This is a genomic window from Rhodococcus aetherivorans (assembly GCF_025722975.1).
Classification (GTDB): domain Bacteria; phylum Actinomycetota; class Actinomycetes; order Mycobacteriales; family Mycobacteriaceae; genus Rhodococcus; species Rhodococcus aetherivorans.
Map to the genome: position 1 here is coordinate 2,456,905 of NZ_CP106982.1, position 922,746 is coordinate 3,379,650.

Here is a 922,746-nt window from a genome sequence, read left to right on the forward strand (position 1 = left end):
ACTACTTCGCCGTCGCCGACCTCCCACGGGTCGACGGCGGCGACTTCGTCGTCGGTCCCCGCCGATTCGGCCTGTTCGCCCACGATTTCCGGCGCGTCCCGGTCGGCGCCTGGCTCGAACGGGTGACGGAACGGGCGCTGGCCCGCGGTCCGTCGCCGCCGGTGCCCAGCGCACCCGTGCTGCTCGTACTCTCCCAACCCGAGTTCGCGCAGTCGGTCAAGCAGGGCCTGCACGACCTGCGGCAGCACGCTCTGCTCGCCCGCAATCCCCTGCTGCGCACCCGGGTGCTCCACGACCGGGCCGGCGCCGGTGAACCCGACGTCGCGCTGCTCGAGCAGGTGCTGCGCGACGCGGTCGCCACCCTCGCCGACCATCCCCGCGACGACAAACTGCTGCGGGCCGTGGACCGTACGTATCTGCGGCCGGCGGCGACCCAGGAGTCGGCCGCGGCAGCGCTCGGACTGCCGTTCAGCACCTATCGGAGGCACCTGGCCACCGGGGTGGAGCGGATCGTGTCGTGGCTGTGGGACCAGGAGGTGTACGGCCGCCGGCAGTGAGCACAACCGAGCACCGAACGGACTGGTGACCGAGCAGATTCCGGACGCATGCTTCTCGCACTCGAACGAGGAGGTGCCGGAAATGGTGACACGTATCGGTGATCGCGCCGTGGTCCTCGGCGCGGGAACGGCCGGTCTGCTCGCCGCGCGGGTGTTGTCGGATGCGTACTCGGACGTGGTGGTGATCGATCACGACAGACTGCCGGACGGTGCCGCGGCACGGCGCTGCGTACCGCAGGGTCGGCACATCCATGTGCTGGTGGCCGGCGGGATGCGCGCGATGGAGGAACTGCTGCCCGGGCTCACCGCCGATCTCGCCGGCGACGGTGCACCGATGGTGGACCAGTGCGGCGACGTGCGCTGGTATCTCGGTGGCCACCGCCTCCGGCAGGCGGAGAGCGACCTGACGGCGGTGAGCGCGAGCCGGCCGAATCTCGAACATCGGGTGCGGTCCCGCGTCGCCGCACGTCCCGGAGTGCGGATCGTCGATCGCTGCGACGCGCTGGGATTGACCGTGAGCCGGGACGGCCGAAAGGTCACCGGCGTGCGCGTGCTCCGCCGGGCGGACGGCAGCGTCGAGGAGGTTCTCGACGCCGATCTCGTCGTCGACGCCACCGGCCGTGGTTCGCGAACCCCGGCGTGGCTCGAGCGGCTCGGATACCACCCGCCCGAGCGGGAGGAGGTGCGCGTCGACCTCACGTACGTCACGCGCACCTACGCCTCCGATCCGGCACTCATGGGTGGCGACCTGGGGATTCTGCTCGCGCCGTCGCCGCCGTACCCGCGCGGTGCCGCCATCCAGACGATCGAGAACGGTCGCTGCCTCGTGACGGCGGTGGGCATGCTCGGGCACCGGCCCCCGTCCTCGCCGGACGGCTGGGTGGACTTCCTGCGGTCCCTGCCCCGCCCGGACGTGTACGACGCGATCCGGGACGCCGAGCCGCTCGACGCGCCCCGGTCGTACCACTTTCCGGCGAGTCGGCGGCAGCGCTACGAACGGTGCCGGCGGCTGCCGGAGGGACTGCTGGTGACCGGCGACGCCGCATGCAGTTTCAACCCGATCTACGCGCAGGGAATGAGCGTCGCGGCGTTCGAAGCCGGGCTGCTCGCCGAACACCTGAAGGGCGGCCGGGAGCCGGACCCGCATCGATGGTTCCGGGATATGGCGAAGGTCGTCGACGTGCCCTGGGACATGGCCACCGGCGGCGACCTCGCCTGGCCGCAGGTCGAGGGCCGGCGCAGCGCGAAAGTGCGCCTGGCCAACCGCTACCTGCCGCTCGTCCACGCCGCCGCCGCGCAGGATCCCGAGGTGGTCCGCGCATTCTTCCGCGTCGCGGCGATGGTGGATCCGCCCGGGACGCTGTTCGCCCCGCCGGTGGTCGGGCGGGTGCTCCGCCGGACGATCAGTGCTTGTGCAGCCGGGTCTCGAACTCCCGCTCGAGAGCCCGCCACGCCTCGGCCTCCGCGGTGAACGGCGCGCTGGGCGCGAGCCGCGTCGGATCCGGCTCGAGCACGTAGTTGACGAACCAGCCCAGCTCCGTCGACCCGGCCAGCGCGGCGTCGGTGCTGTCGTCCTCGGCGTAGTTCGCGGCGTCGGTGAACAGTTCGACCGCCAGATCCAGCTGATCGGCGTCCACCGCCTCCGTACCGTGCTCGATGTCGTCCGCGATCCCGGGCAGCACGTACACGTTCTCGTCCGTCACCTCGACCTCGAGGGAACCGTCCGTCGCCGCGTGCCGGATGTCGTCGTAGGTGCTGAGCGCCGCCAGATCGTGGTCGTGGTGGTCGGCCAGGTAGCGCGCCAGCGCCCGCTCCGTGGGGAACACGAGGATCGTCCCGTCGCGGCCGAGGAACAGCGCGTCGTCGTCGAGGTAGCAGCGCAGGGTGAACCACGTGCCGTCGGAGGCGATGATCTTGACCGGGTCGATTCCGACCGCCGTCCAGAAGCTCGTGTCCTCGTTCTCGTCCCCGTCGACGAACTCGTATTCCTCGTCCTCCGCCTCCTCGGCGGCGTCCTCGGCCTCGACGATGTTCTCCTCGGCCGCGACGAGTTCCGCCTCGGCCTCGGCGACGAGCCCGGCGTCGACCTCGGGGGACGTCACGACGGCGTCGAGCGCGTCGATCACCCCGTCCCAGTCCTCGGCGACGGCGGAGCCGACCCGGTTCCACAGCTCCCCGCCCTCGCGGCCCTCGAACGCCGCGACACCGTGGCTCAGCAGCGCCTCGATCTCCGCCCGTTCGAAGAACTTCGTCACCGACTCGAGCTCGCACACGTCGCCGAGGACGGAGACGATGTCGAACGTGTTCTGCAATTCGGCGACGGACTCCGGGTCCGCGTCGTCCGCCACCAGTTCCGGCACGCCGATCAGGTCGTACGAATGGCTCTCGTCCGGCTCGAACTCCTCCGCGGAGAGTTTCGCGACCACCGGCCAGGCCGGATGCTCGACGAGGTCGTTGTCGGCGCCGGAGCGGACGAACGCGACGAGCTCGGCCACCGCACCGAACGCGTACAGATCGTCACCGTGGCCGAGGAACGCCTCCCATTCGTCGTCGCCCTCGCGCCACCGCGGCGCCCAGAGGGTCACGACGTCGCCGTCGGTGAGACCGAGCTCGATCGGGACGATGTCTCCAGCCATGGTCGCCAAGCCTAGCCATGTCCCGGCCGAAGACATAGCTGGGCGCCGATGAGACGACCGTCACCCGAGTGCACCGCGAAGTTCCCCGAGCAGACGAGCTCGTTCGGCGGCGGCGGCCCGTGCCGCCTCGTGCGTCGTGGCCAGGATCGATGCCGCCACGTCGCGCGCGTGGAGCCCGCTCAGCGCCTCGTCGAGCCACAGCCGGGTCAGGGCGCCGTTGCCGTCCACCTCGGCCCGCACGAGGCCGTCCGGGCTCGTCGCGGCGCCCGACACCACGCCGAGTGCGGCCACGCAATCCTGCAGGGCCCCGAGCCGCGTGCGCACACCGTCCACGATCTCCGTGATCCGCTGATCGCTCGCCGACATCGCGCTCACCACCCGGTCGCCGACGGAGAGCCGGCCGTCCGCGCGTCGTCGCGGCGTGCGCGCTGCACGTCGTCGTGGGTGGGCAGTCCCAGCCGGTTCAGCAGTCCCTCCGGCATTCCCCTGCCCGCCAGCTCCTCTCGGTGCAGCGCGGCGGCCTCGAGTGTCGCGCGACGGCACAGCGACACGATCTGTTCGGCCAGTTGTGCTGCCCCGTAACGTAGTTCGCTCTGATCGATGTGCAGGTCGACGGGCAGGCCCTGTTCGGTGGTGCGCACCGAGACGGTGCCGGACCGGTTCCGGGCGGTCGCCGTCGTGATGGTCGTCTCCGCGGTGTCCATACCCGGTTGGACGCGACGCCGCGCCCCTCGGTTCCCGGCCTAGCCGGTGGGGCCGGTGGGACGGAAGAAGCCCTGGAACCCCATCCCGCTGTTCGTGGTCCGGATCGGCGACAGCTGCACCGGGTCGCCGGCCTCGACCATGAGGCCGTTTCCGACGATCATCGCGACGTGCCCGTCCCACACCGCGAGGTCGCCGGGCTGCACCGCGCTCGCCTCGACGGGGGTGCCGACGTCCTGCTCCTGCGCAAGGCGCGGAATCTGCACCCCGGCCTGCCCGTACGCCCACTGGGTCAGGCCGCTGCAGTCGAGGCCCTGCCCCGGTGCGGTGCCACCCCACACGTAGGGCGTGCCCTGCTGGGAGAGCGCGTGACGCACCGCCTCGGCCGCCGCCCGATTGGGTGCCACGGCAACGCTGCCGTCGGGCAGCCGCACCTCGGTGCCGTTGCCGCCGAAGGCCCGCAGCTCGCCGGCCGGTGAGGCGGCCGGATCGCCGGCCGTCGGTGCTGCCGGTGCGGGCTCCGAGGGCATCAGCTCCGCCATCCTGGTCGTCTGCTCGGCGAGCGACGAGGTGACCCGGGTAAGCACGTCGAGCCCGGCCGCGATGTGCTCGATCGCCGCGACCAGCAACATCATCTGCCCCTGCGGTAGCGCCGCCAGGGGAGCGGAGCGCTCGGCCAGCGTCGTGAACGATTCGATCAGCCGGGCGATTTCGGCTGCACCGGTCAGGACGGTCGTGGTCGCGTCCGCCGCGACGTCGGCGATGGCCGTCCCGCGGTCGGCGGCGGCGACGAGGTCGGCGAGCGCCCGCTCGCCGCTGCGCACGGCCGTCTCCGCCGCGGCCCCCGCCCAGTCCCACGCGAGTTCGCCCAGCGCAGCCCGGCCCACCGAGTGCACGCCGTCGACCAGTTCGGCGCACGACCGCAGCACGGCGGCCGGGTCGGTGCCGACCGCTCCGGCGCCGAACGCCGACAACAGCTCGGCCAGGGGAGCGGTGAGCAGATCCGCCCCCGGCGCCGCGGTCACCGCGGGGCCCCGGCGGCGTTCAGCCGTGCCGCCTGGGCGGCGACGACGCGTTCGTAGGCGGCCGCGGTGGCACCCGCGATGGCGCCCATGGCGTCGAAGGTGTCACCGAGACGGGTCAGTTCCGCTCCGTGGCCGCGGTGGGTGGCCGCGAACGCGGCGAGGAACTCGGCGCCGACCGGGCCGAACACCGTCCCGAGCGGTGCCGGATCGGCCGCGCGTGCGTCGGCGGCGGCGTCGTGCAGCCGCTCGCCCAGGGCCGCGGCGGTGTGCCCGAACGCCGCGATCGTCCCGGGCCGGGCGCGTACCACCTCGTGGTTGCCGTTGCCGGTGCCTGCGTCCATTCGGCCTGCTCCCCTCCGTGGAAACGGATCGTCCTTCCACCGCTTGGACGCAGCGGGCGGCGGCCCGGTTCCCTGCGGCCCCGCGGTACGGACGCCACGGGCGAGCGCGTCCCGCTGTCCCGCCACGCAGAGGGCGAACTTGTTCCCCGTCACGGGGTGTGGGACCGTGGACGCGAGCCTGCCTCACCGGGCTCCCGGACGAGGGGCGCCGTACCCGGTGTGCGACAAGACGGCCCGTCGGAGGCTGTGATGTCGTGGTTGGTTCTGGTGGTGTCCGGGGTGCTGGAGGCGGTGTGGGCCACCGCGTTGGATCGGTCCCGGGGACTCAGCCGGCTCGGCCCGTCGGTGGTGTTCGTCGCGGCGTTGGTCGCGAGCATGGCGGGACTGGCGTATGCCATGCGCCGGCTGCCGGTGGGGACGTCCTACGCGGTGTGGGTGGGGATCGGTGCGGTGCTCACCGTGGCGTTCGCGATGGCCACGGGCGAGGAGGCGGTGTCGGCGTCGAAAGTCGTGTTCCTGGGCATGATCGTCGGGGGCGTGATCGGGCTGAAGCTGGTGCACTGAACCCGTTCCGGAGGGACACCGCAACCGTCGGGGCCGGCCGCGAGGAGCACCGGCCCCGGAACCGGGCGCACGAATCCGCGCACGGCAGTGGCGGATCGGCCGTCACGGCGTGCGCGCGCCGGCGCCGTCGGGTCGTCGCGGCATGAGGAAGAAGACCAGCACCGCGACGACGAGCGGCAGCGCCGAGACGATCAGCATGGTGGTCGCGACGCCCTCGGTGAAGTCGACGCCGAGGGTCAGCCCGTGGGCGAGCTGCACCAGGTTGGGGTCGTACCCGGTGGGGCCGCCGCTGTGGGACATCGTCATCGTGACGGCGTGCTCGGCCTGCTCCGCCTCCTGGACCGAGATGCCGCGAGTTTCGGCGTCCTCGAGCACTTCTCGCCGGTAGAACGCGTCGAGCAGCAGGATGTAGACGGTCGGGCCGAGGGCGTAGCCCATCATTCCGAACGCCGGCTGGACGGCGGCGATCGACCCGGTGTTGCCGGTCTCGGCCTGCGAGAGGATCGTGTCGGCGGTCGCGGTTCCGGCCACGAATCCGCCCAGATTGCTGGTCCACGTCGCCACGACGAGCGCCGCGACCGTCATCGTCGGGGCGACCGTCGCCGCCGTCACGAGGCCGCTCAGCACGATGACCAACAGTCCGGTCACCAGCACCGGGCGCGCGGTGTGCGCGGCGATCATCCGGCCGGCCAGCACGCTCGCCGCGGCGATCACGAGCGTGCCGGGAAGGTACAGCAGTCCGACGGCCTGCGAGGACATGCCCAGCACGTAGTCGCCGAGCTGGCCGAGCACTGTTCCCAGACCGGCCGCGAGCAGGTTCACGGTCAGGACCGCGAGCACCGCGAGGACGAAGGCGCGGCGCCCGAACAGCGACAGGTTCAGGGCCGGCTCCGGCGTCCTGCGTTCGTGCCACACGAACGTCGCGGCGGCGGCGACGCTGACGCTCAGGGGCACCCAGGCGCGCGGTTCGGTGAGCCCGTCGGGCACCGCTCCGATCCCCGCCACCAGGCCGAGCAGCGCCACCCCGAACAGACTCACACCGAGGACGTCGACTCCGCCCGCGGCCCGGCGCGGTGGTTCGTCGACGAACCGGACGATCAGTGTCAGCGCGATCAGCGCAAGCGGCGGGGTGACGAGGAACAGCGATCGCCAGCCGAACGTCTCCACGACCCACCCGCCGACCGCCGGAGTGATGCCGTACAGGACCGTGTCGACGGCCATGAGGACGCCGAGAGCCGTCGACCGCAGTTCGGCCGGAACGGAGGCGGTGACGAGCGCCAGCGACAGTCCCAGCAGCGCGGTCAGCGCCAGGCCGTCCAGGAAGCGCATCAGCAGCAGCACCGGATAGTTCGGCGCCAGCGACGACAGCAACCCGACGGCGATGTTGGCGACGAGGGCCCACACGAGCATGCGCGCGAGCCCGAACCGGTCGCCGAGAGTCCCGACCGCGAGGACGGATGCGGCCACCATGAGGGTGGAGGCGGCGGCGAGCATCCCGATCCGGTCGGCGGGAACGTCGAGACCGCGGCCCACGGTGGACAGATTGAGGGTCAGCATCAGCGGGTCGACGGCCGCGATCGCGTAGGCGATCGCGGGACCGAGAACGGTCAGGAGGATCCGGCCGGTGAGGCGCGGCGCGGCCTCGGCGCGTTCGGCCATCACGCACACCCCGTCCTACTCGATGAAGCCCTTCTCCACGAGCCAGTCGTAGGCCACCTCGGCCGGCTCCCGGCCGTCGACGTCGATCTGCCCGTTCAGCTCGATGAGGGTCTCGTCGGTCAGCTCCCGGGTGACGGGTGCGAACAGGTCGGCGATCTGCGGATTCTCGGTGAGGGTCTCCTCGCGGACGACGACGGCCACGTTGTAGATGGGGAAGAACGTGCGGTCGTCCTCGAGCACCGCGAGATCGAGCGCCTCGATCCGTCCGTCCGTGGTGAACACCTCCCCGAAGTTGCATTCGCCCCGGGCCGTCGCCTCGTAGATCGCCCCGGTGTCCAGGGTCTTGATGTTCTCCCGCGGGACCCCGGAGCCGAGGGGGATCCCGTACGTCTCGAGCATCGGCTGCAGGCCGTCGTTGCGGTTGGCGAACTCGGATTCCACGCAGAAGGTGCGTTCGGCGACCGGGATGTTCGCGATGTCGGAGAGGGAGTCCACGCCGAGGCGCTGGGCGTTGCGGCTGGTGGCCGCGAAGCCGTAGGTGTTGTTCATGGGGGCGGGCGGCAGCCACGCCAGATCGTTCTCGCGCAGGTCCTCGTCGCGCACGGCCTGGTACTGGGCCTGCTCGTCCGGGATGGCCTCCTCGTGTCCGAGGTAGGCGATCCAGGCCGTTCCGGTGTACTCCCACTGGAGGTCGACCTGTCCCTCGAGCTGCGCCTGGCGGGAACTGGCGCTGCCGGGGATGTTGGTCAGATCCGTGACGTCCGCACCGGCCGAGCGCAGGAGGATCACCGCCATCTTCCCGAGCAGGACTCCTTCCGAGAAGTTCTTCGACCCGACCGCGACGCTCGCCCCGTCGAGCCGTTGGACGGACTGCAGGGGACCGGCGAGCTCGCCGGTGGGGACGAAGCCGCCGGCGGTTCCGAGTCCGCAGGCGGTCAGGGTCGCCGCGACGAGCAGGGATCCGACGATGCGGGGCAGCAGGATCCGGGTCACCGGCGCAGCCCCTTCGGTTGCACCGTGAGTTCGAGGACCCGGCCCGCCCAGTCGATGAGCAGGGCGAGCAGCGCCACGAGCAGGGCCCCGCTGACGAGCACCGGATACCGGAAGAGGGTGATGCCGGTGACGATGAGGGAACCGAGGCCGCCGGCGTTGATGAACGTGGCCAAGGTGGCGGTGCCCACGAGCAGGACGAGGGCGGTGCGCACGCCGGTCATGATCACCGGTACGGCGAGCGGCAGTTCGACGCGCAGCAGCACCCCGGCGCCGGACATGCCGATTCCGCGGCCGGCCTCGACGAGCGTGGGGTCGATGCCCTCGATCCCGGTGATCGTGTTCCGCAGCACCGGAAGGACGGCGTACAGGGTCAGGGCGACGACCGCCGTTCCGAATCCGAAGCCGAGCCAGATCGCGAGCAACACGATCAGGCCGATGGCCGGGGCCGCCTGGCCCGCGTTGGCGATCCCCACCGCCACGGGTGCGAGTGCGCGTGACCTCGGCCGGGTCAGGGCGATGCCGAGCGGGACGGCCACCGCCACGACGAGGATCGCCGAGACCACGGTGAGCCCGACGTGTTGCCAGAGCAGGGTCGTGATCGTGGTCCAGTCGAGTTGCCGGGCCTCGATCGAGTCGAGGTCGGCGTTGCCCCGCCACAGTGCCCACGCGGCGAACACCACCGCCACCAGGACGGGGATGACGACGAGCAGCCCCGTGTTCTCACGCCCCGCGCCGGCGTCGCGCGAGCGTGTCTCGGTTCCCGCGGCGCGCGACGGCGCGGCCGGCTCGGCGTCGAGGCTCATATGCGGCTCCCGGTGTCGTCGGCGCCGGGCCCCGCCGAGCGTGGACCGGTGGGGCGGATCCGGTTGGTGACGGACTCGAAGTTCACCAATCCGAGGAATTCGTCGTGCCGGCCGGTCACGATCGCGGCCCCGTGCGCCGAGGTGAGCATCGCGTCGAGCGCATCGTTCAACGTGGCGTGCCGATCGAGCGTGATCACGCCTTGCGGTTCGCCGGCCGGGACGGACTCGGCGCCCTCGAGCTCGTGCACCCACAGCCACGCCACCGGCCGCCGTCGCTGGTCGAGGACCACGACGGTGTCGTCGTCGTTCGCCGCGGCGCGGGAGACAGCTTCGGCGGCGGGGCTTCCCACGGTGGCGGTGGTGCCGTCGACGAGGTCGAGGTCGTCGACCCGGCTGAGGGACAGCTGCTTGAGGGTGGACCCGGCGCCGACGAACTTCTCGACGAACCGGTTCGCCGGTGCCGAGAGGATCACCTCGGGGGTGTCGTACTGGGCGACGTGCGCGCCCTCCTCCATGATCAGGATGCGGTTGCCCAGCTTCACGGCCTCGTCGATGTCGTGGGTGACGCACACGATCGTCTTGCGCAGTTCCTCGTGGATGCGCAGCAGCTCGTCCTGCAGCCGGTGCCGGGTGATCGGATCGACCGCCCCGAACGGCTCGTCCATCAGCACCACGGGCGGGTCGGCGGCCAGGCCCCGCGCGACGCCGACCCGCTGCTGCTGGCCGCCGGAGAGCTCCCGCGGGTACCGGTCGCAGTACTTGCCGGGATCCAGGTTGACCAGTTCGAGCAGCTCCACGACCCGGTCCGCGGTCCGTCGCTTGTCCCAGCCCAGCAGCCGGGGCACGATCGAGATGTTCTGGGCGACCGTCATGTGCGGGAAGAGGCTGCCGCCCTGGATCACGTACCCGATCCGCCGGCGCAGGTCGTCGACGTCCGCGGAACGGACGTCCTCACCCCCGATCAGGATGGTGCCGGAGGTGGGTTCGACGAGCCGGTTGATCATCTTCAGCGACGTGGTCTTGCCGCAACCGGACGGACCGACGAACATCACGATCTCGCCCGCCGGGATGTGCAGGCTCAGTCCGTCGACGGCGGGCCGGGCCTGACCGGGGAAGGTCTTCACCACGTCGACCAGGTCGATGTCGGTGCCGCTGATGCCCCCGGCGGAATGTGCTGGCGTGTTCATCGGGCTCGGATTCCCTTCGAGACGGTGACCTTGCCGATCGCGAGGAGCAGTGCGTCGAGAGCGAGGGCGAGCACGACCACGCCCACCGTGCCCACGAGCGCGGAATTCAGGGCGTTGGCGCCACCGATCTGGGACAGGCCCGTGAAGATGAACGAGCCCAGGCCGGGGCCGAGGACGTAGGCGGCGATGGCGGCGACCCCCATGGACATCTGGGTGGAGACCCGCACCCCGGCGAGGATGACCGGCCAGGCCAGGGGGAGCCGTACGCGGGTGAGGGTGCCGACCTCGCCCATGCCGAGGCCTCGCGCCGACTCGACGAGCGCCCGGTCGACGCCCTGCAGGCCGACGACCGCATTGCGCAGCACGGGCAGCGCCGCGTAGAACGCCACGGCGATGAACGCCGGGGTGACGCCGATTCCGACGAGCGGGATCAGGATGCCGAGCAGGGCGAACGACGGGATCGTCAGACCGATGGCACTGAGCGCGTTCGCCACCGGTTCGAGCCGCGGGACGCGCGTGACGATCACCGCGATCACGACGGCGACGATCGTGGCGAGGAGGACGGCCTGCACGACCAGGCTCACGTGCTGGTAGGCGCTGAAGGCGATCTGCGCCTTCCGCTCGTCGACGAATTCCCACATGCGCACCCGTCCCGTCTCCCCGCACGCCCGACTGTCACGATGGCACACCTGCGGTGGGCTTCGCGCCGAGACGGAGAACCGCGACGGAGAACCCGGCAGGCACGGACCGTCGATCGCCGCCCGAGGGCGGGTGGTCCGCGGCCCCACTCGGCGGCAGGCACACGGTGGCCGCGTTCTATCCTTCCGGCATGGATTCGCTCGTCGTCGACCATCCGCTCGCCGCCGCTCTCCTCACGACCCTGCGTGACGAGCGCAGCGACAACGCCGCCTTCCGGTACGCGCTGCGCCGGCTTACCCAGATGCTGATCTACGAGGCGATCCGGGACGCCCCGGTGGAGCAGTTCGAGGTGCGCACGCCCGTCGCGAGCACGACCGGTGTGCGCCTGCAGCAGCCCCCGCTGCTGGTGCCGGTGCTGCGCGCGGGGCTCGGCATGGTGGAGCAGGCGCACGCGCTGATCCCGCAGGCGCGCGTGGGCTTCGTGGGGTTGGCCCGGGACGAGAAGACGTTCGAGCCGGTGCCGTACCTCGAGTCGCTCCCGGACGACCTGTCCGGCCTGCCGGTCTACGTGCTCGACCCGATGCTCGCCACCGGCGGCTCCATGGTCCACACGATCGAGCTGCTGGTCACGCGCGGAGCAACCGACGTCACCGCGGTGTGCGTGGTCGCGGCCCCGGAGGGGGTGGCGGCGCTCGCCGACTCCGGTCATCCGGTCCGGTTGGTGACCGCGACGATCGACGAGGGACTCAACGAGGACAGGTACATCGTCCCGGGACTCGGGGACGCCGGCGACCGCCAGTTCGGACCTCGCTGAGGCGGCTCGCGGATCCGCTTGCGCCGCACCAGCGATCCGCATCGGCGCCGAGATAGTCTTGTATGTCCTCTTTGTCTGTTGTGTGACAGGATTACAATAGAGTTTCTTTTGGGATCTGGTGCGGGTCGGCTCCGCGGCATTGCGCGCCTCGCCGGCATCCGGCCCGGAACCCGCGAAACCGCAGGACAGGAAGAGATTCCGGTTGCGGTGCCGGACGTGAGGGGGTCCGGTCCGGAGCGGCGGTGTGTCCGGCCGATTCCGTCTCGTTTCGGCGAAGATGATCAACTCGCCTTCCGGACGGGGCTTCTGTGGTTACGCTCGCCGAGATCGGTTGGTTCGTCCACTGCCCTCGACCGTCCACGAAAATGAGGTCCGCTCGATGATCAACACCTTCTCCGGCAACAGGTTTCGACAGTGCGCCCGGGCCACCGCACTCGGTGCGGCCGCAGTGCTGGGCATGGTGGTGGGGTCCGGCAGTGCCGGAGCCGCTGTCGACAATGCCCGGACGCTGCCCCTCGGCAACAACAACGCCATCGAAGTGCTCCAGGCCGACACGTCGATCCAGTCCTATCCGCCGCTCGACAGCTCGCCCGTCAGCTTCGAGTTCTTCCACGACGAGGTCGTATCGGTCAACATCACCGGGCCGGACGCGGATTCCTTCCAGGACACCAAACTGACCATCGGATACCAGATCGGCTATCCCGTCGCCCTCAACGGTGCCATCGTGCACATCAACACCCCCAGCCTCGACTGGGAGGTTGGCAACGAGTTCGGCATCGGCGTCGAGCTCGCCCCCGAGTTCGCGCTCGGGCTCGACGCGAGCACCGGCGCGACGATCGGCGGTTCGATCATCCCCTCCCAGGAGATCGAGGTCGATCTTGCGCCCGGCGGCATCACCGACGTGGCATTCGTCCAGGACATGGAGTTCGACGGCAGGGCGGCGACCGTCCGGCTCGCGGGAGTCCACGGCTCGGTCTCGGGAGCGCTCGGCCCGGTCACGATCCGCCCGTACGCCAGGGCTGTCACCTCGAACAACGACACCGTCATCACATACGGGGTGCCGCACCGCCTTTGAGAATCGTCGTCGCTCCGGTGCCGGCTGTGACCGCGACACGCGGGCACCGCCGGCACCGACGTGCGTGGTTACCCGTCGCTCAGCGCGGATGCCCACGCGCGCAACGCCCGTAGGCGCGCCGTCGCGCCGCCGCGGTCACCGTCCGGGGCGACCGCCTCGAGATAGCACTTGAGCTTCGGCTCGGTGCCCGAGGGCCGCACCACGACCCGCACCGACGCCCCCTCGAGTACCACCGCGTCCGTGCGCAGCGGGCCGGCCGCCGTCGCGAGGTCGGTGGCCGTGACCGGCTCCCCGGCGAGTTCGGCCGGCAGCGCGGACCGCAGCCGGCTCATGATCGCCCCGATCCGCGCGAGGTCGGTCACCCGGATCGAGACCTGATCGCCGAGATGCAGCCCGAATTCGCGGTACAGAGCGTCGAGAGCGTCGACGAGCGTGCGCCGCCGGGTCTTCAGCTCCGCGGCGTAGTCCGCGACGACGATCGCCGTGGCGATGCCGTCCTTGTCGCGCACCGCATCCGGGTCGACGCAGTGTCCGAGGGCCTCTTCGTACGCGTACACCAGCCCGTCGCCCGCGCGGGCGAGCCACTTGAAGCCCGTGAGGGTCTGCGCGTAGCGGGCGCCCCGCGCGGCGGCGAGCTTGCCGAGCAGGGACGAGGAGACGATCGTCGTCGCCACCAGTGCACCGCGCGGGGCCCCCGCGAGAATCCGGTCGCCCAGCAGCACCCCGGTCTCGTCGCCACGCAGCATCCGCCAGCCGTCGGGCGTGGGGACGCCCACGGCACACCGGTCGGCATCGGGATCGAGGGCGACGGCGATGTCGGCGCCGACCTCGGCAGCGAGCGCGAGCAGGGCGTCGGCGGACCCCGGCTCCTCCGGGTTGGGGAACTCGACGGTGGGAAAGCGCGGGTCGGGCGCGAACTGTGCGTCGACGACGTGCACGTCGCCGAAGCCGGCCGCGCGCAGGGCTGCCACCGCGGTCTCCCCGCCGACGCCGTGCAGCGGCGTCAGCGCGACGCGGAGTTCCCGCGCCGCGGAGCGCGGCAGCGACGCGACGCGCGCGAGATACCGTGCCACCAGTTCGTCCCCCGCGGGTGCGACGGTGACGCGCGGCACCGACGACGCGTCGCCGACGGCGTCGATCGCCGCCTCGATCTCCCGGTCGTCCGGCTCGACCAGTTGTGCGCCGCCGCGGGTGTAGACCTTGTAGCCGTTGTCCGTGGCCGGGTTGTGCGACGCGGTGATCTGCACACCCGCGACCGCGTCGAGCGTCCGCACGGCGTACGCCGTCACCGGGGTCGGGAGCGGGCGCGGCAACGCCACGACGTCGAAACCGGCGGCCGCGAGAACCTCTGTGGCGGCGGCGAAGAACTCGGCCGATCCGGTGCGCGCGTCGCGGCCGACGACCACGGTGCCGCCGCCGGAGCCGCGCGCGTCGAGCCAGCGGGCCAGGCCCGCGGTGGTGCGGACGACCACGTCCTCGTTCATGCAGTCCGGGCCGTCGCCGACGGGGCCGCGCAGCCCGGCGGTGCCGAAGCGCAGGGTCACAGCCGGCCCGCCAGCTCACGCAGCAGGTCGCCCATGCGGGTGGCGGCGGCCCGTCCCGCCGCAAGGACCTCGTGGTGGTCGAGGTGCTCGCCGGTGATCCCCGCCGCGGCGTTGGTGACCAGGGAGATGCCGAGGACCCGGGCGCCGGCGGCACGCGCGGCGATGGTCTCGTGGACGGTGGACATGCCCACCAGGTCCGCGCCGAGTGTGCGCAACATGCGGATCTCGGCGGGGGTCTCGTAGTGCGGGCCGGGCAGGCCGGCGTACACGCCCTCGCCGAGGGTGGGGTCGATCTCGCGGGCGAGGGCGCGCAACCTCGGGCAGTAGGCGTCGACGAGGTCGACGAACTGGGCGCCGACGAGCGGCGAGCGTCCGGTGAGGTTGAGGTGGTCCGAGATCAGGACCGGCTGACCGACCGCGTGATCGGGCCGGATGCCGCCGGCGGCGTTGGTGAGCACGACGGTGCGCGCGCCGGCGGCGACGGCGGTGCGCACCGGATGCACGACGCGGCTCAGGTCGTGCCCTTCGTAGGCGTGGGTGCGGCCCGCGAGGAGCAGCACCGGGGTCTCGCCGACCCGCACCGAATGCACGGTGCCCGAATGTCCTTCGGCGGTGGGCGGGGCGAATCCCGGCAGTTCGCTCATCGGAACGTCGGCGACCGCCGTGCCGAAGCGCTCCACCGCGGCGCGCCAGCCGGAGCCGAGCACCACCGCGACGGAGTGCTCGGGCACGCCGGTGCGCTCGGCGAGTGCCGCGGCGGCGCGGGCGGCCTCGGCAGGGGGGTCGGCGATGGCGTCGGGTGCTCCCATGTCGGTCGACCCTAGCGCCAACCGTGTTGTTACTCACCGGTAGGTTCTGGCGCTATCCTCTCCGCATGCCATACCTCGAACGCGACGGCGACGTCTTCGTCCTCCACCTCGGCGACCGCTCCGGCGGCGACACCGAGAACCGCTTCCACCCCGACTGGCTCTCCGCCGTCCACGCGCTGCTCGACGAGGTCGTCGCGCACGACGGCCCCGCGGCGCTCGTCACCGCGGCCACCGGGAAGTTCTGGAGCAACGGCCTCGACACCGACTGGATCTTCGGGAACCTCCCCGGGCTGCCGGGTTACCTCGATTCCGTCCACGAGTTGTACGGGCGGATCCTCACCTTCCCCGCGGCCACCGTCGCGGCGGTGCAGGGCCATGCGTTCGGTGCCGGTGCGATGCTCGCGCTGACCCACGACTTCCGCGTGATGCGGGCCGACCGCGGCTTCTGGTGCCTGCCCGAGGTGTCGCTGAACATGCCGTTCACCGTGGGGATGTCCGCACTGCTGCGCGAGCGGCTGCCGATCCAGGCCGCGGTCGAGGCGACCACGACCGGCCGCCGGTTCGGCGGTGGTGACGCCCTCGCGGCGGGCATCGTCGATCGCGCCGTCGACGGCGACACCGTGCTGGCCGCCGCCGTCGAGCGGGCCGCCGCCCTGACCGGCACCCGGGGCGCCAACCTGGCGGGCATCAAGCGCGGTCTGCACGCGCCGCTGATCGCGGCGCTCGAGACGAAGACGGACGAGTCGAACTTCCGCCTCGGGTGAGGTGCCCTCGTTCCGCCCGTGCCAGACTGAGCGGGTGACGAGCGATGCGGACAGGGCGATCGAGGCTGCGTCGGACGGCCTGATCGCCCTGTCGCATTCGATCCACGCCGAGCCGGAACTGGCCTTCGACGAACACCGCAGCGCCGCGAAGATCGTCGAACTGCTGCGCGGCGGCGGATTCGAGGTCCGCACCGGGATCGCCGATCTGCCCACCGCGTTCGACGCCCGGTTCGGCAGCGGGGAACTCGTCGTCGGCATCTGCGCCGAATACGACGCCCTGCCCGGAATCGGGCACGCGTGCGGGCACAACATCATCGCCGCCGCCGCCGCCGGCGCGGGCCTGGGTCTCGCCGCGGTCGCCGACGCCCTCGGCATCACCGTCCGCGTCATCGGCACGCCCGCCGAGGAGACCGGCGGCGGCAAGGTGCTCATGCTCGAGCGCGGTGTGTTCGCCGACGTCGGCATGGCCCTGATGGTGCACCCGGGCCCGTTCGACATCACCGGGGCGACGTCGCTGGCCCTCGCCGACATCGCCGTCACCTACACCGGTCGCGAGGCGCACGCCTCCGCCGCCCCCGAATACGGCCGCAACGCCGCCGACGCCGCGACCGTCGCGCAGGTCGCCGTCGGCCTGCTGCGTCAGCATCTGCTGCCCGGCCAGCAGATCCACGGCATCGTCAGCGACGGCGGCACCGCCCCGAACATCGTGCCCGCGCACACCGAACTGCTGTACTACCTGCGGGCGACGACCGCGGACTCCCTCGCCGACCTGTCCGAGCGCGCCGGGAACTGCTTCGCCGCGGGGGCTCTCGCCGCCGGCTGCACGCACGAGATCCGCACCGTGTCGCCGACCTATACCGAACTGACTCCCGACCCGTGGCTGGTCCGGGCTTATCGTGAGGAGATCATCGGTCTCGGGCGCACGCCGCTGCCCGTCGAGGAGGAAGGATCGCGCCCGCTGGGCAGCACGGACATGGGAAACGTGACGAACGTGGTGCCGGGTATCCACCCGGTGATCGGTCTCGACTCGGGTGGGGCGGTGACCCACCAGGCGGCGTTCGCCGCCGCGTGCGTCACCGCCTCGGCGGACCTCGCCGTCCTCGACGGCGCCCGCGCGCTCGCCGCGACGGCGGCCCGGGCGGCGACCGATCCCACGCAGCGTGCACGGCTGCTCGAGAACGTGGCGCGCCGATGAACCCGTACATCGAGAAGTGGCTGGGCGAGCACACCGACGACCTGTCGGCGTGGCGCCGGCACATCCACGCCAATCCCGAACTGGCCCGTCAGGAGTACGCCACCACCGAGTTCGTCGGGAGCACGCTCGCCGCCGCCGGGCTCGAGCCGAAGGTGCTGCCGCGCGGCACGGGCCTGATCTGCGATCTCGGCCCCGAGGGCCCGCGGATCGCCCTGCGTGCCGACATGGACGCGTTGCCCATGCAGGAGCTGACGGGCCTGCCGTTCGCCTCCACCGTGCCGGGCGTGACACACGCCTGCGGGCACGACGCCCACACCACCGTCCTGCTCGGCACGGCGCTGGCGCTGCACTCGGTGCCCGAGCTGCCGGTGGGTGTGCGGCTGATCTTCCAGCCGGCCGAAGAGGTGATGCCCGGCGGCGCGCTCGACGTGGTCGCCGCGGGCGCGCTCGAGGGGGTGGCCCGGATCTTCGCGTTGCACTGCGATCCGCGGCTCGAGGCGGGCCGGGTCGGGGTGCGGGTCGGGGCGATCACCTCGGCCGCCGACACGGTCGAACTGGTCCTCGACTCGCCGGGCGGGCACACCTCCCGCCCGCACCTGACGGGCGATCTGGTGTACGGGCTCGGCACCGTGATCACCGGGCTGCCGGGCATGCTCAGCCGGCGCATCGACCCGCGCACGAGCACGGTGATGGTGTGGGGCGCGGTGACGGCGGGCAAGGCCGCGAATGCGATTCCCCGCACCGGCATGCTGACCGGCACCGTCCGCACCGGCGACCACGAGACCTGGGAGCTGCTCGAGCCGATGGTGCGCGAGATCGTGCACGGTCTGCTCGCGCCGACCGGCCTGAGCTACGAGCTGGACTACCGGCGCGGTGTGCCGCCCGTCGTCAACGACGAGGTGTCGGCCCGGATGGTCGAGGACGCGGTGCGCGCGATCGACCCGGACGCGCTGGCGGACACCCCGCAGTCCGGGGGTGGGGAGGACTTCTCCTGGTACCTCGAGCAGGTTCCGGGGGCGATGGCCCGGCTGGGTGTGTGGCGGGGGACCGGGCCGAAGCTCGACATCCACCAGCCCGACTTCGATCTCGACGAGCGGGCCCTGGCCGTCGGCGTACGGGTGATGACGAACCTGGTCCTGGGATCAGGTTAGGCTTGCACAACCTGTACGTTGCCTGTGAGTCGTCGCTCACGCCAGGAGGTCCGGATGCATTTTCGACGCAGAGCTGTCGCCGTACTGTCGGCCGGGGTCGTCGCCGCCGTGTTGGCCGCGTGCGGCAGCGACTCGGGATCGGGTGAGTCCGAGGGCGGCTCCACCGGTGCGCTCACCCTGTACTCCGGGCGCAGCGAGAACCTGGTCGGGCCGCTGATCGACCAGCTCGAGGGCACCCTCGGCTTCGAGGTCGACGTCGTCTACGGCAGCACCCCCGAGATCACCGGAAAGCTGGTCGAGGAGGGCGGCTCCTCGCCGGCCGACGTGGTGTTCACCCAGGACGCCGGTGCGCTCGGCCTGCTGGACCAGGCGGGGCTGCTCGAGACGCTGCCGGCGTCGGTGACCGAGCTGGTTCCCGCCGACTACCGCGCCGCCGACGGCACCTGGGTGGCGACCTCCGCGCGCGCCCGCGTGCTCGTCTACAACGACGAGAAGGTGCAGCCGCAGGATCTGCCCACCGGCATCGACGGCCTGCTGGACCCGAAGTGGAAGGGCCAGATCGGCTTCGCCCCGACCAACGCGTCGTTCCAGGCGTTCGTCACCGGGCTGCGCGTCGCGCGCGGCGAGGACGGGGCCCGCGCCTGGCTCGAGGCCTTCAAGGCCAACGAGCCGGTGGCCTTCGAGGGCAACGGCCCGCTGATGGAGGGTGTGGACACCGGCCAGGTCACCCTCGGCCTGACCAACCACTACTACTGGTACGGCCTCGCGGACGAGCGCGGTGCCGAGAACCTGAACGTGCAGGTCTACTACTTCCAGGCCGGTGATCCGGGCGCGCTGGTGAACATCGCCGGGGCCGGCGTGCTGAAGACCACGGACCAGAAGGAGCAGGCGGAGCAGTTCGTCGCCGCGCTGCTCTCGCCCGAGGCCCAGGCCTACTTCGCCGACGAGACGGCCGAGTACCCGGTCGTCGAGGGCGTCGAGACCAAGGACCAGCTGCGTCCGCTGTCGGAGATCGGCAACTCCGACATCGAACTCGCCGAACTCGCCTCGCTCGAGCAGACCCAGGCGTTGCTGCAGGAGCTGGGATTCATCTGATCCAGCTCGCCGCTCTCCGTCCCACCCGGCGCAGCCGGCCCGTTCTCACGCTGGCTGCGCTGGGTGTCTCGGTGTTCGCGCTCGCCCCGGTGGCACACCTGGTCATGCGTGCGTTCGCAGACGGCCCCGACCGCGTGTGGTCGCTGGTGTTCCGGCAGCGCACCCTCGATCTGGTGTGGCGCAGCGGCATTCTCGCGCTCACCGTCACCGTCGCCTGCCTCGTGATCGGCGTCACCGCCGCGTGGCTCACGGCACGCACCGACCTGCCCGGCCGGCGGTGGTTCGCCCTGGCGCTGAGCGTTCCGCTCGCCATCCCGTCGTACGTGTCCGGCTTCGTCTACATCGCCCAGTTCCCCGGCCTCGCGGGTTTCGCGGGGGCCGCGCTGGTCCTCACCGCGGCGAGCTTCCCGTACGTGTACCTGCCGGTGTCCGCCGCGCTGGCCTCGGTCGATCCGGGACTCGAGGAGGTGGCCCGCACCCTCGGCCGGTCCCGGCTGCGCACCACGCTCACCGTGACCCTGCGTCAGGTGTGGCCGACCGCGGCGGCCGGCGGCCTGCTGGTGGCGCTGTACACCCTCAGCGACTTCGGCGCCGTCGCGCTGATGCGGTACGAGGCCTTCACCCTCGCCATCTACGGCAGCTACCGGGGGCTGCTCGACCGCACCCCGGCCGCGGTGTTCGGCTTGGTGCTCGTCGTTCTCGCCGTCGCGCTGACGGTCTCCGAGCGCCGGGTGCGCCGCGGGGCCACCGCGCGCGTCGGTTCCGGCGCCCCACGAGCCGTCGCGGCCGTGCCGCTGGGCGGGCAGCGGTGGACGGCCCTGACGTTCCTCGCCGTCGTGCTGGTGGTGAGCGTCGGCGTGCCGCTGGCCGGACTTGCGCGCTGGCTGTGGTTCTCGCAGCAGGCGGCGATCGACTGGGCGGGGATCTGGACGGCGACGACGTACACGCTGTGGGTGGCGGCCCTGGGGGCGTTGCTGACGACGGCGCTGGCCCTGCCGGTGGGCACCCTGGCGGCGCGTTCGACCTCGCCGGTGGCGCGGTTCACCGAGAGCGCCTCCTACGTCGGGTTCGCGCTGCCCGGCATCACCGTGGGTCTGGCTCTGGTCTTCTTCGGTATCCGGCTGCTGCCGCAGTGGTACCAGCACACCCCGATGCTCGTGATCGGCTACGCGGTGTTGTTCCTGCCGCTCGCCGTCGGGTCGATCCGCGCGGCCGTCGCCTCGATCCCGCTCGGCCTCGAGGACGCGTCCGCGACCCTCGGCAGCGGACGGCTGCGGACCGGCGTCCGGGTGATGATCCCGCTGGCCGCGCCCGGTGTCGTGGCGGGCGCGGCGCTGGCGTTCCTCACCATCGCGAAGGAACTGCCCGCGACGTTGTTGCTCGTGCCGATCGGGGAGGACACCCTGGCGTCACGGATGTGGAAGTACACCGAGACCCTCGAATACGGTTCGGCGGCCCCGTACGCCGCGATCCTGGTGCTCATCGCCGCGCTGCCGTCGCTGGTGCTGGGCCGACTGTTGCGGGGCCGGGTCGATGCGGAAAGTGGCGGTGAGGAATGAGCGGGCTCTCCATCGAGGGCGTATGCGCCCGGTACGGGCGGACCGAGGTCGTCAGCGACGTCTCGCTGACGGTGGAGCGAGGCGCGTTGCTGGCCGTACTCGGGCCCTCGGGCGGGGGCAAGACCACGCTGCTGCGCGTCGTCGCGGGTCTGCACCCGGCGAGCGCGGGGCGCGTCGTCGCGGACGGACGCGACCTCACGGCTCTGCCGCCGGAGCGCCGGGGGGTGGGGCTGGTGCCGCAGGAGGGTGCGCTCTTCCCGCATCTGAGCGTGGCGCGCAACGTCGGCTACGGGCTGGTGCAGCCGACGTGGCGATCGATGGTGCGGCAGAAGTCCGTCCGGCACCGCCGCGTGGCGGAACTGCTCGACCTCGTCGGCCTGGCCGGCACCGGTCAGCGCAAGCCGTCGCAGCTGTCCGGCGGCCAGCAGCAGCGCATCGCGCTGGCGCGGGCGCTGGCCCCGAACCCGTCCGTCGTACTGCTCGACGAGCCGTTCAGCGCCCTCGACGCCGGGCTGCGGGCCAGCCTGCGCACCGAGGTCCGCACCCTGCTGCGGGACCAGGAGGTCGCCTCCGTGCTGGTCACCCACGACCAGGCCGAGGCCCTGGCCATCGCGGACACGGTCGCGGTGATGCTCGGCGGGCGTGTCGCCCAGGTGGGCACCCCGGAGGAGGTCTACCGGTGGCCCGCGACGCTCGAGGTGGGCGCATTCGTGGGGGATTCGGTCGTGCTCGACGCCGATGCGGACGGCGACCGCGCGCACACGGTGATCGGTGCGGTCCCGCTCGCCGCCCCGGCCCACGGCAAGGGTCACGTGCTCGTGCGCCCGGAACAGGTGCAGGTCGCCGCGGCCGACGAGCCGTCGAAGTTCACCGTGCTCGACATCGCCTTCGGCGGGGCACTGACGGAGGTGCGGGTGACCGGCGCCGGGCAGACGATCCGGGCGCAGCGGGCCGCGTCGCACGACGTGCAGGCCGGGGATCCGGTGACGCTGCGGGTCGGCGTCCCCGTGCCGTTCTACCCGGACCGGCCGGCCGGGGACTAGAAGCTGTCGGGCCGGCCCGGCCCGACGTTGCGGCTGTTGCGGGTGCGCAGGTCGCGCACGTAGTCGGCGGGGGCTCCCGCGATCTCGGCGGCGTCGGCCATCACGCCCAGGTAGCGGGCCGACGGCAGGCCGCCCTCGTACGCGTCGAGGACGTACAGCCAGGCGAGCACGGGACCGTCGTCGGTGTCCACGCGCAGCCGGATCTTGCGGTGGATGCCGAGTTCGGAGCCCTCCCACCGGTCGAGGCTGCGTTCGTCCTCGTCGGGTACGTCGTACAGCACCACGAACACCTTCGAGTCGGGATCCTCGACGACGGTGGCGAGCGCACCCTCCCAGCCGATGTCGCCGCCGCTGAACGTCAGCCGCCAGCCGTGGAGCCAGCCGGTTCCGGCCATCGGCGAATGCGGGCAGCGCTGCAGCATCTGCTCGGGATGCATGTTGGAGCCGTAGGCGGCGTAGATCGGCACGGGGTACAGGCTAATGGCTGACCGTCCGGCGCAGGACACGGGGCGCTGGCCGCTGCGTGGCCGAGTCCGCGTGCGCAGGACGGGGCCGGTGGCATAGCGTGTCTGCGGACGTTCGGCAACCCCGGCGCCCGCACACCCGGACCGAGGACCATCTCGGAATCGATACAGAGGAGAACAATGACCCGGATCGTGATCATCGGCGGCGGCCCTGCGGGCTACGAGGCGGCGCTGGTGGCGGCTCAGTACGGCGCGACCGTGTCACTGATCGATTCGGACGGGGTCGGCGGTGCCTGCGTGCTCTTCGACTGCGTGCCGTCCAAGACGTTCATCGCGTCCACCGGCATCCGCACCGACATGCGCCGAGCCGCCGACCTCGGCGTCCAGCTCGAAAGCTCCGGGGTGGCGCTGCCCGAGGTCAACGCCCGGGTCAAGAGCCTCGCCCGCGCGCAGTCCGCGGACATCCGCACCAAGCTCGAGGCGGCCGGCGTGCAGTTGCTCAGCGGCCGCGGCGAGCTCATCGACAGCCAGGTCGGGATGGCGGCGCACCAGGTGCGCGCCAACCTCTTCACGGGCGAGGAGCGGATCCTCGACGCCGACGTCGTGCTCATCGCGACCGGCGCGAGCCCGCGGGTGCTGCCCGGCGCGGAGCCGGACGGCGACCGCATCCTCAACTGGCGTCAGCTCTACGACCTCGACGCGCTGCCCGAGCACCTCGTGGTCGTCGGTTCCGGTGTCACCGGCGCCGAATTCGTCTCCGCCTACACGGAGGTCGGTGTCCAGGTGACGCTGGTCTCGAGCCGCGACCGGGTGCTGCCGCACGAGGACGAGGACGCCGCCCTCGTGCTCGAGGACGCCTTCGCCGAGCGGGGCGTGAACCTGGTCAAGCACGCCCGTGCCGACGCCGTCGAGCGCACCGCGAACGGGATCCGGGTCAAGCTGGCCGACGGGCGCATCGTCGAGGGCAGCCATGCCCTGATGACGGTCGGCTCGGTGCCGAACACCTCCGACCTCGGGCTCGAGAAGGTCGGCCTGCAACTCGACCGGGGCGGTTACCTCCAGGTCGACCGGGTCTCGCGCACGTCCGTCTCGGGTATCTACGCCGCCGGCGACTGCACCGGGCTGCTGCCGCTGGCGTCGGTGGCCGCGATGCAGGGCCGCATCGCGATGTACCACGCCCTCGGCGAGGGGGTGAGCCCGATCCGGCTCAAGACCGTCGCCTCGGCGGTGTTCACGCGGCCCGAGATCGCCACGGTCGGCGTCAGCCAGGCCGCGATCGACAACGGCGAGGTGCCGGCCCGCACCGTGATGCTGCCGCTGCACACCAATCCCCGTGCGAAGATGTCGGGGCTGCGCCGCGGCTTCGTGAAGATCTTCTGCCGTCCCGCCACCGGCGTCGTGATCGGTGGCGTGGTGGTCGCCCCCACCGCCTCGGAGCTGATCCTGCCCATCGCGATCGCGGTGCAGAACAATCTCAGCGTCGACGATCTCGCCCACACCTTCTCGGTGTACCCGTCGCTGACCGGGTCGATCACCGAGGCGGCGCGCCAGCTGATGCGGCACGACGACCACCTGGACTGAGCGGGATGACCGGCGTCGACGTTCTTGACTCTCTCGCTGGGGGAGGGTCGACGGTGGACGCATGCGAACGAACAGCATCTTCCCCGTGGTCCCCGCTCACGACGTCGCCCGCAGCCGCGACTTCTATGCCGGGCTGCTCGGTCTGCGTGTGGTTTTCGACAGCGGCTGGTATGCGCAGCTGCAGGCGGCGACCGACGAGACCGTGCAGCTCGGTCTCGTGGCACGCGGCCACGAGACGATTCCCCGAGCCCACCTCTCCGCTCCCGCCGGCGTGCTGATCTCGGTGGAGGTCGACGACGTGGACGCCGTGTATGCGCGCGCCGGCGACCTCGCACTCCCGGTCGCGTTGGAACTGCGCGACGAGGACTTCGGGCAGCGGCACTTCATGACCGTCGATCCCGACGGCCTGCTCGTCGACGTCATCACGGTGATCCCGTACGCGCCGGAGGTTGCCGGAAGCGGGGCGGTGGTGACCGGGTGAGCCCGGCCGACGGATGGCTGAGCATCGGCGAGTTCGCGCGGATGTCCCGGCTGAGCGTCAGGACGCTGCGCCACTACGACCGCGAACGGCTGCTCGCTCCAGGCCGGGTCGATCCGCGTACCGGATACCGGTACTACTCGCGCGAGCAGCTCGCCTCGGCTCTGCGCATCGCGGTATTGCGCAGAGCCGAGGTATCCGTCCCCGCGATCCGTCTCCTCCTGCAGGACCCCGGACACACCGAGGTCGTCCTCGCCGCGGAGCGGGAGCGGATCGAGCGCGAGGCCGCCCGTAAGCACCGGGCGCTCGCCCTCGTCGCCTCCCTCGCCGAGGCCGAAGCCGGCGGCCTCGCCGTGCGCCGGCACTGGATCGAGGATCGAACGGTCTTGTGGCGCAATGGGGAATCGACCGCCGAATCTCTGGATTCGAATGTGACGAACCTCGTGACGGCGCTGCTGGCCGACGCGTCGAGCGCCGGGCTGCCCACCGACGCGCCGGTGGTGGGGCAGTACCCGGCCACCCTCGACGGCGTGGTGCAGTTCGGCGTCGGTCTCGAGTTGCGGTCCCCGCTCGGACGTGCGGAAACTGCCACGACGACGCTGCCGGGCGGGACTTTCGCGGGCGTGGACTTCGTCGGTCCGGTCGCGCTGCTGCCGGTCGCCTACCACGCACTGTTCGGGTGGCTCGACGAGCGCGGTCTCGCGGCCGAGGGGCCGTTCCGGGAGTATTACCTCACCGACCCGCGTGACGTCGCTGCCGATGCGATGCGTACGCGGGTGCTGCACCCCCTGCCGGGTGAGCACGTTCCGGGATGAGGGTTCCCCGAGGCCGGCGCGCCGCGGCTCCCGCGCCGGCTTCGCCCCACCGGATCAGTGTTCCATAGTGCGGGATCAGCATTCCACGCTATGGGCAGGTGGTGCTACGGTGGGGCGAGGACCGGATCCGGTCCGTCATCGACAGCCTCGCGCCGACCGCGGACCCGGGACGAAAGAGGTCTTCTCTCAACCCGTCCAGGAGTTCCCGTGTCCGTCGACGGCAGTATCCGCACCGCCCGCAGGTTGCGCGGCCTGCGCAGCTCCGCCATCCGTGATCTGCTCGCCCTGACCGCCCGACCGGACGTCCTCAGCCTCGCCGGCGGGCTCCCCGCGCCCGAGCTGCTGCCCACCGCGGAGATCGCCGACGCGGCCGCCACCGTGCTCCGTGACCCGGCTGCCGCCCAGTACGCCGCGACCTCCGGTCGCGGGGACCTGCGCGCCGTGCTCGCCGCGCGGGAGGGCGAGCGGCTCGGACGCGCCGTCCACCCGGACGAGGTCGTCGTCACCCACGGCTCCCAGCAGGCGCTGAGCCTGCTCGCTCAGGTGCTGCTCGACCCGGGTGACACGGTGATCGTCGAGGAGCCCGCGTACACCGGTGCGCTGCAGGTCTTCCACGCCGCCGAGGCCCGCGTGGTCCCGGTACCGCTCGACGACGACGGCATGGACACGGAGGCGCTCGAACGCCTCCTGGCGGCGGGGGAGCGGCCGGTGCTCGTGCACACCGTCGCCACGTTCCACAACCCGCGCGGGGTCGTGTTGTCCGCGGCTCGGCGCCGGCACCTCGCGGCCCTCGCCGACCGGTACGGATTCCGCGTCGTCGAGGACGATCCGTACGGCGAGCTGTGGTTCGGACAGGCACCTCCGGCGCCCGTCGCGTCCTGGTCGGACCGCGTCGTCCGGCTCTCGAGTGCCTCGAAGACCCTCGCCCCGGCATTACGGGTGGGCTGGCTGCACGGCGACCGGCGGCTGTGCGCGGCCGTGGAGCTGCTGAAACAGGGCGCCGATCTGTGCGGCTCGTCCCTGACCCAGGCGATCGCCGCCGCGCTCCTCGCCGACGGGCCCTGGTACGCCGGGCATCTCGACCGGCTCCGGGGCACCTACGGCGCCCGGGCCACGGCGCTGTCGACCGCCCTCGCCGCGGAGTTCGGCGACGCGGTCGTCTCCTCCGCCGTGCGCGGCGGCATGTTCACCTGGGTGCGGTTCGCCGGTGAGCTCGACACGGCCGAGTTGCTGCCCGTCGCGGCCGAGCACGGTGTCGCGTTCGTGCCGGGGACCGCCTTCGCGGTGTCCGGGGACCACGGTCGCACTGCACGGCTGTGCTTCGCCACCGCCGGGGAGGCCGACCTCGCCGAGGCGGCGCGCCGGCTCGGCCGCGCCGTGCGCGCCCTGCAGCACAGGACGGCCCGTGCGTAACGCGGCTCAGGCCCAGCCGTAGGTCCGCTCGACCGCCTTGTTCCACTCGGCGTAGAGCCGCTCCCGCTCGGCGGCGTCCATCTTCGGTTCCCAGGTGCGGCCGGCCGCCCAGTTGCGCCGGATGTCGTCCTCGCCGTCCCAGAAGCCGACCGCCAGGCCCGCCGCGTAGGCCGCGCCGAGCGCGGTGGTCTCGGCGACCACGGGCCGGACCACCGGGGCGCCGAGGATGTCCGATTGGAACTGCATCAGGGTTTCGTTGACGACCATCCCGCCGTCCACCTTCAGGGTGTGCAACTCGACGCCGGAGTCGGCGTGCATCGCCTCGATCACCTCGCGGGTCTGGTAGGCGGTCGCCTCGAGCGCGGCGCGCGCCAGGTGCCCCCGGTTGACGAAGCGGGTGAGCCCGGCGATCACGCCGCGCGCGTCGGGGCGCCACCGCGGCGCGAACAGGCCGGAGAACGCCGGCACGAAGTACGCGCCGCCGTTGTCGGGGACGGTCGCGGCGAGATCCTCGATCTCCGCGGCCGTGCGGATGAGCCCGAGATTGTCGCGCATCCACTGCACGAGCGACCCCGTGACCGCGATCGAACCCTCGAGGGCATACACCGCCGGGGCGTCGCCGACGCGGTAGCAGACGGTGGTCAGCAGCCCGTGCTCGCTCCGGACCGGCGTCGTCCCGGTGTTGAGGAGCAGGAAGTTCCCGGTCCCGTAGGTGTTCTTCGCCTCGCCCGGCGACAGGCACGCCTGGCCGAACGTCGCGGCCTGCTGGTCGCCGAGGATGCCCGCCACCGGGACGCCGGCGAGCGGCCCGCGTTCGCGGGCGTACCCGTAGATCTCCGACGAGCTGCGGATCTCCGGCAGCATCGACATCGGGATCCCGAAGTCCGCGCAGATGTCCGGATCCCATTGCAGCGTCTCGAGATTCATGAGCATCGTGCGAGAGGCGTTGGTGACGTCGGTGAGATGCACTCCCGGCTGCCGGTTGCCCGCGCCGGTGCCGCCGGTGAGGTTCCACAGGATCCAGCTGTCCACCGTCCCGAACGCGAGCTCGCCGGCCTCCGCCTTCTCCCGGGCGCCCTCGACGTTGTCGAGGATCCACCGCACCTTCGGGCCCGCGAAGTACGTCGACAGCGGCAGGCCCGTGGCCTTGCGATACCGGTCCACGCCCGCGTCGCCGGCGAGCTGCTCGACCAGGCGATCGGTGCGGGTGTCCTGCCACACGATCGCGTTGTGGACGGGCCGGCCGGTGGAGCGTTCCCACACGACCGTCGTCTCGCGCTGGTTGGTGATGCCGATCGCGGCGATGTCGGCGCGTGTCAGATCCGCCTTCGCCAGGGCCAGGGCGGCGACTTCGCGGGTGTTGAGCCACAGCGTTTCCGGATCGTGTTCCACCCAGCCGGCGCGGGGGAGGATCTGCTCGTGTTCGGTCTGGGCCCAGGCCACGATGCGGCCGTCGTGGTCGAAGATGATGCAGCGGCTCGACGTGGTCCCCTGATCGATCGCGGCGATGTATCGGGTCACGGCAACCTCTCCGGGCGTATGGTTCGGGACGGCAGTCTGCGGACGAACCTACTAGCCTGAGTGCGGAAACGTCGGCGACTCACGGGAGCGATGCGGTGACCAACCAACCAGGCGTCCAGATTCTCGGGCCGCAGCAGCGCCGTGACGCGTGGCGACGGCTCGGTTCGGAGCAGTTCGACGTGGTGGTCATCGGCGGCGGCGTCGTCGGCGCCGGTGCCGCCCTGGACGCCGCCACCCGCGGGTTGAAGGTCGCCCTCGTGGAGGCACGGGACTTCGCCTCCGGCACGTCGAGCCGCTCGTCGAAGATGTTCCACGGTGGGCTGCGGTATCTCGAGCAGCTCGAGTTCGGGCTCGTCCGCGAGGCGCTGCGGGAACGTGAGCTGTCGCTCTCGACGCTGGCGCCGCATCTGGTCAAGCCGTTGAAGTTCCTCTTCCCCCTCACCCACCGGGTGTGGGAGCGCCCGTACATTGCCGCGGGCATCTTCCTGTACGACCGGATGGGCGGCGCCAAGTCCGTGCCCGCGCAGAAACACCTGACCCGCTCCGCGGCGTTGCGCATGGCGCCCGGGCTCAAGCGCGACTCGCTCGTGGGCGGGATCCGGTACTACGACACCGTCGTCGACGACGCCCGTCACACCATGACCGTCGCCCGCACGGCCGCGCACTACGGCGCCGTGGTGCGGACCTCGACCCAGGTGGTCGGGTTCCTGCGCGAGGCCGACCGCGTCTCCGGCGTGCGGGTGCGCGACTCGGAGGACGGGTCGGTCACCGAGGTGAAGGGGCACGTGGTGATCAACGCCACGGGGGTGTGGACCGACGAGATCCAGGCCCTGTCCCGGCAGCGCGGCCGGTTCCGGGTGCGCGCCTCGAAAGGCGTGCACATCGTGGTGCCGCGCGACCGGATCGTCAGCGACTCGGCGATCATCCTGCGCACCGAGAAGTCGGTGCTGTTCGTGATCCCGTGGGGCAGCCATTGGATCATCGGCACCACCGACACCGATTGGAACCTCGACCTCGCCCACCCGGCCGCGACGAAGGCCGACATCGACTACATCCTCGACCACGTGAACCGGGTCCTGGTCGTCCCGCTGACCGACGACGACATCGACGGCGTGTACGCGGGCCTGCGGCCGCTGCTGGCCGGGGAGAGCGACGAGACGTCGAAGCTGTCGCGCGAGCACGCCGTCGCCCGGGTCGCACCCGGCCTCGTGGCGATCGCCGGCGGCAAGTACACCACCTACCGCGTGATGGCCGAGGACGCCGTCGACCTGGCGGCCGAGGACATCCCCGCGCGGATCGCCCCGTCCATCACCGAGCGGGTGCCGCTGGTGGGTGCCGACGGCTATTTCGCGCTCGTGAACCAGACGATGCAGCTCGCCGAGCGGTACGGCCTGCACCCGTACCGGGTCAAGCATCTGCTCGACCGGTACGGGTCGCTGATCGACGAGATGCTGGAACTGGCGGCCGACCGTCCCGAGCTGCTCGAGCCGCTCACGGATGCGCCGCAGTACCTGCAGGTGGAGGTCGTGTACGCGGCGGCCGCGGAGGGAGCGCTGCATCTCGAGGACATCCTCGCCCGCCGCACCCGCATCTCCATCGAGTACCCGCACCGCGGCGTGCACTGCGCCGAGCAGACGGCCCGCCTGGTCGCCCCCGTCCTCGGCTGGGATGCCGCGACGGTGGAGCAGGAGATTGCGACCTACCGGGCCCGGGTCGAAGCGGAGATCCGCTCGCAGAGCCGGCCCGACGACGAGTCCGCCGATGCGCTGCGGGCCGCCGCCCCGGAGGCCCGCGCGGAGATCCTCGAGCCGGTCCCGACGGGCGTCTGAGGCGCCACCGGCGCGCGTCCCAGCCCTGTCGGTGGCCGGGAAGGTCAGTGGCCGGGAAGGTCAGTGGGTCAGGATGACCTTGACGAGCACCACGGTCGCGGCAACCGCGGTGAGTGCGACGGCACTCACCAGTGAGGTCCGCCCCGGCCGCTCCCCGTTGAGGCGGCCGATGACGAAGACGATGCCACCGATCCGCAGCAGCACGGCGACCTCGGCGAGCAGCTGGGCCGTGCGCGGCTCGAGCCAGCCCAGCCAGCCGAGTCCCAGGATCACGCACGGCAGGACCGCCGAACTCAGGATCGGCACCGAATTGCGCAGTTCGGCGATCTTCTCCGCCCGGGTCAGCGGGGTCCCCTGGCGCACGGTGTGCCCGACCGCCTCGGCGAACGCGTGGGCGACGAACGTCGACAGCGCCGTACCGAGCACGATCGCGATGCCGACGTACTTCGGGCCGGTGATGATCGGTACCAGCGCCGCGAGCACCAGGACGTTGCCGTAGATGTAGGCGCTGATACGGCTGGCGGCGTTGTCCCGGTCCAGAGGTGTGCGCCGGGAGAACAACGGACCGTGCAGGAGCGCGTGGGCATCGGAGTCCATGCCGACAAGGGTGACAGACGGCGGTCGTACGGAGCCTGCGACCGCACACATCCGCTGCGTCCGGGCCGCGGCGTAGGATCCGACGACGCAGGTGGTCGACGACGGGATCGCGGTGGTGGAGAGGGTGCGACGGCGCTGGGGCGGCACCGACATGGCGGAACGCCGGCGGGCACGCCGCGACGCGCTGCTCTCGGTGGGCATCGATCTGCTCGGCGCGCCCGAGGGGCCGGCGGTCAACGTGCGCGCCGTGTGCCGGGCGGCCGGACTGACGGAACGGTACTTCTACGAAAGCTTCGACGACCGGGACGCGTTCGTGCGCGCCGTGTATGCCGCCGTCGGCGAACGGGTGCGCACGGCGCTGGAGGCCGCGGTCGGTACGGCCCCGCGACCGGGGGATCTTCCCGAGGCGGCGGTCCGGGCCTTCGTCGAGCTGATCGTCGACCGCCCGGCCCTGGGCCGGGTGCTGCTGCTCGGCCCGCTGCGGGAGCCGTCGCTCGGTGGTCAGGGACTCGACCTCGCTCCCACGTTCGTGCTGCTCGTCCAGCAGCAGCTCACGGCGATCGCCGACCGCGAGGAGCGGCACATGGTGGCGGTCGGGCTCGTCGGGGCGCTGACGAGCCTGTTCATCGGCTATCTGGACGGCACCGTCGCGGTGTCGCCGGAGCGGTTGGTGCGGCACTGCGTGGGCCTGCTCGTCCAGGCCGGAAGTGTAGGGCCGCAGGCGGAGGGGTATCCGCGAGACGACGGCACGCTCGACGAAGGGAGGGGCATCATGCCCAGGTCGTCGATCAAGGACGAGAAGCTGTATCAGGAACTGCGCGACGACGGCGCCTCCAAGGAGAAGGCCGCCCGGATCTCGAACGCGGCGGCGAAGCGCGGCCGGTCCTCCGTCGGCCACAAGGGCGGTACGTCGGGGTCCTACGAGGACTGGACCGTCGACGAGTTGAAGAAGAGGGCCAAGGAGCTCGGGATCTCGGGCTACTCGTCCAAGCGCAAGGGCGAGCTCATCGACGCGCTGCGCAACCACTGAGCTGCGCAACCACCGAGCTGCGCAACCACCGAGCTGCGGGACGACCGAGCCGGCGGGACGCGCCGGCTCAGCCGTCCCCGTCGCGCGGCTGACAGTGAGGGCACCAGTCGATCTTGCGATCCGGGTCGCTCGCCGACCCCAGCATGCCGGTCCGGATCGTGGTTCCGCACCGGCGGCACGGCTTGCCCGCGCGTCCGTATACCCATGTGCCCCGGCCGGGCCGGCGGTCGCCGGTGGTGATCCGGCTGACGCGGTCCCGGTTGAACACCAGCAGGCGGTGCGCCAGATCGACCCAGGCGGCCGCATCTCCCGCGTCCGCGACCGGTGTCGACGGGTGCACGCCCCGCAGGAAGCACAGCTCGCACCGGTACACGTTGCCCACCCCGGCCATCACCCGTTGATCGAGCAGCGCCAGACCGACGGGTCGGCCCGGATCGCGCATCAGGTTCGCGGCGGCGGCTGCCGGGTCCCAGTCCGGGCCGAGCAGATCGGGTCCCAGGTGTCCCACGGCCTCCTCCTCGCGGTCGTGGTCCAGCACCTCGACGATCCCGAGGTCGAAGCCCACGGCCTCGGCGTCCGCGACCGCGAGCACGATCCTGGCGTGATATCCCTGACGGCGCCAGCGGGTCCCGGGCGCGTGGACGTCCCATACCCCCTCCATCTTCAGGTGGGTGTGGAGGGTGTGCGCACCGACGCGGATCAGAAGATGCTTGCCCCGGGCGAGCACCTCGTCGACCACGGTGCCGGTCAGATCGACCGTCGCGTACCGGGGCACGCGGATGTCGCAGCGCGTCAACGGCTTTCCCGCGAGGGCGCGGCGCAGCCGGGTGGCCGCCTGGAAGACGGTGTCGCCCTCGGGCATCAGGCCCTCAACCGGAAACCGCGGGGGGTGGCCGAGAAGCCGGCCTCGGCGAGGAATTCCGCGAACAGGTGACCGTGAATGGAACTGCCGTCGACCTTCTCGACGACGAGCGTGTCGAGGCCCCCGCCCTTGACCGACCCGGCCAGTGACGCGCACGCACCGCGGAGTGTCCCCGGGTCCTCGGTGAACGTCAGTACCGTGCGGCCGCCGCGTTCGACGAACAGACCCAGCTCGCCGTCGACGAGCACCACCAGCCCCCCGGCCTTGCGGCCGGGGCGGTGCCGCGGCGAGTCCTCGGGCGCCGCCGACTTCGGCCAAGGCAGTGCCGCGCCGTACGGGTTCGCCGGGTCGCACGCGGCCAGCGTCACCGCGGGTGTGCCGGTGTGGCGGCCCTCGAGCGACTCGCCGTAGGACCGCAACCGGTCCACGACCTCCGGGGTGGAGAACTGCGCACCGCCGAGCGTGTCGACGAAGTAGCCGCGGCGGCACCGCCCCGTCTCCTCGAACCGGCTCAGTACCTTGTACATCAGAGCGAAGCCGCCCGGCACGCCCTCGGCGACGACCGCGCCGCGGGTGACCACACCGTAGCGCTCGAGCAGCAGGTCCGCGGCGGCGTGGGCGCGCACTGTCGGATCGGTTTCCCGGTCGGGCAGCAGCGACCACCGCCCACCGACCGTCGGTGGCCCGGTCCGGCTCGGCAGCGCCGGACGGCCGCGGTACATCCGGGCGCGCGGGGCGCGTCGGGGCGTGCGGTGCGCGGGGGTCGCGCGGGAGGTGTCGCCGACGAGGGCGCGCAGCGCGGCCGGCGTGTCCCCCGAGACGAGGCCGGCCCACACGAGATCCCACAGTGCCGAGGCGGTTTCCGTGTCGGTGGTGCCGAGGGCCTCGGTGAGCTGACGGAAGAAGAACGCCCCGCCGCCCGCGAGCGTGTCCAGGATGCCGCGGTGGACGTCGGTCTGTTCGATCTCGGCCGCCGGCGCGAGGGTCAGGGGGGCGGTGTCGGTCAGGTGCAGCGACACCCAGCCGTCCTTGCCGGAGATCTGCCCCGACCCCGCCCACAGCACCTCGCCCGTCGTGGTGAGTTCGTCGAGCATCGCGGGGGAGTAGTCCCGCACCCGCGGCGCGAGGATCAGCGGCTCGAGAGCGCTCGCCGGCACCGGCACCCCGGCCAGTTGCTCGACGACCGCGGCCACCCCGTCCACCCCGCGCAGGCCGCCGCCCACGTGCTGCCACGCCGGCAGGAACCGGCCGAGGGTGGCGGTGCCGACCGGCTCCACCTCGTGTCGTGCCGCCGCGAGCGACCGTCGCCGCAGCCGCCGCAGCACCTCGGTGTCGCACCACTCGGCGCCCGTCGTGCCGGGCCGGAACTCACCTGCGCTGACCCGCTTCTCGGCGGCCAGCCGGTGCAGCACGTCCTGCACCACCGCGGTGCCGAGCCCGAACCGGGCCGCCGCCTCCGCCGCGGTGAACGGGCCGTGGGTGCGGGCGTACCGGCCGATCAGGTCGCCCAGCGGATCGGGCACCGGCTCGACGAACGCCGTCGGCACGCCGATCGGCAACGGCACCCCGAGCGCGTCCCGGAGACGCGAGGCGTCCTCGATGGCCGACCACCGCTCGTGGCCGGCGAAGGACACCTTCAGCACCCGTCGCTGCGCATCCAGCTCGTCGAGCCATGCGGCGGGATCGGCCGTGGTGCGCTCGGCGATCTCGGTCTCGGTCAGCGGGCCGAGCAGCCGGAGCAGGTCCGCGACACCTTCGGCGTCGCGGGCCTTGCGGTCCGGGGCCAGGTGCTGCAGCTCCAGTTCGGCCCGGGCAATGACGTCGGCGTCGAGCAGTTCCCGCAGCTCCACACGCCCGAGCAGTTCGGCGAGCAGTGTCGAGTCCAGCGACAGGGCCGCGGCACGCCGTTCTGCCAGGGGGCTGTCGCCCTCGTACATGAACGCGCCGACGTAGTCGAACAGCAGTGAGGTCGCGAACGGTGACGCGGTGGCCGTCTCGACCTCCACGATGCGGACCTGCCGCCGGGCGACGCGGCCGAGCAGGTCCCGCAGGGCGGGCAGGTCGTAGACGTCCTGCAGGCATTCCCGCACCGTCTCGAGCAGGATCGGGAAGGTTGGGTAGCGACGGGCCACGTCGAGCAGCTGCGCCGAGCGCTGCCGCTGCTGCCACAGCGGCGCCCGCTTGCCGGGCGTGCGCCGCGGCAGCAGCAGTGCCCGCGCCGCGCACTCCCGGAAGCGGGAGGCGAACAGCGCCGAGCCGCCCACCTGCTCGGTGACCAGGTCCTCGATCTCGTCGGTGTCGAAGGCGAACACCTCCGCGCCGGGCGGGGCATCCTCGGTGTCGGGGAGCCGGACGATGATGCCGTCGTCCGAGGCCGTGGGCGCGGCCTCGACGCCGTACCGGTCGAGCAGCCGTGCGCCCACGGCGAGCGCCCACGGCGCGTGCACGCGCATCCCGTACGGGGAGTGCAGCACGAGGCGCCAGTCGCCGAGTTCGTCGCGGAACCGCTCGACCACCAGGGTCCGGTCGGTGGGCAGGTGGCCGGTGGCGTTGCGCTGCTCCTCGAGCAGCCGTGTCAGGTTGGCGGTCGCGTTGTCGTCGAGGCCGCCGCGACGGCACCGGGCGGCGGCGTCCTCCGGATCGGCGTGCCCCAGTTCGCGCACGAACGCCCCCAGGGCGGCGCCGAGTTCGGCCGGGCGGCCGACTCCGTCACCGTGCCAGAACGGCAGCCTGCCGGGCTGCCCGTAGGCGGGGGAGACCAGCACCCGGTCGAAGGTGATCTCCTCGATGCGCCAGCTCGTCGCGCCGAGCGCGAACACGTCGCCCACCCGGGACTCGTACACCATCTCCTCGTCGAGTTCTCCGACCCGGGTGGCCTTCTCGCCGACCATGTACACGGTGAACAGGCCGCGGTCGGGGATCGTGCCGCCCGAGGTGACGGCCAGCCGCTGCGCGCCCGGCCGGCCGGTGAGGGTGCCGGCGGTGCGATCCCACACCACCCGGGGCCGCAGCTCGGCGAACTCGTCCGACGGGTACCGCCCGGCCAGCAGGTCCAGCGTCGACTCGTACGCCGAGCGGGGCAGCGTCGCGAAGGAGCCGCTGCGCCGCACCGTGTCGAACCACTCGTCCACGTCGAGCGGCTCGAGGGCGACCGCGGCGACGGTCTGCTGGGCGAGCACGTCCAGCGGGTTGGCCGGCACCTGCAGGGCCTCGATGTGCCCGCCCACCATCCGTTCGACCGTGACCGCGCAGTGCACCAGGTCGGTGCGGTGCTTGGGGAACAGCACCCCGCGGGAGACCTCGCCCACCTGGTGGCCCGCCCGCCCGACGCGCTGCAGTCCGCTCGCCACCGACGGTGGTGCCGACACCTGGATCACGAGGTCGACCGCACCCATGTCGATGCCGAGTTCGAGGCTCGAGGTGGCGACGACGCAGCGCAGCCGCCCGGACTTCAGGTCGTCCTCGATCAGCGCCCGCTGGTCCTTGCTCACCGAGCCGTGGTGCGCCCGCGCCAGCAGCGGCTGCGCGCCGAACGCGACCTCGGTGGGCGCCCCGATCTGCGCCGGGGGCGGGGGCCGGCGGTCCACCGCCTCCCCCTCGCGTTCGGCGTGGATCTCGTTGAGCCGGGCCGTCAACCGCTCGGCGAGGCGGCGGGAGTTGGCGAACACGATGGTGGAACGGTGCGCGACGATGAGGTCGACGATCTGCTCCTCGACGTGCGGCCAGATCGACCCGGCCTGCGGAACCCCCGGCATCCCGTCGTCCGAGGGTTCCGGCTGCACGCCCAGTTCGGTCATGTCCTCGACGGGCACCCGCACCGTGAGATCCCACGTCTTGGCGGACGGCGGGGCGACGATGCGGATCGGCGCGGTCCCGGCGAGGAACCGGCCCACCTCCTCGTGCGGGCGCACCGTCGCCGACAGGCCGATCCGCTGCGCCGGCCGCCCGAGCAGCAGATCGAGCCGTTCGAGAGAAAGAGCAAGGTGCGCACCGCGTTTCGTTCCGGCGACGGCGTGCACCTCGTCGACGATGACGGTCTCCACGCCGGCGAGCGTCTCGCGCGCCGCGGAGGTGAGCATGAGGAACAGCGACTCGGGGGTGGTGATGAGGATGTCCGGCGGGGTGCGGATCAGGGCGCGCCGGTCCGCCGCCGACGTGTCGCCCGAGCGTACGCCGACGGTGATCTCCGGCGGCTCGAGGCCGAGCCGCCGCGCGGTCTGGGTGATGCCGACCAGCGGCGAGCGCAGGTTCCGTTCCACGTCCACCGCGAGGGCCTTGAGCGGGGAGACGTAGAGCACGCGGGTGCCGGAGTGCTCGGTCGGGGTGGCCGCGAGGCGGTCGAGCGACCACAGGAACGCCGAGAGTGTCTTACCCGACCCGGTGGGGGCCACCACCAGGGTGTGCGCGCCGGACGAGATCGACTCCCAGGCCCCGAGCTGCGCGGCGGTCGGGGCCTCGAACGCGCCCGCGAACCACTGCCGGGTGGGCTCGGAGAAACGGGTCAGGACGTCGGTCACCGTTCCATGGTGCACCGCCGGTACGACACGCCGGAGGTTTCCCGGACGCCGCGCTCGTGCCGGTGGCCCCCGGCCGGCGGGTCGGGGGCCGGACGTCAGTCGGCCAGCGCGAACCGAGCGAGCTGCGCGCAGTGGTGAGCCGACCATCGGCACTTGCCGTTGCGCATCACGCGTCCGACGAGTGCGGCGGCGGCCGGCTCCCACGGCACGGCGGCGAACTGCGCGCGGCTGGCGGGTCCGTCGGACCAGCCGATCGACACGACCGGCCCGTCGGGGCGGAACCGCAGGTCCGAGTGGGCCGCCGCGAGCACGTCCACGCTCGTTCCGGCGGCCGCCTCGAGGTCGTCGACGGCCACGGTGACCCGGCCGCCGATCCGGCGGGGCTGCGCCGCCGGGGCCTCCACGTACAGCCCCGCGGCCTCGATCGCGCCGACGTGCACGCTCACCAGCGGTTCCGCCTCGATGGAGCCGTCGTGCGGCGGCAGGCACACCACCGACCAGTACTCGCGTTCACTCATCCTCGGGTTGGGCACCGCGGCGCGCACGTAGTCGCGCAGCCAGGCTGTCGCCGTGGCGAACTCCGGGTACTGCTCGAACGTCCGGTAGCGGGTGTCGCGCAGCGGCAGGCCCGCCGGCGACAAGGGCGTACGGGCGTTCACTGGATTCGGTCCTCACGCACGCGGCCACCGTACTCGATCTTGCTTCAGAGGATGACGCCCGGATTGAGGATGGATTCCGGGTCGAGCGCCGCCTTGATCCGCCGGGTCAGGGCCATCACGTCGGGACCCACCTGATCCGGCAGCCACGCCTTCTTCAGCCGGCCCACCCCGTGCTCCCCGGTGATGGTGCCGCCCAGCGCGATCGCCAGGTCCATGATCTGCCCGAAGGCCACGTGCGCGCGGGCCGTCTGGTCGGCGTCGGCGGGGTCGTACACGATCAGCGGATGAGTGTTGCCGTCGCCGGCGTGCGCGATCACCGCCACCGTCACCGCATTGCGGTCGGCGATCTCGGCGACACCCCCGACCAGTGCCGGCAGGGCCGGCAGGGGCACGCCGACATCCTCGAGCAGCAGGCTGCCGGTCCGTTCGACCGCCGGGATGGCCATCCGCCGCGCCGCCGCGAACGCCTCGCCCTCCTCGGGGTCGTCGGTCGAGAACACCTCCTCGGCACCGGCGTCCTCGCACGCCCGCACCATCGTCGCGATCTCCTGCGCCGAGGCCGTGCCCGGCGCGTCGGACCGGGCGATGAGCATCGCCTCGGTGTCGCGGTCCAGTCCCATGTGTAGCGCGTCCTCGACCGCATTGATCGAGGCGCGGTCCATGAACTCGAGCATCGCCGGGCGCAACGTGGCCGTCACGGCCAGCACCGCGTCGGCCGCGGCCTGGACCGAGCCGAACGTGGCGACCATCGTCGATGCCGGCGGTTGCGGCGGGAGGAGCCGCAGGGTCACCTCGGTGATGATGCCGAGGGTGCCCTCGCTGCCGACGAACAGCTTGGTCAGCGACAGGCCCGCCACGTCCTTGAGGCGGGGTCCGCCGAGCCGCACCGCGGTGCCGTCGGCGAGCACCACCTCGAGGCCGAGGACGTAGTCCGTGGTGACGCCGTACTTCACGCAGCACAGCCCCCCGGCGTTGGTCGCCGCGTTGCCGCCGATCGTGCACATCTCGAACGAGGACGGGTCGGGCGGATACCACAGCCCGTGCTCGGCCGCGGCCCGCTTGACCTCGGCGTTGAGCAGTCCCGGCTGGACGACCGCCGTGCGGGTGACCGGGTCCACGGTGATCGCCCGCATCCGCTCGGTGCTCAGCACGATCCCGCCCGGCACCCCGCCCGCCCCGCCGGACAGGCTGGTGCCCGCGCCGCGCGGCACCACGGGCACCCGGTGGGCGCTCGCCCACCGAAGTGTGGCTTGCACGTCCGCCGTGCGCGTGGCCCGCACGACCGCGCGCGGCACCGCCGCGTCCGGATCGCGGGCCCAGTCCTGCCGGTACCCGGCGAGCAGGTCCGGATCGGTGATCAGCGCGCCGGCCGGGAGCTGGTTGGCGAGTTCGGCGAGATCGGCGGACACGGTCAGCCTGCCGGGGTGAGGTAGCGGGCGCGCAGCTTGTGTTTGACGAGCTTGCCGGTGGGCGTGCGCGGCAGGTCGTCGGAGAAGTCGATGCTGCGCGGCGCCTTGAAGTGGGAGACGCGCTCGCGGACGAAGTCGAGGAGCTCGCGCTCGACCTCGGGTCCGGGCTCGACGCCGTCGGCGAGCTGGACGACGGCCTTGACCTCCTCGCCCATCTCCTCGTTGGGGACCCCGATCACCGCGACGTCGTACACCTTGGGGTGCAGGGTGAGGACGTTCTCCGATTCCTGCGGGTAGATGTTCACGCCGCCGGAGATGATCGTGAACGCGGCCCGGTCGGTGAGGTACAGGTAGCGCTCCTCGTCGAGGTATCCGATGTCGCCGCTGGTGGTCCAGGTCGGATGATCGGGGTGCGTCGCCTCCTCGGTCTTCTCCGGGTCGTTGTGGTACTCGAACGGCCGCTCGTCGCGCTCCCACCACACCGTGCCGGTGGCACCGACCGGCAGCTCGGCGCCGCTGTCGTCGCAGATGTGGACGACGCCCATCACGCCGTCGCGACCCACGGATCCGGGGTGCTCGAGCGCCTGCTCCGAGTCGATGAACGTGGCCCCGGCGCCCTCGGTGGAGGCGTAGTACTCGTACACGATCGGGCCCCACCACTCGATCATGGCGCGCTTGATCTCCGGCGGGCACGGCGCCGCTGCGTGGATGGCGACCTTCAGGCTCGACATGTCGTACTTGCCGCGCACCTCCTCGGGGAGCTTGAGCATCCGCACGAACATCGTCGGCACCCACTGGCTGTGGGTGACGCGGTAACGCTCGATCAGGGCGAGCGCCTCCTCCGGCTCGAACCGGTCCATGAGGACCACCGTGCCCCCGACGGACTGCACCACTCCGCAGAAGCGAAGCGGCGCAGCGTGATACAGCGGGGCCGGGCACAGGTACACCGACTCGGCATCGAAGCCGTACATCGGGGCGAACACCGCCGTGTAGGGGTCCGGGACGTCCTGGACCTGCCCCTCGGGCAGCTTCGGCTTGATGCCCTTGGGCCGGCCGGTGGTACCCGAGGAGTAGAGCATGTCCTGACCACGCGGCTGCGACTCCAGCGGCGAGGCATCGAATGCCGCGAGCGCGTGGGCGTAGTCGTCGAAGCCGGGCAGTGCACCGCCGTACACGAGCCGGCGGATCACGTTCGGGTAGGCCCCGGAACGGGTGTCGATCGCGGTCGCCGCGCCCGCCGAGGCGAGGAGCACCTTCGCGCCGCAGTCGTTGACCACGTAGGCGGCCTCGGCGGGGGTGAGGTGCCAGTTGACCACCGTGACGTACAGGCCGGAACGCAGCGCCGCCCAGTAGACCTCCATCACCCGCAGGTCGTTGTCCGAGATCAGCGCGATGTGGTCGCCCCGCTCGAGGCCGGCGGCGCGCAGGTATTTCGCGAGGCGGACGGAGCTCTCGTCGAGCTGCCGGTAGGTGAGCGACTCCCCGGTGGCGGGCCGCACGATAGCGGGCTTGTCGGGGGTCGTGGCGACGAAGTTCCCAGGAAACATGCCCCTTGGTCTACCACAGCTGTGGCCCGGGTCACGTGAGCCGAGAGGCGCTCGGCGCAACTGCTCGACCGGCCCGTCCGCTCGGCGTACCCTCACCCGCACGTGAACGGCACCGGAGCATGCGGACAGGAGGGACGACGTGGCGCTCGCTCTCGAGAAGGACCGCCTGGTGGTCGAGTTCCCCGAGGTGCACGCCGCCGCCCGCATGGCCGTCTCGTTCCACCGCACCCTGCGGGTGCCGGACGACGGCAACACCTACCCGTTGCCGCCCGGCCTGGGACGGTTCCCGCTGCGGACCGTCGCCGGACTCGAGGACGCCCGGATACCGGACTCGTGGCGGTCCCGCGGCGGACTGGTGATGCCGATGTGGCAGTCGGAGGCGTGCTGGCTCGGGTTCGAGTCCCGGTACCCGTTCCTGGTGAAGGTCGCCGCCGGGGACGTCGACGCGCTCACCGGCGAAACCTGGTCGCCGGTGCCGGACTTCGAACGCGAGGACTACCTCGAGGTGCCGGCGCAACCGTGGCTCGACGGCTTCGTCGTGGCGCAGGGGCGGGTGCGCCAGTTCGTCGCGATGCCACTCGGTTCCGGCTACAGCGTCGAGGAGCAGCTGCGGTCCGGGCCGGCGCAGGGCGGGGTCCGCATCGCGGCGTACCCCATGCGGGCGCGACGATGGGAGGAACGTGCCGAGTTCGACGCCCGCCGTCCGATGCACTCCTTCGCGCCGGCCGCGGCCATGGGGCTCGGTGCCGGCGGGTCCGTCGAGCAGGGCGTCGCCACCCCGGTCGAACCGCACGATGCGTGGGACCTCGACCACCGCTCGGTCGTCGACGTGCACCTGGTGAACAGCGAGCAGTGGCGCACGGTCACCGGGGAGGACCCACCGACCCGGCCCCTGGTCGCCGCCGACTACACCGGGCGCGGATTCCCGTGGTTCGAGCTCTACGACGAGACCGTCGCGCGGCAGGGGGCGCAGCCGCTCGCGGACGTCGACACGGTTGCCGACGTCGGGCGGCGCCGCGGGGAGCCGTTGCCCGGCAACGAGACCGTCACGGTGCCCGAACCGATCCGGATCCGGCCGGCCCCGCGCGATCCCGGCCGCCGCGGATGATCCGGAGGTATCGTCTGTCGGCATGGGGCGGATCACCCAGCGCGTCGAACCGGAATCGCTTGCCGGCAGGCTGCTCGAGCACGGTCGGGCGGCGGTCGCGTTCGACGACGCCGGTGCGGTCACTGCGCTGCCCGCGCGGGTCCGGCGACGCGACGGCGAGTTGTGGGTCGGTGTGCCGCGGGAGTCGGTGCCGCCGTCGGCCGGTCTCGACCGGGTCACCGTCCTGCTCGACGACGGCGAATTCTGGTTCGAGCTGCGGGCGGTGAACTGGCGCGGACGCCTCGCCGCGGCGGATGCCCCCGCCCCCGACGGTCGCGAGGACCTCGCCTGGTTCGTGTTCACGCCCCGGCGGGCCACCGCGTGGGACTACGCGACCCTGCACGAGGAGCGGGACGCGTGAAGGCGGACGACGCCGTCGTGCGCGACTTCCTCGACCGTGCCCTCGTCGCGCGCCTGGCAACCCGCTCCCCGAAGGGCGCGGCGGCCCTGGCCCCGCTGTGGTTCGTGCAGGTCGACGGCCGGTTGTACTTCGGCACCGGTCGCAGCACCGTGGCGGCGCGCAACGCGGCCGCGAATCCCGACGTCGTGGTGCTGCTCGACGACGGCGAGCGGGGACCCGTCCTGCGGCTGCACGGCCGGGCCACCGTGCGGCCGGGCGGGCCACCGGCGGCCGTCATGGCCCGCTTCGGCCGGAAGTACTACCTGGCCGGGTGGCGCTCGGAACTGTCCCACGCGCGGAGCTGGCTCCTGCGTACGCGGTACTACGGCCGGACCGAACCGGCCACGATCGTCGTCGAGCCGGGGGAGGCCGAGCTGCTGCGGCGGCCCTGAGGGGTGCCTCTCACGACGGCGGTCCGGCGTTCACGGCTGCGACGTGCCGCAGCCACTCGGCGAGCGCCTGGAATCGCTGCCGGTCGGGATGGTGGAACACCACCGTGTCGGGATCCGCCGACGCCGGCGCGCCGTCCCGGCCGCTGCCCGTCACGATCCGGAGCAGGCCGTCGGTCTGTGGCAGCGCCGGGCGGAACTGCACGTCCACCACGTCCCGCAGACGGATCCGCTTGGGCGTCAACGGAACCGGACCCAACGCCCGCGCCACGGGGCCCTCCCGCAGGATCCACAGCCGGTCGCCCTGCACGACGATCTGCCCGCCCCACCCGTGGTACCGGTGCATCGGCAGCACCGGGTCGGGCGGGTCGGCGACCGGGCCGGGCGCCAGCCGCGGCACGACCACCGGCGGTCCGTCCAGGACGCGCTCGTCGATCTCGTCGGCCGGCGTCACCGACACCGTCACCTCGGCCGCCAGCCGGGATCCGCTCACCGCGGCCCGCGCGGCGGTGCGGAGTCCACGCGCGGACAGGTGCGTCACGATCGGCAGCAGACGCGCACTGGACCGCCGGCCGAGGTATCCACACGCCCGGTCGTCCACCCGCACCTCCACCAGCGCGCCGTCCGCCTCGTGGAGGGTGACGAGCAGGGCGTACTTGCCGGGCGGGTCGGCGTAGGGGTGCAGCAGGTCGAAGTGTCGTTCCTCCCCGGTGACCTGGAGGGTCCGGCCCGGGGGCAGCAGCGTGTAGGGCACGTCCGGAGGATCGTTGCGGGGCACCAGTCGGGCCGGGGCGCCGAGGCTGACCGAGACGCGGGCGATGACGCGGCCGCTGCGGGCCGGGTCGTCGTTGTAGGCGCCCGCATCGGCGGCCCAGATGCGGCCCGGCACGGTCGGCAGATACCCGCCTGCGACGACACGGCGGAGCACCGGCCCGTAGCGCAGCGCGTCGCCGTCGCCGAGGATGCCCAGCGTCAGCCCGTCCGCGCGCACGCTGACGCCGTGTGTCTCCGGCAGCAGGGACACCTCCCTCCGGATCTCGGCGCCGGCCGGCTCGAACGCCGCGCCGAGGGTCCGCACGATGTGGTCGGTCCACGCGAACTCGCCCTCGATCTCGGTGTCGAACCGGTCCGGTCGGCACCCCCACAGTCGGTACGGAACCAGATTGTCGCTCAACCGAACTCCACACCCTGCGCCAGCGGCAGATCGTCGGAGTAGTTGATCGTGTTGGTGGCGCGGCGCATGTACGCCTTCCACGAGTCCGAACCCGACTCGCGGCCGCCGCCGGTCTCCTTCTCGCCGCCGAACGCGCCCCCGATCTCCGCGCCGGAGGTGCCGATGTTGACATTGGCGATGCCGCAGTCCGAGGCGGCGAGGAAGCGCTCGGCCTCACGCTGGTCGGTGGTGAAGATCGACGACGAAAGTCCTTGGGGTACCCCGTTGTGCAGGGCGATCGCCTCGTCGAAGCCGTCGTAGGTCAGCACGTAGAGGATCGGGGCGAACGTCTCCTCCCGCACCACGTCCGTCTGCGCCGGCATCCGCACGACCGCGGGCCGGACGTACACCCCGTCACCGGGGACCTCGACAGCGTCGCCGCCCGTGACGAGAATGCCGCCGTCGAGTTCGGCGCGCTCGAGCGCGGTCTGCATCGCGGCGTGGGCACGGCCGTCGATCAGCGGTCCGACGAGCACCCCGTCGTCGAACGGATCGCCCACCCGCAGCCTCGAGTAGGCCTTGGCGATCCGCTCGGTCAGCTCGTCGACGACGGAGCGGTGGGCGATCAGCCGTCGCAGGGTGGTGCAGCGCTGCCCGGCGGTGCCGGCCGCGGCGAACACCACGGCCCGCACGGCGAGGTCGAGGTCGGCGGAGGGGCCGACGATCGCGCCGTTGTTGCCGCCGAGTTCGAGCAGGCAGCGCCCGAACCGCGCCGCCACCCGGGGCGCGACGATGCGGCCCATCCGGATCGAGCCCGTCGCGCTGACCAGCGCGACGCGCGGATCGTCGACCAGCGCCTCGCCGACGGCAGCGTCGCCGACCAGGACGTGGTGCAGGCCGGCGGGGGCGCCCACGTCGCCCGCGGCCCGCTCGAGCAGCGCGTGGCAGGCCAGCGCCGTGAGCGGGGTCTTCTCGGAGGGCTTCCACACCACCGGATCACCGCACACGAGCGCGATCGCGGTGTTCCAGGACCACACGGCGACGGGGAAGTTGAACGCAGAGATCACCGCGACCACCCCCAGCGGATGCCACGTCTCCATCAGCCGGTGGCCGGGTCGCTCGGAGGGCATCGTGCGGCCGTAGAGCTGGCGCGAGAGGCCGACCGCGAACTCGCAGATGTCGATCATCTCCTGCACCTCGCCGAGCGCTTCGGAGGGGATCTTCCCGGCCTCGAGCGTGACGAGCTCGGCGAGATCGGACTTGTGCTCGCCGAGCAGGTCCCCGAGCCTGCGGACCAGCCGTCCCCGCATCGGCGCCGGGACCTGCCGCCAGTGCCCGAAGGCCGCGCTCGCCGCGGCGACCGTGGCGTCGACGTCCGCGCCGCGGGCGGGGTGCAACCGCGCGAGCTCCGAGCCGTCGATCGGGCTGGTGACCGTGTGGGCGCCGTCGAGGGCGGGGGCGCTCGCCCCGCAGCGACGCAGCGCGGCCGCGGCGCGATCGTGCAGATTGCCAGTCGGATTCATCGTCGATGTCCTTTCCGGTTCGATTAGCCTGCGCTGATGGCGGAAAACTCGAAGGAGTCCCTGGACGAGATCGACCGGCTGCTCATGCGCGAACTGGTGGTGGACGGCCGGGCGACGCTGGCCACTCTCGCCGAGAAGGCCGGGTTGTCGATCTCCGCGGTGCAGTCCCGGGTTCGCCGCCTCGAAGCCCGGCAGGTGATCCGCGGATACGCGGCGAAGGTCGATCCCGAAGCGCTCGGGTTGATGCTGTCGGCGTTCGTCGCGATCACCCCTCTCGACCCGTCCCAACCCGATGACGCGCCGGCGCGGTTGCGGCACATCGACGCCATCGAATCCTGCCACTCCGTGGCGGGGGACGAGAGCTACATCCTGCTCGTGCGCGTCGCCTCGCCGCGGGCGCTCGAACAACTGCTCCAGGAGATCCGTGCGACGGCGAATGTGGCCACCCGCAGCACCGTCATCCTCCAAACATTTTACGAACGATAGCCGAATAAAGGGGTGATCTTCCTTTATCGCGCCGATCTTGACGGAACTTTGACGTATTCTCTGGGCATGAGCACTGCATTCCGACACCCGGACGGTGCCCGCGAGCTGCCCCCGAGCCGGGTACACGCCGTTCTGCGCGAACATCTACTGGTGGACGGGTTCGACCTCGTCCTCGACCTCGACCGATCGCGGGGCGTGCGGCTCGTCGATCAACGGGACGGCACGACCTACCTCGACATGTTCGGGTTCTTCGCGTCCTCCGCGCTCGGGATGAACCCGCCCGACATCGTCGACGACCCGGCGTTCGCCGCCGAACTCGCCGCGGCCGCCGCGAACAAGCCCAGCAACTCCGACATCTACACGGTGGCGATGGCCCGGTTCGTCGACACCTTCGCGCGGGTGCTCGGCGACCCGGCTCTGCCGCACCTGTTCTTCGTCGACGGCGGCGGGCTCGCGGTGGAGAACGCACTCAAGGCGGCCTTCGACTGGAAGAGCCGGCTCAACGAGGCGCGCGGACTCGGCTCCGACCTCGGGGGCAGCGTTCTCCACCTGACCGAGGCATTCCACGGTCGCACCGGCTACACGATGTCCCTCACCAACACGGACCCGATCAAGACGGCCCGGTACCCCAAGTTCCGCTGGCCGCGCATCGACGCGCCTTACCTCGCCGACGACCGCGACGTCGAGGCCGCGGAGGCGCATGCGCTGCAGCAGGCGCGCCGGGCGTTCGCCGAGAATCCGCACGACATCGCGTGTTTCATCGCCGAACCCATCCAGGGCGAGGGCGGCGACCATCACTTCCGGCCGCAGTTCTTCCAGGCCATGGCAGACCTGTGCCGCCGTCACGATGCGCTGCTGATCTTCGACGAGGTGCAGACCGGCGTCGGGCTGACGGGAACCACCTGGGCGTACCAACAGTTCGGCGTCGCCCCCGACATTGTCGCCTTCGGTAAGAAGACCCAGGTCTGCGGCATCATGGCCGGCGGCCGGATCGACGAAATCCCCGACAACGTCTTCATGGTCTCGTCGCGGCTCAACTCCACCTGGGGTGGCAGCCTGACCGACATGGTCCGCGCCCGGCGCATTCTGGAGGTGATCGAGCGGGACCGGCTCGTCGACCGGGCGCGCATGACCGGGGCGCATCTGCTGTCCGGGCTGAACCAGCTCGCCGGCCGCCACCGGCTGGTCGGCGAGCCGCGCGGACGCGGCCTGATGTGCGCGTTCACCCTGCCCACGCCCACCGTCCGCGACGCCGTGCTCACCCGCCTGCGGGTCGACGAGCACGTGCTGATGATCGGAACCGGGCAGCGCGGCATCCGGTTCCGGCCGCCGCTGACGGTCACCACCGCCGAACTGGACGAGGCGCTCGACGCGCTGGACCGCGTGCTGGGAGAAGTGGCACGGCATTGATCCGCCGGGCCGGGAACCGTCCGGCGGACTGGGCCGGTCAGGACTCGACGTCGAGGTGGAACGGGAGCGTGACGTCGACGGTCGTGCCGCGGCCCTCGGGACTGTCGAGCACGAGGTCGCCGCCGAGAGCCTCGGTCCGATCCCGCAGCCCGTCCAGCCCCCCGCCGGGCGTCGGCCGCGCGCCACCGCATCCGTCGTCACGGATCGTCATGCGCAGCGCATCACCCGCCCGGTGCAGGCAGATGCGGACGGCGGTGGCCCCGGAGTGCTTTCCGGCATTGGTGACGGCCTCCGCCCCGATGAGGTACGCGGCGAGCTCGACGGGAGGCGAGGGCCGGCCGGGGAGGCCGTCGTCGATGCCGACGGGCACGGGTGCCCGCTCGGCCAGCGAGCGCAGCGCAGCCGCGAGCCCGCGCTCGGTGAGCACCGCCGGGTAGACACCCCGGGCGAGCTCCCGCAGTTCCGTCAGGGCGGTGTCGAGTTCGGCGGCACCGTCCGCGAGCAGCCGGCGCAGATCGGCCTCCTCCCCGGCGCGCTGGGCGCGGCGCAACAACAGCGACGCGGCGACGAGCCGTTGCTGCGCGCCGTCGTGCAGGTCGCGCTCGAGGCGTCGCCGCTGGATGTCGCCGGCGGCGACGATCCGTTCGCGGGAGCGCCGCACCTCGTCGAGCCGGAGCTGCAGGTCCGCCTGCAACCGTTCGTGCTCGAGGGCCAGCGCGGTGGCGCTGTGGACCGCGGCGAGCAGCTCGGGTTGGGTCTCGAGGGACGGGTCGTACACCAAGGCCCCCACGGGAGTGCCGCCGCGTTCGAGGATGGTCGCCGCGCGAGAATCGGAACGGCGGGGAAGAGCGTGGACCGACCCGTCCGGATCGACGTAGGCCGCGCGCTCCGGCGCATAGGTCCACAGCACCAGGCTCGGGTCATGCACGGCGCGTCGGAGCGCGTCGACGAACCCGAGACCGAGCGGCGCGGTGCCGATCTCGACCATCGCGTCGCTGACCGCAGCTCGTGCGAGCCGGTACCGGACGAGGCCGACCGCGACCGCCAGCGGGAACAACGCCGTGGCCGGGTAGCGCAGGTTGAGCACCCAGGTCGGCGGCGACCACGGCAGGTTCACCGCGCTGGAGAGCACGGCGAGCGTGATTACCGCCGAGACGCCGTATGCGACGCCGAGGGGAGCGAACCCGGACCGGTACGCCGGCGACCCCGACCGCCAGCGCGCGACCACCACCACCACGAGTGTCACCACGATCAGGAAGGCGCAGAACCCGACGACGAGCTGCACGATCCGTGCGAGGGACGGATCATCGCGCAGGAGAAGCAGATTCGTCGACGTCGACGGGGACGCCGCGGGTGCGGTTCGCGGATCGAAGAACAGCCACTCGGCCACGATGCCGACCGTGGCGAGAATCCAGGCGGCACCGACGAACACGCGCTGCCACGGTCGTTCCAGCCGACCGGTCGGGAACCCCACGAGAGCCTGGAGCAGGACGGGCAGGTACAGGTTCGTCGCCACCACGCCGACGGTGAAGGCCACGGGTTCGCCGGAGCGTCGCAGACCACCGAGGAACCACAGCAGGCCGGCGATGAGGACGAGGGGACCGGTCAGGTCGTGCGGGCGGGTGTTCCACGCGATCGCGCCGGCCACGACGAACGCCACACCGGCGCCGAGGAACAACCCGAGTTCGGTCGGGCCGAACACCGGCAGGAACGGGCCCTCGGCGGCAGCGAAGGACTCGCGCGGCCCGAGCAGGAGCGTGCGCGCCGGATCCCGCAGTCCCGTCGGCGACCGGTCCACCGCCGCGGCGATCGACACGACGAGCACCACGGTGACCACGACGAGCAGCTGAATCACTCGTTGCCGCACCCCGGCCTCCTCCCGGACCGTCTCAGTCTCCTCCCACGTCGGCGCGGGCACCACCGTGCTGGCACGGAACGCCTCCGGTGTCACCACGGTGCCGGAATCCGGTGTCACCACGGATCCGGCCGAACGAGCATCGACAGCCACAGTTGTGATGTGTCCGGAACTCGCCGGAACACCCCGGAAAGCGGCAGCGAGAACGCCGCACGAAACCGATCCCGGTCGTCGACGCCGACGGCGTGTGCATGGCCGCGATCCAAGCTCTCCACCGCCGAGTGATCGCACTGGAAGAAGAGGAACTGGCGGAGCTACGACGGGGTGACCGGTCGTGCGGCGCCGGAGAAGCGGGCACGACAGCCTGAATCGACCCGGCTAGGGTGGGCCCATGTCGGACTCCGCCGCCAGTAGCCCTGCCCGAACACCCGGGCTCGAATCGAAGTCGATCCCGAACCTGCGCGACATCGGCGGGTGGGCCACCCGGGACGGCGCGTCGGTGCGCCGGGGCGTGGTGTACCGATCGACCGACCTGAGCCGGGTCACCGAAGCGGATGCACGCCTACTCGAAGGCCTCGGCCTGACGGCGGTCGTGGATCTGCGCACGGCCGCGGAACGGGAGGCGGCGCCCGACCGGGTACCGGCCGGCGTCCGGCATCGTCCACTCGACGTGCTCGCCGATCGTGAGCACGGTTCGATCGCCGCGCACATGAAGGAGTTGCTGACCGACGCCGCGTTCGCCCGGGAAATTCTCGGGGACGGCCGCGGCGCCGAGTACCTGCGGGGCAGTTACCGCGACTTCGTGCTGCTGCCGAGCGCCCGGGCAGCGTATCGGACGCTGCTGCACTCGCTGCTCGCCGACGACGGTGCCCCGGTTCTCGTGCACTGCACCACCGGCAAGGACCGCACCGGCTGGGCCGCAGCGGTGCTCCTGCGGGCGGTCGGTGTCGAGCTCGACTCGGTCTTCGAGGACTACCTTCTGACCAACGAGTTGCTGCTGCCGGTGTTCGAACCGATCCTCGCGGCGCTCGCCGAGAGGGGGGTGGACCGTGCGGACCTCGAATCCGTTCTCGGCGTCCGCGCCGAGTACCTCGAGGTGGCATTCGCGACGGCAGAGGACACGTTCGGGTCGTTCGACCGGTACGTCGACGAAGGCCTGGGGCTCACGAACACCGATCGGGACCGGCTCGGGCAGGCTCTACTGGGGTGAGATCCGGCGCGGCGGTGCCGCGGCCCGGATCATCCGACGCGGCCGTCCAACTCGCGCACCAGCCGCGCCGGTGCCGTGACCCGGAACGACATGTCGAGCAACTCGGCGACCTCGTCCCAGTCGACGTCGGCCCGATCCAGATCGAACCCGATCCACCCCGACGGACCCAGATACGCCGGGGTGTAAGTGTGTGCCTGCCCGAGCAGCGCATCGTGCTCGTCGGTGTCCGGTTTGACGAGCAGAGACCGCGGGAATTGGGCGCCCGTAGCCTTGACGGACCCGCCGTACACGGCGAACGCGGTCTTCGTGTAGAAGAACGGCCTGCCGTGCGAGATCTTCTCGGCGGCCCCCGGGAAGGTCAGCGCCAGCCCGCGTACCCGTGCCAGCAGCGGATCGGCCTCGTCGAACATGACGGGATGCGGCATGCGCGCAGCGTACCGTCCGGAGGCGACACCACGACCGGCGTCCGTTCTTGCTGCTCGGGACGCCCCGCGGCGGCGGGGAAGTCGTATCGGCGGACGCGAGCACCTACGTCCGTGCTCGGGAACGACGACGCACTGCGGCGTACAGCGCAAGCCCGAGCAGCGCCCCGGCCAGGTCCGCGCACCAGTCCCACACCGACCCCGACCGGCGCACCGCGACGGCGGCCTGGAGGACCTCGGTGAGCGCCCCGTACACGGCGAGCCAGACGACGGTCGCGGCGGGCGGGATCCGGGCGAAGCGGGACGCGTACGCGAGCACCGCGAACATCAGTGCGTGCGTGATCTTGTCGGCGTGCGGGAACGCCGACGGAGTCGTATCGCCCGGCAGCATGAGCAGCACGGTGACGACCACGAGCGTGAGCGCCACCGGAACGAACCGGGCGGTCATGTAGATTCGGTGACCGCCATTTTCCAGGCGCTCTCGGCGAACCGGCGCACGGCGGCCAACGCGGCGGCCAGCGCATCCTCGCAACCGGGTTCGGCCGACCCGGTCAGCGTCCCGTCCGGCCGGAGTTCCACGGTGGCTTCGACATCGGCGGTCGTCGCCTCCCGCACCGACCAGTGGTAGCCCGTGCCGGCGGCCCACTCGTCGGGGCGTTCGGCGAGCAGGTACCAGTTGCCGGCGTTGATCTCGACGGGGTCCACTCAGCAGCCGCCCTTCGTGCCCTTGGTCGCGGAGTACAGGATGCCTGCGGCCGGGATCAGCAGGAACCACAACCAGCTGCCGGAGACGAAGAACAGCAGGAGGGCGACGAGGGGGATCAGCCCCATGGCGGCGGTGCGCCACCTCTCCCGCTGCTCGGCCTTCGCGGTGTCGTCCACCGGCGCAGGCGTGTTCGGGGTCGCCGGGGGAAGGTCGGTGAACAGGGCGTCGAGTTCGGCGCGGGTGGTGGCGGCGGCCGCCTTCGCGCTGCGCTCGTCGAACTCGACGAGGGTGAGCCTGCCCGCACCGAAGTGCTCACCGAGCAGGTTCAGTGCCTGTTCGCGTTCGACGGTGCCGATGCGGACCTCGGGGGAGTCGGCCATGGGTCCACACTAATGGGTCGTCAGCGACCGGTCCCGCCGGTCCCGGTCCGGAATGCCCGGGAGATGATCAGGATCAGCGCGACGGCGGAGATCAGCAGCGCGATGGGGTGCCGCAGCACCAGCGCCGGCGCGACGGCGAACATGCTCATCGTCAGCAGCCACACCAGGTCCGGGACGTCGCGCGTCGCGGATGGCTGTGGGTCCCGGGAGTGCGGGTCCCGGGAGGCGGGCGCGGGGAGCGGCGGGACGTCGCGGAGAAAGGCCGGCTCGGCCGTGCGCGGTCGTCCGCCGCGGGCGCGGGCGGCAAGGACGGCGACGGTGGCGGCGACCGTCGCGCCCGTCATGATCCACACGTTCGGTTCCAGGAGTTGGTAGAACGCGACCAGTCCGAGGACCACCACCGGGACCAGAAGCCACCACCCGCGCCGGTGCCCGTCGGCCCGGCCGGTCACGGTGGGCAGGTCGATGAACAGGACCGCGAGATCGCGGCGGGTGACGGCGGCGGCGATGCGGCCGCTGCGGTCCTCGAACTCGGTGAGGGTGAGGCGACCGGCACCGAAGTGCTCGCCGAGCAGGCGCTGGGCCTGTTCGCGCTCGGCCGTGCCGATACGGACCTCCGGTGAATCGGCCATATCACCACCCTAGTCCCGGAACGAACGACGGCGCGCCCCGTGAATCCGAGGATTCGCGGGGCGCGCCGTCGCAGGCGGAACTGCTACTTGAGCTCGGCGAGCACCGTGCCCTGCGTGATGGCGGCGCCGGGCTCGACCGACAGGCCGGTGACGACGCCGGCCTTGTGCGCGTTGACCGGGTTCTCCATCTTCATGGCCTCGAGCACCACGATCAGGTCACCCTCGGCGACCTCCTGACCCTCGGAGACCGCGACCTTGACGACGGTGCCCTGCATCGGCGCGGTCACCGCGTCACCGGAGGCCTTGCCGCCGTGGGCGCCGCCCCGCTTGCGCGGCTTCGGCTTCTTGCGGAGCGCCCCGCTGGCGGCACCGCCGCCGGCGCCGAGGGTGAACTGGCCGGGCAGCGACACCTCGACGCGGCGGCCGCCGACCTCGACGACGACGTTCTGCCGCGGCAGCGCCTCGTCCTCGTCCTCGGGGGCGACCCCACCGCCGGTGTACGGCTCGACGGTGTTCTCCCACTCGGTCTCGATCCACTTGGTGTAGACGTCGAACTTCTCGCCGTCCCCGACGAAGGCGGGGTGCTCGACGATGTGCCGGTGGAACGGGATCACGGTGGCCAGGCCGTCGACCTCGAACTCGGCGAGGGCGCGGCGAGCGCGCTCGAGGGCCTGGGTGCGGGTCTCGCCCGTGACGATCAGCTTGGCGAGCATCGAGTCGAACTGGCCGCCGATGACGTCGCCCTGCACCACACCGGAGTCGACGCGCACGCCCGGGCCCGAGGGCTCGCGGTACACGCTGATCGGACCGGGGGCCGGCAGGAAGCCGCGGCCGGCGTCCTCACCGTTGATGCGGAACTCGAACGCATGCCCGCGCGGGGCCGGGTCCTCGGTGAGCTCGAGCTTCTCGCCGTTGGCGATGCGGAACTGCTGGCGCACCAGGTCGATGCCGGCGGTCTCCTCGGTGACCGGGTGCTCGACCTGCAGGCGGGTGTTGACCTCGAGGAAGGACACCGTGTCGCCCTGGACCAGGTACTCGACCGTGCCGGCGCCGTAGTAGCCGGCCTCGCGGCAGATGGCCTTGGCGGACTCGTGGATGCGGCGGCGCTGCTCGTCGGTCAGGAACGGCGCGGGGGCCTCCTCGACGAGCTTCTGGAAGCGGCGCTGCAGCGAGCAGTCGCGGGTGCCGGCGACGATGACGTTGCCGTGCTGGTCGGCGATGACCTGCGCCTCCACGTGGCGCGCCTTGTCGAGGTACTGCTCGACGAAGCACTCGCCCCGGCCGAAGGCGGCGATGGCCTCGCGGGTCGCGGACTCGAACAGCTCGGGGATCTCCTCGATGGTGTGCGCGACCTTCATGCCGCGGCCGCCACCACCGAAGGCCGCCTTGATCGCGACCGGCACGCCGTACTGCTTCGCGAACTCGACGACCTCGTCGGCGTTCTTGACGGGATCCTTGGTGCCGGCGGCCATGGGTGCCTTGGCGCGCTCGGCGATGTGCCGCGCGGTGACCTTGTCGCCGAGGTCGCGGATGGCCTGCGGGGAGGGGCCGATCCAGATCAGACCGGCGTCGATCACGGCCTGCGCGAAGTCGGCGTTCTCGGACAGGAAGCCGTAGCCGGGGTGGATCGCGTCGGCACCGGACTTGCGGGCGGCGTCGAGGATCTTGTCGAACACCAGGTAGGACTCGGCGGAGGTTTGGCCACCGAGCGCGAATGCCTCGTCGGCGAGCTTCACGAACTGGGCGTCGGCGTCGGGTTCTGCGTAGACGGCCACGCTCCCGTAACCGGCATCCTTGGCGGCTCGGATGACCCGCACAGCGATCTCGCCGCGGTTGGCGACGAGCACCTTCGTGATGTGCGCGCTGGCATGACTGGGCACGGAGCCTCCTGTTGATCGATCGTTAGGTTATTGCCGTCTCTGGGAGTGTAGGCGCCAATCCGATAGACGATGTAACCGGATAGCCCCTACACCCTACGGGTCGCCCGGAACCCGGCAACATTACCGGCCGGTAGCGGAAGCGCCCTCGTTCCCGTGTTCCGGCGTGTCCCACTCGCGGCCCTCGCTCGCCTCGTGCATCAATTCCCGGACCCGCTCGACGAACGACGGCACGTTGGCCGCGGCGGTCGGCGTGTCGGGAAACCGGCCCGCCAGGTTCACTCCCTTCGGGCTGCGGTTGAACCACAGGAACACGTCGTGCGTGTAGCTGCGGCTGCGCAGCGTCCGGGCGTTCCACTGCGGCCACTGCGCGGCCATGGGGACGAAGCGAACGTCCATGTAGGACACCAGGAATCGCGGTCGCATGGGTACCTCGAGCAGTTCGCCGACCAGGTCGAACGGCACCCGGGCGCTCGCCCGCGTGCGGCGCAGCTCGGCGCCCGCGCGCGCCGTGAGCGTCGCGAAGTCCGTGGCCCCGGCCGCATCGATGTCGACCGGGCGCAGCCCCACGAACCAGCCGAGGGCCCCGGCCCACATCGGACCGCTGCGGGTGTGGGACGGCGCGATCGTCCGGAACCGGTCGACCCCGGCGAGCTCGACCGTGGCGCGGGCGAGGCACGCGAGCGTGCCGGCGAAGAAGCCGTGCCCGGCCTCCCGGCAGCGGGCGGCGAAGCGGTTGGCCCGGTCGTCGTCGAGCATCCGCATCGACAGACGGCGCTGCGGCACCGCACCGGCCGGCCGGGGGCCGAGGGGCAACGGGAACTCGGGCATCGCGCCGCCGCCGGCGGTCAGGGCCTCCCGCCAGATTCGCACGGCCTCGTGCTCGCCGGCCAGATCGGCGGCGTCCGCCCGCTCCGCGGCACCGAAGTCGATGTAGCTGCCCACGGGGAACAGTCCGGCCGGCCGGCCGGACCGCTCCTGCTCGTACAGGGCCGTGATCTCGTGGGCGACCAGCACGACCGAGTAGGCGTCGGCGACGGCGTGGTCGGCGGCGAAGAACACCGTGAACGACGCCGCGGACGCGTCCCCGTCCTCGGGCTCGAGGGTGGCGAAGACATACGCCGGCCACGTGTGCGGCTCGGTGCAGTCGGCCAGCAGTTGCTCGAGGTGCTCGCGGATGTCGTCCGGGGCGGACGGCAGGTGCCGGACGAATCGGACCGACACCGCGCCCGGCGGCGCGGTCCGCCGGGTCACGCCGCCGGAGCCGACGGCGCCGTCACCGCTCAGGACGACCTGGCTGCGCAGCGGTTCGTGCCGGTCGATCCACCGCTCCAGGGCGCGCCGGAACGGCTCCTCCTCGAGGCGTCCCGCGACCTCGAAGGCGGTGCCCAGCCACGCGTCCGGCACGTCGCCGTACCGGCTGCCCGCGGTGCGCCGCAGATGTGCCTCATGCACGTACGACACCGGTCGCGGATCGGTGCTCCAGGCATCCGCTGCGACGCACGGCAGCCATTCGGTCAGTACACCCGCCGGGATGGGGTAGTCCTCGAGTTCGGTGAACTCCATGGCATCTCAGGAACGCAGATGCCGCTTGATGCGCGCCAGCATCGCGCTCATTCCCCGCAGGCGCAGCGGGCTGACCGCGTCGGCCAGCCCGAGGGCCGAGTAGAAGTCGTCGGGCACCTCGAGGATCTGCTCGGCGCTGAGACCGTCGAGCCCCTGATGCAGGATCGATGCGAATCCGCGGGTGGTCGGGGCCTCGGGGGGCGCGCTGAAGTGCAGCCGCACGTGCTCCCGGTCGGCCGTATCGACCGACAGGAACAGCGGCGACTGACATTCGGGGACCGGCTCCATCGCCGCTTCCTCGAGCTCGGCCGGGATCGGCGGGAGTTCCCGGCTGAACTCGAGCAGCAACTGCAGCTTGTCCTGGCCCTCGACGGCGGCGAAATCGTCGACGATCTCGGCGAGGGGAGCGGGCAGGGTCACCGGGCCGGCACCTCTCCGGGCTCCTCGCCCTTGACGATCGGCACCCGCACCGCGTTGCCCCACTCGGTCCACGACCCGTCGTAGTTGCGCACGTGCTGGTAGCCGAGCAGGTAGGTCAGCACGAACCAGGTGTGGCTGGACCGTTCCCCGATGCGGCAGTAGGCGATGACGTCGGAGTCCGGCGCGATGTCGGCGTAGATCTCCTCGAGCTCGGGGCGCGACCGGAACCGGCCGTCCGGCGCCGCCGCGCGGGCCCACGGGATGGACACGGCCGTGGGGATGTGGCCGCCGCGCAGGGCGCCCTCCTCGGGGTAGTCCGGCATGTGGGTGCGCTCGCCGGTGTACTCCTGCGGGGAACGCACGTCCACGAGCGGGCCCTTGCCGAGATGGTCCAGCACGTCGTCCTTGAACGCCCGGATCGCGGCGTCGTCCCGCTCGACCACCGGGTAGCCGGTGGTGGTGCTCACCGGGATGTCGAGGGTCGTGTCGCGGTTCTCGGCGATCCAGGCGTCGCGGCCGCCGTCGAGCAGGCGCACGTCCTCGTGGCCGAACAGGGTGAACACCCACATCGCGTACGCGGCCCACCAGTTGGACTTGTCGCCGTAGACGACGACCGTGTCGGTGCGGCGGATGCCCTTGCGGTCCATGAGGGCGGCGAACCGCGTGCCGTCGATGTAGTCGCGGGTGACCGGGTCGTTGAGGTCGAGATGCCAGTCGATCTTCACGGCGCCGGGGATGTGGCCGACGTCGTAGAGCAACACGTCCTCGTCCGATTCGACGACCTTCACCTCGGGCGCACCCAGATGGGCGGACAGCCACTCCGTCGACACCAGGCGGGTCGGATCGGCGTAGGCGGCGAAGGACGGGTTGGCGTCGGGCGCGACGGGCACAGGTGGCTCCTGAGGCAGTGGTGACAGTTCGGTGATCGGCAATCCGGTGACGACGAGGTGCGCCGTCGATTCTAGGCGGTACCGTCGGGACACGTGCTGCGCTCCCCGTCCGCCCCGACCGACCTCGCGACGCGCGCCGACATCGATCGGCTGCTGCGCCGGTTCTACGACCGGGCGCTGACGGATCCGGACCTCGAGGCGGCGTTCGCGACGCTGGCCGTCGTGGGTCTCGACGAGCACCTGCCGGTCGTCGGGGACTTCTGGGAGCAGGTCCTGTTCGGCACCGGCCGTTATCGGGGCCGGCTGGTTCCGGTGCACACGGCCCTGCACCGGCAGCACGGTCTCGGCGCGGCGCGCTTCGACCGCTGGGTGCGGTTGTGGACGGACAGCGTCGACGCGCTGTTCGCCGGCGCGAACGCGGACCGGGCCAAGGCGAAGGCGGCCGCGATCGCGGCGGCGCTCAGCGCGCAGCTGGATCGAGCATCGTCAGCATGAGCCGGGACGGCTCGACGGCCCGCACCGCGTGCGGCAGGCGGGTGGTCATGTGCACCACCCCGCCGGGCTCGAGATCCACGGTGCGCCCGTCGGCGGTGACCTGCAGGTGGCCCGTGAGGGCCTGCAGCAGCACCGGGAACGCGGCCGTGTGCTCGCGCAGTTCCTGCCCGGCGTCGAACGCGAAGATCACCACGCGGGCGCCCTCGGCCACGAGGACGCGCTGTGGGCGCGGCCGGTCGGGGTAGGGCTCGACGGCGTCGCGGACGTCGGCGAGATACGACAGGGCGGGGGTCGCGGGTTCGGGCTGCGGCGCGGCGGCGGGGCTCACGACCGCAGGCTACCGCGGCTTCGTCGCGACGATCGCCACGGCCGCGATCGACCTGCGGTACGTCGTGAACGTCGCACGCATGCCCAGCACCCGCGTGCGGGCGTCGCCGTCGCGCAGCACGTTGCGCACGAAGCGCAGGGTGCCGACGACGCCCTCGTCGGCGACGAACCGGGCGGGCTGCAGCAGCGCCATCGGGGCGAGCCGCACGACGTCGACGCTCAGGCCCGCCTCGGTGAGCAGGGTTCGCCACTCGGCGACGGTGAGCGGCCGGGCATTGACCTTGATGGACCGGGCCAGGCCCTGCCGGATCTCCGTCTTCACCGCATCGTCGAGCTCGTCGGGGACGAGGGCGAGTTCGTGGATCGCGTACCGGCCGCCCGGGCGCAGCGTCCGCACGGCCTCGGCGACGATGCGCGCCTTGGCCGCGTCGGTCTGCATGGTGAGCATGGCCTCCCCGACGACGACGTCGGCGCCGGCGTCGGGGAGGCCGGTGGCAGCGGCGTCCGCGACGACGCAGCGGCCGCGGTCGCCGATCGCGGCGCGGGTCAGCTCGGCCGCGGCCTCGTCGTGTTCGACGCCGGTGTACGACAGCGGCGCCAGGTCCAGGATCTCCCGCGCGGTGCGGCCGAGGCCGGGCGCGAGTTCGACGACGTCGCTGCCCTCGATGTCCGCATCCACGAGCAGGCGGGTGGTCATCCCCGCGCCTCCGGGGCGCAGCACGCGCTTGCCGAGCCGGGCGAGCAGCCAGTGGCCGGGCAGGTGTGCGGAGTCGCGCTCGGACATGGGCAGGGCACGGGAATCGCTCATGCCCCGATGCTAAGGCAAGGCAAGCCTAAACTGAAGGGCTTTCGGCCGTGTTCGCGGCCCACAGCCGCGCCACCGACACCCCCACGTCGGCCAGGAGCCGACGCACCAGCGGCAGGCCGATCCCGATCACCGAGGAGGGATCGCCCTCGATGCGCTCCACGAACCAGCCGCCGAGGCTGTCGAGCGTGAACGCCCCCGCCACCTGCAGCGGCTCGCCGCTGGCCAGGTACGCCTCGAGGTCGTCCGCGGTGGGGCGGCCGAAGTGGACGGTGGTGCTGCTGTGGTCGGCGGCCTGGGCGACGACCTCGCCGTCGCGCAGGCGCAGGACGCTGTGCCCGGTGAGCAGGTCGGCGCTGCGTCCCGCCATCGCCCGCCAGCGCTCGCGCGCCACCTCGACCGTCCCCGGTTTGCCCTGCAACTGCCCGTCGACGAGCAGCATCGAGTCGCAGCCCACGACGAGGGTGTCGTCGCCGAGGCTGTCCCGGACCAGGCCGGGCACCACGTCCGCCGCCTTCGCGCGGGCCAATTCGGTGACCACCACCGCGGGCGGTGCCCCGGGACCGAGTGCGGCGGCGAGCGCATCCTCGTCCACCGCGGACACCCGCACGATGGGCGCGACGCCGGCCGACCGCAGCACGGACAACCGGGCCGGGGACGCCGACGCGAGCACCAGCCTCGCCATGATCAGCCCAGGTTCGGGTACGAGTACGGCGAGAACGGCGCCGTCCGGCGGTGCATCCGGGTGGGGTCGCCCCACGTCTCGCGCGGGCGGTCGTCCGCTGCCGGGGCGGCGGACCCGGAGGCCGCGGCGAGCACCGCCACCAGCGCGGCGATCTCGACGTCCGAGGGCCGGCCCTTGACGATCCGGATCGCCGCGGCCGCCTCGGGGGCGGCGGTCTCGGCCGCCGGCGCCGCCGCCGGGGCCTCCTCGGCCGCCGCGACCTCGGTCACCTCGGTGTCGATGATGGTCTTCTCCTCAGCTACCGCAGTCACAACACACCTCCCGGGAGGCTACCGGAGCCGGTGGGCAGGACGCGGGAGCGGGATCGCTGCGCGTTCGAAGTCATGTCGTCCCTCTCGTGGGGTCGTGGCCCGGCCGGCTCGGAAGGACCGAGCCGGCCGGGATGGTCTCGGCCGTGCGGCCGTCAGAGGGGGATGTTCCCGTGCTTCTTCGGCGGAAGCGTGACCATCTTGCGCTCGAGCAGCCGCAGGGCCGCCACGATCTGCCCGCGGGTGTGCGACGGCGGGATGACCGCGTCGACGTAGCCCCGCTCGGCGGCGACGTACGGGTTCACCAGGGTGTCCTCGTACTCGTTCTGCAGCTCGAGGCGCAGCGCGTCGACGTCCTCGCCGTTCTTGGCCGCCTCGAGCAGGCGCTTGCGGTAGACGAAGCCGACGGCACCGGAGGCGCCCATGACGGCGATCTGCGCGGTCGGCCAGGCCAGGTTGACGTCCGCGCCCATGTGCTTCGAGCCCATCACGTCGTACGCGCCGCCGTAGGCCTTGCGGGTGATGACGGTGATCTTGCCGACAGTGGCCTCGCCGTACGCGTACAGCAGCTTGGCGCCGCGGCGGATGATGCCGTTGTACTCCTGCTCGGTGCCCGGCAGGAAGCCCGGCACGTCGACGAGCGTGACGATCGGGACGTTGAACGCGTCACAGGTGCGCACGAAGCGCGCGGCCTTCTCCGACGCGTCGATGTCCAGGCAGCCGGCGAACTGGGTCGGCTGGTTGGCGACGATGCCGACGGACCGGCCGTCGACGCGGCCGAAGCCGACGATGATGTTCTGGGCGCGCTCGGCCTGGACCTCGAGGAACTCGTCGTCGTCGAGCAGGCGACGGATCACCTCGTGCATGTCGTACGGCTGGTTCGCCGAGTCGGGAATCAGCGTGTCGAGCTCGATGTCCTCCTCGGTCAGCGACTCCTCGATCGACCCGAGGATCGGGTCGGTCGGCTCGGTGCGCGGCGCGGCGGCCTGGTTGTTGCTCGGCAGGTAGGACAGCAGGTCCTTGACGTAGTCCAGGGCGTCCTGCTCGCCGTCGGCGACGTAGTGCGCGACACCGGACTTGACCATGTGGGTGTGCGCGCCGCCGAGATCCTCCATGGTGACGTCCTCACCGGTGACGGTCTTGATGACGTCGGGACCGGTGACGAACATCTGGCTGGTCTGGTCGACCATCACCACGAAGTCGGTCAGGGCGGGGGAGTAGACGTGTCCACCGGCGGCCGGGCCCATGATCAGCGAGATCTGCGGGATCACCCCGGAGGCCTGCACGTTGCGGTGGAAGATCTCGCCGTAGAGGCCGAGCGAGACGACACCCTCCTGGATGCGCGCGCCCGCCCCCTCGTTGATGCCGATCAGCGGGCGGCCGGTCTTGAGCGCCAGGTCCATGACCTTGACGATCTTCTCGCCGTAGACCTCGCCGAGGCTGCCGCCGAAGACGGTCGCATCCTGCGAGAACACGCACACGTCGCGGCCGTCGATGGTGCCGTAGCCGGTCACGACGCCGTCGCCGACCGGGCGGTTCTCGGCCAGGCCGAAGTTGGTGCTGCGGTGCCGGGCGAGCTGGTCGAGCTCGACGAACGAGCCCTCGTCGAGCAGCGCTTCGATGCGCTCGCGGGCGGTCAGCTTGCCCTTCGCGTGCACCTTCTCGACGGCGGCCTCACCGCTCGGGGCCTGAGCCTGAGCCTGGCGATTGCGCAGGTCCGCCAGCTTGCCGGCAGTCGTGTGGATATCGGGCGTACTCGCCGCCTCGGGCGCGGACGGCTCCTGGACAGTGGTCATGGCCCATGAGCTTAGCGAGCGTCAGTCAGCGATCGCGCACCGAGGCCCCGCTTGTGTTGAATCATTGAACTGAAGCTACCGGCGAGTACGTTTCGCTGCCCATCCTAGGCTGTGCGGATGCCCACCGAACCCGAACCGCAGCGCCCGCCCGTCGACCCCGCGCCCGTGCGGCGCGAGCTGGATGCCGCCCGGCTGCGCGCCGCGCTCGTGCGTGGCGCCGACCCCGACGCGTTCTACCGGCGCCTCGACGTCGTCACCGAGACCGCCTCGACCAACGCCGACCTGCTCGCGGCCGCCCGCGAACCCGGAGCCGACCGCCGCGTCCTGCTCGCCGAGTTCCAGCACGGCGGCCGGGGCCGGCACTCGCGTGGATGGACCGGTGTTCCCCGCGCCCAGGTGATCGTCTCGGTGCTGCTGCGCATGCCCGGCATCGACCTCGCCGACCTGGGCTGGCTGCCGCTGCTGGCCGGCATCGCCACCGTCGACGCGATCCGCTCGGTCACCGGAGTGGACGCCGAACTGAAGTGGCCCAACGACGTGCTCGTCGAGGGCCGCAAGGTGGCCGGCATCCTCGCCGAGGTCGCCGGCACCCACCCCGAGCCCGCCGTGGTGGTGGGCATCGGCCTCAACGTCTCGCTCACCGAGGACGAGCTGCCGGTTCCCACCGCGACGTCGCTCGCGCTCGCCGGGGCGACCGAACTCGATCGCACCGCACTCGCCGAGGCCCTGCTGCGCGAACTCGGCCGCCGGTGGGAGCAGTGGTACGTCGCGGGCTGGGACGTCGCCGGGCTGGCCGCTGCCTACCGCGACCGGTGCGGCACGCTCGGCCGCCGGGTGCGGGCGGTCCTGCCGGGCGACACGGAACTGCACGGCGTCGCGGTCGACATCGACGAGCAGGGCCGCATCGTCATCACCCCGGACGACGGTGGCGAGCCGATCGCGGTGTCGGCCGGGGACATCACCCACCTGCGCCCGGTGCCCTGACCCGGCACGGGCGCCCGGCGCCGCGGCTGTGCCATCGTGTCCGGCATGGGATACCCGGAGGACGCCCTCGCCCCCGAGGAACGGCTGCTGCTGCACCGGCACCCGCACTGGAAGATGCTCATCGTGCCGGCGGCGATCTTCCTGGTCGCCACCGCGCTCGCGGGATTCCTGCTCGGCCTGAGCCAGGCCCGGCTCGACGGCTCCACCGCGAGCACGCTGACGATCGTGCTCGCGGTGCTGTGGGCGGCGATCGTCGCTTGGCAGTGCCTGGCGCCGCTCGTGAGCTGGCTGTCGACCCACTTCATCGTCACCGACCGGCGGGTGCTCGTCCGGCAGGGCGTGCTCACCCACTCCGGCATCGACATCCCGATGGGCCGCATCAGCAACGTGCAGTTCCGGCACGGCCTGCTGGACCGGATCCTGCGCACCGGCACCCTCGTCATCGTCTCCGCGGCCGACGATCCGCTCGAGTTCGACGACATCCCCGACGTGCAGCGCGTGCATGCCCTGCTGTACCAGCAGGCGTTCCACGCCGACCCGGCGCGGGACCGGGAACCCCGACCCGACGGGCCGAGTCGCAAAGCCTGGTAACGCGCCGGACGGCCGGTGCCGATCCGTACGCTGGATCCGTGACCGCAGTCCTGCTCGCCGAAGACGACGAAGCCATCGCCGCGCCCCTGTCCCGGGCGCTGGGCCGGGAGGGATACGACGTCACCGTCGAACAGACCGGTCCCGCCGCGCTCGAACGGGCCCTGTCCGGTGACTACGAACTGCTCATCCTCGACCTCGGGCTGCCCGGCATCGACGGCCTCGAGGTGTGCCGGCAGATCCGGGCCCACCGCTCCGACCTCGCCGTCCTGATGCTCACCGCCCGTACCGACGAGGTCGACTTCGTCGTCGGCCTCGATGCCGGCGCCGACGACTACGTCGGCAAGCCCTTCCGGCTCGCCGAACTCATGGCCCGGGTCCGGGCGCTGCTGCGCCGCCGTGGCGGCGGCGAGCCCGAGGACATCGTCGAGGTCGCGGGGATCCGGCTCGAGCGGGCGGCCCGGCGCGTGCTCGTCGACGGCTCCGAGGTCACCCTCGCCAACAAGGAGTACGAACTGTTGCGGGTGCTGCTCGAGCACGCCGGCCAGGTGGTCTCGCGGGACGTGATCCTGCAGGAGGTGTGGGGCGACGCCGACCTGCGCGGGTCCAAGACTCTCGACATGCACATGTCCTGGCTGCGCCGCAAGATCGGTGACGAGGGCCCGGCCGGGGAGCGGCGCATCGCCACCGTCCGCGGCGTCGGCTTCCGCCTGAACACCGACTGACGGGACCGGAGTGCGCCGCCGAATCCTGTTCGCGGTCCTCGCGGGCTCGTTGCTCGTGGCCCTGCTGCTCGGAGTCCCGCTCGCCTACACCGCCTGGCTGTTCGTCGAGGACACCGCTCGCAGGGACCTGCAGGACCGGCTCGACCGCATGTCCGCGGAGATCATCGCCCAGGAGGGCGCCGACGGCCTGGTCGTCGGCGGCCTCGACACCAGTTCGCTGCGGCTCGTCGTTCCCGACGGCGGCCGCCTCCTCGTCGTCTACCCGACCCCCGAGGACGCCGCGGCCCGCCTCGACATCGGCGCCGCCGCAGTCCCGAACCCCCTGGTCGAGTCCCTGTCGATGGGAACGTCGGGATCCCTGCGGCTCGAGGCGCCGTCCGAGGACATGCGCCTGCTGCAGCGGCAGGTCCTGGTCGGGGTGACGCTGCTGGTGCTGTTGTCCATGGCCGTCGGCGCCGTCGTCGCCGTCGTCACCGCGCGGCGGCTGGCCGACCCTCTGCGCGACGTCGCGGCACGGGCCCGCCGGCTGGCTGAGGGCGACTTCCGGCCCGATCCACGCCGGCACGGCATCCCGGAACTCGACCGCGTCTCGGACGTCCTCGACGCCGCGACCGTGGAGATCGCCGGGCGCCTGCAGCGGGAGCACGCCCTCGTCGGCGACGTCTCGCACCAGCTGCGGTCCCGGCTGACCGCGGTGCGGCTGCGCCTCGACGAGCTGTCCACCCACGCCGACCCGGCCGTCGTCGAGGAGGCGGAGGAGGCGATGCGCCAGGTGGACCGGCTCACCACCGCCATCGACGAGCTGGTGCGCGCGTCCCGTAACAGCGGCTCCGAGCTGCGCACCGAGGTGTCCGTCGTGGGGGAGCTGGCGGGGGTGATCGCGGACTGGCGGGGGCCCTACAAGGAGGCGGGCCGGGAACTGCTGCTGAGCGGGGATCCGTCGCTGCGCAGCCGCGTAACCGGATCCCGGCTGCGCGAGGCCGTCGCGGTGCTGGTCGACAATGCCCTCATGCACGGCGGTGGAACGTGCACGGTGTCCGTGCGGCGGGTATCGACCCACGGCGGCGGATCGACCGTGTGCGTGGAGGTGACCGACGAGGGTGACGGCGTCAGCGACGAGCTGGCCCCGCACATCTTCGACCGCGGCTTCTCGGGTACCGGCTCGACCGGGGTGGGACTCGCGCTCGCCCGTGCCCTGACCGAGGCCGACGGCGGGCGCCTGGAACTGCAACGCCGGCGGCCCGCCCTGTTCGCCCTGTTCCTCGGCTCGACCCGCGACGAGTCCGCCCCCGCGGGGATCCGGGAACCACGCTGACCCGCGGCGGCGGGGACCGGATTCGGCTGACCCGCGGCGGCGGGGACCGGATTCGGCTGACCCGCGGCGGCGGGGACCGGACTCAGGAGTGTCCCAGGCCTTCCTCGGCGAGTTCCTCGTGCTCGGGAACGTCGTCTCCGCCGGGGTTCATCTCCTCCGGGAACACGAAACGGCGGAAGCACCAGAACCGGAAGATCATCTGCAGCAGATTGCCGATGAGATAGGCGCTGACGAAGTCGGCGATGTTCTCCATGGTGAGGCTGACGTTCGGCACCCGCAGGTCGAACACGTAGCTCGAGATCCACAACGGGATGAAGCTGAGGACCACGCCGATGCCGCTGACGGCGAAGAACAGCAGCGCCTCGTGGTGCCGCTCCCGGCCGCCCCGGTTCTTGAACGACCATTCCCGGTTGAGGACGTACGAGCAGATCACGGCGATCACCCCGGCGATGACCTTGGCGGTCACCGGCTTCTCCTCGAGCACCGTGAGCTTGAGGGTGTAGAAGATGACCGAGTCGACGACGAAGGTGGTGCCGCCGACGATCGCGAACTTGATCAACTCGTGGTGCCGCAGCAACAGGCCCCGCAGAGGCTCGGGGACTCGGTTCACGGCAGCATCGACGAAAGACACCCGGACGAGTCTACGAAACCGGGATCCGAACACACGAACCCGCGGGCGGTTTATCAGCTTTACCACAGGAACGACGGGGTGTCGCGCGGGAGCGCGGCGCCGCGCCCGCCGCCCGCTGTGACACCATGGAGAGCCGTGACCGCTACACCCCCGGACTCGGCCGCCGCGACTCCCGCCTCCGCGGCCGGCGACGCCCCTTCGCACCCTCCCCGCACGCTGCCCACCGGTATGCCGGTCGTCGCGATGGTCGGCGGCGGCCAGCTCGCCCGGATGACCCACCAGGCCGCGATCGCGCTCGGCCAGACCCTGCGGGTGCTGGCCGCGAGCCCGGACGATCCGGCCGCGCGGGTCAGCCCCGACGTGGTGCTCGGCAGCCACACCGATCTCGACGCGTTGCGCAGTGCCGCGACCGGCGTCCACGCCTTGACCTTCGACCACGAGCACGTGCCCACCGAGCATCTCGAGGTGCTCCAGCGCGAGGGCGTCAGCGTGCAGCCGCCGCCGCAGGCCCTGATCTACGCGCAGGACAAGCTCGCGATGCGCCGGCGCCTCGCGGAGCTCGGTGCCCCGGTGCCGCCGTTCACCGAGCTCACCTCGGTCGACGACCTCACCGCGTTCGGCGACGAGCACGGGTGGCCCGTCGTGATCAAGTCGGCGCGCGGCGGCTACGACGGTCGCGGTGTGTGGATCACCGACGACGTGGACGAGGCGCAGCGGATCGTCGCCGAGCAGCTCGCGGCCGGGGTGCCGCTCATCGCCGAGGAGAAGGTCTCGTGGCGGCGGGAGCTGTCCGCGATGGTCGCGCGCTCGCCGTTCGGGCAGGGCGCGAGCTGGCCCGTGGTCGAGACCGTGCAGTTGAACGGGCAGTGCGCCGTCGTCATCGCGCCCGCCCCGAACCTGCGGGCCGACATCGAGGCCGGCGCCGAGCAGCTGGCCCTGCGCATCGCCGCCGAGCTCGGTGTGGTCGGAGTCATGGCGGTCGAACTGTTCGAGACCGAGACCGGCGAGCTGATCGTCAACGAGCTCGCGATGCGGCCGCACAACTCCGGGCACTGGGGCATGGACGGCGCCCGCACCGGGCAGTTCGAGCAGCACCTGCGCGCGGTGCTGGACTACCCGCTCGGCGACACGTCACCGATCGCCCCGGTGACGGTGATGGCGAACGTCCTCGGCGCCCCCGAGGCGCCCGCGATGAGCATGGACGAGCGGCTGCACCACCTGTTCGCCCGGATGCCCGACGTGCGTGTGCACCTCTACGGCAAGGGCGAGCGCAAGGACCGCAAGATCGGGCACGTCAACGTGCTCGGGGACGCGTCCGGGTCGATCGACGACCCGCAGTACGTGGCGGCGGTGCGCGAACGCGCGGAACGCGCGGCGCACTGGCTCTCGCACGGAGTGTGGACCGACGGATGGGATTCTCACGGTGACTGACGGAGCACAGGTCGGCCTGATCATGGGCAGCGACTCGGACTGGCCGACGATGGAGGCCGCCGCCGAGGCGCTCGTCGAGTTCGGCATCCGCTTCGAGGTGGGGGTCGTCTCGGCCCACCGCACCCCGCAGCGCATGCTCGACTACGCCCGCGACGCCGCCGGACGCGGCATCAAGGTGATCATCGCCGGCGCCGGTGGTGCCGCCCACCTTCCGGGCATGGTCGCCTCCGCGACCCCGCTCCCGGTGATCGGCGTGCCCGTCCCCCTGAAGTACCTCGACGGCATGGACTCGCTGCTGTCGATCGTGCAGATGCCTGCCGGGGTGCCTGTCGCGACCGTCTCCATCGGCGGCGCCCGCAACGCCGGCCTGCTCGCCGCCCGTATCCTCGGCGCGGCCGACCCCGCGCTGCGGGGCCGGATGGAGCAGTTCCAGGCGGGCCTCGAGCAGATGGTGCTCGAGAAGGACGACGCGTTGCGGCGGAAGCTGCTGGGCTGACGGCCGCGCCGTGCCCGCCCCCACTCGCCTCGAGCGGTGGTACCGGTGGAGCGGCACCCACACCGGCACCATCGACGCGGTCCTGGCCGCTCTGCTGACCGCCTTCGGGTTGCTCGTCGTCGCCACCTCCGAGCCCGGCTGGTGGGACGCGGTCCTCGTGCTCGTCCTGAGCGTGCCGCTGGCGTGGCGGCGCACCCGGGTGGTGCCGGCCACGGCCGTGGTCGCCGCCGCCGCGTTCGTGCACCTGGCGACCGTGCCGACGGTCAGCCCCGTCGCCCCGGTGGCCGTCCCGGCGGCGGTCTACGCCCTCGCCGCCTACGGCCCGCGGTGGGCGAGCACCCTCGGCCTCGCCGCGGCGGTCGCCGGCGGTGCCCTCGCGGGCATCCGCTACCTCGGGAACATCGAAGACCGCTCCGCCCTCGGCATGGCCGTGTCCGCGGTGTTCGTGGTCGTATTCCTCGCCGGGGCATGGGCGTTCGGGCGTATCCGGAATCTGCGCCTGGAGGAGATGGCGAACCTCAGCGAGCGCAACCGCCTTCTCGAACTCGAACGGGAGAAGGAGACCGAGCTCGCCGCGCTCGGCGAGCGCACCCGCATAGCCCGGGAGATGCACGACATCGTCGCGCATTCGCTGACCGTCGTGATCGCCCAGGCCGACGGTGGCCGGTACGCCGCCCCGCAGCACCCCGAGGAGGCCGTGTCCGCGCTGACGGCCATCGCCGACACCGGCCGGCGCGCGTTGAGCGACATGCGCTCGCTGCTGGCGGTGCTGCGCGAGGACGGACCCCGCGAGTTCCGCGTCGCACCCGGGCCGGACGACCTCGACGAGCTGATCGCCGATCTGCGGGGCGGCGGGCTCGACGTCGAGTTCACGGTCACCGGTCCGCGGCGCGACCTGCCCGCGGGCACGGGCCTGACCGTGTACCGCATCGTGCAGGAGGCGCTGACCAACGTGCTGCGGCACGCCGGCCCCCGCGCCCACGCCCGTGTCCGCCTCGCATGGCTGCCCGAACGCGTGGAGGTGGAGATCGTCGACAACGGTCGCGGCGCGGCGGCCCTCGTCGAGCCCCGCCCGGGCGGGCAGGGACTTATCGGCATGGCGGAACGCGCCCGGCTGCACGGCGGCGCCGTGTCCGCCGGTCCGGCGCCGGGCGGCGGCTACCGTGTCCATGCGCTGCTTCCGTACCACTGAGAGGAGAGAGACCGTGCCGGACTCGGGCCCGGAGCCGAGACCCGTCCGGGTCGGTCTCGTCGACGATCAGCACCTCGTGCGGGCCGGCTTCCGGATGGTGCTCGACTCGCAACCGGACCTGACGGTGGTCGCCGAGGCGGCGGACGGGCACGCCGCCCTCGACGCGCTCGCACGGGCCGAGACGGACGTGGTGCTGATGGACGTGCAGATGCCCGGCCTGGACGGGATCGAGACCACCCGCCGGCTGCTCACCCGCCCGCACGCGCCGAAGGTGGTGATGCTCACCACCTTCGACACCGAGGAGTACGTCGTCTCCGCGCTCGGCGCGGGCGCGAGCGGGTTCCTGCTCAAGGACGCGCCGCCGGAGGATCTGCTCGCCGCGGTCCGCACGGTGCACCGCGGCGACGCGGTGATCGCGCCCCGCGCCACCCGCCGTCTGCTGCGGCACGTCGGTCCGCTGCTCGGGGGCGACGGCGCGCCCGATCGTCGTCCGGCCGTGCGGGTTCCGCCGGAGTTGACCCCGCGTGAGCTCGAGGTGCTCGTCGCGATGGCGCACGGCCTCACCAACGCCGAACTCGCCGAACGCTTCGTGCTGTCGGAAGCCACCGTGAAAACGCATGTGGGGAGGGTGCTTTCGAAGACAGCGTCGCGGGACCGCGTGCAGGCGGTGCTGTTCGCGTTCCGTGCGGGACTGGTCCGGCCGGAGGATCTGCTCGGCGCGGCGGACGGACCGTGAACCTGCGGGCGCACGGCTGCGCGGCTCCGGCCGTCCGCCCGTCGTGGTCGCGGCCGGTCATACCACGGTAGGACCCGCGGCGGACGGAAGATCCGCCCGCGCTCCGATGTGCCGGTGCGGCGCGGTTCCTAGCGTCGACGGCATGGACGACAACGATGTGGGAACCGCCGCCGTGCGTGCGGAAGAGCTGGTGAAGGTGTACGGCCGGGGCGACGCCGAGGTGCGTGCGCTCGACGGGGTGAGCGTGGCCTTCGAGAAGGGAGCCTTCACGGCGATCATGGGGCCGTCGGGATCCGGGAAGTCCACCCTCATGCACTGTCTCGCCGGGTTGGACACCGCGACCTCGGGGCGGATCTTCCTGGGGGACGACGAGATCAGCGGGGCAGGGGACCGGCGGCTGACCGAACTACGGCGCGACCGCATCGGATTCGTCTTCCAGGCGTTCAACCTGCTGCCCGTGCTCACGGCCGAGGAGAACATGCTGCTGCCGATGCGGCTGGCCGGGCGGCGATCGAGCGACGAATGGCGCGACCACGTCGTCACCCGCCTCGGCCTCGACGGGCGGCTGCGGCACCTGCCGCACGAACTGTCCGGCGGCCAGCAGCAGCGGGTCGCCGTCGCGCGGGCCCTGCTGCCCCAACCCGATGTGGTCTTCGCCGACGAACCGACCGGGAACCTCGACTCCCGCTCCGGGGCGGAGGTGCTCGGCCTGCTGCGGGCGAGCGTGCGCGAGACCGGTCAGACCGTCGTCATGGTCACCCACGACCCGGTGGCCGCGTCCTACGCCGACCGCGTCGTGCTGCTCGCGGACGGCCGGCCCGCCGGCGAGATCGCCGCGCCCACGCCCGACACCGTCCTCGACACGATGCGCCGCCTCGGCACCGCCGCGCTCCAGGAGGTGCGCTGATGCGACGGCTGGCGCTCGCCCAGGCCCGGGCACACGCCGGCCGGTACCTCTCCTCGGTCCTCGCCGTCCTCGTCGCGGTCGCCTACGTCGTGACCACTCTCGTCCTCGGAGACACGGTGCGCGCCGGGGTGACCGATTCGCTCGCGGCCCAGTACCGCGGCACCGACGCCGTCGTCACCGCGCCCGAGTCGCCGCCGGCGCCCGTCGAGCGGCCGCAGGAGCTCGCGGCCCGGGTGGCCGCGGTGCCCGGCGTGAGCGCCGTCGCGGTGGACCTGACCGCGCCGGTGCGCTACACCGGTCCCGAGGGTGTGCCCTCGTACGCCGACGTCACCTCCGTCGGGGGCGACGAGGCCCTGCGCTGGCAGCGGCTGGCCGACGGCCGATGGCCCGCCGCCGATTCCGAGATCGCGGTCGGTTCGACCACCGGTGTGCCGCTCGGCACGGTCCTGACCGTGACGGATGCCGAGGGCGGCGAGCCCGCGACCGTGACGGTGGTCGGGCAGGTCGATCTGGCCGGAACCCCGCAGGCCGCGGACGCGGCGGTGTTCGGGACCGGAGCGCAGGTCGACCGATGGGCCGGCGGCGCACCGGGGTGGGAACTGCGCCTGGCGGGGGACGGCACCGTCACCGCCGCCGACCTCGTCGACCGGGTGTCCGAGGCGCTGCCCGGATGGACCGTCCGGACCGGCGCCGAACGGTCCGCCGCAGTGGCCGCGCGCTACTTCGGCGACGCCGACCTGCTGCGCAACGTGCTGCTCGCGTTCGGGGCGATCGCCGTCGTGGTGTCCGCGCTCGTGATCGCCAACACCTTCGCGGTCGTGCTCGCCGCCCGCACCCGGGAACTGGCCCTCATGCGCTGCGTCGGGGTCACCGCCGCACAGGTACGGCGCAGTGTCCTGCTCGAGGCGCTGCTCGTCGGCGCCGTGGCCTCGGTTGCGGGCGTCCTCGCCGGAATCGGGCTCGCCGCGGCGGTGGTCGCGGCGGCCCGGGCGTGGGACGCACCGCTGCCCATCGGGTCGCTCGCGGTCGGGCCCCTCACCGTCGTCGTCGGCCTACTCGTCGGCATCGTCGTGACGGTCCTGGCCGCCACCGGCCCCGGACGGGCCGCCACCCGCGTCGCGCCGCTGGCCGCGCTCCATCCGATGGAGAGCACGCCGGAGCCGGCACGGTCGTCCTGGTTGCGCCGCATCGTCGCGACGGTCGGCCTCGTCGCCGGGGCCCTGCTGCTGACCGCGGGCGTCCTGGGAGTCAACGTCCTCGTCGCGTGTGCGGGCGGGCTGCTCGCATTCGTCGGATTCCTCGCCGCGACCCGGCGCATCGTCCCGGCGGTCGTGCAGGGTGCGGGGCGTGCCCTGGCGCGGATCGGCGGGCCCGTGGGCGAGCTCGCCGCCGGCAACGCGGGCCGCAATCCGCGCCGCACCGCCGCCACGGCAACCGCGCTGATCCTCGGCGTCACCCTCACCGCGACGATCGTCGTGGGCGTGGCCACGGTGAAGGCGAGCGCGCCCGCGGCCATCGACGGCCAGTTCCCCGTCGACGTGACCGTCACGGCCGCCGGCGACGAGGGCCTTCCGGCGGGCCTCGGCGAACGCCTGCACACGATCGACGGGGTCGCGGAGACCGCGGACCTGCAGGCGGTCACCCTCGCCGTCGGCGGAGTGGACCTGCGCGTGCTCGGCGTGGATCGGGTCGACGTCGGCCGCACCCTGCGCACCGACATCACGCTGCCGGGACCGGGGGAGATCGCCCTGTCGCCCGACGAGCGTGCCGGACGCGGCGTGTCCGCGGGTTCCCGGCTCGACGTCGCCGGAGAGCGGGGGCGTCGGACCCTCACCGTGGTCGACGGCACCGAGGGCGCCCCGGCCCTCGTCGATGACGCCGACCTGCCCGCGCTGACCGGGGCGACGCGCACCGAGGCGGTGTGGCTGCGGCTGGCCGACATCGACGACGACGCGGCGATCGCCGCCGCGCAGCGCGCCGTCACGAGCGCCGCGGCCGAGGCCGCCCCGGGCAGCGAGGTCGGCGGCGCCGTCGCGATGCGCCGCACCATCGAGCAGGTGCTCGACACGATGCTGCTCGTGGTGGGCGGCCTCCTGTCGGTCGCCGTGCTCATCGCCCTGATCGGCGTCGGCAACACCATGGCCCTGTCGGTGCTCGAGCGGCGCCGGGAAACGGGACTGCTGCGGGCCGTCGGGCTCGGCCGCGGCGGCATCCGGTCGCTGCTCGTGCAGGAGGCGCTGCTCGTGGCAGGGGTGGCCTCGGGCCTCGGCGTCGCGCTCGGACTGATCCTCGGTGTCGCCGGGACCGCGTCGGTGTTCGGCGTGGACAAGCTCGTCCTGCCGTCGGTGCCGTGGCTGCAGCTGCTGGGGATCGTCGTCGCCGGCGGCGTGGCCGGTGTGGTCGCGGCGCTGCTTCCGGCGCGGCGCGCGGCGGCGGTGTCGCCGGTGGAGGCACTGTCGGCCGGATAGGCTCGGGCCCGTGAGCCCCCGCGACGCGCGTGCCGACCTGCAACGGTCGCGCGCGTCGCGGGGCGACGCGCAGGCCCGGGCGGTGACGGCCCTGGCCCTGCTGTGGGCTCGGGGATGGGGCGGCCGCGTCGGCTTCGACGACGAGTTCGGACTCTACGTGTGCACCGGGATGCGCAGCGGCTACGCCCGCTCGGGCACGACGATCGGCGGGGTGTTCCTCACCGGCCGGACACCGTCGCGCCGGATCCTGCGGCACGAGGCGGTCCACGCCGATCAGTGGGCGCGGTACGGGGCGGGATTCGCCGTCCGCTACGTGTGGGAGGAGCTGCGCCACCCGGGTGCTCGCAACCGGTTCGAGATCGAGGCCGGCCTCGCCGACGGCGGCTACGTCGCCTGAGCCTGCCGCGCGTCAGCCGTTCAGCCGGGCGGTGACCTTCTCGCTCTCGACCCGTCGGTCGGTGGCGGCGGGATCCGGGTTGCTCACCTGCACCAGCGACGCGCCGACGGCGAGGACGGCGAGCAGGCCGTCGATCAGCGCCTGCGGGGTGCCCCAGTCGCGGCTCGACAGCACCCGGTCCGCGCCGGTGATGCCGGCGGCCGCGGCCGCGTCCCGGGCCGCCGCGATCACCTCGCCGGCCGTCCGTCCGTCGAGCACCGGTCCGCCGTCCCCGGCGGAGCGGAACTGGTCACCGTGCACCCGCACGTGCGTCGCGTAGTCGGTGACCCCCACCGGCAGGTCCGGCACGGGCCGGCCGAACGCGTCGAGCGAGAGGACGGCGACCTCGGCGACGTCCGCGACATCGTCGAGACGGTCCGCGCTGACCAGCGCGAGGTCCGCGTCGTCGGGTTCGAGCACCACCTCGGCGCCGGCCCACCATGCGCCGAGCAGGACCGCGGCACTCTGCCAGTGAGCCGGGAGCAGGACGGCCACCCGGCCGCCGGGCAGCAGACCGAACTCGTCGCGCACCATGTTCGCCGTCTTGGCGGCCCAGTTCGCCAGGGTGACCGCGGACAGCTCGATCCGGGCGCCGGACGCGTCGTCGTACCACGTGATGCGGGGGCCGGCCGGGTCGGCGGCCAGGATCGGATCGAGCAGGGTGTCGGTCAGGGTGGTCACAGCTTCCTCGTTCCTCAGTTCACGCAGCGGGGGCCGGCGGAGCCGGCGTCGATCGGCGGGGCGGCCGGGACGGACGTCGGGGTGGCCCCGGCGCTCACGAGATCCGATCCGGAGGCCACGGAGGTGACGTTCGCATCCGTGCCCGGCCCCGCGTAGTCCGCGGTGAGCACCACCCGCACCGTGTCGGCGTCGAGCGACGGGTCGGCGGCGGTGGCCAGGCCGCCGAGCGCCTCCGCGACGGCACGCGCCTGGTCGGACTCGGGGTCGGCGGCGAAGACCGTCGACTCGTCCACCGCGCGGCCGGTGTGGTTGCCGACGCCGCCCTCGACGAAGCCGTCGCCGACGAGCACGGCCGCGACGCGGGAGGCCAGGCCGCCGACACCACCGGCGTTGGCGACGTCCACCGTGATCGTGCCGGCATCGACCTCCGGTGCCGCGCTCGTCGTCGGCTGCGACCCGTCGTCGCCGGAGCCGGGATCGACGAGGTCGGCGACGAAGCGGCGCACCTCCTCCGGATCCACCTGCACCACCGATTCGCCGTAGTCGGTCATCGCGTTGAGGTCCTGGACGGGGATCGTGGAGAACTGCACGGCGCCGCCGGCGAGGTCCTGCATCCGGGTCGCCAGGTCGAGGATGTCCCAGTCGGAGTCCAGGACCACCGACCTCTGCACGGCCGCGCTGAGCTGGTTCAGCTTGGACGGGTTGCTCAGCGTCTTCGCGCTGAGCACCTTCTGTACGAGTGAGGCCATGAACACCTGCTGGCGCACGATTCGGTCCAGGTCGCCGCGCGGCAGGTCGTGGCGCTGCCGGACGAAGCTCAGGGCGTCCGCGCCGTCGAGGGTCTGCTCGCCGGCGGGGAAGTTCGCCCCGGACAGCGGCTCGTCGACGGGGTTGTTCAGGCACACGTCGACGCCGCCGACGGCATCGGTGAGCAGCACGAACCCGAGCAGGCCGACCTCGGCGTAGTGGTCGACGGTGACGCCGGTCAGGTCGGCGACCGACTCGACCAGTGCCTCCCGGCCCGCCTGCGTGGCCGCCTTCTCGGCGGCCGCATCGGACTCGCCGGCCTCGACGAGCCGCAGCCGCTCGGTCTCCTTGGTGGCGCCGAACGCGGCGTTGATCTTCGACATCCCGATGTCGGGCACCTCGACGTAGGTGTCGCGTGGGATGGAGATGGCGGTGGCCGAGGTGCCGTCGAGCGGCACCCGGACCAGGATGATCGTGTCGGTGTTGTTGGCCACTTCCTCGCCGGCCCGCAGCGCGTCGAGTTCGCGCTGGGACAGCGGATTGCCGTGCGCGTCGGTGCGGCTGTCGGTGCCCACCAGGAGGATGTCGAGGGCGCCGTCCCGGCCGTCGCCCAGGGTGAGCCCGCCCACCGTGGCGAGCGACGAGCGCAGCGAATCGATGCCGCGCCATGCGACGCCGGTGACGACCAGGGTGAGCGCCGCGGCGACGCTGACGGCGATCCGCAGCGGGCGGCCGCGGAAGACCCCCGATCCTCCCCCCGCGTCGCGCGCCGGCACTCGGCGTGTGGGCGGCTCTGGCGGCACCTGGCGGTCCTCTCGTCGGGCGTCGGCGGTCGCACCCAGGCTACTGCCGAGACCGCGGCCCTTGTGGCACCCGCCGCGGCGTGCCCGGCTCGTACCGGGTGACAGCCGCGACGGCTACCGGGTGACAGCCGCGACGGCTACCGGGTGACAGCCGCGACGGCTACCGGGTGACAGCCGCCCCGGCGTGCCAGACTCGTGCCCGTGCAGACCGTTCTCGTCACCGGAGCCCGCGGACAGCTGGGCCGTCACCTGCTCACCCGCGGCGCCGCGGCCGGCCTCCCGATCCGGGGCGTCGGCGCGGAGGAGGCGGACATCACCGATCCGGATGCCGTCGCCGCGCTCGTCGAACCGGGCGCCGTCGTGCTCAACTGCGCCGCCTACACCGCCGTCGACGCGGCCGAGACCCATGTGGAGGACGCCGCCGCGGTCAACGAGTGGGGACCGGCCCATCTGGCCGCCGCGTGCGCCGCCGCCGGAGCGCACCTGATCCACGTGTCCACCGACTACGTGTTCGCCGGCGACGGGGACCGCCCGTACCGGGTCGGCGATCCGACCGGGCCTCGGACCGTCTACGGCCGGACCAAGCTCGCGGGGGAGCGCGCGGTGCTCGACCGGTTGCCGACCGCCCACGTGGTGCGCACCGCGTGGCTCTACACCGGCGAGGGCAACGACTTCGTCGCGACGATGCTGCGGCTCGAACGCGAACGCGACACCGTGCGCGTCGTCGACGATCAGGTCGGCTGCCCCACCTACGCCGCCGATCTCGCCGACGGCCTCCTCGAACTCGCCACCCGCGCCGGTGCGGTGCCCGGCGGGGTCCTGCACGCGACGAACTCCGGGCAGGCCAGCTGGTTCGACCTCGCCCGTGCGGTGTTCGCCGAGGCGGGCGCCGACCCGGGCCGCGTGCAGCCCTGCGGCAGCGACGAGTTCGTGCGGCCCGCGCCCCGCCCGGCGTACTCCGTCCTCGACGGCAGCGCGTGGGCGGCGGCCGGGCTGACGCCGCTCCGGCCGTGGCGGCCTGCGCTGCACGCCGCGATCGGCGCCCTGCGGGCCAGGGCGTGATTCGGCGGGACCGCGCCCGGCGGCTAAGGTGACGGCGTGAGTTCGAAGCTGACCGTGGTGACGGTGACCTACTCGCCCGGTGAGCATCTGGAGCACTTCCTGACCTCGCTGACCGGCGCGACGAACCTGCCCACCCGTGTGATCCTGGCGGACAACGGGTCCACCGACGGCGCCCCCGAAGACGCCGCGGCCCGGCACCCGAACGTGCGGCTGCTGCACACCGGCGGCAACATCGGCTACGGCGGGGCCGTCAACCGGGCCGTCGCGGAGGTCGATCCGGCGGAGGAGTTCGTCGTCGTCGCCAATCCCGATGTGCGCTGGGGACCCGGGTCGCTGGACCGGCTGCTCGAGGCGGCGCGTCGCTGGCCGCGCGCGGCGTCCCTCGGCCCGCTGATCTACGAACCCGACGGCACCGTCTATCCGTCGGCGCGCTCGGTGCCCGGGCTGGTCTCCGGCGCCGGGCACGCGCTGCTCGGCACGGTGTGGCCGAAGAACCCGTGGACGCAGCGGTACCGGCAGGAGAACGAGACCGTTTCCGAACGCCCCGTGGGTTGGCTGTCCGGGTCGTGCCTGCTGGTGCGGCGGGCGGCGTTCGACGCGGTCGACGGCTTCGACTCGCGCTACTTCATGTACATGGAGGACGTCGATCTCGGCGACCGGTTCGGCCGGGCGGGCTGGCTCAACGTGTACGTGCCCTCGGCAGAGGTCACCCACGCGAAGGGGCACGCCGCAGGACGGCATCCCGAACTCATGCTGCCGGCCCACCACGACAGCGCGTACCGGTTCCAGGCGGACCGGCACCCGCATCCGTGGCAGGCGCCGCTGCGGTGGGCGCTGCGGGCCGGGCTCGCCGCCCGGTCGAGGATGTCGGTGGCCGCGGCGGCACGCGAACGGGCGCGGGCGGCCGAGGCGGGCAACACCACGGAACAGGGGACACGATGACGAACGATGCTGCGCCGCACACCGATGCGGTGATCCTGGTGGGCGGGCAGGGGACCCGGCTGCGGCCGCTGACCCTGTCCGCGCCGAAGCCGATGCTGCCCACCGCCGGCGTGCCGTTCCTGACGCACCTGCTCACGCGCATCCGTGCGGCCGGCATCAAGCACGTGGTGCTCGGAACATCCTTCAAGGCGGAGGTGTTCGAGGACTACTTCGGTGACGGCTCGGAACTGGGTCTCGAGATCGAGTACGTCACCGAGGCGGAGCCGCTGGGCACCGGCGGCGGCATCCGCAACGTGCTGCCCAGGCTGCGCGCCGACAACGTCATGGTCTTCAACGGTGACGTCCTCGGCGGCACGGATCTCGGTGCGGTGCTCGACACGCACCTGCGCACCGACGCCGACGTGACGCTGCACCTGGTGCGCGTGGGCGACCCCCGCGCGTTCGGGTGCGTGCCCACCGACGAGGAGGGCCGGGTCACCGCGTTCCTGGAGAAGACGCAGGATCCGCCGACGGACCAGATCAACGCCGGCTGTTACGTCTTCAAGCGCGAGATCATCGAGTCGATCCCCGAGGGTCGTCCGGTCTCCGTGGAACGTGAGGTCTTTCCGTCCCTGCTGGCGGAGGGCAAGCGCGTGTACGGGCACGTCGACGCCGCCTACTGGCGGGACATGGGCACGCCGGAGGACTTCGTGCGCGGCTCGGCAGACCTGGTGCGCGGCATCGCACCGTCGCCCGCGCTCGGTGGGCAGCGCGGCGAATCCCTCGTCCATCCCGGTGCCTCCGTCGCGCCCGGTGCCCTGCTGATCGGCGGCACCGTCGTCGGCCGCGGCGCCGAGATCGGCGCCGGCGCACGCCTGGACGGCGCGGTGATCTTCGACGGCGCGAGGGTGGAGGCCGGTGCGGTGATCGAGCGGTCCATCATCGGATTCGGGGTCCGGGTCGGTCCCCGCGCCCTGATCCGCGACGGGGTGATCGGCGACGGCGCCGACATCGGGGCGCGCTGCGAGCTGCTGCGCGGCGCCCGGGTCTGGCCCGGTGTGCAGATCCCCGACGGGGGGATCCGTTTCAGCACCGACGTGTGAGCACGGGGGGGTCCACGAATGAAGTTCGAACGGTATGTGGCGCTGGGTGATTCGTTCACCGAAGGCGTCGGGGACCCGGATCCGGCCCGGCCCAACGGGTTGCGTGGCTGGGCGGACCTCGTCGCCGAGGAGCTCGCCCGCGACAACCCCGGGTTCGGGTATGCGAACCTCGCCGTGCGCGGACGGCTGCTGCGCCCGATCCTCGACGAGCAGCTCGACGCGGCGATCGCGATGCGACCCGACCTGGTGACGATCTACGCCGGTGGCAACAACCTCATGCGCCCGAAGCTTGACCTCGACGCGTTGGCGGCCGAGTACGACGACGCGATCGGCAAGCTTGCCGCCACGGGTGCGCGAGTGCTCGTGTGGACGGCCTACGACGGCAGCTGGGCGCCGGTGTTCGGGGTGCTGCGCGGCCGCTGGGCCGTCTACAACGAGCTGGTCCGGGCGATCGCCGACCGCCACGGTGCGGCGATCGTCGACTTCTGGCGGTTCGACGAGTACCGCGACCTGCGGATGTGGGATTTCGACCGGCTCCACATGTCGCCGGCCGGGCACCGGAACATGGCGATCCGCGTGCTCGATCTCCTCGGTGTGTCGCACACGCTCACCCCGGCCGAATTCGATGCCGCGCCGGTGGTCTCGGCGGCGAAGCGGGCCGAGGACCGCCGGTGGGCACGCGAATTCCTGATTCCCTGGGTCGGGCGGCGCCTGCGCGGCACCTCCTCGGGCGACGGCATCGAACCGAAACGCCCCACGCTGCAGCCGGTCTAACGGCCCGCCCCGGTGCGCACGGCGGGGCCCGCCCCGGTGCGTACGGCGGGGCCCGCCCCGGTGCGTGCGGCGGCGAGGCCGAGCAGGTGCCCGAGGGTGTCGTGCTCGGCCTCCGGCGGCAGCGCGTCGACCGGCCACCAGCGCAGGTCGGTCGATTCCGCGCTGCGGACGGGCACGGCCCCGGGCGGCGCGACGACGAGGAACCGCAGGTCCAGGTGCCGGGTCGGGCGGCCCAGCGAGCAGGTGATCGGATGGGTGTGCGCCGAGAGCAGTTCCGGATCGATGACCAGGTTCTCGATGCCGGACTCCTCGGTCGCCTCCCGCAGCGCCGCCCCGACGACCGTCTCGTCGGATTCCTCGCAGTGCCCGCCGAGCTGGATCCACCGCCCCACCCGGGGATGCAGGGTGAGCAGCACGTGCCGGCGGTCGGCGTCGAGCACGAGCGACGACGCCGTGACGTGCCCGGGCACGTGCCTGCGGAGGCACCCCTCGGGCGCGGCGTCGAGGAACGCGAGCATGGTGTGCCGCAGCGACTCCGCATCCACCGAGTCGGTCCGCCAGTTCTGCAGCCGGTCGACGGCCGAGGCGTGCAGCGTGGACGCGGTCACCTCAAAGCTCCAGCAGCAGGTCGCCGGCCGCGGGGGCGACGCGCGGCGTCGCCGGCTCGAGGGGGTGCCCGACCGCGATCGCGCCGAGCGGCGACCAGTCCCCGGGCAGGCCGAGTTCACGCCGCACGACGTCCGGGGCGAAGATCGTCGACCCGATCCAGCAGCTGCCGAGCCCGCGCACGGCGAGCGAGACCAGCAACCCCTGCACGGCAGCGCCGGCGGCGACGGTGAACATCGTGGCCTCGGCAGCGGTGCGGCGGGCGTCGGGGTAGCTGTGTGCGCCGTCGGGAACCCAGAACGGGATCATCATTTCGGGGGCGCCGTAGAGGATGGCGCCGCGGCCGACCCGGCGGTCGATCGCCGCCGGGTCGAGCCCGTCGCCGGCGAGGTCGGCGGCCCAGCGTTCGCGCATGCGGTCGAGCAGCCGCCGGCGGACCTGCTCGGTGCGGACCCAGACGAACCGCACCGGGTGGGTGTGGTGCGGCGCCGGAGCGGTGAGCGCCTCGGCGACCGCGTCCCGCAGATCCTCGGGATCGACCGGTTCCGAGGAGAATTCGCGCACCGACCGGCGCAACAGCAGCGCCTCACGGCGGCCCTGCTCGAGTGCCTCGGCGGTGCCGAGCCAGAACAGGTCGTCCTCCCCGCCGCGGATCAGTTCCTGTGCGGTGGAACCGTTGTCGGGCAGGTCGAGACCGCGGACCACCGCGACCGGTACCCCGCCCAGCTTGCCCTTGACGAGGTCGCCCGCGGCGGCGATCTCGTCGGCGACGGCGACGGAGGTGACGAACAGCTCGTTGCCCTGCGCGTCCCGGGATCCGGCATATTCGTGCAGGACCGGGATCCCGGCCGCACCGATCGCGGCGTCGGTCTGGCCGACGCGCCAGGCCCGGCCCATCGTGTCGGTGACGACCACCGCGACCGTCACGCCGAGCAGGGTCCCCAGGCGCTCCCGCAGCGCCGCGGCGCTCGCGTCCGGGTCCTCGGGCAGCAGGGCGAGCTCGGACGCGGCGACGTTGGAGCCGTCGATCCCGGAGGCTGCCTGCACGATCCCGAGCCGGTTCTCGGTGATGAGGGTGCGGCCCTTGCGGGCGAGCACGCGTACGGCCTCCTGGTCGACGAGGCGGCGCCGGAGCGTGTCGCGGGCCTCGGGATCGGTGGGGGCGTCGACGATGCGGCCCTCGACCTTGGAGAAGACCTTGCTGGTGACGACGAGGACGTCCCCGTCGGCGAGCCAGGGTGCGGCGGTGGCCACTGCGGCGGCGAGGTCGTCGCCGGGCCGGAACTCGGGCAGGCCCGGCACCGGGAGGATCTCGATCGGCCGTCCGGGGGAGTGGTCGCGCACTCCGGCGGCGGTCCCGGTGGCCGTGTCGGTGGGCATGGTCACGGGGTCACTCCTGCCAGTTCTAATGCGGCGCGAGCCATCTCGGCTGTCGCGTCCGGATCGGTCATGAGCAGCGGCACGCTGCGCACCTCGACGCCGGGCACATCGGCGGTGTCGGTGGAGTGGATCAGCCACCCGTCGAGCAGGCCCGCGCCGCTGCGGGCGCCGTAGTGCCGCCCGACGCCCTGGGCGGTCGACTCGACGCCGATCACGTCGAGGCAGGCATCGGCCATGCCGCGCAACGGCTTTCCGTCGATCACCGGCGAGAGGCCGACGATCTTCGCGGACGTGGTGCGCAGCGCGCCGCGCAGGCCGGGGATCGCGAGGAGCGCGCCGATGCTCACCACCGGGTTCGACGGGGCGAGGATCACCACGTCCGCCGATTCGATCGCCGCGAGCACTCCGGGAGCGGGGGCGGCCTTCTCGGCGCCGATGTGCGCGAAGCTGTGCGTGGGGACCTGCGCGCGGTGCCGGACCCACCATTCCTCGAAGTGCACGGCGCGCTGCTCGCCGTCGGCCGGATCGGTGATGACCACGTGGGTCTCGCTGCGGTCGTCGGAGACCGGGAGCAGGGTGACGCCGGGCTTCCACCGGTCGCACAGGGCCTCGGTCACGGCCGAGAGCGGGTATCCGGCGCTCAGCAACTGGGTGCGCAGCAGGTGGGTCGCGATGTCGCGGTCGCCGAGACCGAACCAGTCGGGTGTGGCGCCGTAGGCCGCCAGCTCCTCCTTCGCGTGCCAGGTCTCGTCGGCCCGGCCCCATCCGCGTTCGGTGTCGATCCCGCCGCCGAGGGTGTACATGCACGTGTCCAGGTCGGGGCAGATCCGCAGCCCGTGCATCCAGACGTCGTCGCCGATGTTGACGATCGCGGTGACCCGGTGTGCGGCGTCGGGGTCGAGGTCGCGGCCGGGTTCGATGCCGAGGAGCCGGCGCACGCCGGTGAGAAAACGCGCACCTCCGACGCCGCCGACCAATACAGTCACGTTCACAGGGCAAGCCTAGGCGGTGCGCCGGGTGGGCTGCCGGGGTGCCTGCGCGCCCGGGCGGCGGGTGCGCACCGGCACGGTGGAGAACCCCGGATGGTAAGGCAGCGGCGCCGCTCGGCTTGACCGCGACACGCCCCACGTGTCTAATCACATAAGTGTCATTTCCAGTGAACCGGGGCCGAGATCGGTTGTGGTGAACTGCATTCGAACGCATGTTCGACCGGGGATGGCGCGGAGTGGGCCGGTTTCGACGAGAGTTGCAGCGCTGCAGGTGAGGAGGCGAACGATGGCCGACGAGCGCGAATGGTTCGAGAGCTCTCGGATCGACACTGCAGGCATCGACACTGCAGGCGAGGACGTTCGGGACGACATCGACGGCATCGGGGGGGACGCGCCCGCGCGACCCGTGCTCAGCCTGATCGATGGTTTCGGCGACCCGTCCGACGGTGGCGACGAACAGTGGCAGGAACGCGCGCTGTGCGCGCAGACGGACCCCGAGGCGTTCTTCCCCGAGAAGGGCGGATCGACCCGGGAGGCGAAGCGGATCTGCTTGGGCTGCGAGGTCCGGGACGAGTGTCTCGAATACGCGCTGGCCAACGACGAGCGCTTCGGCATCTGGGGCGGTCTGTCGGAGCGGGAGCGCCGGCGCCTCAAGCGCGGCATCGTCTGAGGACGTCAGTCCTCGTCGAAGCCGCCGAGCTCGGGGTCGATGACCTCGGGTTCCACGCCGAGGTAGGTGGCGACCTGGTGCACGAGCACGTCGTGGACCAGATCGGTGAGATCCTCGGGATCCTTCGCCCGCAGTTCGAGCGGGCGGCGGAAGAGCACGATCCGGGCCCGCGTCGCGGCGCCGCGGCGGTCGATCCCCGCGGGCACGAGTCGCGACAGCGGCACCGGACCGTCCGCGACCACCTCCGACGGCCAGTTCACCGAGTCGGGGTCGAGGGCGCGGATCTTGGGCACCTCGTCGACGGCGATATCGAGCTTGGTCAGCCGGTCGTGCCACTGCGCGTCGATCGGGGCGAACGCCCCCAGCACGAGCAGGTCGAACTTCTCCGCCCGTGAGCGCCACGCCGGCAACTCGTGCGGGAACAACGGCCCGCGCACGCCGCGGCCGCGTCGCGCGACCGAGCGGGACGTCACGGGGCGGGAACGGCGCGATCGGTGCATGCTCTGGACAGTACGACACGAAAATCCGTACCGGGTTCTCCGGTGTGTCCGGATAGTCCCCGGGCGGACGGCGCGCTACTCTCCGACTGTGAGATCACTGCGTCGATGCTGCCGGCCTGGGTGCAAGAACCCTGCTGTTGCGACGCTGACCTACGTGTACTCGGACTCCACCGCGGTCGTCGGTCCGCTGGCGACGGTCGCCGAGCCGCACTCGTGGGATCTGTGCGAATCGCACGGCTCGCGGATCACCGCGCCGAAGGGGTGGGAGCTGGTCCGGTACGAGGGTGCCTTCACCACCGGCACTCCGGACGAGGACGACCTGACCGCCCTGGCCGAAGCGGTGCGTGAGGCCGGTCTCGGCGAGCGTGCCCGAACCGACTCCGACGACACCGATTCCGGTGTCCCCACGGCGCTGGCCGCGCCGCCCACGGCCCGCACCGGCCGCCGTGGCCACCTGCGCGTGTTGCCCGATCCCACGTCCTGATCGTCGCCCACTAGGCTGACCGTGCCCGCCGCGGAGGCGGCGGTGCCAGTCGACGATCAGGAGCAGCAACAGTGGCGAGATCTGCCGAGTCCGTGTCCGCCGTGGTCAAGGCATACGACGTGCGTGGCGTGGTGGGAGAACAGCTCGATGCGGGGTTCGTCCGTGATGTCGGAGCCTCCTTCGCTCGCCTGATGCGCGACGGCGGCGCCACCCGCATCGTGATCGGCCACGACATGCGCGAATCGTCCCCGCAGCTGTCGCAGGCCTTCGCCGCCGGCGTCACCGCCCAGGGACTCGACGTCGTGCACATCGGACTCGCCTCCACCGACCAGCTGTACTTCGCCTCCGGCATCCTCGAGGCCCCCGGCGCCATGTTCACCGCGAGCCACAACCCGGCGCGCTACAACGGCATCAAGCTGTGCCGGGCCGGGGCGAAGCCGGTCGGGCAGGAGACCGGCCTCGCCACCATCGCCGCCGAACTCGTCGCCGGCGTCCCGGACTTCGACGGCGCCCCCGGCACCGTCTCCGAACGGGACGTGCTCGCCGACTACGCCGCGTTCGTCCGCTCGCGGGTGGAACTGTCGGCGATGCGCCCGCTGAAGGTCGCCGTCGACGCCGGCAACGGCATGGGCGGGCACACGGTGCCGGCGGTGTTCGGCGCGCTCCCGATCGACCTCGTGCCGCTGTACTTCGAACTCGACGGCACCTTCCCCAACCACGAGGCCAACCCGCTCGATCCCGCCAACCTGGTGGACCTGCAGAAGCTCGTGCGCGAATCCGGTGCCGACCTCGGACTCGCCTTCGACGGCGACGCCGACCGCTGCTTCGTCGTCGACGAGCGCGGCGAGCCGGTCACTCCGTCGGCGGTCACCGCGCTGGTGGCCGCGCGGGAACTCGCCAAGGAACCCGGGTCGACGATCATCCACAACCTCATCACCTCGCGCGCCGTGCCGGAACTGGTCGCCGAACTCGGCGGCAAGCCCGTCCGCACCCGCGTCGGGCACTCGTTCATCAAGCAGCAGATGGCCGAGACCGGGGCCGTGTTCGGGGGGGAGCACTCCGCGCACTACTACTTCCGCGACTTCTGGGGCGCGGACTCGGGCATGCTCGCCGCGCTGCACGTGCTCGCCGCGCTCGCCGGGCAGGACCGGCCGCTGTCCGAGCTGATGGCCGGCTACGACCGGTACGCGGCGTCCGGGGAGATCAACTCCACCGTCGCCGACGCCGCGGAGCGCACCGCCGCCGTGCTCGAGGCATTCGGCGATCGTGCCGAATCGGTCGACCGGCTCGACGGCGTCACCGTCGACCTCGCCGACGGCGCCTGGTTCAACCTGCGCGCCTCCAACACCGAGCCGCTGCTGCGGCTCAACGTCGAGGCCCGCACCGCCGAACAGGTCGACGCGCTGGTGAGGGAAATCCTGGCAATCGTGCGCGCGTGACGGAAGTATCCGTGGCGGGGATAATCGAGTTCCCGGGGCCCGGCGCCGGGACGGTTCGAGTCGGAAGGATGGTGGCGCAGCCATGACGGCTCCCTCTTCGTTCCTCGACTTGGACGACACGGACGCCCTGATCGACGCGGACGTCGACGGGATCCTGCGGTTCGCCGCGCTCGGTGGGGCCCAGATCCGGGCCACCGCCGCGGCCGTCGACGAGCAGATCCTCGACCGCCTGCACGGCCTGCACCCCCGCAGCGTGGTGCTCGTGTGCGGCGACGCGCGCGCCGCGCGCGCGGGCGAGCTGGTCGTCGCGATGCTTGCGGCCCGCTCGGCTGTGCCGCTGGTCACGGCCCCCGTCACGCCGCCGTGGGTCGGCCCGCTCGACGTCGTCGTCGTCGCGGGCGACGACGCGGGCGACCCGCAGCTCGCCGAGTCGGTCGCCGCGGCCCTGCGGCGCGGGGCCGAGGTGGTCGTCGACGCCCCGGACGAGGGGCCGATCCGGGCGGCGACCGCCGGCCGTGCGACGCTGCTGCCCCCGCGGATCCGGGTGCCGGTGGCGTACTCACTCCTGCGGCACCTCGCCGTGTTCCTCGCGGTGGTGGTCGCGATGGAGGCCACCCGCACGGCGGGCGCGGTTCCCCCGCTGGCCGACCTCGCCGATTCGGCGGACGCGGAGGCCGGTCGCGACCAGCCGGGCAGCGAGGTGTTCCACAACCCGGCGAAGGCGCTCGCGGCCCGCATCCAGTCGCGTCGGGTGGCGCTGGCCGGCGACTCCGCGGTGACGGCCGCGCTGGCCCGGCACGCCGGGGAGTCCCTGTTGCAGGTGGCCGGGGTGATCGCGTCGGCGTCGGCGTTGTCGGACGTCCTCGCCGCCCGGGACCGGCTCATCGCGAGGCCGTCGGCGAGCGGGGAACCCTACGATCCGTTCTTCCACGACGAACAGCTCGACGGGCCGGTGCCCGCACCCCCGGCGCGGGTGTTCGTGCTGAGCGTGGAGGAGGATCGGCGGCAGGCGGAGCGGCGCGCGGCAGCGCTGCCGGACATGGAGTTGGTATCGGTGGTGGGGGAGTTCGAGGCGAAGGCGGTGCCGCCGGTGCCGGAGCAGGTGGCGGTGCTGGCCGTGCGATTCGAGATGGCCGCGGCCTATCTGCGGTTGGTCGGTGGTTGCTAGTGCTCCGACTCGAAGGTGCGCTGCGTTCGTATGCCTGGGGTTCGCGCACCGCGATCGCGGCGCTGTGCGGCCGTACCGTGCCGTCCGCACATCCGGAGGCGGAACTGTGGCTCGGTGCGCATCCCGCGGACCCGGCGCGCGTGGTGAGCGCCAACGGCGACAGCCCGGGCGGGAGCGCATCGCTGCTCGACGTGCTCGAGGCCGATCCGGGCGGGCATCTGGGGCCGGCGACACTGAGCCGGTTCGGACCCCGGCTGCCGTTCCTGCTCAAGTTGCTCGCCGCCGAGGAGCCACTGTCGTTGCAGGCCCATCCGAGCGCCGAACAGGCCGCCGAGGGCTTCGCCCGGGAGGAGGCCGCGGGCCTGCCCCTCGAGTCGCCGGTGCGGAACTACCGCGATGCGAGCCACAAGCCCGAACTCGTCGTCGCGCTCACCCGCTTCGAGGCGCTCGCCGGTTTCCGGGATCCGCACCGCACCGTCGAGCTGCTCGGCGCCCTCGAGGTTCCCGAGCTCGACCCGTACATCGGGTTGCTCGCCGGGCAGCCCGACTCGGACGGCCTGCGGGCGCTGTTCACCATCTGGATCACCCTGCCGCAGTCGGTGCTGTCGGCGTTGCTGCCGCGGGTGCTCGACGGCTGCGTGACGTACCTGGCGACGCACAACGGCAACGGCACGGCCTCGTTCGCCGAGGAGGTGCGGACCGTGCTGCAGCTGGCCGAGTTCTACCCGGGCGACGCGGGGGTGCTCGCTGCGGTACTGCTCAACCGGATCACCCTCGAGCCGGGACAGGGCCTGTTCCTCGCCGCCGGGAACCTGCACGCGTACCTGCACGGCATGGCCGTGGAGATCATGGCCAATTCGGACAACGTGCTGCGCGGCGGCCTCACGCCGAAACACGTCGACGTGCCGGAGTTGCTGCGGGTGCTCGATTTCCGTCCCGTGGACGTGCCGATCCTCGAACCGGAGCCGTCCGGGCCGGGCGAGGTGCGCTACCGGACTCCGGCCCCGGAGTTCGCGCTGTCACGCGTCGACGTCGCCGCCGGCTCCGGTGCCGCACCGGACGCCGTCACCCTGCCGCCGTGCGGCCCGCAGATCCTGTTGTGCACCGCCGGGGTGGCCGGGGTGGAATGCGGTGGGCGGAGCCTGCAGCTGTCGGCCGGCCAGGCGGTGTGGCTGTCGGCCTCCGACCCGGCCGTCACGGTGCGGGCGGCCGGAGAGCCGGCGCAACTGTTCCGCGCGCGGTTGGCGGACACCGGCGTTCCCGTGGACTAGCGGAAACACGCTCGTTTCCGATCGATGAGGGGGTGCTGTTCTCCCTCGGCTCGTTGTCCGCGATCGACGACCCGAGGGCCGGGTCGGGGCCGCCGTCCCCGCCGTTCGGCTGATCCACCTCGAGCCCGACCTGTTCCGTACCCCCCGTGGCTTAGGCTTGGGAGGGCGCCACTCCGGGTACTTCCGCTCCGGAGAAAGGGGAGTGCCCGATGACCGAGACCGGCGGCGTATCCCGCAGCGGACTGTTCCGGACCAAGTCGGTGGAGCGATCCATCCTCGACACCGACGAACCGGATTCCCGTCTGCGCAAGGACCTCACAGCGTGGGACCTGATCGTGTTCGGCGTGGCCGTCGTCATCGGCGCCGGCATCTTCACCCTCACGGCCCGGACGGCCGGGAACGTCGCCGGCCCGTCCGTGTCCCTCGCGTTCGTGCTCGCGGCTGTGGCCTGCGCGCTCGCGGCGCTGTGCTACGCCGAGTTCGCGTCGACCGTGCCCGTCGCCGGGAGCGCCTACACCTTCTCCTTCGCGACGTTCGGCGAGTTCGTCGCATGGATCATCGGCTGGGACCTCATCCTCGAGTTCGCTCTCGCCGCCGCCGTGGTCGGCAAGGGCTGGTCGCTGTATCTCGGCGAGGTGCTCGGCGGCCTGTCGCCGGTGGCTTCTCTCGGGCCCGTGAAGGTGGACTGGGGTGCGATCCTGATCGTCGTGGTGATCGGCGTACTCGTAGCCACGGGCACGAAGCTCTCCTCGCGCGTGTCGCTGGTGATCACCTCGATCAAGATCGCCGTCGTCCTGTTCGTTGTCGCGCTCGGCGTCTTCTACATCGACACCGACAACTACACCCCGTACGTCCCGCCGTCGGAATCTGCCTCGACCGGTGAGGGCCTGCGGCAGTCGCTGTTCTCGTTCCTCACCGGGGCCGGGGGCAGCACGTTCGGGTGGTACGGCCTGCTCGCCGCGGCGAGCCTGGTGTTCTTCGCATTCATCGGGTTCGACGTGGTCGCCACCACCGCGGAGGAGACGCGGCATCCCCAGCGGGCCGTGCCCATCGGGATCCTGGGCTCCCTCGCGATCGTCACCGTGCTGTACGTGGCGGTGAGCCTCGTCCTCACCGGGATGGTGAACTACAAGGAACTGGCCGGAGACGAGTCGACGCTCGCGACGGCGTTCGCGCTGAACGGGATGGACTGGGCCAAGAACCTCATCTCGGTCGGTGCCCTCGCCGGCCTGACCACCGTCGTGATGGTCCTGATGCTGGGTCAGACCCGGGTGCTGTTCGCGATGGCACGCGACGGCCTCGTCCCGCGACGGTTGTCGCACACCGGCCGGCACGGTACCCCGGTGCGGACGACCGTGCTGGTGACGGTCGTGGTTGCCGTCCTCGCCGGCCTCATTCCGCTCGGCACCCTCGAGGAGATGGTCAACATCGGGACGCTCTTCGCGTTCGTCCTGGTCTCGATCGGGGTGATCGTGCTGCGCCGGACCCGTCCGGATCTCGAGCGCGGATTCCGGGTGCCCGCGGTGCCGCTCGTGCCGATTCTCGCGGTACTCGCGTGCGTGTGGCTGATGGCCAACCTGTCGGTGGAGACGTGGTTGCGGTTCGTGGTGTGGATGGTGATCGGCGTGGTCGTCTACTTCACCTACAGTCGCCGGCACTCGGTACTGGCGGAACCGGCGGCGCCGCGCCGCTAGCTCCATTCGTGTTGACGGGACCCGCCCCGCGTGAAAACGTCGCGGCATGTCGATCGTGCACGAATCGTCCCCCGCCGGGGAGCCCCCGCGAGCCGGGGAACCCGAGGACCGGCAACGCGTACCGTTCCACGAGGCCAGCCGGATGCTGCTGCGCAACTCGGTGCTCGATGCCATGCGGGACCTGCTCACCGCCCGCGACTGGTCCGCCGTCACCATGACGGACGTCGCCCGGGGCGCCGGTGTGAGCCGGCAGACGCTCTACAACGAGTTCGCCTCGCGGCAGGGCCTGGCCCAGGCGTATGCCCTGCGCCTGGTCGATCAGTTCGTCGACGCCGTCGACGACGCGATCTACAGCCATGTGGGGCAGGCGCGCGACGCCCTCGTCGAGGGGTTCACGTCGTTCTTCGTCGAGAGCAGCGCCGACCCGCTGATCCAGTCGCTGCTGCGCGGCGAGGCCAAGCCCGACCTGTTGCGGTTGATCACCACCGATTCGGCGCCGCTCATCGAGCGGGCCTCCGCCCGGCTGTCGGAAACCTTCCAGCGCAGCTGGGTCCAGGCGTCCGCGTCGGATGCGGGCATCCTCGGCCGCGCGATCGTGCGCATCGCGATGAGCTACATCTCCATGCCGCCCGAGTCCGACCGGGACGTCGCCGCGGACCTGGCGGAGCTGCTCGGGCCGTTCATCGATCGCTCCGCCCGGCACGACTGAGCAGCGAGTTGTATAGCCTGTTGGCAGAACCGACTGACAACAGGAGAGGCATTCTCACGTGTCCGACACCAAGCTCGTGGCCGACCAGCTGAATGGGATCGACTTCAAGGTCGCTGATCTGTCCCTCGCCGAATTCGGCCGCAAGGAGATCCGGCTGGCCGAGCACGAGATGCCCGGCCTGATGGCGCTGCGCCGCGAGTACGCGGAGGTGCTGCCGCTGAAGGGCGCGCGGATCTCCGGCTCGCTGCACATGACCGTCCAGACGGCCGTGCTGATCGAGACGCTCGTCGCGCTCGGCGCCGAGGTGCGCTGGGCCTCGTGCAACATCTTCTCGACCCAGGACCATGCCGCCGCTGCGGTCGTCGTCGGCCCGCACGGCACCGTGGAGGCCCCGCGCGGTGTGCCGGTGTTCGCGTGGAAGGGCGAGACCCTCGAGGAGTACTGGTGGGCTGCCGAGCAGATGCTCACCTGGCCCGCCGCCGCCGACGGGACACCGCGGCCGGCCAACATGATCCTCGACGACGGCGGTGACGCCACCATGCTGGTGCTCAAGGGCGCGCAGTTCGAGAAGGCGGGTGTGGTGCCGCCGGTGGACGAGGAGCACGACTCCGCCGAGTACCGGGTGTTCCTGGCGCTGCTGCGCGAGTCCCTCGCGCAGGACGCGAAGAAGTGGACGGCGATCGCCGAGTCGGTGCGCGGCGTCACCGAGGAGACCACCACCGGTGTGCTGCGGCTGTACCAGCTCTCGGCCGGCGGCGACCTGGCGTTCCCCGCGATCAACGTCAACGACTCGGTTACCAAGAGCAAGTTCGACAACAAGTACGGCACCCGGCACTCGCTGCTCGACGGCATCAACCGCGGTACCGACGTGCTCATCGGCGGCAAGGCCGCCCTGGTGTGCGGCTACGGGGACGTCGGCAAGGGCTGCGCGGAGGCGCTGCGCGGGCAGGGTGCGCGCGTGTCCGTCACCGAGATCGACCCGATCAACGCGCTGCAGGCGCTGATGGACGGCTTCGATGTCGTCACGGTCGAGGGCTTCATCGAGCAGGCCGACATCGTGATCACCGCGACCGGCAACAAGGACATCATCACCTTCGACCACATGCGCCGCATGAAGCACCAGGCGATCCTGGGCAACATCGGCCACTTCGACAACGAGATCGACATGGCCGGCCTCGAGCGGGCGGCGGACGTCACCCGCATCAACATCAAGCCGCAGGTCGACGAGTTCCGTTTCGCCGACGGGCATTCCATCCTCGTGCTGTCCGAGGGCCGGCTGCTCAACCTCGGCAACGCCACGGGCCATCCGTCGTTCGTGATGAGCAACTCGTTCGCCAACCAGGTGATCGCCCAGATCGAGCTGTGGACCAAGCCGGACGAGTACGACAACGAGGTCTACCGCCTGCCCAAGCACCTGGACGAGAAGGTCGCCCGCATCCACGTCGAGGCCCTCGGCGGCGAGCTCACCAAGCTGTCCAAGGACCAGGCCGAGTACATCGGGGTCGACGTGGAGGGCCCGTACAAGCCCGAGCACTACCGGTACTGAGCACGGTAGCGAGGATCGCAGGACACCGCCGATGGGCGCGTTGATCGTCGTGGAGGGGCTCGACGGGGCCGGCAAGCGGACACTGTCCGCGGGCCTCGTCGAGGCTTGGCGCGCTGCGGGATTCGTCGTCGCGACGCTCGCGTTTCCGCGCTACGGCGTGTCGGTGCACGCCGACCTCGGTGCCGAGGCCCTGCGGGGCCGGCACGGTGACGCGGCCTCGAGCATCGAGGCGATGGCCCTGCTGTGGGCCCTCGATCGGCGCGACGCCGCCGACGAGTTGCGGAAGCTCCTGGCGGACAACGACATCGTGCTGCTCGACCGGTATGTCGCGTCCAACGCCGCCTACACCGCCGCGCGGCACCACGAGGACGGCTCGGGGCCGTCGGTGGAATGGGTCCGCGAGCTCGAGTTCGATCGGTTCGCGCTGCCCGTACCGGATCTGCAGCTGCTGCTGCGGGTGCCCGTGGAACTGGCTGCGCAGCGGGCCCGCAGTCGCGCCGCTGCCGACACGGCCCGCGATCGGGACGCGTACGAACGGGACTCGGGTCTGCAGGCCCGGACCGGGCAGGTGTACGACGACCTCGCACGCCGACAGTGGATGTCGCCGTGGCGGGTTGCCGGACCCGACGCCGATCCGCGACAACTCGCCGCCGAGATCTCAAATCAGCTTCACCACGGTCGAGGAGTGACACGATAGAAGCCATGAAGCCGAGGATTCTGGTTGTCGACGACGACACCGCGCTCGCCGAGATGCTCACGATCGTCCTGCGGGGCGAGGGATTCGAGCCGTACGTGGTGGGTGACGGTTCGCAGGCGCTGAACGCGGTCCGGGAGATCCGGCCCGACCTCGTCCTGCTCGACCTCATGCTCCCGGGCATGAACGGCATCGACGTGTGCCGGGTGCTGCGGGCCGACTCGGGCGTGCCCATCGTGATGCTCACCGCCAAGTCGGACACCGTGGACGTGGTGCTCGGGCTCGAATCCGGCGCCGACGACTACATCGTCAAGCCGTTCAAGCCCAAGGAACTCGTGGCCCGGGTCCGGGCGCGGCTGCGTCGCACCGAGCAGGAACCGGCCGAGGTGCTCTCCATCGGCGACATCGCCATCGACGTTCCCGCCCACAAGGTCAGCCGCGGGGACGAACTGATCTCTCTCACGCCGCTCGAGTTCGATCTGCTGGTGGCGCTCGCGCGCAAGCCGCGGCAGGTGTTCACCCGTGAGGTGCTGCTCGAGCAGGTCTGGGGCTACCGGCACGCGGCCGACACCCGCCTGGTGAACGTCCATGTGCAGCGGTTGCGCGCGAAGGTCGAGAAGGATCCCGAGAATCCCGAGGTGGTGCTGACGGTGCGTGGCGTCGGCTACAAGGCCGGACCGCCGTGATCGGTGGGTACCGACTGCGGCGGCGGATCACGAGGAGGACCCTGCCGCTGCTGAGGTGGTCACGTGCGGTGAGCAACCGGCTCGCCCACACGTGGCGGCGATCGTTGCAGCTCCGGGTCGTGGTCTCGACCCTGTCGCTGTCGCTGATCGTGATGCTCGTCCTCGGTGTCGTGCTCACCAGCCAGATCACCGAGCGGCTGCTCGAGGTGAAGATCAACGCCGCCACCGAGGAGGTCGAGCGCTCCCGCGCACTCGTCGAGGGCCAGCTCGCCGGCGCCGACGACTCCGGTTCGCTGCAGGTACGGCTCGACGGGGCCGCCGCGGCATTGACCAACCGCGGCAGCGACGCCGGCCAGGACACCGGCGTCGCGGGCACCTTCGACCCGGTGCTGATCGTGCCGGGCGACGGACCGCGCGCCCCGACGTCGAGCGGTCCTGCCGACCAGATCCCCGAGAACCTGCGCGCCTTCGTGCAGAAGGGCCAGATCTCCTACCAGTTCGCGACCGTGTCGGATCCGGACGGTTACTCCGGCCCGGCCCTGATCGTGGGCACCCCGACGGCGTCGGACATCTCCACCCTCGAGCTGTACCTGGTGTTCCCGCTGGCGGGCGAGGAGAACACGCTGTCGCTGGTGCGGGGCACGCTGCTCGTCGGCGCCGGCGTGCTGCTCGTGCTGCTCGCCGCGATCTCGATGATCGTCGCGCGCCAGGTCGTGCTGCCGATCCGCTCGGCGTCGCGCATCGCGGTCCGGTTCGCCGACGGCCGCCTCAAGGAACGCATGCCGGTGCGCGGTGAGGACGACATGGCGCGCCTGGCCATGTCCTTCAACGAGATGGCCGAAAGCCTGTCGCGGCAGATCACGCAGCTCGAGGAGTTCGGCAACCTGCAGAAGCGGTTCACCTCGGACGTCAGTCACGAGCTGCGGACCCCGCTGACGACGGTGCGGATGGCCGCCGACCTGATCCACGACGGCAGCGACGAACTCGACCCGTCCCTGAAGCGGGCCTCGGAGCTGCTCGTCACCGAGCTCGACCGGTTCGAGAGCCTGCTGGGCGATCTGCTCGAGATCAGCCGTCACGACGCCGGCGTCGCCGAGCTCGCGGCCGAGCAGCTCGACCTGCGGATGTGCGCCCGTGCCGCGGTCTCCACCGTCCGGCACCTCGCCCGCGAGAGCGGGACCGAGCTGATCGTCGACCTGCCCGGCGAACCCGTCACCGCCGAGGTGGATCCGCGCCGCGTCGAGCGCATCCTGCGGAACCTGCTCGCCAACGCCATCGACCACGGGGAGGGAAAACCCATCCTGTTGCGCCTGCGCGCCGACGACAACGCCGCCGCCTTCATCGTCCGGGACCAGGGCGTCGGCCTGCGTCCGGGCGAGGAGAAACTCGTCTTCAACCGGTTCTGGCGCTCGGACCCGTCGCGGGTCCGGCGGTCCGGCGGAACCGGTCTCGGCCTGGCGATCAGCGTCGAGGACGCCAACCTCCACAACGGCAAGCTCGAGGCGTGGGGCGAGCCCGGCCAGGGGTCCTGCTTCCGGCTGACCCTCCCGCGGGAACGGGGACGCAAGGTCGGCCGCAGTCCGCTGCCGCTCGTTCCCAGCACGGTCCGTGCGGTCCAGGGCCGCCCGCTGCCGGGAGCGGCCGCGCCGGCCGAGGCGGAGTCGGCGGATGCCGGGACCGGCGACGACGCCGGGACGGCCGCGGATTCGGCGCACGTGCCGGTCCCGCCCGAAGGAGCCGCCACATGAGGGGCACGAAGACGATCCTCACGGCGATGCTCGGCCTGACCGTCGCCGTGTCGGGGTGTGCCAGCCTGCCGGACTCGTCGTCGCCGCAGGCGGTCGGCACCATCGCCCGTGAGCCCACCACCACCTCGGTCCCCCCGCCGGCACCGGGCCGGGAACCGGACCTGCTCCTGCGCGACTTCCTGCGCGCCAGCACCGACCCGGCGAACCGCCACCTCGCGGCCCGGCAGTTCCTCACCGCCGACATGTCGGCCGGGTGGGACGACGCCGCCAGCGCGACGATCGTGGACAAGGTCGACGTGCTGCCGGAGTCGCGCAGCGCCGAGCGCGCGACGTACGTCATCCGCGCCAACCGGGTCGGGCACCTGGAGGAGGGCGGGGTCTACCGCGCCGACGAGGGACCGTTCGAAACCAGGATCACGCTCGTGCTCACGGGCGGCGAGTGGCGCATCGACGAGATGGGACCGGGCGTCGTCATGGACCGCCCGCAGTTCCTCAACGGCTACCAGCGACGCTCGCTGTACTTCGTCGACCCGTCCGGGCGCACGGTCGTGCCCGACCCCCGCTGGATCGCCGCGACCCAGGACCAGACCGCGGCACAGCTGATCGACCTGCTCATCGAGGGCCCGAAGGCGGCCCTGGCACCGGCCGTGCGCACGGAACTCGGCTCCGGGGTGTCCGTGCGGGGGCCGATCACCAAGGCCGACGGCCGCACGACCCAGGTCGGTGTCGGTCTCGGGGGCGTCCGGATCGACTTCCTGGGGTTGAAGCCCCTGGGCAAGGAGAGCCGCGAGATGCTGGCGGCACAGGTGATCTGGACCCTCGCCAACGCCGAGATCACCGGGCCCTACGTGCTGCTCGCGGACGGTCAGCCGCTGGACGAGCGGTTCCCGAACGGCTGGACCACCGCGGACGTGGCGTCGATGAACCCGCTGGCCACCTCGAGCGCCACCATCGGCCTCCACGCCCTGCGGGGCGGCGGGCTGGTCAGTGTCGCCGAGACCGGGGTGACTCCGGTGCCCGGGGCCTTCGGCGCCGCGACGAACCTGCGCTCGGTCGCGCTGTCGCACGACGGCGAGCTCGCGGCCGCCGTCGCAGACACCGGGCGTCCCGCCCCCGAAGCCACCGCCGAGCTGCTGATCGGCCCCTACCGCGACGGGACGGCGGCACGTGCCCTGCAGGGCGAATCGATCACGCGGCCGACGTGGGCGCTCGACGACAACTCCGTGTGGGCCGTGGTCAACGGCACGAACGTGGTGCGCGTGGTGCGCGAGCCGGGCACCGGCCGGGTCACCGTCCTCCCCGTCGACGCCGGCTCCGTGCGGGCCGTGGGCAACGTGATCAGCGATCTGCGGCTTTCCCGCGACGGCGTGCGCGCGGCGATGATCGTGGACGGCCGCGTGTACGTCGCGGTGGTCGTGCAGAAGTCGAACGGCGAGTTCTCGCTCACGACGCCGCGGGAGATCGCCATCGGCCTCGGCAGCCCGGCGTTGTCGCTGGACTGGAGCACCCCGGACACCGTGGTGGTGGCACGGTCCGCCTCCGACGTGCCCGTCGTGCAGGTCGCGGTGGACGGCTCCCGCATGGACGCCCTGCCGAGCCGGAACCTCACCCCGCCCGTGGTCGCCGTCGAGGCGTCGACGACCTCGGAGTTCGTGGCCGACTCGCGGGCGGTGTTCCAGCTGAACAACGCCGATCCGGCCGGCGACCGGTACTGGCGCGAGGTACCCGGCCTGACCGGGCTGCAGGCGGTCCCCGTCCTGCCGGGCTGACGGTCCGGCGCGGGATGTCGGGGCCGGCGGCCACACTGGCGCGGTGCTGACCTCGCTGCTGGATCTGGTGCTGCCCGTCGAGTGCGGCGGTTGCGGACTCGCCGGCGTCGGCTGGTGCCGGCGCTGTGCCCGGGAACTGGCGGACGTGCCTGCACGGGTCCGGCCCCGGGTCGATCCCGGCGTGCCGGTGTGGGCGCTGGGGCCGTACCGCGGCGCCCGCCGTCGCGCGGTGATCGCGGCCAAGGAACACGGCCGGCGCGATCTGGCCGTCCCGCTCGGCCTCGCGCTGGCGACCGCCGTGTCGCGGTTGCGGCGCTGGGGTGAGCTGCCCGCCGGACCCGTCGTCGTGGTGCCCGCCCCGACGAGGGCGCGGGCGGCGCGGTCACGCGGCGGCGACCCGGTGACGCGCGCGGCGCGCGTGGCCGCCGGCCACGACCGGCGGCTCGAGGTCTGCGGCCTCCTCGGCACCGGGCGCGGCGTCCGGGATTCGGTGGGGCTGTCGGCCGCCCAGCGGCAGCGCAACCTGGCCGGCCGGGTGCGGATCCGGACGGCGGCGGGTCCGCCGCCCGGGGCGGCGGTGCTGCTCGTCGACGACGTCGTCACCACCGGCGCCACCGCGGCGGAGTCGGTGCGGGTCCTGCGGGCCGCGGGCCATCGCCCGTGCGGGGTGCTGGTGATCGCCGCCGCGTAGCGAGCCGGAGGGCCCTGCGCCGCGGGACGTGGGTCCGCGAGAAAGGGGACATCAGTCCTGCCACGAGGTGACCACGGCGTGAAATTCGACGGAACGGTGGCACTCCCCGCCGTTCCGTACTACCGTCGCCCTCAGACCCGAAAACACAGGTAGCGGGCGCAAAACGCCCCTGACCGTCGTGTCGGGCGGAGCGCGTTTCGCGCTCGTCGATCATGCCGGCGCGCGAGCTGCGCCGGCCGTACTCGGGAGGTACGAGTGACGATCCCTTCGAAGTCCAAGGTTCCCGCTGCAGAGGCCGAAGCCGGTACTGCGGAGTCCAACGGTCCCCGCGCCGACATCGTCGTCAAGGGGCGCAACGTCGAGGTCCCGGATCACTTCCGGGTCTACGTGTCCGAGAAGCTCGCTCGGCTCGAACGTTTCGACCCGACGATCTTCCTGTTCGATGTGGAGTTGCAGCACGAGCGCAATCGCCGGCAGCTGAAGAGTTGTCAGAGAGTCGAGATCACCGCTCGGGCCAAGGGACCGGTGGTGCGCGCGGAGGCGTCCGCGGACAGTTTCTACGCCGCCTTCGAGTCCGTGACGGACAAGCTGGAGTCGCGGTTGCGTCGCACGAAGGACCGCCGCAAGGTGCACCACGGGGAGAAGACCCCCGTCTCGGTCGCCGAGGCCACCGCGCAACTCGCCAAGGACGACTCCCTCGGCATCTCACCGGAGATCTCGCTGGAACAGCACGAGCCCGAGCCCACAGGTCCGGGCCGGATCGTGCGCACGAAGGAGCACACGGCCGAGCCGATGACCGTCGACGACGCGCTGTACGAGATGGAGCTGGTGGGGCACGACTTCTACCTGTTCCACGACAAGGAGACCGACAGTCCCTCGGTCGTCTACCGCCGGCACGCGTTCGACTACGGATTGATCCGGCTGGTGTGACGACCGCACCGCGGAGCGGCGGCGCCTCGCGCGCCACCCTGCCGAGCGGTCGCCCGTCGTCACCTCGCTGAAAGACCGCCTACCATGGAATCCGGCCGGGGTCGATACAGGCCTCGGCCGGATTTTCGTTGCCCGTGCTGTACCCGAGATTGAGGACGAACACGCCCGTGCTGTCGCTGTCGAAGCTGCTCCGAGTCGGTGAAGGTCGCATGGTCAAGCGGCTCAAGCACATCGCCGACCACGTCGATTCCCTCTCACCCGAGTTCGAGACGCTCACCGACGAGCAGTTGCGGGCCAAGACGGACGAGTTCCGCCGGCGTTACCAGGACGGCGAGACCCTCGACGAGCTGCTGCCCGAGGCGTTCGCGACGGCCCGCGAGGCGTCGTGGCGGGTGCTGGGCCAGAAGCACTACCCGGTTCAGATCATGGGCGGCGCGGCGCTGCACTTCGGCAACATCGCCGAGATGAAGACCGGTGAGGGCAAGACCCTGACCTGTGTGCTGCCCGCCTACCTCAACGCCATCGCCGACGAGGGCGTGCACGTGGTGACGGTCAACGACTACCTCGCCAAGCGCGACTCCGAGTGGATGGGCCGGGTGCACCGGTCCCTCGGGCTCGAGACCGCGGTGATCCTGTCCGGCCTCCCGCCCGCCGAGCGGCGCGCCGCGTACGCCGCGGACATCACCTACGGCACCAACAACGAGTTCGGCTTCGACTATCTGCGCGACAACATGACGCACTCGCTCGACGATCTCGTGCAGCGCGGCCACAACTTCGCGATCGTCGACGAGGTCGACTCGATCCTCATCGACGAGGCCCGCACGCCGCTGATCATCTCGGGCCCGGCCGACGCGTCGAGCAAGTGGTACGCCGAGTTCGCGCGGATCGCGCCGCTGCTGAAGAAGGACGTCCACTACGAGGTGGACATCAAGAAGCGCACCATCGGCGTGCACGAGGCGGGGGTGGAGCTCGTCGAGGACCAGCTCGGCATCGACAACCTGTACGAGGCGGCGAACTCGCCGCTGGTGAGCTACCTCAACAACGCCATCAAGGCCAAGGAGCTGTACCAGCGCGACAAGGACTACATCGTCCGCAACGGCGAGGTGATCATCGTCGACGAGTTCACCGGCCGCATCCTCGTCGGACGGCGCTACAACGAGGGCATGCACCAGGCCATCGAGGCCAAGGAAGGCGTCGAGATCAAGGCGGAGAACCAGACGCTCGCCACGATCACGCTGCAGAACTACTTCCGCCTCTACGACAAGCTCTCCGGCATGACGGGCACCGCCGAGACCGAGGCCGCGGAGCTGCACCAGATCTACGAGCTCGGCGTGATCCCGATCCCGACGAACAAGCCGATGGTCCGCGCGGACCAGGGCGACCTGATCTACAAGACGGAGGAGGCGAAGTTCGCGGCCGTCGTCGACGACGTCGCCGAGCGCCACGCCAAGGGCCAGCCGGTCCTGATCGGCACCACCAGCGTCGAACGCTCCGAATACCTGTCCAAGCAGTTCACCAAGCGCGGCATCCCGCACAACGTGCTCAACGCCAAGTTCCACGAGCAGGAGGCGACGATCATCGCCGAGGCCGGCCGGTCCGGCGCGGTGACCGTCGCCACCAACATGGCCGGTCGCGGTACCGACATCGTGCTCGGGGGCAACCCGGACATCCTGGCCGACGTGGAGCTGCGCAAGCGGGGTCTCGACCCGGTCCACACGCCCGAGGAGTACGAGGCGGCCTGGGACGAGGTGATCGAGCGGATCAACGCCGAGGTCAAGGCCGACGCCGACAAGGTCCGGGCGGCGGGCGGCCTGTACGTCCTCGGCACCGAGCGGCACGAGTCCCGCCGTATCGACAACCAGCTGCGCGGCCGTTCCGGCCGGCAGGGCGATCCGGGTGAGTCGCGCTTCTACCTCTCGCTCGGCGACGAGCTGATGCGCCGCTTCAACGGCGCGGCGCTCGAGTCGATCATGACCCGCCTGAACCTGCCCGACGACGTGCCGATCGAGGCGAAGATGGTCTCGAAGGCCATCAAGAGCGCGCAGACGCAGGTCGAGCAGCAGAACTTCGAGATCCGCAAGAACGTCCTGAAGTACGACGAGGTGATGAACCAGCAGCGCACCGTCATCTACGACGAGCGCCGCCGCATCCTCCGCGGGGAGGACCTCGAGGGCCAGGTCGAGCACATGATCGCGGATGTGGTCACCGCGTACGTCGACGGCGCCACCGCCGAGGGCTACGTCGAGGACTGGGACCTCGAGCAGCTGTGGACGGCGCTGAAGACCCTCTACCCGGTGGGCATCGACCACAAGGAACTCACCGTCTCCACGAACGGCGAGCCCGCGGACCTCAGCCGCGAGGAACTGCGCGAGGCCCTGCTGGAGGACGCGCGCGCCGCGTACGCCCGCCGCGAGGCGGAGATCGACGCCGTCGCCGGCGAGGGCGGCATGCGCGAGCTCGAGCGCCGCGTCCTGCTGTCGGTGCTCGACCGCAAGTGGCGCGAGCACCTCTACGAGATGGACTACCTCAAGGAGGGCATCGGCCTGCGGGCGATGGCGCAGCGCGACCCGCTCGTCGAGTACCAGCGGGAGGGCTACGACATGTTCATCGGCATGCTCGAGGGCCTGAAGGAGGAGTCCGTCGGATTCCTGTTCAACCTGCAGGTCGAGGCGGCGCAGCCGCAGCCGGCCCCGGGCGTCAGCGTCACCGCCGCGTCCGCGGCCGTCACGGCGCAGGCCGCCCCCACCCTGGCGAAGCCTGCTCCCGCCCCGGCACCTCCTGCTCCCGCGCCCGCTCCGGCCGCGCTGCGCGCGAAGGGGCTCGACGAGGACGAGGAGCGCAACCTCACCTACACCGGGCCGGCCGAGGACGGCAGTGCCCAGGTGCGGCGCAGCCCCGCGACATCGTCGCCGGCCGCGTCCGCGCCCGGGACGACGGGCACCCGCCGGCAGCGCCGGGAGGCGGCACGCAAGCAGACCAAGGCGCAGCGCCGCCGCTGACGACCCGGCCGGAGCGCCGGCCCGGCCGCGTCGTCCGGTCAGCCCAGCCACACGGTGGTGATCAGCCAGCCGTGTGGCGTCCGGCGTGTCGTGGGATGGCGCGAGACCCGGCCGGCCAGCGCGAACACGCGGTGGCCGCGGCCGTAGGAGCCGAACAACTCGGCGGTGTCGGCGTCGACCGCGCGCAGCCGGGTCCGCAGGAGCACCGCGGTCCCCGTGTCGCCCGACTTCGCCACGGCGGCGACGGTCGCGTGCAGCGACGAATGCAGCACCGCGGCGAGTTGGGTCTCCGGGCGGCGCCGGTCGGCCACCTCGAGGATCAACCGGGCCGCGAGGTCGGCGAACCGTCGCGCCGCCGGATCCACCTCCGGCAGCGGCCGGCCGGCCGGCGGCGCCGAGGCGCGCACCGAGCGGCCGTCGTGCGGGGTGAGGCGGCGCCGCGCGTGCCGGCGATGCGGTCCGGCCGGGCAACAGCGCTGCACCGGCGGCTCGAACGGAACGATGCGCCGGACGTAGTGGGCGTCGCCGTGCGGAGATGTCATCGGTTCTCCCGGATCCAGGGGGGCGACGTCGGCGCGGAACGGCCGACGCCCGGTGTGCGGACCCCGGGAGAGGACGGAGTCGCCGGTCATGGTGCCACATCCGCGCCGAGGAGGCGCGAGCATGGCGGGTCCGGTGTCGCCGCGTCGTTCGGGCTGTTGCATCGCCGAACCGGTGCTCGCGAACTAGGGTGAGGCGATGCGTGGACTGGTGCTCGATTTCGGTGGGGTGCTCGCGGGCCCCGGCACGGACGCGGCCGCGCTCGGTGGGGTGCTCGCCGAGGTGCGCCGGCGCGGCGTGCGCACCGCGATCCTCAGCAACGATCCGGGTGGTCCCGCGGCCGGCCCGCTGCGCGATCTCGGGCGCGGCCGGCTGGTGGACGAGGTGGTGCTGTCCGGAGACGTGGGCACCGCCAAACCGGACCCGCGCAGCTACCTGCTGGTGGCCCGGCGTCTCGGGCTCGAACCGTCGGCGTGCGTGTTCGTCGACGACCTGCGGGTGAACGTGGACGGCGCGGTCGCGGCGGGGATGGTCGGCGTGCATCATGCCGATGCCGCCGAGGTGGTGGCGGAATTGACGGTGCTGTTCGGCCTCGGCGAGTCGTCGCGGGCCGGGGCGCCGCGGGACGAGGGGGATGTCGGGCGATGACCAACCGGATGTCGGCTCAGGACGCGTCGTTCTACTTTCTGGAGACGAGCAATACGCCGATGCACATCGGCTCGCTCGCCATCCTGGAGCAGCCGCGCGGTGGGCTCGACTACGAGGACGTGCTGCGGCTGGTGGAGCGACGTCTCGCGGCGGTGCCGCGGTACCGGCAGAAGGCCCGCGAGGTCGCGCTCGGCCTGGCGCGGCCCGTGTGGGTCGACGACCGCGACTTCGACATCACCTACCACGTGCGGCGCTCGGCATTGCCGCGGCCCGGCTCCGAAGCGCAGCTGCACGACCTGTTGGCCCGGCTGATCTCCCGTCCTCTCGACCGTTCGCGCCCGCTGTGGGAGATGTATCTCGTCGAGGGCCTGGCCGGCGACCGGTGCGCCCTGTTCACCAAGACCCACTCGGCCCTGGTGGACGGCGAGGAGGCACTCGAGATCGGGCAGGTGCTCTTCGAGCCCACCGAGACTCCCCGGGTGGATCCGGAGGAGCTGTGGATGCCGGAACCGGAGCCGAGCGACTCGGCGCTGGTGTTCGGCGCGCTCGCGGAGCTGGTGGCCCGCCCCGGCGAGGCCGTGTCGGGGTTGCGGGCGGCCGTCGGCGATCTGGCCGCCACCGCCGGCGAGGCGCTGGATGTCGTGGGCCGGTTGGCGCGCACCGCCGCCCAGTCCGCGCCCGGCAGCCCGCTGAATGCCTCGATCTCGCGCAACCGCCGGTTCGCGGTGGTCAAGGCCGATCTCGAGCTGTACCGGAAGATCCGGGCCCGCTACGGCTGCACCATCAACGACGTCGTGCTGGCGGTGATCGCGGGGGCGCTGCGGTACTGGCTGCTCTCACGCGGGGAGCCGCTGACGGAGGCGACGGTGGTGCGGGCGATGGTGCCGATGTCGGTGTACACGCAGGACCCGGATGCGCCCGACGAGGGTGGGGACGTGTCCGCGGCGGGGCCGCGCGGGGAGGTCTCGACCTTCCTGGTGGACCTTCCGGTCGGTGAACCGAACGCGGTCGTCCGCCTGTCCCACATCTCGCACGCCGGGGAGGCCTACTCGCGGCAGGGCCGGCGGGTGCCGGCGCGGTCGATGATGCGGCTGTCCGGGTTCGCGCCCGCGACCATGCACGCGGTCGGGGCGCGTGTCGCGAGTGGTTTCTCCCAGCGCATGTTCAACCTGATGATCACGAACGCACCGGGTCCGCAGCATCCCCTCTACCTCGCCGGGGCGCGGGTGCTCGAGATGTACCCGATCTCGCCCCTGCTGAAGAACCAGGCACTGAGCGTCGCGTTGACGTCGTACGACGGCAACGTCTACTACGGTCTGAATGCGGACCGCGACGCCATGCCCGATGTGGAGGTGCTGACGTCGCTGCTGCACGAGTCGCTCGAGGAGTTGTTGGATGCCAGTAGGTGAGTTGTGACACGGGTGTACGTGCCGGCCACGATCGAGACGTTGAAGCGGTTGGTCGCCGACGGCGAGTTCGAGGCGGTGAGCCGCACCGCGTTCGCGGTCACCCCCGCGTTGCGCGAGGCGTACACCTCCGGCGACGACGAGGAACTCGCCGAGGTCGCGATGGCCGAGGCGGCCCGCGCCTCGTTGCGGTTGCTCGCCGGCCGGGCCGACGACGACCCGGCTCCCGAGTTCGGCCTGCGCCGGGTGGTCGTGGCCGCGGACGTCGACGGGGTGACTTTGCGCCCGGATCTCGACGATGCGGTGGTCCGGCTGCCCGGACCGGTGCCGCTGTCCGCGGTCGCGTCGGTGCACGTGGACCTCGCCGCCGCGGAGCCGGACATCGCCCGTGCCCTCCCGGTCGTGGACGCGGCCGACCTCGGCGACGAGGAGGCGGAGTTCGTGCTGGGCGACGCCGAGGACCACGAACTCGCCTGGTACGCCGCCCAGGAACTGCAGTTCCTGCTCGAGTTGCTCTGAGCTGCTCCCGGCCCCGAGTGTGACGGCTGTCTCGCCGCAACCTACGCCTCCGTAGGGAGCTGGTAACCTACGGAGGCGTAGCCCCTGGACGAGGAGAAGTGATCGGATGGGTCTGAAGGACTGGATCGAGCGGCCGGCGGCGCATGTCGCGACGAGGGACCGATCCGTGTCGAATCTCCTGCGCGGCGCGGCCGCGCGGTTGACGACACCGCTCCTGCCCGACGACTACCTGCACCTCGCCAACCCGCTGTGGTCGGCGCGTGAGCTGCGCGGCCGCATCGTCGAGGTCCGCCGCGAGACCGCCGACTCCGCGACGCTCGTCATCAAGCCCGGCTGGGGCTTCGACTTCGGGTACGCGCCGGGCCAGTACATCGGCATCGGGCTGCACGTCGACGGCCGCTGGCACTGGCGTTCGTACTCGCTGACCTCGTCGCCCACCTGGGACCGCAAGCTCATCTCGATCACCGTCAAGGCCATGACCGACGGTTTCCTGTCGAGTCACCTCGTGAGCGGCGTGCCCGCGGGCACGATCGTGCGGCTCGCCGCGCCCAAGGGCGAGTTCGTCCTGTCCGACCCCCCGCCGCCGAAGATCCTCTTCCTCACCGCGGGCAGCGGCATCACCCCGATCATATCGATGCTGCGCACCCTCGACCGCCGGTCGCTGCAGGCGCATGCCGAGCTGCCCGACGTCGTGCACGTGCACTCGGCGCCCACCGCCCCCGAGGTGATGTTCGCCGACGAGATCGCCCGCTTCGGTGCGGACCACGAGCAGTACCGCCCGTACGTGCGGCTGACGCGGGAGCAGGGCAAGTTCACCCTCGCCGAGCTGGACACGGTGTGCCCGGACTGGCGGGAGCGCCAGGTGTGGGCGTGTGGCCCGCAGGCGATGCTCGACGACATGGAGCGGTTCTGGGATGCCGCGGGCCTGCCGGAGCGGCTCCATCTGGAACGCTTCGCCGTCACCCGGGCGGACACCTCCGGCGCCGGCGGCACGGTGACCTTCGCCAAGTCGGGCAAGACCGTCACCGTCGACGGTGCGACGACCCTGCTCGAGGCGGGTGAGAGCGCCGGCGCCCTGATGCCGTTCGGCTGCCGGATGGGAATCTGTCAGACTTGTGTGGTGCCCCTGGAGAAGGGGCACGTCGTCGATCTCCGGTCCGGCAAGGAACACGCCGAGGGGGAGCGGGTTCAGACCTGCATCTCCGCGGCTGCCGGAGACTGCACGCTCGGCGCCTGACGCACTACCGACCCGGACCAGGGGGAAGGACCCCGGTGGCAATCACCGACATCACCGAGTTCGCGCACCTCACCGACGCGGACATCGAGGAACTCGGCCGCGAGTTCGACGCGATCCGTCGCGACATCGAGGACACCCGGGGGCTGCGCGACGCCCGCTACATCCGCAACACGATCCGGCTGCAACGCGTGCTCGAGATCGGCGGCCGGGCGGCGCTGTTCGGCAGCCGCCGGCGTCCGCTGTGGCTGCTCGGCACGGGCTTGCTCTCCCTGTCGAAGATCATCGAGAACATGGAGCTCGGGCACAACGTGATGCACGGGCAGTGGGACTGGATGAACGACCCGGAGATCCACTCGACGTCGTGGGAGTGGGACCAGACGGGTCCGTCGCAGCACTGGAAGCGCGCCCACAACTACGCGCACCACACCTATACGAACATCGTCGGCATGGACGACGACGTGGGATTCGGCATCCTGCGGATGACGCGCGACGAGAAGTGGCGGCCGATCAACCTGCTGCAGCCCGTGGCCAACCTGATCTTGGCGGCCACCTTCGAGTGGGGCATCGCCCTGCACGACCTCGGAGCCGAGAAGAAGGCGTGCGGCGTGCCGCCGGGGCAGCGGAACTCCCAGCCCACCAAGGACTTTGCCCGGAAAATTGCGCGGCAGCTGGGCAAGGACCTGGTGCTGTTCCCGGCCATGACGGGCCGGGCGTGGCGCAGCACGATCACCGCGAACCTCACGGCCAACCTGGTGCGGAACCTGTGGGCGTACGTGGTGATCTTCTGCGGTCACTTCCCCGACGGCGCCGAGAAGTTCACCGTGGCGCAGTACGAGAACGAGACGCAGGGCCAGTGGTACCTGCGGCAGCTGCTCGGTAGCGCCAACATCGATGCCGGTCCGGTGATGGCCTTCATGACCGGCAACCTGAGCTACCAGATCGAGCACCACCTGTTCCCGGACCTGCCCAGCAACCGCTACCCGGAGATCGCGGAGCGGGTGCGCACGCTGTGTGCGAAGTACGACCTGCCGTACACGAGCGGTCCGCTCGGCAAGCAGTACCTGCTGGCGCTGCGCACGATCCACAAGCTGGCGTTGCCGGACGCGTGGTTGCGGGCGACGTCGGACGACGCCCCGGAGACCTCGTCCGAGCGCAAGTTCCGGCGTCCCGATCTGCCGCGGGTGCGGTCGGTGGGGGAGCGTCGCGAGGGGCTGGCGACCGCGCTGCAGACATTGCGCGCCGCCAAACGCGCCGCCCGGCGGAAGTGATCTGCCGCACAAGCTACATCTCCGTAACCTACGGACTCGTAACCTACGGTACGGTAGGCGCATGGCCATTTCGGACATCAAGGAGTACGCGCACCTCACGGAGGCGGACGTCGAGGCCCTCGGCCGAGAACTCGACGCCATCCGGCGAGACATCGAGGACTCCCGCGGCGAACGCGACGCCCGCTACATCCGCAACACGATCCGGCTGCAGCGCGGCCTGGAACTCGGCGGGCGCGCGGCGCTGTTCGGCAGCCGCCGGCGTCCGCTGTGGCTGCTCGGTGCGGGCCTGCTCGGCGTCTCGAAGATCATCGAGAACATGGAGCTCGGGCACAATGTGATGCACGGGCAGTGGGACTGGATGAACGATCCCGAGGTCCACTCCGCCAGCTGGGAGTGGGACAACGCCGACCCGTCCGCGCACTGGAAGCAGACCCACAACTACCTGCACCACAAGTACACCAACATCCTCGGCATGGATGACGACGTGGGATACGGCCTGCTGCGGGTCACGCGGGACCAGCGCTGGTCGCCGTTCAACTACGGCAACATCGTCTACAACGCGCTGCTCGCCCTGCTGTTCCAGTACGGCGTCGCGGTCCAGCATCTCGAGCTCGGCAAGGTGGCCAAGGGCCGCGACGACCGCGCCGAGACCAAGCGCAAGCTGCGCGAGGTCGGGGACAAGATCGGTCGCCAGATCGTCAAGGACTACGTGGTCTACCCGGCGCTGACGGGCAAGGCCTGGAAGTCCACGCTGACCGCGAACATGACGGCGAACGTCATCCGGAACCTGTGGACCAACGCGGTCATCTTCTGCGGGCACTTCCCCGACGGCGCCGAGAAGTTCACCAAGGCCGACGTCGACAACGAGTCGCAGGCGCAGTGGTACCTGCGGCAGATGCTCGGCAGCGCCAACATCTCCGGCGGCCCCGTCATGGACTTCATGACCGGCAACCTGAGCTACCAGATCGAGCACCACCTGTTCCCGGACCTGCCGTCCAACCGGTACGCCGAGATCGCGGTGAAGGTCCGGCAGCTGTGCGACAAGTACGACCTGCCGTACACCACCGGCCCGCTCGCGGTGCAGTACTTCAAGTCGTGGCGCACCATCGCCAAGCTGTCGCTGCCGAACAAGTACCTCGCCGACACCCCGGACGCCGCACCCGAAACCGCGTCCGAACGCGGCTTCGGCGGCACCGCCGTGGTGGACCCCGCGACCGGCCGGCGACGCGGTCTGGCGACCGCGATCCGCGAGAACCGCCGGGTCCGCGGCGTGCGCCGCCTCCTGGGCATGCGTTGATCCCGAGCCCGCATCGAGCGCCCGGCGTCCCCGTGACGCCGGGCGCTCGGCGTCGCGGGCCCGTATCACCGGCTCTCGGTCACCAGGTCTCGTTCGCGGCGATCGCGGTCAACAGAGCCCGCACCGCCATCGCGCGGCGCCGGGACTTGCCCTCGAGTTCGTCGAGCGCGCACTCGGGATCCGCAGGCGGGCCCAGGTGGGTGCAGCCGCGGGGGCAGGCCTCCACCGCCTCGGCAAGATCCGAGAAGGCGGCGATCACGTTGTCGGCGCCGATGTGCGCGAGTCCGAACGACCTGATACCGGGCGTGTCGATCACCCAACCACCGCCCGGCAGCGGCAACGCCACCGACTGCGTGGAGGTGTGCCGGCCCTTCCCGACGCCCGAGACCGCCCCGATGGCCCGGTCGGCATCCGGGACGAGTCTGTTGACCAGGGTCGACTTCCCGACGCCGGAGTGGCCGATCAGGGCCGTCACCTTGCCGGTGAGCATCTCCCGGAGTTCCGTCAGGTCCCGATCCTGTCCGGCCAGCATCACGCGGACGTCCAGGTCGGCGAACTGCGCGGTGAACTCGGCCGGATCGGCGAGATCGCTCTTGGTCAGGCACAGCACCGGGTCGAGACCGCCCGCGTACGCGGCGACCATGGACCGTTCGACCAGCCCGGTCCGCGGCGGCGGATCGGCCAGCGCGACGACGATCAGCAGTTGCTCCGCGTTGGCCACGACGATCCGCTCGAACGGGTCGGTGTCGTCGGCGGTGCGGCGCAGCACCGTGGTGCGCTCCTCTACCCGCACGATCCGCGCCAGGGTGTCGGGCCGTCCCGACAGGTCCCCGACCACGGCGACCCGGTCGCCGACCACGACGGGGGTGCGGCCGAGCTCACGGGCCCGCATCGCCACCACCGGCCGTGCCGGATCGCCGCCCAGCACGCAGCCCCACCGACCGCGGTCGACCGAGACCACCATCGCCTCGGCGGCGTCGAGATGAGCCGGCCGGTCCTTCGTGCGCGGACGCGAGCCCTTGCCCGGACGGATCCGGACATCGGACTCGTCGTAGGTGCGCCGGCTCAGGAGCGTGCTCCCGTCAGCATCCCGGCCCACAGCTCGGGGAAGTTCGGCAGGGTCTTGGCGGTCGTGCCGATGTCCTCGACCTCGACGCCGTCGACCACGAGGCCCACGATCGCGCCCGCCGTGGCCATCCGGTGATCCGCGTACGAATGCCAGCGCCCGCCGTGCAGCGGCGCGGGCACGATGTGCAGGCCGTCGGCGGTCTCGGTCGCGGCGCCGCCGAGCTTGCCGAGCTCCGTGGCCAGGGCGGCCAGGCGGTCCGTCTCGTGCCCGCGCAGGTGCGCGATGCCCCGCAGCGTGGACGGGGTCGTCGCCAGCGCCGCGAGCGCTGCGACGGTGGGGGCGAGCTCACCCACGTCGTGCAGGTCGATGTCGAGGCCGCGCAGGCGCTCCGGGCCGCGCACGGTGAGCGTGCCGCCGGACAGGGCGACGTCGGCGCCCATCTGCTGGAGGATGCCGCGGATCGCGTCGCCGGCCTGGGTGGTGCGCTGCGGCCACCGCGGCACCGACACCGTGCCGCCCGTGACGGCCGCGGCCGCCAGGAACGGGGTCGCATTGGACAGATCCGGCTCGACCACGCGGTCCACCGCGCGGATCGGGCCCGGCGCGACCCGCCAGGTGTCGGGCACGGTGGTGTCCACCGTCACCGCGGACTCGCGCAGCATGTCGACGGTCATGTCGATGTGCGGCATGGACGGCACGGCCGCCCCGGCGTGCCGGACCGTGACGCCCTCGTCGAACGCCGCGGCGGACAGCAGCAGCCCCGAGACGAACTGCGACGAGCCGGACGCGTCGATGGTGACGACACCGCCGCGCAGGCGGCCGCGCCCGTGCACGGTGAAGGGCAGGGTGTCGCCGTCGACGTCGGCGCCGAGCGAGCGCAGGGCCTCGAGGACCGTGCCCATCGGCCGCGTGCGCGCCTGCTCGTCGCCGTCGAAGAAGACGTCGCCGTCGGCCAGTGCCGCGACGGGCGGCACGAATCGCATCACCGTGCCGGCCAGGCCGCAGTCCACCCGGGCGCCGTGCAGCCGGCCGGGGGTGACGTGCAGGGTGGTGCCGTCGTCGCGTTCGTCGATCGTCGCGCCGAGTCCGCGCAGGGCGCCGATCATCAGGTCGGTGTCGCGGCTGCGCAGCGCGCCGGTCACGGTCGACGGGCCGTCCGCGAGGCCGGCGAGGATCAGGGCGCGGTTGGTGATCGACTTGGACCCGGGCAGCGTGACGGAACTGTCGACGGGTGACTCGGCTCGGGGCGCACTCCACGGATTCACCCGTCCATCTTCGCCCATCCGCGCGAGGGCCACACCTGCCACACTTCGAAGCCGTGTGCGGCCGGCATGCGGTGACGGCGGATCCGGCGGATGCGCTGGGGGCCCGTCCCGTCGTTCGCCACCGAGATTGTCCGGAGCGCAACGCTTTTCAACGCCCGACCCGAATCGGCCGCGCTCGAGCCCGCTTTCGCGCGGCCGGTGCGGCACCGGCGGTGCCTGGTGCCGACGGACGGCTGGTACGAGTGGCAGCACGACCCGTCGTCGGCCGACGGCAGGGCCGGCCCTGCCGGCAAGGCTGGCTGGGCCGGGCGGATCCCGTACTACATGTCCCCGCGGGACGGTTCGCGCCACTGCACGGCCGGGCTGTGGTCGCGGTGGTCCGATCCGAAGTCGAGCCGCGAGGCGGTGGTCTCGATCACGATCCGGCGTCGGCCGAGGTCGGCAGCGTCCGCAACCACGGTCCCGGACTGCTCGCCCCGGCCTCGCCCGCCGCCGAGCAGCTCACCCTGCTCTGACGCCCGGCGCCGAATCAGGCCCCGGTGGTGATCGGCGCCACCACCGCGCCCGCGAGCCGCACCAGGTCCGCCGGCGCGAGTTCGATCTCGAGGCCGCGGCGTCCCGCGCTGCACAGGACCCGATCCCACTGTTGCGCGGAGGCGTCGACGGCGGTGCGCAGCCGGCTGCGCTGGCCCAGCGGTGAAATCCCCCCGAGGACGTAGCCGGTGACGCGCTCGGCGTCGCTGCGCTCGGCCATGACCGCCTTACCGCCACCGAGGGCGGCCGCCGCCGCCTTGAGCGAGAGGGTCGCCGGGACCGGGATCACGGCCACCGCGAGCTTGCCGTCGGAGAGCTTGATCACCAGGGTCTTGAAGATCTGCGCGGGGACCACCCCGAGCCGCTGCCCGAGCATCTCGACGGCCTCGGAGCCGAAGGAGCCGGCCCGCGGGTCGTGCGGGTACTCGTGGACGCGGTGGGTGACGTTCTCGCGCAGCAGCAGCTTCGTCGCGGGAGTGGAGGTCGAGGCCATGCGCGCCAATGTAGGGAACAAGGGCCGGACCTGTCGTGTTGATTCCGGGTGGCCGCCCCGATCGGGCGCGGCCGGTAACCGAGAGCGAGGGAGTACCGCGTGCCTGTGCTGTGCCCGCCCCGACCGGTAGCCTTCACGGATACGGCAAGTGAAGGGATCGGTGTGGTCGAGGAGTCTGGTGCGGAACTGGCCGAACGGTTCGAGCGGGATGCACTGCCCCTGCTCGATCAGCTCTACGGCGCGGCCCTGCGGATGACCCGCAACCCTGCGGACGCGGAGGATCTGGTTCAGGAGACGTATATCAAGGCGTTCTCCGCCTTCTCCTCGTTCAAGGAGGGCACCAACCTCAAGGCGTGGTTGTACCGCATCCTGACGAACACCTACATCAACTCCTACCGCAAGAAGCAGCGCCAGCCCGCGCAGTACCCGACGGAGGAGATCACCGACTGGCAGCTCGCGGCGACCGCCGAGCACAGCTCCACCGGTCTGCGGTCGGCCGAGGTCGAGGCGCTCGACGCGCTTCCCGACGACGACGTCAAGGCTGCGCTGCAGGAGCTGCCCGAGGAGTTCCGGATGGCGGTGTACTACGCCGACGTCGAGGGCTTCCCGTACAAGGAGATCGCGGAGATCATGGGGACCCCCATCGGCACGGTGATGTCGCGGCTGCACCGCGGCCGCAAGCAGCTGCGCGGCCTGCTGGCCGATGTCGCGCGGGAGCGGGGATTCAACCGGAGCGGAGCCGTCGACGCGGCCGTCGGAGACGGTGCGGACAAGAAGGAGGTCTCGAGGTGAGCGAGTCGGCCGACTTCGATCAGCTCGACTGTTCCGCGGTGATCGCGGACGTCTACCTGCTGCTCGACAGCGAGTGCGACGATCGGTCGCGTGAGCGCCTGCAGCGCCATCTCGACGACTGCGGGTCCTGCCTCGAGGCGTACGGGCTCGAGTCCCAGCTCAAGTCCCTGCTGAGCCGCAAATGTGGCGGCGAGCACGCTCCGGAGGGCCTCCGGGAGCGGTTGCTGATAGAGATCCGGCGGACCGTCGTCGTGACGACCCGCACCGACGTCCGGGATTGAGCCACCAACGAGTGAGGGGGCCGGAAGCAGCTGCTTCCGGCCCCCTCACGCGTGTGCGCGCGCCTCAGGCGTTGGGACGCTTGCCGTGGTTGGCGGCGTTGCCCTTGCGGCTGCGCTTCTTGCGGCCTCGCTTACCCATGGTCCGATCTCCTTTCTGGTTCATTACAGTGTTTCACGTGTGGTCCGGTGGCCCTGAAAGCAGGGCCACCGTCTTCTTCGTGGAATGAGGTGCCCGATGGCCGAGGACGTGCGCGCCGAGATGGTCTCCACCGTGTTCGAGGTGGTCGTGCAGGAGGGGGACGTCGTCGCCGAAGGCGACACACTGGTGATCCTGGAGTCCATGAAGATGGAGATCCCGGTGCTCGCCGAGACGTCGGGCACCGTGACATCGCTGGACGTGGTCGTCGGCGACGTCGTCCAGCAGGGCGATCTCATCGCGGTCATCTCCTGAGTCCGCACGTGCCCCCCGTGTCCACCCTCAGTGCCCTCCTCGCCGAGCACACCGACCTGCCGGGCGGTGCGGTCGATCACCTCCAGCGGGTCGTCGGCGAATGGCAGTTGCTCGCGGACCTGTCCTTCGCGGACGTCCTGTTGTGGGTGAGCGCGGAGCCGGGTGGGGTGGTGTGCGTGGCGCAGTGCCGGCCCACCACCGCCTCGACCGTGTTGCCCGAGGACATGGTGGGTTCGGTGGTCTCCGAACGGGAGCACCCACACGTGCTGCGGGCCCTCGAGACCGGAGTGGTCGTCTCCGCGGACTCACGGCCCAGCCACGTCGCGCCCCTGCGCCGTCAGGCCGTGCCGGTCCGCTGGGACGGGCAGGTCATCGCGGTCCTGAGCCGCGACGCGGCGACCGTGGCGCGGCGCACCAAGAGCGCCCTCGAGACCGCCTACCTCGAATGCGCCGACGCCTTGTTCACGATGATCTGCGAAGGCACCTTCCCGAATCCGGAATCCCGATCCGACACCAAGTCCAGTCCGCGGGCCGGGGACGGCTTCATCCGCCTCGACCGGTCCGGCCGGGTGGTGTACGCGAGCCCGAACGCCCTGTCCGCCTACCACCGGATGGGCCTGAACTCCGACCTGCTCGGCCAGAACCTGATCGAGACGACGCGCGCGCTGGTGACCGATCCGTTCGAGAGCGAGGACGTCGAGACCTATCTGCGCGGAGCGGTGCACGGCAAGCTGGGACGGCCCATGGAGATCGAGGCCCGCGGCGCCACCGTGCTGCTGCGCGCGCTGGTGCTCGCGCCCGGCGGCCGGCTCGAGGGCGCTGCGGTGGTCATCCGCGACGTCACCGAGGTCAAGCGGCGCGACCGGGCGTTGCTGAGCAAGGACGCCACCATCCGGGAGATCCACCACCGGGTGAAGAACAACCTGCAGACGGTCGCGGCCCTGCTGCGGCTGCAAGCACGGCGCACCGGCAACACCGAGGCCCGGCAGGCCCTCGCCGAGGCGGTACGCCGGGTGACGTCGATCGCGCTCGTGCACGAAGCGCTGTCGATGTCGGTGGACGAGGAGGTCGATCTCGACGACGTCGTCGACCGGCTGATCCCCATCGTCGTCGACGTCGCGGCCGTGGGCAGCCAGGTCCGGGTGCGCCGGGAGGGCAGCCTCGGGGTCTTCCCCGCCGAGCGGGCGACACCGCTGGTGATGGTGCTCACCGAACTCGTGCAGAACTCCGTGGAACACGCCTTCGACCCGGGTGCCTCCGGCACCGTGACGCTGCGCGCCGAGCGGTCGGCCCGCTGGCTCGACGTGGTGGTCCACGACGAGGGCAAGGGTCTGCCGGAGGGGTTCGACCTCGGCAGTTCGGACCGCCTGGGCCTGCAGATCGTGCGCACGCTCGTCGCCGCGGAACTCGGCGGGACGTTGCGGCTCGAACGGGCTGCGCCGACCGGCACCGACGCGCGGCTGCGGGTTCCGCTGGGCCGGGTGACACTCGGCTGAGACGGTCTCGCCGTGTCCCTGCCGGGACGGTGTCGCCGTGTCCCTGCCGGGACGGTGTCGCCGTGTCCCTGCCGGGACGGTGTCGCCGTGTCCCTGCCGGGACGGTGTCGCCGTGTCCCTGCCGGGACGGTGTCGCCGTGTCCCTGCCGGGACGGTGTCGCCGTGTCCCTGCCGGGACGGTGTCGCCGTGTCCCTGCCGGGACGGTGTCGCCGTGTCCCTGCCGGGACGGTGTCGCCGTGTCCCTGCCGGGACGGTGTCGCCGTGTCCCTGCCGGGACGGGGGAGCGCGGCCTCCGGACGCGGGAAGGCCCGGCACCGAAACGGTGCCGGGCCTTCCCGGAGCTCTGTGGCGTAGGTCGCGTCAGACCGCGGTGCGTGCCCGGGTACGGGCGTTGCGGCGCTTGAGGGCGCGACGCTCGTCCTCGCTCATGCCGCCCCAGACGCCCGCGTCCTGGCCGGACTCGAGGGCCCACGAGAGGCACTCGGCGGTGACGGGGCAGCGGTTGCACACGAGCTTGGCGTCGGCGATCTGCGCGAGGGCCGGACCGCTGTTGCCGACGGGGAAGAACAGCTCGGGATCCTCGTCGCGGCAGATGGCCTTGTGGCGCCAGTCCATGCTTCTACTCTCCTTCGATAGTGCTCGTCGCACCGGCTGATCGTGGTGGCAAGTTCATGTGCGCGTCGGCAAGTGTTTCCGCGCGGTTACTTGTGAATGCTTTCACGAACCAGCGTGAAGTCAATAGAAAACGTCACGACCGTGGGGAAGCTCACGCCGACGGTGTCCCGGGTATTTGGGTTCGAACTTCCTTTGTACACCTCGGGAAACGAAAATGTAACCCGGATCACGTACGGGCGTCGGCGCGCCCGGGACACGGGGCCACGACGTCGAGCACGGCGGGCACCGACACGAACTCCACTTCGGTGCGAAGGCCCAGGTAGTCGCCGTCGACCTGCAGGCCGATCGGCCGGGACGACACCGCCTGCACCCGCGCGACGTCGTCGACGCGCACCAGGCGACGGGAGTTCGGATCGCCGCGCCGCGCGAGCAGCTGGCGGACCACCCGCAGGCTCGCGAACACCGCCGTCGTCGTCATCGCGAAGACTCCGAGCCCGGTCTCGAACGAGGTGCCCGGGTTGGTATGCACCGGGCGCTTGTCGAGGTAGGTCCATGGGCTCGAATTGGAGACGAACGCGTAGTACACGCCCGGGATCGGTGGCCGGCCGGGCAGCGTCAACGTCAGCGCGGGTTCGGCGCCCTTCGACTTGAAGAACTGCGTGATCGAATGCGCGACGTAACGCGCGGTGGTGACCTTCCGCCCGCCCAGCCGGCTCAGGTCGATGGCCTCGCACACCTGCGCGTCGAGCCCGAGTCCCGCATTGAAGACGAACCACCGGCCGTCGCAGTGGCCGAGGCCGATCCGGCGGGTAGTGCGCTGGGCCAGCAGGTCGAGCAACTGCTCGGTCGCCGTCACCGGATCGGCGTCCACGCCCAGCGACCGGGCGAAGACATTGGCCGAGCCGCCGGGGACCACCGCGAGCAGGGGGAGAGTGGGGTCGGCCACCCGTTCCGACGGGGTGCCGAGCAGGCCGTTGACGATCTCGTTGACGGTGCCGTCGCCGCCGTGCGCGACGACGACGTCCATCCCGTCGGCGTGCGCCGAGCGGGCCAGTTCGGCGGCGTGCCCCCGATGGGTGGTGTGGGCGACGGTGAGGGAGACCCGGTCGGCGAGCGCACGGGCCAGCCGGTCGCGACCGGCCGGAGTGGTGGTCGTCGCGTTGGGGTTCACGATCAGCAGTGCGCGCACGGAGCATCAGCCTAAGTGGTCTCGTACGGGTCCACTACGCTGGCCGGGTGTCCACCGAGTCGCCACGCAGCACCGTTCCGTCGACCGTTCGAGCCGCGGGTGGTCTCGTCGTCCTCGAAGGCGTGATCGCCATCGGCTTCGCTGTGGTCTCGGTGGTCCGGGCCCTCACGGGCGGGCACGACCAGACGGTCGGCAACGGCTACGGCCTCGCACTGTGGCTGGGGATCCTGTTCGGCGGCGTGCTCGCGGCCGGGATCGCGCTGCTGCGGGGCAAGCGGTGGGGGCGGGCCGTGGCGATCGTCGCCCAGCTGTTGCTGCTGCCGGTGGCCTGGTCGCTGCTGACGGACTCCCACCAGGTCGTGCTCGGCATCCTGCTCGCCCTGATCGTGGTGCCGGCGCTGGTGCTGCTGTTCAGCCCGCCGACGACGCGCTGGCTGGCGCAGGACTACGCCCCGGACGCCGACGACGTGGCCTGATCTCCGCCGAGCGCGGCGAGTGCCTGCCCGCTGAGGCGGAAGGTGGTCCACTCGTCCTGCGGGACGGCGCCGAGCGAGCGGTAGAACCCGATCGACGGCGTGTTCCAGTCCAGCACCGACCAGCTCAGGCGGCTGTAGCCGCGGTCGACGCATTCGCGGGCCAGTGCCGCGAGCAGAGCGCGGCCGTGGCCGTGGCCCCGGTGCTCGGGCCGGACGTACAGGTCCTCGAGGTAGATGCCGTGCACCCCGTCCCAGGTGGAGAAGTTGCGGAACCACAGCGCCATGCCCACCACCGTTCCCTGTGCGTCCTCTGCGACGTGGGCGAACGCGGCGGCGTCCCTGCCGAACAACGCCGTGTGCAGCTGCTCGGGCACGACGGTGCACTCGGCGCGGGCCTTCTCGTACTCGGCCAGCTCGTAGACGAGGGCGGTGAGGGCGTCGACGTCGGCGGGACGGGCGCGGCGGATCACGATCGGGGGCCTTTCGTGGGGATCGGCGACCCGCCGGACGGCGGAAGTCGCGGTCGATTCTCGCGTTCGGACGACTTTTAGGCGAGGATCGTTCCGTGACAACGGTACTTGCGGTGGCAAATCAGAAGGGTGGCGTCGCGAAGACGACCACCGTCGCGTCTCTGGCGGCCGCCCTGGCCGGGTTGGGGCAGCGGGTGCTCGTCGTCGACCTGGACCCGCAGGGATGCCTGACATTCTCGCTCGGGCACAACCCCGACCGGCTCGAACGCTCGGTGCACGACGTGCTGGTCGGGGCGGCGGAGGCCAAGGAGGTTCTGCTCGACACGGACGAGGGCTTCACGTTGCTGCCCGCGACGATCGACCTCGCCGGGGCCGAGGCGCTGCTGCTGATGCGGCCGGGGCGGGAGTTCACCCTCCGGCGGGCGCTGGCCCCGCTGCTCGACAGTTTCGACGTCGTCGTGATCGACTGCCCGCCGTCGCTGGGCGTGCTCACGCTCAATGGCCTGACCGCCGCGCAGTCCGTGCTCGTGCCCCTGCAGTGCGAGACCCTCGCGCACCGCGGCGTCGGGCAGCTGCTGCGTACCGTCGCCGAGGTCAAGCAGATCACCAACCCCGACCTCGAGCTCCTCGGTGCCCTGCCGACGCTCTACGACGCTCGCACGACGCACAGCCGCGACGTGCTCGCCGACGTCGCCGACCGGTACGACATGCCGGTGCTCGCGCCGCCGATCCCGCGCACCGTGCGCTTCGCGGAGGCGTCGGCGTCGGGGGCGTCGGTGCTCGCCGGCCGGAAGAACAAGGGCGCCGAGGCCTATCGCGAGCTGGCCGAGAACCTGCTCGCCCACTGGCGCGACGGCAAGAAGCTGGTCACCTTCACGTCGTGAGGTGCGCGGTGAGTTCCTCGGGGGCTCATCGCAGCACTACGACCTGCGGCCCGCGCTGCTCGAGCACCGAAGTCCCGGCGACCGCCACGTTCACCACTCCCGCCTCGTCGCGCACGACCGGAATCCGGCCCTGCACCGCCCCGGTGGCAGGCTCGACCACCGCGAGGGCGTCGCGCACCGGCAGCAGCAGGGCCCCGGCCATGGCGGCGCCGGTGCCCGTCGTCCCGGGCAGCGTCCACCGCGGCACCAGGTCGTCGCCGCCGAGGGCGACGGTCTCCGTGCCCGACCACCACGTGAGGAACGAACCCTGCACCGCGGCGGGGAACACCGCGTCCGGCGTCGCCGCGGCCGACAGCGGGTGCCGGGCGGTCAGCGTGCCGGCGGCGTCGTATCCGGCGAGAACGGGCCCGGACGAGGCGGTGGGCGGCAGGTACAGCACCGTGCGCTCACCGCTCACCGCGACGACGCGCGTACCCATGTCGTCCGGCCCCAGTTCCGGCAGCACCGACGAGGCGATCTCCTTCGGCTGGGAGTCTGCCTCCGGGGTCGTCTCGAGCAGCGTCAACCGGTCCGCCTCTTCGCCCGGGCAGCGTTCGACGACCGCCAGCCGGGTGCTGCTGGCCGCGGCCGAGCGCAGCGTGCACCCGTTGCGGGGTTGCGCCCCCGGCACGACGGGCGCGTCCACGCGCCCGTACTCGAGCGTGCGCACGAGATCCGACCGCCACAGTTCGAGGCGGGTGTCGCCCCGCGAGATCACGTGGGTGTCGGCGGCGGTGAGGGTCACTGCGTCGTCGGCGTCGCTGGAACGCTGCGCCCCGCGCATCCCCGAATCGGGGACCAGCTGGGTCACCTGGCTGCATCCCCGCTGGTCGCGGTACACCGCCACGGCGGTGCGCCAGTCCTCCACGACCCCGCACAGCGGCATGTCGCGGCCGTAGCGCCACAGCTCGGCGCCCGAGTCGAGGGCGCGGCCGGTGACCGTGCCGCCGTCGCCGGTGACCACGACACCTCCGACCGCGATCGGACGGGACGTCGCACCGCTGGGGGCCCGCCACGCCTCCGTCAGCGTCGACGGCACCGCCGTCGCGGACGCCGGCGCCTCGGGTGCCGCGTCGGTCGTGACGGACACGGTGCCGCGTGCGTCCGACCGCAGCCAGACGACGCTCGCCGCCGCGACGACCGCGACGGCGAGCAGGAGGGCTGCGATCAGGTCCGCCCGGGTTCTGCGCTCCGGTGCGAGCATCGCGGCCGACTACTGGGCAGCCGAGGCCGTGACCGTGTCGCTCTTCGCCGTCGCGGAGGAACCGCCGCGGCGCCGGCGCCGGCGCCGGCGTGCGGGCGCCGCCGTCCCGTCCCCGGAGTCCTCGGCCTGCTCCGACGCGGCGCTCGTGTTCTCGGGTCCGGTGTTCTCGGCACTTCCGGAGTCGGGCCGGCCACCGCGGGTGCGCCGGCGGACCCGGGTGCGCTTGGGTCGTGCCGCGTCCTCGGCGGCCTCGGCGGCCTCCTCGCGGGCGGGCCGCTCCGCCGGCGCCTTGCGGACCGTGCCGGTCGTGCCTTCGGGGATGCCCAGCTCCTCGAACAGGTGCGGCGAACTCGAGTACGTCTCGACCGGGTCGGACAGGCCGAGGTCGAGGGCCTTGTCGATGAGCTGCCAGCGCGGGATGTCGTCCCAGTCGACCAGGGTGACGGCGATGCCGGTGCGCCCCGCCCGGCCGGTGCGGCCGATGCGGTGGACGTAGGTCTTCTCGTCCTCGGGGCACTGGTAGTTCACGACGTGGGTGACGTCGTCGATGTCGATGCCGCGGGCGGCCACGTCGGTGGCGACGAGCACGTCGATCTTGCCCTTGCGGAACCTGTCGAGGGCCTTCTCCCGGGCGATCTGCCCCAGGTCGCCGTGCACGGCTCCGACGGCGAAGCCGCGCTCGGCGAGCTCGTCGGCGACCTTCTGCGCGGTGCGCTTGGTGCGGGTGAAGATCATCGTGGCGCCCCGGCCCTCGGCCTGCAGCACCCGCGCCACCAGCTCCGCCTTGTCGAGTGCGTGCGCGCGGTAGACGAGCTGGTTGGTGCGCTCGTGCACCGCGGAGGACTCCGGCTCCTCGGCCCGGATGTGCGTCGGGCGCGTGAGGAAGGTGCGGGCGAGCGTGATGATCGGGCCGGGCATCGTCGCCGAGAACAGCATCGTCTGGCGGCGGTCGGGCACCATGCCGAGAATGCGCTCGATGTCCGGGAGGAAGCCGAGGTCGAGCATCTCGTCCGCCTCGTCCATCACCAGGATGCCGATCTTGCCGAGGATCAGGTGACCCTGGTTGGCGAGATCCAGCAGGCGGCCCGGGGTCCCGACAACGACGTCGACGCCCTTCTTCAGCACGTCGACCTGTGTCTCGTACGGGCGCCCGCCGTAGACGGACAGGACCTTCAGCGGTCCGTCGGCGCCGCGGAGGTACTTGGCGGCGTTCTCGAGGTCCTGCGTGACCTGCAGGCACAGCTCGCGCGTCGGCACGATCACCAGGGCGCGGGGCGTTCCGTCGAGGGCGGTGGTGCCGGACGCGGTGGTGGTGAGGCGGTGCAGCAGCGGGACACCGAACCCGAAGGTCTTGCCCATGCCGGTGCGCGCCTGTCCGATCAGGTCGTCGCCGGCGAGGGCGAGGGGGAGCGTCAGCTCCTGGATGGCGAAGGTGCGCTCGATGCCCATCTCGGCGAGAGCGCGGACGATCTCGTCCCGCACGCCCAGCTCGCCGAACGTGGGCGGGGTGTGGGTGGAGTCGAGTTGGGCCGACACCGTGGTTTCGGTGGCGTCGTCTTCGTGGTCGACAGTGATCTTGCTCAGGGGTCTGGCCTTCCTGGTCTCGGCACGCACGCACGAGTGGAGAGGCGACCGGCCTGCGCCTCAGCGAGAGCGACCGGAACGGGCTCTGCGAGGCGCGGCAGCGATCTGCGATCGGGTGCGCGCACATCATCGGTGAAGTCCGCGGGGCCGGTGGTCGGCGCCTCGAGGCGCGGCCTTCCAGGACCATTGTACCGTGAGCCGCGCGGTCACCGGCTGGGTACTACGCTGTGTCGTCATGGGAGCCGAAACGTCGCCGTCCGCCGCAGAGTCTCGTCCACCCGCCGCTCCGGCGCGCGTCCCGGCCGATCATCCCGGCGTCGCCGAGTTGTTCGCGGTGCTCGCCTACGGTGAGATCTCGGCCTTCTACCGCCTCGCCGACGATGCACGGATGTCGCCGAGCCTGCAGGGGCGGGTGGCGTTCGCGAGCATGGCCGCCGCGGAGATGAGCCACTTCGAGACGCTGCACGCCGCGCTCACCGCGCGCGGCGTGGAGATCTACACGGCGATGGAGCCCTACCGGCGCGCCCTCGACGCGTACCACGCGTCCACGAACCCCTCGAACTGGCACGAGTCGCTGGTCAAGGCGTATGTCGGCGACGGCATCGCCGCCGACTTCTACCGCGAGATCGCCGGCACCCTCGCCCCCGAGGTGGCGGAGGTCGTGCGGGAGGTCCTCGCCGAGACCGGGCACTCGGAGTTCGTGGTGCACGAGGTGCGCGAGGCGGTGCGGCGCAGCGCGGCCGACAAGGACCGGCTGATGCTGTGGGGACGGCGGCTGCTCGGCGAGGCCATCACCCAGGCGCAGTACGTGATGGCCCAGCGTGAGGACCTCACCGATCTGGTGATCGCCGCGTCCGGTGATCTCACCGACATTGCCGCGTTGTTCGACCGGATGCAGCTCGAGCACGCCGAGCGGATGGCGGTGCTGGGACTGCACTAGCCTGGGCGGGGACAGCTGTAGAGCCCTGAGAGTTCGGAGGTCGACCGTGGAGGTCAAGATCGGTGTTGCGGACAGTCCCCGCGAGCTCACCGTGATCAGCGAGCAGACGCCCGACGAGGTCGAGTCGCTCGTGGCGCAAGCCCTGGCCGGCGAGAAGGACGGCGTGCTGACACTCGTCGACGAGAAGGGCCGCAAGCTCATCGTGCAGGCGGCGCGGGTCACCTACGTCGAGATCGGCCCCGCCGACATTCGCAAGGTCGGGTTCGCGGCGACCTAGAACGACGGCATCACGACGAAGGGCCGGGGCTGCTGCCCCGGCCCTTCTGTCGTCGCGGGCGCGGCCCCGGCCCTGGGGTCGGCGCCGTCTGGTCGGCGCCTTCCGGTTACCGCCTGCGCAGCTCCGGCTGCAGCGGCACGTGCGAGAGTCCACCCCAGGCGAGAGCGACCGTGGTGTCGACGGCGTCCTCCTTCGGAATCGGCCGGGCGGCCTCGAGCCAGTAGCGGGCGGTGAACTGGCTGGTGCCGACGAGGCCGACCGCCAGGATGCGCGCCCGGTAGGGGTCCAGACCGGAGTCGTGGCTCACCAGGTCGAACACCGCGTCGACGCATGCCTCGGTGGCCTGCTCCACGCGGTGGGCCACCTGCGGCTCGCCCATCAGGTCCGATTCGAACACCAGACGGAAACCCTGCGAGTCGTTGTCGACGAAGTCGAAGAACGCCTGCACCGCGGCGCGGACGCGCTGCCTGTTGTCGGTCGTCGACCGCAGGGCCTGGCGGACTCCGGCGATCAGGCTGTCGACGTAGCTCTGCAGCACAGCGCAGTACAGTTCGAGCTTGCCGGGAAAGTGCTGGTACAGCACCGGCTTGCTGACCCCGGCGCACTCGGCGATCTCGTCCATGCCGGCCGCGTGGTATCCGCGGGTGACGAAGACTTCGCTGGCTGCAGCGAGGAGCTGGACCCGGCGCTCGTCCCGCGGCATCCGGGCGCCGCGTCGAGTGCCGGTGCCGTTGCCCGAGCTGGTGGCGCGGCCGGACGATGTCCGGGCTGCGAGTTCGGTCATGTCGCTCCCAATCCGAAAAATTCGTCGAAGTGATGCCTACCACTACGACGTGCAATCGTCTCTGCACGTTACAGGCCGGGGGGCCTCGAGGTGCCGTGCACCCCTACCCACGAGTATCCCAGCCGAAGGCCCACTGTGCGCGGCGCCACATCGGCGTGGCGGCGGTCGGCGCCCGCGCTCGGCGACCCGGCACGGCCGGCGACGGCCGTATGAGAGTCTGGCAACCGTGACCGACCGAGCAGGAGCCGGCGTGACGGACACACCGCGCCGCCCGGTGCGCAGTCCGCACCGGACACCCGAGGACCGGACGTCCGACCGGCGACGCAGCCGCGCCCCTTCCCACCAGCCTCTGCGAGCTCAGTGGGATCCCGTCTCGGGCGGGGAGAAGGTTCCTCGTCCGCCGCGCCCGGACCGCGGGGTGCGCAGGCAGACCCGGCTCGGCCGGTTCGTCGCGACCTACGGATGGCGGGCCTACGCCATCCCCGTCCTCGCGGTCCTCACGGTGATCGTCCTGGTGGATGCGCTGCGCACCGGTGGCAGCACGCCCGAGGCCACGGCGGCCGGGGACGCGGCGGCCGCATCCGGCGACGTGGTGGGCGTGCCCGCGCCGGTCGCGGACGGCACGTTCCCCGCCGATCTGCCGTCCGGCGCGCTCCCGGACGGCGGGCCGTTCACGGTGGCCGGCGCCGGCACCTGGCGGGTGGTGCCCGGGACCAGCGGTCAGGTCGGCACCGGCCGCGTCTACACCTACACCGTGGAGATCGAGGACGGGGTCGACGCCACCGGCTACGGCGGCGACGCGGCGTTCGCCCGGATGGTCGACGAGACCCTGGCCAACCCGAAGAGTTGGACACAGGACCCGGCGTTCGCGTTCCGTCGCGTCGATCAGGGCGTGCCCGACTTCCGGGTGTCGCTGACGTCCCAGATGACGATCCGGCAGGGCTGCGGGTACGACATCGAGCTGGAGGTGTCGTGCTACAACCCGGGCCTGGGCCGGGTCCTGCTCAACGAGCCGCGGTGGGTGCGTGGCGCCGTCGCATTCCAGGGTGACATCGGCTCCTACCGTCAGTATCAGATCAACCACGAGGTCGGGCACGCCATCGGCTTCGCCGCCCACGAGGGGTGCGGCAGCGACGGGGGCCTCGCGCCGATCATGATGCAGCAGTCCTTCGGCACCGCCAACGACGACATCGCCGGCCTCGATCCCGAGGGCCTCGTCCCCCGCGACGGACTCACCTGCAGGTTCAACCCGTGGCCGTATCCGCGGGCGTGAGGATGGGACAATCGGGTAACCGCCCGATCGAGCCGGCCGAGGAGCTGTCGTGAGCCCATTACCACCTCTGGTGGAACCCGCTGCGGACCTGACGCGCGAGGAGGTGGCCCGCTACAGCCGGCACCTGATCATCCCCGGGGTGGGGGTGGTGGGGCAGCGGCGGCTGAAGAACGCGCGGGTGCTGTGCATCGGCGCCGGCGGCCTGGGTTCGCCGGTGCTGCTCTACCTCGCCGCGGCGGGTGTCGGCACCCTCGGCATCGTCGAGTTCGACGATGTCGAATCGTCCAACCTGCAACGGCAGGTGATCCACGGGATCGCCGACGTGGGCCGCCCCAAGGGGGAGAGCGCCCGCGACACGATCCGCGGGATCAACGACAACGTGGAGGTGCGGCTGCACCCGGTGCGCCTGGACCCCGGCAACGCCGTCGCACTATTCGAGCAGTACGACCTGATCCTCGACGGCACCGACAACTTCGCCACCCGTTACCTCGTCAACGACGCCGCGGTCCTCGCCGGCAAGCCGTACGTATGGGGGTCGATCTTCCGGTTCGAGGGACAGGTGTCGGTGTTCTGGGAGGCCGCACCGGACGGGCGGGGGCTGAACTACCGGGACCTGTACCCGGAGGCGCCGCCGCCCGGGATGGTCCCGTCCTGCGCCGAGGGCGGCGTGCTCGGGGTGCTCTGCGCGTCCGTCGGGTCGATCATGGCCACCGAGGCGATCAAGCTGATCACCGGCATCGGCGAGTCGCTGCTCGGACGCCTGATGATCTATGACGCTCTCGCGATGAGCTACCGGACGGTGACGTTGCGCCGCGACCCGGGCCGGGTGCCGGTGACCGAGCTGGTCGACTACGAGTCCTTCTGCGGTGTGGTGCCGGACGACGGCGCAGCCGCCCTCGCCGAGTCCACCATCACCCCGACCGAGCTGCGCCGGCTGCTCGAGTCGGACCGGGAGATCGAGCTGATCGACGTGCGCGAGCCGGTCGAGTGGGACATCGTCCACATCGAGGGGGCGCGGCTGATCCCGAAGGACCGCATCCTCTCCGGCGAGGCGCTGGCGGAGCTGCCGCAGCACAGGCCGATCGTGCTGCACTGCAAGACGGGGATCCGCTCGGCCGAGGCCCTCGCAGTGCTGAAGGAGGCCGGTTTCGCGGACGCCACGCATCTGCAGGGCGGGGTGCTCGCGTGGGCGCAGCAGGTGGACCCTTCGCTGCCCGTGTACTGAGGGGAATACGGGGAAGATAACGATGCGGGAATGGTGTCCCCGGGTAACGGAGTGCCTTCCCCTCAACGGGGCGGCGCCGACTGTACGGTGTGCCCCGTGAGTCCCCTCGAACCCCCGCAGCACGTGCGCTCGACCTTCGGCCTCCGCGACGTCGAACCGGTCCCGCTCGGGGCGGACTGGGACGGTGGCTGGCGGTGCGGCGACGTGGTGCTCTCGCCGGTCGCCGACCATGCCCGCGCAGCGTGGTCGGCGAAGGTGCGCGAGACCCTCGGGGTCGACGGGGTGCGACTGGCGCGGCCCGTCCGCTCCACCGACGGCCGCTACGTCGTCTCCGGTTGGCGCGCCGACACCTACATCGTGGGCACCTCCGAACCGCGGCACGACGAGGTGGTGGCCCTGTCGCTGCGGCTGCACGCGGCCACCGCCCAGCTGGAGCGGCCGCGCTTCCTCATGCAGCCGCCCGTGGCGCCGTGGGAGGACGTCGACGTGTTCGTCGCCGCCGACCGCGCGGCGTGGGAGGCGGTGCCCCTGCGCACCGCCCGCGCCGCCGGCGCCCCGGAAACCGTCACTCCCGACGGACGCAAGAGCATCGACCTGATCAACCAGCTCGCGACGCTGCGCAAGCCGGTCCACCTGCCCGATCAGCTCGTGCACGGTGACCTGTTCGGCACCGTGCTCTTCGCCGGCAGCGCCGCGCCGGGCCTGACCGACATCACCCCCTACTGGCGGCCCGCGTCGTGGGCGGCCGGTGTCGCCGTCGTCGACGCGCTGTCGTGGGGCGGGGCCGACGACGAGCTCATCGGCCGGTGGGAGGACCTGCCGGAATGGCCGCAGATGCTGTTGCGCGCGGTGATGTTCCGGCTCGCCGTGCACGCCCTGCATCCGCGCTCCACGGAGGAGGCGTTCCCGGGGCTGGCACACACCTCGGATCTGGTGCGGCTGCTCCTCTAGCCTTCGCCGCCGCGCAGCTCCCCGAACATCGCGAGCGCGGCGGCGGTGGCGCGGCCGGGCTCTCCCGCGACGACGGCGAGCACCAGCTCGCGGTGCTCGTCGTGGAACCCCGCCCCCGTCTCGTCGACGCGGCGCCGGATCGTCTCCTCGATGACGGGCAGCAGCGAGTCGTAGAACTCGAGGTACACGGCGTTGTGGCTGGCCTCGACGATTGCGCGGTGCAGGGCGACGTCGGCGGCGAGAGCGGCGGCCGAACGCGGGTCGGCCCACGCGCGCATCCGCGCGTCGAACAGTTCGGTCAGGTGCGCGGCGTCCGCGTCGGTGCGGCGCCGGGCGGCGAGCGCTGCGGCGGTGACGTCCAGCGCCTGCCGCAGTTCGAGCACGTCCTGCTCGTGGGCGTCGGCGAAGTAGGTGCCGAGAGCGCTGCCCACCTCCGAGGTGGCGACGACGTAGGTGCCCGAGCCCTGCCGCCGCTCCAGCAGCCCCGAGTGCACGAGCGCCTGCACGGCTTCGCGCACGGTGTTGCGGCCCGTCCCGGTCAGCTCGGCCAGGGCGGGTTCGGGAGGGATGCGGGTGCCCACCGCCCAGGCGCCGGTGCGGATCTGGTCGCGCAACTGCTCGGTGACCTGGGCGATGAGGCTGGTGCGTCGCACGGTGCGCATGGGAATCCTTCCTGCATCCGGAAAACGCCTTCGACGATAGACGTCGGGTCATCCTATGATTTCACTCGTGGCTGTCACCGGTGCCGGATCCTCGTCCCCGTCCCTCCTGCGGGGACGGCTCCTGGTCTTCGTTGCGATCGTGATGTCCGCGCTCACGCTGCGCCTCGCCGTGACCTCGTTCAGCCCGCTCGCCGAGCAGATCCGCGCCGAGCTCGGTTTCGCGCCCGCCGTGGTGGGCGTGTTCGGCATGGTGCCGACCGCGATGTTCGCGGTGTTCGGGCTGCTCACCCCCGTCATCGCGCGCCGGGCCGGACTCGAGGCCACGGCCCTCGTCGCGATGCTGGCCGCCGGATTCGGCATGGCAGCGCGCGCGCTGACCCACGAGACGTGGACACTGCTCGCGTTCTCCGCGCTCGCGCTCGCCGGGATGGGGGTCGGCAACGTGGTGATCCCGCCACTGGTCAAGAGGTACTTCTCCGACCGGCTCGCGGTCGTGAGCACCGTGTACATCGTCGGCGTCCAGATCGGGACGGTGCTGCCGGCCCTCGCGGCGGTCCCCGTCGCCGAGGCCGCCGGGTGGCGCTGGTCCATCGGGCTGTGGGCGGCGTGGGCGTTCGCCGCGGCGATCCCGTGGATCGGCGTCCTGTACCGGGCCCGCGGCACGCGTCCGGCCGCCGGCGACGCGCCGCACTCCCAGCCCACGCCCGGCCGGGTGTGGCGCTCGCCCGTCGCGTGGGGCATGGCCGGCATGTTCGGCATGACCTCGCTGATCACCTACTCGATGTTCACCTGGATCCCCGCGGTGCTGCTCGACGCCGGCGGCAGCGAGGCGCTCGGCGGCGCCATGATCGCCCTGTTCTCGTTCGTCGGCCTGACCGCCTCGTTCGTCGCTCCCGCCGCGTGCGCCCGCATGCGGGATCCGTTCCCGCTCGTCGTCGTGTGCGTGGCGTGCTACGCGGTGGGGTTCACCGGTCTGCTGCTCGCGCCGCTGACGGCCACGGCGCTGTGGGTGCTGGCGATCGGCGTCGGGCCGACCACGTTCCCCATGGCGCTCACCCTGATCAATCTGCGCACCCGCACCCACGCAGCGTCCGCCGCACTGTCCGGCTTCACCCAGGGTCTCGGCTACACCGTCGCGTGTCTCGGCCCGGTGCTGGTCGGTGTGCTGCGCGAGGCCACCGGCGGCTGGACGGCGCCGTTCGCGTTCCTCGGGTGTGCGGCGCTCGTGGTGCTCATCGCCGGCCGGGTCGCCTGCCGGCCCCGGTACGTCGAGGACACCTGGGGCGGTTCCGGTGCCGGTCCACAGCCCGCGAGCACCCGCGGCGCCGACCTCACGGAGGCCTCCTGCCGCAGGTGAGCATCTCTTGACGCGGCAGTCACCGAGGGCAGCACCGCGGCAACACCCGTTTCCTACCTTGGGTCCATCGATACCGACCCGAGGAAGGGGCATGGGGTGGCCGCAACGACCGGAGTATCACCGACCGAAGGCCTGCGTGCGAAGTTCGCGCGCAAGCACCGCATCGAACACTGGGACGCCGAGGACACGGCGGCATGGGAAGCCGGCGGCAAGGAGATCGCGAAGCGGAACCTGATCTGGTCCGTCCTGGCCGAGCACGTCGGCTTCTCCGTCTGGTCCATCTGGTCCGTGATGGTGCTGTTCATGCCGGCCGACGTCTACGGCATCGATCCCGCCGGCAAGTTCTTCCTCGTCGCGGTGCCCACCCTCGTGGGCTCGCTGCTGCGCATTCCCTACACCGTCGCCACGGCCCGGTTCGGCGGTCGGAACTGGACGGTGTTCAGCGCGCTGGTGCTGCTGATCCCCACCGTCGCGGCCCTGTACCTGATGCTCAACCCCGGCTTCTCGTACACCACCTTCCTGGTGGTGGCCGCGGTCGCCGGACTCGGCGGCGGCAACTTCGCCTCGTCGATGACCAACATCAACGCTTTCTACCCGCAGCGGCTCAAGGGCTGGGCGCTGGGCCTGAACGCGGGCGGCGGCAACATCGGCGTGCCGGTGGTCCAGCTCGTCGGCCTGCTCGTCATCGCCACCGTCGGCAACACCGAGCCGTGGATCGTGTGTGCCGTCTACCTGGTGCTGTGTGCCTTCGCCGCGCTCGGCGCGGCCCTGTTCATGGACAACCTCGGTGACCAGCGCGCCGACCTGCGGGCGATGGGCGAATCCCTGAGGTACCGCGACTCGTGGATCCTCAGCTTCCTCTACATCGGCACCTTCGGCTCCTTCATCGGCTTCAGCTTCGCGTTCGGGCAGGTGCTGCAGATCAACTTCCTGGCCGGGGGCGCGACCGCCGCCGAGGCCTCCCTGCACGCCGCGCAGATCGCGTTCATCGGCCCGCTGCTCGGCTCGATCGCCCGGCCCCTCGGCGGCACGCTGGCCGACCGGATCGGGGGCGGCCGGATCACGCTGTACACGTTCGCGGCAATGGCCCTCGCGGCGGGACTGCTCGTCACCGCCGGCACCCTCGACGACGCCACCGCCGGCGCCGCCACCGGCGGCATCATGGTGACCTTCGTCCTCGGGTTCATCGCCCTGTTCCTGCTCTCGGGCATCGGCAACGGCTCCGTCTACAAGATGATCCCGTCCATCTTCGAGGCCAAGGCGCAGAGCCTCGACTCGCTCGACCGGGCCGGGAAGGCCGCATGGGCGCGCAGCATGTCCGGCGCCCTGATCGGATTCGCCGGCGCCATCGGCGGACTCGGCGGCGTCGGGATCAACCTGGTGCTGCGCGCGTCCTACAGCAGCGAAGCCAAGTCGGCGACCATGGCGTTCTGGGTGTTCCTCGCCTTCTACCTGGTCTGCATCGTCGTCACCTGGGCCGTGTTCCTGCGCCGACCCACCGCCCCGCCCGCGGAGACGCCCGCACCGCGCGACGTCACCGCCGACACGGTGGCCACCCGCGTCTGACCGCGGCCGGCCCCCCATCACGTACGCAAGGAAGAAGGAAACGGTATGAGCCACAAGTCTGTTGTCGTCGTCGGACACGGCATGGTGGGCCACCGCTTCGTCGAGGCGCTGCGCGCCCGCGACGAGAAGAACCTCTGGTCGGTGACGGTGCTGTGCGAGGAACCGCTGCCCGCCTACGACCGCGTGGGACTGTCCTCCTATGTCGGCTCGTGGGATTCGAAGGAACTCGCCCTCGCCGGCAACGAGTACGAGGGCGACGACCTGGTCGAGCTGAGGATCGGCACCCGGGCCGCGGCGATCGACCGTGCCGGGCGCACCGTCACCACCGACGCCGGTGAGGTGATCGGGTACGACGCGCTCGTCCTGGCCACCGGCTCGTACCCCTTCGTCCCGCCGATTCCCGGCAAGGATCTGGCCGGGTGCTTCGTCTACCGGACCCTCGACGACCTGGACGGCATCCGGGCCGGCGCGGAGCGGGCCGCTCCGGGAGCGGTCGGCGTCGTCGTCGGCGGCGGGCTCCTCGGCCTCGAGGCGGCCAACGCGCTGCGGATGCTGGGCATGACGCCGCACGTCGTCGAGTTCGCCCCCCGGCTCATGCCGCTGCAGGTCGACGAGGGCGGCGGTGCGCTCCTCGCCCGGCTCGTCACCGATCTCGGGCTGACGGTGCACACGGGCGTCGGCACCGCCGGCATCACCGAGGGCCCCGGCGGGTTGAGGGTGGAACTGTCCGACGGGTCGGTGATCGACGCCGCGCTGCTCGTGTTCTCCGCAGGCGTCCGTCCCCAGGACGGGCTGGCCCGCGACGCGGGGCTCGAGCTGGGCCCGCGCGGCGGTGTCCGCACCGACCTCGGCTGCCGCAGCACGACCGACGACGCGGTCTACGCGATCGGCGAGTGCGCGGCCGTCGAGGGCACCTGCTACGGCCTCGTCGCCCCCGGCTACAGCACGGCCGAGGTGGTGGCCGACCGGCTCCTCGGCGGCGCCGCCGAGTTCCCGGGCGCCGACCTGTCCACGAAGCTCAAGCTGCTCGGCGTCGACGTCGCGAGCTTCGGCGACGCGCACGCCACCACTCCGGGCGCCCTCGAGGTCGTGCTGTCGGACGCCGCGAAGGGCACCTACGCCAAGCTGGTCGTCTCGGACGACGCGAAGACACTGCTCGGCGGCATCCTCGTCGGCGACGCCTCCGCGTACGGGTCGCTGCGGCCGCTCGTCGGCCGGGAGCTGCCCGGCGACCCCGCGGCGCTGATCTCCCCGGCGGGAGAGAAGCCGGGCGCCGGGTCGCTGCCCGACGACGCCGAGGTGTGCTCCTGCAACGGAGTCACCAAGGGGACGATCTGCGGTGCCATCGCGGACGGCGCGTGCGACATCGCCCAGGTCAAGGCCTGCACCGGCGCCGGCACCACGTGCGGCGGCTGCCTGCCCACCGTCAAGCAGCTCCTCGCGGCGTCCGGTGTGGTCATGTCGAAGTCCTTGTGCGAGCACTTCGAGCAGTCCCGGGCCGAGCTGTTCCAGATCGTGCAGGCCACGAACACCCGCACGTTCTCGGCACTGATCTCCAAGTACGGCCAGGGGACCGGCTGCGACATCTGCAAGCCCGTCGTCGCCTCGATCCTCGCCTCGACCGACTCGGACCACATCCTGGGCCGGCAGCAGGCGGCGCTGCAGGACACCAACGACCACTTCCTGGCCAACATCCAGAAGAACGGCACCTACTCGGTGGTGCCGCGGATGCCCGGCGGGGAGTGCACCCCCGAGCAGCTCATCGTCATCGGCGAGATCGCCCGCGACTTCGGCTTGTACGTCAAGATGACCGGCGGCCAGCGCATCGACCTGTTCGGTGCGCGGGTCGAGCAGCTGCCGCTCATCTGGCAGCGGCTCGTCGACGCCGGCATGGAATCCGGCCAGGCGTACGGCAAGTCCCTGCGCACCGTGAAGAGCTGCGTGGGCTCGACGTGGTGCCGGTACGGCGTGCAGGACTCGGTCGGCATGGCCGTCGACCTCGAACTGCGCTACCGCGGGCTGCGCTCACCGCACAAGCTCAAGTTCGGCGTTTCCGGCTGCGCCCGCGAGTGCGCCGAGGCGCGCGGCAAGGACGTCGGGGTGATCGCCACGGAGAACGGCTGGAACCTGTACGTGTGCGGCAACGGCGGCCAGTCGCCCAAGCATGCGCAGCTGCTCGCCGGTGGTCTCGACGACGGGACCCTCGTCAAGTACATCGACCGGTTCCTGATGTTCTACGTGCGCACCGCCGATCGCCTGCAGCGCACCGCGCCCTGGCTCGAGTCCCTCGAGGGCGGGCTCGAGCACCTCCGGGCGGTGGTGTGCGAGGACAGCCTCGGCATCGGCGACGAGCTCGAGGCGGCGATGGCCAAGCACGTCGCCGGGTACCGGGACGAGTGGAAGGGAGTGCTCGAGGACCCCGAGAAGCTGTCCCGGTTCGTGTCGTTCGTCAACGCGCCCGAGGTGGCCGACCCGACCGTGCGGTTCGACGACTCGGGCAAGCGGAAGGTGCCGGTGCTGGTCGGAATGCCCTCTTACCGTGAGGGAATCTCGGGTTAACGCCCGAGAAACACCGGCCCCGGAGAATTCCGTCCGTAGTTCCAAGGAGGACATTCATGACCGTCATCGAGACGCACACCCCCGAGCGCGCGTCGCGTGCCAGCGTGTACGACGGGCGTCTGGAGTGGACGTCGGCGTGCCCGCTCAGTCACCTCATCCCCGGCCGCGGCGTCGCCGTGCTGTTGCGCGGCGGCGAGCAGGCCGCGCTGTTCCGGCTCGACGACGGCAGTCTGCGGGCGGTGGGCAACTTCGATCCGTTCGGCCGCGCCGCGGTGATGTCGCGTGGGATCGTCGGCGACCGCAGCGGCGAGCCCACCGTCGCCTCGCCGCTGCTCAAGCAGGTCTTCTCGCTGGACGACGGACGCTGCCTCGACGATCCGTCGGTCCGCCTGCCCGTGTACGACGTGCGGGTGTGGGCCGGTGTCGTCCAGATCCACAGCCTCGTGCCCGTGCACCGCGGTTACGGCGAGCGTTCGTGAGCGAGGACAACGCGCCGCTGCACGGCTTCACGATCGGCATCACCGCCGCACGCCGCGCCGACGAGTTCGCCACCCTGCTCACCCGGCGCGGCGCGGAGGTTGTCCACGCACCCGCCATCCGCATCATCCCGCTCGCGGACGACGCCGAGCTCGAGCGCGTGACGCGCGACATCCTCGACACCCCGCCGGACATCACCGTGGCCACCACGGCGATCGGCTTCCGCGGCTGGATGGGGGCCGCGGACGGCTGGGGCCTCGCCGAGCAGCTCGGCGAGGCCCTGGGCGGCAGCCGCATCCTGGCCCGCGGGCCGAAGGTCACCGGCGCGATCCGGGCCGCCGACCTGCGGGAGGAGTGGTCGCCGGCGTCGGAGTCGTCCGCGGAGGTGCTCGAGCACCTGCTGGCCGAGGGTGTGGAGGGGGTGCGGATCGCGGTGCAGCTGCACGGCGCCCGCACCGAGTGGGAACCCGGCGCGGACCTGTGCGAGGTGCTGCGCGACGCCGGTGCCGACGTGGTGGCGGTCCCGGTGTACCGGTGGACCCCGCCCGACGACCCCACCGCGCTGGACCGGCTCATCGAGCAGATCGCCGACCACAGCATCGACGCGGTGAGCTTCACCAGCGCGCCGGCCGTCGCGTCGCTGCTGATGCGTTCCAAGGCCACCGGCATGCTCGAGTTGATGCTGCGCGCGCTGCGCACCGGGGTCACCGCGGTGTGCGTGGGGCCCGTGACGGCCGCGCCGCTGGTCGAGCTGGAGGTGCCGGTCTCGGCACCGGCCCGGGCCCGGCTCGGATCCCTCGCCCGGCACCTGGCCGAAGAGCTGCCGCGGCGCGCCCACCGCATCGAGGCCGGGGGGCACGTCCTCAGCGTCCGCGGCCGCTGCGTCGTGGTCGACGGCGAGATCCGCTGCCTGGCGCCCGCCGCGATGGCGCTGATGCGCACCCTCGCCGCCCGGCCCGGCCGGGTCGTCTCGCGTGAGGAACTGCTCGCCGCGCTGCCCGGCGGTGGCGGCGACACCCACGCCGTGGAGACCGCCGTGGCGCGGCTGCGGTCCGCGCTCGGCGCCCCCACGATCGTGCAGACCGTCGTCAAGCGTGGCTACCGGCTCGCGGTCGACCCGGTGGGCTGCGCCGACAAGGAATACCCGCTCGGCTAGGGGCATCGTCTCCGGCCGACCCCGTTCCGGATCAGGAGTTGTGACCATGATCGACCCGGCCCTGCTGCTCGTCGCTCACGGCACGCGCAATCCGCGCGGCGTCGAGATGATCGCGTCCCTCGCCGACGCCGTCTCCCGCGACGTGGGCGCCACCCGCGTCGCGTTCGTCGACGTCCTCGGACCCTCGCCGGCGGAGGTGCTGCGCGATTCCGGCCGGCCCACCGTGCTGGTGCCCGCCTTCCTCGCCTCCGGCTACCACGTGCACGCCGACGTGCCACGCGAGGTCGCCGACAGTGGGCATCCCGCCGTGGCGGTCACCCGCGCGCTCGGACCCGACCCGGTGCTCGCACGGGTGCTGCTGCACCGGCTCTCCGCGGCCGGCTGGAAACCCGGTGACGCGGTGGTGCTCGCCGCGGCGGGCTCCTCCGACCCCCGCGCCCTCGGCGACGTGCGACGGGCCGCGGACATGTTGTCGGCCCTCGCGCGCGTCGCCGTGCGCGTCGGGTACGTCGCCACGGGTGCCCCGCGCGTGCCGGACGTCGTCGCCGGACTGCGCGCCGCGGGTGCGCGCCGGGTGTTCGTCGCCTCGTACCTGCTCGCCGACGGGCTGTTCCACGCGCGTCTCGCCGATGCGGGCGCCGACGGGGTGGCGGCCCCGCTCGGGGTGCACGACTCGATCGTGCGCCTGGTGGCCGAGCGGTACCGGTCGGCGGCGACGGCGCTGCTCGCCGGAGGCCCGCTGCGCGGGTGACCTTGCCGACACGGCGCCGCCGACCGCGGGTGCGCGCCGTATCGTCGATCCTCGTGTCCGAAGCGGTGACAGATCCGGGAGCCGGGTCCCGGAGTGACGCGGCGAGCCCGCCGATCCCGGCGCCGGGGCCTGCGCGGACGCTCCTGCTCGGGGTGCCCCGGCGGGGCCGGCGCTGGCCCGGTGCCCTGCGCGCGGCCGCCGCGGTGGCGCTGCCCGGCCTGGCAGGCCTCGCGCTCGGTCACGGGCCCGTCGCCGCGACGGCCGCCCTCGGGGCGTTCGCCGTCGTCTACGGCGAGGGCCGCGCCTACCGGGCGCGGTGGCAGGTGGTGATGGTCGTCGCGGCGGTGCTCGTCGCGCTGGCCGGTCTGGGCGCCGGTGTCGGCACGCTCGTGCATTCGGGCTCGGAATGGACGTGGCTCCTGCTCGTGGCGGTGATGACGGCGGTCGTCGCCGTGGGCGCCTTCCTGGTCGACGCGCTGCGCTTCGGTGCACCCGGTGCGTTCCTGCCGCTGCTCACCCTGGAGATCGCGGCGGCACTGCCGAGCGCCGGCGTGCCGGTCGGTGCGGTCGTGTCGTGGACCGCGGCCGGCGCGGGCACGGCAGTGGTGGTGTCGATGTCGGGCGCGCTGGCTCGGCCCCGCGCACCCGAGCGTGCCGCGGTGGCGGCGGCCGTGGAGGCCGTCGACGCCTGCCTGCGCGCCCCGGCGGAGACCGGGCCGCGGCACGAGGCGGTCCGGGCGCTGCACGCCGCGTGGATGTGCCTGCACGACGGGCGGCTGGGCGGGGGCGCGCATCCGCTGACCCGGACGCTCCGAGCGGCGCACCTGCGGCTCGCGACGGTCGTCGCAGGAACCGACGAGGGTGCCGCCTCCGAGACCGACGATCTGCGGCCGCAACCACCGCTGCCGCGCCCGTCGGCGCGATACCGGCTGGCGCGGGCCGCCCGGCCCGGCAGTCGATCCTGGACCATCGTCCTCCGCCTCGTCGTGGCCGGTCCCGTCGCGGGCGCACTGGCGCTCGCGTGCGATGTCGGGCGGCCGGACTGGGCGGTGATCACGGCGGCGATGGTGCTGCATCAGGGACCCGACCGGGTGCTGGGCAGCTACCGGGGCCTGCACCGGTTCGCCGGCACCGTCGTGGGTCTGGGCGTGCTGGCCGCGGTCGTGTGGGCCGCCCCGACGGCCGTCGCGCTCGTCGTGGTGGTCGCGGTGTTGCTCGCCGGAACCGAGGAGTACCTGGTCCGGAACTACGGCGTGGCGATGGTGTTCATCACTCCGCTCGCGCTGCTGCTCGGCGGCGCCGGGGTGCCGCACGACTTCGCCGTGGTGGCCCGCGACCGCCTGCTCGAGACGGTGATCGGCGTGCTCGTCGCCGTCGCGGTGCTGTGGGTCGTGCTGCCGTTCGCGCATCGTCGCGTGCTGCGCTGCGCCGACGCGCGGGTCGCGGAGACGGTCGCCACCATCGTGCAGGCGCGCACGGCGGGGGAGCGGACCGTCCTGCCGGAACTGCGCCGCGACCTCGAGTTCGACCTGCACGCCGCGACGACCGCCGCGATCGTCGCGGCCCACACCGAACCCGGCTGGACCCGCGACCGGTGGCCGGAGCACCGGCGGCTCCACGAGACCGGATACCGGGTCCTCGCGCACCCGGCCTGACCGGCGCGCCGGTCAGTGTGGCAGCGGCACCAGTTCCACCGGATCGCCGTCCGCCGCGCCGGGCGGCACGAGCGCGATCGCCCGTCGCCCGATCAGCCCCGCCAGGTGTGCGGTGCGGATCGCGTTGTCGCACACCCACAGCCCGTCGTCGGTCTGTGTCGCCGGCAGCAGCCGGGTGACGTCGCCGCTCACCTGCGAGGCGTTGGCGAGCGGCGCGGTCCACGGTGGCTCCGGCCGTCGTCCGGTCAGCCCGTCGACGACGGCGGGCAGCATCACCAGCAGCGTCGCGACGGCCGCGACCGGGTTGCCGGGCAGGCCGAGCACCACACGACCGTCCGGCAGCACCGCTGTCACCTGGGAACCGCCCGGCTTGCACCGGACCCGATCGACGACGATCGCCGCGCCGGCGCGGGCCAGCGCCGCCCGCAGCTGGTCGGCGGCCCCGCCGCCGGTCGCCCCGGTGACGACGATCGTGTCGACGTCGGTGGCTTCGCGGAGCAGCCGGTCGAACCCATCGACGGTGTCGCGCAGGTGCGCCTCGCCGGCGACGGCGGCGCCGCACCACTGCACGAACCGCGGCAGGACGGGGCCGAGAGAATCGCGGGTCTGGCCGTCGCGCAGCGGCCCGTCGCGGCGGATCTCGTCGCCGGTGACGACCACGTGGACCCGGACGGGCCCGCGGACCGGCACGGCGGTCACCTCGCCGCTCAGCGCAGCGGAGACCACCGCCGGGCCCAGGGCGGTGCCCGCCTCGGCGAGCACGTGACCGGGCGCCCAGTCCTCCCCGCGACGGCGCGCGTCGTCGCGCACCGGGGCGCCGGGCATCCGGGTCACGGTGCCGTCGGTCACCTCGACGTGTTCGTCGCGCACCACCGTCGTCGCGCCGGGCGGCAGGTAGGCACCGGTGGCAATCCGCGCGGCCTGGCCGTCGTGCAGGGTGAACGGCTCGGTCGCGCCGGCCCGGTGGACCTCGGCGCGCAGCAGCCACGGACCGTCGCCGGCGACGGCGTACCCGTCCATCGCCGACACCGCGGCCCGCGGCAGGGCCTCGGCGGCGACGAGTGGCGCGGCGAGGGTGGCACCCTCCGCCGCCTGGGGCGCCACGGTGCGGACCGGCAACCGCGGCAACGACCGCCGGATCTCCGCGCGGGCGGCGGCGGGGTCGGCCGCGACGAGCCCGGGACGCGCGGCGCGGGCCTGCGCGAGCTCCTGCGGGGTGTCGCAGTCCGCGGTCCCCGCCACCGGGACCGTGACGTAGCGCTCCGGCAGCAGGGCCTTCATCGGCTGATTGGCCGGATCCGTCCCCAGCGCGGCGAGGCGGCCGGCGAGCGCGGGACCACGCCACGCGGCGAGCAGGAACTGGATCCGGCCCGAGTCGTCGACAGCGAACGCCGCGTCGGCTCCGGGGGCGCCGCGCAGGGTCTCCACCAGTGCGGTGACCGTGTCCGCGGTGAGGAACGGCAGGTCGGCGGCGAGGGCCAGCACCACCGGTGCGTGAAGACCCGCGGCGGCGAGGGCGGCGACGGGCCCGGCCCCGGCGGGCTGCTCCTGGACCTGGACCACCGCCGGGTCGAGATCGTCGCGCCGTGGTCCGACGACGGTGATCCGGCGGCACCCGGCCACCGCGGCCAGCGCGATGTCGAGCATGCGCCGGCCCCCGACGACGAGTGCGGGCTTGTCGACGCCGCCCATGCGGGTCGCGCGGCCGCCCGCGACGATGACGGCCTCGACGTCGGTCAGCGAACTCATGAGCTCATGCTGCCCGACGCGGGCCGGCGCGGTGTGCCGGGGCGGTCAGTCGGGCGTGTGGTGACTGCGCGGCGGCCCGCCGATCCCGCACCGGCCGCCCTGCGCGGTGTCCAGCACTGTCCAGGTGGCCGCCGCCAGGCTGAGCGCGGTGAGGAGAACGACCAGGAAGATCATGGTCCTATTCTCTCGGGCCGGTGGACCGGAGATCCCGGTCCACCGTGCGAAAGTGGACTGTATGAAGGACGTGTCCGCCACCCCGTCCGCGGCCCGGCTCGCGGCGCTGCTCGGCGACGTCGGAGCCGACCGCGGTCCGCTGTACCGGGCCGTCGCCGCCGCGCTGCGCCGCCGCATCGCCGACGGCCGGCTCCCGGTCGGCGCGCGCCTGCCCGCCGAGCGGGCGCTGGCCGACGCGCTCGGCGTCAGCCGCGTCACGGTGGCCGCCGCCTACGGCGACCTGCGCGACGACGGCTGGGCGCTCACCCGGCACGGGGCGGGCACGTTCGTTGCCGCTCCCGACGGCCGGCAGCCGTGGGGCACCGCGCTCGGCGCCCCCGTGCCCGGCGTGCTGGACCTGGGCAACGCCGCCCCGGAGGCGTCGTCCCTGCTGACCGCCGCCTACGCGGTCGCGCAGACCCGGCTGCCCGACCTGCTGGCCGGTCACGGGTACGCGCCGAGCGGCCTGCCCGAGCTGCGTGCCGCCGTCGCGGCGCGGTACACCGCCCGCGGACTGCCGACCGACCCCGAGCAGGTGCTGATCACCGCCGCCGCGGCGGACGGACTCGACGCCGTCCTGCACACCGTCGTCGGGGCGGGACGACGGGTGCTGCACCAGCATCCGAGCCATCCCGGCGCGCTCGAGACGATCGCGGCGACCGGGGCCCAGTCCGTCGCCGTGCCCGTCGACGTCGACGATCCGGACGTGATCGTCGACGAGGCCGATCGCGCCGCGCGGCAGCACGCCCCGACCGTCGCGTACCTGATGCCCGACCACGCCAATCCGACCGGTGTGAGCCTGAGCGTGGCCGCGCGGCGGTCCCTCGCCGCGACCCTGTGGCGGCACCGCGTCCTGACCGTCGTCGACGAGGTCGCCGCGGAGCTGTCGTTCGCCGGCGACGACATCGAGCCGTTCGGGGCGGCGGTCCCGGACGCGGCCACCGTGCACGTCGGCTCGTTGAGCAAGGTGGTCTGGGGCGGCATCCGGATCGGCTGGGTGCGCGGCGACCGGGCGACCGTCGCGCGCGTGCGGGAGGTGCTGCTGCGACGCCAGCTCGGCGTCTCGATCCTCGACCAGCTCGCCGCCGTGGAGTTGTTCGCGCAGTGGCAGCGGATCCTCGACGAGCGCCGCGCCGGGCTGCGCGCCCGCCAGGAGGCGCTCGCCGCGGCCGTCGCCGCACGCCTGCCCGGGTGGCGGTTCGTCCCGCCCGCGGGCGGGTTGTCGCTGTGGTGCCGGCTGCCGGACGGCATCGGTTCCACCCGCCTCGTCGCCGCGGCGGAACGGCAGGGACTCGTCCTGCTGCCGGGCACCCGATTCGGCACCGGCCACGCGTTCGACGACCATCAGCGCCTGCCGTTCACCCGGCCGGTCGCGGAACTGCTCGCCGCGGTCGACGTGCTGGCCGGGCTCGGCGCGGCCGTCCTCGAGCCGCGGCGAGCGGCACCACCGCTGGTGTGAGCCGGCTCAGAAGCGGTGCCGCGCCGCCGCGAGATCGACCCGGCCGTCGCGGATCGGCACGCCTTCGAGCTCGAGCCGGGCGAGTTGCCGGTGGGCCAGGTGCGCGGCGGGCCTTCCGGAGGCCGGGACCACCCGGTGCCACGGCAGGTCCGCGCTGTCGGTCCGCATGATCCAGCCCACGGTGCGCGGGCTGGACAGGCCGGCCGCCGCGGCGACGTCGCCGTAGGTGGTCACGCGGCCCTCGGGGACGGAGGCCACCAGCTCCCGGACGCGTTCGACGTCCGCCTCGCTCGTTGCCGGCATCTACAGCAGCTTCCGGACGAGGGCCGCGGTCTCCTCCGGTCGTGCCTGATCGATCATGTGGTCGCAGTCGATGTCGAGCGCCGTGAGGTTCGTGCCGAGGCGGTCGGCGAGGGCGGCCCGGAACTCGTCGGTCACGTACGGCGGCTGCACCTTCGCGGCCCGCGCGACGATCGTGGGCAGGTGCGCCGGTGGCAGGACGAACTCACGCGCCAGCTCGCTCCACGACGTCACCAGGGCGGGAACGCACAGGCGCCAGTTGACCCGGCCCGAGTCGAGGGTGATCAGGTGCTCGGCGAGTTCGGCGTCGAGCAGCGCGGGATCGACCTCGCCCCACGCGCCGTTCGTCTTGTCGGCGCGGGCCTCGGTCGCGTCGGTGTAGTCGGGGTGCTGCACGGTCAGCTCCGCGATCTCGAGCATGCGTTCCGGCGGCAGCCCGATCGCCGGATCCAGCAGCACCAGCCCGCGCACCCGCTCGGGGGCGGTCGCCGCCAGATGCACGGCGAGGGCGCCGCCGAACGAATGCCCGACCACCAGCACCGGACCCGAGGCGTGGACGTCGAGGACGGCGAGCAGGTCCCGCACGTGCGTCTCGAAGTTCCACGGCGGCGTCCACGGGGAGCGGCCGTGCCCGCGCAGGTCCGGCGCGATGACCCGGGCCTGGGGCAGGTGCTCCGACGCGAGGTGCTCCCAGCGCCGGCCGTGACCGGTGAGGCCGTGCAGGGCGAGCAGCTGCGGACCGTCGGCGGGGCCGAACAGATGGGTGTGCAGTTCGTTCACCCGTCGATTGTGTCAGGGCCGCGGCCGGTTCCGGTGGCAGCCGATGCGCTCGCGCGGGACCGGTGCGGCCGGTCGGCGGGGACGGGCCGGGCTCCCGGACCCGGGGTCGATTCGGTCTCGCGGGCGGTCAGTCCGGCCGTGCCGGCGGGAACGACCACCGCGGCGACGGGCCGGCCGCTCACCCGGTCGCGAACCACCACGGGGGGCCCGTCCTCGTCGGCGCAGTAGCGGTCGCCCCACTGGAGCAGGGCGACGAGGACGGGGAAGAGGTCCAGACCCTTGTCGGTGAGCCGGTACTCGTTGCGGGTGCGGTGTCCGGCCTGCCGGTACGGCACCGGGCGCAGGATTCCCGCGGCCACCAGTTTGCGCAGGCGGTCGGCCAGGATCGGCTCGGACATCCCGACGTGTCGCCGCATGTCGTCGAACCGGCGCACGCCGTTGAACGCCTCCCGCAGGACGAGCAGGGTCCACTTCTCGCCGATCACGTCCAGTGTCCGCTGCACGGAACAGTTCGCCGTGTCCGTCTCCAACCAGCGCATGCATCGAGGCTAGACCCTTGCTAACTGTAATTTCAGAAGTTAGCGTGACGCCATGGACACCACCTCTACCGATCTCCCCGCCGGCAGCGCCTTCCTGCAGGCGGCGGGCCTCGTGCTCGACGAGGTCTCCGGCACCCGGGTCACCGGACACATCGATCTGAGCCGGGACCATCACACTCCGTGGGGCGTCGTGCACGGCGGTGTCTACACCACCGCCGTCGAATCCGCGGCCAGCGTCGGGGCCAGCGCCGCTGTCCAGGACCGCGGCCAGTTCGCGGTCGGGGTGCACAACAGCACCGACTTCCTGCGCTCGAGCACGGGGGAGCGCGTCGACGTCGTCGCCGAACCGCTTCAGCAGGGCCGCGTCCAGCAGCTGTGGCTCGTCACCGTCACCGGCACCGAGAGCGGCAGGACCCTGGCGCGCGGTCAGGTCCGGCTGCAGAACATTCCGTTGCCCGGCTGACTCGCCGCTCCGCGGCCTTGTCGGATTCGCCGCTTCGCGGCGGTGCGGGATTCGCCGCTCCGCGGCGGTGCGGGATTCGCCGCTCCGCGGCGGTGCGGGATTCGCCGCTCCGCGGCGGTGCGGGATTCGCCGCTCCGCGGCGGTGCGGGATTCGCCGCTCCGCGGCGGTGTCGGTCCCGTCTGCTGGAATGGCCCCATGACCGACGCCGACATCCGCCCCGACGCCCGGCCCCGGCAGGCCGAGGTGCGGCTGGTGCCGAGGCCGGACGAGGCGCCGCCGCAGCGACAGTGGCCCGAGGACGTGCAGCGGGTGTTCGCCGATTCGCCGCCCATGCCGCAGTGGCGGCCGTGGCAGGTGCTGGGCGGCCCCGGGACGGGTAAGACCGCGCTGCTCGTGGACCTGGCCGTGTCCCGGATCGCCGCCGGCGCCGACCCGGAGTCGGTGCTGGTGCTCACCCATTCCCGGCGCGCCGCGACCGAGGTGCGAGAGGCGATCACCGCCGGGTTGCTCCGCGTGGGGGCGGTTCCCGGTGGTCCCCGGGCCACGCGGGAACCGCTGGTGCGGACCGTCCACTCGTACGCGTTCGCGGTGCTGCGGCTGCAGGCGTCCACGCACGGCAACCCGCCCCCGCGCCTGATCACCGGCGCCGAGCAGGACGCCGTCCTGCGCGAGCTGTTGCGCGGCGATCTCGACGACGGCGCGGGCATGTGGCCCGAGCGGCTGCGGCCCGCGCTCGGCATGACCGGCTTCGCGGTGGAGCTGCGGGACCTGATGCTGCGCGCCAACGAACGCGGCCTCGGTCCCGAGGACCTGATCGAGCTCGGGCAGCGGCGGTCGCGGCCGGAGTGGGTCGCCGTCGGCGAATTCGCCGCCCGGTACGAGCAGATCATGCTGCTGCGCGGCGCGGTCGGCATCGAGGCGCCCGAGGCCACCGCGCCCGCCCTCGACGCCGCCGAACTCGTCGGGGCGGCCCTCGCCGCGTTCGTCACCGACCCCGACCTGCTCGCACGGGAACGGTCCCGGATCCGGCACCTGCTCGTCGACGACGCCCAGCATCTCGACCCGCAGGCGGCGCAACTGGTGCGCGTCGTCGGGCTCGGCACCCGCACCACCACCGTCGCCGGCGATCCGGACCAGGCGGTGTTCACCTTCCGTGGTGCCGACCCGGCCTTCCTCGCCGCGCTGGTCGACGACGACCCGAGCCGGCGCGTGGTGCTCGGCACCAACCACCGAGCCGCCCCCGAGGTGGCCGAACTCGTCGGCCGTATCACCCGCCGGCTGTCCGGCCTCCCGCCGCACCGCGGCGCACCCGCCGTCCCGTCGGACGACCCGGGCACCGTGCGGGTCCGGGTGCTGCCGACGCCGGCGAAGGAAGCCGCGCTCGTCGCCGACACGCTGCGCCGCGCCCACCTCGTCGACGGGGTGCCGTGGTCCCGGATGGCCGTCGTGGTGCGGTCGGTGCCGCGCTCGCTCGCCCCGCTGCGGCGCGCCCTGCTGGCGGCCGGCGTGCCGGTGACCACGGCCGCCTCCGAACTGCCGCTGGCCCGCCAGCACGGCGTCGCCGGGCTGCTGCTCGTACTGCGGGCACTGTCCGGGCTGCCGTTCGGCGGCGAGGAGGCGCTCGCCCTGCTGTCCGGGCCCGTCGGCGGAGCCGAACCGGTCGCCCTGCGCCGCCTGCGTCGCGGCCTGCGCCGTGTCGAGCTCGCCGCCGGGGGCGACCGCGACTCCGCCGAACTGCTGCGACTGCTGCTCGTCGACGACGAGGGCGAGGACGCCGAACGGCTCGAGCGCGGACTCACCGACGTCGAGGCGGCGCCGCTGAAGAAGGCCCAGGCCGTGCTGCGCAAGGCCCGGGAGGCCGCGCGCCGCGGCGGCGGCATCGAGGACGTGCTGTGGGAGGCGTGGCAGGCCACCGGACTCGAGCGCAAGTGGGCCGCGGCGTCCGAACGCGGCGGTCCGGTCGGCGCGCAGGCCGACCGCGACCTCGACGGCATCGTGGCGCTGTTCGACGCCGCCGCCGACTACGTCGACCGGCTGCCGCGCGCCCAGCTCGCCGGATTCGTCGACTACCTCACCGAGCAGGAGATCCCGGGCACCGTCCGCACCCGCCTGGTCGCGCCGGCGGAGGCGGTCACCGTCGTCAGTGCCCACTCGGCGGCCGGCCGGGAGTGGGACGTCGTGGCGGTCGCCGGCGTGCAGGAGGGCCTGTGGCCGAGCCTGCGGGCCCGCGGCACCCTGCTGGGCATCGAGACGCTGATCGACGCGGTGTCCGGGGCCGACGGCGGCGGCGACGGCTCGACGCGGCTCTCACGCACCGCGCCGCTACTGGCCGACGAGCGCCGCCTGTTCCTCGTCGCGTGCAGCCGGGCGCGGCGCACCCTGCTCGTCACCGCCGTCGAATCGGTGGGCGGCGACACCGACATGGTGCGGTCCCGGTTCGTCGACGAGCTGGTGGGCGCGGACTCCGACGACGTCGTCGACGAGGCGGGTGAGGACGTCTCGGTGCTGCCCGAGGAGACCCGCACCCGGGTACTCGCCCTCCCCACCCTCGTCGCCGAGCTGCGCAGCGTGGTGTGCGATCCCGTGGTGGCCCGGGACGATCCGCAGCGGCAGCGCCGGGCGGCCGCACAGCTCGCGCGGCTCGCCCGGGCCCGTGTGCGGGGCGCGCATCCGGACCAGTGGTACGGCACCGCCGAGCCCAGCACGCAACAGGAACTGTGGGACCCCGGGGCCGACGCGGTGCCGTTGTCGCCGTCGACGGTCGAACAGCTCACCACGTGCCCGCTGCGGTGGATGTTCGAGCGGCACGGCGGCTCCGACGGCGACAACACCCACGCCGCCGCGGGCAGTCTGGTGCATACGCTGGTGCAGGCGCTCGCCGGGCGGATCCCGCCCGACCAGGTGGAGCGGGCGCTCGAACGGGCATGGGACTCGGTCGATCTCGGCTCCCAGTGGTACGCCCGTCGCGAGCTCGAACGCACCCGCGCCATGCTCGACACGTTCTCGGCGTGGCTGCGCGGCACCCGTGGCGAGCTCACCGAGGTCGGGGTCGAGATCGCCGTCGACGGCATCCTCGAACCCCGGACCGAGGACGAGCCTCGGGTGCGGCTGCGCGGCCGGATCGACCGGCTCGAGCGCGACCCCGACGGGCGGCCCGTGATCATCGACGTCAAGACCGCGCGCCATCCGGTCACCAAGGAGGCGGCGCAGCAGCACGCGCAGCTGGCCGCCTACCAGGTCGCCGCCGCGGCGGGCGCGATCGACGGGCAGCCCGCCGGCGAACCCGGCGGGGCACGGTTGGTGTTCGTCGCCAAACCGCACAACAAGGAGGGCGCCACCCAGCGGGTACAGCCCCCGCTGGACGCCGAGGCGCTCGACCGTTGGCGCGACGTGATCCACGAAGCAGCCGCGGCCACCCGCGGACCGCAGTTCCTGGCCCGGGTCAACGACGGGTGCCGGCACTGCCCGGTCCTGTCGAGCTGCCCGGCGCACGACGAGGGCAGGCAGGTGACGGGATAGTGGCACCACCGACGGTGAGTGCGGTCGAGCTGGCCGCCGCGCTCGGGCAGTTCCCGCCGACCGGCGAGCAGGCCGCGGTGATCGAGGCGCCGCTGCAGCCCACGCTCGTCGTCGCCGGCGCCGGCGCCGGCAAGACCGAGACGATGGCGGCGCGCGTGGTCTGGCTCGTCGCGAACGGCTTCGTCGACCCGGAACAGGTGCTGGGCCTGACGTTCACCCGCAAGGCCGCCCAGCAGCTCACCACCCGGATCCGCCGGCGGCTGGCGAAGCTCGCCGGATCGGCGCTGGTGCGCGACCTCGACCCGACCGGCGGGCTGCGCGCCCGCATCCTCGCCGGCGAGCCGGAGGTGGGCACCTATCACGCGTACGCCGGGCGCCTGCTCGGTGAGCACGGGCTGCTGCTGCCCATCGAACCGTCGGCGACCCTGCTGTCCGAGACCGAGCTGTGGCAGCTCGCGTACCGCGTGGTCAGCGCCTGGGACGGCGACCTCGACACCGACCGCAATCCCGCGTCGGTCACCGAGTGCGTGCTGGCCCTGTCGGGGCAGCTCGCCGAGCACCTCGTCGAGCCGGAGGACCTGCGCGTCGCGCACACCGAGCTGGACAAGCTCGTGCACACGCTGCCCGCCGGCCCGAATCAGCGTGGGGGACCGTCGAAGACCCTGCTGAACATCCTCGACGCGCAGCAGGCCCGGATCGAGTTGCTGCCCCTGGTCGAGCGCTTGGCGCAGACGCTGCGCCGCGAGGGCGCGCTGGATTTCGGCAGCCAGATGTCGCTCGCCGCCCGGATGGCCCGCGACCACCCGGAGGTCGGCCGCGCCGAGCGGGCCCGCTTCCGGGTGGTGCTGCTCGACGAGTACCAGGACACCGGCCACGCGCAGCGTGTCCTCCTGTCGTCGCTGTTCGGCGGTCCCCTGTCCGGCGGCGCCTCGGAGCGGATGCCCGCGGTGACCGCGGTGGGGGATCCGATGCAGTCGATCTACGGATGGCGTGGCGCGTCCGCGGCAAACCTGCCCCGGTTCTCGACGGACTTCCCGCTGCCGGACGGCAGCCCCGCGCCCCGGCTCGAGTTGCTCACCAGCTGGCGCAACCCCCCAGAGGCGCTGGAGCTGGCAAATCTGGCATCGGAACCGTTGCGGCACAAGGGTGTCCAGGTCAGCACGCTGCGGGCGAAGCCGGAGCCGACCCCCGGCGACGTCCGGCTCGCCCTGCATCCGGACGTGGAGGCCGAACGGGAATGGGTGGCCGGGCGGATCGCCGCCGAGTACGCGGCCGCCCGGGCCGCCGAGGCGTCGCCGCCGACAGCGGCGGTGCTGGTGCGCCGCAACGCCGACGCCGCGCCGATCGCGGAGGCGCTGCGAGCCCACGGCCTGCCCGTCGAGGTGGTCGGTCTCGGCGGCCTGCTGCACACCCCCGAGGTGGCGGACGTGATCGCGATGCTGCGGCTGGCCGCGGACCCCACGGCCGGTAGCGCGGCCGTGCGGGTGCTGACCGGTGCCCGCTGGCAGCTCGGCGCCGCCGACCTGAAGGCGCTGTGGCGCCGGGCCGGCGAACTCGCCATCGGCGGCCGCTTCGGCGTCGCCGGCACGGTCAGCGACTCGGCCGCCCTCGCCGAGGCGCTCGACAGCGCCCTGCCGGGCGAGCAGTCCGAACAGGCTGGGATCGCCGACGCACTCTCCGATCCCGGTCCGCCGCATCGGTATTCGGAGTTCGGTTACGCGCGCATCGTCGCGCTGGGCAAGGAGCTGGCGTCCCTGCGGGAGCGGCTGGGCCAGCCGCTGACGGAGCTCGTCGCCGAGGTGGAGCGGGTTCTCGGCATCGGCATCGAGGCGCAGGCCCGCGCGGGCAGCGACGGCGGTGTCGGCCGGGAGAACCTCGACGCCTTCGCGGACGTGGTCGCCGGGTACGCGAGCCGCGGTTCGGCGACGCTGACCGGCCTGCTCGCCTACCTCTCCGCCGCCGAGGCGATCGAGGGCGGACTCGCTCCGGGCGAGGTGCAGGTCGCCACCGAACGGGTGCAGGTGCTGACCGTGCACTCGGCCAAGGGCCTCGAATGGGAGGTGGTGGCGGTCCCGCACCTGACCGCCGGGGTGTTCCCCTCGTCGACGGCCGGCAGCACATGGCTCGGCGCCCTCGGGGAACTGCCGCCGTCGCTGCGCGGCGACCGGGCGCTGCCTGGCGAGAACAGCGACGGCGTCCCCGTCCTCGATCTCGACGAGGTCTACGACCGCAAATCGCTCGAGAACTGCATCGACACGCACAAGGACGCCCTCAAGCGCCGGAAACTGGACGAGGACCGGCGCCTGTTCTACGTCGCGCTCACCCGCACGGAGCGGGCCCTGTTCGTCTCCGGGCACCACTGGGCCGAGTCCGGAACGGACCCGAAGGGACCGTCCCCGTTTCTGTCCGAACTGCACGAGCTGGTGGCGGCGCGACCCGGGCTCGGCCGCATCGAGACCTGGGCTCCGGCGCCGGAGCCGGGCACCGAGAACCCGATGACCGCGGATCCGCACACCGCCGTGTGGCCGCGCGATCCCCTCGGGGTGCGGCGTCCCTTCGTCGAGCAGGGCGCGGCCCTGGTCCTCGCGATGCTCGAGGAGCCCGAACCCGAACCCCCGGCGACCCCGGACGACGACCCCGACGACTGGGCCGCGGACGTCGACGCGCTGCTCGCCGAGCGGGCCCGGCGCGCCGAGCAGCGTGCCGAGGTGATGCTGCCCGCCCAGATGTCGGTCAGCCAGCTGGTGGATCTGGCCGCGGACCCGGCCGCGCTGGCGGCGCGGCTGCGCCGTCCGTTGCCGTTCCGGCCGAATCCGCTGGCGCGCCGCGGCACCGCCTTCCACGCCTGGCTCGAACGGCGATACGGCGCCACGCGGCTGCTCGACCTCGACGAACTGCCCGGCGCGGACGACGCCGGCGGCGACGAGACCGAACTCGACCGGCTCCAGGAGGCGTTCCTGCGCTCGCGGTGGGCGCAGCGCAGCCCGGTGGAGGTGGAGGTTCCGTTCGAGACGTCGCTGGCCGGGGTGGTGATCCGTGGCCGGATCGACGCGGTGTTCGAGGACCCGGACGGCGGCTGGACGGTCATCGACTGGAAGACCGGCGCCGAGCCCGACGAGGACCGGCTCGAGGCGGTGGCGATGCAGCTGGCCGCGTACCGACTGGCCTGGGCGCAGCTGATGGCCGCCCGCACGTTCCGCGCGACGGGCCGACCGGCCGTGCCGCCTCTCGACAAGGTGCGGGCCGCATTCCACTACGTGCGCACCGGGCGGACCATCGCGCCGGAGGACCTGCCCGGCGCCGAGCGGCTGGACCGGTTGGTGCGCAGCGCCGGCGCGGACCGCCCGTCGGCCGGCGAGCGATAGCGGCGGTCAGCGGCGCGGGGCGTTGCGCCGCGCCGTGAGAGCCTGGGCGATCAGGGGCACCTGCAGCGGCAGCCGGGCCACCGCGACCGCCTTCGCGGCCGGGGAGAGCCGCTCGCTGCGCAGCCATGTCACGGCCATCTGCACGTTGGCGGGGAACACCGCGATCAGCAGGGCCGCGGCCAGCGTCCCGCCGAGCCGCCGGGTCCGCGGAATCGCAAGCGCCGTCCCGGCGGTCAGCTCGGCCACCCCGGAGACGTAGGTATAGGTGCGTGGCGAGCCCGGCAGCGCCGTCGGCACGATCCGGTCGAACGGCCGGGGGGAGGCGAAGTGCGCCGCGCCCGCTCCGAGGAGGAGCGCGGACAGCCGCAGCGCCGCGCGCTGGGACGGGAGTGTGGACATGCGCGCCACACTAGCGGCCGACGCGTAGGCTGCGAGCCGATGTCAGCAACGAGAACGTCGGTGACCGCGTCACCGGAGCCGAGAACACCGCGGGAGCGCCGCCATGCCGGGTAGGTTGCGTGCCCGCTTCAGCCGTTCCGACGTGCTCACCGAGCGCCCGGACTTCGCGCTGGTGGGCATCCTGCGGGTGCCGCAGCTGCAGACGAGCCCGAGCCGGGCCATCACTCGCCGCGTCGGATATGCGGTGGTGGCGTTGACATTCGCCGTGCTGGTGGTCTACCTCGACCGGGACGGCTACCGCGACGCCCAGGGCGACGCACTGTCGCTGCTGGACTGCATCTACTACGCGACCGTCTCGCTGTCGACCACCGGCTACGGCGACATCACCCCGTTCACACCCGAGGCGAGACTGATCAACGTCCTGGTCGTCACGCCGTTGCGGATTTTCTTCCTCATCGTCCTGGTCGGTACGACGCTCTCGGCACTGACCGAGAGTTCGCGCCAGGCGTTCAAGATTCAGCGTTGGAGGCGCCGCGTGCGTAATCACACCGTCGTCGTCGGATACGGCACCAAGGGCCGTACCGCGGTGGATGCGATGCTGGGCGACGGGGTTCCGCCGTCGGACATCGTCGTCGTCGACACCGATCCGGTGGTACTCGAGACCGCCGCCGGGCAGGGGCTGGTGACGGTACAGGGCTCGGCGACGAAGTCGGATGTGCTGCGCCTGGCGGGCGTTCAGCACGCCGCCGCGATCATCGTCGCCGCCAACCGCGACGACACCGCGGTGCTCGTCACGCTCAGCGCCCGCGAGATCGCCCCGAGGGCGAAGATCGTCGCGGCCATCCGCGAATCGGAAAACACGCACCTGCTGCGTCAATCGGGCGCGGACTCGGTGGTCATCTCGTCCGAGACGGCGGGCCGGTTGCTCGGCATCGCCACCACCACACCGAGCGTCGTGGAGATGATCGAGGATCTGCTCACCCCGGAGGCGGGATTCGCGATCGCCGAACGCGACGTCGAACCGAACGAAGTGGGTGGATCGCCCCGGCACCTGTCCGACATCGTGCTCGGAGTCGTGCGCGACGGCCGCCTGCTGCGCGTGGGGTCCCCCGAGGTCGACGCCGTGGAGGCGGACGACAAGCTGCTCTACATCCGGCGGGTGTCGGGCTGAGCCCGCGCCGCCGCTAGGGTGCAGTCGTGAGCCGTTTCCAGCTGTCCGACACCCCCCTGCTCTCCCGTGCGGTCGTCGACCGCGCCGAGGAGTTGCGGGGCGACGCCGCGGCCCTGCACGACGGTTGGTCCCGGGCCCATCTGCTGCGGGTCGATCGTCGCGGGCAGGTGCCGGTGGACGGCGACGCCCTGGTGTTCGCCGCGGCGGTGGAGCTGGGACCCGAGCCGGTGCCCGGCGCGGTGTTCCTCGGTGTGCGCGGCGACCGGCACGTGTGGGCGATCCGGGTGCTCGCCCAGACCGGAACGGTCGCCGACCTGCGCCGCATCGGCGACCGGCTCGACGACGCCGACGCGGGTCTGATGGTGACCGCGGTGGCCCTGCTCAACTGGCACGACAACGCGGGCTTCAGTTCACTGGACGGAGCGCCGACCGAGCCGACCCTGTCCGGCTGGTCGAGGATCAGCACCAGCACCGGTCACGAGGAGTTCCCGCGTACCGACCCGGCGATCATCTGTCTCGTGCACGACGGCGCGGACCGGGTCCTGCTGGCGCGACAGCCGGTGTGGCCGGAGCGACGGTTCTCCGTGCTCGCCGGGTTCGTCGAGGCGGGGGAGTCGCTTGAGTCCTGCGTCGTGCGGGAGATCCGCGAGGAGGTCGGCGTCGACGTGCGAGACGTGCGGTACCTCGGCAGCCAGCCGTGGCCGTTCCCGCGGTCGGTGATGATCGGGTTCTCCGCCGTCGCCGATCCGGAGCATCCGCTGGCCTTCCTCGACGGGGAGATCGCCGAGGCCCGTTGGTTCACCCGCGACGAGGTGCGGGCCGCGCTGGCGCTCGGCGACTGGGCCTCCCCGGCCGACGCCCCGTTGTTGCTGCCGGGATCGATCTCGATCGCCCGGGGCATGCTGGAGGGCTGGGTCCGGGGGAACTGAACCGGTCAGGACCCTGGCCTCGGCAGACCGGTGAGCACGGTCTCGACGAGGTGATCGGTGTATTCGTAGGTCAGCGGACCGGAGCGCAGCAGCCAGCGCTGGGCGACGGGGGCGAAGAGGGTGTCGACGACGGCGTCGAGATCCACATCGGAGGACAGCTGACCCTGTCGCTGCGCCGCGCGCAGCCGCTCCTTCTTCATCTGCCGCGTCGGCTCGTCGAGACGACGGGAGTATTCGGCGGCCAGGGACTCGTCCTCGAGTACGGCGACGGTCAGCGCGCGCAACGGCCGTTCGAACCGGGGATCGTTCAGTTCGTCGACGGTGGCGCGCAGCACCGCCCTCATGTCGGCGACGAGATCGCCCGTGTTCGGTAGGCCCTGCGGGTCCTCCGGTTCGCCGCCCACGTTTGCGTTGAGGTAGGCGTCGAGCAGCACCGATCCCTTCGACGACCACCACCGGTAGATGGTCTGTTTCCCGACGCCGGCTCGGGCAGCGATCGCCTCGATGCTCGACTTGCTGTAGCCCACTTCACCGACCAACTCCACCGCGGCGGTCAGGATCGCTGTCCGGGCGGCGTCGCTGCGGCGGGTGGTTCTCGGCGGCATGGAACCCAGCATAGCCAAACCGAGACGAGACGGACCGTCTTGATAAAAGGGAACGAGGGCCGCATACTCACATGGCGAGACGATCCGTCTCGTCTAGATTTGAGGAGGCACCGGTATGGTCGAGCAGCGGATATGGCTGGTCACGGGGGCAAGCCGAGGGCTAGGCCGAGCGTTCACCCGGGAGGCGCTCACCGCAGGAGACCGGGTGGCCGCTCTTGCCCGCACCGCAACCGCCGTGCCCGAGTTCCGGGACGACGAGCGGGTGCTCACCGTCGACGTCGACGTGACCGACCGGTCGGCGGTGTTCGCGGCGGTCGATCGGGTTGTCGACCACTTCGGGCGCCTCGATGTCGTCGTCAACAACGCCGGGACGATGTGGACGGGCTTCGTCGAGGAGTTCACCGAGGAGCAGGCACGCGCTCAGATGGAGACCAACTTCTTCGGAGCGCTGTGGGTCACGCAGGCGGTGTTGCCGGCGCTGCGCCGGCGCCCGGGCCACCTGCTGCAGATCTCCAGTGTTGCGGGGATCGCGGCATTTCCCACCACCGGGTTGTACAGCGCCAGCAAGTTCGCACTGGAAGGACTGAGCGAGGCGGTCGCTGCCGAGGCTGCACACTTCGGGGTCGCCGTGACGATCGTCGAACCCGGCGGATACTGGACGGACCTGTACAAGGACATGCCCGCCACTGCGCCGCTCGACGACTATGCGGCGCTGCGCGCCGAGATGGCAGCGACGTCGGCCGCCGGCGGCGTCGACAGCGAGCCGGCGCTCGCCGCGGCCGCGGTCCGGGCAGCCGTGGACAGCGACGCCCCGCCGAGACGGTTGATCCTCGGCAGCGTCGTCTACGACGCCGCGGTCGGACTCGCTCAGCAGCGCATCCGGGACTGGGCGGCATGGGAGCAGGTCAGCCGGGCAGCCGAACACGCCGTGCCGGCCCCGCCGGGATACACCACCTGAGCTCCCCGGTGCTCCCGGCGGATGCGGTGCCGTCGGCTAGAGACCGAGCGCCTGCTTGACCGCGGACAGCGGGGGATTGGTCGCGGTGCTGCCGTCGGCGAACTTCACCGTGGGGACCACGTGGTTTCCGTCGTTGACGCTGCCGACGAACTCGGCGGCGGACGGATCGGCCTCGATGTCGATCTCGGCGTAGCCGATGCCGTGCTCGTCGAGCTGGCTCTTGAGGCGGCGGCAGTAGCCGCACCAGTCGGTGGTGTAGAGCGTCAGGGCGGGAGCATCGGTCGTAGTCACGGTGCGCACAACAACTCCGGGGCACCCGCTGTTCCGCGCGACGGTGAAATGTGTTCTCCACCACAGTCGGTGTGGGCCGGAGGCCTGTCACCGCGTCCTGCCATGATGGAGCCCATGCGAGCAGATGCATCGGTGGAGGGCCTGGATCCCCAGCAGGCGGCGGCGGTCCTCGCGCCGCGGGGCCCGGTGTGTGTCCTCGCCGGTGCCGGGACGGGAAAGACCCGGACCATCACCCGCCGCATCGCGCACCTGGTGTCCCACGGACACGTCGCGGCCGGCCAGGTCCTCGCCGTCACGTTCACCGCCCGCGCCGCCGGGGAGATGCGCAGCCGGCTGCGCGAACTCGGGGTGGGCGGCTCGGGGCCGCAGGTGCAGGCGCGTACCTTCCACGCCGCCGCGCTGCGGCAGCTGCGCTACTTCTGGCCGCGAGTGGTCGGCGACACGCCGTGGCAGCTGCTCGACCGCAAGTTCGCCGTCGTCTCCCAGGCCGCGCACCGTGCCGGGTTCGCCACCGACACCGACACCGTGCGCGACCTGCTCTCGGAGATCGAGTGGGCCAAGGGTTCGCTCGTCGCGCCGGAGGACTACCCGGCCGCGGTGGCCCGGGCCCGGCGTGAGCCCCCCGCCGACGCCGGACGGGTGGCTGCCGTCTACGCCGGCTACGAGTCCCTCAAGGTGCGCGACGACGGTATCTTCCTCGACTTCGACGACCTGCTGCTGCACACGGCCGCCGCGCTCGAGGAGCACACTGCCGTCGCCGAGGAGTTCCGCGACCGTTACCGCTGCTTCGTCGTCGACGAGTACCAGGACGTCACGCCCCTGCAGCAGCGCGTGCTCGACGCGTGGCTCGGCGACCGCGACGACCTCACCGTCGTCGGCGACGCGAATCAGACGATCTACTCGTTCACCGGTGCCACCCCGCAGTATCTGCTCGACTTCTCCCGCCGATTCCCGGACGCCACCGTGGTCCGGCTCGAACGCGACTACCGTTCCACGCCGCAGGTGGTGTCCCTCGCCAACCGGGTCATCGGTGCGGCACGCGGCCGCATCGCCGGGACCCGCCTCCAGCTCGTCGGCCAGCGCCCGCCCGGACCCGAGCCGGCGTTCGCCGAGTACGACGACGAGCCCGCCGAGGCGCAGGCCGTGGCCAAGTCGATCGCGAAGCTACTGGGATCGGGGGTGCCCGCCGCCGAGATCGCGGTGCTCTACCGCATCAATGCCCAGTCGGAGGCCTACGAGCAGGCGTTCACCGAGGCCGGTATCCCGTATCAGGTCCGCGGCGGCGAGGGCTTCTTCACCCGCGCCGAGGTGCGCCAGGCGGTCGGCGCGCTGCGGCAGGCCCACGGCCGCGACGACCTGCCCGAGGGCGCCGATCGCGGCGCCGCCCTCGTCACGCTGGTGCGGGCGGTGCTCGCCCCGCTCGGCCTGACCGAGGCCGAGCCTGCCGGTGCGCAGGCCCGTGAACGGTGGGAATCGCTGCGGGCGCTCGTGCAGCTGACCGAGGAGCTCCTCGGGCACGAGCCCGACCTCGATCTCGACGGTCTGCTGCGTGACCTGGCGGCGCGGGCCGAGGCGCGGCACCCGCCGACGGTGCAGGGCGTGACGCTCGCGTCGCTGCACGCGGCCAAGGGCCTGGAATGGGACGCGGTCTTCCTCGTCGGCCTCACCGACGGGACCCTGCCCATCGTGCACGTCGTCGGCGACAGCTCCACGCCGCCCGACGAGGCCGGCATCGAGGAGGAGCGCCGCCTGCTGTACGTCGGGGTCACCCGCGCCCGCGTGCACCTGCAACTGTCCTGGGCGCTCTCGCGCACCGAAGGCGGCCGCCGGTCGCGGCGGCGGTCCCGGTTCCTGCACGGTCTGATCCCCGACGACTCGCCGGCCTCCCGGATCGCGGCCCCCGCGTCGCCGAAACGTAAGCGGCCGCAGTGCCGCGTGTGCGGAAAACCTCTGATGGGGTCGTCCGCGACCATGCTCGGGCGCTGCGAGGGCTGCCCGTCGGACCTGGACGAATCGCTGCTGATGGCGCTGAAGGACTGGCGCCGGGAACGTTCCAAGGAGATGAAGGTCCCCGCCTACGTGGTGTTCAGCGACAACACGCTCATCGCGATCGCTGAGCAGCGGCCGGGCGACGACCGTGCCCTCGTCGCCATCCCCGGCATCGGGGCGAAGAAACTCGAGCAGTTCGGCGCGGACGTGCTCGCCGTCGTGCGCGGTGAACGCGCGCCCGATACCCTCGATCTGTAGCGGTTCGCAAAGCTGCGGTAAAACCGCAGGTAGAAAATGGGTTGTGCGATCGACGGCCGAGTTCCTAGGCTGGAGGTCGATGTCACGGGAAAGGCCCGTGCGCGGACGACGAAGGAGGTGGCCCCGATGCTCGGCTTCGATGCAGCTGCAGTGGTGGTCGCCGCCCCCGTCGCCGGCGCCCCCGTCGCCGCCGGCGCGTGCACTCCGCGCGTCGCCCGCGTGCGAGCAGCCGCCCCTTCGTCCGTGCCCCGAAGCCACCGAGGTTCACCCCGGTAATCTTCATTCGCCTTCCGGCCACGGACACCGCCCAGCGGACCGTGGCCTTCTTCGTCTTCTGCCCGGTTCGCGCATCGCATCCGAACCAGACAGAGGAGACATCCATCGTGCAGACCGCAACGCTCGACGTCGACCATACGACGCGCGTGCGCGAGTTGCCTTGCCGCGACGGCGATCCGGACCTGTGGTTCGCCGAATCACCGACCGAACTGGAGCGAGCCAAGGCGCTGTGCGGCCGGTGCCCGATCCGCGCCCACTGCCTCGCCGCGGCACTCGACCGTGCCGAGCCGTGGGGCGTGTGGGGCGGCGAGATCTTCGAACGGGGTGTCGTCGTCGCCCGCAAGCGTCCGCGGGGACGCCCCCGCAAGGAACTGGTGTGCGCCTAGGCCGGACCGGCTGCCGGGAGGTCAGTCCACCGGATCGGTGAATCCCGGCAGCCACGCCGACAGGATCCGCATGTACGGCGCGTGCGCGTCCAGTTGCGCGCAGATACCGACGGAGCCGAGGAGTACGCGGACGATGTTCGCGTACTCCGGCGGCAGGTTCAGTGCCCGCGCAGTGCGGAAGTTGGATCCGGAGAAGTCGGTGGCGGTGCCCGCCGCCTTCTGCAGCCAGGCCCGGGTGAAGTGGAACGACTCCGTGTGGATCGGATCCGTGAACGGGCGCAGGTAGTCCGCGATCTCCTGCTCGGTGACCTCCCGGCCCGGCAGGACGAACCGGTTCTCGTAGAGCAGCGTGGTCAGCTCGTCGAAGCGCTCCTCGAGGGCCAGCCGCACCATCCGGCCCAGCACCGGCGGCAACCCGTTCGGCATCGCGGCCGTGGCACCGAAGTCGATGACGCCGAGCCGGCCGTCGTCGAGCAGCATGAAGTTGCCCGGGTGCGGATCGCAGTGCAGCAGCCCCACCTGTGCCGGGGACGCGAAGTGGAACTCGGCCAGCAGCGCCCCGGCCCGGTTGCGCTGCTCGCGGGTTCCCTCGGCGATGATCATGGAAAGCGGTGTCGCCGTGAGCCATTCGGTGACAAAGACCTTCGGGGAGCTGGCGACGACCCGCGGCACGACGAACCGGGGATCGTCGGCGAACACCCTGGCGAACGTCCGCTGGTTGTCGGCCTCGATCCGGTAGTCGAGTTCCTCCTCGGTGCGCGCGGTCAGCTCGTCGAGCACGGCCCGCACGTCGGTGCCCGGCATCACCGTCGCGAACAGTCCCGCGAACCGCGACAGGGTGCGCAGATCGGCGCGCAGCGCCTCGTCGGCGCCCGGGTACTGAACCTTCACCGCGACCTCGCGGCCGTCCGCCCACACCGCCCGGTGGACCTGGCCGATGCTCGCCGAGGCGGTGGGAATGTCGTCGAACGAGGCGAAGCGCTCCCGCCAGCGGGCGCCGAGCTGCTGATCGAGGACGCGATGGACCGCCTTGGCCGGTAGCGGCGGCGCCGCCGACTGCAGCTTCGTCAGCGCCTCCCGGTACGGCTCGGCGAACTCCTCCGGCACCGCGGCTTCCATCACGCTCAGCGCCTGGCCCACCTTCATGGCTCCGCCCTTGAGCTCGCCGAGCACCGTGAACAGCTGCTCGGCCGCCTTCGCCGCGAGCTCGGCATCGATCTCCTCGCGGTCCCCTCCGGCCAGACGCCGGCCGAATCCCACCGCGGCGCGACCGGCGATCCCGAGGGGGATGCTGGCGAGCTTGGCGGTGCGGGAACTGCTTCTGCGGGGGATTTCGGCCACGCCCACCATCATGCCTGACGGCGTCAGACCGGCGCGGTGCGCCGCTGCGTGACCGGCGCGGTGCGCCGCTGCGTGACCGGCGCGGTGCGCCGCTGCGTGACCGGCGCGGTGCGCCGCTGCGTGACCGGCGCGGTGCGCCGCTTCACGCGGGTGTGCCTCCGCACCCGCAGTCCGGGTGCCGGAACCAGCGCCGCGACGTGAGTCGATGGCTGCGCAGATCCACCTCGAGGGTCCGGTCCAACGTCGCGGGCGGCGTGGACGGCGAGGCGGCGAGAATCGCGTCGAGCTGTCCGAGGGCGAGGGCCGCGGTCGCCAGCACCGCTGCGGGCTCCGCACACCCGACGCGGTCGCACAGCTGGGCGGCCAGCTGCGGCCAGTGCGGATCGAGATCCGTGCGGGTCAGATCGGCGCAGCGCAGGCAGCTCGTGCGGCCCGGGACGACGAAGGGGCCGACGATGCCGCGGCCGTCGCGCAGCAGTACGGGCAGATGCGGCACACGGTGCCGCATCAGCTCGCGGACGAGACCGGGGTCGGGCACCAGCGCGTCGGTGAGCAGCACGCACTGCGCGTCCCAGCGGGCGACGTCGCTGTCGCCGGTGTAGACGGCGGACCGGCGCAGCCGCGTGCCCGACACCGTCAGTTGGGCGACCAGCGCGTCTGCCAGTGGCCCGCGCCCGTGCACCCGCACCCGGGGGACCTGCAGCGCGGCTACGCCGGGATCCCGGACCGCACCGAGGGCGGTCAGCTCGTCGAGCAGGGCGGTGACGGCGGCGCCCGGCAGCCCCGCCCGCGCGGTGCGGGCGAGGATCTCCTCGCGCGACGAGCGCCCGTCGAGCAGGCGCAGCACCGTCGAGAGGCCGAACGCGTCGAGCCCCGCGCCGGGGGACAGGACGGCCGCCGTGTCCGGGCCCCACCCGAGTTGCACCGTGCCGTCCGGTCGGTGGAGCACCTCGAGGGCAGGGTCGAGCGCCGGTCCGGACTGTGGATGCGTTGCCGTGGTCATGCCGTCAGCCTGACAGCAACCCCCGTCGCACCACCTGTGCCCGAGGCGGGTTGTCCACAGGGTAAAACCGGCGCCTACCTGGCCCGATGTGCGTTCAGGCGGATTCGTCGGGATCGGTGGACTCGCCGGAGCCCGGCTCGCCCTTCTCCCGCTCGGCGCGTTCGCGCGCCTCGGTCTCGCGCAGCTGGGCGATCGGATCGTCGAACGCCGCCGCTTCTCCGCCGATGACGCGGTCGAGGAACGCGGCCGGGTTGTCGAGGTCCGACGAGTCCGGCAGCAGATCCGGGTGCGCCCATACCTTGTCCCGCGCGTCCGGCCCGGCATCGGTGGTGAGCCGGCGCCACAGGGCCGCGGCCTCGCGCAGCTTCCGCGGCCGCAACTCGAGACCGACGAGAGTCGCGAAGGTCTGCTCGGCGGGCCCGCCGCTCGCGCGGCGGCGGCGCAGCGTCTCGCTCAGCGCGGCCACCCCGGGGAGCCGGTCGCCGAGCGCGTCGGCGACCACGGTCTCCACCCAGCCCTCGACCAGGGCGAGCAGCGTTTCGAGGCGTTCGAGGGCCTGCTTCTGCTCGGGGGTGGTCTGCGGCTCGAACGCCGCACCCTTGAGCAGTTCCTCGATCTTCGACGGATCCGTCAGCGCCATGGGATCGATACCCTGGGCGAGGTCCTCGATCGCGGAGAAGTCCATCCGGATGCCACGCGCGTAGTCCTCCACAGTGGACAGCAGGCGCGAGCGCAGCCACGGCACGTGGCTGTAGAGCCGTTGGTGTGCCGCCTCCCGGGCGGCGAGGAAGACCAGGACTTCCTGGGCCGGCTGCTCGAGTCCGTCACCGAACGCCTCGATCGCGGCGGGCATCAGCGCCGCGGTGCCCGCGGGCCCGAGCGGCAGGCCGATGTCGGTCGAGGTCAGGACCTCCTTGGCGAGCTGCCCGAGGGCCTGTCCGAGCTGGGAACCGAACGCCAGCCCGCCCATCTGGGAGAACATGCCGAGCATCGGCCCGGCCATCGCCCGGGCCTCTTCCGGCAGGCCCTGCATCCACATGCCGTTGACCTGCTCGGCCACCGGATCGCACAGGCGTTTCCACGTCTCGAGCGTGTTGTCGAGCCAGTCGACGGGCGTCCACGCGACGGTGCGGGTCGCGCCCGCGGGCAGGGTCGTCGCCCCGTCGAGCCACAGTTCCGCCAGATGTGCGGCGTCCCGGACGGCATCCGCCGACCCGGACGACACCGGGGTGACGGAGCCGATCTGCTGGCGGGCGAGCTTGCCGGCCACCTCGTAGTTGACCGGCCCGGAACCGCCGGACCCCACCGCGCTGCCCATGCCGCTGAGCATCTGACCGAACTGTGTCAGCATCTGCCCGAGCGCCGCCGGGTCGAAGCCCTGCGCGCCGAACGGGTTGTCGCCACCCGCGCCGAACGGGGCACCGCCTGCGCCGGGGGCCCCGAAACCGAAGGGGAACCCGCCGGTGGCGCCGCCCTGGGACCCGGCGCCCTCCGGGCCGGCGCCCTCGGCGCCGGATCCCTCGGCGCCGGAACCGGAGTCCTTCCTGCGGTCCGGGTCGTCGTCGGGATTCGAGAATCCGAAAGGCGTGTCGCTCATGTCGTCAACGGTACAAGGCGCACCGCGGGGTGGCGGCCCCCGCGATCACGCTGATCGCGAACATCGCCGCTCCGGATACCCTGGCCGGGTGAATCGACGGCTCGTGACGATCCTGGCGGCGCTGTTCCCCGCGCTGCTGCTGGTGACGGTGGCGCTGAACGTGAAGGTGCCGTACGTGGCGCTCGGTCCGGGCCCGACGTTCGACACCCTCGGCGAGATCGACGGCAAGGCTGTCGTCGCCATCGAGGGCGCCGACACCGACCCCACCAGTGGCGAGCTCGTGATGACCACGGTCGGGGTCAGCGACCGCCTGACCGTGGCGCAGGCGCTCTCGGCGTGGCTGGGCAGCCGGTACGGGATCGCCCCCCGCGAGCAGATCTACCCGCCCACCGCGACCAGGGAACAGGTCAAGGAGGCGGACGCCGCCCAGTTCGAGCAGTCCGAACGCAGCGCGGAACTCGCCGCCCTGCACCACCTCGACCTGCCCGTCGTCCTGCGCGTCGCCAGGGTCGGCGAGTCCGGGCCCTCCGCCGGCGTGCTGCGCGAGGGCGACCGGCTCGTCACCGTCGCCGGGGAGCCGGTGACCACCGCCGGCAGCGTGCAGCGGGCCGTCGCCGCCGTCGCGCCCGGCACCCCGGTCGACGTCGTGCTGGTGCGCGACGGGGTCGAGCAGACCGCCTCGGTGACCGTGGGAGCCCGCCCCGACGACCCGGACAAGGGCTTCCTCGGCATCAGCCCCGAGGAGGTCCCGGACGTGCCGTTCGACGTGACGTTCAACCTCGCCGACGTCGGTGGCCCGTCGGCGGGGCTGATCTTCAGCCTCGCCGTGGTCGACAAGCTCAGCCCCGGCGAGCTCAGCGGCGGCGAGGTCGTCGCAGGCACCGGCACCATCGACTCCGACGGGGTCGTCGGCCCGATCGGCGGCATCACCCACAAGCTCGTCGGGGCCGCGGAGGACGGCGCCACGGTGTTCCTCGTGCCCGCCGACAACTGCGCCGAGGCACAGAGCGACGCCCCCGACGGGATGCGGCTGGTCAAGGTCGAGACCCTCGAGGGCGCGATCGACGCGCTCGGCTCCCTCGCCGCCGGCGGCGACGCGCCCACCTGCGGCTAGGCCGTCGTGCGGGACCGGTCCTAGTCGTCGCCCGGTTCGAGGGTCGCGTACAGGGCGGACACCACGTTCGGCGCGAGGTTGTCGTAGGTGCGCAGCTCGATCCCGGCGAACGGGTCGTCCTCGTCGGTGGGCCTCAGCTGCAGCAGGGACAGCGACGGGCCGTCGCGCAGGACCGCCGCGATCAGGCGGGCATCGCGCCGCTCCGGGTGCCCGTGCGCCGCGGCCCGGGCGGCCTCGTCGGCGGCGTGCGGATCGGCGAGCAGCGGCACCAGCGCGTCGTCGAGATCCGACTCCGCGCTCGGGGGCAGCACCACGATCTCCTGCACCAGGGCGCAGCCGGCGACGGAATCGGGCCAGCTGGTGGTGGCGAGGAACTCGTCGAGGGCGGGGCTGCCGCCTTCGACGTCGTCGGGGAAGGCCTCCTGCTCCACCGGGGTGTACTCGTGGCCCTCGTCGAGCTGGTCGAGCAGGGTGGGTTCCGACGCCGCCAGCAGGGCCGTGGGCACCAGCGCGAACATCGTCGGCGGCTGTCCCCAGCCACCGGCGTCGACGAAGTCGACGATCTCACCGACGCACCGGCGCAGGGCGTCTTCGGACGGGACGGGATGACTGTCGCTCACGGACATATCCTTGCATCGTCGCCGGGTCTCGTCGCCGCGCGGCGTGGTGGTCGCCTCATTCCGTAGAGTGGGGCGAAACGGTCACCGCGAGTGCCGTGGGTGACAGTCGGGGTGAACAGCTGCGGCGCGTTCGCGTCGCCGGAGAATTGGGAGTGTGGCACGTGGGCATGAGGCCCCCCACCGGAGTACCTTCGCTGTCGAAACGCAGCAAGATCCTGCTGAGCCTGGCCGTGGTGGCCGCGGTGCTGCTGCTGGTCGGTCCCCGACTGGTGGACGCCTACACCAACTGGCTGTGGTTCGGTGAGGTCGACTTCCGTGACGTGTACCTGAAGGTGCTGTTGACCCGGATCGTCCTGTTCCTCCTCGTGAGCCTGTTCGTGGGCGGTGTGGTGTGGCTGGCGCTGCTGCTGGCGTACCGATCGCGGCCGGTGTTCGTGCCCGCATCCGGGCCCAACGACCCCATCTCGCGGTATCGCACCACGGTGATGACCCGGCTGCGCACGTTCGGCCTCGGCATTCCGATCGTGCTCGGCCTGCTGTCGGGCCTGATCGCGCAGGCGAGCTGGGTGACCGTGCAGATGTTCTTCAACGGCGGCTCGTTCGGCACCACGGACCCCCAGTTCGGGCTGGACGTCGGGTTCTACGCCTTCGACCTGCCGTTCTACCGCTTCCTGCTGAACTGGATGTTCGTGGCGGTCATCCTGGCGCTCTTCGCCAGCCTGGTCACCCACTACATCTTCGGCGGCATCCGGCTCGCCGGCCGCGGCGGCAGCCTCACCCGCGCCGCCCGCATCCAGCTGGCCGTGCTGGCCGGGATCTTCGTTGCGCTCAAGGCGATCGCGTACTGGCTCGACCGGTACGCACTGCTGTGGAGCGGGCGCAAGGAGCCCACCTTCACGGGCGCGGGCTTCACCGACATCAATGCCGTGCTGCCCGCGAAGCTGATCCTGATGGCGATCGCGGTCATCTGCGCGGTGGCGTTCTTCGCGGCCATCGTGCTGCGCGACCTGCGCATCCCGGCGATGGCGACGGCCCTGCTCGTGCTCTCGTCGATCCTCGTCGGGGCCGTGTGGCCGCTGGTGGTCGAGCAGTTCTCCGTCCGGCCGAACGCCGCCGTCAAGGAGTCCGAGTACATCGAGCGCAACATCGCGGCGACGCGTGAGGCCTACGGCATCACGGACGAGATCGTGGAGTACCGGGATTACCCCGGCGTGGGCACCACGTCACCGCGCAACGTGCCGGCGGACGTGACCACCATCGCCAACACCCGCCTGCTCGATCCCAACGTGCTGCCGCGCACCTTCACCCAGCAGCAGCAGCTGAAGAACTTCTACGGGTTCCCGCCGTCGCTGGACATCGACCGGTACGAGATCGACGGGGAGCGCGAGGACTACATCGTCGCCGCCCGCGAGCTGTCGCCGTCGAGCCTGACGGGCAACCAGACCGACTGGATCAACAAGCACACGGTGTACACCCACGGCAACGGCCTGGTCGCGGCTCCCGCCAACCGGGTGAACGCGGCCGCCAGCGAGTCCGCGGAAGAGGCCGCGAACAGCAACAGTGGCTACCCGGTGTACATGGTCAGCGACATCGCATCGCTCGAGTCGGGCAACCAGGTGATTCCGGTCGAGCAGCCGCGGATCTACTTCGGTGAGGTCATCGCGCAGGAGGAGCCCGACTACGCGATCGTCGGTGCCGCCGAGGGGGAGGCCCCGCGGGAGTACGACACCGACACCGCGCAGTACACCTACACCGGCTCGGGTGGCGTCTCGATCGGCAACTGGTTCAACCGGCTCGCGTTCGCGTCCAAGTACGCCGAACGCAACATCCTGTTCTCGAGCGCCATCGGCAGCGAGTCGAAGCTGCTGTTCAACCGCGACCCGCGGGACCGGGTGACGAAGGTCGCGCCGTGGCTCACCGCCGACGGCGACGCCTATCCCGCCGCGGTCGACGGGCGCATCGTGTGGATCGTCGACGCCTACACCACGCTCGACAACTACCCGTACGCGCAGCGCAGTTCCCTCGAAGGGCTCGTCGAGGACAGCGTCGACCAGAACACCGGCCGGCTGCTGCCCCGCAAGGAGGTCTCCTACATCCGGAACTCGGTGAAGGCGACGGTCGACGCGTACGACGGCACCGTGACCCTCTACCAGGTCGACGACCAGGACCCGGTCCTGAAGGCGTGGATGGGTGTCTTCCCCGATGCGGTGACCCCGCAGGATCAGATCTCCGACGAGCTCCGCTCGCACTTCCGGTACCCGGAGGACCTGTTCAAGGTGCAGCGCGAGATGCTCGCGAAGTATCACGTGGACGACCCGCGCGAGTTCTTCACCAACAACGCGTTCTGGTCGGTGCCGAGCGATCCGACGGTGGACACGACCGCGAACCAGCCGCCGTACTACGTGCTGATCGGTGACGAGGAGACGGCCCGCCCGTCGTTCCGGCTCACCTCGGCGATGGTGGGCTTCAACCGGCAGTTCCTGTCCGCGTACATCTCGGTGGACTCGGACCCGGACAACTACGGCAGGTTCACGATCCTGCGGCTGCCGACCGACACCCAGACGTTCGGTCCCGAACAGACGCAGAACGCGATGATCTCCGACACGCGCGTCGCGTCGGAGCGGACCCTGCTCGAGAGATCCAACCGGATCCAGTACGGCAACCTGCTGACGTTGCCCATCGCCCAGGGCGGGATCCTCTACGTCCAGCCGATGTACACGGAACGCAGTTCGGCGACGGGGAGCACGTCGACGTTCCCGCAGCTGTCCCGGGTGATCGTCAGCTATCGCGAGCCCGGCCCTGCCGGCGGCGTGCGCATCGGCTACGCCCCCACCCTCGCCGCGGCGCTGGACCAGGTCTTCGGGGCCGGTGTCGGCAGTGCGGCCACCGCGCCGGGTGGCGAGTCGGCGCCCACCGCGCCGGTCGAGGGGACGGAGCAGGACGGTCAGGCAGCGGCTCCGGCGCCCGCTCCGGCGCCGAACCCCGCTCCCGCCCCGGCTCCCGCGGACCGGGCGGCCGCGGTCGCCGAACTCGACGCGGCGCTGGCCGAGCTCAGTGCGGCCCAGAGCACGGGCGACTTCGCCGCCTACGGCCGGGCGCTGCAACGGGTGCAGGCGGCCGTGGACGCGTACCAGTCCACCGGCGGCTGATCCCTTCCGCGACGAACGGGGCCCCGCGCACGAGGTGCGCGGGGCCCCGTCGGTTCGAGGACGACTCGGCGTCCGGCCGGGGCAGCCGCTCTCGCACTGCAGGTGGGCCGCCTCGCCACGCGATTGTTATTCCACCGTTATGTGAGCGGGGTCGTCGCGCGAGTGTGTCCCAGGACACAGGATGACGGGCGAAAACGGCCTTCGCCCAGGCGATTTGCATTCCGTTCATCGGGCCGTGTAACTTCGTTCTTGCAACGCGGGGTGGAGCAGCTCGGTAGCTCGCTGGGCTCATAACCCAGAGGTCGCAGGTTCAAATCCTGTCCCCGCTACCAAGTGGAAGGGCCCGGCACCGGATCATCCGGTGCCGGGCCCTTCCCATGTGCTCAGGGCTTCATGTCGACGAGCACGCGTCGCAGCAGCTTTCCCGTCGCATTGCGCGGCAGCTCGTCGAGGAAGACGACGTCGCGCGGGACCTTGTAGCGGGCCAGGTTCGCCTTGACGTACTCCTTGATCTCCTCGGCGTCGCGCTCGGAGCCCTCCGCCGGCACCACGAAGGCGCGCAACCGGTGACCGAAGTCCGGATCCTCCACGCCGACCACCGCGGCGTCGAACACGTCGTCCCGCTCGACGAGGAGGTTCTCCACCTCGAGCGGGTACACGTTCTCGCCGCCGGAGACGATCATGTCGTCGTCTCGGCCGTCGACGAACAGCAGCCCGTCCTCGTCGAAGTGCCCCACGTCGCCGGTCGAGAGCAGACCGTTGATGCGCTCCTTGTCCCGGCCGTCGGTGTAGCCGTCGAAGCTCAGACCGCTCGCGACGAAGATCCGGCCCACCTCGCCGGGCGTCGTGATCCGGTTGCCGGCCTCGTCGTACAGTTCGACCCGGCACGTCACCGGCGGCCGTCCGGCCGTGCCCGGCGCCCGGCGGATGTCCTCGGGAGTAGCGACCGTGGCCACCGCGCATTCGGTGGAGCCGTACAGGTTGTGCAGCACGTCGCCGAAGTATTCACGGGTACGCCGGCACACGTCCGGCGACAGCGCGGACCCGGCGGAGAAGATGATCTGCAGGCTCGACGTGTCGTACCGCCCGATCGTCTCGCCGCCGAGGTCCAGGATCCGCTGCAGCATGGTCGGCACGACGACCAGCACGTTGGCCCGGTGCCGCTCGATCAGGCGAACCGTCTCGAGCGGGTCGAACCGTCGCTCCATCACCACCGTCTGCCCCAACGCCAGGGCGAGCCCGAACTGCGAGATTCCGGTCCCGTGGAACGCCGGCGCCGCCATCAGCATCGTCTGTCCCGGCCGCAGCGGTACCCGGTCCAGGAACTGCGCCGAGGCGAGCGGCGACGTGCGCTCGCGCGGGGCGCCCTTGGGTGTGCCGGTGGTGCCGCTGGTGAGCAGAACGAAACCGCCCAGCGTGCTCGGCGGCGGAACGGCGGACCCATCGAACTGCGCGAGCACGGACTCGATGCCCGGTGGGCCCGGCTCGTCGCCCTCGGGCCACGAGCTGTAGGTCCGTACCTCCGGCGGCAGGGCGGCCGCCACCGCCGCGAACTCGGCGTCGTAGACGAAGGTGCCCACACCTTCGCGCGCGGCGACGTCCGCGAGCTGCCGCGGAGCGAACCCGGTGTTCATCATGACCAGCTTCGCGCCGAGCTTGGCGGCGGCGAGCATGGTGAGAACGAGTCCGCGATGGTTGCGGGCCATCAGGCCCATCACGTCCCCCGCCGCGACGCCGTCGGCCTGCAGCGCCCGCACGAGCGCGTTCGACTGCGCCTCGAGTTCCTGGTAGCTCAGCCGGCCGCGCTCGTCGACGAGGGCGACGGCGTCGAAGCCACGCGCGGCGTGGGCGTGCACCGGTCCGGCGAACGGACCGTAGCGGCTCACCGCGACGAGGGTGCCGATCCCGTGGTCCACCCGGGGGAAGTGCAGCAGCCCGGAGCGGGCGAGCACCCGTACGGCGCCGAGCGTGTCGGTCACCCCCCCGGCGGCACCGGTGATCCTGTCGATGATGTCCTGCCCGGGCATGCTGTCCCCTTCGAGCTCGTGCCGGATTCGCGTCACCGCAACCCTAGTGGTGACGCGCCTCACAGTCATGGACATTCGTCCGAATTGCCGGCGGGCACCCGGACGGGAGGCGATTCCGGCCCGCGCGGCGGTGACGGCAGGATCCGTTCGTGATCCGATCCCTCGCCTCCGGGGCGTTCGAGTGACCGAGGAACGGTGGCGCCGCCTGTCCGAATGGCCGATGGCCACCGCGGCGGGGATGTTCCTGGCCGCGTACGCATGGCTGGTGCTCGCCCAGCCGGGGGACGGCACGGCGCGGGTGGGCGAGGCGGTGATGGTGCTCACCTGGGTGTCACCACGGTCGGCTACGGCGATTTCGCCCCCGTCACGGCCACCGGCCGGCTGATCGCGGCCGCCCTGATGATCGCGGGCATCGCCCTGCTCGGTGTCGTGACGGCCACGTCGGCGTCCTGGCCGGTCGAGCGTGTGGGCGAGCAGGACGAGGCGAGCCAGGCGGCGACACGGGCGCAGGTGGCCGCGCTGACGGCCGAGGTGGTCGCCCTCCGCGAGGATCTCCGCCGCGCACGTGAGGACGATTCCGCCGGCTCTCGCGTGTAGCGGACCGCCCCCGGAGCGCCAGAGGGCCCCCACCGTCGGTGCGTACGGCGGGGGCCCGACCCCTCGGAGAAGTGGTCTGTGACCTGCTACTTCAGCTCGGCGCTCGACAGGCCCAGCAGCCGTCGCGCGATGATGAGCTGCTGGATCTGCTGGGTGCCCTCGAAGATGTCGAGGATCTTCGAGTCGCGCGCCCACTTCTCGAGCAGCGGACGCTCGGAGTAGCCGTAGGTGCCGGCCAGTTCGACGGCCTTGAGGGTGACCGCGGTGCCGGTGCGGCCGGCCTTGGCCTTGGAGATCGAGGCCTCGAGCGAGTTGGGATGCTTGTTGTCGGCCATCCACGCGGCCCGCAGCGCCTGCAGGTAGGCCGCCTCCCAGTCGGCCTCGAGCGCGAGGAACTCGGCGGCCGCGGCGTGCTGGTTGCAGGCCGGGATGTCGTAGGACACCTCGACGCCGGCCTCGGCGAGGATGCCGCGCAGTTCCTCGAGCGCCGCGCGGGCGACGCCGACGGCCATGCCGGCGACGATCGGGCGGGTGTTGTCGAAGGTCTGCATGACCCCCGCGAACCCCTTCTCGACGTTCACCTCGGGGCTGCCGAGCAGATTGTCCTTCGGGATCCGGCAGTTGTCGAGCACCAGGACGGCGGTGTCGGAGGCCTTGATGCCGAGCTTGTGCTCGAGGCGCGCCACGCTCAGGCCGGGGGCGTCCCGCGGGACGACGAACGACTTGATCGCCGCGCGCCCCTTCGACCTGTCGACGCTCGCCCACACCACCACGTGGGTCGAGCGCTCGCCGGCGGTGACGAAGATCTTCTCGCCGTTGAGGACCCACTCGTCGCCGTCGAGGACGGCGGTGGTGGTCACGGCGGCGGAATCGGAGCCGAAGCTCGGCTCGGTGATCGCCATCGACGCCCACACCTTGCCGAAGCGTTCGAGCTGCTCGTCGGTGGCGACGGCGGCGATCGCCGAGTTGCCGAGCCCCTGGTAGGGGATCGACAGGGTGAGCCCCACGTCGCCCCAGCAGGTTTCGATCACATTGAGCAGCGACGCCATGTTGCCGCCGTTGACGTTGCCGGCCTGCTTCTTCGGCTCGTCGCCGCGGCCGAGCGCCGCGCCCGAGGCGCCCTGGCCGGAGTCGTTCAACCCCTCGACCATCGCGGCCATCGTGTCGAGCTCGACCGGGTACACGTGCTCGGCGAGGTCGTACTTGCGCGAGACGGGACGGAAGATCTGCGCGGCGACCTGGTGCGCCTGGTTCGCCGACGCCTTGAGCCTCTTGGGAAGTTCGAGATTGATCATCACAGATTCCTAGGTGTGAGGTGACGCTGCCGGATCGGGCGGCTCAGACGAGGACGACGCCCTCGGCGACGCCCACGGCGCGCAGGTCGCGGTACCAGCGTTCGACGGGGTGTTCCTTGGTGAAGCCGTGGCCACCGAGCAGTTGGACGCCGTCGAGGCCGATCCGCATGCCCTTGTCGGTGGCGAGCTTGCGGGCCAGCGCCGCCTCCCGGGCGAAGGACAGGCCCTGCTCGGCGCGGGCCGCGCCGCGCAGCGTGACCAGCCGGATGCCGTCGAGCTCGATCTTCATGTCGGCGACCATGAAGGCGACGGCCTGCCGGTGGCTGATCGGTTCGCCGAACGCCTCCCGTTCGTTGACGTAGGGGACGACGTAGTCGAGCACGGCCTGCCCGGTACCCATGGCGAGGGAGGCCCAGCCCAGGCGGGCGAGGCGGACCGCGTCCGCGTACTGCTCGGCGCGTGCGTCGGCGTCCGCGTCGCCGAGCAGGGCGGCCTGCGGGACGGCGACGTCGGTCAGATGCAGCCGGCCGAGCCCGGCGGCACGCAGGCCCATCGACGGGTCGGCCTCGATCGCGACGCCCTTGCTGTCGGACTCGACCAGGAACAGCGACGGCTTGCCGTCGAGCTCGGCGGCGACGACGAACAGTTCGGCGCTGCCGGCGGCCGGCACGAGGGACTTGACGCCGTTGAGCCGGTAACCGCTGGGGGAGCGCACCGCCTTGGTCTGCAGCGCGAACGGGTCGAACAGGGCGCGCGGCTCGGTGATCACGACGCAGGCCTGCGGGACGTCGTCCCCGGCGAACGCCGGCAGGTAGGTCCGCTGCTGCTCCTCGGTGCCCCACTGGGTGAGGGCGACCGCGACGCCGCTCGGCGCGAGGATCGGCAGGGCCAGCCCCATGTCGCCGTGGGCGAGCGCCTCGGCGACGAGCGCGTTGGTGACCGCGCCCCGCTCGGTGGCGGCTCCTTCGAACGCCTCGGGCACATTGACGAGGGTGATGCCGAGTTCGGCGGCCCGGGCGAGGAGGTCGGTGGGGGCGGCGGCCGCCTCGTCGGCGTCGTGCGCGGCGGGCCGCAGGATCTCGGCGGCGAACTCGCGGACGGTCTCGGCGATCATCTGCTGATCGTCGGTGGGGGTCAGGTCGAACAGGTCGGTGCGGACGGCGGGGTCGAGGCGCTGAGGTGCGTTGCCGCCGGTGACCTTCTTGAAGGTGCGGGTGGCGGCGCCGAGCGTCTTGAAGCCGGTCTTGGTGGACTGGTAGGTCACCCGGTCGATGGCCTGCCGGAGGTTGTACCGGTCCGCGAGTTCCGAACCGGTGATCCGCGTGAGCACCCGCATCGCGGCGCCCATGGCGTCCCGTCGGAGGGGATTCAGGCCCACCGCGGACGTGTCGCGAGGGGTGTTCCGGGCCACACTCTCTTGCTTGCTCATGATCACCAGAAGTTTCTCGATGTGGGGACGGACACCACTACCTTACTCCGGAGTAAGGTAGGTGTCTACTATCGAGTAAGTTCGGGGTGGGCGGGAGCCGCGCGGATCACCGCAGGCGCGTGAGCACGCCCTCGTGCAGCGCCCCGTTGGTGGCTACCGCGCTGCCGCCGTGCGGGCCGGCCGCACCGTCCAGATTCGTGAACCGGCCTCCCGCCTCCCGGATCAGCACGTCGAGCGCGGCCAGGTCCCACAGGGACACCTCGGGCTCGAGGGCGATGTCGACCGCACCCTCCGCGAGCAGGCAGTACGAATAGAAGTCGCCGTAGGCCCGCACCCGCCACACCTCGTCGGTGAGCGCGACGAACTCGTCGCGCCGACCGCGATCGCGCCAGCCGGACAGGCTCGAGAAGCTCAGCGACGCCGCGGACAGGTCGGTGACCTGCGAGACGGCGATGCGGCGCGGCTCTGCGCCGTCGTGCGCCATCCACGCGCCCGCGCCCGCCGCGGCCCACCAGCGACGGTTCAGCGCCGGGGCGCTCACCACCCCCACCACGGGCACGCCGTCGTCGAGCAGGGCGATGAGGCTGGCCCACACCGGCACGCCGCGCACGAAGTTCTTCGTCCCGTCGATCGGATCGACCACCCACTGCCGGCCGGTGAACACCGCGTCGCCGCCGAACTCCTCGCCGAGGATCGCGTCGCCCGGGCGCTCGGCGCCGAGGGTGCCGCGCACGGCGCGTTCGACGCCGAGATCGGCATCCGACACCGGTGTCAGGTCCGGCTTGTCGGTGACGGTCAGGTCGAGGGCGCCGAACCGGGTGCGCGTGATGGCGTCCGCCTCGTCGGCGAGGCGCAGGGCGAGGTCCAGATCGGCCGAGAGGTCGGTGCTCATGCCTCAGACGCTAGCCGAGAGCCCACCGGGCCCCGAGCGGTGGCGAGGTACCGCCGCACACCCGGTAACCTTGGGAATCGTGCATCCCGATGTTTCCGCAGACCTGGCCGAACTGGCGACCACCCTCGAGACCGTCGAGGCGGTTCTCGACGTGGACGAGCTGCGTCGGCGTATCGACGAACTCGAGCACCAGGCCGCCGACCCGGAGCTGTGGAACGACCAGGAGCACGCGCAGCAGGTCACCAGCCAGCTCTCGCACGCCCAGGGCGAACTGCGCCGCGTCGAGGAGCTGCGCTCCCGCCTCGACGACCTACCGGTGCTCTACGAACTCGCCGAGGGCGAGGAGGGTGAGGACCGCGCCGCCGCCATGGCCGACGCCGACGCCGAGCGGGCCGGCCTGCGCACCGACATCGAGGCGATGGAGGTGCGCACGCTCCTGTCCGGCGAGTACGACCAGCGCGACGCGCTGGTCAACATCCGCGCCGGCGCCGGCGGCGTCGACGCCGCGGACTGGGCCGAGATGCTCATGCGCATGTACATCCGGTGGGCCGACAAGCACGGCTACCCGGTCGAGGTGTACGACACCTCGTACGCGGAGGAGGCCGGCATCAAGTCCGCGACCTTCGCGATCAAGGCGCCCTACACGTACGGCACCCTGTCGGTCGAGATGGGCACCCACCGGCTCGTGCGGATCAGCCCCTTCGACAACCAGGGCCGCCGCCAGACGTCGTTCGCCGAGGTCGAGGTGCTGCCGGTCGTCGAGACCACCGACCACATCGACGTCGACGAGAACGACATCCGCGTCGACGTGTACCGCTCGTCCGGCCCGGGCGGGCAGTCCGTCAACACCACCGACTCCGCGGTGCGCCTGACCCACATCCCCACGGGCATCGTCGTCACCTGCCAGAACGAGAAGTCGCAGTTGCAGAACAAGGTTTCGGCCATGCGCGTGCTGCAGGCCAAGCTGCTCGAACGCAAGCGGCAGGAGGAGCGCGCGGAGATGGACGCGCTCAAGGGCGACGGCGGCAGCTCGTGGGGCAACCAGATGCGCTCCTACGTCCTGCACCCGTACCAGATGGTCAAGGACCTGCGCACCGAGTACGAGGTGAACAACCCGGCCGCCGTCCTCGACGGCGACATCGACGGGTTCCTCGAAGAGGGCATCCGGTGGCGCATGCGCGAGAACCAGAAGCAGAATCAATAACACGGCTACGGAGGATCCACCCTGTTTCCCGGTACCAGGCTCCTCGACTGGCTGTCGACCAGCGGTCTGCAGATCGCGCTGACCGTGCTCGGCGCTGTCCTCGTCGCGCGGTTCGTCAGCTGGACCGGCGGCCGCATCACCCGCCGCATCGACGAGACGTATCAGCAGTCCGACGCGCTGGTGCGCTCGGAGGTGACGAAACACCGGCACTCGGTGGCGCAGGTGATCACCTGGGTGGTCATCACGTTCGTCTACATCGTCGCCACCCTGAAGGTGTTCGACTACCTCGCGCTGCCCATCGGCAGCCTGGTGGCCCCCGCGACCGTCCTCGGCGCGGCGCTCGGCTTCGGCGCCCAGCGCATCGTCCAGGACATTCTCGCCGGATTCTTCATCATCACCGAACGGCAGTACGGGTTCGGTGACACGGTCCAGATCTCGGTCACCGGGGCCTCCGCCGACGCCGTCGGCACGGTCGAGGACGTCACCCTGCGCGTCACCAAGCTGCGCAACGCCGCCGGCGAGGTCATCACCGTGCCCAACGGGCAGATCAACAAGGCCGTCAACCTCTCCAAGGACTGGGCCCGTGCGGTCGTCGACGTGCCGATCCCGGTCACGGCCGACATCGCGGAGGTCAACGACATCCTTCACGAGGTCGGCGTCAATGCCTTCGAGGACGAGAAGCTGAAGGAACTGCTGCTCGACGAGCCCACCGTGATGGGCGTCGAGAGCCTCGAGGTCGACCAGGTCAGCGTTCGCATGGTCGCGCGCACCCTGCCCGGCAAGCAGTTCCAGGTGGGACGGGAACTGCGCGTGCGGGTCGCGCTCGCGTTGCGCCGGCAGGGCCTCACCGTCCATCCACAGCTCGACACGTCCACCCCGATCCACGGGATCGAGGCGGTGCGGTGAGCGAGCCTCGCAGGTTCCACATCCCGGACCACGTCTTCGGCGGCCGGCTGCGTACCGCCACCCTGGCCCTGTGCCTGGTGTGGCTGGGGCTGTGGGTGCTCTACCTGTACCTCAACCCGGAGGAGGAACAGGGCACGGCGACGGCGCCGCCGGGCGCGGTGGTCGTCAGCGAGACGCCGTACGTGCCGTACGTGCCCGAGCCCACCACCGCCGAACCGAGCCCCACGCCGACCAGTACGGAGCCGACCCCGACGACGACCACGCCGGCGCCGACCGGGACCGGATCCACGCCCGGCGGAGCGGGTTCGCGCACCGTTCCCGAGGCCCCGGCCCCGACGACCACGACGACTCAGCCCGGCCTGCGGCTGCCCGAGATTCCGATTCCCGGCCTCGGCGATTCGTCCCCCGCCGAACCTACCGGCGAGTCGGTTCCTTAGGTCACCGTCCGATAACGGCTAGCATGGCGGCGTGATCCGCCTGGAGAATGTGTCCAAGTCGTACAAGACGTCGACCCGGCCCGCCCTCGACAAGGTGAGCGTCGAGATCGACAAGGGCGAGTTCGTCTTCCTCATCGGCCCGTCCGGTTCCGGGAAGTCGACCTTCCTGCGGCTGCTCCTGCGTGACGACACGCCCACCTCCGGTGACATCCACGTGGCGGACTTCCACGTCAACCGCCTGTCGGCGCGCCGGGTGCCCAGGTTGCGGCAGAACCTCGGCTGCGTATTCCAGGACTTCCGGCTGCTGCAGCGCAAGACGGTGGCCGAGAACGTCGCGTTCGCACTCGAGGTGATCGGCAAGCCCCGCTCGGTCGTCGCTCGCACCGTGCCCGAGGTGCTCGACCTCGTCGGCCTGTCCGGCAAGGCCGACCGCCTGCCCACCGAACTGTCCGGCGGCGAACAGCAGCGCGTCGCGATCGCCCGGGCCTTCGTGAACCGGCCCTTGGTGCTCATGGCCGACGAACCGACCGGCAATCTCGACCCGGACACCAGCCAGGACATCATGATGCTGCTCGAGCGCATCAACCGCACGGGCACCACCGTGCTCATGGCCACCCATGACCACCACATCGTCGACTCCATGCGGCGCCGCGTGGTCGAGCTCGATCTCGGTCGGGTCGTGCGCGACGAGGCGCGCGGCGTCTACGGCGTCGGTCGCTGACCGCGCTCTCCCGCTCCCATCGCTCTCGCCCCTCCGGCAACCGAAGGACTTCGACACTCCATGCGTGCCAGCTTCATCCTGAGCGAGGTCGTCACCGGCCTGCGCCGCAACCTGACCATGACCGTCGCGATGATCCTGACCACCGCGATCTCCCTCGGCCTGTTCGGCGCGGGTCTGCTCGTCGTGCAGATGGCCGACAAGACGCAGCAGATCTTCCTCGACCGGGTCGAGGTGCAGGTGTTCCTCACCGACGACATCTCGACCCTCGACCCCGACTGCGAACAGGACATCTGCCGCACCCTGCGCTCGGACCTCGAGAACACCCCGGCGGTGGTGTCGGTGCAGTACCTCAACCGCGAGGACGCCGTCGCCGACGCGACCGAGCGGGTCTTCAAGGACCAGCCGGAGCTCGCCGAGCTCGTCAGTGCCGAGAGCTTCCCGGCCTCGTTCAAGATCAAGCTCTCGGATCCCGACCGCTTCGGGGTGATCGAGGACCAGTTCGCCGTCCGTCCCGGCGTCGACAGCGTGCTCAATCAGAAGGACCTCGTCGAGCGGCTGTTCAGCGTGCTGGGCGGCGTCCGCAACGCCGCATTCGCGATCGCCACGGTCCAGGCGGTCGCTGCGATCCTGCTCATCGCGAACATGGTGCAGATCGCCGCGTTCACCCGCCGCACCGAGGTGGGCATCATGCGGCTGGTCGGCGCCACCCGCTGGTACACCCAGCTGCCGTTCCTGCTCGAGGCCGTCGTGGCGGCCGTGATCGGCGCGGCGCTGGCGATCGCGGGGTTGTTCGTCGCGAAGGGCGCCTTCGTCGACGAGGTGCTCTCGGAGGTCTACGAGGCCAACATCGTCGCCCGCATCTCCAACAGCGACGTGCTGCTGGTCTCGCCGATCCTGGTGCTGGTGGGCGTCGGCATGGCGGCCCTGACCGCCTACGTCACCCTGCGCCTGTACGTGCGTGAATAGCCGCGCGTCGGTGCGCGGGAATATCTCGTTGCGTCCGCTACCTATGCTGTACACAGATCTGTCGGACGCATCGAGGACCGGAGGGGCCCGAAAGTGAAGGAAAAGGGCCGCAAGGTCATCGCCACGAATCGCAAGGCACGGCACAACTACACCATTCTCGACACGTACGAGGCCGGAGTCGCGCTCCTGGGCACCGAGGTCAAGAGCCTGCGCGAGGGCAAGGCGTCGCTCGTCGACGCGTTCGCCACCGTCGACGACGGCGAGGTGTGGCTGCGCGGGCTGCACATCCCCGAGTACGGGCACGGCACGTGGACCAACCACGCGCCCCGGCGCACCCGCAAGTTGCTGCTGCACCGCCGGGAGATCGACAACCTCGTCGGCAAGACCCGCGAGGGCAACCAGACCCTGGTCCCGCTGTCGATGTACTTCTCCGACGGCAAGGTGAAGGTCGAATTGGCGCTGGCCAAGGGCAAGCAGGACTACGACAAGCGGCAGGACCTGGCCCGTCGCACCGCCGAGCGCGAGGTGACCCGCGAGCTCGGCCGGCGGGTGAAGGGCATGCGCTGACGGCGATCGTGCTCGCCCTGGTGGCCGCGGTCGGCTACGGGGTGAGCGACTTCCTCGGCGGGGTCGCGTCCCGCCGGGTGGCGGCGCTGCGGTTCGTGATCGTCTCGTACCCGCTGTCGCTGCTGCTGGTGCTCGCCGCCGCGCCGCTCGTGGGCGGCGACCTCACCCCCGAGTCCCTCGGCTGGGGTGCGGCGGCCGGTGTCGCCGGCGGGCTCGCGATCTGGTGGTTCTATCTCGCGCTCGCCGCGGGCCCGATGTCGGTGGTGTCCCCGCTCACCGCCGTGCTCGTGGCCGGTATCCCGGTGCTCGTCGGGATCGCGACGGGGGAGCGGCCCGGACCGGTCGCCTACGCCGGCATCGCGATCGCCCTCGTCGCCGTCGTGCTGGTCAGTCGCGAATCGAAGGAAGGCGTCGCCGGGGACGAGCAACCCCGATTCACCGCGAACGTGGCGTGGCTGACCGTCGGCTCCGGAGTCGCGTTCGCGCTGATGTTCGTCGCGCTGCACCGCGTCCCCGCGGGCACCGGCCTGTGGCCCCTCGGCATGTCCCGGCTCACGGCGACACTCGTCGTGTGGGCGGTGGCCCTGGGCGTGCGGCAGATGATCCGGCCGCCGAGCCGGGTCTATCCGCACATCATCGCGGTCGCGGTGCTGGACGTGATCGCCAACGGTGCGCTGATGTTCGCCTTCCAGGGCGGCATGCTGTCGCTGGTGAGCGTCATCGGCGCGCTGTACCCGGCGGCGACCGTGCTGCTGGCGATGGTCGTGCTGGGCGAGCACATCGGGCGGGGCCAGATGACCGGAATGGTGCTCGCCCTCACCGCCGTCGGCATGATCACCGCGGCCGCCTGAGGGCTGTGAGCCACGTCATTCGCATCACGGTGGAAATGGGAATGACGGAGGGGGGTCCGCGCGTTAAAGTGGGTAGTCCTGCGAAGGCCGCAGGTACGTACGGGGCTGAACGGTTTCGACTGCGTACGTTGAGCTAGGGGAAGCGTGTCGGTGCAGGCAAGAGACCACCGTAAGCGTCGCTGCAAACCAATAAGCGCCGAGTCTACTCAGCGCGAGTACGCCCTCGCTGCCTAAGCGAGTGCGTCTCTGTCAGACCGGGTGTGCTCCCGCCCCGGATCCTGGCATCGACTAGGGAGCTCCACCGTACGGCTCGGTCGCGGAGCCGGACGGGACAACAAACAGCGACTGGGATCGTCATCTCGGCTTGTTCGCGGGACCGGGAGATCCAAGTAGAGACATAGCGAACTGCACACGGAGAAGCCCTGGCGAGGCGGCGGAGGACCCGGGTTCGATTCCCGGCAGCTCCACCGGAAACGCGAAGGACCCCGGCCACCCGGCCGGGGTCCTTCGCATATGCCGGACCTCTACGGTTACCGGCATGGAGTACAAGCCGACGGCCGTCGTCGCCGCGGGCGGCGCGGTGGGCGCCGTCACCCGATACGCGCTGTCCGTGCAATTCCCTGGCATCTGGACGATCGCGGCGATCAACATCGCCGGTTCGCTGCTGCTCGGCGTCGTCGCAGCGATGCTCGGTCCCGACCGGCTGTGGCGCCTGTTCCTCGGCGTCGGTGTGCTCGGCGGGTTCACCACCTTCTCCACGTTCGCCGTCGACGCGGTCCGCCACCCCGCGACTGCCGTCGTCTATGTGGCCGTGACGCTCGTGGGGGCACTCGCGGCGGCGCGCGCCGGCATGGCGGCCGGCGAGGCGTGGCGGCACCGGACGGCCCGATGACCGTCCTGCTCGTCGCCCTGGGCGGCGGTGCCGGAGCGGTCCTGCGCTATCTCGCGGGCCGGCACGTCCGCTCCTACCGCAGCGTCCCGGTGGCGACCCTGACCGTCAACGTCCTCGGTTGCCTGCTGCTCGGTGTGCTGTCCGGGGCCGCGCTCGCGCCCTCGACGTTCGCGCTGCTCGGCACGGGGTTCTGCGGGGGCCTGACCACCTACTCGACATTCGCCGTCGAGACGGTCGGTCTCGTCCGGGTGCGCCGCCCGGTCACCGCGACGGTGTATGCGGCGGTGAGCGTGCTCGCCGGCACGGCCGCGGCCTGGGCCGGGTATGCCCTCACGTCCTGACCGACGGCGATCGGCGCGCGCCGGGCACGCCGGGCGGGCAAGATGAGCAGGGCAAGGTCGGGTGGACGAGGAGGTCACATGGCGCACGAACGAGCGGGACAACCGGCGGCGGCGGAGGATCTGGAGGACCTCGCGCACCTGGTCACCGCGTACTACACGGTGACGCCGGACCCGCAGGATCCGATGCAGCAGGTGGCCTTCGGCACCTCCGGTCACCGCGGTTCCAGCCTCGACGGCGCCTTCAACGAGCAGCACATCCTCGCCACCACCCAGGCGATCGTCGAGTACCGGGCGGCGCAGCAGATCACCGGTCCGCTGTTCCTCGGCCGCGATACCCACGCGTTGTCGGAGCCGGCGTGGACGAGCGCACTCGAGGTGCTCGCCGCCAACGGCGTCGACGTGGTGATCGACGCTCGCGACCGCTACACGCCGACCCCGGCCGTGAGCCACGCGATCCTGCGGCACAACGCCGGCGCTGGATCCGGTGCCCGCGCCGACGGCATCGTCGTCACCCCGTCGCACAATCCACCCCGCGACGGCGGCTTCAAGTACAACCCGCCGCACGGCGGGCCCGCCGACACCGATGCGACGTCGGCGATCGCGGCGCGCGCCAACGAACTGCTCGCCGCGGGGCTGAACGGGGTGCGCCGGGTGCCCGCCGTCCGGGCGCTCGCCGACGCCGGCCGGCACGATTTCCTCGCCGCCTACATCGACGACCTGCCGAACGTCGTGGATCTCGACGCCGTCCGCGACGCCGGGTTGCGCGTCGGCGCCGATCCGCTCGGCGGCGCCAGCGTCGACTACTGGGGCGAGATCGCCGAGCGGCACCGGCTGGACCTGACCGTCGTCAACCCGCTCGTCGACGCCACCTGGCGGTTCATGACCCTCGACACCGACGGCAGGATCCGGATGGACTGCTCGTCGCCCAACGCGATGGCGTCGCTGATCGGCGCCCGCGACCGCTACGACCTGGCGACCGGCAACGACGCCGACGCCGACCGGCACGGCATCGTCACCCCCGACGGGGGGCTGATGAACCCGAACCACTACCTCGCGGTCGCCATCGACTACCTGTACCGGCACCGGTCCGGATGGTCGGCCGAGGCGAAGGTCGGCAAGACCCTCGTGAGCTCGTCGATGATCGACCGCGTGGCCGCGGGCCTGGGCCGGGGTCTGCTCGAGGTGCCGGTGGGCTTCAAGTGGTTCGTTCCCGGCCTGCTCGACGGCAGCCTCGGCTTCGGTGGAGAGGAGAGCGCCGGCGCCTCCTTCCTGCGGCGCGACGGCTCGGTGTGGACCACCGACAAGGACGGCATCCTGCTGGCCCTGCTCGCGTCCGAGATCACCGCCGTGACCGGCACGACCCCCTCCCGGCGCTACGCCGAGCTCGCCGAGCGCTACGGCGACCCGTCGTACGCCCGGGTCGACGCGCCCGCGACGCGCGAGCAGAAGGCCGTCCTGGCGAAGCTCTCGCCCGACCAGGTCGACGCCACCGAACTCGCCGGCGAGCCGATCACCGCGACCCTCACCGCCGCGCCGGGCAACGGTGCCGCGCTCGGGGGCCTGAAGGTCACGACGGAGAACGCGTGGTTCGCGGCCCGGCCCTCCGGCACCGAGGACGTGTACAAGATCTACGCCGAATCGTTCCTCGGCCCGGAGCATCTCGCCCGCGTCCAGGACGCGGCGCGGGACCTGGTGTCCCACGTCCTCGGCTGAGCCCGCACCGGCGGGACGCGCCCGCCCTCCCGGTCGTGCGCGTCGCTAACATCAGGCCATCATGCGAACACGCGACGCCGCCCTGCCGCGGGAGATCTGGGTCCTGGTCAGCGCGGCCTTCGTCATCGCCCTCGGTTTCGGTCTCGTCGCACCCGCGCTGCCGCAGTTCGCGCGCAGCTTCGGGGTGGGGGTCACCGCGGCGTCCGTCGTCATCTCGGCCTTCGCGGCGATGCGCCTGCTGTTCGCCCCCGCGAGCGGAAACCTCGTGCAGCGGCTGGGGGAGCGGCCGGTGTACACCGCCGGTGTGCTCATCGTGGCGCTGTCCACCGGCGCCTGCGCCTTCGCGACGGACTACTGGCAGCTGCTGCTGTTCCGGGCGCTCGGCGGCATCGGCTCCACCATGTTCACCGTCTCGGCGCTCGGGTTGCTGATTCGCATCTCGCCGCCGAACGCGCGCGGCCGGGTGTCGGGGCTCTACGCGACGAGCTTCCTGCTCGGCAACATCGGTGGCCCCCTCGCCGGGGGCGCCCTGGTCGGGCTGGGCCTGCGGGCACCGTTCCTCATCTATGCGGTGGCGCTGCTCGTCGCGGCGGCGGTCGTGTTCGTGAGCCTGCGCCACTCCGCGCTTGCCGTGCCGGACTCCGGCGGCGCCATGCCGGTGATGCGGCTGCGGGAGGCTCTGCGGTCGCCGGTGTACCGGGCCGCGCTCGGGTCGAACTTCGCCAACGGCTGGGTCGTCTTCGGCGTGCGGGTGGCGATGGTGCCGCTGTTCGTCGTGGAGGTCCTCGGGCGCGACGCCGGCCTCGCCGGGGTGGCACTGACGGTGTTCGCCGTGGGCAATGCCCTGGTCCTGATGGTCTCCGGGCGGTTGTCCGACCGGTTCGGCCGCCGCCCGTTCGTCCTGCTGGGGCTGGTGGTGTGCGGGACCAGCACGATCGCGATGGGCCTCACCACGAACCTCGCGCTGTTCTTCGCGACGTCGCTGCTGGCCGGCGTCGGGTCCGGCCTGATGAACCCGGCCCAGCAGGCGTCCGTCGCCGACGTGGTCGGCAGCAGGGCGCGCGGGGGCCCGGTGCTGGCGACGTTCCAGATGACCGCGGATGTGGGGGCAGTGATCGGACCGGTCGCCGCCGGAATTCTGGCGCAGCAGGTGTCGTACGGGGCCGCCTTCGCCGTGACCGGCGCCGTCATGCTGCTCGTCGCCGTGCCCTGGGCGCTGGCGCCGCGGCCCGCCCGGAAACCCACAGTGACCGAAGCCACGGAGATCTGACCCCAGTCGTCGGTACTGTCGAAGGGGTGTGGATTCCCCTGTTCAGCCTGATCGCCCGGCTCGGTCTCGCTGCCGTGTGGCTGATCTCCGGATGGATCAAGTTCGCCGATCCGTCACAGACCGTCGTGGCCGTCCGCGCATACCAGTTGTTGCCCGAGGCGCTCGTACGGCCCGTTGCGGCCGGTCTGCCGATCCTCGAACTCGTGCTCGGCCTGCTGCTGCTGATCGGACTCGCGGTGCGCGCCGCAGCGGTCGTGGGCGCGGCTGCGCTGCTGACCTTGATCGCGGTGATTGCCTCGGTCTGGGCCCGCGGCCTGTCCATCGACTGCGGATGCTTCGGCGGCGGTGGAGCGGCGGACGTGAACGGCTGGGACTACGCCGGGGAGATCGCACGAGACCTCGGCTTCCTCGCCCTGGCCGGGTGGTTGACGGTGTTCCCGCGCAGTCCGTTCGCGCTCGGTCTCGGCTCACGGGCGAGGCTCTCAGCACGCACTCAGCCCGCGATGGCAGAGTGATCCCGCATCGATCCCCGAGCAGCGAAGGGCAGATTCCGTGAGCGCGAAGAAGGTCAAACCGGTCAAGTACACGCCGGAGCCGACGTCGAGCAAGTCCACCTTCATCCTCGGCGGCATCGCGGTCCTGGTCATCGCGGTGCTGGTCATCGGGGGGGTGTTGTGGCAGTCGAACCGGGGCAAGGCGCGCAACGAGGGCTACGGGACGGTGCAGAACACCGCGGTGCAGGTGGAGCTGCAGGACGACGGTGTCATCGTGCTCGGTCTTCCCGACGCCGCGACCACGATCGACCTGTTCGAGGATCCGCTGTGTCCGTACTGCGCCGAGCTCGAGCACAAGCACGGCCAGGAACTCGCGCAGGCGGTCGACGCCGGCGACGTCGCCGTGCGGTACCACATGCTCGCGTTCCTCGATCAGCTCTCCGCGAGCGGCGACTACTCGACCCGCGCGGTCGCGGCCGGCCAGTGTGTCGCCCAGACCGGTGATGCGACGGCGTTCTCCGCGTTCCACGCCGCGTTGCTCTCGCCGGAGAACCAGCCCGCCGAGCGGAGCGACAGCGACCTCACCAACGCCGAGCTGGCACAGATGGCGCGGGACGCCGGGGCGTCCGACGAGGCGGCGCAGTGCGTCGCCGACGGCGCGCGCGTCGAGCAGGCCGCCGTCGACGCGGAGGCGGGACGGCAGGCGCTCGCGGCGGCGGGCGCGTCCGGCACCCCCGCGGTGGTGCACAACGGCACGGTGATCGACGCCCTCGGCAACGACAACTGGGTGGCCGAACTCGGCTGAGGCGGCGGCGACGGTGGTCGGCCGTCCGACCACCGTCGCCCGCACTGTCGCCGCTGACCAGGCGATTTGTTGTCGTCGACGGCGATGGTGTAATTTTCTTCTCGCACCGGGGAGTGAATCCCGGGTGACGATCCAAGTACGGGGCTATGGCGCAGCTGGTAGCGCACCACACTGGCAGTGTGGGGGTCAGGGGTTCGAGTCCCCTTAGCTCCACCATCACCGCGAGAGGCGAGAGTGAATGCTCTCGCCTCTCGTCGTGAGAGGCCACCGCGGGTGGCCCGATTGTTCTGCACGGGGCTATGGCGCAGCTGGTAGCGCACCACACTGGCAGTGTGGGGGTCAGGGGTTCGAGTCCCCTTAGCTCCACTCCCTCCGGCTCTCTCCGGATTCTTCTCCCACCGCGGCGGCCCCCTTCTCCGGGCAATGCCGACATTTTTCACCCTCGGAACCTGCTCCACGCTCTCGTCCGGCGGCGCACACTGTGAAGGATCGCTTCGAAAACGGGAGAGGTGAGCTGTCGTGTCCGAAGGTTCGAGCGTTACCCCGGGTTCTCCAACCGGTGCGGGTGCCACGGCCGGTGCAGGTTCGACGGCCGGCACAGGTTCGACGGCTGGTGCAGGTGCCACCGCCGGTGCAGGTTCCACGGCAGCGGCGGGTGCGTCCGCGCGCCACGGTGGTGGTGCCCACGAGGCCGGCGGCCCCGCCGCGGTCCGCCACGACAGTGGACCTGCAACGGGGTCCGGCCTGAAGCAGGGCTTCGCCGCGGGCACGTCGATCGCGGCCGGCATCCTGCTCGCGACGGTCGGCGTCCTGCAGGTTCTGCAGGGCATCGCCGCGATCGCCAAGGACGACATCATCGTGGTCGGCCAGGAGTACACCTTCTCCTGGAGCGTCTCGGCGTGGGGCTGGGTGCATCTGATCCTGGGCATCCTCGTGGCCGTGATCGGTCTCGCTCTCGTCACGGGAGCCACGTGGGCGCGCGTCGCCGCGATCGTCATCGCGGCGCTGTCGATCATCGCGAACTTCCTGTGGTTGCCCTACTACCCGGGATGGTCGCTCGCGATCATCGCGATCGACGTGGTGGTGATCTGGGCGGTGTCCACCTGGGACGCCGATCGCACCTGGGACGCCGGTCGCACCGAGCCGGGCTACCGCCCCTGATCAACCCTCGTACAGCCGGCGCACCACCTCGGCGCAGCGCGCGAGCACCCGCTCCCGCAGCGGGCGTCCGTGCGCGTCGACCTCCGTGGGCGGCAGCGGTGCGGGCAGCACGGTGAACCGGCGGATGCGTTCCCAGCGGCCGAGCTCCGCATTGAGCCGGGCGACGGCGGCCGCGGCCTCGGCCGGGGGGATCGCCCGGCCCGAGGTGGGGACCACCAGTCCTACGCAGTAGGGGCGGTGCTCGCCCACCACGACGAGGTCCGCGCCGGGCAACAGTGCCCGGAACCGGCGTGCGACGGCGACCGGCGCGACGTACTTGCCGGTGGAGGTCTTGAACACCTCCTTCTTGCGGGCGCGCAGGGTGACGAAACCGTCGTCGTCGACGACGGCGCGATCGCCGGTGTGGAACCACCCGTCGCGGTCGAGGACTGCGGCGGTGCGCTCGGCGTCGTCGTGGTATCCGGACATGACGGCGGGGCTGCGGACGAGCAGTTCCCCGTCGGCGGCGATGCGCACCTGCGTGCCGGGCAGCGGCCGGCCCATGGAACCGAGGCGCCGGCTGTCCGGGCGGTTGACGCAGCACGGACCCGCGGTCTCGGTGAGGCCGTATCCCTCGAGTGCCGGCACGCCGGCCCCTTCGAACCACTCGGCCAGCGGACGGTCGAGCCGCGCCGAGCCGGAGATCACGAACCGCAACCGGCCCAGATCCGCGGCACCGGACTCCACGCCGGCGCGGATCTTGCCCAGCACGTGGGGAACGGACCCGAGGAATGTCGGCCGGACCTCGCCGAGGCGCTGCACGACCCGATCGGCACGGCCGTCGACGATCGTCGGCACGCCCAGGTGCACGCCCACGAACAGCAGCGCACGTCCGAAGACGTGGGAGAGCGGCAGCCACAGCAGTTGCAGGTCCGAGGGCGTGAGCATGCCCAGGCGGGCCATGGCCCGGGCCTCGTAGGTGACGGCGGCGTGCGGCAGGCACGCGCCCTTGGCGGTGCCGTCGGAGGCGGAGGTGTAGATCAGGGTGGCCAGGTGGTCGGGCGTCACGCCCGCGATGCGGGCCGCGACCGCTCCGGGATCGGCGGCCAGGAGCCGCCGGCCCTCGGCCTCGAGTTCGCCGAGCCGGTCCAGGTGCAGCACCGGCGCGGTGGGCAGCGGCCGGTCGGTGAAGGTCAGCACGCTGCCCGAGTGCCGGAGCAGTGCCACCACCTCCGTCGGCGGGGTGGCGGGATAGACCGGCACGGTGACCGCCCCGGCGCACACGATCGCGAGGTCGGCGAGGATCCACTCGTAGCTGGTGGCGGCGCAGACGGCCACGTGCGCGCCCGGGCGAATTCCACGGCCGATCAACCCGGCGGCGAGGGCGGTGACCCGGCCGGCCACCTCGGTCCACGACACGCTCGTCCAGTCGTCGCCGCTGGGGTGCCGGAATGCCTCCGCGTGGGGCGTGCGGGCCACCCGGTCGAGCAGCAGCCGCGGCACGGTGCGGGCCGGTTCACCCATCGCTGCTCGTCAATCCGCCGGGCCGCAGGGAGCGGCCGATCGCGCGGGCCGCGGCGCGGACCAGTTGGGACAGTGCGGTGACCTGCGCGGTGTCCGCGGCGGCGACGATCGACAGCGCCGCGATGGCGACGCCGGGCCGCTCGAAGATGGGTGCGGCCACGGAGACCGCCTCCATCGTCACCTGCCGGTCGCTCACCGCGATCTCGGAGCGGCGTACCTCGGCCAGGACCCGGCGCAGCTCGGCGGGGGAGGTGAGGGTGCGTTCGGTGAAGCGCTCCAGCGGCCGGGCCAGCACCTCCTCCTGAACGGAGCGCGGTGCGAACGCGAGCAGCACGAGTCCCAGGCCGGACGCGTGGATGGGAAAGGGGCTGCCGACCCGGGTGAGGGTCTTCACCGCCCGCTGACCGCGCAGGCGTTCGACGAACACCACCTCGGTTCCCTCGCGCACACCGAGCTGCACGTTCTCCTGGGTGATCTGCGACAGGTCCTCCATCACGGGCAGCGCCAGTTCACGCAGCAGCGTGCCGCGCGGCGCGAGCGCCGCGACCTGCCACAGCCGGAGGCCGATGCTGAATCGGCCGGACGAGTCGCGTTCCAGCGCGCCCCACTCGGTGAGATCCCCGGCGAGCCGGTGCACCGTGGTGAGCGGCAGGCCGGTGCGCCGGGAAATCTCGCTCAGGGTCAGGTTGGGTTGCTCGCGCGTGAACGCCTCCAGGAGGGTGAGCGCGCGTACCGTGACGGAACCGGTGGCCGGGCGGGCGGCGCCGGTGGGGGTCACGGTGTGCTCACCCCTTCCTCGGGAACTGCTCCGGTCAGGCCGGTTCGACTCTGAGCGGAATGCTAGCCCAGCCCTTGAGCGTGTTGTTCGGTTGCGGCACCGGATCCCCGGCCGGTTCGATCCGCCGGATCCGCTGTGCCAGCGCGGTGAGCAGCACCTCGGCCTCGAGCCGCGCGATCGGCTGACCGACGCACTGGTGGATGCCCATGCCGAACGCGACGTGTCCGCCGGCGGAGCGGTGGATGTCGACGACGTGCGCATCGGGTCCCCATCGCCGTTCGTCGCGGTTGGCGGCGCCGAGGAACAGCAGGACCTTGCGGCCCTCGCCGATGGGGACGCCGGCCACCTCGGTGTCGGTGGAGGTGGTGCGGAAGAAGGTCTGCACGGGCGATTCCCAGCGCAGCGCCTCGTCGAACGCGAACTTCGCGAGCGCCGGCCGGGCGTGCAGCGCCTGCCACTGCCCGGGGAACCGCGTCATGGCGTAGACGGTGTTGGCGATGCCGTGAACGGTGGTGTCCACGCCGGCGGTGAGCAGGGATCGAACGAGCATAGGCGCCTGTTCGGCGGTGATGTCACCACGGTCGGCGGCCGCCCAGATCTGCGCGCCGAACCCGCCCGGCGCGAGATTCTCCCGCCGGCACGACTCCGCGACCCACTCCTGCGTCGGCCCGGACGCGGCGAGTGCCTTCTCCACGCGGTCGTTGCGGGGCCCGAAGGCGTTGAACGCCATGGCGCCGTACGGCAACAGATGCTCGCGGCCGTCCTCCCGGATCCCCACCGCGTCCGGGAACACCCGCAGGGGGAACACCTCGGCGAGATCGGTGACGGCGTCGAACTCACCGCGGGCCACGAGCGCGTCGGCCAGGGCGTCGGCCTCGGCCTCGAACCCGGCGCGTAGCGCGCGCACGGTGCGCGGCGAGACGACGGCCCCCATGGCCGCCCGCACCACCGTGTGGTCCGGCGGGTCGGCCTCGAGCAGCAGGCTCGGGGTACGCCACGGCGTCTCGTGGGCGAAGTCGGCGAGGCCGACCCCTCGTCCGGAGACGAAGGTGCGCCAGTCGGTGAGGCAGGCGTGGACCTCCTCGAACCTGCCCGTCGCGTACACGTCGTATCGGGGCAGGTACACCACCGGTCCGGCGGCGCGCAGCCGGGCGTGGAACTCGTACGGGTCGGCGAGGACGGCGTCGTCGAACGGGTCGTCGTCGAGGGTGGGCGGGTGCATTGCGACGGTCACGGCGGTCACCTCGGGATTCGGGCAGTCAGAGTTCGAGAACCAGGCGGGGGCAGGCGGCGCGGGACACGCAGATCAGCATGGTGTCGTGCGCGGCCTGTTCTTCGGGGGTCAGCAGGGAGTCGCGGTGGTCCACCGTGCCGGCGAGCACGGTGGTCTCGCAGGTGCCGCAGGTACCTTCGCGGCAGGACGAGAGCACCTGCACACCCGCGGCGGCGACGGCGTCCAGGACGCTCTCGTCGGGCGCGACGGTGACGGTGGTACCGCTCAGGGCCAGCTCCACCTCGAAGCCGTCCGAGCGCACCGGAGCGGACTGTTCCTTCGCGGCGAACCGTTCGATCCGCAGCGACCCGGCGGGCCGGTCGGCGCAGGCGGTGGTGACGGCGTCGAGCAGCCCGGCGGGGCCGCAGCAGTAGACGAGGGTGCCGGGACGCGGGTCCCCGAGCAGCGACGGCAGATCGAGCGGGCCCCGTTCGTCCTGCGGCACGAGGGTGACCCGGCCCGGGTAGCGGGTGACGAGGTCGTCGGCGAACGCCATCGAGGCGCGGCGGCGGCCTCCGTAGACGAGGGACCAGTCGGCGCCGGCCGCCTCGGCCGCGGCGATCATCGGCACTATCGGGGTGATCCCGATCCCGCCGGCGAGGAAGAGGTAGCGCGGCGCCGGGGCGAGGTCGAAGTTGTTGCGGGGTCCGTGAACGCGGACGCGGTCACCGACGGCGAGTTTGTCGTGCACGTACTGCGAGCCGCCGCGGCCGTCGGCCTCGCGCAGGACGGCGATGCGCCACGTCCCGGTGTCGGCCGGGTCGCCGCACAGCGAGTACTGACGGACGAGGTCCTCGTCGAGCACGAGATCGATGTGCGCGCCGGGACTCCACGGCGGCAGGGGCCCGCCGTCCGGGTGCCGCAGGCGCAACGCGACGACGCCGTCCGCGGGTTCCGTCCGCTCGACGATTTCGAGGTCGGTGCCGAATTCGTTTGCCGGGGAGTTGTTTTCCGGAAATGTCATGGTCGGGTCCTTACGCGTGAGCGACTTCGCGGGTCGGTTCGGGCGGCCGGGGGAGGGCGTCGGCGTGGCCGACGGGATGAGCGAGCAGCCAGTCCCACAGCGTGACGGGATCCTCGGCGACGTGCCGGGCACCGCAATGGCACGTTCCCTCGAGGCGGTCGGAGCCGGGCAGCCACACGACGCGCATCACGTTGGGCCCGCGCAGCATCCGGTTCGGTTGCGAGGACATCGGTTACCTCGTCTCGGCGAGGGTGCCGCCCGCCGTCATCGCCTGCAGGATCCGCCGCGCGGCCAGAGCGCCGGCGTCGATGTTGATGCTCAGTTCCTGGTACCCCTCTGGTTCGGTGGCGAGCACCTGTTCGAGCCGGTCGAGCGCGACGACGTCCTGCAGCACGACGGTGCGGTTGTTCTCGCGCAGGAACTCGGTGACCTTCTCGTCCTCGAGCGCAAAATCCCTTGCCACCGACCAGAAATCGTGAGTGGAGTGTTCGGTCTCCGGGGTGATCGCGTAGACCACCTCGACGTGGAACGCGTCGCTGTCGGGTCCGGTCTCGGGCGGCAGCACGCCGACGGGCGCGATCCGGCTGTGCAGCAGGTACAGGCACGGCGGGTGGTACTCGATGTCCTGCCACCGGGTGATGCGGCCCTCGAGGCCGGTCGATTCGGCGTAGAAGGGCGGGCATTCCGCGTCGGCGATGTGCCGGGAGACGTAGACGATCCCGGCCTCGTCGTCGACCTCGGTGGTGATGGGGGTCTCGGCCACCTCGGGGGTGCCGATGTAGCCGCCGTGCAGGTACGTCTCGTGGGAGAGGTCCATCAGGTTGTCGACGAGCAGGCTGTAGCGCGCCCGCAGCGGCTCCATGCCCGAGGCCACGGCGTAGCCGGGCGCGTCGAGCCACGGCGCCCGGGGGATGCGGGTCGGATCGGGCTCGGCCGGACGGTCCGGGTCGGCGATCCAGATCCACACGAACGAGTCCTGCTCGACCACCGGGTACGACTTCAGTCGCGCGGTGCGGGGCACCCGCTTCTGGCCCGGCACGGCCACGCAGCCGCCGTCGGACCCGTAGGTGAAGCCGTGGTAGCCGCATACGACCGTGTCGCCCGCGAGGCGGCTCGGCGCCTGCGAGAGCGGGAAGCGGCGGTGCACGCACCGGTCCGACATTGCGGTGACCTCACCGGATTCGGTGCGCCAGAACAGGATCGGCTCGTCGCAGATGGTCCGGGCGAACAGTTCCCGGTCGATCTCGCGGCCGTAGGCGGCCACATACCACTGGTTCCGGGCGATCTTCGTCATGGTTGTCTCGTCTCCACGGGGATGGTTCCGGTCCGAGCGACCGGCGGATGCCTCCACCGTGACGGGCGGCACGTGACGGGCGCCACCCGACTTCCGGATGGCGGAAAGTCGGGCGGTGCCCTTCCGGTATCCGGAAGGAGGGTGGATTCGTTGTGATCCGATCCATCACGCTCCTCGCAGGTGACTCGCCTCACATCCTTCGAACAGGGGCCCGATACATGGCAATCGATCTACGTGAACGCATCGACACCAGCCCGATGACGCGCTTCCAATGGGGCGCGGTGGCGATCTGCGTGCTGCTCAACGTCCTCGACGGCTTCGACGTGCTCGTCATGGCCTTCACCGCCCAGTCGGTGTCCCAGGAGTGGGGCCTGTCCGGTTCGGCGCTCGGCCTGCTCAGCGCAGGCCTGTTCGGCATGGCCGCGGGCTCGCTGTTCCTCGCGCCGTGGGCCGACACGATCGGCCGCCGCGGCATGATCCTGCTCTGCCTGGGGATCGCGTCGATCGGCATGCTTGCCTCCGCGGTCAGCCAGAGCGCCCTGCAGCTGGGGCTGCTGCGCGCCCTCACCGGCGTCGGCATCGGGGGAATCCTCGCCAGCAGCAACGTCATCGCCAGCGAGTACGCCTCCAACCGGTGGCGCGCGCTGGCGGTGAGCCTGAACTCCACCGGCTACGCCGTCGGCGCCACCGTCGGCGGCATCATCGCCGTCGTGCTGCAGAACTCCTACGGATGGCGATCCGTCTTCCTGTTCGGCGGCGTCTGCACCGCGGTGATCATCCCGGTCGTGTACCTCCGCCTGCCCGAATCCCTCGACTTCCTGCTCGCCCGGCGGCCCGCCCACGCCCTCGCCCGCATCAACGCGTTCGCGGTCCGCGCCGGGCACCAGCCGCTCGCCGCGCTGCCCGCGCCGCGACAGGCCGACGATTCCGGGCCGCGGTCCGGCGTCAGGGTCGGCAGCCTCCTCGCACCGCGGCAGCGTCGCTCGACGCTGCTCGTCTGGGCCGCGTTCTTCCTGACCATGTTCGCCTTCTACTTCGTGACGAGCTGGACGCCGAAGCTGCTCGTCGAAGCGGGCCTGTCGGCCGACCAGGGCATCACCGGGGGCGTGCTGCTGAACCTCGGCGGCATCTTCGGCGCAACGCTGCTCGGCGCGCTGTCCGCGCGATTCGCGCTGAAGCGGGTCCTGGCGTCGTACATGGTGATCGCCGGCGCTCTGCTCGTGGTCTTCGTCCCCGCCACCGTCGCGGTGGTCGTCGCGTTCGCCCTCGGCGCCCTCATCGGCGTGTTCGTCAACGGGTGCATCGCGGGCCTGTACGCGATCACGCCCTCGGTGTATGCGCCGTCGGTGCGGGCGACCGGCGTCGGCTGGGGCATCGGCGTCGGCCGGCTCGGGGCCATCGCCTCGCCGATCGTCGCCGGTGCGCTGCTCGACCTGCACTGGTCGCCCACCCAGCTCTACCTGCTCGTCGCCGGCGCCCTCGTGCTCGCCGCCGTCGCCGTGGGACGGCTGCGGTTCGAGGCGCACACCGCCGACGCCCGGTCCGCCGACACACCCGCCTCGGTGGCCACACACTGATCGGCGGGGCCGGTCGCCGGGCCGCGCGCGCTATCGTGACCGGAGTGAACACCCCGATCCCGGCCCCCGACACGCTGATCACGAATCTGCGGGACGTACTGGTCGGGCCGCTCACCGAGATCGGCCAGCGCTTCTCGGCGCTGCTCACCGACCTGGTCCCGCACACCGCCCTGGTGATCTTCACGCGGGAATGCACCGGCCGGCCCCGCAAGGTGGCCGGCGACCCGGCGATCGTCGACCGCGTGACCATTGCCGAACTCGACCGCGTCCGAAGCGAACTCGCGACCGGGCAGATCCGTCGCGGCCCGGCCCGGATCGCGGGCCGGGACCGCGACGTGTGGGCGATCCTCGACGCCACCGACACGCTGCTCGTGCTCGTCCCGGGCGGTGCCCGCACCGGCTCGATTCCCCTCGAGCTGGTCCGGGCCCTGTTCGCCGTGGTGGCCACCGGCATCCAGCTGCAGGTCCGAAACGCCAGCCCGGCGTACCTCGCCGAATCCCGCGCCGCCTCCTCCGAACGCGCACGGACCGTTGCCGAGCTCACCGAGGCCCATGCGATGACGCTCGAGTCGATCCTCGCGACGCTGCGGTCGAGGGACCTCGACGACACCCGGGCCCGCATCACCGCACGCGAAACCGCCACCAATGCCCTCATCGGGCTGCGCTCGGCCGTCGACCGGCACCGCGAACTCGCCGAGGAGGCGGTGACCACCGCCTTCGCTAGGCTGCACGGTGAACTGCGCGGTCTGCTCCGGCACCGCGAGGTGGTCCTCGAGATGGTCGCCCCGCCGGTGGACGGGCGGGCGCTGCCGGGCGAGGTCGCGCATGCGGCCCGGGCCCTCGCCCGCGGCGCGGTCCTCGCGATGTCCGCGCAGGCGAACCTCGGCCGCGTCCGGGTCGCCTGGAACTGCGACGGAACCGACCTGCTGATCGACATCCGGGACGACGGTGACGGCGAGGCCGACGCCGCCGACCTCGCGCGGCAGCTACGGGACCGGGCCGAAACCCTCGGCGGCACCGTGGAGGCCGAGTCCACGCCCGGCTGGGGCTGCCGGGTCGCGGCCCGGCTACCGCTCGACATGCCCGCACCCGTGGCCGGCAGCCCCGCACTCGAGGCGCTGGCGGTCCTCGCGCCACGCGAGGTGGAGGTGCTCGAGCACCTTGTCGCGGGCCGGCGGAACCGGGTGATCGCCGAGCGGCTCGGTGTCAGCGAGTCGACGGTCAAGTTCCACGTGGCCTCGGTGCTCCGCAAGCTCGGGGTGAGCACCCGCGGCGAGGCGGCCGCGCTCGGCGCCGAGGCGGGGATCAAGGCCGCGGGCTGACGTCCGTCCCGCGCGTCCACTCGGCCGCCCGCGCCACGATCTCGGCGGCGACGTCGGCGGGCTCGGCGTCGATGCCGACGACGATCGCCGCCTCGTCGGGTTCGAGCGGCTCGAACGTGTCGAACTGCGAGTCCAGCAGGTCGGCCGGCATGTAGTGGCCGCGCCGCGTGCGGAGCCGTTCCCGGATCTGCTCGCGCGTGCCCGCCAGGTGCACGAAGACCACGTTCTCGCCGGCGAGGTCGTCCCGGTAGCGGCGGCGCAGCGCCGAGCACGTCACCACCCCCGGCCTGCCCCGGCCGGTGTGGTCCCGGATCCACGCGCCGACCGCCGCGAGCCACGGCGCCCGGTCCGCGTCGCTGAGCGGCCGGCCGGCGGCCATCTTCTCCACGTTGGCACGCGGATGCAGGTCGTCGCCCTCGAGCAGGTCCCATCCGGTGGCCTCGGCGACGAGTGCCGCGACGGTCGATTTGCCGGAGCCGGACACCCCCATGACGACGAGAATCGGCGGGCCGGGGTGGCCGGGTGAGTCCATTCGTGCCTCCCTGGTCGGCGCCTGCGCCTGCGCCGCGTCGCGGCGCAGGCGGGTCGCGTCAGCGCCCGAGCATGCCCCACCGGGCCGACCGATCCGCGGCGGCGCGACGCGAGCGGCGCTCGGACTCCGACATGCCACCCCAGATGCCGTACGGCTCACCGACTTCCAGTGCGTGGGTGCGGCAGCGCTCGAGAACCGGACACCGGGCGCAGACGAGCTTGGCGCGGTACTCGCGCAGTTCGCGTGCGCGGCCACGTTCCCCCTCGGGATGGAAGAAGGCCGACGACTCGTGGCCCCGGCACGCCGCGTGCAGCTGCCAGTCCCAGCTTTCGCTGCGGGGGTGGGGGAGGGTCACCGTGTTGGCGATCGACATTGCACTCCTCGGGCCTGCGAGGGGTCGCCTCGCCTGGACGCTGCGCCCTGTGAGGGCGGTCATACCGAAGCTTAGCCGGACTTCCGTACTCGATCAACGACACTTCGGCATTTCGGGGTCGAAAGTGGGGGACTGGTCTTTCGGTCAGGTCGATCCACTCCTTCGATCAGGTACCGGGGTGCCGCGCCGCCGATAGCGTGTGCGCATACCGCGATACGTCGCCGACGTCGCGCGAGCACCGCACGAGAAGAAGGAGACACCGTCATGCCACAGCAGGTCCGGGGCGTCGTCGCCCGCGCGAAGGGCGCTCCCGTCGAGGTCGTGCCGATCGTCATCCCCGACCCGGGGCCGGGGGAGGTCGTCGTCGCGATCGCCGCGTGCGGCGTGTGCCACACCGACCTGCACTACCGGGAGGGCGGCATCAACGACGAGTTCCCGTTCCTGCTCGGGCACGAGGCCGCCGGTGTCGTCGAGTCCGTCGGTGCGGGCGTCGACTCGGTCGCCGTCGGGGACTTCGTCGTCCTCAACTGGCGGGCCGTGTGCGGGCAGTGCCGCGCCTGCAAGCGCGGCCGCCCGCAGTACTGCTTCGACACCCACAACGCCACGCAGAAGATGACCCTCGAGGACGGCACCGAGCTGACCCCGGCCCTGGGCATCGGCGCGTTCGCCGACAAGACCCTCGTGCACGCAGGGCAGTGCACCAAGGTCGACCCCAGCGCCGACCCGGCCGTCGTCGGCCTGCTCGGCTGCGGGGTGATGGCCGGCCTCGGTGCCGCGGTGAACACCGGCGGGGTGACCCGCGGCGACTCCGTCGCGGTGATCGGCTGCGGCGGCGTGGGCGACGCCGCGATCATGGGCGCCCGCCTCGCCGGCGCCAACAAGATCATCGCGGTCGACCGGGACCCGAGGAAGCTCGAGTGGGCCACCGACCTCGGGGCTACCCACACCATCAACGGGGCCGAGGTCGACGCGGTCGAGGCGATCCAGGAGCTGACCGGCGGCTTCGGCGCCGACGTGGTCATCGACGCGGTCGGCCGCCCGGAGACGTGGAAGCAGGCGTTCTACGCCCGCGACCTGGCCGGCACCGTCGTCCTCGTCGGGGTGCCCACCCCGGAGATGACCCTCGAGATGCCGCTGATCGACTTCTTCTCCCGCGGCGGGTCCCTCAAGTCGTCCTGGTACGGCGACTGCCTGCCCGAGCGGGACTTCCCCATGCTCGTCGACCTCTACCAGCAGGGCCGGCTGCCGCTCGAGAAGTTCGTCACCGAGCGCATCGCCCTCGACCAGGTGGAGAAGGCGTTCGAGACCATGCACCGCGGCGAGGTGCTGCGCTCGGTGGTGGTCCTGTGACCGGGGCGAGCGGAGCGACGGGGGATAGGCACCGCCTGCGTATCGATCGGGTCGTCACCCACGGCACCTTCGCCCTCGACGGCGGCGAGTGGGAGGTCGACAACAACATCTGGCTCGTCGGCGACGACGACGAGGTGGTCGTGATCGATGCCGCGCACACCGCGCAGCCGATCATCGACGCCGTCGGCGGCCGGAAGGTGGTGGCGATCGTGTGCACGCACGGGCACAACGACCACGTCACCGTCGCCCCCGAGCTGGCCGACAAGCTCGACGCCCCGATCCTGCTCAACCCCGCCGACGACGTGCTGTGGGAGATGACCCACCCCGGTGTCGCGCACCGGCCGCTCGCGGACGGGGATCGGATCGCGGTGGCGGGCACCGACATCCAGGTCATCCACACCCCCGGGCACTCGCCCGGCTCGACGTGCCTGTACCTGCCGGAGGCGGGCGAGCTGTTCACCGGCGACACCCTGTTCTCCGGCGGTCCCGGTGCGACGGGACGCTCGTACTCGGACTTCCCGACCATCATCGGCTCGATCCGCGACAAGCTGTTCGCCCTGCCCGCCGAGACGAAGGTGCACACCGGTCACGGCGACGGCACGACGATCGGCACCGAGTCCCCGCATCTCGAGGAATGGATCCGCCGGGGCAACTGACGAGGCCCGTGGTGCGTCCCGTCCCGGACCGGCCGGCGGGACGCACCGCTAGGCTCGCCTCATGGCGAACAAGCGGATCCCCGTGGTGATCGTCGCAGGATTCCTGGGCTCCGGGAAGACGACCCTGCTCAATCACCTGCTGCGCAACAACCGCGGCGCGCGAATCGGCGTGATCGTCAACGACTTCGGCTCGGTCAACATCGACTCGATGATGGTCGCCGGGCAGGTCGACTCCATGGTCTCGCTGAGCAACGGCTGCCTGTGCTGCGCCGTCGACGTCGCCGACATGGACGCGATGCTCGACCGGCTCGCGCACCGTACCTCCGGCATCGACGTCATCGTCGTCGAAGCCAGCGGACTCGCCGAGCCGCGCAACATGATCCGGCTCGTCGTCGGCTCGGGCAACGAATACGTGGGTTACGGCGGTCTCGTCCTCGTCGTCGATGCCGCCGAGTTCGGCACCGTCCGGGACCGGCATCCCGAACTCGATCAGCACGTCGCGCTCGCGGACCTCGTGCTGCTCAACAAGACCGACCGCATCGACGGCGACGCCCACGACGAGTTGCTCGAACTGCTGTGCCGCCTCAACGACCGCGCCGCGATCGTGTCCACAGTGCACGGGCGCATCGACCCGGCGTTGCTGTTCGACATCCCCGAACGCCCCGAGCCGCAACCCGGCGAACAACTCAGCCTCGACCGGTTGCTCTACGAGGAACACGACGAGGACGGCGACCACACGCACCTGCACGACGGCTACGAAGCCGTCGACTTCGAGTCCCCCGTCCCGCTGCACCCGCGTGCCCTCGTCGACTTCCTCGAGGACCAGCCGGCCGGGGTGTTCCGCATCAAGGGGTACGTCCACGTCGTCGCCGGGGGACGCACGCGCACCTACCTGCTGCACACCGTCGGCGACCACATCCGCTTCGACCCCGTCCGGCGCACGGGCGACGTCCCTGCCACCACCCGGCTCGTCGTGATCGGCGCCGATCTAGACCCCGAGGCGGTACGCGCCCGGCTCGCCGAATGTGTCCCGACCGAACCGGTGCCGGCAGACGCGATGCTGGCCGTGCACCGGTTCACCCCGCGCTGAGCGCGGGTCCGGAAGCGGGGACCTACCTACCGTGCGGCGGTCGCCGACGTGTGATTCGGGCGACGCCGGCGCCCCCCGGCCTGGCCGGCGCGTTCCTGCCGGGCCGCCGGCTGCTCCTGCCGCGACGCGCCCTGCTGCCGGGCGGCCCCGCCGCCGTGCTGCCGGGCGGCCCCGCCGCCGTGCTGCCGGGCGCCGCGCTGAGCGGCCCCGCTGCCGCTGCGCCGGGCCGGCCGTCGCGATCCACCGCCGGACGGGGCCGGTGCGGCCTGCTTGACCGACGGGCTCACGTGCGGGGCGATCTCGCCGACCAGGTCCAGCACGTGCTCCGACTTCGCCGTCACCCGCACCGGAGTGACCTTGATCGCGGCCTTGCGCATGATGACGGCCAGATCCTTGCGCTGCTCGGGCAGCACCACGGTCACGACGTCGCCGGTGCTCCCGGCGCGAGCCGTACGGCCCGAACGGTGCAGGTACGCCTTGTGCTCGGCCGGCGGGTCGACGTGCACCACCAGTTCCACGTCGTCGACGTGGACGCCGCGGGCCGCGACGTCGGTGGCCACGAGCACACGCGCCTCACCGGAGGAGAACGCCGCGAGGTTGCGGTCGCGCGCGTTCTGCGACAGGTTGCCGTGCAGATCGACCGCCGGGATGCCGGACTCGGTGAGCTGACGGGCGAGCTTGCGGGCCTGATGCTTGGTGCGCATGAACAGGATTCGCCGGCCCGTACCGGACGCCAGGGTCCGCACGAGGTCCTTCTTCGTGTCGGCGTTGTCGACGTCGAACACGTGATGGGTCATCGCCGCTACCGGGGAGTGCGCCTCGTCGACCGAGTGCAGCACCTCGTTGCGCAGGAACCGCTTGACGAGCTTGTCGACGCCGTTGTCCAGCGTGGCCGAGAACAGCAGGCGCTGACCGTCCTTGGGGGTCGCGTTCATGATGCGCGTCACGCCGGGCAGGAAGCCGAGATCGGCCATGTGGTCCGCCTCGTCGAGCACGGTGATCTCCACCGCGTCGAGCGTGACGAACTTCTGCCGCATCAGGTCCTCGAGGCGGCCCGGGCAGGCGATCACGATGTCCACGCCGCGGCGCAGCGCGTCGACCTGCCGGTTCTGCGACACTCCGCCGAAGATGGTGGTCACCCGCAGCCCGGCGACCCGCGCGAGGGGCTCGACGACCGCGGCGATCTGCGTGGCCAGCTCGCGGGTGGGGGCCAGCACCAGCCCACGCGGGCGGCCGGCCTCGCGGGTGGCGCGGCCGGCCAGGCGCGCGGCGAGCGGAATGGAGAACGCCAGCGTCTTGCCACTGCCCGTGCGGCCCCGGCCGAGCACGTCACGGCCGGCCAGCGTGTCGGGCAGCGTGTCGACCTGGATCGGGAACGGGCTCGTGATGCCGCTGTCGCCCAGGGAGGCCACCAGGGTCCGGGGGACGCCGAGGTCGGAGAAGGAAACGGTCATAGGTACAGAACTGCCTTTCGATGCAGCGTGCACGCACCCCGAGACGATCTCGGAGGGCGCAGTGGATCGCCGCAAGGAAAGCCGATGCCGGTATTGCATGCGGAACCGGGCACGATCCCGGCCCGCCGGTATCCCACGACGGTGAGCATCGTCGTGATGCCCGAACTACCGCAGCCTACCCCACGCCGGGATGCTCGTCGGCGCACGCGTCGAGGCCGACCCACTCGGACAGACCGTCCGCGAATCGCTGCCGCTTCCAGATGGGGACCTCGCGTTTGATGCGTTCGACCAGTTCGGCGCACACAGCGAAGGCTTCGGCCCGGTGCGGTGCCGCCACCGCCGCCACCAGCGCGAGATCGCCGATGGTGAGATCGCCCACTCTGTGGACCGCGGCGACCGGCAGTCCCGACTCCGCCGCCACCTGTTCGCAACAGCGACGCAGGAATCGCTCCGCCTCGGGGTGCGCCCGGTACTCGAGCGCGCTCACCGCGCGCCCGCCGTCGTGGTTGCGCACCACCCCGCTGAACAGCACCACCGCCCCGTGCTGGGGGCCGGCGACCGCGGCGTCCACCGACGCCGGGTCGAGCGGCTCGGCCGAGATCCGTGCCAGCAGCTCATTCATGCGCGCCTCCTCCGGCGACCTGGGCCAGCAGGTGGCCGAGAATCGGCTCGAGCACCGCCAGCCCGTCCTTCACGCCACCCGGTGAGCCGGGCAGATTGACCACCACCGTGCGGCCCACCAGCCCGGCCACGCCGCGTGACAGCGAGGCGTGCGGGGTGGCCTGCAGGCCGCGCAGGCGGATGGCCTCGGCGACCCCCGGCAGCTCGCGGTCCAGCAGCGCCAGCGTCGCCTCCGGGGTCGCGTCCGTGGGGGAGGCGCCGGTCCCGCCGGTGGAGATCACCAGGGCCGGGTCGCCGGCGAGCGCGTCCTCGAGGCCCCACGCGATGTCCGCGTCGGCATACACCAGCGGACCCCGCACCGTGAAGCCGCGCGCCTCGAGAAAGTCCGCGATCAGCGGGCCCGTCCTGTCCTCCCGCGTACCGGCAGCCACACCCGTGGACGCGACGAGCACCGTCGCCGGCACGCCGGCCTGCTCCAGGATGTCGTCCTCGTCCGGCGTGACGGTCTCGTCCTCCGCCGGTGCGGCGGTCTCCGCCTCGTCGCGCTGCCAGTGCCCGCGCTTGCCGCCCTCCTTCGAGACCAACCGCACTCCGTTCAGCACCGCGGCGGGGTCGACGGCCTTGACCATGTCGTGCAACGTCAGCCCGGCCACCGCGACGGCGGTGAGGGCCTCCATCTCGACGCCTGTGGGGCCCTTCGTCTTTGCCGTCGCCTCGATCGTGATCGCGGTGTCGGTGAACCCGAAGGTGACCTTCACCGACGACAGCGCCAACTGGTGGCACAGCGGAATCAGCTCCCACGTGCGCTTGGCCGCCGCGATCCCGGCGATCCGCGCGGTGGCGAGCACGTCCGCCTTGGGCATGTCGTCGGCCCGCACCAGCGACACCACCTCCGCGGTGGTGACGAGTTCGCCGGCGGCGACCGCGACGCGGGCGGTGTCGGCCTTGCCGGACACGTCGACCATGCGGGCGCGGCCCCTGTCGTCGAGGTGACTCAGGGCCCCGCCGTCGGGCGGGGTGAGGTCGTGCGGTTCGGTCATAGCGGTAGTACCTTCACGAGTTCTCCGGGTTCGAGGTCCGAGGTGTCGGCGGGGATGTCGAGCAGTACGTCCGCGGTGGCCATCGCGGCGATCAGGTGGGACCCGGCGCCGGGGATCGCCACCACGGCGCCGCCGTCGCGGCGAGCGCGCAGGAACTGGCGCTTGCCCGGCACGGAGCTGAGACCTGTTGACAGAGGACGGGTCTCGGGCTCGACGGCGGGCAGCCCCGCGGCGGCCCGCAGTACCGGCCGGGCGAACACCTCGAACGAGACCAGCGCGCTGACCGGATTGCCGGGGAAGGTCAGCACCGGCACGGAATCCACCAGTGCCGTGCCCTGCGGACCGCCCGGCTGCATCGCCACCGACACGAATTCGGCCCCTCGCGGGCCGAGCACGTCCTTGACGACCTCGAAGTCGCCCTTCGACACCCCGCCCGAGGTGAACACCACCTCGGCGACGGAGGCGGCGCGAGCGAGTTTCGCCGCGAACACCTCCGCATCGTCGCCGCTGCGATCCACCGAGACCACCAGCGCCCCGTTGGCGGCCGCGCTGGCGGCCAGGGCCGGCCCGTTCGAGTCGTGGATCTTGCCCGGGGCGAGAACGCTTCCTCCGGGCACCAGTTCGCTGCCGGTCGAGATCACCGCCACGCGCGGCCGAGTCCGGACGGACACGTGGGTCAGGCCGACGGCGGCGAGCGCCGCGACGTGCCGGGCCGCGACGACAGTGCCCGCGGGCAGCAGCGTGCGACCGCGGTGGATGTCGCTGCCGCGCTCGCGCACGTATGCCCCCGGTTCGGGCAGCGTGCACACCGTGACCCGGAGTCCCCGCCCCTCGGCCGCGGTGTCCTCGGCCGGCACGGTGTCCTCGGCCGGCACGGTGTCCTCGACCGGCACGGTGTCCTCGACGGGAACGACGGCGTCGGCACCGGTGGGCAGTGGCGCGCCGGTCATGATCTTGGTGGCGGTCCCGGGCACGTGCGCGACGACCCCGTCGCCGGCCGCGAGGACGGCACGCACGGGCAGGGTCGCGGGCGCCGCGGTGAGCGAGGCCGTGTCGACCGCGTAGCCGTCCATCTGCGAATTGCGGAAGGTGGGGAGGTCGATCGGAGCGACGACGTCCTCGGCCAGCACCCGGCCGAGCGCTTCGAGCAGCGGCACCGGTTCGGTACCGCGGATCAGCAACGGGGAGAGCAACGTCGCCACGTGTCGCGCATGCTCCTCCACCGACCGCCTGCCGCCCGCCATGGGCCAATCCTAGGCACACCGCTCGCGGCGCCGTGCGTCCTCGTCCGGGTCGTGGTTTCTGCTCCTCCCGCACGACGGGGCCCGCGACGGCATACTGAGGGTCATGAGGACGGAGGCCCGATGACCGCGGTGCACGTGGGGATCCCGGCGGTGCGCCCTGCCGCGGCCGACGACGTCTCCGACCGGCCCGACACCCCCGAACTGCTGGACCGGTTCGGGCGTGTCGCGCGCGACCTGCGGGTGTCGATCACCGAGAAGTGCTCGCTGCGCTGCACGTACTGCATGCCCGAGGAGGGGCTGCCGGCGATCCCGCGCGAGCGGCTGCTCAGCGCCGACGAGATCGTGCGGCTCGTGGCCGTCGCGGTGCACCGGCTCGGGGTCCGGGAGGTGCGCTTCACCGGCGGGGAGCCGCTCATGCGGCGGGACCTCGAGCAGATCGTCGCCGGGTGTGCGCGCGCCGTCCCCGGCATCCCGCTGGCGGTGACGACCAACGCGGTGGGACTCGCCCATCGTGCCCGGGCGCTGGCGGAGGCGGGCCTGACCCGGGTCAACATCTCCCTGGACTCGGTCGACCGCGCGCGGTTCGCCCGGCTGACCCGGCGCGATCGGCTGGATTCGGTGCTCGACGGGATCCGCGCGGCCAAGGCGGCCGGGTTCGCGCCGGTGAAGGTCAACGCGGTGCTCATGCCGCAGACCCTCGACGGGGCCGCGGACCTGCTGGCCTGGTGCCTCGACGAGGGCGTGCAGCTGCGGTTCATCGAGCAGATGCCGCTCGACGCCGACCACGAGTGGGCCCGGGCGAACATGGTGCCCGCGCAGCGGCTGCTCGACGTGCTCTCCGCCCGCTTCGCCCTCACCGAGGTCGGCCGCGAGGACCCGTCGGCGCCGGCCGAACGCTGGGCGGTCGACGGCGGGCCCGCGACGGTCGGCATCATCGCGTCGGTGACCCGGTCGTTCTGCTCGGACTGCGACCGCACCCGCCTGACGTCGGAGGGCACCGTGCGCTCGTGCCTGTTCAGCGACCGGGAGACCGACCTGCGGGCGGCGCTGCGCGGCGGCGCGAACGACGACGAGCTCGCCGCGCTGTGGCGTGGTGCAATGTGGAACAAGTGGGCCGGACACGGCATCGACGCGGCGGACTTCACCCCGCCGCAGCGCAGCATGGGAGCTATCGGTGGGTGAGACCGTGACGGGCATCGAGGTGCGGTATTTCGCGGCGGCGGCGGACGCGGCCGGAGTGGAGAAGGAGACGGTGGCGCTGGCGCCGTCGGTGGATCTGGGTACCCTCAAGACCGCCCTGATCGACCGTCACGGCGCCGAGATGGCGCGGGTGTTGTCGGTGGCCGCGTTCCTCATCGACTCCGAACTCACCCGCGACCTCGGACGCGCCGCCGGACCTACGGTCGACGTCCTCCCGCCGTTCGCCGGCGGCTGACGGGATCAGGCCCGGCCGCCGGGCTGAGCGGATCAGGCCCGACCCGCCGGGCGGGGCGGATCGGCCCCGGCCGCCGGGCGGGGTGGCTGTCAGCGCCACCAGGTGTCGAACGGCGACACCGGCACCGTCCGCTTGTGCCGGGTGTTCAGGAACGTCCGCTCGAGCTTCTCGGCCAGCTCCGGGGTGACGTCCTTGCCCTCGAGGTAGTCGTCGATCTCCGCGTAGGTCATGCCCAGGGCCACCTCGTCCGGAAGGGCCGGCCGGTCCTCCTCGAGATCCGCGGTCGGCACCTTCTGCCAGGTGCTGTCGGGGGCCCCGAGTTCGCGCAGCAGCGCTGCGCCCTGCCGCTTCGTCAGGCCGGCGAGCGGGGTCAGGTCCACCCCGCCGTCGCCGTGCTTGGTGAAGAACCCGGTCACCGCCTCGGCGGCGTGGTCCGTCCCGACCACCAGGTAGCCGAGCTCGCCGGCGATCGCGTACTGCAGGATCATCCGCTCGCGGGCCTTGATGTTGCCCCGCACGAAGTCGCTCAGCTGCGATCCGTTGCCGTAGATCTCGTGCATGGCCTGCCCGACCTCGGCGGCCGAGGCGTCGGCACCGGGCTTGACGTTGATCCGCAACGAGCGGTCGGGACCGATGAACTCCAGCGCGACCTGCGCGTCGTGCTCGTCGGCCTGCTCGCCGTAGGGCAGCCGCACCGCGACGAACTCGGCCTCGCGGCCCTCGGCCCGCAGTTCCTCCGCCGCGAGCTGGGCGAGCCGGCCGGCGAGGGTGCTGTCCTGACCGCCGCTGATGCCGAGAACGAACCCCTTGGCGGGGGTCGACACGACGTAGTCCTTCAGGAACTGCACGCGGGACCGGACCTCCGCCCGGGGGTCGATCGTCGGCCGGACGCCGAGTTCCTCGATGATCTGCTCGCGAAGGTTCGCCATATTCCGAACCCTAGCGGGACGCCCGACGGTCTGCTCGGGTGACATGCGCGGCGCGCCGCGGGCACACTCGTGGCGATGAGCAGCGACGTCTTCCGCAAGCACCGGGCCGGGGCTCACCCCGACTTCTTCCGCGCCGAGGCCGCCGGGCTGGCCTGGCTCGCGGACGCCGGCATGCCCGTTGCCGGTGTCCGCGACGTCGGGGTGGACCACATCGACCTCGAGCGGTTGACCGAGGCGGCCCCCACCGCCGCGGCGGCTCGGGAGTTCGGCGCTCGCCTGGCGCGTATGCACGCCGCGGGCGCCGCCGGATTCGGTTGCGCACCGGACGGATTCGACGGCCAGCTGTTCATCGGCAAGCGGCCGATGAGTAGCACGGTCCACGCGAGCTGGGGCGAGTTCTACGTGGTGGAACGGGTCGAGCCGTTCCTGCGGATCGCGGTGGACGCCGGCAGCGTCACCGCCGCGCAGCTGCCCGACGTCGAGCGGGCCTGCGCGCGCGTCGCCGCCGGGGAGTTCGACGACGGTGCACCCCCCGCCCGCCTGCACGGCGACCTGTGGAACGGCAACGTGCTGTGGACCGCCGCGGGGGTGGTGCTGATCGACCCGGCGGCGCACGGCGGTCATCGCGAGACGGACCTGGCGATGCTGGCGCTGTTCGGCTGCCCCCGGCTCGACGAGATCGTCGCGGCCTACGACGCCACGTGCCCGCTGCGGGCCGGATGGCGCGAGCGCGTGCCGATGCACCAGCTGCATCCGCTGGCGGTGCACGCGGCGGGCTACGGTGCGGGGTACGGGCGGGCGCTGCACCGGGCGGCGCTCGCGACCCTCGCGCTGGGAGAGAAGAGTTGACCGAGATCCTCGTCGTCGCCGCCACGAAGTCCGAGGCAGCGCACGTGCCGGCGCACTACGAGACGGTGATCACCGGCATCGGCAAGGTGCACGCGGCCGTCGCGGTGACCGAGGCGCTGGCGCGGCACCGGCGCGGGACCCCGCCGGTGGTGGTCAACATCGGGACCGCCGGGGCGCTACACCTGCACCACGGCGGCCTCTACGTCCCCTCGGCGGTGATCAATCACGACATCAGCAGCGAGGTGCTGCGCAGCCTCGGCTACCCGGTCGAGGACGTGCTCGAACTCGACGACGGGGACGGGACGGTGCTCGCCACGGGCGATTCCTTCGTCTCGGACGCGCAGGTGCGTGACGCGCTCGCCGCCCGCGCCGACCTCGTCGACATGGAGGGCTTCGCGGTCGCGCTCGCCGCATCCCGCATGGGCGCGCAGTGCCGGCTCGTCAAGCACGTGAGCGACCACGCCGACGAGACCGCCCTGGACTGGCCGGCCAAGGTCGATGCCAGTGCCCGCGCACTCGCGCAGTGGCTGGTCGAGCGGTACTGAGCCGAAGCCGGCTCGTCAGCGGGCGGTGTATCCGAGACCGGTGACACCGTCGGCGGCGGTCAGCCGCATCGCCGCACCCTCGACCGTGTACCGCACCTCGCCGGACAGCACTCCCAGGACGGCCGACTCGATCCGCGCGAGCTCCGGGTCGGGGCACGCCGCGCGGGTGGTGGCCAGCGGCCCGAACGTGACCACGGTGTCTCCGACGGTGGCGGTACCGGTGAACCGGTTGCAGCCGGTGCTGCCCGAGACCGTGCCGTCGCCGGCGACGGTCAGGGTGGGCGCGGCGTCCTCGAGGGCGCGGGAGGTCGACACCGCGTCGGCCGTGACGAGTTCGGTGAGCACCCAGTGCGTGTCCACGACGGGACGGTCGGGGTCGGCGACCGTGCGGTCGAGCAGTGAGACGGACACTTCGCCGCCGTCGAGGGTGAGTACGTCGCCGTCGAGACGCCAGCGCGGTTCCGACGCCAGCAGATCGGACAGCCAGGTGTCGGCGCGGTCGAGCGGCGGCGGGCACGACATGAGAGTGCTGCCGAGCCGATCGGCGCGCAGCACGCCGTCGCCGAGTTCCACCGACCCGAACGAACGGTTGCAGCCGGCGGTGGCGGCGATCCGGCCCGCATCGGGGAACTCCACGACCAGTGGGCCGCCGCCGGGAATCTGCGGGCCCGACACGGCGGTGGAGACGAACGCCCGCCCCACGAGCACGGCCGGGTCCTGGGGCGGGGCGGCGGCGCCGTCGCCCGCGCAGGCGGCCGTCGTCGCGGCCAGCGCGAGGAGAATCGAGAGCCCGAGAGTCCGCCGCATGCCGGTCACGGTACCGCCCGCCCGGCGGCGGGCGGCGCCGTGACGACGCGGCGGGCCAGGTCCGCCCACCCGTCGGCGAGCCGGTCGAGCGAGAACCCCAGATCGCGCCACTGATGCAGGACCAGGGTGGCCTCGAGCGGGGCGAACAGGGCCTGGGCCAGCAGCGGGAGGTCGCCGTCGACACCCGCAGCGCGAAGCAGGACCTCGATGTGGGTCAGGCTGACGGCCCGTGCCGGGGCATTGAACCGGGCCTCGGCGGAACTCTCCGCGGCGCGGAGCACCTCGCCCTGCACCTCCACGAGACGGATGCGGGCACGACCGAACGCGACGAGCCGGTCGACGGGATCGGCGCCGGGTCCGAGCGGCGGGGGACCGGTGAGGAACTGCTGCTGCAGGGCCTGTTCGGAATGGTCGAGCAGGGCGCGCATGAGTCCCGCACGGGAGCCGAAGCGGCGGAAGACGGTGCCCTTGCCGACCCCGGCGCGCGCGGCGACGGCGTCCATCGTGACCGCGTCGACGCCGCGTTCGGCGACGAGGAGCGAGGCCGCCTCGAGGAGCCGGCGCCGGTTGCGGGCCGCGTCGCACCGTTCGACGCCCTCGTCCCCGACCAGCGGCAGCAGCGGAATGTTCACCACGTCACAGTACCGCCCGGGAATGGAAGTGGACCGCGGTCCGTTTAGAGTGGAGTCAGACCCGGACACCCGAACCGAAGGAAACACCCCCATGTCCCAGACCCGCGTTCTCGCTCTCGTCGGCAGCCTGCGCTCCGCCTCCGTCAACCGCCGCCTCGCCGAGACCGCGGCCGCCGTCGCGCCGCAGGGCGTCGAGGTCTCCGTGTACGAAGGCCTCGGCGAGGTGCCCTTCTACAACGAGGACCTCGACGGCGAGACCGGCGCGCCCGTCGCCGCCGGGGCGCTGCGCGTCGCGGCGAGCGAGGCCGACGCCCTCCTGCTCGTCACCCCCGAGTACAACGGCACCATCCCCGCCGTGCTCAAGAACGCCATCGACTGGCTCTCCCGCCCGTACGGCGCCGGCGCCCTGGCCGGCAAGCCCGTCGCCGTCATCAGCGCCTCGCCCAGCGGCAACGGCGCGAAGTGGGCGCTCGAGGAGACCGTCAAGGCGCTCGGCATCGCCGGCAGCCGGACGGGCCTGCAGCTGTCCATCGGCGGCACCATCGACAAGTTCGGCGACGCCCACCCCAAGGAGAACGCCGAGGTCGCCGAGCAGATCTCCGCGCTGCTCGCCCAGCTCGCCGACGCCCGCCGGGAACTCGTCGACGCCTGAGCCGGCCGCACACCGAACGGCCCCGGACCACGCCAGGTCCGGGGCCGTCACCGTCCGTACCCCATTCGCGCCCGCAGCCGTGATTGCCGGGGCATGCTGCGGGGAATACCTCGCCAGTCCCCACCGCGACGGAGGAGCCCATGGCGCACGAGAGCGACAGTCCCGGCGAACACGAGCACACGATCACCCTGCGCGTCGACGGCCGTGAGCGCCGCTGCACCGTCGACGTGCGCACCACGCTCCTCGATGCCCTGCGCGACCGGCTCGGGATCTACTCCCCGAAGAAGGGCTGCGACCACGGCCAGTGCGGCGCGTGCACGGTCCTGCTCGACTCCCGGCGCATCGTGAGTTGCCTGTCGCTCGCGGTCGCCCACGACGGCGCCGACGTCGTCACCGCCGCCGGCATCGCGGACGACGGTCCCTCGCACCTGCCCCAGGCGTTCGTCGAATGCGACGCCTTCCAGTGCGGCTACTGCACACCGGGCCAGATCTGCTCCGCCGTCGGGATGTTCGACGAGGCCGCCAAGGGTTCCCCGAGCCACGTCACCGCGGACCTCACACAGGACCCGGAACTGACCGACGACGAGATCCGCGAACGCATGAGCGGAAACCTGTGCCGCTGCGCGGCCTACCCCAACATCGTCGAAGCGCTCCGCCACGTCGCGCGCGGGGAGGGGCACTGCTCGTGAAGACGTTCCGCTACGAGACGCCTGCCGATCCCGCCGCCGCGGTCGCCGCGGTCGCCGGCCACCCGGGTGCCGCCTTCCTCGCCGGCGGCACGAACCTGGTGGACCACCTCAAGCTCGGCGTCACCGCGCCCGACGTCCTCGTCGACGTCTCCCGCCTGTCGCTCGACATCGTGGAGGAGACCGCCGAAGGCGGGCTGCGCGTCGGCGCCAACGTGCGCAACAGCGACCTGGCCGCCCACCCGATCGTCCGCCGCCGGTACCCGGTCCTGGCCCGGGCCCTGCTGGCCGGCGCCTCCCCGCAGCTGCGCAACATGGCCACCACCGCCGGCAATCTGCTCCAGCGGACCCGCTGCGTGTACTTCCGGGACCCGTCGATCCCGTGCAACAAGCGCACCCCGGGCAGCGGCTGCACCGCGATCGGTGGCTACACCCGCTACCACGCCATCCTCGGCGCCTCCGAACAGTGCGTCGCCACCCACCCGTCGGATATGGCGGTGGCGCTGCTCGCGCTCGACGCCCAGGTGACGGTGCTCGGATCGCAGGGGGAGCGGTGCATCCCCGTCGAGCAGCTCTACCGGCTTCCCGGCGAAAGCCCCGAGTACGACACGGTGCTCGAGCGCGACGAGCTGATCCTGGACGTCGAGATCCCGGCGCCCGAAGGCGCCGTCTCGACGTACCGCAAGGTGCGCGACCGGGCGTCGTACGCGTTCGCGCTCGTCTCGGTGGCGGCGGACCTGACGGTCGCCGACGGCGTCGTCACCGGATGCCGCATCGCCCTCGGCGGCGTCGCGCACCGGCCGTGGCGCGCCCATCGCGCCGAGCACGTCCTGCTGGGGAGCGCCCCCGGTGACGGCGTCTTCGCTGCGGCCGCCGACGCGGAACTCGCCGATGCCCGGCCCCTCGACGGCAACGAGTTCAAGGTGCCGCTGCTGCGCCGCACCCTCGTCTCGGTACTGCGTGAACTCACCTCGGAGGCAGTCGCATGACCCACTCGGCCCAGCGCCCGATCGGCACGTCGACGCCGCGGGTGGACGGCCCGCGGAAGGTGGCCGGAACCGCGCCCTACGCGTACGAGCATCCGGTCGACGACCCGGCCTACCTCGTCCCGGTCACGGCAACCGTGGCGCGGGGAACGGTGACCCGCATCGAGACCGCGGAGGCGGAGGCCCTGCCCGGCGTGCTCGCCGTTCTCACCCCGTGGAGTGCCCCCCGCCTGGCGGACACCTCGGAGGCCGAGTACGCGGTCCTGCAGAGCCCGGACGTCGCCTTCCGGGGGCAGATCGTCGCCGCCGTGGTCGCCGAGACGCCCGAGATCGCGCGACACGCAAGCGAACTGGTCCGGGTGGAGTACGAGTCCGCGCCGCACGACGTCGCGTTCCGGCACGACCACCCGCGCAGCTATGCCCCGGAACAGGCCAACGGCGGATATCCGACCGACACGGAACAGGGCGATGCCGCAGCGGCCGAGGCCGCGGAGCGCGACGGCGTCGTGGTCGACGGCTGGTATTCCACCCCGGAGGAGCACAACAACCCCCTCGAACCGCACACGGTCGTGGCCGAGTGGTCCGGCGAGTCGTTGACGTTGTACGACTCCACGCAGAGCGCCCACGGCGTGGTCTCCACGCTGGCTCCCGTGCTCGGTCTGCGCCCCCAGCAGATGCGGGTGATCAGTCCCTACGTCGGGGGTGGTTTCGGGTCCAAGGGGGCGCCGCACGCGCACGACGTCGTGGCGGCGATGGCGGCGCGCCTGCTGCCCGGTCGGGCGGTCAAGTTCGCCGTGTCCCGGCAGGACATGTTCGGGTACGTCGGCTACCGGCCGCCCACCGTCTCGCACGTCCGCCTCGTCGCGAGCCGGGAAGGGCGTCTCGAAGCCATGGTGCACGAGGCCTTCTCGCAGTCCTCGCACGTGCGCGAGTACGCGGAGCAGACGGCGGTGTCGTCGCGGGGGATGTACGCCTCGCCGTATCGGCGCACCTCGCACCGCATCGTCGCGCTCGACGTGCCCGCGCCCTACTGGATGCGTGCGCCGGGGGAGGCCCCCGGGATGTTCGCCGGCGAGGTCGCGATGGACGAGCTGGCGGTGGCGTGCGGCATGGACCCGATCGAACTGCGGGTCCGCAACGACCCGCCCGCCGATCCCGAGTCCGGCCGGCCCTGGTCCTCGCGCCGGCTGGTGGAGTGCCTGCGGGAGGGGAGTCGCAGTTTCGGCTGGGACGCCGCCGACCGCACGCCCGGCACCCGCCGCGACGGCCGGTGGCTCGTGGGGACCGGAGTGGCCGCGGCGAGCTACCCGCACCTGGTCAACCCCGGCACCGAGGTCGCGGTCCGGCACGACGGCGACGGGCGCTTCACCGTCCGCACCGGCGCCGCGGACATCGGGACCGGAGCATGGACCACGCTCACCCTCGTCGCGGCCGACGCGCTCGGCTGCCGGCCCGAGGACATCCATCTCGAGATCGGTGACTCGGCCCTGCCGAACGCCACCGTCGCCGGCGGATCCTCCGGTACCTCGTCGTGGGGCACGGCGATCGTCGCCGCGGCCCACGCGTTCCGCAAGCGGCACGGGGATCGGCCGGAGCCGGGTGCCGAGGCATCGGCGACGGCCGAGGAGAATCCCGCGCTCGAGCACTACCGCATCCAGTCGTTCGGCGCGCATTTCGCCGAGGTGCGGGTGGATGTCGACACGGGCGAGATCCGGGTGCCGAGGATGCTCGGCGTGTTCTCCGTGGGCCGGGTGGTCAACCCCCGCACCGCCCGTTCGCAGCTGATCGGCGGGATGTGCTTCGGCATCTCCATGGCCCTGCACGAGGAGAGCATCCGCGATCCCCGCACCGGCCACGTGGTCAACCACGACCTCGCGGAGTACCACATCCCCACCAATGCCGACGTCGGCGACGTGGACGCGAGCTGGCTCGACGAGGACGACCGGCACGCCACACCGATGGGGTCGCGCGGGGTCGGGGAGATCGGCATCGTCGGCAGCGCCGCGGCGGTCGTCAATGCCCTCCGGCACGCCACCGGGGCGCGGGTGCGCCGGCTTCCGGTGCACCTCGAGGACGTGCTCCCGTACCTGCCCGACAGCCCCGCGCGGTGAGTAACGACCTGGGAATATCACGGCTGTAACTCACAACATCTCGCGTTCTATGAATCTGTCGGCCACTAGGTGTAGTGTCTAGAGCGCTGGAAGGCTTGATCGTTTCCGGTCCCTCGGGGAAGCGGGATCGTGCTGGTACGACGGGCCTCGAGGCACTGCTGTGCAGTCAGTCGTCAGGTTGTCGAAAAGGGGAAACCATGAACATCACCGTCTACACCAAGCCTGCCTGCGTTCAGTGCAATGCCACCTACCGTGCCCTCGACAAGGCCGGTATCGAGTACGCCGTCGTCGACATCTCGGAGAACCCGGAAGCGCGGGACTTCGTGATGGCCCTCGGTTACCTGCAGGCCCCCGTGGTGGTCGCCGGTGACGAGCACTGGTCCGGCTTCCGCCCGGACCGGATCAAGGCCCTCGCCGTCGCCGCCTGACCCGTCGCGCGCCGACCCACCGCCCCTGCGGCCGGTCGCCGGACCCGAGCGAAGTGATGTGAGACATCCATGACCTCGTTGGTGTATTTCTCGAGCACATCGGAGAACACGCACCGATTCGTCCGGCGACTGGGGTTGCCGGCCACCCGGATTCCGCTGCACGACCGTGACGGCACCTTCGAGGTGCACGAGCCGTACGTGCTGATCCTGCCGACCTACGGCGGCGGCACCACCGCGACCGGCCGGGACACGAACTTCGTGCCCAAGCAGGTCATCCGGTTCCTCAACAATCCGCGCAACCGTGCGCTGATTCGCGGGGTCATCGCCGCCGGCAACACCAACTTCGGCGAATCCTATTGTTACGCCGGGGATGTGGTCTCCCAGAAGTGCAAGGTCCCGTACCTCTACCGGTTCGAACTGATGGGTACCGCCGAGGACGTCGAGCGCGTCCGCGAGGGCCTGGCACAGTTCTGGGCGCAGGCGTTGCAGTCGGCGTAACCGCGACCTCACCCACACTCGTCCACTCCATCAACGCTGCGTCACCGTCGGGGATACGGGTGCGCGGCGAACCCGTCTACTCACAGTGGGAGCAAGCACCGTGACCGTCACCGATGCCGCGCCGGCAGCGAGCGCCAAGATCGACGAATCCCTCAAGGGACTCGACTACCACGCGCTCAACGCGATGTTGAACCTCTACGGGCCCAACGGCGAGATCCAGTTCGACAAGGACGTCGCCGCCGCGCGCCAGTACTTCCTGCAGCACGTCAACCAGAACACGGTGTTCTTCCACAACCTCGAGGAGAAGCTCGACTACCTCGTGGAGGAGAACTACTACGAGCCCGAGGTGCTCGAGCAGTACTCCCGCCCGTTCGTCAAGCAGCTCTTCGAGCACGCCTACTCGAAGAAGTTCCGCTTCCCGACGTTCCTGGGTGCGTTCAAGTACTACACCTCGTACACGCTCAAGACGTTCGACGGCAAGCGCTACCTGGAGCGGTTCGAGGACCGCGTCTGCATGGTCGCGCTGACCCTGGCCGCCGGCGACGAGCAGCTCGCGACCCACCTCGTCGACGAGATCATCTCCGGCCGGTTCCAGCCCGCGACCCCGACGTTCCTCAACTCCGGCAAGAAGCAGCGCGGCGAGCCCGTCTCCTGCTTCCTGCTGCGCATCGAGGACAACATGGAGTCCATCGGCCGCTCGATCAACTCGGCACTGCAGCTGTCCAAGCGCGGAGGCGGGGTTGCGTTGCTGCTGAGCAACATCCGAGAGCACGGGGCGCCGATCAAGCAGATCGAGAACCAGTCCTCCGGCGTCATCCCGATCATGAAGCTGCTCGAGGACTCCTTCTCCTACGCCAACCAGCTCGGGGCCCGCCAGGGCGCCGGCGCGGTGTATCTGCACGCCCACCACCCCGACATCTACCGCTTCCTCGACACCAAGCGCGAGAACGCGGACGAGAAGATCCGCATCAAGACCCTCTCGCTGGGCATCGTCATCCCCGACATCACGTTCGAGCTGGCGAAGCGCAACGAGGACATGTACCTGTTCTCGCCGTACGACGTCGAGCGCATCTACGGTGTGCCGTTCGCCGACATCGACGTCACCGAGAAGTACTACGAGATGGTCGACGACAAGCGCATCCGCAAGTCGAAGATCAAGGCGCGCGAGTTCTTCCAGACGGTTGCGGAACTGCAGTTCGAGTCCGGCTACCCGTACATCATGTTCGAGGACACCGTCAACCGGGCCAATCCCATTCAGGGCAAGATCACCCACTCGAACCTGTGCTCGGAGATCCTGCAGGTCTCCACGCCGTCGACGTTCAACGAGGACCTGTCCTACAGCCATGTGGGCAAGGACATCTCGTGCAATCTCGGCTCGCTGAACATCGCCAAGGCGATGGACTCGCCGGACTTCGCGCACACCATCGAGGTGGCGATCCGGGCGCTGACCGCCGTGTCGGACCAGACCCACATCTACTCGGTGCCGTCGATCGAGCAGGGCAACAACGACTCCCACGCGATCGGCCTCGGGCAGATGAACCTGCACGGCTACCTCGCCCGTGAGCGCATCTTCTACGGCTCCGAAGAGGGCGTCGACTTCACGAACATCTACTTCTACACCGTGCTGTTCCACGCGCTGCGCGCGTCGAACCGGCTCGCCATCGAGCGGGGCACGTACTTCAAGGGCTTCCCCGAGTCGAAGTATGCCTCGGGCGAGTTCTTCGACAAGTACACCGACCAGGTGTGGGAGCCGGCCACCGCCCGCGTGCGGCAGCTCTTCGCCGACGCCGACGTGGCGATTCCCACGCAGGACGACTGGCGTGCGCTGAAGGCGTCGGTCCAGGAGCACGGCATCTACAACCAGAACCTGCAGGCCGTGCCGCCGACCGGGTCGATCTCGTACATCAACAACTCCACCAGTTCCATCCACCCGGTGGCGTCGAAGATCGAGATCCGCAAGGAGGGCAAGATCGGCCGCGTCTACTACCCCGCTCCCTACCTGACCAACGACAACCTGGAGTACTTCCAGGACGCGTACGAGATCGGGTACGAGAAGATCATCGACACGTATGCGGCGGCCACCCAGCACGTCGACCAGGGCCTGTCGCTGACGTTGTTCTTCAAGGACACCGTCACCACCCGCGACGTGAACAAGGCGCAGATCTACGCCTGGCGCAAGGGAATCAAGACGCTGTACTACATCCGGCTGCGGCAGATGGCGCTCGAGGGCACCGAGGTCGAGGGCTGCGTCTCCTGCATGCTGTGACGAATCTTGCCGGTACACATCGAAACTCAGGTAGGGAAAGACAGATGACCTCCGCACCCCGCGCGCACTCGCCGGCCGACGGCGCCCACGTCAAACTGATCGACCGCGTCTCGGCGATCAACTGGAACCGCGTTCCGGACGAGAAGGACTCGGAGGTGTGGGACCGCCTCACCGGCAACTTCTGGTTGCCGGAGAAGGTCCCGGTGTCCAACGACATCCCGTCGTGGGGCACGCTCACCGAGTACGAGCAGGAACTGACCATGCGCGTGTTCACCGGTCTGACCCTGCTCGACACGATCCAGGGCACCGTCGGCGCGGTGTCGCTGATCCCGGACGCGGTGACCCCGCACGAGGAGGCGGTGCTCACCAACATCGCGTTCATGGAGTCGGTGCACGCCAAGTCGTACTCGAGCATCTTCTCGACGCTGTGCTCCACCCGCCAGATCGACGACGCGTTCCGCTGGTCGGAAGAGAACGACAACCTGCAGCGCAAGGCGCAGATCGTCCTCGACTACTACCAGGGCGACAGCCCGCTCAAGCGCAAGGCTGCCTCGACGCTGCTCGAGTCGTTCCTGTTCTACTCGGGCTTCTACCTGCCGATGTACTGGTCGTCGCGGGCGAAGTTGACCAACACCGCGGACATGATCCGGCTGATCATCCGCGACGAGGCCGTGCACGGCTACTACATCGGCTACAAGTACCAGCGCGGCCTCGAGCAGATCACCCAGGCCGAGCGCGACGAGCTCAAGGACTGGGTCTTCGATCTGCTGTTCGAGCTGTACGACAACGAAACCCAGTACACCGCGGACCTCTACGACGAGGCCGGGCTCACCGAGGACGTCAAGAAGTTCCTGCGGTACAACGCCAACAAGGCCCTGATGAACCTCGGCTACGAGGCGCTGTTCCCCAAGGACGAGACCGACGTGAACCCGGCGATCCTGTCCGCGCTGTCCCCGAATGCCGACGAGAACCACGACTTCTTCTCCGGCTCGGGCAGCTCGTACGTGATCGGCAAGGCCGTCGTCACCGAGGACGAGGACTGGGACTTCTGACCCCACGGTCCACCTGTTGTGGCCGAATGTCACACGCGTTCGATCTGATCGAGCACGTGTGACATTCGGCCGTCAGGTGGGCGTCAGGCGCACCGTCAGGGGCGGCGGAACCACGCCTCCGGCACGTCCCGCAGCGCCTTCTCCAGGCGCAGCACCGACGTGGCGGTCATGTTCTGCGGCAACGAATCCGGCGCGAACCAGGCCACCTCGAGGTTCTCGTCGTCGGCGACGTGGGCCACGCCACCCGTCGGGCGCATCAGGAAGCACACGTCCAGGTACCGCGCGACGTCCCCGTTGGGATAGGTGATCGGAGCGGTCACGTCCACGCTCGTGAGCCGGACGATCTCGGCGTCGACGCCGGTCTCCTCCCGCACCTCGCGCACGGCCGCGACGGCGGGTTCCTCGCCGGGTTCCAGGATGCCCGAGACCACGGCCCACAGGCCGTTGTCCGCGCGACGGGTCAGCAGCACCCGTCCGTCGGGGTCGACGACGACGGCGCTGACGCCGGGCAGCCACAGCGGCGCGGGACCGACCTGTGCGCGCAGTTGCGCGACGAACTCCGGAATAGGCATGTCCCCGGGCGCCTTTCGACGAGGTCGACTCAGTTGGAATAGCCGTTGAGGGTGTTGCGCACATCCGTCAGGACGGCCTTCGCGGCCACCGGGCCGGGCGTGGACCACACCAGGTCGTCCACCGCGAACAGCCGGCTGTCGGTGACCGCCCCGAGCTCGAGCCACGCCTCGGAGTCCATCACCTCGCTGCCGTGCGCGACGCCGTCCTCGCCGGCGAAGCGGACGTAGATCAGGTCGCCCTCCGCGGCGGCCGGGTCGGCCTCGTCGAGCGGGGCGTCCGCGCGCCCGTCCTGCACACCGAACCGCTGTGCGGGCGGGCGCGCGGCGCCGGCGTCGGCGAGGACCTGTCCGGCGAACGAGGCGGTGCCCTCGACGACGGCGCCGTCGCCGTTGAACCGCACGATCGACGCCTGGGTCTGCGACGCGGTCACCGCCTTGCCGACGTCCGTCGCGGTCGCGCGGTAGTCGTCGAGCACGCGGCCGGCCGCTTGCGAGCGTCCGAGTGTTTCGCCGGCGCGGAGGAACTGCTGCCGCCAGAACACCGGGTCGGAGCCGACGAGCACCGTCGGCGCGACGGTGCCGAGCCGGCGGTAGAGCTCCGGGTCGGCGGACGAGCCGAGGATGAGGTCCGGCTCCACGCCGTCGATGAGCGCGACGTCGGGCGCCGATGTGGTGCCCACCGACGGCAGCGTCGCGATCCCCGTGCCCAGGTACTCGGCCCGGGCGACGTCGGTGGTCGTGCCGACCACCCGCTCCCACAGGCCCAGGGCGCACACCGCGTCCATCGCGGCGGCGTCGAGCACGACGATCCGCTGCGGGTCGGCGGGCACCTCGGAGACGCCGCCGGTGTGGATCACCGACCGGGTGCCGCCGGCGGGCTGCCCCGGGTCCGGGGGGCTGGGGAGCGCGCACGCGGTGGTCGTGTCGCGTTCGATCCCGACGACGGCCGCCCCGGCGATGCGGGTGGTGGTGCGCACGATGCTGCTCGCCGGATCGTCCGTCGCCTCCGCGCATCCCGCCAACCCGAGTGCCGCGACGGCGGCGAGGGCGACGGTGCACGTGACGGCGCGAGACCGGGACGCTGCGGGCATACGACCACTCCTGTCTAGGGGACGGTCCAGGTTAACTGGTGTGCGGATCGACCCCGAACGCCTCGGCGAGGTCGTCGAGGATCTCGTGCGCGCCCTGGATGGACACCGGCGTCATCCACAGGCTGTCGTCCACGTCCACCTTCCGGCCGCGCAGGTTCTGCCACAGCGGGTTGGAGAGGAACGGCTGCGCCGCCGCCTCGGACTTGCCCTCCCCGTCGCGGTACATGCTGACGAAGATCACATTCGCGTCCGCCTCGCCGATGAGTTCGGGGCTGATCGCGTTCATGATGCTGCTCGGATCGGCCGGGTCGGGTCCCTGGCTCGCGGGGCGGGCCAGGCCGGCGTCCTCGAGGACGATGCCGCTGAACGACGTGGTGCGGTAGAGGCGGGCGGTGGGCTCACCGGCGAAGCGGACCACCGAGACGGTGGGGTTGCCGGCTGTGGCGTTGATCTCGTCGCCGATGGCTTTCGCCCGGGCCTCGTAGTCGGCGATCTTCTGTTCGGCGAGGTCCTCCTTGCCGAGGGCCCGCGCGGCGAGACGGATGTTGTCCTTCCACGTCGGCCCGGTGCTCTCGGAGAAGACCGTGGGCGCGATGGCGGAGAGCTTGTCGTAGTTCTCGCCGTCGCGCACGTCGGCGGACAGGATCAGGTCGGGGTGCAGCGCGGCGATCTTCTCCAGGCTCGCGTCGGAGACCGCACCGACGGAGGTGGCCTCGGCGGCGAACTGCCGGCGGCTGTCACCGAGGTAGTCGGGCAGTCCCTCGGTGCGGTAGTCGACGTAGCCGACGAGGTCGGACTCGAGCAGCAGCGTCGCGTCCGCGTAGCTGGTGTCGAGCGCGACGACCCGCAGCGGCTGGGACTCGACGGTGGTCGTTCCGCGGAAGTGCTCGACGGTGCGTGGGAAGCCCGCGGTGGCGGGGGTCTGCTCGGCCGTCTCGCCGGAGGAACAGCCCGCGAGCAGCACGGCCGCGGTCAGGGACGCCGCCAGGGCGGCGATGCCGCGGCGCAGGGGGAGGGGATACACGGTGGACCTCGTCTCTCGGGATCGCAAACAGTTAGGGAACGCTTACCTTAGTGTGCGGGCGAAACCGTGTGCTCGGTGAGGTGTGCCACGGCCCCGGGTTGCGTGGGTCACAGACCCCCGCCGGTATGCTCGACCGCCGAGTACGACACTGAGTAGGACCCGGTGAGCGTGCGGTGGTCGCACCGTCTACGATTCGATCAGCGCAAGCCAGAGAACGTTCGTCTCGCACTGCGAGTCGAGCGCGCAATCAGGAGGATTAGTGACTGCCGTAGCGCCCCAGCCAGTCCCGGAGATAGCTGCAGCGAGGCCGTACCCGCCGCGGCAGGGACCCAAGGGCTCGTTCTTCTACAAGATGATCACGACCACGGATCCCAAGATGCTCGGGATCATGTACATGGTCACCTCGTTCGCGTTCTTCCTCATCGGTGGCGTGATGGCTCTGCTCATCCGCACCGAGCTCGCGGTCCCGGGTCTGCAGTTCCTGTCGAACGAGCAGTACAACCAGCTGTTCACCATGCACGGCACGATCATGCTGCTGATGTACGCGACCCCGGTCGTGTTCGCCTTCGCGAACTACATCCTGCCGCTGCAGATCGGCGCGCCCGACGTCGCGTTCCCGCGTCTGAACTCGTTCAGCTACTGGCTGTACCTGTTCGGCGCGACGATCGTGACCGCCGGCTTCATCACCCCCGGTGGTGCGGCCGACTTCGGCTGGACTGCCTACAGCCCGCTCACCAGTGAGCTGCACTCGCCCGGCGTCGGTGGTGACTTCTGGGTCCTCGGCCTCGGCGTGATGGGTCTGGGCACCATCCTCGGTGCGGTCAACTTCATCACCACCGTCGTGTGCCTGCGCGCCCCCGGCATGACCATGTTCCGGATGCCCATCTTCACCTGGAACATCCTCATCACCAGCGTGCTCATCCTCCTGGCGTTCCCGCTGCTGACCGCCGCGTTCTTCGGCCTCTTCGTCGATCGCCACCTGGGCGGGCACATCTTCGACCCCGCCAACGGCGGCGTCATGCTGTGGCAGCACCTGTTCTGGTTCTTCGGCCACCCCGAGGTGTACATCATCGCGCTGCCGTTCTTCGGCATCGTCTCGGAGATCTTCCCGGTCTTCTCGCGCAAGCCGATCTTCGGCTACACCGGCCTGGTCTACGCGACCCTGGCCATCGCGGCGCTCTCGATCGCGGTGTGGGCGCACCACATGTACGCCACCGGCGCCGTGCTGCTGCCGTACTTCTCCTTCATGACCTTCCTGATCGCGGTGCCCACCGGCGTGAAGTTCTTCAACTGGATCGGCACCATGTGGAAGGGCCACCTGACGTTCGAGTCGCCGATGCTGTTCTCGGTCGGCTTCATCGTCACCTTCCTGTTCGGCGGCCTGTCCGGCGTCATCCTCGCCAGCCCGCCGCTCGACTTCCACGTGACGGACTCCTACTTCGTCATCGCGCACTTCCACTACGTGCTCTTCGGCACCATCGTGTTCGCCACCTACGCCGGCATCTACTTCTGGTTCCCGAAGATGACCGGGCGCATGCTCGACGAGCGTCTCGCCAAGTGGCACTTCTGGCTGACCTTCCTCGGCTTCCACACCACGTTCCTGGTGCAGCACTGGCTGGGCAACGAGGGCATGCCGCGCCGCTACGCCGACTACCTGCCCTCGGACGGGTTCACCACCCTGAACATCATCTCGACCGTCGGTGCCTTCGTGCTCGGCGCCTCGACCCTGCCGTTCCTGTGGAACGTGTTCAAGAGCTACCGGTACGGCCAGGTCGTGACCGTCGACGACCCGTGGGGTTACGGCAACTCCCTCGAGTGGGCGACGAGCTGCCCGCCGCCGCGGCACAACTTCTACGAGCTGCCGCGCATCCGCTCGGAGCGCCCGGCGTTCGAGCTGCACTACCCCCACATGGTGGACCGCATCCGCGCCGAGGCGCACGTCGGTCCGGGCAGCAACAAGCACAACCATGTGGCGCTGAGCGAGGGTGCCGAGAGGACCCCCGCCGACCGCTGATCCGCACACCGGATCGACGCTTCCCGAGGCCCCGCCCGTCCCGACGGGCGGGGCCTCGCGCATTCTTCCGGGGTGGACCCCTGCTCGTTCGGCACCCCGTTCACCTGGCACAATGAGTGAGCATGTGCCGCGACGGACGAAGGATCGGAGACGTAGGTGGCGTCTGACACCGCGATGCTGGTGACTGTGACGGGGCCGGACCATCCCGGCGTGACCTCTGTGCTCTTCGCGGCGCTCACCCGGCACGAGGTCGATCTGCTCGACGTCGAGCAGGTCGTGATCCGGGGCCGGCTCACCCTCGGTGTGCTGGTCTCCTGCCCCGCCGATCCCGATGCCCTGCAGGACGAGATCGAGGCCGCCATGGCCACCATCGGCATGCACGCCCAGGTGCAGACCGGTGTCGAGCCGGGTATCGGCTCGACCGTGTCCACCCACGCCGTTGTGGTCCTCGGCAGTCCCGTCAGCGCCCGGGCGCTGCGTTCGGTGGGTCGTGAGCTCGCGCGGCAGGGCGCCAACATCGACTCGATCCGGGGCATCGCCGACTATCCGGTGACAGGTCTCGAACTCATGGTGACCGCGGCCGACCCCGGCGCCGAGGCCGACGTCCGATTGCGCGCCGGGCTCGCCGAGGTCGCCGCGGGCCTCAGTGTCGACATCGCCGTGGAGCGCGCCGGTCTCGCCCGCCGCTCGAAGCGGCTGATCGTGTTCGACGTCGACTCCACCCTCGTCCAGGGCGAGGTCATCGAGATGCTCGCCGCGCACGCCGGCGTGGAGGACAAGGTCCGCGCCGTCACCGAGGCCGCGATGCGCGGGGAGATCGACTTCACCGAGTCGCTGAACCAGCGGGTGGCGACCCTGGCCGGGTTGCCCGCGTCGGTGATCGACGAGGTCGCCGAGAACCTCGAGCTCACCCCCGGCGCCCGGACCACCATCCGCACGCTGCGCCGGCTCGGCTTCCGATGCGGCGTCGTCTCCGGTGGCTTCCGGCAGGTCATCGACGGCCTCGCCCACGAACTCGAACTGGACTTCGTCCGGGCGAACACGCTCGAGATCGTCGACGGCAAGCTCACCGGCCGCGTCGTCGGCGAGGTGGTGGACCGTGCCGCCAAGGCCCGTGCCCTGCGGGAGTTCGCCGCCGAGGCCGGCGTGCCGATCGAGCAGACCGTCGCGGTCGGCGACGGCGCCAACGACATCGACATGCTCGGCGCGGCAGGGCTCGGCATCGCCTTCAACGCCAAGCCGGCGCTACGCGAGGTCGCGGACACCGCGCTGTCCCACCCGTACCTGGACGCGGTGCTGTTCGTCCTCGGCGTCACCCGCGACGAGGTGGAGGCCGCCGACCGGGTCGACGGCACCCTGCGCCGCGTGCCCCTCGACACCGGTGCCTGAGGCCACGGCCCCGCTCGGTCCCGACGTCGTGGCTCGCCACGGTGCGGATGTCGTGGCTCGCCACGGTGCGGATGTCGTGGCTCGCCACGGTGCGGATTTCGTGGCTCGCCACGGTGCGGATTTCGTGGCTCGCCACGGTGTCCTCGCCCGCGGCTACGGGCATCGACCGGACCCGGAGGACCCCGGGGCGGTGCTCGCGATGCCGATCGTGCTGCACATCCCCAAGCAGGATCCGCCCTCCCGTAGCGCGCTGCTCGAGGCTGCTGCGATGGCGACAATCGCGCTGTGCCTGGACCCACGCGTCGGGACCGGGCCGGCCGGTGAACCCGGCCCGTGGCGCGAGCCCTACCTCGCGTGGACCGACGCGCGCATCCGCAAGGTCAGCCGTCGCGCCCGCGGTGCCCAGTGGCGCGCCGCGCAGGAGGTCGACGGAATCACCGTCGAACACCGGGGGGCACACGCCCGGGCACTGGTCCCGGGGCCCGTCGGCGCTCTCGATCCGCGCATCTCGCGGCTGCAGATCGGCGGCACCGATCTGCCCCACGACACCCCGGGCGATCCGCCCGCCGGAGTTCCGGTGCTGTGGATCGACGCCGCGCTCGGCATGACCGTCGGGAAGGCCGCGGCACAGGTCGGCCACGCCGCGATGCTGTTGGCCGGGGCCCTGGACGTCGAGCGCGCCGGCGCATGGGCCGACTCCGGATTCGTGTGTGCCGTGCGCGACGCCGACCCCGCCCGGTGGCGGTACCTGACGGAGCGGGTCGACGCCGGCACCGCCGTGGCGGTACGGGACGCGGGATTCACCGAGGTGACGCCGGGGTCGGTGACGGTCGTCGCCGTCCCGGGCTGATCACGTCGCGATCCGGAACACCAGCAGCGTCGGCCCGGTCAGCGGGAACGTCGAGCCGGCGGGCAGCGGCGTGAGATCCGCGGGCTCTCCGTCGAGGGAGCTCGAGTCGAAGGCGCACACCATCGCACCGTGGTACCACTCGGCCCGGCCGAGGGTCAGGGTGGTGGGGCCGCCTGCGTGCAGCACGAGCAGGCCGCTGCTGTCCGTCAGCGGAACGCCCGCGCGGGTGACCGTGCCCAGCTGCGAGCCGTCCACCCACGCCTGCAGCGTCCGCCGGTTCTCGTCGAGCCAGTCCGCCTCCTGCAGTTCCCTTCCGTCCGCGCCGAACCACACCAGGTCGGGGTAGCCGACCTGGCGGGCCCTGCCGTCGAAGAAGCGGCCCTGACGCAGCACCGGCACCACTTTGCGCAGACGCAACGTCTGCCGCACGAACTCGACGAGTTCCTGGTCCGCGTGCTCCCAGTCGAGTGGCCAGGCGTCGCGGACCGGGACGTCGGCGGGCACGCAATAGGCATTGTTGTTGCCGCCCTGGGAGTGCCCGAACTCGTCGCCGGCGAGCAGCATCGGGGTGCCGGTCGACAGCAGCAGGGTGGCGAGCAGCGCACGCACGTGCCGGGCCCGGGCGGCCACGATCCGCGGATCGTCCGTGGGTCCTTCGACGCCGTGGTCGACGGATTCGTTGTTGTCGCTACCGTCACGGCCCTGTTCGCCGTTGGCCTCGTTGTGCTTGCGCCGGTAGCTGACGAGGTCGGCCATCGTGAAACCGTCGTGCGCGGTGACGAAGTTGATCGACATCCACGGCCGGTGGGTGTGCCGGCCGTAGAGGTCCTCCGAGCCCGCGAGCCGGGAGGCGACCTCCCGGATTCCCGCACCGCGCGCCCAGAAGCGCCGCACCGAGTCGCGGTAACGATCGTTCCACTCCGACCACTGGGGACCGATGTTGCCGAGCTGGTAGCCGGGCAGGGTCGCATCCCAGGGCTCGGCGATCAGCTTGAGCCGGGTCAGGACGGGGTCGGTGGTGATGGCGGTGAACACCGCCGCCCGGGGATCGAAGTCGCCGCCTCGCGGCCGGGCGAGCGCGCTGGCCAGGTCGAACCGGAAGCCGTCCACACCCATCTCCGTCGCCCAGTACCGCAGGCTGTCGCAGATCATCCGCACCGCCACCGGGGAACTGCCGTCGACGGTGTTGCCACAGCCCGTCAGGTCGATGTCGTGGCCGGTGGCGTCGAGGAGGTAGTAGCCGGGCGCGTCGAGGCCGCGCCAGGACACGTGCGGGCCGTCCACCGACCATTCGCAGGTGTGGTTGTAGACCACGTCGAGGATCACCTCGAGGCCCGCCTCGTGGAGCGTGTCGACCATCGTCCGGAACTCCGCGATCTCGTTGCCGGGGGTGGCCGCGTAGCCCGGGTGGGGCGCGAAGTACGAAGCGGTGGAGTAACCCCAGTGGTTGCGCATGCCGCGATCCCGTACGGGTGGTTCGGTGAGGAAGGCGTGCACGGGCAGCAGTTCGACGGCGGTGACCCCCAGGCCGACCAGGTGTTCGAGCACGGCCGGCGCCGTCAGACCCAGATAGGTGCCGCGCCACTGCTCGGGGACGGCGGGATGGCGGGCGGTGTAGGAGCCGACGTGCAGTTCGTAGATCACCGTCTGCTCCCACGGCGTGCCGGGACGGTTGTGCCGGGCCCGGCCGGGGTTGTCGGCCACCACCGACAGCGGTGTGTGGCCGAGGGAGTCCACGGTCGACGCATCGCCGAACGGGGTGCGCTCGTAGCCGAGCAAGCGGGCCGTGTCGCCGATGTCGCCGGTCAGCTGCCGGCCCCACGGGTCGAGCAGCAGCTTGTGCGGATTGGCACGTAGCCCGGTCCGGGGCTGCCACGCGCCGTGCACGCGGTAGCCGTAGCGCTGGCCCGGGCGGACCCCCGGCACCGCGCCGTGCCAGACGCCGTACGTCTTGTCCGGCAGGTCGATGCGTTCCTCGCGGCCGGCGTCGTCGATCAGGCAGAGCTGAACACGGCTGCCGTGGGGCGCGTGCACGGCGAACCGCGTCCCGTCGTCGCCGGGGAAGGCGCCCAGCGGGAAGGGACCGGCGTCGGACCGGGCGACGGCAGGTCCCACCGGCGGCTCGCCGGGTGCGGGGGAGGGGTGCGGTGGAGGCGAGGGGTACGACACGGAAGCGATCCTGCCGTGAACCGCTCGTGCGCGTACGCAAAGATGGTCGGCGTGGCAAAACCTGATCCCGATCTGCTCATCGAATTCGACGACGTGCTCGTGCGGCGGGGCGGCAACGTCCTCGTCGGTCCCGTGTCCTGGAAGGTGGAACTCGACGAACGTTGGGTGATCCTCGGTCCGAACGGGGCGGGTAAGACGTCGCTGCTGCGGGTGGCCGCAGCGGAGACATTCCCCACATCGGGGACGGCGCACGTGCTGGCGGAGACGTTCGGGAAGACCGACCTGTCCGAGCTGCGGCCCCGGATCGGGATGTCGTCGTCGGCGCTGGCGAACCGTGTGCCGGGCGACGAGAAGGTCGTGGACCTGGTGATCTCCGCGGGGTACGGCGTGCTGGGGCGCTGGCGCGAGCGGTACGACGAGGTGGACAGCGCACGCGCCGTGGAGATGCTCGAAAGCCTCGGCGCCGAGCATCTCGCCGACCGCACCTACGGCACGCTCTCCGAGGGTGAGCGCAAGCGCGTGCTCATCGCCCGGGCACTGATGACGGATCCGGAGTTGCTGCTGCTCGACGAGCCCGCCGCCGGCCTGGACCTCGGTGGTCGTGAGGAGCTCGTGGCGCGGCTCGGCGTGCTGGCGGCCGACCCGGACGCTCCGGCGATCGTGCTGATCACCCATCACGTGGAGGAGATCCCGCCGGGCTTCACCCACGCGATGCTGCTCAAGGAGGGGCAGGTGGTGGCGCAGGGTCTGCTCGACGACGTGATCACGGGTGAGAACCTCAGCGATGCGTTCAGCCAGGCGATCACGCTCGACAAGGCGGACGGCCGGTTCTTCGCGCGCCGCACGTACCAGCCCGGGAGGCACCGCCGCGCGTAGCGGAGCGGAGCCGCGGCCGAGCACACCGCCGCGCGTCGCGGAGCCGCGGCCGAGCACACCGCCGCGCGGAGCAGCCGGGTGGATGAGTTGTGCGTCACGTCATGCCGTAACTTGTGAGTATGGCTATCGAACGTTCGGGAGAACCCGCGGGTGCAGCGGCGATGCCGCTCAAGGATGCCTCGACGGTGATCCTCGTCCGGGACGGCGACCGTGGCGTCGAGGTGTTCCTGCTGCAGCGCGTGCGCGGCATGGCGTTCGCCGGCGGCATGACGGTGTTTCCCGGCGGCGGCGTCGACCCGTCGGACAGCGCTGCGACGGTGGCGTGGGCGGGACCGCCCGTGCCCTGGTGGTCGGAGCGGTTCGGCACCTCCGAGACGCTCGCGCAGGCGCTCGTCCTCGCGGCCGTGCGCGAGACGTTCGAGGAGTGCGGGGTGCTGCTCGCCGGTGCGACACCGGACACCGTGGTGGCGGACACGACACCGTTCGGGGAGGCCCGCAGGCAGCTCGAGGCTCGGGAGCTCACCTTCGGCGAGTTCCTCGAACGTGAGGGGCTGGTGCTGCGTGCGGACCTGTTGCGGCCGTGGTCGAACTGGATCACGCCGGTCGGAGAGGGTCGTCGCTACGACACGAGGTTCTTCGTCGCGGCGGCCCCCGAGGGACAGATCGCCGACGGCGAGACGAGCGAGGCCGACGAGGTGCGGTGGCAGACTCCGCAGGAGGCGATCGCGCACTGGCAGGAGGGCGGCAGTGTGCTGCTGCCCCCGACCTGGAGCCAGTTGACGGCCCTGTCACGGTTCGGCTCGGTCGCGGAGATCCTCGCTGCGGAGCCGCAGATCACGCCGATCCTGCCGACCCGGATCACCTGGGAGGGACAGCTCCGGGTGGAGTTCCCCGAGCAGGACGGCTACTACGAGGCGGGGCCGCATCCGTGGGCCGCCCGGGATGCCAACTAGCCTGTGCCTCATGGCTGAATTCGTGACACTCGAGGTCTCCGACGGTATCGGCACCATCCGGCTCGACCGGCCGCCGATGAACGCACTCAACCGGCAGGTGCAGGAGGAGATCCGGGCCGCTGCGCGCGAGGCGACCGTGCACTCCGACGTCAAGGCGGTGATCGTCTACGGCGGTGAGAAGGTGTTCGCGGCCGGCGCGGACATCAAGGAGATGGCCGAGCTGAGCTACGTGCAGATGAGCGAGATCATCGCGGATCTGCAGTCGGCGCTGGGGTCGGTGGCGGAGATCCCGAAGCCGACGGTGGCCGCGATCACCGGCTACGCGCTGGGGGGCGGCCTGGAGCTCGCGCTGGGTGCGGACCGGCGGATCGCCGGCGACAACGCGAAGGTCGGTGTGCCGGAGATCCTGCTCGGCATCATCCCGGGCGGCGGCGGAACGCAGCGCCTCGCCCGCCTCGTCGGCCCGTCGAGGGCGAAGGATCTGGTGTTCACCGGCCGCTTCGTCGGTGCGGCCGAGGCCCTGCAGATGGGGCTGGTCGACGAGGTCGTCGCCCCGGACGAGGTGTACAACGCGGCGCGCGCGTGGGCGTCGCAGTTCAGCCGGGGCGCCACCCGCGCACTGGCGGCGGCCAAAGCCGCGATCGACCAGGGCCTCGACACCGACCTGGACACGGGGCTGAAGATCGAGCAGCACGTCTTCGCCGGCCTGTTCGCGACGAAGGACCGCACGATCGGCATGGAGTCCTTCGTCGCCAACGGCCCGGGTAAGGCCGAGTTCGTCGGGGAGTAGGCACCCCGGAACTGGAACTTGTTCATTCCTTACCGATGGGTAGGATGCCCTTCATGACTGCAAGCAGGACCGACGGGGTCGACCCCGCGCCGAACCCGCACGCCACTGCCGAGGAGGTGGCGGCCGCCCTTCGGGACACCAAGCTCGCGCAGGTGCTCTACCACGACTGGGAGGCCGAGACCTACGACGAGAAGTGGTCGATCTCCTACGACGAGCGCTGCATCGACTACGCGAAGGGTCGTTTCGACGCCGCCGCCGGTGACCAGCCCCTGCCGTACGAGCGGGCCCTCGAACTCGGTTGCGGCACCGGCTTCTTCCTGCTGAACCTCATGCAGGCCGGAGTGGCGAGGACCGGCTCGGTCACCGACCTGTCGCCCGGGATGGTCAAGGTGGCGCTGCGCAACGCCGGGCACCTCGGCCTCGACGTGGACGGCCGGGTGGCCGACGCCGAGACGATCCCGTACGACGACGACACCTTCGACCTCGTCGTCGGTCACGCGGTGCTGCACCACATCCCCGACGTCGAGCAGTCGCTGCGGGAGGTACTGCGGGTGCTGAAGCCGGGCGGCCGGTTCGTCTTCGCCGGCGAGCCCAGCACGGTCGGGAACTTCTACGCGCGCTGGCTCGGCCGCCTCACGTGGGAGGCCACCACCAACGTCACGAAGCTGCCGTTCCTGCGGGACTGGCGGCGGCCGCAGGCCGAACTCGACGAGTCCTCCCGTGCCGCGGCGCTCGAGGCGGTCGTCGACCTGCACACCTTCGACCCGTCGGACCTGGAGCGGATGGCGGCTTCGGCCGGCGCGGTCGAGGTGAAGGCGAGCAGCGAGGAGTTCGCGGCCGCGCTGCTGGGCTGGCCGGTCCGCACATTCGAGGCCGCGGTGCCCGCGGAGAAGCTGGGCTGGGGCTGGGCGCGCTTCGCGTTCGGCGGGTGGCGCACGCTCAGCTGGGTGGACGAGAAGGTCCTCAGGCACGTGGTCCCGCGCAGCTTCTTCTACAACGTCATGATCACCGGCGTGAAGCCCGGCAAGTAGTGTGGGCTACGCGTTCACCCTCGCCGACGTCGCGTACCTGCGTTCGTCGCAGGGCGCGGCCGATCTCGCGGAGGTGGCCGCCCGGGAGCTGTCCGCGCGGACGCGCCTAGCCGACATCGGCTGGGCGCGTACGCGTTTCGCCGATCTGACCGCGCCGCTGACCGAGACGGTGCTGTTGCGCCGCAGGGCGGTCGCGAAGCTGCCCGCTGCCGGCGGCTGGCTGTTCACCGACGACGCGCTGCAGCAGGCGACGCCGGCGTCCGTCGCCGCGCATCGGGCCCGCCGGCTCGCCGGCCGGCGCGTCCACGACGTGACGTGCTCGATCGGCGCCGAGCTGGCGGCCCTGGTGGGGGTCGCGGAGGCGGTGGTCGGCAGCGATCTCGACCCCGTTCGCCTCGCGATGGCCGCCCACAACGTCCCCGGGGCGGCGCTGGCCCGCGCCGACGCGCTGCGCCCGATCACCCGCGGTACCACCGTGATCGCCGATCCGGCCCGCCGATCCGAAGGCCGGCGCACGCACGACCCGGCGGCCCTGATGCCGCCGTTGCCCGACCTGCTCGACGCCTACGCCGGACGGGACCTGGCCGTCAAGTGTGCCCCCGGACTGGATTTCGATGCGCTGGACTGGGCGGGGGAGGTCGAGGTGGTCTCGCTCGACGGCGGCGTCCGCGAGGCATGCCTGTACTCCCCGGGTCTGGCCACGCCGGGCGTGCGGCGACGGGCGAGTGTGTTGCGTTCGGGCGGCGCCGTATTCGAGATCACCGACGCGGAGCCGGACGAGATCCCCGAGCGGGAACCGGGGGAGTGGATCGTCGATCCCGACGGGGCGATCGTGCGTGCGGGGCTGGTGCGGCACTACGCGGCCGCCCACGGCCTGTGGCAGCTCGATCCGCGGATCGCGTATCTCACCGGCGACACCCTCCCCGCGGGGGTGCGGGGATTCCGCGTTCTCGATCGACTGAAGTACACGGAAAAGACTCTCCGGCAATCGCTCTCGTCGATGGACTGTGGGGTGGCGGAGATTCTCGTGCGAGGGGTCGACGTCGATCCGGCGGTGCTCCGGCCGCGGCTGAAGCTGCGCGGATCGCGGTCGCTGAGCGTCGTGCTCACGCGGATCGGCCGCACCCCGACGGCGTTCGTCTGCGAACCCAGTCGCTGAGCCCTGTCCCGGCCGGGTGGGTCGTTCCGGTGCGGGTCTTGATATGCAAGCAAATACTTGCGTATTCTCGACGGTGTGGTCGACGTCTTCAAAGCGCTGGCGGATCCGACCCGGCGGGCCATCCTGGACGAGCTCGTCGACCGGGACGGCCAGACGCTGTTCGAGCTGTGCACACGACTGATCTCGCGGCACGGCCTGGGCTCGTCCCGGCAGGCGATCTCGCAGCACCTGGCGATCCTCGAGGAGGCCGGGCTGGTCCGGACCCGCCGCGAGGGGCGATCGAAGTTCCATCATGTGGACGTTGCGCCACTGCAGGGCCTCGCCGACCGATGGACGGTCGCGCATCGAAAGGAGTCGCAGTGAAGGTCACCCTCACCAGCGTGTTGGTCGACGACCAGGACAAGGCGCTCGCCTTCTACACCGACGTCCTGGGTTTCGTGAAGAAGACCGAGGTCCCCCTGGGCGAGGCGCGGTGGCTCACCGTCGTCTCGCCGCAGCAACCGGACGGGCCGGAACTGGTCCTCGAGCCCGACGGCCATCCCGCCGTCCGGCCGTTCAAGGAGGCCCTCGTCGCCGACGGTATCCCGTTCACCTCGTTCGCGGTCGACGACGTGCGCGCCGAGTACGAGCGGTTGCGCAGCCTCGGGGTGCGATTCACCCAGGAGCCCCTCGAAATGGGCGGCATCACCACCGCCGTCTTCGACGACACCTGCGGCAATCTCATCCAGATCGCCGGCTGAGCCGTCGCCGCCCGCGGCGAAAGGTCAGCGGAGCACGTAGACGTCGCCCGGCAGCGTCGCCGTGACGAACTCGCCAGCCGGCCCGACCGCGGTGCCGACCGAGAATCCGGCCGCGTCGGGCAGGGTCTCCTCGTCGAGCGTCTCCCCGCTGGCGGCGTCGAACACCAGCGCGGCCAACCCGTCGTCGGCTCGGGCCACCGTGTATCCGATGCCGTCGGCGGTCAGCGCCGGCACCCCCAGCTGGCGCACGTCGCCGCGGCGCCACACGAGTTCGGCCGCCTCACCGGTGTCGCGCAGCGCCACCAGGTCGCCGGTCCGGCCCCCCGGCGCGAGGACCAGCAGTCCGTCGGCGGACACCGCCGGTCCGGTGGAGGCCGTGTACCCGAGGTCGTGGCTCCACCGCGGCGTCCCGGTCCCGGCATCGAGGGCCCACAGGGCTCCCTCGCCGTCGTGCACGTACACTGTGGCGCCGTCCGCGGACAGCACGGGACTGGTCGTCGCGCCGCCCGGAAGCTCCGGCTGCGACCACTCCTCGACCACCCGCGCATCGTCGCCGCCGGTGTAGCGCATCGACACGACGGCGGCGCGATCGGCGCCCGGCCGCCACAGCGTCACCAGAATCCGGCCGGTCCCGAGATCGACCGCCGGGGTGGTGGCCACCGGGCAGTCCTCCGATCCGCCGAAACATGCGGCCAGACCGTGGTCGTTGGGCAGCCGTGGCACGTTCGTCCCGTCCGCCACCCCGGGGGTGGGCACGAGGTCGAAGATCGGGGCGGCGTGCCTGCCCGTTTGCGGGTCGAGCACGTTGACCTGACCGAAATGCGTGACGAACACGAGGTTTCCGTCGCCGGTGAACTGTGCGGTGCCCGGCGTCCCGCTCACCGGGATCCGCCAGCGCCGCTGGCCGTGCTCGTTGAACGACACCATCGCCCCCTCCTCGCCGACGTAGATGTTGGCCACGCCGTCGGCGGTGGGAGTCACCCCGGTGACCCCCGGCGCGAGGCGGGTGCACCAGCGCTTGCGGCCGGTGTCGATCTGGAACGAGACGAGGTTGCAGCCGGCGGCGGTCGCGGCGGTGACGAAGATCTGTCCGTTCGCCGCGACGCTCGCGGGCGCGGTGACGGCGCCGCCGAGCGGACGTGACCAGGCGGGCGCGAGGTCGCGCAGCCCGTCGGCGGGCGCGGTGTTGCTGTTGCGGGCGTCGGCGTACCGACCCGGCCACGCCCCGGCGGCGAGGACGTCGACCGGGCCGCCGTCGCTGCCGCATCCGGTCAACACCAGTGCCGCCGAGGCCGTCAGCATCACCGTCCGCAGGGCAGCCCGCATCACTCATCTCCTCGCCATGGCTCGAATGACCCGATGGGCCACACTATCGGGCCGGGTGGCGCACTCGATGCGCGAGGCGGACCGTACGCTGGCAACCATGACGAGCATGTGGGGCGCACCGTTGCGCACGAGGTGGCGGGGTTCTCGTCGGCGGGATCCCGATCAGGCCCGATTCCTGACCGTCGATTCGCTGCGATGGGTGCTGGCGCACAAGGCGTACACGCCGTGGTACCTGGTCCGGTACTACCGGCTCGCCAAGTTCAAGCTCGCCAACCCGCACGTGATCCTGCGCGGCATGGTGTTCCTCGGCAAGAACGTCGAGATCCATTCCGTCCCCGAGCTGTCCCGGCTCGAGATCGGCCGGTGGGTGCACATCGGCGACGGCAATGCCATCCGCTGTCACGAGGGGTCGCTGCGCATCGGCGACAAGGTGGTCTTCGGCAAGGACAACGTCGTCAACACCTACCTCGACATCGAGATCGGCGCCTCCACACTCGTCGCCGACTGGTGCTACATCTGCGACTTCGACCACCGCACCGAGGACATCACGTACCCGATCAAGGATCAGGGGATCGTCAAGAGCCCCGTGCGGATCGGACCCGACACCTGGATCGCGACGAAGGTCACGGTGCTGCGCGGCACCCGCACCGGCCGCGGCTGCGTCCTCGGCGCGCACGCGGTGGTCAAGGGCGACATCCCGGACTACAGCATCGCGGTCGGATCGCCGGCCAAGGTGGTCAGGAACCGCCGCACGGACTGGGAGTCCGGTGCCGCCGACCGGGCCGCGTACGTCGCCGCGCTCGAGGACATCGCGCGCAAGAAGGCGGGCCGCGAACCGGCGGCGGAACCCGGTTCCTGATCCGGGGCGCCTGCGATGGACTACGCCGACTACCGCCGCTACGACGCCGTGGGGCTCGCCGAACTCGTCACCCGCCGCGAGGTCACGCCGCGCGAACTGCTCGACGCGGCCCTCGCCCGGCTCGACGCGGTGGAGCCCACACTGAACACCGTCGTGCGCCGGCTCGACGAGCAGGCGCGCAGCCGGGCCGCGGAGCGCCTCGAGGGTCCGTTCGCGGGGGTGCCGTTCCTGGTCAAGGATCTTCTCCAGGACGTCGCGGGGATTCCGACCGGCAGCGGGAGCAGGTCCCTGGCGGAGCTGCCCGCCGTGCGCAACGCGGTGGTCGTCGATCGCTGGCTGGACGCGGGCCTCGTCCTCTTCGGCAAGACGAACACTCCGGAGTTCGGGGTCAAGGGGGTGACCGAGCCGGTGGCGAACGGTCCCACCCGCAACCCGTGGAATCCCGCGCACACGCCGGGCGGGTCCTCCGGCGGATCCGCGGCGGCGGTCGCCGCCGGCGTGGTCCCGGCGGCCGGCGCGAACGACGGCGGCGGCTCGATCCGCATTCCGGCCGCCTGCTGCGGGCTGGTCGGGCTCAAACCGGGCCGGGGCCTGGTGCCGAGCGGACCCGAGGTGGACGAGGACCGGCACGGGGCGGTCAGCAACGGGGTCGTCACGCGCACGGTGCGCGACGCGGCAGCCATGCTCGACGTGCTGGCCGGTCCGGACCCGAACGGGCCCTATCTCACGGCGGCACCGCAGGAGTCGTATGCGTCCGCGGGGAGTACCCCACCGCGGACGCTGCGCATCGGGTTCGCGACGGACTCCCCGATCGGCACCGGCGTCGACCCGGAGGCCGTCACGGCCGTCGAGAACGCCGCGGCGCTGCTCGCCGAGCTGGGCCACGCCGTCGAACCCGCGGCGACGGGGATCGACGAGCGGCGGCTGTCCACCGACTGGCTGACGATGTGGTTCGCCTGGCTCGCCGCCGACGTCCGGCAGGCGCGCCTGCGCACCGGGTGCGCCCCCGACGCGTTCGAGCCCGACACGCGGTTCCTCGCCGCGCTCGGCGACTCCGTGCGGCCCTCGGACTATCTCGCCTCGCTGCGCCGGTGGAACGGGTATACGCAGCAGCTCGGCGCGTTCCACGAGCGGTACGACCTGCTGCTCACGCCGACCCTGGCGTATCCGCCGGCGCGCGTGGGGGAACTGGCCACGCCGCCCGCGCTCCAGGGGGCCGCGCGCCTGATCGTGACGGCGCGGCTGGGCCGCGCGGCGCGGTGGGCCGGGCTGATGGACCGCATCGTCGACGAGAACCTCGCCCGGACGCCGTACACCCAGCTCGCGAACATCACCGGGCGCCCGGCGATCTCGGTGCCACTGCACTGGACCGCGGCGGGATTGCCGTTGGGCGTGCAGTTTCTCGGGCCGCTGGGCTCGGAGGGACTGCTGCTGTCGCTCGCGGCACAGCTCGAGCGGGCCCGGCCCTGGGCGCACCGCGAGCCTCCGCTGCTGCCGTCCCGGTGACGCGGGCCGGCAGCGCCGGTCACCGGCCGGGCAACGGCCGCTGGGGAATCGTCGGTCGCGGAAGCGGATGGCGCACACGACGTTTCGCCTCCGAGTACACACGGGCGGTCTCGGTGGCCACCAGCCGCCAGTCGAAGTCCTCCGTGAGCCGCTCGCGCGCCGCCCGCGCCCGTCGCTGGGCGGCCGCGGGGTCGTCGAGGGTCCGCCGGACCGCCGACGCCAGCCCCGCGACGTCGCCGGGTGCGAACGAGAGGCCGGTCGAGCCGTCGACGACGGCCTCCCCGAGGCCGCCGGCCGTCGACGCGACGAGTGGCGTCCCGGCGGCCGCGGCCTCGAGTGCGATGATCCCGAACGGTTCGTAGCGGCTCGGCAGGACGATCGCATCGGCGCGGTGCAGCCACCCGAGCAGCTCGATGCGGTCGAGGTTGCCGACGAACGTCACCGACCGCGCGACGCGGTGCACGCGCGCCTGCTCGCGCAGCCAGTCGAACTGGGTGCCCTCCCCGGCGACGACGAGGGTGGTGCCGGGGTGCGTGCGCCGGATCCGGGGGAGGGCGGCGATCGCGTCCTGCACGCCCTTCTCGTACTCGAGGCGGCCGACGAACAGCAGCTGCGGCGGCCCGGAACGCGGCGCCCGCTCCCGGTAGGACCACGCGGTGACGTCGATTCCGTTGCGGATCACCGTCGCCGGCGGCAGGTCCGGCCCGTAGAGCGCGGCGACCTCCTCGTTCATCGATGCCGAACACGTGATGAGCCGATCGGATTCGTTGGCGAGCCACCACTCCACCGAGTGCACCTGCCGGTTCACGCGGCCCGACAGCCAGCCGCTGTGCCGGCCGGCCTCGCTTGCGTGCAGGGTGGACACCAGCGGTACGTCGAAGAACTCGGCGAGCGCGACGGCGGGGTGTGCGACGAGCCAGTCGTGCGCGTGCACCACGTCCGGGTACCAGCCGTCGCCGATGCCGCCCTTGGTCAGGCTCAGCCCCGCCCGCACCATGGCATGACCCATCGCGAGCGTCCAGGCGAGCATGTCCTCGCCGAAGTCGAAGTGCGGTGGGTCCTCGGCGACGGCCACCACGAGCACGCCCTCGGCGATGTGGCTGATCGTGGGGTGGGTGGTGGCGTCCGTGCCGGTGGGCCGCCGGGAGAGCACGACCACCTCGTGGCCGGCGGCGGCGAGCTCGGTGGCGAGGTGGTGCACGTGCCGGCCGAGGCCGCCGACGACGACGGGCGGGTACTCCCAGGAGACGATCAGCACCTTCACGAGGGGGCTCCCATCCGGTCGGGCAGGCGGCGGGCGTCGAGCCCGGGGAACAGATTGTCGGCCCGGTTCCAGCCGGCGGCCAGGCGCGCCGCCGTCTCGTCGCGGCCTGCGGCGACCGCCGCGGCGATCTCGCGCAACGCGTGGGCGTGCTTGTGGGCCCGGTCCCGCGCGTATCCGGCCGCGGTGTCCTTGCTGACCATGAATGCCCAGTCGCTCGACACCGTCAGCAGCGCCTCGCGCAGCATCTGGTCGTGCACCCGGTTGCGCAGCGCGGGGCGGCCGGCCCCGGCGGCGCCGCGGGCCTTGTCCAGGGTGTCGAGCGTGGTGCGCACGACCTCCTCGTCGAGCTGTACGAGGTCGCGAACCTGCTCGCCGGCCCACACCCGCCAGTCCTTCCCGGACCCCCACGAGGTGTCGTGCAGGTCGACGGGTGCTCCCACGTACCCGCGGTCGCGTGCGTCGGCGAGAGTGCCCACCTCGATGCCCGCCTCCGGCAGCGCCCGGAGCAGCCGTTCGAGAAACAGCGGGCCCTCGTGCCACCAGTGGCCGAACAGCTCGGTGTCGAAGGCGGCGACCACCAGGGCGTCGCGCCCGATGCGGTCGGACTCGCGGCGCAGTCGGCGGCGGATCGTGTCGACGAAGTCGGCCACGTGGCGGTCGACGGCCGCGGACGCCAGATCGGGGTCGTAGGGCGCCTTGTCCTGTGGGGCGACGGTGCGGCCGGTCACGCGGGCGGGCTTGAGCCCGGTGTCGTGGCAGTAGGTGTGGAAGTCCCGGTAGGCGGGGTGGCCCGGGTAGCCGGACTTCGGCGACCAGACCCGGTAGGACACCTGCAGATCCCGGCCGAAGGCGACGACGTCGGAGTCCCACACGGTCCGGCCGAGCGTGGTGTCGCCGCGCAGGGCGGGACCGTCCACCATGAAGTGCCCGACGCCGGCGGCGGCGTATCCGGCCTCCATGCCGGGGGTGAACGCGCACTCGGGCGCCCAGATGCCCTGCGGTGTGTGCGCCCAGCGGGCATGCGCGTCGGCCAGTCCCTCGGCGAGGGAGAACGCCCGCAGGCGGGGATCGAGCAGAGGCTGGAAGGGATGGGCCAGCGGCCCGCCCAGCAGTTCGACCGCCTCGGCGTCGACGAGTTCGCGGAACACCGGGGATCCGCCGTGACGCCAACGGGTTTCGAACTGTTCGAGGGCTGCGGCGGCATGCCGGTGCTCGCGGGCTCCGAGCGCACGGTAGGCCGGCTCCCGCATGCCCGCGGCCTCGTGGGCGCGCAGCTGCCAGTTGCCGAGCCAGTGGTGCATCCCGGTCAGGCAGTGGGGGTCGTCGAGCTGAGCGGCGAGCACGGGCGTCACCCCGAGGGTGACCAGGCGCGTGCGGCCCTCGGCGGCAAGCCGGCGCAGGACGTCGGTCACCGGGAGATACGTCGCGGCCCAGGACTGGTAGAGCCATTCCTCGCCGACCGGCCAGCGACCGTGGTGGGCGAGCCACGGCAGGTGCGAGTGCAGCACCAGCGCGAACAGTCCCGGTTCCCGCCGGGTGGCGGGAGTGGTCACCGCGCCGGATCCTTCACCGCGATCGCGACGAGATCCAGACTGGCGTCGATGTTCTCGGGCGCGAGGAGGAAGTCGTCGACCGTCACGGCCGCGACGTCTGCGGTCAGGCCGGCGGGCCAGGGCTCGCCGGCGAGAGCGCGCTCGATCTGGGCGTCGATGAAGGAGCCGCCGTGCTTGGCATCGAGGGCGCGCAGGGCGGGGCCGTGGTGCACCCCGGTCGTCAGGGCGACGCGGAAGCCGGCTCCCTCGAGCAGTTCGGTGAGTTCGGCGGCGTTCAGCTCGCGGGTGTGGAACGGGTTGAGCGGGGTGTCGCGGCCGGGGGAGAACGTGATGCGGTTGGGGGTGCTGATCAGCAGTTCGCCGCCGTCCCGGAGCACGCGGTGGCATTCGCGCAGGAACCCGGACTGGTCCCACAGGTGCTCGATGACCTGGAAGTTGACGACAACGTCCACGGAGGCGTCGGCGAGGGGCAGGTCGGCGAGGTTGGCGTGCCGCATGTCCACGCGCGGGTAGCGGGCGCGCACGTGCGCGACGGCGCTCTCGTCGTAGTCGAGGCCGACGACGGCGGTGGCGACGCCCGCGATCATGTCGGCGCCGTAGCCCTCGCCGGCGCCCGCCTCGAGCACGGTGCGGCCGGCGCACCGGGGCAGCAGGTCGCGGTAGACCACCTCGTGGCGGCGGAACCAGTAGTTCTCCTCCGCGATGCCGGGAACGGTGCGCTCGCCGGTGAGTGGCAGTTGAGGGGCGTCGCCGGCGGGGACGGGGGATTCGCTCACCGCCCAGACATTAGCCCCACCTTTGTCGACCTCGTCATCGGTGGTCCAGATCACAGCCGTGCGGCTCCCTTCGTGTGGTTATGGTGAACGAGGTTCCCATCCAAGTTACCAGCGGGTAACTTAGCGTGAGGTAATCTATCGCACACCCCCGTGCGAAGCACGAGAGCTCGGTCAAGGCGTTGCGCCTCGCCGATCCCAGGCAGTCATACACAGGAGGTCGACGTAGACCCATGACGAACATCGTCGTTTTGATCAAGCAGGTCCCCGACACGTGGTCCGAGCGCAAGCTCAGCGACGGCGACTTCACGCTCGATCGCGAGGCCGCCGACGCGGTGCTCGACGAGATCAACGAGCGCGCCGTCGAGGAAGCCCTGCTCATCAAGGAGCGCGACGGCGGGGAGGTCACCGTGCTCACCGCCGGTCCGGACCGCGCCACCGACGCGATCCGCAAGGCGCTGTCCATGGGTGCCGACAAGGCCATCCACCTCAACGACCCGGCCATCCACGGCTCCGACGCGATCCAGACCGCGTACGCGCTCGCGGCGGCTCTCGGCCAGATCGAGGGCGTCGACCTGGTCATCGCCGGCAACGAGGCCACCGACGGCCGGATGGGCGCCGTGCCGGCGATCATCGCCGAGTACCTCGGCCTGCCGCAGCTGACCCACATGCGCAAGCTCACCGTCGCCGACGGCAAGGTCAGCGGCGAGCGCGAGACCGACGAGGGTGTCTTCACCCTCGAGGCCACGCTGCCGGCCATCGTCTCGGTCACCGAGAAGATCAACGAGCCCCGCTTCCCGTCCTTCAAGGGCATCATGGCCGCCAAGAAGAAGGAAGTTCAGGCCCTCACTCTCGCCGACATCGGGCTCGACCCCGAGATCTTCGGCGTGGCCAACGCCGGCAGCACCGTCACCGGTGTCAGCCCGAAGCCCCCGCGTACCGCTGGTGAGCGCGTCGCGGACGAGGGTGACGGCGGCAGCAAGATCGCCGCGTACCTCGTCGGCCAGAAGATCATCTGATCGCGCCCACGCGACACAGCAGACATACCCAAGGGAGAGAAAGAGCAATGGCAGAAGTACTCGTGCTCGTCGAGCACGCCGAGGGCGCGCTGAAGAAGGTCAGCACCGAGCTGATCACCGCCGCCCGTGCGCTGGGTGAGCCCGCCGCGGTCGTGACCGGTCCGGCCGGCACCGCCGACAAGCTGCAGGACGCGCTCGCCGCCGCCGGCGCCGCCAAGGTCTACGCCGCCGAGTCCGACGACATCGAGGGCTACCTGGTGACCCCGAAGGTCGACGTGCTGGCCTCGCTCGTGGAGTCCGCCAGCCCCGCCGCGGTGATCACCGCCGCCAGCGTCGAGGGCAAGGAGGTGTCGGGCCGCCTCGCCGCGCGCATCGGCTCCGGTCTGCTCTGCGACGTCATCGACGTCAAGTCCGACGGTTCGGCCGTGCACTCGATCTTCGGTGGCGCGTACACCGTCGACGCCAAGGCCAACGGCGAGGTGCCGGTCGTCTCCGTGCGTCCGGGTGCCGTCGAGGCGCAGCCGCAGGCCGGCGCCGCCGAGCGCGTGGACGTCGAGGTGCCGGCGCAGGAGGAGAACGCGGTCAAGATCACCGCGCGCAACCCGATCGTGGGCGGCGACCGTCCCGAGCTGACCGAGGCGTCGATCGTCGTCTCCGGCGGCCGCGGCGTCGGCAGCGCCGACAAGTTCAGCGTCGTCGAGGACCTCGCCGACTCGCTCGGTGCCGCCGTCGGTGCCTCCCGCGCCGCCGTCGACTCCGGCTACTACCCGGGCCAGTTCCAGGTCGGTCAGACCGGCAAGACCGTCTCGCCGCAGCTGTATGTGGCGCTGGGCATCTCCGGCGCCATCCAGCACCGGGCCGGCATGCAGACGTCCAAGACGATCGTCGCGGTCAACAAGGACGAAGAGGCCCCGATCTTCGAGATCGCGGACTACGGCGTCGTGGGCGACCTGTTCAACGTCGCTCCGCAGCTGACCGAGGAGATCAAGAAGCACAAGGGCTGATCCCGAGGTCCCGCCGCGGCCCCGCACCCGTCCAGGGTGCGGGGCCGCACGCGTACCCGGGCATGTTCACCGGACGTGCACGGAGGCGACACCGTGCCGCCCCTGCCGCGACGTACCGGCTCGATACACATTGCGCCATGACCACTTTGCTGGTGCCGGCCCAAAACCCGGGGCTGTCGGAGGCGGTGCTGTCGGGGCCGCGGTACTCCCTGCTCGTGTCCGCCGACCGCGAACATCGCGAGGCCGCACAGCGGCTGCGTTACCGCGTCTTCGCCGCCGAACCCGGATTCCACCTCCCGGCAGGCATGCCCGCGGGCCTCGACGCCGACCGCTTCGACGAGTACTGCGACCACCTGTTGGTGCGCGAGAACCACACCGGCGCGGTGGTGGGCTGCTACCGGATGCTGCCGCCGGAGGCCGCACGCGCCGCCGGGGGCTACTACACCGCCACCGAATTCGATCTCACCGCCCTCGATCCCGACGGTCTGCGGGCGGTGGAGATGGGCCGCGCCTGCGTCGACCCCGCCCACCGCTCCGGCTCGGTCCTGTCGCTGATGTGGGCCGGGATCCTGCACTACCTGCAACTCACCGGGCACAACTGGGTCATGGGGTGCGTGTCGGTGCCGATGCGCACCCACCCGTCCGACGTGCCCGGCGCCAACGTCCGGGGAGTGCGCGACGTGCTGCTGGCCCGGCACTCCGTCGAGCCGGCCCGGCGGGTGCTTCCCCGGACCCCGGTCGTCGTCGACGGCCGCCCCCTCGACGACATCCCGTCACCCGGGCGGCCGGTGCTGCCGCCGCTGCTGCGCGGGTATCTGCGGCTCGGTGCTCGCATCTGCGGCGAGCCCGCCCACGACCCCGACTTCGGGGTGGCCGACTTCGTCGCGCTGCAGAGCCTCGCCGGAGCCAACGCGCGCTACCTCGAGCGGCTGCGGACCGCCGCCGAGAGCGCCGAGGCGGCCGCAGGAGCGCGGGCGTGAACACCCGCGCCCACGCCTGGATGCCGGCCAGTCCCTGCGGCACCGGCTGCCTTCCGGCCGATCCGGGGCGAGTGAGTTTCGTCACGGCGGCGGCGCGCTGGGTGCTCGTGGTGGCGGTCCTGGCAACCGCCCCGTTGCTGACCGCCGGCCGGCTCCTGCCCCGCCCGGGGCGCCTCGCCGCCCAGCGTGCGTTCGCCCGCGTCCTGCTGCGTTGTGCCGGGCTGCGGCTGACGGTGACCGACCTGCGGGACCGCGGCGACGGGGGAGGCGGGGGAGGCGGGGGCGTGCTCGTCGTCGCCCCGCACGTGTCCTGGACCGACGTGCTGGTGCTCACCGCGGTTGCCCCGGCAGGGTTCGTCGCGCGCAGCGACCTGCTCGAGTGGGGACTGCTCGGCGCGCTGGCCCGCCGCATGCGGGTCATACCCATCGAGCGCGAGCGTCTGCGCGACCTGCCCGTCGTGGTGTCGCGGATCCGCGACCGCCTCCTGGCGGGGGAGCGGATCGCGGCGTTCCCGGAGGGCACGACGTGGTGCGGCAGGGCGTACGGCGGGTTCCGTCCGGCACTGTTCCAGGCGGCGATCGACGCGCAGCGCCCGGTGCAGCCGGTCGGGCTCCGGTACGCCGACGCCGCCGGGACGATCGCCACCGGCCCGGCGTTCGTCGGCGACGAGACGATGGGAGCGTCGCTGCGACGGCTCCTGCGGCACCGGGGCGTGGTGGCGGAGGTGGTGCTCGCCCCGCTCGAGCGGCCCGGCTCCGATCGCCGCGACCTCGCCGCGCGGTGTGAACGGTCCGCGCGCCGGCGGCACGACGACGGCGCCGAGTTCGCCAGGCTCGGCCGGGCCGCCGCCGCGCACGACACCCGTGGTCGCGAGGAGCTCCGGGCCGGACGGTGAGCGCGACGGGCGCGAGCCCCGACCCGCTATCCTGGTTCGGTCATGACCTCGAACGCCGCCGGAGCCTCCGGCACCTCGACGACCGTCTACCTCGATCACGCCGCGACCACCCCGATGCTGCCCGCGGCCGTGTCGGCGATGACGGAGATCTTCGCGACGGTCGGCAACGCGTCGTCCCTCCACGGGTCGGGCCGCGCGGCGCGGCGCCGCATCGAGGAGGCCCGGGAGTCCATCGCCGCGGACCTCGGTGCGCGTCCCTCCGAGGTCGTCTTCACCTCGGGCGGCACCGAGGGCGACAACCTCGCGGTCAAGGGCATCTACTGGGCGCGCCGCGACGCCGATCCGCGCCGTCGCCGGGTGATCGCGAGCGCCGTCGAGCACCACGCCGTGCTCGATGCCGTCGAGTGGCTCGTCGCGCACGAGGGCGCCGAGGTGACCTGGCTGGCCGTCGACGCCGACGGACGCGTCGAGCCGGATGCGCTGCGGATGGCCCTCGCCGAGCACGCCGACGAGACGGCCCTGGTGTCGGTGATGTGGGCCAACAACGAGGTGGGCACCGTGATGCCCGTCGCCGAGCTCACCGCGGTCGCCGCCGAGTACGGGGTGCCCGTGCACAGCGACGCCGTGCAGGCGGTCGGCCATCTGCCCGTCGACTTCGCCGCGAGCGGGCTGGCCGCCATGACGATCGCCGCGCACAAGTTCGGCGGTCCCCAGGGTGTCGGTGCCCTGCTGCTGGGCCGGCAGGTGCCGTGCGTGCCCCTCACCCACGGCGGCGGACACGAGCGCGACGTACGGTCGGGAACCCACGACACCGCCGGGATCGCCGGCATGGCCGCGGCGCTGCGCGAGGCGACGGCCGAACTCGGCGAACGCACCGTCGCGCTCACGACGCTGCGCGACGAACTGATCGCCGGTGTGACGGCCGTGGTCCCGGACGCGGTCCTCAACGGCCCGCGCGGCGCGGACCGCCTGCCCGGCAATGCACACTTCACCTTCCCCGGCTGCGAGGGCGATTCGCTGCTCATGCTGCTGGACGCGGCCGGGATCGAGTGCTCGACCGGTTCGGCCTGCACCGCCGGGGTGGCGCGGCCGAGCCATGTGCTCGTCGCGATGGGGGCGGACCCCCGCACGGCCCGCGGGTCGTTGCGATTCTCGTTGGGCCACACGTCGACTCGCGCCGACGTGGAGGCCGTTGTGGCGGCGCTGCCGCAGGTGGTGGGACGGGCGCGGGCCGCCGGACTGGCCGGCGCCGGTAGTCGAGAGAGGTGACGTCGATGAGGGTGCTCGCGGCAATGAGCGGTGGCGTGGACTCGGCGGTGGCCGCGGCCCGCGCGGTCGACGCCGGCCACGACGTGGTCGGCGTGCACCTGGCGCTGTCCACGGCGCCGGGCACGCTGCGGACCGGGTCGCGGGGCTGCTGCTCCAAGGAGGACGCCGGGGATGCGCGCCGCGCCGCCGACGTGCTCGGAATCCCGTTCTATGTCTGGGATTTCGCCGACCGGTTCAAGGAGGACGTCATCGACGACTTCGTCGAGTCCTATGCCGCCGGCCAGACCCCCAATCCGTGCCTGCGCTGCAACGAGAAGATCAAGTTCGCGGCCCTCGCCGACCGGGCCGTCGCCCTCGGCTTCGACGCGGTCGCCACCGGCCACTACGCCCGGCTCGACGACGGTGTCCTGCGTCGCGCGGTCGACGCCGGCAAGGACCAGTCGTACGTGCTCGGTGTGCTGACGGCCGACCAGCTCGCGCGTGCGATGTTCCCGGTCGGGGACACCCCGAAGGAGCGGATCCGCGCCGAAGCGGCCGAGCGGGGTCTCGCGGTCGCGGACAAGCCCGACAGTCACGACATCTGCTTCATCCCCTCCGGTGACACCCGCGCCTTCCTCGGTGCCCGCATCGGGGTGCGTCCCGGCCGCGTCGTCGACGCCCGGTCCGGCGCCGTGCTCGCCGAACACGAAGGGGTGCACGGCTTCACGGTCGGACAGCGCAAGGGCCTGGGCATCGCCGGCCCCGGCGCGGACGGCCGCCCCCGCTACGTCACCGCGATCGAGCCGGACACCGGCACGGTGAAGGTGGGCTCCGCGGAAGACCTGAAGGTGTGGGCGATCAGTGCCGAGCGCGCGGTGTGGACGAGCGGGGCCGCGCCGGCCGGACCGGTCGAATGCGTCGTGCAGGTCCGCGCGCACGGCGGTGTCGCGGCGGCCGTCGCCGAGCCCGCCGGCACCGGTCTCGCGGTGACCCTGCGCGAACCGCTCACCGGCGTCGCCACCGGACAGGCCGTGGTGCTGTACCGGCCGGACGCGGGCGGCGACGTCGTCCTCGGCAGCGGCACCATCGTCGGTACCGGCACGGCGGCCACGTCCCGGTGACCGCGAACATCCCGAACCCCTGGTCCGGCGTCGCGACCGGCATCGGGTCGTGGCCCGGCACCGACGCCCGGGAATCGGCCGCGACCGTGCTCGGCGAGCTCGAGGCGTTGCCGCACCTGGTCGAGCTGCCGGCCCGCGGGCTCGGGGCCGATCTCATCGGCCGCACCGGCGCGTTGCTGGTCGACCTGCACCTCGACACGTCCACCACCGGGTACCGGCTCGGCGGTCGCCGCGGCGCGGTCGCCGCCCGCGCCGGGGATCTGCTGCGCCGAGATCTCGATGCACTCGAAGAGGCATGGGAGACAGCGGGTCTCGGTCCCGGTCGATTCCTGAAGGTGCAGTCCGCCGGCCCGTTCACCCTCGCCGCGCACGCCGAGCTGGCCGGGGGCCGGCGGGTGCTCACCGATCGCGGCGCCGTGCGCGACGTCGCCGAGTCCCTCGGCGAGGGCCTGGCGCGGCACGCCGCGGAACTGACCCGCCGCCTCGGCGCCCACGTGGTGGTCCAGCTCGACGAGCCTGCGCTGCCCGCCGTCCTCGCCGGGACCCTGACCGGACGCACGAAGCTCGAATCGGTGCCGGCGCTCCCCGAGCCGGAGGCGCAGCACCTGCTCGAGGCCGCGATCGCGGCGATCGGCCGCCCCGTCGCGGTGCACTGCTGCGCCGCCGACGTGCCCACCGGGTTGCTGCGCCGCAGCGGCGTCGACGCCGTCGCCCTCGACGTCGCGCAGCTCACCGCCGCCGACCTCGACGGTATCGGTGAGCTGATCGACGCCGGAACCACCCTCCTGCTCGGGCTGGTGCCGTCCACCGCACCCGACACGGCCGTCCCCACCTGGCGTGACGTCGCGGCCCCCGCGATCACGCTGATCGACCGGCTGGGCTTCCCCCGCGCCACGCTGCGCTCGGTGGGGGTCACCCCGCGCTGCGGCCTGGCCGGCGCCGATCCCACGTGGGCGCGCCGGGCGCTGCGCCTCGCCCGCGACGTCGCCGCCGCGTTCGCGGACGACCCGGAATCGCTCGGCTCCGCAGCGGCCGGGAACGTCGTATCGCTCGACTAGTCTTTCCGGCGTGAGTGAATCGACGGACGCGCCCACCCAAGCTCCGCCCGACGTGCGCGAGCGCTGGCAGCAGCTCGCGGAGGAGGTGCGCGAGCACCAGTTCCGCTACTACGTGCGCGACGCGCCGATCATCTCCGACGGCGCCTTCGACCAGTTGCTCGGCGCGCTGAAGCAGCTCGAGGACGACTACCCGGACCTGCGCGTCCCGGACTCCCCGACGCAGCTCGTCGGTGGGGGCTTCGCCACCGACTTCACCGCCGTCGACCACCTCGAGCGGATGCTCAGCCTCGACAACGTCTTCACCGAGGACGAACTGCGCGCCTGGGTTTCCCGCGTCGAGGCCGAGACGGGTCCGGACCTGCACTACCTGTGCGAGGTGAAGATCGACGGCGTCGCGCTGAGTCTGGTGTACGAGGACGGCCGCTTGCGCCGTGCCGCCACCCGCGGCGACGGCCGCACCGGCGAGGAGGTCACGCTCAATGCCCTCACGATCGACGACATCCCCGAAAGGCTCACCGCCACCGAGGAATTTCCCGTCCCCCGGGTTCTCGAGGTGCGGGGCGAGGTGTACTTCCGGCTCGAGGACTTCCACGCGCTCAACGCCGCCCTCGTCGCCGAGGGCAAGGCCCCGTTCGCCAATCCGCGCAACACCGCGGCCGGATCGCTGCGGCAGAAGAACCCCGCGGTGACCGCGCGGCGCCGCCTCGGGATGATCTGCCACGGGCTCGGCCGCGTCGAAGGATTCGAGCCGGTGTCGCTGTCGCAGTCCTACGCCGCCCTCGCCGCCTGGGGGTTGCCCGTCTCCGGGCACACCGCCCGCGTCGTCGGCGTCGAGGAGGTCGTCGCCCGGATGCGGTACTGGGGCGAGCACCGCCACGACGTCGAACACGAGATCGACGGGCTCGTCGTCAAGGTCGACGAGGTGTCCCTGCAGCGCCGGCTCGGCACCACCTCGCGCGCACCCCGGTGGGCGATCGCCTACAAGTACCCGCCGGAGGAGGTGACCACCACGTTGCTCGACATCCGCGTCAGCGTCGGCCGCACGGGCCGGGTCACCCCGTTCGCCTACATGGAACCGGTCACGGTGGCCGGGTCGACGGTCTCCCTCGCCACCCTGCACAACGCGGCGGAGGTGGCCCGCAAGGGCGTGCTCATCGGCGACACGGTGGTGCTGCGCAAGGCCGGTGACGTCATCCCCGAGGTGCTCGGCCCGGTGGTGGACCTGCGCGACGGCACCGAACGCGAGTTCGTCATGCCCACCGAATGCCCCGAGTGCGGGACACCGCTCGCCCCCGCCAAGGAGGGTGACGTGGACCTGCGCTGTCCCAACCAGCGGCACTGCCCCGCACAGTTGCGTGAGCGGGTCTTCCACGTCGCGGGCCGCGGCGCATTCGACATCGAGGCGCTCGGCTACGAGGCCGCCACCGCGCTGCTCGAGGCCGGGGTGATCGCCGACGAGGGTGACCTGTTCGACCTGACCGCCGAGGACCTGCTGCGGACGTCGCTCTTCCGCACCAAGGCGGGGGCGCTGTCCGCCAACGGCAAGCGCCTGCTGGCGAATCTCCAAGCAGCCAAGGACAAGCCGCTGTGGCGGGTGCTGGTGGCACTGTCGATCCGGCACGTCGGCCCCACCGCCGCACGGGCGCTGGCCACCGAATTCGGCAGCCTCGACCGGATCCGCGAGGCGTCCGTGGACGAGCTCGCCGCCGTCGAGGGGGTGGGACCGACCATCGCTGCGGCCCTGGGTGAATGGTTCGCCGTCGACTGGCACGTCGCGATCGTCGAGAAGTGGCGCGCGGCGGGGGTGCGCATGCTCGACGAGCGCGACGAATCCATCGAACGCACCCTCGAGGGCCTGTCGATCGTGGTCACCGGATCGCTCGAGGGTTTCTCGCGGGATCAGGCCAAGGAGGCGATCCTGCTCCGCGGCGGCAAGGCGGCCGGTTCGGTGTCGAAGAAGACCGCGTTCGTCGTCGTCGGCGATGCCCCGGGAACGAAGGCCGACAAGGCGGCCGAGCTGGGCATCCCCGTCCTCGACGAGGACGGGTTCCGCCGGCTGCTCGAACTCGGCCCGGACGGCGTCTCGGGTGGCCAGGACGCGATCGAGGAGGAGTTCGGCGAGCTCGAGAGCTGACCGGCGGCCGGAGCCGGTGTGACGGAGATCGCCCGGAAACCGTTTGGGCGGAAGGGGCGGTCACTGGGATAGTCCTCCAGTGATCGAGATCAGACGCGTGAGCCCGGACGAGTACGACGCCGTCGGCGCCCTCACCGTCGACGTGTACGTCGGCGGCGGATTCGTCGAGCCCGACGACCCGTACGCCGAGCGTCTGCGCGACACCGCCGCCCGCGACAAGCACGCCGAGGTGGTGGTCGCGCTCGCCGACGGCGAGATCGTCGGGTCCGTGACGCTGGCGGAGCCGGCGTCGCGCTTCGCCCACATCGCCGAGAAGGGCGAGCTCGAGTTCCGGATGCTGGCCGTCGCGCCGTCGGCGCGGGGCCGGGGTGTCGGGTCGGCGCTGGTGCGGCACGTCCTCGACACCGCCTACGACCGCGGCGATCGCGCCGTGGTGCTCTCCACGCAGCCGGACATGGTCGACGCGCGCCGCATCTACGACCGCAACGGATTCGTCCCCGTCCCCGAGCGGGACTGGGCGCCGGTGCCCGGCGTCGAGCTGAGCACCCTGGTCCGGGAGCTGGTCTGAGCCGTTCCGCTCAGCCGAGGACGGTTCCGATGATGCCGGCCAGGTAGCCGAGCCGGGCCACCTCGGACGGGCGGAACTCCGGGCCGCCGGGCCGGCCGAGCATCAGCACCCGGCCCTGGGTCCCCAGGGGCGCCGCCGCCAGGGTCGTGTTCATCGCTCGCCACAGGTCGGGCACCCACTCGCCCTCGTGGTCGAGCAGCATCGGCTTCTCGAGCGGCATCCACGGCACCTCCGCCGGCCGGGTCTCGGGGGCGCCGGAACTGCCGACCACCCGGTACACCCCGTACGGGCCGGTGTCGACGACGGTCGCCCAGCCGACGCGCAGCACCCGGGGCGCCCCGTCGACGAGCACCTGCAGCCGATCGTGGCGCGCGGTGGCGACCTGATCGATCAGCTCGAGTTCGCGGTGGGTGTCGAGGATTCCCGCATAGGGACGGATCGAGTCCACCGTCACGCCCTCGAGGCGTTCGGCGGCCGTGATGAGCGTGTCCGGCAGCGACCCGGCGTCGACGTCGACGACGAGATCGTCGATCGCGAAGCCGGCGCCGCGTTCGACGACGTCCAGCGAGAGGATGTCCGCACCGACCGAACCGAGCGCGACGGCGAGTGAACCGAGGCTGCCCGGCCGGTCGGGAAGCTGGACGCGTAACAGGTACGACACGTGCGTCCTTTCCCCGATTCCGAAGTCACGGCCGAGGCGCTCGGCCGGCGACGGACACCATCTTTTCACCCCCGCAGCACCGCCGGATGCCGGTCCGGCGGTGCTGCGCCGAGACGGGACAGGAAACCGCCGGTCACGCGGTCGTTGTCACACGAACGACACAGGTGTTTCTCCGAACTGCAACACGGCGGGCGGTCGGCGCGGGTCCGGGGAACCGGCGAAACCGTCCCGGTCGGCACGCACTACCCTGGACGGGACGTTCGTTTCTTCATCGGAAAGGGGTCACCGAAGGTGCCTGCCATCTCCCGTGACGAGGTCGCGCACCTCGCCCGGTTGTCCCGGCTCGCGCTGACCGACGCCGAACTCGACGAGTTCGCCGGCCAGCTGGATACGATCCTCAGCCACGTCAAGGCCGTGTCGGAGGTGGCTGCGGACGATGTGGCGCCGATGGCCAACCCGAACGCGGTGACCAACGTGACCCGCCCCGACGAGGTGCGCCCGGGCCTGACGCCGGAGCAGGCGCTCGCCGCCGCGCCGCTCGTCGAGGACGGCCGCTTCTCCGTCCCGCAGATCCTGGGGGAGGGCGAATGAGCGCCGACCTGACCCGGCTGGGCGCGGCCGACCTCGCCGACCGCATCCACTCCGGCGACGTCTCGTCGGTCGAGGTCACCCAGGCTCACCTCGACCGCATCGCCGAGGTCGACGGCGACTACCACGCCTTCCTGCACGTCGCGGGGGAGCAGGCGCTGGCCGCCGCCGCGGAGGTCGACCGCGCGGTCGCCGCGGGCGAGAGCCCGGCGTCGCCGCTGGCCGGCGTGCCGATCGCCCTCAAGGACGTGTTCACCACGACCGACATGCCCACCACGTGCGCCTCGAAGATCCTCGAGGGCTGGATGTCGCCGTACGACGCGACCCTGACGTCGAAGCTGCGGCGGGCCGGCATCCCCATCCTGGGCAAGACCAACATGGACGAGTTCGCGATGGGATCGTCCACCGAGAACTCCGCCTTCGGTCCCACCCGCAACCCGTGGGACACCACCCGGATCCCCGGTGGTTCCGGCGGCGGCTCCGCGGCCGCGCTGGCGTCCTACCAGGCGCCCCTGGCCATCGGCACCGATACCGGCGGCTCGATCCGCCAGCCCGCCGCCGTCACCGCCACGGTCGGCACCAAGCCCACCTACGGCACGGTCTCCCGGTTCGGCCTCGTCGCGTGCGCGTCGTCGCTCGACCAGGGCGGCCCGTGCGGCCGCACCGTGCTCGACACGGCGCTGCTGCACGAGGTGATCGCCGGCCACGACCCGCGCGACTCCACGTCGGTGGACGCGCCCGTCCGGCCGGTCGTCCAGGCGGCCCGGGAGGGCGCGCAGGGCGACCTGAAGGGCCTGCGCGTCGGCGTCGTCAAGGAGTTGCACTCGGACAGCTACCAGCCGGGCGTGCTGGCGTCCTTCGACGCGGCCGTGGCCACGCTCACCGAACTCGGCGCCGAGGTCGTCGAGGTCTCCTGCCCGCACTTCGAGTACGCGCTCGCCTCGTACTACCTGATCCTGCCGTCCGAGGTCTCCTCCAACCTCGCCCGCTTCGACGCCATGCGCTACGGCCTGCGCGTCGACGACGGCACGATGAGCGCCGAGCAGGTCATGGCCGCCACCCGGGCCGCCGGGTTCGGTAAGGAGGTCAAGCGCCGCATCATGATCGGCACCTACGCGCTGTCCTCCGGCTACTACGAGGCCTACTACGGGCAGGCGCTCAAGGTCCGCACCCTCATCGCGCGGGACTTCGAGAAGGCGTACGAGCAGGTCGACGTCCTCGTCTCGCCGACCAGCCCCTTCACCCCGTGGAAGATCGGCGAGAAGGTCGACGATCCGCTGGCGATGTACCTGTCGGACCTGTGCACGCTGCCGACCAACCTCGCCGGGCACTGCGCGATGTCCGTGCCGTCCGGGCTGTCCGCCGACGACGGGCTGCCCGTCGGCCTGCAGATCATGGCCCCGGCGCTCGCCGACGAGCGCCTCTACCGCGTCGGCGCCGCGTTCGAGGCCGCACGCGGCCCGATCGTCGCCTGAGTCCGGCCGAGGCCCGGTGCTCCGTCCCGGTCAGGGGTGGTCGCACCGGGCCTGGTCCGGGCCGTAGCGGTGCCCGTGACCGGGGGCCGCGTCCAGCGCCACCGGCAGGTCCAGCGTCGCCTGCACGAAACTGACCACCGGCAGCCACCGCGGCACGGGCGCGTCGCGTCGCGCTCGGGACAGGTCGGGCGGGGACCACAGCAGCGACGGCTGCCACCACACCACCGGATCCGACGTGTTCGCGGTGACGATCGCTCCGGCCGTGCGCACCGCGCCGGCCGGCGGACCCGCCCAGATCGCCGCGCAGGGACCCGCCGCGGCCGATGCGTGGTCGGCGAGCGCGGCGCTGCCCCCGATCGACCCGAGGCTCTGCCCGTACACGTGCAGCTGCGGGCGCCGGACCGGGTCCAGGGTGTCGAGGTGGGCGCGCACGGCCGTCAGGAGGGCGCGGGCCGACGCCGCGGCCGCGTTCCGGTCGAACAGGAACGTCACCCAGCTCGGCGCGGCCGAGTACTGCTGCGCCACGAGCGCGACGTCGCCGCCGAACACCGTGTCGAACCCCCGCACCGCGCCGGGGTCGATCCAGCCCGAGCCGGTGGGCACCGCCACCACGACGTGGGCGCGGGCGAACCCACCGGCGCGGTCGAGTTCGCGCACGGCCAGCGCGGCGCGCGAGCGGGCGTCCGCAGCGGATCCGAGCCCCACGTACGTGCGGATCGCGCCGGGATGCGCGTCGAGGGTCACGAAACGGCGGCCCTCGTCGCCCAGGGACTCCCAGGACACCAGGGACGACGGACTGCCGGCCACCGCGGCGGCGACGGGCCTCGCGACCGGGTCTGCCTGCCCGAGCCCCACGGGCACAATCGCGACGCCGACGCCCATGGCCACCGTGACAGCCGTGGCCGCGACCGCGCGGGTGCCGGCCCGCCGGCGCCACGCCCCCGGAACCCGGCCGATCGCCCGTACTGCCGCGAATATCAAGGGGGCACAACTACATACAACGATCCAGTGCGCCGGACCGGCGGGTGGTCGCCCCATCGACGCCCGCAACGCGTCCTGCCACTGCGCCGCGGCGAGCACCGCCCACCCGAGCGCGCCGGCCGCGACGACCAGCGCCGCCGGCCGCGCGGCCCCGGGCCGCGCGGATCCCCCGTGCCGCCGGCGGCGCACCCCGCCGGCCACGGCCGCGGCTGCGGCGGCGCATCCGGAGGCAGCGGCCTGTGCCAGGGCCGCACGGGGCAGCAGCGACGGCGCGAGCGAGACCCACACCGCGATCGTCACCGCCACGGTCGTCGCCACCCGCGGGCAGCGCCGCGCGAGCGAATCGACCCCCGCGTCCGCGGCCGCGGACGCCGCGAGCGCCCTCATCGCACCGCCCACCGCGCCGCCGCGGCCAACGTCCACACCACGGCCGCGTACGGCAGCGGTGACTCGGGAACCGGTGCCGCGTCGCGTTGCCGCCACGAATTGAACCGCACGGCAATCGACGCCACATCCGCGGTGAGGACGCACCAGCCGTCGCCGGGAGCCGCCGTGCGGCACGCCTCGTGCAGGTGCCGGCTCAGCCGGGCGTCCAGGCCGCGCCGCGCCTGCGGACCCGGTTCGTGTCCCACCGACCGGGCGTATCGCAGCAGGTCGTAGCCGAGATCGTGTTCACGGCAGGGTGTTTCGAAGAACTTCGGCAGGGGGACGGGGGACGAGCAGCCCCCGAGGGGATCCACCAGGATCCCGTCCTCGGTGACCGGGCGGTAGTGCATCGCCGGCTCGAAGCCGGCCGGGAAGACCTCGAGCGCCGCCGCGGTGTCGCCGTCGGACAGCGCCGCCACCGCCGCCGCCGTGGCGCCCCCGTGCGGCCTCGGCTCCCCCTCCGGACCAGCCTGCGCCCCAACGGTTCCCAGGAACAGCGCCGCGGCCGTACCCACCATCACTGTCGTCGCTCGTCTGCGCATGGCACGGACGTTAGGAACGACGGGGACCGCCGCGGATCCCACGCCGGAGCGGTCCGGCCGCGGCCGTCTGCCCCCACGGAGCCAGGCGCATCTCACCCCCTGGTATGACGACAGTGCGGGCGTCCCGTGCCTACCGTGGTGCCGTGCGCTGGACGAGAGAACGCGGCCGAGGCCGCTGGTGGACGATCGCGATCGTGGCGGCGACGCTGATCCTGTACGCGGTCGCGTGGCCCACGTTGCACCTCACCCACGAGGTGCCCGCACCGCTGATGCCCGTCGTCGCGGCGCTCGCGGCCGGGCCGTTCGTGGCGATCCGGACCGATCCCGCCCTCGGGTGGGCGGTCTCGGCCGGGGCCGCGCTGGCGATCCCGCGCGCCTTCGACCTCGTCCCCGGCTACGACTACCCCTGGCAGGTGGTGCACATCCTCGTGCTGTGCGCGCTGCTCGTCGCGGTGAGCATGCGCGCGTCCCTGCAGATCGCCGGGCTCGTGTGGGCGGCCACCGTGGTGCTGTTCTTCACCCACGTGCCGGGGCAGAACGGCTGGGGCTGGGCGCTCGGCCTGACCGCGATGGCGGTGTTCGGCCTGCTCGTGCGGTGGCTCGTGCTCTCCCGGCGGCAGCTGGCTCGGCAGGAGGAGGTCAGCGAACTCGAGCGGGCCCGCCGCGCGATCCTCGAGGAGAAGGCCCGCATCGCCCGCGACCTGCACGACATCGTCGCGCACCACATGTCCCTCGTCGTGGTGCAGGCGCAGAGCGCCCCGTACCGCCTGCCCGAGGTCCCCGAACCGGTGCGCGCGGAGTTCGAATCCATCGGGGCGACCGCCCGCGAGGCGCTCAACGAGGTGCGCGGCATGCTCGGCGTGCTCCGGAGCGACAACCTCGCCGACGTCAGCGACGGCGACGGCGAACGGGCGCAGGCTCCCCAGCCCGGCCTCGACCGGCTCGGCGACCTGTTCGAGGGCGCGCGGCGCGCCGGGATGGTCCTGTCCACCGCGACGGACGGTGACCCGGCGGGTGTCTCCGACGCCACCGCGCTCACGGTGTACCGCATCCTGCAGGAGTCGCTCGCCAACGCCGCCCGGCACGCCTCCGGGGCACCGGTCCAGGTCGGCGTGGCGTACGGACCGGACGAGGTGAGCGTGACCGTGCGCAACGGCCCCGGGCGCGCGGAGCCCGGACCCGGGGACCGCGGCGGCGGGAACGGCATCCGCGGCATGGTCGACCGGGCGCTGGCGGTCGGAGGGCGGCTCGTGGCCCATCCCGTCCCGGGCGGTGGATTCGAGGTGCGAGCGCAGCTGCCGCGCGTCCCGGCGGCCTAGGCTGAGGCCGTGACGGACCCGAGCGCAGCCGCGACCCCCATCACCGTGTTGATCGCCGACGACCAGGCCATGGTGCGGCAGGGCTTCGGCGCCCTGCTCGCCGCCCAACCCGACATCAGCGTGATCGGCGACGCCCCGGACGGTCGGCGGGCCGTCGCGGAGGCGGCCCGCCTGCGTCCCGACGTGGTCCTGATGGACGTGCGGATGCCCGAGATGAACGGACTCGACGCGGCCCGGCACATCCTCGCCGGGCGCACCGATCCGCCGACACGTGTGCTGATGCTCACCACCTTCGACATCGACGACTACGTCTACGAGGCACTGGGCCTGGGCGCCAGCGGATTCCTGCTCAAGGACGCGCCCGCCGACGAACTGATCCGGGCGGTCCGCGTCGTCGCCGACGGCCAGGCGCTGCTCGCGCCGACCGTCACGCGCCGCCTCATCGCGGACGTCACCCGCCGGCGGTCGCCGCGCCGCGGCCGCGATCGGGCGCTCGACGTCCTCACCCCGCGCGAACGCGAGGTGCTCGAGCTGATCGCCCGCGGGCTGTCGAACCAGGAGATCGCCGCGCACCTGTTCGTCGCGGAGCAGACGGTCAAGACGCACGTGGGGAAGGTGCTCGGGAAGCTGAACCTGCGGGACCGGGCGCAGGCGGTGGTACTGGCGTACGAGTCCGGACTGGTCGTGCCGGGGTGAGCGGCACCCGCGATCGGGATGCCGCGGGCGCCGCGCCGGGGCAGTATTGCCGGGAGGACCACCGACAACCTGCACGACCGGCACGGAGGTACGGATGACGCGCATCGGCATTCTCACCAGCGGCGGGGACTGCCCCGGCCTGAACGCGGTGATCCGCGGAGCGGTCCTCAAGGGCAGGACCGTCTACGGTCAGGAGTTCGTCGGATTCCTCGACGGCTGGCGTGGTTTGGTGGAAGGCGACGCAATCCCCTTGGATCGCAGCAAGGTTCGGGGATTGTCGCATCAGGGCGGCACTATTCTCGGCACCAGCCGGTTCGGCCCCTATCAAGGACCGAACGGCGGCGCGGAGAACATCGCCCGCACGCTCGAGCGCATGGGCGTCGACGCCGTGATCGCCATCGGCGGCGAGGGCACGGCCGCCGCGTCCAAGCGGCTGTTCGAGGAGGGCATCCGGATCGTCGGAGTGCCGAAGACCATCGACAACGACCTCGGCCAGACGGACTACACCTTCGGCTTCGACACCGCCGTCGAGATCGCGACCGAGGCGATCGACCGGCTGCGCACCACCGGCAACTCGCACAAGCGCTGCATGGTCCTCGAGGTGATGGGCCGGGAGGCGGGGTGGATCGCGCTGCACTCCGGCACCGCCGGGGGTGCCCACGCCATCCTCATCCCCGAACAGCCCGAGAGCATCGAGCAGATCTGCGAATGGGTCACCAGCGTCCGCGACCGCGGCCGGGCCCCCATGGTGGTGGTCGCGGAGGGATTCACCCTGCCGGAGATGACCGAGGCGTACTCCGACAAGGGGCGCGACGAGTTCGACCGGCCGCGGCTCGGCGGCATCGCCGACGTCCTCGCCCCGATGATCGAGGAGCGCACCGGCATCCAGACCCGCGCCACGATCCTGGGCTACATCCAGCGCGGCGGCGTGCCCACGGCCTTCGACCGGGTGCTCGCCACCCGCCTGGGCATGGCGGTCACCGATCTCGTCGCCGACGAGGAGTGGGGGCACATGGTGGCGCTGCACGGAACCGACATCGCCCGGGTCGGTTTCGACGAGGCGCTCGCCAACCACAAGCGGGTGCCGAAGGACCGCTACGAGGAGATGCGGATCATCTTCGGGTGAGGTCGCGCCGCGCGTGAGGGCCGGTTCGCCGCATGGCGGCACCGTCTAAAATCGAGCGCATGACTGCCGCCATGTCCGATGATCTGCTCGCCTACGACGAGGTGCTCGCGAAGTTCGAGCCCGTGATGGGCATGGAGGTGCACGTCGAGCTGCACACCGCGACCAAGATGTTCTGCCCGTGCCCGACCACGTTCGGCGCCGAACCCAACACGCAGGTGTGCCCGGTGTGCCTCGGCCTGCCCGGCTCGCTGCCCGTCGTCAACCAGGCGGCGGTGGAGTCGGCGATCCGCATCGGCCTTGCGCTGAACTGCTCGATCACGCCGTGGGGCCGGTTCGCGCGGAAGAACTACTTCTACCCGGACCAGCCGAAGAACTACCAGATCTCGCAGTACGACGAGCCGATCGCCACCGACGGCTACCTCGACGTGGTCCTCGACGACGGCAGCACGTGGCGCGTGGAGATCGAGCGCGCGCACATGGAGGAGGACACCGGCAAGTCGCTGCACGTCGGTGGCGCCACGGGCCGCATCCACGGGGCGAGCCACTCGCTGCTCGACTACAACCGCGCCGGGGTGCCGCTCATCGAGATCGTCACCAAGCCCATCGTCGGCGCCGGCGAGCGCGCCCCCGAGGTCGCCCGCGCCTACGTCACCGCGCTGCGGGACCTGCTGAAGGCCCTCGACGTGTCCGACGTGCGCATGGACCAGGGCTCGATGCGCTGCGACGCCAACCTCTCCCTCAACCCGATCGGAGCGGCGGAGTTCGGCACCCGCACCGAGACGAAGAACGTCAACTCGCTCAAGTCGGTCGAGGTCGCCGTGCGGTACGAGATGCGCCGCCAGGCCGCGGTCCTGACCGCGGGCGGCACGGTGATCCAGGAGACCCGGCACTTCCAGGAGGCCGACGGCACCACCTCGCCGGGCCGGCGCAAGGAGACCGCGGAGGACTACCGCTACTTCCCGGAACCGGACCTCGAACCGATCGCCCCGAGCGCGGAGTGGATCGAGGACCTGCGCGCCACCCTCCCCGAGCTGCCGTGGCTGCGGCGCGCCCGGATCCAGGCCGAGTGGGGCATCTCCGACGAGGAGATGCGCGACCTCGTCAACGCCGGCGCCCTGGACCTGATCATCGCCACCACCGAGGCCGGCGCCCCCGCCTCCGAGTCCCGGTCCTGGTGGGTCGCCTACCTGGCCCAGCAGGCCAACACCCGCGGCGTCGAGCTCGTCGAGCTGCCGATCACCCCGGAGCAGGTCGCGCAGGTGATCGCCCTCGTCGCCGACGGCACGCTCACCAACAAGCTCGCCCGCAAGGTCGTCGACTACGTGCTCGCCGGTGAGGGCGACCCGAAGCAGATCCTCGCTGCGCACCCCGAACTCGTGGTCGTGCGCGACGACTCGCTCATCAAGTCGGAGGTGGAGAAGGCGCTGGCCGCCAACCCCGACATCGCCGACAAGATCCGCAGCGGCAAGGTCCAGGCGGCCGGCAAGATCGTCGGCGACGTGATGAAGGCCACCCGCGGCCAGGCCGACCCGGCCCTGGTCAAGGAGCTCGTGCTCGCCGCCTGCAGCTGAGTTCTTCCACGAGAGGTTCTTCCGCGAGCGGGCGGCCTGCCGGGATGGCAGGCCGCCCGTGTGTCTACTGCGTGTCGCCGGCGATGTTCACCATCCACTGGATGCCGAACTTGTCGGTGCACATGCCGAAGTGGTCGCCCCACGGTGCTCGCTCGAGCGGCATGGCGATGGTTCCGCCGTCGCTCAGCTGGTCCCAGTAGCCCCGCAGCTCGGCCTCGTCGTCGCCGCTGAGCGAGATCGAGATGTTGTCCCCCGGGTTGTAGCTCATCTGGTTGGGGGTGTCCGCCGCCATCAGGACGAGACCGTTCGGGCTCGCCAGCATCGAATGCATGATCTTGTCCTGCTCGGACGGGTCGTCGCTCGCGTGCATCTCCGCGAACGTGCTCACATCCAATTCTCCGCCGAACACGGATCGGTAGAACTCCATGGCCTGGCGGGCATTGTCGCGAAAGCTGATGTACGGATTCAGGCGTGTGGTCATGCGGGCCCCTCCCTCGGGCGTGCCACTGCTTCGGACCGATCGGCGACATTGTTGCACCGTCCCGGGTCGAACGGGGAAGTGTGCCGGAAGCAATTGCGACACAGTCGAATTCGAGTAATCCGAACCGTCGCGGGAGCGGGTGCGGGCGGATCCGCCGCGAAAACGCTGAGATTCGACCGAAACGTCCGTATTGTCACTGTCGTCGTGGGGCGGGTCGACGCTCACGGCGCACGGGCGGCCGGATTTCTCGTCGGACATCGCGGAGGATCAATGTGCACTCGGGCAATGTGGACCGGAAGCGGGCACGGCGTTCTCGTCGGCCGGAACATGGACTGGCGCGAGGAGATGGACACGAACCTGTGGTCACTTCCGCGGGGGGTCGACAGGATCGGGCACGACCGCGATCCCGACCCGGTGACCTGGACGGCCCGGTACGGCAGTCTCGTGGCCGCCGTCTGGGACAACGCCACGAGCGACGGGATCAACGAGCGCGGCCTGGCCGCCCACGTGCTGTGGCTCGCGGAGGCGGACTTCGGGGAACGGGACCCGGAACTGCCCGCGCTCGCGGTGTCCCTGTGGCCGCAGATCTTTCTGGACCTGTGCGGCACCGTCGACGAGTGCCTCGCCCTGATGGCCGAGCGGCCCTTCCAGGTCCGACCGTTGATCGAGCCGCGCTCCCAGCGTCCCGCGACCGTGCATCTGGCCCTCGAGGACGCGAGCGGTGACTCCCTGATCCTCGAGCACATCGGTGGAACGCTGCGGATACATCACGGCCGCGCGAACACCGTCATGACGAATTCACCGCCGTACGACGAGCAGATCGAACTCCGGAAGAGCTTTACCGGTTTCGGGGGATCCGAGCCGCTGCCCGGCACCACGGAGGCGTCCGACCGCTTCGTCCGGGCAAGTTACTATCTCGACCGACTGCCCGCCGTGGAGACCCCGGCCCGTGCGTATGCGGCGCTGCTCAGCGTCATGCGCAATGTCGCGCAACCGTTCGGCGAACCCGATCCGCAACGGCCGAACATCTCGATGACGATCTGGCGCACGCTGACGGACCTGACCGAGGGGCTGTACATGTTCGAATCGTCGTTCAGCCCGAACATCGTGTGGACCCGGTCGGCCGACCTGGACTTCTCGACCTGCCGCAAGCTCGACCTTGCGAAACCGGGCCTGCTGGGCAACGTGAGCGGCGCGTTCACCGACGCGGCCGAGCCGCCCTTCACGCTGTCGTGACGTACCCCGAGACGAACGGTTCCGGCTAGTCGAAGCCGCCCCCGCCGGCGGGGAACTGGATCAGCACGACCCGATCGTCGTTCGGGCCCGGTTCGCCGCCGGCCTTGTTGACGGTGGACACCCACAGCTGCCCGTCGCCGCCCGCCGACGCGCCGCCGAGACGGCCGTAGCGGTCCTGCACCGCCGGCACGGGCGCCGCCGTCACCGCCCCTGTTCCCGGATCGATGGCGACCACCGCAACCGCCTTGCCGTCCGTCAGCGACACCGCGACCGCGTCCGCACCGGCCGCGCATCCGGCCACGCCCGGACGCTCGGGCCACGTCCAGGCGGGGGACGCGCCCACCGCGCCGTCCACTCCGACACGCTGCAGCCGGTCCTCGAGCGCGGTGCGGTCGGTGACCCACAGGTTTCCGGCGGGATCCCGGCACACGTCGCCGGCCGTTCCGATCCCCGAGAGCACGACCGACGGCGCCGCGGCCGCGCCCGGCGCCGGCAGAGGCATCCGCAGCAGCTTCCCGGCGAGCGACGCCGGATCGGCGGCCGCGGCCGGATTCCCGGCGTCGCCGGTGAGCACCACCAGGTCGGTGGGTGAGGTGAACTCGAGCGCGCCCGCGTTCCCGCTCGCCCCCCGCGGGATGCCGGTGAACACGGGCTTCGGGACGTCGCCCGCGGCGAGCCGCACGACGCGGTTGTCGGTCGGGGTGGTGATGTAGGCGTAGAGCAGCCGATCCTCGTCGAAGGTCGGCGACAGCGCGAGATCGAGCAGCCCGCCGTCGCCGGAACCGTCGACCGGCACGGTGGCCACCTCCACCGGTTCCGTCCGCGGTGCCACCCGCAGGATCCGGCCCGTGCGCCGCTCCGCGACGAGAGCGGAGCCGCCGTCCGGCATGGTGACCAGCCCTCCCGTGGTGTCGAGGCACGTGGCGACCACCGCGGGGTCGGGGTCCTGACACGGGCCCGGCGGTGTCGGCGGTGCGCCCGGCGTCGTGGTCGTCGTCGGGGGCTCGAGCGGTTCGAGTTCGGCGCCCGCGTCGAAGCTCGGCTCCGGCGTGAACGGGGTGGTGGTCGCGTCGTCGAAACGGGCACACGACGTGGTGAGGGCGAGCAGACCCACGATCGACGCGACCGTCGCTCGCATCCGTCGCGACCCACCGACTCTCGCGCGCCTCGTCATGACCATGACGTTACCGGGGCGGCGCGCCCCGACTCGGTTCCCGGGTCGGCCGACCCGGGCGACCTACCCTGGTTCGGTGACCGACAAGGCGAAAGACCACGTCCCGGAGCCGACGCCGCAGGATGCCGCGGAGCCGGTGTCGAGTCCCTACGACAATCCCACCCTGGAGCTGCAGCGCCCCCGCTCGTCGATGCTCGAGTCCGATGACGACCTCGATCTCGACAACTCCGCCTTCGAGCGGCGCGGCCCGGCGCAGTACGGGTACGCGGACTCCGACGTCGCCCCCACCGAGCGGATGCACCGGTACGAGCCCGCGGGCGCCGTCGCGGCGCCGATCGGAGCGGAGACCGGTGCCGCGCCCGGGCCGGCGAAGGCGCGCCGCGGCACACTGGACCTGGGGTTGCTCGTGCTGCGGCTCGTCGTCGGCGGCACGATGGTGGTGCACGGGGTGCAGAAGCTGACAGGGCTGTGGGGCGGCCCCGGCATGGACGGGTTCGAGGCGATGCTCGCCGACGCGGGCTACCAGCGTCCGGCCCTGCTCGCGGTGCTCGGTGCGGTGGGGGAGGTGGCGGCCGGAGCGCTGCTGATCCTCGGGTTGCTCACCCCGCTCGCCGCCGCCGCCGTGCTGGCGATCATGATCAACGCGTGGTTGTTCCGGCAGTCCGCCGAGCCGGGACTGCAGTACTTCGCGCCGGACGGGGTGGAGTACGAGACCCTGCTCGCGGCCGCCGCCGCAGTGATCGTGCTGACCGGTCCCGGTCGGGTCGCGGTCGACGGCACCCGCGGCTGGGCGACCCGGCCGTTCGCCGGCTCGTTCGTCGCGCTGCTGCTCGGCGTCGCGGGTGGGGTCTGCCTCTGGATATTCGGCCGCTGACGCGGACGGTGCGTCCTTCGGGCGGCAGGAACAGCCCGAAGGACGCACCGGTGCCTACGGCACCCGGCGGACTGCACCCTTGTCGGCCGAGGTGGCCAACGCGGCGTAGGCGCGCAGGGCGGTGGTGACCGTGCGCTGCCGGTCGACCGGCAGCCACGGGCGCTCCGAAGCCTCCATCTTGGCGCGCCGCTCGGCGAGGACGGCGTCGTCGACGAGGACCTCGAGGGTGCGCGTGGGGACGTCGATGCGGATCCGGTCACCGTTCTCGAGCAGACCGATGACGCCGCCGGACGCCGCCTCGGGCGAGATGTGGCCGATCGACAGTCCCGACGTGCCGCCGGAGAACCGGCCGTCGGTGATCAGGGCGCACTGCTTGCCCAGTCCCGCGCCCTTCAGGAACGCGGTGGGATGCAGCATCTCCTGCATGCCCGGCCCGCCCGACGGCCCCTCGTAGCGGACCACGACGACGTCCCCGGCCTGCACCTTCTTGCCGAGGATCACCGACACGGCCTCCTCCTGCGACTCGACGACCAACGCCGGGCCCTCGAAGGTGAACAGGTCCTCGTCGATGCCGGCGGTCTTGAGGATCGCGCCGTCCGGAGCGAGGTTGCCGCGCAGGACGACCAGTCCGCCCTCGACGGTGTAGGCGTGCTCGACGTCCCGGATGCAGCCGGCCGCGGCGTCCGTGTCCAGCGACGACCAGCGGTTGGCGGTGGAGAACGGCTCGGTGGTGCGGACACCGCCGGGGGCCGCATGGAACAGCTCGATCGCCTCGTCGGAGGCCTTGCCGGAGCGCACGTCCCACGTATCGAGCCACTCGTCGAAGCTCGTCGTGTGGACCGTGGTCACGTCCGTCTCGAGCAGCCCGGCGCGGCGCAGCTCGCCGAGGATCGCGGGGATGCCGCCGGCCCGGTGGACGTCTTCCATGTGGTAGTCCGAGTTGGGGGAGACCTTCGCCAGGCACGGCACCTTGCGGCTGATGGCGTCGATCGTGCCGAGGTCGAAGTCGACCTCGCCCTCCTGCGCCGCGGCGAGCGTGTGCAGCACGGTGTTGGTCGAGCCGCCCATCGCGACGTCGAGCGCCATGGCGTTGCGGAACGCGGCGGGGGAGGCGATGTTGCGCGGCAGGACCGACTCGTCCTCGTCCCGGTACCAGCGCAGCGCCGCCTCGACGACCGTGGTGCCGGCCCGCTCGAACAGCGCCCGGCGTGCCGCGTGGGTGGCCAGCGTCGACCCGTTGCCGGGCAGTGCCAGTCCGAGCGCCTCGGTCAGGCAGTTCATGGAGTTCGCGGTGAACATGCCCGAGCACGACCCGCACGTGGGGCAGGCGCTGCGCTCGACCTCGTCGAGGCCGTCGTCGCTGACGGCGTCGTTGGCCGACGCCGAGATCGCGGTGATCAGGTCGGTGGGGGCCTGCGCGACACCGCCGACGACCACCGCCTTGCCGGCCTCCATCGGGCCGCCCGAGACGAACACCGTCGGGATGTTCAGGCGCATCGCGGCATTGAGCATGCCGGGGGTGATCTTGTCGCAGTTGGAGATGCACACCAGCGCGTCGGCGGTGTGCGCATTGACCATGTACTCCACCGAGTCGGCGATGATCTCGCGGCTGGGCAGCGAGTACAGCATGCCGCCGTGGCCCATGGCGATCCCGTCGTCGACGGCGATGGTGTGGAACTCGCGCGGCACACCGCCGGCGGCCCGCACCGCCTCGGCGACGATCTCGCCGACGTCCTTGAGGTGGACGTGGCCGGGCACGAACTGCGTGTAGGAGTTCGCGATCGCGACGATCGGCTTGCCGAAGTCGGAGTCGGTCATGCCGGTGGCGCGCCACAGGGCGCGGGCCCCGGCGGCGTTGCGTCCGGCGGTGGTGGTGCGTGACCTCAACGGGGGCATCGGGTTCCTCGGGGGCTAGGGCTGCTTCGGGGCTAGGGCTGCTTCGGGGCTGGGGCTGCTTCGGGGCTGTGTGCTGCGCGGGCGCGGCGACGCCGGGGACCGGGCTCCGCCGGACGGGGCCGGAGCGGGCCTGGGCGGCTTCGAATTTACTCGTGTGCTATTTCGACTCGACGTCCGCGTCCGGCTCGGTGTCCGCGGCCTGCTCCCGTGCCTCCGCCTCGCGCGCGGCCGCATACGGGTCGGTGATGCGACCGCCGCTACCGGCGGCGAGCTGGGGGAGACGGCCGAACGTGACGACCGGCAGGGGTACCTCGGTGCCGTCGGTGCGGCGGGCGCGCGCCCAGCCCCGCTTGGGGAATCGCAGGCCGTCGAGTTCGTCCCAGGCCAGGGTCCGGGTCGAGAACGCGGACCGGGCGGTGATGCCCTCGGGCCCGACGACGGTGCGCACCCGCAGCACCCACGCGCCGACGAGGAACGGAATCACCACCATCCAGCCGAACGCGGCGGGCCAGGCCAGGGCCGGGGAGGCCACTCCGAGCAGCACGAACCCACATGCGAGCAGCGCGAGCCGGGAAATCTGGATGACCTGCGGCTGCTGTTCGGCCGTATGGGATGATGGGCGTGGTGGCACGGGCTGCTGTGGAGATGACACCTCACCATCTTCCCATTGCAGCCGAGGCATCTCACATTCTGGGACAGGTGACCGAACCAAGTTGACTGTCGGACCTTCGCGCGCCTACCGTCGAGCGCGTGAATCAGAATGGGTTGCTCGTAATCGGCCGGCGCGTCGTCGCCTGAGCCGCTTCTCGCAACTCGCCCACGACGCGCCACCCTCGTACAGCAGATGCTGCTGACGGGGGTTTTTTGTTGCCCGGAGCCAGAACCAGAGGAATCGCAGTGAGCGCACCAACCGCAAGGCCTCAACCTTCGCCGCGCAAGCCCGGGGCCGCAGCCCCGTCGCCCGCGGCCGCGGCCACCCAGTCCGGTAACCGTCGCCAGGTCGCCCCCGAGCGGGTCACCGGCGCACAGTCGGTGGTCCGGGCCCTCGAGGAGCTCGAAGTCGACACGGTATTCGGCATTCCGGGCGGTGCGATCCTCCCCGTCTACGACCCGCTGTTCGACTCGCAGAAGGTCCGGCACGTGCTGGTCCGCCACGAGCAGGGCGCCGGCCACGCCGCGACCGGATACGCCCAGGCCTCCGGCAAGGTCGGCGTGTGCATGGCCACCTCCGGCCCCGGCGCCACCAACCTCGTCACCCCGCTCGCCGACGCGCAGATGGACTCTGTCCCCGTCGTGGCGATCACGGGCCAGGTCGGCCGCGGTCTGATCGGCACCGACGCCTTCCAGGAGGCGGACATCTCGGGCATCACCATGCCGATCACCAAGCACAACTTCCTCGTGACCGACGGCGCCGAGATCCCCCGCGTCCTCGCCGAGGCGTTCTACCTGGCCGCGTCCGGCCGTCCCGGCGCGGTGCTCGTGGACATCCCGAAGGACATCCTGCAGGCCCAGACCACCTTCAGCTGGCCCCCGGAGATGCACCTGCCCGGCTACCGTCCCGTGACCAAGCCGCACGGCAAGCAGGTCCGTGAAGCCGCCCGCCTGATCGCCGAGGCGAAGTCGCCCGTGCTGTACATCGGCGGCGGTGTCATCAAGGCCGAGGCCTCTCCGGAGCTGCTCGAGCTGGCCGAGCTCACCGGCATCCCGGTCGTCACGACGCTCATGGCGCGCGGTGCGTTCCCCGACACTCACCGGCTCAACTGCGGCATGCCCGGCATGCACGGCACCGTCGCGGCGGTCGCCGCCCTGCAGAAGTCCGATCTGCTGATCACGCTCGGCGCGCGGTTCGACGACCGCGTCACCGGTCAGCTCGACTCGTTCGCGCCCGGCGCGAAGGTCATCCACGCGGACATCGACCCGGCCGAGATCGGCAAGAACCGGCACGCCGACGTGCCGATCGTGGGTGACTGCAAGGAGGTGATCGTCGAGCTGATCGAGGCGATCCGTGCGGATCTCGCGACGGGCACCACGCTCGAGTACGCCCAGTGGTGGGAGTACCTGGACGGGATCCGCCGCACCTACCCGCTCAGCTACGACCGGCCCGCCGACGGCATGCTCTCGCCGGAGTTCGTGATCCAGAAGGTCGGCAAGCTCGCCGGACCGGACGCGATCTACTGCGCCGGCGTCGGCCAGCACCAGATGTGGGCCGCGCAGTTCATCGACTACGAGAAGCCACGGACCTGGCTCAACTCCGGCGGCCTGGGCACCATGGGCTACGCCGTTCCGGCGGCCATGGGCGCCAAGATGGGCGTGCCCGACGCCGAGGTGTGGGCCATCGACGGCGACGGCTGCTTCCAGATGACCAACCAGGAACTGGCGACCTGCGCGGTGGAGGGTGTGCCGATCAAGGTCGCGCTCATCAACAACGGCAACCTCGGCATGGTGCGGCAGTGGCAGACGCTGTTCTACGAGGAGCGGTACTCGAACACGGACCTGGCCACCCACACCCTGCGCATCCCCGACTTCGTCAAGCTGGCCGAGGCTCTGGGCTGCGTCGGCATCCGCGTCGAGCGCGAGGAGGAGGTCGAGGACGCGATCCGCCAGGCGCAGTCGATCAACGACCGTCCGGTGGTCATCGACTTCATCGTCGGCAAGGACGCCCAGGTGTGGCCGATGGTCGCCGCGGGCACCGGCAACGACGAGATCATGGCGGCGCGGGGCATCCGCCCGCTGTTCGACGAGGACGAGGCGGCCGCCGAGCCGGCCGTCATCCACGAGGCACTCGAGCACGAGAAGCACCCGGACCAGCGCGGCGCCGCAGCAGCAGGAGAGGATCGTCAGTGAGCACCAGTCACACCCTCAGCGTTCTCGTCGAGGACAAGCCGGGCGTGCTGGCCCGCGTGGCGAGCCTGTTCTCCCGCCGCGGGTTCAACATCGAATCCCTCGCGGTGGGCGGCACCGAGATCCCCGAGATCTCCCGGATGACGATCGTCGTCACCGTCGACGAGTTCCCCCTCGAGCAGGTGACCAAGCAGCTCAACAAGCTCGTCAACGTCATCAAGATCGTCGAGCAGGAAGAGGAGGCCTCGGTCGCCCGCGAGCTGCTGCTGATCAAGGTGCGGGCGGACGCGAGCGTGCGGACGCAGGTCATCGAGACGGTGAATCTGTTCCGCGCCAAGGTGATCGACGTCTCGCCCGAGTCGCTCACGATCGAGGCCACCGGTACCCGGTCCAAGCTCGACGCCCTGCTGCGGATGCTCGAGCCCTACGGCATCCGCGAGATCGTGCAGTCCGGGGTCGTCGCGGTCGGACGCGGTCCGAAGTCGATCACGGCCACCCGTTAGCCTGAACACACCCTTATTTGCTGAGAGAGGTAACAACTGTGGCAGTCGAGATGTTCTACGACGACGACGCCGATCTGTCGATCATCCAGGGCCGCAAGGTCGCGGTGATCGGCTACGGCAGCCAGGGACACGCGCACTCGCTGAGCCTGCGCGACTCCGGTGTCGAGGTGCGCATCGGTCTGAAGGAAGGCTCGAAGTCGCGGGCCAAGGCGGAGGAGGCGGGCCTGGCGGTCGGCACCCCGGCCGAGGTCTCCGAGTGGGCGGACGTCATCATGCTGCTGGCGCCCGACACCGCGCAGGCGTCGATCTTCAAGGAGGACATCGCGCCGAACCTGAAGGACGGCGACGCGCTGTTCTTCGGCCACGGCCTGAACATCCACTTCGGTCTCATCGAGGCGCCGGAGTTCGTCACCGTCGCGATGGTCGCCCCGAAGGGCCCCGGCCATCTCGTGCGCCGCCAGTTCGTCGACGGCAAGGGCGTCCCCGCGCTCATCGCCGTCCACCAGGATCCCAAGGGCGAGGGCCAGGCGCTGGCGCTGTCCTACGCCAAGGGCATCGGCGGCACCCGGGCCGGCGTCATCAAGACCACCTTCAAGGAAGAGACCGAGACCGACCTGTTCGGTGAGCAGGCCGTCCTCTGCGGTGGCACCGAGGAACTGGTCAAGACCGGTTTCGACGTGATGGTCGAGGCCGGCTACGCCCCGGAGATGGCGTACTTCGAGGTGCTGCACGAGCTCAAGCTCATCGTCGACCTCATGTACGAGGGCGGCATCGCCCGCATGAACTACTCGGTGTCCGACACCGCCGAGTTCGGTGGCTACCTCTCCGGGCCGCGCGTCATCGACGCCGGCACGAAGGAGCGCATGAAGGAGATCCTGAAGGACATCCAGGACGGCACCTTCGTCAAGCGTCTCGTCGCCAACGTCGAGGGCGGCAACAAGGAGCTCGAGTCGCTGCGCAAGAAGAACGCCGAGCACGGCATCGAGGTCGTCGGCAAGCAGCTGCGCGACCTGATGAGCTGGGTGGACCGCCCGATCACCGAGACCGCCTGATCGGATCCCGCCGCTTCGACGGCCCGGCACCGCTGTGGTGTCGGGCCGTCGGCGTTCCAGGGTGGATAATGCGCTGATGTCCTGGGGCCTGGGAAAGCTGCCGGGGGTCGTCACGGCCCGCACCTACCGCCGGGAGTGGCTGCGCCCCGACATCACCGCCGGCCTGGCACTCACCGCGCTGCTCATCCCCGCGGGCATGGGCTACGCGACGGCCGCCGGGTTGCCCGCCTACGCCGGCCTGTACGCCACGATCGTCCCGCTGCTGGTGTACGCGCTGGTGGGTCCGTCGAAAGTGCTTGTGCTCGGGCCTGATTCGTCCCTCGCCCCGCTCATCGCCGCGGCGGTGCTCCCGCTCGCCGCGACGGGCGACCCGCAGGAGGCGCTCGCGCTCGCGGGGGTTCTGGCCCTGCTCGTGGGCGTGATCCTCGTCGTCGCCGGCTTCCTGCGCCTCGGTTTCGTCACCGAACTGCTGTCCAAGCCCATCAGGCTCGGCTATCTCAACGGCATCGCGCTGGTCGTCGTGGTCGGTCAGCTCCCGAAACTGCTCGGCTTCTCGATCGACGAGCCGGGCCTGCTCCAGGACACCGCCGCGATCGTCCGGGCGGTGGCCGCCGGCGACGTCGACCTCGTCGCGGCGACCGTCGGTGTGGCGTCCCTGGCGGTCATCCTGGCGTTCCGCCTCCTGCGGGCGCGCATCCCGGGTGTCCTGGTCGCCGTGGTCGGGGCGTCCGTGGTGTCCGCGCTGCTCGGCCTCACCGACGAGATCGTCATGGTCGGGGCGCTGCCGTCGGGACTGCCGACGCCCGATGTGGCAGCGGTGAGCTGGGGCGACGTGCTCGCACTGCTCGGCCCGGCGGCCGGCGTCGCGCTCATCGCGTTCGCCGACACCGGCGTGCTCTCGCGCACGTTCGCCGCCCGCCGCGGCGACGACGTGGACGGCAGCACCGAGATGAAGGCCATCGGCGCCGCCAACGTCGCGACCGGGCTGTTCAGCGGTTTCCCCATCTCGGCGAGCTCGTCGCGCACGCCCGTCGCCGAGCAGAACGGTGCCCGCACCCAGCTCGTCGGGGTGGTCGGCGCCGCCGCCGTGCTGCTGTTCGTGCTGCTCGCGCCCGGCGCGACCGCCTATCTGCCCGAGGCGACCCTCGCCGCGGTCGTCCTCGTCGCCGCCTCGGCACTCATCGACGTGCGCGGCGTGATCCGCATGTGGCGGATGAGCCGGATCGAGGCCGGTCTCGCGGCGGCGGCCTTCCTCGGAGTGGCGCTCGTCGGGGTGCTCGAGGGGATTCTCGTCGCCATCGGGCTCTCCTTCGTCGCCGTCGTGGGACACGCATGGTCGCCGTACCGCACCGAACTCGTCGAGCTTACCCGCGTCGCGGGTTTCCACGACATCAACCGCCACCCCGAGGGGCATCGGATCCCGGGCCTGCTGCTCGTGCGGTTCGACGCCCCGCTGTTCTTCGCCAACGGCTCGATCTTCGACGACTACGTCCGCTCGCTGGTCGCGAAATCGCCCGAGCCGGTCGAGTGGGTCGTGATCGCCGCGGAACCGATCACCGGCCTCGACACCACCGCCGTCGACGAACTCGTCGACCTGGACCGGTACCTGGCGGGCAAGGGCATCCACCTGGCCTTCGCCGCGATGAAGGGTCCGATCAAGGACCGGCTGGTGCGGTTCGGGCTGGGAGATCGGTTCACCCGGGACCGCTTCTATCCGACGGTCCGCACCGCCGTCGTCGCGTTCCGGCACCGGCGATCCACCGCGGGTCCCGGCCCCGCATAGCCGGGGCACGGCGTTCCGCCCTCGCGGTCCACTCGCGCCGGGCCGCGGCCTGGTGCAGGGTCCCGGCGAAACGGTGCCCGTGCGAACGGAACTCGTCGGTGGTCTGCGAGCGACGTTCCCCCGGGCGCAGGTTCGCCGGACCACAGGTGCCACCCGGACGGTCTCGCTCCGGACCCGGAATGCGGCTCGCGCCGGGACGGCGGCACCAGGTACCGGATCGGCCGGAGGGCCTTCCCGGCTCGGATTCGCCGGCGTTCGGGTCCGAACGGACCGCGGCCGTGGCGCCGCGGGCGTGGGTCGTTTCGTACCAGTAGGCAACCCATTCCGGGGCCGTGGCCCCGGGGCCACGGCCCGGGCACTAAACTGAGCCCGGTCACGGCTGCATTCGCGCACCTCGGGGTGCGGCGCCGTCGACGACCCGTCAGACAAACCAACCACAGGGGAGTTCGCACGTGAGCCAGAATGGCCGTCCCGTTGTCCTGATCGCCGACAAGCTGGCGCAGTCGACCGTCGATGCGCTCGGTGACGGTGTCGAGGTGCGCTGGGTCGACGGTCCGGACCGTCCCGCGCTGCTCGCGGCGGTGCCCGAGGCGGACGCCCTGCTGGTCCGTTCGGCGACCACGGTCGACGCCGAGGTCCTCGCCGCCGCCACGAGGCTGAAGATCGTCGGTCGCGCCGGCGTCGGCCTCGACAACGTCGACATCCCGGCCGCCACCGAGCGCGGTGTGATGGTCGTCAACGCTCCGACGTCCAACATCCATTCGGCCGCCGAGCACGCCGTGGCGCTGCTGATGGCCACGGCCCGGCAGATCCCCGCCGCCGACCGCACCCTGCGTGAGCGCACCTGGAAGCGTTCGAGCTTCAACGGCACCGAGATCCTGGGCAAGACGGTCGGCGTCGTCGGTCTGGGCCGGATCGGGCAGCTGTTCGCGCAGCGCCTCGCCGCCTTCGAGACCCACGTCATCGCCTACGACCCCTACCTGCCGCCGGCCCGTGCCGCCCAGCTCGGGATCGAACTGGTCGACATCGACGAGCTGATCGAGCGTGCCGACTTCATCTCCGTGCACCTGCCCAAGACCAAGGAGACGGCCGGCCTGATCAACGCCGAGCGGCTCGCGCGGGCCAAGGACGGCGTCATCATCGTCAACGCCGCCCGCGGTGGTCTCATCGACGAGGACGCCCTCCACGACGCCCTCGTCTCCGGCAAGGTTCGCGCCGCCGGCCTCGACGTCTTCCACTCCGAACCCTGCACCGACTCGAAGCTGTTCGACCTCGACAACACCGTCGTCACCCCGCACCTCGGCGCCTCCACGACCGAGGCCCAGGACCGCGCCGGAACCGACGTCGCCAAGAGCGTGCTGCTGGCCCTGGCCGGTGAGTTCGTCCCGGACGCCGTGAACGTCTCCGGCGGCCCGGTCGGCGAGGAGGTCGCACCGTGGCTCGAGCTCGTGCGCAAGCTCGGCCTGATCGCCGGCACCCTCTCGCCGGAGGCGGTGCAGAACGTGCAGGTCGTCGCCAGCGGCGAACTCTCCGCGGAGAACGTCGAGATCCTCGGCCTCGCCGCGCTGCGCGGCCTGTTCTCCGCCAGCAGCGACGAGCCGGTCACCTTCGTCAACGCCCCGGCCCTCGCCGAGCAGCGCGGCGTGAGTGTCGAGGTCGACAAGCACAGCGAGGCCTCCACCCACCGCAGCGCGGTGGAGGTCCGCGCCGTGGCCGCCGACGGTCTCGTCACCACCGTCACCGGTGCGCTGACCGGCCTGCAGCAGATCGAGAAGATCGTCAACATCAACGGCCGCAGCTTCGACCTGCGCGCCGAGGGCCACAACCTCGTCGTCCACTACGAGGATCGCCCGGGCGTGCTCGGTGTCCTCGGCACGGTCCTCGGCAACGCCGGGATCGACATCCAGGCGGCGGCACTGAGCCAGGACGTCGAGGGCCCCGGCGCCACGGTGATCCTGCGGGTCGACCGGGTCGTCGGCGACACCGAGGTCGCGCAGATCGTGGAGCGGCTCGACGCCCGCGTCGCGCAGGTCGACCTGTCCTGAACCACCCCCCGCTGTATCCGATGGCCGCGATCGTCGAGCACGGTCGCGGCCGTCGTCGCGAAGAGGAAGAGAGTGTGTGCCCATGAAGCTTGCGGTCATCCCCGGTGACGGCATCGGTGTCGAGGTCACGGCCGAGGCCCTCAAGGTGCTCAGGACGCTGGTCCCCGATCTCGAGACCACCGAGTACGACCTCGGTGCCCGGCGGTACAACGCCACCGGGGAACTGCTCCCGGACGCCGACCTGGCGGCGATCCGCGCGCACGACGCGATCCTGCTCGGCGCCATCGGCGACCCGTCCGTCACCCCGGGCGTGCTCGAGCGGGGCCTGCTGCTGAACATGCGGTTCGCGCTCGATCACCACGTCAACCTGCGGCCGTCGCGGCTGTACCCGGGGGCGAAGTCCCCGCTCGCGGCGCAGCCGGAGATCGACTTCGTCGTGGTGCGGGAGGGCACCGAGGGCCCCTACACCGGCAACGGCGGCGCCATCCGCGTCGGCACCCCCCACGAGATCGCCACCGAGGTCTCGGTCAACACCTGGTTCGGTGCCGAGCGCGTCGTGCGTTACGCCTTCGAGCTCGCGCAGAGCCGGCGCAAGCACCTCACCCTGATCCACAAGACCAACGTGCTCTCCAACGCCGGTGCCATCTGGACGCGTGCGGTCGAGACGGTGGGCGCGGAGTACCCGGAGGTCGAGACGGCCTACTGCCACATCGACGCCGCCACCATCTACATGGTCGACGACCCGGGCCGGTTCGACGTGATCGTGACCGACAACCTGTTCGGCGACATCATCACCGATCTCGCCGGTGCGGTCACCGGGGGCATCGGCCTGGCGGCCAGCGGCAACATCGATGCCTCCGGCACCAACCCGTCGATGTTCGAGCCGGTCCACGGCAGCGCCCCGGACATCGCGGGCAAGGGCATCGCCGACCCGACCGCGGCGATCCTGTCGGTCGCCCTGCTGCTGCGCCACCTCGGCCGGGCGGACGAGGCGGCCCGGGTCGAGTGTGCGGTCGAGGCGGACCTCGCCGCCCGCGGCACGGGCCCGATCGTGACCACGGAGGTCGGCGACCGCATCGCGGCCGCCCTCTGATCCGGTCTCGGTGCGGCCTCCCGGTGTCCGGGAGGCCGCACCGGCTCATTTGCGGGGGACCAGGGGCACCGCGGCGGCCGGGATCAGCGCGGCGAGCGCGAACGCCGCGGGAAAGCCGGTCAGTGCGATGAGCCCGCCGAACGCGGGACCCACGCACGCCGCCGCGACGAACTGGCCGGTGTTCTGGATGCCGAGCGCGCGGCCACCCCAGAACGGTCCCGCGATCTCGGCGACGGCGGTGAAGGCCAGCCCGTTCGGGGCCACCGTCGTCACCGATGCCACGATCAGCAGCGCGACGGCGACGGCCGAGTCGGTGAGCGCGGCGGCCGCGAGCGCTGCCATGGACAGCACGACGGAGAGCGCAACGAGCCGCAGCGGCCGCAGGCGGCTGCCGACCCGGTCGGACCACCCGCCGGCGGCGACGCGACCGAGCGCACCGAGGAACTGCGCGGCGGTGATGACCAGGCCCGCGGCGGACTCGGTCCAGCCGCGCTCGGAGATCAGCCACACCAGCGCGTAGGTCCACACCACGTACTGGGGCACCACCAGCAGCACCGACGCGGCGTGGATCCGTTGCAGCGACCGCCCGGCACGGTAGGGGTTGTCGAGCAGGCCGAGCTCTGCGGCCCGGCCGCGTTCCGGCCGCGGTGGGTCGACGATGCCGACCGCGCACGCCACCGCGGCGACGGCACACACCGAGGCGGAGAAGGCCAGGGCCGAGCCGATTCCGTGGTCGCGCGCGAGCGGCGGAATGGTCAACGCGGCGACGGCGACGCCGAGCGGCAGCGACATCTGCCGGATCCCCATGGCGAGACCACGCTGGTGCGGCGGGAACCAGCCGACGACGACGCGACCGCTCGCGGCGTTGGCGCTCGCCGCGGCGGCACCACCGAGAGCGAGCATGAGCGCGAGCATCGGCAGGGTCCCGCTGGCGGCGGCTGCGGCCGTGGCCGCCGCAGCCAGTGCGAGCCCTGCGGCCAGGACCCGCCGCTCGCCGTACCGGTCGGCCAGGGCACCCCACGCGACGAGGCTGAACACGACCCCGAATATCGGCGCGGCCGAAAGTGTTCCGGCCTGGGCGAGCGTGAGCCCGCGATCCGCGTGGAGCGCGGGGATGAGGAAGGCGGCGCCGTTGACGAGGACCGCCTGGGCCGCCTGCGCGAACACGCCGAGCGCCAGGATGACCCAGCGCCGCGCGCCGATGTCCCGAACCGTCATGTCATCTCACTATCTGAAACAAAATTCCCGTATTGTGAACTTCCCGGTGGCAGCCTATACCTGCGTCCCGTGGTCCGCAGGGCCGCCAGCGGCGACACGGATAGACTCCCCGGCATGCGCCTTGGTCGAATTGCCAGCCCGGACGGTGTCGCCTTCGTCAGCATCGAGGGAGAGGGGGACGCCGCGACGGCGAAGGAGATCGCCGAACACCCCTTCGGCACCCCGACCTTCACCGGCCGCAGCTGGCCGCTCGCCGACGTCCGGCTGCTCGCGCCGATCCTGGCGAGCAAGGTGGTCTGCGTCGGCCGCAACTACGCCGCCCATGCGGCCGAATCCGGGAACGAGGTTCCCGACGAGCCGGTGATCTTCCTCAAGCCGAACACCTCCATCGTCGGCCCGGGGGCGCCGATCGTGCTCCCGCCGAGCAGCGGCCTCGTCCACCACGAGGCGGAGCTCGCCGTCGTCATCGGCCGTCCCTGCAAGGACGTTCCGGCCGCGAAGGCCCTCGACGTCGTCCTCGGCTACACCGTCGCCAACGACGTCTCCGCGCGCGACCATCAGCAGCAGGACGGGCAGTGGACGCGGGCCAAGGGGCACGACACGTTCTGTCCCCTCGGCCCGTGGATCGAGACGAACATCGATCCCTCGGATCTCGAGATCTCCGCGGAGGTCGACGGGCAGACGCGCCAGCGCAGCCGAACGTCGTTGATGGTGCACGACATTCCGAAGCTGATCGAGTGGATCTCGGCGGTGATGACGCTGCTGCCGGGCGACGTGATCCTCACCGGGACCCCGGAGGGGGTCGGGCCGATCGTCGACGGCAACACCGTCTCGATCACCGTCGAGGGCATCGGCACGCTGACGAATCCGGTGACCGCCAAGCGCAGGTAGCAGGCGGACCGCGGCTTCGCGGCCGGCACGCCCGGGACTAGCCTGGAGGGGACTTTTCGATCCCTCGACCCGAGTGAGCCATGACCAACAGCGAAGTACGCGTTCGTTTCTGTCCGTCCCCGACCGGAACCCCGCACGTGGGCCTCGTGCGCACCGCCCTGTTCAACTGGGCTTTCGCCCGTCACCACGGCGGCACCTTCGTGTTCCGCATCGAGGACACCGACGCCGCCCGCGACACCGAGGAGTCGTACCAGGCGATCCTCGACGCGCTCCGGTGGCTCGGCCTCGACTGGGACGAGGGTCCCGAGGTGGGCGGCCCGTACGAGCCGTACCGGCAGTCGCAGCGCCGCGACCTGCATCTCGACGTCGTCGCCAGGCTGCTCGAGGCGGGCGAGGCGTACGAGTCGTTCTCCACGCCCGAGGAGGTCGAGGCGCGCCACCGCGCGGCCGGCCGCGACCCGAAGCTCGGCTACGACAACCACGACCGCGATCTGACCGCGGAGCAGCGGCAGGCGTACCGCGACGAGGGGCGCAAGCCCGTGGTGCGGCTGCGCATGCCCGATCACGACCTGACGTGGAACGACCTGGTGCGCGGCGAGACCACGTTCAAGGCCGGCACCGTGCCCGACTTCGCCCTCACCCGCGGCAACGGCATCCCGCTGTACACGCTCGTCAATCCCGTCGACGATGCCCTGATGCGGATCACCCACGTGCTGCGCGGCGAGGATCTGCTCTCGTCGACCCCGCGCCAGCTCGCGCTCTACGAGGCGCTGCAGCGCATCGGCGTGACCGATTTCACGCCCGAGTTCGGCCACCTGCCGTTCGTGATGGGGCAGGGCAACAAGAAGCTCTCCAAGCGCGACCCCGAGTCCAACCTGTTCATCCACCGCGACCGTGGCTTCATCGCCGAGGGACTGCTCAACTACCTCGCGCTCCTCGGCTGGGGCCTGGCCGACGACCGTGACGTCTTCTCGCTCGACGAGATGGTCGCCGCCTTCGACATCGCCAAGGTCAACTCGAATCCGGCCCGGTTCGACCAGAAGAAGGCCGACGCCATCAACGCCGAGCACATCCGCATGCTCGAACCGGCCGACTTCGCGGCCCGGCTGAAGGCGTTCCTCGTGGAGCACGGGCACATCACCGGTGACGTCGACGACGCCCGGTTCGCGGTGGCGGCCGAGCTGGTCCAGACCCGCATCGTGGTGCTCTCGGACGCGTGGGACCTGCTGAAGTTCCTCTACGTGGCCGAGGCCGACTTCACGCTCGACGAGGCGGCCGCGGCCAAGAACCTCGGCCCCGACGCCGCGCCCGTGCTGGACGCGACGATCGCCGCGGCCGACGGTGTGGCCGAGTGGAGCGCGGCGGCCCTCGAAGAGGCCCTCAAGGCCGCGCTGATCGACGAGCTCGGCCTCAAGCCCCGCAAGGCCTTCGCGCCGGTGCGCGTGGCGCTCACGGGCTCGCACATCAGCCCGCCCCTGTACGAGTCGATGGAACTGCTCGGCCGGGACGTCTCGCTCACGCGCCTGCGTGCCGCCCGGGCCCGCATCGCCTGAGCGGTGCCGGGCCGGCCGCGGCGCCCCCGCGGTCGGCCCGGCGTCGCGCAGGTTGTGGATTTACCCGCTCTGACCTGGCGATTTGTTATTGGGGGCACCCATGGTGCTAACCTTCTTCTCGGTTCGGAACGGAGGCCGCAGCGCCGCGAGGCAGGTCTTCGGAACAAGCCATTGGGGTATGGTGTAATTGGCAACACAGCTGATTCTGGTTCAGCCATTCTAGGTTCGAGTCCTGGTACCCCAGCGTCTGCCCGGTGATTTTGTCACCGAGCCTCGGCCGGTTAAGCTGGCTGAGCTTCCCGCCGCAGGGTGGGAGGAGCAACAGAGAAGAAAGTTCCTGGCCCCGTCGTCTAGCGGCCTAGGACGCCGCCCTCTCAAGGCGGTAGCGCGGGTTCAAATCCCGTCGGGGCTACCACGGACGGCCCTTCGATCGCGAGTTCGAAGGGCGTTCTTCTCTGAGCAGTGAAAGTTCCTGGCCCCGTCGTCTAGCGGCCTAGGACGCCGCCCTCTCAAGGCGGTAGCGCGGGTTCAAATCCCGTCGGGGCTACCACGCGAAGGTCCCTCCGATCCACGGATCGGAGGGACCTTCGCTGTTTGTGCTCGTCATCCGCTCTTGCGCCGGAAATTGCGGCGGTGGTCGGCGCTGCCGTGCGGCGCCTGCGCCTTGGCCCTCCCGTCGAGATGGTCCGAGCCGCGACGGGCGTGCTGATTCTTGCGCTCGAGGGCTGCGCGGAACTGCTCCGCGATCCGGTCCCCGCTCGGGTCGTTCATCGCTGTCTCCCTTCCCTCACCCGGAGCTCGGTCCGGGACATCCCGGAATCTAACTCGGCAACCCGGCGTCTGTCGCCCGGTTTTCCAGGGCCTCGAACAGGTACGGTGCCGTGCTGCCGCCGATCGGCATCGCCGGCATCCCGAGCTTGCGGTGGTCCCAGGACCGGGTCCGGTCCGCGACGACCCGCACCGCGACGCGCTTGTGCATCATCTGCTCGACCGCGGGCCGCAACTCCGCGGTGTAGGGGCCGGTGTAGCGTTCCCACACGCTGCGGCACACCTCGAACAGCACCTCTCGATCCTCGACCACCTCGGCATGCCCCTCGAGCGAGACGCCGCGCAGGGTGTCGTAGGTGTGGCCGTCCTCGACCAGGGCGCTGATCCGGTTGTCGCGCCGCAGATTGACCGCCTTCTGCGATTTCAGCTTCGTCTCGAACCAGATCTCGCCGTCCAGCACCGCGTACCACATCGCGACGAGGTGCGGGAGGCCGCCGGGGCCGATCGTCGCCATCGTCGCGACGCGGCTGCGTTCGAGAAAGTCGCCGATCTCGGCGTCGGTCATCGTGATCTGTGTGCGCTGGTTGGTTCCCATCCGTGCACTGTCGCACAGGAGCCGGCGGGTGGACGGGCTACTGCAGTCGCTTCTGCAGCGCGTCGGCGGCCGCCAGCAGGTCCGCGGCCCAGCGCGCCCCGGGCCGGCGGCCCATGCGGTCGACGGGTCCCGAGACGGAGATCGCGGCCACGACGGCCCCGGATGCATCGCGCACGGGGGCGGCCACCGAGGCGACCCCGGGTTCGCGTTCGGCGACGCTCTGCGCCCAGCCCCGGCGCCGGACTTCGGCGAGGACCCGCTCGCCGAATGCGGCCTCCGGCAGGATCGCCCGCTGCGTCGCGGCGTCGGCCCAGGCGAGCAGGACCCTGGCTCCGGACCCGGCGGTCATCGGCAGCCGGGCCCCCACGAGGACGGTGTCGCGCAGGCCCGTCGGGGGTTCGAGGGCCGCGACGCACACCCGGTGGGTGCCCTCCCGTCGATACAACTGCACGCTCTCGCCGGTGATCTCGCGCAGGCGCGGCAGCACGAGCGAGGCGGCGTCGACGAGTGCGTCGCCCGCGCCTGCCGACAGTTCGGCCAGACCGGGACCCGGCCGCCACTGGCCGTCACCGTCGCGGGCGAGCAGCCGGTGCACCTCGAGCCCGACCGCGAGCCGGTGGGCGGTGGCGCGGGGAAGTCCGGTGCGGGCGCACAGTTCGGTGAGAGTGCAGGGCTGCTCCGCCACTGCATGGAGGACGGCCATCGCTTTGTCCAGCACTCCGATCCCGCTATGCTGTCTCATAGGTCGATACCTCCGTCTCGCATAATGGGAAGCATAACCCACGCGGAACCGGGCGGGGACGACAGCATTCGCGGCCCGGGACAGCCCCGAGAACGGGATCCGCGTTCGTCACGTACGACAGGTGGAGAAGATGGCTGGAAAGACTCTGGCGGAGAAGGTGTGGGACCAGCACGTGGTCGTGCGCGGTACGGGAGAGGGCGCGGCGCGACAGCCGGACCTGATCTACGTCGATCTGCATCTCGTGCACGAGGTCACGAGCCCGCAGGCGTTCGACGGTCTGCGGTTGGCGGATCGGCCCGTGCGGCGGCCGGACCTCACCATCGCGACCGAGGACCACAACGTGCCCACGGTCGACATCGACAAGCCCATCGCCGACCCCGTCTCGCGCACCCAGGTCGAGACGCTGCGCCGCAACTGCGAGGAGTTCGGCATCCGGCTGCATCCGATGGGTGACGTCGAACAGGGCATCGTCCACGTCGTCGGACCGCAGCTCGGCCTGACGCAGCCGGGCATGACGGTGGTGTGCGGCGACAGCCACACCTCCACCCACGGCGCCTTCGGTGCCCTGGCGATGGGCATCGGCACGAGCGAGGTCGAGCACGTGCTGGCAACCCAGACACTGTCGCTGCGCCCGTTCAAGACCATGGCGATCACCGTCGACGGCGCACTGCCGCCCGGCGTCACGAGCAAGGATCTGATCCTCGCCGTCATCGCCCGGATCGGCACCGGCGGCGGCCAGGGCTACGTGCTCGAGTACCGCGGCGAGGCGATCCGGAAGCTGTCGATGGAAGCACGGATGACCATCTGCAACATGTCCATCGAGGCGGGCGCCCGGGCCGGGATGATCGCGCCCGACGAGATCACCTACGAGTTCCTGAAGGGCCGCCCGCACGCCCCCCAGGGCGCGGACTGGGACGCCGCGGTGGCCGCGTGGGAGCAGTTGAAGACCGACGAGGACGCGGTTTTCGACGCCGAGGTCCACATCGACGGCTCGTCCCTGACGCCCTTCGTCACGTGGGGCACCAACCCCGGCCAGGGCGCGCCCCTCGGCGCGTCGGTGCCCGACCCGGAGGCGATGGCGGACGAGGGTGAGCGCCTCGCGGCCGAGAAGGCGCTGCGGTACATGGGACTCGAGCCCGGAACCCCGCTGCGTGAGGTGCCGGTCGACACCGTCTTCGTCGGCTCGTGCACCAACGGCCGGATCGAGGATCTGCGCGCCGTTGCGGAAGTTCTCCAGGGCCGCAAGGTCGCCGACGGCGTTCGTATGCTCGTCGTACCCGGATCGATGCGCGTTCGTGCCCAAGCCGAAGCCGAAGGTCTCGGTGAGGTCTTCACGGCCGCGGGCGCGGAATGGCGCCAGGCCGGCTGCTCGATGTGCCTGGGCATGAATCCGGATCAGCTGGCGCCGGGCGAGCGCTGTGCATCGACCTCGAACCGGAACTTCGAAGGCCGCCAGGGCAAGGGCGGGCGCACCCACCTCGTCTCGCCTGAGGTCGCCGCGGCGACCGCGGTGCGCGGCACTCTCTCCGCTCCGGCGGATCTGGACTAGGTCACGGAACCGAAGGAGAATTTCGATGGAAGCCTTCACCACTCACAAGGGCATCGGCGTTCCGCTGCGCCGGTCGAACGTCGACACCGACCAGATCATCCCCGCGGTGTATCTGAAGCGGGTCACTCGAAGCGGATTCGAGGACGGGCTGTTTGCCGCCTGGCGCACGGATCCGGCCTTCGTACTGAACACTCCGCCGTTCGACCGGGGCAGTGTCCTCGTGGCCGGGCCGGATTTCGGCACCGGGTCCTCCCGCGAGCACGCCGTGTGGGCGCTGTCCGATTACGGCTTCCGCGTCGTGATCTCGTCCCGCTTCGCCGACATCTTCCGGGGCAACTCCGGAAAGGCCGGACTGCTGGCCGCTCAGGTCGAGCAGCCGGACGTCGAATTGCTCTGGAAACTCATCGAACAACAGCCGGGACTGGAGCTGGAGGTCGACCTCGAGCATCGCACCGTGACCGCCGGAACCACCGTGGTGCCGTTCAGCATTGACGACTACACCCGGTGGCGTCTGCTGGAGGGTCTCGACGACATCGGGCTCACGTTACGGCAGGTAGAGGCGATTTCCGAGTTCGAAAACGCAAGGCCGTCTTGGAAACCGCGGACCCTCCCGGCGCCCTGATCCGGCCCCGAATCGGGCCTGGGCGGGCCGGATCCGACGACACGTTCGGATCCGGCCCGCCTGTAATTTGCATGAGAATTGGCGTGGCACATAGACTCTTGCCCGTTTGCGGGTCTACCGTGGACTCGAGTCGGTCTGACGGTGGACCGTTATGTGCGGAGGAATGCAATGAACAAGGCAGAGCTGATCGATGTTCTGACCGAAAAACTCGGTTCGGACAGGCGCACTGCAACGGCGGCCGTGGAGCACATGGTCGACGCGATCGTGCGCGCAGTGCACTCGGGTAAGAGCGTCACGATCACCGGCTTCGGCGTCTTCGAGCAGCGCCGCCGCGCGGCGCGGGTCGCGCGCAACCCGCGCACGGGTGAGACCGTGAAGGTCAAGCCGACGTCGGTGCCGGCGTTCCGCCCCGGCGCACAGTTCAAGGCGGTCATCGCCGGCAGCCAGAAGCTCCCCGCGACCGGTCCGGCCGTCAAGCGGGGCGCGGCTGCCGCGGCGAAGAAGACCGCGGCCGCGAAGAAGACCGCGGCCAAGAAGACCGCGGCGGCGAAGAAGACTGCCGCCAAGGCAGCTCCGGCGAAGAAGGCGACCACGGCGGCCAAGGCTCCGGCCAAGACCACCGCGGCGAAGAAGACCACGGCGGCCAAGGCTCCGGCCAAGACCACCGCGGCCAAGAAGACCACGGCGGCGAAGAAGACCACGGCGGCCAAGGCTCCGGCCAAGACCACCGCGGCCAAGAAGACCACCGCGGCGAAGAAGACCACCGCGGCCAAGGCTCCGGCCAAGACCACCGCGGCCAAGAAGACCACCGCGGCGAAGAAGACCACCGCGGCCAAGGCTCCGGCCAAGAAGACCACCGCGGCCAAGAAGGCGCCGGCCCGGAAGGCTGCAGCCAAGAAGTAGGGCTGCTGGGAGTAGGGCTGCCGAGAACTAGGGCTGCCAACCGGATACCGTCCGTTCGGCGGCCATCGGGGGGAACCTCGATGGCCGCCGAAGCGCGTTCAGGCGGGCCCGGCGGGCAGCGGGCTGTCGATGTGGTCCACCGCGACGAGCCGGTCGCCGGCGAGCGACAGCACCCACGTGCTGCCCTTGCGGTTACGCGTGTTCGGCGCGGTGATCCCGTCGTGCTCGGCCCACCATTGCACAAGGTCCGGGATCACCTTGCCCTGGCTGCAGATCACCGGCACCCCGCCGCGCTGGGCGAGGTCGAGCACCCGCTTGCGCCCGAGTTGCGGGTCGGCGCTGTACTCCTCCTCCGTGAGGGAGGGTTCGACGGCAACGTCGATCCCGAGCCGGTCCGCGAGCGGTTGCACCGTCTGCACGCAGCGTGCCCGGTCCGCGGCGACCACGCTGTCGGCGCCGAACGCGAGCAGTTGCGGAACGAGGGCCTGGGCCTGGGCACGGCCCGCCGCGTCGAGCGGCCGGTCCCGATCGTCGCCCCGGTGATTCCTGCGGCTGCCGGCCTTGGCATGCCGCACGATCAGCACCGTCGCCGTGTCCGGCGGCAGGGCCTGGAAGCGGCGCAGCACCGTGTGGTCCATCGGGTACGACAGGGCCGCGAAGGCGTCGTCGGGTGCGAGCCAGCGCAGCTCGTCGACCTCGTCGTTGGGGGTGAACTCCCCGCTGCGCTTCTCGGCGGCCCAGTAGTCCACCCGCTTGAGCTTGCGGTGACCCGGCACCGGGTAGGTGACCTTGCCGAGATACCGGCCGAGACGCGCCGAAATCCCGGTCTCCTCCTCGATCTCGCGCAGGGCGGCGACGATCGGGGTCTCGCCGGGATCGAGCTTGCCCTTGGGGAAGGACCAGTCGTCGTAACGCGGCCGGTGCACGACCGCCACATCGAAACGGTTCCGGTCGGTCGGATTCCGTCGCCAGAGGACAGCCCCGGCGGCGAAGATGTTGGCTCGCATTGCGTTGTCGGAAACGGGGGACACCGACATCCTTCCGATCAGGAGCTACGGCTACGCATGAGCTCTTCTTGATGGTCACGGGCCGCGGTTCCGGGAGCCGGCGACGCGAGCCAGGTTCCGTCGGCCCGCAACGTCCAGCACCGGGTGGCCGGGTCGAGCGCCGACTCGAAGATCGAGTCGAGTTGCGCCGCCAGCCGGGGATCCTTCACCTGTGCCATCACCTCCACCCGGCGATCGAGGTTGCGATGCATCATGTCGGCGCTGCCGATCCAGATCTCGTCGGCTGCCCGGAAATGCAGGACGCGCGAGTGCTCCAGGAACCGCCCGAGGATGGACCGCACCGTGATGTTCTCGCTCAGTCCGGGTACTCCGGGCTTGAGCGCGCAGATGCCGCGCACGACGATCTCCACCGGCACCCCCGCGCAGGAGGCGCGGTACAGCGCGTCGATGACCTGCTCGTCGACCAGCGCATTGGCCTTCAGGCGGATCCGGGCGTCGCGACCGGCCGCGTGGTGCTCGATCTCGGCGTCGATCCGTTCGATGATGCCCGCCCGCACGCCGTGCGGGGCCACGAGCAGGTTGCGGTACTTCGCCATCCGCGAGTAACCGGTGAGCGTGTTGAACAGATCGGTCAGGTCCGCGCCGATCTCCGGGGCGGCGGTGAGCAGGCCGACGTCCTCGTAGAGCCGGGCGGTCTTCGGGTTGTAGTTGCCGGTACCGATGTGGCAGTAGCGGCGGATGAGCGAGCCCTCCCGGCGGACCACGAGGCACGTCTTGCAGTGGGTCTTCAGTCCCACCAGGCCGTACACCACGTGCACGCCGGCCTGTTCGAGCTTGCGGGCCCACTTGATGTTCGCCTGCTCGTCGAAGCGGGCCTTGATCTCCACCAGCGCCACCACCTGCTTGCCGGCCTCCGCCGCGGCGATCAGTGCGTTGACGATGGGGGAGTCGCCGGAGGTGCGGTAGAGGGTCTGCTTGATCGCGAGCACCTGGCTGTCGGCTGCGGCCTGCTCGATGAACCGTTGCACGCTGGTGGAGAAGGAGTCGTAGGGGTGGTGCACCAGCACGTCGCCCTCGCGCAGCGTCGAGAACACGCTCTTGGGGGTCTCGCGTTCGCCGAACGCGGGGTGCGTGGCCGGCACGAACGGCCGGTCCTTCAGGTCGGGGCGGTCCACGCCGTGCACCTGCCACAGGCTCGACAGGTCCAGCAGTCCCGGCAGCTGCACCACGTCGGCGGGATCGACGTCGAGCTCGCGCAGCAGCAGTTCGAGCATGTGCTCGGTCATGTCGTCGGCGACCTCGAGACGCACGGGAGAACCGAAGCGGCGACGGGCGAGTTCCCGCTCGAGCGCCTGGAGGAGATCCTCGTCGCGGTCCTCCTCGACCTCGAAGTCGGCGTTGCGCGTGACCCGGAAGGCGTGGTGCTCGACGATTTCCATGCCGGGGAACAGCACGTCGAGATGTGCCGCGATGAGTTCCTCGAGAGGCAGGAACGCGTCGATCTCGTCCGGGGAGCCTTCCCGGCGGACCCGGACGAAGCGATCGACGTTGTCCGGCACCTTCACCCGCGCGAAGTGCTCCCCGGCGGACTCCAGATCCTTCACGGTGACAGCGAGGTTGAGGCTCAGCCCGCTGATGTACGGGAACGGGTGTGCCGGATCGACCGCGAGGGGCGTCAGCACCGGGAACACCTGCTCGACGAAGTACGCGGTCAGGCGCTGTTTTTCGTCGTCGGTCAGATCCTCCCAGTCGATGATGGAAATGCCTTCGGCGGTCAGGGCGGGCAGGACCGAATCGAGGAAGACGAGAGCGTGCCGGCGCGCGATCTCCTGGGTGCTGCGCGCGATGAGCGCGAGTTGCGCTCGTGGCGACAGCCCGTCGGCGGAGCGGACCGACAGGCCGGTTTCGGCACGGCGCTTGAGGCCGGCGACGCGCACCATATAGAACTCGTCGAGGTTCGAGGCGAAGATCGCAAGGAACTTGGCGCGTTCGAGGAGCGGCAGAGACGTGTCCTCGGCCAGCGCGAGCACCCGCGCGTTGAAGTCGAGCCAGCTCAGTTCCCGGTTGAGGTAGCGGTCCAGCGGCAAGCCGTCGGCGACCGCCTGCAGCATCGTGGCTGCGGGCGGGGCGCTCGGCGCCGAGGCCGAACGGGTGGCGGTGGTGCCGTCGAGTCCGGCTCCGCCGTCGCCGGATGCCCCGGCGAACCCGGGAGGTTCGGTGTCGATGCGCTGGTCCGTGGAATCGCCGTGTTTCACACGTCGATCATCCCTCAGTTTCGGAACGGCGGACAATCCGTCGACGTACGTCACCCGAAGTCGGGATGACGAACGGGCATCGGCCATCCGATCCGCCCCAGAGCCGAGGCCGTCGCGGGCCCCACGCCCTGCGCCGTGGCGGCCTCGAGATCGGCGACGGTGTCCACGTCGAGCCGCAGTCCCGGCCAGTCCCCGGCCAGGGGGTGGGCTCCCGCCCGCACGTGACGGTGCGCCGAGTCCGGACCGAACAGCGGGTGCAGCGGTTCGGTCGTGCAGTGCAGCAGCGCCGAGGTGCCGGTGCCGGTGTGGTCCACGACGACCGCCCGGCCGACCTCGCGCGCCGCGGTCAGGGCCGCGGACAGTTCGGCGGGCCGCAGGGCCGGCAGGTCCGCGTGCAGCGCGACCAGATCCACGCCGGGCTCGCGGGACCGCACCCGCCGGGCCGCGGCGGCGAGCGCCGCATTCAGCGGATCGACGGCGGTGCCGGCCGTGTCGACGGCGGGGGGATCGGCGAGCGTGTGCGCCCCCGCGCGGAGAGCCAGCGCGGCGACATCGGCGTCGGTGGTGATCACGGTGACGGCGAGCCCCTCGACCGCCAGCGCCGCGTGGAGGGTGTCGTCGAGCATCGCGAGCACCAGGGCCGCTCGGGTGCCGGGGTCGAGGACGTGCGCCAGCCGCGACTTCGCCAGGCCGAGGGCCTTGACGGGAATCAGCGCGTGCGCGGCGGTCATGGTCGTCGATTCTGCCAGTCGGCGACGAGGACGGTCGCGGGCGCGGCGGTGGGCGATACTGGAGCGGTCGCGGCGGTGGTCTGCGGACGGGATCGGACACGAGTAAGGGGACTGCGTGAGCAAGGCTGCGGTGTTGGGTGCGGGGTCGTGGGGGACGGCCTTCGCGAAGGTACTGGCGGAGGCCGGAACGGACGTGACGATCTGGGCGCGGCGCGCGGAGGTGGCCGAGGCGATCGCCGCCCGGCACGAGAACCCGGACTATCTGCCGGGCGTCGAGTTGCCCTCGACGTTGCGCGCCACCGCGGATCACCGCGTCGCACTCGACGGAGTGGACTTCCTCGTCCTCGCGGTGCCGTCGCAGACGCTGCGCGCGAATCTCGGGGCGTGGCGCGACGACATCGGTTCCGACGCGACCCTGCTGAGCCTGGCGAAAGGCATCGAGGGCGGCACCCTCATGCGGATGAGTCAGGTGATCGCCCAGGTGACCGGTGCCGAACACGACCGCATCGCGGTGTTGTCCGGGCCGAATCTCGCCCGCGAGATCGCCGATCGGCAGCCCGCCGCCACGGTGATCGCGTGTTCCGACTCCACTCGGGCGCTCGAGATTCAAAGAGCATGTGCAACAGGGTATTTCAGGCCCTACACGAACACCGACGTGATCGGCTGCGAGATCGGCGGCGCGTGCAAGAACGTCATCGCGCTCGCGTGCGGCATGGCCGCCGGTGTCGGCCTCGGCGACAACACGATCGCCTCCATCATCACCCGTGGGCTGGCCGAGATCACCCGGCTGGGAACTGCCCTCGGTGCCAAGCCGACCACCCTGGCCGGGCTGGCGGGTGTCGGCGACCTCGTGGCCACGTGCACCTCGCCGCTGTCGCGTAACCGTTCGTTCGGGGAGCGACTGGGCAGGGGAGGGACACTCGAAAGCGCCCAGGAGGCCACGCACGGCCAGGTGGCCGAGGGGGTCAAGTCGTGCACCTCCGTCCGGGCGCTGGCGGCCAGTTACGACGTGGAGATGCCGCTCACCGACGCCGTGCACCGCGTCTGCTACGAGGGCATGTCGGTGCCCGAGGCGATCGGGCTGCTGCTCGGCCGCCGGATCAAGCCGGAGTGAGACCGTGCCGGGTGACTCCACACGCTGCGTGAAAGCGGTTGCTGCCGAACATATTCCAGGGGCTCCGCTGCAGCCCGGTCCGGTCCTCGCCGCCCCCTACCAGCTCGGCGCGGAGGGCACGGAGACCGACACCTACGCCCGCGCCTCGAATCCCGGTTGGCGTGCCCTCGAATCCGCGCTGGCCGCGCTCGAGGGCGCGGCCGCGGCCCGGGTCGTCGGGTCCGGGATGTCCGCGGTCACCGTCGCGCTGCGGGCGCTGACCCGTGGCTGCGGCACCGTCGTCGTCCCCGCCGACGGGTACTACCAGGTGCGCGAATACGCGCGGGAACGCCTCGAGCCCCTCGGGATCACGGTCCACGAACTCACCGCCGCCCAGTTCGGCGACGGCAGTCTCCGCGCTGTCCTCGCCGGCGCCGGCGAGGGCGCGCTCGTGCTGGCCGAGACCCCGTCGAACCCGGGACTGGACGTCGTCGATCTGCGCGCCACCGCGGCGCTGTGCCGGACGGCCGGCGCCCTGCTGCTGGTGGACAACACCACCGCCACCCCGCTGGGGCAGCAGCCGCTCGCGCTGGGCGCGGACATCGTCGTCGCCAGCGGCACGAAATCGCTCAGCGGGCACAGCGATCTGCTGATGGGGTACCTCGCTGTCGCCGACGATGCACTCGTGCCGGCCCTCGACCGGGAGCGCCTGCTCTCCGGGACCGTCCTCGGCCCGTTCGAGACGTGGCTGGCGCACCGCAGCCTGGGCACCGCCGGGCTGCGCTTCGACCGGCAGTGCGCCAACGCGCTCGCCGCGGCGTCGATGCTGCGCGAGCATCCCGCCGTGCGCGGCGTCCGCTACCCCGGTCTGGGCGACGATCCCGCCCACCCCGTCGCCGCGGCACAGATGCGCCGGTTCGGGCCGCTGGTGACGTTCCGGCTCGACGGCGAACAGCAGTTCCACCGGTTCGTCGCGGCGAGCGAGCTCGTCACCGCCGCGACCAGTTTCGGGGGCATCCACACCACCGCCGACCGGCGCGCCCGCTGGGGCGATCCCGTACCGGCCGGCTTCGTGCGATTGTCCTGCGGGATCGAGGACACCGCCGACCTGCTCGACGATCTCGACCGCGCGCTCTCCCGGTGCTGAGCAGGACTCGGGTATCTACCGGGGCGGCGGCACCGGTACGGTTTGTGCCGTGAGCACACCCCGTATCCGGGTGGCCGTCGTCTTCGGCGGCCGCAGCAACGAACATTCCGTCTCCTGCGTTTCGGCGGGCAGCATCCTGCGCCACCTCGACCCGCAGCGTTACGAGGCCGTCCCGATCGGCATCACCACCGACGGCGCCTGGGTGCTCGCCGACACGGATCCCGAACGGCTCGCCAAGGCGGGCCGCGAGTTGCCGACCGTCGACGCGGAGGGAACGGCGCTGGTGCTCACCGCCGACCCCACTCGGGCCGGTGACATCGTCGCCCTCGACGAGGGCGAGTTCGGCAAGGTGCTCGCCTCCGTCGACGTCGTGTTCCCGGTGCTGCACGGCGCCTACGGCGAGGACGGCACGATCCAGGGGCTGCTCGAGCTCGCCGGCGTTCCGTACGTGGGACCCGGCGTGCTCGCCAGCGCCGCCGGGATGGACAAGGAGTTCACCAAGAAGCTGCTCGCGGCCGAGGGCCTGCCCGTCGGATTCCAGATCGTGCTGCGCCCCGGCGCCGCGACCCTCACCGAGGAGCAGAAACAGCGTCTCGGCCTCCCGGTCTTCGTCAAGCCCGCCCGCGGCGGCTCCTCCATCGGGATCAGCCGTGTCGCCGACTGGGCGGCGCTCGACGCGGCGATCGAGAAGGCCCGCTGGCACGACCCGAAGGTGATCGTCGAATCCGCGATCGTCGGTCGCGAGGTCGAGTGCGGCGTGCTCGAGTTCCCCGACGGCGACGTGCGCGCCAGTGTCGTCGCCGAGATCCGGATGCCCGACCCGTCCGGCGATCACGAGGCGTTCTACGACTTCGACACCAAGTACCTCGACGACGTGTGCGAGTTCGACGTGCCCGCCAAGCTCGACGACGACGTCTCCGACCGGATCCGGGAGCTCGCGGTCCGCGCCTTCCGCGCCCTCGACTGCCAGGGCCTGTCCCGCGTCGACTTCTTCGTCACGGAGGACGGGCCCGTGATCAACGAGATCAACACCATGCCCGGGTTCACGTCGATCTCGATGTACCCGCGTATGTGGGAGGCCAGCGGTCTCGAGTACCGCACGCTGCTGTCCACGCTGGTGGACACCGCCCTGGCGCGGGGGACCGGGCTGCGCTGATCCGCCCTGGCGCGGGGGGACCGGGCTGCGCTGATCCGCCCGGGCGCGGACTAGTCTGGGGGCCATGACTGCCGTGACCCCTGACTCATCTGCAACCGTTTCCGGGGACGTCCGGGCGACCGGCGCCGGGGACACCCGCGAGGCCGTGCACGCCGCGGCCCGTCGCGCCCGCGTCGCCTCCCGCCGGCTCGCCCTGCTCACCACCGCGCAGAAGGACGCCGCCCTGCACGCCGCCGCGGACGCGGTGCTCGCCGCGTCCGACGCGGTGCTCGCCGCGAACGCCGAGGACATCGAGACCGCCCGCGCGGCGGGCACCGAGGAGTCCCTGCTCGACCGGCTCCGGCTGACGCAGGCCCGCGTCGAGGGCATCGCGGCGGGGCTGCGGCAGGTCGCGGGGCTGCCCGACCCGATCGGCGAGGTGGTCCGTGGCTCGACCCTGCCCAACGGCCTCGAGATCCGGCAGATGCGGGTGCCGCTCGGCGTCGTCGGGATGGTGTACGAGGCCCGGCCCAACGTCACCGTCGACGCCTTCGGCCTGGCCCTCAAGTCCGGCAACGCGGCCCTGCTGCGCGGGTCGTCGTCGGCAGCCCACTCCAACGCCGCCCTCGTCGAGGCCCTGCGCGGCGCCCTCGCGATGCAGGAGCTGCCGGAGGACGCCGTACAACTGCTGCCCAGCGCGGACCGGTCCTCGGTCACGCACCTCATCCAGGCACGCGGACTCGTCGACGTCGTCATCCCGCGCGGCGGTGCCGGCCTGATCTCCGCCGTCGTCCGCGACGCCACCGTGCCCACCATCGAGACGGGCGTGGGCAACTGCCACGTGTACGTGCACGCGTCGGCCGATCTGGACATGGCCGAGAAGATCGTCGTCAACGCCAAGACCCGCCGGCCCAGCGTGTGCAACACCGCCGAGACGATTCTGGTGGACAAGGCCGTCGCCGACACCGCCGTACCCCGGCTGCTGCATGTGCTGCAGAACCACAGCGTCACCGTGCACGGTGACCTGCCCGGCCTCGAGCCGGCCACCGAGGCCGACTGGGCGGAGGAGTACCTGAGCCTCGACATCGCGCTCGCCGTCGTCGACGACCTCGACGCGGCCGTCGCGCACATCGACCGGTACGGCACCGGCCACACCGAGGCCATCGTCACCTCCGACCTCGCGGCGGCCCGGGAGTTCTCCGCGCGGGTCGACGCCGCAGCCGTTATGGTCAACGCCTCGACGGCGTTCACCGACGGCGAGCAGTTCGGGTTCGGTGCCGAGATCGGCATCTCCACCCAGAAGCTGCATGCCCGCGGCCCGATGGGACTGCCGGAACTCACCTCCACCAAGTGGGTGGTGTGGGGCGACGGCCACACCCGGCCGGCCTGAGGGTTCGCGACAGCGCTCGACGAGACCGGACCGGACGAGACCCGGACCCGACAGGGCCGGCCCCGACGAAAGGACACAGCGTGGACCGTGCGCTGCCGACCACCCCGCCGATCTTCGCCGACGTCGACGAGGTGATCGACCGCCTCGCCGAGACCGGATACCTCGCCGACAAGGCCACGGCCACCGCGGTGTTCCTCGCCGACCGCCTCGGCAAGCCGCTGCTCATCGAGGGCCCCGCCGGGGTGGGCAAGACCGAGCTCGCCCGGGCGGTGGCGCAGACCTCCGGCGCCGAGCTGGTGCGGCTGCAGTGCTACGAGGGTGTCGACGAGTCGCGGGCGCTGTACGAGTGGAACCACGCCAAGCAGATCCTGCGGATCCAGGCCGGCACCGACCATTCCTGGGACGCGACGAAGCAGGACGTGTTCTCCGAGGAGTTCCTCCTGCCGCGCCCGCTGCTGACCGCCATCCGCCGGGAGGATCCGACGGTGCTCCTGGTCGACGAGGTCGACAAGGCGGACGTGGAGATCGAGGGTCTGCTGCTCGAGGTGCTCAGCGATTTCGCGGTGACCGTGCCCGAGCTCGGCACCATCAGCGCCACCCGCAAGCCCTTCACGGTGCTCACCTCGAACGCGACGCGGGAGCTGTCCGAGGCACTCAAGCGACGCTGCCTGTTTCTGCACCTCGACTTCCCCGACGCCGACCTCGAGCGCCGCATCCTGGCGAGCCGGGTACCGGAGCTGCCCGAGACGGTCGCCGAGCAGCTCGTGCGCACGGTCCGGGTGCTGCGCGGCATGCAGCTCAAGAAGCTGCCGTCGGTGGCGGAGACGATCGACTGGGGTCGCACGCTGCTCGCCCTGGGCCTCGACACCCTCGACGACGCCGCCGTGCGGGCCACGCTCGGGGTGATCCTCAAACACCAGTCCGATCAGCTGCGGGCCGCGGCCGAGCTGCGGTTGAACTGACATGGCCGGGGCACGCCCGCCGGTGCGGGACCAGGGGCCGGCGGCGCCGCACGGCCTGCCCGGCCACCTGGTCGGGTTCGTCGAGGCACTGCGCCGCCGCGGCATTCCCGTAGGACCGTCCGAGACCGTCGATGCCGGCCGGGTCATGTCGGTGCTCGACCTGCTCGACCGGGACGCCCTCCGCGAGGGGCTGGCGTGCGCGCTGCTGCGCCGGCCCACCCACCGCCCGACCTTCGATGCCCTGTTCGACCTGTGGTTCCCGGCAGCGGTCGGCCGCCGCGAGGCCGGCGGGATCGATCCGGCGCTGCCGCGCACCCCGGACGGCGAGATCGACTTCGAGGCGCTGCGGGATCTGATCGCCGAGATACTCGCCGACGACTCCGCCGACGCGGTCGAGCTCGTCGAGCTGCTGACCGCGCAGATCGTCGAGGAGCTGGGGCAGTACACCTCGGGCAACGGACCGTCGTTCTCGGCGTACCAGGCGCTGCGCCAGGTGTCGCCCGAAACGCTGGTCTCGAAGATCCTCGAGGGCCTGCTCGGCAACGCCGGCCCGGAGGAGCGGGCTCAGGACACCGAGTACGCCACCGAGGTGGCGCGCCGCACGGCGGCGCGCCGAGTGGCGGATTTCCGGGCCATGGTCGAGCGCGAGACGCGTCGCCGCACCGCCGAACAGGTCGGACGCGACCGCGTCGCCACCTACGGGGTGCCCAAGCTCGCCGAGGAGGTCGACTTCCTGCGTGCCACCGACGCCGAGCTCACCGCGCTGCGCCGCAGCGTCACCCCGCTGGCGCGGCTGCTGGCGAGCCGGCTCGCCGCGCGCCGGCGGCGGGCCCGTGCGGGAGCGATCGACCTGCGCCGGACGCTGCGCAAGTCGATGTCCACCGGCGGGGTGCCCATCGACCTGGTCAACCGCAAGCCGCGCCCGGCCCGTCCGGAGCTGGTGGTGCTCTGCGACGTCTCCGGGTCGGTCGCCGGCTTCTCCCACTTCACCCTGCTGCTCGTGCATGCCCTGCGCGAGCAGTTCTCCCGCGTCCGGGTGTTCGCGTTCATCGACAGCACCGACGAGGTCACCCACCACTTCTCCGCCGGCGCCGACCTCGGGGCCGCTATGTCGCGGATGCTGCGCGAGGCCGAGCTGATCGCCTACGACGGCCACTCCGACTACGGTCACGCGCTGGGCGTGTTCACCGAGCGGTACGCGCACAGCCTCACCAGCCGCAGCTCCCTGCTCGTGCTCGGTGACGCGCGGACCAACTACCGCGATCCCAACCTCGGCGCCCTCGAGCACCTGGTGGCCGTCGCCCGGCACGCCCACTGGCTCAACCCGGAACCCCGCGGCCAATGGGGAGCCGGAGATTCGGCGGCGAAGGCGTACGGCGAGGTGATCACGATGCACGAGTGCCGGTCCGCGCAGCAGCTCGCGCAGGTGGTGGCGGGCCTGCTGCCGGTGTGAACCCGTAAGCTGGACAATCGTGCATGAGCCATCCGCCCCGAATCCGGCGCCGCGACGTCGCGACGGTGACACACGACAGGGCGTCGGTGACACACGACGTCGCGTCGGTGTCATGGGCGGCACCTTCGACCCCATCCACCACGGGCACCTCGTCGCAGCCAGCGAGGTGGCCGACCGGTACGACCTCGACGAGGTCGTGTTCGTGCCCACCGGACAGCCGTGGCAGAAGTCGGGGAGCGAGGTCAGCACGGCCGAGGACCGCTATCTGATGACGGTCATCGCGACCGCCTCGAATCCGCGGTTCTCCGTCAGCCGGGTCGACATCGAGCGGGACAAGGCCACCTACACTGTCGACACGCTGCGCGACCTGCGTTCGCTGATGCCCGACGCCCAGCTGTACTTCATCACCGGCGCCGACGCGATCGCCTCGATCCTGTCGTGGCAGAACTGGACCGAATTGTTCGAGCTGGCCCGGTTCGTGGGAGTGTCGCGTCCGGGCTACGACCTGCACGTCGAGCATCTCGCCGAACACCTCGAGAAACTGCCCGCCGACACCGTCGGTCTCGTCGAGATCCCCGCGCTGGCGATCTCCTCGACCGACTGCCGGACGCGGGTGCGTGACCACAGGCCCATCTGGTACCTGGTGCCGGACGGGGTGGTGCAGTACATCACCAAGCGCAACCTGTACCGGCCCGCGAACTCGCGGCGCCTCGACGGGGCGGCGACCGTGTCATATCCCCACGCCGAGTCCCACCCCCACCCCGAGTCCCACCCCCACCCCGAGAGGAAGACCACGCAGTGACGGCAACTGCAGAAGCCATCGAGATGGCACGCATCGCGGCCCGCGCGGCCGACGAGAAACTGGCCACCGATGTCGTGGTGCTGGACGTGTCCGAGCAACTGGTCATCACCGACTGCTTCGTGATCGCCTCCGCGGCCAACGAGCGTCAGGTCAACGCCATCGTCGACAACGTCGAGGAGAAGCTGCGGCTGGCAGGCCACAAGCCCGTGCGGCGCGAGGGCACCCGCGAGGGTCGCTGGACGCTGCTGGACTACGTCGACGTGGTGGTACACATCCAGCACGACGACGAACGCAACTTCTACGCACTCGACCGGCTGTGGAAGGACTGCCCGGTGATCACCGTCGACGGCATCGGCGCTCCCGCGCCGGCCGACGACACCGGCGCGGGGTCGCCCGCGGCCGACGACACCGGCGCGGGGTCGCCCGCGGCCGACGACACCGGCGCGGGGTCGCCCGCGGCCGACGACGCCACGCCCACCGCGGACGACACGCCGGGCGACCGGTGACCCATCGGGTACCGGTCCGGCGCCTGATCCTGGTGCGTCACGGGCAGACCGAGTACAACGCCACCAGCCGGATGCAGGGGCAGCTCGATACCGAGCTGTCCGAGCTGGGGCGGCGTCAGGCCGTGGCCGCCGCCCGGATCCTCGTCGAGCACCGGCCCGTGGCGATCGTCTCCTCCGATCTGCGGCGCGCCTACGACACCGCCGTCGAACTCGGTGACCAGGCCGGCCTGCCGGTGGCGATCGATCCGCGGCTGCGCGAGACCCACCTCGGCCGGTGGCAGGGCCTGACCCACCACGACGTGGACTCGGTGTCCCCGGGGGCGCGGGCAGCGTGGCGGGCCGACGCCACCTGGGCGCCTCCCGAGGGGGAGAGCCGGGTCGACGTGGCCCGGCGCAGCGCCCCGGTGATCCAGGAACTGCTCGACAAACACGAGCAGTGGGTGCAGCGGCCGATCATCGTCGTCGCGCACGGCGGACTGATCGCGGCACTGACCGCCGCACTGCTCGATCTCCCGGTCGACCGGTGGCCGGTCCTCGGCGGACTCGGCAACACCGGCTGGGTCCAGCTCAGCGGATACGGGGACCAGCCCGCGTGGCGGCTCGACGTGTGGAACGCGACGGCTACGGTGGCGGCCGATGACGTCCTCTGACCCACGGCCGGTGGCCGGGCCGCAGCGGCCGACGCTGCTCGTGATCGGTGACTCGCTCAGCTACTACGGCCCGAAGGGCGGACTGCCGGCGGACCATCCGCGGATCTGGCCGAACATCGTGGCGCGGGAACTCGACTGGGACGTCGAACTCGTCGCGCGGATCGGGTGGACGACACGCGACGCGTGGTGGGCGATGACGCAGGATCCACGCGTGTGGGCGACGATCCCGCGGGCCGGTGCCGTCGTGCTGGCCGTGGGCGGCATGGACACCCTGCCGTCCCCTCTGCCGACGGCGCTGCGGGAGACCCTGCGCTACGTGCGGCCGCCGCGCCTGCGCCGCGTCGTGCGGGAGACCTACGGATGGCTGCAGCCCCGGCTCTCGCCCCTCGGCTGGCCGGTGGCCCTGCCGCCCCGGGTCAGCGTGGACTACCTCGAAACCATCCGCGAGTCGCTGGCGTACATGCGGCCGGACCTGCCCGTGATCGGCACGCTGCCGTCGGTGCATCGCAGCGAGCAGTACCGCGCCGTGCACCGCGGCCGTCCCGCCGCGGCCCGGGCGATCAACCGCTGGGCGTCCGAAAAGTCGGTTCCCCTGGTCGATCTCGGCGAGGCCGTGCACGCGGACATCCACTCCGGCGCGGCGAACCCGGACGGCATCCACTGGGGCTGGGACGGTCACAGCGAGGTGGCCGCCGCGGTTCTCGAGGCGGTACGGATGGTGCGCCGGGATGCGCGCGCCGCCGCGGAGGACATACGGTAGGCGGCGTGTCTGTAGTAGTGGTGACCGACTCGTCGTGCTGTCTCGACCCGGAAATGGTGGAGCGGTACGACATCCGTGTCGTGCCGCTGCACGTGATCGTCGACGGTGTCGAATTGCGCGAGGGCGTGGACGATCTGCCCGCCGACCTGTCCGGCGTCACCACCTCCGGTCCCTCCCCGGCCGAACTGACGGAGGCGTACGCCGAGGCGCTGTCGGACAGCGGTGGCGACGGCGTGGTCGCCGTGCACCTGTCCCGTGAGCTGTCGGGTACCTGGTCGGCCGCCCGCTACGCCGCCGACGCCCTCGGTGACCGGGTACAGCTGGTCGACAGTCGAACCACCGCAATGGGTTTGGGATTCGCTGCCCTGGCGGGGGCGGAGCTGGCCCGGTCCGGTGCGAGCGTGCGGGCCGTCTACGAACGGGCTGTGGAGGTCGCCGCCCGCAGCCGGACCCTGCTGGTGGTCGACCGGCTCGACCATCTGCGCCGTGGCGGCCGCATCGGCACCGCCACGGCCCTGCTGGGCACCGCTCTGGCGATGAAGCCGGTGCTCCACCTCGTCGACGGCCGGCTGGTGCTGCGGGAGAAGACCCGCACCATGACCAAGGCGATGGCGAAGCTGGTCGACGGCGTCGTCGACACCGCGGACCCGGTGACCGCGGTGGCCGTCCACCACCGCGAGGCCCCCGAACGCGCCGAACAGCTCGTCGCGCAGCTCGCCGAGCGGCTGCCCGCCGGCACCGCGCTGTCGGTGTCCGAACTCGACGCGGTTCTCGGCGCACACGTCGGTCCCGGCGCCGTCGGGGTGGTCGTCTCCCGCGCGTAGGGGTTGTCCACAGGCACACGATTCATCCACAGATTCGCCGGATCGCTTCGGCGGCCGCGTGGACGGCGGCCGGATCCGGTTAGCGTCGCGCCATGGGCAGCAGCGACGAGCACGATCTCGTGCGCAGCCGGCTCGACGCGATCGCCCGGTCCGCCGGCGATCGGGCATCGGCGGCGCCGACGATCCCGCACCAGGCGGACGACGACCCGCACCCGTGGTACGACCCGGCCGGCACCGTCGAGCCGCCGGGTCCGCTCGAGCGGTTGCGCGCGGCGCGCTGGCAGACCGGCCGGGGTGGGGCCGGGGCCCTCGCCGCGGTCGGTGTCGTGGCGGTGCTGGCCACACTCGTCGTGGTCTGGGGCGATCGTCCCGTCGCGGAGCCGGTACCGCCGCTGCCGGCGGTGGAGGTTGCGGCACCGGCGGCCGACCCCGTTGCGTCCCGGCAGGACACGGCGCCGGACGAGGTGGTGGTCAGCGTGGTGGGCCTGGTGGGCAAGCCCGGCCTGGTGCGGGTCGCGCCCGGCGCGCGGGTCGCCGACGCCCTCGCCGCCGCGGGCGGCACCCTCGACGGTGCGGACCTGGCCACCCTGAATCTGGCGCAGCGGCTCGCGGACGGAGACCAGGTCGTGGTGGGTGCGTCGCCGCCGGTTCCGCCGGCGAGCGGGGTGTCCGGCTCCGGCGGCGAGGGTGGGGTCGGGGAGCCCGGCGCCGCCCCCGGGGCGGGGCCGGTGAACCTCAACACCGCCGACGAGGCGACGCTCGATGCGCTGCCCGGCGTCGGTCCCGTCACCGCGGCCGCGATCGTCGCGTGGCGCCGGGACAACGGGCCGTTCACCGACATCGAACAGCTCGCCGAGGTCGACGGGATCGGTCCCGCTCGGCTGGCACGCCTGCGGACGCTGGTCGTGGTGTGACCGCGCCCGACCGCGACGACGCGCGACTGGTGCCGGGCGCGGTCGCGGCGTGGGCCGCAACCGCGCTCGGGTTGCACGCCGGCTGGCGGGTCTCGTTCGGGATCGCGGCGACGGCCGCCGTGTGCGCGGTGGCCACGGTCGTCGTGGCACGGCGACGACGGCTTCGTGCCGCGGCCCGGCCGCTGCTCGCCGCTCTCGTCGTCGCTGCCGGATTCTCGGCGGCGGTCGCACTGCGGGTGTGGGCGGCCGAGACGCATCCGCTCGCCGCCGCGGCCGCACGCGCCGGCTGGGCCACCCTGGTGGTCGAACCGACGGAGGACCCGAAAAGACTGGGAGACAGTGCGTTCGGCGGGGACCAGGTGCTGGTGCCGGCAACGTTGCACCGCGCCGAGCTGGGACCCGACCGGTACTCGGGCGGCGGCGCCGTCGTGGTGTTCGCCCCTGTCGACGAGTGGGCGGAGCTGCTGCCGGGCCAGCGGATCACCCTGCGCGGACGGCTCGCCGAACCGGACGGCGCGGATCTGACGGTGGCCGTGGTCCGTGTCGACGGCCCGCCCCGATCGGTGCAGGCCCCCTCGCGGGTGCAGCAGTGGGCGGGACGGATCCGCGAGCGGCTCGCCTCGGCGTCCGGAGCGGTGCTCCCGCCCGCTGCGGCCGGGCTCCTGCCGGGCCTCGTCGTCGGCGACACCTCACGGCTGTCCGACGACGTCCGGGAGAGCTTCCGGGTGGCGGGACTGACCCACCTGACCGCGGTGTCCGGGGCCAACGTCAGCATCGTCCTCGGCGCGGTGCTCCTCGCCGTGCGGGGCCTCGGCCTCGGCCCCCGCACCGGCACGGCGCTCGCGGCGGTCGCGCTGGTGGCGTTCGTCGTCGTCGTGCGCCCGTCGCCGAGTGTGCTGCGCGCCGCCGCGATGGGAGCGATCGGGTTGCTCGCTCTGGTGACGGGCCGGCGCCGGCACGGCCTGCCGGCCCTCGCGGGCGCGGTCGGCGCCCTGCTCGTCGCCGCACCGGAACTCGCGACGGACGTCGGGTTCGCCCTGTCGGTCGCGGCCACCGCCGGGCTGGTGCTGGTGGCGCCGGCCTGGGTGACCCGGCTGCGGGCCCGCGGCTGGCCCCGCTCGGCGGCGGAGGTGTGCGCCGTCTCGGCGGCCGCGTTCGTCGTGACCGCCCCGATCGTCGCCGCACTGTCCGGCACCGTCAGCGTCGTGGCGGTCGCGGCCAACATCCTCGTCGCGCCGGTACTTCCGCCGTTGACCGTGCTCGGTACCACCGTCGCGGTGGTCTCCACGGCGTCGCCGACGGCGGCGGAGCTGCTCGCCCGCGGCACCGCACCCATGCTGTGGTGGATCCTCGAGGTGGCGGACCGCGCGGCCGACCTGCCCCTGGCCGAGGTGCCCGTGCCCGGAGGCGTGGGCGGAGCAGTCGCCGTCGGGGGCGGGCTCGTCGCCGCCCGGTGCCTGCCGCGACTGTGGCGTGGACGCCGGCCCGGGGCACCGGCGGTGATGTCCGGCCGTCGTGGCACGATCGATCCGTGAGCAACCCGCAGCTGCATCTCGTGCTCGGTGACGAAGACCTCCTCGTCGAACGCGCCGTCGCGCGGATCGTCGGTGACGTCCGGGCGCGGACGGGTGCGGGGTCCGAGCTGCCCGTCTCGCGGCTGCGCGCCGGGGACGCCGGCGCGGCCGAACTCGCCGAGCTGCTGAGCCCGTCGCTGTTCGCCGAGGACCGGGTGGTCGTCCTCGAATCCGCCGCGGAGGCCGGCAAGGACGCCGTCGCGCTGATCCTCGATGCGGCGACCGAACCGCCCGAGGGGGTCTCCCTGGTCGTCCTGCACAGTGGCGGCGGCCGCGCGAAGGCCATGGTGGGCGCCCTGCAGAAGTGCGGCGCCGAGACCCACGAGTGCGCCAGGATCACCAAGGCGGCCGAGCGGGTGGACTTCGTGCGTGCGGAGTTTCGCGCGGCGGGTGTGCGGGTCGCGCCGGAGGTCGTACAGGCGGTCATCGACGCCGTGGGCTCCGACCTGCGGGAGCTGGCAGCGGCGTGCAGCCAGCTGGTCGCCGACACGGGCGGCAAGATCGACGCCGCAGCCGTGCAGCGCTACTACTCCGGCAAGGCCGAGGTCACCGGGTTCGAGGTGGCCGAGAAGGCCGTGGCGGGCGACGAGCCGGGGGCGCTGGAATCGTTGCGGTGGGCGACGCATCGGGGCGTCGCGCACGTCCTGCTCGCCGACGCCCTCGCGGATGCTGTCCACACGATCGCGCGGGTCGGCTCGGCCGGGCGCGGGGACCCGTTCAAGATGGCATCCGAGCTCGGGATGCCTCCGTGGAAGGTGAAGAAGGCTCAGGCCCAGGCACGCGCGTGGGACCCGGGATCGATCGGGGCGGCGCTGCAGGTCGTGGCCGACCTCAATGCCGACGTCAAGGGCGCGGCCGCGGACGCCGACTACGCGGTGGAGCGCGCCGTGCGCCGCGTCGCGGGGCTGGCCGGCCGGACCCACTAGACGACGGAAGCCGCCCGGTCCGAGGGACGGGGCGGCTTCCGGAGCAGAGCTTGCGTTCTACCTCAGAGTCCGTTGGCGACCTTGGCCAGGGCGGACTTCTTGTTGGCGGCCTGGTTGGCGTGGATCACGCCCTTGCTGGCAGCCTTGTCGAGCTTGCGGCTGGTGGAGACGAGGAGCTCGGTGGCCTTGTCCTTGTCACCGGCGGCCGCGGCCTCGCGGAAGGAACGGATCGCCGTGCGCAGCGAGGACTTGACCGACTGGTTGCGGAGTCGGTTGCGCTCGTTGGTGCGGATCCGCTTCACCTGGGACTTGATGTTGGCCACGCGTAAAATCCTGTCGTCTTGCTGGTAGTTGGTCGGAAAGCTCTGGGCGCACTACGGCACCGACGGACCACGATACCAGCGGCCTGTCGCAAACCCCAAACCGGGCGCCGGAACCGCCGGTGGTGACGGGCAGGTGACAAGCGGGTTTCCGGCACTGCACAGCCCGGCATCCTGTAGCAGGATTTCGGGCATGAGCAGCCGAACAACCGTCGCCCGACCCCCCGACCGCTCCCGCTCGCGCAGGCGTTCCGACGGGGTGTTCGACGGCTATCGCGACGTGCCCGGCTACACGCTCGCGTTCGACGAGATGTTCGACGAGGCCGGTGGGGTGCGAGCCCCCTACCGGCGGCTGCACCAACGGTTCGTCTCCACCGGCGCCGACGAGCTCGCGGCGCGCACCGAGGCCCTCGGCCGCGCCTTCACCGACCAGGGCGTCACCTTCTCCCTGTCCGGACAGGAGCGGCCCTTCCCGCTCGACCTGATGCCCCGGGTCATCGCGGCGGCGGAGTGGGCCCGCCTCGAACGGGGCATCACCCAGCGGGTGAAGGCGCTCGAGATGTTCCTCGACGACGTCTACCGCGAGCAGCACATCCTCCGCGACCGCGTCATCCCCAAGCGGCTGGTGACCTCGTGCGAGCACTTCCACCGCGAGGCCGTCGGCATCGTCCCGCCCAACGGCGTCCGGATCCACGTCGCGGGCATCGACCTGATCCGCGACGAGAACGGCACGTTCCGGGTCCTCGAGGACAATCTGCGCTCGCCGTCCGGGGTGTCGTACGTCATGGAGAACCGGCGGGTGATGGCCCGGATCGCCCCGGACCTGTTCCGCGAGCACCGGGTGCGTCCCGTCGGCGACTACGCCTCGCACCTGCTGCGGGCGCTGCGGGCGGCCGCCGCGCTCAACGCTGCCGACCCGACCGTGGTGGTGCTGACCCCCGGCGTGGCCAACTCCGCGTATTTCGAGCACTCCCTGCTGGCCCGGCAGATGGGTGTCGAACTCGTCGAGGGCCGGGACCTGTTCTGTCGTGACAACGCGGTCTACATGCGCACCACCGAAGGCGAACGGCAGGTCGACGTGATCTACCGCCGGATCGACGACGCCTTCCTCGATCCGATGCAGTTCCGTCCCGACTCCGTGCTCGGCGTCGCCGGCATCCTCAACGCCGCCCGCGCCGGCAACGTCGTGATCTCGAGCGCCGTCGGCAACGGTGTCGGCGACGACAAGCTCGTCTACACCTACGTCCCCGAGATCATCGACTACTACCTCGGCGAGAAGCCGCTGTTGCCCAACGTCGACACGCTGCGCTGCTGGCTGGACGAGGAATGCGAGGAGGTGCTCGACCGTCTCGACGAACTCGTGATCAAGCCGGTGGAAGGCTCCGGCGGGTACGGCATCGTGTTCGGTCCCGACGCCTCGCCCGCCGAGCTGAAGACCATGACCCGCAAGATCCGCAACGACCCGCGCAGCTGGATCGCCCAGCCCGTCGTGCAGTTGTCCACCGTTCCCACCCGGGTGGGGGACCGGCTCGCGCCGCGTCACGTGGACCTGCGGCCCTTCGCCGTCAACGACGGGGAGGAGGTGTGGGTGCTGCCCGGCGGTCTCACGCGCGTCGCGCTGCCCGAAGGGTCGCTCGTGGTGAACTCGAGCCAGGGCGGCGGCAGCAAGGACACGTGGGTGCTCGCCGCGCGCAGTTCCGGGGAGGAACGAGAACTCGGCGGCGCCCAGGTGGTCGACCGGCCGGCGCACGGCGCGCAGGTCGAGCACGGACCCGACATCGGCGGCCCGCAACAGCAACAGCAACAACAGCAGCAGCAGAGCGGGCTCGGGGGTGGGCGCTGATGCTGGCCCGCAATGCCGAGTCCCTGTTCTGGATCGGCCGCTACGTCGAACGCGCCGACGACACCGCCCGCATCATGGACGTCGCGGTGCACCAGCTGCTCGAGGACTCCACGGTCGACCCCGACCGCACCTGCCGGCAGCTGCTGCGGGTACTCGGATTCGCCGAGCCGCCGGGCGTGCTGGACGTGTCCACCGTGGTCGACCTGATCGCGTTCGACCGGCAGGGGCAGGGGTCGATCGTCGATTCCGTCGCGCACGCGCGCGAGAACGCCCGCGGCGCCCGCGAGGTCACCTCCAGCGAGATGTGGGAGTGCCTGAACGCCACCTACAACGGTCTCGCCGAGCGCAAGCGGGCCGCCCAGCGGCTCGGACCGCACGAGTTCTTCCGGTACGTCGAGGAGCGTGCGGCGATGTTCGCGGGCCTGGCGGACTCGACGCTCAGCCGCGACGACGGCTATCGCTTCCTGCTGCTGGGCCGGTCCATCGAACGCGTCGACATGGTGGTACGGCTGCTGCTCTCCCGGGCGGGCGACCGCCCGGGCTCGCCGACGTGGGCGACGGTCCTGCGGTCGGTCGGTGGTCACGACACCTACCTGCGCACTTACCGCGGTGCCCTCGACGCGAGCCTGGTGCTCGAATTCATGCTGCTGGACCGGCTGTTCCCGCGGTCGGTGTTCTTCGCCATCAGCGAGGCCGAGCGGTGCCTCGGTGCGCTCGACCGGCATCCGCACAGCCGGATCGGTGCCCGGGACGAGGCGCAACGTCTGCTCGGCCGTGCCCGCAGCGAACTCGAGTTCCTCGCCCCCGGACGGCTGCTCGAGGATCTGCAGACGCGCCTGCAGTCGCTGCAGGAGATGTGCCGGCAGGTCGGCGAGGCGATCGCGCTGCAGTACTTCCACGCAGCGCCGTGGGTGGCCTGGACCGATGCCGGCGCGGCACAGGGGGAGACGATCGTGGAGGGTGAGTTGTGACCTGGCGGATGCGAGTGGTCCACAAGACGGGGTACGCGTACGACGCGCCGGTCACCTCGTCGTACAACGAGGTACGGCTCACGCCCCGCGCGGACAGCCGGCAGACCGTCGTGCTCAACCGGGTCGAGACCACCCCGGCGACACGGTCGTACCGGTACGTCGACTACTGGGGCACGGCGGTGACCGCGTTCGACCTGCACGCGCCGCACACCTCGCTGGAGGTCACCGGACTGTCGGTGGTGGAGACCGAGGAGACCGCGGTGCCCGACGAGGCGATCGGATGGGACGAACTGCGCAGCGAGGAGAACCGGGACCGCTACGACGAGGTGCTGCTGCCGTCGCGGTACGTGCCGGCCGATCGCGGTCTCGCCAGGGTCGCCCGGCAGATCGCCAAGGGTGCCGATCCGGTGGCCGCGGTGCTGGCCGCGGCGCAGTGGGTGCACGACGAGATGTCCTACGTCCCCGGCACGACGGGGGTGCACACCTCGGCCGTGCAGGCCTTCGAGGAACGCGAGGGGGTCTGCCAGGACTATGCGCACCTGACGCTGCTCCTGCTGCGCGGCATGGGAATTCCCAGCCGGTACGTGTCGGGTTACCTGCATCCGACGGCCGCTGCCCCCGTCGGGGCGACCGTCGCGGGGGAGTCGCACGCGTGGGTCGAGGCCTGGACCGGTTCGTGGTGGGGTTACGACCCGACCAACGCCACGGTCGTCGGTGAACAGCACGTGTCCGTCGGTACCGGCCGGGACTACGCGGACGTGCCGCCGCTGAAGGGCATCTACTCCGGCGGCGGTTCGACGGCACTCGACGTTGTTGTGGAGGTCACCCGGCTTGCGTAGTGTCCGCTGTGTCTTGTTGCGGTAGTGCTGTGCGGCCTGTGAGCCCGTCTTCGACCCGTGGTGCTCGCCAGTGCCGAAGTTCGACACATCGGATCCGGTCCCGCGGGACCGCACGACGCGAGGTGGGCGCATGACGAACGAACGCGAGACGGGCCACGAGGGCCGGGCGGCGGACCGGGCACCCGGGGCCGCCGAGCACGAGACCGAGCACGAGACCGCGCTCGAGGCCGTGGAGAAGGACGAATTCTCGGACGCCAAGAAGTACGCCGCGGAGGCGATCGGCACGTTCGTGCTGGTCTTCTCCGCGGTCGGCACGGCGGTGTTCGCCGGGGACAAGGTCGGCAATCTCGGCGTCGCGCTGGCGTTCGGGCTGACCCTGCTGTTCCTCGTCTACGCCATCGGGCCGATCTCCGGATGCCATGTGAACCCGGCGGTGACGGTCGGCCAGCTCGCGATCGGCCAGGTCACCCTCAAGCGGGCGGTGTTCTACGTCGTGGCCCAGGTCCTCGGCGGCCTCGTCGCGGGCGTGACGATCTACTCGGTGGCGCAGTCGCTGCCCACCTACGACCGGGCCGCGCAGGGGCTCGGCGCCAACGGCTGGGGCCCGCACAGCCCGTCGGCGGTGGAGGGCCCGCTCGGCGGTGTGCTCGTCGAGGGTTACGGGATCGGGGCGACCATGGTCGTCGAGGTGCTGCTTACCGCGCTGCTGGTGTTCGTGGTGCTCGCCGCGACGGACCAGGCCTCGGACGTCCTGCTGGCCGGGGTGTCGATCGGATTCACCCTGGCGGTGATCCACCTGGTCTCGATCCCGATCGACAACACCTCGGTCAATCCGGCGCGGAGCATCGCGGTCGCGCCGTACCAGGACGGCGCGCTCGGACAGCTCTGGCTGTTCATCCTGTTCCCGCTGATCGGCGGCGCCCTCGGGGCGCTGGTCTACCGGTCGCTGTTCGGGCGGTTCGCCGGATTGCGGCCGTCCACGGCGCGGGTGGCGGGCGCCCGCCGGCGGTAAGGCGAGGGCCGGCTACTGCCAGCCGTACTCGGCGCGAAGGCGCGCGGCGACCTGCTCGAACCGGGCCCGGTCGAGCACCGCGCCTTCGCGCCGGATGCCTTCCTCGGGCACGTCCAGCACGCGGTCCAGGCGGACCCAGCTGGGCCGGCTGCCCGCGTCCCAGTTGCCGTTGCCCAGGGCCAGCCAGTCGCGGTGACCGTCCCGGTCGTTGTTCGACGACAGCATCAGGCCGAGCAGGGTGCCACCGTTGCGTCCGACGACGAGCACGGGCCGGTCCTTGCCCTGGGTCGCGTCCTCCTCGTAGGCCACCCACGTCCACACGATCTCGCCGGGGTCCGCGCGGCCGTCGAGGTCGGGGGCGTAGGCGATCCGCCGGGCGCGCTGCGCGGTGGGAGCGGTGTGGGAGGTCACCGGGCGGCCGGGCTTCGGGACCGGCCGGGCGGTGTCGGCGGCACCGGAGCCGAGCGCGGTCCGGGCCCGGTCGAGGGCGCCGGAGCGCTGCACCTGCTCGAGCAATCGCGGTCCCTGCTCGACCGCGAGCCGTCCCAGTTGCCTGCCCAGTTTCTTCCATGTGCCAGCCACGTCGGCGAGCTTAGCGGCGTGCGGGGCCGCGCAGGTGCGGCCGCGGGACCGGACCCGCCGCGACTTGGATATTCTGCAGGGGTGACCGCGTCCCGCCAGGGCCGCTGCCCGTCCGAGTCAGGAGCCCGACATCAGCACCTTCGCCGACACCACGTTCACGGACCCCGCGAAGATCCGGAACTTCTGCATCATCGCGCACATCGACCACGGCAAGTCGACGCTCGCGGACCGCATGCTGCAGCTCACCGGTGTGGTCGAGGAGCGCCAGATGCGGGCCCAGTACCTCGACCGGATGGACATCGAGCGCGAGCGCGGGATCACCATCAAGGCCCAGAACGTGCGGCTGCCGTGGCAGGTCGACGGCGAGGACTACGTGATGCACCTCATCGACACGCCCGGGCACGTGGACTTCACGTACGAGGTCTCCCGTGCGCTCGAGGCATGCGAGGGCGCGGTGCTCCTCGTCGACGCCGCCCAGGGCATCGAGGCGCAGACCCTCGCGAACCTCTACCTCGCTCTCGACAAGGATCTGACGGTCATCCCGGTCCTGAACAAGATCGATCTGCCCGCGGCCGACCCGGACCGCTACGCCGCCGAGCTCGCCCACATCGTCGGCTGCGAGCCCGAGGACGTGCTGCGCGTGTCGGGCAAGACCGGCGTGGGCGTGCCGGAACTGCTCGACGAGGTGATCCGGCAGGTGCCGCCGCCGGTCGGCGACCCCGACGCGCCGGCCCGCGCGATGATCTTCGACTCGGTGTACGACACCTACCGCGGCGTCGTCACGTACGTGCGTGTGGTCGACGGCAAGATCGTGCCCCGCGAGAAGATCAAGATGATGTCCACCGGCGCCACCCACGAGCTGCTCGAGGTGGGCATCGTCTCGCCCGAGCCGAAGGCCACCGCCGGTCTCGGCGTCGGCGAGGTCGGCTATCTCATCACCGGCGTGAAGGACGTGCGCCAGTCGAAGGTCGGCGACACCGTCACCTCTGCCCGCGGCGGCGCCGCCGAGCCGCTCACCGGCTACCGCGAGCCCCGCCCGATGGTCTACTCCGGCCTGTACCCGGTGGACGGGTCGGACTACCCCGTCCTGCGCGACGCTCTCGACAAGTTGCAGCTCAACGACGCCGCGCTCACCTACGAACCCGAGACGTCGGTGGCTCTGGGCTTCGGATTCCGGTGCGGCTTCCTCGGCCTGCTGCACATGGAGATCACCCGGGAGCGGCTCGAGCGCGAGTTCGGCCTCGACCTGATCTCCACCGCCCCGAACGTGGTCTACCGCGTGGTGCTCGAGGGCGGGCAGGAGCACATCGTCACCAACCCGTCGGACTGGCCCGAGGGCAAGGCCCGCGAAATCTACGAGCCGATCGTCAAGTGCACGATCATCTCCCCGAGCGAGTTCATCGGTTCGATCATGGAACTGTGCCAGTCGCGGCGCGGCGAGCTCGGCGGCATGGACTATCTGTCCGAGACCCGCGTCGAGCTGCGCTACACCCTGCCGATGGCCGAGATCATCTTCGACTTCTTCGACTCGCTGAAGTCCCGCACCCGCGGCTACGCCAGCCTCGACTACGAGGAGGCCGGCGAGCAGGAAGCCGCGCTGGTGAAGGTGGACATCCTGTTGCAGGGCGAGGCCGTCGACGCGTTCAGTGCGATCGTCCACAAGGACGCGGCGGCCGCGTACGGCAACAAGATGACCACCAAACTCAAGGAGCTCATCCCGCGGCAACAGTTCGAGGTCCCGGTGCAGGCGGCGATCGGGTCGAAGATCATCGCCCGGGAGAACATCCGCGCGATCCGCAAGGACGTGCTCGCCAAGTGCTACGGCGGCGACATCAGCCGCAAACGCAAGCTGCTCGAGAAGCAGAAGGAGGGCAAGAAGCGGATGAAGACGATCGGCCGGGTGGACGTTCCGCAGGAGGCGTTCGTGGCCGCGCTCTCGTCCGAGGCGTCTGCCGACAAGCCGAAGGGGAAGTAGCCCACCGTGCTCGAGACCTGGCTCACGCGCACCCTGGGCATCACCGTCCCGCTGCTCGGCGCCCCGATGGGAGGCCGCGCCGGCGGCCGGCTGGCCGGCGAGGTGACCCGCGCGGGGGGCCTCGGTCTGATCGGAGCCGCGCGTTACAACACCCCGCAATGGCTGGCGGCCGAGTCGGCGGTGGCCCGCGAACTCGGCGGCGGGCTGCTCGGTTTCGGCCTGATGACGTGGTCGCTGGCCGCCGACGACAGTCTTCTCGACGCGGTGCTGGCCGAACGGCCCCGGGTGGTGTCGCTGTCCTTCGGCGATCCGGCGCCCTATGTGCCGCGCGTGCACGCGGCGGGCGCCCTGGCGATCTCCCAGATCAACACGATCGAGGACCTGCGGATCGTCGAGGCCGCCGGGGTCGACGCGGTCGTCGCGCAGGGACACGAGGCCGGCGGGCACACCGGCCGCATCGGGACGCTGCCGCTCCTGCAGGAGGTGCTCGAATCGACGTCGCTGCCGGTGCTCGCCGCCGGCGGCATCGCGTCCGGACGGGGACTGGCCGCGGTGCTCGCGGCCGGCGCCGAGGGCGCGCTCGTCGGCACCGCGTTGCTGGCGAGCCCCGAGACGGTCGGCCCGGAGTATGCCCGGGACAGGCTCGTCGCGGCGAGCAGCACCGACACCGTCTACACCGACGTCTTCGACCGGGCCCGGCACCAGCCGTGGCCGGCGCGGTGGGGCGGCCGGGCCCTGACGAACGACTACACCGCCGAGTGGCACGGGCGCGGCGCCGACGAGGAGACCCTCGCCGCCGCGTACGACGGCAACGACCCCCGGCTCGGCGTGGTCTACGCGGGCGAGGCGGCCGGACTCGTGCGGGAACAGCGGCCCGCCGGCGAGATCGTCCGCGACATCGCGACCCGCGCGGAGGAACTGCTGCGCCGCTTCGGGTAGCGGGTCAGGGCGCCGGACGCGCGGGCAGGAACTCCCCGGCCGCGATCTGTTCCTCCGCCCGGATCACGTGCACGACCGCGTTGATCTGCGCCAGGTGGGTGAAGGCCTGGGGGAAGTTGCCCAGGTGCCGGCCCGAGCGCGGGTCGATCTCCTCGGCGTAGAGCTTGAGCGGGCTGGCGTAGCCGAGGAGTCGTTCGCACAGGGTGCGGGCCCGTTCCACCTCGCCGATCTCCACCAGGGCGGAGACCAGCCAGAACGAGCAGATCGTGAAGCTGCCCTCCTCGCCGGTCAATCCGTCGTCGGTGGAGTCCACCCGGTACCGCAGGACCAGGCCGTCCTCGGTCAGTTCGTCCTCGATCGCCAGGACCGTCGCCCGCACCCGCGGGTCGTCGGCCGGCAGGAACCGCAGCAGCACGACCAGCAGCGCGGACGCGTCCAGGGAGGGATGACCGTAGCGCTGGGTGAACACCCCGCGCTCGTCGACGCCGTGGGCGAGAATGTCCGCCTTGATCTCGTCGGCGACGGCGTCCCACCGCGCGGCGTGGTCCGGGCGGCCCTGCATGCGCGCCAGTCGCGCGCCGCGATCGAGGGCGACCCAGCACATCACCTTGGACGAGGTGAAATGCTGCGGCTCTCCCCGGACCTCCCAGATGCCGCGATCGGGCAGGCGCCAGTGGTCCTCGGCCTGGCCGACGAGCCGCTGCACGGCCGGCCAGAAGGTCTGGGGCATGTGCCGGCGGGTCCTCGCGTGCAGGTACACCGAGTCGAGCATGGCGCCCCAGATGTCGTGCTGCGTTTGGTGATACGCATCGTTGCCGATCCGCACCGGACGGGCCCCGTCGTAGCCGCACAGGTGGTCGAGCTGCGATTCGGTGAGCACGCGCTCCCCACCCACGCCGTACATCACCTGCAGCGGCTGCAACCGGCCGTCCTCGCTGCGGGAGGCGTCGGAGATGAACGCGAAGAACGCGTCGGCCTCCCGGTCGAGGCCGAGGGTGTACAGGCCCCACAGTGCGAACGTGGAATCCCGCACCCACGCGTAGCGGTAGTCCCAGTTCCGTTCTCCGCCAGGCGTTTCCGGAAGAGACGTGGTGGCCGCCGCGAGCAGGGCGCCGGTCGGTGCGTAGGTCAGGCCCTTGAGGGTCAGGGCGCTGGCCTGCAGGTAACTCCGCCAGGGGTGATCGGGGAAACGGCCCGTGGTGATCCACTCGCGCCAGAAGTCGGCCGTCTCCGCCATTTTCGCGGCGGCTTCCTCGAACGTGGCGGGACACTGCACATCCGACCACGACAGCGCGACGAACGCCTTGTCGCCCTTGACCATCCGGGTGCGTGCCCGAGCCTCGCCGCCCTCGAGCCCGAGCCGGAGGTCGGTGGTGAGCCGTAGTTCGGGATGCTCGCCGGGTTCGCCGCCGGTGCAGAACGCGGTGGCCTCCTCGTACACCTTGCCCGTGTACTCCCAGCGCACCGGGGCGCGGTGGTAGTCGAACGCCGGCGCGCAACTGACGTCGAGTTCCACCGTCCCGCTCACGCAGCGGACGGTGCGCAGCAGAATGTGCTCGGCGTCCCAGTCCGTCGGCGTCCGGGTGTGAGTGCGCGATCGTTCCTGGACGGCGTGCCAGGGCCCCATCACCAGCGCGTCCCGCACCACCATCCATCCCGTCTCGGTCTGCCACGTGGTCTCGAGGATCAGTCCGCCGGGCAGATACCGGCGTGCAGCGGGCACGGTGCGGTCGTGCGGTCCGACACGGAAGTACCCGGCGCTGCGGTCGAGAATCGCCCCGAACACGCTGGGCGAGTCGGGCCGGGGCAGGCACATCCATTCCACCGCCCCGTTGCGCGCGATGAGGCATGTCGTTTCGCAGTCCGACAGGAACGCGTAGTCGTCGATCGGCGGGTACGGGCTGCGGTGTGGCGGGTGGGAATGCGCGGAGGAGATCCCGGACCCCGGAAACGTCTGTGCCATCACCTCATGATCCCGGCACCCGGCCGTCGGCGTCCACCGAAACGGCGACGACTAGGGTGGGGGCGTGGATCGGGTGGCATCGTGGTGGGACGGCTTCGAGTTGTGGCTGGCCGGCCTTCCCTTCGTCCCGCAGGTCGCGCTGGTGCTGGTCGTCATGGTGCCGTTGTGCGCCGGCGTGGCCTGGCTGCTCGACCGCGCCCTCGCGGGCGTGCTCGCGGCCGTCGGACGCAGAGAGCCGGCCGCGTCCGAACGGAAGACGGAGGATCGCTGACATGCCACGCTCGCGCGTGACCCTGGCCCTGCTGGCCCTGCTCGTTCTCGTCGTCGTGGCCTGGCTGCTGACCCGCTGACCCTGCGCCGGAGGTACGTCGTGAAATCTCGTCCGGGCCGGCGCGTCGCGGCGCTCGCCTCGATCGCGGCCGTCGTGCTCACCGCGTGTTCGGCCGGCTCCGGCGATCGCGGCGACGCGGCCGAGGCCGCCTCCGGGCCCACCGTCGACCTGTACGCCCACGAGGGTGCCCGGGCGGCGCTGGACACGGTGATCGCCGCGTTCGGCGCCACCGAGGCCGGCGAGGACGTCCGGTTCGACGTCGCGTCCGGTCCGTCCGCGCAGCAGGCCGTCGCCGTCGTGGACGGCGCCTCGGCCGATTTCGTCACCTTCGCATCGGTGCCGGACCTGACCGGCCTCGTCGACGCGGGACTCGTCGACCCGGACTGGAACGCGGGAGCGTACCGGGGAGTCCCGTACGGGTCCGTCGTCACGATGGTCGTGCGGGAGGGCAATCCGCGGGGTGTGGCGGGCTGGGACGATCTGCTCGCGCCCGGTCTCGAGGTGATCACCCCCGACCCGTCGGCCTCCGGTGCGGCGAAGCTGAACCTGCTCGCCGCGTACGCCGCGACGAGCGACGGCGGTGCCGATCCGCAGGCGGGGCTGGACTACCTCGCCGCGCTCGTCGGTGACCGCGTCGAAACCTCGCCCGCGAGCGGCGAAGAGGCCGTGGAGGCGTTCGTGCAGGGTGCCGGCGACGTGCTGCTCCTCTCGGAACAGGAGGCGTTGCGGCTCGAGCGCGACGGCGCCGCCGTCCGGCGTGTCCCCCTGACCACCACTCTCCGGATCGACAGCCCCGCCGCGGTGATCGACAACGCACCCGACGTGCGGGCGGCCCAGGAGTTCAACGACTTCCTCTACACCGGGGAGGCGCAACGGCTGTGGGCGGCGGCCGGATTCCGGCCCGCCGACCCGGGTGCCGCACGCGAGTTCGCCGACGACTTCCCGGCTCCCGAAAGACTGTGGACCGTCGAGGATCTCGGTGGCTGGAGCACGGTCGACGCCGAGCTGTTCCGGCCCGGTACCGGCAGCATCGCCGTGATCTACGCCGACGCGGCGAACTAGGGCGACGGAGCCGGGGATCCGCGCGCCCTGCGGACTGCTGCGCTCGAAATTCCTTGCGCGACCGGAGGTCACGGCCGCATGCGTCACTCGCGGCAGATGAGTACCGGGCAGCGGGAGTGATGGAGCAGGCCCTGGCCGGTGGAGCCGAGCAGAGCCGACGCGATCGTGCTGCGACCGTGGCTGCCCACCGCGACGAGTTGCGCGTCGATGGAACGCTCGATGAGGGCCACCATCGCGCCGCGGCGCTCGAGCTCCGTCCGCAGCTCGACGTCGGGATACCGCTCGCGCCAGCCGGCCAGGCTCTCCGCGAGGTCGGCGACCTTCTGCTCCGCGTACGTCGTCCAGTCGACGAAGCGGGCGGACTCGTCGTAGCCCCGCAGGGTCGACTGCTCGGTCCATGCGTGCACGGCGATCAGCGGTACGCCGAGGAACGACGCGAACTCGAACGCATGCTCGATGGCAGCGTTGCTCAACGCGCTGCCGTCGACGCCGACGACGACCGGCCGGGTGTCCACCTCCTCGTGATCGCCCTCGCCCCGCCACGCCACGACCGGGCAACGGGCGTGGTTGGCGACGCGGACGACGTCGGAGCCGGCGAACATCGAGCGCAGTTCGCCGGTCGTGGTCCGGCCCACCACCAGCAGGCGGGCGGTCTTCGACAGTTCGACGAGGGTCTTCGCCGGCGGTCCCGGCCGGCTGCTGCATTCGATCGTGACGTCCGTGCGGCCGTCGAGCGCCGCCCGGCGGGCGCGTTCGAGCAGCCGTTCGCTGTCGGCCTGCAGGAGCTTGGCGAACTCCTCCTTGGATCTGCCGCCGGTCGCGCTCGGCGCATCGGGCAGCACGTTGACGAGGTGCAGCGGCTCGCGGAAGATCCGGGCGGCAGATGCGGCCCAGTGGGCCGCGGAGAACGAGCCGTCCGAACCGTCGATGCCGACTACGATCCCGTGCCGAATCGGTGCTGTGGCCATGACGATGCCTCCTTGCCTCGACTCCAGTCTGTCCCGATAGGACCGGCGTGCGCCAGAGACAATCGGTGGTTGTCAGGCGATGTGGCGCGCGGCGGTCCCGGCGTGCACGAGCGACTGCCGGTAGCGCTCGTCGATCACGAGCCCGACGGAATCGGAGGCCGCGAGGGTGGTGGCGCAGCTGACCTCGGGGAACGCCGCCCGGGCGGCGGCGACGGCGCGGTCCCACAGCAGGCCGGGGGCGAGCATCCACGGCGCGAGCACGAGGGTGGTGGCGCCGGCGGCGCGCAGGGCCGCCAGGGCGTCGACGACGGTCGGTGCCGCGGCGGTGGCGAAGCACGTCCGGCCCCACGCCCACGACGTGCCCCGCAGCAGGCGCGGGGTGATCGCGTCGGTGGCGGCGTTGGCGTCGTGGCGGCGGGATCCGACCGCGCACAGCGCGACGCCCACCGTCGGGTCGGTCCGGGAGACACCGGTGGCGGCGATCGCCTCGCGGGCCGCCGCGACGAGACGGTCGTCGGCGCCGAGGACGTCCGCCTGGATCACGTCGAGAAGCGGGTGCCGGGCGCGGGCCTCGGCGAGCAGCGCGGGCAGATCCACGCGGGCGTGGAAGGCGCTGCCCAGCAGCAACGGGACCACCACCACGCGGCGGTGTCCCTCGGCGGCGACGGCGTCGACGACCTGCCCCACCGACGGGGTGTTCAGGTCCAGGAACGCAAGCCGCACGTCCCGGCCCGGGTGGCGTTCCCGCAGCGCCGCGAGCACGGCAGCCATGGCGCGCGCCGAGCGCGGGTCACGGCTGCCGTGCGCGACGGCGACGAGCGGGATCATGCGGGGACGCGGTCCCCGAGTTCGATCTCGGCGAGGCTGTTGCCCACCAGGCCCGCCGCGAGGGTGTTGCCGCCCGCGGGATCGATGAGCAGGAAGCTGCCCGTGCGCCGGTTGACCTTGTAGTCGTCGGCCGCGATGGGCTCGGCGACCCGGACGGTGATGCGGGCGATCTCGTTGAGCTCGAGCGACTCGGGGGTGGGAACCGAGGTCAGGGTCTGCTCGTCGAAGCGCTCCTCGAGCGTCCCGACGATCGCCTGCGTCGTGCGAGTGCCGTGCTTGAGCAGCAGCCGGGCACCGGGCCGCAGCGGCTTCTCCGCCAGCCAGCACACCGTCGCCTCGAACTGGCCGATCGGTTCCGGGGCGGCGGCCGGGGCGGCGATGACGTCGCCGCGGGAGACGTCCACGTCATCCGCGAGGATCAGCGTGACGCTGCGGCCGGCGTGCGCGACGTCGAGCTCGCCGTCGGCGGTGTCGATCCGCTCGATCGTGGTCCGGGTGCCCGCGGGCAGGATCACGACCTCGTCGCCGGGACGGACACTGCCCGCCGCGACCTGTCCGGCGTAGCCGCGGTAGTCCGGGAACTCGGCGGTGCGGGGCCGGATCACGTACTGGACCGGGAACCGCAGCCCGATCTCGTGACGGCCGTGGACGTCGGCGTCGACCGGGACGGACTCGAGGTGCTCGATGAGCGTCGGACCGTCGTAGTACGGCGTGTTCTCCGAACGGACCGCGACGTTGTCCCCGTGCAGGGCGGAGACCGGGATCTCCTGCACGTCCTCCGGGGACCAGCCGAGCGACCGGGTCAGGGCGTTGAACTGGTCGCAGATGTCGGCGAACACGCGCGCCGGGTCGTCGACCAGGTCGATCTTGTTGACCGCCAGGACGAGCTTGGGCACGCCGAGCAGCGCGAGGACGGCGGCGTGCTTGCGGGTCTGCGCGATCACGCCCTTGCGGGCGTCGACGAGCAGCACCACGAGCTGGGCGGTGGACGCACCCGAGACGGTGTTGCGGGTGTACTGCACGTGTCCCGGGGTGTCCGCGAGCACGAAGCTGCGCCGGGGTGTGGCGAAGTAGCGGTACGCGACGTCGATGGTGATGCCCTGTTCGCGCTCGGCGCGCAGGCCGTCGACGAGCAGGGACAGGTCGGGGGTGTCGAGACCCTTGTCGACCGAGGCGCGGGTGACCGCGTCGATCTGGTCGGCCAGCACGGACTTGGTGTCGTACAGCAGCCGGCCCACGAGGGTGGACTTGCCGTCGTCGACGCTGCCGGCGGTGGCGAGTCGAAGGAGGTCGCTCATGATCAGAAATATCCCTCTCGCTTGCGGTCCTCCATGGCCGCTTCGGAAACGCGGTCGTCGCCGCGGGTCGCCCCGCGCTCGGTGAGCCGCGACGCGGCGACCTCGGCGAGGATCGCCTCGTTGTCGGCGGCCTCGGACAGGATCGCGCCGGTGGTGGAGCCGTCGCCGACCGTGCGGTAGCGCACCGACCGGACCTCGAGTTCCTCACCCTCGGCCGGGCCGCCCCAGACGCCGGGCGTCATCCACATGCCGTCGCGCCGGTACACCGGGCGCTGGTGGGCGTAGTAGATGCCGGCGAGTTCGACGTTGTCCCGGGCGATGTACCGCCAGATGTCGAGCTCGGTGAAGTTGCTCAGCGGGAAGACCCGCACGTGCTCGCCGGGGGCGTGCCGGCCGTTGTACAGGTTCCACAGCTCGGGCCGCTGCCGCTTGGGATCCCACTGGCCGAAGGCGTTGCGCAGCGAGAAGATCCGCTCCTTGGCGCGGGAGCGCTCCTCGTCGCGGCGGCCGCCGCCGAACACCGCGTCGAAGCGGTTCTCGGCGATGGCGTCGAGCAGCGGCACCGTCTGCAGCGGATTGCGGATCCCGTCGGGCCGCTCGGTGAGGCGGCCGTCGGCGAGGTAGTCCTCGACCTTCGCCACGTGCAGCCGCAGCCCGTACTTCTCGACGACGTGGTCGCGGAACTCGAGGACCTCGGGAAGGTTGTGCCCGGTGTCGACGTGCAGCAGCGCGAACGGCAGCGGCGCGGGCCAGAAGGCCTTGAGCGCCAGATGCAGCAGGACCGTCGAGTCCTTGCCGCCCGAGAACAGGATCACCGGGCGCTCGAATTCGCCGGCGACCTCGCGGAAGACGTGGATCGCTTCGGACTCGAGCGCGTCGAGGGTGTCGAACCTGTCGCCGTCCGACTTGCGCCGGGATTCGGAGAAATTCGTGTCGATGAGTGTCATGAGGCGTGCAACCCGCATTCGATCTTGGCTCGGCCGGCCCACCGTCCGCTGCGCGGATCGGCTCCGGGTAGTGGTTTGGCGGTGCAGGGGGCGCACCCGATGGACGGATAGCCCTCGTCGACCAGGGGATTGACGAGGATCCCGTGCTCGTCGATGTAGTTCTGCATGTCCTCGTCGGACCACGCGGCGATCGGGTTGATCTTCACCAGCCCGAAGGCATCGTCGAAGGAGATCAGCGGGGCGTTGGCCCGGGTGGGGGCCTCCACCCGGCGGATGCCGGTGACCCACGCCTGATAGCCCTTCAGGGTCTCCTTCAGCGGCACCACCTTCCGCAGGCGGCAGCACTCGTTGGGGTCCCGCGCGAACAGATCCTTGCCGAGCAGTGCGTCCTGCTCGGCCACCGTCTGCTGCGCCTTGGCCTCGACCAGGTTGACGCCGTACACCTGCGCCACGGCGTCACGGGTGCCGAGGGTCTCCGCGAAGTGGTAACCGGTGTCGAGGAACAGCACGTCCACGCCGGGATGCACCTGCGCCGCGAGGTGCACGAGCACCCCGTCCTGCATGTTCGACGCCACGATGTACGAGTCGCCGAAGTTCTCCTCGGTCCACTGCAGCAGTTCCCGCGCCGAGGCGCCGTCGAGAGTGGCCGCCCCCTGCGCGGCCAGCTCCCTCAGTTCCTCCGTTGTCCGTGTCGTGGTCACGTTCCGTCCTTCGATCGTCTGCTCCCCGGTCATCGCAAATCGGCCTCGTCCGCGCGCAGCACCCACTGCGAGAAGCGTTCTCCCGCAGTGCGGTGCTTGACGAAGTTGCGCACCACGCGCTCGATGTAGTCGCCCATCTCGGCGCTGGTCACCTTGTGCTGGCGCAGCTTGCGGCCGAACGCGGCATCCATGCCGAGCGTCCCGCCGAGGTGCACCTGGAAACCCTCCACCTGGTTGCCGTCCCCGTCGTCGACGAGCTGGCCCTTGAAGCCGATGTCGGCGACCTGCGAACGCGCGCACGAGTTGGGGCAGCCGTTGATGTTGATCGTCACCGGAACGTCCAGCTGGGCGTTGATGTCGGCGAGGCGCTGCTCGAGCTCGGGCACCAGCGCCTGCGAGCGCTTGCGGGTCTCGACGAACGAGAGCTTGCAGAACTCGATGCCCGTGCAGGCCATCAGGTTCTTGCGCCACGGCGTCGGGTTCGCGGGCAGGCCCAGTTCGCCGAGGTCGGCGATCAGCTGATCGACCTTCTCGTCGGCGACGTCGAGCACGATGAGCTTCTGGTACGGCGTGAAGCGGATGCGATCGGATCCGGCCTTCTCGGCCGCGTCGGCGACGGCGGCGAGGATCGTGCCGGAGACCCGGCCCGCGATGGGGGCGACGCCGACCGCGTTGAGCCCGTTGCGCAGCTTCTGCACGCCCACGTGGTCGATCGGGCGCGCCGGCTTCTCCGGCGCGGGTCCGTCCAGCAGCGGCCGCTTCAGGTATTCCGTTTCGAGAACGTCCCGGAACTTCTCGACGCCCCAGTCCTTGATCAGGAACTTCAGCCGCGCCTTCGAGCGCAGGCGGCGGTAGCCGTAGTCGCGGAAGACCGACACGACGGCCTCCCACACGTCGGGCACCTCGGCGAGCGGGATCCACGCGCCGACCCGTTGCGCCAGCATCGGATTCGTCGACAGGCCGCCGCCGACCCACAGGTCGAAGCCGGGGCCGTGCTCGGGGTGGTTCACGCCGACGAACGCGACGTCGTTGATCTCGTGCACCACGTCCTGCTGACCGGAGATCGCGGTCTTGAACTTGCGCGGCAGGTTCGAGTACTTCGGGTCGCCGATGTAGCGGCGGACGATCTCCTCGACCGCCGGTGTGCCGTCGATGATCTCGTCGAGGGACTCGCCGGCGAGGGGGGAACCGAGCACCACGCGGGGGCAGTCGCCGCACGCCTCGGTGGTCTTCAGGCCGACGGATTCGAGACGGCGCCAGATCTCCGGGACGTTCTCGACCTCGATCCAGTGGTACTGGACGTTCTCGCGGTCCGACAGGTCGGCGGTGTCGCGAGCGAACTCGGTCGAGATCCCCGCGATCGTGCGCAACTGCGCGAGGTTCAGGGCGCCGCCGTCGCAGCGCACCCGCATCATGAAGTACTTCGCCTCGAGCAGATCGATGTTCTCGTCGCCGGTGTAGGTGCCGTCGTAGCCCTGTTCGCGCTGCGTGTACAGGCCCCACCAGCGGAAGCGGTTGCGCAGGTCGCTCCGGTCGATTCCGTCGAATCCCGTGTGCGCGTAGATGTCTTCGATGCGCCGGCGCACGTTGAGCGGGTTGTCGTCCTTCTTGACCTGCTCGTTGGGGTTGAGCGGCTCACGGTAGCCGAGGGCCCACTGGCCCTCCGCGCGCTGCTTGGCGGGCCGGGCCGGGCGGCGGCGGGCCGCGGCGGTTTCGGTCGTATCGCCGGCGGGGGAGACGTCGGTGGTCGACGACATACGGGTACTCCTGGAGTTCGCGAGGGACCGGATCGGGATCGGCAGGGCGGGCTGAGCCCGGCGCGGACATGCCTCGACCCGGCGGGAAGCGGGGGCTGCCGGGGGTGGGGCCGACTATCGACAGTTGGCGCAGAAACCGGCGGTGCAGGACAGACACCGCGATGCACAGACACGCTTGAGGTCGACGTGGCGTCGCGCCACGAGTCGCACTCCGGGTCCGGTCATGCGGACCATTGTGCCATGTCACGGGCCTGTTCTCGAAACGTGGCGGTATTTACGCCGAATTTCGGGGAAATGCCGAGGTGACAGCGCCGGGCCGGGGTGGCGTGTCCGGGCCGTGTCCGGGCGGCGGGCTCCGGTCGGCCTTCTGGAACACTGGGGGAGTGAGTGGAACCAATGTCGGAGTCGGAGCAGGGTTCGAATTGCCGGCCTCGGCCCTCGCCGGTGTCGGTTCCCGCCCGTTCGGCGTGTACGTGCACGTCCCGTTCTGCGCGAGCCGCTGCGGCTATTGCGACTTCAACACCTACACCGCCGGAGAGCTCGGCACGTCCGCGTCTCCGCAGTCGTGGCTCGAGGGGTTGCGCAGCGAGCTCGACATCGCGGCGCGACTGCTCGGCGCCCCGGCGGCGCAGACCGTCTTCGTCGGCGGTGGCACCCCGTCGCTGCTCGGTGCCGACGGCCTGTCGCAGGTGCTCGCGGCGGTCCGGTCGAGCTTCGGCCTCGCCCCGGGCGCGGAGGTGACGACGGAGTCCAACCCGGAATCGACGTCGCCGGAGTTCTTCGACGGCATCCGCGGGGCCGGTTACACCCGCGTGTCGCTGGGCATGCAGTCCGCCGCTCCGCACGTGCTCGCGGTGCTCGACCGCACGCACACCCCGGGCCGGGCCGTCGCGGCCGCGGGCGAGGCGCGGGCCGCCGGATTCGACCACGTCAACCTGGACCTGATCTACGGCACCCCCGGCGAGCGGGACGAGGACCTCGACGCGTCCCTCGACGCCGTGCTCGCTGCGGACGTCGATCATGTCTCGGCCTACGCGCTGATCGTCGAGGATGGCACCGCGCTCGCCCGCCGGGTGCGCAGGGGCGAACTGCCGGCCCCCGACGACGACGTGCTCGCGGCCCGCTACGAGCGCATCGACGCGCGGCTCGAGGCCGCCGGCCTGACCTGGTACGAGGTGTCGAACTGGGCGCGCGCCGACGATCCGTCGGCGCGGTGCGCCCACAACCTCGGCTACTGGGACGGCGGCGACTGGTGGGGGGCCGGGCCGGGCGCGCACAGCCACGTCGGCGGCGTCCGCTGGTGGAACGTCAAGCACCCGGCGCGCTACGCGGACGCGCTCGCCGCCGGCGGGCTCCCGGTCGGGGGCAGCGAACTGCTCACCGCCGGCGACGTCCACACCGAACGGGTGATGCTCGAGGTGCGGCTGCGCACCGGCCTGCCGCTGGACGTGCTCGCCCCCGAGGAACGACGCGCCGCCGAGACCGTCGTCGCGGACGGCCTCGCCGACCTGCGCGCCGGCCGGCTGGTGCTCACCGATCGCGGCCGGCTCCTCGCCGACGCGGTGGTGCGCGCGATCCTGACCTGACCGCGCAGCCGCCCGGCGCCCTCACCGCGCAGCGGTGCGATGTCCTGACCGCGCAGCGGTGCGATGTCCCGACCGCGCAGCGGTGCGATGTCCCGGCCGCGCAGCGGTGCGATATCTACGCCTCGGTGGTGTCGGCGTCCGGGGCGTGAGGGAACAGGGCGTCGTAGTCGAACACTCGCGCATGCAGGACGGTGCGGTTGCGCAGCGCCGAGCGCACGGCCCGGTGCAGGCCGTCCTCGAGGTACAGCACACCCTTCCACTGGACCGCGTGCGGGAAGAGGTCGCCGTAGAAGGTGGAGTCCTCCGACAGCAGCCGGTCGAGCTCGAGCACCTTCGTGGTGGTGACGATCTGGTCGAGCCGCACCTGCCGGGGCGGGATCTGCGCCCAGTCGCGCAGCGAGAGCCCGTGGTCGGGATACGGCTTGCCGTCCCGGACGCCCTTGAAAATCATGGCACCAACTTACGACGCCTCGCCGGCGGGCGCCGTCCCGCTCGCCGTCCGGGACCGGCGACTAAACTGGAGCGAAACGGCACGCAGTGCACCGTCCTGCGGTGGTGCGTGCCGTTCCGGGTGCGACAGCAGAGACGGAGGTGGGCGGGATGTCGAGCACCGAGGAACGGCGCTTCCAGGTGTTGCGAGCGATCGTGGCCGATTACGTGTCCACCAAGGAACCCATCGGTTCGAAGACGCTCGTCGAGCGCCACAACCTGGGCGTATCCAGCGCGACGGTCCGCAACGACATGGCCGTGCTCGAGGCCGAGGGGTACATCACCCAGCCGCACACCAGCTCCGGCCGGGTTCCCACGGACAAGGGCTACCGCCAGTTCGTCGACCGGATCGCCGACGTCAAGCCCCTCTCGGGGGCCGAGCGCCGGGCGATCCTGCAGTTCCTCGAGTCGGGTGTGGACCTCGACGACGTGCTGCGGCGCGGCGTCCGGCTGCTGGCGCAGCTGACCCGGCAGGTGGCGGTGGTGCAGTACCCCACGCTGTCGGCTTCGTCGGTCCGCCACCTCGAGGTGGTCGCGTTGACCCCCGCCCGGTTGCTGCTGGTGCTCATCACCGACTCCGGCCGGGTGGACCAGCGCATCGTCGAGCTCGGTGACGTCCTCGGCGAGGAGGACCTGTCGCGGCTGCGGGACCTGCTCGGTGCCGCGCTGACCGGTAAGCGGCTCGCCGCGGCGTCGATCGCGGTGAGCGAGCTGGCCGAGGACGCGCCCGACGAGCTGCGCGATGCGGTCATCCGCTGCGCCACCGTGCTGGTGGAAACCCTGGTCGAGCATCCCGAGGAGCGGCTCGTGCTCGGCGGCACAGCGAACCTGACGCGTAACGCCGCCGACTTCGACCCGCACGCCGGCTTCCCCGGCTCGCTGCGTACCGTGCTCGAGGCGCTCGAGGAGCAGGTGGTGGTCCTCAAGCTGCTGGCGGCGACGCAGGACGCCGGTCGCGTGACGGTGCGGATCGGCGAGGAAACCCAGGTCGAGCAGATGCGCGGCACGTCCGTGGTGTCCACCGGGTACGGTGCCGCGGGCACCGTCTTCGGCGGCCTCGGTGTGCTCGGCCCCACCCGGATGGACTACCCGGGGACCATTGCGTCGGTGGCTGCGGTCGCCCGCTATATCGGTGAGGTACTCGGCGAACGCTGAGCGCCGGGCGGCGCGGACGGACCATCCGACGACACAACATCTGTGCGAATAGAGAAGGACGAAGAACTCACGTGGCACGGGACTACTACGGGACGCTCGGCGTGTCGAAGAACGCGACCGATCAGGAGATCAAGCGGGCGTATCGCAAGCTCGCGCGCGAGCACCACCCGGATGTGAACCCGGACGAGGCGGCGCAGAAGAGGTTCCAGGAGATCTCCACAGCGTACGAGGTGCTCTCCGACCCGGAGAAGCGGCGCATCGTCGACCTCGGCGGGGATCCGCTCGGGTCCGGGCCGGGGGCGGGCGGTGGCTTCTCCGGTGCCGGCTTCGGCGGCCTCGGCGACGTGTTCGAGGCGTTCTTCGGTGGCGGGGCCACCACGTCCCGCGGGCCCAGGGGCCGCGTTCAGCCCGGCGCGGACTCGCTGCTGCGCACCCGGCTGACGCTCGAGGAGTGCGCCACCGGTGTCAGCAAGCAGATCGCCGTGGAGACCGCGATCCTGTGCGACGGCTGCGCCGGGTCCGGTACCAACGGCGACTCCAAGCCCGTGCGCTGCGAGACGTGCGGCGGCGCCGGTGAGGTGCAGTCGGTGCAGCGCTCGTTCCTCGGCCAGGTGATGACCTCGCGGCCGTGCCCGACCTGTCGCGGCGCCGGCGAGACGATCCCGGACCCGTGCCGCAAGTGCGGCGGCGACGGCCGGGTGCGGGCCCGCCGCGAGATCACGGTCAAGGTGCCGGCCGGTGTCAGCAACGGCATGCGCATCCGGCTGGCCGCGCAGGGCGAGGTCGGCCCCGGCGGCGGCCCCGCCGGCGACCTGTACGTCGAGATCATCGAGCAGGCGCACGACGTGTTCGTGCGCGACGGCGACGACCTGCACTGCACGATCCGGATCCCGATGGTCGACGCGGCGCTGGGCACCACCGTCGTGCTCGACACCCTCATCGACGGACCCGCCGAGATCACCGTCGAACCCGGCACGCAGCCCGGGTCGGTGGCGGTGCTGCGGGGCCACGGCATGCCCAAACTGCGCTCCGGGGTGCGCGGGGATGTGCACGCCCACCTCGAGGTGGTGGTCCCGTCGAAGCTCGACGGCAAGCAGTCCAAGCTCCTCGAGGAGTTCCGTCGCAAGCGCGAGCACGAGGTGCCCGAGGTCGTCACCACCGGCTCGCAGCACGCCGGGGGCTTCTTCTCCCGGCTGCGCGACGCGTTCAGCGCGCGCTGAGGCCCGGGCGGTGGCCGCAACCCTGTTCTATCTCGATCCGCTGCCCGAGGCCGGGGCTGTCGCGGTCCTCGACGGCAAGGAGGGCCGCCATGCGGCGACGGTGCGGCGCATCGCGGTGGGTGAGCGCCTCGTCCTGTCGGACGGCCGCGGCCACGTCGCCGACGTGGAGGTGACGGCCACCGCGAAGGACCGGCTCGAGGCCCGCGTTCTGGCTCGGCGCGAGGTCCCCGCACCGCGCCCGTGGGTCACCGTGGTGCAGGCGTTGCCGAAGTCCGATCGTTCCGAACTGGCCGTGGAGCTGGCGACGGAGGCGGGTGCCGACGCGTTCGTGCCGTGGCAGGCCGCGCGGTGCGTCGCCCGCTGGGACGGGCCGAAGGCGGCCAAGGGCGTCGCGCGATGGCAGGCCGTCGCGGTGGCGGCCGCGAAACAGTCCCGGCGCGCCCACGTTCCCGAGGTGGCGCCGGTCCAGCGGACCGCGGGCGTCGCCGAGGCCGTGCGCGCGACCGTCGCCCGCGGGGGTGTCGCGGCGGTCCTGCACGAGTCGGCAACCGAACCGTTCGCCGCGCTGCCGCTGGCCGACGTCCCCGAGCTGATGCTCGTGGTCGGGCCGGAGGGCGGCGTCGACGACGCCGAGATCGCGGCGCTGACGGCCGCGGGGGCCCGGCCGGTGCTGCTCGGGCCGACGGTGCTGCGAACGTCCACCGCCGCGGCCGTCGCGCTCGGAGCGGTGGGAGTGCTCACCGCACGGTGGAGTGCCCGGCCCGTCGAATGACCCGGGAACCGGCTCCGGAACGCGTTCGGAGGCTTCCGGTTCCGGGTTTTCCTGGGGATCTCGCCGCGCGGACCGCGCTTCACGGGGCCCGGCGGTCGAGCCGTACGGCCAGGCCGTCGAGCGGCGCACCCAGGCCTAGCTCGAACAGGTGGTCGAGGTCGAAGTCGTAGCCCTCCGCGGAGAGTGCGACGAGTGTCCGGGCGAACGTCGGGTAGCTGCCGGAGCCGACGATCGCCTCCAGCGCGGGAAGTTGGTCGTCCACATGAGCCCCTGCGGCTCCCGCACGGTGCGCGGCTGCCGCTGCACTAGCGTGTCACGCATGTCCCGAACCCGTATCGCCTACGGTCCGCAGCCGCAGCAGTTCGGCCACCTGTACCTGCCGGACGCCGCGGATCCGGCCGGGCCCGTGCCCGTCGTGATGGTGGTCCACGGCGGCTTCTGGAGCGGGAAGTACCACCTCAACCTCGGCACGCCGCTGTCGCTCGAACTCGCCGCGCACGGTGTGGCGGCGTGGAACGTCGAGTACCGGCGGCTCGGCGCGGGCGGGCGGTGGCCGGAGATGTCCGCCGACGTCGTCGCGGCCCTCGACGCCGTCGCCACCGCGGTGGCCGAGCGGGCCCTGGCCGCGGGTGTCGAACTCGATCCGGCCCGGGTGCGGGTCGTCGGGCACTCGGCCGGCGGTCAGCTCGCCGTGTGGCTCGCGGGCCAGCGCACGCAGGTGCGCCCCGAACTCGTCGTCTCCCAGGCGGGTGCGCTCGACCTCGCGTCCGCGGGTGAACGCGGCCGGCGGATCGGGTACATCGAGGACCTGTTCGGTCAGCCCTACGACGCGGATCCGGAGTTGTACCGGTCGGCGTCGCCCCGGCACCGGGTGCCGATCGGTGTGCCGGTCGCTCTCGTGCACGGCACCGAGGACGCCCAGGTGCCGGTGAAGGTCGCCGAGCGCTATGCCGCGGCGGCGGTCGCCGCGGGCGATCCGGTGGAACTGCACGTCGTCGACGGGGAGGACCACTTCGCGTTCCTCGACAAGCGGACCCGCAGCTGGGCGCTGTCGCGCGACCTGCTGCTCGCCCCCGAACCGCTGGGCTCGGGGGCGCGCTCGGCGGGCTGAGCGCTCAGCCGCGGCGGGGCAGGACCGCGACGACGACGACGGCGCCGACGGCCAGGGCAAGGCCGCCGACGAGACTCGCCGACGTGATCGCCTGCGAGAAGGCGGAGGCCGATGCGTCGAGAAGCGGCTGGGCGTAGGAGGAGACGAACGGGTTCTTCGCCAGCTCCTCGGCGACGATCGCCGCACCGCCGACCGAATCGCCCGCCGCAGCGACGGCCGCGTCGGCCTGGGCGGCCATCGGCCCGTCGAGAGTCGCGAGCGGCAGTCCCGTGAGGAATCCGGAGATCTCGCGCTGGTAGGTGGTGGCCAGCACCGAGCCCAGCACGGCGATGCCGAGGGATCCGCCGAGCTCGACCGCGGTGTCGTTCAGGCCCCCTGCGGCGCCGAGGTCGGACTCGGGGAATCCGCTCATCACGAGGTCCGTGGCCGGGGGTGCGGCCAGCCCGATGCCGAGGCCGAGGAGCACGAGCGAGACGAGGAACAGCCCGTATCCGGAACCGTCGTCGACGAGGGCGAGAGCGAGGACGCCGGCCGCGGCGACGGCCGTTCCGGCACCGATCGCGACGCGGGCACCGAGGCGTGGGGCCAGCCGCCCGCTCACGGCCGATCCGATCGACACGGCCCCGGCCAGGGGGAGCAGGCGCAGACCGGTGTCGAGGGGGCTGTAGCCGAACACGAACTGGAAGTGCTGCGCCACGAAGTAGATCGCCCCGAACGACGCGAGGAAGAGCAGCAGCACGGACAGGCACGCGCCGCCGACGGAACGGTCGGTGACCCGCCCGAGGTCCAGCAGCGGCTGCGGGTGGCGCAGTTCCCAGGCGACGAACGCGGCACCGGCGAGGGCCGCGACCGCCAGGGATCCGAGCGACGTTGCGTTCCAACCGAAGTGGAAGCCCTCGATGATGCCGAAGACCAGGGCGCCGACGGCCGCCACGGACAGGGCGCCGCCGGCCCAGTCGATGCGGGTGAGGTGCTCGGCCCGGGACGGCGGCACCAGCGCGAGCGCCGCGACCGCGGCGAACGCCGCGATCGGCACGTTGATGAGGAAGGTCGAACCCCACGCGTGCTGTTCGAGCAGCCAGCCCGCGAGCAACGGGCCGAGCGCGATCGCCAGTCCGGAGGTCGCGGCCCAGGCGGCGATGGCGCGGGGCCGTTCCGAGGCCGGGAACATGGCGACGAGCAGGGACAGGGTCGCGGGCATGATCACCGCGGCGCCGACCCCCATGGTGATGCGGGCGACGATCACCTCGGTCGCGGTGCCGGCGAGGCTGCCGAACACGGCCCCCGCGGCGAAGACGGCCAGGCCGGCGAGGAGGGCGCGCCGCCGGCCGTAGCGGTCGCCGAGGACGCCGGCGAGCAGCATCAGCGCGGCGTAGGGGACGGTGTAGCCGTCGATCACCCACTGCATGTCGGTGCTGGTGAGCCGCAGTTCGCGCAGCATGCTCGGCGCCGCGACGATCAGCGCGGTGTTCGCCATCACGACGATCAGCAGGCTCAGGCAGAGCACGGCGAGGCCGGCCCACCGTCGCGGATACGGGCGGGTGGGATCTGCGGTCGAGCGGGTCAGGATCGAGGTCATCGGCGCTCCTCACGGGATGCGGGCATCGGCAGCAATTTGCACAACACTGTGCAAGTTAGAAATTTGCACACTCGTGTGCAAGTAGAGTTGACGGACGTCACACCCGGCGGCGGAAGAAGGTGTCAGCGTGGCGGAACCGGTCCGGGGGCCGCGGCGGCGGACGAGCGGGAACCGAGCCCGGATCCTCGAGGCGGCGATGGGGTGTTTCGCCGCCGACCCGGACGCCAGCATGGACGACGTCGCGCAGGCCGCCGGCGTGGTGCGCCGCACCGTCTATGCCCACTTCCCGAACCGCGAGGCGCTCGTCGACGGCATCGCCGAGGAGGCGGCTGCCGCGCTCGCCGCCGCGGTCGACCGGCCGGACCCCGAGGAGCCCGACCTGGCGCTCGCCGCCGCGGCCCTGATGACCTGGCCCGTCGGTGACCGCTTCCGCGTGCTGCTGTCCTTCGCGCGCAAGGAGGTCGGCGACGAGCGCATCGGCGAACTCATCGCCCCGCTGCGCGCCCGCACCCTCGCGATCGTGGAGCGGGGCTGCCGGTCGGGGGTGTTCTCCGCCTACCTTCCGGCCGTCGTCCTCGTCGGGATGCTCGAGGGGCTCACCATGGCGACCCTCGAGCAGGCCAATCTCGGGGTGGTGCACGACGCGGGGGAGACCGTCGCCCTGGCCGCCCTCGTCCTCATGGGGGTCCCGCCGGAGCGGGCCGTCGACGTCGTCCAGCGGGCCCAGCGAGCGCAGCGGGATCGGCGCGCGGCGCACGGCCCGGGCGGCAATGCGGTGGGGCGCGGGGACGCCCGGCGCTAGACTGGCATCGTCACGACGCCCGTCGTGCGCGAGACGAACCGAAAGCAGGCCGTACCGTCCACGTGAGTGAACCAGACGACACCCGAGACACCGGGAACGCCGAACGGACCACCGTCCGTTCCCACCTGGACCTGCCGCCCGAAGCTGCGGCGGCGCTGCTCGGCTCGGCCGACGAGAATCTCATCGCCCTCGAACGGGCCCTCGGTGCGGACATCCACGTACGCGGCAACTCCGTCACCCTCACCGGCGCGCCGGCGGACGTCGCGCTCGCGGAACGGGTGCTCGGGCAGCTCGTCACCCTCGTCGGACGCGGGCAGGCGGTGACCCCGGACGCGGTGCGCCGCACCGTGGGCATGCTCACGCAGGGTCTGTCCGACTCGCCGGCCGACGTCCTCAGCCTCGACATCCTGTCCCGGCGCGGCAAGACCATCCGGCCCAAGACCCTCAACCAGAAGCGCTACGTCGACGCCATCGACACCAACACGATCGTGTTCGGCATCGGGCCCGCGGGCACCGGCAAGACGTACCTCGCCATGGCCAAGGCCGTGCAGGCGCTGCAGTCGAAGCAGGTCACCCGCATCATCCTCACCCGGCCCGCCGTCGAGGCCGGGGAGCGGCTCGGCTTCCTGCCGGGCACGCTGCACGAGAAGATCGACCCGTACCTGCGCCCGCTGCACGACGCGCTGCACGACATGATGGACCCGGAAGCCATCCCGAAGCTGATGCAGGCCGGGGTCATCGAGGTCGCGCCGCTGGCGTACATGCGCGGACGCACCCTCAACGACGCGTTCATCATCCTCGACGAGGCGCAGAACACCACCGCCGAGCAGATGAAGATGTTCCTGACGCGTCTCGGCTTCGGTTCCAAGATCGTCGTCACCGGCGACACCACGCAGGTGGACCTGCCCGGCGGTGCCCGCTCCGGCCTGGCGGCCGCCGCCGAGATCCTCGAGGGCATCGACGGCATCCATTTCGCCGTCCTCGACAGCAGCGACGTGGTGCGGCACCGGCTCGTCTCCGACATCGTCGACGCCTACGAGCGTTTCGAGGCCGATCGGCCGGCCGGCGTCGCCATGGGCAACCGGGCCCAGCGGCGGGCAGCAGCCCAGAGCCGGGTGCCGCGCCGGTGACCGTGACCGAGGGCCCCGCCCGTCTCGTACCCGCCGTGTCCGCATTTGCCCAGAAGGAATGCCACAGATGAGCATCGAGATCTCGAACGAATCGGGGATGGACGTCGCCGAGGAGGACCTGATCGACATCGCGCGGTTCGTCATCGCCCGGATGGACGTGCATCCGGCCGCGGAACTGTCGATGGTGCTCGTCGACTCCGACACCATGGCCGATCTGCACATGCGCTGGATGGACCTGCCCGGCCCCACCGACGTGATGTCCTTCCCCATGGACGAACTAGAGCCCGGCGGCCGCCCCGACGCCCCCGAGCCCGGCCCCTCGATGCTCGGCGACATCGTGCTGTGCCCGTCCTTCGCCGCGGAACAGGCCGAGAAGGCCGGCCATTCGCTCGCGCACGAACTCGCCGTGCTCACGGTCCACGGGATGCTGCACCTGCTCGGGTACGACCACGCCGAGCCCGACGAGGAGAAGGAGATGTTCGGTCTGCAGAACCAGCTCCTCGAGGAGTGGTACGAGGAACTGCGGCGCGCCGAGCACGAGGCCAGGCTCGCGGCCCGCGATCAGCAGCTCCTCGGCAAGGCCGGCTTCTTCGACCCGACCGAGCGGTAGCGGCCTCGTGATCGGAGCACTGGCGTGAGCGCCCCCGCGCTCGTCGTCGTCGCCGTCGTGCTGGTGGCGCTCGGCGGGCTGTTCGCGGCGGTCGACTCGGCGCTGAACACCGTCTCCCCGGCCCGCGTGGAGGAACTCGCCAAGGGCGAGCGGCCCAGCGCGCAGAAGCTGCTGGTGATCCTCGAGGACCGGCCGCGGTACGTCAATCTCATGGTGCTGCTGCGCATCCTGTGCGAGATCACCGCGACGGTGGTGCTGGTGGCGGCGCTGCTCGACTGGATGGGCCACACCGGGGCGCTGGTCGCCAGCGCCGTGATCATGGTGCTCGTGGACTACATGGTGATCGGCGTGGGCCCCCGAACCCTCGGTCGCCAGCACGCGTACCCCATCGCCCTGGCCGGGACCGTGCCGTTGCGCGTGATCGGTGTCCTGCTCGGCCCGCTGAGCCGGCTGCTGATCCTGATCGGCAACGCGATCACCCCCGGCCGGGGATTCCGGAACGGGCCGTTTGCCAACGAGATCGAACTGCGCGAGCTGGTGGACATGGCGCAGGAGCGCGGCGTCGTCGCCGCCGAGGAACGGCGAATGATCCAGTCGGTGTTCGACTTCGGTGACACCACCGCACGCGAGGTGATGGTGCCGCGCCCCGAGATGGTGTGGATCGAGGTGGACAAGACCGCCGGCCAGGCGACGTCGCTCGCGGTGCGCAGCGGGCACTCCCGCATCCCGGTGATCGGCGAGAACGTCGACGACATCCGCGGCGTCGTGTATCTCAAGGACCTGGTGCAGCAGACCTACTATTCGCGCGACGGCGGCCGGAGCGTGACCGTCGCCGAGGTGATGCGCCCGGCGGTGTTCGTGCCGGATTCCAAGCGCCTCGACGATCTGCTGGCCGACATGCAGCGCGACCGCAACCACATGGCGCTGCTCGTCGACGAGTACGGCGGCATCGCCGGGCTGGTCACCATCGAGGACATCATCGAGGAGATCGTCGGCGAGATCGCCGACGAGTACGACACCGGAGAGATCGCGCCCGTCGAGGATCTCGGCGACGACACCTTCCGGGTCTCCGCGCGGTTGCCCGTCGAGGACCTCGGTGACCTGTTCGACGTTGCGCTCGACGACATCGAGGTCGACACAGTCGGCGGTTTGCTCGGGTTCGTGCTCGGCCGGGTACCGTTGCCGGGTTCCGAAGTGGAGACCCACGGTCTGCGGCTGCGCGGCGAGGGCGGCCGCGACGCCCGGGGCCGGGTCCGCATCAACACCGTGTACGTGCAACGGGTCCCCGCGACGGAGACGGCCGAGACCGCCGCCGAGGAATCGGTCGACGGGTGACCGCGGCCGTCGACGCCACGACACCCACCGTGCCGATCCGCACCGCCGGCACCGCAGACGAGGAGCTCGTATGACCGACCCCGACTTCCGTTCCGGCTTCGTGTGTTTCGTCGGACGGCCCAACACCGGGAAGTCGACGCTGACGAATGCGCTCGTGGGCAGCAAGATTGCGATCACCTCGTCGCGTCCGCAGACCACCCGGCACACCATCCGGGGCATCGTGCACCGTGAACACGCACAGATCATCCTCGTGGACACCCCCGGCCTGCATCGGCCGCGGACGCTGCTCGGGCAGCGGCTCAACGACTTGGTGCGCGACACCTATTCGGAGGTCGACGCGGTCTGCGTGTGCATCCCGGCCGACGAGAAGATCGGCCCCGGCGACCGCTGGATCGTCGAACAGGTGCGGCAGGTCGCCCCGCGCACGAAGCTGATCGGCATCGTCACGAAGATCGACAAGGTGAGCAAGGAGCGGATCGCGCCGCAGCTGCTCGCCGTCTCCGAGCTGCTCGGACCGGACGTGGACGTCGTGCCCGTGTCCGCCACCTCGGGCGAGCAGCTCGAGGTCCTCATCGACGTCCTCGCCTCGCACATGGAACCCGGGCCGGCGTTCTACCCCGACGGCGAACTGACCGACGAGCCCGAGGAGACGCTCATGGCCGAGCTGATCCGGGAGGCCGCACTCGAGGGACTCGGCGACGAGCTGCCCCACTCGCTCGCGGTGGTGATCGAGGAGATCACCGAGCGGGAGGGTCGCACCGAGAAGCAGGGCGAGCTGCTCGACGTGCATGCGCTGCTGTACGTGGAGCGGCCGAGCCAGAAGGGCATCGTGATCGGCAAGGGCGGCGCCCGCCTGCGTGAGGTGGGCACCGCTGCCCGCTCCCAGATCGAGAAGCTGCTCGGGGTGAAGATCTACCTCGATCTGCACGTGAAGGTCGCCAAGGACTGGCAGCGCGATCCGAAGCAACTCGGCCGCCTCGGCTTCTGACCGTCGCGTGCGGTGTCGTCGGAGGGGCCCCGACAGGAAGGGATGCGCAGTGCCCTCTCCCGCATCGCTCGCGCCGACCGGTCGGGTCCGCCCGGGAGGTGGTCGTGGCCGGTGACCCCGGAGGCGGTCTGCGAGGCATGATCGTGCGTCACCGCGTCGCGTTCGGTCTCCTCCTTGCGCTCGCCTCGTCGGCGTTCGCCGTGCTGTGGCTCTTCGTCGTGCCCGCGCGAGCCGACGAGACGACCGGCGTGCAGTCGGCCGCGATCCGCTACGCCCATCCGGCGTGCTGGATGCTGCTGGCCGCGGCGTCGGCCCTGTTCGCGACGCGCGCCCCGCGCCGGGCCGTCGACGCCGTCGCGTGGAGTGCGCTCGTCGCGTATGCGGTCTTCGTGGTGGCGACCCTGGCCTGACCCGTGTGCGGCCCGCGGTCAGTCCGCCGCGGCGGGCACCGTGCTGCGCACCAGCTGCAGCACCGCCGCCGAGAGGTCGGGCGCGGCGCCGGTGGCCAGGCGGCGCAGCTGGAGTCCGGTGATGGTCGCGACCAGGGTCGGGGCGACCGACTCCGGTCGGGGGACACCGAGTTCGGTGAGGATGGTCACGGTCAGCGCGTCGTAGGCGGCCCAGCATCGGGCCGCCGCCTCCCGCAACTGCGGATCCCGGCCGGCCTGGACGTAGAGCTCGAACGGCGCGATCCGCTCCGCCGAGAACGACAGGTCCTCGGCGACCTGTCCGGTGAGTGCCGCGGCGTCGGCCAGGCTCAGTCCGCGACCACGGTAGTCCTCCGCCAGATCCCGCAACCGCGTGGTCTCGTCTGCGACGAACGTCGTCAGCGCCGACCGCAGCAGGTCGGACTGGGTGGGGAAGTGGTAGGTGATCGAGCCGAGGGAGACTCCCGCCCGGGCGGCGATGCGGCGGTTGGTGATCGCGGCGATGCCGTCCGTGCCGATCAGATGCAGGGTCGCGGCCACGATCGCGCCGCGGACGTCCGTGCCCATCGAGGTCACCACCACCGCTGCGGCGTGTGACGATCCCAGCGCAGTTCCGACTCGAGCTGGGCGGCGAGGGAGATCAGCAGGGGCTCCGCGTTCTCGTGTCCCATGAGCTGGGCGCCGACCGGCAGGCCCGATCCGGTGAAGCCCGCCGGGATGTTCACGCTCGGCCAGCCCAGGACGTTCCACGGCCAGGTGTAGGGGCAGGCGGCCGTGATCACCTTGTCGGTGGCCCAGCCCCCGAGGCCGTCCATCGCCTCCACCACCGGGGGTGGGGTGGCGGTGGTGGGGGCGAGGATGACGTCGAAGCGGTCGAAGATCGTGCCGATGCGCCGGCGGATGCGTGGTTCGGCGGCGCGAGCGGCGCGCAGCGGACGGCCGCGCAGCAGCCGGCCGGTGCGGGCGTTCGCGCGGGTGCGCGGGTCGGCGAGGGCCGGGTCGGGCAGCCGCCGCACCCAGTCGTCGATGCCGGCCATCGACCGGGGCAGGAAGTTCAGGCCCAGCAGCTTTCCGTAGGCCGGGTCGGCGACGGTCACGTCGTGGCCGAGGGCACGCAGCGTGCCGGCGAGGGCTTCGACGCGCGCGCGGATCTCGGCGTGCAGTCGGGTGCGGGTGGCGGTGTAGGGGCGCGCGAGCGAGAGCGCGATCCGCAGCCGGCCCGGATCGCGACCCACGGCGTCGGACACCGTGACGGCTTCGGCTTCGTGCAGGTCGCCGACGTGGTTGCCCGCGACGGCGTCGAGCAGCAGTGCGGCGTCGGCGACCGTGCGTGCCAGGGTGCCGTGGGTGGTGAGGCCGTGGAAGGCCTCGGGGTCGGGCCACATCGAGATGCGGCCGCGTTGCGGCTTGATTCCCACGAGGTTGGTCCAGGCGGCCGGGATGCGGACCGATCCGGCGCCGTCGGAGCCGAGCGCCGCGGACACCAGGCCCGCCGAGACCGCGGCGGCGCTGCCCCCCGACGAACCGCCGGGGGTGTGGTCCCGGTGCCAGGGGTTGCGGGTGTGGCCGAAGGCGCTGCCGCCGGTGAACGGCCACTGCCCCAGTTCGGGGGTGTTCGTCTTGCCGACGATCACGGCGCCGGCGGCCCGCAGCCGCCGCACCACCTCCGCGTCCTCCTCGCGGACGGCGAACTCGCCGGCGCATCCGAACGCGGTGATCTCGTGCGCGATGTCGGTGTCGTCCTTCACCGCGACCGGCACACCGAGCAGGGGGAGACGGACGCCGGCGGCGAGACGCCGGTCGGCCTCCTCGGCCTCGGCGAGCGCCTGCTCCCGGCGGACGCCACGGAAGGCATTGAGTGCGCGATTGCCGGCCTCGATGCGTTCCAGGGCCGCGCGCGTCGCGGCGACGGACGTGGTGGCGCCGGCGGCGAGGGCGGCGGCCTCGGCGGCGAGGCCGGGCGCTCGGGTGTCTGCCCGTGGTGCGGTCATACGGCTGCGTCCCCCTTCGTGGTGTTCGTTCGAACGAACAATAACGCGTTCCAGTTCGTCTCGTCGAGGGCGGGATGCGCAGAAATGTGGCGCTCGTCACATTGGCGGGGGGCGCGACGAGCGGTTGGGTATGCCCCCGGGGATATCGCGGGAGCCTCCCCGGGGTGTCGTAGGGACCGGCTGTCAGGAGATACACATGGGTTCATCGCGCACACGCAACCTCCGGCGCGTACCGGACACGGAGACGCGGATGGTCTTCCGCACCATCCACGGGTACCGTCGCGCGTTCCGGATTGCCGGCGAGGGGCCTGCGCTGCTGCTGATCCACGGGATCGGCGACAACTCCTCGACCTGGCGGGAGGTCATCCCGCACCTGGCCCGCAGGTACACGGTCATCGCACCGGACCTGCTCGGCCACGGCCGCTCCGACAAGCCCCGCAGCGACTACTCGGTCGCCGGGTACGCCAACGGTGTGCGTGACCTGCTGTCGGTCCTGGGCATCGAGCGCGTCACCGTGGTCGGGCACTCCCTCGGCGGCGGCGTCGCGATGCAGTTCGCGTACCAGTTCCCGCAGATGGTCGACCGGCTCGTCCTGGTGGCCGCGGGTGGCGTCACCAAGGACGTTCACCCGGCGTTGCGCCTGCTGTCCCTGCCGGGGCTGAGCGAGGCGCTCAAGCTGCTGCGCCTACCGGGCGCCATGCCCGCGATGCGCATTGCCGGTGGCCTGCTGGGCCGGTGGCACGACACCCCCTTGCGTCCCGGGGTCCTGCTGCACGACACCTCGGATCTGATCCGGGTCCTGAGCGGATTGCCCGATCCCACCGCGTGCGAGGCGTTCCTGCGCACGCTGCGGGCCGTCGTGGACTGGCGTGGTCAGGTGGTGACGATGCTCGACCGCTGCTACCTGACCGAGGACCTGCCCGTGCAGCTGATCTGGGGTGAGCACGACAGCGTGATCCCGGTGGATCACGCGCACCTGGCGCATTCGGCGATGCCCCATTCCCGGCTCGACGTCTTCCGCGGCGCCGGCCATTTCCCGTTCCGGGACGATCCCATCCGGTTCGTGCGGGTGGTCGAGGAGTTCCTCGACTCGACCGCGCCCGCCGAGTTCGACGAGCAGCGCTGGGGCCGGCTGCTGATCAACGGCGTGAGCGAGAGCCGGATCACCGGCGGTCCGGCCACCCGCCGGGCCGTGCTCGGCGCGATGGGCGCCGACGAGCGCAGCGCCACCTGAGCGATCCCGGCGCCCGCCGCCGCTAGACGGGGGCCGCGCTCCACAGTGCCCGGAGTTTCTCGGCGGTCACCACGGTGCCGAAGTTCTGGGCCACTACGGCCACCGACGCATCGTGAGCGGCCGGGCTGTAGGTCGCGGCGCAGTCCTCCACCAGGGACACCCAGTACTCGTGGAACAGGGCGCTGCGCAGGCTCGACTCGACGCACACCTCGGTGGCCACCCCGGTGAACAGCAGCGATTCGATGTTCCGTGAGCGCAGGACGTCGTCGAGGTCGGTGCCGACGAACGCGCTGAACCGGTGCTTGACGACCACCGCATCCGCGTCTTGCGGTGCGACGCCGTAGAATTCGGCGCCCGCGGTGTCCGGCCGGCAGGTGAGCCCGGTGCGGGCCGCGTCGGGTCCGTCGCCGACCCGTCCGAGCCACTGTGGCGTGTCCGTGGTCTCGTCGTGAAGGGTGCGGACGAACACGATCTGCACGCCGGCGGCCCGCGCCGATGCGATGAGGCCGGCGAGGCGCGGTGCCATGGCGACCGCGGCCGTCACGTCGAAACCGCAGCGCGCCAAGGCGCCGTCCGGGGAGCAGAAGTCGTTCTGCATGTCGATCACGACAAGCGCGCAGCGCTGTGGGTCGTAACGGAAGGGAATCGAATCCATCGTCGGGTCCTCGGGGTAGGGAATAGAAGGAAAGTCGGGGACGGGTGTGCTCACGTCGGCCGAGGTCACCAGATGACCACGGCGGCCAGGGTCGCGACGACGAGGCCGGTCACGACGGGAACGGCGAGGTGGCGGACCATGTCGGTGACGGAGACCTTGCAGAAGCCGGCCACCACGACGAGGGACGACCAGATGACCAGGGTGCCCCCGCCGGTCCAGGTGGCGCCGTTCTGGGCGATGGCGGCGAGCGTCGCGGTGTCGATGCCCGACTGCGGGGCGAGGGCGGCGGCCAGGCCGCCGGTGAGCGGCAGGCCCGCCCAGCCGGACCCGTCCAGGCCCATCGCCATTCCGATCACGAGCATGCTCAGGGCGACGAAGAGTCCGTTGTCCGGGATGAAGCCCTGCACGCCCTCGACGGCGTCGAACAGGAAGGCCGGGCCGGTACCGTCCTCGAGACCCAGGATCGCACCGGAGTAGTCGGGGATGCCCATGTACACGAATCCCGCGACGGGAAGGATGATGCCCATCGCCTTGAAGGCGTAGGACAGGCCGTCGACGAAGTGCGTCGCGCAGAACTCGAGCGCCTCCTGCCTGCGGGCGGTGACCGTCACCAGTGCCATCAGGATCATCGCCGTCCCGCCCACCAGGGACGCGCCGGCGCCGTCCGACCACGGCACGAGGTCGGTGAACCGGCCGAGCAGCATGTAGACGAGCACCGCGGCGAACGCGGCCGGTACACCGACTGCCCACCGGCGGGCCAGGCGCGGGCGGCCGGTGATGCGGGTGCCCTCGTCGTATCCGGGAAGTTCGTCCTCGAGAACGTCGACCGCACGCTCGGGCGTGGGCTCCGCTGGCGCGGCGCTCGCCGGCACGGGGTTGCGTGCGCCGCCGCCGGCCGCGGATCCGGGGTGCCCGCCCCCGCCGCCCGTCCCCGGCGTGCCGGCGCCGCCCGTCATCCGGCGGCGCACGGTGAGGAACCAGGCCAGCGCCGCGGCGACGACGCCGACGATCAGCGAGATCACCAGCGCGCGACCGGCGATGTCGTCGGCGGGCACCCCGGCGCCGCTCGCGGAGATCGACGGGGCCAGCCCGATCACGTAGTCCGAGGCAATGGACATCCCCTGACCCGAGATCGCCAGGGCGAGCGCCGCACCCAGGGGTGGCAGCCCGGCCTTGATCGCGGCGGGCAGCAGCACGGCCCCGATCAACGCGAGGGCGGGCGTCGGCCAGAAGAACAGCGACAGGAGATAGGTGAACACGAACAGCACCACGTAGGCGACGCGGCCGTTGATCATCCACCGGCTCATCGGCCGCACCATCATCTCGTCGGCGCCGATGCTCCGCATCGCGGCCAGCATCGAGGTGACCGCCGCGATGACGACGAAGATCTCGAACAGCGCCGAGCCCGAGGTGAGCGTCGCCCGGAACACCGCCATCACGGCGTTCGCGACGTTGCCGTCGTAGGCGAGGGCGGTGGCAAACGTCGCCACCACTGCCGGGATCATCACGTTCTTGCGCAGGGCCATGGCCACGAGGAGGGACACGAGGCCGAGCAGGAAGACGATATGGGCGGTGGTCACGGGTGGCTCCTCCAGCGGGCTGAGGCATCGGGCCGGGGGATCGGCGCCGCCGCGGGGTGCAGGCCCGCCTGGGCCCCGCGCTACGGGCGTCGCCGCACCGGATGTCGTCCGATGGTGCTGGGTCCGGCCCGGTTCGGCAAGGGCGAAAATGACCGAACCGCAGGGGGTTCTGCTGTGCAGGTTGCAGGGAGGGTGACGACCGCGTTTCGGGTCGGCCGGGCCTGTGAACAACGCGAAAAATCCGCGCCGCCGCCTCGGTGTCGGCCCGGCGTGACAGACTCGCAGGGTGAGGTTGTACCGGGATCACGCGGTGGTGCTGCGCCAGCACAAGCTGGGCGAGGCCGACCGCATCGTCACGCTGCTCACCCGTCGCCACGGCCTCGTGCGGGCCGTCGCGAAAGGGGTGCGGCGCACCCGCTCGAAGTTCGGGGCGCGGCTCGAGCCGTTCGCGCACATCGACGTGCAGTTGCATCCGGGCCGCAGCCTCGACATCATCACCCAGGTCCAGACCGTCGATGCGTTCGGCGCCGACCTCGTCGACGACTACGGCCGCTACACCACCGCGTGCGCCGTGCTCGAGACCGCCGAACGGCTCGCCGGTGAGGAGCGCGCCCCCGCCCCGCAGCTGCACCGCCTCACCGTCGGTGCGCTCCGTGCCCTGTCCGACCAGGTCCGGCCGCCGGAACTGATCCTCGACGCCTACCTGCTGCGGGCCATGGCCTACGCCGGCTGGGCGCCGGCGATCAGCCGCTGCGCTCGCTGCGACGAGCCCGGCCCGCATCGCGCGTTCCACGTCGCGGCCGGGGGAGCGGTATGCGTGCGGTGCCGGCCGCCGGGCGCCGCGACCCCCGGCGCGGGTGTGCTGGATCTGATGGACGCGCTCTTCCACGGTCGCTGGCAGGGCACCGACACGGTGTCCGAGGCGACCCGCGGGCAGGCCAGCGGCCTGATCGCCGCCCACCTGCAGTGGCATCTGGAGCGGCAGTTGCGGACCCTGCCGCTGATCGAACGCGGCCGTCCCCATGCGGTGGCTGTGGGCGGGGAGACGGTCGGGCAGGATGGGGAGCGTGATTCGACGCCGCACCCCGCAAGCATCGCGTGACCGCGAGATCCGGCCACCCGACCCGCACCCGTCCGGCGCCCGCCCGCCGGGTCTGCAGCCCGAACTGATCCCGCGGCACGTCGCCCTGGTCATGGACGGCAACGGCCGCTGGGCCCAGGAACGCGGTCTGCCTCGCACCGCCGGCCACGAACGCGGCGAGGCGGTGCTGATGGACACCGTGTGCGGGTGCATCGAGATGGGCGTCAAGTGGCTCTCGGCGTACGCGTTCTCCACCGAGAACTGGAAGCGCAGCCCGGACGAGGTGCGCTTTCTCATGGCCTTCAACCGGGACGTGATCCGCCGCCGCCGCGACGAGATGCACGAGATGGGGGTACGCGTGCGCTGGGCCGGACGCCGGCCGAAGCTGTGGCGCAGCGTCATCAAGGAACTCGAGATCGCCGAGGAACTGACCCGCGACAACGACGTGATGACCCTCACCATGTGCGTGAACTACGGAGGTCGCGCCGAGATCGCCGATGCCGCAAGGGAGATCGCGCGTCGCGTGGCCACGGGTGAGCTCGACCCGGAACGCGTCACCGAGGCCACGGTTGCGCGGTACCTCGACGAGCCCGACATGCCGGACGTGGACCTGTTCCTGCGGCCGTCCGGGGAACAACGCACCTCGAACTTCCTGCTCTGGCAGTCGGCCTACGCCGAGATGGTGTTCCAGGACAAGATGTTTCCCGACTTCGACCGTCGGGACCTGTGGGCCGCCTGCGTGGAGTACGCCTCGCGCGACCGCCGCTTCGGGGGCGTGAAGTGACGGGCGCCGGAACGGGACCGGAGGAGCGGAGGCCGGCCCCCGGCGGGGTGGACCCGAGCGGCCTCGGCCTGCGCGACCGGGTCGCGGCCGCGCTGGCGGAGTTCGTCGCCATGCACGAGCCCAGGACGAACGGCGACGATGCGCTGGGATTCGACTATGCGGGCGTGCCGTGCGCCGTGCGGGTGGTGACCCTCACCGAGGGTCTCGACGTGGTGTCGCTGACCGGCGTCCTCGCGTGGGACCTGCCGCTCGACGACGCGTTGCGCACGCGGGTCGCCGGGGCGGCCGACGCGCTGCAGTTCGGGTCGATACACCTCGTCGAGCGGGACGCCGAGGCGGACGTGGTGCTGCGGTACTCCTTCCCCGCCACCGGCCTTCGGGACTCGCCCCTGACCACGATGCTGCTGCTCGTGCTCGGCGGCGCCGGCGACGCGCGCTCGGCCGTCACGGGCACGGGCGGATCCGAGTGAGCGAACTCGACTGGGACTCCCCGATCGCCACCGGGAACGACGACGCGCTGCGTGCGGCCGTGCTGCGTGTCTTCTCGGCGGTCCTTGCCGAGGAGATCGAACCCGACACGGACGGCGACGTGCCGATCTGGGTCGACGATGTGCTCACCTACGCCGTCGTCGATTCGCGGGCCGGGGTGGTGGAGCTGACGACGTACCTGGTGGAGCGGATCGCCGGTCGTACCCGCGCGGCCGAGGTCCTCGTCGACCTGCAGGCGCAATGGCCGGACGCGCGGCTCGAGTTGCACCAGGACCGGGTGACGGCGGTGCAGCGCGTCCCGGCGCGCCCGCTGGTGCCGGTGCACCTGGCGCGCGCGGTCGCGGTGGTCGCGGCGCTGGTGCCGCATGTGCCCGAACTGGCGGCGCGGCTCGGCGGCCGGGCGTGCGTGTTCGACGAGCCGGGCGACGAGACTGCCGGCGAGGTGGTCGACCTGCTGGGCGGGTGCGGCTGCGACGGCTGCGGGTGCCGCTGACCGTCGTCGGTCAGCGCGACGTCGCCGGCGCGGCGTCCGCGCAGTCGCGGCAGGTGCCGAAGATCTCGACGGTGTGGCTCACGTCGACGAAACCGTTGTCCTCGGCCACCTCGTGCGACCAGCGCTCGACCGCCGGCCCGTCCACCTCCACCGTGTAACCGCACGCCCGGCACACGAGGTGGTGGTGGTGACCGGACGAGCAGCGCCGGTAGACGGACTCGCCGCTGTCGGTGCGCAGCACGTCGACGGTGCCGGCTTCGGCGAGGGACTGCAGCGTGCGGTAGACGGTGGTCAGGCCGATGCCTTCGCCGCGCTTGCGCAGTTCGTCGTGCAGGTCCTGGGCGGAGCGGAACTCCTCGATCTCGTCGAGCAGCGCGGAGATGGCGCTGCGCTGCTTGGTGGAGCGGACTCCGACTACGGGTTTGTGGGCGGGCGACACGACTACGGTCAACCTTCCTCGACGTGGGCGACGGCGTCGACGACGATGTGGGCGAGATGGTCGTCGACCAGACGGTAGAGCACCTCGCGGCCGGCGCGTTCGCCGCGGACCACGCCCGCGGCCTTGAGGATGCGCAGGTGCTGGCTGATCAGCGGCTGGGTGACGCCGAGCGCGCCGACCAGTTCGTGTACACAGCGTTCGGATTCGCGCAGTTGCAGCACGATGGCGATGCGCACCGGTGCGGCCAGCGCGCGCAGGAGCTCGCCGGCGGCGGCGAGGGTTTCCCGCGACGGGGCGGGTACGGGGGACGGCGTCGCCGATCCCGGGCGGCAGTCGTCGTGCGGACGGTCCGGGGCCGCGGCGTCGCCGCCGGGGCCGGTGTCGGCAACGCTCAACGGATCTCCTTCGTGGACTGGCGGCCGCGTTATTGCAAACCGATTCCATTTTGATATGCATGAATGTGCATGTCAACCGGCGTGCAGTTCGACCGCCCCGAGCGGAGCGATAGGCTTACGGGTCGACGCACGCTGCGAAACCCCGCATCGAAGATGGAGTGAATCCGAGTGGCACCGAAATCCAAGATCGATACCGTCGCCAACCTGGCCAAGCGCCGGGGTCTGGTCTACCCCTGCGGTGAGATCTACGGCGGTACGAGGTCGGCCTGGGACTACGGGCCGCTCGGCGTGGAGCTCAAGGAGAACATCAAGAAGCAGTGGTGGCGCAACATGGTCACCAGCCGCGAGGACGTCGTCGGTCTGGACTCGTCGGTCATCCTGCCGCGTCAGGTGTGGGTGGCGTCGGGCCACGTCGGGGTGTTCAACGATCCGCTCGTCGAGTGCCTGAGCTGTCACAAGCGCCACCGCCAGGATCACCTGCAGGAGGCGTACGCCGAGAAGAACAAGCTCGACGATCCCGACTCGGTTCCCATGTCGGAGATCTCCTGCCCGGACTGCGGCACCAAGGGCCAGTGGACCGAGCCCCGTGACTTCAACATGATGCTCAAGACCTACCTCGGCCCGATCGAGAGCGAGGAGGGGCTGCACTACCTGCGCCCCGAGACCGCACAGGGCATCTTCGTGAACTTCGCGAACGTGCTCACCACGTCGCGCAAGAAGCCGCCGTTCGGAATCGGCCAGATCGGCAAGAGCTTCCGCAACGAGATCACCCCGGGCAACTTCATCTTCCGGACCCGCGAGTTCGAGCAGATGGAGATGGAGTTCTTCGTCAAGCCGGGCGAGGACGAGCAGTGGCACCAGTACTGGATCGACTACCGGATGGACTGGTACACCGGGCTCGGCATCAACAAGGACAACCTGCGCCTGTACGAGCACCCGCAGGACAAGCTGTCGCACTACTCGAAGCGCACCGTCGACATCGAGTACCGCTTCCACTTCCAGGGCAGCGAGTGGGGTGAGCTCGAGGGTGTCGCCAACCGCACCGACTTCGACCTGTCGACGCACGCGCAGCACTCGGGCGCCGACCTGAGCTTCTTCGACCAGACCACCAACGAGCGGTACACCCCGTACGTCATCGAGCCGGCAGCGGGCCTGACGCGGTCGCTCATGGCGTTCCTCGTCGACGCCTACAGCGAGGACGAGGCGCCCAACGCCAAGGGTGGTGTCGACAAGCGCACCGTGCTGCGCCTCGACCGCCGGCTCGCCCCGGTCAAGGCGGCGGTGCTGCCGCTCTCGCGCAACGCGGACCTGAGCCCCAAGGCGAAGGACCTCGCCGCGCAGCTGCGCCAGCACTGGAACATCGAGTTCGACGACGCCGGCGCCATCGGCCGCCGCTACCGTCGCCAGGACGAGATCGGTACCCCGTTCTGCATCACGGTCGACTTCGACACCCTCGAGGACCAGGCCGTCACCGTCCGCGAGCGCGACACCATGGCGCAGGAGCGCGTCGGCCTCGACCAGGTCGAGGGCTACCTCGCCCAGCGGCTGATCGGCGCCTGACCACAGAGCCTCCGTGAGAGGGTCGGCCGCCTCGCGCGACCGGCCCTCTCACGCTGCGCGGCCGGGACTAGAACCGGCCCCCGCTCGACCCCCCGAAGCCGCCGCCTCCGCCGAAGCCCCCGCCTCCGCCGAAGCCCCCGCCCCCGAAGCCGCCCCCGCGGCCACCGGTCAGGATGCTGTTGATGAGGATTCCGCCGAGCACCGCACCCGCGATATTGCCGCCGGAGGCGCCGCCGCGGGGCGGACGCTGCTGACGCTCCCAGCGCTGCACGTCGTTCTGCGCTGCGCGCAGCGCGTTCGCCGCGAGGGTCGCGGCCGCCTGAGCGTGCTGCAGCGCCTGCCCCGGTTCCTGCGCGGCGAGCCGCTGCGCGGCGTCCAGGTGGCGCTGCGCCTCGGACAGCCGGGTGCGGGCCTCGGCGCCGATCACACCGCGCCGCGTCCCGATGAAGTCCGCCGCGGCGGTGACCTGCGATCGAGCCGCCCCCAGATCCTGTTCGAGGCGCCGGCGGGTGCGCTGCGCCTCCTCCTGCGCCTGACGGGTCCGATCGCGCAGCGCGTCGAGTCGTGCGTCCGCTTCCACGACCCGGGTGAAACTGCCCAGCGGGTCGGTGTTCATGTCCGCCCGGGCGTGGTCGAGGGCCGCCTGCGCGGCCTTGCGGGCCTCGGCGAGTTCCGCACCACCCGCGGCGGCGAGCTGTTCGGCGTCGGCGATGCCCTGTGCGGCGTCGGCCATCGCGGCCGGCAACGTCGCGATCGCCCGCCGGATGTCGTCGGCGGCGTGGTCGACTGCGTCGAGCATCGTGGCAGCGTGCCCGAGAGCACCCTCCGCTTCGCGGATGGCTCGCACGGCGTCGCCCTGCTCGCCGACGGGACGTGCCACCGCGGTGCGGCCCTGATCGACGGACTTCTCGGCGAACTCGATCTCGTCCTGCGCCAGCGTCACGTTGTCCGTGATCGGGGCGAGCGCGCCGGCCGGGAACTCCGTTCGCAGTTCGGTCAGCGTCGCCTCGGCCTGGGGCAACCGCGCGCGCAACGCGATCGCGCGCTGTGTGAGCGCGTCGAGGCGGGCGGGTGCGTCGAGCAGGAGGTCGCGCATCCGGTCGAACGCCTCGACCTGCGCGTCGAGTTCCCGGTCGGCCTGGCCGCACGACGAGATCAACTGCACGAGCATGTCGCGCTGCTGCTGGGGCGTCTCGGGGATGGCGTCGTCGAGCCGCTGCCGGATCTCGAACGCGGACGCCAGAGCCGACTGCGCCTGTCGATAGGCGCGGTCGAACGGCTGGACCGCGGCATCGCCGAACTCTCCGCGCGCCAGCTCGAGCGCCTCGGCGCTCGAGCGAACGGCGTTATCCGTCTCGACCAGGATCTTCTGGGCGTACAGCTCGAGGCCCTCGAGCGGCAGCTCGCGCAGCGCGTCGGTGTCGGTCGGGTCGGTGGCCGCCGCCGCCTGGGCGCCCGCCTCGGCCCGCTTGCGCTTCGCGCGCCGGGAGTACAGGTACACCCCCCCGGCCCCGGCCGCGATCACTCCGCCGCCGACGAGCAGCGTGGTGCCGGAGCCGGAACCCGACGCCGACAACGCCGCGTCGAGACCCTCGGCCGCCGCCACCGCGGCCCCGGCCCAGTCCTGGCTGCGCAACTGCGGCACGATCCGGTCCGCGCTGATGGCGTCCCGTTCGGACGCGGTGACCCCGGACAGGGCGTTCGGCGTCCACAGCGCGTACTCGCGGTCCTGCGTGGCCACGGCGAGCAGGGCCGTGTCCGTCCCGAAGTTGCTGGCCTGCGCAGTCCGCTCGGTCCAGTCGTCGGACGACAGTCCGGAGAACGTCGGCACGTACGCCACCCACAACTGCACCCCGTGCTCGGCGTAGAGCGCGTCTGCTGCCTGCTGGATCTGCGCCGTCGCCGCCGGATCCAGTACTCCGGCGGTGTCGGTGATCGGCTGGGGAAGCCGGAAGGGCGGCTCGGCCGTCGCCGAACCGGGCAGCACCAGCCAGGCCAGGGCCGCGAGCAGGATCGGCACCGACATCGACAGCGAGCGGCGGAGCGGGCGGGCCGGAAGCGGCCGGACGGCGACCGAATACGGTGACATGCGTCGAATCTATCGGCTCGCATGCGCTGTCGCCCGTGGCGCGTCGCCGGGTGGGCGCGCTCGGAACACTGGCAGAATCGGGGAGTGAGTACCGCAGCCCGCCCACGCCCGGCCCCGTCCCTGCCCGAACCCCCGCGCGGGTTCGGTGCGGGCGTCGCGCGCTGGACGCGCCGGCTGGTGCTCGGGGTGCTGCTCGCGGCGATCGCCGTCCTCGCCGGAACCGCGGTCCGCGTGTGGCAGGTGGCGCGCATCGACGACTGGAGCCGGGCCGACGCCATCGTGGTCCTCGGCGCCGCCCAGTACTCCGGCACCCCGTCGTCGGTGTTCCAGGCCCGGCTCGACCAGGCCCTCACCCTGTACGAGAACGGGGTGGCCGAGCGGATCGTCACCGTCGGCGGCAAGCAGGAGGGCGACCTGTTCACCGAGGCGGCGTCCGGCAAGAACTACCTGATCGCGCAGGGAGTGCCGGAGTCGGCGATCACCGCCGTCGAAGAGGGGTCGGACACGTTGCTCAGCGTCGAGGCGGTCAGCCGGGAGATGGCCGGGCAGGGACTGCACTCCGCGGTGCTGGTGAGCGATCCGTGGCATTCGCTGCGCACTCGCACCATGGCCCGCGACGCCGGTCTCGACGCGTGGACCGCGCCGACCCGCACCGGCCCCGCCGTGTACACCCGGGAGTCGCAGCTGCACGGGATCGCCCGCGAGACGGGCGCGCTGATCTGGTACCAGCTCACCCACGACTCGGCGGACTTCCCCTACACGGCCGCGCAGTGAAGGAGGACGTGATGCCGGGCTACAGCGAACACGAACTCGAGCGGCGCGTCGCCGAGGTCCCGAAGGTGTCGGCGCTCGCCGGTGCCGAGCCGGCGACCGCGAGCCGTACGCCGTTCGCGCGGGACCGTGCCCGCGTCCAGCACAGCGCTGCGCTGCGACGGCTCGCCGACAAGACCCAGGTGGTCGGCCCCCGCGACGGTGACACTCCGCGCACCCGGCTCACCCACTCGATCGAGGTCGCCCAGATCGGCCGCAGCATCGCCGAGGGCCTCGGCTGCGACCCCGACCTGGTGGACCTCGCCGGCCTCGCGCACGACATCGGACACCCGCCGTACGGCCACAACGGGGAACGCGCCCTCGACGAGGTGGCCGCGAGCTGCGGAGGGTTCGAGGGCAACGCGCAGAATCTGCGGATCCTCACGTGCCTCGAGCCGAAGATCCTCCACCCCGACGGCACGAGCGCCGGTCTGAACCTCACGCGCGCGACACTCGACGCGACGCTGAAGTACCCGTGGACCCGCCCGGCGCCCGGCGCGAAGTTCGGTGCCTACGACGACGACGCCGAGGTCCTCGCCTGGGTGCGCGACGGCGCGCCCGACCGGCGCAAGTGCCTCGAGGCCCAGATCATGGACTGGTCCGACGACGTCGCCTACTCCGTCCACGACGTCGAGGACGGCGTCATCGACGGACGGATCGACCTGCGTGTGCTCACCGACCCGGCGTCGGTGAACACGCTCGTCGATCTCGGCATGCGCGAGTTCTCCGGCCTGGACCCGAACGAGCTGGTGGAGGCGGCGAAGCGACTGTCGCAGATGCCGGTGGTCCAGGCCGTGGACACCTACGACGGCAGCCTCGCGTGCTCGGTGGCACTCAAGCGCCTCACGAGCGAGCTCGTCGGCCGATTCGCGACGGCAGCGATCATCGGCACCCGTGCCGTCACCGGCGACCGGCCCGTCACCCGCTACGACGCCGACCTCGTCGTTCCGCCCGTCGTCGCGTCCGAGGTGGCGCTGCTCAAGACCATGGCCCTGCAGTTCGTGATGTCCGACGCCGCCCACCGGCAGCGTCAGGAACGGCAACGTGAACGGATCCACCGCGTCGCCGAATGGCTGATGCGCACGGCGCCGGTCGGCCTCGACCCGTTCTTCGTGCCGCTGTGGGACGCCGCCGTCGACGACGCCGCCCGCATGCGGGTGATCGTCGACCAGATCGCCTCGTGCACCGAGGCCCGGCTCGAACGGATCGACCGCGACAGCCTCGCCGCTCAGGCGAGTTGGGGGTAGCGCCTAGACTCGTCGTCGTGGCCGGGCGTATTTCAGACAGAGACATCGCGGCCGTCCGCGACCGCGTCCGGATCGAGGACATCGTCGGCGAGTACGTCGCCCTCAGGCGCGGCGGCGCCGACTCGATGAAGGGGCTGTGTCCCTTCCACGACGAGAAGTCCCCGTCCTTCCACGTCCGCCCCAACCACGGTCACTTCCACTGCTTCGGCTGCGGCGAGGGCGGCGACGTGTACTCGTTCCTGCAGAAGATCGAGCACATCAGCTTCGTCGAGGCCGTCGAGCAGCTCGCCGACCGGGTCGGCTACACCCTCAACTACGAGGGCGGCGGTCCGTCGGTGCAGCGCGACCGGGGCACCCGCGCCCGGCTCGTCGCCGCCAACGCGGCCGCGCAGGAGTTCTACGCCGAGCAGCTGCGTACGCCCGGCGCGCAGGCGGCGCGGGACTACCTGACCGAGCGCAGCTTCGACGAGTCCGCGGCCGAGGTGTTCGGGTGCGGTTACGCCCCCGACGGTTGGGATGCCCTCACCAAGCACCTGCTCACCCGTGGCTTCGAGTTCGCCGAGCTCGAGGCCGCCGGGCTGTCCAAACAGGGGCGCCGCGGACCCATCGACCGGTTCCACCGGCGGCTGCTGTGGCCGATCCGCAATCTCGCCGGCGACGTCATCGGTTTCGGTGCCCGTCGGCTGTTCGACGACGACACGCTCACGGCGAAGTACGTCAACACCCCGGAAACGTTGCTCTACAAGAAGTCTCAGGTGCTGTTCGGCCTGGACCTGGCCAAGCGGGAGATCGCCAAGGCGCACCAGGCCGTGATCGTCGAGGGCTACACCGACGTCATGGCGATGCACCTGTCGGGCGTGAAAACCGCTGTGGCCGCGTGCGGTACCGCATTCGGCGACGAGCACCTGGCGATGCTGCGGCGCCTGCTCATGGACGACAGCTACTTCCGCGGTGAGATCATCTACACCTTCGACGGCGACGCAGCGGGCCGGGCCGCGGCGATGAAGGCGTTCGAGGGCGACCAGAAGACCACGGCCAAGACGTTCGTCGCGATCGCGCCCCAGGGCATGGATCCGTGCGAGCTGCGGCAGAAGTCCGGCGACGGGGCGGTGCGCGACCTCGTCGCCCGGCGCACCCCGATGTTCGAGTTCGTCGTCAAGTCGATCCTCACCGAACACAACCTCGACACCGCCGAGGGGCGGGTGGAGGCGCTGCGCCGCACGGTTCCCGTGGTGGCCCGGATCAAGGAACGCACGCTGCGCGACAGCTACGCGGTGCAGCTGTCGCACTGGGTGGGCTGGGACGACATTCCGGCCGTGCGCCGGCGCGTGCAGGACGAGTCCCGGCGCGTCGCCCGCGGCGGCGACGAGAAGCCGCGCACCGCCGCGCCGCAACAGCGGGCGGAGACGGCCGCGGCGGGCACGGTCCTGCGCCGGCCCCGCCCCAACGATCCGGCGCTGTGGCCGCAGCGCGACGCCCTCAAGGCGGCGCTGCAGTACCCCGGCATCGCCGGCACCGTGTTCGATTCGCTGCCCGCCGAGACGTTCACCGACCCGGCCTACGCGGCGGTGCGCGAGGCTGTGGCCGCGGTCGGCGGGACGAGCGCGGGACTCGGCGGCGCGGAATGGGTGGACGCCGTCGGGCGCGCCGCCACCGACCCGATGGTGCACTCGCTGGTCATGGAACTCGCGGTGGACCCGCTGCCCGCGGAGGAGGACCGGATGCCCCGCTACATCGGCGGGGTCCTCGCCCGGCTGCAGGAGGTCTGGGTGGGGGAGCAGGTCGCCGAACTCAAGTCCAAACTGCAGCGCATCTCCCCGGCCACCGAATCCGACGAGTTCCACTCGTTGCTCGGGGACCTCGTTGCGCTCGAGCAGTACCGGCGCAGCCTGCTCGACCAGGCCATCGGCGACACCAGCGGCGACGGCCTGGCCGGCTGAACTCACGCCACCCGCGTCACCGCCGCAACTGGTCGCGGGGGACGAGGATCGTGGTCTGCTCGTCGAGCGGCTTCATCGGCTCGAGCTTCGGCTCCGGGCTGAGCGAGTCGGCCAGCTTCTGCCGGCTCACCTCGATCGCCTTCTTCGTCACCGGACTACCCGCGACCGCCTTCGCCGTCCTGCTGAGCTGTTCGTACCGGGCGCGGCCCGCCCGTGTCCCCAGGACGTAGCCCGCGGCAACCCCCACCAACAGTCCGATCAACGTCGTCTCCATTCAGCCGTGTCAACGTCCCACCCATCCTGCCCGATCCTCGCCCTCGGGCTCACAGGCAGGCGATTTGGTGCCGCGTCGGGTGGGGCGCTACAGTTCTTCACGCACCGCGGGAAACGGCGGAGCACCGCAGGACAATCCCCTGTAGCTCAATTGGCAGAGCATTCGACTGTTAATCGAACGGTTGCTGGTTCGAGTCCAGCCGGGGGAGCTCCAAGAAAACCCCTCCCACCCGATCTCGGGTGGGAGGGGTTTTCTCGTCTGCGCCGCCACGAAAGACGCTGAGTGTGACGGAAATTACAGGAGCCGTGTGGTGCCGCCGCGACGGGTCGGCGACAGCCCGCGCCGGGCGACACGGGGGTGACCCGCGACGCGGGCCGGCCGCCGCAGCCGGTAGCATTCGCCACACGTCGCGTACCTCCGGATGCGCGCGGACGGGGCGGTAGCTCAGTCGGTTAGAGCCGTGGACTCATAATCCATTGGTCGCGGGTTCGAGCCCCGCCCGCCCCACGTCAAAGGGTGTTTCGGTTCACTTCGGTGGACCGATCCATCATTTATTCATCTTTTTCGGCCACGACGCGGTCCAGCAACCGGGCGACTGCGGAGTGCGTCCGGCCCCGGGACATGTACCGGTCCATGGTCATGGAGACGTGTCGATGTCCGAGGTGATCGGCTCCGACGCGGGGCGACAGACCCTCCTCGTCGATCAGGGTGGCCACGGACTTCCGGAAACTGTGGGTCGTGGTGTCCTCGACCCCGAGATCGTCGCGGACCTTGCGCCACTGCTTGCCGAAGTTGTTCGGATCGCGAAGCGTGCCGGCGGTCGACGGGAAGATCATCCCCAGCGTTCCTTGCTGCGGCTGAGCTGCGCGACGCTCGAGCACCTCCATCGCGAACGTCGGCAGCGGGATGGTTCGCAGCCCAGCGGCGGTCTTCGCGGCTTGCACGCGCTGCAAGCCGGCGCCCTTTGCACGCACAACCTTGCCGGTCACCGCGACCGTTCCCGCTTCGTCGTCGACGTCTACCCAACGAAGTGCGAGCAGTTCCGAGCGTCGGAGACCGGTCGCGATGAGGAGCGTGATCGGGTCGACGAGATCGTTCGCCTTGCAGTACTCGGATTCGCCGAGCGCGACCAGCAGTGCGCGCAGCTCGTCGGCGGTGAGTGCGCGAGCACCTGCCGGTGGCGTCTTGGACTTGATCGGGGAGACGTCTCGAACGGGATTGCTGTCGAGTGCGCCCGCAAGGACTGCGAGGCCGAGCGCACCACGCAGAATCGTCTTCGCCTGTCGCGCCATCGTCGGCCCGTGCGCCTTGCTCATCGCCCGTATCGCGGTGTCCACGCGGCGAGCGGTGGCTTCGCCCACCCGGACACCGCCGAGCTTGCTCTCGAGCTTCCCTGCCGCGAACTTGTAGGTGTCGATCGTTGCGGCGGCTCGGCCCTCCTCTTCGAGGCGTGCAAGGTACGTCCGGACGAGTGCTGCGATCGTCGTCGCGCTCGTCACCTCGTCCTCGCTTGGCGTGCGTCGTGACCCGAGGTGTTCGAGCAACTCGTCCTCGGCGAGCTTGCCGTACGGGTCGCGTCGTCCGGGCGGGGTGCGGCGCTCGACGATGCGAACCACGCCGTCGTCGTCACGGAACCTGCATCGTGCGAGCCAGACTCCGCGGCCGAGATCCTTGCGTGTGATCTTGCCGTGCTGCCCGATGCGCAGCGGGGGTCTACCCCGCGCCATCGCCTTCGACCTTCCGATGTTCTTCGACGAGAATCCCACGTCGTTTCGCCGTCGCGATCCAGCGTGACGCGGTCTGCTTGGTGAGGCCGTACTCGCGCGTGAGTACGGCAATCGGCTTCTGTCCCGTGGCCATGCAGAACGCGAAGATCTGCGAAATCGATTCGAGTGCTTCCTCGGTCGGGCCATCGTCGACGAACTCCGTCGACGGCCAGGCGAAATCGATTGACCGGAAAGACTTTCCATCCGGATCGGGTTCGATGGCCTGCACGACGCGAAGTTTCTCGGCGGCCAGTTCGACCCAGCTGCTGACGGGAATGCGGCGCAGATGGTCCGAGGTGATCGGTGGACCGTCCTCGGTCCTGACTGCGCGAAGTTCGGTGCAGGCAAGTCGACCCTCGACCACATCGATCTCCAACTCGACGTGGTGTTCGAGGGGTTCGACGTCGTCGTCGGTCGAAGTTGCGGTGATTCGCGCAGGCACCTGGGCGAACAGGCGACCGCCGTACAGCGACCATCCGGAGTTCTCAGGGAGTGGACCGTTCGTTGTCGTGAAGCTCGGCATGGCGACCAGTTTGACACATCGCGAACAGTCCCGACAGAGAGTCTTGATCTCGAACTCTCGACGTGCTACTTCTTGTCGGGACAGTTCGCAACTAGTCCCATTCAAGGAGTCGAGATGCAGACCGGCGAGGATAGATGGCTCACCCGGCAAGAAGTTGCCGATAGGCTGAGGGTGCCCGCGAAGACGCTCGCGCAGTGGGCGAGTCAGGGGAGGGGTCCGCGTTTCGCCAGGATCGGCCGGCACGCGCGCTACAAGCTCAGCGATTGCGTTGCCTGGGAGAACGAGCAGTTCGCCGGTGGATCCCAATGAGGACTACGGCACGAACATCGCCGCCGGCGGGGGAGTTGGAGCTCCGGGTCCCGCCGACGGCGCATCGAACCGAACCAATCACCAGAAAGGCAGGTCAACCATGACGGTACCTGCGATGTGCTCGCTGAACCAGGCCGGGGCACAACTGATCCAGTGACGAAAGTCGGCTGCGCGCAGCTCCATTGACCACTACCCCGAGGGGCCGGTATCCGATCGATGCCGGCTCTTCGGGGGTGTCCGAAAGACATAGGTATGCACACCAATCGCAGATCGTCCGGTTCCACTATGACCGCGCTCGACCGACTCCGGGATCGCTGGCTCGAACACGGCCTGGTGTGGCGAGACGGCCCCGACAGCACTGCAGCAGCGCAAGCTCCCGGGCACTCGGCCGCCGATAGGTCCGTGACCTTCCGGCAGATTGCGGGCCAGGTGCTCATGAACTCGCACGCAGACGACAAGGCCGCTGTTCTGGATGTGTTGGGTCTGACCCTGTCCGACCTGTTCGACAACCCTGCGGGTACTTCCTACGCATACCGCGACGGTCGGACCGTGTTCCGCAGCTACGACGACCGCGGGCGTAAGAGATTCAGCCAATCCGGGAACACCAAGGGCCGTGACCTGTTCCGGGCCGAGCGTCTCGACGACCACCGAACCGGCGATCCGGTCTACGTAGTCGAGGGCGAGAAAGATGTGCTGGCAATGGAGTCCGTCGGTGCCACTGCGGTGTCCCCGGCGATGGGAGCTGGTAAGGCCGGCCTGTTCGATTGGTCTCCACTGGCCGGCCACACCGTGATGATCGTCGCCGACGACGATGAGCCCGGCCGTAAGCATGCGCTGCAGGTGTACGAGATTGTCGAGCCGATCGCTGCGGGTGTGGCGATAGTCCAGGCGGCGACCGGCAAGGATGCGGCAGACCATGTCGCGGCGGGCCATGGCCTCAATGAGCTCGTGCCGATCGATGTCGGAGGTAGGGCAGGCCGGCGACTGAAGGTCACCCGCGGTTCGGACGTGAAGCTCCAGCGCGTGCGCTGGGTGATCGAGGACTGGATTCCTGCCGGGTCGTTGACGCTTCTTGCCGGTAGGGAAGGCCTCGGCAAGTCGACGATCGCCGCAGCACTGTGCGCGCAGATCACCCGCGGCACGCTGGAAGGGGAACTGCACGGCACACCTCGGAACGTGCTGTACGTGCACTCCGAGGATTCCCGAGAGTTCACCGTCGCCCCGAGACTCAAAGCGGCTGGTGCCGACATGAGCCGAGTCCTGTTCGTCGACGTCGAGACTGCGCACACCGATGCCGGCACTCTTGTGCTCCCGCTCGACAATCTCGCGCTCGAGCGGATCATCGCGAAGGAGCACGTCGCGTTCGTCGTGCTCGATGCGGCCACGTCGTCGATGTCGGCGGACTTGTCGGGCCGGGACGACCGGGCAGTCCGCCAGTATCTCGAGCCTCTCGCCCAGCTCGCCGCCCGGCAGGGCTGCGTCGTGTTCGGCCTCTGTCACTTCGGCAAACGGGACGGAGCGGATACGGGCAAGTTGATCCTCGGTTCGATCGCGTGGTCGCAGGTTGCGCGTTCGGTGCTGTCGGTCGCCAAGGACGACGATTCGGGGCATCTTTTCGTCACCAACACCAAGGCCAACCTCGCGCCGCGGATCCGGTCTATGGAGGGCGAGATCGTCTCAACTGCCGTCGGGACCGACAATGGTGAAACAGAAGTAGGAGCTCTGCGATGGCTGGGAGAGACAAGCCGCGATGCTCGCGAGCTACTCAACGGCCCCGACGAGGACGCAGAGGAACGCGACGAGATCACCACGGTGATTCGCGGCTACCTGATCGAGTGCGGTGGTTCGGCGCCGGCGGCGGACGTGCTCAAGGCGACCCGAGCCGCGGGGCTCGTGGACAATGCGGTGAAGAAGGCGCGGAAGCGGGCCGGCGTCAGCACCGAACGGCGGGGGTATGGCAAGGGCGGATCGTGGGTGTGGACCATAGACTCCGCCATAGGTGCCAATGATTCCCATCCACGGGAATGGGAATCTTAAGGCACCTATGGACCAAAGGGGCTCTTCGCAGTTAGCAGTGGCATTGATGCCGGCTGGGTGTGCTCCGCCGGGAGCGGCGGGTGCAGGCCCATCGTACCCGGCGCCGTTGATTCTCGGGATTGCGGAACCCGAACGCGATCCGCCCGACGTGCTTGACGATCCGGCCCAAAGCCCTCGCTGCGCGCGTTCGACAGGCCCGTCTCGATCGCTCGGACGATCGGGTCCTGCCAGGTCTCGACGGTGCGGGCCAGCGCGGTGACCTCGGGCACCGAGCAGGCGGCGCAGAACTTGTAGAACCGATACAGCGCGGCCCGGATCTCGTGCCGCAGCCCACCACGGGCGGTGCAGGCCAGCAGATCGCGCAGCAGCTCCTTCGCGATCCAGGCGGCGGCGATCTCCTCGCTCGGGTCGGCGGCGAGCAGCTTGGTGAACAGCTCGGTCCGCTGCTCGCCGGTGAGGGTCTCGGCGCCGCGCAGCAGCCGGCGGCGGTTGATCCACTCCACATCGCTCTTGCGGCCGCGCCGGCCCCGCTGGGTATGGGTGACCCGTCGGCGCACCGCATCGACGACCTCGTTGGCCTTCTTGACCAGGTGGAACCGGTCGACCACCAGCTGGGCGTGCGGCAAGGCCTCGCGCACCGCCTTGGCGTACACGCTCGACAGGTCGATCGTGACGTGGGTGATCTGCGTGCGCCACTGCTCGTCGCGTGCATCGAGCCAGTCGATCACCGCCGCCGAGCTGCGGCCGTTGACCTGCGCGAGCAGGCCCCGATCGCCGGCGATGTCGACCAGGCCGGTGTCCCACCGGTCCACCCACCGCCGGGCGCCGGTGACCGGGTCGGTCTCCCACCTCGCCTTGCCGCGGCGAGTCTCGTCGATGCCGAGGACGGTCACCGGCCCGGGCTCGTCGTCGAGTGTGGTGTCGGCGACGGTGACGACCCGATCGTGGACGGTGTGCCACCCACACCGGTACTCGGCGGCGACGGCGGCCACCGAACGGTCGTCGTCGAGGACGGCCGCGGCCATCATCGTCTTCGCCCGCGGGGTGACCCGGGCACGGGCCGGGATGCCCGGCACCGACTCGGTGAACACCTTCCGCTCGCATGAGGTGTTGGTGCACAACCACTTCCGCTTAGACCATTCGAGTCGGGGACGGTCGGGGCCGACCCGCACATCGCGGGGACGGGTGGTGACCCAGCCCTTCGACCGTGTCGACTTCTGCCCGCACTGCGGGCACACGCCGACCCACCGAGGGTCGGTGCCGAGCCGGACGATCCGACTGCCGTCGGCGACGCGCCGCACCGATTCGACCTGAGTTGGGACATTACTGGCGGGTAGAAGGCTCGGCAGGCTCGTCACCTGCGCCTTCGTGATCCCGCGAAAGCCGATCGGGACACTAAGCGGGTAGGTTCGGGCGGTGGCATTCGTGCGGAAAGTGCGCACCGCATCCGGCGCGGTCGCGGTGCAGCTCGTGCGCAAACATCGGGGCCGCCACGAGATCATCGCGCACGTCGGATCCGCGCACACCGACGTCGAGCTGGGCATCCTTCTCGAAAGAGCCCGCAACCTCCTGCACGGCGACCAAGGCATGCTCGAGCTCGACGTACCGTCACCGGTCGAGCAGATCGCCGACGTCGCCGACTGGCGCACCGGACAGCTATCCGTGTCGCCGCCCACGGCGGGTCGGGAGGTTGCCGGTCCGGGCCGGACCGTGCGCACCACCGCCCGGCTGCTCTACGACGTACTCGCCTCGGTCTACGACCGGCTCGGCTTCGACGTCCTCGACGATGCGGTGTTCAAGGATCTGGTGATCGCACGCATCGTCGAACCGACCTCGAAGATCGATGCCCTGCGTGTCCTCGACGATCTCGGTGCGGACACCGTGTCGTACAAAACGATTCAACGCCACCTCGCGCAGATCCTCACCGGTGACTACCGGGATCGGATCGCCCGCCGCTGCTTCGAATACGCCGCCGCCACCGGCGGGTTGGGGTTGTTGCTGTTCGATGTGACGACCTTGTACTTCGAGGCCGAGAAGGAAGACGACCTGCGCAAGGTCGGCTACAGCAAGGAGCGGCGGGTCGATCCACAGATCGTGGTGGGACTGCTCGTCGATCGAACCGGCTTCCCCTTGGAGATCGGTTGTTTCGAGGGCAACAAGGCCGAAACCCACACCCTGATCCCGATCGTGCGCCAGTTCCAGACCCGCCACGGCGTCGACGGTGTGGAGATGGTCATCGCCGCCGACGCCGGCATGCTCTCCGCCTCGAACCTGACCGCGCTCGACGAGGCGGGCCTGAAGTTCATCGTCGGCTCCCGGGTGACGAAGGCGCCCGCTGATCTGACGTCTCATTTCCATTGGCACGGTGATGTGTTCACCGACGGGCAGATCATCGACACCGTCACACCCCGGCACGCCCGCAGTGTCGTCAACACCGTGAAGAGACGAGCCGAACCGGTCTGGGATCCGGTGCGGCACCCCACCTCGTGGCGGGCGATCTGGCAGTACACCCGCAAACGCGCCGTGCGCGACAACCAAACCCTCAATGCGCAGGAAGCGCGGGCGAAGGCGGTCGTCGACGGCACGAAGAAAGCCAAGGCCACTCGGTTCGTCAAGACCACCACGGCCGGTCAGCAACTCGATGATGCCGCCCTGGGCAGGGCCCGGTCCCTCGTCGGCCTGAAGGGATACGTGACCAACATTCCGGTCACGCTGATGGAACCGGGTGAGGTGATCGGCAAGTACCACGATCTCTGGCATGTCGAGCAGTCGTTTCGGATGTCGAAGACCGATCTGCGGGCACGGCCGATGTTCCACCGCACCCGCGACGCGATCGAAGCACACCTGACCATCGTGTTCGCGGCATTGGCAGTCGCGCGCTGTGTTCAGGACCGGACCGGTGTCGCGATCGCACGAGTGGTCAAACAACTGCGGCCGCTGCGGACCTCGACGATCGCGATCAACGCCGCCGTCCAGGACTTCCCGCCGCAGATCCCGGCCGCCGACCAGGAAATTCTGTCTCGCCTCGGGTTCGAAGCGGGGTACTAAGCGAAATGTCCTAACTCAGGTCCGACTGCCGTCGGCGACGCGCCGCACCGATTCGACGACGACGCCGTCGAGATCGAGCAGCAGTGAACCACTACTGTGGAGCATGCCCGCGTTCCTTGCTGGTCTGGTTGCCTGAAGAACACCCAGCTCACAAGGGCGCGGGCCCTTTTTCAATCACCGACACGGCACGGGGTCGGACAACATCACGCCCCTACCAACTGCGAAGAGCCACCAAAGGTTGAGCGTCATTGGCGTCACCACTGAATGGCATTCCTATCGGTTGTGATGAGGGTAGTTGGAGAAGTGGGCTGCCATTTTCTCGGCAGTCCCAGTGAGAGGGACTGCCGAGAATTCTCGCTATTGGAATCTTGCTGCTAACCCTGCAATATCCTTCGGGCCTGTAATCGACCGGAGATTGTCGCCTTCTCTCGCATAGATAGCGTCCCCGAAGAAGGAGAGTTGTTTTTGTTTCGGAACCGCTATGACAATTAGTCCGTATCCATGATAGTTATTCCAGGAAATATTAGACAGTACATCTTTCTTGAGTGGATCACTCAGGGCTGAGCCAGCAATGCCATTCCGCCACTTGGAGAAATAGTCCTCCGGTGAAATTCCTAGGAATTTGGCTTCCCTGTTAAGTCCGACCACGTACTTCTTGCCGACGGGTTTGGCCAGGATTTGGTCGAGTGACTCGACTCTCCTGGCGTCTTCCTCTTTGTCCGCCACACCAAGGATGATGGTACCGTCCTGATCGGGTCCATTATTCGCAATTGCGCAAATATTCTTGCAGACTTTGTCGATTATCGAGGCGTCAATTCCGCGATTATGGGGCGACAACGTCAGTAGGCCTTGTTTGAGTTCATATCCGGAAGACTCGATCTGCGAGCGTTGAATGCGTTCATCGATCTGAATGAACGAGTGATTCGTGTATACGGATGAAAGATCGTCCGAAACCGTACTAGGCTCGATTAATCCGACTATTGCAGATATGTTCTTTTCGCGTTCTGCTACGGTTGTCGAGCCGCGCCCGGTATCTATCCTCCTATTTATATTCTTCAGGGCCTTCTTGACTGCTCCGTAGTCAGAAATTCGACGCCGCCTCTGGATTAGAACTCGGTGGAATGCGATCACGATAGCGGCGAATACCGCAGAGAAGCTGTTGTTACTCGGTGTCTCAAATAGCAGGTTCCGCATTCGAGTGTAACCCTCAGCTTCGCAACACTTCTGGATCTCCTCGACGCAGTAGTGCAACTCCTCGCTGAACTTCTCGGCTCCGTAGAAGGCCAGAGCCTCCCGCATGCGATTGTTTTCCGGGCTTCCCTGATTGTATATCTCGTCGAGCGCATCCTTGGAGCGCCTAATTAGTTGGCCTCCGACGATGCATGCTGCTATATCGGAAAGGCACTGTTCGTCTTCGCTATCCCGGAGATCTGTCGATCGAAGGATTCCCTCTTTAACCCAGAAAGTTTGATCGGACTGGATTCCGTACCCATGATTTGTTTTGGGGAGATCGATGCTAATTGACGGCATAATGTCAAGACCTATCAAGTCCGAGGACGAGTCTCCGCGGAATGCGGATGAAAGAGTTCTCACCATGTTGGCAAAGCTGTCTTGGACACCGGATTGGCGGCGGTCTTGATCGCTTAGTTGTCGACCATAGGTATTTATTCGACGAAACACCTCATCAATTTCATCGTCTGATGCGCCTCGCAGAATGGATATCGGTACGTTGTAGCCGATGATATTGACTACCTCGGCCCGACTTATTTTGGCTCCAGTGCCAATGTCGGAAAAGGGTTTTGTTTCAGACCTCGATTTAGCGGACGGGAACTCCTCAATATCGAAAAATAGCTCGTCTTTTGTGGAGTACGCATTCTCGATGAAGGAAAAAATGCTGAATAGCCGCTGCAGTCCGTCGATAATCTCGTACTGATTCCCTGGTATCTCGGCTACGAGGATGGAGGGTATTGGATAGTTCTTTCGGATGGACTGAATTAGTTCGCGTTTTTCATCCAGGGTCCAGACCAGCTTCCTTTGATATCGCCTATTGACCATGAGTCGACCGTTCACGTACCAGTCGTAGAGAACCTGAATGGACTTCGGCTGCGCGCGTCGATTTCTGCCATGCTGACACCCTAGGGGAAGCTGCGCTTCGTTGAGTGAACCCTGCCAAGCCCGAGCGGTTTGAGGCTGGAGGACCTCGTGGTCCCTTGTCTCTGCTGCTGGATGGCGGCAGGCTCGGCCTCCGATGACGGCTGTTGGTCAGGGGCAATGACGTCGGGTGGTCGGAGCGACCAAAGTGCCGCTGCGGGTCGCTCCTTTGTCCCGCGATCCGGGGTTGGACTTGACCGACACCGAGGATGCTGCCTCCGATGTGCGTCGGGCCGGCTTGTGTGCACTCGGGGTGTAACGCTCATTGGTCGGAGACCAACACCTATTCATCGTTTATGATCCGGACACGCCGAGAAACGGTCGGTAGGCTTGGACTTGTATGGAATCGATTTCCTTGCGGGGCAATGGAAGATGATAACTACAAGGAACCGATTGCAAGTATTGGCGTGTAATCCATTGGTCGCGGGTTCGAGCCCCGCCCGCCCCACAATCGTCCCTGTTCAGGACGGTTTACGTCCGGCCTCGATAGCCGAAACCTATGGGTGTGGACGCCTTCGTCGCCGACGGCAGCTGCAAAGACGGCGCCCGGACTTGCGGAAGCTGTTGGAGTCGCTCAGCATCCCGGTCGACGAGGGAAAGGCCCAGATCGGCGACCGCTCGGCGATCGGGGACACACGGCGCTCGCGCAGAGCGTCGAGGGCAGCAGGTGGTCGACCCGGACCGGACGGCTGCTCGGGTGGTCACCGCGAGGTGGGGCGGTGGGTATGGACGGCATGGCCGGCGAGGTGGCGTGCGGTGTTGACCAACGCCACGTGGCTGAAGGCCTGGGGCACGTTGCCGAGCTGCCGACGGGCGTGGGGGTCGTACTCCTCGGCGAGCAGCCCGACGTCGTTGCGCACCGACAGCAACCGCTCGAACAGGGCGTGGGCGTCGCGAGTGCGGCCGGCGCCGTGCAGGGCGTCCGCGAGCCAGAAGCTGCAGGCCAGGAACGCTCCTTCCGGCTCGGCGATGCCGTCGACGTGTTCGAGCTCCGGCCGGTAACGCAGCAGGAAGCCGTCCCGGCTGAGCTCACGTTCGACAGTGGCCACGGTGCCCAGCACGCGGGGATCATCCCACGGCAGGAACCCGGTGCGGGGAATGAGCAGCGACGCCGCATCCACGCCGCGGCTGCCGTAGAACTGGGTGAAGGTGCCGCGGTGGGGATCGAATCCCTTCGTCAGGATCTCGGTTCGGATCTGTTCGCGCAGAACGCGCCAACGGTCGACCGGGCCGGGCAGACCGAACCGTTCGACCGCCCGGATACCGCGGTCGACCCCGGCCCACGCCATCACCTTGGAATGGACGAACGGGCGAGCCGGCCCGCGTACCTCCCACAGCCCGTTGTCGGGTTCCTGCCAGTGCCCTTCGAGAAAGTCCAGCAATGCCACCTCGATGTCCCAGGCCGGGTCACCGCGAAGGCCGCTCTGCCGGGCCAGGTGCAGACCGTCGAGCACCTCACCCCACACGTCGAGCTGGAACTGCCCGGCGGCGGCGTTGCCGATGCGCACGGGCACGGAGGCCTCGTAGCCGGACAGCCACGGCACCTCGTATTCCGGCACCCGCCGGGCCCCGTCGAGCTGGTACATCATCTGCAGGTCCGCCGGATTCCCGGCCACCGCCCGCACCAGCCAGTTCCGCCAGGCCCGGGCTTCGGCGACGAATCCGCAGCCGAGAAGGGCCTGCAGGGTGAAGGTGGCGTCCCGCAGCCAGCAGTACCGGTAGTCCCAGTTGCGGCTGCCGCCGATCTGCTCGGGCAGCGAGGTGGTGGCCGCGGCCAGAATCCCCCCGGTCGGCCGGTAGGTCAAGGCCTCGAGCGTGATCAGGGAACGGTGCACGGCCTCGGGGTACTCACCGGTGTAGTCGCACCGCTCGATCCACTCCGTCCAGTACGCCTGGGTGTCGGCGATCGCTCGCAGGGCGTCGAGCGGGCGGGGGGTGTGCCCGTAGGACAAGGCATAGGTCAGCACGAACGGGACGCTCTCGCCGGCGCGGACCTCGAACTGCGCGGTTGTTCTCATGTCGTGACCGTGCAACGGCACCGGGGTGCGCAGCCAGGCCGCATCCGGCCCGGCGACCGCGGTCAGGGATCCGGGCACGCGGCGCACCCACGGGACGACGTGACCGTAGTCGAACCGCAGCCGCAGCTCGGTGTTCATCCGCACCGACCCGGCCAGGCCTTCGACGACTCGGACGACGTCGGCGGCCTCGGCCCGCACCGGCATGCAGTCGGTGACCCGCACCGTCCCGGTGGCGGTGACCCACTCGGTGTCCAGGACGAGAGTGTCGCGGCGGTACGCCCGCCGGGTGCACAGACCGCCGTCGGTGGGGGCGAGCAGCCATCGTCCGGCCTCGTCGTCACCGAGCAGCGCCGCGAAACACGCCGGGGAATCGAACCGGGGCAGGCACAACCAGTCGATCGAGCCGTCCCGGCCCACCAGCGCGGCGGTGTGCAGATCACCGATCAACGCGTAGTCCTCGATGCGCTGCTGCATCACCCGTCGACCTTCCCGATGTTCCGGCCCACGGCCCCTGCCGGTGCGCACGATGCCCGACCGTGGCCGCGGCGCCGCCGACCGGGGCGCGCTGTGCCCGTCCAGTATGCCGAGCCCGACAGAACCGGCGGGCGGGATCGGTCGACCTGGTGGCGGTACACGCCGGCGAGCCGATCATCGAAAGATGCTGCCGGCGATGATCGCCGGGGTGGGTGGCGCTCGGTACTCTCCGTGCAACCCCCCGCGCCGGTGAGGCCGATCGTTGCCACCGGATCCGGGATGGAATGGCGACGGCTGACCTTGGCAACCGTGACGCCCGGCCGGGCGCGTCACAAATCCAGGACCAGAGTGGGGCTGTGGGCGCGGGAGATGCACGGATACATGACCCCGAGCCGATCCTTGCCCGGGGTGTGCGGCACCGCGTCGAGATGCTCGACCTCGCCGGCCAATACCCGAGTCTCGCACGCCCCGCACACGCCCTCCCGGCACGAGGCCATTACCGGTACACGAGCGTGCTCGAGCGCTTCGAGCACGGACTGGCTCTCCGACACGTGCACGTGACGATTGCTGCGGCTGCAGGTGACATCGATCGGCCGACGCGGACCAGGGGACTGTCCCGGTGCCGCGGTGAACCGTTCGATGTGCAGGCGTGCGGGCGATACCCGGGCGACGACCTCGTCGGTCATCGCCGCGGGGCCGCAGCAGTACACCGCGCCGGCGGTGGCAGCGGCGAGGATGGGGGCAAGGTCGAGGCGGCTGCCGGTTTCGTCGTGGGCATGGATACTCACGTTCTGCGGCCATCGCTGCTCGAGTTCCTCGCAGAACGCCATGGTGGCTCGGCTGCGACCGAGGTAGATCAGCCGCCATCGGCGGTGCGCCGGCAGCGATTCGATCATTGCCTTGATCGGGGTGATCCCGATGCCCCCGGCCAGGAAGAGATAGTCGTGTGCGGGTTCGAGCGGAAAGTGGTTCTCCGGCGGGCCGACGTACAGGACCGTGCCGGGGCGGGCGCTGGCGTGCAACCAGGAACTGCCACCCCGGGAGTGCGGCGCCCGGTGCACCGCGATCCGGTATCGGGTGCGGTCGGCGGGGTCGCCGCACAGCGAGTAACGGCGCTGGAGGCCGTGGGGCAGGTGCACGGTCACATGCGATCCGGGTGTCCACACGGGCAGCTCGCCCCCGTCGCGGGCGGTCAGGTCGATGCCGACGATGCCGGAGGCCAGCAGATGCGTAGCGCCTACGGTCATCGGCTGTGGTGCCGACCGCGGCCGCCGCGGTGTCCGACGGGACGCGGGGGGCCGACCGCCACCGGTCAGAACACGCGTCAGCACGGCCACCATCGTCGAGACCACCAGGATCAACGCGACAAGTCGATATCCCCAGGCGCCGGCGTCGGTGCCGGACCATCCGGCGTGGAACGTCACGAGCACCACTGCGGCATAGCTGCCGTAGTGCAGGCGCTTCCACCACCGCGGCGACATGCGTGCCCGGAGCAGCGAGGACCCGTAGACGGCGAGCAGGAGATAGAACGCCACGACGCCCAGGGCTACCGGCCAGGGCCGGTAGCCGGCGGAGAGCGGGACGAGCACGTCGGTGAGGGAGAACCGGGACCACGAGTCGAGCACGAGTGAGAACATGTGCAGGCCGGTCATGATCAGGGCGGTGCCACCGAGCCAGCGATGCAGATCCTGCAACCACGCCGGGTTGGCGACCGTCTGCGGGATTCGCGTCGACAGCAGCACTCCCCACAGCACCGCGACGGTCAGGGTGACCCAGGCGACGAGGGCGCTGGCGCGGGTGACGTACCACCACAGGTGCAGATCGCTCATTCGAAATCGCTCCAGTTTACGGAACGCCGTTGTCGCCGGTCGGCGGACAGCACCAGGGCGGCACCGCCGAGACGCGGGACCTGCCCCAGCAGGGCCTCGGGTTCTCGGACGAAGGCGAGCTTGGTCAAGGCCTCGGCCCGTGCGCCGCTGCCGGCGACGACGGTGGCGGTCACCGTCGAGGTGACAGCGCTGACGCCGGTGGCCGGGTCGATCAGGTGGTGGGCAGGACCGGTGGCGCCGGTCCACATGCGCACCAGGCGGCTCGAGGTGGCCACGGCCCCACGCGTCAACCGCACGACGGTCAGCAGCTCACCGGTGAAAGGGTCCTCGATGCCGATGGTCCAGGCGCCGCCGTCGGGCGCGGCTCCGGCGACGACGAGGTCTCCGCCGACTTCGACGAGGACGCCGTCGGCGCCGCGGTCGAGGACGAACTCGGTGAGCATGTCGGAGGCCAGTCCTTTGCCGAGCCCCCCGGGGTCGAGGGTGGTGCCGACAGAAAGCCGCACGAGAGGACCGTCGATGTCGATGTCGGTCATGGATCCCGGCCAAGTGGCGGTGTCGGGCAGCATGGTAGTCCGGGTCGGGTCGGTGCTGCTGGTGGCGTAGCCGGCGGCGACCAGCTGCGGCAGCGTGGTCGGGTCGAAGGCGCCGTCGGTCAGCGCCCAAGCGTGGATCAGTTCGCGCACCAGGCGGACGGTGCAGGAGCGGACCTGCACCGGTCGCCCCTGCGCCCAGTTCAGCCGCCAGACGTCGCTGGTGTCGAGGAACCGGCTCCACGCCTGTTCGACTTCGTCCAGCAATGCGAAGCAGTCGTCGACGAGACCCGGTGGCCCGCCGACCACCGTGATCGCCGCGGTGCCGCCCATAGCGGGGCGACGGTCCTGCCGGACGGCCCGCATCGTCGTCGCCTCGCTGCCGGCTCGGGCGCCGGCCGCGCCGGCATGCGGAGGAGAAGCCATCTCAGCCGCCTGATCCGCGGGAGACGCCGTGTGGAGCAGTCGCGGCGCTGCGGCCGGGAGCCGGCGCGGGCACTGCGCCCGTGTCCGCTCGATCGGACACGCCGCCGGTGGCAGCGGTCGAGGAAGCGGCCCCGCCGACCTGGCCGGGGTCGGCGCCGGAGTCGGCGAAGCGATCGGGGGCATTGGCGGCCATGGCGGACACGATGGCGAGCACGGCACCGCCGGACAGGATCGAGGCGGTGATCTTGGACCGATGCGCCGGCGACCGCCCCGACAGGCGCGGGTCAGTCGTCGGGTTCATGCTCGGTCCTGTCCGGCTCCTCGTGATCCTCGCTCGACGGCGGTTCGTGTTCGCGCGTCGGTACCGCCGTGCGGGTCGACGTGGGGGTCGTTGCCGGAGTCGGGGCGGAGATGCTCGGTGCCCCGGAAGTGGGACTGCTGGGGACGAGTACCTCGTTCGCGCGTCCGATGTCACTGTTCGAGGAGGTGCTCAGGATCCGGGTGTTGACGGCCAGGGCGGCTGCTCCGATCGCCAGGACAAATAGCACGGCAACAGCCACCGCCACTTTCGATCTCATGTCTTCACCGTAGGGACGGATCGGCGAAGGATGGTCCCGCAAAGATCCAAGATTCGTCCAAGATCACTCGAGGGTTCGTCCCCCGGCGGTGGTCGGATCGACGCCCGGCTCGGTGCGCGCCGATAATTCGGGGCATGCAGGTGCTCGTGGTCGAAGACGACGAATCCGTCGCCGCCGGGGTGTGCGACGGGTTGACCCGTGCGGGGTTCGACGCCCGGTGGGTGGCTACCGGCGCCGATGCCGTCGCGGCGGTGTCCGAGTCGGGCCCGGAGTTCGTCCTGCTCGATCTGGGGCTACCGGACATGGACGGCACCGACGTCTGTCGCACCATTCGCGCCCGGTCGCCGATTCCGATCATCGTGCTCAGCGCCCGCGGGGAGGAAATCGACCGGGTCCTGGCATTGGAATTGGGCGCCGACGACTACGTGGTCAAACCGTTCGGAATGCGCGAACTCATCGCCCGTATCCGCGCCGTCGGACGGCGGGTCGGCGCACCCGGGGAGACAGCCCACGAGCACACCGGCATCCGCACGATCGGGGGCCTGACCCTCGACCGCCGTACTCGACGGGTGCACCTGAAGGAACGAGAGATCCACCTGACGCCGAAGGAATTCGATCTGCTCAGCTACCTGTCCGAGGATCCCGGTGCGGTGTACCGGCGCTCGGACATCCTGCACCAGGTGTGGGGTGCCAACTGGTACGGCACCACCAAGACCGTCGATGCCCATGTGGCCGCCCTCCGTAAGAAGCTCGGCGACCCCTGCTGGATCGAAGCAGTCCGCGGGGTCGGCTTCCGGCTCGGGGATCGTCCGTGAGATGGCGGTTGATGGCCGCGTTCATGGCCGTCACCTTCGTCGTGGTGGTAGTACAGGACGTCCCGCTCGGCAACTACCTGATGCAGGTCGAACGCGAACGCATCACCACCTCCCTCGAGCGGGACGCGTTCTTGCTCGCCGGCCGCAGCGAGGACACTCTCGAAGCCAGGACCGGAATCGATCCGGCACTGGCCGCCGACACCCGGCGCTATCACCGTGCCAGCGGCGCCCGGGTGGTGATCGTCGACGCCGACGGCACCGCCGTGCTGACCTCCGACGACGACCAATCCAGCGCCGGCGCCTCCTATCTGTCCCGCCCAGAGATCAGTGCGGCACTGTCGGGACAGATCACCTCGGGCCAACGCCGTTCGGACAGTCTCGGCACGGACCTGCTGTACGTGACGGTCCCGGTTCTCAGCGGCGAGAGCGTCGTCGGCGCTGTGCGGCTGACCTACCCAGCCCAGGTGGTGACCGACCAGGTCCACCGGCAACTACGCATGCTCTGGCTCGTCGCCGGCATCACCGTGCTCCTGGCCGGAATCGTGGCCGTCCTCATCGCCGGCCCCGTCACCCGCCGTTTGCAGCAGCTGCGCCGCACCACCGAACAACTCGCCGAAGGCGACCTGGCGGCACGCACCCCCGAGCACGCCGGGGCGCCGGAGATCCGCAGCCTGGCTCGCTCGTTCAACCGGATGGCCGACCGGCTCGAGTACCTGCTGCGCCAGCAACGCGCGTTCGCCGGCGATGCCTCCCACCAGTTGCGCACCCCGTTGACCGCCCTGCGCCTGCGCCTCGACAGCGCAGCCGACCTCGTCGAGTCCGATCCCGATGCTGTCCGCAGCACCCTCGCCTCGGCCCAGGACGAGGCCCTGCGGCTACAGCACATCATCGATGCACTCCTGGTGCTCAGCCGCGCCGACGACGCCGGCACCGCACCCCAGCAGATCGACCTGGCCGAGATCGCGCGCACGCGCGTCGAACAATGGGCACCGCTCGCCGACGAATCCGACGTCCGGCTCACCGTGACAGCACCCACGGCCGCGCTCACGTTCGCCGTGCCCGGCGCCGCCGAGCAGATCATCGACAACCTCCTCGACAACGCCCTGGCAGTGTCCGACCCCGGATCCACCATCGAGGTCACCGTCGCCCCGGTCGCCGCCGCCGATGTCGTCGACTTGCACGTCCTGGACCAGGGCCCCGGCCTGTCCCCGCAGGACTGCCTCCGGGCCTTCGATCGGTTCTGGCGTGCCCGCACCGACACCGAAGGCAGCGGACTGGGCCTGGCCATCGTCGCGCAACTTGCCCGTGCCAGCGGAGCCACCGCCGAGCTGCTACCTCGCACCCCGAACGGGGGCCTCGATGCCCATATCCGGTTTCGTGCGCCCGCGTGCCGTTAGCAGAACTGCACCACCGACCCCGCAGGGACCAGGTGCATCGACGAAGAACGCGTGCGCACACCCTCGCACCACCGTGCCGGTAGCGTCGGTGACAGCGGAGCAGTGCGCCGTGGCGGCGATGGGCGAGTGCGTTCGAAATCCCACCGGTTTCCCACCATCCACATCGAAACCGGACATCGGAATCGGTGCCGCCCGTTTCTCGCCACTGCCGTCCACCCAGTCCTACCGGCCTGCTGGATGGTTCGGTGCCCGCCGGGAAAAGTCTGAATTCGCTTGCCCCATAATCGATTCGGTCGCGAATTTGGGCCCGCCCGGCCCGCCGTTTTCCCGGCCCGGAAGTCGGCACCGGGCGCTCGGGCCGGACGAAACGTGGACGGTGGCGGCGCAGGTGCCGGCGGACCCTCCGGGATTTCGACCGTCACACTCCCTGGAGCCGGATCTGCTGGAAGGCGACGGCGTGCTGCACGCCGATGCGCGCTCCGGCCGCCGCGGTGAACTCGTGCAGGAATGCCGCGGGATCGAAGTCCCGGCCCAGTCCGTCCAGATAGGACCGGTGGGCGCGCAGTGACTCGATACCGGCGTCGAGGCTCTCGGTGACGTCGACGGCGTGCGAAGGCTGGTTCGCGCCCATGAGGTACACGAGGCCGACCTCGTCCCACGGTGGCAGGTTCTCGTCGAGCAGCTCGGGGAAGATCCAGCGGTTGCCGGCGTCGCGCGCGGCGTCGAGCACCGCGACGCCCACGGCGCGGTGGTCGGCCTGGTTGATGATCCGACCACCGTTCAGGCCGTAGGTCGGCTCGTACGTGGCGGTGATCAACACCTCCGGACGGAACCGCCGGATCTCGCGGGCTATGGCGCGGCGCAGGTCGAGTCCGTATTCGACGACACCGTCGCGGTATCCGAGGAACGTCACGTCCTCGACGCCGACCACGGCGGCGGCGTCGAGTTGTTCGCGGCGTCGCAGCGGTGCCGCCTCGGCGGGAGTGCGGCCGTCGATGCCGGCCTCGCCGTCGGTGGCGATGACGTAGGCCACCGACTTGCCCGACCGGGTCCAGCGGGCGATGGCGCCGGCGGCGCCGTACTCGAGGTCGTCGGGATGGGCGACGACGGCCATTGCGCGGTTCCAGTTCTCGGGCAGCGGGGCCAAAGTGGTGTTCATGACGGCACCTTTCGTGACAGTGGCTGGGTCTTCTTTCCGACGTTGCAGCGGCGCGAGGGACGCATCCTCGGGGCGCGGGTGCCGGTGGGTGCGTCCGTCGGGGGCGGCAGTCGTCAGTAGGGAGGACACACGGTGACGAGAATCCGCGGTGGATTCCCGGGCCGGTGTCCCGATTTCGAGGAGTGACCACCATGTCTGCTACCCGAGTCCAGCTCGCTCTCAACGTCGAGGACATCACCGCGGCGACCGAGTTCTACACCGCGCTGTTCGGGGTGTCCCCGCACAAACAGCGCCCCGGGTACGCCAACTTCGCGATCGAGGATCCCCCGCTGAAGCTGGTGCTGATCGAGAATCCCGGTGCGCGCGAACGCCTGAACCACCTGGGGATCGAGGCGGCCGGCTCCGAGGAGGTGTCCGGAGCGCTGGCCCGGTTCCGCGCCGCCGGTCTGACCGCCACGGTGGCCGAGCAGGATCTGTGCTGCCATGCCGTGCAGGACAAGGTGTTCGTCGACGCGCCGGACGTGCCCAACGGGTGGTGGGAGTACTACGCCGTCACCGACGACAACCCCTCCAACCCGGACGGGCTGACGGGCTCGGCGTGTGCGGTTGCGTGCGCGAGTGAGGACAGCCCGGTCGCGGGTGCCTGCTGCGGCTGACAGCACTCGCCCCGGTGGGCCGTCCTGCGACGGCACACCGGGGCGCGCCGGATCAGCGGGGGCTGCCGGCGCAGCGGCAGTCGGTCGGGGCGGTGTAGTCCATCGGCATCCCGTGGGCATCGAGGGTCAGCGCGCAGCACCGTCCGAGCAGCTCGGCCAGCTTCCGCCGGCCGCGTTGGACGCGGGACTTCATTCCGGACAGGGATACGCCTTCGAGGGCGGCGGCGTCGGCCTGGGTCAGTCCTTCGAGGTCGGTCAGCTCGACGGCTCGGCGCTGCTCGGGGGAGAGCCCCTCGAGCAGCGGGCGCAGGCAGGTGGCCAGCTCCCGCAGCGTGGTCGCCGCGTCGTCGTCCCATTCCTGCCCGGCCTGGTCGGGTGCATCGCCGGTGAGCGGCGCGAGCCGGTCCCGATCCCGGGCGGCCCGGCGGTAGTCGTCGATGATCGCGCTGCGGGCGATCCGATACACCCACCGGATCAGGTGCTCGCGGTCCTCGACACGGCCGAGGTTCTTGTGGACGCGCAGCAGGATCTCGCCGAGCACGTCGTCGGCGCGGTCCGGATCCGCGATCCGCCGGTGCACGAAGGCGCGGAGCTGCGCACCGAACTCGCGCCAGACGGCTTCGGTGGTCATGGCTTCGGTGGTCATGGCTTCGGTGGTCACGGCGTCCGCGCCGGCCGCGGAACTGGTCGATGCCCTGGTCATGGTCTGGTCCTCCGGGGAAGGGGCGCTGTACGGGCGGTGTCCCTCACAGACGACGGTACCGGCGAAAGGACGCAGGTCCCCTGCCGAAGTCGCCGGTGCCGGCACGCCCCGTCCGGGTCGGGTGTGCGTCCCCGCGGTGGCGGTGACGTCTGTGTGGATGCCAGTGCGGGGCACGGTCCCGCAACACCGGACGAAGGAGTAACCATGACCGGCACCGTGGAACGTGACGCCGACCGGGCGCTGAAGGCCAAGCACCGGGCGCTGTGGGCGGCCGGGAACTATCCGGCGGTCGCGGCCGACCTGATCCCGACGTTCGGCCCGACGCTCGTCGCCGCGGCCGGGGTGACGGCGGGCCGGCGGGTGCTCGATGTGGGCGCCGGATCCGGCAACGCTGCCATCCCGGCCGCCGAACGGGGCGCGATCGTCACCGCCGCCGACCTGACGCCGGAGTTGTTCGTCGCGGGCCGCACAGCCGCGGCCGAGCGGGGCGTGGACCTCGAGTGGGTGGAAGCGGACGCCGAGGCCCTGCCGTTCCCCGACGGCAGCTTCGACGTCGTGCTCTCGAGCGTGGGGGCGATGTTCGCACCCCACCACCAGGCCGTCGCCGACGAGCTGCTCCGCGTGTGCCGGCCGGGCGGGACGATCGCGATGATCAACTGGACGCCGGAGGGCTTCATCGGTCAGTTGTTCCGGCTCATGGCCCCGTATGCGCCGCCACCGCCGCCCGGCGCTTCGCCGCCCCCGCTGTGGGGCGACGAGCAGCACGTCCGGGAGTTGTTCGGCGATCGGATCACCGACCTGAGCATGGATCGCCGAATCGTGGTGATGGACCACAGCGCGGATCCGACCGAGTTCCGCGAGTACTGGAAGCACAACTACGGTCCGACGATCGCGGTGTACCGGTTCAACGCCGTGGACCCCGACCGGACCGCAGATCTCGACCGGAAGTTCCTGCAGTTCCTCACCGACTGGAACCGGGCCGGGCAGCCCGGCCGGACCGCGTACGACGCCGAGTACCTGCTGCTCACCGCCCGCAAGAGGTAGCCGGCCCGGTCGGTGCGGGCGTTCACCGCAGCGCCACGCCGACCTCGTGCGGCCGCGGCAGTAGTGCCGAAGGGGAGAAGCAGCAGGGATGCCGAAGAGGAGAAAACAGCAGGGGTGCCGAAGGGAGAAAGCGAAGCCCCGCCGGCTTCGCGCGTCGTCGCCGGCGGGGCAGGGCCACTGTGCAGGGGGGATAGCGGCCGGATCCGAGCGTATTCGGCCTGCGGGGCGATGTGAAGTAGAACGGCCCATTCGGGTAGGGCATAAGGTCCCGATCGGTGCAATTCGGGCGACCGTCGGCGATGTGGCTCTCGCTTCGGGCTCGGTTCAACCCCGTTTCGTCCGCCGCCCCGCGTCGCGGACGTCCGTGTAGCTGTCCAGGATCTCGTGGATCTCGGCGATGGCCTTCCGGCGCGAGCCGGCATCCGCGATGCGCGCGAGCTGCTGTTTGAGGCTCACCGCAAGTTCGGCGTAGTCGTTCTGCCAATCGCGGCCGGTCAGGCGTGGCATATCCGCGCGGGCGGGGTGTATTCGCGTGGCCGGGGTGCCGGGCGCCAACACGTAGCCTTCCCCCATCGCCGGGGTGATGATCGACAGCGAAGGGTCGACCTCCCGCACCAGTTCGGCCAGCGCAGCGACTGCCTCCGGTTCGCCGTGCGCGAGGAACAGGCTGCCCGACACGGGGCTGCGCGCCTTGATCCAGTCCAGCAGTTCGGTCTGATCGGCATGGGCGGAGTAGCTGTCGATCCGGCGGATCTGCGCTCGCACGTCGATATCCTGACCCGAGATGCGGACGCGCTTCGCGCCGTCGAGGATCACGCGGCCCAGCGAGCCCTGCGCCTGGAAACCGACGAACAGGATCGTCGAATCCCGGCGGTGGAGATTGTGCTTCAGGTGATGACGGATGCGTCCCGCCTCGCACATGCCCGAGGCGGCGATGATGATCGCGCCCGACATGTCGTTGATCCGCTTGGAGACGGCAGCGTCGTCGACGTAATGGATCGCGGGATGGCGGAAGATGTCCTTCCCCTCGAGGTCCTCGAGCTCGCCCGCATGCTCGGCGAACACCGAGGTGGCGCGGTTGGCGAGCGGTGAGTCGACGAACACCGGTACCGCGGGGATGCGGTCCTCGTCGGCGAGGTGTGCGATGTCGAGCAGCAGCTCCTGGGTCCGTTCCAGCGCAAAGGCGGGGATGACGAGATTGCCGCCGTGCCCGACGGCCCGGTGGATCTCCTCTTCGAGCAGGTCGCGTCGCTGGTCGATCGTCATCCGCACCCGAGTCCGATTGCCGTAGGTGGATTCGCAGACGACATGGTCCGATCCGGATGGGCCCTCGGGATCGGGGTGGAACGCCTTCTGCGCGGGGCCGAGGTCGCCGGAAAAGAGCAGGCGCACGCCCCCCGCCTCGATCTCCGCCGATGCGGCACCCAGGATGTGCCCCGCGTTCCACAGTCGCGCACGAAAGCCCGCGGCGGGCTCGAACCACTCCTCGAGTGCGACCGCACGGGTCTGCCCCCACGCGGCGAGCGCATCCTCCTCGGTGTAGAGCGGGACGAACCGCTTCTCGCGCGTGCGATCGCGCCGCCGGTTTCGCCGCTCGGCCTCGAATTCCTGGATGCGCCCGGCATCGGCGAGCATGAATTCCAGCAGGTCGGCGCTCTGGCCGGTGCAGAAGATCGGTCCGTCGAAACCCTGCGCCACCAGCTTGGGCAACAGGCCGCAATGATCGATGTGGGCATGGGTGAGGACCACGGCGTCGATCTCGTGCGGCGCGAACGCGAAGTCGCCGTGGTTCAGCTCCTCGAGGCTGCGTGAGCCCTGGAACAGGCCACAGTCCACCAGGATCCGTGTGTCGCCGAGGGCGACCTCCATGCACGAGCCGGTCACCGTCTTCGCGGCACCGTGGAAGACGAGAGTCGGATGTTGCCTCACGCGCAGCTCCTACGGAATCGCCCGCCGAAATTGCAGGTACGACAGCCAAGCTATCCGAACATCCGGGTCGGGCAGCCCTGCTTGGAAATCTCGCGGACTCGGCGGCGCCGGTCGGGCCCGGAGGTCTTCACCCACGGCGTCACCCCGGGCCGTGAATATCACCCCGGCTATCACCCTCGTCGGCCGTTACGTCCGCCGGCGGCCGGTCGATGGACATCGTGGTGGCGCCGGGCACCCCGACGCTCGGCGTCACCGCATACCGGACGCCCCCGCCTCGAGCAGACGGGGCGGGGGCGTTCGTCGCGTCAGTCCCGCGAGTTCGCGCACACGCCGGTGCGGAGTCGCTCGCTGCGTGCCGCACGGTGCGGTGACCGCCGTGGCCCGTTCGTCCGCCGCGGGGCGGACCGCGGCGACCGGTGCTCGGCTCTGAGGGCGATCGCTGCCCCGACAATCGTGGCAACCACCGCAGCAACGGCCACCCACGCGACGAGCAGCGACGCGATCACGTTCATGCCGTCTACACCGCTGCCGGACGGCCGAGGGTTACGCGGTTCCCGAGCTTCACCCTGCGATTCACCCTGGTCCGAGTCCTGTTCGCGCGGTCGGTCCGGTTTGCCCCGGCCGGCGGGGAGGGTTCGGTGACGGTGGGCGGAGCCCTGGGGGGCGGTCCGGCTTTCGGCTGCCGTGTCCATGCGGAGTCCCCACCCGGGACCGGGCGGGGACCCGGCAGCGCGCCACACATAGAACCTGTTCCAATTTCGCCGTCTTGTGGCTATGGTCACATGCGTACACACGCACTGTGACGGAGGGCGATGCAGATGAAGACCAAGGGCGCGATCCTGTGGGGTCTCAACGAGCCGTGGTCGGTGGAGGAAATCGAGATCGGCGACCCGGTCGCGGGTGAGGTGCAGATCCGCATGGAGGCGGCGGGCATGTGCCACTCGGACCACCACATCGTCACGGGAGCGACGCCCATGCCGTCCTTCCCGGCGATGGGTGGCCACGAGGGGTCCGGTGTCATCACCAAGGTCGGCGAGGGAGTCGTGGGCCTCGAAGTCGGCGATCACGTCGTCCTGTCCTTCATTCCGGCCTGTGGCCGCTGCCCGTCGTGCGCCACCGGCCACTCGAACCTGTGCGACCTCGGCGCCGGCCTGCTCAGCGGCATGGCCATCTCCGACGGCACCTACCGGATCCAGGCGCGCGGCCAGAACGTGATCCCGATGTGCCTGCTCGGTACCTTCGCGCCCTACATGACGGTCAACCAGACCCAGGTCGTCAAGATCGACAAGGACATCCCGTTCGAGCTGGCCGCCCTCGTCGGCTGTGGCGTGCCCACCGGCTGGGGGTCGGCCACCCACGTCGCAGACGTCAAGCCCGGTGAGGCTGTCGCCGTCATCGGCATCGGGGGTGTGGGGATGAGCGCGCTGCAGGGCGCCGTCGCATCCGGGGCGCGGCAGATCTTCGCGATCGACCCCGTGCCGTGGAAGCGGGAGCAGGCCCTGAAGTTCGGCGCGACGCACGCCTACGCGTCGATGGCCGAGGCGCTCATGCCGATCATGGAGACCACCTGGGGCCGCATGGCGGACAAGACGATCATCACCGTGGGCGAGATGCGCGGCGAATACGTCGAGGAGGCCCTGCAGCTGACGGCGAAGAACGGCCGCTGCGTGGTCACCGCGATGGGGCACATGACGGACATGGACGTGAAGCTGAACGCGTTCCTGTTCGCGATGCTGCAGAAGGATCTGCAGGGCAACATCTTCGGCGGCTGCAACGCGCGGGTCGACATCCCCAACCTGCTGGCGATGTACAAGTCCGGACAGCTCAACCTCGCGGACATGGTCACCCGCACCTACACCCTCGAACAGATCAACGACGGCTACCAGGACATGCTCGACGGGAAGAACATCCGCGGCGTCATCAAGTACACCGACGCCGATCGGTGATCGCGCGGTAGCCTGCGCCGTCTTCTAGGCTGGGTACGTGAACAGCCTCGACGCGATCTCCGACTGGCCCGTCGACCACGCCGCCGCCGCGGTTCTCACCCGCGGCGGCGGTGTCGTCGCCGGGCACGGCGACCAGTTGCGGCTCTACCGTCTCGCGTCGGTCACCAAGCCGCTCGTCGCCTACGCGGTTCTCGTCGCCGTGGAGGAGGGTGCGGTCGAGCTCGATCAGCCCGCCGGTCCGGCGGGATCCACCGTCCGCCATCTGCTGGCACACGCGTCGGGACTCGCCTTCGACGAACGCCGGGCGCAGGCCGAGCCCGGGCGCAGACGGATCTACTCGAGCGCGGGCTTCGAGATCCTCGCGGAGCTCGTCGCGGGTGAGACCGGCATCCCGTTCCCCGAATACCTCACCCAGGCCGTCTTCGAGCCGCTCGGCATGCGGGAATCGTCGCTGCCGGGACCCGCCGGGCACGGGGGACAGTCGTCGCTCGCCGACCTGACGCACTTCGCCGCGGAGCTGCTCGCGCCCCGCCTGGTGTCCGCGCAGACTCTCGCGGAGGCCACCCGGGTGCAGTTCCCGGGGCTCGACGGGATCGTGCCCGGATACGGCATGCACAAGCCCAACGACTGGGGGCTCGGGTTCGAGATCCGCGGCCGGAAGAACCCGCACTGGACCGGTTCGGCCAATTCGCCCGAAACGTACGGGCACTTCGGCCAATCCGGTACATTCCTGTGGGTCGATCCCCGCGCGGAGATCGCGTGTGTCGCGCTGACCGACAGGGCTTTCGGCGACTGGGCCAAGCCGCGGTGGCCGGCCCTCGCGGACGACGTACTCACCGAATTCTCAAATTCCTCATCCGTTCCCTAGCGAAACAGGAGTAACACAGGCAGACTGTCCCCTGTCGCCATGCGCGACCGCTTCGATGTCAGGCCGTTGGGGAAGACGTCCCTCGTCGAAGTGGAGGTGTGTAGTGCGCGCGTCGAACCAGTTCGCGGATGCGACGACCGGGGTGGTCTACATCCACTCGTCGCCTGCTGCGGTCTGCCCGCATATCGAATGGGCACTGGCCGCCACCCTCGATTGCCGTCCGGATCTCACCTGGATCGGTCAACCGGTCGACGTCGGACAACTGCGCACGACTGTGAACTGGGCGGGTCCCGTGGGGACCGCCGCACGCCTCGTCGACGCCCTCCGGGTGTGGCCGATGATCCGCTTCGAGATCACCGAGGACCCCAGCGACGGCGTCGACGGCGAGCGCTACAGCCACGTGCCGGGACTGGGGCTGTGGCGCGGCAACACGAGCGCGAACGGGGACGTCGTGGTCGGAGAGATGCGGCTGCGGGCGCTGCTCGCCGGCGGCAACATCGAGGAGGAACTGACCCGGGTGCTGGGAACGGCCTGGGACGAGGCGCTCGAGCCCTACCGCAGCGGCGGCGAGGGCGCCGAGGTGACCTGGTTGCGCCGGAACGTGGGGTAGGCCGCTGCGCGGCCGGTGCGTCCTTTGGGCTGCTGGGGCAACCCGAAAGACGCACCGGCGGCGCAGCCGCCTACAGCGGGATGTTCTTGTGGCGGCCGCGGCGCGCGGGAGCCGCGGCCAGCGCCTGGGCGAGGGTGCTGCGGGTCGTCGCCGGGTCGATCAGTTCGTCGACGACGCCGATCGACATCGCCCGGCCCACGCCGCCGGCGATGGCCTCGTGCTCGGCGGCGAGACGGTCGTGCAGTGCCTCCCGCTCCTCCTCCGGCGCCGCGGCCAGGGCCCGCTTGTGCAGGATGCCCACCGCCGCCTTGGCGCCCATCACGGCGACCTCGGCGTCCGGCCAGGCGAACACGGCGGTCGCGCCCAGTGCCCGCGAGTTCATCGCGATGTAGGCGCCGCCGTAGATCTTCCGGGTCACCAGCGTCACGCGGGGCACCTCGCACTCGGCGAATGCGTGCAGCAGCTTGGCTCCGCGACGGACCACGCCCTCCCACTCCTGGCTCACGCCGGGCAGGTAGCCGGGCACGTCGACGATGACGACGAGGGGAACGCCGAAGGCGTTGCACAGGCGCACGAAACGCGCGGACTTCTCCGCGCTGACGGAGTCCAGGCAGCCGCCGAGACGCAGCGGATTGTTCGCGATGACGCCGACCGTGCGTCCGCCGAGCCGGCCGAAGCCGGTGACGACGCTCCGGGCCCATCCGGCCTGCAGTTCCTCGAAGGTGGACTCGCCCTCGACGTTGTCGAGCAGCTCGTGCACGATCGGGCGGACATCGTAGGCGCGGCGGGGGGATTCGGGCAGCAGCGCCCGCAGGTCGGTGTCGCCGCGACGGGCGGCGTCGAGGTCGAACTCGCCCTGCTCGGCGAGCATCGACACGAGGCGACGGGCCCGGTGCAGGGCGTCGTCCTCGTCGTGGGCGGCGATGTGGGCGACGCCGGACTTCTTGGTGTGGGTGTCCGGCCCACCGAGGGATTCCATGTCGACCTGCTCGCCGGTGACGCTGCGCACCACGTCGGGGCCGGTGACGAAGATGCGGGCCTCGGGCGCCATGATGACGATGTCGGTGAGTGCGGGGCCGTAGGCGGCGCCGCCCGCCGCGAAGCCGAGAACCACGGAGATCTGGGGGATCCGGCCGGAAGCGCGGACCATGGCCTCGAAGATCAGGCCGACGGCATGGAGGGAGTCGACGCCCTCCGCGAGCCGAGCGCCGCCCGAGTGCCACAGCCCGACGATCGGGACGTCCTGTTCGAGGGCCGTGTCGATGGCGTCGACGATGTGCTTGCAGCCGTCCACGCCCATGGCGCCACCCATCACGGTGGCGTCCGAGCAGTACGCGACGGTCCGGACGCCGTCGATGGAACCGATCGCGGCGAGCATGCCGGACTTGTCCCGGGGGTGCAGCAGGCTCAGGGTGCCCGCGTCGAACAGTCGCTCGAGCCTCCGGAGCGGATCGCGGGGGTCGACGGCGGCGTCGCGCGTCTGAGCAGGTTCCAGGACGGTCATCGCGTTCTCCTCGGGCAAGGCAAGAGCGGGGGATGGGCGCCGGGGGTGGGGGTCCCGTGACGAGACCCCCACCCCGACGGCGAGCGAAGTCCGGTCGGGTCAGGCCCGGCCGAACGCGAGCGCAACGTTGTGCCCACCGAAACCGAACGAGTTGTTCAGCGCGAAATCGATCCGGCCGTAACGGGCTTCGCCCTTCACGACGTCGAGATCGATCTCTGGATCCTGGTTGTCCACGTTGAGCGTGGGCGGGATGACCCCGTCCCGCAGGCTCAGGACCGTCAGGACCGCTTCGAGCGCGCCGACCGCACCGATCGAATGCCCCAGGGCTCCCTTCGGTGCATACACCGCGGCATGGTTGCCGACCGCGGAATTGATCGCCTTCGCCTCGGCGATGTCGCCGATGGGTGTGGCCGTGGCATGCGCGTTGACGAAGCCGATGTCGGACGGCGACAGGCCGGCGCCATTGATGGCCTTCGTCATGGCACGCGCCGCGCCCGTCCCCTCGGGATCGGGTGCCACGATGTGGAATCCGTCCGAGGTGATGCCCGCACCGAGCAGGCGGGCGTGGATGGTGGCGCCGCGCGCCTTGGCGTGCTCCTCGGTCTCGAGCACCATCAGCGCGCCGGCCTCGCCGAAGACGAAGCCGTCGCGGTCCTTGTCGAACGGACGCGACGCCCTGCTCGGGTCGTCGTTGCGGGTGCTCAGCGCCCGCATCATGGCGAAGCTGGCGGTGGCGACCGCGTCGAGCTGACCCTCGACGCCACCGGCGACGACGATGTCGGCATCGCCCATCGCGATCATCCGGTAGGCGTGGGCGATGGCCTCGTTGCCGGACGAGCAGGCGGACACCGGCGTCAGCACGCCGGCCTTCGCACCGAGCTCGAGGCCCACCGTCGCCGACGGGCCGTTCGGCATGACCATCTGCACGGCGAACGGGGACACCTTGCGGTAGCCGTCGTTGCGCAGCTTGTCGACGGCGTCGATGAGCGCTTCGCCGCCACCGAGACCGGTGCCGATGACGACACCGAGGCGCTCGCGGTCGACCTCCGGGCTGCCCGCGTTCTCCCACACGGTGCGGCCGAGGCCCAGCGCGAGCCGCTCGACGAAGCTCATCCGGCGGATCTCGACGCGCGAGAGGGTTTCGTCGGGGCTGGTCTTGAGCTTGCCGCCGATGCGAACCGGCAGGTCGAACTCGTCGACGAAGCCGGTCAGCGTATCGATGCCGCTCTCACCGGCGAGCAGGCCCTTCCACGTGGCATCCACGTCACCAGCGATCGATGTCGTGGCCGCGAGGCTGGTGACGACGACGTTGGGGAATGTCCCGGTGCGGGGAGAGGCGGAAGTCACGGTTGAGCTCACTCGTTGTCGTTCGTGGCCTGGACGCCCTCGGCCTCGAGCTTCTGGATGTAGGCGACGGCGTCACCGACGGTGCGGAGGCCGGCGAGGTCCTCGTCGGGGATCTTCACGCCGTACTTGTCCTCGGTCTGCACGGCGATCTCGACCATGGACAGGGAGTCGATGTCGAGGTCGTCGACGAAGGACTTCTCGACGGTCACCTCGGAGGGCTCGATGCCGGTGACCTCTTCGATGATCTCCGCGAGACCGGCGATGATTTCTTCCTGGGTGGCGGCCACGTTGTGGCTCCCTTCTTCGTTTCGTCTTGCTGATCGGACCGGGTGGCGGATTCCGCCCGGATTCCGGGTGCCCGTCGAGGGCAGGTCCCGTACTGCGCGACGCGCGCGCAGCAAACTAGCCGACGCGGAGCGATTCGGCCAGCGCTGAGATCTCCTCAGGGGTCTTGAGTGCCGTGGTCGGCGTGCCGCGCATCTCCCGCTTGGCGATGCCGACCAGGGTGCCGGCCGGGGGAAGCTCCACGACCGCCGAGACCTCGGCCGCGCGCAGGGTCGCGGTGCACAGGTCCCAGCGCACCGGTCGGGTGACCTGCGCGGCAAGCTTGGTCAGTGCGTCCGCTCCGGATGTGACAGGTGCCCCGTCGGAGTTGGACAGCAGCGTGCGGGTCGGATCGCTGGGCACGATCTTCGCCGCGGCCTCGGCGACGGCTTCCTGGGCCGGGGCCATGAATACGGTGTGGAAGGCGCCGGCGACCGGCAGGGGCCGGATCCGGGCCTTCTCCGGAGCGTTCGCCGCGAGCTCCTCGAGTGCCGTGAGGCGACCGGCGGCGACGATCTGGCCGGCCGCGTTGATGTTGGCCGGCGTCAGGTCGAGTTCGGCCAGCCGGGCGAGCACGTCCTCTTCGTTGCCGCCGAGCACGGCCGACATCCCGGTCGGCTCGATCGCGCACGCCCGGGCCATCTCGGCACCGCGGACGGCGGCGAGCATGACCGCCTCGTCCGCGCTGATGACCCCGGCGATTGCCGCGGCCGCGAGCTCGCCGACCGAATGGCCGGCGACGATCGTGTCGTCCGGGACGAGGTTGCGGGCCTCGAGTTCCTCGTAGGCCAGCAGCGCCGTCGCGACGACCAGCGGCTGGGTCACCGCCGTGTCGGTGATCTCCTCGGCCGTCGCGGTGGTGCCGAGGCGTTCGAGGTCGAGGCCCGAGGCCTTCGACCACAGCTGGATGCGATCGCGGGCGCCGGGCTGCTCCAACCAGGAGGCGAGCATGCCGGGTGTCTGGGAGCCCTGACCGGGGGCGAGCAGCGAAATCACGATGATCAGAGAACACCCTGGACAGGGCCTTGCGAGATGTCGGTAGGGATGAACTCTCGCTTGCTGTTTTGTAGGGTTCCCACAAAACAGCACGTCGGCGTCCACCATCGACGGAACGCCGCCTCCCGTTACGTGCCCGGTTCGCGCAGTGTGAAACGGGAGACTGGTGGGACTGGAGTTCGTAATTCGTTATGACTTCGAGCCAGCCTTCCCACGGTGGCGGCTATCCGCAACACGTAAGCATCACGGGGATTCGTGGGGTCGCGGCCGGTGACTTCTGTGATCCGCTTGAGCCGGTACCGGACGGTATTTGGATGAACAAACAGCTGTCGGGCACAGGTCTCGACAGCACCCCCACAGTCGAGGTATGCGTCGAGGGTGTCGGCCAGCGCCGGACCCGCCTCGGTGAGCGGAGCCACCACGTCGTCCTCGAGCGCGGCGATCGCCCCCGCGTCGCCGAGCAGCGCCCGCTCCGGCAGCAGTTCCGCCGCATGCACCGGCCGCGGCGCTCCTCGCCACCCGGCCACCGCCTCCATGCCGGCCATCGCCTCGACCGCGGACGCGTGCGCCGACGCGAGGGTGGGCGTGGTGGGACCGATCACCACCGGGTCGTCGGAAAAGCTGCGCATCAGCTCGGAGCGGAACGTCATCGCCTCGATGCTGCCGTGCAGCTCCCCGCTGACCACCATCACGAGCCGCTCGCCCTGCACCACTGCCAGCGCGGCGCGGCCGTGCTGCTGCGCGATCGAGTGCACGGTCGTCACGACCGACACACCCTCGTTCGGCGGGGGAGTGCCGATGATCACGGTGGCCGGCGCCGTCGCATCCCAGTTCAGCGTCGCGGCGCGCGAGAGCATGTCCGAACCGGTGTCGCCGCGGACCACCGCGTCGACGACCAGCGCCTCGAGGCGGGTGTCCCAGGCGCCGCGGGACTCGGCCGCGCTGGCGTAGACCGAGGCTGCGGCGAAGCCCAGTTCCCGGCCGTAGCGCAGCGTCGCCTCGGTCAGTGCGACGAGCTGTTGCTCGTTGCGCGCCAGCGCGGGCAGCCACTGCTCGAAGAACTCCATGGCGGCGCGGACCATGTCCACGGTCTGGCGCAGCGTCAGCCGGCGTGCCAGATCCTGCGGGATCACCTGGAACGCGTCCAGGCTGAACCGCAGATCACTGTCGGGGTTGCGCACCCATTCGAGGAAGTCGACGACCGCCGTCTGGATGATCAGCTGCACGTTGGATCGCTGCGACGCGTCGAGATCCGCGAAGAACGGCAACTGCTCCTGCATGGCGTGGACGGCCTCGGTGGACAGCCGCCCGGAGAACTGCTTGACCCGGCGCAGGAGCGCGTCGGGCAGGGGATCACGCTCCGGCCGCGCCGGCGGCACCGGACGCCCGGTAGGGACGCCCGGTGCCCGCCTCGGACGCGGCTCTGCGGGTTCTGCGACCATGGGACGAAACTACGCCCGTCGCCCGCGGCGGAGCGGGTCGGATCAGGCCACGCCGGGATCCGAGGTCTGCTCCGGAGCCGCCGCCACGTCGTCGATGCGGTACCGCCGGGCCGCCTCGACCGCCTGCGAGCGATCGATCGCGCCGTCCCGGCCGAGGGCGGCGAGCACCGCGACCACCGTCGACTCCGCGTCGATGTTGAAGAACCGGCGCGCGGCCGGGCGGGTGTCGGAGAACCCGAACCCGTCGGCGCCGAGCGTCGTGTAGTCGCCCGGCACCCACTGCCGGATCTGGTCCGGTACCGCGCGCATCCAGTCCGAGACCGCCACGAACGGACCGGCGGCGTCGGCGAGGACCTTGGCCACGTACGGCGTCGGAGCGTCGGCACCCGGGTCGAGCAGCGCCTGCCGCTCGCACTCGACGCCGTCACGGCGCAGCTCGCCCCACGAGGTCACCGACCACACGTCCGCGGCCACGCCCCATTCGTCGGCGAGCATTTCCTGCGCCCGCAGCGCCTCGGGCATGAGCACACCGGAGGCGAGGATCTGCGCCTTCGGCCCGGAGCCCTCGCCGCGGCGGTACAGGTAGATGCCCTTGAGCAGGCCCTCGACGTCGAGGTTCTCCGGCTCGGCCGGCTGCACGTACGGCTCGTTGTAGAGGGTGATGTAGTAGAAGATGTTCTCGCCGCCGAACCCGTCGACACCCTCCGTGCCGCCGTACATGCGGCGCAGACCGTCCTTGACGATGTGCGCGAGCTCGTAGGAGAACGCAGGATCGTACGACACCACCGCCGGGTTGGTGGACGCCAGCAGCAACGAGTGCCCGTCGGCGTGCTGCAGGCCCTCACCGGTGAGGGTGGTGCGGCCGGCCGTCGCGCCGAGCACGAAACCGCGGGCCATCTGGTCGGCCGCCGCCCACAGCCCGTCGCCGGTGCGCTGGAAGCCGAACATCGAGTAGAAGATGTACAGCGGGATCATCGGCAACCCGTGCGTGGCGTACGAGGTGCCGACGGCGGTGAACGACGCGGTGGAACCGGCCTCGTTGATGCCCTCGTGCAGGATCTGCCCGACGACGCTCTCCTTGTAGGCGAGCATCAGTTCCGCGTCGACCGATGTGTACAGCTGGCCGTTGCGGTTGTAGATCTTCAGCGACGGGAACCACGAGTCCATACCGAAGGTGCGGGCCTCGTCCGGGATGATCGGCACGATGCGCGGACCGATCTCCTTGTCGCGCAGCAGCTCCTTCATGATGCGCACCAGCGCCATGGTGGTGGCCACCTGCTGCTTGCCGGAGCCCTTGCGGATCACCTCGTAGGCCTTGTCGTCGGGCAGCGTCAGCGGGGCCTTGGCGGTGCGGCGCTCGGGCAGGAACCCGCCGAGCGCGCGCCGCCGCTCGAGCATGTACTGGATCTCCGGGGAGTCGTTGCCCGGGTGGTAGTACGGCGGCATCTTCGGGTTCGCCTCGAGCTCGGCGTCCGAGATCGGGATGCGCTGCAGGTCGCGGAAGTACTTGAGGTCCTCGAGCGTGAGCTTCTTCATCTGGTGCGTGGCGTTGCGGCCCTCGAAGTGCTTGCCGAGGGTGTACCCCTTGATCGTGTGCGCGAGGATCACCGTCGGCTGGCCCTTGTGCGCCATCGCCGCCGCGTACGCCGCGTAGATCTTGCGGTAGTCGTGGCCGCCGCGCTTGAGGTTCCAGATCTCCTGGTCGCTGAGGTTCTTGACCAGTTCCTTGGTGCGCGGGTCGCGGCCGAAGAAGTGCTCGCGGACGAAGGCGCCGTCGTTGGCCTTGTAGGTCTGGTAGTCGCCGTCCGGCGTCGCGTTCATCAGGTTGACCAGCGCACCGTCCTTGTCGGCGTGCAGCAGGGCGTCCCACTCACGACCCCACACCACCTTGATGACGTTCCAGCCGGCGCCGCGGAAGAACGATTCCAGTTCCTGGATGATCTTGCCGTTGCCGCGGACCGGACCGTCGAGGCGCTGCAGGTTGCAGTTGACCACGAACGTGAGGTTGTCCAGACCCTCGGTCGCCGCGACGTGCGCGAGACCCCGCGACTCCGGCTCGTCCATCTCGCCGTCGCCGAGGAACGCCCACACGTGCTGGTCGGAGGTGTCCTTCAGGCCGCGGTCGTTCAGGTAGTGGTTGAACCGCGCCTGGTAGATCGCGTTCATCGGGCCGAGGCCCATCGATACCGTCGGGAACTCCCAGAAGTCGGGCAGCAACCGCGGATGCGGGTAGGACGGCAGGCCGCCGCCCTGGTCGGCGTGGCTGGCCTCCTGGCGGAACCCGTCGAGCTGCTCGGCCGGGATGCGCCCCTCGAGGTAGGCGCGGGCATAGACGCCGGGAGAGGCGTGACCCTGGATGAAGATCTGGTCGCCGCCGCCGGGGTGGTCCTTGCCGCGGAAGAAGTGGTTGAAGCCCACCTCGTACAGCGCCGCGGAGGAGGCGTAGGTGGAGATGTGGCCGCCGACGCCGATGCCGGGGCGCTGCGCGCGGTGCACCATGATCGCGGCGTTCCACCGGATGAAGGCACGGTAGCGACGCTCGACCTCCTCGTCGCCGGGGAACCACGGCTCGTTCTCGGTCGGGATGGTGTTCACGTAGTCGGTCGAGGTCAGTGCCGGGATCGAGACGTGGCGCTCGCCGGCACGCTCGAGCAGGCGCAGCATCAGGTACCGGGCACGCGCAGGACCGGCGGACTCGAGCAGCCCGTCGAAGGACTCGAGCCACTCCGTGGTCTCGGCCGGGTCTATGTCCGGCAGGTAGGAGGCCACGCCCTCGCGGATGACCCGCACGCGGCCGTCGGAGGCCCCGCTGGTGTTCGGCGAGGATCCCGCTTCCGAGGCGCCTTGTGTGGCGGCGCTCGTCGAGGAATCGGGCTCGTGGATCAGGTCTGTCAACGTCTGCTCCTCATCGTGGTGGGGCGCGCAGGTGTGGCGCCCGCTCCGTAGGCCGGCTCTTGTGGGAGCCGACTCATCGACATCTGAACGAGATGCACTGCTCATCTTCCCCCATCGCGCGGTGGGAGGCATCCCCCCGGGTGTGAAGCGGCCGCGAGGCGGGTATCCGGACCGTTCGACTCCGCGCGGCAGAATCGGCGGTGCGGAGCTCCTCGCGGTAACGTCCCCGGAAGAATGTTGTGACTTTCCTTGCGATTCGGCTTGCGTTGAGCCCCCCGAGGATGTTCGCTTTGAAAAATCGCTCGTGACATCCGGTACGCGGCAGGCCCGCGGCCCAACCGAAGGAGGACACCACCGTGGTCGCCGCGGCGGACGCCCAGAACTACGTTCAGAAGCTCGGTATCACCCACGACCAGGTGGTTCAGGAACTCGGTTGGGATGAGGACACGGACGACGACCTGCGGGCCGCCGTCGAGGACACCATCGGATCGGACCTGCTCGACGAGGACTCCGACGAGGTCGTCGACGTGGTGCTCCTCTGGTGGCGCGACAGCGACGGGGACCTCGTCGACGCGCTCATGGATGCGATCGGCCCGCTCGCAGACGAGGGCGTCGTCTGGGTGCTGACCCCGAAGACCGGCCGCGCGGATCACGTCGAGCCCAGCGAGATCGCCGAATCGGCCACGACCGCCGGCCTGACCCAGACCTCGACCGCCAACCTCGGCGACTGGGTGGGCAGCCGGCTGGTGCAGCCGAAGGCCGCCCGCACCAAGCGCTGAGCGCACCGCTCAGTTCACCTCCACCGAAGTAAGGACGACCGACGCGATGGCGATCGAGGTGGGTGCCGAGGCGCCCGATTTCACACTCAAGGATCAGAACAACCAGGAAGTGACCCTGTCGAGCTTCCGCGGGCACAAGAACGTGCTGCTCGTGTTCTACCCGCTGGCGTTCACCGGGGTCTGCCAGGGCGAGCTGTGCGCCGTGCGGGACGACCTGCCGACGTACGAGAACGACGACACCGCGATCATCGCCGTCTCGGTGGGGGCCTCGCCCACGCACAAGATCTGGGCCGCCGAGCAGGGCTACACCTTCCCGCTGCTGTCCGATTTCTGGCCCCACGGCGCCGTCGCCCAGGCCTACGGCGTGTTCAACGACAAGTTCGGTTTCGCCAACCGCGGCACGTTCGTCGTGGACAAGGACGGCATCATCCGGTTCGCCGAGGAGAATCAGCCCGGCGAACCCCGTGACCAGGGCGCTTGGGTGCGAGCGCTGGCCGCGCTAAAGTCCTGAGGCACAGTCCGGCGGCGCGAGCCGTCGGATTTGCGGGCGTGTAGCTCAGTGGTAGAGCTCTGGTTTTACACACCAGCGGTCGGGGGTTCGAAACCCTCCGCGCCCACCAGGGGAGTGGCGGTGAAAGACCTGGTCAGAGGTTTCTTTTTGCGCAGCCGATCCGTTCTCTGCCCACATTTTGCCCACACTCGCCTGGGCTCGTGCCTCCGATAGAGCGCTGGCGACCGCTTCGAGGTCGTCGTCGAAGAGGTCGGCGTAGACGTCGAGAGTCATCGCAGCACTCGCGTGCCCAAGCATCCGCTGAAGCGCCTTGACGTTCACGCCGGCGGACACGGCCAGGCTTGCCGCTGTATGCCGGAGATCGTGGGGCGTGACCCGGGCGACCTCGGCGGCGGCGACGGCCTTGTCGAACCAGCCCGACTTCGTGTGTGGGCGACGAAGGTGATGGCCGTTCTCGTCCGAGAACACCAGATCGCCCGGTCCCTTGTTCTCGCACTGACGGGCCAGATAGGGCACCAGGAAGGCCGGCAGCGGCACGGTTCGGCGCTTGTGTCCCTTCGGTGTCCCGACGACGATCTCGCCGCCAACTTCTACGGCGTTCTCGTCGACGGTCGCTCGACGCTTCAAGAGATTGAGATCGCGCACTCGCATGCCGGTCGCTTCGCCCCATCGAAGGCCGGTGTAGGCGAGCATGAGCACCAATGGCTCGTAGGGTCCGGTCGCCTGGGCAAGCCGAGCCACCTCATCGTGTGAGAGATACACAGGTCGCTTCTTCGGCTTGCGCGGAAGTTTGATTCCTCGCGCAGGGTTCGAGGCGATGAGACGGTCGCGGACGGCATCGTCTAGTATCGCTGCCAAGACCTGATACGTCCGGATCACGACGGTGGCCCCAACGGGCTTTTCGCCGCCGACACCGGTGTGGAGGTCGGATACCCACTGCTGCACGGCCGTGGTACGCACGTTGCCTAAGCGCACGTCACCCCATCGGGGAGCCACTCGAAGACGCCACGCCGTCTCGACAGGGCGGCGGGAGGACGGTTTGAGGTGTGTCTGCCGAGCCAACCAGGCTTCTCCGAGGTCTCCGATCGTCGTTCTCGCGTCGGCGGGGGCGATGTACTCGCCTTTCAGCTTCGAGACCTCAACGGAAGAAGCGAAGGCCAGCGCGTCGCGCTTCGTGCGAAAACCGCGTTTGTCGGTCTGTCGATGATCCGGCGTCCGGTAGCGGACCCGGTATCGCTTCCCGGACTTCGTCGAGTAGGACTCAATCGTCGCCATCGATGTCCCCTTCTTCCGACTGCGTGGCGTCGAGGTGTTCAAGCACGGGAACGAGGTCGATCTCTATGGGCGGTGCGTTGTGTCGGACTCGAACCGTCAGTCGGACCGGACCGATGCGCGCGTTCGGTGGGAACGGTGGTGCCTCGCCGCGGTGAACTTCGGGAGTCTTGAGCCACTCAAGGGTCTGTTGAACGTCGCTAGAAGGAGGAGTCCACTCGGATTGCTCTCCAGAATCTTCGGACGCCGGACGTAGAAGATCGACCGGGTTTACGTCGAGCGCGTGGGCGAGGTTTACCAAGTCATCGACGTCGACACGCCGTTGTAGGTCGCGTATGCGGGTAAGTCCTAGTGCTGCGATCGGGCGACCCAGTTGCTTCATTCGCCGACTGACCTCGACGTATGAGAGACCTCGGGCCTGTCGGAGGCGTTCCACGTTCGCGGCAACCGTGGTGCCGACCGGCCCGGGAGCGATCCGCTGTTTCGGGGGCATAGTTTGAGTGTGACATATCAAAATAGAGTGTTCAAGAATCATATTGACGTCTCCGCTCTCTTGGTCAATCATGGAGTACATGGCTCGATTATGAGCTGGAAGACATCAAAATGATGGAGCATGAGATGGCAGACATGCGACCACTGGCGACCGATGCCGACTTCTGCGCGTTTGCTGGCATCACCAAGCAACAGAGCGCTCAACTCCGCTACCTCGGGATCGGCCCCCAGTTCATCCGGGTCACCGGCCGGCAGATTCGCTACCGCTGGCCTGATATCGAGTCTTGGTGCGAGAAACGGGCTTGTACGAGATCGGACCAACGTGGCGATCCGCTACGGGACTAACCGTTCCGAAGTTCAGTTCCGAACTCGTGCAGTAGGAATCGATGCACGTTCCGACGTCATCCACAAGTTTGAAGGAATTCCGATGACTCACAACCAGCTACGCACCTACCGTCGGCGACCAGCGCGCTATCTGTCTGACGTCCTGCCCGAGCAGCACGTCGAGCGGTTCGGACTTGCTTCCATTGCGTGGAACACTCCCGATCTCGACCTGACGGAGGTTGCGCACCAGGTCCAACTCGAACTGCACACATCTTCGGGCGAAGAGCCGGCACCGGCATTCGCGATGGAGGCTGCCATCGCTGTCGATCTCGCCGTCTCGCTTCTGGAAACGGTCGTGGCTTCTCCTGAGCTTCTCGAGACGTTCTGCGAGGACGATCAGGGCAATCGCGCACGACTCCCGGAGGGATTACGGGCTCTCGCGGCGTTGTTCGACGCTCGCGGCGACTAGAAGCTGTGATGTCTGCCAGTACGCGGCGCGGGGGTACGTCGTCTTGCGAACCGTGCGAAACAGGGGCATTGAGCTTCGATTCGGCACGTCTGCGGGCTCGCATGTCAAGCACCGCGGCCTTTGCTGTCGGCGTGTGACCAACAGGGGGAAGCATGAAAGACGACAACCGCTCCAACGCTCATTCATACCCGTCTCTCAGTCCCAAGGGGCTCACGGTCAGTACGGATCGTTTCGTCGACCACACCGAGGCGTCTCCGATCGTGTGGTGGGGAGACGGAATCGAGACTGACGTGCAGTTGAACCTGCGCTTCGTTGCTGGCCCGGACCTGACAATTTTCCTCACCTATTGGGATGCGCGAGACCTGGCAGAAGCACTCTGGAAGGTTGCCGCTGCGGTCCGTGGAACTGTCGAGTTCGTTGAAGAGCACGAAGAACTGGCCATCGAGATGGTGGCTCCAGATGCCGATGTCGCTCAGGAACAAGATGGCGTCGACCCTGGCTCTCTCTACTGATCGAGACCTTATGCCTAGAGGTGCCAGCCATGTCTCGGCGTCAGCCGATCCGGGTCGTAGAGAACCGAGTTGTCTCCATGCGTTGACTGGCCGTTCGTCAGCCCGAGGTGACTCAAGTGATCGATTCCGCTCGCGGTCACTCTCATTTGGTCCGTCTCCCGCATTAAGAGACGAGAGGGACACCCTCGTCCCGCTCGGCGACGGTCGCCATCGACCGATCAGGGATTCACGATGAGCAGTGGGATGAGTGATTTGATGTCGCGGCGGAGGTTCGCCCAGTGGATGGGCATCTCGTTGGCCGGGGAGGTCAGGGGACGGACCGGCGGCGGAGAGTGGCCGCCCCATGTGCGGATCGGGCACAAGGTCTACTACCGCCGCGAAGCGGTGGAGCGGTGGCTTCGGGAGCAGGAGCAGGCCGGTGGTCGCCGTGTCTAACTTGCGGGCGATGTTCCCGAACATCGACGAGGAGGCGTACCAGGCGGCGAAGGAGCTGGTCGACCGCGCTCCCGAACTCAGCCAGGAACAGCTCGCCTCGATCCAGGCCGCCTTCGCGAGAGGCGATCGGCGGTGAACTCCGGAAAGAAGATCTGCCCCGCTGAGGACGAGGCGGATCGGATGGTCAGCCGGACCACCACCGATCCTACCGTCACCGTTCATGTTCGCCCGAGGGAACATGTCGGGCCTGAAGGATGTGACGTGAGTTCCCCGGTCCAGGAAGGAAAATCGTCGAATTGCGAGCGTCTTCGGCTCAGGTTCGATGACGTTCTCGAGACCCTCGGGGGAAGAGACGACGAGTTCACCGGTGTGTGCCATAGGCCCATTGGTGGCCGGTTCACGTCGGCTGTGGTCCAGTCGGCCCGTGCGGGCGCTGTGGTGAACTCCCTGCCCGCCGAGGCCGACGTCTGGTTCTCGATCAATCCGACGACCGGGCCGGTCCGCGACGGTGGCAGGAGGGGCAGTGAACGAGACGTGACTCGCTGGGCCGCGCTGTATCTCGATGTGGATGTCAAGGAGGGGGCGTTCCAGGGTCTTGGCAAGGCTCAGGAGTTCATCGATCGAGTGTCGGAGCTGATCGGTACCCGGCCGTCGGTGGTGATTCACTCCGGGCACGGTCTGCAGCCGCTGTGGGCGATCGAGGATGGCCGACTGGACACTCCGGATGCTCGGGATCGGGCGTGCCAGCTCAGTCGCCGGTTTGGTCGCTTCGCCGCGAACGTCGCCGAGAAGTACTCGGCCTCCCTGGATTCGGTGTCGGACCTGGCCCGAATACTGCGGGTCCCCGGCACGACGAACTGGAAGGACACGGACCACCCCGTCGGGGCATACGCCGAGCGGGACATCGGTGGTCCGCTGAGCGTCGAGCGGATCGAGGAGTTCCTCGACGAGTGGTGCCCGCGCATCGACTCGGACACGCCGGCCCTCGGTGAGATGGTCAGTTCGCCGTCGGACTGGAAGTTCGGGTCGGGCACGTGTGCCTACGTGGCGAAGATGGTGACCGGCTGGAGGGCCGACCGACCGAGGAATGGTCGGCATCAGTGGCTGATGGACCGCTGTGTCCGGCTGGAAGCGGCCCACCGGCTCGGGTGCATCACCGAGGCTGATCGTGACGCGGCACTGTTCTCCGTCGAGGAGGCGCTACGCCACTGGTGCCAGGTGCTCGACCCGCCTCGGGTGGTGCAGCCCGACGAGGTGGGTGGCGGGTTCCGGTGGGCGGTGCAGCGGGTGTCGACGATGACCGACACCGAGGTGCGCGACCAGCTCGGTGGTCACCGGGACGACGACGAGGAGAGCGACGAGGTCCTGTTCGAGGAGTTCTGGAACAGCCGCCCGTATCTGTCCACGATTCGGCAGTTCGCCTACGCTCGCATGACCTCGCCGTGGGGAGTGCTCGGTGTGGTGTTCTGCCGGGCGCTGACCACGATCCCGCCCAATGTGGTGCTGCCGCCGTTGATCGGTAGCCCCGGGTCGGTGAACCTCTTGCTCGCCCTGGTTGCCCCGTCCGGGTACGGGAAGGGATCGTGCGAGGGTGTGGCCGAGGAGGTGCTGCCCGTCGAGATCCATGCTGCGCCTGCTGGCTCCGGTGAGGGCCTGGCACACCAGTACGCCCACATCTCCAGGCGGACGCTGGAGCGGGACCGCACGGCGGTGATGTTCACCATCCCGGAGGTGGACACGCTCACCGCCCTAGCCGGCCGCCAGGGGTCGACCATCATGTCGCGGCTCCGCAGTGCGTTCTCGGGGGAGGAGATAGGCTTCAGCTACGCCGATCCGTCCAAGCGCCTGTTGATCGGCAAGCACAATTACCGGCTCACCATGGTCGTTGGTGTGCAGCCCGAGAAGGCCGGTCCGCTCATCGACGACGCCCCCGGAGGCACGCCGCAGCGGTTCCTGTGGATGCCGGCCACCGACTCCACCATCTCGGAAGACACTCCGGAGCAACCGGCACCCCTGTCGATCCTGCCCGAACTGCTCCGGGACGATCGGCAACGGTACGTCGTCGAAGTCCCCGAGTGCGCAGTGCGGATGATCAAGACTGCGCACGTGGCTCGGCAGCGCGGTGAATCGGACGCCCTCGACGGGCACGCCCTGTTCGTCCGGGAGAAGGTCGCGTTTGCTCTGGCGGTGCTCGACGGACGCCTGAATATCGACGAGCAGGATTGGTACCTGTCCGGGATCGTGATGCGCAAGTCCGACCAGGTGCGCAACTCCGTGCTCGATGCGCTCGCCACCGTGTCGGCCAGGAAGAATGAGGCCCGCGGTCGACTGGAGGCCGAGCGGGAGTTGGTCGTCGACAAGATCAAGACGAGTGATGCCGTCCGGCGGGTAGGGCAGCGCATCATCGCTTACCTCACCGCGAACGGCCCGATGACGCGCGGGGCGGTCAGGAAGAAGCTCCCGTCGCGAGACCGGGACCATCTCGACGACGCCGTCGCGGTGCAGATCGACGCAGGCCACGTAGTCATGGGTGAGGATAAGAAGCTGTGTCTTGCGTAGGACCGACCGGGTGGACAGGGGGTGGACACGTGGACATTGTCCACCCCACCCCGTAGGAATTTCTCCTACGTGAAAGACCATTTTGTTGTTAACCAGGGGTTTTGCGGGGCGGACTTCGCGGCGATTCGCAGTCGAGGTGGACAACGTCCACCTTTGTCCACCTCCCCGCGGCCCACCGCACCCCCGAGCACCTCCGATGGTTGTCCGGATGAGGTGGGCAACCACCGTCGTCGGTGAATCACTCCGATGCCGTAAGACGACCCGCGGTTCGACGGTCCTGCGCTGTCCGCGTGCCGCTGGCCGTAGAGAAGTCCACTCCGCGGAAGATCGGCAATCGGAGAGCAAGTGCGGCGTAGTGCCGCTCAGGTGCCTGTTGAAGCAATAAGAAGTGAGGCGGAATACGCCCTGGTCGTAAGGAGCACAGTCATGTATGAGTCACAGGTCGTCGGCGACCTCGTCGACGAAGCGCTCGGGTCCGTAGCCCTGACTGAGGGCGCGCACAGTCCGCGGATCGAACCGCGCTGTCGGGTGTGCCGGGACGACTATGTCCGCGGGACGGTGAACCAGATGTTGGCTCGGGGAGCGTCGTATGCGGGCATCGTCCGGGCTCTCGCCGCGGAGGACGCCACGGCGGACGAGCAGAGAGTCACGGTCGACTCGGTCCGTCGGCACTGCGCGCGGCACTTTCCGGTGCAGCAGACGGCGGCGGCCACCTATCGGGAGGTCGTCGAACGCCGCGCCCGGGAGAACCGCATCGACTTCGCCGAGGGCGTGGCAGTCGCGCTGACGCCGATTGCGATGTTCGAGGTCGTCATGCAGAAGGCGTTCCAAAACCTTATCGACGATGGCACCACCGTGAGCGTCGAGATCGGGCTGCGGGCCGCGGAGAAGCTCCACGCCATCACACAGGAGACCTCTCCTAGCCCGGACGTTCCCGACCTGATGGTCCAGCTCCAGCGGATCACCGCGGCGGTGAAGGCGGTCGTGCCGCGGGAGATGTGGGGTCAGATTTTGCGGAAGCTGGACGAACTGGTCGACGGCTGCGCGCAGGTCGGAGAACCGCATCCCATCGACCAACTCTGAGCGGCTGGTTTCGGGGGTGCGCCTCGAACGCTGACAGGAAGGACTATTCGTTCAGCTGGATCAGGTTCCGCAGTTCCTCGGGTGTCTTCCAGCGCCGGCCGTGATGCAGCATGACATGGGCAGTTGGCGCACACCACCACCAGATCGTCGAGCGAGTTCCTCACTACGCCGGAGGCGTGCAGGGGCACGACGTGATGGATGTGGGCGTAACCCGCACCGAGAACGCCGTAGGTCCACTCGAAGTCGAAGTTGCACACCTCGCACGCCAGGTGCCCCGAGGAGAGGGTGCGTGCCTGATCTTGCGTTCGCGGCGCTTGGGGTCACGCTCCCGGGTACCAGGCGGTGGATCACTCGGCCCTCGATCGCGACAAGCTCGTCGTCGATGGGTGCGACGAGAGCGTCCGGCAGGTCCCATCACCAGGAACCGGCTTCATGTAATTCCACGGCGACCTGCTGGTAGCGGCCGGGTCAGCTAGTAGGACGGGGGTGGTGCGAAGTCATGCGGCACGTACATGCCGGCCTACAGGAGCGCGGTGCGACCTCGAGCACCTCCCGGCAAGCACGCACACGCCAGCGGGCCGCGATGCCGTCCACTCGCGCCGGTTTGTGTGTTTTGCAGTGACGTGAAGGTGGTATGCGCCCGTGTCGGGGATGAGGACAGCGTCATCGCTGTCGCACGCATCGACACAGGGGGAGTGCAAGTACTATGCCCACGCCGACGACCTGTTTGTGCCCGAGGACGTTGACTCAAGAGATTCGCGCCGTCGTGCGGCTTGTCCGTATCCGGGAGCGCCTTCTCGCTACACGTCGTGCCTGCACGGCGGACCGTCACGACCAGCGCCGACTGGGCGGGCGGTTGAAGTACGTGCGCGACTACCGGGAGTTCCTCGAACATGTCCTGCACGATCACGGCACCACCCCGCACCGCACCTGTCGCTCGGCCCGGGGGGCCGGGCACATCGAGGCCATCGTCAACACCGCCGCTCCGTCCCGCGCCGCGGTGCTCGAGCGATTTCTCGATGAGCGGCTGCGCCAGCGCACCTGTGCCCTCGAGCAGGTCGCGGCAGACACTGGCCACGAGTCGGTGCGGCAGTGGACCACAGTGTTCCGCGTCGACGGTGACCTGACGTGACTGGCCGCAGGGGCACGCGCGTGTGGTTCCGCGCGCCGCGGAGGCCGGCAGCGGGTGGCTCCGCGGTTCGGGTGAAGACTCCGGTGACAGCCAGGGGGTAACCATGAGCAACGGCTTCGCACCCGACCCGTCGTTTCGGCGCGGCCCCGGGCCGCGCGAACCTGATCCGGCCCCTGTGGTCGGTGGCAGCCCGCGCTGGATGGTGGGATTGGCTATCGTCGCTGGCGGTCTAGTGCTCGCCTTGTCGGTGTTCCTAGAGTGGGGCCACATCAACGACATGTACTACGACGACGGGACGCGCACCTCGGCAACCGCGTCGATGAACGGGATCGGCGATGCCATGGTCACCTTGGGTGGTCTCGATCCGGACTACGTCGGGTTCGTCGAGAGCAACGCGGCCGCTGCGCTCGAAGACGAGACCGGCAGCGCCGGTGTCTGGGCGATCTGGCTGGGATTGCTCGTCGCCGGTGCCGGCCTGACGTCCATGGGGATGCGGGTGCGGGCGGCCGCGGCGGTCACGGTGGCGGTGCTCGCGCTGATCGGCTTCGTGACCGCGCTGTCGCAGATGTTCAACGTCCGGGGCGCGGTCTTCGACAACAACGTGGACTGGTCGCAGGGCGAGTTCTCCGCTGGCTTCGGTCTCGTCCTGGCCTGTGCGCTGACCCTGGTGCTGCTGGGGCTGGCGGTCACCGCGTTCGTGCTCGAGCGCCTGGCCCGCGCAGCGGTGTCCGCTCCGGTCTCTGCGCGGCCGACGGAGCCGATACCGTCGCCGGGTACCGACCCGATACCGCCGAGGCGGCCCTCCCCGCCGGTGGCGGGTCCGTCCCGGGCTCCCGGCATGCCGGCGACGTTCGGTGTGCGTGCGGCGGCGTTCGTGCTCGACTGGGTGCTGATCGGTGTGGTCGTGTTCGTCGTGCTCGCGATGTGGACGGTGCTTAACTCCGCGTTGCTGCAGAGCGAGACCGCGCGCGTGGTGTGGTTCGCCGGTATTGGTGTGCTCGCGTGGGCGACGCCGGTGCTCTACTTCGCCCTGACTGAGGCGCGCACCGGCCGGACTGCAGGTCATGGCCACCCTCCGTAACACCGTCATCGGGTGGTTCCGTCTCGCCGGGCACACCAACATCGCCGCCGCGCTACGGCATCACGGCCGAGACCCACATCGTCCCGTCGACCTGCTCTTGAGCATTTGACGTGGGATTACGCGACTTTGCCGACCCCCTGGCGAGTATGCCGCTGCGCCCGAAATGCGCGGTACTGCTGGCTTGGCGATGAGTAGCAGCCACGATTCGCTGATGCCGGACATCACAAGCCATACGCACAGCGCTGCGATCGGACTCCCGTCGTCACGATTAAGGCTCGAGAAGAGGAGCAGAAAAAAGACGGTTCCAGATACCAAGCAGCTCCCAACCACTTGGAAATAGTCGAGCGGGCGGAAGGCACTCCGGGACCTCTCGCCCCAGGTGAACGCAAATAGTCCAAGGAATCCCAGAATCAGGAACAGTCCGACGGAACCCGCAATCTGCGCTCCTAGCCACCATCGGTGGGCGGGAGGTATCAGTGCGATGAGGCTTACGAATAGGGGAGCGGCGAGCTCGCTAACTGCAAAGAACGCGGCGTATGTCCGAAGGGGGCTGTTCTTCCAGCCGTCTCGACTGACCTGGAGGGCGACGGTGAGCAGCGCGAATATTGCGCCCGCAACTGTCGCCGTGACAACAAAAAACGTAACCCATCCAGTTGTGGGGTCCGGGAAGGTCATGGGGCGAATCTACCGTGCGTGACTTTCATATTGACGAGTCGACCGCTGCGGCGAAGGTGTCTCAAATTAGTTCTCATTGAGACAATCGCGGCCGAGGCCTGTGCGACGTCCATTCCCGCAGGTCGATGTGTCTCGAATGTTTGTCTCACAACGCAGTGTCTCATTATTGACGCCCGACGACATTTGACACATGCTGGATGTGTGAGCGAGACAGTCGCCAAAACCGGCACCTGCATCGGGTACGTCCGCGTCTCCACCGTGGCGCAGACCCTCGAACAGCAGGAGGCCGCCCTCGATGCGGCCGGCGTCACCAAGGTCTTCCAGGACAAGATGTCCGGTGCCCGCGACGATCGGCCGGGACTCGCCGCGCTGCTTGAGTACGTCCGCGAGGGGGACACCGTCGTCGTGTGGAAGCTCGACCGGCTCGGCCGCAACACGCTGCACATCCTTGAGGTGGTCCGTGCACTGACGAAGCGGGGTGTCACCCTGGTCTCGACCTCGGACGGCATCGACTCGTCGACGGCCACCGGACGGATGGTCATCGGAGTGCTCGCCTCGATGGCCGAGTTCGAGCGCGAGCTGGCTAAGGAACGCACCGCCCTCAAACGCGAGTCGGCGCGGAGAAACGGCACCAAGTTCGGTCGCCCCCGCAAGGTCCACGACGCCCAGGCGATCGCCACCGCCCGCCGGATGAAAGCCGACGGGCACACCGGCAAGGACATCGCCAAGTACCTCGGCGTCAGCCGCGCGACGCTGTATCGATTGCTCGCCGAAGACACTGACTCGGCCGCATAGGTACCGCCTGGCCACCGTTCGACCGGTTCACGCGTAACCGCGTGTCGGGCATGACTTTCGCATTGAGGTGGCTCCATGATGTGGTGACCATCGGTCTATTCGTTCCGCAACCGTGCCGCCACGAAGGGAACACACGTTGACGTACTGGCTCTACAAGTGCAACGCCGAGGAAGGCGGACCGTCCGGATATGCCGGAGATTGGCTGCGGGGCGTGTTCAGTCGGGGTGAGCCGACCGACTGGGGTGGGGACTACTCCACGTTGTCGCCGGAGGTGTCCAAGCACCTCGCCGAAGATGTCGCGGCCGGCGACGTAGTAGCGGCCTATCAGACCGACTCGAAGTCTGTGGTGGGGTTCTGCACGGTCGCCAGGCTGACTGGGGAGGCCGGCGATCGCACGATCTTCCTCCAACCCATCCACTGGCTCACGCCCGCGTTTCCGATCCATGAGCGGAAGGTAGGTACACCGCTGGAGCATTCGGTCGCGGTGAATGGACCGGCGGCGTTTCGGGAGTTGTCGACCGCGGAGATGACGGCCCTTGTGACGTTGAGCGGGGCACCCGAGCGGGTGCTCGAGGGAAAACCCCCGCGCGACGGTTGGAAGCCTGTTGCAGTCCGCAATCCCGCCGACCTGGTCGTGCCCCTCGAGGACGTCTGGGCCGGCAGCGGCCGAGGCTACTACGGCCTGGAGGAGTCGTTGCGGATGCAGGGCGTGCTCATCAAGCCCAAGGTGGTGACGTTCTTCGCGAACCTGGACGATCTGAATGACTACGTGAGTACCCAAGTCGGGGGGTGGGAAGCCGACGGTTACCACAACACCGTCGGCGAATGGTCCAACGGGACGTCCGCCCAACTGGTGGATGGTGCCGGTTCCGGCATGACAGTGACCTACGAACCGTTTACGTACCTCGACGCCTCCACTCCCGACATCGAGCGCCGCGACGACTGACACCCCGTTGGTGGCCTCCACCGTGCACGCGAGAGCACTCCTGCGTTGTTGTTCACTGCGGGCGATCGACAGCCAGATGGGGAACGGTCAGAGGGGTCCGGCGCGACCGGGGGTGGGCGAGTGCCGCGAAAGCCGTTCAGTGGGTAACGGGCACGGAAGGTTCGTCGACACCTCAGGTACACGCCCGACCCGCAGTGTCTGCTCCGACTGTCTGTTTCGTTCGGGTAACTTCATCCGGACCGACCGACCGAGGAGACCAGCCCCACCATGGCGAAGACCAATGCCGACCTGATCTGGAGCATCGCGAACCTGCTCCGCGGGCCGTATCAGCCGAACCAGTACGGCGACGTGATCCTGCCGTTCACGATCCTGCGGCGGCTGGACAGCATCCTCGAGCCGACCAAGGACCAGGTCCTCGCCGAGTACCAGAAGGTCCAGGGGCTCAAGATTGACCCCGGCGTGGTGCTGAAGAGCAAGTTCAAGCTGCCGTTCTACAACACCTCTCGGTGGACGTTCGCCTCCTTGGTCTCCGATCCGGAAGGTGTCGCCGACAACCTCATCGACTACATCGAGCGGTTCTCCCCGAACGTGAGGGACGTGTTCGAGGGGTTCCGGATGCCGGACCTGATCGCCGATCTGCAGAAGTCGGACCGGCTGTATCTGATCGTCAAGGAGTTCGCCGCGGTCGATCTGCACCCGAAGGTCGTCTCCGGGCACGACATGGGCTACATCTTCGAAGAGCTCATCCGCAGGTTCGCCGAATCCAACAACGCACAGGCCGGTGATCACTTCACCCCGCGTGAGGTGATCGCGTTGATGGTCGACATCCTCTTCCACACTGCGGACGACGCGCTGACCAAGCCCGGCACCGTGCGCACCATCTACGACCCCGCCGCGGGCACCGGCGGGATGCTCTCGACGGCCTACGACCACCTGATCGAGATGAACCACAGTGCCCGCCCGGTGCTCTACGGGCAGGAGATCAACCCGCGCTCGTACGCGATGTGCAAGTCCGACATGATCATCAAAGGGCAGGACGTCGACAACATCTACCTCGGTGACACCCTCACCGACGACGGCCACTCCGGACGGCACTTCGACTTTCTGCTGTCCAACCCGCCCTTCGGGGTCGAGTGGAAGACCCAGCAGAAGGCAGTGACCGACGAGTACGAGCAGCGCGGCTTCGCCGGCCGCTTCGGCCCCGGCCTGCCCCGCGTCTCCGACGGATCGCTGCTGTTCCTGCTGCACCTGATCTCGAAGATGCAGCCCGTCCGGGGCGGCGAGGGCGGCAGCCGCCTGGCGATGGTGCTCAACGGCTCGCCGCTGTTCACCGGCGGGGCGGGGTCGGGAGAGTCGAACATCCGGCAGTGGATCATCGAGAACGACCTGCTCGACGCGATCATCGCGCTGCCGGTGGACATGTTCTACAACACGGGCATCAGCACCTACATCTGGATTCTCGACAACAACAAGCCCGAGCAGCGTCGCGGCAAGGTCCAGCTGATCAACGCCGTCGACATGTACGGCAAGATGCGCAAGTCACTCGGCTCCAAGCGCAAGTATCTTCGCCCCGAGGACATCGAGCGCATCTGCAAGCTCTACGACCGGTATCGCAACGAGAAGGGCACCGACACCCATCCTGCCCACTCCAAGGTCTTCCGCGGCGAGGAGTTCGGCTACGCCACCGTCACCGTCGAACGCCCTCTCCAACTGCGATTCGAGCCGACCGAGGACGGGATCGAGGAGGTTCTCGCCCAGAAGAGCATCGCCAAGCTCAAGGACGGCGAACAGGCCGCGATCCGCAAGGCACTCGAGACCCTCGTCGGCTGGAAGTGGACGAACCGGGACACCTTCGTCGACGAACTCAAAGGTGCTCTGCGCGACGCCGGGATCAGCCGACCCGGCGCTCCGCTGGTGAAGACCATCTGGTCGACCTTCGGGGAGCACGACCCCGAGGCCGACATCGTCACCAACTCCAAGGGCGAACCCGAACCCGACCCGGCGCTGCGCGACACCGAGAACGTGCCGCTGGCCGAGGACATCGAGGAGTACTTCGCCCGCGAGGTGCTGCCACACGTGCCGGATGCCTGGATCGATCACGACAAGACCAAGATCGGCTACGAGATACCCTTCACCCGGCACTTCTACCGATACGTGCCCCCTCGGCCGCTCGAAGAAATCCAGAAGGACCTGCGCGGCCTCGTCACCGAAATCCAGGCCATGCTCATGGAGGTCGGAGCGTGAACTGGCGTGCGTACGACGCGTACCGGAACACGGATGAACAATGGCTCGGGGATGTCCCTACGCACTGGCAGCTTCGCCCACTCGGTTTCCACTTCACAGAGCGGAAGACGACGGTCAGTGACACTGACTACCCACCGCTATCGGTGACGAAGGAGGGGATCGTCCCACAACTCGAGACCGCCGCGAAGACCGACAATCCCGAGAACCGCAAGCTCGTACTCGCCGGTGACTTTGTCATCAACAGCCGGTCCGACCGGAAGGGATCTGCTGGGGTCTCAGATCGAGATGGCAGTGTGTCCGTGATATCGACAGTCCTTGAGCCCAGGGATATCGAGACCAGCTTCGTCCATCACCTGCTTCGAAGCAGAGCGTTCCAGGAGGAGTTCTACAGATTCGGGAGCGGAATCGTCGCTGATCTGTGGTCTACCAGGTACTCGGCCATGAAGCAGATCACCCTTGCTGTGCCTCCGCGCGATGAACAATGCGCCATCGCCAGATTCCTCGATCGTGAGACCGCCAAGATCGATGCGCTGATCGGCAAGCAGGAGCAACTCATTGCCACCCTGCGCGAAGACCGCACCGCCACCATCACCCACGCCGTTGCCGAGGGCCTCGACCCCGACGTCAAGATGACGACGTCCGAGTTCCCAGGACTGCGCACTGTCCCAAGCGGCTGGGTGCTCACTCCGCTGAAGCACGTATGTGTTGTACGGGACTGCAAGCACGTTACGGCGGAGTTCGTAGACGATGGATTCCCACTCGCAAGTATCCGCGAGGTTCAATCCCGGTATGTGGACCTATCCGAAGCGAAGGAGACCACCGATACCTTCTACAACCTCTTGATCGAGGGAGGGCGTCATCCGCGCGCGGGCGATTTAATCTTTAGTAGGAATGCCACCGTCGGCGAAGTGGCCCAGGTCCCGAATGGCTCAGTACCATTCGCGATGGGACAAGATGTCTGTCTGCTGCGACCAGATTCGCAGGAGTTGGACTCAGAGTATGCGTGGTATGTCCTTCGTTCCGGCCTGGTCCGGACCCAGATCGACCTCATGATGATTGGTTCGACTTTCAAGAGGATTAATGTCGAAGAAATCCGATCCCTAGTGATCACACTCCCGCCACAGCCAGAACAACAGACGATCGTTGATTTCCTCGATAGGCGATGCGCCAAGATCGACGCCCTCATCGACAAGGCAAACGCGGTAATCGAGACGATGCGTGAGTACCGTTCCGCGCTGATAGCAGATGCAGTGACAGGCAAGATCGACGTACGAGGAGCGGTCTGACATGGCTCAGCACCATGAGTCAGCATTCGAGACCGAACTCTGCGAACACCTCGCGACACATGGGTGGCTGCACTCGCCGACGGATGTCGGTTACGACCGGGAACTCGCCCTGTTCCCCGCAGACGTGTTCGGATGGCTGGCCGATACGCAGCCGGAGCAACTCGCGAAGCGGGTCAAGTCGGAGTTGACCGGAGAGGCGCTGGCGAAGGCGCGGCAGGGGGTGTTGGCTACCTTGGCGAAGGCGCTCGATGCCGATCCGAAGGCGAACGGCGGCACCCTGTCGGTGCTGCGGCGGGGGTTCAAGGACCTCAATGCCCAGTTCTCGATGTGCCAGTTCCGGCCGAACACCTCGCTCAACGCCACCACCGCGAAGAAGTACGAGGCGGTGCGGCTGCGGGTGATGCGACAGGTGCACTACTCGACCCGCCACCACAACAGCATCGACCTGGTGTTTTTCGTCAACGGCATCCCCGTCGCTACGGCGGAGCTGAAGACCGACTTCACTCAGAACATCACGGACGCGGTGCTGCAGTACAAGCACGATCGTCTGCCGAAGGGTGAGCCGCTGCTGGCGTTCGGGTCGAGGGCGGTGGTGCACTTCGCGGTGTCGAACAGCGAGGTGCAGATGACCACCAAGCTCGCGGGAAAGGACACCGTCTTCCTGCCGTTCAACCGGGGCAATCACGGGCATGCCGGAAACCCCCCGAACCCGGACGGGTCACCGACGGCGTACCTGTGGGAGACGATCTTCCAGCGCGACACCTGGCTCGACATCCTCGGCCGGTTCCTGCACCTGCAGATCACCGAGAAGCACGATCCGGTCTCGGGGAAGAAGACCCGCAGCCAGACGATGCTCTTCCCGCGCTACCACCAGTGGGAGGCGGTGACGAAGCTGATCGCCGCGGCCCGTGCCGAGGGACCGGGACATCGCTACCTGATCCAGCACTCGGCCGGCTCGGGCAAGACCAACTCGATCTCGTGGCTCGCGCACCGGCTGTCGGTGCTGCACGACGACACCAACGCGCCGGTGTTCGATTCGGTCCTTGTCATCACGGACCGCAACGTCCTCGACGCGCAGTTGCAGGAGGCGATCCGGCAGATCGACCGCACCCCCGGCGTGGTGGCACACATCGACGGGCTCGGCGGACCGAAGTCGCAGCTGCTGGCGGACGCGCTCGCGGGTGGGACGAAGATCATCATCGTCACCATCCAGACCTTCCCGTACGCACTCGAGCTGATCCGCCACCAGGCCAAGCTCAAGGGGAAGAACTTCGCGGTCCTCGCCGACGAGGCGCACTCGTCTCAGGCCGGGGAAGCCTCCAAGCGTCTCAAATCGGCCCTGACGGCCACGGAGATCGACGAACTCGCCGACGGTGGCACCGTGGACGCCGAGGACATCCTGGCGGCGGAGATGACCGCACGGGCGCAGGCGACGAACCTGTCGTTCTTCGCGTTCACCGCGACCCCGAAGAACAAGACCTTGGAGCTGTTCGGACGCCCGGGGCCGGACGGCACGCCGCAGCCGTTCCACCTGTACTCGATGCAGCAGGCGATCGAGGAGGGCTTCATCCTCGACGTGCTCAAGAACTACACCCCCTACAAGACCGCGTTCCGGCTCACCCACAGCGGCCGCTCGTACGAGTCCGAGACCACCGCGACCGCGGGCACCGTCGCCGTCACCGACGGCGTCGACGGCGAACTGGTGGACAAGCAGGCCGCGATCAAGTCGGTGATGAACTGGGTCAAGCTACACCCGACGAACATCTCGCAGAAGGTCGGCATCATCGTCGAGCACTTCCGCAGCAACGTCGCCCGGCGGCTCGGTGGTCACGCGAAGGCGATGGTGGTGACCTCCTCGCGCAAGGCCGCGGTGCGCTACAAGCTCGCCTTCGACCGGTACGTCGCCGACCACGGCTACACCCACGTCGCCGCGCTGGTGGCGTTCTCCGGCGAGGTCACCGACCTCGACTCGGGCGTCGAGAAGGCCACCGAGACCACCCTTAACCCCGGTCTGAAGGGGCGGGAGCTGCGGGAGGCGTTCGCCACCGACGAGTACCAGGTGATGCTCGTGGCCAACAAGTTCCAGACCGGATTCGACCAGCCGCTGCTGGTGGCGATGTACGTCGACAAGAAGCTCTCCGGCGTCGCCGCTGTGCAGACCCTCTCACGGCTCAATCGCACCGCCCCGGGCAAGGATCAGACGTTCGTGCTGGACTTCGCCAACACCGCCGAGGAGATCGTCGAGGCGTTCGAGCCGTACTACCAGGCCACCACCCTCGCCGATGTCACCGACCCGAACATCGTGCACACCACGATGGCCAAGCTCGACGCGGCCGGGGTCTACCTCGACTCCGAGGTCGACGGCCTGGTCGCCGACTACCTCGCCGACAAGGGCAACAACGCGCTGACCAAGTGGATCACCCCGGCGAGGGATCGGTTCCGCGACCGGGAACGCACCGCCACCGAGGCCGGGGACACCGTCGCGCTCGACGAGCTCGAGATGTTCCGCAAGGACGTCGGCACCTTCCTGCGCCAGTACGACTTCCTGTCCCAGATCGTCGACTACGAGGACCCGTCGCTCGAGAAGCTGTCGATCTTTCTGCGGCACCTGGCCCCGCAGATCACCCGGGACCAGCTCCGACACGAGATCGACCTGTCCACCGTCGACTTCGACTACATCGCCCAGCACGAGCAGGCCACCACCGACGGCAAGCTCACCGGCGACGTCGCCCTCGCACCGGCCAAGGAGGCCGGTACCGGCACCGTCCGCGATCCGGAGATGGTGGCGCTCGAGGAGGTCATCGCGAAGATCAACGACCTGTTCTCCGGTGATCACCCCGATTCGAGCGTGCGCAACGTAGTCACCCACATCCGGGATCGGCTCGAAGAGTCCGAGACGTTGCAGCAGCAGGCGCAGAACAACTCCATGCAGCAGTTCTCGGCGAGCCCGGACCTGCATAGCGAGTTCCTGGCCGCGGTGATCGGCGCGATGGAATCCTCGGCGGACCTGTCCGCGCAGATTCTCAACAACCAGGACCTGTCGCAGAAGCTGCTGGGGACGCTGCTACCGACGATCTACAGACGGCTGAATGTGGCCTAAGGCGCTCCGCGTCGACAAGGCTGATGATCTTTCGGAATGGGGAGACGTTGATCAAAAACTCAGATATCCGCCGCGGTAGTGAGCCGACTCTCCACGATGTAGTAGGCACGCTCGGCGGAGATCAGCTGGCGCAGCAGCTACGGACCCTGTTCGGTCTCGATGAACGACTTCAACCGATCTGCACGGTCAACTTTCTGCGCTATATCGACGCGACGCGATCGTCACGTGTCGCCGCACTGCCGCCGGAAGGCATCCCAATTGCCTTCGTGACCTTGGCGGACTACGCGCGAAGCGTGCTATCGATCCGATCGTTCATCGAGAGCACAAGCAAGGACTTCCAACTTCACAGGTTGGTGACCAAGCGGGAAGGAGACAGACCACGTCCGTCGACTGTGTCGAATCTTGTATTTCCTGCCGTCGAGCACGAGCTGATCTGGGATGACCCGCAGGTCTCATTGCCCACAACCGTGCGTACGAGCCTGAAGGGACTGCTGTTCATCGCGTTGCTATCCGGCGAAGCGCCGCTGATGGTGCGGCGGTTGTCTCTTGCTCGTGAGCTCAGCAAGCCCACGGGTGGAAGGTTGACGCGACTGCAGGGGCCATCGATCCGCGAACACGAGTGTAAGGCGGTCACGCTTCTCGAGGACTACTTGAGTAACCCGCAGCAGAGGGGCAAGGAGCTGCGAGAGCTGCTCCGCAGAATCCTCGATATGCAGTTCAGCTCGGTGAGCCGATGGAAGGACCCAGTCCCCGCCTATCAGAGATATCAGGAACTGAGGCCGGTGGCGACACCTGTGCAGCCGTCGGCTCCAGTCACTGCTGACCCGCGGTACCGCAGCGGGTTCACAATGGACGACCTGCGTTCACCTAGTCGCGTACGGGCTCTATACGGCAGCTCTGTTTACTTGGACGAGGACCGCTTCGGCGTCCTCGACGACATGATCGCCTACTTCGGTCCAGATCGGTGCTTCCTCGCCCGAGGTGAGTTCCACGGCAAGGACAGTCTCGACGTGGACACCTCGGCAATTGATCACACCTACGTGATCCTGGTTGTGGATTCTGGTCGAGACGAACCGTACAAGTATGACGCCATTGCGATCAGCCCCTTCGCAGGAGCACATGCGGTCTACTATGTGCGCTCCGACGCCGCACAGCGATCGTGGCAGGACGTACTGGCGACCGGTCAGAAAATCCTTGCCCGAGCGCTAGGAGCGCGCCGGCTCCCCTTCCGCGGCGGCAGCGAGTTCGATCCGTACGAATCGATGACGATGAAGCTCCAGGCCTTGGCGGAATGTACTGCGGAAGATTTCTACAGCGGCCGCAAATTGCAATTCGACAAGTGGTCCATGGCCTACGCCGTCGTCTGTTAAGCCGTGGGCTGCTTCTGGTCACCTCATCCGCCGAGGCCGGAGACCATCCATGGGATGGGTGGGTTCAGACTGTGGGGGTGGAACGATCTAGGACAGGCAGACCACACCCCGGACGTTCACTTGGAGAATGCATGGGTGTGGCAACGACTGGGGACGCGCGCTGTCACTAGACAGCGCATAGCGTAGGCCGCGATTATCTGCGCTGACGACTTTGCAAGGAGCCTACGAGATAGGATTGGATATGGCATCCCCCCTGGAAGTTCAGAAGGGCATTCTTGATGGCACTACGGCATTCGGGTGGCCTTATAACGGGGCCGGAGCCATCGATCTCGATCAAGACCCCATGCGGGGATACGTTCGCTGCCATGAAGAGGGACACATCGAATTTGAGGTATTAGATGAGGACCCGGCATTGCGCGGCCCGTTGCTATTTGAACCAGAGGCACCAGCGATGCTCGCTTTATCGACCCCTCATGGTACTGGGCTGTTGCTCGATGTCAATCCACAAGTTGGCGCAGCGATCCGGATTGGTGACGGGCGTGCCTCGGTGCTGCGTTACCGAGCAGACTCAATGGTCTCTGGCATCGATATCGGCGAAATATCCGGAGGGCACTTGGCGTCGGCAGCGTTGCGGTTCCACGGTTTGGGGGACTGGGCTGGCATGAATTCCGTCACCACGCATATTCAGAGGGACGGCGAGAATCGGGTGAATGCGGCCACGCTAGACCTGCGCCAATCGAATCCTGAGGTGGCCAAGCGTTCCCTTCCTTCAAACCTGTCTTTAACAGTTCAAGGCTTTTGGAATCTGTCCGATCCTGGCCGGCCGCCGATTACCGTTAATACTGGGGTGGACATAGAGGTGTCTGCAGCCAGGCCGCGGTCCTTCGGCCAATTCCTTGAGCCGCTTTTAGATTGTCAAGACTTGCTCAACTTGCTCAGGGGTGGATTCGTTCAGGCGGAGCCAGCCAACGTCCGATGGAAGGGGGCCGGAGTTGGGAGTCCTGTGCTGTGGACGCGACGTGCAATGCACATTCCAAAGGCTGCGCTCCTTCCGAAGGACCGGTTACCCTTGCATGTCTCACTGGCCGATCTCGGAGGTGCGGCAGGGATTGCGCGGTGGTCGAACCTGCGGAGGCAGCATCCCGTGGTGGTTGATACCGTGACGACGCCATATCGGAGCGGTCCTGACACGGTTGAAACTGCAATAATCCGGATGGGGGCCGCTATCGAGTTGTGGGTTGCCTTCCATAGTGGAAAGAAAGTGGCTTGGGCCAAGGCCGGCAAGAGTTACGCGGAAGCTCTCGCGCGGCGTGTCGGTGACCCGTTTGAGAAATGGGTAGGCTCATCTGAAAAGTGGGCTGCGGAGTTCAGGCGGTACTATAACGGGTCTAAACATCACACTCCTATGGCCAAAGACCCAGCGACTCTTCGTGCTCTCGCGGTGACGGGCAGGTGGTTGTTGGTCTGCGCGCTGCTTGACCGCGTAGCCGGCACCAAGGTTCCAAGTCGTACCATCCTTGGGTCTCCTCGGCTTAGCCATGCAGGCGCAACGATGCGAGAGATTCTCAATATCCCCTAACAGACTGGATGACCACGAGTTCGCTTCATCCATTCCTCTAATAGTCCTACACGTCAAGTCCGGTTGCGCGCTGAGGTCGGCGACCGCCGCCTGCTCATCGCTCCTGACGGGTGCGGCGCAGTCGGGGGTCAAGCCGGCCGGAGGAACGGAAGCTGAGGATGATGCGTCCAAACAGATTTGGACCCAGAAGAACGGCAGGCCCTCATCGAGGACGGGTTGACCCCCGACGACCCGAAACTGATCCAAGCGCCCGACTTCGTGCGTTGGCGGCTGTCCATGCTGCGGACACATCGAGTACGCGCGCCTCAGGGCGGAACGGACCGGGCCCGTACACGTCGCCTCCGTCTTGGTCACCGGCATCCCTCCGAGTACCGCAGCAGGACGGCGTCCGTACGGAGGGATGCCTTCGATGAGGGACTCTCGGTTGAGCACACAGACGACGGCACCACCTTCTGGTTCCGATCTCCGCTGACCACCGTCGTTGCTCCACATGCCCACGGCACGTAGGACACTCTCCTCTGCGAACGCACGCCGTTCGAGAAGCGTCCAATCCGCGTTGTGGTCGATATCGTCGCGGTCGCTCGCCCCCCCTGGCTTCACCATGTCATCGCGCGGAGCGAACTGGAACTCGGTTCACTTGGAGTGAGCGATTCGAATGAGCTCTGCAACGTCGAAGCCGCACGAGCCGATAAATAGAGCACGACACAAGGCTTCGAGAAGAGACACACCATGGCTGGAAGACACTTTCTCACCGTGATGACACTTGCCGCAGTGGGAGCCGCACTACTAGCCAGCTGCGGGGGCGGCGACTCGAACGGCAACGAACTGGTATTTCCTTCCGCCACCCATTCGCCGTCACCACCTGTCACCGCCACCGTCGAAGACCAGAGGGTCTCGGGAGTGCTGGGTCCGTACGACACCGGCGTAGGCCGCAACGGAGCGGAGGTGAGCATCCTGTCGGTGGCCGACGAAGTCACCAACTACGGTCCAGCTACAGTTTTAACCTTCCAGATTTTCAACGCCGGGGATCAGATCATCGACGCGTGGGAGTGGAGCGCTCCCACCCTGGTCTACGGGCCGGCCGGTCTACCTGCTGAGCGGATCGTGTCGACGGCGGATCAGATCGGCTTCGGCACGCAGGGTGCCATTCCGCCCGGATCGAGACAGACCGTGCGTGAGGGTTATAAGGTCAACAAAGCGCAACTGACAGAGACAGTTGTGACCGAGGGAAGCCTGATCTGGTCCGGTGACTTCTCCACCTTCCAGAGATAGGGGAGACCGACCGCCCCAACGCGGTCGTCGAGCATCCACCGGGTGAGGAAACCCAGTGGGACTGGCTCGAGCTGCCGGACCCACCCACCTCGTGGGGCTGGGGCAAGACCACGTATCTGCTGGTCGGCTCGCTGGCGCATTCCGGGCGGTGGCGCGGGAGGCTCGCCCCGGCGACGACCCAACCATCTGATCGACGGCCTCGACCGCATCGTCCGCGAGCTCGGCGGACTGACCCGCATCTGGCGGTTCGATCGAATGTCCACGGTGTGTCACCCCGACAGCGGGAAGGTCACCGCGTCCTTCGCCGGCGCTGCCCAACACTATGGGGTCTCGGTCGCGATCTGCCCGCCCCGGGCCGGGAACCGTAAAAGCGTCGTCGAGAAAGCGAATCTGACTGCTGCGCAGAGATGGTGGCGAACGCTGCCGGACGAGGTCACCGTCGAGCAGGCGCAGGTGAGCCTGGACGAATTCTGCCGCCTGCGCGCCGACATCCGACCGCGGACCACCCCCGAAGGAAAATCGACGGTGGCGGCGATCGCCGCCACCGAACCCCTCACCCCGCCGCCGGTCCCGTATCCGGTGACGGTGGCCGAGACCCGCACCGTGTCGAGGCAGGCGTTGGTGGCCTACCGCGGCAACCGCTACTCGGTGCCCCCGGAACTGGCCGCGGCACAGGTGCAGGTCACCCGCCGACTCGGTGACGAGGTGATCGACATCGTCACCGCCTCGCAGATCACCGTCGCCCGCCACCGCCTCGCTCCGGACGGGGCCGGCGCGGTCGTGCGCGATCACTGCCACGTCCACGCCCTCGAGCAGGTCGCGATGGCCGCCGTGGTGGTGGCCGGGGGTCGCCCGCACCGACGCAAGGAACGCATCCCACCCGGACGGGATGCACTGGCAGCAGCGGAAGCATTGCGCGCCGACACCACGCACTCTCACGCACCATCGGACACTCCGACCTCGACGGTCATCGATCTGGCCGCCTACGCGCGTGCCGCCCGCGGAAGGAACACCCTCGCATGCCCACCACCCCGGACACCACCACCTCGACGAGTCTTTTCAGCGTCTGCGGGGACACCTGGCCACCCTGAAGCTGCACGATGCGGCCGAAGCGCTGCCGTCGGTGCTCGACCGGGCCCAGAAGGACGGACTGTCGATGACCGCAGCCCTCGAACAGCTGCTGTCGATCGAGGTCGACGCCACCGAAGCCCGCCGGCTGGCCGGGCGGTTGCGGTTCGCGTGCCTGCCCACCCCAGGCCTGTCTCGACGACTTCGACTACGACGCAGCCCGCGGACTCGATCGGGCTCTGATCACCGAGCTGGGGACCTGCCGGTTCCTCGAAACCGCGACGAACGTCCTGCTCATCGGGCCACCGGGGGTCGGAAAGACCCACCTGTCGGTGGGTGTGGCGAGGGCGGCCGCGCACGCTGGATACCGCACCTACTTCACCACCGCCGCCGACCTCGCCGCCCGCTGCCACCGCGCTGCGATCGAAGGCCGGTGGGCGACGACGATGCGGTTCTACGCCGGGCCGACGCTGCTGGTGATCGACGAACTCGGCTACCTCCCGTTACCGGGCGAAGCCGCATCCGCATTGTTTCAGGTTGTCGCGCAACGCTATCTGAAGACCTCGATCATCATCACCACCAACCGGGGTGTCGGTAAATGGGGTGAGGTCCTCGGCGATACGACCGTCGCCGCCGCGATGCTCGACCGGCTTCTGCACCGCTCGGTCGTGCTCAACCTCGACGGGGATTCCTACCGCCTGCGTGACCACCACGCCCGGTCGGAAAAGCTCCGTCAAGCCACCACCGGCACCCGACAACCGCTACAGTGAACCCGCCCGCGAGTGGGCACCTTCGTTGAGTACAAGCGAGCACCTTCGCTGAGCCTCATCAACCCTCGTCACCAAACTCGACCGCCTCAGCCGCTCCGCCGTCGACCTCCGCAACATCGCCGGCGAACTCGAAGCCAGGGGCACCCGCTTGAGCATCGGCGGCTCCGTCAATGACCTGACCGACCCGACCGGAAAGCTCTTCTTCGGCACGTTGGCGTTAATGGCCGAGTTCGAGTCCGACCTCATCCGCGCCCGGACCCGCGAGGGCATGGCGGAGGCGAAGAAGGCCGGCCGACTTAAAGGTAGGCAGCCGAAGCTGTCTGCCTTGCAGCGCAAGCGCCTGCTCGCCGCCTACGAATCCGGTGAGTACAGCGCAGCCCAGCTCAGCGAAATCAGCGGACTGACCCGTTTTGCGATGTACGCGACCCTGTGACGTGCCCGAGAAGAAGTCACCGCCTGACGTCGGGCTCGCTTGGCCGCCGCCGAGAATCAGTCAGCCACGGAAGGGAGTGTCGCTCGTCTCGACATCCACATCGGTGAAGGACAATTGCCGCAACATCCGCGTCACCGACTCCGCACGCAGCTGCTGGTCGGGACTCGGACCCACCCACACTGACTTGGCGATCAGCCCGCGGTAACGCGTATCCTCGGACGGTTCGTTGAGTTGATAGGGAGTGAATCGAAGCGGCAGATACGGGATTAACATGCCCTGAGCCGACACACGGAAAGAACACCGAGTGGAGGTCTCCCCCAGCGAGACGAACAGCCGCCACTCCTGTTCTTCCTGAAACGCCGGATGCTTGAACTGAGCAAGACACTCGAGGGCCAGACGAAGTGCTGAGGGACGATTCTCCGGATCGACGATCTTCCGGGCCGCGCGCTCGATGAAGGTCGCGTCGATCTTGTACTGAACCGGGGCGAGCTCTATTCCTCCCAGGAACGGCGTCCCTAGGTGCCCCAGCGCTTGCTCCAAGACGGGCACCAGGAATCTCCTGAGTACCTGCGCGGAGAATTCGATGGAGTACCCGTTGGCTCCATACCCACGCCACTGACTGAGAAGATCTGGCTCTTTACAGAAACTCGTCACATAGGCTGTGTGGAGCGTCTCGCCGTCGTCGGGGTCGAGGAAGTTTCCCTCACTGATGCGCTCGGCCAGCTCGTCGATGCCCTTCGCATGTTCAGCATCGGAACGATCGACTACATCGCGCATCGCCCTCGCCAAGACTCCGGCCGCGAACGTCAACTCCTGAGCGTCGTTCAGATACCGAGCATCAGTCGCCCACAACGTCAGCGAGCGAGTCTCGGGAACGTTCCAGCCGCCGAACTTGCGAGGTTCGAATACTCCCATCAAACCCGCCGCTGTCGTGTAATGATGCAACGTCTCCGGCGTTTCGCTCATGATCGAAGACTACGAGACGCCTCCGACACGCTCACTACCCGTCCTGGTCCGTGCAAGTCGTGCTCATGTGTTCTGTTCTGGCGCGCGTGCTCACCCCCTTGAGCATCACATCGTCGACGGTCCGATAGGGGTAGTCCGCCCGCGCTGAATCGCGGCAACGCCGTGCCCACGTTTTGCCCACACTCGGGCATCGGTGAGCGTGAGTGAGCATGATCGAGTGAGCGTGAAAACCCCTGCTCAGAGGATTATCGGCCCGCTGATCTCGGGCTAGTCTAGGGTTCGAAACCCTCCGCGCCCACCAGGGGAGTGGCGGTGAAAGACCTGGTCAGCGGCCGGTCCTTCACCGCTCGAGGGGGATTCTGCCCACCCGACACCCACTGCAGGGCCTTCACGTTGACGCCCGCGGACACGGCCAGGCCGGGGCCGCGGTGTGCCGGGGATCGTGCGGCGTCACCCGGGGCCTTTGGGCTCTGTCGTGGCCGGGCCGGGTTTGCTGTGCTCGTGTTGTGAAGGTGCCGCTGCTCACGTCGTTCGAGGGCTATCGAGCCAACCAGATGGGACGTGACCTGCTGGCCGGCCTGACGGTGTGGGCGGTTCTGGTGCCCGAGGCCCTCGCGTACGCCACGATCGCCGGGGTGTCCCCGGTGATCGGCCTGTATGCCGCGCCCGCGGCGCTGCTCCTCTACGCGCTGTTCGGCAGCTCCCGGCACCTGGTGGTGGGGCCGATGGCGGCCACCGCGGCGCTTTCGGGTGCTGCTGTTGCCGGCATTTCCGGTGACGCCGATTCGGCAGCGCTGACGGCCGGTCTGGCGCTGCTGGTCGGTGCGCTCGGGATTCTCGCGGGGCTGTTGCGTCTGGGGTTTCTGGCTTCCTTCATCTCCGAGCCGGTGCTGAAGGGGTTCATCGTCGGCTTGGCGCTGACGATCATCGTCGGCCAGCTCCCGAAGCTCTTCGGAGTCCCGAGGGGAGAGGGGGACTTCTTCGAAAAAGCCTGGCACCTGGTCACGTCGCTGGGTGGGACGAACGGCTGGACGTTGGCCGTCGGCGCCGGCTCCCTTGCGGTCGTACTGGTCCTGCACAGGGTGTCGCCCCGGCTGCCCGCACCGCTGGTCGCGGTCGTCCTGGGAATCGTCGCCGTCTCGGTCCTCGGCCTCGACGCCAAGGGAGTGGAGATCGTCGGGCGGATCGAAGGCGGGCTACCTCCGCTCGGGCTCCCCGGCCTCCCTGGATCCGACTACGTCACGCTGCTCGCGTCGGCGGCAGGGATCCTGCTGGTGGCGTTCGCCGAGGGCGTCGGAGCAGCCAAGAACTACGCCGCCAAGGAACACTACGAGATCGATCCGAACCAGGAGCTGCTCGGGGTGGGCACAGCGAACATCGGCGCGGGACTGTCCTCCGGGATGATCGTCAACGGGTCCCTGTCGAAGACCGCGGTCAACGTCTCGGCCGGGGCGGTGTCGCAGATCTCTGGCATCGTCGTGGCGGCGCTGACGGTGATGACGCTGCTGTTCCTGACCGGTCTGTTCGCGAACCTGCCGGAGGCCACCCTCGCCGCCGTGGTGATCGCGGCCGTCACGAAGCTCGTCGACTTCCGGACGCTGCGCAAGTACGCGCGCCTGGCGACCCCGAGCCTGCGGCGGATCTACGGCGTCGCGGCGTACGCGGACTTCCTCGCCGCGGCGAGCGCCATGGTGGGTGTGCTGGTCTTCGACATCCTTCCCGGGCTCTTCCTCGGTGTCGCGGTGTCGGTCCTGCTCCTGCTGTTCCGGGCCTCGCGGCCCCACGTCGCCGAGCTGGGCCGCACACCGGACAAGAGCCGCTGGGTCGACCTGCAGCGCCATCCCGACGCGCTCACTGAGCCCGGAATCGTGGTGCTGCGGCCCGAGTCCGGCTTGATCTACGCCAACGCCGACAACGTGGCAGCGGCCGTACGCGGCCATGTCCATGACGACACGCGGGCCGTCGTCCTCGACACCGCAGCTGTGCCGGGAATCGACATCACCGCCGTCGAGATGCTGGACCGGCTGTATGCCGACCTCGAGCACCACCACATTCGGCTGCTCTTCGCCGGCGAGATCGGCCAGGTGCGCGACCTGCTCAGCGCGACCGGCATCGCCAGTGTCGTTACAGACGCACACTCGACCGTCGACGCGGCCGTCACCGCGGCCCGTCGCAAGCTCGACCACCCGCCGGACACCGACCAGAAGTCGGCGTGACGTCTCTGACGGCCGGTGGAGAGGCACCGGCCGTCAGGGCGGACCATTCCCGGTTGCTACGCGAGCGGTTCGATGTCGGGCAGTCTCCATGTCTTGTCGAACCACGGTTCCAGCGGACCGTAGAGCCGGACTATCGCGAACCAGCTCTTGCCGGGCAGGGTCTGGATCCAGTTGCGGCTGCCCTCCGGCCGTTCGGGACCGAAGTGGACGTCGACGGAGCCGTCCGCGTTCGAGATCATGTCGCGGTCGCTGGCAACGGTGGGCCATTCCTGGTCGGTCTGCAGCATCGACCGGGTCTGGGTGTCGTAGACGACGATCGACCAGAAGGTGTTGACCGGCACGTTCGGCGGGACGTGCAGCCGGTAGGTCCTGCCGCCGTCGAAGTGCGCGTCGGTGGCGTCGACGAACGCCGTGACATACTGCGATCCGGCGCCGACCATCTCCGTCAGGTACGCCGGACTCGATCCGCTCCCTATGAAGCCGAGCGCGGCGGCGGTGTCGAGCATCGCGGCGCCATTGTCCTGGAACTGGTAACCGGCGAAGAGGAAGACCCGCCAGGCGCCGTCCGGGTAGTAGCGTGCCTCGGGCTGGCGGACCCGGTAGAGGAGCGCGCGGGCGGTCGCGTCGCCGACCGCGGCTGCCTCGGTCAGGATTGCCCGCATCCGCTCGTCGGGGTCGAACGGTTTGCCGTGCTGGATGCCGACGGCGGCGAACATCCCCAGCGTGACCGGGTCGGATGACTCCGGCAGCTCGGACTGCACCACCTCGTTGAGCAGCTCCCAGTACTGGTAGTCGGCGGCCGGGATGGTGACCCACGGCTCGAAGGAGACGTTCACGAATCGCATCGGCGGCGGGTCGTCGGCCTGAGCCAGCGGGTAAGCCCGGGTCTTCGCCTTGATCATGTCGGCGGCCGGATGCGGGTCGCCGTGCTCGTCGCGGAAACCGCGCGAGACGAGGCACATCCCGTAGCTACGGGACCGCACCACGAAGTAGCCGTCCGGGACCTCGCCGTCGTATGCAGGCGGCAGGAACAGGTACTTGCCACCCTGGCCCTTGTCGGGTCCGGTGGCGCCGATGTCGACGACCCAGCGCCCCCACGAGTCGTCGATCAGGCCGTACACGTCGGGCGGGGCGTCCAGGACGAGGGGTCCGTCGTGGAGGTCGATCCACATGTAGAAGTACACAACGGTCGTGTGCATCGCCGGTCCGACGGTGCACGGGTGGCACAGGTCCTCCCAGAGCGCCATCGTGGTGTTCGCCGGGCCCCAGCGCAGCAGCCCCCGGCGCCACGCCGCCCACGACACCGGATGCTGCGCCAGCAGGTACGCCTGCACCGCCCGCTGGAAGTCCAGGTTGTCGAACAGTGTCCGGGTCGTCTCGTCGTCCGGGACTCCGTCGAAGGACCGCAGCGTGCCCAACCGGGTGCGGACCTCGTCCGGCATCTCGATGCCGGGCGGAATCGGGGTGCTGTTCGCAGGTGAGGTCATCGCGTCCTCCTGTGTCGATAGCCCTTGCCGAGATTCTCCGCCGCCGACCCGACGGCTCGCGCCACCCACTCAGGATGCGCCGTCTCTGCCCTCACTGTGTGCCGGATCGACGAGGGAACACGGGACGGCGTGGTACACCCGTCACGGTCTCGAGGTCGCCGGTTGTGGCATTCATGAACCGCTGCCCTGGGTGGAAGGAGCGCACTCACCTGGGTGAGGCCGACCTGGAGGATGGTGACGGGTATCCCCGTAGCGCGTACGCACGACGCCGGGGATGTCATAGGTGCCGTCGAGCAGCTGCTGCAACCCACGCTGCCCAGCAGCCTGTTCAGGGTCCGGTACCTCACCGCCGGAAGGGCTTTGCCCACATTCGCCCGAGCTCGCGCCTCCGAGAGGGCGCTCGCGACCGCCTCGAGGTCGTCGTCGAACAGCCGACCGAGCTGTCAGTGCGTTCGTTGAGCCAGTCGAGCGCGCTTCGGTGATCTTCACCGACCGTGTCGATACCCAAACGATGGCCGCGGCGTCGAAGCCGGCTGCGTACATCAGGCTCTGCCCAGGTGCCCGTGATCGGTTCGCTCGAGTTGGTTCTCGATGACGACGGTGCGGCCGTTGTCGTCCTCCGCCTGGATGTCGAAGCAGAATTCGCCGACAGCGACCTGTGTGGACACGACCGTCAACGGCCTCTCGAGCTACTCAGCCGGGAGGTCGATGTTCTCGGCAAGCCAGGGCGTGAAATCACCTGCTTCTGACGTCCGGACACTGAGTGGGTCCGCGACTCGGCGCAGCCTTCCGAGGTCATTACCGTCCAGCTCCGTGGTTGCGATTGTGCGGGCGGCACCAGCCACCGGCGGCCGATTCTCCCAATCGAGGACCCGCCGCTTTTGAAAGGCACAGAAACGGGTAGGCGGAGTTCGCGAGGTTACCCCGGACTGGGAAGGCCCAGCTTCGGTCTGTTGCGGTCACCGGGAGAGGTAGAGATGGGGTTCTGGCTCTACAAGTGCAACGCCGCGGAAGGCGGGCCGTCCGGGTATTACGGTGACTGGCTACGGGGCGTGTTCAGTCGAGGTGCACCTGTCGAGTGGGGCGGGGACTACTCGACGCTGTCGGGTGAGGTGTCCAAGCATCTCGCCGAAGAAGTGACGGCCGGGGACGTGGTGGCGGCCTATCAGACCGATTCGAAGTCCGTGGTCGGGTTCTGCACGGTCACCAAGCTGACTGGGGAGCCCGGCGTTCGCAGAATCTACTTGCAGCCCATCCACTGGCTGACGCCGGCGTTCCCGGTGCACGAGCGAAAAGCGGGGACGCCCCTGGAGAGCTCGAATGCAGTCAACGGCCCCGCGGCGTTCCGCGAACTGCCGGATGCCGAGATGCAGGCCCTCGTGACGCTCAGTGGCGCACCCGATCGTGTGCTCGAGGGCAAGCCCGCGAAGGACGGATGGCGTCCTGTTCCGATACGCGATCCCAGTGAATTGATTGTGCCCCTCGACGAGGTCTGGGCCGGCCACACCCGCGGCTACTACGGCCTGGAAGAGTCGTGGCGGCAGGACGGCGTGGTTCTCGCACCCAAGTCGGTGACGTTCTTCGCGAGCTTGGACGATCTGCGGGACTACTTGCGGTGGAGGGTCGGGCAGTGGGAGGCGGACGGGTACGTGAGGACCGTCGGCGTGGAATTCCGAGCCACGGCGGCCCAACTCGTCGACGGTGACGAAGGCACCGGCGCAATGGTGACGTTGGAACCGTTCACCTACCGCGACACCCCTCCCGAGTTCGGAGGGACCGGCGACTGACGCCCGGAGGTGCCGTTCCGTCCGTCTACCGCGTGGTCTTCCCCGCCCTCTCAGCCGCTCCGCAGTGAGGCCGGATGGACGGCACAGCGTACGGACTACACGGCCCGGCAGCCGTCCGGCGCTGCGCCGACTGCCCGACCCGATCCTCGAATCGTTCCGGCGGGTAACGAGTGCCGCTCGTTCGTCGCCCCCTCGGGTATGCGCCGGTCCCGCAGTGCCTGCTCCGGTGACCACCCCGACTCGAGCGTGCGCAACGTCGTCACCTACATTCGGGACCGGCTCGAGGAGTCCGAGACCCTGCAGCAGGCGCAGACGGCACCATGCAGCCGTTCTCGGCGAGCCAGGACCTGCACAGTGAATTCCTCGCCGCGGTGATCGGGAGCTATGGACTCCTCGGCGGACCGGTCGGCGCAGATCCTCGACAACCAGAGGATGTCGCAGAAGCTGCTGGTGGCGTTGTTACCGACCGTCTATGAGCGCCCGAAGGGTGCAGTCCAGCACTGTTCGCCTACTCGGAGAAAGTCAGTCGATGGCGTAGTAGCGGTGGTAGGTCCCGTAGCCGGTTGGTTTGCGTCCGATGACTCCGCGCGCGACCAGTCTTTGCAGCCGGTCCTCGGCCTCACGGCGGGTGATGAAGAGCGAACCGGCGACCGTGCCCTCCGACTGGAAGGCGTCGTTCTCGACGAACAACTCGAAGGTTTGCCGGTCGCGGTCGTCGTCGAGCCGAGCCTGTATCGCCCGACGATGGGACAGCTCGAGCAGCGCAGCGGCACGTGCACTCGACAAACGCTTGCGTCGGGAGACGAACAGGTCGTAGGTCTCGCGGTCACGTCGGGTCGGTAGCAGGGCTTGCACCTCACGCCTGAAAGTCATGATCGCATCGAAGGGGTCGGGTTCCGCGGAGGGCACCGTCTCGGACTCCTCGGCCGGGGTGCCGGCATTCATCGCCGCGGTGTCCCGAGGCTCGCTCTCGTCGACGTCGTTGACGTTGTCGATCGGGCGGTAGATGCCGTCGGACAGTTGCTCGACCCGGCCCATCACGACAAGCATCGCGAGTCGTTCCAGGGCGTCCTCCGGGGTGATGCCCGATCTCCTGGCGAGGTACGTGGCGGTCACCGGCTTCGGTCGAGCACGCACGATGTGCAGGGCTTCGAGTGCCGCGTCCTCCGAGCAACCGGCGGATTCTTCGTCCGGGACGTCATTCGGGGCGGGGCCGGCATCGTCAACGACGGGTGCGAGGCCCGCGAGGGCAGCGGCCGCGGCAGCGGATGGGTCGTCGTCCTCGATGACGATGCCGTTGGGCAGAGTGATCTCACGATTCCCTCTTCGTGACCCGGAGTGGCGCTGTCGTCGCCTGCTATGTCCAGCCGGTCCACGCGAGTCGGGGGGCGAGACGAACTCGACGGGGTACGTCGTTGACCACGTTTTCGGTGAACGAGAAGCTGCCGTCCTCGAAGTGCGTCGGTCTCGCCAGGCGCAGCAGTCTGCCGTCGTCGTAGACGCCCATCACCCGCCAATATTCCTCGGCCCACCAGACTCCTTGGCCGAGCCGCACTTCGCCGGGTCTCACGGGGACCTCCCGGTCGGAATCGAGTTGCCGCCGTCGACAGGAGTATCGGCAATGTGCCCAGTTATGTTCCCGCGCTCATCGCGGCGACCAGGACCGGCAGGTCGTCCGCGACGACGAGGGACAGTGGGCTCTCGTGGGGCTTGCCGCTGTGCGTGATGATCAAGGCGGTCGGCGGGAGTCCGCCGTCGGCGGGTGGGGAGAGCTTCTTGAGGGCCTGCGGCACGGTCGTCTTGCGGGACAGATGGATGGCTCGATCGTGGGGCTCGACGAACTCCGGTGCCGCGCCCACGGTCTCGCCTTCGACGATCTCGTCGGTGGCCAGGCGGTGTGCGAGCCAGCGTGCGATGCAGTTGGTGGTCAGCAGACCGCGGTAGGTGCGGTCGTCGCAGATGGGAAACTGCGAGTAGTGGTGCCGGCGGATCTCCTCGAGGACCGAGCGGAGCGGATCGTCGAATCCGAAAGACGCGAGTGGGCGTTGCGGGCGTTACGCAGATCGGCGAACGCGCGCAACGCCGGCAGATCGAGCCGGGTGTGGTGTCGCCGCGCGTAGTCCTCGGCCATCCGGACGAAGCCGGTCCGGCCGTCGTCGGTCTGGAGCTTCCATGTGAAATGGTTCTCGATCGCGGTGAACGCGGCCGGGAATCGGATCGCACCGCTTACCTCGTCCATCACGTTCCATCTGCCTGAGACAGGTCTGCGCTTTCGCAGACGGGAGTGGGCATCGATGAGATGTGACGCGTCTGTGGGACTTCTATCCTCCACCTTCGCGGATACGTACCGCCGATGGCCGCTCGGGGAGCCGGCAGCGCCGGCCGGGTGTCTCCGATCAGCACACCGCCTGACCGACCACTCCCGGCTCGACCCTTCGGACCTGTTGTGGCCCAGACTGAACGGAGTCGCGAGATCGTCGTCGAACGGCGGAACCAGGCACGTCGCCGATTCTCGCCGTCGGGCCGTCCGGAGGTCGTACCGTCGAACTCACGGGCCGGTCGTGATGCCACCGGCCACGGGCAGAATCGAGGCTCGTCGTGCGACTTCGTGGTACCGCAACGTCGTCCGCCGGGGTGGCACCCGCTTTTCCGGGCATCGCCCTTTCCGTTGTGTCCGCCGCGGCCGCGGCAGCAGTCGGTGTCCGCGCGGGCGCGGCGGCATCAGGGTCGTCGCCCATGCCGACGTGAACGGCGGCGGAAGGACCGGCACACCGGGACCGGGCGTCGCCGGAGCCCTGTTCCTCCCCCTTGCGGTCCAGAACTTCCTGATGGTCTACAACTCGACCGCCATGAACGTGGCCATGTCGGCCATAGTCGCGGATCTGCAGACCACTCTGACCGCCGTACAGTCGGCGATCTCGCTGTACTCCCTCGTCATCGCCGCGTTCCTGATCACGAGCAGCAAGCTCGGAGGCCGTCTCGGCTACCGACGAACCTTCGTCCTGGGCGCGCAGATCTTCGGGCTCGGCACGCTCATCACTGCCGTCGGCCCGAGTATCGTCTTCATGTTGGTCGGCTGGTCCCTGCTCCAGGGGATCGGCGTGGCGCTCATGATCCCGGCCATGCTTGCCCTGCTCACCGACGCCCTGACCGGCGCCACGCGGACGAGGGCGTTGTCGACGATCGGGACGGTCGGCGGGGTTGCCGCGGCGGCAGGCCCCATCGTCGGTGGCGTGATCACCAGTTTCCTGAGCTGGCGGGTGTCGTTCCTCATGGGAACCGTGGTGACGGTTGTCGTGCTGCTCCTCATGCGCCGGGTCGCCGAACCGGGGCGACGCAGCGTTCCGGCGGAGGATCGCCGGTTCGACGTCCTGGGAGCGGTGCTGTCCGCGACCGGATTCGGGCTCCTCGTCGTCGGGACGCTGCTGGCCGGCAGGTACGGCCTGGTCCGGGCCCGGCAGGACTTCGAGGTGCTCGGGTACACGGTGCTCGAACGGGGCGGGGTGTCGCCCGTGCTCGTACTGGGCGGCGCCGGGCTGGTGGTCCTGGTCGCGTTCGCCGCGTGGGAGCGCCACCTCGTCACGAACGGTCGAGATCCGCTGGTGCGGATCGCGGTGCTGCGAAATCGGACGACGCGGGCCGGCTCGGAGACCCTGGCGATGCAGGCGCTGGTGACCGCGGGTGTCCTGTTCCTGGTGCCGGTCTTCCTGCAGACGACGCTGGGTTTCGACGCGCTGTGGAGCGGCCTTGCCATGCTGCCCGTGACGCTGGGGCTGATCGTCGCCGCCTCGGCGGCGGCCCGGCTCGTCGCCGGCCGCCGAATGACTCATCGGACCGCCCAGCTGTGGTCGTTCCTGTTCATGATCGCGGGCTGCGTCGCGGTCGCCGCCATGTTCGACCCGCGCGAGACGGGGCAGACCGCGACGGGCCTGGCGCTCGCGCCGGGGCTCTTCCTCCTCGGTGTCGGCCAGGGCATGACGATGACGCTGACCGACCTGATCCAGTCGACGCCGCCGGCGGAGGAGGTGAGCGACGTGACGGGCCTGTCGCGGAGCATCAACTACCTCGGGAGCTCACTCGGAGTGGCACTGGCCGGTGCGTTCCTGACGACGGCGCTGGTCTCCTCGTTCCAGTCGGGGGTGGACGACAGCGCCGTGCTGAACGCCGCGGAGAAGCAGCTCGTCCAGCAGACGGTAGACCAGCAGGTCCAGGTCACCGCGCTGAGCGACGACCAGGTCGGTGCCAACCTCGCGGCGCGGGGCGTCGGGGGTCCCGCTGCCGACGAGCTCGTGCGGATCAACGCCGACGCCAGGAACCGGGCCCTGACCTTCGCCGTCGGCGCCATGGCGGTCATGTCGACCGTCGGCTACGTTGTCGCGCTACGACTCCCGCGGGTACCTGCCCGGCGTCGGTGACCGGGGGCGCCCTCGTTTGCGCAACCGCCCACGTCGGAGACCGGGACAGTCCTACACTCGGCGCATGGCTGCGCTGCGGGTGGCGGACGAACCGGTGGACTCTTCGAAGCTCGACAACCGGGCGCCGTCGGTGGCCCGGCTGTTCGTCGACCGGGTTGCGGCGACTCCCGAGGCCGAGGCCTTCCGGTATCCGAAGGGTGACGGCTGGGAGAGCGTGACCTGGAGGCAGGTGGGCGAGCGGGTCGACACGCTCGCCGCGGGCCTGATCGCCCTGGGGGTCCAGCCTCAGGATCCGGTCGCGGTCGCGTCGTCGACCCGGTACGAATGGGTGCTCGCCGACTTCGCGGTGATGTGCGCCGGTGCCGCGACCACCACGATCTACCCCACGACCAACGCCCCCGACGTCGCCTTCATCGTCGCCAATTCGGGCAGCGGCGTCGTGATCGCGGAGGACCGGACCCAGGTCGACAAGCTCGTCGCCCACCGCGCCGACCTGCCGAAGGTGCGGACCGTGGTGGTCATCGACGGGGAGGGCGACGGGGACTGGGTCATCAGCCTCGCCGACCTGGAGGACAGGGGCCGGAAACTGCTTGCCGAGTCGCCCCGCGTCGTCGCCGACCGGGTCGACGCGATCCGGCCCGAACAGTTGGCCAGCATCATGTACACCTCCGGCACCACCGGGAAGCCGAAGGGCGTGCTGCTGCCGCACTCGGGGTGGACGTACACGGCTGCGGCCGTCGACGCGGTGAACATCCTGGGACCCGACGATCTGAACTTCCTCTGGCTGCCGCTGTCGCACGCCTTCGGCAAGGTCATGCTGGCGCTGCCCCTGCAGATCGGTTTCACCACCGTGATCGACGGCCGCGTCGAGAAGATCGTCGAGAACCTCGCCGTCGTGCATCCCACCTTCATGGGCGCGGCGCCGCGCATCTTCGAGAAGGCACACGCCCGCATCGAGGCGATGATCGCCGAGGAGGGCGGGGCGAAGAAGAAGATCTTCGACTGGGCCCTCGGCGTCGGACTGCGTGTCTCGCAGGCCCGGCAGGAGGACCGCGCACCCTCTCGCCTCGACCGGCTCCGGTATCGGCTCGCCGACCGTCTCGTGTTCTCCACCATCAAGGAGCGTTTCGGCGGTCGCCTGCGGTTCTTCGTCTCGGCGGCGGCCCCGCTCGACCGTGCCGTGGCGCAGTGGTTCGACGCGGCCGGCATCATCATCCTCGAGGGGTACGGCCTGACCGAGACGTCCGCCGCGTCGTTCATCAACCGCCCGTACGCGTACCGGCTCGGCACCGTCGGCTGGCCCTTCCCGGGCACGGAGGTGCGGATCGCCGGCGACGGGGAGGTAATGCTGCGCGGGCCGGGCGTCATGGACGGCTATCACGAGCGGCCCGATGCCACCGCAGAGGCCCTCGAACCCGACGGCTGGTTCCACACCGGCGACATCGGGGAACTCGACGCCGACGGGTTCCTGCGGATCACGGACCGCAAGAAGGATCTGTTCAAGACCAGCCAGGGCAAGTACGTCGCGCCGTCCGCGATCTCCGCCACCTTCAAGGGCATCTGCCCCTATGCCAGCGAGATCGTCGTGTACGGCGAGAGCCGGCCCTACTGCGTCGCCCTCGTCGGTCTCGATGCCGAGGCGATCACGGAGTGGGCGGACAAGAACGGCATGGCCGGCAGGGAGTTCGGTGAGATCGCCCGGGACGAGCGGACCCGCGAGCTGATCGCCGGCTGCATCGACCGGCTCAACGACCGGCTCAACCGCTGGGAGCAGATCAAGAAGTTCACGGTCCTCGACCGGGAGCTGTCCATCGAGGCGGGGGATCTGACGCCCAGCATGAAGCTGCGCCGCAAGCTGGTGGTCGACAATTTCGCCGACCGGATCGAGCAGCTCTACGTCTGACGCCCGTCGCGGCTCACCGCCCTGCGGAACCTGCTATCGGGTGCTTGCGCCGACCGTGGCGTACGCCTCCGCCAGCAACGCGACGACGCCGTCGTCGAGCTGATCCGGGGTGGCGATGCTCAACCGGTGGGTCGTCACCTTTCCGGTGGTCGGAAAGGCCTCCCGCAGCTGCGGGTGATGGACCCGCCGCGGCAGGTCGATCGCGATCTCGAGCCGCGACGAATAGACGAATGCCGCCGCGAACACGCGACCGCGCCCCCACCGCACCTCGGCGGTGCGGACCTGCTCCTCGACGTCGTCGCCGAGGCCCAGCACGAGCGTGCGGAGCCGGCAGAACATGTCGACGGCGGCGGCATCCTTGTCGGCCAGGTAGTCGTCGATCGTCGCGTGCATCGCGGGCTCCTCGCCTGGGTGGCTCAACGGGACCGGCCGTAACGGTCGGCGAGCTTGTCTTCGGTGCTGCGCTCCACCGGAGCGGGCACCGGTTCGGCCTCGGGGGCGGCGGCCGGCGCCGGGTCCTTCCGCTTGCGGCGCTCGCGCAGCTCCGCCCATACGAAGTACCCCAGGCCCAGCGGCGCCATGATCCCGAACGCCACCCACTGCAGCCCGTACGACAGGTAGGGGCCGGCGTCGAGCTGCGGCAACGGGATCGTGCCCAGCCCCCCGGCCTGGTTCTCGGACAGCTGCAGGTATCCGCCCGTCAGCTCCAGGCCGGTGAACGCCGCGATCTGCGCAGGGTCGATCGAGTAGACCTGGGTGTGGCCGGCGTCGCGGAACGGGGTCTTGCCCTCGGCGGTCCCCTCGGACATCCGCAGGCGGGCGTCGACGGTCACCGGACCGGCCGGTGCCGGGGCGAACCCGGGGATCTCGGTGCCCCGCTCCGGGCGCACGTATCCACGGTTCACCAGGACGGTGCGGCCGTCGGCGAGCCGGAACGGCGTGAGCACCTCGTAGGCGGGGGAGGACTCGACGCTGCGCAACCGCACCAGCAGGTCCGAATCCGGGAGGTAGGACCCGGTCGCGACGACGCGCCGCCACTCGTCCTCCGGTGCCGGCGCGGCACCGGTCAGCAGCTCCTCCACCGGCACGGGGTCCGTGGCCAGCGAGGCGGTGATCCGGTCGTTGCGCTCCTCGGTGGTGGTGTTCTTGCCGAGCTGCCACGGCGCGAGCACGGTGAAGCACGCGTAGGCGAAGCCGCCCACCACCAGGGCCAGCACCAGCCAGCTCGGGCGGAGCAGGAACGTCAGTCGTCGCACGTAACCACGGTAACCGGTGACGCGGGCCTCATTGCCGTCGCACCCAGTCGAGCAGGCCCGGGATCGCCGCCTCGATCTGCTGCCGGACCAGTTCGAACTCGTGCCGGTCGCCGTAGTACGGATCCGGTACCGACTCGCCCTCGGCGTCCGGGTCGAAGCTGCGCAGCAGCACCCGGCGCTCGGCGGGCACCCCGAGCTGCGCGAGCACCCGGTCGTGGCCGGCGTCCAGTGCGACCACCAGATCGGCGGCGAGCTGCTCGTCGGTCACGCGCCGGGCGCAGTGCCCGGTCGGGTAGCCGTGCCGCCGCAACAGGTCCGTGGTGCGTGGATCCGCGTCCTCGCCGGCGTGCCAGTCGCCGGTGCCGGCGCTGGTGACCCGCACGCGCTCGGCGAGACCGGCCCGGCGGAGGTGCTCGGCGAAGATCTTCTCGGCCATCGGCGACCGGCAGATGTTGCCGGTGCACACGAACGTCACGTGCAGGCGCTCAGCGGTCACCGGTCAGCATCCTCGTCAGTTCGTCGACGCTCGCCGTGGACCGGTGGGCGACGGCCGCCTCGTCGTCGGCGCCGTACCCCCACTCGACGAACACCGTCGGAATACCCCACCGCGCCGCGCCCGTCACGTCGTGCTCGCGGTCGCCGACCATGACCACGCCCGCGGTGCCGCCGTCCTCCGCGGCGACCGGGTCCACCCCGAGCGAGGCCAGACTGTGCGCGATCACGTCCGACTTCGCCCGCCGGCTCCCGTCGTCGCTCGCGCCGCCGATGAACTCGAAGTGGGCGGCCAGCCCGAAGTGCTCGAGGATGCGGACGGCGAAGCCCTGGTTCTTCGACGTCGCGACGGCGAGCTGGCTCCCGGCGTCGCGCACCCGCTCGAGCATCGCCGCCACCCCGTCGAACACGGAGTTCTCCGCCCAGCCGCGCGCGTCGTAGCGCTCGACGTACGCGGTCAGCGCCCGATCCACCTGCTGTTCGTCGAGACCGAGCCCGCGCAGTGTGTCGATCATCGGCGGACCGAGGACCCGCTGTGGCTCGTCGTGCGCCGGTTCCGGAACGCCCACCGTGGCGAGCGCATGCCGGAACCCGTCGAGCACGCCCGCCGCCGAGTCCGTGAGGGTGCCGTCGAGGTCGAACAGCACGACGGGCGCGGGCAGCAGCAGTGGATGCAGGTCGGCGAGAGTCGTCACGTCCCCATTGTCCCGGCTCCCGGCGAAGCCCGCCGCGTAGGGTCTCGGGCAGCACCCGGGAGACGACGAAGGAGGAGCGGTGACGGCGGTGGCGCTGCGCGAGGTGATCGACGTGCTCGAGACGGCCTATCCGCCGTCGCTGGCCGAGTCGTGGGACTCCGTCGGGCTGGTCGCCGGTGATCCCTCCGAGCCCGTGAGCAGGGTCCTGCTCGCGGTCGACGCGACCGCCGCCGTCGTCGACGAAGCCCTGGCCTGGGGTGCGCAGTTGCTCCTCGTGCACCACCCGCTGCTGCTGCGCGGCGTCGACACCGTCGGCGCGCACACCCCGAAGGGCGCCCTGATCCACCGGCTCATCCGAGGCGGCTGCGCGCTGTTCACCGCCCACACCAACGCCGACCGTGCCGACCCGGGCGTGTCCGATGCGCTGGCACAGGCGCTCGGCCTGACCGGCCTGCGGCCGATCGAACCCAAGCCCGAACCGGCGGTCGACAAGTGGGTGGTCCTCGTGCCCGCCGACTCGGCCGAGACGGTGCGCGCCGCCCTGTTCGACGCCGGTGCGGGCCGGCTCGGGAACTACCGCGAGTGCTCCTGGACCACCTCCGGGACCGGACAGTTCCGTCCCGAGGCCGGGGCGGATCCGGCGGTCGGCACCGTCGGCGAACTCGAACGCCTGGCCGAGGACCGCATCGAGGTCGTGGCCCCGCGATCGGTGCGCGGCCGGGTGCTTGCTGCCCTGCGCGCGGCGCACCCGTACGAGGAACCCGCGTTCGACGTGCTCGAACTCGCCGATCTGCCCGGCTCCCGAGGTCTCGGCCGGGTCGGAGAACTCCCGGCGCCGCAGACGCTGCGCGAGTTCACCGAGCGGGTCGCGGCCGCACTGCCGGCCACCGAGTGGGGGGTGCGCGGTGCCGGCGACCCCGACCGGATGATCGGCACCGTTGCGGTGTGCGGCGGCTCCGGCGACTCCTTCCTCGGCACCGTCGGCCGGCTCGGCGTCGATGCCTACGTCACCGCGGACCTGCGGCACCATCCCGCCGACGAGCACCTGCGCGCCGGCGGCCCCGCGCTTGTCGACGTCGCGCACTGGGCCAGCGAGTACCCGTGGTGCGCCCAGGCGAAGGGTGTGCTCGACGACGTGTTCGCCGACCGCGACGGCTGGTCGACCCGCGTCAGCGCGCTGCGCACCGATCCCTGGACCACCGCAGCCCGGTAGGTCCGGGTTCCCCGTGACCGGCCGCGCGGTACGGTAGGCAGCTACCACCCGCCCTTGATCTCGTCGCCGAAAGCAGGAACCCGCCGAGTGAACGTCGAACCCGCCGTGCAGTCCAAGCTCCTGGCCCTCGCCGCTGTGGACACCGAGGTGACCCGCCTGGCGCACCGGCGCCGCACCCTGCCCGAACAGCAGGAGGTCGAGCGGCTCGAGGCGGAACGCACCGCGCGCCGGGACGCCGCCGTCGCTGTCGAGATCATCCTCGACGACCTCGACCGCGACATTCGCAAGCTCGAGGGGGAGGTCGAGGCGGTCCGCCAGCGGGAGGATCGCGACCGCAAGCTCCTCGCCGCCGGCGGAGTGGGCGCCAAGCAGCTGTCCGAACTCCAGCACGAGCTGACCAGCCTCGAACGCCGGCAGGCCCTGCTCGAGGACGAGCTGCTCGAGGTCATGGAACGCCGGGAGGCATCCAAGGCCGATCACGACCACGCCGGCGCGCGGTTGTCGAGCGTCGACGAGGAACTCGCCGACGCGGTCCGCCTGCGCGACGAGGCGCTCGCCGACATCGAGGTCGCCGAGCAGCGGTGCCTGAGCGACCGCGCGGCACTCGTGGAGGCTTTCCCGGCCGAGCTGGTCGACCAGTACGAGGCGCAGCGGACGAAGACGGGCATCGGCGCGGCCCTGCTGCAGGCGCGCCGGTGCGGCGCATGCCGCCTCGAGCTCGACCGCGGCGAGATCGCTCGCATCGCCGCCGCCGCCCCCGAGGTCCTCGTACGTTGCCCCGAGTGCAACGCGATCCTGGTGCGTACCAAGGAATCCGGGATTTGAGCCGGGTAGTTGTCGAGGCCGACGGCGGCTCGCGCGGCAACCCGGGCCCCGCCGGCTACGGTGCGGTGGTCTTCGGCGCCGACCATGAGGCGGTGCTGGCCGAGCGCAGCGCGAGCATCGGCCGCGCCACCAACAACGTGGCCGAATACCAGGGCCTGATCGCCGGATTGACCGCCGCCGCCGAACTCGGGGCCGACGAGGTCGACGTCCGGATGGATTCCAAGCTCGTCGTCGAGCAGATGTCGGGCCGATGGAAGATCAAGCACCCGGACATGATTCCGCTCGCCGCCCGCGCCCGCGAGCTGGCCCGGGGATTCTCGCGGGTCGAGTTCACCTGGGTGCCACGCGCGGAGAACGCCTACGCCGACCGGCTCGCCAACGAGGCGATGGACGCCGCCGCGTCGGTTGCTTCGGGTTCCGAATCCGCTTCTCCCACACCGGAATCGGCGGCCCCACCGGTGAAGTCGCCCGGCTGGACCGGCGCTGTCGGCACGCCCACCCGGATGCTGCTGCTGCGGCACGGGCAGACCCCGCTGTCGGTGGAGCGCCGCTACTCCGGCCGCGGCAACCCGCCGCTGACGGAACTGGGCCGTGTGCAGGCCCGCGCGGCCGCGCGTCGCATCGGCGAGCGCGGCAACGTCGCCGCGGTGGTGTCGTCGCCGCTCGGGCGGGCCCGGGAGACCGCCGATGCCGCGGCGTCGGCGCTCGGTCTGCCCGTGACGGTGCACGAGGGCCTCATCGAGACCGACTTCGGCAAGTGGGAGGGGCTGACCTTCCTCGAGGCGGCGCAGCGCGATCCCGATCTGCACCGGCGCTGGCTCGGGGACACGTCGGTGCGCCCGCCGGGTGGGGAGAGCTTCGACGAGGTCCGCGGCCGTCTCGCCACCGTCCGCGACGATCTGGTCGCGGAGTACGGCGGGGCGAACGTGCTCGTCGTCTCCCACGTCACGCCGATCAAGACACTGCTGCAGATGGCGCTCGACGCGGGGCCGTCGCTGCTGTACCGCCTGCACCTGGACCTCGCGTCGCTGAGCATCGCCGAGTTCTATCCCGACGGCGGCGCGGCCGTGCGGCTGGTCAACGACACGTCGCACCTGTAGGCGCCGTCGGCGCCGGTGTGTCTTTCGGGCTGCGCCCACCGCCCGAAGGACACACCGCCGGCAGCGTCCCGGCCGCTCACACCTGGAGTTTTCGGAGCGTGCGCAGGTTCCGCGTCGTGGTCACCGCCTTGTAGCGCGGTTTGCCGGTGTTCCGGCCGAAGGCGCTCTTGACCGTCTGCCCGCGCTCGACGTCCCAGTAGAGGACGCCGTTGCCCCGGGTGACGCGTTCGACCGCCGGGTCGAGACCCTCCGCCGTCGCCGCCAGTTCGTCCAGAACCGCGGGATCGGCGACGAACACCGCGTACGCGTGCCGGCCGTCACGCTCCTCGAACGGGTAGGCGTCGACGATCGCCGCGACGGCCGCCTGATCGTGGACGAACACGAACGCCTCGTACCCGAATCGATCACGCAGGGCCGCCTCGATCCGGGCCTTCGCTTCGGCGGTGTCGGCGGTGTCGGCATCGAACACCACGTTGCCCGAAGCGAGCACGGTGCGGACGTTGCCGAAACCGAGCCCGGCGAACACGTCCTTCAGATCCGCCATCGCGATGGTGATGCCACCGACGTTGATTCCCCGCAGCAGGGCCACATATCTCGCCATGGCGGTACCGTAGTTCGCATTCGAGACAGGTGAGGCAGTACCCTGATCGACGCGGACGAGTTGGCCGGGCGACCGCGGCTCAGGGAACCGGCACCGTGGCGGTGCCAGGCCCTGGATCGAGGAAAGTCCGGACTCCACAGAGCAGGGCGGTTGCTAACGGCAACCCGAGGTGACTCGCGGGACAGTGCCACAGAGAACAGACCGCCCACCCCTCGGGGTGGGTAAGGGTGAAACGGTGCGGTAAGAGCGCACCAGCGCCCCGGGTGACCGGGGCGGCTCGGTAAACCCCGCCCGGAGCAAGGTTGAAGGCCGCACCGACTCGTTCGGTGCGGCTGCGCAGGTGTCCGAGGGCTGCTCGCCCGAGCCTGCGGGTGAACCGCTCGAGGTACCCGGCGACGGTGTGCCCAGATGGATGGTCGCCACCCCGCCTCGGCGGGGTACAGGATCCGGCTTACAGGCCGGCTCGTCCGCCCACCCGGCTCAGATCGGGGCGACGACCAGCAGGTGCGCCCAGTAGGAGGCGGCCTCGTGCCCCAGGTAGGGGAGCAGGAAGTCGTAGAGCAGGTACGACATGCGGTGCCTTTCGAGTCGTCGAGCGGGGACCAGGGGCCGACGGTACCAGCCGCGCCGCGCGTGCGGGTTACCCCGAAACTCGGCGTCGGTTGGGGCAGACTGGGAGTCATGAGCGACGAGGGCTGGTACTACGACGTCCACACCGGAAAGGTCAGCCAGGGAAAGGACCCCAGTGCGCTGAACCGCATGGGGCCGTATCCGGACCGCGCCACCGCCGAACGGGCACTCGAGATCGCGGCCGAGCGCAACAAGGCCGCGGACGAGGCCGACGAGGAGTGGAACCGCTGAGCGGTTCCCCAGCACGGTGACGAACACCCGCATCGTCGTCGCGCCCGCGATCGACTTCGGTGCCGTCCGCGCCGAGTTCGCGCTCGACGACAGTTATCCCCTGCCCGCCGTCGCCGAGGCCGAGGCCGCGGTCGACCGCTGGTCCGCCGCGCGGGTGGACCGCACGGATCTGCCCCTGGTGACCATCGATCCGCCGGGCTCGATGGATCTCGACCAGGCGCTGCACCTCGAGCGCACCGTCGACGGCTTCGTCCTGCACTACGCGATCGCCGACGTCGCGGCCGTCGTCGCACCCGACGGCGCGCTCGACCGCGAGAGCCGGCGCCGCGGACAGACCTACTATCTGCCCGACGGGTCGGTCCCGCTGCACCCCCGGCCGTTGTCCGAGGATTCGGCCAGCCTCCTCCCCGGCCGCGTGCGTCCGGCGGCGCTGTGGCGCATCGTTCTCGACGACGCCGCCGAGCCCGTGGACGTGAGCGTGCGGCGCGCACTGGTCCGGTCCGTCGCCCGGTTCGACTACGCCGGAGTGCAGGCCGGCGTCGACGCCGGGGTCGTGCACCCGTCGATCGCGGCACTATCCGAGTTCGGCCGGCTCCGCGAGGCCGCGGCCCGCGCACGCGGCGCGATCGAACTGCGCCTGCCCGAGCAGGACGTGGTCGCCGACGGGAACGGCTGGCGGCTGACCACCCAGCCGCGCACCGAGGTCGACGACTGGAACTCCCACGTGTCGCTGCTGACCGGGATGTGTGCGGCGCGACTGATGCTCGACGCGCGGATCGGGCTGCTGCGGACCCTGCCACCGGCCGCTCCCGAGGCCGTGGCGCAACTGCGGCGCACCGCCTCCGCCCTGGGAGTGCCGTGGCCGGACCAGGTGCCGGTGGGTACCTTCCTGGCCGGCCTCGACGTGAACCTGCCCGGCACCCTGGTGCTGATGAGCGAGGCCCCGGCGCTGCTGCGCGGCGCGTCGTACGTGGCGTTCGACGGTGCGATTCCGGAGCAGCCGGGACACGGGGCGATCGGTGCGCCGTACGCACACGTCACCGCGCCGCTGCGGCGGCTGGCCGACCGGTTCGTGACGGAGGTGTGCCTGGCGCTCTGCGCGGGCACCGACGTGCCGGACCCGGTGCGCGCCGTGCTCCCGGAGCTTCCCGAGACGATGTCCGGCTCCGACGCGCTCGCCGGGAAGGTGACCCGCGCGTGCATCGAACTCACCGAGGCGACGGTCCTCGCCCCGCACGTGTGGGAGTCGTTCGAGGCGACGGTCCTGCGTGCGGCGAACGGCCGCCGGGACGCCGAGGTGTTCGTGCCCGACGCCACCGTGATCGCCCCGTGCGCCGGCGAGCCGAAGGAGGGCAGCCGGATCCGGATCCGGCTGACGCACGCCGACCCGCAGGCCCGGAAGGTGCGGTTTGCGTACCCGGCGTGACGTCGCTGCCGGGCGGGAGCGGCGGCCGTGAACGCGACCCGACCGCCGCGCCGGCCGCGGGGCCTGCTCGTCGGCCTCGCCGTCCTCACGACGGTGCTTGTGTTCCTGGCGGTGCTGGTGTTCCGCGTGGCACCGAGCCGGTATCTGCCCTGGGACACCGCCGACTTCCCGGACGTGGACACGTCGGCGTTGACGCTCCCGCAGGCGCGGATCGTGGAGTTGCTCGAGGACGAACACCGGACGCAGCGGCCCGGGACGTTCTACTCCGAGGGCGCCGAGGAGCCCTGGTGCGCGAACTTCGTCAGCTGGATCATGCGGGAAGCGGATCGGCCGCTGGCCAATCCGCATTCCGGGCACTGGCGGATCCCCGGCGTGTACACCCTGCAGGAGTACTACGAGTCGGTCGGACGATTCGAACCGGCCGGCGACGGGTACCGGCCGGCGGTGGGCGACGTGGTGCTGTACGAGAACGAGCTGTGGGTCGGCCAGCACACCAACATCGTCGTCGCGGTCGACGGCGACACCGCGACGACGGTCGGCGGCAACGAACTCGGCCGCATCCGCGTCCACACCGTCGACGTCACGTCCGACTCGGCGGTCGTCGGGTTCGGCCGCCTCGGGTGAGGATCAGCGGAAGCGGTCGGTCGCCTCGAGCAGGTGATGGGTGATGCCGGGCTCGTTCGCGGCGTGCCCGGCGTCGTCGACGACGACGAGTTCCGAGCCGGACCACGCCTTGTGCAGTTCCCACGCGCTCGTCGCGGGGCAGACCACGTCGTAGCGACCCTGCACGATCACGCCGGGGATGGTGCGCAGCCGTCCGGCGTCGCGCAGCAGCTGCCCCTCCTCGAGGAAGCCACGGTTGCGGAAGTAGTGGTTCTCGATGCGCGCGAACGCCAGAGCGAAACGCGGTTCCGACGTCTCCACGATCCGTTCCGGGGTGGGCAGCAGGGCGCTGGTCGCCCCCTCCCACGTCGACCACGCCACGGCGGCCCGCAGCGCGACGTCGGGGTCGGGCGAATGCAGCAGCCGGTGGTACGTGTCGACGGGATGCTCACCGTCCGGCGCCCCGGCCAGCGGCTCCAGGAAACGCTCCCACAGCTCGGGGAACAGTTGTCCGGCGCCACCGTTGTAATACCAGTCGATCTCGCTGCTGCGCAGCAGGAAGATGCCGCGCAGCACCAGCTCGGTGACCCGGTGCGGGTGGCGCTGCGCATAGGCCAGGGCCAGCGTCGACCCCCACGAGCCGCCGAACACCTGCCAGCGGCCGATCCCCAGACGTCGCCGCAGGGTCTCGATGTCGGTGAGCAGATACTCGGTGGTGTTGGCGGACAGATCCGCGCCCTCGGCGACGTGCGGCACCGACCGACCGCAGCCGCGCTGATCGAACAGCACGATCCGGTACGCCTCCGGATCGAAGAACTGCCGGTGGGCGGGCATGGTGCCGCCGCCCGGACCGCCGTGCAGGAACACCACCGGCTTGCCGGCGGGATTCCCGCTGACCTCCCAGTAGATGCGCTGGCCGTCGCCGACGTCGAGCAGGCCCTGCTCGTACGGCTCGATCGGCGGGTACGGCCGCCGCAACGGCATCAGAAGCCGACCAGCGCGGAGGCGAGGGTCGGGATCTGCAGGGCCTCGAGCGCCTGGCTGCGCACCTCCGGACACTGGGCCGAGGCGATCGTGTCGACACGGTCACGGTCCTGGGCGAGCGCCAGCATGTCGATCCCGTTGCGGGCCGCCCACTCGCCGACCAGCAGGTTCAAGCCGGGCTTGCTCATGGACGGGGTGTAGGTCCGCCAGCTCTGCAGCTGGGCCTCCATCTGCGAGCACAGCTCGGCGGCCTGGGCCTCGGTGACCCCACCGGGCAGCGCGCTCGGCTCGGCCGCCGCGCCTGTGCCGGTCGTCGGCTGCGTCGACGCGGTGGTCGAGCCGGTGGGGGCGGGCTGACCGCCGGACGCGCACCCGCCCAGGGCGGCGATCGTCGCACCGGCGACGGCAACGGCGAGCAGTGTGCGACGGGGACGAATCATGTGGGGTGCACCTCGCGGGTCGGTAAGGCCCGGGCCTACGGGTGAGCGGAACCTCCGGCCGGACCGGCCGCAGGTTCCCCTCGTCCTGCCGGATCAGAAGGAATGCTCGGGACCGGGGAACGTCCCGGCCGCCACCTCTGCAGCATATTCGGCCGCGGCGCGGCGCAGCTCGTCGCCCACGCTGCCGAACTTCTTGACGAACTTCGCGGTCTTGCCGCTGGTGTAGCCGGCCATGTCCTGCCACACGAGGACCTGGGCGTCACACTCGTTGCCGGCACCGATCCCGACCGTGGGGATGGTCAGCTTGCGGGTGACCTGGCCGGCGATGTCGGCGGGCACCATCTCCATGACCACGGAGAAGGCGCCGGCCTCCTGCACGGCGATGGCGTCGGCGATGAGCTGTTCGGCGCCGTCGCCGCGGCCCTGCACGCGGAATCCGCCGAGGCTGTTGACCGACTGCGGGGTGAACCCGACGTGGGCCTGGACGGGGATGCCGGCGGCGGCGATCGCGGCGATCTGCGCGGCGACCCGCTCGCCGCCCTCGAGCTTGACGGCGTGGGCGCCGCCCTCCTTCATGAAGCGGATGGCGGTGGCGAGAGCCTGCTCGGGCGACGCCTCGTAGGTGCCGAACGGCAGGTCGGCGATCACCAGGGCGTGCGGCGCGCCGCGCACCACGCCGCGCACCAGCGGGAGCATTTCGTCGACCGTGACCGGCACGGTGGTGTCGTAGCCGTAGACGACGTTGGCGGCGGAGTCGCCCACGAGCAGCACCGGGATGCCGGCCTCCTCGAAGATGCGGGCGCTCGAGTAGTCGTACGCCGTCAGTTCGGCCCAGCGACGGCCCTCGGCCTTCATGGCCTGCAGGTGATGGACCCGCGTCTTGCGCCGAGGGGCGGCGGACGGGGCGGAGCCGCCGTAGAGGGCAGCGGTGGATTCGGACATCAGAGGTCCCTTTCTGCCTCGAGGCCCGTGCGGGTCCCCGGGTTGGGTGATGACGGTCTCAGTCTGCCACCGGCTCCATTCGGGCAGTAGCGGCGCCGGCGGTGCGATTGGTCACATCCGCCGGATGCGGCGGCGGGCCGGACCCGAACCGGCCGCGTCGGCGCGGATGCTGCCCGTGGCACCATCGCTGGGTGTCGTCCCCTTCTCTCCGCGTCCCGGCGCGCGCCGTCGCGCTGACCGCCGCGGTGCTGCTCGCCGCCGGCTGCAGCACCACGACCGAGACCGCGCCGCCGCGGACGTCGCCGATCGGCGCCCCGGCCGGCCTCGAGCAGTTCTACGCGCAGCAGGTGCAGTGGGGGTCCTGCCGGGACTACGGCCCCGACGCCGAGCAACTGCCCCGCGGCGTGCAGTGCGCGCGGATCACGGTGCCGCTGGACTACGACGACCCGAACGGGGAGACGATCACGGTGGCGATCTCCCGCTCGCCCGCGTCCGGGCAGCGGATCGGCTCGCTGCTCGTCAATCCCGGCGGGCCGGGTGCGGCCGGGATCGGGCTCGCCACCGTTGCCGACGGCACCGAGTTGACCGACCGGTTCGACATGATCGGATTCGATCCCCGCGGCGTCGGGGCCTCCGAGCCCGCAGTGCGCTGCCGCACCGACGCCGAGGCGGACGCCGACCGCGCGTCCGACGACGGCGACATGAGCCCCGAGGGCATCGCGCGGACGGAACAGCGGCACCGCGACTATGCCGACGCCTGCGCGCAGCGCGCCGAGACCGGCCTGCTCGCCCACGTGGGCACCCGCGAGGTCGTGCGCGACATCGACGTGCTCCGCTCCGTCCTCGGCGACGAGAAACTGAACTACCTCGGGTTCTCGTACGGCACCCGGATCGGCACGCTCTATGCGGAGACCTTCCCCGACCGGGTGCGGACGATGGTGCTCGACGGTGCGCTCGACCCCGAGCAGGACCCCCTCGACGAGGTCCTGCTGCAGGCGGCCGGATTCCAGACGGCGTTCGACGCGTTTGCGGCGGACTGCGCCCGCCACGACGACTGTGCCCTCGGCACCGACCCGGCCGCGGCGGTGGGCCGGTTCCGGGCCCTGGTGGACCCGCTGATCGCGGCGCCCGCGGAGACCACGGATCCGCGCGGCCTGAGCCACCGGGACGCGATCACGGGGGTGCAGCAGGGTCTGTACTCGCCGCGGCTGTGGGGCTCGCTGCGGGCGGGGCTCGCGGCGCTGACCGAGGGCCGGGGCGACACGTTGCTGCTGCTCGCCGACCTGTACGAGGGACGCGGCGACGACGGCACCTACACCAACTCCACCGACGCCTTCAACGCGATCCGGTGCGTGGACGACCCGCCGGTGACGGACGCGGCCGTCGCGGCCGAGGCCGACCGGCTGTACCGGCAGGCCGCGCCGTTCCTCGACGACGGCCGCGCGAGCGGCGCCGCGCCGCGGGATCTGTGCGCCTTCTGGCCGGTGCCGCACACCGGTGAGCCGCACACCCCGGACGTGCCGGGCCTGCCGACCGTGCTCGTCGTCTCCACCACCGAGGATCCCGCAACGCCGTACCAGGCGGGGGTGGACCTCGCGCGGCAACTCGGCGGCGCACTCGTCACCTTCACGGGTACCCAGCACACCGTCGTGCTCGACGGCGAGGCCTGCGTCGACGACCCGGTGATCAGGTATTTCGTGACCGGGCAGGCGCCGGCGGCGGACCCGCGGTGCTGACGGCGCGACGATGTGAGCGACACGCCGGGGCCACAACCCGCGGATGTAACACGGATTTAACGCACTGTGCCTAGTCTCGGCCGTATGGATCGCCAGAAGGAGTTCGTGCTCCGCACCCTCGAAGAGCGCGACATTCGGTTCGTGCGCTTGTGGTTCACCGACGTGGTCGGAACGCTCAAGTCCGTGGCGATCGCCCCGGCCGAACTCGAAGGAGCCTTCGAGGAGGGCATCGGGTTCGACGGCTCGGCCATCGAGGGATTCTCCCGCATCTCCGAGGCCGACATGGTCGCCCGGCCGGACGCCTCGACCTTCCAGGTGCTGCCGTGGGCCGACAGCAAGGGTCAGCAGTACTCGGCCCGCATGTTCTGCGACATCACGATGCCCGACGGCACCCCCAGCTGGGCCGATCCGCGGCACGTGCTGCGCCGCCAGCTCAACAAGGCATCCGACCTCGGCTTCAGCTGCTATGTGCACCCCGAGATCGAGTTCTTCCTCGTCGAGAACGGTGAACCGGGCGCGCCGCCCGTGCCGGCCGACGACGGCGGCTACTTCGACCAGTCGGTGCACCGCTCGGCCCCGAACTTCCGCCGCCACGCCATCGACGCGCTCGAGTCGATGGGCATCTCCGTCGAGTTCAGCCACCACGAGACCGCGCCCGGTCAGCAGGAGATCGACCTGCGCTACGCCGACGCGCTGTCCATGGCCGACAACGTGATGACCTTCCGCTACGTGGTCAAGGAGATCGCGATGTCGGAGGGCGTGCGCGCGACGTTCATGCCCAAGCCGTTCCGCGAGCACGCGGGGTCGGCCATGCACACCCACATGAGCCTGTTCGAGGGGGAGAACAACGCCTTCCACGATCCCGACGATCCGCTGCAGCTCTCGGCCACCGGCAAGGCCTTCATCGCCGGGGTGCTCGAGCACGCCAACGAGATCAGTGCCGTGACCAACCAGTGGGTCAACTCCTACAAGCGCATCGTGCACGGCGGCGAGGCGCCCACCGCGGCCTGCTGGGGCCCGTCCAACCGCTCCGCTCTGGTGCGGGTGCCGATGTACACGCCGAGCAAGGCGTCCTCGCGCCGGGTGGAGATCCGCACGCCCGACTCGGCCTGCAACCCGTACCTGACGTTCGCGGTGCTCCTCGCCGCCGGCCTGCGCGGCATCGAGAAGGGCTACGAGCTCGCCCCCGAGGCCGAGGACGACGTGTGGGCGCTGACCTCCGCGGAGCGGCGCGCCATGGGGTACCGGGAGCTGCCGACCGACCTCGACATCGCCCTGCGCGAGATGGAGAAGTCGGAACTGGTGGCCGAGGCGCTCGGCGAGCACGTGTTCAACTTCTTCCTCCGCAACAAGTGGACGGAGTGGGAGAACTACCGCAGCCAGGTCACCCCGTACGAACTGGATCAGTACCTGGGCTTGTAACCCCTGCCGGCCGCGGCCGCACGAGGGCGTCGCCGCGGACCGGACGGTCGACGACGACGAAGAGGTGAGGTCCGTGCCCACTCGGGCGGTAGTGTCCCGCGCCGGAGCGACGGTGGCGGCATGGTGAGACCGCCGACGGCGCGTTCGGCGATACCGAGCGCCGGTCGGCTCGGCCTCCTCGCCCCGACCGCACCCGACGAACTCCGGCAGCTCGGCTGGACCGACACCGACAGCACCGAACTGCTGTGGGCCCTCTCCCGCGCACCCGACGCGGACCTCGCCCTGCGCACCCTTGCCCGGCTGCACGACGCGCTCGGCGACGGCTGGGCCGAACTCGACGCGGCGCTGCGCACCGACAAGGGGCTGCGCGGCCGGTTGTTCGGCCTGTTCGGCGGGTCGTCCGCCCTGGGCGACCACATCGTGGCCCACCCGGATCGGTGGCGTGGCCTCGCCGGGACGCTGCAGCTGCCCGACCGGCGGACCCTCACCGATCGGATGCTCGGCTACGTCGAGGCCGAACCCGAGGCCGGGACGGGAGACAACCGTCTGATCTACCGGGCGACGATCACCGGTCCGGCGGCCGTGGCTGCGCTGCGCACCGGCTATCGCGACCAGCTGGCGCTGCTCGCGGCCGCCGATCTCGCGGCCGTCGTCGAGAACGAACCGGTCCTGCCGTACCTCGAGGTGGGGCAGCGGCTCGCGGACCTCGCCGACGCGGCCCTGACGGCGGCCCTGGCGGTGGCCGTCGCCAGCGTCGTCCCGGACGGTCCCTGCCCCGTCGACCTGGCCGTCATCGCGATGGGCAAGTGCGGGGCCCGCGAGCTCAACTACGTCAGCGACGTCGACGTCGTGTTCGTCGCCGAGCCGGCCGACGCCCGCGCCGGCCGCATCGCCGGGGAGATGATGCGGATCGGCACCTCGGCGTTCTTCGAGGTCGATGCCGCGCTGCGTCCCGAGGGCAAGCGCGGCGCACTGGTCCGCACCCTGGACTCGCACGTCGCGTACTACCAGCGCTGGGCCAAGACGTGGGAGTTCCAGGCACTGCTCAAGGCCCGGCCCATGACCGGCGACCTCGACCTCGGTCGCCGCTACGTCGAGGCGCTCAGCCCCATGGTGTGGACGGCCTCCGAGCGGGAGGCGTTCGTGCCCGAGGTGCAGGCGATGCGCCGGCGCGTCGAGGAACTCGTGCCCGCCGAGCTGCGCGAGCGGGAACTCAAGCTGGGCCGGGGCAGCCTGCGCGACGTGGAGTTCGCGGTGCAGTTGCTGCAGCTGGTGCACGGCCGCGCCGACGAGGCGCTGCGCGTACCGAACACCGTGCAGGCGCTGTCCGCCCTCGCCGACGGGGGCTATGTCGGGCGCGACGACGCCGCGAACCTGCGGGCCTCCTACGAGTTCCTGCGGCTGCTCGAGCACCGCCTGCAGCTGCAGCGGCTCAAACGCACCCACACGCTGCCGCCCCCGGAGGACCGGGAGGCGATGCGCTGGCTCGCCCGCGCCGCGCACATGCGCCCCGACGGACGGCACGACGCGCTCGGGGTGCTCGAGTCGGAGATCAAGCGCAACTCGGCGCGGGTGCGCAAGCTGCACGCGAAGCTGTTCTACCGGCCTCTGCTCGAGTCGGTGGCCCGGGTGGACAAGGAGGCGCTGCGGCTGTCGCCCGACGCCGCGGTCCGGCAGCTCGCCGCGCTCGGCTACAGCGCACCGGAGAACGCGCTCGGCCACCTGACGGCACTGTCCGGCGGTGCCTCCCGCAAGGCCCGCATCCAGGCGCTGCTGCTGCCGCAACTGCTCGAGGCGCTGGGGGAGACGAGCGACCCCGACGCCGGGCTGCTCGCCTACCGCCGCCTGTCCGAGGCGCTCGTCGACCGGGTGTGGTTCCTGCGGACGCTGCGCGACGAGCCGTCCGTCGCGGACCGGCTCATGACCGTGCTCGGGTCCTCCGCCTACGTGTCCAACCTGTTGTTGCGGGCCCCGGACGTCATCCGGCTCTACGCCGACGGCGCCGGCGGGCCCCGGCTCCTCGAACCGCGGCCCGACGAGGTCGCCAAGGCCATCGTCACCTCCTCGGCCCGCTACGACGCCCCCGACAAGGCGATCAACGCGGCCCGGTCGCTGCGCCGGGCCGAACTCGCCCGCGTCGCGAGCGCCGACATCCTCGGGATGCTGGACGTACCGCAGGTGTGCCGCGCACTGTCCGCGGTGTGGGCGGCGGTGCTCGAGGCTGCCCTGGCCGCGGTGATCAAGGCGTCCGAGCAGGAGGACGGGCCGGCGCCGGCGCGGCTCGCGGTGATCGGCATGGGGCGTCTGGGCGGTGGCGAACTGGGCTACGGGTCCGACGCCGACGTGCTGTTCGTCTGCGAGCCGAACCCCGGGGCGGACGAAACCGCCGCGGTGAAGTGGGCGAACCAGGTCGCCGAGCGGGTGCGCACCCTGCTCGGCGCGCCGAGCACGGATCCGCCGCTCGAGGTCGACACCGGCCTGCGCCCCGAGGGGCGCAGCGGACCCATGGTGCGCACCCTCGCGTCCTATCAGGCGTACTACGCCCAGTGGGCGCAGAACTGGGAGGTGCAGGCGCTGCTGCGGGCCGACGCCGTCGCCGGCGACGCGGAGCTCGGACTGCAGTTCCTGCACATGATCGACGCCACCCGGTACCCGGCCGGCGGCGTGTCGGACGACGCGGTGCGCGAGATCCGGCGGATCAAGGCCCGGGTCGACTCGGAGCGGTTGCCGCGCGGTGCCGACCCCGCCACCCACACCAAGCTGGGCCGCGGTGGCCTGGCCGACATCGAGTGGACCGTGCAGCTGCTGCAGCTGCAGCACGCGCACCACATCGAGTCGCTGCACAACACCTCGACGCTCGAGACGCTCGATGCGATCGGCGCCGCAGAACTGCTCAGCAGCGCGGACGTCGCACTGCTGCGCGACGCGTGGCTCACCGCCACCCGCGCCCGCAACGCGCTCGTGCTGGTGCGCGGCAAGCGAACCGACCAGCTGCCGGGCCCGGGCAAGCTGCTGTCGGCGGTCGCCCAGGTCGCCGGCTGGTCGGGTGGTGACGCCTCCGAGTTCCTCGACCACTATCTGCGGGTCACTCGACGTGCCCGGGGGGTCGTGGAGCGGGTGTTCGGGACGTGAGGCCCCGACCTCCCGTGGAACCAGCTCAGGACTTCATCGTGACCACTGCCCCGATTCCCCCGACCGTCGACGATCTCGCCGCCGCCCTCGACGCTCTCCGCGCCCGGGTGCCGCTGGTGCAGTCGCTCACCAACGTCGTCTCCGCCAACTTCCTGACCAACGTCCTGCTCGCCGCCGGCGCGAGCAACGCCCACATCGACAACGTCCACGAGGCCGCCGGATTCGCCCGCATCGCCGGGGGCGTGCTGATCAACCTCGGCACCCCCGACGACGGGACGGCGGCGGCGTTCACCCTGGCCGCCGAGGCCGCCCGCGACGCGGGCACCCCGTGGGTGCTCGATCCCGTCGGCGTGGGGGGCCTCCCGTGGCGCACCGGCCTGGCCGCGGATCTGCTCCCGTTCCGTCCGACGGCGATCCGCGGCAACGCCTCCGAGGTCATCGCGCTGGCCGGTCTGGGTGGCGACACCCGCGGCGTCGACAGCTCCGACGACCCCGCCGCCGCGGTGCCGGCCGCGCTGGCGCTGCTGGCCCACGCCGACGCGGTGTCCGCCTCCGGTCCCGTGGACCACCTCGTCGGCCGCGACGCCGCCGGTGCGACGACCGGCCTGCGCATCGGTGGCGGCAGTGCTCTGCTCCCGCGCGTGACCTCCACCGGCTGCGCGCTCGGTGCCCTCGCTGCGGCATACCTCGCCGTCGCCCCCACGGCGCTGATCGGACTCGCCGCCGCGCACGCCCACGTCGCGGTGGCCGCGGAGATCGCCGACGGGAACGCCACGGGCCCGGGCTCCTTCGCCGTCGCGTTCCTCGACGCCCTGTACTCGGTGAACGCGGACGTCCTCCGGCTCCGTGCCCGCGTCGAGCCGTTGGACATCCCGGCGCAGGCGTGAGGGCCGATCGCCCCCGGACGTCGGGTGCCACCAGGGGGTGATTCCCCTGCGGGACTGGATAATTCGGGCAAGGCGCTCGATGCGTGCCCGGTGAGGGTGCGGGAGAACGCGTTCGGCGAGGCGATTCCGCCGGATCGGTTGGGCGCATGCGGCACCGCCGTGCATCCCCCCCGGGTCGCGAGGGGCGCACGGTGGTGCGCGATGCGGTTCGCGAAGCGAGAGGTCAGCGGCAGACTACGACGAGGCCGACGCCCAACCACACCTGCCGTTCGACACGATCGAACTCGTCGTCGTCGTGGTCATACACGTAGTCGACTTCGGTGCGATAGCCGCGATCCCGTTGTTCGGTGACGCGGCACTCGCCGGACAGATTGCCGGCGCGGTTGGTGATCCGGTACGGGATGCCTTCCGCGTCCAGGAGGGCGATCGCCTGTTGTTCGCTGAGGCCGACGACATCGGGCGCGGGTTGCGCTGCGGCGATGCCGGATCCGAGAAGGAGGGTGGCGGCGGCCGCGCACAGGGCGGCCGGGAGGGTGGTGCGCATGACAACGTCCTTTCGGGAACGATGTCGCGATGGAGTGAATCCGGTGGGGGACACCCGTTTCGCCCGGGCATGCCGGTGAGCGGGGTCCGTCAGATGTGGTCTATCGGCGCGGTCGGGAGGACGGGACCGGGCGGCGGCGCGCGGCCCCGCGGCACGGACGACGGTCCGGCCGTGGACGACAGTGCCCCGGCATGGCGGGGTACGCAAGCTTTCATCGGCAGTTCCCCAGGCGCTCCGGCCCGGAACCGGCCGGCGCCACTTCAGGGTACTCCCGGCTCCTGACAAATCCGGCAGAACTGGCAGCCTCGGCGGAACGGCTTCGGTGGCCGTGCCCTCGGCATCGGTGCCCCCGGGCATCGGTGTCCCCGGCATCGGTGTCCACGGCCCCGATCTGCCCATCGAACGGAACCGCGCACGAAGCCGGTGTCGGACCCCGGAGCGAGGGCGGACGGGCCGGTCCGCTACGGCGCATCGAGCCGGCCGGGTCCGCGTCGCCGGTGGTGCGACACCCGCCCGCTGATCACGGTGACCATTTGTCGAGTGTGTCGCGGGTCACATTTGAACATTATGATTCGCTGAAAACTTGTGTGTTGACGAAATCAATCAGCTATGTCGATCATTGCTGCACCAGTTGATGTGACTTGAGCGACGCTGCACAACACATGTCGCAGCAAAGGAACGGTGGTGTGCGATGACCGAGACCGCGGTCCGCGAAATCGAGCGTCTTCCCTACGACCTGGACGACCGGTACCGCTCCGGCTCGGGCACGGTGCTGCTCACCGGCGTCCAGGCGATCGCCCGGCAGCTCGTCGAGCAGCACGTGCGCGACATCCGCGACGGACGTCGCGTGGCCACGTTCGTCTCCGGGTACCCCGGCAGCCCCCTCGGCGGCCTCGACAAGCTGCTGCACGGCATGCCGAAGGTTCTCGCCGAGCACGACATCACCTTCGTGCCCGGCTTCAACGAGGAACTCGCCGCGACGTCCGTGTGGGGGAGTCAGGGCCGGCTCGGGGCGGGCACGCCCACCCACGATGCTGTCGTCGGTGTCTGGTACGGCAAGGGCCCCGGTCTGGACCGGGCCACCGACGCGCTGCGGCACGCCAACATGTACGGCGTCGACCCGAACGGCGGCGTGCTGCTGATGGTCGGCGACGACCCGGCATCGAAGTCGTCGACCGTGCCCGCGGTGAGCGAACGGTCCCTCGCGGCCCTCGGCATCCCGGTGCTCTTCCCCCGCAACGCCGCCGAGATCGTCTCGATGGGCCTGCACGGGGTCGCGCTGTCGCGCGCCTCGGGCTGCCTCGTCGCGCTCAAGATCGTCGCGGACGTCGCCGACGGCGCGTGGTCCGTCGACGGCTCGGTCGCGGACCTGCGCATCACGGTTCCCGAGATCGATTGGGAGGGAAAGCCGTTCGTCTACCGTCAGCGTCCGATGGCTGCGCCGAGCGACAGCGTGATCGCCGAGGCCGACCTGTACGGGCCGCGCTGGGCGATGGTCCACGCCTACGGGAAGGCCAACGGGCTGGACGTCGTGGAGGTCGACCCCCCGCACGCCCGGATCGGGCTGGCCGCCACCGGCACCACGTTCGACGCGCTGCGGCAGGCGCTGCTCGACCTCGGGGTGACCGACGCCGACCTGCATCGCGCCGGGATCCGGCTGCTGCGCATCGGCATGCCGTACCCGATCGGCCCCGACCTGGTCCGCGAATTCGCTTCCGGCCTCGACCAACTCGTCGTCGTCGAGGACAAGACCGCGTTCGTCGAAACCCAGATCCGCGAGATCCTCTACGGCACCGACGCCCCGCCGCGCATCGTCGGCAAGAAGGACGCCGACGGCCGCCCGCTGATGCCCGTCGACGGCGAACTGACCGCCGGCCGGATCCGCGGGCCGCTGCGCCGGGTACTGCGCGGCCACGTGGACCTCGGACCCGCGCCGCTCCCGTCGCTGCCCCTGGAGGTGCTGTCGGCCAAGCGCACCCCGTACTTCTGCAGCGGCTGCCCGCACAACCGCTCCACCGCCCTGCCGGAGGGCTCGATCGGCGGCGGCGGCATCGGCTGCCACGCGCTCGTCACGATGTCCGGCCGCGCCGACAGCGCCGTCACCGGGCTGACCCAGATGGGCGGCGAGGGCGCGCAGTGGATCGGTCAGGCACCGTTCACCGACATCCCGCACATGTTCCAGAACCTCGGCGACGGAACGTATTTCCATTCCGGCCAGCTCGCCGTGCAGGCGTGCGTCGCGGCCGGGGTGAACATCACCTTCAAGCTGCTCTACAACGACGTCGTCGCGATGACCGGGGCGCAAAACGCCGAGGGCGCGTTGACGATTCCCGCGCTCACCCACAAGCTCACCACCGAGGGGGTGCGGCGGATCATCGTCTGCTCCGACGAACCGAAGCGGCACCGCAAGCGCTCCCTCGCCCGCGGCGTGACGGTCTGGCACCGCGACCGGCTCGACGAGGCGCAGCGGCTGCTGCGCGAGGTCCCGGGCGTCACCGTGCTCATCTACGACCAGCACTGCGCGGCCGATGCGCGGCGGCAGCGCAAGCGCGGCACCCTGCCCGCCCGCACCACGCGCGTGGTGATCAACGAGGCGGTGTGCGAGGGCTGCGGCGACTGCGGCGTCAAGAGCAACTGCCTGTCGGTGCAGCCGGTCGACACCGAGTTCGGGTCCAAGACCCGCATCGACCAGACGTCGTGCAACACCGACTACTCCTGCCTCGACGGGGAGTGCCCGTCGTTCGTGACGGTCGAGGTCGCGCCCGGACGCACGCCGCAGCGCCGCACCGTCCCGGTGCCCCCGGCCGTGCCCGACCCCGATCCCGGCTCCGCGGTGGGCACCCGCAACATCTTCCTCGCCGGCATCGGTGGCACCGGCATCGTCACCGTCAACCAGGTGCTCGCGACCGCCGCGCTGCGCGCCGGCTTCGACGTCGAATCCCTGGACCAGATCGGTATGAGCCAGAAGGCCGGCCCGGTGGTCTCGCACCTACGGTTCGCCGCCGACGGTCTCGAACCCGGCAACCGGGTGACCACCGGCGGGGCGTCGTGCCTGCTGGCGCTGGACCTGCTCACCGCGGCGGATGCGAAGAACCTCGCCTACGCCGATCCTGCCACGACCGTTGCGGTGGCCTCGACGAGCCGCACCCCCACCGGGGACATGGTGTACGACAGGTCGATCCGCCACCCCGACGAACAGGAGCTGCTGTCCCGGCTGGACGCGGCGACCCGCCGGTCGGCCTCGTTCGACGCTCTCGCCGCCGCACAGGCACTGTTCGGCGACACCGCCGCCGCGAACTTCCTGATCGTCGGCGCCGCCCATCAACTCGGCGGCCTGCAGATCCCCGCCGAGTCCGTCGAGGAGGCGATCGAGATCAACGGTGTCGCGGTGGCGGCGAACATCGCGGCGTTCCGGTGGGGCCGCGTGGCGATCGCCGACCCCGGCGCGTTCGCGGCCGCAACCGAACCGGCCCGCCCGCAGCCGAAGGTCACCGTCGCCCCGGACGCCCTGTTCGCGGACACCACCCTCGACGGCGAGGTGCTGCGGCTCGTGCGGGTGCGTGCCGCCGCGCTCATCGACTTCCAGGGCGAACGCCTCGCCGCCCGCTACATCGACCGGGTGCAGTCCGTGTGGGCGGCCGAACGCCGTGTCACCGACCGCACCGACCTCAGCGAGGCCGTCGCGCGCGGGCTGTTCAAGTTCACCGCCTACAAGGACGAGTACGAGGTCGCGCGACTGCTCGTCGACCCCACATTCCTCGACGAGGTACGCGCTCAGGTGCCCGGCGGTGAGCAGCTGACCTACCGGCTGCACCCGCCGGTCCTGCGGGCGCTCGGCCGCACCAAGAAGATCGGGTTCGGACCGAAGTCGCACGCGGCGCTGCGGATCCTGGCCAAGGGCAGGCGCCTGCGCGGCACCCGCCTCGATCCGTTCGGTTACGCGCACGTCCGGAAGGTCGAGCGCGCCCTGCTCGCGCACTACACCGCCACGGTCGATCGCCTCGCCGCCGACCTCGATGCCGATACCTACGACCGCGCGGTGCAGGTCGCGGCTTTGCCGGACACGGTCCGCGGCTACGAGGACGTCAAGCTGCGCTCCGTCGAGCAGTACCGCGCGCGGCTCGCCGAGCTCGGCGTCGAGATCGACTTCTGAGCCGCCACCGATTCTCGACATCCCGAATACATTCTTCCGGAAAGGAACCCATCACGTGACCACCTCGACCCTCGCCCGTTCGGCCACCTCCGACGCCCCCGCCGGTGTCTTCGGCCGATCCCGGTGCCTGTCCGACCGCCCACACGAGCAGGTCGTCTTCTGTCAGGACGCCGCGACCGGCTTGCGCGCGATCGTCGCGATCCACTCCACCGCGCTCGGGCCCGCGCTCGGCGGCACCCGCTTCTACCCGTACGCCGACGAGGCCCGGGCGCTCGAGGACGTGCTGCGGCTGTCGTGGGGCATGACCTACAAGGCCGCGGTCGCGGGCGTGAACCTCGGCGGCGGCAAGGCCGTCATCCTCGGTGACCCCGCCACGGACAAGAGCGAGGCGCTGCTCGCCGCGTACGGACGGTTCGTCGAGTCCCTCGGTGGCCGCTACATCACCGCCGCCGACGTCGGTACCCACGCCGGCGACCTGGACGTGATCGGCCGCCAGACCTCGCACGCGGTGGGACGCACTCCCGCGGCCGGCGGATCCGGGGACAGCTCGCCGCTCACCGCGCTCGGCGTGTTCCAGGCGATGCGCGCCGGATCCGAGCATGTCTGGGGAACAACGACTCTCGCCGGCCGCACCGTGGGTGTCGAGGGGCTCGGGAAGGTGGGCTACGAACTGGTGGGGCTGCTCACCGCGGACGGCGCCGACGTGGTGGTCTCGGATGTGAACCCGGTGGCTCTCGCCCGGGTGGCCGCCGAGTTCCCGGCGGCACGGGTCACCGACGGCGTCGTCGCGGCGCCGCTGGATGTGTACGCACCGTGTGCCCTGGGGGGAACGCTGACCCCGTCGACCGCCGGAGTCCTCGGTGCGCGTCTGGTGTGCGGTGCGGCGAACAACCAGCTGGCCCGCCCGGAGGTCGAGGACATCCTGCGCGACCGCGGCATCACGTGGGTGCCGGACTACGTCGCCAACGCCGGCGGCCTGATCCAGGTCGCGGGGGAGGTCGACGGATCCGACCCGACCGTCGTCCGGTCCCGGGTGGACGCGATCTTCGACCGCACGGCCGAGATCTTCGAGATGTCGCGGACCCTGGACATCGGGCCCGGCGCGGCCGCGAACCGGGTCGCCGAGCGGCGTATCGACGCCGCCTGACGGGCGGTACGGCGAGGGGGAGGCACCGCGGTGCCTCCCCCTTCTCGCGTACCCGGAGACCGATGTCACTCGACGCCGGTCCCTCGACGCCGGTCCCTCAGTGCCGGTCGCTCACCGGCGCGGAGCGCCCGTGCCCGGAGTCGCGGGTGAGGTGTTCGAGCAGGGGCTGCGTCCGGTACGGCACCGGCGTCGTCAGCGCCAGCGTGGTCGTGGTGTGCGCGACGCCCTCGATCGCATGGATTCGTTCGAGCTGCAGGAGCAGATCCTCCTGCGACTGCGCCGCCATCCGGATCAGCAGGTCCTCCCGGCCCGTCGTCGCGTGCACCTCGAGCACCTCGGGGAACCGCTCGAGCTCCGCGATGACGTGACCCATCCGGGCCTGCACCAGTTCTGCGCCGATGAACGCCTGCAGCGGCAGGCCGAGCTTCGGCAGATCCACCACCGGCCGGTATCCCGTCACGGCGCCGGACTCCTCGAGCTTCCGGATCCGCGACTGGACGGTGTTGCGCGCGACGCCGAGCTTCGCTGCCAGATCGACGATGCCGGCCCGCGGGTTGTGGGTGAGCTCGGCGAGAAGAGCCGCGTCGAGCCGATCGAAACTGAGCACGGTGACACCCTTTCTGTTGTGATGCGCATCACATTTGAGCATTGTGAATAGCTGGTGCGGAAGATATTGACACGAATTGTGACAGTGCCATGATTGCTGCACTGAATTGCTCACGCAATCCCGCTCTGCGGCACCACAATGCGTCGCCTGCGAGTGTCACGCCCCCGGTCGCCCACGAGGTCCGGCGGGCCCACAATCCCATCCCGAGGAGCACACCATGCCCGGAGTCGGCATCTGGCGCACCAAATCCGTCGAACAGTCGATCGCGGACACCGACGAACCCTGTTCGCGGCTGCGAAGAGAGCTGACCGCCAAAGACCTGACCGTGTTCGGCGTCGCCGTGGTGATCGGCGCCGGCATCTTCACCCTCACCGCACGCACCGCGGGCAACGTCGCCGGCCCGTCGATCTCGCTGGCATTCGTGCTCGCCGCGATCACGTGTGGTCTCGCTGCCCTGTGTTACGCCGAATTCGCGTCGACCGTCCCCGTCGCCGGCAGCGCCTACACCTTCTCGTACGCCACCTTCGGTGAGTTCGTCGCCTGGATCATCGGCTGGGACCTGATCCTCGAGTTCGCGCTCGCCTCCGCCGTCGTCGCCAAGGGCTGGTCGCTGTACCTCGGTGGCATGCTCGGCGGCAGCGGGCACACCACGATGCATCTCGGGCCGCTTGCGGTCGACTGGGGGGCGCTGCTCATCGTCGGCGCGATCACGGTCGTGCTCGTCGTCGGCACCAAGGTGTCCTCGCGGGTGTCGGCCGTCGTCACCGCCATCAAGGTTGCGGTCGTCCTGCTGGTCATCGTGGTCGGCGTCTTCTACATCGACAAGAGCAACTACTCGCCCTACATCCCGCCGGCCGAGGGGGCGCAGAGCACCGCGAGCGGCGTGCACCAGTCGCTGTTCTCGGCGCTCACCGGAGCCGACGGCAGCAGCTACGGATGGTACGGCCTGCTCGCCGCCGCGAGCCTGGTGTTCTTCGCATTCATCGGATTCGACGTGGTCGCCACCACCGCGGAGGAGACGAAGAACCCGCAGAAGGCGCTGCCGCGCGGCATCTTCGCCTCGCTCGCCATCGTCACGGTCCTCTACGTGGGCGTCACGCTGGTGCTGACCGGCATGGTGAAGTACACCGACCTGCGGACGGGCAGCGCGCTCGTCGGCGACGGCAGCGCCACGCTGGCCACCGCGTTCGAGGCGCACGGCATCACGTGGGCGCAGATGGCGATCAACGTCGGCGGCCTCGCCGGCCTCACCACGGTCGTGATGGTGATGATGCTCGGCCAGACCCGCGTGCTGTTCGCGATGTCCCGGGACGGGCTGATGCCGCGGCAGCTGGCCACGACGGGCCGTAAGGGCACCCCGGTACGCATCACCCTGCTGGTCGGCGGCATCGTCGCCGTCCTCGCCGCGGTGTTCCCGATGGGTGTGCTCGAGGAGATGGTCAACATCGGCACGCTGTTCGCCTTCGTGCTGGTGTGCATCGGCGTGATGGTGCTCCGCCGGACCCGCCCCGACCTGCCGCGCGGGTTCCGGGTGCCGCTCGTGCCGCTGGTGCCGATCCTCGCGGTCCTCGCGTGCGGCTGGCTGATGCTCAACCTGTCCGTCGAGACGTGGATGCGGTTCGTGGCCTGGATGGCCCTGGGCGTGGTGATCTACTTCGTCTACGGTCGGCGCAAGTCGGTGCTCGGGCAGCGGCTGCGGGCCGAGGCGGCCGAGCGGGCGGAGACGCCGCAGGTCGTCCGCGAGCCCGAGCCGGTCTAGCGCGGCGATCGGCACCGGCGGGCGCACCGGGATCGCCGGTCCGGGCCGGTTCCCGTCACGCGCTGTCGTCTCGGACGCCGCCGGAGGAGGCGCGTGCCGCGGTCGGGCACTGGGCGAGGATCGCGGCGCCCATCCAGCGTCGGAGATAGCGCCGCAGCTCGTCGTCGCTCCGCGGGGGGTTGCCGGGGGAGACGAAGAACGACTGCATCGTGCGCAGCACGTATTCGACGAGTTCGTGGAGTGCCGCGTCGTCGTACCCGTAGCGCTCCCAGTCGACGTCGAAACGCTTGATCATCGTCATCCCGAACTCGCGTGCCTCTTCGGAGGTGAGGCCGTCGGGATGGACGTTCGAGTACGTGCCCGTGAGCAGGATGCCCAGATGCGGCGTCCGGCGTACCTCGGCCAGGGTGTAGACCACGCCTTCGGTCATCGCGTCGACGGGATCCTCGATGCCGCGGATGTGCCGGGTCAGTCGAGCGAGGAATCCGTCGACCGATGCGATCGCCGCGGCCCGCATCAGTGCATCCGCGCTGGGGAAGTAGCGGTACACCGTCTGGCGGATGACGCCCAGCGACTCCGCGACATCGGCGATGCTGATGACGGAACCCGTACGCCCGATCAGATCGACTGCAGCGGAGACGATCCGGCGGGACGCTTCGTCGTCGTTCTCCGGTGGGCTGCCGCCCCACCCGCGTCTCCGTGCCACTGCTCCGCTTCCTCGGATCGCACCGCATCCGGAACGGCGGGCCCTCCGCATGGTGGGGCCTGTCGGCCGTCCGCTCGAACGACCGACGGTAGCACGGGGTGGCCCGCCGCCCGCGGGGCCGTCCACGGTTTCGATAACACGTTCTCATCATACGTGTTGGTCGATCTATGTATGATCACGGCACCGCGGCGCGGGGCCTCTGCGGGGCCCCGGCCCAGCCCATTTCCGGACGACGAGGGGTAGCGCGTGACCGATCTGCAGATCCGAAAGATGAACTTCGCGTTCGAGGACTACGACGTGCCCTTCCTGTGGAACGACGCGAATCCGGCCTTCTCGAGCATGGCCAACGCGGTCTCGTTCCTGGCGATCGGCTTCGAGAAGATGATCGTGAAGATGATTCTCCAGACCAAGCCGCTGATCACCGACCCCGAGGTCGCCGCGGAGGCGGACGCGTTCATGCGTCAGGAGGGGCAGCACTCGACCGCGCACCGCCAACACGTCAGGGCCCTGATCAAGCAGTACCCGGGGCTCCGGGAGACTCTCGACGACGTCATCGGAGAGTTCGACCGGCTCACCGCGGAGACCTCGCTGAACTACCGGCTCGCCTACACCGCGGATCTCGAAGCGACCTTCACTCCGGTGTTCAAGCTGATGCTCGACAACGAGGCGGCCCTGTTCCGGCCCGGAGACGACCGGGTGGCGTCGCTGTTCATCTGGCACTTCGTCGAGGAGGTCGAACATCGGAGTTCGGCGCTCGTCGTCTTCGACTCCGTCGTCGGCTCCGACATCTACCGGATGCGCGTGGCCCCGTCGGTCTTCCGTCATGTGCTGAAGGTCATCCGGCTGGCCTGCGAGGGCTTCAACGAGCATGTTCCCTTGGCGGACCGGAGGATCGACGCTCTGTCGATGTTCGCGTCCTACCGGCGCAAGCAGCGCCTGCGCACGTGGTTGCCGCTGCTGCACGCGGAGGACCACGGCCCCCTGCCGCGCGCGTTCGACGATCTCCCGCTCGGTGAGCAACTCGTCGCCCTGGCGGGAGTCGTCCGGAGCCAGTTGCCGAAGCACAACCCGGCCCACGAGAAGCTGCCGGCACTCGCGGACGTGTGGTTCCGGCGCTACGAGGACGGCTACGACGTCACGCGCTGGTACACCGCCGACGCGGTCGCATCGTAGGGGGGCCGGAGCGATGACCGACCTGTGTTCACCCACCTTCGCCGAACTCGCCACGTCCCTGGGCTTCTCGTGCGAGGAGGCCGGTGGCCTCGTCGAGGTCCGCAACCCGTCGGCCCTGGAGAACTGGACCCTTCCGGTTCTCGAGGTCACCGTCGTGTTCGGTGCCGTGCTCGCGCTCGTGCTCGCCGTCGTGCGCCTGCGTCGCCACGGCGATCCCACCAACCTGGTGCTCTGGTTCGGCGCCACCGCCTACCTGTTCCTCATCGAGCCACCGCTGTACTTCCCCGCCGCATTCGGCATCGAGGAGCACGTGGACACGATGTTCGCCCACAACGTGTTCACGGTGGAGTTCCTGTGGGGCCGGCTCCCGCTGTACATCGTCGCGATCTACCCGCTGATGGCCACGCTGGCCTTCGAGATCGTCAGAATGCTGGGCGTTTTCCGGCGCTACGGGGTTCTCGTCGGTGCGGTCTGCGTGGGCTTCGTTCACCACGCGTTCTACGAGATCTTCGACCACCTCGGACCGCAGTTGCGATGGTGGCACTGGTCGGTGACGAATCCGGTCAACCAGCCCATGTTCGATGCGGTCCCGCTCCCGAGTGTGGTGGTGTTCGCCGCGCTCTGGCCGATGTCACTCGCGTTGTGCGTGCAGTTCTTCGTCGGTCGCCACGTCGACCGCGGCCGGCACTTCTCCGGTCTCGAGCTGGTGTGGCGCACGGTCGTGATCGGCCTGCTGGCGTCGCTGGGCACGTTCGTCCTCCCGCTCCCGGCGACGGTCCTGGGCATGGGAAGCACGACGGTCCGGGGAGTGCTGTACGCGGTGGAACTGGTCGTCGTCACACTCGTCGCGAGCGTGGTGCTCGTGCGCCGATGGGTGCGGCTGCGGCGGGGCGAGCCGGACGTTCCTCCCTACACGAACCGCTTCGTCCAGGCCTACAGCGTGGTGTACCTGTGCGTCATGGCGTTCCTCTGGGCGACCGCATTGCCCGACTTCCTCCGTGCCGTCGACGGCGTGACGAGCACCGGAGATCCGGTGGGAAACCTGTGGTACACGCTGGCGTGTTTCGTCGTCGCACTGCTGTGCGTCGCCGCCACGTTCACCGCACACCGCCGAGGGGGTGAACCGGGCGACAGATCGCCCGCGCACGAGCGGGACGCGGCGCACGCCGGATAGCAGATTCGGCGCACGCCGAGCGCGGCCGGCGGCGGGGAGGTCGCGCTCTCCGGCCGACGAGGCCGTAGACACGAGTCCACCCGCCTTGCGGAATCGCAAGGCGGGTGGACTCGTGACGAACTACGTGCGGAACCGGCTCAGCAGTCGTAGTACAGCTGGAACTCGTAGGGGTGCGGCCGCAGGTTGACCGGAGCGATCTCCTGCTCCCGCTTGATCGAGATCCAGGTCTCGATCAGGTCGCTGGTGAACACGCCGCCCTCGGTCAGGTACTCGTGGTCGCGCTCGAGGTTGTCGATGACCGATTCGAGGCTGGTGGGAGCCTGCGGGATGTTCTTGGCCTCCTCCGGCGGGAGCTCGTAGAGGTCCTTGTCGACCGGGGCCATCGGCTCGATCTTGTTCTTGATGCCGTCGAGACCCGCGAGCATCTGCGCGGCGAACGAGAGGTACGGGTTGCCCGAGGAGTCCGGGGCGCGGAACTCGAGGCGCTTGGCCTTCGGGTTGTTGCCGGTGATCGGGATGCGCACGGCGGCGGAGCGGTTGCGCTGGCTGTAGACCAGGTTGATCGGAGCCTCGTAGCCCGGCACCAGACGGTGGTACGAGTTGATCGTCGGGTTGGTGAACGCGAGCAGCGACGGCGCGTGGTGCAGGATGCCGCCGATGTACCAGCGCGCCAGGTCGGACAGGCCCGCGTAGCCGGACTCGTCGTGGAAGAGCGGCTTGCCTTCCTTCCACAGCGACTGGTGCACGTGCATGCCCGAACCGTTGTCACCGAACAGCGGCTTCGGCATGAAGGTCACGGACTTGCCGTGCTTCCAGGCGGTGTTCTTGACGATGTACTTGAACAGCTGCAGATCGTCGGCCGCACCGAGCAGCGTGTTGAACTTGTAGTTGATCTCGGCCTGACCGGCGGTGCCGACCTCGTGGTGGCCGCGCTCGAGTTCGAAGCCGGCGTTCTGCAGGTTGGTGGAGATCTCGTCGCGCAGGTCCACGTAGTGGTCGTACGGTGCGACGGGGAAGTAGCCGCCCTTCGGGCGGACCTTGTAGCCGAGGTTGGGGCTGCCGTCGGCGTTGAGCTCGACGCCGGTGTTCCACGAACCGGAGACCGAGTCGATCTCGTAGAACGCGCCGTTCATCTGCGAGTCGTAGCGGATCGAGTCGAAGATGTAGAACTCGGCCTCGGCACCGAAGAACGCGGTGTCGGCGATGCCGGTGCTGACGAGGTACTCCTCGGCCTTGCGGGCGACATTGCGCGGGTCCCGGCTGTAGGACTCGCGAGTGAACGGGTCGTGGACGAAGAAGTTGATGTTCAGCGTCTTGGCGGCCCGGAAGGGATCGATGCGCGCGGTGGTGACGTCGGGCAGCAGCATCATGTCCGACTCGTGGATGGACTGGAAGCCGCGAACGGACGAGCCGTCGAACGCCAAGCCGTCCTCGAACACGTCCTTGGTGAACGCGCTCGCGGGAATCGAGAAGTGCTGCTGAACGCCGGGGAGGTCGCTGAATCGGATATCGACGTACTCGACGTTTTCGTCCTCGATGTACTTGATGACCTCTTCGGCCGAGGTGAACGCCACGCTTGTGCTCCTTCAGTCAATGCGCGCCATGGGGATGGGGCGTCTGCGTCGGATACAGACCGTATTGAGCTGGTGTTGCCCGACCATCAATCCCATGTTTCACCGATGTTACAGCTCGTCTTCCGGTGTCGTGAGGACTACTTTTGTGGTAGAAGTCACCGGCGTGCACGTGGGGTCGGGCCGGTCCGCTCGTTGCACCCTATCCTGGACAGCATGGCACGTATGACCGGCAGCTGGCTCTCCGGACCCGCTGCGGCGATCCCCAAGGGGCAGGAAAAGGCCCAGGACTACCGCGGGCAGTTGCTCGGCCTGCCCCAGGAGGGGCCGGGCGCGCTCGCGGGCACCGGCCGGCGGGCGAGCGCTCTGGCGATCGACTGGTTCACCTCCGTCGGTATCGCCACCGCGATCGTCGGCGAACGTCCCTTCGAGAACCCTCAGCTGTCCACCTACACCCTGCTGGTGTGGTTCGTGGTGGGGGTGCTCACGGTGACGTTGTTCTCGTTCACCCCGGGGCAGTATCTGGTCGGCCTCCAGGTCGCCCGGGTCGACGCGCCCGCACGAGTGGGGCCGGTTCGCGCCCTGGCGCGGCAGCTGCTGCTCGTGTTCATCGCGCCGGCGATCGTCACCGACGTCGACGGCCGCGGCCTGCAGGACCGGGCGACCGGCACGGCCCTCGTACGGTCCCGCTGACGCACCCGCCCCCGAAACGCGGAACGGGAGCCTGCACCGGGTCGATCCGGGTGCAGGCTCCCGTCGTCGGAGCGGGGCTCAGCGGCGGCGCATGGTGCGCTGGACGCTGCGCATCTTCGCGCCGGCCGGCATCGGACCCTTCGGGAGCGCGGCGCCGGTCTTCTTGGTGCTCAGGGCGGCCAGCCGGCCCTCGATCGCGTCCATCCGCTTGGTGTCGATGTTGCGCGGCAGCTTGGACAGGTGCTTCTGCAGCTGCGACAGCGGGACCTGGCCCTCGTCGTTGCCGACCACGACGTCGTAGATCGGGGTGTCGCCGACGAGGCGCGCCACCCGCTTCTTCTCCTGTGCGAGAAGCGCTTTCACGCGCTGCGGCGATCCCTCGGCCACCAGGATCACGCCCGGGCGGCCGATGACGCGGTGCACGGCGTCGAGCTGCGCGGTGCCGGCCACCGCGTGCGTGACGCGCCAGGAGCCCTGCAGGTTGTCCAGCGCCCACGCCGCCGCGCCGGCCTGGCCCTCGGCCTTGCCGTAGACCGTTTTCTGCACCCGGCGACCGAAGATGACGAACGCGAGCAGCACCCCCACGAGCAGGCCGACCGGCAGGAGGAACCACTCGATACCGAAGATCAGCCCGATCAGGAAGAACACCAGGGTGGAGACGACGATCGCGCCGATCATCCACGGCAGCAGCAGCTTGTCTTCCTTGCGCTGCAGCTGGAACGCCTGCCAGAGCTGGGTTCGCCGCTCCTTCGACGCCTGCTTGCGCGCGGCCTTCGCCGCGGCCTTCGCTTCCTTGTCGGGTTTGCTGCCTTTCGCCATGCACCCAGGATACTTTCCCCGCGGTGACCCCTTCACCACCGCGGGTCCGGTACGGCTACGGCGTGAGGCGAGCGAGCACGGAGCTGGCTTCCTGGGCCGCTGTGCCCCCCTCGGCCAGGTGCGCCTGGGCGGCGGGCAATTCGCGACCGTGGTGTGCCATGGCCTGCGCGTACAGGCGGCCCGCGCGGTACGAGGACCGGACCAGCGGCCCGGCCATCACGCCCGCGAAGCCGATCTCCTCGGCGGTCTCCGAGTGCGCGACGAACTCCTCGGGCTTGACCCACCGCTCGACGGGATGGTGCCGCGGCGACGGACGCAGGTACTGGGTGATGGTGACGATGTCGCAGCCGGCGGCGTGCAGGTCGTGCAGCGCCTCGGTGACCTCCTCCGGTGTCTCACCCATGCCGAGGATCAGGTTGGACTTGGTCACCAGGCCGAACTCGCGGGCCGCGGTGATCACGTCCAGCGACCGCTGGTAGCGGAACGCCGGGCGGATGCGCTTGAAGATCCGGGGGACGGTCTCGACGTTGTGCGCGAGGACCTCGGGACGCGACTCGAAGACCTCGGTGAGCAGTTCGGGCTTGCCGTTGAAGTCGGGGATGAGGTTCTCGACGCCGGTGCCCGGGTTGAGCTCGTGGATCTGCCGCACGGTCTCGGCGTACAGCCACGCGCCGCCGTCGGGCAGATCGTCGCGGGCGACACCGGTGATCGTCGAGTACCGCAGACCCATCGCCTGCACCGACTCGGCGACGCGGCGCGGCTCGTCGCGGTCGAGCTCGGCGGGCTTACCGGTGTCGATCTGGCAGAAATCGCATCGACGGGTGCACTGCTCGCCGCCGATGAGGAACGTCGCCTCCCGGTCCTCCCAGCATTCGTAGATGTTCGGACAACCGGCTTCCTCGCAGACCGTGTGCAGGCCCTCGCGCCGCACCAGTCCCTTCAGCTCGGTGTACTCCGGGCCCATCTTCGCCCGGGTCTTGATCCAGTTCGGCTTGCGTTCGATCGGCGTCTGCGCGTTTCGGGTCTCGATCCGCAGCAGTTTGCGTCCTTCTGGGGCCACAGTCACGGGCTCGATCCTACGCCCGCCGGTACCGGCCGGACCCACCCTGGGGGCGCGGCCGTGGCGGGCGGCGATCAGCCGTACCGCACCGTGGTGAACTCCGGCCGCGGGGTCTGCGGCGGCTCGGCACCGACGGCCTGTTCGAACGTCACCCGCTCGATGTCGTGGTCCGTCACCGGCAGGCGGCCGTCGAGAGCGTCGATCACCGCCGCCGTCACCGCCGGCATCACCTCGGCGACGGTGACGTCCCGTCCGAGCTCACCCGTGAGCGAGGTGACACCCGCGTCGCGGATGCCGCACGGGACGATCGAGTCGAACGCGTCGAGGGTGGCGTCGCAGTTGAGGGAGAACCCGTGCATCGTCACCCCGCGCTGCACCCGCACCCCGATGGCGGCGATCTTGCGCTCGGGCAGCCAGTGCCCGTCGCGCAGCTCGGCCGGCAGCCACACGCCCGAGCGACCGTCCACGCGGCCGCACGTGAGCCCGAGGTCGGTGCAGACGTCGATCAGGGCCTGCTCGAGACGTCGCACGTAGCCGACGACGTCGATGGGTTCGCCGAGCCGGATGATCGGGTAGCCCACCAGCTGGCCGGGACCGTGCCAGGTGATCTTGCCCCCGCGGTCGACGTCGATCACCGGGGTGCCGTCGGTGGGGCGATCCTCGGGGGCGGTGCGCTTACCGGCGGTGTACACGGGCGGATGCTCGAGCAACAGCAGGGTGTCGACACCGCGGCCCTCGGCCCGGTCGGCGGCGATCTCCCGTTGCCGCTCCCACGCCTCGAGGTAACCGATCAGCCCCAGGTGCGCCACCGCGACGGGTTCGGAATCGAAACGGGCGGAGGAGGATGCGCTGCTCATAGTCCACGACCCTACGCCGTCGGCGAGCCCTCGCGAAGAGGTGACTTCAGGACGCGAGCGCGTTTCCCAGGGCGGCACCGATCGTCGGGTACCGGAACTCGAAGCCCGTCGACTCGAGCACCGCCGGCAGGGCACGCTGCCCGGTGAGCACCAGTGCGCGCGCCATTTCCCCGGCGACCGCGGCGACCACGAAACCGGGGGTCGTCCACGGCGCGAGCCGGTGCACCGAGTGCGCCAGCGCCTCGGTGAACCGGGCATTCGTCACGGGGGCCGGCCCGGTGACATCGACCGGTCCGGCGATGTCGCCGCGACCGAGGACGAAGCCCACCGCCGCCACCGCATCCTCGAGCGCCACCCACGACATGTACTGCCGGCCGTCGCCGAGCCGGGAACCGAGCCCGAGCCGGAACAGCGGCTCGAGCCGGCGCAGGATGCCCCCGTGCGGCGCGAGCACGATCCCGGTGCGGAGAACGATCGTGCGGACCCCGGCCTCACGCGCCGGCGCCGTCGCGGCCTCCCAGTCGCGGCACAGGTCGGCCACGAACCCCTGCCCGGCAGGGCTGCGTTCGTCCACCACCGTCTCGCCGGTGTCCCCGTAGAAGCCGACGGCGCCCGCGTTGACCAGCGTCGGCACCCCGGCGGCCGCGACGGCGGCGGCGAGGACGTCGGTGGGGACGATCCGGCTGTCGCGCAGTTCCTGCTTCACCGCGCCCGACCAGCGCCGCGCACCCACGCTCGACCCGCACAGGTTCACCACGGCGTCGACGCGGTCGAGCGCCGCGGGATCGACCCGCCCCGTCCGCGGGTCCCAGGACCATTCGTCCGGCGCCCCCGGCGGACGCCGCACCAGGCGGCGCACCTCGTGGCCGTGCGCCCGCAGCCACGCGACCGAGGCAGTTCCGATCAGCCCCGACGAGCCGGCCACGAGGATGCGCATGCCGGAGATTCTCCCGCATCTGCGGGGATCGGAACGCGGAAGCGGGGGCCTCGTCGGTGTGACGATGCCCCCGCTGCGGGTCCGGTGAGTGCCGGGCTACACCCCGTGGGTCACAGACCCAGGTCGGCTTCGAACGCCGCCTCCTCGAGGCGGTGCTTGATCGTGGTGAGGAACCGGCCTGCGTCCGCGCCGTCGACCAGCCGGTGATCGTAGGTCAGCGGCAGGTAGCACATCGAACGGACACCGATCGACTCGTTGCCCACCTCGTCGGTGACGACCACCGGTCGCTTGACGATCGCACCGGTGCCGAGCATCGCCGCCTGCGGCGGCACCAGGATCGGCGTGTCGAACAGGGCGCCCTGGCTGCCGATGTTCGTGATCGTGAAGGTGCCCCCGGCCAGCTCGTCGGGCTTGAGGCCACCGCTGCGGGCACGCTTGGCGATGTCCGCGATCGCGCGGGCCAGGCCGGCCAGCGACAGGTCACCGGCGTTGTGGATCACCGGGGAGAGCAGACCCTGCTCCGTGTCCACGGCGATGCCGAGGTGCTCGGCCGCGTGGTAGGTGATCTCCTTCTTGTCCTCGTCGTAGGAGGCGTTGATGTTCGGGTGCGCCTTGAGGGCCTCGACGACGGCCTTCGCGAAGAAAGGCAGGAAGGTCAGGTTGACGCCCTCGCGCTCGGCGAAGGTCGCCTTGGCCTGCGCCCGCAGGTGCGCGATCTTGGTGACGTCGACCTCGAAGGTCTGGGTGAGCTGCGCGGTGGTCTGCAGGGACTCGCGGGTCTTGATCGCGGTGATCTGGCGGATCCGGTTGACCTTCTGCGTGGTGCCACGCAGGTGGGCCAGCTCGGGACGGACACCGGCGGTCGCGGCCGGAGCGGCGGCCGGGGCCTTGGCGGCGGGCGCCGGCGCCTGGGCGGCGGGGGCCTTCGCGGCCTCGGCAGCGGCGAGCACGTCCTGCTTGCGGATGCGGCCGCCGACACCGGTACCGGACACCGTCGACAGGTCGACGCCGTGCTCGGCGGCGAGCTTGCGGACGAGGGGCGTCACGTACGGCGTGGCTCCACCCGAGGTCTCCTCGGCCGCGGGGACCGGAGCGGGGGCCGGAGCGGCCTGCTTCACCGGCTCGGGGGCGGGCTGCTTCACCGGCTCGGGGGCCGCCTGCTTCGCCGGCTCGGGCTTCGGTTCCGCCTTCGGCTCGGGCTTCGGTTCCGGCTTCGGCTCGGGCTTCGACGGTGCCGCGGCCGGGGTTCCCGATCCGATCACCGCGAGCTGCCCACCGACCTCGACGGTGTCGTCCTCCTGGGCGTTGATCTCGAGGAGCACACCGGCAACCGGGGACGGGATCTCCGTGTCGACCTTGTCGGTGGACACCTCGAGCAGGGGTTCGTCGACCGCGACCTCGTCACCGACGGACTTCAGCCACCGGGTGACGGTGCCCTCGGTCACGGACTCGCCGAGCGCCGGCATGGTGACCGGGGTGCCCTCGGCGGCGCCGGCGCCGGCGTCGGAACCGGACGGAGCCGGAGCGGGCTCGGGTTCCGGCTCGGGCTCGGGCTCGGGCTCGGGGGTGGGCTGCTCCTCGGGTGCCGCCTCCTCGGTCGGGGCGGCAGAAGGGGTGGTGGACGATCCCGCGTCGTCGGCGGAGTCACCGATCACCGCCAGCTCGCCGCCGATCTCGACCGTCTCGTCCTCTTGGGCGACGATCTTCACCAGCACACCGGCCGCGGGCGAGGGGATCTCGGTGTCGACCTTGTCCGTGGAAACTTCGAGCAGCGGCTCGTCGACTTCGACCGTGTCTCCTTCCTGCTTGAGCCATCGCGTGACAGTTCCCTCGGTGACGCTCTCACCAAGCGCTGGCATCTGGACGGAGAAGGCCATGTCTGTTGACTCCTCGACGGTTGTGTTCGGGTGTGTTGAGTTGTGCCGACCGATGGTCGCGGACCATTGTGTGGTCGCAGACCATTGTGCTCGAGGCCACGGTCTCGTGCGGTGTCTTGCGGTGTTCGATTGAGACCACACCCGATGCCGGGTATGACCTCGACCATCCTTGCACTGATCCAATCGCGGCGTTCGACGAGGGTTGGGTCACGCGCGCCCGCGCGTCCCTGCCGCCCGGCAGGGACGCGCCGGACGGATCAGCCGTTGGCCGCGATGTCCTCGATGACGGCGAACAGCGTGCGCACCGGCACACCGGTGCCGCCCTTGCCGACATAGCCGAACGGGCTTCCGGTGTTGAAAGCCGGCCCGGCCACGTCGATGTGGGCCCACTGCACGCCCTCGGCGACGAACTCCTTCAGATACAGGCCGGCGGCGAGCATCCCGCCCCACCGGTGCGGCGTGACGTTGGCCAGATCGGCCACCCGGGAGTTCAGGTCCGCGCGCAGCTCGGCCGGCAGCGGCATCGCCCACCCGTTCTCGCCCACCTCCTGCGAGAGCCGTGCGACACGGTCCCGGAACTCGTCGGTGCCCATGACGCCCGGCGTCCGCGTCCCCAGGGCGACCATCTGCGCGCCCGTGAGCGTCGCGGTGTCGATCAGGTAGTCGGGCTCGTCCTCGCAGGCACGGACGATGGCGTCGGCAAGGATGAGACGACCCTCGGCGTCGGTGTTGATCACCTCGACGGTGGTGCCGCCGTACTGGGTGAGCACGTCGCCGGGACGCTGTGCCGTCGCGGACGGCATGTTCTCGGCCATCGGCACCGTCGCGGTCACGTCTGCCGCCACCCCGAGCTTCGCGGCGAGCACGACCGTCGCGACCACCGCCGCGGCCCCGCCCATGTCGGACGTCATGTTCTCCATCCCGGCGGCCGGCTTGATGGAGATGCCGCCGGTGTCGAACGTGATGCCCTTGCCCACGAGCGCCACCTTCGGGGCCTTGCGCTTCTTGGCGGAGTAGCTCAGCCGCACGAGCCGCGGCGGGCGCGACGACCCCTTGCCGACCCCGACGATGCCGCCGTAGCCCTGCTGCTCGAGCGCCTTCTCGTCCAGCACCTCGACCCGCAGCCCGGCGGCGGCGCCGAGCGCCTGCGCGCGGTCGGCGAACTCGGCCGGGAACAGGTGGCTCGGCGGGGTGTTGACGAACTCGCGGGCGGTGGCGACCGCCTCGGCGACGGCCGTCGCCCGGGCCAGCGCGGCCTTGACCTCGCGGGCGCGCGGCGACGCGACGAGCAGCTCGATCCGGGCGGGGGGCTGCACGTCGCCGGAGTTCGACTTCGCGGTGCGGAACTCGGTGAACGTGTACGCGCCGAGCGCGAAGCCCTCCGCGGCGGCCCCGAGATCCACGGCGGACAGGGTCGTCGCGACCACGGAGGCGCCGGCGAGGGCGCGCGCCGCGGCGCCGGCGGAGCGGCGCACCTGTTCGGCGTCGATCTTGCCGGCGGCGCCGAGCCCGACGGCGAGCACGCTGGTGACCGGCAGGGCGGCGGGCGCGGGGATCCGCGTGACCTCCTCGGCCTTGCCCTTGGCGCCGACGGACTGCAGGGCGTCGAGCAGCCCGCCGAGGACGTCCTCGTCGACCAGTCCGTTGCCGAGCAGGGCCTCGGGACCGTCGTCGCCTGCGGTCAGGCCGATGACGAGGACGTCCGCGCGCTTGGAAACGCTTCCGGCGAGAACGAGTTCGGGCAGGGTGGGCGAAAGGGCACTCACGGGCGTCTCCTAGGGGGAAGGGGGTCGTGGCACCGATGCTAATGATCCCGGGGGGTGGGATAGCGTGGGGCGCATGAGCGACCAGTCACTGCTGCAGGGCCCGATCCACGCCGTCCACACCGAACTCGGTGCGACCTTCGCGGCCTTCGGTGGCTGGCAGATGCCGGTCTCGTACGCCGGCACCGTCGCCGAGCACACCGCCGTGCGCGAGAACGTGGGCCTGTTCGACGTCAGCCATCTGGGCAAGGCCCTCGTCGCCGGTCCGGGCGCGGCCGACTACGTCAATTCGACGCTCACCAACGACCTGCGCAAGATCGGCCCGGGCAAGGCCCAGTACACCCTCTGCTGTACCGAGTCCGGGGGTGTCACCGACGACCTGATCGTCTACTACGTCTCCGACGAGGAGCTGTTCCTCGTGCCGAACGCCGCGAACACCGCCGCGGTCGTCGCCGTCCTCGCCGCGAACGCGCCCGAGGGCGTGACGGTGACGAACCAGCACCGCGACCACGGCGTATTCGCCGTGCAGGGACCGACCTCCGAAGCTGTCCTGCAGGGGCTGGGGCTGCCCACCGACCTCGGCTACATGAGCTTCGTGGACGCGCAGTGGAACGGCGTGCCGGTCCGCGTGTGCCGCACCGGCTACACCGGTGAGCGCGGCTTCGAACTGGTGCCGCGCTGGGCCGACGCCGAGGCGCTGTTCCGGGCGCTGGCCGACGCCGTGCGTGCCGCCGGCGGTCAGGTTGCCGGGCTCGGGGCCCGCGACACTCTGCGCACCGAGATGGGCTACCCGCTGCACGGGCACGAGCTGTCGGAGGCGATCTCGCCCCTGCAGGCCCGCTGCGGCTGGGCGGTGGGCTGGAGCAAGCCGGCGTTCCGGGGACGTGCGGCGCTCGTCGCGGAGAAGGAGTCCGGTCCCGCGCGACGGCTGTGGGGGCTGCAGGCGCTCGACCGTGGCGTGCTGCGGCCGGACCTGAAGGTGCTGCGCGACGGAAACGCGGTGGGGGAGACCACGTCCGGCACGTTCTCCCCGACGCTCAAGGTCGGTATCGCGCTGGCGCTCCTCGATACGGCGGCGGGCCTGGCCGCCGGTGACGAGGTCGCGGTCGACGTCCGGGGACGCGCCCTGCGCGCCCGGTTGGTCGTCCCACCGTTCGTCCCCGACCACACCAAGTAGGGCGGCGCGGGCGGTTCGATAGGATCAACGGTCATGACCGGTGTCCTCGAATTCGCCCACGTTCCGCACCCCTCGCCCGCCTCCGCGGAGCGGCGTGGAGAGATATTGGCGGATCCGGGGTTCGGCCGGTACTTCACCGATCACATGGTCACGATCGACTACACCGAGGGCCGCGGCTGGCACGACGCCACCGTCCAGCCGTACGGCCCGATGCAGCTCGACCCGGCCGCGATGGTGCTGCACTACGGGCAGGCGATCTTCGAGGGTCTGAAGGTCTACCGGCAGCCCGACGGCAGCATCGCGGCCTTCCGCGTGTACTCCAACGCCGAACGGATGCGCCGGTCCTCACGGCGCCTGGCCATGGCCGAGCTGCCGGACGAGTTGTTCGTCCGTTCGATCGCGGAGCTGGTCGAGGCCGACCACGAATGGGTGCCCGCCGCCGGTGGCGAGGAGTCGCTGTATCTGCGGCCGTTCATGTTCTCCACCGAAGCCGGTCTCGGCGTGCGGCCCGCGAACCAGTACCGGTACATGCTGATCGCTTCCCCGGCCGGCGCGTACTTCCCCCGCGGCGTCAAGCCGGTGAGCGTGTGGATCTCGCAGGAGTACGTGCGGGCCGCGCCGGGCGGCACGGGCGACGCCAAGTTCTCCGGGAACTATGCCGCGTCGCTGCTGGCGCAGGCGCAGGCCACCGAGCAGGGCTGCGACCAGGTCGTGTGGCTCGACGCCGTCGAGCGCCGCTACATCGAGGAGATGGGCGGCATGAACCTGTGCTTCATCTTCGGATCGGGCGCCGACGCGAGGCTGGTGACGCCGGAGCTGTCCGGCTCACTGCTGCCCGGCATCACCCGCGACTCCCTGCTCACCCTGGCCAGGGACGCCGGCCTCGAGGTGGAGGAGCGCAAGATCTCGGTGGAGGAATGGGAGTCGAAGGTCGCCACCGGCGAGATCACCGAGGTCTTCGCGTGCGGCACCGCGGCGGTCATCACCCCGGTCGGCACCGTCAAGAGCCGGGACGGCGAGTTCACCGTGGCCGACGGCGAGCCCGGCAAGGTCACCATGGCCCTGCGTGACACCCTCACCGGCATCCAGCGGGGGACGTTCGCCGACACCCACGGCTGGCTCACCACCCTGCGCTGAGCCCGGCTCGGCCGGGCCTACGCGACGGCCGCGCTCAGCGCCGCGGCCACGATCGTCACCGTCGTCTCGAGGCCGGCCCCGAGCGCGTCGCCGTTGAGGCCGCCGAACCGGCGGACGCAGTGCCGCACCAGTAGCAGTGCAGCACCGAGCGCCACGGCCACCGTCACCGGGCCGGCCCACCAGGAGCCGGGCACGCACCAGGCCGCCGCGACGAGCGCGACGCCGGCCCACAGCGCGCCCACCCCGAGCGGCTGTGTCCCCGCCACCAGGGCACCGAACCCGCTGCCCGGGGCTGCGGCCACGCCGCGTCGGCAGGCGAGGACGACCGCGACCCGGCCGGCGGTGACGGCGAGGATCACGGCGGGCCAGGATCGCGCGTCGGCGAGCGCCCCGAACGAGGCGGCCTGCGCACCGAGCACGACCACCAGGGTGGCCACCCCGAATGGTCCGGCGCCGCCCGACTTCATCACCTCACGAGCCCGCTCCGGCGGTCCGTAGCAGCCGAGCCCGTCGGCCGTGTCGCACAGGCCGTCGAGGTGCATGCCGCGCGTCGCGAGGCCCAGGAACCCCACCCCGATCAGGCCCGCGAGCAGGGGAGTGCAGCCGGCGGCGACCGCCGCCCACAGCACGCCTGCGGTCCCGAGACCGAGCACGAGGCCGGCGACCGGCGCCGCGGCGATAGCCGCGCCCCCGGCGCCGCGATCGATGCGCCCCGGTCCCTGAACCGGCAGCACGGTGAGCCAGGAGAGGGCGAGGGCGATGCCACGCATCGGTCGCCGCAGGGCGATGCCACGCATCAGTCGCTGCAGGGCGATGCCACGCATCAGTCGTCGCGCGGATCGGCGCCCGGCGTGGCGTCCTCGTCGCGGGTGCTCACGCCGGCCTCGGCGAACGTCGCCATGTTCGTGAGGACCGCCACCGCGCCGTGCAGGATCGGCAGCGCGGCGACCGCCCCCGAGCCCTCGCCGAGACGCATCCCCAGGTCGACGAGGGGATCCAGATTCAGGTGCCGCAGGGCCAGCGTGTGGGCCGGTTCGGTGGAGCGGTGCCCGGCGATCCACCAGTCCCGGGCTCCCGGGGCGAGTTCCTCGGCGACGAGCGCCGCGGCGGTGACGACGACCCCGTCGAGCACGACCGGGGTCCGGCGTACCGACGCCTGCGCGAGGTACCCGGCCATCGCGGCGAGGTCGGCGCCTCCCGCGGTGCGCAGCAGCGCCACCGGGTTGCGGGCGTGGGGCCGTGCGCGGCGCATCGCGTTGCGGATCGCGGCGACCTTGCGCATCCAGGCGGCGTCGTCGATGCCGGTGCCGCGTCCCACGGCCGCGACGGGCTCGGTGCCGGTGAGCGTGGCGATCAGCGCCGTCGCGGGGGTGGTGTTGCCGATCCCCATGTCACCCGCGACGAGCAGGTCGGCTCCCGCATCGACCTCCTCGTCGGCGACGGCTCGCCCGGCGGTGATCGCCTGGAGGGTCTCTTCCTCGGTGAGCGCGTCCTCCCGGTCGATGGAGCCGCTCGACCGGCGCACCTTGTGTGCGGAAACCGCCGGATCCGTGTCCCCGTCGACGGCCATGTCCACCACCCGGACCCCGGCGCCGGCGGTGGCGGCGAGAACGTTGACCGCGGCGCCGCCGGCGAGGAAATTGGCGACCATCTGAGCGGTCACCTCGGGGGGATACGCCGAGACACCGCCGCGGGCCACACCGTGATCGCCGGCGAACACCACCACCCGGGGACGGGTGAACGGGTGGGGCGGTACCTGCCCCTGGCAGGACGCGACCCAGCACCCCAGCTCCTCCAGCCGGCCGAGGGAACCGGCAGGCTTGGTGAGATCGCGCTGCCGGGCGTCGGCGCGCCGGCGGACCTCCCGGTCGGGGGCGACGACGGGCGGGAAGACGACGTCGGCGGAGTGGACCGATTCGCTGCTCACGGGGCACCTTTCACGAAGTGGCGGAGGTCGAAGCCACCGCTGGACGCTATCAACCCGCGCCGTGGCAGAAAATCGACGGTAGATGGCTTTGCTGCCACTGTCTCGGGCGTTGCACCGGCGACAGACTGTCCGTCATGAGCCAGGTCGTCGTGATCGTCCTCGTGTTGGCCGCGCTCGTCGCCGGCCTCGAACTCGCGCGGGCCCGTTCCCGCCCCGCCCCGCGGTGGGTGACGCGGGCCTGGTGGCGCCACAACCACTTCCGGCCGCACGATCCGTCGTCGCCCCTGTGCGGCGACCCGTCGGCCGGCTGGGTGCGCAGCACGATCGATGCGCGCCGAGCACCGCACCACTGACCGGTGCGCAGGCCCGCGCGGTCAGACGGCGTCGCCGGGGGAAACTCGTGGCAGCGGCGCCCGGAGCTTGCGGATCTGCGAGGCTCGCACGAACGCGTACCACCCCAGGCCGAAGCCGCCCTCCGTGGTGTCGGGGAAGCGGGCCCGGGCCTTCTTGTTCACGAGGCGGCCGAGGTAGATCCCCTCGATCACCATGAGCACGATCATCGCGAACATCGCGAGCGTCACGTACTGCTGGACCACCGGCCCGAGGAACATCGTCATGATCAGGACCAGCGCCATGGGCATGAACAGGCCCACGAGGTTGCGGCGGCTGTCCACCAGGTCGCGCACGTAGGCCCGCACGGGCCCCTTGTCGCGCGGCAGCAGGTACTTCTCCTCGCCCGCGAGCATGCGGGTGCGGCGCTCGCCGGCGGCGGCGCGGCGCTCCGCGGACTGCGCCTTGCGCTCCTCCTTGGAGAGGGACTGCTTGGCGGCCTTGCGGCGCGCCCGGGCTTCCTTGGCGGTCAACGGAGCCGGAGCGACGGGACCACGCCGGCGGGCCTCGGCCTCTCGGCGCTTCGGGGTCGGACGGCCCTTGCCGGTCGTTCCCTTGCCGCCCTCGGACTGCGGGTCGGCGACGGACTCGGACGCGCCGAGGTCCCCGTTGTCGGATTCGTCGGAACCGCCGCGGCGTAGCAACTTCACCCCTCCAGGCTATGGGAAAACCGTCCCGGCCGGAAAATCGCCCCCGGTCAGGCCCGCGTGCGGTCCGAGGCGCGCATGAGGAATAGATGCGCGCGCGGTACCGTTGAGGCAACCGGGTTGGAACACGAAAGACTAGGGAGCGCCCATGACTGTGCAGGAAGAGACCGCCACTCACGGCGTCACCATGACCGAGGCCGCCTCCGCCAAGGCGAAGGCGCTGCTCGACCAGGAGGGCCGCGACGACCTCTCGCTGCGCATCGCCGTGCAGCCGGGTGGGTGTGCGGGCCTTCGCTACCAGCTGTTCTTCGACGACCGGACGCTCGACGGTGACCTCACCCGCGACTTCGGCGGCGTCATTCTCGCCGTCGACCGCATGAGCGCCCCCTACGTCGAAGGCGCGTCGATCGACTTCGTCGACACGATCGAGAAGCAGGGCTTCACGATCGACAACCCGAACGCCACCGGCTCCTGCGCCTGCGGCGATTCGTTCAACTGACGTAAGTCCGCCCGTGTCCGAAGGACGCGGTCCGCACTGCGGCCCCGACGCGCACTCGCGTCGGGGCCGCAGTGCTGTGCGGGTGGGTGCGGGTAGCGTGAGATCGGTCCCAGTCCTTCGCTGAAAGGCCCAGCCACGTGACCATCGCCGTGACCGGTTCCATCGCCACCGACCACCTCATGCGTTTCCCCGGACGCTTCGCCGAGCAGCTCGTCGCAGACCAGCTCAGCCACATCTCGCTCAGCTTCCTGGTCGACGACCTGGTGGTCCGTCGCGGCGGCGTGGGCGGCAACATCGCCTACGCGATGGGTGTGCTCGGCGGGTCGCCGGTGCTCGTCGGGGCGGTCGGCGCCGACTTCGCCGAGTACCGTGCGTGGCTCGAGGGCAACGGCGTCAACTGCGACCCCGTGCACGTGTCGCAGACCGCGCACACCGCGCGCTTCGTGTGCACGACCGACGAGGCGATGGCACAGATCGCCTCGTTCTATCCCGGCGCGATGTCCGAGGCCCGGGACATCTCCCTCGCCGACGTGACCGGGGCGCACGGGGTCGATCTGGTCCTGATCGGCGCGAACGACCCGGAGGCGATGGCCCGGCACACCGACGAGTGCCGACAGCTCGGCATGCCGTTCGCGGCCGACCCGTCCCAGCAGCTCGCCCGTCTGAGCGGCGACGAGGCGGCCCGGCTGATCGACGGTGCCGCCTACCTGTTCACCAACGAGTACGAGTGGGGGCTCCTGCAGCAGAAGACCGGCCTGACCGAGGAGCAGATCCGCGCAATGGTCGGTCTGCGCGTCACCACGCTCGGCGGCCACGGCGTCGAGATCGTCGAACGGGACGGCCACCGGATTCACGTCGGCGTCGTGCCCGAGCGGGCCAAGGTGGATCCCACCGGCGTCGGCGACGCATTCCGGGCGGGCTTCCTGCTGGGACACCGCGCGGGCCTCAGTCTCGAGCGTGCCGCCCAGCTCGGCTCGCTCGTCGCGGTGCTCGTGCTCGAGACGACCGGCACCCAGGAATGGACCTTCGACCGTCCCGACGCGGTCAAGCGGCTGGCAGTCGCGTACGGGCAGACGGCCGCGGACGAGATCGCCGCGATCCTGCCGTGATCGGCCGGTGTGTCCTTCGGGCGGTTCCCACCGCCCAAAGGACACACCGGCCGCGTAGCGGCCCTACACCTCGACGGGGTAGGCCGGCTCCTGGATGTCCGGCACGATGCGCTGCTCGACGAAGATGCCGTGCCAGATCATGAACACCAGCACCGTCCACAGCCGGCGGCTGTGATCGACGCGGCCCTCGCGGTGCTCGTCGAGCATCCGGCCGACGGCCGCCTTGTCCAGCAGGTGCTCGGTGCCCGACTCGGCGATCACGGCGCGGGCCCACTCGAACAGCTCCGGGCCGCGCAGCCAGTGCCGCAGCGGCACGGGGAAGCCGAGCTTCGCGCGGTGCAGCACGTGCGGCGGGACGATATCCTCGAGGGCCTGGCGCAGCGCGTACTTGGTGGTGTTCTTCGTGATCTTCTGATCCAGCGGCACCTGCGAGGCGACGCGGAAGACCTCGGGATCCAGGAACGGCACCCGCAGCTCCAGCGAGTTCGCCATCGTCATCTTGTCGGCCTTGACGAGGATGTCGCCGCGCAGCCACGTGAACAGGTCGAGGTGCTGCATCCGCGCGACGGGATCCCAGCCGGCGGAGCGGGCGTAGATCGGTGCGGTGACGTCCTGATGCGTCCATTCCGGACGGAAGTCGCGCAGCACCGCCCGCAGCTGCGCGTCGTTGAAGCTGCGGGCGTTCCCGTAGTACCGCTCCTCGAGGGTCATCGACCCGCGATGCAGCAGGCTCTTGCCGCGGGTGCCCTCGGGGATGCGCTCGGACAGCTTCCCGGCCGCGCGCCGCAACGGCTTCGGCAGGTACTCGAACGGCTTCAGCGATAGCGGCTCGCGGTAGATGGTGTAGCCGCCGAACAGCTCGTCGGCACCTTCCCCGGAGAGCACCACCTTCACGTGCTTGCGGGCCTCCTTGGCGACGAACCACAGGGGCACCAGCGCGGGATCGGCGACGGGGTCGTCCAGATACCACACGATCTCGGGGATCGCCGCGGCGAACTCGGCGGGGGAGACGACCTTGACGACGTGGCGGGCGCCGATCGCGGCGGCGGACTCGGCCGCCACGTCGACCTCCGAGTAGCCCTCGCGCTCGAACCCGGTGGTGAACGTGATCAGGTTCGGATTGTGCCGCATCGCGAGCGCCGCGACGGCCGTGGAGTCGATGCCGCCGGACAGGAACGACCCGACCGTCACGTCGGCACGCATGTGCTTGGCGACGGAATCCTCGAGCGCCTCGGCGATTTCCCGGTACCGGTCGCGCTCGCGGCCTGCGGCAAAGGGCCGGACCGGGAACGTCGGCTCGAAGTAGCGCGTGATCTCCGGCCGGCCCCCCGGGCGCACCCGGGCGTAGCAGCCGGACTCGAGCCGCCGGATCTCCTTGTGCAGGGTCTCCGGCTCGGGAACGTACTGCAGCACCGTGTAGTGCTCGACGGCGCGGGGGTCGAGTTCGGTGCCGATCCCGATCAGATCGGCCAGCTCGAGCAGGCTCTTCTTCTCGCTGCCGAACGCGGTGCCGCCGGTGCCCGTGGCGAGGAACAGCGGCTTGATGCCGAACGGGTCGCGGGCGAGGAACAGCTCGCGCGTCTCGGTGTCCCAGATCGCGAACGCGAACATGCCCCGCAGCCGTCGCACCGCCTCGGTGCCCCAGTAGTGGTACGCGGCGACGATGGTCTCGCTGTCCCCCTCGGTGGCGAACTGCGCCCCGTACTTCTCCGCCAGCTCGGCCCGCAGCTCCACGTAGTTGTAGATCTCACCGTTGAAGGTCAGGGCGTAGCGCTCCGGGGACTCCGGCGGGCCCCACCGCAGCGGCTGGTGCGAGTGCGCGATGTCGATGATCGACAGCCGGTTGAACCCGTAGACCAGGTCGCCGTCGTGCCAGGTGCCGTGCTCGTCCGGTCCGCGATGACGCAGGCAGTGCATCGCGGAGTCGACCCTGGCGACGGCGTCGTCGCTGGTGCCGTCAGTGGTCAGTAACCCGAGCAGTCCGCACACGGCGTCCGATACCTCATTCCGGTTGGGATGGATTCGGCCCCCGGGATGTTGCCGCAGCAGGGACCGACGGTCTGCATGGCAGTATGCCGCAGGCCGGGGGTCGCGGCAGCCGGTGGCCGGCGTCGACCCGGGCCGTGAGCAGCGGGCACGCGACGACGCGACACGTTGTGTGCGCCCCGGGGATGGATCGCGGCCGGGTTTGGTCTACGCTGCGTAGTAATTGGGTCTGCCCTCCGGGTGTGCCCTAGTGGAATTGCGGCGATCAGGAAGGCGTGAACGTGGCGCAAGGTCGGATCCTTCGGCGGTTCGGGCTGGCAGCATCTCTCGGTATTGCAGCCGTGCTGCTGACGGGATGTAGCAGCGAGGAAGTCCTGCGTTTCGGCTGGCCGGAGGGGATTACCCCGCAGGCCGAGCGTATGCGTGAGCTGTGGACGTGGTCGGTCGTCGCCGCCCTCGTCATGGGTGTACTGGTGTGGGGCCTGACCTTCTGGGTGGTCATCTTCCACCGCAAGAAGAAGGACTCGCCGGAATTCCCGCGGCAGACGGCCTACAACGTGCCGCTCGAGCTGCTGTACACGGCGGTCCCGTTCGTCATCATCGCGGTGCTGTTCTACTTCACCGTGGTGGTGCAGAACTACGTCCTCGAGAAGGAGGACAACCCGAACGTCGTCGTCGACGTCACGGCGTTCCAGTGGAACTGGAAGTTCGGCTACCGCACCGTCGACCTCGGTGAGGGCACGGCGCGCTACGAGGGGACGGACGAGATCGCGCAGGCCGCGGTCGAGGGCGACACCGAGGAGCATGCCGGCGGCGAGCACGAGATCCCGGCCCCGATCCACGGCCAGGAGGCCGAGGACCTGTCGTACCTGCACTACAACAAGATCGAGACGGTCGGCACCAGCAACGAGATCCCGGTCCTCGTCCTGCCGACCGATCGCCGGATCGAGTTCGTGCTCGCCTCGTCCGACGTGATCCACTCCTTCTGGGTGCCGGAGTTCCTGTTCAAGCGTGACGTCAACCCGAACCCGCTGAACAACAGCTCCGATCCGGTCTTCCAGATCTCCGAGATCCAGGAGGAAGGCGCGTTCGTCGGCCGCTGTGCCGAGATGTGCGGCACCTACCACGCCATGATGAACTTCGAGGTCCGCGCGGTGAGCCCGGAGCGGTTCGCGGAGTACATCGAGCTCCGCAAGCCCGTCGAGGACGGTGGCGAGGGCCTGACCAACGCGCAGGCGCTCGAGCGCATCGGCGAGTCCCCGGTCGCGACGTCCACCACCCCCTTCAAGACCGACCGCACCGACCGCGCGGCCAGTGGTGTCGTCACCGCGGGCAACTGACCGGTAAACCTCCGACCAAGGACAAGCTGATATGAAGATCGAAGCCAAGCTCTTCGAAGTCGTGACGGTGTTCTTCGTGCTCGTCGCCATCGTGTACGGAGTGTTCACCGGCCTGTCCCGCACGGGCATCGAGTGGGCCGGCCTGACGGCGATCGTGCTCTCCGCCGGCCTGACGCTCATCGTCGGCACCTACTTCCGGTTCGTGGCCCGTCGCCTCGACACCCGCCCGGAGGACTACGAGGAGGCCGAGATCAGCGACGGCGCAGGCGACCTGGGCTTCTTCAGCGCGGGTAGCTACTGGCCGATCCTGCTGGCCGGGGCGGCTGCGTTCGCCGCCATCGCGCTGGCCTTCTTCCAGCCGTGGCTGATCGTCCTCGCCGTGATCCTGATCCTCGCTGCTGCGGCCGGCCTGGTGTTCGAGTACCACGTCGGACCCGAGAAGCACTGAGCGCACACAGCGCGTAGATCCGATGCCGCGGGGCGGCCTCACCACACGGTGAGGCCGCCCCGCGGCCGTTTCCGTTCCGTGCCCGGACGGGGAGCCTCGGGCCGTGCTCGCCGTGCGCGGTTCGCGTCACGGCTCGGCGGGGTGTCACCGGGGAATCGTCCATGGCCCGGTCGTGGGGAACGGGGCCGACGCCGGGGGTGCCGGGCGGGCAGTGTCGCGGCGCGCCGCTGTCCCGGCCGCGAGAGCCCTCACGCCTACTCACCCGCCCGGCGTAGCCACGGCGGATCCACAGGCGGGCGCTGCTGAGGTACTACGGCGGCGACCTCGTCGAGGTGGCGCTCGCCGCCGTGCCGGCGGTGGGGTGATACCGCGCCGCGGGTCGGAATCGAACCCGGATGGTCCCGTCGGAACGCGGCGGCAGGACACCGCGCGGAACGCGGCGGCAGGACACCGCGCGCCCCCGGGCAGACGCCGATGCGGTACCGCGCTCGAACCGACTCGCGTACCGCGACACGCCCGGCCCGTCCGAGGGCCGGTGAGCCGACGGTCCGCTCGGGTTCCCGGCCGTCCGTCGCAGTGGGGGAGGGGTGGGGTGCGGGGACCGGATCCGGTCGTCCGCACCGACCGGAAGCCACCGGGGATGGAAGCCGCAGGGACCACGGAGAAACGGGAGGGGCCCCGAACCGTTTCCGGTTCGGGGCCCCTCCCGTGGTTTCGGACTCGAGCGACCGTCAGTGCGCCTTGCCGTCGCCGTCCGTGGTGCCGTGGACGCGCGTCTGGTACTCGCTCAGGATGGCGCGCTGCTCGACCTCGGCCTCGTGGTGCGCGGCCTCGAGTGCCGTCGCCTCCTCGGCCGGGTCCGCGCTCCACCAGCTGCCCGCGCCGGGCTTGCCGGCGGTGCCGAGCTTGTTCATGCGCTTCGGCACCGGTGCACCCTGGTACTCGAGTGGAATCGGGTGACCGTGGTCGTCCACCGGGCCGAGCGGCTGGTGGATCTCGATGTACTCGCCGTGCGGCAGTCGACGGACGATGCCCGTCTCGATGCCGTGCTCGAGCACCTGGCGGTCGCTGCGCTGCAGGCCCAGGCAGAACCGGTAGGTCAGGTAGTAGGCGAGCGGCGGGCCGAGCAGGATGCCGATGCGGCCGATCCACGTCATCGCGTTCAGCGAGATGTCGAACTTGTAGGCGATGATGTCGTTGATGCACATGATGGTCGCGATGGCGTAGAACGTCAGAGCCATCGCGCCGATCGCGGTCCGGACCGGCACGTCCCGCGGACGCTGCAGCAGGTTGTGGTGCGCATCGTCCTTGGTGAACTTCTTCTCGATCCACGGGTAGGCGATGAGGACCGTGAAGACCAGGCCCATGATCACTGCGATCCAGAACACCGCGGGGATCGTGTAGCGGCCGAACAGGTAGATCTCCCACGCCGGCCAGATACGGGCCAGGCCGTCCGTCCACATCATGTAGATGTCGGGCTGCGAGCCGGCGGACACCTGCGACGGGTTGTACGGGCCGATGTTCCAGACCGGGTTGATCTGCAGCAGACCGCTCATCAGCGCCAGCACGGCGAAGGTGATGGCGAAGAACGCACCGGACTTGACCGCGAACACCGGCAGGATCCGGACACCGACGACGTTCTGCTCGGTACGGCCGGGGCCGGGGAACTGGGTGTGCTTCTGGTACCAGACCAGGGCCAGGTGGGCTGCGATCAGGGCGAGGATGATGCCCGGAATCAGCAGCACGTGCGCGACGTACAGGCGCGGGATGATGAGCATGCCGGGGAAGTCGCCGCCGAAGATCAGCCAGTGCATCCAGGTGCCGATCACCGGGATGCTGATGGTGATGCCGGACAGCGCGGCCCGCAGGCCGGTGCCGGAAAGCAGGTCGTCGGGCAGCGAGTAGCCGAAGAAGCCCTCGAACATCGCCAGGATCAGCAGCAGCGAGCCGATCACCCAGTTCGCTTCACGCGGACGGCGGAACGCACCGGTGAAGAACACGCGCAGCAGGTGCACGATGATCGACGCGGCGAACATCAGCGCAGCCCAGTGGTGGATCTGCCGGACGAACAGACCGCCGCGCACCTCGAAGGAGATGTCCAGGGTCGTCTCGTACGCACGCGACATCGTGACGCCGCGCAGCGGGGTGTAGGCGCCGTCGTAGGTGACGTGCGCGAGGGACGGATCGAAGAACAACGTCAGGTACACACCCGAGATCAGCAGGATCACGAAGCTGTACAGGGCGATCTCACCCAGGAGGAAGGACCAGTGGGTGGGGAACACCTTGTTGATCTGACGCCGCAGCCCGGCGGCCGGGTGATAGCGCGAGTCGATGTTCTCCGCCGCGTGGGCGGCGCGGGATGGTGTTGCAGTACTCACGGGCGACGCTCCCAAAATGCCGGACCGAGAGCCTCGATGAAGTCACCGTTGGCGACGAGGAAGCCCTCTTCGTTCACTGTAATAGGCAACTGCGGCAGTGCGCGAGCAGCAGGACCGAACAGGGGCTTGCCGTACTCCAGGGCATTGAACTGCGACTGGTGGCAGGGGCACAGGATGCGGTTGGTCTGCTGTTCGTACAACGACGTCGGGCAGCCCAGGTGGGTGCAGATCTTCGAGTAGGCGAAGTAGTCGCCGTAGTTGAAGCTCTCCTGACCCTTGCGCTTGATCGCCCTCGCCGTGTCCTCGGTCCGGAGGCGGATCAGCATGACGGCGTTGCGGATGCCGCGCAGGCCCTCGAGGAGGGCGTGCTCGTCACCGCGGTCCGACTCGCGGAAGGGGAACACGGTCTCCATGCCGCCGGCATCGAGGTCCTCCGGGCGGACCAGGACGATGTCGTTCGGGCGTCCGGTGTCGCGACGCAGGTAGATCGTCTCGCCCGGGTACCGGGGCGTCCAGCCCGAGACCCACAGCGGCGACTCGTCGCCCTCGGCCCAGGGGTTCTTGATCAGGCCGCCGAGCGGCATGATCAGGCCGAGGCCGAGCGCGCCGCCACCGAACAGTGCCGTGCGCTTGATCAGCTTGCGACGCGGCAGCGTGGAGGTGTCCAGCGAGTCGGAGAGCTCGGCGACGATCGTCCGCCGATCGACCTCCGAAGAGACTCCGTCGTGCCGATCCTGGATCGACACCTCTTCCGGGATGAACTTCTTGGTGAACTGCACCGCGCCGACGCCGACGCCGAGGATGGCCAGACCCAGGGTCAGGCCCAGCAGCGGCGTGTACAGGTTGTACAGCGTGTAGTTGTCCTCACCGGGGCCCTGGTACTCCCACGGCCAGAAGATGAAGACCGCGATGAACGCGAGAGCCGACACACCCGCCAGCCCGAACCAGAAGGCGACGTTCCGTTCCGCGCGCTTCTCGGCGCGCGTGCCCGCGACGGGCCAGCGGTCCTTGCGGAACGCCACGTCCACGCCGTCGAGGTTGGTGCCGAGCGCGACGAGATCGTCGCGGCTCATCTGATCGAGGTTCTCGATCGTGTGCTTGTTCGGCGTTTCGCCGCCACTCATGACCTTGCTCCGATCCACAGTGCCGCACCGACGACGGCGACGATCCCGACCACCCACATCGCCGGGCCCTCGGAGGCGGGGCCGAATCCGCCCAGGCCGTATCCGCCGGGGCTGTTCGTCTCGCCGGACGCCTTGACGTAGGCGATGATGTCCTCCTTCTCCTCCAGCGTGAGCTGACGATCGGAGAACTTGGGCATGTTCTGCGGGCCGGTCAGCATCGCCGTGTAGATCTGCTGCTCGTTCGCCGGATCCAGCGCCGGCGCGAACTTGCCGGACGACAGCGCGCCGCCACGGCCGGTGAAGTTGTGGCACGAGGCGCAGTTCTGGCGGAACAGCTCGCTGCCGCGGGCGACGTCGTCGCCGCGCAGCGAGGACTGGGCGATCTCGCCGTTCTCGTCACGGATGAGCGTCGGGCCGCCGCCGTTGGCCTGGATGTACGCGCCGAGGGCGTCCGTCTGGGCCGCGTCGAACTTCGGCGTCTTGCGCACGGCCTGGGCCTCGTTGCGCATCATCGGCATGCGGCCGGTGGAGACCTGGAAGTACACGGCCGCCTCGCCGACACCGATCAGGCTGGGGCCGCGGTCCTGCACACCCTGCAGGTTGGCGCCGTGGCACGTGACGCAGGAGGTCTCGTAGAGCTGCTTGCCTTCGCGGATCAGGGCCGACTGGTCCTCGTTCGCCGTCGCCACCTGCGGCGCGGGAGTCAGCGCGGAGGCGAGGAAGCCGGCGCTGAGCAGGCCGAGGGCGAGCACCAGCGCACCGGTGACGCGGCGGCGCAGCTTGCGCTGACGGCGGGACTTGGCGGACGCGGCCGCGGACTGACCGGGCATGTCACCCTCGGAAGCGAGAGGTGGTGATGAACTCATCTGTATCCCTTTGGTATGTCGGGACGGACTGGACGTCAGGGGGCTGCCTGGGCGTTCAGCTGGCTAACGGATGAAATAAATCGTGGCAAACAGCGCGATCCACACGATGTCGACGAAGTGCCAGTAGTAGGAGACGACGATCGCCGCGGTGGCCTGCGCCGGCGTGAACTTGCTGACCCTCGTGCGCACGAGGAGGAACACGAAGGCGACGAGGCCGCCGATGACGTGCAGGCCGTGGAAGCCGGTCGTGATGTAGAAGACCGAACCCCACACCATGCTCGAGATCGTCACGCCCTCGCCGACCAGCTGGGTGTACTCGAAGCCCTGGCCGAGCACGAAGAACGTGCCCATGGCGAGGGTGATGATGTACCAACGCCGGAGGCCGAACACGTCGCCGCGTTCGGCGGCGAACACACCCATCTGGCAGGTGAAGGAGGAGGCGATCAGCACGAGGGTGACCGGCACCGCCAACGCCAGATTGAGATGGACAGGCTCCGGCGGCCAGTTGCCGTCGGCCTGCGCCCGCGCCACGAAGTACATGGCGAAGAGCCCTGCGAAAAACATGAGCTCACTGGACAACCACACGATGGTGCCGACGCTGACCAGATTGGGCCGGTTCAGCGAGTGCACGCGCTGGGTGATTGCAGTTCCTGAAGTCCCTACTGCGCTCGTCACGTTCGCAAGTATGACTGCTCGTAGTAACTCGTGGGCAATCGGGGCCGAAATCGGCGCGTCTTCGCTGGTGGACGCCGTGCGGTCGCATTTTCCGGGGGCGGTCGTGCACCGCCCGTGGCGCGTGGGATCGTGGTGCGATGAGCAGTGGCGGAGGGGTGTGGGGCCGGGTCCGGCGAGCGTTCTCGCGCAGGCGTCCGGAGCCCCTGGATCCGGCGCGGCCGGACCTGGTGGTGGTGGTCTCGTCCTTCGACGACGTCGAGGCCTGTTCGACCGCCCTCGAGCGGGGTGCGACGACCGAACCGGCCTGGTCGCCGGAGGCGGAGGCCGTCCTGCGGCACCACCTCGAGCTGCCGGCCGATTCCGTGGAGCGGGCGATCGCCCTGGCCGCGCAGGACGGGTACGCCCCGGCGCAGCCGGCGAACCCGGCCGGGCCCGGCCGCGAGGCCGTGCTGCTGCAGCGGGTGCAGGTGCTCGATGCGCTGCACTGTTCGCAGGAGCGGTCGCGGATGGCCGGTCTGGCGCAACGACTCGGCGGTACCGCGCTCGGGTGGGACGCCCTGCAGCCGGAGATCGGCGCTGGCTAAGCTCTTCCGGCATGCGCCGCCGACGACGGCGGCGCACCGAGTAGCGAGATGCGGCGAGGGCAGGTGCGATGAACGCTGGACGACAGGCGGATGCGGTGGCCCGGAGCTGGCCGGCGGTCCTCGGTGCGCTCACCGCCGGACGCGACCTCGCGCGTGCGGAGGCCCAGTGGGCGATGGACGAGATCATGTCCGACAACGCCACGGCCGCGCAGATCGCCGCGTTCGGCGTCGCGCTGAAGATGAAGGGGGAGACGCCCGAGGAGCTGCTCGGTCTCGCCGACTCGATGCTGGGCCACGCCCGGCTGGTGCCGGTTGACGACGACGTCGTCGACATCGTGGGCACCGGCGGGGACCGGGCGAACACGGTCAACATCTCCACCATGGCGTCGCTGGTGGTGGCCGCGTGCGGCATCCGCGTCGTCAAGCACGGCAACCGGGCGGCCTCGTCGAAGAGCGGCGGCGCGGACGTGCTCGAGGCGCTCGGCGTGCACATCAGCCTCGGTCCCGAGGCCGTCGCGGAGTCGGTCGCCGAGGCCGGCATCGGGTTCTGTTTCGCCCCCGTCTACCACCCGGCGCTCCGGTTCGCCGCCGCACCGCGTAAGGAGATCGGTATCCCGACGGTGTTCAACGTGCTCGGGCCGCTGACCAACCCGGCCCGGCCCCGCGCCGGCCTGATCGGATGTGCCTTTCCGGAGCTGATCGGCACGGTCGCCGGTGTCCTCGCCGAGCGGGGCAACTCGGCGCTCGTCGTGCGGGGCGACGACGGGCTGGACGAACTGACCACCTCCACGACGTCGACGGTGTACGTCGTCCGCGACGGCAGCGTGAGCACCGTGAGCCTGGACCCCACCGACCTCGGCGTCGCCCGGGTGCCGCTCGACGCGCTGCGCGGCGGCGACGCCGCCGAGAACGCCGCGATCGCGCGGGCGGTGCTCGCAGGGGAGCACGGGCCGGTACGCGACGCGGTCCTGCTGAACGCCGCCGGGGCGATCGCCGCCTTCCGGGGGTTCGAGGGATCGCTCGCCAGTGCCCTGGCGGCGGGGATGCAGACGGCAGCCGAGGCGCTGGACTCGGGCGCGGCGGCTGCGGTGCTCGCCCGCTGGGTCGAGGTGACCAACCGGCTCGCCGCCGCGGGCTGAGCGCGACGACGGGCCGGGGCGTCCGTCCTATTCGCCGATCGAGAACCCGGCCTCGACGTCGGCGCTCGAGTACGACTGGAAGGCGATGTGCGTCGCCGTCCTGGTCACGCCGTCGAGCTTGTTGATCCCGCGGGTGACCACCTCGGCGATCTCCTCGTGGTCGCGCACCCGCAGCACCGCGATCAGGTCGATGTCGCCGGCGCACGAGTACACCTTGTCGACGCCGGCCAGGTCCGCGACCGCCTGGGCGGTCTCCGGGATGCGGTGGGCGTCGGCGTGGATCAGGACGATGGCGTGGATCATTGCTCTCCTCGGCTTCCGGGGACGGACCTGCGGGCGAGCCCTCAGCGTAGGGGGTGCGCGATCGTGACCGGCTCGGCCCCGGCGCGTGCCGTTCGGGCGAGCTCACCCCACTGCGCCCACGCCCCGGCGCCGCGGAGCGGCTCGGACCAGCCCTGGGTGGTCCGGACGATGCGGACTCCGTCGTCGTGGAGCCAGCGGGCCAGCAGTCCCAGTTCCTCGACGAGCGCACCCCGCAGCGGCGCGGTCGTCGGGCGCACGGTCTCGGCCGCGGCGGCGATCGCGTCGACGACGGGCATCGGCGGGACGCCGCGTGGAGCGACTCCCGCTGCCGCGAGCCGGCCGGCCCGGATCACCGCGAACTCCCAGCCCCCTTCGGCGCGTCGGCGGGCGGCGATCAGCTCGTCCACCGCCGCGAGGGCGGCCAGGCGCTGCGTCCGGCGCAGCGCGAACACGGCGTCGGCCGCCCGGTCCCGCAGCCGGGCCGCGCTCTCGAACAGTTCGGCGGCGCCGAGGTGGTCGATGCGCTCGCGCATCCGATGCAGCGGCGCGTCGTCCTCCCCGCGCAGCAGCGCCCGGGCGAGGTCCACCTGCCGCGCGTACTCGACGGGGGTCTGCAGCCCGGCCGCGGCGGCGGCGCAGGCCCCCACGGCCTCCGGAGGGCAGTGCTCGCCGTGCCGTTTCGTGCGGGGGATGCGCCGGGTGCAGGTCCGCAGCAGGCAGAACTCGGCGACGGTGGTGGCGACGGCGACGGCGTCGGCCCGCGACGAGAACGGGCCGACGGCGTCGGTCGGGCCGCCGCACGTCGGGGCCGGGGGCGCCGTGGTCGGTGTGCGGACGACGGACAGCCGGGGGAACGCCTCGTCCGTGAGGGTGATCCACCAGCCCCGGGTGGGGAACTTGGAGCGACGGTTGTAGGGCGGGGCGTGCGCGGCGAGCAGCCGCAGCTCCCGCACCCCGGCCTCGAGGGCATGGGCGCACTCGACGTGATCGATCCGGGTGGTGAGTGCCACCATCTCCTTCAGGCGGGGCCGGGTCTCGGATCCGGTGAAGTAGTTGCGCACGCGGCGGCGCAGGTCGACCGCGGTCCCGATGTACAGCACCTCGTCCGAGGGCCCGCGGAACAGGTACACGCCGGGCCGCCGCGGCAGGTGCGCCGCGAGGGACCGTTTGGCGCGTTGCTCGGCGGTGACGGCCGGCAGATAGTCCCGCAGTTCGGTGAGGCTGTGTACCCCTTGGTTGCCGACGCGGTCGATGAGCGCGTGCAGGACGTCGACGGTTGCCCGGGCGTCGTCGAGGGCGCGGTGCGTGGGCGTGGTGGACACCCGGAACAGCTCGGCGAGCGCGGACAGCCGCACGGACGGTGCCTCGTCCCGGCCGAGGACGCGGCGCGCGAGCTTGACCGTGCACAGTACCTGCAAGCGGGGCCACGCGACCTCGGACCGGGACGCCGCGGCCCGCAGGAATCCCACGTCGAAGCCCGCGTTGTGCGCGACGAGCACGGATCCGGCGGCGAACTCGAGGAACGAGGGCAGGACCTGCTCGATCCGGGGCGCGGCACGGACCATGGCGGTCGTGATGCCGGTGAGCTGCACGATGTTCGGGGGGATCGACCGGCCCGGGTCGACGAGCGTGGCGAACTCGCCGAGCACCTCGCCGCCGCGGATCTTGACCGCCCCGATCTCCGTGATCGCGTCGTCCGTGGAGCTGCCGCCGGTGGTCTCGAGATCGACGACGACGAAGGTGGTCTCCCGCAGCGGCGTGTCCAATTCGTCGAAACCGAGCTGCACCCCGACGGCGGGCTCGGTTCGGTGGGGCACGGTCACGACGCCAGGGTAGGGGGCGGGTCCGACACCCCGGGGACGGGGCGGAGACACCCGGAACGGTCCGGAGAGACGAGGATCACACCTTCGGTCGGCCGTGTGGGTGTGGGCGGCGGCGCGAGAGGGTATCGATACCGCGACCGGAGGGCAGGCGCCGCCTCGGTCGGCGGCTTCTCGCTTCGTCGATGCGCTCGTGATCGCCGGTTCGACCTGCGACAACGCGACGGGTTCCGGGCGCAGGCCGCCGGAGGCGCCCGGAGCGGCCGCGGGCCTGCCGCGTCCCGAACCGACCGTTATGTTTCCGTGATCGAACGGGCCGGGCCGTCGGACCCGAATCGGACATACCCGTCAATCCGCGGCGTCTCCGGCGCGGACGGTCGACATCCTCCGATGCGATTTCGTAATCTTTTCGAGACCAAGCGGTGAGGATGTCGAACCACCAGAGGGGAGACGCCGCTCGGTCACCGCCTAATCGGCGCACCCGCAGCGGGTGCCCGAGCCGGGGACCCACGTTGTCCTCTGGGGTGAATCCCCTCCGACCGCGCCAGCGGGACGAGGGGTAGGGCTGATCTTCCCAGCCCGAACCCGTCAGCTAACTCGGTCGGCGGACGAACGGAAGAAATGGAGCAACCCCCTCGTGGCGTCTCAGATTTCCAAGCGCACCGTGCGGCGCGCCGTCGTCGCCGGTGCCCTCGCTCTCGGCGCGGTCACTGTTTCGGCGGGTCCCGCCCTCGCGGAACCGATCACCATTCCCGGCGTCGGCTCGTTCGAGCTGCCGGCGGGTGTGACCCTCCCGCCGGAGGTCACCAACCTCGTCCCGCCGGCCCCGCAGGGTGCCGCGCCGGCGCCGGCCGCGCCCTTCAGCGCGCCGGTCACCTCGGTCGCACAGCGCGCCGTGGACGCCGCTCACACCAAGCTCGGCGCCCCGTACGTCTACGGCGCCGCCGGCCCGGACGCCTTCGACTGCTCCGGCCTGGTGCAGTGGGCCTACAAGCAGGCCGGCCTGAACCTGCCGCGCACCAGCTACGAGCAGGCCTCCGCCGGTCGCGCCGTGGACGTTTCGGCGCTGCAGCCCGGCGACGTCGTGTCCTTCTACGGCGGCAGCCACTCCGGCATCTACATCGGCAACGGCAACGTCATCCACGCGTCGACCTCGGGCCAGCCCGTGAAGGTCGCCCCGGTGAACTCGATGCCGGTCGACGGGGCCCGTCGCTACTGAGCGACGACTCGACGACTGCCACGCAGTGGCGCAGCGGGGGCGGACCGGTCGATGCCGGTCCGCCCCCGCCGGTTTTCCGGGATTCGCCTACCCGGCGCTGCGTGACCTACCGGTGGGTAGACACGAACCAATGCCCTTCCGTAACCTGATCGAGATTTTTCGGGTAACGGGTGCGCAACGTCGAACGAAAGGACCTGGTCCCGTGGTGGTGGACAGGACGAAACGGTCGCTTCGGGCGCTGGTGGCAATCGGAGTGCTGCTGACGGTGGCGTTCGCGGCCGCCCCGGCCGGAGCCGACCCGGTGGGGGAGAGCCCCACCGTCGCCCTGGAGCGGCTCGCCGAGCTGTCGCGCAAGTCCGAGCAGACCACCGAGGCGCTGCACAATGCCGGAATCGATCTCGACGCGAAGGTCGACGCCCAGCGCGCCGCCGACGCGGAGCTGGCCCGCGACCGCGAGGCGCTGGCCGCCGCGGAAGCAGAACTCGCGGTCTTCCGCCCGACCGTGGACAAGCTCGCCGTCGCCAATTACCGCGGTGCCCGCACCAACCGGCTGTTCGCCCTGATGGTCAGCGACTCACCCCAGCAGCTGCTCGACCAGATGTCGGCGCTCGACGTCATCGCCCAGGAGACCGCCGACCAGGTCGCGGGATTCCGCACCGCGTCGTCGGCCGCCGCGGAGGCGGCGCTGGCGTCCCAGCGCTCGGTCGACGAGGCGCGTGCCGCCGCCGAGCAGGCGCAAGCCGTGCGCGACGATCTGCAGCGGCAGCAGAGCGAGCTCGAGGCCCAGATCGACGAGGTGCTCGCCGCCTTCGCCGAGCTGAGCGCCGAGGAGAAGGCCACGCTGGCCGGCGCGCCGTTCCCGCCGGGATTCGACGCCGAGAAGATCCTGTCGGGCCTCGCCCCCGGTAGCGGCAGCGGTGCCCTGCAGGCCGGCATGACCAGGATCGGCAGCCCGTACAGCTGGGGGGCCACCGGCCCCTCCGCGTTCGACTGCTCCGGCCTCGTGGTGTGGGCCTACAAGCAGATCGGCAAGAGCCTGCCGCGCTCGAGCCAGGCCCAGGCCCAGGGCGGCACCCCCGTCCCGCGCGACCAGCTCCAGCCCGGCGACGTCGTGACCTTCTACGACGACGCCTCGCACGTGGGGCTGTACGCGGGCAACGGCAACGTCCTGCACGCCTCCACGTACGGCGTGCCCGTCAAGGTCGCCCCGATGGACAGGATGCCGTTCCACAACGCCCGCCGGTACTGACGCCCGTCGTGCCGCCACCCCCACGGTGCCGGTGTGAGCGCGACCTACACTGGCCGCCGTGCCCGCGCCCGATTCGTCCCGCCGTCCCCCCGGCAGCCGCCGGTGGGAGCGACTCGGCGTGGCCGGGCTGATCGTCGCGGTCGTGGCCGTCGGCCTCACGCTCGCGTTCACGCCCGACGACGAGCCGGCCGAACCGGCGTCGCGCACGGCCGTGCAGGGGCTGCTCGACACCTGGTCCCGGGCCGTGCGCTCCGCCGACCGGGCGGCGTTGGCGGCCCTCGTGGACCCGCAGGCCCGCCCGGGGTTGCTCGACGCGGAGGTGCGGCGCGCCGAGGCCCTCGCCGCGTTGCCGCTGGCGGACTTCGGTTACGAGCTCGGCCAGGACCCCGGGACCGACGTGACCGACGACGTCGGGGCCCGCCTCGGCGCCGACGAGGCCCGCGCCCACACCGTCCTGCTGCGCTACGCCGTCGAGGGCATCGACGACGAACCGACGCGCAAGCCCGTCACGCTGCTCCTCGCCCGCCGGGGTGAGCAGTGGCGCCTCGTCGACGACCGCCCGCTGCCGGGTGCGGAGACCACCACCTGGCGGGGGCCGTGGGACTACGGACCGCTGCTGGTCCGGGCCGTGGACACCGGGGCCGGGGGGCGGTCCCTCGTCGTCGGGCACCCCGAGCACTCGTCCCTCGTCTCGGACATCGCCGGCGAACTCGAGGCCGCGGTGGAGGCCGTGGACGCCGCGTGGGGAACCGAGTGGCCCCGCCGCGCCCTCGTGCTCGTCACCGCCTCGCACGACGAGTTCACCGCCCAGGTCGGCAGCCGCTACAACGGCGCGGAGATCGCCGCCGTCGCCGTGTCCGACGCTGTCGACCACGAGCGCGGCGAGACCACCGGCCAGCGCATCGTCTTCAGCCCCGCCGCCGGGCAGCGGCTGGACGCGGCGGGCCTGCGGGCGATCCTGCGCCACGAACTCACCCACGTCGCGGCCCGCACCGACACGGTCGACGGGTCGCCGCTGTGGATCCTCGAGGGCTACGCCGACTACGTGGGCTACCGCAACGCCGACGGTGCCCTCGGCGTCATCGCGCCCACCCTCGCCGCCGCCGTCGCCGAGCGTGGGGCGCCCACCGCGCTGCCTACAGACGCCGACTTCGCCGGCGACGGTGCGCGTCTGGCGTACGAGAGCGCGTGGTCGATCGCGACGTTCGTCGCCGGGGAGTTCGGCGGCGATCGTCTCACCGCCCTGTACCGGCGGCTGGCCACCGGGCCCGTCGACGCCGCGGAACTCGACGCCGCGCTCGGCGACGTGCTCGGTGCGGATGCGGAGCAATTCGTCGCCCGATGGCAGACCTGGCTCGAGGCGCAGGTGCCGGCCCGGGTCGGCTGACCCGGCGTCCGCGCCCGCCACGGCACCGCCTACGGTGAGCGCATGCCCCGAACGCTGCTGGTCACCAACGACTTTCCGCCCCGGCCCGGGGGGATCCAGTCCTACCTGCAGGCGTTCGCGTCCCAGTTGCCCCCGGACGAACTCGTCGTGTACGCCCCGCGATGGCGCGGTGACAGCCACGTGAAGTTCGACGCCCGGCAACCCTTCGAGGTTGTCCGCCACCCCACCACCCTGATGCTGCCGACCCCCGCAGTGGCACGGCGGGCCACCCGGCTGATGAGCGACCGGGCCTGCGAGAACGTGTGGTTCGGCGCCGCGGCGCCGCTCGCCCTGCTCGCGCCCGTGCTGCGCCGCGCCGGTGCCCGCCGGGTCCTGGCCAGCACCCACGGGCACGAGGTGGGCTGGTCGATGGTGCCCGCCGGACGGCAGGCGCTGCGCCGCATCGGTGACCACACCGACGCCGTCACGTACGTCAGCCGGTACACCCGCGGTCGATTCGCCTCGGCGTTCGGGCCCGGCGCGGGGCTCGAGCATCTGCCCTCCGGCGTGGACACCGAGGTGTTCCGGCCGGACCCCGCCGCTCGCGCGGAACTGCGCGCCCGGTACGGGCTGGGCGACCGGCCCACCGTGCTGTGCCTGTCCCGGCTCGTGCCCCGCAAGGGCCAGGACATGCTCATCCGTGCGCTGCCGGAGGTCCGCCGTCGCATCGACGGGGCGGTGCTCGTGATCGTCGGCGGCGGCCCGTACCAGGACCGCCTCCGGGACTTGGTCCGCGCGGTCGGGGTCGACGACCACGTCGTGATCACCGGCGGGGTGCCGGCTGCCGAACTCCCCGCCCACCACACCATCGCGGACGTGTTCGCGATGCCGTGCCGTACGCGCGGCGCCGGCCTCGACGTCGAGGGTCTCGGGATCGTCTACCTCGAGGCGTCCGCCACCGGGGTGCCCGTGGTGGCGGGCCGGTCCGGCGGTGCGCCGGAGACCGTACGCGCAGGGGAGACCGGGGTCGTCGTCGACGGCACGTCGGTCGCGGCGGTCGCGGGCGCCGTCGCCGACGTCCTCGCCGACCGCGACCGGGCGGCGGCGATGGGCGCGGCGGGCCGCGCCTGGGTCGGCGCCGAATGGCGGTGGGACGTGCTCGGTGCGAAACTGCGGCGCCTGCTGGCCTGACGCCCCGACCGGCCCGCGCGCCCGACCGACCCGGCCCCCTGGACGAGCCGGAACCGGCGGTGTGTGAAGCTTTCCCCGTGAGCAGCATTCAGGTGGCCGATCAGACCTTCGTCGCCGCGTCGCCGCGGCGGATCGCGGCCGAGATCGCCGAGCCCCGCCGCTGGCGTGCGTGGTGGCCCGACCTGGCTCTGACGGTCCGCGAGGACCGGGCCGACAAGGGCATCCGGTGGTCGGTCGCCGGCGCGCTGAACGGCACGATGGAGGTCTGGCTCGAGCCGATGCTCGACGGCGCGATCGTGCACTACTTCCTGCACTGCGAACCGACCGGGGTGCCGCCGGAGCGGGTGGGCGAACTCGACCTCGCCACGATGAACCACCGGCGTCGCGTCGCCGGCAAGGCCATGACCTTCGACGTCAAACGGCGACTGGACGCGGGCCGCGCCGCCGGCGAACCGCCCCGGGACGGAAATCCCTGATCCGACGGCCGAGCACCTGCAGGCGACGAGCCCTCCCCGGAACTACTACGGTGTGATAGACAACGGTTCCCGCGTGTGCCGACCGGTGGGACGGACGGCGGGGACAGAGGGAAAGGAAGCGTTGGTCGCATGGCCGAGAAGACCAAGAGGTCGATCACCATCGATGCTCCGTCCGATCGGGTGATGGCCGTGATCGCCGACTTCGACGCGTACCCCGCCTGGGTTTCGGCGGCGAAGTCCGTGGAAGTGCTCGCCGTCGAGTCCGGGGGACGCGCGGAGCGGGTCCGGTTCGTGCTCGACGCAGGGGTGGTGCGCGACACCTACGAGCTGGTCTACCAGTGGGCCCCGGACGGCCGATCGGTCAGCTGGGAGCTCGTCGCGGGCGAGATCCAGAAGGCCCAGTTCGGCTCCTACATCCTGACCGAAGCGCCGGAGGGCGGCACCACCGTGTACTACGAGCTGACGGTGGACCTGACCATCCCGATGATCGGCCTGTTCAAACGAAAGGCCGAGAAGGTGATCACCGACACCGCGCTGAAGGAACTCAAGAAGCGGGTGGAAGGCTGAGCGGGCACGCCGGGCGGCCCGGCCCCGCCGCCGTGCAGCTCTTCGTCGGCAAGGGGGGCACCGGCAAGACGACCCTCGCGGCGGCGACCGCCCTCGCGGCGGCTCGTTCCGGGGTTCGCACCCTCGTGGTCTCCCTCGATCAGGCGCACTCGCTGACGGATGTGTTCGCCGTCGACCCGGCGACGCCGGGATCCGTCGATGCGCGCATCGTCCCGGTCACCGGCGGCCTCGACACGCTGGAGATCGATTCGCTCGCCCTGCTCGAGCAGCGCTTCGCGCTCCTGGCCGCGCTCGCCGCCGCCGGCGGCGCCCACGAGCACGGCGACCGGTTCGGCATCCCGGCACCCGAGGAAGTCACCGGGCTGCCCGGCGTGCAGGAGATCCTCGCCCTCGGCGAGGTGGCCCGCCTGGCCGACACGGGACGCTGGGACGCGGTGATCGTCGACCTCCCCGCGTCCGCGGACGCCTTCCGCACGCTCGCCGCGCCGGCGACGGTGTCGGAGTACATCGAGCGGATCTGGCCCCGGCACAGCCGCATCGTCGCGGCGACGGGTGCCGACCCGCGTCTGGCCCTGGTCGTGGCGCTCGTCGACCGCGTCGTCGACCACACCGCGACCGTGCGGGACCTGCTCGCCGACCACTCCCGCACCTCGGTCCACCTCGTCGCCACCGCCGATCGACTCGGCGTCGCCGAGGCGCGGCGGCTGCGGTCCTGGACGGCCCTGTCCGGTCTGCGGCTGGCGCGCGTGCTCGTCAATCGGACCGTCCCGGACTTCCCGGCGGACGAGGCCGGGCCCGCCGCGACCTGGCTCGCCGAGCAGCGCGGGGGGCAGCGCCGGATCGTGGCGGAGATCGAGACGATTCTCGGCGCCGTCGCCGTGGTCGAGTGCGAGCAGCGATGCACCGAACCGGTAGGGTTGGCCTCTCTGGCGGCGCTTGCGGAGTCGCTGTACCCGGACGGCGTGGCGCCGCATACGCCGGAGGATTCCGGCGTGGAGCCGGTGCGGGTACAGCGCGAATCGGGGACAGGGGTGGATGCGGTGTACACGATGCGGATGCATCTGCCGCTGGCGGACGCGGCATCGCTGACACTCGGCCGGGTGGACGACGACCTGGTGATCGGTGCCGACGGGATGCGTCGCCGGGTGCGGCTCGCGTCCGGTCTGCGGCGCTGCACCGTCTCCGGCGCCGAGTTCGAGGGATCCGACCTGCTGGTGCGGTTCCGTCCCGATCCCGCGGTGTGGCCGCAGTGAGCGCCGATCACGACGTCCTCGTCGCCGAACTGCGGGCGCTGGCCGACGCCGTTCTCGACCGGCTCGAGCAGACGGTGCAGCGATTCGCCGAACCCGCACCGCCCGCCCGGCCCGCGCCCGGCGCGACGACCGGGGACGCGGCCGCCGCGCCCGCCTCGGCGCCGAGCGGATGCAGCTGGTGCCCGCTGTGCGCCGTCGCGGCCGCGGTGCGGGGCGAGCCGCACGAACTCCTCACCCGCCTCGCCACCCAGATCGCGGCCCTGATCGCCCTGCTGCGGGACCTGCTCGCCCGGTACCTTCCGCCCTCAGGGGCCGGCCCCGACGGGCCGGATCCGCAGACCCCGCCCCCGGCTCCCGGCCGCAGCGGTGCGTTCGTGCCGATCTCGGTCACGATCCGGCGCTGATCGGGTCCACACCGTGAGCACGGATCGACTCACGATCGGAATCGACGTGGGCGGCACCAGCATTCGCGCGGCCGTCGTCGACGGCACCGGATCCGTCGTCGACACCGTCCGGTCGCCGACCCCGCACTCGGGCCGCGCCCTCGAGGATGCCCTCGACCGCACCGTCGCCCGCCTGGCGGGACGCAACGAGGTCACCGCCGTCGGGCTCGCCGTCGCCGGATTCCTCACCGCCGACCGTCGCGTCGTCCGTTTCGCCCCGCACCTGCCGTGGGCGGACGTGCCCGTGGCCGAGCGGATGAGCGCGCGGATCGGCCTGCCGGTGATCCTCGAGCACGACGCCAACGCCGCGGCGTGGGCCGAGTACCGGTTCGGTGCGGCCGCCGGTGTCCGCACGACCGTGCTGGTGGCCGTCGGCACCGGGGTCGGCGCCGCCCTGCTCCTGGACGGTGTGCCGTTCCGGGGCGCGCACGGCATCGCCCCCGAACTCGGGCACCTGCAGGTGGTTCCCGACGGGCGGCCCTGCGCGTGCGGGAAGCGGGGCTGCTGGGAGCGGTACTGCAGCGGCACCGCGCTGGTCGACACGGCGATCGAATTGCTCGCGGCAGACCCGGACCGGTCCTCCCCGCTCACCCGTGACGTCGCGGCGGATCCCGGGGCACTGACCGGACGACGGATCGCCGAGGCCGCGCAGGACGGCGACCCGCTCGCCGTCGCGGCGATGGCCGAGTTCGCCCGTTGGCTCGGGCTGGGCCTGGCGATGGTCGCCGACCTCTACGACCCGGACCTGGTCGTCATCGCGGGTGGGGTGTCGGGGTCGGCGTCTCTGTTCCTCGACGACGCCCGCGGTCACTACGCGGCGGCCCTGACCGGGCGTGGTCACCGGCCGCTCGCCGGGGTCCGCGCCGCGCACCTCGGCGACGCCGCCGGCCTGGTGGGCGCGGCCGACCTCGCCCGCGAATCGTCCCGGTCCGGACGAAACGGACCAGGCGGCTGAGATGATCGTCACGTCCATCGCTGTGAGGCGGGACCGCGGCGTGCCACGGTGTGCACGGCGACACCCCGCCGTCGTAGAGTCGACCGGCAGGCACGATCTGCCTGCGCGTTTCGGAGACGGGGAAGGACGCCATGTGGTATTGGCTTTTCAAGTACGTCCTGCTGGGGCCGCTGCTCTGGCTCATGGGGCGGCCGAAAATCGAAGGGGCGGAGCACATCCCGACCGACGGCCCCGCGATCCTCGCCAGTAATCACAAAGCCGTCCTCGACTCCTTCTTCCTTCCCCTGGTGGTACCGCGGCGCATCACCTTCCTCGCCAAGAGCGAGTACTTCACCGGCCCCGGGCTCAAGGGGCGGTTCCAGCGCTGGTTCTTCTCCGCGGTCGGGCAGGTCCCGATCGACCGCACCGGCGCCGACGCCGCGCAGGACGCCCTCAACGCCGGCGTCCGCGTCCTCTCCCAGGGCAAGCTGCTCGGCATCTACCCGGAGGGCACCCGGTCGCCGGACGGCCGCCTCTACAAGGGCAAGACCGGTATCGCCCGGCTGGCCCTGCAGACCGGCGTGAAGGTCATCCCGGTGGCGATGATCGGCACCGACGAGATGAACCCCATCGGGTCGAAGATGTGGAAGCCGGCCAAGGTGACGGTCCGGATCGGGGAACCGATCGACTTCTCCCGCTTCGAGGGCATGGGCGGCAACCGTTTCGTCGAGCGCACCGTCACCGACGAGGTGATGTACGCGCTGATGCGCCTGTCGGGCCAGCAATATGTCGACATCTACGCGGCCTCCCTGAAGAACCGGCCCGCCGAACAGGATGCGGCCGCCACGGCCGCCGACGCCGATCGCCTGCCCGACACGCAGGCCGGCTGACGCCGGATACCGGCGACACCCGCCCGGCCGCGGCCGGGCATAATGTGCGCACGTGCGTTACTTCTACGACTGCGAGTTCATCGAGGATGGTCGCACCATCGAGCTCGTGTCGATCGGTGTCGCCTGCGAGGACGGGCGCGAATTCTATGCGGTGTCGACGGAGTTCGACCCCGAGCGGGCCGGGCCCTGGGTGCGGCGGCACGTACTGCCGAAGCTGCCGCCCCCGGCGCATCCCGCCTGGAAGTCCCGGACCCGCATCCGCGACGACCTGATGTCCTTCCTGATCCCGCGGCCGGGCATCCAGCCCGAGCTGTGGGCCTGGCTCGGGGCCTACGACCACGTCGCGCTCGTCCAGCTCTGGGGAACCATGCCGGAACTGCCCGACGCGCTGCCCAAATTCACCCGCGAGCTGCGCCAGCACTGGGAGCAGCACGGCAAGCCCCCCCTGCCGCCGGTGCCGGACGACAACCACGACGCCCTCGCCGATGCCCGCCACAACCTCGCCAAGTTCGAGGCGATCGAGGCCGCGCGGCTGTACCGCTGAACCGGGTGCCGCGGCCGCCGGGCGGGCCGGCGGGACGGGGTGTGGCATCGACCCACCCGGGGGTGCGTGTCCCTCGTCGCGCCGGGGCCATATCCTGGTGGTGTGAACTGGACTGTCGATGTGCCGATCGACCGCTTGCCGACCCTTCCGCCGCTCCCCGCCGAGCTGCGCGAAAGGCTGGACGCGGCCCTGGCCAAGCCCGCCCTGCAGCAGCCGAGCTGGCCCGAGGACCAGGCGTCGGCGATGCGTACCGTGCTCGAGAGCGTGCCGCCGATCACCGTGGCCCGCGAGGTCGAGGACCTACAGAACCACCTCGCCGCGGTCGCGCGGGGTGAGGCCTTCCTGCTCCAGGGCGGTGACTGCGCCGAGACCTTCGCCGACAACACCGAGCCGCACATCAAGGCCAACATCCGCACGCTGCTGCAGATGGCCGTCGTGCTGACCTACGGCGCGTCGCTGCCGGTCGTGAAGGTCGCGCGGATTGCCGGACAGTACGCCAAGCCGCGGTCGTCGGACATCGACGCGCTCGGGCTGCAGTCGTACCGGGGCGACATGATCAACTCGCTGGTCGCCGATTCCGCCGTGCGTGCGCACGACCCGTCCCGGCTGATCCGCGCCTACGCCAACGCCAGCGCCGCGATGAACCTGGTCCGGGCCATCACCGCCGCCGGCGAGGCGGACCTGCACCGGGTGCACGACTGGAACCGGGAGTTCGTCGCATCCTCCCCGGCCGGCGCGCGGTACGAGGCCCTCGCCTCCGAGATCGACCGCGGCCTGCGCTTCATGGACGCGTGCGGCGTCGTCGATCCCAACCTGAAGGCTGCCACCATCTACGCCAGCCACGAGGCGCTGGTCCTCGACTACGAGCGGGCCATGCTCCGGCTCGATAACACCGACGGGCACCCCCGGCTCTACGACCTGTCGGCGCACTTCCTGTGGATCGGTGACCGCACCCGCCAGCTCGACGGCGCCCACATCGCCTTCGCCGAGCTGCTGGCCAACCCGATCGGCCTGAAGATCGGCCCCAGCACCACACCCGAGATGGCGGCCGAGTACGTCGAGCGGCTCGATCCCACCAACAAGCCGGGCCGGCTGACCCTCATCTCCCGGATGGGGCACGCGAAGGTGCGCGATCTGCTGCCCCCGATCATCGCCAAGGTGCAGGCGACCGGTCACCAGGTCATCTGGCAGTGCGACCCGATGCACGGCAATACCCACGAGGCGTCCACGGGGTACAAGACCCGGCACTTCGACCGGATCGTCGACGAGGTGCAGGGCTTCTTCGAGGTGCACAACGCCCTGGGCACCCATCCCGGCGGCATCCACATCGAACTCACCGGTGAGAACGTCACGGAATGCCTCGGCGGCGCACAGGACATCTCCGACATCGACCTGCACGGCCGTTACGAGACCGCGTGCGACCCGCGCCTGAACACCCAGCAGTCGCTCGAGCTGGCGTTCCTGGTCGCGGAGATGCTCCGCGGCTGACCCTCCGCGGAGCGGCCGGGTCCCGGGGCCTTCCGGGTCGTCAGGGGCCTCAGGGCAGTGCGGTGAGAGTCACCGTGCCGCCCGGCTCGACCCGGTCGCCCGCGCCCGGGCTCTGACCGATCACCACCGAACGGTCGGAGCCCGCGAACTGGCGCACCTCCACGTCCAGCCCCAGCCGGCCGAGCTCGTCGCGTGCCGCGGCGACCGTGCGGCCCAGCAGCGAGGGCACCTTCACCGCGTTCGACACCAGCAGCGTGACGCTGCCGCCGGCGTTGACCCGGTTCCCGACCGCCGGGTCGGTGCCCGCCACCCGTCCCGCGTCGACCTCCGCGTCGAACACCTCCCGCGTCTCGCGCACCGTGAGGCCGACCGTGTCCAGGGCCCGCCGGGCCTCGTCGACCGTGCGGCCCGCGACGTCGGGCACATCCACCGGCGGTGATCCCTTGCTGACGATCACCTTGACTTCCGCTCCCACCGGCAGGACCGTGCCGGGCGCCGGATCGAGGGCCGCGACCCCGCCCTCCTCGACGGCCGTGCTGTAGGCGGTGCCGCCGTCCACGGGGACGAGGGTCCGGTTGCGTAGTTCCTGCTCCACCACGTCGCGGTCGCCGCCCCCGACGATGGTGGGCACGGTCGGCCGGCCCAGCGAGACGAGCAGCACCACCTCGTCACCCCGGGCGACCCGGCTGCCCGCCTCCGGGTCGGTACCGAGCACGGTGTCGACCGAGGCGTCGTCGGAGTACTCGCCCTGCACCTCGGGAGTCACCTCGGCCGCCTGCAGCGCCGCGAGCGCGGTGTCCCGATCGGCGCCGAGCACGCTGGGCACGGTGGTCATCCGTCCGGACCCGAGCCACCATCCGCCGAAACCGACGGCCAGGGCCAGCACCAGGATCGCCAGCAGCCACAGCAGCGTCGTCCGCCGGTTACGTCGGCGCTCGGCGGCGAAATCGGCGACCGGGACCCGGGCAGGCTCGGCCTGCGGCCCCGACAACTCGGCACGCGGGTGCTGCTGGGTCACGACCTTCGTGTGCTGCGGGCCCACGGGGGCGAGCTGGGCCGCCGGTCCGGGCGGCATCGCGGGCGGGGGCAGCGGCCGCGAGGGTGGGGCCGCGGCGCGCACCGCCACCGTCGGCGGCGCAGGATCCACCGCGGCCGTCGCCGGTTCCGCGACGGCCGAAAGATGCTGCGCGGACCGTCGCGGTGCGGGCACCCGGTAGCGGGGCAGCGCCAGGACGTCGCAGACCTCGCTCAGCGCAGCGGCCATCGCCGCGGCGTCCGGGAACCGCTCACCCGGCTCCCGCTCGGTGGCGTGCCGGACCAGTTCGTCGAACTGCTCCGGGACCCCGTCGATGAGGGAACCGGGGTCCGGGACATCCCTGTCGACCCGCTGATAGGCCACCGAGAGCGACGTGTCGCCGGTGAACGGGGTGCGCCCGGTGAGCATCTCGAACAGCAGGATCCCGGTCGCGTACACGTCGCTGCGCGCGTCGGCGGTGCCCGTGGTCACCTGCTCCGGCGACAGATAGGCGGCGGTACCCAGGATGACGCTGCGCGACGTCGTCGTCGCCGCGGCGACCGCGCGCACGAGCCCGAAGTCGGCGATCTTCACCTCCCCGGCGTCGGAGATCAGCACATTCTCCGGCTTGACGTCGCGGTGCACCAGGCCGGCGCGGTGCGCCACCGCCAGCGCCCCCAGCACCGGCGCCGCGACGGCGGCCGCCGCGTGTGGTGGCATCGGGCCCCGTTCGCGCAGCAGTTCGCGCAGCGTGCCGCCCTCGACGAGTTCCATCACCAGGAAGACATGGTCCCCGTCCTGCCCCTGGTCGTACACCGCCACCAGACCCGGATGGGTCAACCGGGCCACCGACCGCGCCTCGAACTCGAACCGCGCAAGGAACTGAGGATCGGCCGCGAACTGCGGATCCATGACCTTCACGGCTACCGGACGGTCGAGCCGCAGGTCCGTGCCGCGGTACACGGTGGACATGCCGCCACGGGCGATCGGTGCCTCGATGCGGTAGCGCCGTTCGAGCACCGTGCCGATCAGGCGGTCGCCTCCAGAGCTCACCCGGTGTACCCCCGTGTTCATGCCGTCGATTCCTGCGTAGGTGCGGCGTGCGACGGGTCGGGCCGTCGGGTGCGCCTCTGTCGATCGTAGCCAGCGCACGAACCACCCGGTTACACGTGCGCGGCTCGCCGCGGTGACACTGCGCGGCTCGCCGCGGTGACACTGCGCGGCTCGCCGCGGTGATCACCCGACGGCCCGTCGTGGCAGCCGCCGCGAACCCGATAACGTTAGCGGCGTGAGTGCTATCCCTTACAGCGAAGACGTCCTCGACCGCTCCGTACCCGTGCTGCAACTGGTCGACGTGGCGAAGCAGCTCGGCCTGGTGATCACCCGGGTCCACCAGCTGCTGCGCGACCGCCAGCTGCTGGCGATCAAGCGGGACGGCGTGCTGGCCGTGCCGGCGGCGTTCTTCGACGACGACGGTCGGATCCTCACGGGCATCCCCGGTCTCATCGCGGTGCTGCACGACGGGGGATTCCGGGACGACGAGATCCTGAACTGGATGTTCCGGGAGGACGACACGCTCGCGGGCGGCTCCCCGGCGGCGGCGATGCACACCCACGCGAGGCGGGAGGTCATGCGCCGGGCGCAGGCGCTCGGTTTCTGACTCCGGCGGCTCAGCGCAGGCGGGCCAGCTGTGTCAGCGCGACCCGCGCACGGCGCCGCGTGGGGACCACGGCGCGCACGTCGAGGACGCGGTACCCGCTGCGCTCGACCTCGTCGAGGATTCCTCCGTACAGCTCGAAGGCGGTGCGGATGCCGGGCCGGATCCGGTCCGGCAGCAGCGCCAGACCGGGCTCGGCGCGGCGGTACTCCGCGCGCGTCAGCGCCACGAAGTGGGCCAGGGCCCGGCGCACCCGCGGATCCGGGCTCCCGCCGGTGCGTCGGCCGTGCTCGAGCAGTGCGACGTCCACCCCGAACGCGGTCCAGGTGTCGGCCGGCAGGTAGGTGCGCCCCCGATCGAGGTCCTCACCCACGTCGCGGATGAAGTTCGTGAGCTGGAAGGCTTCCCCGAGCGCCGCGGCGTAGGGTGCGGCGGCGTCGATGTCGGCCACGTCGAACACCGGCAGCAACTGCAGCCCGATGACCGCCGCGGAGCCGTACATGTACTCCCGCAGTTGCGGCATGTCGTCGTAGCGGGCCCGGAACTCGGGCGTGCCGGGAATGTCCATGCGCATCGACCGGACGAACGCCTCGAAGTAGTCCAGCGGCAGGTCGTAGCGCCGGATCGTCTCGGCCAGCGCCCCGACCACCAACCCGGTGGCGTCCGCCGGTCCGGGATCACCGGCGAGCGCGGCGTGCAGCCGGCGCTCCGTCGCGGTCACCTGCAGCGCCGCGCCGGCCGGGTCGTCGACCGCGGTCACGTCGACGATGTCGTCGACGAGGCGGGCGAACCCGTAGAGGGCGTGGACCGCCGACCGTCGCGGGCGGGGCAGGAGGCGGGTGGCGAGGTAGTACGTCCGGCCGTGCGTGGCCGCCAGCTCCTCGCAGTAGCGGAATCCCGCGTCGGTCTCGGTCACGGTCACCTCGGATCCGGGGAGACGGCGGTGATCGGTGGCTCGCGCCGCGCGCGCAGCCGCAGCGGGTCGACGGTGCGAAGCGACACGGCGGCGATCACCGAGATGACGATCGCCAGGATCACGTGGGCAAGGTTGTACATGCCGATCGAGCCGTCGGGATTGAAGATCAGCATCAGCCAGCTGGACAGGCCTACGAGCACTGCCAACGTGGTCGTCGACAGGGCGAAGCCCGCGGCCACCGCGAGCGGCCACGAGTAGTACCACGGCAGGGCGGCCGGCGAGAGCACGGTGATCGCGGTCAGCGTGATCACGATCCCGAGCACGGCGTCGCGCTCGGTGTGCCGGAACCGCCACCACGTCACCACCATGATCACCCCCAGGGCCACGGCGCAGAGCATGCGGGTGACGTCGAGGATGGACCCCAGCTGCCAGGGCGTGAACCACGTGACCGCGTGCGCCATGATCGTCGGCAGCGACAGCCAGTTGATGATCTTCGAGGAGCCGGACAGGGCCGTCAGCCAGCCGATACCGACGCCTGCGAGCGCCGAGGCCGCTCCGAACACGGCCGCGAACACCAGCAGCCCCGCGCCTGCGGTCTTCACGAACAGCACGATCGGAGCGGCCGGTTCGCGGCCCTGCGCCCGGGCGCGGTCACGTTCGTGCAGAATCCAGATCCACACCAGGAACGGCAGGGCGATGCCCGCCGACGCCTTGACGGCCGCACCGACGGACACGAGTGCGATGCCGCCGACGTGCCGGCCCTCCAGCACGAGCACGATGCCGGCGATCATGAAACCGACCATCAGCATCTCGTTGTGGACACCGCCGATGAGATGAATCAGGATCAGCGGGTTGAGCACTGCCAGCCAGAGGGCGATGCGGGGGTTGCCGCCGAGCCGGCGCGCCAGCTTCGGCACCGCCCACGCGGTGAGCACCAGTCCCGGCAGCATCGTCAGTCGCAGCAACCAGGTGCCGGTGACGACGTCGTCCCCCGTCAGCGACGTGATGCCGGCACCGAGCAGCAGATGCACCGGACCGTACGGGGTGGTGGTCGTCTTCCACACGTTGCTCACGTTGTCCAGCAGGACGCCCGGGTTGACGACCGGACCGTCGAGGTAGGGGTCGAAGCCGTCGCGGAGCATCGCCCCCTGGGCGAGATAGGAGTAGGCGTCGCGGCTGAACATCGGCGAGGCCACCAGCAGCGGCGCCACCCACATGGGCAGCACCGTCCACAGCTCGCGCAGCGTCACGTGCCCGGCGAGGGTGCTCCGGCCCAGCCGCACCCAGGCGGCGATCATCAACAGGACGCCGGCCCAGATCAGGATCGTCGAGAGCAGCAGGCCGTGCCCGAACCGCAACCAGGACAGGTACAGGTCCTCGAGCAGCGGGTCCTCCCGCCGGACGCTGCCCGCACCGAAGCCACCGAACGTGACGAATGCGGCGCCGAGCGCACCCAGCAGGCCGGTGTTGCCGGCCGGGCTTCGCAGGAAGTCGCCGGGTCTGCTCCGCACGGGCGGCGAGGCGGGCGGCTGCGATTCCGACGGAGGCTGCGGTTTCGACGGATGCTGTGGTGCAGCGTCGGAAGGGGCAGGGGACGACATGGTTGCGAGTTCCTCCCCCGGGAAGTCGTGGACGGTGCGGGGCCCGGGCGCGGCGCGGGCGGACAGGTGAACGAGGTGACAGTTTAGTTCAGCCGCGGCCGCCGGCGGTCCACCGCTCACCGCGCGGCGCGGACGCCGAGCCGCTCGGCGGCGAGCCGGCCCGACAGCACGACCGTCGGCACGCCCACGCCCGGCACGGTTCCGGATCCCGCGAGCACGACGTTGGGGTGGCGCGGATCCAGGTTCCGTCGCCGGAAGGGTCCGGTCTGCCGGAAGACGTGTGCCCCGGAGAACGGGCTGCCCGCAAGCATGCCCCTGGCCTGCCAAGTGGCCGGGGTGTCGATGTGGTCGATGCGGAACTCGTCGGCGACGGCGCCGTATCCACGCCGGCCGAGGACGGTGAGGAGCTCTGCCGCGTAGGGGTCGGCCAGAGCGGACCAGTCGTACGGGGCGCTGTCCAGATTGGGGCAGGGCGCGAGCACCGACAGCGGCTCGTGCGACACGCCGTCGCGGAGGAACCTCTGACCCGGGTCGCTCAGCGCCGGCCGGGTGATCAGCAGCGAGGGGTCGCTCATCAGCCGGCCGCGGCCCCGGCCCGCGCTGATCTCGGCGAACGTCTCCTCCCACGACGCACCGAAGTCGATGGTGTGGTGGTGCGTGGCGGGCCACTGCGCGGCGACGGCGGACGGCACGCTTCCGTGCAGCACCACGGCCGACGGCGACGCGAGCACGCGTCGTCGCCGGCGTGGGGGCAGCAGCGTGTCCACGACGGGAAGATCCGGGCTCAGCACCACGGCGTCGCACGGGACGCGTTCGCCCGAGGCGGTGCGGACGGCGGTGGCCGTCCGGCCGTCGAAGTCGAGGCCCGTGACCTCGGTGCCGAGGCGCAGGTCGCCGCCGGCGGCGACGATCGCGTCGGCCATGGCGCGGGCCAGCACCCGCATGCCGCCCTCCACCGCGTACACACCGAGGGAGGTGTCCATGTGGGCGATGGCGCCGTATACCGCCAAGGCCCGCGCGGGCGCGACGCCCGCGTACAGCGCCTGGAAGGTGAACACCCGGCGCAGCCGCGGGTCGGTGATCCGGCGGTTCACCTGCGCCCCGAGCCGGCCGAACCCGCCCAGGCGGAGCAACGTCGCCAGGTCGCGCGCCGCCGCGGGGGAGGCGACCAGGTCGAGGGGGGAGTCGAAGTTCGCGGCCATGAACCGGTCGAATTCGGCGTCGAAGATCTCGGCGAGCCAGGAGCGCAGCCGCAGGTAGCGCTGCGCTTCCTCGGCGCCGCACACCCGGGTGACCTCGGCGACCATCGCGTCCGGATCGGTGTGCACGTCCAGGGTCGTGCCGTCGGCGAACCGGGCGTGGTACGCGGGGGCGAGCCGTCGCAGCCGCACCGCCGGGGTGACGGACTCGAAGTCCGCGCCGACCGCCGCCAGGGCGTCCGCGATGAGCTCCGGCATGGTGAGCACCGTGGCCCCGTTGTCGATCTCGTATCCGGGCCCGGCGTGCACACCCACCCGCCCGCCGACGGTCGCCTCGCGCTCGAGGACGGTCACCTTGCGGCCCGCACCGAGCAGGTACAGCGCGGTCGAGAGCCCGGCCAGTCCGGCCCCGACGACGACGACCCGCTCCGCGCCGGTCACGGTGCGCATCACGCGGCCCGCCGCGTCGCGTGGAGCGCCGCCGCCCGCAGGCGGGCTTTGCCTTCGTCCGTCGCGCCCGAGGCGTCGAGGGTCGCCAGCGCGGTGTCGGTGAGCGCGGCGATGCGGCGTTCCACCCGCTCCACGGCCCCGAGCTCGGTGATGACCGTCCGCAGCCTCTCCACGTCCGCGTCGGACAGGTCCGAGCCGATACTCTCGCGCAGCAACCGCGCGGCGCCGGGGTCACGGGCGTCGGCGGATTCCAGGGCCAGCGCATACAGCACCGTTCGCTTGCCCGAGCGCAGGTCGTCGCCGGACGGCTTGCCGGTGACCTCCGGATCCCCGAACACCCCGAGCAGATCGTCGCGAAGCTGGAAGGCGAGCCCGATGTCGGTGCCGAATTCCCGGTAGGCGGTGATCAGCGCGTCGTCGGCCCCGGCGAGGGCCGCGCCGAGGTGCAGCGGCCGTTCGATCGTGTACGCGGCGGTCTTGTACCGGTTGACCCGCATCGCCGCGGGGACGGACTCGTCGGCCGACACCTCTCCGGCGATGTCGAGGAACTGCCCGCCGAGGACCTCCGTGCGCATCGCCGACCACACCGGTGCGATCCGCGCGGTCGCGGCCGGCTCCAGTCCCGCCTCCCGGACCATGTCGTCGGCCCAGGCCAGAGCGAGATCGCCGAGGAGGATGGCCACGGCGGCACCGAACTGCTCGGGCCGGCCGCGCCAGCCCGACGCGCGGTGCCGGTCGGCGAACTCGACGTGCACGGTCGGGAAGCCGCGCCGGGTGGTGGACGCGTCGATGATGTCGTCGTGCACCAGGGCGCAGGCCTGCACCAGTTCGAGTGCGGAGCAGACCCGCAGCACCGCGGGCGCGTCGAGCCCCGACGGGTCGCCGCCGGCCCCGAGCCAGCCGTTCCACGCGAACGCCGGGCGTACCCGCTTGCCGCCTCGCAGCACGAACGATTCGAGTGCCGTGACGGCCTCGGGGTAGCCGCCGCCGATCGGCTCCACGAGTTCGATCCGGGAGACGAAGAAGTCGCGCAGGGCGCCCTCGACGAGATCGGGGAACAAGGCGGCGGGCACGGGTTCGGATCCGGTGAACAGGGCGTCCTCCTGGTCGTGTGTGGACGGGCCCGTCGGGCGACGGTGGGTGCGGCCACGGATCGAGCCCGAAAGGCGCCGGGCACACCCGAGCCCACCCTATCCGGCGGTCGAGGGGCTTGCCCCGGTTCGGCCCGCTCCGACGTGCCCCTATGCTGGTCGGGTGACTTTCGATTCCGACAGCGGGCCGGACGGCGGCGGAGAATCCCGTACGCCGTCGGTGGTGGACCGACTCCGTGCGCCCCGAGGCGCACGGATCCCGTTCTCGGTGGAGTTCTCCCCGCCGCGCGACGCCGACGCGGAGGCGCGCCTGTGGCGCGCCGTGCGCGAGTTCGAGCGCCTCGGCCCGGCCTTCGTGTCGATGACGTACGGAGCGGGCGGTTCCACCCGCGACCGCACCGTCCGGGTCACCGGTCAGCTGGCGCAGGAAACCACGCTCCTGCCGGTGGCGCACCTGACCGCCGTCGGGCACAGCATCGACGAACTGCGCGCCATGGTCGGCGCATACGCCGATCGCGGCATCACCAACATCCTGGCGTTGCGCGGCGACCCGCCGGGCAACCCGCTGGGAGAATGGACCAGGCATCCGGAGGGCCTCGAGTACGCCGAGGAACTCGTTCGGCTGGTCCGCGACCTCGGTGACTTCCACGTCGGGGTGGCGTCGTTCCCCGAGGGGCACCACCGCTCCCCGGACCTCGAGCACGACACGCGGTACCTGGTCCACAAGCTGCGCGCCGGCGCCGAGTACTCGATCACCCAGATGTTCTTCGACGTCGAGGACTATCTGCGGCTGCGGGACCGGGTCGTGGCCTACGACCCGGAGCAGGGCGCCAAGCCGATCATTCCGGAGATCATGCCGATCACGTCGCTGCGTACCGCGCGGCGCAGCCTCGAACTCTCCGGGTCGAGGCTGCCGGCCGCGCTCGAGGAGCGCCTCGTCCGGGCCGCCGGGAACGGCCCGGAGGAGGATCGCGCCGCCGTGCGCGAGGTGGGCATCGACGTCGCCACCGAGATGGCCGAGCGGCTCATCGCCGAGGGTGCGCCCTGCCTGCACTTCATCACCCTGAATTTCGCCCGGGCCACCCGCGAGGTGCTGGCCCGCCTGGGCATCGCGGTGCCGACGGCGGTCTGATCGAGCGGTCAGGGCAGCGGCCTGTCCTTCCAGCCGAGCCGGCCGGCGCGGCGCGCGCGGAGCGAGTCGCTCGTCAGCGCCGCGAACCCGCACACCGCGAACGGGTGGGTGAGTGCGGCCGCCACGTCGGACGGGCCGGGCTCACCGCCGCGTTCGGTCGCACGGGCCAGGGTCCGGGAGACGACAGCCGCGGCGGTGCCGACCACCCCCCAGCCGCGGACCGGTCCGCGGCCGAGGAGAGCCGCCGCGGGAGGCAGCACGTAGGTCGCCGCCGCGGCGACGAGCACCGCAGCGGATCCGGCGGGCGGGCCGAACGCCGACCACAGCCAGCGCGTGTACCCGGCCCGCAGCGGCGCAGCGCCCTCGTACATCCGGCAGGACGCGACGTCGCCGGCCGCAGCCACCATCGTGCGCCGGCCGGCCCGGCGCAGTGCCCGGGCGAGGTCGAGGTCCTCGGTGGGACTGGACGCGACCGCGACGTGCCCGCCGACAGCGGCATACGCCGGCGCGTCGAACACCAGGAACTGGCCGCACGAGACCGCGGTCGACGGCCGGCGCGAGCGGTGGGACACCGCGACCGGCAGCGTCGCGAACCAGGACCAGAACAGCAGCGGCTGCACGAGCTGTTCGGCGGCGGAGCCGGCCCGCTGGAAGGGCCACGGGGTGAGCAGGTCGGCCCGCCGGTCCCGCAGCAGCGTCACCGCTGCCGCCACCGCGCCCGGCTCCAACCGCACGTCCGCGTCGACGAAGACGACCACGCCGGACGGATCGGTGGCCGCGTACGCGCGGGCGCACGCCGCGGCCTTGCCCGTCCAGCCGGGCGGCGGCGGCGCGGTCGAGCGGATCACCGTGACGTGGGGATCGTCCCCGGCCGCCAGCCGGGCCGCCTCGGCGGTGCCGTCGGCCGAGTCGTCGTCGAAGATCACCACCCGTAGCCGGCGCAGACCCCGCTGGGCCCGCAGATCCGCGACGAGATCCGGCAGGCGCCGGGCCTCGTTGCGGGCCGGAACGATCACGGTCACCGCTTCGTCGACCACACCACCCGGGACGAGCCGGGGCAGGGTGAGGCGATTGACGACGGCGACGGCAGCTCCCAGCGTCGCGGCGGCCGCCCCGGCGCGGACGACCCCGACCAGCGCCCGCATCGCCCTAGGACGCCGTCGCGTCGCCGCGTGTGCGCTGCCGCGGGGGAGCGGGGTTGCGGTTCATCCAGGCGAGGACCCCGATGATCGCGGCGACGCCTGTCGTGACGCCGGCGACGATACCCGCCCAGCCGGCGAATCCCCGGGTGTTCGGGTCGGCGTAGCGGACCTCGGCGCGCAACGTGCTCACCTCACCGGCCGGCAGCTTCCACGTGACGATCGAGTCGGATTCACGGGTGCCGTTGGTCGTGGCCACCCGCGCCGGGAACGCGATCGTGATCTGGACGTCGGTGCCCTGCACGGGCACCGACTCGAGATCGACCTTGCCGTTGACGCTCACCAGGTCTCCGGCGCGCTGCAGCGCGAGCTGGAAGGTGCCCGAGGTCTGGTCGGACATCGACCCGAGCTGTTGGACGTCGCCGAAGCTCAGATCGCTGAAGAACACCTGGCTGCCGACGTACCCGTCCTGGTCGTACTCCTGCACGCGGACCCGGTCGGCGAGCGAGTCCGGGGCCACCAGCTGCGGTCCCTTGTCGTTCTCGTCGGCGGGAATGGTCGCGGCGACGATCTGGCCGGAGACGCGGTCGTCGGCCGAGACCCCCATCGTCGCCTGCACCCGCAGGCAGCCGGCGAGCACGGGGACGAGCAGGAGCAGGAGCGCCGCCGAGAGGGTCCGTCGGCGGGAGCGGGGCGAGGTGGGCAGGCGCACAGCGCCATCGTGCCAGGAGCGCGGGGACGTGTCAGACGCGAGCCCCTGCCCCGGCGCGTCGCCGCAGCGACCACAGCAGCGGGACGCCGAGCACGCTCATGACCGCGAAGCCGTAGACGGCCGAGTACCGCAGCTCCGGGGCGCTCAGGAGCACGCCGTGGGCGAGCGCAGACCCGAGCCACGTCCACAGGAACAGCACCAGCGGCACGGTGTCGTTGCCCGGGTGTACCCGGCCGGTCCGGTCGAGCAGGTCCAGCCCCACCGCCATCAGCGTGGCGACGAGGACCCAGCCGAGATAATTGGTGAGTGGGATCTGCTCGATGCCCGGCAGGCCGCCGCCGTTGCACCAGCTCCACTGTCCGTCGGACACCATCTGCGGGTCGAGGTACAGGTCCCAGCCGACCATCCCCACCGTGGTGAGCGCGATACGGGTCACCCGCTCGCGGTTCCCGCCCGGCCACGGCATCCCGCCGCGGGCGAGCAGCGAGGCCACGTACCAGACCGGGTACATCCCCGCGGTCCAGGCGAGCGGCACCACGAGGGGCACGTCGAACAGGGCGGGACCCAGCCGGTCGGTGGCGTACGCGTAGCAGCCGTACGGGTATCCGGTGGCGGTCCCCACGACCTCGGAGGCGAAGCCGACACCCGCCGTGATCACGAAGAACCCGGCGGTCCAGGCGAGGCCGCGCCGCGCCGCAGCGTGCGCGAGCCCGGCGGCCGCGAGGAGGGTGACCACCGCGACGGTGACGACGTCGCGGGCCTGGCCGGTGGTCAGCGGATAGGCGATCTGCGCGGCGATCGCGCCGCCGGCGAGAACGGCGGGCAGGCGATTCATCGCCGCCACCGCCCCAGCACCCGGCGCAGGGGGCCACCCCCGGCGTCGGCGAGCGCGCGCTGCGCGGCATTGCGCCCGCTCGCGCCGGAGACCCCGCCCCCGGGATGGGTGGACGCGCCGGTCAGATAGAGCCCGTCGGCACCCGGCACCCGGTGCCCGGACAGCTCCGGCAGCGGCCGCCACATGAACATCTGGTCCAGCGACATCTCCACATGCATGACGTTGCCGCCGATCAGGCCCAGTTCGCGTTCGATCTCGTGCGGGGTCTGGATGTGCCGGTGCCGGACGGAACCGGCGAAGCCGGGGGCGAAGCGCTCTATCTCGGCGACGATCCGATCCGCCTCCGACTCGGCCAGTGCGGGCCACCGCCGGCCACCGGAGAGCCGGTACGGGTGCCACTGCGACCACAGGGTCACCTGGTGTTCGCCGGGCGGTGCGATCGACGGATCGAGCGCCGTGAAACTCATGGCCAGCACGGCCGGCCGCGGCGGTAGTTCCCCCGCCAGTGCCGCGCCGTGCGCGAGCCGGAGCCGGGCGCGGTCCTCGACGAGCAGTTGCAGGCCCCGCACGGCGTCGGACTCGTCGGCGGGACCGCTGGGGTACCGCGGCAGCGCGTCGGTCGCCAGGCGCAGCACCATGCCGATGCCGGGGCCGACGCGGATCCGGCGCCGCCATGCGTTCAGGCGGGCGCGGTCGAATCCGCCGCGTTCGAGCAGATCGAACGTGGTCAGCACGTGGCAGCCGGCGATCACGGTGCGCGCGGTGACGGTGCGTCCCGAGTCGGTACGTACCGCCCAGCCGTCCCCGGCCCGGCGGATCTCGGCGGCGGCATCGCCGAGGGTGACGACGCCGCCGTCGACCGCGAGGCGGGCGGCCAGGGCCCGGGTCAGCGCGCCGCTTCCGCCGACGGCGCGGCCGGGCGGCAGCGTGTGCATCAGCGCGGCGAAGCCGACCATGGGGGCGGTGCCGGGTTCGGACATCGGGGGGCCGGACTGGGCACCGAACCAGGCGAGGGCGGCCTTGAGCGGCTCGTCGTCGAAGTACTCGTCGAGCAGGGCGTCGCCGGTGGTGAGGAACTGCCGGGAGAGGTCGCTGCCGCCACTGCCGGTGTCGAGGCCCCAGAAGGACGACAGCAGGTGCCGGCCGGTCGGCGGCACCGAGAACGAGCGCATCACCCGGGCGCTGCGCGGACCCCACACCGTCACGAAGCGGCGGTAGGCGTCGGCCTCGCGCGCTCCGCATGCGGCCTCGACGGATCGGCAGGTGCGGTCGAGATCACGATGGAAGACGATGCCCGGACGGTCGCTGCCCACGGGGGCGGGCGCGAACGCCCACGGGTCGCAGTCGACGTAGCGCAGGCCGTGGGCGGCGAGCTCGAGTTCCTCGACGATGCCGGTGTGCCGGATCATGACGTGGGCCGACGAGCCGCGGTCGACGGCGTGGCCCGGGAAGCGTTCCACGGTCGACACGGCGCCGCCGAGCACGGTGTCCTTCTCGAGCACCTCCACCGACCAGCCGGCACGGGCCAGATAGCACGCGCTCACCAGGGCGTTGTGCCCGGAACCCACGACGACGGCATCGATCACCCCGCCCACGCTACGGACCTTCGAGCGGAAGGTCCCGTCCCAGGACGGCGAAGGGGCGGGCGTCCCCGGTGAACCGGAACTGCCGGACGACGTCGCGGAACCCGAATCGCCGGTACAGCCGCCAGGCCCGGTTGTCCTCGCCGGCGATCTCGGGAGTGGACAGCAGGACCGTGCGCTCGGGGCGGTCGCTCAGCAACCGGCGCAGGAGCGCCTCCCCGATGCGGTGACCCTGGGCGTCCGGCCGCACGTGCAGTTCGGTCAGCTCGAAGTAGTCGCCGAGGACGGCGTCGATCGTCTCCGGGGGGTAGCCGGCGTGGCGCATCCCGGTCCGCACCTGCTGATTCCACCACTGGTGCGGCGACCCGCGATAGCCGTAGGCGATCGCGACGAGCCTCGACGGTTCGTCCGGCAGTGCCGCCGCGACAGCTTTCCATCCTGGCCGGGCGGAGTGCTCGGACCACATGGGCGCGCGGTGGTACTCGGTGCCGCGCGGGTATCGCATGGCGGCCACGTAGATGGGCAGCACCTCGGGCAGTCGCGCGCGGAACTCGGCAGCGGACAGATCGACGAGGATCGGCGCCGCGCCCCGCGGGGTCGCATCCGTACTCATGACGGGGACTGGACCGCCTTCCCTTGACGACGTGTCGGTAGGTGCAGCTATATTGAATACGTCGAACGGATGTTCGATACCGGGGATCCGGCGATGTTCGAGGGAAGCGAACATCGCCGGATCGCCGGGGCCGTGACCCGGCCGGTGCCCCGGCGGGGTGCAGGAGGTGTTCGGAGTGATGGTCACGTCACGAACCGCACAGTCGGGTGCGACCGGCCCGCGGGCCGTCGGCCGATCGGACTGCGCCGCCCGCCCGGTGTCGTCGCGCGCCGCGACATTGCTCGACCGTGCCGACGAGCTGCTCTCGGCGGCCGCCGGCACTCCGGAACCGTCCGAGCGATTCCACCTGGCCTATCTCGCCGCCCTGCGCGGTGCCGGCGCCGTGCTCGCGGGCGCCGAGTTGCGGGCGGTGCGGCCGGCGCGGCGTCCCCGCACCCGCAACGCCTGGGTGCTCATGGCCCGCGCGGAGCCGGAGTTCGCCGCCTGGGCGGACTTCTTCGCCGATCGTTCGGACACCCGCGCGGCGATCGAGGCGGGGGTCACGCGTTCCGTGCCCGCCGACGAGGCGAGCCGCTTCTACGACGAGGTGGGCCGCTTTCTCCACGAGGTGGAGGACTACCTGACGGGCGCGGACGACCCGTCGGCGTCCGGGAATTCGAGGTCGGGGGACGACCGGCGCAGCGCATGATCGGTGCAGGGGGCAGCCCGGGTCGTTCGACGGCCCGGGCCAGGGTCGTCGGTCCGTCATACGCAGGACCTTCGGAACCGTGATCGAACTCGAATCCCCAGTTGGTGGTCCCCGCCGGGATGTACTCGTATTATTGAGCCAGGCGGCCGTCAAAGTCGGCCCCCCGTCGATCTGGACCGCAGATCCGGCGGCCACCGTTTTAGTGCCGGGGGAGGTACCGTGCCACTCTCCGAGCACGAGCAGCGCATGCTCGAACAGATCGAGAGCGCGCTCTATGCTGAGGATCCCAAGTTCGCCTCTACCGTCCGGGGAAGCCGGATGGGGATGGCGTCCAGTCGGCGTCGGCTCCAGGCCGGCGCGTTGTTCGCACTGGGTTTGGCGTTGTTGATCGCGGGCGTCGCCCTCCCGGTGAAGCCGGGTGGGTTCCCGATCATCAGTCTCGTCGGATTCATCGTCATGTTCGGCGCGGGGGTCCTGCTCCTCCTCGGAGGCAAGCGCGGTCCAGGCGTCGGTGACGGTCCCCGCGGGGCAAGCCGCGGTGCCGGGGATGGTAGGTCCCGCGGCGGCCGCAAGTCCGGTGGAGGGTTCAGCAAGAGGATGGAGGACCGCTTCCGCCGGCGTTTCGAGCAGGAGTAGCGCGACAGTACTTCCACGCGAGTTCTCACGAACGGCGCGTCCCGCCACGGGACGCGCCGTTCGTCGTTCCCGGACGAGCGGCGGCCGCGGCGCCGGGCGCCCCACCGTCCCCCACGTTCGTACCCCACTTCCGCCCACTCCGGCTCCCGGGACCGGCGCGCAGCGGAGGCGACGGAGCCGACCAGCGTGTTTCCCGCGTCCGGGTTCGCTGTCCCGCGCCCGCGTCTCGGTCCGCGCGTCGCGACGCTGCCCGCGCCGTGCGTCGTCGCCCACTCCGCCCCACCCGCCGTGAACTGCGCACAGTCGAAAAACGGCGCCGCGCGCGGGCGCGTAAGCGGTTGAACGTGGGGGAAAGTGGGGTAGTGTGGGTCGCGGCGGAGGGGTTCCTCCGTCGGGTAGTAGGCAGGGTCCGGCCGGGGCGTGGCGGGGGGTGTCGAGTGTTCCTCGGTACCCACACACCCAAGCTGGACGACAAGGGGCGGCTCACGCTGCCCGCGAAGTACCGAGACGAACTGGCGGGAGGGTTGATGATCACGAAGGGTCAGGACCACAGCCTTTCCGTCTTTCCGCGCGACGAGTTCGCCGCCCTGGCCGAGCGCGCCGCCGCGGCCTCGCGGAGCAATCCGCAGGCCCGGGCGTTCCTCCGGAGCCTGGCGGCGGGAACCGACGAGCAGCGTCCCGATGCGCAGGGCCGGATCACCCTGTCCGCCGCCCACCGCAAGTACGCGGGGCTCACGAAGGACTGCGTCGTGATCGGTGCCGTCAAACACCTGGAGATCTGGGACGCGGCGGCGTGGGAGCAATACCTCGCCGAGCACGAGGAAGAGTTTTCGGAAGCGAGAGACGAGGCCCTGCACGACATTCTGTGACCGGAACCGCAGCAGCGACCGCAGTGCCACCGCGGCGAGTGCCGCGAGGCCTCTGCCCGACAGCGACCCTGACACACTTCCCCAGTGCCAGGTTCGTGAAACGGAACCCTGACGTACTTCCCCAACGCCAGGTTTCCAGTTCGGACAGAGACCTCGATGCATTCGCCGCGGTCGTATCCGGAGGCGTGACTGCGAACCCCCCCGACCGAAGCCACGATCCGATCGCCCACGAACCGAGCAGGACAACCGGAGGAAGAATGGCGGAGGGTCAGGACGCGGCGGCGGCAGTTCCGGAGGCCGGGAGTCCGGAGAGCTTCGGTCACATCCCCGTCCTGCTCGGCCGCGCCGACGAACTGCTCGGCCCCGCCATCGATGCCGCCGGCCCGGGCGCGATCTATGTGGACGCCACCCTCGGTCTCGGCGGACACTCCGAGCACTTCCTGCGGACCTATCCGGGTGTGCGCCTGATCGGGCTCGATCGCGACCCCGAGGCCCTCGCCGTCGCCCGCCGGCGGCTCGCGCCGTTCGCCGACCGCACGCAGTTCGTGCACACCCGCTACGACGGCATCGCCGACGCCCTCGCCTCGTGCGGGCTGGATCGGGTCGGCTCCGTGCATGCGATCCTGTTCGACCTCGGCGTGTCCTCGATGCAGCTCGACGAGGCCGAGCGCGGCTTCGCCTACTCCCGCGACGCACCCCTGGACATGCGCATGGACCCCACCACGGGCGTCACCGCGGCCGACGTGCTCAACACCTACAGCCACGGCGACCTCGCCCGCATACTCAGCACCTACGGGGAGGAGCGGTTCGCCGGGAAGATCGCCTCGGAGATCGTGCGGCAGCGGGCGAAGACGCCGCTGCGCACGAGCGGGGAGCTGGTGGAGCTGCTGTACCGGGCGATTCCGGCCGCGTCCCGCCGCACCGGCGGCCATCCCGCCAAGCGCACGTTCCAGGCGCTGCGGGTCGAGGTCAACGGGGAACTCGACTCGCTGCGCGCCGCGATCCCGGACGCCCTGGACGCTCTCGCCGTCGGGGGACGGGTGGTGTTCATGTCGTACCAGTCCCTCGAGGACCGCGTGGTCAAGCAGATTCTCACCCCGCTGACGAAGTCGAAGAGCCCGGAGGGGCTCCCGGTGGAACTTCCGGGTACCGGGCCCGAATTGCGGATGCTCACCCGCGGGGCGGAACGGGCGACGGAGCAGGAGATCGAGGCCAATCCGCGTTCGGCGCCCGTGCGCCTGCGTGCCGCGGAACGAATCGCCAGGAGGTAACCGATGACCGTACAGGTGGCAGCACCTGCTCGCCGTCCGGCTCGATCCACGGCTGCGCAGCGGGCGTATCAGCGGCGCAGCCGTCGCACGGCGCACCTGACCCCGGACACGGCGACTCCCGCACCGGCTCGCCGCGGCGGTAGTGTGGCGGCGCGAATTCCGTTCGTGGCCACCATTATCGGTCTCCTCGGCATCGGCATGGCCGTAACCCTGCTGCTGACCACGCGCGCCGCGGAGGACTCCTACCAGCTCAGCGCCGCACGCGACTACAACCAGCGCCTGATCCAGGAGCGCGCCGTGCTGCAGCGCGACGTCGAAACCGGCAACTCGGCGCCGGTGCTGGCGATGCAGGCTGCAAAGCTCGGCATGATCCCCACCGGCGAGGTCGCGCGCCTGGTCGTCGGCGACGACGGCGGTGTGCGCGTGGTGGGAACCCCGGCCCCCGCCGAGGGGGCACCGGCCGCGCCGCTGAACCCCCCGGCGGCCGATGACCGGACCCGGGCCCAGCTTCCGCCGCTCGCGGGTAGCGCGGGGAGCGAGAACCCGCGGCCGCTGACCCCGTCCGCCGGCACCGACCGGGCCGCCGCGCCGTCGGCCGGCGCCGCGGGTGAGGCCCCCACCGCGACGACCCCGGGCGCCGCGCCGTCCGCTGCGGCGGCGGTGCCGCCCGGGGCTGCGGCGGCGGTGCCGCCCGGGGCTACTGCGGCGGTGCCGCCCGGGGCTACTGCGGCGGTGCCGCCCGGGGCTACTGCGGCGGTACCGGCCGGGGAGCCTGCCCCGGCACCCCCGGACGCCACGCCGTCGCCCGGCAATGCCGGGGCCGCGCCCGGTCAGCCGGAACAATTGGTGCCCGTGACCCCTGCGACGCACGCCGAGGACGGGCGCCGGTGAGGCGAGGGACCCCACCGTCTTCCCGGCCGGTCCGCGGCCGCCCTGCTCCTTCCCGCCGGCCGGCGCCCGCCCGGCGCACCCGCCCGCGCAAGGCCTCCGGCGGAGCGGACACCACCGGGTTCCGGTTCCGCTACCGGTACGGGCGCGCAGTCATGTTCCTGGCCCTCGGGGTCGCGGCCGTGCAACTGCTGTGGGTTCAGGTCGTCCAGGCGCCGCAGCTGACCGCCGAGTCGGCCAGCCAGCGCACGACGCGGCTCGTCGAGCCTGCCACCCGCGGCACCATCGCCGACCGGAACGGCAGTCCGCTGGCCTACACGATGGAGGCGAAGGCGCTCACCTTCCAGCCCGTCCGCGTCCGGCGAGAGCTGGACGAGGCGCGCGCCGAGGACCCGACGCAGCCGGAGACCGACGCGTATCTGGAGGGTCTCGCGAAGGCGATCCACGAGGCGCTCGGAGCGGCCGCCCCCGAGGACGAGATCCTCGACAAGCTGCGCAGCGACGAGACCTTCGTCTATCTGGCGCGCGGCGTCGATCCGGCCGTGGCGACCTCGCTCGTCGACGAGTACGACAAGGTCGGTCTCGAGCGTCAGGACATCCGGCTGTATCCCGGCGGCTCGCTCGCCGCCAACCTCGTCGGCGCGACGGGCTGGGACGGGCACGGCCTCCTCGGTCTCGAGGATTCCATGGACTCCGTGCTCGCCGGCACCGACGGCTCCTCGACGTACGATCGGGGCTCCGACGGCGCGGTGATCCCCGGCAGCTGGCGCGATCAGCAACCTGCCGTCGACGGTTCCGCGGTGGAACTGACCATCGACTCCGACATCCAGTACTACGTGCAGCAGCAGGTGCAGCGCGCCAAGGACCTGTCCGGGGCGAAGAACGCGTCCGCCGTCGTGCTCGACGCCCGGACCGGCGAGGTCGTCGCCATGGCCAACGACGGCACGTTCGACCCGTCGATCGGGGTCGGCAACAACCCGAAGGACGCCGAACTCGGGAATCCCGCCGTCAGCACCCCCTTCGAGCCGGGGTCGGTGAACAAGATCGTCACCGCGTCCGCCGCGATCGAGGACGGCCTCACCACCCCCGACGAGGTGCTGCAGGTGCCCGGCACGATCCGCATGGCCGGCGTCACCGTCAAGGACGCGTGGGACCACGGCGTCGTGCCCTACACCGCCACCGGTGTGTTCGGGAAGTCCTCCAACGTGGGGACCCTGATGCTCGCGGAACGGGTCGGCGAGGACCGGTTCGCGCAGATGCTCGGCCTGTTCGGCCTCGGGCAGCGCACCGACGTGGGCCTGCCGGGCGAGTCCGCCGGCAGCGTGCCGAGCCGCGAGCAGTGGTCCGGCGGCACCTTCGCCAACCTGCCGATCGGGCAGGGCCTGTCGATGACGCTGCTCCAGATGGCAGGGATCTACCAGGCCATCGCCAACGACGGCGAGCGGATTCCGCCGCGCGTCGTCCGGGCGGTCGTCGCACCCGACGGCACCCGCACCGAGACACCCCGGCCGGACCCGGTGCGGGTGGTCAGCCCGCAGACCGCCGCCACCGTGCGCGACATGTTCCGCGCCGTGGTGCAGGACGACACCGGGAACCAGCGCGGCACCGGCACCCCGGCGGCGATCGAGGGCTACCAGGTCTCCGGCAAGACCGGCACCGCCCAGCAGGTCGACCCCGCATGCAAGTGCTACTCGAACTCGAACTACTGGATCACCTTCGCGGGGATCGCGCCCGCCGACCGCCCCCGCTACGTGATCGGCATCATGCTCGACGCGCCCACCCGCAGCGCCGACGGCAGCGGCGGGCAGTCCGCCGCACCGCTGTTCCACACGATCGCCTCGTGGTTGCTGCAGCGCGAGGGCGTGCCGCTGTCGGCGGACCCGGGCAGCAAGCTGATCCTGCAGGTGGACTGAGCCGCGCGGGTGCGGTCGATCGCCGAGCACGTGTCGGCGGCACCGCCGCCCGTCGGTAACCTGACACGTCGGTACCGTGACACCGCGGTCGAGCCCCGGTGCTCGGGAACAGCGCGGCCGCGGGAGTAGAGGAACGGCAGGAGACACTGCCGCGGAGCGAGAGGAGCCTGGTGCCTGTGCCGTCGAGTCCGGACCCGTCCCCGCCGGGAGGCGGCCTGAGACCCGAGCATCCACCGGTGACGCAGCTCCGCGACCTCGCTGCCGCCGTGGGCGCCACCGTCGGCACCGTCGCACCGGGCGCCACGACCCCCGCCGCGGGCATCCCGGTGTCCGTGACCGGCGTCGACCTGCGGGCCCAGGGGGTGCAGCCCGGCGACCTGTTCGCCGCACTCCCGGGCGCCCGCGCGCACGGCGCCGAATACGCCGCGGAGGCCCTGGAACGGGGTGCTGTCGCCGTCCTCACCGACGCCGCCGGATGCGAGCACCTCGCCGCCGTCGTCACCCGCCCCGTGCCGGTGCTGGTCCACCCGGATCCGCGGTCGGTCCTCGGCGTCGTCTCCGCCGCCATCTACGGCGACCCGTCGCAGCACATGCAGGTCGTCGGCATCACCGGCACCTCCGGCAAGACCACCAGCGCCTATCTGGTCGAGGCGGGGCTCGCCGCCGCCGGGCGGGTCACGGGCCTGGTCGGCACCATCGAGACCCGCCTCGCGGGCCGGCGGGTCCCCAGCGCGCTCACCACCCCCGAGGCCCCGCAGCTGCACGCGCTGTTCGCGGCCATGCGCGAGCAGGGCATCGACACCGTGGTGATGGAGGTCTCGAGCCACGCCCTGTCCCTGGGGCGGGTCGCCGGGGTCCGCTTCGCGGTCGGTGCCTTCACGAACCTGTCCCAGGACCACCTCGACTTCCATCGCGACCTCGACGACTACTTCGGGGCGAAGGCCCGGCTGTTCGCGGCGGACTCGCCCGTGCGGGCCCGCCGTGCCGTCGTGTGCATCGACGACGAGTGGGGCGTGCGGATGGCCGGGATCGCCCGGGCCGCCCACCCTGCGGAGCCCGAGGCGGTGCGCACCGTCGCCACCACCGGAACCGCCGACTGGACGGCGACGGCGGTCCGCACCGAGCCGTCCGGATCCCAGGTGTTCACCCTCGCCGGGCCCGACGGCACCGCACGGCGCGTCGCGGTGCGCCTGCCCGGCCACTACAACGTCGCCAACGCCGCCCTCGCCGTCGCGGTGTGCGCGGCGGTCGGGGTCGACGTCGACGCCGCGGCCGCCGGCATCGCCGACGTCGACGTACCCGGACGGGTGGAGCGGGTCGACCGCGGGCAGGGTTTCCTCGCCGTCGTCGACTATGCGCACAAGCCGGCCGCGCTCGAGGCCGTCATCGCGACGTTGCGCGGACGGGCGGCCGGCGGCCGGCTCGCCGTCGTCGTCGGTGCGGGCGGCGACCGCGACCACGGCAAGCGTCCGCTCATGGGCGACGTCGGAGCCCGTGGGGCGGACCTGCTCGTCGTCACCGACGACAACCCCCGCACCGAGGATCCGGCGGTCATCCGCGCCGCGCTGCTCGCCGGTGCCCGCGCCGTCCCCGAACAGCAGCGGGGGGAGATCCGCGAGATCGGTGACCGGGCCGCCGCCGTCGAGGCGGCCGTGCGCTGGGCACGCCCGGGCGACATCGTCCTCGTGGCAGGCAAGGGCCACGAGACCGGCCAGGAGATCCACGGGGTCAAGCACCCCTTCGACGACCGCGAAGTGCTCGCCGCGGCCATCGACCGGTTCGCCGGCGCAGGTAGCGAGCAGTACGGAGGCACCGAATGATCCCGATGACACTCGCCCGCATCGCGGAGGTGGTCGGCGGGACACTGCACGACGTCGACGACCCGGCCGTCGAGGTGACGGGCACCGTCGAGTTCGACTCCCGCAAGGTCACCCCGCGCGGGCTGTTCCTGGCGCTGCCGGGGGCCCGCTCCGACGGGCACGATCACGCCGCCGACGCCATCGCCGCCGGCGCCGCCGCGGTGCTCGCCGCCCGACCGGTGGGTGTGCCCGCCGTCGTGGTGCCGCCGGTGCCGCCGGTCGAGACCAACTCGCTGGCCTTCGAACACGACCCCGACGGCTCGGGTGCCGCCGTCCTCGCCGCGCTGGGTGCCCTCGCCCGCGCCGTGGTCGACGAGCTCACCGCCGACGGGCTGACCGTCGTCGGCGTCACCGGATCCGCGGGCAAGACCTCCACGAAGGACCTGCTTGCCGCGGTGCTCGCGCCGCTCGGCCCGGTCGTCGCCCCTCCCGGCTCCTTCAACAACGAGCTCGGGCATCCGTGGACGGCGCTGCGCGCCACCACCGACACCCGATTCCTGGTGCTGGAGATGTCGGCCCGCGGACCCGGGCACATCGCCGCCCTCGCCACCGTCGCGCCGCCCCGCATCGGGGTGGTGCTCAACGTCGGCACCGCCCACCTGGGGGAATTCGGTTCCCAGGAGGTCATCGCCCGGACGAAGGGGGAGCTCGTCGAGGCCCTGCCGGCCGCCGAGGAGGGCGGCGTGGCGATCCTCAACGCGGACGACCCCCTGGTCGCCGCGATGGCACCGCGCACCCGCGCCCGCGTGGTGCTCGTCGGCAGCGACCCGGCCGCGCAGGTCCGGGCCACCGACGTCCACCTCGACGAGCACGCCCGTCCCACGTTCACCCTCGTCGTGCGCGACGACGGCACCGAGCGCCGCACCACGGTCACCCTCGCGGTGCACGGCGAGCACCACATCGGCAACGCCCTGGCGGCCGCGGCCGTCGCGCTCGAGTGCGGCGCCACGCCCGAGCAGGTCGCGACCGCGCTCGGCGGTGCCGGCGCGGTGTCGGCGCACCGTATGGACGTGCGCACCCGTGCCGACGGCGTCACCGTCGTCGACGACGCGTACAACGCCAACCCGGACTCGATGCGGGCGGCGCTCAAGGCGCTGGTGACCATGGCCCGCGCCGGCGACAGCCCGCGCCGGACCTGGGCGGTGCTGGGGGAGATGGGCGAACTCGGTGACGAGTCCGTCGTCGAGCACGACGCCATCGGCCGGCTCGCGGTGCGCCTGGACGTCACCCGCATCGTCGCGGTCGGCGCGACCCGCCCGGTCCGCGGTCTCTACCAGGGTGCGGTGATGGAAGGATCCTGGGGCGACGAGGCGAGCCACGTCCCCGACGCCGCCGCCGCGATCGAGCTCCTCGAGCGCGAGCTGCGGCCCGGCGACCTGGTACTGGTCAAGGCCTCGCAGTCCGTCCGGTTGTGGACGGTGGCGGAGGCGATCCTCGCGGGAACGGCGGGTACGGCAGGAACGGAAACGGAGGCCGCACGGTGAGACAGATCCTCTTCGCCGCGGGAATCGCACTGGCGGTGTCGATCCTGCTGACGCCGGTGCTGATCAAGGCATTCTCGCGGCAGGGATTCGGTCAGGAGATCCGCGTCGAAGGACCGCAGAGCCACCAGTCCAAGCGCGGCACACCGACCATGGGCGGCGTCGCGATCCTCGCCGGCCTGTGGGCCGGATACTTCGGTGCGCACGCGATCGGCCTGGCCTACGAGGGTGCGGAGGGACCGTCGGCCTCGGGTCTGCTCGTGCTGGGCCTGACCACCGCCCTCGGCGGCGTCGGCTTCCTCGACGACTTCATCAAGATCCGCAAGCAGCGCAATCTGGGCCTGAACAAGACCGCCAAACTGGTCGGCCAGCTCGTCGCCGCGGTCGCGTTCGGCATCCTCGCCCTGCAGTTCCGCAACGGCGACGGACTCACCCCGGGCAGCACCCACCTGTCCTACGTGCGCGACATCGCCACCGTCTCGATGGGCGCGGTGGTGTTCATCCTCTTCGTGTACCTGCTCGTCAGCGCGTGGTCCAACGCGGTCAACCTCACCGACGGCCTCGACGGGCTCGCCGCCGGGTCGATGAGCCTCGTGCTCGGCGCCTACGTGATCATCACGTTCTGGCAGTACCGCAACTCGTGCGTCGCCGACCCCGGCAAGGGCTGCTACGACGTGCGGGACCCGCTCGACCTGGCGCTGCTGTGCGCCGCCGGCGCCGCCGCGTGCATCGGCTTCCTGTGGTGGAACGCCGCCCCCGCGAAGATCTTCATGGGCGACACCGGCTCGCTCGCCCTCGGCGGCATGCTCGCGGGCCTGTCCGTCACCACGCGCACCGAGCTGCTCATGGTGGTCATCGGCGCCCTGTTCGTCGCCGAGGCGGCGTCCGTCGTCATCCAGGTGGCGGTGTTCCGGTCCAGCCGGCGTCGCGTGTTCCGGATGGCGCCGTTCCATCACCACTTCGAGCTCGGCGGCTGGGCGGAGACGACGGTGATCATCCGGTTCTGGTTGCTCGCCGCCATCGCGTCGGCCATCGGCATGGCCCTGTTCTACAGCGAATACCTAGCGGCGATCGGGGACTGACACCGTGACAGACGAACTGCGCCGCCAAGACCTGGACCGGCTCCGCGGCGCCCGCGTGCTCGTCGCCGGCGGCGGGATGTCCGGTCGTGCCACCCTCGCCCCCCTCAGCGACCTCGGCGCGACGGTGACCGTCACCGACCGCGACCCGCAGGCCCTCGCGCGCTGCCGTGAGCTCGGCGCCGACACCGTCGATCTCGACGACCTCGTCGCGGACGCGTCGTCGCTGCACGAGTATGCGCTGGTCGTGACGAGCCCCGGCTTCGCGCCCGACGCGCCGCTGCTCTCGCACGCCGCCGGCGCCGCCGTACCGATCTGGGGCGACATCGAGCTGTCCTGGCGCATCGACCGCGCCGAGATCTACGGCCCGCCGCGGCGCTGGCTCGTCGTCACCGGCACCAACGGCAAGACCACGACGACGACGATGCTGCAGTCGATCCTCGAGGCCGCCGGGCTCGCGTCCGTGGCGTGCGGCAACATCGGCCTGCCGGTCCTCGACGCGCTGCGCCGCGCGGACCCCCGCGCCGACGTCCTCGCCGTGGAACTGTCGTCGTTCCAGCTGCACTGGGCGCCGTCCGTGCGGCCCGAGGCCGGCGTGATCCTCAACATCGCCGAGGACCACCTGGACTGGCACGGCGGGATGGCGGGCTACATCGACGCCAAGGCACGGGCGCTGTCCGGCACCGTGGGGGTGCTCGGCCTCGACGATCCGATCGCCGGGGGCCTGCGCGACCGGTCCCGTGCCGTCGTCACCGTCGGCTTCACGCTCGGCTACCCGCAGCCCGGTGAGCTCGGCATCAGTGGCGACGTTCTGGTCGACCGGGCCTTCGCCGACTCGGCGGTGCTCGCCTCGGTCGTCGACGTGACCCCTGCCGGGCCGGCCGGCCTGTCGGATGCGCTCGCCGCCGCCGCGCTGGCCCGCGCGATCGACGTCCCCGCCTCCGCGGTGCACGACGGTCTGCGCCGGCACCGGGTCGGTCCGCACCGCGCCGCCCCGGTCGGCACCGTCGGCGGCGTGGAGTACGTCGACGATTCGAAGGCCACCAATCCGCACGCGGCCCGCACGTCGCTGCTCGCCCACGACCGGGTGGTGTGGGTGGCCGGGGGCCTGCTCAAGGGCGCCCACGTCGACGACCTGGTGGCGGAGGTCGCACCCCGCCTCGCCGGGGTGGTGCTGCTCGGCCGCGACGCCGACCGCATCGCCGACGCGCTGGCGCGACACGCCCCCGAGGTCCCCATGGTCCTCCTCGACACGCGCGACGATGGGCAGATGAGCACGAGCGAACCGAGGACGGCCCCGGCTGCGGCGCGCCGGGTGGCGCTGCCGGGGGCGGACGGACCCGCGGCCATGCGGGTCGCGGTGCGTGAGGCGGCGTCGCTGGCGACGGCGGGCGACACCGTGCTGCTGGCGCCGGCCGCCGCGTCGCTGGACATGTTCGCCGACTACGCGCAGCGTGGTCGCGCGTTCGCCGCCGCGGTCGAGGAGCTGCGCGGGGGCGGGACGGGGCAGTGAACGCCCCGCAGCCCGCCGACGGGACGGCGCGGAACCGGGTCGGGCTGTGGCTGGCCCGGCCGCTGGCCTCGTTCCACCTGATCGTCACGATCGCGGTGCTGCTCACCGTGCTGGGCCTGGTGATGGTCCTGTCGTCGTCGAGCGTCGAGGCCGTCGCCACCAACGGCTCGGCCTACGGCCTGTTCACCTCGCAGGCGATCTTCGCCGCTCTCGGCCTGGTCATCTTCTATTTCGCCCTGATCGTTCCGGTGCGGGTGCTGCGCCGGTTCTCGTTCCCGGCGTTCGCGGTCACCGTCGTGCTGCTGGTGCTGGTGCTCATCCCCGGCATCGGCACGCTGTCCCAGGGCACCCGGGGGTGGTTCGTCATCGCCGGCGTGTCGCTGCAGCCGTCGGAGCTGGCCAAGATCGCCATCGCCGTGTGGGGCGCGCACCTGCTGGCGTCGCGCCGCGGCGACCGCTCCAGCGCCCGCGAGATGATGGTTCCGCTGGTCCCGGCGACCCTGGTGGTGACCCTGCTGATCATCCTCCAGCCCGACCTGGGCACCACCGTCTCGCTCGCCATCATCGTCCTCGCGCTGCTCTGGTTCGCGGGTCTGCGGCTGCGGGTGTTCCTGACGATCGTCGGTACCGCCGCCGGCCTGGCGGTGCTCCTCGCGCTGACCGCCGGGTACCGGTCCGCGCGGGTGCGGGCCTTCTTCAACCCCGGCGCGGACCCGCAAGGCATCGGCTATCAGGCCCGTCAGGCGAAGTTCTCCCTGGCCGACGGCGGGTTCTGGGGCCGTGGGCTCGGGCAGAGCCGCGCCAAGTGGAGCTACCTGCCCAACGCACACAACGACTTCATCTTCGCCATCATCGGCGAGGAGCTCGGCTTCCTCGGCGGCCTGGCGGTGATCGGCCTGTTCGGTCTGTTCGCCTACGCCGGCCTGCGGATCTCGCTGCGATCGGTGGATCCGTTCCTGCGGCTGCTCACCGCCACCGCCACCACCTGGATCATCGGGCAGGCCTTCATCAACATCGGCTATGTCGTCGGGTTGCTGCCCGTCACCGGCCTGCAGCTTCCGCTCGTCTCGGCCGGCGGAACCTCTACCGCGACGACGCTGCTGATGTTCGGCCTGATCGCCAACGCGGCGCGGCACGAACCCGAGGCCGTCGCCGCCCTGCACGCCGGGCAGGACGGCCGCTTCGGGCGGCTGCTGCGGCTGCCCAAGCCGGAGCAGTACACGCCGTCGCGCGGTGAACCCGTGCGGCTCGACGCCTCCCGGCGTGCCGACCCCGGCCGGATCGAGGCACGCCGGGCCGGCACCGCCGACCGGGGCGGCGGCACGGCGACCCGGGAGCGGCAGACCCCACGGGGCCGCACGCCGCAGGAACGCGCCCGCGGTCAGGGCCGCGCGGCGCAGCCCGCCGCCCCGCGGGACCAACCCCCACGGCAGCCGCGGCGCCGCGCGGGCACCACGACGAACAGCAGAGACGGACGAACCGGAGAGCGAGGAAACCGTAGGTGAGCGGCGAGCAGTCTGCCCTGTCCGTGGTGGTGGCCGGGGGTGGCACCGCCGGGCACATCGAGCCGGCCCTCGCGGTCGCCGACGCGATCCGCCGGCTGGTGCCGACGGCGACGATCACCGCGCTGGGCACCGAGCGGGGGCTCGAGACCACCCTCGTGCCGCAGCGCGGGTATCCACTCGAGCTGATCCCGCCGGTGCCGCTGCCCCGCAAGCTCACCGCCGACCTGGCCAAGCTGCCGGCGCGGGTCCTCGCCTCGGTCCGCCGGACCCGCGAGGTGCTCGACCACACCCACGCCGACGTCGTCGTCGGATTCGGGGGCTACGTGGCGCTGCCCGCCTACCTGGCCGCCGGTGCCGGACCGCTGCGCCGCCGGCGCCGCATCCCCGTCGTCGTGCACGAGGCCAATGCCCGCGCCGGCATCGCCAACAAGATCGGGGCCCTGCGCGCCGAGCGTGTCCTGGCCGCCGTCCCGGGTTCGGGGATCGTGCGCCGCGGCGACGCCGAAATCGTCGGCATCCCGGTCCGGTCGTCGATCACCGGGCTGGACCGGGCGGCGCTGCGGGCGCAGGCGCGGGCGCACTTCGGGCTCCCCCCGGAGGGGCCGGTGCTGCTGGTGTTCGGTGGCTCGCAGGGCGCCCGTTCGCTCAACGAGGCCGTCTCGGGAGCCGCCGGTCCGCTCGCCGCGGCGGGCATCGCCGTGCTGCACGCCCACGGCCCGAAGAACACCCTCGACGTGCCCGCACGTCCCGAGCACGACCGGTATCCCTACGTCGCCGTGCCCTACCTGACCCGGATGGACCTGGCGTACTCCGCCGCCGACGCGGTGATCTGCCGCTCCGGGGCGATGACCGTCGCCGAGGTGTCCGCGGTCGGCCTGCCGGCGGTGTACGTGCCGCTGCCGCACGGCAACGGGGAGCAGGAACTCAATGCCCGGCCGGTGGTGGCGGCGGGAGGTGGAATGATCGTGGCGGACGAGGAACTGACGCCGGCGTTCGTGGCCGATGCGGTGATCCCCCTGCTGCGCGACGCAGCCCGCCTGACCGAGATGGGACGGCGTGCGGCAGGGGCGGGCCACCGCAGCGCCGCCGCCGAGGTGGCGCGGATCGTGCTGGACGTCGCAGGCGTGGAAGCGAACAGGAGTGATCGATGAGCGAGCAGCTGCCCCCGCAGCTCGAGCGGGTGCACATGGTGGGTATCGGCGGGGCCGGGATGTCCGGCATCGCCCGGATCCTGCTCGCTCGCGGCGGGAAGGTCTCCGGATCGGACGCCAAGGAGAGCCGCGGCGTGCTGGCGTTGCGCGCGCGGGGGGCCTCGGTGCGCATCGGACACGACGCGAGCGCGCTGGATCTGCTCGAGGGCGGCCCCACCGCCGTGGTGACGACCCACGCCGCGATCCCCCAGGACAACCCCGAGCTGGTCGCCGCCCGGGAACGCGGCGTTCCCGTCCTGCTGCGCCCGGCGGTGCTGGCGGCCCTGATGCGCGGGCACCGCACCTTCCTGGTCGCCGGCACGCACGGCAAGACATCGACGACGTCGATGCTGGTGGTGACGCTGCAGCACTGCGGCTTCGACCCGTCCTTCGCGGTGGGCGGCGAGCTCAACGAGTCCGGCACCAACGCGCACCACGGCAGCGGCGACGTGTTCGTCGCCGAGGCCGACGAGAGCGACGGCTCGCTGCTGCAGTACGACCCCGACGTGGTGATCGTGACCAACATCGAGGCGGACCACCTCGACTTCTTCGGCACGGAAGAGGCATACGTGCGGGTGTTCGACGAGTTCGTCGACCGCATCGCCCCCGGCGGGCTGCTCGTGGCGTGCCTCGACGACCCCGGCTCGGCCGCCCTGGCGCGGCGGGCGACGGCCCGTCGCGCCGACGACCTGCGGATCACCGGATACGGCACGGCGGCAGTGGTGGGCGACCGCGCCGAGGTGGACGGCGTGCCGGTCGGCGTGCGGCTGCTCAACTGGGAGGCCAAGGACGTCGGGGGAGTCGCCGAGTTCCACCTCGCCGACGAGGCGGCGCCGCGCACGGTGCGGTTGTCCGTCCCCGGCCGGCACATGGCCCTCAACGCGCTCGCCGCACTGCTCGCCTCCCTCGAGGCGGGCGCCCAGGTCGAGGAGGCCGTCGAGGGCCTGGCCGGCTTCGGGGGCGTGCACCGGCGATTCCAGTACAGCGGCCGCGAGCACGGCGTGCGGGTGTTCGACGACTACGCCCACCATCCCACCGAGGTCCGCGCCGTCCTCGCCGCGGCCGCGGAACTGGTCGCCGGCGAACCGGTCCGCTACACCGAGACCGGCACCGAACGACCCCGCGTGATCGTCGTCTTCCAGCCGCACCTGTACTCGCGCACCGAGACCTTCGCCACCGAGTTCGGTGCGGCCCTCGACCTCGCCGACGAGGTCGTGGTGCTGGACGTCTACGGTGCGCGGGAGGAGCCCCGGCCGGGCGTGAGCGGAGCCCTCGTCGCGCGATCGGTGTCCAAGCCCGTGCACTACCAGCCGGATCTGTCCCTCGTGCCGCGGCAGGTCGCGCGGCTGAGCCGTCCCGGCGACGTCGTGATCACCATGGGCGCCGGCGACGTGACCATGCTCGGGCGCCAGATCCTCGACGCATTGCGCAGCAAGCCGGGCCGGCTGCGGCCGGGGGCTCCTGCCGGACCGGGGCCGGTCGGGTCGTGACGCCCGCCTCCGCCACCCGCACCCGGCCCCGCCGGGCGGCGCGGCCCGCGCGACGGCCGTCGGGCCGGTCCGTGCGGGTGCGGACCGTGCTGATCGGCGCGGCGGTGGTGGCGGCCGTGCTCGGACTGATCGCGGCCGCCTGGCTGTCGCCGCTGCTGTCGGTGCGCAACGTGGAGGTCGTCGGCGCGACGGCGATCCCGCAGGACGAGGTGCTGGCCCGCCTCGAGCTGGCGGAGGGCACGCCGCTGCTGCAGGTCGACACCGCGGCGGCGGCGCAGCGGGTCGCCACGTTGCCGCGGGCCGCGTCGGTGCGGGTACAGCGCGTGTACCCGTCCACCGTGCGGGTCACGGTGACCGAGCGGGAGGCGGTGTTCTTCGTCGACGCGCCGGACGGCACCCACTCGCTCGACGCGGACGGGGTGGACTTCGCGGTCGAGCCGCCGCCCATGCTGACCCCGCGCCTCGTCACCCCCGGCCCCGGTCCCGGCGATCCGGCGACGGCCGCGGCGATCGAGGTGCTCGAGGCGCTGCCGCCCGAGCTGCGCGTCCAGGTGGGCGAGGTGGCCGCTCCGTCGGCGTCGGAGGTCTCGCTCACGCTGCACGACGGCCGGATCGTGGTGTGGGGAGGGGTGGAGCGCTCGGAGCGCAAGGCTCAGGTGGTGCTGCCGCTGCTCACCCAGCCCGGCCGGACCTACGACGTGGCGGGCCCCGACCTGCCGACGGTGCGATGACGGCGCGGACGGCGATCGAGGCACGGCGACGAAAATCGTGACCGCCGTCGGCGCGCCTGCTGGCGGATCGCCGCCACCGTGCCATAGCGTTTCGCAGCAGTCGAGATACTTGACATAACCATCGACCTGTGGTTGAGGGTTTGTCCGTACCTCACCCGATGATGATCGAAGCGTGACCGATTTCTCAGGAAGGCGAGAGCCCATGACGCCCCCGCACAACTACCTCGCCGTAATCAAGGTCGTCGGTATCGGCGGTGGCGGCGTGAACGCGGTCAACCGCATGATCGAACAGGGACTCAAGGGAGTCGAGTTCATCGCGGTGAACACCGACGCCCAGGCCCTGCTCATGTCCGACGCCGACGTCAAGCTCGACGTGGGCCGTGAGCTCACCCGGGGGCTCGGCGCCGGCGCGGATCCCGAGGTCGGCCGCAAGGCCGCCGAGGACCACAAGGACGAGATCGAAGAGGTGCTCAAGGGCGCCGACATGGTCTTCGTCACCGCCGGCGAGGGCGGCGGGACCGGCACCGGCGGCGCGCCCGTGGTCGCGAGCATCGCCCGCAAGCTCGGTGCGCTGACCGTCGGCGTCGTCACGCGGCCGTTCTCGTTCGAGGGCAAGCGCCGCGGCGGCCAGGCCGACACGGGCATCCAGACCCTGCGCGAGTCCTGCGACACCCTCATCGTCATCCCCAACGACCGGCTGCTGCAGCTCGGCGACGCCGCCGTCAGCCTCATGGACGCGTTCCGCTCCGCCGACGAGGTGCTGCTCAACGGTGTCCAGGGCATCACCGACCTCATCACCACCCCCGGCCTGATCAACGTCGACTTCGCCGACGTCAAGGGCGTGATGTCCGGCGCCGGCAGCGCGCTGATGGGCATCGGTTCCTCCCGCGGTGAGGGCCGGGCCATCAAGGCCGCCGAGGCGGCGATCAACTCGCCGCTGCTCGAGGCGTCGATGGAAGGCGCGCGCGGCGTGCTGCTGTCCATCGCCGGCGGCTCCGACCTCGGCCTGTTCGAGATCAACGAGGCGGCTTCGCTGGTGCAGGAGGCCGCCCACATCGACGCGAACATCATCTTCGGCACCGTCATCGACGACTCCCTGGGCGACGAGGTGCGCGTCACCGTCATCGCGGCCGGGTTCGACGGCGGCACCCCGGCGCGGCGTCCCGTGGAATCGGCCCCGCCGACCACCGCAACGCGCGGCGGCACCATCGGCGCGGGACGTGCCGGCGACGTCGGCCGCCCGGAGCGGGAGCGGGCCGAGGAGATGCCGGCGCGCGAGCAGCAGCCCGTCGCGGGCAGTTCGCTGCCGCCGATCGGGTCTGCGCAGCCGGCACGGCCGGTGGAGGTCGACGAGGACGGCGACGACGACGTCGACGTGCCGATCTTCATGCGCCGGTGACGGTGGCACAGTCGGCTCTCCGGGCGCGGCGGGTCGTCACCACCCGCGCCGGCGGCGTCTCCGCCCCGCCCTACGACTCGTTCAATCTCGGTGACCACGTGGGTGACGACCCGGCGGCGGTCGAGGCGAACCGTCGCCGCCTCGCCGCGGCGATCGGGCAGCCCTACGAGCGGCTGGTGTGGATGGAGCAGATCCACAGCCGCAACGTCACCGTCGTGGACGGCCCGGTCGACGGCCCGGTGCCCGCGACCGACTCCCTGGTCACGCGCGAGCCCGGCCTCGCGCTCGTCACCCTGAGCGCGGACTGTGTGCCGGTGCTGCTCTCGGACGAGGAGGCGGGCGTGATCGCCGCGGTGCACGCGGGCCGGATCGGCGCCCGCGTGGGCATCGTTCCCCGCGTCCTGGACACGATGGTCGAGCTCGGTGCGCACCGCGAGCGCATCGGCGCGTTCCTCGGGCCCGCCGCGAGCGGACGCCGGTACGAGGTGCCCGCCTCGATGCAGGCCGACGTCGAGGCCCACCTGCCCGGCAGCGCCACCCGCACCGTGCGGGGCACGCCCGGGCTGGACCTGCGCGCGGGGCTGCGCCGGCAACTGCGCGCGCACGGCGTCGTGGCGGTCGCGGAGGATCCCCGGTGCACCATCGAGGATCCGATGTTGTTCAGTCATCGCCGTCAGGCGCCGACCGGGCGGTTGGCGGCGGTGATCTGGCTCGAGGCCGTATCGGCCACCGGTGCCGGGGGTGGCCGGTGAGCGCAGCGGATCCCGGCGCGCGGCGCGCCGAGATCGCGGACGGGCTGCGGCGGGCACGCGAGCGGCTCGACGCCGCGGCCCGGGCCGCCGGCCGCGACCCGGCGGAGATCGCCCTGCTGCCGGTGACGAAGTTCTTCCCGGTCTCCGACGTGGAGATCCTCTACGGACTCGGGTGCCGGGCCTTCGGCGAATCCCGCGAACAGGAGGCCGCCGCGAAGGTTGCCGAATTCCGTTCGCGTACAACCGATCCCGCTGTCGCATGGCACATGATCGGCAGGCTGCAGCGCAACAAGGCGCGTGCCGTCGCCCGCTGGGCCCACACCGTGCACTCGGTCGACAGCGTCCGGTTGGCGCACGCACTGGACGCCGGTGCGCAGGCCGCGCGGGAGTCCGGCGACCGCGAGACGCCCGTACGGGTGCTGCTGCAGGTCAGCCTCGACGACGATCCGCAGCGGGGCGGGGTGAGCGCCGCGGACCTGCCCGCACTCGCGGACGAGGTCGCCGCCGCCGGCGGACTCGAGTTGCGGGGCCTGATGGCGGTGCCGCCACTGGGATGGGACCCGGACGCCGCATTCGAACGGCTCGCCGGTCTCCACAGCGGGCTGCGCTCCGATCATCCCGAGGCCACCGAACTGTCGGCCGGCATGTCCGGCGACCTCGAGGCGGCGGTGCGATGGGGTTCGACATGCGTGCGTGTCGGAACCGCGGTGTTGGGCTCGCGGCCGTTAGCCTGAGTGTCGACCGCCGCGCGAGGAAGGTTGATCCATGAGCTCACTCCACAAGTTCAAGGCGTACTTCGGGATGGTGCCGCTCGAGGAATACGAGGACGACTACCTCGACGACCCCGCGAGCGCCCGCCGTGAGCGCGACCGGGAGTACGACGAGCCGCCGTACGCCGGCGGTGGTTACGGCCCGTCGCACCGCGACGAGTACAAGGCGGCGCGCCGGGAGGACGCCGGCCGCGACTTCGAGCCGGACGGCTTCGATCGCTACGAGCCCCCCGTGCGGGCGGCCCGCGTGGAGCCGATCACGGCCCGCGCACCGCGCCCGACCCCGCCGCCGGCCCGCGCCGCCGCGCGGTCGTCGCTCGGCTCCGAGGGCCGGCTCGAACGGTCCGAGGCCCGTCGCGGCGCACTGTTCGACGAGGGAGGCCCGTTGTCGAAGATCACCACGCTGCGTCCCCGGGACTACGGCGAGGCCCGCACCATCGGCGAGCGGTTCCGCGACGGCACCCCGGTGATCATGGATTTGGTGGAGATGAGCAACGCCGACGCCAAACGGCTCGTCGACTTCGCCGCCGGGCTGGCCTTCGCGCTGCGCGGCTCGTTCGACAAGGTCGCCACCAAGGTGTTCCTGCTCTCCCCGGCGGACATCGACGTCTCCGCCGAGGAGCGCCGCCGGATCGCGGAGACGGGGTTCTACAACCAGCAGTGACCTGAACCCGCAGCGGCGGTTCCGGCACGGTCGACGCCCGGTGCCCGGTGTACAACACCGGACGCCGGGCGTTTCGGTTTGGCTCGATCCGCCGTCGTCGGGCAGAGTGGGCGGGTGGCCGTATTCGAGGTGCTCTGGTTCCTGCTGTTCATTTTCTGGCTGCTGCTGATCGGCCGGATCATTGTCGAGTTCATCCGGACGTTCGCGCGGGACTGGAAGCCGACGGGATTCGTCGTCGTCGTTCTCGAAGCAATCTTCACGGTCACCGATCCGCCGGTGAAACTGTTGCGCCGGCTCATTCCTCCGCTGAATCTCGGGGGAGTGCGACTGGATCTGTCCATCATGGTGCTGCTGTTCATCGTCTACTTCCTGATGGCGTTCATTCCCCGAGGTGGGACGCTCTGAGGGCCGACACCTGCTCGGACGATCCGCGCGAAAGCCGCCCTGTGCCAGAATGGGGTGCCAGTTACAGTGAGTTTGATACGCGTGACGCACTGTGGATATAACTGAATGCTTGCTTGACCGCTCACACGACGCGTGAAGGGATCCTTCCATGCCGCTGACCCCAGCTGATGTGCACAATGTCGCGTTCAGCAAGCCGCCGATCGGAAAGCGTGGCTACAACGAGGACGAGGTCGACGCGTTCCTGGATCTCGTCGAGCAGGAACTGACCCACCTGATCGAGGAGAACGCCGACCTGCGGCAGCGGGTGGCCGAGCTCGACCAGGAGCTCGCCGAGGCCAAGAAGGGTGCCCGACCCGGCGCGGCGGCACCGGCCCAGCCGGCCAAACCGGAGCCCGCTCGCGTCGTCGAGGCGCCGAAGCCGCCGGAACCCGCTCCGGCGCCGGCGCCCGCACCGGCCCCCGCACCGGTTGCGGCCGCACCGGCCTCCGGAGACGCGAGCATGCAGGCCGCCAAGGTCCTGGGCCTGGCCCAGGAGATGGCGGACCGCCTCACCGGCGACGCCAAGGCCGAGGCCGAGGAGCTGCTGCGCAACGCCCGCACCAATTCCGAGCAGCTCATCTCCGATGCGCGCACCCGCAGCGAGGCGATGATCGCCGACGCGCGGCAGAAGTCCGAGGCGATGCTCGCCGACGCCCGCACCCGCTCCGAGACGCAGCTGCGCCAGGCCAAGGAGAAGGCCGACGCGCTGCAGGCGGACGCCGAGAAGAAGCACACCGAGATCATGGCGACGATCAACCAGCAGCGCTCGGTGCTCGAGGGCCGCATCGAGCAGCTCAAGACCTTCGAGCGCGAGTACCGGGTGCGCCTGAAGTCCTACCTCGAATCTCAGCTCGAGGAGCTCGAACAGCGCGGTTCCGCCGTGCCGGTCGACGGTGGCCAGGAGGCGTTCAATCAGTCGAACTCCTCGTTCGGTTCCACGTCCTTCGCCAAGGGCAACAGCTGATCGAGGCGGCGGTCCGATGGTCGGGTTCCGATGAGGGTGCGCCGTGCTGGTGGTGACTCTCGCCCTTGCAGCCGTCGGCTTCGGCATGCTCGTCGTGGCCCTCATGACGGGGTCCGTGCTGTGGGCCTGGGGTTGCATCGTCGTGTGTGTGGTGGGCGCGGTCCTGTTGCTGATCAGCGCATTGAGTGGCAAGCGGACCGCGCCCCCGACGACGACGGGATCCGAGCCGAGACGGCGCCGCGAGGGACGCGATCCGAGCGAGTGAGCGCGGCGGCATAGAATAGTCCGAGAACAGTTTGCAGTGCTTTCCCCCGGCAGCCGCCGGGGACGGCGTCGATCCGGCCATCACCGGGGAGCCTTCGGAAGAACGGCCGTGCCGACCGGCACGACTCAGTAGAACCGAACGGGTGGGCCCGTCACAGCCCGAACGAGAGGCCCGTCCGGCCGGCAGAGCCCGGAGGGACGGTGCAAGCGGGGTGGTACCGCGGTTGCCGGCGCACAGGGCGCGGCGATCGTCCCCGTGCCGGACACGTCTAGGCACGAGGAGTCACGCTGTGACGAAGAGCACCCCCGACCGCCCGCAGGCCCCCGACGCACCGACCGGCGGATACCCGCGCGTCGACTACGGGGTCGCCAAGGACTCGGGCATCGACTTCCCCGAGCTCGAGGTGAAGGTCCTCGACGGGTGGGCGAAGGACGACACCTTCCGCGCCTCGGTCGCGAATCGCGACGGCGCCGACGAGTTCGTCTTCTACGACGGCCCGCCCTTCGCGAACGGCCTGCCCCACTACGGGCACCTGCTCACCGGCTACGTCAAGGACCTCATCCCGCGCTTCCAGACGATGCGCGGCAAGAAGGTCGAACGGCGCTTCGGCTGGGACTGTCACGGCCTGCCCGCCGAGCTCGAGGCGGAGAAGCAGCTCGGGATCAAGGACAAGTCCGAGATCGACACGATGGGGCTGGCCGAGTTCAACGCCTACTGCAAGACGTCGGTGCTGCGGTACACCGGGGAGTGGCGCGACTACGTCACCCGGCAGGCCCGCTGGGTGGACTTCGACAACGACTACAAGACCCTGGACCTCGACTTCATGGAGTCGGTCATGTGGGCCTTCAAGCAGCTCTACGACAAGGGCCTGATCTACCAGGGCTTCCGGGTCCTGCCGTACTCGTGGTACGAGCAGACCCCGCTGTCGAACCAGGAGACCCGGCTCGACGACGCCTACAAGATGCGTCAGGACCCGGCCGTCACCGTCGACATGGTGGTGCGCGCACCGGGCAGCGAACTCGACGGCGCCAACGCCCTGATCTGGACCACCACGCCGTGGACGCTGCCGTCCAACCTCGCGATCGCGGTGCACCCCGACATCACCTACGTCGCCGTCCGCGTGGGCGAGGGTGACGACGCGAGGACGTATGTGCTCGCGGAGGACCGACTCGGTCACTACGCCCGCGAGTTCGGCGACGAACCCGAGGTGCTGGGCCGGTACACCGGCGCGGACCTCGTCGGCCTGGCCTACGAGCCGCCGTTCGACTTCTTCGTGGGCCGGGAGAACGCCCACCGGATCATCGCGGCCGACTACGTCACCACCGACTCCGGCACCGGAATCGTCCACCTGGCACCGGCCTTCGGTGAAGAGGACATGGAGTACTGCCAGCGCAACGGCATCGAGCTGGTGCAGCCGCTCGATCCGGGCGGAAAGTTCACCGCCCTCGTTCCGCCCTACGAGGGTCTGCAGGTCTTCGACGCCAACCCGGTGATCATCAAGGACCTCAAGGCCGCCGGAAAACTGTTGCGGCACGAGACGATCGAGCACTCCTACCCGCACTCGTGGCGGTCCGGCCGGCCGCTGATCTACATGGCGGTCCCGTCGTGGTTCGTCGCCGTGACCCGGTTCCGGGACCGCATGGTGGAGCTGAACCAGCAGATCACCTGGGTGCCCGAGCACATCCGCGACGGCCAGTTCGGCAAGTGGCTCGAGGGTGCCCGCGACTGGAACATCAGCCGGAACCGCTACTGGGGCAGCCCCATCCCCGTGTGGGTCTCGGACGATCCGGCCTACCCGCGCGTCGACGTGTACGGCTCCCTCGACGAGCTCGAACGCGACTTCGGGGTGCGGCCGAGCGACCTGCACCGGCCGATGATCGACGAGCTGACCCGCCCCAACCCGGACGACCCGACCGGGAAGTCGACGATGCGCCGCGTCCCCGAGGTGCTCGACTGCTGGTTCGAGTCGGGGTCGATGCCGTTCGCCCAGGTGCACTATCCGTTCGAGAACACCGAATGGTTCGACTCGCACTATCCCGGCGACTTCATCGTCGAGTACAACGGTCAGACCCGCGGCTGGTTCTACACCCTGCACGTGCTCGCCACCGCGCTGTTCGACCGCCCCGCGTTCAAGACCGTCGCGGCCCACGGCATCGTGCTGGGCGACGACGGGCTGAAGATGAGCAAGTCCAAGGGCAACTACCCCGACGTCAACGAGGTTTTCGCCCGCGACGGCTCCGACGCCATGCGCTGGTTCCTGATGTCCTCGCCCATCCTGCGCGGCGGCAACCTCGTCGTCACCGAGCAGGGCATCCGCGAGGGCGTCCGGCAGGCGCTGCTGCCGCTGTGGAACGCGTGGAGCTTCCTGCAGCTGTACGCGTCCAAGCCCGGCACGTGGCGCACCGACTCGCCGCACGTGCTCGACCGGTACATCCTGGCCAAGCTCGCCGCCACCCGCGACGCCATCACCGACGCGCTCGAGGTGGTCGACATCGCCGGAGCATGCGACGAGCTGCGTACCTTCAGCGACGCCCTCACCAACTGGTACGTGCGCCGCTCCCGCAGCCGGTTCTGGGACGAGGACGCCGACGCGATCGACACCCTGCACACGGTGCTCGAGGTCGTCAGCCGCCTCGCCGCCCCCATGCTGCCGCTGGTCACCGAGGTGATCTGGCGCGGCCTGACCGGCGGCCGCTCCGTGCATCTGGCGGACTGGCCGGCCGCCGGGGACCTGCCGGCCGACCCGGCCCTGGTCGAGTCGATGGACGAGGTCCGCTCGGTGTGCTCGACGGTGCTGTCGCTGCGCAAGGCCCAGAAGCTGCGCGTGCGGCTGCCGCTCCCGCAGGTCACCGTCGCCGCCCCCGAGGCGCACCGGCTGCAGCCGTTCGCCGAGCTCGTCCAGGACGAGGTCAACGTCAAGTCGGTCGAGCTGACCGAGGACGTCGATGCGCACGGCCGCTTCGAGCTGGTCGTCAACGCCCGGGCCGCGGGACCGCGCCTCGGCAAGGACGTGCAGACGGTGATCAGGGCCGTCAAGGCCGGGGACTGGTCCGAGGCGGCCGACGGCACCGTCACGGCCGCCGGTATCGCGCTGCTGCCGGAGGAGTACACCACCCGCCTGGTCGCGGCGGAGCCGGAGTCGACGGCCGCGCTGCCCGGCGGCGCCGGCCTGGTGGTGCTGGACTCCACGGTCACCGAGGAGCTCGAGGCCGAGGGCTGGGCGAAGGACCGGATCCGCGAGCTGCAGGACGCGCGCCGCAACCTGGGCCTGGACGTCTCGGACCGCATCTCCGTCGTGTTCGAGGTGCCGGCCGACCGCGCCGACTGGGCACTGCGGCACCGCGAGCTCATCGCCTCGGAGGTGCTCGCCACCAGCTTCGAACTCGCGCCCGCCGGGGACGGGGCGCTCGACCTCGGTGAAGGGGTGCGCGCGGCCATCGTCAAGGCATGAGCGTCCCGGTGACCGGGGTGCGCGGCGCGGCCACGACGGCGGTGACGCCGATGCGGGCGTGATGTCGGTGCGAGGGGCGAGGATGCCCGGGTGCCCCCCGTGGTGAATCCGAGCGGTCGGCGCTGGGTGCTGCACCTGGACCTGGACGCCTTCTTCGCCTCCGCCGAACAACTGACCCGGCCGACCCTACGGGGTCGGCCGGTGCTCGTCGGCGGCCTCGGCGCGCGCGGCGTCGTCGCCGGGGCCAGCTACGAAGCCCGCGTCTTCGGGGCGCGGTCGGCGATGCCGATGAGCCGGGCCCGCCGGCTGGTGGGGCCCGCCGCGGTGGTGCTGCCGCCGCGCGGGGTGCTGTACCAGGCGCTCAGCCAGACCGTGTTCGACGTGTTGCGCGAGCGCATCCCCGTGCTCGAGACGCTGTCGCTCGACGAGGCGTTCGCCGAACCCGCCGAGCTCGCCGGCGCCGCCCACCACGACGTGGAACGGTTCTGTGCGCGGCTGCGCGACGAGGTGCGGGCCCGCACCGGCCTCGTCGCGTCCGTCGGCGCCGGCTCCGGCAAGCAGATCGCCAAGATCGCCTCCGGCCTCACCAAGCCCGACGGAGCGCTCGTCGTGCGTCCCGAGGAGGAGTTGGCACTGCTGCACGGCCTGCCGGTACGCAAGCTGTGGGGGATCGGACCGGTGTCGGAGGAGCGCCTGCGGCGTCTGGGCATCGACACGATCGGTGACCTCGCGGCGCTGCCGGTCCCGGAGGCGGCCTCGATCCTGGGCGCCACGGTCGGCCCGGCGCTGCACCGGCTCGCCAACGGGCACGACGATCGACCGGTCGTCGAACGCGCCGACGCCAAGCAGGTCAGCGCCGAGACGACGTTCCCGACGGACATCGTCACCCTCGCCGAGCTGCGACGTGCCGTCACCGGCAGCGCCGCCGCAGCGCATCGCCGGTTGCGGCGCGACGGCCGGGCCGCCCGGACCGTCGTGCTCAAGCTGCGCAAGGCCGACATGAGCATCCTCACCCGCTCGTCGACGCTGCCGTACGCCACCGAGGATGTGGCGACGCTCACGGCGGCGGCGCAGCGGCTGGTGCTCGACCCGCTCGAGATCGGCCCGATCCGCCTCGTCGGCGTCAGCCTCGCCGGCCTGTCCAGCATCCGGCAGGAGTCGCTGTTCCCCGAGCTCGAGCAGCCCCCGGAGGACCCGGTGGAGTCGTCGCCGGACGCCGGGCCGGAGCACCTCACGACGGTGACGGGACGGCGGTGGCGTCCCGGCACGGACGTGCGGCATCCGGAGTTCGGACACGGCTGGGTGCAGGGCGCCGGGCACGGCGTGGTGACGATCCGCTTCGAGACGCGCTCGACCGGGCCGGGGCCGGCCCGCACCCTCGACGAGAACGATCCCGCCCTCTCCGAGGCCGATCCGCTCGCCGGCCTCGGGTGAGCGCGCGGGCCCCGCCGCTCTCACGGTCTTCTTACTACCGCCGGGTACGCTTACGGGCGATCCGCTGTCCCGGTGGAGCATCCGCTGCTGGATGAACCGAGCACGGTACACCCGTGCACGATCGAGAACGAGAAGGACGAGAAGTTGAAGCTTCGCAAGATCACTGTCGCCACGGTGGCTCTGGCCGCCGCCCTCACGATGTCCGCCTGCAGCTCGGACGACGGAGGTAGCTCGACCTCGACCTCGGCGAAGACCACCACCAGCACCACGACCGCCGCCGCGCAGTACCCGCCGGTGCCGACCGTCGAGGACCTCAACGCCATGCTGGCCAAGGCGTTCGACGAGACCGTCCCGGCCGAGGAGAAGGTGAACCTCGTGCAGGGTGCCGAGCAGGATCCCGCCCTGATCGACCAGGTCGCCGCCGCGGCCAAGCAAGCCGGCGCGCAGATCACCGTCCTGGACGTCAACGACAACCAGAACGGCACGGTCACCGCCGGCATCGAGACCCTGCTGGCCGGTGCGCAGCAGCCCGCCGTCGGCACCGTCGACTTCGTCGCGGAGAACGGCGTGTGGAAGCTGTCGAAGAACAACGCCTGCGCCATCGTCGCGACGGCCCAGCTGCAGTCGCCGGCCTGCGCCTGACGTAGACCGACACGGCGGCCGGGGCGGAGATCCGCCCCGGCCGCCGCCGCGTCCGCCCGTCCGCTCAGGACTGCCAGCGCACCCGGTCCACCAGGGTCTGCGCCAGACGGGTGGTGCCCGCGGGATCGCTGTACGCCTGCTCCCCGCCGACCGTGAGGTCCCCGGCGATCGGGAGCGGCCGGCCGAGGTCGATGGTCATCGTGCCTTCGCCGGTCATCTCGTACCGGTCGATGGTCAGCCGACCGGACCCGTTCGGCAGCGCCCAGGTGGCCTCGCGCGGGGTCTGGGTGATGCGCAGGTGCACGGTCAGCAGGTCGCCGTCCCGCTCGAGCAGGCTCGCGGTGGCGACCTGATCGAGCGCCATCCCGCTCATCACCTGTTGGTGGATCTCCCACACCCCACCCACGCCGATCTCCTCCTCGGGGAACGACACCATCCGGTACACGGCCTGGTAGAAGGCCTGCTCGATGGCCGATCGGGCGATGTCCGCGGAGTCCGGCGTGGGATCGAGCCGCAGCGCGCTCACCGCGCCGGACGGGGACATCGTCAGTCCCGCCTCGGATCCCCGAGCGGGCCCGAGCGCTGCGGCGAGGGCCGCATCCGGCGAGGTGGCGTCGTCGATCCGCAGGTCCACGAGGCTGCTCGGCGAGGCGTCCGACACGGCGTCGCTCACCCGCGCGGTGAGCGGCAACGTCAGTTCGGGGGTGGAGAAGTCCTGTGCCGGCTGATCGCCGATCGACTGGAAGACCTGCGAGGCGGTCGTCAGCGCCACCTGCTGGCTCGTGTCGACGGGTGGGGTGAGCCGGATCCGGCTGCGCGGCTCGGCCCCCGGCTCCAGGACCACCGCGGTGACCGCGGCGACGGGCACCGTGACCTCCGTCGAGGTCGCCGTCGACGTGGGGGCGGCACCGTCGGCGGAGTTGCCGCACCCGGCGAGGAGGGTGGTCAGGGACAGGGCCACACCGAGGGAGCGGGCCCTCGGGCGGGCGAATCTGGGCAGCACAGGCACGCACCCCAGGGTAGCCACGGCGGGCGGGGTGGCCGTCGCGCTCCTCGGATGGGGGATGATGGCAGGGTGACCGACGACCCCACCGAGCACGATGCCCACCCCGACGCCGTCGCGGAACCCCCGGTTGCGTCGTCCTCGGCCGGAACCCCGGCGAAGGACGCGCCCGCGCCGGCCCGGCGGCTGCGCGAGCTGCTCGCCCTCGCCGCGGTGATCTTCGGGTTCGACCTGCTCACCAAGGTGCTGGCCGTCCACTACATCGATCCGGCCGATCCCGTCTCGATCGTCGGGGACACCGTGACGCTCACGTTGGTGCGCAACCCGGGCGCCGCCTTCTCGATGGCCACCGGCATGACGTGGCTGCTGACCCTGGTCGCCGTCGCCGTCGTGGTGGGCGTGGTCAGGATCGGCCGCACGCTGCGATCGGGCTGGTGGGCGCTGGGACTCGGGCTCGTCCTCGGGGGCGCGCTGGGTAATCTCGTCGACCGGATCTTCCGTTCCCCGGGCCCGCTGCAGGGCCACGTCGTCGACTTCGTGTCGGTCGGCTGGTGGCCGGTGTTCAACGTCGCCGATTCCGCCATCGTCTGCGGCGCGATCCTGCTCGTGGCGCTGACCGTCTTCGGCGTCGAACCGGACGGCTCGCGGAAGACCGGCTCCTCCGACAGCAGAAAGGAAGCACACAAGTGAGAGAAACCCGGGCGATGCCCGTCCCCGACGGGCTCGACGGGATGCGGGTCGACGCGGGCCTGGCACGGCTGCTCGGCCTGTCGCGCACGGCGATCGCCGCCCTGACCGAGGAGGGAGCCGTCCTGGTCGACGGTGCCGCCGCGGGCAAGTCCGATCGACTGTCCGCCGGTTCCTGGCTCGAGGTGGAACTGCCCGAGCCGCCCCGGCCCCTCACCATCGAGGCGACGCCCGTGGAGGGCATGGAGATCCTCTATGCGGACGACGACATCGTCGCCGTCGACAAGCCCGTCGGCGTCGCCGCGCACGCGAGCGTCGGCTGGACCGGGCCGACCGTGATCGGCGGACTGGCGGCCGCCGGATTTCGCATCTCCACCTCCGGCGCCCACGAGCGGCAGGGCATCGTCCACCGCCTCGACGTCGGCACGTCCGGGGTCATGGTCGTCGCGACGTCCGAGCGCGCCTACACGGTGCTCAAGCGGGCCTTCAAGCAGCGCACCATCGACAAGCGCTACCACGCCCTCGTGCAGGGGCACCCCGATCCGAGCAGCGGCACGATCGACGCGCCGATCGGCCGGCATCGCAGCAGCGACTGGAAGTTCGCCGTCACCGCCGACGGCAAGCCCAGCATCACCCACTACGACACGATCGAGGCGTTCCAGGCCGCGAGCCTGCTCGACATCCACCTCGAGACCGGCCGCACCCATCAGATCCGCGTGCACTTCTCCGCGCTGCGGCACCCCTGCTGCGGTGACCTGACCTACGGCGCCGACCCGCGCCTGGCCGAGCGGCTCGGCCTCGAGCGGCAGTGGCTGCACGCCCGGTCGCTCGGGTTCGCGCATCCCGCCGACGGGCGCTGGATCGAGATCACCAGCAAGTACCCGGCCGACCTCGAGCACGCGCTCGCCGTGCTGCGCAGCGCCTGACCGTGCGGCGCGTGTCCCTGCCGTGGGCGGCGACGGCGGCACTGCTGCTGGCGGTGCTCGCGGCCGGGCTGCTCACGCCGGCCCGGACGGCGACGGTGCGCACCGACACCCTCGGCCCCGACCACGGCGAGGCGGTCGCCGGCTACCTCGCGCGCGCCCAGGCGAGCGTCGAGTCCGGCACCGGCGAACCGCGGTGGGGCCTGGTGTCCTTCGCGACGCCGGTGACGGTCGAGCAGGCGGCGGCGCTGCCGGGAGACCCTCGCATCGCGCAGGTGCTGTTCCGCGTCCCGATCGAGCGGGTGCAGACCCCACTGGTCCCGGTCGCCGTGCCCGCCCATCGGGAGGCGCTGCTGCGTGCGCCCGCCGTCGCGGCGGGCCGGCTGCGGCAGGCGGGCGGCGCCGACCGGGCCGCGCGCGTCGCCGCGGTCTCGGCCGATCGTCTCGCGGACGGGTGCGCCTGCGTCGTCGGCGTCGTGGTGCGCGTCGCGCCGGCGACGGCGTCGGAGCTCGCCGCGGCCCCCGGCGTCCGCGCCGTCGAACTGCTGCCCGCGGACGCGGTCGCCGGCGCGTTCTCGGTGAACCCGCTGCTGCCCGAGCACGTCGACGTCGTCGCTCCGGGACCGGACGACGGCGAGCCCTGAGATCCGGTCGCGCAGGATCGGCGGGACAGACGCCTCGCCGGTGGGTACGGTGGCGCGGTGGCACGGGTTCTGGGGTATCTCCTGGTTGCGCTGCTCGCTGCGACCGGTCTGCTGTGGCCGCTGCTCGCCGGACTCGACACCGGCGACGCATCCGCCGCGTCGGATCCGGCGCGGATCACGAACTACACCGCCGACTACACCGTCGAGGCCGACGGCGGGCTCACCGCCACCGAAACCGTCACGGTCGCCTTCCCGGCCGGCCGGCACGGCATCTTCCGGTACTGGGACGTCACCACGGGCGCCGATCCGCACGTGCGCCACATCCCCGAGATCGTCTCCGTCGAACGCGACGGCGCGCCCGAGCCGTTCGAGACGAGCCGGCAACAGGGACACCGATTCGTCGTCGCGAAGATCGGGGACCCCGACGTGTACCTGGAGCCGGGCACCCACACCTATCGCATCGAGTACACCACCGAGGGGGTCCTCGACCCACCGGGCGGCGCCGCCGCGACGTTCGACACGGCCGCGGGGACGGCCGCCCCGGTCGGCTCGGTGTTCCACTGGAGCGTGGTTCCCGGCGGGTGGGAGATGGCCATCGACCGGGCCGACATCACGGTGCGGCTGCCCGCGGCGTCCGGCCTGGTCGAATGTGCGGTGTCGGGGGCGGCCTGCATCCTCGGCGGGGCCGGCACCGACACCGTCTCCGTCGGGGTGACCGGGCTCGAACCCCGGACGGCGGTGAACGTGCGCATCGGGCTCGGGCTCGACGCCCCGGCCCGGGCCACGGTGCCCTGGCCGGTCGTCTGGGATCCCATCCTCGGGCGGTCGGCGCCGGTCGTGGCGGTGGTCGCGATGCTGAGCCTGCTCGGATTCGCCGTCGCGGCCCGGTGGGCGTGGACAGCCCGCGAACCCGAGCCGGGCCTGCCGGTGCTGTACTCGCCGCCCGACGGCTTCGGACCGGTGCAGACCGTCTACCTCGCCTCCGAGCGGCCCGGGCCCGCGCCGCTCGCGGCGACGCTGCTGTACGCCGCAGAGGAGGAACTGGTCGAGCTGCGCCCCGCCGGCGGCGGGAAGAAGTCCGACGTGTGGGAGGTCCGCGGCGTCGCGTCCGCGGACAGGTGGGCGGCGACGGACCCGGTGACCCGGGCGGTCGGCGACGCACTGCAGATCTCGTACCCCGGCGCGGTGCTGCGGGCCGACGGCTCGAAGTCGGCGGGGGAACGGTTGTCGAAGGCGACGACGGAGCTGGCGTCGCAGTGCCGGATCTGGGCCCGCACCGAGGGACTGGTGGCCCCGTCGGCCCGCGAGCGTCTCGGCAAGGCGGCGGTGGTGCTGGCGCTGGTCCTCGCGGTGGTCGGGTTCGCGGTGCCGGTGTGGCCGAGCATGTGGGGCCTGCCGGCGGCGGCGTTCGTGTTCGGCGGATGGGAGCTGTTGCGGCCGGAGGCGGGGACGCGGCGCACCGCGAAGGGCCGCGAGATGTGGTCGCGTGCCGGTGGGTTCCGGCGCATGCTCGTGACCCCGTCGAGCGAGGACCGCTACCGGTTCTCGGCGGAACGCGACCTCTACACCCGCTACATTCCGCACGCGGTCGCGTTCGGCGTGGCCGACCGGTGGGCGGAGAAGTACCGCACGGTCACCGGGTCCGAGCCGCCGGCGCCGGCGTGGTACCCGTATCCGGTCGGAGTGCACGGATTCGCCTCGGGGACCGGGGGATTCGACAGCTTCGAGTCGGCCCTGTCGTCGTCGATCGGCGCGTACACCGCGTCGCAGTCCTCGTCGTCGGGCGGCGGTGGTGGCGGTGGTGGCGGCGGCGGTGGCGGCTCGTGGTGACCGATCGCCGCGGTGAACGAGGCACCGGCGCGTCCGCACCGGTGCCGGGCTACGGAAGGAGGGCGGCTCCATGGTGACCGCAATCGTGATCGTCGTCGTGCTGGTGGTGGTGATCGGTGCCGTGTTCGTGGTCGGCTTCAACCGGCTGCGCCGCGCCGACGTGCTGGCCCAGGAGGCCCTCGGCGGCATCGACGTGCAACTGAGCCGGCGCGCGGACCTGGTGCCGAACCTCGTGGCGACGGTGCGCGGCTACGCGGCGCACGAGAAGAGCGTGCTCGAGGAGGTCACCGCCGCGCGCACCGCCGCGTCGCGGGCGGCTTCCGGCGGCACGGTCGCAGAGAAGGCCCAGGCCGACGCCCGGCTCGAGAAGGCGGTGTTCGACGTGCTCGCCGTCGCCGAGAACTACCCGGACCTGAAGGCATCGGCCAACTTCCTGGATCTGCAGCGCCAGCTCGGCGAGACCGAGGACCAGCTCGCCTTCGCCCGCCAGTACTACAACGACGCCGCGGGCCGGCTCAACACGTCGCTGAAGACGATCCCGTGGATGTTCTTCGCGGGACCGGCGGGTGTGCGCGAGCGCGAGTTCTACACCGCTCCGGCGGGCACGGAACTGCCGCCGACCGTGTCGTTCTGATCCACCCGGCGCGCGCGGTCGCGCCACCGGGCCCTACCGTTGAGCGGTGAGCAGCACCGCATCGCGCTTCGACGCCGGCATCGTGTGCGGGCTCGGCGCCTATCTGACGTGGGGACTCTTCCCGGCGTTCTTCGGGCTGCTCGAGCCCGCCGGACCCGTCGAGATCCTCGCCCACCGGGTGCTGTGGACGCTGCTGGCGATGCTGCTGCTGCTCGCCGTGCTCGGCCGGCTCGGCTCGCTGCGGGGACTGGGCGTGCGGGTGTGGGCCCTGGTCGCGGCGGCGTCGGTGGCCATCGCCGTCAACTGGGGTACGTACATCTACGGCGTCGTGTCGGGCCGGGTGGTCGAGACCGCGCTGGGCTACTTCATCAACCCGCTGGTCAGCGTGCTGTTCGGGGTGTTGTTCTTCCGGGAGCGCCTGCGCCGCGCCCAGGTCGCGGCCCTGTTCGTGGCGACCGCCGCGGTGGCGGTGATCACCGTGGACTACGGCCGGCCGCCGCTGATCGCGCTGACCCTGGCGTTCTCGTTCGCGCTGTACGGGGTGGTCAAGAAGATCGTGCCGCTCGATCCGCGGACGTCGCTGACGGGGGAGGGCATCGTCGCCGTGCCGTTCGCGGCGGGCTACCTGGTCTTCCTCGCCGTCACCGGCACCGGCACCTTCACCGGCCACGGGGCCGGGCACTCGCTGCTGCTCGTGTCGGCCGGGCTCGTCACGGCGCTGCCGCTGCTGCTGTTCGGGGCGGCCGCCCAGCGGGTGCCGCTGGTGACCCTCGGCATGCTGCAGTACCTGACCCCCGGCCTGCAGATGGCGTGGGGCGTGCTGGTGCTGCACGAGGACATGCCCGCCTCGCGGTGGATCGGCTTCGGGCTGATCTGGACCGCGCTGGCGGTGTTCACCGTCGACGCCGTTCTGCGGGCCCGCACGGCGCGCGGACGCCTCGAACCGGTCACCTCGAGTACACCGGAGTAACACCGGTCACGACTCGCCGCCGGCGCCGGTGTGGCGGTCCGATCCCGTCGCCGGGGAGGCCTACACTCGGGATGCTCACAGACCTTCCGGGAGAGGCACGCGTGGCTGACTCGTTCGTTCATCTGCACAACCACACCGAGTACTCGATGCTCGACGGCGCCGCGAAGGTCGGTCCCCTGTTCAAGGAGGCCGAGCGGCTGGGGATGACGGCGGTCGGGATGACCGACCACGGGAACATGTACGGCGCCAGCGAGTTCTACAACGCCGCGACGAAGTTCGGGATCAAGCCGATCATCGGCATCGAGGCCTACATCGCCCCGGAGTCGCGGTTCAGCACCAAGCGCGTGCAGTGGGGGGATCCGAGCCAGAAGTCCGACGACGTCTCCGGTTCCGGCTCGTACACGCACATGACGATGGTGGCCGAGAACGCCACCGGACTGCGGAACCTGTTCAAGCTGTCCTCGCTCGCCTCCATCGAGGGCCAGCTCGGCAAGTGGGCCCGTATGGACGAGGACCTCATCGCCCACCACGCCGAGGGCATCATCGCGACCACCGGCTGCCCGTCGGGGGAGATCCAGACCCGGCTGCGTCTCGGCCACGACCGCGAGGCGCTCGAGGCGGCCGCGAAGTGGCAGGAGATCTGGGGCAAGGACAACTTTTTCCTCGAGCTGATGGATCACGGCCTGTCCATCGAGCGCCGCGTCCGGGAGGGCCTGCTCGAGATCGGCCGCACGCTCGGCATCCCGCCGCTGGCCACCAACGACTGCCACTACGTCACCAAGGATGCCGCCGAGAACCACGAGGCGCTGCTGTGCATCCAGACCGGCAAGACGCTGTCGGATCCGACCCGTTTCAAGTTCGACGGCGACGGCTACTACCTGAAGTCCGCCGCGGAGATGCGGGCGCTGTGGGACGGCGAGGTGCCCGGCGCGTGCGACAACACGCTGCTCATCGCCGAGCGGGTGCAGTCCTACGAGGAGGTGTGGACCCACCGCGACCGCATGCCGATCTTCCCCGTGCCCGAGGGGGAGACGCAGGCGAGCTGGCTGCGCAAGGAGGTCATGCGCGGCCTCGACCGCCGCTTCCCGAACGGCGCGCCCGACGAATACCTGCGCCGCGCCGACTACGAGATCGACGTGATCTGCGAGATGGGTTTCCCGGCGTACTTCCTCGTCGTCGGCGACCTGATCAACCACGCCCGCGAGGTGGGTATCCGGGTCGGTCCGGGTCGAGGCTCGGCCGCCGGTTCGCTCGTCGCCTACGCCATGGGCATCACGAACATCGATCCGATCCCGCACGGCCTGCTGTTCGAGCGGTTCCTCAACCCCGAGCGCGTGTCCATGCCCGATATCGACATCGACTTCGACGATCGCCGCCGCGGCGAGATGGTGCGGTACGCGACCGAGAAGTGGGGCAACGACAAGGTCGCCCAGGTGATCACGTTCGGCACCATCAAGACGAAGGCCGCGATCAAGGACTCGGCGCGCGTGCAGTTCGGCCAGCCGGGCTTCGCGATCGCCGACCAGATCACCAAGGCGCTGCCGCCGCCGATCATGGCCAAGGACATTCCGGTGTCGGGCATCACCGACCCGAACCACGAGCGGTACAAGGAGGCCGCCGAGGTCCGGGCGCTGATCGAATCCAACCCGGACGTGAAGAAGATCTACGACACCGCGCTCGGCCTCGAGGGCCTGATCCGCAACGCCGGCGTGCATGCCTGCGCGGTGATCATGTCCTCCGAGCCGCTGATGGACGCCATCCCGCTGTGGAAGCGGGCGCAGGACGGCGCGATCATCACCGGCTGGGACTACCCGTCGTGCGAGGCCATCGGCCTGCTGAAGATGGACTTCCTCGGTCTGCGGAACCTCACCGTCATCGGTGACGCGATCGAGAACATCAAGAACAACCGCGGCATCGACCTCGACCTGGACACGCTGCCGCTCGAGGATCCGCCCACCTACGAGTTGCTGGCCCGCGGCGACACCCTGGGCGTGTTCCAGCTCGACGGCAGCGCCATGCGCGATCTGCTGCGCCGGATGCAGCCGACCGGCTTCGAGGACATCGTCGCCGTGCTCGCGCTGTACCGGCCCGGCCCGATGGGCATGAACGCCCACAACGACTACGCCGACCGCAAGAACGGCCGGCAAGAGGTCAAGCCGATCCACCCCGAGCTCGAGGAGCCGCTGAAGGACATCCTGGCCGACACCTACGGCCTGATCGTCTACCAGGAGCAGATCATGCAGATCGCTCAGAAGGTGGCCGGTTACTCGCTCGGACAGGCAGACCTGCTACGGCGAGCCATGGGCAAGAAGAAGAAGGAGATCCTCGAGGAGGCGTACGGCGGCTTCCAGAAGGGCATGCTCGACAACGGCTTCTCCCAGCCCGCGATCACCGCATTGTGGGACACAGTGCTTCCGTTCGCCGGATACGCGTTCAACAAGTCGCACGCCGCCGGGTACGGCCTCGTCTCGTTCTGGACGGCGTACCTCAAGGCGAACTACCCCGCCGAGTACATGGCGGGCCTGCTCACGTCCGTCGGCGACGACAAGGACAAGGCTGCGGTCTACCTGTCGGACTGCCGCAAGATGGGCATCACCGTGCTGCCGCCCGACGTCAACGAGTCGCGGGTCGACTTCGCGTCGGTGGGGGAGGACATCCGGTTCGGCCTCGGCGCGGTGCGCAACGTCGGTACCAACGTTGTGGCGTCCATCATCCGGGCGCGGGAGGAGAAGGGCCGGTTCACCGACTTCTCCGACTACCTCAACAAGATCGATGCGCTCGCATGTTCGAAGAAGGTCACCGAGTCGCTGATCAAGGCCGGTGGGTTCGATTCGCTCGGCCATCCCCGCAAGGGCCTGATGCTGGTCCACGCCGACGCGATCGACGCGGTCATGGGCACCAAGAAGGCCGAGGCGATCGGGCAGTTCGACCTGTTCGGCGGCGCGGACGCCGACGAGTCGGTCACCTCGGTGTTCAACGTGAAGATCCCCGAGGAGGAGTGGGATACCAAGCACAAGCTCGCCCTCGAACGGGAGATGCTGGGCCTGTACGTGTCCGGGCATCCGCTCAACGGCGTCGAGCACGTGCTCGCCCAGCAGTCGGACACCGCGATCCCGACCATCCTCGAGGGCGCGATCAAGGACGGCACCCAGGTCACCGTGGGCGGCATCCTCGCGTCGGTGAACCGCCGCATCAACAAGAACGGTCTGACCTGGGCGTCGGCGCAGCTCGAGGATCTCGCCGGCGGCATCGAGGTGCTCTTCTTCCCGCAGTCCTACTCGGTGTACGGCATGGACGTGGTCGAGGACTCGGTGGTGCTGGTCAAGGCGCGGGTGTCGATCCGCGACGACCGGATCTCGTTGATCGCCAACGATCTCGCCGTGCCCGACCTGTCGCAGGTCGGGGTGGCCAAGCCGCTGTCGGTGTCGATGCCGACCCGGCTGTGCACCCCCGACAAGGTCGGGGCGCTCAAGAGCGTGCTCACCCGCCACCCCGGTACCTCGGACGTGCACGTCCGGCTGATCTCCGGCAGCAAGGTCACCGTGCTGAAGGTGGACGACAGCCTGCGGGTGGAGCCGTCGTCGGCGCTGATGGGGGATCTCAAGGCTCTGCTCGGGCCGGCCTGCCTGGCGACCTGACCCGCCGACGGTGTCTGCAGTCGGACGACGCTGCGGTCGGGTGTCGCTGCGGTCAGGTGTCGCGGCGGTAGTGCAGCAGGCGGGCCCACCAGACGACGGTGGCGGTCGCGGCGGCGGTGAGCACGGCGGTCTGCGCATCCGCGGTGATCGCGAACAGCGCCAGGAGGACCAGGACGGCCGCGACGAGTGCCTCGAGCTTGTACAGCGGCCATGCGGTTCCGGCCACGTCGACGGACGCGGGCCGGCGGCGGGTGGGGGTGGGCGAATCCATCGTCGTCATCTCGACCTCCGTGCGCCTCGGGGAACCCGTCCGCCAGGCTACTCGCAGACTTGTTTTCGGTCTACCGAACATTGCCGATCGGCGCGGTGACGCCGGGTCCCGGCGGTCGGGTCGTCGCCCTCGCCGTCGATGTTGCCCGGCGGCGGCACGGGCGGCTCGAGCAGCGCCCACTGGGCGTCGGTGAGCGACGACGACGGTACACCGCGCACTGGTGTCCGGGGGCCGTGTCCGGGGTGGGGCATGCCGGGCACGGCGCGATGAGCGATGATGGCCAGTGAACTCTTGGTCGGGTCGTGACGTAAGCACTCTTGACTTACCAGGAGTTCACCTGTTCCCACACTTCACATGCCTCGCCACCGGCTCGTAGCGTTCTCGGATGCACTCTGAGCTCGATTCTTCACCTCGGCGACCTGCTGCGACTGTAGGGGCCGGTGTTGTTCGGCGTGTCGCGGCGACTCGCGACGGTTACCACCCGATCATCTTGGGGTTCCTTCCACAGAAACATTCGAGACGAGGACACATGGTGGCCGTGGGCATCAGTGTGCCCGACGTGCGGGCCGTCGGCGAGCAGCCGAGCAATCGATACGCGTATCGACCTGGCGGCGTTCCGGGGCCGGTTCGCCGACCTGAGCAGCTGGCCCCCACCCGCGGCCACCACGAGCACGGCCACCGGCCGGTACGGAACGGCGACGGCCTCCGCATGGAATCAGCTGAACCCGAGGCTCATCCACCAAGGGGTGTGGGCCGAGCATCCCGGAGCACTGCCGATCGTCGAGGGCACGGTAATCCCACTGACCGTCGGCCATCTGCCCGGAACCGGCACCCGGCCCCGGTATGGCTGTGGTACTCGGACCCCACCGTAGGAGGTGACCACGTCGACGGACTGTGGCAGATGTTTCTGCGCCGCTTCTTTCCTCGTGCACACCTTCGAAGAAGTTCAAGCAGGCGTCGGAGTGGACTGCGCCGACGATCCGCCGTCCCGAGACGGCCGATCGCTGGACCTGGATCGTCATCGTGGCGCATGCCCAGCTGCGGCTCGCCCGGCCCCTGGCCGAGGACCTGCGCCGACCCTGGGAGCGACCGCGGCCTCCGGGCCGGCTGACCCTGGCCCGGGTCCGTCGCGGGTGTCGGTGCATCTGCCGGACGATGCCCACTCCGGCCGGTGCGCCGAGACCCTCCCGGCCCGGTCCCGGACGACCCTTCGGCTCGAAGAACACCCGTCCCGCTCCGTATTTCCACGCGGGCAAACGCGTCAGAACCGACATGCAGGAACCGGCCGGTGTAAACCGCACAGGTCAAAAATCAAGCTCAGGGAATGGAGTAGCCGACTACTCGGGCTTACTGTCTCCCGAGCCAAGACGATCAGGTGGTGCAGTAACTACTCGATCAGCGCACAACAACCACGGCGGACGAAGTAGCAGACGCGCGGTGCAATCGGAGTCCGTTGCGGCGATCACTGGCTGATGTATGAGCTCGATAATCTTCGAATTCGAATCGAGTGCTGGAACGCCTCGGCAGAAGCGGTGCGCCCGCTGCGCGAGTAGTGCACCGGACAGCGCGCCGTTTTTCGGCGCAATCTGCAAGATTGTACGACGCGCGAGTCGGATGAACATGCTGCAAATCGTTGGTGGCGACTGCGCCAGCGCACGATCGGGCAGAGATGACATCGCTCACTGGCGACTGCGCCGGACCGCACGGAACACCGAGGGTGGATCGATTGCCCACCCAGGGTGGGTTTCCGGGTGGTCGAGCGAGCGGAAGATAGACAAGGAGGCAAATCTCAGTTTGGAACAAATGAACGGCCATCGGGGAGGCGTGGACGACGTCGGTTACGCGCTCGTGACCTGGGTGGACGGCCCCATGTGGAGGTCCGAACGGCCTCTATGTCGAACAAGTCCATCAATTGATGTCGGTATCCGTGTATGACGGTCTCCTCGAGCGGCCGCTCGGATATCCGGCCGTGGGCCGCGAAAGGATGTACTGCTACAAGATGTTGCGGACCGATCCGGCTGGCGTGACGGTGCTGCCATTCCGGTGGAGTTCTCGAACCGAAAACGCTCCGGGAACGACTTGATCGAGTCGATTTGAAAACTTCCTAGAACTCATAAAGGAGCGAGAAGGAGCAATGCACGAATCGACCATGGTGCGGCACAATCGGGTGTTCGACGACGCCTCGAGCGGCACCCCAAACGATTCCAATGTGCTTTTCGGGCGGCGGCCGGAATGCGCACGAATTGATCAGTTGTTGGCGGAACCCCTGACGGGGGCGAGCGCCGCGCTCGTCATCACCGGGGATCCTGGGATCGGTAAGACAAGCCTGCTGCGCTACGCCCGCGACGGCGCTCGCACACTGAAAGTGTTGTCCGTGAGCGGGGTCGAGGCGGAGACCATGTTCCCGTTCGCAGCGCTAGGACGATTGCTCACGCCCGTCCTTGATCGGCTCGGTTCGCTGCCCGCCGTTCAGGCGGACGCCCTGCGCTGCGCGCTCACGCTCAGCGCGGAACGACCCCGTGACCGCTTCGCTGTGTGCGCGGCGGCATTTCAGTTGCTCGCGACGACGGCCGAGAGATCCCCGACTCTCGTGCTCGTCGATGACGCGCAATGGTTGGATGTCTCCACCGCCGAGGCACTCGCCTTCACTGCACGCCGACTGCGGGCCGAGGGACTCGTGCTGTTGATCGCCACGCGCGACGTCGGAGGCTTCGCGGACATCGAGCAGCTGAACATCGGCGCGCTCGACGAGGATTCCGCCGCGGAGTTGCTCACCGCCCGATTCGCGGCTGCACCCGCCGAGGAGGTCGTGCGCGCGCTTACCGCGGAACTCGGAGGCAACCCACTGGCATTGCATGAGGTCAGCGGCACCCTCACCCGCGCTGAGCTGACCGGCACCGACCCGCTCCGAGCGCCATTCTCGGCGGAGAACGCCGCATCACGCATCTTCGGCCCGCGTATCTCCGCCCTCGACCGTGCATCGCTGCACGCGCTCCGCATCACCGCGGTCGCCGCCGGTGATGGCCTCGAGGTGGTGCTCGCCGCGCTGGCGGCGGAACCTGGAGATTGTGCCGCGCTGGAATCGCTCGAGAACAACGGGCTGGTCGCCGTCGAGGTCGCCGATGTTCATTTCGTGCACCCGTTGCTGCGTACTGCCGTACTGACCAATCTGACACCGGGCCAATTACGGGCACTCCACCGAACTGTTGCCTCCGTCATGACGGCGCCGTCACAGGCGGAACGCCGGGCCTGGCACCTCGCCGAGGCCGCTCTGGGGCCTGACGAGGCCGCCGCTCGAGCCCTCGAACAGGCTGCAGACCATGCGCTGAGACGCAGCGGCTATGCCGGCGCCGCTCTGGCGCTCGAGCGCGCCGCTGAACTCTCCACGGACGGCCCCTCGAAGGCGCGCCGATTCTGTGCCGCCGCGAACGCGGCGCACTCCGCGGGACAGCTTGACACTGCGCTGCGACTGCTGAGGAAGTCCGAAGAGTACACGGTCGATCCCGTCCTGCATGCCGACATCGCGGACATGCGCGGTCGAATTGAACTTCACACGGGACGGGCCAGCGTCGCCCGCATGGTGTGGCAGGCCGGCGCGGTTGCGGTCAGCGAGGTAGACCCCGCGCGGGCGGCCTCGTTGCGGGCCACGGCTGCCATTGGAGCGCTGGCAGCGGGTGATCCCGCGGGCGCCTGTGCGCTCGCGCGGGAGGCCGCCCACTCAGCTTCCCCGGCCGACGGAAACACCCAACTCCTGAGCAAGACCGTCATCGGGAACGCTCTGACACTGATGGGCCAGGAGTCGGACGGCATGCGGTGGATGCGGGAGGCGGCCGCGTCGACCCGGAAGCCTGCGGCAGGTGAGCCCGACCTCGAGTGGGTCCTTGTCGGCGCGCTCAGTGGTGTGACCTGGTACGGCGAGGAGATCGATCCGCGGGGGTTCCTCGATCCGTTGCTTCATCAGCTACGGCGCAGCGGCGCGCTGGGCCATCTACCGCTGGCGCTGCATGTTGCAGCGCTCGCCGACAGTAGGCGAGGACGGCTGCAGTCGGGCCGGTCCGCGGCTGCGGAGGCGGCCGAACTGGCGGCCGGTATCGGTGACGTCTTCACGCTGTGTCCGGCGCTGGGCTGCCTTGCGCTGCTCGAAGCGCAAGTTGGTGACGAACAGTCCTGCCGTGCTCATGCTGCAGAATCGCTGCGACAGCGTGAGGTCACCCGCTTGGGCGTGATGCATCACGTGGCGCTGGAGGGATTGGGCCTGCTCGAGCTGAGCCTGAACCGACCCGATCGGGCGATTCCATACCTCGAAGAGGTCAATCGAGGCCCGGAGCCGGATGTACGCGACCCGATGGTGGTGCGAGTCTCGTCCCTGGATCTCATCGAGGCCTACGTTCGGGTCGGTGCGGACATCAGCGCCACAATGCGAGATCAGCTGGGGGGATTCGCAGGATTGACGCTGCCTCCGGCGCTCAGTGCTTTGATCTGGCGGGCTATGGCGTTGGTAGCTGGCGATGGGGATTACGACGAGTTCTTTTCGCGGGCACTCGCCTTCCACGCTCGGTGCCCGTCGCCGTTCGATGCGGCCCGCACGCGATTGTGCTATGGCGAACGGCTCCGTCGGGCGGGTCGTCGGCGCGACGCGCGCGAGCATCTTCGTTGCTCACTCGACGGGTTCGAGCGCATTGGGGCTCGCCTGTGGGCGGCGCGGACGGCCACCGAACTCACCGCCGCCGGGCAACCAGCCAAGGCGCGAAGTGGAAGCGTTGCCGACGCGCTCACCGCACAGGAGTTGGAGGTGGCCCAGCTTGCTGCAAACGGTGGCACGAACCGTGAGATCGCCACGCAGCTGTTCCTCAGTGTCAAGACGATCGAGATGCACCTGGGACGGGTTTATCGCAAGGTTGGTGTCCGCTCCCGGACGCAGCTCGCCAACTCCTTCCGGGACAGCGTGAAGGACTGCGTGTGATCACCGCCGGGCGCTGTACGCGATCCACCCCGCCCGTGGTCGTCGTCAAGGGCGCTTCGACTGCCTCCCCTGGCGACGCGGTTGCCGGGACAGCACCCGATTCCAGGCGGGGGACGGCCCCGGCTTCGCGCTACCGGCTCCGACCCTTCGACCTGCACGGACCTCGTCCTTCTCGAGACACCCCACTCGGTCAGCTCGTCAGCCACCTCGGGCAGGGGCGCCGCTCTCACCGTTCCTGCGGTACCGGGCTGGTAGGTCGCGAGGGCGGCGGCACCGATCTGGCCGAAGAACCGGGCCTCGTGCTCATCGAGGACATCGATGAGCACGAGCGGCGAGATCATCCGCTGCAGCCGGCCATCAGCGAAGCTGACAGTGCGTGCGCGAACTTATGGGATGGCGGTCACGATTGGGCCGACGTAGTAGTACGGTGCACCCGTGCCGATGCACTGGATGAACGCTCGGGTACCGGGTGTGTATCGGAAGAAGATCGGGTTCGGTCCGGTCTCGAATTTGTAGAAGTCCGGGACCACTTGTAGGTACGGCGGTTCGAGACTCCATCCCTCGCACTCCCACGTTTCCCCTGGTGCCAGGTCCATGCGGATGACCCCGCCGGGTTCGGGTGTGGCGACCGGCGGGGTCGCGGACGCAGTGCCGACTGCCAGCAGACCGAGCGCCGCTGCCGCTGCCACCGACCCGGCACGTCGGATGTTTCTGAGTCGGATGTTTCTCATCGGAAGTCCTCCTCTTGTCGGGTTTGGGGTGGCAAGTTCAGCGGTGGTTGCGCGGATGCGCCAGCCGGATCAGCAGGCTGCCGAGCGAGTGGCCTTCCTTACCGAGCACTCCGAAGCGGTGGATCACCGCGAGGTCGCGCTTGTACGGGGTGCCGGTGACGCCGCAGGCCCGCTCGACCGCGGCAACTCTCCGAGAGAGTTCCGTGCGCCGGACGACCGCCGCGAGAATTTCCGCGTCGATGTGGTCGATCTCGTTGTGCAGCTCGTCGAACTCGATTGTGATCGATCGCTCGTCCGATTGGGGGAACGCAAGTGGGTTCATCTCCAGCTCCTGGCAACTATCGCGTATCAGGTCGGTGGTTGTCGGCGGTTCACCGTGGAACCGAGACCGACACCATGGATTCCACGAAGTACCGACGGCTGCAAATCTCCACACCGAGGGAAAGGGTCACGGGTGGGGACGGGACGGATCGTGCAGTCGGCGGCCGGACCGGGCGATGGCGGGCACGTTGCCGGGCGAGCCTGTTCGGCGACGAGCCGGGGGTGAACCGTCTCGTGGCTTCGGTGATCGCTGCGTCCTCGATCATGAAGGCCTCGCTTCATCGGCGCATTCTGCGACGCACTTGCCGGTCTCATATCGGGTATGAGGAGAGCATCCTTGACGAAGCCGTCGCACTTCACCGCGTGGCGGTAACGAGTAGCCGACTCTTGTTTCCGCGGCAACCTCGCCACGTCGGGCGGGACGGCGCCCACGACCGGCACGCTGAACAACGGCGCGGATGCGGGAGCAAGCGGGCCGAGCCTGACGGGATGGATCGCCTCGGGAACGGCCATCGCTGCGCGAAGCACTTTCTTGTTCAAGGTGTTCTTCTCGTGGTGTGTTTCGGCGGGTGTTGCACCCGGCACGAGTGGTTGACGTGGAGAACATCATTCGGCATGGGCACGGTGACCGGCGACGGGGAAAACCCTCGACCGCGATGTTTGGGCCGAGCACCTGTTCGCCGCGGTGCAGGACACCGTGGTCGAACACCAGGTCGCCACCGCGCTGTCCTCCCAGCTCGCGTGCCCGGCCTGCGAAATCCCGCGGCGGCACAGGGACAGCCTGGACCATCGTGATGGGGACGCTGTTCGGCACGCTGCCGCTGGACAGTCCCCGCTGGTGGCGCAGCCCGTGCACGCCGCAGCCGACCCGAACGTTCAGCTGCCTGGCCGCGACCCTGCGGGAGCGGACGACCTCGGGGACTCGCGCACCCCGATCCGCGCGTGCAGTCGGCGCAGCGGTCCCGGTGCCCACCAGTTGAACTCGCCGGCCACCCGCATGAACGCCGGCACCAGCACACCGCGCACCAGTGTGGCGTCCATCAGTACGGCGAGCGCAGTGCCGATCCCGAACATCTGCATGAACGACAGTCCGGTCGAGAAGGACAGCAAGGTCACGGTGAGCAGGGCGGCCGCGCTGCTCACGATCCGCCCGACGCGCCCCAGGCCCTCGATGGTCGCCTCGGTGGTGTCCGCCCCGCCGTCGCGCGCCTCCTTGATCCGGCTGAGCAGGAAGATCTCGTAGTCCACCGACAGGCTGAACGCGATGCAGCACAGCAGCACCACCATGCCGATGTTCAGCGGTGCGGGCGTCACGCCGGTGATCGCGGCCAGGTGCCCGTCCTGGAACAGCCACACCATCGCGCCGATCACCGCGATGAGCACGAACACGTTGAGCAGCAGCGCCTTGATCGGCACGATCATGCTTCCGGTGAATAGGAACAACAGCACGAAGGTCGACACGGCCAGCAGTGCGAGTGCCGACGGCAGACGGCCGGCGATCGCGGAATTGCTGTCGATCAGCGTCGCCGTCGGGCCGCCGACGGCAACGCGGTTCTCGGCCACCGCCGGCAGCGCCCGGATCTCGTGCACCAGGTCCTGGGCCGGTTCCGATTGCGCGTCCACCGTCGGTTCGACCAGCACGTACCCGGCATCGTCGGCGGTGAAGCGCGCGCTCTGCGGTCCCGGACCGGCCACCAGCATCCCGTGTTGGTAGCGGCCGAAGGCGCCGTCCACCCGGGCCACCTCGTCGAGCGCGGACACCTCGCGGGCCACCCGCTCGAGCGCCGCCGCGTCGTTGCGCGCCACCAAGATCGCCGCGTCCGAGCTGTCGGCGGCATAGTCGTCCCGGATCGCGGTGGTGACCTGACGCGCGGCCGAATCGACCGGCAGCGCTCGCTCGTCCGGGGTCGCGAACCGGGCGTGCAGGACCGGAAGGCCCATCAGTAGCAACAGCATCAGCACCGGCAGCGCGGCGCGCACCGGTCGGCGCGTCACCGCCGCCGCGGTGCGACGCCAGAACGGTGAATCCGCCGCCAGCCGGTCGCGTCGGCGCCGCACCGCCAACGAGTCGATTCGCCCACCGAGCAGTGCCAGAATCGCCGGCAGCACCACCACTGCGCTCACGGCCGCCGTCACCACCACCGCCATCGCCGCGAACCCGACCGACCGCAGGAAGTAGATGGGGAACACGAGCATCCCGCCCATCGCCACCGTCACGGTGGCCGCGCTGAACAAGATGGTGCGGCCGGCCGTCGCGACCGACTCGATCACCGCTTCCCGTGGTGGATGCCCGGCGGCCCGCTCCTCGCGGAACCGGGACACCAGCAGCAGTCCGAAGTCGATGGCGAGGCCGAGCCCGAATGCCGTGGCCACGGTCAGCGCGTAGACGGACACGTCGGTGACCTGGGCCAGCACGAACAGCACCAGCATCGTCGCCAGAATCGAGGCCACGCCCAGGCTCAGCGGCAGCAGCGCGGCCACCACGCTGCCGAACACGATGATCAGCAGCAACAGCGTCGCGGGCAGCGCGATCGATTCGGCCAGCTTCAGGTCCTGCGCCACGTGGGTCTCGAGGGCGTCGGTCAGCCCCAGCTTGCCCCCGGCCGCCACCCGCACCGCCGGGTCCTCGGGCAGCTCCGCGAGGATCGTCGTGGTGTGCCGGGCGGCCTGTTCCGCGGTGCCGCCGACGTGCAGCAGCACCAGCCCGGACCGGCCGTCGGTGCTGCGCAGATCCGGCAGCCGCGTGGTCCAGTAGGAGCCGACCTCGGTCACCTCCGGCTCCGCCGCGATCCGCCGCTCGAGCCGCTGCGCCGCGGCCATCACCTCGGGGCTGTTCACATCGCCGGCGCGGGCGGTGACCTGCAACACCAGGTTGGGTGTGGAGCCGCCGAAGCGCTCGTCGAGGAAGGCCTCGGCCAGAGACGATTCCGAGCCGGGGTCGTCGAAACCGCCGACCTTCAGCTCGGCGGAGACACCCGTGCCGAACACACCGGCGAGCACCAGGAAGGCCAGGGCGCCGGCGAGAACCCGGCGGGGACGGTCGACGATGAGGGTGGCGAGCCGTGTCAGCATGACGTCGTCGCTCCTTCGCGATCGTTTGCCGTGCGCGGTGGTGAGCTGTTGTTCCTCCGATGCCGCGTGTCGCGGCTCGTCGTCGCGTTTACCGGCGCCGCCGTGAGCGCCGCAGTCTGCACCATGGCGAGGGCGTTGCGACCCGGGCCCGGCCGGGTAGCCGTCGGTGGTGGTGCTCATCTCGATCCTGCTCTCGATCGTCGGCAATCGGATTCATCCCCGCCCGGAACACCGGGCGCCGCCGCGCTCGACATCACCCCGGACCGTGCGGGACCGACGACCCGTCCGAACGGTCGTCCTGGTGCCGCGGGCCCAACACTTCGAACATGATCGGCCTTCGCGGCCCGGTCGCGATGTTGTGTGGGACCGACACCGGCGGCGGCCGGCGTAGGGCCCGCTCCGGCAGAGCCAGCCGGACCCGCGACAGGATGGTCGCCAGCACGATCGGCATCTCGTACTCCGCCAGGGCGAACCCGATGCACCGTCGATGCGCGCCGCCGTACGGCGCGAATTCGAACGGGCTGTAGCGCCGCCCGACGAAACGCTCCGGATCGAACCGGTCGGGTCGTTCCCAGACATCCGGATGCGAATGCAGGAGCGGCAGGGCGATACCGACCGTTGCGCCCGCGGCTACCGGGACGCCGCGCACGTGCAGCGGCCCGGTCAGCCGGCGCAGCACGATCGGCACCGGCGGGTGTAACCGCAGCGTCTCGTGGCACACCGCGTCCAGGTACGGCAACCGAGCGAGGTCCTCGGGCGCCGCCGTCGCGCCCAGGTCCCGCACCTCGGCTATCACCCGCTCGCGGACCTCAGGGTGGCGGTGCAGATGGAACAACGCCCAGCACACCGAGGTCGCGGTGGTCTCGTGCCCGGCCACCAGCAATGTGCGGAGTTCCTCGCGCAGCTCGCCGTCGTCGATCCGCGACCCGTCTTCGTAGGTCGCGGCGAGCAGCATGCTCAGGACGTCCACCCGGCCGTCCTCGGGGTCCGCGCGCCGGCGCTCGATGTCCTCGGTCAGCAACGCATCGAATTCGTCGCGGGCGCGGACGAACCGATCCCAGGGCGCGTGTCCGAACACACCGCGGCGCAGCGGTGGAACCAACATCAGCGGGCCGGTGTAGGCGGCGAGGAAATCGGCGACCACCCGGATGTATTCGGCCGGGCGTTCAGCGCCGGTGAGCCCGAACACCGCCTCCAGGATCACGCGCAGGGTGATGGCCCGAAGGGCAGACCGCGAGTCGACGATGCGTCCCGGAGTCCAGTCGGCGATCTCGTCGAGGGTCGAATCGCGGATGATCTCGCCGTATGCCCGCATCCGCTGCCCGTGGAACGGTGGTGTCAACAATTTCCGTTCCCGGCGGTGCCGCTCTCCGGATATCAAGATCAGCGACGCGTCCCCGACCAGCGGCGCGATCGGATTCGGTGTCGGGGGCTCGACCAGATCGACGGGCGCACGGAAGATATCTCGGGCACCCTGGGGATGTCCGGTGAACAGGATCGGCGTGAAGCCGGGAAACCGGACCTCGAACGGGTCACCGTCGCGGTCGCGCCGCCACCGGAAATAGCGATCGGGATCGGCCCCGGCGGTGAGCGTGCGAACAGCACCGCGCCCGGCCGCACGTAACTGCGAGGCACGCGGCAACATCGTCGACATACCGCGGCCCTCAGATCGCCTGCAGTGCCCGCAGCACCGCGCGGCCGGCGGCGGGATCGCCCACCGCGATGCGGGCGCTGCCGTCGGCGTAGGGTTTTGCCACGATGCCGGCGCGCTGCAGCGCCGGTGCGATGCGCGACCCGTTCAGGTAGAGGAAGTTGGCGTGGCTGCGGGGAACATGCACCCCGTTCTGCCGCAACGCCACCCACAAGAGTTCGCGTTCGGCGGTGATCCGCGCGACCCGGGCTTGCAGCTCGTCCTCCGCCGCATAGGAGGCGGTCACCGCCGCCACCGCCGCGCAACTCATCCCGAACGGCAGCTGCCGGCGCCGCACCCGCGCCACCAGCTCCCGCCCTCCGAATGCGTACCCGATGCGCAGCCCGGCCAGCCCGAATGCCTTCGAAAACGTCCGCAGCACCAGCACATTGGGGTAGCGGCGAATGAGTCCGAGCACATCGACCGCGTCGGCGGCGTCGATGAACTCGACGTAGGCCTCGTCGAGGATCACCACCACCTGCGGCGGAATCGAGGACAGGAACACCTCCAGGTCGGCCGCGGAGACCAGGGTGCCCGTGGGGTTGTGCGGCCGGCACACCACCACCAGCCCGGTCCGGTCGTCGACCACCTCGCCCATCGCACACAGATCCTGGCGACCACCATGATCGAGCGGCACCGCCACCGCTTCCACGCCCAACATGTCGGCTATGATCGGATAACCGTCGAACGTCGGGTTCGCGAACACGATGGTTTCGCCGCTTCGCAGCACGGCCTGCATGATCTGCATCGCCACCCCCGTCGCGCCCGAACCGACCGCCACCTGCTCCGGGTCCACACCGACCCGGTCGGCGATGATCCGGGGAAGACGCTGCGGCAGAAACTCCGGATATCGATTCGCCCGGGCCATCTGTTCGTACAGCGCCGCCAGCACCGACGGCAACGGCGGGAACGGGTTCTCGCTCAGCCCGAGCTCGAAGTGGGGCATCGGCCTGGTCACGCCGCTCCCCGCCGACGGTGTCGTCGCCTCCGCGATCTCGCCGGTCATGGCGTCGGCCCCGCTCCCCATCGGACGGCGGCCGCACCGGCGAAGTCGCCGGCGTGGGCGAATCCGGCCAGCACCACCAGCGATCCGTTGCCGATGCGCCCGTCCCGATTGGCGGTATCCAGCGTCACCGGAATGCCGGCGCCGAACAGGTTTCCGCACTCGTCGAAGGTGTCCGGGTGCTGCTCCGGGGTCAGCTGCATGGCCTCGCGCCAGTTCCGCAGGAACAGCCGGTTGGGTTGGTTGGTGACGAAGGTGTCGACATCGGCGGATTGCACGCCGATCCGATCGCAGACCGCCAGCGCCACCTCCGGCACCAGCCGGTTGCCGCGGGCGAACACCTTGGTGATCTTGGACTCGGTGAACCCCACGCAGACCTGCCCGAGGCCCGGCTCCCAGTACTTGCGATCGGAGACCGGAACTCCCTCGAAGGTCATGTCCCCACCGAACTCCGGATAGGTGCGGCATTCGATGCCCAGGATCGGGGCGTCGTCGGATTTGGTCAGCAGGCCGACCCCGCAGCCGTCGCCGGGGACCGAGGCATGCGCCAACCCTCGGATCTCGCTCTGGGTGAAGACCTGTCCCGCACTGTTCTGGGTCGTGGCGACCAGCGCCGTGGTCGCATCGGAGCTCTGCAGGATGGTCCGGGCCAGCGCCATCATGTGCACGAACGACGCGCAGCCGCCGTTGTGCACGTCGATCACCCAGTCCGGGCGCAATCCCAACCGGCGGGCCACCTCCGGGCCGCAGCCGAGCACCGGGTTGTCGGGCAGCTGGGTGTGGGTGAGCAGCACATCCACGTTCGAAATCGTGTCCGCGCCGTGCCTGTCGATCAGCGGGGCCACCGCCCGCTCCACCATGTCCACCGCAGTCTCGTCACGGGCCACGTGGTGCCGATACTTCGGCGAGCGGAACATGACGTTCTTCGCCATCCGGTCCGAGCGGGAGAACTGAGTGAAGTATTCGGTGGGAACCCGATTCTCCGGTAGATAGCTGGCGACGTCGACCAGGCTGACCGTGGGCCGGGCCGCTGTCATCGGTGCGTGCACTGTCATGCTCATTTCATCCATTCCGGCTTGATCGGCAGACCGTGGGTGGCGCGGTACTCGCAGATGGCCTTGAGGTTGTCCATCTCCAACTGATGTCCGGCGGAGAACATGTCCCAGAAGTCGCCGACCCACACCGGGCGGTTCGCCGGTGCCGTCTCCGGGTAAGGGTTCTCGTCGTAGAACGGGTGGCGGCAGTTGGTCCACAGCACCACCGATCCGGGCTTGTTGAGCACCACCTGCGCGTCGACCACCCGCATCAGATAGATCATCCACAGGTGTCGGCCCTGGTCCCACGCGCAGTGGTAGTCCACCGTCATCGCGTCGGGGTTCGCGACGGTGCGCACATAGCATTTCGTCTGGTCGCCGAGTCGGTCGTAGGAGAGCCACAGCCCGGGCTCGTCGGTCTCGGTGAACCCGCGCAGGCTGTAGGTCCACTCCTCCAGACACCGGGTGTCCGCAAGGTACTCGTACACCTCACGCGGCGGCGCCGCGATGTAGGCGTTGACCGGGCAGAACTGACCGAACACCTGGTCGTGCGGGTACACCGACCGCAGCATGTCCACGATGATCGGTGTGGTGGCCTCCTTGTCGGAATTTTCGATCCGCAGCACACCCGGGATCAGATCCTCGGCGATGTCGCTCAGAGCGGGAAGACTGATGGTCACGATTTCTCTCCTTCGGTTCTTTATCGGGGGCTGGTCAGGAACGGCAGGAACGGTGGTATCTCGTCGGGATCGCAGTCCACCGCTACGAACGACGGCCCTTCGGTGTGCGCGCTGCGTGCCAGCGCGTCGGTCAGCTCGCCGACACTTCGCGCGGCGAATGCCGGCAGCGTCGGGAACATCGCCGCGATCCCCTCGCCGAGCAGGGCCGGCCGGAATCGGTTGAAGCTGTATCGATCGCGGTAGAACAGTTGCTCGCGGGTCACGCACATCGCGTGCGCGTTGTTGTTGAACACGATGAATGTCACCGGCAGGTCGTGCTCGATCGCGGTGTGCATCTCCAGGCCGTGCATGAAGAACGCGCCGTCCCCGGCGATCACGAACGTCCTTCTGTTCCGCGCGAACGCCGAGCCGATCCCCGCGCCGAAGCTGTAGCCCATGCCGCCCATCCCGAGGGCGACCACGAACCGCCCGCCGCGGGGCACCGAAAGATGATGCACCACCGATGCGCCCGTGTTCCCGGCGTCGGCGAACACGTCCGCTCCCGCCGGCAGCATCGCTGTGATCGCCTCCACGGCCTCGCGGTAGCGCAGCCCCGGCCCCGAGGAGTCGGGTACCTCCAGCGTCGTCAGGGCCTGCGGGCCTGCCGGTTCCGGTACGCCGTCGACGTCGAACAGCGCCGTGAGCTCGTCCAGTGTCGACCCGAGGTCCATGCTCACCGCGTGCACCGTGGGCGCATAGGGTGGTTCGGCGCCGATGCTGGCCACCGGCACTCCGGCCAGCGCACCGTCGAGCCCGGCTCGTGCGGTCATCGGCATCCGGGTGCCCACCAGCAGGCACAACGCCGCCTGCTGCACGGCGTCGACGAGTTCGGCGTGGCCCATTATGCCTGCCACACCGCAGAATCCATGCTCGTCGGCGGCGTAGCAATCCTTCGCATCCGGTGCCACCCCGACCGCCGCGTCCAACGCGACGGCCAACGCCCGCACCTGCGCGCGGGCATCGTTGCGCGCCACCTGATCGCCGACGATGAGCACGATCTTGCCGGTCCGCCGGGCCGCGGCGATCATCTCGGCGACCCGGGCCAGCCCGATGTGATCGCGAACCACCCGGCGGGTCGGCGGGGTGAACCGGGGCCCCGTAACGGTGGCCTGCTGAACATCCTTGGGCAACAGCAATACCGCAGGCCCACCGCACAGCGCCGCGGACACCGCCCGCTCCAGGTGCTCGGCGATGTCCTCGGGCCGCTCGACCCGCGCGCAGTAGCGGGAGATCTCGAAGAACAACCGCGCAGCGTCGATCGAACCCGCCCGGCCGCTGGAATCCTGGAACGCCCCGCCGCCCTCCAACGTGGTCGGTGGCTGACCGACCAGGGCCAGCACCGGCACCCGCGAGGTGTAGGACTCGGCCAGTCCGGCGACCAGGTTCATCGCGCCACCACCCGAGGTGGCGGCGACAACACCGAGCCCACTCGACGAGCGTGCGTACCCGTCGGCCATGGTGGCCGCGGAGAACTCGTGCTTGGCAACCACCCCGGTCACATCCACGTCGGCATCGAAGACCGCGTCGTAGAGGTCCTCGATGTTGGCGCCGTCCACCCCGAAGATGTTCCGCACGCCCAGCGCGGCCACCGCATCGACCAGGTAGTCGACGACCCGCCGCTGTTCGCGTCCATGACTTCGACCGCTCGTTACCATGCCGTGCTCCTCCCGGGACTTCGGTCCCTGCTCTTCTTGTCGCTTCCCGATGTGGTGAGGTCTGGCCCGATCGGGTCACCGTCACGGGTGCCCTTGGGCGACCCCACACGTAGGGGCTGGGGTCAGGTTCGGGAGCGCCGGGCCTACCCGGAATCTCTGCATCGTTGCGCTCCGCCTGGTGCGCAGCTGATCGCCTACCACAATGTGCCGGCGCCGCTGCCCCCAGTAGGCACCCCAGGTTGCAAATCTCTACCCCGAGAGGAAATGCCACGGGTGGGGACAGGACGAACCGTGCAGTCAGCGGCCGGACCGGACGACGGCGGACACGCTGCCGGGCGAGCCGCTTCGGCGCCGGGCGGAGGTGAACCGTCCCGTGGCTTCGGCGATCGCTGCGTCTTCGGTCATGACGCCCTCACTTCATCGGCACATCCTGCGACGCACTCGCAAGTCCCATATCGGGTCTGGGGAGAGCATCCGTGCAGAAGGCCTCGCACTTCGTCCTGCGGCGGTAACGAGTAGTCGACTACCTGACCTGCCGATTCCCGATAGGTGGGCGCTCGACGTGACAGTGCCGCGCCCACGACCCGCCCACGACCGGCACCCTGAACATCGACGCGGATGCGGGAGCAAGCGGGCCGAGCCTGACGGGATGGATCGCCTTGGGGGCGGCCACCGCTGCACGACACACGTTCTTGGTCAAGGTGTTCTCCCTCGCAGTGTGCGCCGGGCGGGTGATGAGCCGCCGGCACGAATGGTTGACGTAGAACAGCATTCGGCACGGGCACGGTGACCGGCGACGGGGGAAACCCTGGACCGGACGCGCCGGGTTGTCCCCGATCGGAGCGGGTGGACGGCGAGTTCGAGGGATTTCCCCGTCGAGTGACCGAGGTCATCCACGCAAGAGTTATCACATGGCTGTTGATCTGTTGCGTGCGGCCGACCGGTTCGCCACCGCGCTGCACGTGCCCCTGTACGAGGAGGCACGTGCCCTTCGGCAGCGGCAGCAGTCACACAACCTGGTCCGAGGAGTTACGGCCCCACCGTTGGAGGCGGGAGGACTGCCCGTCCTGCTGGTCGGCGGTCTGCTCGACACCCCTGGCTGCTCGAGTCCCTCTCGGACTGGTTCGACCTGGCTGACTGTCGCCCCACGCCGGCGCCGGTCAACCGCGTGGTCGGTGAGGTCGAGGCCCGCACCTGCATCCTTTGCGCAGGTAGGCGCGGCGGTGCGCGGACACCCCGGAATGAAACCGTTGGGCTTCCATGCGATCAGTACGTTGCCACCGTTGTGACGGACTCGGACCAGCATCCTTTCGTCTTGCCGTCGGCGCGATCGTCGCGGCCGACCGGCCGGCAGACGCGCTTCGGCGAATACAGCAAGACCGGTCCTTCTCGAGTGTCCACGCCCCGAACTGCCAATGTAACCGATAATTAGTCACGCTAATCATATTCTGGCACCCATACACGTGAGAATGTGGAAGTGCCCAGCCAGCTGCGTGAACGCGCGTTGCGGCTGCATCGGGAGTCCGAGCCGAAGCCAGTGATCCGGCGGCTGGTCGAGACGTTGAATGCACGTCGGTTGCCTGGCGACCCTTCTTCGCTGGTGGTTTGACAGATGAGCCGTGTTTTGGCAGCGAGGGGCGGCCGGGCGTGGTCGAATCGGGGCCATGCCTCTCACCGGAGAATACGAACCGAGTCCGTCCCAGTGGGCCGCCGACCAGGTGGCGCTGTACGAGAGTTCCGGCGGTACCGAGGGTACTACCCTGAACGGCCGGCCCGTCGTCGTGCTGACCAGCCGCGGAGCGAGGACCGGCAAGCTGCGCAAGACCCCGCTGATGCGGGTCGAGCACGACGGCGTCTACGCGGTGGTCGCCTCCCTCGGCGGTGCCCCGAAGCATCCGGTCTGGTACTACAACGTCCTGGCGGACCCGCACGTCGAACTGCGTGACGGGCCGACGGTCCGGGACATGACCGCCCGCGAGGTCCACGGCGAGGAGAAGGATCTGTGGTGGCGGCGCGCGGTCGAGGCCTTCCCCGATTACGCGGAGTACCAGAAGAAGACGGACCGGGAGATCCCGCTCCTGATCCTGGAACCGCGCTGACGCGCGAGCGCGGGAGCCGGGTGTGGCCGGCGGGGTGACGAAACCCGCGTTGGGGGTTCCGGGCGGGCAGTGGCAGCATAGGTAGGTGACCACTACCTCGCGAGCCGCCGATCCGATGCACCTGCCCGCCCTGAGCGTGGCCGACATCGAGGCCGCGGCGGAGCGAATTTCGGCGGTGGTCGCGCCCACCCCGCTCGAGCACAGCGAGCGGCTCTCCGTCCTCACCGGCGCGAACGTCTATCTCAAGCGCGAGGACCTCACCCGCGTCCGCTCCTACAAGCTGCGCGGCGCATACAACGTCATGGCGCAGCTCTCTCCCGCCGAACGCGAGGCGGGTGTGGTGACGGCCAGCGCCGGCAATCACGCGCAGGGTGTGGCCTACGCCTGCCGGGCGATGGGGGTGATGGGCCGGATCTACGTGCCCACCCGGACCCCGAAGCAGAAGCGGGACCGCATCCGTGCGCACGGCGGTGCCTTCGTCGAACTCATCCCCACGGGCGACACGTTCGACGCGGCGGCGGCCGCCGCCGCCGAGGACGTCGCGCGTACCGGCGCGACGATGGTCGCGCCGTTCGACGACGCGCGCACCGCGGCGGGGCAGGGGACCATCGCCCGCGAGGTGCTCGAGCAGCTGCCCGCGGCGCCGGACCTGGTGCTGGTTCCGGTCGGCGGTGGCGGTTGTCTGGCCGGCATCGCGGCGTACCTGCACGAGAAGTCGCCGTCCACCTCCATCGTCGGGGTGGAACCGGCCGGCGCGGCGTCGATGACCGCGGCCCTCGTCGCGGGCGGACCGGTGACCCTGCCCGAGGTGGATCCGTTCGTCGACGGTGCCGCCGTCAAGCGGGTCGGCGACGTGCCGTACGCGGTGGTCTCCCGGCTCGGCGCCGAGATCGTCTCCCACGCGAACCTGCCGCTGGTCGCGGCGCTCCGCAACGACGGTCTGGGCACCGGGCCGTTCGGGATGACCCAGGTCGACGAGGGTGCAGTGTGCACCGCGATGCTGGATCTGTACCAGAACGAGGGCATCATCGCCGAGCCCGCGGGCGCGCTGTCCGTCGCTGCTCTCGAGGGGTTGACCATCGCGCCGGGCTCGACGGTGGTGTGCCTGATCTCGGGGGGCAACAACGACGTCTCCCGCTACGGGGAAATCATCGAGCGCTCCCTCGTGCACCGCGGCCTCAAGCACTACTTCCTGGTGGACTTCCCCCAGGAGCCGGGTGCGTTGCGGCGGTTCCTCGACGAGGTGCTCGGACCCGACGACGACATCACGCTGTTCGAGTACGTCAAGCGCAACAACCGGGAATTCGGGGCGGCGCTGGTCGGCATCGAACTCGGGGCGGCGGACGGCCTGTCGCCGCTGCTGGCGCGCATGTCGGCCTCGCCGATCGAGGCGCAGCGGCTCGAGCCGGGCTCGCCGGCCTACCGTTATCTCACCTGAGCCGCACGGGATTCCCGGCGGGGGAGGTGTGTTGTCCCCGCCGGGCCCGCCCGTCCGGTGTGTGCCGGCGCCCGTGAACCGCGTGCGCCGCCCGGGTGATTCCGATCGGTGCGGGTGTGGCGGCGGTTCCGGCGATCAGGGGTGTGCGGAGCCGAGCAGGCGGGCGACCACCTGTCTGTGCAGTTCCGGATCGGGCTTCGGGAGGCCGAGCATCGCACCGAGGTAGATGCCGTCGCCCACGAGGCGCACGATCTCGGCGGTGACGGGATCGTCGATCTCGGCGCGCAGGCCCTCGTCCCACGAGCGCATCACCTCGACCACCGCGCGCTGCACGTCGTCGTGCTGGCCGTCGGCACTGCGCAGCGCCGCCACCGTGGACCGGAACAGGGCCATCTCCGCGGCGTCGCCGGTCTCGTCCGGATCGGCGAGATACCACTCCGCGACCGGGGTGCCGCCGGCGACGGCATCGGCGAGCCGGGCGTCGCCCCGTTCGCCGAGGCGCCGCACCATCGCGGCGAGCATCGACTCCTTGGTCGGAAAGTGGTACAGCAGGCCGCCTTTCGAGACGCCCGCGGCGGCCGCGACGCCCTCGAGCGTCACCTGGGCGACCCCCACGTCGACGAGGGTGCGTTCGAGGGCGTCGAGGATGCGGTCGCGGGTGTCGGAGGCCATGGGCCGATTCTACCGATTGTCTTTGTACCGTCCGGACGGTCGGTGCTACCGTATTTCTGTACCGGCTGGACGGTTCAGTGTGGAGGGAAGACGGATGACGAACACCGGGCAGATGCCGGGGCTCCGCCCGGCGGACGCGGGGACCGGGCCTGCGCCCGCGGGTGTGCGCACCTGGGCGGGGCTGGTGGTACTCGCCTGTGCCGTGTTGCTGATCGCGGTCGACGCGACCGTTCTCGACCTCGCCCTGCCCTTCCTCAGTGCCGATCTGGCCCCGAGCGGGGTGCAGCTGCTGTGGATCATCGACGTGTACTCGTTCGCCGTCGCCGGCCTGCTCGTGACGATGGGCGTGCTCGGCGACCGCGTCGGCCGTCGCCGGCTCCTGCTGGTCGGCGCCGTCGGCTTCGCCGCGGCCTCGGCCGTCGCGGCGTGGGCGGTGAGCCCCGAGATGCTGATCCTGGCGCGTGCACTGCAGGGAATCTCCGGCGCCACCCTCATGCCCGCGACCCTGGGGCTCATCCGGCACATGTTCACCGACCCGCGGGAGCGGACCGTCGCCATCGGCGTGTGGGGCGCGATGGCCGGCGGCGGCGCCGCGCTCGGCCCGCTCGTGGGCGGCTGGCTGCTCGAACACTTCTGGTGGGGGTCGGTCTTCCTGATCAACCTGCCGATCATGGCGGTGCTCGTCCTCGCCGGGCCGTTCCTCGTCCCGGAATCGCGGGATCCGCACCCGGGCCGCTTCGACCTGCCGGGGGCCGCGCTGTCGCTGCTGGCCGTGGTTCCGATCGTCTACGCGGTCAAGGAAACGGCGCTGCACGGCCCGCATGCCGCCGCGCTGGTCGCGCTGGGCGGCGGTCTGACGGCCGCCGCGGCGTTCGTGCACCGTCAGCGGGTCGCGAAGAACCCGCTGCTCGATCTCACTCTGTTCCGGCGGCGCGAGTTCTCCGCGGCCGTACTGACGAATCTGCTGGCGATCTTCGCCCTCGCCGGGGTGCTGTTCTTCGGGTCGCAGTATCTGCAGCTGGTGCTCGGGATCGGACCACTACAGGCGGGTCTGCTGATGCTCCCCGGGACCGCGACCAGCGCTCTGTCCTCGCTCGGAGCGGCATGGCTCGTGCGGCGCCTGCCCGTCGGGACCGTCCTGTCGGGTGCTCTGGCCATCGCGGCCGTGGGTGCGGCGATGTTGCTGGCTCTCGGCACCACCCACGGGGCGGGGTTGTTCGTCGTCGGCTTCACCCTCATCGGCGTGGGGGTCGGCGTCGCGCTGACCCTCACCACCGACCTGGTGGTCGGGGCCGCCCCGGCGGACCGGGCCGGCGCCGCGTCGGCGGTGTCGGAGACGGCGTACGAACTCGGTGTCGCGCTGGGGGTGGCAGTGCTCGGCAGCGTCGTCACGGCCGTCTACCGTTCCCGGCTCGGGATTCCGAGCTCCGGCCACGAGTTCGACACCCTCGGCGGCGCGGTGGCCGCGGCCGGACGACTCCCGGCGGCGGAGGCCGAGGCCCTGCTCGAGTCGGCGCGGGACGCGTTCGTCGCCGGCACGCACGGGGCCGCGGCCGCCACGGCGGTGATCCTGGCGGCCACCGCCGCGCTGACCCTGCGCATGCTCCGCCGGCGGTGATCCTGTGCGCCTCCGGCTGCGGTGACCCTGCGCGGCCTACGGCCTGCGGTGACCCTGCGCGGCCTCAGACCCGCGGTGTGACGGCAGAGTCGAGCACGACGAACGAGTGCCCCGGCACGAGCGTCGCGGACCCGGTCCGGTTGACCACAACCGGCTCCCACCACACCAGGGGAGCACCACCGAAGGGCACGGTCACCGGGTCGGGCCCGAGGTTGCACGCCACATGAAGGCCGCCGCGGTGCATCACGATCCAGCGCTCGTCCTCGTCGTAGTCGACGTGCAGGTGCTCGAGCCACGGATCGGTCAGCTCGGCGCGTTCGCGGCGCAGCGCCAGCAGCTGCCGGTAGCAGTCGAGCACCCGCGCGTGGCCGGGCTCGGCGCGCTCGGCCCAGTTCAGGGTCGACCGCCGGAACGTCTCCGGATCCTGAGGGTCGGGCACGTCCTCGGCGTCCCATCCGTGCTCGGAGAACTCGCGCCGGCGTCCCTCGGCGGTGGCCCGGGCCAGCTCGGGTTCCGGGTGGGAGGTGAAGTACTGGAACGGTGAACTCGCGTCCCACTCCTCGCCCATGAACAACATCGGCGTGAAGGGGGAGGTGAGCACCAGCGCGGCCTTGACGGCGAGCTGACCGTGGTCGAGGTAGTGACCGGGCCGGTCGCCGATCGCCCGGTTGCCCACCTGGTCGTGGGTGCACGTGTAGGCGAGCAGGGCGCTCGCCGGGATGCGCCCGACGTCGAGCGGGCGCCCGTGCGTGCGCCCGCGGAAGCTCGAATAGGTCCCGGCGTGGAAGAACCCGTGCCGCAGGGTGCGGGCGAGACAGTCGAGCGAACCGAAATCGCCGTAGTAGCCCTGTCGTTCGCCGGAGACGGCGGCGTGCACGGCGTGGTGGATGTCGTCGTCCCACTGCGCCTGCAGGCCGTAGCCGCCGGCGGCGCGGGGCGAGATCGTCTTCGGATCGTTCAGGTCGCTCTCGGCGATCAGGCTCAGCGGCCGGCCGAGGTGCGCGGACATCCGGTACGTCGCGACGGCCAGTTCCTCGAGCACGTGCACGGCGGTGTGGTCGACCAGTGCGTGCACCGCGTCCAGGCGCAGCCCGTCGATATGGAAGTCCCGCATCCACCGCAGGGCATTGTCGAGGATGTAGCGGCGCACCTCGCCGGAGTCCGGCCCGTCGAGGTTGACCGATGCGCCCCACGTGCCCTGCCCGCCGGACAGGTACGGGCCGTAGCGGTCCAGGTAGTTGCCGGACGGTCCGAGATGGTTGTAGACCACGTCCAGGATCACCCCGAGGCCGCGGGCGTGGGCGGCGTCCACGAAGCGCTGCAGGCCGTCCGGGCCGCCGTACGGCTCGTGCACCGCATACCAGAGCACCCCGTCGTAGCCCCAGCCGCGGGTGCCGTTGTAGGCGTTGACCGGCATCAGCTCGACGAGGTCCACCCCGAGCTCGACGAGGTCGTCGAGGCGGTCGACGGCCGCGTCGAAGGTGCCACCATCGGTGAAGGTGCCCACGTGCAGCTCGTAGACCACTCCGCCGGCGAGTTGCCGACCGGTCCAGGACGCGTCGGTCCAGGCGCTCTCGTCGAGCGAGTGCAGCTGGGACAGGCCGTGCACGCCGTCGGGTTGCCGCGGCGAGCGCGGGTCGGGCAGCACGGTCTCGTCGTCGTCGAGGACGTACCCGTAGCGGGCACCGGGGGAGGCGTCGACCTCGGCGCGCCACCAGCCGTCGTCGTCCCGGCGCATGGGGTGGTCCGTGCCGTCGACGCGGAGCCGGACGGATTGCGGGGTCGGAGCCCAGACCTCGAAGGTATGCACCCGACCAGCATGCCCGGTCGTCGTCGCGCCTGCAGGCCTCCGAAATCTGTTGCAGTTTCGATGCAACCGATGCTGATACGCTGAGATCGATGTCCCAGCATGCCAAGAGGACCTACAGTTCGCCGCTGCGCGAGGAGGCCGCGCGCCGTACCCGGGCGACCGTCGTCGACGCTGCCGCCCGGCTCTTCGTCGATCGCGGGTACGTCAGCACCACGGTCAAGCAGATCGCGGAGACGGCCGGGGTCGCCGTGCGAACCGTCTTCACGGCGTTCCCCGGCGGCAAGTCCGAACTGTTCCGGGAGGCGCTCGACGCCGCGGTCGCGGGCGGGTCCGCGGACTCGGCCGGCGACGATCCGGCTCCGGCCGAGCGTTCGCGCCCGGGGCGGGTCGCCTCCGGCCCGGCGGGATCGGACGCCGAACGCATCGTCGAGCAGGTGGTCCGTTACGGCGCGGACCTGCTCGAGCGGGCCGGCGGGCTGCTGATGACCTCGGTCGAGTCGTCGGGCGCGGACCCGGACATGCGCCGGTTCGCCGACGAGGACGCCCGCGCCACCGCGGACAACGCGCGCACGATCGCGGTCGGGCTGCACCGGCACGGGCTGCTGCGCGACGACGTGAGCGTCGATCACGCGGCACACGTGCTCTACACGCTGGGTTCTCCGCAGGTGCATGCGCTGCTGCGCCGCGACTGCGGCTGGGACGTGGACGAGTACCGGGCGTGGCTCACGGCGACCCTGCGGGCGACGCTGCTGCGCTGAGCCGGTGCCGCCTCCTCACGGCCAGGCCGCCGGGGCCGGGACGCGCACCGCCCGCGGGGTGGTCCCGAAGCGGGCACGGAACGCCGTCCCGAACGCGCCGAGCGATCCGAAGCCGGAGGCGAACGCGATGTCGCCCACGGCGACCGCGCTCCAGCGTGGGTCCTCGAGGCGGCTGCGGGCGCGGTCCAGCCGCCGGTTGCGGAGCAGTTCGGCGGGCGTGGTGCCGGCCGTCCGCAACGCGAGCTGGAGCTGCCGCAGCGACCAGCCCAGGTCGCGCGCGATCGACGCCGGTGTCAGGTCAGGATCGTCCGAACGTTCGTCGACGTAGGCCCGGGCGGCCGCGGCCACCGCCTCCAGGCCGCCCGGGCGGATGCCGTCGCGCAGGTCGGCCAGGGCGACGGCCACGAGTTCGATCACCCGCGCGCTGATCGTGACGAATGCGGGACCGGACAACGACTTCCGTTCCCGGGCCAGCGCCCGCGTCATCGTCTCCGCCACCGACGCGACGCCGCGGCGCAGGTCGAGCACGCTCGGCCCGTCGGCGACGGCACGGTCGGGCAGGCACCCTTCGGGCACGGTGAGCACCCACGCCCGGGTCTGCGCGCGATGGAGGAGCTCGAAGGGGCGGGCCATCGACACGAGGGCCGCGCGGCCGACCGGCACCGGCAGCGTGACCCCGTCGTGCGCGACGGTGAGGGTGCCGGATTTCGGCACGAACAGTCGCATGCTCCGGTCGTCGTCCGCCCGGACGTGCCGCGCGGTCCGCGCGTAGGTGATCCGATCGGACCAGAACTCGACGAGCTGGTGATTCCCGCAGCGCTGCACGTGCGTGGCGCCGGCGAAGTCGGCCGGCGACCGCTCGCCCGGAGCGGGGAAGAAGTAGTCCAGGGTGCCGTGGTTGAACCGCACGTGGTCGGTCCAGAACTCGGCGCGGTCGCGCCGCGGCACGCGGCGGGTCGTCGTGAACTGCACCTGGTAGTCCGCTGTCACCGTGACCTCCTCACCGGCCGTGCGCGGGACGGGCAGGGTCCTGCGCGGATCGACGAGTGCTGCGACCGGACCGCTCCCTACGCTCGTCGGCAGTGTAGTGACGAGCGCCACAGCGCGGTGCGGTGGCCCGGATCCAGGAGGTTTCTCATGCTTCGAGCATCGGTCAACGGGACGGAACTCGCCTTCGTCGACGTCGGTCCGCGCGACGGGGTGCCGATCGTGTTCAGCCACTCGCTCTTCTTCGATCACACGATGTTCGACGCGCTCGTGCAGAAATTCGCCGACGACGGGTACCGGGTGGTCGCCTACGACCATCGTGGGCAGGGTGAGAGCGCCCCGGCGGCGCGGGACGAACTGGCGGTCGACGTTCTCGCCGAGGACGCCGCGGCCCTGATCGAGCATCTCGATCTCGCACCCTGTCACGTCGTCGGGAACTCCCTCGGCGGATTCGTCGCGCTGCGGCTCGCCGCGCGACGGCCCGAACTGCTCCGCACGGCCGCCGCACTCGGCTCGTCGGCGGAGGAGGAGTACAAGCTCGACGAGTTCGCTCCGCTGGTCGGCCACCTCACCGAGCACGGCACGGCCGACGTCGTCGACACGATCATGTACATCATGTTCGGCGATTCGAGCCTCGCTCAGGAGAGCGCGATGACGAGCACCTGGCGCGCGGCGATCGCCCGGCTCGGGCCGCGCATCGGAGACGCGGCCCACGGCGTCATCCACCGCGGACGGATCGTCGAGGAGCTGGCCGGCTGCCGCGTGCCGGTCCTCGCCGTCGCCGGCCGCGAGGACCACGCCTACCCGCCGCCGATCTCGTCGGTGAACATCGCCGACGCCGCGGGAGGCCGGCACGTCACGGTCGATGCCGCGGGGCACTCCGTGGCGCTCGAGCAACCGGACGAGGTCGCGAGGCATCTCTCGGAGCACTTCGCCCCGGCCGGGCGGGACCGATCCGGCGGGTGACGGCGCGCCGCGGCAGCCGGGGTGGCGCCCCAGCGTGCGCCGCGGAGACCGGCGCACCGGATATGTGGAATCCACGGCCTACGGAAAAATGGAATTTACCGAACCAGGTCCGCGCGGTTCCTCGCGTCCGAGAATTGCACCGAAGACGGGGCGCCCTCCCGGCGCGGGCGCACCGCGGCGGGCACGGGCTCGGGAACGACCGCCCGGAACGGGCCGCATCCGGAAGAGGTCGCCGCGGGCGTGTACCGGCTCGGGGCCGGCCGCGGCCTGACCGAGGCCAACGTCTACCTCGTGCGGTCGGGGCACACACCGGGGCACCTCGCGTTGTTCCGCAGGTCCGGCCGGGTGGCGATCACCGGCGGCGCCGTGCTGACGGTCGACGTGAGCTCGCTGCCCCGGCCTGCTGCGCCGCAGGCGCGGGACGTCCGGTCCGCCCCGCCTCACCACCTGGAACCGGGCCTACGCGCGCGAATCGATGTCCCGGATCGCGGGGCTCGCGCCCCGGGTCGTCGCGAGTGGCCACAACCGGCCGCTGCACGTCCCCGAGACCGCCGGGCCGGCGGAATCGTGAGGGGTCCCGGCGGTGGGGCGCTCGAATGTGTTTCGGATCATATTCCGCCGGATATCCGAGACAGTGGGTCGGGACGTCGAGGCAGGGAAGGAGGAAATCGGTCATGTGGAACTTCCGACCTGAGTTCAACTGGTTCATGCATCTGTTCCGCGACCTGTTCGGCTGGTTGAGCTGAGACAGGGCCTCACCGTCCGCGCCCCGCCCGGGGGCGGACGGTGACATACGTCGCCTCGACGGCGACGGGGACCGCGAACCCACGACGTTGCCCGAGAGGACCCCATGAGTCACGCCAGTTTCGCGTCCCGGGTCGGTGCCACTCGCGACAAGCTGTTCGACCTGGCCCGCGAGATCGCCGCGATCGTGGAGGCCGCCGAGGCACTCGACCGGGAGTCCCTGCCGCTCGCCGACGAGATCGCCGTGACCGGGCTCGTCGACGCTCTCACCGACGTGAGCGGGCACCTCGACGCGGCGACGGAGCCGCTCGGCGAGGCCGTCTGGTTCTCGCGTCATCTGCCCGGACCGTTCGGCTGACGCTCGCGCCCGAGGATTACGCGGCCGGAAACCGGGTATGTCGTCGGGGCCGAGGCGCTGCTCTCGGCACCGTTCCCGCACCGCCGACACCAGGAGCGCACGTGAGTACCCAGAACCCCGGACCTCAGCCGGAAGACACCCCCGGCCTCGACGCCGGCGGGGGAGTGCAGCCCGGGGACACGCCGCCCGATGCCGGACAGACCTCCGGTCTGTCGCATCCCCAACCCAACCCGAGCCGGGTGATGCCCGTCTTCGCGATCCTGCTCATCGCGTTGATCGTGCTCGGAGTGGCGGCGTTCTTCGTGGCGCGCGCGTTCGCCCTCTTCGACTGAGTACGCCGAACGACCGAACCGCGCCCGCCAGGTCAGCCGAGAGCGTCGACGTAGAGCCAACGGCCGTCCTCGCGGACGAACCGGCTGTGTTCGTGCAGCACGTCCGCGTGACCGCCGAACCTGTAGTGGGCGCGGAACTCGACCGTTCCCTCCGTGTGCAGGAACCCGCCGCCGCTCGTGCGCAGCACCTCGAGCCCGGTCCACCGCTGCGCCGGATCGAGGTCCAGCCGCACCGGGCGAGTCCCGGGGTGCCACGTGCGGCGCAGATACGCCTCGTCGCCCACCGCGAAGGCGGTGTACCGCGAACGCATCAGCTGTTCGGCGGTGGGCGCGTGCCCGCCGGCGAGGAACGGCCCGCAGCATTCGCCGTACGGCAGGCCCCGGCCGCACGGGCAGGGTGTGGTGGGGCCGGGTCGGGGGGCGCGCTCGCGTGGACTCACCGGCACATTATCGCCACGGCCGGGATCGGGCGGTGGTGCCGGCCGTGGCACGATCGAACCTCGGGACGAGCGCGGCCGGAGGAACGGTGGGGCATGGTCGAATCTGCCGACACACAGGCATGGGAGCAGGGCAGTCCCGGCACCGCGCTGCGGCACAGCTTCGCGGCCGTCCCGGTTGCCGGGCCGGACGACACGGTTGCCGGGGTGCTCGACCGGATGCGGGAGCACAGTTTCGACAGCGCCGCCGTCGTCGCCGTGCTCGCCGGTGAGGTGCTCGTCGGTCTCGTCACGATCGAACGGCTGCTGGCAGCCCCCGGCACCACCCGGATGAGCGACGTGATGGATCCGGATCCGCCGGTGGTGCGTCCGGACACCGCGCAGGAACGGGCCGCGTGGAAGGCTGTTCAGCACGGTGAACCCGGCCTCGCCGTCGTGGACGGCCGCGGCCGGTTCCGCGGTCTCATCGCGCCCCAGCAGCTGCTCGCCGTGCTGCTGCACGAGCACGACCAGGACATGGCCCGGCTCGGCGGCTTCGTGCACTCGGTGGACGCGGCACGGGCCTCGAGCGTCGAGGGAATCCGTCGACGCCTGTGGCACCGGCTGCCGTGGCTCGTCGTCGGTCTGGTCGGGGCCATGGTCTCGGCCCGCCTGATGCAGGTCTTCGAGGCCGAGCTCGACGCCGACCTCGCCGTCGCCTACTTCGTGCCGGGCATCGTGTACCTGGCGGACGCGGTCGGTACGCAGACCGAGGCGCTGGTCATCCGCGGGTTCTCGGTGGGTGTGGGGATCCGCCGGATCGTGCGCCGCGAGGTGCTGACCGGCCTGTCGGTGGGGGCGCTGCTGGGTGCGACGATGCTGCCGGCGGTGCTGCTCATGACGGGAAACCGGGATCTCGCGGTCGCCGTGGCATCGGCCGTGCTGGCCGCCAGCACCATCGCGACCACCGTCGCGATGGTCCTGCCGTGGGCACTGCAACGGCTGGGCAAGGACCCGGCGTTCGGGTCCGGCCCGCTCGCCACGGTGATCCAGGACCTGCTCTCCATCGTCATCTACTTCGTGGCGGTGACGCTTCTGCTCGGCTGAGGGGTGGGGTGTTCCCCACCCCAGGGGTCCTTGGGGAACAAGGCGTTCCCGAGCCACGATGGGGCGACCGACCGCCAATCCCGTGGAGGCCCCGTGACCGTAACGTCGGAAACGTTCACCCCGAACCCCACCGCCCTCGCCGGCACGGCCGAACTGGATCACGTGTTCGACGAGATCGACCGGGTCGACGCCGAGATCGTCGCCGCGATCCGGCGCCGGACCGGTCTCGCGCACCACGCCGGCCGGCTGCGCCGCGCCGGTCACGGAACGGTGCCGGCGCACACGCGTCGCGAGATGGCGGTGCTCGCGCGGTTCACCGCGGCACTGGGGCGGGACGGTTCGGCGCTGGCGGCGACGCTGCTGCGGTTGGGACGCGACCCCCTTGCCGACGCTGCAACCTACGGGCAGGATTGAGTCCGCGCCCTGGAGGTTGTGATGAGCGTCGTCACCGAATCGCGTCTGTCGTATGTCGACAAGCAGGGGCGGCAGCATCGGTTCGAGCTGTCGCCGGAGTCGCCGCGCGTCACCATCGGCCGTGCTCCGAGCTCCGACGTGGCGTTCACCGGCGACAACGAGGTCTCCCGCCTGCACGCCGTCGTGGAGTGGATCGGCACCCACTGGACCATCCTCGACGACGGGCTCTCCCGCAACGGCACGTTCCTCAACGGGGAACGCATCACCGGACGCCGCCGCCTGCGGGAGGGCGACAGCATCCGGATCGGCTCGATCCGACTGACCTTCCAGGAGATCGGTGCCGGACCGGACGAGGCGACCCGCGTCGCGTCGGAGCTGCCGACGGTGCGTTCGCTCACGGAGACGCAACGCGGAATCCTGCTCGCGCTGTGCCGGCCCTACAAGCACGGCGCCGCGTTCGCCACCCCCGCCTCCAACCAGGACATCGCCACCGAGCTGTTCCTCAGCGTCGACGCCGTCAAGACGCATCTGCGGGCGCTGTTCGCGAAGTTCGGTGTCGAGGATCTGCCGCAGAACCAGAAGCGGGTCCGGCTCGCCGAGCTCGCATTGCACAGCGGCGTCATCACCGAACGCGACCTCTGACCTGCGGCTCACCCCACCCGCTGCAGCAACCTGCCGAGGGCCCGCGCGACCTCCGCGGGGCGGTCGGCGATCACCGAGTGCCCGGCGCCGTCGACCCGCACCAGCTCGGCGCGCGGCAGCCGCGCTGCGAGACCGGCGGACAGCTCGAACGGGGTCCACTCGTCCGCCGACCCGCACAGCACGAGCGCGGGGACCGCGGCGAGCACCGCCAACGCGGCGGATTCGTCGAGCACGGCGAACGATCGCAGGAACGCCGCCATCGTCACCACCGGCGTGTCGTTCGCGAGCACCGCCAGCAGGGCCGCCCACCGGGAACCGGGGGCGCGTCGCTGCGCCGCCCGTCTCAGCGGCCGCACCGCCCGTCCGCCCAGGTGCAGCGCGTGCTGCACGGCGCCGGGTGCGTGCTGCACCGCGCGGTGGAACAACTCGACCGCGGGGCTCTCGAGGTACCGCCCGAGCCCCGACCGGCCGAGATCACCGGCGGCGGTGCCGATCAGGCAGATCCCGGCGACCCGGGTGCCGATCTCGTGCGGATGTTGACGGGCGTAGGACAGGATCGTCATGCCGCCCATCGAGTGGCCGACCAGCACCACCGGACCGGCGGAGACCGCGCGCAGCACCGCCGCGAGATCGCGCCCGAGCTGCTCGACGGTGTACGTCTCCGGCCCGGCGGTGCCGGACGCGCCGTGACCGCGGTGGTCGAAGAACACCATCCGCAGCGTCGCTCCGCGGCGCCGGAGCAGCGAATCCCGAAGAGGCGACCAGGTTTCCGTGCGGCCGCAGTGCCCGTGGACGAACACGGCGGTGAGCGGTGCGCCGGCCGCGCCGATCTCGTGGACCGCGAGCGGCACGCCGTCGTCGGCGATCACCGTATGGCGGCGTACGAGACGCTCGGTGCGGAGGGTGGACATGCGGACAAGGATCCGCCGGATGCCGGTGCCGGGCGAGCAACCCCGGTGGTGGTGGATTTCACCTCAGGGGGCCACTTCTGCACCCTGGGTGGTGGACAATCGCGTCATGGATGCGCAGCGGTATGTCGGCGTGGTCGGGCCCGCGGAGGCCACGGCCGAACAACGCCGGATCGCCCGTCAGGTCGGCGGGCTGCTCGCGGCGCGACGCGCCGTCGTCGTGACCGGGGGACTGGGCGGGGTGATGGCCGCGGCATCGCGCGGAGCCGCGGAGGCCGGCGGCACCACCCTCGGCCTGCTGCCCGGCGACGACCGCGCGGAGGCCAACCCGTACCTCACCGTGTCGATCCCGACCGGTCTCGGCGAGATGCGCAACGCCCTGCTGGTACGCACCTGCGAGGCGCTCATCGCGGTCGGCGGCAGCTGGGGCACGCTCAGCGAGATCGCGCTCGCCGTCCGCACCGGCGTCCCGGTGATCTCGATCGGGGGGTGGCCGCTGCCCGCCGCCGGGGTGCTCGCCGTGACCTCCGCCGGGGACGCCGTCGACGCCATCCACGACCTGTTGTGGCGGCGCGATCCCACCGCGGGCTGGACCGGCTGAGGAGTTCTCGCACCCGAGGGTGATTCTCGACCACCCCTGCGGGTGCCGCGCCCACCGCTGGGGTCGGTATCGGCACCGGGGTCTGCGGACGACCGTGGAAGCAGCACAGTCCACCGGTCGTCAGGAGTACCCCCGTGTTGCACGAAAGCCCGGTCGCCCAAGAACATTTCGCTGCCCCGCAGCCCGCCGGCGCGTTCCCGCTCTCGGCGGCCCAGCGCGGGATCTGGTTCGCACAGCACCTGGCCGGCGCCACGCCCGTCAACATCGCCCAGTACGTCGACATCGCCGGGGACCTCGACCTCGACGCCCTCGAAGGTGCCGCCCGTGCCGTCGGACGCGAGTTCGGCACCGGCTTCCTGCGCATCGTCGAGGAGGACGGCCACCCGTTCCAGACGGTCGTGCACACCGGCGAGCGGCTGACGGTGGTCGATCTGCGGGGCGAGGCCGATCCCGTGGCCGCGGCCCGCGAATGGATGGAGCGCGACTACACCGCCCCGGTCGACATGTGCACCGACCGGCTCGCCGTCACCGCCGTGCTCCGCATCGCCGAGGACCGCTGGTTCTGGTACGCCCGGATCCACCACATCGCCCTCGACGGCGTCGGCGCGATGACCCTCGTCGCGCGCACCGCCGAGCTCTACACCGCCACCGTCACCGGAACCGCGGTGCACACGCCGCGCACCGCCGCGCTGCCCGACATCGTCGCCGCGGACGAGACCTACCGCCGCTCCCCGCGGTTCGAGGCCGACCGTGCGTACTGGACCGAGCACCTGGCCGGGCTGAGCGATCCCGTGTCGCTGGCCGGCCGGGCCGCCCCCGCCGACGCGCACCCGCTGCTGGTCGGCGCGGAGCTGCCCGCCGACACCGAGCAGGCCCTGCGCGACGCCGCGGCCCGGCGCGGGTCGAGCCTCGCACCGCTGGTGGTCGCCGCGTTCGGCACCTACCTCGCCCGGATGACCGGCCACGACGAGGTGATGCTCAGCCTGCCCGTCTCGGCCCGCACCACCGCCACGCTGCGCCGCTCCGGGGGCATGCTCGCCAACGTGGTGCCGCTGCGGTTGCGCACCGACGCCGCCACCGTCGCCGCCGTGATCGCCGCGGCGGAACTCGAGCTGACCGGGGCACTGCGCCGCCAGCGGTACCGGCAGGAGGACATCGCCCGCGACCTCGGTCTCACCGGCGATCACGCCGCCGGGTTCGGCCCCTCGGTCAACCTCATGCTGTTCGACCACCGGGTCCGGCTCGGCGCGCTCACCGGGCGGGTCCACGTGCTCACCTCCGGGCTCATCGAGGACCTGTTCGTCAACCTCTATCCGGGCGGCCACAGCACGCACCTCGACTTCCAGGCCAACCCCAACCTGTACGACCGGGACGAGCTCGCCGCGCACCACCGGCGGTTCCTCGCGTTCCTGCACCGTTTCGCCACCGCCGCACCCGACCGGCGTCTCGCCGACCTGGACCTGCTCGGCGACGACGAGCGCGCCGCCCTCGTCCCGGCCCGCGGCGCCGATCCGGTGCCGCCCCGCACCCTGGCCGACCTGCTCACCGCCGGGGCGGCCCTCGACCCCGGCGCCGTCGCGGTGATCGACGGTGCGCGCACCGTGACCTACTCCGACCTGGACGCCGCCACCGACCGGCTCGCCCGGCTGCTGCTCGCCCGCGGCGCCGGCCCGGAGACCACGGTGGCGCTGGCGCTGTCGCGGTCCGTCGAATCGGTGCAGGCCGTGTGGGCCGTCGCCAAGACGGGAGCCGCGTTCGTGCCCGTCGACCCCGGTCACCCCCGGGCCCGGCTCGAGCACGTCCTGCGCGACAGCGGCGCCCGCATCGGCCTGACCGTCGCCGCGCACCGGGACGGACTGCCCGACGACACCGACTGGATCGCCCTGGACGACCCCGCGACCGTCGCCGCGGTCACGGCGGCGGACGCCGGCCCGGTCACCGACGCGGAGCGGGGAATCCCGCTGCGGCCCGAGCACGCCGCCTACGTCGTCTACACCTCCGGTTCCACCGGCACCCCCAAGGGGGTCGTCGTCACCCATGCCGGCCTGGCGAACCTCGCCGACGACGCCCGCGCGCGTCTGGCCGTCGCCGCCGGCTCGCGCGCCACCCACCTGTACTCGCCGGCCTTCGACTCCTCGATCGAGGAGCTGCTGGTGACCTTCACCGCCGGCGCCACCCTGGTGGTGGTGCCGCCGCAGGCCTATGGCGGCACCGAGCTCGCCGAGGTTCTCCGCGCCGGACGAGTCACCCACCTCGACGCGACCCCGGCCGTGCTCGCCACCCTCGACCCCGACGACCACCCCGAGATCGGCACGGTCGTCGTCGGTGGCGACGCCTGCCCGCCCGACCTGGCCGATCGGTGGTCGGTGGGCCGGGCGTTCCTCAACGCGTACGGCCCCACCGAGGCCACCGTCACCGCCACCTTCGCGGCTCCGCACCACCGCGGCGACCGGGTCGGGGTCGGCACCCCGATCCGCGGCATGCGCGCCCTCGTCCTGGACCGCCGGCTGCAGCCCGTGCCCGCAGGGGTCACCGGCGAGCTGTACCTGGCCGGCGCCGGGATCGCCCGCGGCTATCTCGGCCGCCCCGACCTGACCGCCGCCCGCTTCGTGGCCGACCCGTACGCGCCCGGAGAACGCATGTACCGCACCGGTGACCTGGTGCGCTGGCGCGGTGCGTCCTTTGGGCTGCCAGGGGAGCCCGAAGGACACACCGGCGGCGCAGCCGCCGCGCTCGAGTTCGCCGGCCGCACCGATCACCAGGTCAAGATCCGGGGGTTCCGCGTCGAACTCGGCGAGGTCGACGCCGCGCTGCTCCGGCACCACACCGTTGCCCGGGCCGTCACCGTCGGCGCCACCACGCCCGCCGGCGCGACCGTCCTCGCCGCCTACGTCGTCGGGCACGCCGGCGCCGCCGTCGACGTCGACGCCCTGCGCGGCGAACTCGCCGACACCCTGCCCGCCTACCTCGTGCCCGCGGCGATCACCGTGCTGCCCGAACTGCCGCTCACCCCCGTCGGGAAGATCGACCGCGCCGCGTTGCCCGCCCCGGACTTCGGCACCCCCACCGCCGGCCGCGCCCCCGAGGGCGCCCGCGAGGAAGTGATCGCCGCCCTGTTCACCCAGGTGCTCGGCGTGGAACGAGTCGGCGCCGACGACAGTTTCTTCGCCCTCGGCGGCGACAGCATCGTCGCGATCACCCTCGTCTCCCGCGCCCGCGCCGCCGGACTGCGGTTCACCGCGCGCGACGTCTTCGAGCGCCGCACCGTCGCCGCTCTGGCCGCCGTCGCGGTGGCGGACACCGGAGCCGGCGCAGTCCTTGCCGAACTCCCCGGCGGCGGCACCGGTCCGGTCGACACCACCCCGATCGTCGCCGAACTGCTGGCCGGCGGCGGGCCCGTCGACCGGTACGGGCAGGCCGTGCTGATCCGGCTGCCCGAGCATCCCGACCCGGCGCACCTGGCCGGGGCCGTGCAGGCGCTGCTCGATCGGCACGACGCGCTGCGGATGCGGCTGACCGCTGCCCGCACGCTCGAGGTGCTCCCCGTCGGCGCGGTCGCCGCCGACGCGGTGCTGCGCCGCGCCGCCGTCGACGAGCCACGCGGCGCCGCCGCGGCCGCGCTGGAGGCCGCGGCGGACCGACTCGATCCGGCCGCCGGGATCGTCGCGCAGTTCGAGTGGCTGGCCTCGCCCGACGGCCGCGACGACCTGCTCGTGGCCGTCGTCCACCACCTCGCCGTGGACGCGGTGTCCTGGCGCATCCTGCTGCCCGACCTGGCCGCCGCCTACACCGACCTCGCCGGCGGTGCCGCGCCCGCCCTCGCCCCGGTCGGCACGTCGCTGCGCCGGTGGGCGCACGGCCTGACCGAGGCCGACCGCAGCGACGAACTGCCGTTGTGGGAGCGGATTCTCGCGACGCCCGACCCGGCACTGGGGGAGCGGCCGTTCGATCCGGCGCGCGACACCGTCGCCACCTCCGCCCGGCTGCGCGTGCACGTGCCCGCCGAGGTCACCGACGCCGTGCTGACCGCCGTGCCCCAGCGCTTCCACTGCGGCACCGCCGAGGCGTTGCTCGCCGCGCTCGGCCTGGCGGCCGAGCGGTGGCGCCGCAACCGCGGCCGCACCGCCCCCGCGACGCTCGTCGGCGTCGAGGGCCACGGCCGCGAGGAGGCGGCGGTCCCCGGAGCCGACCTGTCCCGCACCGTCGGATGGTTCACCACCGTGCACCCCCTCGACGTGGACCTCACCGGCATCGACGTCGACGACGCCTTCGGTGGCGGTGCCGCGGCGGGCGCGGCGATCCGGTCGGTCAAGGAACGGCTCGCCGCCGTTCCCGACCACGGCATCGGCTACGGCCTGCTCCGGTACGTCGCCGGCACCCTGCCCGCGCATCCGGCCCCGCAGATCGCGTTCAACTTCCTCGGCCGCATCGACACCACGGTCGAGGGACCGTGGCTGCCGCTCGGCACCGCCGCCACCCGCGAACCGCAGATGCCGCTGCCCGCGGTGCTCGACATCGACGCCGCCGTCGAGGCCGACGGCCTCGCCGCCACCTTCACCTACGCGACCGGCCTGCTCGACGAGGACGCCGTCGACGAGTTCGCGCAGCTGTGGGTGGCCGCGCTCGCCGCGCTCGCCTGGCACGTCGGCGACCCGGCCGCCGGCGGTCACAGCCCCTCCGACTTCCCGCTGGTCGCCGTCGACCAGGACCGGATCGACGCGTGGGAGCGCGACCGCGGAGGCCTGGCCGACGTGTGGCCGCTGTCCCCGCTGCAGGCCGGGCTGCTGTTCCACACCGGGTACGCCGCCACCGACGCCCCCGACGACTACACCGTGCAGACCGTGCTCGAACTCGCCGGCACCGTGGACCCCGCCCGGCTCCGCGCCGCGGCGCAGTCCGTGGTCGACCGGCACGACAGCCTGCGGGCCGCCTTCCGCGACACGGCCGCCGGCCCGCTCCAGGTCGTGCTCCGCACGGCCGACGTGACCTGGCGGGAAACCGATCTGCGCGGCCGTGCCGACACCGACGGCGAGCTGGCGCGCATCCTCGACGCGGACCGCGCCGACCGGTTCGACCTGGCCGCCGCGCCGCTGCTGCGCGTCCACCTGGTCCGCACCGCCGCCGACCGGTACCGGCTGCTGCTGACCAACCACCACCTCGTCCTCGACGGCTGGTCCACCCCGCTGCTCGTCGCCGAACTGCTCACCGCCTACGCGGCGGGCGCGGCGGTGCCCGGACCGGCGCCGTCGTTCCGGGACCACCTGGCCTGGCTCGCCGGCCGGGACCTCGTCGCCGCGCGGACCGCGTGGGCCCGCGCCCTGGACGGCATCGACGCCCCCACCCTCGTCGCCCCGCACGACGACCCCGCCGACACCGGCGGCGCCGCCCACACCGTCGCGCTGAGCGCCGAAACCGCCGCCGCCCTCGACGCTGCCACCCGCGCCCACGACGTCACCCTCGCCACCGTCGTGCAGGCGGCGTGGGCGCTGACCCTGGCCGAGCTCACCGGCCGCACCGACGTGGTGTTCGGCTCCACCGTCTCCGGCCGCCCGCCCGAGCTGCCCGGCGTGGACGCCGTGCTCGGCCTGTTCGTCAACACCGTGCCGGTGCGGGTGCGCCTGCAGCCCACCGACACCGGCGCCGACCTGCTGCGCCGCCTCCAGGCCGAACAGGCGGCGCTGCTCGAGCACCAGCACCTCGGGCTCGCCGAGATCCACCGGGCGGCCGGCGTCACCGAACTGTTCGACACCCTCGCCGTCGTCGAGTCCTACCCGCTCGACCGCGACGCCCTGTCCGCGACCGCCGACGGCGCCGGAATGCGGGTCCTCGGCGTCACCGGCGCCGAAGCCACCCCGTACCCCGTGAGCCTGATCGTCGAGCCGGGCGCCCGGCCGGAGCTGAGCGTGCGCTACCGCCCCGCCTCGGTCGGTGACGGCGTCGCGCGCCGCATCCTCGAGCGGTGCGCGGAGCTGCTCGGTGCGCTCGCCCGGACCCCGGACCGCCGCATCGCCGCGCTCGGCGCCCCCGGCGTCGACGCCCCATTCGTGCCGGCCCGCGACCGGGCCGTCACCCTCGCCGACATCCTCGCCGGCACCGCCACCCGTCACCCGGATGCGGTCGCCGTCGTCGCCGGCACCGCCGAGCTCACCTACCGCGAACTCGACGACCGGGCCGCCGCCCTGGCGGGGCTGCTCGCCGCGCACGGCGCCGGACCCGGCACGCTGGTCGCGCTCGCGCTGACCCGCTCGCTCGAATCGGTCCTCGCCGTGTGGGCGGTCGCGAAGACCGGCGCCGCGTTCGTCCCCGTCGACCCGCGCCACCCCCTGGACCGGATCGAGCACATGCTCACCGATTCCGGCGCCCGCCTCGGCGTCACCGTCACCGCCCACCGGGACCGGCTGCCCGGCTCCGCGACGACGTGGCTGGTGCTCGACGATCCCGCGACCGCCCGCCGCACCCCGGCCGGCCCCGCGGTGCCGTCACCGGCCCGGCTCGACGACCCGGCCTACCTGATCTACACCTCCGGCTCGACCGGGACGCCGAAGGCCGTCACGGTCACCCACCGGGGCCTCGGCAACCTGGTCGACGCACTGCTCGCCGTGCTGGAGCCGACCCCGTCGGCACGGGTCGCGCACGTGGCGTCGCCGAGCTTCGACGCGTCCGTGTTCGAACAGCTCGCCGCGTTCGCCGCCGGCGCCCGGCTCGTCGTCGTACCCCCGACGGTCGTCGGCGGCGACGAACTGACCGACCGGCTCGCCGACGCGGGCGTCACCCACCTCGTCCTCACCCCCGCGGTGCTGGCCACCCTCGACCCGGCCGCCGCGCACACCGTGCGGGTCGTCGGTGTCTGCGGTGAGGCCGTCCCCACCGACCTGGTGCGCCGGTGGGCGCCCGGCCGCACGATGTTCAACCTCTACGGCCCCACCGAGACCACCATCTGGGCCACCGTCGCCCCCCTCACCGCCGATGCGCCCGTCACCCTCGGCGCCGGTGTGCCCGGCACCGAAACCGAAGTCCTCGACGGCTGGCTGCGGCCGGTGCCGCTCGGCACCGCCGGAGAGCTGTACCTGGCCGGTCCCGGGCTGGCGCGCGGCTACCACGGCCGTCCGCAGCTGACCGCGAGCCGGTTCGTCGCGCATCCCGGACGGCCCGGGGAGCGCATGTACCGCACCGGTGACCTCGTGCGCTGGACCCGCGCCGCCGACGGCGGCCCGGTGCTGGAATACCTGGGCCGCACCGACTTCCAGGTCAAGGTGCGCGGCATCCGCGTCGAGCTCGGGGAGGTCGACGCGGCCCTCGCCGCCGTCGCCGACGTGGACTTCGCGGCCACGCTCGGCCGTCCCGGTCCCACCGGCTCGGCCGTCCTCGTCTCCTACGTGCGGCCCGTGCCGGGCCGCGGGCTGGACCCGGACCGGCTGCGGGACCGGCTCGGCGAACAGCTGCCCGCCCATCTCGTGCCCGCCGCGGTCGTCGTCCTCGACGAGGTTCCGCTCACCCCGGTCGGCAAGCTGGACCGGACGGCGCTGCCGGAGCCGGACTTCGGCCGCAGCCGGCGCCCGGCCCGCGCACCGCGTGGACCGGTCGAGACCGCCGCCGCCGCCGCCTTCGCCGACGTCCTCGGCCTGGACGGGCTCGGCGCCGACGACTCGTTCTTCGACCTGGGCGGCAACTCCCTCGACGCGACCCGGGTGATCGCCCGCATCAACGCCACCGCGGGCTCCGCCCTGGCGGTGCGCGATCTGTTCGAGGCGCCCACCCCCGCGGCGCTGGCCACCCGCGCCGCGGGCCGCACCGGTGCCGCCGTCGCACTCGGGCGACGGGAGCGGCCGGCCCGCCTGCCCCTCGGCCCGGCGCAGCACCGGATGTGGGTGCTCAACCAGCTCGACCCCGCGTCCGGCGTCTACAACATCCCGGTGGCGCTGCGCCTGCGGGGCCGGCTCGACATCGCCCCGCTCGCCGCCGCCTTCGGCGACCTGACCGCCCGGCACGAGAGCCTGCGCACCGTGTTCCCCGCCGACGCGGAGGGCCCCCGCCAGGTGATCGTCGACGCGGCGCCCACCGGTCCGGACTTTGTCGACGTCCCCGCGGACGCCGTGCATGCCGCCGTGGCGGGCTTCGCCGGGGCCGGCTTCGACCTGACCGTGGACCTGCCGGTGCGGGCCCGGGTGCTGCGCCTGGGCGCGGAGGAGCACGTGCTGGTGCTGGTGCTGCACCACATCGCCGCGGACGGGGTGTCGGTGGCGCCGCTGGCCCGGGACCTGATCGCCGCGTACGCCGCCCGGACCGCGGGTGCGGCCCCGGCGTGGGCGCCGCTGCCGGTGCAGTACGCCGACTACACGCTGTGGCAACGCGAGGTGCTCGGCGAGCCCGACGACCCCGACTCGACCACCGCCCGGCAACTGGACTTCTGGACCCGCACCCTGGCCGGCCTGCCGGATCGGGTCGTCCTGCCCACCGACCGGCCCGGACCCGCGGTGCAGTCCGGCGCGAGCGCCGACGTCGCCTTCACCGTGGACGCCGGCGTCCACGCCGCGCTGCGCCGCCTCGCCCGCGCCGAGAACGCCACCGTGTTCATGACCCTGCACGCCGCGCTCGTCGCGCTGCTGTCCCGTCTCGGCGCCGGCGACGACATCGCGGTGGGCACCGCGGTGGCCGGCCGCGGCGCCGCCGAACTCGACGACCTGGTCGGGATGTTCGTCAACACCGTGGTCCTGCGCACCGCGGTGCGGCCCGACGCCACGTTCGCCGACCTGGTGGCGCAGGTGCGCGAGGCCGACCTGGCCGCGTTCGCCCACGCCGACGTCGCCTTCGATCAGGTGGTCGAGGCGGTGCGCCCGGCCCGGTCCACCGCGCACCACCCGCTGTTCCAGGTCTCCCTCGCGCTGGCCGACTTCGCGGCACCCACCCTCGAGATCGACGGGCTCGAGATCGCCGTCGAGGACGTCGAGCGTGGCTCCTCGCAGTTCGACCTCGGGCTCGAGCTGCGCGAACACACCGGCGACGACGGCCGGCCCGCCGGGCTGGACGCCACCCTCACCTACGCCACCGACCTGTTCGACGAGGCCACCGCGCGCACGATCGCCGCGCGGTTCGTGCGGCTCCTCACCGCCGTCACCACCGACCCGGCCGTGCCCGTCGGGGACGTGGATCTGCTCGACGCCGCCGAGTCCGCCGCCCTGCACGCGACGGCGGGTCCCGCCGGTGTCGGGCCGTGGCTGCTGCCCACGCTGCTCGGGGCCGCCGCCGCGGCGCACCCCGAGCGCCCGGCCGTGCGTGCCGACGGCACCACCTGGACCTACCGGGAACTCGATGCCGCCGCCGGCCGGCTCGCCCGCCTGCTCGTCGCCGCCGGGGTGGGCCCGGACGTGCGCGTGGCCCTCGCGCTGCCCCGCTCGGCGGAGTCGGTGCTCGCCGTGTGGGCGGTCGCCAAGGCCGGCGGCGCCTTCGTGCCCGTCGACCCGGCGTATCCGGCCGAGCGCATCGCGCACATGCTCGGCGACTGCGGTGCCACGCTCGGGCTGACCACGACCGCGCACCGGTCCGCGCTGCCCGGCGCGCTCACCTGGCTCGAGCTCGACGACCCGGCGCTGCGGGCCGCATCCGCCGCCGAATCCGCCGCGCCGTTGACCGACGCGGACCGGACCCGGCCGCTGCATCCCGACCACGCCGCCTACCTGATCTACACCTCCGGCTCGACCGGCACCCCGAAGGCCGTCACGGTCACCCACCGCGGGTTGGCGAACATCGTTCGCGCCCAGGATGATTCGCTCGCGGTCGGACCGGACGCGCGGGTCCTCGGCTTCGCCTCGCCGAGCTTCGACGCGGCGATCTTCGAACAACTGGCCGCGTTCGGCTCCGGGGGCTGCCTGGTGTCGGTTCCGGCCGGCGTCGTCGGCGGCGCCGAACTCGCCACGCTGCTCGATGCCGAGCAGGTGACGCACATGGTCCTCACGCCGTCGGTGCTCTCGACGCTGGAGCCGGCGGCATTGACGTCGGTCGAGGTGCTGGCGGTGGCCGGGGAGGCGGTCGGAGCCGAGTTGGTCGAGCGGTTCGCCGGGGGGCGGACGATGCTGAACCTGTACGGGCCGACGGAGGCGACGATCTGGGCGACGGCGGGACCGCTGGCGCCGGGACGGGCGGTGACGATCGGATCGGCCGTGCGCGGAGTGACGCCGCTGGTGCTCGACGGGCGGTTGCGGCCGGCCCCGGTGGGCGTGGTGGGGGAGCTGTACCTGGCCGGGGACGGGCTGGCGCGGGGCTATCACGGGCGGGCGGGGTTGACCGCGGGCCGGTTCGTGGCGCATCCGCAGGTCCCGGGGGCGCGGATGTATCGCACCGGCGACCTGGTGCGGTGGGTGCGGGCCGGGGGCCGGCTCGAACTCGAGTACCTCGGCCGGGGTGATCATCAGGTCAAGGTCCGCGGGATGCGGGTCGAGGTCGGGGAGATCGACGCGGTGCTGGCCGGGTTGTCGCAGGTGGACTATGCGGTGACGGTGGGCCGGACCGGTCCGGCCGGGTCGCCGGTGCTGGTGTCGTACGTGCTGGCGGCGCCGGGCTGCGAGCTCGAGGCCGAGCCACTGCGGGCGCAGGTGGCCGAGCTGCTGCCCGCCCATCTCGTGCCGGCGGCGGTCGTCGTGCTCGACGCGGTGCCGCTGACCCCGGTGGGCAAGCTGGACCGGGCGGCGCTGCCCGAGCCGGTGTTCGCGGCCGGCTCGGGGCGCGCTCCGCGCACACCGACGGAGGAGGCGGTGGTCGCCGCGTTCGCGCAGGTGCTCGGCCTCGCGCAGGTCGGGATCGACGATTCGTTCTTCGACCTGGGCGGCAACTCCCTCGACGCCACCCGCGTCGTCGCCCGCCTGAACTCCGCGGGCTCCGCCCTGGCGGTGCGCGACCTGTTCGAGGCGCCCACCCCCGCGGGGCTCGCCGTGCGGCTGCTCGAGCGTCCCGCCCCGCGGATCGCCCTCACGGCCCGGCCCCGGCCGGCCCGCGTGCCCCTCGGCCCGGCGCAGCAGCGCATGTGGGTGCTCAACCAGCTCGACCCCACCTCCGCGGCGTACAACATCCCGGTGGCGCTGCGCCTGTCCGGGCCCCTCGACGCCGCGGCCCTGACCACGGCATGGCGGGACGTGACCGACCGGCACGAGAGCCTGCGCACCGTGTTCCCCGCCGACGCGGAAGGCCCGCACCAGGTGGCCGTCGACGCCGGCGTCCCCCTCGACCTCACCGAGGCACCTGCCGACGTGTATGCCGCCGTGGCGGGCTTCGCCGGGGCCGGCTTCGACCTGACCGTGGACCTGCCGGTGCGGGCCCGGGTGCTGCGTCTGGGCGCGGAGGAGCACGTGCTGGTGCTGGTGCTGCACCACATTGCCGCGGACGGGGTGTCGGTGGCGCCGCTGGCCCGGGACCTGATCGCCGCGTACGCCGCCCGCACCGCGGGTGCGGCCCCGGCGTGGGCGCCGCTGCCGGTGCAGTACGCCGACTACACGCTGTGGCAGCGCGACATCCTCGGCGACGAGACCGATCCGCAATCGACGGCCGCGCAACAGCGCGAATTCTGGGTGGAGACCCTCGCCGGGCTCCCGGACCGCATCACCCTGCCCACCGACCGGCCGCGCCCGGCCGTGCAGTCCATGGCGAGCGCCGACGTGGACCTCGCCGTCGACGCCGACGTGCACGCCCGGCTGCGGGCCGTCGCCGCCACCGAACACGCCACGATGTTCATGACCCTGCACGCCGCGCTCGCGGCGCTGCTGTCCCGCCTCGGCGCCGGCGACGACATCGCGGTGGGCACCGCGGTGGCCGGCCGCGGCGCCGCCGAACTCGACGACCTGGTCGGGATGTTCGTCAACACCGTGGTCCTGCGCACCCCGGTGCGGCCGGACGTCGCCTTCGCCGACCTGGTGGCGCAGGTGCGCGAGGCCGACCTGGCCGCGTTCGCCCACGCCGACCTGCCGTTCGATCAGGTGGTCGAGGCGGTGCGCCCGGCCCGGTCCACCGCGCACCACCCGCTGTTCCAGGTCTCGCTCGCGCTGGCGAACTTCGAGGAGCCGGAGCTCGAGGTCGCGGGCCTGCGCATCGAGCTGCAGGACGTCGCCCACGAGGCCTCACCCTTCGACCTGAGCCTGACACTGCGCGAACGCACGACCGCCGACGGCGAACCCGCCGGTCTCGAGGTGACGCTCGGTTACGCCACCGACCTGTTCGACGACGGCACCGCGCGGACCCTCGCCGCCCGCTTCGGCCGGCTGCTGACGGCGGTCGCCGAGAACCCGCACGCCGCGATCGGCGACGTCGACCTGCTCGACGCGCAGGAGGCCGACGACCTGCGCACCAGCGCGGGCCCGCAGCCCGTCACCCCGGTGACCCTGCCCGAGCTGCTGCACGCCGCCGCGGCCGCGCGACCCGACGCCGTCGCCGTGGTCACCGACGACCGGCAGGTCACCTATCGCGAGCTCGACGCCCGCGCGGCGCTGCTCGCCGACGCGCTCACCGCGCGCGGCGCCGGTCCCGGCACCCTCGTCGCCCTGGCACTGACCCGATCGTTCGAATCGGTGCTCGCGGTCTGGGCGGTCGCACGGACCGGAGCGGCGTTCGTGCCCGTCGACCCGCGGCACCCGCAGGAACGGATCGAGTACATGCTCGCCGATTCCGGGGCCGTCCTGGGCGTCACCGTGACCGCGCACCACGACCGCCTGCCCGGCTCGGTCGGGTGGCTGGTGCTCGACGGCCCGGACGCCGACACGCGTCTCGCACTCGTCCCGCAGCGGCCGCGCGCCGCGGCCGTGCACGTGGACGATCCCGCCTACCTGATCTACACGTCCGGCTCGACCGGCACCCCGAAGGCGGTCGCCGTCACCCACCGCGGACTGGGCAACCTCGTCGCCGCGCAGCGGGAAACCCTGGCGCTGACCGCGCAGGCCCGGATCGCGCACATCGCCTCGCCGAGCTTCGACGCCGCGGTGTTCGAACAGCTCGCCGCGTTCGCGGTCGGCGCGCGGCTCGTGGTCGTACCGCCCACGGTGGTCGGCGGCGCCGAACTCGCCGACCGGCTTCGCGCGGCCCAGGTCAGCCACCTCGTCGTCACCCCCGCCGCGTTGTCGACGCTGGAGCCGGCGGCATTGACGTCGGTCGAGGTGCTGGCGGTGGCCGGGGAGGCGGTCGGAGCCGAGTTGGTCGAGCGGTTCGCCGGGGGGCGGACGATGCTGAACCTGTACGGGCCGACGGAGGCGACGATCTGGGCGACGGCGGGACCGCTGGCGCCGGGACGGGCGGTGACGATCGGATCGGCCGTGCGCGGAGTGACGCCGCTGGTGCTCGACGGGCGGTTGCGGCCGGCCCCGGTGGGCGTGGTGGGGGAGCTGTACCTGGCCGGGGACGGGCTGGCGCGGGGCTATCACGGGCGGGCGGGGTTGACCGCGGGCCGGTTCGTGGCGCATCCGCAGGTCCCGGGGGCGCGGATGTATCGCACCGGCGACCTGGTGCGGTGGGTGCGGGCCGGGGGCCGGCTCGAACTCGAGTACCTCGGCCGGGGTGATCATCAGGTCAAGGTCCGCGGGATGCGGGTCGAGGTCGGGGAGATCGACGCGGTGCTGGCCGGGTTGTCGCAGGTGGACTATGCGGTGACGGTGGGCCGGACCGGTCCGGCCGGGTCGCCGGTGCTGGTGTCGTACGTGCTGGCGGCGCCGGGCTGCGAGCTCGAGGCCGAGCCACTGCGGGCGCAGGTGGCCGAGCTGCTGCCCGCCCATCTCGTGCCGGCGGCGGTCGTCGTGCTCGACGCGGTGCCGCTGACCCCGGTGGGCAAGCTGGACCGGGCGGCGCTGCCCGAGCCGGTGTTCGCGGCCGGCTCGGGGCGCGCTCCGCGCACACCGACGGAGGAGGCGGTGGTCGCCGCGTTCGCGCAGGTGCTCGGCCTCGCGCAGGTCGGGATCGACGATTCGTTCTTCGACCTGGGCGGCAACTCCCTCGACGCCACCCGGGTCTGCGATCGGCTCGGCGCCGCCCTCGGGACCACCGTGCCGGTGATCCAGCTGTTCTCGGCGCCCACCCCGGTGGCCCTGGCCGCCCGCATCGAGGCCGCGGACACCGCCGGGCAGCCGGACTCACCGTTCGCGGTGCGGCTGCCGCTGCGCACCGAGGGCGACGGCGCCCCGCTGTTCTGCGTGCATCCGGCGGCCGGACTGGCCTGGTGCTACGCCGGGCTCGCCGCGCAACTCGCCCCCGGACGGCCGGTGTACGGACTGCAGTCCCCGCATCTCGAAGGCCTCGAGGACGCCCCGGAAACGATCGCCGCGTACGCCGAGCGATACGTCGACGAGATCCGCGCGGTCCAACCCAGCGGCCCGTACCACCTGCTCGGCTGGTCCCTCGGCGGATTCATCGCCCACGCCGTCGCCGCGCGGCTGCGCGAGACCGGCGAGGAGGTGGCGCTGCTCGCGCTGCTCGACGCGGACCTGATCGCCCGCGACGTTGCCGCGCCGGAACCGCTGACGGTCGGCGAACTCGTCGCCACCCTCGGTTCGTCGCTGGGCCTGCCCGACGCCGATCCGGCGCTGACGGCGGCCGAGGCCGCCGCGCTGATCCGGACCCACACCGGGGCCCCCGTCGACGCCGGTCACCTCGACCGGATGACCGCCGCCTACAACGGCTCGGCATCGCTGCTCGCCGGGTACCGGCCGCCGCTCTACGACGGCGATCTCGTCTTCGTCACCGCGACGGCCGACAAGACGCACCATGCCGGGGGCTTCGCCGGCTGGGGGCCCTACGTCACCGGCGCGATGCACAACCACCTGCTCGACGTCGAGCACGACCGGATGACCGCACCCGACGCGGTGCCCGCCCTGGCCGCGGTGCTCGATCGGCACCTCGGCGACGACCGGTACCTCGCCGCGTCCTGATCCCGCAGTCCACCCCTTCCGAACGGAGCACCATGTCCCCCTCGACCCCAGCCGTCCTCGTCGACGCCGTCACCAAGAGCTTCGGGCCGGTCCCGGCCCTGTGCGGCGTGAGCTTCACCGCCGAGGCCGGCGAGGTCCTCGGCGTCCTCGGCCCCAACGGCGCCGGCAAGACCACCACCGTGAACATCCTGTCCACCCTGCTGCGGCCGGATTCCGGTCGCGCCGTCGTCGCCGGCCACGACGTCGTCGCCGACGCGGCCGGGGTGCGCCGCGCGGTGATGCTCACCGGCCAGTACGCCGCCCTCGACGACATGCTCACCGGCTTCGAGAACCTGGTCCTGTTCGCCCGGCTGCTCGGGCTGCGGCGCCGCGCGGCCCGCGCCCGGGCGCGGGAACTGCTCGCCGAATTCGACCTCGAGGACGCCGCCGACCGGCGGGTCGGCAAGTACTCCGGCGGCATGCGCCGCCGCATCGACATCGCCTGCGGGCTCGTCGTCCCGCCCCAGGTGGTGTTCCTCGACGAGCCGACCACCGGGCTCGATCCGCGCAGCCGCCAACGGGTCTGGGACCTGATCGCCGGATTCAAATCCCAGGGCGTCACCACGCTGCTCACCACGCAGTACCTCGAGGAGGCCGACCTGCTCGCCGACCGGATCGTCGTCATCGACCGGGGCACCGTCGTCGCCGAGGGCACCCCCGCCCAGCTGAAGCAGCGCGTCGGCGCCACCTTCTGCGAGGTCGTCCCGGTGCGGGTGGCCGACGTGCCGGCCGTGGCGCACGTGCTCGGCCGGTTCGCGCCGGCCGCGGCGATCGAGGTCGCCGCCGACCGTGTCACGATCCCCGCGCCGCACGGCGCCGGCACCTTGGCGCAGGTCGCCACCGCCGTCGCCGCCCACGGCGTCGCCGTCTCCGACATCGCGCTGCGGCGACCGTCGCTGGACGAGGTCTTCCTCGCCCTCACCGCCGCCCGGCCGCGATTCGAGGTGGTGGCATGACCACGACGACCGTCGCACCGGTTCCCTCGCCGCTCTACCAGTGGTGGGTGCTGTCCGTACGCACCCTGATCCCGGCGATCCGCGGCGGCGAACTCGTCACCGCGCTCGTCGCGCCGCTCGTGTTCACCGTCGGGTTCTACGTGCCGCTGCAACGCGTGATCGCCCTGTTCACCGGCGGAACCGTCGATTACGGGCAGTTCCTGATGCCGCTGATCGCGTTGCAGGCTGTGTCCTTCACCGCGATCTCCGCCGCCTTCCTGGCCGCGACCGACGCGGTGCACGGCATCGACCGCCGCTTCGCGACGATGCCGATCGCGGCGGCCGTGCCGCTCGCCGCGCGCCTGTCCGCGAGCGCCGTCAAGTGCGCGCTGTCGCTCTCGGCGGCGATCGGCTGCGGGCACGTGATCGGGTTCCGGTTCGCCGGAACCGCCGCAGCCGTCGGGTTCTGCGCACTCGCGCTGACCGTCGGGATGGTCCTCACGCTCGGCGCCGACGTGATCGGCACCCTGTTCCGCAGCCCGGAAGCCACGACCCAGGCACTGATGCTGCCGCAGCTCGTGCTCGGGATGCTCTCCTGCGGCTTCGTCCCGATCGACCAGTTTCCGGCCTGGATCCAGCCGTTCGTCCGCAACCAGCCCGTCTCACAGTTCACGTCGAGCCTGCGCGGTCTCGCCGACGGCACCGCCACCGCCACCGCGCTGACGCCGACGCTGCTGTGGCTCGGCGGGATCCTTCTGGTCGTGGTCCCCCTGGCGGCCCGCACGAATCGGAGACAGCGATGAGCACCACCGTGACCGCACCCGAGAACTCGGTACCCGCTCTCGTCAGGCACACCTGGCTGCAGGCGGGGCGCCTGCTCACCCGGTGGCGCCGGGATCCGATGACGATGCTGCAGAGCCTCGCCTACCCGGTGCTGCTGCTGCTCATGCTCGAGGCGGTGCTCGGCCGGCAGGTCTCGGCGTTCGCCGGGCACGACGCCCTGTATGGGACGGTGCCGATGGTCGTCGTGATGAGCGCCCTGCTCGGCTCGCTGGCCGGCGCCGTCACGCTCGGCCGCGAATGCGCGGCCGGGCTGCCCGCGCGGCTGTGGGTGCTGCCCGTCCACCGGGCGTCGGCGCTGGCGTCGCGGTTCCTCGCCGAGGCGGTGCGCATCGCCGTGACCACCGTCGTCATCGTCGCCGCCGGCTTCGTCCTCGGCTTCCGCTTCCAGCGGGGCCCGCTCGCCGCGATCGGCTTCCTGGCGGTGCCGGTGCTGTTCGGGGTGGCGTTCGCCGCGCTGGTCACCGCGGCCGCGCTCATGGCCGCGAAAACCGTTGTCATCGAATCGATCTCGCTTCTGTGCACGCTGATGCTGTTCTTCAACCCGGGGTTCGTGCCGATCGGTGCGTACCCGGAGGTGCTTGCGCCGGTGATCCGCAACCAGCCCATGACGAGTGCCGTCGAGACGATGCAGGCGCTCGCCCTCGGTGGCGCCGTCCAGGGGCCGCTGTTGCGCACCGTGGCCTGGTCGGTCGCCCTGCTCGCGGTGTGCGCCGTGCCGGTGATCCGCGGTTACCGGCGGGCACTGTGACCGGATCCGACGGCGCGTCGGTGACAGTGACCCCGTCGGGGTGGCGAATCCGCCACCTGGGGTGGCTGTTACCCGCCGCGCCCGCGCGGGAGTATCGATGCAGCGAACACACCGAATCCCGAAGGGAGGCATCATGACCGCCGTTGCCGAACCAGGCACCACCGACTCCGAACTGCCCCGTCTGCGCGCCGACATCGACGGCCTCGACGCCGAGCTCCTCGCCGTGGTGCGGCGCCGCATCGCGCTCGAACGACGGATCGGGCAGCTCCGGGTCGGGACGGGCGCGCCCCGCGTCACCCACGCCCACGACATGAGCGTGATCCGCCGATACGCCGCGGAGCTCGGCGAGGACGGCACGGCCCTGGCCCTGGTCCTGCTGCGCCTGCGTTAGCGGTGCGGGGCAGTCCCGGGTCCACACCCACAATCCGCAGAGCCGCCCGCTCGCCGTCCGAGAGATCGCCCGCCGTCGCGCCGCGCGCAAGGTCTCGCCGCCCGGAAGGCGACGTCCCGCACCGTGATCATCGCCGGCTCGTCGAAGCGTCGGCGCCTGCCGGATTCGAGGAGCCGGTGCACCCGCTCGGACCGGAGCAGGTTCGCATGCTCCTCCTCGAAACGCCCGGCTCCGTTGCCGGCGCACCGCCGAGCTGCTCGTACGGCCTTGCGGGCGAGCAGCTGACAGACCCGGTCCGGCATGGGCTCCGCGCCGCGGAGCCGGCGCCCGGCGGTCGCGACGTCGAGTGGCCTCGCGACGGCGTGGGCGCGCATCGCCTCCGCCACATCAGCGACCCGAAGCCCCAAGGTGGCTGATACCGCGACCGGGCACAACGCGCGATCGGCACGGGCTTTCGCTTTCCGGGCAGACCGACGATCTCCCGTGGTACTCATCGGTTACCTCCTGCCCCTGCCGGAGAGCGAGGCCGACACTGCCACGACGTCCTCCGTCAGCTCCTCTACCAACGCTGTAGCGCCCCTGTCGCGCAGTACCTCGGCGGTGGCCCCGACCGGTGACTAGCACCGCTCGGTCCGGGCCACGCCACGCCGAAGGGGGGGTGACCCCTCCCGCCACACGACCCTGGGGTAACCCCAGGTCGGATGACCCAGACGTACCGGGGGATCGCATATCGAGCTCTGGTGGCCACGGTCTACGAGTTCGATGGGTCGGCCCGGATCCACCGGCTCCGCTCGTACTACGACAAGCTGGCCATCGAAGAGCAGATCGCCGCGAGTCTTCCCGGGATCAAGGGATGGCTGTTGCGTAAGGTGACGCGCGTCGTCCTCGCGCAAGGGCGCACAGGCCTCGAGACCCCCACGGGGCCACCGCCGACCGGTGTGAGCTGAACCGCCGGCTCGTCCCGGTCGCCGGGTCCCTCGGCCGGCGTCGCCGGCCGAGGGCCGTCCACCCCCAGGAGGAGAATTCCTAATCGCGGGCCAGCGCCGCAACGGGAAGATCCGCGAACACCTCCGCCGGCGACACCGTTCCCGACAGCCGCCGCCCGGTGAGCCGATCGACCCAGAGTCCCGGCGGCAGGTCGAGCGTCGTGTCGCCCCACCCGGTTTCCTCCAGCGTGACAGTGTGCCGCGACGCGAGCGCCACCACGTCGACCTCCTCGGCCGCCGGGCCCCGCCCGAACCCGATCAGGTGACCGGCGGCCGGCCCCGACGCGGACAGCGGAACGTAGGCCCCGCCGACGAAGCTCGCCGGCCGCTCGCGGCGCAGGCGCAGCGCCGTCCGCACCACGGCGAGCTTCGCGGTGCCGGCGTCGTCCACGGCCGGCGGTGCGTCCTGTGCGAGCAGCCGGCGTCTGGTGGCGAAGTCCACGGGCCGCCGGTTGTCCGGGTCGACGAGCGAGTCCTCCCACAGTTCGGTGCCCTGGTACACGTCGGGGATGCCGGGTCCGAGCAGCTGCAGCAGCTTCTGCCCGAGCGAATCCGCGGAGAAATGAGGGGTCAGGGACGAGACGAACTCGGTCAGTGACGCGCCGACCGGCCCGTCGCACACCGCGTCGAGCCAGGCCGCCACCGCGCCCTCGAACTCCTCGTCCACCTCGGTCCAGGTGGTGCGCAAGCCGTTCTCCCGCAACGCCTTACGGGCGTACTCGCGCAGCCGCGACCGCAGTTCCCCGGTCACCACGCCGTCGCGCGGCCACGCGCCGAACAGGTTCTGCCACAGGAACAGCCCGGTGGCGGCGTCCGGCGGCGGGGCGACGGATTCCCATTCGGACAGGCACGCCGCCCACAGCTGCGGCACCTGGGAGAGCACCCCGATGCGGGCGCGGACGTCCTCGCCCCGCTTGGTGTCGTGCGTCGACAGCGACGTCATCGCCCGCGGCCACCGCCGCGCCCGCTCCGCCCACGCCAGGTGGAACTCGGCGACGGGCAACCCGAACCGTCCCGGGTGGCCACCGACCTCCTGCAGCGACACCAGCCGCGCCGCCCGGTAGAACAGGCAGTCCTCGACGGCCTTCGCCGTCGCGGCACCGCACACCTGGCCGAACCGGGCCGCCGCCTCTCCGCCGCGGGCCAGGGCCCGGGCCAGCACCTCGAGGGCGGGTTCGAGCGCGGCGTCGGCGCGGGCGCGGTCACCCAGGATGCGGGGCAGCATCCCGCCCAGCGACGCATAGTCCGACCGGTACACGGGCAGTTCGGCCGCCACCGCGATCACGGCGTCGCGCAGCCGCTCGTCCGGGCAGGTCGCATCGGCGGCATCTCGCCGCACGGCCCGCACCAGCCGGCGCACCTCCGGCGCCAGCCCCGTCTGCAGCACCGCGCGCTTGATCTGCTTCTCCTGCGCGTGCAGCCACTCGGCGTCGCCGGGGGTGCCGGTGCGGTCGAGTGACAGCGCGTTCAGGTCCTTCTCGCCCCGCGGATCGAGGAACACCGCACCGACCTCGCCGAGCGCGTCGTAGCCCGTGGTGCCGTCGACGGGCAGGGTCGGGTCGAGCGGTTCGCCGTCGCCGAGAATCTTCTCGATCACCAGCCACCGGTCCGGGCCGACGAGCCCGCGCAGCCGCCGCAGGTAGCCGGTCGGGTCGGCCAGGCCGTCGGGATGGTCCACGCGGACGCCGTCGGTGAGGTCGTCGTCCATCCACGACGCCACCTGGGCATGCACCGCGTCGAACACCGCGGGATCCTCCACCCGCACCGCGGCGAGGTCGTCGACGGTGAAGAACCGGCGGTACCCGATCAGGCCGCTGTCCCACGGCACCAGCCGATACGCCTGCCGCGCATGTACTTCCGCTCCGGTCCCGGCGTCGGTGCCCGGGGCGACGGGGAAGCGCCGCTCGTAGTAGGCCAGCGTCGGCTCGTCGCCGGTGCGGTCGACGGTCAGCTCCTCGACGTCGGCCGCCGAACCCAGCACGGGCAGGGCGATCCGGCCGTCGGTGCCGTTGTCCGCGGCCCAGTCGACGTCGAAGTAGGTCGCGTACCGCGAGTCGCGGCCGTGCCGCAGCACGTCCCACCACCACGGGTTCTCGCGGGGATCGCCGACGCCGACGTGGTTGGGCACGATGTCGATCAGCAGACCCATCCCGCGGGAGCGGACCTCGCGGGCGAGGGCCTCGAGGCCCGCGCGGCCGCCGAGCGCCGCCGACACCGTGGTCGGGTCCACCACGTCGTAGCCGTGGGTCGATCCGGCCGCGGCGCTGAGCACGGGGGACAGGTACACGTGTGAGACCCCGAGCGCCTCGAGGTAGTCCACGAGCGCGATCGCGTCCGCGAAGGTCGTCCCGTCGCCGGTGAGCTGCAGCCGATACGTCGACGACACCGGGCGCGGGCTCATGCGGTCCTCCGCAGCACCAGCAGCGAACGGGCCTGCACCCGCACCGACCCCCCGGCGGTCACGACCTGTTCGCGCAGTCCGTCCGGCACGTCCGTGTCCAGCGCCACCGACCATTCCTGTGCGTGCGGCCCGTCGGGGGTGACGAAGTCGATCGGCTCGTCGTGGGCGTTGAAGCACAGCAGGAACGAATCGTCGACGACGCGTTCGCCGCGCTGGTTCGGCTCGTGGATGCCCTCGCCGTTGAGGAACACCGACAGCGACTTGCCGAACCCGCTGTCCCAGTCCTCCGGGGTCATCTCCTCGCCCGCCGGGGTGCGCCAGGCGATGTCGCGGGACTGCTCGCCGCTGCGGATCGGCCGGCCCTCGAAGAACCGCCGCCGCCGGAACACCGGGTGCGACCGGCGCAGGGCGATCACGTTGCGGGTGAAGTCCAGCAGGTCCGCATTCGTCTCCGCGAGCGACCAGTCCATCCAGGACAGCTCGTTGTCCTGGCAGTAGACGTTGTTGTTGCCCTGCTGCGTGCGCCCGAACTCGTCGCCGTGCGCGATCATCGGGGTGCCCTGGGAGAGCATCAGCGTCGCCAGGATGTTGCGGCTCTGCCGCTGCCGCAGGGCCAGCACCTCCGGGTCGTCGGTGGGGCCCTCGGCGCCGCAGTTCCACGACCGGTTGTGCGACTCGCCGTCCATGTTGTTCTCGCCGTTGGCGTCGTTGTGCTTCTCGTTGTAGGAGACGAGGTCGGCGAGGGTGAAGCCGTCGTGCGCGGTGACGAAGTTGATCGAGGCGCTCGGGCGGCGGCCGGTGGCCTCGTACAGGTCCGACGAGCCGGTGAGCCGGGAGGCGAACTCGCCGAGAGTGGCCGGTTCACCGCGCCAGTAGTCGCGGACCGTGTCGCGGTACTTGCCGTTCCACTCGGTCCACAGGCCGGGGAAGTTCCCCACCTGGTAGCCGCCCTCGCCGACGTCCCACGGTTCGGCGATCAGCTTGACCTGCGAGACGATCGGATCCTGCTGCACCAGGTCGAAGAACGCGGACAGCCGGTCCACGTCGTGCAGTTCGCGGGCCAGGGTGGAGGCCAGGTCGAAGCGGAAGCCGTCGACGTGCATCTCGGTCACCCAGTAGCGCAGCGAATCCATGATCAGCTGCAGGGTGTGCGGGTGGCGGGCGTTGAGGCTGTTGCCGGTGCCGGTGTAGTCCATGTAGTAGGACTTGTCGTCGTCGACCAGTCGGTAGTAGGCGGCGTTGTCGATGCCGCGGAACGAGATGGTCGGTCCCAGGTGGTTGCCCTCCGCGGTGTGGTTGTAGACCACGTCGAGGATCACCTCGATGCCTGCCTCGTGGTAGGCGCGCACCATCGCCTTGAACTCGGCGACGACGCCGCTCGGGTTGCTCGCCGACGAGTAGTCCAGGTGCGGGGCCAGGAAGCCGAAGGTGTTGTAGCCCCAATAGTTCCGCAGCCCACGGTCCAGCAGGACCTGATCGTGCATGAACTGGTGCACGGGCATCAGTTCGATCGCGGTGACCCCGAGGCTCTGCAGATGGTCGATGATCACCGGGTGCGCCAGTCCGGCGTAGGTGCCGCGCAGCTGCTCCGGCACGCCGGGATGGGTCGCGGTCATGCCCTTCACGTGGGCTTCGTAGATGACGGTCTCGTAGTAGGGCCGGCGCGGGTGCCGGTCGGAGGCCCAGTCGAAGAACGGGTTGATCACCACGGTCGTCATCGTGTGCCCGAGCGAATCGAGCTGCGGGAAATCGGGATTCGCCGGTGCGGCGGGCTCGGGGGCGGACTCGGCCGCCGTGTCGTCCCCGGCCCCGTCGTCCCCGGTCCCGTCGCCCTCGGTCTCGCCGGACCCGGTCCCGTCCGAGTCGTCCGCCTCGTCGGCGGTCGTGTCCCCGGCGGCCTCGGCGCCGGCGTCCTCCGCGGCCCGGGCCGCCGGCTCCGGCGCCGACGGTGCCTCCTCGGCTCCTGCCGAATGCTCCGGTTCGGACGGTGCGTCCTCGGCCCCGACCATCGCGTACGAGAACAGGGACGCATCGCCGTCGAACGCGCCGTCGTAGGCCTTGCCGTAGGGGTCGAGCAGCAGCTTGCTCGGATCGCAGCGCAGACCCTGCGCCGGGTCGTAGGGGCCGTGCACCCGGTAGCCGTAGCGCTGGCCGGGGGTCACCGTGGGCAGGTAGACGTGCCAGACGTTGCCGTCGACCTCCTCGATCGGCACGCGGGTCTCGGTGCCGTCCTTGGCGATCAGGCACAGTTCGACCTTCTCGGCGACCTCGGAGAAGAGGGCGAAGTTCGTGCCCGCCCCGTCGTAGGTCGCGCCGAGCGGATATGCGCTCCCCGGCCACACCGGGATGTCGGCCGGGAGGGCCTCCGTGGACGTGCTCGGCTCGGTGGGTTCCATGACCGCAACCCTAACCGGATCGACGGTCGCGTACGGGGCGAGCGATCCTCCCCGGCACAGGCGACGATCGGCCCCGGGGCGGGGACGCCTACAGTCGATCCTCGTGACCGTTCGTCGTCTGAGTCCCGACCGGGTCGCCGCGCTCGACGCGGCGCACCTGTGGCACCCCTACGGAGCCGTCCCTGCATCGACCGCGCCGCTCGTGGTCGACGAGGCGCACGGGACCCGGCTGCGGCTGGCCGACGGCCGGGAACTCGTCGACGGCATGAGCTCGTGGTGGGCCGCCGTGCACGGATACCGCCACCCGGTCCTCGACGCGGCGGTCACGCAGCAGCTGGGCCGGATGAGCCACGTCATGTTCGGGGGCCTCACCCATGAGCCGGCCGCGCGGCTCGCGGAGCTGCTCGTGGAGATCACCCCCGACGGTCTGGACAAGGTCTTCCTCGCCGATTCCGGGTCGGTGTCGGTGGAGGTCGCGGTCAAACTCGCATTGCAGTATCAGCGCGCGGCCGGCAGGCCGGGACGTCACCGGCTCATGACGTGGCGCGGCGGCTACCACGGCGACACGTTCGCGCCGATGAGCGTGTGCGACCCCGAGGGCGGCATGCACTCGATGTGGACCGGCGTGCTGCAGCGGCAGGTGTTCGCCCCGGCGCCGCCCCGCGAGTTCGATCCGGCGTACGTCGCCGAGTTCGAAGCGCTGCTCGAAGCCCATACGGACGAGCTGGCCGCCGTGATCGTCGAGCCGGTGGTCCAGGGGGCGGGCGGGATGCGCTTCCACGACCCCCGCTATCTGAACGAGCTGCGCCGGATGTGCGACGCACACGGGCTGCTGCTGATCTTCGACGAGATCGCCACCGGGTTCGGCCGTACCGGGGAGCTGTTCGCCGCCGACCACGCGGCCGTCGCGCCGGACGTCATGTGCGTCGGCAAGGCGTTGACCGGTGGCTATCTGACCCTGGCCGCGGTGCTGTGCACATCGGCCGTCGCCGAAGTGGTCAGTGCGGGCGAGGGCGGCGGCATCATGCACGGCCCGACGTTCATGGGCAATCCGCTCGCGTGCGCGGTTGCCGTCGCTGCCGTGGAGTTGCTGCTGTCACGGGATTGGCGCGGCGAAGTGGCCGCGCTGACCGCCGGCCTCGAGGCGGGCCTGGCGCCGGCGCGGGAGCTGCCGGGCGTGGTGGACGCGCGGGTGCTCGGCGGCATCGGCGTGCTCGAACTGGACCGGCCGGTGGACATGGGCGCCGCGACGGCGGCCGCCGTCGCGGCCGGAGTGTGGCTGCGCCCGTTCCGCAACCTGATCTACGCGATGCCGCCCTACGTCTGCAGCGCCGACGACGTGCAGAGGATCGCCGCGGGGATGTGCGCGGCGGCCCGGGCCTGATCCGGCCCGGCACGCCGGGTCACGAGCGGGGAACTCGCGGGGCGGCGGTCACCGCCGGCAGCCACCGCACGGGGAGGAATCGGCCGCCCGGAGCGTCACTTGAACAGTGTTCAGGTAGGGTCTGCCGACATGACCGCCTTCGCCAGCCTCCAGTGGCTCGACGACGTCGCCGACGCCCGTCGCGCGGCGGGCCTGCGCCGCACCCTGCATCCGCGCACCCCGGCACCGGGCACCGTCGACCTCGCCTCCAACGACTACCTCGGGCTCGTCCGGCACCCCGAGGTCCTCGCCGCCGCGACCGCCGCGCTGCGCCGGTGGGGCGGCGGCGCCACCGGATCCCGCCTCGTCACGGGCACCACCAGCGAGCACGAACTGCTCGAGCGTGAACTCGCCGAGTTCACCGGCGCCGAGTCCGGCCTCGTATTCGCCAGCGGCTACGCCGCCAACCTCGGCGCCGTCACCGCCCTCGCCGACCGCGACACCCTCGTGGTCTCCGACGCGGGTTGCCACGCGTCCCTGGTCGACGCATGCCGGCTGACCCGCGCGCGGGTGCAGGTCGCCCCGCACGCCGACGTCGACTTCGTGCGGACGGCCCTCGCCACCCGCACCGAGCGGCGCGCCCTCGTGCTCACCGACTCCGTGTTCAGCGCCGACGGAGACCTCGCGCCGCTGCCGGAACTGCATGCGGCGTGCCGCGCGCACGGCGCACTGCTGCTCGTCGACGAGGCCCACGGGGTCGGAGTCCGCGGTGAGGGGGGCCGCGGACTCGTCCACGAGGCGGGTCTCGCCGGCGAACCCGACGTCGTGGTCACCGCCACGCTGTCGAAGTCCCTGGCCTCGCAGGGCGGCGTGGTCCTCGCCGACACCCGCGTGCGGGCCCACCTGATCGACGCCGCCCGCACCTTCATCTTCGACACCGGTCTCGCGCCCGCGGCCGTCGGCGCCGCCCGCGGTGCGCTGCGCGTGCTGCGCGACGAGCCGCAACGGGCCACCGCCGTGCTCGAACGGGCCGCCGACCTGGCCCGGATCACCGGCGTCGCCGCCCCCACGTCGGCGGTGGTGTCGGTGATCCTCGGTGACCCGCAGGTCGCGTTCGACGCCGCCCAGGCGTGCCGCAGCCGGGGCGTCCACGTCGGCTGCTTCCGGCCGCCGTCCGTCCCCGAGGGCACGTCCCGGCTGCGGCTGACCGCGCGCGCGAATCTCGGCGCCGACGAGCTCGCCCGCATCGAAAGCGTCCTCACCGACGTGCTGGCCGGGGTGCGGGCATGACCGTCCTGTGTGTGACCGGCACCTCCACCGAGGTGGGCAAGACCGTCGTCACGGCGGCCTACGCCGCCGTGGCCGCCGCGGCGGGCCTGCGGGTCGCCGTGTGCAAACCGGCGCAGACCGGCGTCGCCGACGACGCACCCGGCGACCTCGCCGAGATCGCCCGGCTCACCGGGCACCGGGTCCACACCGTCGAACTGGCCCGCTACCCGGAGCCGCTCGCACCGGACACCGCGGCGCGGCGCAGCGGGCGGTCGCCGCTGCACCTGCCCGACGTCGTCACCGCCGTGCGGGCACTCGCGGACGCGTACGACCTGGTGCTCGTCGAGGGGGCCGGCGGGCTGCTCGTCCGGCTGGGTGCGGACGGGTTCACCCTCCTCGACGTCGCCGCCGCGCTGAGCGCCCCCACCGTCGTGGTGGCGGCCCCCGCCCTGGGCACCCTGAACCACAGCGCGCTGACCGTCGCCGCGCTGCAGGCCGGCGGCGTCGAGTGCGCGGGCCTGGTGATCGGCGCGTGGCCGGAGCAGCCCGGTCTGGCCGAGCGGTGCAATCTGCAGGACCTGCCCGAGGTGACCGGCGTGCCCGTCCTCGGGCGTATCCCGGCGGACAGTGGCGCCCTCGACGCCGTGGCCTTCGGCGAGCAGGCCGCACGCTGGCTGCCGGCCGACCGGACCGGGCTGCCGATGCGATCCTGACGCCCGTCGCGGCCCCCGGTCGGCGCCCCGGCACGTTTCCTGCAGGTGAACGAATGTGCGAAGACGGCGAGTTCGGGTAGGGTGTCCGATGCGGTTGAGACACCAGCCGTAGTGCCTGTGAGGTACGCGTTCCGACTACGCGTCCCTACGTCAGTGCTACGCAGTGCTCGTCGCGTTGGGTGTCGACTGCTGCGTTTCACCGACCGAGGCAGGACCGGAAGTCGGTGTAGGAGACAGCGCAGGCGATGACGGTGCTCGATCACCAGCAGTGGGAGACTGCCCGCATGCGGGCCGTTTCCCGCTACAACATTCTCGACACCCCGGCCGACGGCACGTTCGACCGGATCGCCCGACTGGCTGCGTCCTGGTTCGGCACCCCGATCGCCACGGTGACGATCGTCGACGAGGACCGCATCTGGTTCAAGGCCGCCCACGGCCTCGAGGGGGTGCGGCAGATCGACCGCGACCCGGGCCTGTGCGCCTCCGCGATTCTCTGCGACCGTCCCTATGTGGTGGCCGATGCCCGGACCGACCCGCGGACCGCGCAGAATCCCCTCGTCCAGGGCGAGCTGGGGGTGCGGTTCTACGCCGCCGCCCCCATCACCACCGCGGACGGCTACCGGCTCGGCACGGTCAACGTCCTCGACACCCGGCCCCGGGAGGTCTCCGCCGCGGACCTGTCCGTCCTCGAGGACCTCGCGTCGGTGGTGATGGATCAGCTGGAGCTGCGGTTGTCGGCGCTGGCCACCGTCCGGGCCGAACGGGACCTGCGGCTGCAGGCCGAGCGCGACCGGCACGTGCTCGCCGAACTCGCCACGACCCTGCAGCGGACCCTGCTGCCGCCGTCGCTGCCGGCCATCGAGGGCATAGAGCTCGCGTGCCACTACCATGCGGCGTCCTCCCAGCAGGTCGGCGGCGACTTCTACGACGTGTTCCACCTCGGTGACGACCGGTGGGCGTTCTTCCTCGGGGATGTCGAGGGGCACGGGCCCGTCGCGGCCTCGGTCACCTCGCTGATCAGGTACACGCTGCGGGCGGCCGCCGTGCGATTCTCCGACCCGCGGCTGGCGCTGGCCGAACTCAACACCGTCCTGCTGCTCGACCCGCAGCAGCACCGGTTCTGCACCGTGATGCTCGGGATCATCGAACCGAACCTCGAGGGTCGCGAGGGCGCCCGGGTGACCCTCGCCACCGGCGGGCATCCGCCCGCCCTGCTGCTGCGGCGCTCGGGGGCGGTCTGCGCTGCGGTCGGCGTGCGCGGCATGCTGGTGGGCGCGCTGTCCGAGGCCCGCTTCGGAGCGTGCACCGTCGACCTCGAGCCGGGGGAGACGCTGCTGCTCTACACCGACGGACTCACCGAGGCCCGCCCCGACGGGCGGGAGATCTTCGGGGAGGAGAACGTCGTCGCATTCCTCTCCGCGCGAGTGCCGGACGCCACCCCGATCAGCCTCGTCGCCGAGCTTTCCGAATTGATTCCCAGCCTGCGGGCGCAGGACGACATCGCCCTGCTCGCCGTGGGTGTACCCCGTTGACTTCCGATCCCCGGATCGGACCCGCTATCGCACAGGAGGACAGAGTCTTGCATGATGGACAGATGAACGAAGCGACTTCCGAACAGCCGATCATGGCCGTATCCCAGACGTGGAGCGGCGACATCGCGGTGCTGTCGGTGGCCGGTGACGTGGATCTGGTCAGCGCCCCGCAGCTCGAGGAGGAAGCCGTCGCCACCCTGGGTAACGACAAGTGCCGGGGTCTGATCGTGGACCTGGGTGCCGTCAACTTCCTTGCCTCGGTGGGCATCGCCGTGCTGGTGGACCTGTCGAAGAAGACCGCCGGCACGATCCCCTACGCCGTCGTCGCGCAGGGCTCGGCCACCGCGCGGCCCCTGTCGCTGCTCGGGCTCGACGAGGTGTTCCCGATCCACAGCCGCCTCGACGAGGCGCTGGCCGCCCTGCAGGCCGACAAGGCCGGCACGGAGGCATGAGCCGACAAGGGCGGCAGGGAGGCATGAGCCGACAAGGGCGGCAGGGAGGCATGAGCCGACAAGGGCGGCAGGGAGGCATGCGCCGGGCGGAGACCTGGCACGCCGGACACGAACCGGTCGGGGACCTGTCGACGACGAGGGAACGAGGATGCAGACGCGAGGCGTAGCACCAGCCTTTCTGACGACCGGACTGTACTACCGCGGCGTACGCGCCGAGGCCTCGCAGGTGACGATGCTGCGGCAGGCTCTCGATCGGTGGCTCAGCGGCCTGCGGCTCGCCGAGGTCGGTGGCCAGGATGTGCTGCTGGCCAGTTACGAGGCGCTCGCGAACGCGGTGGAGCACGCTTACGCCGACGGTGACGGCACGGTCGACCTCGAGGCGAAGTACTCGCCTCAGGACCGGTGCGTCGAGATCGTCGTCACCGATCGCGGGCACTGGCGGGAATCGGCCGTGCCGACCGCCGGGAGCTCGCGCGGGCACGGCCTGACGCTGATCCGGAACCTGGCCGCGGACACCGACCTGGCCGTCAATTCCGACGGCACCGTGGTGGCGATGCGCTGGCACCTGCCGCAGGAGGCCTCGGCCTTCTCGGGTTGATCCGGGCCGCCGGGGCGGCGTCTCCTGCTCGCCCGACGGCTGGTCGACCGAACGACTCCGGCCCCGGCGCACGACGCGCCGGGGCCGGAGTCGATTTCGTGGACGGAGTCAGGCCGGTTGCGGGTCCCGGCGGGCCCCGGCGTCACCGTTCAGGGCGAACACCGAGGTGCACACGGTCCCGGCGGGCACCGTGACGTCCCCGCGGGACCGGGTCACGGTGTCGCCGAGCAGGTCGTGTTCGACGAGTGCCTCGAGGATCCGTTCGGGGGCGTCGTGCACGCAGACGCAGGGGATGCCGGCGGCGCGCACGGACTGCATCGTCATCGCCTCGGCGGGAGAGCAGGCGCCGTCGAGCACCTCCTCGGTGACGATCGCGCACACCACCCGGCCCGGGGCGAAGGTGTCGGTGAAACCGAGTCCGTGGTGACGCGCCCACGTCCGCAGCTCGGCACCGCGGGCGCCGTCGAGCACCCGGGAGCAGTCACCGACGATCAGCAGTTCGCCGGCCGGTACCCCTTCGATCGATCCTGAACTCATCTGATCCCCTGCTTTCCACATCGACGTCGTCGACCTCATGCGCGCCCGGTGCTCGCCGACCGCTCGTCGGTGCGTGGTTCGGCGAACATCGCCTCGATGCGGCGCTTGATCTCCTCGGTACTCATGGCCGAGCCGGCCGAGGCCGTGGCGCGACGGGAAGCGGCGGAGGCGAACAAGGTGGTCTGCATGACGGTTTCGGTCCTTACTCTCTTCAGCGCGAGCTGTTTTCACACTGGCACCAAAGCTTTCCCGGATGCGGGATTTTCGAAACCTGTAGCAGAGATTTCACATTTCCTGGACTGAAATGTCCGGATCCGGGGCGGATAGGCCGCCCGGCGGGGCGTTTACGCGCCGATCGCCGGATTCGCATGTGTTGCCGCGCGAATGTCGTACTGTGATAGCTGTCACATCGAGTCGGCAGGTGTCGACGTGCCGACCGCCCTCTCGGAGGTACGAATGTCCACCACCGAAATGCAGGAACTGCACCGCACCATCGGTCACCTTCGGCACTGCCTGACCTCGCTCCGGTCGAGGTACGGCGACGCCGCTGCGGTGCGCCGCCTGATCAACGACGTGGACCGGCTCGACATCGACGCGCAGGATCTGGCGGCCTCGCCGCCGCGCGAGACGTCCCGGCCGGCCGGCGAGCGGATTCCGATCCCCGACACCCCGTACGACGAGATCTTCCGCGGCGTCGACTGTGACGACGAGGGGCTCGGCGGCCTGCACGGCTCGCGGTGAGCGCCCCCGCGGCAGGCGCCGGCGTCCGGTCCTCGACGCGGGCCCGGATCGCGGCGCGCACGCTACGCACCGACCGGTGGTGGCAACCGCCCGTGCTCACCACGCTCGGGCTGGCCGTCTTCGTCGTCTACGCGACGATTCGGTCCTTCGTGCGCACCGCGTACTGGGTGGAGGAGTACCACTACCTCACGCCGTTCTACTCGCCGTGCGTCAGCGCGTCGTGCGTGCCCGGCGCCCGGCACTTCGGGACGTGGGTGGGCGAGCTGCCCATGTGGATCCCCCTGGCGTTCCTGTCGCTGCCGTTCCTGCTCGGATTCCGGCTGACGTGCTACTACTACCGCAAGGCCTACTATCGCTCGATCTGGCTGGCGCCGCCGGCCTGCGCCGTCGCCGAGCCGCACGCCCGGTACACGGGGGAGACGCGGCTGCCGCTGCTGATCCAGAACTCGCACCGCTACTTCTTCTACGTTGCGCTCGTCATCTCGGCGATCAACACCTATGACGCGATCGTCGCGTTCCACGGTTCCGGCGGCGGGTTCGGCTTCGGCCTCGGCAACCTCATCCTGGTGGGGAACGTGCTGCTCCTGTGGGCGTACACCGTCTCGTGCCACTCGTGCCGGCACGTCACCGGCGGCCGGCTCAAGCACTTCTCGAAACACCCGCTGCGTTACCGGATCTGGACGGCGGTTTCCCGGCTCAACACCCGGCACATGCAACTGGCGTGGACCACGCTGGGCACCCTGATGATCACGGATTTCTACATCATGCTCGTGGCGAGCGGCACCATCTCGGACCTGCGGTTCGTCGGCTGAGCCACGACGACGGCCCGGGCGCCGGCCCCGGGCCGACTCGGCAGCGAAGGAGGACTGGATGGCGGACGTCGAACGGCACAGCTACGACGTGGTGGTCATCGGCGCGGGCGGGGCGGGGCTGCGCGCCGTCATCGAGGCGCGTCAACGCGGACTGCGGGTCGCGGTCGTGTGCAAGTCGCTGTTCGGCAAGGCGCACACCGTCATGGCGGAGGGCGGTTGCGCCGCCGCGATGGGCAACGCCAACCCGCACGACTCGTGGCAGGTGCACTTCCAGGACACCATGCGAGGAGGCAAGTTCCTCAACAACTGGCGCATGGCCGAACTGCACGCCCGCGAGGCGCCCGACCGGGTGTGGGAACTCGAAACCTACGGTGCGTTGTTCGACCGCACCCCCGACGGCCGGATCAGCCAGCGCAACTTCGGCGGTCACACCTATCCGCGGCTGGCGCACGTCGGTGACCGCACCGGCCTCGAGCTGATCCGCACGATGCAGCAGAAGATCGTGTCCCTGCAGCAGGAGGACCACGCCGCCACGGGCGACTACGACGCCCGGGTGCGGGTGTTCGCCGAATGCACCGTCACCGAACTGCTGAAGGACGCCGAGGGCCGCATCGCCGGTGCGTTCGGGTACTGGCGCGAGTCCGGCCGGTTCGTGCTGTTCGAGGCGCCCGCCGTCGTCGTGGCCACTGGCGGGATCGGCAAGTCCTGGAAGGTGACGTCGAACTCGTGGGAGTACACCGGCGACGGTCACGCTCTCGCGCTGCGGGCCGGGGCCGCCCTGATCAACATGGAGTTCGTCCAGTTCCACCCCACCGGGATGGTGTGGCCGCCGAGCGTCAAGGGCATCCTCGTCACCGAGGGGGTGCGCGGCGACGGCGGGGTCCTGAAGAACTCCGAGAACGAGCGGTTCATGTTCTCGTACATCCCACCGGTGTTCAAAGGCCAGTACGCGGAGACGGAGGAGGAGGCCGACCGCTGGTACACCGACCAGGAGAACAACCGCCGCACCCCGGACCTGTTGCCGCGCGACGAGGTCGCCCGCGCCATCAATTCCGAGGTCAAGGCCGGTCGCGGCACCCCGCACGGCGGGGTGTTCCTCGACATCGCCTCGCGCATGCCCGCCGAGGAGATCGTCCGGCGGCTGCCGTCGATGCACCACCAGTTCAAGGAGCTCGCCGACGTCGACATCACCGCGGAGGCGATGGAGGTCGGCCCCACCTGCCACTACGTGATGGGCGGCATCGAGGTCGATCCGGAGACCGGTGCCGCGTCCGTGCCCGGACTGTTCGCCGCCGGCGAGTGCTCGGGCGGCATGCACGGGTCGAACCGGCTCGGCGGCAACTCCCTGTCGGATCTGTTGGTGTTCGGCCGGCGCGCCGGCCTCGGCGCCGCCGACTACGTGCAGGGCCTCGGGCACCGCCCGCGCGTCGCCGAGGCGGACGTCACGGCCGCGGCGCGTACGGCGCTGGCCCCGTTCGATCCCGCCGAGCCCGCGACGGCGGAGAACCCCTACACCCTGCACACCGGGCTGCAACAGTCCATGCAGGACCTGGTGGGCATCATCCGGCGCGCCGACGAGATCGCCCGTGCCCTCGACGTCCTCGGCGCGTTGCGGGCGCGGATCCGGAACGTCGCCGTGGAGGGGCATCGGCAGTTCAATCCCGGCTGGCACCTCGCCCTGGACCTGCGCAACATGCTGCTCGTGAGCGAGTGCGTGGCCCGGGCGGCGTTGCTGCGCACCGAGAGCCGCGGCGGGCACACGCGCGACGATCATCCGTCGATGGACCCGAACTGGCGCCGGACGCTGCTCGTGTGCCGCACGGACGGTGGTGACGAGTCGATCCCGGATGTCACGGTGGCACCCGAACAGCAGGTGCCCATGCGACCGGACCTGTTGGCGCTGTTCGATTTCGAGGAACTCGCCAAGTACTACACCGACGACGAACTCGCGGAACATCCGGGACGGAGGCCGTAGCCATGGGGTACCGGGCGGCATTCAAGATCTGGCGCGGCGACGGCGGTGGCGGTGAACTGCGTGACTACACCGTCGAGGTCAACGAGGGCGAGGTCGTCCTCGACATCGTCCACCGACTGCAGGCGACCCAGGCTCCCGACCTGGCGGTGCGGTGGAACTGCAAGGCCGGCAAGTGCGGGTCCTGCTCGGCGGAGATCAACGGCCGTCCGCGGCTGCTGTGCATGACCCGGATGTCGGTCTTCGCCGAGGACGAGGTGGTCACCGTGACCCCGCTGCGCACGTTCCCGGTGGTCCGCGATCTGGTCACCGACGTGTCCTTCAACTACGAGAAGGCCCGGGAGATACCGGCGTTCGCGCCCCCGCCCGACCTGGCGCCGGGGGAGTACCGGATGCAGCAGATCGACGTGCAGCGGTCGCAGGAGTTCCGCAAGTGCATCGAGTGCTTCCTGTGCCAGAACGTCTGCCACGTGGTGCGCGACCACGAGGAGAACAAGGAGGCGTTCGCCGGTCCCCGGTACCTGATGCGGATCGCCGAACTCGAGATGCACCCGCTCGACGTGGCCGACCGGCGCACCGCCGCGCAGGAGGAGCACGGACTCGGGCTGTGCAACATCACCAAGTGCTGCACCGAGGTGTGCCCGGAGAACATCCACATCACCGACAACGCGCTGATCCCGATGAAGGAACGCGTCGTCGACCGTCGGTACGACCCGATCGTCTGGCTCGGCAACAAGCTGTTCCGGCGCTGACCCCACCCGCTCGGCCCACCGGTAGCAGGCCACCGCGCGGCCGACCCCCGTCCGTCCTGGTGGCCGAATGTCACATGCGTTCAGGTGGGGCGGTTTCAGGCGGCCGATGCGACAAGCTCGGTGAACGCTTCGGTTGGCGTGCGCCAGCGTAGCGTCTGCCGGGGGCGGCCGTTGAACTCGTCCTGGACCTGCTGCAGGTCCTCGGGCGTGTACACCGACAGGTCGGTGCCCTTGGGGAAGTACTGCCGGAGCAGACCGTTGGTGTTCTCGTTGGTGCCGCGCTGCCACGGCGAGTGCGGATCGCAGAAGTAGACAGCGACGTCGGTGGCCATGGTGATCTGGGCATGAGCACGCATCTCGTGGCCCTGATCCCAGGTCACCGACCGCTGCATCACCTCCGGCAACGACCGCATCGCGGCGATCATCGCATCGCGGACGCCGGACACGTCGCGGACCTTCGGCAGGTGCAGCAACACCACGTACCGGGTGGTGCGCTCGACCAGGGTGCCGATCGCCGAGCGGTTGCGCGCCCCCATGATCAGATCTCCCTCCCAGTGCCCGGGCACCGCCCGGTCCTCGACCTCGGCGGGCCGCTGGGAGATGAGGATCTTGTCGGGAATATGGCGGGCACTGCTCGGCACTCGCCCCTGCGGCACCCGACGGGTGTGCCGGCGCCGCAGATACTCCGAAAGCTCTTTTCGCAGTTCGCCTTTCAGTTGCACATACACGGCCTGGTAGATGGTTTCGTGGGACACCCGCATCTCCGCTCGGTCGGGGAAGTCGACCACCAGCCTGGCCGAGATCTGCTGCGGGGACCAGCGCAGCTTCAGCTTGGCGACGACATACGCGCGCAACTCGGGTGCGGCCATCAGCTTGGCGACTTTCGGTCGCAGTGCTCGGGTCCAGGCCCGCGCGTGGGCCGACACGGCGCGGTAGCTACCGTCGCGGTTGCTGTTGCGTTCGATCTCCCGGTAGATCACCGACCGGTGCCGGCCCAGGTGCGCGGCGATCGTCTGGACCGACTCGTTGCGGGCGAGTCCGAGGGCGACAAGCTCCCGCTCGCCCAGGGACAACGACCGTCCGCCGTGCTCCCAGTGCGGGGCACGGCGGACGGTGCCGTTGGCCTCGTCCTCCCACCGGTAGCCGGTTTGTCGGCTGACACCGACCGCGGCTGCGGCCTTGGCGATCGACACCTTCGTCATGCGCATGGCGAAGAACCTAGCCTTCTTCGCCTCTCGTGCTGCTCGACCCACTGACATCTCCCCTGGTCAGGGAGCGTGTCGCATGGACCACCTGAGTCAGCCTGGGTTGCACCGGTGTGACATTCGGCCGCGACGCAGCGGGATCGCCCTCGCGCAGGCGGCTGCGGATGCCGTCGACGAACAGGGTCAGGCCGAAGTCGAACCGCACGGACGGATCCCCGTCGAGCAGGTCGACGTCCGAGCCGGCCGCTGTCTCGGTGGACACGTCGGGGGAGACGGGCTTGCGGGTCAGCGCCCCGAGTTCGGCGAGCTGCAGACGGGACTGCTCGTCGACGGTGTGGCCGAGGACGTAGTGCAGCAGCGCGTACCCGGCGAGCTCGGCGTGGGCGCGGGACAACCGCGCCCGCAGGCCCGCTGCGACGAACGCCTCCCGCACGCGCGACGTGGTCAGCCGCGACGCGTAGGTCGCGGCGACGAGTTCCGCGCCGTCGCGGTGGGCGAGCAGTGCGGCGCGGAAGCGGTGCGCGAGTTCGGTGAGTGCGCCGTCCCAGGCGGGGGCGGTGGACGGGGCGTCGACGCCGTCGAGGATGCGGTCGGCCATCGCGCCGAGCAGGGTCTGCTTGTTGGGGAAGTGCCAGTACAGGGCCCCGGGCTGGACGCCGAGCGACGTGGCGAGCTTGCGCATCGTCAGGTCGCCGAGACCGTACTCGTCGAGGATCGTCATCGCGCCGTCGAGGACGTCGCCGCGTCGCAACTGCACCGTTCGCTCCCGTCGTACCTGGTTCCCGACCATCCGTCGCGTTGACAGTAGACCACCGCCACCCTAGCCTGAACAGCGTTCAAGTGAACGGTGTTCAAGTTCGCCGTGACCCGCACCCTCCAGGAGACGACCGTGACCCAGGCCCCCGCCCGTGCCGACATCCTCACCCTCGCCCGCGAACAGGTGCTGGGGCGTGGCGAGGGACTCGACCGTGAGCAGGTCCTCGAGGTGCTGCAGCTGCCCGACGAGCGGCTCGAGGATCTTCTCGGCCTCGCCCACGAGGTCCGCATGACCTGGTGCGGCCCCGAGGTCGAGGTCGAGGGCATCATCAGTCTCAAGACCGGCGGCTGCCCCGAGGACTGCCACTTCTGCTCCCAGTCGGGGCTGTTCGCCTCCCCGGTCCGCTCGGCATGGCTCGACATCCCCAGCCTCGTCGAGGCCGCCAAGCAGACCGCCAAGACCGGTGCCACCGAGTTCTGCATCGTCGCCGCCGTCCGGGGGCCCGACGCGCGGCTCATGGCCCAGGTCGCCGCCGGGGTCGTAGCGATCCGCAACGAGGTCGATATCCAGGTGGCCTGCTCGCTCGGCATGCTCACCCAGGAGCAGGTCGACCAGCTCGCCGCGATGGGAGTGCACCGCTACAACCACAACCTCGAGACCGCCCGCTCCTTCTTCCCGCAGGTCGTCACCACCCACAGCTGGGAGGAGCGGTGGGAGACCCTGCGGATGGTCCGCGAGGCCGGCATGGAGGTGTGCTGCGGCGGCATCCTCGGCATGGGGGAGACCCTCGAACAGCGTGCCGAATTCGCCGCCGACCTGGCCGCGCTCGAGCCCGACGAGGTGCCGCTGAACTTCCTCAACCCGCGCCCGGGCACCCCGTTCGGGGATCTGGAGGTCCTGCCGGCGGCGGAGGCGCTCAAGGCCGTTGCCGCGTTCCGGCTCGCGTTGCCGCGCACGATCCTGCGCTTCGCCGGCGGCCGCGAGATCACCCTCGGCGACCTCGGCGCCAAGCAGGGCATCCTCGGCGGCATCAATGCCGTCATCGTCGGCAACTACCTCACCACCCTCGGCCGGCCGGCCGAGTCCGACATCGACCTGCTCGGCGAGCTGAAGATGCCGATCAAGGCGCTCGGCGAGACCCTCTAGGAGGCCGGCGTGTTCAACCCGTTCACCGGCCGGCCCGTCGACGAGAACGCCCCGGTCCCGGCCGCGGCCCGGCTCGGTCTCGAGCCGCCCCGGTTCTGCGAGCAGTGCGGGCGCCGGATGATCGTGCAGGTCGCCCCCGACGGCTGGTGGGCCCGGTGCTCCCGGCACGGGACGCTCGACTCGAGCCTGACGGAACGTCGCTGAGCGTGGCCGCGCCCGCCGACCGTGGCGGGTGCGGCCGGGGAGGGACCGCCGCGCCCGGGGGCCCGCGCGGACAGGCGGCCGGAGATGCGACACAATCAGCGCGACGTCCCCTCCGGAAGGATCAACGTGTCGGTGCAGTCCGTGCGGCGCAAGAAGATTGCCATCGCCTGTCAGGGTGGAGGCACGCACGTCGCCTTCACCTGGGGTGCGCTCACCTCGATTCTGCGGGCCAAGCAGCGATGGGACGCCGACGGCGGCACCTCCTTCGATCTGGTCTCGTTCAGCGGCACGTCCGCCGGCGCGTTGTGCGCGCTTGCGACCTGGTACGGCCTGGCCCCCAACGGATCCGACCCGGACTGCGGCACCGTCGACAAGGCCGTCGAACGACTCGACCACCTGTGGACCGTGTTCGCGGCGACCAACCCCGCCGAGACGCTGCACAACCTGGCCGGGCAGGTGCTGCTGCGCTGGAAGGCCGCGGGCGTGGCCCTCCCCGAATCGAGTCCGTACGCCGCGGCGGGCCGCCTCGGGCTGCTCGGCCTGGGATCGGTGGGTGCCCGCCCGGAGTACCTCGGATTCCAGGGCCTGCTCGCCTCGCTCTGCCCGGACTTCGACTCGGTCGATTGGAAGCTCCTCGCCCAGAACAATGTCCGGGTCATCGCCGGCGCGATCGAGGTGCTCAGCGGCAACTTCGAGACCTTCGACTCGGACAAGACCCTGGAGGAACTGGGGCTCAAGCCCCCGCCGGAGCGCGACCAGTACGGCGCGACGCGGTGGCGGATGCGCCGCGCCCTGTCGCTCGACGGGGTGGCGGCGTCGGGCACGCTGCCCGAGCTGCTGCCCGCACAACCGATCGAGAACCTCGAGTTCCCCACTGCGGACGAAGGCACCACCATCCGGCGCACCGGCTACTACTGGGACGGCCTGTATTCGCAGAACCCGCCGGTGCGGGACCTGCTGGACACCGAGACCTGCGACGACAAGCCCGACGAGATCTGGGTGGTGCGGATCAACCCGCAGGAGTACTCGCCGACCTCGTTGCGCGTCGGTCTCGAGGAGATCCGCGACCGGGAGAACGATCTGGCCGGCAACCTGTCGCTGAACCAGGAACTCGACCACATCCTCACCGTCAACCGGTGGATCGACAAGTACGGCAACGACGCCCCGCCCCTGACGGACCGCAAGACCGTCGTGGTCCGCACGATCAAGATGAGCCGGGACTCGGCGTGGACGCTGGACCACGCCTCGAAACTCGACCGGAGTCCGCGGCACCTGGCGGCGTTGCGGGCCGAGGGCACGGAACTCACCGAGCGGTGGCTGGCCGACTGGCGCGCGGCCGGCGACGGCTTCCCCCGGTACCCGGCCGACGCCCGGTATACGTAAGGCCGGCATGTGCCGGACCTCGCTGTAGGTTTTCGCGGAACTTGTCATCTATGGGCGGCCGGTCGGTGCCACAGCGGTGTGAACCAGGCGCTGCCGGAGTGCTGTGATCCTGCCTGCCCGCCCGTGGTGGCGTCACGTTCAGGACACGCCGCGCCCCGGTTCGTCCGGCGAAATCGCGTGTGCTGCTTCTAGGCTGTGCGTGCGTGTCGGAGGTCACGCCACTTCCCACCCTCCAGGAACGAGGTCGTCACGATGGTCCACCGCTTCTCCGGCAACCGATTCCGTCCGAATGTCGTCCGGGGCACCGCGCTCACCGCAGCCGTGGCGCTGAGCGTGCTCGTCGGCCCGGGCGCCGCCACCGCCGCCGTCGACAACGCCCGCGTGCTGCCCCTCGCGGACGGCAACGCGATCGAGGTGTTGCAGGCCGACACCTCCATCCAGGGCGTTCTCCCGCTCGACAGCTCCCCGCTCAGTGTCGAGTTCTTCCACGACGGTTCCGCCACCGTGAACATCACCGGGCCCGGTGCCGCCGACTACACCGGCACCAAGCTCACCCTCGGATATCAGATCGGCTACCCGGTCGCGGTGCCCGGTGCGGTGGTGCACATCTTCACCCCCAGCCTGGACTGGGAGGTCGGCAACGAGGTGGGCGTCAACGTCGAACTGGCACCCGAATTCGCGCTGGGCCTCGACGCGAGCACCGGCGCGACGATCGGCGGCTCGATCATTCCCGAGCAGGAGATCGAGGTCGAACTCGCCCCCGGCGGCATCACCGAGGTCGCCATCGTCGAGGATCACGAGTTCGACGGGGATTCGGTCACCGTCCGGATCGCCGGCGTGCACGGCTCGGTCTCCGGTGCCGTCGGGCCGGTGACGGTCCGGCCGTTCGCCCGCGCGATCACCGCCAACAACGACACCGTGGTCACCTACGGCGTCCCGCAGCGCCTCAACTGACGGACTCCGTCGGTGGTGGCCCTGGATCCCAGCGGGTCACCACCGACGGAGGCGGAGGCGATGCTCATCGGCGTGTGACCGAGCGTTGACGTCGAGCTTCTACCGTGCACTGCCGTGGCGATGACGCTGATCGACGACACCTACCGGATTCTCGATGTCGCCCCTGAGGGGGACGCGGTCCGCATCCGCCCGGACGACTCTCAGGCCTTCGAGCGGGCCCACTTGCGGGCACCCGCTGCCGGCCGACGCCGCCGTCTGCCGCCGGAGCCCCCAACGGACGGCGACGGCGCCGAACATCTCGGTGAACGCGAGGCGCGCGCCCGCGATTCTTCGCCGAGCCCCCGAACCGGCTCGGCCGGCTCGCCGCAGCCCTGTGCCACCGCGACGAGCGGCTCCGCGGATTCGGCGCGTTTGCCGGCACCGACCTCCTCGAGGTAGCTCACTACGCGCTCGCCGCCACCGTCCACTCGGCTGGGCCGTCCTGCAGTTGCCGATACCGAAGCAGAGAACCACACCAACCGTCAGCCCGGCGGGCGCAGGGCGGCGAACTCGTCGGTGACGCGCAGGCGCGACTCGGTGAAGCGGAACAGTGCCGGGGGACGGCCGCCGGCACGCCCCGGCGGGGCGGTGGTGCCGGTGGGGGTCAGGACGTCGCGGCGCTTGAGCACGCGCTGCAGGTTCGTGGCATCCACCTGGTATCCGAGTGCCGCGCAATAGATCTCACGTAGCGTGGACATGGCGAACTCGGCGGGGGCCAGCCCGAAGGCGATGTTGGTGTACGAGAGCTTGGCGGCCAGGCGGGTGCGTGCGTTCTCGACCATGACCCCGTGGTCGAAGGACATCGCCGGCAGGTCCGACACGGGATGCCAGGCGGTGTCCTCGGGCAGGTGGGGATCGGAGGTGATCGGCACCAGCCCGAGGTAGGTCGAGGCGATCGTGCGCGGTCCCGGCACCCGGTGCGGATCGGAGAACACCGAGAGCTGCTCGAGGTGCGCCACCTCGCGCACGTCGACCTTCTCGGCGAGCTGGCGACGGGCGGAGGTGGTGAGGTCCTCGTCGTCGCGGAGGCGGCCGCCGGGCAGCGACCAGGTGCCCGCCTCCGGGTCGAGGGCGCGCTGCCACAACAGCACCCCGAGCTCGGTCTTCGTGCCGCCCTGGGTGTCCGGAAATCGGCGAACCTGGAACACGACGATGAGCACTTCGTGAAGGGTGCTACCATGTGTCATGTTTTCGATCCTAAGTCGAAAACCCCCGAATACGGAAATCCGGGCAAAGCCCGCCCGGTGCACGGCGAAGGAGCAGGCCATGACCACTACGACGTGGGCGGGCGCGCACACCCCGATCCAGGACGGACCCGGCGGCTACACCGGCGTCGAGGCGACCCCGGAGTGGGCCGAGGAGATCCGGCGACTGGCGCGCGAACGCAACGCCACGCTGCTGGCGCACAACTACCAGCTGCCCGCCATCCAGGACGTCGCCGATCACGTCGGCGACTCCCTCGCCCTCTCGCGCATCGCCGCCGAGGCCGAGGAGGACACCATCGTCTTCTGCGGCGTGCACTTCATGGCGGAGACCGCGAAGATCCTCAGCCCCGCCAAGACGGTCCTCATCCCGGACGAGCGGGCCGGGTGCTCGCTCGCCGACTCGATCACCGCCGACCAGCTGCGCGAATGGAAGGCCGACCACCCCGACGCGGTCGTCGTCTCGTACGTCAACACCACCGCCGAGGTCAAGGGCCTGACCGACATCTGCTGCACCTCCTCGAACGCGGTCGACGTCGTCGCCTCCATCGACCCCGACCGCGAGGTGCTGTTCCTGCCCGACCAGTTCCTCGGCGCCCACGTCAAGCGCGTGACCGGCCGGCAGAACATGCACATCTGGGCGGGCGAGTGCCACGTGCACGCCGGGATCAACGGCGACGAGCTCGCCGCCAAGTCCAAGGCGCACCCCGACGCCGAGCTGTTCGTCCACCCCGAGTGCGGCTGCGCCACCTCCGCGCTGTACCTCGCCGGTGAGGGCTTCGTCGCCGACGACAAGGTCAAGATCCTGTCCACCGGCGGCATGCTCGACGCGGCCCGCGCCACCGGCGCCAAGCAGGTCCTCGTCGCCACCGAGGTGGGGATGCTGCACCAGCTGCGCAAGGCGGCGCCCGGCGTGGACTTCCAGGCCGTCAACGACCGCGCGTCCTGCCCCTACATGAAGATGATCACTCCGGCCGCGCTGCTGCGCTGCCTGCAGGAGGGCAAGGACGAGGTCCACGTCGACCCGGCCGTCGCCGAGCGGGCCCGGCAGTCGGTGCAGCGGATGATCGCGATCGGCAACCCCGGCGGCGGGGAGTGACGATGTCCTCCGGCGTCGGCGCGGGTCGAGCGGAGCGGCGGGACACGATCCGCTGGGAAGCCCGCGCCGACCTCGTGGTGGTCGGGGGCGGCGTGGCCGGCCTCACCGCCGCCCGCGCCGCGTCCCGGCGCGGACTGCGGGTGCTGACCGTCAGCAAGGGCGGCCCCACCGACACCGCCACCCAGTACGCGCAGGGCGGCATCGCCGTCGTCGCCCCGGGGCCGGCGGATTCCGTCGACTCCCACGTCGCCGACACCTGCGCCGCCGGCGCCGGCCTGTGCGACGAGACGGCCGTGCGGTCCATCGTCTCCGGCGGGCAGGACGCCGTCGCGGCCCTCACCGACCTGGGAGCCGTGTTCGACCGCGGCCGTGACGGCGGCATCGCCCGCACCCGCGAGGGCGGCCACAGCACCCGCCGCATCATCCACGCCGGCGGCGACGCCACCGGTGCCGAGATCCAGCGTGCCCTGGGCGCGGCCGGACTGCCGGTGCTCTTCGGTGCCGCCGCCGCCCGCGTCCTCACCGACACGCGCGGCGTCACCGGCCTGCTCGTCCTCGACGACCGGGGCCTCGGTGTCGTCCACACCCCGGCCGTGCTGCTGGCCACCGGCGGCCTCGGGCAGCTGTACGCGTGCAGCACCAACCCGCCCGGCGCCACCGCCGACGGTATCGCGCTGGCCCTGCACGCCGGTGCCGCCGTCGCCGACCTCGAGTTCGTCCAGTTCCACCCGACCGTGCTGTTCGCGGCCGGATCCGTCGGCCGCCGCCCGCTCGTCAGCGAGGCCGTGCGCGGCGAGGGTGCCCGACTCGTGGACAGTGCCGGCCGCCCGGTCACCGCCGGGGTGCACCCCCTCGGCGACCTCGCGCCGCGCGACGTCGTCTCCCGTGCCATCGCCACCCGGCTCGCCGAGCTCGGCGACGACCACGTCCTGCTCGACGCCCGGCACCTGGACGGGTTCGCGCGGCGCTTCCCGACCGTCACCGCCTCCCTGGCGCAGGTGGGCCTGGACCCGGCCCGCGACCTGATTCCCGTCGCTCCGGCCGCGCACTACTCGTGCGGCGGGGTCGTCACCGACGTGTGCGGCCGCACCGGTGTACCCGGGCTGTACGCGGCGGGCGAGGTCGCCCGCACCGGCCTGCACGGCGGCAACCGGCTCGCCTCCAACAGCCTGCTCGAGGGCCTCGTCGTCGGCGAGCGCGCCGGTCTGGCCGCGGCCGAGGAGCGCGGGGGGCTGCGCGTCGAGACCGCCGACGCCGACCTGCCCGTCCGGCCCCGCGCGGACCGGGCGGCGTTGCAGCAGCTGATGACCCGGCACGCCTCCGTCGTCCGCGACGCCGCCGGGCTCGCCGTCGCCGGGGCGGGCCTCACCGCCGCCCCGACCGGCCGGTGCACCGACGCGGCGGCGCTCGAGGACGCCGCGCTCACCGTCGCGGCCCGGGCCCTGACCCTCGCGGCCGGCGCCCGCACCGAGAGCCGCGGGTGCCACACCCGCGACGACCATCCCGAATCCGACCCCGCGCAGCGTCGCAGCCTCGAGACGCGTCTCGACGCCGACGGCGAGATCACGCTGCGCACACCACAACTCACAGGAGCACACTGAATGGCCAGCACCGAGCTGCCCGCCGGACTCGATCGGGACGAGACGCTCGCGCTGGTGCGCGTCGCCCTCGACGAGGACCTGCGCTACGGCCCGGATGTGACCACCGCCGCCACGGTGCCGGCCGACGCCGTGGCCACGGCGTCGGTGGTGCCGCGCAGCCCCGGCACCGTCGCCGGGATCGACATCGGTCTGCTGGTACTCGACGAGGTCCTCGGTGCCGGCGACTACGAGGTGCTCGACCGGGCCGTCGACGGGCATCGTGCCGCGGCGGGGGAGGCGGTGCTCACGGTGCAGGCCCCCACCCGGGGCCTGCTCACCGCCGAGCGCACCATGCTGAACCTGATGTGCCACCTGTCCGGGATCGCCACCGCCACCGCGCAGTGGGTCGACGCCGTCGCCGGCACCGACGCGAAGATCCGCGACAGCCGCAAGACGCTGCCGGGCCTGCGGGCGCTGCAGAAGTACGCGGTGCGGGTCGGCGGCGGTGTCAACCACCGGATGGGTCTCGGCGACGCCGCGCTGATCAAGGACAACCACGTCGTCGCCGCCGGTTCGGTGGTCGCGGCGCTGCGGGCCGTGCGGGCCCAGGCCCCCGACCTCGAGTGCGAGGTGGAGGTCGACAGCCTCGAGCAGTTCGACGAGGTGCTCGCCGAGAACGTCGAGCTGATCCTGCTCGACAATTTCCCGCTGTGGCAGACGCAGATCGCGGTCCAACGGCGCAACACGCACGCGCCGCAGACCCGCCTCGAGTCCTCCGGGGGCCTGACCCTCGACGTGGCCGCGGACTACGCCCGCACCGGGGTCGACTACCTCGCCGTCGGTGCGTTGACCCACTCGGTGACCGTCCTCGACCTCGGTCTCGACATGTGACGCCACGCCGGGGCCGCGCTTGGCACCGGCCGCATCGATCGCGTACAACTGGCTACGTATCCGCCGCCGTGAGGCACCTCACGGCGGCGGCGCGCGTCCGGCGGGTCACAGGGGGTCCGCCACTAACCAGTTCCCCGTCACCGGGGAACGGAGAGACCTCGCATGCGTTTGCCGATGTCCCCGATCGACTCGATGTTCCTGCTCGGCGAGTCGCGCGAGCATCCCATGCACGTCGGGGGACTGATCCTGCTGCAGCCGCCGCCGGGCGGCGACGCCCGTTCCCTGCGCGCGCTGTTCGACGCGGCCCTCGCCGGTGACGACGTCGCGCCCCTGTGGCGCCGGCGCGCGGTCCGTTCCCTCGCCACCCTGGGGATGTGGGCGTGGGAGGACGACCCGCACTTCGACCTCGAACACCACGTCCGTCGCGACGCCCTGCCACGCCCCGGGGGCATCGCCGAACTGCGCGCCCTGGTGTCGCGGCTGCACAGCACCCTCCTCGACCGCAGCCGGCCGCTGTGGGAGATGCACCTGATCGAGGGCCTCGCCGACGGGCGGTACGCGATCTACACGAAGATCCACCACGCTCTCGCCGACGGTGTCGGCGCGATGCGGCTGCTGCACCGGGCCCTGAGCACCGACGCGGACCGCACCGACATGCCGGCGCCCTGGGCGCGCTTCCCGTCCGCCGACCCGCCGCACTCCGCGGTCGGGACCGCGCTCGACCTGCCGAGCATGACCGTGCGGGCCGTGCGCGGCGTCGTCGACGAGGCCGCCGGGATGGTGCCCGCGCTGGTGGGGACCGTGGACCGGGCCCTGCGGGGCCGCGGCGGCGCGGTGTCGCTCACGGCGCCGCGCACGATGCTCAACGTGTCCATCGCCGGTGGCCGCCGCTTCGCCGCGCACGACTGGTCGCTGACGCGGCTGCGGCGCGTCGCCGAGGCCGCCGGCGCCACCGTCAACGATGTCGTCCTCGCGATGTCCGCGGGAGCGCTGCGCGCCTACCTGCTCGACCACGAGGCCCTGCCCGACGATCCGCTCGTCGCGATGGTGCCGGTGTCGCTGCGTCGCGGGAAGACCACCGAGGGCGGCAACGACGTGGGCGTGCTGATGTGCCCGCTCGCCACCCACGTCGACGATTCGGCGGCCCGCCTGGCCGCCATCCGGGACGCGATGGTCGACGGCAAGGAGTCCATGCGGGGCCGGTCCCAGACCGCGCTGCTGGCCACGAGCGCTCTCGGCATGGCTCCGCTCGCGGTCGGGGTGCTCACCGGCAACCGGGCCGTGGTGCGGCCGCCGTTCAACGTGATCGTCTCCAACGTGCCGGGCCCGGTCGAGCCGCTGTACTGGAACGGCGCCCGCGTCGACGCCCTGTACCCGCTGTCGGTGCCGGTCGACGGGCAGGCCCTGAACATCACCTGCACCAGCACCGACGACCGGATCGCGTTCGGGCTCACCTCGTGCAGCCGCAGCGTCCCGCAGCTCGATCGCCTGATCGCGCACCTCGACGACGAGCTCGCCGCGCTCGAACGCACCGTCGGGGTGGCGGGCGCCGACGGCGATCGGTGAGGCTAGGCTCGCCGGCGTGACTTCCTTCGACGCCGCCGTCGTCGCGGCCGTGACCGGGCACATGAACGACGACCACGCCGACGACAACCTGCTCGTGGTCCGCGCGTTCGCGGAACCCACGGCGGGCGCCGCCCGCATGACCGGCGTGCACACCGAGTTCGGCGAGTGGGTCGTCGAGGTCGGCGGCATCGAGACGACGGTGCGGGTGCCGTGGCTCGAGCCCGTCTCCGACCGGGCGGGGATCCGCACCGCGGTGGTCGCCCTGTATCACGCCGCGTGCGAGCGGCTCGGGGTGGCGCCGCGGCCGCACTGACCGGCCGTTATGCCGCGGTGGCTGCGCGGCGCACGGTGGCCAGGAACGCGGCGGCCGTGAAGAACAGCCCGGAGAACACCCGGCCCGTGATGCGCTGCTGGCGCGGCGAGCGCATCAGCGTCAGCACCCGCGCCGCCAGGCCCGTGTAGCCGGTCATGACGATCATGTCGACGGTCACCATCGTCGCCGCGATGATCAGGTACTGCCGCAGCAGCGGGGCTGCGGGATCGAGGAACTGCGGCAGCACGGCAAGCATGAACACCACCGCCTTGGGGTTGCTCGCGTTGACCAGGAACCCGCGCGCCACCAGCGCCGGCGCCGAGCCGAGTCCCGGCGCCGCGCCGGGGTCGACCTCGGTGGGGCGAGTGCGCCACTGGCGCACCCCCAGGTACACGAGGTAGGCCACGCCGAACCACTTGATCACCGTGAATGCCGCCGCGGACCCGGCGAGGACCGCGCCGACGCCGGCGGCGACCACCACGATCTGCAGCAGCAGGCCGAACTGCAGCCCGACGATGTTCCACCAGCCGCGCCGCAGTCCGTGGGCGAGGCCCGAGGACATGGACGCGATCGCGCCGGCGCCGGGGGAGAGGCTGATCACCCAGGCGGCGCCGAGCAGGGCCACCCACGTCTGCCAGGTCATCGGGCGATTCTACGACCGGGCCGGGCCGGTCAGCACGGCACCGGCACCGGCCACGGCTCACCGGTGACGGCCCGGTAGGCGTCGACCCCGTCGGTGGGACGGCGCGTCAGGTTCGGATCCGTGCGCACGTCGACGGTATAAAGGCCGAAACGTGGTGTGTAGCTTCCCCATTCGTAGTTGTCGGTGATCGACCAGTAGTTGTACCCGAAGACGGGGGCGCCGTCGGCCGCGGCGCGGCGCATCCGGTCGACGTGCTCGCGCAGGTGTCGCGCCCGGGTCCAGCCGTCGGCGCGGGGCGCCCCGTCGGCGGTGGGCATTCCGTTCTCCACGACGTACAGCGGCAGCCCCGGGAAACGGCGGGTGTAGTGCATCAGCGCCTCGTACATCCCGTCGGGATGCGGGACGATCGAGGCAAAGTCGTCGGTGAGCGCGTGGATCGCGCTCGGGTTGGCGAGGGTGGCTCCGTAGTAGTAGTCGAGCCCGAGGAAGTCGAGGGTGTCGCGGACCCGGTCGACGAACAGGGCGTCGAGTCCGGTCTGCACCCCGGGGATGTACGCGGAGTTGGACGTCACGCGCGCGCCCGGGTCCAGTTCGTGGATCCGGGCGTAGATCGAGCGGTGCGCGGCGACCAGGGCGTCGAACATGCGGGGGACGTCGGCAGCGTCGATCCCGCCGAAGGCGAGTTCCTTCTGGACGTAGATCGTCGGTTCGTTGATCGTCACCCACATCGCGCCCAGCCCGGCGTACCGGGCGACGACCTGCTCGGCGTTGGCGAGCCATGCCCCGACCGTGGCGGGATCGCGCCAACCGCCGCGGTCGGCGATCCACCCGGGGTACACCCAGTGGTCGAGGGTGATCATCGGGATCATGCCGTGTCCGCGCACCGTCGCGACGACGTCGTCGTAGTAGCGCAGTTCGGCCTCGTCCCAGCCGTGCGGGGTGGGCTGGATGCGGGACCACTCGACCGAGAACCGGAACACGTCCACCCCGAGGTCCGCGGCCGCGGCGATGTCCTCCCGGTAGCGGTGACGGAAATCCACCGAGGTGCCGACGAGTTCGTGGGTGCGGCCCGACGCGGCGTACCTGGTCCAGTTGCTGTCCGGCGGGGAGCCTTCGGATTGGAAGCCGGAACTCGACACGCCCCACAGGAACTCGTTTCCCGCGGCGTGGGCGGGCGGGGAGGACCCCGCCGCGGCGGCGGCCGCGAGGGCGGCCGTCAGCACCACCGCGGCAGCGGCCCTCCGTACCGCCGCGACGGCGGCCCTCCGCACCGCCGCGACGGCGGCCCTCCGCACCGCCGCGTCGGCGGTCCTCATCGGGAGTGCGCGGCGATCCCGGCCGCGAGCCGAGGCCACAGCTCGGTGAGGGCGCGCCGGCCGACGAACAAGCCGAGGTGGCCGGCGTCGACGTCGTGCACCGTGATGTCGCCGGCGGGGGTGCTGACGTGGTCGGCGAGGGCGAGGACCTGTCCCGGTGGCACCACGAGGTCGTGCCGGCCGAGGACGATGTGCACGGGGCACTCGATCGCGGCCAGGTCCACCGGACCGGCCGCGGTGGTGACGGCCCCGGCGACGAGGTCGTTGCCGACGAACAGGTGCTCGAGGATCCACGTGCGGAATGCGGCGGGGATCTCCTGGCGCCAGAGGAACCACCGTCGTTCGTCGATCGCCTGTCCGAGGGTGTCGGGGTCGTTCAGCAGGCCCAGCAGTTCGAGGCTGCGCTGGACCTCGCTCACCGGGTCGGTGGGCAGCACCCCGAACAGCCGAGAGGCGTCGTACCACAGGTTCAGCACGGACGCGGACACCGAGCGTGGCACGTGTTCGAGGGCTCCGGCACCGGGACGGTCGGCGTGGAAGTCGATCGGGGCCCCCGCGACGGTGAGGCTGTGCACGGTCCGCGGATGCAGTGCGGCGTGCATCGCCGCGAGCCAGCCACCCTGGCTGCCGCCGACCAGGTTGACCCGTCCGCCGAGCAGTTCGACGGCCTCGGCGAGGACGGCGAGATGGTCGTCGAGGGAGGCGCCGTCGGTGACCGGGCCGGCGGGCGCCCAGTCCAGGCAGTACAGCCGCGACAACCCGCCGCTGCGCAGGGCGGAGACCTGGCTGCGGTCGGAGGAGAGGTCGACGATGCACGAGTGCGATCCGGACTGCGGCGGCAGCAGCAGGGTGGGGACGGCCTCGGGGGCGGGAGCGTCGGGGTCGCTGCAGTCACGCAGCCGGGCGAGCGGCCAGGAGTGCGCGACGGGCCACGGGTGGGCCCAGCGCGGGGGTTCGCGGTCGGTGAGCACGCGCCACCAGTCGGCGATGTCGCCGGCGACGTCGAGCGGGTGCGCGCCGCGTCGGCTCAGGGTGGCCAGGTAGGTGCTCCAGCCGGCGATCGCCGCCGCCCCGAGACGGAACGGGGCGGCGGCGATCGCGACGGTCTGCAGGGCGTTCATGGGGTTCATTGAACCGGCGCCCGGTGCGTGGTGCCCCTCTTCCGACGCGATCGCGTCGGAAGAGACGCACAATCGATCACTTGAGGAGATCGCGTGCGGTGGTGGTCACCGTGGTGGTGAGCTCACGGGCGAAGGAGACCTGCGCCTTGGTGAGGTCCTCGACCCAGGCGATCGGGGTGGCGGAGGCGATCTTCTCCTGCAGGTCGAGCAGGCTGGTGACGGCGCGCTCGTAGGTGTCGACGGTGAGGTTGCCGCTCTGCTTGGCAGCGTCGACGACCTTGTCGTTGAACTCGCTCAGGCGGGCGGCGCTCTCGTCGAGAGCCTTGGTGAACTCGGCGGTGGCCTGGTTCGCGGCGGTGGTGGCCGACTCGGCGATCTTCTGAGCGGCGGCGGTGGCGTCCGCGGTGGCCTTGGCAGCAGCCTCGTTGGCCTTGGCTGTGTCGGCGGTGGTCTTGGCGACAGCGGCGTCGACGGGGGTCTTGGCGGTGGTCATGGCGTACCTTCCGTTCGGGTGTGTGAGGGCGCCTCGGAGGACGCTGTTAGCAGGTTAGCAAGATGAATGCTAACGCGCAAGTCCTCAGCTGAAGACGTACGTGCCCGGAGCGTCCTCGAGCGGCGGGTGGGCGGCGCTGCCCATTGCCGGCGGCGGCACCAGCTCCCCGGCGCGCTTGTTCGACCAGGCCGTCCAGTCCTCCCACCACGAGTGCTCGTAGCGGGTGGCCGCGTCGTCCCAGACCTGCGGATCCGCGGGCAGCGGCGAGCCGGTCTCGGCGTCCGGCGCCCCGACGGCCTTGAACCACACCTTCTTGCCGGGCGGGTTCACCGCGCCGGCGACGTGCCCGCCGTTGGTGAGCACGTAGCGCACGTCGCCGCCCAGCAGGTTCACCGCCTGGTACGACGATGTCCAGGGCACGATGTGGTCGTTGATCGCGCCGACGACGTAGGTGTCGCACGTGATGTCGTGCAGGTTCAGGGGCTGTCCGTCGAGCACGTAGAGGCCCTCGGCCAGCTCGTTGCGGCCGTACAGCGACCGGAGGTAGTGCGAGTGCATCTCCGCGGGCATGCTCGTGCTGTCCTCGTTCCACGCGAGGATGTCGAAGGCCGCAGGCTTCTCGCCCTTCATCCACCGCGAGACCCAGTAGTTGAAGACGAGGTCCTTCGCGCGGATCATGTCGAAGCTGCCGGCCATCTCCTTGCCGGACAGGAAGCCCTGCTGCCGCATCCGGAACTCGACGAGGTCCAGCGTGGACGGATCGGTCAGCAACCCGAGTTCCCCGACCTGGCTGTAGTCGAGCAGGGTGTTGAGCATGGTGAAGGCGGTCACGCGCTTGTCGCCGACGGCGAATGCGCGCGCGGCGGCCATCGCGGCCATCGCGCCGCCGAGGCAGATGGACAGCACCTCGATCTTCGGCGACCCGGTGATCTCCTCGACCACGTCCAGCGCGGCGGCAATGCCGTTGACGTAGTAGTCGTCCATGGTGATGTGCCGCATCGACTCGTCCGGGTTCCGGTACGAGAGCATGAACACGGTGCGGCCGTGCTGGACCGCCCACTCGGCGAGGCTGCGACCGGGTGCGAGATCGAGGATGTAGTACTTGTTGATCCACGGCGGCGCGGCGAGGATCGGCACCGCATGCACCTGCTCGGTCTGCGGCGTGTACTGGATCAGCTCGATCAGGTCGTTGCGATAGACCACCTTGCCCGGGGTGGCCGCGAGGTTCTCGCCGACGGTGAACGCGTCCGAGTCCACCTTCAGCGGCAGGCCGCCGCGGTTGAGCACGTCGTGCACGGCATATCGGGCGCCGCGCAGCAGGCTTGCCCCGCCCGTCTCGAATGCACGGGTGAGCACGCCCGGATTCCACAGGAAGTTCGACGGGGCCAGCACGTCGAGCATCAGGTTCGCGAACTGGCGGGCCTTGCCGTCCTGCAGCGGATCGCCGGCGCCGGCGTCGGTGAGTTCCTCGACGTAGGCCCGCGTGGCGAGATAACTCTGCAGGAGCGAGAAGTACGCGGGGTTCTCCCGCCAGGCGGTGTCGGAGAAACGGCGGTCCCGCGGGTCGAGCGGCATCGGCGGCTTGGGATCGTCGGCGTTGAACACGCGGGTGGCCGCCGCGGGGATCTTCACCAGCCGGCCCGCGTATTCCGTCGTGGCGGCGGTGACGGCCTGGGGGTTGCGGACGGCGCGTCCGGCCACCGACTTCACCGCGGGACCCCAGCCGATCGGGTCCAGGGTCGACTTCAACTTCTTGTGCACGTGGTCGAGCAAGGGACATCTCCAGATGGGGAAGAGGGGTGTGCCCCGAGGGTGACACCGCGTGCCGGGTCGCGCATCTTACCGCGAAGTACATGCGAGCTGCACGTGGGGCGGGCGGGCGGGGACGCGGCGCCCCACCAGCCGAAACCTGAGGATGGCTCACATTATGCCGTCCGATGTGACCTTACTCACTCCGCATCGTCGTCGGAGCGCGCACCCCGGCGCCGCTTACCCACGGTCACCTCCCGGAACGCCTCGTACATCTCCACCAGCGACCGCCGCTGCGCGTTCGTCAGATCCGGATCCTCCCGGATCGCGTGCACCACCGCGGACTCTCCCGGATCCGGCCGCCCCGCCTCGGCCGTCAACGCATCCGCCGACAGATGCAGCTGCTCGGCGATGGCCTGCAGCACGCGTTCGCTCGGCGCCCGCAGGTTCCGTTCGATCTGCGACAGATACGGGTTCGAGATCCCCACCATCGCGGCGAGCTGCCGCATGGGCAACTCGGCGAGCTCACGTTGCCGGCGGATCAGCTCCCCCAACGTCGGGGGGTGCGACACATCGTCCTCCATGTGGTCAGCATAGGTCCGGCCGCCGGCCGCCCCGAGGCGCACGGACGGCGCGTTCGGGGACTGCCGTCGAGGGCGATCGCCGCCATCACGGATAATGGAACGGACCCCCGTTCGCGAGAGAGGACACCTCATGCTTGCCCGCACCGACCTGCGTGGTCGAACCCCCACCACTGCGGAGCTGAGGGGCGCGCTGCCCCGCGGCGGAGTGGATGTGGACGCGGTGCTGCATCAGGTGCGGCCCGTGGTCGAGGACGTGCGCGACCGAGGCGCCGCCGCCGCCCTCGACTACAGCGAGAAGTTCGACGGGGTGCGCCCCGACCGCGTGCGGGTGCCGAAGGCCGAACTCGACCGGGCCCTCGAGGAACTCGATCCCGCCGTGCGCTCGGCGCTGGTCGTCGCGATCGAACGCACCCGCACGGTGCACCAGGACCAGCGCCGCACCGACACCGTCACCGAGGTCGTGCCCGGTGGCACCGTCACCGAACGCTGGGTGCCGGTCGAGCGGGTGGGGCTGTACGTGCCCGGCGGCAACGCCGTCTACCCGTCGTCGGTCGTGATGAACGTGGTGCCCGCCCAGGCCGCCGGCGTCGAGTCGCTCGTCGTCGCGTCCCCGCCGCAGGCGGACTTCGGAGGCCTGCCGCACCCGACCATCCTCGCCGCTGCCGCCCTGCTCGGCGTCGACGAGGTGTGGGCCGTCGGCGGTGCCCAGGCCGTGGCGCTGCTCAGCTACGGCGGCACCGATATGACACCGGACGGCACCGCCGTCGTGACACCGGACGGCACCGCCGTCGACGACGCCGAACTCGCGCCCGTGGACATGATCACCGGCCCGGGCAACATCTACGTCACCGCCGCCAAGCGCCTGTGCCGCGCCGTCGTCGGCATCGACGCCGAGGCCGGCCCCACCGAGATCGCGATCCTGGCCGACCACACCGCCGATCCGGTCCACGTCGCGGCCGACATGATCAGCCAGGCCGAGCATGACGTCATGGCCGCGTCGGTCCTCGTCACCACCAGCGCCGAGCTCGCCGACGCCGTCGACGCCGCCGTCGCCGCCCAGCTCGAGCTCACCAAGCACCGCGAACGCGTACGGACCGCGCTGTCGGGCAGCCAGTCCGGGATCGTCCTCGTCGACGACCTCGACCAGGGCCTGAAGGTCGTCGACGCCTACGCCGCCGAGCACCTCGAGATCCAGACCGAGAACGCCTCCGCGGTCGCCGCGCGGGTACGGGCCGCGGGCGCGATCTTCGTCGGCCCCTGGGCGCCGGTCAGCCTCGGTGACTACTGCGCCGGCTCGAACCACGTGCTGCCCACCGCCGGCTGCGCCCGGCACCAGTCCGGACTGAGCGTGCAGACGTTCCTGCGCGGCATTCACGTCGTCGAGTACAGCCGCGAGGCGCTCGAGGACGTCGCAGGGCACGTGATCACCCTCGCCACCGCCGAGGACCTGCCCGCGCACGGCGAGGCCGTGCGGCTGCGCTTCGAGGACCTGCAGTGAGCGCCCCGGGATCCGGCATCACCGTCGACGACCTGCCGCTGCGGGAGAACCTGCGCGGCAAGTCCGCCTACGGTGCGCCGCAGCTGACGGTGCCGGTGCAGCTCAACACCAACGAGAACCCGCACCCACCGACCCGCGCCCTGATCGACGACGTCGCCGAGTCGGTGCGCGAGGCCGCCGCGCAGCTGCATCGCTACCCCGACCGTGACGCCGTCGCGCTGCGCACCGACCTCGCCGCCTACCTGACCCGGCAGACCGGGGTGGGCGTGAGCGTCGAGAACGTCTGGGCCGCCAACGGGTCCAACGAGATCCTGCAGCAGATCCTGCAGGCCTTCGGCGGGCCGGGCCGATCCGCGATGGGATTCGTGCCGTCCTACTCGATGCACCCGATCATCGCCGACGGCACCCAGACCGAGTGGCTGCCGACCTACCGGGGCGAGGACTTCACCCTCGACCTCGACTCGTCGGTGGCCGCGATCCGCCGGCAGCAACCCGACGTGGTGTTCGTCACCAGCCCGAACAACCCCACCGGGCACAGCATCCCGCTCGACGAGCTGCGCGCGATCTGCGCGTCCGCGCCCGGCATCGTGATCGTCGACGAGGCCTACGCCGAGTTCTCCGCCGCCCCCAGCGCGCTCGCGCTGATCGACGAGTTCCCGGCCAAGGTGATCGTCTCGCGCACCATGAGCAAGGCGTTTGCGTTCGCCGGGGGCCGGCTCGGCTACCTCGCCGCCGCGCCCGCGTTCGTCGAGGCACTGCTGCTCGTGCGGCTGCCCTACCACCTGTCGGTGATCACCCAGGCTGCCGCCCGGGCCGCGCTGCGGCACGCCGACGAGACCCTCGGCTCGGTCGCGCGGCTGTGCGCCGAACGCGACCGCATCGCGACCGAGCTGACCCGATTCGGCTACCACGTGGTGCCCTCGGACGCGAACTTCATCCTGTTCGGGCGCTTCGCCGATGCCGCCGCGACCTGGCAGCGCTACCTCGACGAGGGTGTGCTGATCCGGGACGTCGGTATCCCCGGGTTCCTGCGCACCACCGTGGGCCTGGCCCACGAGAACGACGAACTGCTACGGGTGAGCGAGAAGCTCGCCGCCACCGAGATCGAGGACGGGCGATGAGCGAGCAGACCACCCCCACCCCGCGCACCGCGCGGATCGAGCGTGCTACCAAGGAGTCGTCCATCGTCGTCGAGTTGAACCTCGACGGCGCCGGCCGCACCGACATCACCACCGGTGTCCCGTTCTACGACCACATGCTCACCGCGCTCGGTCAGCACGCCAGCTTCGACCTGACCGTGCGCGCCCAGGGCGACATCGAGATCGAGGCGCACCACACCGTCGAGGACACCGCGATCGTCCTCGGTCAGGCGCTGAATCAGGCGCTCGGGGACAAGCGGGGCATCCGCCGCTTCGGCGACGCGTTCATTCCGATGGACGAGACCCTCGCGCACGCGGCGGTGGACGTCTCCGGCCGGCCCTACTGCGTGCACACCGGCGAACCGGACTACATGGTGCACTCGGTGATCGGCGGCTACCCCGGCGTGCCGTACTCGACCGTGATCAACAAGCACGTGTTCGAATCCCTCGCCTTCCACGCCCGCATCGCCCTGCACGTACGCGTGCTCTACGGCCGCGACCAGCACCACATCACCGAGGCCGAGTTCAAGGCCGTCGCGCGGGCGCTGCGCCAGGCCGTCGAACCGGATCCCCGGGTCAGCGGCGTGCCGTCGACCAAGGGCACCCTGTAGTGGACGTCGTCCTGACGTACGGCCTGTTCATGCTCGCCGGCCTCGCCGCGGGTGGCACCTGGTCGACGTGGCGGGGCGGCAACACCCTCTTCGCCGGGGTGCTGCTGGCGCTGACCCTGCTCGCCGCGATCGCCGGTGTGCTGAGGCTGCTCTGACGTCGTCGGATCGGCCGGGCCTGTTCGCGGTGCCGGGGCTGCCCGCCGCCTGGGCGATGGCGGCGGGCGCGTTCGCCGGGTTCTCCCTGCTGCTGCCCGTAGTGCCCCGGGCCGTCGCCGACGCCGGCGGCAGCGGCACCCTCGCCGGCGCGGTGACGGCGGTGTTCATGGGCGCGACGGTGCTCACCCAACCGGCGGTGCCGCGCCTGGTGCGGGCCCGCGGCTACCGGCCCGTGCTCGCCGCCGGATGCCTGCTGCTGGGCCTGCCGTCGCTGCTGCTCCTGCTGTCGCTGCACCCGGCCGTGGTGCTGCCGACCTCCGCGGTGCGGGGGATCGGCTTCGGCATGATCACCGTGGCCAGCGCCGCCCTCGTGGCCGAACTCGCGCCCGCCCGGCTGCTCGGCCGCGCCACCGGCGCACAGGGCATCGCGATCGCCGCGGCGCAGATGGTCGGACTGCCGCTCGGACTGGCGGTCGCCGAGCGGGCCTCCACCGCACCCGTGTTCGTGCTCGGCGCGGCGGTGCCCACGCTCGCGCTCGTCGCGATCGCGCGCCTGCCGCAGGTGGTCACCCGGCAGACCGGCGCGGCCGGAAGCCGCACGCCGCTGCGGGCTCTGGCCCTGCCGGCGGTGGCGATCGCCGCGGGTGCCGTCGCCTACGGCGGCCTCACCTCGCTGCTGTCGATCGCCGTGCCCGCGGCCTCGGGCCAGGTGGCGCTCGCGTTGGCGCTGATCAGCGCGTCCACCCTCGTCGGCCGCTACGGCGCCGGTGCGGTCGCGGACCGGATCGGCGCGGGCCGGCTCCTGCCGGCCGGGCTCGGCCTGGCCGCCGTGGCGATGGTGCCGTTCGCGCTCGCCGCGGACGATCGCGGCGGCGCGGCGGTCCTGCTCGGTGCGGCGGTGGCATTCGGCCTCGGCTTCGGCGTCGTGCAGAACGACGCCCTGATGCTTGCGTTCCGTCGCGCCGGGCCCGCCCATGTCGGCGCCGCGAGCGCCGCCTGGAACATCGGCTTCGACGCGGGCACCGGGGCCGGATCGCTGCTGCTCGGCGGGATCGCCACCGTCGCAGGCTATCCCGCCGCGTTCGCGACCGCTGCGCTGCTCGTGCCGATCCTGCCGCTGCTCGCCCGGATCGCCGGGCCGTCGGAGCGGCCCGCCGCGGCCCCATAGAATCGAGCCCATGAGCGCAACCAAGGTCGCCGTCCTCGACTACGGCTCCGGCAATCTGCATTCGGCGACGCGCGCGGTGGCGCGCACCGGCGTGCAGGTGGAGGTGACCGCCGACCCGCAGGTCGCGCTCGCCGCCGACGGCCTGGTCGTGCCCGGCGTCGGCGCGTTCGCGGCGTGCATGGCGGGACTGAAGGCGGTGCGCGGGGACCGGATCATCGGGCAGCGACTCGCCGGCGGCCGCCCGGTGCTCGGCATCTGCGTCGGCATGCAGATCCTCTTCGACAAGGGCGTGGAATTCGGTGTCGAGACCGACGGATGTGGCGAATGGCCCGGCACCGTCGAACGTCTCGACGCGCCGGTGCTGCCGCACATGGGCTGGAACACCGTCGAGGCCCCCGACAACAGCGTGCTGTTCGCCGGCATGGACCGCGACACCCGGTTCTACTTCGTGCACTCCTACGCCGCGCAGAAGTGGGAGCTGCCGCCGTCGGAGCTGTTCGCTCCGCCCGCGCTGACCTGGGCGGAGCACGGCGGGCGGTTCCTCGCCGCGGTCGAGAACGGCCCGTTGTCTGCGACGCAGTTCCATCCCGAGAAATCCGGCGACGCGGGGGCCGAGCTGCTGCGCAATTGGGTCGGCAGTTTGTGAACCGCGGCGGGGCCGGCGGCGACGACCCGGCCAGGCCGGAGTTCTCGCTCGGCCGGCTCGCGCTGACGGCACTGGGCGCCGCCACGGGCGTGCTCCTGCTCGCCACCGTCGTCATCGTGGTGCTGCGACCGGGGCCCGTCGTCGGGTTGATCGTCGCCCTCGCCGGCGTGGCCGGCGCGATCGCCGCGATGGGCGTCGTCTCGACCCGGACGACGCGCCGCGCCTTCGGTCCCGACGGCAACGACACCCCGCGCCGCGACGGCAGCGACACGCCGCGCGGCGACGGCAGCGACACGCCGGGCCGCGACGGCAGCGACACGCCGCGCGGCGACGGTGACGACACGCCGCGCGGCGACGGTGCGGGGTGACCGTCGGGGCCGGTTCTCGGCGACCGCCGCGACCCACTAGCATGGGCGCAGTGAGCCTGGTCCTTTTGCCTGCAGTCGATGTCGCCAACGGTGAAGCAGTTCGCCTCGTCCAGGGAGAGGCGGGCAGCGAGACCAGCTACGGCTCTCCCCGCGACGCCGCCCTCGAGTGGCAGAACGCCGGCGCTGAATGGGTGCACCTCGTCGATCTCGACGCCGCCTTCGGACGCGGCTCCAACCGCGAACTCCTCGCCGAGGTCGTCGGCGAACTGGACGTGAAGGTAGAGCTCTCCGGCGGGATCCGCGACGACGAGTCCCTCGAGGCGGCGCTGGCCACCGGGTGCGCTCGCGTCAACCTCGGCACCGCCGCCATCGAGGATCCCGACTGGTGCGCCCGCGCCATCGCCGAGTACGGCGACCGCATCGCCGTCGGGCTCGACGTCAAGCTCATCGACGGGCAGTGGCGCCTGCGCGGCCGCGGCTGGGTCTCCGACGGCGGCGACCTGTGGGAGGTCCTCGCGCGGCTCGACCGCGACGGCTGCAGCCGCTACGTCGTCACCGACGTCACCAAGGACGGCACGCTCACCGGCCCCAACCTCGATCTGCTCGCCCAGGTCTGCGCAGCCACCGACGCTCCCGTCGTCGCCTCCGGCGGCGTGTCCGCCCTCGACGATCTGCGGGCGATCGCCGGCCTCGTCGACCGGGGCGTCGAGGGCGCCATCGTCGGCAAGGCGCTGTACGCGGGCCGGTTCACGCTCACCGAGGCCCTCGACGCGGTCTCACGCTGATCCGATGACCGCGCCCGCCGATCTGTCCAGCCTGCTCGCCGTCGCCGGTGAGGTGCTCGACGCGGCGTCGCAGCGTTTCGTCGCCGGTCGCGGCGCGCCGCGCTCGGTGGACAAGGGGCCCAACGACTTCGCCACCGACCTCGACCTCGAACTCGAACGGCGCATCTCCACGGAACTGGAGCGGCGCACGGGCATTGCCGTGCACGGTGAGGAGTTCGGCGGTCCCGAAGCCGATTCGGGCACGGTGTGGCTGCTCGACCCGATCGACGGCACCGTCAACTACTCCGCCGGGCTGCCCACCGCCGGAATCCTGCTCGCACTCGTCCGCGACGGCGACCCGATCCTCGGGCTGACCTGGCTGCCGTTCGTCGGCGACCGGTTCGCGGCCGCCGCGGACGGGCCGCTGCTGCGCAACGGTCGTCCCCAGCCGCCGCTGCAGCCGGCGGCGCTGGCGGACGTGATGGTCGGCGTGGGCAGCTTCGACATCGACAGCCGCGGGCGTATCCCGGGCCGGCGCCGGCTCGAGGTCATCACCGAGCTGAGCCGCCGGGTGTCGCGCCTGCGCATGCACGGTTCCACCGGGGTGGACCTGGCGTACACGGCGGCCGGGGTGCTCGGCGCCGCCGTCGTCTTCGGGCACCACCCGTGGGACAACGCCGCCGGCGTGGCCCTGGTGCGGGCGGCCGGTGGTCTCGCCACCGACTTCGCCGGCAAGCCCTGGCGCATCGGCTCCGGCTCTGTGGTCGCCGGCGCCCCCGGCGTGCACGAGGAGATACTCGACATCGTGGGATCGCTTCCCGGTCCCGTCCCCGAGGAGGACCGAATTCCATGACCCTGGCAGTCCGGGTGATCCCGTGTCTGGACGTCGACGCCGGCCGCGTCGTCAAGGGGGTGAACTTCGAGAACCTGCGCGACGCCGGTGATCCCGTCGAACTCGCCGCGGCGTACGACCTGCAGGGCGCGGACGAGTTGACCTTCCTCGACGTCACCGCGTCGAGCGGCGATCGCGGCACCATGCTCGACGTGGTCAGCCGCACCGCCGAGCAGGTGTTCATCCCGCTCACCGTCGGCGGCGGCGTCCGCACCGTCGAGGACGTGGACCGGCTGCTGCGGGCCGGCGCGGACAAGGTCAGCATCAACACCGCCGCCATCGCCCGCCCGGAGGTGTTGCGCGAGATGTCCGAGCGGTTCGGGTCGCAGTGCATCGTGCTGTCCGTCGACGCCCGCACCGTGCCCGACGGCGAGGAGGACACCCCGTCGGGATGGGAGGTCACCACGCACGGCGGCCGCCGCGGCACCGGCATCGACGCCGTCGAATGGGCACGCCGCGGCGCGGAACTCGGCGTGGGGGAGATCCTGCTGAACTCGATGGACGCCGACGGCACCAAGTCCGGCTTCGACCTGCCGATGATCCAGGCGGTGCGCGCCGCGGTGCACGTGCCGGTGATCGCCAGCGGCGGCGCGGGAGCTGTCGAGCACTTCGCCCCCGCCGTGCACGCCGGCGCCGACGCGGTCCTCGCGGCCAGCGTGTTCCACTTCGGGGAACTCACCATCCCGCAGGTCAAGGCGGCGATGCGCGCCGAGGGGATCGAGGTGCGATGAGCAGGCTGGATCCGGCGATCGCGGCGCGGCTCAAGCGCAACGAGGCGGGGCTGTTCGCCGCCGTCGCCCAGGAACGTGCCACCGGCGAGGTGCTGATGATGGCGTGGATGGACGACGAGGCGCTCGCCCGTACCCTCGAGACCCGTACCGCCACCTACTTCTCGCGTTCGCGCGGCCAGTACTGGGTCAAGGGCGAGACCTCCGGCCACACCCAGTACGTGCACGAGGTGCGGCTCGACTGCGACGGCGACACGGTGTTGCTCGTCGTCGACCAGGTCGGGGCCGCGTGCCACACCGGCACCCACACGTGCTTCGACGCCGACGTCCTGCTCGCCGGCGAGTAGGCGCCTTCGGCGCCGGTGCGTCCTTTGGGCGGCTCCAGCCGCCCAAAGGACACACCGGCGGTGTCGCGGGCGTCAGATGACGATCGGCGCGCCGGTGAGCAGGCTCCAGAGACCCAGGCCGAGGTACACGACGGTGCCGATGGCGGACCGGATCGGATCGTCCGTGAGGAAACCTTCTGCGGCCCAACCGACGAACTCCGTGAACAGTTCCGAGGATCCCATGCTGCATCCTTCCGAGAGGCGAGGCAGGTCGTGAACGGCGGTCGTGAACCAAATCGACCGACCGGATTGTTTCGTTACACCTCCCGGTGCCCGCTCCGTCGGCGGTGCGGCACAATCTCCCCATGCCTCTCATCCAGATCAGCCAGACCCCCGGTCTCACCGTCGAACAGAAGCGCGCCACCATCGAGGCGGTGACCAAGGCCTACGCCGAGGCAACCGGCAAGGATGCGACGTCGGTGTGGGTGACCATCACCGAGGTGCCGCGGGAGCAGTGGGGCGTCGGGGGTGTCCCGCTCGGGTGAGGTGCACCGCCCCCGGGACAGGGCGCCCCGCGACGGGCGCTGCCGGCCGTCGATCTCGGCGAGCGGATCCTGGCAGGATCGGCGTATGGCGTCCGCGAATCTGACCCGAGCCGAAACCGCCGAGCGTTCCCGGGCGGTGACGGTCCGCAGCTACCGGGTGGAACTCGACCTGCGCGGCGCCCCGGATGCCGGGAGCACCTGTTTCGCGACCACGACGACGCTCGAGTTCACGGCAGCCGCGGACGCGACGTGGCTCGACTTCCTCGGCGCCGGCGTCGAGTCGGTCGTGCTCAACGGCGAGCCGGTGCCCGTCCGCTACGACGGCGCGCGCATCGCGCTGAGCGGCCTGCGTGAGCACAACGTCGTCACCGTCGTCGCCGCCGCGGAGTACAGCCGGTCCGGTGAGGGCCTGCACCGGTACGTCGATCCGGCCGACGGGCAGACCTACCTGTACACGCAGTACGAACCCGCGGACGCGCGACGGGTGTTCGCGTGCTTCGAGCAGCCGGATCTGAAGGCGCCGTTCACGTTCGTCGTGTCCGCCCCGGCGAAATGGCAGGTGCTGTCCAATCAGCATGTCGCCGAACGCGAGTCGATCGGCGACGCGCAGAAGGTGGTGTTCGCACCGACGCTGCCGATCTCCACCTACATCACCGCGATCGTGGCGGGCCCGTACCACCACGCCGAATCTTCTTGGAGCCGGAACGAACTCGCCGTGCCGCTCGCCGTGCTGTGCCGCGCCTCCCTGGCGCGGTACCTCGACGCCGACACGATCTTCGAGGTGACCCGGCAGGGAATGGACTTCTACGCCGACCACTTCGGCTACCCCTACCCGTTCGGCAAGTACGACCAGGTGTTCGTCCCCGAATACAACCTCGGTGCCATGGAGAACCCCGGGTGCGTCACCTTCACCGAGGCGTACGTGTTCCGCGGAGCCGCCACCGCCGCGCAGTACCAGGCCCGCGCGAACACGATCCTGCACGAGATGGCCCACATGTGGTTCGGGGACCTCGTCACCATGAAGTGGTGGGACGACCTGTGGCTCAAGGAGTCGTTCGCCGACTACATGGGCTCGCTGGTCAGTGCCGAGGCCACCGAGTGGACCGACGCCTGGGTCGCCTTCGCCAATCGGCGCAAGGCCTGGGCCTATCTGCAGGACCAGTTGCCCACGACCCACCCGATCGTCGCCGACATCGTCGATCTCGAGGCCGCCAAACTGAACTTCGACGGCATCACGTACGCGAAGGGCGCGGGAGTCCTCAAACAACTCGTCGCGTACGTGGGGCGGGACGCCTTCTTCGAGGGTGCACGGCGCTACTTCCGCCGGCACGCCTTCGGGAACACCACCCTCGCCGATCTGCTCACCGAGTTGTCGGCGACCTCGGGACGAGACCTCTCGGGGTGGGCGCGCGCCTGGTTGCAGACCACCGGCGTGTCGACCCTGATGCTCGAGGACGCGGGGGAGGGACGGTCCGCGATCGTCCAGACGCCGGCGCGGCCCCACCGGCTGGCTGTGGGCCACTACGACTTCGACGAGGCCGGCGACCTGGTCTGCCGGCAGCGGGTCGAGGTCGACCTGGAGGCCGAGCGCACACCGATCGAGTCGGTGGCCGCGCCGCTGATCCTGCTCAACGACGCCGACCTGACCTACGCCAAGGTGCGGCTCGACCCGCGGTCGCTGGAGACGGTGGAGCATTCGCTCGATCGTGTCGTCGACCCGCTGGCCCGGGGGTTGATCTGGTCGGCGTTGTGGAACGCCACCCGCGACAGCGAGCTGACCGCGGCGCGGTACCTGTCCATGGTCCGCGGATTCGCGGTGGCCGAACCGAATCCGGCCCTGCTGGCCGCACTGCTGGCGAACGCACCCTACGCGATCGAGCACTTTCTGCCCGCCGCGAGCCGGTCCCGGCAGCGTCGCGTCTGGCTCGAGGCGGCATGGACGGCCGTGTTCGCCGCCACCCCGGGATCGGGTGAGCAGCTCGCCTGGGCCCGCGCGGTCGCCGCGGCCGCCACTGTCGACGACGCCCACGCCGCCGACCTGCGCGCGATCCTCGACGGCACCGGTCCGGCACCCGTGGGGCTGCCGCTGGACCCGGATCTGCGCTGGCAGATGTGGACCGCGCTGGCGGCGACCGGGCACGCGGAGCCGGCCGATCTCGACGGCGAACTCGCCCGCGACGACACCGGTTCCGGACGGGCCGCGCACCTGCGCGCCCTGGCCGCGCGACCGCTCGCCGCGGTCAAGGCGCAGGCCTGGAGTGCGGTCTTCTCCGACACGGCGCTGTCGAACGAGCATCTCGACGCCACCATCGCGGGGTTCCGGGCCGGGGCGCACCGGGATCTGATCGCCCCGTACGACGACGACTACTTCGTCGCGCTCCGGGCGGTGTGGTCCGAGCGCAGCATCGAGATCGCGCGCCGGATCGTGGTCGGTCTGTTCCCCGCCGGAAACACGCTCGGGCCGTGCGACCGGTGGCTCGACGCGCACGCCGACGCCCCGGCGGCGTTGCGGCGCCTGGTGATCGAGCAGCGCGACCATCTGGCCCGCGATCTGCGGGCCCGGGGTTTCAACGGGTGAGGGTTCGACGGGTGAGCGGCCGCGGCCACAGCGGGGGTGCACCCTGCCCGGTCAGGCCTTCCCGGTACCGGCGGCGATGCCCTTGTCGAGCTGGGTGAGCAGCGCGGTACCGAGGTCGGTCAGCGCGGCGACCTGATCGTCGTCGAGGCCCTGGAACACCAGGGCCTGGACGGTCGCGACGTGACCGGGTGCCGCCTCGACGAGCTTGGTCATGCCGGCGTCGGTGAGCACCGCGTACGAGCCGCGCGTGCCGGGCACGCTCCGGCGGCACACCCATCCGGCGTTCTCCAGCTTGGTCACCACGTGCGACAGCCGGGACAGCGACGCGTTCGACAGCTGTGCCAGCTCGGACAGCCGCAGCCGCCGCTCGGGTGCCTCGGACAGCTCGGCGAGGACCGAGTAGTCGAAGTGGGTGAGCGCGGAGTCGCGCTGCAGCTGCGTGTCCAGCGCGGCCGGCAGGCGGGTGATCAGCGCCACCAGCTTCCGCCAGGCCCGCTGCTGGGATGCGGTCAGCCACTCGGTGTCGTCGATCTGTGCGGAGCCCACTGATGCACCGTCCTTTCTCGATCGTCCACCCTATCGGGACGGCCGGCGCGGGACGCCGGGCGTCCGTCGGGGCGGGCGGTCAGGGGCGCTGTCCCATGCCGGTGGCGACCTCGTGCAGCCGGCGGCCCACGCTGTCCTCCGCCAGCGGCGGTGTCGGCAGCCCGGCGCCGTCGCGGAGCCCGGTGAGGAACTCCTCGAGGGTGGCGCGCGGCGAGAACCGGGGAATCCACTCGAGGTCGGTGCGGGCGCGGGTGCAGTCCATGAGCGGCAGCCGCAGCACCGTGTCGACCAGGCCGGGGGAGGCGGGGGCGAGCCGTGCGTGCCAGGCCGCGGCGACGGCCGCGTGCAGCGCCGCCGGCGGGACGGGCACCGTGCGGGCGCCGAGGATCTCGGCGAGGACCTCGGCGTCGACGGGGGGTTCGGCGGCGAGGTTGAATGCGCCCCGCACCGGCCGGAGCACGGCCCGGACGTAGGCGTCGGCGGCGTCGTCGGTGTGCAGGACCTGCATCCGCAGTCCGGCGGTGCGGGGGACGACCGGCAGGGCCCGGACGAGGCGGCCGGGGAGGAGCGGCCCGGCGAACAACCGGCGCTGCGCGGTCGCGGACTCGCGCTTGAAGAGGAATCCGGGACGCATCCGGACCACCCGGATGTCGGGGTGCCGCAGTTCGAACGTGTCGAGCCAGCGTTCGAGGTACGCCTTCTCCCGCGGGTACGCCGCGCCGGGCCAGCCGTGGGTGGGCCAGCGCTCGTCGACCCGTTCGTCCTGCGGTCCCGGCGAGTAGGCGCCGCCCGACGACGCGTGGACGAGGGTGGGCACGCCCACCTCGGCGACGGTCTCGAACACCCGGATCGATCCGAGCACGTTGTTGCGCCAGGTGATCTCGGGTTTGTGCGTGGGCTGGAAGAGCCAGGCGAGGTGGACGACGGCCGCCGCGTCGCGCAGCAGCTCGTGCAGGTCGTCGTCGGCGACGTCGGCGACGACGAACTCGGTCTTGCGGCAGCGCCAGTCGGTGGGGCGGCGGGCGATGCCGACCACCGATCCGACTGCGTCCTGGGCGCCGAGCGCCGCCGTGACGCTGGTGCCCACGTTTCCGGTCGCGCCCGTGACGACCACCTTCAGGCCCTCTGTTCCGGTCATGGGGGGCGGATACCCGCGCCCGCGCCGATCCATCCCCGCAGGCCGGGAACATTTCGGACGGTGCCGGTGCTGTATCGGGTAGTATTGTTGAAGCTTCAACCTTAGGAGTCCGTGTGAGCCCCATGCCCGCCCTGTTCCTCAGCCACGGCGCACCGCCCCTGGTCGACAGCGCGACGTGGGTGGCGCAGCTGCAACGCTGGGCCGCCGACCTGCCGACCCCCACCGCGATCCTCGTGGTCTCCGCGCACTGGGAGTCCGCGCCGCTGACCATCGGTGCCACCACCACCGGCACCCCGCTCGTGTACGACTTCGGCGGCTTTCCCCGCCGCTTCTACGAGGTCACCTACCCCGCGCCCGGCGCCCCCGACCTCGCACGCAAGGTGGCCGCGCTGATGCCCGACGGCGAACCGGTCGTGCAGCAGCCACACCGCGGTCTCGACCACGGCGCGTACGTGCCGCTCACCGTCATGTACCCGGACGCGGACATCCCGGTCCTGCAGATCTCGCTGCCCACCCTCGATCCGCAGCGCCTGCTCGCGCTCGGCCGGCGGCTGCGCCCGCTCCGGGAGGAGGGGGTGCTCGTCATCGGCTCCGGCTTCACCACGCACGGCCTGCCGTTCCTGCGCGACCCGCGCCCCGAGGCCGTCGCGCCCGGCTGGTCCGCCGAGTTCGACGCCTGGGCCGCCGAGCGGCTCGCTGCCGGCGACGTCGACGGCCTGCTCGACTTCCGCACCCGGGCGCCCGGCATGCCGTACGCCCACCCCACGATCGAGCACTTCGCCCCGCTGTTCGTCACCCTCGGCGCGTCGAGCGACCCGGAGCAGGCGCCCCGGCAGGTGATCGACGGGTTCTGGATGGGCCTGGCCAAGCGTTCCGTCCAGGTGGACTGACCGTCAGTCCCGGCTCGCGCGCCGGGCCCGCAGCACCGCGAGCGCGCGATCCGCGTGCACGCCGGGGCGCACCTCGCTGGCGATCACCTCGAGGACGGTGCGGTCGGTGTCCAGCACGAAGGTGGTCCGCTTGACCGGCGAGAGCCGGCCGAGCAGCCCCCGGCGCACCCCGAACTGCGCCGCCACCGCGCCGTCCGGATCGGACAGCAGCGGGTAGTCGAACGACTGCCGCGTCGACCACGCGCCCAACCGGTCCACCGGGTCGGTGCTGATCCCGACCCGGGTGGCGCCGACGGCGGCGAACTCGGCCGCCAGATCCCGGAAGTGGCACGCCTCGGCCGTGCAGACCGGGGTGAACGCGGCCGGGTAGAAGAACAGCACCACCGGCCCGTCCGCCAGCAGCGCGGACAGCGTCCGCGGACGGCCGTCCTGGTCGCTCGACGTGAAATCGGGGGCGATGTCACCGGCTCTCATGTCCGGCGACGCTACCGCGGCCGCGCCCGCCGCGGCAGGCCCTGGGATGATGGGCGCCATGTCCGGCGAGCCCACCACCATCCCCGCAGCGGCCCCCGACCTCACCGAGGGCGGCCGACCCGACTCCACCACCACCCGCGAGCAGTTCCGGCTGCTCGCCGCCGAGCACCGCGTCGTTCCGGTGACCCGCAAGGTGCTCGCCGACGCGGAGACCCCGCTGTCGGCGTACCGCAAGCTCGCCGCCGACCGGCCCGGCACCTTCCTGCTCGAGTCCGCCGAGAACGGCCGGTCGTGGTCGCGGTGGTCGTTCATCGGCGCCGGCAGCCCGGCCGCGCTCACCGTCGTCGACGGGGAGGCCACCTGGTACGGCCACGTGCCCGCCGGCGCCCCCACCGGGGGCGACCCGCTCGACGTGCTGCGCCGGACCCTGGAGCTGCTGCACACCGAGCGGCTGCACGGCCTGCCGCCGCTGACCGGCGGCATGGTCGGCTACCTCGGCTACGACGTCGTGCGACGGATCGAGCGGCTGCCCGAGCACGCCGTCGACGACCTGCAGATTCCCGAGACGGTGATGATGCTCGCCACCGACCTCGCCGCCGTCGACCACCACGAGGGTGCGATCACGCTCATCGCCAACGCCGTCAACTGGGACGGCTCCGACGAACGCGTCGACGAGGCCTACGACGACGCGGTGGCCCGGCTGGACCGGATGACGGCGGCCCTGGCCGCGCCCGCCCCGTCGACCGTCTCCACGTTCGCCCGGCCCGCCCCCGACTACCGGCGCCAGCGCACGACCGAGAGCTTCGGCGCCGACGTGCGCCGGCTCATCGGCGAGATCGAGGCCGGCGAGGCGTTCCAGGTGGTGCTGTCCCAGCGCTTCGAGATCGACTGTCACGCGGCGCCGATCGACGTGTACCGGATGCTGCGCGCCTCCAACCCGAGTCCGTACATGTTCCTCATGCACGTCCCCGACGGCTCCGGCGGCACGGCGTTCTCCATCGTGGGCTCGAGCCCGGAGGCGCTCGTGACCGTCGCCGACGGGGTCGCCACCACCCATCCCATCGCCGGGACGCGCTGGCGCGGCGCCAGCGAGGAGGACGACATCCTCCTCGAGAAGGACCTCCTCGCCGACGAGAAGGAGAACGCCGAGCACCTCATGCTCGTCGACCTCGGCCGCAACGACCTCGGGCGGGTGTGCGAGCCCGGCACCGTCAAGGTCCACGACTACCGGCACATCGAGCGCTACAGCCACGTCATGCACCTGGTCTCCACCGTCACCGGCCGCCTCGCCGCGGGCCGGCACGCCCTCGACGCGGTCACCGCGTGCTTCCCCGCCGGCACCCTGTCCGGCGCGCCCAAGGTCCGGGCGATGGAACTGATCGACGAACTCGAGCCGACCCGCCGCGGCATCTACGGCGGCATCGTGGGCTACCTCGATTTCGCCGGCGACGCCGACACCGCCATCGCCATCCGCTCGGCCCTGGTCAAGGACGGCGTCGCCTACGTGCAAGCCGGTGCCGGCGTCGTCGCCGACTCCGATCCGGTCTACGAGGACACCGAGGCCCGCAACAAGGCCATGGCCGTGCTCTCCGCCGTCGCCGCGGCCGGCACCCTCACCCCGTACGAGGGGGACCGCAGGTGAGCGCCACCCGCGCGCCCCGGCGGCGGGCCGGCGCGGTCGCCGCGCTGCTGCTCGCGATCGGCGCCGTCGCGCTGTGGGGCGCGAGCCGCCTGACCTGGGTGACCGTCACGTCCTCCGACGGCCTCGGCGAGGACCGGGTCACCACCCTCGTCGGCGGCACCTGGGCGGCGGCGCTGACTCCGCTCGCGCTGACGCTGCTGGCGGCCGTCGCGGCGTCGTTCGCGGTGCGCGGATGGGCGCTGCGGATACTGGCCGTGCTCGTCGCGGTCGTCGCGGTCGCCGCCGCCGTCCCGGCGGTGGGGCTGCTCGCCGGCGGCGCCGACGACGCGACCGCGGCGCGCATCGCGGAGCTGCCCGCACGCGCCGAGGTCACCTCCCTCACCGTCGCGGCCGGGCCGGCCGCGCTCGCCCTCGCCGGCGCCGTGGCCGCGCTGGCCGCCGCCGTGCAGCTGTGGCGCACCCCGCGGGCCGAGGCCGGACTGTCGTCGAAGTACGACAGCCCGGCCGCCCGCCGCGAGGCCACCACCCGCCGGGACACCGCCGACGAGCCGGTCACCGAACGCACCCTGTGGGACGCGCTCGACGCGGGCGAGGACCCCACGGTGGACGTCGCCGACGACCCGGCCGCCGATCGAGGGGGAGAGGGCGGCGCCGACGATTCGGGGACCCGCCGCACGGGCCGGTGAGCGCGCACACTACTCTTCAAGAAACTCCGATGAGTTTTCTCACATCGGATTGACAGGGGCGAAAGGACTTCGAGCCACGATGACAGTTCTCGACTCGATACTCGAAGGGGTGCGCGCCGACGTCGCCGCCCGGGAGGCGGTCCTCGACTTCGCCGCGGTCAAGGCCGCCGCTGCCGCCGCGCCCCCGCCGATCGACGCCAAGGCCGCGTTGCTCGAGCCGGGAATCGCCGTCATCGCCGAGGTCAAGCGGGCCAGCCCGTCGAAGGGGGCGCTCGCCGACATCACCGACCCCGCCGAACTCGCCAAGGCCTACGAGGCCGGCGGTGCCCGCGCGATCAGCGTGCTCACCGAGCAGCGCCGCTTCCAGGGCAGTCTCGACGATCTCGACGCCGTGCGGCGCGCGGTGCGGATCCCGGTGCTGCGCAAGGACTTCATCGTCGGCCCATACCAGATCCACGAGGCGCGTGCCCACGGCGCGGACATCGTGCTGCTCATCGTCGCCGCGCTCGAGCAGCCCGTGCTGACGTCGCTGATCGACCGCGTCGAATCTCTCGGCATGACGGCGCTCGTCGAGGTGCACACCGAGGAGGAGGCGACCCGTGCCCTCGAGGCCGGCGCCACCGTCATCGGGGTCAACGCCCGCAACCTCAAGACCCTCGAGGTCGACAAGAGCACGTTCGCCCGCATCGCGCCGGGACTGCCGACCGAGGTCGTCAAGATCGCCGAGTCCGGCGTGCGCGGTCCCTCCGACCTGCTCACCTACGCCGGCGCGGGTGCCGACGCGGTGCTCGTCGGCGAGGGACTGGTGACCAGCGGCGACCCGCGCCACGCGGTCGCCGAACTGGTCACCGCCGGCACCCATCCGTCCTGCCCGAAGCCCGCACGCTGACCGCATTCCGGCGCGGCGCCGACGGGCCGGACCCGGCGACGGGCCGGGGCCGCCGTTGGGGCAGACTGGACGGGTGAGCACAGACGATCCCGTACTTTCCGCCAAGGGCCGCGGTCTGCCCCGCATGAGCGCCGCAGTGGCCGAGCACACCGCGCACGAACCCGACCCCGGCGGCCACTTCGGGGTCTTCGGCGGCCGGTTCGTCCCCGAGGCGCTGATGGCGGTGATCGAGGAGGTCACCGCCGAATACGACAAGGCGCGGGTCGACAACGGATTCCTCGACGAACTCGATCGGTTGCAGCGCGACTACACCGGCCGGCCCTCCCCGGTGTACGAGGCCAAGCGGCTGAGCGAACACGCCGGCGGCGCCCGGATCGTGCTCAAGCGCGAGGATCTCAACCACACCGGCTCTCACAAGATCAACAACGTGCTCGGGCAGGCCCTGCTCGCCCAGCGGATGGGCAAGACCCGGGTCATCGCGGAGACCGGTGCCGGGCAGCACGGCGTCGCCACCGCCACCGCCTGCGCCCTGCTCGGCCTCGACTGCGTCGTCTACATGGGCGAGGTCGACACCGAGCGGCAGGCCCTCAACGTCGCCCGGATGCGCCTGCTCGGCGCCGAGGTCGTCGCCGCGACCAGCGGTTCGCGCACCCTCAAGGACGCGATCAACGAGGCCATGCGCGACTGGGTCACCAATGCCCACAACACCTACTACTGTTTCGGCACCGCCGCCGGCCCGCACCCGTTCCCCATGATGGTGCGCGACTTCCAGCGCATCATCGGCCTCGAGGCGCGCGCGCAGGTGCAGGCGCTCACCGGCCGGTTGCCCGACGCCGTCACCGCCTGCGTCGGCGGCGGATCCAACGCCATCGGCATCTTCCATGCCTTCATCGACGACCCCGGTGTCCGCCTGGTCGGCTTCGAGGCCGGCGGCGACGGGGTGGAAACCGGGCGGCATGCCGCCACCATCACCGGCGGCACGCCCGGCGCGCTGCACGGCGCCTACTCCTACCTGCTGCAGGACGAGGACGGCCAGACCATCGAGTCGCACTCGATCTCCGCCGGCCTGGACTACCCCGGCGTCGGACCCGAGCACTCCTACCTCAAGAACATCGGCCGCGCCGACTACCGGCCCGTCACCGACGCCGAGGCCATGGAGGCGTTCTCGCTGCTCTCGCGCACCGAGGGCATCATCCCCGCCATCGAGTCGGCGCACGCCGTCGCCGGGGCCCTGAAGCTGGGCCGCGAACTCGGCTCCGGCGCCGTCGTGCTGGTCAATCTGTCCGGCCGGGGCGACAAGGACGTCGACACCGCCGCGCGGTGGTTCGGGCTCCTTCCCGCCGACCCCGCCACCTCCGACACGACGGAAGGATCCGCGCAGTGAGCGCCCAGCAGCCGCAGTCCCGCCTCGGTGAGGTCTTCGCCCGATGCAAGGCCGAGAACCGCGCCGCGCTCGTCGGCTACCTGCCCGCCGGGTACCCCGACCTGCCGCGCTCGATCGAGGCGTTCGAAGCGCTCGTGCAGGCCGGCTGCGACATCGTCGAGGTCGGCATCCCCTACAGCGACCCGGTGATGGACGGACCCACCATCCAGGCCGCCGCCGACGAGGCGCTCACCGCGGGCTTCCGGGTGCGGGACGTGTTCCGCGTCGTCGAGGCCGTCGCCGCGGCCGGCGGCCACGCCGTCGTGATGACCTACTGGAACATCGTCCTCAAGTACGGGATCGACGAATTCGCCCGCGACCTCGCTGCCGCCGGGGGACTGGGGATCATCACCCCGGACCTCATCCCCGACGAGGCCGAGCAGTGGATCGCGGCGGCGGACCGGCACGGGCTCGACCGCATCTTCCTGGTCGCCCCGTCGTCGACCGCCGAGCGGCTCGTCATGACCGTCGACTCCTGCCGCGGGTTCGTCTACGCCACCTCCACGATGGGCGTGACCGGCGCCCGCGACGCCGTCTCCGACATGGCGCCCGAACTCGTCGCCCGGGTGCGGGAGCACTCGCAGATCCCCGTGGGTGTCGGCCTGGGCGTGCGGTCCCGGGAACAAGCCGCGCAGATCGCCGCCTACGCGGACGCGGTGATCGTCGGCTCGGCGCTGGTGGCCGCCGTGGCGCAGGGCCCCGATGCGTTGCGCACGCTCACCACGGAACTCGCGGAGGGCGTGCGCTCGGCTAGCGTGGCCACGTGACCTCCACCGCCGTGCCCGCCGCCGCTACCGTCCTGGCGTATCTGCCCAGTCCACCGCAGGGGGTGTGGTACCTCGGGCCGATCGCGCTGCGGGCCTACGCCCTGTGCATCATCGTCGGGATCGTCGTCGCGATCTTCTGGGGCGACCGCCGCTGGGTCGCCCGCGGCGGTGAGCCGGGCACCGTCCTCGACGTCGCCGTGTGGGCGGTGCCGTTCGGCCTGATCGGAGGGCGCCTGTACCACGTCGCCACCGACTGGCAGAAGTACTTCGGCGCGGGCGCCGACCCGGTCGACGCGCTGAAGATCTGGCAGGGCGGACTCGGGATCTGGGGGGCGGTCGCCCTCGGCGGCGTCGGCGCCTGGATCGGGTGCCGGCGCCGCGGTGTGCCGCTGCCCGCCCTCGGTGATGCGGTGGCCCCGGCGATCCTGCTGGCGCAGGCCATCGGCCGGCTCGGCAACTGGTTCAACCAGGAACTCTACGGCCGGGAGACGACCGTGCCGTGGGGCCTCGAGATCTACGAGCGTCGCAACGACGCGGGACAGACCAGCCCGGACCTGATCGACGGGATCTCCACCGGGCAGGTCGCGGCGGTGGTGCATCCGACGTTCCTGTACGAGCTGGTGTGGAACCTGCTCGTCGTGCTGCTGCTCGTGTTCGTCGACCGGCGCTTCCGTATCGGACACGGCCGGCTGTTCGCGCTCTACGTGGCCGGCTACAGCGCGGGCCGCTTCTTCGTCGAACTCATGCGGTCCGACCCGGCCACCGAGATCGCCGGTATCCGGATCAATTCCTTCACCTCCGCCATCGTGTTCGTCCTCGCCGTCGCCTACGTCGTCTTCGCCCGCAAGGGTCGCGAAGCGCCGGAGGAACTGAAGTCCCGTCACCCGCACCGCGCCACCGCGGCCGCAGCCGATGCCACCGCAACCGGCGACGGGATCGGAGACGGTGGGGCGGCCGACGACGAGAAGCGGGACGGCGCATCCGGGCCCGTGGCATCGGCCGAGGCCGGCGGTAAGGTCGAGACAGGTAGGCGCAGCGAGAACGGAGGGGACAAGTCGTGACCACATCCGACGCGGGATCCCCGGACCCCACGGGCCCGGATCTGCGGAAGAAGGACGAGACGTCCGCCGGACCGGACCTGCGCAAACAGTCCGACGCCGAGGCCGCCCCCGCTGCCGGGTCGAGCGCCGCGCCGCAGGGCGGCGAGCCGGCCCCCACCGCGGAGCTGCCCACGTTCGGCGGCACCGCCGACTACGATCCGACCGCCCAGGCGTCGCTGTCCGTTCCGCCGCCCACCACCGAGTCGACCGCGCCCACATGGGGCACGGCCGGACCGGGCTGGGACACCTACTCCGGAATGGGCAACGGTCCCGGCTGGGGCACCACGCCGAGCTATCCACCGCCGTCGAGCGAAGCGCAGTACGGCACCGCACACACCGGCGGGACCGAGGCGCCGACCGGCGGGCAGTACGCCGGCAGCGGACCCGTCTACGGGGCCCCCGACCCGCAGTTCCAGAGCGGGCCGCAGCACCCGTCCCCGGGCGGGCCGGGCTACGGTCCCACCGGCGGCTACGGTCCCACCGGCTACGGCGCCTACGGCGATCCCTCCGCGCCGTACGGACGGGATCCGGCGACGGGCGAGCCCTACTCCGACAAGTCGAAGACCACCGCGGGCCTGTTGCAGCTGCTGCTGCCCTTCGTCGGGATCTGCGGGGTCGGGCGGCTCTACCTCGGAAGCACCGCGGTCGGCCTCATCCAGCTCCTGGGGCTGTGGATCGGCGGACTGCTGACCATCCTCCTGGTCGGCTTCGTGATCATCCCGGTGATCTGGGTGTGGTCCGTCATCGACGGGATCATGATGCTCACCGGCAGCGTCCGCGACTCCGACGGCCGCCCGCTGCGGCCCTGACCCACCCACCCGACGGCCGGTCGCGCCTCTCGCGCGGCGGGCCGTCGCGCGCGTAGACTGGCCGCCACCGGGACCGATCCCCGGTTCGATCGTCGGGCGGAACTGGTCCGGCCACCCATACCGCAGCGCACGCCCGTCGTGGCGACCCCGTCGGGGCCGCCCATCCGACGACGCGCGACGTCGCCGCCACACCGGCGACGTGGAGGTGGACCGGTGCGGCATTCCGGGATGCCCGAGGCCCGCGGACTCTACGACCCCGACCGCGAATCGGATTCCTGCGGCGTGGGCGCGATCGTCGACCTGCGCGGCCGCAGCACCCACCGCACCGTCGCCGACGCACTCACCGCGCTGCGCAACCTCGGCCACCGCGGCGCCTGCGGTCGCGAACCCGCCAGCGGTGACGGCGCCGGCATCACCCTCGCGGTCCCCGCCGCGCTCCTCGACGCCGTCACCGGCTTCGAACTCCCGCCGCCGGGGTACTACGCCACCGGCCTGTGCTTTCTGCCCCGCGACCCGCGGCGCCGGGCGACGGCGCGACGGCGGATCCACGCGCTCGCGGCCGAGGAGGATCTCCAGATCCTCGGCTGGCGCGAGGTTCCCGTCGACCCGTCCGGCCTCGGGCGCACCGCCGGAGCGTGCCGACCCCACATCAGCCAGCTGTTCGTCGCCGCCCCCCGCACGGGCGGCGTCCGGCCCGCCGGCGTGGACCTCGACCGGCGGGTGTATCCGCTGCGGCGCCGCGCCGAGCACACCGGCGACGTCTATTTCCCGTCGCTGTCCGCCCGCACCGTCGTCTACAAGGGCATGCTCACGGCACAGCAGTTGCCGGCGTTCTTCCCCGACCTGCGCGATCCGCGCTGCGCCAGCCCGATCGCGCTCGTGCACAGCCGTTTCTCCACCAACACCTTCCCGTCGTGGCGGCTCGCCCAACCGTTCCGGTACAGCGCCCACAACGGCGAGATCAACACGATCCGCGGCAACCGCAACCGGATGCACGCCCGCGAGGGACTCCTGCGCACCGGCCTGCTGCCCGGCGACCTGACCCGGTTGTTCCCGGTCTGCGCCCCCGACATGTCGGACTCGGCCTCCCTCGACGAGGTCCTCGAACTGCTCCACCTCGCCGGGCGCTCGCTGCCGCACGCGGTGACCATGCTCGTCCCGCCCGCATGGGAGAACGAGCCCGACCTCGATCCCCGGCGACGCGCCTTCCACCGCTTCCACGCCGCGCTGCTCGAACCGTGGGACGGGCCGGCGTGCCTGCCCTTCACCGACGGACGGCTGTTCGGTGCCGTGCTCGACCGCAACGGGCTGCGACCCGGCCGGTGGTGCCGCACCGCCGACGACCGCGTCCTGTTCGGCAGTGAAACCGGAATCCTCGACCTGCCACCGGAACACATCGTGCACAAGGGCCGACTCGAGCCGGGCCGGATGCTCCTCGTCGACACCGTCGCCGGCCGCATCGTGCCGCCCGACGAACTGCTCGACACCCTCGCTGCCGCCCACCCCTACGGTCGGTGGCTGCGTGACGGGCAGATCGACCTGGCGGATCTGCCCCGCCCGGGCGGGCACCCCGCCCCGGACCACGACCAGGGCCGGACGCACCGGCTGTTCGGGTACACCCGCGAGGACCTCGAGGTGCTGCTCGAACCGATGGCCGCGACCGGTGCCGAACCGCTCGGCTCGATGGGCGCCGACATCGCCCCCGCGGTGCTGTCGCCGCGTCCCCGGCTGCTCTACGACTACGTCGTCGAATTGTTCGCGCAGGTCACCAACCCGCCGTTGGACGCGATCCGCGAACGGGTCGTCACCTCGATGCGGCGCGTCGCCGGCCCGGAGGACAACCTGTTCGACGCGTCCCCGAAGTCGTGCCGGCAACTGGTGCTGCCCGGCCCGGTCCTCGACACCGACGAACTCGCCGCCGTCGCGGCACTCGGCCCGGACGGGCCGCGCCCGGACCTCGCCTCCCGGGTCCTGCCCGCGCACTTCGCGGCCGGCGGCGACCCCGGCGAGGCCCTCGCCGCCGGGCTCGCGGACCTGCGCCGCGCCGCCGACGCCGCCATCGACGCCGGCCGGGGCATCCTGATCGTCACCGACCGCGGTTGCGGGCCGGACCGCGTCCCCATCCCCTCCCTGCTCGCCGTCTCCGCCGTGCACCACCACCTCGTCCGCACGCGGCGGCGCACCCGCGTCGCGCTGATCGCCGAATCCGGGGATGCGCGCGAGGTCCACCACGTGGCCGCGCTCGTCGGATTCGGCGCCGCGACGGTGTGCCCCTACGTCGCCCTCGACACCGTGCGCTCACTCGCGGCCGCCGGGCGCATCCCCGGCACGGACCCGGCGACGGCCGCGGCGAACTACCGGCGCGCCGTCGTCTCCGGGGTTCGCGAGGTGATGGCCAAGCTCGGAATCTCCACCCTCGCCTCGTACACGGCGGCGCAGACATTCGAGGCCGTCGGCCTTGCCCGCGAGGTCGTGGACGCGTATCTTCCCGGCACCGTCTCCCGGCTGGGCGGCGCGAGCCTCGCCGACCTGGCCCGCGACGCCCGTCGCCGGCACCGGACCGCCTTCGAGAACCGGTGCGCCGAAACGGCTCTCGACAGTGGGGGCGTCTACCGGTATCGACGCGACGGCGAACCTCACCTGTTCACCCCGGAGACGGTGTTCCTGCTGCAGCACGCGACCCGCACCGGGCGGGCGGACGTCTACGCGCGGTACTGCGCCGAGATCGACCGGCTCGCCGCCGCGGGCGGAACCCTGCGCGGGCTGTTGCGCACCGTCGCCGCGGATCCGATCCCGCTCGACGAGGTCGAGCCGGTGGAGGACATCGTGCGCCGCTTCGCCACGGGGGCGATGAGCTACGGTTCGATCTCCGGTGAGGCGCACGAGACCCTCGCCGTCGCGATGAACCGCCTCGGCGGCCGGTCGAACTCGGGGGAGGGCGGGGAGGATCCCGACCGCCTCGGTGACCCGCTGCGCCGCAGCGCCGTCAAGCAGGTCGCCAGCGGCCGCTTCGGTGTCACCGCCGCCTACCTCGCCGACGCGACCGACCTGCAGATCAAGATGGCGCAGGGAGCGAAACCCGGTGAGGGTGGCCAGCTTCCCGGCCACAAGGTGTACCCGTGGATCGCCCGTACCCGGCACGCCACCACGGGCGTCGGACTGATCTCCCCGCCGCCGCACCACGACATCTACTCCATCGAGGACCTCGCCGAGCTCGTCCACGACCTGCGGTGCGCCAACCCGCAGGCCCGCATCCACGTCAAGCTCGTCAGCGGCGTCGGCGTCGGCATCGTCGCCGCCGGCGTCGCCAAGGCCCATGCCGACGTGGTGCTGATCTCCGGCCACGACGGCGGCACCGGGGCGGCCCTGCTCACCGCCCTGCAGCACACCGGCACCCCGTGGGAGATCGGGCTCGCCGAAACCCAGCAGACCCTCGTGCTGAGCGGCCTGCGCGACCGCATCACCGTGCAGTGCGACGGCGGGCTGCGCACCGGCCGCGACGTGATGATCGCGGCGCTGCTCGGCGCCGAGGAGTTCGGGTTCGCCACGGCGCCCCTGGTGGTCCTCGGCTGCATCCTCATGCGGGTGTGCCACCTCGACACGTGTCCCGTCGGCATCGCCACCCAGAACCCCGAACTGCGGGAGAAGTTCACCGGCAGAGCGGAATTCGTGGAGCAGTTCTTCCGGTTCGTCGCCGGGGACGTGCGCCGGCGGCTCGCGGCGCTGGGCCTGTCCCGCCTCGACGACGCCGTCGGCCGGGTCGACCTGCTCGAACCCGACGCGGCACTCGAGCACTGGCGTCGCCGGGGACTCGACCTCGCACCCCTGTTCACCCCGCCGGCCGACGCCCTCGGGGCACCCCCGCAGCGCCGCCGCACCCGCCCCGCCGCCGGACCGCCCGACGCGCCGCTGGACCGTGACCTCATCGCCCGCGCGGCCCCCGCCCTCGACGACGGCCGTCCCGTGCATCTCACCGCCGCCGTCACCAACCGTGACCGCGCCGTCGGCACCCTGCTCGGCTGGACCGCCGGTCGACGGTGCCCCACCGGCCTGAGCGACGACACGGTGCGGATCGATTTGTACGGCAGCGCCGGGCAGTCCCTCGGTGCCTTCCTGCCCGTCGGCATCACCGTCACCGTCACCGGCGACGCCAACGACTATGTCGCCAAGGGCCTGTCCGGCGGACGGGTGGTGGTGCGCCCCGACCCGGCCGCGCCGTTCGACCCGCACGAGCAGATCGTCGCCGGCAACACCGTCCTGTACGGGGCCACCTCCGGGGAGTTGTTCCTGCACGGCCGGGTGGGGGAGCGCTTCGCGGTGCGCAATTCCGGCGCCGACGCCGTGTGCGAGGGCACCGGCGACCATGCCTGCGAGTACATGACCGGGGGCCGCGTCGTGATCCTCGGCGCCACCGGCCGCAACCTCGGCGCCGGCATGTCCGGGGGGCTGGCCTACGTCCTCGACCTCGAGCCCGGCCGCGTCAACACCGCCTCCGTGCAACTGCAGCCCGTCGACGACGGCGACCTCGCTCCGCTGCGTGACCTGATCGCCCGCCACCACGCGCGCACCGGATCGGCGGTCGCCGGGGAGATCCTCGCCGAATGGCCCGGCAGTGCGGTCCGGTTCACCGCGGTGGTGCCCGAGGATCTGATCCGCGTCCGCGCCGCGGCGTGCGAGCGCCCCACCCCGGTGGGAGCCGACGGTGCCTGATCCCCGCGGATTCCTGCGCTACGACCGACGCGAACCGCCGCGCCGGCCCGCCGCCGAGCGCGTCCGCGACTGGGCGGAGGTGCACCGGGCGCAGCCCCCGGACGAGGAGGCGCTCTCGATCCGGGAGCAGGCCGCCCGCTGCATGGACTGCGGTATCCCCTTCTGCCACAGCGCCGGCACCGGCTGCCCGCTCGGCAACCTCATCCCCGAATGGAACGACCTGGTGCGTCGTGACCTGTGGGCCGAGGCCGCCGACCGGCTGCACGCCACCGACAACTTCCCCGAGTTCACCGGCCGGCTGTGCCCGGCACCCTGTGAATCCGCCTGCGTGCTCGCCCGGGACGACCACACCGCGGGCGTGACCGTCGAACGGATCGAGCGGGCGATCGCCGACCGGGCCTGGGTCGACGGCCGCGTGCCGCCGCGCCCCCCGGTCCGCAGCACCGGGAGATCCGTCGCCGTCGTCGGCTCCGGACCGGCGGGTCTCGCCGCGGCCCAGCAGCTCACCCGCGCCGGACACGCCGTGACCGTCCTCGAGCGCGCCGACCGGCTCGGCGGACTGCTGCGCTACGGCATCCCGGCGTTCAAGATGGACAAGGCCCTCGTCGACAGGCGCCTCGCGCAGATGCGCGCCGAGGGCACGGTCTTCCGCACCGGCACCGAGGCCGGGATCGACCCGGATGTCGCCACGCTGCGGGCCGGCTTCGACGCGGTGGTCCTCGCGGTCGGGGCCGGCCGCGCCCGCGACCTGGCCGTCCCGGGGCGGGAACTCGGCGGGGTGCACCCCGCGATGGAGTACCTCGTCGCCGCCAACCACGAGTGCGAGGGCGACGGGCCCGCGGCCCTCACCGCCGCCGGACGGCACGTGGTCATCGTCGGCGGCGGGGACACCGGCGCCGACTGCTTCGGCACCGCACTGCGTCAGGGCGCGCGTTCCGTCACCCAGCTCGACTATCGGCCCCGGCCGCCCGGACGCCGCGACGAGGACGTCACGCCGTGGCCGCTCGCGCCGTGGGTGCTGCGAACGGCGCCCGCGCACGAGGAGGGCGGGACCCGCCGGTTCGAAGTGACGGTGCAGCGCTTCGTCGGTTCCCGTGGGCGGGTGCGGGCGCTCGAACTGGCCGAGGTCGACGCGCGCCGCCTCCCCCTCGGGGACCCCTTCGAGATTCCCTGCGACCTCGCCCTCCTCGCCGTCGGCTTCGAGGGGGTCCAGCGCGGACCGCTCCTCGACGCCCTCGGCCTGACCCCCGGCGTCCGGGGCACTCTCGACTGCGACGAGCGCTGGCAGACCTCGGCCCCGGGGGTGTTCGTGTGCGGCGACGCCCACCGCGGTGCGTCGCTGGTGGTGTGGGCGATCGCCGAGGGACGCGCGGCGGCGCGCGGTGTGGACGCGTTCCTCACGGGCGAGTCGACGCTGCCGGCGCCGGTCCATCCCCGGTCGCTGCATCTGGACCCCCGGCGTTTCCCGGCTCGGCCGCCCGGGTAGGCCACCCGGGAGCGGCGCACCGGTCGCCGCAGGAAAGGAGCGTCATGAGCACGATCACCGAGTCGGTCGACGTCCATGTCCCGATCCGTACGGCCTACAACCAGTGGACGCAGTTCGAGGAGTTCCCCCGCTTCATGGAGGGCGTCGAGCGGATCCGCCAGATCGACGACACCCACACCCACTGGGTCGTCAAGGTCGCCGGCGGGACGAAGGAGTTCGACGCCACGATCACCGAGCAGCATCCCGACGAGCGCGTCGCATGGAGGTCCGACGCCGGGCCGGACCACGCCGGCGTGATCACCTTCCACCGGCTCGACGACACCACCACGCGGGTCACCGCGCAGATGGACATCGACCCCGAGGGCTTCTTCGAGAACGTCGCCGACAAGCTCGGCCTCCTCGATCGCCGCGTGAAGAGCGACATGCGGCACTTCAAGCAGTTCATCGAGGAACGCGGCGTCGCCGACGGCGCATGGCGCGGTGAGGTCGATCGTCCGGGCCCGTGACCGTGGACTTCCGGCCGAAGGAGAATCCGTGACGGAGAAGAAGCCGACCGACGGCAACCGGCCCAAGGGGGGCCGGCCCGGCCCGGTGGACGAGGGCAGGAACGGCGGCATGGCGACTCGGGAGCACGCCCCGGAAATCGCCGAGAACCCCACCGCCGAGAACTCCACCGACGACTGATCGCAGAGGCCGGAAGGGGCGATGCGGCCGAACCGCATCGCCCCTTCCGCCGTCGCACGGGCTGTCGACGGTCACGGCGTGCCGGGGTCGAGGGCGTCCTCCGTCGGCGCCGCCGACCCCGCTTCGAGCCCGCGCCCGGCTGTGATTCAGGCGCTCGCGGCCGCGGTGGTGCCGGATCCGCTCGCGCGCAGGTCCGTGAGGAAGGCGTTGGCCCACCGGTCGACGTCGTGGTGGAGCACCTGGGTGCGCAGGGACTGCATCCGGCGCGCCGCCGTCGCCGGTTCCTCGGTGGCGGCGATGACGATCGCGCGTTTGACGGCGTCGAGATCGTGCGGGTTGACCAGATGAGCGCGGCGCAGCTCGCTGGCCGCCCCGGTGAACTCGCTCAGGACGAGGGCACCGGTGCCGTCGGTCCGGCAGGCGATGTACTCCTTGGCGACGAGGTTCATGCCGTCGCGCAGGGGTGTGACGAGCATGACGTCCGCCGCGCTGTACAGGGCCATGAGCTCGTCGCGGTCGACGGGCCGGTGCAGGTAGTGCACCACCGGCCGGCCCAGCTGCCCGTACTCGCCGTTGAGGTGGCCGACCTTGCGCTCGATGTCCTCGCGCAACTGGGCGTAGGCGGACACGCGCTCGCGACTCGGGGTGGCCAGCTGCACCATGACGACCTTCTCGGGGTCGAGGGTGCCCTCGTCGAGCAGCTCGTGCAGCGCTTCGAGCCGAATGTCGATGCCCTTGGTGTAGTCGAGCCGGTCCACGCCCAGCAGCAGGGTCTCGGGGTTGCCGAGTTCCTCGCGAACCTGCGCGGCCCGCTCGCGGATGTGGGGGGACCGGACGCGTTCGGCGAAGTGGGCCGAGTCGATCGAGATGGGGAAGGCGCCGACCTGCACCCGCCGGTCGCCGACGTCGACGGTGCCCACGCACGAGTCCAGGTCGGAGTGCGCGCTCGTGTGCAGACCGAGCAGCCGCTGTGCCAGGAACAGGAAGTTGCGGGCGCCGCCGGGCAGGTGGAAGCCCACCAGGTCGGCGCCGAGCAGGCCCTCCACGACGGCGGTGCGCCACGGCAGTTGCAGGAACAGCTCGGTGGGCGGGAAGGGGATGTGCAGGAAGAAGCCGATCTTCAGGTCGGGCCGGAGGTCGCGCAGCATCTTGGGCACGAGCTGGAGCTGGTAATCGTGCACCCACACCGTCGCGCCCGGGGCGGCCGCGTCGGCCGCGGCCTCGGCGAAGCGGCGGTTGACCGCGACGTATGTCCGCCACCACGTGCGGTCGTAGGCGGGAGCGACGATCGCGTCGTGGTACAGCGGCCACAGCGTCGCGTTGGAGAATCCCTCGTAGTAGCCGGCGACCTCGCCTTCGGTGAGGGAGACCGGATGCAGCGTGATGCCGTCCTCGGTGAACGGATCGAAGGCGACGTCGGGGGCGCCGGGCCAGCCCACCCACGCGCCGTCGGCGGCGCGCAGCACCGGCTCCAGGGCGGTGACGAGCCCGCCCGGGCTGCGGCGCCACCCGCCGCGCCCGTCGTCGGCCGACGGGTCGTAGTCCACGGGGAGCCGATTGGCCACCACCACCAGGTCCGCTGCGGTCATCGCGTCGCGCCTCCTTGCTCGACACCGGGGCCGGTCGCTCCGGCGACTGCCGTCGAACTCGTACTTATGACAAGTAGTTTTTGTGTATCACTCGGGGCGGGGCGCGGAGGCACTTCGCCGCGCTCGGTATCCCGGGAAGCGACGCCCCCGCACCCCGCCGGTAGATAATCTGTCTCGCACAATAGAAATTTTGTCAAATGGAAGATGCAATTACTGCGGAACACCGGCCCGGTGCGGTGCGACGGGGAGGGTATCGACGATGTCCTTCCCGCGGAGGGTGGCACGGGCTTGCTTGCCGGCGGTTTCGGCGCCCGGGTGCCGGGGTAATCCGGCTGCGGGGTGCCCGGCACCTAAGTGCCGACACCGGCGGGCCGGCGAGACGGCCCGCGGAGGTACTACACACGAGCCTGTAGGAGGAATCGAAGATGGCGAAGTTCACCGTCCCCGGCCTGAGCGACAGCGAGGGCGTCCGGGTGGCCGAAGTGCTGCAGAATCGGCTCAGCGCCTACAACGACCTGCACCTCACCCTCAAGCACGTTCACTGGAACGTCGTGGGACCGAACTTCATCGGCGTGCACGAGATGATCGATCCGCAGGTCGACGCGGTCCGCGGATTCGCCGACGACGTCGCCGAACGCATCGCCGCGCTCGGGTCGTCCCCGAAGGGGACCGCGGGCGCGATCGAGAAGGACCGCTCGTGGGACGACTACTCGGTGGGGCGGGACACCGCCCAGGCCCACCTCGCCGCCCTCGACCTGGTGTACGACGGCGTGATCGGGGACTGCCGCAAGGCGATTTCGGAGGTCGGGGAGATCGATCCGATCACCGAGGACCTGCTCATCGGGCAGACGCGCGACCTCGAGAAGTTCCAGTGGTTCGTCCGGGCGCATCTCGAGAACTCGGCCGGAACCCTCGCGCACGAGGGCGCGCGCACCGAACGGCAGGCCGCGGACGAAGCCCGCTGAGCGGGCGAGCCGCCGGCCGGGTCCTTCGCCCGCCGCTGCGCGCAGACATCACCGGCCGCCGGACAGCGCATTGCACACCCCGCGCCGTCCGGCGGCCGGGGGTGTCCGCTGGAGGTCGCTCAGCTGTTGCCGTTGTCCGCCCGCAGGCGCGCGTTGTCCGACTCGAGTCGCGCATTGGCATCCTCGAGCCGGGCCTTGTCGGATTCCAGGCGAGCCTTGTCCGATTCGAGCCGGGCATTGTGGGATTCGAGACGTGCGTTGTGGGACGCCAGTTCGGCGTGGTTCGACTCGAGGCGGAAGATCTGGGCGATGCCGGCCAGATTGATGCCCTCGGCGAGGAGTTCGCCGATGCGTCGCAGGCGCGCCACGTCCTCGTCGCTGTAGCGGCGGGTGCCGCCTTCGGTGCGCGCGGGGCTGAGCAGTCCGCGGCGTTCGTACAGGCGCATGGACTGCGGATCGACCCCGGACAGCTCGGAGGCCACCGAGATGCCGTAGACACCGCGGCGGGAGTGCGGTAGCGGCTCCTTCCTCGTTTTCTCCATTTCAGATTCCCTCGTTCGGTGTCCTCGCTGCCATGGCCTCCGGTGTGCCGAATCTACCCGATCGCCACAGGAAACCTTCCGTGCCGGAGACAATTCCCGGGCGACGCCGGCGCGGACCCGGACCGCCGGGAAGCGGGCTCTCCGGTACGAATATCTCTCTTGTATGACACACATTTTATGCATCGCGTGGGGTGGCCGCGATCGATGCCGCGCCGTTTCCGTGCCCCGCCCCCGCCGTCCGGACGGGAGTGCCGTCCTGCGCCGCGGGCGCACGCCGCCGGATCCGTCTCCGTCACAGGGGGTTCCGCGGGCCGCTCCGGCACCGACGAGATCGGGCGCCGCATCCGGCGGAGGTACGGGGACGGCCGGACCGATGCCCGGGGCAACCGGACGTCGGCCCTCGGCCGAGCGGGCACGGCGTCGGCGCTGCACCGGCTGTGCTCCGCCACCGCCGCACGGGTACTAGGCTCGACCGCGTGACCCGACGCACCAAGATCGTTTGCACCATGGGCCCGGCCACGGCAGACCCCGAGGTCCTGAGGGAACTCGTCGACGCCGGGATGGACGTGGCCCGCCTCAACTTCAGCCACGGCGAACACGCCGATCACGAGGCCCACTACCGCCGCGTGCGGGAGGCCTCCGATACCAGCGGGCATGCCGTCGGCATCCTCGCCGACCTGCAGGGCCCGAAGATCCGCCTCGGCCGGTTCGCCGAGGGGCCGACGGTGTGGAATACCGGCGAGATCGTCCGGATCACCGTCGACGACGTCGAGGGAACCCACGACCGGGTCTCGACCACCTACAAGCAGCTCGCCGACGACGCGCGCCCGGGGGATCGCCTGCTCGTCGACGACGGCAAGGTCGGCCTGGTCGTCGAGCACGTCGAGGGCAGGGATGTGGTCTGCCGCGTCACCGAGGGTGGGCCGGTCAGCAACAACAAGGGCGTGTCCCTGCCGGGGATGAACATCTCGGTTCCGGCGCTGTCGGAGAAGGACATCGAGGATCTCGAGTTCGCCATGCGGCTCGGCGTGGACTTCGTCGCCTTGTCGTTCGTGCGCTCCCCGGCCGACATCGAGCTCGTGCACGAGGTGATGGATCGGGTGGGCCACCGCGTGCCGGTGATCGCCAAGCTCGAGAAGCCCGAGGCCATCGAGAATCTCGAGGCGGTCGTGCTGGCGTTCGATGCGGTGATGGTCGCCCGCGGTGACCTCGGCGTCGAGATGCCGCTCGAGGAGGTGCCGCTGGTGCAGAAGCGGGCGATCCAGATCGCCCGCGAGAACGCCAAGCCCGTCATCGTGGCCACGCAGATGCTCGAGTCGATGATCGAGAACTCCCGGCCGACCCGCGCCGAGGCCTCCGACGTCGCCAACGCGGTCCTCGACGGTGCGGACGCGGTGATGCTCTCCGGCGAGACGTCGGTGGGCAAGTACCCGGTCGAGACGGTGCGGACGATGGCCCGCATCATCGCGGCCGTGGAGTCCGATCCCACCCGGGTGCCGGCGCTGACCCACGTGCCGCGCACCAAGCGCGGGGTGATCTCCTACGCGGCGCGCGACATCGGCGAGCGGCTCGACGCCAAGGCGCTGGTGGCGTTCACCCAGTCCGGCGACACGGTGCGGCGCCTGGCGCGGCTGCACACCCGGCTGCCGCTGCTGGCGTTCACCCCGGTCCCGCACATCCGCAGCCAGCTGGCGCTGACATGGGGCACCGAGACCTTCTCCGTCGAGCCGGTCGACACGACCGACGTGATGGTGCAGCAGGTCGACGCGGCGCTGCTCTCGCTCGGCCGGTACCAGCGCGGCGACCTCGTGGTCATCGTGGCCGGGTCCCCGCCCGGCCGCTCCGGGTCGACCAACCTGATCCACGTGCACCGGATCGGGGAGAAGGACACCCATTGAGCCGTCGCACCGCGACCGATCTCGAGGTCCTCGTCGACCTGCTCGATCTCGAGCAGGTCGACGAGGACCTCTACCGGGGTGAGCACCCGATCCAGGTGGGCAGCCGCACCTTCGGCGGCCAGCTCGTCGCTCAGGCCCTGATCGCGGCCGGCCGCACGGTCGGGGACCGGCCGGTGCACGCGCTCAACGCCCACTTCATCCGCGGCGGCGACGTCAAGGCGCCGATCGAGTACCGGGTGGTCCGGCACCGCGACGGCCGGGATTTCGCGAACCGCATGGTCACCGCCTCCCAGAACGGCCAGGAGCTGTTCGTCATGCTCGCCGCCTTCCAGCGGTGGGGCAAAGGGCTCGAACATGCGGTGAGCGTTCCCGAGGTGCCCTACCCCGATGTGCTGCCGCCGCTCGGGGACCACCTGTCCGGGTTCGAGGATCACCTGCCGCACTTCGTCAACGCCCTCAAGCCGATCGACATGCGGTACGCCAACGACCCCGCCTGGATCCTCAAGGGCACCGGGGAACGTCTCTCGCACAACCGGGTGTGGATGCGCGCCGACGGCGCGCTGCCCGAGGATGCGCTCCTGCACGCCGCCACCCTGGCCTACAGCTCCGATACCACCGTGCTCGACTCGATCCTCACCACCCACGGGCTGTCCTGGGGGCTGGACCGGATCGTCGCCGCCACCGTCAACCACTCCATGTGGTTCCACCGGCCGGTCCGGTTCGACGAGTGGATTCTGTACGCCACCGAGTCCCCGGTCGCGGCGGGATCGCGCGGGCTGGCGACGGGCCGCTACTTCACCCTCGAGGGGGAACTCGTGGCGACGGTCGTGCAGGAGGGGCTGATCCGTCATTTCCCGCGCCGCGGCTGACGTGGGCGACCGTGTCCGCGCCCCCGCCGGCCGGCCGCGGGGGCGCGCACACACGCGCCCTCGCCGTCACCGCCCGGTCCGCCGCCTGCCGCGCAGTCCCTCGTCCCGCGTGGGGCGCTTCTCATTCCTCCACCCGGCGACGGCGGCGGTCGAGTTCGTCGAGGATCAGCCCCAGTCCGTAGTCGAACTCGTCCGCGAACGAGTAGTCCTTTCCGATCACCAGTTCGCCGACCATTTCCGCCAGGTAGGGGTAGGCGTCGGCCGGCACGTCGATCTCCGAGGCGAACTCCTCGGCGCCGTCCGCCGACGCGAAGGGCAGTTTCAGTTCGGTGGGCACGAAGCCGTACACGTATGCGTCGATCACCGAGAAGGCGTGGGACGCAAGGGCAACCGGGAAGCCGTTCGTGCGCAGGCAACCGAGCACGGCGTCGTGGTGCCGCAAGAGCGACGGACCGGGCGAACGGCGGGACTCGATCAAGGTCAGCGCCCAGGGATGCCGGGCGAGCACGTTCCGCGCCGAGGTCGCCCGGTGCAACATCGCAGGCCGCCACGGTTCGCCCGGTCCGGGCAGCACGATTCCCGCGAAGATCCAGTCCGCGAGGCCATCGAGCAGATCGTCCTTGTTGGCGACGTGGTGGTAGAGAGACATTGCCTCCACGCCGAGTTCCTTGCCGACGTTGCGCATGCTCACCGCGGTGAGGCCGCCGCGGTCGGCTACGCGAACCGCGGCCTCGATGATCCCGATGCGGCTCAGCCCCGGCCGTTCGTTCATGTCTCCCTCACGACTCTTGCGTACTTACAGGCGTAAGCCTAGTCTTCCCGGACAAGACTTACATCCGTAAGGGAGGGCTCATGAAGGCCGCAATCGTCGACAGGTACGGGCCACCGCACGTCGTCCGCGTCGCGGAGGTGCCCACTCCGGTCCCCCGGGACACGGAAGTCCTCGTCCGCGTCGTCGCCGCGGCCGTGACGGCCGCGGACTCGCGGATCCGCGCGGCCCGCTTCCCCCGCGGATTCGGCCCGTTCGCCCGGCTGATGTTCGGCGTGTTCCGGCCCAGGCGAAAGATCCTGGGCGGCACCTTCTCCGGTGTCGTCGAGTCGGTCGGCGCGAGGGCCGGCGGGTACACCCGTGGCGACGAAGTGTGCGGCATGACCGGACTCGCAATGGGGGCGCACGCGGAATACGTCACGGTCCCGGCGGAGCGGGTGGTTCGCAAACCGGCAGCGGTCACTCACCCGGATGCGGCGGCGCTGCTCTTCGGCGGGACCACCGCGTTGCACTTCCTGCGAGACAAGGCCTCACCGGGACGTGGCGATTCTGTGCTCGTGAACGGGGCGTCGGGCGCGATCGGAACCAACGCCGTTCAGCTGGCCAAGCATTTCGGCGCCACCGTCACGGCCGTCACCAGCACCGCCAATCTCGGCCTCGTCTCCGACCTCGGCGCCGACAAGGTCATCGACTACACGGTCACCGATGTGTCCGACCTGACCGACCGCTTCGACGTCGTACTCGACACTGTCGGCAACCTCACCCCCTCGTCCGGACGGAAGCTCCTCACCGACGGGGGCGTTCTGTTGCTTGCGGTGGCAAACCTATGGGAGACCATGCGCCCCGGCGCCGATGTCAAGACGGGTGCTGCGCCCGAGCGACCCGAGGACGTCGAGTTCCTCCTGGAGTTGTCGGCCGCCGGTCGGCTCGTCGCCGTCACCGACGACATCGGTGGTCTCGACCAGATCGTATCGGCCCACACGCGAGTGGACTCCGGCCACAAGGTCGGCAACATCATCGTCCGGCCCGCGGGGTGACGGCACCACGCCGAAGCCGAGGATTCTGTCGAGCGGGTGGCCCTGCGATGGCGGAAACTGGGCCGATGACGATGTTCACCCCGATCAACCCGGCCGATCTGGCCGGCGTCATCGCCGAACGCGCAGCCGGGCACCGCCGACGGGTGTGCGTCGGGATCTCTGCCGCCGACGCGGCCGCACCGCTGAACCTTGCGGAGGAGGTCGCCGCGCGCCTGCGCGTCGAGGGCCGGCCGGCGGCAGTGCTGTCGCTCCACGACTTCGTGCGCCCGGCCTCGCTCCGTTTCGAGCACGGACGCACCGATTACGAGAGCTACCGGACGAACTGGTTCGACTACGGCGCGCTCGACCGCGAAGTCGTTCGGGGACTTCACGAAAAGAAGCGATGGCTGCCGCGGTTGTGGGACGAGGCGGGGGACCGGTCGGCTCGTGCCCGCCGGGTGGACGCTCCCGACGGTCAGGTGCTCGTGGTCGCCGGCCCGATGTTGCTCGGTCGCGGACTCGCCTTCGACGTCGCGGTGCACCTGGCGATGTCGCGGGCCGCGTTGGGCCGGCTGACGCCCGACGAGGACCGCTGGACGATCCCGCCGCTGCTCGAGCACGACGCCGCCGCGGCCGCGGAGGCCGACATCGTCGTGCGGTACGACCATCCGGATCGCCCGGCGATGCACGCCGCCGGTGCGATCCGGTCCGGGAACGGGGACCGGCGATCCGGTCAGCGGCAATGAGCCGGTCGGCGGGTGGGTCCCGATCCCGGGCGGCGGGCGATCGCACGCACACCGGGCCCCGACGTCGAGCCTCGACCGGTCAACGAGCGCTACATCCTCGCCCCGGGGCCCTGTGCGCGTCATGGGGCGCACGGGCGGTCACAGCTTGTAACCGATCGTGCGCAGCAGTGCCTTGCGGTCGGCGACGTCGGCGCTCGTCTCCACGCCGAGGGGTGGGTTCCCGTCGATCACCCCGGCAATGCCTCGGCCGAGCTCCGTCTCGGCCACGATGATCTCGACGGCGTTGGCCGTGGCGCAGAAGATGCCGCATACCTCCGGTACCTGCTTCAGCGTGTTCAGGATGTTCACCGGATAGCCGTCCTCCACGAACACGAAGAACGAGTGGCCTGCGCCGACCGCCAGGGCGTTGCGCCTGGCCAATTCGACGAGCCGGTCGTCGTTGCCCGAGAAGCGCACGAGGCGAGGTCCGGAGGCTTCGCAGAACGCGACTCCGAACCGGAGGTGGGGACTCACCCCGGCCAGTGCTTCGTGCAGGTCCTCGACGGTCTTGATGAAGTGGGCCTGCCCGACGACGACGTTCATGTCGTCGGGCTTGTCGATCGCCACGATGTGCAGCTCCACGATCGCCTCCTCGGATGCCCTGCGGCTCGGCAGGCCAGCGTCGACAGACAGTCTGCCCCGCTGGGCAACCCGGGGGCAACGACGGGAGAACGGGAGAGGACCGGAGCGGATCTGCCGAACCCGGCTGGGGTGCGGCGCTGGCAGGGCCGGATCCGGGATCGGACCGGCTCGGGTTCTCGGCACGCAACATCCCGGATAGTGTTCTCGCCCAGCAGGTCCCGCACCGCGTCAGCGACCGACGCCGGCGCAGGCTTCGGTTGGTGGGGCTGCCCGAAGCCGAAGCCTGCGTCGACGGGATCCTCGGCAGGATCGCCGTCACCGTGAGTCACACCGGCATGCACCGCTGCGAGCGCCGGCAACGCGGGACGGTCGAAGGCCCGGAGGGCTCCCCGTCGTGTCCGTGCGGGTCCGCGGCAGCACCCGCACGCCCGTGCGGCGGATGCCCGAGGGACCAATGCCCCTATGCCGGCCGTTCCGGGCGGCGCATGATCGGCTCGACGCGATCTGCACCGGAGGGAGCGGCCGTGACGACCAGCAGCGACGCGGTGATCCGCAAGACGGCCGACGACCTGCGGGTCCCGCCGAACCTGTCGGACTACGAGGCCACCTGTGCCCGGTTCACGTGGGACGAGGCGGCGGCGCAGGTGCCGGGCCCCCCGGGCGGGGGGTGCAACATCGCCTGGTCGGCGGTCGACCGGCACGCCGACGGCCCGCTGCGGGACCGTCCCGCCCTCCGGTTCCTCGGTGCCGGTGACGCGACGGGCCGTATCGACGTCACGGAGTTGTCGTACGGCGACCTCGCAGACCGCGTCCGCCGCTTCACCCGCGTCCTGCGCGACCTCGGAATCGGCAAGGGCGACCGGCTGTTCGTGTTCTCCGGCCGGATCCCCGAGCTGTACATCGCCGTCCTCGGTGCCCTGCGCAACGGCACGGTCGTCACCCCGCTGTTCTCGGCCTTCGGTCCCGAACCCCTGCTCACCCGCCTCGAACTCGGCTCCGCACAGGTATTGGTGACCACGGAGGCGCTGTACCACCGGCGCGTCGCGGGGGTGCGCGACCGGGTGCCGACCCTCGAGCACGTGCTGCTCGTCGGCGACGACGACGCCGCCACCGACGTTCCCGGCACCCTCGACCTACGGGCCCTGCTCGACGCCGCCGAGCCGGCCGCCGATCCCACACCCACCACCGCCGGCGACCCGTCGTTGCTGCACTTCACGAGCGGCACCACCGGCACCCCCAAGGGGGCGCTGCACGTGCACGGCGCCGTCGTCACCCACTACGCCACCGGCCGCTACGCCCTCGACCTGCATCCCGACGACATCTACTGGTGCACCGCCGATCCCGGCTGGGTGACGGGCACGTCGTACGGCATCGTCGCGCCGCTGCTGCACGGCGTCACCTCGATCGTCGACGAAGCCGAGTTCGACGCCGAACGGTGGTACCGGATCCTGCAGGACCAGCAGATCAGCGTGTGGTACACCGCCCCCACCGCCATCCGGATGCTCATGCGCGCCGGACCCGAGGTCGCGGGACGCTACCGGTTCCCGAACCTGCGGTTCGTCGCCAGCGTCGGCGAGCCGTTGGCACCCGACGCCGTGTGGTGGGGCACCGAGGTGCTGGGGCTGCCCATCCACGACAACTGGTGGCAGACCGAGACCGGCGGCATCATGATCGCCAACACGCCGGCGTTCGACATCAAGCCCGGATCGATGGGCCGGCCCCTGCCCGGCGTCGACGCCCGGATCGTCCGCCGCGACGAGGACGGCACGGTGCACGAGGTCACCGCCGCCGACACCGAGGGTGAACTGGCGCTGCGGGCGGGCTGGCCGTCGATGTTCCGTGGCTACCTGAACCAGGACGAGCGCTACCGCAAGTGCTTCGCCGGCGATCTCTACCTCACCGGGGACCTCGCGCGCCGCGACGCCGACGGATACTTCTGGTTCGTCGGCCGCGCCGACGACGTGATCAAGTCCGCCGGCCATCTCATCGGACCGTTCGAGGTCGAGAGCGCGCTCGCCGAACACCCGGCCGTCCTCGAAGCCGCCGTGATCGGTGTGCCGGACGAGATCCTCGGCGAACGGGTGAAGGCGTTCGTCGTCCTCGAGCGCGGCGTCGAACCCGACGACGCGTTGCGCCGCAAGCTGATCGGGCACGCCCGCGTCCGGCTCGGTGCGGCCGTCGCCCCCAAGGAACTCACGTTCGTCGACTCGCTGCCGCACACCCGCAGCGGCAAGACCCTGCGCCGGCTGCTCAAGGCCCGCGAACTCGGCCTCGCGGAAGGCGACACGTCGACGCTCGAGACCCCGGAGGTGGCCGGATGACCAGCGACACCGAGCAGGCCGGCGGGGGCGCCGCCGGATTCCCCTACGACCGCGACTTCGCGCTCGCGCTGCTGGCCGACATGCTGCGCATCCGCCGGATGGAGGAGAAGGCCGCCGAACTCTACGGCGCCGGCAAGATCCGCGGATTCCTGCACCTGTACGTGGGGGAGGAGGCCGTGGCGGTCGGCGCGCTGCACGCGCTCGACCCGGGCGACACGGTCGTGGGCACCTACCGTGAGCACGGGCACGCCCTGATCCACGGGCTGTCCATGAACGCGATCATGGCGGAGATGTTCGGCAAGCAGGAAGGCTGCTCCCGCGGGCGCGGCGGCTCGATGCACCTGTTCGACGCCGCGACCCGCTTCTACGGCGGCAACGCGATCGTCGGCGGGGGCCTGCCGCTGGCGGTGGGCCTCGCGCTGGCCGACAAGATGCAGAAGATCCCGCGGGTCACCGCGTGCTTCTTCGGTGAGGGGGCGATGGCGGAGGGCGCGTTCCACGAGGCGCTCAACCTCGCGGCCCTGTGGCAGCTGCCGGTGCTGTTCTGCTGCGAGAACAACCTGTACGCCATGGGCACCGCCCTGGCCCGGTCCGAGTCGCAGACCGACCTGTGCGCCAAGGCCGCCGCGTTCGGGGTGCCCACACTCCGGACGGACGGGATGGACGTGCTCGCCGTCCACGAGACGGCCCGGGCCGGGGTCTCCCACGTCCGCAGCACGGGCGGACCGATGTTCCTCGAGTTCCAGACCTACCGATTCCGTGCCCACTCGATGTTCGACCCCGAGCTCTACCGCGACAAGACCGAGGTCGAACGGTGGAAGGAACGCGGCCCCATCCACACGTTCTCGGCGCGGCTGAAGGCGCTGACTCTGCTCACCGAGGAACAGTTCCGGCAGCTCGACGCCCAGGCCGTGGCCGAGGTCGACGACGCCGTCGCCTTCGCCGAGGCCGGCACCTGGGAGCCGGAGTCCGACCTGCTCCGCGACGTGACCACACCGGCCGGGGAGGCATCGTGAAACTCAGCTACCGCGAGGCCCTGCGCGCCGCGCTGCACGACGCCCTGAGCACCGATCCGCGGGTGTTCCTCATGGGCGAGGACATCGGGCGATACGGCGGCACGTACGCCGTGACCAAGGGCCTGCTCGACGAGTTCGGACCCGAACGCATCCGCGACACCCCGCTGTCCGAGCTGGGCTTCGTCGGTGCGGGCATCGGTGCGGCGCTCGGCGGGATGCGGCCGATCGTCGAGATCATGACCGTCAACTTCAGCCTGCTGGCCCTCGATCAGATCGTGAACACCGCCGCCGCACTGCGCCACATGTCCGGCGGCCAGTTCTCCGTGCCGATCGTGATCCGCATGGCCACCGGCGCCGGGCGGCAGCTGGCCGCGCAGCATTCGCACAGCCTCGAGGCGTGGTACGCGCACATCCCCGGCATCCGGGTGCTGGCCCCGGCGACCGTGCGGGACGCCCGCGGCATGCTCGCCCCCGCTCTCGCGGACCCGGACCCGGTCGTCGTGTTCGAGCACGCACTGCTCTACAACACCACCGCCGACATCGACCCCGACGAACCGGTCGACATCGACAGCGCGCGGGTGCTCCGGCCGGGCGGCGACGTGACCCTCGTCGCCTACGGCGGCACCGTCGGCAAGTCCCTCGTCGCGGCGGAAACCCTGGCGGGCAGCGGAATCGAGGCCGAGGTCGTCGACCTGCGGGTGCTGCGCCCGCTGGACACGGCCACCGTCGTGGACTCCGTCCGTCGCACCCACCGGGTGGTGGTCGTCGACGAGGGCTGGCGCAGCGTCGGCCTCTCCGCGGAGGTGACCGCCCGGATCGCCGAGGAGGCGTTCTACGACCTCGACGCACCCGTGGCGCGGGTGTGCAGCGAGGAGGTGCCGGTGCCCTACGCCCGGCACCTGGAGCAGGCGGCCATTCCCCAGCCGGAGAAGATCGTCGCCGCCGTGCTGGCCCTGATGGGCGAGAGCTGAGGAGGCGACGTGTTCGAGTTCACCCTGCCGTCCCTCGGCGCCGACATGGACGAGGGCACCCTGACCGAATGGCGCGTCGCGCCCGGTGACACGGTCGAGCGCGGCCAGGTGATCGCCTCGGTGGACACCGCCAAGGCCGAGGTGGAGGTCGAGATCTGGCGGGACGGGGTCGTCCACCGGTTGGTCGCGGAACCGGGTGTCACGCTGCCGGTCGGCGCGGTGATGGCAACCCTGCTCGAGCCCGGGGAGGACGCTCCGCCCGTCGCCGAGGCCCCGGCGGCCGCGGCCCCGGTGGTGGCCCCCGTCGCCGCGGCCGGCGGCGCCGCCCCCGTCGCCGAGGCGCCGCCGGCGCCCGCTCCGGCCGCCCCGGCCGCGCGGCGGCGGGTCTCGCCGGCCGCCCGCCGGCAGGCCCGGCAGCTGGGCGTGGACCTCGACACCGTGACCGGCACCGGACCCTGGGAGTCGGTGACGATCGAGGACGTCGATCGGGCGGCGGCTCGTGCGGGCGCCGCGCCGGCGCCGGCACGAGCTGCCGCCGCGGCGGCACCGGCCAGGGCCCCGATCGACAAGGCCGCCGAGATGCGCCGCGCCATCGCGTCCGCGATGGGACGTTCCAAGCGGGAGATTCCGCACTACTACCTGTCGGAACAGATCCCGCTCGCGCGGGCCCTCGACTGGCTCACCGAGTACAACGCGCAACGCCCGGTCACCGAGCGCGTCCTGCTTGCGGCGCTGCTGCTCAAGGCGGTCGCCCTGGCCACCCGCCGGTACCCCGAAATGAGCGGATTCTGGACCGACGGCGAGTTCCACCCGGCCCCGGCCGCGCACGTGGGGGTGGCGGTCTCCCTGCGCCAGGGCGGGCTGATCGCCCCGGCGATCCACGACGTCGCCGACCTCGCCCTGCCCCAGCTCATGGCGGCCCTCGCCGACCTCGTCAAGCGCGCCCGGGCGGGCTCGCTGCGCAGCTCGGAGATGTCCGACCCCACCGTCACCGTGACCAACCTGGGGGAGGAAAGCGTGGACTCGGTGTACGGGGTGATCTACCCGCCGCAGGTCGCACTGGTCGGTTTCGGCAAGCCGACCCGGCGCCCGTGGGTGGACGGCGACGCGGTGCGGCCCGTCCCGGTGGTCACCGCGACCCTCGCCGCGGACCACCGGGTCAGCGACGGCCGGCGCGGCGCCCTGTTCCTGGCCGAGATCGCCGAACTGCTCCAGCACCCGGAACGACTGTGAGGTGAGATCGTGACCACCGACGAGACCAATACCGGCGAGACCGCCCGTGCCGACATCCGCGCCGCCGTCGTCGCCGCGATCGCCGACGTCGCCCCCGAGATCGAGGACATCGAACTGGCGGGGGACCGGCCGCTGCGCCAGCAGGTCGACCTCGACTCGATGGACTGGCTGAACGTGCTGATCGGACTGCGTTCGTCGCTCGGGGTGGACATCCCCGAGGCGGACTACGCGCACCTGAGCACCCTCGACGGCCTGGTCGGATACCTGGCGCAGCGCCTCGGGCGGTGAGGTCACACGAGATGACCCGAGAACTGTGCCCGGCCGGTCTCACCGGGTGCATTCTGTGAGAAGAACGACCGACGGGGATGCAGTCGTGGACGGGGACATGGCCGGGAACGATCCACTGTGTGGACGAGTCGGGGAGATCGTCGTGGCGCTGCGCAGGCTGTCCGCCGCGCTCGACGAGGGCGACGAGTTGCCCGAGCTGCTGCACCTGCTCGTCGGCAACGTCGTGAAGATCGTGCCCGAGACCGGCATGGCGGGGGTGACGGTCCTGCGGGGCGGCCGCCCCGAGACGGAGGCCTGCAGCAATCCGCTGCTCTACGAACTCGACCACGCCCAGTACCTCGCCGGCGCCGGTCCGGGCCTCGACGCCGTGCGGACCGGCCAGGTGGTGCGCGCGGACCGCGCCGAGATGCGGCGACGCTGGCCGGCGTTCGCCGAGCGCGCGGAACGGTTCGGGACGGCGAGTTCGCTGGCCGCGCCGCTGCGGATCGACGACGAGACGGCCGGATCGTTCAACCTCTACAGCGAGCACGACCACGGGTTCGATTCTCTGGACGAGACGCTGGTGGAGGTGTTCACGACGGCCGTGGAGACCGCACTGCGGCAGGCCCGTCGCTGTGCCCGGGCCCGGGCGGAGATCACGCAATTCGATCGGGCCCTGCGCTCGCGTCCGACCATCGACCACGCCGTCGGGATCGTCATGGCCGCGCGCGGTCTGACCGCCGAGGAGGCCTTCGCCGTGCTGGTGCGCCAGTCCCAGCACGAGAACGTCAAGCTGCGCGACGTCGCTGCCCGACTGGTCGCCCAGCTCACCCCCGCCGGAACCGACCCGCGGCCGGGGCCGATGACCCGGGACCGGTGACCGTTCCTATCGGCAGCACGCACGGCCCGTCGCCGTCCCACGAAAATCCTCGCGGGCAAGGTTTCACGAACGCCCACGGAGGTATCTCTCCGGCAGCCGCAGCCACTCCGCTCCGGTCACCTGTTCGAACGAAAGGAGCCGGCCATGGCCGAGCACGCAGGACGAACTATGACCCGGACACCGGTGCAGACAGCGGCCCTCGCTGTCGGTGTGGTGTTTCTCCTCGTCGGCATTCTCGGGTTCGTTCCCGGAATCACGACCAACTACGACACCATGACGTTCGCCGGGCACGAGTCCGGGGCGCTGCTGCTCGGGATCTTCGAGGTCTCCATCCTCCACAACATCGTGCATCTGCTCTTCGGTGTGGCAGGCGTCGCGATGGCCCGCACGGTCGGTGCCGCTCGGTCCTACCTCATCGGCGGCGGCATCATCTACCTGGTGCTGTGGCTCTACGGACTGGTGATCGACAAGGACAGCTCGGCGAACTTCGTGCCGGTCAACTCCGCCGACGACTGGCTGCACTTCGTGCTCGGGGCCGCCATGATCGCCCTCGGCTTCCTGCTCACCCGCCGGACCACGACGCACCGCACCGTGCCCGGCACCCGCTGACAGCCACCCACCGACCCCGTCGCCGGTCCTCGCCGCCAGGAGCGAGGACCGGCGACGTTCGTGTGCACCCGCGGATCGTTCCGTCCTGCGGGCACGGCCCAGCCGGGCTCGACCGCACGGCGAGCCCGGCCGAGCCGTGGTCACCTCCGTGGCCCGCTCCTGCGACGCTGGACCACCACGTAGACGACCACCCCGACGAGAATGAGAATGCCCAGAACCTCCATGACCGTCGGATACCCGCAGAACCCGTGACGAAGCAGCGGTCCGGTGCCCGGCGCGCGCCGGCCACCGGCTCCGCCGCGGGGGCAGCCCCACGATCGGTCGCGGAATCGGCGTCGCGCACCCCGGGGCGGGGTCCACAATCTCTCGCATGGACCGCGCGATCGCGCGGGAGACGGGAGCGGCGACGGATGGAATGGGGAAGTGTGCTCGTCGACAGCGTCTGGTGGACGCTGAAGGCGTATGTGATCACAACGGTGGTGTTCGTCGTCGTGGTGGCGCTGCTCGCGCGAACGACCCACTGGGGACGGCAGTGGTGGCGCATCGCGTGGCCCTACTTCGATCCGCGTCGGGGCCTCGGCCCGCTCGGACTCGTGGCCCTGGTTCTGCTGTTCACCGTCTTCGCGGTGCGGATGAACGTGCTGTTCTCGTACTGGTACAACGACTTCTACACCGCGATCCAGGACCTCGACGAGGCCGCGTTCTGGCGGTTCATGCGGGTCTTCGCCGTGCTCGCCACCATCCACGTGGCGCGCAGCCTGGTCGCGTACCTGCTCGGTCAGACCCTCGACATCCACTGGCGCACCCAGTTGAACAACCGGCTCGTCGACACCTGGCTCGACACCGGGGCGTTCTACCGGGACCGGTTCGTGGACAAGCCGGTGGACAACCCCGATCAGCGCATCCAGGTCGACGTCACCGATTTCGTCACCACCACCCGCGTCCTGTCGATGGGGGCGGTCACCGCGGTGCTGTCCATCGTCAGCTTCACCGGCATCCTGTGGGACCTGTCGGGCCCGATCACCGTGTTCGGCACCGAGATCCCCCGCGGAATGGTGTTCCTGGTCTACATCTACGTGCTGGTCACCACCGCGGTGGCGTTCTGGATCGGCCGGCCGCTGATCCGGCTGAACTTCCTCAACGAGAAGCTCGGCGCCACCTACCGCTACGCCCTGGTCCGCGTCCGCGAGTACGGCGAGAACATCGCCTTCTACCGCGGCGAGAACGTCGAGCGGGGTGGCCTGCTGGGCCGATTCGCCGCGGTGATCCGCAACTGGTGGCGCATCGTGTTCCGGATCCTGAAGTTCGACGGCTTCAACCTGACCGTCAACCAGATCGCGGTGATCTTCCCGTTTCTCATCCAGGGGCCGCGGCTGTTCGCCGGTCAGGTCACCCTCGGTGACGTGATGCAGACCGGCAACGCCTTCGGTCAGGTCCACGACTCGCTGTCCTTCTTCCGCGAGTCCTACGACGACTTCGCCGCGTTCCGGGCGACCACCATCCGTCTCAACGGCCTGGTCGACGCCACCGACCAGTCCGCGAAGCTGCCCGTCCTCGTCGCGACCGAGCAGGGTGACACCCTCGACCTGCGCGGTCTCGACGTGCGGACCCCGGCCGGCCGGCCGCTCGTGACCGGCCTCGACATCCACGTGTCCCCCGGCGAGGCGCTGCTCGTCCGCGGCGCGTCCGGCAGCGGCAAGACGACGCTGCTGCGCTCCCTCGCCGGGCTCTGGCCGTACGCCCACGGTCGGATCGCGCGCCCGGACGGCGACGCGCTGTTCCTGTCCCAGGACCCGTATGTGCCGCTCGGGACGCTGCGCGAAGCGCTGTCGTATCCTCGTCCGCCCGTACGGGACGACGCGGAACTCGGCGAGGTGCTCGAACGTGTGCACCTCGGGCACCTGAGGGAACGCCTCGACGACGACACCGACTGGGCGCGCGTGCTGTCCCCCGGGGAGCAGCAGCGCCTCGGGTTCGCGCGGGTGCTGCTGGCCCGGCCGCGGACCGTGTTCCTCGACGAGGCCACCGCCGCCGTCGACGAGGGACTCGAGCACGCGCTCTATCGCACCGTGCGCGAGGCGCTGCCGGACAGCGTCCTCGTCAGCGTCGGGCACCGCAGCACCCTCGACAGCTTCCACGACCGGGTGCTCGAACTGCAGGGGGAGGGTCGCTGGACGGTCACCGAGAGCGTCCGCTGAACTCCACGCGAGGTCACCGGGCGAATCACCCCGAGACGTGTCCACCGCCCGACGGCGGAACTACGCTGAAAGCGCGGTGACCTCGATGCCGGCGACTGCCGGCGGGCATGTCCGAGCGTCGGCACCCGGTGTCCGGTCCCGAGCCGGGACGCTCGTGCGGCAGCCGAGGAGGACACCATGCACCACAGCACTTCCTACCGGCGGCGTCCGCGCGGTTCGGTCGCCACCCTCGTGGCCCTTCCCGGATCCGCCCTGCGGGCCGGCGTGCGGGTGGCGGCCGCCGGTGCCGGCGTCGCCCTCGACACCGCGATCGTCGGCGCCGCCACGGCGGCCGGCGTGGGGGCGGCCCTGCTGCGCGCACCCGTCACCGCCGCCGCGGCCCCCGCCCCCGCGGCCGTTGTCCAGCTCGTCGCGGACGTCGCCCGGGAGGCGGCCGGCGGGCGCCCCGCCCGGCGCTGCGCAGCGAACGGTGCCCGAACGTGGATCGAGGTCCGCGGCCTCGACGGCCCGGACGGGGAGGCGCTCGGCGACCGGGTGCTCGCCGCGATCCGGGACACACCGGGCGTGGCCACAGCCGAACTGCACCGCCCCTGGTGCCGTCTCGTGGTGTCCACGGACCCGGCCGGACCGACGGCCGGCACGCTCCGGCGCGTCGTCGAACACGCCGAAGCGGAGGGCGCCGCAACCGCACCCCGCGGTGTTCCGCACGAGCTGCCGGGCGACGACGTCCTGCTCGTCCGGCGGGGCGTGTCCGCGGCGACCGCCGGCACCGGACTGGCGCTGACCGCGGCGGGGCGCTACCTGCGCCTGCCGCGCCTGCACGGCGGCGCAGCCGCTCCGGTCCTCGTGTCGGACTACCACCCGCGGATCCGCGCTCTCGTCGAGTCCGCGCTCGGCCCCGGCAGGGCCGACCTGCTGCTGGCCGCCGGGACCTCCGTGCTGCACACCCTGACCCTCTCGCCTGCCTCCTCCGCCGTCGAGGCCGCCACCCGGACCGTCCTCGTGGGCGAGACATTGGCGATGCGGCGCGCCTGGCGCGACTTCGAACCGGACCTCGCCCCCCACGCGGCCACGGCCCGCTGCCCGCGCCGGCCGGTCCGTCCCACCGAACCCCCGGCCGGTCCGGTCGAGCGCTACACCGACCGTGCCGGCTGGGCCGGCCTCGCCGGCGCGGCGGCGGCCGGGCTCCTGACCGGCCGACCCACCACCGCCGGTTCCGCGGCGCTCGTCGCCGTCCCCAAGGCCACCCGCACCGCGCGGGAATCCTTCGCCGCCACCCTCGCGCGCGGGCTCGCCGCCCGCGGCGTGCTGACCCTGCGACCGGCCGTGCTGCGCCGCCTCGACCGGGTCGACGCGATCGTCGTCGACCCCCGCGCCCTGTACACCCCCGGGCTCGCGGTGACGCGCCTGAACGGCGTGCCCGACCGCGACCGCAGCGTGGTGTGGGACCGGGCGCGGACGGCGGTCGAACGCGGCGTCCTCACCCCCGGCTGGCACCCCGTCTCCGCCGTGCCGGACGTGCCCGGGCACCTTCCCGCCGACGCGCGGGTGCTGATCGGTCCCGTCCACGACCGCTACGCGTCCGCCGTGCTCGCCGCCGCCCGGCGCGCCGGGATCGTCGTGGTCTCCGTCGAGGACGAGGGGGCGGGCTCCCTGCGGAACGGATTCGATCGCCTCGAACCTCTCGTCGAGTCGATGGACGCCGCACTGCTCGGCATCGTCGAGAGGTTGCAGCGCGGCGGCGGCACCGTCGTGGTCCTCACCGCCGAGGCGGCGCAGGCCCTCGCCCTGGCCGACGTGGGCATCGGTGTCCTGCGCGACGGCAGCCGGCCGCCCTGGCCGGCGGACCTGATGGTCCGCGACCTCACCGGTGCGTGGCGGATCCTGCACGCGCTCCCGGCCGCCCGGACCGCGAGCCGGCGCGGCGTGGAGATCGCCCGCGACGCCTCCGCCCTCGGAGCGCTGCTCATGTTGCCCGGTGTGCCGGGCACCGGTCCGGAATCGGTCACCGCCGGTGCCGCGGCCGGGCTGTGGGCCGGAACGTCGGCGGCCCGCACCGCGCTCGCCGCGCCGCTGCCGCCACCGCGTTCGGCCCACGACTGGCATGCGCTGTCGGTGGCCGAGGTGTGCGCGCTCCTCCCCGCGCCGTCGCCGGACGAGTTGTTCTTGCCCGCGGAGGATTCCGGCTGGCGGGTGCGGACCCGCACGCGGGCGGTGCGGGTGGTGCGGCGGGTCGGCACCCGCCCGGTCGGCTCCGCCGTCGACTTCACCCGTGCGGTACGCACCGAGCTGTCCGACCCGCTGACCCCCGTCCTCGCCACCGGTTCCGCGGCGAGTGCGGTGCTCGGTTCGCCGCTCGACGCCGTGCTCGTGGGATCGGTGTTGCTGCTCAACGCCGCGATCTCGGCCGCCCAGCGCCTGCGTGCCGAGCGACTTCTGAAAAGGCTTCTGGCGGTGCAGGATCCGCCCGCGCGCCGCGTCGCCGGACCACGCGGCGGCAGGCGATACGTCGGAGTCCCCGCGGCCCGGCTGCGTCCCGGGCACGTCGTCGAGGTCCGTCCCGGCGAGGTCGTGCCCGCGGACGGGCGCATCCTCCACGCCGACGGGGTCGAGGTCGACGAGTCGGCACTGACCGGGGAGTCGCTCCCGGTCGTCAAGCAGAGCGACTCGACGCCGGGGGCCCCGCTGGCCGAACGCGCCTGCATGCTCTACGCGGGCACCACCGTGCTCACCGGCACCGCGGTGACGGTCGTGACGGCGGTGGGCGGGGCCACCGAGACCCGTCGCGCCACCGCGATGGCGCCCGCGCGGGTCCGGGAGGTGGGCCTGCAGGCACGGCTGAGCACCCTCACCCGCCGGGCGCTGCCCGTCAGCCTCGGCGGCGGCGTCCTCGTCGCCGCGCTGGGCCTGCTCCGCGGCACCGGGGTCCGCGCGGCGGTGACCAGCGGGGTCGCGGTCACCGTCGCGGCCGTGCCGGAAGGGCTGACGCTCGTGGCCACCCTCGCGCAGGTCGCGTCCGCCCGCCGGCTCACCAAGCGCTCGACCCTCGTGCGGGCGCCCCGCTCGATCGAGGCCCTCAGCCGGGTCGACGTCGTCTGCTTCGACAAGACGGGCACACTCAGCGAGAACCGCCTGCGGGTCGCGGCGGTCGAACCCGCCCCCGGCTTCACCCGGGAGGACGTGCTGGCCTGCGCCGCCCGCACCGGCATTCCGGCAAACGGGGGACCACCCGAGCACGCCACCGACGTCGCGATCGTCGAGTCCGCGCACGCCGCCGCCGTCGCGGACCGGGCCGCCGAACGGACGGCCCACCTGCCGTTCCGGTCCGGCCGGGCCTACGCGGCTGCGATCGCCGGAAACCACCTCGCGGTCAAGGGTGCGCCGGAGATGATGCTCGGCGCCTACGGCGACGACCATCCCGACGTCCGCGAGCGGGTGCACGCCCTGGCCGCCGACGGACTGCGGGTCATCGCCGTGGGACAGCGCGACCTGACCGATGCCGAAACCGCTGGGGCGGCAGACGATCCCGACGCCCTCGCGGAGCTGTCCGGAAACGGGCTGCGGCACGTCGGCCTCATCGGGCTGTCCGACACACCGCGGGCCGACGCGGCCGGACTGCTGCCCGCGCTGCTCGAGCAGGGCGTCGCCGTCCGGCTCGTCACCGGCGACCATCCGGTGACCGCCGTCGCGATCGCCGGCGAACTGGGCCTGCCCGTCACGGCGGATCAGGTGCTCAGCGGTGCCGAATGGGACGGACTCTCGCACACCGAACGGGAACGAGCCGTGGAGGAGCGCCTCGTCTTCGCCCGGATGTCCCCCGAGCACAAGGTGCAGATCGTGCAGGCCCTCGAGCACACCGGACACGTGTGCGCCATGGTCGGTGACGGCGCCAACGACGCCGCCGCGATCCGGGCCGCGAGCGTCGGCATCGGCGTGGCCTCCCGCGGCAGCGACCCCGCGCGCGGCGCGGCCGACGTCGTGCTGCTCGAGGGCCGCGTCGCGGGCCTGCTCGACGCGCTCGACGAGGGCCGTGTGCTGTGGCAGCGGGTCCAGGCCGCCGTGTCGGTCCTGCTCGGCGGCAACGCGGGCGAGGTCGCCTTCGCGCTGCTCGGTAGCCTGATCACCGGCCGCTCGCCGCTCAATGCCCGCCAGCTGCTGCTGGTGAACATGCTCACCGACGCGCTGCCCGCGGCGGCCCTCGCCGTCAGCACCCCCCGCACCGACGGCTCCGGCCCCGCGCCCCGGCCCGACGAGTCCGTGCTGCTGCACGCCATGGCCGCCCGTGGCGCCACGACCGCGGCCGCGGCCACCGCGGCGTGGGCGATGGCCAGAGTCACGGGCTCGAACCCGCGCGCGTCGACCGTGGCGCTCGTCGCGCTCGTCGGCGCTCAGCTCGGGCAGACACTGCTCGAGTCCCGCAGCCCCCTCGTCGTCGCCACCGTCCTCGGCTCGCTCGCCGCCATGGCCGTGCTGATCAGCACGCCGGGGGTCAGCGGGCTGCTGGGCTGCGTGCCGGTCGGTCCGGTCGGATGGACGCAGGCACTCGGGTGCGCTGCGGCGGCCACCGTGGCCGCCGCCGTCGCACCGACCGCCGCGCTCCGGCTGCCGGCGATCGGGGAGGTGGTGACATCGGTGCTCGAGTCCCGGGATGCCGGTGGCGCTTCCGGGAAAACGTCGGCGCCGACCGCTCGGCTCTCGCCGACATCGGGACTACAGTAGGGGCGAGTCCGACCGTCACGGCCGCCGTGCCCCGGGAACGACGGCTCCTCGAGGCGCCGAGCTCTCCGCAGACCCCCGCGCCACCGTCCCGCCGAGACCCCGCGCACGCTGGCGACCGAAAGCAGAGCAGGGACGTGCCATGCAGCTACTGGACACCACCGGCCACCTGGTCACCCGCACCGCGTACGCCACCACCAGCGCCGCGGGAGCCGTCGGCGGCGCCGCTGTCGGCGGGCTCGTCGGCAGCGTGCGCGGTGCGCTCGACGGCGCCCGCTCCGGTGTGAGCAGCGGCTCCGGCTCCACCCCGGCGGCGGCGCTGACCCTCGCGGCGCTCGGGCTCACCGGGCTCGTGGAATGGCCGGTCGTCGTCGCCGTCGGCGGAGGCGCGCTCGCCGTCCGGCTCCTCGCGCCCCGCCCCGGCCCGGTGCGTCCCGGCGCGACCGCCGCCGCCCCCGGGGCGGTCACCGCACCCGCACCGACGGCGCAGCCGGCACGGAAGACTCCCCCCGTGGCGACGAGCTAGTTCGGCCGGTGGTGTCAGTCGTCGACCACGACCACCACGCCGGCGCGCATCAACACGGCGTACAGCTCGCACAGCGGGGGAGTGAGCAGCCGGACCACGGCGCCGACCACCGCATCCGGGCCCACGGCGGCCATCGGGTTCGACATGCCCCCGACGGTAGGGACGTCAGGTGAACCGAAGTTGACGAGCGAGGAAAGAATGGCCGACGAACAGTCCTTCTGGGAATCCCACCGAACGATGGCGCGGCTCGCCCGCGACGCCGAACGCTTCGCCGTGCACCTGCCCCTCGTCGGCCGAGTCGGGATCCCACGGCCCGACCAGCTCGCCTACTTCGCCGGGCTGGCGGCGCTGGTAGCGCTGGATCTGATCGAGTGGCCGGTGGCGGTGGCCATCGCCGCGGGCCAGGTGGTGGTCACCGAGCACAACCACCGCGGTGCCGCGGCCTCGATGCACCGCCCCGGGACGCCGACCGCCGCCGGCGCAGGCACGGCGACGACGTCCGCGGAGGCGACGACCTGACTCGTCACGGGGTGCACACGAGCGTGAATCCCGCGCCGATGCCGCCCCGGGCGTCCAGGTCCTCGATGATCCGGTCGGCCCGCTGGTACACCGCGAAGCGCACGTCGTTCGGCCGGTATCCGACCGCGAGGCCGAGCCACTCGTGGGTGTCGGTGCGGGCCAGCGGGCCGCCGGAGTCGCCCTGCTGCATCACGAGCCACGAGTTGACCGAGTTCGGGTTCACCAGCACGTCGCGGGTGCCGGCGACGTCCAGCGTGTCGACGAGCGGGGCGGGCCCGCACGCGATCCCGGTCGTGTGCCCGGCCGCGCAGTGCCTGCCGATGTCCTGGTCGCCGTCCGGCAGCGAGCCGATCGACTCGAGCACCACGACCTCGCCGTCGGCGTCCGGCGCCGAGGTGTTCGAGCCGCGTACCCTCGTCTCGTCGAGCTGGAGCACCGCATAGTCCGGCACCGCGTCGGTCGGTATTCCGAGCCAGTCCACCGACCCGGAGCTGTGGACGGAGGTCTCGGTGCCGACAGGCCCGCGGCTCTGCTCGCCGGCCTTCCACACGGCGGCCGAGCCGGTCTGCCGGCAGTGGCCGGCGGTGATGGCGACGAGCCGCCCTGCGCGGTCGTGGCCGACCGCGGCGACCGAGCACCAACCCGGCGCGGGATCGGCGGCGGTGAAGGTGATGCCGTCGCCCGGGCGCAGCACGATCCGATCGTCCGGCACGTGCGCGGCCGCACTCGGAGCCGGGGCGAGCAGCGCAGCCGCGCAGGCCGCCACGACGGGAAGGGCGCGTCCCATGCCTTCTCCGATCTCGATCCGCGTTCCGCAGGGCCCGGGAACGGTCGGCGGTGGCCCCGACCGGAACACCGGCCGGCGCAACCGAAATCGGCACCTTACCAGCGGTCCCGGACGTCGGCGCGGCGCACCGGTCGAGAGGGCGACGGGGCGGGGGCCCGCGGGTCGCTCGGGGCGCCGCTCCGATGAGGCGGCGCACTGTGGGTGCCCCCGGTCAGACTCGAACTGACACTGTACGGGTTTTGAATCCGTTTCCTCTGCCAATTGGGATACGGGGGCGTCGTGCGGAGACCACTGTAGAAGATCGGTAACTGCCGTCGACCACCGGTACCCTTCTAACGTTCCACCCCCTCCGCGGGGGCCGCCCGAGCGACAGGAGATGGCCGACGATGACAGCCGCCCCGCACGAGAATCCCGCTCAGCCGCGGCGCGTCGTAGTGGCCGAGGACGAGGCGCTGATCAGGCTCGATCTGGTGGAGATGCTCCGCGAGGAAGGCTACGAGGTCGTCGGTGAGGCCGGCGACGGGCAGCGGGCGGTCGAGCTGGCGGAGGAGCTGAAGCCCGACCTGGTCATCATGGACGTGAAGATGCCCCGGCGCGACGGCATCGACGCCGCCTCGGAGATCGCCGCCCGCCGCATCGCGCCTGTGGTCATCCTCACGGCGTTCAGTCAGCGCGAACTTGTCGAACGTGCCCGGGACGCCGGCGCCATGGCGTATCTCGTCAAGCCGTTCTCCAAGTCCGATCTCGTTCCGGCCATCGAAGTGGCGGCGAGCCGGTTCGCGGAGATCCGTGAACTCGAGCGCGAGGTGGCGGGGCTGACCGAGCGGTTCGAGACCCGCAAGCTCGTCGACCGAGCCAAGGGCCTGCTCATGGACAAGCATGCGATGACGGAGCCGGAGGCGTTCCGCTGGATCCAGCGGGCGGCAATGGATCGGCGCACCACGATGAAGCACGTCGCCGAGGTGGTCATCGAGACGCTGGGTGGTGCCGCGGCGGGATGACGGAGCTCCCCGTCACACCGGCGTTAATTCTTCGATAACGGTCGCGTCACAAGGATTTCGCCCGGGTTCACGGACGGCGCGGGACGGATAGGTTTCTGGCCACGTCCCGGTGACGCATCCGGGACGGTGTGCATGCCGATCGAAGGAGAGTTGGATGGCCAGACGGACCTTCGTCCGCGCCGCTGCGGTGTTCGGAGCAGCGTCTCTCGCCCTCGCGGGTTGTAGCTCGGACAGCGACGATTCCGCCGCGGGCGGTTCCGGTGACAGCGCGGCGTCCGCGACGACCGTGACCACCGACTGCGAACCCGCGCAGGCGACCGCCGGTGCCACGCCGGTGACGACCCCGCTGAAGATCGGCACCCTGCTTCCCGAGACCGGCAGCCTCGCCTTCCTCGGGCCCCCGGAGGTGGCGGCGGTGCGGCTCGCGGTGGACGACGTGAACGCCGCCGGCGGTGTGCTGAGCCAGCCGGTGGAGCTGATCACCGGCGACTCGGGCGACACCACGACCGACACCGCGAACTCCACGGTGGACCGGGAACTCGCGGCGGGAACGCAGGTGATCGTGGGGGCGGCCTCGTCGTCGGTGTCGCTGAAGGTGCTCGACAAGATCGCCAGCGCCGGGGTGGTGATGTTCTCGCCGGCGAACACCTCCGACCAGTTCGTCTGCTATCCCGACAAGGGGCTGTACTTCCGCACCGCCCCCACCGACGTGCTGCAGGCGCAGGCCCTGGCGCAGCTGATCTCGGACGACGGTGCCCAGCGGGTGTCGATCATCGCGCTCAACGACCCGTACGGCACCGGCCTGGCCACCAACACCCAGAACAACCTCGTCGAGGCCGGCGTGCCGGAGGACCAGGTCCAGAAGATCATCTACGACCCCAACGCGCAGTCGTTCAACGCCGAGGTCGACCAGATCAAGAACTTCGGCCCCGACGCCGTGGCGATCATCGGGTTCGAGGAGTCCGCGAAGATCCTCACCCGCATGCACGAGGTGGGTATCGGGCCGTCCGACGGCATGCTCGTCTACGGCGTGGACGGAAACATGGGCAACGCCCTCGGTGAGGCCGTCGCGCCCGGGCTGGTCGACACGATGCGCGGCACCACTCCGCTCACGGACGTCGGCCCGGACTTCCAGAATCGGCTCAAGGCCATCGATCCCGCGCTGATCGACTTCAACTATGCCGGCGAATCGTACGACGCCGTGGTGATCTCGGCGCTCGCCGCGGAACAGGCCGGCTCCACCGCCGGGGTGGACATCGCCGCGAACATCAACAGCGTCACCAAGGACGGCACGACGTGCACCAGCTACCAGCAGTGCCTGGATCTGCTGCGCGGGGGCCAGGACATCGACTACGACGGTGTCACCGGCCGGCTCAACTTCACCGACGCCGGCGAGCCCGGCATCGGGTCCTACGGGCACCTGGTGTTCGGGCCGGACAACAGGCTCACCACCGAGGACTACATCGTGGTCGGTGAGTAGCGAGGGCCCCGCGGACGGGGCCGGGAACCGATCGGTTCCCGGCCCCGTCCGTCGGCCACCCGTCAGCTGCGCTTCTTCTCCTGGCTGCCCGCGAGCGTCCCGAGGTACAGCTCGACGACCTTCGGGTCGTGCATGAGATTCGGCCCGGTGTCGGTGTACGCGTTGCGGCCCTGGTCGAGCACGTAGCCGCGGTCGCAGATCTGCAGGCACCGTCGCGCGTTCTGCTCGACCATGATGATCGACACCCCCGCGGCGTTGATCTTCTTGCAGCGGATGAACACCTCGTCCTGGAACATCGGCGACAGGCCCGCCGACGGCTCGTCGAGCAGCAGCACGGACGGATCCATCATCAGCGCCCGGCCCATCGCCACCATCTGCCGCTCACCACCGGACAGGGCACCGGCCTTGACCTTGCGGCGCTCACCGAGGAGCGGGAACAGCTCCGCGACGAACGCGAAACGTTCCTCGAACTTCTTGGGCCGCAAGTAGATTCCCATCTCGAGGTTCTCCTCGATGGTCAGTGACGGGAACACGTTACGGGTCTGCGGCACGTAGCCGAGACCCTTGCGCACCAGTACGTGCGCGGGCGCGGCGGTGATGTCGTCGCCGCGCAGCGTCACCGTGCCGCGGCGCACCGGGATCAACCCGAACAGCGCCTTGAGCAGGGTCGACTTGCCGGCGCCGTTGGGTCCGATGATGCCGACGATCTCGCCGTCGCGGAGGAAGAAGTTGCAGCCGCGCAGGATGTCGACACCGGGGAAGTACCCGGCGACGATGTCGTCGGCGCGCACCAGCGCCCCCTCGGCGAGACGGGCGTGCTCCTCGGGAGTGGCCGCGCGCTCGGCCGCGGTCATCTGCGCCGGGCTGGGGGAGGGCGTCTCGCTCACGGCTTCTCCTGCGTCGGAGGCTCGGTACCGGTCTCGGGCTGCCCGGCCGCGCCGGGCATGTCGGCGAGGACGGTGGCGCTCGGTTCGGACAGGTCGCCGCCGGACTCGAGGGTGTGGGCCTCGGCCTCCTCGATCGCCACGGCGAGCGCGGCCGTGGCGCCGACGGGGTTGCCCTCGTCGTCGAACTCGAGCGCCTGGTCGTGGTGGCTGCCCAGGTAGGCGTCGACGACGGCCGGACTCGAGGACAGCTGGTCCGGCGGGGCCTCGGCGATCACCGAGCCCTGGGCCATCACCACCACCCAGTCGGAGATGTCGCGGATGACGTCCATGTCGTGTTCGACGAACACCACGGTCATCCCGTCGTCGCGCAGGGCCTTTATGTGCCCGAGGAGGCTCTGCGTCAGCGCGGGATTGACCCCGGCCATCGGCTCGTCGAGCATCACCACCGTCGGCTCGGTCATCAGGGCCCGCGCCATCTCGAGGAGCTTGCGCTGCCCGCCGGACAGGGAGCCGGCCAGGTCGTCGGCCTTCGCGTCCAGGGCGAACCGCGCCAGCAGTTCGCGAGCCCGCTCGGTGACGGCGCGTTCCTGCCGGTGCCACATCCACGGCAGCAGCGCACCGAGCATCCGTTCCCCGCGCTGGCCCGTCGCGCCGAGCCGCACGTTGTCGAGCACCGTCATCTTCGACAGCGCCTTGGTCAGCTGGAACGTCCGCACGATCCCGCGGCGCGCCAGTTGGTGCGGGTGCAGGCCGCCGAGCGGCATCCCGTCCATGCTCCAGGTCCCCGTGTCGGGGCGGTCGAAGCCGGTGAGCAGATTGAACAGCGTGGTCTTGCCGGCGCCGTTCGGCCCGATCAGCCCGGTGATGCACCCCCGCTGAATCTCGAGGTGCGCCACGTCGACCGCTCTGAGGCCGCCGAAGGTGCGGGAGAGCCCGTCCACCACGAGGATCGGATCCGGTTTGTCCGCGCCGGGCTCGCGTGCCACGGAGTCGAACAGCGCGGAGCGCTGCGCCGCGGAGAGGGTCGCGTCAGGCATCGAGCTGCACCTCCCGCTTGTTGCCGAGGATGCCCTGGGGCCGGAACACCATCATGACTGCGATGAGCACACCGAGGAGGATGTAGCGCATCGCCCCGACCTGTTGCTCGGACAGGGCCAGCAGCGGGTCCGGGCCCGAGATGGACTGGCGTAGCAGGGCATCGGGAACGGTGAGCAGGAACCAGAACAGCATCGCGCCGAGCACGGGACCGAACACGGTGGCGGCGCCACCGAGGATCAGGGCGCCGAAGGCGAAGAACGTCTGCGCGGTGGAGTAGAAGTCGGGGTTGATCGACTTGGTCTGCAGCGCGTTGAAGACGCCGCCGAGCCCGCCGATCATGCCGCCGAGCACCAGCGCCTGCATCTTGTACACGAACACGTTCTTGCCGAGCGATCGGGCGGCGTCCTCGTCCTCGCGGACGGCCTTGAGGACCCGGCCCCACGGGCTGTGGCTGAGCAGATACACCAGCCCGCACAGCATCAGCACCAGGGTCCAGCCCACGACCATCGCCCACAGGTCGTCGCCGTAGAACCGCATCCCGAGCAGCGAGTACTGCCGCCCGGAGTCGAACGGGCTGAGCTGCGTGAACGGCCCGGCGAACCCGAACAGGCCGTTGGTCGAGCCGGTCACCGGATCCGAGGCGGTGGACCGGAACACCAGCCGCAGGATCTCGGAGGCGGCGATGGTGACGATGGCGAGGTAGTCGGCGCGCAGCCGCAGCGTGGGGATGCCCAGCACCAGGGCCAGCAGGGCCGAGGCGGCCAGGCCCACGAGGATGCCGAGCCACAGCGGCTGGTCGTAGGTGACGGTCATGATCCCGACGCCGTACCCGCCGAGCAGGGCGAACCCGATCTGGCCGAAGTTGAGCAGTCCGGCGTACCCGAAGTGCAGGTTCAGCCCGATGGCCAGCAGCGCGTAGAAGATCGCCGACGGCCCGATCAACTGGGCGAAGGAAACCTGAAGAACGGCAGCGATGTCCACGGCGGTCACCCGACCCTTGCCCGGCTGCCCAGGATGCCCTGGGGCCGGACGACGAGGATGAGGATCAGCACGAGCAGGCCGCCGATGTACTTCAGGTCGGGGTTGATGACCAGCGTCGACAACTGCACCAGCAGGCCCACGATGACGCAGCCGAGCAACGCCCCGTACGCGGTGCCGAGGCCGCCGAGGGTGATCCCGGCGAACATCAGCAGCAGCAGCTTGAAGCCCATCTCCCACTGCACGCGGCCCCCGAGCTCGGACAGGCCGAAGAGCACGCCGCCCAGGGCGGCCAGCCCACCGCCGAGGGCCCACACGAACCGGACGACGCGTTCGACGTCGATGCCGGAGGCGGCCGCCAGATCCCGGTTGTCGGCCACCGCCCGCATCGCCTTGCCGATGCGGGTGCGCTGGATGAGCAGGGCCACCCCGACCAGCACGACCAGGCTGACCACGATGCAGGCCAGGTTCACCGGGGTGATCGCGATCGGACCCCATTCCAGCTGGCGCTGGCCCTGATAGTCGGCGAACGCCTCGGCCCGGTCGGAGAACAGCGCGAGGATCAGGTAGCGCAGCGAGATCGCCAGGCCGATGGACACGACCAGCTGTGCGATGAGGCCGGTGCGCCGGCGCCGCAGGGGCGCCCAGATCAGCCCGTTGTTGAGCAGGCCGATGACGATGCCCACCACGATCGCGAGCAGCGTCGCGGGGATCAACTGGATACCCAGGCTGACGTTGAAGATCCACGCGGCCACCGCGCCGAGGGTCACGAGCTCGCCGTGCGCGAAGTTCGTCAGGCCGGTGGTTCCGAAGATCAGGCTCAGCCCGACCCCGGCGATCGCGATCACGAGGCCGAACCGCAGTCCGTCGACGACGGTGCGGATCAGCGTCTCCCACCCCGAGGTGGCGAACCCGGACCGCGACTCGCCGAACGAGAAGATGACCGTGTTCGCCCGGCCGGCGGCGACGTCGCGCTGCACGGCGGCCTGCACGCTCACCCCCTCGGGAAGGGACTGCTCGTCCACCTCGAACGTGTAGGTGCCGGGGGGTACGGTCATCTGCCAGCGCCCGTCGGGCGCCGAGGTGGCCCGGGCGACCTCGGCGCCCGCGGCGTCGCGGGCCCGGACCGTGACCCCGCCGAGGCGCTGCCCGGCGTTGTTGAGACTGCCGCTGACCCGCACCTCCTCGCTCGGCTGCGGCGCGGTGGTGGTCGGCGCCGGGGGTGGGGTGGGTTCCTGCGCGGAGGCCGCCCCGGCTCCGACACCGGCGAGCGCGAGTGCGACGAGCAGGAGCAGGAGCGTCGGGGCGAGCCGAGGTATCGGTGGTCGCCCCCGGAGCGGCACGGATGGGGCCACGCAGGTCCTCCGGATCACGTCGGGTCGTCGAGCGCGGCGCCGGGGGACCGGCGTCGTGGAACCGGACTTTAGCGGCTGCAACCGCTTTCCACGGGGCTCTGCGATTTCCGCCGCGTATCTGTTCTGTTTCGGGTGCCGCGCCGAGCGCACGGTCGCGGAGGGGCCCGGGTTGTCCGAGCCGGTCCCTAGACTGAGGAACCGTGACTCGTGCATCCACCTCCTCCGCGCCCGCCGCCACCGCCGGCGACCGACCGACCCTGTTGCTGCTCGACGGGCATTCCCTGGCGTTCCGCGCGTTCTACGCCCTGCCGGCGGAGAACTTCAAGACCCACAGCGGCCAGACCACCAACGCGGTGTACGGGTTCACCTCCATGCTCATCAACCTGCTGCGCGACGAGCAGCCCACCCACGTCGCCGCGGCCTTCGACGTCAACCGCGACACGTTCCGGGCGGCGGCGTACCCCGAGTACAAGGCCAATCGCAGCTCGGCGCCCGACGAGTTCCGCGGTCAGGTCGACATCACCAAGGACGTGCTCGAGGCGCTGGGCATCCCGGTGATGGCCGAGCCCGGCTACGAGGCCGACGACATCATCGCGACCCTGGCCACGCAGGCCGCCGCCCAGGGGTACCGGGTGCTCGTCGTCACCGGCGACCGGGACTCGCTGCAGTTGGTCACCGACGACGTGACCGTCCTCTATCCCCGGCGCGGGGTGTCGGACCTGACCCGGTTCACGCCCGGGGCGGTGGAGGAGAAGTACGGCCTGACCCCGCAGCAGTACCCCGACTTCGCGGCGCTGCGCGGGGATCCGAGCGACAACCTGCCCTCGATCCCGGGGGTGGGGGAGAAGACCGCCGCCAAATGGATCCGCGAGTTCGGCAGCCTCACCGAGCTCGTCGACCGCGTCGACGAGGTCCGCGGGAAGACCGGTGACGCCCTGCGCGCACACCTGTCCAGCGTGCTGCTCAACCGTCAGCTCACCGAGATGGTGCGGGACATGGCCCTGCCCTACACCCCCGATCAGCTGGCCCTGACCCCCTGGGACCGTGACCGCATCCACCGGCTGTTCGACGACCTCGAGTTCAAGGTGCTGCGCGACCGGCTGTTCGCGACCCTCAGCTCGGTCGAGCCGGAGGCCGAGGAGGGCTTCGAGGTGCGCGGCGGCGTGCTCGAGCCGGGCACGCTCGCCGGATGGCTCGCCGCGCACGCCGTGCCGGGCGTGCGGCACGGCATGGCGGTGCTCGGTTCCTGCGTCCCGTACGGCGGCGACGCCACGGCCGTGGCGATCGCCGCGGCCGACGGTGAGGGCGCGTACGTGAGCACCACCACCCTCACGCCCGAGGACGAGGCGGCGCTCGCCGCCTGGCTGGCCGACGCGGCCGTGCCCAAGGCGCTGCACGAGGCGAAGGCGGCCCTGCACGCACTGCGGGGCCGCGGGTGGACGCTGGCCGGGGTCACCAGCGACACCGCCCTCGCCGCCTACCTCGTGCGTCCCGGCCAGCGCACCTTCAACCTCGACGACCTGTCCCTGCGCTACCTCAAGCGGGAGCTTCGGGTGGAGGAGTCGGGGGAGCAGCAGCTCTCGCTGCTCGACGACGCCGACGCCGCCGACGCGAAGGCCGCGGAGGCGGCGATTCTGCGGGCCCGGGCGGTGGTGGACCTCGCCGCGGCCCTGGACACCGAGCTCGAGGGGATCGAGTCCACCGCCCTGCTGACCGACATGGAACTGCCCCTGCTGGGTGTGCTCGCCGACCTCGAGACGACCGGAATCGCGGTCGAGGCCGGACGGTTGGACGACCTGCAGTCCGGCTTCGCCGCGGACGTCGCCGCCGCGGCGTCGGCCGCCTACGACGTGATCGGCAAGCAGATCAACCTCGGCTCACCGAAGCAACTGCAGGTGGTGTTGTTCGACGAGTTGGGGATGCCGAAGACGAAGAAGACCAAGACCGGCTACACCACCGACGCCGAGGCGCTGCAGAATCTGTTCGAGCAGACCGGGCACCCGTTCCTCGAGCACCTGCTCGCGCACCGGGAAGCGATGAAGATGAAGACCACGGTCGACGGCCTGGTCAAGTCCATCGCCGACGACGGCCGGATCCACACCACCTTCAACCAGACCGTGGCCGCCACCGGCCGGTTGTCCTCGACCGAGCCGAACCTGCAGAACATCCCGGTGCGCACGGAGGCGGGCCGGCACATCCGCGACGCGTTCGTCGTCGGCCCCGGCTACGACCTGCTGCTCACCGCGGACTACAGCCAGATCGAGATGCGGATCATGGCGCACCTCTCCGGCGACGAGGGCCTGATCGAGGCGTTCAACACCGGCGAGGACCTGCACAGCTTCGTCGGTTCCCGGGCGTTCGGGGTGCCGATCGAGGAGGTCACTCCGGAGCTGCGGCGACGGGTCAAGGCGATGTCGTACGGGCTGGCCTACGGGCTCAGCGCGTACGGGCTGGCGCAGCAGCTGAAGATCTCCACCGAAGAGGCCCGCGAACAGATGGAGGCCTACTTCAACCGCTTCGGCGGCGTGCGCGACTACCTGCACGCCGTCGTCGAGCAGGCCCGCAAGGACGGCTACACCTCCACCCTCTACGGCCGCAGGCGCTACCTGCCGGATCTGAACAGCGACAACCGTCAGCGCCGGGAGGTCGCCGAGCGGGCCGCGCTCAACGCCCCGATCCAGGGCACCGCCGCCGACATCATCAAGGTCGCGATGATCGACGTGCAGGCGGCGCTGCGCGGGGCCGGGTTGCGGTCGCGCATGCTCCTGCAGGTGCACGACGAACTGGTGCTCGAGGTGACCGCCGACGAGCGCGAACAGGTGCAGCAGCTGGTGCGGGACAAGATGGCCTCGGTCATCGACCTGTCGGTTCCGCTGGACGTCTCGGTCGGCTTCGGGCGCAGCTGGGACGCCGCCGCGCACTGATCCCGACACGGCGGTGCGCACGTCCCGTCGCCCTGTCGCGGCGGGACGTGCGCACCCGGGGTCGCTCAGCCCTGCTTCTGGTTCTGTTCGGCGATCTGGCGGCGCACCTCGTCCATGTCGAGGGCCTTGACCTGGGTCACGAGGTCCTCGAGCGCGGCCGGGGGCAGGGCGCCGGCCTGGTTGAACACGAGGACGCCTTCGCGGAACGCCATGATCGTCGGGATGGACCGGATGTTCGCCGCCGCCGCGATGCCCTGTTCGGCCTCGGTGTCCACCTTGGCGTGCACGACATCCGGATGCTTTTCCGACGACGACTCGAAGGTGGGGGCGAAGGAGCGGCACGGCCCGCACCACGATGCCCAGAAGTCGACGAGAACCACGTCGTTACCGGTGATGATGTCGTCGAAGTTCTGCTGCGTGAGAGTCTGGGTGGCCACGGGGATCCTTTCGGTCGGGTACTGAACGCGTCAACGTCGTGTCGCGACCGTTTCTTCCCGCGGGTACCCGTTCTGCCCGTCGATACCCCCGTCGATACCTGCTGCGCCGGCTCCGAGCGCGTCCGTGGGCACCCGGTGGGTCACCGCACGCGGGCGGGTTCGGTGCGGAAGGTGCGACGGTAGCTGTGCGGGGTGGTGCGGCGCAGGCGCAGGAAGTGCTGCCGCAGGACCGCGGCCGTCCCGAAGCCGACGCGGTCGGCGATGACGTCGACGGGCAGGTCGGTGGTCTCGAGCAACCGTTGGGCCGCGAGGACCCGTTGATCGCGCAGCCAGCGGGCGGGCGTCGTCCCGGTCTCGGCCAGGAACCGCCGCGCGAAGGTCCGCGCGGACATGTGCGCCTTCGCGGCGAGCGCCGCCACGGGCAGATCCTCGTCGAGGTGCTCGGTCATCCAGTCGAGCAGGGGTGCGAGTGTCTCGGCGGGTGCCGTGGGCAGCGGCATGGCGACGTACTGGGCCTGCCCGCCGTCGCGGTGCGGCGGGACCACCATCCGGCGCGCGATGCCGTTGGCCACGTCGGAGCCCTGTTCCTTGCGGACGATGTGCAGGCACAGGTCGATTCCGGCGGCGGTGCCGGCACTGGTGAACACCGGGTCGTCGTCGACGTAGAGCACGTCCGGATCGACCTTCGCGGCCGGGAAGCGTTCGGCCAGCCGCGGGGCGTGGCGCCAGTGGGTGGTGCAGCGGCGATCGTCGAGCAGGCCGGCGGCGCCCAGCACGAACGCTCCCGTGCACAGGCTCGCGACCCGCGTGCCACGGTCCACCGCCGCCCGCAGCTTGGCGAACAGCGGCTGCAGGTCGGCGATCTCGTCGGCGACGCCGCACACGAACGACTCGTCCAGGTCGGCGATTCCGGTGCCGCCGGCGGGAATCACGATCAGATCCGCGTCGTCGAGGCGATCGAGATCGTAGGGGACGTCGATCGTGTACCCGAACCGGGTGGTGACCGGGCGGGGGCTGCCCGCGACGAGGCTGAAGTCGTACACGGGCAGCCCGTCGTCGGATCGGTCGAAGCCGAACACCTCGCAGGCGACGCCGAGTTCGAAGGCCTCGGTGCGGGGCAACAGCGGCACGACCACCGTCGTCAGCATGCCGCCCAGTCTGCCACCAGGTTGGCCGGAAATCGACGATACGTGTCGTTTCTGCCGCTGTCGGCGGGTCGGTCCGCGGACCAGGCTGAGACCATGACCGTCCTCCTGTTCGTCCTCGTCGTGTTCGTGGCGCTCGACGCCCTGGCGCTGGCCGGCCGGACGCCCGATACCCACCGCGAGGAAACCCAGTTCGGCGACTACCGCGTCTGACCCGGCACCGGGCCGCGGCGGCGCGGCGTCACACCACCCGCCACTCGCGTCGCGCCTCGCCGTCCCACCGCCGGATGCCGGCCGACACGCCCGTCAGCTCCCGGGTGCCCGCTCGGGTCGCCGTCAGCGCCGATCCGAGCCGGCCGGGCGGCACCCGGCGGGCCAGTGTCACGTGCGGGGTCCACTCGCCGGGCCGGATGTGCGCCGGGACACCCGGACAACCGTCGATCAGCGCGAACACCATCCGTTGCAGCTCGAGCAGTTCGGCCGTGGGCACCACCAGCCGCGCCACCGTCGCGGTACGCGAGCCGAACAGCACCATCCCCCCGAGCCGCACCGGCAACGGCTCGCCCGTGATCTGCTCCCGCATCGCCCCTTCCACGCCCGGCGGAATCGACGCGGCGACCGCGAGCGTGATGTGCGGGCGGTTCGACTCGGACCGATTGCGGGCCTGACTGGACAGTCCCACGTCCAGCAACCGCGACCATTCCTCGCGGACCGCCTGATCCAGACGGTCGTCGAGGAGCAGTTCCACCGACTGCACCATGGTGGGTAATGATTGCCGCATGACCGACGCCGTCGCAATCCCCGCCCCGCACCGCATCGGACTGCTCGAAGGAGACGGGATCGGTCACGAGATCGTCCCGGCCGCCCGCCGGGTGGTCGACGCCGCCGTCGCCGCCGTGCACGGCCCGGAGATCGACTGGGTGCCGCTGCCGCTCGGCGCCGATGCGATCGCCACCCACGGCACACCCACCCCCGAATCCACCCTCGACGCACTCGCGGGCCTGAACTCGTGGATCCTCGGACCGCACGACAGCGCCGCCTATCCCGACCCGTTCCGCGCGCAGCTCACCCCGGGCGGACAGATCCGCAAGCGGTTCGATCTGTACGCCAACATCCGTCCCGCCCGCGCCCTGCCCGGTGTCCGCGCCGTGTCCCCGCGCATGGATCTCGTCATCGTGCGGGAGAACACCGAAGGGCTCTACGCGGACCGCAACATGGTCGTCGGCAGCGGCGAATTCATGCCCACCCCCGACGTCGCGCTCGCCGTCGGCGTCGTCACCCGGGCGGCCTGCGAACGCATCGCCCACACGGCCTTCCGGCTCGCCACCCGTCGCCGCCGCCGCGTCACGATCGTGCACAAGGCCAACGTCCTGTCCCTGACCACCGGCCTGTTCCGGGACGTCTGCCGCGAGATCGGCGCACAGTATCCGTCGGTGACGGTGGACGACGAGCACGTCGACGCCATGGCCGCCCACCTCGTCCGCCACGGTGCCGACTACGACGTCGTCGTCACCGAGAACATGTTCGGCGACATCCTCTCCGACCTCGCGGGCGAACTGTCCGGCTCGCTCGGCACCGCGGCGTCGATCAACGCATCCGACACCCAGGCCATGGCGCAGGCCGCACACGGCGCCGCCCCGGACATCGCCGGCCGCAACCGCGCCAATCCCACGGCACTGATCCTGTCCGCCGCGATGCTCCTCGACCGGCTCGGCACCGCCCACGACCTGCCGGAGTTCGCCGCCGCGGCCCGCCGGATCGAGCACGCCGTCGACGCGACCGTCGAGGCGGGCGTGGCCACCGCGGATCTCGGCGGCCTCGCTTCGACCGCCGAATTCACCGAGGCCGTCGTCGCCCGCACTCGTCGCCGCTGAGCTCGCAGCTCTTGACCTCGAGTCGGCTCGAGGTCCTACCGTGGCCGCCATGACGACCGAGATCCTGCGCATCGACAAGTTCTCCGTGCCCGCGGCCGCACGGGAGACCTTCCTCGCCGCGGTCCACGAGACGCACCGCGAGCTGCGTACCCAGCCCGGGTTCCACGGCGACGACGTCGTCGAACTGTGCTCCGGCCCGAGCGAATACAACATCGTCACCGTGGTGCGCTGGGCGGACCACTCGGCACTGCAGCGGGCCCGGGCGGCCCTGCAGGAGAGCCACGCACGCCGGGGGTTCGACCCGGCCGCGTTCCGGCTCGAGCTCGGCGTCGTCGCCGACGTCGGCAACTACGTACCGGTCGCCGCCGGCGACCGGTAGGCAGGTGCGGCCGTCGACACCGAGGGCCGTCCGGGGCGGATTCCGTAATCCGGGCCCGCCGATGGATACTGTGCGGTTGTGGACGAACCAGCACCTACCGGACCGACCGGCCGCCGACGCCTCGTCGCGGGGCTGCTCGGGACGTTGCTGACGGCCGCGGTCCTGTCCGGCTGCGTCGTCAACACCGAGTCGACCGTGCCGCCCGGCGAACCGGTCGGCGCCGAACGGGTCGAGGCGATCGCCGACCAGCTGCCGGCGCCCGTCGCGGCGACCGGCGAGCTGAAGGTGGGCGTCAACGTGCCGTACGCCCCGAACGAGTTCAAGGACGACGACGGGCGCATCGTCGGTTTCGCGGTCGAACTCGTCGACGCCCTCGGCGACGTCCTCGGCGTCCGTCCGGTGTTCAGCGAATCCGACTTCGACCGCATCATCCCCGCAGTCCAGGCCGGCACGTTCGACATGGGTTCGTCGTCGTTCACCGACACCGAGGAACGCGAACAGTCCGTCGACTTCGTCACCTACTACAGCGCCGGCGTGCAATGGGCCCAGCGCGTCGGCGACGACGTAAACCCCGACAACGCCTGCGGGTTGCGGGTCGCGGTGCAGACCACCACCTACGAGGACATCGACGAGGTGCCCGCCAAGAGCGAGGCGTGCGTCGCCGCCGGCAAACCGCCGATCGACAAGGTCAAGTACGACAGCCAGGACGAGGCCACCAACGCCCTCATCCTCGGCCGTGTCGACGCCCTCTCGGCCGACTCGCCGATCACCGCGTACGCAATCGCCCGTAGCGACGGCCGGCTCGAAACCGCCGGAGCCGTGTTCGACGCCGCCCCCTACGGCTTCGTCGTCGCGAAGGGCTCGCCCCTCGGACCCGTGCTGCAGCAGGCGATGCAGCACCTCATCGACTCCGGCGTCTACGCGCGCATCGCGCAGCGGTGGGGCATGGAAGAAGGAACCATCGACACCGCGCAGATCAACGCGGCGACGAGCTGAGCGAAAGGGGTGCGATGAGCGACCGCTCGACATCCGTCACCGGACCGGAACCGCAGACCGAACCGGAAACCATCAAGGCCGTGCCGCTGCGCCGGCCCGGCCGCTGGATCGCCGGCATCGTCGTCGCCGTGCTGCTGGCGCTGTTCCTCTACGGCGCCGCCACCAACGAGGCGTACCGCTGGGACGTGTACGCGCAGTACCTGTTCGACCGCCGCATCACCGAGGCGGCCTGGAAGACCGTGCAGCTGACCGTGCTGGCGATGCTGCTCGCCGTGCTCCTCGGCGTGCTCCTCGCGGTCATGCGCCTGTCACCGAACCCGGTGCTCAAGACCGTCTCGTGGGTGTATCTGTGGATCTTCCGCGGCACCCCCGTCTACGTGCAGCTGGTGTTCTGGGGTCTGTTCCCCTCGATCTACAAGCAGCTCGACCTCGGCATCCCGTTCGTGCACCAGTTCGTGCACATCGACCTGCAGGGCATCAACGCCGCCTTCCTGTTCGCCGTGATCGGCCTCGGGCTGAACGAGGCCGCCTACATGGCCGAGATCGTGCGCGCCGGGATCGGCTCGGTCCCCGAAGGCCAGACGGAGGCCTCGGTGGCGCTCGGCATGTCGTGGTCGCAGACCATCCGCCGCACCGTCCTGCCGCAGGCGATGCGGGTGATCATTCCGCCGACGGGCAACGAGCTCATCAGCATGCTCAAGACCACCTCGCTGGTCGCGGCGGTGCCGTACAGCCTCGAGCTCTACGGCCGCGCCCGGGACATCTCCGGCGCCAACTTCCAGCCCATCCCGCTGCTGCTGGTCGCCGCCACGTGGTACCTGGCCATCACGAGCCTGCTCATGGTGGGCCAGTACTTCCTGGAACGGCACTACTCGAAGGGCCTGAGCCGCCAGCTCACCGCGCGGCAGTTGCAGGCTCTCGCCGACGCGCAGGGCAAGCCCGTCCCCGTCGAGCCCGGCGCGGCGCAGGCACCCGACATCCCCGGAGGAGAACGCCGATGACACCGATGGTCCAGGCCGACCGGGTCTACAAGAGCTACGGTGCCCTGCGGGTGCTCAACGGCATGTCGCTCGACGTGCCCGACGGCACCGTGGCATGCCTGATCGGGCCCTCCGGCTCCGGTAAGTCCACCTTCCTGCGCTGCATCAACCACCTCGAGAACATCGACGCCGGCCGCCTGCACGTCGACGGCCATTTCGTCGGCTACGCCGAACGCGGGGGCAAGCTCTACGAGCTGAGCCCGCGGGCGGCGGCCAAGCAGCGCCGCGAGATCGGCATGGTGTTCCAGCACTTCAACCTGTTTCCGCACCGCACGGCCCTCGAGAACGTCATCGAGGCGCCGATGCTGGTGAAGAAGATGCGCCGCGCCGACGCCGTCGCGCTGGGGCGGGAACTGCTCGACAAGGTCGGGCTCGCGGCCAAGGCCGACGCCTACCCGGCCCAGCTCTCCGGCGGCCAGCAGCAGCGCGTGGCCATCGCCCGCGCCCTGGCCATGGAGCCGAAGCTCATGCTCTTCGACGAGCCCACCTCCGCCCTGGACCCCGAGCTCGTCGGCGAGGTTCTCGCGGTGATGCGGGACCTCGCCGCCGGCGGGATGACGATGATGGTGGTCACCCACGAGATGGGCTTCGCCCGCGAGGTCGCCGACCAACTGGTGTTCATGGACGGCGGCGTGGTCGTCGAAGCCGGTGCTCCCAGGGAACTGCTGCGCAATCCGCAGCACGAACGAACCCAGTCGTTCCTGTCCAAGCTGCTCTAGCGGTCGGGCCTCCTCAGCGGCCGCTGTCGGGCTCTCCGCAGTGTTCGGCGATCACGGCCCGCGCTGCGCGCTCCAGCGCGACGGCCGCGTCCCAGCCGTCTCCGGACGGGAGGATCGGCTCGCCGACGACGAGGTGGATCGCTCCGCGGTGGATGATCCTGCCGTGATCGGGCCACATCATCGCGCGGGTGCCGGTGATCGCGACGGGGACCACCGGAAGACCCGCCCGTGCGGCGATCACGAACGCACCCAGGTGGAAGGACCGGAGCCCGGGCACCGGCGACAGCGCGCCTTCGGGGAACACCACCAGGCGGCCCCCGGCGCGTGCCTCCTCGACCAGCCGATCGGCGTCGGCCACGCTCTGCTCACGTTCGGTCCGTTCGACGAACCGCGTACCGATCCGCCGCAGGAGGAAACCGACGAACGGCTTGCGCTCGAAGACCTCCCCGGCCACGAACGTGTAGCGGCCCGGCAGGATCGTCGACAACGCGATGCCGTCGAGGAAGCTGGCGTGGTTGGCGACCACTACGCAGTTCGGCAGCCGCACGAGATGCTCGGCCCCCTGCGCGGTCACCGGGGTGCGGGTCAGGCGGGCGAGACCGCGGGCGGCCCTGCGCGCGGCCGCGCGGCGCGCCGGGAGGCGGGGCAGCACCGCCATGGCGATCAGGGTCGGCAGGCCGACCGCGAATACCATCGACCAGCACCACAGGGCGAACGCACCGGTCCGGACGAGCTGCGCCGCCCGCCGCAGGCTCGGGATCGCGCCGCGGACCGCGAAGCGGGTCAGCTGCCACCACACCGGCCGGGGACGGGCCCGCACGTCGCCCTGCTCGTAGCGTTGCCGGGTGGCGGAACGCCGGATCTTGCCGCTCGAGGTCTTGCGCACCGTTCCGGGTGGGGCGAGCACGATGTCGTCCGGCGGTGTTCCGAGCAGATCCACGGAGACCCCGACGATGCGCTCCCGGAGCCGGTCCAGGGTGGCTGTCTCGGTCTCGCGCGTCTCGGCCAGCACGACCAGGCGTTCGGTGCCGGCGGTCTGCGCGGAGGTCGCGAAGACCGCCACGCAGCCCTTCCGGAGTCCCGGGATCTCGCCCACCGCCCGCTCGAGCTCCTCCGGGTGCAGGTTGCGGCCCGCGCGGATGACGAGGTCCTTGATGCGGCCGGTGACGTAGAGTTCGCCGTCGTCGAGATAGCCGAGGTCGCCGGTGTCGAGCCAGCCGTGCCGGGACAGCGCCTTGGTCGCCTGCGGGTTGCGGAAGTACCCCGCGGTGGCCGAGGGGCCGCGGAACTCGATCCGGCCCTCGCGCCGGTCGCCGAGCACGTTCGCAGCCGAGTCGACCACCCGGATCCGGTGATCCGGGATCGGCCGGCCGCAGGCGACGAAGCGCAGCGGGTTCGGGTCCTCGTCGGTGGCGGGGGCCGCCCGGCCGGTGCGCAGGAAACGTTCGCGGGCGACCGAATCGATCACCGGTCCCCGTCCCACAGGCGGGAAGGTGAGGCCGACACATGCTTCGGCCAGCCCGTAGACCGGGGCCAGGGACTCGCGGCGGAGTCCGTAGGCGGCGAACCGCTCGCCGAACCGGATCACGGTGTCCGCGTTCACGGCCTCGGCGCCGTTGAACAGCATGCGCAGCGAGCCGAGGTCGAGCCCCTCGACGTCGGCGTCGGCGATTCGGCGCAGGCACAACTCGTAGGCGAAGTTCGGAGCCGCCGACAGGGTGCCGCGGTGGGTGTGGATCGCCCACAGCCACTGCGCCGGGCGGGCGAGGAACTCCAGCGGGGACATCACCGCCAGCGGCACCCCGAAGTACAGGCCGGACAACCAGGCGCCGATCAGGCCCATGTCGTGGTAGAGCGGCAGCCAGCTGACGAAGACGTCGGAGGTGGAGACCTCGGCTGCCTTGCCCATCGCACGGATGTTGGCGAGCAGATTCGCGTGGGTCAGGGTCACGCCCTTGGGGTCGCCGGTGCTGCCGGAGGTGTACTGCAACAGGGCGATGTCGCCGGCGCCGCGCGGTCCGCCGGTCGCCTCCCCGCAGCCGGCCAGGTCGCCCGGGGTCAGGACGTGGCGCACCGTCTCAACCTGGCCGCGCGTCAACCGGGCCAGGCGGGCGGCCTCCGGGTCGGTGACCAGCACACGGGTCCGTGCGTTGTCGAGAATGTGCACCTGCCGACGGAGGTGCTCGGCGAGCTGGGAGGGACGCGCCGGCGGATAGACCGGTACCGGGACGCCCCCGGCCAGGAGCACGCCGGTGAACGTGGTGAAGTAGTCCCGGCTGGTGGGGAGCATGAGGCCGACCGCGTCACCGGGCCGGAGATCGTGGGCGAGCAGCGCGGCGGACACCGTGGCAGCCGCGGAATGCAGCTCGCCGTAGCTGATCTCGCTCTGGTGTCCCTCGGTGAGAATGCGCAGGTGGACCCGATCCGGATGGGTGCGGGCGTGCCACGAGAGCGCCTCGGTCAGGGTCGCGGTCGCGTCCGGCGTCCGGTCGGTGCATGGGGGCGCCGCCCGTCGCGCGGGCACCGGCCGGCGGCGCTCCCGCGCGGGTGCGTGGTGCACCGCCGTCAGCAGCTGACGCGGGGTGGTCACGGTGCCGAGCACCCCACGCTCCAGGCTCACCCCGAACGCATCCTCGACGCGGGAGATCAGCTCGGTGACCGCGAGACTGTCGAGCCCGAGATCACGATCGAAGACGCTGTCGAGCCGTGTGCCGGCCGCGCGATCGACCGTGTACCTCTCGGCCACCAGATCCCGGACCACCGAGAGCAGCAGGGCATCGTCCTGCCCCGGGGTCGCAGGCTCGCTCACGGTCGTCTCCCGTCTGTGGGAGGGACGGGTCGTCCTGCTGCCCAACATAGGCGGCCGCTCCGGCGACCAGAAGGGCCGAAGGCCCCCGGGTGCCGGTTCACGCGGACCCGGTGCCTGCTCGGTGCCGGGGCGCCCGGAGAAGCCGGAACGGCTCGACGAGCAGAAGCATCGCCACCGCGAGGTAGAACGCCACCGCGAGCTGCGGCAGGAACGCCGCCAGGAGGGTCGATGCGGCCATGAGTACCGCCACCGACCATCGTTCCCGGGCCAGCGCCGGCAGTTCGGCCCGGCCCGCCTCGTCGGTCAGGTCGGCGTTGCGCACGGCGTAGGCGATCAGCACGTTGCTCATGAGTATCGCCAGGGTCAGGTTCAGGCCGAACGCCACCGTGGCCGGCCTTCGCGCCGCGTCGGACAGGTGGGTCGCCATCAGGCTGGTGGTGAACGGCAGGAAGGTCACGAACAGCAACAGCAGCAGATTCAGGCGCAGGAAGACCCCGTCGGTCGCCCGCAGCAACCGGGTGAGGTTGCTGTGCTCGACCCACACACCACCGATGAAGGCGAAGCTGACCAGGTATCCCAGGAAGGAGGGCCACTCGGCGCGCAGGTCCTCGAGCAGCCGGGCTGCGGATTCGGGTACGTCCAGTTCGAGGACGAGCAGGGTGATCACGATCGCGAAGACGCCGTCGGAGAACGCGTCGAGCCGCGTGGTGGGCAGCAACCGGCCGCCGTGCCGCGGCGGGTCGCGGTGATCGGCGCGGGGCGCTCGCGGTGCGCCGGAGTCGTCCTCGGCGGGCGTCACCCCACGACCATGACACAGGCAGGGACCGGGCATCGGCCGGACGGGTGATCGGCCGGGCGGGCGGTCGCGGGCGGGTCAGTCCGGTTTACGGCTGCAGAAGATCGCGGTGCCGGGGAACAGTTCCCCGCGCAGCGGGCTCCACTGGCCCCACTCGCGGTCGAGCCCCTCCGGCCATTCGGGTTCGACGATGTCGCGTACCTCGAGGCCGGCCGCGACGAGTTCTCGGACCCGATCCCCGACGGTGCGGTGATGCTCGACGTAGGTGGGGACGCCGGCCTCGTCGACCTCCACGTACGGGGTGCGGTCGAAGTACGGCAGCATCGCGGTCAGTCCCCGCTCACCGGGGTCGTCCGGGAAGATCCAGCGGATCGGGTGGTTGACCGCGAACACCCAGATCCCGCCCGGGCGCAGTACCCGCGCGACCTCCCGCATGACCCGCGCCGAGTCGGCGACGAACGGTACCGCCCCGAACGCCGAGCACGCGATGTCGAAGCTCTCGTCCGGGAAGGGCAGGTCCTCCGCGCCGGCCTGCACGAGCGGTACCCGCGGCCCGCCGCGGTCCATCGCGGTCAGCCCGCGCGCGAGCATCCCCATGGAGATGTCCAGACCCACCGCCCGGGCGCCCCGGCCCGCGAGCCAGCGGGCGCACGGCGCCGACCCGCAGCCGAGCTCGAGGACGTCCTTGCCGGCGACGTCGCCGAGCAGGTGCACGTCGCCCTCGTGCAGCCCCTCCGGGCACCACACGAACTCGCCCTCCGCCGAGTCCACGCCGAGGAACTCGCCGTGGGTGCGGTGGTAGTCCGCGGCGTCGGCGTCCCACCAGGTGCGGCTCGCGCGCTCACTGTCCCGCGTGCCGAGGCGGGCCCGACCTGCGCGGGTGGCTCCCAGGACGGACTGGGCGTGGGCGTGACGGTCGTCGGACATGTCGTTCAGCGTAGAGCCGCGGGCCCGCCGCGCCCGGGCCGGGTTTGCCCAGCTAGCACCGGGACGCGTAGCCTGATGATCGCGAGTGTCCGCCCGTGGCCCGATAAGGATCCGGCGCGGGCGCCCGCGGCGGAGTGTGCGTGGCGTTCGCGCGGCGCGCGGGCCGCTTGTCCGACCGAACTTCATCAACCGATACCAACCCGTCCGGAGCAACTCAACACATGCCCTCCACCACCGTCACCTCGCCGCAGGTAGCCGTCAACGACATCGGCTCCGCCGAGGATTTCCTCGCCGCCATCGACGCCACGATCAAGTACTTCAACGATGGCGACATCGTGGAAGGCACCATCGTCAAGGTTGATCGCGACGAGGTGCTGCTCGACATCGGTTACAAGACCGAAGGCGTCATCCCGTCCCGCGAGCTCTCCATCAAGCACGACGTCGACCCCAACGAGGTCGTCTCCGTCGGCGACGAGGTCGAGGCCCTGGTTCTCACCAAGGAGGACAAGGAAGGCCGCCTGATCCTGTCGAAGAAGCGTGCGCAGTACGAGCGCGCGTGGGGCACGATCGAGGAGCTCAAGGAGAAGGACGAGGCCGTCAAGGGCACCGTCATCGAGGTCGTCAAGGGCGGCCTGATCCTCGACATCGGCCTGCGTGGCTTCCTGCCCGCGTCGCTCGTCGAGATGCGCCGCGTCCGCGATCTGCAGCCGTACGTCGGCAAGGAGATCGAGGCCAAGATCATCGAGCTCGACAAGAACCGCAACAACGTGGTCCTGTCGCGTCGCGCCTGGCTCGAGCAGACCCAGTCCGAGGTCCGCAGCGAGTTCCTGCACCAGCTCCAGAAGGGCCAGGTCCGCAAGGGCGTCGTGTCCTCCATCGTCAACTTCGGCGCGTTCGTCGATCTGGGCGGGGTCGACGGTCTGGTGCACGTCTCCGAGCTGTCCTGGAAGCACATCGACCACCCGTCCGAGGTCGTCGAGGTCGGCAACGAGGTCACGGTCGAGGTTCTCGACGTCGATCTCGACCGGGAGCGCGTGTCGCTCTCGCTCAAGGCCACCCAGGAAGACCCGTGGCGTCAGTTCGCCCGGACCCACGCGATCGGTCAGATCGTCCCGGGCAAGGTCACCAAGCTCGTTCCGTTCGGCGCGTTCGTCCGCGTCGAGGAGGGCATCGAGGGCCTGGTGCACATCTCCGAGCTCGCCGAGCGCCACGTGGAGGTTCCGGACCAGGTCGTGGCCGTGGGCGACGACGCGATGGTCAAGGTCATCGACATCGACCTCGAGCGTCGCCGCATCTCGCTGTCGCTGAAGCAGGCGAACGAGGACTACAACGCCGAGTTCGACCCGTCGAAGTACGGCATGGCCGACAGCTACGACGAGCAGGGCAACTACATCTTCCCCGAGGGCTTCGACCCCGAGACCAACGAATGGCTCGAGGGCTTCGAGAAGCAGCGTGAGGAGTGGGAGTCCCGCTACGCGGAGGCCGAGCGTCGCCACAAGATGCACACCGCGCAGATCGAGAAGATGGCTGCCGACGAGGCCGCCGAGGCTGCCGCGGGTGTCTCCGGCACCAACTACTCGTCGGAGACGGGTGCCGAGACCGGCACCGCCGAGTCGACCGGTGGTTCGCTGGCCAGCGACGCGCAGCTCGCCGCGCTGCGCGAGAAGCTGTCCGGCAACGCCTGACACGTTCGATCGAGGGGCCCCGCACCTGCCGGTGCGGGGCCCCTCGCGTTCTCCGCGCCGGCAGACAGCCTGCACCGGACGCTGGTCCCCCCGGAAAAGGCCGCGGCCCCGCTCCTCGAGGAGCGGGGCCGCGGCCTTTTCCGGGGGCCGACCGGATGCCGGAGGTGCTCAGCTCACCGCCGGGGTGCTGGCCCACTGGGCCGGCAGTTCGGCGGCGCGCTTGCGGATCGCCGCCTGGCTGTGGCGGGCGTTGCTGAGCAGCATGGTGAACCAGTTACGCCGGTGCTCGGCGAGCGCGGCGGCGACCTCGGGGATGAGGATGCAGTGAACACCGTTCTCCATGCCGAGGCGATGCCGACCGGGCAGCTGAGGGGAGGATCGCATGCGGTGCCTTTTCGAGTGGGGCGGGTAATGACGATGGTCGGACGCTCGGTCCGACGATATCCGACGCGCCGATGATACTGGGGCAGGCGAGGCGGGTGAGATGGGCGTGTTGCCGACGAAATCCCAGGTCGCGACCAGTCCGTGACCCCGTTGTGACTGCAGTGTGACGACCGACCGGTGTCCGGCACCCGGATCGGTGATGCGACACTGTTCGACGTGCTGAGACTCGGACTGACCGGAGGCATCGGAGCGGGCAAATCCACCGTCTCCCACGAACTCGTCGCGCTGGGGGCGGTGCTCGTCGACGCGGACACCATCGCCCGCGAAGTCGTCGCGCCGGGCACCGAGGGCCTGGCCGAACTCGCCGCGGCCTTCGGTGACGACATCCTGCTGCCGGACGGATCCCTGAACCGACCGGCGTTGGCCGCCAAGGCCTTTGCCAGCGACGAGGCGCGGGCGGTGCTCAACGCGATCACCCATCCCCGGGTGGGGGCGCGCACCGCCGAACTGGTCGCCGCCGCACCCGCCGACGCCATCGTCGTCCAGGACATCCCGCTCCTCGTCGAGGGCGGCATGGCGCCCGCGTTCCATCTCGTCGCCGTGGTGCACACCGACGCCGGCGAGCGCCTGCGCCGCCTGGTCGAACTGCGGGCGATGCCCGAGGGCGACGCGCGTGCCCGCATCGCCGCCCAGGCCACCGACGAACAGCGCCGCGCGGCCGCGGACGTCTGGCTGGACAACAACGGCGACCGGGACGCCCTCGCGGCGGCCGTGCGCGCCCTGTGGACCGAGCGGCTCGTGCCGTTCGAGGCGAACCTGCGCAGCCGCACCCCCGTGCAGCCGGCGCCGGTGCTCCGCGACCCGAATCCGGACTGGCACCGGCAGGCGCAGCGGCTGATCGGCCGGCTCGCGCTCGCCGCCGGGGGCGGCGCCGTGCGGATCGACCACATCGGCTCGACCGCCGTGCCCGGGCTGGCCGCCGTCGATGTGCTCGACCTCCAGATCACCGTGCCGGACCTCGCCGCGGCGGACGCACTCGAGGACCCCCTCGCCGGCGCCGGATTCCCCCGCATCGCCCACGTCGACCACGACGACCCGCGGCCGTCGTACGGTGCCGGCGGCGAGACCGACCCGGCCGTGTGGGGCGCGCGCCTGCACGGCAGCGCCGACCCCGGTCGGCCCGCGTACGTGCATCTGCGGGTGCAGGGCTGGCCCGGCCAGCAGTTCGCCCTGCTGCTGCGGGACTGGTTGCGCGCGAACCCCGAGGCCGTCGCCGAATTCGCCGAGATCAAGCAGGCCGCGGCCCGTGACGCGGCCGCCCGGCACGACCCGGCCGAGGCCGCCGCCGTCTACGCCGGGGAGAAGGCCCCCTGGTTCGACGGCGCCTACACGCGTGCCTGGGAGTGGGCAGAGAAGACCGGCTGGTCGGCCTGACGCCCGGACCGAGGCGGGACCCGCTCAGCGCCAGCTGACCGGCATGGCCAGCGCGGCCAGCCAGGCATCGAGATCGTGGCCGTGCGTGGCGATGCCGTCCACCGCCCGCAACGCCCGCTGCACCGCGCGCTCGGCGGTCCCCGGATCCAGCAGTCCCGCCGCCGCGGCGGCGAGCAGTTCGTCGACGTCCTCGACGGCGGTGTCGCGGCCGGTGCGCACCACGAGATCGAGGTAGTGGTCGCGCGAGTGCCACACGTTCCCCTCGCACCAGAACTCGCCGACGTCGACGTACCGGTCCTGGTCGCGTTCGAAACCGGGCCGGAAGTGGAAGATCGACGCGCGCAGGCCGAGGTCCGGCAGCAGCCACGACTCGAGATACCCGAACTGCGGGTGGTCGGCGGGCCGCGCCATGTACAGGCCCCACCGCTCGACCCGGTACACCTCCACCTCCCGCACGATGCCCTTCGGGTCGACGTTCGTGTGCGCGGCCACATCGAAGGTCTCGACCTTTACGTGGTGAAGTTTCGCCTCGGGCATGGGCTGAACGTTACTGCGGTCCGGGCCGGTAAACCCGCCGGTGCCGGACCTACCGGCCCGCCGGCCCGGCCGGCACCACCGTCGTCGTCTCGTGCCCGTTGTCCTGCACGAGCGCGGAGGCGGGCAGCCGCCACAGCGCGCCGGCCTGGACGTAGTCGCCGGCCGACCCCGCGAAGTTCACCACCGTGACGACAAAGACGGTGAGGACGAAGTCGACGGGCACGGCGAACAGCAAGGCCACCAGGACCGCGCCCCACAGCGCCACGGGGGCGAGCGTGACGGTCACGGCCGCGTTCCGCGTGAGCCAGGCGTCGCTGCCCGTCGTAAGGAAGGGGAACCGCACCGCGTACGTCGGGCGCACGCCGGAGAGGATCCGGGAGACCAGGCCGTGGGTCAGTTCGTGCACCGCCAGGTAGCCGAGGCACGCCACGACGGTGACGACGACCGTGGGCGCCGTGCCCCACCCGCTCCGCAGCGGCAGGCCCAGGACCACTGCCGCGCCGAGGAGCACGGCGACGGTGAGGACGAGGACGGTCCGGACGGCCGCGGCCGCCCGCGTGTCGTTCTTCAGGTCCAGCCGGGTGTGGACCCGATAGTCCGGTGGGGGCGCCACCGCGGGCTTCGGGTCGTTGCGAGCGTTCACGTGTACCCCCTGGATTTCGCGGTCTCCCGGGCGGACGGTCCGACGAGAGCCGACGGTGGACGGGCGGGCCGGTCCGACCGATCATGCCCGGCGGACGACTCCGTGTCCCGGCGGACGACTCCGTGTCCCGGCGGATGACTCCGTGTCCCGGCGGCCAGGCACCGGGTCCCTGCCGCCGCCGATCGGCATTGTCGGTGCCGCCGCCTACCCTGGTTCCCATGGCGTTCGCAAGCGAGCATCCCGTTGTCGCCCACTCCGAGTTCCGCCCCGTGGGGGAGATCGAACGGGCCGAGGGCCGGTTCGAGGTGGTCAGCGACCACAAGCCTGCCGGGGATCAGCCGGCCGCGATCGACGAACTCGAGCGCCGCCTGCAGGCGGGGGAGAAGGACGTGGTGCTGCTCGGCGCCACGGGCACCGGCAAGTCGGCCACCACCGCGTGGCTGATCGAGCGGGTGCAACGCCCCACCCTGGTGATGGCGCCGAACAAGACCCTCGCCGCGCAGCTCGCCAACGAGCTGCGGGAGATGTTGCCGCACAACGCCGTCGAGTACTTCGTGTCGTACTACGACTACTACCAGCCCGAGGCGTACATCGCGCAGACCGACACGTACATCGAGAAGGACTCCTCGATCAACGACGACGTGGAACGGCTGCGGCACTCGGCCACCTCCGCGCTGCTCTCCCGTCGCGACGTCGTGGTGGTCGCGTCCGTGTCGTGCATCTACGGCCTGGGCACGCCGCAGTCCTACCTGGACCGTTCCATCGCGCTCGAGGTCGGGGTGGAGGTGCCCCGCGACGCCCTGCTGCGCCTGCTGGTGGACGTGCAGTACACCCGCAACGACATGGCGTTCACGCGCGGCTCGTTCCGGGTCAAGGGCGACACCGTCGACATCATCCCCGCGTACGAGGAACTCGCCGTGCGCATCGAGTTCTTCGGCGACGAGATCGACGCGCTCTACTACCTGCACCCCCTGACGGGGGACGTGGTGCGCAAGGTGGACTCGCTGCGGATCTTCCCCGCCACCCACTACGTCGCCGGGCCGGAGCGGATGGAACGGGCTGTGACCGACATCGAGGCCGAACTCGAGGACCGTCTCGCCGACCTCGAGAACCGCGGCAAGCTGCTCGAGGCGCAGCGCCTGCGGATGCGCACCCAGTACGACCTCGAGATGATCCGCCAGGTCGGGTTCTGCTCCGGCATCGAGAACTACTCGAGGCACATCGACGGCCGTCCCGCCGGTTCCGCGCCGGCCACCCTGATCGACTACTTCCCGGAGGACTTCCTGCTGGTCATCGACGAGTCCCACGTCACCGTCCCGCAGATCGGCGCCATGTACGAGGGGGACATGTCGCGCAAGCGCAACCTCGTCGAATTCGGGTTCCGGCTGCCCTCGGCCGTCGACAACCGCCCGTTGACCTGGGAGGAGTTCGCCGCCCGCATCGGCCAGACCGTCTACCTGTCGGCCACCCCCGGCCCGTACGAGCTCGGGCAGGCCGGCGGCGAGTTCGTCGAACAGGTCATCCGGCCGACCGGACTGGTGGACCCGAAGGTCGTCGTCAAGCCCACCAAGGGCCAGATCGACGACCTGGTACACGAGATCCGCGAGCGCGCCGACCGGGACGAGAGGGTGCTCGTCACCACCCTCACCAAGAAGATGTCCGAGGATCTCACCGACTACCTGCTCGAGCTAGGCATCCGGGTGCGCTACCTGCACTCGGACATCGACACCCTCCGGCGCGTCGAGCTGCTCCGGCAGCTGCGGCTCGGCGAGTACGACGTCCTCGTCGGCATCAACCTCCTCCGCGAGGGCCTCGACCTACCCGAGGTCTCGCTCGTGGCGATCCTCGACGCCGACAAGGAGGGGTTCCTGCGCTCGACCACCAGCCTCATCCAGACCATCGGCCGGGCCGCCCGCAACGTCTCCGGCGAGGTCCACATGTACGCCGACAAGGTCACCGACTCGATGGCGCGTGCCATCGAGGAGACCGAGCGGCGCCGCGAGAAGCAGATCGCGTACAACCGCGAGCACGGCATCGACCCGCAGCCGCTGCGCAAGAAGATCGCCGACATCCTCGACCAGGTCTACGAGGAGGCCGACGACACCGTGGAGGTCGGGGGCTCGGGCCGCAACGCCTCCCGCGGCCGCCGCGCCCAGGGGGAATCCGGTCGCGCCGTGAGCGCCGGCGTCTACGAGGGCCGCGACGTGAAGTCCATGCCCCGGGCCGAACTCGCGGACCTCGTGCAGGAACTGACCGACCAGATGATGAACGCGGCCCGCGAGCTGCAGTTCGAACTGGCCGGGCGGTTGCGCGACGAGATCGCCGACCTGAAGAAGGAACTGCGCGGGATGGACGCCGCCGGCCTCGCGTAGCGTCTGCGGCATGGACCCACAGTCTGCCGGCCGCATCGCCCGTGCCCTCGAACTGATCCACTCCGTCGGGTACTTCGCCCCCGAAGTGGACGCCGCGCTCGGCGACACCGGCCTCGAGGCCGGCCGGATGCGGTACTTCGCGGCGCGTTCCGCCGCGCTCGGGGCGGTCGGGGCGGGCGTCGTGACCGCCACCTTCTACAACTTCAGTCCCCGTCTCGTCGCGTCCGCGATCCCGCACGCCTGGCGGCTCGCCACCCCGGAGGCCGTCGTGGCCGCCCGGCTGCGCGGCATCGACGAGTCGCTGGCCCGAATCCTCGGGCCCGAGGTGCTGGACTCGCCGGAGATGCGCGAGGCGGCGGACCTCGCCGCGAGCGCCGCCCGGGCCGTCCCGGGACCGGAGGGCCGGCCGCTGTACGCGGGGCACGCCGACCTGCCGTGGCCGGACGCCCCGCACCTGATCCTGTGGCACGCGCTGACCCTGCTGCGCGAATACCGGGGCGACGGGCACGTCGCGGCGTTGCAGACCGCCGGCCTGACCGGGATCGAGGCCCTCGTCACCCACACCGCCGCGGGGATCGGGTTCAGCGAGGACTTCGCCCGGGCGCGCCGCGGCTGGAGCAAGGAGGAGTGGGCCGACGCGGAGACGGCGCTGCGCTCGCGCGGACTGCTCGACCGCTCCGGTGCGCTCACGGACGAGGGCTTCGAGGTCCGCGAACTCGTCGAGGACCTGACCGACGACCTCGCGGCGGTGCCGTGGGCGGCGCTGGGCGAAGACAAGGCCGACCGGCTGACGGAGCTCGCGCTGCCGTGGCGGGACGCCATCGTGGAGTCCGGCGTGTTCCCCGCGCAGATGTTCGGCCCGCGTTACGGTGACGCACGGTAACGTCAACGGTCGTCAGTGGCGTCGAGCGCGCGGCGGCGGGCCCTGTGGGATCCACCCCAAAGGTCGTCAACCCCGTCCGGTCGGCCGCTACTGTCGACGCAGCAGTCGGAAGGGGGACGCAACGACGGTCGCCCGCCGGCGAAACCCGACCAATTTCATGGAGGAATGCATGAGCGCCTACCGGACCGTAGTCGTCGGAACCGACGGTTCCGAGTCGTCGTACCGCGCCGTCGAGAAGGCAGCAGCTCTCGCCGGTGACGCCGAGGCCCGTCTCGTCATCGCGTGCGCCTACTACCCGGTGGATCCGAAGGACAGTGCCCGCGCCGCCGACGTGCTCGGTGAGGACGCCTACCAGGTGACCGGATCGGCGCCCACCTACGACATCCTGCGCACCGCCCGGGAGAAGGCCCACGCAGCCGGCGCCAAGAACGTCCTCGAACGGGCCGTCGTCGGGGCTCCCGTCGACTCGCTCCTCGAACTGGTCGACGAGGTGGAGGCGGACCTGCTCGTCGTGGGCAACCGGGGCCTGAACACCCTCACCGGCCGGTTGCTCGGCTCCGTACCCTCGGATCTGGCCCGCAAGTCGACCTCGGACGTGCTCATCGTGCACACCGTCCGCTGACGCGTCGATCAGCAGTAGGTCTCGCGGGCGGCACCCACGTAGAACCGGGCGGCGTCGTCGCCCTGCAACGCCGCCCGCGAGACGGACGCCGCGAAGGCCGCGACGGACCGGACCGAGCCGAGGATCTGTTCTTCCGGCAGGCCGGCGGCCAGCTGGGCACACGTCCCCCGGACCAGTGCCACCAGCGTCTCGTCGGGCACCCCAGCGGCCAGCCCGGCCTCGGCCAGGGCCTGCTTGAACCGCAGGGCCGGCCCGTCCAGCGCCTCCGCCTCGACCGGTGCGGCCGCCATCGGGACCGTGACCGGGATGGCGGCCGCGGAGTCCTCCGAGGCCGCGGTCCCCGCACAACCCGCGGTGGTGGCGAGGACCCCGAACCCTGCCAGGATGCGCGCCCAGCGCCCCCGAGGCCACACCGCTCTCACCGCCCCGCCTCCCGCTCCGACCGGTCGCACGTTCGTCCGCAACATACCGCCCGGCCGAACGGCGCAGGCGGTGAAACGGCACATCGGTGACCTGTCACAGCCGGGCCGGCGCCACCAGCGCCGCCAGTGCCTCGGGCAGTTCCCCGGTGTGCAGCACCCCGAGCCGTTGGGTGGCGCGGGTGAGCGCCACGTACAGGTCGTTGAGCCCGCGAGGCGACTCCGCCACGATGGCGGTCGGCTCCACCAGCAGCACCGAATCGAATTCCAGTCCCTTGACGTCCTTCACGGTGGACACCCGCACCGAATCCGACCGCAGATGCGCCCACTGCGCCGCGAGATCGTGCGGCACGATCACCGCCGTGAGGCCCGGGCCGTCCTCGGCCGCGAGGGCGCCGTGCACGGCTTCGAGAAGGCCGTCCGCGTCGACGTTCCGGACCCACGGTGTGAACCCGGACTCGCGCACCGAGCGGGGCGGCACCTGGTGCGGATCGATCTCGGCGAGGACCGCATGTGCGATCTCCATGATCTCCGCGGGCGTGCGGTAGTTGACGGTCAGCTCGGCCTTCTTCCACCGGTTGGCCACGTACGGCTCCAGGATCCGCTGCCAGGACGAGCTGCCGGCCGGATCGCCGGTCTGCGCGGTGTCGCCGACCAGGGTCATCCAACGGTTCGGGATGCGCCGCATCAGCATCCGCCAGGCCATCTCGGACAGCTCCTGCGCCTCGTCGACGATCACGTGCCCGTACGTCCAGGTCCGGTCCCCGGCGGCCCGTTCGGCCGTGGTCTCGTGGCTCGAGCGGCTCTGTCGCTGCGCGAGCTGGTCGGCGTCGATCAGGTCGTACGCCATCAGGATCTCCGGATCCAGCTCGTCCTCGAGATCCTGCGGGGCCGACCCCGTCAGGATGTCCAGGGCGCCCTGCGCGTCGGCGATCTGCTTGCGCCACTGCCGCGCGACGCGCTCCCGCTCGGCCGCGTCGTCGACGCCGAGCAACTCGGCGAGTTCGTCGAGCAGTGGCGCGTCCGCGGCGCTGAACACCCGCGTCGCCGAGGGGCGCAGCAGCAGGGCGCGCTGGTCCTCGTCGAGTTCCGGCGCCGCCGACGCGAGCCGCTCCCGGGACGCGAACAGCTCCGCGAGCACCTGCTGCGGGCTCAGCTGCGGCCACAGCGAGTCGATCGCCGCCGTGATGTCGCGGTCCGCCCGCATCTCGGCCCGGATGTCGTCGATGTCGTCCCGGCTCAACAGGTTTCCGCCGTCGACCAGATTCGCACCGATGATCGACGCGAGCTGGTCGGCGAGCGCGTCCACCACCGCGGAGACGAAGATCGGGCGAGCCAGGTTGTGCGGCCGGCGCGACGACCGGGCCCGGCCCCGCGCCCGCGTGACCGTCTTGCGGTCGAGGGTCAGCCGGTAGGTGTCGAAGACCAGGGGGATCGGCGTCGTCGGGATCTCCTGACGGTCCCGCACCGCCTTCTTCAGCACCTCGATCATGTCGAGCGAGCCCTTGATGGCGCCTGCCTCGAGGGAATCCTCGACGCTCGCGCGCACCCCGGGGTACAGGTCACCGATCGTGGACAGCAACACGCCGGTCTCGCCGAGGGACGGCAGCACCTGCCCGATGTAGTCCAGGAACGTCGAGTTCGGTCCGACGATGAGCACACCGCTCTTCGCGAGCTGCCGACGGTACGTGTACAGCAGGAACGCCGCCCGGTGCAGGGCCACCGCGGTCTTCCCGGTGCCCGGGCCGCCCTGGACGACGAGCACGCTCTTGTGCTCGGACCGGATGATCGCGTCCTGCTCGGCCTGGATCGTCGCGACGATGTCGTGCATCTGCCCGGTCCGCGCGGCGTTCAGTGCGGCCAGCAGCGCCGTCTCGCCGGCGACACCCCCCGCCGAGACGGTGGCGTCGTGCGCCTGGGCCGCGTCGAGATCGAGGTACTCGTCGTTGAGCGCGGTGATCGCGCGGCTGCGCGACCGGATGTGCCGGCGCCGCGTCACGCCCTCCGGCGCCGCCGGCGTCGCCAGATAGAACGGCCGGGCCAACGGCGCCCGCCAGTCCAGCAGCAGCGGCTCGTAGTCGTTCGCCTCGTCGAGGATGCCGATGCGGCCGATGTACCGCACCTCGGTCCCGTCGCCGTCCTCGCCGTCGCGCACGTCGATCCGGCCGAAGCACAGCCCGTGCTCGGCCGCGTCGTATTTCGCGATGTCCTCCGTGTACAGCTGCGTGAAGGACTCCCGCTCGCTGCGGGCCTGCGGAGTGCCGCCGGTGTCGAGCAGCACCCGGCTCAGCCGGGTCTTGGCGTAGGCCCGCATGGAGTCGAGGTGGCCGTACAGCATCGACAGGTAGACCTGCTCACGCTCTTGGTCGGGGTGGGACAGGCCATCGGCCGGCAAGGGGTCTCCTCGGGGTCGGACGGGCGGCGGGTGCGCCGCCACGAAGTGCCCAAGAAGTCTAGTGGCGGTCCCGCACCCGCGCAGAATCGCCGGGTGCGGGACCGTGCTGTCAGCGCTGCAACTGCAGGCGGGCGCGGGTGAGGGCCTCCTCGGCGCGGTGACGGGCCTGCTGCGCCAGCAACAGGGAACGCTCCTCCGCCGTCAGCGCCCGCTCGCGGGCGACCTTCGCCAGCTCCGGGCCGCGCTCACGGGCCGTGCCCCACAGCAGCGAACTCCGTTCCCGGGCGACCTCGGCGAGTTCGGGGCCGCGTTCGCGGGCGACGTCGAGCAGTTCGGTGCCGCGTTCGCGGGCGACGTCGGCGAGTTCGGGGCCGCGTTCGCGGGCGACGTCGAGCAGTTCGGTGCCGCGTTCGCGGGCGACGTCGGCGAGTTCGGGGCCGCGTTCGCGGGCGACGTCGAGCAGGTGCGTGCCGCGCTCGCGGGCGACCTCGGCGAGCTCGGGTCCGCGCTCGCGGGCAACGCCCAGCAGGTGGCTTCCACGCTCACGGGCGGTGCCGGCCACCTCCGCTGCCTCCTCCGACAGGACCCGGACCCGCTCGGCCACCTTGTGCAGGCTCTCGGTGACCGCTTCGCCCGCGCCGTCGTCCTGATGAGGCAGGACACCGGCGACGGCCTCCTGGGCGCGCCGTGCGGCCCGCCGTCCGCGCCACCCCAGCGACGGCTTGCCTTCGGTGTCCACCGCGGTGATGATCAGCCCGCCGAGCAGGCTGACGTTCTTGAGGAACTGGGTGCGCTGGATGGCCCGGGCCTCCGCATCCTCGACGTTCCAGAAGTCGTGACCCGCCACCGTCGTGGGCACGAGCGTGGTGGCCAGGGCAAGAGCCGCCAGCCGCGGTGCCTTCCCGACCGCGAGCAGCGCACCCGCCCCGATCTGCACGGCGGCGTTGATCCGCACGAGTGTCTCCGGATCGTTCGTGAGCTTCTCGCTCACCGAGTCCGGGAGCTTCTGCGTCACCGTGTCGGGCAGCATGCCCACCGCCCGGTCGAGTCCCGGCTGCGCTGCCGCCGCCTTGGTGGACGAGTCTCTCAGCGCGTCGATGCCCCCGGCGACGAAGACCGACGCGAGCATGGGGCGGGCAATTCTGCGGACAATCATGTGCTTCCTCCCGTGATCGGTGGCGGTTCCACCTTTGCACGCATACCCCGCCGCCCGGCGCGATATGCGCGTTCGACCCGGATCACGCTCCGGACGCCGCGCAACGATTGCGCGCCGAGGTGGCACGATGTGCGGCGTGAACGATGGGGGAGAAGCGGCAGGGGTCGGCGACATCGGTGGGGCCGGGGTGCGCGTGGTGCGCACGACGACATCGGTCCGGGTCGAGGCCACGATACCGGTGTCGGCCGCGGCGCTGTTCGGGGTGATGCGGGACCCGCTGCGGCACAGCGAGATCGACGGCTCGGGCACGGTGCAGGTGCCCGCGGGGCAGCCCCCGATCACCGCCGTCGGCCAGCGCTTCTCCGCGCAGGTGCACTTGCCCGGGCGCAGCGCGTATCCGGTGGTCAACCACGTGGTGGCGTTCGAACCCGACCGGCTGCTGGCGTGGCTGCCGGCCAACCCGGACACGCCGCCGCTCGGCATCCGGTGGGAGTGGTCCTTCACCGGGACGACCGGGGGCGCTGCGGTGAGCCAGACGTGCGACTGGTCCGCGGTGACCGACACCGCGTACCTGCGTCGCGTGCGGCTTCCGCGGGTCTCGCCCGCGCAGATGTCCGCGAGCCTCGCCCGGCTCGGGCGTGCGGCGCGTTCCCGAACCGCGCCGGGTGCCGACGGTGTCGGTGTCCGGTGTGTCGCATGTCACGCACACCCTACCTCTTTGATTGCTAAACTACGCAAGTAACGGCATCGCCCGCCGGCGGTGGCTCGGACGACGGGAACGGTGATGGTCGCGCAGGCGCGTCAGCCCCTCTATCGGATGAAGGCCGACTTCTTCAAGACGCTCGGACATCCGGCGCGCATCCGCGTCCTCGAGCTGCTCAGCGAGCGCGAGCATGCCGTCTCCGAGATGTTGCCCGAGGTGGGGATCGAACCCGCCAATCTCTCCCAGCAACTGGCGATCCTCCGGCGCGCAGGCCTGGTCACCGCGCGCCGGGAGGGGCTGTCGGTGACGTACGCGCTGACGTCGCCGCGGGTCGCGGAACTGCTGGGCGTCGCCCGCGCCATCCTCACGGGGGTGGTCGCCGGACAGGCGGAGCTGCTCGAGGACGACGTAGCCGAACCGGCGGGCCGAGCGCGCCGCTGAGCCGGTCGCGCACCGGGGCGCTTCGCGCGCATTGATTGCAGACTTTATTAAGTGCTTATTTATTGTTTGTGGTGGAGGCACGATGTCGATGTCGGCAGAGCAGCAGGATGCGGTGACCGGGCGCACCGAGGAAGAGGCGGCGGGAGCCGGCACCGTCGTGGCTCGCGCCGCGCGGTCGGTCGCCGCGCTGATGCCGCGCTGGGTCGAGTGGAAACCGGCCCTGCGCTCGCCCCGCGCCGATCTGACCGCCGGACTCGTCGTCGCCCTCGTCGCGTTGCCCCTCGCGCTCGGCTTCGGCATCAGCTCCGGTCTCGGGGCCGCGGCGGGCCTCGCGACCGCCGTCGTCGCGGGAGCGGTCGCCGCCGTGTTCGGCGGCTCCCGCTTCCAGGTGTCGGGCCCGACCGGCGCGATGACCGTCGTCCTGGTGCCGATCTTCCATGAGCACGGCGCCTCCGGCGTCCTCGCGGTGGGACTCGTCGCCGGCGTCGTTCTCGTCGTCCTCGCCTTCGCCGGCATCGGCCGGGCGGTGCGGTTCATGCCCGCCCCGGTGATCGAGGGCTTCACCGCCGGGATCGCCGTGGTCATCGCCCTGCAGCAGGTTCCGGCCGCGCTCGGCATCGCCCACGCCGAGGGGGAGAAGGTGTGGCAGAGCGCGTTCGACGCCGCCCGGCAGTTCGTCGACCAGCCGTCCCTTCTGCCCACGGTCGTGGCGGTGCTTGTCGCGGCGGCCATCCTGATCGGCGGCCGGTACCTGCCGAAGCTGCCGTTCTCGCTCGTCGCGGTGGTGGTGGCCACCGTCGTCGCACAGCTGTTCCATCTGGACGTCACGCGGATCGGGTCCATCCCGTCCGGCTTCAGCGCCCCCAGCCTCGGATTCCTCGACCTGGGTGAGCTGACGTCGCTTCTCGCGCCGGCGCTCGCGGTGGCCGCGCTCGCGGCCCTCGAATCTCTGCTGTCCGCGACCGCCGCGGATTCGATGAGCGTCGGCACCCGGCACGACCCGGACCGGGAGTTGTTCGGGCAGGGCCTGGCCAACATCGCCGCCCCCCTGTTCGGCGGCGTTCCGGCCACGGGCGCGATCGCCCGGACGGCCGTCAACGTCCGCTCGGGGGCGCGGTCCCGGCTGTCCGCCCTCACCCACGCCGTCATCCTCGCCGGGATCGTCTACCTCGCCTCGCCGCTCGTCGCCCAGATCCCCCTTGCCGCGCTCGCCGGCGTTCTGCTCGCCACCACGGTGCGCATGGTCGAGACCGCCTCGATCGTCGCGATCACGCGGGCCAGCCGCGCGGATGCGATCGTCATGACGGTGACGTTCCTGGTCACCGTCGCCCTCGACCTCGTGACGGCGGTCGCGATCGGTGTCGGGTTCGCTGCGGTGCTCGCGCTGCGGGCGGTCGCGAAGTCCGCCCGGATCGAGCAGGTTCCCCTCGACGAGGAAGGGGATCACGCCGCCGAGGAACACGAGCTGTTGCGTGAGCACATCGTCGCGTACCGGATCGACGGTGCTCTGTTCTTCGCCGCGGCCCACCGATTCCTGCTCGAGCTCGCCGACGTCACGGACGTCAAGGTCGTGATCCTGCGCATGTCCCGGGTGACGGCCATCGACGCCACCGGCGCCCTGGTCCTCAAGGACGCCATCACCAAGCTCGAGCACCGGCACATCACGGTCCTGATCTCCGGGGCCAAACCGGAGCACCTGCGGCCGCTGTCCGCGCTGGGTGTCTTCACCACCAAGGACAGCGAGGAGCGGCACGTCTTCGCGACCACGCCCCGAGCGATCGCGTACGCCCGCATGCTGGTGCTGCCGGAACACCGGTACGCCCAGGCCGCCGCCGGTTCCGAGGGGAAGGGGCCGGGAGATTCCGAAGCTCTTCCGGGCGAGTAGAATCGGCGGTGTGACCGGCCCTCGTGGCAGCCTGGCTCTCCTCACCCGGTAACGCCAGGTGAGCACGGGGACCGGTCGCCTGCCGTCGGCGGGACCGGCGGGGCGCGGGCGGCCGCGAGCCGTGCGTGCCGCGGCTCGCCTCCCGGGGGCCCTCCGTTCCGGCCAGTAGCATCTGCTCCGTGACCGACTCGACCGCGAGTACCAGCCGTCCTGCCGCCCTGCGCGTTCTCGTCTACAGCGACGACGCCGACACGCGCGAGCAGGTCACCCGGGCGCTGGGCCGGCGACCCGATCCCGAACTCCCCGAACTCGACTTCGTCGAGGTGGCGACCGAGCCGATGGTGATCCGCCGCATGGACGCCGGTGGTATCGACCTCGCGATCCTGGACGGCGAGGCGGCCCCCGCCGGTGGGATGGGGATCGCCAAGCAACTCAAGGACGAACTCGAACAGTGCCCGCCCGTCGTCGTGCTGACCGGCCGGGCGGACGACGCGTGGCTGGCCGACTGGTCCCGCGCCGAGGCCGCGGTGCCGCGGCCTCTCGACCCGTTCCGCCTCGCGGAGACGGTCGTCGCGCTGCTGCGCGGCCGCGGCACCACCTGAGGGCGGCGCGAAGCGGGCGCCGGCATCGGCCCACGGTCCGGGCGATCTGCCGGTCCCGGCGTCCCGGCACCCCCGCAAGGGTCGGGCGAAACGGAGAAATCACGCCGCGTCGTATCCGCCTCGGCGGGACACCGCGCCGGTAGGCTGAGCCGTACATCACAATGATGCGGTTGAAGTGACTCACGGCACTGTCTCCGTATCGTGATCGTTCGGCCCCAGCGGCCGGTGGAGGTCGGCAAGGGCAACGGGGTCGGCGCGGGTGGCCGGCTCGCACGGAGAGGAGCCAGGCGCCATGAACGTCTACATCCCGATCCTCGTGCTCGGAGGGATCGCGGTCGCCTTCGCGGTGTTCTCGGTCGTCGTGTCCTCGGTGATCGGCCCGAGCCGCTACAACCGAGCCAAGCTCGAAGCCTACGAGTGCGGGATCGACCCGACGCCGCAGCCGCCGGGCGGCGGCAGGTTCCCGGTGAAGTACTACCTGACGGCCATGCTGTTCATCATCTTCGACATCGAGATCGTGTTCCTCTATCCGTGGGCCGTGCACCTCGATGCCCTGGGGGTCTTCGGGCTGGCCGCGATGGCGCTGTTCGTGTTCAACGTCGCCGTCGCCTACGTCTACGAGTGGCGGCGGGGTGGTCTCGGCTGGGAATGACTGCGACAGGGAATGGGATTGTGCCGTAATGGATTCGAACACCGACCGAAAGTGATAAGAGTCGGACATGGGTCTCGAGGAGAAGTTGCCGAGCGGCTTTCTGCTGAGCACGGTGGAGAGTTTCGCCGGTTTCGCGCGCAAGGGTTCGCTGTGGCCCGCGACCTTCGGGCTCGCGTGCTGCGCGATCGAGATGATGACCACCGTGTCGCCGCGGTTCGACATCGCACGGTTCGGGATGGAGGCGTTCCGCGCCTCGCCGCGACAGGCCGACCTCATGATCGTCGCCGGCCGGGTCAGCCAGAAGATGGCCCCGGTGCTGCGGCAGGTCTACGACCAGATGGTCGAGCCGAAATGGGTATTGGCCATGGGTGTGTGCGCCTCCTCGGGCGGCATGTTCAACAACTACGCCGTCGTCCAGGGTGTCGACCACATCGTTCCCGTCGACATCTACCTACCCGGGTGCCCGCCCCGGCCGGAGATGCTGCTGCACGCCGTCCTGATGCTGCACGAGAAGATCCAGCAGATGCCGCTCGGCGTGGACCGGGAGAAGGCCGTGCAGGCCGCCGAGGAGGCGGCCCTGGCTGCCGCCCGGCCCGTCGTGCCCACCCTCCAGGTGCGGGGGTCGGCCCGGTGACCTCCTCCTCCGACAACGAACGGTCCTCGCGCCCTACGGATCCCGCGACGCGCGCGCAGGACACCGCACTGCCGGTGGACCGGGCGGCCACCACCGGCCCCGAGGGAACGCTGCCGGCGCGGCCCGACGGCGGCGCCGAGGTGATCGGCGTCCGCACGGGCATGTTCGGGGTCCGCGGCAGCGGCGACACCTCCGGCTACGGGCGGCTCGTACGCCCGGTGACCCTGCCCGGGAGCACCCCGCGCCCGTACGGCGGGTACTTCGACGACGTGGCCGACGCCCTGCACGCCGCCGTCACCGAGTCCGGGGTGGATGTCGAGGCGGCGATCGAGAAGGTCGTCGTCCACCGCGGTGAGCTGACCTTCCACGTCCGTCGCGAGCACCTTCCCGAGGTGGCCCGGCGGTTGCGCGACGAACCGGACCTGCGCTTCGAACTGTGCCTCGGCGTCGACGGGGCGCACTACCCGCAGGACACCGGCCGCGAACTGCACGCGGTGTACCCGCTCATGTCGATCACCCACAACCGCCGCATCCGGCTCGAGGTGTCGGCCCCGGACGCCGACCCCCACATCCCGTCGCTGTACGGGGTGTATCCGACCAACGACTGGCACGAGCGCGAGACCTACGACTTCTTCGGGATCGTGTTCGACGGCCACCCGTCGCTGACCCGCATCGAGATGCCCGACGACTGGTCGGGGCATCCGCAACGCAAGGACTATCCGCTCGGCGGCATCCCCGTCGAGTACCACGGGGCGGAGATCCCGCCGCCCGACGAGCGGAGGGCGTACAGCTGATGACCGACATCACCGAGGGGCCGGTCCACACCGTCGTCGGCGAGGACTGGGACAGCATCGTCGAGGCCGCCCGCGCCTCGGCCGCCGACCGCGGCGACGAACGCATCGTGGTCAACATGGGGCCCCAGCACCCGTCGACCCACGGCGTCCTGCGGCTCGTGCTCGAGATCGAGGGCGAGACCGTCACCGAGGCCCGCTGCGGAATCGGCTACCTGCACACCGGCATCGAGAAGAACCTCGAATACCGCACCTGGACCCAGGGCGTCACCTTCGTCACCCGGATGGACTACCTGTCGCCGTTCTTCAACGAGACCGCCTACTGCCTCGGCGTCGAGAAGCTGCTCGACATCACCGACGCGATCCCCGAACGGGCCACCGTGATCCGCGTGCTGCTCATGGAGCTCAACCGGATCTCCTCGCACCTCGTCGCCCTGGCCACCGGCGGCATGGAACTCGGCGCGATGACCGCGATGTTCCTCGGTTTCCGGGAGCGGGAACTGATCCTCGACGTGTTCGAGACGATCACCGGTCTGCGCATGAACCACGCCTACATCCGTCCGGGCGGGCTCGCGCAGGACCTGCCGGCCGGGGCGGTCGAGAAGATCCGCGACCTGCTCGACCTGCTGCCCCGGCGGCTGCGGGACATGGCGGACCTGCTCAATGAGAACCACATCTGGAAGGCCCGCACCCAGGGCATCGGCTACCTCGACCTGACCGGCTGCATGGCCCTCGGCATCACCGGCCCCGTCCTGCGCTCGACCGGCCTGCCGCACGACCTGCGCAAGTCGCAACCGTACTGCGGCTACGACACCTACGAGTTCGACGTGTGCACCGACACCGGATGCGACGCCTACGGCCGCTACCTGATCCGGATCGACGAGATGAAGCAGTCGATCAGGATCGTCGAGCAGTGTCTCGACCGGCTGCGACCCGGGCCGGTCATGGTGGAGGACAAGAAGATCGCGTGGCCGGCCGACCTGTCCCTCGGCGCGGACGGTCTCGGTAACTCCCCGGAGCACATCCGGAAGATCATGGGCAACTCGATGGAGGGCCTGATCCACCACTTCAAGCTCGTCACCGAGGGTTTCCGCGTCCCACCCGGCCAGGTGTACACCGCCGTCGAGTCCCCGCGCGGGGAACTGGGCGTGCACATGGTCAGCGACGGCGGCACCCGGCCGTACCGGGTGCACTTCCGGGACCCGTCCTTCACGAACCTGCAAGCGGTGTCCGCGATGTGCGAGGGCGGCATGGTCGCCGACGTCATCGCCGCGGTCGCCAGCATCGATCCCGTGATGGGGGGAGTGGACCGTTGACGCAGGAGCAGCGAGTAGCGATCGAGCCGGACCCGGCCCCCGGCCCGGTGTTCATCCAATTCGGCCCACGACCCGAGGAGCGGACCCGATTGGTGCGGCCGGGCGCCCGCGAGCGGTACCCGGCGGACGTGCGGGCCCGCCTCGAGACCGACGCCGCGGAGATCATCGGCCGCTACCCGCAGCCACGCTCCGCCCTGCTGCCGCTGCTGCACCTGGTGCAGTCCGAGGACGGGTACATCACCCCGGCCGGCGTCGAGTTCTGCGCCGACCGGCTCGGGCTCACCGGCGCCGAGGTCGGCGCGGTGGCCACGTTCTACTCCATGTACCGGCGCGAGCCCACCGGCGACTACCTCGTCGGCGTCTGCACCAACACCCTGTGCGCGATCATGGGCGGCGACGAGATCCTCGAAGCGCTCGAGGGACACCTCGGGCTGCGCACCGCAGCCGCCGGCACCGCGGAGGACGCCGCCGGCGACGCCACCGAGGCCGGCACCATCACCCTCGAGCACCTCGAATGCAACGCCGCCTGCGACTTCGCACCCGTCGTGATGGTCAACTGGGAGTTCTTCGACCACCAGACCCCGGACTCGGCCCGCGCGCTCGTCGACGACCTGCGCGCCGGCCGCCCCGTCACGCCCACCCGGGGCGCACCGCTGTGCACCTTCCGGCAGACCGCCCGCATCCTCGCCGGGTTCCCGGACGAGCGTCCCGGCGCCCTGGCGGCGGGCGGCAGCGCGGGTGCGGCATCGCTCGCGGGCCTGCGCATCGCCCGTGAGCGGGGCATGCGGGCCCCCGCGCCGGAGCCGGAACAGTCCTCCGACCCGGGCCCGGTCGCCGGACCCCGATCCGAAGGAGGCTGACGTGCCGTTGACCCCTGTCCTGAGCCGGTACTGGGACGAGCCCGAGTCCTGGACACTCGATACCTACCGCCGCCACGACGGATACGAGGGCCTGCGCAAGGCACTGCGCATGCCCCCGGACGAGGTGATCGCCACCGTCAAGGAGGCGGGCCTGCGCGGCCGCGGCGGCGCCGGCTTCGCCACCGGCGTGAAGTGGAGCTTCATCCCCCAGGGTGACGGCAAACCCCACTACCTGGTGGTCAACGCCGACGAATCCGAGCCGGGCACCTGCAAGGACATGCCCCTGCTGCTGGCCACACCGCACGCGCTCGTCGAAGGCGCCGTCATCGCGGCGTACGCCATCCGCGCCGCGCACGCCTTCGTCTACGTCCGCGGCGAGGTGGTGCCGGTGCTGCGCCGGCTGCAGGCCGCGGTCGCCGAGGCCTACGCCGCGGGCTTCCTCGGCCGCGACATCCTCGGCAGCGGCTACGACCTCGAACTCGTCGTGCACGCCGGCGCCGGGGCGTACATCTGCGGTGAGGAGACCGCGCTGCTGGATTCCCTCGAGGGCCGACGCGGCCAGCCCCGGCTGCGCCCGCCGTTCCCCGCCGTCGCGGGCCTGTACGCGCGCCCGACGGTCGTCAACAACGTCGAGTCGATCGCGAGCGTGCCGTCGATCCTCCACAACGGGATCGAGTGGTTCCGCTCCATGGGCACCGAGAAGTCACCGGGCTTCACGCTCTACTCCCTGTCCGGTCACGTGACGACACCCGGCCAGTACGAGGCGCCCCTGGGAATCACCCTGCGGGAACTGCTCGACTACGCGGGCGGCGTGCGGGCCGGGCACCGGCTGAAGTTCTGGACCCCCGGCGGCTCGTCGACGCCGCTCTTCACCGACGAGCACCTCGACGTCCCGCTCGACTACGAAGGCGTCGCCGGGGCCGGCTCCATGCTGGGCACCAAGGCACTGCAGATCTTCGACGAGACCACCTGCGTGGTGCGCGCGGTGCTGCGCTGGACCGAGTTCTACGCGCACGAGTCGTGCGGCAAGTGCACACCGTGCCGGGAGGGCACCTACTGGCTGGTGCAGATCCTGCGGCGGCTCGAGCGAGGCGACGGAACCGGAGCCGACCTGGACAAGCTGCTCGACCTCTCCGACAACATCCTCGGCAGGTCGTTCTGCGCACTCGGCGACGGCGCGACCAGCCCCATCACGTCGTCGATCAAATACTTCCGCGACGAGTACCTGGCGCACTTCGAGCACGGCGGCTGCCCGTTCGACCCGCACCTGTCCACCCTCATGGCGGGGGCCGGTGCGGGCCGACCGAACGACGGGGGTACGCGATGAGCGTCCACACCAACCACGACACCACCGGCCTGCCGACCCCGCCCGATCTGGTGACCGTCGTCGTCGACGGCGTCGAGATCAGCGTCCCGAAGGGCACCCTCGTCATCCGCGCCGCGGAACTGCTCGGCGTCCAGATTCCCCGATTCTGCGACCACCCGCTGCTCGAACCCGTCGGCGCGTGCCGCCAGTGCCTGGTCGACGTGGAGGGCCAGCGCAAGCCCGTCGCCTCGTGCACAACCCCGGTGACGGACGGCATGGTCGTGCACACGCAGCTGACGTCGCCTGTGGCCGACAAGGCGCAGAAGGGCGTGATGGAGCTGCTGTTGATCAACCATCCGCTGGACTGCCCGGTCTGCGACAAGGGCGGCGAATGTCCCCTGCAGAACCAGGCAATGTCGAACGGGCGTGCCGAGTCCCGCTTCACCGAGGTCAAACGCACGTTCCCCAAACCGATCTCGCTCTCCTCGCAGATCCTCCTGGACCGCGAGCGATGCGTGCTCTGCGCCCGGTGCACACGGTTCTCCCAGCAGATCGCCGGCGACCCCTTCATCGAACTGATGGAACGCGGCGCCCTGCAGCAGGTCGGCATCTACGAGAAGGAACCGTTCGAGTCCTACTTCTCCGGCAACACCGTGCAGATCTGCCCGGTCGGCGCGCTCACGGGGGCGGCCTACCGGTTCCGCGCCCGGCCGTTCGACCTGGTGTCGAGCCCGAGCGTGTGCGAACACTGTGCCAGCGGCTGCGCCCAGCGCACCGACCACCGGCGCGGCACGGTGCTGCGCCGGCTGGCCGGTGACGACCCGCAGGTCAACGAGGAATGGAACTGCGACAAGGGCCGGTGGGCCTTCACCTACGCCACCCAGCCCGACCGCCTCACCACCCCGTTGGTCCGGGGCGACGACGGCACGCTCGCACCCGCCTCGTGGCGCGACGCCCTGCGGGTCGCCGCCCGCGGCCTCACCGCCGCGCGCGGCCGTACCGGCGTGCTCGTCGGCGGCCGCGTCACCGTCGAGGACGCGTACGCGTACGGCAAGTTCGCGCGTATCGGCCTGGACACCAACGACATCGACTTCCGGTCGCGTCCGCATTCCGCGGAGGAGGCACAATTCCTGGCGGCCCGGGTCGCCGGCCGGTGGCCCGGCGCCGGCGCCGTGACCTACGACGACCTCGAGAACGCCCCCGCGGTGCTGCTCGCCGGATTCGAGCCCGAGGACGAGTCGCCCATCGTGTTCCTGCGGCTGCGCAAGGCGGTCCGCAGGCGGGGGCTGGCGGTGCGCGCGATCGCACCGTTCGCGAGCCGTGGCCTCGAGAAGCTGTCCGGCCGGCTCCTGCCGGCCGTCCCGGGCGCCGAACCGGACCTGCTCGACACCCTCCGCCTCGCCGGTCGGCCCGGACACCGGGACGAAGCGGAGACCGCCGAGCTCCTGCGCCGACCCGGTGCGGTCGTCCTGGTGGGGGAGCGGCTGGCCGCGGTGCCGGGGGCGTTGTCGGCCGTCGGCCGTCTCGCCGACGACACCGGCGCGCGGCTGGCGTGGATCCCGCGGCGGGCCGGTGAACGCGGTGCGCTGGAGGCCGGGACCCTGCCGGGACTTCTGCCCGGCGCCCGACCGGTCACCGACGCCGACGCCCGACGCCAGGTCGCCGCCGTCTGGGGCGTGCCGGACCTGCCGCCGTCCGCCGGCCGGGACACGGCGCAGATCCTCGCCGACGCCGCGTCGGGCACGCTCGGAGCCCTGGTGATCGGCGGGGTCGACGTCGACGACCTGCCCGACCCGCACGCCGCTGTCGCCGCGGTCGACGCCGCCGGCTTCGTCGTCAGCCTGGAACTGCGGCGCAGCGCGATCACCGACCGGGCCGACGTCGTCTTCCCCGTCGCACCCGCGGTGGAGAAACCGGGAACCTTCCTCGATTGGGAGGGCCGGGCGCGCCCCTTCGCCGCCGCGTTGCGCAACACCGGCGCCCTGCCGGATCAGCGGGTCCTCGGCGCGATCGCCGACGAGATGGGCGTCCGCCTCGGCCTCGTCGACGCCGCGGCGGCTCTCGACGAGCTCGTGGCGCTGGGTTCCTGGGACGGCGCACCTGCCGGTCCGCCGGACGTCGCGCCGCGGGACCGCCCGCAGCCGGGCCCCGGTGAGGCGGTGCTCGCGGGATGGCGGATGCTCCTCGACCGCGGACGGATGCAGGACGGCGAACCGCATCTCGCCGGGACCGCCCGCCGGCCGGTGGCCCGGCTGTCCGCCGTCACCGCCGCCGAGATCGGCGCCGACGCCGGGGATCCGGTGACCGTCGCGACGGACCGGGGCTCGATCACGCTGCCCTTGGCGATCGCCGACATGCCCGACCGGGTCGTGTGGGTGCCGCTCAATTCGCCGGGATGCGCGGTGCATCGGCAACTGGCCGCGTCCGTGGGGGATACCGTCCGGATCCGCCGGGGCGACGCCCGGTCGCAGGAGGTGACCGATGAGTGACGCCGTTCTGTTCGGCGCCGCGGCGGTGCCGGTTCCCGGTGCCCTGTCGGCGCAGTCCGGGTACCCCGATCCGGCGTCGTTCGGTCAGGATCCGTGGTGGCTGGTCGTCGTCAAGGCGGTGGCCGTCTTCGCCTTCCTGGTGTTGACGGTGCTCGTCGCGATTCTTGCGGAGCGAAAGATCCTGGCGCGCATGCAGATGCGGGTCGGCCCGAACCGGGTGGGCCCGCGCGGGTTGCTGCAGAGCCTCGCCGACGGCGTCAAACTCGCCCTGAAGGAGGGCATCGTGCCCGCGGGCGTGGACAAACCCATCTACGTCCTCGCGCCGATCATCGCGACAGTGCCGGCGTTCATGGCGTTCGCCGTCATCCCGCTCGGGCCGGTGGTCTCCGTGTTCGGCCAGCGCACGCCGCTGCAGTTGACGGACCTGTCCGTGGCCGTGCTGTACATCCTCGCGGCCACCTCGATCGGCGTCTACGGCATCGTGCTCGCCGGCTGGGCGTCCGGGTCCACCTACCCGCTGCTGGGCGGTCTGCGCTCGACGGCGCAGGTGATCTCCTACGAGATCGCGATGGCCCTCTCGTTCGCGGCCGTCTTCCTGCTGTCGGGCACGCTGTCCACCTCCGGCATCGTCGCCGCCCAGGACGGCGTCTGGTACGTCTTCCTGCTCCTGCCCTCGTTCCTGATCTACGTCACGGCGATGGTCGGCGAGACCAACCGGGCACCGTTCGACCTGCCCGAAGCCGAGGGCGAACTCGTCGGCGGCTTCCACACGGAGTACTCGTCGCTGAAGTTCGCGATGTTCATGCTCGCCGAGTACGTCAACATGGTGACGGTCTCGGCGCTGGCCACCACCCTGTTCCTCGGCGGCTGGCGCGCGCCGTGGCCGCTGAACATGTGGGAGGGCGCGAACTCCGGCTGGGTGCCGCTGCTGTGGTTCGTCCTCAAGGTGTGGGGATTCCTGTTCCTGTTCGTATGGTTGCGCGGCACACTGCCCCGGCTGCGGTACGACCAGTTCATGAACCTGGGCTGGAAAGTGCTGATTCCGGTGGCGCTCGCCTGGATCATGGTCGTCGCCGTGATCCGCGTCCTGCGCACGGAGGGCCTGGACCGGTGGCAGTTCGTCCTCGCCGCGGCGGGTGTCGTCGTCGCCCTGGCGGTGCCGTCGCTCATGTGGAACCGCATGCGCGCCGGCCGCCCCCGGCCCACCGGGACCCCCGGCGGGACGGCGGCCCCTCCGGTTGCGGCGACCGCCGAGCCGTTCGACCCGATGGCCGGGGGCTTCCCCGTCCCGCCGCTGCCCGGCCAGACGCTGCCGCCGCGGCGGCGACGCACCCCCGTCGCCGCAGCCGCCGAGGGCGGCGCCGGGCGCCGTTCCGATCCGACCACCGAGGAGAACCGCGATGCCTGACTTCCTCGATCCCATCGCGGGATTCGGAGTGACCTTCAGGGCGATGTTCCACAAGGCCCAGACCGAGCGCTACCCCGAGCAGAAGGAACCGACCGCACCGCGCTACCACGGCCGACATCAGCTCAACCGCCATCCCGACGGACTGGAGAAGTGCATCGGGTGCGAACTGTGTGCCTGGGCGTGCCCCGCCGACGCCATCTACGTCGAGGGTGCGGACAACACCGACACCGAGCGATACTCGCCGGGGGAGCGCTACGGACGCGTCTACCAGATCAACTACCTGCGGTGCATCGGGTGCGGGCTGTGCATCGAGGCCTGCCCGACGCGGGCGTTGACCATGACCAACGAGTACGAGATGGCCGACGACAACCGGACCGACCTGATCTACGACAAGACCAGGCTGCTCGCGCCGCTCGCGCCCGGCATGGCCGCCCCGCCCCACGACATGTACCCGGGCACGACGGACGAGGACTACTACCTCGGCACGGTGACCGAGGCCGCGCCCGGCACCACGTCGGCCGCCGACGGAACCGTCGAAGCCGACCGGGAACCGACGCAGCCGCGAGGCGGCCGCGATGTGGCGTGACCGGCGGAGAGGGGAGTGGTCTCGATGGACCCGATGACTCCGGCGCTGCTGGCGGCCGAGGCCTTCACCCGCACGTCCACCGGTGAGGCCGTGCTGTTCTGGATCCTCGGAACACTCGCGGTGATCGGCGCACTGGGCGTCGTCACCGCGACCAAGGCCGTGTACTCGGCGATGTTCCTCGCCGTCACCATGATCATCCTCGCGGTGTTCTACATCGCCCAGGACGCGTTGTTCCTCGGCGTCGTGCAGATCGTGGTGTACACGGGGGCGGTCATGATGCTGTTCCTGTTCGTGGTCATGCTCGTCGGCGTCGATTCCTCCGACGCGCTCGTCGAGACCCTGCGCGGCCAGCGGGTCGCCGCGATCGCGGCCGGCCTCGGATTCGGGCTGCTGCTCGTCGGCGGTCTCGGCAACGCCGCCGTCGGGGAGTTCGCCGGCCTCGACGACGCGAACGCCGCAGGCAACATCGCCGGCCTGGCCGAGCTGATCTTCGTACGGTACGTCTGGGCGTTCGAACTCACCGGAGCCCTGCTGATCACCGCCACGATCGGCGCCATGGTCCTCGCCCATCGGGAACGCTTCGGGCTGCGCAAGACCCAGCAGGAACTGTCGCAGGAACGCTTCCGCGCCGGCGGCCGCGCCACCCCGCTGCCGAGTCCCGGGGTCTACGCCCGCCACAACGCGGTCGACGTGCCGGCCCGGCTGCCCGACGGATCGTACTCGGACCTGTCGGTCAGCGAGGTGCTCCGGCGGCGGGCGATGTCCGCCGACGGAGCAGCCGGCCCACGCGCGGGCGACGCACCCCGACGCGGCTCGTCCGGTGAGGAGGGATCGCGGTGAACCCCGAGAACTACCTGTACCTGTCCGCCCTGTTGTTCACCATCGGTGCGGCCGGTGTCCTGCTGCGCCGCAACGCGATCGTCGTGTTCATGTGCATCGAGCTCATGCTCAACGCGGCGAACCTGGCCTTCGTCACGTTCGCCCGCATGCACGGCAACCTCGACGGTCAGGTCATCGCGTTCTTCACCATGGTCGTCGCCGCCGCCGAGGTCGTCGTCGGCCTGGCGATCATCATGACCATCTTCCGCGCCCGGCGTTCGGTGTCCGTCGACGACGCCAACCTCCTGAAGTACTGACGACCCCGGACAGCCCGTCCGCACACGCACGAGGAGGAGACTGTGCCCGAGACGACCGCGCCCGAGACTACCGTGCCCGAGACGACGGCCCGCGCCGGCGGCGCCCCGACGGGCGGACCGGCATGAACGGCGGAATCTCGTCCACCGTCTGGCTGCTGCCTGCACTGCCGCTGCTCGGCGCGGCCGTGCTGCTGCTGGCCGGCCGGCGCAGCGACACGTGGGGACACCTGCTCGGATGCGCGACCGCACTCGCCTCGTTCGCGCTCGGGGTCGCCCTCTTCGTCGACATGCTCGGCCGCGACGCCGCCGACCGTGCCGTGAACCAGAGCCTCTTCGAATGGATACCGGTGGCGGGCCTGCAGATCGACTTCGGGCTCCAGCTCGACCAGCTGTCGATGTGCTTCGTGCTGCTGATCACCGGCGTCGGCTCACTCATCCACATCTACTCGGTCGGGTACATGGCACACGGCCCCGACCCCTCGGGTCGCTCCGCCGGCTCCGCTCCGGATGCGTCGGGTCGCTCCGCCGGCTCCGCTCCGGGTTCGTCGGGTCGCTCCGCCGGCTCCGCTCCGGGTTCGTCGGGTCGCTCCGCCGCTCCCGGGCGCCGGTTGTTCTTCGCCTACCTCAACCTCTTCCTTGCGGCGATGCTGCTGCTCGTCCTTGCCGACAACTACCTCGGCCTGTACGTGGGCTGGGAGGGTGTCGGTCTCGCCTCGTACCTGCTCATCGGGTTCTGGCAGTACAAGCCGTCCGCCGCAACCGCCGCGAAGAAGGCGTTCGTCGTCAACCGCGTCGGCGACATGGGCCTGGCCGTCGCCATGATGATCATGTTCGCGACGTTCGGTTCCGTCACCTTCGACGACGTCTTCGGCGGGGCCGAGGGTGCGCGCGACGGCGTGCTCACCGCACTCGGCCTCGTGCTGCTGCTCGCCGCCTGCGGCAAGTCCGCGCAGGTGCCGCTGCAGTCCTGGCTCGGTGACGCGATGGAAGGCCCGACACCGGTGTCGGCGCTGATCCACGCCGCCACCATGGTCACCGCGGGCGTCTACCTGATCGTCCGGTCCGATGCGATCTTCGACCTCGCCCCCACCGCGCAACTCGCCGTCGTGCTCGTGGGCGCGGTGACCCTGCTGTTCGGGGCCGTCATCGGCTGCGCCAAGGACGACATCAAGAAGGCGCTCGCCGCGTCGACGATGAGCCAGATCGGCTACATGGTCCTCGCCGCCGGCCTCGGTCCCGCCGGGTACGCCTTCGCGATTATGCACCTGCTCACCCACGGCTTCTTCAAGGCCGGACTGTTCCTCGGTGCCGGATCGGTGATGCACGGGATGAACGACGAGGTGAACATGCGCCGCTACGGCGGCCTGCGCACCGTCATGCCCGTCACGTTCGTCACCTTCGGCCTCGGCTACCTCGCGATCATCGGCATCCCGCCGTTCGCCGGCTTCTTCTCCAAGGACAAGATCATCGAGGCCGCCTTCGGAGCGGGCGGCGCCGAAGGCGTCGTCCTCGGGACGGCCGCCCTGCTCGGTGCCGGCATCACCGCGTTCTACATGACGCGGGTGATGCTGATGACCTTCTTCGGCCGGCGTCGCTGGGCCGCCGACGTCCATCCCCACGAGGCGCCGGCCGTGATGACGGTGCCCATGATCGTGCTGGCCGTGGGTTCGGTCGGCGCCGGTGCTGCGCTCAGCCTGGGGGGAGCGCTGCAGAACTGGCTCGAGCCGGTGGTGGGGACGTACGAGGCCGAACACCTGCTGCCGGTGTGGGTGACCACCGCCCTCACCCTCGCCGTCGTGCTCGCCGGTGCCGCGGTGGCCTACCGGCAGTACGCTCGGCGCGACATTCCCGAGGTCGCCCCCGCCGAGGTATCGGTGTTCACCGTCGCCGCCCGCAGGGATCTCTACGGCGACGCGGTCAACGAGGCGGCGTTCATGCGGCCCGGACGGTCCCTGACCTCGACCCTGGTGACCGTCGACGACAAGGGCGTCGACGGCGCGGTCGACGGGATCTCCGCCACGGTCGGCGCGCTGTCCGCCCGGATGCGGCACCTGCAGACCGGTTTCGTGCGGTCCTACGGCTTGTCCATGTTGGTAGGCGCGGCCGTCGTGGTCGCGACGATGGTGCTGGGGAGGCTGTAGTGGACGACTTTCCCTGGTTGACGACCCTGTGGGTGGTTCCGCTCGTCGGTGCCGTCGTCGTGCTGGCGCTTCCCGCCCGCATGCGAAGCCTCGCCAAGACGACGGCGCTGGCGGTCGCGGCCGTGGTGCTCGTACTGGCCTGCGCACTGGCGGTCGGATTCGATCCGGCAGGTGAGCAGTACCAGTTCGTCGAATCCCACGAGTGGATTCCGGCCCTGGGCACCCGATACACGCTGGGCGTGGACGGTATCGCGCTCGTGCTGGTGCTGCTGACCGCGGTGCTGCTTCCGCTGCTGATGCTGGCGGGCTGGAACGACGCGACCCAGGCCGAGTCCGTCGCGACCGCTCGGGGATCCGCGCCGCGGCGCACCACGCAGCTGTACATGGCGCTGATGCTGACGGTCGAGGCGATGGTGATGGTGTCGTTCACCGCCCTCGACGTGCTGCTGTTCTACATCTTCTTCGAAGCGATGCTCATCCCGATGTACTTCCTCATCGGAGGATTCGGGGATCGTCTCGGGGACCGCACGCAGCGCTCCCGCGCGGCGGTGAAGTTCCTGCTCTACAACCTGTTCGGCGGATTGATCATGCTGGCCGCAGTCATCGGGCTGTACGTGGTCACCGCCCGGCAGGGCGCCGGCACCTTCGACTTCCGGGACATCGTCGCCGCCGTGACCGGCGGCGGTCTCGGCGCCGACGCCGTGGTGCTCCACGCGCTGTTCCTCGGCTTCATGTTCGCCTTCGCAGTGAAGGCACCGTTGTGGCCGTTCCACACCTGGCTCCCCGGCGCCGCGGTGCAGGCCACCCCGGCCGGGGCGGTGCTGATGATGGCCGTGGTCGACAAGGTCGGCACGTTCGGCATGCTGCGCTACTGCCTGCAGCTGTTTCCCGAGTCGTCGGTGTACTTCGCGCCGGTGATCGTCACGCTCGCGGTGATCGGCATCGTCTACGGCGCGGCGGTCGCCATCGGCCAGACGGACGTGATGCGCCTGATCGCCTACACCTCCATCTCGCACTTCGGGTTCATCATCCTCGGCATCTTCGCGATGACCAGCCAGGGGCAGGCCGGTTCGACGCTGTACATGGTCAACCACGGCATCTCCACCGCGGCGCTGTTCCTGATCGCCGGGTTCCTCGTCTCCCGGCGGGGATCCCGCGCGATCGCCGCCTACGGTGGCGTCCGCAAGGTCGCCCCCGTCCTGGCCGGCACGTTCCTCGTCGCGGGACTGGCGACCCTGTCCCTTCCCGGCCTGGCGCCGTTCGTCAGCGAATTCCTGGTGCTGATCGGCACGTATCCGCGTTACCAGGTCGCTGCCGTGTTCGCAGTGCTCGCACTCGTCCTCTCGGCGATCTACGTGCTGTGGCTGTACCAGCGCATGATGACCGGACCGGTCACCGACGGCAACGAGCACGTGTCCGATCTGGTGCCCCGCGAACTAGCCGTCGTGGTGCCGCTCATCGCGTTGCTCCTCGTCCTGGGCGTGTATCCGAAACCCGCCCTCGACGTGATCACCCCGGCGGTGAGCCGGGTCCTGGTCACGGTCGACCAGCCCGATCCGGCGCCGCCCGCGCCGGCCGAGCCCGTCGCGGGCGGCGGGACCGGGCCCGACACTCACGGAGGGACGCACAGGTGACTCTCTCGGACGGCACCACCGTTCTCGCTCAGGCGATTCCGGCCCCCGACCTCGAATACGGCCCGCTCTCTCCCATGCTGATCGTGTTCGGGGTGGCCGTCGCCGCAGTGCTCGTCGAGGCGTTCGTTCCCCGCCGCGGCCGGTACGCGAGCCAGCTGCTGCTCGCGCTCGGCGGTCTCGTGGCCGCGTTCGTGGCCGTCGTCGTGCTCGCCGCGGGGCTGGACTTCTCCGCCGAGGCCGCGCCCGGGTACACCGCCGCGGTGGACGCGGTGGCGGTCGACGGGCCCACTCTGTTCCTGCAGGGCACCATCCTGCTCGTCTCGATCCTCGCGGTGCTGCTCGTCGCCGAACGCGGAATCGAGCCGGGCGCCCACGCCGCCACTGCGGGGGGACCGGGCGCGGCGGCGGCGACGGGCGCCGGCGGTGCCGACGCATTCGCCCCGCAGGCGTCCGCGGTGCCGGGCAGCCTCGCCGAGCGCGAGGCCGCCGCGGTGGGGATGTCGCAGACCGAGGTCTTCCCGTTGGTGCTGTTCGCGGTCGGCGGGATGCTGCTGTTCCCGGCCTCGAACGACCTGCTCACGATGTTCATCGCGCTCGAGGTCCTGTCGCTGCCCCTGTACCTGCTGTGCGGCCTGGCCCGGCGGCAGCGCCTGCTCTCGCAGGAATCGGCACTGAAGTACTTCCTGCTCGGCGCGTTCTCCTCGGCCTTCTTCCTCTTCGGCGTGGCGCTGCTGTACGGCTACGCGGGCACGGTCCGGTTGGCGGGCATCGCCGACGCCGTCGCGGGCCGCGCGGACGGGGACACACTGGCATTGATCGGCGCGGCGATGCTCGCGGTGGGCCTGCTGTTCAAGATCGGGGCGGTGCCGTTCCACTCGTGGATCCCCGACGTCTATCAGGGGGCGCCCACACCGATCACCGCCTTCATGGCGGCGGCCACCAAGGTCGCGGCGTTCGGCGCGATGCTGCGGGTGTTCTACGTGGCGCTGCCCGGGCTGCGCGACGACTGGCGTCCCCTGCTGTGGGGCGTCGCGATCCTGACGATGGTGGCGGGATCGGTGCTGGCCGTGACGCAGAACGACGTGAAGCGGATGCTGGCCTACTCGTCGGTCGCCCACGCCGGCTTCATCCTCACCGGCCTGATCGCCGCCGACCGGGCGGGGCTGGCGTCGACGATGTTCTACCTGTTCGCCTACGGATTCAGCACCCTCGGCGCGTTCGCCGTGGTGACCCTGGTCCGCGACGATCTCGGGGAGGCGACCCACATGTCCCGCTGGGCGGGGCTCGGCCGGCGCTCACCCCTCGTCGGCGCGGTCTTCGCCCTGTTCCTCCTCGCGTTCGCCGGCATCCCGCTCACGAGCGGGTTCGTCAGTAAGTTCGCCGTATTCGGGGCGGCGGCGGGCAGCGGAGCCGTTCCACTCGTGATCGTCGGCGTGGTCAGCAGCGCGATCGCGGCGTACTTCTACGTGCGCGTCATCGTGCTGATGTTCTTCGACGAGCCGGACCGCGACGCCCCGACGGTCGTGGTCCCCAGTGTGCTGACAACCGTCGCGGTCGCCGCCGGGGCGGTGATGACGGTGGTGCTCGGCGTCTTCCCGCAGCCGCTGCTCGATCTCGCGGATCGGGTCGCGGTGTTCCTCGGCTGACCGCCGCGTCACCCGGCGGTCGCGGCGCGGCGGCGTCCGGTTCCCGCCGACCGCGTCGATCAGGCCGTAGTCACGGGCCTGCTCGGCGGTCAGGATCCGGTGTGCGCGCATGTTCTCGGCGATCTCTTCCACGGGGCGCCGGCAGACGTCCGCGAGGTGTTGCTGCAGTGCCCGCAACTGCTGCCGGTCGGCCTCGACGTCGTGCGGCCACAGCTGCACCGGGTCGTCGCCGGAGGTGTCGAGCAGCGCGAGCGTGGTCGAGACGACCCGTCAGCCGGACGATCCGTCGGTCGCACAGCCGCTCGGCCAGCCAATCGGGGCCGGGGGCGACGAGCGACGTGTACTGCGCCGGTGCGGGGGCAGGCGGGTGAGGTTCGGGCTGCCAGGGCGGCACCGGCGGCCGAAGCGGGCCTGGAGCAGTCTCGATAGTGATGCACCCCGTCGTCCGGCTCGCTGACCGCAGCCGGGATATACCGTGGTGTATGTCCCTCTCCCGTCGGCAGGTGTTGCGAGTCGGTATGGCCGGAGCGGCTGCGGTGCTGGTGGGTACGTCGGGGGTGAGCAGCGCGCGCTTGCCGGCGCCGCGGTGGCGAGGAGATGACCCGTTCGTACTCGGTGTGGCATCGGGAGATCCGACACCGGACGGTGTCGTCCTGTGGACCCGTCTGGCACCGGACCCGCTTGCCCCCGGCGGGCGCGGCGGCATGGGGTGGGATCCGGTGACCGTCGAATACGAAGTCGCGCACGATGAGAGCTTCCGGCAGGTGGTGACGCGCGGTACGGCTGTCGCGACGCGCGAACTCGCCCACAGCGTGCACCCGGAGATCCACGGCTTGGAGCCCTCTCGCTGGTACTTCTACCGGTTTCGTGCCGGCTCGGCGATCTCTCCGGTGGGCCGGACCCGCACGGCCCCTGCTCCGGGACAACCCACCTCGCGGATGCGGTTTGCGTTCGCCTCCTGTCAATCGTGGAGTTCGGGGTTCTACACCGCATACGAGCACATGAGCGATGAGGACCTCGATTTGGTCGTCCATCTGGGCGACTACATCTACGAACGCGGGTGGAGGCGCGGCCGTGAGGGAATGTCGATGGGAGTGGACCGTGACGAAGCCGTCGATCTGCCCGGCTACCGGTTGCGCTACGCACAGTACAAAGCGGAGCAGCCGCTGCGGGACGCACATGCAGCTTTTCCCTGGATTGTGACCATGGACGATCACGAGGTCGACAACAACTGGGCCGCCGATGCGCCGGGACTGGGCATCGATATCTATCGCATCTCCGCGCTGTTCCGTCGGCGCCGAGCCGCTGCCTTCCAGGCGCTGTACGAGCATCAGCCGCTGCGACTCGCGCAGCGGCCCTCCGGGCCGGGGATGCGCCTGCACCGTCGCTATCGCTTCGGTGATCTCGCGCAGATCACCATGCTCGATACACGGCAATATCGGGACCGGCAGGCCTGCGGGGAGGACGTCACCGCGAACTGCGCCGACCGGCTCGACACCGACCGCACGATATTGGGTGCACCGCAACGGGACTGGCTGATCGATGGATTCATCGACTCGGCGGTCCGTTGGCAGATCATCGGCAATCAGGTGGCGATGGGCCAGACCGACAACGATCCCGGGCCGGAGACGGTCGTGTCGTCCGATTCCTGGGACGGGTACGTCGCCGATCGCAACACCGTCCTCGGCGCTGCGGCGGATCGCGGCGTCCGCAATCTGGTGGTGATCACCGGGGACCGTCACCAGAACATCGTCGCCGACTTGCGCCGGGACTACACCGATCCGGAATCACCGGTCGTTGCGGCGGAATTCTCGGGAACGTCGATCACCTCAGCTGGCGACGGCGCCGACATGAACGACACCGGGCGCCGCCTGCTGGCCGCCAACCCCGACATGAAGTTCTTCAACGCGCAGCGTGGATACGTGCGCGTCGACCTGGATCATCAGGTGTGGCGAAACGACTTCCGCGTCGTTCCCTATGTCCGGCGCCCGGGCGCGCCCATCCACACCCGTGCCAGCTTTGTTGTCGAGGATCAGAAGCCCCGTGTCACCGAGGCCTGACGGGGTTCAGCACTGATCCTCGGCCGGTCGGCGGCGGGCCCCTTTCGTCGCCCGCACTTCTGTCGCCTGCACGTTCGGTGACGTAGGTTCGAGTCATGGCCGGGTCATCTGTCCCGACGACCGCGGAATCGACCACAGCGACCGGTTGCCGAGGAGTTTCGAGTGGAGCGACTCCGCAGGCACCTGACTCCCGGCGCTCTCGCCAAGGCGAGCGGCGTCAGCCACCACACGATCCTGCGCCTGGAACGAGGCGAAGGAATCACCGACATGGTGGATCTCGTCTGTATCGGCCTGGTGTTGGAGGTGCAGGCAACGGATCTGTTGAGGCGCTCTCGCGGAGGCGCGCCTGGCGGGGTACTTCACTGCCGAAGCGGAGTAGACCGCTCGCGGAATCGGTCCCCCTCGAGCAACTGCGGGCGATGTGCACCGACGCCGACGGCGGTGCCCAGCTTCGAGGCGTGACTACAGGGACTTGCGGGGCGGATAATTGCGGCAGGTGAAATCGGTGCTGAGCCGAGTCGAGGGCGGTCGGCATGGATTGGCAACAACGCTGGGCGGTCGAGGGTGTGCAGACAGGAATTCTCATCGTGCGATCCCTGGTCGCAGAGGCGCTCGACGAGGTCCCCGCCGGAGTCGCACTGCGCGATGTTGCGTTGCCCGAGGACCTTCGGTGCCGCTACGAGCAGGCCCGCCTGTTGCTCGCCCGGGCGGTGACCGAGGCCCGGGCGATCGGTGTGGTCGTTCCCCCGGCCGCCGAACTCGACCCGGACAGGCTTTTTCGGGGGTTGCGGCCGTGTGAGTCGGGGAGGAATTAGAGCACCGGCCGTCGGCCGGAGCCGGCAGCGCGAGCGATCGCGTCCTCCGGCGGTGCGGTGCCCCGGATTCTCGGTGCGCTCGCCCACGGCGTTCAGGCACGGCTCGTCGACGTCGAGGCGACCGCCCTGATCGACCGACCGGGTTCTGTGTGCTGCATGTGAGGCACCGGTACCGAGTGCTGATCCTGAAGGGCATCCGGGTCACCCCGAGGTACCGAGCGACGTTTGCGGCAGCAGTGGCCATGTCCGACGCCGGTCGTTTCGACGTCGTCGTCATGGACGCGAGACTCCTGGGACAGGAGGCGGCGCGAGCCGGGACAATCCAGAAGTGCTCCTTTCGTTGGCGAGGCGTCTGCTGTCCGCGCCGTCCCGGCTGTGCCGCCGACGTCGCGTTCGTGAGTTCGCGGCGGCCGGCTTGCTGGACGGGCTGGGGGGAGTAGCCAGAGCACGCCGCATCCGCGTCCTGCTGCACCTCGCCGACCATGGCGCAAACGTGGCAGCGCTGACCGAGGCCACCCGGCGAGGCCAGCTGGGATATCTGCTGTTCGACGATGCGTTGACTCCCCGCGGGGTCACCTACACGATCGAACAGATCTCGGGGCGGACCGGCCTCTCCAGGTCGGATGTGGAGCGGTGGTTTCGCTCGATGGGCCGTGGGGTGTCGACCGCGGGGGCGGCGGACTACAGCGAGGACGACCTGCGTCTGGCCCGGCTGTTGGCCGAGTACCGCGCTCTCGGCGGCGCGGACGCCGACCTGTTCGCGTTCGCCCGGATTGTGGGCAGAAATACCGCGACCCTCGCCGGCGCGACCGTGTCCTTGATTCAGCGGCAGCTCGATGCCGACGCCGATCACCCCGAGATGGCACTGCGCTATGCCCGTGAGCTGCGACGGTTCGCGGAGTTTCAATCCCGCTTGCTCGGTCGCGCCGTCACCACGCGCCTTCGGCAGTATCTGCGTCAGCAGATCCACGCCGACACGGTCGATCACCGTGATCCCGGGGCACACGAGGTCGCGGTGTGCTTCGCCGATCTGGTCGGGTTCACCGGTCTCGGGGAGCAACTGTCGCCATCGGAGCTCGGCGAGTTGGCCGATCGACTCGATGCTCTGACCACGGATGTGGTGGCCCCGCCGGTGCGGTTCGTGAAGACCGTCGGGGACGCGGTGCTGCTGCTGTCCCCGGACCCGACGAGTCTGGTCACGGTGGTGCTGGAGCTCCTTGCTGCCGCGCACCGGCAGGGTCTTCCGCCGCTGCATGCCGGGATCGCATGGGGCACTGCCGTGCGCAGTGCCGGTGATTGGATCGGTCGACCGCTCAACCGGGCGAGCCGCATCGCTTCGATCGCCAAACCACTCGAGGTGCTTGTCGACGTCGCGGCGATGCGTCGGCTGGACAGCGCGGCAGTGGCCGCGGAGCCGGCGGGCAGGTACACGCTGAAAGGCTTCGCCGGCGAGCATGAGCTTTATCGGGTCCATGCGGTCCGAAGGTCACCGAGCGAGACGGGACTCGAGCACTCCCCGTAGCGGCTCCTCCCGATAGAGGATCGGGTGGTGAGTTGCGCCCGCGGTTGGAGCAATCCCGCGGCCGCCCGCGAAGTCGGAGTTCCCCGGTCATCCGGCAACAATTGGGCCGCGGCTGCAGCAGGTCTGAGCCGCAGAGTTTTTTCTGTAGGTGGACTGCGCCGGTGAGGGGAGCGGCGTGGACAAGTCGGCTCGGACGGGATCGTGTGTAGTTCCTCGACAATCCACCGATTCCAGGCGACCGGTGCGCCGGCTCCGCATCCGTGGTGGACGGAGTCTGCGGCTTCCCTGCGCGCACCACCACCCGGTACCGGCGCTGCGCCAGATGCGCGTCGACCGTGGGGCTGTCCGAATCGGGTCCGACGGTCTCGCAGAGGTGTTCGAGCGCGTCGACGGCGGTGATGCCGCAGGCCTGGCGTGCGGCGCGCTCGGCGGCCTGTGCCGGAAGCGAGAACACGGCGCGGCCCCGCAGGTGGGCAGGGCCAGGGTGCCGGCCGGATACGCGTCGACGAGGTCGTCGGCGCTGTCGGTGCCCAGCCGGCCGAAGTACAGCCCTTCCGGCAGGACCACCATGGTGGCCGCGAAGCGATCCCCGCCCACGTGGAGGGCGACGGATGAGCAGGGCCCGGACGTGGCCGTGCGCTGCGCCCCGGCATCGGTGACCGCATCGGGCAGAACGCCGGAATTCGGATTCGGCCACTGCGGCGGTTTACCTCGAACAACGCACCGTGACGGAGAGCGTCAGGAACGCTTCATCCTCTCGCACACCCGATCGTCGGCCGAACACCCCGCGCGGCAGATTCTGACCAACGCATCGACCAGTCTGGCGGGTGGCGCGACGAGGCCGGGCGTTGGTCCGCAGGTTCGCGCCCTCCCGCGGTCGGAGTGGGGCCGCGGGATGCGGGTGGATGCGCCGCTGAGGTTGTGGACGATGCGATGAGCGCATGGGCGGGGCATCACGGTTCTGTCGGGGTGACCGCGTCCCAGAATCGGTCGGGCACCGCGGGCCACTCGTCTCGCCACCGCCCGGCCTCCCAGTCCGCGCGCAGATCCGCGAGCAGCGCCACCAGGTGCGGCCCGCCGTCGAGCAGGTAGCGCACGATGCCGAGCGTGGCGCATTGCGCGGTGATCGTCGCGAGCAACTCTTTGGCCTCGTCGGCGCGGTCGGCCGCGGCGAGGGTGTCGACCAGCAGCCGCCGTGCCTGCAGTAGCGCCCGCGGCCGGCCGGCGTCTGCGAGTATGTCCACCCATTCCTGCGCCCAGGTGCAGGCCAACTCCGTCGACGCCGGTGTGTCGTCGTCGAGCAGTGCCCAGATGGCGACGGTCTCGTCGAGTTGGGCGGTGATCGCGTCGACCCCGTGCACCGGCCGGCGCCGCTCCGGATAGGCGATCGGGGGGCGCGGGGGAATGCCGGCGGTCGGGGGCAGTCGCAACCGTACGCGTTCCTCCTCGATCCGGGCCCGCAGCCTGGGCAACGTCAGCGTGTGCGCGGCCCGAGCGCCCGCATCCAGGCGCTGCGCGGCCGCCGCGCGATCGCCCCGCACCGCCTTGATCCGGGCGCCGATCGCGTACCGGGCCACCTTGAAGTCCACGGCACCGCCCTCGTAGCCGAGCAGGTAGGCCTCGTCGAGGAGTCGTTCCGCCTCGTCGAGGCGGTCCTGCTCGTACAGCAGCTCGCCGAGCAGTGACGCCGCGAGTCGGGCGGCGAGAGAGTGCCCGTCGCCCCGGCTGCGGGATACCCGCAGACCCTGCCGGAACCGCTCCTCGGCGGTGGCGATGTCGAGTCGTTCGTGCGCGGCGAGGCCGAGGCAGCAATAGCTGTGCATGTGGGCGTATGGCCCGTGGTTGCGGGCGTGGTATGGCGCGGCCCACTCCTGAAGCCGCTCCGTCGCGTCGAAATCGAACCGGTAGATCGCGGCCATGCTGGCGAGGTTCGCGGCCGCGGACACTACCCAGGGTGAGAGCGAGTCGGCCCGGGCCAGGCTGGGGCGGACCAGCTCGTCGATGGTGTCGAAGCGGTCGCACCGGGCCGCTACGACGGCACGCACCACCCCGACTTCGGCTCGCAGGTCCTCGGTCTCGTCGGCGGTGAGAGGCGCGGTGGTGAGGAGGGATTCGACGGCCTCGAGGGCCTGTTCGGCGGGGCGAACGCGGTTCAACAGGATCGTGGTCCATGCCACCATCAGTTGCAAGCGGGGGCGGTTGGACAGCACCGCCGGGGGTAGCTTGTCGAGAAGCGCCAGCGTGGACGTCACCTGGGAGTGCTCGAGCAGGCTCGCGCCGTGCCGTTCGACCAGGTCGACGGCCATCTCCTGATCCCCCGCGGCCTGGGCGTGGGTCACCGCGTCGCGGATGATCGCGTGCTCGGCGAACCATTGGGCCGCGGTGCGGTGCAGCTGCGTCACACGTTCGGGGGTCTCGCGTTCGATTCGGCGTTGCAGGAACTCTCGGAACAGGTGGTGGTAGCGAAACCAGGTGCGGTCCTCGTCCATCCGGCGCAGGAACAGGCCGCGGTCCTCGATCTCCTCGAGCAACGACTGGCATCGAGTCGTTCCGGTGAGCACGGTTGCCAGCTCTGCAGAGACGTATTCGCAGATGCAGGTGGCGAGCAGGAACTCGAGAATTCGGGGTTCGAGGGTGTCGAGGACGTTCTCGGCGAGGTATTCCCCGATGACATGGTGGCGGCCGGTGATTCCGCGGATCAGCCCTGCCGGATCGTCGCTGTCGCGCAGCGACAGCGAAACCAGCTGCAGCGCGGCCACCCAGCCGCCGGTGGCGCGGGTCAGTGCGTCGACGTCGTTGTCGGTCAGGCGGAGTCCGGCCAGCTCGACCAGCAGCCGTCGTACCTCCGGAGGGTCGAACCGCAGGGTGGCCGCGTCCACCTCGATCAGCTCGTCGCGCAGCCGCATGCGGCTCAGCGGCAGTCCGGTGCGCGCCTGGCTGGTCACGATGATCTGCAGGTGATTGGGGTCGGCGTTGTCCAACAGGTACGCCATCGCAGCGATGGTCGCGGAGTCGGAGACTCGGTGCCAGTCGTCGATGATCAGAGCGACGTGCTCCTCGGACTCCTGGATTTCGTTGATCAACGCGGTGAGCACATACTGCGTGGCGTCGTCGCCGTACTCCTCGAGGACCGCGCCGAGATCCTGGGCCAGGGCCGGCCGCACCTGTCGGAGGGATTCGAGCAGATGCGCCAGAAGCCGCACGGCCCCGTTGTCGTCACTGTCGACGGACAGCCAGGCCACCTGGACGCCGTTGTCGGCCAGTTCGCGCGACCATTGTGCGGCCAGGGTGGTCTTGCCGAAGCCCGGCGGGGCGGTGATGGCCGTCAGGATGCGCCGCCCACCCACACGCAGCAGCCGCAGCAGGCGCTCGCGGACCACCAGGGGGCGGGTCGCCGTCGGTGGGCGCAGCCGCGTGGCAGGCACCGGTGGGGTCAGCCGGCCGGATCCGGTCCGCCGCCGGCGGCCGGTGCCGGTCGTGGCGCGGGGGTGCGCGGCGCCGAGGTCGGTGGGCTCGCTGGCATCGGGCACCGGTAGCTCGTCCACCGGCAGCCCGTGGTGTTCCTCGACCGCACGCAACTGCTCGCCGAATGCGGCGGCGGTGCCGGTGCGTGAGGTCGGATCCCGGTCCATCGCGCGCTCGAGCATCTCGCCGACATCATCCGGGATGCCGGTGCCGCCGTGCAGGTCAGGTGCCGGCCCGCGGGTGATCCGTAGGAACTGCGCGACCACGGATTCGCCGCGGCGCCTCTCGTACGCCGCGTGCCCGGTGATGGCACAGAACAAAGTCGCGCCGAGCCCGTACACGTCCGCCGAGCGGGAGGGGGATTGTCCGGCGAGCACCTCCGGGGCGGTGAACGCCGGAGATCCCGTGACCGCGCCGGCGGCGGTCTCGAAAGCCCCGGCGACCCGAGCGATTCCGAAGTCGGTCAGCTGCGGCTCACCATAGTCGGTGAGCAGGATGTTCGCCGGTTTCACGTCCCGGTGCAGCATGCCCATGCGGTGCGCGGTCTCCAACGCGCCGGCGATCTTGACGCCGATCCCGAGTGCGTCCTCCCACCGCAGTGGGCCCTGCTCCCGGATCCGGGCCTCGAGCGAGTTGCGGCGGTGGTACTCCATCACGATGTACGGCTGACCGGATGCGGTGGCGCCGACCTCGTGGACGGTGACGATATTCGGGTGGCCGGACAGCCGCCCCATTGCGCGCTGCTCACGCAGGAAGCGTTCGAGGTTGTCGGGGTCCGGTTCCGAGGTCAGCACCTTGATCGCCACGGTGCGGTCCAGGGCGGGCTGCCGACACCGGTAGACGACGCCGAAACCACCCCGGCCGATCTCGTGCACGTCCTCGAACCCGGCCGCGACAAGTTCGGCCACGATGCGCGGCGGGGTCTCCCGCTGCGTCGCCAGCGGATCGCTCTCGGCCATCGGCTGCCTCACTCATAGCCGGGGTTGGTCGAATGCCCTGATCATATCCCCGTGGGATCGGAGGCGGGGCGATCGAACGGACGACCAGCGGCCTGTCCATCGAGGGAGCGGGCATTGTCGGCGGGCACCCACGCCTGGGGTCGCATGTTCCCCGAGAACCATTGTGCGGCAGCAGAACCCGACTCGTCGACCTACGCGTCCGCGTCGCGGCGGCGTCGGCCGCGACGCCGAAGTCGGCTGTCGGCCGGTTGTCGGCCCCGGTTGGCCATTCGCCGATACGCGTGACGCACCGCCTTCTCAGCGGACGCTCAGCGAGCGGTTGGCCGCGCGGCGGCGACGTCGGTGTGTTGGCCGCACCCCAGAGCTGGAGCTGGTACGAGGGGCCTCGTCTGTCGCCAGGATTCGGCGCGGAACGGGTCCTCGAGGATGATCGGGTAGCCGGGGACAAGACTGTTCACCTCGTCTCGGCCGGCGATGGTGTATCCGGCAGTTCGGGGCCGGCGGGGACCGGGTCCGGGCGTCGGGCGGGTTTGACGCCGCTCGAGGCTCGGAGGGCACCGTGCAGCGTCACCCGCAGCGGATTCTGGGCGGCGTGTGCGAGGAGGGTGTGGAACTCGACGTCGAACCTCAATGGCTCTTTCGATGAGAGCGATTCGCTTCCCCGACCTGCCGTCGACCTCCCTGACCACGCTGCAGGAACTGGACTTTCACCCACCGCGGCAGTCATGACCGCGCCTGCGCACACCGCACTCCCGCGGTGGAAGGCGGGACCGGCCCGCAGCTGGGCGGCGTTCCCGCTCGCCGCCTGTAGTGGCGGTTTCTGGGGTCGTGTGGCTTCTTCGGCAGATCGGCACGAGATCTCGTGCCGATCTGCCGCAATGCGCACCTACAGTGGGTGCACCCACCGCAACCGCGGTCGGAGAAGGGCGCCGTGCACACCTTCGAGGATCCGAGGTGAGAGATGACTGCATCCGAAGCCGGTTCCGCGGAATACGTAGTCGAGTCGACCGGCGCCCCCGTGACCGCCCCGGGGTGATTCGGGTGACCACCGCAGAGAACGCCGAGTCCGGCGGCAGCCGGCAGCAGGTCCGGCCGGGTGCCGCCACCGGGACCGTGGTCGCCGTGTTCGGGGCGCTGGCCGCCCTGGCCGGCATCGAGCACGGGGTCGGGGAGATGCTTCAGGGCTCGGGCCCACCGCCGGGGTGGGTGATCCGGTCCTGGCCCGAGCACGCGGCGTTCGAGGCCCTCGGCGGCGAGCCCGCCCTGACCGTGCTCCCCGACCTGCTGGTCTCCGGGGTCGTCACCGTGGTGGTGGCGACCGCGCTGGGTGCCTGGGCGATCGTCGGCGTGCACCGCCGGCACGCAGGGCCGCTGCTGCTCGGGCTGTCGTTGCTGCTGTTGGCCGTGGGCGGCGGGTTCGGGCCGCCCCTGCTGGGCATCGTCTTGGGCTTGGGCGCAGCCTGGCCGGCCGTATCCCCGCAGCACTTCGGCGCAGCCAGGCGCTCCCTGGCGCGGATGTGGCCGTGGGCGCTGGGAGCCGGCGTGGTCGGCTACCTGGGATTGGTCCCGGGCACTCTGGTGATGCACGCGGTGTGGGGTTCGACGAGTCCTGCCGGGGTGTACGGGCTGATGGTGCTGGCCTTCGGCGGGGTGATCCTGGCGCTGCCGGCGGCCCGGGCCCGCGACCGGCTCGAGGCCGGGCGCGGCGTCGCGCACGCGCAACCCGGCAGCGGCCACCGCAGCAGGGGCACCCGATGACCTTCCGTGCCCGACCGCACCAGATCGCCCCCGGCGTCCACCTGCTCCGGGCCGGCCGGAGCGCCGCCGCCTCCAACGTCTACCTGATCGCGTCGGGGTCGACGTGGGTGTTGGTGGACGCGGCCTGGGCCGGCAGCGCCGAGACCATCACCGCGGCGGCGGAGTCGCTGTTCGGCACGGGCACGAAGCCGGCGGCGATTCTGCTGACCCACCTCCACCCGGATCACTCCGGGGCCGCCGGGGCCCTGGCCCGGACCTGGGGGGTGCCGGTGTACGTCCACCCCGCTGAGCTGCCGATGGCCCCGGGCCGGTACCTGCCGGAGTACACGATGCCGCTGGACCGGTGGGTGGTGATCCCGCTGATGCGGCTGCTGCCCCGGCGGACTCGGGCCCGGATCGAACAGGCGGGCAGCCTCACCGACGTGGTGCGTCCGCTGGGGCCGGGCGGCGTGGTGCCGGCGCTGCCCGACTGGCAATGGGTGCACACCCCCGGGCACACCCCGGGTCACGTGGCCTACCTGCGACGCAGCGACGGCGTGCTGATCGCCGGGGACGCCGCGGTGACCGTGGACCTGAACTCGGTCCTCGGGACGCTGACCGGCCGGCGGCGGCTCGCCGGACCACCCCGGTACACCACCTGGGACCAGCCGGCGGCGGTGCGGTCCGTCGCTGCCCTGGCGGCGCTGGAGCCGCGGGTGCTCGCTCCCGGGCACGGGCTGCCGCTGGCCACCGCAGCGGCCGAGGCACTGCACCACCTGGCCCGGAAACTGGACCGGCCTCGGGCCGGTCGGCTGCGCCGGGGGCTGCGCACGCTCCGGGTCGCTGTGGCCGCACCCCGGTACGGCGGAGCGGGCCGGTATCGGCCCCCACCGCTGGTGTACGCCCGGCTGCAGTGGCTGGGTCACGCGTTGACCCGGCTGCGGCTCAGCCCGCGATATGTCGTGACGCTCGAGGTTCCCGGGCGCCGCTCCGGTGTCGTGCGCCGGACCAACCTGGTGCTGCTGGACCACGACGGCGAGCAGTACCTGCTGTCGCTGGCCGGGCAGTCCCAGTGGGCCCGCAACGTGGGGGCCGCCGGCGGGCGCGCGATGCTGGCCCGCGGCCGCCGACGCAGGGCTGTCACGTTGGTCGAGGTGCCGGTCGCCGACCGGGCCGGCCTCCTCCGCGCCTACTTGCTGCGGGGCGGACGGCAACCCGGCAACCGACGGATCGCCCGGGAGGCGGACATGTACTTCGGCCTGGCCGGTGCACCCACCCTGGAAGAGTTGGCGGCTGTGGCACCGCGCTACCCGGTGTTCCGGGTCACCGACAGCGGACAGCCGGCCCACCAGACGAGAGCACCGCGATGACCGTCACCCGAAGAGCGGCCCCGCCCGGTACTGCGTTCCCCGACATTCGCCCACCTCCGGGGGACCTGGCGGCCCATGGCCGGCTACCGTCGCAGCCTGCTCGACGTCGAGCACCCGCCCTGTGCTCCGCCGGGGGTCGGACCCCCATCGCGGCATACGCCGCCATGCGGGTCCTGTGCGGCATCGCGGCAGTCGCCGCCATCGCCAGGTCGATCACGACCTTGCTCGGATCATGGATCGACCGACCCTCGCCGCGGTGGTGCAGTGACGGCTCCCGGGGATCGGCGCGGTGGTGCACACGGTGACCGAGGCCGGCAGCCTCGACGAGGCGCGCCGCCGCCTCGACCGGACCAGGGGGTGCCGCTCAGGTGGCCAGGTCGGCGGCGTGGCGACGGGCCCGCTCGGCCGCCTGCAGCTCGAGCCCGTACAGCAACCCGAAGGTGAACCCGTTCTCCCCGGGTGTGGTCCCGGCCCGGGCACCGAACTCGCGCAGCAGGTCGGTGGCGACGGCGCTGTCCCGATGTTCGCCGAGGACCTGCTGGATGTTCGTGTAGCGGGCGATCTTGCGCTTCGCGCGTGTGCGGCCCAGCAGCGGGGCAGCCAACTCGACGGCATAGCGGGCCCGCTCGGCGGCCTTGCGGGCCCGACTCGGCGCCGCCTCGTCCTCGTCGGCGGCGGCCCGCACCCGGCTCAGGGCCGTGCGTTCGGCGGTGCGCACCGCCTTCTCGATCACCCGCGCACCGTCCCCATGGTCGGTCAGCGGTGGCTGCGTGCGCCAGCGTGCCAGCGCGGCGAGCAGCATGCGATACCGGTCGGAGTCCAGGGCGCGCAGCACCTCGTCGAGGTGGCGGCGCTCGTCGGCGAGCAGATCGGTGTCGAGCCGGGACGCCACCGGGCCCATCACCACTTCCGGCGGCAGTGTCTCGAGCGCGGCGGCCAGCCGGGCGCGCTGCACCTGCCGATCCCGAACATGACCGAGCAGCCCGGAATACCAAGACAATTCGGAATCGAGCCAGGTGCGTTGCGCGGGTTCGAACAGGTCCTGCCACACCCGGAGGGTGCTGCGCAGCCGCCGGATACCGACCCGGGTGGGATGTATCGGGTCCAGACCGCGGCGCAGCCACACGTCCCCCGCGCCGATCGCCTCGATCTGGGCGTCGAGGTAGGCACCGAGCATCCGCCGCGCTGTGGGGGCCTTCCCGGTGGGGGTGTGGGGGCCCGGGGCCGGGTCGGTTGCGGCGAGGGCGTGCTCGAGCTCGCTGCGGTGCGGGGCCGGTGCGGCGCCGGCGCGGGCCAGGGCCGCGGTGACGGCGGTGCGGTGCTTCTTCGTCGCCGCCGTACCGAGGTCGAGGTCGAGCTGGTGCCACTGTTCGACGGTTGCCGCCCGGCCGATCACGGTGGCCTGGACCGTCTCGACGATGATCTGCGCGAGCAGCCGGTCCTTGCGGTCGTACCACTCGTGCCGGTGCTCGCCGATGCCGAGGGTGACCGAGCGTCGCAGCGGCCGCCCGCCCGTCAGGCCCGCCACCGCCGCGGTGAGTTCGTCGGGCACGAGGTCGCTGTCGGTGGAGGCGAGGTGCAGTTCGGTACCGAGCGTGCCGCCGGGAACGGCCAGTTCCCAGCCGGGCTCGTCGTCGGGGCCGGGATTTCGGTACCGGAGGATGCTGTCCCAGTGCCGCAGATCGCGGTCGTCGGTGTCGAGGTAGATGCTGTGGCGCTCGGGGCCGGGGTGCTCGACGTGCCGTGCCTTCGGCAGGATGTCCTGCCATCGCGGCAGGTCCCCCCGGGACGACGCGAGATACGTGGTGTGGGCGGGCGCGGACGAGGCCATGACTTCGAGTCTGTCGCATCCGGCCGGGCTTCGGCAGTGAACGCGCCGGGTTCCCGCCGCAGGATGGTCTTCGGCGGTGGGCCAATCGACGGTCGAGGATCTCCGGGAATACGTGCTACATCCGCTCGTCTGGTCACCGACTCGACCCCGGCGGCCGCGGCGACGCTGGCCGCCCTCGGCAGCACCGGGCTGGTGGACTGGCCGGTGCCGGCCGCCGTCGGGGACGGGGCACCGGCCGCGAAACGGCTGATCCCGTACCGGCCCACCACCCGAGTCCAGTCCGGTACCACCACCGCTGCTGCGCCGGCGCGGTCGTCGACGCAGCCGAAGAATGCGGCGACGGTCGCACCGAGGCCCCTGCCGACGCCGGCGACGGACCGGACGGCCCGGCCCGATCCGGCGCGGGTGCGGTCACCGAAGCGTAAACCCCGGGTCGAACGCGCGGTGCAGTATGTGCGCGGAAGCTCTTGGGCCGATCAGGCTTTCACGAATCTGACCGAGGCACAACTGCACGTGCTGAAGTGGTGTCGCGAGATCGCGGGCACACGGATCCACGGCGCCACTGCGGTTGCTGCGGCCCCCCTTGACACCGGCGGTGCTCGGAACCGATCCTCGACCTCATTCCGCGACGGTCCCCGTCACAGCTCGAAACGGAGCATGCCATGACAACGCCCCGAGTTCCGGACATGCGCCGGTCGTACCTGCGGGTGCGGGACGTCGACCTGTACTGCGAGGACACCGGCGGTGAGGGCGAGCCGATCCTGTTCCTGCACGGGTTCTTCTTCGACGGGCGAATGTACGAGGCGCAGATCGCGGCGCTGAGGGATCGATACCGTTGCCTCACCCTCGATTTCCGGGGACAGGGCCGCTCCGGGCACGCCCGGAGCGGCTACCAGCTCGAGCAACTGACCGCCGACGTGCTCACCGTGATCCGGCGGCTCGACCTCGCACCCGCGCATCTGGTGGGGCTGTCGATGGGCGGCTTCGTCGGGATGCGCATCGGAGCGCGGGAACCGGACCAGGTGCGCTCGCTGACCCTGCTCAACACCGGCGCAACCCCGCACCCGCCCGCGAAGTACCCGCTGCACCTGGCCCTGACGGCCGTGGCCCGGCTCCTCGGGCCGTCACCTGCCCTCGTGCTGCGCGGCATCGAGAAGGAACTCTACGGCGCACCGTTCCGCACCGACCCCGCCCGGGAACCCGAGCGTCAGGCGTGGCGCAGGCGGTGGGCGCAGGCCGACCGGTCGTCACTGGCGAACACGATGCTCGGCATGATGGTCCGCCCCGACATCCGGGACGAGCTCCCCGCGGTGAGCGTGCCGACGCTGATCGTCGCGGGACAACTGGATGTCGAGATGCCGCCGCATCTCTCCCGCGAAATGCACGCGCTGATCCCGGGCTCGCGACTGGTGGAACTCGACGGGGTGGGCCACAGTTCGACGCTGGAAGACCCGGCCCGGGTCACCGGCATCCTGGAGCGTTTTCTCGCCGAGGTCGGCTGACCGAGGAGAACCCCCGGGGTGCGTGGCCGCCGGTCCGACAGGTCCGCCCCTCACCCGGGCGACATCGTCTCGACCTGCGCCTCCTAGATCGGACGGAACCCCGCCCCGGCGCCGCCCCGCGCATCGGCGTCACCGACGACGGCCGTCATGCTCGTGCCGACCTCCGGACCGAGGCAGGCAACGCTGAGATAGCCGTTCACCATGCCCACGAGCGTGGTTCCGACCACCACCGGACCTCCCGAGTCGCCGAGGTCGACGCACGTCTGCGTCCAGGTCTGCCCCGAACCGAACACATCGCCGTAGGCCACCCCGCAGGTATGCCCCGTGGTGCGGCCCTGCTTGCAGACGATGTCCGGGAACTGCGCCGGTCCCCCGATCCCCGTGATCGTCGTGTTTCCCACCCGATTCACGGGCGCCACCTTCGCCGGCTCGAACACGATCACCGCGTAGTCCAAGTCCGCATCGGTGTAGGCGATCGTGCCGACCACACCGGCGTCCGGATCGGCCTCCGAGGCGACCGTGGACCCGGCGTTTCCGCAGTGCCCCGCCGTGAATCCGACCAGCCGGCCCCCGGAATCGGGGCCGATCGTGGTGAGGGTGCAGTAGTTCCGGCCGTCCATGACGATACCGGAACCGCCGCCGAGGACGGCCGGATCGGCGGCCGCTGCAACACCGGTGCCGGCGAGCAGCGACGCGCCGACGGCGAGAACGAGGATGCCGAGTCTCATGGCGGGCCTCTCCCGAAGGTCGAGCGAACGAGTCGGACACGCGCAGGAACGGGAGGGTCGCGCGTACGATCCACCGCCCTCGGGCGCTGTTTCTCGATCATCCGCCGCACCGGGTGCTGTTCGCAGCGTTTTCCGGGACGAGAACACGCGGCGGGGACCGATCCGGGGAAGGGAACGACCGGACCGGCAGATCGGGGACAGCGGTGCGACGGGGGCGCGGGATCGTCGCCGCGATCGCCTCAGGGCGAGACGGGCGGAGGCGGGGTATCGCCATGGATGACCAGCACCGGGCAGTGTGCGTGCTCGGCGCATGCGGCGCTGACCGAACCGAGCAGCAGGCCGCTGAAGCCGCCGTGCCCCCGGCTTCCCACCACCAGGAACTGCGCGTCGCGGCTCTCGTCGAGCAGGACGCGCGCGGCTCCGCCGCGGCGAACCAGTTCCTGCACGGACACGCCGGGCTCGCTCCCGAGGACCCCGGTGACCGTCTCGTGCAGCATCCCGGACGTTTCCCGCTCCGGATCCCAATCGCTCGGCCAGCCTTCCGCGGCGGCCCAGGGAATCTCCCATGCCGCCACGGCGTCGACCTCGAACCCTGCCGAGCGGGCGACGAATCGTGCCCAGCGCAGTGCCCCCTTCGACGGCTCCGAACCGTCCACTCCGACCACGACGCGGCCGGTCATTCCGTCATCGGTCACGACGACTCCTCTCCTGCCCGGCGCGGTCGGAACGGTCGGCGCCGGGATCCTCGACGCAGGCGGCGCCGAGGAACGGTCGTTCGCCGCCGCATCCGGGTGGTACGGCTTCGTGCGGGCCGGTGCGTGACCGCCCGGGTGAACTCTCGAAGCTCGTGCCGGAAGGAAAGCTGGACTCGACCACCGCGCAGCGGGAGTGCCCTGTACCGACGCGGTGCGTATCGACATCGGAAACGATGCCCATGGACCCAGTCTATGCTCGCGCTCGCCCGCAGGTACGCATCGGCGTCGACGTACTGCGGAGCGGTTACCAGCCCGCCGATCCAGGGATTCCCTTGAACGGGCCGACGACCGAGCTGGTGATCCAGCCGCCGTAGAACCCGCCGGGTTGCGGGACGACCTCCTCGCCGTCGACGGTGCACCGGTCGACCTGGGCGGCCATCACCGCGACGGCCCCGGCGATCGCGCGGAAGGCGGGGGTGGGATCACGGTAGGTCCATGCCGCTTTCGGCGCGACCCGCGAGTCGGTCACCAGGTCGTAGTAGCTTGCCCTGCCCTTCCACTCGCACCACGACGAGCCCGGCGTCTCCCGAAGCACCCCTTCGGCGAAGGCGTCGGCGGGAAGGTAGTAGGTCGGCGGATGGCTGGTCTCCAGTACCCGCCAGGCGCGCGTACTCGACGCGATGGTCCGGCCGCCCCGTTCCACGGTGATCGAGCCGGTGAAGGTCTCCACGCGGGGCGGGCGCGGGTAGTCCCACACCGACTCCTGCCCGGCGGCAGGTTCGACGGGTCTCGGACGGGTTGTCACGGCGACCTCCTCGTGGTCACCTCCCCAGGGTACGGGCACGACCGCGGGGCCGGGGCTGTCGGGACCGAGGGTGCCGGGTAACCGAGTTGCGGCCCCTGCGTCCGTGGGCGACGAGTCAGGACCGCAGCAATGCGCGGCTCGTCGGTTCCGAGTCGTCGAGGCCGTCCACTACGCTACCGGCCGATCCCTCCTCGGCCGTGCCGGTGCCCTCCACTCCCGACGGTGTCGGTGGACCGCTCAGAACAGGCGCCGCATGATCTTCAGCGCAGCTTGGGTGTAGGGCGGGTAGTTCATCGCCGGATCCGGGCGGAACGGCTTGACGAGCACCGCCTTGCGGTGACTGAGCGCCTCGAAACCGTAGCGCCCGTGGTACGCCCCCATTCCGCTGGCGCCCACGCCACCGAACGGCAGTTGTGGGGCGAGGACGTGCATGCCGACGTGGTTGACCACCACGCCACCCGCGCTGATTCGCTGCGTGATCTTCTTCTGGGTGTTCAGGGATTTGGAGAACACGTACGCTGCAAGGGGTTTGGGGCGGGCACCGATGAAGTCGAGGGCTGCGTCGACCGAGTCGACGGTGAGGATCGGCAGGATGGGCCCGAAGATCTCGTCCGTCATGCCCGGGTCGTCGGGTGCCGGATCGACGATCGCGGTCGGTTCGACGGTGAGAGTGTCACGATCGCACCTGCCGCCGGTGACGATGCGTCCGGTTGTGGACTCCAGATACGCCTCGAGCCGATCGAAGTGACGGTGGTTGACCACCCGCATCCCCGGCTGCGGTTCCTCGCTGCGGAACAGGGCGATCGTGTCGACGATCTTGTCGACGAGCCCGTCGCGGACGGACCGCTCGACCAGTACGTAGTCGGGCGCGATGCAGCTCTGTCCGGAGTTGAGGAGTTTGATCCAGGCGATGCGCCGCGCGGTGACCTCGAGATCGGCGTCCTCGGCGACGATGACCGGAGACTTGCCACCGAGTTCGAGGATCACCGGCGTGAGCTGCGGGGCGGCGGCGGCCATGATCTTGCGGCCCACCTCGGTGCCGCCGGTGTACAGGGCGAGATCGAATCCCTGCGCGAGCAGGCTCTGGGTGAGCTCGGCATCGCCTTCGGCGACCACGACGGCCTCCGGGTCGAGGTACTGCGGAATCAGCCGGGCGAGCAGCGCGGACGTGGCGGGGGCCAGCTCCGACGGTTTGATCACGGCACAGTTTCCGGCGGCCACTGCCGCGACGAGCGGACCGAGCGTCAGATACACCGGGTAGTTCCACGGTGCGATGATCAGGACCACTCCCATCGGCTCGTACTGCACCCAGCCGAGTGCGGGAAACTGGTTGATCGACAAGGACTTCGGTCGAGGAAGCATCCATCGCCGGACCCGCTTGCGGGCGTAGGCGGCTTCGGCCCGGGTGGAAGCGACGTCGCCGAGCCAGGCTTCGACCGCGTTTCGGCCCAGGTCCTCCTGCAGGGCGGCCGCAATCTCGGCTTCGCGCTCGTCGGCGAGTTTCTCGATGCCGCGGAGCTGGCGGATGCGCCATCCGGCATCGCGCGTGCGTCCGGTCGCGTAGGCCTTCCGCAGTCGGGTCAGGAGTTCGGTCGATGTGTCGGTGGATGTGACGGTCATGTGGTCCTCCAAGCGGAAGTCGAGAGTGGATGTGCGGTCGGCCTGTCGCGGCGGAACGGCGAATGGGCGGACGGCGGCACGGGGGCCGGGGCGAGGTCGTCGACGACAGGGCCTCGGGCGCGGGTCGTCGGGATGCGCCGGCGCAAGCGGCACCCGGACGGTGGCCCGAGCCCGCGGCGGCGGGTGGCACCGAATCGGGCGGTGCCGCGCCGACGCGGTGCCCCGACATCCGGAGCGATGCCCATCGCCACAGTCTAGGACCCGCTGGTGCCTGCGGATACGTGTCGGCCGGGTTACGTGTTCAGTGCACGGCAGGAGCCCGACGAGCAACTCGATCGGAAGGCCTCGGAGGTCGCCGAGCGCTCCGGAAGGTATTCGTCCGTGGCGTGCCCACAGTCGTCTCGCACGACGCACCGGTCACGATCGCACGAGCAGATCGCTGTGTCCGGGTGGGGGCGGCGGATACCATCGAGTTCTCGGCGCTGGCACGACGGCTCTCGGATTGGAGCTCGATTATGGCCGATGACGCGAAACTCCTCGACTATCTGAAACGGGTGACCGCAGAGCTCTATCAGGCCCGGGAGAAGCTTCGCGAGGTCGAGGGGGTGAGTCGCGAACCGATCGCCGTCGTCGGGATGGGGTGCCGGTTCCCCGGCGGCGTCCGCTCCCCACAGGATCTGTGGCACCTGGTGGAATCCGGTTCGGAGACCGTCTCCGGGTTCCCCACGGACCGGGGTTGGGAAGCGGCGGATCTCTACGATCCGACGGGCCGGCAGGCCGGCAGGACGTACACGGTGCAAGGTAGCTTTCTCGACGATGCAGCGGGTTTCGACCCGGAGGTCTTCGGAATCTCGCCTCGCGAAGCACTGGCGATGGACCCGCAGCAGCGACTCCTGCTCGAGACGAGCTGGGAGACCTTCGAGCACGCCGGCATCGATCCGCGGTCCGTGCACGGCAGGCAGATCGGCGTCTTCACCGGTCTGTCCGGAATCGACTACTCGGCACGGGCGGGCGGCGCCCCGCCCGAGGAACTCGCGGGCTACTTCATCACCGGCACCGCGATGAGTGTCGCCTCCGGCCGTGTCGCATACAGCTTCGGACTGAACGGACCCGCGATCACCGTCGACACGGCATGCTCGTCGTCCCTGGTGTCCGTCCACCTCGCCATGCAGGCACTGCGCAACGGCGAGTGCGAACTCGCCCTGGCCGGCGGGGCGACCGTCATGTCGACGCCCGCGGTGTTCGTCGAGTTCAGCCGGCAGCGTGGACTGGCCCACGACGGGCGCTGTAAGGCGTTCTCCGCCGCGGCCGACGGTACGGCGTGGGGCGAAGGCGCCGCGATCCTCGCGCTGGAACGCCTGTCCGACGCCGAGCGCAACGACCGCCGGATCCTCGCCGTCGTCCGCGGCAGCGCGGTGAACCAGGACGGCGCCAGCAACGGCCTGACCGCCCCGAGCAAGCAGGCCCAGGAACGGGTGATCCGGCAGGCCCTGACCGACGCCGGACTCGGCCCGGCCGACGTCGACGCGGTCGAAGCCCACGGCACCGGCACCACGCTGGGCGATCCCATCGAGGCGTCCGCCCTGCTGGCCGGCTATGGCCGCGATCGGCCCCCCGACCGGCCGTTGTGGCTCGGCTCGGTGAAGTCGAACCTCGGGCACACCCAGGCAGCCGCCGGAGTGGCCGGAGTGATCAAGATGATCATGGCGATGCGGCACGGTGTGCTGCCGAGAACGCTGCACGTCGACCGCCCCACCCCCCACGTCGACTGGTCCGCCGGATCGGTGTCCCTGCTCACCGAGAACCGGGAATGGCCGGCGACCGACCGGCCCCGCCGGGCGGCGGTCTCCTCGTTCGGCATCAGCGGCACGAACGCCCACGTCGTGCTGGAGCGGCCGACCCCACCGCCGGACGCTGCGCCCACCGACGGGATCGACGGATCGGACGACGTCGTGGCCTGGTTCGTGTCGGGCCACACCGAACCGGCGCTGCGCGCGCAGGCCCACAGGCTGGGGGACTACGTCGCCGACCACCCCGAGCTGACACCCGCCCAGGTGGCCGGCCCGCTGCTGACCTCCCGCGCGACCTTCGACCACCGTGCCGCCGTGCTCGGTACCGACCGGACGGCCCTGCTGTCCGGTCTCGACGCGCTCGGCCGAGGCGCCCCCGACCCCGGTGTGATCACCGGCGTGGCGGTCGAGGCGGGCGACCGGCCGGTGTTCGTCTTTCCCGGGCAGGGCGCGCAGTGGGTGGGCATGGCCACCGAACTGCTGGAGTCCTCCCCGGTGTTCGCCGACAGCCTGCGCGAGTGCGCCGACGCCCTGGCCCCGCACACCGGGTTCGCGCTGCTCGACGTGCTCCGCGACCGCGATCCGGCGGCCCTGGACCGGGCCGACGTCGTGCAACCCGCGCTGTTCGCGGTGATGGTCGGTCTTGCGCGGCTGTGGCACGCACACGGCGTCGAACCGGCGGCCGTGGTCGGGCACTCGCAGGGCGAGATCGCCGCCGCCCACGTCGCCGGCGCGCTGACCCTGCCCGACGCGGCGCTCGTCGTCGCGGCCCGCAGCCGGGTGATCACGGAATCGGCCCGGCGCGGCGGTGGCATGGCGTCGGTGGGTCTGCCGGCGGACGCGGTGCGGCAGCAGATCGAACCCTGGGCCGGGACCGTCGAGGTGGCGGCGATCAACGGTCCGGCCGCCACGGTCGTGTCCGGCCCCGGCGACGCCCTCGAGGTACTGGTCGCGCGGTGGCAGGCCGACGGTGTCCAGGCCCGGCGCATCACCGTCGACTACGCCTCCCACTGCGCGGACGTCTCGGTGCTGCGCAGGCCCATTCTCGACGCTCTCGCCCCGATCACCCCGCAGCGTTCGCGGATCCCGTTCTACTCGACGGTGAGCGGGGACATGATGGACGGCACCGCACTCGACGCCGACTACTGGTACCGGAACCTGCGCCGGCCGGTGCGCTTCGAGGACGCGACGAGATCTCTGGCCCGCGACGGGTATCGGCTGTTCGTCGAGTCGGGGAGCCATCCGGTCCTGACCGTGCCGCTGCAGGAGACCCTGGACGCGGCCGGCATCGCGGGTCGCGCCCTCGGCACCCTCCGGCGCGACCGGGCAGGCCTACGCCAGTTCACCACCGCCCTCGCCGAGGCACACGTGTCCGGGGCGCACATCGAGTGGGACCGGGTCGGGTGGGCTCGGCGCGACGGTGGGCGGCCGTGGGTGGACCTGCCGACGTATGCCTTCCAGCACCGCCGCTACTGGCTGGACAGTCCCGCGCCGCAGGGTGATGTCACGTCGGCGGGCATGGACACGGGTGGACACCCGATGCTTGCCGCGTCGGTCGAACTCGGTGACGGCCGGGGCGTGGTGTTCACGGGCGTGCTGTCGCCGCGACGTCTTCCGTGGCTGAGCGACCATGCGGTCAGCGGCACCGTCATCCTGCCCGGCACGGCGTTCGTGGAGCTCGCCCTGCACGCGGGGAACCGCGTCGGGTTCGGCCGGCTCGACGAACTCGCCCTCGAGGCACCCGCCAGGATTCCCGCCGAGGGGGACGTCGCCCTACAGGTGAGCGTGCTCGCGGACGGCGACACCGGCCGAGCCACGGTGTCGGTGCACTCGCGGCCGGTGGATGCCGCACAGCAGACTCCGTGGACCCGGCACGCCACCGGCACCCTCACCCCGGGCTCGGAGACCACCGACCTCGCCGAACACCGGTGGCCGCCCGCCGACGTCACGCCGATCGACATCGGAGGGCTCTACGGACTGCTCGACGAGGCCGGCTACGGGTACGGCCCGAGCTTTCGAGGACTCCGGGCGGCGTGGCGCCGCGGTGACGACCTGTACGGCGAAGTGCGGCTGAACGGCGAGGACCCGGCTGCGGCGGTCGCGGGATACGGGATCCACCCGGCGGTGCTCGACGCGGCGCTGCACCTGATCGCGCTCGGAACCGCCGCGACCGGTGCACGCGACCTCCGGCTGCCGTTCGCCTGGGGCACAGTGCAGCTGCACGCGGTGGGCGCAACCGCCCTGCGCGTGCACATCACCCCGATCGGGCCCGACCGCTACCGGATATCCGCGTACGACGCGGCCGGTAAACCGGTGTTGACCGCCGATTCGTTGGCGCTGAGGCCGCTCGGGGATACGCGCGTACCGGCCGCCGGGACCGGCGACAGCCTCTACCGAGTGGCGTGGATGCCCGTCGGTGCCGCCACCACCGCTTCGGCCGACCTGGTGCCGCTCGAGGAGGCGCTCACCGGCGGTGATCACGCAGGTCGCGTGCTGTGGCTGGCTTGCGAACCGGGCGACGGGCCGGACATGCCGACCCGGGTGCACGCCGCCGCGGAGGCGACGTTGCGGGCGGTCCAGTCCTGGCTCCGCGCGGATCACCTGGCCGAGACCCGCCTGCTGGTGACGACCAGGCTCGCGGTGGCGGTCCGCGACGACGACCCGATCGACGTGTCTGCCGCGCCCGCGTGGGGGCTGCTCGGTGCGGTGCAACACGAGCATCCGAACCGCATCACCCTGGTGGACCTGGACGCGGCGGCCCCTGCCCTCGCCCGTCCTGAGGTGCTGGCAACGGCGTTGGCCTGCAACGAACCTCAGCTGGCGATCCGCGACGGTGTACTCCTGGCGCCCATGCTCGCCGCGGTGACGCCGCCCGACGCCGCACCCGAATCGGGCCCGCCGCCCTTCGGCCCGGGCGGCACGGTCGTGATCACCGGTGGCACAGGAACCATCGGCAGACTGATCGCCCGCCACCTCGTAGCGCGATACGGCGTGCGGCGGCTGGTGCTGACCGGCCGACACATGCTCGACGCCGAGAGTGCGGCCGCACTGCGCGCCGATTTCACCGAGTCGGGGGCCGAGGTTAGCGTCGCCGCCTGCGACGTGGCCGATCGGGCAGCGGTGGCCGCTCTGCTGGCCGCCATTCCCGACCTGTCGGGCGTGATCCACGCCGCCGGGGTGCTCGACGATGCCACCGCCGCCACCTTGACGCAGGACCAGCTGCACGCCGTCCTCCGGCCCAAGGCGGACGGTGCCTGGCATCTGCACGAACTCACGCGCGACCGCGAGCTGTCGGCGTTCGTGCTCTTCTCCTCCGCGGCGGGTGTGCTCGGCGGCGCCGGCCAGGCAAACTACGCGGCGGCGAATGTGTTCCTGGACGCACTCGCGCAGCACCGCCGCGTCCGCGGGCTGCCGGCGATCGCCATGGCCTGGGGGTTGTGGGCCCGCCCCAGCGGGATGACGTCCCATCTCGGCGCGGCCGACCTCGACCGGTTGCGGCGCACCGGCATCGACACCATCAGCCCGGAGTCGGGGCTGACCCTGTTCGACGCGGCGCTTGCCGTGAACAGTCCGCTGGTCGTGCCGATACGGCTCGCGACGCGTTCCGCTCGGGTCGACGGTGAGTCGATCCCGCCCATCTTGCGCCGGGTCCTCGGTAGCCGTCATCGTCGCGCCGCTGCCGCCGAGCCGCCCACCGGCCTCGCCGAGGAGTTGCGGGCGCTGAATCCCGGAGAGCGTCACAGCCGGCTGCTGGACCTCGTCACCACCCATGTGGCCGCCGTGCTCGGCCACGACGGAAAAGAAGCGATCGACCCGGAACGGGCTTTCAAGCAACTCGGCTTCGACTCGCTGACCGCCGTGCAACTGCGCAATCAGCTCGCCACCGCCACCGGCGTCACGCTGCCCGCGACGGTGGTGTTCGATCATCCGACCGCGGAGGCGCTCACCCGGGAGCTCGAGGCTCGGCTGATCGGCAGCGCTGCGGCTCCGCAGCCGACCCGACCGACGCGGACTCGCGGGGACGACGAGCTGATCGCGATCGTAGGGATGGCCTGCAGGTACCCGGGCAGGGTGTACTGCCCGGACGACCTGTGGCGACTCGTCCGCGACGGCAACGACGCCGTGGGGCCCTACCCCCGCAACCGAGGCTGGAATCTCGACGACGTCTACCACCCCGACCCCGACCGCAGCGGCACGACGTACATGAGCGAAGGCGGATTCCTCTACGACGCCGACGAATTCGACGCCGCGTTCTTCGGCATCAGCCCGCGCGAGGCGATCGCGATGGACCCGCAGCACCGGCTGCTCCTGGAGAGCGCCTGGGAAGCGTTGGAACAGTCCGGGATCCCACCGAATTCGCCCGGACTCACCGACACCGGGGTGTACGTCGGGCTGATGGGGGGCGACTACGGGTTCTCTCTGATGACTCAGCGCACTGTCGACGCCGAGGGCTATCTGATGACCGGGACCAGCAACAGCGTGGCGTCCGGCCGGATCTCCTACACCCTCGGCTTCACCGGTCCCGCAGTCACCGTCGACACCGCCTGCTCGTCGTCGCTGGTGGCCGTGCATCTCGCGGCGCGGGCGCTGCGCGACGGCGAATGCGCGCTCGCGCTGGCCGGCGGGGCGACGGTGATGGCCACTCCCGGCGTGCTGATCGAGTTCAGCCGCCAGCGGGGGCTCGCCCCGGACGGACGGTGCAAGCCGTTCTCCGACCGGGCAGACGGCACCGGGCTCGCCGAGGGCGCGGGAATGGTGGTGCTGGAGCGACTCGGCGACGCCCGGCGCAACGGCCACCGGGTACTGGCGATCGTCCGCGGATCGGCGGTCAACCAGGACGGGGCCTCCAACGGATTGACCGCCCCGAACGGGCCGTCCCAGGAGCGGGTGATCCGCCGGGCACTCGCCGACGCCGCGCTCGGCCCCGCCGACATCGACGCCGTGGAGGCACACGGCACCGGCACGACGCTCGGTGACCCCATCGAGGCGCAGGCGCTGCTGGCCGCCTACGGGCACGGTCGGGCGGGGCAACCGTTGTGGCTCGGCTCGGTCAAGTCGAACATCGGCCATGCCCAGGCGGCGGCGGGGGTGGCCGGCGTGATCAAGATGGTGATGGCGATGAGGCACGGGGTGCTGCCGCCGAGCCTGCACAGCGACGCCCCGACCCGGCACGTCGATTGGCCCGCCGGCGAGGTCTCCCTGCTCGCCGAACCGGTGGCGTGGCCGGACACCGGACGGCCCCGTCGCGCGGGGGTCTCGTCGTTCGGCATCAGCGGCACGAACGCGCACGTGATCCTCGAGCAGCCACCCGGCGCCGCACCGACCGAGGTGGCGCCCCGATCCGCAACGCCGCTCATCTGGGTGATCTCCGGAAAGACCGGTGATGCGCTGCGTGCGCAGGCCGCCCGGTTGGCCGAGTTCCTCGACAGTGACGAGTTCGTCTCGCAGAGCGGGGACGACGCTCCGGATCTCGCCGACCTCGCATACTCTCTGGCAACCACCCGATCCGGCTTCTCCCACCGCGCCGCGGTGATCGGCGAAACCCGGGCCGACCTACGCGAGGGCCTGGCCCGCATCGTCGCGGGGCGACCGGGCGGCAACGTTGTCGCCGGGACGAGCACCCGCGGCAAGACGGCCTTCATGTTCACCGGCCAGGGTGCGCAACGGATCGGGATGGGGCGCGGCCTCTACGATGCCTACCCGGTGTTCGCGGCGGCCCTGGACGACGTGTGTTCCGCATTCGACGCGCACAGGGAAATTCCGCTGCGGCAGGTGATCTGGGGTGACACCGAGGGGGGTGCCGCGAAACTCGACAGCACCGAATACACCCAACCGGCGCTGTTCGCGGTCGAGGTCGCGCTCTGCCGGCTGCTGTGGGAGTGGGGCATCACCCCCGACTATCTGATCGGCCATTCGATCGGAGAGATCACCGCCGCACACGTCGCGGGGGTGTTCAGCCTGCCCGATGCCGCCGCCCTGGTGGGGGAGCGCGGACGGTTGATGCAGTCGACCGAACCGGGCCGGATGATCGCCGTGCGCGCACGCGCGGGAGATGTCGTGACGCGAATCGATGGCCGGGTCGATCTCGCGGCGGTCAACGGCGCCGAATCGGTGGTCCTCGCGGGCGGCGAACGCGACGTGCACGCGGTCGCCTCCGAACTGTCCGCGGCCGGCATGACGACCACGAGCCTGCGGGTCGAGCGGGCCTTCCATTCCACCCTGATGGAACCCATCCTCGGGCAATTCGCCACCGTCGTGTCGAACCTGACCCCACAGTCGCCGAAGATGCCGGTCGTCTCCAACGTCACCGGGCGCCTCGCGACCGTCGACGAACTCGGGTCGGCGGACTACTGGACCCGGCACATCCGGCAACCGGTGCGATTCCACGACGGCATTCGCGCCCTCGACGAACTCGGCGTCACCCGTTGTGTCGAAGTCGGTCCCGGCGCGGCCCTGGCCACACACGCGGCCGAGATCGTCCCGAACGCGATCGCGACACTGCCCGGACACGGAGACGAGACCCACGAGATCATCGAAGCGGTCGCCGCCGCCTACGTGCAGGGCATCACGATCGACTGGGATCGGGTGCTGCCCGGTCGTCGCCGGGTGGACCTGCCCACCTACGCATTCCAGCGTCGTTCCTTCTGGCCGTCGGCGCCTGCGCGAAATCCCGGCGATCCGACGGAGTTGGGGCTGAGCCCGGCGGATCATCCGCTGCTCGGCGCCGCGGTGACACTCGACGACGACGCGACGTTGTACACCGGACAGCTCTCGCTCGAGCGGGATACCTGGCTCGTGGCACCGCCCGCCGACGACGGCGACCCGCCGTCGACCGATGGCCCGCGGACGGTGTCACCGGCGGTGTTGGTCGAACTCACCTTGCATGTCGCCCGACGAGCCGGTCTCGACCACATCGACGAACTCACCCTGCACCGCCCGCTGATCCTCCCGTCGTCGGGGACGGCATCGATTCGGGTGCTCGTGTCGCCGGCCGGCAACCCCGACACTCGCACCGTCACCATCTCGTCGAACCCGGGGGAGACCGACGGCGCGGACACCTGGATTCCGAACGCCTCGGCGACGATCGACGACGTCGTCGCCGGGGCACCGCCGCGCGTCCCGGGCGACGCCGAGGCCGAAGTGCACCTCGACGAAGGCACCGACACCAGCGGTTTCGGTATCCATCCGCAGCTGCTGCACGCGGCGCTCGAGCCGGTTCTCGGGCGGGACGGCTGGCCGCTGACCTGGTCGGGAATCCGGCTGCACACCGTCGGTGCGGAGGCGGTGTCGGTGCGGTTCGCGCCGAGCGAGGACGGCCGGTATCGCGTCGTCACCACCGGCCCCGGAGGGGGACCGGTGCTGACGGTCGATGCGCTGCGGGTGGTGCCGAGGGCGGTCGCCGCGGACGGGGCAGCCCGTGCGGCGCCCCGGCGACTGCACCGGCTGACCTGGGTTCGGGTGGAGGGTGCCTCATCCGAGCGGCCCCGCGGTCCGGTGGCGGTCCTCGGTGCCGAGGGGGCGGGTGACCGGGGCCTCGGCGCGGCGCTGCCGCGCTATCCCGACGTGGGGGCCCTGCGCACCGCGATGGAGTGCGGGCCGGGCGACGACGATCGGCGTCCGTGGACGGTGCTGGTCGGGTGCCGCACCGAGGGCGAGCACGGTCCGGACGCGACCCACGAACTGTGCGCGCGGGTGCTGCGGCTGCTGCAGGAGTGGCTGGACGAGGACGCTGTCGCCGACAGCCCGCTGGTGATCGTCACCCGCAACGCGATGGTCACCGACGACGGGCAGGACCGGGACGCTCGCGCCGACCTCGCGGCCGCGGCGGTGTGGGGCCTCGTGGGCTCCGCGCAGAACGAGAACCCGGGCCGGTTCCTGCTGATCGACCTCGACGACGAGTCGGACGCCGAGGCCGTGCTCACCTCGGCATCGGCAAGCGGGGAACCGCAATTGGCGGCCCGGCACAACCTCCTGTATGCGCCTCGGTTGCGGCGTATGCGCGCCGTCGACGAGTCGGGATCGCCCCTCGATCCCCGCGGCACCGTTCTCGTCACCGGCGGCACCGGCACGGTCGGATCGTTGGTGGCGCGCCACCTGGTGACCGAGCACGGGGCCCGGAATCTGGTGTTGACCAGCCGCCGCGGACCCGACGCCGAGGGCTGCGGCCGGCTGCGCCGCGAACTCGGCGGCATGGGGGCCGAGGTGAGCATCGTCGCCTGCGACACCTCCGACGAGTCGGCAGTCGCCGGATTACTGGCCCGGATACCGTCCGAGCACCCACTGACGGCGGTGATCCACGCGGCCGGAGTGCTCGACGACGGCACCCTGGCGTCGCTCACCCCCGAACGTCTCGACGCGGTGCTGCGGCCGAAGGTGGACGCAGCCTGGCACCTGCACCGGCTGACCGCGAAATGCGACGTGCGAGCCTTCGTCATGTTCTCGTCGCTCGCCGGCATCCTGGGAGCCCCCGGGCAGGCGAACTACGCGGCCGCGAACATGTTTCTCGACGCTCTCGCCCATCACCGCCGCGCCCTCGGGCGGCCCGCCCTCTCGATCGCGTGGGGGATGTGGGCACCACCGAGCGCCATGACCGACAACCTCGGTGCGATCGATCTCGTCCGGGCACGCCGCAGCGGATTGGTACCGATGACCGCTGCCGACGGGCTGGCGCTCTTCGACAGCGCGTTGACCGCCGGTGCCCCCGCTGTGGCGGCCGCTCGGTTCGACCCCTCCGGTTCGGCCGCCCCCCACGTTCCGGCCCCGATGCGTGGTCTGATCCGGGAATCGCGCCCGCGCGCCGCGGGGTCGGATCCGGTCGGGACCGGATCGACGGCGTCCGGGCCGGCGGAGTGGGCGCAGCGCCTCGCCGACCGGTCGATTCCCGAACAGCGACACCTGATGCTCGACCTGGTACGGGCCGGCGCCGCCGCCGTACTCGGCTACGACGCCTCGGACTCGGTCGACCCGGACCAGGCGTTCAAGGAACTCGGCTTCGACTCGCTGGCGGCTGTTGCGCTCCGCAACCATCTCGGTGCCGTCACCGGGCTGCGGTTGCCGCCGACCATGGTGTTCGACCACCCGAGCCCGCGTGCCGTCGCCGAGTTTCTGCGAGCCGAACTCATTCCGGACCCGGTGTCGGTTGCCCTCGCCGATGTCGACCGGCTTCGGGCGACCATCGCCGAGCTCGGCGAAGACAGCGCGGCGCGGTCGGCGATCGCGCAGCGGTTGGGGAACCTGCTGGCCGAAGTTGCTGCGGCCGACGATACCCATGCCGATCCCGTCGGCAGGATTCGTGCCGCGACCAGCGAGGAGATCCTCGACATGATCGATCGCGGTCTGTGAACCGAAGAGGTGCCGAGCGTTGCGCGCACAGCGTCGGGGTCGGGACCGGCGCTCCGGTACCCGCTTCTCGGATGAAGCCGGGTGCACAAGCCCGAACGAGGCGTCCACGTCGGCCCGGCGGGTGAAGCACACGGTCCGGTCTGCGGCGGAGGGGTGCGGTAAGGGCATGCGACACAGGAGGACAGCGAGATGACATCACATGCGAACACCACGCCGATTCCGCCCGGTATCGAGGTGCCGGGCGAGGTCCGGACCCGGTTGGGCACGTTGCGGTTCTTCGACGGGTTCCCCGACGATGCGACGACCCGGACGCTGTTCGACAACCTGGACTTCCAGCGGGCGGTGCAGGCGTACCTGCTGGGGCTGGCCCCGGTGGCCGTGGCGGCGATGCGCCGGGCGCTGGTGCAGTGGGGGCCGGCGAACTCCACGCTGGTGATGTGGGAGGACCTGGTCCACCCGCGCTTCATTGGGCTGGTGTACAACACGAGCACCTCGTACAACTACGCCTGGCTCGACCTGCACGACGGGCCCGTCGTCGTCGAGGTGCCCCCGAAGGTGTACGGCGCCGCGATCGACTCCTGGTGCCGGTGGGTGATCGACGTCGGCATCACAGGACCCGACCAGGGCCAGGGCGGCCGCTTCCTGTTCGTGCCCCCGGGCTACGACGGCGAGGCCCCGGACGGCGATTTCGTGGTGCGGTCGCGCACCTACGGCGTCTGGGTGGGCTGGCGGGGCTTCCGGGACGAGCGCGGCGACCCGCAGCCGGCGGTGGAGATGATCAAGAACCGCACCCGGATCTACCCGATCGCCCAAGCCGACGACCCGTCCCCGACGCGATTCGTCAACGTCTCGCCCGAGCCGATGTGCGCGGTCGCCCCGGCCGACCACCGCTTCTGGGAGCTTCTCGACGAGGTGGTGCAGTCCGAGCCGCCGGAGTCGGCCGACCCGCTCACCCTGGGGATGTTCGCGTCGGTCGGGATCCGGCAGGACAGGCCGTTCGACCCCGACGAGCGGATGCGCGCGATCCTCGCCGAAGCGGCCATGGTCGGGGACGCGACTGCTCGTGCCCTGACCTACCGGTTCCGTCAGCAGGGGGCGTATTTCTACCCCGGCAGCGCATGGCGCTCCGGCTTCCTCGGCGGCTACTCCTGCACGGAAGACGGGGTTCTGCTGCTCGATTCCGCCGCCCAGCTCTACTTCGTGTACGGCAGCACAAGCCCGGCATGGGATCAGAAGATGGTCGGGACCGGGTCGCAGTACGCCAACGTCTTCGTCGATGCCACCGGCGCGCCGTTCGACGGCGGCCGCACCTACCGGCTGCACGTGCCCCCGAACGTACCGGTGAACAACTTCTGGTCGATCCTGGTCTACGACACCCAGACCCGTTCGATGCTGCAGACCGATCAGCAGTGGCCGTCGGTGACCAGCCAGGACGCGGACGTGACCACCAATGAGGACGGCTCCGTCGACGTCTGTTTCGGACCCGAACCGCCCGCCGAGGGCCACAGCTGGGTCCAGACCCTGCCCGGCAAGGGCTGGTTCGCGATGTTCCGCCTCTATGGGCCGCTGGAACCATGGTTCGACAAGACCTGGAGGCTCCCGGACATCGAACCGGTCGGGTAACCCTAGCCGAGGTGCTTGAGGTGCTCCGTGAGCATATCGGGAAGGTGATGTCCTTCACTGAGGAGCCTGCGGCCGAGGAATGCCAGGTCAGCATCGGAAAGTGGGACGCCTCATTCTGACCGCTGGACGCGCGAGTACCGCCCTTCGCAACCCTCTTCCCTGATAGCCCATCCGCTTGCAGCCTGGACGTTTACGGCGTCGGCGAGACGGCTCCCGGGGACGACTCCCAGGAATGGTCCTGTAACGGCCGGTGTCACTTCGTGATAGTCCTAGCGAACCACTTGGTCCGCTCCAATACGAGGGCAGGCCTCCACCGAATGGACGAAGGCATGACACAGCCGCCCCCATACCCTCATCCCGACCAGCCACCTACAGGGGCGCAACAGCCGTATGGGACGGCATCGCAAGGCTATGGGTACCCTCAACAGCCTTACGGCTATCCCGGTAATCCTGGAACTGTGCCAGGTTACGGAGCCTTTCAGGCCCCGCCTTCGCAGCCGGGGAAGCGGAAGAAGTCGAAATGGCCTTGGGCTGTGCTGGCATGCCTTGTGGTTTTCATCCTCAGCGTCCAGTCGTGCAGTGGAGGTGACTCCACCTTGAGCTCCAGCCGATCCTCAGTCGTGGATGGCGGCGCGATGACCACACAGCCGGAGGACCCCGCCAAGCTCGATCCGGTCTCCTATCAGGAAATCTCGGAGCGGGACTTTGCTCTGCTGGTGAAAGACCCGGATGCTTTTAGGGGACGGAAGATCGTCGTCTACGGCCGGGTGACCCAGTTCGACTCAGCCACCGGCACCGACCGCTTCCGAGCCGACACCGCCGCCGTCCTGCAGGACAGCCCGTACGACTACGACCAGAACACCGCCCTCGAGGCCGACCAATCCGCGTTGGTGGCCAACGTGGTCGAGGACGACATCGTCAAGATGTACGTCGAGGTGGACGGGTCGTACTCTTACGACACCCAGATCGGGGGCCGCACCACCGTGCCGAAGTTCACCGTAAACATCATTGAGCTATTGCCGACCGGCCCATCCTCCACACCGCGCATGACCAACCCCGTTCCCTCCTCGACGGTCAGCGCACCCCGCACGGCGGCACAACTGCCGACTGTTCCCGGTACCGACGCGCAGGGATTCATCGGTGTTCCGGGGGGACGCTGCAACTACACCAACCTGGCGGTACTCATCGGTCGTACCCCGCAGTCGCTGGTCGTCATCTGCGAGACCGGGGTCGGTCGGCTGTACTACAAGGGGGTACGGCTCAGCGACGGGGCCCCCATCGAGATCGACGATCCGGTCCGCACCGAACTCGGGTACGTCGTGACAAACGACGGCGTGCAGTACTGGATCGACCGGGACGCACTCATCATCACCCGAGGAGGTACGCAACTGGCCGACGAACCGATGCTGCAGTACTGGGCACGCTGAAGGCGAAGACGCGGTGGCCGCGGGGTTTCGAGCGACGAAAGGGGGAGTTTGGCGGCAACGGCCGGCGGTGAGGGACCATTCCCCATCGTCGCCCTGGCCAGCGCCAAGCTGGATCTGTGTCGACAGCGCATCCAGCAGCACACCCGCGGGCACCGGGGCCGATCGGGGGATCCGCTCTACGGCGTCCGCCGCACCGCCCGCACCCGGCAGGAGTTGCTCAGCGACCGGAAACGCCGACGTCTCGAGGCGTGGTCGTCGACGATCGGCACCGGCCGTTCGCGGTCACGTGGCGGGTCTACCAGGACGTCATCGACGCCTACGCCGACCACGACCGTCGGCGTGGCAGGACGGAACTGACCCGGGTGATCGACACGATCCGCTCCGGTCTCCCGGACGGTCTCGATGAACTCGCTCAGCTCGGGCGCACGCTGCATCGGCGCAGGGCCGATGTGCTGGCGTACTTTGAGTACCGGGCCTCGAACGGGCCGACCGAGGCGATCAACGGCCGGCTCGAAGGGCTACGTCGGCACGCTCTCGGATTCCGCAACCTTCTCCATTATCGGATCCGGTCGTTGCTGCACTGCGGCAACCTCACCCACGCGATCGATGCACTCCAAGTCCGGAAGAGCCCGAAATGCCCAGTTCTGGGCGGTCTTCTTCCGCAATCTATGTGCACTCGCTGTCGCCTGGACGTTGGCGGACCTGGACGCACTGGGTGAGGTGCAGGTGGCGGCCGCGTCGGACTTCCGGGATTGGGGGACGACGTGAGCGCGGCGGTTGGCGTGGGCGAATCTGTCGACGATGGCCCAGGGCGCGTCCCGGCTGCTCGATGCAGCGATCGCGGACGCGAGGCCGCGGGCGGTCGCGTCCCTCACCAACCGCGCTCGCGCCACTCCTGGAGATGCGGACGCTCGGCGCCCAGGGTGGTGTCCTTGCCGTGGCCGGGGTAGATCACCGTGTCGTCACCGAAGCGGCCGAAGAGCTTGGTGTCGACGTCGTCGTACAGCGAGGTGAACTTCTCGGAGTCCGCGGTCTTGCCCAGGCCGCCGGGGAAGAGGGAGTCACCGGTGAAGATGTGGTGCCGTCCGGTGCCGGCCTCGGTGAGGACCAGCGCGATCGAGCCGGGGGTGTGCCCGGACAGGTGGATCACCTCGAGACCGAGCTCGCCGACGGCGACGGTGTCGCCTTCCATGAGCAACCGATCGGGCGTGACCGGGAGCTGCTCGGCGTCGAGCGGGTGCGCCGCCGTGGGAACCCCGGTCGACGCCGCGACCGCCTCGAGGCCCTGCCAGTGGTCCCAGTGCTGGTGGGTCGTGACGATCAGCTCGAGTTTCGGGGCGTGCTCGGCGAGGAACCGGGTCAGCAACTCCGGCTCGTTCGCTGCATCGAGGAACACAGATCTGCCGGTGGCGGAATCCGTGACCAGGTACGTGTTGTTGTCCATGGGTCCGACGGACAGCTTGACGATGGTCGCGCCGGGCACGGTGCGGCGCTGCGCGGGACCGCCGGGGGTGACCTCGCCGGTGTAGTCGTCGTCGATGACCAAGGGCTGCTGCGACATGTGAGGCACGTTACCGCCGAGGCCCGTCGCCCGCGTGCGCGGCGGTCGGGAACCGGAACGTGTCGGTGGGCGCGCCTACCATGGTCCAGGGCCGAGTTGCGCGACGTGACGTCGGTGAATCGAGATGCGACCGGATCCGACCGTCCAGGGGATCCGACGAGGAGGGACGTGGCGTGGCGGATCGCCTGATCGTGCGTGGCGCGCGGGAGCACAACCTGCGGGGGATCGACCTGGACCTGCCGCGTGACAGCCTGATCGTCTTCACCGGCCTGTCCGGGTCGGGCAAGTCGAGCCTGGCGTTCGACACGATCTTCGCCGAGGGGCAGCGCCGTTACGTCGAGTCGCTGTCCGCCTACGCACGCCAGTTCCTCGGCCAGATGGACAAACCCGACGTCGACTTCATCGAGGGCCTGTCGCCGGCGGTGTCCATCGACCAGAAGTCCACCAACCGGAACCCGCGCTCGACGGTGGGCACCATCACCGAGGTCTACGACTATCTGCGCCTGCTCTACGCCCGCGCAGGCACGGCGCACTGCCCGCAGTGCGGGGAGCAGATCGCCCGGCAGACGCCGCAGCAGATCGTCGACCAGGTCCTCGACATGGAGCAGGGCACCCGGTTCCAGGTGCTCGCCCCGGTCGTGCGCACCCGCAAGGGGGAATTCGTCGACCTGTTCGAGCAGCTGACCGTGCAGGGGTACGCCCGCGTGCGGGTCGACGGAGTGGTCTATCCCCTCACCGATCCGCCGAAGCTGAAGAAGCAGGAGAAACACGACATCGAGGTGGTCGTCGACCGCCTCGCGGTCAAGGCGAGCGCCAAGCAGCGGCTCACCGATTCGATCGAGACCGCGCTGCGCCTGGCGGAGGGCATCGTCGTCCTCGACTTCGTGGACCGGGACGAGAACGCCGCCGACCGCGAGCGTCGCTTCTCCGAGACGCTCGCCTGCCCGAACGGGCACCCCCTGTCCATCGACGAACTCGAACCCCGGTCCTTCTCGTTCAACTCCCCGTACGGCGCCTGCCCCGAATGCACCGGCCTCGGCATCCGCAAGGAGGTCGACCCGGAGCTCGTCGTGCCGGACCCGGAACTCAGCCTCGAGGACGGTGCGATCGCGCCCTGGTCGATGGGGCAGACCTCCGAGTACTTCACCCGGCTGCTGTCCGGGCTCGCCGACATCATGGGCTTCGAGATGTCCACCCCGTGGAACAAGCTGCCGGCCAAGGCCCGCAAGGCCATCCTCGAGGGCAGCCCGGAACAGGTCCACGTCCGCTACAAGAACCGGTACGGCCGGACACGGTCGTACTACGCCGAGTTCGAGGGCGTGATGCCGTTCCTGCACCGCCGGCTCGAACAGACCGAGTCCGAGCAGATGAAGGAACGCTACGACGGGTACATGCGGGAGATCCCGTGCCCCACGTGCGAGGGCGCGCGGCTGCGTCCGGAGATCCTCGCGGTGACGATCGCCGCGGGCGAGCACGGACACAAGTCCATCGCCGAGGTCTCCGACCTGTCCATCGCCGAGTGCGCCGAGTTCCTGAACGCCCTGACCCTCGGGGCGCGGGAGGAGGCCATCGCAGGGCAGGTGCTCAAGGAGATCCAGGCGCGTCTCGGGTTCCTGCTCGACGTGGGACTCGAATACCTCACCCTGTCCCGCGCGGCCGGCACCCTGTCCGGCGGGGAGGCACAGCGCATCCGCCTCGCCACCCAGATCGGCTCGGGCCTGGTCGGTGTCCTGTACGTCCTGGACGAGCCGTCCATCGGCCTGCACCAGCGCGACAACCGCCGGCTCATCGAAACCCTCACGCGGCTGCGTGATCTCGGCAACACGCTGATCGTCGTCGAGCACGACGAGGACACCATCCGCGCGTCGGACTGGGTCGTCGACATCGGGCCGTACGCCGGCGAGCACGGCGGTCGCGTCGTGCACACCGGCCCCTACAAGGAACTGCTCGAGTGCACCGAGTCGCTCACCGGCGCGTACCTGTCCGGACGTCAGCGGATCGAGGTGCCGGAGCAGCGCCGGCCGGTGGACCGCAAGCGTCAGGTCACCGTCGTCGGCGCCCGCGAGAACAACCTGCGCGGCATCGACGTGGCCTTCCCGCTCGGCGTGCTCACCTCCATCACCGGTGTCTCCGGATCCGGCAAGTCGACCCTGGTCAACGACATTCTCGCGACGGTCATGGCCAACAAGCTCAACGGCGCGCGGCAGGTGCCCGGCCGGCACACCCGCGTCAACGGGCTCGACCAGCTCGACAAGCTCGTGCAGGTGGACCAGTCGCCGATCGGCCGTACCCCGCGGTCGAATCCGGCCACCTACACGGGCGTGTTCGACAAGATCCGCACCCTGTTCGCCGCGACCACCGAGGCGAAGGTGCGCGGCTATCAGCCGGGCCGGTTCTCGTTCAACGTCAAGGGCGGCCGATGCGAGGCCTGCTCGGGTGACGGCACGCTCAAGATCGAGATGAACTTCCTGCCCGACGTGTACGTGCCGTGCGAGGTGTGCCACGGGGCCCGCTACAACCGCGAGACCCTCGAGGTGCACTACAAGGGCAAGACCATCGCCGAGGTGCTGGACATGCCCATCGAGGAGGCCGCCGAGTTCTTCGAGCCGGTCACCTCGATCCACCGCTACCTGCGCACCCTTGTCGACGTCGGCCTCGGATACGTGCGCCTGGGCCAGCCGGCCCCGACGCTCTCGGGGGGCGAGGCGCAGCGCGTCAAGCTCGCCGCGGAGCTGCAGAAGCGGTCGACGGGCCGCACCGTGTACGTGCTGGACGAGCCGACCACCGGTCTGCACTTCGAGGACATCCGCAAGCTGCTCGGCGTGATCAACGGGCTCGTCGACAAGGGCAACACGGTGATCGTGATCGAACACAATCTCGACGTGATCAAGACGGCGGACTGGATCATCGACATGGGCCCCGAAGGGGGCTCCGGCGGCGGCACCGTCGTCGCGCAGGGCACGCCCGAGGACGTCGCGGCGGTCGAGGGCAGCTACACCGGCACGTTCCTGCGCGAGGCGCTCGCCGAGTCCGTCGCCCAGGAGCCCGCGCCCGCCCGCAAGCCGGCGCGCAAGCGCGCGCCGCGGAAGGTGGCGGCCGCGAGCTGACCTCGGCGCCGACGCGCCGCGGACCGCGAAGGGGGATGGGGTGGCACGGACGTTCTCCGGTGGTCGTGTCCGCGGGATCGTCGCCGCGCTCGTGACGGCGATGCTGCTCACGGCCGGGGTTGCGGCGGCCCGGCCCGCAGGCAGCGAGGCGGACCCGCCGGGCACCGTCGTCCGGGTCGATCCGTTGCCGCGGCAGTGGTGGCTGCCGGGTGCGTCCGCCGCGTCGGTGCTCACCTACCGCACCACCGGACCGCGCGGGGTGCCGGCCCTGAGCACCGGCGCGGTCTTCGTGCCGTCGGGCGCCGCGCCCACCGGCGGCTGGCCGGTGGTGTCGTGGGGACACGGCGCGGTCGGAATCGCGGACCGGTGCGCCCCCACCGTCGACGGCCGCATCGACAACGGATACCTGGCGCACTGGCTCGCCCAGGGATACGCGGTCGTCGCCACCGACTACCCCGGTCTCGGCACCCCCGGCCTCCACGCCTACCTCGACGGGCCGTCGGAGGCCCACGCCCTGATCGACATGGTGCGCGCCGCGCGGGCGGTGGAACCCTCCCTCGGGTCCCGCTGGGTCGCACTCGGCCAGTCGCAGGGCGGTCAAGCCGCGATGGTCGCGGCCTCCCTCGCGACCCGGTACGCACCCGAGCTCGACTACCGCGGCGCCGTCGCGCTGGGCGTGCCGTCGAACATCGAGCACCTCGTGCCGTTCGGTGACCCGCGCCTTCCGCCGCTGCCGCTGACCGGCACCACCGTGTTCATCGCCTACCTGCTGGCCGGGATGCGCGCGACCCGCCCCGACGTCGACGTCGACCGCTTCCTCAGCCCGCGGGGCCGCGAGGTCCTCGCCCGGCTCGAGGACCTGTGCTACCAGGAGGCGGCGGCCGAGGTCGGGGATCTGTCGATCGGCGACCTGCTGGCGCGACGCACCGACGATCCGGCCCTGGTCCGGGCCGCCCGCGACATGCTCGAGATCCCCACCCGCGGCTACGACCGTCCACTGTTCCTCGGCCAGGGCCTGACGGACACCGTCACCCCGGCGCCGTTCACGTTCAAGCTCGTCGCCGACCTGACCGCGGCCGGGGAGCGGTTCGTGTTCCGGTCGTATCCCGTCGGCCACCTGGAGACGATGCGGGCGTCCCTGGACGACGTCACAGCGTTCGTTGAGGACCTGTTCGCCGCGGGCCGGTAGCGAGCGACCGCGTCAGCGGCGCCCCGCCGTATCGATCGTCGCCGTATCGATCGTCGCCGAATCGATCGCCGCCGCGAGATCGGCGGGACGGGACCACATCGGCCAGTGACCGGTCGGCAGGTCGACGTACTCCACGTCGGTCAACCGGCCGAGCTCGGACGCCACCGGATGCCCCGACTGCGCCATCCGCGGGATCGCCCCGGACGGGAAGCTGCTGCACACGACGGTGGTCGGCACCCTCAGGCGGGCGTCGTCGTGCAGGGCGAGCGGAGTCCGCGCCGGACCGGCCGGATGCGGCACCGCCCGCTCCCGGAACCGCTGCAGCGCAGCGTCGTCGAGCCCGTGCAGGCTGTTGCCGTCGGCTTCGAGCTCCGCCCACGGCGGTAGCGGGATCTCCGCCACGGCGGCATCGAGATCCGGTCGCAGTGCAGCGGCATCCGGCAGCGGACCGGAGTCGACGTACACCAGGCGGGCCACGTCCGTCGGGACCCGGTCCGACGCCGCGTACGCGACCGGGCCGGCGCCGCTGTGCGCGACGACGATCGCACCGCCCGCCACCGCATCCACGACGGCACCGACGTGGTCGTCGAGGGTGATGCCGGAGCGGTCGGTCCGGACGGACCCGAGCCCGGGCAGAGTCAGGGCGTCGACCCTGTGCCCCCGCGCCCGCAGGTCCTCGGCGACGGCCTCCCATGCCCATGCGCCGAGCCAGAATCCGGGAACGAGGATCACGTGTGCGCCCACGACACCCATCCTCGGGGATGCAGGCGACGGTGCGGGTCACCGACACGGTCGTTGCCGGAACGACATTGTTCAACCGGGCGCAAACCTCGCGAAACTCCGCGCCCCTACGGTGGGCGCATGACCGGTGCGCACGGCGACCTCGCGGCCCTCGCCGCCGCGCTCGACGAGCTGCGGGACGGGCTCGTCGCCGCCGCGGACGCCGACGAGCGCTGGGCCCAGGCCCACCCCGCTCACCGGCCCGGCGCGGAGAACCTGGCGCACTACGTCGCCCTGCGGCGCCGGGACATCCGCGACCTGCAGTCCGACCTCGCCGCGTGGGGGCTCTCGTCCCTGGGGCGCGCCGAGGCCCACGTGCTGGCCTCCGTCGACGCGGTGCGCCGGGCCGTGGGCAGCCTCGCCGACCTGCCCGAGATCGATGCCCGGCCCTGTCCGGTCGATTTCGTCACCGGCGAGCGCCTGCTCGAACGCCACGCCACCGCACTGCTCGGTCCCGTCCACGGCGGCCGCCGGACCCGCATCATGGTGACGCTGCCGAGCGAGGCGGCCACCGACGCCGAACTCGTCGACCGGATCGTCGGCGCCGGCGCCGAACTCGTCCGGATCAACTGCGCGCACGACGGCCCGGACGCGTGGGCCGCCATGATCGACCACGTGCGCCGCGCCGAACGGGCCCACGGCCGGCACGTCGCCGTCACCATGGACCTCGCCGGCCCGAAGCTGCGCACGGGCCCCGTCGCGCCCGGTCCCGCGGTCGTGCACGCCAAACCCGAACGGGACGCGCTCGGCCGCACCGTCGCACCCGTCCAGGTGCGGCTCACCCGCCCGGGCTCTGCGGCCGCCGCGGGCGAGGTCGTCGTCCCCGTCACCGACGAGTTGTGGCTGGCCCGGCGCCGACCCGGCGACCGCATCGCCTTCCGCGACACCCGCGGCTCCAAGCGCATGCTGGTCGTCACCGGCACCGCCGCCGGTGACGTGCGCACCGAGCTGACCGACACCGCCTACCTCGTGCCCGGCACCCGGCTGACCGCGCGCGGCGACGCCACCGCCGTCGCGGCCCTCCCGCCGCGCGAACGGCGGCTCACCCTGCACGTCGGCGACGAGCTGATCCTGGATCCGGACCTCACGCCCGCCGACCCCGACGCCCACCCGCCCCGCATCGGCTGCACCCTGCCCCGGGTGTTCGAGGACACCCGGATCGGGCACCGGATCTTCTTCGACGACGGCCGGATCGGGGGGATCGTCGAGGAGGCCGCTCCGGGGCGGCTGCGGATCCGCATCACCGACGCGGATCTGCGCGGCTCCCGGCTGGGGACGGCCAAGGGCATCAACCTGCCCGACACCGAGCTGCGGCTGCCGGCGCTCACCGACGAGGACCTGGACCGGTTGCCGTTCGTGGTCGCGCACGCGGACGCGGTCAGCCTGTCCTTCGTGCGCAGTGCCGCCGACGTCGCGCGCCTGCAGGACCGGCTCGCCGAACTCGGCGGCGCGCGGCTCGGGGTGATCCTCAAGGTGGAGACGGTGGCGGGGTTCGAGAACCTGCCGTCCATCCTGTTCGCGGCCCTGCACTCGCCGCGGGTCGGCGTGATGATCGCGCGCGGCGACCTCGCCGTCGAGGCCGGTTACGGCCGGCTGGCCGAGGTGCAGGAGGAGATCCTGTGGGTGTGCGAGGCGGCGCACGTCCCGGTGATCTGGGCGACGCAGGTCCTCGACACCCTCGCCCGGACCGGCCGGCCGTCGCGCGCGGAGATCACCGACGCCGCGGCGTCGGGCCGGGCCGAGTGCGTGATGCTCAACAAGGGCCCGTACGTCGACCACGCGGTGCGCTTCCTCGACGACGTGCTGGGCCGGATGGCCGACCACCAACGCAAGAAGGACTCGCTGCTGCGGCGCCTGCGGGCCTGGGAGGAGCCGGGCGTGCCGCTGCGCTGAGACCGGGGTGGCCGAGGCCGGGTCAGAAGACCGGGCCGGTGTACTTCTCGCCCGGGCCCTTGCCCGGCTCGTCCGGGTAGGCCGACGCCTCCCGGAAGGCCCGCTGCAGCGCCTGCAGCCCCTCGCGCAGCGGCCCGGCGTGCGGGCCGAGGTACTCCACGGACGCGGTGACCAGCCCGGCGAGGGCGGTGATCACCCGGCGCGCCTCGTCCAGGTCGCGGTGGGTGCCGGCCTCGGGATCCTCGTCGGCCAGGCCGAGCTTCTCGGCGGCGGAACTCATGAGCATCACGGCGGCGCGGCTGATCACCTCGACGGCCGGGATCTCGCCCAGGTGCCGGACGTCACCGGCCACGGTCGGATCGGGGGTGTCGGTCATGGGTCCACGATCCCACCCGCGCCTCGCTGCCGCTGGGGCGGGTCGGGCCGCGGCCGGCGATTCGATCGACGGCCCGAAGTTTGCTAGGCTGTGAGTCACGACCGTCCGCGTGCTCTGCGCGTGGGCAGCAAAGTGGAGTCCGACTCCCACCTCTGCGCGGCACATGACCTGGTCATGACCTTCGCTCAGTGGTCCGGTCCGCCGCCCACCGGGGTATCCGGGGAGCGTGCACCCCGAGTGATCGGGGGGCGAGAGCGCACGGCCTTCGCGTCGTGGGGTCCGTCGGGCCGGTCGGTATTCGGACCCCGCCCGGTGCGCAAGCACCGTCGGCGGGGTTTTTCGTCGGAAGTCGGCCCCATGTGCTGCGGCGCGGTCACCCGGACCGCACCGCTCTACCTAGGAGGCCCCATCAGCGCTGAGACCCGCATCAACGAACGCATCCGAGTTCCCGAGGTCCGACTCGTCGGACCGGGTGGGGAACAGGTCGGAATCGTGCGTGTTGAAGATGCACTCCGCCTGGCATTCGAAGCCGATCTCGATCTGGTCGAGGTGGCCCCTGACGCCCGTCCGCCGGTCTGCAAGATCATGGACTACGGCAAGTTCAAGTACGAGGCTGCCCAGAAGGCGCGCGAGTCGCGCAAGAACCAGCAGCTGACCGTGATCAAGGAGCAGAAGCTCCGGCCGAAGATCGACGACCACGACTACGAGACGAAGAAGCGCAACGTGGTGCGCTTCCTCGAGGCGGGGTCGAAGGTCAAGGTGACGATCATGTTCCGCGGCCGCGAGCAGTCCCGCCCCGAGCTCGGGTTCCGGCTGCTGCAGCGCCTAGGCGCCGACGTCGCCGATCTCGGCTTCATCGAGACCGCCCCCAAGCAGGACGGTCGGAACATGACCATGGTCCTGGCCCCGCACAAGGGCGCCAAGACCCGCGCCAAGGCGCAGGAGACCGCCCAGGCCTCCGTCGCCAGGCCGGCTCCTGCCGCGGACAAGCCCGCGGCAGGCGACGGCACCGCGTAGCTCCGCCGGTCGACCGGGCTCACCGCCCGGCCGGCCGCTGCGCGCAAGCCGGACGAACACGAGTAAATCCCCGACGAACTGAGGACTCCATGCCCAAGTCGAAGACCCACAGCGGCACCGCGAAGCGATTCAAGGTGTCCGGCAGCGGAAAGATCCTGCGCCAGAAGGCCGGCCGCCGCCACCTGCTCGAGCACAAGTCCTCCCGGGTGACGCGTCGCCTCGACGGCAAGGCCGCCGTCTCCGACGTCGACGCCCCGCGCGTCAAGCGCATGCTCGGCATCTGAGCTTCTTTCCCCGACCGACCCCCGGGGGCGATCGACTGCCCCCCGAGATTGACAGGACATATCAGTGGCACGCGTGAAGAGGGCCGTCAACGCCCAGAAGAAGCGCCGTTCGATCCTCGAGGCTTCCAAGGGCTACCGCGGGCAGCGCTCGCGTCTGTACCGCAAGGCCAAGGAACAGCAGCTCCACTCGCTGACCTATGCCTACCGCGACCGTCGCGCGCGCAAGGGTGACTTCCGCAAGCTGTGGATCAGCCGCATCAACGCCGCTGCCCGCGCCAACGACATCACCTACAACCGCTTCATCCAGGGCCTGAAGGCCGCGGGTGTCGAGGTGGACCGCAAGATCCTCGCCGAGCTCGCAGTCTCCGACGCCGAGGCGTTCGCCGGCCTGGTCGCCGTGGCCAAGGCCGCGCTGCCCGCCGACGTCAACGCGCCGGCCGACGCCGCCTGAGCGCAGCGCCGAACGCCGAGACGACGCTGAACGACCGACCAGCACAGGAACGACCCGTGGACCCGCTCACCGAGCGCACCCCACGGGTCGTTTCTGCTGTCAAACTCCTGCGCACCTCCGACCGCCGCAAGGCCGGCCGTTTCCTCGCCGAGGGCGAGAACTCCGTCGGCGAGGCCCTCACGACCGCCGTCGTGCACGAGGTGTTCGTCACCGAGGCCGCCGCCGCCCGCTACCCCGATCTGCTCGGCGCCGCCCGGCGCCGACACGTGCGGGTCTCCACCGTCACCGAGCGCGCGGCCGCCCGGCTGTCGGACACCGTCACCCCGCCCGGCATCGTCGCCGTGTGCGATCTGCTCGACGTGCCGCTCGCCCGGGCCCTGACCCCGCCGCCGCGGCTGCTCGCCGTGCCCGTCGAGATCGCCGAGCCCGGCAACGCCGGCACCGTCATCCGCGTGGCCGACGCGGTCGGCGCCGACGCGGTGGTCCTCGCCGGCGACAGCGTCGACCCGCACAACGGCAAGTGCGTCCGCGCCTCCGCGGGCAGCGTGTTCCACCTCCCGCTCGCCCGTGAACGCGACACCGGCACCGTCCTCGACGCGCTCGCCGCCGCCGGACTCCAGGTGCTCGCCACCGCCGCCGACGGCGAGGTCGATCTCGACGAGGCCGACGAGCTGCTCGCCGCCCCCACGGCGTGGCTGTTCGGCAACGAGGCCCACGGCCTCGACCCGGCGGTCGCGGCGCGGGCCGACCACCGGGTGCGCATCCCCATCCGCGGCCGCGCCGAATCGTTGAACCTTGCCACCGCCGCGTCGATCTGCCTGTACGCAAGCGCCCGCGTGCAGCATCGCGCCGACAGGGCCGTGCCCTAGCGCGGCCCGGCCATCGCCTAGGATTTGGGTGCTGCGCTGGCGCGATCCGTTCGACGCCGAACGTGGCACCACACCCACCGTTCGCCCGAAGAAGGAGTTGCACCGGTCGTGGCCAAGAATGAGGGCGGCACCCCGCCGGCAGTCGATCCGAGCGCCCTGAGCGAGGAGTCGCTCGCCGCGTCCACGCAGGCCGCGCTGGCCGCGTTCGCCGCCGCCCCCGACCTCGACGCGCTCGCGCAGGCCAAGATCGACCACCTCGGCGACAAGGCCCCCGTCTCCCTCGCCAAGCGCGCCCTGGGCGGCCTGCCCGGCAACCAGCGCGCCGACGCCGGCAAGCGGGTCAACGCGGCCCGCGGCGCGGTCACCGCAGCCTTCGACGAACGCCGCACCGAGCTCCTCGCCGAACGCGACGCCGCGGTCCTCGTCGCCGAGGCCATCGACGTCACCCTGCCCGCCAACCGCCGGCCCGCCGGCGCGCGGCACCCGATCACGATCATCTCCGACCAGATCGCCGACGTGTTCGTCGGCATGGGCTGGGAGGTGGCCGAGGGCCCCGAGGTCGAAACCGAGCACTTCAACTTCGACGCGCTGAACTTCCTGCCGGACCACCCCGCCCGCACGATGCAGGACACCTTCCACATCGCGCCGGAGGGCTCACGGCAGGTGCTGCGCACCCACACCTCGCCGGTGCAGGTGCGCACCATGCTGCACCGCGACATCCCGATCTACGTGGTGTGCCCCGGCCGCACCTTCCGCACCGACGAGCTCGACGCCACCCACACCCCGGTGTTCTCGCAGATCGAGGGCCTGGCCGTGGACAAGGGTCTGACCATGGCCCACCTGCGCGGCACCCTGGACGCGTTCGCCCGTGCCCTGTTCGGACCCGAGACCCGAACCCGGATGCGCCCGAACTACTTCCCGTTCACCGAGCCGTCCGCCGAGGTGGACGTGTGGTTCCCGAACAAGAAGGGCGGTGCCGGCTGGGTCGAATGGGGCGGCTGCGGCATGGTCAACCCCAACGTGCTGCGCGCGAGCGGCATCGACCCCGACGAGTACACCGGCTTCGCGTTCGGGATGGGCCTCGAGCGCACCCTGCAGTTCCGCAACGGCATCTCCGACATGCGCGACATCGTCGAGGGCGACGTCCGATTCACCATGCCCTTCGGCGTGCAGGGCTGACGCCGCCCGACCCGAGACCCGACCACCGAACCGACCGAAAGAGCTGAGCACAAGTGCGAGTAGCGCAGTCCTGGCTGACCGAGATCCTGCAGCGGGCCACCCCCGAGTGGAACGTCACCGCCGAGGAACTCGATGCGGGATTCGTCCGGGTCGGACTCGAGGTGGAGGAGGTCGACACCCTCGCGCGCCTCGACGGCCCCCTCGTCGTCGGCCGCGTCCTCGAGATCACCGAGCTCACCGAGTTCAAGAAGCCCATCCGCTTCTGCCAGGTCGAGGTGGGCGAAGACGCCCCGCGCGGCATCGTGTGCGGCGCCCGCAACTTCACCGAGGGCGACCTCGTGGTCGTCGCGCTGCCCGGCGCGGTGCTGCCCGGCGGCTTCGCCATCGCCTCCCGCAAGACCTACGGCAGGGTCTCCGACGGGATGATCTGCTCCGTCGCCGAGCTCGGCATCGGCAAGGACCACTCCGGCATCCTCGTCCTCGAGGAGGGCACCGCCGAACCGGGTACCGACGCCAACGACCTGCTCGGCCTCGGCGACACCGTCATCGAGCTGAACATCACCCCCGATCGCGGCTACTGCTTCTCGCTGCGGGGCCTGACCCGCGAACTCGCGTGCGGCTTCGACCTCGAGTTCGCCGACCCCGCGCACGTCGTGCCCAATCCGGCCGACGGCGGCCAGGCCTACCCGATCCGGCTCGAGCCGGAGACCGACGCCACCCGCTTCGCCGCCCGCAAGGTCACCGGCATCGACCCCAAGGCCGTGTCCCCGTGGTGGCTGCAGCGGCGGCTGCTGCTGTCCGGCATCCGCCCGATCTCCCCGGCCGTCGACGTGACCAACTACGTGCTGCTCGAACTCGGCCAGCCGCTGCACGCCTTCGACGCCGCCACCCTCCAGGGTGAGCTCGTCGTGCGGCGCGCGAAGGCGGGGGAGAAGCTGACCACCCTCGACGGCATCGAACGCGACCTCGACCCCGAGGACGTCGTCATCACCGACGACTCCGGCGTGATCTCCCTGGCCGGGATCATGGGCGGCGTCGCCACCGAGGTGAGCGGCACCACCACCGACGTCCTCCTCGAGGCCGCCACCTGGGATCCGCTGGCCGTGTTCCGGAGCGCGCGGCGCCACAAGCTGGTCAGCGAGGCGGGCAAGCGGTTCGAGCGCAACGTCGACCCCGAAGTGGCGCTGCCGGCGCTGGACCGGGCCGCGTCGCTGCTCGTGGAGATCGCCGGTGGCCGCGTCGAGCCGGTCCTGACCGACATCTCGGTCCCCGTCGAGCCGGTCTCGATCCGCATGGACATCGACCTGCCCGACCGCATGGCCGGGGTCGCCTACCCGACCGGCACCGCCGCCCGCCGGCTCACCCAGATCGGATGTGGCGTCGAGGTCGGCGTCGGCCCGGACGGGCACGGCCAGCTGGTGGTCACGCCGCCCACGTGGCGACCCGACCTGCGCCAGCCGGCCGACCTGGTGGAGGAGGTGCTGCGGCTCGAGGGACTCGAGCAGATCCCGTCCGTGCTCCCCGCCGCCCCCGCCGGACGCGGACTGACCCCGAGCCAGAAGCGCCGCCGCGCCGTGGGCCGCGCCCTGGCCGCCGACGGCCACGTCGAGGTCCTCGCCCCCGTCTTCCTGCCGGCGCACGTGTTCGACACGTGGGGTCTCGACGCCGACGACCCGCGCCGCACCACCACCAAGGTTCTCAACCCGCTCGAGGCCGACCGCCCCGAGCTGGCGACGACGCTGCTGCCCGGCCTGCTCGAGGTGCTCGCCCGCAACGTCTCCCGTGGCCAGCGCGACCTGTCGCTCTATGCGATCGCGCAGGTCGTCCTGCCCGGACCCGGCACCCGGCCCGTGCCGCCGCTGCCGGTGGACCGGCGTCCCACCGACGAGCAGATCGCGCTGCTCGAAGGATCGCTGCCCGCGCAGCCCGTCCATGTCGGGGCGGTGCTGTGCGGCCTGCGGGAGCCCGCCGGGCCGTGGGGCCCGGGCCGGCCCGCGGACGCGACCGACGCGTTCGCCGCGGCGGAGACCGTCGCGGCCGCCGCCGGTGTGCGGCTGCAGCGCCGCGCGGCGCAGTACCTGCCCTGGCATCCGGGCCGCTGCGCCGAGCTGCTCGTCGACGGTGTCGTCGTCGGCCATGCCGGCGAGCTGCACCCGGCGGTGCTCGAGCGCGGCGGCCTGCCCGCCCGCACGTGCGCGTTCGAACTGGACCTCGACGCGCTGCCGATCATGGAGTCGCTGCCGGCGCCCAAGGTCTCCCCGTTCCCCGCCGTCCTGCAGGACGTCGCCGTCGTCGTGGCCAAGGAGGTCCCGGCCGCCGACGTCGAGGAAGCGCTGCGCGCGGGTGGCGGCGAGCTGCTCGAGGACATTCGCCTGTTCGACGTGTTCGAGGGGGCGCAGGTCGGGGAGGGCCGCAAGTCGCTCGCCTTCGCGCTGCGGTTCCGGGCGGCAGACCGCACGCTCACGGAGGACGAGGCCAGCGCCGCCCGCGCCGCCGCCGTCGCGTCGGCGTCCGCCGCCGTCGGTGCCGAACTGCGGCACTGACCCGGGCCTGCGGACGTAGCCTGGGAGCATGACCACGGATCCGTCGTCCCCCGACCCCGACGCTCCGGACGCGCCCGTGCCCGACGTCACCCCGGCCGAGCCCGGTTCTCCGTCGGTCCCGGACGTGACACCGGCGGAACCGGGCTCGCCGTCGGTGCCGGACGTCCCGCCGTCCCCGGTCGGGCCGGACGTGACACCCGCCGAGGGGGCGGCCGCCGGTTACACCTCGGCCGGAGTGCCCACGTTCGACTCGGTGCGTGAGAAGATCGAACGCCGCGCAGGCACGGCGATCGGTGCGGAGGAACTCGCCCGCGAGAGCGCGGCGGGGCGCACGCTCGAGGAACAGTTCGACGAGCGCCGACGGGCCGCCGCCGACAAGCTGACCGAGATCCGCCGTTCGCTGGCCGAGGGGTGAGCCGGTCCGGTCCGACCCACCCGTATGAATGAAGTTGCATGATGATGCATAATCAATCGTATGGGTAACTCACCGGAATTCACGGCGACCGCACAGTCACCGATTCGGGTCGCCGTCGCGGGGGCCAGCGGGTACGCGGGCGGCGAAATCCTGCGCCTGCTTCTCGGTCATCCCGCCTATCAGGACGGCCGGCTCGTCGTCGGCGCGCTCACCGCCGGCGGCAACGCCGGCGCGACGCTCCGCGAGTTCCATCCCCACCTGCTTCCGCTGGCCGACCGCATCCTCGGCGCCACCGATCTCGACACCCTGGCCGGCCACGACGTCGTGTTCCTCGGCCTGCCCCACGGCCACTCCGCCGTCATCGCCGAGCAACTGCCCGACACCACCGTCGTCATCGACTGCGGCGCCGACTTCCGTCTGTCCGAGTCGGCCGACTGGGAACGCTGGTACGGCGGCGACCACGCAGGAACCTGGCCCTACGGCATGCCCGAGCTGCCCGGCAAGCGTGAGCACCTGATCGGCGCCACCCGCATCGCGGTCCCCGGGTGCTATCCCACGTCGGCCACCCTCGCCCTGGCCCCCGCCGTCGCGGCCGGCGTCGTCGAGCCGAGGGTCCAGGTCGTCGCCGTGTCCGGCACCTCCGGCGCCGGCAAGTCCCCCAGGGTCGACCTCCTCGGCTCCGAGGTGATGGGCTCGGTGCGGGCCTACGGCGTCGGCGGAGCGCACCGGCACACGCCGGAGATCAAGCAGAACCTCGCCGCCCTGACCGACGCCGCCGTGACCGTCTCCTTCACCCCCGTGCTGGCGCCGATGCCCCGCGGCATCCTCGCGACCTGCACAGCCCCCACCACGGCCACCGCCGCCGAGGCCCGGGTCGTGTACGAGAAGGCCTACGCCGACGAGCCGTTCGTCCAGGTGCTGCCCGAAGGGGTGCTGCCCACCACCGGTGCGGTGCTCGGCTCCAACGCCGTGCAGCTCGCCGTCACCGTCGACCCCGACGCCGGCGTCCTCGTCGCCATCGCCGCGCTCGACAACCTGACCAAAGGCACCGCCGGCGCGGCGGTGCAGTCCATGAACCTGGCACTCGGCCTGCCCGAGACCGCCGGCCTGTCCACCGTGGGAGTCGCCCCGTGAGCATCGACAGACACTCCACCGACGAGCACGTCTACGCCGACGCCGTCGACATCGCCGGCGGACGCCTGATCCGCACCCAGGGCGTCACGTCGCCCGCCGGGTTCCGCGCCGCGGGCATCCCCGCCGGCATCAAGGCCTCCGGCAACCCGGACCTCGCGCTGGTCTTCAACGAGGGTCCGGAGCTGACCGCCGCCGGCGTGTTCACCACCAACAAGATCAAGGCCGCACCCGTGCTGTGGTCGCAGCAGGTCCTCACCTCCGGCGCCCTGCGCGCGGTGATCCTGAACAGCGGCGGCGCCAACGCCTGCACCGGCCCCGGCGGGTTCCAGGACACCCACGCCACCGCGGAGAAGGTCGCCGAAACCCTCAGCAACTGGGGCACCGAGACCGGTGCGGGCGAGATCGCCGTGTGCTCTACCGGGCTCATCGGCGACCGGCTGCCCATGGGCAAGGTCCTCGCCGGCGTGGAGGAGATCGTCCACGAACTCGCCGGCGGCATCTCCGGCGGCACCGACGCCGCCTACGCCATCATGACCACCGACACGGTGCCCAAGCAGGCGGCCCTGCACCACGCCGACAAGTGGAACGTCGGCGGCATGGCCAAGGGCGCCGGCATGCTCGCCCCCGCTCTGGCCACCATGCTGTGCGTCGTCACCACCGACGCCGTCGCCACCGCCGAGCAGCTCGACCGCGCCCTGCGCGCCGCCACCCGGCTGACATTCGACCGCCTCGACGTCGACGGGTCCACCTCCACCAACGACACCGTGCTGCTGCTCGCGTCCGGTGCCAGCGGCATCGCCCCCACCCAGGAACAGCTCGACGCCGCCGTCCTCGCGGTGTGCGACGACCTCGCCGGGCAGATGATGGCCGACGCCGAGGGCGTCACCAAGCGGGTCACCGTCACCGTCCGCGGCGCCGCAAGCGAACAGGACGCCCTCGTCGGCGCGCGCACCGTCGCGCGCGACAACCTCGTCAAGACCGCCCTGTTCGGTTCCGACCCCAACTGGGGTCGCGTCCTCGCCGCGATCGGCATCGCCCCGATCGACCTCGACCCGAACCGCATCTCCGTCACGTTCAACGGCTCCCCGGTGTGCATCGACGGTGTCGGCGCCCCCGGCGCCCGCGAGGTCGACCTCTCCGGCCCCGACATCGCCCTCGACATCGACCTCGGCGTCGGCGACGCCGAGGTGACCATCCGCACCACCGACCTCTCCCACGGCTACGTCGAAGAGAACTCGGCCTACTCGTCATGACCGGAACCGATATGGCCACCGATCCCATCGCGCAGCTCACCGCCCACCAGAAGGCGTACGTCCTCGCCGAGGCCCTGCCGTGGCTGCAGAAGTTCCGCGGCAAGATCGTCGTGGTCAAGTACGGCGGCAACGCCATGATCGACGACGACCTCAAGCGCGCCTTCGCCGCCGACATGGCGTTCCTGCGCACCGTCGGCGTCCATCCCGTCGTCGTCCACGGCGGCGGACCGCAGATCAACGCCATGCTGAAGCGACTGGGCATGGCAGGGGAGTTCCGCGGTGGTTTCCGCGTCACCACCCCCGAGGTGATGGACGTCGTCCGCATGGTGCTGTTCGGCCAGGTCGGCCGCGAACTCGTCGGCCTGATCAACGCCCACGGCCCGTACGCCGTCGGCATCTCCGGCGAGGACGCCCACCTCTTCACAGCCACCCGCCGCACGGTCGTCGTCGACGGCGAGGACACCGACATCGGTCTCGTCGGCGACGTCACTACCGTGGACCCCGCCGCCGTCCACGACCTCATCGCGGCCGGCCGCATCCCCGTCGTCTCCACCATTGCCCCCGATGCCGACGGCGTGGTCCACAACATCAACGCCGACACCGCCGCCGCCGCCCTCGCCGAGGCCCTCGGCGCGGAGAAGCTCGTGGTCCTCACCGACGTCGAGGGCCTCTACACCGATTGGCCCGACCGCAGTTCCCTCGCCACCAGCATCGACGCCGACGCCCTGGCCGATCTGCTGCCGTCCCTCGACGCCGGCATGGTCCCGAAGATGGAGGCCTGCCTGCGGGCCGTCCGCGGCGGCGTGCCCACCGCCCACGTCATCGACGGACGCCAGCCGCACTCGGTGCTGCTCGAACTCCTCACCGAGGAAGGCATCGGCACGATGGTCACTCCCACCCACCCCCGGACGACCGCACCCACCCAGGAAGGCACCTCATGACCGGCACCTCCGAACTCCAGCAGCGCTGGGCCGGGTCGCTGATGAACAACTACGGCGTCCCCAAGGTCGCCCTCGTCGCCGGCGACGGTGCCGTCGTCACCGACGCCGACGGCAAGCAGTACCTCGACCTGCTCGGCGGCATCGCCGTCAACGCCCTCGGTCACCGCCATCCCGCCATCCGCGAGGCCGTCACCGCGCAACTCGACACGCTCGGCCACGTGTCCAACCTCTACGCCAGCGGACCCGTCGTCGAACTCGCCGAGCGTCTCCTCGCGCACTTCGGGCACCCCGGCCGGGCGTTCTTCTGCAACTCCGGCACCGAAGCCAACGAGGCTGCGTTCAAGCTCGCCCGGCTCACCGGACGCCCCAAGATCATCGCCGCCGAGAAGGCCTTCCACGGCCGCACCATGGGCGCCCTGGCACTCACGGGCCAGCCCGACAAGCGCGCCCCGTTCGAACCCATGCCCCCCGGCGTCGAATTCGTCCCCTACGGCGACGCGGACGCCCTCGACGCCGCCGTCGACGAGAACACCGCCGCCGTGTTCCTCGAACCGATCATGGGGGAGTCCGGCGTCGTCGTGCCCCCCGAGGGCTACCTGGCCCACGCCCGCCGCATCACCGCCGAACGCGGGGCGCTGCTCGTCCTCGACGAGGTGCAGACCGGCATCGCCCGCACCGGCACGTTCTTCGCCCACCAGGCCGTCGGCATCGTGCCCGACGTGATGACCCTCGCCAAGGGGCTCGGCGGTGGCCTGCCCATCGGCGCCGTCGTCGCCACCGGACCGGCCGCCGACTTCTTCCAGCCCGGCAAGCACGGCACCACCTTCGGCGGCAACCCGGTGTGCGCCGCCGCCGCGCTCGCCGTCCTGCGCACCATCGACGAACAGCACCTGCTCGCCCACGTCGACGCCGTCGGCAAATCCATCGCCACCGGCATCGAAGCGCTCGGGCACCCCCTCGTCGACCACGTCCGAGGCGCCGGCCTGCTGCTCGGCATCGTCCTCACCGACACCAAGGCACCCGCCGTCGAAGCGGCCGCCCGGGACGCCGGCTATCTCGTCAACGCCGCCGCCCCCGACGTCATCCGCCTCGCGCCGCCGCTGATCCTCACCCAGGAACAGGCCGACGGGTTCGTCGCGACGCTGCCCTGCGTGCTCGACGCCGCCCAGCAGGAAGGAAACTAGACCCATGGTGAAGCACTTCCTCAAGGACGACGACCTCACGCCCGCGCAGCAGAGCGAGGTCCTCGACCTCGCCGCGGCCCTGAAGAAGGCCCCGTTCTCGGCCCGTCCCCTCGAGGGCCCGCGCGGCGTCGGAGTCATCTTCGAGAAGAACTCGACCCGCACCCGCTTCTCCTTCGAGATGGGTATCGCCCAGCTCGGCGGCCACGCCGTCGTCGTCGACGGCCGCACCACCCAGCTCGGACGCGAGGAAACCCTGCAGGACACCGGCCGCGTCCTGTCCCGCTACGTCGACGCCGTCGTCTGGCGCACCTTCGGCCAGGACCGGCTCCAGGCGATGGCCGAAGGCGCCACCGTGCCCCTCGTCAACGCCCTCTCCGACGAGTACCACCCCTGCCAGGTCCTCGCGGACCTGCTCACCCTCCGCGAGCACAAGGGTGAGCTGCACGGGCTGAAGCTGACCTACCTCGGCGACGGTGCCAACAACATGGCGCACTCGCTGCTGCTCGGCGGTGTCACCGCCGGCATCGACGTCACGATCGCCGCCCCCGCCGGTTTCGTCCCGAACCCCGCCGTCGTGGACGCGGCCCGCGCCCGCGCCGCCGAAACCGGCGCGCGGATCACCCTCACCGAGGACCCGCGCGCCGCCGTCGCCGGCGCCGACGCCCTCGTCACCGACACCTGGACCTCCATGGGCCAGGAGAACGACGGACTCGACCGCGTCGGTCCCTTCCGCCCGTACCAGGTCAACGCCGAGCTGCTCGCGCTCGCCGACCCGAACGCCGTCGTGCTGCACTGCCTGCCCGCCCACCGCGGCGACGAGGTCACCGACGAGGTCCTGGACGGACCGCAGTCGGTGGTGTGGGACGAGGCCGAGAACCGCCTCCACGCACAGAAGGCGCTGCTCGTGTGGCTGCTCGAGCAGCGCGAACGGTAACCGTGAGCAGCGTGGCCGAACCGTCGAGCGGCGCCGGACCGGCCGGCGCCGCCGCGGCCCCGACCCGCGCGGCCCGGCAGGCCCGGATCACCGCGCTCGTCGCCACCCACGCGATCCGCAGCCAGCCGGAACTCGCCGCGCTGCTGGCCGCCGAAGGCATCGAGGTGTCCAACGCCACCCTCTCCCGCGACCTCGAGGAGCTCGGAGCGGTCAAGCTCCGCGGGGCCGACGGCGGGCCCGGCGTGTACGTCGTCCCCGAGGACGGGAGCCCCGTCCGCGGCGTGTCCGGAGGCACCGACCGGCTCTCCCGCCTGCTCGGCGAACTGCTGGTCTCCACCGACTCGAGCGGCAACATCGCCGTGCTCCGCACCCCACCCGGAGCAGCGCACTATCTGGCCAGCGCACTCGATCGGGCATCATTACCCGAAGTGGTCGGCACCATCGCCGGCGACGACACCATCGCGGTGATCGCGCGCGAGCCCCTCACCGGAGCCGACCTCGCCGCGAAGATCGAATCCCTGGCCTGATCCGATCGCGCACCGAGCACCGATAGACGCAAGTTCAATCAAGAAGGAGCACAAACACAATGGCCGATCGCGTCGTACTCGCCTACTCGGGCGGGCTGGACACCTCCGTCGCCATCAGCTGGATCGGCAAGGAGACCGGCAAGGAGGTCGTCGCCGTCGCCATCGATCTCGGCCAAGGCGGCGAGGACATGGAGGTCGTGCGCCAGCGCGCCCTCGACTGCGGCGCGGTCGAATCCGTCGTCGTCGACGCCAAGGACGAGTTCGCGGAGGAGTACTGCCTGCCGACCGTCCAGGCCAACGCCCTCTACATGGACCGCTACCCGCTGGTCTCCGCGATCAGCCGCCCCCTGATCGTCAAGCACATCGTCAAGGCTGCCCGCGATCACGGCGGCACGGTCGTCTCGCACGGTTGCACCGGCAAGGGCAACGACCAGGTCCGCTTCGAGGTCGGCTTCGGCGCCCTCGCCCCCGACCTCGAGGTCATCGCCCCCGTCCGCGACTACGCCTGGACCCGCGAGAAGGCCATCGCCTTCGCCGGCGAGCACAACCTGCCGATCAACGTCACCAAGAAGTCCCCGTTCTCGATCGACCAGAACGTGTGGGGCCGTGCCGTCGAGACCGGCTTCCTCGAGGACCTGTGGAACGCCCCCACCAAGGACGTCTACGACTACACCGAGGACCCCAGCCTCAACTGGCAGGCCCCCGACGAGCTGATCATCACCTTCGAGAAGGGCGTGCCCACCGCGATCGACGGCCGGCCGGTCACCGTGCTCGAGGCCATCCAGGAACTGAACCGCCGCGCCGGCGCCCAAGGCGTCGGCCGCCTCGACATGGTCGAGGACCGCCTCGTCGGCATCAAGAGCCGCGAGATCTACGAGGCCCCCGGCGCTCTCACCCTCATCCACGCCCACCAGGAGCTCGAGCACGTCACCCTCGAACGCGAACTCGGCCGGTACAAGCGCCGCGTGGAGGAGCGCTGGAGCGAGCTGGTCTACGACGGTCTCTGGTACTCGCCGCTGAAGTACGCGCTCGACGCGTTCGTCCAGAACACCCAGGAGCACGTCTCCGGCGACATCCGGCTCGTCCTGCACGGCGGCCACATCGCCGTCAACGGCCGCCGCAGCGCCGAATCGCTGTACGACTTCAACCTCGCTACCTACGACGAGGGCGACAGCTTCGACCAGTCCAACGCCAAGGGCTTCGTCCAGATCCACGGCCTGTCCTCCAAGGTCGCCGCCAAGCGGGACCTGGGCCTGTAGTCATGACCGCCCACGACGCCGAAGGCATCCGGAGTCACGATGCCGAAGGCATCCGGAGTCACGATGCCGAAGGCATCCGGAGTCACGATGCCGAAGGCATCCAGAGTCACGGCACCAACGAGGGCGCCCTGTGGGGCGGCCGGTTCGCATCCGGACCGGCCGCCGCCATGGCGGCACTGAGCAAGTCCACCCACTTCGACTGGGCGCTCGCCCCCTACGACGTCCGGGCCTCCAAGGCGCACGCGCGCGTGCTGCACAAGGCCGGCCTGCTCAGCGAGGCCGACCTCGCCACCATGCTCGACGGCCTCGACCGGCTCGGCGCCGACGTCGCCTCCGGCGCGTTCGCCCCGGCCGAGTCCGACGAGGACGTCCACGGCGCCCTCGAACGTGGGCTCATCGAGCGGGTCGGTCCCGACGTCGGCGGCCGGCTGCGAGCCGGCCGCTCCCGCAACGATCAGGTCGCCACCCTGTTCCGGATGTGGCTGCGCGACGCGGCGCGACGTATCGCCGACGGTGTCCTCGCCGTCGTCGACGCCCTCGCCGACCAGGCCGCCGCGCATCCCGCCGCGGTGATGCCGGGCAAGACCCACCTGCAGGCAGCACAGCCGGTACTGCTCGCGCACCACCTGCTCGCGCACGCCCACCCGCTGCTGCGCGACGTGCAGCGGCTGCGGGACTTCGACGCGCGTGCGGCGGTGTCCCCGTACGGCTCGGGAGCGCTCGCCGGCTCCTCCCTCGGCCTCGACCCCGACGCGATCGCGGCAGAACTGAACTTCGACTCCGCCGCCGAGAACTCGATCGACGCCACCTCCGCGCGCGACTTCGCCGCCGAGGCCGCGTTCGTGTTCGCCATGATCGCGGTCGACCTCTCCCGCATGGCGGAGGAGGTCATCCTCTGGAGCACCCCGGAGTTCGGCTACATCACCCTCGCCGACGAGTGGTCCACCGGATCGTCGATCATGCCGCAGAAGAAGAACCCGGACGTCTCGGAACTGACCCGGGGCAAGGCAGGTCGCCTCATCGGCAACCTCACCGGCCTGCTCGCCACCCTCAAGGCCCAACCGCTGGCGTACAACCGGGACCTGCAGGAGGACAAGGAGCCGGTGTTCGACTCGGTCCTGCAGCTCGAGCTGCTGCTGCCGGCGATCACCGGTCTCGTGTCCACCCTGACCTTCCACACCGATCGTATGGCCCAGTTGGCACCCGCCGGATTCACCCTCGCCACCGACATCGCCGAGTGGATGGTGCGCCAGGGTGTCCCGTTCCGCGTCGCACACGAGGCGGCCGGGGCGTGCGTGCGCGCGGCGGAGGCGCGCGGCGTCGGCCTCGAGGAACTCACCGACGACGAGCTGACGGCGGTCGACCCCGCGCTGACGCCGCAGGTCCGCGAGGTGCTCACCGTGGAGGGCTCCATCGCTTCCCGCAACGCCCGCGGCGGCACCGCGGGCGCCCGGGTAGGTGAACAGCTCGACGGAGTTCGTGCCGCCGCTCGCGCGCTGCGGGACTGGGTGCGCAGCTGACCGGCCCGCTCGGTGAACAGGGCCATCGCCTCGACGTAATGTGGCAGGCTGTCATTCCTGACAGGGTGGACACACGCAGAACTCGGCGGATGGGAAGAGGTTCGTGGCACTGGGCGGTGGATCGGTGATGGGGCCCCTGCGGCGCGTGGTGGCGACCGCGCAGAACGGCCTCGAGGTGGTCCGTCACGGCGGTCTGGAAACGGGGGCGACACCGTCGCCGTTCCAGATCGTCGAGCGGACCGGCATGTACAGGCTGCGGCACTACTACCCGGAATCCGACGCCGCCGAGAATGCTGCTCCGGTGGTGCTGGTCCCCCCGATGATGATGTCGGCGGACGTCTACGACGTCACCCGCGATACCGGAGCCGTCGGCATCCTGCACTCGATGGGTCTCGACCCCTGGGTGGTCGACTTCGGCTCCCCGGACCGGGAAGAAGGCGGGTGGGACCGCACCCTCACCGACCACATCATCGCCCTCGACGAGATCATCGATCACGTGCACGAATACACCGGCCGGGACATCCACCTGGCCGGGTACTCGCAGGGCGGCATGTTCTGCTATCAGGCCGCGGCCTACCGCCGCAGTCGGCACGTCGCCAGCCTGATCACCTTCGGCAGCCCCGTGGACACCCTGGCCGCCCTGCCGTTCGGGATTCCCGAGGGCGTCGCCGTCCGGGCCGCCGACTTCCTCGCCGACCACGTCTTCAACCGGCTCGCCATCACCGGGTGGATGGCCAAGACAGGCTTCCAGTTCCTCGACCCCGTCAAGACCGTGCGTTCGCGCATCGAGTTCCTCATGCAGCTGCACGACCGGGAAGCCCTCCTGCCGCGCGAACCTCAGCGCCGCTTCCTCGACACGGAGGGGTGGGTGGCCTGGTCCGGTCCTGCAGTGGCCGAGTTGCTTCGCCAGTTCATCGTGCACAACCGCATGGTCAGCGGCGGCTTCGTCATCAACGACCGGGCCGTGAGCCTGGCCGAGATCACTTGCCCCATCCTCGCGTTCGTCGGCGAGGTGGACGACATCGGGCAGCCCCTCGCGGTGCGCGGCATACGCAAGGCCGCCCCCCGGGCTCAGGTGTTCGAATACTCCTTGCGCGCAGGCCATTTCGGGCTCGTCGTGGGCGGCACCGCGGCGCGGCAGACCTGGCCCGCCGTCGGCGAATGGGTGCAGTGGCGGGAAGGGCACGGCGACCGGCCGGTCGGCGTCGGCCGGATGGCGATCCCCGAGCTCCACGCAGAAGGAGAGACCGGGGTGTCCGTCGCGGCCCGCCTCACCCACACCGTCGCCACCATCGCCGAGGTCGGTGTGGAGGTCGGCAAGGGCATCGCCGACCTGGCCTCCGAAACGGTGCGCGGGGCCCGGGAGCTGTCGGGGGAGGCGGCCCGGGCCCTTCCGCGCCTGGCCCGGCTCGGACAGATTCAGCCACGAACCCGCATCTCGCTCGCCGGCGTCCTGACGGAGCAGTGCCGCAAGGGGCCGCACCGCGAGTGCTTCATCTACGAGGACCGCGTCTACACCTTCGCCGACGTCAATCGGCGGATCGACAACGTGGTGCGCGGGCTGGTGCACTCCGGTGTCCGCCCCGCCGCCCACATCGGTGTCCTCATGGACACCCGTCCCAGTGCGATGGCCGCGGTCACGGCCGTCTCCCGCATCGGCGCGGTGTCGGTCCTGCTCCCGCCCGGCCCCGACCTCGACGAGGCCATCCGGTTGGGCGCCGTCCAGAAGATCATCACCGATCCCGAGAACCTCCAGCAGGCGATCGCCACCGGCATCCCGGCCCTGGTCCTCGGTGGTGGCAGCATCCGCGAACTGGACATCCCGGCCGGCGCCGACGTCGTCGATCTCGAACACCTCGACATCACCACGGTCGAACTCCCCGGCTGGTATGCGCCCGACCCCGGCGTCGCGCGCGAACTCGCCTTCCTCCTGTTCACCGGGAGCGGCGACACCCTGGAGATGCGTCAGATCTCCAACCACCGATGGGCGCTCTCGGCCTTCGGCACCGCCACCGCCGCCGCACTGGGGCGTGGTGACACGGTGTATTGCCTTGCCCCGCTTCATCATTCGTCCGGTCTCCTGGTCAGCTTCGGTGGCGCGCTCGCCGGCGGCTGCCGCATAGCCCTGTCCCACGGCCTGGACCCCGCCCGCTTCAGCGAGGAAGTGCACCGCTACGGCGTCACCGTCGTCACCTACACCTGGGCGATGATGCGGGACGTCCTCGACAGCCCGGCACTGCACATCGACGAGATCCACCCCGTCCGCCTCTTCATCGGCTCGGGCATGACGCCCGGCCTGTGGCGGCGGACCCTCGAACGCTTCGCTCCCGCCCAGGTGCTCGAGTTCTATGCCTCCACCGACGGCGAGATCGTCCTGGCCAACGTCTCGGGTGCCAAGATCGGATGCAAGGGACGGCCGCTGCCCGGCAGCGCCGAGGCACGCCTGGCGGCGTGGGACCCGACCACCGGTCGTCTGGTGGAGGACGCGCGGGGCTTCGTCCGCGAGAGCGCCGCCGGCGAGGTCGGCCTCCTGCTCGGCCGGCCCAGCGCGTCGACGGAAGCGCTGCCCGGCGTCATGCGGGGAGTGTTCGAACTCGGCGACGTGTGGGTGCCCACCGAGAACCTCTTCCGACGAGACCAGGACGGTGACTACTGGCTGCTCGACAGCAAGCACAGTGTCATCCGCACCCCGCACGGACCGGTGTACGGCCAGCCGGTGGTGGATGCCCTCGGCGGTATCCCGCGGGTCGATCTCTGCGTCGTATACGGCGTGCGCACCGGAGACACCGAAGTCGCCGTGGCCGCGTGCACCCTGCGCGAGAACCGCGCGCCGAGCGCCGCCGAGATCACGGCGGCACTCGACGCGGTTCCCGCTCCGGAACGGCCCGACCTGGTCCATGTCGTGCCGCACATCGCACTCGGGCCCACGTATCGGCCGATGTCCGGTGACCTGCCGGCGCGGGGCCTGCCGAAGCCGACCGTGCGGTCGTGGTTCGCCGACCCGGCGACCGGAACCTACAAGCGGTTCACCAAAGCGGTCGCGGCGAGATTCACCGGCGTCGGCACAGGTCCGGCACCGGGCGCACGGTAGCCTGGGGCCGTCCGAGTCCCGCACCACCGTCGAGAGGACCACCGTGGCTGTCGATCCCACGCTGCTGAGCATCCTGGCCTGCCCGCAGGACAAGGGGCCGCTGCTCCTCGTGGACGATTCGGTTCTCTACAACCCGCGGTTGCGCCGCGCGTATCCGATCGAGAACGGCATCCCCGTCCTCCTCGTCGACGAGGCCCGAGCGGTGACCGAGGCCGAACACGAGGACTTCGTCGCGCGCGGCGTGGCCGGCTGGACCGAGGACCGGGTGGCGGACTGAGCGTGGCGTTCGAGCGGCTCACCGGGGTCGACCCGCTGACTGCGGCGCACACGATCCTCGGCGCCACGCTGTGCGCGGGCGAGGTGGTCCTGCGGATCACGGAGGTCGAGGCCTACGGCGGGCCCGAGGACGGTCCCTGGCCCGATCCGGCGGCGCACTCCTACCGGGGACGTACGCCGCGGAATGCGGTGATGTTCGGCCCTGCCGGCCATCTCTACATCTACCGCAGCTATGGGCTGCACCACTGCGCGAACATCTCCGTGGGGCCCGACGGAGTGGCCGCGGCGGTACTGCTGCGAGGTGCCGAAGTAGTCGCGGGGGAGGAGATCGTCCGTTCCCGGCGAACGGCCGGGACTCCCGCACCGAACCTTGCCCGCGGACCCGGCAACCTCGCGGCCGCCTTGGGATTGACGCTGGCGGACAACGGGATCGATGTGCTCGACGATGGCGCAACCGCGAAACTCACTCTGGGTGACGTCGACCGGGTCGCGTCGGGCCCACGCGTGGGCATCAGTGTCGCGGCCGAACGACCGTGGCGGCTGTGGATCCCCGGCGCCGTGGGGGTGTCGGCGTACCGGCGCAGCCCGCGCGCGCCGGCCGCTCCCCGTCGGATGGGATGATCGAGCGGTGACTGAGCACATCCTCGACGAACTGACCTGGCGTGGACTGATCGCCCAATCGACCGACCTCGACACACTCCGCCGCGATCTCGCCGCGGGCCCGGTCACGCTCTATGCCGGATTCGATCCCACCGGGCCGAGTCTGCATGCCGGTCACCTCGTGCCGTTGCTGGCCCTGAAGCGTTTCCAGCGAGCGGGCCACCGGCCCATCGTGCTGGCGGGCGGCGCTACCGGCATGATCGGAGATCCGCGGGAGGTAGGGGAGCGGACCATGAACTCGGCGGACACGGTCGCCGAATGGGCCGCACGCATCCGCGGTCAGCTCGAGCGGTTCGTGGACTTCGACGATTCGCCGACCAGCGCGATCGTCGTGAACAACGCCGACTGGACCTCCTCGCTCAGCGTCGTCGACTTCCTCCGCGATATCGGCAAGCACTTCTCCGTCAACGTCATGCTCGCTCGCGACACGGTGAAGCGCCGGCTCGAGGGCGACGGCATCTCGTACACCGAGTTCAGCTACATGCTGCTGCAGGCCAACGACTACGTGCAGTTGCGTCGCGAGCACGGGTGCACGCTGCAGGTGGGGGGGTCGGACCAGTGGGGCAACATCATCGCGGGCGTCGAGCTCAACCGACGGACCGACGGTGCCGCCGTGCACGCGCTCACCGTCCCGCTCGTCACCTCGGCCGACGGCAAGAAGTTCGGGAAATCCACCGGCGGCGGAAGCCTCTGGCTCGACCCGGAGATGACCACGCCGTACGCCTGGTACCAGTACTTCGTCAACGCCGCCGACGCCGACGTCGTGAAGTACCTGCGGTGGTTCACGTTCCTGGATCAGGACGAACTGGCCGAACTCGAGACGGCGACGGCCGAGCGACCGCAGGCGCGCGAGGCGCAGCGCCGCCTTGCGGCCGAAATGACGACCCTCGTTCACGGCGAGGCCAACACCCGGGCGGTCGAACTTGCGAGCCGGGCGCTGTTCGGTCGTGGAGAGTTGGCGGACCTGGACGAAGCGACCCTCTCGGCCGCGCTGGCGGAGGCCTCCGTCGCGGAAGTGCACGACGGGCAGCCCGGCACGATCGTGGACCTGCTCGTCGCGACCGGCCTGTGCGAGAGCAAGGGCGCTGCCCGACGCACGATCAAGGAGGGGGGTGCCTCCGTGAACAACCAACGGATCTCATCCGAGGAGTGGACCCCGTCGAGCGCGGATCTGCTGCACGACCGCTGGCTTGTCCTGCGGCGAGGCAAGCGCAACTTTGCCGGCGTGCGAGTCGAACGCGGCTGAGCGCACTGCCGCCACCGCCGACGGGCCGCTGACCTGCGGATTTGACGGCCCGTTAGCGGTGGCGTAACTTTGTCGTCGTTCGAGCGACACGGACGCCGACCCGGACCGAGAGGTACGGAAAGCGGTTGCGCCCTGATCGGTCGAGCAGCCAACACGAAGATCGCAGACAGTGTTTGCGTCCGCGAGTTCAGAGTGTTAGGCTAGAACGGTTGCCCCGGAGTAAGGCGCGGAGCGATGGTGTGTGCGTGTTCTTTGAGAACTCAACAGTGTGCCGATGAATGTCAGTGCCAAAATATTTTTGGTGCGACCGCCCCTCTTGGGGGTGGTTGTTGCTGGCTGCCGCATTCTTCCGTCTGTGGTGGTCAGTGTTTTTTGCTGGTTTGAGTTTTTTGCTGGTGATTTGGCTCGATGTCTATGACTGATCGGCCCTTCGGGGTTTGATTGTGAGTCTTCAACGGAGAGTTTGATCCTGGCTCAGGACGAACGCTGGCGGCGTGCTTAACACATGCAAGTCGAACGATGAAGCCCAGCTTGCTGGGTGGATTAGTGGCGAACGGGTGAGTAACACGTGGGTGATCTGCCCTGCACTTCGGGATAAGCCTGGGAAACTGGGTCTAATACCGGATAGGACCTCGGGATGCATGTTCCGGGGTGGAAAGGTTTTCCGGTGCAGGATGGGCCCGCGGCCTATCAGCTTGTTGGTGGGGTAACGGCCCACCAAGGCGACGACGGGTAGCCGGCCTGAGAGGGCGACCGGCCACACTGGGACTGAGACACGGCCCAGACTCCTACGGGAGGCAGCAGTGGGGAATATTGCACAATGGGCGCAAGCCTGATGCAGCGACGCCGCGTGAGGGATGACGGCCTTCGGGTTGTAAACCTCTTTCAGTACCGACGAAGCGCGAGTGACGGTAGGTACAGAAGAAGCACCGGCCAACTACGTGCCAGCAGCCGCGGTAATACGTAGGGTGCGAGCGTTGTCCGGAATTACTGGGCGTAAAGAGCTCGTAGGCGGTTTGTCGCGTCGTCTGTGAAAACCCGCAGCTCAACTGCGGGCTTGCAGGCGATACGGGCAGACTTGAGTACTGCAGGGGAGACTGGAATTCCTGGTGTAGCGGTGAAATGCGCAGATATCAGGAGGAACACCGGTGGCGAAGGCGGGTCTCTGGGCAGTAACTGACGCTGAGGAGCGAAAGCGTGGGTAGCGAACAGGATTAGATACCCTGGTAGTCCACGCCGTAAACGGTGGGCGCTAGGTGTGGGTTTCCTTCCACGGGATCCGTGCCGTAGCTAACGCATTAAGCGCCCCGCCTGGGGAGTACGGCCGCAAGGCTAAAACTCAAAGGAATTGACGGGGGCCCGCACAAGCGGCGGAGCATGTGGATTAATTCGATGCAACGCGAAGAACCTTACCTGGGTTTGACATACACCGGACCGCCCCAGAGATGGGGTTTCCCTTGTGGTCGGTGTACAGGTGGTGCATGGCTGTCGTCAGCTCGTGTCGTGAGATGTTGGGTTAAGTCCCGCAACGAGCGCAACCCTTGTCCTGTGTTGCCAGCAATTCGGTTGGGGACTCGCAGGAGACTGCCGGGGTCAACTCGGAGGAAGGTGGGGACGACGTCAAGTCATCATGCCCCTTATGTCCAGGGCTTCACACATGCTACAATGGCCGGTACAGAGGGCTGCGATACCGCGAGGTGGAGCGAATCCCTTAAAGCCGGTCTCAGTTCGGATCGGGGTCTGCAACTCGACCCCGTGAAGTCGGAGTCGCTAGTAATCGCAGATCAGCAACGCTGCGGTGAATACGTTCCCGGGCCTTGTACACACCGCCCGTCACGTCATGAAAGTCGGTAACACCCGAAGCCGGTGGCCTAACCCCTCGTGGGAGGGAGCCGTCGAAGGTGGGATCGGCGATTGGGACGAAGTCGTAACAAGGTAGCCGTACCGGAAGGTGCGGCTGGATCACCTCCTTTCTAAGGAGCAACTCCTTGCTCGGACCAGCACACAGGTGCCGGGGGAGCGAGGCAGAGCCATTTCGGATTCACACGTAATCCGGTGGTGCTCATGGGTGGAACGCTGACAGTCATCACCGCGCGGGAAGGACCCGAGTGTCCTTCTGCGGTGGTTATATCGGTGCACTGTTGGGTCCTGAGAGAACACGCGAGTGTTTTGTCAGCGACGATGATCCGCGAAACAAGAGGACATGGTTTTCTTGCGGTAGGGGTTGTTGTGTGTTGTTTGAGAACTGCACAGTGGACGCGAGCATCTTTGTTGTAAGTGTTTATGAGCGTACGGTGGATGCCTTGGCACCAGGAGCCGATGAAGGACGTGGGAGGCTGCGATATGCCTCGGGGAGCTGTCAACCGAGCTGTGATCCGAGGATTTCCGAATGGGGAAACCCAGCACGAGTGATGTCGTGTTACCCGCGCCTGAATATATAGGGCGTGTGGAGGGAACGTGGGGAAGTGAAACATCTCAGTACCCACAGGAAGAGAAAACAACATGTGATTCCGTGAGTAGTGGCGAGCGAAAACGGAAGAGGCTAAACCGGATACATGTGATACCCGGCAGGGGTTGTGTGTTCGGGGTTGTGGGGTTCGATGTGTCGGTGCTGCCGCGCCGGCCGACAGTGAGAAATCGCCTGTGTTAGTCGAAATGGTCTGGAACGGCCTGTCGTAGAGGGTGAGAATCCCGTAGACGAAAACGCGGTGACTGTCGATTCGAATACCCGAGTAGCAGCGGGCCCGTGAAATCTGCTGTGAATCCGTCGGGACCACCCGATAAGCCTGAATACTCCCTGGTGACCGATAGCGGACTAGTACCGTGAGGGAAAGGTGAAAAGTACCCCGGGAGGGGAGTGAAATAGTACCTGAAACCGTGCGCTTACAATCCGTCGGAGCCTTCGAGCAGTTTGGTCTGCTGGGGGTGACGGCGTGCCTTTTGAAGAATGAGCCTGCGAGTTAGTGGCATGTCGCGAGGTTAACCCGTGTGGGGTAGTCGTAGCGAAAGCGAGTCCGAACAGGGCGTCTGTAGTGGCATGTTCTAGACCCGAAGCGGAGTGATCTACCCATGGCCAGGGTGAAGCGACGGTAAGACGTCGTGGAGGCCCGAACCCACTTAGGTTGAAAACTGAGGGGATGAGCTGTGGGTAGGGGTGAAAGGCCAATCAAACTCCGTGATAGCTGGTTCTCCCCGAAATGCATTTAGGTGCAGCGTCGCGTGTTTCTCACCGGAGGTAGAGCTACTGGATGGTCTAGGGGGCCCACAAGCTTACCGAAATCAGCCAAACTCCGAATGCCGGTGAGTGAGAGCGCGGCAGTGAGACTGCGGGGGATAAGCTTCGTAGTCGAGAGGGAAACAGCCCAGATCGCCGGCTAAGGCCCCTAAGCGTGTACTAAGTGGAAAAGGATGTGGGATCGCTGAGACAACCAGGAGGTTGGCTTAGAAGCAGCCACCCTTGAAAGAGTGCGTAATAGCTCACTGGTCAAGTGGTTCTGCGCCGACAATGTAGCGGGGCTCAAGTACACCGCCGAAGCCGCGGCACTCGCACAACACCCCGGAGGGTCCACGGATCGTCCGGCAGTGGTGCGGGTGGGTAGGGGAGCGTCGTGCAGCCGGGGAAGCGCCGGAGTGATCCAGGTGTGGAGGCTGCGCGAGTGAGAATGCAGGCATGAGTAGCGAAAGACGAGTGAGAAACTCGTCCGCCGAATGACCAAGGGTTCCTGGGCCAGGTTAATCCGCCCAGGGTGAGTCGGGACCTAAGGCGAGGCCGACAGGCGTAGTCGATGGACAACGGGTTGATATTCCCGTACCCGTGTGAACGCGCCCCTGGTGAATCATCGGTACTAACCGTCCAAAGGGTGATCGAGTTCCTTCGGGAGCCGAGAGCCTGCTGCACGGGACCTTCGGTGGTAGTAGCCAAGCGATGGGGTGACGCAGGAAGGTAGTGGGGCCGGTCAGTGGTTGTACCGGTGTAAGCCCGTAGGGCGTGACACAGGCAAATCCGTGTCGCACACAGCCTGAGAGGTGATGCGTAGCCGAATGAGGCGAATTCCATGATCCTATGCTGCCGAGAAAAGCCTCTAGCGAGCTTTCACACGGCCCGTACCCCAAACCGACACAGGTGGTCAGGTAGAGAATACCGAGGCGATCGAGAGAACTGTGGTTAAGGAACTCGGCAAAATGCCCCCGTAACTTCGGGAGAAGGGGGACCAGTCCCGGTGACCGGACTTGCTCCGTGAGCCGGGGGTGGTCGCAGAGACCAGAGAGAAGCGACTGTTTACTAAAAACACAGGTCCGTGCGAAGTCGTAAGACGAGGTATACGGACTGACGCCTGCCCGGTGCTGGAAGGTTAAGAGGACCGGTCAGCGGAGTTCACTCCGCGAAGCTGAGAATTTAAGCCCCAGTAAACGGCGGTGGTAACTATAACCATCCTAAGGTAGCGAAATTCCTTGTCGGGTAAGTTCCGACCTGCACGAATGGCGTAACGACTTCTCTGCTGTCTCAACCACAGACTCGGCGAAATTGCACTACGAGTAAAGATGCTCGTTACGCGCGGCAGGACGAAAAGACCCCGGGACCTTCACTACAGCTTGGTATTGGTGTTCGGTTCGGTTTGTGTAGGATAGGTGGGAGACTGGGAAGCCCGCACGCCAGTGTGGGTGGAGTCGTTGTTGAAATACCACTCTGATCGTATTGGACCTCTAACCTCGGACCCTGATCGGGTTCAGGGACAGTGCCTGGTGGGTAGTTTAACTGGGGCGGTTGCCTCCCAAAATGTAACGGAGGCGCCCAAAGGTTCCCTCAGCCTGGTTGGCAATCAGGTGTCGAGTGCAAGTGCACAAGGGAGCTTGACTGTGAGACCGACAGGTCGAGCAGGGACGAAAGTCGGGACTAGTGATCCGGCACCGGCATGTGGAAGCGGTGTCGCTCAACGGATAAAAGGTACCCCGGGGATAACAGGCTGATCTTCCCCAAGAGTCCATATCGACGGGATGGTTTGGCACCTCGATGTCGGCTCGTCGCATCCTGGGGCTGGAGTAGGTCCCAAGGGTTGGGCTGTTCGCCCATTAAAGCGGCACGCGAGCTGGGTTTAGAACGTCGTGAGACAGTTCGGTCTCTATCCGCCGCGCGCGTTAGAAACTTGAGGAAGGCTGTCCCTAGTACGAGAGGACCGGGACGGACGAACCTCTGGTGTGCCAGTTGTCCCGCCAGGGGCACGGCTGGTTGGCTACGTTCGGAAGGGATAACCGCTGAAAGCATCTAAGCGGGAAGCCTGTTCCAAGATGAGGTTTCTCACCCCCTCGAGGGGGTAAGGCCCCCGGCAGACCACCGGGTTGATAGGCCGGAACTGGAAGTGCGGTAACGCATGCAGGTGACCGGTACTAATAGGCCGAGGACTTACCACAAAGAAGCTACGCGTCCACTGTGCGGTATCTGAAACAACACACTCGATTCACCATGTTCTTCGGGGAATCGAGTGGGCGCAGCCCCCGTGAAAGAGGGCGGCGTTCACTCCATTCACTCCGAAGGAGTGTGGACAGTTTCACAGAGTTACGGCGGCCATAGCGGAGGGGAAACGCCCGGTCCCATTCCGAACCCGGAAGCTAAGCCCTCCAGCGCCGATGGTACTGCACCCGACAGGGTGTGGGAGAGTAGGACACCGCCGAACACCCGTTTACGAGAGGGGACCCACCAGTTGGGTCCCCTCTCGTGGTTTTTCTGGTTTTTCATGAAAGGATTTTTCTGTGTCCGACAACGATGGTGAGCGTCGATCCTTCCGGAGTGGAGGGTCCACTCCCAGGTCGGGACGCGGAGACAGCGGCGAGCGCCGCCAGGGTGGCGACCGGGGCCCGGCCCGCGGCGAGGATCGCCGGCAGGGAGTCGCCGGCCGACCGGATCGTCGCGGCGAGGACCGCACTTTCCGCGGGGAACGGCGAAGCGAGCCGGCGAAGGGCTCCGCGGACGACTCCCGCGGGAGTAGCCGCTCGGAGCGACCCCACAGCGATCGCCCGTCGGGGGACCGGCGAGATCGGCCCTACGGTGAGCGGCGCGACGACCGTTCCCGCGACGACCGTTCCCGCGACGACCGTTCCCGCAGCGAGCGCCCGCATCGAGGCACAAACGACGACCGTCGGGACGATCGGCGCACCGGTGACCGGCGCGACGATCGGGGCCGTGACGATCGGCGCACGGGCACGTCCCGTGCTGGCCACGGACCCGAACGGCGAGACGGGGGCGCTCCGCGTCGCCGTGGCGGCGAGGGTGGATTCGGCCCGAGCCGTGGCCGCGAGGGTGCTCCGGCTCCGCGTCGCGAAGCCCGGCCGGACGAGCCGGACCTGCCCGAGGACGTCGAAGCGTCGGACCTCGATCCGACGATCCGCCGGGACCTGCTGAGTCTCGACAAGTCGAACGCCAATGCAGTGGCCCGGCACCTGGTCATGGCCGGCCGCCTGATCGACGACGATCCCCGTCTGGCGCTGGCGCACGCTCGTGCTGCGCGGCAGCGCGCCGGCCGTATCGCCGTGGTTCGTGAGGCAGCGGGCATCACGGCCTACCACGCCGGCGAATGGGCGGAGGCGCTGTCCGAGTTGCGGGCCGCCCGACGAATGGCCGGGGGACCGGGATTGCTGGCGGTCATGGCGGACTGCGAGCGCGGTCTCGGCCGGCCGGAGCGCGCGATCGAGCTGGGCCGCAGCGACGAGGCTCGGGCGCTGACCGGCGACGAGGCCACCGAGCTGCGCATCGTCGTGGCGGGCGCCCGGATGGATCTGGGACAGTTCGACCAGGCGGTGGTCACCCTGCAGACCCCGGACCTGGATGCCTCGCGCACCGGCCCGTCCGCCGCGCGCCTGTTCTATGCGTACGCGGATGCACTCGTGGCCGCGGGACGTACCGAGGACGGATTGAAGTGGTTCCTCAACGCCGCCGCGGCGGATCTCGAGGGGGACACCGACGCCGAGGAACGCGTCGCCGAGCTCACCGGAGAGGATCAGTGACCGGTACATCCGGCGGCGCGTCGTTGCGGGCGCTCTACGACGTACTCCTCCTCGATCTGGACGGCACCGTCTACCGCGGCGCCGAGGCGGTGCCCGGGGCCCGCGAGGCATTGTCGGAGGGTGCCGAGCGGCTGTTCTATGTCACCAACAACGCGAGCCGTCGCCCGGCGGAGGTCGCCAAACACCTGCGCGAACTCGGTTTCGCGGCCGACGAGTCGAGCGTGGTCACCAGTTCCCAGTCCGCGGCCCGGCTGTTGGCCGAGCGGGTCCCGGTCGGCGCCCCGGTGCTGGTTGTGGGTACCGAGGCCCTCGTCGACGAGGTCGCCGCGGTCGGTCTGACTCCGGTGCGTTCCGCGGACGCCGAGCCTGTGGCGGTCGTGCAGGGACACTCCCCGGAGACCGGGTGGGCGATCCTCGCCGAGGCGACGCTCGCACTGCGCTCCGGCGCCCTGTGGGTGGCGACGAACGTCGATTCGACGTTGCCCACCGAGCGGGGCCTGGTGCTCGGGAACGGTTCCATGGTCGCGGCCCTGAGGTCGGCGACGGGCTGTGAGCCGCTGGTGGCGGGCAAACCGGCCGCGCCGCTGCTCGAGGACGCCGTCGTGCGCAGCGGCGCCTCGCGTCCGCTCGTGGTCGGCGACCGGCTCGACACCGACATCGCCGGTGCGAACGCCGTGGGCGCCGATTCGTTGCTGGTGCTGACCGGCGTCAGCACGGTCGCGGACCTGCTCCGGGCGCCGCAGGATCAGCGCCCCACCTATGTGGCCGACTCGCTCGCCGGTCTCGACGCCGAGGCGGCCGCGCTGCGGGTGGGACCGCGCGAGCCGGGAGCGGTGTCGTTCGACGGACGGGATGTGCACCTGGCTTCGGAGTTCGCGGCGGACCCGATGGCCGCGCTGCGGGCCGTGCTCGACGTCGCCTGGGCCAACCCCGGTTTCGGTCGGGTCGTGGCGGCGGACGACCTGCTGGCACGGTGGGGAATATCCCGCTGAGTCGGGTCTGCGTGGTGTGCCGGTTCGTCACCGGCATGCACTAGCGTGGTCGACGATGAGCACGTCGATTCCACGCCCAGGCGACCACCTTCCACGCCCCCATCCGGGCGTGGATCCCGCGTCGATCCATATCGAGGTCGAGGGTCTGCTCACGCGCGCCCGCGACGTCACCGCCGACGGTGAGCCCGATCCGTCCGAGATCATCCCGCGGCAGGCGCAGCTGCTCGAACAGGCGCACGACCTGCTGGTCCAGGCGCTCGCGACCGTGGACAAGATCTGACGTGGCCCGGCGAGCGCGAGTCGACGCGGAGCTGGTGCGCCGGGGCCTCGCCCGGTCCCGCGAGCACGCCGGTGAACTGATCACGGCTGGGCGGGTCCTCGTCAACGGCACCGTCGCGACGAAACCCGCGACCCAGGTCGATCCGGGGGCGCCCCTGCTGGTCACGGAGGTCGCCGAGGAGGTGGCGTGGGCCTCGCGAGGGGCCCACAAGCTGCTCGGCGCCCTCGAGACGTTCACCCCCCAGGGATTGCGGGTCACCGGACGGCGGTGCCTCGACGCCGGGGCTTCCACCGGCGGCTTCACGGACGTCCTGTTGCACGAGGGCGCCCGCGAGGTCGTCGCCGTCGACGTGGGCTACGGCCAGTTGGTGTGGCGGCTGCAGTCCGACGAGCGCGTCCACGTGATCGATCGAACAAACGTGCGTAACATCGGTGCGGACGCGATCGGAGGGCCGGTCGAGTTGGTGGTGGCGGATCTGTCGTTCATCTCGCTGAAGCTGGTGCTCCCGGCGTTCGTGCGGTGCGTGACTCCGGGCGCGGATCTGCTGCCGATGGTCAAACCGCAGTTCGAGGTCGGGAAGGAGCGGGTCGGCAGCGGCGGCGTCGTCCGGGATGCGGCTCTGCGCACCGAGGCGGTCCTCGGTGTCGCCCGGGAGGCCCAGGCTCTGGGGCTGCGTACGCTCGGGGTGGTGGCCAGTCCGCTGCCCGGCCCGTCCGGCAACGTCGAGTACTTCCTGTGGCTGCGCGCCGGGGAACCCGGCCCGGTCGAACTGGGCGCGGACGTGGTCGAACTCGTCGAACGAGCCGTGCAGGAAGGACCCCAGTGACCGCAGATAGTGCAGCGACCGGCCCGGAGCGGGCGACCCGCGAGGTCCTGCTCGTGTCCCACTCGGGGCGGGTCGAGATCGCCGCGACGGCGCAGCGCATGGCGAAGATCTTCGGCGAGGCCGGCATCGGGCTGCGGGTGCTCGACGACGAGGTCGCCAGCACCGGTCTGGGTCCGCTCGCCGGCCCGGACGGACGGGTCCGCATCGTCGAACCCGGACCGGACGCCGCCCGGGGCTGCGAGATGGTGATCGTGCTCGGCGGGGACGGCAGCTTCCTGCGCGCCGCCGAACTGGCCCAGCGCGCCGGGGTGCCCGTGCTCGGAATCAACCTGGGCCGCATCGGTTTCCTCGCCGAGGCCGAGGCCGAACATCTCGAGGAGGCACTGGCGCAGGTGGTGCGCCGCGAGTACCGGGTCGAGGAGCGGATGACGCTGGACGTCGCGATCCGGGTCGACGACGTGATCGTCGACCGGGGGTGGGCGCTGAACGAGGCCAGCCTCGAGAACAAGTCCCGTCTGGGCGTGCTCGAGGTGGTGCTCGAGGTCGACGGCCGGCCGGTGTCGGCGTTCGGGTGCGACGGCGTGCTGATCGCCACCCCGACGGGATCGACCGCGTACGCGTTCTCCGCCGGCGGCCCGATCGTGTGGCCGGAACTCGAGGCGTTGCTGGTGATCCCCAGCAACGCGCACGCCCTGTTCGCCCGGCCCATGGTGACCAGCCCGGAGTCGTTGATCGCCGTGGAGACCCTCGCCGGCAGCCACGACGGGCTGGTGTTCTGCGACGGCCGCCGCACCCTGGACCTGCCCGCCGGCGGCCGACTCGAGGTGGTGCGCGGCAAGCACCCGGTGCGGTGGGTGCGGCTGGACTCGGCGCCGTTCGCCGACCGCATGGTGCGCAAGTTCGATCTTCCGGTGAAGGGCTGGCGGGGAAGGAGACTGTGAGGTGCTTGCCGAGATCCGGATCGACAATCTGGGGGTCATCTCCGAGGCCGGCGCCCAGTTCCACGGCGGGCTGACCGTCCTGACCGGCGAAACCGGAGCCGGCAAGACCATGGTCGTGACCAGCCTGCACCTGCTGTCGGGGGCGCGCGCCGACCCCACCCGCGTCCGTGTCGGCGCCTCCCGCGCCGTCGTGGAGGGTCGCTTCTGCATCGATGCCGACGCCGGGTCGAGCGCGGCGGGCGGGGTGCCCAGCCACGTCGAGCGGGAAGTGGCACGCCTGCTCGAGACGACCGGCGCCCAGCGCGACGACGACGGCAGCATCATCGCGGTCCGCACCGTCGGCAGCGACGGCCGCTCCCGCGCCCACCTCGGCGGGCGCAGCGTCCCGGTGGGGGTGCTGTCGGAGTTCACCGATCCGCTGCTGACCGTGCACGGCCAGAACGACCAGTTGCGGCTGCTGCGGCCCGACCAGCAGCGCGCCGCCCTCGACCGGTTCGCCGGCAAGGCGATCGCGCCGCTGCTGGCGGCGTACCAGGAGCACCGCCAGCGGTGGTTGACCGCGCGGGCCGAGCTGAGCGAACGCACCGAGCGGTCCCGGGAGCTCGCGCAGGAGGCGGACCGCCTGCGGTTCGCGCTCGACGAGATCGACGCCGTCGACCCCCAGCCGGGGGAGGACACCCGGATCGTGGCCGAGGTGCGCCGGCTCGGCGACCTCGATTCGTTGCGAGACTCCGCGCAGGGCGCGCAGGCCGCGCTCACCGGCGGGGACGGCGACGACGTGGCCGCGGCGGCTCTGGATCTGCTGGGGGAGTCGCGGGCGCGGCTCGAGGCGGCCGAGGACCCGGCCCTGCGCGAGCTCGGTCCCCGGCTCGACGAGGCCATCGCGGTGGTCACCGACGTCGCCGGCGAGCTGTCCGGATACCTGTCGGACCTGCCGTCGGACCCGGGGGCCCTCGAGACGCTGCTGAACCGCCAGGCGGAGCTGAAATCGCTCACCCGCAAGTACGCCGCGGACATCGACGGTGTGCTCGAGTGGGCTCGCGAGGCCCGCGACCGGCTGTCGAGGATCGACGTGTCCGCCGATGCGGTCGCCGACCTCGCCGCGCGCGCCGATCGCGAGGCGGCCGCCGCCGCCGAGGCCGCGACCGCCCTCTCCGCCGCCCGCAGGAAGGCCGCCGACAAGCTCGCGAGGGCGGTCAGCAAGGAGTTGTCCGGCCTGGCGATGGGCCGGGCGAGTCTGGACGTGCAGGTGCGGGACCGGGAGGCGGGGCCGCAGGACACCGCACCGCTGAAGGTCGGCGGGCGGGTGCTGCACGCCGGCACCTCGGGCGTCGACGACGTCGAGTTCCGGCTCGCCGCGCACAGCGGGGCCCGGTCCCTGCCCATCGCGCGCAGCGCCTCCGGCGGTGAGCTCTCCCGCGTCATGCTCGCGCTCGAGGTGGTGCTGGCCGGGTCCGAACGCGGCGCCACGATGGTGTTCGACGAGGTCGACGCGGGGGTGGGCGGTCGGGCTGCGGTCGAGATCGGCCGGCGCCTGGCCCGCCTGTCGCGCACCCATCAGGTCATCGTGGTCACCCACCTGCCGCAGGTCGCCGCGTTCGCCGACACCCACCTCGTCGTCGACAAAGTCGACGATGCCGGGGGCGTCGTCAGCAGCGGGGTGCGCGCGCTCACCGATACCGAGCGGGTCGCGGAGCTCGCCCGCATGCTCGCCGGCCTCGGCGACACCGAGACGGGCCGGGCCCACGCCGAGGAACTGCTCGCCACCGCGCACGCCGAACGACGAGGCTGATCCCGCCCGGCGCGCCTCCGTTGCCCGGCCCCGGCCCGGGTTCATCATCGATGCCATGAAGATGCCGGCGCTGCTGTCACGCAATAACGAAACGTTGCCCGGAGTGAGCGGCATTGCCCGGGTCGACAAGAACCAGGCCAGGCTCCTGCGCCGGGTCGGTCCCGGCGACATCGTCGTTCTCGACGCCGTCGACATGGACCGCGTCACCGCCGACGCGCTCGTCGAGGCCGGGGTCACCGCCGTGGTCAACGCCTCGACGTCGATCACCGGCCGCTACCCGAACCTCGGCCCGGAGGTGCTCGTCGCCAACGGCATCGCCCTGATCGACAACACCGGTCCCGAGGTGTTCAAGAAGGTCAAGGACGGCGCCAAGGTCCGCCTGCACGAGGGCGGTGTCTACTCCGGGGAACGGTTGCTGATCCAGGGCGAGGAGCAGACCGAAACCGAGATCTCCGACCGCATGATCGAGACGAAGACCGGCCTGGTCGACCACCTCGAGGCGTTCTCGGGCAACACCATCGAGTTCATCCGTTCGGAGAGCCCGCTGCTCATCGACGGGGTCGGAGTGCCCGACGTCGACGTGGACCTGCGCGACCGGCACGTGGTGGTGGTCGCGGACGGGCCGGACCACGAGCAGGACCTGAAGAACCTCAAGCCGTTCATCAAGGAGTATTCGCCGATCCTCGTGGGCGTCGGCACCGGCGCCGACACCCTCGTCCGGGCCGGATACCGGCCGGATCTGATCGTCGGCGACCCGGACGAGATCGGCACCGAGACCCTCAAGTCCGGCGCCGAGGTGGTGCTGCCCGCCGATCACGACGGCCACGCCCCCGGTCTCGAACGCATCCAGGACCTGGGCATCGGCGCGATGACGTTCCCCGCCACCGGCGCCCCCGCCGACCTGGCGCTGCTGCTGGCCGACCATCACGGCGCCGCCCTCATCGTCACCGTCGGCAGCACCGTCTCGCTCGACGAGTTCTTCGACCAGGGCCGCCGTGACAGCAACCCGTCGGCGTTCATGACCCGGCTGAAGGTGGGGCCGAAACTGGTCGACGCCAAGGCCGTCGCCACCCTCTACCGCAGCCGCGTCTCCGGCGGGGTGATCGCCCTGCTGGTGTTCGCCGCGCTGATCGCCGTGATCGTCGCGTTGATCGTGTCCAACCTCGGCGGCGACGTCGTGGACTGGGCCGTGCAGAGCTGGGACAGTCTCGTGGTGTGGGTGCAGGGGCTGACCGCGTGATCTCGTTGCGTCACCACGCAATCTCGATCGCAGCGGTCTTCCTCGCCCTCGCCGTGGGCATCGTCCTCGGCTCCGGGCTGCTGTCGGACAGCGTCGTCGCCGGGCTCCGCGACGACCGGTCCGAACTGCAGGGCCGGCTACAGGACGCCGAGGACCGCACCAACGTGCTCACCGAGCAGCTCAACGCGGCCGACGGTTTCGACGCCGCGGTGTCCGGGCGTGTGGTGCGCGACGCGCTCGCCGGCCGCACGGTGCTCATGATCGCCACTCCCGACACCGACCCGGCGGACCTGGACGCGGTGATCCGCACGGTCGAGGCGGCGGGCGCCGCCGTGACCGGCCGGATCTCGCTGACCGAGCCCTTCGTCGACGCCGCCGGCGCCGACCAGCTGCGCACCACCGTCACCAACGTCGTCCCCGCCGGGGTGCAGTTGCAGACCGGCGCCGTGGATCAGGGCAGCCTGGCCGGGGACCTGCTCGGAGCCGTGCTGCTCGTCGAGCCGGCGAGCGGGCAGCCGCGCAGCACCCCCCAGGAACGTGACCTCGCGCTCTCCACGCTGCGGGGCGGCGGGTTCGTCGCGTACGACGACGGGACCGTCGAACCCGCCCAGACCGCCATCGTCGTCACCGGCGACGGGGGAGCCGGCGCCGAGGGCGGCGGCAACCGCGGTGCGCTGCTGGCCCGCTTCGCCGCCGCGTTCGACTCCCGCGGTGCCGGCACGGTCCTGGCCGGGCGGCCCGGCGCCGCCGTCGGCAACGGGGCCGTCGCGGTGGTGCGGGCCGACGCGGCGCTGTCGGCCGGTCTGTCCACCGTCGACACCGTCGACCGCGAATCCGGCCGCATCACCACGGTGCTGGCGCTGCAGGAACAGCTCGCCGGGGTGTCGGGCCGGTACGGAACCGGCCCCAACGCCGGCGCCGTCACCGTCGGAACCGCCGCCCGCTGAGGGGCGCGGCGCGGCGAACGGTGTGATCCCCGTCCGATCCGGGCGAGTCGTGCACGCGGGACCCACGACAGGTGTTACCGTGAAGTTCCGTGGGTCGTGCAGGCCCCAGCAGTTCCGTCATCAGTCCGAAGTCCTGCACCAGACGTCACGGGAGCTTCTTTGCCACAGTCACGCCACTCGCGTACCGCCACCAAGCACATCTTCGTCAGCGGGGGCGTCGCCTCCTCACTGGGCAAGGGGCTGACGGCATCGAGCCTGGGCGCTCTTCTCACCGCGCGCGGCATGCGCGTGACCATGCAGAAGCTCGACCCCTACCTGAACGTCGACCCCGGCACCATGAACCCCTTCCAGCACGGCGAGGTCTTCGTCACCGAGGACGGCGCCGAAACCGACCTGGACGTGGGCCACTACGAACGCTTCCTCGACCGCGATCTCAACGCCGCCGCCAACGTCACCACCGGCCAGATCTACTCCACGGTCATCGCCAAGGAGCGGCGCGGCGAATACCTCGGCGACACCGTCCAGGTGATCCCGCACATCACCGACGAGATCAAGAACCGGATCATGGCGATGGCCGGCCCCGACAAGGACGGCAACGTTCCCGACGTGATCATCACCGAGATCGGTGGCACCGTCGGCGACATCGAGTCCCAACCGTTCCTCGAGGCGGCCCGTCAGGTCCGTCACGACGTCGGCCGCGGCAACGTCTTCTTCCTGCACGTCTCCCTCGTGCCCTATCTGGCCCCGTCGGGTGAGCTGAAAACCAAGCCCACCCAGCACTCGGTGGCGGCGCTGCGCAACATCGGCATCCAGCCCGACGCGCTGGTGCTGCGCTGCGATCGGGAGGTCCCCGCCGCCCTCAAGGCGAAGATCGCGCTGATGTGCGACGTGGACGTCGACGGCTGCATCTCCTGCCCCGACGCCCCGTCGATCTACGACATCCCCAAGGTCCTGCACCGCGAAGGACTCGACGCCTACGTCGTCCGCCAGCTCGGCCTGCCGTTCCGCGACGTGGACTGGACCGTGTGGGGCGACCTGCTCGACCGGGTGCACCAGCCGCGTGAGACCGTGCGGGTCGCGCTCGTCGGCAAGTACGTCGACCTGCCCGACGCCTACCTGTCGGTCACCGAGGCGTTGCGCGCCGGTGGTTTCGCGCACCGCGCCAAGGTCGACATCCGCTGGGTGCCCTCCGACGACTGCGAGACCGAGGCCGGCGCCCAGGCCGCGCTCGGCGACGTGGACGCGGTCCTGATCCCCGGAGGCTTCGGCATCCGCGGCATCGAGGGCAAACTCGGCGCGATCCGCTACGCCCGCACCCGCAAGATCCCGCTGCTCGGCCTGTGCCTGGGCCTGCAGTGCGTGGTCATCGAGGCGGCCCGCTCGGTGGGCATCACCGACGCGAACTCCGCCGAGTTCGATCCCGACACCACCCATCCGGTGATCTCCACGATGGCCGATCAGGAGCAGGCCGTCGCCGGCGAGGCCGATCTCGGCGGCACGATGCGGCTCGGCGCCTACCCGGCCGTACTCGCCAAGGGCTCGGTCGTCGCCCGCGCCTACGGCGGCGAGCAGGTCTCCGAGCGGCACCGCCACCGCTACGAGGTCAACAACGCCTACCGCGACCGGATCGCCAAGTCGGGCCTGAGGTTCTCGGGCACCTCCCCGGACGGGCATCTCGTCGAGTTCGTCGAGTACCCCGCCGACCTGCACCCGTTCTTCGTGGCCACCCAGGCGCATCCCGAGCTCAAGAGCCGCCCCACCCGCCCGCACCCGCTGTTCTCCGCGTTCATCGCAGCCGCGCTGCGGTACAAGGCCGCCGAGCGCCTGCCCGTGGACGTGCACGGCGACGACGCGGACGAGGTCGACGTGGACGGCGGCGACGCGGTGGTCACCACGTCCGAGAACGCCACCGCCGGCGGCAAGTAGCCGACCGTGACGCAGCGACACGAGTTCCGGACGCTGTCCACGCGCCGGATCTACACCGGCGCGATCGTGTCGCTGCGTGTGGACCGGGTCGCCATGCCCGACGGGCACGAGGCCGAACGGGAGGTGGTCGAACACCACGGCGCCGTCGCGATCGCCGCGGTCGACGAGCAGGACCGGCTGATCCTGATCCACCAGTACCGCCACCCGCTCGGCCACCGCCTCTGGGAGCTGCCCGCCGGGCTGCTCGACGCGCCCGGCGAGGACCCGCTCGACGCGGCCCGCCGGGAACTCGCCGAGGAGACCGGCCTGGCCGCCGCCCGCTGGGACCTGCTCGTCGACCTCGCCCTCTCGCCGGGATTCACCGACGAGGCCGTGCGCGTGTACGCGGCCCGGGGCCTGTCCGAGGCCGACCGGCCCGACCCCGAACACGAGGAGGCGGACCTCGAGATCCGCCGCGTCCCCGTCGACGAGGCCGTCGCCATGGTGCTCGGCGGCCGGATCGTCAACGCCACCGCCGTGTCGGGGATCCTCGCCCTCGCCGCCACCCGCCGCGACGCGGGCGCCCTGCGCCCCGCCGAGGCCGAGTGGCCCGACCGGCCCCGCGCCCTGCTGCGCACCAAGCGCGACGGGAACTGACGCGGTGCTCGCCCGCCAGCTCGACGCCTACCTCGACCACCTCACCGTCGAGCGCGGCGCCGCCCCCAACACCCTGGCGTCCTACCGGCGCGACCTCACCCGCTACCTCGACCACCTCACCGACCGCGGCATCGACGACCTCGCCGACGTCCGCGAAGAGCACGTCGGCGACTTCGTCACCGCGCTGCGCCGAGGCGACCCCGACCGCGGCAGGCCCGCCCTCGCGGCCAGCTCCGCCGCCCGCGCCCTCGTCGCCGTGCGCGGACTGCACCGCTTCGCCACCACCGAAGGCCGCACCCCCGTCGACGTCGCCCGCGCCGTCAAACCCCCCGCCGCGGGCCGGCGCCTGCCCAAGGCCCTGTCCGTCGCCGACGTGCTGGCCATCCTCGGCTCCGCGGGCACCAGCGCCGACGGGCCGCGCGACCTGCGCGACCGGGCGCTGCTCGAACTGCTGTACTCCACCGGGGCACGCATCTCCGAGGCCGTCGGCCTCGACGTCGACGACCTCGACACCACCAACCGGTCGGTGCTCCTGCGCGGCAAGGGCGGCAAGCAACGCGTCGTGCCGGTCGGCCGTCCCGCCCTGGCCGCCGTCGACGCCTATCTCGTGCGGGGCCGGCCCGCGCTGGCCACCGGCCGCACCCCCGCACTGTTCCTCAACGCCCGCGGCGGCCGCCTGTCCCGGCAGAGCGCCTGGCAGGTGCTGCAGACCGCCGCCACCCGCGCCGGGGTCACCGCCGCCGTCTCCCCGCACACCCTGCGCCACTCCTTCGCCACCCACCTCCTCGACGGCGGCGCCGACGTGCGCGTGGTGCAGGAACTGCTCGGCCATGCCTCGGTGACCACCACACAGATCTACACGCAGGTCACAGCCGGTGCGCTGCGCGAGGTGTGGGCCGGGGCCCACCCCCGCGCCCGATAGCGCCCGCGACGGCAGGGCGTGTCCACGGCGCCATCGCACCACCCGAAGCGGTAGCGTTGATCCGACAGCCGAGCGAGCAGGACAGGGGGAGCAGGGGATAGTGGGGACACCACAACCGCCCGCAGCGGACACAGCGCCGGCAGCACAGCACGCCCTGCTCCACGGCCGCCCCGGCGCCGACGCGGCACACGCCGGCCCGGAGCACACCCACACCGCGGAACCCGAGGCCGAGCTCGGCCCCACCGGCCGGCCCCGCCGGCACGTCCCGGAACCGCAGCCGCTGCCCAGCCACGGGCCCGCGAAGATCATCGCGATGTGCAACCAGAAGGGCGGGGTCGGCAAGACCACCTCGACCATCAACCTCGGTGCCTCCCTCGCCGAATACGGCCGCCGCGTCCTGCTCGTCGACCTCGACCCGCAGGGCGCCCTGTCCGCCGGTCTCGGTGTCGCCCACCACGACCTCGACCTGACCGTGCACAACCTCCTCGTCGAACGCGGCGTCTCCGTCGACGACGTACTGCTGCACACCCGCGTCGAAGGCCTGGACCTGCTGCCCAGCAACATCGACCTGTCCGCCGCCGAGATCCAGCTCGTCTCCGAGGTCGGCCGCGAACAAGCCCTCGGCCGCGCCCTGTACCCCGTCCTCGACCGCTACGACTACATCCTCGTCGACTGCCAGCCGTCCCTCGGCCTGCTCACCGTCAACGCCCTTGCCTGCGCCGACGCGGTGATCATCCCGATGGAATGCGAGTACTTCAGCCTCCGCGGACTGGCCCTGCTCAACGACACCGTCGACAAGGTGCGCGACCGGCTCAACCCCAAGCTCAGCCTCGCCGGGATCCTCGTGACCATGTTCGACTCGCGCACCCTGCACGCCCGCGAGGTGATGTCCCGGGTCGTCGAGGTCTTCGGCGACCTCGTCTACGACAGCGTCATCGCCCGCACCGTCCGGTTCCCCGAGACCAGCGTCGCCGGAGAACCCATCACCACCTGGGCGCCGAAGTCCGCCGGCGCCGAGTCCTACCGGGCCCTGGCCCGCGAAGTGATCCACCGCTCCGGCCGATAGCCCGTGACCGTCGACACCCCCGGCCCGGCCGCGCCCGACCCTGCCCGCCCCGCCCCGCCCCCCGCGGGCTTCCAGGTACGGCTGCGCAACTTCGAGGGCCCCTTCGACCTGCTGCTCACCCTGATCTCCCAGCACCGCCTCGACGTCACCGAGGTCGCCCTGCACGAGGTCACCGACGAGTTCATCGCCTACACCCGCGCCCGCGGCCCCGAGATGGGACTCGACCAGACCACCGAGTTCCTCGTCGTCGCCGCGACCCTGCTCGACCTCAAGGCCGCCCGCCTCCTGCCCTCCGGCGACGTCGACGACCCCGAGGACCTCGCCCTGCTCGAGGCCCGCGACCTGCTCTTCGCCCGCCTGCTGCAATACCGCGCCTTCAAACAGATCGCCGACCTGTTCGCCGAGTTCGAAGCCGCCGCCCTGCGCCGCTACCCACGCGCGGTCTCGCTCGAACCGCAGTACGAGAACCTGGTGCCCGAGGTCGTCCTCGGCGTCGACGCGGCCCGGTTCGCCGAGATCGCCGCCGCCGCCTTCCGGCCCAAGCCGCCACCCCGCGTCGGCCTCGACCACCTCCACACCCCCCGGGTCTCCGTCCCCGAGCAGGCCGCCCGCCTGCTCACCCTGCTGCGCGCCCACGGCGCCGGCACCTGGACCACCTTCGGCCAACTCGTCGCCGAATGCGACAACAGCCTGCAGATCGTCGCCCGGTTCCTCGCGCTGCTCGAGCTCTACCGCGAACGAGCCGTCACCTTCGACCAACCCGAGCCGCTCGGGCCGCTCCAGGTGGCCTGGACCGGCGAGAACGACGACGCCGTCACCACATTCGAGGAGGACTACGGGTGAGCAGCGACACGCCGGACCCCGACCCGCGCGGACTCGACGCCGAACTGCTCGAGATGACCGACGACGAACTCGCCGCCGCCCTCGAGGCGCTGCTCCTCGTCGTCGACACCCCCGCCCCCAACGCCCAGCTCGCCGACGCGATCGGCGTCACCGCCACCCGCGTCGAGACCACCCTGCACCGCATGGCGGCCGACCTCGACGCGCGCGGCTCGGGCATCGACCTGCGCTACGCCGGCGACGGCTGGCGCTTCTACACCCGCCGTGACTACGCCCCGTACGTCGAACGGCTCCTGCAGGGCGGCGCCCGCACCAAGCTCACCCGTGCCGCCCTCGAAACCCTCGCCGTCGTCGCCTATCGCCAGCCCGTCACCCGCGCCCGCGTCAGCGCCGTCCGTGGCGTCAACGTCGACGGCGTCATGCGCACCCTCCTGGCCCGCGACCTGATCGCCGAGGACGGCACCGACCCCGAGACCGGCGGCACCCGCTACGTCACCACCGAACTGTTCCTCGAACGCCTCGGCCTGGCCTCCCTGCAGGACCTGCCGCCCCTCGCGCCGCTGCTCCCGGACGTCGATGTGATCGACGACATCAGCGAAAGTCTCGAGGCCGACCCACGATTTGCGAGAATGGGAAGGAACCCGCGCACCGAGTCCACCTCGCCCGCGCCGTTCGATCCCGATTGAGACAGGAAAAAAGTGCACAAGCCCGCTCGCCGTGATGGCACACCGGACCGCAGAAAGACCACCTCCCGCGCGGGGAACCCCCCGCGCGAACGACGGGGCGAACCCGCCGCCCGCGCGGCCACGCCCAAGAAGGCACACCGCAAGGGCGACACCCCGCTCAACAAGCGCGGCCGTCCCGCCGCCCCCAAGCCCCAGGCCCAGCGCCCGGCGGCCCTCCCCAAGATCAGCAACGCCAAACCCGCCCGGCACCAGCACGCCGCCGAGCGCCCCCAACTGCCCGCCGGCGAAGGCATGCGCCTGCAGAAGGTCCTCGCCCAGGCCGGAGTGGCGTCCCGCCGCGCCGCCGAGGAACTCATCGCCGCCGGCCGCGTCGAGGTCGACGGCTCCATCGTCACCGAACAGGGCCTGCGCGTGGACCCCGAGAACGCCGTCGTCCGCGTCGACGGCGTGCGCGTCGTCGTCAACAAGGACCTCGTCCACCTCGTGCTCAACAAGCCGCGCGGCTGGCAGTCCACCATGTCCGACGACCTCGGGCGCCCCTGCGTCGGCGACATCGTCTCCGAACGCGTCGCCGCCGGACAACGCCTCTTCCACGTCGGCCGGCTCGACGCCGACACCGAAGGGCTGCTGCTGCTCACCAACGACGGCGAGCTCGCCCACCGGCTCATGCACCCCTCCTACGAGGTGACCAAGACCTACCTCGCCACCGTCAAGGGCGTCCTCCCGCGCGGTATCGGCAAGCAGCTGCGCGCCGGCGTCGAACTCGACGACGGCCCCGCCAAGGTCGATTCCTTCGCGCTCCTGCAGGTAAACGAGGGCCAGTCCCTCGTCCGCCTCGAACTGCACGAGGGCCGCAAGCACATCGTGCGCCGCCTGCTCGACGCCGTCGGCCACCCCGTGATCCGCCTGGTGCGCACCGACATCGGACCCGTCGCGCTCGGCGACCAGCGACCCGGCACCCTGCGGGTGCTCGGCCGCAAGGAAGTCGGCGGCCTCTACCAGGCGGTGGGCCTGTGAGCTCCCTGATCGTCGCCATGGACGGCCCGTCCGGCACCGGCAAGTCCACCGTCTCCAAGCGGCTCGCCCGCCGCCTCGGCGCCGCCTATCTCGATACCGGCGCCATGTACCGGGTCGCGACCCTGCACGCCCTGCGAGCGGGGGCGGACCTGACCGATCCCGCCGCCATCGCCGCCGCCACCGCGTCCCTGCCCTGGTCGATCGGCACCGACCCGGAAGTCGAGGACATCCGGCTCGCCGGGGAGGACGTCCGCGAGATCATCCGCGGCGGCGAGGTCACCGGCGCCGTCTCCGCCGTTTCCGCCGTCCCCGCGGTGCGTCGGGCCCTCGTCGCAGCGCAGCAGAGCATCGGCCGCGACGCCGGGCACATCGTCGTCGAGGGGCGCGACATCGGCACCGTCGTGTTCCCCGACGCGGATGTGAAGATCTACCTCACCGCCTCCGCCGAGGCCCGGGCACAGCGGCGCAACCGGCAGAACATCGCCGAAGGCCGCGGCGACGACTACGAGGCGGTGCTCGCCGCGGTGCAGCGCCGCGACCACCTCGACTCCACCCGCGCGGTCTCCCCGCTGCGCGCGGCGGACGACGCGGTCGTCGTCGACACGAGCGACATGGACATCGACGAAGTGATCGCCGCGCTCGCCGCCGTGGTCGCCGAGCAGACGGGAGCGACCCTGTGAGCGAGGATGTGACGGAATTCGCCGGCGACGGCACCTGGTCGGAGGAAGCGGACTGGGACCTCGAGCTCGTCGGGGACGACGAACTCGAGGAGTTCGTGCCCGTGCCGACCGTCGCCGTGGTCGGACGACCCAACGTCGGCAAGTCGACCCTGGTCAACCGCATCATCGGCCGCCGCGAAGCGGTCGTCGAGGACGTGCCGGGCGTGACCCGCGACCGCGTCTCGTACGAGGCCAACTGGAACGGCCGCCGATTCATGGTGCAGGACACCGGCGGCTGGGAGCCCGACGCGAAGGGCCTGCAACAGTCCGTCGCGCGGCAGGCGGAGATTGCGATGCGCACAGCCGACGCGATCCTGATCGTCGTCGACGCGACCGTCGGCGCCACCGCCGTCGACGAGGCGGTCGCCAGGGTCCTGCGCCGCTCCAAGACGCCGGTGCTGCTCGTCGCGAACAAGGTCGACGACGACCGCGTCGAGTCCGAAGCGGCCGCCCTGTGGTCGCTGGGCCTGGGGCAGCCGTACTCGGTGTCGGCCACCCACGGTCGCGGCACCGGGGACCTGCTCGACGAGCTGCTCTCGGTGCTGCCGCAGACCCCGCGCGAAGGCACCGGCGGGGGAGGCCCGCGTCGTGTCGCGCTGGTCGGCAAGCCCAACGTCGGCAAGTCCAGCCTGCTCAACAAGCTGGCCGGCGACGAAAGGTCGGTGGTGCACAACGTCGCCGGCACGACGGTCGACCCGGTGGACTCCCTCGTCGAGCTCGGCGGAAAGACCTGGCGGTTCGTCGACACCGCCGGCCTGCGCAAGCGCGTCAACACCGCCTCCGGGGCCGAGTTCTACGCCTCGCTGCGCACCCGCGGCGCCATCGAGGCCGCGGAGGTGGCGGTGCTGCTGATCGACGCCTCCGAGCCCATCACCGAGCAGGACCAACGGGTGATCTCGATGGTCGCCGACGCGGGCCGCGCCCTCGTCATCGCCTTCAACAAGTGGGACCTCGTCGACGAGGATCGCCGCTACGAGCTGAGCCGGGAGATCGAACGCGATCTGCTGCGCGTGCCGTGGGCGGCGCGCGTCAACATCTCCGCCAAGACCGGCCGGGCCGTGCAGAAGCTCGTGCCGGCCATGGAGACCGCCCTCGAGTCCTGGGACAAGCGCATCTCCACCGGCCGGCTCAACACCTGGCTCAAGGAGGTCGTCGCCGCGACTCCGCCGCCGATGCGCGGCGGCCGCCTGCCGCGGGTACTGTTCGCCACCCAGGCCGGCACCCGGCCGCCGACGTTCGTGCTGTTCACCACCGGCTTCCTCGAGGCCGGCTACCGCCGATTCCTCGAGCGGCGGCTGCGCGAGGAGTTCGGCTTCGAGGGCAGCCCGGTGCGGATCTCCGTGCGCGTGCGCGAGAAACGGGACCGCCGCGGCAAGTAGCACCCGAAACGGTCCTGACCAGGCGATTGGTGAATCGGTCCGTCCCTGTTGTAATCTCAACGAGCGCTCGACGAGAGCGCGGACGGGCTGTGGCGCAGCTTGGTAGCGCACTTGACTGGGGGTCAAGTGGTCGCAGGTTCAAATCCTGTCAGCCCGACCCACGACGAGGCGGTCCCGAATTCACCGGGACCGCCTCGTTCGCGTGCGGGCCACCCTCCGCGGCCCGGTTCCAGGACTGCCGTGCTGCTCCGGCCCACCCCGGAACCAGCCGCCCAGGGTGCGGCAGCGGCAGCTCCGCGAAAGGCCCACGGTCAGGGTCCAAAGACCGCAGTCAACACCTCGAGCCGCGAGTACTGTCGCGAACAGGAGCCGCGGCCACACCGAGGCGCGACGGGCATCTCCAGTCCGAGGAGACAACATGACCGAAACCCGGATCGGCACCGAATCCCAGGCCACCAACAGCACCGGCGACGCCGCCACGGCGGAGGCGACTCCCGCCGTCGACACCGGCCCGGTCCGGCACGAGCAGATCGACGCGGTCGTCGACACGGCGACCACCGCGGCGGCCGAGTTCCGCACCCTCGACCAGCAACAGGTCGACGCGATCGTCGAAGCCATGGCGCAGGCCGGCATCCGGGCGGCCGCGGAACTGGCATCGGTGGCGATCGAGGAGACCGGATTCGGCGTCTTCGAGGACAAGGTCGTCAAGAACTACGTGGCCACCGAGTTCCTCTACGACTACCTCAAGGACAAGAAGTCCGTGGGCGTGATCGAGGAGGACGTCGAGCGCAGCATCGTCCGCGTCGCCGAACCCATCGGCGTGGTCCTGGCGATCACCCCGGTCACCAACCCCACCTCCACGGTGCTGTACAAGGCGATCGTCGCGGCAAAGACCCGCAACGCCGTCATCTTCCGGCCCTCGCCCTTCGCCGTGCGGTCGTGCGAACGCACGGTCGAGATCCTGCGTGCGGCAGCCGAAGCGGCCGGTATGCCCCCCGGCGCGCTGCAGGTCATTCCCGACGCCGCCCACGAGGTCACCCACTACCTGTTCAAGCATCCTCGGGTCGACTTCATCTGGGTCACCGGCGGGCAGAAGATCGTCTCCCTCGCCAACGCGGCCGGCAAACCCGCGCTCGGCGTGGGACCCGGCAACGCCCCCATCTATCTGCACCGCACGGCCGACATCAAGGGCGCCGTCGTCGACATCCTCATCTCGAAGACCTTCGATGCCTCCGTGATCTGCCCCGCCGAACAGACCTGCATCATCGACGACGAGATCTACGACGCCACCGTCGCCGAGTTCGAGCGGATGGGGGCGCACGTACTCACGGACGAGCAGGCCGCCGCGGTGGCCGAATTCGCCTTCGGCTGCGGCGACAAGGTCAACCTCGCCGCTCTCGGCCAGCAGGCTCCCGAACTGGCCGCCCGCGCGGGCTTCACCGTGGATCCAGCGGTCAAGGTGCTCCTGGCGCCGTTGCCCTCCGACCTCGACCAGCTCGCCGCGCACCCTCTGGTGCAGGAGAAGCTGATGCCCGTCCTCGGTCTCGTGCGCGCCCGCGACGTCCAGCACGGCATCGACGCCGCCGTGCTCGTCACCGAACACGGCGGCCTCGGCCACACCTCCGCCATCTACGCCACCGATCCGGCGGTCATCGACGCCTACGGTCTGGCCGTGCGCACCGGACGGATCCTCGTCAACGCCCCCACCGCGGTCGGCGCGCTCGGCGGGATCTACAACAACCTCACCCCCACCTTCTCCCTGGGTTGCGGCACTTGGGGCGGATCGAGCACCACCGAGAACGTCAACTACCAGCAGCTGCTCAACATCAAGACCGTCGCGCACCGGCGCACCCCGCCGCAGTGGTTCCGCGTGCCCTCCAACACCTACTTCAATGCCGGTGCCCTCGAGAACCTCCGCGAGGTCCCGTGTACGAGCGTTGTGGTCGTCACCGACGCGTTGAGCGAACAGCGGGGAGTCGTCGACGAGCTCCGCGCCCACCTGCGCGCGGAGCACATCAAGGTGTTCAGCGAGGTCGAACCGGAACCGGACGAGGCCACCATCCGCCGCGGCGTTGCGCTGCTCGAGGGGTACCCGCCGGACCTGCTCATCGCCATCGGCGGTGGGTCGGTGATCGACGCGGCGAAAGCGATCCGGTTGTTCTACGAACACCCGGAGAAGGATCTCGCGGAGCTGACGCTGCCGTTCCTCGACCCCCGCAAGCGCATGGCGGAATACCCGCAGGATCCACACAAGCTGCGGCTGGTGGCAATCCCCACGACCGCCGGCACCGGATCGGAGGTCTCACCCGCGGCCGTCCTCACCGTCGCCGGCCGCAAGGAGACCCTCGTCGACTACTCGCTGGTTCCGGATATGGCGGTGGTGGACCCGATGCTCACCCTCTCGATGCCGCGCACCCTGACCGTCGACACCGGCATCGACGCGCTGACCCACGCGCTGGAAGCGGTAGCCTCCATCTTCGCCTCGCCCTACACCGATGCGTTCTGTGTCCAGGCCGCGCGCCTGATCTTCGAGGCGCTGCCGCGGGTGTACGACGACCCGAACGATCTGTCCGCCCGCACCGACATGTCCAATGCCGCCACTCTTGCCGGACTCGCCTTCTCGAACGCCTTCGTCGGCACGAACCACGCCCTCGCGCACTCCGTCGGCGCCAGGTTCGGCATCGCCCACGGCCGGGTGAACGGCGTGTTCCTGCCCCACACCCTGCGCTACAACGCCAGCCTGCCGACCAAGTTCATGCCGGCCCCGGGCTACTCCGCGTACGTCGCGCCCGAGAAGTACGCTCAGCTCGGGCGGATCGTCTTCGGGGGGCACGAACCCGAGGAGAGCCGCCGCCGGCTCTTCCAGGGTGTCGAGGACCTGCTCCGCCGCATGGGGGTGCCGCGCACCCTGAAGGAGATCGGCATCGCGGAGGACGAGTTCCTCGCCGCCCTGCCGGAGCTGGCGATGACCGCGTTCCAGGACCTGAGCAACCGCACCAACCCGCGGATGCCGCTGATCAGCGAGATCACCACCCTGCTCCGGCTCGGCTACTACGGGGACGGCGAGCATGCCCACTGACAGCGCCACCAAGACCGTCCAGGTCGAGGCGCCCTTGGGCACCGTGCTCGCGACCATCCGTGACCTCGAGAGCCAGACCGAGTGGATCCCCGAGATCCTCGAGGCCGAGGTGCTCGAGGTCGACGAGGAGACCGGATTGCCGCGCACCGCCCGGTTCAAGGCGTCGGCCACCGTCGGTACCGACAGCTACACCCTGACCTACCGGCACCGCGACGACGGCATGAGCTGGTCGATGCTCCAAGGACGCCTGCAGACCGGGCAGGAAGGGCGCTACCAACTCGACGCGGTCGGTCCGGCCAGCACCTCCGTCACGTACGAGCTGACCATCCACCACAACCTGCCGCTGCCCGGTTTCCTGCGGAATCGGGTGATCAAGGGCCTGGTCGACAGTACGCTCACCGGTCTGAAGAAGCGCCTGGAGAGCTGAACGCGGGCGGCGCGGGGCCCACCCGGTCCACACCCGCCACGGTCTGGACCACTACGTGGGCGCCCTGCCCGAGCACCGCGGCAGCGGCCGGCTGCTGCGCCGTGACCCGGACGGTTCGGTCCCTGTCGTACTCGACCGGCTCCACTTCCCGAATGGCATCACTCTCACGGAGGACGAATCCACTGTCCTGTTCGCCGAAACCGGCGGTTACTGCCTGACCGGACTGCCGGTCCGTGCCCCCACGCCCCGCGGCCGCTGATGACGAACCTTCCGGGAATGCCGGACAACGTCTCCCGGGCGCGCGGCGGCCGGATGTGGGTGGCGATGGTTGCGCCCCGCAATGGTGTCCTCGACCGGCTCGGAGGCAGCTGACCCGTGGTACGCCGGGCGTTGTGGCGGCTGCCGGTGGCGCGACTGGCTCGTCCCGCTCGCACGACCTGGGTGCTGGGGTGGGGGAGGACGGCCGCCTGCTGCACGACTTCGGGTGCCGGGATGTGCCCTTCGGCGAGGTGACGGGCGTCGTCGAGCATGCCGGGCGGTTGTACCTGGGAAGCCCCTGAGCGACTCGGCGATCCTGTGCGTGGACGTGGACCGGGCGCGATGAGCGAGCCACGACGGCGCGGTTCTCCCGCCCGTTCCGAGCGGTGCCCCCTCGGGCACGAGAGGGGAGGGGCGCGGGCCCCCGCTGACACCGCCGCATCCGAATTCGAAGCAAACGGAACACAATAATTTCAAGAAGAAGACCGCTCGGCGCACCCAAGTCCGGCTTACATTATCCGACCAGTACGGAACAGAAGTATTTTCCGAAATTCATCACGACTCCACGCTCCCCACCGAAACCCCCCAAGAGGCACCGCGCACAGTCAGGCGCCGAACGCGCGGGAGATGGCCGCAGCGACGTCGCGGTGGCCCCGGATCGGCAGGGCCAGCCCACGGCCGGCATGAGCGAGATCGCGGGCGGTGAGCAGATCGTGTTCGCCGGAGATGTCGGCGAGCACGTCGAGCCGAGAGAGCCGGGAGGCGGCGGTCCGCGGATCGGGCCCGGCATTGTGCACACAATCGGACAGCAACAGCACCCGTCCCTCGTCGGCGGGTACGTCCCGGAGCTGACGCGCCGCCACCTCGAGCGCGAAGCCGACGTTCGTCAGACCCTTGCTCGGGATCCGGAGCAGCAGGTCCACGAGCCGAGCCGGGGAGACCGGCTCACCGAGAGCGCTGAGCACGGCGGCTTCGGACCAGAACGCCACCACCGCCAGATCGTCGTGGCCGAGCTCGCCGGCCACGGCACCCACCGCGGCCGCGGCGGTGCGGATGCGTTCGCCGCGCATCGACCCGGAGATGTCGACGACCAGCACCACCTTCCGGCGGTCGCGGATCCGGTCCCGCATCACCAGATCGGTCGACCGCGCGAGCGGGTCCTCCGCGAGCACTTCGACGGTGCGGTCGAGATCGAGTTCCTCGGCGCCGTCCTGATACGGCAGGGTTCGCAGTCTGCCGACGCCCCGCCGAGGCAGGCGACGGTGCCGCGGGCGCGGCACGGACAGGCGCGCAGCGATCTCGCGGGCCCGGCGTCGGACCTCGGCGTCGCCGGCAGGGCCCGACGCATCGAGTTCGCCCAGTGTCAGCACCTCGGCCGGCTCGTCGGTCATCCCGGGACCCGCACCGGGACCCGTTCCGGGGCTGCGCCCCTGACGATGCGGACCGCCGACCATCGCCAAACCCTGGCCGCTGCCTCGGTTCTCGTACAGCGTCGGGACCGTCGACAGCTGCTTCGGCTTGCGCCGGAAAGGCTTTCCCCGACCGGTGGAGTGACGCTGGGCGCGCCGGTGCACGGGGCCGTCCGCGGGGACGGCTCTTCAACCGGGGGCCGCGGAGCTGGGGCGAAGGAGGAAGTGGTCCTGCCAGATCTCCCGCAACACCGCCTCGGGTGTGGTCTCGGCGACCTCGTCCACCGCGATCCGCCCGGACAAAGCCACCAGCAGGGCGTCGAGCACGGCGCCGGTGTAGGCCGGCGGCAGATCGCGCGGCGGGTCGGCCGAGTCCGGCAGCTCGCCGCGCACGTCCCGCATGTCGATCAGCTGCATCGCGACGAGCGTCAGGTCGATCGCGCCGCGGACGCTGGACCCGCCGCGCAGGTCAGGGTGCCCGCGCGTGGCGCGGGTGAGGGCTACCGCGTCGGCGACGAGCCGCGCCGACCCGCACCCGGTGCGCCGGACGACGATCTCACGTTCGGCCTGCGTGTCCTGATAGTCCACCGCCAGCCGGCAGAACCGGTCGTGCACGCTCATCGACAACCGGACGGTGCCGATGTTGTCGAACGGGTTCATCGAGGCCACCACGCGGAACGCCGGATCGGCCTCGACCGTGCCCACCCGCGGCACCGTGATCCGCCGCTCCGCCATCGCGGTCAGCAGGCTGTTCAGTGTGTCCTCGGGCGAGCGGTTGAACTCTTCGAGGTAGAGCACCCCGCCGGCCCGCATCGCCGCCACCAGCGGGCCGGGCACGAAGTTGTCCTCGTGGTAGCCCTCCGACAGCACCCGTGCCGGATCGTGATAGCCGACCAGGCGTGCCGGCGTGAGATCGGCGTTCCCCTCGACGAACATCAGCGGACTGCCGAGCTCGGCGGTGATGGCGCCGAGCAGGGTGGACTTGCTGGTGCCCGGTGGCCCCTCGAGCAGCACGTCGCGCCCCGCGCCGATGGCAGCGAGCAGGAGGTCGGTTTCCCGGGCCCGGCCCACCACCCGGTCCGCGACTCCCCGGCGGACCTCGGCCATCGGTCGGGTGGTGCGCTGCATGCTCACGTCCTCGTGTACCCCTGGGATCCGTTCGTTTCCTCGGACAACTATGCACCGGGTGGACCCACGGGGCGGACCGATTCGGCGATCCATGCGCAGAATCGCAGTCCCCACCCCCTAATGTCGACGCAATGACCGTCCCGAACCCCTTGGACCCGACCGAGATCGGGTCGGCGCTCGCCGCGTTCGAACCCCGCTCCCTGCCGCTGGAAGGCCGGCGTCACGCGGCGGTGGTCGTCGCCGTACTCGACGACGGGCACGGCAACCCTGTCGTGCCGCTCACCCGCCGCCCGACCCGTCTGCGAGCGCACCCCGGCCAGTTCGCCCTGCCGGGCGGACGTCTCGACGACGGGGAGACACCCGAGGTGGCCGCGCTGCGCGAGCTGCACGAGGAACTCGGCCTGCGCACCGACCCCGGCGGCATTCTCGGCCGCCTCGACGACTACATCACCCGCTCGGGTTACGTCATCTCCCCGTACGTCGTCTGGGCGGATGCCGCGATCGACGATCTCGTGCCCAACCCCGACGAGGTGGCCGCACTCTATGCCGTCACCGCATCCGAGCTCGACAGCGAACCCCGGTTCGTCGCCATACCGGAATCGGACAAGCCGGTGATCCAGTGGCCGTTCCGGGGACATCTCGTCCACGCCCCCACCGCGGCGGTGGTGTACCAGTTCCGGGAAGTCGTGCTCCACCGTCGCAGCACCCGCATCGACGACCTGGAACAGCCCGTGTTCGCGTGGAGGTGACGAGTCGGCCGGCCGGCGGCGACGAGGTGTGTGCAAGGCTGTCGGAACCGACCCCACCCGAACGACAGGACGGACGATGAACGACGCGACGACGGCCGGTGCGCCGGCTCGATCCGACCGCATCGTCACCGTCCCCAACGTGTTGAGCGTCGTCCGCCTGGTCGGCATCCCGATCTTCCTCTATCTGGTCCTCGTCCGGCACGCCGACGGATGGGCGCTTGCGGTCCTCATGCTCAGCGGAATCACCGACTGGGCCGACGGCAAGCTCGCGCGGCTGCTCGACCAGGCCTCGCGGCTCGGCGCGGTGCTGGATCCGCTCGTCGACCGCCTCTACGTCGTCACCACCCTCCTCGCCCTGGTGGCCCGCGGCATAGTGCCGTGGTGGATCGCCGTGGTTCTGATCGGCCGGGAGCTGGTCCTCGCTCCGACCCTGGCCGTCTACCGTCGCCGTGGCCTGCCGCCCCCGGAGGTGCTGTACCTGGGTAAGGGCGCCACCTTCCTGCTGATGTTCGCGTTGCCGCTCCTGCTGGCCGCGGAAGCGCTTCCCGCCGCGGCCGGCGTCCTCGCGCCCGCGGGGTGGGCCGCCCTCCTCTGGGGTACTGCCCTCTACGTGTGGACGGGCGTGCTCTACCTGTCGCAGGCGGTGCGGACGGCCCGTGCGGTACCCACCCCGGGAGGGCCTGCCACCGAATGAGCCGCAACTGGGAGCAGATCCGCCGCAACCCCGTGCCGTCGCTGCTCAAGGCGCTTCTCGAGGACCACCTCGACCCCGGCTACGCGGCCGCGGCGCACGACCGCGCCGCCGGCCACGCCCGGCCCAGCCGGGTCGGCATCGGGCTCTGGCTGGTCCTCGGTGGCCTGCTCGCCGGACTCGTCCTCGGAGTGGCCTACGCCCAGAACATCGAGCGGGAATCCGGTACCGACCAGGCACGCAACGAGATCCTCGCCACCGTCCGCACCGCCGAGGACCGCAACGACGTACTCGCGGCCACCCGCGACGACGTGGCCACCCAGGTGGAACAGCGCCGCATCGAGGTGCTCGCCGACGACGAACAGGGTGCGGCGGTGCTCGACCGGCTCGCCCGAGCCGAGGAGGCCGCCGCCGCGGCTCCCGTGCGCGGCCCCGGCATCACAGTCACCCTCGCCGATCCGACCTCGCGTCCCGACCTGACGGACTCCGCGGAGAAGGACCGCGCCCGCAGCACCTCGGTGATCCTCGACCGCGACCTGCAGTCGGTCGTCAACGCCCTCTGGGCCGGCGGGGCCGAGGCCGTCGCGATCAACGGGGTACGGGTCGGTCCCGGTGTCACCGTCCGGCAGGCCGGGGGAGCGATGCTCGTGGACAACCAGCCGGTCTTCTCGCCCTACACGGTCGCCGCCGTCGGGTCACCGGCCGAACTGCAGACCGGCTTCGTCGTCAGCGACGCCTACCTGCGTATGTCGGGGGTGCAACAGCTGTACGGGGTAGGTTTCACCATCACGGAGGCGACGGACCTCGCGTTGCCGGGCGCCTCGGTACGCGACGTCGCATCGGCACGGGAAACGGGAGAGCGGTGAAGACTGTGGCGACCAAGCGCGGATACGCCCTCTATGCGGTGCTGGCCCTCGGCGTGGGCATCGCCGTGGGTGTGATCTTCAGCCCCCAGGTTCCCGACGTGGTCCAGCCCTACCTGCCCATCGCGGTGGTCGCCGCGCTCGACGCGGTCTTCGGGGGACTACGCGCCTATCTGGACGAGATCTTCGACGCCAAGGTGTTCGTCGTCTCCTTCACCTTCAACGTGCTCGTCGCCGCACTGATCGTCTGGCTCGGCGACCAGCTCGGGGTGGGCACCCAGCTCTCCACCGCGGTCGTCGTGGTCCTCGGTATCCGGATCTTCGGCAATGCATCCGCGCTGCGACGCAGACTGTTCGGGGCGTAGCCGGATGCATGAGGGCAAGCACGAATGGCACGAACCGGCCGAGAGCGGCGCGGCGCGCCGCTCTCGGATCGTCTTCTCCGCCCTGGCGGCGCTGCTCATGGTGGTGCTGGGCGTGGGAATCGCCACGCAGGTCAGGAACACCGGTTCGGGCGACGCGCTCGACTCCGCTCGGCCGGCCGACCTGCTGGTGGTGCTCGACAACCTCAACCGCCGCGAAGCGGAGCTGCGGCAGGAGATCACCACACTGGAACAGACGCTGGCCAGCCTGGAACGGAACGGCTCCGAAGCCGCACTCGCGGAGGCGCAGCAGCGCCTCTCGGCCCTGGAGATCCAGGTGGGTACCGCCCCGGCGGCCGGTCCGGGAGTGATCTTGACCATTGCCGACCCTCGGCGCGGCGTGGGACCGGAAGTCCTCCTCGACACGATCCAGGAGCTGCGCGCCGCGGGGGCGGAGGCCGTCCAGGTCGCCGGAACCGGCGGCCCCGCCGTCCGTATCGGCGTGGACTCCTGGGTGGGCGGCACCGCCGGTGCGCTGGTCGTCGACGATCGATCGATCGCAGCGCCCTACGCCGTCGCCGCGATCGGGGACGCGCCCACGCTGGCGGCGGCTCTGAACATCCCCGGCGGCGTGGTCGACACGGTGGCGCGCGCGGGCGGGTCGGTACAGATCGAACAGTCGCCGCAGGTCGAGGTACCCGCCTTGCGGGAGATCGAGCCGCGACAATACTCTCAGCCCGGTAATTGAACCCGGCGTTCCACGCGAATGTCGCTGCCCGAAAGGACCTGTCGTGAGTGAGTTCCGAACACCCGCCGATCTGCGTTACACGGCGGAGCACGAGTGGGTTCGCCGAACCGGTGACGCGACTGCGCGCGTCGGCATCACGGACTACGCCCAGTCACAGCTCGGCGACGTCGTCTTCGTGCAATTGCCGGAGACGGGAGCGGAGATCACCGCGGGCGACTCGTTCGGCGAGGTGGAGTCGACCAAGAGCGTTTCCGACGTGTTCGCGCCGCTCACGGCGAAAGTCGTTGGGGTGAACCCGGATCTGGATGCCAATCCCGAGCTCGTCAACAGCGATCCGTACGAGGCCGGCTGGTTGGTGGACCTCGAGGTCGGCAGCAAGGACGAGCTCGACGCCGCTCTGGCGAGCACGCTCGACGCGGACGGGTACCGCGCGATCACGCAGAACTGACGCCGCGTCCGGCCGGGACCGCGTCTGCCTGCACGAAGGACGTTGCGCAGGGTACGGTCAACGGTAGGCGTGTGCCGGGTCGGGGCGCGGGTCCGTACCGGAAGTGATCGTGGCTGAACGAAACTGCGGCCCAGGGGGAGCGATCCCGAAGGGTCGAACGGATAAGGAGATACGGTGAGCGAGAACGGCAACGCGGGCTACGAGGAAACCCCTGCGGAAACCACTTCGGTGTTTCGTGCCGACTTCCTGAACGAACTCGATACCACCGGCGCGGGCACGGGGACGACCGAGGCCCCCGTCTCGGGGGTCGAGGGGCTTCCCACAGGATCGGCGCTGCTCGTCGTCAAGCGCGGCCCGAACGCCGGGTCGCGTTTCCTGCTCGATCAGCCGACGACGTCGGCCGGGCGTCACCCGGACAGCGACATCTTCCTCGACGACGTGACGGTGAGCCGCCGGCACGCCGAGTTCCGTCAGGACGAGGGCGAGTTCCAGGTCGTCGATGTGGGAAGCCTGAACGGCACCTACGTCAACCGCGAGCCGGTGGACTCGGCGGTTCTCGCGAACGGCGACGAGGTGCAGATCGGAAAGTTCCGGCTGGTGTTCCTCACCGGCCCGCGGGGTTCGCAGGGCACGGGTAGCTGATGACCGCTGCCCGCCAGCCGTCACCGGGGGGAATGTCGATCGGGTCCGTGCTCGATCGGCTCCGTCCCGAGTTTCCGGACGTGACGATCTCGAAGATCCGCTTCCTCGAATCCGAGGGACTGATCAGTCCGGAACGCACCCCGTCGGGTTATCGACGTTTCTCGATCGCGGACTGCGAGCGCCTGCGGTACGTGCTGACCGCGCAGCGGGACCAGTACCTGCCGCTGAAGGTGATCAAGGAACAGCTCGAGGCGATCGACCGTGGTGTCGCGACGGTGGGCTCGGTGGAGAGCCGCCCGAAGCGGCCCCGGCCCCTGGCGGTGGCGCCGGGCGAGGTGTCGCCGGAGGATCTGCGCACGGACCGGGAGGTGCGGGTCGGCCGGGAGGACCTGTGCCGGCAGGCGGGCATCGAATCGTCCTTCCTCACGGAGCTGATCCGCGCCGGGCTCATCGTGCCCGGCGCGGCCGGCTTCTTCGACGAGGATGCGGTGCTGCTGGCTCGCACCGCCAAGGCCATGTCCGAGTTCGGCCTCGAGGTCCGGCACCTGCGTGCCTTCAAGCTCGCGGCCGACCGGGAGGCGGGCCTGGTGGCGCAGATCGCCGGTCCGGTCGCGAAGGGCCGGGACGTCGGGGCGCGCGCCCGGGCCGAGGAAATGGTGCGGGAATTGGCGGCGTTGTCGTTGACGATGCACACGTGCCTCGTCAAGGCGGCCGTTCGGGGCGCTCTCGATCGGTGAGTGTGGCAGCGGTGGCAACGACTCTGACGACGGCGGCTCGTTGGCACTAGAATTCAGGGGGATATCGGCGGACGGTTCGCCACCGACGCACAGCAGGGATGGGAGGCGGCTCGATGAGCGAGATGCGAGTAGTGGGGATTCGGGTCGAGCAACCGCAGAATCAGCCTGTCCTTCTGCTGCGCGAGGTCGACGGTGATCGGTATCTGCCGATCTGGATCGGCCAGATGGAGGCCACGGCGATAGCGCTGGAACAGCAGGGTGTCGAGCCGGTCCGGCCTCTGACGCACGACTTGATCAAGAATCTGGTCGATGCGTTCGGCCGCACCCTCCAGGAGGTCCGGATCGTGGATCTCAAAGAGGGGACGTTCTACGCCGATCTCGTCTTCGACGGTGGTCTGCGCGTGTCGTCCCGTCCTTCCGATGCGGTCGCTGTAGCCTTGCGCATCGGCGCGCCGGTCTTCGTGGAGGAGCCGGTGCTGGTGGAAGCGGGCCTCGTCATGCCGGATGAGCGGGAGGACGAGGTCGAGAAGTTCAAGGAGTTTCTCGAATCCGTGTCCCCCGACGACTTCAAGGCGACGGACGGCTGATCGTCGACCATCGCCGAGGTTCTGTCGCGACTCCCGGTCACGGTGGCCGGGGCGCGCTCTGCGACGAGTGGTACAGGACCGGAAGATCGTTGTCCGGTCGGCGTGTTGCTGCCCAACTTTTCGCACGGGGCGTACGCTGAGTGAATCGCTACGGATCGACTCGGTGGGTCAAGCGGGCGCTCGACGATCGGATGGGGTGGGGGATCCGCCCGTCGTTCGTTCCGGGGCACGCCTGTGCACGCGAGAGGGAGTCACAACAGTGGGAGATCGGCCGCAGGGACAGCAGCTCAGCTTCGACGCCGTCGACCGCGAGGCCCCGTCACGGGCATCTCTCGACGCCGACGAGATGCAGCCGGGTCTGTTCCCGGACGATTCGGTGCCTGACGAGCTCGTCGGCTACCGCGTGCCGATCGCCTGCCAGATCGCCGGCATCACCTACCGTCAGCTCGACTACTGGGCGCGGACGAATCTGGTCGTTCCGTCCATCCGGGGCGCGGCGGGTTCGGGCAGCCAACGGCTCTACTCGTTCAAGGACATCCTGGTCCTGAAGATCGTCAAGCGTCTGCTGGACACGGGCATCTCCCTGCAGAACATCAGGGTAGCGGTCGACCACCTCCGGGAACGCGGAGTACGGGACCTAGCGAAGATCACCCTGTTCTCCGACGGCACCACCGTGTACGAGTGCACCTCACCGGAAGAGGTGGTCGATTTACTGCAGGGCGGACAGGGCGTGTTCGGGATCGCGGTGAGCGGCGCGATGCGGGAGTTGACGGGCAGCATCGCCGACTTCCCGGCCGAGCGGGCGGACGGCGGCGACATCGAGCAGCGTCCCGAGGACGAACTGGCCTCCCGCCGTCGCGAACGTGTCAATCGGCGGATCGGCTAGACGCTCGTCACACGAAACACCTGCGGCCTCGGTGCTGCCCGGGTGTCCCCGTGCCCTAGAATCGGTGATACGTCGCCGCCGTGCGGGAGAGTTCCGGACCTGTTCCGGACGCCGAAGGAGCAGCACCTCCCCGTCAATCTCTCAGGCATCGAGGACCGTGCGGGCACCGACGTCTCTGGAAAGCGGTGGGAGCACCCACCCGCCCACGGGGAAAGGGCCGGCTCGCTCCGGTACCGAATCTCTCAGGCGCTCGCCCCGGCGAGCTCGCGACAGAGGGGGAGGACACGCACCGTGCGACCCCCTGCGCGGATGCGGACCTCCGACCTCAGGGAGTCGCGATGACCGACGCCGCTACGTACACCTTCGCCGACCGCCACGTCGGCCCCGACGCGGCGGGACTGCGCCGCATTCTCGACGTCATCGGCGTCGAATCCCTCGACGAGCTGGCCGTCAAGGCGGTGCCCGCCGGCATCCTCGACGCCCGGGCCGACGGAGTCGCGGACGGACTCGAGTCGCTCGACGCGCCGATGTCGGAACACGAGGTACTGACGGCGCTGCAGGAACTCGCGGGCCGGAACACCGTCGCGACATCGATGATCGGCCAGGGGTACTACGGCACGCTGACCCCGCCGGTACTGCTGCGCAACATCATCGAGAATCCCGCCTGGTACACCGCATACACCCCGTACCAGCCGGAGATCAGCCAGGGGCGCCTCGAAGCGCTCCTCAACTTTCAGACCATGGTCTCGGACCTGACCGGTATGGAGGTCGCCAACTCGTCGATGCTGGACGAGGCGACCGCCGCCGCGGAGGCGATGACGCTGCTCAAGCGCGCCAACCGCAAGTCCAGGAGTGCGCGGGTCGTCGTGGACGCCGACCTGTTCGCCCAGACCGCCGCGGTCCTGGCGACCCGGGCAGAACCGTTGGGGATCGAGATCGTCACCGCGAACCTCGTCGACGACGGCCTGCCCGAGGGAGAGTTCTTCGGCGTCGTCCTGCAGATCCCGGGTGCCTCCGGCCGGGTGTTCGACGCGGGCCCCCTCGTCGAGGCGGCGCACGAGCGTGGGGCGCTCGTCGCGGTGGGCGCGGACCTGCTGGCGCTCACTCTGCTCACCCCGCCCGGGGAACAGGGCGCGGACGCGTGCTTCGGCACCACCCAGCGCTTCGGCGTGCCGATGGGGTTCGGCGGGCCGCACGCCGGCTATCTCGCCGTGCACGCCGCCCATGCCCGCAACCTTCCGGGCCGGCTCGTCGGTGTGTCGGTCGACGCGGACGGCGCACCGGCCTATCGGCTGGCGTTGCAGACGCGTGAGCAGCACATCCGGCGCGAGAAGGCGACCAGCAACATCTGCACCGCACAGGTTCTCCTCGCGGTGCTCGCTGCCATGTACGCGTCGTACCACGGGGCCGAGGGCCTGGCCGGGATCGCGACCCGCGTGGCCGGCCAGGCCGCCCGTCTCGCGGCGTCGCTGAAGGCGGCCGGTATCGACGTGGTGCACGACAGCTTCTTCGACACCGTGCTGACCCGCGTTCCCGGCCGCGCCGACGCGGTCGTCGCGGCGGCGCTCGAGGCCGGCATCAACGTTCGTCGCGTCGACGGGGACCACGTGGGGATCTCGTGCGACGAAGCGACCCGGGACGCCGACGTGGCCGCGGTCCTGGCCGCGTTCGGGGCGGAGGACACCTCGGCCGCAGCCACACCCGCCGTGCCGCGGCAGCTCGCGCGCACGAGCGCGTACCTGCAGCACGAGGCGTTCACCCGATACCGCACCGAGACCGCGATGATGCGGTACCTGCGCCGCCTGTCGGACATGGACCTTGCGCTCGACCGCACCATGATCCCGCTGGGTTCGTGCACGATGAAGCTCAATGCCGCCACCGAGATGGAGGCGATCACCTGGCCCGAGTTCTCGGCGCTGCATCCTTTCGCCCCTGCAGAGCAGACCGCGGGCATCCGCCGGCTCATCGGCGACCTGGAAGGGTGGCTGGCCGCGGTGACCGGGTACGACGCGGTGAGCCTGCAGCCGAACGCGGGTAGCCAGGGCGAGTACGCCGGGCTGCTCGCCATCCGCCACTACCACCTGAGCCGGGGCGACGAGCATCGGGACACCTGCCTGATCCCGTCGAGTGCGCACGGCACCAACGCCGCCTCCGCGGTCATGGCCGGCATGCGCGTCGAGGTCGTGGCGTGCCGGTCCAACGGTGACGTCGACCTCGACGATCTGCGTGCGAAAATTTCCGACCACGCCGAACGTCTCGCCGCGATCATGATCACGTACCCGTCGACCCACGGGGTCTACGAACACGAGATCGCCGACATCTGCGGTGCCGTGCACGACGCCGGCGGGCAGGTGTACATCGACGGCGCCAACCTGAACGCCCTCGTCGGTCTGGCGCGTCCCGGCAAGTTCGGAGGCGACGTGAGTCATCTGAACCTGCACAAGACCTTCTGCATCCCGCACGGTGGTGGCGGCCCCGGCGTGGGGCCGATCGGCGTGCGCGCGCACCTGGTGCCGTTCCTGCCCGGCCACCCGGCCGAACCGGGTCTCGGGGGCGGTGGGCCGGTGTCGGCGGCGCCCTTCGGATCGGCCTCCATCCTCCCGATCACGTGGGCGTACATCAAGCTGATGGGGGCCCAAGGCCTGCGGCGGGCGTCGCTGACGGCGATCGCGTCGGCGAACTACATCGCGCGCCGGCTCGACGAGTACTTTCCCGTCCTGTACACGGGCGAGAACGGCATGGTGGCGCACGAGTGCATCCTCGATCTGCGCCCCCTGACGAAGGATACGGGGGTCACGGTCGACGACGTGGCCAAGCGCCTGGCGGACTACGGCTTCCACGCGCCGACCATGAGCTTCCCCGTCGCGGGCACCCTGATGGTCGAACCCACCGAGAGCGAGGATCTCTCCGAACTCGACGCGTTCATCGACGCGATGATCGCCATCCGCGGCGAGATCGATCGCGTCGGGGCAGGGGAGTGGCCGGTGGACGACAACCCACTGCGCGGCGCACCGCACACCGCCCAGTGCCTGGTCGGGGAGTGGACCCACCCCTACAGCCGTGAGATCGCGGTGTATCCGCTGGGGCAGAGCCGCGCGAAGGTGTGGCCCGCGGTGCGCCGCATCGACGGGGCGTACGGGGATCGGAACCTCGTGTGCTCGTGCCCGCCGTTGGAGGCCTACAGCAGCTGAGCGCATTTTCGGGGGCTGGGTGTCGGTAGCCCAGCCCCCGAAAGACTACGGACAGTATTCCGAGCCTAACGGAACTTTATAAATAACCGAACCACACCCCACGTCACCTCAACCGCGAAACAACCACAGAAAAACAGCCCAGACGAAAAGGTCAGCCCGGGAAGGTCTTCAGTTCCAGGATTGCCACTTCCGGAGGGGTGGCAATCCGTACCGGCGGACCCCAGGCGCCGGTACCGCGGGAGGTGTACACGAGAGTGTCGCCGAACCGGTCGAGTCCCGTCACCGTCGGCTGTTGCAGAGGCACGACGTATCCGAGCGGCCACATCTGTCCGCCGTGCGTGTGGCCGGACAATTGCAGGTCGACGCCGTGGTCGCGGGCCTCGAACACCTGCCGGGGCTGATGGGCGGCCAAGAGGACGAAGCGCTCGGGATCGCGGCCCTGCAACGCTGCGGTGAGATCCGCTTCGTTCGGGGCCGGTGCCGAGTAATCGTGAATGCCCGCGAGATCGATGACATCGCCGCCGCGCTCCAGGGCGACTCGTTCGTTGCGGAGGGTGCGTACGCCGAGGGTTTCCCAGAAATCGAGCCAGGACAGCGCGTCGTCGGCGTAGTACTCGTGGTTGCCGCTGACTCCGTAGACCCCGAGGGGAGCCCGCAGGTCGGCGAGGGGAGCGAGATCCTGCCCGACGAACGCGATCGTGCCGTCGGTGAGGTCCCCGCCGAGAACGATCAGGTCCGGCTGCTGCGCGTTGACGAGGTCCACCGCGCGACGGGTGAATTCGCGGCCGCGGGACGGGCCGACGTGCAGGTCGGTGACGAGGGCGACCCGCATCCCGTCGAATCCGGCCGGAAGCCGGCGCAACGGGATCCGGGTGTGCACGACCCGGGGCCGAGCGGCCTCGACCGTGCCGTAGCCGACCGCGGCGACCGCGGCGACGGTCAGCGTGCCCGTCGCGATCTGCAGGGCGCGCCGCCTGGAGGGATCCGGGGGGTGGGCGTCGCCGCGCCGGAAACGGCGTACCGCTCGCGCCGCGAGGCACACGATCCCGATCAGGAGCGTGCCGAGGACCAGGTACAGCACGACGCCGAGCCAGGTCCAGCCGAGGAATCCGAACGGGCGGGCCCAGCGCGGGTCGAGCGACGTGCCGCTCTGCGCGCCGATCAGAGCGACGACGAGGAGGACGCCGAGCGCGGTGTTCGCAGCGATTGCCGAGCGGCCGCGCAGGCCGGGGGCTCGGACGAGACGGCGGTGGAGCCAGAAGGTGACGAGGGCGAGGAACGTCCCCGCGACGAGAAGGCGGATCACGGTGTCAGGACATCAGCTTTCGGATGGCGGCGGCGAGATCGGGTCCGTCGGTCGTGGCGACGGGGACGAGCGCACCGCCGGTGCGGTCGGCGAGTGTTTGCAAGGTGTTGCGGTTCGTGTCGTCGCCGAGCGCCACGACGTCGATCCGGACGGGTCGATCGGGGTCGCCGGCGGCGGCGACGAGGTCGAGGATGCGTTGGCGGGAGGTGTCGTCGTCGTTGGCACTGTCCGTGATCAGGAGGACGGAGTTGGGCCTGCCGGGGGTGTGGTTGCGGACGGCGTCGACGTAGGCGGCGGCCAGAGACCGGTAGACGGCGGAACCGTCGGTGGTGTCGGCACCGGTCAGGGCGGCGGTCAGCGCGGTGCGCTGGTCCGCGGTGAGGGTGCCGCGCGCCACCGTGGCGCGGTACGGAGTCGTGCCGTCGAGGTCGCGGGCGAAGACCCACACGGCGAGTGTCGAGGCATCCGGCGAGCGGGAGACGTGCTGGTCCAGGGCAGTGGCGATGTGGGCGAGACGGGTGTCGTCACCCTCGACGGTTCCCATGGACGTGGACGTGTCGAGGAGGATCGTGGTGGCGCGGGGTGCGACGGGTGCGCGCCGGTGGTCGAGGAGGATGTCGGCCACGGCTGGGGCGGCGCGGTTCAGGTTCTGTTCGATGCGGGGGAAGGGAACCGCGTCGGTGCGGGGGACGGGCTGGCCGTCGACTCGGAAGCCGGCGTCGGCGAGGACGCGGGCCGCGTCGGGTTCGCGGAGGTGGCCGGCGAGTTCGGCGGCGGCGCGGGAGAGGGTCTCGTCGACCCACGGGGCGTCGACCACGGCGGCGGGGAAGTCGGCGGTGGGGGTGGGGCCGGCGGGAACGAATTCGACGAGGCCGGCGGCGCCACCCGAGGCGACCGCCGTGTGCAGTTGTTGCTCGGTGATCGGTACGGCGTGCACCGCCCCGTCGGCGCCGGGCCCGTCGGCGAGGGTGGTCAGGGCTGCGGCGGTGGTCGGTCCGGCGCCGTCTCCGAGGGCGTCGGCGCCGAGCGCGAGCGCACCGACGGCGGAGGTGGCTGCGGGGGAGGCGGCCTGTTCGGCGGTCAGGGGACCGGTTCCGGCGTCGGTGGCTGCGGCAGCGACGGCCTCGAGGGCGGGAGTGGTGGCGTCGGCGTCGGTGCCGGTGGGCAGGGCCAGGCGGAGGCCGGCCCAGCCGTCGAGGCCCAGGCCGGCGAGGGTGCTGCCGTCGGACTGGAGGGAGGGCAGCTGGCGCCATCCGGTGCCGGCGGTGCTGAGGGCGCGCTCGAGCTCGGCCGGGACGGCCAGCACGACCGGGGAGGTGGCGAGGGAGCGGGTCTGGCCGTCGAGGGCCTGTGCCGCGCGCGCGGTGGCGTCGCTGCTGAAAGGGACCCAGAGTGCGGGTGGGGGGCCGAGGGTGGGGTCCCAGCGGGGATCGGCGGTGAGGGCGGTCGTGGCCGGGGTGGTGGCGACGGGGGTGACGCGCACGTCGATGCAGTGGTCGCGGACGACGGGGCGGGTGTCGGTGACCCACCGGGCGGCGAGGGTGGTCAGTGTGGGGGCGACGGCGGGATCGGCGGCGACGTCGAGGAGCGCGTCGCCTTCGACGCAGGTCTGCGCGGCTTCGGTGGCCTGCTCGTCGATGCGTTCGCGCAGGCGGAACCAGCCGACGGTGGCGAGGACGAGTGCGAGTGCTACGGCGACGGCGATGATCGGGCCCTTGCTGACGCCTCTGGCGCGGCCCGTGCCGCGATGTCGACCCACGTGTTTCCTGCCTGTCGTCGTGCCTGCCCCGCCGTTCCCGGAGTCTAGTGATCGGCCGGTGAGACGCCACGGCCCCCGATCCGGTGGATCGGGGGCCGTGGGCCGTGGCTCAGGCTCGGCAGCCGTGGGCGGCCTTGAACTCGAGGCGGCGGCGGTGCAGGATCGGCTCGGTGTAGCCGCTGGGCTGCGTGGTGCCTTCGAGGATCAGTTCCTTGGCGGCCTGGAAGGCGATGCTGCCGTCGAAGTCGGGGGCCATCGGCAGGTAGGTGGAGTCGCCCGCGTTCTGCCGGTCGACGACGGGGGCCATGCGCTGCAGGGCGGCGACGACGTCGTCGGCGGTGACGATGCCGTGGTGGATCCAGTTGGCGAGCAGCTGGCTGGAGATGCGCAGGGTGGCGCGGTCCTCCATGAGCGCGACGTCGTGGATGTCGGGCACCTTGGAGCAGCCGACGCCCTGGGAGATCCAGCGCACGACGTAGCCGAGGATCGACTGGCAGTTGTTGTCGAGCTCCTCGCGCTTCTGCTCGTCGGTCCAGTCGGTGCTGGGGGCGAGGGGGATGGTGAGGATGTCGTCGACGGTGGCGCGGCGCTTGCCCTTCAGTTCGTCCTGCACGGCGAACACGTCGACCTGGTGGTAGTGGGTGGCGTGCAGGGTGGCGCCGGTGGGCGAGGGGACCCAGGCGGTGTTGGCGCCGGCCTTGGGCTGGCCGATCTTCTGTTCGAGCATGTCGGCCATGAGGTCGGTCATGGCCCACATGCCCTTGCCGATCTGGGCTTTGCCCTGCAGGCCGGTGGCCAGGCCGGTGTCGACGTTCCAGTCCTCGTAGGCGAGGATCCACTTCTGCTTCTTCATCTCGGCCTTGCGCACCATGGCGCCGGCCTCCATGGAGGTGTGGATCTCGTCGCCGGTGCGGTCGAGGAATCCGGTGTTGATGAACACGACGCGCTCGCTGGCCTCCTTGATGCAGGCCTTCAGGTTGACGGTGGTGCGGCGTTCCTCGTCCATGATGCCGACCTTGAGGGTGTTGGCCGGCAGGCCCAGCACCTCTTCGACCCGGCCGAAGAGTTCGGTGGTGAAGGCGACTTCCTCGGGGCCGTGCTGCTTGGGCTTGACGATGTAGATCGAGCCGGTGCGGCTGTTGGCGAGCGGCCCGGTGTCCTCGCCGACGGACAGGCCGTGCACGGCGGCGAGGCTGGTGATCAGCGCGTCGAGGATGCCCTCGGGGACCTCGTTGCCCTCGGAGTCGAGCACGGCGGGGTTGGTCATGAGGTGGCCGACATTGCGGACGAACAGCAGGGACCGGCCGTGCAGGGTGAGGTCGGAGCCGTCGGGGGCGACGTAGACGCGGTCGGCGTTGAGGGCGCGGGTGAAGGACTTGCCGCCCTTGGAGATCTCCTCGGCGAGGTCGCCGCGGTTGAGGCCGAGCCAGTTGCGGTAGCCGATGACCTTGTCGTCGGCGTCGACGGCGGCGACGGAGTCCTCGAAGTCCATGATGGTGGTGATGGCCGATTCGAGGACGACGTCCTTGACACCGGCGGCATCGGTCTTGCCGATCGGGGATTCGGGGTCGATCTGGATCTCCACGTGCAGACCGTGGTTGCGCAGCAGCACGGACGTCGGGGCGTCCTTCTCGCCGAGGTAGCCGACGAACTTCTCGGACTGGGCGAGTGTGGTGACGGTGCCGTCGCCGAGTTCGACCTTCAGCTCCTTCCCGTCGACGAAGTACCGGGTGGAGTCGGCGTGCGATCCGGTGGCGAGGGCGGCGGCGGTGTCGAGAAAGTTGCGGGCCCAGGCGATGACCTTGTCGCCGCGGACCTTGTTGTAGCCGGTGCCCTTCTCGGCGCCGCCTTCTTCGGAGATGGCGTCGGTGCCGTAGAGGGCGTCGTACAGCGAGCCCCAGCGGGCGTTGGAGGCGTTGAGGGCGAAGCGGGCGTTGAGGACGGGCACCACGAGCTGCGGCCCGGCGGTGGTGGCGATCTCGGCGTCGACACCGCCGGTGGTGACCTGGAAGTCGGCGGGTTCGGGGACGAGGTAGCCGATGTCCTGGAGGAACGCCTTGTAGGCAGCGGCGTCGTGCGGCTGGCCCTTGCGGTCGCGGTGCCAGGTGTCGATCTGCGCCTGGAGGTCGTCGCGCACGGCGAGCAGGGCGCGGTTGCGGGGGGCGAGGTCGTGGATCACCTTGTCGGCGCCGGCCCAGAACTCGGCCGCGTCCACCCCGGTGCCGGGGATCGCCTCGTCGACGACGAAGTCGTAGAGCACCTTGGCGACCTGGAGTCCACCGACTTGCACGCGTTCAGTCATTACCTGCCTCACTCTTTCCGGGACCTGTGCGCTCGCGTCGGCGGTGCCGACGGGCAGCACGACGAACAGCACTCACGTTACCCGCCGGTAGTTTCGGGCAGGTCGGTTCGACCCGCCGCCGGGGCGGTACATCGATTCAGCAGCTCCTCTCCAGGGCCGCGGCGCGATGGTGAGCGCCGACCGCTCGCGGGCGTACTGTGCGCGCCCGGAAGCGGTCTCGATCGTGATCGGCGAGTAGCCGTAATCGCTCAGATCATACGGGGTGGCCCGCGAACCCGGCCCGCCCGGGCGGGCCGGGCGGCCGGGCGCTCACGCGGCCCGCCGGGCGTCGTCGAGCAGTCCGGTGAGGTTGGCGAGGGCGGGGCGGACGTGGGTGCCGAATCGCCTCGTCGCTTCCCGGACAAGGGGCCGGTCGGCGCGGTGCCGGAGCCCCCGGGACGTGTTGAGGCGGGAACGCTCGAGCCAGTCCGCCATGTCCGGTTCCTTCGACCACGCGTACTCGGCGCTCGTCTCGACGAGCGTTCCGCGGATCCAGTCGAGGGGGACGTCCGGTAGCCGGTTCGGTGGGCAGAGCCGGTTCTTCTCGGCCAGGTCCCGGCCGGTGGCCTCCACGAATCCGACGAGGGCGGCGTTGAACGGGATGAGCCCGGTCCGGATCGGTTGCAGCGTGATACGGCCCTCCTCGAAGATCGGGACGGCCGGGGCCGGGTTCAGGCCCGGGGCGGCACAGTGCACGTGCAGGTGGTCGGGCCCGGTACCGATCGTTCCGTGGTCGAGCACGATCTCGTCGCGTGCGATGCGCCGGACGTGCCCGAGGCGGACGACGTCGTCGATGCGCCGGAGCTGGGCGAGTTCGGCGGTGCTCGCCGTCGGGCCCTTGTACATGGTGGGGGTGACTCGCTCGTCGACGCGCAGCAGCTGTTCGCTCGCCTCGAGCCGGGCGAACAGGTCGTCCGTGCTCGTCGCCTGCGCTGCGGCTTCCATCTGCCGGGCGAGTCCGTCGATCAGGTTGCCGACCAGTTCGCCGCCCTGCGCGAACCAGCGGTTGCGCAGCCAGGCCTCGCGCGGTTTGATCCAGCGGACGGCGTCCGGTGGCACTCCCATCCGCAGCAGCCACAGGCTCGCGTCCATCGCTGTCTTGCCGGCGCCGATGACGACGTACCGCTCGGCAGGCTCGGCGACCCGCGCGAGCGCGTTCACGGGGACACAGCGGACGGCGGGGGCGACGTCGAACGGCGGGGCGAACGTCGCCGGGACCGCCGGCTCGAGGTAGGTGGCGTCGACGAGCGCCTTCCGGACCGTCACCTCGTACCGGTCGGCGGCGACCCGGGAGACGAAGCGGTGGCCGCCGACGTACTCGCTCATCGGGAAGTACCGCACGGATCCCGATGCCAGGAGACGCCGGCGCATGACCCGGTCGTAGTACGCGCAGATCTCGGGGGCGCCCGCCTGCTCGTACATGCCCCGGTTCGGGCCGACGTCGTCGATGGTGTCCGTACCGAGCGGCAGTGAGTTGACGCCGTAGTACGCGGACGGCTGGTGCAGCCGGACGAACGGGTAGGCCTCCTGCCAGTGTCCGCCGGGTGCGTGCCGCCGGTCCACCATGACGACGTCCGCGTCGGAGTCGGTGATCAATGCGTCCGCGAACGCCATGCCGGCCGCGCCGCAGCCGATCACCAGATAGTCCGTTTCCAGCCTGTGGGTGGGCATGTCCCGTTCCTCTCCGGGCAGGTGCGGTTCCGGGCTACCGGTCGGGTGCGGCGGGCCGGATGTTCTGGTTGATGTGGAAGACGTTGTCCGGGTCGTAGCGCCGCTTGATCCGGGTGAGCCGGTCGTAGTTCCCGCGGTAGGCGGCTTCGACCCGGTCCTGTCCCTCGCTCATCAGGAAGTTGACGTAGGCGCCGCCGGCGGAGGTCGGGTGCAGTTCCTCCCAGTAGTCGCGGGCCCACCGCGTGATGAGGTCGGCGTTGGCGGGGTCGGGGTCGACGCCGACGATGACTCCCGCCCATCCGCCGCCCCGGTACGCGAAGGGGGTCGCGTCCTCGGGGACACGGCTGGTGGCGCCGTCGATGGGATAGAGGTGCATGGTGGAGTGACCGGTCGGCAGCTGCTGCCCGTACCGGCAGTGCACGTCGATCGCGGCGTCGGTGATCTCGTCGAAGAAGTCCGCCCGCCAGTACCACTGCAGGCCGGGCGGGTAGAGGGCGTCGAATGCGCTCTGCAGCACGGTGAACGGCATGTCGTGCAGGCCGACCAGCAGCGGCGAGCCGTAGGTCCGGATGGGCTCGAGCACCTCGTCGGCCTTGCCGTGCGGTCCGGTGTAGCACCAGACGATGCCGCAGCACCTGCGGCCCCAGAGGTCCTCGGGGAACGGGGCGGCGGGTGGGACGGTGAGCAGCGCGATCCAGCCGCTGAGTTCCTCCGGGAGCGCCGGCAGCAGTTCCCGGTACCAGCGCATGACGTCGGCGGTGTCGGCGAGGTCGTAGAGCACCGGGCCGCCGACGATCATGCCGGCTTCGCCGATGTCGTGGCAGCGGAAGGTGAAGGAGGTGACGACGCCGAAGTTCCCGCCGCCGCCGCGCAGCGCCCAGAACAGGTCGCTGTGCGAGTTCTCGTCGGCCGTCACGAGCGTGCCGTCGGCGAGCACCACGTCGGCGGAGAGAAGGTTGTCGACGGTCAGCCCGAAGCGCCGGGAGAGATAGCCGATGCCGCCACCGAGGGTCAGCCCGCCCACACCCGTGGACGAGAGGAAGCCGGACGGGGTGGCCATGCCGAAGGCGACCGTGGCGTGGTCGACGTCGCCCCAGGTGCATCCGCCGTCGACGCGGACGGTGTGGTGTGCCGGATCGACCGTGGTACTGCGCATGAGGGACAGGTCGACGACGAGCGCGTCGTCCCACACGCCGAGGCCGCCGGCGTTGTGCCCGCCGCCGCGCACGGCCAGGGTGAGGGCGTGGGCGCGGCCGAAGCGGACGCAGGAAACGACGTCGGCGGCGTCCCGGCAGCGTGCGATCGCCGCGGGGTGTTTGTCGATCATGCCGTTGTAGACGGCACGCGCCGTGTCGTAGCGGGTGTCGCCGGGGGTGATCAGGTCGCCGCGCAGGGCCGCGGCCAGGTCGTCGTACGGCACGGCGCCGGCCGACCGGGTCGAGATGGTGGTCACGGGAGTCCCTTTCGGGTCGGTCGCTCGCCGTTGCGGGCGTTGTACCGTCGACCCTAGGAAGAAGGCGTTCGCGCAGCGTTCGAGTGCGCGCAGCCGGTCACGGGGCCGGGGGAACGCCCGGGAGCGGCAGGTGAACGCCGCGTTCGGCGAGGTCCCGCGCGCAGCGCCGGAGCAGGGCGGCACTGCCGTGGGCGGCCGCGGTCCGGGCGGCGGCGCGCAGCCGCGCGATCGCGGCGTCGTGGTCGTCGTGCGCCGCGCGCATCCGCATCACCTCGGGCAGCCACCACAGGTCGTCGCGGGCCTGTCCGGCGACGAGGGCGGCATCGAGCGCGGCGCGGGCGGCGCCGGGATCTCCTTCCCGCACCGACAGGTCGGCGAGCAGCGAGAGCCAGTACGGCATCCGGGCGAACGAACCGGCCGCTCGGAGTGTGTCGATGCCGCGCCGCGCCTGCGTGAGGCCGGCCTCGCCGCCGCGGGACCAACCGCCGAGAATCAGCGCCCACTCGCTGTAGTAGGCGAATCCGTACCGGACGCACAGGTCGGTCAGTTCCGCGACGGCGACGTCGAGGGCGGCGGGGTCTGCCCGCAGGTGGTGGGTGATGCCGCTGTAGGCCAGGGCGACGGCCAGGCTGTACGGATGATCGATCGTCCGGGCCAGCCGGACGGCCTCGTTGCAGCAGGTCAGTGCGGCGTCGTTGTGGCCGAGCAGCCAGTGGGCGTGTGCCGCCCAGGCGCTGCCGTGCACGTCGGGCCGGGTGCCGACGGTCAACGAGGGAGCGCCCCGGGTCAGTGCGGCCGCGCGGTCGAAGTGGTGGAGCGCCTCCTCGGGGCGGCCGAGCTCGACCGCCGAACCGGCGAATGCGAAGTGGGCCGATCCGCTCAGCGGGGAGCCGGGGTCGACGAGGGTCAGGGCGCGGGTCGCCACCTCGTGGGCGCCGGCAATGTTTCCCTGCACGAACCGCGACGACCAGAGCCCGACGAGGCCGGCCAGGAGGGAGTCCTTGCGGCCGAGGGATGCGGCCAGCCGGATCGAGCGCTCGAGGGTCTGTTGCAGTTCGGGGGAGGAGTAGCCGTATCTGGCGTTGAGCGGCGCCGCCATCGCTTCGCGGACGGCGAGTTCCTGTACGGCGGCGCTGCGCCCCTCGAATTGGGTGCGGGCGATGACGAGCGCCTTCTTGTGCAGTCGGATCGCCTCGGTGTGGGCGAAGGTGCTCGAGGCGACATCGGCCGCGCGACGGTAGTAGGCCACTGCCCGGTCCGGTCGTCCCCCGCGGGCGTACTGCTCGGCGAGTTGCGCCGAGACGCTGTCGCTGTCGTCGGCGTGCAGCAATTCGAGGCTCTGCGCGAGACGGCGGTGCAGCAGCCAGCGCTGGGGCGGGCTGATCCGGGCGTAGGCGGCGTCGCGGAGCAGGTCGTGGGAGAAGTCGTAGCCGTCGCGGAACTGTCGCAGGATTCTGCGTTGCCACAGCTCGTCGACGGCGCGCACCACGGCGTCGGCGTCGAGGTCGCTGGCCTCGGTGAGCAGGTCGAGGGTGAAGTTGCGGCCTACCGCCGCGGCGAGTCCGGCGACGTCCCGTGCGGCGGGGCTCACCTGCTCGATCCGGTCGTGCAGCACGTCGGCCAGGCTGCCGGCGGGGGCGAGGTCCGGTCCGCTGTGCATCGCTTCGATGATGTAGAGCGGGAAGCCTCCGGTGGTCGCGTGCAGCAGTTCGGCGTCCTGCAGGTCGAGCGGGCACCCGCCGAGCGCCTCGGCCAGGCGGGCGGTGCCGGAGACCCCCAGGGGCTGCAGTGGCAGCTCGGTGAGCAGACCGGCGGTCCGCATCCGGACGGCCCATTGCTCGAGGTCCCGGCTCTCGTCGGTGTCGTCGGTGCGGGCTGTCGCGGCCACCATCAGGGGCGCGTCGGGGGTCAGGGACAGGCAGAACGTCAGGAACGTCAGCGTCTCCGGGTCGCACCACTGGATGCTGTCGAGGGTCAGCAGGACCGGGCGGCCGCCGCCGATCAGGGCCCGCGCCAGGCCTTCGAAGAACCGGAGGCGCTGCCAGGCGTCGACCATCGCCCGGAGGCCGGCGCCGGGTTCCGGGCGGGTGGTGCCGGACGGTACGAGCCTGTCGACCTCGGCGCGCCAGAGCGGGTCGAGCGCGGCGAGCGTGGGCTGGACCGCGGGGGTGCGGAGCCAGTCCGCGACCGGGGCGAGGGCGAGCCGTCCGGACGTTCCGAAGCACTGGGTGCTCGCCACCACTGCGGGTTGTGCGCGGGCCGTGTCGGCGATCTCGGCGACCAGGCGGGTCTTGCCGACGCCGGCGCCGCCGGTGACGAGGACGAGGGTGGGGCGGCCGGCGGCCGCCGTGCGCCACGCCTCGTGCAGCCGACGGAGTTCGCGTGAGCGTCCGACGAGTGCCGGGGCGGCGAGTCCGGGCCGCCGGGCCGCCGGCTCGGCGGTCGGGCGGGCGGCCGCGGTGGGGGCCGCGTGGGCGAGCAGGCGGTCGGCGAGTGTGCGCGTCGCCGGGTCCGGTGCCACCCCGAGTTCACGTTCGAGGAGGGCGGCGCAGCGGTGATAGGTGCTCACCGCGGCGGCGCGGTCGCCGTGCTCGGCCTGCAGGTGCATCAGGGTGCGGTATCCGCCCTCTTCCAGGGGCCGCAGGTGGATCCGGCGGCGGGCGGCGTCGATCGCCCCGGGGAGGTCGCCGGTGCGGGCCCGGAGCCGGCACAGCAGATCGCACAGGTCGACGCAGTGCCGTTCGAGATCCGAACGGGCCTCGAGGATCCAGTCGTCGTACATGCCGGGCAGCAGGGAGCCGCGGTATTCGGCGAGCGCCGTGGTGGCGTGCCGCAGCGCCGCCTCGTCGTCGCCGCTCGTCGCGGCCGCCAGGGCGGCGTGGTACTCGACGGTGAAGGTCCGTAGGTCCACCCGGCTGGTCTCGGTGTCGCGCCAGCACAGATCCCGGGAGGTCACTCCGACGGCCGGGTCGTCGTCGAGGGCGCGGCGCAGGTGGTGCAGTTCGCGGCGCAGGTTGGTCAGGGCCTGGGCGGTCGTCGAGTCGGGCCAGAACAGGGGGGCGATGAGCTGGCGGGGCTGTGGAACTCCGGCGTGGAGGGCGAGGTAGGCGACCAGGGTCGTGCCGCGGGGGGACCGCGTCACGACGGCGCCGGTCGTGTCGTCGGTGATCGACTGCTCACCCAGGACGGAGACGTACAGCATCGGGTCGTGGCCTCTCCAGACTTCAGCGTAGACCCGGCGGGGAGGGATATCGATCGTCGCGGGTGCCGAGTCGCGCGCCGGGGACGTCCCGGGGAGAGGGCAGGCGGCGGTGTCCGCTCAGCGGCGGCCGGCGTGCTCCCGGTCGGCGTCGAGCAGCCGGTGGCACCGGTCGAGCAGCGCCGCGCGCAGCGCGGTGGACCGCTCGGCCAGGACCGTCTGCTCGCGGACGTACTCCGCTCGTCCGCGGGGTGTTTCGATCGGTACCGGGGGGTAGCCGTACTCGCTCAGGTCGTACGGGCTGGCCCGCATGTCGAGTTCCCGGGCGGCGTAGGCCAGCTCGAAGCAGTCGACCGTCAGGTCCGTGTCGAGCAGCGGGGTGAGCTTGTAGCAGTATTTGTACAGGTCCATGGCGGCGTGCAGGCAGCCCGGTTGTTCCCGCCGTACCTGGTCGTCGCGGGTGAGCGGTTCGATGTTGAGGGGGCCGGCGTCCGGGGTGAAGAACCGGTACGCGTCGTAATGCGTGCAGCGCAGCTGCAACGACTCGACGACGGTGTCGGTGCCGGTGTGGCCGAGGCGCAGGGGTACGGAGCTGTGGCGGACGTCTTCGGGCCGAGTGCGGTAGAGCATCGCCCATTCGTGGAGACCGAAGCAGCCGAAGTGCGCGGGCCGGGATGCGGTGGCCTCGAGCAGGCCGGCGACGTATCGGACGGTCTCGCGCCGCCGGGCCAGGTGGGTGGGGTCGACCGTGACCCCGGTGCCGGTGGTCCGGTAGCCCCGCAGGGTGGCGTACTCCGCCGACGCGGAGCCGGTGAGGGTGGATCCGAAGCCGGGGTGCCAGCGCATGAGCTGGGACGGCGTGAAGCTGTAGTAGGTGAACAGGAAGTCGATCACCGGGTGGGTGGCGCCGCGCGCTCGCCGGTCGAGGTAGGGGCCGAGCAGCGCCGTCAGCCGGTGGCGGTGCCGCTCCCGGCGCGGCAGCCACTGCTCGGGTGCCAGGACCGCACTCATGGTTCCCGCCCGTAACGACTGCATCGGTGCTGCAATGATTCCATCGCGGTGCTGCGCCGGCCGGCGGGCGCCGGGGTGGTCGGGGCGGGGTTCACGTCCGGGGTCCCGGTCCCGGGTCGGCGATCCGGTGGGTGGTGTCGCGCACGGTGCCGACGAATTGTTCGACGAGGTCCTCGAGCGCGACGATGCCGATGACCCTGCCGTGCTCGTCGACGACTCCGCCGAGGTGGGAACTGGTGCGCCGCAGCAGCGACAGGGCGTCGTCGAGGGGGGCGTCGACCGGCACCGGCGGCAACGGCCGGATCTCCGCGGTCGCGATGATCGTGTCCGGTCCCGCGGACTCGTCGCGGACGAGGTCGAGCACGTCCTTCAGGTGCAGATAGCCGGCCAGTTCCCCGGCCGGGGTCTCCGCCGGGTACCGGGAGTAGCCGGTCTCGATGACGGCCCGCTCGACGGCCCCGAGGGTGGTGCCGGCCGGGCCGAGCGGAACGGTGCGGACCCCGGACAGGGGGATCGTCACGTCGGCGACGGTTCGTCCGCTCGTCGCGAGTGCCTTGGTCAGGCGCCGGTGTTCCTCCTCGTCCAGCAGCCCCTCGGAGCGGGACTCACCGATCATCTCGGACAGTTCGATCTCGGTGACGGTGACGTCGAGTTCGTCCTTCGGTTCCACCCGCAGCAACCGCAGGCTGACGTTGGCGCACAGGTTGTAGAAGGCGATCAGCGGCCGGGCCACCTTCATGAACAGCAGGTGTGCCGGCACGAGCAGCATCGCCGACCGCTCCGGTCCGGCGATGGCGATGTTCTTCGGGACCATCTCGCCGAGCAGGATGTGCAGCACCACCACGATCGCGAGGGCGAGCGCGAAGCCGATCGGGTGCAGCAGGGAGTCCGGGACGCCGAGCGCATGCATGGGTTGTTCGATCAGGTGGGCGATCGCCGGTTCGCCGACGCGGCCGAGCAGGATCGAGCAGATGGTGATGCCGAGCTGGGACCCGGCGAGCATCAGCGACAGGTGCTCGCCCGCGTCGATGACGGTCCGTGCCCTCTTCTTGCCCTGCCCGACGAGGGTTTCGAGCCGGTCGCGGCGGGCGGTGATGAGGGCGAACTCGGCGCCGACGAAGAAGGCGTTGCCGGCGAGCAGCAGGACGGTGAGCAGCACCGCGAGCCAGTCGTTCATCGCCGGTCCCCCCTCTCGTCGTCCGGTGCGTGGTCGTCCTCGCCGGCGGGCTCGTCGACGGGGACGAGCAGGACCCGGTCGATGCGGTGCCCGTCCATCTCGAGGACGTGGGCACGCCACCGGTGATGGGCGTCGCCGGGCCGGTGCGGCAGCAGCACCTCGTCGCCGGATGCGGGGATCTCCCCGAGCTCGGTGAGGATCAGGCCGCCGAGGGTCTCGTACTCGCCGTCCGGGGCGAGGTATCCCGTCAGGTGGGCCACCTCGTCGATGCGGAGCAGCCCGGAGCAGGACCAGCCCTGCTCGACGCGCTGCGCCTCGGGCTCGGGTTCGTCGTGCTCGTCGCGGACGTCGCCGACGATCTCCTCGATCAGGTCCTCCATGGTGACGATGCCGGCGGTACCGCCGTACTCGTCGACGACGAGCGCGACCTGCATGCCGTCGGAGCGGACCCGTTCCATGACCGCGTCACCGTCGAGGGTGGACGGCACGACGGGCACCTGCCGGGCGAGGGTGCGCAGCTGGGTGTGGGCGCGGCGCCGGGCGGGCACGGTGAACGCGTGCTTGACGTGCACGACGCCGACGGTGGCGTCGAGATCGCCGTCGACGACGGGGAAGCGGGAGTAGCCGGTGCGTGACGAGGCGTCGATGAGGTCGAGGACGGTGTCGTGGACGTCGAGTGACTCGATGGTCACGCGGGGGGTCATGAGGTCCTCGGCGGTGCGTTCCCCGAAGCGCAGCGAGCGCCCGACCAGCAGCGCCGTGTTCTCGTCGAGGGCGCCGCGTTCCGCCGAGGCCCGGACCAGGGAACCGAGTTCCTCCGGGGAGCGCGCCGAGCGCAGTTCCTCGGCCGGTTCGATGCCCAATCGCCGCACGATCCGGTTGGCGGCGCCGTTGAGCCCGACGATGGCCCACTTGAAGACCAGCGAGAAGCCGGCCTGCAGGCCCGCGGTGGCGCGGGCGGTGGCCAGGGGCCGCGCGATGGCGAGGTTCTTCGGCACGAGCTCACCGAAGATCATCGAGAACGACGTGGCGATGATCAGCGCCAGGGCCAGGGAGATGCCGGAGGCCACGCCGGCGCCGAGCCCGGCCGCGCGCAGCAGCGGGTCGAGAAACCGGGCGAGGACCGGTTCGGCGAGGTAGCCGGTGATCAGGGTGGTGATGGTGATGCCGAGCTGGGCGCCGGAGAGCTGGAAGGACAGGGTGCGGTGGGCGTGCTGCACCTGTCGCGCGCGCAGGTCGCCGTCGCGGGCGTGGGCGTCGACGGTGCTGCGTTCGAGGGCGGTCAGGGAGAATTCGGCCGCCACGAACACGGCGGTGCCCGCGGTGAGGGCGATGAAGCCGACCAGGCTGAGAATGGACAGGAAGACGGACATCAGCACCGTCCCGGTGCCGACCGGGAGCTCCGCTCCGGTGCCGACCGGGAGCTCCGCTCCGGTGCCGAATGGAAGCTGCGCTCCGGTGTCGAGTAGGTCCCGCCGGGTTTGTCACCCGGCTCGCTAGGGGAGCCCTCCGAACCGGCGGAGTCGGACTCCGCGTCGGCCGCGGTGGCCAGGGGTCCTGTCGAAGTGGTGGTGGGTGCCGCGGGCACCGGGTTCCTCTCGTCGGGCCCGATCATCGAAAAGGGGCGGGCGTTTCACGGTGAGGCCTCATTCTACGGGCCGTGTCCGGCTCCGCAGCGGCGGCGCGGTCACCAACCGGTGGGCAGGGGCCGTCCCTCGGCGAAGCCGGCCGCCGACTGGACCCCGAGCACGGCCCGCTCGTGCAGGTCCTCGAGGGTGCGGGCGCCGGCGTAGGTGCAGGTGCTGCGCACCCCGGAGCAGATGTGGTCGATCAGGTCCTCCACGCCCGGCCGTTGCGGGTCGATGCGGATCCGGGAGGTGGAGATGCCCTCCTCGAACAGGGCCTTGCGGGCGCGGTCGAAGGCGGAGTCGTCGACGGTGCGTGCGGCCACCGCGCGCTTGGAGGCCATGCCGAAGCTCTCCTTGTAGGGGTGTCCGGTCTCGTCGTAGCGCAGCTCGCCGGGGGATTCGTAGGTGCCGGCGAACCAGGACCCGATCATGACGTTGGCGGCGCCGGCGGCGACGGCGAGCGCGACGTCGCGGGGGTGACGCACACCGCCGTCGGCCCACACGTGCGCGCCGAGGTCGCGGGCGGTGTGGGCGCATTCGGCGACGGCGGAGAACTGGGGGCGCCCGACGCCGGTCATCATGCGGGTGGTGCACATGGCGCCGGGGCCGACGCCGACCTTGACGATGTCCGCGCCGGCGTCGAGCAGTTCGCGGGTGCCGGCGGCGGAGACGACGTTGCCGGCGACGAGCGGGACGGGCAGATCGAGCGCCTTGATCCGCTTCAGGGCGTCGAGCATCTTCTCCTGGTGCCCGTGCGCGGTGTCGAGGACGAGCAGGTCGACGCCGGCGTCGACCAGTCCGGCGGCCTTGGCGGCGACGTCGCCGTTGACGCCGACGGCGGCACCGATGCGCAGGGCGCCGTCGGCGTCGACGGCCGGGCTGTAGATGCCGGCGCGGACGGCGCCGGTGCGGGTCAGGACCCCGGCGAGGGTGCCGTCGTCGTGGGTGAGGACAACCAACGGGTCGTGCTTGGCCTCGAGCAGCGCGAACGCCTCCCGCGGGGACGAGCCGACGGGGGCGGTGGCGAAGTCGCGGATGGCGACCGACCGCAGCCGCGCGAACCGGTCCACCTCGCGGCAGGACGCCTCGGTGACGACGCCGACGGGGCGGCGGTTCTCGTCGACCACCACGACGGCGCGGTGGGCGCGTTTGGGCAGCAGGGCGAGGGCGTCGGAGACGGAGTCCTCGGGGCCGAGGGTGACGGGGGTGTCGGCGACGAGGTGGCGGCTCTTGACGAACGCGACGGTCTCGGCGGCGGTGCCGGCCGGCAGGTCCTGGGGGAGCACGACGAGCCCGCCGCGGCGGGCGACGGTCTCGGCCATGCGGCGGCCGGACACGGCGGTCATGTTGGCGACCACGATGGGGATGGTGGTGCCGGAGCCGTCGACCGTGGACAGGTCCACGTCGAACCGGGATGCGACGGCGGATCGGTCCGGGACGAGGAACACGTCGTCGTACGTCAGGTCGTACGGGGGCTGGTGACCGTCGAGGAAGCGCACCCGGCGAATGTTACGCGCCGGCGCCGGCGGGTGCGGTGAGCCGGGCCTGGCTGCGTGAGAGCGCCACCGTGGCGATCAGCATCACGCCGACCGAGGCGACGACGAGGGCGAGTCCCGGGCCGTCCACCCGGAGCCGTTCGTCGAGGACGGTCATGCCGAGGAAGACGGCGGCGAGGGGCTCGCCGATGGTGACGGCCGGCAGGGATGCGGCGAGCGGGCCGGCTTGGAAGGCGCGTTGCTGCAGGTAGACGCCGAGGAGGCCGGCGGTGACCAGGGCCCAGGTCTGCCAGGCGCCGACCACGGGCCGCAGGCCGTGCTCGAACAGGTCGGTGACGTACTTGGTGAACGCCACCGCCACCCCGTAGAGCAGGCCGCTGGCCGCGCCGAGGGCCAGCGCCCGGGTGCCGCGGTCGCGGCCGAACAGCCCGATCGCGGTGGCGGCGAGCACGACGGCGCACACCACGCCGAGCGGGAGCACCCACTCGTGCCCGGGGGCGTCGATCTCCCCGGCGGTGGGGTCGCCGACGACGAGGAACACGACGAGAGCCGCGCACAGTGCCGCCGCGGTCAGCCAGGTGGGACGGGTGATGCGAGACCCGGAGAACGCCGCGGACAGGGGGAGGGCGAACAGCAGCGACGACACCAGCAGCGGCTGGACCACCAGGACCGGCCCGAGGGCGAGCGCGGCGACCTGCAGCAGGTAGCCGCCGCCGTCACCGAGTACCCCGGCCCACCAGCGGGGGCTGCGGATCAGGGCGGCGACGAGGGACTCGCCGGCGGGGACGGCTTCGGCGGAGCGCTGCTGGGCGACGCTGGCCGCCGCGAACAGGATCGCGGCGGCCAGCGCGCACACGACGGACGCCGTGACGGTGCCGCTCATGGGCACAAACTATGCCCTACGTCGGCGTCGGTGCGGGCGCGGTCAGGCGCGGATCTCGCTGCGGTCGCCGCTCCAGAGGGTGTGGAACTTGCCGTCGGCGTCGATGCGCTCGTAGGTGTGGGCGCCGAAGAAGTCGCGCTGGCCCTGGGTGAGGGCCGCGGGCAGACGTTCGGCGCGCAGCCCGTCGTAGTACGACAGCGACGAGGCGAACGCGGGGACGGGGATGCCGAGCATGGTGGCGGTGGCCACGACGCGGCGCCAGCTGTCGATGCCGGCTTCGATGGCCTCGCGGAAGTAGGGGGCGAGGATCAGGCTGGGCAGCTGCGGGTCGGCGTCGTAGGCCTCCTTGATGCGGTTGAGGAACTGGGCGCGGATGATGCAGCCGCCGCGCCAGATGGTGGCCAGGGCGGCGCGGTCGACGTTCCAGCCGTATTCGGCGCTGCCGGCGGCGATCTGGTCGAAGCCCTGGGCGTAGGCGACGATCTTCGACGCGTACAGGGCGCGGCGGATGTCCTCGGTGAACTGTGTGGCGTCGGCGGGCTTGTCGCCGAGGGCGCCGGAGGCCAGGCCGCGGGCCGCCGCGCGCTGGGTGCGGGAGCCGGACAGGGCGCGGGCGAAGACGGCCTCGGCGATGCCGGTGACCGGGACGCCGAGGTCGAGGGCGGACTTGACGGTCCAGCGGCCGGTGCCCTTCTGCTCGGCGGCGTCGACGATGACGTCGACGAGGGGCTTGCCGGTGGTGGCGTCGGTCTGGCGCAGGACGTCGGCGGTGATCTCGATCAGGTAGGACTCGAGGGTGCCGGTGTTCCACTCGGAGAACACGTCGGCGATCGTCGTGGCGTCGTAGCCGAGGGCGTCGCGCAGCAGGTTGTAGGCCTCGCCGATGAGCTGCATGTCGGCGTACTCGATGCCGTTGTGCACCATCTTCACGAAATGGCCGGAGCCGTCGGGGCCGATGTGGGTGCAGCACGGGGTGCCGTCGACGTGGGCGGAGATGGACTCGAGAAGGGGGCCGAGGGCCTCGTAGGACTCCGTGGGGCCACCGGGCATGATCGACGGCCCGTTGAGGGCGCCTTCCTCGCCGCCGGAGATGCCGGCGCCGACGAAGTGCAGGCCGCGTTCGCGCAGTGCGGCTTCGCGGCGGATGGTGTCGGTGTAGAGGGCGTTGCCGCCGTCGATGATGATGTCGCCGGGTTCCATCGCGTTCGCGAGTTCCTCGATGACCGCGTCGGTGGCCTCGCCGGCCTTGACCATGATGAGCACCCGGCGCGGCTTCTGCAGGGCGGCGACGAACTCTTCGATGGTTTCGGTGCGCACGAAGTCGCCGTCGTCGCCGTGGGCTTCGAGCAGGGCGTCGGTCTTGGCGACACTGCGGTTGTGCAGCGCGACGGTGTGGCCGTGGCGGGCGAAGTTACGGGCGATGTTCGATCCCATGACGGCCAGGCCGGTCACGCCGATCTGGGCGCGGGGATTCTCGGTGCGTTCGACGGTCATGGGTACAGCTTCCCCCGAACCCGGACGGGATCGAAATCGGGGGCGTGCTACGGGTGGGGCCGGCGCCGGTTCACCAGGCGCGCAGCAGGCGGCCGAGTTCGGTCAGCCACGGCACGGCGACCGCGATGGTGGGCACGACGAGGATCGCGACGGCGGCGGCGTACGCGATGACGGCGGTGCGCAGGTCCGGTCCGGGTTCGGCGAGGCGTTTGACCCGCAGCAGCGTGGAGGGGCCACCGACGGCGAGGGCGCCCTGGGGGGTGCGGGCGCCGGCGCAGGCCACCAGGGCCCGGGCCAGCGGGGTGGGTCCGGTGACGCGCACGGCGGAGTCGTCGGCGAGCATCTCGACGAGCAGCTGCACCGAGCCGAGCGCCGACTTGGACCGCACCCAGCGGGGGAACGCCTCGTAGACGGCGGTGAACGCCTCGAGCACGAGGTCGTGCCGGGCCCGCAGGTGCGAGTGCTCGTGGCCGAGGACGGCGCGGATCTCGTCGTCGCCGAGGTGGTCGAGGGTGCCTTCGCTGAGCACGACCCGGTGCCGCAGGCCCGGCAGGCAGTAGGCGACGGGTTCGGCGGTGTCGAGGACGCGCACGTAGGACAGCTGGCGTACCGACGCGCCGCTGTCGCGCCGGTCGAGCAGGTCGACGAGCATGCGGTGCCGGGCCCGGCGGCGGCGGGTTCGGACGCCGACCCGCAGAATCGAATACATCAACCGTGCACCGATCAGCAGGGTGAGGGCGAAGACCACCACGTAGGTCAGCCACAGGGGCAGGCCCAGCGCGTCGATCTCCTGCAGCGGGGCGGTGGTGGGGCGGCCGTCCTCGCCGGGGACGAGCAGCAGCGACGCGATGGCCAGGCCGGAACTGAACGCGGACAGCACGGCCGCGAGGGCCACCGCCTGCCACAGCACCAGGGCGGCGCGGGGGTTGCGGTACGGCCAGGTGGCACGGCTGAGCAGGGCCGGTACCGGTCCTGCCAGCAGCAGCGCAAGGATGCCGAAGACCAGCGCAGTGGTCGCGTTCATGGCACCGAGTGTGCCAGTCAGCTCGCCCGACCGGTACCCGGGTCGGCGACGGCGGGACGGGCGTGCCCTTCCTCCTCGGCCTCGAGGGCGGCGAGGGCCTCGCGCAGCGCGGCGGCCTCGTCGGGATTGACACGCCCGATGAAGTGGACGAGGGCGGCGACCCGGCCGGCGGACTCGTCGGCCTGATCCAGGGCGTCGACCATGAGGCTGGCGACGAGTTCTTCGCGGCCGTGCACCGGCACGTAACGGTGGGCGCGGTCGTCGCGCTGCTGGATGACGAGGTTCTTCTTCGCGAGGCGCTGGAGAACGGTCATGACGGTGGTGTACGCGAGGGAGCGCCGGGCGGCGAGGGCCTCGTGGACCTGCCGGACGGTCTGGGGTTCGGTGGAGGACCACAGGTGGTCCATCACTGCGCGTTCGAGTTCTCCGAGTGCTGCCATGACACGAGTTTACCGGGTCTCCGACGTACGTGTCGTACTACCCGAAGTAGTACGTGTTCTCGTGGCCGCCGGGCCGCCCGCGGTGCCGACGACGTGGCGGGTGCCGATCGGCACGATCAGCGGCCGGTCCGAGACCGGATCGTCGATCACCGCGGCGTCGAGCGCGAAGACCTCCCGCAGCAACTCCTCGGTGATCACCTCCGCCGGCGCCCCCGACCGCACGATCCGCCCGTCCTTCATCACCACGAGATGGTCGCTGTAGCGGATCGCGAGATTCAGATCGTGCAACACCATCACCACGGTGCGCCCCAGCTCCGAGTGCAGGCGGTCGACGAGGTCGAGCACCTCCACCGAATGCGCCAGATCCAGATAGGTGGTCGGCTCGTCGAGCAGCAGGATGTCGGTGCCCTGCGCCAGCGCCATCGAGATCCACGCCCGCTGCCGCTGCCCGCCCGAGAGCTGATCGACCGGGCGGTCGGCCAGATCCGCGATGCCGGTGCGTTCCAGCGCGACGGCGACCTCGCCCTCGTCGTCGGCGGACCACTGGCGCAGCCACGACTGGTGCGGATGCCGTCCGCGTGCGACGAGGTCGGCGACGGTCAGGCCCTCCGGCGCGACGGGGGCCTGCGGCAGCATCCCCAGCACCCGCGCGACGTCGCGGGTGCGCATCGAGGAGATCGCGTGCCCGTCGAGGAGCACGGTGCCGCGACGCGGGCGCAGCAGCCGGCCCAGGGCCCGCAGCAGGGTGGACTTGCCGCAACCGTTGGGACCGATCACCGTGGTGATCACGCCGGTGGGCACGGTGAGATCCAGGTCGTCGACGACGAGCCGGTCGCCGTAGCCCAGGGCCAGGTGCTCGGCGACGAGCCGCGGCGCCGCGGCCGCCGCCGGTTGGGCTGCGGGCGCGCCGATGTCGCGGGAGATGCCGGTCATACGGAGACCTTTCGGTTGGAGCGCACGAGCAGGTACAGCAGGAACGGGCCGCCGAGCGCGGAGGTGACCAGCCCGACGGGCAGGGCCACCGGCAGCACCGTCCGGGCGAGGATGTCGGCCGCGACGACGAGCGCCGCCCCGGTCAGGGCCGAGGCGATCAGCGGCGGGCCGGGGGAGCGGACCAGCCGCAACGCGACCTGAGGGGCGGCCAATGCGACGAACCCAATGGGGCCGGCCGCCGCGGTGGCGATCCCGGCCAGCGCGCACGCGGAGAGCAGCAGCACCGCCCGCTGGGTCTGCAGCCGCACCCCGAGCGAGCGGGCGGTGTCGTCCCCGAGCCGCAGCGCGCCCATCGTGAACGCGCCGGTGACGAGCCAGCCGCCGAGCACGGCGAGCGCGAGCGCCGTGGGCACCACCTGGGACCACCCGGCACCGTTGAGCGACCCGGTGAGCCACACCTGGGCCTGCGAGACGTCGTTGATGTCGGCCGAGACGAGCATCCAGTTGGTCAGCGCGACGAACAGGGCGTTGGCGCCGATGCCGATCAGCACCAGCCGGAAGCCCTCGACGCCGCCGCGCCAGGCCAGCACGTACACCGCCGCCGCGGTGAGCAGGCCCCCCAGCAGCGCCGCGAGCGGCAGGCCGAGCGCGCCGAGCGCCCCGCCGAGCACTCCGGACCCGGTGGCGACGATCAGGGCGACGGCGGCCGCGCTCGCCCCGGCCGTGATGCCCAGAATGTCGGGGCTGGCCAGGGGATTGCGCGAGACCGTCTGGGTCAGCGCCCCGGAGACGGCCAGGGCCGCGCCGACGAGCACCGCCGCCAGGCCACGGGGCAGCCGCAACTCGAGCACGATGAACCGGTCGAGCTGTTCCCCGCCGCCGGCCAGGACGGCGAGCACCTGCGGCACCGACAACGGATAGTCGCCCCGGCCGAGGCCCACGCACAGCAGCAGGAACGTCGCCACCACCAGCGCCAGGCACACGACCACCATGCGCGGGCGCCACACGAGCGAGACCGGGCCGAGCCGCAGGGCCGGACGGGACGGGACCGTCGGCCGGTCCGGTGCGGGGTGCGTCGTCGCGGGCGCGGTCACAGCGCCACCAGCCGGCGCCGGCGGACCAGGGCGATGAAGAACGGCGCCCCCATCAGCGCGAGCACGATGCCGACCTGCAGTTCGCCGGGCCGCACGACGATCCGGCCGATCACGTCGGCGAGGACGAGCAGCGCGCCGCCGAGCAGGCCCGAATAGGGGACCAGCCAGCGATAGTCGGGTCCGGTGACGGCCCGCGCCACGTGCGGGACCACGAGCCCGATGAACGCGATCGGCCCGCACGCCGCCGTGGCCGCGCCGGTGAGCAGGGTGATGGCGACGATGCCGACGGTGCGGGCCGCGACGACGTTCGTGCCGAGGGAGCGGGCCACGTCCTCGCCGAGTCCGAGGACGTTGAGGCCGGGCGTGTTGGCCACCGCGATGACGAGCCCGGCCGCGAGGAACGGCAGCACCTGCCACAGCACCTCGAGGTCGCGTCCGGCGACGGAGCCGACGATCCAGAACCGGTATCCGTCGAGGGTGGTCTGGTCGAGCAGCACCACCGCATGCGTCATGGCCTGCAGGAAGAAGGCGACGGCGGCGCCGGCCAGGGCCAGGCTCAGCGGCCCGGCGCGGCCACCGCCGAGGGAGGACAGCCCGAAGACCACGACGCTGGCGGCGAGGGACCCGGCGAAGGCGAACCACAGGTACTGGGCGGGGGTGGACATGCCCAGCAGGTAGATCGAGAGCACCACCAGGAACGCGGCGCCCGCGTTGAGGCCGAGCAGTCCCGCGTCGGCCAGCGGATTGCGGGTGTGGCCCTGGATGAGGGCGCCGGCGACGCCGAGTGCGATGCCGACCACGAGTCCGAGGACCGTGCGCGGGATCCGCAGGGTGTGCACGATGACGTCGGTGTCGGAGCCGTCGTCGACGGTCAGCGCGTGGACGACCTCGGCGATGGTCATCGGTCGCGCGCCGACGGCGATCCCGGCGAGCAGCACCACCCCCAGGACGCCGCCGATGGCGAGCAGGCCGAGGAGCCGGCGACGGCGGAGCGCCGCGAGGCTCGTGTCGGCGGCGCGGGGGGTGAAGCCCGCGGCGGCGGCGACGCGGTCGGTGACGACCTCGGTGCCGCGCCGCAGCAGGCTGCGCCGCGTGCCGGCCGGGCCGCCGTCCGCGGCGTCGCGCGTGATCAGGCCGGTCCACTGCTTGCCGAGGCTGCACCCGGTGCTGCCCTCGCGGTGCCCGCGGTTCCACCATTGCAGGCCGACGGTGGCGGCCAGTGCGGTGCCCCCGAAGACGACCCGGTCGGTCTGCCCGCCGCCGTTGGCGTCGGCGAGTGCCTGCACGAGCAGCAGGCCGATGCCGGCGGGAACGGCGAGCAGGGCCAGGTCGAGGGCCTCGGCGACGAGGCGTCGGGCCAGGGAGGGAGGTACAGCGGCGGAGGCCGGTGTGTCCGGGGGGCGGAGGGTGGTCACAGGGGCGGGCTCCTCGGGGGACGCGAACTCGGCCGAACGGAGGTTAGGTTACCGAACCCTATCTTCCGGGTTGCATCCGCCGGCCCGTAATGTAATGGTTAGGCTTACCTAACCACAGCAGCTCGCCGATCAGGAGGTGTGGATGACAACCCTGCTGCCACCCCGATCCACCGCAGCGCAGGTCCGCGCGTTCGTGGACACGGACGCCCGCCTGCGCCTGCTGACGCCGCACGCCCCGCGCGTCTACGCCGTCGCCCGCATCGACGACGAGCCGCGCCGCCGCTGGTGGCGGCTCGCCGACGCCGAGCGGGACCGGCGGATCGCGCTGCTCCACGCCCGCGCGCTCGAGGATGTCGCCGACCCGCGGATCGCCGCCGACCAGGTGGCCGGCGCCCTCGTCCACGTCGTCGCGGGCCGGGTGCTCGCCCCCTACCTGCTCGAGGCGCGCTGCTGGGACCCCGGACTCGACAACCTGTGGATCCACCAGGACAGCGACGGAGGCATCGACTGGGCCGCGGTCGCCGACGACACCCTGCGCGTGTTGCCCGACGATCCCGCGGCCGCCGACGACACGGTCGTCGTGCTGCCGTGCGAGGAGGCGCTCGCGCGGTGGACCGCCCACCGGGCCGGCACCGCGCTGCATGCCGCGCACGCCTCGCTGGCACTGTGCGCCCCCACCGACGCGCTGCGGTTCTGGTCCCTCCTGGGCCGCGCCGTCGTGGCGGGTGCGGCCCAGATTCCCCTGCTGGCCGGCACCTCCCGCTCCGTCGCGGCGCGTCGCGGCCAGCTTCTGCTGGATGCGTTCCTGACGCTGGGCCTGCCGGTCCGAGGGCTTGCCAAATTAGGCAAGCCTTCCCTATAGTCGAGAGTGTTGCGACCGCCGGACCGCGCCGGAGTCCTGAGGGCTGCAGAGACTCCCGGTCCTTCCCGCGGCGGGCCTCGCGTCCACGACGCGAGGCCCGCCGGCTCGTCCCGGCACTGCGTGCCACCGGCGATGTCCTAGCATCCCTTCCAGACCCGGCGACCGCCGCCGGGCCCGCGCCAGGGAGCTGGCACGACCCGGACGGAGTGACACATGACCGATCTGCCCACGCAGGAGCACCTGACCGACCCCGCGGCCGTCACCGAACAGCACAACAACGGCTTCGGCTCCGTCCTCGGCCTCGAGTTCACCGAACTCGGCCCGGACCGGGTCCGCGCACACTGGACCGTCACCCCGACCCAGCACCAGCCGTTCGGCATCGTCCACGGCGGCGTCTACTGCGCGGTCGTCGAGTCCGTCGCCAGCTTTGCCGGCAGCATCTGGCTTGGCGACCGCGGCAAGGTGGTGGGGGTCAACAACAACACCGACTTCATCCGCGCCACCCGCGAGGGTGTGCTCACCGCCACCGCCACCCCCATCCAGCGCGGGCGCAGCCAGCAGCTGTGGCAGGTCGCCATCACCGACGAACAGGACCGCACCGTCGCCCACGGGCAGGTGCGCCTCGCCAACATCCTCGATCCCGACGCCCTGGGGGGCTGACCACAGCGGTGGGGCCGCCGGAACCGGCCTCAGCCCGCGGCGCGGCGGCGGCCGCGACTCAGCCCGCGGCGCGGCGGCGGCCGCGTCTCAGCCCGCGGCGCGGCGGCTGCCGCGTCTCAGCCCGCGGCGCGGCGGCTGCCGCGTTCGGCCTCCTCGGTGTGCCGCTGCAGCCGATCGATCGCGTTGCGGGCGAACACCTGCTGCTCCGTCGAGGCCATCTCGTTGCGGCCCCGGGTCAGGAACGTCGTGGCCCACGACAGCAGGGTTGACAGCTTGTTCGAGAACCCCACCAGGTACAGCAGGTGGATCCCCAGCCAGGCCACCCAGCCGACGAACCCGCTGATCTCGAGCTTGCCGACCTTCGCGACCGCGCTGAACCGGCTGATCGTGGCCATCGAACCCTTGTCGAAGTACTTGAACGGCTTGCGTTCGGCCGGACTGTGACCGGACAGGCCCGCCACGATCTGCCGCGCCGCGTACTTACCGCCCTGCATCGCCACCTGCGCCAGGCCGGGCAGCTTGTCCAACGACATCATGTCGCCGATGACGAACACGTTCGGGTGACCGGGCAGCGACAGGTCCGGATTCACCTGGACCCGGCCCGCCCGGTCGACCTCGGCGCCGGACTGCTCGGCGAGCTGCCGGCCCAGCGGGCTCGCCGACACGCCCGCTGACCACACTTTGCACTGCGATTCGATCCGGCGCTCGGTGCCGTCCTTCTCCCTGATCGTCAGGCCCGTCGCGTCCACGTCGATGACCATCGCGTTGAGCTGGATCTCCACGCCGAGCTTCTCGAGGGTCTGACGGGCCTTGGCGCTGAGCTTGCCCCCGTACACCGGCAGCACGTCCGGTGCCCCGTCGAGCAGCACCACCCGCGCCGACGACGGATCGATGGTGCGGAACGCGCCCCGGAGCGTGTGATGGGACAGCTCCGCGATCTGCCCGGCGAGTTCCACCCCCGTGGGGCCCGCCCCGACCACCACGAACGTGAGCAGCCGCCGCTGCTCGGCCGGATCCTCGGACAGTTCCGCCTGCTCGAACGCCCCGAGGATCCGGCCGCGCAGCTCGAGCGCGTCGTCGATCGTCTTCATGCCGGGCGCGAACTCGGCGAACTGGTCGTTGCCGAAATACGACTGCCCGGCACCGGCGGCGACGATCAGGCTGTCGAACGGCGTCACCGTCTCGTGCTCGAGGAACCGGGACGTGACGGTCTGCTGCGTCAGATCGATCGACTCGACGTCGCCGAGCAGCACCTGCGCGTTCTTCTGCTTGCGCAGCACCAGGCGGGTCGGGGGCGCGATGTCGCCCACCGACAGGATGCCCGTCGCCACCTGGTACAGCAGCGGCTGGAAGAGGTGGTGCGTGGTCCGAGCGACGACGGTGACGTCCACGTCGGCACGTGCGAGGGCCTTGGTGGCGAACAGGCCCCCGAATCCGGATCCGATCACCACGACATGGTGACGACGTGGCTCAACCGACTGGATGCTCATTCCGTGCTCCTCGATGTCTCGGGTCGACCGGGCAACCGGTGGCGGGACGAGCGACGGGGCTCCCGCGCCGCCCCCAGTCTGTCAGCAATACCCGCTCACCACAGGCTTACGCGTCCCGCCACCGGCCGGCCCCGCGCGCCGGGCCTCACTCGCGCCGGTCGAGCAGCCCGTAGACCGGATTGTGCCGCGCGGCGTGCCGGACCGCGTCGTCCGTCGCCGACGTATAGATCTGCACGGTCTGCAGCGACCGGTGTCCGAGCAACTGCTGCAGTTCCACCATCGTCGCGCCGCCGTCGGCCAGACTGGTGGCGAAGGTGTGCCGCAGCGCGTGCGCGAGGGCGCCCCGCTTGCGCTCACCCTCGATGCCCGCCATCCGGTACATCCGCCGCACCCGGTACTGCAGCGTGCCGCGGGTGATGCGCCGGCCGTCGGCGCCGACGAACAACGGATCGGACGGGGGATAGCGCTCCCACACCGCCGGCGTCTCGTCGTCGCCGCGCCGGGACCGCTGGGACGGGGGGAACCGCGTGTAGCGCTCCTCGAGGTACCCGGAGACGATCGCCGTCCAGCTCTCCTCGAGCGGAATCCGCCGTTCCACCGATCCCTTGCCCATCACCCGCAGCACGGGCGCCTCGGTGCCGCCGAGAACGCTGCCGAGATCGAGGCGGATCAGCTCCTCCGAGCGGATGCCGGTCAGCAACAGGGTCGCGATGAGCGCCAGATCGCGCTGAGGCCACTCCCGGCCCGAGGCGGCGGGGCGCTGCGCCTCGACGGTGAGGGTGTCGACGAGTTGACCGATCGCCTTGGGCGTGAACGACTTCGGGGTGTGCTGCGGCCGCTTCGGCTGGGCGATCGACGCCATCGGGTTGCCCTCCGACACCCCCTCGGAGACGAGGAAGTTGCAGAAGCTGTTCCACACCGACCAGGCCCGCCGCACCGACGCCGGTTGCCGCTCCCGCGCGAACGCGGCGAACGCCGAGCGCATCGCCCGGATCGTGATGTCCTGCACGCACAGGTCCTCCGGGGCGACCGAGAGCTTGACGCCGAGTTCCTCGCACACCGCCTGCAGATCCAGTCGGTACGCCTTGACGGTGTGCGCCGACCGCTTCGCCGTCTGCAACGTCTCGAGATACGCGGCGACCCAGTCCAGCAACCCCGGATCCACCCGGCTCGTCATGCCCCTCCTCACGTACCGGTCGTACACCTGTGCGATACCAGTGTGACATCCGGGACCGACGGGAACGGTGTGACAACAGGAAAGGGGAGTGGAGACCCGAGGCGGGGCGCGGGTGCCGGACTCCTATCGGGGCACGGACCTGCCGAGCCGGTGCGGTCCCGGCCCCTGCGCTCCCAGCACGTCGCCGGGGTTGGCCAGCGGACACGAGGCCAGGCTCAGGCAGCCGCAACCGATGCAGTCGGTGAAACTGTCCCGCAGGGCGGTGAGCGCCTCGATCCGCTCGGTGAGCCGGTCGTGCCACTGCCGCGACAGCCGGGCCCAGTCCGCGGCGGTGGGCACCCGGCTGTCCGGCAACGAATCGAGCGCCTCCCGGATCTCGTCGAGGGAGACTCCGACGCCCTGGGCGACCCGGATGAACGCCAGGCGACGCAGCGTGTCGCGCCGGTAGGTGCGCCGGTTCCCGGAGGTGCGCCTGCTGTCGATCAGGCCGCGGGCCTCGTAGTAGTGCAGCGCGGACACCGCCACCCCGGAGCGGGCGGACAGCTCGCCCGGGGTCAACCACACGCTCGGCCGCATCGACGTCCCTCCCGTACCCCGGGCCGGCCCGGCGGAACCGACCATACCTGTCGAACCCGAATCTACGTCGACGCGGAAGGGGGTGCCGTGCGGGGAGAGGTCCGGGACGGGAGGGGGTGGGCGAGACGTATCGCCGCCCGGGGACGAGCGCGAGGGTTGCCTTCCCGGCGCTCGCCCGCACGGCGGGCCGGTTCGTCGCGCCCGGGGCGCAAGGGAGGACGGCGACCCCGGGATTGCCCACACGGCGGCGTTCCGCCGGCATCCGGGGAGCGTACCCGCCGCGACCTCTGCCGCGCATGATGGATAACGGTGATTATCCATCATAATCGTTATTATAAATGGCGAGGAGTGCGGCGCCGACCCCGACGAGAGGATCGACGCGGTGCGCCGTGGGGCCGGGCATGCCGGCCGGTCGCCGGCGGCGCGGGACATTCCCGGCCGTCGGGGTGCTCGGGCATCGGGGAGGAGGCCTCGTCCATGCCGAACGTCGCGCGCCGCAGGGGCGTCGGGACGGGTCCGTGCGGTATATCTTCACGGCAGGTCGGATCGTCTGCGAGATGTCGTGATCCCGTATGTGGCGATCGGCCGTCGCGCCGAAGAACGTCGCAGCAGCGCACCGGCCGTTCCATGGGGCGGCCCGCCGTTCCCGCCGTTCCCGGCGTTGCCGAGGCGGCGGGCGTCGCTGCCGGAGCGGATCCAATCCGCCGTCGGCTCGATCACCTCCGCCGTCGCGACGCGGGGCGTCGACCACCTCGGCACTGTATTCGATCCCGGCTGGGGAGTTCTCCGATCCGTTAGTTGACATAATGTGGATTATCGGCAATACGAGTACCGGCCTCGACCAGCCTTTTCGCCGACGCGGGATCCGGTCGGGTGTCGAGAATGTCGCGGGCCTGCCCGTCGTGACGACGTTCACCTGCTCGGCTTTCGGCGTCGCGGCGCAACGTCGGGCACTTTGTATCGCGGGCTCGCTGCCGAACCGCGCCGCCCAGAGCCCGGACGTGCCTGCCGCCGAGCGGCCGGATGCCACCCCGGGATCAGCAATCGACCACGTGCTCCGGCGTGGCGTGCCCTCGCCCCCCTGCGGGCCTCTCGCGAAGGAATTCGTCACAGTGACGATTGCTGGGGTGAATCCCGGTCAGCGTCCCTCAGCGGTCGCCGGGTCGGCAACGCCGCAGCTGGCCGGACAGGTAGCGCTTGGCGCGGCGATGTCCACCCGCGCTGTCGAATTCGAGGTTCAACTCGGTCAGCAGCGTTGCCAGCAGACTCGCCTGAGGGGTCCATCCGTGTCGGTGTCGGCACTGTGCGAGCCAGTCGATCGGGCCCATGTGTCCGCGATCCGCGTTGCACCGCGGGCACGCGGCAGCCTCGTTGACGGCGATGCTGGGACCGCCTTTGACTCGCGGCATGAGGTGTTCGGTGGTCGGTGGTACCAAGGGGCCCGAACCGTCTGCCGCACCACAGGCATCGGCCGCCCTGACGGTCGACAGCGAGCACGAGTCTGGCGGCACGGTCCACTCGTCGATGGTAACCAGCGGCGCTGCCGACACCGCCGGCCTCGAACCGCCTCCCCTCCCCTCGCGCCGCACAAAATTCATCGACCCTGATACGTCACTGTGACAAAAATCGGACTGGGAGGGGTCGACCGGCGGCGCTCGAAGGGACGATCGACTCTCGCTGCCCTGGTGTCGATCCCGTTAGGCTTTCCGGACATTCGCCGAAGGAGGACTTTCGTGAGCGGCCATGAAGTGAAGATGATCGTGCTGTCGACCGACGATCTCGACGAGTCGATCAAGTTCTACAGCGAGACCCTGGGCATGGCGTTGAAGTTCCGCGACGGCGCTCATTTCGCGGCCCTCGACGGTGGCGGGGTCACCCTCGCACTCGCGACCGCAATCGACCATCCGATCCACGGCCAGGTGGTCGTCGGCATCAAGACCGCCGACGTGGACGCCGCCGCGAAGGCCATCGAAGAAGCCGGCGGCGGCATCGTGAAGGGCCCGTACGACGACGCGCACGAGCGCCGCGCCGTGGTGTACGACAACAAGGGCAACGGGTTGGTCTTCTACAGCCCGCTCGGGCGGTGATCGGTCGCAGACCCCACGTCCCCGCCGCGTGCCGACCTGTTCTGGGTCGACGCGCCGGATCGGATATATGACCGGAGGGGCCGGCGGCAGCTCGTCAGGGCCGCGCGCAGTGCTCATCGAGGGCGAGATCGCCGGGACGTGGCGGCCGCGCAAGCGCGGTCGCCTTCTGACGTTATGGACCGGGAGGTCGATCCGGTCCGCCCCGATGTGCCGGGCGGTGGTCTCAGCCCCGCGGGCCCGCGCCGGTGATCGCGGTGTCCGCCAGCCGCGCCGACAGGACCCGCACGATCGCCTCGACCGCGTGCGGGGCCACCATCTCGTGGTGGTCGCAGTCGATCCGGTACTGGTGGATCTCCCCCGACACCACGTTGTGCCAGGCCGCGACCGCCGGCGCCGGTGCCGCGGACCGGGTGGCGGTGAAGAACAGCACGTCCCCGTCGAAGGTGGCGGGCGTGTGCCGGCGGGCGGCCCGCAACGCGGCGGCCGAGCCGCGGTGGATCCGCTCGAGGTGCGCGGCGGTCAGGCCGGTGCCGCCGCCGAGCGCGGCGTCGAGGAGCGCCGACGCCTGGTCGTAGGTCGGGTCCTGCTCGGCGTCGACCGGCACGCCGAGGTCGCGGAGCATGTCGCGGACCCCGACCGACCCGGCGCCCCGGACGCTGAGGTGGCTGTCGAGCAGGGCCAGGGTGTCCACGCGCTCCCCCGCCCGGCGCAGGTCCACGGCGACCGCGTGGGCGACGACGCCGCCGAGCGACCAGCCGAGCAGGTGGTAGGGGCCGTGGGGCTGGATGCGCCGGATCTCCTCGACGTACCGCTGGGCCAGCGCGGTGACGGACTCCGGGGCGGGGCCGCCGCTGAGTGTGGGCAGCTGCAGCCCGTAGACCGGCCGGTCGCCGCCGATGCGTTGTGCGAGCGGCGCGTACGCCCACGACAGGCCGGCGGCCGGGTGGAGGCAGAACAGCGGTGCGCCGGTGCCTTCACGTAGCGGCACGAGCACCTGCAGGGCCTCGTCGATGCCGGTGCGTTCCTGCGGGCCGCCGAGGTGGGCGGCGAGGCCGGCGGGGGTCGGATGGACGAAGATCGATTGCAGCGGGACCGGACGGCCGAGACGTTCGCCGAGCGCCGGCAGCATCCGGGTGGCGAGCAGCGAGGTGCCGCCGAGGTCGAAGAAGTTGTCGTCGACCGAGACCCGGTCGAGGCCGAGATGCTCGACGAACACCCCCACCACGGTGCGCTCGAGGTCCGTGGCCGGGGCGCGGTAGGCGCCGCCGAGCGCCGAGAAGTCCGGCTCCGGCAGGGCGCGCCGGTCCAGTTTGCCGGCGGGCGTGAGCGGGATCCTGTCGAGCACGATCACGGCCGTGGGCACCATGTGCGCCGGAAGGTGTTGCGACACATGCTCTCTGATGTCGGCGGGGCCGGGGGCGGTGCCGGGGGCGGGCAGCACGTAGGAGACGAGGACGGTCTCCCCCGACGGGGCGGTGTGGCCGATGGTGTGGGCGAACGCCACGTCCCGGTGTCCGGTGAGTGCGGCGTCGATCTCGGCGAGTTCGATGCGGAAGCCGCGGACCTTGACCTGGAAGTCGGAGCGGCCGACGTACTCGAGGTCGTGCTCCTTGGTCCAGCGCACGACGTCGCCGGTGCGGTACATCCGCTCCCCCGGCACCCCGAACGGGTCGGCGACGAAGCGCGCGGCGGTCAGGTCGGGTCGGGCGTGGTAGCCGCGCGCGAGGCCCGGCCCGGCGACATACAGTTCGCCGGCGACGCCGACGGGCACGGGGCGCAGCCGGGTGTCGAGGACGACGGCGTGGAAGGCGCGGGTCGGCCGGCCGATGGTGACGGGTTCGCCCGGGGTCAGGGGGTCGCTGACGGAGGTCATGATGGTCGCCTCGGTGGGGCCGTAGGCATCGACCATGCGGCGGCCGGGGGCCCAGCGGGCGACGAGTTCGGGTGGGCACGCCTCGCCGGCGACGAGGAGCACCTCCAGGCTGTCGACGGCGTCCGGGTCGAGGGAGGCCAGCGCGGTGGGCGTGATGAACGCGTGGGTGACCTGTTCGGTGTGCAGGACGTCGGCGAGTTCGTCGCCGCCGTACACGGTCGGGGGCACGATCACGAGGGTGGCGCCGGCCGAGAGGGCCATCATCTGTTCGAACACCGAGGCGTCGAAGCTCGGTGAGGCCAGGTGCGAGACGCGGCTGCCGGGCCGGACGTCGAGGTGGAGGTGTTCCTCGACGGCGAGGTCGGACAGGCCGCGGTGGGTGAGCACGACGCCCTTGGGTCGGCCGGTCGAACCGGAGGTGTAGATCAGGTAGGCGGGATGGTCGGGTTCGAGGGGCGCGGTGCGGTCGGTGTCGGTCGGGGGTTCGGGCGGGTACGGCGCGAGTTCGGCGACGGTGGTGGCGGAGTCGAGGGCGAACCACGGCACGGTGGCGGGCAGCCCGTCGCGGTGGGCGGTGACGGTGAGGCCGAGGGCGGCGCCGCTGTCGGCGAGCATGTATTCGATGCGGTCGCGGGGGTAGCTCGGGTCGACGGGCACGAAGGCGGCGCCGGTCTTGGTCACGGCCCACAGCGCGGTCACGGAGTCGAGGCTGCGGGGCAGGCCGAGGGCGACGACGGTCTCGGGGCCGACGCCGTAGTCGACGAGCATCCGGGCGAGGCGGCTCGAGTGGGCGTCGAGATCGCGGTAGGTGGCGCGGCGGGGCCCGTCGACGACGGCGAGGGCGTCGGGATCGACGGCGACGGCGTCGGCGAGGATCTGTGGCCACAGCCGGGTGCCGAGGGTGTGCGGGCCGTGCGCGGGGACCAGGGCGCGGGTCTCGTCGGCGGTGACGAGGTCGAGGTCGCCGACGGGGGTGTCGGGGGCGCCGGTGACGGCGTCGAGGAGGCGGACGAACCGGTCGGCGACGGCGGCGACGGTGTCGGCGTCGAACAGGTCGGTGGCGTAGACGAGGGCGGCGTCGAAGCCGGTGGGGGCGCCGGTGTCGTCGTGGTTCTCGCCGAGCAACAGTTCGAGGTCGAAGTTGGCCACCGTCGGATCCAGGGGCAGGCCGGTGACGGTCAGGTGCGGCAGTTCCAGGCGGGGGCGTTCGGTGTTCTGGAATTCGAGGGAGACCTGGAACAGCGGCGCGTGGGCGGTGGAGCGGGCGGGGTCGACGGCGTCGACGACCTGTTCGAAGGGGACGTCGGCGTGGGCGAAGGCGTCGAGGTCGGTGGTGGTGACGTCGGTGAGCAGGTCGGTGTAGGTGATCTGCCCGGGGACGCGGGTGCGCAGCACGAGGGTGTTGACGAACATGCCGACGACGTCGTCGAGGGCACGGTGCCCGCGGCCGGCGATGGGGGTGCCCACGGCGATGTCGTCGCTGCCGGAGAGCCGGGCCAGCAGCACCGCGAGGGCGGCGTGGACGGCCATGAACACGGTGGTGCCGTGGGCGTGGGCGAGGCGGGTCAGGCGGTCGTGCAGGGCGGCGTCGATCGGGAAGCGGACGACGTCGCCGCGGAAGGACCGTTGCGCGGGCCGCGGCCGGTCGGTGGGGAGGGTGAGGACCTCGGGCAGGCCGGCGAGGGTGGTGCGCCAGTAGTCGAGCTGGGTGGCGGCGAGGGAGCCGGGGGTGTCGGCGTCGCCGAGGCGGCCGAGCTGCCAGAGGGTGTAGTCGGCGTACTGCACCTCGAGCGGCGCCCAGGCGGGGGCGTCGCCGCGGGTGCGGGCTTGGTAGGCGGTCATCAGGTCGCGGGCCAGGGGGGCGGTGGAGAAGCCGTCGGCGGCGATGTGGTGGACGACGAGGACGGCGAGATGGTCGTCGCGGCCGAGGGTGTACACCCGCGCCCGTAGCGGCACGTCGACGGTGACGTCGAATCCGGTGGCGGCGAACTCTGCGGCGGCGGTGACGACGGTGTCCTCGGTGGCGGGCACGACGTCGACGGTGAGGCCGACGTCGTCGGCGTCGAGGATCCGCTGCACGGGCCCGGTGGGGCCGGCCGGGTAGACGGTACGCAGGCTCTCGTGCCGGGCCAGGACGTCGCGGACGGCGGTGTCGAGCGCGGCGACGGACAGATGGCCGGTCAGCCGGATCGCGAGCGGGATGTTGTAGGCCGGGGAGCTGGTGTCGAACTGGTTGACGAACCACATGCGCTGCTGGGCCGGGGACAGCGGGATGCGGTCGGGACGCGGGCGCCGGGCCGGTCCGGTGCCGATGGCGGGTTCGGCGCCCGGGGTTTCGGCGAGGCGGGCGGCGAGGGCGCGGACGGTGGGGGCCTCGAACAGGGCCCGCACCCCGAGGTCGACCCCGAGGGCGGCGCCGAGGCGGGAGGCGGCGCGGGTCGCGACGAGGGAGTTGCCGCCGATGTCGAAGAAGCTGTCGGTGACCGAGACCCGGTCGAGGCCGAGGACGTCGGCGAACGCCCCGGCGACGGCGGTTTCGAGTGCGTCGGCGGGTGGGACGTAGTCGCCGCTGCCGCCGGACAGGTCCGGTGCGGGCAGGGCGCGGCGGTCGAGCTTGCCGACCGGGGTGAGGGGGATCTCGTCGAGGACGACGACCGCGGCGGGCACCATGTGCGCCGGCAGCCGGTCGCCGACGTGCGCGCGCAGGGCGTCGGCGTCGATGTCGTGTCCGGGGGTGGGCAGGACGTAGGCGACGAGCACGGTCTCCCCCGACGGGGCGGTGTGGCCGAGGGTCGCGGCGAATGCGACGCCCGGGTAGCTGCACAGCGCGGCGTCGATCTCGCCGAGTTCGATGCGGAAGCCGCGGACCTTGACCTGGAAGTCGGAGCGGCCCACGTATTCGAGTTCGAGGGCGTCGGTCCAGCGCACCACGTCGCCGGTGCGGTACAGCCGCTCCCCCGGCGCCCCGAACGGATCCGCGACGAACCGGCCGGCCGTCAGGTCGGGGCGGGCGTGGTAGCCGCGGGCCAGGCCGAGGCCGCCGAGGTACAGCTCGCCCGCGACGCCGGCGGGCACGGGGCGCAGGGCGGCGTCGAGGACGAGGGCGCGGACGCCGCGCAGCGGGCCGCCGAGTGTGATGGGGCCGGCGACGGTCATCGGGGCGCTGATGGCGGCCATGATCGTGGTTTCGGTGGGGCCGTAGGCGTTGACCAGGCGCCGGCCGGGCGCCCAGGTGTCGCGCAGTTCCGACGGCCATGCCTCGCCGCCGACGGCGAGCTCGGCGAAGGCGTCGAGGTTGTCGGGGGGCAGGGAGGCCAGGGCGGCGGGGGTGATGAAGCCGTGGGTGACGCCGTGCGCGCGTAGGACGCGGGCGAGTTCGTCGCCGCCGTACACGGTGGGCGGTACGACCGCCAGGGTGGCACCGGAACCGAACGCGAGCAGGTATTCGAAGATCGAGGCGTCGAAGCTCGGCGAGGAGAAGTGCATGACGGTCGCGCCGGGGCCGGCGCCGAACCGGCTGCGCTGGTCGAGGGCGAAGTTCTCGAGGCTGCGGTGGGTGGTCACCACGCCCTTCGGGCGGCCGGTGGAGCCGGAGGTGTAGATGAGGTAGGCGGGGTGGTCCAGGCGCAGCGGGCTGCGGCGGTCGGCGTCGCCGATCGGGTCGGTCGAGGCGTCGGCGAGCCGGGCGGCGAAGGCGTCGGTGTCGACGGTGAGCCAGCGGGCGGTGTCCGGCAGCGTGTCGCGGTGCGCGGCGGTGGTCACGCCGAGGGTGGCGCCGCTGTCGGCGAGCATGAAGGCGATGCGGTCGGTGGGATAGTTCGGGTCGACGGGCACGAACGCGGCGCCGGTCTTGGTGACCGCCCACATCGCGGCCACCGAGTGCAACGATCGCGAAATCCCCAGGGCCACGAAGGTTTCCGGACCCACGCCGAGGTCGAGCAGGACGCGGGCGGCGCGGGTGGACCATTCGTCGAGCCGGCGGTAGGTCCACCGGGCGGCGCCGTCGACGATCGCGACGGCGTCCGGATGGGCGGCGGCGGTCGCGGTGAACAGCTCCGGCAGGGTGCGGGTGGTGCCGCCGGCGGGACCGCGGACCGGGGCGAGGACGGCGCGTTCGTCGTCGAGGAGCACGTCGACGGCCGCGGCCGGGGCGTCGAGATCGGTGGCCAGGGTGGTCAGGGCCCGCTCGATGCGGCGGGCGACGGTCTCGACGGCCGGGCGGTCGAACACCTCGGGCAGGTACTTCAGCCGCAGGTGCAGGGTCGCGGTGTCGCCGGTGCCGGCCGGGTGCGCGACGATGCTCAGCGGGTAGTGCGCGGCGTCGTGGCCGCTGATGCCGGCCACCCGCATCCCGGCGATGTCGGTGTCCTCGGTCAACCCGGCCCGGTCCACCGGGTAGGACTCGAACACGGTGAGGGTGTCGAAGCCGGCGGCGGCGCCGACGCGGCGTTCGATGGCGCTCAGACCGATGTGGTGGTGGTCGAGCATGGCCGCCTGCTCGGCCTGCACCCGGTCGAGCAGGGCGCCGAGGGTCTCGGCGGGCCGCACGGTGACCCGGACGGGGACGGTGTTGATGAACAGCCCGACCATCGACTCGATGCCGGCGACCTGTGGGGGTCGGCCGGAGACGGTGGCGCCGAAGACGACGTCGTGGCGGCCGGTCAGCGCGCCGAGCACGAGCGCCCACGCGGTCTGCACCACGGTGTTGACGGTCACGCCGCGGTCGGTGGCGACGGCGTCGAGGCGCGCGGCGAGACCGGACGGCAGGTCCAGGTCGAGGTCCTGCGAGACCGCGGCGGTGCGGCCGGGGCGGTGCGCGGGGGCGAGCAGGGTGGGCTCGTCGAGACCGGCGAGGGTGTGGGCCCAGGCGTCCGCGGCGGTGTCGGGGTCCTGCCCGGCCAGCCACTGCAGATAGTCGCCGTAGCTGCGGGGCCGGTCGAGCGCGGCGGTGTCGCCGTCGGTGGCGTACAGCAGCAGCAGGTCCTTGACCAGCAGCGGCGTGGACCAGCCGTCGAGCAGGATGTGGTGATTGGTCAGGGCCAGCCGGTACCGGTCGGCGGCGACCCGGACGAGGGTGGCGCGCAGCAGCGGGGCGACGGCGGTGTCGAATCGGGTGCGGCGGTCCTCGTCGAGCAGGCGCGCCGCCTGACGGTCCGGATCGTCGAGGCCGGTCAGGTCCAGCACCGTCCAGGGCAGTTCGACGCGGGCGGGGACGACCTGGACGAAGCCGCCGGAGCCGTCGTCGGCGAACGCGGCCCGCAGGTTGGGGTGCCGGTCGAGCAGCACCTGCGCGGCGCGGCGCAGCCGGTCCGGGTCGACGGTGCCGTGCAGGTCGAGGACGAGTTGCACGACGTAGGCGTCGGCGGACTGCGCGGAAAGCAGGGCGTGGAACAGCAACCCGGCCTGCAGCGGGGCGACGGGCCACACGGTGGCCAGGCCGGTGTCGTGCCCGGCCGCCCGGTAGTGGCGTTCGAGGCGGTCGAGGGTGGGCTGGTCGAGGGCGACGAGGGGCACGTCGGACGGGGTCAGGCCGCCGGCGTGCGGGTCGCGGGCATGCCGGGCCAGGGCGGCGGCCGCGGCCGCCCACCGGTCGGTGAGGGCGGCGACGTCGGCGTCGGCGAGCAGGTGCTGCGGGTAGGAGAAGGTGGCGCGCAGCACCGGCCCGTCGGGGGTGGGCACGGTGACGGCGTTGATGTCGACGGCGGCGGCGGCCGGCATGTCCGGGCTCTGGGCGCCGCCGCGGTCGAAGGCGTCGACCGGCAGCCACGGGGTGTCCGCTTCGGTGAGGGCCGGGGTGAGGCGGCCGAGGTAGTTGAAGCTGATCTGCGGGGCGGGGCGGGTCCGCAGCCGGACGGCGGTGCCGGCGTTGAGGTAGCGCAGCAGGCCGAACCCGAGGCCGTGGTCGGGGACGGCGGCGAGCTGTTCCTTCACGGCCTTGATCGCGGCACCGGCGGCGTCGCCGCCGCGCAGCGCGTCCGGCAGGTCGACACCGCTCAGGTCGAGCCGGACCGGATGGATGGTGGTGAACCAGCCGACGGTGTGGGACAGGTCCGCGCCCGGGGCGACGGCGGTCTCCCGGCCGTGTCCCTCGAGGCCGACCAGCACGTCGTCCACGTCGGTGCCGTGGTCGCGGCGCCAGGCGGTGACCGCCAGTGCCAGGGCGGTGAGCAGGCCGTCGTTGACGGTGCCGTGGAAGGCGCCGGGCACCGCGGTCAGCAGCGCGGCGGTGACGTCGGCGGGCAGGTCGGTGGAGACGGTGCGGACCGTGGCGTTGGTGTCGACGACCGGGTCGAGGGGACGGTCCCCGAGCAGCGGGTCGTCACCGTCGAGGATCGCGGTCCAGCGGTCGAGTTCGGCGACGCGGTCGGACCGGTGCGCGGCCTCGACGAGGGCGTGCGCCCAGCGCCGCACGGAGGTGCCGGCGGGGGGCTCCTCGACCGCGGTGCCGTGGAGGGCGGCGGCCCACGCGACCGCGAGGTCGGGAACGAGGATGCGCCAGGACACGCCGTCGACGGCGAGGTGGTGTACGACCAGCAGCAGACGCCCGGAGCCGGCGGCGGCGTCGAACCACACCGCCTGCAGCAGGATTCCGGCGGCGGTGTCGAGCCGGTCGGCGGCGGCGTCGAGTTCGGCGGCGGCGAGGGCGAAGAAGTCGTCGGTGTCGGCGGCGGTGGTGACGGGGACGCGGTGGATGAGCGTGTCGGCGGTGACCGCGCCGGGACCGCGGACCTGCAGGCCGACCCCGGCGGGGTCGTCCACGTCGGGGACGAGGCGGGCGCGGAGCATGTCGTGCCGGTCCAGCACCGTCTGCAGCGTGGCCGCGAGGGTGACGCGGTCCAGGCCGGCGGGCAGCCGCAGCAGCGCGGCCTGGGAGTAGCGGTCGATGCTGCCGCCGCGTTCGAGCATCCACCGCACGATCGGGGTCAGGGGCACGGGGCCGACGCCGCGGCCGGGCAGTTCGGCGAGGACGGCCGGGCCGTCGCCGAGGGTGGCGACGGCGGCGAGCGCGGCGGGGGTCTTGCGTTCGAACACATCCCGAGGGGTCAGCTCGATCCCGGCGGCCCGGGCGCGCGAGACCAGCTGGATGGACATGATGCTGTCGCCGCCGAGCGCGAAGAACGAGTCGTCCACTCCGACCGTCTCGAGGCCGAGGACCTGCGCGAACAGCTCGACGAGCTGCTTTTCGAGGTGGCCGGCGGGGGCACGGGTCTCGGTGGCCAGCGCCCCGAAGTCGGGGTCGGGCAGGGCCTTGCGGTCGAGCTTGCCGGTGGCCGTGACCGGCAGGGTGTCGAGGACGACGAGAGTGGCCGGGACCATGTAGGCGGCGAGGTCACCGGCGACCCGGTTCAGCGTGGCGGCCACATCCACGGTCGCGGCGGTCTCCGGAACCACGTACCCGACGAGGCGGTCGGCGGCGCGGTCGTCGCGGTGGAGCACCACGACGGCGCGGGCGACGCCGGGGCAGCGCAGCAGCGCCGCCTCCACCTCCCCCAGCTCGATGCGGAAACCGTGCAGCTGCACCTGGAAGTCGCTGCGGCCGACGTATTCGAGCCGGCCGTCGCGGCGCCGGCGGGCGAGGTCGCCGGTGCGGTACAGGCGGGCGCCGGGCCCGCCGAACGGGTCGGCGACGAAGCGCGCGGCGGTCAGGGCGGGGCGGCCGAGATAGCCGCGGGCGGCCTGCCCGCCGGAGACGTACATCTCGCCGATCACGCCGGCCGGCACCGGGTGCAGCCGCCGGTCGAGGACGTGCACCGTCAGGCCGGGAATGGCGTCGCCGATGACGCTGGCCGAGGCGGTCGCGGCGAACTGCCGGTCCAGCGGCTGCAAGGTCACGTGCACGGTGGTCTCGGTGATGCCGTACATGTTCACCAGCACCGGCGCGGTGTCCGGGTGGCGGCGGTACCAGCGTTCGAGCTGGGCGAGGTCGAGGGCTTCGCCGCCGAAGACGACGTAGCGCAGCGACAGGGTGTGCTCGCCGGCGGCGCGGTCGGCCTCGATCAGCTGGTAGAACGCGGTGGGTGTCTGGTTGAGCACGGTGACGTGCTCGCGGCGCAGCAGGTCGAGGAATGCCTCCGGGGAGCGGGCGGTGTGGTGGTCGACGACGACGAGGCGGCCGCCGTAGGCGAGTGCGCCCCACAGTTCCCACACCGAGAAGTCGAAGGCGTACGAGTGGAACATGGTCCACACGTCGTGCTCGTCGAATCCGAACCTGTCGTGGGTTTCGGCGAGGAGGGTGACGACGTTGCGGTGCGGGACGACGACGCCCTTGGGGCGGCCGGTCGAGCCGGAGGTGTAGATGACGTAGGCGGTGTGGTCGGGGTGCAGCACACCGAGCCGGTCGGCGTCGGTGAGCGGGCCGTCGGGCAGTTCCGCGAGCCGGGCGGCGGTGTCCTGGGTGTCGAGCAGCAGCACCGGGGCGTCCCCCGCGGGCAGGGTGGCGGCGTCGGCGCCGGTGGTGACGATGCAGACCGGCCGGGCGTCGGCGAAGAGGAACGCGAGCCGTTCCGGCGGGTAGGACACGTCGACGGGCAGGTATCCGGCGCCGGTCTCGAGGACGGCGAGCAGCGTGACGATCAGGTCGGTCGAGCGGGGCACGGCGACGGCGACGAGCCGGTCGGGTCCGGCGCCGTGCGTGATCAGGGCGCGGGCGAGGCGACGGGCCCGCGCGGCGAGTTCGCGGTAGGTCAGCGCCGGGGTGGCCGGGTCGGTGGGGGCGGTGATCGCGACGGTGTCGGGTGCTGCGGCGACGGACCGCGCGAAGAGGGCGGGGAGGGTCTCGGCGTGCCGGTCGGGGTCGGGGCGTCGCGCGGCGGCGGGCCGTTCGGCGGGGTCGAGCAGGTCGAGATCGCCGACGGGTCGGGCGGGGTCGGCGGTGACGGCGGTGAGGACCCGCAGGAACCGGTCGGCGAACGCGGTGACGGTGTCGGCGTCGAACAGGTCGGTGGCGTAGGTGAAGGCCCCGGTCATGCCGGCGGGGTCGGTGCCGGCGGCCGGGTTCTCCCCCATGGTCAGCTGCAGGTCGAACTTGGCGACGGGGGCGTCGGCGTCGAGGGCGTCGACGGTCAGGTCGGGCAGGGCGAGGTGGGCGCGTTCGTTGTTCTGGAATTCGAGGACCACCTGCACGAGCGGGGCGTGGTCGGTGGCGCGGGTGGGGGCGAGGGCGTCGACGAGCCTCTCGAAGGGCAGGTCGGCGTGCCCGAAGGCGGCGAGGTCGACCTCGCGGGTGCGTTCGAGGTGATCGGCGAACGGCAGGCCGGGGGCGACGGGGGTGCGCAGCACCAGGGTGTTGACGAACATGCCGACCAGATCGTCGAGGGCACGGTGCCCGCGGCCGGCGATGGGGGTGCCCACGGCGATGTCGTCGCTGCCGGAGAGCCGGGCCAGCAGCACCGCGAGGGCGGCGTGCACGGCCATGAACACGGTGGCGCCGTGGGCGGCTGCGAGGTCGGCGAGCCGGCGGTGCAGCTCGGGCTCGACGTCGAAGCGGACGGTGGCGCCGCGGAACGACTGGTGCGGCGGGCGGGGCCGGTCGGTGGGCAGGGACAGGATCTCGGGCAGGTCGGCCAGGGCGGTGCGCCAGAACTCGAGCTGCCGGGCGGCGAGCGAATCCGGGTCGGCCGGATCGCCGAGGACCTGCCGCTGCCACAGCGCGTAGTCGGCGTACTGCACCGGCAGCGGCGCCCACGCCGGCTCCTGTCCCCGGGTGCGGGCGGCGTACGCGGTCATCAGATCCCGGGCCAGCGGCGCCATCGACGCCCCGTCCGCCGCGATGTGATGCACCACGAACACCAGCACGTGCTCCCCGTCGCCGAGCGCGAACAACCGCGCCCGCACCGGCACCTGCACCGCCACGTCGAACCCGGCCGTGACCTCGGCGGCCAGACGCTGCGGCAGCTCGTCGGCGGACACCGGGACCGGATCGAGGTCGGGGGTGGCCTGGGCGGGGTCGGTGACCAGCTGCACCGGGCCGGTGTTCTCGTTCGGGTACCAGGTGCGCAGGGTTTCGTGGCGGGTGATCAGGTCGTGCACGGCGGCGGTGAGCGCCGCCCGGTCGAGGCGGCCGGTCAGCCGGATCGCCATCGGGATGTTGTAGGCGGCCGAGGCGGTGTCGAACTGGTTGACGAACCACATCCGCTGCTGGGGTGGGGACAGCGGGATCCGGTCGGGGCGCGGGCCCGCGGTGAGGGGGACGCGGGTGCCACCGGCGTGGTCGTCGAGGATGCGGGCGGCGAGGGTCCGCACGGTGGGGGCCTCGAACAGCACCCGCACGCCGGCGTCGGTGCCGAGGGCGGCGTTGATGCGGGCGACGACACGGGTGGCGATCAGCGAGTTTCCGCCGAGGTCGAAGAAGCTGTCGTCGACGGAAACCTTCTCGTGGCCGAGGGCCTCGGCGACGATGTCGGCGAGGGTGGCCTCGGTGTCGGTGGCCGGGGCGCGGTATTCGCCGGTGGCCGACAGGTCGGGTACCGGCAGGGCGCGGCGGTCGAGCTTGCCGACCGGGGTGAGCGGGATCTCGTCGAGGACGACGATCGCGGCGGGCACCATGTGCGCCGGCAGCTGCCCGGCGACGTGCCCCCGCAGCGCGGCGGCATCGACGTGGTGGCCGGTCTCCGGCAGGACGTAGGCGACCAGGGCGGTGTCGCCGGACAGGGCGGTGTGCCCGATCGTCACCGCGAAGGCGACGTCGTCGTGAGCGGCGAGGGCGGTGTCGATCTCGCCGAGTTCGATGCGGAAGCCGCGGACCTTGACCTGGAAGTCGGAGCGGCCGAGGTATTCCACGGTGCCGTCGGTGCGCCAGCGCACCACGTCGCCGGTGCGGTACATCCGCTCCCCCGGCGCCCCGAACGGGTCGGCGACGAACCGGGACGCGGTGAGCTCGGGTCGGCGGTGGTAGCCGCGGGCCAGGCCGGCGCCGGCGATGTAGAGCTCGCCGGCGACCCCGATGGGGACGGGCCGCAGCCGTTCGTCGAGGACGACCTCGTGGAAGCCGATGGCGGGGCCACCGACGGTGACGGTGGTGTCCGGGCGCATGTCGGGGCTGACGCTGGTCTCGATGGTGGCCTCGGACGGGCCGTAGCCGTTGTACATGTGGCGGCCCGGCGCCCAGCGGTCGACCAGTTCCGGCGGGCAGGCCTCCCCGGCGACGACGAGCACGCGCAGCTCGTCGAGGCCCGCGGGATCGAGCGACGCGAGGGCGGTGGGGGTGACGAACGCATGGGTGATGCGTTCCTCGCGCAGGATGCGGGCGAGTTCCTCGCCGCCGTAGACGCTGGGCGGCACGATGACGAGGGTGGCGCCGGCGCAGAACGCCTTGGTCAGCTCGAAGAGGGACGCGTCGAAGCTCGGCGACGCCAGGTGCGAGACGCGGGCCCGATGGGTGATCGAGAAGTGTTCGCGCACTTCGGCGTTGAGGTTGGTCAGGCCGCGGTGGGTGACGACGACGCCCTTCGGGCGGCCGGTCGAGCCGGAAGTGTAGATCAGGTATGCCGGATGGTCGTACCGTAGCGGGGTGCGGCGGTCGTCGTCGGTGACCGGGGCGGGCGAGACGTCGTCGAGGCGGCGGCGCAGGCCGGGGTCGTCGAGCAGCAGCCACGACACCGCGTCCGCGGGCCACACGTCGCGGTGGGCGGTGGTGGTCAGGCCGAGGGTGGCCCGGCAGTCGTCGAGCATGTAGGCGATCCGCTCGGGCGGGTAGCCGGGGTCGACGGGGACGAACGCCGCCCCGGACTTGGTCACCGCCCACACCGCCGCGACCGACTCGATCGAACGCGAAATTCCCAGGGCCACAAAGGATTCCGGTCCGACCCCGTGGCTCGTGAGGACGCGGGCGAGCCGGTTGGACCAGGCGTCGAGCTCACCGTAGGTGACGGTGCGGCCTTCGAAGGACAGGGCGACCGCCTCCGGCACGATCGCCGCCACCGACGACAGCAGTTCGGGCCACAGCTGCGGGGAGACCGCGGGCCGGCCCCGCGCCGGGGCCAGGGTGGCGAGCTCACGCGGGGTGACGATCTCCACGTCCCCCACCGTCACGGACGCATCCGCGGTGACCGCGTCGAGGATCCGCACGAACCGGTCCGCGAACGAGGCGACCGTGTCCGCGTCGAACAGGTCGGTGGCGTAGGTGAACGCCGCCCGCACGCCGGATCCGCCGCCGGGCCGCTCGGCGATCGACAGCTGCAGGTCGAACGGCGACAGGCCGGGATCGAGGTCGAGCACCCGCGCCGTCGCCCCCGGCAGCGCGATCTCGGGGCGCTCGATGTCCTGGAACTCGAGCAGCACCTGGAACAGCGGGGGGTAGGACGTCGACCGGGGCGGGTCGAGGGCCTCGACGAGCCGCTCGAACGGGACGTCGGCCTGGCCGAACGCCGCCAGGTCCGCCGAACGGACCCGCCGCAACAGGGAGTCGAACCGTTCTCGTTCGTCCACCCGGGCCCGCAGCACCACGGTGTTGACGAACATGCCGACCAGATCGTCGAGGGCGCGGTCACCGCGCCCGGCGACGGGGGTGCCGACCACGATGTCGTCGCTGGTGGACAGCCGGGCCAGCAGCACCGCCAGCGCCGCATGCACGACCATGAACAACGACGCGTCGTGCTCGCGGGCCAGCGCGAGCATGCCGCGGTGGGTGTCGGCGTCGATCTCGAACGCCACGCGGGCACCGCGCCCGGACTGCTGCACCGGGCGGGGCCGGTCCCACGGCAGCTCGAGCAGTTCCGGCGCCCCGGCCAGCGCGTCGTGCCAGAACGCGAGCTGCCGGGCGGCGGTGGAGGCGGGATCGGACTCGTCGCCCAGCACGGTGTGCTGCCACAGCGTGTAGTCGGCGTACTGCACCGGCAGCGGCGACCGGCCGGGGGCGTGACCCCCGGCGCGGGCGGCGTACGCGATCATCAGATCCCGGCCCAGCGGTCCCATCGAGAACCCGTCGGCGGCGATGTGGTGCACGACCAGGACCAGCACGTGGTCGGTGTCGGCGAGGGTGAGCAGCCGGATCCGCACCGGCACCTCGGTGGCGACGTCGAACCCGGCGCCGACGATCCGGTCGATGTGCGCGGGCACCGTGTCCTCGGTCTCGACGCGGGTGACGGTGAAGTCGGGCTGCGCCACCGCGACCGGCAGCACGACCTGGATCGGGCCGTCGTCGGTGAGCGGGTAGCGGGTGCGCAGCGTCTCGTGGCGCGCGGCGACGTCGGCGGCAGCGGCCCGCAGCGCCGCGAGATCCAGCTCCCCGGTCAGACGCAGCGCGACGGCGATGTTGTAGGCCGGGGAGGTCGTGTCGAACTGGTTGATGAACCACATGCGCTGCTGGGCCGGGGACAGCGGGATCGTGGGGGGCCGGGTCGCGGCGGCGGTCAGCGCGGGCCGCGCCGCGGCATCGCGGTCGCGGAGCCGCTCGGCGAGGGCGGCGACGGTGGGCGCGTCGAACAGATCACGCACGCCCACGTCGGTGCCGGTCGCCGCGGCGATCCGCGCGGCCAGCCGCATGGCCAGCAGCGAGTTGCCGCCCAGATCCAGGAAGCTGTCGTGCACGCCGAGACGCTCCACCCCGAGCAGGCCGGCGAAGACCTCGGCCAGGACCTGCTCGACCGGGGTGCGCGGCGCGACGTGCTCCGCCGCACGCACGGCCGTGAGGTCCGGGGCGGGCAGTGCCTTGCGGTCGAGCTTGCCGTTGGGGTTGAGCGGGAACCGGTCGAGGACGACGACGTGGGCGGGCACCATGTAGCCGGGCAGCCGGGCCGCGGCGGCCCCGAGCAGGGCCGCGGTATCGAATGCGCGGCTCGCCGCGGTATCGAATGCGCGGCTCGCCGCGGTATCGGATGCACGGCTCGCCGCGGTATCGCTGTTTCGGCCGGGTTCGGGCACGACGTACGCGACGAGCACCCCGTCGGAGCCGTCGGCGGCGCCGGCGGGGTGCCGGTGCACCACGACCGCGGCCTGCGCGACGGCCGGGTCGGCGAGCAAGGCCTGCTCGATCTCACCGAGCTCGATCCGCAGGCCCCGGAGCTTGACTTGGAAATCGGTGCGGCCCAGGTAGATCAGATTGCCGTCGCGGCGCCAGGACACGAGGTCGCCGGTGCGGTACATGCGGGTGCCGGACGGACCGAACGGATCGGCGACGAACCGGTCGGCGGTCAGGTCGCCGCGCCCGACATAGCCGCGGGCGAGCTGGATGCCGGACAGGTACAGCTCCCCCACGGCGCCGACGGGAACCGGGTGCAGCCGCGCATCGAGGACGTGGACGCGGGTGTTCCACACCGGGGCGCCGATCGGGACGACGTCGACGTCGTCGTCGGTGCAGGCCCAGAACGTGACGTCGACGGCGGCCTCGGTGGGCCCGTACAGGTTGTGCAGGTCCGCGGCGGGGAACGCGGCGTGGGCGGCGGCGACCGTGGCCGGGGGCAGCGCCTCGCCGCTGCAGAACAGCAACCGCAGCGACGTGCAGCGGGCCGGGTCGGTGGCGGCGACGAACACCGCGAGCATGGACGGCACGAAGTGCGCCACGGTGACGTGCTGCTGCTCGACGACGGCGGTGAGGTAGGCGGGATCGCGGTGCCCGTCGGGTGCGGCGACGACGAGGCGCGCCCCGGTCTGCAGCGGCCAGAAGAACTCCCACACCGACACGTCGAACGTGAACGGTGTCTTCTGCAGGACGGTGTCCTCGGCGGTGAGCGGGTAGGCGTGCTGCATCCACCGCAACCGGTTGACGATCGCGGCGTGAGCGACCGCGACGCCCTTGGGCCGGCCGGTGGAGCCGGAGGTGTACAGCACGTAGGCGAGGTGGTCCCCCGTCAGCGGGGCGGTGCGCTCCTCCGGGGCGACGGGGGCGTCGGAGGCGCCGGTCCGGTCGAGGCGATCGACCTCGAGGATCGGGGCCGGGGTGGGCAGCGCCGTCCGGTCGGCGGCGGTGGTGAGCACGCACACCGGACGGGCGTTGCCCAGAACGTATTCGAGCCGGTCGGCGGGGTGGTCGGGGTCGAGCGGCAGGTAGGCGCCGCCGGCCTTGATCACCGCGTACATTCCGACGAGCAGCTCGATCGAGCGGCGCATCGCGAGCCCGACGAGGCGGTCCGGGCCGACGCCCTCGGCGATCAGCCGCCGGGCGAGCCGGTTGGTGCGGGCATCGAACTCGGCGTAGGTCAGGGCCTCGTCGCCGAAGACGACGGCGATGGCGTCGGGGGTGCGGGCGGCCTGCCGGGCGAACAGGTCGGCGAGGGTGTGCGGGCCGCGGGGGGCGTCGGTGGCGTTCCAGCACCGCAGGATCAGCTCGCGTTCGCCCGGCTCGAGCAGGTCGAGGTCGCCGACGGGCACGTGCGGGGTGGTGGTCACGGCGGTGAGCAGCCGCACGAAGCGGTCGGCGAGGGCGGTGACGGTGCCGGCGTCGAACAGGTCGGTCGCGTAGGACAGGGCGCCGGTGAGGGCGGCGGGGGCGCCGTCGTCGCCGGGGACCTCGGCCAGCATCAGGTGCAGGTCGAATTTGGTGGTGCCGGTGTCGATTTCGGAGACGTCGACGGTCAGGTCGGGCAGCCGCAAGTGGGCGGACTCGGTGTTCTGGAAGGCCAGCATCACCTGGAACAGGGGCGCGTAGGCCTCGGATCGGTGGTCGGTGACGGCGTCGACGAGGGCGTCGAACGGCAGGTCGGCGTGGGCGAGGGCGTCGACGTCGCGGTCGCGGATGTGGGTCAGGTGCTCGGCGAAGGTGTGCTGTGCGGTGACGGGGGTGCGCAGGACGACGGTGTTGACGAACATGCCGACCAGATCGTCGAGGGCGCGGTCGCCGCGACCGGAGACCGGGGTGCCGACGGTGACGTCGTCGCTGCCCGAGAGCCGGGCCAGCAGCACCGCCAGGGCCGCGTGCACCGTGATGAACGGGGTGGCGCCGTGCGTGCGGGCCAGGTCGCCGACCGCCCGGTACAGTTCGGCGCCGACCTCGAAGCGGACGGTGGCGCCGCGGAACGACTGCTGCGGCGGGCGGGGCCGGTCGGTGGGCAACGCCAGCACTTCCGGTGCGCCGGAAAGGGTTTCGCGCCAGTACCGCAGCTGGGCGGCGGCGAGCGAATCCGGGTCGGCCGGATCGCCGAGGACCTGCCGCTGCCACAGCGCGTAGTCGGCGTACTGCACCTCCAGGGGCGTCCAGTCGGGGGCGCGGCCGCCGGTGCGGGCGGCGTACGCGGTCATCAGATCCCGGGCCAGCGGCGCCATCGACGCCCCGTCCGCCGCGATGTGATGCACCACGAACACCAGCACGTGCTCCCCGTCGCCGAGCGCGAACAACCGCGCCCGCACCGGCACCTGCACCGCCACGTCGAACCCGGCCGTGACCTCGGCGGCCAGACGCTGCGGCAGCTCCTCGGCGGCGACGGTCGTCGCGGTGAGATCGAGGCGCACCTGCTCGACCGGGCGGATCCGCTGGACGGGGCCGTCGGCCGTGGCCGGGAACTCGGTGCGCAGCGCCTCGTGGCGGGCGAGCACATCGGTGACGGCGGTGGCGAGCGCGTCCCGGTCGAGCCGGCCGCGCAGCCGGATCGCCATCGGGATGTTGTAGGCCGGCGAGGCGGTGTCGAGCTGGTTGACGAACCACATCCGCTGCTGGGCCGCGGAGACCGGCAGCACCCCCGGACGGGGCCCGGCGACCAGCGGCACCCGGGTGCCCGTGCCGACGTCGGCGGTGAGGGCGGCGAGGGTCCGCACCGTGGGGGCCTCGAACAGTGCCCGGACCCCCAGGTCGGTGCCGAGGGCGGCGTTGATGCGGGCGACGACACGGGTGGCGATCAGCGAGTTTCCGCCGAGGTCGAAGAAGCTGTCGTCGAGACCGACGCGGTCGACGCCGAGGAGCTCGGCGAACACCTGCGCCACCGTCCTCTCGGCGTCGGTGGACGGCGCGACGTAGGTGGTGCCGTCCGCCGCGAACACGGGCACGGGCAGGGCGCGGCGGTCGAGCTTGCCGACCGGGGTGAGCGGGATCTCGTCGAGGACGACGATCGCCGTGGGCACCATGTGCGCCGGCAGGCTCCGCGACAGGTGCGCGGTGAGGGTGGCGGGTTCGGCGGTGCGCCCGGTCGCGGGCAGCACGTAGGACACCAGCACGGTGTCGCCGGACGGGGCGGTGTGCCCGATCGTCACCGCGAACGTGACGTCCTCGTGGGCGGTCAGGACCGCGTCGATCTCGCCGAGTTCGATGCGGAAGCCGCGGACCTTGACCTGGAAGTCGGACCGGCCGAGGTATTCGAGGGCGCCGTCGCGCCGCCAGCGCACCACGTCGCCGGTGCGGTACATCCGCTCCCCCGGCGCCCCGAACGGGTCGGCGACGAACCGGCCGGCGCTGAGCCCGGGCTTGCCGCGGTAGCCGCGGGTGATACCCGGGCCGGCAATGTACAGCTCGCCGGCGACGCCGATCGGCACCGGCCGCAGCCGGGAGTCCAGGACGACCTCGTGCGTGCCGCGCACGGGGGTGCCGATCGGGATCGTGGGGGCCGGCGCGAGCGGACCGCAGATGTTGACGACGATCGTGCACTCGGTCGGGCCGTACGCGTTGAACATCCGCCGGCCCCGGGACCAGCGGGCGACGAGTTCGGGCGGGCACGCGTCGCCGGCGACGGTGACCGACTCGGCGGCGACGCCCTCCGGATCGACGGAGGCCAGCGCCGCGGGGGTGGAGAAGGCGTGGGTGATGCGCTGCTCGCGGAAGAAGCGGGCCAGTTCCTCGCCGCCGTAGATCGTCGGGGGCACCACGACGAGGGTGGCGCCGATCGCGAACGCGGTCATGTACTCGTACACCGAGGCGTCGAAGCTCGGGGACGAGAAGTGCGAGACCCGCGAGTGCGGGGTGGGGCTGTGCCGGCCGTGCAGTTCGGCGCACAGGTTCGCCAGCCCGCGGTGCGGCACCACCACGCCCTTCGGGCGGCCGGTGGACCCGGAGGTGTAGATCAGGTAGGCGGGATGGTCGAAATGCAGCGCGCCGTGACGGTCGAGGTCCGACAGCGGCCCGTCGGAGACCGAGTCCAGCGCCGCGACGAACTCCGCGTCGTCGAGCACCAGCCACGGCACGTCGGCGGGCAAGCCGTCGCGGTGGGCGGTGGTGGTCACGCCGAGGACGGCCCCGGAGTCGGCGAGCATGTACTCGATCCGCTCGGCCGGGTAGGCGGGGTCGACCGGCATGTACGCGGCGCCGGACTTGGCCACCGCCCAGATCGCGGCCACGGATTCGAGGGACCGGGCGATGCCGAGGGCAACGAACGTCTCCGGGCCGGCGCCGGCGTCGATCAGCACCCGGGCGACCCGGTTGGACCAGGCGTCGAGCTCCCCGTACGTCATCGTGCGGCCCTCGAATTCCAGGGCCGTCGCGTCGGGCACGTGCGCGGCCACGGAGGCGAGGATCTCGGGCCACAGCTGTGGGGACGAGCCGGGCAGTCCGCGGACCGGGCTCAGCTCCGCGGCTTCGTCGGGGAAGACGATGTCGACGTCCCCGATCGGTGCCGTCGGGTCGGCGGTGACGGCGTCGAGGATCCGCAGCAAACGTTCGCAGAACGATCGCGCCGTATCGGCGTCGAAGAGGTCAGCGGCGTACGTACACCTCAGGCGGGTGCCCTCGGGGCCGGTCGCGGTGTGCACCGCGACTTCGGCGTGTGCGAGGAGCCCGCCGCCCCCGGCGGGCTCGCCGCTGTCGAGCAGCACCGGCAGGATCGGCACGTGCTGCCCGTCGAAGGTTCGGGCGAGCCGGTCCGCCGGCACGTCGGCGTGGGCGGTCGCGGCGGCGTGTATCGCCGTGACCCGGCCGAGGAGCGCGGCGAACGGCTCGCTCTCGTCGAACTGCACCCGCAGCGGCAGCGCCCCGGCGGGGCCGGGGACGCCGACGAGAGTGTCGGTGCCGGCGGTGAGCCGGCCGACGAGCACCGCGACGGCGGCGTGCAGTAGTTCGGTGGAGGTGGCGCCGTGACGCCGGGCGAGCTCGGTGCCCCGGTCCCCGAGCGCGGCGGGGACCGGCACCTCGAGGTGGGCGGCGGTGGGGGCGCGCGGGCCGGTGCGGCGGCGGTCGGCAGGCAGCTCGAGGTGCTCGGGCGCCCCCGCCAGGGCGGCACGCCAGAACCGCTCGACGTCGGCATCGCGCCGCAGGCGCTCGGCGACGGTGGCGGTCGCGTGGTGGATGCGGGCGACCGGCGTGTCCGGGTCGGCCCGCAGGAACTCGGCGAGCAATTCGACGAAGCTGCCGTGGTGTGCGCGCAGCTCGTCCGGCTCGTACTGGTTGGGGTTGCCGCGGAAGTCGAGGAACGTCCGCGCGGGGGTGCCGCTCTGGTAGATGTTGACCAGCAGGTCGTCGACCGGACCCGAGGTCATGATGTGGAACTCGCCGCGGACCGGGCCGAGGGTGATCTCCTGCCGGAAGAGCATCACGTTGATCATCGGTCCGCCGTAGCTGTGGGCCCGGCCGGCGGTGCCGGTCTCGCGGCGGAGGTCCTCGAGGCTGAACCGCTGGTGGCGCAGCGCACCGGTCAGTTCCAGCTGGGCCCGCTGCACCAGGTCGGCGCGGGTGTCGTCGTCCTCGAGACGGATGTGCAGCGGTGCGGTGTTGACGAGCATGCCGCCGGAGCGTTTCGCCGCCGCGGTGGTGCGCGCGAACACCGGCAGATTGAGCATCACGTCGGCGCGGCCGGTCAGCCGGGAGAGATAGCACGCGGCCGCCGCGACCACCGTCGCGGCGGCCGAGGATCCGCTCGTGGCATCGGCGTCGGTCAATCGGGCGACCAGGTCGTCGGGCAGGGTGACACTCTCGAGGGTGCTGCGCGCGGCGGTCGGCACCGCCCGCCGCGCCAGGGTCGATCCATCCTCGAGCCCGGCGACCCGCCCGATCCAGTAGTCCCGGTCGCTCGCGTACCGGTTCGAACCGCGGTAGTCGAGATCCGACTGGTAGAGGTCGTGCAGGTCGGCGGCGGTGGGTGGCTCGGGGACGCGGTCCTCGTGGGCCGCCGAGTACAGCGCGGCGATCCGGTTGACCATCGTCATGGCACCGAAGCCGTCGAGGGCGACGTGGTGGATCCGGCTGTACCACAGGTGCCGTCGCTCACCGATCCGCAGGATCGTCATGTTCACCAGCGAGTCGTCGGCCAGATCGACCGGGGTGGCGTAGTCGGTGTTCATCCACTGCTGCGCCGTGGCCATCGGATCGGGCGCATCGGAGAAGTCCAGCAGCGGGATGTCGCTGAGGTCGAGGTCGGGATCGACGTACTGGTACGGCTCACCGTCGACCTCGACGACCCGCAGGTACGGCGACTGGAACTCGCGGGCGGCCTCGTGCGCGGCCTCGCGCAGCAGATCCAGATCGAGGTCCCCGGGCAGGTCGACGTACTGGGCGATGCAGACGGGCACCTCGGGTGCCAGCTGTTGTGCGAACCAGATCGAGCGCTGGGCAGAGGACAACGGGAAGGCCCCGGGCGGAATGTGCAGCCGCTCTTGCAACGAACTCCCCTTCACGAAAGTGATTCCAGTGATGTCCTGGCACCCCCCGGCACCGTGCAGGAAAACCCCTCGGTCGGATCGACGTGGCTGTAGCTCTTTCCCCTTCGATCGTCCGCGCCCTCGAATGTGTGACAGGAGCGCTCCCTCAAGCTAGACCACCGCGACGACGTCTCGGCCCGAAACCGGACCGAAAAATCGACCCCTCGGGCCGCATCGATCCCGAGTCGAGACCGGAGGGGGGACCTGTCGCGGCGCTCGCGGCGAATCGACGAGGATTTGTTACCGTTCGATCGCGATCCGGTCACCGGATGCGCTCGAATCACAGTTTCGGTAACCGCTTTTCGAACCGGACCCCGGAAACGCCCCGCGGCGGACCCGGTCCCCCTATTGTCGAGCCGACCACGCCGTCGCCCGTGCCCGCCCCATCCTCGAGGAGCTCTGGATGCAGCAGCGTCGATGGACCGTTCGTTCGCTCACCGCCGCGGCGGCCGCGGCTGTCGCCGTGGCCGTGCCCGCCCACGCCGTCGCGGAGCCGGCACCCCCGGGATTGCCGCCGGATGCGCTGCGGGCGGCGGCCGCCGCGGATTCCCCCGAGGCGCTGCGGGCGGTGGAGTCCCTGCTCGACGCGGCCCGCACCCCGGCGTTGTTCGAGCCGCCGCCGCGCAACACGCCGCAGCCGTTCATGCAGCCCGCCCCCACGTTCGGGCTCGGCTGCGGCGGCGGCTTCACCCCGTACGCGATGACCACCGGCTGGGCCCAGCCCGGCCCCAACGCGGTGCCGCCCGTGCAGATCGGGCAGTTGAAGATCTTCGTCTCCCCCACGATCCCCACCCTGCCGGCGCGGGCCGACCTGAAGTTCGTATGGCTGAACATGGAGAACTTCCGCGGCGGCGTGGCCACCCTCGACGACACCGTCGGCGGGGTGCCGCAGCTGTCGAAGACCCTCGACACCGGCACCGGGCCGGTGCTGTCGGCACTGTTCGGTTCCGTGCAGTACGTCGACGGCACCTTCTGCCAGGTGGTGTACACGATGGGGGCGTTCTTCGCCTGAGGCCGCCGCCGGCTCGGCGGAGCCCGGTTCAGCGGAGCCGCTCGGCGGCGCGAGCCAGGCGCACCAGGTCGGCGCACAGCGGCGCCAGCTCCTCCGGACCCGCGCCCTCGCCCACCGCGGTCGCGACGTCCTCGGCCGCGCACCGCACCTCGAAGGCGCGGTCGGCGACCGCGCTCGCCTCGTCGGCGGTCAGGACCACCGCGTCCTCCGGCAGGCCCGCCTCCCGGGCGAGGGTGCGGTGCTCGTAGGCCCGCTGGCGGCACGAGCGGCGGCAATAGCGGCGGCGGCGCCCGAGCGGGGCGTCGGCGACCGGCCGGCCGCACCAGAGGCAGTTCTCCGGTTTACGGGTACGTCCGGTCATGGCCGCACACCCTACCGGCCCGCGGCGCCGGAGCGGCCGGGGCAGCCCGGTAGAATGACCCGCGCCCACGGCCCCGGGGCGGTCGGGAACCGATTCGACCGCGCGGGCGTTGACAAGAGTGGTCGGCATCCGCCGATGTCGACCGCACTGTGGACGCTCGCTTCCCTCGGAGGCGAGCGCACCGGGCGGAGCACACAAGAGAGGACACCACCATGGCAGATCGTGTACTGCGAGGCAGCCGGCTCGGGGCGGTGAGCTACGAGACCGACCGTGACCACGATCTGGCGCCGCGGCGGATCGCCCGCTACCGCTGTGACAACGGCGAGGAGTTCGACGTTCCGTTCGCCGACGACGCGGAGATCCCCGGCACCTGGATCTGCAAGAACGGCCTGGAAGGCTCCCTGGTCGAGGGCGCGGCACCGGAGACTAAGAAGGTCAAGCCGCCGCGCACCCACTGGGACATGCTGCTCGAGCGCCGCTCCATCGACGAGCTCGACGAACTGCTCAAGGAGCGCCTCGAACTGCTCAAGACCAAGCGGCGCGGCGCCTGACCCGCCCCCACCGGCACCTCACGATGCCGCCCCCGGGATCCGTCCCGGGGGCGGCATCGCGTATCACGGGCCCCCAGGGGTCGGCCGTGTTGCGCGCACGGCACAAAAAGATCAAACGCCGACAGCGCCTTCGCGCGCGTGTCATCATGATCGAACACCGGCCGGATTCTCGGACCGGCGACCTCGGACGACGCGAAACGGAATGACCCACTGGGGTTTCGGGACGTGGTACAGGGGGCGAGAAGCAATGGACAACAGCAACGACCGCAGGGCCGGCGGCACCGCCGAATCCACGCCGGACCGCCTGCTCGACGGGCTGCGCACCGAACTCGACCGCGTCGATGCCCGGCTCCTCGACGACGTCCGGGACCGGCTGCGGATCTGCGCCCGCATCGCGCACCTGAAACAGCGGCACGCCATCCCGATGCTGCAGCCGGGGCGGATGCAGGTCGTGCACGACCGCGCGGAGACCTACGCGCACCGCAACGCCATGTCGCCCGAGTTCCTGCACTCGTTGTACGCGCTGCTCATCGCTGAGGCGTGCCGGGTCGAGGACCTCATCATCGACGGCACCGGCTCGGCGTCGGCCGAGCTGCGCGAGACCCGGACCTGAGGCCGGTCATGGCCGCGCCGCCGCCCGCCGGTTCGATCCGCACCCTGCTGATCGACAACTACGACTCGTTCACCTACAACCTCTACAGCCTGCTTGCGGAGGTCAACGGTGTTGCGCCCACGGTCGTCAGCAACGACACCCCGTGGGAGTGCCTGGACCTGGACCGGTTCGACAACGTCGTCGTCTCCCCCGGGCCGGGGCGGCCCGACCGGGCCCGCGACTTCGGGATCAGCTCCCACGCCCTGCTCGACTCCGGTCTGCCGGTGCTCGGGGTGTGCCTGGGCCACCAGGGCCTGTGCAACCTGTTCGGCAGCGACGTGGTGCGCGCCCCGCAACCGGTGCACGGACGGCTCTCGCGGATCCGGCACACCGGCACCGGGTTGTTCGCCGGCATTCCCTCGCCGTTCGCGGCGGTGAGATACCACTCGCTGGTCGTCGACCGGGTGCCCGACGAGCTCGAGGCCGTCGCCTGGACCGAGGACGGGCTGCTCATGGGGGTCGCCCACCGGACCCGTCCGCTGTGGGGGGTGCAGTTCCACCCCGAATCGATCTGCACCGAGTACGGCCGCGAACTGCTGGCGAACTTCCGCGACGCGACCCCGGCCCGGCCCCACCCGCCGGAGCCGGCCCTACCGCCAGCGCCGACGGCCCCGCCCCCGGCGCTGGTGCTCGAGAGCCGCCGGATCGCACACAACCCGGACCCGCAGCGGGTGTTCGAAGCGTTGTTCGCCGAGGGCCCGCACAGCTTCTGGCTGGACGGCAGTGCCGCCACCGAGCCGAACTCGCGGTTCTCCATCCTCGGGGACGGATCGGGACCACGCGCCGAGTTCGTCACCTACAGCGTCGCCGAGACCCTGGTGCGCGAACAGCGGGCCGGGGAACCGGTCGCCGAGTTCCACACCACCTTCTTCGACCACGTCGACCGTCGCCTCGCCGAGCGCACGGTCGCCCGGCGGGACGACCTGCCGTTCGCGTTCGCTCTCGGGTACGTGGGCTACCTGGGGTACGAGCTCAAGGCCGACACCGGCGGCCAGCTGGTGCACACGTCCCCCATCGCGGACGCGGCGATGGTGTTCGCCGACCGCGCGGTCGTGCTCGACCACGAGGCGCGCTGCTGCTATCTGCTGGCGTTGAGCGAGCGGACCGGTGAGCCGGCCACGACCGCGTGGTTCGACGAGACCGCCGCGGTGCTCGAGTCCCTGCCGGAGTCCGCCACGGCGCCGGCCACGGCGCCGCTGGTGCGGGCGGAGCAGGATCCGCAGGTGCGGTTGCGGCACGAGCCGCAGCGGTACCTCGAGCTGATCGCCCAGTCGATCGCCGAGATCCGCAGCGGCGAGACGTACGAGGTGTGCCTGACCAATGCGGCGACCGTGGAGCGCAGCGTGGATCCGCTGCGTACCTACGAGACGCTGCGGGAACTCAGCCCGACCCCGTACAGCGCCCTGCTGCGCTTCCCGGAGGTGTCGGTGCTCAGCGCCTCGCCGGAGAGGTTCCTGCGGATCGGCCCGGACCGGGTGGTCGAGTCGAAGCCGATCAAGGGCACCCGGCCGCGCGGCACCACCGAGGACGCGGACCGGGCGTTGCGGCAGAGCCTGCTCGACAGCGAGAAGGACCGGTCGGAGAACCTGATGATCGTCGACCTGGTGCGCAACGACCTCTCGCGGGTGTGCGTACCCGGCTCGGTGCACGTGCCGAAGCTGTTCGACGTCGAGACGTACGCGGCCGTGCACCAACTGGTCTCCACGGTCCGGGGCACGTTGCGCCCGGATGCGACCGCGGTGGACTGCGTGCGGGCCGCGTTCCCGGGCGGGTCGATGACCGGGGCTCCGAAGCTGCGCACCATGGAGATCATCGACAAGCTCGAGGACGGCCCCCGCGGCGTGTATTCGGGGGCGCTGGGATATCTGTCCCCGACGGGGGCGGCGGATCTGTCGATCGTCATCCGCACCATGGTCGCCACCGAGCACGAGGTGGGGTTCGGAATCGGCGGCGCCATCGTCGCGTTGTCGGATCCGGCGGACGAGCTCGAGGAGACGATGGTCAAGGCGGTGGCGATGCGCCGCACCCTGTCGGTGAACGAGTCGCCCGAGGACGGCCCCCGCGCGTGAACGCCGCGGCCGGTCCCGTGGTCGTCGCCGGCGGTGCCGGCGCGGTCGGCCGGATGCTGGTCGAGGCGTTCCGTCGCGACGGCACCGCCGTGGTGGTGATCGACCCGGCCGCCGGCGACGACCCGGCCGCGCTGCGCGGCGATGTCACCGCCCCCACGGCGGCGATGCGGGACGCGGTCCGGGTCGCTCCGGCAGTGGTGCTGGCCCTGCCCGAGACCACCGCACTCGCCGCCGCCGCCCCGCTCGGTGCGCTGCTGTCGCCGGCCGCGGTGCTCGTCGAGACGCTGTCGGTGAAGTCGGCGTGGGCGCGGGCCGTGCGCGAGCCGGGGTGGTCCGCGCAGTGCGTGGGGCTGAACCCGATGTTCGCGCCGGCGCTGGGCATGGCCGGCCGGCCGGTGGCGGTGGTCGAGCACCGGCCCGGCCCGGCGGTCGAGTCGCTGGTCGGGGCGCTGGGCCGGTGGGGTGCGCAGGTGGTGCGGCTGACGGCGGACGAGCACGACCGGGTCGCGGCGGCCACCCAGGCCGCCACCCACGCGGCCGTTCTGGCGTTCGGGCTGGCGCTGGGCCGGCTCGACGTGTCCCCGTCGGTGGCGGGGGCGACGGCACCGCCGCCGCACGTGCTGCTGCGGGCGCTGCTCGCGCGGATCACCGCCGGCGCGCCCGAGGTGTATCTCGACGTGCAGGCCGGCAATCCGCACGCGGCCGCCGCCCGGGCGGCGCTGCGCGCCTCCCTCGACGAACTCGACGCAGTGGTCGGCGCCGGTTCGGTGGCCGGGTTCGCGGACCTGCTGGCCCGGGCCGGAACGCCGCTGGGCGCGGACGCCGACCGGTATCGGGAGCTGTGTGCGGGACTGTTCGCGGAGCTGACGCACGAGGAAACGGAGAGCCGCCATGGCCGAGCCTGATCTGTCCGGGGCGCGGGGCCCGCTGCTCGCGCCCGCGCTGCCCGACCACGATCCGCACGACGTCGTCGAGAGCGCCGTCGTGCGGGGCCTGGCGCGGTCATGGGGGCGGCGCGCCACGGTCAAGAAGCGCGAACCCGATCTCGACGAGCTGTTCGATCCGACCCGGCTGGACTTCCCGGACGAACTCGTGCCGTTCCACGCCCACCCCGCGTACCGTGCCCTGGACGAGGAGCGCCGGGCCCGGCTGCGGGGCTGGGGGTGGATCGCGTACAACAAGAACGTCATGGACATCGAGCAGTACGTGGTCAACCCCGGCTTCGCGCTGATCACGACGGACTTCTTCGAGGTCGGACCGTCGGACACCGTCACCGCGGGGGTGCTGCAGGCGATGGTCGACGAGCAGTACCACACCCTGATGCATCTCAACGCGAGCGCGGTGATCCGCCGGCGTCGCGGCTGGCGGATGCCCGAGTCGGCGCTGCCGCCGTGCCGGACCGTGCGCGAGCACCGCGCCGCCGTCGACGCGGCGCCGGATCCGCGGGCGCAGGCCCTGATCCGGCTGGCGTTCACCACCGTCGCGGAGACCTCCATCAGCGCGTTTCTCGGGTTGATGACCGAGGACGAGGATCTGCAGCCGGTCAACCGCACGACGGTGGCCCTGCACCGGCGCGACGAGCTCAGCCACGCCTCCCTCGCGGCCGAGCTGCTGAAGATGGTGTTCACCGATCTCGGGCCCGGCGACCGGGCGCAGCTGGTCGAGGCCCTGGCGGCGGGCATCGAGGCCTTCACCGGCAGCGATCTGGGAACCTGGGCGGCGATCGTGGAGGCGGAGCGCGTTCCGGGCGGGCGGGAGATGCTCGCGGACACCGCGGCGGCGCCGCATCCGCGGCGGGTGGTGCAGGACTGCAGCGCGATCCGCCGGTTGTGCGCCGACCTGGGTGTCGCCGACGATCTGTCCGTCACCTGGTAGAACGACCGAAACCGAACGAACGATTCGAACGTTCGCAAAGATGACCCATTCGTGACCTCCGAACGTTTGTTTCGAACGTTCGGAGGTGTTCGCCCTGGTAACCTGCGGTCGTGAGCGATGCAGCCTCGTCGGGCGGCACACCGATCGGGGAGACCCCGGCGACAGGCGGCCGCCGCAAGCAGTACGCCAACAGCGCCGAACGTGCGCGCGCCTGGCGCGAGCGTCAACGCCGGACCTCCGCCCCCGCCGGTGCCGCCCCCTCCCCGGATCCGGGGCCACCGGAGGCCGCGGCGGCCCGGATCGGCGCCGTGCCGGCAGCCCCCCGGGCGGCGGGGACGGGGGCGGTGGACTTCGAGGCGGCACGGCTGCGCACCGAACGCGACGAGGCGCTGCGGGCCGCGGCCGAGGCCTGGCAGCGCGTCGCCGAACTCGAGGCGGATCTGGCGATGGTGCGCGCCGAACTGGCCGACGAGCGGGCAACCCAGCTGCGCGAGGCGCGCGCGCACATCGCCGAGCTGCAGGTGCAGGTCGCCGAGCTGCGGCGCGAACGCGATCGTCGCACCGCGGACCCGGCCTGACGAACGTTCGGCGGTCCTGCTCGGTGCCGAACGATCGATTGCCCTAGTACCTCTTCTTCGAACGTTCGGCGCCGCCGGGTCCGGGACTTCCGGCCCTGTCGGGACCTCGTCGAGAGGAGTCGAATGGAGTCGGAACGACCTCCCCATCGATCCGACTCCCAGAGAGGAGCAGACATGTCCACTGTGCCAGCGCGCCGTCCCCGTTCGGTGTTCCCGGACCTGTCCGAGTTCTTCGACGCCTTCCCCTTCACCGGCCTGCGTCCCGCCCTCGGCGGCAACCTCATCCGCGTCGAGGACCGCGTCGAGAACGGCCGGTACGTCCTGCGGGCCGAACTGCCCGGGCTCGACCCCGAGAAGGACATCAACGTCTCGATCAACGCCGGGCAGCTCGAGATCACGGCCGAACGCACCGAGGAGAAGTCCGAGGGTGGACGCTCGGAGTTCCACTACGGCTCGTTCCGCCGTTCGGTGACCCTGCCCCCGGGTGCGAAGGACGACGACGTCGAGGCGTCCTACACCAAGGGCATCCTGACCGTGTCGATCGGTCTCGCCGAGCAGCAGGAGGCCGGGAAGAAGATCGAGGTCAAGAACGTCGAATGAGCCCCGGCACCCGGGAGGGGTGCACGCCCGTCGGCGTCCACCCCTCCCCCCGGCCGCTGCTCAGCGGCGCAGCAGACCGCGCAGCTTCGTCCACCGGTTGCGCACACCCCACACGGTGACCTTGATCAGGGCCTCCTGCACGATGCTGCCGCTCATCTTCGACTCGCCGATGATCCGCTCGGTGAAGGTGATCGGCACCTCGGCGACGGTGAACCCGGCCTGCACGGCCCGCCAGGCGAGGTCGACCTGGAAACAGTAGCCGTGCGAGGCGACCGCGGCGAGATCGAGCTTCTCGAGCACCTCGCGGCGGTAGGCGCGGTAGCCGCCGGTGATGTCGTGGATCCTCACCCCCAGCGCGAGCCGCGAGTAGATGTTGCCGCCGCGGGAGAGCACCTCCCGGTGCCACGGCCAGTTCACGACCGTGCCGCCGGGCACGTACCGCGAGCCCAGCACCAGGTCGGCGCCCGCGTCGATCCGCTCGAGCAGCAGGTGCAGTTGCTCGGGGGCGTGGCTGCCGTCGGCGTCCATCTCCACCAGCACGGTGTAGCCGCGCTCGAGTCCCCAACGGAACCCGGCGATGTACGCGGCGCCGAGACCGTTCTTCTCCGTGCGGTGCATCACGTGGATGCGGCCCTCGCTCGCGGTGGCGAGACGATCGGCCACGTCCCCGGTGCCGTCCGGGCTGCCGTCGTCGACGATCAGCACGTGCGTGTGCGGCAGCGCGGCGTGCAACCGGCCGACGATCAGGCCGATGTTGTCGCGTTCGTTGTACGTCGGAATGATCACCAGGGTCCGGGCGCTCGGCGCACTGTCGTTCCCGGCCGGCGTCGCCGCTGCCATCGAAGGTCCTTCCTGTCGAACCGGCCGTGGACCGGTCATCTCGCGGTGCCGGCTGCGGCCGGCACGGTGGTGCCCCGCCCGCGCGAGCGCACCAGCGCCACGCCGACGGCGGCGACGGCACCGACGCAGAGCACGAGCTCCGGAATCGGTCCGAGCCGAGTAGCCAGCGTAGCCGTCGTGCGTAGCGGCACCTGCGCCACCAGCACCTCGGGCACGAACAAGGCGCTGCGCTCGGTGACCGTACCGTCCGCCGCGACCATCGCGCTGACCCCGCTCGTGGCGGCCACCACCACGGCACGGCCGTGCTCGACGGCCCGCACCCGGGACATCGCCAGCTGCTGGTAGGTCATCTCCGTGTCGCCGAAGGTGGCGTTGTTGGTGGGCACGGCCAGCAGCTGCGCGCCGGCGCGCACCGAGTCCCGCAGCGCCCGGTCGAACGCCACCTCGTAGCAGGTGGCCACGCCGATCGGGATGCCGGCGGCGTGGACGGTGCCGTCGCCGTCGCCGGGTACGAAGTGCCCGGCCCGATCGGCGTAGTCGGAGAACAACCGGAAGAACGAGCGGTACGGCAGGTACTCGCCGAACGGCTGGATGATGCGTTTGTCGTGCCGCTCCCCCGGCCCGCCGGCCGCGTCCCACACGATCACCGAGTTGGTGGTGGTGCCGTCCCCGTTGACCAGCACGGCGCCCACCAGGATCGGGGCGCCGACCGCGGCCGCCGCGGCGCCGATGTCGGCGGCCGCGTCGCGGTTGCGCAGCGGGTCGATGTCGGAGGCGTTCTCCGGCCAGATCACCACGTCCGGGCGCGGCGCGGTGCCGGCCCGGACCCGGTCGGCCAGCTCCAGGGTGCGGGCCACGTGGTTGTTCAGCACGGCCTTGCGCTGGGCGTTGAAGTCCAGTCCCAGCCGCGGCACGCTGCCCTGGATCGCGGCGACGGTGACGATGCGTTCGCCCGACTCGGGGGCGGGCAGCGCCGGCCAGGTCGCCAGCGCGAGCAGCGGCGCGGCGACGGTCACCGCGGCGGCCCGCAGCAGCGGTGACCGCTCCCGGTGCCCGCGGGCGTAGCGCAGGCCGGCGCGGCCGCACGCCCACAGGCCGGTGCCGGTCAGCGCCACGGCGAACGACACCAGCGGCGCCCCGCCGACCGCGGCGAGACCGACCAGCGGCCCGTCCGGCTGCCCGAACGCGAGCCGGCCCCAGGGGAAGCCGCCGAAGGGCACGCTCGCCCTCAGGTATTCGGTCAGGCTCCAGCCGGCCGCGATCCACACCGGGGCACCGGGCAGGGCACGCACTTGCACCGCGATCACCCCGAACAGGCCGACGAACACGGATTCGGCGGCCGCGAGCGCCAGCCACGGCAGCGGGCCGACGTACTCGCCGATCCACGGCAGCAGCGGCACGAAGAACCCCAGGCCGGCGAGGTAGCCGTAGCCGAAGCCGGCACGGCGGCGCCGCGTCGGCGCCGCCAGGATCGTGGTGAGCAGCGCGATGCCCAGCGGCGCGAGGAACCACAGCGGACGCGGCGGGAAACTCGTGAACAACAGCAGCCCCGCCGCGACGGCGGCGACGCTGCGGGCCACCACCGGCCGGGCGGCGGCGCGCGGCCCGATCACCGTGCGTACACGACGCGGCCGCGGTGCACGCTGCGCAGCAGCACCGGGTCGGGCGTGCCCGGCTCGAGGTCCGGCAGCGGCGCCACCCGCGACCGCGGGTCGGTCGACCAGCGCTGCACGCTGTCCTTCGGGGCGCTGACCACGAGCTCGTCCGCCTCCCAGATCGCGTACGACGCGGGCGCGCCGGGGTCGAGGGTGCCGGCGACTCCGTCGCGCACCCCGCCGGCGCGCCACGCCCCGCGGGTCGCGGCGGCGAACGCGGCGCGGGGGGAGATTCCGCTGCCCGGGGTGCGGTGGTGCACGGCGGCGCGCAGCATCGGCCACGGCCGGGCCGCGGTGACCGGTGCATCGGAGCCGAAGGCGAGCGACATGCCGGTCGCGGCGAGCGGTGCGAACGGGTTGAGCCCGGCGGCGCGGTCGGCGCCGAGGCGGGTGGCGTACAGCCCGTCCGGCCCGCCCCACAGCGCGTCGAAGGCCGGTTGCATGCTGGCGATCACACCCCAGCCGCCGAGCCGGGCGGTCTGCTCGGCGGTGACCATCTCGAGGTGTTCGAGCCGGTGCCCGCGGGCCGCGACGGCCGGGCCGCCGAGCTCGGCGACGACGGCCGCGAACGCCTGCACCGCGGCGTCGACGGCGGCGTCGCCGATGACGTGGAAGCCGGCCTGGATGCCGGCTTCGGTGCAGGCCCGCAGGTGCGCGGCCATCTGCTCGACGGTGAGGTAGGCGGTGCCGCAGCAGTCGGGGCGGTCGGTGTAGGGCGCGGCGAGCCACGCGGTGTGCGACCCGAGGGCGCCGTCGACGAACAGGTCGCCGCCGAGGGCGTGGCCGCCGGTCGCGGCGAGGAGCGCGCGGGCCTGGTCGGCGGTGGTGACGGCCTCGCCCCAGTAGCCGCGGACCTGCACGGCGTGGTCGGTGGCGAGCAGTTCGGCGAAGTCGTCGCGGCCGGCGATGTCCGGGCCGCCGCACTCGTGGACGGCGACGATGCCGTGTGCCGCGTAGTCGTCGAGGGCGGCGGCGCGGGCGCGGGCCCGCTGGGCGGGGGTGAGCAGGGCGCGGGCGGCGGCGCGGACGGTGTGGTGCGCGGCCGCGGTGAGCGGACGCTGCGGGTGGTAGCCGTCGAGTCCGACGAGGTCGGTGGCGGCGCGCAGCGCGGTGGAGGCGGCCGCGGAGTGGGCGTCGACGCGGGTGAGGTAGACGGCGCGGCCCGGGGCGGCGGCGTCGAGGTCGTCGGTCGTCGGTGCGGTGGGGTCGGGCCAGCGGGTCTCGTCCCATCCGTGGCCCCAGACGAGGGCGTCGGCGTGCCGGGCGGCGTGGTCGCGCAGCCGGTGCAGCGCGTCCTCGCGGGAGGGGGTGCCGGACAGGTCGAGGCCGGTCAGGGCCAGGCCGTGCGCGGTGACGTGGACGTGGGTGTCGACGAACGCGGGTGCGACGAACGCGCCGTCGAGGTCGACGGTCTCGGCGTCCGGGTGCAGGGCGCGGCCGGGCCGGTCCTCCCCCACCCACACGACCTGCCCGTCGGTGACGGCCATCGAGGTGGCGTCGGGGGCGCTGGCGCTGTAGATGCGGCCGCCGACGAGAAGCTGGGTGCGGGGGGCTGGGGAACTCACGGCTACCCAGTGTGCCCCGTCAGGGCAGGTGCGGGCGCTGCGGGGGGTCGACGATCTCCCCCTCGAGCACGGTGCCCGCGCCGGGTGTCGCGGCGCCGAGGCGCGGGGTGCCGACGACGGTGTGCTCGACGACCTCGCCGTCGACGACCACGAGCCGTTCGCCGCGGAATCCGCCGCCGCGGGCGGCGGCCGCGGCCACCTTGCGGGCGGCGACGGCCCGGACGGCGGGCCGCAGCAGGGCCCGGGTCGGGGGCAGCAGCAGCAGAATTCCGGCGGCGCTGGTGACCGGGCCGGGCACGAGGACGAGGGCGGCACCGACACCGATCAGGGCGCCGTCCGTGAGGGCACGGTCGGCGGCGCCGGCGAATCCGGCACGGTCGGCGGCGGTGCTGCGGACGCGGCCCAGGTTCTGCAGGGCACGCCGGCCCTGCGCGCCGAGGACGAGGTAGCCGAGGACGCTCACCCCGAGGAACAGCAGGATCGTCGCGCCGATGCCCAGGGTGGAGCCGAGCCAGGCCAGCACCCCGATCTCGACGACGACGTAGGCCAGGAACAGCAGCGCGATCATGGGGTGATCCTCCCAGGCGCCGGGGGCGGCACGAATGCGGATGCGACGGTCACACCCGGTCAACGAACGGCGCGGCGGTTTTGCTCCCGACCGCTGTGATCGAATGGCCGCGTGGGTGCGGGCGACTGGGCGGTTCTGATGGTGGCGGCGACCGCCGCGGGGTGGGTCGACGCCGTCGTCGGTGGGGGTGGGCTGATCCTGTTGCCGGCACTGTTCGTCGTCGCCCCGCAACTGACGCCGGCGGCCGCGCTGGCGACGAACAAGCTCACCGCCATCTGCGGCACCGGCGCGGCGGTGGTGACGTTCGCCCGTCGGATCCGGCTGCAGTGGCCGGTCCTGGCTCCGGCGGCGGCGCTGGCCGCAGTCGCGGCCGCGGCGGGTGCGGCGACGGTCTCGCGGATCGACAGGGACCTGTTCATTCCGATCGTGATGGTGGTGCTGGTGGCGGTCGCGGTGTTCGTGACGCTGCGACCGCAGGTCGGCACGACGCTGGCGCACGAACGCCCGACGCTGCGGCGCACGGTGCTGGTGGTGCTGCTGGCGGCCGCGGTGATCGGTTTCTACGACGGGCTGCTCGGCCCCGGCACCGGCACGTTCCTGATCATCGCGTTCGCGACGCTGCTCGGCACCGAGTTCGTGCGCTCGGCGGCGATGGCGAAGGTGATCAATCTCGGGTCGAACCTCGGGGCGTTGGTGTACTTCGCGGCGACCGGGCACGTGTGGTGGTCCCTGGGGCTGGCGCTGGCGGTGTGCAACATCGCGGGCGCGGTGGCCGGGTCGCGGACGGCGCTGCGGCGCGGCTCGGGGTTCGTGCGGGTGGTGCTGCTGACCGTGGTGCTGGTGATGGTGGTGCGGCTGGGATGGCAGCAGTTCGGTTGAGCCGGCGCACGGGCCGCTACGGTGTTGCGGGTGAGCACCGTCGACGCCGACTTCCTCGCCCTGCCGCTGCGGGCGCTCGCGGACGCCGCGCTGTCCGTCGCCCGCGCTGCGGGCGCCTCCCACGCGGATCTGCGGGTGCATCGCGTGCACAGCCAGTCGTTGAGCCTGCGGGACGGCGCCGTGCAGGCGGCCGTCGACAGTGTCGACACGGGGCTGGCCGTGCGGGTGGTGGTCGACGGCACGTGGGGGTTCGCCTCGCACGCCGAGCTGAGTCCCGCCGTCGCGGCGGCGACCGCGGGGCAGGCGATCGAGGTGGCCCGGGCGTTGCGGGCGCTGAACCGGGAACGGGTCGAGCTCGCCGACGAACCGGTCTACCCGGACGCGGTGTGGGTGTCACCGTACGAGGTCGATCCGTTCACGGTGCCCACCGCGCAGAAGGTGGCGCGGCTGACGGACTTCTCGCGGCGGCTGCTCGACACCGACGGGGTCGATCACGTGACGGCGAGCTGTCTGCAGATCAAGGAGCAGACGTTCTACGCGGACCTGGCCGGCTCGACGATCACCCAGCAGCGGGTGCGGGTGGCACCGCAGCTCGAGGCCACCGCCGTCGACCGGCGCACCGGCGAGTTCGAGACGATGCGCACCCTCGCCCCGCCGGTGGGGCGGGGTTGGGAGTATCTGGCCGGCGACGCGCACTGGCACTGGAACGAGGAGCTGGAGCGGATCCCCGGCTGGCTGGCGGAGAAGGCGGCGGCCCCCAGCGTGCAGGCCGGGCCGACGGACCTGGTGATCGACCCCACCAACCTGTGGCTGACCCTCCACGAATCGGTCGGGCACGCAACGGAATACGATCGGGCCATCGGGTACGAGGCGGCCTATGCGGGCACCTCGTTCGCCACCCCGGACGGGCTCGGCACGCTGCGCTACGGCACCGACGTCATGCACGTGACGGCGGACCGCACCGTCGCGCACGGGCTCGCCAGCGTCGGCTGGGACGACGACGGGGTCGCCGCCCAGTCCTGGGACCTGGTGCGGGACGGGATCCTGGTGGGCTACCAGCTCGACCGGGTGTTCGCGCCGCGGCTGGGCCTGGGACGCTCGAACGGCTGCTCGTACGCCGACTCGGCGCATCACGTACCGCTCCAGCGGATGGCGAACGTGTCGCTGCAGCCGGACCCGTCGGCCGACACGACCACCGCCGACCTCATCGCCCGGGTCGACGACGGGATCTACGTCGTCGGTGACAAGTCCTGGTCGATCGACATGCAGCGCTACAACTTCCAGTTCACCGGTCAGCGGTTCTACCGGATCCGCGGCGGCGAACTCGCCGGGCAGGTGCGCGACGTGGCGTACCAGGCCACCACGACGGACTTCTGGGGGTCGCTCGAGGCGGTCGGCGGGCCGTCGACCTGGCAGCTCGGCGGCGCCGTGAACTGCGGCAAGGCCCAGCCCGGTCAGGTCGCCCCGGTCAGCCACGGCTGCCCGTCGGCGCTGCTGCGGTCGGTGAACGTGCTCAACACACGCGCGGAGGGCGGGCGATGATCGAGGCGCAGGAACTGCTCGAGCGGGCGCTGCGCTGCTCGACCGCCGACGAGACCATCGTGCTGGTCACCGACACCGGCGAGGCGTCGCTGCGGTGGGCCGGAAATTCGATGACCACCAACGGGATCTCGCGCTCGCGCAGCTGGACGGTGATCGCGGTGCAGCGCGGCGACACCCCCCGCGTCGGGGTGGTGACGTCGAGCAGCGTCGACCCGGCCGACATCGCCCCGACCGTGCGGGCGGCGGGGGCGGCGGCCGCGGCGGCGTCCCCGGCCGAGGACGCGATGCCGCTCGTCGGCGGCGACGGCGTGCCCGGCGACTGGGCCGACGCCGCGGCCGGGACGGACATCTCGGTGTTCGGGCGGCTCGTCGACGATCTCGCCGCGGGATTCGACGGCGCCGATCAGCTCTACGGCTTCGCCCACCACCGGGTGTCGACGACCTGGCTGGGCACCTCCAACGGGGTGCGGCGCCGGTTCACCGAGCCGGAAGGATCGGTGGAGATCAACGGCAAGCGGGGCGGGCTGAACGGGGCCAGCGCGTGGGCCGGGGCCGGCACCCGCGACTTCACCGACGTCGACACACCGTCCCTGCTCGCGGAGCTGTCGCGGCGGCTGGACTGGGCGCGCCGCACGGTCGACCTCCCGGCCGGGCGCTACGAGACGCTGCTGCCGCCGTCGGCGGTGGCGGACCTGATGATCTACCTGATGTGGTCGATGGAGGGCCGCGGCGCCGAGGAGGGGCACACCGCGCTGTCGCGGCCCGGCGGCACCCGCGTCGGCGAACGGCTCACCGCGCTGCCGTTGACCCTGTTCTCCGATCCGGCCGCCCCCGGCCTGGAGTACGCGCCGTTCGTCGCGGCCACCGCCTCGTCGAACTCGGTGTCGGTGTTCGACAACGGGATGGACGCCGGGCGGGTCGACTGGGTGCGCGGGGGCGCGGTGCACGCGCTGGCGTACCCGCGGGCCGCGGCCGCCGAGTTCGGGGCGCCGGTGGCGGCGCCCGGGGAGAACCTGGTGCTGACCGGCGGCGGCGCGGCCGACGTGGACGAGATGGTGGCCCGCACCGAGCGGGGACTGTTGCTGACGACGCTGTGGTACATCCGGGAGGTCGACCCGGCGACGTTGCTGCTGACCGGTCTGACCCGCGACGGCGTGTACCTGGTCGAGGACGGTGCGGTGACGGCGGAGGTGAACAACTTCCGGTTCAACGAGAGCCCGCTGGATCTGCTGCGGCGCACCACCGAGGCGGGCCGCACGGAGCGGACCCTGCCGCGGGAATGGAAGGACTGGTTCACCCGCACCGCGATGCCGCCGCTGCGGGTCCCCGACTTCCACATGTCGTCGGTCAGCCGCGCTCGCTGAGCCCGGCGCTCAGGGCAGGGCGCGGTGGAACCGGGCCGGGCTGCCGACCTACGGGCTCGACGTAGTGTCCCCCGAAAATCGGGCGGATTTGGGCGAGAAGGCTCGTTCGATGTGGTCACCGCCGGATCCGACAAGTTCTTCGATGGAGTGGCTGTGTCACGGCCCTATCGGTTGGTGCGCAGCCAGACTGCGGTGTCCGGTGGCAGAGAACGGGCATCGGTCAGGGCGGCGGAGGCGAGCAGGACGGTTGCGTCCGGGTCGATCGCAACCGGTTGACGGGACAGGTTCACGACGCACCGAAACGTCGGTCCGCGGTCGAAGACGAGGGCATCGGTGGCCGACGGCTGCCAGCCGAAAGAGTCATCGCGCAGGGCGGGCAGTGTGCGTCGGAGTCGTAGTGCGGTGCGGTAGAGGGTGAGCATCGAATCGGGGTCGTCGGATTCGGCGGCGACGGTCTTCGACTTCCAGTTGTCGGGTTGGGGTAGCCACGGCTGGACGTGGTCGGCGGCGAACCCGAAGGGTGGGTGGTCACCGCTCCAGGGCAGCGGGACCCGGCATCCGTCGCGGCCGCGGATGGTGTGCCCGGACCGTTCCCAGGTCGGGTCCTGCAGCAGTTCCGCAGGGAGGTCGGTGACTTCCTCGAGGCCGAGTTCTTCGCCCTGGTAGAGGTAGGCACCGCCGGGCAGGGCGAGCATGAGCAGGGCCGCCGCGCGGGCGCGGCGGGTGCCGAGGGTGAGATCGGAGTCGGTGGCGGCGGTCAGGGTCATCGGCAGTGTGCTGGTTTCGGCGCGCCCGAATCGGGTGAGGTGGCGGGTCTCGTCGTGGCTCGAGAGCACCCAGGTGGTCGGCGCACCGACCTCGCGGAGCGCCTCGCGGCTGCGGTCGATGGCCTCGCGCAGTGCTGCCGGGTCCCAGCCGGCTCTGGGGAAGTCGAAGTTGAAGGCGGTGTGCAACTCGCCGGGACGCACGTAGCGGGCCAGACGTTCGGGGCTGCGGACGATCGCCTCGGCGACGAACATGCGGTCGGGGCCGTATTCGTCGGCGATGGTGCGAAACTCGCGCAGGATGTCGTGAAGTTCGTCGACATCCCAGTGCGGATTGTCGACCCACGTGCTGGATTCGAACCGGGCTCCCGGTGCGTGGCCGGCATCCGGCAGTCCGGGAACCTTGGCCATCGCCGACACGGCGTCGATGCGTATGCCGTCGACGCCGCGGTCGAACCAGAAGCGCAGAACGTCAGCAAATTCGGTGCGGACCTCGGGGTTGGTCCAGTCGAGGTCGGGTTGTTCGGGTGCGAACAAGTGCAGATACCACTGGCCGGCTTGTCCGTCCTCTCGGGTGGTGCGGGTCCAGGCCGGTCCGCCGAATGCGCTGATCCAGTCGTTCGGCGGGAGTTCGCCCGTGTCGCCGCGGCCGGCGCGGAAGAAGTACCTGGCGCGCTCCCGCGAACCGGGGGCGCTGCGCAACGCCTCCCGAAACCAGGGGTGGGTGTCGGACGTGTGGTTGGCGGGCAGGTCGATGATGATGCGGAGTCCGGCAGCGTGGGCGGCGGCCAGCAGGGTGTCCGCGTCGTCGAGAGTGCCGAAGAGGGGGTCGATGTCGCGGAAGTCGGCGACGTCGTAGCCGCCGTCCGCCATCGGTGACGGATACCAGGGGGTGATCCAGATTGCGTCGACGCCGAGGTCGACGAGGTACGGCAGGCGCTCGGCGAGCCCTGCGAGGTCGCCGATGCCGTCGCCGGTGCCGTCGGCGAAGCTGCGCAGATACACCTGGTAGATGACAGCGTCGTGCCACCACTGTCGTGATGTGGGCATGGTTTCCCCTGCGGGTGGTGTGGGCGTGGTGGTGGTGTGGGCGGGCACGGTCAGCCCTTGACGGCGCCGGCGATCATCGCCTTGACGAAGTGGCGCTGGAACAGCAGGAACACCACGATGGTCGGGGCCATGATCAGCAGGGATCCGGCGTTGAGAAGGACGACGTCGGTCGAGTATTGGCCGACGAAGTTCTGCAGTGCGCCCGCCATGGTCCGCTTACCGGGGTCGTCGATGAGGACGATGGCCTGCAGGAAGGTGTTCCAGGTCCACAGGAACAGCAGCAGACACAGCGAGGCCAGCGCCGGGACCGCGAGCGGGATCTGGATGTGACGGAACGCCTGCCAGGGGCCCGCCCCGTCCAGGGCCGCAGCCTCGGTGAGCTCTTTCGGCATGGACAGGAAATGGGCTCGCATCCAGAAGACGGCGAAGGGCGTGAACGTGCCGATGAGAACCAGGATGAGTCCGAGGCGGGTGTTGAGCAGGTTCATCTCGCGCAGCTGGTAGTAGAGCGGCACGATCGTCGCCTCCTTCGGGAGAGTCAACCCCAGCAGCAGGAGCAGGAAGACGACGGTGCCTCCGGGCACGTGCAGCTGCCCGAGCCCGTAACCGGCCATCGCAGCGAACAGCGCTGCGACGGGGACGACGCCGGCGACGAGGATGATGCTCGAGACCATCAGCGGTGTCACCTCCGCGACGCGCCAGGCGTCGAGGAAGTTGTGCCAGTGCGGGTTCGACGGCCACGACAGCCCGAGCGGGACGGTGCCCTGCGGTTGCAGTGCCGCCGACAGCATGCTGAGCAACGGCAGGATCGAGAAGATCATGGTGCCGAGCAGCAGGACGAGTCCGGGAATCCGTTGGCGAGCGGAGGTTTTCATGATCATTTCTCTCTGAAGAAGCGCTGGATCGGCAGGATGACCATCAGGATCAGGCCGGTGAGGACGACAGCGAGGGCGCTGGCGAGACCGACCCGGGATTCGGTGAAGCCGAGTTGATAGATCAGGACGCCGGGCACGGTGGTCGCGTAGCCGGGTCCGCCCTGGGTGGACATGAACACGATGTCGAAGCTGGCGAGGGCGGCGATGATGGTGACGGTGACGCAGACCCCGATCTCGGCCCGCAGGGCTGGAACGGTGACGTATCGGAAGGTGCTGAGGAAGCTGGCGCCGTCGAGCCGGGCGGCCTCGTAGATCGAGATGTCGATCTTCCCGATGCCGGCCATCAGCAGGATGGTGCAGAATCCGAGGCCGAGCCAGGTGCCGATGACGCCGACGGCGGGCAGGGCCCAGTCGAAGTCGCCGAGCCAGGAGCGGGTGAGCCCGCCCAGGCCGACGGCCGAGAGCAGTTGGTTCACGGTGCCGTTGGTCGAGAACATCCACACCCACGCGACCGCCGCGGCCGCGCCGGGAATGATCTGCGGTAGGAACAGCAGGGTGCGGGTGAGGGTTCCGAGGCCGCGTATGCGGATCTCCTGGAGCAGGGCAGCGACGAGAAGGCCGCCGATCACCGGGAGGACGGTGAAGAACAGGATGAGGAAGAACGCGTGCCCGATCGAGGACAGCAGCTGCGGGTCGGTGAGCACGCGGCGGTAGTTGCCGAGCCCCACCCAGCTGCCGACGGAGATGCCGTCCCAGTTGTAGAGGGAGTACCAGAGGGTGCTCAGCAGCGGCCGGAGGACGAAGACGGTGTACACCGCCGCGGCGGGCAGGACGAACAGCCATCCGGTCAGGGCCCGTTTGGCGCGGTGGCCCCGCCCCGGCCGGGTTGCGACGCGATGCGGGAACGCCCGGGTGGGGGATGTCTGGGGGGCGTGTGCGGTGGAGGTCATCTCAGGAGGTCCTGCTCGTATGCGGATTGGACGGCGGCCATCATCTCGCCGGGCGTGGTTCGGCCGGCGACGAGCATCTGGACCTGCGGTAGCCAGGTGCCGGACATGCCGTTGGTGGCGTTCTGGACGAATTGGACCTGGCCGTCGGCGGCGACCAGTATGTCGAAGGCCGCCTGGATCTGGGCGCCCAGCGATCCGGGTGCGGTGGCCGGGACCGGGCCGGTACCGGACGGGGCGAAGCCGGCGTCGACCACGACCTGCCGGCCCGCGTCGGAGCGGAGGAAGTCCAGGAAGGCTGCGGCGGCGTTCTTGTCGTCCGACCCCGAGGGTATTGCGAAGTTCGACACCGGGTCGGACATGGCGAGCACGGGTGACCCGGCGGGCGCGGGTGGAAGGGTGAAGCCGACGTTCTCGCCCATCTTGGCCTGTAGGGTCGCGGCATCCCAGTTCCCGGAGACATAGAACAGGGCCTCGCCCGCAGCGAACCGTCCGGCGGCGGCGGTGGCGTCGGTGCCGTTGGTGTCCGCGGGGAAGTAGCCCTTCGCTGCCCAGCCGGCCACCACCGCGGCCGCGTCGACCGCGGCGGAGGTGTCGAGGGTGGCGCCGGGCGCGTTGAAGACCCAGCCGTTGACCGCGTCCGGGCCGAGGGCGGTGTTCAGCATCATCTGGACCAGGAAGGTGACCTGCGCGCTCTTGTTGCCGGCCATGATCGGGATCAGTCCGGCAGTTTTCGCCGACGCCAGGGCCTGCTCGAATTCCGCGACGGTGGTGGGCGGCTCGACCATCCCGATCCGGTTCGCAAGCTCCTTGTTGTAGTAGAGCCCGGTCACCGTGAACCCGCTGGCCATCGTGTACTGCGGGCCGGTGCCGCGGATTCCGTTCGCATCGACCCGGTACATGGCACTCTGCCCCGGCGGAAGCGTGTTCCAGCCGTAGGCGTCGGCCCACGGATCGAGGGCCGTGAGCTGGTGGTTGGCTACCGCGGCGGGCAGCGCGATGATCCGCGCGATGTCCGGCGGATTCTCCGACGCGAGCACCCGGGGGGCGTTGACGGCCTGCACCTCGTCCGGGTCGTAGCGCGGGGTGATGGTCACGTTCGGATGGCGCTCGGTGAACGCCGCGATCAGGGCCTCGTCGATCTTCTTCAACCCCGCACCGTCGTACAGGGTCAACTCGATCGGGTCGGTGCCGAGATCGATGTTCACCGGCACCGGGTCGGTCGGGACGGTCGCGGTGTTACCGCTGCCCGGCGGCGCGCACGCCACCACCGTCTGCAGGACCGCGGCGCCTGCGAGGGCGGCGAATCTGCGTGCCCGCCGGGCCGGGGTCGAGTGGTGTGAGTCCATAACTCCTCCGCGTTGAGATGCGCATCACATTTCGGAAGCGCTTCCGAAGCGTATGTCGGAAGCGCTTCCGAAATCAAGGTCGATCGGTCTACCATCGGGCTTGTGTCCAATCGACCTGCAGCGTTGAGCCTCAGCGACGTCGCCCGGGAGGCCGGGGTCTCACTGACGACGGCTTCACGCGCCCTCAACGACTCGTACGGTGTGTCCGCGGCGACGAAGGCGAAGGTCCTCGCCACCGCCCGCCGTCTCGACTACGTCGTCTCCCCGGATGCGGTCCGCCTCGCCGGCGGCCCGACACGACGGGTGGCGCTGGCCGTCCCCCACATCGAGCGCTGGTTCTTCGGCGAGATGGTGAGCGGCATCGAAACGGTGCTCTCCGCGGCCCACTTCGACCTGTTGCTGTACCAGGTCGGCGGCCCCGACGACCGCCACGACTTCTTCACCCGGCTGCCCGCCCGCCGGAAGGTCGACGCCGTCGTGGTGGTCGCATTCCCGGTCGACCAGCACGAGCAGGAACGGCTCGCCCTGATGGGCGTCAGCATCATCGCCGCCGGCGGGCAGAACGCCGACTACCCCTACGTCTGCATCGACGACTATCGTGCCGGCCGCCTGGCCGTCGACCACCTCCTGGAACTGGGCCACCGGCGCATCGCCATGATCGCCGCCCACGACCCGGACCAGCCGGGCTGGCCGGCCCGCCCGGGCCGCTCGGCGGCGTACGTCGACGCCCTGACCGAGGCCGGGATCGCGGTCGATCACGCTCTCATCCGCGACGTCGACTGGGGCGGCCTCAACGCCGCATCGGCGATGGCCGACATTCTCGACGCGGCCCCGGAGCGCGCCCCGACGGCTGTGTTCGCGCACAGCGACGAACTCGCCCTCGGCGCGATCAGAACCCTGCGCCGCCGGGGCCTGCGGATACCCGACGACGTCTCCGTGGTCGGGATCGACGATCACCCCCTCGCCGCACTCACCGACCTGACCACGGTGCACCAATCCGTCCGCGAGCAGGGCGAGATCGCCGCCCGCCTGGTCCTCGAAACGCTGAATCCCAGCCCCACCGCGGACGGCGGCGTACCCACCGCCGTCACGGCCCCGGTGACACTCACCGTCCGCGCCAGCACCGGACCGGCGCCGGACCGAAGGCGGCCGACAGCGGCGACCGCAGACGACTCTCCGTGCTGAGAGCACGACGGTCGCGCCCCGATTGCCGAACACCCCAGGAGACCTGATGCGCCTCGCCCTTCCCGACCACTGGGTCTGGGACAGTTGGATGACCGACGACGGCACCGACTACCACCTGTTCTTCCTCCGCGCCTCGCGCGCCCTGCAGGACCGCGAACGCCGCCACTACCGTGCGGCCATCGGACACGCGACCTCGCGGGACGGCGAGCAATGGACCCTGACCGCCGACGCAGTGGCGGCCTCCGACGCCCCGGCGTTCGACGACCTCGCGACCTGGACCGGCTCCGTCGTCCGCGACACCGGCGGACGCTGGAGCATGTTCTACACCGGCGTGAGCCGGGCCGAGAACGGCCTCGTACAACGCATCGGCCGCGCAACCTCCTCGGACCTGGTCACCTGGACCAAGGACCCCGACCTCGTCCTCGAGGCCGACGGCCGCTGGTACGAACGCCTCGGCGAGGGCACCTGGCCGGACGAAGCCTGGCGCGACCCCTACGTCTTCGAACACGCCGGTCGGTGGCACATGCTGATCACCGCCCGCGCCAACTCCGGCGATCCCGAGGGCCGCGCCGTCGTCGGCCACGCCACCAGCAAGGACCTGAGCCACTGGCACATCCACCCCCCACTCTCGACGCCCGCCGGATTCGGCGAGATGGAAGTCCTGCAGGCACACACCGTCAACGGGAAACCGGTCCTGGTGTTCTCCTGCGCGCCCAAGAACACCAGCGTTCACGCCGGGCACCAAGCGGGGACCTGGATCGCCGAAGGACAGTCCCCGCTCGGGCCGTGGAAGATCACCGAGGCGGCGAACATCGACACCGCCGACCTGTACGCGGTGCAGATGCGGCGGACACGGGACGGCAACTGGACGACGTGGGGCTTCGACAACGGCGACGGACCGCAATTCGGCACCATCTCCTCCTCGAGTTACGTGCCGTTCACCGGTACCGACAGTTCGACCACGACGCCCTGACAGCACCGATACCCACACCACTCACCTCACTCGGATCGTCCGGCACGTTCCTGCCGGTGGAGGGACTCTCTTTTCTCATGGCAACCATCACGTACGACCACGCGACCCGACTGTTCCCCGGTTCGGACTGCCCCGCGGTGGACCAACTCGACCTACACATCGAGGACGGCGAATTCCTCGTCCTGGTCGGCCCGTCCGGCTGCGGTAAGTCGACGTCGCTGCGCATGCTCGCCGGCCTCGAGGACGTCGACGGCGGTCGCATCACCATCGGCGGCCGCGACGTCACGCACGCCGAACCCAAGGAACGCGACATCGCGATGGTGTTCCAGAACTACGCCCTCTACCCGCACATGAGCGTCGCGGAGAACATGGGCTTCGCGCTCAAACTCGCCGGTACCGACAAGTCCGAGATCCGCCGCCGCGTCGCCGAGGCCGCCGACATGCTCGACCTCGGCGCGTATCTGGACCGCAAGCCGAAGGCGTTGTCGGGGGGCCAGCGGCAGCGAGTTGCCATGGGCCGCGCCATCGTCCGCCAGCCTCAGGTGTTCCTCATGGACGAGCCGCTGTCGAATCTCGACGCGAAGCTGCGGGTGCAGACCCGGACGCAGATCGCCCAGTTGCAGCGCCACCTGGGCACGACCACCGTCTACGTCACGCACGACCAGGTCGAGGCGATGACGATGGGCGACCGGGTCGCCGTCCTCCAGGGCGGGGTGCTGCAGCAGTGCGCGTCACCGCGCGAGCTCTACCACCGGCCCGCGAACGTCTTCGTCGCCGGATTCATGGGTTCACCGTCGATGAACCTGTTCACCGTGCCCGTCACCGACGGCGGAATCCGCTTCGGCGGGCAGGTGATTCCGGTGCCGCGGGACACCCTGGCGGCCGCCGGCCGGGAGGTTGTCTTCGGGATCCGGCCCGAGCACGTCGAGATCGCCGACCCCGGCGGACTGAAACTCGAGGTCGACGTGGTCGAAGAACTCGGCTCGGAAGCGTTCATCTTCGGACGCACTCAGGTGGGCGGACGGCACGAGCCAATGGTGGCCAGGGTCCACTGGCGAAATCCACCGGAGAAAGGCCAGGTCGTGCACGTCCGCATCGACCCGTCGCACGCCCACGTCTTCGCCACCACCCCCGGCGGCGCCCGGCTACCGCACTAGCAGCACAGCTGTCGAAGGCTTCGTGCCTCGCACCCCGGACCGCCGGCATCGGATGTGCGTCGACGCGCTCTCAGCTGTGCGGCATCGCAGCGCTCCCGTCACCCGCCGTGCCCGGGGGCCGGGGTGCCCGTCTCCGGAGCGGTGGCGCCCGCGTCGACGGCGCAGGCGATGCCGACGGTGCCGGCGCGGCCGCGGCGCAGCACGCTGCCCTTGACCGTGAGCCACCCGAGGATCCCGTATCTGCGCGCGATCACGGCCCGCGCCCGCTCGGTGCCGGCGGCATCGAGCACGGTGGCGGTGCCGGGGACCGCGTCGCTGCGCGGGTTGCCGCGCACGTCGCACACCGCGAGGGTGATCCGCGGATCGCGGCGCAGCCGCTTGACCTTGTAGGAGTCGGTGACGGTCCACACCAGCAGCCGGTCGGCGTCGGCGGCCGCCCACACCGCGGTCGGCACCGGGGTGCCGTCCTTGCGGAACGTGGTCAGCAGCACGTACTTCGCGGCGGCGAGGTCGGCGAAGGTCGGGGTCATGGGGCACACCCTACGGAAAACCGCGCCGCCGGCGCGCCGACCGGCGCCGTCTAGCCTGGAGGGCATGCCGCATGCCCATGATCCCGCCGTGGCCGACCTGGTCGAGGTACCCCTCCCGGGGGGCCGGCTGACCGCGGCGCAGCTGCAGGTCCTCGCCGAACTCGCCCACGAGCACGCCGGGGGCACCCTCGTCCTCACCGCCGGCGGCCTCGGGATGCGCGGGGACCGCACCGAGCTCACCGCGCGGCTGACCGGTCACGGCTTCGACCTGCCCGGCGAGCACCGGCACCGCCTGCTCGTCTCGCCGCTGTCCGGTCGCATCGGCGGGCACGTGGACGTGTGGGAGACGCTGGCCGGGGTGCAGGACCGCCTCGACGGGACCGTACCGGACCGCGAGATCGTCGTCGGGATCGACGACGGCACCGGCGACATCGCGGCCCTGGCCCCCGAGGTGGGGGCGTTGGCGTTGCCCGACGGGCGGTGGGCGCTGCTGCTCGACGGCACCGACTCGGGGGTGCGTCTGCCCCCCGGCGACGTCGTCGAGGCGCTGGTCGCGGCGGCGCAGCGGCCCCGCCGCGCCGGCGTCGCCGCGACCCTCGCGGCCCTGGGCCTGGAGCCGTCGGAGCCGGCGGCGCCGCACCCGCCGGCCCCGGCCCGGCCCGTGGGATGGCTCGACCAGCCCGACGGGGCGGTCACCCTCGGCGGCGGTCTGCCCGGGGCGGTGCTGCCGGCGCGGATGGCGGAGTTCCTCGCGGCCGTGGACCGCCCCCTGGTGGTGACGCCGTGGCCGGTGCTGTTGCTGTGCGACCTCGACGAGTGGGCCGCCGAACAGGTGGTGCGGGTGCTCGCCCCGATGGGGCTGATCTTCGACGCCGACTCCCCCGCCCTGCGCTGATCCGCGCCGCGGCCGCCGCATTCCGGGGTCGCCGCATTCCGGGGTCGCGAGGTCCGGGCGCGGCCTACCGTGAGGTCATGACCATCGGTGCCGGTTCCGAGTCCGACGTGTTCGATGTCATCGTCCTCGGCGGCGGGCCCGCCGGGGAGAATGCCGCCGACTATGCGATCGCCGGCAGCGACCGCACCGCGGTGCTGGTCGAACACGAACTGGTCGGCGGCGAATGCTCCTACTGGGCGTGCATGCCGAGCAAGGCGCTGCTGCGACCGGGGCAGGTGCTCGGCGCGGCCCGGCACATGCCCGGCGTCGCCGCCAAGGTCGCCGCGCACGGCGTCGACGTCGCCGACGTCCTCGCCCGCCGCGACGCGTTCACCAGCGGCCGCGACGACGCCGCGCAGGTCGAGTGGGCCCGCGGCGCCGGGATCGACGTCGTGCGCGGGCACGGCCGGCTGAGCGGGCCGTGCGAGGTCACCGTGGACGGCCCGCAGCCGCGCCGGCTGCGGGCACGGCACGCGGTGGTGGTGGCCACCGGCACCACCGCCGCCGTCCCCGACCTGCCCGGGCTGCGCGCCGCCCGGCCGTGGACGTCGCGGGACGCGACGAACCTGCAGCAGGTGCCGCGGCGCGCCGCGATCGTCGGCGGCGGCGTCGTCGCCTGCGAGGTCGCCACGTGGCTGCGCGAGCTGGGCACCGAGGACCTGACGATGCTGGTGCGCGGGGAGCGGCTGCTCGCCCGCACCGAACCGTTCGCCGGCGACGCGGTCGCCGCGGCGCTGCGCGAGCACGGCGTGCGGCTGCGGTTCGGCACCACGGTGGCGGAGGTGGCCCGCCCGGACGTCGCGGACACCGGCGTGGGGCGCCTCCACGGCGGCCCGGTGCGGCTGCGTCTCGACGACGGCGGCGACCTCGAGGTCGACGAGCTGATCGTCGCGACCGGACGCCGGCCCGCCACCGCCGACCTCGGTCTCGACGCGGTCGGGGTGGCCGGGGACGGCCCGCTGCGCACCGACGACCACATGACCGTCGCCGGGACGGACGGACGCTGGCTCTACGCCGTCGGCGACGTCACCGGCCGGACGGCGCTGACGCACATGGGCAAGTACCAGGGCCGGGTGTGCGGCGACGTGATCGCCGCCCGCGCCGAGGGCCGCGACCTCGACGCGCCGCGCTACCGGGCGAGCGCCGACCACGGGCAGGTGCCGCAGGTGGTGTTCACCGTCCCGGAGGTCGCGTCGGTGGGCCGCACCGCCGCCGGCGCCCGCGCCGACGGCCTCGACGTCGAGGTGCTCGAGGTCGACATCGCCGTGGCCGGATCCGCTTTGGCCCGGGACGATTTCACCGGCCGCGCCGCCCTCGTCGTCGACCGCGCGACCGACACCGCGGTGGGGGCGACGTTCGTGGGCACCGACGTGGCCGAGCTGCTGCATGCGGCCACCGTCGCGGTGGTCGGGGCGGTGCCGCTCGAGACGCTGTGGCATGCGGTACCGGCATATCCGACGGTCGGCGAGGTGTGGTTGCGGCTGCTCGAGTCGCGCCGCCGCTGACCGCGCCGGTCAGCGCGGCAGCCGCCGCCAGATCGGGCGCGGCAGCAGCCGCATCCCGAAGAACACCGGCCGCAGCACCGCCGGCACCCACACCTCGCCGCGGCCGCGGTGCAACGCCCGCACCGCCGCATCGGCGACCCGGTCCGGGGTGCTCGACAGCGGCGCGGGGCTCATGCCCTCGGTCATCCGGCCGATCACGAACCCGGGCCGCACCAGCAGCAGGGACACGCCGCTGCCGTGCAGCGCGTCGGCCAGGCCGGCGGCGAATCCGTCGAGGCCGGCCTTCGCGGAGCCGTACACGTAGTTCGCCCGGCGCACCCGCACCCCCGCCACCGACGAGAACACCACGATCCGGCCCGAACCCTGGGCGCGCAGCTGCGCCGCGAGGTGCGTGAGCAGCGCCACGTGGGCGACGTAGTCGGTGTGCACGATCGCGACGGCGTGGGCGGCGTCGTGTTCGGCGCGGCGCTGGTCGCCGAGGATGCCGAACGCGAGGACCGCGACGTCGATCGGGCCGTACAGGGCCCGGATGTCGGCGAGAACCTGCTCGTGGGTGTCGAGCCGGTCGGCGTCGAACTCGACGGTGTGCACGGCGGCGGCCCCGGCGTCGAGCACGGCGCGGCGCTGCGGCTCGAGGTCCCCGGCGCGGCGCGCGGCCAGGACCACGGTGCGGCCGCGGGCCAGCCGCACGGCCACCGCCGCCCCGATCTCGCTGCGGCCCCCGAAGACGACGATCGAACCCTGCTCGTTGCTCACCGCACCAGTGTGCCCGGGCGGCGCCGGGGCGGGTCCGGCGGTGCCGGGTTCGGCTACCGTCGCAGGCATGGCCCGAACCCCCGCCGCGCTCGGCGATGCCGCGCTGCAGTTCCTCACCGAATACCATCTCGGCACCCTGACGACGCTGCGCACGGACGGCAGCCCGCACGTGGTGGCCGTCGGCTTCACCTGGGACCCGGACGCCGCGGTGGTGCGGGTGATCACCAACGCGACGTCGCAGAAGGCGCTCAACGCCGAGCGCGGCGGGTACGGCGCTGTCAGCCAAGTCGAGCGCGGCCGCTGGCTCACCCTCGAGGGTCCGGCCCGGGTGCGCACGGACCCGGAGGCCGTCGCCGAGGGGGTGCGCCGCTACACCGCGCGGTACCGGCCGCCGCGGCCCAACCCGACCCGCGTGGTGGTGGAGATCACCGTCGAACGGGTGATGGGTTCGGTGCTGGACCGGTAGGGCCGGTCATCCCGGCAGCTCGGTCAGCCCGTGCGGCCGGTGGTTGAGCGGCTCGCAGCCGTCCTCGGTGACCACCACGATGTCCTCGATGCGCGCACCCCATGCGCCGCGGAAGTAGATGCCCGGTTCGATGCTGAACGCCATCCCGGGCCGCAGCACATCGGTGTTGCCGTCGACGATGTACGGCTCCTCGTGCACGGACAGCCCGATGCCGTGCCCGGTGCGGTGCACGAACACCTCGGCGAGGCCGTGCGCGGCGAGCACGTCGCGGGCGGCGGCGTCGACCGAGGCAGCGCTGACCCCGGGCCGGACCGCGTCGACGGCCGCCTGCTGCGCGGCCTCGAGCAGCGCCACCTTCGCCGCGACGTCCGCGGCGGGCGCGCCGAGGCTGTAGGTGCGGGTGGAGTCGGAGTAGTAGCCGGGCTCGACCGGGCCGCCGATGTCGACGACCACGACGTCGCCGGGTTCGAGGACCCGGTCGGAGACCTCGTGGTGGGGGTCGGCGCCGTGCGGGCCGGAGCCGACGATGACGAACGCGGCCTCGGTGTGGCCCTCGGCGACGATCGCGGCGGTGATGTCGGCCGCGACCTGCGCCTCGGTGCGCCCGGGCCGCAGCCACCGTCCCATCTGCGCGTGCACCCGGTCGATGGCGGCGCCGGCGCGGCGCAGCGCCTCGACCTCCGCGTCGTCCTTGATCATGCGCAGCTGCCGCACCACCTCCGTCGCCAGCACGGGCGGCACCGCGAACCGGGTCGCGAGCGGCACCAGGTGCAGGGCGGGCATGGCGTCGGCGACCGCGGTGCGCGGGCGCTCCGGCAGCAGCGCCGCCACCTGCGCGTACGGGTCCTGCCCGTCGACCCAGTCGTGCACCGGCAGGTTCAGGTCCGCGGCGGCGGAGTCGGTGAGGGCGGCCAGCTCGAGCCGCGGCACGACGACGGAGGCGGGGGCGCCGTCGGTGGGCACCACCAGGCAGGTGAGCCGTTCGAACGATTCCGCCCGCGAACCGAGGAGGTAGCGCAGGTCCGGGCCGGGGGTGACGAGCAGCGCGTCGAGGCCGGCGTCGCGGCCGAGGGCGGCGGCCCGGGCGAGACGGTCGGCGTATGCGGAGGCGGGGAAGCGGCGCGCGGGGGAATTCATGCGGACAGCGTAGTGGCGTTTGGCAGGATGATCGTCGTGACTGCGACGCCGGCGTCCGCCGCCCCCGTGCCCCCCACCGGCCCGTTGATGCTGCTCGACGGGGCGAGCCTGTGGTTCCGCGCGTTCCACGCGCTGCCCGAGTCGCTCACCGCCCCGGACGGCCGCCCGGTCAACGCGGTGCGCGGGTTCACCGACATGGTGGCGTCGCTGATCACCAAGCATCGGCCGGCGCGGCTGGTGGTGTGCCTGGATCTGGACTGGCGGCCGGCGTTCCGGGTGGCGGCGGTGCCGAGTTACAAAGCGCACCGGGTGGCCGCCGGCTCGGACGGCACCGTCGAGGAGGTGCCGGCGGCGTTGCCGTCGCAGGTGCCGATGATCACCGACGTGCTGGCCGCCGCCGGCCTCGCCACCGCCGGCGCGGCCGGGTTCGAGGCCGACGATGTGATCGGTACTCTCGCCGCCGGCGAGTCCCGGGATCCGGTGCTGGTGGTCAGCGGGGACCGGGACCTGCTGCAGGTGGTGCGCGACGGCTCGGTGCCGGTGCGGGTGCTGTACGTCGGGCGGGGCCTGGCCAAGGCCGAGCTGTTCGGGCCGCCCGAGGTGGCGGCGCGGTACGGGCTGCCACCCGAGCGGGCCGGCGCGGCCTACGCCGAGCTGGCGGCGCTGCGCGGGGACCCGTCGGACGGGTTGCCGGGGGTGAAGGGCGTCGGGGAGAAGACCGCGTCGACCCTGCTGCTGCAGTACGGGTCGCTGACGGCGCTGCGCGCGGCAGCGGTGGACCCGGAGTCGGGGCTGGCGAAGGGGGTGCGCGGCAAGCTGATCGACGCCGGCGCGTATCTCGACGCGGCGGTGCCGGTGGTGCGGGTCGCCACCGACGCCCCCGTCCGGGTGTCGCGGCCGGACACGGTGCCGTCCACCCCGGTCGATCCGCAGGCGCTGGAGCGGCTGGCGCAGGAGCTGGGGATCGGGCGGTCCGTCGCCCGGTTGACCGCGGCGTTGGCCGCGGGGTGAGGGCGACGGACCGGCGCGCTCAGTTGGGGCGGCTGACCTCGTAGGTGCCCTCGTCGTCGGTGAAGGTCACCGTCACCGACCGGAACTGGCCGTCCACCGTGAGGGTGCACTCGAAGCTGTTGCCCGCCTTGACTTCTTCACCGTCCGGGCACTGCACGTCGGAGACGTCGGTGGCGCCGTAGGACTCGGTGAGGACCTTCTCGACGCCGGCCTGCGCGGCCTCGGGGTCGAGGGTGTCGTTGCCGCCGAGGAGCAGCACGGCGCCGATGATCGCGCCGATCACCACGAGCCCGGCGACGGCCAGGCCGACGATCAGCCCGGTCTTCGACTTCTGCTGCGGCGCACCGGCATTCCATTGGCTCGCGCCGGTCGACCCCCACTGCTGGCCGGGTTGCTGCCCCCACTGGGGCTGACCCTGCTGGGGTTGTCCCCACTGCTGGCCCTGGCCGGGCTGCTGCCCCCACTGCGGCTGGCCCTGCTGCGGCTGGCCGGGGGTCTGCTGACCCTGCTGGCCCCACTGCTGCCCCTGGGCGGGCTGCCCCCACTGGGGCTGACCCTGCTGGGGTTGTCCCCACTGCTGGCCCTGGCCGGGCTGCTGGCCCCACTGCTGGCCGGGGGTTTGGCCTTGGCCGGGTTGCTGCCCCCACTGCGGCTGGCCCTGCTGCGGCTGGCCGGGGGTCTGCTGGCCCTGCTGGCCCCACTGCTGGCCGGCGGGCTGCCCCTGCTGCGGCGTGCCGAACGCCTGCGTCGGGGCCGG

Annotated in this window: 789 protein-coding genes, 11 tRNA genes, 3 rRNA genes, 2 other RNA genes, 9 pseudogenes and 3 riboswitches (2 of these 817 cut by a window edge); of the genes and pseudogenes, 519 read left to right on the forward strand and 295 right to left on the reverse strand. The window is 71.3% G+C overall.

Annotation, left to right across the window (positions count from 1 at the left end):
* On the forward strand, window positions 1–557 hold the end of the coding sequence (locus tag OCS65_RS11100; protein ID WP_065922369.1) for an AAA family ATPase. Its footprint begins 1,534 nt before the window's first position; 557 of the gene's 2,091 nt are visible here — the last part of the coding sequence; its start codon lies off the left edge, out of view; its stop codon occupies window positions 555–557.
* Window positions 558–639: 82 nt separating this feature from the next.
* Window positions 640–2,028, forward strand: a complete 1,389-nt coding sequence (locus OCS65_RS11105) for an NAD(P)/FAD-dependent oxidoreductase (RefSeq protein ID WP_198163405.1) — start codon at window positions 640–642, stop codon at window positions 2,026–2,028.
* On the opposite strand, the gene OCS65_RS11110 is transcribed toward OCS65_RS11105, so the two are convergent.
* Genes OCS65_RS11110 through OCS65_RS11130 form a run of 5 tightly spaced genes read right to left on the reverse strand, consistent with a single transcriptional unit; the run spans window position 1,961 to window position 5,261 of the window.
* Complete coding sequence (locus tag OCS65_RS11110; RefSeq protein ID WP_006939675.1) at window positions 1,961–3,193, reverse strand: hypothetical protein; 1,233 nt, start codon at window positions 3,191–3,193, stop codon at window positions 1,961–1,963. The two genes, OCS65_RS11105 and OCS65_RS11110, sit on opposite strands and share 68 nt — an antisense overlap.
* A 60-nt stretch (window positions 3,194–3,253) precedes the next feature.
* Window positions 3,254–3,559, reverse strand: a complete 306-nt coding sequence (locus tag OCS65_RS11115; protein WP_006939673.1) for a YbaB/EbfC family nucleoid-associated protein — start codon at window positions 3,557–3,559, stop codon at window positions 3,254–3,256.
* 5 nt (window positions 3,560–3,564) lie between these two features.
* Window positions 3,565–3,897 carry a hypothetical protein gene (locus tag OCS65_RS11120; protein WP_050035492.1) on the reverse strand — a complete coding sequence of 111 codons (333 nt, stop codon included), beginning with the start codon at window positions 3,895–3,897 and terminating at the stop codon, window positions 3,565–3,567.
* A 39-nt stretch (window positions 3,898–3,936) separates the two neighbouring features.
* Entirely contained in the window at window positions 3,937–4,920 is a 984-nt protein-coding gene (locus OCS65_RS11125; protein ID WP_006939668.1) for a C40 family peptidase, read from the reverse strand.
* Window positions 4,917–5,261 (reverse strand): hypothetical protein, encoded by a 345-nt coding sequence (locus tag OCS65_RS11130; protein ID WP_065922371.1) that lies wholly within the window; start codon window positions 5,259–5,261, stop codon window positions 4,917–4,919. Before OCS65_RS11130 ends, OCS65_RS11125 begins: the two co-directional genes overlap by 4 nt.
* Window positions 5,262–5,432: 171 nt before the next feature.
* A riboswitch (guanidine-III (ykkC-III) riboswitch) is annotated at window positions 5,433–5,500 on the forward strand.
* Between the two features lie 10 nt (window positions 5,501–5,510).
* Here OCS65_RS11130 and OCS65_RS11135 point away from each other — a divergent pair.
* Window positions 5,511–5,825 (forward strand): DMT family transporter, encoded by a 315-nt coding sequence (locus tag OCS65_RS11135; protein WP_006939659.1) that lies wholly within the window; start codon window positions 5,511–5,513, stop codon window positions 5,823–5,825.
* Window positions 5,826–5,927: 102 nt separating this feature from the next.
* On the opposite strand, the gene OCS65_RS11140 is transcribed toward OCS65_RS11135, so the two are convergent.
* The 5 genes from OCS65_RS11140 to OCS65_RS11160 are packed head-to-tail and all read right to left on the reverse strand — an operon-like array spanning window position 5,928 to window position 11,108.
* Window positions 5,928–7,484, reverse strand: a complete 1,557-nt coding sequence (locus tag OCS65_RS11140; protein WP_044476116.1) for an MFS transporter — start codon at window positions 7,482–7,484, stop codon at window positions 5,928–5,930.
* A gap of 15 nt (window positions 7,485–7,499) precedes the next feature.
* Window positions 7,500–8,477: a glycine betaine ABC transporter substrate-binding protein gene (locus OCS65_RS11145; protein WP_006939655.1), complete on the reverse strand. Its 978-nt coding sequence runs from the start codon at window positions 8,475–8,477 to the stop codon at window positions 7,500–7,502.
* Window positions 8,474–9,280, reverse strand: coding sequence for an ABC transporter permease (locus tag OCS65_RS11150; protein WP_231772671.1), 807 nt, complete (start codon window positions 9,278–9,280; stop codon window positions 8,474–8,476). Before OCS65_RS11150 ends, OCS65_RS11145 begins: the two co-directional genes overlap by 4 nt.
* Window positions 9,277–10,467: an ABC transporter ATP-binding protein gene (locus OCS65_RS11155; RefSeq protein WP_029544705.1), complete on the reverse strand. Its 1,191-nt coding sequence runs from the start codon at window positions 10,465–10,467 to the stop codon at window positions 9,277–9,279. The genes OCS65_RS11150 and OCS65_RS11155 overlap by 4 nt, the downstream gene beginning before the upstream one ends.
* Window positions 10,464–11,108 (reverse strand): ABC transporter permease, encoded by a 645-nt coding sequence (locus OCS65_RS11160; RefSeq protein ID WP_029544703.1) that lies wholly within the window; start codon window positions 11,106–11,108, stop codon window positions 10,464–10,466. Before OCS65_RS11160 ends, OCS65_RS11155 begins: the two co-directional genes overlap by 4 nt.
* 188 nt (window positions 11,109–11,296) lie before the next feature.
* Between OCS65_RS11160 and upp the strand changes: the two genes are divergently transcribed.
* Both upp and OCS65_RS11170 read left to right on the forward strand, forming a co-directional pair.
* Window positions 11,297–11,920, forward strand: coding sequence for a uracil phosphoribosyltransferase (upp, locus tag OCS65_RS11165; protein WP_050035488.1), 624 nt, complete (start codon window positions 11,297–11,299; stop codon window positions 11,918–11,920).
* 379 nt (window positions 11,921–12,299) lie between these two features.
* The gene (locus OCS65_RS11170; protein WP_006939646.1) at window positions 12,300–12,995 is read left to right on the forward strand and encodes an MspA family porin; all 696 of its coding nucleotides are present in this window, start codon (window positions 12,300–12,302) and stop codon (window positions 12,993–12,995) included.
* 68 nt (window positions 12,996–13,063) lie between these two features.
* On the opposite strand, the gene OCS65_RS11175 is transcribed toward OCS65_RS11170, so the two are convergent.
* Both OCS65_RS11175 and OCS65_RS11180 read right to left on the reverse strand, forming a co-directional pair.
* Window positions 13,064–14,539, reverse strand: a complete 1,476-nt coding sequence (locus tag OCS65_RS11175; protein WP_006939645.1) for a phospho-sugar mutase — start codon at window positions 14,537–14,539, stop codon at window positions 13,064–13,066.
* Window positions 14,536–15,348: a purine-nucleoside phosphorylase gene (locus OCS65_RS11180; RefSeq protein ID WP_006939640.1), complete on the reverse strand. Its 813-nt coding sequence runs from the start codon at window positions 15,346–15,348 to the stop codon at window positions 14,536–14,538. The genes OCS65_RS11175 and OCS65_RS11180 overlap by 4 nt, the downstream gene beginning before the upstream one ends.
* Before the next feature lie 65 nt (window positions 15,349–15,413).
* On the opposite strand from OCS65_RS11180, the gene OCS65_RS11185 reads away from it, so the two are divergent.
* The 6 genes from OCS65_RS11185 (at window position 15,414) to OCS65_RS11210 (ending at window position 22,155) form a co-directional block, all read left to right on the forward strand.
* Window positions 15,414–16,112, forward strand: coding sequence for an enoyl-CoA hydratase/isomerase family protein (locus OCS65_RS11185; RefSeq protein ID WP_006939639.1), 699 nt, complete (start codon window positions 15,414–15,416; stop codon window positions 16,110–16,112).
* 34 nt (window positions 16,113–16,146) lie between these two features.
* Window positions 16,147–17,307: a M20 family metallopeptidase gene (locus tag OCS65_RS11190; protein WP_065923430.1), complete on the forward strand. Its 1,161-nt coding sequence runs from the start codon at window positions 16,147–16,149 to the stop codon at window positions 17,305–17,307.
* Complete coding sequence (locus tag OCS65_RS11195) at window positions 17,304–18,458, forward strand: M20 family metallopeptidase (protein WP_006939637.1); 1,155 nt, start codon at window positions 17,304–17,306, stop codon at window positions 18,456–18,458. Before OCS65_RS11190 ends, OCS65_RS11195 begins: the two co-directional genes overlap by 4 nt.
* Window positions 18,459–18,512: 54 nt before the next feature.
* Window positions 18,513–19,553, forward strand: a complete 1,041-nt coding sequence (locus OCS65_RS11200; RefSeq protein ID WP_006939636.1) for an iron ABC transporter substrate-binding protein — start codon at window positions 18,513–18,515, stop codon at window positions 19,551–19,553.
* Between the two features lie 104 nt (window positions 19,554–19,657).
* Window positions 19,658–21,112, forward strand: coding sequence for an ABC transporter permease (locus OCS65_RS11205; protein WP_180987003.1), 1,455 nt, complete (start codon window positions 19,658–19,660; stop codon window positions 21,110–21,112).
* Window positions 21,109–22,155: an ABC transporter ATP-binding protein gene (locus OCS65_RS11210; RefSeq protein ID WP_263510177.1), complete on the forward strand. Its 1,047-nt coding sequence runs from the start codon at window positions 21,109–21,111 to the stop codon at window positions 22,153–22,155. The genes OCS65_RS11205 and OCS65_RS11210 overlap by 4 nt, the downstream gene beginning before the upstream one ends.
* Here the strand turns inward: OCS65_RS11210 and OCS65_RS11215 are convergent.
* A complete protein-coding gene (locus tag OCS65_RS11215; RefSeq protein ID WP_006939627.1) occupies window positions 22,152–22,622 on the reverse strand; it encodes a gamma-glutamylcyclotransferase family protein in 471 nt (156 codons plus the stop codon). The two genes, OCS65_RS11210 and OCS65_RS11215, sit on opposite strands and share 4 nt — an antisense overlap.
* A gap of 177 nt (window positions 22,623–22,799) precedes the next feature.
* On the opposite strand from OCS65_RS11215, the gene OCS65_RS11220 reads away from it, so the two are divergent.
* The 4 genes from OCS65_RS11220 (at window position 22,800) to OCS65_RS11235 (ending at window position 26,906) form a co-directional block, all read left to right on the forward strand.
* A complete protein-coding gene (locus tag OCS65_RS11220) occupies window positions 22,800–24,200 on the forward strand; it encodes an NAD(P)H-quinone dehydrogenase (RefSeq protein ID WP_006939626.1) in 1,401 nt (466 codons plus the stop codon).
* 61 nt (window positions 24,201–24,261) lie between these two features.
* Entirely contained in the window at window positions 24,262–24,681 is a 420-nt protein-coding gene (locus tag OCS65_RS11225) for a VOC family protein (RefSeq protein WP_029544686.1), read from the forward strand.
* Window positions 24,678–25,493, forward strand: coding sequence for a MerR family transcriptional regulator (locus OCS65_RS11230; RefSeq protein WP_168579828.1), 816 nt, complete (start codon window positions 24,678–24,680; stop codon window positions 25,491–25,493). Before OCS65_RS11225 ends, OCS65_RS11230 begins: the two co-directional genes overlap by 4 nt.
* Before the next feature lie 207 nt (window positions 25,494–25,700).
* Entirely contained in the window at window positions 25,701–26,906 is a 1,206-nt protein-coding gene (locus OCS65_RS11235) for an aminotransferase-like domain-containing protein (RefSeq protein ID WP_006939622.1), read from the forward strand.
* 6 nt (window positions 26,907–26,912) lie between these two features.
* On the opposite strand, the gene glpK is transcribed toward OCS65_RS11235, so the two are convergent.
* Entirely contained in the window at window positions 26,913–28,427 is a 1,515-nt protein-coding gene (gene glpK / locus OCS65_RS11240) for a glycerol kinase GlpK (RefSeq protein WP_006939621.1), read from the reverse strand.
* Window positions 28,428–28,522: 95 nt separating this feature from the next.
* Here glpK and glpD point away from each other — a divergent pair, with 95 nt between their 5' ends.
* A complete protein-coding gene (glpD, locus tag OCS65_RS11245; RefSeq protein ID WP_006939620.1) occupies window positions 28,523–30,256 on the forward strand; it encodes a glycerol-3-phosphate dehydrogenase in 1,734 nt (577 codons plus the stop codon).
* Window positions 30,257–30,316: 60 nt separating this feature from the next.
* On the opposite strand, the gene OCS65_RS11250 is transcribed toward glpD, so the two are convergent.
* Window positions 30,317–30,853 carry a hypothetical protein gene (locus OCS65_RS11250; protein ID WP_006939619.1) on the reverse strand — a complete coding sequence of 179 codons (537 nt, stop codon included), beginning with the start codon at window positions 30,851–30,853 and terminating at the stop codon, window positions 30,317–30,319.
* A gap of 151 nt (window positions 30,854–31,004) precedes the next feature.
* Here OCS65_RS11250 and OCS65_RS11255 point away from each other — a divergent pair.
* Together OCS65_RS11255 and OCS65_RS11260 are read left to right on the forward strand one after the other, a co-directional pair.
* Window positions 31,005–31,568 (forward strand): annotated as a pseudogene (locus OCS65_RS11255) (TetR/AcrR family transcriptional regulator); the annotation flags it as partial.
* Between the two features lie 57 nt (window positions 31,569–31,625).
* Entirely contained in the window at window positions 31,626–31,883 is a 258-nt protein-coding gene (locus tag OCS65_RS11260) for a DUF7218 family protein (protein WP_029544682.1), read from the forward strand.
* Between the two features lie 67 nt (window positions 31,884–31,950).
* Here the strand turns inward: OCS65_RS11260 and OCS65_RS11265 are convergent, their stop codons facing one another.
* The 5 genes from OCS65_RS11265 to OCS65_RS11285 all read right to left on the reverse strand — a co-directional run bounded on the left by OCS65_RS11265 (window position 31,951) and on the right by OCS65_RS11285 (window position 40,877).
* Window positions 31,951–32,745, reverse strand: a complete 795-nt coding sequence (locus tag OCS65_RS11265; RefSeq protein WP_168579827.1) for an Fpg/Nei family DNA glycosylase — start codon at window positions 32,743–32,745, stop codon at window positions 31,951–31,953.
* Window positions 32,745–37,262 carry an ATP-dependent helicase gene (locus OCS65_RS11270; protein WP_231772674.1) on the reverse strand — a complete coding sequence of 1,506 codons (4,518 nt, stop codon included), beginning with the start codon at window positions 37,260–37,262 and terminating at the stop codon, window positions 32,745–32,747. The genes OCS65_RS11265 and OCS65_RS11270 overlap by 1 nt, the downstream gene beginning before the upstream one ends.
* A gap of 95 nt (window positions 37,263–37,357) precedes the next feature.
* Complete coding sequence (locus tag OCS65_RS11275; RefSeq protein ID WP_050035479.1) at window positions 37,358–37,921, reverse strand: hypothetical protein; 564 nt, start codon at window positions 37,919–37,921, stop codon at window positions 37,358–37,360.
* Between the two features lie 44 nt (window positions 37,922–37,965).
* Complete coding sequence (locus OCS65_RS11280; RefSeq protein ID WP_198163431.1) at window positions 37,966–39,336, reverse strand: FAD-binding oxidoreductase; 1,371 nt, start codon at window positions 39,334–39,336, stop codon at window positions 37,966–37,968.
* Entirely contained in the window at window positions 39,333–40,877 is a 1,545-nt protein-coding gene (locus OCS65_RS11285; protein WP_065922381.1) for an AMP-binding protein, read from the reverse strand. Before OCS65_RS11285 ends, OCS65_RS11280 begins: the two co-directional genes overlap by 4 nt.
* A gap of 139 nt (window positions 40,878–41,016) precedes the next feature.
* On the opposite strand from OCS65_RS11285, the gene OCS65_RS11290 reads away from it, so the two are divergent.
* Genes OCS65_RS11290 through OCS65_RS11300 form a run of 3 tightly spaced genes read left to right on the forward strand, consistent with a single transcriptional unit; the run spans window position 41,017 to window position 42,816 of the window.
* Window positions 41,017–41,985: a hypothetical protein gene (locus OCS65_RS11290; protein ID WP_065922382.1), complete on the forward strand. Its 969-nt coding sequence runs from the start codon at window positions 41,017–41,019 to the stop codon at window positions 41,983–41,985.
* Window positions 41,986–42,007: 22 nt separating this feature from the next.
* The gene (locus tag OCS65_RS11295; RefSeq protein WP_065922383.1) at window positions 42,008–42,385 is read left to right on the forward strand and encodes a hypothetical protein; all 378 of its coding nucleotides are present in this window, start codon (window positions 42,008–42,010) and stop codon (window positions 42,383–42,385) included.
* Window positions 42,382–42,816: a pyridoxamine 5'-phosphate oxidase family protein gene (locus OCS65_RS11300; protein WP_029544672.1), complete on the forward strand. Its 435-nt coding sequence runs from the start codon at window positions 42,382–42,384 to the stop codon at window positions 42,814–42,816. The genes OCS65_RS11295 and OCS65_RS11300 overlap by 4 nt, the downstream gene beginning before the upstream one ends.
* 10 nt (window positions 42,817–42,826) lie before the next feature.
* On the opposite strand, the gene OCS65_RS11305 is transcribed toward OCS65_RS11300, so the two are convergent.
* Window positions 42,827–43,987 (reverse strand): hypothetical protein, encoded by a 1,161-nt coding sequence (locus OCS65_RS11305; protein WP_065922384.1) that lies wholly within the window; start codon window positions 43,985–43,987, stop codon window positions 42,827–42,829.
* Window positions 43,984–45,489 carry an L-piperidine-6-carboxylate dehydrogenase gene (amaB, locus tag OCS65_RS11310; protein WP_065922385.1) on the reverse strand — a complete coding sequence of 502 codons (1,506 nt, stop codon included), beginning with the start codon at window positions 45,487–45,489 and terminating at the stop codon, window positions 43,984–43,986. Before amaB ends, OCS65_RS11305 begins: the two co-directional genes overlap by 4 nt.
* 36 nt (window positions 45,490–45,525) lie before the next feature.
* Between amaB and OCS65_RS11315 the strand changes: the two genes are divergently transcribed.
* Window positions 45,526–45,975, forward strand: a complete 450-nt coding sequence (locus OCS65_RS11315) for an Lrp/AsnC family transcriptional regulator (RefSeq protein ID WP_006939604.1) — start codon at window positions 45,526–45,528, stop codon at window positions 45,973–45,975.
* A 66-nt stretch (window positions 45,976–46,041) separates the two neighbouring features.
* A complete protein-coding gene (gene lat / locus OCS65_RS11320) occupies window positions 46,042–47,385 on the forward strand; it encodes an L-lysine 6-transaminase (protein ID WP_065922386.1) in 1,344 nt (447 codons plus the stop codon).
* 37 nt (window positions 47,386–47,422) lie between these two features.
* Here the strand turns inward: lat and OCS65_RS11325 are convergent, their stop codons facing one another.
* Complete coding sequence (locus OCS65_RS11325) at window positions 47,423–49,360, reverse strand: sensor histidine kinase (protein ID WP_231772675.1); 1,938 nt, start codon at window positions 49,358–49,360, stop codon at window positions 47,423–47,425.
* 271 nt (window positions 49,361–49,631) lie between these two features.
* On the opposite strand from OCS65_RS11325, the gene OCS65_RS11330 reads away from it, so the two are divergent.
* Window positions 49,632–50,450, forward strand: coding sequence for a tyrosine-protein phosphatase (locus tag OCS65_RS11330; protein ID WP_065922387.1), 819 nt, complete (start codon window positions 49,632–49,634; stop codon window positions 50,448–50,450).
* 29 nt (window positions 50,451–50,479) lie between these two features.
* On the opposite strand, the gene OCS65_RS11335 is transcribed toward OCS65_RS11330, so the two are convergent.
* From OCS65_RS11335 to OCS65_RS11375, 9 genes are all read right to left on the reverse strand, one after another.
* On the reverse strand, window positions 50,480–50,875 hold the full coding sequence (locus OCS65_RS11335; RefSeq protein ID WP_065922388.1) for an MmcQ/YjbR family DNA-binding protein: 396 nt from the start codon (window positions 50,873–50,875) through the stop codon (window positions 50,480–50,482).
* Window positions 50,876–50,978: 103 nt separating this feature from the next.
* The gene (locus OCS65_RS11340) at window positions 50,979–51,320 is read right to left on the reverse strand and encodes a VanZ family protein (protein ID WP_065922389.1); all 342 of its coding nucleotides are present in this window, start codon (window positions 51,318–51,320) and stop codon (window positions 50,979–50,981) included.
* Complete coding sequence (locus OCS65_RS11345; RefSeq protein ID WP_231772676.1) at window positions 51,317–51,577, reverse strand: hypothetical protein; 261 nt, start codon at window positions 51,575–51,577, stop codon at window positions 51,317–51,319. Before OCS65_RS11345 ends, OCS65_RS11340 begins: the two co-directional genes overlap by 4 nt.
* Window positions 51,578–51,958 carry a DUF1707 SHOCT-like domain-containing protein gene (locus OCS65_RS11350; protein WP_043801426.1) on the reverse strand — a complete coding sequence of 127 codons (381 nt, stop codon included), beginning with the start codon at window positions 51,956–51,958 and terminating at the stop codon, window positions 51,578–51,580.
* 20 nt (window positions 51,959–51,978) lie between these two features.
* A complete protein-coding gene (locus OCS65_RS29935) occupies window positions 51,979–52,590 on the reverse strand; it encodes a DUF1707 SHOCT-like domain-containing protein (protein ID WP_029544662.1) in 612 nt (203 codons plus the stop codon).
* 83 nt (window positions 52,591–52,673) lie between these two features.
* Complete coding sequence (locus OCS65_RS11360; protein ID WP_231772677.1) at window positions 52,674–54,470, reverse strand: acetyl/propionyl/methylcrotonyl-CoA carboxylase subunit alpha; 1,797 nt, start codon at window positions 54,468–54,470, stop codon at window positions 52,674–52,676.
* Window positions 54,471–54,590: 120 nt separating this feature from the next.
* Window positions 54,591–56,033, reverse strand: a complete 1,443-nt coding sequence (locus tag OCS65_RS11365) for a condensation domain-containing protein (protein WP_231772678.1) — start codon at window positions 56,031–56,033, stop codon at window positions 54,591–54,593.
* A gap of 6 nt (window positions 56,034–56,039) precedes the next feature.
* Window positions 56,040–56,453 (reverse strand): SufE family protein, encoded by a 414-nt coding sequence (locus OCS65_RS11370; protein ID WP_006939577.1) that lies wholly within the window; start codon window positions 56,451–56,453, stop codon window positions 56,040–56,042.
* Complete coding sequence (locus OCS65_RS11375) at window positions 56,450–57,343, reverse strand: sulfurtransferase (RefSeq protein ID WP_029544657.1); 894 nt, start codon at window positions 57,341–57,343, stop codon at window positions 56,450–56,452. The genes OCS65_RS11370 and OCS65_RS11375 overlap by 4 nt, the downstream gene beginning before the upstream one ends.
* Window positions 57,344–57,436: 93 nt before the next feature.
* Between OCS65_RS11375 and OCS65_RS11380 the strand changes: the two genes are divergently transcribed.
* Window positions 57,437–57,838, forward strand: a complete 402-nt coding sequence (locus tag OCS65_RS11380) for a group III truncated hemoglobin (RefSeq protein WP_029544655.1) — start codon at window positions 57,437–57,439, stop codon at window positions 57,836–57,838.
* Here the strand turns inward: OCS65_RS11380 and OCS65_RS11385 are convergent.
* From OCS65_RS11385 to OCS65_RS11405, 5 genes are all read right to left on the reverse strand, one after another.
* Window positions 57,804–58,166, reverse strand: a complete 363-nt coding sequence (locus tag OCS65_RS11385; protein WP_006939570.1) for a cupin domain-containing protein — start codon at window positions 58,164–58,166, stop codon at window positions 57,804–57,806. The two genes, OCS65_RS11380 and OCS65_RS11385, sit on opposite strands and share 35 nt — an antisense overlap.
* A 9-nt stretch (window positions 58,167–58,175) precedes the next feature.
* A complete protein-coding gene (locus OCS65_RS11390; protein WP_044476113.1) occupies window positions 58,176–58,973 on the reverse strand; it encodes a class I SAM-dependent methyltransferase in 798 nt (265 codons plus the stop codon).
* A gap of 25 nt (window positions 58,974–58,998) precedes the next feature.
* A complete protein-coding gene (locus OCS65_RS11395) occupies window positions 58,999–59,655 on the reverse strand; it encodes a Maf family protein (protein WP_029544651.1) in 657 nt (218 codons plus the stop codon).
* Between the two features lie 2 nt (window positions 59,656–59,657).
* Window positions 59,658–59,966 (reverse strand): acyl-CoA carboxylase subunit epsilon, encoded by a 309-nt coding sequence (locus tag OCS65_RS11400; protein ID WP_006939567.1) that lies wholly within the window; start codon window positions 59,964–59,966, stop codon window positions 59,658–59,660.
* A 152-nt stretch (window positions 59,967–60,118) separates the two neighbouring features.
* The gene (locus OCS65_RS11405) at window positions 60,119–61,759 is read right to left on the reverse strand and encodes an acyl-CoA carboxylase subunit beta (protein ID WP_006939566.1); all 1,641 of its coding nucleotides are present in this window, start codon (window positions 61,757–61,759) and stop codon (window positions 60,119–60,121) included.
* A gap of 117 nt (window positions 61,760–61,876) precedes the next feature.
* On the opposite strand from OCS65_RS11405, the gene OCS65_RS11410 reads away from it, so the two are divergent.
* The 4 genes from OCS65_RS11410 to OCS65_RS11425 are packed head-to-tail and all read left to right on the forward strand — an operon-like array spanning window position 61,877 to window position 65,371.
* Window positions 61,877–62,743, forward strand: a complete 867-nt coding sequence (locus OCS65_RS11410; RefSeq protein ID WP_065922394.1) for a biotin--[acetyl-CoA-carboxylase] ligase — start codon at window positions 61,877–61,879, stop codon at window positions 62,741–62,743.
* 45 nt (window positions 62,744–62,788) lie between these two features.
* Window positions 62,789–63,334 carry a PH domain-containing protein gene (locus tag OCS65_RS11415; protein ID WP_006939564.1) on the forward strand — a complete coding sequence of 182 codons (546 nt, stop codon included), beginning with the start codon at window positions 62,789–62,791 and terminating at the stop codon, window positions 63,332–63,334.
* 38 nt (window positions 63,335–63,372) lie between these two features.
* A complete protein-coding gene (locus tag OCS65_RS11420; protein ID WP_006939563.1) occupies window positions 63,373–64,056 on the forward strand; it encodes a response regulator transcription factor in 684 nt (227 codons plus the stop codon).
* A gap of 10 nt (window positions 64,057–64,066) precedes the next feature.
* Complete coding sequence (locus tag OCS65_RS11425) at window positions 64,067–65,371, forward strand: sensor histidine kinase (protein ID WP_006939562.1); 1,305 nt, start codon at window positions 64,067–64,069, stop codon at window positions 65,369–65,371.
* Between the two features lie 82 nt (window positions 65,372–65,453).
* Here the strand turns inward: OCS65_RS11425 and OCS65_RS11430 are convergent, their stop codons facing one another.
* Window positions 65,454–66,002, reverse strand: coding sequence for a GtrA family protein (locus tag OCS65_RS11430; RefSeq protein ID WP_044476112.1), 549 nt, complete (start codon window positions 66,000–66,002; stop codon window positions 65,454–65,456).
* Between the two features lie 228 nt (window positions 66,003–66,230).
* On the opposite strand from OCS65_RS11430, the gene OCS65_RS11435 reads away from it, so the two are divergent.
* The 7 genes from OCS65_RS11435 (at window position 66,231) to OCS65_RS11465 (ending at window position 73,629) form a co-directional block, all read left to right on the forward strand.
* Window positions 66,231–67,433, forward strand: coding sequence for a 5-(carboxyamino)imidazole ribonucleotide synthase (locus OCS65_RS11435; RefSeq protein WP_202917709.1), 1,203 nt, complete (start codon window positions 66,231–66,233; stop codon window positions 67,431–67,433).
* On the forward strand, window positions 67,426–67,929 hold the full coding sequence (purE, locus tag OCS65_RS11440; RefSeq protein WP_006939559.1) for a 5-(carboxyamino)imidazole ribonucleotide mutase: 504 nt from the start codon (window positions 67,426–67,428) through the stop codon (window positions 67,927–67,929). Before OCS65_RS11435 ends, purE begins: the two co-directional genes overlap by 8 nt.
* A gap of 10 nt (window positions 67,930–67,939) precedes the next feature.
* The gene (locus OCS65_RS11445) at window positions 67,940–69,121 is read left to right on the forward strand and encodes a sensor histidine kinase (protein ID WP_065922395.1); all 1,182 of its coding nucleotides are present in this window, start codon (window positions 67,940–67,942) and stop codon (window positions 69,119–69,121) included.
* Between the two features lie 13 nt (window positions 69,122–69,134).
* On the forward strand, window positions 69,135–69,857 hold the full coding sequence (locus OCS65_RS11450; protein WP_029544636.1) for a response regulator: 723 nt from the start codon (window positions 69,135–69,137) through the stop codon (window positions 69,855–69,857).
* Window positions 69,858–69,999: 142 nt separating this feature from the next.
* Window positions 70,000–70,764, forward strand: a complete 765-nt coding sequence (locus tag OCS65_RS11455) for an ABC transporter ATP-binding protein (RefSeq protein ID WP_029544634.1) — start codon at window positions 70,000–70,002, stop codon at window positions 70,762–70,764.
* A complete protein-coding gene (locus OCS65_RS11460) occupies window positions 70,764–73,232 on the forward strand; it encodes an ABC transporter permease (RefSeq protein ID WP_263510188.1) in 2,469 nt (822 codons plus the stop codon). The genes OCS65_RS11455 and OCS65_RS11460 overlap by 1 nt, the downstream gene beginning before the upstream one ends.
* Window positions 73,233–73,242: 10 nt before the next feature.
* On the forward strand, window positions 73,243–73,629 hold the full coding sequence (locus tag OCS65_RS11465) for a hypothetical protein (RefSeq protein ID WP_373566440.1): 387 nt from the start codon (window positions 73,243–73,245) through the stop codon (window positions 73,627–73,629).
* Between the two features lie 12 nt (window positions 73,630–73,641).
* On the opposite strand, the gene OCS65_RS11470 is transcribed toward OCS65_RS11465, so the two are convergent.
* Together OCS65_RS11470 and OCS65_RS11475 are read right to left on the reverse strand one after the other, a co-directional pair.
* Entirely contained in the window at window positions 73,642–74,349 is a 708-nt protein-coding gene (locus OCS65_RS11470; RefSeq protein ID WP_043801451.1) for a TIGR03089 family protein, read from the reverse strand.
* Window positions 74,350–74,363: 14 nt separating this feature from the next.
* Complete coding sequence (locus tag OCS65_RS11475) at window positions 74,364–75,899, reverse strand: LCP family protein (RefSeq protein ID WP_081637050.1); 1,536 nt, start codon at window positions 75,897–75,899, stop codon at window positions 74,364–74,366.
* Window positions 75,900–76,100: 201 nt separating this feature from the next.
* On the opposite strand from OCS65_RS11475, the gene rfbD reads away from it, so the two are divergent.
* Genes rfbD through OCS65_RS11495 form a run of 4 tightly spaced genes read left to right on the forward strand, consistent with a single transcriptional unit; the run spans window position 76,101 to window position 79,759 of the window.
* Window positions 76,101–76,961, forward strand: coding sequence for a dTDP-4-dehydrorhamnose reductase (gene rfbD / locus OCS65_RS11480; protein WP_029544624.1), 861 nt, complete (start codon window positions 76,101–76,103; stop codon window positions 76,959–76,961).
* A 36-nt stretch (window positions 76,962–76,997) separates the two neighbouring features.
* Window positions 76,998–77,903, forward strand: a complete 906-nt coding sequence (locus OCS65_RS11485; RefSeq protein ID WP_029544622.1) for a glycosyltransferase family 2 protein — start codon at window positions 76,998–77,000, stop codon at window positions 77,901–77,903.
* Window positions 77,900–78,985 carry a mannose-1-phosphate guanylyltransferase gene (manB, locus tag OCS65_RS11490; RefSeq protein WP_006942634.1) on the forward strand — a complete coding sequence of 362 codons (1,086 nt, stop codon included), beginning with the start codon at window positions 77,900–77,902 and terminating at the stop codon, window positions 78,983–78,985. Before OCS65_RS11485 ends, manB begins: the two co-directional genes overlap by 4 nt.
* 18 nt (window positions 78,986–79,003) lie before the next feature.
* Window positions 79,004–79,759, forward strand: a complete 756-nt coding sequence (locus tag OCS65_RS11495; RefSeq protein WP_006942636.1) for an SGNH/GDSL hydrolase family protein — start codon at window positions 79,004–79,006, stop codon at window positions 79,757–79,759.
* On the opposite strand, the gene OCS65_RS11500 is transcribed toward OCS65_RS11495, so the two are convergent.
* From OCS65_RS11500 to cofD, 3 genes are read right to left on the reverse strand one after another with little or no spacing between them, the layout of a single operon-like run.
* Entirely contained in the window at window positions 79,756–80,367 is a 612-nt protein-coding gene (locus OCS65_RS11500; protein WP_065922399.1) for an NUDIX hydrolase, read from the reverse strand. The genes OCS65_RS11495 and OCS65_RS11500 overlap by 4 nt on opposite strands.
* Before the next feature lies 1 nt (window position 80,368).
* Entirely contained in the window at window positions 80,369–81,745 is a 1,377-nt protein-coding gene (locus tag OCS65_RS11505; RefSeq protein ID WP_263510369.1) for a coenzyme F420-0:L-glutamate ligase, read from the reverse strand.
* Window positions 81,746–81,747: 2 nt separating this feature from the next.
* Window positions 81,748–82,737 (reverse strand): 2-phospho-L-lactate transferase, encoded by a 990-nt coding sequence (gene cofD / locus OCS65_RS11510; RefSeq protein WP_029544620.1) that lies wholly within the window; start codon window positions 82,735–82,737, stop codon window positions 81,748–81,750.
* Between the two features lie 403 nt (window positions 82,738–83,140).
* Between cofD and OCS65_RS11515 the strand changes: the two genes are divergently transcribed.
* Window positions 83,141–83,404: a WhiB family transcriptional regulator gene (locus OCS65_RS11515; protein ID WP_170914112.1), complete on the forward strand. Its 264-nt coding sequence runs from the start codon at window positions 83,141–83,143 to the stop codon at window positions 83,402–83,404.
* Between the two features lie 5 nt (window positions 83,405–83,409).
* Here the strand turns inward: OCS65_RS11515 and OCS65_RS11520 are convergent, their stop codons facing one another.
* The gene (locus OCS65_RS11520) at window positions 83,410–83,904 is read right to left on the reverse strand and encodes a metallopeptidase family protein (protein ID WP_037201001.1); all 495 of its coding nucleotides are present in this window, start codon (window positions 83,902–83,904) and stop codon (window positions 83,410–83,412) included.
* 88 nt (window positions 83,905–83,992) lie between these two features.
* Between OCS65_RS11520 and OCS65_RS11525 the strand changes: the two genes are divergently transcribed.
* The 14 genes from OCS65_RS11525 (at window position 83,993) to secA (ending at window position 101,732) form a co-directional block, all read left to right on the forward strand.
* Window positions 83,993–84,388, forward strand: coding sequence for a DUF3499 domain-containing protein (locus OCS65_RS11525; RefSeq protein ID WP_170914101.1), 396 nt, complete (start codon window positions 83,993–83,995; stop codon window positions 84,386–84,388).
* 71 nt (window positions 84,389–84,459) lie between these two features.
* The gene (locus OCS65_RS11530) at window positions 84,460–85,827 is read left to right on the forward strand and encodes a phosphomannomutase/phosphoglucomutase (protein WP_065922401.1); all 1,368 of its coding nucleotides are present in this window, start codon (window positions 84,460–84,462) and stop codon (window positions 85,825–85,827) included.
* A gap of 82 nt (window positions 85,828–85,909) precedes the next feature.
* Window positions 85,910–86,995, forward strand: coding sequence for a hypothetical protein (locus tag OCS65_RS11535; protein WP_043802402.1), 1,086 nt, complete (start codon window positions 85,910–85,912; stop codon window positions 86,993–86,995).
* On the forward strand, window positions 86,995–88,266 hold the full coding sequence (manA, locus tag OCS65_RS11540) for a mannose-6-phosphate isomerase, class I (RefSeq protein WP_231772682.1): 1,272 nt from the start codon (window positions 86,995–86,997) through the stop codon (window positions 88,264–88,266). The genes OCS65_RS11535 and manA overlap by 1 nt, the downstream gene beginning before the upstream one ends.
* 209 nt (window positions 88,267–88,475) lie before the next feature.
* Entirely contained in the window at window positions 88,476–89,960 is a 1,485-nt protein-coding gene (locus OCS65_RS11545; RefSeq protein ID WP_006942659.1) for an amino acid permease, read from the forward strand.
* 46 nt (window positions 89,961–90,006) lie between these two features.
* Window positions 90,007–90,669 carry a TetR/AcrR family transcriptional regulator gene (locus OCS65_RS11550; RefSeq protein ID WP_029544617.1) on the forward strand — a complete coding sequence of 221 codons (663 nt, stop codon included), beginning with the start codon at window positions 90,007–90,009 and terminating at the stop codon, window positions 90,667–90,669.
* 58 nt (window positions 90,670–90,727) lie between these two features.
* Window positions 90,728–92,215, forward strand: coding sequence for an adenosylhomocysteinase (gene ahcY, locus OCS65_RS11555; protein WP_006942661.1), 1,488 nt, complete (start codon window positions 90,728–90,730; stop codon window positions 92,213–92,215).
* A gap of 31 nt (window positions 92,216–92,246) precedes the next feature.
* On the forward strand, window positions 92,247–92,912 hold the full coding sequence (locus OCS65_RS11560; protein ID WP_029544615.1) for a dTMP kinase: 666 nt from the start codon (window positions 92,247–92,249) through the stop codon (window positions 92,910–92,912).
* 5 nt (window positions 92,913–92,917) lie between these two features.
* Window positions 92,918–93,595, forward strand: coding sequence for an MtrAB system response regulator MtrA (gene mtrA / locus OCS65_RS11565; protein ID WP_006942670.1), 678 nt, complete (start codon window positions 92,918–92,920; stop codon window positions 93,593–93,595).
* Complete coding sequence (gene mtrB, locus OCS65_RS11570; RefSeq protein WP_080688640.1) at window positions 93,592–95,343, forward strand: MtrAB system histidine kinase MtrB; 1,752 nt, start codon at window positions 93,592–93,594, stop codon at window positions 95,341–95,343. The genes mtrA and mtrB overlap by 4 nt, the downstream gene beginning before the upstream one ends.
* Window positions 95,340–97,112, forward strand: a complete 1,773-nt coding sequence (gene lpqB, locus OCS65_RS11575; RefSeq protein WP_006942676.1) for an MtrAB system accessory lipoprotein LpqB — start codon at window positions 95,340–95,342, stop codon at window positions 97,110–97,112. Before mtrB ends, lpqB begins: the two co-directional genes overlap by 4 nt.
* Before the next feature lie 43 nt (window positions 97,113–97,155).
* Window positions 97,156–97,803: a ComF family protein gene (locus OCS65_RS11580; protein ID WP_006942685.1), complete on the forward strand. Its 648-nt coding sequence runs from the start codon at window positions 97,156–97,158 to the stop codon at window positions 97,801–97,803.
* Between the two features lie 255 nt (window positions 97,804–98,058).
* Window positions 98,059–98,733, forward strand: a complete 675-nt coding sequence (gene hpf, locus OCS65_RS11585) for a ribosome hibernation-promoting factor, HPF/YfiA family (RefSeq protein ID WP_006942687.1) — start codon at window positions 98,059–98,061, stop codon at window positions 98,731–98,733.
* 167 nt (window positions 98,734–98,900) lie between these two features.
* Entirely contained in the window at window positions 98,901–101,732 is a 2,832-nt protein-coding gene (gene secA / locus OCS65_RS11590) for a preprotein translocase subunit SecA (RefSeq protein ID WP_029544610.1), read from the forward strand.
* Between the two features lie 38 nt (window positions 101,733–101,770).
* Here secA and OCS65_RS11595 read toward each other — a convergent pair whose 3' ends face one another.
* A complete protein-coding gene (locus OCS65_RS11595) occupies window positions 101,771–102,274 on the reverse strand; it encodes an Rv3235 family protein (protein WP_037201793.1) in 504 nt (167 codons plus the stop codon).
* A 196-nt stretch (window positions 102,275–102,470) separates the two neighbouring features.
* Between OCS65_RS11595 and OCS65_RS11600 the strand changes: the two genes are divergently transcribed.
* The 6 genes from OCS65_RS11600 to OCS65_RS11625 all read left to right on the forward strand — a co-directional run bounded on the left by OCS65_RS11600 (window position 102,471) and on the right by OCS65_RS11625 (window position 108,647).
* Entirely contained in the window at window positions 102,471–102,920 is a 450-nt protein-coding gene (locus OCS65_RS11600) for an HAD-IA family hydrolase (protein WP_006942692.1), read from the forward strand.
* Complete coding sequence (locus OCS65_RS11605) at window positions 102,917–104,329, forward strand: WS/DGAT/MGAT family O-acyltransferase (protein WP_029544608.1); 1,413 nt, start codon at window positions 102,917–102,919, stop codon at window positions 104,327–104,329. The genes OCS65_RS11600 and OCS65_RS11605 overlap by 4 nt, the downstream gene beginning before the upstream one ends.
* A 3-nt stretch (window positions 104,330–104,332) precedes the next feature.
* Window positions 104,333–104,845 carry a DUF6912 family protein gene (locus OCS65_RS11610; protein WP_006942694.1) on the forward strand — a complete coding sequence of 171 codons (513 nt, stop codon included), beginning with the start codon at window positions 104,333–104,335 and terminating at the stop codon, window positions 104,843–104,845.
* A gap of 106 nt (window positions 104,846–104,951) precedes the next feature.
* Complete coding sequence (locus tag OCS65_RS11615; RefSeq protein ID WP_006942696.1) at window positions 104,952–106,082, forward strand: ferredoxin reductase; 1,131 nt, start codon at window positions 104,952–104,954, stop codon at window positions 106,080–106,082.
* A 35-nt stretch (window positions 106,083–106,117) separates the two neighbouring features.
* Window positions 106,118–107,350 (forward strand): fatty acid desaturase family protein, encoded by a 1,233-nt coding sequence (locus tag OCS65_RS11620; RefSeq protein WP_006942699.1) that lies wholly within the window; start codon window positions 106,118–106,120, stop codon window positions 107,348–107,350.
* 61 nt (window positions 107,351–107,411) lie between these two features.
* Entirely contained in the window at window positions 107,412–108,647 is a 1,236-nt protein-coding gene (locus OCS65_RS11625; protein WP_006942700.1) for a fatty acid desaturase family protein, read from the forward strand.
* Window positions 108,648–108,726: 79 nt separating this feature from the next.
* Here the strand turns inward: OCS65_RS11625 and rsgA are convergent, their stop codons facing one another.
* Together rsgA and aroA are read right to left on the reverse strand one after the other, a co-directional pair.
* Complete coding sequence (rsgA, locus tag OCS65_RS11630; RefSeq protein ID WP_006942701.1) at window positions 108,727–109,746, reverse strand: ribosome small subunit-dependent GTPase A; 1,020 nt, start codon at window positions 109,744–109,746, stop codon at window positions 108,727–108,729.
* The gene (gene aroA, locus OCS65_RS11635; RefSeq protein ID WP_263510199.1) at window positions 109,713–110,999 is read right to left on the reverse strand and encodes a 3-phosphoshikimate 1-carboxyvinyltransferase; all 1,287 of its coding nucleotides are present in this window, start codon (window positions 110,997–110,999) and stop codon (window positions 109,713–109,715) included. The genes rsgA and aroA overlap by 34 nt, the downstream gene beginning before the upstream one ends.
* 72 nt (window positions 111,000–111,071) lie before the next feature.
* Here aroA and OCS65_RS11640 point away from each other — a divergent pair, with 72 nt between their 5' ends.
* The gene (locus OCS65_RS11640; protein WP_203330132.1) at window positions 111,072–111,527 is read left to right on the forward strand and encodes an SOS response-associated peptidase family protein; all 456 of its coding nucleotides are present in this window, start codon (window positions 111,072–111,074) and stop codon (window positions 111,525–111,527) included.
* Here OCS65_RS11640 and ybaK read toward each other — a convergent pair.
* Window positions 111,511–112,008 carry a Cys-tRNA(Pro) deacylase gene (gene ybaK / locus OCS65_RS11645; protein WP_263510202.1) on the reverse strand — a complete coding sequence of 166 codons (498 nt, stop codon included), beginning with the start codon at window positions 112,006–112,008 and terminating at the stop codon, window positions 111,511–111,513. The two genes, OCS65_RS11640 and ybaK, sit on opposite strands and share 17 nt — an antisense overlap.
* A gap of 162 nt (window positions 112,009–112,170) precedes the next feature.
* Between ybaK and OCS65_RS11650 the strand changes: the two genes are divergently transcribed.
* Together OCS65_RS11650 and rsrA are read left to right on the forward strand one after the other, a co-directional pair.
* Window positions 112,171–112,800 (forward strand): sigma-70 family RNA polymerase sigma factor, encoded by a 630-nt coding sequence (locus tag OCS65_RS11650; RefSeq protein WP_037200997.1) that lies wholly within the window; start codon window positions 112,171–112,173, stop codon window positions 112,798–112,800.
* A complete protein-coding gene (rsrA, locus tag OCS65_RS11655) occupies window positions 112,797–113,081 on the forward strand; it encodes a mycothiol system anti-sigma-R factor (protein WP_006942706.1) in 285 nt (94 codons plus the stop codon). The genes OCS65_RS11650 and rsrA overlap by 4 nt, the downstream gene beginning before the upstream one ends.
* A 64-nt stretch (window positions 113,082–113,145) precedes the next feature.
* Here the strand turns inward: rsrA and OCS65_RS29940 are convergent, their stop codons facing one another.
* A complete protein-coding gene (locus OCS65_RS29940; RefSeq protein ID WP_022597109.1) occupies window positions 113,146–113,220 on the reverse strand; it encodes a 50S ribosomal protein bL37 in 75 nt (24 codons plus the stop codon).
* 96 nt (window positions 113,221–113,316) lie between these two features.
* Here OCS65_RS29940 and OCS65_RS11660 point away from each other — a divergent pair, with 96 nt between their 5' ends.
* Together OCS65_RS11660 and OCS65_RS11665 are read left to right on the forward strand one after the other, a co-directional pair.
* Entirely contained in the window at window positions 113,317–113,532 is a 216-nt protein-coding gene (locus OCS65_RS11660; protein WP_003939128.1) for a biotin/lipoyl-binding carrier protein, read from the forward strand.
* A gap of 17 nt (window positions 113,533–113,549) precedes the next feature.
* Complete coding sequence (locus tag OCS65_RS11665; protein ID WP_006942716.1) at window positions 113,550–115,028, forward strand: sensor histidine kinase; 1,479 nt, start codon at window positions 113,550–113,552, stop codon at window positions 115,026–115,028.
* Window positions 115,029–115,389: 361 nt separating this feature from the next.
* Here the strand turns inward: OCS65_RS11665 and OCS65_RS11670 are convergent, their stop codons facing one another.
* Together OCS65_RS11670 and OCS65_RS11675 are read right to left on the reverse strand one after the other, a co-directional pair.
* The gene (locus OCS65_RS11670; protein WP_006550236.1) at window positions 115,390–115,644 is read right to left on the reverse strand and encodes a WhiB family transcriptional regulator; all 255 of its coding nucleotides are present in this window, start codon (window positions 115,642–115,644) and stop codon (window positions 115,390–115,392) included.
* Between the two features lie 226 nt (window positions 115,645–115,870).
* On the reverse strand, window positions 115,871–116,833 hold the full coding sequence (locus OCS65_RS11675; RefSeq protein ID WP_006942718.1) for a diacylglycerol/lipid kinase family protein: 963 nt from the start codon (window positions 116,831–116,833) through the stop codon (window positions 115,871–115,873).
* Between the two features lie 47 nt (window positions 116,834–116,880).
* Here OCS65_RS11675 and OCS65_RS11680 point away from each other — a divergent pair, with 47 nt between their 5' ends.
* On the forward strand, window positions 116,881–117,309 hold the full coding sequence (locus OCS65_RS11680) for a hypothetical protein (RefSeq protein ID WP_006942719.1): 429 nt from the start codon (window positions 116,881–116,883) through the stop codon (window positions 117,307–117,309).
* Here OCS65_RS11680 and OCS65_RS11685 read toward each other — a convergent pair.
* A complete protein-coding gene (locus tag OCS65_RS11685; RefSeq protein WP_006942720.1) occupies window positions 117,279–117,779 on the reverse strand; it encodes a GNAT family N-acetyltransferase in 501 nt (166 codons plus the stop codon). The two genes, OCS65_RS11680 and OCS65_RS11685, sit on opposite strands and share 31 nt — an antisense overlap.
* A 95-nt stretch (window positions 117,780–117,874) precedes the next feature.
* On the opposite strand from OCS65_RS11685, the gene OCS65_RS11690 reads away from it, so the two are divergent.
* Complete coding sequence (locus OCS65_RS11690) at window positions 117,875–118,663, forward strand: ParA family protein (protein WP_006942721.1); 789 nt, start codon at window positions 117,875–117,877, stop codon at window positions 118,661–118,663.
* A 25-nt stretch (window positions 118,664–118,688) separates the two neighbouring features.
* On the opposite strand, the gene OCS65_RS11695 is transcribed toward OCS65_RS11690, so the two are convergent.
* Entirely contained in the window at window positions 118,689–119,906 is a 1,218-nt protein-coding gene (locus OCS65_RS11695; RefSeq protein WP_006942723.1) for an Rv3212 family protein, read from the reverse strand.
* Between the two features lie 9 nt (window positions 119,907–119,915).
* Entirely contained in the window at window positions 119,916–121,520 is a 1,605-nt protein-coding gene (locus OCS65_RS11700) for a DEAD/DEAH box helicase (protein ID WP_006942724.1), read from the reverse strand.
* Window positions 121,521–121,725: 205 nt separating this feature from the next.
* On the opposite strand from OCS65_RS11700, the gene OCS65_RS11705 reads away from it, so the two are divergent.
* On the forward strand, window positions 121,726–122,430 hold the full coding sequence (locus OCS65_RS11705; RefSeq protein ID WP_029544591.1) for a ferritin-like fold-containing protein: 705 nt from the start codon (window positions 121,726–121,728) through the stop codon (window positions 122,428–122,430).
* A gap of 46 nt (window positions 122,431–122,476) precedes the next feature.
* Entirely contained in the window at window positions 122,477–122,707 is a 231-nt protein-coding gene (locus tag OCS65_RS11710; RefSeq protein WP_006942731.1) for a DUF3107 domain-containing protein, read from the forward strand.
* A 106-nt stretch (window positions 122,708–122,813) separates the two neighbouring features.
* Here the strand turns inward: OCS65_RS11710 and OCS65_RS11715 are convergent, their stop codons facing one another.
* Entirely contained in the window at window positions 122,814–123,491 is a 678-nt protein-coding gene (locus tag OCS65_RS11715) for an HTH-type transcriptional activator FasR (RefSeq protein WP_006942732.1), read from the reverse strand.
* A 226-nt stretch (window positions 123,492–123,717) separates the two neighbouring features.
* On the opposite strand from OCS65_RS11715, the gene OCS65_RS11720 reads away from it, so the two are divergent.
* The 3 genes from OCS65_RS11720 (at window position 123,718) to OCS65_RS11730 (ending at window position 126,940) form a co-directional block, all read left to right on the forward strand.
* Window positions 123,718–124,764 (forward strand): DUF3152 domain-containing protein, encoded by a 1,047-nt coding sequence (locus tag OCS65_RS11720; RefSeq protein WP_373566439.1) that lies wholly within the window; start codon window positions 123,718–123,720, stop codon window positions 124,762–124,764.
* Between the two features lie 49 nt (window positions 124,765–124,813).
* On the forward strand, window positions 124,814–125,989 hold the full coding sequence (moeZ, locus tag OCS65_RS11725; protein ID WP_006942735.1) for an adenylyltransferase/sulfurtransferase MoeZ: 1,176 nt from the start codon (window positions 124,814–124,816) through the stop codon (window positions 125,987–125,989).
* Window positions 125,990–126,085: 96 nt separating this feature from the next.
* Window positions 126,086–126,940: a TIGR02569 family protein gene (locus OCS65_RS11730; RefSeq protein ID WP_006942736.1), complete on the forward strand. Its 855-nt coding sequence runs from the start codon at window positions 126,086–126,088 to the stop codon at window positions 126,938–126,940.
* Here OCS65_RS11730 and OCS65_RS11735 read toward each other — a convergent pair.
* Window positions 126,937–127,602 (reverse strand): FadR/GntR family transcriptional regulator, encoded by a 666-nt coding sequence (locus tag OCS65_RS11735; RefSeq protein WP_006942737.1) that lies wholly within the window; start codon window positions 127,600–127,602, stop codon window positions 126,937–126,939. The genes OCS65_RS11730 and OCS65_RS11735 overlap by 4 nt on opposite strands.
* A 55-nt stretch (window positions 127,603–127,657) precedes the next feature.
* On the opposite strand from OCS65_RS11735, the gene OCS65_RS11740 reads away from it, so the two are divergent.
* The 7 genes from OCS65_RS11740 to OCS65_RS11770 all read left to right on the forward strand — a co-directional run bounded on the left by OCS65_RS11740 (window position 127,658) and on the right by OCS65_RS11770 (window position 137,123).
* On the forward strand, window positions 127,658–128,959 hold the full coding sequence (locus tag OCS65_RS11740) for an MFS transporter (protein WP_072635571.1): 1,302 nt from the start codon (window positions 127,658–127,660) through the stop codon (window positions 128,957–128,959).
* A gap of 96 nt (window positions 128,960–129,055) precedes the next feature.
* Window positions 129,056–130,525 (forward strand): MFS transporter, encoded by a 1,470-nt coding sequence (locus OCS65_RS11745; RefSeq protein WP_263510211.1) that lies wholly within the window; start codon window positions 129,056–129,058, stop codon window positions 130,523–130,525.
* A 45-nt stretch (window positions 130,526–130,570) separates the two neighbouring features.
* Window positions 130,571–133,084, forward strand: a complete 2,514-nt coding sequence (gene nirB / locus OCS65_RS11750) for a nitrite reductase large subunit NirB (protein ID WP_065922412.1) — start codon at window positions 130,571–130,573, stop codon at window positions 133,082–133,084.
* A gap of 56 nt (window positions 133,085–133,140) precedes the next feature.
* Complete coding sequence (nirD, locus tag OCS65_RS11755; RefSeq protein ID WP_006942743.1) at window positions 133,141–133,563, forward strand: nitrite reductase small subunit NirD; 423 nt, start codon at window positions 133,141–133,143, stop codon at window positions 133,561–133,563.
* A complete protein-coding gene (locus OCS65_RS11760) occupies window positions 133,560–134,717 on the forward strand; it encodes a uroporphyrinogen-III synthase (protein WP_006942745.1) in 1,158 nt (385 codons plus the stop codon). Before nirD ends, OCS65_RS11760 begins: the two co-directional genes overlap by 4 nt.
* Window positions 134,718–134,763: 46 nt before the next feature.
* On the forward strand, window positions 134,764–135,468 hold the full coding sequence (locus tag OCS65_RS11765; RefSeq protein ID WP_006942747.1) for a sirohydrochlorin chelatase: 705 nt from the start codon (window positions 134,764–134,766) through the stop codon (window positions 135,466–135,468).
* Between the two features lie 152 nt (window positions 135,469–135,620).
* Entirely contained in the window at window positions 135,621–137,123 is a 1,503-nt protein-coding gene (locus OCS65_RS11770) for an FUSC family protein (RefSeq protein ID WP_170914111.1), read from the forward strand.
* A 12-nt stretch (window positions 137,124–137,135) separates the two neighbouring features.
* On the opposite strand, the gene OCS65_RS11775 is transcribed toward OCS65_RS11770, so the two are convergent.
* Window positions 137,136–138,872, reverse strand: a complete 1,737-nt coding sequence (locus OCS65_RS11775) for an NTP transferase domain-containing protein (protein WP_072635567.1) — start codon at window positions 138,870–138,872, stop codon at window positions 137,136–137,138.
* 45 nt (window positions 138,873–138,917) lie between these two features.
* A complete protein-coding gene (locus OCS65_RS11780; RefSeq protein WP_006942753.1) occupies window positions 138,918–139,046 on the reverse strand; it encodes a hypothetical protein in 129 nt (42 codons plus the stop codon).
* 61 nt (window positions 139,047–139,107) lie between these two features.
* On the opposite strand from OCS65_RS11780, the gene OCS65_RS11785 reads away from it, so the two are divergent.
* On the forward strand, window positions 139,108–140,544 hold the full coding sequence (locus tag OCS65_RS11785; protein WP_006942755.1) for an aminotransferase-like domain-containing protein: 1,437 nt from the start codon (window positions 139,108–139,110) through the stop codon (window positions 140,542–140,544).
* Window positions 140,545–140,550: 6 nt separating this feature from the next.
* On the opposite strand, the gene OCS65_RS11790 is transcribed toward OCS65_RS11785, so the two are convergent.
* From OCS65_RS11790 to OCS65_RS11800, 3 genes are read right to left on the reverse strand one after another with little or no spacing between them, the layout of a single operon-like run.
* Window positions 140,551–140,847 carry an MGMT family protein gene (locus tag OCS65_RS11790; RefSeq protein WP_006942757.1) on the reverse strand — a complete coding sequence of 99 codons (297 nt, stop codon included), beginning with the start codon at window positions 140,845–140,847 and terminating at the stop codon, window positions 140,551–140,553.
* Window positions 140,848–141,624, reverse strand: coding sequence for an alpha/beta fold hydrolase (locus tag OCS65_RS11795; protein WP_231772689.1), 777 nt, complete (start codon window positions 141,622–141,624; stop codon window positions 140,848–140,850).
* Complete coding sequence (locus OCS65_RS11800; RefSeq protein ID WP_029544571.1) at window positions 141,621–142,163, reverse strand: winged helix-turn-helix transcriptional regulator; 543 nt, start codon at window positions 142,161–142,163, stop codon at window positions 141,621–141,623. Before OCS65_RS11800 ends, OCS65_RS11795 begins: the two co-directional genes overlap by 4 nt.
* A gap of 52 nt (window positions 142,164–142,215) precedes the next feature.
* On the opposite strand from OCS65_RS11800, the gene OCS65_RS11805 reads away from it, so the two are divergent.
* The 3 genes from OCS65_RS11805 to OCS65_RS11815 all read left to right on the forward strand — a co-directional run bounded on the left by OCS65_RS11805 (window position 142,216) and on the right by OCS65_RS11815 (window position 149,511).
* Window positions 142,216–142,626, forward strand: coding sequence for a PaaI family thioesterase (locus OCS65_RS11805; protein ID WP_006942764.1), 411 nt, complete (start codon window positions 142,216–142,218; stop codon window positions 142,624–142,626).
* A 196-nt stretch (window positions 142,627–142,822) separates the two neighbouring features.
* Complete coding sequence (locus tag OCS65_RS11810; RefSeq protein ID WP_263510216.1) at window positions 142,823–146,146, forward strand: ATP-dependent helicase; 3,324 nt, start codon at window positions 142,823–142,825, stop codon at window positions 146,144–146,146.
* A gap of 14 nt (window positions 146,147–146,160) precedes the next feature.
* Window positions 146,161–149,511: an ATP-dependent helicase gene (locus tag OCS65_RS11815; RefSeq protein ID WP_263510218.1), complete on the forward strand. Its 3,351-nt coding sequence runs from the start codon at window positions 146,161–146,163 to the stop codon at window positions 149,509–149,511.
* A gap of 6 nt (window positions 149,512–149,517) precedes the next feature.
* Here OCS65_RS11815 and OCS65_RS11820 read toward each other — a convergent pair whose 3' ends face one another.
* Window positions 149,518–149,910 carry a DoxX family protein gene (locus tag OCS65_RS11820; RefSeq protein ID WP_029544562.1) on the reverse strand — a complete coding sequence of 131 codons (393 nt, stop codon included), beginning with the start codon at window positions 149,908–149,910 and terminating at the stop codon, window positions 149,518–149,520.
* Window positions 149,911–150,013: 103 nt separating this feature from the next.
* Between OCS65_RS11820 and OCS65_RS11825 the strand changes: the two genes are divergently transcribed.
* Together OCS65_RS11825 and nudC are read left to right on the forward strand one after the other, a co-directional pair.
* Window positions 150,014–151,081, forward strand: a complete 1,068-nt coding sequence (locus tag OCS65_RS11825) for a potassium channel family protein (protein WP_006942770.1) — start codon at window positions 150,014–150,016, stop codon at window positions 151,079–151,081.
* A 26-nt stretch (window positions 151,082–151,107) separates the two neighbouring features.
* Complete coding sequence (nudC, locus tag OCS65_RS11830; RefSeq protein WP_050035451.1) at window positions 151,108–152,010, forward strand: NAD(+) diphosphatase; 903 nt, start codon at window positions 151,108–151,110, stop codon at window positions 152,008–152,010.
* Window positions 152,011–152,015: 5 nt separating this feature from the next.
* Here the strand turns inward: nudC and OCS65_RS11835 are convergent, their stop codons facing one another.
* Window positions 152,016–152,627 carry a TetR/AcrR family transcriptional regulator gene (locus OCS65_RS11835; RefSeq protein ID WP_263510370.1) on the reverse strand — a complete coding sequence of 204 codons (612 nt, stop codon included), beginning with the start codon at window positions 152,625–152,627 and terminating at the stop codon, window positions 152,016–152,018.
* A 103-nt stretch (window positions 152,628–152,730) separates the two neighbouring features.
* Between OCS65_RS11835 and OCS65_RS11840 the strand changes: the two genes are divergently transcribed.
* Window positions 152,731–153,573: an SDR family NAD(P)-dependent oxidoreductase gene (locus OCS65_RS11840; RefSeq protein WP_263510220.1), complete on the forward strand. Its 843-nt coding sequence runs from the start codon at window positions 152,731–152,733 to the stop codon at window positions 153,571–153,573.
* A gap of 36 nt (window positions 153,574–153,609) precedes the next feature.
* Here the strand turns inward: OCS65_RS11840 and OCS65_RS11845 are convergent, their stop codons facing one another.
* The gene (locus OCS65_RS11845; protein ID WP_029544555.1) at window positions 153,610–153,864 is read right to left on the reverse strand and encodes a mycoredoxin; all 255 of its coding nucleotides are present in this window, start codon (window positions 153,862–153,864) and stop codon (window positions 153,610–153,612) included.
* 114 nt (window positions 153,865–153,978) lie between these two features.
* Here OCS65_RS11845 and OCS65_RS11850 point away from each other — a divergent pair, with 114 nt between their 5' ends.
* Together OCS65_RS11850 and OCS65_RS11855 are read left to right on the forward strand one after the other, a co-directional pair.
* Complete coding sequence (locus OCS65_RS11850) at window positions 153,979–156,111, forward strand: ATP-dependent DNA helicase UvrD2 (protein ID WP_235431071.1); 2,133 nt, start codon at window positions 153,979–153,981, stop codon at window positions 156,109–156,111.
* Between the two features lie 383 nt (window positions 156,112–156,494).
* On the forward strand, window positions 156,495–156,773 hold the full coding sequence (locus tag OCS65_RS11855; protein WP_043797088.1) for a WhiB family transcriptional regulator: 279 nt from the start codon (window positions 156,495–156,497) through the stop codon (window positions 156,771–156,773).
* A gap of 21 nt (window positions 156,774–156,794) precedes the next feature.
* Here OCS65_RS11855 and OCS65_RS11860 read toward each other — a convergent pair whose 3' ends face one another.
* From OCS65_RS11860 to OCS65_RS11875, 4 genes are all read right to left on the reverse strand, one after another.
* The gene (locus OCS65_RS11860) at window positions 156,795–158,126 is read right to left on the reverse strand and encodes an ABC1 kinase family protein (RefSeq protein WP_029544549.1); all 1,332 of its coding nucleotides are present in this window, start codon (window positions 158,124–158,126) and stop codon (window positions 156,795–156,797) included.
* An 11-nt stretch (window positions 158,127–158,137) separates the two neighbouring features.
* Window positions 158,138–158,260 carry a hypothetical protein gene (locus tag OCS65_RS11865; protein WP_263510223.1) on the reverse strand — a complete coding sequence of 41 codons (123 nt, stop codon included), beginning with the start codon at window positions 158,258–158,260 and terminating at the stop codon, window positions 158,138–158,140.
* Complete coding sequence (locus tag OCS65_RS11870; RefSeq protein ID WP_029544547.1) at window positions 158,257–159,117, reverse strand: TOMM precursor leader peptide-binding protein; 861 nt, start codon at window positions 159,115–159,117, stop codon at window positions 158,257–158,259. The genes OCS65_RS11865 and OCS65_RS11870 overlap by 4 nt, the downstream gene beginning before the upstream one ends.
* A gap of 94 nt (window positions 159,118–159,211) precedes the next feature.
* Window positions 159,212–160,714, reverse strand: coding sequence for a zinc-dependent metalloprotease (locus tag OCS65_RS11875; RefSeq protein WP_006942790.1), 1,503 nt, complete (start codon window positions 160,712–160,714; stop codon window positions 159,212–159,214).
* 88 nt (window positions 160,715–160,802) lie between these two features.
* Here OCS65_RS11875 and OCS65_RS11880 point away from each other — a divergent pair, with 88 nt between their 5' ends.
* Window positions 160,803–161,828 carry a YlbL family protein gene (locus OCS65_RS11880; RefSeq protein ID WP_029544543.1) on the forward strand — a complete coding sequence of 342 codons (1,026 nt, stop codon included), beginning with the start codon at window positions 160,803–160,805 and terminating at the stop codon, window positions 161,826–161,828.
* A 20-nt stretch (window positions 161,829–161,848) separates the two neighbouring features.
* On the opposite strand, the gene OCS65_RS11885 is transcribed toward OCS65_RS11880, so the two are convergent.
* Window positions 161,849–162,454, reverse strand: coding sequence for a PPA1309 family protein (locus tag OCS65_RS11885; RefSeq protein ID WP_037200991.1), 606 nt, complete (start codon window positions 162,452–162,454; stop codon window positions 161,849–161,851).
* Between the two features lie 155 nt (window positions 162,455–162,609).
* Here OCS65_RS11885 and OCS65_RS11890 point away from each other — a divergent pair, with 155 nt between their 5' ends.
* Both OCS65_RS11890 and OCS65_RS11895 read left to right on the forward strand, forming a co-directional pair.
* Window positions 162,610–165,597 carry a UPF0182 family protein gene (locus OCS65_RS11890; RefSeq protein WP_185712829.1) on the forward strand — a complete coding sequence of 996 codons (2,988 nt, stop codon included), beginning with the start codon at window positions 162,610–162,612 and terminating at the stop codon, window positions 165,595–165,597.
* 255 nt (window positions 165,598–165,852) lie between these two features.
* Window positions 165,853–165,929, forward strand: a tRNA-Met gene (locus OCS65_RS11895).
* A 51-nt stretch (window positions 165,930–165,980) separates the two neighbouring features.
* On the opposite strand, the gene OCS65_RS11900 is transcribed toward OCS65_RS11895, so the two are convergent.
* Window positions 165,981–167,624, reverse strand: coding sequence for an acyl-CoA synthetase (locus tag OCS65_RS11900; protein WP_029544536.1), 1,644 nt, complete (start codon window positions 167,622–167,624; stop codon window positions 165,981–165,983).
* Between the two features lie 330 nt (window positions 167,625–167,954).
* Between OCS65_RS11900 and OCS65_RS11905 the strand changes: the two are divergent.
* Window positions 167,955–168,221 (forward strand): annotated as a pseudogene (locus OCS65_RS11905) (potassium channel family protein); the annotation flags it as partial.
* A gap of 86 nt (window positions 168,222–168,307) precedes the next feature.
* Here the strand turns inward: OCS65_RS11905 and OCS65_RS11910 are convergent.
* The 3 genes from OCS65_RS11910 to hisN all read right to left on the reverse strand — a co-directional run bounded on the left by OCS65_RS11910 (window position 168,308) and on the right by hisN (window position 171,837).
* Entirely contained in the window at window positions 168,308–169,516 is a 1,209-nt protein-coding gene (locus OCS65_RS11910; RefSeq protein WP_006940624.1) for an acyl-CoA dehydrogenase family protein, read from the reverse strand.
* A gap of 43 nt (window positions 169,517–169,559) precedes the next feature.
* Window positions 169,560–170,951, reverse strand: coding sequence for an acyl-CoA dehydrogenase family protein (locus OCS65_RS11915; RefSeq protein ID WP_065922418.1), 1,392 nt, complete (start codon window positions 170,949–170,951; stop codon window positions 169,560–169,562).
* A gap of 100 nt (window positions 170,952–171,051) precedes the next feature.
* Window positions 171,052–171,837, reverse strand: a complete 786-nt coding sequence (gene hisN / locus OCS65_RS11920; protein WP_006940620.1) for a histidinol-phosphatase — start codon at window positions 171,835–171,837, stop codon at window positions 171,052–171,054.
* 79 nt (window positions 171,838–171,916) lie between these two features.
* Here hisN and prfB point away from each other — a divergent pair, with 79 nt between their 5' ends.
* The 17 genes from prfB to OCS65_RS12005 all read left to right on the forward strand — a co-directional run bounded on the left by prfB (window position 171,917) and on the right by OCS65_RS12005 (window position 184,165).
* Complete coding sequence (gene prfB, locus OCS65_RS11925) at window positions 171,917–173,041, forward strand: peptide chain release factor 2 (protein WP_029544529.1); 1,125 nt, start codon at window positions 171,917–171,919, stop codon at window positions 173,039–173,041.
* Window positions 173,042–173,119: 78 nt separating this feature from the next.
* A complete protein-coding gene (locus OCS65_RS11930) occupies window positions 173,120–173,947 on the forward strand; it encodes a mechanosensitive ion channel family protein (RefSeq protein WP_373566485.1) in 828 nt (275 codons plus the stop codon).
* Entirely contained in the window at window positions 173,944–174,384 is a 441-nt protein-coding gene (locus OCS65_RS11935) for an Rv3103c transmembrane domain-containing protein (protein ID WP_050035443.1), read from the forward strand. Before OCS65_RS11930 ends, OCS65_RS11935 begins: the two co-directional genes overlap by 4 nt.
* 31 nt (window positions 174,385–174,415) lie before the next feature.
* Entirely contained in the window at window positions 174,416–175,105 is a 690-nt protein-coding gene (gene ftsE / locus OCS65_RS11940; RefSeq protein WP_029544525.1) for a cell division ATP-binding protein FtsE, read from the forward strand.
* A gap of 60 nt (window positions 175,106–175,165) precedes the next feature.
* Window positions 175,166–176,071 carry a permease-like cell division protein FtsX gene (gene ftsX / locus OCS65_RS11945; protein ID WP_006940612.1) on the forward strand — a complete coding sequence of 302 codons (906 nt, stop codon included), beginning with the start codon at window positions 175,166–175,168 and terminating at the stop codon, window positions 176,069–176,071.
* Between the two features lie 93 nt (window positions 176,072–176,164).
* The gene (smpB, locus tag OCS65_RS11950) at window positions 176,165–176,638 is read left to right on the forward strand and encodes an SsrA-binding protein SmpB (protein WP_006940611.1); all 474 of its coding nucleotides are present in this window, start codon (window positions 176,165–176,167) and stop codon (window positions 176,636–176,638) included.
* A gap of 8 nt (window positions 176,639–176,646) precedes the next feature.
* A complete protein-coding gene (locus OCS65_RS11955) occupies window positions 176,647–177,489 on the forward strand; it encodes a DMT family transporter (protein ID WP_263510230.1) in 843 nt (280 codons plus the stop codon).
* 101 nt (window positions 177,490–177,590) lie between these two features.
* Window positions 177,591–177,959: a transfer-messenger RNA gene (gene ssrA / locus OCS65_RS11960) on the forward strand.
* A 68-nt stretch (window positions 177,960–178,027) separates the two neighbouring features.
* On the forward strand, window positions 178,028–178,381 hold the full coding sequence (locus tag OCS65_RS11965) for a fluoride efflux transporter FluC (protein WP_006940609.1): 354 nt from the start codon (window positions 178,028–178,030) through the stop codon (window positions 178,379–178,381).
* The gene (gene crcB, locus OCS65_RS11970) at window positions 178,378–178,722 is read left to right on the forward strand and encodes a fluoride efflux transporter CrcB (protein WP_006940607.1); all 345 of its coding nucleotides are present in this window, start codon (window positions 178,378–178,380) and stop codon (window positions 178,720–178,722) included. Before OCS65_RS11965 ends, crcB begins: the two co-directional genes overlap by 4 nt.
* Window positions 178,723–178,800: 78 nt before the next feature.
* Window positions 178,801–180,435, forward strand: coding sequence for a phosphoglucomutase (alpha-D-glucose-1,6-bisphosphate-dependent) (gene pgm, locus OCS65_RS11975; protein ID WP_029544519.1), 1,635 nt, complete (start codon window positions 178,801–178,803; stop codon window positions 180,433–180,435).
* A 61-nt stretch (window positions 180,436–180,496) separates the two neighbouring features.
* Window positions 180,497–181,705 (forward strand): MFS transporter, encoded by a 1,209-nt coding sequence (locus tag OCS65_RS11980; protein ID WP_006940603.1) that lies wholly within the window; start codon window positions 180,497–180,499, stop codon window positions 181,703–181,705.
* Between the two features lie 26 nt (window positions 181,706–181,731).
* Window positions 181,732–182,220 carry a MauE/DoxX family redox-associated membrane protein gene (locus OCS65_RS11985; protein WP_006940600.1) on the forward strand — a complete coding sequence of 163 codons (489 nt, stop codon included), beginning with the start codon at window positions 181,732–181,734 and terminating at the stop codon, window positions 182,218–182,220.
* A 37-nt stretch (window positions 182,221–182,257) separates the two neighbouring features.
* Window positions 182,258–183,004, forward strand: coding sequence for a DsbA family protein (locus OCS65_RS11990; RefSeq protein WP_006940599.1), 747 nt, complete (start codon window positions 182,258–182,260; stop codon window positions 183,002–183,004).
* Window positions 183,005–183,144: 140 nt separating this feature from the next.
* Window positions 183,145–183,220, forward strand: a tRNA-Ala gene (locus tag OCS65_RS11995).
* A gap of 77 nt (window positions 183,221–183,297) precedes the next feature.
* Window positions 183,298–183,370: transfer RNA gene (locus OCS65_RS12000), tRNA-Ala, on the forward strand.
* Window positions 183,371–183,748: 378 nt separating this feature from the next.
* Window positions 183,749–184,165: a DUF7144 family membrane protein gene (locus OCS65_RS12005; RefSeq protein WP_029544516.1), complete on the forward strand. Its 417-nt coding sequence runs from the start codon at window positions 183,749–183,751 to the stop codon at window positions 184,163–184,165.
* Here the strand turns inward: OCS65_RS12005 and OCS65_RS12010 are convergent, their stop codons facing one another.
* The 6 genes from OCS65_RS12010 to OCS65_RS12035 are packed head-to-tail and all read right to left on the reverse strand — an operon-like array spanning window position 184,166 to window position 189,977.
* Window positions 184,166–185,668: an AMP-dependent synthetase/ligase gene (locus OCS65_RS12010; RefSeq protein WP_006940597.1), complete on the reverse strand. Its 1,503-nt coding sequence runs from the start codon at window positions 185,666–185,668 to the stop codon at window positions 184,166–184,168.
* Window positions 185,661–186,446, reverse strand: a complete 786-nt coding sequence (locus tag OCS65_RS12015; RefSeq protein WP_006940596.1) for an IclR family transcriptional regulator — start codon at window positions 186,444–186,446, stop codon at window positions 185,661–185,663. The genes OCS65_RS12010 and OCS65_RS12015 overlap by 8 nt, the downstream gene beginning before the upstream one ends.
* A 34-nt stretch (window positions 186,447–186,480) precedes the next feature.
* Window positions 186,481–187,680 (reverse strand): cytochrome P450, encoded by a 1,200-nt coding sequence (locus tag OCS65_RS12020; RefSeq protein ID WP_263510233.1) that lies wholly within the window; start codon window positions 187,678–187,680, stop codon window positions 186,481–186,483.
* Between the two features lie 25 nt (window positions 187,681–187,705).
* On the reverse strand, window positions 187,706–188,683 hold the full coding sequence (locus OCS65_RS12025; protein WP_102799085.1) for a PDR/VanB family oxidoreductase: 978 nt from the start codon (window positions 188,681–188,683) through the stop codon (window positions 187,706–187,708).
* A gap of 10 nt (window positions 188,684–188,693) precedes the next feature.
* Window positions 188,694–188,912: a hypothetical protein gene (locus OCS65_RS12030; RefSeq protein WP_006940590.1), complete on the reverse strand. Its 219-nt coding sequence runs from the start codon at window positions 188,910–188,912 to the stop codon at window positions 188,694–188,696.
* Window positions 188,913–188,915: 3 nt separating this feature from the next.
* Window positions 188,916–189,977 (reverse strand): aromatic ring-hydroxylating oxygenase subunit alpha, encoded by a 1,062-nt coding sequence (locus OCS65_RS12035; RefSeq protein WP_006940588.1) that lies wholly within the window; start codon window positions 189,975–189,977, stop codon window positions 188,916–188,918.
* A 218-nt stretch (window positions 189,978–190,195) separates the two neighbouring features.
* Between OCS65_RS12035 and OCS65_RS12040 the strand changes: the two genes are divergently transcribed.
* Both OCS65_RS12040 and OCS65_RS12045 read left to right on the forward strand, forming a co-directional pair.
* Window positions 190,196–191,554 (forward strand): MFS transporter, encoded by a 1,359-nt coding sequence (locus tag OCS65_RS12040; protein ID WP_263510236.1) that lies wholly within the window; start codon window positions 190,196–190,198, stop codon window positions 191,552–191,554.
* A gap of 44 nt (window positions 191,555–191,598) precedes the next feature.
* Window positions 191,599–192,876, forward strand: a complete 1,278-nt coding sequence (locus OCS65_RS12045; protein ID WP_006940585.1) for a LuxR C-terminal-related transcriptional regulator — start codon at window positions 191,599–191,601, stop codon at window positions 192,874–192,876.
* On the opposite strand, the gene OCS65_RS12050 is transcribed toward OCS65_RS12045, so the two are convergent.
* Window positions 192,860–193,408: a gluconokinase gene (locus OCS65_RS12050; RefSeq protein ID WP_006940581.1), complete on the reverse strand. Its 549-nt coding sequence runs from the start codon at window positions 193,406–193,408 to the stop codon at window positions 192,860–192,862. The two genes, OCS65_RS12045 and OCS65_RS12050, sit on opposite strands and share 17 nt — an antisense overlap.
* Window positions 193,409–193,466: 58 nt before the next feature.
* Complete coding sequence (locus OCS65_RS12055) at window positions 193,467–193,781, reverse strand: WhiB family transcriptional regulator (RefSeq protein WP_050035435.1); 315 nt, start codon at window positions 193,779–193,781, stop codon at window positions 193,467–193,469.
* A 264-nt stretch (window positions 193,782–194,045) separates the two neighbouring features.
* Between OCS65_RS12055 and OCS65_RS12060 the strand changes: the two genes are divergently transcribed.
* From OCS65_RS12060 to OCS65_RS12070, 3 genes are all read left to right on the forward strand, one after another.
* Window positions 194,046–195,131 (forward strand): S-(hydroxymethyl)mycothiol dehydrogenase, encoded by a 1,086-nt coding sequence (locus tag OCS65_RS12060; protein ID WP_006940578.1) that lies wholly within the window; start codon window positions 194,046–194,048, stop codon window positions 195,129–195,131.
* Complete coding sequence (locus OCS65_RS12065; RefSeq protein WP_050035434.1) at window positions 195,128–195,787, forward strand: MBL fold metallo-hydrolase; 660 nt, start codon at window positions 195,128–195,130, stop codon at window positions 195,785–195,787. Before OCS65_RS12060 ends, OCS65_RS12065 begins: the two co-directional genes overlap by 4 nt.
* A 61-nt stretch (window positions 195,788–195,848) precedes the next feature.
* Window positions 195,849–196,877 carry a CobW family GTP-binding protein gene (locus tag OCS65_RS12070; RefSeq protein WP_044476173.1) on the forward strand — a complete coding sequence of 343 codons (1,029 nt, stop codon included), beginning with the start codon at window positions 195,849–195,851 and terminating at the stop codon, window positions 196,875–196,877.
* A gap of 26 nt (window positions 196,878–196,903) precedes the next feature.
* Here OCS65_RS12070 and OCS65_RS12075 read toward each other — a convergent pair whose 3' ends face one another.
* From OCS65_RS12075 to OCS65_RS12090, 4 genes are all read right to left on the reverse strand, one after another.
* Window positions 196,904–198,331: a DEAD/DEAH box helicase gene (locus OCS65_RS12075; protein ID WP_029544502.1), complete on the reverse strand. Its 1,428-nt coding sequence runs from the start codon at window positions 198,329–198,331 to the stop codon at window positions 196,904–196,906.
* Between the two features lie 175 nt (window positions 198,332–198,506).
* Entirely contained in the window at window positions 198,507–198,953 is a 447-nt protein-coding gene (locus tag OCS65_RS12080; RefSeq protein WP_029544500.1) for a molybdenum cofactor biosynthesis protein MoaE, read from the reverse strand.
* Window positions 198,946–199,992, reverse strand: a complete 1,047-nt coding sequence (gene moaCB, locus OCS65_RS12085) for a bifunctional molybdenum cofactor biosynthesis protein MoaC/MoaB (RefSeq protein WP_006940573.1) — start codon at window positions 199,990–199,992, stop codon at window positions 198,946–198,948. The genes OCS65_RS12080 and moaCB overlap by 8 nt, the downstream gene beginning before the upstream one ends.
* On the reverse strand, window positions 199,989–201,236 hold the full coding sequence (locus tag OCS65_RS12090) for a molybdopterin molybdotransferase MoeA (protein WP_037200982.1): 1,248 nt from the start codon (window positions 201,234–201,236) through the stop codon (window positions 199,989–199,991). Before OCS65_RS12090 ends, moaCB begins: the two co-directional genes overlap by 4 nt.
* Before the next feature lie 120 nt (window positions 201,237–201,356).
* On the opposite strand from OCS65_RS12090, the gene moaA reads away from it, so the two are divergent.
* A complete protein-coding gene (moaA, locus tag OCS65_RS12095; RefSeq protein ID WP_029544496.1) occupies window positions 201,357–202,418 on the forward strand; it encodes a GTP 3',8-cyclase MoaA in 1,062 nt (353 codons plus the stop codon).
* Window positions 202,411–202,671: a MoaD/ThiS family protein gene (locus tag OCS65_RS12100; RefSeq protein WP_006940570.1), complete on the forward strand. Its 261-nt coding sequence runs from the start codon at window positions 202,411–202,413 to the stop codon at window positions 202,669–202,671. Before moaA ends, OCS65_RS12100 begins: the two co-directional genes overlap by 8 nt.
* An 89-nt stretch (window positions 202,672–202,760) precedes the next feature.
* On the opposite strand, the gene nadE is transcribed toward OCS65_RS12100, so the two are convergent.
* Complete coding sequence (gene nadE, locus OCS65_RS12105; protein ID WP_006940569.1) at window positions 202,761–203,600, reverse strand: ammonia-dependent NAD(+) synthetase; 840 nt, start codon at window positions 203,598–203,600, stop codon at window positions 202,761–202,763.
* Between the two features lie 75 nt (window positions 203,601–203,675).
* Here nadE and OCS65_RS12110 point away from each other — a divergent pair, with 75 nt between their 5' ends.
* Together OCS65_RS12110 and OCS65_RS12115 are read left to right on the forward strand one after the other, a co-directional pair.
* Complete coding sequence (locus OCS65_RS12110) at window positions 203,676–204,449, forward strand: fructosamine kinase family protein (RefSeq protein WP_043798877.1); 774 nt, start codon at window positions 203,676–203,678, stop codon at window positions 204,447–204,449.
* The gene (locus tag OCS65_RS12115; RefSeq protein WP_006940567.1) at window positions 204,446–204,994 is read left to right on the forward strand and encodes a nucleosidase; all 549 of its coding nucleotides are present in this window, start codon (window positions 204,446–204,448) and stop codon (window positions 204,992–204,994) included. Before OCS65_RS12110 ends, OCS65_RS12115 begins: the two co-directional genes overlap by 4 nt.
* Before the next feature lie 15 nt (window positions 204,995–205,009).
* Here the strand turns inward: OCS65_RS12115 and OCS65_RS12120 are convergent, their stop codons facing one another.
* Both OCS65_RS12120 and OCS65_RS12125 read right to left on the reverse strand, forming a co-directional pair.
* Window positions 205,010–205,801, reverse strand: coding sequence for an META domain-containing protein (locus OCS65_RS12120; RefSeq protein WP_029544491.1), 792 nt, complete (start codon window positions 205,799–205,801; stop codon window positions 205,010–205,012).
* Window positions 205,802–205,806: 5 nt separating this feature from the next.
* On the reverse strand, window positions 205,807–206,436 hold the full coding sequence (locus OCS65_RS12125; protein WP_006940565.1) for a TetR/AcrR family transcriptional regulator: 630 nt from the start codon (window positions 206,434–206,436) through the stop codon (window positions 205,807–205,809).
* Between the two features lie 88 nt (window positions 206,437–206,524).
* On the opposite strand from OCS65_RS12125, the gene OCS65_RS12130 reads away from it, so the two are divergent.
* The 8 genes from OCS65_RS12130 (at window position 206,525) to nrdF (ending at window position 215,112) form a co-directional block, all read left to right on the forward strand.
* On the forward strand, window positions 206,525–207,085 hold the full coding sequence (locus OCS65_RS12130) for an NAD(P)H-dependent oxidoreductase (protein WP_006940564.1): 561 nt from the start codon (window positions 206,525–206,527) through the stop codon (window positions 207,083–207,085).
* A 140-nt stretch (window positions 207,086–207,225) separates the two neighbouring features.
* Complete coding sequence (locus OCS65_RS12135; protein ID WP_006940562.1) at window positions 207,226–207,774, forward strand: 2Fe-2S iron-sulfur cluster-binding protein; 549 nt, start codon at window positions 207,226–207,228, stop codon at window positions 207,772–207,774.
* Window positions 207,771–208,760 (forward strand): FAD binding domain-containing protein, encoded by a 990-nt coding sequence (locus tag OCS65_RS12140; RefSeq protein WP_231772698.1) that lies wholly within the window; start codon window positions 207,771–207,773, stop codon window positions 208,758–208,760. Before OCS65_RS12135 ends, OCS65_RS12140 begins: the two co-directional genes overlap by 4 nt.
* Window positions 208,757–210,868, forward strand: a complete 2,112-nt coding sequence (locus OCS65_RS12145) for a xanthine dehydrogenase family protein molybdopterin-binding subunit (RefSeq protein WP_231772699.1) — start codon at window positions 208,757–208,759, stop codon at window positions 210,866–210,868. Before OCS65_RS12140 ends, OCS65_RS12145 begins: the two co-directional genes overlap by 4 nt.
* Window positions 210,869–211,065: 197 nt before the next feature.
* Window positions 211,066–211,296 carry a redoxin NrdH gene (locus OCS65_RS12150; protein ID WP_006940556.1) on the forward strand — a complete coding sequence of 77 codons (231 nt, stop codon included), beginning with the start codon at window positions 211,066–211,068 and terminating at the stop codon, window positions 211,294–211,296.
* Between the two features lie 69 nt (window positions 211,297–211,365).
* Window positions 211,366–211,794 carry a class Ib ribonucleoside-diphosphate reductase assembly flavoprotein NrdI gene (gene nrdI, locus OCS65_RS12155; RefSeq protein ID WP_006940545.1) on the forward strand — a complete coding sequence of 143 codons (429 nt, stop codon included), beginning with the start codon at window positions 211,366–211,368 and terminating at the stop codon, window positions 211,792–211,794.
* A 184-nt stretch (window positions 211,795–211,978) separates the two neighbouring features.
* Window positions 211,979–214,060 carry a class 1b ribonucleoside-diphosphate reductase subunit alpha gene (gene nrdE, locus OCS65_RS12160; RefSeq protein ID WP_206530652.1) on the forward strand — a complete coding sequence of 694 codons (2,082 nt, stop codon included), beginning with the start codon at window positions 211,979–211,981 and terminating at the stop codon, window positions 214,058–214,060.
* Window positions 214,061–214,104: 44 nt separating this feature from the next.
* Window positions 214,105–215,112, forward strand: coding sequence for a class 1b ribonucleoside-diphosphate reductase subunit beta (gene nrdF / locus OCS65_RS12165; RefSeq protein ID WP_006940539.1), 1,008 nt, complete (start codon window positions 214,105–214,107; stop codon window positions 215,110–215,112).
* 95 nt (window positions 215,113–215,207) lie between these two features.
* Here the strand turns inward: nrdF and OCS65_RS12170 are convergent, their stop codons facing one another.
* Genes OCS65_RS12170 through OCS65_RS12180 form a run of 3 tightly spaced genes read right to left on the reverse strand, consistent with a single transcriptional unit; the run spans window position 215,208 to window position 217,799 of the window.
* Window positions 215,208–215,684, reverse strand: coding sequence for an NUDIX hydrolase (locus tag OCS65_RS12170; protein ID WP_006940537.1), 477 nt, complete (start codon window positions 215,682–215,684; stop codon window positions 215,208–215,210).
* 29 nt (window positions 215,685–215,713) lie between these two features.
* A complete protein-coding gene (locus OCS65_RS12175) occupies window positions 215,714–216,775 on the reverse strand; it encodes an ABC transporter substrate-binding protein (protein ID WP_006940535.1) in 1,062 nt (353 codons plus the stop codon).
* A gap of 31 nt (window positions 216,776–216,806) precedes the next feature.
* A complete protein-coding gene (locus tag OCS65_RS12180; RefSeq protein ID WP_102799157.1) occupies window positions 216,807–217,799 on the reverse strand; it encodes an ABC transporter substrate-binding protein in 993 nt (330 codons plus the stop codon).
* 259 nt (window positions 217,800–218,058) lie between these two features.
* On the opposite strand from OCS65_RS12180, the gene ctaD reads away from it, so the two are divergent.
* The 3 genes from ctaD (at window position 218,059) to OCS65_RS12195 (ending at window position 222,052) form a co-directional block, all read left to right on the forward strand.
* Window positions 218,059–219,813 (forward strand): aa3-type cytochrome oxidase subunit I, encoded by a 1,755-nt coding sequence (gene ctaD, locus OCS65_RS12185; RefSeq protein WP_082120257.1) that lies wholly within the window; start codon window positions 218,059–218,061, stop codon window positions 219,811–219,813.
* Between the two features lie 174 nt (window positions 219,814–219,987).
* A complete protein-coding gene (serB, locus tag OCS65_RS12190; protein WP_170914110.1) occupies window positions 219,988–221,202 on the forward strand; it encodes a phosphoserine phosphatase SerB in 1,215 nt (404 codons plus the stop codon).
* Window positions 221,203–221,278: 76 nt separating this feature from the next.
* Entirely contained in the window at window positions 221,279–222,052 is a 774-nt protein-coding gene (locus tag OCS65_RS12195; RefSeq protein WP_210432761.1) for a peptidyl-tRNA hydrolase, read from the forward strand.
* Here the strand turns inward: OCS65_RS12195 and glgX (OCS65_RS12200) are convergent, their stop codons facing one another.
* The gene (gene glgX / locus OCS65_RS12200) at window positions 222,053–224,167 is read right to left on the reverse strand and encodes a glycogen debranching protein GlgX (protein WP_231772701.1); all 2,115 of its coding nucleotides are present in this window, start codon (window positions 224,165–224,167) and stop codon (window positions 222,053–222,055) included.
* A gap of 96 nt (window positions 224,168–224,263) precedes the next feature.
* On the opposite strand from glgX (OCS65_RS12200), the gene OCS65_RS12205 reads away from it, so the two are divergent.
* From OCS65_RS12205 to OCS65_RS12235, 7 genes are all read left to right on the forward strand, one after another.
* Window positions 224,264–225,097 carry an ABC transporter ATP-binding protein gene (locus tag OCS65_RS12205; RefSeq protein ID WP_037201771.1) on the forward strand — a complete coding sequence of 278 codons (834 nt, stop codon included), beginning with the start codon at window positions 224,264–224,266 and terminating at the stop codon, window positions 225,095–225,097.
* A gap of 119 nt (window positions 225,098–225,216) precedes the next feature.
* Window positions 225,217–226,050: an NUDIX hydrolase gene (locus tag OCS65_RS12210; RefSeq protein ID WP_006933172.1), complete on the forward strand. Its 834-nt coding sequence runs from the start codon at window positions 225,217–225,219 to the stop codon at window positions 226,048–226,050.
* Between the two features lie 10 nt (window positions 226,051–226,060).
* Window positions 226,061–226,840, forward strand: a complete 780-nt coding sequence (locus tag OCS65_RS12215; protein ID WP_203329187.1) for an enoyl-CoA hydratase-related protein — start codon at window positions 226,061–226,063, stop codon at window positions 226,838–226,840.
* Window positions 226,841–226,893: 53 nt separating this feature from the next.
* The gene (locus OCS65_RS12220; RefSeq protein ID WP_029544469.1) at window positions 226,894–227,871 is read left to right on the forward strand and encodes a class I SAM-dependent methyltransferase; all 978 of its coding nucleotides are present in this window, start codon (window positions 226,894–226,896) and stop codon (window positions 227,869–227,871) included.
* A gap of 1 nt (window position 227,872) precedes the next feature.
* Window positions 227,873–229,030 carry a THUMP-like domain-containing protein gene (locus tag OCS65_RS12225; protein WP_203329188.1) on the forward strand — a complete coding sequence of 386 codons (1,158 nt, stop codon included), beginning with the start codon at window positions 227,873–227,875 and terminating at the stop codon, window positions 229,028–229,030.
* 75 nt (window positions 229,031–229,105) lie between these two features.
* Entirely contained in the window at window positions 229,106–229,393 is a 288-nt protein-coding gene (locus OCS65_RS12230) for an ArsR/SmtB family transcription factor (RefSeq protein ID WP_006933181.1), read from the forward strand.
* Window positions 229,390–229,770, forward strand: coding sequence for a VOC family protein (locus tag OCS65_RS12235; RefSeq protein ID WP_006933183.1), 381 nt, complete (start codon window positions 229,390–229,392; stop codon window positions 229,768–229,770). Before OCS65_RS12230 ends, OCS65_RS12235 begins: the two co-directional genes overlap by 4 nt.
* Window positions 229,771–229,794: 24 nt before the next feature.
* On the opposite strand, the gene OCS65_RS12240 is transcribed toward OCS65_RS12235, so the two are convergent.
* Window positions 229,795–231,096: an outer membrane protein assembly factor BamB family protein gene (locus tag OCS65_RS12240; RefSeq protein ID WP_050035421.1), complete on the reverse strand. Its 1,302-nt coding sequence runs from the start codon at window positions 231,094–231,096 to the stop codon at window positions 229,795–229,797.
* Window positions 231,097–231,193: 97 nt separating this feature from the next.
* Between OCS65_RS12240 and OCS65_RS12245 the strand changes: the two genes are divergently transcribed.
* The gene (locus tag OCS65_RS12245; protein WP_029544462.1) at window positions 231,194–231,955 is read left to right on the forward strand and encodes an acyltransferase; all 762 of its coding nucleotides are present in this window, start codon (window positions 231,194–231,196) and stop codon (window positions 231,953–231,955) included.
* Window positions 231,956–231,970: 15 nt separating this feature from the next.
* Window positions 231,971–233,461, forward strand: a complete 1,491-nt coding sequence (locus tag OCS65_RS12250; RefSeq protein ID WP_203329190.1) for an amidase — start codon at window positions 231,971–231,973, stop codon at window positions 233,459–233,461.
* A gap of 19 nt (window positions 233,462–233,480) precedes the next feature.
* Here the strand turns inward: OCS65_RS12250 and OCS65_RS12255 are convergent, their stop codons facing one another.
* Genes OCS65_RS12255 through OCS65_RS12265 form a run of 3 tightly spaced genes read right to left on the reverse strand, consistent with a single transcriptional unit; the run spans window position 233,481 to window position 237,054 of the window.
* Complete coding sequence (locus OCS65_RS12255; RefSeq protein ID WP_006933189.1) at window positions 233,481–234,725, reverse strand: glycosyltransferase family 4 protein; 1,245 nt, start codon at window positions 234,723–234,725, stop codon at window positions 233,481–233,483.
* The gene (locus OCS65_RS12260; RefSeq protein ID WP_043799677.1) at window positions 234,722–236,278 is read right to left on the reverse strand and encodes a 1,4-alpha-glucan branching protein domain-containing protein; all 1,557 of its coding nucleotides are present in this window, start codon (window positions 236,276–236,278) and stop codon (window positions 234,722–234,724) included. The genes OCS65_RS12255 and OCS65_RS12260 overlap by 4 nt, the downstream gene beginning before the upstream one ends.
* The gene (locus OCS65_RS12265; RefSeq protein WP_230304485.1) at window positions 236,275–237,054 is read right to left on the reverse strand and encodes a class I SAM-dependent methyltransferase; all 780 of its coding nucleotides are present in this window, start codon (window positions 237,052–237,054) and stop codon (window positions 236,275–236,277) included. Before OCS65_RS12265 ends, OCS65_RS12260 begins: the two co-directional genes overlap by 4 nt.
* A 230-nt stretch (window positions 237,055–237,284) precedes the next feature.
* Between OCS65_RS12265 and OCS65_RS12270 the strand changes: the two genes are divergently transcribed.
* From OCS65_RS12270 to OCS65_RS12310, 9 genes are all read left to right on the forward strand, one after another.
* Entirely contained in the window at window positions 237,285–238,070 is a 786-nt protein-coding gene (locus OCS65_RS12270) for an electron transfer flavoprotein subunit beta/FixA family protein (RefSeq protein ID WP_006933194.1), read from the forward strand.
* Between the two features lie 47 nt (window positions 238,071–238,117).
* Entirely contained in the window at window positions 238,118–239,074 is a 957-nt protein-coding gene (locus OCS65_RS12275) for an electron transfer flavoprotein subunit alpha/FixB family protein (RefSeq protein ID WP_006933196.1), read from the forward strand.
* Window positions 239,075–239,211: 137 nt separating this feature from the next.
* The gene (locus tag OCS65_RS12280; protein ID WP_029544454.1) at window positions 239,212–240,054 is read left to right on the forward strand and encodes a GNAT family N-acetyltransferase; all 843 of its coding nucleotides are present in this window, start codon (window positions 239,212–239,214) and stop codon (window positions 240,052–240,054) included.
* Complete coding sequence (locus tag OCS65_RS12285; protein ID WP_006933200.1) at window positions 240,051–240,950, forward strand: lysophospholipid acyltransferase family protein; 900 nt, start codon at window positions 240,051–240,053, stop codon at window positions 240,948–240,950. Before OCS65_RS12280 ends, OCS65_RS12285 begins: the two co-directional genes overlap by 4 nt.
* Before the next feature lie 42 nt (window positions 240,951–240,992).
* Window positions 240,993–242,219: a cysteine desulfurase family protein gene (locus OCS65_RS12290; RefSeq protein WP_050035419.1), complete on the forward strand. Its 1,227-nt coding sequence runs from the start codon at window positions 240,993–240,995 to the stop codon at window positions 242,217–242,219.
* Window positions 242,220–242,224: 5 nt separating this feature from the next.
* A complete protein-coding gene (mnmA, locus tag OCS65_RS12295; RefSeq protein WP_029544449.1) occupies window positions 242,225–243,319 on the forward strand; it encodes a tRNA 2-thiouridine(34) synthase MnmA in 1,095 nt (364 codons plus the stop codon).
* On the forward strand, window positions 243,316–244,377 hold the full coding sequence (locus OCS65_RS12300) for a methionine synthase (protein ID WP_050035417.1): 1,062 nt from the start codon (window positions 243,316–243,318) through the stop codon (window positions 244,375–244,377). The genes mnmA and OCS65_RS12300 overlap by 4 nt, the downstream gene beginning before the upstream one ends.
* A 10-nt stretch (window positions 244,378–244,387) precedes the next feature.
* Complete coding sequence (gene ligA, locus OCS65_RS12305; RefSeq protein WP_029544445.1) at window positions 244,388–246,511, forward strand: NAD-dependent DNA ligase LigA; 2,124 nt, start codon at window positions 244,388–244,390, stop codon at window positions 246,509–246,511.
* Window positions 246,512–246,590: 79 nt separating this feature from the next.
* A complete protein-coding gene (locus OCS65_RS12310) occupies window positions 246,591–247,079 on the forward strand; it encodes a GNAT family N-acetyltransferase (protein ID WP_029544443.1) in 489 nt (162 codons plus the stop codon).
* 10 nt (window positions 247,080–247,089) lie between these two features.
* Here the strand turns inward: OCS65_RS12310 and OCS65_RS12315 are convergent, their stop codons facing one another.
* Complete coding sequence (locus OCS65_RS12315; RefSeq protein ID WP_006942337.1) at window positions 247,090–247,740, reverse strand: ACT domain-containing protein; 651 nt, start codon at window positions 247,738–247,740, stop codon at window positions 247,090–247,092.
* 291 nt (window positions 247,741–248,031) lie between these two features.
* Between OCS65_RS12315 and gatC the strand changes: the two genes are divergently transcribed.
* Window positions 248,032–248,331: an Asp-tRNA(Asn)/Glu-tRNA(Gln) amidotransferase subunit GatC gene (gatC, locus tag OCS65_RS12320; protein ID WP_029544440.1), complete on the forward strand. Its 300-nt coding sequence runs from the start codon at window positions 248,032–248,034 to the stop codon at window positions 248,329–248,331.
* Window positions 248,328–249,803: an Asp-tRNA(Asn)/Glu-tRNA(Gln) amidotransferase subunit GatA gene (gene gatA, locus OCS65_RS12325; RefSeq protein WP_161996481.1), complete on the forward strand. Its 1,476-nt coding sequence runs from the start codon at window positions 248,328–248,330 to the stop codon at window positions 249,801–249,803. Before gatC ends, gatA begins: the two co-directional genes overlap by 4 nt.
* Window positions 249,804–249,833: 30 nt before the next feature.
* Here gatA and OCS65_RS12330 read toward each other — a convergent pair whose 3' ends face one another.
* Together OCS65_RS12330 and OCS65_RS12335 are read right to left on the reverse strand one after the other, a co-directional pair.
* Window positions 249,834–251,207: an alpha/beta hydrolase gene (locus OCS65_RS12330; RefSeq protein ID WP_260325663.1), complete on the reverse strand. Its 1,374-nt coding sequence runs from the start codon at window positions 251,205–251,207 to the stop codon at window positions 249,834–249,836.
* Window positions 251,168–251,752, reverse strand: a complete 585-nt coding sequence (locus tag OCS65_RS12335) for a hypothetical protein (RefSeq protein WP_238406504.1) — start codon at window positions 251,750–251,752, stop codon at window positions 251,168–251,170. The genes OCS65_RS12330 and OCS65_RS12335 overlap by 40 nt, the downstream gene beginning before the upstream one ends.
* 104 nt (window positions 251,753–251,856) lie before the next feature.
* Between OCS65_RS12335 and OCS65_RS12340 the strand changes: the two genes are divergently transcribed.
* The 4 genes from OCS65_RS12340 to gatB all read left to right on the forward strand — a co-directional run bounded on the left by OCS65_RS12340 (window position 251,857) and on the right by gatB (window position 256,464).
* The gene (locus tag OCS65_RS12340) at window positions 251,857–253,071 is read left to right on the forward strand and encodes a sensor histidine kinase (protein WP_202917350.1); all 1,215 of its coding nucleotides are present in this window, start codon (window positions 251,857–251,859) and stop codon (window positions 253,069–253,071) included.
* A gap of 9 nt (window positions 253,072–253,080) precedes the next feature.
* Window positions 253,081–253,767, forward strand: coding sequence for a response regulator (locus OCS65_RS12345; RefSeq protein ID WP_006942343.1), 687 nt, complete (start codon window positions 253,081–253,083; stop codon window positions 253,765–253,767).
* Between the two features lie 94 nt (window positions 253,768–253,861).
* A complete protein-coding gene (locus OCS65_RS12350) occupies window positions 253,862–254,893 on the forward strand; it encodes a 6-phosphofructokinase (protein WP_006942344.1) in 1,032 nt (343 codons plus the stop codon).
* A gap of 59 nt (window positions 254,894–254,952) precedes the next feature.
* A complete protein-coding gene (gene gatB / locus OCS65_RS12355; RefSeq protein WP_006942345.1) occupies window positions 254,953–256,464 on the forward strand; it encodes an Asp-tRNA(Asn)/Glu-tRNA(Gln) amidotransferase subunit GatB in 1,512 nt (503 codons plus the stop codon).
* Window positions 256,465–256,528: 64 nt separating this feature from the next.
* Here gatB and OCS65_RS12360 read toward each other — a convergent pair whose 3' ends face one another.
* Window positions 256,529–256,945, reverse strand: coding sequence for a VOC family protein (locus OCS65_RS12360; RefSeq protein ID WP_006947411.1), 417 nt, complete (start codon window positions 256,943–256,945; stop codon window positions 256,529–256,531).
* A 285-nt stretch (window positions 256,946–257,230) separates the two neighbouring features.
* On the opposite strand from OCS65_RS12360, the gene OCS65_RS12365 reads away from it, so the two are divergent.
* Complete coding sequence (locus tag OCS65_RS12365; protein WP_029544427.1) at window positions 257,231–258,181, forward strand: linear amide C-N hydrolase; 951 nt, start codon at window positions 257,231–257,233, stop codon at window positions 258,179–258,181.
* Between the two features lie 25 nt (window positions 258,182–258,206).
* On the opposite strand, the gene OCS65_RS12370 is transcribed toward OCS65_RS12365, so the two are convergent.
* Window positions 258,207–259,319, reverse strand: coding sequence for a PQQ-dependent sugar dehydrogenase (locus tag OCS65_RS12370; protein ID WP_006947419.1), 1,113 nt, complete (start codon window positions 259,317–259,319; stop codon window positions 258,207–258,209).
* A gap of 112 nt (window positions 259,320–259,431) precedes the next feature.
* Here OCS65_RS12370 and OCS65_RS12375 point away from each other — a divergent pair, with 112 nt between their 5' ends.
* Window positions 259,432–260,229: a DoxX family protein gene (locus OCS65_RS12375; protein WP_050035413.1), complete on the forward strand. Its 798-nt coding sequence runs from the start codon at window positions 259,432–259,434 to the stop codon at window positions 260,227–260,229.
* Window positions 260,230–260,283: 54 nt separating this feature from the next.
* Here the strand turns inward: OCS65_RS12375 and ilvD are convergent, their stop codons facing one another.
* Both ilvD and OCS65_RS12385 read right to left on the reverse strand, forming a co-directional pair.
* Window positions 260,284–262,125, reverse strand: coding sequence for a dihydroxy-acid dehydratase (gene ilvD, locus OCS65_RS12380; RefSeq protein WP_203329191.1), 1,842 nt, complete (start codon window positions 262,123–262,125; stop codon window positions 260,284–260,286).
* Between the two features lie 157 nt (window positions 262,126–262,282).
* Window positions 262,283–262,756 carry a PH domain-containing protein gene (locus tag OCS65_RS12385; RefSeq protein WP_029544420.1) on the reverse strand — a complete coding sequence of 158 codons (474 nt, stop codon included), beginning with the start codon at window positions 262,754–262,756 and terminating at the stop codon, window positions 262,283–262,285.
* Between the two features lie 266 nt (window positions 262,757–263,022).
* Between OCS65_RS12385 and OCS65_RS12390 the strand changes: the two genes are divergently transcribed.
* The 6 genes from OCS65_RS12390 to OCS65_RS12415 all read left to right on the forward strand — a co-directional run bounded on the left by OCS65_RS12390 (window position 263,023) and on the right by OCS65_RS12415 (window position 271,442).
* The gene (locus OCS65_RS12390; RefSeq protein WP_006934250.1) at window positions 263,023–264,969 is read left to right on the forward strand and encodes an acetolactate synthase large subunit; all 1,947 of its coding nucleotides are present in this window, start codon (window positions 263,023–263,025) and stop codon (window positions 264,967–264,969) included.
* A complete protein-coding gene (gene ilvN / locus OCS65_RS12395; RefSeq protein WP_006934252.1) occupies window positions 264,966–265,469 on the forward strand; it encodes an acetolactate synthase small subunit in 504 nt (167 codons plus the stop codon). Before OCS65_RS12390 ends, ilvN begins: the two co-directional genes overlap by 4 nt.
* Before the next feature lie 50 nt (window positions 265,470–265,519).
* Entirely contained in the window at window positions 265,520–266,521 is a 1,002-nt protein-coding gene (gene ilvC, locus OCS65_RS12400) for a ketol-acid reductoisomerase (protein ID WP_029544417.1), read from the forward strand.
* A gap of 76 nt (window positions 266,522–266,597) precedes the next feature.
* Entirely contained in the window at window positions 266,598–268,304 is a 1,707-nt protein-coding gene (locus OCS65_RS12405) for a SulP family inorganic anion transporter (RefSeq protein ID WP_029544415.1), read from the forward strand.
* Between the two features lie 452 nt (window positions 268,305–268,756).
* On the forward strand, window positions 268,757–270,349 hold the full coding sequence (gene serA, locus OCS65_RS12410) for a phosphoglycerate dehydrogenase (RefSeq protein WP_006934257.1): 1,593 nt from the start codon (window positions 268,757–268,759) through the stop codon (window positions 270,347–270,349).
* An 82-nt stretch (window positions 270,350–270,431) separates the two neighbouring features.
* Window positions 270,432–271,442, forward strand: coding sequence for a 3-isopropylmalate dehydrogenase (locus OCS65_RS12415; protein ID WP_231772711.1), 1,011 nt, complete (start codon window positions 270,432–270,434; stop codon window positions 271,440–271,442).
* A 45-nt stretch (window positions 271,443–271,487) separates the two neighbouring features.
* Here OCS65_RS12415 and OCS65_RS12420 read toward each other — a convergent pair whose 3' ends face one another.
* Complete coding sequence (locus OCS65_RS12420; protein ID WP_231772712.1) at window positions 271,488–272,660, reverse strand: MFS transporter; 1,173 nt, start codon at window positions 272,658–272,660, stop codon at window positions 271,488–271,490.
* A gap of 114 nt (window positions 272,661–272,774) precedes the next feature.
* Between OCS65_RS12420 and OCS65_RS12425 the strand changes: the two genes are divergently transcribed.
* The 5 genes from OCS65_RS12425 (at window position 272,775) to OCS65_RS12445 (ending at window position 275,654) form a co-directional block, all read left to right on the forward strand.
* Complete coding sequence (locus OCS65_RS12425; RefSeq protein ID WP_006934260.1) at window positions 272,775–273,551, forward strand: fumarylacetoacetate hydrolase family protein; 777 nt, start codon at window positions 272,775–272,777, stop codon at window positions 273,549–273,551.
* Between the two features lie 80 nt (window positions 273,552–273,631).
* Window positions 273,632–275,104: a glutamate--tRNA ligase gene (gltX, locus tag OCS65_RS12430; protein ID WP_006934261.1), complete on the forward strand. Its 1,473-nt coding sequence runs from the start codon at window positions 273,632–273,634 to the stop codon at window positions 275,102–275,104.
* Window positions 275,105–275,276: 172 nt separating this feature from the next.
* Window positions 275,277–275,348 (forward strand) — tRNA-Gln (locus OCS65_RS12435).
* 95 nt (window positions 275,349–275,443) lie between these two features.
* Window positions 275,444–275,519, forward strand: a tRNA-Glu gene (locus OCS65_RS12440).
* 59 nt (window positions 275,520–275,578) lie between these two features.
* Window positions 275,579–275,654: transfer RNA gene (locus OCS65_RS12445), tRNA-Glu, on the forward strand.
* Window positions 275,655–275,707: 53 nt separating this feature from the next.
* Here OCS65_RS12445 and OCS65_RS12450 read toward each other — a convergent pair.
* Genes OCS65_RS12450 through OCS65_RS12460 form a run of 3 tightly spaced genes read right to left on the reverse strand, consistent with a single transcriptional unit; the run spans window position 275,708 to window position 277,209 of the window.
* Window positions 275,708–275,875, reverse strand: coding sequence for a DUF5302 domain-containing protein (locus OCS65_RS12450; RefSeq protein ID WP_006934262.1), 168 nt, complete (start codon window positions 275,873–275,875; stop codon window positions 275,708–275,710).
* A 49-nt stretch (window positions 275,876–275,924) separates the two neighbouring features.
* Window positions 275,925–276,467, reverse strand: coding sequence for a pyridoxamine 5'-phosphate oxidase family protein (locus OCS65_RS12455; RefSeq protein WP_006934263.1), 543 nt, complete (start codon window positions 276,465–276,467; stop codon window positions 275,925–275,927).
* A gap of 37 nt (window positions 276,468–276,504) precedes the next feature.
* Window positions 276,505–277,209, reverse strand: a complete 705-nt coding sequence (locus OCS65_RS12460; RefSeq protein ID WP_029544405.1) for an IclR family transcriptional regulator — start codon at window positions 277,207–277,209, stop codon at window positions 276,505–276,507.
* A gap of 130 nt (window positions 277,210–277,339) precedes the next feature.
* Here OCS65_RS12460 and leuC point away from each other — a divergent pair, with 130 nt between their 5' ends.
* From leuC to OCS65_RS12475, 3 genes are all read left to right on the forward strand, one after another.
* Complete coding sequence (gene leuC / locus OCS65_RS12465; protein WP_231772713.1) at window positions 277,340–278,758, forward strand: 3-isopropylmalate dehydratase large subunit; 1,419 nt, start codon at window positions 277,340–277,342, stop codon at window positions 278,756–278,758.
* 25 nt (window positions 278,759–278,783) lie between these two features.
* Window positions 278,784–279,380: a 3-isopropylmalate dehydratase small subunit gene (leuD, locus tag OCS65_RS12470; RefSeq protein ID WP_006934268.1), complete on the forward strand. Its 597-nt coding sequence runs from the start codon at window positions 278,784–278,786 to the stop codon at window positions 279,378–279,380.
* Window positions 279,381–279,548: 168 nt separating this feature from the next.
* Complete coding sequence (locus tag OCS65_RS12475) at window positions 279,549–280,283, forward strand: HU family DNA-binding protein (RefSeq protein WP_043796505.1); 735 nt, start codon at window positions 279,549–279,551, stop codon at window positions 280,281–280,283.
* 98 nt (window positions 280,284–280,381) lie between these two features.
* Here OCS65_RS12475 and OCS65_RS12480 read toward each other — a convergent pair whose 3' ends face one another.
* Genes OCS65_RS12480 through cofC form a run of 3 tightly spaced genes read right to left on the reverse strand, consistent with a single transcriptional unit; the run spans window position 280,382 to window position 284,276 of the window.
* Complete coding sequence (locus tag OCS65_RS12480) at window positions 280,382–281,320, reverse strand: NUDIX hydrolase (protein WP_065922444.1); 939 nt, start codon at window positions 281,318–281,320, stop codon at window positions 280,382–280,384.
* An 8-nt stretch (window positions 281,321–281,328) separates the two neighbouring features.
* Window positions 281,329–283,545 carry an RNA degradosome polyphosphate kinase gene (locus tag OCS65_RS12485; protein WP_029544397.1) on the reverse strand — a complete coding sequence of 739 codons (2,217 nt, stop codon included), beginning with the start codon at window positions 283,543–283,545 and terminating at the stop codon, window positions 281,329–281,331.
* A gap of 50 nt (window positions 283,546–283,595) precedes the next feature.
* Window positions 283,596–284,276: a 2-phospho-L-lactate guanylyltransferase gene (cofC, locus tag OCS65_RS12490; RefSeq protein WP_006933746.1), complete on the reverse strand. Its 681-nt coding sequence runs from the start codon at window positions 284,274–284,276 to the stop codon at window positions 283,596–283,598.
* Window positions 284,277–284,391: 115 nt separating this feature from the next.
* On the opposite strand from cofC, the gene OCS65_RS12495 reads away from it, so the two are divergent.
* The 14 genes from OCS65_RS12495 (at window position 284,392) to holA (ending at window position 298,412) form a co-directional block, all read left to right on the forward strand.
* Window positions 284,392–285,390, forward strand: coding sequence for an NAD(P)H-dependent glycerol-3-phosphate dehydrogenase (locus OCS65_RS12495; protein WP_006933747.1), 999 nt, complete (start codon window positions 284,392–284,394; stop codon window positions 285,388–285,390).
* A gap of 4 nt (window positions 285,391–285,394) precedes the next feature.
* Window positions 285,395–286,516 (forward strand): cystathionine gamma-lyase, encoded by a 1,122-nt coding sequence (locus OCS65_RS12500; RefSeq protein WP_231772714.1) that lies wholly within the window; start codon window positions 285,395–285,397, stop codon window positions 286,514–286,516.
* Window positions 286,517–286,565: 49 nt separating this feature from the next.
* Window positions 286,566–287,672: a D-alanine--D-alanine ligase family protein gene (locus OCS65_RS12505; RefSeq protein ID WP_203329192.1), complete on the forward strand. Its 1,107-nt coding sequence runs from the start codon at window positions 286,566–286,568 to the stop codon at window positions 287,670–287,672.
* Window positions 287,673–287,736: 64 nt separating this feature from the next.
* Window positions 287,737–289,041: a glutamate-5-semialdehyde dehydrogenase gene (locus OCS65_RS12510; RefSeq protein ID WP_168579777.1), complete on the forward strand. Its 1,305-nt coding sequence runs from the start codon at window positions 287,737–287,739 to the stop codon at window positions 289,039–289,041.
* 80 nt (window positions 289,042–289,121) lie between these two features.
* Window positions 289,122–290,003, forward strand: a complete 882-nt coding sequence (locus tag OCS65_RS12515) for an AAA family ATPase (protein WP_006933754.1) — start codon at window positions 289,122–289,124, stop codon at window positions 290,001–290,003.
* Window position 290,004: 1 nt separating this feature from the next.
* Window positions 290,005–291,456 carry a vWA domain-containing protein gene (locus tag OCS65_RS12520; RefSeq protein ID WP_029544388.1) on the forward strand — a complete coding sequence of 484 codons (1,452 nt, stop codon included), beginning with the start codon at window positions 290,005–290,007 and terminating at the stop codon, window positions 291,454–291,456.
* 19 nt (window positions 291,457–291,475) lie between these two features.
* A complete protein-coding gene (nadD, locus tag OCS65_RS12525; RefSeq protein WP_263510267.1) occupies window positions 291,476–292,258 on the forward strand; it encodes a nicotinate-nucleotide adenylyltransferase in 783 nt (260 codons plus the stop codon).
* The gene (gene rsfS / locus OCS65_RS12530) at window positions 292,255–292,764 is read left to right on the forward strand and encodes a ribosome silencing factor (protein WP_006933760.1); all 510 of its coding nucleotides are present in this window, start codon (window positions 292,255–292,257) and stop codon (window positions 292,762–292,764) included. Before nadD ends, rsfS begins: the two co-directional genes overlap by 4 nt.
* Entirely contained in the window at window positions 292,761–293,414 is a 654-nt protein-coding gene (locus OCS65_RS12535) for a histidine phosphatase family protein (RefSeq protein WP_006933762.1), read from the forward strand. Before rsfS ends, OCS65_RS12535 begins: the two co-directional genes overlap by 4 nt.
* Window positions 293,401–294,174, forward strand: coding sequence for a diglucosylglycerate octanoyltransferase (octT, locus tag OCS65_RS12540; RefSeq protein ID WP_029544384.1), 774 nt, complete (start codon window positions 293,401–293,403; stop codon window positions 294,172–294,174). Before OCS65_RS12535 ends, octT begins: the two co-directional genes overlap by 14 nt.
* A 5-nt stretch (window positions 294,175–294,179) precedes the next feature.
* Window positions 294,180–294,998 (forward strand): DegV family protein, encoded by an 819-nt coding sequence (locus OCS65_RS12545; RefSeq protein ID WP_029544382.1) that lies wholly within the window; start codon window positions 294,180–294,182, stop codon window positions 294,996–294,998.
* Window positions 294,999–295,090: 92 nt separating this feature from the next.
* Window positions 295,091–295,912, forward strand: coding sequence for a ComEA family DNA-binding protein (locus OCS65_RS12550; protein WP_029544380.1), 822 nt, complete (start codon window positions 295,091–295,093; stop codon window positions 295,910–295,912).
* Window positions 295,909–297,447, forward strand: a complete 1,539-nt coding sequence (locus OCS65_RS12555; protein ID WP_065922448.1) for a ComEC/Rec2 family competence protein — start codon at window positions 295,909–295,911, stop codon at window positions 297,445–297,447. Before OCS65_RS12550 ends, OCS65_RS12555 begins: the two co-directional genes overlap by 4 nt.
* Window positions 297,444–298,412, forward strand: a complete 969-nt coding sequence (holA, locus tag OCS65_RS12560; protein ID WP_006933777.1) for a DNA polymerase III subunit delta — start codon at window positions 297,444–297,446, stop codon at window positions 298,410–298,412. Before OCS65_RS12555 ends, holA begins: the two co-directional genes overlap by 4 nt.
* Window positions 298,413–298,474: 62 nt before the next feature.
* Here the strand turns inward: holA and rpsT are convergent, their stop codons facing one another.
* On the reverse strand, window positions 298,475–298,735 hold the full coding sequence (rpsT, locus tag OCS65_RS12565; protein WP_003937021.1) for a 30S ribosomal protein S20: 261 nt from the start codon (window positions 298,733–298,735) through the stop codon (window positions 298,475–298,477).
* Window positions 298,736–298,925: 190 nt separating this feature from the next.
* On the opposite strand from rpsT, the gene OCS65_RS12570 reads away from it, so the two are divergent.
* The 4 genes from OCS65_RS12570 to OCS65_RS12585 all read left to right on the forward strand — a co-directional run bounded on the left by OCS65_RS12570 (window position 298,926) and on the right by OCS65_RS12585 (window position 303,397).
* Window positions 298,926–300,575 carry a circularly permuted type 2 ATP-grasp protein gene (locus OCS65_RS12570; RefSeq protein ID WP_006933779.1) on the forward strand — a complete coding sequence of 550 codons (1,650 nt, stop codon included), beginning with the start codon at window positions 298,926–298,928 and terminating at the stop codon, window positions 300,573–300,575.
* Window positions 300,575–301,546 carry an alpha-E domain-containing protein gene (locus OCS65_RS12575; protein WP_006933787.1) on the forward strand — a complete coding sequence of 324 codons (972 nt, stop codon included), beginning with the start codon at window positions 300,575–300,577 and terminating at the stop codon, window positions 301,544–301,546. Before OCS65_RS12570 ends, OCS65_RS12575 begins: the two co-directional genes overlap by 1 nt.
* 8 nt (window positions 301,547–301,554) lie before the next feature.
* Window positions 301,555–302,385 carry a transglutaminase family protein gene (locus tag OCS65_RS12580; RefSeq protein WP_029544370.1) on the forward strand — a complete coding sequence of 277 codons (831 nt, stop codon included), beginning with the start codon at window positions 301,555–301,557 and terminating at the stop codon, window positions 302,383–302,385.
* 130 nt (window positions 302,386–302,515) lie between these two features.
* Window positions 302,516–303,397, forward strand: coding sequence for an aquaporin (locus OCS65_RS12585; RefSeq protein WP_029544368.1), 882 nt, complete (start codon window positions 302,516–302,518; stop codon window positions 303,395–303,397).
* A 12-nt stretch (window positions 303,398–303,409) separates the two neighbouring features.
* On the opposite strand, the gene OCS65_RS12590 is transcribed toward OCS65_RS12585, so the two are convergent.
* Window positions 303,410–303,979, reverse strand: a complete 570-nt coding sequence (locus OCS65_RS12590; RefSeq protein ID WP_072635503.1) for a type II toxin-antitoxin system PemK/MazF family toxin — start codon at window positions 303,977–303,979, stop codon at window positions 303,410–303,412.
* Window positions 303,980–304,166: 187 nt separating this feature from the next.
* Here OCS65_RS12590 and lepA point away from each other — a divergent pair, with 187 nt between their 5' ends.
* Window positions 304,167–305,954, forward strand: a complete 1,788-nt coding sequence (lepA, locus tag OCS65_RS12595; protein ID WP_230304568.1) for a translation elongation factor 4 — start codon at window positions 304,167–304,169, stop codon at window positions 305,952–305,954.
* A gap of 6 nt (window positions 305,955–305,960) precedes the next feature.
* Complete coding sequence (locus OCS65_RS12600; RefSeq protein WP_043801736.1) at window positions 305,961–306,893, forward strand: NAD(P)H-dependent flavin oxidoreductase; 933 nt, start codon at window positions 305,961–305,963, stop codon at window positions 306,891–306,893.
* Between the two features lie 4 nt (window positions 306,894–306,897).
* Here OCS65_RS12600 and OCS65_RS12605 read toward each other — a convergent pair whose 3' ends face one another.
* Window positions 306,898–308,856 carry a glycoside hydrolase family 15 protein gene (locus OCS65_RS12605; RefSeq protein ID WP_029544363.1) on the reverse strand — a complete coding sequence of 653 codons (1,959 nt, stop codon included), beginning with the start codon at window positions 308,854–308,856 and terminating at the stop codon, window positions 306,898–306,900.
* A gap of 64 nt (window positions 308,857–308,920) precedes the next feature.
* Between OCS65_RS12605 and OCS65_RS12610 the strand changes: the two genes are divergently transcribed.
* Window positions 308,921–309,127, forward strand: a complete 207-nt coding sequence (locus OCS65_RS12610; protein WP_006933801.1) for a hypothetical protein — start codon at window positions 308,921–308,923, stop codon at window positions 309,125–309,127.
* Window positions 309,128–309,226: 99 nt separating this feature from the next.
* Complete coding sequence (locus tag OCS65_RS12615; RefSeq protein ID WP_263510274.1) at window positions 309,227–310,249, forward strand: extracellular solute-binding protein; 1,023 nt, start codon at window positions 309,227–309,229, stop codon at window positions 310,247–310,249.
* An 83-nt stretch (window positions 310,250–310,332) separates the two neighbouring features.
* Here OCS65_RS12615 and OCS65_RS12620 read toward each other — a convergent pair whose 3' ends face one another.
* The 6 genes from OCS65_RS12620 to OCS65_RS12645 form a co-directional block, all read right to left on the reverse strand.
* Entirely contained in the window at window positions 310,333–311,217 is an 885-nt protein-coding gene (locus OCS65_RS12620) for a universal stress protein (RefSeq protein ID WP_168579771.1), read from the reverse strand.
* A 72-nt stretch (window positions 311,218–311,289) separates the two neighbouring features.
* The gene (locus OCS65_RS12625; RefSeq protein ID WP_029544357.1) at window positions 311,290–312,045 is read right to left on the reverse strand and encodes a sirohydrochlorin chelatase; all 756 of its coding nucleotides are present in this window, start codon (window positions 312,043–312,045) and stop codon (window positions 311,290–311,292) included.
* A complete protein-coding gene (locus tag OCS65_RS12630) occupies window positions 312,042–313,343 on the reverse strand; it encodes a sulfate adenylyltransferase subunit 1 (protein ID WP_006933807.1) in 1,302 nt (433 codons plus the stop codon). Before OCS65_RS12630 ends, OCS65_RS12625 begins: the two co-directional genes overlap by 4 nt.
* Window positions 313,344–313,345: 2 nt before the next feature.
* Complete coding sequence (gene cysD / locus OCS65_RS12635; protein ID WP_006933809.1) at window positions 313,346–314,290, reverse strand: sulfate adenylyltransferase subunit CysD; 945 nt, start codon at window positions 314,288–314,290, stop codon at window positions 313,346–313,348.
* Window positions 314,287–315,024 carry a phosphoadenylyl-sulfate reductase gene (locus tag OCS65_RS12640; protein ID WP_006933811.1) on the reverse strand — a complete coding sequence of 246 codons (738 nt, stop codon included), beginning with the start codon at window positions 315,022–315,024 and terminating at the stop codon, window positions 314,287–314,289. Before OCS65_RS12640 ends, cysD begins: the two co-directional genes overlap by 4 nt.
* Complete coding sequence (locus OCS65_RS12645) at window positions 315,021–316,748, reverse strand: nitrite/sulfite reductase (protein ID WP_006933822.1); 1,728 nt, start codon at window positions 316,746–316,748, stop codon at window positions 315,021–315,023. The genes OCS65_RS12640 and OCS65_RS12645 overlap by 4 nt, the downstream gene beginning before the upstream one ends.
* Before the next feature lie 383 nt (window positions 316,749–317,131).
* On the opposite strand from OCS65_RS12645, the gene hemW reads away from it, so the two are divergent.
* A complete protein-coding gene (gene hemW, locus OCS65_RS12650) occupies window positions 317,132–318,334 on the forward strand; it encodes a radical SAM family heme chaperone HemW (RefSeq protein ID WP_065922453.1) in 1,203 nt (400 codons plus the stop codon).
* A 115-nt stretch (window positions 318,335–318,449) separates the two neighbouring features.
* Here hemW and OCS65_RS12655 read toward each other — a convergent pair whose 3' ends face one another.
* Window positions 318,450–318,785, reverse strand: coding sequence for a type II toxin-antitoxin system VapB family antitoxin (locus OCS65_RS12655; RefSeq protein WP_006933828.1), 336 nt, complete (start codon window positions 318,783–318,785; stop codon window positions 318,450–318,452).
* 149 nt (window positions 318,786–318,934) lie between these two features.
* On the opposite strand from OCS65_RS12655, the gene hrcA reads away from it, so the two are divergent.
* The 3 genes from hrcA to OCS65_RS12670 all read left to right on the forward strand — a co-directional run bounded on the left by hrcA (window position 318,935) and on the right by OCS65_RS12670 (window position 321,970).
* Window positions 318,935–319,978, forward strand: a complete 1,044-nt coding sequence (gene hrcA / locus OCS65_RS12660) for a heat-inducible transcriptional repressor HrcA (protein WP_050035407.1) — start codon at window positions 318,935–318,937, stop codon at window positions 319,976–319,978.
* A gap of 71 nt (window positions 319,979–320,049) precedes the next feature.
* Window positions 320,050–321,198, forward strand: a complete 1,149-nt coding sequence (gene dnaJ / locus OCS65_RS12665; protein WP_006933832.1) for a molecular chaperone DnaJ — start codon at window positions 320,050–320,052, stop codon at window positions 321,196–321,198.
* A gap of 10 nt (window positions 321,199–321,208) precedes the next feature.
* The gene (locus OCS65_RS12670; protein WP_029544348.1) at window positions 321,209–321,970 is read left to right on the forward strand and encodes a 16S rRNA (uracil(1498)-N(3))-methyltransferase; all 762 of its coding nucleotides are present in this window, start codon (window positions 321,209–321,211) and stop codon (window positions 321,968–321,970) included.
* A gap of 79 nt (window positions 321,971–322,049) precedes the next feature.
* On the opposite strand, the gene OCS65_RS12675 is transcribed toward OCS65_RS12670, so the two are convergent.
* Entirely contained in the window at window positions 322,050–322,232 is a 183-nt protein-coding gene (locus tag OCS65_RS12675) for a hypothetical protein (protein ID WP_185712812.1), read from the reverse strand.
* Between the two features lie 57 nt (window positions 322,233–322,289).
* Here OCS65_RS12675 and OCS65_RS12680 point away from each other — a divergent pair, with 57 nt between their 5' ends.
* Window positions 322,290–323,081, forward strand: a complete 792-nt coding sequence (locus OCS65_RS12680; protein WP_029544344.1) for an alpha/beta hydrolase family protein — start codon at window positions 322,290–322,292, stop codon at window positions 323,079–323,081.
* Between the two features lie 4 nt (window positions 323,082–323,085).
* Here OCS65_RS12680 and OCS65_RS12685 read toward each other — a convergent pair whose 3' ends face one another.
* Window positions 323,086–324,660 (reverse strand): MFS transporter, encoded by a 1,575-nt coding sequence (locus OCS65_RS12685; RefSeq protein WP_006943873.1) that lies wholly within the window; start codon window positions 324,658–324,660, stop codon window positions 323,086–323,088.
* Window positions 324,661–324,787: 127 nt separating this feature from the next.
* Here OCS65_RS12685 and OCS65_RS12690 point away from each other — a divergent pair, with 127 nt between their 5' ends.
* The 6 genes from OCS65_RS12690 to OCS65_RS12715 all read left to right on the forward strand — a co-directional run bounded on the left by OCS65_RS12690 (window position 324,788) and on the right by OCS65_RS12715 (window position 329,935).
* The gene (locus tag OCS65_RS12690; protein WP_006943880.1) at window positions 324,788–325,462 is read left to right on the forward strand and encodes a TetR/AcrR family transcriptional regulator; all 675 of its coding nucleotides are present in this window, start codon (window positions 324,788–324,790) and stop codon (window positions 325,460–325,462) included.
* Window positions 325,463–325,524: 62 nt separating this feature from the next.
* The gene (locus OCS65_RS12695) at window positions 325,525–326,592 is read left to right on the forward strand and encodes a PhoH family protein (RefSeq protein WP_263510281.1); all 1,068 of its coding nucleotides are present in this window, start codon (window positions 325,525–325,527) and stop codon (window positions 326,590–326,592) included.
* A 67-nt stretch (window positions 326,593–326,659) separates the two neighbouring features.
* Window positions 326,660–327,202 carry an rRNA maturation RNase YbeY gene (gene ybeY / locus OCS65_RS12700; RefSeq protein ID WP_006943887.1) on the forward strand — a complete coding sequence of 181 codons (543 nt, stop codon included), beginning with the start codon at window positions 326,660–326,662 and terminating at the stop codon, window positions 327,200–327,202.
* Window positions 327,203–327,226: 24 nt separating this feature from the next.
* Window positions 327,227–328,537: a hemolysin family protein gene (locus OCS65_RS12705; RefSeq protein WP_029544339.1), complete on the forward strand. Its 1,311-nt coding sequence runs from the start codon at window positions 327,227–327,229 to the stop codon at window positions 328,535–328,537.
* A 70-nt stretch (window positions 328,538–328,607) separates the two neighbouring features.
* Window positions 328,608–329,525: a GTPase Era gene (gene era / locus OCS65_RS12710; RefSeq protein WP_006943889.1), complete on the forward strand. Its 918-nt coding sequence runs from the start codon at window positions 328,608–328,610 to the stop codon at window positions 329,523–329,525.
* A 137-nt stretch (window positions 329,526–329,662) separates the two neighbouring features.
* A complete protein-coding gene (locus OCS65_RS12715; RefSeq protein WP_139311030.1) occupies window positions 329,663–329,935 on the forward strand; it encodes a hypothetical protein in 273 nt (90 codons plus the stop codon).
* Between the two features lie 18 nt (window positions 329,936–329,953).
* Here the strand turns inward: OCS65_RS12715 and OCS65_RS12720 are convergent, their stop codons facing one another.
* Window positions 329,954–330,520 (reverse strand): TetR/AcrR family transcriptional regulator, encoded by a 567-nt coding sequence (locus tag OCS65_RS12720; RefSeq protein WP_037201765.1) that lies wholly within the window; start codon window positions 330,518–330,520, stop codon window positions 329,954–329,956.
* Window positions 330,521–330,525: 5 nt separating this feature from the next.
* On the reverse strand, window positions 330,526–331,944 hold the full coding sequence (locus OCS65_RS12725) for an amidase (protein WP_029544335.1): 1,419 nt from the start codon (window positions 331,942–331,944) through the stop codon (window positions 330,526–330,528).
* 196 nt (window positions 331,945–332,140) lie between these two features.
* Here OCS65_RS12725 and OCS65_RS12730 point away from each other — a divergent pair, with 196 nt between their 5' ends.
* On the forward strand, window positions 332,141–333,178 hold the full coding sequence (locus tag OCS65_RS12730) for an alpha/beta fold hydrolase (protein ID WP_029544333.1): 1,038 nt from the start codon (window positions 332,141–332,143) through the stop codon (window positions 333,176–333,178).
* Window positions 333,179–333,200: 22 nt separating this feature from the next.
* Here the strand turns inward: OCS65_RS12730 and OCS65_RS12735 are convergent, their stop codons facing one another.
* Complete coding sequence (locus OCS65_RS12735; RefSeq protein ID WP_072635490.1) at window positions 333,201–333,833, reverse strand: cysteine hydrolase family protein; 633 nt, start codon at window positions 333,831–333,833, stop codon at window positions 333,201–333,203.
* Between the two features lie 65 nt (window positions 333,834–333,898).
* A complete protein-coding gene (locus OCS65_RS12740; protein ID WP_185712810.1) occupies window positions 333,899–335,413 on the reverse strand; it encodes a transporter permease in 1,515 nt (504 codons plus the stop codon).
* Between the two features lie 286 nt (window positions 335,414–335,699).
* On the opposite strand from OCS65_RS12740, the gene recO reads away from it, so the two are divergent.
* The 4 genes from recO to OCS65_RS12760 are packed head-to-tail and all read left to right on the forward strand — an operon-like array spanning window position 335,700 to window position 338,260.
* A complete protein-coding gene (gene recO / locus OCS65_RS12745; RefSeq protein ID WP_080688608.1) occupies window positions 335,700–336,515 on the forward strand; it encodes a DNA repair protein RecO in 816 nt (271 codons plus the stop codon).
* Entirely contained in the window at window positions 336,472–337,278 is an 807-nt protein-coding gene (locus OCS65_RS12750; protein WP_263510285.1) for an isoprenyl transferase, read from the forward strand. The genes recO and OCS65_RS12750 overlap by 44 nt, the downstream gene beginning before the upstream one ends.
* Window positions 337,275–337,748: a hypothetical protein gene (locus OCS65_RS12755; RefSeq protein WP_050035401.1), complete on the forward strand. Its 474-nt coding sequence runs from the start codon at window positions 337,275–337,277 to the stop codon at window positions 337,746–337,748. Before OCS65_RS12750 ends, OCS65_RS12755 begins: the two co-directional genes overlap by 4 nt.
* Window positions 337,745–338,260: a T3SS (YopN, CesT) and YbjN peptide-binding chaperone 1 gene (locus OCS65_RS12760; protein ID WP_006943910.1), complete on the forward strand. Its 516-nt coding sequence runs from the start codon at window positions 337,745–337,747 to the stop codon at window positions 338,258–338,260. The genes OCS65_RS12755 and OCS65_RS12760 overlap by 4 nt, the downstream gene beginning before the upstream one ends.
* A gap of 10 nt (window positions 338,261–338,270) precedes the next feature.
* Here OCS65_RS12760 and OCS65_RS12765 read toward each other — a convergent pair whose 3' ends face one another.
* Both OCS65_RS12765 and OCS65_RS12770 read right to left on the reverse strand, forming a co-directional pair.
* The gene (locus OCS65_RS12765; protein ID WP_006943911.1) at window positions 338,271–338,699 is read right to left on the reverse strand and encodes a Fur family transcriptional regulator; all 429 of its coding nucleotides are present in this window, start codon (window positions 338,697–338,699) and stop codon (window positions 338,271–338,273) included.
* 8 nt (window positions 338,700–338,707) lie between these two features.
* A complete protein-coding gene (locus OCS65_RS12770; RefSeq protein ID WP_050035399.1) occupies window positions 338,708–339,094 on the reverse strand; it encodes an ArsR/SmtB family transcription factor in 387 nt (128 codons plus the stop codon).
* A gap of 168 nt (window positions 339,095–339,262) precedes the next feature.
* On the opposite strand from OCS65_RS12770, the gene OCS65_RS12775 reads away from it, so the two are divergent.
* On the forward strand, window positions 339,263–340,654 hold the full coding sequence (locus OCS65_RS12775; RefSeq protein WP_006943913.1) for a glycine--tRNA ligase: 1,392 nt from the start codon (window positions 339,263–339,265) through the stop codon (window positions 340,652–340,654).
* Between the two features lie 67 nt (window positions 340,655–340,721).
* Here the strand turns inward: OCS65_RS12775 and OCS65_RS12780 are convergent, their stop codons facing one another.
* Window positions 340,722–342,743, reverse strand: a complete 2,022-nt coding sequence (locus tag OCS65_RS12780; protein ID WP_050035398.1) for a TPM domain-containing protein — start codon at window positions 342,741–342,743, stop codon at window positions 340,722–340,724.
* An 84-nt stretch (window positions 342,744–342,827) separates the two neighbouring features.
* Here OCS65_RS12780 and OCS65_RS12785 point away from each other — a divergent pair, with 84 nt between their 5' ends.
* The 3 genes from OCS65_RS12785 to dnaG are packed head-to-tail and all read left to right on the forward strand — an operon-like array spanning window position 342,828 to window position 346,740.
* A complete protein-coding gene (locus OCS65_RS12785; RefSeq protein WP_373566438.1) occupies window positions 342,828–343,517 on the forward strand; it encodes a YdcF family protein in 690 nt (229 codons plus the stop codon).
* An 11-nt stretch (window positions 343,518–343,528) separates the two neighbouring features.
* Window positions 343,529–344,800 carry a deoxyguanosinetriphosphate triphosphohydrolase gene (locus tag OCS65_RS12790; RefSeq protein ID WP_006947621.1) on the forward strand — a complete coding sequence of 424 codons (1,272 nt, stop codon included), beginning with the start codon at window positions 343,529–343,531 and terminating at the stop codon, window positions 344,798–344,800.
* 17 nt (window positions 344,801–344,817) lie between these two features.
* Entirely contained in the window at window positions 344,818–346,740 is a 1,923-nt protein-coding gene (dnaG, locus tag OCS65_RS12795; protein WP_006947623.1) for a DNA primase, read from the forward strand.
* 16 nt (window positions 346,741–346,756) lie between these two features.
* Here dnaG and OCS65_RS12800 read toward each other — a convergent pair whose 3' ends face one another.
* Complete coding sequence (locus OCS65_RS12800; RefSeq protein WP_010594277.1) at window positions 346,757–347,002, reverse strand: hypothetical protein; 246 nt, start codon at window positions 347,000–347,002, stop codon at window positions 346,757–346,759.
* 147 nt (window positions 347,003–347,149) lie between these two features.
* Here OCS65_RS12800 and OCS65_RS12805 point away from each other — a divergent pair.
* Window positions 347,150–347,222, forward strand: a tRNA-Asn gene (locus OCS65_RS12805).
* 225 nt (window positions 347,223–347,447) lie between these two features.
* Window positions 347,448–347,521: transfer RNA gene (locus OCS65_RS12810), tRNA-Ile, on the forward strand.
* 44 nt (window positions 347,522–347,565) lie between these two features.
* On the opposite strand, the gene OCS65_RS12815 is transcribed toward OCS65_RS12810, so the two are convergent.
* Window positions 347,566–348,741 (reverse strand): tyrosine-type recombinase/integrase, encoded by a 1,176-nt coding sequence (locus tag OCS65_RS12815; RefSeq protein WP_263510288.1) that lies wholly within the window; start codon window positions 348,739–348,741, stop codon window positions 347,566–347,568.
* Entirely contained in the window at window positions 348,728–349,303 is a 576-nt protein-coding gene (locus tag OCS65_RS12820; protein WP_263510289.1) for a hypothetical protein, read from the reverse strand. Before OCS65_RS12820 ends, OCS65_RS12815 begins: the two co-directional genes overlap by 14 nt.
* A 114-nt stretch (window positions 349,304–349,417) precedes the next feature.
* Here OCS65_RS12820 and OCS65_RS12825 point away from each other — a divergent pair, with 114 nt between their 5' ends.
* Window positions 349,418–349,612, forward strand: a complete 195-nt coding sequence (locus OCS65_RS12825) for a helix-turn-helix transcriptional regulator (protein WP_263510291.1) — start codon at window positions 349,418–349,420, stop codon at window positions 349,610–349,612.
* Window positions 349,613–349,897: 285 nt separating this feature from the next.
* On the forward strand, window positions 349,898–351,649 hold the full coding sequence (locus tag OCS65_RS12830) for an AAA family ATPase (protein ID WP_263510292.1): 1,752 nt from the start codon (window positions 349,898–349,900) through the stop codon (window positions 351,647–351,649).
* A gap of 31 nt (window positions 351,650–351,680) precedes the next feature.
* On the opposite strand, the pseudogene OCS65_RS12835 reads toward OCS65_RS12830, so the two are convergent.
* Window positions 351,681–353,007: pseudogene (locus OCS65_RS12835) on the reverse strand (ISL3 family transposase).
* Window positions 353,008–353,065: 58 nt separating this feature from the next.
* On the opposite strand from OCS65_RS12835, the gene OCS65_RS12840 reads away from it, so the two are divergent.
* On the forward strand, window positions 353,066–354,697 hold the full coding sequence (locus tag OCS65_RS12840) for an IS1634 family transposase (protein WP_263509365.1): 1,632 nt from the start codon (window positions 353,066–353,068) through the stop codon (window positions 354,695–354,697).
* 357 nt (window positions 354,698–355,054) lie between these two features.
* Here the strand turns inward: OCS65_RS12840 and OCS65_RS12845 are convergent, their stop codons facing one another.
* From OCS65_RS12845 to OCS65_RS12865, 5 genes are all read right to left on the reverse strand, one after another.
* Window positions 355,055–356,767 (reverse strand): DUF262 domain-containing protein, encoded by a 1,713-nt coding sequence (locus OCS65_RS12845; protein WP_263510293.1) that lies wholly within the window; start codon window positions 356,765–356,767, stop codon window positions 355,055–355,057.
* Between the two features lie 782 nt (window positions 356,768–357,549).
* Window positions 357,550–359,340 (reverse strand): glycoside hydrolase family 15 protein, encoded by a 1,791-nt coding sequence (locus OCS65_RS12850; protein ID WP_263510294.1) that lies wholly within the window; start codon window positions 359,338–359,340, stop codon window positions 357,550–357,552.
* 329 nt (window positions 359,341–359,669) lie between these two features.
* Window positions 359,670–361,169 carry a 2Fe-2S iron-sulfur cluster-binding protein gene (locus OCS65_RS12855; protein ID WP_006947632.1) on the reverse strand — a complete coding sequence of 500 codons (1,500 nt, stop codon included), beginning with the start codon at window positions 361,167–361,169 and terminating at the stop codon, window positions 359,670–359,672.
* A complete protein-coding gene (locus OCS65_RS12860; RefSeq protein ID WP_263510296.1) occupies window positions 361,166–362,128 on the reverse strand; it encodes an FAD:protein FMN transferase in 963 nt (320 codons plus the stop codon). Before OCS65_RS12860 ends, OCS65_RS12855 begins: the two co-directional genes overlap by 4 nt.
* Window position 362,129: 1 nt before the next feature.
* Window positions 362,130–362,429: a hypothetical protein gene (locus OCS65_RS12865; protein ID WP_006947635.1), complete on the reverse strand. Its 300-nt coding sequence runs from the start codon at window positions 362,427–362,429 to the stop codon at window positions 362,130–362,132.
* A gap of 411 nt (window positions 362,430–362,840) precedes the next feature.
* Here OCS65_RS12865 and OCS65_RS12870 point away from each other — a divergent pair, with 411 nt between their 5' ends.
* The gene (locus tag OCS65_RS12870) at window positions 362,841–363,521 is read left to right on the forward strand and encodes a response regulator transcription factor (RefSeq protein ID WP_006947639.1); all 681 of its coding nucleotides are present in this window, start codon (window positions 362,841–362,843) and stop codon (window positions 363,519–363,521) included.
* Window positions 363,518–364,918 (forward strand): sensor histidine kinase, encoded by a 1,401-nt coding sequence (locus OCS65_RS12875; RefSeq protein ID WP_006947640.1) that lies wholly within the window; start codon window positions 363,518–363,520, stop codon window positions 364,916–364,918. Before OCS65_RS12870 ends, OCS65_RS12875 begins: the two co-directional genes overlap by 4 nt.
* Before the next feature lie 418 nt (window positions 364,919–365,336).
* Here OCS65_RS12875 and OCS65_RS12880 read toward each other — a convergent pair whose 3' ends face one another.
* Window positions 365,337–366,077 (reverse strand): PIG-L deacetylase family protein, encoded by a 741-nt coding sequence (locus OCS65_RS12880; RefSeq protein WP_006947641.1) that lies wholly within the window; start codon window positions 366,075–366,077, stop codon window positions 365,337–365,339.
* A 191-nt stretch (window positions 366,078–366,268) separates the two neighbouring features.
* Between OCS65_RS12880 and OCS65_RS12885 the strand changes: the two genes are divergently transcribed.
* A complete protein-coding gene (locus OCS65_RS12885; RefSeq protein ID WP_263510297.1) occupies window positions 366,269–366,733 on the forward strand; it encodes an ArsI/CadI family heavy metal resistance metalloenzyme in 465 nt (154 codons plus the stop codon).
* 52 nt (window positions 366,734–366,785) lie between these two features.
* Here the strand turns inward: OCS65_RS12885 and OCS65_RS12890 are convergent, their stop codons facing one another.
* Complete coding sequence (locus tag OCS65_RS12890; RefSeq protein WP_006947643.1) at window positions 366,786–367,436, reverse strand: sigma-70 family RNA polymerase sigma factor; 651 nt, start codon at window positions 367,434–367,436, stop codon at window positions 366,786–366,788.
* A 204-nt stretch (window positions 367,437–367,640) separates the two neighbouring features.
* Between OCS65_RS12890 and OCS65_RS12895 the strand changes: the two genes are divergently transcribed.
* A complete protein-coding gene (locus OCS65_RS12895; RefSeq protein ID WP_006947644.1) occupies window positions 367,641–368,480 on the forward strand; it encodes a class I SAM-dependent methyltransferase in 840 nt (279 codons plus the stop codon).
* A gap of 324 nt (window positions 368,481–368,804) precedes the next feature.
* On the opposite strand, the gene OCS65_RS12900 is transcribed toward OCS65_RS12895, so the two are convergent.
* Window positions 368,805–370,409, reverse strand: a complete 1,605-nt coding sequence (locus OCS65_RS12900) for an MBL fold metallo-hydrolase RNA specificity domain-containing protein (protein ID WP_263510299.1) — start codon at window positions 370,407–370,409, stop codon at window positions 368,805–368,807.
* A gap of 818 nt (window positions 370,410–371,227) precedes the next feature.
* Here OCS65_RS12900 and OCS65_RS12905 point away from each other — a divergent pair.
* From OCS65_RS12905 to OCS65_RS12915, 3 genes are all read left to right on the forward strand, one after another.
* Window positions 371,228–372,355 carry an NDMA-dependent alcohol dehydrogenase gene (locus tag OCS65_RS12905; protein WP_029544303.1) on the forward strand — a complete coding sequence of 376 codons (1,128 nt, stop codon included), beginning with the start codon at window positions 371,228–371,230 and terminating at the stop codon, window positions 372,353–372,355.
* A gap of 37 nt (window positions 372,356–372,392) precedes the next feature.
* Entirely contained in the window at window positions 372,393–373,223 is an 831-nt protein-coding gene (locus OCS65_RS12910; RefSeq protein ID WP_161997017.1) for a serine hydrolase domain-containing protein, read from the forward strand.
* 103 nt (window positions 373,224–373,326) lie between these two features.
* Entirely contained in the window at window positions 373,327–373,833 is a 507-nt protein-coding gene (locus OCS65_RS12915; RefSeq protein WP_006947655.1) for a DUF3145 domain-containing protein, read from the forward strand.
* Window positions 373,834–373,903: 70 nt separating this feature from the next.
* Here OCS65_RS12915 and OCS65_RS12920 read toward each other — a convergent pair whose 3' ends face one another.
* The 6 genes from OCS65_RS12920 to aceE all read right to left on the reverse strand — a co-directional run bounded on the left by OCS65_RS12920 (window position 373,904) and on the right by aceE (window position 382,341).
* The gene (locus OCS65_RS12920; RefSeq protein ID WP_006947656.1) at window positions 373,904–375,337 is read right to left on the reverse strand and encodes an acyl-CoA carboxylase subunit beta; all 1,434 of its coding nucleotides are present in this window, start codon (window positions 375,335–375,337) and stop codon (window positions 373,904–373,906) included.
* A gap of 99 nt (window positions 375,338–375,436) precedes the next feature.
* A complete protein-coding gene (locus OCS65_RS12925) occupies window positions 375,437–376,684 on the reverse strand; it encodes a KasA/KasB family beta-ketoacyl-ACP synthase (protein WP_006947657.1) in 1,248 nt (415 codons plus the stop codon).
* 8 nt (window positions 376,685–376,692) lie between these two features.
* A complete protein-coding gene (acpM, locus tag OCS65_RS12930) occupies window positions 376,693–376,971 on the reverse strand; it encodes a meromycolate extension acyl carrier protein AcpM (protein ID WP_006947659.1) in 279 nt (92 codons plus the stop codon).
* A 115-nt stretch (window positions 376,972–377,086) separates the two neighbouring features.
* Window positions 377,087–378,004, reverse strand: coding sequence for an ACP S-malonyltransferase (locus tag OCS65_RS12935; RefSeq protein WP_029544298.1), 918 nt, complete (start codon window positions 378,002–378,004; stop codon window positions 377,087–377,089).
* A 128-nt stretch (window positions 378,005–378,132) separates the two neighbouring features.
* The gene (locus tag OCS65_RS12940; RefSeq protein WP_006947663.1) at window positions 378,133–379,446 is read right to left on the reverse strand and encodes a PucR family transcriptional regulator; all 1,314 of its coding nucleotides are present in this window, start codon (window positions 379,444–379,446) and stop codon (window positions 378,133–378,135) included.
* A 42-nt stretch (window positions 379,447–379,488) separates the two neighbouring features.
* Complete coding sequence (aceE, locus tag OCS65_RS12945; protein WP_043800888.1) at window positions 379,489–382,341, reverse strand: pyruvate dehydrogenase (acetyl-transferring), homodimeric type; 2,853 nt, start codon at window positions 382,339–382,341, stop codon at window positions 379,489–379,491.
* Between the two features lie 356 nt (window positions 382,342–382,697).
* On the opposite strand from aceE, the gene OCS65_RS12950 reads away from it, so the two are divergent.
* The 3 genes from OCS65_RS12950 (at window position 382,698) to OCS65_RS12960 (ending at window position 383,740) form a co-directional block, all read left to right on the forward strand.
* Complete coding sequence (locus tag OCS65_RS12950) at window positions 382,698–383,120, forward strand: DUF3052 domain-containing protein (RefSeq protein ID WP_006947669.1); 423 nt, start codon at window positions 382,698–382,700, stop codon at window positions 383,118–383,120.
* 46 nt (window positions 383,121–383,166) lie between these two features.
* A complete protein-coding gene (locus tag OCS65_RS12955) occupies window positions 383,167–383,631 on the forward strand; it encodes a peroxiredoxin (RefSeq protein WP_006947670.1) in 465 nt (154 codons plus the stop codon).
* A 34-nt stretch (window positions 383,632–383,665) separates the two neighbouring features.
* Window positions 383,666–383,740: transfer RNA gene (locus OCS65_RS12960), tRNA-Val, on the forward strand.
* A gap of 50 nt (window positions 383,741–383,790) precedes the next feature.
* On the opposite strand, the pseudogene OCS65_RS12965 reads toward OCS65_RS12960, so the two are convergent.
* Together OCS65_RS12965 and OCS65_RS12970 are read right to left on the reverse strand one after the other, a co-directional pair.
* Window positions 383,791–384,906: pseudogene (locus OCS65_RS12965) on the reverse strand (tyrosine-type recombinase/integrase); the annotation flags it as partial.
* Window positions 384,893–385,477: a helix-turn-helix domain-containing protein gene (locus OCS65_RS12970; RefSeq protein WP_263510300.1), complete on the reverse strand. Its 585-nt coding sequence runs from the start codon at window positions 385,475–385,477 to the stop codon at window positions 384,893–384,895. The gene OCS65_RS12970 and the pseudogene OCS65_RS12965, both read right to left, overlap by 14 nt.
* 345 nt (window positions 385,478–385,822) lie before the next feature.
* Here OCS65_RS12970 and OCS65_RS12975 point away from each other — a divergent pair, with 345 nt between their 5' ends.
* The 6 genes from OCS65_RS12975 (at window position 385,823) to OCS65_RS13000 (ending at window position 390,777) form a co-directional block, all read left to right on the forward strand.
* Entirely contained in the window at window positions 385,823–386,188 is a 366-nt protein-coding gene (locus OCS65_RS12975) for a hypothetical protein (RefSeq protein WP_263510301.1), read from the forward strand.
* 152 nt (window positions 386,189–386,340) lie between these two features.
* Window positions 386,341–386,700 carry a hypothetical protein gene (locus tag OCS65_RS12980; protein ID WP_263510303.1) on the forward strand — a complete coding sequence of 120 codons (360 nt, stop codon included), beginning with the start codon at window positions 386,341–386,343 and terminating at the stop codon, window positions 386,698–386,700.
* Between the two features lie 243 nt (window positions 386,701–386,943).
* The gene (locus OCS65_RS12985; RefSeq protein ID WP_263510304.1) at window positions 386,944–387,135 is read left to right on the forward strand and encodes a DNA-binding protein; all 192 of its coding nucleotides are present in this window, start codon (window positions 386,944–386,946) and stop codon (window positions 387,133–387,135) included.
* A 10-nt stretch (window positions 387,136–387,145) separates the two neighbouring features.
* Window positions 387,146–387,271, forward strand: coding sequence for a hypothetical protein (locus OCS65_RS12990; protein ID WP_263510305.1), 126 nt, complete (start codon window positions 387,146–387,148; stop codon window positions 387,269–387,271).
* Between the two features lie 398 nt (window positions 387,272–387,669).
* On the forward strand, window positions 387,670–389,694 hold the full coding sequence (locus tag OCS65_RS12995) for a hypothetical protein (RefSeq protein WP_263510306.1): 2,025 nt from the start codon (window positions 387,670–387,672) through the stop codon (window positions 389,692–389,694).
* 426 nt (window positions 389,695–390,120) lie between these two features.
* Window positions 390,121–390,777, forward strand: coding sequence for a hypothetical protein (locus tag OCS65_RS13000; RefSeq protein WP_263510307.1), 657 nt, complete (start codon window positions 390,121–390,123; stop codon window positions 390,775–390,777).
* On the opposite strand, the gene OCS65_RS29945 is transcribed toward OCS65_RS13000, so the two are convergent.
* Window positions 390,699–391,034 carry a hypothetical protein gene (locus OCS65_RS29945; RefSeq protein ID WP_420833242.1) on the reverse strand — a complete coding sequence of 112 codons (336 nt, stop codon included), beginning with the start codon at window positions 391,032–391,034 and terminating at the stop codon, window positions 390,699–390,701. The genes OCS65_RS13000 and OCS65_RS29945 overlap by 79 nt on opposite strands.
* A gap of 608 nt (window positions 391,035–391,642) precedes the next feature.
* Between OCS65_RS29945 and OCS65_RS13005 the strand changes: the two genes are divergently transcribed.
* The 13 genes and pseudogenes from OCS65_RS13005 to OCS65_RS13065 form a co-directional block, all read left to right on the forward strand.
* Window positions 391,643–391,909, forward strand: a complete 267-nt coding sequence (locus tag OCS65_RS13005; protein ID WP_263510309.1) for a hypothetical protein — start codon at window positions 391,643–391,645, stop codon at window positions 391,907–391,909.
* Window positions 391,910–391,931: 22 nt separating this feature from the next.
* On the forward strand, window positions 391,932–392,990 hold the full coding sequence (locus tag OCS65_RS13010) for a hypothetical protein (RefSeq protein WP_263510310.1): 1,059 nt from the start codon (window positions 391,932–391,934) through the stop codon (window positions 392,988–392,990).
* A gap of 876 nt (window positions 392,991–393,866) precedes the next feature.
* Complete coding sequence (locus OCS65_RS13015; protein WP_263510311.1) at window positions 393,867–394,460, forward strand: recombinase family protein; 594 nt, start codon at window positions 393,867–393,869, stop codon at window positions 394,458–394,460.
* Window positions 394,461–394,596: 136 nt separating this feature from the next.
* Entirely contained in the window at window positions 394,597–395,406 is an 810-nt protein-coding gene (locus OCS65_RS13020; RefSeq protein ID WP_263510312.1) for a hypothetical protein, read from the forward strand.
* 267 nt (window positions 395,407–395,673) lie between these two features.
* Window positions 395,674–397,650 (forward strand): type I restriction-modification system subunit M, encoded by a 1,977-nt coding sequence (locus OCS65_RS13025; RefSeq protein WP_263510314.1) that lies wholly within the window; start codon window positions 395,674–395,676, stop codon window positions 397,648–397,650.
* A gap of 440 nt (window positions 397,651–398,090) precedes the next feature.
* Window positions 398,091–398,936 (forward strand): restriction endonuclease subunit S, encoded by an 846-nt coding sequence (locus OCS65_RS13030; protein ID WP_263510315.1) that lies wholly within the window; start codon window positions 398,091–398,093, stop codon window positions 398,934–398,936.
* A gap of 1 nt (window position 398,937) precedes the next feature.
* Window positions 398,938–402,036, forward strand: coding sequence for a type I restriction endonuclease subunit R (locus OCS65_RS13035; protein ID WP_263510316.1), 3,099 nt, complete (start codon window positions 398,938–398,940; stop codon window positions 402,034–402,036).
* A 23-nt stretch (window positions 402,037–402,059) separates the two neighbouring features.
* Window positions 402,060–403,406 (forward strand): hypothetical protein, encoded by a 1,347-nt coding sequence (locus tag OCS65_RS13040; protein WP_263510317.1) that lies wholly within the window; start codon window positions 402,060–402,062, stop codon window positions 403,404–403,406.
* Between the two features lie 241 nt (window positions 403,407–403,647).
* Complete coding sequence (locus tag OCS65_RS13045; RefSeq protein ID WP_263510318.1) at window positions 403,648–404,985, forward strand: ApeA N-terminal domain 1-containing protein; 1,338 nt, start codon at window positions 403,648–403,650, stop codon at window positions 404,983–404,985.
* A gap of 753 nt (window positions 404,986–405,738) precedes the next feature.
* Window positions 405,739–406,257 (forward strand): hypothetical protein, encoded by a 519-nt coding sequence (locus OCS65_RS13050; protein WP_263510320.1) that lies wholly within the window; start codon window positions 405,739–405,741, stop codon window positions 406,255–406,257.
* 5 nt (window positions 406,258–406,262) lie between these two features.
* Window positions 406,263–407,265: pseudogene (locus OCS65_RS13055) on the forward strand (Mu transposase domain-containing protein); the annotation flags it as partial.
* A pseudogene (gene istB, locus OCS65_RS13060) lies at window positions 407,231–408,095 on the forward strand (IS21-like element helper ATPase IstB). The pseudogenes OCS65_RS13055 and istB, both read left to right, overlap by 35 nt.
* 76 nt (window positions 408,096–408,171) lie before the next feature.
* A pseudogene (locus OCS65_RS13065) lies at window positions 408,172–408,528 on the forward strand (recombinase family protein); the annotation flags it as partial.
* A 60-nt stretch (window positions 408,529–408,588) separates the two neighbouring features.
* Here OCS65_RS13065 and OCS65_RS13070 read toward each other — a convergent pair.
* Window positions 408,589–409,494, reverse strand: a complete 906-nt coding sequence (locus OCS65_RS13070; protein WP_263510321.1) for a DUF2971 domain-containing protein — start codon at window positions 409,492–409,494, stop codon at window positions 408,589–408,591.
* A gap of 506 nt (window positions 409,495–410,000) precedes the next feature.
* Here OCS65_RS13070 and OCS65_RS13075 point away from each other — a divergent pair.
* Complete coding sequence (locus tag OCS65_RS13075) at window positions 410,001–411,710, forward strand: SulP family inorganic anion transporter (protein ID WP_161997020.1); 1,710 nt, start codon at window positions 410,001–410,003, stop codon at window positions 411,708–411,710.
* A gap of 56 nt (window positions 411,711–411,766) precedes the next feature.
* On the opposite strand, the gene OCS65_RS13080 is transcribed toward OCS65_RS13075, so the two are convergent.
* Complete coding sequence (locus tag OCS65_RS13080; protein ID WP_006947674.1) at window positions 411,767–413,197, reverse strand: DUF1254 domain-containing protein; 1,431 nt, start codon at window positions 413,195–413,197, stop codon at window positions 411,767–411,769.
* A gap of 542 nt (window positions 413,198–413,739) precedes the next feature.
* Window positions 413,740–413,865 carry a hypothetical protein gene (locus tag OCS65_RS13085; protein ID WP_256997112.1) on the reverse strand — a complete coding sequence of 42 codons (126 nt, stop codon included), beginning with the start codon at window positions 413,863–413,865 and terminating at the stop codon, window positions 413,740–413,742.
* A 309-nt stretch (window positions 413,866–414,174) separates the two neighbouring features.
* Here OCS65_RS13085 and OCS65_RS13090 point away from each other — a divergent pair, with 309 nt between their 5' ends.
* On the forward strand, window positions 414,175–414,984 hold the full coding sequence (locus OCS65_RS13090; protein ID WP_029544289.1) for a hypothetical protein: 810 nt from the start codon (window positions 414,175–414,177) through the stop codon (window positions 414,982–414,984).
* A gap of 522 nt (window positions 414,985–415,506) precedes the next feature.
* On the opposite strand, the gene OCS65_RS13095 is transcribed toward OCS65_RS13090, so the two are convergent.
* The 4 genes from OCS65_RS13095 to OCS65_RS13110 form a co-directional block, all read right to left on the reverse strand.
* Window positions 415,507–416,100: a hypothetical protein gene (locus OCS65_RS13095; RefSeq protein WP_231772734.1), complete on the reverse strand. Its 594-nt coding sequence runs from the start codon at window positions 416,098–416,100 to the stop codon at window positions 415,507–415,509.
* Between the two features lie 241 nt (window positions 416,101–416,341).
* The gene (locus tag OCS65_RS13100; RefSeq protein ID WP_231772735.1) at window positions 416,342–416,554 is read right to left on the reverse strand and encodes a hypothetical protein; all 213 of its coding nucleotides are present in this window, start codon (window positions 416,552–416,554) and stop codon (window positions 416,342–416,344) included.
* Window positions 416,555–416,615: 61 nt separating this feature from the next.
* Window positions 416,616–416,975 carry a hypothetical protein gene (locus OCS65_RS29860; RefSeq protein WP_231386026.1) on the reverse strand — a complete coding sequence of 120 codons (360 nt, stop codon included), beginning with the start codon at window positions 416,973–416,975 and terminating at the stop codon, window positions 416,616–416,618.
* Window positions 416,912–417,223 carry a hypothetical protein gene (locus OCS65_RS13110; protein WP_006947688.1) on the reverse strand — a complete coding sequence of 104 codons (312 nt, stop codon included), beginning with the start codon at window positions 417,221–417,223 and terminating at the stop codon, window positions 416,912–416,914. Before OCS65_RS13110 ends, OCS65_RS29860 begins: the two co-directional genes overlap by 64 nt.
* Before the next feature lie 505 nt (window positions 417,224–417,728).
* On the opposite strand from OCS65_RS13110, the gene OCS65_RS13115 reads away from it, so the two are divergent.
* Both OCS65_RS13115 and OCS65_RS13120 read left to right on the forward strand, forming a co-directional pair.
* Complete coding sequence (locus OCS65_RS13115) at window positions 417,729–419,399, forward strand: MFS transporter (protein ID WP_006947690.1); 1,671 nt, start codon at window positions 417,729–417,731, stop codon at window positions 419,397–419,399.
* Between the two features lie 64 nt (window positions 419,400–419,463).
* On the forward strand, window positions 419,464–421,302 hold the full coding sequence (locus OCS65_RS13120; RefSeq protein WP_231772736.1) for an AMP-dependent synthetase/ligase: 1,839 nt from the start codon (window positions 419,464–419,466) through the stop codon (window positions 421,300–421,302).
* A 33-nt stretch (window positions 421,303–421,335) separates the two neighbouring features.
* On the opposite strand, the gene OCS65_RS13125 is transcribed toward OCS65_RS13120, so the two are convergent.
* The 4 genes from OCS65_RS13125 to OCS65_RS13140 are packed head-to-tail and all read right to left on the reverse strand — an operon-like array spanning window position 421,336 to window position 423,745.
* Complete coding sequence (locus OCS65_RS13125) at window positions 421,336–421,695, reverse strand: DUF5655 domain-containing protein (protein WP_006947692.1); 360 nt, start codon at window positions 421,693–421,695, stop codon at window positions 421,336–421,338.
* Window positions 421,696–421,718: 23 nt separating this feature from the next.
* A complete protein-coding gene (locus OCS65_RS13130; RefSeq protein WP_006947694.1) occupies window positions 421,719–422,558 on the reverse strand; it encodes an SURF1 family cytochrome oxidase biogenesis protein in 840 nt (279 codons plus the stop codon).
* Window positions 422,559–422,586: 28 nt separating this feature from the next.
* The gene (locus OCS65_RS13135) at window positions 422,587–423,054 is read right to left on the reverse strand and encodes a low molecular weight protein-tyrosine-phosphatase (RefSeq protein WP_256997111.1); all 468 of its coding nucleotides are present in this window, start codon (window positions 423,052–423,054) and stop codon (window positions 422,587–422,589) included.
* The gene (locus OCS65_RS13140) at window positions 423,044–423,745 is read right to left on the reverse strand and encodes an HAD hydrolase-like protein (protein ID WP_231772737.1); all 702 of its coding nucleotides are present in this window, start codon (window positions 423,743–423,745) and stop codon (window positions 423,044–423,046) included. Before OCS65_RS13140 ends, OCS65_RS13135 begins: the two co-directional genes overlap by 11 nt.
* A 79-nt stretch (window positions 423,746–423,824) precedes the next feature.
* Between OCS65_RS13140 and OCS65_RS13145 the strand changes: the two genes are divergently transcribed.
* From OCS65_RS13145 to OCS65_RS13155, 3 genes are all read left to right on the forward strand, one after another.
* A complete protein-coding gene (locus OCS65_RS13145) occupies window positions 423,825–424,958 on the forward strand; it encodes a Nif3-like dinuclear metal center hexameric protein (protein ID WP_231772738.1) in 1,134 nt (377 codons plus the stop codon).
* An 87-nt stretch (window positions 424,959–425,045) separates the two neighbouring features.
* Complete coding sequence (locus tag OCS65_RS13150; protein ID WP_043800857.1) at window positions 425,046–425,783, forward strand: zinc ribbon domain-containing protein; 738 nt, start codon at window positions 425,046–425,048, stop codon at window positions 425,781–425,783.
* On the forward strand, window positions 425,780–426,883 hold the full coding sequence (locus tag OCS65_RS13155) for a bifunctional RNase H/acid phosphatase (RefSeq protein ID WP_231772739.1): 1,104 nt from the start codon (window positions 425,780–425,782) through the stop codon (window positions 426,881–426,883). The genes OCS65_RS13150 and OCS65_RS13155 overlap by 4 nt, the downstream gene beginning before the upstream one ends.
* Before the next feature lie 76 nt (window positions 426,884–426,959).
* Here the strand turns inward: OCS65_RS13155 and OCS65_RS13160 are convergent, their stop codons facing one another.
* Window positions 426,960–427,484, reverse strand: coding sequence for a DUF1697 domain-containing protein (locus tag OCS65_RS13160; protein WP_043800854.1), 525 nt, complete (start codon window positions 427,482–427,484; stop codon window positions 426,960–426,962).
* A 56-nt stretch (window positions 427,485–427,540) separates the two neighbouring features.
* Between OCS65_RS13160 and rnpB the strand changes: the two genes are divergently transcribed.
* From rnpB to OCS65_RS13180, 4 genes are all read left to right on the forward strand, one after another.
* Window positions 427,541–427,954: RNase P RNA component class A (rnpB, locus tag OCS65_RS13165), an RNA gene on the forward strand.
* Between the two features lie 211 nt (window positions 427,955–428,165).
* Complete coding sequence (locus OCS65_RS13170; protein WP_006947711.1) at window positions 428,166–428,345, forward strand: hypothetical protein; 180 nt, start codon at window positions 428,166–428,168, stop codon at window positions 428,343–428,345.
* A 16-nt stretch (window positions 428,346–428,361) separates the two neighbouring features.
* A complete protein-coding gene (locus OCS65_RS13175; protein ID WP_263510324.1) occupies window positions 428,362–429,771 on the forward strand; it encodes an RNB domain-containing ribonuclease in 1,410 nt (469 codons plus the stop codon).
* A gap of 63 nt (window positions 429,772–429,834) precedes the next feature.
* Entirely contained in the window at window positions 429,835–430,395 is a 561-nt protein-coding gene (locus OCS65_RS13180; protein WP_420833249.1) for a CHAP domain-containing protein, read from the forward strand.
* 3 nt (window positions 430,396–430,398) lie between these two features.
* On the opposite strand, the gene pip is transcribed toward OCS65_RS13180, so the two are convergent.
* The 3 genes from pip to panB all read right to left on the reverse strand — a co-directional run bounded on the left by pip (window position 430,399) and on the right by panB (window position 432,740).
* A complete protein-coding gene (gene pip / locus OCS65_RS13185; RefSeq protein ID WP_006947714.1) occupies window positions 430,399–431,358 on the reverse strand; it encodes a prolyl aminopeptidase in 960 nt (319 codons plus the stop codon).
* Window positions 431,358–431,798, reverse strand: coding sequence for a hypothetical protein (locus OCS65_RS13190; RefSeq protein WP_006947721.1), 441 nt, complete (start codon window positions 431,796–431,798; stop codon window positions 431,358–431,360). The genes pip and OCS65_RS13190 overlap by 1 nt, the downstream gene beginning before the upstream one ends.
* Window positions 431,799–431,891: 93 nt before the next feature.
* Window positions 431,892–432,740, reverse strand: coding sequence for a 3-methyl-2-oxobutanoate hydroxymethyltransferase (gene panB / locus OCS65_RS13195; RefSeq protein WP_006947723.1), 849 nt, complete (start codon window positions 432,738–432,740; stop codon window positions 431,892–431,894).
* A 191-nt stretch (window positions 432,741–432,931) separates the two neighbouring features.
* Here panB and OCS65_RS13200 point away from each other — a divergent pair, with 191 nt between their 5' ends.
* The 4 genes from OCS65_RS13200 (at window position 432,932) to thiM (ending at window position 439,917) form a co-directional block, all read left to right on the forward strand.
* On the forward strand, window positions 432,932–434,476 hold the full coding sequence (locus OCS65_RS13200) for an alpha/beta hydrolase (RefSeq protein WP_168579759.1): 1,545 nt from the start codon (window positions 432,932–432,934) through the stop codon (window positions 434,474–434,476).
* A gap of 84 nt (window positions 434,477–434,560) precedes the next feature.
* Complete coding sequence (locus OCS65_RS13205; RefSeq protein WP_029544266.1) at window positions 434,561–435,898, forward strand: glutamine synthetase family protein; 1,338 nt, start codon at window positions 434,561–434,563, stop codon at window positions 435,896–435,898.
* A 120-nt stretch (window positions 435,899–436,018) separates the two neighbouring features.
* Window positions 436,019–439,030: a bifunctional [glutamine synthetase] adenylyltransferase/[glutamine synthetase]-adenylyl-L-tyrosine phosphorylase gene (locus OCS65_RS13210; protein WP_263510325.1), complete on the forward strand. Its 3,012-nt coding sequence runs from the start codon at window positions 436,019–436,021 to the stop codon at window positions 439,028–439,030.
* 38 nt (window positions 439,031–439,068) lie between these two features.
* Window positions 439,069–439,917 carry a hydroxyethylthiazole kinase gene (thiM, locus tag OCS65_RS13215; RefSeq protein WP_006947730.1) on the forward strand — a complete coding sequence of 283 codons (849 nt, stop codon included), beginning with the start codon at window positions 439,069–439,071 and terminating at the stop codon, window positions 439,915–439,917.
* Window positions 439,918–440,140: 223 nt separating this feature from the next.
* Here the strand turns inward: thiM and OCS65_RS13220 are convergent, their stop codons facing one another.
* Window positions 440,141–440,461, reverse strand: a complete 321-nt coding sequence (locus OCS65_RS13220) for a PASTA domain-containing protein (protein WP_006947731.1) — start codon at window positions 440,459–440,461, stop codon at window positions 440,141–440,143.
* Between the two features lie 691 nt (window positions 440,462–441,152).
* Here OCS65_RS13220 and OCS65_RS13225 point away from each other — a divergent pair.
* Both OCS65_RS13225 and OCS65_RS13230 read left to right on the forward strand, forming a co-directional pair.
* Complete coding sequence (locus tag OCS65_RS13225; RefSeq protein ID WP_006947740.1) at window positions 441,153–444,614, forward strand: indolepyruvate ferredoxin oxidoreductase family protein; 3,462 nt, start codon at window positions 441,153–441,155, stop codon at window positions 444,612–444,614.
* A gap of 55 nt (window positions 444,615–444,669) precedes the next feature.
* Complete coding sequence (locus OCS65_RS13230; protein ID WP_263510327.1) at window positions 444,670–445,761, forward strand: Glu/Leu/Phe/Val family dehydrogenase; 1,092 nt, start codon at window positions 444,670–444,672, stop codon at window positions 445,759–445,761.
* 97 nt (window positions 445,762–445,858) lie between these two features.
* Here the strand turns inward: OCS65_RS13230 and OCS65_RS13235 are convergent, their stop codons facing one another.
* Window positions 445,859–446,368: an Lrp/AsnC family transcriptional regulator gene (locus OCS65_RS13235; RefSeq protein WP_006947744.1), complete on the reverse strand. Its 510-nt coding sequence runs from the start codon at window positions 446,366–446,368 to the stop codon at window positions 445,859–445,861.
* Between the two features lie 217 nt (window positions 446,369–446,585).
* Between OCS65_RS13235 and OCS65_RS13240 the strand changes: the two genes are divergently transcribed.
* The gene (locus OCS65_RS13240) at window positions 446,586–448,127 is read left to right on the forward strand and encodes an amino acid permease (RefSeq protein ID WP_006947747.1); all 1,542 of its coding nucleotides are present in this window, start codon (window positions 446,586–446,588) and stop codon (window positions 448,125–448,127) included.
* A gap of 55 nt (window positions 448,128–448,182) precedes the next feature.
* Here OCS65_RS13240 and OCS65_RS13245 read toward each other — a convergent pair whose 3' ends face one another.
* Complete coding sequence (locus OCS65_RS13245) at window positions 448,183–448,833, reverse strand: TetR/AcrR family transcriptional regulator (protein ID WP_006947757.1); 651 nt, start codon at window positions 448,831–448,833, stop codon at window positions 448,183–448,185.
* A gap of 246 nt (window positions 448,834–449,079) precedes the next feature.
* On the opposite strand from OCS65_RS13245, the gene OCS65_RS13250 reads away from it, so the two are divergent.
* A complete protein-coding gene (locus tag OCS65_RS13250) occupies window positions 449,080–450,006 on the forward strand; it encodes a metal-dependent hydrolase (protein WP_006947759.1) in 927 nt (308 codons plus the stop codon).
* Window positions 450,007–450,019: 13 nt separating this feature from the next.
* On the forward strand, window positions 450,020–451,180 hold the full coding sequence (locus OCS65_RS13255; RefSeq protein WP_029544255.1) for a hypothetical protein: 1,161 nt from the start codon (window positions 450,020–450,022) through the stop codon (window positions 451,178–451,180).
* A 137-nt stretch (window positions 451,181–451,317) separates the two neighbouring features.
* Here OCS65_RS13255 and glnA read toward each other — a convergent pair whose 3' ends face one another.
* Window positions 451,318–452,754 carry a type I glutamate--ammonia ligase gene (gene glnA, locus OCS65_RS13260; protein ID WP_006947761.1) on the reverse strand — a complete coding sequence of 479 codons (1,437 nt, stop codon included), beginning with the start codon at window positions 452,752–452,754 and terminating at the stop codon, window positions 451,318–451,320.
* Window positions 452,755–452,967: 213 nt separating this feature from the next.
* Here glnA and OCS65_RS13265 point away from each other — a divergent pair, with 213 nt between their 5' ends.
* Window positions 452,968–453,444 carry an RDD family protein gene (locus OCS65_RS13265; RefSeq protein WP_029544252.1) on the forward strand — a complete coding sequence of 159 codons (477 nt, stop codon included), beginning with the start codon at window positions 452,968–452,970 and terminating at the stop codon, window positions 453,442–453,444.
* A gap of 78 nt (window positions 453,445–453,522) precedes the next feature.
* Here OCS65_RS13265 and OCS65_RS13270 read toward each other — a convergent pair whose 3' ends face one another.
* From OCS65_RS13270 to OCS65_RS13295, 6 genes are all read right to left on the reverse strand, one after another.
* Window positions 453,523–454,263: a DUF4191 domain-containing protein gene (locus OCS65_RS13270; protein WP_029544250.1), complete on the reverse strand. Its 741-nt coding sequence runs from the start codon at window positions 454,261–454,263 to the stop codon at window positions 453,523–453,525.
* Between the two features lie 55 nt (window positions 454,264–454,318).
* The gene (gene lipA, locus OCS65_RS13275) at window positions 454,319–455,329 is read right to left on the reverse strand and encodes a lipoyl synthase (RefSeq protein ID WP_006947766.1); all 1,011 of its coding nucleotides are present in this window, start codon (window positions 455,327–455,329) and stop codon (window positions 454,319–454,321) included.
* A gap of 68 nt (window positions 455,330–455,397) precedes the next feature.
* Complete coding sequence (gene lipB / locus OCS65_RS13280; RefSeq protein WP_263510330.1) at window positions 455,398–456,180, reverse strand: lipoyl(octanoyl) transferase LipB; 783 nt, start codon at window positions 456,178–456,180, stop codon at window positions 455,398–455,400.
* A 46-nt stretch (window positions 456,181–456,226) separates the two neighbouring features.
* Window positions 456,227–457,117 carry a TIGR01777 family oxidoreductase gene (locus tag OCS65_RS13285; RefSeq protein ID WP_231772744.1) on the reverse strand — a complete coding sequence of 297 codons (891 nt, stop codon included), beginning with the start codon at window positions 457,115–457,117 and terminating at the stop codon, window positions 456,227–456,229.
* Between the two features lie 110 nt (window positions 457,118–457,227).
* Window positions 457,228–458,994, reverse strand: coding sequence for a 2-oxoglutarate dehydrogenase, E2 component, dihydrolipoamide succinyltransferase (gene sucB / locus OCS65_RS13290; protein ID WP_263510331.1), 1,767 nt, complete (start codon window positions 458,992–458,994; stop codon window positions 457,228–457,230).
* Between the two features lie 257 nt (window positions 458,995–459,251).
* Window positions 459,252–460,760 carry a leucyl aminopeptidase gene (locus tag OCS65_RS13295; RefSeq protein ID WP_065922485.1) on the reverse strand — a complete coding sequence of 503 codons (1,509 nt, stop codon included), beginning with the start codon at window positions 460,758–460,760 and terminating at the stop codon, window positions 459,252–459,254.
* A 73-nt stretch (window positions 460,761–460,833) separates the two neighbouring features.
* On the opposite strand from OCS65_RS13295, the gene gcvT reads away from it, so the two are divergent.
* Together gcvT and OCS65_RS13305 are read left to right on the forward strand one after the other, a co-directional pair.
* On the forward strand, window positions 460,834–461,934 hold the full coding sequence (gcvT, locus tag OCS65_RS13300) for a glycine cleavage system aminomethyltransferase GcvT (protein WP_168579755.1): 1,101 nt from the start codon (window positions 460,834–460,836) through the stop codon (window positions 461,932–461,934).
* Window positions 461,935–461,967: 33 nt separating this feature from the next.
* Window positions 461,968–463,071 (forward strand): branched-chain amino acid aminotransferase, encoded by a 1,104-nt coding sequence (locus tag OCS65_RS13305; RefSeq protein WP_029544241.1) that lies wholly within the window; start codon window positions 461,968–461,970, stop codon window positions 463,069–463,071.
* A gap of 17 nt (window positions 463,072–463,088) precedes the next feature.
* Here the strand turns inward: OCS65_RS13305 and OCS65_RS13310 are convergent, their stop codons facing one another.
* Window positions 463,089–463,841, reverse strand: coding sequence for an adenosylcobinamide-GDP ribazoletransferase (locus tag OCS65_RS13310; RefSeq protein ID WP_006947773.1), 753 nt, complete (start codon window positions 463,839–463,841; stop codon window positions 463,089–463,091).
* Window positions 463,842–463,894: 53 nt separating this feature from the next.
* The gene (gene cobT / locus OCS65_RS13315) at window positions 463,895–464,998 is read right to left on the reverse strand and encodes a nicotinate-nucleotide--dimethylbenzimidazole phosphoribosyltransferase (protein ID WP_050035372.1); all 1,104 of its coding nucleotides are present in this window, start codon (window positions 464,996–464,998) and stop codon (window positions 463,895–463,897) included.
* Between the two features lie 134 nt (window positions 464,999–465,132).
* On the opposite strand from cobT, the gene OCS65_RS13320 reads away from it, so the two are divergent.
* Complete coding sequence (locus tag OCS65_RS13320) at window positions 465,133–465,351, forward strand: hypothetical protein (RefSeq protein WP_006947775.1); 219 nt, start codon at window positions 465,133–465,135, stop codon at window positions 465,349–465,351.
* A 21-nt stretch (window positions 465,352–465,372) separates the two neighbouring features.
* Here the strand turns inward: OCS65_RS13320 and OCS65_RS13325 are convergent, their stop codons facing one another.
* Window positions 465,373–466,038, reverse strand: coding sequence for a DUF3043 domain-containing protein (locus tag OCS65_RS13325; protein ID WP_006947776.1), 666 nt, complete (start codon window positions 466,036–466,038; stop codon window positions 465,373–465,375).
* A 145-nt stretch (window positions 466,039–466,183) separates the two neighbouring features.
* Between OCS65_RS13325 and OCS65_RS13330 the strand changes: the two genes are divergently transcribed.
* Window positions 466,184–466,534: a HesB/IscA family protein gene (locus OCS65_RS13330; protein WP_029544238.1), complete on the forward strand. Its 351-nt coding sequence runs from the start codon at window positions 466,184–466,186 to the stop codon at window positions 466,532–466,534.
* 137 nt (window positions 466,535–466,671) lie between these two features.
* Window positions 466,672–467,643 carry a carbohydrate kinase family protein gene (locus OCS65_RS13335; RefSeq protein WP_006947778.1) on the forward strand — a complete coding sequence of 324 codons (972 nt, stop codon included), beginning with the start codon at window positions 466,672–466,674 and terminating at the stop codon, window positions 467,641–467,643.
* Window positions 467,644–467,706: 63 nt separating this feature from the next.
* On the opposite strand, the gene asnB is transcribed toward OCS65_RS13335, so the two are convergent.
* The gene (gene asnB / locus OCS65_RS13340) at window positions 467,707–469,632 is read right to left on the reverse strand and encodes an asparagine synthase (glutamine-hydrolyzing) (RefSeq protein WP_050035371.1); all 1,926 of its coding nucleotides are present in this window, start codon (window positions 469,630–469,632) and stop codon (window positions 467,707–467,709) included.
* Between the two features lie 272 nt (window positions 469,633–469,904).
* Between asnB and ctaC the strand changes: the two genes are divergently transcribed.
* Together ctaC and OCS65_RS13350 are read left to right on the forward strand one after the other, a co-directional pair.
* Window positions 469,905–470,969 (forward strand): aa3-type cytochrome oxidase subunit II, encoded by a 1,065-nt coding sequence (gene ctaC, locus OCS65_RS13345; protein WP_144415028.1) that lies wholly within the window; start codon window positions 469,905–469,907, stop codon window positions 470,967–470,969.
* A 31-nt stretch (window positions 470,970–471,000) separates the two neighbouring features.
* Window positions 471,001–471,417, forward strand: a complete 417-nt coding sequence (locus tag OCS65_RS13350; protein ID WP_006940002.1) for a cytochrome c oxidase subunit 4 — start codon at window positions 471,001–471,003, stop codon at window positions 471,415–471,417.
* A 731-nt stretch (window positions 471,418–472,148) separates the two neighbouring features.
* On the opposite strand, the gene qcrB is transcribed toward OCS65_RS13350, so the two are convergent.
* The 4 genes from qcrB to ctaE all read right to left on the reverse strand — a co-directional run bounded on the left by qcrB (window position 472,149) and on the right by ctaE (window position 476,460).
* On the reverse strand, window positions 472,149–473,795 hold the full coding sequence (gene qcrB / locus OCS65_RS13355; protein ID WP_029544233.1) for a cytochrome bc1 complex cytochrome b subunit: 1,647 nt from the start codon (window positions 473,793–473,795) through the stop codon (window positions 472,149–472,151).
* Window positions 473,792–474,919, reverse strand: coding sequence for a cytochrome bc1 complex Rieske iron-sulfur subunit (qcrA, locus tag OCS65_RS13360; protein ID WP_029544230.1), 1,128 nt, complete (start codon window positions 474,917–474,919; stop codon window positions 473,792–473,794). The genes qcrB and qcrA overlap by 4 nt, the downstream gene beginning before the upstream one ends.
* Window positions 474,916–475,785 (reverse strand): cytochrome bc1 complex diheme cytochrome c subunit, encoded by an 870-nt coding sequence (gene qcrC, locus OCS65_RS13365; protein WP_377437792.1) that lies wholly within the window; start codon window positions 475,783–475,785, stop codon window positions 474,916–474,918. The genes qcrA and qcrC overlap by 4 nt, the downstream gene beginning before the upstream one ends.
* A 63-nt stretch (window positions 475,786–475,848) precedes the next feature.
* On the reverse strand, window positions 475,849–476,460 hold the full coding sequence (ctaE, locus tag OCS65_RS13370) for an aa3-type cytochrome oxidase subunit III (RefSeq protein ID WP_006932077.1): 612 nt from the start codon (window positions 476,458–476,460) through the stop codon (window positions 475,849–475,851).
* Window positions 476,461–476,597: 137 nt separating this feature from the next.
* On the opposite strand from ctaE, the gene OCS65_RS13375 reads away from it, so the two are divergent.
* Both OCS65_RS13375 and trpD read left to right on the forward strand, forming a co-directional pair.
* The gene (locus OCS65_RS13375; protein WP_263510334.1) at window positions 476,598–477,044 is read left to right on the forward strand and encodes a hypothetical protein; all 447 of its coding nucleotides are present in this window, start codon (window positions 476,598–476,600) and stop codon (window positions 477,042–477,044) included.
* Window positions 477,045–477,112: 68 nt separating this feature from the next.
* Window positions 477,113–478,183 carry an anthranilate phosphoribosyltransferase gene (trpD, locus tag OCS65_RS13380; protein ID WP_185712797.1) on the forward strand — a complete coding sequence of 357 codons (1,071 nt, stop codon included), beginning with the start codon at window positions 477,113–477,115 and terminating at the stop codon, window positions 478,181–478,183.
* Between the two features lie 27 nt (window positions 478,184–478,210).
* Here trpD and OCS65_RS13385 read toward each other — a convergent pair whose 3' ends face one another.
* Window positions 478,211–478,486, reverse strand: a complete 276-nt coding sequence (locus OCS65_RS13385; protein WP_100057742.1) for an Lrp/AsnC family transcriptional regulator — start codon at window positions 478,484–478,486, stop codon at window positions 478,211–478,213.
* A 41-nt stretch (window positions 478,487–478,527) separates the two neighbouring features.
* On the reverse strand, window positions 478,528–480,309 hold the full coding sequence (locus OCS65_RS13390; protein WP_029544223.1) for a DEDD exonuclease domain-containing protein: 1,782 nt from the start codon (window positions 480,307–480,309) through the stop codon (window positions 478,528–478,530).
* Window positions 480,310–480,761: 452 nt separating this feature from the next.
* Window positions 480,762–480,929, forward strand: a riboswitch (cyclic di-AMP (ydaO/yuaA leader).
* A gap of 14 nt (window positions 480,930–480,943) precedes the next feature.
* On the opposite strand from OCS65_RS13390, the gene OCS65_RS13395 reads away from it, so the two are divergent.
* The 12 genes from OCS65_RS13395 (at window position 480,944) to OCS65_RS13450 (ending at window position 491,926) form a co-directional block, all read left to right on the forward strand.
* The gene (locus tag OCS65_RS13395; protein WP_006932087.1) at window positions 480,944–481,525 is read left to right on the forward strand and encodes a C40 family peptidase; all 582 of its coding nucleotides are present in this window, start codon (window positions 480,944–480,946) and stop codon (window positions 481,523–481,525) included.
* A gap of 202 nt (window positions 481,526–481,727) precedes the next feature.
* Window positions 481,728–482,774: an NlpC/P60 family protein gene (locus OCS65_RS13400; protein ID WP_006933341.1), complete on the forward strand. Its 1,047-nt coding sequence runs from the start codon at window positions 481,728–481,730 to the stop codon at window positions 482,772–482,774.
* 58 nt (window positions 482,775–482,832) lie between these two features.
* Window positions 482,833–484,161, forward strand: a complete 1,329-nt coding sequence (locus OCS65_RS13405; protein WP_029544220.1) for a hypothetical protein — start codon at window positions 482,833–482,835, stop codon at window positions 484,159–484,161.
* A 42-nt stretch (window positions 484,162–484,203) separates the two neighbouring features.
* Entirely contained in the window at window positions 484,204–485,331 is a 1,128-nt protein-coding gene (locus tag OCS65_RS13410) for a glycosyltransferase family 4 protein (protein ID WP_006933343.1), read from the forward strand.
* A gap of 77 nt (window positions 485,332–485,408) precedes the next feature.
* A complete protein-coding gene (locus tag OCS65_RS13415; protein WP_029544218.1) occupies window positions 485,409–485,807 on the forward strand; it encodes a hypothetical protein in 399 nt (132 codons plus the stop codon).
* Window positions 485,808–485,936: 129 nt separating this feature from the next.
* Window positions 485,937–486,374, forward strand: coding sequence for an SRPBCC family protein (locus OCS65_RS13420; protein ID WP_006933347.1), 438 nt, complete (start codon window positions 485,937–485,939; stop codon window positions 486,372–486,374).
* A gap of 32 nt (window positions 486,375–486,406) precedes the next feature.
* The gene (locus OCS65_RS13425) at window positions 486,407–487,627 is read left to right on the forward strand and encodes an ArsA family ATPase (RefSeq protein WP_050035369.1); all 1,221 of its coding nucleotides are present in this window, start codon (window positions 486,407–486,409) and stop codon (window positions 487,625–487,627) included.
* Window positions 487,624–488,031 carry a hypothetical protein gene (locus OCS65_RS13430; protein ID WP_082120318.1) on the forward strand — a complete coding sequence of 136 codons (408 nt, stop codon included), beginning with the start codon at window positions 487,624–487,626 and terminating at the stop codon, window positions 488,029–488,031. Before OCS65_RS13425 ends, OCS65_RS13430 begins: the two co-directional genes overlap by 4 nt.
* A gap of 13 nt (window positions 488,032–488,044) precedes the next feature.
* Window positions 488,045–489,025: an ROK family protein gene (locus tag OCS65_RS13435; RefSeq protein WP_029544213.1), complete on the forward strand. Its 981-nt coding sequence runs from the start codon at window positions 488,045–488,047 to the stop codon at window positions 489,023–489,025.
* Window positions 489,026–489,156: 131 nt separating this feature from the next.
* Window positions 489,157–489,894, forward strand: coding sequence for a lysophospholipid acyltransferase family protein (locus tag OCS65_RS13440; protein WP_006933354.1), 738 nt, complete (start codon window positions 489,157–489,159; stop codon window positions 489,892–489,894).
* A 52-nt stretch (window positions 489,895–489,946) separates the two neighbouring features.
* Window positions 489,947–490,438, forward strand: coding sequence for a polyadenylate-specific 3'-exoribonuclease AS (locus tag OCS65_RS13445; RefSeq protein ID WP_006933363.1), 492 nt, complete (start codon window positions 489,947–489,949; stop codon window positions 490,436–490,438).
* A 102-nt stretch (window positions 490,439–490,540) separates the two neighbouring features.
* Window positions 490,541–491,926 (forward strand): class II 3-deoxy-7-phosphoheptulonate synthase, encoded by a 1,386-nt coding sequence (locus OCS65_RS13450; RefSeq protein WP_006933364.1) that lies wholly within the window; start codon window positions 490,541–490,543, stop codon window positions 491,924–491,926.
* 49 nt (window positions 491,927–491,975) lie between these two features.
* Here OCS65_RS13450 and pknB read toward each other — a convergent pair whose 3' ends face one another.
* The gene (gene pknB, locus OCS65_RS13455) at window positions 491,976–493,994 is read right to left on the reverse strand and encodes a Stk1 family PASTA domain-containing Ser/Thr kinase (RefSeq protein WP_029544209.1); all 2,019 of its coding nucleotides are present in this window, start codon (window positions 493,992–493,994) and stop codon (window positions 491,976–491,978) included.
* A 235-nt stretch (window positions 493,995–494,229) separates the two neighbouring features.
* On the opposite strand from pknB, the gene OCS65_RS13460 reads away from it, so the two are divergent.
* A complete protein-coding gene (locus OCS65_RS13460; RefSeq protein ID WP_240004017.1) occupies window positions 494,230–494,601 on the forward strand; it encodes an Rv2175c family DNA-binding protein in 372 nt (123 codons plus the stop codon).
* Window positions 494,602–494,611: 10 nt separating this feature from the next.
* Here the strand turns inward: OCS65_RS13460 and OCS65_RS13465 are convergent, their stop codons facing one another.
* From OCS65_RS13465 to OCS65_RS13480, 4 genes are all read right to left on the reverse strand, one after another.
* Complete coding sequence (locus OCS65_RS13465; RefSeq protein ID WP_263510336.1) at window positions 494,612–495,520, reverse strand: phytoene/squalene synthase family protein; 909 nt, start codon at window positions 495,518–495,520, stop codon at window positions 494,612–494,614.
* Window positions 495,517–497,115 carry an alpha-(1->6)-mannopyranosyltransferase A gene (locus tag OCS65_RS13470; protein WP_263510337.1) on the reverse strand — a complete coding sequence of 533 codons (1,599 nt, stop codon included), beginning with the start codon at window positions 497,113–497,115 and terminating at the stop codon, window positions 495,517–495,519. The genes OCS65_RS13465 and OCS65_RS13470 overlap by 4 nt, the downstream gene beginning before the upstream one ends.
* Window positions 497,116–497,231: 116 nt before the next feature.
* Complete coding sequence (crtI, locus tag OCS65_RS13475; RefSeq protein ID WP_029544201.1) at window positions 497,232–498,764, reverse strand: phytoene desaturase family protein; 1,533 nt, start codon at window positions 498,762–498,764, stop codon at window positions 497,232–497,234.
* Window positions 498,764–499,837 (reverse strand): polyprenyl synthetase family protein, encoded by a 1,074-nt coding sequence (locus tag OCS65_RS13480; protein ID WP_029544199.1) that lies wholly within the window; start codon window positions 499,835–499,837, stop codon window positions 498,764–498,766. Before OCS65_RS13480 ends, crtI begins: the two co-directional genes overlap by 1 nt.
* A gap of 181 nt (window positions 499,838–500,018) precedes the next feature.
* Here OCS65_RS13480 and metF point away from each other — a divergent pair, with 181 nt between their 5' ends.
* Window positions 500,019–500,987, forward strand: a complete 969-nt coding sequence (gene metF, locus OCS65_RS13485; protein ID WP_170914097.1) for a methylenetetrahydrofolate reductase [NAD(P)H] — start codon at window positions 500,019–500,021, stop codon at window positions 500,985–500,987.
* Between the two features lie 8 nt (window positions 500,988–500,995).
* Here the strand turns inward: metF and OCS65_RS13490 are convergent, their stop codons facing one another.
* Genes OCS65_RS13490 through OCS65_RS13510 form a run of 5 tightly spaced genes read right to left on the reverse strand, consistent with a single transcriptional unit; the run spans window position 500,996 to window position 505,869 of the window.
* Window positions 500,996–502,132: a glycosyltransferase family 2 protein gene (locus OCS65_RS13490; RefSeq protein WP_231772753.1), complete on the reverse strand. Its 1,137-nt coding sequence runs from the start codon at window positions 502,130–502,132 to the stop codon at window positions 500,996–500,998.
* A 4-nt stretch (window positions 502,133–502,136) separates the two neighbouring features.
* A complete protein-coding gene (locus tag OCS65_RS13495; RefSeq protein WP_006933384.1) occupies window positions 502,137–502,838 on the reverse strand; it encodes an LppM family (lipo)protein in 702 nt (233 codons plus the stop codon).
* Window positions 502,839–502,869: 31 nt separating this feature from the next.
* Window positions 502,870–503,673, reverse strand: a complete 804-nt coding sequence (locus OCS65_RS13500; protein ID WP_006933385.1) for a carotenoid biosynthesis protein — start codon at window positions 503,671–503,673, stop codon at window positions 502,870–502,872.
* Window positions 503,670–505,259 (reverse strand): phytoene desaturase family protein, encoded by a 1,590-nt coding sequence (locus OCS65_RS13505; protein ID WP_231772754.1) that lies wholly within the window; start codon window positions 505,257–505,259, stop codon window positions 503,670–503,672. Before OCS65_RS13505 ends, OCS65_RS13500 begins: the two co-directional genes overlap by 4 nt.
* 10 nt (window positions 505,260–505,269) lie before the next feature.
* Entirely contained in the window at window positions 505,270–505,869 is a 600-nt protein-coding gene (locus tag OCS65_RS13510; protein WP_029544191.1) for a GNAT family N-acetyltransferase, read from the reverse strand.
* A 178-nt stretch (window positions 505,870–506,047) separates the two neighbouring features.
* Between OCS65_RS13510 and OCS65_RS13515 the strand changes: the two genes are divergently transcribed.
* The 24 genes from OCS65_RS13515 (at window position 506,048) to OCS65_RS13630 (ending at window position 533,767) form a co-directional block, all read left to right on the forward strand.
* Window positions 506,048–506,557, forward strand: coding sequence for an SAV_6107 family HEPN domain-containing protein (locus OCS65_RS13515; protein ID WP_029544189.1), 510 nt, complete (start codon window positions 506,048–506,050; stop codon window positions 506,555–506,557).
* A 219-nt stretch (window positions 506,558–506,776) separates the two neighbouring features.
* Entirely contained in the window at window positions 506,777–507,193 is a 417-nt protein-coding gene (locus tag OCS65_RS13520) for a DUF3040 domain-containing protein (protein ID WP_006933389.1), read from the forward strand.
* 437 nt (window positions 507,194–507,630) lie between these two features.
* Complete coding sequence (gene mraZ, locus OCS65_RS13525) at window positions 507,631–508,062, forward strand: division/cell wall cluster transcriptional repressor MraZ (RefSeq protein ID WP_010594381.1); 432 nt, start codon at window positions 507,631–507,633, stop codon at window positions 508,060–508,062.
* A 257-nt stretch (window positions 508,063–508,319) separates the two neighbouring features.
* Window positions 508,320–509,333 (forward strand): 16S rRNA (cytosine(1402)-N(4))-methyltransferase RsmH, encoded by a 1,014-nt coding sequence (gene rsmH / locus OCS65_RS13530; RefSeq protein ID WP_231772755.1) that lies wholly within the window; start codon window positions 508,320–508,322, stop codon window positions 509,331–509,333.
* A gap of 165 nt (window positions 509,334–509,498) precedes the next feature.
* Complete coding sequence (gene ftsL / locus OCS65_RS13535; protein ID WP_231772756.1) at window positions 509,499–510,224, forward strand: cell division protein FtsL; 726 nt, start codon at window positions 509,499–509,501, stop codon at window positions 510,222–510,224.
* Entirely contained in the window at window positions 510,221–512,134 is a 1,914-nt protein-coding gene (locus OCS65_RS13540) for a peptidoglycan D,D-transpeptidase FtsI family protein (protein WP_006933393.1), read from the forward strand. Before ftsL ends, OCS65_RS13540 begins: the two co-directional genes overlap by 4 nt.
* A gap of 176 nt (window positions 512,135–512,310) precedes the next feature.
* Window positions 512,311–513,954, forward strand: coding sequence for a UDP-N-acetylmuramoyl-L-alanyl-D-glutamate--2,6-diaminopimelate ligase (locus OCS65_RS13545; protein WP_006933395.1), 1,644 nt, complete (start codon window positions 512,311–512,313; stop codon window positions 513,952–513,954).
* The gene (locus OCS65_RS13550; protein WP_050035361.1) at window positions 513,951–515,477 is read left to right on the forward strand and encodes a UDP-N-acetylmuramoyl-tripeptide--D-alanyl-D-alanine ligase; all 1,527 of its coding nucleotides are present in this window, start codon (window positions 513,951–513,953) and stop codon (window positions 515,475–515,477) included. Before OCS65_RS13545 ends, OCS65_RS13550 begins: the two co-directional genes overlap by 4 nt.
* Window positions 515,474–516,556, forward strand: coding sequence for a phospho-N-acetylmuramoyl-pentapeptide-transferase (gene mraY, locus OCS65_RS13555; protein WP_003934158.1), 1,083 nt, complete (start codon window positions 515,474–515,476; stop codon window positions 516,554–516,556). The genes OCS65_RS13550 and mraY overlap by 4 nt, the downstream gene beginning before the upstream one ends.
* 4 nt (window positions 516,557–516,560) lie before the next feature.
* The gene (gene murD / locus OCS65_RS13560; protein ID WP_029544179.1) at window positions 516,561–518,066 is read left to right on the forward strand and encodes a UDP-N-acetylmuramoyl-L-alanine--D-glutamate ligase; all 1,506 of its coding nucleotides are present in this window, start codon (window positions 516,561–516,563) and stop codon (window positions 518,064–518,066) included.
* Window positions 518,063–519,571: a putative lipid II flippase FtsW gene (ftsW, locus tag OCS65_RS13565; RefSeq protein ID WP_006933403.1), complete on the forward strand. Its 1,509-nt coding sequence runs from the start codon at window positions 518,063–518,065 to the stop codon at window positions 519,569–519,571. Before murD ends, ftsW begins: the two co-directional genes overlap by 4 nt.
* A complete protein-coding gene (murG, locus tag OCS65_RS13570) occupies window positions 519,568–520,722 on the forward strand; it encodes an undecaprenyldiphospho-muramoylpentapeptide beta-N-acetylglucosaminyltransferase (protein WP_006933407.1) in 1,155 nt (384 codons plus the stop codon). The genes ftsW and murG overlap by 4 nt, the downstream gene beginning before the upstream one ends.
* Window positions 520,719–522,251, forward strand: a complete 1,533-nt coding sequence (gene murC, locus OCS65_RS13575) for a UDP-N-acetylmuramate--L-alanine ligase (protein WP_029544177.1) — start codon at window positions 520,719–520,721, stop codon at window positions 522,249–522,251. The genes murG and murC overlap by 4 nt, the downstream gene beginning before the upstream one ends.
* On the forward strand, window positions 522,248–522,982 hold the full coding sequence (locus OCS65_RS13580) for a cell division protein FtsQ/DivIB (RefSeq protein WP_006933410.1): 735 nt from the start codon (window positions 522,248–522,250) through the stop codon (window positions 522,980–522,982). The genes murC and OCS65_RS13580 overlap by 4 nt, the downstream gene beginning before the upstream one ends.
* A gap of 202 nt (window positions 522,983–523,184) precedes the next feature.
* Window positions 523,185–524,381, forward strand: a complete 1,197-nt coding sequence (gene ftsZ, locus OCS65_RS13585; RefSeq protein WP_006933411.1) for a cell division protein FtsZ — start codon at window positions 523,185–523,187, stop codon at window positions 524,379–524,381.
* On the forward strand, window positions 524,378–525,133 hold the full coding sequence (gene pgeF, locus OCS65_RS13590) for a peptidoglycan editing factor PgeF (protein ID WP_231772757.1): 756 nt from the start codon (window positions 524,378–524,380) through the stop codon (window positions 525,131–525,133). The genes ftsZ and pgeF overlap by 4 nt, the downstream gene beginning before the upstream one ends.
* On the forward strand, window positions 525,130–525,867 hold the full coding sequence (locus OCS65_RS13595; protein ID WP_006933413.1) for a YggS family pyridoxal phosphate-dependent enzyme: 738 nt from the start codon (window positions 525,130–525,132) through the stop codon (window positions 525,865–525,867). Before pgeF ends, OCS65_RS13595 begins: the two co-directional genes overlap by 4 nt.
* Before the next feature lie 31 nt (window positions 525,868–525,898).
* Complete coding sequence (locus OCS65_RS13600) at window positions 525,899–526,567, forward strand: cell division protein SepF (protein ID WP_006933414.1); 669 nt, start codon at window positions 525,899–525,901, stop codon at window positions 526,565–526,567.
* 114 nt (window positions 526,568–526,681) lie between these two features.
* Window positions 526,682–526,972, forward strand: coding sequence for a YggT family protein (locus OCS65_RS13605; protein ID WP_003938221.1), 291 nt, complete (start codon window positions 526,682–526,684; stop codon window positions 526,970–526,972).
* Between the two features lie 148 nt (window positions 526,973–527,120).
* Window positions 527,121–527,975, forward strand: a complete 855-nt coding sequence (gene wag31 / locus OCS65_RS13610; RefSeq protein ID WP_043801962.1) for a DivIVA-like cell division protein Wag31 — start codon at window positions 527,121–527,123, stop codon at window positions 527,973–527,975.
* 43 nt (window positions 527,976–528,018) lie between these two features.
* Complete coding sequence (locus tag OCS65_RS13615; RefSeq protein WP_006933419.1) at window positions 528,019–528,240, forward strand: hypothetical protein; 222 nt, start codon at window positions 528,019–528,021, stop codon at window positions 528,238–528,240.
* A gap of 289 nt (window positions 528,241–528,529) precedes the next feature.
* Window positions 528,530–531,691, forward strand: coding sequence for an isoleucine--tRNA ligase (ileS, locus tag OCS65_RS13620; RefSeq protein WP_006933421.1), 3,162 nt, complete (start codon window positions 528,530–528,532; stop codon window positions 531,689–531,691).
* Between the two features lie 90 nt (window positions 531,692–531,781).
* Window positions 531,782–533,125 (forward strand): DNA polymerase IV, encoded by a 1,344-nt coding sequence (locus OCS65_RS13625; protein ID WP_231772758.1) that lies wholly within the window; start codon window positions 531,782–531,784, stop codon window positions 533,123–533,125.
* A 144-nt stretch (window positions 533,126–533,269) separates the two neighbouring features.
* Window positions 533,270–533,767: a WKL family lipoprotein gene (locus OCS65_RS13630; protein ID WP_029544171.1), complete on the forward strand. Its 498-nt coding sequence runs from the start codon at window positions 533,270–533,272 to the stop codon at window positions 533,765–533,767.
* Between the two features lie 64 nt (window positions 533,768–533,831).
* Here the strand turns inward: OCS65_RS13630 and OCS65_RS13635 are convergent, their stop codons facing one another.
* Window positions 533,832–534,776, reverse strand: coding sequence for a hypothetical protein (locus OCS65_RS13635; protein WP_373867512.1), 945 nt, complete (start codon window positions 534,774–534,776; stop codon window positions 533,832–533,834).
* A gap of 48 nt (window positions 534,777–534,824) precedes the next feature.
* Here OCS65_RS13635 and lspA point away from each other — a divergent pair, with 48 nt between their 5' ends.
* From lspA to dnaE, 7 genes are all read left to right on the forward strand, one after another.
* A complete protein-coding gene (gene lspA, locus OCS65_RS13640; RefSeq protein WP_037200951.1) occupies window positions 534,825–535,460 on the forward strand; it encodes a signal peptidase II in 636 nt (211 codons plus the stop codon).
* 14 nt (window positions 535,461–535,474) lie between these two features.
* Window positions 535,475–536,383: an RluA family pseudouridine synthase gene (locus tag OCS65_RS13645; RefSeq protein ID WP_174824791.1), complete on the forward strand. Its 909-nt coding sequence runs from the start codon at window positions 535,475–535,477 to the stop codon at window positions 536,381–536,383.
* Between the two features lie 11 nt (window positions 536,384–536,394).
* The gene (locus OCS65_RS13650; protein WP_006933435.1) at window positions 536,395–537,024 is read left to right on the forward strand and encodes a hypothetical protein; all 630 of its coding nucleotides are present in this window, start codon (window positions 536,395–536,397) and stop codon (window positions 537,022–537,024) included.
* Between the two features lie 57 nt (window positions 537,025–537,081).
* On the forward strand, window positions 537,082–538,854 hold the full coding sequence (locus OCS65_RS13655; protein WP_006933436.1) for a DUF2207 domain-containing protein: 1,773 nt from the start codon (window positions 537,082–537,084) through the stop codon (window positions 538,852–538,854).
* 70 nt (window positions 538,855–538,924) lie between these two features.
* A complete protein-coding gene (locus tag OCS65_RS13660; RefSeq protein ID WP_006933437.1) occupies window positions 538,925–539,488 on the forward strand; it encodes a LemA family protein in 564 nt (187 codons plus the stop codon).
* A gap of 46 nt (window positions 539,489–539,534) precedes the next feature.
* A complete protein-coding gene (rarD, locus tag OCS65_RS13665; RefSeq protein WP_006933438.1) occupies window positions 539,535–540,458 on the forward strand; it encodes an EamA family transporter RarD in 924 nt (307 codons plus the stop codon).
* A 101-nt stretch (window positions 540,459–540,559) separates the two neighbouring features.
* Window positions 540,560–544,096: a DNA polymerase III subunit alpha gene (gene dnaE / locus OCS65_RS13670; RefSeq protein ID WP_006933439.1), complete on the forward strand. Its 3,537-nt coding sequence runs from the start codon at window positions 540,560–540,562 to the stop codon at window positions 544,094–544,096.
* 52 nt (window positions 544,097–544,148) lie between these two features.
* On the opposite strand, the gene OCS65_RS13675 is transcribed toward dnaE, so the two are convergent.
* Window positions 544,149–544,376 carry a hypothetical protein gene (locus tag OCS65_RS13675; protein WP_006933441.1) on the reverse strand — a complete coding sequence of 76 codons (228 nt, stop codon included), beginning with the start codon at window positions 544,374–544,376 and terminating at the stop codon, window positions 544,149–544,151.
* 2,125 nt (window positions 544,377–546,501) lie between these two features.
* On the opposite strand from OCS65_RS13675, the gene OCS65_RS13680 reads away from it, so the two are divergent.
* Window positions 546,502–549,330, forward strand: coding sequence for a helix-turn-helix transcriptional regulator (locus OCS65_RS13680; RefSeq protein ID WP_263510343.1), 2,829 nt, complete (start codon window positions 546,502–546,504; stop codon window positions 549,328–549,330).
* A 768-nt stretch (window positions 549,331–550,098) separates the two neighbouring features.
* On the opposite strand, the gene OCS65_RS13685 is transcribed toward OCS65_RS13680, so the two are convergent.
* The 7 genes from OCS65_RS13685 to OCS65_RS13715 form a co-directional block, all read right to left on the reverse strand.
* Window positions 550,099–550,383, reverse strand: a complete 285-nt coding sequence (locus tag OCS65_RS13685; RefSeq protein WP_006943743.1) for a chorismate mutase — start codon at window positions 550,381–550,383, stop codon at window positions 550,099–550,101.
* Window positions 550,384–551,258: 875 nt separating this feature from the next.
* Window positions 551,259–553,634, reverse strand: coding sequence for an MMPL family transporter (locus OCS65_RS13690; RefSeq protein ID WP_263510345.1), 2,376 nt, complete (start codon window positions 553,632–553,634; stop codon window positions 551,259–551,261).
* Between the two features lie 73 nt (window positions 553,635–553,707).
* Window positions 553,708–555,108, reverse strand: a complete 1,401-nt coding sequence (locus OCS65_RS13695) for a cytochrome P450 (protein ID WP_263510346.1) — start codon at window positions 555,106–555,108, stop codon at window positions 553,708–553,710.
* 10 nt (window positions 555,109–555,118) lie between these two features.
* The gene (locus tag OCS65_RS13700; RefSeq protein ID WP_420833250.1) at window positions 555,119–556,090 is read right to left on the reverse strand and encodes an aminotransferase class I/II-fold pyridoxal phosphate-dependent enzyme; all 972 of its coding nucleotides are present in this window, start codon (window positions 556,088–556,090) and stop codon (window positions 555,119–555,121) included.
* A gap of 56 nt (window positions 556,091–556,146) precedes the next feature.
* A complete protein-coding gene (locus OCS65_RS13705; RefSeq protein WP_263510348.1) occupies window positions 556,147–557,202 on the reverse strand; it encodes a 3-oxoacyl-ACP synthase III family protein in 1,056 nt (351 codons plus the stop codon).
* Window positions 557,203–557,204: 2 nt separating this feature from the next.
* Window positions 557,205–557,861, reverse strand: coding sequence for a hypothetical protein (locus OCS65_RS13710; RefSeq protein WP_006943756.1), 657 nt, complete (start codon window positions 557,859–557,861; stop codon window positions 557,205–557,207).
* Between the two features lie 20 nt (window positions 557,862–557,881).
* Complete coding sequence (locus OCS65_RS13715) at window positions 557,882–559,555, reverse strand: thiamine pyrophosphate-binding protein (protein WP_065922498.1); 1,674 nt, start codon at window positions 559,553–559,555, stop codon at window positions 557,882–557,884.
* A 1,664-nt stretch (window positions 559,556–561,219) separates the two neighbouring features.
* Here OCS65_RS13715 and OCS65_RS13720 point away from each other — a divergent pair.
* Both OCS65_RS13720 and ilvA read left to right on the forward strand, forming a co-directional pair.
* Window positions 561,220–561,654 (forward strand): nitroreductase family deazaflavin-dependent oxidoreductase, encoded by a 435-nt coding sequence (locus OCS65_RS13720; RefSeq protein ID WP_006943762.1) that lies wholly within the window; start codon window positions 561,220–561,222, stop codon window positions 561,652–561,654.
* A gap of 115 nt (window positions 561,655–561,769) precedes the next feature.
* Window positions 561,770–563,092, forward strand: a complete 1,323-nt coding sequence (ilvA, locus tag OCS65_RS13725; RefSeq protein ID WP_065922499.1) for a threonine ammonia-lyase IlvA — start codon at window positions 561,770–561,772, stop codon at window positions 563,090–563,092.
* Window positions 563,093–563,227: 135 nt separating this feature from the next.
* On the opposite strand, the gene OCS65_RS13730 is transcribed toward ilvA, so the two are convergent.
* Window positions 563,228–563,764 (reverse strand): TetR/AcrR family transcriptional regulator, encoded by a 537-nt coding sequence (locus tag OCS65_RS13730; RefSeq protein WP_006943765.1) that lies wholly within the window; start codon window positions 563,762–563,764, stop codon window positions 563,228–563,230.
* A gap of 94 nt (window positions 563,765–563,858) precedes the next feature.
* Here OCS65_RS13730 and OCS65_RS13735 point away from each other — a divergent pair, with 94 nt between their 5' ends.
* Window positions 563,859–565,382, forward strand: a complete 1,524-nt coding sequence (locus OCS65_RS13735) for an MFS transporter (protein ID WP_084648620.1) — start codon at window positions 563,859–563,861, stop codon at window positions 565,380–565,382.
* 64 nt (window positions 565,383–565,446) lie between these two features.
* Here the strand turns inward: OCS65_RS13735 and treZ are convergent, their stop codons facing one another.
* A complete protein-coding gene (treZ, locus tag OCS65_RS13740; protein WP_081705045.1) occupies window positions 565,447–567,258 on the reverse strand; it encodes a malto-oligosyltrehalose trehalohydrolase in 1,812 nt (603 codons plus the stop codon).
* A gap of 23 nt (window positions 567,259–567,281) precedes the next feature.
* Between treZ and OCS65_RS13745 the strand changes: the two genes are divergently transcribed.
* A complete protein-coding gene (locus OCS65_RS13745) occupies window positions 567,282–567,950 on the forward strand; it encodes a TetR/AcrR family transcriptional regulator (protein WP_006943771.1) in 669 nt (222 codons plus the stop codon).
* Between the two features lie 15 nt (window positions 567,951–567,965).
* Here the strand turns inward: OCS65_RS13745 and OCS65_RS13750 are convergent, their stop codons facing one another.
* A complete protein-coding gene (locus tag OCS65_RS13750) occupies window positions 567,966–568,940 on the reverse strand; it encodes an AraC family transcriptional regulator (protein WP_263510349.1) in 975 nt (324 codons plus the stop codon).
* Between the two features lie 117 nt (window positions 568,941–569,057).
* Between OCS65_RS13750 and OCS65_RS13755 the strand changes: the two genes are divergently transcribed.
* The 3 genes from OCS65_RS13755 to OCS65_RS13765 all read left to right on the forward strand — a co-directional run bounded on the left by OCS65_RS13755 (window position 569,058) and on the right by OCS65_RS13765 (window position 571,337).
* A complete protein-coding gene (locus OCS65_RS13755; RefSeq protein WP_232334182.1) occupies window positions 569,058–569,903 on the forward strand; it encodes an alpha/beta fold hydrolase in 846 nt (281 codons plus the stop codon).
* An 850-nt stretch (window positions 569,904–570,753) separates the two neighbouring features.
* Complete coding sequence (locus OCS65_RS13760; protein WP_006943779.1) at window positions 570,754–571,005, forward strand: hypothetical protein; 252 nt, start codon at window positions 570,754–570,756, stop codon at window positions 571,003–571,005.
* A gap of 101 nt (window positions 571,006–571,106) precedes the next feature.
* The gene (locus tag OCS65_RS13765) at window positions 571,107–571,337 is read left to right on the forward strand and encodes a DUF6480 family protein (RefSeq protein ID WP_006943781.1); all 231 of its coding nucleotides are present in this window, start codon (window positions 571,107–571,109) and stop codon (window positions 571,335–571,337) included.
* Between the two features lie 32 nt (window positions 571,338–571,369).
* Here OCS65_RS13765 and OCS65_RS13770 read toward each other — a convergent pair whose 3' ends face one another.
* Window positions 571,370–571,777 carry a YchJ family protein gene (locus OCS65_RS13770; protein ID WP_082120248.1) on the reverse strand — a complete coding sequence of 136 codons (408 nt, stop codon included), beginning with the start codon at window positions 571,775–571,777 and terminating at the stop codon, window positions 571,370–571,372.
* A 93-nt stretch (window positions 571,778–571,870) separates the two neighbouring features.
* Here OCS65_RS13770 and OCS65_RS13775 point away from each other — a divergent pair, with 93 nt between their 5' ends.
* From OCS65_RS13775 to OCS65_RS13785, 3 genes are all read left to right on the forward strand, one after another.
* The gene (locus OCS65_RS13775; RefSeq protein ID WP_029544134.1) at window positions 571,871–572,860 is read left to right on the forward strand and encodes a magnesium transporter; all 990 of its coding nucleotides are present in this window, start codon (window positions 571,871–571,873) and stop codon (window positions 572,858–572,860) included.
* A 93-nt stretch (window positions 572,861–572,953) separates the two neighbouring features.
* The gene (locus OCS65_RS13780; RefSeq protein WP_006943785.1) at window positions 572,954–573,274 is read left to right on the forward strand and encodes a chorismate mutase; all 321 of its coding nucleotides are present in this window, start codon (window positions 572,954–572,956) and stop codon (window positions 573,272–573,274) included.
* A gap of 21 nt (window positions 573,275–573,295) precedes the next feature.
* Complete coding sequence (locus tag OCS65_RS13785) at window positions 573,296–573,916, forward strand: FHA domain-containing protein (RefSeq protein WP_006943787.1); 621 nt, start codon at window positions 573,296–573,298, stop codon at window positions 573,914–573,916.
* Between the two features lie 8 nt (window positions 573,917–573,924).
* Here OCS65_RS13785 and OCS65_RS13790 read toward each other — a convergent pair whose 3' ends face one another.
* Window positions 573,925–574,827 carry an alpha/beta fold hydrolase gene (locus OCS65_RS13790; protein WP_029544132.1) on the reverse strand — a complete coding sequence of 301 codons (903 nt, stop codon included), beginning with the start codon at window positions 574,825–574,827 and terminating at the stop codon, window positions 573,925–573,927.
* A gap of 106 nt (window positions 574,828–574,933) precedes the next feature.
* Here OCS65_RS13790 and OCS65_RS13795 point away from each other — a divergent pair, with 106 nt between their 5' ends.
* The 7 genes from OCS65_RS13795 to OCS65_RS13825 all read left to right on the forward strand — a co-directional run bounded on the left by OCS65_RS13795 (window position 574,934) and on the right by OCS65_RS13825 (window position 594,222).
* Window positions 574,934–575,425, forward strand: a complete 492-nt coding sequence (locus OCS65_RS13795) for a TIGR00725 family protein (RefSeq protein ID WP_029544130.1) — start codon at window positions 574,934–574,936, stop codon at window positions 575,423–575,425.
* Between the two features lie 134 nt (window positions 575,426–575,559).
* Window positions 575,560–590,319: a non-ribosomal peptide synthetase gene (locus tag OCS65_RS13800; RefSeq protein ID WP_263510350.1), complete on the forward strand. Its 14,760-nt coding sequence runs from the start codon at window positions 575,560–575,562 to the stop codon at window positions 590,317–590,319.
* A gap of 32 nt (window positions 590,320–590,351) precedes the next feature.
* The gene (locus tag OCS65_RS13805) at window positions 590,352–591,314 is read left to right on the forward strand and encodes a daunorubicin resistance protein DrrA family ABC transporter ATP-binding protein (RefSeq protein ID WP_006935398.1); all 963 of its coding nucleotides are present in this window, start codon (window positions 590,352–590,354) and stop codon (window positions 591,312–591,314) included.
* Entirely contained in the window at window positions 591,311–592,096 is a 786-nt protein-coding gene (locus tag OCS65_RS13810; protein WP_263510351.1) for an ABC transporter permease, read from the forward strand. Before OCS65_RS13805 ends, OCS65_RS13810 begins: the two co-directional genes overlap by 4 nt.
* A complete protein-coding gene (locus OCS65_RS13815) occupies window positions 592,093–592,884 on the forward strand; it encodes an ABC transporter permease (protein WP_029544126.1) in 792 nt (263 codons plus the stop codon). Before OCS65_RS13810 ends, OCS65_RS13815 begins: the two co-directional genes overlap by 4 nt.
* A 133-nt stretch (window positions 592,885–593,017) precedes the next feature.
* Window positions 593,018–593,275 (forward strand): chorismate mutase, encoded by a 258-nt coding sequence (locus OCS65_RS13820; protein ID WP_006935401.1) that lies wholly within the window; start codon window positions 593,018–593,020, stop codon window positions 593,273–593,275.
* Window positions 593,276–593,976: 701 nt separating this feature from the next.
* The gene (locus OCS65_RS13825) at window positions 593,977–594,222 is read left to right on the forward strand and encodes a hypothetical protein (RefSeq protein WP_263510352.1); all 246 of its coding nucleotides are present in this window, start codon (window positions 593,977–593,979) and stop codon (window positions 594,220–594,222) included.
* A 79-nt stretch (window positions 594,223–594,301) separates the two neighbouring features.
* Here OCS65_RS13825 and treY read toward each other — a convergent pair whose 3' ends face one another.
* Both treY and glgX (OCS65_RS13835) read right to left on the reverse strand, forming a co-directional pair.
* A complete protein-coding gene (gene treY / locus OCS65_RS13830; protein WP_263510353.1) occupies window positions 594,302–596,662 on the reverse strand; it encodes a malto-oligosyltrehalose synthase in 2,361 nt (786 codons plus the stop codon).
* Window positions 596,659–599,058 carry a glycogen debranching protein GlgX gene (gene glgX, locus OCS65_RS13835; protein WP_263510354.1) on the reverse strand — a complete coding sequence of 800 codons (2,400 nt, stop codon included), beginning with the start codon at window positions 599,056–599,058 and terminating at the stop codon, window positions 596,659–596,661. Before glgX (OCS65_RS13835) ends, treY begins: the two co-directional genes overlap by 4 nt.
* Before the next feature lie 103 nt (window positions 599,059–599,161).
* Here glgX (OCS65_RS13835) and OCS65_RS13840 point away from each other — a divergent pair, with 103 nt between their 5' ends.
* The 6 genes from OCS65_RS13840 (at window position 599,162) to OCS65_RS13865 (ending at window position 604,985) form a co-directional block, all read left to right on the forward strand.
* On the forward strand, window positions 599,162–600,442 hold the full coding sequence (locus OCS65_RS13840) for an adenosylmethionine--8-amino-7-oxononanoate transaminase (protein WP_029544114.1): 1,281 nt from the start codon (window positions 599,162–599,164) through the stop codon (window positions 600,440–600,442).
* Window positions 600,443–600,571: 129 nt separating this feature from the next.
* Window positions 600,572–601,711 carry an 8-amino-7-oxononanoate synthase gene (locus OCS65_RS13845; protein ID WP_043798921.1) on the forward strand — a complete coding sequence of 380 codons (1,140 nt, stop codon included), beginning with the start codon at window positions 600,572–600,574 and terminating at the stop codon, window positions 601,709–601,711.
* Window positions 601,708–602,403, forward strand: a complete 696-nt coding sequence (gene bioD / locus OCS65_RS13850; RefSeq protein ID WP_043798923.1) for a dethiobiotin synthase — start codon at window positions 601,708–601,710, stop codon at window positions 602,401–602,403. Before OCS65_RS13845 ends, bioD begins: the two co-directional genes overlap by 4 nt.
* A 245-nt stretch (window positions 602,404–602,648) precedes the next feature.
* A complete protein-coding gene (locus tag OCS65_RS13855; RefSeq protein ID WP_043798925.1) occupies window positions 602,649–603,935 on the forward strand; it encodes a PP2C family protein-serine/threonine phosphatase in 1,287 nt (428 codons plus the stop codon).
* Between the two features lie 62 nt (window positions 603,936–603,997).
* Window positions 603,998–604,387 (forward strand): STAS domain-containing protein, encoded by a 390-nt coding sequence (locus OCS65_RS13860; protein WP_006946175.1) that lies wholly within the window; start codon window positions 603,998–604,000, stop codon window positions 604,385–604,387.
* Window positions 604,388–604,535: 148 nt separating this feature from the next.
* Entirely contained in the window at window positions 604,536–604,985 is a 450-nt protein-coding gene (locus OCS65_RS13865; protein ID WP_006946173.1) for an ATP-binding protein, read from the forward strand.
* A 108-nt stretch (window positions 604,986–605,093) separates the two neighbouring features.
* Here the strand turns inward: OCS65_RS13865 and OCS65_RS13870 are convergent, their stop codons facing one another.
* Together OCS65_RS13870 and OCS65_RS13875 are read right to left on the reverse strand one after the other, a co-directional pair.
* Entirely contained in the window at window positions 605,094–605,522 is a 429-nt protein-coding gene (locus OCS65_RS13870) for a hypothetical protein (RefSeq protein ID WP_029544103.1), read from the reverse strand.
* 35 nt (window positions 605,523–605,557) lie between these two features.
* Complete coding sequence (locus OCS65_RS13875) at window positions 605,558–605,710, reverse strand: hypothetical protein (RefSeq protein WP_006946171.1); 153 nt, start codon at window positions 605,708–605,710, stop codon at window positions 605,558–605,560.
* 268 nt (window positions 605,711–605,978) lie between these two features.
* Here OCS65_RS13875 and OCS65_RS13880 point away from each other — a divergent pair, with 268 nt between their 5' ends.
* From OCS65_RS13880 to OCS65_RS13895, 4 genes are read left to right on the forward strand one after another with little or no spacing between them, the layout of a single operon-like run.
* The gene (locus tag OCS65_RS13880; protein WP_006946170.1) at window positions 605,979–606,263 is read left to right on the forward strand and encodes a hypothetical protein; all 285 of its coding nucleotides are present in this window, start codon (window positions 605,979–605,981) and stop codon (window positions 606,261–606,263) included.
* Window positions 606,260–607,075 carry a hypothetical protein gene (locus tag OCS65_RS13885; RefSeq protein ID WP_029544101.1) on the forward strand — a complete coding sequence of 272 codons (816 nt, stop codon included), beginning with the start codon at window positions 606,260–606,262 and terminating at the stop codon, window positions 607,073–607,075. Before OCS65_RS13880 ends, OCS65_RS13885 begins: the two co-directional genes overlap by 4 nt.
* 58 nt (window positions 607,076–607,133) lie before the next feature.
* A complete protein-coding gene (locus OCS65_RS13890; RefSeq protein ID WP_006946168.1) occupies window positions 607,134–609,050 on the forward strand; it encodes a fumarate reductase/succinate dehydrogenase flavoprotein subunit in 1,917 nt (638 codons plus the stop codon).
* Window positions 609,051–609,052: 2 nt separating this feature from the next.
* On the forward strand, window positions 609,053–609,799 hold the full coding sequence (locus tag OCS65_RS13895; protein ID WP_006946166.1) for a succinate dehydrogenase/fumarate reductase iron-sulfur subunit: 747 nt from the start codon (window positions 609,053–609,055) through the stop codon (window positions 609,797–609,799).
* Between the two features lie 95 nt (window positions 609,800–609,894).
* Here the strand turns inward: OCS65_RS13895 and OCS65_RS13900 are convergent, their stop codons facing one another.
* Together OCS65_RS13900 and OCS65_RS13905 are read right to left on the reverse strand one after the other, a co-directional pair.
* The gene (locus OCS65_RS13900) at window positions 609,895–611,058 is read right to left on the reverse strand and encodes an IS30 family transposase (protein ID WP_029546562.1); all 1,164 of its coding nucleotides are present in this window, start codon (window positions 611,056–611,058) and stop codon (window positions 609,895–609,897) included.
* A gap of 67 nt (window positions 611,059–611,125) precedes the next feature.
* Window positions 611,126–611,761: pseudogene (locus OCS65_RS13905) on the reverse strand (TetR/AcrR family transcriptional regulator C-terminal domain-containing protein); the annotation flags it as partial.
* A 132-nt stretch (window positions 611,762–611,893) separates the two neighbouring features.
* Between OCS65_RS13905 and bioB the strand changes: the two are divergent.
* The 5 genes from bioB (at window position 611,894) to OCS65_RS13930 (ending at window position 615,886) form a co-directional block, all read left to right on the forward strand.
* A complete protein-coding gene (gene bioB, locus OCS65_RS13910; RefSeq protein ID WP_043798956.1) occupies window positions 611,894–612,907 on the forward strand; it encodes a biotin synthase BioB in 1,014 nt (337 codons plus the stop codon).
* Window positions 612,908–612,916: 9 nt separating this feature from the next.
* A complete protein-coding gene (bsaP, locus tag OCS65_RS13915; protein WP_006941314.1) occupies window positions 612,917–613,111 on the forward strand; it encodes a biotin synthase auxiliary protein BsaP in 195 nt (64 codons plus the stop codon).
* Between the two features lie 84 nt (window positions 613,112–613,195).
* Window positions 613,196–614,494 carry a patatin-like phospholipase family protein gene (locus OCS65_RS13920; RefSeq protein WP_263507159.1) on the forward strand — a complete coding sequence of 433 codons (1,299 nt, stop codon included), beginning with the start codon at window positions 613,196–613,198 and terminating at the stop codon, window positions 614,492–614,494.
* Between the two features lie 252 nt (window positions 614,495–614,746).
* Window positions 614,747–615,448: an MspA family porin gene (locus OCS65_RS13925; protein WP_006941310.1), complete on the forward strand. Its 702-nt coding sequence runs from the start codon at window positions 614,747–614,749 to the stop codon at window positions 615,446–615,448.
* Window positions 615,449–615,562: 114 nt separating this feature from the next.
* A complete protein-coding gene (locus OCS65_RS13930; RefSeq protein ID WP_144415026.1) occupies window positions 615,563–615,886 on the forward strand; it encodes a hypothetical protein in 324 nt (107 codons plus the stop codon).
* An 83-nt stretch (window positions 615,887–615,969) separates the two neighbouring features.
* Here the strand turns inward: OCS65_RS13930 and OCS65_RS13935 are convergent, their stop codons facing one another.
* Window positions 615,970–616,674: an NUDIX hydrolase gene (locus tag OCS65_RS13935; protein ID WP_006941309.1), complete on the reverse strand. Its 705-nt coding sequence runs from the start codon at window positions 616,672–616,674 to the stop codon at window positions 615,970–615,972.
* 79 nt (window positions 616,675–616,753) lie between these two features.
* Between OCS65_RS13935 and nadA the strand changes: the two genes are divergently transcribed.
* The 5 genes from nadA to OCS65_RS13960 all read left to right on the forward strand — a co-directional run bounded on the left by nadA (window position 616,754) and on the right by OCS65_RS13960 (window position 622,138).
* Window positions 616,754–617,788, forward strand: coding sequence for a quinolinate synthase NadA (gene nadA, locus OCS65_RS13940; protein ID WP_050035344.1), 1,035 nt, complete (start codon window positions 616,754–616,756; stop codon window positions 617,786–617,788).
* 2 nt (window positions 617,789–617,790) lie between these two features.
* A complete protein-coding gene (locus OCS65_RS13945) occupies window positions 617,791–619,389 on the forward strand; it encodes an L-aspartate oxidase (RefSeq protein ID WP_006941302.1) in 1,599 nt (532 codons plus the stop codon).
* On the forward strand, window positions 619,390–620,259 hold the full coding sequence (nadC, locus tag OCS65_RS13950) for a carboxylating nicotinate-nucleotide diphosphorylase (RefSeq protein ID WP_006941300.1): 870 nt from the start codon (window positions 619,390–619,392) through the stop codon (window positions 620,257–620,259). It abuts the gene before it with no gap.
* A 162-nt stretch (window positions 620,260–620,421) separates the two neighbouring features.
* Window positions 620,422–621,825 carry a WS/DGAT/MGAT family O-acyltransferase gene (locus OCS65_RS13955; protein WP_072635393.1) on the forward strand — a complete coding sequence of 468 codons (1,404 nt, stop codon included), beginning with the start codon at window positions 620,422–620,424 and terminating at the stop codon, window positions 621,823–621,825.
* 16 nt (window positions 621,826–621,841) lie between these two features.
* Window positions 621,842–622,138 (forward strand): DUF2470 domain-containing protein, encoded by a 297-nt coding sequence (locus OCS65_RS13960; protein WP_006941289.1) that lies wholly within the window; start codon window positions 621,842–621,844, stop codon window positions 622,136–622,138.
* A 7-nt stretch (window positions 622,139–622,145) separates the two neighbouring features.
* Here the strand turns inward: OCS65_RS13960 and OCS65_RS13965 are convergent, their stop codons facing one another.
* From OCS65_RS13965 to OCS65_RS13990, 6 genes are all read right to left on the reverse strand, one after another.
* On the reverse strand, window positions 622,146–622,781 hold the full coding sequence (locus tag OCS65_RS13965; RefSeq protein ID WP_006941286.1) for a LysE family transporter: 636 nt from the start codon (window positions 622,779–622,781) through the stop codon (window positions 622,146–622,148).
* 29 nt (window positions 622,782–622,810) lie between these two features.
* Entirely contained in the window at window positions 622,811–624,097 is a 1,287-nt protein-coding gene (locus OCS65_RS13970) for a glycoside hydrolase family 1 protein (RefSeq protein WP_263507160.1), read from the reverse strand.
* Window positions 624,094–625,218 (reverse strand): alpha/beta fold hydrolase, encoded by a 1,125-nt coding sequence (locus OCS65_RS13975; RefSeq protein ID WP_050036371.1) that lies wholly within the window; start codon window positions 625,216–625,218, stop codon window positions 624,094–624,096. The genes OCS65_RS13970 and OCS65_RS13975 overlap by 4 nt, the downstream gene beginning before the upstream one ends.
* Window positions 625,219–625,294: 76 nt before the next feature.
* Entirely contained in the window at window positions 625,295–625,711 is a 417-nt protein-coding gene (locus OCS65_RS13980; protein ID WP_006941283.1) for a hypothetical protein, read from the reverse strand.
* A gap of 84 nt (window positions 625,712–625,795) precedes the next feature.
* Window positions 625,796–627,484 (reverse strand): PHA/PHB synthase family protein, encoded by a 1,689-nt coding sequence (locus OCS65_RS13985; protein WP_050035341.1) that lies wholly within the window; start codon window positions 627,482–627,484, stop codon window positions 625,796–625,798.
* 176 nt (window positions 627,485–627,660) lie between these two features.
* Window positions 627,661–628,044, reverse strand: a complete 384-nt coding sequence (locus tag OCS65_RS13990; protein ID WP_029544089.1) for a helix-turn-helix domain-containing protein — start codon at window positions 628,042–628,044, stop codon at window positions 627,661–627,663.
* Window positions 628,045–628,174: 130 nt separating this feature from the next.
* Here OCS65_RS13990 and hisD point away from each other — a divergent pair, with 130 nt between their 5' ends.
* The 11 genes from hisD to hisI are packed head-to-tail and all read left to right on the forward strand — an operon-like array spanning window position 628,175 to window position 636,361.
* Window positions 628,175–629,542, forward strand: a complete 1,368-nt coding sequence (hisD, locus tag OCS65_RS13995; RefSeq protein ID WP_029544087.1) for a histidinol dehydrogenase — start codon at window positions 628,175–628,177, stop codon at window positions 629,540–629,542.
* The gene (locus tag OCS65_RS14000; RefSeq protein WP_185712785.1) at window positions 629,539–630,663 is read left to right on the forward strand and encodes a histidinol-phosphate transaminase; all 1,125 of its coding nucleotides are present in this window, start codon (window positions 629,539–629,541) and stop codon (window positions 630,661–630,663) included. Before hisD ends, OCS65_RS14000 begins: the two co-directional genes overlap by 4 nt.
* Window positions 630,660–631,292 (forward strand): imidazoleglycerol-phosphate dehydratase HisB, encoded by a 633-nt coding sequence (gene hisB / locus OCS65_RS14005; protein ID WP_185712784.1) that lies wholly within the window; start codon window positions 630,660–630,662, stop codon window positions 631,290–631,292. The genes OCS65_RS14000 and hisB overlap by 4 nt, the downstream gene beginning before the upstream one ends.
* Complete coding sequence (locus OCS65_RS14010) at window positions 631,292–631,447, forward strand: hypothetical protein (RefSeq protein ID WP_006937015.1); 156 nt, start codon at window positions 631,292–631,294, stop codon at window positions 631,445–631,447. The genes hisB and OCS65_RS14010 overlap by 1 nt, the downstream gene beginning before the upstream one ends.
* Window positions 631,448–631,476: 29 nt before the next feature.
* Window positions 631,477–632,616 carry an MFS transporter gene (locus tag OCS65_RS14015; RefSeq protein WP_029544083.1) on the forward strand — a complete coding sequence of 380 codons (1,140 nt, stop codon included), beginning with the start codon at window positions 631,477–631,479 and terminating at the stop codon, window positions 632,614–632,616.
* A 10-nt stretch (window positions 632,617–632,626) separates the two neighbouring features.
* Complete coding sequence (hisH, locus tag OCS65_RS14020) at window positions 632,627–633,262, forward strand: imidazole glycerol phosphate synthase subunit HisH (RefSeq protein ID WP_029544081.1); 636 nt, start codon at window positions 632,627–632,629, stop codon at window positions 633,260–633,262.
* Complete coding sequence (locus OCS65_RS29950) at window positions 633,244–633,630, forward strand: hypothetical protein (RefSeq protein ID WP_377438435.1); 387 nt, start codon at window positions 633,244–633,246, stop codon at window positions 633,628–633,630. Before hisH ends, OCS65_RS29950 begins: the two co-directional genes overlap by 19 nt.
* A gap of 50 nt (window positions 633,631–633,680) precedes the next feature.
* Window positions 633,681–634,415: a bifunctional 1-(5-phosphoribosyl)-5-((5-phosphoribosylamino)methylideneamino)imidazole-4-carboxamide isomerase/phosphoribosylanthranilate isomerase PriA gene (gene priA, locus OCS65_RS14030; RefSeq protein ID WP_029544076.1), complete on the forward strand. Its 735-nt coding sequence runs from the start codon at window positions 633,681–633,683 to the stop codon at window positions 634,413–634,415.
* 4 nt (window positions 634,416–634,419) lie between these two features.
* Window positions 634,420–635,247, forward strand: coding sequence for an inositol monophosphatase family protein (locus tag OCS65_RS14035; protein WP_185712783.1), 828 nt, complete (start codon window positions 634,420–634,422; stop codon window positions 635,245–635,247).
* Window positions 635,244–636,017, forward strand: coding sequence for an imidazole glycerol phosphate synthase subunit HisF (gene hisF / locus OCS65_RS14040; protein ID WP_006936998.1), 774 nt, complete (start codon window positions 635,244–635,246; stop codon window positions 636,015–636,017). Before OCS65_RS14035 ends, hisF begins: the two co-directional genes overlap by 4 nt.
* Window positions 636,014–636,361 carry a phosphoribosyl-AMP cyclohydrolase gene (hisI, locus tag OCS65_RS14045; protein ID WP_006936996.1) on the forward strand — a complete coding sequence of 116 codons (348 nt, stop codon included), beginning with the start codon at window positions 636,014–636,016 and terminating at the stop codon, window positions 636,359–636,361. The genes hisF and hisI overlap by 4 nt, the downstream gene beginning before the upstream one ends.
* Before the next feature lie 72 nt (window positions 636,362–636,433).
* On the opposite strand, the gene OCS65_RS14050 is transcribed toward hisI, so the two are convergent.
* Window positions 636,434–636,583: a hypothetical protein gene (locus OCS65_RS14050; protein ID WP_006936980.1), complete on the reverse strand. Its 150-nt coding sequence runs from the start codon at window positions 636,581–636,583 to the stop codon at window positions 636,434–636,436.
* Between the two features lie 122 nt (window positions 636,584–636,705).
* Here OCS65_RS14050 and OCS65_RS14055 point away from each other — a divergent pair, with 122 nt between their 5' ends.
* Window positions 636,706–636,885, forward strand: coding sequence for a tautomerase family protein (locus OCS65_RS14055; protein WP_029544072.1), 180 nt, complete (start codon window positions 636,706–636,708; stop codon window positions 636,883–636,885).
* A gap of 85 nt (window positions 636,886–636,970) precedes the next feature.
* Window positions 636,971–639,463 carry an aminopeptidase N gene (gene pepN / locus OCS65_RS14060; protein ID WP_263507163.1) on the forward strand — a complete coding sequence of 831 codons (2,493 nt, stop codon included), beginning with the start codon at window positions 636,971–636,973 and terminating at the stop codon, window positions 639,461–639,463.
* A 51-nt stretch (window positions 639,464–639,514) separates the two neighbouring features.
* Here pepN and OCS65_RS14065 read toward each other — a convergent pair whose 3' ends face one another.
* Both OCS65_RS14065 and OCS65_RS14070 read right to left on the reverse strand, forming a co-directional pair.
* Window positions 639,515–640,009 (reverse strand): MarR family winged helix-turn-helix transcriptional regulator, encoded by a 495-nt coding sequence (locus OCS65_RS14065; protein ID WP_006936971.1) that lies wholly within the window; start codon window positions 640,007–640,009, stop codon window positions 639,515–639,517.
* A 79-nt stretch (window positions 640,010–640,088) separates the two neighbouring features.
* A complete protein-coding gene (locus OCS65_RS14070; protein WP_231772789.1) occupies window positions 640,089–641,147 on the reverse strand; it encodes an NAD-dependent epimerase/dehydratase family protein in 1,059 nt (352 codons plus the stop codon).
* A 122-nt stretch (window positions 641,148–641,269) separates the two neighbouring features.
* Here OCS65_RS14070 and OCS65_RS14075 point away from each other — a divergent pair, with 122 nt between their 5' ends.
* Window positions 641,270–642,037, forward strand: a complete 768-nt coding sequence (locus OCS65_RS14075; RefSeq protein WP_037200939.1) for a dioxygenase family protein — start codon at window positions 641,270–641,272, stop codon at window positions 642,035–642,037.
* A gap of 3 nt (window positions 642,038–642,040) precedes the next feature.
* On the opposite strand, the gene OCS65_RS14080 is transcribed toward OCS65_RS14075, so the two are convergent.
* Window positions 642,041–642,511 carry a peroxiredoxin gene (locus OCS65_RS14080; protein WP_072635386.1) on the reverse strand — a complete coding sequence of 157 codons (471 nt, stop codon included), beginning with the start codon at window positions 642,509–642,511 and terminating at the stop codon, window positions 642,041–642,043.
* 58 nt (window positions 642,512–642,569) lie between these two features.
* Here OCS65_RS14080 and OCS65_RS14085 point away from each other — a divergent pair, with 58 nt between their 5' ends.
* The 11 genes from OCS65_RS14085 (at window position 642,570) to OCS65_RS14135 (ending at window position 656,707) form a co-directional block, all read left to right on the forward strand.
* Entirely contained in the window at window positions 642,570–644,153 is a 1,584-nt protein-coding gene (locus OCS65_RS14085) for an anthranilate synthase component I (RefSeq protein ID WP_006936967.1), read from the forward strand.
* A complete protein-coding gene (locus OCS65_RS14090; protein WP_006936966.1) occupies window positions 644,150–644,839 on the forward strand; it encodes a TIGR02234 family membrane protein in 690 nt (229 codons plus the stop codon). Before OCS65_RS14085 ends, OCS65_RS14090 begins: the two co-directional genes overlap by 4 nt.
* Window positions 644,840–644,918: 79 nt before the next feature.
* A complete protein-coding gene (trpC, locus tag OCS65_RS14095; RefSeq protein ID WP_006936963.1) occupies window positions 644,919–645,728 on the forward strand; it encodes an indole-3-glycerol phosphate synthase TrpC in 810 nt (269 codons plus the stop codon).
* A gap of 124 nt (window positions 645,729–645,852) precedes the next feature.
* Window positions 645,853–647,112, forward strand: a complete 1,260-nt coding sequence (gene trpB, locus OCS65_RS14100) for a tryptophan synthase subunit beta (protein WP_044475995.1) — start codon at window positions 645,853–645,855, stop codon at window positions 647,110–647,112.
* Window positions 647,109–647,918 carry a tryptophan synthase subunit alpha gene (gene trpA / locus OCS65_RS14105; protein ID WP_006936959.1) on the forward strand — a complete coding sequence of 270 codons (810 nt, stop codon included), beginning with the start codon at window positions 647,109–647,111 and terminating at the stop codon, window positions 647,916–647,918. Before trpB ends, trpA begins: the two co-directional genes overlap by 4 nt.
* Before the next feature lie 11 nt (window positions 647,919–647,929).
* On the forward strand, window positions 647,930–648,979 hold the full coding sequence (gene lgt / locus OCS65_RS14110) for a prolipoprotein diacylglyceryl transferase (RefSeq protein WP_029544047.1): 1,050 nt from the start codon (window positions 647,930–647,932) through the stop codon (window positions 648,977–648,979).
* Window positions 648,976–649,827: a TM2 domain-containing protein gene (locus tag OCS65_RS14115; RefSeq protein ID WP_006947040.1), complete on the forward strand. Its 852-nt coding sequence runs from the start codon at window positions 648,976–648,978 to the stop codon at window positions 649,825–649,827. The genes lgt and OCS65_RS14115 overlap by 4 nt, the downstream gene beginning before the upstream one ends.
* A 228-nt stretch (window positions 649,828–650,055) precedes the next feature.
* On the forward strand, window positions 650,056–654,537 hold the full coding sequence (gene gltB / locus OCS65_RS14120; RefSeq protein ID WP_049904246.1) for a glutamate synthase large subunit: 4,482 nt from the start codon (window positions 650,056–650,058) through the stop codon (window positions 654,535–654,537).
* A complete protein-coding gene (locus OCS65_RS14125) occupies window positions 654,530–656,023 on the forward strand; it encodes a glutamate synthase subunit beta (RefSeq protein ID WP_006947044.1) in 1,494 nt (497 codons plus the stop codon). The genes gltB and OCS65_RS14125 overlap by 8 nt, the downstream gene beginning before the upstream one ends.
* Window positions 656,024–656,067: 44 nt before the next feature.
* The gene (locus OCS65_RS14130) at window positions 656,068–656,529 is read left to right on the forward strand and encodes an SRPBCC family protein (RefSeq protein ID WP_006947046.1); all 462 of its coding nucleotides are present in this window, start codon (window positions 656,068–656,070) and stop codon (window positions 656,527–656,529) included.
* 28 nt (window positions 656,530–656,557) lie between these two features.
* The gene (locus tag OCS65_RS14135) at window positions 656,558–656,707 is read left to right on the forward strand and encodes a hypothetical protein (protein ID WP_006947049.1); all 150 of its coding nucleotides are present in this window, start codon (window positions 656,558–656,560) and stop codon (window positions 656,705–656,707) included.
* A 146-nt stretch (window positions 656,708–656,853) separates the two neighbouring features.
* On the opposite strand, the gene OCS65_RS14140 is transcribed toward OCS65_RS14135, so the two are convergent.
* Window positions 656,854–658,296 (reverse strand): alpha,alpha-trehalose-phosphate synthase (UDP-forming), encoded by a 1,443-nt coding sequence (locus tag OCS65_RS14140; RefSeq protein WP_006947050.1) that lies wholly within the window; start codon window positions 658,294–658,296, stop codon window positions 656,854–656,856.
* Window positions 658,297–658,721: 425 nt separating this feature from the next.
* On the opposite strand from OCS65_RS14140, the gene OCS65_RS14145 reads away from it, so the two are divergent.
* A complete protein-coding gene (locus OCS65_RS14145) occupies window positions 658,722–659,261 on the forward strand; it encodes a Dps family protein (RefSeq protein ID WP_006947051.1) in 540 nt (179 codons plus the stop codon).
* Window positions 659,262–659,380: 119 nt separating this feature from the next.
* On the opposite strand, the gene OCS65_RS14150 is transcribed toward OCS65_RS14145, so the two are convergent.
* A complete protein-coding gene (locus tag OCS65_RS14150) occupies window positions 659,381–659,803 on the reverse strand; it encodes a MerR family transcriptional regulator (RefSeq protein ID WP_006947052.1) in 423 nt (140 codons plus the stop codon).
* Window positions 659,804–660,279: 476 nt separating this feature from the next.
* On the opposite strand from OCS65_RS14150, the gene pyk reads away from it, so the two are divergent.
* Both pyk and OCS65_RS14160 read left to right on the forward strand, forming a co-directional pair.
* Window positions 660,280–661,701, forward strand: coding sequence for a pyruvate kinase (gene pyk, locus OCS65_RS14155; RefSeq protein WP_006947055.1), 1,422 nt, complete (start codon window positions 660,280–660,282; stop codon window positions 661,699–661,701).
* Window positions 661,698–662,570 (forward strand): acyl-CoA thioesterase II, encoded by an 873-nt coding sequence (locus OCS65_RS14160; protein WP_029544036.1) that lies wholly within the window; start codon window positions 661,698–661,700, stop codon window positions 662,568–662,570. Before pyk ends, OCS65_RS14160 begins: the two co-directional genes overlap by 4 nt.
* 121 nt (window positions 662,571–662,691) lie before the next feature.
* Here OCS65_RS14160 and OCS65_RS14165 read toward each other — a convergent pair whose 3' ends face one another.
* Window positions 662,692–663,342 carry a TetR/AcrR family transcriptional regulator gene (locus OCS65_RS14165; protein ID WP_263507165.1) on the reverse strand — a complete coding sequence of 217 codons (651 nt, stop codon included), beginning with the start codon at window positions 663,340–663,342 and terminating at the stop codon, window positions 662,692–662,694.
* Window positions 663,343–663,422: 80 nt separating this feature from the next.
* Here OCS65_RS14165 and OCS65_RS14170 point away from each other — a divergent pair, with 80 nt between their 5' ends.
* Window positions 663,423–664,376, forward strand: coding sequence for an NAD(P)-dependent alcohol dehydrogenase (locus OCS65_RS14170; RefSeq protein ID WP_263507166.1), 954 nt, complete (start codon window positions 663,423–663,425; stop codon window positions 664,374–664,376).
* Window positions 664,377–664,441: 65 nt separating this feature from the next.
* Window positions 664,442–665,101, forward strand: coding sequence for a nucleoside/nucleotide kinase family protein (locus OCS65_RS14175; RefSeq protein ID WP_185712777.1), 660 nt, complete (start codon window positions 664,442–664,444; stop codon window positions 665,099–665,101).
* A gap of 138 nt (window positions 665,102–665,239) precedes the next feature.
* On the opposite strand, the gene OCS65_RS14180 is transcribed toward OCS65_RS14175, so the two are convergent.
* Entirely contained in the window at window positions 665,240–665,722 is a 483-nt protein-coding gene (locus tag OCS65_RS14180) for an adenosine-specific kinase (protein WP_029544028.1), read from the reverse strand.
* Window positions 665,723–666,207: 485 nt separating this feature from the next.
* Here OCS65_RS14180 and acsA point away from each other — a divergent pair, with 485 nt between their 5' ends.
* The 10 genes from acsA to OCS65_RS14230 all read left to right on the forward strand — a co-directional run bounded on the left by acsA (window position 666,208) and on the right by OCS65_RS14230 (window position 680,459).
* Window positions 666,208–668,043: an acetate--CoA ligase gene (acsA, locus tag OCS65_RS14185; protein ID WP_044475750.1), complete on the forward strand. Its 1,836-nt coding sequence runs from the start codon at window positions 666,208–666,210 to the stop codon at window positions 668,041–668,043.
* Between the two features lie 80 nt (window positions 668,044–668,123).
* Window positions 668,124–669,059 carry a pyruvate dehydrogenase (acetyl-transferring) E1 component subunit alpha gene (pdhA, locus tag OCS65_RS14190; RefSeq protein WP_376744871.1) on the forward strand — a complete coding sequence of 312 codons (936 nt, stop codon included), beginning with the start codon at window positions 668,124–668,126 and terminating at the stop codon, window positions 669,057–669,059.
* Window positions 669,056–670,030, forward strand: a complete 975-nt coding sequence (locus OCS65_RS14195) for an alpha-ketoacid dehydrogenase subunit beta (protein ID WP_263507167.1) — start codon at window positions 669,056–669,058, stop codon at window positions 670,028–670,030. Before pdhA ends, OCS65_RS14195 begins: the two co-directional genes overlap by 4 nt.
* A 9-nt stretch (window positions 670,031–670,039) precedes the next feature.
* The gene (locus tag OCS65_RS14200; protein WP_263507168.1) at window positions 670,040–671,263 is read left to right on the forward strand and encodes a dihydrolipoamide acetyltransferase family protein; all 1,224 of its coding nucleotides are present in this window, start codon (window positions 670,040–670,042) and stop codon (window positions 671,261–671,263) included.
* 9 nt (window positions 671,264–671,272) lie between these two features.
* Window positions 671,273–671,551, forward strand: a complete 279-nt coding sequence (locus OCS65_RS14205; protein ID WP_006946663.1) for an acyl carrier protein — start codon at window positions 671,273–671,275, stop codon at window positions 671,549–671,551.
* Between the two features lie 85 nt (window positions 671,552–671,636).
* On the forward strand, window positions 671,637–672,410 hold the full coding sequence (locus OCS65_RS14210; RefSeq protein ID WP_263507169.1) for a GAF and ANTAR domain-containing protein: 774 nt from the start codon (window positions 671,637–671,639) through the stop codon (window positions 672,408–672,410).
* A gap of 168 nt (window positions 672,411–672,578) precedes the next feature.
* Complete coding sequence (locus OCS65_RS14215; protein WP_037200930.1) at window positions 672,579–673,019, forward strand: DUF4383 domain-containing protein; 441 nt, start codon at window positions 672,579–672,581, stop codon at window positions 673,017–673,019.
* A 410-nt stretch (window positions 673,020–673,429) separates the two neighbouring features.
* Window positions 673,430–675,217 carry an ABC transporter ATP-binding protein/permease gene (locus OCS65_RS14220; RefSeq protein ID WP_263507170.1) on the forward strand — a complete coding sequence of 596 codons (1,788 nt, stop codon included), beginning with the start codon at window positions 673,430–673,432 and terminating at the stop codon, window positions 675,215–675,217.
* A 177-nt stretch (window positions 675,218–675,394) separates the two neighbouring features.
* Window positions 675,395–679,936, forward strand: a complete 4,542-nt coding sequence (locus tag OCS65_RS14225) for a cation-translocating P-type ATPase (protein WP_263507171.1) — start codon at window positions 675,395–675,397, stop codon at window positions 679,934–679,936.
* Window positions 679,937–680,075: 139 nt separating this feature from the next.
* Window positions 680,076–680,459, forward strand: a complete 384-nt coding sequence (locus tag OCS65_RS14230) for a hypothetical protein (RefSeq protein WP_006941117.1) — start codon at window positions 680,076–680,078, stop codon at window positions 680,457–680,459.
* A gap of 14 nt (window positions 680,460–680,473) precedes the next feature.
* On the opposite strand, the gene OCS65_RS14235 is transcribed toward OCS65_RS14230, so the two are convergent.
* Complete coding sequence (locus tag OCS65_RS14235) at window positions 680,474–680,605, reverse strand: hypothetical protein (RefSeq protein WP_256997108.1); 132 nt, start codon at window positions 680,603–680,605, stop codon at window positions 680,474–680,476.
* Window positions 680,606–680,657: 52 nt separating this feature from the next.
* Here OCS65_RS14235 and OCS65_RS14240 point away from each other — a divergent pair, with 52 nt between their 5' ends.
* On the forward strand, window positions 680,658–680,978 hold the full coding sequence (locus tag OCS65_RS14240) for a hypothetical protein (protein WP_006941121.1): 321 nt from the start codon (window positions 680,658–680,660) through the stop codon (window positions 680,976–680,978).
* 4 nt (window positions 680,979–680,982) lie between these two features.
* Here OCS65_RS14240 and OCS65_RS14245 read toward each other — a convergent pair whose 3' ends face one another.
* Together OCS65_RS14245 and OCS65_RS14250 are read right to left on the reverse strand one after the other, a co-directional pair.
* Window positions 680,983–681,765: a S1 family peptidase gene (locus tag OCS65_RS14245; RefSeq protein WP_263507172.1), complete on the reverse strand. Its 783-nt coding sequence runs from the start codon at window positions 681,763–681,765 to the stop codon at window positions 680,983–680,985.
* 202 nt (window positions 681,766–681,967) lie between these two features.
* Window positions 681,968–682,041, reverse strand: a tRNA-Leu gene (locus OCS65_RS14250).
* Between the two features lie 110 nt (window positions 682,042–682,151).
* Here OCS65_RS14250 and OCS65_RS14255 point away from each other — a divergent pair.
* Window positions 682,152–682,766 (forward strand): ANTAR domain-containing response regulator, encoded by a 615-nt coding sequence (locus tag OCS65_RS14255; RefSeq protein ID WP_006941125.1) that lies wholly within the window; start codon window positions 682,152–682,154, stop codon window positions 682,764–682,766.
* Window positions 682,767–682,920: 154 nt separating this feature from the next.
* The gene (locus OCS65_RS14260; RefSeq protein WP_029544011.1) at window positions 682,921–684,246 is read left to right on the forward strand and encodes an ABC transporter substrate-binding protein; all 1,326 of its coding nucleotides are present in this window, start codon (window positions 682,921–682,923) and stop codon (window positions 684,244–684,246) included.
* A gap of 62 nt (window positions 684,247–684,308) precedes the next feature.
* Here OCS65_RS14260 and OCS65_RS14265 read toward each other — a convergent pair whose 3' ends face one another.
* From OCS65_RS14265 to OCS65_RS14280, 4 genes are read right to left on the reverse strand one after another with little or no spacing between them, the layout of a single operon-like run.
* A complete protein-coding gene (locus OCS65_RS14265; RefSeq protein WP_037201731.1) occupies window positions 684,309–685,100 on the reverse strand; it encodes an ABC transporter ATP-binding protein in 792 nt (263 codons plus the stop codon).
* 29 nt (window positions 685,101–685,129) lie between these two features.
* Entirely contained in the window at window positions 685,130–686,170 is a 1,041-nt protein-coding gene (locus OCS65_RS14270; RefSeq protein WP_050035318.1) for an ABC transporter ATP-binding protein, read from the reverse strand.
* The gene (locus tag OCS65_RS14275; RefSeq protein ID WP_006941132.1) at window positions 686,163–687,152 is read right to left on the reverse strand and encodes a branched-chain amino acid ABC transporter permease; all 990 of its coding nucleotides are present in this window, start codon (window positions 687,150–687,152) and stop codon (window positions 686,163–686,165) included. Before OCS65_RS14275 ends, OCS65_RS14270 begins: the two co-directional genes overlap by 8 nt.
* Window positions 687,153–687,157: 5 nt before the next feature.
* Window positions 687,158–688,444 carry a branched-chain amino acid ABC transporter permease gene (locus tag OCS65_RS14280; RefSeq protein WP_206530975.1) on the reverse strand — a complete coding sequence of 429 codons (1,287 nt, stop codon included), beginning with the start codon at window positions 688,442–688,444 and terminating at the stop codon, window positions 687,158–687,160.
* Between the two features lie 260 nt (window positions 688,445–688,704).
* Between OCS65_RS14280 and polA the strand changes: the two genes are divergently transcribed.
* On the forward strand, window positions 688,705–691,428 hold the full coding sequence (gene polA / locus OCS65_RS14285) for a DNA polymerase I (RefSeq protein ID WP_050035317.1): 2,724 nt from the start codon (window positions 688,705–688,707) through the stop codon (window positions 691,426–691,428).
* Between the two features lie 65 nt (window positions 691,429–691,493).
* Here polA and trxA read toward each other — a convergent pair whose 3' ends face one another.
* The 3 genes from trxA to OCS65_RS14300 form a co-directional block, all read right to left on the reverse strand.
* Window positions 691,494–691,865, reverse strand: a complete 372-nt coding sequence (gene trxA / locus OCS65_RS14290) for a thioredoxin (protein ID WP_006941139.1) — start codon at window positions 691,863–691,865, stop codon at window positions 691,494–691,496.
* 140 nt (window positions 691,866–692,005) lie between these two features.
* Complete coding sequence (locus OCS65_RS14295) at window positions 692,006–693,013, reverse strand: GlxA family transcriptional regulator (RefSeq protein ID WP_029544004.1); 1,008 nt, start codon at window positions 693,011–693,013, stop codon at window positions 692,006–692,008.
* A gap of 238 nt (window positions 693,014–693,251) precedes the next feature.
* Window positions 693,252–693,770 (reverse strand): 2'-5' RNA ligase family protein, encoded by a 519-nt coding sequence (locus OCS65_RS14300; protein ID WP_029544002.1) that lies wholly within the window; start codon window positions 693,768–693,770, stop codon window positions 693,252–693,254.
* Between the two features lie 19 nt (window positions 693,771–693,789).
* On the opposite strand from OCS65_RS14300, the gene OCS65_RS14305 reads away from it, so the two are divergent.
* The 5 genes from OCS65_RS14305 to OCS65_RS14325 all read left to right on the forward strand — a co-directional run bounded on the left by OCS65_RS14305 (window position 693,790) and on the right by OCS65_RS14325 (window position 698,018).
* Window positions 693,790–694,884: an isocitrate/isopropylmalate dehydrogenase family protein gene (locus tag OCS65_RS14305; RefSeq protein WP_006941144.1), complete on the forward strand. Its 1,095-nt coding sequence runs from the start codon at window positions 693,790–693,792 to the stop codon at window positions 694,882–694,884.
* A 49-nt stretch (window positions 694,885–694,933) separates the two neighbouring features.
* Window positions 694,934–695,263 carry an antibiotic biosynthesis monooxygenase family protein gene (locus OCS65_RS14310; protein ID WP_029543999.1) on the forward strand — a complete coding sequence of 110 codons (330 nt, stop codon included), beginning with the start codon at window positions 694,934–694,936 and terminating at the stop codon, window positions 695,261–695,263.
* Window positions 695,264–695,395: 132 nt separating this feature from the next.
* Window positions 695,396–696,259, forward strand: a complete 864-nt coding sequence (locus OCS65_RS14315) for an ABC transporter substrate-binding protein (protein WP_044476202.1) — start codon at window positions 695,396–695,398, stop codon at window positions 696,257–696,259.
* A 14-nt stretch (window positions 696,260–696,273) separates the two neighbouring features.
* Entirely contained in the window at window positions 696,274–697,260 is a 987-nt protein-coding gene (locus OCS65_RS14320) for an amino acid ABC transporter permease (RefSeq protein WP_006941147.1), read from the forward strand.
* Window positions 697,257–698,018, forward strand: coding sequence for an amino acid ABC transporter ATP-binding protein (locus OCS65_RS14325; RefSeq protein WP_006941148.1), 762 nt, complete (start codon window positions 697,257–697,259; stop codon window positions 698,016–698,018). The genes OCS65_RS14320 and OCS65_RS14325 overlap by 4 nt, the downstream gene beginning before the upstream one ends.
* Before the next feature lie 13 nt (window positions 698,019–698,031).
* Here OCS65_RS14325 and OCS65_RS14330 read toward each other — a convergent pair whose 3' ends face one another.
* The 3 genes from OCS65_RS14330 to OCS65_RS14340 all read right to left on the reverse strand — a co-directional run bounded on the left by OCS65_RS14330 (window position 698,032) and on the right by OCS65_RS14340 (window position 702,550).
* Window positions 698,032–700,827, reverse strand: coding sequence for an AMP-binding protein (locus OCS65_RS14330; RefSeq protein ID WP_006941149.1), 2,796 nt, complete (start codon window positions 700,825–700,827; stop codon window positions 698,032–698,034).
* Window positions 700,828–700,924: 97 nt separating this feature from the next.
* Window positions 700,925–701,626, reverse strand: coding sequence for a TMEM175 family protein (locus tag OCS65_RS14335; RefSeq protein ID WP_006941151.1), 702 nt, complete (start codon window positions 701,624–701,626; stop codon window positions 700,925–700,927).
* 75 nt (window positions 701,627–701,701) lie between these two features.
* A complete protein-coding gene (locus OCS65_RS14340) occupies window positions 701,702–702,550 on the reverse strand; it encodes a class I SAM-dependent methyltransferase (protein WP_006941153.1) in 849 nt (282 codons plus the stop codon).
* A gap of 221 nt (window positions 702,551–702,771) precedes the next feature.
* On the opposite strand from OCS65_RS14340, the gene rpsA reads away from it, so the two are divergent.
* Entirely contained in the window at window positions 702,772–704,235 is a 1,464-nt protein-coding gene (gene rpsA, locus OCS65_RS14345) for a 30S ribosomal protein S1 (RefSeq protein WP_029543987.1), read from the forward strand.
* Window positions 704,236–704,403: 168 nt separating this feature from the next.
* Here rpsA and OCS65_RS14350 read toward each other — a convergent pair whose 3' ends face one another.
* Window positions 704,404–704,619, reverse strand: coding sequence for a hypothetical protein (locus OCS65_RS14350; protein WP_006948069.1), 216 nt, complete (start codon window positions 704,617–704,619; stop codon window positions 704,404–704,406).
* Window positions 704,620–704,835: 216 nt separating this feature from the next.
* On the opposite strand from OCS65_RS14350, the gene coaE reads away from it, so the two are divergent.
* Window positions 704,836–706,053 carry a dephospho-CoA kinase gene (gene coaE, locus OCS65_RS14355; RefSeq protein WP_029543986.1) on the forward strand — a complete coding sequence of 406 codons (1,218 nt, stop codon included), beginning with the start codon at window positions 704,836–704,838 and terminating at the stop codon, window positions 706,051–706,053.
* 24 nt (window positions 706,054–706,077) lie between these two features.
* On the opposite strand, the gene OCS65_RS14360 is transcribed toward coaE, so the two are convergent.
* Together OCS65_RS14360 and OCS65_RS14365 are read right to left on the reverse strand one after the other, a co-directional pair.
* The gene (locus OCS65_RS14360; RefSeq protein WP_006948072.1) at window positions 706,078–706,590 is read right to left on the reverse strand and encodes a ribonuclease FAU-1 family protein; all 513 of its coding nucleotides are present in this window, start codon (window positions 706,588–706,590) and stop codon (window positions 706,078–706,080) included.
* A 49-nt stretch (window positions 706,591–706,639) separates the two neighbouring features.
* Window positions 706,640–707,233: a DUF3267 domain-containing protein gene (locus tag OCS65_RS14365; protein ID WP_050035313.1), complete on the reverse strand. Its 594-nt coding sequence runs from the start codon at window positions 707,231–707,233 to the stop codon at window positions 706,640–706,642.
* Between the two features lie 218 nt (window positions 707,234–707,451).
* Here OCS65_RS14365 and uvrB point away from each other — a divergent pair, with 218 nt between their 5' ends.
* The 3 genes from uvrB to OCS65_RS14380 all read left to right on the forward strand — a co-directional run bounded on the left by uvrB (window position 707,452) and on the right by OCS65_RS14380 (window position 711,110).
* Window positions 707,452–709,605, forward strand: a complete 2,154-nt coding sequence (gene uvrB / locus OCS65_RS14370; RefSeq protein WP_006948089.1) for an excinuclease ABC subunit UvrB — start codon at window positions 707,452–707,454, stop codon at window positions 709,603–709,605.
* 10 nt (window positions 709,606–709,615) lie between these two features.
* Entirely contained in the window at window positions 709,616–710,488 is an 873-nt protein-coding gene (locus OCS65_RS14375; RefSeq protein ID WP_006948091.1) for an SCO6745 family protein, read from the forward strand.
* Between the two features lie 169 nt (window positions 710,489–710,657).
* On the forward strand, window positions 710,658–711,110 hold the full coding sequence (locus OCS65_RS14380) for a universal stress protein (protein ID WP_006948093.1): 453 nt from the start codon (window positions 710,658–710,660) through the stop codon (window positions 711,108–711,110).
* 8 nt (window positions 711,111–711,118) lie between these two features.
* On the opposite strand, the gene OCS65_RS14385 is transcribed toward OCS65_RS14380, so the two are convergent.
* The 3 genes from OCS65_RS14385 to OCS65_RS14395 form a co-directional block, all read right to left on the reverse strand.
* Window positions 711,119–711,532 carry a DUF732 domain-containing protein gene (locus OCS65_RS14385; RefSeq protein ID WP_230304473.1) on the reverse strand — a complete coding sequence of 138 codons (414 nt, stop codon included), beginning with the start codon at window positions 711,530–711,532 and terminating at the stop codon, window positions 711,119–711,121.
* A gap of 94 nt (window positions 711,533–711,626) precedes the next feature.
* On the reverse strand, window positions 711,627–713,867 hold the full coding sequence (locus OCS65_RS14390) for a HelD family protein (RefSeq protein WP_144415070.1): 2,241 nt from the start codon (window positions 713,865–713,867) through the stop codon (window positions 711,627–711,629).
* A 166-nt stretch (window positions 713,868–714,033) separates the two neighbouring features.
* Complete coding sequence (locus tag OCS65_RS14395; protein ID WP_029543972.1) at window positions 714,034–715,080, reverse strand: DoxX family protein; 1,047 nt, start codon at window positions 715,078–715,080, stop codon at window positions 714,034–714,036.
* A gap of 136 nt (window positions 715,081–715,216) precedes the next feature.
* On the opposite strand from OCS65_RS14395, the gene OCS65_RS14400 reads away from it, so the two are divergent.
* The 18 genes from OCS65_RS14400 (at window position 715,217) to nuoN (ending at window position 735,310) form a co-directional block, all read left to right on the forward strand.
* On the forward strand, window positions 715,217–715,822 hold the full coding sequence (locus OCS65_RS14400; protein WP_231385909.1) for an SRPBCC family protein: 606 nt from the start codon (window positions 715,217–715,219) through the stop codon (window positions 715,820–715,822).
* Between the two features lie 42 nt (window positions 715,823–715,864).
* On the forward strand, window positions 715,865–716,224 hold the full coding sequence (locus tag OCS65_RS14405) for an ArsR/SmtB family transcription factor (RefSeq protein WP_029543966.1): 360 nt from the start codon (window positions 715,865–715,867) through the stop codon (window positions 716,222–716,224).
* An 82-nt stretch (window positions 716,225–716,306) separates the two neighbouring features.
* On the forward strand, window positions 716,307–718,109 hold the full coding sequence (locus tag OCS65_RS14410; protein WP_029543964.1) for a SulP family inorganic anion transporter: 1,803 nt from the start codon (window positions 716,307–716,309) through the stop codon (window positions 718,107–718,109).
* A gap of 179 nt (window positions 718,110–718,288) precedes the next feature.
* Window positions 718,289–718,711 carry an Rv3143 family two-component system response regulator gene (locus OCS65_RS14415; protein ID WP_050035312.1) on the forward strand — a complete coding sequence of 141 codons (423 nt, stop codon included), beginning with the start codon at window positions 718,289–718,291 and terminating at the stop codon, window positions 718,709–718,711.
* 292 nt (window positions 718,712–719,003) lie between these two features.
* Window positions 719,004–719,363, forward strand: coding sequence for an NADH-quinone oxidoreductase subunit A (locus OCS65_RS14420; protein ID WP_003937927.1), 360 nt, complete (start codon window positions 719,004–719,006; stop codon window positions 719,361–719,363).
* A gap of 67 nt (window positions 719,364–719,430) precedes the next feature.
* Window positions 719,431–719,997, forward strand: coding sequence for a NuoB/complex I 20 kDa subunit family protein (locus OCS65_RS14425; protein WP_006931008.1), 567 nt, complete (start codon window positions 719,431–719,433; stop codon window positions 719,995–719,997).
* 110 nt (window positions 719,998–720,107) lie between these two features.
* Window positions 720,108–720,791 carry an NADH-quinone oxidoreductase subunit C gene (locus tag OCS65_RS14430; RefSeq protein WP_231386022.1) on the forward strand — a complete coding sequence of 228 codons (684 nt, stop codon included), beginning with the start codon at window positions 720,108–720,110 and terminating at the stop codon, window positions 720,789–720,791.
* Window positions 720,791–722,104, forward strand: coding sequence for an NADH dehydrogenase (quinone) subunit D (gene nuoD, locus OCS65_RS14435; RefSeq protein WP_006931006.1), 1,314 nt, complete (start codon window positions 720,791–720,793; stop codon window positions 722,102–722,104). The genes OCS65_RS14430 and nuoD overlap by 1 nt, the downstream gene beginning before the upstream one ends.
* Entirely contained in the window at window positions 722,101–722,964 is an 864-nt protein-coding gene (gene nuoE, locus OCS65_RS14440) for an NADH-quinone oxidoreductase subunit NuoE (RefSeq protein WP_050035311.1), read from the forward strand. Before nuoD ends, nuoE begins: the two co-directional genes overlap by 4 nt.
* A 1-nt stretch (window position 722,965) precedes the next feature.
* Window positions 722,966–724,291 (forward strand): NADH-quinone oxidoreductase subunit NuoF, encoded by a 1,326-nt coding sequence (gene nuoF / locus OCS65_RS14445; protein WP_006931004.1) that lies wholly within the window; start codon window positions 722,966–722,968, stop codon window positions 724,289–724,291.
* Complete coding sequence (locus OCS65_RS14450; RefSeq protein ID WP_263507176.1) at window positions 724,288–726,759, forward strand: NADH-quinone oxidoreductase subunit G; 2,472 nt, start codon at window positions 724,288–724,290, stop codon at window positions 726,757–726,759. The genes nuoF and OCS65_RS14450 overlap by 4 nt, the downstream gene beginning before the upstream one ends.
* Window positions 726,752–728,167, forward strand: a complete 1,416-nt coding sequence (gene nuoH / locus OCS65_RS14455) for an NADH-quinone oxidoreductase subunit NuoH (RefSeq protein WP_420833207.1) — start codon at window positions 726,752–726,754, stop codon at window positions 728,165–728,167. The genes OCS65_RS14450 and nuoH overlap by 8 nt, the downstream gene beginning before the upstream one ends.
* A complete protein-coding gene (gene nuoI / locus OCS65_RS14460; RefSeq protein ID WP_029543953.1) occupies window positions 728,160–728,753 on the forward strand; it encodes an NADH-quinone oxidoreductase subunit NuoI in 594 nt (197 codons plus the stop codon). The genes nuoH and nuoI overlap by 8 nt, the downstream gene beginning before the upstream one ends.
* A gap of 33 nt (window positions 728,754–728,786) precedes the next feature.
* Window positions 728,787–729,593: an NADH-quinone oxidoreductase subunit J gene (locus OCS65_RS14465; protein WP_170914106.1), complete on the forward strand. Its 807-nt coding sequence runs from the start codon at window positions 728,787–728,789 to the stop codon at window positions 729,591–729,593.
* Window positions 729,590–729,889: an NADH-quinone oxidoreductase subunit NuoK gene (nuoK, locus tag OCS65_RS14470; protein WP_006930999.1), complete on the forward strand. Its 300-nt coding sequence runs from the start codon at window positions 729,590–729,592 to the stop codon at window positions 729,887–729,889. The genes OCS65_RS14465 and nuoK overlap by 4 nt, the downstream gene beginning before the upstream one ends.
* Before the next feature lie 122 nt (window positions 729,890–730,011).
* Window positions 730,012–732,030, forward strand: coding sequence for an NADH-quinone oxidoreductase subunit L (nuoL, locus tag OCS65_RS14475; RefSeq protein WP_231772800.1), 2,019 nt, complete (start codon window positions 730,012–730,014; stop codon window positions 732,028–732,030).
* Complete coding sequence (locus tag OCS65_RS14480; protein WP_006936557.1) at window positions 732,030–733,664, forward strand: NADH-quinone oxidoreductase subunit M; 1,635 nt, start codon at window positions 732,030–732,032, stop codon at window positions 733,662–733,664. Before nuoL ends, OCS65_RS14480 begins: the two co-directional genes overlap by 1 nt.
* Window positions 733,661–735,310 (forward strand): NADH-quinone oxidoreductase subunit NuoN, encoded by a 1,650-nt coding sequence (nuoN, locus tag OCS65_RS14485; protein WP_006936555.1) that lies wholly within the window; start codon window positions 733,661–733,663, stop codon window positions 735,308–735,310. Before OCS65_RS14480 ends, nuoN begins: the two co-directional genes overlap by 4 nt.
* 102 nt (window positions 735,311–735,412) lie before the next feature.
* Here nuoN and OCS65_RS29865 read toward each other — a convergent pair.
* Window positions 735,413–735,529: pseudogene (locus OCS65_RS29865) on the reverse strand (hypothetical protein); the annotation flags it as partial.
* A gap of 263 nt (window positions 735,530–735,792) precedes the next feature.
* Here OCS65_RS29865 and OCS65_RS14490 point away from each other — a divergent pair.
* From OCS65_RS14490 to OCS65_RS14500, 3 genes are all read left to right on the forward strand, one after another.
* Window positions 735,793–737,370: an alkaline phosphatase D family protein gene (locus OCS65_RS14490; RefSeq protein WP_044475965.1), complete on the forward strand. Its 1,578-nt coding sequence runs from the start codon at window positions 735,793–735,795 to the stop codon at window positions 737,368–737,370.
* Window positions 737,371–737,903: 533 nt separating this feature from the next.
* Complete coding sequence (locus OCS65_RS14495; protein ID WP_043799581.1) at window positions 737,904–738,185, forward strand: P-loop NTPase family protein; 282 nt, start codon at window positions 737,904–737,906, stop codon at window positions 738,183–738,185.
* Between the two features lie 328 nt (window positions 738,186–738,513).
* Complete coding sequence (locus tag OCS65_RS14500) at window positions 738,514–739,707, forward strand: adenylate/guanylate cyclase domain-containing protein (protein WP_102799335.1); 1,194 nt, start codon at window positions 738,514–738,516, stop codon at window positions 739,705–739,707.
* A 953-nt stretch (window positions 739,708–740,660) separates the two neighbouring features.
* On the opposite strand, the gene OCS65_RS14505 is transcribed toward OCS65_RS14500, so the two are convergent.
* Window positions 740,661–744,131, reverse strand: a complete 3,471-nt coding sequence (locus OCS65_RS14505; protein WP_006936545.1) for a serine/threonine-protein kinase — start codon at window positions 744,129–744,131, stop codon at window positions 740,661–740,663.
* A 1,041-nt stretch (window positions 744,132–745,172) separates the two neighbouring features.
* Here OCS65_RS14505 and OCS65_RS14510 point away from each other — a divergent pair.
* Complete coding sequence (locus tag OCS65_RS14510) at window positions 745,173–745,889, forward strand: hypothetical protein (protein ID WP_006936541.1); 717 nt, start codon at window positions 745,173–745,175, stop codon at window positions 745,887–745,889.
* Window positions 745,886–747,238, forward strand: a complete 1,353-nt coding sequence (locus tag OCS65_RS14515) for a nitroreductase/quinone reductase family protein (protein ID WP_006936539.1) — start codon at window positions 745,886–745,888, stop codon at window positions 747,236–747,238. Before OCS65_RS14510 ends, OCS65_RS14515 begins: the two co-directional genes overlap by 4 nt.
* 364 nt (window positions 747,239–747,602) lie before the next feature.
* On the opposite strand, the gene OCS65_RS14520 is transcribed toward OCS65_RS14515, so the two are convergent.
* Window positions 747,603–749,069, reverse strand: coding sequence for a CYTH and CHAD domain-containing protein (locus OCS65_RS14520; RefSeq protein WP_006936537.1), 1,467 nt, complete (start codon window positions 749,067–749,069; stop codon window positions 747,603–747,605).
* A 662-nt stretch (window positions 749,070–749,731) separates the two neighbouring features.
* Between OCS65_RS14520 and OCS65_RS14530 the strand changes: the two genes are divergently transcribed.
* A complete protein-coding gene (locus tag OCS65_RS14530) occupies window positions 749,732–750,571 on the forward strand; it encodes an alpha/beta fold hydrolase (RefSeq protein ID WP_198163413.1) in 840 nt (279 codons plus the stop codon).
* Window positions 750,572–750,654: 83 nt separating this feature from the next.
* Here OCS65_RS14530 and OCS65_RS14535 read toward each other — a convergent pair whose 3' ends face one another.
* From OCS65_RS14535 to OCS65_RS14550, 4 genes are all read right to left on the reverse strand, one after another.
* Window positions 750,655–751,299 (reverse strand): chymotrypsin family serine protease, encoded by a 645-nt coding sequence (locus tag OCS65_RS14535; RefSeq protein WP_006936531.1) that lies wholly within the window; start codon window positions 751,297–751,299, stop codon window positions 750,655–750,657.
* A 239-nt stretch (window positions 751,300–751,538) separates the two neighbouring features.
* Window positions 751,539–751,994, reverse strand: a complete 456-nt coding sequence (locus OCS65_RS14540; protein ID WP_080688533.1) for a universal stress protein — start codon at window positions 751,992–751,994, stop codon at window positions 751,539–751,541.
* Between the two features lie 304 nt (window positions 751,995–752,298).
* Window positions 752,299–752,799, reverse strand: coding sequence for a DUF427 domain-containing protein (locus OCS65_RS14545; protein WP_065922536.1), 501 nt, complete (start codon window positions 752,797–752,799; stop codon window positions 752,299–752,301).
* A 237-nt stretch (window positions 752,800–753,036) separates the two neighbouring features.
* On the reverse strand, window positions 753,037–754,419 hold the full coding sequence (locus tag OCS65_RS14550) for an aldehyde dehydrogenase family protein (protein WP_231772801.1): 1,383 nt from the start codon (window positions 754,417–754,419) through the stop codon (window positions 753,037–753,039).
* A 515-nt stretch (window positions 754,420–754,934) separates the two neighbouring features.
* Between OCS65_RS14550 and OCS65_RS14555 the strand changes: the two genes are divergently transcribed.
* The 4 genes from OCS65_RS14555 to OCS65_RS14570 all read left to right on the forward strand — a co-directional run bounded on the left by OCS65_RS14555 (window position 754,935) and on the right by OCS65_RS14570 (window position 769,320).
* Window positions 754,935–765,551, forward strand: a complete 10,617-nt coding sequence (locus tag OCS65_RS14555; protein WP_231772802.1) for a type I polyketide synthase — start codon at window positions 754,935–754,937, stop codon at window positions 765,549–765,551.
* A 189-nt stretch (window positions 765,552–765,740) separates the two neighbouring features.
* Window positions 765,741–767,174 (forward strand): DUF1254 domain-containing protein, encoded by a 1,434-nt coding sequence (locus OCS65_RS14560; protein ID WP_029543908.1) that lies wholly within the window; start codon window positions 765,741–765,743, stop codon window positions 767,172–767,174.
* Between the two features lie 635 nt (window positions 767,175–767,809).
* Entirely contained in the window at window positions 767,810–768,601 is a 792-nt protein-coding gene (locus OCS65_RS14565) for a hypothetical protein (protein ID WP_051359191.1), read from the forward strand.
* A 248-nt stretch (window positions 768,602–768,849) separates the two neighbouring features.
* The gene (locus OCS65_RS14570) at window positions 768,850–769,320 is read left to right on the forward strand and encodes a transposase (RefSeq protein WP_202917062.1); all 471 of its coding nucleotides are present in this window, start codon (window positions 768,850–768,852) and stop codon (window positions 769,318–769,320) included.
* A 152-nt stretch (window positions 769,321–769,472) separates the two neighbouring features.
* Here the strand turns inward: OCS65_RS14570 and OCS65_RS14575 are convergent, their stop codons facing one another.
* Window positions 769,473–770,162, reverse strand: a complete 690-nt coding sequence (locus OCS65_RS14575) for an MBL fold metallo-hydrolase (protein ID WP_231772803.1) — start codon at window positions 770,160–770,162, stop codon at window positions 769,473–769,475.
* A 173-nt stretch (window positions 770,163–770,335) separates the two neighbouring features.
* Here OCS65_RS14575 and uvrA point away from each other — a divergent pair, with 173 nt between their 5' ends.
* Both uvrA and OCS65_RS14585 read left to right on the forward strand, forming a co-directional pair.
* On the forward strand, window positions 770,336–773,269 hold the full coding sequence (gene uvrA, locus OCS65_RS14580) for an excinuclease ABC subunit UvrA (RefSeq protein WP_006936517.1): 2,934 nt from the start codon (window positions 770,336–770,338) through the stop codon (window positions 773,267–773,269).
* 40 nt (window positions 773,270–773,309) lie between these two features.
* The gene (locus tag OCS65_RS14585; protein WP_006936515.1) at window positions 773,310–774,458 is read left to right on the forward strand and encodes a lipase family protein; all 1,149 of its coding nucleotides are present in this window, start codon (window positions 773,310–773,312) and stop codon (window positions 774,456–774,458) included.
* 12 nt (window positions 774,459–774,470) lie between these two features.
* Here the strand turns inward: OCS65_RS14585 and OCS65_RS14590 are convergent, their stop codons facing one another.
* Window positions 774,471–775,202: an alpha/beta fold hydrolase gene (locus tag OCS65_RS14590; protein WP_231772804.1), complete on the reverse strand. Its 732-nt coding sequence runs from the start codon at window positions 775,200–775,202 to the stop codon at window positions 774,471–774,473.
* A 117-nt stretch (window positions 775,203–775,319) separates the two neighbouring features.
* Between OCS65_RS14590 and OCS65_RS14595 the strand changes: the two genes are divergently transcribed.
* Window positions 775,320–777,131, forward strand: coding sequence for a pyruvate kinase (locus OCS65_RS14595; protein WP_006936511.1), 1,812 nt, complete (start codon window positions 775,320–775,322; stop codon window positions 777,129–777,131).
* Between the two features lie 22 nt (window positions 777,132–777,153).
* On the opposite strand, the gene OCS65_RS14600 is transcribed toward OCS65_RS14595, so the two are convergent.
* The gene (locus OCS65_RS14600) at window positions 777,154–777,507 is read right to left on the reverse strand and encodes a DUF1844 domain-containing protein (protein WP_006936509.1); all 354 of its coding nucleotides are present in this window, start codon (window positions 777,505–777,507) and stop codon (window positions 777,154–777,156) included.
* 357 nt (window positions 777,508–777,864) lie between these two features.
* Here OCS65_RS14600 and infC point away from each other — a divergent pair, with 357 nt between their 5' ends.
* From infC to OCS65_RS14815, 43 genes are all read left to right on the forward strand, one after another.
* Window positions 777,865–778,524, forward strand: coding sequence for a translation initiation factor IF-3 (infC, locus tag OCS65_RS14605; protein ID WP_029543898.1), 660 nt, complete (start codon window positions 777,865–777,867; stop codon window positions 778,522–778,524).
* Window positions 778,525–778,613: 89 nt separating this feature from the next.
* Window positions 778,614–778,808, forward strand: a complete 195-nt coding sequence (gene rpmI, locus OCS65_RS14610) for a 50S ribosomal protein L35 (protein ID WP_006936506.1) — start codon at window positions 778,614–778,616, stop codon at window positions 778,806–778,808.
* Window positions 778,809–778,872: 64 nt separating this feature from the next.
* Window positions 778,873–779,259, forward strand: a complete 387-nt coding sequence (gene rplT / locus OCS65_RS14615) for a 50S ribosomal protein L20 (protein ID WP_003937964.1) — start codon at window positions 778,873–778,875, stop codon at window positions 779,257–779,259.
* 56 nt (window positions 779,260–779,315) lie between these two features.
* Entirely contained in the window at window positions 779,316–780,128 is an 813-nt protein-coding gene (locus OCS65_RS14620; RefSeq protein WP_043799626.1) for a TrmH family RNA methyltransferase, read from the forward strand.
* A gap of 108 nt (window positions 780,129–780,236) precedes the next feature.
* A complete protein-coding gene (gene pheS, locus OCS65_RS14625) occupies window positions 780,237–781,307 on the forward strand; it encodes a phenylalanine--tRNA ligase subunit alpha (RefSeq protein ID WP_006936501.1) in 1,071 nt (356 codons plus the stop codon).
* 53 nt (window positions 781,308–781,360) lie between these two features.
* Window positions 781,361–783,850, forward strand: coding sequence for a phenylalanine--tRNA ligase subunit beta (gene pheT, locus OCS65_RS14630; protein WP_065922539.1), 2,490 nt, complete (start codon window positions 781,361–781,363; stop codon window positions 783,848–783,850).
* Between the two features lie 28 nt (window positions 783,851–783,878).
* On the forward strand, window positions 783,879–784,265 hold the full coding sequence (locus OCS65_RS14635) for a PspA/IM30 family protein (protein WP_006936497.1): 387 nt from the start codon (window positions 783,879–783,881) through the stop codon (window positions 784,263–784,265).
* A 60-nt stretch (window positions 784,266–784,325) separates the two neighbouring features.
* On the forward strand, window positions 784,326–785,399 hold the full coding sequence (gene argC / locus OCS65_RS14640) for an N-acetyl-gamma-glutamyl-phosphate reductase (protein ID WP_263507184.1): 1,074 nt from the start codon (window positions 784,326–784,328) through the stop codon (window positions 785,397–785,399).
* Window positions 785,396–786,652, forward strand: coding sequence for a bifunctional glutamate N-acetyltransferase/amino-acid acetyltransferase ArgJ (argJ, locus tag OCS65_RS14645; RefSeq protein ID WP_006936493.1), 1,257 nt, complete (start codon window positions 785,396–785,398; stop codon window positions 786,650–786,652). The genes argC and argJ overlap by 4 nt, the downstream gene beginning before the upstream one ends.
* Entirely contained in the window at window positions 786,649–787,593 is a 945-nt protein-coding gene (gene argB, locus OCS65_RS14650) for an acetylglutamate kinase (protein ID WP_043799644.1), read from the forward strand. Before argJ ends, argB begins: the two co-directional genes overlap by 4 nt.
* Window positions 787,590–788,777: an acetylornithine transaminase gene (locus OCS65_RS14655; protein WP_006936489.1), complete on the forward strand. Its 1,188-nt coding sequence runs from the start codon at window positions 787,590–787,592 to the stop codon at window positions 788,775–788,777. Before argB ends, OCS65_RS14655 begins: the two co-directional genes overlap by 4 nt.
* Before the next feature lie 4 nt (window positions 788,778–788,781).
* Window positions 788,782–789,711: an ornithine carbamoyltransferase gene (argF, locus tag OCS65_RS14660; RefSeq protein ID WP_006936487.1), complete on the forward strand. Its 930-nt coding sequence runs from the start codon at window positions 788,782–788,784 to the stop codon at window positions 789,709–789,711.
* A gap of 11 nt (window positions 789,712–789,722) precedes the next feature.
* Window positions 789,723–790,238: an arginine repressor gene (locus OCS65_RS14665; RefSeq protein ID WP_006936485.1), complete on the forward strand. Its 516-nt coding sequence runs from the start codon at window positions 789,723–789,725 to the stop codon at window positions 790,236–790,238.
* 59 nt (window positions 790,239–790,297) lie between these two features.
* Window positions 790,298–791,497: an argininosuccinate synthase gene (locus OCS65_RS14670; protein ID WP_006936483.1), complete on the forward strand. Its 1,200-nt coding sequence runs from the start codon at window positions 790,298–790,300 to the stop codon at window positions 791,495–791,497.
* Between the two features lie 98 nt (window positions 791,498–791,595).
* On the forward strand, window positions 791,596–793,017 hold the full coding sequence (gene argH, locus OCS65_RS14675; protein ID WP_043799656.1) for an argininosuccinate lyase: 1,422 nt from the start codon (window positions 791,596–791,598) through the stop codon (window positions 793,015–793,017).
* Window positions 793,018–793,144: 127 nt separating this feature from the next.
* Complete coding sequence (locus tag OCS65_RS14680) at window positions 793,145–796,108, forward strand: AMP-binding protein (protein ID WP_006936480.1); 2,964 nt, start codon at window positions 793,145–793,147, stop codon at window positions 796,106–796,108.
* Between the two features lie 43 nt (window positions 796,109–796,151).
* Window positions 796,152–796,385, forward strand: a complete 234-nt coding sequence (locus tag OCS65_RS14685; RefSeq protein ID WP_006936479.1) for a Trm112 family protein — start codon at window positions 796,152–796,154, stop codon at window positions 796,383–796,385.
* Window positions 796,386–796,387: 2 nt separating this feature from the next.
* A complete protein-coding gene (locus OCS65_RS14690; protein ID WP_006936476.1) occupies window positions 796,388–797,005 on the forward strand; it encodes a DNA-3-methyladenine glycosylase in 618 nt (205 codons plus the stop codon).
* Window positions 797,006–797,012: 7 nt separating this feature from the next.
* Window positions 797,013–798,290: a tyrosine--tRNA ligase gene (tyrS, locus tag OCS65_RS14695; RefSeq protein ID WP_006936475.1), complete on the forward strand. Its 1,278-nt coding sequence runs from the start codon at window positions 797,013–797,015 to the stop codon at window positions 798,288–798,290.
* 451 nt (window positions 798,291–798,741) lie between these two features.
* Window positions 798,742–800,263, forward strand: a 16S ribosomal RNA gene (locus OCS65_RS14700).
* Between the two features lie 298 nt (window positions 800,264–800,561).
* Window positions 800,562–803,699: ribosomal RNA gene (locus tag OCS65_RS14705) — 23S ribosomal RNA — on the forward strand.
* Window positions 803,700–803,845: 146 nt separating this feature from the next.
* A 5S ribosomal RNA gene (rrf, locus tag OCS65_RS14710) occupies window positions 803,846–803,962 on the forward strand.
* Together the 16S, 23S and 5S rRNA genes form the textbook arrangement of a ribosomal RNA operon.
* Window positions 803,963–804,038: 76 nt before the next feature.
* The gene (locus OCS65_RS14715; RefSeq protein WP_084648629.1) at window positions 804,039–805,289 is read left to right on the forward strand and encodes a tetratricopeptide repeat protein; all 1,251 of its coding nucleotides are present in this window, start codon (window positions 804,039–804,041) and stop codon (window positions 805,287–805,289) included.
* Window positions 805,286–806,281, forward strand: a complete 996-nt coding sequence (locus OCS65_RS14720; RefSeq protein WP_029543881.1) for an HAD-IIA family hydrolase — start codon at window positions 805,286–805,288, stop codon at window positions 806,279–806,281. The genes OCS65_RS14715 and OCS65_RS14720 overlap by 4 nt, the downstream gene beginning before the upstream one ends.
* 55 nt (window positions 806,282–806,336) lie before the next feature.
* Entirely contained in the window at window positions 806,337–806,561 is a 225-nt protein-coding gene (locus OCS65_RS14725) for a hypothetical protein (protein ID WP_029543879.1), read from the forward strand.
* A 1-nt stretch (window position 806,562) separates the two neighbouring features.
* Complete coding sequence (locus tag OCS65_RS14730) at window positions 806,563–807,387, forward strand: TlyA family RNA methyltransferase (RefSeq protein WP_029543877.1); 825 nt, start codon at window positions 806,563–806,565, stop codon at window positions 807,385–807,387.
* Window positions 807,384–808,328 carry an NAD kinase gene (locus tag OCS65_RS14735; protein ID WP_006936725.1) on the forward strand — a complete coding sequence of 315 codons (945 nt, stop codon included), beginning with the start codon at window positions 807,384–807,386 and terminating at the stop codon, window positions 808,326–808,328. The genes OCS65_RS14730 and OCS65_RS14735 overlap by 4 nt, the downstream gene beginning before the upstream one ends.
* Window position 808,329: 1 nt before the next feature.
* Entirely contained in the window at window positions 808,330–810,120 is a 1,791-nt protein-coding gene (gene recN / locus OCS65_RS14740; RefSeq protein WP_050035292.1) for a DNA repair protein RecN, read from the forward strand.
* 55 nt (window positions 810,121–810,175) lie between these two features.
* On the forward strand, window positions 810,176–811,360 hold the full coding sequence (steA, locus tag OCS65_RS14745; protein ID WP_263507187.1) for a putative cytokinetic ring protein SteA: 1,185 nt from the start codon (window positions 810,176–810,178) through the stop codon (window positions 811,358–811,360).
* Window positions 811,357–812,307, forward strand: a complete 951-nt coding sequence (locus tag OCS65_RS14750; protein ID WP_006936730.1) for a copper transporter — start codon at window positions 811,357–811,359, stop codon at window positions 812,305–812,307. The genes steA and OCS65_RS14750 overlap by 4 nt, the downstream gene beginning before the upstream one ends.
* 159 nt (window positions 812,308–812,466) lie before the next feature.
* The gene (locus OCS65_RS14755) at window positions 812,467–814,233 is read left to right on the forward strand and encodes a CTP synthase (RefSeq protein WP_006936731.1); all 1,767 of its coding nucleotides are present in this window, start codon (window positions 812,467–812,469) and stop codon (window positions 814,231–814,233) included.
* 6 nt (window positions 814,234–814,239) lie between these two features.
* Window positions 814,240–814,869 (forward strand): NUDIX domain-containing protein, encoded by a 630-nt coding sequence (locus OCS65_RS14760; protein WP_006936732.1) that lies wholly within the window; start codon window positions 814,240–814,242, stop codon window positions 814,867–814,869.
* Window positions 814,870–814,873: 4 nt separating this feature from the next.
* The gene (gene xerD / locus OCS65_RS14765) at window positions 814,874–815,791 is read left to right on the forward strand and encodes a site-specific tyrosine recombinase XerD (RefSeq protein WP_006936739.1); all 918 of its coding nucleotides are present in this window, start codon (window positions 814,874–814,876) and stop codon (window positions 815,789–815,791) included.
* 100 nt (window positions 815,792–815,891) lie between these two features.
* Window positions 815,892–816,857: a ParA family protein gene (locus tag OCS65_RS14770; protein WP_006936740.1), complete on the forward strand. Its 966-nt coding sequence runs from the start codon at window positions 815,892–815,894 to the stop codon at window positions 816,855–816,857.
* A gap of 3 nt (window positions 816,858–816,860) precedes the next feature.
* The gene (locus tag OCS65_RS14775; protein WP_263507189.1) at window positions 816,861–817,700 is read left to right on the forward strand and encodes a segregation and condensation protein A; all 840 of its coding nucleotides are present in this window, start codon (window positions 816,861–816,863) and stop codon (window positions 817,698–817,700) included.
* On the forward strand, window positions 817,697–818,383 hold the full coding sequence (gene scpB, locus OCS65_RS14780) for an SMC-Scp complex subunit ScpB (protein WP_006936742.1): 687 nt from the start codon (window positions 817,697–817,699) through the stop codon (window positions 818,381–818,383). The genes OCS65_RS14775 and scpB overlap by 4 nt, the downstream gene beginning before the upstream one ends.
* Window positions 818,384–818,395: 12 nt before the next feature.
* Window positions 818,396–819,400, forward strand: a complete 1,005-nt coding sequence (locus OCS65_RS14785) for a pseudouridine synthase (RefSeq protein WP_006936744.1) — start codon at window positions 818,396–818,398, stop codon at window positions 819,398–819,400.
* Between the two features lie 17 nt (window positions 819,401–819,417).
* The gene (cmk, locus tag OCS65_RS14790; protein WP_044475988.1) at window positions 819,418–820,080 is read left to right on the forward strand and encodes a (d)CMP kinase; all 663 of its coding nucleotides are present in this window, start codon (window positions 819,418–819,420) and stop codon (window positions 820,078–820,080) included.
* Window positions 820,077–821,498 (forward strand): ribosome biogenesis GTPase Der, encoded by a 1,422-nt coding sequence (der, locus tag OCS65_RS14795; protein WP_006936753.1) that lies wholly within the window; start codon window positions 820,077–820,079, stop codon window positions 821,496–821,498. Before cmk ends, der begins: the two co-directional genes overlap by 4 nt.
* Before the next feature lie 83 nt (window positions 821,499–821,581).
* Window positions 821,582–821,655 (forward strand) — tRNA-Pro (locus tag OCS65_RS14800).
* Window positions 821,656–821,916: 261 nt separating this feature from the next.
* The gene (adhE, locus tag OCS65_RS14805) at window positions 821,917–824,577 is read left to right on the forward strand and encodes a bifunctional acetaldehyde-CoA/alcohol dehydrogenase (RefSeq protein WP_006936755.1); all 2,661 of its coding nucleotides are present in this window, start codon (window positions 821,917–821,919) and stop codon (window positions 824,575–824,577) included.
* Window positions 824,567–825,004: an SRPBCC family protein gene (locus tag OCS65_RS14810; protein WP_006936756.1), complete on the forward strand. Its 438-nt coding sequence runs from the start codon at window positions 824,567–824,569 to the stop codon at window positions 825,002–825,004. Before adhE ends, OCS65_RS14810 begins: the two co-directional genes overlap by 11 nt.
* A gap of 43 nt (window positions 825,005–825,047) precedes the next feature.
* On the forward strand, window positions 825,048–825,263 hold the full coding sequence (locus OCS65_RS14815) for an SMP-30/gluconolactonase/LRE family protein (RefSeq protein WP_082120245.1): 216 nt from the start codon (window positions 825,048–825,050) through the stop codon (window positions 825,261–825,263).
* A gap of 604 nt (window positions 825,264–825,867) precedes the next feature.
* On the opposite strand, the gene OCS65_RS14820 is transcribed toward OCS65_RS14815, so the two are convergent.
* Both OCS65_RS14820 and OCS65_RS14825 read right to left on the reverse strand, forming a co-directional pair.
* On the reverse strand, window positions 825,868–826,836 hold the full coding sequence (locus tag OCS65_RS14820) for a vWA domain-containing protein (protein ID WP_050035288.1): 969 nt from the start codon (window positions 826,834–826,836) through the stop codon (window positions 825,868–825,870).
* Window positions 826,837–826,860: 24 nt separating this feature from the next.
* Window positions 826,861–827,799 (reverse strand): AAA family ATPase, encoded by a 939-nt coding sequence (locus tag OCS65_RS14825; RefSeq protein ID WP_050036365.1) that lies wholly within the window; start codon window positions 827,797–827,799, stop codon window positions 826,861–826,863.
* Between the two features lie 131 nt (window positions 827,800–827,930).
* Between OCS65_RS14825 and OCS65_RS14830 the strand changes: the two genes are divergently transcribed.
* The 11 genes from OCS65_RS14830 (at window position 827,931) to gcvP (ending at window position 837,703) form a co-directional block, all read left to right on the forward strand.
* Window positions 827,931–828,548, forward strand: a complete 618-nt coding sequence (locus OCS65_RS14830; RefSeq protein ID WP_006936763.1) for an NUDIX hydrolase — start codon at window positions 827,931–827,933, stop codon at window positions 828,546–828,548.
* A 76-nt stretch (window positions 828,549–828,624) separates the two neighbouring features.
* Window positions 828,625–829,242 (forward strand): CDP-alcohol phosphatidyltransferase family protein, encoded by a 618-nt coding sequence (locus tag OCS65_RS14835; RefSeq protein ID WP_006936765.1) that lies wholly within the window; start codon window positions 828,625–828,627, stop codon window positions 829,240–829,242.
* A complete protein-coding gene (locus OCS65_RS14840) occupies window positions 829,239–830,105 on the forward strand; it encodes a DUF881 domain-containing protein (protein WP_006936766.1) in 867 nt (288 codons plus the stop codon). The genes OCS65_RS14835 and OCS65_RS14840 overlap by 4 nt, the downstream gene beginning before the upstream one ends.
* A 5-nt stretch (window positions 830,106–830,110) precedes the next feature.
* Window positions 830,111–830,467 carry a small basic family protein gene (locus tag OCS65_RS14845; RefSeq protein ID WP_029543853.1) on the forward strand — a complete coding sequence of 119 codons (357 nt, stop codon included), beginning with the start codon at window positions 830,111–830,113 and terminating at the stop codon, window positions 830,465–830,467.
* A 4-nt stretch (window positions 830,468–830,471) separates the two neighbouring features.
* Window positions 830,472–831,212 (forward strand): DUF881 domain-containing protein, encoded by a 741-nt coding sequence (locus OCS65_RS14850; protein ID WP_044475986.1) that lies wholly within the window; start codon window positions 830,472–830,474, stop codon window positions 831,210–831,212.
* Between the two features lie 43 nt (window positions 831,213–831,255).
* Entirely contained in the window at window positions 831,256–831,660 is a 405-nt protein-coding gene (gene gcvH / locus OCS65_RS14855) for a glycine cleavage system protein GcvH (RefSeq protein ID WP_006936771.1), read from the forward strand.
* Window positions 831,661–831,834: 174 nt separating this feature from the next.
* The gene (gene garA, locus OCS65_RS14860) at window positions 831,835–832,302 is read left to right on the forward strand and encodes a glycogen accumulation regulator GarA (protein WP_006936772.1); all 468 of its coding nucleotides are present in this window, start codon (window positions 831,835–831,837) and stop codon (window positions 832,300–832,302) included.
* Window positions 832,302–833,039, forward strand: a complete 738-nt coding sequence (gene ftsR, locus OCS65_RS14865) for a transcriptional regulator FtsR (RefSeq protein ID WP_029543847.1) — start codon at window positions 832,302–832,304, stop codon at window positions 833,037–833,039. The genes garA and ftsR overlap by 1 nt, the downstream gene beginning before the upstream one ends.
* Window positions 833,040–833,152: 113 nt before the next feature.
* Window positions 833,153–833,626: a bifunctional nuclease family protein gene (locus OCS65_RS14870; RefSeq protein WP_029543844.1), complete on the forward strand. Its 474-nt coding sequence runs from the start codon at window positions 833,153–833,155 to the stop codon at window positions 833,624–833,626.
* A gap of 259 nt (window positions 833,627–833,885) precedes the next feature.
* Complete coding sequence (locus tag OCS65_RS14875) at window positions 833,886–834,512, forward strand: MerR family transcriptional regulator (protein ID WP_006936775.1); 627 nt, start codon at window positions 833,886–833,888, stop codon at window positions 834,510–834,512.
* Between the two features lie 73 nt (window positions 834,513–834,585).
* Window positions 834,586–834,680: riboswitch (glycine riboswitch) on the forward strand.
* Between the two features lie 170 nt (window positions 834,681–834,850).
* Window positions 834,851–837,703: an aminomethyl-transferring glycine dehydrogenase gene (gene gcvP, locus OCS65_RS14880; protein ID WP_072635307.1), complete on the forward strand. Its 2,853-nt coding sequence runs from the start codon at window positions 834,851–834,853 to the stop codon at window positions 837,701–837,703.
* Between the two features lie 151 nt (window positions 837,704–837,854).
* Here the strand turns inward: gcvP and OCS65_RS14885 are convergent, their stop codons facing one another.
* From OCS65_RS14885 to OCS65_RS14970, 17 genes are all read right to left on the reverse strand, one after another.
* Window positions 837,855–839,009: a metallophosphoesterase gene (locus OCS65_RS14885; RefSeq protein WP_168579690.1), complete on the reverse strand. Its 1,155-nt coding sequence runs from the start codon at window positions 839,007–839,009 to the stop codon at window positions 837,855–837,857.
* Between the two features lie 4 nt (window positions 839,010–839,013).
* The gene (locus OCS65_RS14890; RefSeq protein WP_263507190.1) at window positions 839,014–840,768 is read right to left on the reverse strand and encodes a vWA domain-containing protein; all 1,755 of its coding nucleotides are present in this window, start codon (window positions 840,766–840,768) and stop codon (window positions 839,014–839,016) included.
* 109 nt (window positions 840,769–840,877) lie between these two features.
* Window positions 840,878–843,070 (reverse strand): malate synthase G, encoded by a 2,193-nt coding sequence (locus OCS65_RS14895; RefSeq protein WP_263507191.1) that lies wholly within the window; start codon window positions 843,068–843,070, stop codon window positions 840,878–840,880.
* 309 nt (window positions 843,071–843,379) lie between these two features.
* A complete protein-coding gene (locus OCS65_RS14905; protein ID WP_263507192.1) occupies window positions 843,380–844,780 on the reverse strand; it encodes an NAD(P)/FAD-dependent oxidoreductase in 1,401 nt (466 codons plus the stop codon).
* A 34-nt stretch (window positions 844,781–844,814) separates the two neighbouring features.
* On the reverse strand, window positions 844,815–846,233 hold the full coding sequence (locus OCS65_RS14910; RefSeq protein WP_006936787.1) for an FAD-binding oxidoreductase: 1,419 nt from the start codon (window positions 846,231–846,233) through the stop codon (window positions 844,815–844,817).
* A gap of 97 nt (window positions 846,234–846,330) precedes the next feature.
* Window positions 846,331–849,435 carry an ATP-binding protein gene (locus tag OCS65_RS14915; RefSeq protein ID WP_006936789.1) on the reverse strand — a complete coding sequence of 1,035 codons (3,105 nt, stop codon included), beginning with the start codon at window positions 849,433–849,435 and terminating at the stop codon, window positions 846,331–846,333.
* A 117-nt stretch (window positions 849,436–849,552) separates the two neighbouring features.
* Window positions 849,553–850,443 carry a hypothetical protein gene (locus OCS65_RS14920; RefSeq protein WP_006936790.1) on the reverse strand — a complete coding sequence of 297 codons (891 nt, stop codon included), beginning with the start codon at window positions 850,441–850,443 and terminating at the stop codon, window positions 849,553–849,555.
* A 91-nt stretch (window positions 850,444–850,534) separates the two neighbouring features.
* The gene (locus tag OCS65_RS14925; RefSeq protein ID WP_029543826.1) at window positions 850,535–851,620 is read right to left on the reverse strand and encodes a hemolysin family protein; all 1,086 of its coding nucleotides are present in this window, start codon (window positions 851,618–851,620) and stop codon (window positions 850,535–850,537) included.
* Complete coding sequence (locus OCS65_RS14930; protein ID WP_029543823.1) at window positions 851,617–852,993, reverse strand: hemolysin family protein; 1,377 nt, start codon at window positions 852,991–852,993, stop codon at window positions 851,617–851,619. Before OCS65_RS14930 ends, OCS65_RS14925 begins: the two co-directional genes overlap by 4 nt.
* Window positions 852,994–853,307: 314 nt before the next feature.
* Entirely contained in the window at window positions 853,308–854,747 is a 1,440-nt protein-coding gene (locus OCS65_RS14935; RefSeq protein WP_006936796.1) for a GuaB1 family IMP dehydrogenase-related protein, read from the reverse strand.
* A 10-nt stretch (window positions 854,748–854,757) separates the two neighbouring features.
* The gene (locus OCS65_RS14940) at window positions 854,758–855,627 is read right to left on the reverse strand and encodes a DMT family transporter (RefSeq protein ID WP_029543820.1); all 870 of its coding nucleotides are present in this window, start codon (window positions 855,625–855,627) and stop codon (window positions 854,758–854,760) included.
* Window positions 855,628–855,669: 42 nt separating this feature from the next.
* Entirely contained in the window at window positions 855,670–857,121 is a 1,452-nt protein-coding gene (gndA, locus tag OCS65_RS14945) for an NADP-dependent phosphogluconate dehydrogenase (RefSeq protein ID WP_029543818.1), read from the reverse strand.
* Window positions 857,122–857,191: 70 nt separating this feature from the next.
* The gene (locus tag OCS65_RS14950) at window positions 857,192–858,145 is read right to left on the reverse strand and encodes a M56 family metallopeptidase (protein WP_006936800.1); all 954 of its coding nucleotides are present in this window, start codon (window positions 858,143–858,145) and stop codon (window positions 857,192–857,194) included.
* A 17-nt stretch (window positions 858,146–858,162) separates the two neighbouring features.
* Window positions 858,163–858,585, reverse strand: coding sequence for a BlaI/MecI/CopY family transcriptional regulator (locus tag OCS65_RS14955; protein ID WP_006936801.1), 423 nt, complete (start codon window positions 858,583–858,585; stop codon window positions 858,163–858,165).
* Between the two features lie 9 nt (window positions 858,586–858,594).
* Window positions 858,595–859,518, reverse strand: a complete 924-nt coding sequence (locus tag OCS65_RS14960) for an ABC transporter ATP-binding protein (protein WP_050035281.1) — start codon at window positions 859,516–859,518, stop codon at window positions 858,595–858,597.
* Window positions 859,515–860,612 (reverse strand): FecCD family ABC transporter permease, encoded by a 1,098-nt coding sequence (locus OCS65_RS14965; RefSeq protein WP_006936803.1) that lies wholly within the window; start codon window positions 860,610–860,612, stop codon window positions 859,515–859,517. The genes OCS65_RS14960 and OCS65_RS14965 overlap by 4 nt, the downstream gene beginning before the upstream one ends.
* Complete coding sequence (locus OCS65_RS14970) at window positions 860,609–862,027, reverse strand: FecCD family ABC transporter permease (RefSeq protein WP_029543814.1); 1,419 nt, start codon at window positions 862,025–862,027, stop codon at window positions 860,609–860,611. The genes OCS65_RS14965 and OCS65_RS14970 overlap by 4 nt, the downstream gene beginning before the upstream one ends.
* A 142-nt stretch (window positions 862,028–862,169) precedes the next feature.
* On the opposite strand from OCS65_RS14970, the gene OCS65_RS14975 reads away from it, so the two are divergent.
* Together OCS65_RS14975 and OCS65_RS14980 are read left to right on the forward strand one after the other, a co-directional pair.
* Window positions 862,170–862,889: a hypothetical protein gene (locus OCS65_RS14975; protein WP_006936805.1), complete on the forward strand. Its 720-nt coding sequence runs from the start codon at window positions 862,170–862,172 to the stop codon at window positions 862,887–862,889.
* 213 nt (window positions 862,890–863,102) lie between these two features.
* A complete protein-coding gene (locus OCS65_RS14980) occupies window positions 863,103–863,549 on the forward strand; it encodes a PaaI family thioesterase (protein WP_006936807.1) in 447 nt (148 codons plus the stop codon).
* Between the two features lie 116 nt (window positions 863,550–863,665).
* Here OCS65_RS14980 and OCS65_RS14985 read toward each other — a convergent pair whose 3' ends face one another.
* The 3 genes from OCS65_RS14985 to soxR form a co-directional block, all read right to left on the reverse strand.
* The gene (locus OCS65_RS14985; protein ID WP_251549273.1) at window positions 863,666–865,039 is read right to left on the reverse strand and encodes an NAD(P)/FAD-dependent oxidoreductase; all 1,374 of its coding nucleotides are present in this window, start codon (window positions 865,037–865,039) and stop codon (window positions 863,666–863,668) included.
* Between the two features lie 145 nt (window positions 865,040–865,184).
* A complete protein-coding gene (locus OCS65_RS14990) occupies window positions 865,185–866,216 on the reverse strand; it encodes a tyrosine-type recombinase/integrase (protein ID WP_006936819.1) in 1,032 nt (343 codons plus the stop codon).
* 123 nt (window positions 866,217–866,339) lie between these two features.
* Window positions 866,340–866,792, reverse strand: coding sequence for a redox-sensitive transcriptional activator SoxR (gene soxR / locus OCS65_RS14995; RefSeq protein WP_006936821.1), 453 nt, complete (start codon window positions 866,790–866,792; stop codon window positions 866,340–866,342).
* 1,733 nt (window positions 866,793–868,525) lie between these two features.
* Between soxR and OCS65_RS15000 the strand changes: the two genes are divergently transcribed.
* Window positions 868,526–868,879, forward strand: a complete 354-nt coding sequence (locus OCS65_RS15000; protein WP_006936832.1) for a VOC family protein — start codon at window positions 868,526–868,528, stop codon at window positions 868,877–868,879.
* A 223-nt stretch (window positions 868,880–869,102) separates the two neighbouring features.
* On the opposite strand, the gene OCS65_RS15005 is transcribed toward OCS65_RS15000, so the two are convergent.
* Window positions 869,103–891,200 (reverse strand): non-ribosomal peptide synthetase, encoded by a 22,098-nt coding sequence (locus OCS65_RS15005; protein WP_263507200.1) that lies wholly within the window; start codon window positions 891,198–891,200, stop codon window positions 869,103–869,105.
* Window positions 891,201–891,642: 442 nt separating this feature from the next.
* Between OCS65_RS15005 and OCS65_RS15010 the strand changes: the two genes are divergently transcribed.
* Window positions 891,643–892,251, forward strand: a complete 609-nt coding sequence (locus tag OCS65_RS15010) for a hypothetical protein (RefSeq protein WP_006931068.1) — start codon at window positions 891,643–891,645, stop codon at window positions 892,249–892,251.
* A gap of 28 nt (window positions 892,252–892,279) precedes the next feature.
* Here OCS65_RS15010 and OCS65_RS15015 read toward each other — a convergent pair whose 3' ends face one another.
* Window positions 892,280–892,612: a hypothetical protein gene (locus OCS65_RS15015; RefSeq protein ID WP_006931067.1), complete on the reverse strand. Its 333-nt coding sequence runs from the start codon at window positions 892,610–892,612 to the stop codon at window positions 892,280–892,282.
* 212 nt (window positions 892,613–892,824) lie between these two features.
* On the opposite strand from OCS65_RS15015, the gene OCS65_RS15020 reads away from it, so the two are divergent.
* The 7 genes from OCS65_RS15020 to OCS65_RS15050 all read left to right on the forward strand — a co-directional run bounded on the left by OCS65_RS15020 (window position 892,825) and on the right by OCS65_RS15050 (window position 898,937).
* Window positions 892,825–893,163: an RNA polymerase-binding protein RbpA gene (locus OCS65_RS15020; RefSeq protein WP_006931066.1), complete on the forward strand. Its 339-nt coding sequence runs from the start codon at window positions 892,825–892,827 to the stop codon at window positions 893,161–893,163.
* 247 nt (window positions 893,164–893,410) lie between these two features.
* Entirely contained in the window at window positions 893,411–893,776 is a 366-nt protein-coding gene (locus OCS65_RS15025; RefSeq protein ID WP_006931064.1) for a chorismate mutase, read from the forward strand.
* Window positions 893,777–893,784: 8 nt separating this feature from the next.
* Complete coding sequence (gene pabB, locus OCS65_RS15030; protein WP_029543800.1) at window positions 893,785–895,884, forward strand: aminodeoxychorismate synthase component I; 2,100 nt, start codon at window positions 893,785–893,787, stop codon at window positions 895,882–895,884.
* Window positions 895,885–895,937: 53 nt separating this feature from the next.
* Window positions 895,938–896,789, forward strand: coding sequence for a prephenate dehydrogenase/arogenate dehydrogenase family protein (locus OCS65_RS15035; RefSeq protein WP_206531384.1), 852 nt, complete (start codon window positions 895,938–895,940; stop codon window positions 896,787–896,789).
* Window positions 896,776–897,759, forward strand: a complete 984-nt coding sequence (locus OCS65_RS15040) for an AurF N-oxygenase family protein (RefSeq protein WP_029543796.1) — start codon at window positions 896,776–896,778, stop codon at window positions 897,757–897,759. Before OCS65_RS15035 ends, OCS65_RS15040 begins: the two co-directional genes overlap by 14 nt.
* Before the next feature lie 110 nt (window positions 897,760–897,869).
* The gene (locus tag OCS65_RS15045; RefSeq protein ID WP_263507205.1) at window positions 897,870–898,337 is read left to right on the forward strand and encodes a hypothetical protein; all 468 of its coding nucleotides are present in this window, start codon (window positions 897,870–897,872) and stop codon (window positions 898,335–898,337) included.
* Between the two features lie 174 nt (window positions 898,338–898,511).
* On the forward strand, window positions 898,512–898,937 hold the full coding sequence (locus tag OCS65_RS15050) for an Hsp20/alpha crystallin family protein (RefSeq protein WP_006942502.1): 426 nt from the start codon (window positions 898,512–898,514) through the stop codon (window positions 898,935–898,937).
* 60 nt (window positions 898,938–898,997) lie between these two features.
* Here the strand turns inward: OCS65_RS15050 and OCS65_RS15055 are convergent, their stop codons facing one another.
* The 4 genes from OCS65_RS15055 to OCS65_RS15070 are packed head-to-tail and all read right to left on the reverse strand — an operon-like array spanning window position 898,998 to window position 903,565.
* Entirely contained in the window at window positions 898,998–899,777 is a 780-nt protein-coding gene (locus OCS65_RS15055) for a polyprenol monophosphomannose synthase (RefSeq protein ID WP_006942500.1), read from the reverse strand.
* A 35-nt stretch (window positions 899,778–899,812) separates the two neighbouring features.
* The gene (lnt, locus tag OCS65_RS15060; RefSeq protein ID WP_050035276.1) at window positions 899,813–901,390 is read right to left on the reverse strand and encodes an apolipoprotein N-acyltransferase; all 1,578 of its coding nucleotides are present in this window, start codon (window positions 901,388–901,390) and stop codon (window positions 899,813–899,815) included.
* Window positions 901,387–902,997, reverse strand: coding sequence for an amidohydrolase (locus OCS65_RS15065; protein WP_050035275.1), 1,611 nt, complete (start codon window positions 902,995–902,997; stop codon window positions 901,387–901,389). Before OCS65_RS15065 ends, lnt begins: the two co-directional genes overlap by 4 nt.
* 19 nt (window positions 902,998–903,016) lie before the next feature.
* Window positions 903,017–903,565 (reverse strand): FxsA family protein, encoded by a 549-nt coding sequence (locus tag OCS65_RS15070; RefSeq protein ID WP_006942494.1) that lies wholly within the window; start codon window positions 903,563–903,565, stop codon window positions 903,017–903,019.
* Window positions 903,566–903,676: 111 nt separating this feature from the next.
* Between OCS65_RS15070 and OCS65_RS15075 the strand changes: the two genes are divergently transcribed.
* Genes OCS65_RS15075 through OCS65_RS15085 form a run of 3 tightly spaced genes read left to right on the forward strand, consistent with a single transcriptional unit; the run spans window position 903,677 to window position 907,350 of the window.
* Window positions 903,677–904,444, forward strand: a complete 768-nt coding sequence (locus OCS65_RS15075; RefSeq protein WP_161994704.1) for a TSUP family transporter — start codon at window positions 903,677–903,679, stop codon at window positions 904,442–904,444.
* Between the two features lie 30 nt (window positions 904,445–904,474).
* Window positions 904,475–905,986 carry a TldD/PmbA family protein gene (locus OCS65_RS15080; protein ID WP_168579668.1) on the forward strand — a complete coding sequence of 504 codons (1,512 nt, stop codon included), beginning with the start codon at window positions 904,475–904,477 and terminating at the stop codon, window positions 905,984–905,986.
* Complete coding sequence (locus tag OCS65_RS15085; RefSeq protein WP_050035272.1) at window positions 905,983–907,350, forward strand: metallopeptidase TldD-related protein; 1,368 nt, start codon at window positions 905,983–905,985, stop codon at window positions 907,348–907,350. The genes OCS65_RS15080 and OCS65_RS15085 overlap by 4 nt, the downstream gene beginning before the upstream one ends.
* Before the next feature lie 164 nt (window positions 907,351–907,514).
* Here the strand turns inward: OCS65_RS15085 and OCS65_RS15090 are convergent, their stop codons facing one another.
* From OCS65_RS15090 to OCS65_RS15105, 4 genes are read right to left on the reverse strand one after another with little or no spacing between them, the layout of a single operon-like run.
* On the reverse strand, window positions 907,515–909,164 hold the full coding sequence (locus OCS65_RS15090) for a glycoside hydrolase family 13 protein (RefSeq protein ID WP_006945752.1): 1,650 nt from the start codon (window positions 909,162–909,164) through the stop codon (window positions 907,515–907,517).
* Between the two features lie 50 nt (window positions 909,165–909,214).
* On the reverse strand, window positions 909,215–910,039 hold the full coding sequence (locus tag OCS65_RS15095; RefSeq protein ID WP_029543784.1) for a carbohydrate ABC transporter permease: 825 nt from the start codon (window positions 910,037–910,039) through the stop codon (window positions 909,215–909,217).
* A 2-nt stretch (window positions 910,040–910,041) separates the two neighbouring features.
* Window positions 910,042–910,989 carry a carbohydrate ABC transporter permease gene (locus OCS65_RS15100; RefSeq protein ID WP_050035269.1) on the reverse strand — a complete coding sequence of 316 codons (948 nt, stop codon included), beginning with the start codon at window positions 910,987–910,989 and terminating at the stop codon, window positions 910,042–910,044.
* Window positions 910,986–912,335, reverse strand: a complete 1,350-nt coding sequence (locus OCS65_RS15105) for an ABC transporter substrate-binding protein (protein ID WP_263507210.1) — start codon at window positions 912,333–912,335, stop codon at window positions 910,986–910,988. The genes OCS65_RS15100 and OCS65_RS15105 overlap by 4 nt, the downstream gene beginning before the upstream one ends.
* Window positions 912,336–912,437: 102 nt before the next feature.
* On the opposite strand from OCS65_RS15105, the gene OCS65_RS15110 reads away from it, so the two are divergent.
* The 3 genes from OCS65_RS15110 to OCS65_RS15120 all read left to right on the forward strand — a co-directional run bounded on the left by OCS65_RS15110 (window position 912,438) and on the right by OCS65_RS15120 (window position 915,650).
* Window positions 912,438–913,520: a LacI family DNA-binding transcriptional regulator gene (locus tag OCS65_RS15110; protein ID WP_231772819.1), complete on the forward strand. Its 1,083-nt coding sequence runs from the start codon at window positions 912,438–912,440 to the stop codon at window positions 913,518–913,520.
* A gap of 22 nt (window positions 913,521–913,542) precedes the next feature.
* On the forward strand, window positions 913,543–914,493 hold the full coding sequence (locus OCS65_RS15115; RefSeq protein ID WP_476727112.1) for a glycoside hydrolase family 68 protein: 951 nt from the start codon (window positions 913,543–913,545) through the stop codon (window positions 914,491–914,493).
* Window positions 914,494–914,570: 77 nt separating this feature from the next.
* On the forward strand, window positions 914,571–915,650 hold the full coding sequence (locus OCS65_RS15120) for an ABC transporter ATP-binding protein (RefSeq protein ID WP_263507212.1): 1,080 nt from the start codon (window positions 914,571–914,573) through the stop codon (window positions 915,648–915,650).
* A 98-nt stretch (window positions 915,651–915,748) separates the two neighbouring features.
* Here the strand turns inward: OCS65_RS15120 and OCS65_RS15125 are convergent, their stop codons facing one another.
* On the reverse strand, window positions 915,749–916,180 hold the full coding sequence (locus tag OCS65_RS15125; RefSeq protein ID WP_006945761.1) for a PPOX class F420-dependent oxidoreductase: 432 nt from the start codon (window positions 916,178–916,180) through the stop codon (window positions 915,749–915,751).
* Between the two features lie 64 nt (window positions 916,181–916,244).
* On the opposite strand from OCS65_RS15125, the gene OCS65_RS15130 reads away from it, so the two are divergent.
* Entirely contained in the window at window positions 916,245–917,075 is an 831-nt protein-coding gene (locus OCS65_RS15130) for a cobalamin biosynthesis protein CobG (RefSeq protein ID WP_006945762.1), read from the forward strand.
* Between the two features lie 77 nt (window positions 917,076–917,152).
* Window positions 917,153–918,619, forward strand: a complete 1,467-nt coding sequence (locus OCS65_RS15135; RefSeq protein ID WP_263507213.1) for a dihydrolipoyl dehydrogenase family protein — start codon at window positions 917,153–917,155, stop codon at window positions 918,617–918,619.
* Between the two features lie 9 nt (window positions 918,620–918,628).
* Here OCS65_RS15135 and OCS65_RS15140 read toward each other — a convergent pair whose 3' ends face one another.
* Entirely contained in the window at window positions 918,629–919,375 is a 747-nt protein-coding gene (locus OCS65_RS15140) for a decaprenylphospho-beta-D-erythro-pentofuranosid-2-ulose 2-reductase (protein WP_006945765.1), read from the reverse strand.
* A gap of 67 nt (window positions 919,376–919,442) precedes the next feature.
* Here OCS65_RS15140 and OCS65_RS15145 point away from each other — a divergent pair, with 67 nt between their 5' ends.
* Window positions 919,443–919,841, forward strand: a complete 399-nt coding sequence (locus tag OCS65_RS15145; RefSeq protein ID WP_006945766.1) for a pyridoxamine 5'-phosphate oxidase family protein — start codon at window positions 919,443–919,445, stop codon at window positions 919,839–919,841.
* A 6-nt stretch (window positions 919,842–919,847) separates the two neighbouring features.
* Here the strand turns inward: OCS65_RS15145 and OCS65_RS15150 are convergent, their stop codons facing one another.
* Window positions 919,848–920,978: a M24 family metallopeptidase gene (locus OCS65_RS15150; RefSeq protein ID WP_006945767.1), complete on the reverse strand. Its 1,131-nt coding sequence runs from the start codon at window positions 920,976–920,978 to the stop codon at window positions 919,848–919,850.
* 27 nt (window positions 920,979–921,005) lie between these two features.
* Here OCS65_RS15150 and OCS65_RS15155 point away from each other — a divergent pair, with 27 nt between their 5' ends.
* Complete coding sequence (locus OCS65_RS15155) at window positions 921,006–921,989, forward strand: 5'-3' exonuclease (RefSeq protein WP_044476482.1); 984 nt, start codon at window positions 921,006–921,008, stop codon at window positions 921,987–921,989.
* Between the two features lie 19 nt (window positions 921,990–922,008).
* Here the strand turns inward: OCS65_RS15155 and OCS65_RS15160 are convergent, their stop codons facing one another.
* Window positions 922,009–922,746: the 3' portion of a DUF4333 domain-containing protein gene (locus OCS65_RS15160; protein WP_006945769.1), read on the reverse strand. It continues 90 nt past the right edge of the window; the window shows 738 of its 828 coding nt (coding positions 91–828); its start codon lies off the right edge, out of view; it ends in the stop codon at window positions 922,009–922,011.

What these genes read in the sequence shown, in the direction of transcription:
- OCS65_RS12955 (WP_006947670.1), top strand. Translation starts at nt 383,167, where the DNA reads ATGGCGATCGAGGTGGGTGCCGAGGCGCCCGATTTCACACTCAAGGAT.
- OCS65_RS14955 (WP_006936801.1), bottom strand. Translation starts at nt 858,585, where the DNA reads ATGGCAGCACTCGGAGAACTCGAACGCGCAGTGATGGACCACCTGTGG.
- OCS65_RS11340 (WP_065922389.1), bottom strand. Translation starts at nt 51,320, where the DNA reads ATGACCGCCCGGTTCGTTCCGGTGGCGCTCACGCTCGTGGTCGTCACC.
- trpB (WP_044475995.1), top strand. Translation starts at nt 645,853, where the DNA reads ATGAGCGCCGCAGTGGCCGAGCACACCGCGCACGAACCCGACCCCGGC.
- OCS65_RS11330 (WP_065922387.1), top strand. Translation starts at nt 49,632, where the DNA reads ATGTCGGACTCCGCCGCCAGTAGCCCTGCCCGAACACCCGGGCTCGAA.
- OCS65_RS12150 (WP_006940556.1), top strand. Translation starts at nt 211,066, where the DNA reads ATGAACATCACCGTCTACACCAAGCCTGCCTGCGTTCAGTGCAATGCC.
- leuD (WP_006934268.1), top strand. Translation starts at nt 278,784, where the DNA reads ATGGAAGCCTTCACCACTCACAAGGGCATCGGCGTTCCGCTGCGCCGG.
- OCS65_RS12885 (WP_263510297.1), top strand. Translation starts at nt 366,269, where the DNA reads ATGTCTGCTACCCGAGTCCAGCTCGCTCTCAACGTCGAGGACATCACC.
- OCS65_RS11150 (WP_231772671.1), bottom strand. Translation starts at nt 9,280, where the DNA reads ATGAGCCTCGACGCCGAGCCGGCCGCGCCGTCGCGCGCCGCGGGAACC.
- aroA (WP_263510199.1), bottom strand. Translation starts at nt 110,999, where the DNA reads ATGGGCGAAGATGGACGGGTGAATCCGTGGAGTGCGCCCCGAGCCGAG.
- OCS65_RS15085 (WP_050035272.1), top strand. Translation starts at nt 905,983, where the DNA reads ATGATCGAGGCGCAGGAACTGCTCGAGCGGGCGCTGCGCTGCTCGACC.
- gcvT (WP_168579755.1), top strand. Translation starts at nt 460,834, where the DNA reads ATGAGCGACCAGTCACTGCTGCAGGGCCCGATCCACGCCGTCCACACC.
- ilvC (WP_029544417.1), top strand. Translation starts at nt 265,520, where the DNA reads ATGTTCTACGACGACGACGCCGATCTGTCGATCATCCAGGGCCGCAAG.
- OCS65_RS11180 (WP_006939640.1), bottom strand. Translation starts at nt 15,348, where the DNA reads ATGGGAGCACCCGACGCCATCGCCGACCCCCCTGCCGAGGCCGCCCGC.
- OCS65_RS13000 (WP_263510307.1), top strand. Translation starts at nt 390,121, where the DNA reads ATGTATGAGTCACAGGTCGTCGGCGACCTCGTCGACGAAGCGCTCGGG.
- OCS65_RS12040 (WP_263510236.1), top strand. Translation starts at nt 190,196, where the DNA reads ATGGCAATCGATCTACGTGAACGCATCGACACCAGCCCGATGACGCGC.
- OCS65_RS11885 (WP_037200991.1), bottom strand. Translation starts at nt 162,454, where the DNA reads ATGTCCGTGAGCGACAGTCATCCCGTCCCGTCCGAAGACGCCCTGCGC.
- OCS65_RS14490 (WP_044475965.1), top strand. Translation starts at nt 735,793, where the DNA reads ATGTCCCTCTCCCGTCGGCAGGTGTTGCGAGTCGGTATGGCCGGAGCG.
- OCS65_RS15025 (WP_006931064.1), top strand. Translation starts at nt 893,411, where the DNA reads ATGGACAACAGCAACGACCGCAGGGCCGGCGGCACCGCCGAATCCACG.
- OCS65_RS11350 (WP_043801426.1), bottom strand. Translation starts at nt 51,958, where the DNA reads ATGGCCGACTCCCCCGAGGTCCGCATCGGCACCGTCGAACGCGAACAG.
- OCS65_RS11560 (WP_029544615.1), top strand. Translation starts at nt 92,247, where the DNA reads ATGGGCGCGTTGATCGTCGTGGAGGGGCTCGACGGGGCCGGCAAGCGG.
- OCS65_RS13925 (WP_006941310.1), top strand. Translation starts at nt 614,747, where the DNA reads ATGGTCCACCGCTTCTCCGGCAACCGATTCCGTCCGAATGTCGTCCGG.
- OCS65_RS14830 (WP_006936763.1), top strand. Translation starts at nt 827,931, where the DNA reads ATGACCGTCCCGAACCCCTTGGACCCGACCGAGATCGGGTCGGCGCTC.
- OCS65_RS12780 (WP_050035398.1), bottom strand. Translation starts at nt 342,743, where the DNA reads ATGTCACCGTATTCGGTCGCCGTCCGGCCGCTTCCGGCCCGCCCGCTC.
- pgm (WP_029544519.1), top strand. Translation starts at nt 178,801, where the DNA reads ATGGCGCACGAACGAGCGGGACAACCGGCGGCGGCGGAGGATCTGGAG.
- OCS65_RS12985 (WP_263510304.1), top strand. Translation starts at nt 386,944, where the DNA reads ATGAGTGATTTGATGTCGCGGCGGAGGTTCGCCCAGTGGATGGGCATC.
- OCS65_RS14085 (WP_006936967.1), top strand. Translation starts at nt 642,570, where the DNA reads ATGTCCGGCGAGCCCACCACCATCCCCGCAGCGGCCCCCGACCTCACC.
- OCS65_RS12830 (WP_263510292.1), top strand. Translation starts at nt 349,898, where the DNA reads ATGACCGCGCTCGACCGACTCCGGGATCGCTGGCTCGAACACGGCCTG.
- OCS65_RS14680 (WP_006936480.1), top strand. Translation starts at nt 793,145, where the DNA reads ATGGGGCCCCTGCGGCGCGTGGTGGCGACCGCGCAGAACGGCCTCGAG.
- OCS65_RS13310 (WP_006947773.1), bottom strand. Translation starts at nt 463,841, where the DNA reads ATGCGTGGCATCGCCCTCGCCCTCTCCTGGCTCACCGTGCTGCCGGTT.
- OCS65_RS14555 (WP_231772802.1), top strand. Translation starts at nt 754,935, where the DNA reads ATGGCCGATGACGCGAAACTCCTCGACTATCTGAAACGGGTGACCGCA.
- OCS65_RS13705 (WP_263510348.1), bottom strand. Translation starts at nt 557,202, where the DNA reads ATGACAGTGCACGCACCGATGACAGCGGCCCGGCCCACGGTCAGCCTG.
- OCS65_RS12685 (WP_006943873.1), bottom strand. Translation starts at nt 324,660, where the DNA reads ATGACCTCGATCCTGACCCGCTCGACCGCAGATCCCACCCGCCCGTAT.
- OCS65_RS11210 (WP_263510177.1), top strand. Translation starts at nt 21,109, where the DNA reads ATGAGCGGGCTCTCCATCGAGGGCGTATGCGCCCGGTACGGGCGGACC.
- OCS65_RS13490 (WP_231772753.1), bottom strand. Translation starts at nt 502,132, where the DNA reads ATGCGGGCGCTGGTCGGGGTCGTCCGCGCCGGGGCGGCCGCCGCGACG.
- OCS65_RS12475 (WP_043796505.1), top strand. Translation starts at nt 279,549, where the DNA reads ATGAACAAGGCAGAGCTGATCGATGTTCTGACCGAAAAACTCGGTTCG.
- OCS65_RS11265 (WP_168579827.1), bottom strand. Translation starts at nt 32,745, where the DNA reads ATGCCCGAGGGCGACACCGTCTTCCAGGCGGCCACCCGGCTGCGCCGC.
- OCS65_RS11260 (WP_029544682.1), top strand. Translation starts at nt 31,626, where the DNA reads ATGCCCAGGTCGTCGATCAAGGACGAGAAGCTGTATCAGGAACTGCGC.
- OCS65_RS13160 (WP_043800854.1), bottom strand. Translation starts at nt 427,484, where the DNA reads ATGGCGAGATATGTGGCCCTGCTGCGGGGAATCAACGTCGGTGGCATC.
- OCS65_RS11495 (WP_006942636.1), top strand. Translation starts at nt 79,004, where the DNA reads ATGAAGTTCGAACGGTATGTGGCGCTGGGTGATTCGTTCACCGAAGGC.
- mtrA (WP_006942670.1), top strand. Translation starts at nt 92,918, where the DNA reads ATGAAGCCGAGGATTCTGGTTGTCGACGACGACACCGCGCTCGCCGAG.
- OCS65_RS13600 (WP_006933414.1), top strand. Translation starts at nt 525,899, where the DNA reads ATGAGCTCACTCCACAAGTTCAAGGCGTACTTCGGGATGGTGCCGCTC.
- OCS65_RS11200 (WP_006939636.1), top strand. Translation starts at nt 18,513, where the DNA reads ATGCATTTTCGACGCAGAGCTGTCGCCGTACTGTCGGCCGGGGTCGTC.
- OCS65_RS14980 (WP_006936807.1), top strand. Translation starts at nt 863,103, where the DNA reads ATGACCGATCTGCCCACGCAGGAGCACCTGACCGACCCCGCGGCCGTC.
- OCS65_RS12820 (WP_263510289.1), bottom strand. Translation starts at nt 349,303, where the DNA reads ATGCCGAGCTTCACGACAACGAACGGTCCACTCCCTGAGAACTCCGGA.
- OCS65_RS14300 (WP_029544002.1), bottom strand. Translation starts at nt 693,770, where the DNA reads ATGGTGCAGTCGGTGGAACTGCTCCTCGACGACCGTCTGGATCAGGCG.
- OCS65_RS13760 (WP_006943779.1), top strand. Translation starts at nt 570,754, where the DNA reads ATGAGTCACGCCAGTTTCGCGTCCCGGGTCGGTGCCACTCGCGACAAG.
- bioD (WP_043798923.1), top strand. Translation starts at nt 601,708, where the DNA reads ATGACCGTCCTGTGTGTGACCGGCACCTCCACCGAGGTGGGCAAGACC.
- lspA (WP_037200951.1), top strand. Translation starts at nt 534,825, where the DNA reads ATGGGGGATGATGGCAGGGTGACCGACGACCCCACCGAGCACGATGCC.
- OCS65_RS12715 (WP_139311030.1), top strand. Translation starts at nt 329,663, where the DNA reads ATGATCGTGCGTCACCGCGTCGCGTTCGGTCTCCTCCTTGCGCTCGCC.
- soxR (WP_006936821.1), bottom strand. Translation starts at nt 866,792, where the DNA reads ATGCGGCCGAGCGTGTGGTTGACCCCGGGCGAGCTGTCCGCCCGCTCC.
- OCS65_RS13320 (WP_006947775.1), top strand. Translation starts at nt 465,133, where the DNA reads ATGAGCCAGGTCGTCGTGATCGTCCTCGTGTTGGCCGCGCTCGTCGCC.
- OCS65_RS12030 (WP_006940590.1), bottom strand. Translation starts at nt 188,912, where the DNA reads ATGTCCTCGCAACCGAACCGGATGCTGCGCGGGCCCAACGTGATGCGC.
- OCS65_RS11405 (WP_006939566.1), bottom strand. Translation starts at nt 61,759, where the DNA reads ATGACCACTGTCCAGGAGCCGTCCGCGCCCGAGGCGGCGAGTACGCCC.
- OCS65_RS12855 (WP_006947632.1), bottom strand. Translation starts at nt 361,169, where the DNA reads ATGAGCGATCTGCACCTGTGGTGGTACGTCACCCGCGCCAGCGCCCTC.
- gndA (WP_029543818.1), bottom strand. Translation starts at nt 857,121, where the DNA reads ATGACCGTCGAACGCACCGAGAATCCCCGCGCCCAGATCGGCGTGACC.
- OCS65_RS13965 (WP_006941286.1), bottom strand. Translation starts at nt 622,781, where the DNA reads ATGACCTGGCAGACGTGGGTGGCCCTGCTCGGCGCCGCCTGGGTGATC.
- OCS65_RS12580 (WP_029544370.1), top strand. Translation starts at nt 301,555, where the DNA reads ATGCGAGTGGTCCACAAGACGGGGTACGCGTACGACGCGCCGGTCACC.
- OCS65_RS13990 (WP_029544089.1), bottom strand. Translation starts at nt 628,044, where the DNA reads ATGGAGGACGATGTGTCGCACCCCCCGACGTTGGGGGAGCTGATCCGC.
- OCS65_RS12645 (WP_006933822.1), bottom strand. Translation starts at nt 316,748, where the DNA reads ATGTCGTCGACCACCGACGTCTCCCCCGCCGGCGATACGACCGAAACC.
- OCS65_RS13080 (WP_006947674.1), bottom strand. Translation starts at nt 413,197, where the DNA reads ATGACCTCACCTGCGAACAGCACCCCGATTCCGCCCGGCATCGAGATG.
- pepN (WP_263507163.1), top strand. Translation starts at nt 636,971, where the DNA reads ATGGCGTCCGCGAATCTGACCCGAGCCGAAACCGCCGAGCGTTCCCGG.
- OCS65_RS12205 (WP_037201771.1), top strand. Translation starts at nt 224,264, where the DNA reads ATGGTCGGCGTGGCAAAACCTGATCCCGATCTGCTCATCGAATTCGAC.
- OCS65_RS14560 (WP_029543908.1), top strand. Translation starts at nt 765,741, where the DNA reads ATGACATCACATGCGAACACCACGCCGATTCCGCCCGGTATCGAGGTG.
- murC (WP_029544177.1), top strand. Translation starts at nt 520,719, where the DNA reads ATGAGCGAGCAGCTGCCCCCGCAGCTCGAGCGGGTGCACATGGTGGGT.
- OCS65_RS14450 (WP_263507176.1), top strand. Translation starts at nt 724,288, where the DNA reads ATGAGCGTCCACACCAACCACGACACCACCGGCCTGCCGACCCCGCCC.
- OCS65_RS12350 (WP_006942344.1), top strand. Translation starts at nt 253,862, where the DNA reads ATGACGCGCATCGGCATTCTCACCAGCGGCGGGGACTGCCCCGGCCTG.
- OCS65_RS15020 (WP_006931066.1), top strand. Translation starts at nt 892,825, where the DNA reads ATGGCAGATCGTGTACTGCGAGGCAGCCGGCTCGGGGCGGTGAGCTAC.
- OCS65_RS14310 (WP_029543999.1), top strand. Translation starts at nt 694,934, where the DNA reads ATGACGACCGAGATCCTGCGCATCGACAAGTTCTCCGTGCCCGCGGCC.
- OCS65_RS14035 (WP_185712783.1), top strand. Translation starts at nt 634,420, where the DNA reads ATGACCGCGCCCGCCGATCTGTCCAGCCTGCTCGCCGTCGCCGGTGAG.
- OCS65_RS12280 (WP_029544454.1), top strand. Translation starts at nt 239,212, where the DNA reads ATGACCACTTTGCTGGTGCCGGCCCAAAACCCGGGGCTGTCGGAGGCG.
- OCS65_RS13980 (WP_006941283.1), bottom strand. Translation starts at nt 625,711, where the DNA reads ATGACCACCGCCAAGACCCCCGTCGACGCCGCTGTCGCCAAGACCACC.
- OCS65_RS11810 (WP_263510216.1), top strand. Translation starts at nt 142,823, where the DNA reads ATGACCGACGCCGACATCCGCCCCGACGCCCGGCCCCGGCAGGCCGAG.
- OCS65_RS13305 (WP_029544241.1), top strand. Translation starts at nt 461,968, where the DNA reads ATGACCGGTGTCCTCGAATTCGCCCACGTTCCGCACCCCTCGCCCGCC.
- nadE (WP_006940569.1), bottom strand. Translation starts at nt 203,600, where the DNA reads ATGGCGAACCTTCGCGAGCAGATCATCGAGGAACTCGGCGTCCGGCCG.
- OCS65_RS14225 (WP_263507171.1), top strand. Translation starts at nt 675,395, where the DNA reads ATGCACCACAGCACTTCCTACCGGCGGCGTCCGCGCGGTTCGGTCGCC.
- OCS65_RS12290 (WP_050035419.1), top strand. Translation starts at nt 240,993, where the DNA reads ATGACCTCGAACGCCGCCGGAGCCTCCGGCACCTCGACGACCGTCTAC.
- OCS65_RS11415 (WP_006939564.1), top strand. Translation starts at nt 62,789, where the DNA reads ATGGGATACCCGGAGGACGCCCTCGCCCCCGAGGAACGGCTGCTGCTG.
- hisD (WP_029544087.1), top strand. Translation starts at nt 628,175, where the DNA reads ATGCTTGCCCGCACCGACCTGCGTGGTCGAACCCCCACCACTGCGGAG.
- OCS65_RS11715 (WP_006942732.1), bottom strand. Translation starts at nt 123,491, where the DNA reads ATGACCGAACTCGCAGCCCGGACATCGTCCGGCCGCGCCACCAGCTCG.
- pdhA (WP_376744871.1), top strand. Translation starts at nt 668,124, where the DNA reads ATGCTGCGCATCCGCCGGATGGAGGAGAAGGCCGCCGAACTCTACGGC.
- trpD (WP_185712797.1), top strand. Translation starts at nt 477,113, where the DNA reads ATGAACGCTGGACGACAGGCGGATGCGGTGGCCCGGAGCTGGCCGGCG.
- OCS65_RS14410 (WP_029543964.1), top strand. Translation starts at nt 716,307, where the DNA reads ATGTCGATGTCGGCAGAGCAGCAGGATGCGGTGACCGGGCGCACCGAG.
- sucB (WP_263510331.1), bottom strand. Translation starts at nt 458,994, where the DNA reads ATGGCCTTCTCCGTCCAGATGCCAGCGCTTGGTGAGAGCGTCACCGAG.
- OCS65_RS12240 (WP_050035421.1), bottom strand. Translation starts at nt 231,096, where the DNA reads ATGCGGGCTGCCCTGCGGACGGTGATGCTGACGGCCTCGGCGGCACTG.
- leuC (WP_231772713.1), top strand. Translation starts at nt 277,340, where the DNA reads ATGGCTGGAAAGACTCTGGCGGAGAAGGTGTGGGACCAGCACGTGGTC.
- OCS65_RS13785 (WP_006943787.1), top strand. Translation starts at nt 573,296, where the DNA reads ATGAGCGTCGTCACCGAATCGCGTCTGTCGTATGTCGACAAGCAGGGG.
- OCS65_RS11695 (WP_006942723.1), bottom strand. Translation starts at nt 119,906, where the DNA reads ATGCTCGCACCGGAGCGCAGAACCCGGGCGGACCTGATCGCAGCCCTC.
- OCS65_RS14175 (WP_185712777.1), top strand. Translation starts at nt 664,442, where the DNA reads ATGACGATGTTCACCCCGATCAACCCGGCCGATCTGGCCGGCGTCATC.
- ftsZ (WP_006933411.1), top strand. Translation starts at nt 523,185, where the DNA reads ATGACGCCCCCGCACAACTACCTCGCCGTAATCAAGGTCGTCGGTATC.
- argB (WP_043799644.1), top strand. Translation starts at nt 786,649, where the DNA reads ATGACCGGAACCGATATGGCCACCGATCCCATCGCGCAGCTCACCGCC.
- glgX (WP_263510354.1), bottom strand. Translation starts at nt 599,058, where the DNA reads ATGGAACCCACCGAGCCGAGCACGTCCACGGAGGCCCTCCCGGCCGAC.
- OCS65_RS14635 (WP_006936497.1), top strand. Translation starts at nt 783,879, where the DNA reads ATGACCACGGATCCGTCGTCCCCCGACCCCGACGCTCCGGACGCGCCC.
- OCS65_RS13890 (WP_006946168.1), top strand. Translation starts at nt 607,134, where the DNA reads ATGGCGGACGTCGAACGGCACAGCTACGACGTGGTGGTCATCGGCGCG.
- OCS65_RS11120 (WP_050035492.1), bottom strand. Translation starts at nt 3,897, where the DNA reads ATGGACACCGCGGAGACGACCATCACGACGGCGACCGCCCGGAACCGG.
- OCS65_RS14925 (WP_029543826.1), bottom strand. Translation starts at nt 851,620, where the DNA reads ATGAACGACTGGCTCGCGGTGCTGCTCACCGTCCTGCTGCTCGCCGGC.
- OCS65_RS13645 (WP_174824791.1), top strand. Translation starts at nt 535,475, where the DNA reads ATGCCCGTCCCCGACGGGCTCGACGGGATGCGGGTCGACGCGGGCCTG.
- OCS65_RS14535 (WP_006936531.1), bottom strand. Translation starts at nt 751,299, where the DNA reads ATGAGACTCGGCATCCTCGTTCTCGCCGTCGGCGCGTCGCTGCTCGCC.
- hisB (WP_185712784.1), top strand. Translation starts at nt 630,660, where the DNA reads ATGAGCGAGCAGACCACCCCCACCCCGCGCACCGCGCGGATCGAGCGT.
- OCS65_RS13515 (WP_029544189.1), top strand. Translation starts at nt 506,048, where the DNA reads ATGGTCACGTCACGAACCGCACAGTCGGGTGCGACCGGCCCGCGGGCC.
- OCS65_RS12075 (WP_029544502.1), bottom strand. Translation starts at nt 198,331, where the DNA reads ATGACCGTTTCCTTCTCCGACCTCGGCGTCCCCCGGACCCTGGTGGCC.
- OCS65_RS11105 (WP_198163405.1), top strand. Translation starts at nt 640, where the DNA reads ATGGTGACACGTATCGGTGATCGCGCCGTGGTCCTCGGCGCGGGAACG.
- OCS65_RS12340 (WP_202917350.1), top strand. Translation starts at nt 251,857, where the DNA reads ATGACGACAGTGCGGGCGTCCCGTGCCTACCGTGGTGCCGTGCGCTGG.
- OCS65_RS13045 (WP_263510318.1), top strand. Translation starts at nt 403,648, where the DNA reads ATGGCATCCCCCCTGGAAGTTCAGAAGGGCATTCTTGATGGCACTACG.
- OCS65_RS11195 (WP_006939637.1), top strand. Translation starts at nt 17,304, where the DNA reads ATGAACCCGTACATCGAGAAGTGGCTGGGCGAGCACACCGACGACCTG.
- cmk (WP_044475988.1), top strand. Translation starts at nt 819,418, where the DNA reads ATGGACGGCCCGTCCGGCACCGGCAAGTCCACCGTCTCCAAGCGGCTC.
- OCS65_RS13685 (WP_006943743.1), bottom strand. Translation starts at nt 550,383, where the DNA reads ATGAACCCACTTGCGTTCCCCCAATCGGACGAGCGATCGATCACAATC.
- OCS65_RS13110 (WP_006947688.1), bottom strand. Translation starts at nt 417,223, where the DNA reads ATGGACGAGGTAAGCGGTGCGATCCGATTCCCGGCCGCGTTCACCGCG.
- adhE (WP_006936755.1), top strand. Translation starts at nt 821,917, where the DNA reads ATGACCGAAACCCGGATCGGCACCGAATCCCAGGCCACCAACAGCACC.
- OCS65_RS11130 (WP_065922371.1), bottom strand. Translation starts at nt 5,261, where the DNA reads ATGGACGCAGGCACCGGCAACGGCAACCACGAGGTGGTACGCGCCCGG.
- hisI (WP_006936996.1), top strand. Translation starts at nt 636,014, where the DNA reads ATGAGCAGGCTGGATCCGGCGATCGCGGCGCGGCTCAAGCGCAACGAG.
- OCS65_RS14420 (WP_003937927.1), top strand. Translation starts at nt 719,004, where the DNA reads ATGAACGTCTACATCCCGATCCTCGTGCTCGGAGGGATCGCGGTCGCC.
- OCS65_RS15055 (WP_006942500.1), bottom strand. Translation starts at nt 899,777, where the DNA reads ATGGCAGCGGCGACGCCGGCCGGGAACGACAGTGCGCCGAGCGCCCGG.
- OCS65_RS12940 (WP_006947663.1), bottom strand. Translation starts at nt 379,446, where the DNA reads ATGGTCGCAGAACCCGCAGAGCCGCGTCCGAGGCGGGCACCGGGCGTC.
- OCS65_RS14050 (WP_006936980.1), bottom strand. Translation starts at nt 636,583, where the DNA reads ATGGGATCCTCGGAACTGTTCACGGAGTTCGTCGGTTGGGCCGCAGAA.
- OCS65_RS12605 (WP_029544363.1), bottom strand. Translation starts at nt 308,856, where the DNA reads ATGGCACAGACGTTTCCGGGGTCCGGGATCTCCTCCGCGCATTCCCAC.
- OCS65_RS12880 (WP_006947641.1), bottom strand. Translation starts at nt 366,077, where the DNA reads ATGAACACCACTTTGGCCCCGCTGCCCGAGAACTGGAACCGCGCAATG.
- cysD (WP_006933809.1), bottom strand. Translation starts at nt 314,290, where the DNA reads ATGACACTCATCGACACGAATTTCTCCGAATCCCGGCGCAAGTCGGAC.
- OCS65_RS12010 (WP_006940597.1), bottom strand. Translation starts at nt 185,668, where the DNA reads ATGGGTGAACCGGCCCGCACCGTGCCGCGGCTGCTGCTCGACCGGGTG.
- nadC (WP_006941300.1), top strand. Translation starts at nt 619,390, where the DNA reads ATGGCCAGCACCGAGCTGCCCGCCGGACTCGATCGGGACGAGACGCTC.
- OCS65_RS13860 (WP_006946175.1), top strand. Translation starts at nt 603,998, where the DNA reads ATGAACGAAGCGACTTCCGAACAGCCGATCATGGCCGTATCCCAGACG.
- OCS65_RS14230 (WP_006941117.1), top strand. Translation starts at nt 680,076, where the DNA reads ATGCAGCTACTGGACACCACCGGCCACCTGGTCACCCGCACCGCGTAC.
- OCS65_RS12145 (WP_231772699.1), top strand. Translation starts at nt 208,757, where the DNA reads ATGACCCACTCGGCCCAGCGCCCGATCGGCACGTCGACGCCGCGGGTG.
- OCS65_RS12250 (WP_203329190.1), top strand. Translation starts at nt 231,971, where the DNA reads ATGGACTACGCCGACTACCGCCGCTACGACGCCGTGGGGCTCGCCGAA.
- OCS65_RS11545 (WP_006942659.1), top strand. Translation starts at nt 88,476, where the DNA reads ATGACCGAGACCGGCGGCGTATCCCGCAGCGGACTGTTCCGGACCAAG.
- OCS65_RS12425 (WP_006934260.1), top strand. Translation starts at nt 272,775, where the DNA reads ATGCGCCTTGGTCGAATTGCCAGCCCGGACGGTGTCGCCTTCGTCAGC.
- OCS65_RS14295 (WP_029544004.1), bottom strand. Translation starts at nt 693,013, where the DNA reads ATGCTGACGACGGTGGTCGTGCCGCTGTTGCCCCGCACCGAGGCCTTC.
- OCS65_RS13855 (WP_043798925.1), top strand. Translation starts at nt 602,649, where the DNA reads ATGACGGTGCTCGATCACCAGCAGTGGGAGACTGCCCGCATGCGGGCC.
- OCS65_RS15100 (WP_050035269.1), bottom strand. Translation starts at nt 910,989, where the DNA reads ATGACCTCCACCGCACACGCCCCCCAGACATCCCCCACCCGGGCGTTC.
- upp (WP_050035488.1), top strand. Translation starts at nt 11,297, where the DNA reads ATGGATTCGCTCGTCGTCGACCATCCGCTCGCCGCCGCTCTCCTCACG.
- OCS65_RS13030 (WP_263510315.1), top strand. Translation starts at nt 398,091, where the DNA reads ATGAAGCAGATCACCCTTGCTGTGCCTCCGCGCGATGAACAATGCGCC.
- nuoI (WP_029543953.1), top strand. Translation starts at nt 728,160, where the DNA reads ATGCCTGACTTCCTCGATCCCATCGCGGGATTCGGAGTGACCTTCAGG.
- nrdF (WP_006940539.1), top strand. Translation starts at nt 214,105, where the DNA reads ATGACCTCCGCACCCCGCGCGCACTCGCCGGCCGACGGCGCCCACGTC.
- OCS65_RS12215 (WP_203329187.1), top strand. Translation starts at nt 226,061, where the DNA reads ATGGCTGAATTCGTGACACTCGAGGTCTCCGACGGTATCGGCACCATC.
- OCS65_RS12060 (WP_006940578.1), top strand. Translation starts at nt 194,046, where the DNA reads ATGCCACAGCAGGTCCGGGGCGTCGTCGCCCGCGCGAAGGGCGCTCCC.
- OCS65_RS15135 (WP_263507213.1), top strand. Translation starts at nt 917,153, where the DNA reads ATGACCATCGGTGCCGGTTCCGAGTCCGACGTGTTCGATGTCATCGTC.
- OCS65_RS14260 (WP_029544011.1), top strand. Translation starts at nt 682,921, where the DNA reads ATGGCCAGACGGACCTTCGTCCGCGCCGCTGCGGTGTTCGGAGCAGCG.
- OCS65_RS13880 (WP_006946170.1), top strand. Translation starts at nt 605,979, where the DNA reads ATGTCCACCACCGAAATGCAGGAACTGCACCGCACCATCGGTCACCTT.
- OCS65_RS12220 (WP_029544469.1), top strand. Translation starts at nt 226,894, where the DNA reads ATGACTGCAAGCAGGACCGACGGGGTCGACCCCGCGCCGAACCCGCAC.
- OCS65_RS13675 (WP_006933441.1), bottom strand. Translation starts at nt 544,376, where the DNA reads ATGACGACGATGGATTCGCCCACCCCCACCCGCCGCCGGCCCGCGTCC.
- OCS65_RS11805 (WP_006942764.1), top strand. Translation starts at nt 142,216, where the DNA reads ATGGACACCACCTCTACCGATCTCCCCGCCGGCAGCGCCTTCCTGCAG.
- OCS65_RS12035 (WP_006940588.1), bottom strand. Translation starts at nt 189,977, where the DNA reads ATGACGAAGATCGCCCGGAACCAGTGGTATGTGGCCGCCTACGGCCGC.
- OCS65_RS12680 (WP_029544344.1), top strand. Translation starts at nt 322,290, where the DNA reads ATGTCCCGAACCCGTATCGCCTACGGTCCGCAGCCGCAGCAGTTCGGC.
- manB (WP_006942634.1), top strand. Translation starts at nt 77,900, where the DNA reads ATGACGAACGATGCTGCGCCGCACACCGATGCGGTGATCCTGGTGGGC.
- OCS65_RS11965 (WP_006940609.1), top strand. Translation starts at nt 178,028, where the DNA reads ATGGAGTACAAGCCGACGGCCGTCGTCGCCGCGGGCGGCGCGGTGGGC.
- OCS65_RS12725 (WP_029544335.1), bottom strand. Translation starts at nt 331,944, where the DNA reads ATGACCGCACCACGGGCAGACACCCGAGCGCCCGGCCTCGCCGCCGAG.
- OCS65_RS14950 (WP_006936800.1), bottom strand. Translation starts at nt 858,145, where the DNA reads ATGAACGCGACCACTGCGCTGGTCTTCGGCATCCTTGCGCTGCTGCTG.
- OCS65_RS14850 (WP_044475986.1), top strand. Translation starts at nt 830,472, where the DNA reads ATGCATGAGGGCAAGCACGAATGGCACGAACCGGCCGAGAGCGGCGCG.
- rpmI (WP_006936506.1), top strand. Translation starts at nt 778,614, where the DNA reads ATGCCCAAGTCGAAGACCCACAGCGGCACCGCGAAGCGATTCAAGGTG.
- trpC (WP_006936963.1), top strand. Translation starts at nt 644,919, where the DNA reads ATGACAGTTCTCGACTCGATACTCGAAGGGGTGCGCGCCGACGTCGCC.
- OCS65_RS12735 (WP_072635490.1), bottom strand. Translation starts at nt 333,833, where the DNA reads ATGGATTCGATTCCCTTCCGTTACGACCCACAGCGCTGCGCGCTTGTC.
- OCS65_RS13865 (WP_006946173.1), top strand. Translation starts at nt 604,536, where the DNA reads ATGCAGACGCGAGGCGTAGCACCAGCCTTTCTGACGACCGGACTGTAC.
- OCS65_RS14075 (WP_037200939.1), top strand. Translation starts at nt 641,270, where the DNA reads ATGCCCGCCCTGTTCCTCAGCCACGGCGCACCGCCCCTGGTCGACAGC.
- lipB (WP_263510330.1), bottom strand. Translation starts at nt 456,180, where the DNA reads ATGAGCAGCGCATCCTCCTCCGCCCGTTTCGATTCCGAACCCGTCGCG.
- OCS65_RS11660 (WP_003939128.1), top strand. Translation starts at nt 113,317, where the DNA reads ATGGCCGAGGACGTGCGCGCCGAGATGGTCTCCACCGTGTTCGAGGTG.
- OCS65_RS12370 (WP_006947419.1), bottom strand. Translation starts at nt 259,319, where the DNA reads ATGCGAGCGACGGTCGCGTCGATCGTGGGTCTGCTCGCCCTCACCACG.
- OCS65_RS12990 (WP_263510305.1), top strand. Translation starts at nt 387,146, where the DNA reads ATGTTCCCGAACATCGACGAGGAGGCGTACCAGGCGGCGAAGGAGCTG.
- OCS65_RS11615 (WP_006942696.1), top strand. Translation starts at nt 104,952, where the DNA reads ATGGGTCTGAAGGACTGGATCGAGCGGCCGGCGGCGCATGTCGCGACG.
- argC (WP_263507184.1), top strand. Translation starts at nt 784,326, where the DNA reads ATGGGTAACTCACCGGAATTCACGGCGACCGCACAGTCACCGATTCGG.
- OCS65_RS12130 (WP_006940564.1), top strand. Translation starts at nt 206,525, where the DNA reads ATGTCCCAGACCCGCGTTCTCGCTCTCGTCGGCAGCCTGCGCTCCGCC.
- OCS65_RS12720 (WP_037201765.1), bottom strand. Translation starts at nt 330,520, where the DNA reads ATGGGCACGGACGTCCGCGGCGCGATCGTGGCCGCGACCCTGCATCTG.
- OCS65_RS11115 (WP_006939673.1), bottom strand. Translation starts at nt 3,559, where the DNA reads ATGTCGGCGAGCGATCAGCGGATCACGGAGATCGTGGACGGTGTGCGC.
- OCS65_RS14395 (WP_029543972.1), bottom strand. Translation starts at nt 715,080, where the DNA reads ATGATTGTCCGCAGAATTGCCCGCCCCATGCTCGCGTCGGTCTTCGTC.
- OCS65_RS15130 (WP_006945762.1), top strand. Translation starts at nt 916,245, where the DNA reads ATGCCGCATGCCCATGATCCCGCCGTGGCCGACCTGGTCGAGGTACCC.
- OCS65_RS15050 (WP_006942502.1), top strand. Translation starts at nt 898,512, where the DNA reads ATGTCCACTGTGCCAGCGCGCCGTCCCCGTTCGGTGTTCCCGGACCTG.
- OCS65_RS14595 (WP_006936511.1), top strand. Translation starts at nt 775,320, where the DNA reads ATGACCGGTGCGCACGGCGACCTCGCGGCCCTCGCCGCCGCGCTCGAC.
- OCS65_RS13695 (WP_263510346.1), bottom strand. Translation starts at nt 555,108, where the DNA reads ATGTCGACGATGTTGCCGCGTGCCTCGCAGTTACGTGCGGCCGGGCGC.
- OCS65_RS14840 (WP_006936766.1), top strand. Translation starts at nt 829,239, where the DNA reads ATGAGCCGCAACTGGGAGCAGATCCGCCGCAACCCCGTGCCGTCGCTG.
- OCS65_RS14530 (WP_198163413.1), top strand. Translation starts at nt 749,732, where the DNA reads ATGACAACGCCCCGAGTTCCGGACATGCGCCGGTCGTACCTGCGGGTG.
- OCS65_RS14575 (WP_231772803.1), bottom strand. Translation starts at nt 770,162, where the DNA reads ATGTCGCAGCAGCCCTTGGTCATCGACGACGACTACACCGGCGAGGTC.
- OCS65_RS11780 (WP_006942753.1), bottom strand. Translation starts at nt 139,046, where the DNA reads ATGATCTTCCTGGTCGTTCTCCTCACCGCGCTCAGCCTGGCGGCGGCC.
- OCS65_RS12730 (WP_029544333.1), top strand. Translation starts at nt 332,141, where the DNA reads ATGGGTTCATCGCGCACACGCAACCTCCGGCGCGTACCGGACACGGAG.
- qcrC (WP_377437792.1), bottom strand. Translation starts at nt 475,785, where the DNA reads ATGAGTTCATCACCACCTCTCGCTTCCGAGGGTGACATGCCCGGTCAG.
- OCS65_RS14810 (WP_006936756.1), top strand. Translation starts at nt 824,567, where the DNA reads ATGCCCACTGACAGCGCCACCAAGACCGTCCAGGTCGAGGCGCCCTTG.
- OCS65_RS11705 (WP_029544591.1), top strand. Translation starts at nt 121,726, where the DNA reads ATGGGAGCCGAAACGTCGCCGTCCGCCGCAGAGTCTCGTCCACCCGCC.
- OCS65_RS11170 (WP_006939646.1), top strand. Translation starts at nt 12,300, where the DNA reads ATGATCAACACCTTCTCCGGCAACAGGTTTCGACAGTGCGCCCGGGCC.
- OCS65_RS12575 (WP_006933787.1), top strand. Translation starts at nt 300,575, where the DNA reads ATGCTGGCCCGCAATGCCGAGTCCCTGTTCTGGATCGGCCGCTACGTC.
- OCS65_RS11250 (WP_006939619.1), bottom strand. Translation starts at nt 30,853, where the DNA reads ATGGACTCCGATGCCCACGCGCTCCTGCACGGTCCGTTGTTCTCCCGG.
- OCS65_RS13265 (WP_029544252.1), top strand. Translation starts at nt 452,968, where the DNA reads ATGGCACGTATGACCGGCAGCTGGCTCTCCGGACCCGCTGCGGCGATC.
- OCS65_RS11835 (WP_263510370.1), bottom strand. Translation starts at nt 152,627, where the DNA reads ATGCTGGGTTCCATGCCGCCGAGAACCACCCGCCGCAGCGACGCCGCC.
- OCS65_RS12120 (WP_029544491.1), bottom strand. Translation starts at nt 205,801, where the DNA reads ATGCGGCGGACTCTCGGGCTCTCGATTCTCCTCGCGCTGGCCGCGACG.
- OCS65_RS14725 (WP_029543879.1), top strand. Translation starts at nt 806,337, where the DNA reads ATGAGCACGTCGATTCCACGCCCAGGCGACCACCTTCCACGCCCCCAT.
- OCS65_RS14405 (WP_029543966.1), top strand. Translation starts at nt 715,865, where the DNA reads ATGGTCGCGCAGGCGCGTCAGCCCCTCTATCGGATGAAGGCCGACTTC.
- pabB (WP_029543800.1), top strand. Translation starts at nt 893,785, where the DNA reads ATGGCCGCGCCGCCGCCCGCCGGTTCGATCCGCACCCTGCTGATCGAC.
- hisH (WP_029544081.1), top strand. Translation starts at nt 632,627, where the DNA reads ATGAGCGCAACCAAGGTCGCCGTCCTCGACTACGGCTCCGGCAATCTG.
- nirD (WP_006942743.1), top strand. Translation starts at nt 133,141, where the DNA reads ATGACCGTCATCGAGACGCACACCCCCGAGCGCGCGTCGCGTGCCAGC.
- OCS65_RS11160 (WP_029544703.1), bottom strand. Translation starts at nt 11,108, where the DNA reads ATGTGGGAATTCGTCGACGAGCGGAAGGCGCAGATCGCCTTCAGCGCC.
- panB (WP_006947723.1), bottom strand. Translation starts at nt 432,740, where the DNA reads ATGTCCGAATCCACCGCTGCCCTCTACGGCGGCTCCGCCCCGTCCGCC.
- serB (WP_170914110.1), top strand. Translation starts at nt 219,988, where the DNA reads ATGCTGGTGACTGTGACGGGGCCGGACCATCCCGGCGTGACCTCTGTG.
- OCS65_RS14870 (WP_029543844.1), top strand. Translation starts at nt 833,153, where the DNA reads ATGAGCGAGATGCGAGTAGTGGGGATTCGGGTCGAGCAACCGCAGAAT.
- OCS65_RS11800 (WP_029544571.1), bottom strand. Translation starts at nt 142,163, where the DNA reads ATGCGCTGGTTGGAGACGGACACGGCGAACTGTTCCGTGCAGCGGACA.
- OCS65_RS11735 (WP_006942737.1), bottom strand. Translation starts at nt 127,602, where the DNA reads ATGCGCACCGTGCGACGCACCAGCCTCATCGCCCAGGTCACCGAGCAG.
- OCS65_RS11670 (WP_006550236.1), bottom strand. Translation starts at nt 115,644, where the DNA reads ATGGACTGGCGCCACAAGGCCATCTGCCGCGACGAGGATCCCGAGCTG.
- OCS65_RS11840 (WP_263510220.1), top strand. Translation starts at nt 152,731, where the DNA reads ATGGTCGAGCAGCGGATATGGCTGGTCACGGGGGCAAGCCGAGGGCTA.
- OCS65_RS13210 (WP_263510325.1), top strand. Translation starts at nt 436,019, where the DNA reads ATGGTGAGACCGCCGACGGCGCGTTCGGCGATACCGAGCGCCGGTCGG.
- argF (WP_006936487.1), top strand. Translation starts at nt 788,782, where the DNA reads ATGGTGAAGCACTTCCTCAAGGACGACGACCTCACGCCCGCGCAGCAG.
- OCS65_RS12270 (WP_006933194.1), top strand. Translation starts at nt 237,285, where the DNA reads ATGACGAACATCGTCGTTTTGATCAAGCAGGTCCCCGACACGTGGTCC.
- lpqB (WP_006942676.1), top strand. Translation starts at nt 95,340, where the DNA reads ATGAGGGGCACGAAGACGATCCTCACGGCGATGCTCGGCCTGACCGTC.
- OCS65_RS14380 (WP_006948093.1), top strand. Translation starts at nt 710,658, where the DNA reads ATGAGCGCCTACCGGACCGTAGTCGTCGGAACCGACGGTTCCGAGTCG.
- OCS65_RS11820 (WP_029544562.1), bottom strand. Translation starts at nt 149,910, where the DNA reads ATGTCCACACTCCCGTCCCAGCGCGCGGCGCTGCGGCTGTCCGCGCTC.
- OCS65_RS15155 (WP_044476482.1), top strand. Translation starts at nt 921,006, where the DNA reads ATGATCGTCGTGACTGCGACGCCGGCGTCCGCCGCCCCCGTGCCCCCC.
- OCS65_RS15105 (WP_263507210.1), bottom strand. Translation starts at nt 912,335, where the DNA reads ATGGACTCACACCACTCGACCCCGGCCCGGCGGGCACGCAGATTCGCC.
- OCS65_RS13690 (WP_263510345.1), bottom strand. Translation starts at nt 553,634, where the DNA reads ATGAGCACCACCACCGACGGCTACCCGGCCGGGCCCGGGTCGCAACGC.
- OCS65_RS12360 (WP_006947411.1), bottom strand. Translation starts at nt 256,945, where the DNA reads ATGACCACACGCCTGAATCCGTACATCAGCTTTCGCGACAATGCCCGC.
- OCS65_RS13350 (WP_006940002.1), top strand. Translation starts at nt 471,001, where the DNA reads ATGAAGATCGAAGCCAAGCTCTTCGAAGTCGTGACGGTGTTCTTCGTG.
- lat (WP_065922386.1), top strand. Translation starts at nt 46,042, where the DNA reads ATGAGCACTGCATTCCGACACCCGGACGGTGCCCGCGAGCTGCCCCCG.
- OCS65_RS12895 (WP_006947644.1), top strand. Translation starts at nt 367,641, where the DNA reads ATGACCGGCACCGTGGAACGTGACGCCGACCGGGCGCTGAAGGCCAAG.
- OCS65_RS11850 (WP_235431071.1), top strand. Translation starts at nt 153,979, where the DNA reads ATGCGAGCAGATGCATCGGTGGAGGGCCTGGATCCCCAGCAGGCGGCG.
- OCS65_RS12890 (WP_006947643.1), bottom strand. Translation starts at nt 367,436, where the DNA reads ATGACCAGGGCATCGACCAGTTCCGCGGCCGGCGCGGACGCCGTGACC.
- OCS65_RS14150 (WP_006947052.1), bottom strand. Translation starts at nt 659,803, where the DNA reads ATGGAGAAAACGAGGAAGGAGCCGCTACCGCACTCCCGCCGCGGTGTC.
- OCS65_RS12860 (WP_263510296.1), bottom strand. Translation starts at nt 362,128, where the DNA reads ATGGCTTCTCCTCCGCATGCCGGCGCGGCCGGCGCCCGAGCCGGCAGC.
- OCS65_RS12825 (WP_263510291.1), top strand. Translation starts at nt 349,418, where the DNA reads ATGCAGACCGGCGAGGATAGATGGCTCACCCGGCAAGAAGTTGCCGAT.
- OCS65_RS13970 (WP_263507160.1), bottom strand. Translation starts at nt 624,097, where the DNA reads ATGAGGACCGCCGACGCGGCGGTGCGGAGGGCCGCCGTCGCGGCGGTG.
- nuoL (WP_231772800.1), top strand. Translation starts at nt 730,012, where the DNA reads ATGAACGGCGGAATCTCGTCCACCGTCTGGCTGCTGCCTGCACTGCCG.
- OCS65_RS11110 (WP_006939675.1), bottom strand. Translation starts at nt 3,193, where the DNA reads ATGGCTGGAGACATCGTCCCGATCGAGCTCGGTCTCACCGACGGCGAC.
- OCS65_RS13120 (WP_231772736.1), top strand. Translation starts at nt 419,464, where the DNA reads ATGGCTGCGCTGCGGGTGGCGGACGAACCGGTGGACTCTTCGAAGCTC.
- gcvP (WP_072635307.1), top strand. Translation starts at nt 834,851, where the DNA reads ATGACCGACGCCGCTACGTACACCTTCGCCGACCGCCACGTCGGCCCC.
- OCS65_RS13875 (WP_006946171.1), bottom strand. Translation starts at nt 605,710, where the DNA reads ATGCAGACCACCTTGTTCGCCTCCGCCGCTTCCCGTCGCGCCACGGCC.
- OCS65_RS14360 (WP_006948072.1), bottom strand. Translation starts at nt 706,590, where the DNA reads ATGCCCGAGGCGAAACTTCACCACGTAAAGGTCGAGACCTTCGATGTG.
- gltB (WP_049904246.1), top strand. Translation starts at nt 650,056, where the DNA reads ATGCCCGAGGCCCGCGGACTCTACGACCCCGACCGCGAATCGGATTCC.
- OCS65_RS11910 (WP_006940624.1), bottom strand. Translation starts at nt 169,516, where the DNA reads ATGATCAATCTCGAACTTCCCAAGAGGCTCAAGGCGTCGGCGAACCAG.
- OCS65_RS13820 (WP_006935401.1), top strand. Translation starts at nt 593,018, where the DNA reads ATGACCGCCGTTGCCGAACCAGGCACCACCGACTCCGAACTGCCCCGT.
- OCS65_RS14055 (WP_029544072.1), top strand. Translation starts at nt 636,706, where the DNA reads ATGCCTCTCATCCAGATCAGCCAGACCCCCGGTCTCACCGTCGAACAG.
- OCS65_RS12275 (WP_006933196.1), top strand. Translation starts at nt 238,118, where the DNA reads ATGGCAGAAGTACTCGTGCTCGTCGAGCACGCCGAGGGCGCGCTGAAG.
- OCS65_RS13090 (WP_029544289.1), top strand. Translation starts at nt 414,175, where the DNA reads ATGGGGTTCTGGCTCTACAAGTGCAACGCCGCGGAAGGCGGGCCGTCC.
- OCS65_RS11410 (WP_065922394.1), top strand. Translation starts at nt 61,877, where the DNA reads ATGCCCACCGAACCCGAACCGCAGCGCCCGCCCGTCGACCCCGCGCCC.
- OCS65_RS11455 (WP_029544634.1), top strand. Translation starts at nt 70,000, where the DNA reads ATGGACGACAACGATGTGGGAACCGCCGCCGTGCGTGCGGAAGAGCTG.
- OCS65_RS11550 (WP_029544617.1), top strand. Translation starts at nt 90,007, where the DNA reads ATGTCGATCGTGCACGAATCGTCCCCCGCCGGGGAGCCCCCGCGAGCC.
- rpsA (WP_029543987.1), top strand. Translation starts at nt 702,772, where the DNA reads ATGCCCTCCACCACCGTCACCTCGCCGCAGGTAGCCGTCAACGACATC.
- OCS65_RS12865 (WP_006947635.1), bottom strand. Translation starts at nt 362,429, where the DNA reads ATGAACCCGACGACTGACCCGCGCCTGTCGGGGCGGTCGCCGGCGCAT.
- OCS65_RS14070 (WP_231772789.1), bottom strand. Translation starts at nt 641,147, where the DNA reads ATGACCGGAACAGAGGGCCTGAAGGTGGTCGTCACGGGCGCGACCGGA.
- OCS65_RS14655 (WP_006936489.1), top strand. Translation starts at nt 787,590, where the DNA reads ATGACCGGCACCTCCGAACTCCAGCAGCGCTGGGCCGGGTCGCTGATG.
- OCS65_RS12335 (WP_238406504.1), bottom strand. Translation starts at nt 251,752, where the DNA reads ATGCGCAGACGAGCGACGACAGTGATGGTGGGTACGGCCGCGGCGCTG.
- OCS65_RS12640 (WP_006933811.1), bottom strand. Translation starts at nt 315,024, where the DNA reads ATGACCGGGGAGCAGACGATCGAAGGACGGAACGTGACCACGACACGG.
- octT (WP_029544384.1), top strand. Translation starts at nt 293,401, where the DNA reads ATGACGTCCTCTGACCCACGGCCGGTGGCCGGGCCGCAGCGGCCGACG.
- OCS65_RS12625 (WP_029544357.1), bottom strand. Translation starts at nt 312,045, where the DNA reads ATGATCCCGCTCGTCGCCGTCGCGCACGGCAGCCGTGACCCGCGCTCG.
- OCS65_RS11640 (WP_203330132.1), top strand. Translation starts at nt 111,072, where the DNA reads ATGCGCTGGGGGCCCGTCCCGTCGTTCGCCACCGAGATTGTCCGGAGC.
- OCS65_RS12550 (WP_029544380.1), top strand. Translation starts at nt 295,091, where the DNA reads ATGGGCAGCAGCGACGAGCACGATCTCGTGCGCAGCCGGCTCGACGCG.
- OCS65_RS14425 (WP_006931008.1), top strand. Translation starts at nt 719,431, where the DNA reads ATGGGTCTCGAGGAGAAGTTGCCGAGCGGCTTTCTGCTGAGCACGGTG.
- OCS65_RS13720 (WP_006943762.1), top strand. Translation starts at nt 561,220, where the DNA reads ATGCCTCTCACCGGAGAATACGAACCGAGTCCGTCCCAGTGGGCCGCC.
- ybeY (WP_006943887.1), top strand. Translation starts at nt 326,660, where the DNA reads ATGAGCATCGAGATCTCGAACGAATCGGGGATGGACGTCGCCGAGGAG.
- OCS65_RS14940 (WP_029543820.1), bottom strand. Translation starts at nt 855,627, where the DNA reads ATGAGCGGCACCGTCACGGCGTCCGTCGTGTGCGCGCTGGCCGCCGCG.
- OCS65_RS13745 (WP_006943771.1), top strand. Translation starts at nt 567,282, where the DNA reads ATGTCCCAGCATGCCAAGAGGACCTACAGTTCGCCGCTGCGCGAGGAG.
- moaCB (WP_006940573.1), bottom strand. Translation starts at nt 199,992, where the DNA reads ATGACCGAACCGCACGACCTCACCCCGCCCGACGGCGGGGCCCTGAGT.
- moaA (WP_029544496.1), top strand. Translation starts at nt 201,357, where the DNA reads ATGACCGCGGTGCACGTGGGGATCCCGGCGGTGCGCCCTGCCGCGGCC.
- OCS65_RS13775 (WP_029544134.1), top strand. Translation starts at nt 571,871, where the DNA reads ATGGTCGAATCTGCCGACACACAGGCATGGGAGCAGGGCAGTCCCGGC.
- OCS65_RS13975 (WP_050036371.1), bottom strand. Translation starts at nt 625,218, where the DNA reads ATGAACGCCCTGCAGACCGTCGCGATCGCCGCCGCCCCGTTCCGTCTC.
- treY (WP_263510353.1), bottom strand. Translation starts at nt 596,662, where the DNA reads ATGAGCCCGCGCCCGGTGTCGTCGACGTATCGGCTGCAGCTCACCGGC.
- OCS65_RS14960 (WP_050035281.1), bottom strand. Translation starts at nt 859,518, where the DNA reads ATGACCGGCATCTCCCGCGACATCGGCGCGCCCGCAGCCCAACCGGCG.
- OCS65_RS11980 (WP_006940603.1), top strand. Translation starts at nt 180,497, where the DNA reads ATGCGAACACGCGACGCCGCCCTGCCGCGGGAGATCTGGGTCCTGGTC.
- OCS65_RS14600 (WP_006936509.1), bottom strand. Translation starts at nt 777,507, where the DNA reads ATGACCGACACCCCCGATCCGACCGTGGCCGGTGACGTCCGGCACCTG.
- OCS65_RS14270 (WP_050035318.1), bottom strand. Translation starts at nt 686,170, where the DNA reads ATGCCTGACGCGACCCTCTCCGCGGCGCAGCGCTCCGCGCTGTTCGAC.
- OCS65_RS14465 (WP_170914106.1), top strand. Translation starts at nt 728,787, where the DNA reads ATGACTCCGGCGCTGCTGGCGGCCGAGGCCTTCACCCGCACGTCCACC.
- OCS65_RS13420 (WP_006933347.1), top strand. Translation starts at nt 485,937, where the DNA reads ATGGCCGAGAAGACCAAGAGGTCGATCACCATCGATGCTCCGTCCGAT.
- OCS65_RS11460 (WP_263510188.1), top strand. Translation starts at nt 70,764, where the DNA reads ATGCGACGGCTGGCGCTCGCCCAGGCCCGGGCACACGCCGGCCGGTAC.
- OCS65_RS14245 (WP_263507172.1), bottom strand. Translation starts at nt 681,765, where the DNA reads ATGGGACGCGCCCTTCCCGTCGTGGCGGCCTGCGCGGCTGCGCTGCTC.
- OCS65_RS11220 (WP_006939626.1), top strand. Translation starts at nt 22,800, where the DNA reads ATGACCCGGATCGTGATCATCGGCGGCGGCCCTGCGGGCTACGAGGCG.
- OCS65_RS11135 (WP_006939659.1), top strand. Translation starts at nt 5,511, where the DNA reads ATGTCGTGGTTGGTTCTGGTGGTGTCCGGGGTGCTGGAGGCGGTGTGG.
- OCS65_RS11205 (WP_180987003.1), top strand. Translation starts at nt 19,658, where the DNA reads ATGCGTGCGTTCGCAGACGGCCCCGACCGCGTGTGGTCGCTGGTGTTC.
- OCS65_RS11225 (WP_029544686.1), top strand. Translation starts at nt 24,262, where the DNA reads ATGCGAACGAACAGCATCTTCCCCGTGGTCCCCGCTCACGACGTCGCC.
- ybaK (WP_263510202.1), bottom strand. Translation starts at nt 112,008, where the DNA reads ATGGCCTCGACCTCCACTCCCGCGACGAAGCTGCTGCTGCGCGAGAAC.
- OCS65_RS11155 (WP_029544705.1), bottom strand. Translation starts at nt 10,467, where the DNA reads ATGAACACGCCAGCACATTCCGCCGGGGGCATCAGCGGCACCGACATC.
- OCS65_RS14565 (WP_051359191.1), top strand. Translation starts at nt 767,810, where the DNA reads ATGACCACACAGCCGGAGGACCCCGCCAAGCTCGATCCGGTCTCCTAT.
- OCS65_RS14520 (WP_006936537.1), bottom strand. Translation starts at nt 749,069, where the DNA reads ATGGCCTCGTCCGCGCCCGCCCACACCACGTATCTCGCGTCGTCCCGG.
- OCS65_RS12170 (WP_006940537.1), bottom strand. Translation starts at nt 215,684, where the DNA reads ATGCCTATTCCGGAGTTCGTCGCGCAACTGCGCGCACAGGTCGGTCCC.
- OCS65_RS13805 (WP_006935398.1), top strand. Translation starts at nt 590,352, where the DNA reads ATGTCCCCCTCGACCCCAGCCGTCCTCGTCGACGCCGTCACCAAGAGC.
- wag31 (WP_043801962.1), top strand. Translation starts at nt 527,121, where the DNA reads ATGCCGCTGACCCCAGCTGATGTGCACAATGTCGCGTTCAGCAAGCCG.
- era (WP_006943889.1), top strand. Translation starts at nt 328,608, where the DNA reads ATGACCGACCCCGACTTCCGTTCCGGCTTCGTGTGTTTCGTCGGACGG.
- OCS65_RS12050 (WP_006940581.1), bottom strand. Translation starts at nt 193,408, where the DNA reads ATGGACTCACCCGGCCACCCCGGCCCGCCGATTCTCGTCGTCATGGGG.
- OCS65_RS12110 (WP_043798877.1), top strand. Translation starts at nt 203,676, where the DNA reads ATGAGCAGCGACGTCTTCCGCAAGCACCGGGCCGGGGCTCACCCCGAC.
- OCS65_RS12850 (WP_263510294.1), bottom strand. Translation starts at nt 359,340, where the DNA reads ATGCAGCAGCGCATCGAGGACTACGCGTTGATCGGTGATCTGCACACC.
- pip (WP_006947714.1), bottom strand. Translation starts at nt 431,358, where the DNA reads ATGCCGTTGCGGCGGCCGTACCCGCCGATCGAGCCGTACGAGCAGGGC.
- OCS65_RS13945 (WP_006941302.1), top strand. Translation starts at nt 617,791, where the DNA reads ATGTCCTCCGGCGTCGGCGCGGGTCGAGCGGAGCGGCGGGACACGATC.
- OCS65_RS13170 (WP_006947711.1), top strand. Translation starts at nt 428,166, where the DNA reads ATGAGCGACGAGGGCTGGTACTACGACGTCCACACCGGAAAGGTCAGC.
- OCS65_RS15090 (WP_006945752.1), bottom strand. Translation starts at nt 909,164, where the DNA reads ATGCCCACATCACGACAGTGGTGGCACGACGCTGTCATCTACCAGGTG.
- OCS65_RS12455 (WP_006934263.1), bottom strand. Translation starts at nt 276,467, where the DNA reads ATGGGAACCAACCAGCGCACACAGATCACGATGACCGACGCCGAGATC.
- OCS65_RS13205 (WP_029544266.1), top strand. Translation starts at nt 434,561, where the DNA reads ATGGATCGCCAGAAGGAGTTCGTGCTCCGCACCCTCGAAGAGCGCGAC.
- OCS65_RS12815 (WP_263510288.1), bottom strand. Translation starts at nt 348,741, where the DNA reads ATGGCGCGGGGTAGACCCCCGCTGCGCATCGGGCAGCACGGCAAGATC.
- nadA (WP_050035344.1), top strand. Translation starts at nt 616,754, where the DNA reads ATGACCACTACGACGTGGGCGGGCGCGCACACCCCGATCCAGGACGGA.
- OCS65_RS13470 (WP_263510337.1), bottom strand. Translation starts at nt 497,115, where the DNA reads ATGTCGTCCCCTGCCCCTTCCGACGCTGCACCACAGCATCCGTCGAAA.
- OCS65_RS13190 (WP_006947721.1), bottom strand. Translation starts at nt 431,798, where the DNA reads ATGATTCGTCCCCGTCGCACACTGCTCGCCGTTGCCGTCGCCGGTGCG.
- mnmA (WP_029544449.1), top strand. Translation starts at nt 242,225, where the DNA reads ATGAGGGTGCTCGCGGCAATGAGCGGTGGCGTGGACTCGGCGGTGGCC.
- nrdE (WP_206530652.1), top strand. Translation starts at nt 211,979, where the DNA reads ATGTTGAACCTCTACGGGCCCAACGGCGAGATCCAGTTCGACAAGGAC.
- OCS65_RS13330 (WP_029544238.1), top strand. Translation starts at nt 466,184, where the DNA reads ATGACTGTGCAGGAAGAGACCGCCACTCACGGCGTCACCATGACCGAG.
- OCS65_RS14670 (WP_006936483.1), top strand. Translation starts at nt 790,298, where the DNA reads ATGGCCGATCGCGTCGTACTCGCCTACTCGGGCGGGCTGGACACCTCC.
- OCS65_RS13660 (WP_006933437.1), top strand. Translation starts at nt 538,925, where the DNA reads ATGGTGACCGCAATCGTGATCGTCGTCGTGCTGGTGGTGGTGATCGGT.
- OCS65_RS15095 (WP_029543784.1), bottom strand. Translation starts at nt 910,039, where the DNA reads ATGAAAACCTCCGCTCGCCAACGGATTCCCGGACTCGTCCTGCTGCTC.
- OCS65_RS14140 (WP_006947050.1), bottom strand. Translation starts at nt 658,296, where the DNA reads ATGACCGCAGCGGACCTGGTGGTGGTGGCCAATCGGCTCCCCGTGGAC.
- OCS65_RS13550 (WP_050035361.1), top strand. Translation starts at nt 513,951, where the DNA reads ATGATCCCGATGACACTCGCCCGCATCGCGGAGGTGGTCGGCGGGACA.
- OCS65_RS12975 (WP_263510301.1), top strand. Translation starts at nt 385,823, where the DNA reads ATGACTCACAACCAGCTACGCACCTACCGTCGGCGACCAGCGCGCTAT.
- OCS65_RS12620 (WP_168579771.1), bottom strand. Translation starts at nt 311,217, where the DNA reads ATGGCCACAGCACCGATTCGGCACGGGATCGTAGTCGGCATCGACGGT.
- nuoH (WP_420833207.1), top strand. Translation starts at nt 726,752, where the DNA reads ATGAGTGACGCCGTTCTGTTCGGCGCCGCGGCGGTGCCGGTTCCCGGT.
- infC (WP_029543898.1), top strand. Translation starts at nt 777,865, where the DNA reads ATGTGCTGCGGCGCGGTCACCCGGACCGCACCGCTCTACCTAGGAGGC.
- OCS65_RS13870 (WP_029544103.1), bottom strand. Translation starts at nt 605,522, where the DNA reads ATGAGTTCAGGATCGATCGAAGGGGTACCGGCCGGCGAACTGCTGATC.
- OCS65_RS11875 (WP_006942790.1), bottom strand. Translation starts at nt 160,714, where the DNA reads ATGAGCGACACGCCTTTCGGATTCTCGAATCCCGACGACGACCCGGAC.
- OCS65_RS13825 (WP_263510352.1), top strand. Translation starts at nt 593,977, where the DNA reads ATGACCCAGACGTACCGGGGGATCGCATATCGAGCTCTGGTGGCCACG.
- OCS65_RS11535 (WP_043802402.1), top strand. Translation starts at nt 85,910, where the DNA reads ATGACGGCTCCCTCTTCGTTCCTCGACTTGGACGACACGGACGCCCTG.
- OCS65_RS12415 (WP_231772711.1), top strand. Translation starts at nt 270,432, where the DNA reads ATGAAGCTTGCGGTCATCCCCGGTGACGGCATCGGTGTCGAGGTCACG.
- OCS65_RS15120 (WP_263507212.1), top strand. Translation starts at nt 914,571, where the DNA reads ATGGCAACCATCACGTACGACCACGCGACCCGACTGTTCCCCGGTTCG.
- OCS65_RS13255 (WP_029544255.1), top strand. Translation starts at nt 450,020, where the DNA reads ATGACCGACCTGTGTTCACCCACCTTCGCCGAACTCGCCACGTCCCTG.
- OCS65_RS14905 (WP_263507192.1), bottom strand. Translation starts at nt 844,780, where the DNA reads ATGCCCACCCACAGGCTGGAAACGGACTATCTGGTGATCGGCTGCGGC.
- OCS65_RS13240 (WP_006947747.1), top strand. Translation starts at nt 446,586, where the DNA reads ATGCCCGGAGTCGGCATCTGGCGCACCAAATCCGTCGAACAGTCGATC.
- OCS65_RS13955 (WP_072635393.1), top strand. Translation starts at nt 620,422, where the DNA reads ATGCGTTTGCCGATGTCCCCGATCGACTCGATGTTCCTGCTCGGCGAG.
- OCS65_RS11825 (WP_006942770.1), top strand. Translation starts at nt 150,014, where the DNA reads ATGCCGGGTAGGTTGCGTGCCCGCTTCAGCCGTTCCGACGTGCTCACC.
- OCS65_RS12210 (WP_006933172.1), top strand. Translation starts at nt 225,217, where the DNA reads ATGGCTATCGAACGTTCGGGAGAACCCGCGGGTGCAGCGGCGATGCCG.
- OCS65_RS11335 (WP_065922388.1), bottom strand. Translation starts at nt 50,875, where the DNA reads ATGCCGCATCCCGTCATGTTCGACGAGGCCGATCCGCTGCTGGCACGG.
- hisF (WP_006936998.1), top strand. Translation starts at nt 635,244, where the DNA reads ATGACCCTGGCAGTCCGGGTGATCCCGTGTCTGGACGTCGACGCCGGC.
- OCS65_RS13900 (WP_029546562.1), bottom strand. Translation starts at nt 611,058, where the DNA reads ATGTCAGTGGGTCGAGCAGCACGAGAGGCGAAGAAGGCTAGGTTCTTC.
- OCS65_RS11605 (WP_029544608.1), top strand. Translation starts at nt 102,917, where the DNA reads ATGACCAACCGGATGTCGGCTCAGGACGCGTCGTTCTACTTTCTGGAG.
- OCS65_RS13920 (WP_263507159.1), top strand. Translation starts at nt 613,196, where the DNA reads ATGCGACACAATCAGCGCGACGTCCCCTCCGGAAGGATCAACGTGTCG.
- ilvD (WP_203329191.1), bottom strand. Translation starts at nt 262,125, where the DNA reads ATGCCCCCGTTGAGGTCACGCACCACCACCGCCGGACGCAACGCCGCC.
- OCS65_RS14255 (WP_006941125.1), top strand. Translation starts at nt 682,152, where the DNA reads ATGACAGCCGCCCCGCACGAGAATCCCGCTCAGCCGCGGCGCGTCGTA.
- acsA (WP_044475750.1), top strand. Translation starts at nt 666,208, where the DNA reads ATGATCGGCTCGACGCGATCTGCACCGGAGGGAGCGGCCGTGACGACC.
- OCS65_RS11315 (WP_006939604.1), top strand. Translation starts at nt 45,526, where the DNA reads ATGGCGGAAAACTCGAAGGAGTCCCTGGACGAGATCGACCGGCTGCTC.
- OCS65_RS12585 (WP_029544368.1), top strand. Translation starts at nt 302,516, where the DNA reads ATGACGAACGAACGCGAGACGGGCCACGAGGGCCGGGCGGCGGACCGG.
- OCS65_RS11625 (WP_006942700.1), top strand. Translation starts at nt 107,412, where the DNA reads ATGGCCATTTCGGACATCAAGGAGTACGCGCACCTCACGGAGGCGGAC.
- OCS65_RS12055 (WP_050035435.1), bottom strand. Translation starts at nt 193,781, where the DNA reads ATGTCGATCGCCAACACGGTGACCCTCCCCCACCCCCGCAGCGAAAGC.
- OCS65_RS14825 (WP_050036365.1), bottom strand. Translation starts at nt 827,799, where the DNA reads ATGCAGCGCACCACCCGACCGATGGCCGAGGTCCGCCGGGGAGTCGCG.
- OCS65_RS15150 (WP_006945767.1), bottom strand. Translation starts at nt 920,978, where the DNA reads ATGAATTCCCCCGCGCGCCGCTTCCCCGCCTCCGCATACGCCGACCGT.
- OCS65_RS13385 (WP_100057742.1), bottom strand. Translation starts at nt 478,486, where the DNA reads ATGATCCACGCCATCGTCCTGATCCACGCCGACGCCCACCGCATCCCG.
- OCS65_RS29935 (WP_029544662.1), bottom strand. Translation starts at nt 52,590, where the DNA reads ATGGCCGATTCACCGGAGGTCCGTATCGGCACGGCCGAGCGCGAACAG.
- OCS65_RS12520 (WP_029544388.1), top strand. Translation starts at nt 290,005, where the DNA reads ATGGCCGGGGCACGCCCGCCGGTGCGGGACCAGGGGCCGGCGGCGCCG.
- OCS65_RS11435 (WP_202917709.1), top strand. Translation starts at nt 66,231, where the DNA reads ATGCCGGTCGTCGCGATGGTCGGCGGCGGCCAGCTCGCCCGGATGACC.
- OCS65_RS14265 (WP_037201731.1), bottom strand. Translation starts at nt 685,100, where the DNA reads ATGACCGCGGCCGAGCGCGCGGCCACTCCCGAGGAGCACGCCCGTCTC.
- OCS65_RS14240 (WP_006941121.1), top strand. Translation starts at nt 680,658, where the DNA reads ATGGCCGACGAACAGTCCTTCTGGGAATCCCACCGAACGATGGCGCGG.
- gatB (WP_006942345.1), top strand. Translation starts at nt 254,953, where the DNA reads ATGACTGCCGCCATGTCCGATGATCTGCTCGCCTACGACGAGGTGCTC.
- OCS65_RS14235 (WP_256997108.1), bottom strand. Translation starts at nt 680,605, where the DNA reads ATGTCGAACCCGATGGCCGCCGTGGGCCCGGATGCGGTGGTCGGCGCC.
- OCS65_RS13285 (WP_231772744.1), bottom strand. Translation starts at nt 457,117, where the DNA reads ATGCGCATCCTCGTGGCCGGCTCGTCGGGGCTGATCGGAACTGCCTCG.
- OCS65_RS13270 (WP_029544250.1), bottom strand. Translation starts at nt 454,263, where the DNA reads ATGGCGAAAGGCAGCAAACCCGACAAGGAAGCGAAGGCCGCGGCGAAG.
- OCS65_RS13125 (WP_006947692.1), bottom strand. Translation starts at nt 421,695, where the DNA reads ATGCACGCGACGATCGACGACTACCTGGCCGACAAGGATGCCGCCGCC.
- OCS65_RS14495 (WP_043799581.1), top strand. Translation starts at nt 737,904, where the DNA reads ATGGATTGGCAACAACGCTGGGCGGTCGAGGGTGTGCAGACAGGAATT.
- OCS65_RS15015 (WP_006931067.1), bottom strand. Translation starts at nt 892,612, where the DNA reads ATGACCGGACGTACCCGTAAACCGGAGAACTGCCTCTGGTGCGGCCGG.
- OCS65_RS12365 (WP_029544427.1), top strand. Translation starts at nt 257,231, where the DNA reads ATGTGGACCGGAAGCGGGCACGGCGTTCTCGTCGGCCGGAACATGGAC.
- nuoD (WP_006931006.1), top strand. Translation starts at nt 720,791, where the DNA reads ATGACCGACATCACCGAGGGGCCGGTCCACACCGTCGTCGGCGAGGAC.
- cofC (WP_006933746.1), bottom strand. Translation starts at nt 284,276, where the DNA reads ATGACCGCCGCGCACGCGCTGATTCCCGTCAAGGCCCTCGGCCTGGCG.
- crcB (WP_006940607.1), top strand. Translation starts at nt 178,378, where the DNA reads ATGACCGTCCTGCTCGTCGCCCTGGGCGGCGGTGCCGGAGCGGTCCTG.
- OCS65_RS11520 (WP_037201001.1), bottom strand. Translation starts at nt 83,904, where the DNA reads ATGCACCGATCGCGCCGTTCCCGCCCCGTGACGTCCCGCTCGGTCGCG.
- OCS65_RS14320 (WP_006941147.1), top strand. Translation starts at nt 696,274, where the DNA reads ATGAGCGACCGCTCGACATCCGTCACCGGACCGGAACCGCAGACCGAA.
- OCS65_RS12175 (WP_006940535.1), bottom strand. Translation starts at nt 216,775, where the DNA reads ATGCCCGCAGCGTCCCGGTCTCGCGCCGTCACGTGCACCGTCGCCCTC.
- OCS65_RS11365 (WP_231772678.1), bottom strand. Translation starts at nt 56,033, where the DNA reads ATGGAGTTCACCGAACTCGAGGACTACCCCATCCCGGCGGGTGTACTG.
- OCS65_RS14835 (WP_006936765.1), top strand. Translation starts at nt 828,625, where the DNA reads ATGAACGACGCGACGACGGCCGGTGCGCCGGCTCGATCCGACCGCATC.
- OCS65_RS14915 (WP_006936789.1), bottom strand. Translation starts at nt 849,435, where the DNA reads ATGCTGTACGTCTCCGTCCTGGGTGAGCAGTCGATCACCGACGACACG.
- OCS65_RS12870 (WP_006947639.1), top strand. Translation starts at nt 362,841, where the DNA reads ATGCAGGTGCTCGTGGTCGAAGACGACGAATCCGTCGCCGCCGGGGTG.
- ftsX (WP_006940612.1), top strand. Translation starts at nt 175,166, where the DNA reads ATGCGTGCCAGCTTCATCCTGAGCGAGGTCGTCACCGGCCTGCGCCGC.
- OCS65_RS15035 (WP_206531384.1), top strand. Translation starts at nt 895,938, where the DNA reads ATGCTGGTCGAGGCGTTCCGTCGCGACGGCACCGCCGTGGTGGTGATC.
- OCS65_RS13730 (WP_006943765.1), bottom strand. Translation starts at nt 563,764, where the DNA reads ATGGCCTCCGACACCCGCGACCGCATCCTCGACGCCCTCGAACGCACC.
- OCS65_RS11395 (WP_029544651.1), bottom strand. Translation starts at nt 59,655, where the DNA reads ATGGCGAGGCTGGTGCTCGCGTCGGCGTCCCCGGCCCGGTTGTCCGTG.
- OCS65_RS12080 (WP_029544500.1), bottom strand. Translation starts at nt 198,953, where the DNA reads ATGAATGAGCTGCTGGCACGGATCTCGGCCGAGCCGCTCGACCCGGCG.
- OCS65_RS13040 (WP_263510317.1), top strand. Translation starts at nt 402,060, where the DNA reads ATGATCTTTCGGAATGGGGAGACGTTGATCAAAAACTCAGATATCCGC.
- OCS65_RS13440 (WP_006933354.1), top strand. Translation starts at nt 489,157, where the DNA reads ATGTGGTATTGGCTTTTCAAGTACGTCCTGCTGGGGCCGCTGCTCTGG.
- OCS65_RS13410 (WP_006933343.1), top strand. Translation starts at nt 484,204, where the DNA reads ATGCCCCGAACGCTGCTGGTCACCAACGACTTTCCGCCCCGGCCCGGG.
- OCS65_RS13845 (WP_043798921.1), top strand. Translation starts at nt 600,572, where the DNA reads ATGACCGCCTTCGCCAGCCTCCAGTGGCTCGACGACGTCGCCGACGCC.
- crtI (WP_029544201.1), bottom strand. Translation starts at nt 498,764, where the DNA reads ATGCGCACCGTGACCGGCGCGGAGCGGGTCGTCGTCGTCGGGGCCGGA.
- OCS65_RS15040 (WP_029543796.1), top strand. Translation starts at nt 896,776, where the DNA reads ATGGCCGAGCCTGATCTGTCCGGGGCGCGGGGCCCGCTGCTCGCGCCC.
- amaB (WP_065922385.1), bottom strand. Translation starts at nt 45,489, where the DNA reads ATGAATCCGACTGGCAATCTGCACGATCGCGCCGCGGCCGCGCTGCGT.
- OCS65_RS12135 (WP_006940562.1), top strand. Translation starts at nt 207,226, where the DNA reads ATGGCGCACGAGAGCGACAGTCCCGGCGAACACGAGCACACGATCACC.
- OCS65_RS11860 (WP_029544549.1), bottom strand. Translation starts at nt 158,126, where the DNA reads ATGATGGTGGGCGTGGCCGAAATCCCCCGCAGAAGCAGTTCCCGCACC.
- OCS65_RS12405 (WP_029544415.1), top strand. Translation starts at nt 266,598, where the DNA reads ATGTCCTGGGGCCTGGGAAAGCTGCCGGGGGTCGTCACGGCCCGCACC.
- OCS65_RS12245 (WP_029544462.1), top strand. Translation starts at nt 231,194, where the DNA reads ATGACGAGCATGTGGGGCGCACCGTTGCGCACGAGGTGGCGGGGTTCT.
- qcrA (WP_029544230.1), bottom strand. Translation starts at nt 474,919, where the DNA reads ATGAGTGGCGGCGAAACGCCGAACAAGCACACGATCGAGAACCTCGAT.
- OCS65_RS12510 (WP_168579777.1), top strand. Translation starts at nt 287,737, where the DNA reads ATGACTGCCGTGACCCCTGACTCATCTGCAACCGTTTCCGGGGACGTC.
- OCS65_RS14920 (WP_006936790.1), bottom strand. Translation starts at nt 850,443, where the DNA reads ATGAGTGCGGTCCTGGCACCCGAGCAGTGGCTGCCGCGCCGGGAGCGG.
- OCS65_RS13700 (WP_420833250.1), bottom strand. Translation starts at nt 556,090, where the DNA reads ATGCCCCACTTCGAGCTCGGGCTGAGCGAGAACCCGTTCCCGCCGTTG.
- OCS65_RS12970 (WP_263510300.1), bottom strand. Translation starts at nt 385,477, where the DNA reads ATGTACTCCATGATTGACCAAGAGAGCGGAGACGTCAATATGATTCTT.
- OCS65_RS12570 (WP_006933779.1), top strand. Translation starts at nt 298,926, where the DNA reads ATGAGCAGCCGAACAACCGTCGCCCGACCCCCCGACCGCTCCCGCTCG.
- OCS65_RS12790 (WP_006947621.1), top strand. Translation starts at nt 343,529, where the DNA reads ATGCCGGGCTACAGCGAACACGAACTCGAGCGGCGCGTCGCCGAGGTC.
- OCS65_RS12450 (WP_006934262.1), bottom strand. Translation starts at nt 275,875, where the DNA reads ATGAACGACCCGAGCGGGGACCGGATCGCGGAGCAGTTCCGCGCAGCC.
- OCS65_RS13810 (WP_263510351.1), top strand. Translation starts at nt 591,311, where the DNA reads ATGACCACGACGACCGTCGCACCGGTTCCCTCGCCGCTCTACCAGTGG.
- OCS65_RS14165 (WP_263507165.1), bottom strand. Translation starts at nt 663,342, where the DNA reads ATGAACGAACGGCCGGGGCTGAGCCGCATCGGGATCATCGAGGCCGCG.
- OCS65_RS11595 (WP_037201793.1), bottom strand. Translation starts at nt 102,274, where the DNA reads ATGACATCTCCGCACGGCGACGCCCACTACGTCCGGCGCATCGTTCCG.
- OCS65_RS11740 (WP_072635571.1), top strand. Translation starts at nt 127,658, where the DNA reads ATGATTTCACTCGTGGCTGTCACCGGTGCCGGATCCTCGTCCCCGTCC.
- OCS65_RS13035 (WP_263510316.1), top strand. Translation starts at nt 398,938, where the DNA reads ATGGCTCAGCACCATGAGTCAGCATTCGAGACCGAACTCTGCGAACAC.
- OCS65_RS14985 (WP_251549273.1), bottom strand. Translation starts at nt 865,039, where the DNA reads ATGAGCATCCAGTCGGTTGAGCCACGTCGTCACCATGTCGTGGTGATC.
- ftsR (WP_029543847.1), top strand. Translation starts at nt 832,302, where the DNA reads ATGACCGCTGCCCGCCAGCCGTCACCGGGGGGAATGTCGATCGGGTCC.
- OCS65_RS15070 (WP_006942494.1), bottom strand. Translation starts at nt 903,565, where the DNA reads ATGATCGCGCTGCTGTTCCTGGCCTACGTCGTCGTCGAGATCGGGGTG.
- OCS65_RS12920 (WP_006947656.1), bottom strand. Translation starts at nt 375,337, where the DNA reads ATGACCGTCCTGGAACCTGCTCAGACGCGCGACGCCGCCGTCGACCCC.
- OCS65_RS13815 (WP_029544126.1), top strand. Translation starts at nt 592,093, where the DNA reads ATGAGCACCACCGTGACCGCACCCGAGAACTCGGTACCCGCTCTCGTC.
- OCS65_RS13680 (WP_263510343.1), top strand. Translation starts at nt 546,502, where the DNA reads ATGCACGAATCGACCATGGTGCGGCACAATCGGGTGTTCGACGACGCC.
- OCS65_RS12090 (WP_037200982.1), bottom strand. Translation starts at nt 201,236, where the DNA reads ATGGCGGGCGGCAGGCGGTCGGTGGAGGAGCATGCGCGACACGTGGCG.
- OCS65_RS11775 (WP_072635567.1), bottom strand. Translation starts at nt 138,872, where the DNA reads ATGAGTTCGCTGACCGACGTCGAGGCCGTCATCGTCGCGGGCGGCCGC.
- OCS65_RS12420 (WP_231772712.1), bottom strand. Translation starts at nt 272,660, where the DNA reads ATGACGGTTCGGGACATCGGCGCGCGGCGCTGGGTCATCCTGGCGCTC.
- OCS65_RS14170 (WP_263507166.1), top strand. Translation starts at nt 663,423, where the DNA reads ATGAAGGCCGCAATCGTCGACAGGTACGGGCCACCGCACGTCGTCCGC.
- OCS65_RS11185 (WP_006939639.1), top strand. Translation starts at nt 15,414, where the DNA reads ATGCCATACCTCGAACGCGACGGCGACGTCTTCGTCCTCCACCTCGGC.
- OCS65_RS12905 (WP_029544303.1), top strand. Translation starts at nt 371,228, where the DNA reads ATGAAGACCAAGGGCGCGATCCTGTGGGGTCTCAACGAGCCGTGGTCG.
- hisN (WP_006940620.1), bottom strand. Translation starts at nt 171,837, where the DNA reads ATGAGCACCGACCTCTCGGCCGATCTGGACCTCGCCCTGCGCCTCGCC.
- OCS65_RS13225 (WP_006947740.1), top strand. Translation starts at nt 441,153, where the DNA reads ATGACCGAGACCGCGGTCCGCGAAATCGAGCGTCTTCCCTACGACCTG.
- OCS65_RS13510 (WP_029544191.1), bottom strand. Translation starts at nt 505,869, where the DNA reads ATGAGTACGGATGCGACCCCGCGGGGCGCGGCGCCGATCCTCGTCGAT.
- uvrB (WP_006948089.1), top strand. Translation starts at nt 707,452, where the DNA reads ATGGCGTTCGCAAGCGAGCATCCCGTTGTCGCCCACTCCGAGTTCCGC.
- OCS65_RS14390 (WP_144415070.1), bottom strand. Translation starts at nt 713,867, where the DNA reads ATGCTGTACGGCCACCTCGACTCCATGCGGGCCTACGCCAAGACCCGG.
- OCS65_RS13895 (WP_006946166.1), top strand. Translation starts at nt 609,053, where the DNA reads ATGGGGTACCGGGCGGCATTCAAGATCTGGCGCGGCGACGGCGGTGGC.
- OCS65_RS12630 (WP_006933807.1), bottom strand. Translation starts at nt 313,343, where the DNA reads ATGAGCGACCTCCTTCGACTCGCCACCGCCGGCAGCGTCGACGACGGC.
- nrdI (WP_006940545.1), top strand. Translation starts at nt 211,366, where the DNA reads ATGACCTCGTTGGTGTATTTCTCGAGCACATCGGAGAACACGCACCGA.
- OCS65_RS11790 (WP_006942757.1), bottom strand. Translation starts at nt 140,847, where the DNA reads ATGCCGGCAACGAGCGAGGCGGACGTCGAACGCGTCCGGGAGCTGGTG.
- OCS65_RS11285 (WP_065922381.1), bottom strand. Translation starts at nt 40,877, where the DNA reads ATGTTTCCTGGGAACTTCGTCGCCACGACCCCCGACAAGCCCGCTATC.
- OCS65_RS11765 (WP_006942747.1), top strand. Translation starts at nt 134,764, where the DNA reads ATGATCGACCCGGCCCTGCTGCTCGTCGCTCACGGCACGCGCAATCCG.
- OCS65_RS14975 (WP_006936805.1), top strand. Translation starts at nt 862,170, where the DNA reads ATGACAACCCTGCTGCCACCCCGATCCACCGCAGCGCAGGTCCGCGCG.
- OCS65_RS13025 (WP_263510314.1), top strand. Translation starts at nt 395,674, where the DNA reads ATGGCGAAGACCAATGCCGACCTGATCTGGAGCATCGCGAACCTGCTC.
- OCS65_RS11870 (WP_029544547.1), bottom strand. Translation starts at nt 159,117, where the DNA reads ATGACCACGGCAACGCATCCACAGTCCGGACCGGCGCTCGACCCTGCC.
- OCS65_RS15145 (WP_006945766.1), top strand. Translation starts at nt 919,443, where the DNA reads ATGGCCCGAACCCCCGCCGCGCTCGGCGATGCCGCGCTGCAGTTCCTC.
- OCS65_RS14220 (WP_263507170.1), top strand. Translation starts at nt 673,430, where the DNA reads ATGGAATGGGGAAGTGTGCTCGTCGACAGCGTCTGGTGGACGCTGAAG.
- OCS65_RS12070 (WP_044476173.1), top strand. Translation starts at nt 195,849, where the DNA reads ATGGCGAACAAGCGGATCCCCGTGGTGATCGTCGCAGGATTCCTGGGC.
- OCS65_RS14375 (WP_006948091.1), top strand. Translation starts at nt 709,616, where the DNA reads ATGGACCCACAGTCTGCCGGCCGCATCGCCCGTGCCCTCGAACTGATC.
- OCS65_RS14990 (WP_006936819.1), bottom strand. Translation starts at nt 866,216, where the DNA reads ATGACGAGCCGGGTGGATCCGGGGTTGCTGGACTGGGTCGCCGCGTAT.
- OCS65_RS14305 (WP_006941144.1), top strand. Translation starts at nt 693,790, where the DNA reads ATGACCGACGCCGTCGCAATCCCCGCCCCGCACCGCATCGGACTGCTC.
- OCS65_RS12460 (WP_029544405.1), bottom strand. Translation starts at nt 277,209, where the DNA reads ATGAGACAGCATAGCGGGATCGGAGTGCTGGACAAAGCGATGGCCGTC.
- OCS65_RS14350 (WP_006948069.1), bottom strand. Translation starts at nt 704,619, where the DNA reads ATGCGATCCTCCCCTCAGCTGCCCGGTCGGCATCGCCTCGGCATGGAG.
- ilvA (WP_065922499.1), top strand. Translation starts at nt 561,770, where the DNA reads ATGCACCTGCCCGCCCTGAGCGTGGCCGACATCGAGGCCGCGGCGGAG.
- OCS65_RS13735 (WP_084648620.1), top strand. Translation starts at nt 563,859, where the DNA reads ATGACGAACACCGGGCAGATGCCGGGGCTCCGCCCGGCGGACGCGGGG.
- gatA (WP_161996481.1), top strand. Translation starts at nt 248,328, where the DNA reads ATGAGCGCCGACCTGACCCGGCTGGGCGCGGCCGACCTCGCCGACCGC.
- OCS65_RS14080 (WP_072635386.1), bottom strand. Translation starts at nt 642,511, where the DNA reads ATGAGAGCCGGTGACATCGCCCCCGATTTCACGTCGAGCGACCAGGAC.
- OCS65_RS14515 (WP_006936539.1), top strand. Translation starts at nt 745,886, where the DNA reads ATGACCTTCCGTGCCCGACCGCACCAGATCGCCCCCGGCGTCCACCTG.
- OCS65_RS12980 (WP_263510303.1), top strand. Translation starts at nt 386,341, where the DNA reads ATGAAAGACGACAACCGCTCCAACGCTCATTCATACCCGTCTCTCAGT.
- OCS65_RS14505 (WP_006936545.1), bottom strand. Translation starts at nt 744,131, where the DNA reads ATGGCCGAGAGCGATCCGCTGGCGACGCAGCGGGAGACCCCGCCGCGC.
- OCS65_RS13500 (WP_006933385.1), bottom strand. Translation starts at nt 503,673, where the DNA reads ATGAATCGCCTGCCCGCCGTTCTCGCCGGCGGCGCGATCGCCGCGCAG.
- hrcA (WP_050035407.1), top strand. Translation starts at nt 318,935, where the DNA reads ATGTCGAGCACCGAGGAACGGCGCTTCCAGGTGTTGCGAGCGATCGTG.
- OCS65_RS11785 (WP_006942755.1), top strand. Translation starts at nt 139,108, where the DNA reads ATGAAGGACGTGTCCGCCACCCCGTCCGCGGCCCGGCTCGCGGCGCTG.
- OCS65_RS15125 (WP_006945761.1), bottom strand. Translation starts at nt 916,180, where the DNA reads ATGACCCCGACCTTCGCCGACCTCGCCGCCGCGAAGTACGTGCTGCTG.
- gltX (WP_006934261.1), top strand. Translation starts at nt 273,632, where the DNA reads ATGACCAACAGCGAAGTACGCGTTCGTTTCTGTCCGTCCCCGACCGGA.
- steA (WP_263507187.1), top strand. Translation starts at nt 810,176, where the DNA reads ATGAAGATGCCGGCGCTGCTGTCACGCAATAACGAAACGTTGCCCGGA.
- OCS65_RS13715 (WP_065922498.1), bottom strand. Translation starts at nt 559,555, where the DNA reads ATGGTAACGAGCGGTCGAAGTCATGGACGCGAACAGCGGCGGGTCGTC.
- OCS65_RS14550 (WP_231772801.1), bottom strand. Translation starts at nt 754,419, where the DNA reads ATGACCGTCACATCCACCGACACATCGACCGAACTCCTGACCCGACTG.
- OCS65_RS13795 (WP_029544130.1), top strand. Translation starts at nt 574,934, where the DNA reads ATGGATGCGCAGCGGTATGTCGGCGTGGTCGGGCCCGCGGAGGCCACG.
- OCS65_RS14130 (WP_006947046.1), top strand. Translation starts at nt 656,068, where the DNA reads ATGAGCACGATCACCGAGTCGGTCGACGTCCATGTCCCGATCCGTACG.
- OCS65_RS11390 (WP_044476113.1), bottom strand. Translation starts at nt 58,973, where the DNA reads ATGAGCGATTCCCGTGCCCTGCCCATGTCCGAGCGCGACTCCGCACAC.
- OCS65_RS12750 (WP_263510285.1), top strand. Translation starts at nt 336,472, where the DNA reads ATGGGGAGCGTGATTCGACGCCGCACCCCGCAAGCATCGCGTGACCGC.
- OCS65_RS14895 (WP_263507191.1), bottom strand. Translation starts at nt 843,070, where the DNA reads ATGACTGAACGCGTGCAAGTCGGTGGACTCCAGGTCGCCAAGGTGCTC.
- rsmH (WP_231772755.1), top strand. Translation starts at nt 508,320, where the DNA reads ATGGCGGAGGGTCAGGACGCGGCGGCGGCAGTTCCGGAGGCCGGGAGT.
- OCS65_RS11505 (WP_263510369.1), bottom strand. Translation starts at nt 81,745, where the DNA reads ATGCCCACCGACACGGCCACCGGGACCGCCGCCGGAGTGCGCGACCAC.
- OCS65_RS15010 (WP_006931068.1), top strand. Translation starts at nt 891,643, where the DNA reads ATGCAGCAGCGTCGATGGACCGTTCGTTCGCTCACCGCCGCGGCGGCC.
- OCS65_RS12025 (WP_102799085.1), bottom strand. Translation starts at nt 188,683, where the DNA reads ATGACATTTCCGGAAAACAACTCCCCGGCAAACGAATTCGGCACCGAC.
- OCS65_RS13220 (WP_006947731.1), bottom strand. Translation starts at nt 440,461, where the DNA reads ATGCGCACCACCCTCCCGGCCGCCCTGTGCGCGGCCGCCGCCACCCTC.
- OCS65_RS14930 (WP_029543823.1), bottom strand. Translation starts at nt 852,993, where the DNA reads ATGTCCGTCTTCCTGTCCATTCTCAGCCTGGTCGGCTTCATCGCCCTC.
- OCS65_RS14145 (WP_006947051.1), top strand. Translation starts at nt 658,722, where the DNA reads ATGGCGAAGTTCACCGTCCCCGGCCTGAGCGACAGCGAGGGCGTCCGG.
- OCS65_RS14340 (WP_006941153.1), bottom strand. Translation starts at nt 702,550, where the DNA reads ATGTCCGACGACCGTCACGCCCACGCCCAGTCCGTCCTGGGAGCCACC.
- OCS65_RS11600 (WP_006942692.1), top strand. Translation starts at nt 102,471, where the DNA reads ATGCGTGGACTGGTGCTCGATTTCGGTGGGGTGCTCGCGGGCCCCGGC.
- OCS65_RS14215 (WP_037200930.1), top strand. Translation starts at nt 672,579, where the DNA reads ATGACCCGGACACCGGTGCAGACAGCGGCCCTCGCTGTCGGTGTGGTG.
- OCS65_RS13070 (WP_263510321.1), bottom strand. Translation starts at nt 409,494, where the DNA reads ATGAGCGAAACGCCGGAGACGTTGCATCATTACACGACAGCGGCGGGT.
- OCS65_RS12655 (WP_006933828.1), bottom strand. Translation starts at nt 318,785, where the DNA reads ATGATTTTCAAGGGCGTCCGGGACGGCAAGCCGTATCCCGACCACGGG.
- OCS65_RS11900 (WP_029544536.1), bottom strand. Translation starts at nt 167,624, where the DNA reads ATGCCCGGGCAGGACATCATCGACAGGATCACCGGTGCCGCCGGGGGG.
- OCS65_RS14325 (WP_006941148.1), top strand. Translation starts at nt 697,257, where the DNA reads ATGACACCGATGGTCCAGGCCGACCGGGTCTACAAGAGCTACGGTGCC.
- OCS65_RS11140 (WP_044476116.1), bottom strand. Translation starts at nt 7,484, where the DNA reads ATGGCCGAACGCGCCGAGGCCGCGCCGCGCCTCACCGGCCGGATCCTC.
- OCS65_RS12480 (WP_065922444.1), bottom strand. Translation starts at nt 281,320, where the DNA reads ATGTCGGTGTCCCCCGTTTCCGACAACGCAATGCGAGCCAACATCTTC.
- OCS65_RS13375 (WP_263510334.1), top strand. Translation starts at nt 476,598, where the DNA reads ATGAGCAGTGGCGGAGGGGTGTGGGGCCGGGTCCGGCGAGCGTTCTCG.
- OCS65_RS11295 (WP_065922383.1), top strand. Translation starts at nt 42,008, where the DNA reads ATGGGGCGGATCACCCAGCGCGTCGAACCGGAATCGCTTGCCGGCAGG.
- nirB (WP_065922412.1), top strand. Translation starts at nt 130,571, where the DNA reads ATGAGCCACAAGTCTGTTGTCGTCGTCGGACACGGCATGGTGGGCCAC.
- OCS65_RS13935 (WP_006941309.1), bottom strand. Translation starts at nt 616,674, where the DNA reads ATGACACATGGTAGCACCCTTCACGAAGTGCTCATCGTCGTGTTCCAG.
- OCS65_RS13790 (WP_029544132.1), bottom strand. Translation starts at nt 574,827, where the DNA reads ATGTCCACCCTCCGCACCGAGCGTCTCGTACGCCGCCATACGGTGATC.